We start from the raw sequence: 922,746 nt of genomic DNA on the forward strand, positions 1-922,746 counted from the left end.
TGCCGATTCTAAGGCAGCTGATTCGTGATACGGAGCGCAATACGGGAGTTGTGATCCATGCTTCTATTTACGAACCGCCTGAGCTATCCCAAGCTCAGAAGAAGACGATCTATCACGCTCTTCAGGAAGGTCTGACGAATGGAATCAGGCATGGAGGGAGTACGGAGTTTCACTTCAGCCTGCGAACAGTGGGCTCTAACATCGAGTTTAAGCTTAAGGACCAAGGTCTAGGGGCAGAGCATATCAAGATGGGCTTTGGACTGAAGGCGATGAAGGATCGGGTCGAGCAATTGGGGGGAAGCCTTGTCGTTGATATGCAGTTGAATCAAGGCTGTGAGATCGTGATAAATTTGCCTTACGCATCGCGTTGGATTGGAGAGAAGGTATGAAGAAGATTTCAATAGTGATTGCTGATGATCAGATGCTGACACGGGAAGGCTTACGGACGATTCTCGATCTTGAGGATGATCTTGAGGTCATTGGTGTAGCCAGAAATGGCCAGGAAGTCTGCGAAATGGTGGATACACTACAGCCGGATCTCGTGCTGCTCGACATTCGTATGCCGGTCATGGATGGAATTAGTGCGCTGAAGCGAATCAAGCAGAATCATCCCGATGTATTTATTCTAATTCTGACTACTTTTATAGAGACGGATTATATTGTAGAAGGCTTGGCTAATGGGGCGAGCGGGTATATGCTGAAGGATATGGATGCGGATAAAATGATTGCTTCAATCCGTGATACCGTATCCGGACAATTCGTTCTACCCGCAGCCGTCGCAGCGAAACTGGCGGCACGGATGAATCGGTTCAATGAGGAATATGAGCAGTGGCAAAGATCGACCCTAGAGCAAATTAAGCTAACGGATCGTGAGGAAGAGCTGGCTCACCTGATTATCAAAGGTTTGAATAATCGTGAAATTGCCGATGCACTGCATATTGCCGAAGGTACCGCCCGGAATTATATCAGCAATCTATACAGTAAGTTGGAGGTTGTGGATCGGGCGCAGGCGATCGTTCGCCTGCAGTCCATTATTTGATGGACTATCTAATCTAACAAGAGTATTCTGGAGGAGTGTATGTGGGGATTTGGACGGTGTATGATGAAACTTTTTACAGAATCAGGTATATTTCCGCGGGTCCCCGACTATATTATAAGAGTGTGTTTCAAGCACACTAGTTGCAGGCTTCGAAATGACCTCAAAACGGTTCATATTGTTGTTACAGGTGCTAAACATAAAGACTTGAATCATTCTTTACAGGGAACAGGTAATAAATCCAAATTAGTACAGTTGCTTATTTAAGCGAATTGAACTATAATGAGAGTAATTGGAATTTTGGCCTGAACTCACATATTGTAGAGGGTTATGATTTTAAGTGCATAGCCTTGTGCAATATGTGATTTTTATTATTTAAACGAATATAGAGGTCATATAATTAAATTTTTGGAGGTAATATTCATGGAAACAGGAACAGTTAAATGGTTCAACGCAGAGAAAGGCTTTGGTTTTATCGAGGTTGAAGGCGGCAACGACGTATTCGTGCATTTCAGCGCGATCGTTGGCGATGGCTTCAAATCTTTGGACGAAGGCCAACGCGTTGAGTTCAACGTAGTTCAAGGCAACCGTGGTCCACAAGCCGAGAACGTTGTTAAGCTGTAAGCTTATCTAAAGATAATATGCCCCAGACGTACAAGTTTGGGGCATTTTATTTTATCAGCTAATCATTCCAGATGAGAAAGAGAGGGATGCTTCGTGTACAACTCGAGAAAAAAGCAAGCGGAAGAAATTCCAGAGGAGATCACGGCCATTTGGTCTTGCACGAATGATGATTGCAACGGTTGGATGAGACGCAACTTTGCTTTTTTGAATCACCCTACTTGTCCTCAATGTGGGTCTACCATGGCGGAAGATGAGCGGATGCTCGCAGTATTGACCAATACCAGCTTCAATCATCACGGTTGAATGAAGTAAGCTAAGAAACATGGGGTAGAAAACTATATGATGAATTTTTCTTTATGAACTGACGCTCGGTACAATGCCGGTGTCAGTTTTTTGTTATCTGCATACTCCTTATTTGTTAGGACGATCTACTGTGAACATATGTCTTGTCATTACAGGTGTCTAGGGTATAATGGGCCATAATGGTCTTGCATCACTATAATGGGAGGCTAATGATAATGCATACAAGACACAGTCTAATCAATCAATTAGCGGCGGCCAATATCGATCGCCAAGGCACTCTGCTCGTGCATTCATCCATGAAGAGCATTGGTGAAGTAGATGGAGGAGCCGATACGGTGCTGGATGCACTAAGTGAATATATGCAGGAGGGGCTGCTTGTTCTTCCGACACATACCTGGTCTTACATTAATGCGGATAATCCAAAGTTTTATGTGGAGACCTCCCCATCCTGCGTCGGCATTTTGCCGGAATTGTTCCGGGGGCGTGAAGGCGCGATTCGTTCTTACCACCCGACACATTCGGTGGCGGCTCTGGGCGAGGATGCAGCCGAATTCGTAGCCGGGGCGGAATTATGCGATACGCCTTGCCATAGGGAATCCCCATGGGGCAAGCTGTTGGATCGCCAAGCGACGATTATGCTTGTGGGTGTTGATCTAAGACGCAATACTTTCATTCATGGGATCGAGGAATGGGTGGACATACCTGGCAGAGTTACGGATAGTCATGAGCAATTATTCGTTGTGCTTGGTGATGGAACGGAGATTCCGGTGCCTTCACGACGTCATTATGGACTGTCATGGTCGGAGCATTTCTGGAAGGTAGAGAAGATTCTTGAACGGGAAGGGGCAATCCGCAAGATCAAGTTCGGTGATGCCGTCACCTGGATCTGTGATACCGTGCAGATGACGGACATACTGACGAAGATGCTGCATGAGAATCCGGACTTATTCTCGGATAATGAGCCGCTTGCCGATGAACTTGTACACTTGCCCTAATCGGGAATTTGGATTCATAATGATATAGTGGTAAATATCGACGTTACGAATATATCAAGTGAGGATTTATATGAAGCAATATGAAATTGTCGAACAGCCCATAGAGGTTCAGCTTTATATCGATTACGTGCTTCATCCTGGAGCAGGTGCGGTAACGGTATTTACGGGACATGTCCGCGAGTGGACGCAAGGGGTTAAAACGTTGTTTCTTGCTTATGAGGCGTATGTTCCAATGGCCGAGAAGATGCTGGCTCGGGTTGGCGAAGAGATCGAAGAAAAGTGGCCTGGTACAAGAGTAGCGATTGCTCATCGTATCGGTGAATTGCAAATCTCCGACATCGCGGTAGTCATCGCGGTCTCTTCTCCACATCGTAAGGCAGCCTATGAGGCGAATGAATACGCAATTGAGCGTATTAAGGAAATCGTACCGATCTGGAAGAAGGAAATTTGGGAGAATGGCGAGGAATGGATCGGTGATCAGCGGAGAAATCCAGAGCCGAAAGAAACTCCTTGATCAATCTGAAGTTTAGCTATACAAAGAAGGTGAAGCAGCTATGAAAATAGAGCCGATGCAGGATCAACTGCAGAGGCCGATTAGGGATTTGCGGATATCTGTGACCGACCGCTGTAATTTTCGCTGCACCTATTGTATGCCTAAAGAAATCTTTGGCGATGATTACAGGTTCCTGCCCAGCGAAGAACTGCTCACCTTTGAAGAGATCGTCTTAGTTGCAGAGATTTTTGCCTCTCTCGGTGTCCGTAAGCTCCGTCTGACAGGCGGTGAGCCACTGTTGCGCAGCAATTTGCCATCGTTGATTGAGAGGCTATGGCAGATCGACGGGATCGAAGATATTGGACTGACAACGAACGGACTGTTACTAGGACGATATGCAGACTCACTGATGAATGCAGGGCTGCGCCGTGTGAATGTGAGCCTGGATGCGCTAGATCCTAAGCTGTTCGGACATATTAACGGACGAGGAATCGAGCCTTCACATATTCTGGACAATATTGAATATGCAAGACAGATTGGTCTGCAGGTGAAGGTCAATATGGTGGTGGAGAAGGGCTTGAATGAGCAGGAGATTTTGCCTATGGCGGGCTACTTCAAAGAACGTGGGATCAAGCTCTGCTTCATTGAATTCATGGACGTTGGCAACGATAATGGTTGGAGTATGAAGAAGGTCGTGACCAAACGGGAAATTTATCAGTTGTTGTCTTCGCGATATGAATTGGAGCCGCTGGAGAGTAATTACTTCGGGGAGGTTGCCCAGCGATATCAGTATAAGGATGGCTCGGCCGAAATTGGCTTCATCACATCGGTATCGGAATCATTCTGTTCCACCTGTACCCGCGCCCGTCTGTCGTCAGAAGGTAAAATCTACACTTGTCTCTTCGCTTCGGAGGGCTTCGATCTGAGGCAAATGCTGCGTAGTGGGGCTACTAGATCTCAGCTTATTCATGCGATTCGCGATGTATGGGAGTCACGGCATGACCGCTATTCCGATGAACGTACCGAACAGACGGCCCAGACCCGCAAAAAAATAAATATGTCCTATATTGGCGGATAATAATAAGAGCAATCCTCCTCATCTCCTTCGGAGACAGGAATGGATTGCTCTTGTGTGTTCTACTAGGCTGATAAAGTAAACGGCTGATCGGTTAGTCCAGTTCAACCCAGCGCGTCGCCCACTGTTGGATATCATCCATCAAGGGGGCAAGGTCGCGGCCTTTATCAGTTAATGAGTATTCTATGCGTACGGGCTTCTCCGGATATACAGTGCGCTGTATGACACCTTCTGTCTCAAGCTCTCGCAGTCGGTCGGACAGAACTTTACCGCTCAGATTGGGTAAAGAGTTCTCGATATCGATAAATCGCTGCGGTCCGTCCAGCAGTCGGTATACAATTAATGTAGACCAACGTTTGCTCAATAGTTCAATAGCTCGTTCAAATCGGGGGCAAAGCTGCGGCATTTCCATCGCTATCACCTCTTGTTAAGCATTATACATCCACTAAATAAAATTAACAAGATAACTTTTCGTAACCAATATTATCACTAGCGGATAAATTGTAGAAATATATTTACTTTCATAAAGTAACCAAGGGTCATTTTATTTAAATTAATTAAACGATACAGCGAAGCAATAATACGTAATAGGTGTTGTAAAAGAACTGTAAAGAGTCTGCATAATTCATTAGTGTTATACTAACAGCACAGTTTTTATGAGAGCCTATGAAATGGATGAAGGATGTGTGCGCTCAATGTCAAATCGCAAATGGCTGCTTGGACTGATCGCCCTCGTCGTTTTTTTTGCTTATATATTGTCTCAATTCTTCTTCTCGACGTTGAAAATCAATGATCTGGTACGACAAATTAGCTCGAACAAGGCGGAGGAGGCTTCACTTAAGTATGTTGTACTGATATCTCAGGAGCAAGACAATCCATTCTGGCGGGAAATGGAGAAGGGAGCTAAGGATGAAGCGGGGAAGCAGGGAATAAAGCTAGTCTACATGGGACCGATTCGCAGCAATCCGATAGAGCAGATCCGACTGCTGGAGAAATCGATTGCTCTGAGACCGGATGCGATTATGATCCAGGGCATGGCCGACCCGGGCTACGAACGGCTGATTAATCAGGCGGTAGCTCAAGGAATCCCCGTTATTACGGTGGATGCGGATGAACCGTCGAGCAAAAGGTTGGCTTATATAGGGACGGATAATCGGGCTGCTGGCAGACAGATGGGCGAGCTTGTGCTAAAAGATCATGCAGGCAACGGCAAGATTGGGGTCATTATCGGTAGTGAATTAGCAGACAGTCAGCGTCTAAGGCTGGAGGGGTTCCGCTCGGTGATTACCTCGGCTGCCGATATGGAAATCGTAGACGTCCGTTCTTCGAATATTTCACATATTGGTGCTGCTAAGCAGACACGAGATATGCTCACCCAATATAGGGATATTAGAACGATCGTCGGATTCAGCTCCCTGGATGCCGGAGGCATTCTGGAAGGAGTGAAGGCGATTGGTCAAGAGGGAGTTCGTATTTATGGGTTCGATGATCTGGAAATAACACGGCAAGGTATCGCGCGGGAGGAGATTAAGGCATCTATTGTTCAGCAGCCGCAGGAGATTGGTGCTAAGTCGATGGCTTTGCTAAGCAGCCTTTTTCAAGGAGACAAGCTTTCTGGGGAGTACTTCATTCCTACCTATATCTTAGATCAAGCTCAACTGCAGGGCGGAGGAATTAGCCCATGAATATGCGCAGAATGCTGTTTATCGTTATTCCGGCCATGTTAATTCTGAATAATGCGGTATCCTTCTTTATCTTTCAGAGTGGGCGTACGGTGCAGCAAAGCTATAATATGATGCTGGACCGGGTACTACTATACAAGCAAATTGATGAACAGACGCGTATAAACTTAAGCGCGATCAATGTATATCTCATGGACCATAGTGATAGCAGTCTGGAGTTGTACAAGGAGAGGAACGAAGAGCTGAAGAAGCTGCAATCTAGCTTATTGAGACAAGAAGCTATTGAATCGGCCGGGTTAAATATGAGGGGCTTTCGCCATTTACTGTCGACTTTTATCTCGCAAGAACAGAGCATCCTTAATTCTCTAGAGAGCGCAGCTCCCCTTGCCTATGCTACGGCTTATACGGAGGCCGAGACAACTGCGGAGTTTATCCAGGAAGAAGCTTATCAGCTCATTGATTTGGAGTTAAGCTATTATCAGCCGTTTTACAAGAAGATTCTCGTTCAGACCGAAGTGATGAACCATTGGGGGATTGCTGTCTTTGTTCTGAATACGATCATCAGCGTCATGCTGGCTTATTGGATTTCATTACGCATCACGAGACCGATACAGGAATTGGTAGAGACGGCCGAGCAAATTTCCGAAGGAAATCTGCAGGTGAGCCCTCCCTCAATCGATGCTCATAATGAATTTAGTGTGCTCTTCGAGGCGTTCGGACAAATGCAGAATAATCTTCAACTGCTGATTGACAAAGAGAAGGAAGGGCTGGAGAAGGATCGACTCGTGAAGGAGCTAGAACTGGAAGTGCTACAGAATCAGATTAACCCGCACTTCCTGTTCAATTCATTGAATGTGATGTCCAAGCTTGCGCTGCTAGAGGGAGCAGAGCAGACGAGTGATCTGACAGTGTCGATGTCCAATCTGCTCCGGTACAATCTGCGGAAGCTGGATCGTCCAGTGACGTTAAGGGAAGAGGTGGAGCATGCCAAGGAATATTTCTTCATTCAGCAGGCCCGCTTCCGCGAGCGCATTCGCTTCGAGACCGAGATCGACGAGGCAGGTCTTGATGTATTGGTGCCTGTGCTGACTCTGCAGCCTATTCTTGAGAACGGGTTCGTACACGGCATCGAAGGAATGGAGGAAGGAGCGGTAGTCAAGCTGACAATCTCGTGTGAGCCTAGCGAGACAAGGGTAGCCATTTCTGATAATGGGGCTGGTATGAGCAAAGAGGTTCGCGACTCGCTACTTAATTATGATTCGAATCGGTTGGAGGCGCGCGAGGTTCCCGAGAAGGGGCATTCCACAGGGCTTGGCACCCATAACGTGTTCAAACGTTTGGAGTTATTTTATAACAAGAAAGATATGATCGAAATTGAGAGCGCACCAGGAAAAGGAACGACCGTGATTATACGGATTCCAGCTACAGGTGAGGAGGAGAGCCGTGTACCGCCTACTGATAACAGATGATGAAGCTTTGGAACGGGAGGGAATTGAGTGGATTGCGACACGGATGATGCCAGGCACGTTCGAGATTGCTCATGCGGAGAATGGGCGGATGGCGATCCAGAAGGCGGCCGAATTCCACCCTCATATTGTCATGATGGATGTGAGAATGCCGGGGATTCAAGGACTTGATGCTCTGAAGGAGATTAAAGCACAGAATCCGGATGTGAAAATGGTGATGATCACTGCTTATGAATATTTCGATTACGCGAAACAGGCGATCTCCCTGGGAGTCCGGGAATATTTGGTGAAGCCGGCTAAGCGGGCCGAAGTAGCGGCTGTATTGGAAAGGCTCGTCCAGGAGATCGAAGCGGAGCGGCATAAGCGGAATGAACAGCTTGCGGTCAGAGATAAGTTCTATCAGCTGCTGCCGCTCGCAGAGACGGAAATTGCACTGCATTTGATGGCCGATCAGGTGAATGAGACCGAGGTGGAACAGCTAGCCGATATTCTAAGTCTATCTATCGAGAGAGGGTGCGCATTGGTGCTTGCCTTTTCCGAGCTTGGTGATAAGAAGAAGCGGGTGTATGAAGAGGTCAAGAACTTGGCGCATGCATTGATAAAAGAACCCTATTCCGTGACGATCAGCTCGTTGGTGTACCAGCATATGGCGATCTTTCTACTTGGAGATCCGCAGGGTGGTAGCGCTTCAATAGGGGAAGAAGCGGCACTTCTGGCTGGTAAGCTGGCCGAAGGGCTTAGTCAACAATGCGACATTATGATATCAGTTGGCATTGGTTCAGTGCAAACGGGCATCCCAGGTATCAAGCAATCGTACTATGAGGCTGTATTTGTATCCAAATATGATCAATGGGGAGATATCAACCGCTTCGAGGACTTGAATTTTGCTGAGCCAGAGCGTCCAGGCAAGAATGAAGACAAACTGACCCCCACCATACGTTCCGTCGGAGAGAATTCATATGTTGATTTGGCCATCCGCCAAATCCGTGAGGAGCGGGAGCAGAGCACGCACAATATGCTGGACCAAGCTGTGGCTTATATCCACCGTAAATACCAGGAAGACCTCTCGCTTGAAGATGCAGCAGAGCATGTTCATCTGAATCCTTATTACTTCAGCAAGCTGTTTAAGCAGCAGACGGGGGAGACCTTCATCGACTATGTTACGAGACTTCGCATCGAGAAGGCCAAGGAGATGATGAAGGATAGCCATCTCAGCCTGAAGGAAGTGTGTTATGCCGTCGGATACAAGGATCCCAATTATTTTAGCAGAGTGTTCAAAAAAGTCACCGGAGTAACACCGTCGGAATACCGACAGCAGCTACGATGAGAAGATAGGTCCATGTGTTTTAACGTGGACTTTTTTGTCATGAGTGCTTAATTTGTGCTAGCGTAATGTCCCTTGGCGGAACAAGAATGGACGGGGATTAATTTTATGCTGGCATTGCACAAATTAGTGAAGGGATTCGAGCGTAGATTGGAATAGTCCCCGTGTTACAATAACTTTGGATTTCAGAAAGTATGTGAAATCAAGAGAAAGTACAACACAGAAGGGACGTCAAATGATGAGCTCAAATATATCAGAACAAGGCGATCGAGTCAGTATGAAATTCGTAACCTTGGTGTCTATAGTCGCTGCTCTCGGCGGGTTGCTATTTGGTTTTGATACAGCTGTAGTGTCTGGTGCAATCGGTTTCATGAAGCAGCATTTTGACTTGAATGACTTCCAGGTAGGCTGGGCTGTATCCAGTTTGATTATCGGTTGTATCGTTGGCGCCTTGTCCTCCGGAGTATTAAGTGAGAAATTTGGCCGCAAGAGAGTATTGATCACGGCGGCGATCCTGTTCATTATCGGATCCGTCTTCTCGGCGGTACCGAATACGTTCAACGAGTTCATCATTGCTCGAATGATCGGTGGAATCGGGATCGGAATAACGTCAACCCTATGCCCCTTGTACAATGCGGAGATTGCTCCAGCCAAATATCGCGGCCGTCTCGTGGCATTGAATCAACTGGCAACGGTTACAGGAATATCCTTAGTGTATTTCGTTAACTTATGGATTGCCGGCTTGGGGAATGAAGCCTGGGGCATATCTACCGCTTGGCGCTGGATGTTCGCCTTCGGTATTATCCCTGGTCTGTTATTCTTGGTCCTGCTGTTCTTCGTGCCTGAGAGCCCAAGATGGTTGATCAAGCAGGGCCGGGCAGCGGAATCTCTTCCAATTCTGGTCAAGATTCATGGCGAGACATTAGCGAAGCAGGAGGTGCTGGACATTAAGGAGTCGTTCAAAATCGAGAACGGTTCGATCCGCCAATTGTTCAGTCCAGCGCTGAGACTGGCTCTTATTGTAGGTGTTGGGCTGGCCGTGCTCCAGCAAGTGACGGGAATCAATGCGGTGCTGTACTATGCACCGGAGATCTTCAAGCAGACGGGCGCAGGAACGAATGCGGCCCTAATTCAGACGATCTTTGTCGGAATCATAAATCTCCTGTTCACCATTTTGGCAATCTGGCTGATCGATAAAGTAGGCCGTAAAATGCTGCTGCTGATCGGATCTTCAGCGATGCTGATCTGTCTGATCGTCATAGGCGCTGCATTCCAGACAGGTCATACTTCCGGTCCGCTCGTGCTGGTCTTCATTCTGGCCTATGTAGCGGCCTTCGCTCTGTCTCTTGGGCCGGTGGTATGGGTCGTTATCTCCGAGATCTTCCCGAACCGGATTCGCGGCAAGGCTACGGCGATTGCGTCGATGGCTCTCTGGACGGCTGATTATATCGTATCCCAGGCTTTCCCACCAATGCTTAACTCTGCAGGCCCGGCGCTGACCTTCTGGATCTTTGGTCTTATGGCGCTGATTACGGTAGTATTCACCTGGCGTAAGGTTCCTGAGACCAAGGGGAAGTCGCTGGAGGAAATCGAGTCGCTATGGGCTGCCAAATAACTCATTGCTTGATGCTTACTTGAGTAAGGAATATCCGAGATAACTTTAGATATATTAATGCAAGGGGCTTTCCATTATGGAAAGCCCCTTGCTGTAGTGCGCCCGGCATGGGCGATAACTTGGCGGTGAAAGTCCGCTACAGGCTCGGCAGTAGGAACTGTTAGCCAAGGGCAAGGGTGTCCGTCGTGAGGCGGAATCTGAAGGAAGCCGGAGGCAAACCCTCGGTCTGACGAACAGAAATCACATAGAAGGCATGGTGAGACGGACGAGCTTGCTATACAAAGCAAAGTCCAATACTGCCCGAATCTCATCATGTAAATGTGGCAGATGGATGAGGGGAAGGTTATCGCTCTTACCCGGGGAGATCTCACAGACGTAGAGTAGGAAAAAAAAAATCCGAAAGACGGAGTAAAGCTTGCTGTGAGAAGTCAGCAGAAGCCATAGTACCGGGAAGTTTTTTTTTCGGGAAGGGCTGAACAATCGTAAGGTCTCGAGTACATACAGGAAGGAGAGTCGATGCAATGAAAGCAGAATACCGAAAGGGCTGCTCGCAGAGGGATAGTGTGGAACACGAAAAGTATGCGGGAGCGCGGAGTATCGAAACTCGGGAAAATAAGGAAAGAGGCGGTGCAAAAGATTTGCTGGAAAGGGTACTGGACAGAGACAATCTGAACAGAGCCTACAAGCAAGTCAAGCGCAACCACGGAGCGCCGGGAATCGACGGAATGACCATCGAGGCGGCACTGCCGTGGCTACAGGAAAACAGAGACGAACTCTTGCAAAGCATCCGGGAGGGTCGGTATAAGCCGAACCCAGTACGGCGCAAGGAAATCCCCAAACCAGATGGAAGCGGAGTGAGAATGCTCGGCATTCCCACGGTCGTGGATCGTATTATCCAGCAAGCCATCGCCCAGCAGTTGCAACCACGGTTTGAGATTCTTTTCTCGGATGGAAGTTACGGCTACCGCCCAGGGCGGAGCGCGCAGCAAGCCATCCGAAAAGTGAAAACTTATGCAGAACAGGGATACGGTCACGCGGTAGAAATCGACCTCTCGAAATACTTCGACACGTTGAATCATGAGTTGCTGATGAACCTTCTGCGCAAACAGATCGAGGACAAGCGCGTAACTGACCTGATTAAAAAGTACCTGAAAAGCGGAGTTATGGAAAACGGAGTACGCCGCGAAACGGAGAAAGGCTCTCCTCAGGGAGGCCCTTTGTCGCCGCTTCTGGCAAACATCTATCTGAACGAATTCGATCAGGAGATGGAAAGGCGTGGAGTTGTCGTAATCCGTTACGCGGATGACATCGTGGTACTTGCCAAGAGTAAACGGGCAGCGATGCGACTTATGGAGTCATGCGGGAGGTATCTCGAGAACAAACTGAAACTCAAGATGAATGGGCAAAAGAGTAAAGTAGTAAGCATCGTAGCTCGAAAACACTTCAAGTTCCTGGGCTTCGCATTAGGGAAGAGAGGAAAGAAAGTATACATTCGCGTACATCAACAATCCCTCGCAAAGGCTAAGAAGAAGCTGAAGGGGCTAACGAGCCGGAGTCAAGGCAGAAATGCCAGGCAGGTCATGGAGAAAGTAAAAGTTTACATTCGCGGATGGATCGGTTATTTCTACGTAGCCGATATGAAGCGAATCTTGCAAAGCTGGAATGAATGGTTGCGAAGACGGATGCGTATGTACATCTGGAAGCAATGGAAGAAGCCGAAAACGAAGGTAGAAAACCTGCGCAAGCTAGGAGTACCAGAGAGGCAGGCCTACCAATGGGGAAACTCCCGTCTTGGTTACTGGCGCATAGCCGGAAGCGCGATACTACAACGTTCGATTACAAACGAAAAGCTCGTACAGGCAGGATATTACGATTTTCCTGCGCAGTACGAGCGTCTGCATAACTTGCACTTAAGCGATTGAACCGCCGTATACCGAACGGTACGTACGGTGGTGTGAGAGGTCGGCTACTCAACTAATGGGTAGCCTCCTACTCGATTATTCTCGTTGGCATAGTAATTAAGGCGTTAAATTCGATTTATTGTCTAAGAAGAATACAAAAACTGCAAGTATGCATCTTTTTCGAATGAAATCGGCTGTTTTTGTGAAATTGCTGCAAATATGCATGATTTTTTACCTATATCCTTGGAATCATGCCAATAACAGAAGAAAAACCTGCGTATTTGCAGGTTTTCCTTTCTTAGAGGGGGGAGCCTCAATCAAAAACTGTATTTTTGCAGGAATTTCTGTCAATAGCACCTGGAGGTTCTAACAATCCGTACAGATGAGGATGGCTTCTGCTAACCCCATCGATATTATTGAGCAGCCACAGTATTGTTATCTGGAGTAACAATTACGACTTCCGCGTTCGTAATACCTGGGAGAGACTTCGTCATGATTGGCGAGTGGTATACTACTACCTTCATGCCGTCCTTTAATTCCATGTCGTCTCCTGCTAACGGGAGGATAACGGTCTTGTCGGAGATGTTCAGAATGATGTCATTCTCTGTCTTGTCGTCAGAGCCAACGTTGAGATAGACACGGCCTTCGCCTGCCCGTTCCGAATTCGTGATCGTGCCTTCTGCTTTGACCGCTTGAGCTGCTTTGACAATAATCTTGTCGGCATGGGTTTGACCAGGATAGCTCATCGCCATTACATTACCGTAGAAGGCATCGATATAGCTATTTTCTTTCAATGCATCGGCAGTTAATACAGCCCCGTTCTCATCAACGATTACTGTATCTTTATCCACATGCAGCATGACATAATTGGTGCCACCGTGCTCCATTGGGTTGCCGATTACGGTGATCGATTTTTCATTCTTACTCGTGATAATTCCACTTGTACCCGGCGTAAGATCAGCAATCTCGTCTGTATTTACAACGAGATAGTTAGTGGTTGACTGTGCAGGTAAGCTCATCGCCACGGCAGGGCCATAGAATGCTTCCACACTCATACCGGCCTTGATATCGCCAGCTTCGATAGCCTTGTGGTTCTGATCGAGGATAGTTGCTTTAGGATCTAGATGGAGGATGATCTCATCGTTATAACCGCCGTAGAGATCAGTTCCCTTCACCAAGATGCTTCCATCTTCAGTCACTTCGGAGACAGTGCCTTGAATAGCACTGAAGTCATGGTCTTGAACGACCAGTGTCAAGGCAGTTCCGCGAGCTGGCAGGCTCTTGGTGATGTTCGGTCCGTAGAAAGCTTTAATCACTTTCTTGTCATCGATAATTGACTTCAAGGCAACGGTTTGGCCTTTTGCATCGACGATCTTGGTATCTTTGGTAATCGAGAGAATGATCTCACTTTGATCGGTTGCAGCCAGACCGCGGCCGGTGACAGTAATGAATTTACCTGTTTTATCATTAACGAAATCGGTGATTTTCCCCATTGTTCCAGGTACAACCTTGGCTTGAGTGATAGCAGTCTCATTAACTGGCGTTGCTACCCCTTGTTGAGCAAAAGCTGCTGTAGGCAGAGCGGCCATAGCCAGGATCGTTGCGGTTGCTAAAACTTTGAATGGTTTGTTCATCAGTATTTCCTCCTAGTTCTATGTGTAGGTAGTAAATTGCCAATATGGCGTGTCCTTGTTTGCTGTTTTCGTCTTTATAGACGGGGGTCATTAAGAAATGTTGCAGATAAAGTGAAAATTTTCATAAGTGGGTGGACAGTGGAGAGCGTTGGGAATGCTGTTTTACAGTGCCCTTACATGTGGTACTCTGAAGCATAGAATATCTGATTTAAGGAGACGGAACAGTTATACCTACAAGGAGGCATCACATATGACAATGAATCAAACGATCGGTTCTGCGTTCAACAAGACTACATATCGGCTTTCGGGTCATGGCCCAAGAAATATAGGAATGCTTATGACAACATTTCACGACATGAATGAGGATACAGACAGCGATATGTACGGCAAGGGAAAGTTTATTGAACAGTTCCAGGAGAAAATGGCTGAATTTTTGGGCAAGGAGAGTGCTGTGTTCTTCCCTAGCGGGACGATGGCACAGCAAATCGCATTGCGGATCTGGTGTGACCGGCAGGGACTGCGAAAGGTCGCTTACCATCCTCTCTGCCATCTGGAAATTCATGAGGAAGACGGTCTCAAGAAGCTGCATGGAATAGAACCGGTCCTGCTGGCTGATCGAAGCCGCTTAATCACTTTGGACGATGTTAAAAATAGGGGCGAGGACATTTCTTGTCTGCTTCTAGAATTGCCGCAACGGGAAATCGGCGGACAGTTGCCGGATTATGCGGAGCTTGAGGCTATTTCAGCATATTGTCATGAGCAGGGAATCAAGCTGCATCTTGATGGTGCCAGATTGTTTGAAATCCTGCCGTACTATGGGAAGACTGCCGCTGAGATTTGTTCCCTTTTCGATAGTGTATATGTTTCTTTCTATAAAGGGATCGGCGGTGTAGCTGGGGCCATTCTGACCGGGGATTCGGAGTTTACAGAGGAGTCAAAGCCTTGGAAAAGACGGCATGGCGGCGATTTAATCAGCTTATATCCGTATATTATCAGTTCAGATTACTATTTCGAGCAAAGGATCGGCAAGATGGAGCAGTACTATCAGGGAGCCAGGCAACTGGCTGAATGGTTCAATCGTTGCCCAAGAACTGCGACGGTGCCAGAGGTCCCCGTTTCAAACATGTTCCATATTCATTTTGCGGCGCCCCAAGCGCAAGTTGAGCAGGCTCTGATCGATCTGTATGAGGAGACCGGGATCGGCATCACTTCAAATCTCCGGGCGATTGATGAGAACTCATGTTATACAGAGATCAGTGTTGGAGATAAATATGCGGAGCTGTCCTCGAAGCAGATCGAGACCGTATTCTCACTGTTGATTCGGAAGTTAAGTTTACTTGGTAAGGCATAGTTCTTAAGGATCAGAACAAAGCAAGCCCACAGCGGATGATGAATTTCATTAGCTGTGGGTTTTTTGAGTCTTTTCCACATTTTCCCGAACTATACAATAGGTTGAAGTCAAAATTATCCGTGAATGGGTAAAAATCAGACCTGTTTCCAGGAGGATCATTGAAACTATGATGAAGTACAGTACTGAAATAATAGCTTGCATGGTGAAAGGGGGAATTTCAAGTTGAAAGCGCTTTATAGGAGAATGTCGGTGGTGTTGATTGTCGGAATGCTGCTTCAGGTGCTGATTCCCGCCGGGCTGCTTGTGACCAAAGTGTCTGCGGATGAGGGAACCGGGGATAATCTCGTTCCTAATGGAGGCTTTGAAGATGTGGTTCAGACAACGGATGCATCCTGGATCGGCGGCTTGAAGCCAAATGGTTGGGGAGCCTGGCTGGCCAGTAAGAATGGTAAGGTGTCTGTTACGGATGCGGTTTACCACTCAGGTGCTTATTCTGTACAGATCGAGCACACTGGCAGTGATAGAACGGGGCTCTCTATTAATGTTCCGGTATCGGCAGAGGGCAATTACAAGCTAAGTGCCTGGATCAGGACTCAGGATGTCGTATCCAGCGGCGGAGTATTTGTCAGAACTAATTTCTACCGGAGTGTAAATGGGATGGATGGCAGCACTGTTGATGATAAGATTAATGATATCGTCGGCCCCATCACGACTAAAATGGCAGGTACAAATGATTGGACTCTACAGGAGGTCGTGGTATCTGTTCCGGCTGGAGCTCGGTATGTTAGATTAGAGCCGTTCTTCGAGACAGGCACGGGAACGGTATGGTTCGATGATGTGAAGCTTGAACGCTGGGGAGGAATTACAGGATTGGACCTACAGCCAAAGTCAATCTCGCTGCATACAGGGGATAGCGCCATACTGACACCGGTCATTACGCCACAGGATGCGGGAGGACAGGCGCTGATTTGGACATCATCCGACCCGAACGTAGCGAGCGTAGATGAGGGCAATGTTACAGCTAATGATTATGGAACAACGACGATTACTGTCTCTACACCGGATGGACTCTTCCGGGCGGAGGCTTTTATAACGGTAGAATCTACTGAAATGCTGGACGGTTATGATGAGCTCAGGCAGAGGTGGCATGCCAAGCTGATCGGCGGAGAATGGATGGATATGAGCGATTCGGATGTAAGGAATTACATCGATAAATTGTCGAACCGGATTTCGAATGCTCAAGCAACAGGCACCTGGGACCTGATGGACAAGACACCGGGTGCGCAGAATTTATGGGTTGGCGGAATCTCCCGCGATAATACCGATTCGGCAGCGATTACGAAGGCTTATACGATGATCAAGGATATGGCAACGGCATATTCGACAGAGGGGACATCACAGTATAGGAATCCCGCTCTGAAGGATGATATTATATCGGCTCTCGATTGGATGCATACCTATCAATATAACGAGAGCAAGAAGATCGTTGGCAACTGGTGGGACTGGGAAATTGGAACTCCACAGGCCCTAATGGATATTCTTGTACTTATGTACGATGATCTAAGCGAGGAACAGATCACCAAATATCTGAAGGTTATCGATACATTCGTACCGGACCCGACCAAGCGGGTGCAGAATGGGAGTGTAACCGAGACCGGCGCGAATTTGCTCGACAAGGCGCTGGTCGTTGTATTACGCGGTGTCGTCGGCAAGCAGAGCTTCAAGATTGAACAGGGCAAGAACGCGATATCAGGCGAGTTCCAATATGCCAAAAAAGGCGATGGGATCTACGAGGACGGATCTTTAATCCAGCATACGAACATTGCTTATACGGGTTCCTATGGGGGCGTACTGATCGGCAGAATGGCCGACTTAATGTATTTGTTCAATGCATCTCCTTGGGAGATCAACGATCCGAGCGCAAGCAATGTGTATCGTTGGGTCGAGGATTCCTTCGAAGCGTTGATTTATAAAGGAGCCATGATGGATAACGTCAAGGGACGCAGCATCTCACGGCAGAGCGACTCCGATCATCTGACCGGACGTGCGATTATCCGTACGCTAGCGAGGTTGGCAGAGGGCGCTCCGGCAGAACAGTCCACCAAGATCAAGAGCATGATTAAGGAGTGGGTACAGTCTGATACTACATTCTCTAACTATTATGAAAATATGCCCATTTACGAGATGAATCTGATCAAAGCGATTATCAATGATTCTTCAGTCACAGCGCGTGGAGAACTGGTTAAGCACCAGAATTTCGCGGCGATGGATCGGGTTGTTCATCTGCGTCCGGACTACGGATTTGCGCTTAGTATGTTCTCGCAGCGGATCTCGGCCTTTGAATACGGCAATGGGGAGAACAAGCAAGGCTGGTATACCGGTATCGGCATGACCAGCTTGTACAACAATGATCTGTCGCAGTACAGCAATCAATACTGGCCGACGGTAGATATGCTCCGCTTGCCGGGAACGACAACGGACGGCTATGCACCAGCTCCCAAAGACTGGGCGTCATATTACAATCCTCGGGCCTGGGTCGGTGGCTCGACGCTCGATGGTCAATTCGGAGCAAGCGGCATGAATTATTCATTCAAGGACAGCACGGGAAGTGATCTGCAGGGCAAGAAGTCCTGGTTCATGTTCGATGATGAGATTGTAGCGATAGGTTCAGATATTTCAGGGTCGGCTAACCGTAAGGTAGAGACGATTGTAGAGAATCGGCAAATAAATGACAGCGGTTCCAATAATCTGGTTGTTGACGGTCAGGTGAAGCCTGCCACGCTCGGCTGGGAGGAGACGCTGAAGGGAATTAGCTGGGCTCATTTGCAAGGCAATGTTCCAGGAGCGGACATCGGATATTATTTCCCTGAGAAAGCGGACATTGACGGGAAGCGCGAAGCAAGAACCGGATCTTGGAAAAATATTAATGATGGCGGCTCGGCAGATCAGATCACTAGAAATTACTTAAGTCTGGCATTCGAGCACGGCAGCGCACCGAAGAATGGATCTTATGCCTATGTATTGCTGCCTAATAAAGGGGTAGCTGAGACGGAGCAATACAGCCAGAATCCTGATATCGAAATCTTAAGTCAATCAAGTCAGGTTCATGCTGTCCAGGATAAGAAACTGGGTATAAGCGCCTTTAATTTCTGGGAGGCAGGCAAGTCGGCATTCGTTCGGGCATCTAATCCGGCCTCTGTGATGGTGAAGGAAGAAGGGAATAAGCTGACCGTATCCGTGTCAGATCCGACACAGACTCAGAACAAAGTCACAGTCGATCTGGGTAAGGTTGTACTGAAGGAATTGACGAAGGACGAGTCCGTGAACGTTGTACAGACGGAGCCTTATCTTAAGCTGGAGATCAATACGGCGGGCTCTCTTGGCAGAAGCCATGAGATTCAATTCGAGTATGATCCTCAGCAAGCCCCGGAATTGGAGGGGGAACCTGAAGGTCCAGAGCAGGGTGAGAAATCCACAGTTTATGTCAGCGAGGATGCTTTTGTACAAGCGGGTTCAGATGTTAATACGAACTTTGGCGCTCGCAGCTATATGGACATTAAGAATGGTACGGGGACTTATCTGCGCAAAGCCTTCCTGAAGTTCGATATGAACGGGATCCCTGCTGACCGCGAGATTGAATCCGCTAAGTTGTTTGTATATGGCGGGGTTAATGACAGCCGTACAAAGGATGCTGGAGTAAGTATCCATGAAGTAGGGAGCAACAATTGGAGCGAGACTGCACTGACATGGAATAACATGCCGGAGATCGGTGCCTCCATTGAGAAGATCTCGGTAGATAAGGATACCCAATGGCGGCAATTCGATGTTACGTCCTTTGCACAGTCGCGGTTGAAGCTGGATGGTCAGATGAGTCTGGCTTTGCAGGGAGATTCAGATTTGACAGTGACAATTAAAAGTAAAGAATTCGATGGCGGAATTTATAAATCTTACTTGGAGATTACTTTCAAGCCGAATGTTCCGGTGAAAGGCATTAGCTTAAGCAGTGAAGAGGCTGTACTAGTAGCAGGTGAATCGATGAATCTTAAAGCAGCACTTGTCCCGCTTAATGCTACGAACACGGAGCTTGCTTGGAGTGTTGATCGCAGCGATGTGTTGAAGCTGGAGGCAAATGAATCCGAGGCAACGATCACGGCATTGAAGCCGGGCAGAGCCAAGGTTACGGTGACAACGGCTGATGGCAAGCTATCTGCAACCTGCGAGGTTCAGGTGGTTCTATCGAAGATCACTGGCGATTTGAACGGTGACGGGAAAGTTACGGTTGGTGATCTGGGCATAGCGGCTGCGAGCTTCGGCAAGAACAGCGCAAGCTCGGATTGGGAAGCAGTAGAGGCAGCGGATATAAATGGGGATGGAATCATTGATTCTGCTGATTTGAAATGGTTCGCCGACCAGATACTGCAATAACTATTTTAAAGCGGGGGACAAGAAGTCCCCCGCATAACTTATCGAGGGAGGGTGTTATATCATCGTGTGGAAACATAGAATGAAGCCTATCGTCCTTGTGTTGATGATTTCTTCGCTTATTTTTGCGTCTTTCCCAGCCGCACCAGCTTCAGCTGGACAGGCTGATGAGTTCGAGGCGCTGCGAATTAAATGGTTCAATTACTTGACCGGCGGTACCGGGCTGGATTTGAACGATGCGGATATCAGCAGTGCGATTCAAGCCAATGCCCAGAAGGTTACTAACGACGCTAAAAATGGGGTTTGGGATACGCTGGTTAAGGATCCGGGCAGGGCCTATCTATGGTCCGATTATAAGAGTACTACGGATTCAAGTCATATCACTAATTCATATAACCGATTAAAAGATATGGCGATTGCCTATGCGACTCCAGGCACGAGCTTATATCAGAATTTGGAATTGAAGAATGATATCATTTCCGGTCTGGATTGGATGTACACCAATCGCTATAACCCACAGAAGGCTACTTATAACAACTGGTGGGATTGGGAGATCGGGGCTCCTCTGTCCCTGGCAGACATTATTACCATCATGTATAACGATCTGTCTGCACAGCAGATTGCAGACTATACGAGTACAATTGACCGATTCATACCTGATCCAACGAAGAGGTTAATCGGTTCGCCAGGCTTGAAGGAGACAGGTGCCAATCTGCTGGATAAATCATTGGCTGTTCTGTTGCGAGGGGTGCTAGGCAAGGACGAGCAGTCCATTCTGAAGGCGCGGACCGCCATTAGCTCAGCCTTCCCATATGTGACGAGCGGAGACGGCTTCTATGAAGACGGTTCATTCATCCAGCATGGGAACATCGCTTATACGGGTAGCTACGGTAGTGTACTGCTCGGAGATATATCGAAGCTGCTGACGATCCTGGACCGCTCTCCTTGGCCGATTGAGGTTGCCGATTTCGGTAATGTGTGGAAATGGGTGACCGATTCCTTCGAGCCTGTCATCTATGACGGACATATTATGGAAATGGTCAGCGGCCGGGCGGTATCCCGCTATAACAATAATACACGCGGCGCGGTGTGGACGATTCTTCGTCTGGCGCAGTTCGCTCCGCCTGAGCAGGCTCCCTATTACAAGAGCATGGTGAAGGAATGGGTCGTCTCGGATACGAGCATGACGAATCCATTTGTGGGCATGCAGATCAGGGATATTGTAAACTTCAAGCAGTTGCTGAACGATTCCAGTATTAAGCCGCGTGGCGATCTGATTATGCATCATCAATTCTCGGTCATGGATCGGATTGTTCATTCAAGACCAGGATATACGCTAGGAATCAGTATGTCTTCTTCCCGGATTGCCAATTTCGAGGGAGGGATGAACGGTGAGCATACGCGAGGATGGTATACCGGTGATGGCATGACCTACCTGTACAACTCGGATTCCGACCAGTTTCGTAATGCGTTCTGGCCAACGGTTGATTCTTACCGGATGCCGGGAACGACCTCCGACGGTTTGCCGAGACCAATGATTAAGACAACCGGCAAGAACTGGGTCGGCGGTTCATCGATGGATAATCAGTTCGGAATTGCCGGGATGGATATGGCTCCTCCTGGAAGCAATCTAACCGGGAAGAAATCCTGGTTCATGTTCGATGATGAGATCGTAGCTCTCGGGGCCGGCATCACGACCCCTGATGAGCGCAAGGATGGACGTCAGGTTGAGACAATCGTTGAGAACCGGATGATCAATCCAGCGGGCACGAACCAATTAACTGTGGATGGACAAGTGACGCCAACAAACCTGGGCTGGTCCGATACATTGAAAAATGTGAAGTGGGCGCATCTGGAAGGGACAGCGAAGGGGGCCGACATTGGCTATTACTTCCCGAATCCTACCGACATTGGGGCTTTACGTGAGGCGAGAACCGGTTCCTGGAAGGATATTAACTCCACAGGCCCGGCCGACCCAATTACTCGCAATTACGTTAGTATGGTCGTAGAGCATGGTGTTAAGCCAACAGATGCTGGCTATTCTTATGTACTACTACCATCATTCGATGCGGCGGCTACGAAGGCATATAACGATAACCCGGATGTTCAAGTATTAAGCAATACCGCGCAAATCCAAGCCGTACAGGAGAAGAAGCTTGGAATTACCGGGATTAACTTCTGGCAGCCAGGGGAAATGAACGGGATTCGTGTATATCAACCGGCTTCCGTCATGGTTAAGGAGCAGGGCGACGAATTGACGGTATCCGTGTCCGATCCGACACAGACGCAATCGAAGGTCAGGGTGGAGATCGCTGCCACTTTGTTGCAGGAGATCAGCAAGGACGAGGCGGTCAAAGTACTGCAGACGGCACCTACGGTTCAGCTTGAAGTTAACACCCAAGGCAGCAAAGGGAAGAATCATGTGATCAAGCTGAAGATCGATCCTGATGCGGACACAGAACTACCGGAGGAAGGGGCGCTGGAGCCTGATGCTGCAGCCAAGATCCGAATCGATGTGTCTGAGGATACGTATGTAAGTGGTGGGAAGAATGCTGCTGCGAACTATGGAACTACTAACGGGTATTTATTAGTTCGCAACGGTAGTGGAGATTTCGACCGCAGAGTGTTCCTGAAGTACGATCTCTCGCAAATTGTGGATGACATCGAACGAGTTACGCTGAATGTATATGGGAAGACCAATGATAGTAATGGTACCCAGTCTGACATCGGTGTATTCGAGATTCGTGACGATAGTTGGAAGGAAAAAGAGCTCACTTATAACAATAAGCTTGCGCCAGGCGCTCGCTTGGATCTTCGAACAGTCGCATCTCCTGATCAATGGTGGCAATTCGATGTGACGCCATTCGCCAAGGAGAAGCTGCAGGACAATAAAATCGTTAGCTTGACCCTGCAGCAGGTCGGCAAGGATTTAAGCGCTGAGGTTCGCAGCCGTAAAAGCGAAAATGGAATCTATCGATCTTATCTCGAGGTGCTTCTCAAAGATAACATTGCACCAACAACGAAGGTTCAGATTGAAGGCGACACAGGAGCTGGAGAGGAACATTATAAGGACGTAACTCTACTCTTCACTGCTGAAGATAACCCGAAGGGCTGGGGCGTTCTCCGAACTGAAGCCCGTATCGATGGTGACAAATGGCAGACAGTCAAGGACAGTAAGCTGCTCATTCAGGGAGAAGGGGATCACATCGTTGAGTATCGCTCAATCGATAAAGCGGGCAATATGGAACAGGCACAGCAAATTGCCGTATCTGTTACGCGTCCAATTGTCGATTTGAAGGGACCGAATGAGATAATAGCAGGAGATCAGTTGGTCGTGAAGTATGGAGTAAATACTTCGATGAAGGACTTCTACGCGAATCATATTGTACTTACCTATGATGAGAAACTGTTGCAGTTCGTATCTGCTGAATCCTTGCAGCAAGGGATTACTATCCTGGATACACGTAAAGAAGAGGGACAAGTTCAGCTTGTGATTGCAGGAGAAGGAGTGCCGATTCAAGGCAAGGAGGATATGTTGAAGCTTACCTTCAACACGACGAAGGTCACATCGCCAACCGAAGGCAAACTTAATGTGAACAAGTCCGTACTGGGCAATCTGTCTGGAGATGAGATTGATGCGGCCCCGGCGTCTCTAATTTTCACATTGAAGGACAAGAAAGACCCGGGCCCTGGTGATGGCAACGGTAACGGCAACGGAAACGGAAACGGCAACGGAAACGGCAACGGAAACGGAAACGGTAACGGAAACGGGAACGGCAACGGAAACGGAAACGGAAACGGCAACGGAAACGGTAACGGAAACGGTAACGGAAACGGGAACGGAAACGGGAACGGCAACGGTAACGGAAACGGAAACGGAAACGGTAACGGAAACGGGAACGGCAACGGAAACGGTAACGGAAACGGGAACGGAAACGGGAACGGGAACAGTAACGGAAACGGCAACGGAAACAGTAACGGAAACAGTAACGGCAACGGAAATGGTAACAGTAACGGAAATGGAAACGGGCCAGGTAAGGAATTGCTTTTGAAGGATACGGCGGGTCATTGGGCTGAGAATATGATTCGTAAAGCCATAGAAGATGGTTTGGTTCAGGGTTATTCGGATGAGACCTTCCGGCCGAATAAGCCGATTAATCGTGCTGAGTTTACAGCATTATTAGTTAGAGGCTTGAATCTGAAGGAAGAAGATGAGCTCACGTTCAAGGATGCCGATCAGCTTCCGGAATGGGCGAAGTCCGATATTGCCAAGGGAATCAAGAGAGGCTTCATTAGTGGATTCCCGGATCATACGTTCCGGGCAGATCAAGCGATTACGCGTACTGAGCTTGCCGTGATGGCTGCCAAGGCATTGAACAAGGCCGCACCGCAACAGACGGAGCTAACATTCTCCGATGCGGGAAGCATTCCGCCATGGGCACGTGGCTGGATCGCACTAGCTGTGAACGAAGGCCTGATTCAAGGCCGCGGTAACAATCGCTTTGCTCCCCAAGATGTGGCTACCCGCGCTGAGGCGTTGGCTGTCGTGATGCATCTAGTGGAAGCTCAGGGACAGAAATAACCGGATATTTAAGATGAAAGGAAAGGTCGAGTTCAGGGTGTGAAGTACTGCCCCGAGCTCGACCTTTTTGATTAGATATAGACTTTATAAAGTCTAGAACAGCTTCCCTTGAGCATAGAGAATTGTCGATATCCGCATAATGGCATGATCAAAGCAGGCCTGCCGCAGCGACTTGTTCGAACTAAAATAGAGGGGGTAAACCTTATTCATCGTCTTACCCATTTTACAGTGAAGCTGCTCGAATACTTCTGATTCGCTATAGTATTGAGTCTCGCGGCCCTGCAACCATTCGAAGTAGGATACGATTACTCCGCCAGCATTAGCCAGGATATCCGGAATGACCAAGGTTCCTTTGGCTGCCAATGTATCATCGGCCTCACCGGCGATCGGTGCATTTGCTCCTTCGACAATAATCGGTGATTTTACACGTTCGACATTGTCTACCCGGATCTGATCCTCCAAGGCAGCTAATATAAGTACATCCACATCCAGATATAGAACGGCTTCCCGATCCAGAATTTCAGCCCGGATGCCGGCTTCAACATTTTGCTCCTTGGTGAAAGGAAGATCTCCGCGATTGGCTGCTGCATATTTGGCGAGCGCCGGAACGTCCAGTCCATCCGGATTATACAGAGTTACATTGCGGTCGCTAACCGCAACGATGGTATTATTTATGTACTGACAATGATAAGCTTCGGTTGCCGTTACTGAACCTACATTGCCGAAGCCTTGTACAGCCAGAGTGATCGGCCGATTCTGGCAGCCAAGGGCAACTGCGGCCTGTTGAGTCTGGGACTGAGCCAGTTGTTGATGATTCTCCTGCAGGTAATCATGAAGCAAATACCGCAGGGTGAAGTAGACTCCTTTGCCGGTCGCTTCCTTGCGGCCCAGGGAGCCACCATTAAGCACGCTCTTGCCTGTAAAGCTGCCCAAATAGGGCTTCCCGTAATGAATGCTCTTATATTCGCTCATCATCCAGTCCATTTCCCGCGCGCTGGTACCAACGTCAGGAGCAGGGATATCCTTGTCCGGGCCGAGGATTTCGTTGAAATATTGAACGTATTTTGTGCAGATTTGATAGAGCTCCTTGGTGGAGTATTCTCTTGGATTGATGGCAACGCCGCCTTTGCCGCCGCCGAAGGGAACCTCATGCAGAGCGTTTTTCAACGTCATGAGAGCTGCGAGATTAATTACCTCGGCTTCGTTCACGGATTCATGGAAGCGGATGCCGCCTTTATAAGGCCCTAGTGTGTCATTATGCTGCATACGGAAAGCTGGGATACGTTCAATGACACCGTTCTCCCGGGCTATTCTAAGGTAAGATTTATGAATATGGTTAGGGGTTGATAGAATAGTGATAAGCGAGTGAATCGCTTTATCTCTTGCATCATCTTTAAGTTCAGGCAGGAAATTGGGATCATTCAGCAGGTTATGTAAGGATTTCTCAATGATGTCGGTTGTCTGTTTAGCCATAGCTTCGATCACCTCGAGGTTTATTTTGAAACGTTCTAAATAGGGGCTAACAGCGGTTCGAAAACAATGACACCTCCACTATAAGCAATTCTACTTTTTTATAAAATACTGTATATGGCTGGTATACCTCTAATCGACAAAATCGTCAATTGGATGTACCAATATTATACAATAAATTTTGAAATTTTTCCTATACGTCGAAAAAAAGCGGCAAGTGGTAAATAGGACATTGACACCCTGAAATTGTATAGTTACCGTGAATACTAAGGAATAGACTTTCTTCTAAGTATGGCGAGATTCCAGTCATAGCATGGGAATTAAGACTTTTGTAATCGCTAACATCGGCCTTTGCAGCTGAATTGATGAGGAATTACAGAATGAAATAGATCATGATGAAAGATCGTGAAGAGGAGGCAAAAATTAACCAATGGATAATAGCAATAAGGCTGTAAGAGGGACTTTGAAGTTGGCGCGAATCGGCGTATGGATGGATCAAGAGGGAATGAAGCGTAGGCAGCGCTATGGAGTGAATGTATTCCAAAGATACATTACCGAAATCATGACTCATTGCGGCTTCACGTACATAATACTGGATCATGCGGACCAGATTCAACGCGAAACAGTTGATATTGTTATCGTAGCTGTGGCTAGTGAGCATCAAACGGATCATGATATACTCTGGAGTTTTATGGAGGCAGGCGGGACTATTGTTTCTTTTGCCGGGATGACGGCGTTATCTTCCAGACTAGGGTATACGTCGATTAGAGAAATTCCAGTAGGTTACGCGGATTTGAAGACTCCATGGTATGCAGATGTTATGCTGCGAGGTTTCGATTATCGTCCTTGGATCCGAAAAGACGTAGTAGAGCCCGGCCCTGTAAGTAAAAGCTGCGGATCAATTCGCTATGGAAGTCCTGATGGCGTAGTCTGTGGTGAGGTTATCCAGAGCTTTCACGTTGGAGCAGGCCGCTTGGAGCGCTGGGTACTGGATATTCCGGCGACGATTGTTCGCCTGCAGCAGGGCAAATCACCGATTGTAACTGATGGCCTTCCGGCACCTGACGGTACCGGCGCTGTAGATGAATGGATTCTTAAGGCAGATGATGATGTACAGCAGGACTGGGAGTATGACCGGTTGATAACGAAGACAGGGATGAAGTATTTTGCCCATCCGTATGCGGATTTATGGAAGCAGGCATTTGCGGGACATTTGCTGCATGTTGCCGCTGAGCAGGGGCTTGTTCTGCCTTTTGTGGATTATTGGCCGGACGGGATTGAACAGATCGCCATGATCTCGCATGATAGCGACTTGAATATAGATGAATCGGCAGAGATCACTTTATCTCTGTTGCGGGAACATGATGTTCAGAGCACCTGGTGCATGATCGAGCCAGGCTATTCTCCGCACCTGCAGGAGCTAATCAAGGAGGAGGGCCATGAGCTTGCTTTGCACTACAATGCGTTACCTAAGGATAACGGATGCTGGGACAGGGATGAGTTCGGCGGACAGCATGAGTGGTTCAAAGGGATATCGGGCATGGAACATGCCGTATCCAATAAGAATCACTATACCTGCTTCGAGGGGTGGGGGGAATTGTTCGATTGGTGCGAGGAGCATCAGATTGCCGCGGATCAATCCCGAGGACCGAGCAAGAAGGGGAATATCGGCTTCCCGTTCGGCTCTTGTCATCCTTACTTCCCGATAGCCTGGTCGGACCAGGGGAACCGAATTTACAATGTGCTAGAGACCGCCTTTATGACTCAGGATCTGAATCATGATGCTCTGGCTGATATCAGTGTGCTCGCTCCGTTCCTGGATGGAGTAGGCAGAGTACGTGGAGTTGCTCATTTCTTATTTCATCCACTGCATATTTTGAAGCAACTGCCTGTTCGTGAAGCATTCCGTGAAGTTATCGTGGAGGCTAGGAAGCAAGGATTCGTCTTCTGGACTGGTCAGCAAATCAATGATTGGGTGAGATCCAAGCGTCAGATCACGATAGAAGGCCTACGGGAGAACGGCCTAGTCGAATACAGCAACCCAGCTCAAGCGAACCGGGCAGTTGTCTGGATTCCTCTGTTATCAGAAGAGAAGATCGACGATGAAGACGTTCATATTAAGTTTGGAATGCGTTGTAAGAAGCAGATATTGACTGTGTTTAATTCATAATTCCATGGTTAACAACATGTACCGTTACACTTGAATCGAATTCCACCTTTGCATAATCATCCGGCCAGTGCAGTCCTTTCCAGGTATTCGGATAATAAGCCTTGATACTCTGTCCGATTCCGAACCCGTCATGGTTGGCCTGCTGTATTTTTTGCGTTATGGCTTGAGCTCTTCTGGTCAGTTCCTCCCCTATCGTCTTATTTAACGGATTCACATATTTCTTTTCATTGAGATGATCTCTAGGGTATTCGGTAGCCGCTACTTTTAATTTTAAATCCAGCTTTACTTTAATTTTTCGGCCGTCCTGGACGTTTATTTTCAGCCTTCGTTTTAGGCTTTGGATGTCTATCGCGATATAGTTTTCCGGGCGCTGATTTTCCGCGTTCTCTACTTTGAGCGTCAGGTTCGCTTCTTTTGCTAATTTATCGGCCATCAGCAGATACAGCACCGAGTCCTCTGCGGATAATGTCCCTGTCATTTTATCGTTGTAAAATAAGGCTATCCCGGAAACGGTCGGACTCGTCTCGGTTTTGGTAATATAGGGAGCTGCAAAATCATTGCCTTGAGTCAGCATCGATGGACATGCCAGCTGCAGGTTAACATCCGGTACAACTGTTTTACGCTCCATGCTTTGAATTAGTTTGTTAAAATGCTCGCCAATGAGTTTTGTTCCCACCTTTTTGAGATTGATGGCCTCGCGTGCTGAACCTTCAACGACAGCAATCCTGGCATTCAAGGCGCTTGTAGGATCACGGTATAATACGTCCAGATACGGATATATGCCCTCTTTGGCCAAAGCCTCGCCGAGAAGAATGACACGGAGCTTGGAACTGGAGTATATGCCAGAAATCTCCCGGTCAAGAATATCCCGCAATTCCCTGGTCGTATTTCCCTTTCCCGAATGGACTTCGTTCAATTCCTTCTGGGTGGATTGCGAGCCGCTGACATCCATCACGGAGGAGGTATTTCGAAGCTTACCTTCCGGCTCCAGATCCAGGCCGCTAATATCTATGATTCTGACGTCTTTTAACAATTGCTGATCCCAACAGCCCGACAGAAGCATGGCCATTAAACAGGCTGCAAGCAAAATTCCTGTTGTTCTCAACTTGTTCCCCTCCTAGTCTCTGTGATCTTAAACAGAACGGAAATGATTAATAAGACCAATGGGGTCACGAATATCAACAAATAAACGGCGATGGCCAATATTTTCTCTATTGCATCGATTTGGAACGGATCCTTGATGACCAGCGCAATGATGAATACAACCGCTGCCGTATACGGCACGACCTTACGATGTTTGCCTTGTTGACGAAAAAGATGGGCAGCACCCCTGGAGGCCATAATAAAATACCCGATCGATGTAGTGGTTACCACAACCATCATTAGGGATAGAAAATAGAGGTCCGGCCGCTCGACCACACTGAAGGACAATGCCTTAACCATATACAGCAGAGGCTGGGGCAGAAGATCCAGCTCCGGCGGACTAAATACGATAAGACTTGTAAAGACGGCATAGGCATAAAACAAAGTAGTGAAGGTATTTGCCAGGGTTACTGCCTTTAGTTTCCCGGTACTGCCCCCCTCTACGAAGGGATAACAAATCAACAGAATCTCATATCCTGCTAATGAGTCCATAGTACCGAATGCGCCCTTTGTAATATTCCATAATCCTGCTTGTCCCACCGGTAACACATATAGAAAGTTAACATTGAAATACGCAAAGGCTATGATGATAATCACCAGGATATTGCAGGCAAACACCACATTAAAAAAACGGGAAACCGTTCGAAGGCTCTCTCGCCCTAAATATATGCATAAACTGGTCATCATGGCTATAAAAACCCATCTGGGAGTATCAATTAACACCCAATTTTGAATCGTTATGGCGAACCTTATAATGATGAAGCTTGTCACGAGTGTGAAGAAAGCGACATATATAAGCTGGACAAGTCTTCCTATAAACCTTCCTAATAGAGCTGGCAAAAAATCATACAGTGAATGTGAAGGGAATCGCTTGTTTAAGCACCAGATGATCACAATAAATAGTTGCGACATCAATCCGCCTAGAAGGACGGATATCCATGCATCTCCCTGGGCTATGGAATGTACCTTGGCAGGCAGCATTAATAGCCCGGCGCCGATTTGAGTCTGAGTGACCAAAAAGGCGAGCTGATGTGGTTTAATTTGTTGCTCCTTCTGATTGACCATCGCGCTTCTCTTCCTTTTCTGATTGGGGCTGCAGATTTGATTGTTGCGGAGCTGGATCCTGCGGGCGACGATTTAATTTGTGCTGCGGCATCCGAATAAAGGTATCCTTCCAATCTTTCCAACGGAATGGAGCAACAGGAGCGAAATAAGGCCTGCCGAACGACTCCAATAAACATAAATGGATCAGAATAATCATTAGGCTATAGACAATCCCGATAAATCCGAACAAAGCTGCGGCGATCATGACAGGAAATCGCAGTATTCGGACCGATCCGCTCATCTCGTGGGAAGGGACCACGAAAGAAGCAATCGCCGTTAAAGCGACGACAATGATCATCGCATTCGATACCAGACCGGCCTTGACCACCGCATCCCCGATGACGAGCCCGCCGACAATTCCGATCGTCTGTCCTACAGGCCCGGGAAGGCGCATACCAGCTTCGCGAAGCAACTCGATCGTCAGTTCCATGAACAACGCCTCAAGAATCGGCGGAAAGGGAATATGCTCAATGCTGCTCTTAATGGGAAGCAGCAAATCCTGCGGGATGACTTCGAAATGAAAAGAAACCACCGCGATGTAATAAGCAGGAAGAGCAACGGCTATGACGAAACTGAATACCCGGATGAAGCGGATGAATGACGCCTGTATTGAACGATAACCATAATCGTCTGGAGATTGATAGAAGGAGAAGAAGGTAACAGGCATAATTAGAGCTGTAGGACTGCCTTCTGCTAATAGCGCCACCCTGCCTTCCAGCAGATTTCCTATGACCCGATCCGGCCTTTCAGTATGCAGCAATTGAGGAAAGGGTGACAAGGAGCTCTCTTCGATATATTCCTCGACAAATTCCGCAGAAGTAATCGAATCCGCTTCAATACTCTGGATTCTGTGGTCGATTTCTTCGACGATCGCGGGATTGGCCAAATTCCGCAAATAGATAATGACCGCTTCAATTTTCGTTTCATTTCCAAGCTGATAGCGCCTCACAACCAGGTTCCTGTTTGCGATATGCTTACGGACGAGTTGTAAATTTATACTTACATTTTCCACGAATCCTTCGTGAGAGCCCTCCACAATCCGCTCATTGGCCGGTTCACTGACACTGCGAACATGGCTCGACTTCACCTCAATGACATAGCACTCTTTTAACTCCTCAATAAACAGTACTGCATTTCCGCTGACTAACAAGTCGATGGCTCTCTCAAGATCATTATGTTTGTTGGCTCGCATCGAAATCAGAAGGTCTTTCAAATCTGCGCCTTTATTTTCTGAGATCGGCTTTAATATTTCCTCACGGATTTTTTGCTGGTCACACATGGTGTACATAAAGAGAAATTGGCTCGTATGTCCCGGAATAGCTACAGTTTGACTGACTAAATCGTCCGTATGAAACAGCGCATCTCTTATATATTCGATATTCTCCTGTACGGTGGGAAATACCGGTTGCTGCATCATGGAAGGCCTTGAGGAATCAGGGTTATTCTTTTTCCGGCTTTTATTTAATATCTTTTTGATATAATGCATAACCTGACCTCCTTAATAGTGATGCTTCTTTGTAGACTTCCCCGAAATTGGATGAATATGCCTTGACTAATTCACATCAACATCAACATCATTTGGTTCTCCAATCGCATTCCAATATAAAACCCCCATCGGGAATTCGCCAATGGGGGTTTGTCAATTATGGGTCATTAATTACAATGAACCAGATTTTCTTGTGTGATCCGTGTACCTGCTTTACCTTCCAGCGCTAGATCGGCCTGATTTAGTGAACAGATGACCGCTGTTCCACCATTTTCGACAAAGCGAATCGCGGATTCCATTTTAGGGCCCATGCTTCCGGCACTAAATTGGCCTTCCGCGGCGTATTGCTGGGCTTCTAATAAGGAGATTGTTCCAAGTGACTTTTGCTGCGGCTTTCCATAGTTCACATATACGTTCTGAACATCCGTCAGAATCATAAATACGTCGGCATGGACGTCGCGGGCAAGCTGATATCCGCTGCGGTCCTTATCGATTACCGCTTCCACGCCTGACAGAGTTCCATCCGCTTGTCGGCATACGGGGATTCCTCCACCGCCCGCTGCAATAACAATGGCCCGACTGTCGGTCAGAGATTTGATAACATCTGCCCCGAGAATGGATTTGGGCTTTGGAGAGGGGACAACACGGCGCCAGCCACGGCCCGCATCCTCTTTCACGACCCATCCTTTCTCAGCTGCCAATCGATGAGCTTCATCCTCTTGGTAGAAGACGCCAATAGGTTTGACTGGATTAAGGAAGGCAGGATCGTCCATGGAGACTTCCGTCAGGGTGAGTATGCTAACTACTGCATTGTCCAGCCCATGCTTTTGCAGCGCGTTCTTCAGACTTTGATCCATCATATATCCGATGAAGCCCTGGGATTCTGCACTGCACACATCGAGCGGGAATGGTGGAACCACTTCCTTGGCTTCCTCTTGCTGACGCAATATATTGCCCACTTGTGGGCCGTTGCCGTGGGTAATAATCACTTCATAGCCCTGTTGTACAATTCGGGCGATAATCTCACAGCATTGACGTACATTCTCTAATTGATTCTCATAGGTAGCTTGCTGCTTGGGCTGAAGAATAGCGTTGCCGCCAAGCGCAATCACGACTTTCTGTGCCAAGTGGGATTCCTCCTTAGGATCAACATACCAATTAGTATGCCGAATGATGTATCCAGACCTGAGCTATGACCGACGCACAGAAGCTCTCGGGTCCGCTTCATTAGTTCCTCGCCATCTTCCAGGGCAAGGGGGTTCAATACATTGGATATTACGGAACTGAATTGTCCCTGCAGTGCATATTTCAGGTATTCCCGGCTAATATCTGTAGTCAGGGCTTCCTTCTCTACTAATGTAGATAAATGGAGACGGAAGTGATCTGTGAATACTCCTGTTATTGTGTCTACCGCGAGCATCCCCGCCAGCATGTCATCTCCAGCTGGAGTCAGCCCGTTGCCGCGACCCATCCAGTACCTGAGGATCTTATCAATTTGAGGCAAGCTTTCGCTCTGGGCTGCGTCCATGAGCTGTATAATCTTCTGTTCATGTTCTGACCAGAATGGTTCAGCTTCACTGATCAAGCGTTCAAGGAAATGGCTCACCAGAATACCTGTGCCAGTATGCTGATTATGAGTACATATTTCGGATGCAAATGCATTTAGACCAGACAATAAGGACAGTGCTTCAATGGGTCTCATCTTTGAGTCATAGGCCCGAAGAGGATCCAGCTTAATAGCAAATGAAGAGAAGAGGAGGGCAGAGACCTCTCTATCATAGAGGAATGTCTCTCCCATACTAAGTAGGGGAATGAGCTGAGGTAGCAGATCGTCCTCCAGATGGATGCCAAAGGGAAGCTCTCCGTTTTTCCTGCTGCCGATAAAGATCAGCCCGTTCCCACATCGAACATTCCAGCCATTTTTAAAAATGCTGTGTACATAGCCCGGCTCCTCAGATTGAAGGAGAGGAGGGACAGTCGAACTGTACGCCCCGCTCGCTTGTATGAGATGTTCCATTCTGCTCTCCTCCTAGTGTACTCCCTTAGATGAGCCCTAGCTTCTGGGCATAAGCCTCGAGTGCTTTCTCGAAGCAGGCCAGAGGTGCTCGTACGGTACCTGCCCCAATCTGACCTACCCCGGGCTCTTTGTGAGCGATTCCGGTATTAATTACCGGAGTAATCCCGGTCTCTACTACTTTCCTGGCATCAATCCCGAGACAAGTTCCCTGGAAGTTCCAAGTTGGAATCGCAAAGTTCGGGTTGCGATCGATACATATTTCCGTCATTTCATTACTGGTCGCCAGTGCATCATCAAATCCTCCGGCACCCACAAATCGGGTAACACCCGGTGCGGCTACCATGGCCATACCTCCAATGCCAAATGCTTCGGTAATGGCGCTGTCGCCGATATCCGGGTTAGCCATCTCTTGGGAGTAGCCTGTGAAGAATAAGCCTTGCGGTGTATTTACAGGCGCGGTGAACCATTCGTCGCCCATTCCGCTGATCCGGATGCCGAAGTTCTGGCCATTTCGGGACATCGCAGTGACTACGGTGCCATATTCAATCGTTCTAGCGGCATCAAGTACGGCTTTGGATGTGGCCATGGCGATATTCAGGAAGAACTGATCAGTATCAGCCAGGAATTCCACGACCGCCGATTTATCTTGTTCGGACAAATTCGTCCGCAGAATATAAGGAGTGATTTCCTTCAAAAATACGAGCGAAGCGGCAATATTCCTTTGATGGAATTCATCGCCCATCGTGATGGCCTTAGCGATCATCACATTGATGTTCAATCCATTGTCGGTAAGCGATAACGCCTTGGAGAGGGCAGGGGCAAGCACATCCCGCATCCATTTCAAGCGATTGATGACCTCATCAGAATAAGCACCGAAGCGCAATACTTTACCGATTCCTTCATTCATCGTACAGTAGGCGCGGTTGCTATCCGTGCGGTTCTCGACAACCAGCACTGGCATATTCGCGGAGGTGATTCCTCCCATAGGTCCTACAGCCTTCACGTGATGACACGGAATGAAGCTGATCTCCCCCTGCTTCAGAAGAGTCATAGCCTTCTCCTCATCTTCTGCCCAGCCTTCGAATAGACAGGCTCCGACACAGGCCCCTTGCATCGGGCCAGTCATATCTTCGAATTGAATCGGTGGGCCTGCATGCAGAAGCACTCGTCCATTCAGCTGCTCCACTACGGATTTAGCGGGAACTACGTCTACCAGGAAGGGCGCGCCAGCTACAATTTTTTGAATAACCGCCTGATTCGCTTCATCGATTGTTTTATAGGGTCCGTACATGCTGCATCCTCCTAATATTGTATTTCGAAATTTGTATTTGAACTTTATTTGAGAAGGCTCAATATTTTGCGCATTCTTTCATTACCGCCAGCGATTGGACGCCAATCGTATTGCACAGTTTGTCCACCGTAGCTATTTATCGTATTGGCGAATTTCTTAAGTCCGATATTGACGACTCTCGGTTTACTGCTGAGCAATTCAGTAATGGCTTCTGAAACCTGGAACTGGGCTGGCTTGGTTCCCTCTACTGGTAAGGACGTTTTGTTATTGTCCTGCAGCCAGATACCCATCATTGCCAGAGCGGTTCGGACTGCTCGATTGTTGCTGTCCTTCACGATAACCCCAGCTTGCTCCAGCTTGGATTTTTGCTCCTGATAATTCTGCGGGTCTTGCGCCGTTCCGCATACAGCCGCTACGAAATACAGATTCTTGCCTTTTGCCATGGCTTCGCTTCGTGTGCTCTCAATGACAGGGAGCAAGGCTCCGGCCATATCATCATGGGAGCCGTAACCCAGTACAATATCAAGAAGGATGATGGCCGTGGATTCATCCATGGCAGCCTGCTTAATATATTGAATTCTCGTCTCCGGGTCGATCATCGGATGTGGCTTGCCTTGGGTATACTTGTCGTCTCCCAAGTCGATAACTTCATGACCGTTTGCTCTCAGCAAGTAACCGTCGTCGTGAATAAGCTGCCCGAGATTCAAACCTTTGGATAGAAGGACAGCAGCTTCATAGGCGAGGGTACCGCCAGAGTAGAGCCCTTTAATTGAGGTTTGCTCCGGTTTGAATGCCACCTTCGGAATTTTTCCATTCGACATGTTGTAATTCATTAGGATCACTCTGTCTTTGGATAGATCCACGGCAATCATAGCTGTCTCCTCTAATGTAGAGGCATAGTATACATTGCCTTCATGAGCCGTCGGTTCTTCACCAACGAAGATAGCCACCGCTGGCTTTGACAGATGCTGCAGCAGCTGGACGACCTGATCCCGCACTTCTCTTGCCGGAGGTTTGGATATGACTACGATAACCTCGGTGGCTTTATGCTTCTCCAGGCCTTGAATCGCACTTAGCATTGTGATCGCGCCGATCGTATCCGACAGATCGCGTCCTCCGGTTCCAATCGCATGGCTGATGCCTCCACCCAAGCGGTCAATCAGGCTAGTGACTTCTTGAATACCTGTGCCAGAAGCACCAACAACGCCGATATTGCCTTCATTGATGACGTTGGCGAAGGCGATTGGAATATTGGAGATAATTCCGGTGCCACAGTCTGGTCCCATAACCAGAAGTCCCTTGTCACGGGCTTTCTGCTTGAGGCGCAGTTCGTCCTGGATATCCATATTGTCACTAAATATGAAGGCATGAAGGCCATGGTCTAAAGCTTTGTCCGCCTCCTCCGCAGCATATTGGCCTGGTACGGAGATCAAGGCAAGGTTAGCATTCGGCAATGCCTGCAGAGCTTTATCCCAAGTACGGACCGATTCGAAGGCCTGTTTGCTGCTGCTCACCGCCTGGTTTTTCAACTCTTCCTCGATAGTATTGAGTACTTCGGCTACTTTCTCCTCATGATCCGTACGGATTACAATACACATATCATTGGGTCCGGCGGATTCCAGTTCGTCCGTATACATGCCGGTATTGTGGAAGATTTCTTTGTTCGCCGGCGTGCCCATCATAATAGAAGCTTGGTCTACACCTTCCATTGCGGAAATCTTGTTCGTAAGAAGCATCAGGTTAACGGAATCTTGATAGGAATTCTCTTGAATGATGGAATATAACATGAAGCTGCGCACCTCTCTCGTTCAGATAGAGTTTTCATATTTCAGATTGCCATCTAGATCATTTGGCAAACGGATCCTTGTGGTCGTATTGATTGCGATGGACCGTATCGGATACTAGATATTCATAAATCTCATCAACAATCTCGATGCCATTTTGTTCGTACTCTTCTTGAATCAGATCATTATTCTGTCCCGGGAATAGAACTTGCTCGAAGCCCGGAGCCGGCTTAATCTGGTTCAATTCATCCATGGTCTGCGAAATATGCTGTCTAAATACAACAGGGTCTGTAAAAAATGCAGGATTGATGACGAGATGGAACTGTCCCAGATTGCGGTATTCGGTCAGATTATGGTACATCGATGACACCTTATTCCCGAAGGGAAGGCCTAGCAAAATACCTGACAGCACATCTACCATCATCATCAGCCCATATCCCTTAGGACCGGCGATGGGAAGCAAGGCATTCACTTTGAAGGGATCCGTCGTTGGATGTCCTTCCTTATCGACGGCCCACGAATCAGGAATCGATTCATTTCGGGATCTGGCGTGAAGAATTTTCCCCCACGCCTGCACGGTTGTGGCCATGTCCAAGGTAAGAAGACGATCATCATTGCTTGGAGCAGCGAATGCAATCGGGTTCGTCCCGTAATAGGGCTCTGAACCACCGAAGGGAACGACCATCGGATCGGATTGACATACGGAGATGCCAATCATTCCGGCTTTGGCCGCCTGCCTCACAAAATAGGACAGGGCACCGCTATGACCGATTCTCCGGACACCAACGGCTGCTATACCGCTGGTCTGTGCCATTTGGATCGCTTCATCCATCGCTTGCTTGGCAGCCACATGGCCTACCCCGTTGTCCCCGTCAAACACAGCTGTGCAGGGACCAGTAACTTCATATTTGAAATTGGGCGTTGTGTTTATTCCGCCTTTGGCGATTCGTTCCGCATAATATTCCACTCTCATGGCGCCATGGGAGTGAATTCCTCTCATATCAGCATGGACCAAGACGTCTGCTACTCCATCTGCATGTTCCTTGGAAAGACCGGCTTTATGCAGCTTCACAGCTATCAGTTGATTTAAATCGGATCGGCTTACTTTCATTTTCAACACCTCTGTTCAGTTAGGTTTTATACGATAGGTCATCTGCTATATGCGGCAAGTTTAGAGGTCTGCATCCCGGTTGCAGTCTTTGGAGTAGACATAAGCGAGCTTCTCCCGGCCAACGGCATAACAGGCTTGCTGTACATAAGGACCCATGAAGATATAGTCGCCTTTCTTGACGGGGATCCACTCATTGTCCAGATTGTATATACCTTCTCCAGAGAGCAGATAGGCTCCGTGTTCCTGTACATGCGTCTCGATGAATGGATGGCAAGCACCGGGATCGAAGGTCAGAATATGGAAGTTCATATCAAAAGCAAGCTCTTTTGGCAGCAAATCCTGGATCCGCATATCGGTCATGCCGTCATAATCAACTTCGGGAATATCGTTCGAGTTGCCAGCTACGACCCATGGCTTTAAATCTTTCAACGGTTTATGCTTCTGCTTGTACAGGAATAATCTGCTGTCGCCATCCTTCAGGTTCTCAAGGAACATCGTCGTTCCGGGAGGGCAATAAAGATAGCCACCGCTTGTCAGCGTATAAGTCTTGTCATCTGCGGAGGCTTTGACTTCACCTTCGAGTACATAGACGAAAGTCTCGATATGCTCTTGTCCGCCGAATCCGTCCTTGTTCACGCCTCCTTGATGCATGGTTACTAAATAATCAACAAAGCTTGCTCCAAGCTTCGGTGTAGCCAGAATGGATATAGAGCAGTTCTCAAAGCCGGGAACTACGTTATTGACAAGACCTTCCGGAGCAATTAAGGCGTATTTGCCATGTTTAATGATAGAGCGGCTAGATAATAGATCAGTTGGGTATCCCATTGAGATTCTCTCCTTTTGTGTATCGAGTATAATGTGATGAATTAGTGCTTGGTTTGCGCTTTCGTGCGTTTGATCATATTGGCCATGAACAGGAACACGGTTCCGACAATAATGATGGCGATAGCCAGGTAGAAGCCCAGGATCTTGCTTCCCGTAGCGTCGGAGATCACTCCCGTAACGAACGGAGCAATGACGGAGGACATCATACCGAAGAAGTTAAATACGCCAAATGTAGTGCTGTAGCCTTGCTTAGGTGCAAGATCTGCTACATAGGAGATCATGATCGGGTCCACCGCCAGCTTGCCGAAGAATCCGTACATAATCAGGAACAGGATTAGCAAATTATTGTTTTGAATAGCAACCGTCAGATATAGGGTTAATGCGGCAATGATCTGTAAAATAATGACGACCATAATCTTTTTGTTCTTGAATTTGTCGGACAGCTTGCTGAACAGTAGAGCGCCGGGGACAGATGCGAATGCGACCAGTGCTGAGGCGAAGCCTATAGCGGCGCCCTGGAAGCCTCTCTCCATTTGCAGGTAACTCGGCAGCCAGGTCACAATCATGTAATAGCCGTAACAGATGGCGAAGTAGATCACATAAGCTGAGATCATTCGAATGTCGCCAAATAGGGTCTTGAGTGTTGCCTTGTCTCCAGCATCTTTCTCCCTACTGGCATTCGCTGCAGGTTCCGGTTTTTTATCCTTAATGACCTTGCCGAATGCGATGGCGACGGCAATAATCAGGGCAGTTGTGACAAAGAGAAGTGGTCTCCAGTCCCAGCCCAGCCCTTTGACCAAATACGAGGAACCGATATATCCGATCGCCATACCCAGAGCTGAGCCACTGTTGATAATAGCTGTGGAGAAGCTCCGTTTCTCATCCGGTATAGAGGAAGAGGAGATCGAGTAAGCGGGTCCGTAATAGGTTCCTTGTCCAAGGCCAGCGAGGAAGCTACCGACAAGCAGGAACAACAGGGAAGGGGCAATTCCGACCGTGAAGGCCCCGAATGCGAAGATTAAGAAACCTGGGATCAGCATGATTTTTCTGCCGAATTTATCAGCCAGGAAGCCGGAAGGAATCTGCATTGAGGTATAGGCCAAGAAGAATAGACTGGAGATAAGACCCATGCTCGCATCGGATTCGATTCCGAGTTGCACTTTGATTTCAGGTAAGATGGGATTCAGCACAGTTCTGTAAATCCAGATGACAGTCCATCCAAGACAGAATAGGATAACAATCTTCTTCCAATACTCCATTCCGCCTTTTGGATTCGTTGAAGCTTGTTTGTTCATCTCTTGTATCCTCCTTAGTAGTGAAGGGCTCGGGATGCTGCTGCTTGCCTGAGTGGTGCTTTATTCCTCGTATGCCAGCGTATATAGGGTGCCGATCAGAGCTTTAACCCCCTCGGCCAAATCGTATGGATCGGTATATTCCGCCGGATTGTGGCTGATTCCATCCTTGCTCGGCACGAAGATCATCGCTGTCGGAGTCAGGCCCGCTAAGATTTGCGAGTCATGTCCCGCTCCGCTGTGCATCAGCTTGTAATTCAAGCCGATCTCCTTGCATTGCTGTTCAATGACTTCTACGATGCGTGTATCCATCGGTACAGGGTCCGCATCCATCCACATATCGATTTGGAGTCCTACGTTCATGTCCTTTGCAATCTGATTCAAAGCAGTGGTTATCTCTTCGGTGAATTGAACCAGCATGCTTTTCTCGGTATGGCGGATATCCAATGTGAATAGGGCATGTCCTGGAACGACGTTCACTACATTTGGTTTGACCTCGATTTTGCCAACTGTAGCTACTAACGGGTCTCCGTGCACACGGGCTCGATTTATTACGTCACAGATCATGGCGCTAGCTGCCTGAACCGCATCCTTGCGATAGCCCATCGGTGTGGTACCCGCATGATTGGCTTCGCCGGTCACTTCCACGGTGAATCTGCGCTGCCCAACAATGTTGTTCACAACCCCGACCGACTTCGCTTCCTTCTCCAGCACGCTGCCTTGCTCGATATGAATTTCTACAAACGCTTTCAAATCCTGGCGAATGGTTGCCGACTCATTGCGGAAATGAAAGCCGCAGTCTCTCATCGCGTCTACGAATGCAATACCGTCAAAATCGGAGATATTCTCTACCTCTTCGCGCCTTGCTGTTCCCACTATATTTTTGGAGCCCCAGAATGCATAAGGGAATCGGCTTCCTTCTTCCTCTGCCATTGATACGAGCTGCAGACTGCGCAGCGGCTGTCCGTGAGTCTCCTTCAAGTGCTTCAGAGCGAGCAGGCCAGCAACAATCCCGAATTGGCCGTCGTATAGGCCGCCATTGCGCACCGTATCCACGTGCGAGCCGGTCATGATCGTCTCATTTGGATACTTCGTTCCTTGCAGGCCTCCGAACAGGTTCCCCACTTCATCGAAGTGAACGTCGAAGCCTTCCGTATTCATCCAATGTTCCAGAGCTTTCTGGGCTTCTAACCACTCTTTGGTATAGAGCAGCCGGGTTACTCCCCCTTCAGGGTCATTACCGAAATATCCGAGCCATTCCAGCAGCTGCATGATATCTTTGCTTAATTCTGTCATGCCCATCGTTCCTTTCTAGTTGATGAAAAGTGCTTACTGAGCTTAAATCAGTGAAGATTAGTTCTTACATGAAAATTGTAAACGCTTCCTAAAATGAGATCATTAACAGAAGTGGATAAAAGTCCGACGGACGTTTTATCCACTTTGGGTAAAAAACAGGCATGCGCCTATATTGTTTTTTAGTTGAAACCTTCTTTTTTTAACAAATTTAGAATCTTCAGGCCAACTCTGGTTTCCAGCATTTCTTCGGGATCTTCGAAATCCATGTCAGTGATTTCCTTGATTCGTTCCAGCCTGTACATGACGGTCTTGTAATGGACGAACAGATCCTGGGCGGCTTTGGCCGCGTTTTGATTATGCTGCAGGAACACTTCGAGCGTATGAAGCAGGTCGTTCTTGATCGCATTTTTGCTCTCCATTAATTTGCCTAGTGGCGCGGGAATGAAGGAGGTGAGTAACGACGGGTCCGGGAATTGGCAGAGTAGCCGGAACAGGCCAAGCTCAGAGAAGGCAGTAACCGCTTCGTCGCCGAAGAGCATGGCCCCAAGTTCCAGGGCCTCCTGAGCCTCCTGATAGCTCCCCGAGATATCCATCGCCGTCTCCGCCACACTACCAATGCCGACCTGAACGATAATATCTGTCGTCTTCATGTGGACGGTTTCTTGAATCTTGTGTGCCTTTTTCTTGGTCGACATTAGCCAGTCCTTGCTCTTGGACTTCAGTGATTCCACCGGTAGAAGCAGGATAATCATATCGCTGCGACTGCGCATGATGCCGTCAAAGAAGGTGAAGCGAATCGCATCATGCAAATAAGTGAAGGCTTTGCTCTTCAGCATGCGTGACTTTTTGGGCTTTTCCATCTCTTTATCGCCTAGCGAGGAGAACTCTTCTTTTACATGAAATAACAGGACCGCATAAGAACGCTCCAGATCCCAACCAATCAGGTTAGCTCGATGATAGACTGTCTCCAACATTTGAGCTTTGCCGGCAAGCAGATCGTCGATGATATCGTTCTTGAATTCTCGCTCTACTTCCGCAACGGCGAACTGCTTAACCAATTCGAGGGACAAGGCTGTAGCTGCATTTTCTATCGCGATAAAATCGAGCTCTTCCAACGGCTTCAAGGCTTCAGTAACAACCAGATGCACCTTGATGCGATTCACGGTTCGGATCGGAACGACGACCTGATCGACCGTCTTGACTGCCGGCTCTAATATTTGCGTCTTTCTCCAGAAATAAGGGAATTTAGTCTCGAAGATCTTCTCTCTCTCGGTATCGGCCTCTTCGTTCTCTATAGGAACCGCGGAGAGAGAATCGGAGATCATGCAGGCGAAATTACGATCATAGAGAGCAACGGGATTGCCGATCAACGATTGCAGTGTCGCAATGATAGGCTCCAGCCCTGCATCGGTTAAGGATAGGGTCGTGAAGCGATCATGCACATCCTTGAAATATTTAAGCTTCATGACCTGGGTATTGAATAGTTCTTCCATTACCGGATAGAGGACATCGACATAAGGAATGCTCTCAGGAATTTGAATAATGGGCAGGGCGGTCTTTTCACCCGTCTTTACGATGACATCGGGAATATTTTTGACAAAGCGGTGATTCTTGATCATTAGAGCACTGACTCCCTTGTCAGCCAAGCGCTGTATGAATACACGCTGCTCTTCCTCTGTATAATTGAGAATCGGATAGAGGCTGGTCAGCAGCATTTCTCCACCCTTCAACCAGTCGGCAATGTCGGGGGCCTCCATAATCGTGATGCCTCGGATTACATTGGACAGACCGGCTTTGCCTCCAAGGACCTGGGCATTATGCAATCCTTTCATTCTCAATATATGCTCGACTCTAAATTCCATATTCACGTCTCCTTCTGAAGCGAATTATGTAAAATTAGTTATCTTGAATTTAAAGCATTAAATAATCCCCATCTTAGTGGAAAGACGGGGATCTAATCTGGGGATCATATAGCTTAAGTTGTGATGTTCGTATCGGGGTGTGCATCGTTAGGATGACTCTAACTCATCATTCTAACTCCCTAATTTTCGACACATATGCTTTGATATCCTGCCCCGATAGACAGGCTGTTGAACAGGACTAATAAAGCCAGTAATATAAAAGATACGAATCCGGAGGTTTTTCGGTTGGTTAACCATAATATTATGGTATTCCTAGCAGGAAGGGGAAAAAGAGTGAAAACGGTTTGCTACAAAGCAGTTGGAGATGTGCATTTATTAGGAGACTTCTATAGTACCGGCCAAGCAAATTCACCTGTTGTCGTCTATATTCACGGAGGCGGCTTCATCTTTGGATCAAGGGGAGAGATTCCAAGGGATCAGATAGAGGGGTATAATACGGCCGGATTTCACGTATTCTCCATGGACTATCGGCTAGCGCCCGAGACGAGGCTCACGGCTATTGCTGAGGATATTCTTGATGCCATTCACTGGCTGCAGAGCGATGCTTCTGCAGAGCTTGGAATTGAGCCATCCTCCATCGGTGTAGTGGGCCATTCGGCAGGCGGATACCTGGCGCTTCTGGCTGGAGCAAGGGAACCGAAGCTGAGGGCTGTTGTTTCCTTCTATGGCTATGGGGATATCCGGGCAGCCTGGGCCACTGGGGCAAGCTCGCATTATCTGCAGAAGCCAATTGTTCCCCGTAAGCTGGCTGATCAATTGATCGCAGGGGAAGTACTTACGGAAGCTTCTGTTCAGCAAAGATTCGGTCTTTATTTATATTGCCGTCAACAAGGTACCTGGGTTCAAGAGGTTACAGGGTTGGACCCTGAATGGGATCAATCCGAACTGCAGGCACTCTGTCCGGTGGAAGCTGTAACTGCGCAATATCCGCCAACGCTGCTATTGCATGGGGAACAGGACAATGATGTGCCTTATACGCAATCGGTTCAGATGGCAGAGCGTTTGGAACAGGTGGGAGTCGCCCATACTCTGATTACATTGCCTGGTGAGGATCATTTATTTGATTTGCAGAAGGACAAGGAGAGTGTCCGGCATGTATTTGCTCAGGAACTAGACTTCCTACGAGACCACCTACTGTGAAGCTTTTTATGAGGTTATTGTGGAGGCGAAGAAGCAAGGACTTGCATTTTTGGACCGATCCAACAAATTAAAGCTACAACTTAAGAGTCTTGAAGTGTGGCTGAAATTGTATTCTAAAAAAACAGGAGGAAAACTTCAAAAAGGTTTTCCACCTGTTTTAATTAAACATTTTATGACCAACATCCGATAACAGGGAAGTCCCTAGTTGCTCACGATCACCTCGATCGGCTCTGATGAGACGGTAACACCATCAAGCGTAATTGTAGCTGTAATATGGGTTGTTCCAGCTTGTTTGGCCGTGATCACTCCTTTGTTGTCTATATCGGCAACAGAGGCTTCGCTGCTTGAATAAACTATAATTGCTCCATCCAAATCAAGAGTGGTTCGATTCTGCTCAAGCAAGCCTTTAACGGTTAGTGAAGTCTGATCGCCTACTTTCATCTCAGAAGATGCCAGGGAGACCTCAACTCCTATAAGTTTGAGTAAAAGATCTGGAATTGAGTATTTATATAGATTTGGTGTCTCCGGATTAGTGAACATATAGAAGCTTCCGAAATCATCCTGAGCAAGCTTGCGAACACCAGTGGCCAGTATGGTGACTTCCTTCGTGGCTGCATCAATCTTGAAGAAGTTGCCATCGACAGTGGCATACATATTGCCATCGGTTCCTGTCTCCATCGACCCGTCAATCCACCGTCCTGCTGCACTTGGGAAAAAGTTATTGTTATATATCACTTGACGGGAATTAGTATCGAAGATGAACAAAGCCCCGTTTGAAAGTCCCCAAATATTCCCGTCCGGTCCAATATGAAGAGATGTAATCGCTTGTTTGCCGCTAACTGGAACGGTCTCGAATATTTTCTTCTTATTGTTTACATCCCAAATAAACAGCTTAGCTTCAGTTGTCGTCGGCGTGCTTCCTTGCCCTCCGTAAATAGATGTTCCTCCATAGAGCAGCCCGTCCTTATAAGCCAGGGAGAGAATACTTTGATTCGGTAGTAGATTGACATAAGTCTCTGGCGTTCCGCCGGTTTCGATGTCATATATGGTCAATGAACCGCCTAGCATTCCATTCTTCGGTACGGTGCCAACAAATAGTTTGTTCAGATCCTCTGCACCAGCAAGCCCAAATGGCCTATCTTGATTGATGTCACCAAGTCCGAACAATTTAATCGGGTTAAGTGCGTTGGAGTTCGTACGATTCCATGGCTTTGACAGATCATATTCATAAATTGAAGCGCCAGGATATAGGCCAAGATATAGTTTGTTATGAATGGTTGTCATTCCTTCTCCTTGGCCAATTCCATCGTAATAGATACTCTCGCCGGAGGAAGGAGTATAAACACCAAGGTTGCCTTGGAGATAGCCCGCCGTATAGATCTTGCCATCCGGTCCTTTTATAATTTCATGGATATTAACCGGCTCTGCAGGGACTTGAACATCTGTAGTCTTTATTGCACCTGTCTCTAAATTGTACTTGAACATCTTTCCAGAGTTGCCTGATAACCCAACTAGGCTATAGCCAGGGAAGCCGGGTTCTCCCAGTTGAACATATCCATAAGCAATTGCTGCGCCTTCGATAGATGCACCAGTTGTACGATAACTATTCGTGTCTAAATCATATTCGTACAACTCACCACCGACAGCAGCGTAATAGACTTTATTAGCGATTGGTGACACGGGCGATACGCCGCGAGAAAAGTTGATGAAGGTTGTCGATTTCTCACCTGTATCCGCATTCGTAACTTCGACCAGTTTGCCGCTATGAATATCAATGACGAAGGCCTCATTTGCATTATTTGCTTCTTTACGTGCGAATAATCGTCCATCGGCAATGTTCAGATCGTAGACGGATACGATATTGTCGAATCCTTCAGGGAGCAGGTCTCGTTTTGAGCCTGTTGCCAGATCATATTCTAACAGTCGCGGAACGTTGCCTACTCCCGCATAGATCTTATGCGACTCTTCGTCGTACACTGTAACCCGCGTCCAGCGTTCGCCACTAGTATTTTTAGACATCGTCCCATAGTTGGTAAACTTATTTGTTGCTGAATCATAGGAGTACAGGCTAGCGGTTGGATAAGTGCTACCATACATAATTCCATTCTTGCCGGCCGCCATAGGGTATAATACGGCATCCTTAGTGTCCAAAGGGTGGCCTAAATTGATAAGTTGATCTGTCGAAGGAATATACCGGTACAGTAGACCTAAATTATAGGCGCCCATATAGACGGATCCGTCATTAGACATCGTAACCGCCCACGCACCAGAGGTGTCCGGCATGGGAAGACTCTTAATCACTTGTTCAGTCTTAATATCAATGATCGTAAAAATGGAAGGCGCACCTGCCACAACGGTATAGATCACTTGCCGATTATTTTGATCCAGGCCAATAGCGCCACGCATTAAGGTAGCTTTACGTATTTGGGGACCAAGATTCTCACCTACAAGAGTGATGGAGTCTTTCGGTTGTGATGGTTCAGAAGCGTGATTCCCGCGAAGCAGTTCTACGTCATCTATGAAATAGGAATAATTCTTAGTATTACTTCCTGCGAATAAGATAGCTGCAAACTGTGCGCCCTCAGGAACGACGGTTGTTACATACTGACTGAACCAAGTGTCTGTAGGAGAAGAAGCAATCTTCCAATCTTGCTTACCTATATAAGCGCGATTTGCATTGAAATAGCGTACATACATATCAGAAGTGCCATTCTCAATAAAAGTACGAGCAATAGCCGTATAGGTTGCTCCTGCCTCAACAGGGATAAGGTCACTAATGACATTTATAAATTGACCGGGGGTGTCTGTAATGTGAAGACTTCTCTCACCGCTATTCTTGCGAGCAGTAGATATTTCGAATGAATTTGCATCACCAGGTTTAGTCTTGCTCCAACCAGGAATCAAGCCTCCACTTACAGGCTGTTCCATGTTGCCGTTTGTTATTTGCTTCACTATATTTACCTCATCAATATAGAATTTGAAGGAATTTCTCGATCCCGTAATTAGAGAAACTTTCAGTTTTACTCCTCCGGGCTGGACAGTGAATGCTTGGTCATGGTACTTCCATGCTTCATGTCCTGAAGTGGCATCCAGATATGCATGGTAATTGTTCCCTTCAGCACTCTTAACGATCTTGCCATCCTTATCAAGTACATAGACGTACAATCCTTGCATAGATCCTTGCTCCAGGTATACTTGAGCAGATAATATGTAGGTCGCATTTGCTTCAACGTCGATTGGTTCAGATTCTATGTGGATAGCGCTTTGCCCCTGATCCTTGACTAGTTCCGCTTTTAAGCTATAGTCTCCGATAAATGCTTGGTCTGTGCTGACTCTTGGTGTACCCGATTTGATAGTCCAGTTAGGGATGATGCCGTTAACAGTGCCTTGTTCAAAACTTCCATTAGCAATGTTATAGACAGGGGGGAGAGAGGCTAAGTCGAGCCCTGGATGAGTATCAGGATTTTCAACAGCAGAATACACAGAGTTCGTTACTGTGGAAACTTCGGCGTGCGCGTGGGCAATCAGAACATCAGGATGAGTAAGCGCTATCAAAATACAACAAAGGGAAATAATACAAGCTGTTCTTCGGAATCTCGATAACATGAACATACCTCCTTATAATCGCGACAAATTTTAATACGTGTATATTACATGTATATATAATACTCAACTACTCGTCAAGATAGAATTCCCAAGATAGAAAAAGGGGGGGGAGCAGTACTAAATCTGCCTAGCCCCCCTTTCTTTCTAGAACAACTTACCTTGTGTATAGAGAATCGTTGAGATCCTCTTAATCGCATGATCATAACAAGTTTGTCTAAGTGATTTATTCGCTCCAAAATAGAGTGGATAAATGGTTCTCATTGTCTTCTCCATCTTAGTTAGAAGCTGCTCAAATACCTCTGATTCGCTGTAGTATTGCGTCTCACGACCTTGCAGCCATTCAAAGTAAGAAACAATAACTCCACCAGCGTTAGCCAAAATATCAGGAAGGATAAGTGTGCCTTTAGCAGCTAATATTTCATCAGCTTCACCTGTGATGGGTGCATTAGCTCCTTCAACAATGATTCGAGAACGGACTCGGTTCACATTGTCCATACGAATCTGATCTTCTAGTGCAGCTAATACGAGCACATCCACATTTAAATATAGAATTGCTTCTCGATCAAGAATCTCAGCCTGAACACCTGCCTCACGGATTTGTTCCAGAGAAGAGGGGAGATCACCTAGATTATTGGCTGTGTAATTGGTAAGTGCAGAGATGTCTATTCCAGCTGGATTATAGAGCGTAACATTACGGTCACTAACCGCGATAATTGTATTGTTCAAAAATTCACAATTATAAGCCTCAGTAGCCATCACGGATCCTACATTACCAAAACCCTGAACGGCCAAGGTTAACGGCCTATTCAAGCAGTTTAAGGCTGTTGCCGCTTGACTTTGAGAATGGGATAACTGTTGAAGGTTCTTATTCAGATAATCATGCAGCAAATATCGGAGTGTGAAATAAACTCCCTTGCCGGTAGCTTCTTTACGACCAAGAGAGCCGCCATTAAGTACGCTCTTTCCGGTGAAACTGCCCAAATAAGGCTTTCCGTATTGAATGCTTTTATATTCACTCATCATCCAGTCCATCTCACGTGCACTAGTTCCCACATCAGGAGCAGGAATATCTTTATCTGGACCCAAAATTTCGGCAAAATACTGCACGTATTTAGCACAGATCTGATGCAGCTCTTTTGTCGAGTACTGCCTAGGATCAATGGCAACCCCACCTTTTCCACCACCGAATGGAACCTCATGAAGAGCATTTTTTAAAGTCATTAGAGCAGAGAAGTTAACAACTTCTTCTTCATTTACTGATTCGTGAAAGCGAATACCGCCCTTGTAGGGACCAAGTGTATCATTATGCTGCATACGAAAGGCAGGGATACGTTCAATTTCTCCATTTTCTCGTGCGACTCTTAGATACGATTTATGGACATGATTTGGGGTTGATAAAATTGTAATAAGTGAGTTAACGGCTTTGGTTCTTGCCTCATCTTTGAGTTCAGGTATGAACTGGGGGTCGTCATGCAGGTCGAGTAAAGATTTTTCAATAACGTCTGTTGTTGTTTGTTTAGCCATAGCTTCGATCACCTCAATGATTAATTTGGGCCGTTTTAAAAAAGCACGGCAAAATGGAGACGCTATCAAATAACAGAAAAATTAAAAGATAGTAATCCTTCATCTGTATCTCATGAATAAAGATGACACCTCCACGTTCATGATAGCCTTGCTGTTTATATTTTAGATACCTGTATATTACATGTATACAACTTATTAATAAACCCGTCAACCATCAATTATAAATATTGTTCTAGATTCGAAAAATTTGGCAGTGCAATAAAAGATATTACGACAAATCTTAATTTAGCCATTGACAATAATTATTAGTTTGGATATTTTATAGACAGGTAATATACAGGTGTTCAAAAAGGGGGGACTTATATTGACCGAAGTTTTTAATCGAATGAAAAGAGAGCGCTTTATTTATTTATTGTTACTGCCAGGTCTTTTATATTTTATTATCTATCGATATCTTCCAATGGCTGGATTGATTATTTCCTTCCAGGATTATAATCCTTTCGTAGGAATTTGGAAAAGTGATTGGGTAGGATTCAAGCATTTTGCACGGATGTTTGAAGATGGCGAGGTCATCCAGGTTCTAATCAATACGCTGCAAATTTCAGTATTACAAATTTTCGTAGCGTTCCCCGTGTCTATTATTCTGGCGCTGATGCTCAATGCACTGCGTAACGAAACTTACAAGAAGCTGATCCAGTCAATGGTGTATTTACCACACTTCTTGTCTTGGGTCGTAGTTGTCGGGATCTTCGTCGTATTCATGCGTGGAGAGGGCTTGATTAATTCCATCTTGGCGCAATTCGGAATCTCCCAAATTCCATTTCTAACGGAGCCAGCACTCTTTAAACCGATAATTGTTCTTCAAACGATCTGGAAGGAATCAGGTTGGGGGACAATCATCTTCTTGGCTGCTCTATCAGGGGTTAACCCAGCTTTATATGAAGCAGCCGTCATAGATGGCGCCTCTAGATTCCGACAGTTATGGCATGTGACGCTGCCAGCTATTCGAGGTGTTATAGTCACTCTATTTATTCTGCGATTAGGCAGCGTTCTCGATACCGGGTTTGAACACATCTTCTTAATGCTAAATCCATTCAATATGGATTCCGGTAATGTGCTAGATACTTATGTCTACTATAAGGGGATTCAACAAGGAAATATTAGCTTTGCTACATCCGTGGGAATGTTCAAAGGAATCATCGGACTTATCCTCGTTGTAAGCGCTGACAAATTAGCGAAGCGGCTAGGTGAAGATGGGTTATATTAATTGGTTTGGAGATCAGGACCAGGAAGAAGGGAAATTTACCTATGGACACAAGATCATATGTGGAAAGAATATGGGACTGGTTTAACGTCATAGCCCTGGCGGTGATTGCAGGCTTGATGCTGCTCCCATTCATACATATCTTTGCGGTATCCTTCTCATCGTTGGAGGATGTGTTACGGAAAGATTTTATCCTATGGCCTACAAATTGGACGATAGATTCCTACAAGGTGATCTTCCTATCCAAGCAATTCATTGGCTCGCTGGGTGTTACGGTTACTATTACGGCAATAGGTACCCTTGTTAGTTTGATACTTACAGCATCCATGGCCTACGCTTTAACTCGCAATATATTGGGGCAACGGGTAATCCTGCTCATGGTTATCTTCACCATCCTTTTTAACGCCGGGATGATCCCCGTGTATCTGGTTGTTAAGTCGACGGGTCTTATAAATTCTTTATGGGCATTAGTTATTCCGGGAGCAATTAGCTCATTTAATCTGATAGTCATCAGGCAATTCTTTCTTAGTATTCCAAGTGAACTGAGTGAAGCCGCATTAATAGACGGTGCGAATGAAGTAAGAACATTCTGGTCGGTTATACTCCCTCTATCGAAGCCAGCTCTGGCTACATTTGCTTTGTTCTATGCCGTCGGTTACTGGAACAAGTATTTTGAAGGGATTCTATATTTGAATGATGCGAGGAAATGGCCCGTTCAAGTCGTCTTACGCCAAATGGTAATTATGAATGAGACGACATCTACAGTGGGCTCGGATGTAATGCTGCAATTAGAGAATCAGCCGCCTCCTGTGACGATACAGATGGCTGCGATTCTAGTAGCGACATTGCCTATTCTCGTTCTGTATCCATTCCTGCAAAAGCATTTTGCTAAGGGGGTGATGATCGGTTCAGTGAAGGGTTAATGTTAAGCATCGTCAGATAATGAATGCAAGGCTGCTTCACCATTAATTGTCGGAGGGGATCAATTAAATGAAGTTCAAAAAGCTGACCATGTTGGTAGTTATTCTACTATTAGTATTCATGACTGCATGTTCATCCAGCAAGGATAATAATGCGGCAACGAACAAGAACACATCAACAGCACCAGGACCAGATAAAGTGGAGGAAAAATATAAGATTACCGGTGCAACTTATATCTTCGGCAACCCACCTCCATCAGGGGGCCGTGGGCAACAGATGTTAAACGAGAAGTTTAACGTAGATTATTTCGCGGAGAAGATTCCTAGTGAGAACTTTGTAGAGAAAATCACGGCGATGGTCGCAGGCGGTAATATGCCGGATCAGATTAGCTTTCGTGCCGCGAATATCGAATTGTTCAATCGCTGGGCGAAGCAGCAAGCTTTTCTACCCCTTAATGAGTACATTCAGGAATTTGATTATTTGAAGGAAATTCCTGATGAACTTTGGCTGCCATTTACGGTGGGTGGCAAAATCTATGGTATTCCGACATGGTCTCCAGTGGAGTCTCAGTCATTCATAGTACGTAAAGACTGGTTAGATCATTTGGGTCTGCCCGTACCTACAAGCTATGAAGAGCTTAAACAAGTAGCTATTGCATTTACGAAGAATGACCCTGATGGCAACTCGAAGAACGATACTTATGGTTTAGCTATTGGGCAAGATATAAACCCTTCATACGCGATGGGACCCTATTGGCAGAACGATACTTGGTATCACAAGGATGCGGATGGCAACTTTATCCCTGGTATGATCTCAGAGGGCCGTAAAGAACTGATTCAATTCTTCGCCGATCTGTACAAAGAGAAAGCACTTACCAGTGATTTTGCTGTTGTGAACTGGGCAGATACGAATAATGAATTCTATTCCAGTAAGGCGGGCGTGTTCCTGATTGCCGTACGCGGAATGTCTCAGGATTACATGGATGCATTGCAAAAAATTGATCCTTCCGCAGAATTCGTCGTTCTTGAGCCATTTGAGGCTACTGACGGTTCCAAGGGCTTAACAGCGGGTCCTGGTTACTCTAGATTTCTAGCGCTAAATGCTAAACTGGCTGACGATCCAGATAAAGTGCGCAAGATGCTTGAGATCCACGGATTCTCACGTCAATATTACCCAACATCTACAACTACTTCAGCTAATGAAGATTTCGATTGGTACTACGGTAACGAGGGTGTTGGCTACAAATTGGACGAGAATAATGTCCGTGTACCTCTTACTGAACCAGGCAGCGGTACAGAGCCATTCTTGTACTTTATAGATAGCACAGCATGGGTAGGTGCTGAAGATGACGCCGAATTCCCGCTTGCTTACACGAATTCGAAATTAAGAGAAGCTACACAGCAATTAGTAGATATCAATAAGTCATATAAGTTGTATTATCCACCGAGCGTAGGCATCATTTCTGCTGCTGAGACGGAGTCCGGCGCTGAATTGAACACCTATTTGATCAATGAACAAACCAAGATGATCACAGGCAATCGTTCTATAGATGAGTGGGATGCTATGGTTCAAGAATATTTGAAACGTGGTGGTTCGAAGATCATTGAAGAATATAACACGGTCATTAAGGAACGTGGATACACAGAGCATATTTGGAAGTAATGTTTAATGTATACAGGGAATATGCTGAGGCTCAGGCTTATCTCAGCATATTCTCATCATCTAAATAAAGGTTGTGAGAGCGATGGGAATGGCAAGGGTAGGCGTATGGCTAGATAAAGAGGCCATGGAGCATAGACATCAATACGGGGTTAATGTATTCCAGACATATATTTATGAGATTATGAACCACTCGGGGATTACGTACACGACACTTAACCATGTAGATCAGATCAATCGCGAATTCGTAGATGTTGTCATCATTGCATTGGCTAGTGAGCAGCAAGCGGATAATAATGTGCTTTGGAGTTTCATGGTAGAAGGTGGAATTGTTATTTCCTATGCAGGTCTAACTGCACTTTCTTCTAAATTAGGATATAAGCCAATGAGAGAAATTCCAATAGCTTACGCTGATTTGACTGCTTCATGGTACGAAGATGTCAAACTGCGTGGCTTTGATTATCGCCCATGGGTTAGAGGAAATACAGATGACTCGGATATTGTTAGTAGTAAAAGCTACGGTTTGATTCATCAGGGAAGTCCGGATGGAGAAGTTTGTGGAAATGTCATACAAAGCTTCCGTATCGGTGGAGGTCGATTGGAGCGCTGGGCACTGGATATTCCAGCAACTATTGTTAGACTACAGCAAGGTAAATCACCAATTGTGACCGATGGCTTGCCGGCGCCAGATGGAACAGGCGCTGTGGATGATTGGATTCTAAAAGCAGATGACGACGTACAACAGGACTGGGAATATGATCGGCTAATGACTGAGACTGGAATGAACTATTTTGCACATCCGTATGCAGATCTATGGAAACAAGCTTTTGCAGGGCATTTATTGAGTGTTGTTACAGAGCAAGGACTTATATTGCCATTCGTCGATTATTGGCCAGAAGGCATCCAGCAGATTGCAATGATATCCCATGATAGTGATCATAACATAGATGAATCAGCAGAGATCGTATTGGATATTTTGAGAGAACAAGATGTACAGAGTACTTGGTGTATGATCGAGCCCGGTTACTCCCCATATTTATACGATCAGATTAAAAATGATGGCCATGAATTGGCTATGCATTATAATGCATTACCTCTGGATAACGGCTTCTGGGATAAAGATGAATTTAGTAGACAACACGAATGGTTTAAATCGGTAACGGACTTTCCTCATGCAATTTCAAATAAGAATCACTATACTCGCTACGAGGGATGGGGGGAACTATTTGATTGGTGCGAGGAGTATCAGATAGCATCAGATCAGACTAGAGGACCGAGTAAAAAAGGTAATGTTGGCTTCCCATTCGGGACTTGTCATCCTTATTTTCCAGTGGCTTGGTCTGACCAGGGTAACCGAATTTACAATGTGTTGGAAATCTCTTTTTTAACTCAGGATCTGAATCATAATGCTCTAGCTGACAGCAGTGTGATTACTCCATTCCTAGAAGGTGTAAAGAGAGTTCATGGAGTTGCCCACTTCTTATTCCATCAGGTACATATTTTGAAGCAATTGCCTGTACGAGAAGCGCTTATCGAGGTCATTACTGAGGCGAAGAAGAAAGGATTTGTATTCTGGACTGGCAAGCAAATCAATGATTGGGTAAGAGCTAAGCGCCAAATTAAGATACATGGTATTCGTGAGAATAGTCAAGTTGAATTCAGTAATCCAAGTCATGTAAGTCATGCTGTAGTTTGGGTTCCCCTACTAATGGATGAGCAGCCCGACTCTGGAGATGTGCAATTGAAGTTTGGGATACGCTGTAAAAAACAAGTATTGACAATATAAGAGGTAGTTCAAAAAGTCCGCTTTTGATCACGAAGTGAATCAGGAAGTAATTCGACATCGAATCTTGAATTCAGCCGGGCCCTCCGGTGCTCACGTACCAACTACGTACGCTCCGCTCCTCAGGCCCTAGCTTCATTCAACCTTCTCGGTGCTGAAAACCGGCCTTTTTGAACACATACTATAAATGAGGTGAATTGAATTGACACATTCTAGTAGACTCGCGATTCACGGTGGAGAGAAAGTAAAGACAACACCTTTTGGGACAGGAAAGAGGTTTGGATCGGAGGAAGCGAAAGAATTGTTAGAAGCGTTGGAGCAGAATACTTTGTTTTATCATTTTGGCGCTAAGGTGAAGCAATTTCTAACGGATTTCAATGAAATGTATGAAGTGCCGTACAGTGTTGCAACGTCCTCAGGGACAGCAGCTATCCATGTGGCTTTGGGTGCAGCTGGTATTACTGTAGGTGATGAGGTTATTACTAGTCCAATCACAGATTACGGTTCAATTATCGGAATTTTATATCAGAATGCTATTCCAGTATTCGCGGATGTAGACCCGCATTCTTACAATATGGATCCTGCATCCATTGAAGCACACATCACTCCGAGAACGAAAGCGATATTAGTAGTTCATTTGGCTGGCAACGCATGTGATATGGACCCGATTATAGAGATAGCCAAGAAGTATAATCTTAAAGTGATCGAGGACTGTGCACAAGCGTATCTGACAAAATATAAGGGACAGCTCGTTGGAACGTTTGGCGACTATGGTTGTTTTAGTACTAATGACTTTAAGCATATTTCAACAGGCGATGGCGGGATAGTAACCGTTAATTCGGGTGACAAAGAGGATTATTATCGCACACATGCGTTTGCAGATAAGAACTATAAACGAATTGGAACCAGTTTGGATCGTACTCCGAGCAGCCTGGCACCTAACTATAGAATGACTGAACTGCAGGGTGCTGTAGGTATCGCCCAATTGAAAAGGTTAGAATGGCTGTGCGGTAGAAGGACAGAATTAGGCAGCGCGCTAACTGAAGGGCTGAAGGATCTTCCACAGCTAAGCACGATGGAGGTTGCCCCGGATAATTGCTGCACGTACTGGTTCTACATGTTCCGACTGGTTGATGGTAAATTGAACTGTACACGAGATGAATTCGGTGCAGCACTTGATGCTGAAGGTATAAAGAATCGCTTGGGTTATATACCTTCTGTAATCTATATGCAGCCGATGTTTCAGAATAAGCAGGCCTATTTAGATAGCCAATTTCCTTTCGATTTGACTGGTGCTGACTATAAGCAAGGCGATTGTCCTGTGGCGGAAGAGGTTCTGCGGACTGCAATTCAAGTTCCAATCAATGAGTTCTATACGGATCAAGATATAAGGGAAACCATTGAGGCAATTCGAAAAGTCACTTTATTTTATTCTAAATGAGGTAGTTCACACGCACTAAATAGGTGTTATTGGAGGTGAGTCGGCAAATGAGTTTCACGGATTTAGGTATTCCGGTAGATGCTGTGGAATCGAGGACTGCGGCAATATGTATAAACGATGCTAACGAAAGTAGAGTCGTCATTGCGGCAAGAGGATTTCTACTTGTCGTTGACATAGAGACGGAGGAATGTACCCAGTTACCCTTCCCTAATCATTATATTGAGTATCCGTATGATTGCTTCGCAAGTGATAGCGGGATGTTCTATGTGGGCGTGGGGAATATGTTCTATGCCGTTGATCCGTTCCGGCTCATCTATGTGGGTGCCATTCAGGTTAGTGAGAGAGACGAGTTATGCGGATTTGGCTATGCCGAGAACAGGGAGGGGCATATCTATATGGCCTCATACCCAGAGTGTCGTCTATACCGTTATCGTCCCAATGAACGGGACATCCTTGACTATGGCAGTATGGATTCCGAGCAAAAATATCCTTCTCATATGGCTGTAGATGCTTATAATTGGGTCTATCTTGGAATAGGTACGGCTAAAAAGAACATTATTGCCTACAATCCTCATAGCGGAGAACGCCTGACTCTGCTCAGTGAAGAACTGAGGACCATCGGTATCGGGCAAGTTATACAAGCGGGAGATCATCGGGTTTATGCGCTCTTAGGAGAGCATTGGGCGAGGGTCGAACAGGGAGTGGTTATCGAGCGGCTTCTAGATAACCAGCTCCCTGCTTCACTTTACACGGGGACGAGCTTTGATAAGTTTCATCGCCAACTGCAAGGAGAATGGAAGCTCCTTCGTCACAGTCTATCGAATCGTGAGCTAGTGCTGAAGCATAGAGAATCTGAACAAGTAAAGGTGATTCAGCTAGTGTATAAATCGGAAGGAGCTATGCTGTCTACTTTGACTGTAGGACCGGATTCACGTATATACGGAACATCGATGCATCCTTTGCATTTCTATCATTATAATCCTCACCGCCAAAATCGAGCAGAAGAGCAAGATCCGCTGATTAATGGGGGGCCACATGTGATTCAGCATGGATTCGGTGGGAATATAGCAGCTTATGCTGTGCAGGGGAACCTGCTGATTGGAGCGGCTTATCCTGGAGGAAGACTCCATCTGTATGATGTAACAAGACCGATTCAGTCCGAGGAGAGGCAAGTATTATCGAATGGACAGCTGTCTACGCGTAATCCGATTTGTGTAAGTTCGCATGAAGAAATCCATCGGCCCAGATGTGTGGTTGCGCTACGCGATCAAGAGCATGTGTTGTACGGCGGGTTCCCTGGTTATGGAATGGTAGGAGGGGCTTTATGTTTATATCATTTGCCATCGGGAGATGAATGGCTCATACCGAACTCGGAACTGATCGAGGAACAAAGTACGGTCTCGCTTGTCGAAAATATGAACGGCATCTTAATTGGCGGTACTAGTATAGAGACACCTGGAGGCGCTGAACCTAAGGCGCACTCTGCTTATATTTATACCTTGAATTTGCAGAAGAGGATCGTTATGAACCGCTGGATGATTCATGAAGGGATTCGCGAATATACTCTACTGCTGGTAGGTCCTAATGGATGGGTTCATACTATAACCTCTTGCGCTAAGTATCTGGTGTGGGACCCGGTTCGTGAGGTTCTATTGCATGAAGTAGATTTGTCGGCTTGGGGGAAAGTATTGAAGGAGAGCTGGGTTCTGTGTGAGGAGGACCAATGTATCTATGGGGTAATGGGCAAAGCAATCTTCCGTATCCCTTTGAGCAGCCTGCAACCGGAACTTATTTCTACTCCGGAAGGGGAGATTACCGCAGGTTTTGCTAAGGTAAATTATGAACTTTACTTTGGTATCTCTGCGCATTTGTGGAGCTATTCGATTAAGGAGAGGTGACGAGCATGAGCTATCGATTATCAGAGCTATCCAAAGATTATTTTCCAAATTTATTAGATGGGATTCATAACATACATGATTGGGAAGAGAAGAGAACGCGAATTGCGCGATTATGGGAGCAGTGGATCGGATGGATGCCCGAGCTAGTCCGGCCGGTTTATACTATACATTCCGAGCTGCAGAAGTCAAACCATGTACGTGTACATCTCTCTTATGAAACTGGATTCGGGGATCGAGTATATGCATACTTGCTTATACCTGGCCAGGAAAGAAACCCACAAGCCAAGCTATACCCGGCGATGCTGGCACTTCACCCGACGGATGCGAAAGGCAAGGACGATATTGCGACGGATGAGGGGAGGGAGAGTCGTAGATATGCGTTAGATCTTGTCTCACGAGGTTATGTTGTCCTGGCGCCGGATACAATTACCGCAGGCGAGCGCATTTATGAGGGGGCAGAGGCATTTCAAACCGCTCCTTTCTATAGCGAATTTCCTCATTCGACAGCGGTGGGCAAGATGATCCACGATCATCAGCAGGGAATTGAACTATTATTAGACCTGCCTTTTGTGGATTCCAAACGAATCGGTGTGATTGGACATTCACTAGGTGCTTACAATGCGTACTTCTTAGCTGCAGTAGATGCACGGATTAAAGTTGTTGTCTCCAGTTGTGGACTATGTCCTTTCACCGATGACCCAACGCCTAATCGATGGGGGCAGCGTGATTGGTTTACACATATCCCTAAGCTTACGGACGTCATGCAAGAGGACAGAGTTCCGTTCGAGTTTCATGAGATCATGGCACTTACTGCTCCCAGACCGTTATTCAACTGGTTCACTCAGAATGATCTGATCTTTCCTAATTGGCAAGCTGGGGCGCTAGCTTCAAATAATTTGGATGCTCTATATCGATTTTTAGGACATGAAGATTGTTATGTATCTCTGCTAGGAAATGGCGGACATGACTTCCCGAAATACATTAGGGAATTGAGCTATGAATTTACGGATCGTTGGCTTAGGAACAATGAATCGTTTATAATATAGAAAAATAATTGCCTATAGTAGGAGCGGATTGTTTGTGTTAAGTAGAAAAAACGAATTCTTAATACGTTATCAGACTTTGAGAGACGATCTGCGCGGTGAAATATTAAGCGGTAAGATTAAGCCAAATGAATATATATTACCTGAGAACACGCTAAGTCAGAAATATAATATTAGCCGAGTATCCGTTCGTAAGGTATTAGCCGAACTCGTAGAAGAGGGGCTTATTGAGAAAATCACAGGTAAGGGGAATCGGGTCACTATTCCTAAAGATGGTTTGCCCGTCAAGGAAAAGATTAGACTCGCATGGTTCTCCACTTCTTATGAATTAGAAATTGTTAAGGAAATCATCGGGAAATATAATGCTTCTCAGCCATTTGCCGAGGCTGAACTCTCTATTATTCCCGAATCTAGTTATATGGAGAGTATTACTCAGCTCATTGAGGGTGAAGACGGCCCTGATGTATTTATGATTTCAGACAGCCATTTTAGACAATTGCTAGATATGGGAAAGGCTCATCTCCTTCATCCTTATTTGTCAGATAAAATGGATCCACAGACAGATAGTTATCCCAAGTTGTATGAATTATTTGAGTATGATGGACAGCCGATAATCACTCCCTTTTTATTCTCGCCTGTTGTAGTTTGCTATAACAAAAGATTGTTCGAACAAGCTGGTATCAGCGGTCAGGATCCTATTCATAACTGGACAGCCTTAGTTGATACGGCTAAGTCCTGTACCAAGGATACAGATGGGGATGGCCGGATCGATCATTATGGATTCTGCTTCTCATCTTCTCCTCATAGATGGCCTGTATTTATGCTTCAGAATGAAGGAACACTGATTTCCGATAATAATGAATGTAATATAGATAATAGAAATACAATAGAAGCATTGCAATTTTGTCTGGATTTAATGTATAAGGAACAGGTCTCGCCGATTTATTCGCATGGTAGTGAGTATATGGCTGAAGCTCTATTTGTGAAGGAACGGGTAGCCATGATCCTTAGTACGTATTACTTCATGAATGAATTCAGAGGAAGCACAATGCAATGGAATGTATGTCCGGTACCAGAACAGAAGTCGGAGGGAACTTTGCTGCTAGGAGGCGGACTGGGTATTAACAAGAATAGTCAGCGCCTGAAGCTGACAGAGAGCTTCGTTGATTTTATGGTTGGGACTGAGGCCCAAACCTTAATCAAGAAGCTGGGCTGCACGATTCCCGCGTTAAAGCATGTAGCTGAAGACGATTCATTACTTGATTGGGCGATACACCCTAAGAACTATAATGTGTTTCAGGAGATTATGCCGTATACTAGGACATTGCTTGAATTAAAGATGAATACGAGTGAGTTCGATTTGCTGCGGAATGAGATGCAATTGATGTGGATGAACATAGAGGGTCCCGGGGAGGCTTGCGGGCGAATTGTACAACTTATTAATGAGCGGCGAGCCCAAGTTATGGATTCTGTTAGTTCTAAGGAATTGCAATGAGATGAATAAATTAGAAGTACAAAATAAGGTGTGTCACGTACGTCATTCATATGACCCGTGCACACCTTATTTTTATGAACATTTGTACATTACCTACAAAATATTCTCCTTCCGGGGAGTATATGGTCTATCTAATTTACATAAATATGAACATCATTTGGTTCTCCTATAATAATCCGATGCAAGAATAAAGATGTTGTACAAGTCATTATCAATCGGAGGGAAATGATGAACAAATTATATGGAGTCATCTCCAAATGGGTAAAGTCAGGGATTGCTCTATCATTGGCACTATCGATTCAATTGGGATTAGGTCAAGAGGTTCCGTCTGCTCATGCAGAAGGACCAAGTGATCCTGCGCCGTTTATTGCGGCCAAGGTCATTAATGAGAATGCCGGAAAAAAAGTGCTCTTCGACAACACACACGGTCAAACGTCAGGTGCTGCGGATTGGGTCATCGACGGCGGCTTCTCGGATTTCGGTAATGCGTTGGCTAATCGTGGCTATGATGTGAAGGAGCTTCGCAAGTCTACTTCATTTACTTATAGCGATCTGAGCAATTACTCGGTGTTCATCGTTGCCGAGCCTAACATTCCATTTAAGCAGAGCGAGCAGCAGGCGATGAAGCAATATGTAGAGGCAGGAGGCAGCATTTTCTTCATTGGCGACCATTATAATGCGGACCGCAACAAGAATCGTTGGGACGGTTCGGAGTCTATCAATGGGTATCGCCGTGGAGCTTGGGAAGATCCAGCGAAGGGAATGAACGCTGAGGAGAAAAATTCAGCAGCGATGCAAGGCGTTGTTAGCTCTGACTGGCTCGCGGACAACTTTGGCGTACGCTTCCGCTATAACGCACTTGGCGATATTACGGCTAATGATATCGTTGCGCCGAACCAAGCCTTCGGCATTACGCAAGGGGTATCTACGGTAGCGATGCATGCCGGTTCAACATTGGCGATCATCGATCCGAACAAGGCAAAAGGGATTGTCTACTTGCCGAAGACGAAGGATGCCTGGGCTAGTGCAGTGGATCAAGGCGTCTATAATAGCGGGGGCAAGGCTGAAGGCCCGTATGTTGCCGTATCCAAGCTCGGCACGGGCAAGGCAGCATTCATTGGGGATTCCTCGCCTGTAGAGGATGCCTCCCCAAAATACCTGCGTGAAGAGACAGGAACCAAGAAGACGACTTATGATGGCTTCAAAGAGCAAGATGATGCAACACTGCTCTTGAACTTGGTAGATTGGCTGTCGAAGCAGGAGAGCTATACGAGTCTGGATCAAGTGAACAACTTACAGCTTGATACGAAGACAGAATTGCTTCCGTTCGAGACACCTGCCGCTTCAACTGAGCCACAGGCCGAACCATGGTCTGCTCCAGCTGCTGGCTATAAGTGGTGGGATTCATCGACATTCAAACCGGGTTCGTATGGTGGACCAGCGGCAACGGCGAATGCAACCTATTCGTTCGTGCATCAAACGGTTCTTCCGAACGCACAGGACTTCCAAGTCCGCGTTGCGGTAGATCATCTGCCGGCTAACTCCACAGTGTCAGGCTTGAGTGTCGGGATTTATCTGACTGGCGGTACACAGGTGGCCAAGGTTCAGAATGCAAATGGAAGCTGGCCATCAGCTTATGGATATAGCGAGACGTTTAGTGTGACTTCGAACAGTCAAGGCCGTGGATATAAGGATCTGACGGTTCGCATTAAGCCAGGTACAGCAGGGGCCGCCAGTCTTCGTCTAAGACAGAATGGCAATAATTTGTTGACTACATCGGTATCATTAGCAGATGTACCTGCCGAACCGCTTCCGGAGGAAGGAGACCCTAACCAGATTCCGGCATTGAGCACGATCGCAGAAGGAAGAAGCAAGTCGGAAGGAAGCCTCGTTACGCTACAAGGTACGATTACGACTGAACCGGGCGTGTATGGGGGACAAGCCTTCTACATGCAGGATGAGACCGGAGGTATATACGTATTTCAGAGCACCAGCGGATTCCATCAAGGGGATGTTATTAAGATTACCGCTCCTCTAGCGCTTTACAATACGGAGCTAGAGCTGGCCGATCCGATTGCGATCGAGAAGGTGGGAACAGCAGAACTGCCTCTGCCGAAGCAGGCTGCTTCCGTTAATGCCGATAATCAAGGCCAACTGGTTGAATTGAAAAAGGCAACAATTCATAATATTATCACTGCTTCACCGGCAGGATCCTTTGAATTTGATGCGGTAAGCGACGGCATCAGCAATCATGTCCGTGTTGATGCAAGAACAGGCATTCAGCTGGCAGATTTCCCTTATAAGGAAGGCCAAATCGTAGATATGAGAGGGATTTCCGCTATTTTTAAAGGCGTATATCAATTGAAGCTGCGGGGAGCGAGCGATATCTCTCTTGCGGAAGCTGCTTTAGCGCCAGTAACTTCAGTGGCACTGTCTGAAGTACCTAATGATCACGACTGGTTCAATCGGGGTGTGGTGCTTACTCTGACCACTGATAATCAGGGGTCTGGCGAAGTAACTACGAAATATGCAATGAATGGCGGAACAGAAGCAGTCTATACAGGACCTGTCTCTATCACTACCGAAGGAATCAACACGGTTCGTTATTATTCGGTTGGTACGAATGGTCTTGTAGAAGAAGCCAAGTCGATTGAAGTCAAAGTAGATTTGACCGCGCCTTCGGCGGTTCTAACTCAATCGGGGAAAGCTGTAGGCGACGTACTGGAGCAGGATGTACTGAAATTTGAGCTGGTCAGCTCGGATACAGGTTCCGGGGTAGCTACGCAGCAGTTGTGGGTAGATGGAAGAGAAATTCAAAGTGGACAAATAGTATACGCGAAGGACCTTGGTGTGGGCGCTCATACTGTGAAATATGTGGTAGCAGACTTGGCTGGCAATGTAACGGAGAAGAGTATTGCTTTCCAGGTTGGCCAACCGCTTGCGAAAGGTGCTCCAGGTACTCCTGTATTATCCTCGACGAGCGGACATTCTAACGGACTGCGGGACGGAAATTATAAGATCACAATGAATTTATGGTGGGGCAATAACGGTACGGAGTTCAAGCTGTATGAGAATGGCGTACTGATTAGCACAAATGAATTAAAGGATGTATCGCCATCAGCTCAGTCTGTAAGCATTGATATTACCGGCAGACCGAATGGGACTTATGTCTACACGGCAGAGCTGATCAATTCGCAAGGAACCACGAAGTCCAATCCGCTGACCATCGTGGTTGCCGATGCCGCTCCTGGTAAGCCGGTTCTGTCACAGGACAATTGGGATGGCGACGGCAACTATAACGTATCGATGAATCTGTGGTGGGGGACGAATGGTTCGGAGTATCGTCTCTACGAAAATGGGGTATTGGTTGATACACAGATTTTATCGATCAACACACCTTCCGCCCAACGGGCAGTTACTAAGGTAATTGATAAAGCGATCGGATCCTACGAATACCGCGCTGAACTGGTGAACGCCGCAGGTATCACCTCCAGTGAGACCGTTGTGGTTCGTGTAACGAAGTAGCGGAAAGACGTAACTAATAGAGTAGACAGTTAAGGGGATGTCCCAAGTCTTTATAGACTTTAGGGGCATCCCCTCTTCTTATGTGATTGTTCAAGATGGCATATTAATTTATGAACAGGAACTATTACGGTGTTGTCGAATATGAATTTAATAAAGGGAATGGCTTCGGCCAATCCCTTTTTGAACAAGCTTCGCATTGAATGAAGACCACCATCACTTAAGTAGCCCCAAAACTGCAAAAGTACATCTTTTTTCGCTTACCGCATACTTAGCTAACCATATTCCTGCAAAAATGCAGTTATTTGACCCGAAAGTTCGTTAATTGGGGGTAGATTTAGTGGAAATACCTGCATTATTACATCAATTTATCGAAAATTGGCGATTATTCTCCCGAATACCTGCACTTTTGCAGTTTTGTTCAGGTGTGGGCCAGGTGCCAGCACGTGTTGAGCGTGTGCGAGGTAGGCTACCTGTACATTTGAAGTTATAAAAGGCCAATCCGCACTACTTTTCACAAAATTTGCGCGTACTTCAGACCGTTGAGGATGCCGCCGTGATCAACATGGGTAGTTACATAGTTTGCATATGGGATCAGATCCTGATGGGCATTCCCCATCGCGATGCCAAGGCCCACCGCAGCTAGCATCTCTTTATCATTCAGGCCATCGCCGAAGGCAATAGACTCCTTAGGTGAGAGGTCTAATAGGCGAAGCATCGCGTTGATTCCAATCGCTTTGGATGAATCAGCGGGAAGGACATCCATAGCGGATTTATGCCAACGGATATAACGTAGTCCGGGAATATGCTCTTGATACAAATGTTCGTCTGTCTCCTCACAGTGGAGGAATATTTGATAGATGTCCTCTTTTGTCCAATAGTCAGGGTCATAGCCGGGAAGATCAACCTTTAGTGACTGCACGGAGGTTTGAACAGAAGGATCGATCTCACTATTTGCATAGAAGGCAGAACTCCCCTCAAAGACAAGGGAATGACAATGCTCCGTAGAGAGCTTGACCAGCGCTTCTACATCGGCACGGGGGATTGGGTGTTGATAGATCGGTTTCCCTTGGTATACGACATAGCCGCCGTTCAAACTAACATAGGAATCAATGGCTAACTGCTGAGCCAGCCTCTCAAAGAAATACGGCGCTCTGCCAGTAGCGATAACCGGTTCAACTCCACGACGTCTGACCTCGGCGATCGCCTCAATGGTATCCTGCGGAATCTTCTTCTCGTCGTTCACTAGCGTACCATCAATATCAAAAAAGGCGATTTTATAGTCCATTCATTCGTTTCTCCTATCCTCTGAGATCTCTCTATTAATATGGTCGTAATATACCATCCGCTTGAGTAGGTGGCAAGTTGGAGACAAGCGGATTAATATTATATATACTTCAATATTTATAGTGTGAAGTATAAATGTACACGGACTCTGGTTATATAGATATAGTACAATTATCTAATAGATGACCGATTCATGAAAGGATGAAAAGCATGAACAACAAAGTTATTTTTCTGACGACGGATAGTCTTGGGGATGGAGATAAGGAGCTCGGAGCGCAGCTGCTAGAGACTTATGTAAATCTGTTGAAGCAGCGCGAGACTCTGCCGGCAGCGGTATTTTGCGTGAATCGGGGGGTGCTGGCATTAACGGAGCAATCCTTTGCATCTCTGCATTTGAAGGAGCTTGAGGACAAGGGGGTTCCTGTATTTGCTTGTGGGACTTGCGTTGACTACTATAAAATTCACGATAAGTTAGTGGCCGGGAAAGTGTCCAGTATGGGATATTTCATGGAACTTGCTGAAAAATACGAAGTTGTCACAATCGCGTAGCTTACCAGAATGATACGATGATATAAAAAATAAGAAAGAACCAGAGCCAAGGGGCTGCTGGTTCTTTGCTATTAAGAACAATGCAGATTTCTATTTATGCTGCAATTGCTTCCTTCTCAAGAAATAGAGGAAGATACCAAGGGCAATCAGTGCCAGACCCGTCAATTGGATAGGGAGAAGGCTGGACTCGCCTGTCTTAGGAAGCATCTTCCCAGAGTTCCCTTTCGTTGACGTACCGTCCGCACTAGGTAGTACATCGACATCTACTTCATATTCAACCTCGTTCCCTAGCGCATCTGTAACCTTGATCTTAAAGGAATCATGGCCTACGTAGCCTTTATCCGGCGTGTATACCCAATTTCCTTTGGAGTCTACAGTAACTTTGCCGTTCTTAGGTTTCTCGCTAATTTTCGGCGTGCTGTTCTTAGGAACTTCAACCTTGCCTTTGATCGGCGTTTTATTCGTTGCTGGCACCTTATCTGTTGGCTTAGTTGTCTTCTCCGGCTCAGGCTTAGGCTCCTCGGTTCCTGGCTTAGGCCCTTCCGGCTGAGTTGGATCTGGATTCTCACCAGGACCAACTTCCTTGTCCGGATCTACTGGAGGCTTAGGAGTCGGATTCGGATCCACTGAAGGAGTACCTCCGCCACCACCGCCGCCATTCCCACCACCGGTGGATGGTATTCTATTATTTGTCTTTTCTACGAACACAGTTTCTGTCTGTTTATCCGTAATTTCAAATGGTACTGGTGTCTTATCCAATAAGTACCCTGCAGGTGCTTTGACTTCGATGAACTGATATTTGTTCGGCTTCAAGTCATCTAAGAAGAGTTCCCCATTCTTGTCCGTAGTCAATTTGGACTCGTCAATATCGGCAACTTTTTGATATAGATAGTTTCCTTCCTGATCAAAGAGAATCGATTGCTCCCATAACTCGAAAACAGCGCCCTGAAGCTTAAGATTTTTGCCTGAGTCGTATTTGGTTAACTTAACGGAGCGGTCGTTCTCCTTATTCACAATCGTCTGGTTTGTCTCCGGCTGAATAATGGATACCGCGGTCTTAGCCTGTTCAATGACGAAGCCGTCGGCCTTGGTCTCAACCAGCGTATAGTTGCCGTATTTCAGATTCTCAAACACGATTAGGCCGTCCTTATCGGTAACGCCTTGACCGACAAGCGTATCGGAGCTGTCGCGAAGCTCGAATTCAACGCCTTCAATGGCGGACTGATCTTTGGCATTCACTTTGGTTACGATCAGTTTTGCGTTGGAACCCCATTCGTTGGTTTTCTCTAGTACTTTGATTGCGGTTTGATTCTCTACAATGTCGAAGGTGATAGGTGTCGAATCTAATTTATAAAATTCCGGAGCTTTGGTTTCAACCAGTTGATATCTCCCTGGCTCTAAATCACCTTTAGCAATTTTTCCGCTATCATCCGTTTCTAAAATATCGATAGGAGTACCATTTGGAAAAGTGCTAGTGATTTGATTTAATACGAATTTTGCTCCTTTTAAGGTCTTGCTCGAATCTGCCAAGTCCACCTTCGTTAATTCGAACCCTTGACGAATAATTTCATTAATCACCTTAAATGGTTCGTCAGAATCTTTGAAGTAGATTGTTTTCCCGGCAGCATATTCCGTATCTTTAATATAACCGCTAGGGGTAGAGACTTCTTTTAAAATATAGGGCAAGCCATCAGTGCTGTTGAGTCGGTAATTCCTAACGGTAGAGGCTTCCCCCTTCTCGTCAGTGATTAGTGTCTCAAGCAAAGTGGTGTTAGATGCGTTCCATAGCTGGAATACAACATCTTTAATTGGATGGTTCAAATCATCTACCTTCAGAACCTTTAGTTTTCCACTTCCGGTAGAGGCTCCCCCGCCTGCTCCAGCAAGCGAGACTTTAATCCCTTCCTCATTACCTTCACCGATGAACGAGATTGATATACCGGAAAATTCGGCTTTATTCTTGAGTCTTTGGCCAGTATCTGTATTAATAAATGATTCATATTCAAGGATATATGCTGTCTTTAGTTCCTTCTTGAATGTGAGAGTGATGGTATTGCCTTCAGCCTCCAGCTTAAAGAAGTCATTGTCATTATTGCCATCCTTATTAAGCTGAGATCCTTTCTGAATATTTCCAGAGTTGTTTTCAGGAAGGTTTGTTTCATACAGTTTTAAAGAATCCGCTAATAAAATCTGATTGTCAGATAAGGTATCAGTTAATTCGGAACCCACTGGAATATAAGATTGGCTAGGATTCATAGTAACTGTCCACAAGGCTCTATCGCTTTTGCTGACTTGGGCTCCTGTCTTGTATAACAGCTCGCCGCCGTGTTTTGGTGTTACCTTGCCTTCTTGACTAAAGAGCTCCTGACTTCCATCAAATAGCGCTGCATTATTGGAATACTCCCCTTTAATATTGAAGTCGCCATTAAGACTCGTTTTGTATTTGATTTGATAGGCTACTTCGCCAATATCACCAAGCTTCAACTCGAAGCTTTTACGATCATCAGCTAATTTAAGCTCATAATTTGTAACGGGATCACCTAAACCTACCTGATTATTTTCCGTATTTAGGGTGAGCTTATTAACCTCGAAGGAACCGTCTATATACGTCTGATCGCCTTTCAAGGAGTCTGTGATTATAGCATCCTTCACATCAAATAGATTGTAGTTGGCAATAACCGTCCAAGTGATTGCTTTGTCCTTAGCCTTATACTCGCCTGTTTTTCTACCGTTATTATTGGTATAGTCCTGAGGTTGGACAGAGTCTTCTCTTACAAGACTTTTTTGCCCATTTATATCTTCCCATGACAATGTTGCTATGTTTTTATATAACCCTTCTGCCGGTTTGCCCGCCTTAGGATCAAACGATGTTACGTATGTGATGGTAACTGTATCATTGATTGTTTCTCCGTTTTTTAGTTTGAGTGTAAATCCTTCACTATAATTACCTGGTTCCAGCTCAAAGGCAGAATCCTCAAGCTTCAGTTGATTCACCTTAATACTATCTTTGAGCAGCTCCATATGTCTGCCCGCGTAATCATCTTGGATCTTAATTTCGGACATATCGAACTTATCCTCATTGAGAACAAGCTCCCATTCAATTTCCTTTTTGTTAAAATCCTCGCGTATTACGTTCTTTTTGAAGATCCGTTCATTAAGCCATTTATGATCTGATTTCGTTATTGTTCCGAAAGTCACGGAGTTGTTAACATCTTGACCGCTGTAAATACGCTCCGTTATTTCCGTCTGATATTCGATGACATAAGCCTCGGTGATCTCGTTATTAAACTCTAAAGTGAAGCCTGTTTCAAATCCAGAGGCGTCCTTCAGGATTTTCAAATCGTATTCTTTCTCGTTGATCAGAGCGTCTCGAGTAGCGTTGCCATTATCATCAATGTCAACTTTGTATACATTGACTTTGTCATTAACTAGATTGAGATGGACCCCGTTTGACGGTCCAAACGTGTCCTTAATAATAGGCTGGCTTATCTTTTGCTGGTTATAGTTATACTCGATAGACCAATCGACGATCCACTTGGAGCCAGGACTGGTATTGATAATATCAGTGTTTCCAACCTTCTTGTTCAGAGGTTCATTGAAACTTATTTCTACGCTGCTTGGTATACTTTTCGAGTATCCGTCATTTCCAGTGAGTGTAGCGGTATTCGTGAAAGGTCTTTTTTTAAACGGTCCTTCTGTTGGAGCTTCAACGCTTGTCTTGTAAGTCACTCTATAGGCTTTATTGGTATCCCCTAGATTAATAGGGAAGGCCGTTTCCGTTCTTACATTATTCGTTGGTTTTAAATCCCCATTTAAGAGAACTTCCATCACAGTGATCGTAATGTCACCTTTGATCTCCAAGCCATCTCCAAGATTATCCGTGAGCTGGGCACCTTTGATCTCTTGCTCTCCTTGGTTGAACTCAATCGTCCACTCGATTTCATCGGAGTTAAAGTTTTTTTTGTTGGCAGCTCCTGTTTTCTTGAGCTTACTGTCGGCCGTGTTGGCAAAATTCACAGTGATATCCTGCTGACCAACAGAACTGAATTCAATCTTATGCTTCAGACTTTCTCCAAGCTTGGATTGATCAAAAGACAGCCACACATAGAATTGTCCTTGTAATTGTTGTCCGCGAATTTGATCGTTAAATGTAAAGATTACTTGTCTATCCTCGGTAACGACATATTTTCCTACCCCTCCGGTCAAGTCGCCCTTTAATTCATACGGTATGGCGAACTCCTCAGGGAGATAAAAAGTGTAGGTCGATCCATCGTCATATGTATGCCGATCATTCGGCAAGGACCAGTCATAAATAATGGCTACTTCATCAGAAGGTTTAGGCCGAACATCCTGGATTTCTTTGCCTTGTACAATAATCGTTCCGTCATTTTCAACAATGGGTTGTTGGTTATAAATTTTAACACCTGTAATCAGATTCTCTGTAATCTCAATTCCAGTGCCAAGGAGCGCGTTCTTGCCATATACATCATCTGTTACACTCTCTTGAGTGACTATAGCATCTTCGGTCTCACCCTCAGCACGAGTGATTGAAGAAGGGAGTACGATATTCAGCATTAGAATTATAGCTAGAAATAAAAATAATGGTCTTCTGAATTTCTTCATAACTAAGTGATTTCACCTCTCCTTAATTTATAGATTCCGAATCATGCAAAGGCTAAGTATCTCGATAATCTCACAATCTACCTCCCTTGCTGGACCTGTCTCCTAGTAAGCGGTAGATATCAATCATTGTCGATTGTGCCTACAGGAAGTGTGAGTATCCCCAAACGATGTCGATTCAGGTCGATACTTATCCAAATTACTATAAAATAGGTCACTGAATATTTTCTGAACATTTGCCTTATAGAAAAAAGCGATGTGCTCCCTTTGTTGGGAAACACATCGCTCTAATTCAAGTCAATTTGCTATATTCATCTGCTATATTTTGAATACCAATCTATGAGCTCTTGGCTCGGGGTAACATCGAATTCATCCTGCAGCCTGTTGGTGAGGATCTGGAACATCTTCCTGACTTCAACTTGATGATTTAATGTAGAATAGATTTGCATTAATCCGAAATAGCCGTCTTCCATATGGGGTAATTTGTCTACGATTCTCTGGTATAGTGATATCGCCTCAGTATGCATTGCCCGTTGCAAATAGAACTCCGCGATCTGCTTAATATGGGCCAGCCAGACTAAGCGGAGACGTTCCTGCTCGTATTCGGCCCATACATATCGATGGTCTGCGAGATAATCTCCTTTGTATAGTTCCAGAATCAATAAATGCTGCTCCAGAGTCTCGGCCGTGACCGGCGGAGCTTGATTCACCTGGGATTCCCAGGCCTCAACATCCAGTCGCTGGTTCCCCAGCAACAGACTGTATCCGCTATCCTTGTACTTAATTTCAAGCTCAATCCTTGCTTCTTTGAGCACCTTGCGAATCTGATATATTGCTGTATGTAATTGCGCAGTTGACTTCTCAATATCATATTCGGGCCATAACAAGTCGATCAAGTCTTGCTTGGTCACGGTCTTATCATGGTGATAGAGTAAATAAGCGAATAACTCCGGTGCTTTGAGTGTTCTCCAGGCAAAATACTGCGTTTCCCCATTAGCGTCAATGTAATGGATACTCTGTAAGCAGTTAAGCTGGATCGACCCGGCGTTCTTCGTTCCAGCAGAGACTTGTAAGGAAGATGCTATGCGTTGTAGGGTGATAATTAACCTATCCTGGCTCACGGGCTTCAATAAATAGTCGAGCGCGTTGATTTCAAATGCCTTCAAGGCATATTCCTGAAAGGCGGTGGTGAATACGATTTGAATATGCGGCTGGATATTCAGCAGTTGATTGGCTAATTCAAAGCCATTGATCTCCGGCATTTCAATATCCAAGAAAGCCAGCTGCAGAAATTGTCGTTGGGCTATTTCAAGAGCTTCGTGGGGATTCATATAGGAACCGATGATTTCTATATCCTGGACCACGGTCTGTTCCTTCAGCAACTTCTCCATTTTAAATATAGCAAGGCTTTCATCGTCTACGATAATTACCTTCATTCCCATATCTCTCTCCCTGCACCTCCGGTCAATTCTTCCTTCATTCTAACAAGCGCATGCCCGTATGTCCAAAGCAGATTTAATCGATGGGCGATTAATCTATCACCATGTTAGGCTCAGTGATTAGCAGTAATCAGCTCCTACTCCGAGGATTGCTCCTATGGCACCAATCGGTGTATGGTTGGATTAAATAGATATCATGCTGACTAGATGATTTCCTGAATCGGGAAATATAATATGAAGATAGTGGATTATACGCTAAGAAGGGCAGTGAGTAAAATGGCGGAGTTAAATCCTGAGACGATTATACAATTACTTAAGCAGCAGAAGAGCATCATTAACGGGGGAAAGACCGGATCACTGGAGTTCAGGCTGCAGCAGCTTCAAGCATTGAAGCGGTCTGTCCAGCAGCATGAGCGTGAGATAATTCAAGCTTTGCATCAGGATTTGCGCAAGCCAGAGTTTGAGGCTTATTCGACAGAGATCGGATATTTGTACGATAGTATTGGTTATGTAATGAAGAACCTTCATAAGTGGATGAAGCCGGATCGCGTTCGTAACCCGCTCGTTCACTTTGGCTCTAGAAGCTATATATATTCGGAGCCTTACGGCTCGACCTTAATCATTGGGCCATTCAATTACCCATTCATGCTAGTGATGGACCCGTTGGTTGGGGCGATTGCAGCCGGAAATTGTGCAGTAATCAAGCCTTCAGAATATACGCCACATGTCTCAGCGGTCATCTCCAAATTGATTAGCGAATGCTTCGATGAGTCTTATGTGCGGGTCATTCAGGGAGGTCAGGAGACTACCTCTACATTGCTGCAGGCTCCATTCGATATGGTCTTCTTCACGGGGAGCGTGCGGGTTGGCAAGATTGTGATGAAGGCCGCGGCCGAGCATCTCACCCCGGTCGTATTGGAGCTTGGAGGCAAGAGTCCATGTATCGTCGATAAGAACGTAAATCTGGATGTAGCGGCACAGAGAATTGTGTGGGGAAAATACTTGAATACAGGGCAAACCTGTGTGGCCCCTGACTATGTGCTTGTTCATAAGGACGTCCGTGCACAATTAATTGCGAAGATGAAGGAATATATCATTTCTTTCTACGGAACGGATTCACAGTTAAGTCCCGACTATGGCCGCATCGTCAATCATGCACATTGGCAACGTCTAAATGGACTATTGGAAGGTGCTGTTGTAGCAGCAGGAGGGCAGACTGACCGGGAGGATTTATATATTGCGCCTACGTTGCTTGACGGTGTGAATTGGAGCGACAAGGTGATGGAGGATGAGATATTCGGTCCGATCCTGCCGGTGTTGGAGTATCATAATCTGGATCAGGTGATTGAGGCGGTGAACTCCAGGCCGAAGCCGTTGGCGCTGTACTTATTTACGAATGATAAACAGATTGAACAGCGGATAATGAGTACAGTGTCTTTTGGCGGAGGATGTGTGAACGATACAATCATGCACTTAGTCAGTCCCTATCTCCCATTCGGGGGAGTTGGCTCTTCAGGGATGGGAGCCTATCATGGGCGGCACAGCTTCGATGCCTTCTCGCATAAGAAGAGTGTGCTGAACAGGCCGACACGGATTAATCCAAGCTTCCTGTTCCCACCTTACAATGCTAAGAAATTAGGACTTGTGAAGAGGTTTTTGAAGTAACAACAGTGGCCGTTTGTCTGAATGAGATTCAGGCAAACGGCCATTTTGATGTTTACAGTAAAGAATGCCTCCGAATTAAGGAACCGATCCACTAAGGTGAACCTGACGAATCTGACGAGTCTGATGAACTTGAAGAGCCCGACGAGTCTGCAGAGTTTGAAGAGCCCGAAGAGCCCGAAGAGCCCGAAGAGCCCGAAGAGCCCGAAGACCCCGAAGACCCCGAAGAGTCAGATTTCCCTGCCGAGTCTGAAGAACTCGATGCCATTGACGAATTCGACGAACTTGATGAGTCTGATGGCCCTGATGAACTGGACGATTCTGAAGAGCTCGATGAGTTTTGCGAATTCGACGGATTTGATGAGTTAGGCGCATTAGAAGCATTAGAAGCCGGATTGGCTCCGTTAGTTGCCATGTTACGAATCATATGGGTGAGCAGCATGACAACTGGCAGGAACACAGACAGAACCAGGGTATAGGATACCCATGTTGAGCTATCCCAGGTTTGATGGAACGAGACGTTAGGGTAGACAATCTCTGACAGGCTCACCAGGATCATGCCAAGGGGCATAACCAGAGGACGATAGTTCCGCAGATTGAATATATAAGTTAAGCTGATAGCTGTGAAAAAAATATATATCGCAATTCTGATGAACAACGTGGTATACCACATAATTGCCATAATGACCTCAATTCGCTGCAGGAAATTGCCGATATTTATTTTTTGCGCTAATAGATAGCTTGGGTACATACTGCTGATAATAATGTCTGGCCCGAAGACTAATATAGATAGAGCAACGATCAGAGTGATGGCCAGCCCTCCCATAGCACTCCCTATGAGCAGAGCTCTCCGTGCTTCCTTTGGCTTATTTACCGCGGAGGAATGGAATATAAGCAAGGTGATATGCGGCAGCAAGACGGTCGCCATGAAATCCAGTGAGGCGGACCAAATCGGCCTCATTCCGTTCTCCATCACCGGGAGAATATTCTGTGTCTGAGTCTGGTTCAGGATAAGTATGACGAACGAGATGAACAGGATAATAAATGGGAAGAACATTAGCTCAGAGGAACGGGCGATGGTCTCAAGCCCAAGCCTAGCACCCATGATGATCACTACGACAAATAGAATATTGATGGCCTGCGTCGGTGTCTCTGGCATGATCTGTGTCGTTATAAAGTTGCTGGTGAAATAGAGCGCCGGGGACGGACCCGTTATAAATAGGCTCACTACAACTAATAGAGCGATCAGTTTACCCAACCATTTGCCAAAGACCGCCTCCATCATCTGGACCAGGTTTAACTGGGGATAAAGCTTAGTTAGCAGGTTGAACATGCACAGTATCAATATTCCGATAGCTAGCCCTACAAGACAAGCGATCCACGCGTCCTGCCTTGCTATCGTAGTCACACTGGATGGAACGATAAGTATACCGCTGCCGATCGTGAAGAAGACGGTCAGGGTAGTCAGTTGTCGTGCCGATATGTTGGATTGGCGATACTTGTTCATCTATTTCACCTCTGAGACCGAATTAGGCCGACATATTCAAGTAAATTATTGAGCGGAGTGAACAAGGTTGTCAGCGCATTAAGCGGTGTAGGGACATTCTGAAATACATTTACGATCACATTCATCGTGACCCCAATGAGCAAGAGGATAGAGAACACCCACAGATCTTTGGTATATTTGTTTTTCATTAGGGAAGGGACATCGAATCGTATAATCAGACCGGTTACCCCCAGGATGATCAAACTGCTGAGCATAGTGGACTACTCCTTCATATTTTTCAGAAAAGAATCCTTGATCGTACCAAGCCGTTGAATCTTGACAGATACATTAATGTTTACAGCCAGGTTGCGGAAGTAGCGCTCATCCCAATCATGTCTTAGTTCCTTCCATGCACGTGGATTGGAGCGGTGGATAACCTCGCCGAAGCCGAAAATATCTCCGCCATACTTCTGTTGAACGGTACGGATAGAGTCTTCCATAATCGATTTGATTCGCTTATTCAGCAGTTGTTCAATCATCTCGATCGTCTTGACATTTAACAGGTTCAGATCTTTACATTCGACTTCAGCGATATTACCGTTAACTTGAACGTTAATATCTATTTGCGGCTTGCCTTCGATAACCTTACCGCGCGATTTGGTCTTGGAACGGATAATCTCGAAGGAGAGCTTGCCTCCATCCGGGCATACGGTGTGTTCAATCGTATTCTTAATATTGTCACGAATGAAATTGTAACCTTTGCTCTCCTCTTCAGTGAGCCAGCCGGCGACTTTATCACGTTTAAATGCGGCGATTCCTGAAAATTTCAGCCGTGTTGGAGTATCAATTCCCTCGACATTCTGCTTCTTTGCGCCGATCTCGGGATTGCCCAGGATGCGAATTCCAGGAAGCACAGGTTGCTTGCCGTCGCTAAGCAGGTCGCTGATCATCTCATTCAGAGTTTCCGTCAAGCTGGGGGCCCAGGTCTTCTCCGAGGTCTCTAGCGAAGAGAACAATTTATTGGCCGGGATCTTCTGCAACGGAGTCATGATCTTGAGTGCGTCTTCCGCTGATGCATCTCTTACAACCGCCAGATAAAAGTCGGTCCTCATCTCGTGATCCCGCAGTAGGAAATCAAGTGCTTCGCCAACACCGCTATCAGCTAAGGATTGTCCAATCAGCACCATTCTTAATTGGGAGACATATATTTTACGCGGGCTGACGTTGCTGATTCTACGAATAGCCTCGGAGACCGTATGGCCTTTGGCCTTATATAAGGTGGCCGGGGATTCTCCCCCTCCTTTGCCGCTGGCTACCTCACCTGGGTTGACAATTTGAACAGATACCAGATATTCATCCTCGTCCATGTCCAGTCCAAGTCCAACGGCAATGGCAATTTCATTCAATTCACGGCGGTTCCAGCATCCTGTTAAGAGTGTAGACATCATAAGAAGCAGGAACAGGTAAGCTGTAAATCTCTTCATAACTTTGTCGGGCCACCTTTCTATCTTGGCTTTGGAGGCTTCTGTCCCGAGTTGCGAGATTGTCGCCGGATATTCTTCTGATTGATAAGCCGTGGGCGCGTGATCATGAAGCGATGCGGGAGGCGCAGGAGGGTATCCTTAATATCGCTTGGAACGAACGGACCGAACGGAGTCATATACGGAACACCGAAAGTGCGCAGACTGCAAAGGTGCAAAATAATCGCCGTACATCCAACAAAAATGCCCACCAACCCGAATGAAGCGGCCAATCCCATGAGGGGGAACCGCAGCATACGGAAGGCGATGGACATATTGTAGGAAGGCAGCACGAAGCTGGAAATCGCCGTAAGAGATACGACGATAACCATAGCAGCCGAGATGAACCCGGCTTGCACCGCAGCTTGGCCTATGACCAGAGTACCTACAATGGAGACTGCTGCTCCGATATATTTGGGCATCCGTACGCCAGCCTCACGTAGGATCTCGAAGGTCAACTCCATCAAAAGCGCTTCGATGAAGGCTGGAAAAGGCACGTATTCACGCTGTGAGGCCAGGCTCATTAGTAAGGAGGTCGGAATCATCTCCTGATGAAACGTCGTCACTGCAATATAGAAAGATGGGCTCAGTAAAGAAATGACTAGACCTACATACCTTAAAATTCGGATGAAGCTGCTGATATCGGCCCGCTGGTAATAATCCTCCGCCGCATGCATGAAGGAGACGAAGGGAGCTGGTACAGCCAGCACAATGGGCGTGCCGTCGACGAAAATGGCGATTTTCCCCTCCAACAATTCGGCGGCGATGACGTCTGGCCTTTCCGAATTATAAATCGTTGGAAAAGGAGTCATTGTCTCATCCTGAATCAATTCCTCGATATAGCCGGTCTCCAGAATTGAATCGATATCGATTTGGTCCAGTCGGGTATTCACTTCTTGCACGATCTGATCGTTAACGAGACCTTTGATGTACATTATTGCAACATCTGTCCGTGAGACATGGCCGATCTGCCGTGATTCCATCCACAAGGTAGGCTCCTTGATCCTGCGCCGTACCAATGCGGTATTCGTGCGGATAGATTCAGAGAAACTTTCGCGCGAACCGCGGACGACGTTCTCGGATGAGGTCTCGGAGACACCGCGATCTCTCCACCCCCGGACACTGGCCGCAATAGCAGCAGTCTCCCCATCTACGAACAGGATGGCATCCCCGGACATCAGAGAATGGAACAGCGTGTTGTAATCATGCAGATCATGAATGTCGCCAAAGGTGAGAGCACGATCCTTAATCAATTGGAGCACGTTAGTGGTGTCAATTTTCTCCTTATCGAGCTGAGCCAGTGCCTTCCCTTCAGGCTGCATTAACGATTCCATAATGTAATCATTAACGACGGAACCGTCGCATAGCCCATCGATGAATACTACTGCGATGAGCCGGTCATTTGCCGGGTTAAAAGGGAATTTTCTTATAATCAGATCAGTGCTCTTACCGAGTGTATTTTCAATGTACTTCACATTCTTATCCAGGCTTTTATCGATCGGCGGAAGCTTGGAATCAAGGTCTGTTTCTATTTGTTGTGTTTGCTGGGAATTTTGATTGTTCTGTTGGTTTTGTTGGTTCTGCTGATTCTTTGTCTGCTGGCTTTCGCTATTGCCAGAACTACTGTTGTTATTATTGCTCTTACCGCCATCAGTGGTGTCACCATTATTACCGTTACTACCATTGTTACTGTTGGCATTTCTGTTGCTGTTAGTGGAACTATTGCTATCGCTAATGTTATTGGCGCTACCGTTGCTGTTAGTGATACTACCGCTATTGCCATTAGCGTTGTTGTTGTTGTTGTTGTTGTTGGCGGGGGTACTATCGCTATTGCTGTTTTGATCGTCTCCGTTATTGTTCGTATTGTTGCTGCTGTTAGGGATTTCGCCATTAGCACTGTTTTGCTGCTTGTTACTTTTCTGATTGGCACCACCGTTATCATTACTGCTATTACTTCCACTATTTCCGTCGTTATTCTGAATACTGCTATCGTTATTTGTTAAGTTGTTCTGACTATTTTCATAGTTTTCATTTTGTTGAGTTGTTTGCTGCTCATTTTCACGTTTCTGTGAACCTTGATTGCTTTGGGCCTCTTGTGCGCTTTGCGCATTCCCAAGTTCCAAGATCTCCTCTGCTTCCTGATTGCCTTGGCTATCCTGAACTAGATGATTTTGCTGGCTATCTTGACTTTGCTGGCTTGAATTATTTTCTTGCGCATTCGCCGTTTGGTTATTACTTTGATCCGCTTGGTTCTCAGAAGATTTATTATTCTCCTGCATTTCCGGCGTTTTTTCAGACTTCTGATCGGCAGAATCAGGGGATGCTTTTATTTGATGAAGGCTTTTTCTTTTACGCCTGCGCATGGTGTTCACCCTCTTACGTTATATTAGCAATCATTATTGCCAATGAGAGTGAGCGATAAACTATAGTCTAAGGGCGATCATTCGTCCGACAGAATAAAAAGCAGGCCCAAGGAGTTTTAATTCCTGGCCTGCTTCTTTGCATATCATATTTTTCTCAAAGTTCGATGGATTATAGCTTAACCCAGGCAACCAGTCCATCTGGTTGATCCGGATCGATACCTAATTGCTGAGCTTTACTCAGGGCAACGATCTGCGGAATGAAAATGAATGGAATACCGCGTGCCGCTGGGTCGAGCTTGTTCTCGGAAACAACGGCAAGGTCAACGTAATCAGAAGGGATCACTTCTGCCTGGTCCGCGAAGGCGATAATCTTTGCCCCTCGGTTCTTAATATCGCGCATGAGCTTGCTCTGGTGCTCCATTCCTTGCTCGGAGAGTGCGGCGATCACCAAAGTATCTTCGCCTACGGTAACCATTGGACCGTGTCGTACATCGAGCAGATGGAAGGAATGAGCTTGAATCTTGGCGATCTCCGTCAAAGCGATAGCCCCTTCAGAAGCGAGACCTTGTAGTTCTCCATCCGCCAGCAGGACCGCGTTGGACCAGTTGAAATCAGCTGCGCTGCGTATGCTGTCCTCCACGCTATTCATATAGGCTTCTCCCTGATGAATTGCGGTCTGAAGATCTGCGATCAGCTTATCATCCTTGCCTAAGAAAGCGCCAAGCAGCAGATTGGCCATATACAGATTGGTCACTGTCCGGGTCTGGCAGACACTATGGTCGAATGCCCATGGTAGTTCCAAGGCATAATTGGACTGCTTCGAGAGTGGTGAGTCACTGACACAGGACAGGGATAATACCGGAAGATTACTGTCATTACCCTCGCGGAGCAGACGAACAGCTTCGACGACTTCACTGGTGCTGCCGGAGCGCGAAGGGGCGACGAGAAGTGTATTTCTCAGCATAGGGCGGTATTGCTCATAATTCAACATGAGATCGCCCCCGGCCAGCGCATAAGCGGGCAAACCGGCTCGCAAGGTGACGGACATCGCAGCGGAGCGGCTAAGACAATAGCTTGAACCACAACCTACGAAGGTGATTGAAGTGATAGCCTGGGCTTGAACGAAGTCAATAATACGTTGTCTTTGGCTCATCATGTAGTCATAGGTTTGTTGCAGGGCAGCGTATTGCTGCTTGATTTCACTATAAGTCAAGCTCATAGACGCTTAAACCTCCTATAAATTAATTCGAATGATCATTCATAGCGTATGAAGACAGTTTATATCAATAAAATGATTATTTCAATCAAAATAAAATAAATATTGATCATAATAGTTGATTTTTTATCATAATATTCAATATAAACTCAATTTATAATCAAAAATATATTGATTTACTCCATAAACAAGAATATTATAATCATAAAATGATTGAATCAATCAAAATATACATCAATGGTATGGGGAGGGTGCATCTATGAAGTCCAGCTCGCTTCAAATTCATCACGCACGGATCCTTACGCCCCGTGGCTGGATTAACAACGGAAGCCTATTCATCAAGGATGGAGAGATTGTCGGCATAGATCGCGGCGATGGAAGTGGAGTGGAGAGCAGCGGACAATTGGCCATCGCCGAAGAACCGTGGATTCAGCTTGATGCGGGAGGAAGGATGCTGCTGCCTGGTTTCATTGACCTGCATGTGCATGGCGGCGGAGGATACGACGTTATGAAGGGAAGTGCTGATGAGCTGTATGGGATGTGTCGTTTCCATGCTTCTAGAGGCACTACTTCATTATTGGCGACGACGTTGACCGCTTCGCATGAGGAGATCATCTCTGCACTGGAGGCGGCGGCCGGTGCGGTTCAAGACTCTGATCGTGAGCCGAACGGCGCTCATCTTCTGGGGATCCATTTGGAAGGGCCATTTCTAAATCAGACAAGGTGTGGAGCGCAGAATCCTGAGGATCTTCGTGAACCGTCCATAGAGGAATTCGAGAGCTTTTGGTCTGCTTCCCAAGGGACGATCAAGCTGATGGCCATTGCTCCTGAGCTTCGTTCTGCAGAAGAAGTGATCGTCCACGCGGTTGATAGAGGGGTCACAGTCTCATTGGCTCATACGGATGCGGATTACAAGACGATGAAGAAGGCTGTGGAGTGGGGCGCAACGCAGGTTACGCATCTGTTCAATGGCATGCGGCCGCTGCATCATCGGGAACCTGGCGTTGCCGGCGCGGCGCTTATGCTGGATGAATTAGCGGTAGAACTGATCTGCGATGGCTGTCATGTTCATCCTGATTTAGTCAAATGGGTGTTCGACATCAAGCCAGAAGGTAAGGTGATCATGATTACGGATAGCATGTGTGCTGCTGGCTGTCCGAATGGAGAGTACTTGCTCGGCAAGCTCCCGGTTCTGATGCATAACGGTCAGGTTCATCTGAAGCTGGCTGACGGATCTTTAGGAAGCTTGGCGGGAAGCTCGCTAACAATGATTGATGCGTTATCCAGAACCGTCGCATTTACCGGCAAGGAGATCGCTGACATCGTTCCTGCGCTGACAATTCATCCAGCTATCCAGATCGGCGTACAGGATCGGAAGGGAACGATCGAACTGGGCAAGGATGCCGACATGGTCATCATCGATGAGGAGTTTCAAGTATATCAGACCTATGTTCAGGGGAATCGGGTCTACGATGCAACAAGCCGTTAGAACCTAGCAAAATGAATCGTTGAAGGGAGCGGAGTTCATCTATGAGATATGCCATCGGAGTCGATGTAGGGGGTACCAATATCGTCTGTGGATTAGTTGATGAGGACGGGAACATCGTCGTCCAGCGGAAGTATCCCACCGCCGCGAATGAAGGCCCCCAGGCCATTCTAGTGAAGATTGGCAAGACGATTGAACAATTAATAGAAGAAACCGGCATATCCAGGGAGCAATGTATCGCGGTGGGGATGGGAATCCCCGGACTGGTAGACCCGGTGCAAGGCGTCAGTATGAGAGCAGTCAATCTGAATTGGCGCGACATTCCTGTCGCTTCCAGGTTAAGTGAGCTTATCGGCAAGCCAGTCTATATCGATAATGATGTGCGCATGTATGTCTATGGAGAAGCGGTAGCTGGAGCAGGCAGAGGTTATGACTATGTATACGGCGTTACGATCGGTACAGGATTGGCTTCGGCGTTTGTACAGCATGGCAGCTTGCATTATGGACATCGTTATATCTCCGGGGAGATCGGGCATGTTCCTATAGAGCATGTAGATTTCCCATGCAACTGCGGTCGGATAGGCTGCCTGGAGACAATTGTGTCGGCGACTGGCATTGCCAGACAGGCGCGTGACCGGATTGCAAAGGGAGAATCGAGCCTGCTTCAGGAGTGGTTCCCCAATCCAGCGGACATATCGGCGAGCGCCGTATCCAAAGCCAGTGATGACGGTGATGTAATGGCTCAGGATGTTCTGGCCCAGACGGGCAAGACATTTGCCAGGGCATTGGCCTGGGCCGTGCCGTTGCTCTCGCCGGATGCCATCGTGATTGGCGGAGGCGGAGCACTGGCCGGTGAAGCGCTATTTACCCCGATAAGACAGGAGCTCGATCGCCTGCTGCTTCAGGATTATATCGGCCAGTTCGTCATTAAGCCGGCTGAACTGAATGACCATGCCGGCATTATCGGAAGTGCTCTGTGGGCACTTAAATGTAGTGACGTCTAGACCTAATCATATCAATACAAACCAATTCAATCATATATTTAGGAGGACTTATTATGCCACTTATTTCGTCTACTTCCATGCTTCAGCAAGCAAGAGAGAATGGTTATGCGATTACTGCTTTTAATGTTCATACTTTGGAGATGCTGCAGGCTGTTGTCGAAGCTGCCAGCGAGACCAATTCTCCGTTGATTATTCAATCAACAGTGGGAACCGTGAAGCATTTAGGGCCTGAATATATTGCAGCTGCAGCTAAGGTTGCAGCGGACCAGACTGGCCTGCCTATCGCTCTGCATCTGGATCACTGCACAGATTTCGCCACGATCATTCAATGTATCCGGGCGGGTTATACCTCTGTCATGATCGACGCTTCGATGCTTCCTTTTGAGGAAAATATACAGCGTACGCTTAGTGTCATGGAGGTTGCTGCTGCGGCAGGTGTGAATGTGGAAGCTGAGCTCGGCAAGGTTGGCGGTGTAGAAGATGATATTGTCGTCGATGAGCGTGATGCAATGCTGGCTGATCCGGATGATTGCCAGTTGTTCATTGAACGGACGAATGTACTGACATTGGCGCCAGCGATCGGTACAGCGCATGGTATTTACAAAGGGGAGCCTAACATCGATTTTGAGAGAATTGCCAAGATTGCTGAGAAGGTAGAGGTACCTCTCGTTCTTCATGGCGGATCGGGTATTCCGGCTGAGCAGGTACGCAAGGCAGTCTCACTCGGTATGTCCAAGATGAACGTAGCGACAGAACTAAGAATTGCATTCTCTGATGCGATCAAAGAAGTCTTCACTAAGTCCCCTGAAGAGAACGATCCGCGCAAGTATATGGTTCCGGCAAAAGAAGCCGTGAAGCGTCTGGCAATTGAGAAGATGGAATTATGCGGATGCATCGGTAAGGCGGGAACTTTAAAATGATCACCACTGTCACCTTGAATGCGGCGATTGACAAAACCTATTATGTTCCCTCGTTCATTCCTGGTGAAGTGCACCGGGTTGCCCGGCAAGTTGCTGAACCGGGTGGCAAAGGGAACAATGTGGCTAAGGTGATACGGCTATTGGGCGGTGAGGTGACAGCATCGGGCTTTATCGCTGGCAACAATGGGGCATTCATTGAGACAGAGATGCAAGCTCGGGGAATTCATACGGCATTCATTGCCGCCTCTGGGGAATCACGCGTATGTCTAAATATTATGGATGAGGCCAGTGGGCTATCTACAGAGCTGCTGGAACAAGGTCCAGTAGTTGGACGGGCGCAACTTGCACAGCTGAAGCAAGATTTGCTTGAACTGGCGAGGAATTCAAGCATTGTCGTCTTGTCTGGGAGCTTGCTTCCGGGCGCCTCAGCTGAGCTGTATGCAGAATTGATCGGTATTGTGAAGGAAGCAGGAGCAAGGGCATACCTGGATACAAGCGGGATTGCGCTTAGTGCGGGAATCGAGGCGAAACCGCATTTTGTGAAGCCAAATGAGCATGAATTAGCCGTCTGGCTTGGTAAAGTGAGTTTAACCGAGAACGAATGCATCGAAGCGGCTAAGAAACTGTTCGACGAAGGTATTTCACAGGTATGTGTCACATTGGGCGAGCGAGGAACGATTGCTGTTATCGATCGGCAAGTATTCCGCGTTAGTCCGCCTTCGATTCAGGCGATAAATACTGTAGGCTGTGGAGATTCCTTTGTAGCTGGCATGGCATTCTCGGAGGCATGTGGGGACGCGCCGGTGGACAGGCTTCGCATCGCAACGGCTGCGGCTGCGGCAAATGCAATGTCGGAGAGAGCAGGGCATATTGAGGATGATGTATTTAATCTGTACCTTCATCAAGTGAAGGTTGAGCCGTTGTAGGTTGCCGCTTGCATTCTTGTCCTTCATCCTCCAAAATTATGATAGAATTGTTGACGGACCATAAGTGTATTAGAGGAGAAGGCTATGGAAATTTCTAAGACCGGACTTCGTAGAGCGAAGATTCTGGAACTGATCAAAGTGAGCGGTAAAATATCGATCCAGGAAATCATCGAAGCCACAGGCTGCTCGGAAGCGACGGCCAGACGTGATCTTGACTCTCTGGAAAAATCGGGGGAGATTATCCGTACGATCGGCGGTGCCATCTATGATGGAGATCGTTCGATGACTTCCGAGGTGTCCTTTGCTGATAAGCGCTTCTCCCATCTTCAGGATAAGGAACGGATTGCTCGTATGGCGGCTACATTAGTTGAGGAAGGCGATGTGATCGGTCTTACCGGCGGCACGACGACGTTCTTAATTGCCAAGGAGCTGAAGAAGCATCGCAATATTACGATTGTGACCAATGCGGTTAATATCGCTGCCGAACTGGTCGAAGCGGAAGAGATTCAAGTGGTTGTGACAGGCGGTGTCATGCGCACGAAGAGCTATGAGTTAATCGGGCCACTGGCTGAGAGCGTAGTTGGCAGGATCAACATTACGAAGATGTTCCTCGGTGTGGACGGGGTGTCTCAGGAGCATGGATTTACGATGCATTCCGAGCTGGAGTCGCGGATCGCCCAGCAGCTTATTGAACGCTCCAGTCAGGTTTTCGCTGTGTTCGATGACAGCAAACTGCAGAAATCAGCTTTGTTTACGATTGTTCAGCTCTGCCAAGTTACGGGGATCATTACAAATCGGCTGCCAGAGGGATGGAGCATGCCTGAATGCGGGGATCGCCAGATTGAAGTTCATATCGCAGCGAGTGAAACGCAGTTGGGCCTCAGCTAACGAAACGACAGATCGTTATTTCCACACAAACTGCGGCATTTCAAATCTAACGAAACTCTATATCGTTATTTGAAAGAAATATAGGCTTTGAACGGCTAACTGTCTTCAATAGCGGATACCCAGTTTCGTTAAAATTTCTTAGCACCTATTATTGGCCAAATAACGTTACCCAGTTTCGTTAGAGTGTGGAAATATAATCAACGGGATTGCCTATTGGCAATCCTTTTTTGCTTGCGGGGATTATTCTGTCTAAATGTATAGAAAAAGACGAGATCTTCTAATACTACGGATATAGAAAAATAAGGTTATTTAGGGTATGATCCAGTAGAGTCAATATGCTCTAGAAACTTCAGTATTCACTCAGGAGGGGTAATATGAAATATCGTACACTTGGTAAGACAGGGTTGGACGTATCCGTAATCGGCATCGGAACATGGCAGTTCGGTGGAGAATGGGGGATTCAATTTACTCAGGATGAAGTGGATGCTATTCTCGATAAAGGCCAGGAGCTCGGTATCAATCTGATTGATACGGCGGAGTGCTATGGCGACCATTTGTCGGAATCCTTCATTGGAAATTATATCGGCCGGCGTAAGCGCGAGGATTGGGTGATTGCTACGAAGTTTGGACATCATTTCCACGAGCGTTTTACCCGTACAGATGTATTCAATGCTGCCGATGTTCTCAAGCAACTGGATGCTTCATTAAAAGCATTAAATACAGATTATGTAGACTTGTATCAGTTCCATTCAGGTCCGGACCAGGTGTTCGATAATGATGATCTATGGACGATGCTGGATAAGCAAGTACAGGCTGGTAAAGTGCGTCATTTAGGTACTTCGATCGGCAGCAATGACAATCTGCATCAGACTGAACAATCTACTAAAGTGAATTCGCAAGTGATCCAGGTCGTATATAACCGATTGGATCGCAAGCCGGAAGAGCGGGTATTCCCGTCCTGCGAGAAGCAGAATTTGGGCGTGCTTGCACGTGTACCGTTGGCTAGCGGTTATTTGAGCGGTAAGTATAAGCCAGGTGCCGTGTTCGATAATACAGACGTACGCCATCGCCATGATCCGGAGAACACTCGTCGTAAGCTGGAAGAGGTAGAAGAAATTCGTCGCAATGAGGTTCCTCAGGGCGTTGATATGGCACAGTGGGCATTGGCATGGTGTCTTAAGAATCCGATCGTATCTGCTGTAATTCCGGGCTGCAAGAATCCGGCGCAGGTGGAGTCCAATGCTGCGGCAGCCCAGCTCCTATAGTTCCATGTTTAATCCGAATTTAATCAAGAAGGGCCCGTGCTAGAATGCGGACTCGTTGAATCACGAAATTTACAAGAATCGGTGTGATGGTTGTAATGACATGGCACCGATTCTTTTGTTATTTTAATGGAGAGCAAGCATTCTTCGACAATAGAAAACAGACAAAAACCTTTAACATTTGGGAAAAATTGACGAAAACGTGATTTTTTTAATTGACCAATGTCAAAATTAGCCTTAATATTAAATTATAGTTTTTTTTCAATATTATGGATTTGCGGCTAGGCATTACTTCCATAAGGGGGTGAATCCTTTTTGATTTCCACCGTCACGATTCGCGCAGAATTAGAAAGTTACATCAAGAAGGAGGGGATAACACTTCATCAATTTGCTGAACTATCCGGAATTAATGTGGGTACCCTAAGCGGCATCATCAACGGGAACAGACCAGTATCGATTGGACAATTGGATCTGATTACCGATGTTATGAGTCTTCCGGAGGGCAGCTTTTATGAGATGTATGTGGATGAGAGCTTTGCTTCAGCTGCTCCTCATTGGCGTAGATTGCGTCCCTTTCTGCTTCGTTGCGCGGAGCTTCGGAGACATGATTGTATTCAAAAGGTGCTTGAACTCCTCATTGAAGATATTAAGCAGGTAGCAGGCATTTTTGAAACGGCGGAAATCATGTTTGAACAAGGTCTGAAAGAGGCAGCTATTCTTCTGTATGAATGTGTGATCGAGAGTGAAAGGTCAAGTCATAGTGAACGTCTAGCTATCAGTTACTTCAGGTTGTTTCAAATCTATCAAAAGGATAACCATAGGAATTTTACTGCTGCTGCCCAATTTATTCCTTATCGTCACAGACTACCAGAAGCGCTGGTTCTTGATGGGTTAGTAATGCTGGTAGAACTGTACTATGTGAATAAAGATTGGGAAGAAGTCGAGAAGTATACGGATGAATTATGTAACCTGACGGAGATCCTTTATACTAAGCGTCGTTGGGAGAAGCCGGATTTCAAACCTTCCCGATCATTGGTCTATTATTATGGTATAGGCTATCTCTATAAGGGTGCCTGTTATGAGTTTCGAAGAATGTTTACTGAATCCAGAAAGTGGATTGCTAAATACGCTGATCTTAGTTGGTTCGAAAGCTCGGATCAGAATATGGCGGTAGATGTAGAAAGATACAGGATGTTCGCACGTGCTAATTTGCTCTCCATAGATGTGAAAGAAGGGAAGGTATCAAGAATCCCTGAATACATTCAATTCTTGAAGGAGAATCCAAGCGAGGTATTGGAAGGATTGATTACCTTACTAGAATCAGCAAATCGGCATAAGTTTTTTGTAGACGAGCATCTCCAGCAGTTTTCGGATGAGATTAAGATCTATCTCCGCATTAGTAAACAGAGTCAGGATGATAATAATTCACAAGAGTTTGTTTACAAAGAACAAGTTCATACATTCCGCTGTTCCTTATTTTTTCAGAAATATGCGATTTACTGTTTTCGGAAGAAGATGCTGTCGGAGGGAATCAAGAATACCCTGGATAGCCTCAAGTACTCTATTCAAATCAACAGTAAGAGCATGATGGCGAACAGCATGATATTATATGAATTCTACAGAGACTATACAACTGAGGAGCAAAAAAAAGCTTATATTAAATTATGTGAGGAGGCGTGGGACAATGAAGAAGAGTTTAGTATGGATGACTATGCACATTCTCTCCGTTAGCATTGTTGTTGGAGGGGTTATCACAGCTTTCACTCATGGCGCTGGTTACTAGGATTAATGTTAGATCTTAAGAAGAATCGGCTCAAATTGAGTCGATTCTTTATTTTTTTAACCATAAATGGAATTTTTTATTGTATGCACAAACGATCAATATGCATTATTTAGCAACAGACCCTAAAATATAACATAGGGTGATTGACAGTGATTAGAAGAGAGACTATAACAACTATTATTGAGCAGGAACGAGAGGAATTAAACCGACTGGCAGCGCAATATGGTTTGTTGGACAAGCGTGTGCTTGAACAATCTATAGAGCTCGATGAATTGATAAATAAATATAATAAGGTCAGGTATTATGACTCTCAGAAGAAGAAGCCGATTGCTTGAGCGAAATGGCTTCTTTTTTGTTTTATCAGGAATGCAAACTTACAGGAGTTTCTATACATTTCGCATTGGGCAGAATATTAAAGTGCGTGTGTAAAAAGATCGGTTCTGGGAGATCTGACATTAATATTATCGGCATAATCTTTGCAATAATTATGGAGGCACGAAATGCGTAAAGTATGGTGGAAAGAGGCTGTGGCATACCAAATTTACCCCCGAAGCTTCATGGATTCCAATGAAGACGGTATCGGCGATCTGCAAGGGGTTATTTCCAAGCTCGATTATTTAGAGGCTCTCGGGATCGATGTCATCTGGATCTGCCCCATTTATAAATCTCCAAATGATGATAATGGTTATGATATTAGCGATTATTACGATATTTTGGATGATTTTGGGGCGATGAATGATTTCGATGAGCTGCTGGAGGAGTGCCATCGCAGAGGCATCAGGCTCATTATGGATCTGGTTCTGAATCATACGTCAGATGAGCATCCCTGGTTCATAGAATCCTGTTCCTCGCGGGATAACCCCAAACGGAATTATTATATTTGGCGCGATGGCAAGAACGGGGCGGAACCGAATAACTGGGAATCGATGTTCAATGGGTCTGCATGGGAATACGATGGGCATACGGAGCAATATTATTTACATCTGTATTCTGTAAAGCAGCCTGATCTTAATATGGAAAATCCGGTGGTGCGTCAGGAGTTAATCTCAATGATTCGCTGGTGGCTGGATAAGGGAATTGACGGCTTTCGAGTGGATGCGATCACGCATATCAAGAAGCTGCCGGGGCTGCCAGACATGCCGAATCCGAAGCATTTACGTTATGTTGATGCGATGACGGGTCATCGTAATGTTGAGGGGATTCATGAATTTCTGCAGCAATTCAAGCGAGAGGCCTTCGCTGATTACGATATTATGACGGTTGGAGAAGCAAGCGGGACGCCGATCTCGGAAGCGGATAAATGGATAGGCGAGAAGAATGGCGCGTTCAATATGATCTTTCAATTCGAGCATGTCAGTCTCGATTTTGGACCGGAGGGGCGCTGGGATTGTGGACCGTGGAGTCTAGATAAGCTGAAGCAGATTATGCAGAAGTGGCAAATTGGACTGGACGGGGTCGGCTGGAATGCTCTCTATTTGGAGAACCATGATCAACCTCGCAGCGTGTCTCGGTTTGGTGACCCCGTAAAGTACCACAAGGAATCTGCCAAGATGCTGGCCACATTCTACATGTTGATGCAGGGGACCCCCTTCATTTATCAAGGGCAGGAAATTGGTATGACCAATGTTCACTTTCATAATCTCAGCGAATATAGGGATGTTGAGATTTATAACTATTATCGAGAACGACTGATGGATGGTCAGGATATTGAAGAGACGATGCGCAGGATTCGATACCGGGCTCGTGACAATGCGAGAACGCCGATGCAGTGGAATGATTCCCCGCATGGCGGATTTTCCGACGTGGTACCTTGGATTCGCGTCAATCCTGACTACCATTGTATTAATGTGGAGCAGCAGTTGATTGATCCTGATTCTATACTGAATTACTATAAAAAATTAATCGTTTTGCGTAAATCAAGCGGGACGCTGATATACGGCAAATACGGCAGCTATATGGATAAGCATCCGGATATATTCGCATACACCCGCTCTCTGGGAGATGAGGTTTATTTGATCGTCCTTAATTTCTACGGAAATACCCCTGAATTCAATATACCGCAGGAACTGGGCGCCTATAAGCGCCATATTGTTCTATCCAATTATGAGCAGGATGACAGCCGCCTGAATCATAGCTTTGTGATGAGGCCTTATGAAGCGCTCGTCTACAAGTTAGATTAACAGTTACTCCTTAATAATAAGTCCGAACAAATTGGCAAACACATAGGCTTGTTCACGGGTAATGATACAGCCTCGCAGATTTTCTACATTGACGCCTAGTCCGTTAAAGGCACAATCGCTTAGATCGATTCCGTTCAAATCTATGTCGGACAGTTGAGCTTGATCGATATCAGCTTGGTAAAATTCTACTTTTAACCATTTGGAATAGCCGAAGTCGGCTTTGCGTAAGAAGCTATCCTGTATAATGACCTGTTTCATGTTGGAGAATCTGAAATTTGCGTAATCCGCCAGGCAATGGTTCAATACGACATTTCTCAGTGTAGCATCCGTTAGGTTCATGCCCATCATTTTGCAATCCCTGAATTCAGTCCGATGGATGATGGCGCCGCTGAAATCTATATTCGACAAATCGCATTTCTCAAAAATGACATCCGTCAGTTCGATTCCGGTCAAGGAGGTGTTTGAAAATAGTACGTTTTTAAATTTCACCATATCAAAGGTTGCCTTATTAGCCTCCTGATCCTCTATTACACAGTCTTGAACCAGCGCCATTTCGTAATTGTCATTGGACCCGATTCCAGGGAGTTCTAATAGAGAAAGTTCGTCTGGAGCTACTCTGGGCGGTTCAATTTTCAAAGTTTTTCTCTTCTTGTTCACTAGGTGCAGTCTCCTATCCATAGGTAATAACAAAAGTTAATCAGCGTTCTTCTATATTCGATATAGGGTTCGTAGATACCTTTGCCTGTTTTGATATATATAGTTATTTTGTTTGTTTTGTTGTATAAATATAATAACAAATATATAACAAATTATTTCTGGGTAGATAAAAAACGATTTAATTGCGTTTACTTCATGGAGGGGAAATATGAACCAGCAGATTGTTCTAAGCAACTGGAAATTCAAAGCATACGATGAAGCGGTTTGGCTCCAGGCCCAAGTACCAGGATCGGTACATACAGATTTGCTGCGGCACGGCATCATTAACGATCCATTCTATGGAGTCAATGAACACGAATTGCAGTGGATCGACAAGAAGGATTGGGAATACGAAGCAACGATAACACTTTCCGAGTCATGGACCGGGATGAGACATTTGCAGCTTGTATTTGAAGGGTTGGATACTTACGCGGATGTTTATGTAAACGAACAGCCTGTATTGTCCGCTGATAATATGTTCCGCGCTTGGCGGGTTGATGTGAAGGATTATGTTCATGCTGGCGATAACAAGGTTAGAGTTGTATTTCATTCTCCTATAAACAGGGATCTGGGTTCATTGCATAAGCAGGGCATGGAAATGCCGGCTCCAAATGATCAATCTGAGCTAGGTGGACTGGAAGATCATAAGCTCAGTGTGTTCGCGAGGAAGGCTCCGTATCATTATGGATGGGATTGGGGACCTCGCTTCGTGACTTGCGGAATTTGGCGCGAGGCTAGACTAGAAGGCTGGTCGGCGCCGAAGATCACCGGACTCTATATCCGTCAAAATCAAATATCTGAGCAAGCGGCCGATCTAACGGCTGAGATAGAGATTCATACTCCCGTTGACTGGACAGGTAGGCTGCAAATCACCTCCGACGGTAAAGTATGGGACAGAGAGGTGACGCTCTCATCCAGTTCGCAGATCATTGAGCTGGATATGCAGATCAGTAAGCCTGAGCTGTGGTGGTGCCGTGGTCTTGGTGAACCATCCATGTATACTTTCAAGGCGGAGCTTCTGGAGCAGGACCATCCAGTGTCCGAAAAGCAGGTTAAGACGGGGCTGCGGACGATTCGTCTTGTGCGCGAACGTGATCAGGCAGGAGCCTCTTTTTATTTCGAACTGAATGGTGTTCCTGTGTTTGCGAAGGGGGCCAACCATATTCCAAATGACAGCTTCATTCCTGAAGTGACGAATGAACGATATCGTCATGAGATTGCTACTGCCGCAGCCAGCCATATGAACATGCTGCGCGTCTGGGGCGGCGGAATTTATGAAGAGGATATCTTCTACGAGCTATGTGATGAATACGGCATACTCGTCTGGCAGGATTTCATGTTCGCTTGCAGCATGTATCCGGGGGACGAGGCGTTCCTGCATAATGTCTCTATGGAAGCAGAATACAATATCCGGCGTCTGCGCAACCATCCTTGCATTGCCCTATGGTGCGGGAATAATGAGATCGATTCAGCCTGGGCTCATTATATAGAAGAGAGCGGTTGGGGCTGGAAGCAGAACTACGATAGGAACCAGCGAGAGAAGCTGTGGACGGACTATGAGACGCTGTTCCACCGTATACTGCCGGAGACGGTATCCCGTTTGGCCCACAATATCGCCTATTGGCCATCCTCTCCGCTCCGCAGTTTGAGTCGGGATGAGAATCAGCATGCCAATACATTATCTGGTGAAGGGGATATCCACTATTGGGGAGTGTGGCATTCCGTAGAACCATTTGACAATTACAACAGTTATATAGGCCGATTTATGAGTGAGTATGGGTTTCAATCTTTTCCCGAGCTTAAGTCCGTTCTTAGTTATGCTCCGGAAGAGCAGCTTGAGCTGGAATCAGACATTATGCTTGCCCATCAGAAGAACGGTAGCGGCAATCGGCTTATCAAGGAGTATATGGAGCAGTATCTGCCTGATCCGAAGGACTTCAAATCTTTTCTCTACATGAGTCAGGTTCTACAGGCTCAAGCGATTAAGACAGCCATCGAAGCTCATCGCAGGAACAAGCCTTACTGTATGGGGACGCTGTATTGGCAGATGAATGACTGCTGGCCTGTCGCCTCTTGGGCGGGAATGGATTATTATGGGCGGTGGAAGGCGCTGCAATATACGGTACAGAGAAGCTATCGCGATATTATGCTGTCCGTACTGGAATCGCCAGAGGGAGAAATTATTGTCTATGCGGTAAATGATCTCAGAGAGCAGGTATCTGCCAGATTGCGGCTGCAGTTGTTCGATTTCCATGGAAGAGTATGGTATGAAGGGGATGAGACTATTGTATTGGAGCCGGATTCCTCAGTACAGATTAAAACTGTGTCAAGAGAATCGTTGCTTCAGTCGAGTGATCCGCAGCAATCCGTCCTGTTGATTAGTCTGGAGAGAGAGCATGAGTTGCTGACGAGTAATATCTTTTATTTTGCCGGATTCAGGGATATTGAACTGCCGCAGCCGCGCATCACGATACGTGAAGTTCCGGGGACAAAAGGAACCTCCTTCACACTGGAGAGCGATTCGTTAGCTAGGCAGGTATGGCTATCTGCACAGGAAGAGGGAATATTCTCAGACAATTTCTTCGATCTGATTCCTGGGGTGCCGATGACTATACAATTCTATCAACGCAGTAATGAAGAGAGGCCATTTGTTGAGGGTATTCCGGGCGACGTTACAGTGAGGTCTATGGTAGACTTTATTAAGTAGTATCATCTGGAGTATTCAATCTTTGGCTTCTAAATCACGCGGCGAGATAATGGATTTACTATTTGAGGGGCTGAATAGTTCAGCCTCTTTTTTTAGTTTCCACACTTTAGAGGCGGTATTTGCCAATCTGTTCAAGTTAGATAATCTTGCTCATTGCTGTTATAATGTTGACTTGACCAATACTAGAAAGAGATGAAATGAGGATGGAAAATTACCGAATTATGAACCGATGGAAATTTACTGCTACGTTCCTGCTTATATTACTTAAAATCGGCCTGATGCGTTATTTCTTCTACGATGGAGTTCATTTGGGGGGAGTGCCTGCCGAGGCGCTATCTGCATTGGCTCTTCTCTGTCTTGTTGACTTATTGTTCCCTATTAAGAGAAAAGGGATCGTATATACTAGTTTTAATTTCATATTTTCCCTTATGCTGTTCGCAGCTACTTTATATTTCGCCCACTTTGGGACGATTCCAACCTACGCTGTACTGGGTGAATTGAATCAGGTTCCGCAGATTCGGGGCAGTGTAAACGCGTTGCTGCGGCCGGAGCAGTTTTTGTATTTTGTTGATTTTGTGGTGTTATTCATCGTATATATCGTTCGCAAGATGGTCTCCAATCGTCGGAGTCGCAGACTCAGCTTCTCTATGGAGCGTCGTGATTCAGGCGGCAGAAGCCGCGGCTGGGTCATCGGGGTAGCTGCCGGGTTAATCCTCTGTGTCGGTGCATCGGTGCTATATGTTCGTTCCGGCAAAGACATCGATAATGAATTGGTTCGTGGTGAGAAGATCGGTTTCTTGAACTATCAGATCGATGCGGTTCTTCGTAATCAGAAAGAAGAGAGAAAGATCCAGGAGGGGAATCTGGAGGAGACAGCTGGCGAGATTCACGCTTTGCAGAACACGTATCCTTACCGCGATCAGAAGGCATCGGGGACACCCCAATACTTTGGTGCGGCCAAGGGGAAGAATCTGATAGTCATTCAGCTGGAGTCCTTTCAGAATTTCCCGATTCATCTGAAGATCGGTGATCAGGAAGTAACGCCGGTACTGAACGGACTTGCTAAGGAAGGGATGTATTTCCCTTACGTCTATCAACAGATCGGCCAGGGAAATACATCGGATGCGGAGTTTATGTCGAATACCTCGATCTACCCAACAGCAGCCGTAGCGATGTCTACAGGGTACGGGAACCGTGAATTGCCAAGTCTGCCTCGGTTGTTGCAGGAGCATGGTTATGTGGCGAATACGTTCCATATCAATGATGTAACGTTCTGGGACCGGAACAAATTATATCCGGCGCTTCATTTTGATAAGTACTACGACAAGCCTTATTACGAAAATGATCACTTTAACGATTTTGGCGCTTCGGATGAAGAGATGTATCGGGTTGGCGTAGAGAAGCTGAAGGAGATCGATAGCGAAGGCAAGCCATTCTATGCTCAATTCGTGACGACATCCAGTCATTCTCCTTTTATTGTCCCTGAAGACAGGAGACAGATACAGCTTCCAGAAGATATCGAAGGAACGAATCTGGGGAATTATATTACGGCAATGAATTATACGGATTACGCAATCGGACAGTTGATAGACCAGTTAAAAGAGACTGGCATGTGGGACGACACGATGCTCGTCATCTATGGGGACCATTTCGGAGTACAGCCGAGTGATACGAGCGCTAGCGAGATTGAGCAGAAGCTGGGTATCGCTTATGATGACCGGGTGAGCCGCTTCAATATTCCGCTCATTATGCATATTCCCGGACAGCAGCCGGGTATCCGTGCAGAGCGTGTTGGCGGTCAACTAGATATTATGCCAACGGCATTGAACTTGCTGGGCATCTCTTCACAGGATGAAGGCTTTACAGCTCTGGGCCAAGATCTGCTTAATATCGACCGCAATGTAGTCGGTATGCGATATTATTTGCCGACCGGGTCTTTCTTCAATGACGATGTCATGTTCGTTCCGGGTCAAGGCTTCGATGATGGCTCCGCTGTCTCGATCAAGACGCTTAAACCTGTCGCCGACTTCTCGAAGTATCGCAGCGACTACGAATACATTATGAAGCTGATGGGTCTGTCCGATCAGTATGTGAAGCTGCTGCCCAAGAGAGGATAATCGTTCAACCTCTCCTCTAACAAGCATGCTATTTCAAATATTAAGCCCCGCAGGCTTCTGCGGGGCTTAATTAATAGACAGATCAAACTAGAATATATGGTACTTCTTGGCAACGCTTTCGCTTATAATCGCGACAAGCTCCTGTGATTGCTGCTGATAGGCCTCGATGGAGATATGACCATCGGCCAATCTCTGATCCAGCTGTTCTTGCAGCTGAGATACTTGCAGGCTGATGACCGAATCTACATCCTTCTGATTGGATATAGCGATATCGGCAAGAGAGTTGCCTGCCGTCAGTGCTTCGTATAATCCATCTGTATGATCCTCGCTATTAGCTATACCTACTGCATGAATAAGTGGGTCACTTTTCTTCTGTTTGGAATTGCTATTATTCTGGTCAGCTTGCTTGACCGGGATAAGCGCCAGCGCTTTGGCTGCTGCAGCAGTCTGTCCCGATAGACCTGAACCCAATGTAATGAAGCAAGCCATCGTCCCTACTATAACGATTCGTTTTATAATCATAGAAATGTAATCCTCTCCAATCGTACTATATAGAGGTTGACCTTGTACTATGAATAATACGTTGAGGAAGACGGGAAGGTTTCATTTATTATTTTATATTGCAAAAAAGATACAATTAGTGCGAAAAATAAGGCCGAATGGTTTCAATGTTGTACCTGCTGTGTTAAATTTTCTTTACAAGGGAAAAAGAAGAAACTTTTATGCCTGTTGTTGCGTTAAATTAGACGATGATAATTATCATGCCAGATTAATCGAAGGGCATGAGGGAGGGTGGAATTTTTGAAGAAAATATGGACTATGCTTCTTGCAGCGATACTTGTTGTCCCGTTATTGCTGCAGCCAGCGACCGCACAAGCGGCTAAGGCCATCACGATCTATGTGGATGGGGTTCAATTGAAGACCGATGTGCCACCAGTGATGGTTCAAGGGCGTGTCATGCTGCCGCTTAGAGCAATTTTTGAGGCATTGGATGCAAGAGTGTATTGGAATCAAAAGAGTCAAACCGTTACTGGGATTAAGGGAGATACAACGGTAGTTCTTAAGATTAAATCGAAGGTAGCTACGATTAATGACCAGACAGTTACGCTTGATGTACCAGCACAGACATTGAGAGGCAGAACAATGGTGCCGGTCCGCTTCGTTAGTGAAGCGCTTGGTCAGGATGTGGGCTGGAATTCGAGAGATCAGATCGTAACTATTAAATCTGACACTCCAATCAACACCAGTATTTCTCCAGTGAGCTATGTATCAGCTCGAGACATCGGTAATCAAGGGGATGGGCGTGACCTGGAGGTCAGCTTCTCCAAATCGTCTACGGAGTCACTCGTTGATCATTACCGGGTTCTGGTAGTGAAGGCTTCAAAAAGCTTCAATCTGGCGTCAGCTCTGAATGTCTCCGCTTCGAATTATACAACGGTGTCGACTGCAAATTCGGATCGTGCGGTAACCTTATCGCAGAGTTCACGGGATGTAGACGGAGACTATATTAGAAATGATCAGCCTTATGTGGTTTATGTACTTGCTGTTGGGAAAGGTTCATATTCCAGCGCATTGTCGAGCTCTTCTCCGAAGATTACTCTAACAGATGTGTCTTCGGTTGCAGCGGTAACAAATGTGAAGATGAGCGATATTAGCGACTTCGGTGATGGACGTGACATCTCAGTCAGCTTCACTCGTCCGCAGAATGACAACAATATTTCGAATTACCGTGTGTTTATCGTCAAGACTAAAGATGCTAACAATTTCAGTCTTACTACTGCGAATAATTTATCCAGCAGCTACTATACGACAGTATATAAATCGGGGAGCAACGGCAGCACGATGACAGGCACTCTGTCTTCCTCGGCACGTGATACCTCCGGCGATTACATTAAGAACGGCGTACCTTATACAGCGTTCGTTCTGTCTGTAAGCAACACTAATTCAGCCGTTAATAAGCTATCGTCAGCTTCATCGTCGGTAACACTTAGTCCAAACACAGTGTCTACTCCGGTTATTACTCAAGTCGATGATATTAGTGACTACGGTGATGGACGCGACCTGCGGATTGGCTTCAACAAAATGTCTGATGAATCTAACATCAGCTCCTACCGGATCTTTGTGGTTAGAGCCAACAACTATTCGAACTTCACATTAACGAAGGCGAACAATCTGTCCAGCTCTTATTACACGCAGGTGAACAAGACGGGCTACAACATTACTCAGGTCCTCTCATCCGGAGCCCGGGATACAGATGGTAATACCATTCAAAATGGGGTCAGCTATCGTATATTCGTTATGGCCGTAGCTAAGAACTCAGGGAATAACGTGTTATCGTCTGCTTCCAATGCGATTACACTATACAGCAACAATGTAGGTACAGTATCGAATTTGTATGCCAGCGATGTGAATGATTATGGGGACGGTCGTGATCTCTATGTTTCTTTCAATAAGGCGGCAGATGAATCTAATATTAGCCATTATCGGATCATGGTCGTACCTACTTCTTATTACAGTAGCTTCAGCTTGTCAGATGCTAATAATGTATCCAGCTCTTATTACACGCAGGTGAACAAGACAGGGAATTACACTTATGGGCAGGCGCTCACATCATCTACACGGGATGTGCGTGGCAATTACATCAGGGAAGGTGTTAGCTACCGCGTCTATGTTCTCTCAGTAGGCTATGGCAACTATTCCGGCAGCAATGCGCTGTCCTCGGCATCGTCTACGATTACACTCGGTAAGAACTACAATGTGCAAGCCGTATCGAACCTGACTGTCGCTGATGTGAACGATTATGGAGATGGCCGTGACCTACAGGTAACGTTCACGAAGCCTTCCGATGAATCCAATGTCAATCAATATCGGATTCTGGTTGTGCCTACTTCTTATTACAGCAGCTTCAGTCTGTCGCAAGCTAATAGCAGCTCTTATTACACAATAGAGGGCAGAGGCGGGAACAGGTCGGTAACCCGGACCCTGGATGGGGCCAAGGACGTGCGCGGCAACTACATTACGGAAGGCACCAGCTACCGTGTCTATGTACTGACTGTAGCAAACGGAAATTCCTCGAACGCTAACGCGTTGTCTTCTGCTTCATCCGTAATTGCGCTTGGTAAAAATAATAAAGCCGTTCAAGCGGCGAGCAATGTTAGAGCAAGCGATGTAGGTGATTATGGAGATGGCCGAGATTTGCAGGTTTCGTTCACGAAGGCTTCCGATGAATCCAATATAGGTAATTACCGTATTCTCGTTGTCCCTGCCTCAAAGGCAAATGGCTTTGGTGTAAACGAAGCCATTAAAGCTTCTTATTTTACTGACGTAAATAAAGGTCTATATAGTTTGAACTTGAGAAATGGTGATAGAGATACGGATGGTAACCTAATTGCCAACGATAAAGAGTATCGTGTTTACGTATTGTCAGTAGGTACGGGAAGCTCCAAAGGAATGTATAACTTGTCCTCTCCTTCCGATGTTATTAAATTGACTAATCTTGCAAAAGTTGATGAAGTAGGGCAAGTAGTGTTAAATGCTAAAGGAAGTAAGTATAGTGATATCGAGGTCAGTTTTAAGAAAGTCAAGGATGAGCAGAATGTACAAGAGTATAGAGTGTTTATGATTCCAGAGGGGTGGGCCGGTACTTTCAATCAACAGAGTGCCGAAAGCATTAAAGATGGCAGCTGGTACTCCATAATTAGACCCAATAATAATGATGTTGTGCAAACCTTGATGACTTCAAAAGATGCCTCTGGGAATCCTATTGTAGTTGGAACCTCGTATGTTGCTAAAGTAATGACCGTAGCTAAGACAGGAGCCAATGCATTGTCAAAACAATCTAACGCAGTAACACTCTCGCCAAATCCAGATGATATCACGGTTGAGGCGGCCACAATAACAACTGCGGATGCTGATGCTAACGGCATTACGGTTAAGTTTAACAAACCAGCTATAGACACAAATATTTCCGAGTATGAAGTATTTGTCGTTAATGATGGCTTAGATCTGACTTTGAACAACTTAAACACGGCTGTTTACTCTCAAAAAGTGTCTAAAGATTCGGTGGAAGCTAAGCTTGTGGTGAGTACAGATAAAAAATATAAAATTTACGTGTTATCCAAAGCCAACGGGATCAATGCTAAAAAATCCTCATTATCGCAACCATTTATCACAAACGTGGTAACACCAGCCCCATCTCAAGACGCACAATCTTAAGAGATAGGCTAAAATAAATTCTCCACAAAAGGGACTCCTCAATGGTGCTTCATGGACCATAAGAAGGAGTCCCTTCTTGTGTGCGCAGCAGAGCACATCCCTGCGACTGCATCCCGGAATAAATGGCGTAGACTGGCATAGGGCAATCAAGTAGTTGTACAATAAAGGGACAAGCTTTAATACCAAAATTTAGGATAAGGTGGACGTGGATTCATGAAGAAAGTCGGTTTAGTAATGCGTAAAATTCAATTTGCGGAGGCGCAGGGTCCCAGGGTATTTGCCGAACGGCTGCGGAGTATCGCTAAAGAGCTGGGAATCGAGATCGTCTTTATTTCTCCTGAGCGGCATGTCAGTGGCCACGACTGGATTCCGGGATACGAGCATGAGAAGGGGGATCTGGTCAATTACGATATTGTTCTTGATCAGATTTACGCAGAGCGTATCGAGCATGTGATCTATACGGTATCCGGGTTCACCTTCCTGAAGATGTTCCTGAAGAATAGCGTGCTGTTTCCACATAGCTTTCCTGACCCAGCCCTAACAGGTTATGAGATGATGAAGCCCTTCTATAGCATCGTAGACAAGGCGGTTGTGCAGACAGACTTTCTGAAGCGCCAGCTGGATACGGTATTTGGCGTTAGCGACGTGGATGTGATCCCCATCGGCTTCAGTGAGGAATTAGCCCATCGGTATTACGACCCGAATGCTGTCGTGGCTAATCGCATATTATGGATCGGCCGTGATGAAGAGAATCGTCGCCCGGATCTCGTGCTGGAATATGCCAGACAGAACCCGGACAAAGAGGTTTATATGGTGTTCGGCGGAATGCGCTACAAGGAAAGTATGAAGAAATACGATATTTCTCACAATGTGAAGCTGAAATTTGCTCTGACTCAGGCGGAAGTATTTGAGCTGATGAACTCGGCCAAGGTGTACTGGAGCTGTTCTAAATTCGATACGTTTGCGATGCCGTTGACCGAGGCGCTGGCGATGGGGAAGATTGTGGTCAAACCAGAGCACCCTTGCTATGATCACATTAGCTCGCGGCATGCCTTTGCTGGCAACGAGCAGAACTGGTTTGAGCTGGTTAATATGGCGGCGGCCCTGCCACAACAGACTTCCGTACATAATCGCGAGTACGCTTTTGGTAAATTTTCATCTACAGTGATGAAGCAAGGATATGAGAATTTTTTTGATCAGTGGTTGAGTAATTAAATGCAAATTATTTGAAGAACAAGCGAAATCATCCGAATTGAGGAAATTGGGAAAAGGTTATTTCATATGTATAGAGTAGCCCTGTTTTTAGGGTATGGGTAGAGATACGTAGTAGGCACTCTCGGGTTAATCACCCGTAAGAGTGATTCTTATTTTGTAAGCGCTATAATTTATAATTTTGGGATGATGAGGTTATGGGCGGGAGGAGAATGCAGGATGAGTTTGAATCACAGCTTGGGGTACGAAGATGACGCGAAATTGTTAATTGTAAATGCGGATGATTACGGTATGTGTCATTCGGAGAATCTGGCGGTTCAGCGGCTATTCCAGGAAGGGATTATCTCTTCGTCAACAATTATGATGCCCTGTGGATGGGCAAAGGAAGCTGCGGTCTGGAGCGCGAATCATAATGAATATGATGTTGGCGTGCACTTGACCTTCACCAGCGAATGGAGCGGTTATAAATGGGGACCCGTAACAAGGAATGGCGATGTAAGATCACTGGTAACGAAGGAAGGGTACTTCCCGACGGACTGTAAAACATTTGAAGAGCAGGCTGAGCCTGAGCAGGTGCGCCTAGAGATCGTCAATCAGATTGAAGCTGCGCTGGCGATGGGAGTCAATCCGACGCATCTCGATAATCATATGGGCAGCCTATATGGCCTGGCGACTGGCAAGCAGTTCCTGGATGTTGTCTTTGAGATTTGTGCTTGGTACGGGCTGCCCTTCCGCATGCCAAGAGCGCTGCCCGATATGGAGAAAATACCTCCCGAGGCAATAGAAGTGACGAATCAGGTTACGGCTCTGGCCGACCGTATGGGCGTCGTTATTCTAGACCATTTGATTGGTCTACCCTTCGGGAAACTGCCGGGGGAGACGTATGATAGCTATAAACAGAGCATGATTGAAGTGCTGCAGAATTTGCAGCCTGGGGTGTCGGAAATTCTGATTCACCCGGCGATTGCGAGCGAGGAGCTTAAAGCGGTCCATCACGAATGGGAGAAGCGGCAATGGGATTATGAGCTGTTCCGTGACCAAGAAGTACAGCAGGTGATTGAAGAGCAGGGAATCGTTCGGACCTCATGGAATGCATTGCAGAAGGTACAGAGACAAGGGAAATAAATCGGAAAGCAGCAGGGGCTGTCCTGTGAGTCGTCAAGACTACATGGGATAGCTCCTTTTTTCGTGAACACAGTAAATTTTTAGAGAATCTGATTTACCTATTGCATTATACAGTGTAACTGTATATAGTATAACTATACAGTTCAACGATATATAGTTCGACTGAATAAAGGGGGAAACGTAATATGAAACGGGATAAAAATTTACCGCTGACAGAGACGGTTTATTATATACTGCTGGCTTTGCTTGAGCCGGCCCATGGATATTTAATTATTCAGAAGGTGGAGGAGTTGAGCGCTGGTCAGGTACATATGGCAGCCGGGACGTTATATGGGGCGGTGGACAATCTGCTGAAGCAGAAGCTGATCCAGCCCGTACGCAGCGAGGATAGCCGCCGCAAGGTTTATGTTATTACCGAATTGGGGCGTGATATTCTGCTTCAGGATTATGCACGCATGCGCCATATGATTGAGATGACAGGGATGCTTATGGATCAGGAAAGAGGGGGAGCAATATGAAGAAATATAAATTTTTTACCGATTTTGACCGTGAAGAGAAGTGGCTGAACGAGGTGGCTCGTTCAGGACATCAGCTCGTGAATAAAGCCTATAGCTATGAATTCGCTGAAGGATCACCCGAGGAGGCAAATTACCGGATTGATTATCGGACCTTCAAGAATAGACAAGATTTCGAGGATTATCGGATGTTATTCGAGGATAGCGGCTGGAAGCATATCGCTGGGACGAAGAGCTCGGGAGCTCAATATTTCAAGCAAGTGATGGATCAAGGAGATGAAGATATATTCTCGGACGTAGACTCCAAAGCGGCGCGCTATAAGCGGCTCTCGGAAATGTGGCTGTCGCTGGCTGGCTGCTTCATCCCTTTGTTCGCGGTATTGATATCCACGGGTGCGATTAACATCACTGCTTTTATTAAGCCTAAGCTTCTCTATTATACGCCAGGACTTTGGGAGATGAGCGGGACGCATTTCTGGAGAGCATTTCTATTCGAGACACCATTCGCCTTTTTCCGCGGCTTCGGTTGGGTGATTTTACCGATTTTCATTCTGGTGTATGTGATTTTCGCTTATAAAGCAAAGAAGCAATATGAGAAGACGCAGCAAGGACACTAGAGCTACCTTATAAGAGCAAGAGCCTCCCAGAGACCATAATATCGGTCCTATGGGGGCTTTTTCGCCTTTTTCTGCCTGGTACAGAAAAAATGAAAGAAGTTTTGAAACTTTTTCTGCCTCTTCTCAGTCTAACGAGCACAACAGCAAGCCAAGCTTGTAACAAGCAAAGGATTTGCGATCCAATTGGGGGTGAACCAACTGAATAAAGAAACAGCACAAATGACGGAGCAACAGTTCAGCGAACGGATCGGAGCGTGCAAGGAGAAGCTGTACCGCTTTGCCTACTGTTATGTGAAGAATGAGCAGGAGGCGCTAGAGATCGTATCGGAGGCGACCTATAAGGCCTATCTCGCATACAGAAGATTAGATAATCCGCAGTATTTCGAGACCTGGATCAGCCGAATTGTCATTAACTGCGCCATGGACCATATGAGAAGACACAAGAAATACACCTACATGGAAGACAGCGTGGTGGAGTTCTCCGCCAAGGAGGATCCGGTTCCACTGGAGGACAGATGGGATCTTTATGAGGCGCTGGATCGTCTCGAGCCGGAGGATAAGGCCTTTATTATTTTGAAATATTTCGAAGATCAGCGGTTCAAGGATATGGCCGAAGTTCTGTCGATGCCGGAGAGCACTGTGAAGACGAGACTCTACCGGATACTGGATAAGCTGAAGAGACAATTAATCAAGGAAGAGGTAGATATGCTATGACCGGAAAAGAACGCTATGAAAATATAGAAATTCCTTCTCAGCTCTCTGACGTTATTGAAGAGGCAACGCAGCGCGGGCGGGCTCACCAACGGAACCGAAGAATGATTCGTGGAACTTCCACTCTTGTCGCAGCATGTGCTGCATTAATGATCGCCGTTAATGTACCAGGTGTGGCCATGGCGTTATCCGATGTACCCGTTGTAGGATCGATCGTCAAGGTTCTGCAGGTTGGAGGCGGGGGAGAACGTACGGATGGGGCCAAGGTGAGTACGTCGGTTCAAGAGAATGCGCTGGATATTCACTTCACCGTCGATGGAGAACAGATCGCCAGCGTACCTGCATATACGGTGGACTATAAGGAAGCACCGAACCGGTTGATCTTTAACTTCAACGGCGTCCGCGATCTGGATTTGCAGAAATTGCAACAGGATATTCGTTCTCTCTCGAATGTGAAGGACGTGTATAGCAATGTTATTCTGGATGACTCCGCAATCCGCTTCGTCGTTGAGCTTAAGGATAATATCGATTATTCTGTGTCTGAATACAAGGAGCCTGGTTATATTCAATTGAAGCTGTTCGGTACTGCCAAGCAGGCGGAGCCTCACGAAGTTTTCTATGTCCGCAGCCAGGAGATGGAGCAGGGTGAATCGCTTGGTATGCTGGATGAGCAATATGCTCAGGATGGAAGTTCGGTCATCAAGACGAAGAGCGGTAAGTTCGTGCTGGCGATCGGCGGCTTTGCATCTCGGGCCGAGGCCGAGGAGATGCTTCATCAATTGTCTGAACGCGAGGATTATTATGAGACGCTGCAAGTAGATAGCTGGATGAGCAATGAGAACCCGCAATAATAATGCTAGTGAATAACCGTCTGATAAATAAAAAGAGAGTTGAAGGGGATACCTTCAGCTCTCCTTTGCTTTCAAGAAGCTGCTACATGCAGCGCGACGCTACTTCAGCGACAACGTTTCTTCGTATAGCAATGCTTCTATCTTCTCCTTACTTAATGGCGGACTATAATAGTATCCTTGTATTTGATCGCAGCCATGGGCCTGGAGGAACTTGAGCTGTTCTTCCGTCTCGACTCCTTCGGCGAGCACCGTTAAGCCCAGCGATTTGCCAAGCTGAATAATGGATAGGAGCAGAGCCGTATCCCTTGGATTTTCTGGTGTTTGCGTGATGAAGGTCCGATCGATCTTGAGCACCTGAAGAGGCAGTTCTTTTAAGTAATAGATCGAAGAATAACCTGTACCGAAGTCGTCGATGGATAGTGAAATTCCCCGTTCCTTCAGGTAGTCCAGCTTATTCTTAATAATTACCGGATCATTCAGAATCGACTCAGTAACTTCCAGTTCGAGGTACTGCGGGGCTAATCCGGTCTGCTCCAGCGCCGCCTCTACGATATGTACGAATCTAGGATGCCGAAATTGAATCGCCGAGACATTAACAGAGATCGGCAGCTTCGGATAGCCGGCTTCCTGCCAGGCCTTATTCGTCCGACAGGCTTCACGCAATACCCATTCTCCAAGCTGTACAATAAATCCAGTATCTTCAGCCACAGGAATGAAGGTAGAGGGCAATATTCGCCCGTGATCGGGGTCGTTCCAACGAATAAGAGCCTCATAGCCGGTCAAGACCAGGCTGGATGAATCGACTTTGGGCTGGTAATATAACTCAAATTCACCATTCTCCAAGGCAAGCGGCAATTTCTTCTCGATTTGAACTCTTTCCAGCAGCTTATCCATTAAGTAATAATCAAAGTAGTGCGGTTCCTGTACAGAGGCTAGCTTCGCTTCCTTCATCGCTAATTCCGCATGCTTCAACAACTGGGTTACATCGGTTCCGTCATCCGGAAAAATGCTGATTCCCATGCCGAATCCGACATGAATTTTCTCCCCATTGACGAGATAGGAATGTCTAAGCGCCTCGCATAATTCGCAGGCCATTTTATGTATTTGCAACGGATCAGACAGGCTGGATAACAGAATGATGAACTCATCGGCGAAGCTGCGGCAAATCGGTGTTCCTTCCGGGAAGGTAGCACGCATGCGATCTCCGACTCCCTTCAACAGTTCATTTCCAGCACGCTCTCCATAGCTCTCATTAATATATCGGAAGCGATTCAGATTTACTCTAAGCACGGCTGCTGTCTTCTGCTCGTCTTTAGTTTGCTCTAAGCTGGCTTTCATCACTGTACTGAATCGGCTCATGGTCAACAGATCTGTGACAGCGTCAAAATACGTGAGTTGACGGATCCTCTGTTTGGAGGCGTTACGATCTTCGATTTCTTCCGTTACATCGAACTGTAAGCCGATAAAATAGATCAATTCTCCGTCGGGATTCAGAATCGGGCTAATAATGAACTGATTCCAGAACGTGGATCCGTCTTTGCGGTAGTTCTTAATTGTCACCGTATCCGCTCGGCCTTCCTTGATCGCTTGCCTGATCACTCCTAGATGACGTTTGTCCGTCTCTTCCCCCTGTAGAAAGCGGGAATTGCGCATGAGGACTTCTTCACGCTTATATCCAGTAATCTTCTCGAATCCCTGGTTGACATATACTAAGGGATTGTCCTTGAGCCTAGGGTCCGTAATAGCTATCCCAACACCCATCATATCGATGGATCGGAGCAGGGCCGAGGAATTGATAATTGACTCAATATGCGTATAATCTGACGCTTGGTCCATACTAATACCCCCTAACAACCGTAATGAAATATGTAAAAGAACCAATTTCATGAAGCGTGTTACTCAAATAATCAGGGTCGTGTTGAAATTGACTCTTTCGGACGATGTTCGGTTGGGAGCACCTCTCTTCCACATCATACATGCTGAACCGAAAGGAAATCAATGGTAGAACTCATCGTTCCCCAGCAAAATTATGTATTGTCTAAGATGATATTACCATATTCGGAGCGATACGTAGTTCGATTGTTCTGAACAGTTTGTAAATGTAGTAGATAAGTACTAGCTCTGGCGAACATAAAGAAGCGATTTCGCGCATTCAGCGAGAAATCGCATACCACTCTTATTATTCCCCGTTACCCGAATGCTCCTGAGGGGTGAACCGCTCACTCTCTAAAAACAGCTTGCCTCGGTACTCAAAAGGAGATATGCCCTCTAATTCCTTGAACACTCGTGAAAAGTGCCTCGTATTTTCAAATCCGACCGCTTCACTGATCTCTGCTATCTTCAGCGATCCATTTCCGATTAATTCCTTCGCCTTGCGAATGCGCACCTTCTTCAAGTAAGTCACGAAGCTTTCTCCAGTAAAAGTTTTGAACGCTTCGCTAAAATAGGAATAATTCAGAGATACGTGATTGCTTACCATAGCCATATTCAGCGGACGATGATAATTTTCTTCGATAAAAGCCACAGCTTCCTTCATATCCCCATGCTCGGTATGAGCCGATCGGATCTCCTTGATGTATTTGTCCAGACTAGACAGAAGCTGCTCCAACGATCTGAAATAATTGTGAAAATGGTCGAAATTGGAGAGGTCGCCAACCTTGCGATACAACTTGATCACTTCTACAGATGCTTCTCCATATATTCGGAATACCTCATCAAGGACCTGTTCATTGATTTGCTTGCTGACAGCCTCCAGATATTGAGTATCAATCCCTGCCAACTGATCAATCCGAAAGATATGATGCAAGAGTGGTCCGATCTCTTTTTCCCGGCCTGTACCCAGAATGTTGCCCAGCTTGCGAATATCCTCCATAGGTATAGCGTAGAACTGCCGTTCCCTCGGGAGCTCGGAGTACCAGATCAGACGAGTCTTGGGATATATAAAGGAGTAGTTCAGAGACTCGCTTGCTTGTCTGTAGCATTTGGCGAGATCCTCCAATCGATTTCCCTCTTCGCTGACGCCGATCAATAACCCATTAAGCCCTTTGCTGCTGGCCAAAAGCGACATGTCTGCAAATTTCTGCTGCGATCCTCCTACGAGCACAACTCTTCCTTCACGGTCCAGTAGAGAGGCGTTTAGCTTGCCCTCTACACTTACAAACAGATCCTCAGCGAGGGTCTTCAATCCTTCCTTCTTGATCCGGCTGCCGTTTTCGTATTGATAGGTTAGCACAGCGACCGAGAAGGGCAGGACATACTGCTCAAAGTTGATCTCTTTGTTCCACAACCGGATCTCATTCTCCGACAAATCCCGCTGCATCAACAAATCCTGCAAGCGTACCAATTGAACCTGCAGCCGATAGCCCTCAGTAATGGCCATCTGCTCGGCAATGAGAGAGCGTCTTGCCAGGTGATCGTTACATTTGCGCAGCGCAGTGAACAATTCATCTCTGTGGATCGGTTTGAGCAGATAATCGATCGCCTGATACCTGATCGCTGCTTTGGCATATTCAAAATCCTCATATCCGCTCAAAATAATGATTAGCGGCCGCTCATCTTGACTCGCTGGCAGAGGCTCTGTCGATATTTTCTCAATCAAAGAGATTCCATTCATAATAGGCATCCGGATATCAGTAATAATAATCTCGGCCCCATGATCCCGATATAGCTCGAGCGCCTCAGCGCCCTGAGTAGCCGTAAATAATGCAAACTGGTCGGGAAATTCGCGTTCAATCATCGTTTTCAGACCCAGACGAATATTTTTCTCATCATCCACGATTATCAAATTTGTCATTCATGCCTACCCTCCCCGTTAGCAGTACCTTTGGCAAGGACATCACAACTGTTGTGAACTGACCTTGTTCACTGAATACTCGAAGGCCGTATTCGTTGCCGTAATATAATCGAATACGCTCCTGCACATTTCGAAGGCCAATTCCATTACGATTCGCCTCTGGTCCGGAACTGCGGAAAAGTTTATCATTCATCCCTATAGACTGCAATTCCTGATTTAAGACGGACAAATCCTCCGCGTGCATCCCTATGCCATTGTCCGTGACTATGATCTGCACGTCGTGATTCTGCCAATCAAGCACTTGAATCAAAATTTGTTTATCGGACTCTTCTCCGATCCAAGCATGCTTTACGGCGTTTTCGACAATCGGCTGAAGGGACATCTTGAGCATTTCCAGCTCCATGGCCTCTTCAGGAATATCGAGCTTAAGAAGAATCGGTTCGTCAAATCGGATGTTCATCACTTTCGTGTAATTCTCGATATGCCGAATCTCATCGCGCAGCTTCGCGTACTCTCCAGACCATTTAAAGTTGTATCGCATCATTCCCCCAAGGGAAGTTAACGAATCAGAAATCGTTCGTTGATTCTCAATTTCGGCTAACATTTTTATGTTTTCCAATGTATTAAATAGAAAGTGGGCGTCAATTTGATTATGAAGCGAGCGCAGCTCCGCTTCCTTCGTTAGCGCTTGCTTGTATACCGCTTGAGCGACCAATGTATTAATCGTATTCATTAGCTTGGAGAAATGATGTGCGAGCTCTCCGACTTCGCCGCCGCCGCGAATAGAGATTCCACTGTAGGCTTCTCCTCGCCGTACCTTTTTCATCTCCTCCGTTAATAGGCGAAGATTTTTTAGAATAAAGGCATTCAGAATATAAGCGATCAGGGTGACCAGCGTAATAAAAACGATATTGGCTCCGATGAGGAGATTACGTGTACGGGATATATCCTGGATCACACCCTCCATGGATACGATATTGATCAGATTGGCATTAATCCGTTCAATTCGCTGATGCAATAGTAGAAACTGTTTTCCGTTCTCCTTATAACGAATATCCCATTTTCCCGTATCCTGATAACGCTGAAGGCGCTCCTTAATAATACTTTCCATTTCCGGGTTCGCTTTCAGAAAGGAGTCCTTCTCCCGTGTGAATGTCTGTGCTTCGCTGTCCACAAGCAGCATCTGCGACTTGCTGTCCTGCATGACCGAGTAAGTCCTCGGACTGAAGTTCTCCAGCAACATGTCAACCTGAACCATACCGACATGATGGCCCGCAGGGATGCTCAATTCACGAAGCAGCGATACCTTTGGCGTAAGCGCAGGCGTTTGCCCTATGTACCGTTCCATCAGATCCGGATCATTGTATTGGAAAGACCAGGACTCCAAGCCCTTCATCTGTACGGCCTTCTTATACCACGATTCATTGGCTACACGGTATTCGCGGAAGAAGATCGGCCAAATCTCCACAATATCACTGCTGGAGAATAGGCGAAGATGTGCCACGTTGGGATTGTAATACTGAATGCGTGTCAGATTCTTGAAGATATAGTTGTTGAAGTTGACCAGTTCATCGGGATCCGGATCGCTGGTATGAGCGAGGTAATCCTTTACCTCCGGGTCTTCATAAGCGACCACAACCGCCCGGACCATAGATTCAATTTGCGTATCAATATGCAATTGCTCCATTTCCAGTAAGGAGATACTCTTGTCCTCGGCATCGCGCAAATACATGTTGTTGATCGCTTTATAAGAATAGAAGGACACCAACAGGCAGGGTCCTAAAATGATAAAAATATAGGCAGCGATCAGGCGGCTCTGCAGAGAACGGCGCCCAATCCAATACATCAATGAATCCCAAATCGCTCGCAAGCGCTTCCCCCTCATCATAGCTAGCGACTCCTTTATAGACACCCAAAAGCCCGCGGTAAGCGGGCGTTTTGGGCAGGGCTATAGTTACATGCCGAGCTTCTTCTTATTCTCTTCATACTTTGCTTGTTTGTATGCCTGTACTTTGGCATATCCAAGGTCATCTTGCTTCTTAATATATTCATCCCAGATTTTATCGAATTCGGTTTCGGAACTTGCCATAATCAACTTAGGCAATGTCTTGCCGCGTAAATCCTTAATCTTGGTATTGATGATGCCTTCATCAGAATTGGCAAGTGGATCAAGCTCATCGAACTCAGAGAAGCTCTTCGTTTTGCCGCGAGTCCAATCTTCCAATTGTTTGTACGGTTCAACCGATTGCGGTGCCCATTGCTGGGTAATATTCGTATTTTGCATCATCCAGAAGGTGAAGGAGGAACCGTATTTCTTATCGAAAGCGGAACGGTCTTTGTTCATCAGGTCAAATGCTTCAGGCAAGAATTGCTCCTTACCGTCAATTGTATCATAGCTGACGCCTTTCTCACCAAGATAAAAGTCTTTCTGGCCTTCCTCACTGTTCAGATAGCTAAGGAATTTAATGGCGCGCTCTTTGTCTTTCACATCTTTAGAGATCAGGGTCAAAGTCCAACCGGAAATGCTTGGGCCGTTCAAGGTTGGTGCGTCCAGGTTAGCATTTGCAGGACCATCGACGGCGATATAGATCTTGTTAGGATCTTGCTGGAACAAAGTGCCGAGCTGGGCCGCAAAGTCTGTACGCTGGTACAGCATCGCGAAGTAACGACCTTGGGCGATTTTTTCTTCCATTTGTGCACGTTTGTCGATAAAGATATCTTTAGCCAGCAAGCCGTCTTGATTCGCTTGACGCAGCACTTTCATCCATTTGATATATTCTGGATCACGTTCGCGCTCATACAATTGACCGTCTTTTTCCCGCGGAATCGCCAGGAAGTTCTGAATATAACCTTCCAGGGAGTCATTTCCTGTCTGAATGAACTCATGCAGTCCAAACGGAATCATCGGTTGGCCGTCGATTTGCGGGAACTTCTCCTTAGCAGCCTTCAGGGCGGCAAGGAACCCTTCTGGAGTGCGCATGTCGGGACTGCCAATCGCCTCATAAATATCCTTACGCACTACAAACGTCTGGTTGGATACATAAGTATCACCAAATTGCTGGTAGTCTTTGGGGGATGAGGAAGAGTTCGGATAACCGTACACGTTACCGTCTTCTTGTGTGTACCAACCCAGCTTGTCAGGGTCGGATACTTTGAAGAAGTAAGGATCGTATTGTTCTGCCAATTCGTTGAGCGGAAGTACTAGCCCGCCTTCGATCATCTTCTTCACGCCATCTTCCCACCAGCCAAGCGTAATGAAATCAGGCAGCTTGCCGGAAGCAATCAGTGTATTCAGCTTCTCGTTTTCGTTACCAGCAGGAACGATGAAGTTAATATCAACGCCTGTCTTTTTAGTGACATACTGGGAAGTCGGATCAACGCCCCATTTATTAGGGAACCAGGCAAAGTTCAAATACCAGTCAAACGTAATCGGAGATGTGTCTGACTTCCAACCTGGCTCGTCTGCGGATGGAGCTGCTTTGTCAGACGTTGTAGATGTGTTCGCTGGAGCATTGTTAGCGTTTTCTTTTTTGGCGCTATTATTTCCTTTACCGGAACAAGCCGCCAAGGACAGAACCATGATACATGCCATAAGAAGCATTATCACTTTTTTGGACTTTCTTTTCATGCCCATGCATTTTAACCCCTTTTCTTAATTTGATTAGTGCTATATTGTGCAACTCCAAAGCCGCCGTTAGGCGGCCTGGAGGAGTTACTGTAAGTGAGGCCTTATCCCTTGATGGAGCCGATCATCATTCCTTTGACGAAGTAACGCTGCAGGAAGGGGTAAGCGAATACGATTGGAAGCGTAGTTACAACCATCGTTGCCAGCTTCACCGATTGCGAGGTGACTGTCTTGGTTACGGCGCTTCCCTGCAAGGCGGTAGTCATAATATTCGAGCTGGACTGAGCGACTACCCGGTAAAGGAAGGTCTGGATCGGTTGCAGCGACTCTTTATTGATGTAGATAATCCCGGCGAAATAGTCATTCCATTGGTATACCCCGTGGAACAAGGCGATGGTAGCGATAACAGGCATCGATACCGGAAGCACGATTCGCACTAGAATCGTCCAGTCGTTGGCGCCGTCGATCCGGGCCGCCTCATCTAGTCCGTCGGGAATTTCCCGGAAGAAGGTCATAAAGATGATGAGGTCAAAAAAGCTGAACAGCACCGGAATAATGAAGACCGCAAATGTATCAAGCATATGCAAATCGCGGATCAGTAGATAAGTTGGAATGAGACCCCCGGAGAAGATCATCGTGATCGTTCCTAGAAAAATATAGAACCTTCCAAAAATCAACTCTCTGCGTGAGAATGCGTAAGCTACCATGGCGGTGAAGAAGACGTGAGCTCCCACGCCCACGAGAGTCTTGGCAACGGTGAGCAGCATGGCCGTCGTAATACCGGGATTGTCGAATACTGCCTTGAAGTTCTCCAGGCTGAATACCCGCGGCCACCAGTAGATGCCGCCCAGCATGGCGTCCTTACCGTCGTTGAACGCATTGATCAGGACATACCAGATCGGATACAGGGTAACGAAGCAGATTAGCAGCATCCCTAGATTATTAATAATATCAAAAACGGCTTCGCCTTTTGTTTTACGTTTTATTAAAGACATTTGAAGTTCCTCCTCGGCCTAAAATAACGAAGTATCGTTGAGTTTTTTGGATACTTGGTTCGCAATCAGCAGCAGCGTAAGCGCAATAACGGATTTGAACAATCCGATCGCTGCAGAGTACGAGTAACGGCCTTGGGAAATCCCTGTATAGTAGACATAGTAATCAATAACATTACTTGCACTGTCATTCAGAGAGTTACGCAATACAAGGATCTGGTCAAAGTTGGAGTTCAGCACACCACTGACTGCCAAGATAAACAGGATACTGATCGTTCCTTTGATCGCTGGAAGTGTGACATACCACATCTTCTGGAAGCGTCCGGCACCGTCAATGGTTGCCGCTTCATACATTTCAGGCGAAATCCCTGTAATCGCTGCCAGATAAATGATCGCTGACCAGCCAAGCTCCTTCCAAATATCCGATGTAATGACAATCGTCCAGAAGTATTTCGGTTCAGCCAGGTAGGAAATCGGCTGATCTATCAAATGCAAGGCCATAAGGATATCGTTAATGATCCCTACATCTGACAACCAAGTGGCCAGGATTCCACCGAGTACAACCCAGGATAGGAAGTGGGGAAGGTACGAAATGGTCTGGATCGCCCGCTTGAACCGCAGGATGCGCACCTCATTTAGAAAGAGCGCGAATATAATCGGAAGCGGGAATGTCATCAATTTAATCAAGCTGATCCCCAAAGTATTCTTCATCACGTAGCCAAAGTTCTCATCCGACAAGAACTCCTTGAAATGCTCCAGTCCGACCCAGGGCGCTTCGGAAATCGTTCTGATAATGTCATAGTCCTTAAATGCGATAATAACGCCGTACATAGGGATGTAGTTGAAAATGATCATCCATGCGATTCCGAGCAAAGCCATAATTTGAATATGTCTTTGAGATACAAGTTTCTTCAGCCATTTCTGCCTTGCAGTTGGTGGTGATAAATTCGAATCTATCATGGCTGTGGGCGGTGTAGACTTTTGCATTTCCATAGTAACCTCCAAGTTATGCAGTATCTTGTTTGAAAGCACTTTCGCTGAGCTTACTTTCATTGTAATTGGAAAACCCAGGAAGGATAATGCTTCAGATTTCGTATTGATGTACTCATTTTTCGGTTTATAGAACAAAAAATCTGTGAAAAGAAATGTCCGTTTTATTTTGTGATATATTTCATTTTTTCGACAATCCATATGGTGGTAACATGCTCAAAACATACTGCAGTACAGCAAATCTGGGAGAGACCCCATGCCTTAAGGCGGGGGATAGATATATACTGGATAGGGAAAGAGGCCTCGGGAACTTTAGTTTCCGAGGCCTCTTTTGTAATAAATCGAGATTTAGGGCAGCATACTGTTGGCTCGCTGGATAATCGAAGATATTTTTGACTCATGATTATAAATATTTTGCTTCTTCGTATTGATTTGGGTTGATAGAGTAAGTAGTCTGGCCAGAGTATCCGTCGCCCGATCCGCGTCATTCTTCTTCACCGCAGCTTTGAAATTGGACCATTCGGTGGTTAGCTGTTTGTTGGGGGTGGAGATAGCACTTTTCTCGGCCTTGATCTTCGTCTTGACAGCATCGATTTCCGATAGGACGCTGCGAATTTGCTTCTGTTTCTTCGTTCTTTCTGATTTGGCGGTCTTCAATGCGGCCTCCTTCGACTTGAGGTCCTGCTTGGTGATATCGACAACCAATTTCATTCCTTCGGCTTGTGCCTTCAATACCTTGTAAAGAGATTTGTCCTTCAATTTATTGGCGGCGGCTACCTGTTTATTGAATGAGGTATACGAGGTATATAGAGGCTGGTATTTCGATTTGGTTGTCTTGACCTGCTCCTCGAGCTTGCTGATCTTGCTTGCATCGATATTGCCGATGGCCTTGCGCACAGCGGATGCCTTGCTCTCATTGTCGTAATGCAGGGCCGATGTTCGGTCATCCAGACTTAATATCTGTGTCCGGCTGCTCTTGAAGTCCGTGTATTGCTTGCGGAGCTTGGACCCGTTCTTTCCCGTTTTATCTGCGGTAGCGTCGAGTTGAGCGTTGATCGAGTCGGTGAACTCGATGGCTGCAGCGGATGCCTGGCCCGGAGGGGATAAGGCGGTGATTCCCGCAGCAATGAGAATGATGAGCGCCAGTACAGTTATGCCAGTCCTAAGATGGTTTACCATAGAGCATCTCTCCCTAATCAGATTGTGCTGCATACGAGTCATAATCATCTAAGTACACGCGAAAAAGCACCCGCAGGCCAGGCTCGTGAAGAGCCAAGCTTACGGGTGCTTCCATCGTAAGATTGATCGTATTGCAGCTTCGTTCAATATACACGAAAATGGGGGATTTTGTCAATTGTAGGATGTGTTTTTGGAAAGTGAATAAATGGTTCACAGAATCGTAATACTTGACTTGACTTTGTTCAGAAATCATGGAAAATGAGGGAAATAATATACTTGGAGGGTTTATGGAGACAGAATCGCTATTGAAGGTTGAAGAGCTGGCCTTGAAGAAGTATAAGATCTTCCGGCAGAGCCAACTGCGCTACATCGCGAGGTCTATGCTGGCAAGCATGTTTATCGGATTCGGAGTGATTGTTGCTTTTAAGACCGGAAACTTCTTTTATATGGAGAATTCCCCGTTCACTTATCCGATGGCGGCGATTACTTTCGGCGCGGCCATCATTTTGATCGCTTATGGTGGAGGAGACTTATTCACCGGCAATACGTTCTACTATACCTATGCGGCCCTGCGCAAGAAATTGCAATGGTCTGAGGTCGGGAAGCTATGGGTATTCAGTTATGTAGGAAATATTATGGGAGCGGCAGTGTTCGCCCTGCTTATTTTCCTGACAGGTCTATTTACCGATGCTTCAGTGAATAGCTTCCTGCTGAATGTTGTAGAGCATAAGATGAATACCTCGGCGATCGAGCTGTTCTTCCGGGCTATTCTTTGTAACTGGCTCGTCTGTCTGGCCTTCTTCATTCCAATGTCGCTCAAAGGCGACGGGGCCAAGATGTTTGCGATGATGCTGTTCGTGTTCTGCTTCTTCATATCCGGTTACGAGCATAGTATTGCGAATATGTGTACCTTTGCGATCGCGCTTGTGCTGAACCATCCAGGAACGATCTCCTTTTATGGTGTTATCCACAACCTCGTTCCTGTAACAATAGGCAATTTGATCGGCGGCGTACTGCTGATGGGCTTTATGTATTATTTCGTGAACAAGCCTTTTCTGGATGCGGTGGAGAAGGAGAAGGATGAGTAGTAAATGGAAGTTAGGGCTGGTGACGGTGATGTCACCGGCCTTTTTATTTCCACGTAGAACAGTTTATGAGTCGGCAGCATTACATAGCTTCTCCATATATTTGAACAGTGCATGGAACTTGCCGCTATAGTCTTTCTTCCAGGGCTTTCTTTTGCCGCAGAAATGCAAGAATACAGTATGGTCTATCACATGCTCCATATCCCATTCGCCGTTGCTCGTAATTTTGTAATAGCGGTAGTATCTCGCATCATAATTGTACAGCTTCTCATCGATGCTCTTGATCCGTTTGGTATACAGCGCATTGATAATATCCTGATCCGGCATAATCAGCTTGGAGCGATTATTCTCAACGAAGTCGTAGATTTCTTCCTCGCTAATCCGCTTTCTTTGCAGCTTCAAATTCATCAGCAGTACTCCAGAATTATAATAAGCCTCGATTTTATAAGGGTTCAACCTCAGCTTGTTGATTTCTTTAATAGAGATAAGGTCATGAGAAGCAGCGGCATACAAATAATGCTCCAGATCGGTCTCGTAGAGCTCCCTGATGGAGTTAAGCACCAGAATATCAGGATCCAGATAGAGGATTCGCTCCATATGGTCTGGCAGGAAGCGGAAGGCGAGCAGGCGGTAATACATCTCCTTGGTGTAATGAAGCAGGGTAGGGGCTTCGGCGAAGCTTTGGTCGTCGACTTCAATCTCCTCTAGCAGGCTGCCGTTCCCTTGCTCAGCGCATAACCGGCGCAGCCCCTCGATCTCCTTGCGCTTTAAGCTTGAGTGCATGACATAAACCGTAAACCGCTCTCCCTTATTATTAAGGAATAAAGAGTAGAGCATCACTCGCAGAGGTTTCAAGTAGTTAGAGTTTAAGGTGACCAGAATATTTAGCGGTTCAGACATGTGGACATGCTCCTTGTAAAGATATTTCCATTGAGTATTCAATGGGCTATACCCTTATTGTATGAATAATGGGGGCAAACGAAAAGGTCCACTGGAGATTACACCCCAGTGGACCGGAATAGTATAGCAGATCAAGGGATCATTCCCTGACGGAGAATCTTATACTTATAGTGCGTGTTCAAAAAGTCCGGTTTTCAGCACCAAGAAGGTTGGATAAAGCTAGGGACTGAGGAGCGGAGCGTACGTTTTGGGTACGTGAGCACCGGAAGGCCCGGCTGAATTCAAGATTCGATGCCCGGTTGCTTCTTGATTCACTTCGTGATCAAAAGTGGACTTTTTGAACAACCTCTTATATTACTTGCTAGGAATTCAATGCAGCCTCCGTGACGCTCACGTCCGGCTCTGCCAGGAATACAGTGATCGGCAGGGAGGCAGCTCCTAACGCAGTGGAGCGAATACCTAATTTGGCGAAGTCGACATGGGTCTGCTTACGATGATAGGACAGGCTGCGCTTGCCTAGTGTACTTAACATCGCTTGCCGCAAATAGTCACCGGCCAGTGAGAGGCGGTTGCCAATCACAATTAACTCCGGATTAAGGATATTCACCAGATTAGCAAGGCCAACACCGAGCTGGGAACCAATCTGTTCAAGCAGAGTAAGCACTTGCTCATTACCTTGCTTAGCCTCCTTCAGAATGTCCTCTAGACTCGGAGCATGATCCTTCCACAGCGTTCCTGCTTGATCAAGCAGGGCCTTCTCGGAAGCAAGTGTCTCCCAGCATCCTCGATTCCCGCAACGGCATAATGGCCCATTCTCGGCAACGGTCATATGGCCGACCTCGCCCGAGAAGTTGGAGGTACCGCGGTATAGATCCCCGCCTACGATGATACCCGATCCAATCCCGATTCCGATGCTCAGGTAGATCAGGTCCTTTGAGTCTCGGCCTGCTCCGTACAATTTCTCACCGATTGCTCCGGCGTTCGCTTCGTTATCAATATGAATATTAGACCCAAATTCAGCGCTCAGAGCTTCATATAGATCGACATTATCCCAGCCAAGATTAGGAGCAGAGATGACCTGGCTCTTCTCGTCTACCAGACCGGGTACGCCAATGCCGATTCCAACAACGCCGTAGGGAGATGCAGGCAGTCTTCTCATCAACCCGCGAATCGTCTTGCGAATTTGATCAAGCACTTTGCCCGGAGAGTAGTCTTCCAGTGGGATCGTCTTCTCGCGGATCACATTGCCTTCCATATCTACGAGGACAGCCAGCAGATCATTAACGCGGATATCCACACCGATGGCAAAGCCCGCGCTACGATTGAACAGGAGCAGAGTAGGTTTACGTCCTCCGCTGGATTCACCCGGTCCGATCTCGGAGACGAGCTGGCTCTCGATCAGTTCAGACACAAGTGAAGAGACTGTTGCTTTATTGAGTCCGATCAACGATGAGATATCCGCCCTTGATAGCGGCTGCCGCTGTCTGATCGTATCCAGGACGATCGTCTTGTTCATTTTCTTGATTAACTGCTGGTCGCCCGTAATTTTCATCATTAATCCTCCAGAAATTATTGAACATAGTACTATAATAACACAAGGCGGGAAATAAAAATAAACAACTTAGTTAGTTTGATGAACAAATTAACGTTATTTAGATCTTACTGTAATGAAGGTGGAGCAGATGCTCGATCACACACAATAAATACGATAGGAAAAGGAGCTGACCAGGTGAGTAGGCAAGCTACTCATTCAGTCAGCTCCTTATGGAATTAAATTACGCTTGAATGTAGAAGATCAGTTCTTGGCCGTTCTTTACAGGCTCTTGCACAAGGGTATAGCCATGCTTGACAACCTCTTCCGGTACGTTCTTGAAGGCAGCCGGACAGTCTGCAATGACTTGTAATACCTGACCCTTCTTCATGTCCTGCAACGTTTCTAAAGAGTAGATTACAGGATACGGACAAGGTTCCCCTCTAAGATCCAATGTGAAATCGATGGTCATTTGTTTGCACCTCCTTTTTTGAAGCCAACGCCGAAGCGGTAATTTTTTTGCCAGTAGCTTGCTACGATATATCCGACGGCAAGCAATACGAGCGTGACGATAAGTGCCCAAGCCGGTCCCATGACGGAGATCAGATTGATTTTCGCTCCGCTCTTCACGAGCAGGTCGAATACGCCAAGATGATCCCAAGCATAGGCAAGGAAGGTAGCTCCGATAATGTTGCCAATGAATACGGGCAGGAAGATCACTTGTCCTTCCATTAAGCGGTACATCATACCCGTCTCGCAGCCGCCGGCAAGCACGATTCCGATGCCGAACAGAAGGCCGCCGATGAATGTGCTCGGCGCAGCTATTTTCGTAATCGGATCGACGCCGTTCACAAGAATGACGATAAGCGTCAAGACAGAGCTGATCGCCATCCCAAGAATAATAGCCTTCGTCATCGTGGCGCGTCCACTAATCCACAGATCGCGAAATGCAGAAGTGAAGCAGATCTGTCCTCTTTCAATTAGGATGCCGAAAGCAGCCCCGAAGATTGCCGCTACACCAAGCATCGTCTTGCCATTAAGGAAGAAATACACGATGAGTCCTGCGTAGACAACCGCAACAAGCCCGCCGATATAAGGCTGAACCTTTCTCGACTTGCGTACGGCGGGTGCCGCATTTCCTTTTTGCAGAATAGGCTTGCCCTTCCACCACCTCGTGCTGACGATCTTCACACCGACATACGTGCCGATGGCTGTAGCTGCCATGAAGATCCAGGCATGAAATGAGAATTGCGGTACACCCGTGAAGAAGGCAGCTAGATTGCAGCCCAGTGCCAGTCTTGCACCCACACCTGCAATAATGCCGCCAATCAGGCCCTGCACCAAGCGCCGCTTCTGCTTAGGTATGCGGATCTTGAAGTTGTTGCTTAACAGAATCATGATCAGTGCGCCGATGAACATGCCCCAGACAATCCATCCGTCCGTACGATCGAAGGTTGAGCCCTTCATCTGTATCAAGTCGAAGTAAGCCCAGTCGGAAATATCGATGCCGAAGAGCTGGAGAATATGTCCTCCAAAGCGAGTGAACTCGCCAGTAACGGCCCATACCGTATTGGTAATGCCGAAGTACAGAGCGCTGAGTACGCCTGCGATACCCATCGCGACATAAGGGCTCCAGTAGTTGGTGAACAGCTTCCGTAATGTTGTCATATCTTTATTACCCCTTCAACCCATCATAGTAGAGTCCGTTGGAAGCCGATAAGAAGCGGCTTTCTATACTCGACTGAACTATATGGATTTTTTTGAATACGGCCATTCACATTCTGCTAGAGCATAGTTGCAAATAAAACCATTTTTCATTCTACTACAATCTTCGCAAAATGTGGTGAAATAACATTTTGGAAAACAGACCATAGGTGCCCATGAGACATACTATTATATTTCAGTTAAATGTATTCATACGGGGTATACCGGGAGACCGCTGTGACGAAGCGGGATCATAACTGAGACATGGATAATAATATTTTCTTGTAGTCTTAGTTAGTTTACTAGACAAACTAAGTTGAACGTGATACGATCTAGGTGCAAAGGCAATCATACCTTTCGCAGATAGGGTGTAAATGCTTTCAAAAAACTCTAATTCAGGGAGGATTTTAGCGTGAGTTATTTTAAGAACATTAGCAAAATTCAGTATGAAGGCGCAGGTTCCGACAACCCGTTGGCATTCAAACATTATAATGAAAATGAAGTTGTGCTCGGCAAAACTATGAAAGAACATCTTCGTTTTGCAGTAGCTTACTGGCATACATTGACGATGAACGGCAGTGATCCATTTGGTCAAGCGAATATGATTCGTCCATGGGAGACTGTATCCGGTCTTGATCTGGCGAAAGCTCGCGTCGAAGTAAACTTCGAATTCATCGAGAAATTGGGCGCTCCTTACTTCTGTTTCCATGATGTTGACGTGGCTCCTGAAGGCGCAACGCTGAAAGAGTCTAACGAGAATCTTGACGTAATTGTCGCTAAAATTAAAGAAGGCATGAATTCCACAGGTGTTAAATTGCTCTGGAACACAGCTAATATGTTCTCCAATCCGCGTTATGTTCATGGTGCTGCTACTACTAACAATGCAGATGTATTCGCTTATGCAGCGGCGCAAGTGAAGAAAGGTCTGGAGACTGCGCTTGAGCTGGGCGCTGAGAACTATGTATTCTGGGGCGGCCGCGAAGGCTATGAGTCCTTACTCAACACGGATATGGGCTTCGAGCTGGATAACCTGGCAAGATTCTTCCAGATGGCTGTTGATTATGCGAAGGAAATCGGATATACCGGTCAATTCTTAATTGAGCCTAAGCCGAAGGAACCAACCAAGCATCAATATGACTTCGATGCAGCAACAACGATTTCTTTCTTGCAAAAATACGGCTTGGACAAACACTTCAAACTGAACCTTGAAGCGAATCACGCTACATTGGCTGGTCACACATTCGAGCATGAACTGCGCGTAGCTCGCATCAACAATATGCTCGGTTCGATCGATGCGAACCAAGGCGACATGCTGCTCGGCTGGGATACTGACGAGTTCCCTACAGATTTGTATGCTGTAACGCTCGCTATGTATGAAATCTTGGAAAATGGCGGTATTGGCTCCGGCGGCGTGAACTTCGACGCGAAGGTAAGACGTACTTCCTTCGAGCCTGAAGATTTGTTCTATGCGCACATCGCTGGTATGGATACCTTTGCTAAAGGCTTGAAAGTTGCTGGCAAAATGATTGACGACAAATTCTTCGAGAACCTGCTGGCTGATCGTTATGCAAGCTTCAAGACAGGCATCGGTGCCGATATCGTATCCGGCAAAGCAAACTTCAAGACATTAGAAGCTTATGCTCTTGAGCACAGCCACATCGTGAACAAATCGAACCATCTGGAGCTGTTGAAGGCTCGTCTGAACGAATATATTTTTGGAACCAAATAATAGCCGCTGACTAAACATGGTCAGTCGGGTGAAATAGATGATGAAGGGGCGCTGGTCGTCCCTTCTTTGTTAATAGTCCGGTTTTAATAGTTAGAACCCTAGAAGATTGAAGGGAGAAATATGAGATGAAGTACGTAATCGGTGTCGATCTTGGCACGAGCTCCGTTAAGACCTTGCTGGTGGATCTGCAGGGTGAGATCAAAGGCGAAGCAACCGCTTCTTATCCGCTTATTCACGAACGTCCTGGCTACAGCGAGCAGAATCCAGAAGAATGGGTGAATGGAACGATCGCCAGTCTGCAGCAATTGCTGCGGGAATCCGGTATATCTCCAGAGGATATTGAAGGAATATCCTTCTCCGGGCAAATGCACGGTCTTGTGCTGCTCGATGAACAGAACAACGTGCTGCGCAACGCGATTCTATGGAATGATACGCGCACGACGAAGGAATGCCGTGAGATTGAGCAGAAGCTCGGCGATGGATTGTTGAAGATTACCCGCAATGCGGCATTGGAAGGCTTCACGCTTCCGAAGGTTCTGTGGGTGCAGAAGCATGAGCCAGAACTGTTCGCAAGAGCGGCCCGCTTTGTGCTGCCGAAGGATTATTTGCGCTACCGTATGACGGGGCATATACAAATGGAAATTTCCGATGCAGCAGGAACATTGATGCTTAACGTTCCTGAAGGCAAATGGAGTGAAGAAATTGTTCAGGCATTCGGTTTGCCGGAGGGATTCTGTCCGCCGATCGTTGGCAGCTCGGAGGATACAGGAACGATTCTGCCTGAGTTCGCCAAGCTGAGCGGCTTGTCCGAGAAGACACGCGTATTTGGCGGTGGAGCCGATAACGCTTGCGGTGCCGTTGGCGCGGGGATCGTTCGTGAGGGCGATGCGATGTGCAGCATTGGCACCTCTGGTGTTGTACTGACCTATGAAGAAGACAAGAACAAGGATTTTGCTGGTAAAGTGCATTTCTTCAATCATGCGCATCCGGGCGCTTTCTATGCTATGGGCGTTACGCTGGCTGCAGGTTACTCTTTAAGCTGGTTCAAGGATTCACTTGCACCGGAGCTTAGCTTCGATGAGATGCTGAAGCCGGTTGCTGATCTGCCGCCGGGTGCGGACGGCCTGTTGTTCACGCCTTATCTGGTTGGTGAGCGCACACCACATGCCGATAGCGCGATTCGGGCCAGCTTCATCGGCCTGTCCGGTACGCATCGCCGCGAGCATATGGCACGCGCTGTGATGGAAGGCATAACGTTCTCACTGGCCGAGTCACTTGAGCTCTTCCGTCAGGCCGGAATCAACACCAGACGGATCATCTCCATCGGCGGTGGAGCGAAGAATCCGGTATGGCTGCAGATGCAGGCAGATATCTTCAATACACCGGTCGTCTCGCTTAAGAACGAGCAAGGCCCTGCCATGGGCGCCGCGATGATGGCTGCTGTAGGCAGCGGCTGGTTCGACAGCCTCAAGGAATGTGCTGACAAGTTTATCGCATACGGTAAGACGTTTGAACCGATTCCTGCAAATGTGGCCGCTTATACTCGCCTCTTCAAGCTGTATCAGCAAGTTTACTCGGCGACCCGCGAACTGAATCAAGGCTTACAGGAGTTCCGCGGTTAATCGGATATTAATCTTATATAATAGTGCAGCGCCCGACCTTCAGTAGACCCTGAAGACGGGCGCTTGTTCTATGTATAGGATAACGGTTATGATAATTCTGCCGGCTTTATCCGGATCGTGGCTTACAGATCGAAGGAGGACATTGATGATTCATGAAGATTTACCGCAAATATTTCAAAGATAAATTGTTTCTGAAGATCATTTTTCTCTTTTCGATGATTACGATCGTAACCATTATCATCTTCTCTTATTTGATGTTCCGCTCCATGTCTGACGCCGCGGTAGAGCGGCAGCTGGGTATCCAGCGTAGCGCAGTGCAGAATATCAATAAATATATCAACAACAAATATGAATCTGTGCAGAACATGATGCGTGACACTTATAGGGACGCTGATTTGGCTTTCAACACCTCTTATTTCCTGGAGCATCCGTACAAAGACTACGTCGAATTCAGGCTGAATCGCAATGATAGTGGATTGACCAGTGATACCGTGCAGATATTCAGAAATCGGTTCGAGGATGATCCAGACATCGCGACCCTGATGCTGTACAGTGCTTCTTTACAGCAGTTGTATGTATATAACGATGTTAATTTTAAAATCATCAGTACCAATGCGGCGAGATCTCTCGTTCCCGATGCGATGTATGCTGGAGAGAGCTCGAAGGTTTCCACACCTAATGTGTGGGTGAGAAAGACGATTGAGATGCCGGAGTCGCCGATGTTCTCCGTGCGCATACCGATCAACAATAACATCACATTGCGCAATATCGGCCAATTAGAGGTATATTTCAACTCAGAAAAAATATGGAACAGTATTGAAAATTACAGGGAGGAAATCAAGGGACGGATCGTTGTATTATCCGGTAACGGAGACGTCATTTTCGATACGGATGGAAGTTTCTATGGAGACAGATATCCATATGTGGAGCAGATTAACTCGGTGTACGACAATGATGTGACAGAGGAAGGGGACTCAATCATCAAGCTGACGGACACCCAGGGGGGATATACCGTGCTGAGCCTGATCCCCAAAAATGAACTTGCCGGAACCTATCGAGGAGTACGTAATACGATTGTTCTGGTCAGCTCCATCTGTATTCTGTTCGCGATCCTGATATCCTCTCTGTTCATTATGAATTTCGCCAGACGGACTCACAGCATTATTCAATTTACACGCAAGGTGAAGAACGGAGACTTGAATGCGAGAATTGCGGAGACCAAGGACGATGAGATTGGACAGATTGCCAAGAGCTTCAACGAGATGCTGGTCGATCTGAATTTGTATATCGACCGGGTCTATAAAGCGGAGATTAAGCAGAAGCATACCGAGATTGCTGCCCTTGAAGCAAGGGTAAATCCCCATTTCCTATACAATACGCTCGAAGTCATTCGCATGCGTGCCGTGTCCCAGGGGGCGGCGGATGTAGGGGAGATGATCTACAGCCTGTCCATGCTGTTCAAGAACTATGTTCAGCAGAAGCCTCGCTACACCCTGAAGGATGAGCTTGAAGCCTGCCGAATGTATCTCGAGCTGTTCCGAATCCGCTACAAAGATAAGTTCTCATACGAGATTATTTGCGATAAACAGCTGATGGGCAGGACTTTGTTGAAAATGTCTTTACAGCCGATTATCGAAAACTATATCCTGCATGGGATGCGGACCGATGGAACCGATAATGAGATTGCGATTAAGATTACGAAAATTGATGAATATCTATATGTTGAGATCAAAGATAATGGGCAGGGTATCCCTCCGGATCGCTTGGGACAAATTAAAGATGCACTCGCGAATTCGGATGAATATTCAGGCTCCTTTGGGCTGCGAAGCATACATGAACGGCTAAAATTGTTGTACGGAGCCCCGTATGGTGTAGATATCAAGAGTGATCTAGGGAGAGGAACGGTGGTCACCGTATTGTTCCCTGATCTGGGGGAGGATTGAATAGACGATGTACAAGGTGTTCATAGTCGATGATGAGCCATTTATTATTGAAGGCTTATACGATATTGTGGATTGGGCGGAGCTCGATATGGAGATCGTTGGACAAGCCGGGAATGGACTTGAGGCGTTAGAAGCACTGAAGCATATCCCTGCCGATATACTCGTCACCGACATTTCTATGCCCAAGATGAATGGGCTTGATCTAATTCGTCAGGCTCGTGAATTGCATCCAGAGCTTAAAGTGATTGTCCTGAGCGGTTTTAACGAGTTTGATTATTTAAAGGAAGGCATGCTGCTCGGCATCGAGAATTATTTGCTGAAGCCGATTAACCTTGAGGAGTTTAAAGCTACACTGAACACAGTTGCAGAGAAATTGAATGCCTCCAAGACTCCTTTCGTTGATCTGAGCGAGCAGAGCATATTGATCCTGAAGGACAATATTATGTATCGCTGGATAAGGAATCAGATTAAGCCTCAGGAGTTCCAGGAACGTGCTGACCTGCTAGGGATTCATTTAGACAAGCGCTATATCCTGGTATCGCTGCTGCGGTCCAGGGAATTGAGCCAATCGCTGTTCGATGCTGTGCTCCATCAATTGTGGGGCAAGGAGGGTGTGATTCCTTTCCGCGATGTAGAGGGAAATATTGTACTGGTGTATAACTTCGATGAACTGGAACAAGGCCTGGAGGAAGTGGAACTAACGAATCATCAGCTGATGAACGTTCTGCTGTCTTACCGTCCGCTTAGGATGTCGATTGGCAGTACCCAGGAGATGGAGGGAGAGTCCTCCCTGAGCTATATTCACGCCAAGAAAGCGCAGGAATACTTCATGATCTATCCGGAGGAGGAGATTCTTCACTATAACCAGTTGAAGGATCATCAGGATAATGCCGAGCGCAGCATTCCGATGAATTGGAACGATTATTCGAAGCTGATTATGGCGAAGGATAAGGCTGGGCTAATTGCTCGCATAGATGAAGATTTCGGGGTGCTGCAGCAGATGCAGGGCATATCGCCCAGACTGCTTCAGGAGTTGGCCATGGAATGGATTATTCGCTTCAAGATGCAGCTTGAGGAGATCAGGCATGACGAGGAAGCCGATCTTTACAAGAATCAGTTCGCGAGAATCCGCACGACGTCATCTATTGAAGAACTGGTTCAAATTATGCATGAGGTCGCAGATATTACGGTCGAATCATTAGCCAATGATATGAAAAGTCCGGTCGTTCAACAGGTGCTCCATTATATCGACCAGTCCTACAACGAGGACATTTCACTGAAGACACTTGGGGCCCTGTACAATATCCATCCGGTCTATCTTGGTCAGCTATTCCATAAGGAGGTTAATCAGTCCTTCACCGATTACATCAATTGGTATCGGATTGAGAAGGCCAAGGAGCTGCTGAAGCACAGTCCCATGAAGGTACAAGAAATCGCTCGGGGTGTTGGCTATTGGGAGACCGGGTATTTCTATAAGCAATTCCGTAAATATGTTGGTATTTCACCGACTGAATATAAAGGGCTTAGCTAGCGAATATCGCTGGCAAGCCTTTTTCTTTACTTTGTACATGGATTTATTTATTTTCACTTCTATTTGAAAATGCTTTCATAATTTAAAGTTAAGGTAGTCCTTGAATATAGAGCAGATAAATAGTCAAGGTTATATCAAAAGGAGGGTATTCAACAATGAGTTCTAAAAGAAAAAAATTCTCTCTAATGTTGGCCTCGCTGATGGCACTTACACTTCTTGTTAGTGCATGCGGAGGAAAGGCAAGTAATAACGCAGCTGGCGACGGTAAAGGTGAGAAACCAGTCGAATTGATCTGGTACACAATCGGCACGCCGCAAAAAGATACGGATAAAGTTATGGAAGAAGTCAACAAATATACGAAAGAGAAGATCAATGTCACTCTCAAGATGAAACAGATTGACTTCGGTGATTACAACCAAAAGATGCAAGTAATGGCTGCATCTGGCGAACCGATGGACATCTTGTTTACTAGCTCATGGGCATTTGATTATGTACAAAACGCACGTAAAGGCGCGTTTATGGAGCTTGATGATCTGCTGAAGACTCATGGTCAAGGCATCGTGAATACACTTGATCCTGCGTTCCTGGAAGGCTCTAAGGTAGATGGCCATAACTACGGTATTCCAGCTAACAAAGAATTGCCTGCTCAAGAAGTATGGCGCTTCAACAAAGAATTGTTAGACAAGTACAACCTGGACATGTCCAGCGTACACTCCTTGGATAGTCTTGAACCTATGTTGAAGACGATCAAAGAAAATGAGTCAAACATCACTCCTTTTGCGATGGATAAGAATTACATGCCTTTGATTCCATATGACTATGTCATTGAGAAATTACCAATGGCAGTTGCAATGGACACGAAGGACTATAAAGTAGTTAACGTTCTGGAAAGCCCTGAATTAAAAGCTGCTCTGAAAACGATGAACAAGTACTACAAAGCAGGTTATATTTCAGCGGAAGCGGCTACGACAACATCTACTGATGATCTGATGAAATCCGGTAAATGGTTCATGGACCGTGCTAGCACACAGCCTTATGCTGATAACCTCTGGTCCGCAAGTTATGGATACCCTGTAGTATCTACACCAGCTGGTGAGCCTTACATCTATAACTGGTCGGTAATGGGCTCCATGCAAGCGATCTCTGCTAACTCGAAATACCCTGAGAAAGCTATGGAGTTCTTGAACCTTCTGAACACAGATCCAGTACTTCGTAATATGGTTGACTCCGGTATCGAAGGGGTTCATTACGAAAAAGTTGGCGACAACGTTATGAAGAACTTGGATGCATCCAAGAATTATGATATGCCTACCTTCTCTCTTGGTAACGTCATGATTACTTACTTGAACGAAGGTGACCCTGCTGACAAGTGGGAAGAATTCAAGAAATTTAACGATTCTGGTATTCAAGCTCCATTGCTCGGATTCAACTTCGATACTTCGAAGGTAACAACTGAACTGGCTGCAGTTCAAAACGTGAAGGAAGAATACTGGTCTGCATTGATGACAGGTACGGTTGATCCGGATCAATACCTTCCGAAAGCAATCGAGAAGTTCAAAGCCGCAGGCCTTGATAAAATCATCGCTGAAGCTCAAAAACAAATCGATGAGTGGAGAGCAAGTACTGGTAAGTAATATCTAGAATATGAAGAAGATCGGGCGGGTGAATTGCCTACTGCCCGATCTTTTTTTCATTCGTACGTACGGCCGTCTTGAACAATTGTCTAAGGCCGACTATCTATCAACAGTCATTTTATTTCATTACATTCAGGAGGGGTAAAACGTGAAAAGGGTCGGCGAGTTTTTTCAGAATATCTTCAAAAATAGAATGATGCTGCTTATGGTGCTCCCTGGGGCACTCTGGTTCCTTTTCTTCTCATACCTACCGATGCTCGGTACGGTAATTGCATTTAAGGAATACCGCTTCGACCGGGATGGCTTCTGGGCCAGTATCGTTAATAGTAAGTGGGTTGGATGGCAGAACTTTAAGTTTCTGTTCAGTACGAATGATGCGTACATCATTACAAGAAACACGTTATTGTACAACATCGTATTTATCTTTTTAGGCTTGATTTTGTCTGTGTTGTTGGCCGTTATTTTGTCGGAAATCACGAACAAGCGGCTCTCAAAAGTATATCAGACCGGGATGTTCCTACCGTATTTTCTATCATGGGTCATCGTCGGTTATTTCACATTCAGCTTCCTTAGCTCGGATCGTGGTTTGCTGAACGGAGTGTTCAACTCGTTAGGGATTCCTCCAATTCAGTGGTATTCAGAATCAAAATATTGGCCGCTAATTCTTGTATTGGTATACCTGTGGAAAGCGGTAGGCTATAACAGCGTTGTGTATTTGGCATCGATTATGGGTATCGACAAATCCCTTTATGAAGCAGCAATGATTGACGGAGCTAGCAAAATGCAACAAATTCGTGCGATTACATTGCCGATGTTGAAACCGATCATTACGATTATGACTCTGCTGGCGATTGGGAAAATATTCTATGCAGACTTTGGTTTGTTCTATCAAGTACCAAGAGACTCCGGTACATTGTACGGGGTAACGAACGTTATCGACACTTATGTATATCGTGGACTGAAAACAACAGGTGAAATTGGCATGAGTGCTGCGGCAGGCTTATATCAATCCGTCGTAGGTTTCACACTCGTCATGACATCGAACTATATCGTACGCAAATTCGACAAGGATAACGCCTTGTTCTAAATATACTGCAAGGGAGTGAGCAGAGTGTCTAAAAGAAAGAAAGAACGTGATTTTCACAATCTATCGACACCAATGAATATAACTTTTAACCTGATTGCCGGAATTTTTTGCAATTCTTTGCGTGTTCCCTTTTCTATTCGTGGTTATCATTTCCTTAACGGATGAGGGAACGCTGGCCAAGAACGGCTATCGGTTAATTCCGGAGAAATGGAGCCTGGGTGCTTACCGCTACATGTTCGACATGGGCGATACGCTGCTTCGTTCATATGGGGTAACGATCTTAGTCACCGTGGTCGGTACAGTCATAGCCTTATTGTTCATGGCATTCTATGCCTATGCTATCTCCAGGAAAAGCTTCCGCTACCGTAATTTCTTCTCCTTCTTTGCTTTCTTTACGATGTTGTTCAACGGCGGTCTCGTTCCGACCTACATCATCGTAACGCAATTGATGGGACTTAAGGATACGATCTGGGCTCTGATCCTGCCATTGGCCGTGAACGCCTTCTACATTATGATTCTGCGGACGTTCTATGCAACAAGTGTTCCTGAGGCTATTATAGAATCAGGGAAAATTGACGGCGCGGGCGAGTTCCGCATCTTTATCAAGCTCGTTCTTCCATTGTCCTTACCTGGTCTTGCAACCATCGGCTTGTTCAGTACCCTCGGTTACTGGAATGATTGGTTCAACGCGTTGCTGTACATCGACAATCCAAATCTAGTACCGCTGCAATCGATGCTGATGCGGATTGAGACAAGTATGGCGTTCATTATGCAAAATGCACAGAACAGTTCGCTTAGTCTCGAAGCGATGAGATCAATGCCGCAGGATACTTCACGTATGGCGATGGTCGTTATGGCTACGCTACCGATCATCTTTGCGTATCCATTCTTCCAGCGTTATTTCATCCAGGGTCTGACCGTAGGGGCTGTTAAAGAATAGGTTCTTCATAGAAATGCAAGTACAAAAAGTCCAATTTTCAGCACCGCGAAGGTTGGACTTTTTGAACACAACCTCTGGAAGGAGAGTGCGGAAAACTGTGATCTATAAGGATCGTAACTATTCCAACTCGGAACGAGCTCAGAATCTGCTCAGTCTGATGACGCTTGAAGAGAAGGTTGGACAACTGGTTCAACCGTTCGGGTGGCAGGTCTATGAGCATAGGGACGGTAACATCGAACTGACCGAAGCTTTCAAGAAGCAGATTGAAAGCGGAGGAGTTGGCTCCCTATACGGTGTGCTTCGCGCTGATCCATGGACCGGCGTGACGCTGGAGACAGGATTATCGCCAGAAGAAGGCGCGGCGGCTGTCAACGAAATTCAGCGTTATGCAATCGAGCATTCCCGCTTAGGCATTCCGATCCTGATCGGAGAGGAATGTTCGCATGGTCATATGGCGATAGGTGCTACTGTATTCCCGGTGCCACTCAGCCTGGGTAGTACCTGGAATGTGGAGCTGTATCGTGAGATGTGCCGCGCTGTGGCCCGTGAGACACGGAGCCAGGGTGGGGCAGCCACTTATTCGCCGGTACTTGATGTAGTCCGTGATCCGCGTTGGGGCCGGACTGAGGAGTGCTTCGGCGAAGATGCTTACTTGATAAGTGAGCTTGCAGTAGCTTCTGTGGAAGGGCTGCAAGGTCAGTCGCTGGATCAAGATGAGAGTGTGGCCACTACCTTGAAGCATTTCGTAGGCTATGGAAGCTCGGAAGGCGGCAGAAATGCCGGGCCGGTGCATATGGGCAAACGGGAACTACTGGAGGTCGATCTGCTTCCATTCAAGAAAGCTGTGGAGGCAGGAGCGGCATCGATTATGCCGGCTTACAATGAGATCGACGGTATTCCTTGTACAACGAATCATGAGTTACTGCAGGATATACTCCGCACGGAGTGGGGCTTTGAAGGCATGGTTATTACCGACTGCGGTGCAATCAACATGCTGGCTGCAGGTCATGATACCGCAGAAGATGGTATGGATGCGGCTGTTCAGGCTATTCGCGCTGGTATTGATATGGAGATGTCCGGTGAAATATTCGGCAATCATCTACTTGAGGCTGTACGACAAGGCAAGTTGGATGAAGTTATTATCGATACTGCCGTTCTCCGCGTACTCGATTTGAAGTTCAAGCTAGGCTTGTTCGACGCACCGTATGCTGATCCTGAGCACGCAGCCAGAGTTATCGGTAGTGAAGAACATATTACAATCGCTCGGAAGCTCGCTGAAGAGGGCATTATTCTATTGAAGAATGAAGATCAGACTCTTCCGTTATCGAAGAAGTCTGGTAGGATTGCCGTAATCGGACCGAATGCCGATATCGGCTACAATCAGCTTGGAGATTATACTTCTCCACAACCGCCTGCGAATGTAACGACTGTACTAGGCGGAATTCGCAGTAAGCTTGCGGACGAGCCGGAACGCGTGCTCTATGCTCCAGGCTGCCGGATTAAGGATGAATCGAGAGAGGGCTTTGATTATGCTCTTGAATGTGCAAGACAAGCTGATACGGTCGTGATGGTTGTTGGCGGTTCCAGTGCGCGTGACTTCGGTGAAGGAACCATTGATCTGAAGACGGGAGCCTCGAAGGTGACGGATCGCTCCTGGAGCGATATGGATTGCGGTGAGGGAATCGACCGTATGTCACTCAAGCTGTCCGGAGTGCAGCTTGAATTGATTCAAGAAGTATATAAGCTTGGTAAACCTGTAATCGTTATCTATATTAACGGCCGTCCGATAGCGGAGCCATGGATTGAAGACCACGCGAATGCGATTCTTGAAGCTTGGTACCCAGGTCAAGAGGGAGGACATGCCATCGCAGATATCCTGTTTGGCGATGTGAACCCTTCCGGCAAATTGACAATTTCCATACCGAAGCATGTCGGACAACTGCCAGTTTATTATAATGGCAAGCGCTCAAGAGGTAAGCGTTATCTAGAGGATGATTCTCAGCCGCGCTATCCGTTTGGCTATGGACTGAGCTATACAGAGTTCAGTTATTCCAATCTTACAGTTCAGCCGCAGACCATTTCTGCGGGAGGAACAGCAAAGGTTAGCGTTGAAGTAAGAAATATCGGCGATCGTGTTGGCGCGGAGGTTGTGCAAATGTACATTTCCGACGTTGCTAGTACTGTAACTAGACCGGCCAAGGAGCTTAAGGGTTTTCACAAAATAACTCTGGCTCCAGGTGAGAGCAGGACGGTAGAGTTTACAGTCGGTGCAGAGCAGTTGCAATATATCGGAGCGGACTATAAACCGGTCGTTGAGCCGGGAGAGTTCCGTGTGCTGGTAGGTAAGCATGTGAACGACACGTTAAGCGCCCATTTACTTGTGCTGGAGGATTAATTGGGATGGAACGGATTAGGCGTTTTATTCGGGAACTATCTGAGTGTCAATGGTTGGAGCAGCGTGAGCTGCGTGATTGGGAAATCGTATCATCTACGTACGAATTGCCAGGACAATATGTCGATTTAGCTCCTTTTACAGAAGGGCAAAATTTCGAGCTTTTTCCTAGCAAGCAGGGAACGACATACTTTTTCCGTAAGCAGCTTGATATTCCGCAGGATTGGATGCAGCAGGGGCAGCATATCGGCCTGATCTTCCAATCCGGGGGCGAAGGGCTGCTGCGTATCAACGGGAAGTCTTATCAAGGTCTGGACCGCAATCATACTTTTGTTACCCTAAGCAATGACATGATAGGACGTCCGCTGGAGCTTGAAATCGAATTGTTCGATCCGATTCCGGAACCGGTAGATCCGTTGAATCAGCAAGCCGTGATCCAGCCGCCGATCCGCTCGATTTATAGCTCGATCGTTAGCGTGAATCGCCCGGTGCAACAGCTGATGTATACGGTGACGGTTATCCGCGATTCGACGGTACTGCTGCCAGAGCAGGATTTTCGCAGAGTTCGTTTGATTGAGGCGTTATACCAAGCCATGGATGAATTTGTCTCACTTGATCGAGGGGCTATTCGTGAAGGCGGCCTGATAGCGGCCATAGATGAAAAGCTCAGACACAGCATCTTTGCGATCGGTGGAAACGCCGAAGGTTTGATCCACATGGTTGCTCAGTCGCATATCGACATTGCCTGGTTATGGCCGGCACGTGAGACGGTGCGTAAGACGAGTCGCACTTTCTCCACGGTTGATGCGTTAATGAATGAGTATCCAGAGTACCGATATGCCCAGAGTCAGCCGCAGTTGTTCGAATATCTGAAGGATAATGATCCTGAGTTGTATGAGAGAGTGAAGCTCAGGATTCAAGAAGGACGCTGGGAGCTTGTCGGCGGCATGTGGGTTGAACCGGATTTGAATATTCCGAGCGGTGAGTCGTTAATGCGCCAGATGTTGTACGGACAACGGTTCTACGAGGAAGAGTTCGGACGCAGCTCCAAGATTGAATGGCTGCCGGACACCTTCGGGTATTGCGCATCACTGCCGCAGATTCTGAAGCATGGCGGCATTGAATATTTCATGACGACGAAGCTTGGTTGGAACGACACGAATGTATTCCCATATGATCTGTTCTATTGGGTAGGTATCGACGGAACGCCAATGTTGTCTTATCTGAATCATGGCGTTAATGAGAATACGCTACCTAAGGATGTTCACGATCATTGGCAATCTTTCCGGGAGAAAGCAAGGCATAATGAGCAAATGCTGCTGTACGGGCATGGCGATGGAGGCGGCGGAGTCACTCGGGAAATGCTGGAGTATATTAGGCGTTCTGAGTTGATGGTTGGTCAGCCTTCTAGTCAATTTAGCTCAGCGGCTGACTTCTTTGCAGGTATTACTGAGGCCTCGCCGCAGCTTCCAAGATGGAGGGGCGACCTATATCTGGAACTGCACCGTGGGACCTATACAACCCATGGACGTAATAAACGGAACAACCGGAAGGCTGAGGTTCTGTACCGGGAGGCCGAATTGTGGAATGCGTTGGCGGCGCCGGAGTTAGTGGCCGATCAGAAGCAGGAGATCAGCCGCTCTCTGCATAACGGCTGGAAGCTTATTCTGCTTAACCAATTCCATGATATCATTCCAGGCTCTGCGATTACGGAGACTTATGAGACCTCAATGAAGGAATATAGAGAGATATTTGAACTTGGGAACAACGGTCTGCAGCAAGGTCTGAAGGCTTTGACAGATTGCGTGAATACAGAAGGCGAAGGCCAGCCTTATATCGTATTTAACAGCCTAGGCTGGAGCCGGAATGCTATCATAGAAATTGCAGGTCCTGATCGGAGCAATCTACTAGCTGTATATGATGGGGACGGACTTCGTCTCGCTCATGAAGCTATTGGTGCTGCCGAAGGAAGCCAGCCGATACTGGTTCAGGTACCGGATGTTCCGGCATTTGGCTATAAGACGGTCTGGGTGAAGCAGGAAGCATCCGAGGCTCCGGCCTTATCAGACAAGATGTCTGAAGATCTCCTGGCGCAGGGTTGGGAGACTGGGTACTACCGGATTCACTTCAATAACCAGGGCGAGATTATCAGCTTGTATGACAAGTCAGCTGATCGGGAGATCATTCAGGCCGGGGAACGTGCGAATCGCTTCCACTTCTTCCATGACCGTCCTACGCTTTGGGATGCCTGGGATATCGATACCAGGTATGAGGAGCAGCCTGCAGGTGATGCAGAGCTGCTGGAGATGAAGGTGCATAGTACAGGCCCCATCCAGGACGTGCTTCGTTTCCGTTGGAAATTGAATGAATCAGAGATTACGCAGGAGATGATCCTGTATCATCAAGACAGGCGCATCGATTTCAAGACGAGAGTACATTGGAACGAAGCCCATAAGCTGCTTAAGGTAGGATTCCCTATCGATATCGTAACGGATAAAGCAACATATGAAATTCCGTTTGGTGCGCTGGAGCGACCTACTCATCGTAATACGAGTTGGGAGCAGGCGCAGTACGAGGTGTGCGGCCATCGCTTCGTCGATGTGTCGGAGCATGGGTATGGTGTCAGTCTGCTGAATGACTGCAAGTACGGTTATGATATTCATGGCAGTACGATTCGTCTGTCACTGCTGCGAGCGCCGAAATGGCCGGACCGTTCCGCTGATCTTGGCGAGCATGAATTCACTTACTCGCTGTATCCGCATAAGGGAGATTGGCGTGAAGCGCATACGCTTAGAAGAGCAGCGGAACTGAACCATCCTGCTGAGGTGACTGAAGTGGAGCGTGGGCAAGGAAAGCTTCCAAGCGTGCAGTCCTTGATCCAGTTTACAGGACAGCATGTCGTACTGGATTCAATTAAACCATCGGAGGATGGCCAGGCAAGTATTCTACGCCTGTACGAATCCTCTGGCGGACGGGAGAGAATCACCCTGCAATGGCCGCAGTCATGCAAGGAGATATTCCTCTCGGATGCCCTGGAGCATGAGCTTGAGGTCATAGAGCATCAGGGCGGCTTGATCGAGCTGCAATTTGCTCCATATGAGATTAAGACGATCAGGATTAACAATTAATTCCATTAATTTTATCAGACTATAGGAGCGTGACGTGACGACATGGAACAATTTAGACTCCCGAAAATACCGATGCCTAAGCTGGAGCTCCCGGCTGCGATAAAGGATGTAATGGCCGAAGCTGAGGTGAAGCTGGCACATCGTCCGAAGCTTTTGCAATTGTTCAAAAATTGCTTCCCAAATACGCTAGAGACGACAACTAAGCTAATGGAGGATGGAACGACCTTCGTTATTACTGGCGACATTCCAGCTTCCTGGCTGCGCGATTCAGTTGAACAGGTGATTCAATATGTACCGTTCGCGAAGCAGGACGAGGATTTGCAGCGCATTATCAGCGGCTTGATCAAACGCCATATTCAATATATCCATATTGATCCGTATGCGAATGCTTTCAACGAATCGGCAAATGATTGGCATTGGAATACGACTGATGAGACCGATATGTCCCCATGGGTGTGGGAGCGCAAATTCGAGATCGATTCCCTATGCTTTGTCGTACGCTTAGCTTATACGTATTGGAAGGAGACCGAGCAAACTGATATCTTTGACGCTGGCTTCAAAGCAGCGATGAGAAAAATCGTGGAAGTCTTCAAGACTGAGCAGCATCATTTTGAGAATTCGCCTTATCGCTTTACTCGCAACAATGGAATTCCTGAAGACTCGCTGCGCAATAAGGGTCTTGGTATGCCAGTCAACTATACAGGAATGATCTGGTCAGGCTTCCGTTCGAGCGACGATGCTTGCGATTTCCATTACAACATTCCAGGCAATATGTTCGCGGTTGTAGCACTGCGGCAAATGCAGGAATTTGCAGAATGGGTATTCCGTGATATGGACTTCCTGGCTGAGCTGAAAGAGCTGGAGTTCGAGGTGGATTACGGCATCAAGCTGTACGGTATTTACCGCCATCCGGAATTTGGCCCGATCTATGCATATGAGACTGACGGCTTCGGCAACTACTGCCTGATGGATGATGCGGGTACACCAGGTCTGATCTCCATTCCTTATCTCGGCTATGTAACAGCTGATGACCCGATTTACCAGAATACGAGACGCTTTGCGCTAAGCAAGGAGAACCCGTTCTATTTTGAAGGGAAAGCAGCTAAAGGAATCGGAAGCCCGCATACTCCAGAGAACTATATATGGCATATGGCGCTGTCGATGCAGGGAATTACGGCGCAGACGAAGGAAGAGAAGCTGGAGATGATCGCGATGCTGGAGAGCACGGATGCGGATACCGGATTCATGCACGAGGGCTTCCATGTCGATGATCCAACGATCTTTACGCGGAAATGGTTCGCTTGGTCGAACAGCCTGTTCTCACAGCTCGTATACCGGGCGATGAAGGAAGGCATTCTGTAAATATGAGGTATAGGCTGCTAAGGCGTGCGAATCTGCATGCCGAAGGCGGACCCACGACTTGATGTCGTGATTCTTCAATTGCAAATCAAGTATCCGTCACTTACAATTCGTAGTGCGAAGATGATCTTAAGTATGTTTTCTAATTACTCGAAACTTATCGTTTTTATAGAAAAGGAGAATTGAAATGAGCAGAATTATTGGCGAAAAACTGACGAACATCCCTTGGCAGGACAAGCCTGCTGGCAGCAACGCTCCGGTATGGCGCTATTCCGCTAACCCGATTATCCAACGGAATGCGATTCCGAATTCCAACAGCGTATTTAATTCGGCCGTAGTGCCTTTTGAAGATGGGTTTGCCGGTGTATTCCGTTGTGACTCCAGATCCGTTAGCATGGACATTTTCGCTGGCTTCAGTAAAGATGGTGTGAACTGGGAGATCAATCATGAACCGATCCAATTTGAAGGAGATCCAGAAGTAACTAAGAGGGAATATCGCTACGATCCACGGGTTGTTAAGATTGGAGATCGCTATTATATCAACTGGTGTAATGGCTATCATGGGCCTACGATTGGAATCGGCTATACGACCGACTTCAAGACTTTCCATCAATTAGAGAATGCATTCTTGCCATATAACCGTAATGGCGTTCTGTTCCCGCGTAAAATTGGCGATAACTATGCAATGCTCAGCCGTCCAAGTGATACAGGACATACTCCATTCGGGGATATTTTCTACAGTGCAAGTCCCGACCTTACTTTCTGGGGCAAACACCGTTATGTAATGGGTACAATCAATGGTGATGCCTCTGCTTGGCAATCCAAGAAAATTGGCCCAGGGCCAGTTCCGATTGAGACCGATAAAGGCTGGCTCTTGATCTACCACGGCGTTATCAATACTTGCAATGGCTTCGTATACCGTATGGGTTGTGCATTGCTTGATATCAACGAGCCTTGGAAGGTGCTGGCGCGTTCCCGTAACTATATTCTTGGACCTGAGACGTTGTATGAGTGCGTTGGCGACGTTCCGAACGTTACCTTCCCTTGTGCGGCTTTAACTGATGCGGATACTGGCCGTATCGCTATCTACTATGGTTGTGCGGACACCGTAACTGGACTTGCTTTCACAACTGTGGATGAACTGCTCAGCTACATGGAAGAGTATCCTTTGGAGACTGAAGCTTAATATTTGAAAATAGAACAGGGCTGGCCCTTAGTCATCGACATGACGGGGCCAGCCCTGTTTTAATATGACACTGTAGTTTGCTTTATTTTAAATGGCGGCGTAATGGTTAACGGGTCTGTTGAACGTCTTATTCTCCCGCTGCTTCCCGCTCTGCGTTAACCAGTTTGAGCTGCTCTAGCAGTCCGTCCAGCGCTTCTCGAATCGCGGCAGCATCTTTGGATTCCTCCGCCTTGGCCAAGGCGGCCCAGCTCTTCAAGAAGGCATCTTCTGCTACAGTAGCCTCGTTCTTGGAGACGAGTACAGCGATTGAAGTTTGTCCGGGTAATGTTTTTGGTTGCTCATTGCCACTTAATTTGATTCCAGACAGGCCTTTTACTGGAGCCAGCTTCGCATCGATTGTGTTTGTAGGAAGAATGTTTTCCCCCATCTGTTCCAATACTTGCTTCCAATCCTCCACTGTCTCGGGAGCATATTGCTTGGCCAGCTCTAGCGGATCAGAGATTTTGACAAAGGAGATCATTTGCGATTTCCCGTCCATGCTTACCATAGTTGCTGCCTGTGTTTTCACATCTTGAATTTCTGTTTGTACTGTGTTTTCCGCAGCATGGGTAATTCCCGGTACAGCGGCTGCGGATAACATAACGGCAGAAAGTACTGTCTTTTTGATTACATTTTGCATGTTCATGAGTGAACACTCCTTTGAAAGATAGATTCTGCAAGCTTCCGTAGGATCGCGGCAGCTTTGGTTCGGTTCGTCTTAGGCAGAAGAGCTCTCTATATTTCTGCTAATGGCCGAGACCTCCCCATATCACGTCGTAGGTTAGTATTGCAGCTCTGGAACTGGCCAGAAATACGAACCAGCATATCAGCATAAAACCGGCCATCAGGCATGCCTTTTTCATCGTTGCAGTTATTTTTCGAATTGGATTCCATCTGTTTTTTGGCACCGTCTAGTCTCCTATTGCTGAAGTGATATTGCCCCGCTTGATGTTCCATAGGCGCTTGCAGGTATTAGTGTAAGAAACGTCTATGTCATGCCGTTGGTGGATTTGTGGAAAAACAATGGCATTCGCCCTGCCGCCCTGAATTCGTTGTTATACTGATGTAGGAGAAACCGCTGGAGGACATGAAAATGAATAATCAATATGTGATTGCCGTCGTCGATGACGATTCAAATATTCGAAATTTGGTAGAGGCTTATCTACAGAAGGAAAATTACCGTACCGTCGGTCTGAGCAGTGCGGAAGAGGCCTGGAATCTTTGGAGAGACCATCCGCCCGATTTATGGGTGCTGGATATTATGCTGCCCGGCATGGACGGGTATGAATTTTGCAGACGCATCCGCAACGAAGCGGAGGTGCCTATTATTATGATTTCCGCACGGGATAGCGAAGTTGATAAAATCCTGGGCCTGGAGCTTGGCAGCGACGACTATTTGGTCAAGCCGTTCAGTCCGCGCGAGTTGGTGGCCCGTGTCAAAAGACAGCTTCAGCGCTGGTATAAGCTAAATCAGTCTGAGGAGCCCGCAATTCCTTCTCAACCTATACAGATCGTGCTTGGCCGACTGCTGCTGCTGCCGGAAGAGCGCCGAGCTTTTTGGGACGGAGAGGAAGTGGATCTGACTAGCAAGGAATTTGTGATGCTGCGGGTGTTCGCGGAGAATCCGAATCGCGCCTTTACGCGGGATGAATTGCTGGCTTATGTATGGGGGGATGATTATTTCGGCAGCGATCGGGCAGTGGACCATTTGATCAAACGGGTGCGCAAAAAAATCGGAGATCTTCCCATTGAAGCGATATGGGGGCATGGTTACCGGATGAGAAATGATGGAGGTGGAAAGGTAGAATGAAACTCGTACATCAGATCAATCTGGCTTTTGGCATTGCAATGGTGTTGGTATTGTCGGTTGCCGGAATCGTCATTCACTATGTATTGCTGGATCACCTGATCGGAGCGCAACGGGAGGATCTAAGGGCGATGAGTATTGAAATGACATCTTTACTCAAGGAGGATTATCCCCAGGTGACCGGTGTCTCGGTGACAAAATTCCCGACTGAGCTTCCAATGACTGCTCCTTACTCGGACATTAGTGCCGTTCTGACCGATCAGACGGGCAGTGTGATTGCGGCGTCTCCATTAACCTATACAACCAAGAAGGTAGAGACGCTGGCCGCGGCTACAATCAGCACGGCTTCCAGCGTCAAGAGCATTCAGGCAGGATCGGATAAAAACTTCATTACGGTAGAAAAATTAACGCCTCAAGGAAAACTGACACTGTACACGCCAACCAGCAAAGTCCGGACTATTGAACAGGCTCTGCTGAAGCGATTGCTCATTATTTTCGGCGCTGCCGGTTTAGCCATGATTCTTCTTAGTATCTTTATTACTAAAAGGCTGATTAACCCGTTAATCCGACTTCGCAATGAACTGAATAAAGTCAAACAGCGCCAGTTCTCGGACGTGGCCCTCATTAAGGCAGGAGGGGAGATCGGCTCGGTCGCTCAATCGGTGCATGAGATGGCAACAGAGTTGAACCACTTCAATCAAGTACAGAAGCAGTTCTTCCAAAATGCATCCCATGAATTAAAAACGCCGCTGATGTCTATTTCCGGTTATGCGGAGGGGATCCGGGACGGTGTCTTTGAGGGAGATAATGTCCGGAGAGGACTGGACATCATTATGGATGAGAGCGCCCGACTTAAGAAGCTCGTGACCGAGATGACGCTTCTAGCCAAACTGGATAGTGAAGAGGATGTGTTCAGAAGCGAGGAGATTTCCCTGGAGGAACTGCTGACAGAAACCGTAGAGCGGCTGAATCCACTACTCGTCAAGCAGGAGATCACTCTTCATACGGAATACGGGAGTCTCGGAGCAGTCAAGCTGCGCGCAGACCGCGACAAGCTGCTGCAGGCGATGCTGAATATTGTCTCCAATGCAGTGCGTTATGCGCAGCATCATATCTATATTCATGCCGAGCTATGCAAGGGGCAGATCATAATCAATGTTAGCGATGACGGACCAGGAATACCGGAGGAACTGCTGCCGTATCTGTTCCATCGCTTTGTCAAAGGCAAAGACGGCGAATCCGGGCTAGGGCTTGCCATCTCGCGTGCGATTGTTGAGCGCTGCGGGGGACTCATTCAGGCGGGTAATGGAAGTAAAGGTGGAGCGGTCATTTCGTTGAAGTTTCCGGGAGTAGTCTAGATTATTCCAGGTATAAGACCAGGGTTGGCTGTTGATCATGGAACATGAAGGAGCCAGCCCTGTTAACTTTTAGCAGCATGTTTTCGTACATAATTATAGTGCTGTCCAACCGTCTGGCTGTCCGGGCGGTTTTTTGTAATGTAAAGAAGTGTATATTGTCAGCGAAAAAATCCCTGTTATATGATAAAGGTGGATTATTCATCCATCTTTTTGAAGTAAAATGGTTTTTTCCTGCATCCATGTCAAGCAAGGTCGTTTCATCAAATCCAAAAGCATATGGAGGGACTATGAAGAAAATCATTTTGAAAGCCATTTCAACCATGCTGGTGTTAGCTATGATGTTGACACCTGTAGCTCAGTCGGCAACTGTCCATGCCCAGACTGCTTCCAAGCAAGCTGTGAAAGAGTCATCTTCGCAGACGAATCTGGCACTGAATAAGCCGGTCTTCGCCTCGGGGAATGAAGTGGAGGCATTGAAACCGGAGCTGGCTGTAGATGGGAAGGGGAATACCAGATGGTCATCCCCTTACAAGGATGATCAATGGTTTTACGTGGATCTTGGTGCGAAGAAGGATATCGACCGCGTTGTGATTCGTTGGCAAACCCCGGCGGAAAGCTACAAAATCCTTGTATCTGATGACGCCAAGCGCTGGAAGAATGTAAGAGCAGATGGCGGCACCATCACAAGCAAGGGCGGCGTAGAAACCGTGGATTTCCCGCTGCTTCAGGCAAGATACGTGAAATTCCAGGGGGTCAAGCGGGCTCCGGTTGAAGGCAAGTTGTACGGATACTCTTTTTATGAATTCGAAGTATACCAATTGCATGATCTTAGGACGATTGTGGACAACGTAACAGCAGCGCTTAAGGTAACTGCTGGACAGACGAAGCTCAATTGGTCTGCAGCCCACATCCCTCAAGATTATGAGGTTACCTTGTATGGCAGTGACCGATTGCCTGTAATTGATTTGGAAGGCAATATTCACGAGCCCTTAGTGAATGCCAAGGTAAATCTGATCATCCAGGTCACGGATAAGAAGAATCCAAACCGCAAGCTGCTCTCCGATAATATCTTGGTTATAGTACCAGGACAGCATAAACAAACTGCAGATCGCAATGCCGAACCGGACGTGATTCCATCCCTGCGGGAATGGTACGGCAGCAAGGGCGATTATACACTGACGAAATCGTCGCGGATCGTCGTGGATTCGAAGGATCGGGATATTCTACAGAATGCCGCCGAATTAACGCGCCAGGATTTGCAGGATATTACGGGATTCGATCTCGTGATTGAGTATGGGAAGCCGAAGAAAGGCGATTTGTACCTAGCGATTGATCCTTCTCTGACATGGCTTGGCGATGAAGGGAATCTGTTCCGGGTTGAGGATTACGTCTCCATGACCTCATCTACTGCCCAAGGTGTCTTTTTCGGCACAAGAACTGCACTACAAATTATTAAGCAGCATCCAAACCGGACCATTCCGCGAGGAGAGGCCAGAGATTATCCGAAATACGAGCAGCGTGGGCTGATGATCGATGTTGCTCGTAAGTACTATACGATCGATTTCCTGCAGAGCTATGTGAAGCTGCTGTCTTGGTACAAGATGAATACATTCCAGATTCACTTGAACGACAGTGTTGGAACACCATTCAAGGACGGCACGAAGGCTGCCTTCCGGCTGGAGAGCAGCACTTATCCGGGATTGGCTAGTCCCAATGGCCATTATACGAAGCAGGAATTTAAGGACCTACAGCTTATGGGTAAGGAATATGGCGTGAACGTTATTCCAGAGATTGATACGCCGGGGCATTCTCGCGTGTTCACTTCTTATAACCCATCCTTGGGTAATCCGTCCCTGGAAGACAACAATATGCTCGACATTTCCAAACCGGAGACGGTGCAGTTCGTCAAATCCCTTTTAGATGAGTATCTGGACGGCAATGACCCGACTTTCATCGGACCTGATATTAACATAGGCACGGATGAATATAAGGGCGATACAGAAGTCTTCCGCGGGTATATGGATACTCTCATCAAGTATATTAACAGCAAAGGCAAACGTCCTCACTTATGGGGCGGGCTTACCCATTATAACGGAGTGACGCCGATTAGTACGGATGCCACGATGGATATTTGGCATGAACCTTATGGTGCTCCGCAGCAAGCGGTGGATCTCGGCTATGATGTCATCAATGCCCAGAATACTTACATGTATATCGTTCCTACCGTATATGGGAACTACCTCAATACCCAGCTCCTTTATAATGAATGGGAGCCTGTCAAATGGGAGACAACGACGCTTCTACTCGGCCATCCACACGTCAAAGGCGGTATGTTCTGCTTATGGAACGATGCTTCAGAAGTGAACGGATTGTCGATGGATGATTCGCATGACCGTATGCTCCCTGGAATTCAGGTCGTTGCGGAGAAAATGTGGACCGGGACGAGGGAGGACAGATCCTTCGAACGATTTGAGCAGCGGAAGAAGAAGATCGGTGATGCGCCAACTGCGAATCTGTCCCATAAGGTTGCCATCAACAATGAAGATAACAGTGTCATTCAATATCTGTTCGAGAAGGGATTTGAGGATGCCTCCGGCAATCATTATGATGGCAAGGGCGTGAATGTTGACATTACGCAGGGAAAATATGAGAACGGCGTGCGGCTGAATGGGGGGGAGAGCTATATTGAGACTCCGGTTGAGACCGTTGGCTTTGACTGGACGGCCTCCATGTGGATTAAGCCCGATCCAGGCAATCCGGCCGATGCGGTTCTGATGGAATCACCTGTAGGAACGCTGAAGCTGAAGCAGGGCAGCACAGGCAAGCTTGGCTTTACGAAGGAGCACTATGATAGCACGTTTAACTATACCGTTCCAGAAGGCAAATGGACGCATCTGACGTTCAAAGGTGACAATAAAGGCGTGACCTTATTCGTTAATATCGATGAGTATGTAGAACGGATGGAAGAGACCTACCCTAAAATGAATACGCTTGTTCTGCCAACGCTTCGGATCGGCAGTGCAACAAATGCGTTTAAGGGTGTGTTGGATAATGTCATGATTTACAACAAGGCGATCGATTTGCAGAACAGCGACAATCTGGCCCTGCATCAAAAAGCGGAATCCTCCGCCACCGAATTTCCGTACTACTCGCCAGATATGGCAGTTGATGGGGATGTCTCCCCAACCTCTAGATGGTCCAGCGCTTATGTAGATGATGCCTGGTTCATGGTTGATTTAGGCGATATCAAGGATATCAGCAAGGTGATTATCCGCTGGCAGGCGGCTTACGCCGAGAAATTCAAGCTACTGGTGTCCACGGATAAGAAGAATTGGACCAGTGTATCCGGTGACAAGGACGGGGTGATCCACTCCAAAGGCAATCTCGATATTATTACCTTTGACGCGAAGCAAGCGCGTTATGTTAAATTCCAGGGTGTGAAGCGGGCAACCGTGTTCGGCAACTCCTTCTTCGAATTCGAGGTCTACGGTGCGGATCATATTCAGGAATACAAACAGCTTATTGCGCAAATGGATGAACTTCTGCAGCAAATCGGTAATAACGGCAAGCTGCACAAGCAACTGTTGCAGGTGCTAAATCGTTATCCATATGACGTTAATCGCGAACTACGACCAATGCAAGATCTGATTAACACGGCTGGGGCCAAATAAAGAAGGGGCTGTACCCGACTCGGGTACAGCCCCATTTATATTAGCTACAGTTCGTTCCAGATCCGCTTTACGTTATCGAAGGCGATCTTCGTTCCCCGTCGGCAGTCTTCCATGCCTTCATATTCGATCGATAAGTATCCATCGTACCCGGAGTTCTTGACGATTCCCAGCAGGCCCGGTATATCGAGGTCTCCTTGTCCGGCAATAGCTCCGCGCAGGTAACGGCCTGCTGCACTAGGGAACCAGCCTTCTCCCGGGTTGCGATCGGCAGGACGGATATAGAAGTCCTTCACATGCACCATGGAGGCGATACTGATATTATTTTTGACCGCGCGGATCGGGTCTTCATCAACACAGACGAAGTTGCCGATATCGAGCGTCGTCTTGTAGTTATCCCGGCCCACGGTATGAACCAGCGTCTGAACCCGGTCACTAGCTTGAACGTAGTAGCCATGGTTCTCTACACTTGTTGTAATGCCGAAGCCCTTGGCATAATCGGCGATTTTACGGCAGGCGTCCGCAATTCGCTTCAGATCGGAATTGAAGTTCACAATCGAAGTGTCGGGGCGGGAAGCGACATCATGGCGCATCAGCTTCACGCCAAGCCGGTGAGCGACATCTACTTCCTTCAATACTCGCTCGATCTCAGCCTCGTAGGCTTCCTCCGTATCTGTAATAAAGTTGGCACCGATGGCATAGTTGGAGATCTCGATTCCGGCCTTTGCAGCACGCTCTACGATCTGATCTATCAGTTCAGGATTGTCTACCAAGCTGAACCCCAGGGGAACGACCTCGATATGCTCGGCTCCAATCTCCTTCACCCAATCAATGACACTCAGTATATCCATAGACCCTGCTTCCATGGCCTGATATAAACTATAAGAGCTAATTCCCAATTTCATGACAAGTCACTCCTTCTCTATAGAGGTAGTTCAAAAAGTCCGCTTTTGATCACGAAGTAACACTGAGAGCTGATTCGACATCGAATCTTGAATTCACCCGGGCCTAGGCAGATGCTTACGAAGTCATGTTTCCTACGGAAACATCTCAGGTGCTCACGTACAAACTACGTACGCTCCGCTCCTCAGGCCCTAGCTTCATCCAACTGAAGCGTTTTGAAAAAAACGCACATCGGAAGCATAAGCTTCGGTGCTGAAAACCGGCTTTTTGAACACTCATTATAATCTAGTTGCGGTAAGCTTTAATGAACTTAACGGCCTTCTCGATGTCCGCAGCAGGGTTATCTCCGACTTCTCTCTCGATGGTCAGGTAGCCTTTATAGCCAATCTCCTGCAGAGCTGCGAAGTAGGCAGGGAAGTCCACTTTGCCTTCCCCGAGCGGAACTTCTTCGAAGGCTGCTCCGGAGCTGGCCATTTCGGCAATCTTCTGATGATCCATTGCATCATAGCCAAGATAGCCATAGACATCCTTAGGATCTATAAGGCGGAGACGATGTCCGTCTTTGACATGTGTATGCACGATGTAATCCTTGAGCGTCTTGACGCCCTCTACCGGGTCATCGCCTGTGACCATGACCATATTGGCAGGGTCAAAGTTGACGGAGACGCCGCGAGTGCTAAGCGTGTCCAGGAAGCTCTTCAGGTGGGCTGCCGGTTCTGGTCCAGTCTCTATAGCGAAGTACGCGTTCAAGCTGTTCGCATAGACGCCCAGCTCTTCACAGGCTTCTTGCATAGCTGTGTAAATTTGTCCATTGCGATCTTCTGGAACGATCCCGATATGGGTAGTCACCACGTTGGTGCCGAGGTCCATAGCCAGGTCGAGAATTCTTTTGGATTTCTCGATTTTTGCCGGGTTGGCGGCTGCATCTTGGAAGCCATGTCCGGCCAGGTCCCCGCAGAGCGCTGAGATCTCTAGCCCCAGATCCGCGATGTATTGGCGCAGTTCCTTGCGTTGGGCTGGACTAAGCTGATCCGGGTCCATTTCACCCGACACCGCGTAGATTTGTACGCCCTCCGCACCAACCTCCTTCGCTTTCTTCAAGCCTTCACGAACGCCAATTCCGAAGCTGTCTACAATGACACCGATTTTGTTCGTCAATTTCACCTTAATTCACACTCCTTGATATTTGTAAGCTGCCGAATGCATCAGAACGTCCAGCCGGGCCTGTATTCTCTTATTCAGCCACAGCAGGCCTCGTTCTGACGCTAACTAGAATCTACTTTATGAAAATTAGAACTGAATTTCCCTGCCCTCTGAGGCTGATTGATAGATGGCATTCAGAATCTGAATCAGTTGAGTTCCATCTTCTACAGGGCAGATCGTCTCGGTGTTCCCCAGACAGCATTCTACAAAATGATTGATTTCACGGTTGAAAGCACCCTGGAAGTCGAATCCTGGATATGTGATCTGCGGATCGATATTAATCATCGTATTATGTCGTTCTGTGGTGATCTTCAGCTGCGGTTCGAGCTCGGCGCCGCCTTTATCGCCAAAGATGCTGATGGATTGCGAATCCTGCGTCGCATGCAGATTGAAGCTGACATCAACCATCAGGGAAGCCCCGTTCTCGAAGCGGATCAAGGCGTTGGCCATATCCTCCACTGTATTATGAGAGGCATCATAGTCCGCTGCTTTATAGAAATCATAGTTCAGCACATTGGATCGGTTGCCTACCTTACGATACGTATTGCCAGTTACTGATTTAACCTTCGGTTTGCCCATCAGGTACCAGCATAGGTCGATAACATGCACGCCGATATCGATCAGCGGCCCGCCACCGGAACGTTCAATATCGGAGAACCAACCGCCGGGATTGCCGATTCTGCGGGTCAAGCTGGCTTTGGCAAAATAAACTTCACCCAGATCGCCTGCATCAATGAAACGTCTCAGTACTTCAATATTGGAAGCGTGACGGCGAACATAGCCGACCTGAAGCATCTTGCCAGTACGATGAACGGCTTCCTGTACACGAAGAGCTTCGTCTACCGTTTTGCAGAGCGGCTTCTCGCAGAGTACATTCTTGCCGGCTTCAAGAGAAGCGATGCTGATCTCTGCATGGGAATTATTCCAGGTACAGATGCTGACAGCATCTATTTCTGAGTTAGCCAACAGATCGCGATAATCGGTATAGACATGAGGTACATTATACTTTTCTGCGGCTTTTTTGGCCCTTTCCTCATTCAGATCACAGACTGCATACAGTTGGACATGAGGATTTGCTTGATAGGCGTTCAAATGACATTCAGAGATGGATCCGCAGCCGATGAGACCGATTTTTACCTGTTTCATTGTTTACGCTTACATCCTTTCATCCCCGCAGCGAATTTGCTACAATATTATGTACTTCATTCACAGCGGCATGGTTTATTTGTTCAATTACCTACAATCTATCATAAGAATTAGTAAGGGAGAATGTCCAGGATGACAAAATATATGGATTATATGATCAGCCCATACCCGATTCGCACCTATGAGCCGCTCGTTGATCCGAGCAAGCTAAAACTTAAATCATTGGCCTTCCATAGTGCCGGGCATTTACCTGGGAGGACGCTGCAAAGAGTGAATTCCGAGTTTGCTCATTGGGCGTTTGTCATGATAACGGGCGGAGAAGGCTTCTACCAGGTTAACGACGGAGAGAAGCAGAGGGTAGACCCAGGCTCCTGGTTCTGTCTATATCCGGGGGCTGTATTCAATTATGGGCCCAATCATAGAGGCTTCTGGGATGAGTACTATTTCACAGTCTATGGCGAACGGGTCGACGAATGGCTCCGGAACTGGCTGCATAATCCTGAACAGGTGAAGCATGGCGTAGTTGATGATGCGCTGCTACATCGGTTGGAAATGATGCTTATGATGATTGATAGCAACCAGCCGGGTAACCTGGACAGGGCTGCCATGATGCTGGAGCTGTTCTTGTACGAACTAGTGGTACAGGTAGAGCAGACCCAGGCCGGTCACCGTGGAACATTTACATTGAAAGTCATTGAAGACCTTTCCCGTTCCATTTATGTGCAGCAGAAACCGGAGGAAATTGCAGACAGGCATCATATATCCGTATCTACGCTACGGCGAATCGTCCATGAGTACAGCGGATATCCGCTCAACGAATTTATCCATCGGTTAAAGATCGCGGAGGCCAAAAATTTGCTGCTGAATACAGAAATGAGCGTTAAAGAACTCGCCGAAGCACTAGGGTATCAGGACATGTTCTATTTCTCTCGCGTGTTTAAGAGAGTCACCGGAATATCGCCAAGCAGTTACCGCAAACGCGGTGGCAGCAGCTAATACCTGCTACGCAGCAAGATCAAGAAGATGAGTAATGTCGTAAATTTTTTATCATGTTAAGGAGTTGTCACATGCTGCAGGATATTTCGGAAGAAGAACTAAAGATTAGATGGGAGCAGGCTGGCTCTAGAGAGGCGGTACTGTTCTATACACCACTCTGTGGGACTTGTAAGCTTGCGGAGAGAATGCTGGAGATTGTCCTTGAAGCAGGCGGAACGATTCCTGTATCTAAAATTAATATTAACTATGCGCCAGAACTGACGCAGGATTGGAAAATCTCCAGTGTGCCGGCGTTGATCATCTTTCAAGCTGGCTTCCTGGTGCAGAAGGAATATGCACTTCATTCGGTAGTTGATCTGCAGCAATGGCTGAAGCCGTGATCATGCTATTTACAGGTTCTGCTGGTCAGCTCAAGTTAAACTATCCTAAGTACTGGATGGTATAGCAGCATCTCGGTTCCCCTTTTTCGTAAATCTTTCCCGAAGTGATAGGCAAACACACAGTCGTAACCTTATGCATAAAGTGTAGGGTATTGATTTTCGGTAAAGAGAAAGGGGCAGAACTGGAAATGGCAGAGCAGGATCTTCATTATTTCATGCGGGGAAATACAGCGCAGGGATTAGTCAGCTTGGCGGATTCGATATTTCAGGGACTCGGCACCATTTACGTGCTGCAAGGCTTTCCTGGGGGGACGGAAGCAATGATGGGACGTATTGCGGCGGCATTGGAGCAGCGCGGCTTCTCCCTGCAGAGAATTCATCAGCCTCTTGACCACGAATCCTTAGAGGGGATTATCGTTACGAATCTGTCGTTCGGGATCGTCGATGGGAATGCTTGGTCGGTAAATGCGGAACCGGTCGGGGCGGACATCAGATATATCGACCTTTGTTCCGTGCTTGATACAGACAAACTGGAGGATTCGTCCGAAGAGATCGAACGATTGCAGAGGCAGATCGACACGGCCTATGAGCAGGCATATGATACGTTTCTGAAGACGCTGCGCATCCATGATGATTGGGAGAAGATTTATATTGATCATCTTGACCGCGAGGCGATGAATACGCTGGCGGCGGAATGGTCGGAGCAGTATTTACAACCTGTAAGAGCGGGGAAGAGGGCACAAATCGTCCATCGCTTCCTCGGCGCGGCGACCTGGAGAGGAGCTATCGATTTCGTTCCTAATCTGACTGACCGTTTGCAGACGCGCATTTATGTAAAGGGCCGTCCGGGTTCAGGCAAATCAACTCTATTTAAAAGTCTCGCTGCTTCCGCTGAGCTGAAGGGCATCGATATGGAAGTCTATCATTGTGGCTTTGATCCTAATAGCCTGGATATGCTGATCTTCCCTGAGCTGGGGATTGCTATATTCGACAGCACAGCTCCACATGAGCACTTCCCAGTTCGCCAAGGAGATCAGATCCTTGACGTATATCAGCTCGCTATTGCTGAAGGAACAGATGAGAAGTTTGCAGAAGCCGTTCTAGCGTTTAAGAATCGTTATGCTGCTTCAATGAAGCAATCGATCTCTTATTTGGCTGAGGCGAGGGAGCTGCGTGACCAGCTTAAGGATATTTACCAGGAAGCTGCAGCCGAGGGCAGTCTGTTCCCGCTGGAGCGTACCATCTTGAGCGGCATTGAAGCCAGAGTGTAAACCCAATATTCATCAGAAGGCCCGCTATAATCGTAGCGGGCTTTTTGTTATGATATATAGAAGGAAAAATATACATAACTATACTATTCTAATCCTATTCTAGTTATTAAGGCGGTGGAGCTATGGAATTGCAGCAGGCAGTATCGATATCGAAGCGAATTCATACCAATATCAGTGAAGTGATCGTAGGGAAGGAAGAAGTGATTGAGCTGTTGCTGGCTTCCTTGTTCGGCAAGGGACATGTGCTGTTGGAGGATGTACCCGGCACGGGCAAGACACTGCTGGCCAAGGCTCTGGCGCGTTCCCTGGACGGGCAATTCAAGAGAATCCAATTTACTCCTGATTTATTGCCCTCTGATCTAAGCGGAATTAACTTCTATAATCAGAAGACAAGTGAGTTCGAATTCAGGCCGGGACCTGTGTTCACGGAGGTGCTGCTGGCTGATGAGATTAACCGGGCGACGCCGCGAACCCAGTCCAGCCTGCTGGAATGTATGGAGGAGCGCCAAGTGACGATAGATGGCCTGACCCATGAGCTCTCCAGTCCGTTCTTCGTAATGGCCACACAGAACCCGGTCGATAATCAGGGGACGTTTCCACTTCCTGAGGCTCAGCTTGACCGCTTTCTGATGCGGATTGAGGTCGGCTATCCTACTCATGAGGAAGGCGTGGATATTCTGCAACGATTCCAGGTGAAGAATCCGCTAGAAGGACTTATTCCAGTAGTTACAGGTGCGGAGGTCGCTGCTGTACAGCGGTTTGTTGCTGGGATTAGCGTGTCTAAGGATCTGCTGAGCTATATCGTCCGCATTACGGAGGCAACTCGGAAGCATCCTGATGTGAGGCTTGGCGCCAGTCCGCGTGCTAGCACTGCTCTGATGCGTGCCGCGCAGGGAATCGCTCTGTTACAAGGTCGGGAGTATGTAACTCCGGACGATATCAAGCGAGTTGCAGAGCCGGTGCTGGCCCATCGACTACTCGTTCGCCACGGACTCCGTCCAGATGATCGACAAAGCGATGCTATAGTGCGGCAAGTGCTCAGCGAAGTGGAGGTTCCTGCGGAGGATGTACTGACAGGAAGAGGGAAGTAGGTGGTTGACATGCAATTAACCTGGTTAATTGTCAGCGCTTCCGTTCTGATCGGATTGTTGGCCTTTATTTATCAGCGAAGGGCGATGCGAGGGTTGAGCTATACTCGCTACTTCACAAAGGACGCCGTGTTCGAAGGGGATACGGTCGAAATGGTGGAGGTAATCTCCAATGCGAAATGGCTGCCACTGCCCTGGCTACGGTTGGAGTCGAGCATTCAAGCCGGACTCCGGTTCGGTGATCAGGCCAATCTGGACATCTACTCCGGGGATATCTATCAGAATCATATCAGTCTATTCTATCTTCGTTCCTATCGTCGAATTAAGAGACATCATCAGGTTATATGCTCGCGTCGTGGTCTCTTCCATCTGGATTCGGCTACACTGACGACAGGTGATCCGCTTGGTCTGATCTCCAAGGCGCAGAAATTTCCGCTGAACCTGGAGCTGCTTGTATATCCGCAAATCCTGGCCTTGCAGGAGCTTCCGTTGCCGAACCACAGCTGGATTGGAGAGCTTGCTGTTCGACGCTGGATCGTGGAGGATCCGTTCTTGACCTCGGGAATCCGCGAATATCGCCCCGGCGATGCTATGGGATCAATCAATTGGAAGGCAACGGCACGTACAGGTTCGTTGCAGGTCCATAAGCGCGATTATACAGCCGATCATCGGCTTATGATTTGTCTCAATTTGGAGGATAGCGATACGATGTGGCGTAATATTAATGACCCGGCGCGAATAGAACTGGGCATCAGATACGCGGCTACAGTGGCCGATCAGGCGCTGCGCAGCGGGGTCGAGACTGGATTGATCTGCAATGGACATCTGATCAATGGCCCAAGAGAATCTGTCAGGATCGAACCCTCCGCGGCAGCCGATCAGTTCGAGCTCTTGCTGTCGACGCTGGCCAGGCTTGTTCTGGATCGGACAGTTTCGATGTCAACCCTGCTCGAGGAGTTGTTGAACGAAGATCCGGTGGATACCGATTATCTACTGATTTCCTGTCATCAGGGTGAGAAGCTGAGAACGGCAACTGACCAGCTGCTGCAGCGGGGGAACGGCGTCGAATGGATGGAGATACCCCAGATTGGGAAGGAAGAGTCGGCGGTTTCATAGCTTGGAGAAGGGAGCTAGGAATAGCTCCTTATGCCGCATGAATGGTGCTGTGCAACTCCTCTCGGCTGGGCCGGGAGATCGGTGACTTTTTTATAGGAGGTAGAGGATGATCCAATATTATCGCGGTACGGAACAGGATATGGAAGTGTTATTCTCCGCTTTTCAAGCGGGATTCATCGACTATATCGTTAAGCTTGACCTTACCATGGAACAGTTCGCCGCCCACTTCTTCGGCCAGGAAGGAAATGCGCGTGAGCATTCTTTTGTAGCCATGTTCGGGGATGAAGCGGTCGGCATAATACTTGGCGGGATCAAGCAGTACGAAGGGATACAGACGATGCGCTGCGGTGCGCTCGCTGTCCGTCCTGATTTACGTGGGCAAGGGGTGAGCAAGGAGTTGTTCCGGCTGCATCATCAGGAGGCTGTTGATCAAGGCTGCCGCCAGCTGTATTTGGAGGTCATTCAGGGGAATGACCGTGCGATAGCCTTCTATAACCACCATGGATATCAGAGACTGTATGATTTGTCTTATTATACGCTGACGGATTTATCTGGATTAGCTGCAAAAACGCAAATGAATGCATCAGGTCATGGCATGGTTAGTATCACACAGCTTGACAGTCATCCGTTCGCGGAAGCTATACAAGGCCGGGAATATTTCCATCTGAACTGGCAGAATGACCTCGATTATATTCATCGATCGGACAAATACGTATTTTATGGGGCTTTGATGAACGGCAATCCCGTCGCTGTTATGGCTATTACCCGTCAAGGGCGGATCAGTCTATTGATGGTTGATAAGAATGAACGAGGACACGGAATAGCCCAAATGCTGCTGAATAGCGCCATTCGTGAATTAGCTTTAACACGGCTACAGATATCATTTTCCAATAACGCCAGGTTGCATGGATTCCTGCAGCATCTAGGATTTCAGAGGGATCCGATCCAGCAGTACGAAATGTACCGATTGCTCTGAAATACGGGATAGCAATCCTGCTCAATCATTGCTGAAGCTGAGCCAATTTCGAATAATCTTCACAATAGTTAGGCCAACCTGTAGGTCAGATGCCGATTGTTCCATTTTATCTCCCGTTATTAAATAAAACTAAAGATACGTTCGCGGCTCATATGCAGCAGTGCTCGTTATTACGCATAAGCAGGAGGAGATAAGCGTGATTGACGTAAAAAGAGCAGGGGCGCGGGGAGATGGAAAGACGGATGATACGGCAGTCATTCAGAGAGCACTGCAGCAAGCAGCCCAAAGCAAGGATACGGTTTATTTCCCTGACGGGGTGTATATCATAGATCCGGCCAGGACGCTGTCGGTAGGGTCAAATACTTCTATTCTTGGCAATGGCAAGACATCGGTGATTAAGGCCGCTTCCAGCGGGTTCGGCTGGGATATGATCAGGGTACAGGGAAGTAATATCAATATTAACAACATATCGTTGGATGGGAATAATCGCGTGAATCGGGTGCTGGCTATTGGCGGAGGCAGCTCTAATATTGTGATTAACAACTCTTCTGTGGCCAATGCCACGCACAGTACTGATAAGAAGAGCGATTATTACGTCGGGGTAGTGTCCGGGATCGTAATCTACGGCAATACGAACTCGATCACGATCTCCAACACGGAGATTTATAATGTCTCAGCCACTAATGTCTCTGAAGGAAGTCTGATCGCCAGAGGAATCTTCGTGACGACGACATGGGGCAGTAAGGAGAAAATCGGCAAGAAAATATTGATATCAGGTTGTTATATTCACCATATTAGTCCAGCGGATGACGGGGACGGCATTTATTATGAGGATCCGGCTATGGATAATAACAAAGGTGAGAATACCGGCAGTATAATTGCCAACAACCGCTTCACTTATTGTAGTAAAAGAGCGATCAAGATCTATGCCCAAGGGATGCAAATCCAGAGCAATCAAATTGAGAACCCGTTCTTGAACAACAATTATTATAAAGGCACGAAGAAAGGCACGCCTGCCCCGGATATGTATTCGGCGATAAGCATATATGGAAGCAACAATGTGGTTGTGAATAATATCATTAACGGGGTTGGCAGCTTCTACGCCGCGTTTGAGGTGAGTGCCGGCGATCTGATCGAGAACACATTGATTCAGGGCAATTCAATCAGTATGGGTGACAAAAGCAACATTGCGGGAACTACGGCGATTCGCTTGGGGAATGTTCGAGGCTTCCAGCTGCTGAATAACAATATCAGCAATGGGGAGAGAGGCGTCTGGACATGGCAGAATGCCGATCAGGGTATGATCCAGGGCAACTCTATTGTCGTGAGGAAAGGTACGGGAATTGATCTTACAACGTATTTAAGCGGATATGTTCAGAAGAATATTACTTGTATTGGCAACAATATTACGGCGGGCAAAGCGAAGATCGTCATTCCGCCCAGAGCGATAAATATCGTCATCAAATAAGTGTGATGATTACGTTCTATATGACTCAATTTTGAAGAAGCACCTGCCTCCTAGATCATTCTATTTAGGGATTGGCAGGTGCTGTTCTATTTGTAATACCAGCTACATCATTTCCAGATAATAAACTATCGAGGACATTGTTATCGTACTCTGCATCCTGACCCGCGATATAAATGGCTGTTCCTACATTACGAATTATATTGCCACGAACGCTAGAGCTATCAAACACTCCAAGGCGAATTCCTGTCGTCATTTCCTCCGCTTGCTCTGTTTGTTCTCCAACAATCCGATTATTCTCAATAACGATACGATCCAGATTTTCGAAGTCTGCTTCAATCGCAGCATAATAGCTCCCTCTGCCATTGATGAGATTGCCGCTGATCGTGACATGGCTTGCATAGATAGAGATTGCTGAGTACATATCCTGAGAGAGACGTTGCTCTGGGTCAAATAAATAACGGTTATTCCCCGAATAAGGGTTAGTGATGTAGTTGTTCCGCACTATCACTCCGGGAGTGGAGATCTTGATCCCTCTTTTGGCGGCATGATGAATCTTGTTGTTCTCAACGATCGAGTCGGACAGTTCCGCCGGGTTAGGGGGGACATCGAAGAAGATGCCGTCTGCATCCTCACGTGGAGTAATATATGAGATCTCGTTGCCAGAGATTGTCACACGCTTGGCTGGAGACGCACCTGATCCGTTCCAGACCATGATCCCCCGGGCAACGGGCTGCGAGTGCATCGCGCTGATGTTCGTGATGAGCGAGGTGAGCACCTTAATGTCCTCAGTATCGCCGTAGATCATAATGCCGGAGACGACCGCCGAATAGAGTGGGCTCTGTGGATCGGCTGCTTGTCTCATATTTCTAATGACCGAGTTAGCGATCGTGACGTCCGCTGAGCCAGGATGAATGCCGATGCCGCGGATGAAGCTGCCTGATCCATCCAGGTCGATACCATCGACAAGCACATCCCGACCAGAGATGCGGATTGCTTCATATCCAAAGGCTTCGGAAGGCTGGGCTATAAATTTTAATACAGGCTTGTCTTCTCCAATGAGGCGAGTTTTGCTGGATAGCTCAAGTGGCTCCTTCACATTTAGCAGATAGGTTCCTGCAGGCACTATGATTCGCGTCGAACCTTTACGTCCAGCCGCCTGATGAAGGGCTCGAATGAATACGGCGCTGTCGTCACGGATGCCGTCTCCACGGGCCCCAGCCTGCATAATATTGATGGTCATATTGCGATAGGGAGAGGCTATAGCGAGAACGGCAATGGCCGAGAGAGCAAAGAGCAACAAGTATATTAAGAACCTTGATTTAAATAAATTTCGCCGGAGTAAGGAGCCTCCCCGGTATATTTTAAATGCCATAATAACTAATCTCCTTCGCATATCTATAAAAGATTGAATCTGAACTATGAATATGTGTGTAAAGCATAATTTAATCCTCTCATTCATAAAGTGTTTAGACGGATTTCATTGAAGAATGGGAGAGTAGAAGAAAATGAAGGTGTTAGTTACCGGGGGAGCAGGGTTCATTGGCCGCCACACCGTGAGCCAGTTGCTCGAACAGGGTTATCAGGTCATTGTAGTTGATCAGCGACGAGGTGATCATAAGCTGTCCTGTGACCAGTCGGTTACCTACTATGAGGCCGATATTGTGTCGGAAGATCTGGAGCAAATTTTCGCTAAGGAGGAGCCTGATTATTGTATCCATCTGGCCGCCCAGGTTAGCGTGCCCCGCTCCTTCGAGAATCCCCATCTGGATGCCGAGGTGAATATTGTGGGGACGATTAATGTCCTTCGCATGTGTGTCCGGTACAAGGTGAGGAAAATTGTGTTTGCCTCTTCGGCAGCTGTATACGGGAACCCCGGTATTTATCCGATTGAGGAAAAGTGTACCCTTGATCCGCAATCTTTCTATGGGTTGTCGAAATATGTGGCAGAGAGCTATATCCGTTCATTCGCGGATCAGTATCATCTTGATTATACTATCCTTCGCTATGCGAATGTATATGGAGTGCGTGAGCATCGAACCGGCCAGGACGGTGTGATGACGGCTTTTGTCGAGCGGATGGCTGGAGGAATGCCGATGATTATATATGGTGATGGGCGCCAGACCAGGGATTTCGTCTATGTTCGGGATGTAGCTGTTGCGAATGCACTAGCGCTGGGCGCTGGTTCACAACAGATTTTCAACATAAGCAGTGGGGTAGGGCTTTCCCTACTTGAGTTAAGTGGAATATTGCAGCAGCTGTGCGAGCATAGCATTTCCGTTCAATTTATGCCTCAGAAGCCGGGAGATATTGATCGCAGCATTCTGAGTAATGATAAGGCCAGGAATCTGCTTGGCTGGTCCCCGTCGTACTCATTGGAAGAGGGCCTTCGGGCCATGACCGTACATGAGTATGGGGTCAAGAAGAAGAGAGGGCAGCCATTTACAACGAGTCTTCAGGACTATAGTAAAATTACAGCGATCTAGTAACCAGGGTTCTTCCTCTATCCGAGGCAGAACCCTTTGTCATTGTTTGGAAGTCTATAGCTGTGCTATGATTTAGCTTGAAGCACCCATTTGACGCCGATGCGATGGCAATGACGATGGAGGGCATTTCTAAATGGAAAATACGGGTAACGCTTACATCTCAAAAACGTTGAAATTATGCTTGTCCTGCCTTGGCGAGATGGTGGTGCTGATGCCGATCTATCTTGCCGGAATTATTATTCTAAGTCCGCAGTATCTGCCCTTAGCCTGGCTGGTGATACTGCCGTTTGTTTCTTTTCTCGGCGTAGCTATTCGCAGTTATGTCCCTGTATTATGGAAAAAGCTTGGAGCCGCTGTTCTGATCGGAGCGGCCTGTGCTGCTGTGTTTTTATCAAGTGGGGCGGCAGGCTTCTCTCCCTTAATTGGGCTCTGTGCAGCGCTATTCGCGTTGCAAGGTATGACCGCTACCGATCGAGCCGGTGTGGCCAAGCTGTACTGGTATGGGGTTGCGCTATATTTTGTGGCCGGGATCGTCTATTCCAGCGTCGCTCTACTGCGCGGAGAGCTTGGTCTGATCACTTGGTTCGGGGTAGGCTGCCTGGCGATTGCACTGTTCATTACGAATCATGAATATTTGCGTTATACAACGTTGTCCGACCATTCTCCGCTGCCAAGGGGCATACGCCGACATAATACCCTTTTTATTGTTATTATTCTCGGACTTGTTGTCTTGCTGGCTGCGGGAGCTGGGCGTTGGATCGGTAATCTGTTATTGAAATTCGTAAGATATGTCTTCGCTTGGCTCACGCGCTCATCTGGAGAGCCAAAGGAACTGGAGCCGGAAGAAGTTCAGGAGCCGCCGGCTATGTTCTTCCCAGGGGAAGTCCAGAAGCCAGGCTTGCTATCACAGATTCTGGATATCCTCTTCTATGTGATCGGCGGTGCGGTAATCGCAGCTATGATCGGTTTTGCTCTCTACTGGTTATATAAAAATGCTGGCGGCTTCTGGAAGCGTAGCATCGATCGCTTAATCGCATTGTTGCGCAGACAGGACCTGGCCGGTGAGAATAAGGGTTATCGTGATGAGGAGATCTCGATCTTCTCCTGGGAAGAGAGGAAGCAGAGACTGGGGAATTGGCGGACGGTCTTGTCCCGGTTCGGACGGCGTCAGGAACGTTATGAGGATATGCATAGCAATCAGGAGAGAGTACGTTTTTTGTATCGGCGTTTCCTCTTAGCCAGGCGCAGCGAAGGCTGCGAATTAAAGCCTGGGCTTACTCCGTTAGAAATGGCCCAGGATATACAGCGCCATGATGATAATGAGAAGAAGGATCAGAGAGGGAAGCCTAGGCAGGCGGCCCATAAGACCGCTATAGAGCCGTTAATCAAGCTTTACTACCGGGTCAGGTACGGTGGACAGGAGCCTGATGATGAAGAGGTAGCTGATATAAGACGGATGTTGAATTTATGATGACAAACCTGGGAAGCGGCCGTTCTTTGCGTTGTACGCCTAGCCTGGGCGTCATCTCTAGTCGTCCGATATTCGCTCAAAGTAAAGAGGACCCGGAGGCAGAGCCTCCGGTTTTTCTTAATTTTATAATAGGGAGAGGTCATCGCAACATCCACTTAACGACCGCCTCAAGCAACGCTTCCCATACAGTTTTGTTATCTTGCTCTAAAACACTCTCCGTGCGGTGACAAACCGCTTCTTCCAGGAATCAGAGAAATCCTCTAAACGAACACCGTATTTGACGGAGTAGGTGTGGAGCAGTTGGCCGTCGCCCGCATAGATGGCTACATGGCCGATGTCCAACCCCCGTGAGTCGAAGAACAGCAAATCCCCTTTGCGAAGGTCATTCAGGCCGACTTCTTTGCCTTCTTTGGCTTGGTCGTAAGAGACCCGAGGCAGATCGATCGACAGGATATCTGAAAAAATACGCTTGACGAACGACGAGCAGTCGAACGTTTTCGTCTGCTCCGACGAGGCGCCAAATTCATAGGGTGTGCCCAAATACTTCATGCCGTAGGCGAGGAGCTCGTTCGCTTGTTCCTCTCGCAGGGCAGGATTAGAGTAGTCGGTATATTTGGGCTTGGCCGAAATATATCCGGATCGGTTATCGGTAGTGCGCACCTCCAACCAAAATGGAGAGGCTTCGCGAACGACATGGACCTTTTGCCCGGCGGGCAGCAAGTCCTCGGAGGCCTGGCTCTCCGCATCTGGTGCGGTGCGGAGGTTGACGCCCCATAGAATACTGGTTTCATACTCGATCTGGGGGGCGGAAGTGATCCTAACGGTTTTGGTATCCGCCTCCCATTTCACCGAGCTGCCGAGCGCTTCGCTGACAAAGCGCAAGGGTACTAGCGAATATCCATGCTCGATCCGCCCCGGAAAAGCCAGGTTTATGGCCTGTCCGTTCAACTGTGCAACCGGCTCTCCGATACGGTAAATCAGCTTGGATTCGCCTTTGGTGGCCGTGACTGTTTTGCTGCTTTCCTCCCAGGCCAACTTAGCGCCTTGGGCTTCAAACAGTCCACGCATCGGAACGAGTACGGTTCCATGTACCAAGATTGGTTCGGTCTCGAGCTGCAGTTGTCGTCCGTCTAAGTAAACCGAAACTGGACTGGTTGCAGGCTTGGCCGATGGATCGATCACAGGGCTGGTCGCAACCGTTCGGGCCTCGCTTGAAGATTCGGCATGAACGGGAGTTGAATAAAGCAGGGACGCGGCCAGCAGAAGATAGAGTACGCCCTTTTGTGTTGTCATGTTATTCATCACCTTGTCGTTAGTTGTTACTTAATTGGACGAGAGCAGATGGATATAGTTGTGGTTCCAAATTATGACAATAATAAAGGGCATTGCAGACGGTACGTTGAAAGGGTAGACGTGTGAAAGGGGATTAGAGTCTTTGGAGGAAGTACCACGCATCAGGTCTAGAGGGGGTCATAACTCTACAACAAAGGCCAGCCCCCTGTTTGTGAGACAGGGGGCTGGCCCAAATAGATAGTGAATTTATGCTTAGGTTAGACTCCCGATTGTTCGGGAACCAGCTTAATAATCTCCAGTTTGCGGAAGCGGTTCGGCTCTTTCTCAAGCAGCTTGAAGGTCAGTTCTTCATGCTCAAGTGTCTCTCCAACCTTCATCTCGGGATTCGTTCCGAACAGCCATCCACCGATCGTATCGACATCCTCGGTACTAATATCAGCCATGAATAGATCATTAATATGGTTAATCGTCACCTTGCCATCGACGATAACATGGTTCTCATTGACCATTAGGAGCGGTTGTTCCTCTTCTTTATCGAATTCGTCGCGAATCTCGCCGACGATCTCTTCGAGGATGTCCTCGATGGTTACGAGTCCGGCGGTTCCTCCATATTCATCGATCAGAATCGCCATATGGGTACCCTCGCGCTGCATTCTCTGCAGCAGTTCATTCACCGGAGTCACTTCCGATACGGCCATAGCAGGCTGTAGAATCGAAGCGATATCCAGATCAGGGTTATCCTCGGAGGCAAGGAAGAACTGCTTCGTATTAATAAATCCGATAATATTATCCTTATTCCCGCGTACGACCGGGAAGCGAGTATATTGCTGTTCCTTGATAATGTCCAGATTCTCCCGGCGGGATTTCTCCGTATATAAACACACCATATCGGTACGTGGCACCATAATTTCCTTGGCTAATAAATTGTCAAAAGCAAATATCCGGTTTACATAGCCGTATTCGTTCTGATTGATCTTGCCACTCTCAAAGCTCTCGTTAATAATAATCTGTAATTCTTCCTCAGAGTGGGCTTCCTCATGCTCTGAGGCTGGTTTAATGCCAACCAATTTAACGAGCTGATTCGCTGATCCGTTCAAAGTCCAGATAAAGGGGCGCATGACCTTATTGAACCAAATAAGCGGTTTAGCCGTTAGCATAGCAACGGTCTCTGCCTTGCGGATCGCGATTGTCTTAGGGGCTAGTTCCCCGACGACGACATGCAGATAAGTGACGACGACAAATGCGATGATGAATGAAAGCACCTTGCTAACTGCATCAGGTATTTGGAGGCTGTGGAATAGAGGGTGCAAAATTCTTTCCACCGTTGGTTCCCCTAGCCAACCGAGTCCGAGAGCTGTGATGGTAATCCCCAGCTGACAAGCAGATAGATAGTCGTCCAGATGAGTAATGATCTGTTTGACACTGAGTGCCTTCTTATTCCCTTCTAGAATCATCTGATCCACTCTACTCTCTCTTACACGGACGATCGCGAATTCTACCGCAACGAAGAACGCCGTTAATGCGATCAGAATCGCCACCATAACCAAATTTAAACCCAATAGCCTGTCACTGTCCATTCTCTACATCTACTCCTTTTATTTATAAAATGATAAAAATGAATATCAATTATATTATATAATATCGCTCAATATTTTGCGAATTAACATGATAGATAGAGGATCGGTGTACAATTAATGTTCGTGTTTTGGCGGATATAATAATAATTAAATAAAACAAACTATGAATTATATGTGAAAATACGAATATTATCATCAAACTCTTATTGACTTATTCGCGTGATTTGGTAAGCTGTAATTGTTGATGAAAATCTAAATGCTCGGCACATGATTTCGTATATCCTCAATGATATGGTTTGAGGGTCTCTACAAGGAACCGTAAAATCCTGGCTACGATAGGTATGTTTCGTATACCTATTCATAGACTCAGGATTTTTTGCTATTTTTCTGACTTCAGGAGGGACATATATGAGTAAATATGATGTGATTGTCGTTGGGGCAGGACCAGCCGGTATTTTTGCCTGCTATGAGCTTACAAGGAAGGCACCACATTGGAAGGTACTGCTGGTAGATAAGGGACATGACATTTATCGCCGCCGTTGTCCGATTCTTGAGGAGAAGATTACGCTTTGTCCGCCAGCAGCTGGACGTAAGGAATTTGCCGGCTGCCTGCCTGCGTGTTCGATTACGGCCGGATTCGGTGGAGCAGGTGCCTATAGTGATGGTAAGTTCAATATTACGACTGAATTTGGCGGATGGTTAAGCGATTATTTACCCCAGTCCAAAGTGCTTGAGCTAATTAAATATGTTGATCAGATCAATCTTGATCATGGGGCGACGACGACGATCACCGATCCGACAACCGATGCCATCCGCAGCATAGAACAGCGTGGGTATGCTGCCGGATTGAAGCTGCTTCGGGCCCAGGTACGCCATTTGGGGACAGAGCAGAACCTGGAAATATTGAAGTCCATTTATGAATATTTACAATCCCGGATCGATATGCTATTCAAAGCAGAAGTTGAAGATATAGTTACTGTCAAACAGGACGGGCAACATCAGATACAGGGTATTGTTCTGAAGAACGGTGAGGTGTACGAGGCAGATCAGGTCATGGTAGCCCCGGGGCGAGATGGCTCGGTGTGGTTGTCGGAAATATTGAAGAAGCGCAGATTGAAGATGACGAATAATCAAGTGGACGTCGGGGTGCGCGTGGAGACCTCAGACATTGTAATGCGGGAAATTAATGAACACCTATATGAAGGGAAGTTTATTTTCAACACCTCGGTGGGGACTCGAGTTCGTACCTTCTGCAGCAACCCATCCGGGCATGTGGTTGTCGAGAATCATACGGGAGTGATGGCAGCAAATGGCCATGCATATAAAGATCCGGCACTAGGCTCGGCGAACACCAATTTTGCCTTGCTGGTCTCTCATAAGTTCACCGATCCGTTCGACAAGCCGAATGAATATGCGCGTGAGATTTGCAAGAGAGCGAATGATCTATCCAACGGTGGAGTGATCGTTCAGAAATATGGCGACATTCTGCGCGGAAGAAGATCGACGGCTGGAAGGATCGCAGAGGGCTTCCTGGAGCCGACATTGAAAGAGGCGGTGGCTGGCGATCTGGGGCTTGTCCTCCCATATAATACGATGAAGAGCCTGATCGAAATGGTTGAGGCACTGGATAAAGTAACGCCGGGAATCGCTTCCGAGCATACGCTGTTCTACGGAGTTGAAGCAAAATTCTATTCCGCGCGTCCGAAGCTCTCAGAGGGGCTGGAGACGGAGATCAACGGCTTGTTCTGCGGCGGGGATGGAGCTGGAATTACCCGTGGCCTGGCGCAGGCAGGGGCTGCAGGGGTCTGGATCGCCCGTAGTATGATGGAGAAGATAAACTAACCGAAGTGACATACCAGCTTTATAAGGACCGCCATTCACAAAGAAGCAGGTGATGGTGGTCCTATTTTTGAATATTGAAAGCAAAAAACCATGAGTGGGGAGATCACAGGCTGATCTTGGGTAGAAGCTCCACGGATCGATTGCTATGGATTTCCATGCTGTTAAATTGCAGGTCCTGCTGGATTCGTTTATATATATTTACATAGCTGAACATGCTAACTACGATAGCGATTAGCAACGGAAGCAAGGCAAGGGCGATTGGTATGTATAGGCTCGTCTCGCCGGCAGAGATAATGGCTTCTTCCTGCTGCTCATGATGATCCGGGTATCGCTGCTTAATAGCGCTGATCTTATGCTTCGCGTGGTACAGATATAGCCGATTCGCGATGCAGGCGAAGGCTGCCTGAAGGGAAAAGCCAATCAGTAACATCGTGATGCATGCTCCGACGGAGAATGAATAGTCGGGAGAGAGGATCACCGCTGCGATCCCAATGATCGTTGGCGCAAGGAGCAGGTAGAGGAAGAAGTACAAGTACATGCCTCGGTACAGCAGCCAATTTTGTCCAAATATAAAGGTGGCCAGTTCCAATGAGAGGCTTGCCTCCATTTGTTTAAATAGCTGGCTGCGTTCTTCCCGATGAACAGTTCTAGCTCCTCATCCGATACGATTTGACCCTGCGGTGTGTATACAGAAGGCTCAAGTAGGCGCTGCCTATCTGCAATGACTCGTTCTCTCTGTGCGATCCCGCAATGAAAACAGAATTTGTCCGTTTTTTCTAGATCTGCGCCACAATTTGTGCAATACATAGAGGCCCCCGTTCTGCATTGTAAGGTTATATGTGGTTCCAAAGAACTATATCTTTATATTTATCGGAGCGGCTGTGAAGGTTTTTAACGGTTTGACAACATATTTGTGCAAACGATTGCTCTAAGTGTGAAACGATGCTAGAATGCATGATATACAGTCTTTTGGACAACCTGTCTGGTAACTATGATGTGCAGCTGATTCCTTACTAGACAGGCCGTGAAGGTAGCGGAACGTTTTAGGGATTTGTTGCCATATGATACATTGGCATCTGATAGACCTTTCTCGATTTTCTCGCACGTTCACACTTTCATGAGATAGGAGTGAAGCCAGTGTCGGTACAGAAGGAAATGGATGTTGTTACGGATTATGGGGATCTTGCTGTAACGGATGGAATTTCTGTGTTTGATTCTAAATTTGACGAAGCGTTTTACTATGATGGCGATGATTTAGGGGTTACCTATACACCGGAGCAGACTACGTTCAGATTGTGGGCACCAACGGCCTCTGAAGCGAGCGTGATGATCTATGATAGCTCGGATGGAGCGCTTGTTGAGCGCAAGCCGATGGTTCGCGACGTTCGTGGGACCTGGGTGCTTACGGTGAACGGGGATTGCAATCATTGGTATTATACGTTCGGTGTGCAGGTTGGCAGTCAGTGGAATGAGGCGGTTGATCCTTATGCCAAAGCTGTTGGCGTCAATGGGGACCGCGGGGTTGTGCTCGATCTGAGCAGTACGCGGCCACAGCGCTGGACGGAAGATAGGCCTCTATTGGCAGCTCCAGTCGATGCGGTGATCTACGAGCTTCATGTTAAGGACTTATCGATTCATCCGCAGAGCGGAAGTGGCTATCCCGGGAAGTTCCTTGGTTTGGCGGAGAGTGGTACGACAGGACCGGATGGAATACCAACAGGGCTCGATTATATTTCTGGACTTGGTGTAACCCATGTGCAGTTGCTGCCGGTATATGATTACGCAACGGAGAGTGTAGATGAGACGAAGCCGGAGCTTCCACAATACAATTGGGGATATGATCCGAAAAATTATAATGTCCCGGAAGGCTCCTATGCCACGGACCCTTATTCCCCGGAGCTCAGAATCAGAGAGTTGAAGCAGACGATTCAGGCACTCCATGACCGCGGAATCCGGGTCATTATGGATGTCGTGTACAATCACGTCTATGACGGATACTTGGTCAATTTCACCAAGCTCGTTCCCGGCTATTATTTGCGCTATAAAGAGGATGGAACCTTCTCTAACGGCAGCTTCTGCGGGAATGAATGCGCTTCGGAGCGGGCGATGATGTCCAAATTCATTGTCGATTCGGTCGTATATTGGGCGCAGGAGTATCATATGGATGGCTTCCGTTTTGACCTGATGGGGCTAACGGATATCGCTACGATGAATGAGATCAGGCGTCGTCTCGATAAGATCGATCCTTCCATTATGATGATCGGTGAAGGCTGGGTGATGGATACGGTATTGCCAGAGGCCCAGCGTGCCAATCAGAGCAATGCTGCGCTTCTTCCGCGGATTGGCCAGTTCAATGATGGTTTCCGGGATACGGTGAAGGGCGATATTTTCGTATATAGCCTGAAGGGCTTTGTTAGTCTAGGACGCGGCTTCGAAGAGAAGGTGAAGCGGGGGATTGTCGGCGGGATCAAGTACGAGGGTGTAATCGCGCAGTATGCTACTGAGCCAGATCAGACAGTCAACTATGTAGAATGCCATGATAATCATACGTTATGGGATAAACTAGTGCTCTCTACGGATGGCCATACGGATGAGGAACGGCGCAGCATGCACCGGCTTGCTTCGGCGATGGTCTTAACGAGCCAAGGCATTCCGTTCATTCACGCTGGACAGGAGTTCATGCGCACGAAGCAGGGGGTAGAGAACAGCTACAAATCCTCGATTGAGATTAATCAGATGGATTGGCAACGCTGCGCCGAGCACCAGAGCGATGTTTTGTATATGTGCAGCCTAATTAAGCTGCGTCAGTCGCACCCGGCCTTCCGCTTGAGAACGGCGCGAGAGATCAGAAGGCATCTCCATTTCGAACAAGCGCCAGACCATGCCATCGCGTATACATTGCGCAATCATGCCGGAGGGGATCCGGATCGTCATCTGTATGTTCTGTACAACGCAAATCCAGAACCGACTACACTTGAACTTCCAGAGCTCGGGGATTGGGAAGTGCATTTCGGCAATGAGCAGGTCATCTCCCTGAAGAAGCAGCAAATTCAAGTACATGGAGTAGGTATGGTTGTACTGGCCGTTCATTCTTAATAATAAGTAAAAAAGGGCCATTCCTGAATGCAAAATTCAGGAATGGCCCTTTAAGTTTGTCTTTATAAGTTTGCCGAGGCGTTCTGATGCTTGATCTCACCATGTCCATCCACGGTATAGCTCGTGTCATATACGCAGATTGCCGCAGGGGCATCGGTCTCATTAACGACATGAATGCTGTCTCCGGTTACGTTCACCTTCAGGCGTGAGTCACGGAACATAACCTTGAACGAGAAATTGTCCCAATGAGATGGTACAAAAGGACGCAGAACCAATTCTCCGTCTACGACGCGAAGCCCGCCAAAGCCCTGAACGATGGACATCCAGGTGCCTGCCATGCTGGTCGTATGACAGCCGTCCTCTGTATCGTTGTTATAGTTGTCCAGATCGAGTCTGGCCGTCCGCAGATACATCTCATAGGCTTTCTCCTGATAACCGAGCTCGCAGGCAATAATAGAGTGCACGCAAGGGGACAGGGAGGACTCATGCACCGTTATCGGCTCATAGAAATCGAAGTTCCGTTTCTTCGTATCAAGATCATAATGGTTGCCAAGGAAATACAAGCCTTGCAATACATCAGCTTGCTTAATGAAGCAGGAACGCAAAATGCGGTCCCAGGACCAGTTCTGATTGATCGGCAGATTTCCAGCCGGAAGGTCCTTCACAGCGATCAGTTCCTTATCTAGGAAGCCATCCTGCTGCAGGAATACACCGCGTTCTTCATCGTACGGATAATACATATTGTCGATAATATGCTGCCATTGCTTCGTCTCTTCTTCCTGCAAATCAAGCTTGTCGATTAGAGCCTGATATCTGTCCGACTCATTAGCCTTCAGGTATTCAAGGACCTCCAGCGTATATTCGAGCGTCCAGACGGCAATCCGATTCGTATACCAGTTGTTGTTGACGTTGTTCTCGTACTCGTTCGGTCCGGTAACGCCAAGCATGACGTATTTGTTCTTAGCCTTGGAGAAGTTCACGCGCTGCTCCCAGAAGCGGGAGATCTCAGCTAGCACTTCAAGTCCGTATTGGCCCAGATATGCGAAGTCGCCAGTGTAATTCACATAGTTATAGATCGCATAGGCAATCGCACCATTACGATGAATTTCCTCAAATGTAATCTCCCATTCGTTATGGCACTCCTCACCGTTCATCGTTACCATCGGGTAGAGGGCGCCTTTGGTGAAGCCGAGCTTCTTCGCATTCTCTTTGGCCTTCTCGAGATGCTTGTAGCGATAGATCAAGAGATTGCGGGCGATATGGGAATCCGCGGTACTAAGGTAGAAAGGAATGCAGTAAGCTTCTGTATCCCAATAAGTGCTTCCGCCGTATTTCTCACCAGTGAAGCCTTTCGGGCCGATGTTGAGGCGGTCATCCTCACCGCTATAGGTCTGATTCAATTGGAAAATATTAAAGCGGATCGCCTGCTGCGCCGAGACATCGCCTTCGATAATAATATCGCTATCTCTCCATTTATCAGCCCATCCGGCAGCCTGTTCGCTGAGCAGGGTATCAAATCCGGCTTGCTTAGCAGCCGTGAGCAGGCTTTTACCAGCCGCAACCAAATCGCCAAGTCCATGATCACGGGAGGTCACATTGGCTACATACTTGAACAAAGTAATCGGCTCATTTGCATGCGCCTCAACGCTGACTTCACCGGCAACGTATTTCTCCTTCTCGCTTACGACAGGTTGGATATCCAGCTTGGAGCCATTCTTGAATATGTCAAAAGACATCACCGAGGTCACATGGAAGTCCAGCTTCTTCGTCTTCACCGTCAGATAATAAAGTTCAGGCTCGGCAGATTTCTCTACCTCTAGCCAGAATTTCTCCTCATAGTTGGAGTCCTTATTCTGTACATCCCCGTCAAGATATGGGTTTAGCGTGATTGTCCCGTTAAAATTGAGCGGCGTTACCGTATAGCGAATCGCCCCGATCTCATGGCGTTTGACACTGACGAAGCGGATCGCTTCCACCGCCACCTCTTTGCCGTCCTTCAGAACAGCGGTAAAACGGCGGGACAGATAGCCTTCCTTCATATTCAGCTCGCGCACGAAGTCCTTGACTTCGCACTCTGCCAGATCAAGCACAGCGCCATCGATCGTGACATTGATTCCGATCCAGTTCGTACTATTCAGTACTTTGGCAAAATACTCCGGGTATCCGTTCTTCCACCAGCCTACGCGGGTTTTGTCCGGATAATATACTCCAGCCATGTAACTGCCCTGTAGGCTTGTGCCGCTGTATTGCTCTTCGAAATTGGCCCGCTGTCCCATATATCCGTTGCCGATGCTGAAGATACTTTCGGATATTTCATGGTTTTGCGGGTCGAAGGACTCTTCGATGATGGACCATTCATCTAATTTCAAATATTGCTTCACGTTGATCTCTCCTTTTCATAACATCATTTATATGTTTAATGAGTGGTGAACAAAGCTATGCTTTATATCAACAAGCCCTTTTGCCTGCCCCTGACTTTTGGCGGCTCTTAAGCTTGTTCGAGCTGATCTAGACGTTCCACGGTCATCTCGGCGAGGGAAGCGATCACGAAGTCAGCCTGGCCTAGCGTCGCCAGTGACCCGATACCGATGCAATTCATATCAGCGCGGCGTGCTGCTTCAATCCCGGCTTCGGCGTCCTCGAAGACGACGCAACTTTCGGGGGATATGCCAAGCTCCTGAGCTCCCAGTATGAACACTTCAGGATCAGGTTTGGCACTAGAAGTATGTGTGCCGTCGATGATGGCATCAAAATAGGGGGTCAGTCCTGTATTGTTCAGGATGGTCATCGCATTTTTACTGGCTGAACCCAGTGCGGTCTTCAGCCCGTTCTCCCGGCAGGCTTGCAGAAATTCCAACGCTCCTGGCAAGATTTCCGTATGATCCATCCGGGAGATTGATTCAACATACCAATCGTTCTTGCGCGCGGCTAGCTCCTGCTTCTTAGCATCCTCCAATGTGAGCCTCCCAATACTTAGCAGAATGTCGAGCGAGGCCATACGGCTAACGCCCTTTAATCTTTCGTTATCCTGCTCCGTAAAATCGAAGCCCAACTCATTGGCCAGCCGCTTCCAGGCTAAATAGTGGTATTTGGCGGTGTCTACGAGAACGCCGTCAAGGTCGAACAGACAAGCTTGAATGTGACTCATCATATCTCCTCCTGCAATGAATAGTGGAATAACAGTGAATTACGATTTTGCGCAAACGTTTGAATCAATATTAAAAAATAAAAGAAGCGCGAATGCTTCCATTATTTTTGTAGAATGGGGACATCAAACCTTCGGAACGGAGAATATAGAAGACTCGCGTACGACCAGGCGATGTGGAATGACATATCTTGCTGTGCTCACTTTATCGTTGTCTTTGTGCTGAATCGCTTGAATCAACATCTGGGAAGCGGTGTATCCCATATTATAAATCCCGATATCGACACTGCTCAGCGGGGGTGTAGACATCTCCGCCAGCGGAATATTGTTGAAGCTTACCAAGCATAGATCGTCAGGAATCTTGTAGTTGAGCTCGTGCAATCCCCGCAACACGCCAAAGGAAATGACATCGTCGACCAGAACAACCGCTGTAGGGCGGTCGGGAAGATTCATGAAGAAAGAGATGGCCCGATACCCGCTCTCCTGTAGGAATTCGCCTTCGACAATCCATTCCGGCTTCGATTCCAACCCGGCATCGCTCAATGCCTGCAGATAACCTTGCAAGCGATCCTTGGATACGACGAGATCAGGAGGACCGCTGACAAATCCGATCCGCTGATGTCCGAGCGAGACCAAATGCTTCGTTGCATCGTAGGAGGCTTGTACATTATCTGTATCAACCGATAAAATATCGGCGTATTGCTCACTGCGCCCAATCAGGACGAACTTATGATTATTTTGGTATAGAAAATCGACAACAGGATCGTCGGTTCTTGAATAGAGTAAGATCACCCCATCTACTCGGTGTCCGTTCAAGAGCCTGGCTACCCCTTCAACCTCATCTTTCTCATTGGCTCCGGAACTCAGCAGCACATCAAAACCTTGACGATTAGCTTGGGTAACGATACCACGGATCAACTCCATGAAGAAGAAATTGGAGAACAACTCTTCGGCAGACTTCGGCAGCATAATGCAGATGCTGTTGGTCGTCCGGGATACGAGGCTCTTTGCCATAATATTCGGATGATAGCCGAGCTCCTCCATAATTTCTCTTACTCTTCTTGAGGTTTCTGCGCTTATTCTGGGATGGTTGGATAGCACCCGGGACACGGTGGAGGGCGATACTCCTGCTTTTTTGGCGACGTCCTTGATCGTAACGGCCATTGAAATACTCTCCTTTGTGGAACCGTTTGCTTTACACAGTAATATTAATCGATAAGGCATCGAATGTAAATAGGATTAGTGGTATCGTTTGCGCAACACAGTTACTTGCGTATTCAAACATCCATCATAAAAATAAAGCCCCCTCCTAATGCTGCTAGTATGGGAGGGGGCGTGAATGATCGATTATCGTTCCGATGTTAGAATGGCGTAGCCATAAGCAGGCAGCCTTACCATCAGCTTGCCGTCAGCTGCTGTATAACCCTTACCACTGATCTTGTCCAGCCATAGCTTATCTGTCGTATCGATCTCGAAGGTTTGGCCAGCGTCGTCATTGTTAAGCAATACAATTGCCGATTCTCCGCCCAGCTTACGCTCATAGGCGAGCTTCGAGCCGCCCTTCTCAGCTTCTAGGAAGCGGATTGTACCGGTGCGCAGCGGAGCCAGCTCCTTGCGCAAGGCGATCAGCTTGCGATAGAAGTCGAACAAGTCCTGATCCTGATGTTCAGGGCGCCATTCCATACATTTACGGCAATCTGGATCCGGTCCACCGTCAAGGCCGACTTCATCTCCATAGTAAATGCAAGGCGTGCCCATATAAGTGAATTGGAACAATGCAGCCAGCTTCATCCGATCCTTGTTATCATCGCACAGGGTTAACAAACGCGGAGTATCATGGCTGTCCAACAGATTGAAGGCCACTTCGCTCGCTTGTTGCGGATAACGGGAAATTTGCTGGCCGATAACATTGGCGAAGCTTTGAGCGTCCATCTTTTGCCGGATGACAAAATCAATTACCGCATTGGTGAACGGATAGTTCATTACGGCATCGAACTGGTCGCCTTGTAGCCAAGGAGAAGACTCATGCCAAATCTCACCGAGAATGTATGCTTCGGGATTCGCCTTCTTAACCACTTTGCGGAATTCGCGCCAGAACTGGTGGTCTACTTCATTCGCTACATCAAGTCTCCAGCCGTCAATGCCCACTTCTTTGATCCAGAATTCAGCGACATTCAGCAAATACTGCTTTGTCTCCGGGTTGCTGGTGTTCAGCTTCGGCATGATCGGCTCGAACGAGAAGGTATCATAGGTCGGTAGGCCGCGGGTCGGATCAAGCGGGAACTGATGAATATGGAACCAGTCTTTATAGCGGGACTTCTCACCCTTTTCCAGCACGTCAAGGAATGGGGCAAAAGCTTGTCCAGAGTGATTGAAGACCGCGTCCAACACTACCCGGATTTCCCGCTCATGGCAAGCCTTGACCAGCTTCTTCATCGTATCCACATCACCGAAATGTGGGTCGATCTTCATATAGTCCGTCGTATCGTACTTGTGGTTGGTTGTTGCCTCAAATACCGGTGTAAAATAGATGGCATTAATGCCGAGCTCACTCAAGTGATCTATATGATCGATGACCCCTTGCAAATCGCCGCCAAAGAAATTGTGGCGCTCTGGCTTGCCGCCCCAAGGGAGCACATCTTCCGGGTCATTGTCTGGATTGCCGTTAGCGAAGCGTTCCGGGAAGATCTGATAGAATACGGCATCCTTAACCCATTCCGGGACAGTGAATATATCAGCTGGATTAAGGAAGGGGTATTCGAACAGCCGATCTGGATTTTCAGGTCGTTCAGGAGAGAAGTTATCCTCCGTCATCCACATTTCACGATCCGCGCTCTTGAGCAGGAATCCGTATTTAAGTCTGCGGTACGTTGGTTTGATCGCACACTCCCAATAGTCGAACATTTCATCGCTAATCAGCTTCCGCATAGGAACCAGTTCCTTGCTCTGATCCCACATATATTTATCGCCAGCAAAAGCGAAAGCCTGTAATAGATCCCCCTTCTTGGCACGAAGGCGGAGATGAATCGTCTCTTGATCATAAGCATAGGACCAGTTGAGCTTAGGACGGTGGTAAACTGCTTCAAGCAACATAAGTAATCCTCCTGATTCTGTTATAATAGGTTGTGAAAAAAACAAAAAAAGATACTCCAGAGCCGAAAAAACTAGGGCCGAGGATGTATCTTGCGATAACAGTGCCTTCAAATTGTACGCCCCTCTACAAGGGGCGTTTATGTAACATAAAAATGATTTATTCGACTGGATTATAGCACTGTTCAAACCTTTGCACAAGGGAGGTTCAGCAACTCCATTTTCGAACTACCTATTTTACTAAATTATATTGCTCGTTATAATGGGAGGTACCAACGACGATGAGCGTGCAAGCCTGGAAATAGGATCGGAGGGGCACATGACTACACTGAAGGAAATTGCAGAACGGGTAGGTGTCTCCATCTCGACTGTGTCGCGGGTCATTAATCAGAATGATAGCAGAAGGATTAGTGAAGAGACGAAGCAGAAGATATGGAAGGCTGCTAAGGAAATGAACTATAGTTCAACCCGCAGGACAAAGTCTGCCAAGACGAAGCAGGGCAGGGATGCTACATTGGCTAGACCCGCTATCGGATGTATATTAGCGCTGCAGGATAACAAATACAATCATCCATACTTCTCCCCGATTATTCAGGGGATCGAAGCGAAGCTGCTGGAAAGAGGCTTATCTATGGCCTTCTTACACACGCAAGCTGAACTGCATAACGAAGCTATATTGGAATCTATGTTGGAAGTGACGAATCTGCAGGGCATTATTTGCATCGAGGGGTTAAGCAAGGAACTCTATAAGCGGCTCAAGGGACGGGTTCCGCTGCTCGTAGGCATCGATGTGAATGACCCGGATATTCCGGTCGTTACCTATGATCGGGTCGCGGCGGCCCAAATGGCAGTCAGACATCTGATCGAGCGCGGCCACACAAGAATCGGGTTCATTGGCGGTATCGGCTTATCGGGCAGCCTGGATCGGGAGAAGCGGTATGTTGGCTATCGTAAAACGCTCGAGGAGCACGGATTGGAATACCGGGACGAGTGGGTAATTAACGCTAATTGGGACGCGGATGAGAGCTATCAGAGGATGAAGGATCTGCTTGATCTGTCGGAACGGCCGACAGCGATGTTCAGTGCCAGCGACATGCTGGCCATTGGAGCAATGAGGGCATCTGCCGAAGTAGGAATGAGCCTGCCTTTGGACATGTCTTTTGTCAGCATAGATGATATTGAGTTCTCCAAATATACAGCGCCGCCATTAACGACAGTGCAAGTTCCAAAATACGAAATGGGCTATGCAGCAGCCAAAATAATGGTGGACAGCATGGAGGAGGCCTATCCATTTCCATTTCGAATGCAAGTTCCTATTCAACTTAAAAAGCGGCAATCTGTTCATCCCATGAAATAAGAGGACTGTGAAGATCGACGGGGTTTTGTCGAAATTCAGGTCCTTTTTTTCACGTTACAATTTGCCCCAAATAAATAAATATCATAATTAATTTGCGCAAATGTATTGACTCGGCAAATCGACGGATGTATGATGTAAGCGTTATGATGAATGGCGATATAATGCTGTTCAATTGCTATTATTATTTGAAATCATGCGATATACTTGGAGATATAACAGCTCCTAGGATCGTATGTTATATTAGCAGAGAAGGACGACTCATATAGTTAGCTCATTCGTTATTTGCGCAATTTTTGCACTAATTTGCATTAATGTTGTATGATCGCACGTTGCGCTGAAGCTGTACCGAATTGTGTTGATCTGCGGGGCCACATCTCTGCCAGCAAGCTTTTATTCTATCACTACATATGGGAGGCAGCGTACATATGGAGCAAGTCAGATTAGGGATCATTGGAGCAAGAGGAAGAGGTATCATTGCGAAGTATTGGCATAACCCGGAGGGTCGCTCGGTTGTTGTCGGTGCGGTTGACGTCGATCCCAAGAAGCTGGAGGAGTTCAAAGAGGATGTAAATTCGGATGCATTTGTAACAACGGACTATCGCGAGCTTATTGCCCGTGAGGATATAGATGCGATTGCTGTCATGTCGCCGGATTATTGTCATGAGGAGCATGCGATAGCGGCCTTGAAGGCAGGCAAGCATGTGTTCTGTGAGAAGCCGCTCGCAATTACAGTGGATGGTTGTGACAATATATTAAGAGCATGGAAGCAGTCCGGCAAGCATCTGATGGTCGGCTTCAACATGCGTTATATGAACATGTACCGCACGATGAAGGAAATCGTTGATTCAGGTGTAATTGGCGAGATCAAGGCCGTATGGGTGCGTCACTTCGTCGGACTTGGGGGCTATTATTATTATCATGACTGGCATGCCAATTCTAAGAATACGACCGGACTACTGCTGCAGAAGGGATCGCATGATCTGGATGTGATTCACTGGATCACTGGCCGATATGCTACGAAGGTTAGCGCGTTCGGCAGCTTGGATTTCTATGGCGGAGATAAGCCTAATGATCTGACTTGTCCAACTTGCAGTGAGCGTGAGACTTGCACGGAGGCGAGTCCTGGGCGACTTATTCAATGCGCCTTCCGCGAAGAGGTGAATGTCGAGGATAACAACATGGTCATCATGGAGCTTGAAGGCGGCATTAAAGCCTCGTACCTCCAATGCCATTTTACGCCGGATTATCAGCGAAATTATGTATTCATTGGTACGGAAGGCCGGATGGAGAATAGCGAGCCTGAGAATAAGGTGTATGTGAAGACGAGACGTTCGAACAATGACAGGGAACTCTCCGATCGCGTCTATCATATCAAGGAAGCCGAAGGCTCCCATGGTGGCGCAGATCCAAATATTTGCAAGGACTTCATCGATATGATTCTCGATGGCAAACAACCGGTAGCTACACCGATTGCGGGAAGAATGAGCGTAGCCGTGGGCTGCGCTGCGACAGAATCGATCCGGGCCGGAGGCAAGGTTGTTCAAATATCCCCTGCTCCTGAATTCATGCAACAGTGATTTTTTAACTATGTGTCCACACCCTTTATATATAGCTGTCCTCGTCGGTTATTGAAACGGCGCAGGGCAGCCTTTTTTTGCTTATGGAGGAGGGCGAGCTGCGGGTCGCAACAAAAGATTCTGGGCAAGCGTTAAAATCTTACAGTTTGCTACCCAGGTGGATTTTAGGAGGATCCCTAAGGCTGCGAATACAAAGTAATATGGGGAGTATGACGACACAAAAGCGCAGGGCAGCTGCTAAAGGCAGCCGCATTTGCTAACGGAAACTACAGCCGCTATCTGAGTAAAATGAGGCTGTTTTGGATTTTAACGGAACTGAGCGACCTTATTTCGTAAAAAAGAGGGGGTCAACTCGTATTCGTCAGGAATAGCGTCCCTTGTTCCGTTAGATTTAAAATGGGAGCGTTACGGCCGATATAAGGGCTGCTATTTCCCTTACATAGAATTGGGACGAGCCCGACCATTTACAGAGATGCTCGAGGCTAGCAGGGTCAAGATCTGTATATCGATGTCAACACAAGTATATAGAATGCATGCGTTTACATTTCTATACTTAAATTAAGAAAGCCGTAGTGAACGCAATTCACTGCTCATTCAAAAAGACATATGGAGGGGTAATATGAACAGAAAGGCAAAAATGCTACTAGTCTTAACATTAGTATTCAGCCTGGCGCTTACGGCGTGTGGCAAAGCTGAGGAGAAAGCTGAGCAGCCACAGAAGCCGGAAACTTCGGCAGCGCAAGAGGATCCAAATGCAGTGATTGAAGTATCGACCGTAGTACCGAGTGACCAATATTTGAAGTTTGATGAAGGCGAGACGTACGACAAGAATGCGGTTTACGATCAGTACGAGAAAGATATTGGTGTAAAAATCACAAATAAATGGATAACGGACACAAGCCAATTCAAAGAGAAGGTTAAGATGACGATCGCTTCTAATGATCTGCCGGATTTCATGCCAGTCAACGCAACTCAGCTAAAAGAATTAACGGAAGCAGATATGATTATGGATTTGACTGATATATACGAGCAGTATGCAACGGATCAAACGAAGGAATTCTTCCAGAAGGATGGCGGCATGCAGATGAAATCTGCTATGTTCGACGGCAAGCTGATGGGGATTCCGAGATCGTCTAACCCTTTATATCTCCAATTCTTGTACGTTCGTACAGATTGGCTGAAAGAGATGAATCTTCCTGAACCGAAGACGATGGATGAGCTGATGAAGATCTCTGAGGAATTTTCGAAGAGAACTGAAAACGGTAAATCGTATGGCCTTGCAGTTAGTAAAGATCCTTTTAATGTCGATACAGGCGTGACAGGACTTAGAGCCTTCTTAAACGGTTACCATGCATACGAGAACATGTGGATCGAAGACGGGAACGGCAATTTAGTGAATAGTGATATTCAGCCTGAAATGAAAAATGCTCTTGCCGCTTTGCAGGATATGTTCAAGAAAGGCCTGATTGATCCGGAATTTGCTGTTAAAGATGCAGAGAAGGAAGCAGAGTTAATCTACAATAATCAAATTGGGCTTGTGTATGGTGCATCTTGGGTACCAGCACAGCTTGTCAAAGGTGCAGTTAAGGATGGCAAGGTTGTTCAGGAATGGGGGGTATATCCAATACCTTCAGTAGATAGCAATCCAGCCTTGAACCAAATTGGTCTAGGGGCGGACGAATATTATGTCGTAGCGAAGCAAGCCAAGCATCCGGAAGGTTTTATTAAGCTGCTTAATCAGTGGATTGTGGTGGATAACGCACTCGATCCGACAGATGAACAAAAGATATATATGTACGGTAAAGATCGCAAGGAGAAAGGGAACAACTATTGGCTGCTTAGTCCAGTCCGCGTAGGCAACCAAACAGACAATAACGGAGTCATCTTGCCGAAAGCTATTGCCAACAAGGATGAAAGCATTCTAGAGACCGCGGATCAGCGAACTCGTTATGGAAGAGCTATGCAATATTTGGATGGGGATACCAGCTTGTGGTGGGAATATTTAATTTCTGGTCCTAATGGCGCGTTCTCGATCGTTCCAAAGGTACAAGAAGAGAAACTTTATTTGCAAAACAAGTTCTACGGTGCACCAACGCCTACCATGGCGGATCGAGAGGAAATCTTGAAGAAGAAGCGGGACGAAGTCTTCTTTAAAATTATTATGAATCAAGTCTCTATCGATGAATTTGATAAATTTGTTGCCGAGTGGAAGAAGCTTGGCGGAGATGAAATGACTAAAGAAGTGAACGAATGGTACGCCGATCATAAATAAAGGACATTCAGTATAGAGGGGTTGGGTCACTCAATCCCTCTTTCTATTCCAACGAGGTGATACGAGTGAAGACTATAACGCGGACATGGAGAAAAGAATGGCCGCTTCATATGATGCTGATCCCTGGACTGGCGATGCTTATTATATTCAGCTACATACCGATGGCCGGAATCATGATGGCTTTCCAAAAATACATTCCGAATCGCGGTTTGTTCGGATCACCTTTTATCGGCTGGTCCAACTTCAAGCTGCTGCTTGAATACCCGGACATCGGCCGCATCTTCTTCAATACGATATTTATTGCATTCATGAAGATTGTAGCTGGCCTGGTCGTTCCGATTACGATGGCGATTCTACTAAATGAGATTGCAAGAGAATGGGTAAAAAGGACGTTCCAGACCCTGGTCTATTTGCCTCACTTCTTATCCTGGGTACTGCTCAGCGGTATTTTGATCGACGTACTGTCGCCTTCCTCCGGGATCGTTAACCAGGTGCTCGGGCTATTTGGAGCCAAACCGATCTTCTTCTTAGGGGATAACGCTTGGTTTCCTTATGTAATGGTCATCTCGGATGTATGGAAGGAATTCGGGTTCGGTACCATTGTCTACTTGGCCGCATTGACAGGAATTAATCCTTCCCTCTATGAGGCTGCAGAGATCGATGGCGCAGGCCGGTTCAAGCAGACACTGTTTGTGACGCTGCCAGGAATGATGCCGATTATCGTTCTGATGATGACCCTGAATATCGGTAATGTCCTGAATGCAGGCTTCGATCAAATATTCAACCTATACAGTCCTCAAGTGTATGAAAGCGCGGATATTATCGATACATTTGTATATCGCATGGGGATTCAGCAAGCGCAGTTTGGCTTTGCTACTGCGGTAGGATTACTGAAGTCCGTAGTGTCCTTCATCTTTATGTCAATGTCATACATTCTAGCTTATCGAGTTGCCAACTATCGAATTTTCTAGTTCATTAGCGAATGCTTGGAAGGGAGCAGCATCATGACACACAATAAATCATGGGGCAGAAGGGTGTTTCTAGTCGGCAATTATTGTTTTCTAGGGTTCGTCTCCCTGTTATGCTTAATGCCGATCATCCACATTCTGTCGATGTCATTAAGCTCCGGAGCGGCTGCGTCTGCAGGGAAGGTTATCTTGTGGCCAGTTGAATTTACAACTGCCGCTTACGAGAATGTGTTTGGTAAACCGGAGTATTTGCGTGCTTTTGCCGTATCGATTCAAAGGGTGGTCTTAGGAACAGCTTTCAGCATGCTCTTAACGATCATAACCGCCTATCCTTTGTCCAAAGATACGCAGCATTTTCGTTTTCGCACCGGGTACGCATGGATATTTGTATTCACGATCCTCTTCAATGGCGGATTGATTCCAATGTACTTGACGGTGAAATCGCTGGGCTTGATCGACTCGATCTGGGCGCTGGTGCTGCCGGGAGCGGTGCAAGTATTTAATATTATCCTGCTGCTTAACTTCTATCGGAATCTGCCGAAGGAGCTGGAGGAATCCTCGCGTATTGACGGGGCTGGCCATTTCAAGACACTGTGGAAGATATATGCCCCGTTGTCGCTGCCGGCACTTGCGACTACAGGACTATTTACGATTGTAGGCCATTGGAACAGCTGGTTCGACGGAATGCTCTATATGAACCATCCTGATAATTATCCGCTCCAAACCTTCTTACAAACGGTTATAATTAATATGGATTTCCGGTTCATTAAGGCAGAGAATGCTGAATTGATGCTGAAGCTGTCGGACCGGACCAGTAGAGCCGCCCAGATCTTCGTGGCCGCATTTCCGATTTTGATTATTTATCCGTTCATGCAGCGTTTCTTTATTAAGGGGATCGTAATGGGAAGCGTTAAGGAATAGTTCCCACCTTCTCGGTGCTGAAAACCGCCCTTTTTGAACATGGATGAATAGGTTTATACAACTTGATTCATCTATACAGGAGAGCTAGCTATGAGAAAACTTCTACATTTCCGTGACTTTTCCATATTTAAGAAGATTATGGCGGCCTTTCTGGCTGCCTTGCTGCCGTTAATGCTGATTACATGGATTATTAACCAGCAGGGGGCTGCCAGCATTCGTAAGGGAATTTCCGAGTCGATGATGAACACCACCCATTTCTACCTCGATTCTCTCGATCAGGAAGTAGATCGTATATACCGCTATTTGCCAAACTATGTGATGGATACGGACCTGATGGAGCTGGCCGCTACAGGAGATGTGATGAGCGCCTACGAGCGGTCTGCCAAAGTGCTAGAGATCCAGAAGCGGCTCCATCTGATGAAGGATTCAAGTCCGTTCATTCAGGAGTCCAGAGCGTATGTGCCTCTGATTGAGCGAACGATATTAAGCTCCAGCTATGAGACGAAGGTTGAGGAGCAGGAGTATCAAGCGATGCGTCAGAGTACCAATATGTATGATCAGCCGTTCATCTATTGGCAGAATAGGCTGTTCATCAGCATGCAGTATCCTGGGAGTACGGTTAGAGATCCTCTCTTCGCCATCAGTATTGAGCTGTCCACCAACAAAATTATCGAGAAGCTCTCGCAGATTACCAATTCCCGAGAAGGGCAGACTGCGATGTTACGCATGGATCAGGAGTGGTCATTAGTAAGCGGGAGCAATACGGGACTTCTTGAAGTGATGAAGCAGCTGGCGGTTGACAAGCAGGAGCAGCAAGCGAAGGAAGGCTATGAAACGATCAAGTTTGAAGGGAAGCGTTATTTAACGGTCTATCGCTATTCCGAGCTCTGGAATTCGTATTTAGTATCAAGTGTTCCTGAATCGGCGATATTAGGCCCGATCCGTAAGTACCAGGTCTGGTTCTGGTGCGCTGCGGTTCTCGCTGTCGGTATCGTTCTGTTCTTCTCCTATTCGTTACGGAGATTGATCTATCGCCCTTTGATGCGGCTTATCTACTCGTTTCGACGCGTACAACAGAATAAGCTGGAGTATATAGCGATCGATCGGGGCGAGGATGAATTCGGTTATTTATATCATGCCTTTAACAACACGGTCAGTTCTTTGAAGACACTAATCGAGGAAAATTATGAGCAGCAAATCCGAAATCAACGGTCAGAGCTGAAGCGGCTGCAGTCGCAGATCAATCCTCATTTCTTGTACAATTGTTTCTTTGTATTATGCCGCTTGATCAAATCGGATCATCAAAAAGAGAAGGCTTATCAATTCTGCCTTTATATTGGTCAGTATTTTCAATTTATTACCCGCAATACCGAGGATGAAATCCCGCTCAGCATGGAGATGGATCATTCACGGACTTATGTCGAAATGCAGCGTATATGCTATGGCGACCGGATTGAAGTGGAATTTGATGCTCGCGTTCCCGATATGATGGTGCCGCGCCTTATTTTTCAGCCGATTATTGAGAATGCCTATGTGCATGCTCTTGGAAATATGAGAGGGAACGGCAAGCTTCGTGTGTACGGGGAACCGCAGGATAATACATTTATTCTCTGCGTTGAAGATAACGGCGATAGCATAAGCGATTTAAATATTCAGCAGCTTAATGACCGCTTGGCACGGCCTCACTATACCTTTGAAGAGACGACCGGTCTGATTAATGTTCATCGCCGATTGCAGCTTCGATACGGTGAGGAGTATGGAATCACGGTCTCACGTTCCGATCTAGGAGGCTTGAAGGTGACGATTCAATTAAGAATGAGCTAGAGGGGGAAACAGCATGTATCACTTGTTAATCGTCGATGATCTTCCCATTATTGTTGATGGCCTTCTCGAATTGTTCGAGCAGACGTCGCATCTGGAGCTTAAGCTGTACAAAGCCTATTCCGGGGAGGAAGCCCTGGAAATTTTGAAAGCGCATTCTATCGATATCGTGATCTCGGATATCAAGATGCCCGGTCTTGAAGGGATTGAGCTGCTACAGGAGATCAGGCGTCATTGGCCGTCCTGCAAAGTGATATTTCTATCGGCATATAACGACTTCCAATATGCTAGAAGCGCCATCACCTATGGTGGATTTGAATATATCCTAAAGATCGAGAGCGATGATAAAATCATTCATTCTGTGGAAAGAGCGATTGCCAAGCTGGAGGAGGAGGCGAAGGAGAAGGCGATTGTCGCTAAGGCTCAGGCGGATATGAGGATAGCCATGCCTTCGCTGCAGAAAGAGGCTGTGCTTGAACTATTGAAGGGTAGGCAGCTAAGTACAAAGCAGCTTCGCCATATGCTCGAGGAGGTTCGCATTCCGCTGGAGGCTGAGTTGCCGGTGTACATGATGCTGGGCCGGATCGAGGAATGGAAGCAAGGCCTGTCTGTGCAGGATAGAGCGCTCTATATCTATGCGTTCAAAAATATTAGCGATGAATATTTATCATCTCATGTGTGCAGCTACTCCTGCTGCTATGATCAGAATAGAATCGTCTGGCTGATCCAACCGGTCAGAGAGGACATAAGCGGGGGCGCCGAGCCCTTCATGGATTGGATGAGAGCGCATCGCGAGGCGAAGCGACTCATTCATGTAATTCAGCAGAGCTGTGAGCGGGTATTAGGTTTATCCGCCTCCTTTGTACTTAACAACAGAAGTACTTCATGGAATGAACTATCGCCATGCTTCCATACGCTTAAATATGATTTTGCCACCCAGCGGGAGGGAATAAGAGATATTGAATCTGCAGTATTTGCTGTGACGACCGACAACGATGAGGTCAGAACCCAGACACAGAGCTATGATCCGTTCTACCATACCCGTGTACAGCTTCTGATGACCTGTCTGGAGAACAACCATCAGGAGCAATTCAGCGAGCTTTACCTCGAACTCGTCTCTATTTGGAAGGAAGATACAGGGTCCTATGAGCGGAAAATCGAACTATACCATTCTCTGTCAGCGGTCTACTTGTTTTACCTCAGCAAGCACCCGGAGGTTCGGGAATATTTGAATACCCTGCTTGACTTGGATCAACTATTCCATCCGCAGCATCAAGGATCCTGGGAGGAGCTTGATCATTATTTCTGGCAACTGGCCGAGTATATATTTGAATGGATTGCCTCCAGGGAAGAGGATACTCCTGCCGAGGTTGTCGCCAAGGTCCATCAGTATATTGAGAGGAATATTGCCGCGGACACTTCACTAAATGCACTCGCAGATTATGTAGGCCTGAATCCTTCCTATTTATCCAGGCTGTATAAGCAAATAACGGGAGAGGGACTATCGAAGTATATTAACGATTATCGTACGTTGGCGGCGAAGTCCATGCTCTTGAACTCATCCAAAAAAGTAGGCGAGATAGCTGCTGCGTTAGGCTATAACTCCGCACTAGCCTTCATACGCTTCTTCAAACGGCAGAGTGGAATGACCCCGCAGGAATTCAGAATGCTGGGATCGGAGATTCAGCAGCAAAGTCAATAAGTGTATATGAATCTCTATTCTTATCTATTTATCCACCTCCAGGTCCGTTACTACAATATAAGTGCGAGTTCAAAAAAGTCAGATTTTTTGAACCACCTCTATTAAGTAACCGGTAAAGTGTCGAGGAGGAATAGATATGAAGACAATTACAGCTGTCTTACTGGGTGCTGGGAGCAGAGGGCGCTTCATCTACGGCCCTTATGCTGAGAAATTTCCAAATGAGCTTCAATTTGTTGCGGTAGCAGAACCGAATGCTGAGCGTCGAGAGCAATTCGCCAGCATTCATCAGATTGCGCCTCAATATGTATTTGATACTTGGGAGAAGGTATTCGAGCATGGGAAACTCGCTGATGTCATGATCATCAGTACGCTCGATCGGGAGCATTATGAACCGGCAATGAAGGCGATGGCTCTAGGTTATCATGTTCTGTTAGAGAAGCCGATGTCGCCTTCGAAGGAAGAATGCATCCAGCTGGAGCAGGCTTCTCTTCAATATCAAAGACTGCTTATTGTGAGCCATGTGCTACGCTATGCCCCATTCTGGTCGGGAATCAAGCGCTGTATCGATGATGGGGAATTGGGAACAGTAGCTACGATACAGCTGACGGAGAATGTAGGTTATCTGCATATGGCGCATAGCTATGTACGAGGCAACTGGAGAAATTCCGAAGAGTCCAGTCCGATGATTCTAGCCAAGTCCTGTCATGATCTGGATCTGATCTCCTGGTTAATGGACGAGAAATGCACCAGTGTCAGCTCATATGGATCACTGCTGCACTTTAGGAAGGAGAATGCTCCTGAAGGGTCAACGGAGCGCTGCATCGATCTGTGCGCGGTTGAGAAGGAATGTCCCTTCTCCGCGATGAAGATGTACATTCAGCCTCCTGAGCATCCGTGGGCTCGTTATATGACCGACGATCTATCCCAGCAGGGAATTCTGAAGGCGATCAAGGAAGGCCCGTTCGGACGCTGTGTGTATCGCTGCGATAACAACGTGGTAGATCATCAGATCGTCAACATGGAGTTTGCAAACGGAGCGAACGCCTCCTTCATCATGTCAGGGCTAACGAAGAGTGGTACAAGACGAGTGCAGCTTATGGGAACCCGTGGGGAGATCATTGGGGATATGGATGAAGGCAAGTTCACTTTATATCGTTACGCAACCAACGAGCGGGTCGAGATCGAGTGCAGTGTGAACGGAGATGGGCATGGGGGAGGCGATGAGCGTATGATCAGCCAGTTCATTAAGCATGTCCATACCTTCGAACAGAAGTCGGGTTATGGATTGACATCTGCGACGGCTTCGTTGCAGAGCCATCTGATCGCCTTCGCCGCTGAGCAATCCCGACTGAATGGCGGACAGCCCGTACAGATTTAGAAGGATGGGCTCCACAGGAATAACGTCGAAGGTGAAGCACATCATGAATGCTTCGCATTGAAGAAGGTCGAGTTTGGGCTGCTGCCCGGACTCGATTTTTTTGCTGTTCGTATCAGGTCACTATTACAATTCAATCTGACGAGAGAGACATTCGGAAATTGGATCAATACGATATTTGAAGAAAAGTAGAGAAATGATGGGAAATCACCATGAATTCAGGGAATAATCTCAAATACATATGATTTTGAAGGATTAGGCATATGTTGTATGATAAATAAAGTTGAGTAGGCAAGTGGTTCGTTATACAATTAATTACAAACGTTTGCACAACTATAGAGTAGGGCAAGAGAGGAGATGGCTGCTTGAGGAAAAAGCTTCAGGACAACATTGAAAGCGCTTCATATCAGACTGGAGTGACAGCTCTCCAACATGTAATGGAGGACACGGGATGAAGAGGCTTCGTCTTGGATTTTATTTTACAGATTTGTTCAAGGTCAGGGCGTTGAAGCAGAGATTGATCTTTGTCGTTGTCATTGAGACGATCGTCATCCTAATGATTCTGGCTGTTGTCTCTTATGAAGCGATTCATTCCATAGAGAAAAATAAATTAAAAACCTCGATGGTGATCGATTTGCAGCAATTGACAGACAAGATGGAAGAGAGCTACAAAAATATGTCGCAGGTATCGCAGCAGATGTCACCGGAAGGGACGGTAGGTTCCTTATTAGGCGATTATTTTCAGGAAAACTCTAATTTTGAAAAATATCAGCTAGGACAGCAAATTTCCGATAATCTGGTCAAGATCACTTTCTCGAACAGTAACCTCATTGGCAGAACATATTTTGATCCGAAGACGGGGGAGAGCTATTTCTATGACTTCTTGCCCTATGAGGATTTCTCTCCTAATCATTTTAACGTGCTGGGCAGGAACGGGACATTTGTGTTCCATTCCCTGCATCAATCCAGCATTAAGCGGCTGGGTGAGCATCAGGTGCTCTCAGTGTCGCGCAGCATTACGCTAGAGGATGATCGCGAACTGATCATTTATATCGAATCGCGCCTGGAGGCGGATGCCGTCATTAAGAATTTGTCCCATTCGCTGAATATGGACTATATTCTGCTGCAGCTAGATAGCGATAACCGGATTCAATTTTCCAGCAAGGATGATTTTACTGTGGGGCAGATGTTTCATTTGAGGGATGAAGAGCAAATAGGTTCCGGTTACTTTGGCCGTGCGGATAAGTATTTGGGTGTCAGGCTCAACACAGAGCTTGGATTCGATAACGTGCTGCTGTTGCCTTCCGCCGATTATAACCGCGAGCTGTACACCTGGATTCGTAATGTGGCCGGGATTCTGTTAGTAGCCCTACTCGTATTTATTGCCTCGTTTGTTTTATTATCACGGCTGATCTACACACCGCTCGCTATTTTCTCGAAGGAGATGAAGAAGCTCGGCAGAGGAGATCTGAACGAGGTGTCCGTACAGAGCGGCGTGCTGGAGTTCGATGCGCTGTTCAAGCAGTTCAACAATATGAAGAGGCAGATCCAGGGGCTGCTGCTGGATACGGAAAGGATGTCTCAGGAGAAGCACAGACTTGAAATTGAGAAGATCTATTATCAGATCAATCCTCATTTCCTGATGAACTCGCTTCATTCTATTCACTGGCTGGCGAAAATGCATGGGCAGGCCGAGATCGAGAACTTCATTACCGAACTGAACTATATTCTTGCCTACAGTCTCGATAAGATCGATAAACAAGCGACGCTGAGGACGGAGATCAGGATGCTTCAGGCTTACCTGAAATTGCAGAAGATGCGTTATGACTTCGAAGTGGACGTGGACATTGTGGAAGGAGCGTATCTGGATACACCAACTGCAAGGATGATGCTGCAGCCGATCGCTGAGAATGCACTCCATCATGGACTTGGTGACGAAGGGTGTCTAAGAATAACTGTGGCCCCTTCCTTAAGCCGCAATGCAATTGATATTACGTTCGAGGATAATGGCAAAGGTCTGGACGGCGAGGAGCTTGACCGTATTCGTGATGTTCTACAGCAAAGCCCCAATGAGGAACATAAAATTGATGGAATCGGCTTGCGATATGTTCGCTATATGCTGGAATCATTTTATGGGGACAATGCTGTGATTACCATTGATAGTGAACTGGATCTGGGGACCAGAGTCACTCTAGTATTGCCGATAGATCGCGAAAAACTGATGCTGGGCGTAGTGCAGAAATAAACAATAAATGCGTGTTTGGGGCTTTTGTACAACCTCAATAAGTGAAAAGGGGAAATGTCCGATGTATCGTGTATTGATTGTTGACGATGACCGTCTGGCGCGAAGAGGCATCATCTCGATGCTGCCGTGGGAGAAGTATGGCATGGTCGTGGCTGGCGAGGCACAAAACGGAACGAAGGCGCTGGAATTTCTGCAGGACCATCCCGTAGATCTATTATTCGTTGATATCGATATGCCCGTCATGGGCGGAATTTCCTTAATGGAGAAATGCCATCAGCTGTATCCTGAACTGCTATTCATCGTGCTTACCTTTCATGAGGAATTTCACTACGCTCAGTCCGCCCTGCGGATCGGAGCGATTGATTATATATCCAAGCTGGAGATGGAGAGCACGGATTGCGATGAGCTGCTGCGGAGGATCAGCGAGAAGGTAGGGACGATATTAAAGCCACTGTCTGCCTCTGCTGCATCCAGTGAATTAGAGAATAAGCGGGGGGCGTTAAACCGTCAGAACCAACATCATCTATCTGAAGCCCGCAATGAGAAGGAATGGCAGTATCTTGTTGGCAAATGGAACCAAATGTACTGGCTGTATGACGATACTACATTTAAAGAACTGTGTGAGGGGACTATGGCGCTCCATATTTCGGTATGGCAAGCGGCGCAGGTGCTGCTTCATTTAACGAGTGTAGCAGAGGAGAGCGTGGGAACAGTACAGAAGATTGTTCAAGAATACAGTAACTTGGACGAGTTCATTGATTGGCTTGCCAGCTTCAGGGAGGCGCTGTATAAGCAAGTCGCTGCGGAGAACAGCCTGGACAATATCCAGCTCTGTATTCTAAAGGCTGTCATCTACGTAAAAGAGAACTTGGGCGGCAAGCTGCACGGTGAAGAGGTTGCCCAGTTCGTCAGGCTGAGTCGCAGCTATTTCTCTATCAATTTCAAGAAATATACCGGCATGTCCTTCAATGAATTCGTACGCGAGGAACGCATTCGATGGGCTCAAATGCTGTTGATCGAGAGGGAGGATCTGATCTCGGATATCGCTCAAGAGGTTGGCTATGAAGATGTAAATTATTTCATTCGTGTATTTTGCGAAATCATCGGCATGACCCCTGGCGAGTATAGGAAGCAGAATGGTGTGAAGCAGAATTTAATGAGGGCATAGCATATCCAGCTCGATGAATCCGCGGCATAAGGACTGCTACGCAGCTAACTGAGGTTAGTTGCGGCGGCGGTCTTTTTTTTTCTGCACTTCAGCTTTTAGCTTCATCAAAGCTCAATCACGACTATTGTTTTGTAATTTGAAGAGGGCAGTGCTACTTTTTACGGAATGCATGAATGCAGCATAGGTGAATAAGACGATTCAATGATTTCTAGGCAACATTTATCCATACGGGTCGTCGATACATGGGTGATATAGTTGTGTTGTAATAAGAAAACGCTGTCATAGATTCGAGAGCATCTTTCTTGAAAGCGCCATTAAATTATGTGAAGGGAAGAACAGACAAAATGTACAGTAAAAAAAATATAAAGCACTATTGGCTCATGATGGCACCCGGTTATATTTGGCTTACTTTATTCAGCATAGTTCCCATGTTCGGAATCGTAATGGCATTTCAAGATTTCAATCCGGCCCTGGGAATCTTCAAATCGCCCTGGATCGGACTTGAGAACTTCAGTTATATGTTCAGCATGGACGATATCACCCAAGTATTCATCAATACAATTGTCATAGCGGTTGGGAAATTGATCGGGAACCTGATCATCCCGTTGATCTTTGCGATCATGCTCCATGGATTGACGATCAAGAAGCTCGTCAGGCCGATCCAGACCTTGGTGTACTTGCCGTACTTCTTGTCCTGGGTTATTCTCGGCAGCATCGTACTGAACATCTTCGGTGTCGATGGGCCTATCAATAGTCTGCTGGGCGTATTCGGTATAGAGCCGATCGTATTCTTTGGCCGTGAAGATATGTTCAGACCGTTGGTCATTGGATCAGATATCTGGAAGGGATTCGGTTATAACGCCGTCATTTATTTGGCCGCCTTGACTTCCATCGACCCCTCCTTGCATGAAGCTGCCGCCATCGATGGTGCTAGCCGCTTCAAGAGGTTGATTCATATAACACTGCCGGGGATTAAGACCACGGTGATTCTCCTGGCGATTCTCTCTCTTGGGAATGTACTTAATGCAGGCTTTGATCAGATTTATAACCTGTACAATCCGCTGGTATATTCCACCGGGGACATCATTGATACGTGGGTGTACCGTGCGGGTCTAGTAGAGCTGCAATTTAGTCTGGCTACTGCGGTGGGACTGCTGAAGTCCGTTGTCAGCTTCGTTCTGATCGTAACCAGCTATGCCTTAGCGGACAAATTTACGGGATACAAGATCTTTTAATAGCGCATTCATTCTAAGACTTCATGTGTGGGGGGAGAAACCTTGGTCGAGCAAAAAACGTTCGGTTCCAGATTGTTCAATGGCATCAATGCTACCTTGCTTATATTAATTACACTGCTATGTCTGACTCCGCTGTGGTATATCCTGATGATCTCGGTCAGCGATAAAGCGGCCGTTAATGCCGGTTCGGTTACCTTCTGGCCAATCGGGTTCAATCTGCTGTCCTACCAGAAGATCGTGTCAGAGGTGGCTTTCTTCAATTCCTTCTGGGTATCGGTCAAGCGGGTGGTTATTGGTACCGCTGTGAGTCTGGCCGCCATCCTGATGATGGCCTACCCGCTGTCGAAGACGTCGAAGCAACTGCCTCATCGCAATATCTATATGTGGGTGCTCGTCTTCTGCATGCTGTTCAATGGCGGAACAATTCCTTGGTACCTCGTTATGCGTGGTTACGGTCTGATCGATTCGATCTGGGGCCTCGTCTTGGCAGGAAGCTTGCCGATCTTCAATGTCATCCTCGTCGTCAACTTTTTTAGAAATATTCCAGCGGCACTGGAGGAGGCGGCTTATGTAGATGGCGCCGGACCTTGGCGCACATTCATTCAGATCTTCATTCCTATCTCGGCTCCGGTCGTGGCTACGATAGCTCTCTTCACCATCGTAGGCTATTGGAATGAGTTCTTCGCGGGATTAGTACTGAGTACTAAACAGTCCAACTATCCGCTGCAGACCTATATCCAGCAGTTAGTGGTGAACTTGAATCTATCGACGATGGATACGGAGCAGATTAAGCAAATCTCTCAGTTGAATAACCGCTCACTGAATGCTGCAAAAATATTCATCGCCATGATCCCGGTACTTGTTATCTATCCGTTCCTGCAGAAGTACTTCATTACGGGGATTACGCTTGGATCTGTGAAAGAGTGATTTTAATTGTGCCTGGGGTGCAATTGAAATATATTTTCTAATATCATTTCTAGGGGGAAAATCAATGAAAAAGCGCAGATGGCTACTAACTGGGTTGATTACGGTCATGCTAATGGCTACTCTGACAGCCTGCGGTGGCAATAAAGCGAACACAGGCGCGAATAGCCCATCCAATGATACTGCTGGCAATAAGGCCGGAAATACGGCCAATGCCAACAACGAGGCTTCCTCGGCGGCACTGGATCCCTTCGGAAAGTATGAAGAACCAGTAACTCTTCACCTTGTTCGTTCCCTTGACCCGAATCTAAAGTTTGATGAAGGCAAATCTGTGGAGGACAACCAGTACCTGGATGAGATCAAGAAGCAGCTGAATATTGAAATCGTGTATGACTGGATTAGCGCTCCGGCGGACTGGGATCAGAAGATTAGTCTGGCGATTTCATCCAACAATATTCCTGATGCAGCAATTGTGAACTTGACGCAGTTCAAATCGATGCAGAAGTTCGATCAATTGGCCGATTTGACTGATGTGTTCAATTCCACAGCCAGCGATATGCTGAAGGGCTTCTATGAGAGCGGCGGCGACGCCTTGAAGCAATTGGTAGAGAGCGACGGCAAGATTATGGCGATCCCTGCCACAGTGCCGAAGGCATCTGGAATGAGCCAGATGTGGATTCGCCAAGACTGGCTGGATAAGCTGGGTCTGGAGCCTCCGAAGAATCTGGAGGAGCTGAAGAAGGTAGCTCGTGCTTTCATTGAACAAGACCCTGATGGCAATGGCAAGAATGATACGATGGGGATCGTAGGTCCGTCGAAATCCGGCCTCCTGAGCGGCACAGACGGCAACTTATATGGTCTGGACCCGATTTTTGCAGCCCATAAATCCTTCCCGCTCTACTGGTTGAAGAATGAGCAGGGCGAGGTTGTATACGGCTCCACACAGCCGGAGACCAAGCAAGCGCTGCAGACCCTGGCTGATATGTATAAAGAAGGCTTGATCGACAAGGAATTACTCGTTCGCGACGACAGTCTGCAGCCGATTCTGGACGGCAAGGCTGGCATTTTCTTCGGACCTTGGTGGACCGGATACACGATTGCTGACGCCTATAAGAAAGACCCTACCCCTGACTGGCAGGCTTATGCTTACCCTCAGGCGGATGACGGTAGTTATAATGCTCATATGGCCGCTCCAGCGAATGCGTTTGTGGTTGTCAATAAGAATGCCAAGAATCCGGAGGCTATACTGAAGCTGGTCAATCTGCTCCTGCGTGATGAATCGAAATGGGTAGAGTCAGGCTTGGGCAAAAATCCTTCACCATCTGGGGGATACCCGCTCTTTACCGTATTTGACAACGTGGATGAGATTGAAGTGTCCTACGATATTCTCGCAAAATATTTGAAAGGCGAGGTTGATATTGACAGCATCGACTTCAGTACGCACAAGCTGCTTAAGGATGATATGAATGCGATCAAGAAGCTGAAGAAGGAACCGTTCGAGGATTTCTCGATCAACAATTGGGATTTGAAGGACAGCGGCGACCTGATAACAACCAACCTGCCGCGTCTCATCTCGATTATGGTCGGCGACAGACCGCTGGCGACAGATACGAATATTAAAGAGGTATACAGTCTGTACTACGGTCAGACCGATACGATGACTTCCAGATGGGCGAATCTGCAGAAGCTGGAGAAGGAGACCTTCGCCAAGATCATCATGGGCTCGGCTCCGATCGATTCCTTTGACGATTTCGTCAACAAGTGGAATAAGCAGGGCGGAGAGAAAATTCTCGGTGAAGTCGCTGAGATGAGCAAGTAAATAAAAAATAGAACAGCCGGTAAGCGCGAGGAGCGTTTATCGGCTGTTTTTTTGTATGGTTCAGAGTCTTTATTGAGTCGTTGTGTTAACGCGCATGAATCTTCTGTACAGCTCATCAAAATCGATGAACCGAGGCTGCTCTGGGAAGTCCGCGCTTTGGGCGCAAACTGCCATTTTATGCAGCGGATCGGGGGTATATTGCTTGAAGAAACAGCGTTGGAAGCTGTTCTCCGTATCAAGTTGAATATGGCCGTGCTGCTTGCTGACTGTAAATGAGGATAAGGGCAGGGAGAGGCCTCGGCCCTCCGCCTTGATGTAGCTCTCCTTCATAGTCCATAGCTCAAAGAAATAGTCGGATCTGACCTCCAGCGGTATCTCGCGTAAATCCCTAACTTCTTGTTTGGAGAAGAAGCGATCTGCAATCCCGAGATCAATGTCACTCATCTGCTCGATATCAATACCGACAGGGGCATTGGAAATGGCACTGACAATCCACTGCCCGGAATGGGAATGGTTGAAATGCAGTCCTTCGTTCCCCTGAAGAATCGGCTTGCCATAGGCATTTTGCATAATCTGCAGTTCCTCATTAGCTATGCCAAGATAATCGCATATTAGCCACCTGGAGAGAATGTCAGCGATCAGCGAACGATACGCATCCTCTCGGCGGGCAAACTTACGTATTTTGTCCTGCTTAGGCAAGGGAAGCAAGCGAAGCAGGTTTTCAAAGTGGAGGGGATTCATATTATGCTGAAGCGGAGTCATATAAATTTCTAACATAAGGTTCTCCCGTTATTCGAAAGTATATTGTTAAGAAGAAGCTCTTCTCTATCGATTTCCATTTTAACACAGTATGGTTGTAGTGAAATTTGTGGATGATAAAAAGGAAGAGGACTGTTCCCAAAGTTCCCAAAAATAATCTTAAATTAATCCTACCCATTTAGTCGAGATTATGATATTATATCGACATTAATAATTCAGTAAGGTCATTATGATATGACAGTTGAGGGGGAGACAGAAGTGGAAACCATTCAAGTCATTCTGAATGTTGTCGTTATGCTTGCATTAATCGGGCTGTTGCTCTGGATGCAGAAGAAGCATATTTCTTTTACAAAGCGAGTATTTACCGGTCTTGGATTGGGGCTCGTATTTGGGGTTGTATTACAAGCTATCTATACTTCCAGCTCTGATGTGCTGGCCAAATCGTCGGATTGGTTCAATCTTGTCGGACGGGGTTATGTCGGCTTATTGCAAATGGTCGTTATCCCGCTGATTATGGTATCGATCATCTCTGCGATTATGAAATTGAAGGGCAAACAGAATTTGGGCAAGATGACTGCTCTGATTATTGCTACATTGCTGATAACAACAGCAATCGCTGCGACCGTAAGTATCGTTACTAGCCTTAGCTTCGATCTGAAGGCAATTCAAATTGAAGCGGGCCAGAAAGAACAGGAGCGCGGAGCGAAGCTTGAAGAGCGTGTCGGCGATGTAGCCGATAAGACGATCCCGCAGTATGTCCTGGATTTCATCCCAACGAATCCGTTTGCGGATATGGCTGGTTCACGTAGTTCTTCGACAATGGCCGTCGTGATTTTCTCAGCGTTTATTGGTGTTGCTGTACTTGGAATAGACCGGAAGAAGCCAGAACAGGCAGAGACCTTCCGTAAAATCGTTGAATCTGTATACGCCGTTGTTATGCGAATTGTAACTTTGGTGCTGAGGCTGACACCTTACGGGATTCTGGCGCTTATCACCAATGTAGTGGCGACGACGAACCCGCAAGAAATTCTGAAACTGATCAAGTTCGTCGGCGCTTCCTATGTAGCTCTGATCGTGATGTTCATTATTCATTTAATTATACTGGCACTCTTCGGATACAATCCGATTCAGTACGTAAGAAAAGTATTCCCGACACTGGTCTTCGCGTTCACATCCCGTTCTAGTATTGCTACCATTCCGCTGAACGTGGAGACTCAGACGAAGCGTCTGGGTGTGCCTGAGGGGGTTGCCAACTTGTCGGCTTCGTTCGGCTCGATGATCGGGCAGAACGGATGCGCCGGGATCTATCCGGCGATGCTGGCGGTAATGATCGCACCGACGGTAGGTATTAATCCAATGAGCTGGGATTTCATCATTACCTTGATTCTTGTTGTAGTGATCAGTTCGTTCGGTGTTGCTGGCGTTGGTGGTGGAGCTACCTTTGCTTCGCTGATCGTATTGTCGACGATGAACTTGCCTGTAGGTCTGGCGGGTCTGTTGATCTCCGTTGAACCGTTGATCGACATGGGCCGTACCACACTGAACGTCAACGATTCGATCGTAGCCGGGGTTGTCACCGGCAAGGTGCTTGGCGAGAACGATAAAGACGTGTTCAAGCAAAATGTAGAATTGGATGCTGTGCAAGCATAATATATAAAATGATAAGGCGGCAGCCTCGGATCATCTTTCAAAGATGAGAGAGGCTGCCGCCTTTTTATACAGATGTAGATCAGTCTATTTGGCCTAATTATAGGCTCCCTTCAATGAACACAATATCGGCTGGCTGCTTCGGCGGCTGCTTGTTGATATCCGTTCCTTCGATGGTAAGTTTGTCGTTGCCATTGAGGTGGATTGCGCCGTTCGAGTATACATAACCAAGCAGGGAAGGAGAGTCGGATCCGGCATTCAATGCGATGGAGCCCGCGGCATAAATCTTGAATTGGCTGCGGTTATATAAAGTACCATTGACCTCGGATTTCACATAAATGCGTCCTGCTGTGAGTGTACCGTTAATATTAATTTGATTTGTATAGATATCTCCCTCAATGACTGCCTTAGTTGGAGTACTTCCGTTCATGTTCATAGATCCGTTGACGCGAATGGATTCTCCAGAGTGAATTTCGGCGCCTCCATTAAAAATTAGATTCCCGTTAATGTAAATATGGCCGCTGGCGGAGAGATTTGATCCGGGTTGCATCGTTAGCTCGCCTTGAATGACTAGGTCGCCATCAATTTCGATCATCGCTCCATCCATGAGTTTCAAACTTTTGAGAGCGGTCGACTCAGTATAATGCTCATTCCCAGAGACCTCGAAATTCGCCGGACGAATAGGGATTTGATGGAGCAAGTCAGATAAGGATTGGGATAACTGCTGATCAAACTCGGATACCATGGAAGCTACTTCCACCCTTGAAGGCAAGACCAGACCATTCATAGGTGGAGTGACAGGCGTCACCTTCTGGCCGTTAACGGTGGACTGGTTGTCTGCTAATGCACCGGCAGTGTAGATACTTCCCTCAATGATTGTCTTGTTGATATCCAGGGAGCCTTGACTAACGACGGCATATCCGTTGCCATCTTCTCCATCCGAGGGCCCAGTCGGATCGTAGCTTAGCGCGATCTCTACTTTTCTCTGCACAGTTTGGATGATTTTGCCCGATTTGCCTTGAGCAGATACTACTGCGGTATAGCGCTGGCTCTCTTCATCCATCATCACGGTATCAGGGTCCACATAGGATGCAGCTGTATCGTGGACAAGCTCCAAAGTGACCCTATCCTCCTGATCTTGCAAATTTATAATTTGTACACGGAGATCAGACAGCTTTAGCATCAGCTTCGTCTCACCGTCAGCCTGTGCGGATACGATATCTCCTGATATATTCACCATGCCTTGTGAATCGGCAACACTTCTCATGACAAGCGTTCCGAGGAGGAACAGCAGGACGGTAAGAAGCAGCACGGAGACGAGAGCGTAGCCGTGTTCAGTGGAACGTGGGGATCTATCCATGTTCTCATTCACCTCATGATATGAATTTGATCGAGACGAATAAATAAAGGGGTTCGACATTAGGCGCATTAATAAGCCGAAATTTCAGATGGAGCTGGAGTCCGGCAGTATCTTTTACAAAGAAAGAACCGGCCAGCGACAAGCCATCATCATTCATCTGGGAACCATTCACATACAGATTTCCATCGTTAAGCCGAACAGCAACGGGCTGAGTACTTCCGCTGAGCACATCGGTCAACACTTCAGCCTGGAACTTGTCCAGTGGTCCAACCGCGTCCCTATCGGTGATCTTGGTTGCATTCTTCAGCTTGGCCTGCAGACTAGAGCTAAGTGTAACAGCTTGGTTGCGTAGTTCAGTCTCATGATTGATGCGCCCATAGGCCATCAGGGAGGTGGTAAGAACTGTAGAGACTAGCATGAGCAGCAGTGCGGATAAGGCGATCGCGGCGAGCAGCTCGACAAGGGTCAGACCGTCCTCATTCTTGAACCGTTGCGCTAGGTTTCTCATGTCTGGGCACCTCCGTTCTGCTGGTAATCCCGTCTGGCGGCGCCAACCAGTGAGATCTGATGCCTGTATTGCTCTGGATGATCCGGATCTTTGGACCAATATACGGTGACTGTGATGTACAGGAAGTCGGAATTGAATGGATACTCGGGGTAGGACGAGCTTACTATGGTTTGAATGGAATAGATATCTTCAGCTTGCTCGGGCAGAGAACTGCCGGAGTTAGCATATTGTTGCAGCTGGTCAAAAGCCATGGACTGAGTTTCATGCAGCTTGGCATTGGCGAGGTGAGTGGCCGATAGCTGTTGGTTGATGAGCTTGCTCTGTGCGGCGCTGTTCGTGAAGTAAGACAGGAAGTATAGGCTGATCAGTGAGAGGATGACCAGTGCAGCCGCTACCTCAATCAGAGTCAGTCCATCCTCGCGCGCGAGCGCGCTGCGACAGGACATGCAGCATTTGCGGGCAATACCCATACTACTTACTCCCTTTCTACGGGGAAGATATTTTATTGCGAGAACCGACCCTATTAAACATATTTTCATACGAATAGGACGCTAGATGGAGTGACTAGGAACAATCTACCATTTATAATAGCATCTTTTCTAAAAAAGGTATATAATGTATAACATAACTTCCACAAACATCCTCGATTTTACATTTTTCTTACCTTACCTAGTATTTCTGACCTACTTTTTCTACTTTCTATTCAACACAATCTAGCAAATCTGTCGTTCAATTCAGAGGTGAATGATGCAGATGTTCAAAAAAAGGCTTGGCGAGCTTCTCTTAGAGTCTGAGATTATAACGGAAGCGGAGTTGCAGGCTGCACTGGAGGAACAACGGCATTCCCGAAAGAAGCTCGGTGATATTCTGTTGTCGCAGGGCGTTATGACAGAACATCAATTGATCGAGGTGCTTGAATTTCAACTGGGAATTCCTCATGTGACACTATCGCGGTATCAAATCGATTCTAAGCTGGCCCAGATTGTGCCCGAGGGTCTGGCCAGACGGTATCATGTATTGCCGATCAGAGCGGATGGACGCAAGCTGATGATTGCAATGACGGACCCGCTTGATTTGCTCGTGATTGATGATCTACGGATGAGCACCGGCTTTACGATCGAGCCGGCGATTATATCGCAGGGCGAGCTGCAACTCGGGATCGCCAGATTATACGGCCTGCAGAACTCCATGAATGAGATGATCAATGACATTAGCAGCGGGGACGGCCATATCGAAGTGGAAGAATCGTCTATTACCGATGAGGATTCCCCGGTCGTACGGCTGGTGCAGCAGATGATTGAACAAGCCGTTCGGCTTGGTGCAAGCGATATTCATGTTGATCCGATGGAGACGCAAGTGGCGATCCGCTACCGGATCGATGGCATGCTGCGCAATGAGCGATCCATTCCGAAGGCGATGCAGGGAGTGGTCACGGCACGGCTCAAAATTATGGGCAATCTGAATATCGCCGAACGCCGACTGCCTCAGGACGGACGGATTAAGCTGTCTGTTGACGGGAAAGGAATCGATATTCGCTTGTCCTCACTGCCGACAGTGCATGGAGAGAAGATCGTGATGCGTCTTCTGGACACCACATCCGGGATCAAGGGCATCGAGAAGCTTGGTATGACGAAGCACAATCTGGAGCTGTTCAGACGGATGATCGAGAAGCAGCATGGCATCGTGCTGTTAACCGGACCAACGGGCAGCGGCAAGACGACGACGCTCTATTCCGCGCTGCAGCATTTGAATCAGGAGCAGACCAACATTATTACCGTTGAGGATCCTGTCGAGTACATGCTGGAGGGCGTGAACCAGATGCAGGTGAATACGGGGGCTGGTCTGACCTTCGCCAAGGGGCTTCGCTCTATCTTGCGCCAGGACCCCAACATTATCATGGTCGGTGAGATCCGCGACTTCGAGACAGCCGAGATCGCGATCCGTGCTTCATTAACTGGTCACTTAGTATTCTCGACATTACATACGAACGATGCCGTCAGCACGGTAGTCCGCCTTAGGGATATGGGGCTTGAACCGTATTTGATATCCTCCTCATTAATTGGAGTCGTAGCCCAGAGGCTAGTCAGATGTATTTGCCCTGATTGCCGAACGGCGTATTCTCCGGATCTGCAGGAGAGGATCTATCTTGAACGTATTGGCGTTCAGGCCGATACGTTGTATCGCGGGACAGGCTGTGGAACATGCGGCAAGAGCGGGTACAGAGGAAGAATGGCTGTCCATGAGGTGTTGTATCTGGATGATGAGCTACGGGCTGCGATCGTGAACGGTGTTCCGATTCAACAGCTGCGCCGCTATTCGTCGGAACGGGGGATGAAGCCATTGTTCGAAGATGGCCTTCTCAAAATGCAGGAAGGTAAGACAACGCTGCAGGAAATACTTCGGGAGACCGGAGAGGAAGAGGAGGTGAGCGGAAATTGAAGACCGCTGAGGTTTATTTCGTCGATCTGTTGCGCCAGGCATTTGATAGCGGTGCATCCGATCTTCATTTAACGGTCAATTCCCCCCCGGTCCTGCGTATTGACGGACAGCTTCACCGCCTGGATGATGAGCCGCTGGTCCCATTGCAGCTGGAGGAGTTCACCAAGTCGATGCTAAATGAGGCGCAATATGAGAAATTCTCAGTCAGAGGCGAGTTGGACTTCTCATATGGGATACCTGGGCTATCTCGGTTTCGGATTAATGTCTATCGTCAGCGTGGGTCGGTCGGCATTGCGGCCCGGGTGATCTCTCCAACGGTCCCCTCTTTCGAGTCTTTGAAGCTGCCGCCGGTGCTGCTGAAGCTGGCGCAGAAGCCGCAGGGGCTATTCCTTGTGACAGGGCCTACAGGCAGCGGCAAATCTACGACATTAGCTTCGTTGATTGACCATGTGAACAGGTTGAAGAGGAAGCATATCGTTACGCTGGAGGACCCGATTGAGTATTTGCATCGTCATGATCAATCGATCATTAATCAGCGTGAGGTTGGTCTTGACACTACATCCTTCGGCGAAGGGCTGAGGGCTGCGCTCAGACAGGATCCTGACATGATTATGGTCGGCGAGATGCGTGATCCTGAGACGATTCGTACAGCAATCACCGCAGCCGAGACCGGCCATCTCGTATTCGCCACCCTTCATACCTCCGATGCTCCGCAGACGATCGATCGGATTATCGATGCCTTCCCACCGGAGCAACAGGGACAGATTCGAATTCAATTGGCGGCAACATTGTTAGTTGTACTGTCACAGCGTCTGCTGCCGTCGCGTAATGGAAAGGGGCGGGTATGCGCGACCGAACTGTTGCTCAATACGCCTGCTGTCGGCAACTTGATCCGTACAGAGAAGGTGCATCAGATCAAGAGTGTGATGCAGACGAACCACCAGCTTGGCATGCATACACTGGATATGAGCTTACAAGAACTGCTACGGCTCAACCTGATCGATGAAGTTTCAGCCAAGCCGTATCTAGCAGAAGGACATATTTAATATGCCGCAGTATGCATATCGTGGGAAGGATATTGTATCAGGGCGCAGCTGCCGCGGCGTCATCCAGGCGATTGACCGCAGCAGCGCTCTAGCCGAGCTGAAGCAGCAGTATGTCGTGACGGATATTCAGGAGCAGCGGGAGACCGTATGGAACAAAGAGTTCTACATCGGCAGCCCGGTCAAGAATGAGCAGTTCGTCGTATTCTGCCGCCAATTTGCAACGATGATCCGCGCTGGCATATCGATTGTTGAGGCGACGAACGTGCTGGCAGCACAATGCGAGAGCAAGCCCCTGGCCAAGACGCTGCACGAGGTGAATGCGGAGCTTCGCAAGGGCAATACATTCTCTGGTGCGATCTCTGCTTATCCGCGCATATTTCCCCCGATATTTGTCCATATGATCCGGGCCGGGGAAGAATCGGGCAGTATGGAGGATACGTTGGAGCGGTTGGCCGTCTATTTTGAACGAGCGTATTTTACCCGGGAGAAGGTAAAATCGGCGATGACCTATCCGGCCATCGTCAGCATAATGGCCGTGTTCGTAGTGATTTTTCTACTGAAATTTATTATTCCGCGCTTCCAGACGATGTTCACTCAGCTTGGCGGTGATCTGCCAGCGATTACCCGCTTCACTCTCTCGCTGAGCCGAAGCATTGAGGAGCGCTGGTACATTTGGCTAATGGTCATGGTCTGGATTGTAGCTGTTATATATTTATTGCTCCGTTGGGAACGAGGCGCCTATGCTTGGGATTATATCAAGCTGAAAGTGCCGGTGTTTGGCCTGCTGAATCGTAAGAGCGCTATCGCTCAAATGACGCGCACCCTGTCTTCGCTCTATGCAAGCGCGGTGCCGGTGTTACAATCTTTGGCCATCGTGGAGAAGGTGGTCGGCAACAAGGTAATTGGGGCGACGATTCACGAATGCCAAATCTCGCTTCGACAGGGTCGTCCGCTCTCGGAGCAGCTTAAGCAATCCTGGATCTTCCCTCCGCTCGTCACCCAACTGATCCTAGTCGGTGAAGAGACCGGCTCGATCGATACGATGCTGGGCAAGGTGGCCGACTTCTATGAGAGTGATGTCGAGAATAGCGTGGACAAGCTCAAGCAGCTGATCGAACCGATTATGATCGTCCTTCTGGCCGGTGTCGTAGGCTTCATTATGGCGTCCATCATGATCCCAATGCTGAGCCTTTATGGAAATATAAGCTAGTAGCGGTAATTCAAAAAGTTCACTTTTGATAAGAAAACCCATCGAGGCCAATTCAAGGCTGAGCGACCGCGATTCCTACGGAAACATCTCAGGTGCTCACGTACCCACTACGTACGCTCCGCTCCTCACGCCCTAGCTTCATCCAACTGAAGCGTTTTGAAAAAACGCACATCGGAAGCATAAGCTTCGGTGCTGAAAAGCGGACTTTTTGAACTTTTTATTATATAAATAAAAAAATATTTTAGGAGGTTAACAATTATGACTGCACTTATCCAACGTTTGAGAAAAGAAGAGAAGGGGCTTACACTCATCGAATTGCTGGCTGTTATTGTTATTATCGGGATTATTGCGGCTATCGCCGTACCGCTCATCACAGGGATGCTGAACAATACGAAGGAGAACGCCCGGATGGCGACGGCTAATCAGTTGTTCGAGGCCGCCAAGCTGCGGTCGATTGCAAAAAATAATGGGGAGTTGAAGGATCAGCACAGTTTGCAGCAATTAGTAGGTGATGGATACATTCAGGCGGGATTGACAGATCCAAAGACAGGCAAAGCCTTTGCCGCCGGGACCTTAGTTAATTTAGGCAATATTACATCAGGGAATGTTGTGACGCTTATTGTTGACGGAGAGACACTCAACTACACTGTGGACCAATTAACGAAGAGCACTGAAACCGCCAAAGCCCCTGAAGGCGAGGGCTAACAAACAAGACGATGAGTTCTACGTTCATAACCGCTAACTTTCTCATCGGATTGGGGGCCGGCTGGGCGATTGGCGAGGCCGGCCGATGGCTGCTTGCCCGGCGCGGGCTTACGCCGCCGGGCGAATCTCCCGCGGCTGGCGAAGCCGCCGCGGGGCAAGGCGCCTCCGGCCATGCGCTGCGCTGGCCGGGGCGCCTTGCAGCGAACAGCGCCGCCGCCTTCGGCACGGCGGTGCTGTTCGCCCTCATGTACATGCGCTTCGGCTTCACCGGCGCATGGGGCATCGGACTGCTACTGTCCGCGCTGTCCGTATTGGTGACCTACACCGATCTCGCGGCGCGGATTATACCGAACGGGATCGTGTTGCTCTTTGGCGGCGCTCTGCTCGTCGCTGCGCCGTTCATAAGCGGTGAACCGCTCTGGGTTCACCTGCTCGGTCTAGTCTGCGGCGGCTTGCTGCTTCTGCTGCTGTCTGCACTAACCCTTGGCCGCGGCGTAGGGATGGGTGATGTCAAGCTGCTGTGCATTCTCGGCGCAGTTGTCGGATTCCCCGGCGTTCTGATCTTGCTATTCTTAGCTAGCCTGCTCGGCATGAGCGTCGGTCTGACGCAGATGATCTGGCGCGGCCGAGGGCATCGTACAATAGCCTTCGGCCCCTATCTGACTGCGGCGGCCCTGATAGTGCATGCCTACGGAAAGGAGATCATCCATTGGTATATGACAAGCGTAGTTCATCTATAATTAATCGCTGGACACGACCGGCTGGGGTCGGAGTTACAGTGGAGGAGGAGGGCGTCCGCTTCGTCCAAATTGATCATAAGCTGGGTACCGTGACGGCTTGCGATTTCCTGCCTCTACCTTCGTTGATCAATGAGGAGGGCTGGCCTGAATTAACAGTTCATCTCCATACGCTGCAGGCTTGGCTGGAGCGTTATCGACTAAGCGGCAGCAAGGCGCATCTTGCCGCGCCGACTGCGCAGTCCTTCATCCGTATCCTTCGTGTCCCTAAGGTAAGACCACGACAGCAGAGGCAGGTAACGGCGCTTGAGATAGAGGGAAGTCTCCGCTTTCCTTTTGAACAGCCGATTATAGATTACCATTGGATTGATGAACGGCCTGAGGATTTGGAGAAGGGCATGCAGCCTACGTTCGTCGCCGCTGTTCCGCGTCCGCTCATCGTGGAGATGGTTGATGTTCTTGGAGCTGTCGGACTCCACATTGAATCGGTGGATCTTGGTGCTATCGCTTTATCGCGGATTTTACAACGCCAGAATCGATTGGAGCAGGAGTGTGTAATGGTGATTTTCTTTAAAGAAAAGGAAGCGGAGGTGTATTTATATAATCGTGGAATCCCTGACTTCATTCGTACATTTTCTCTGGAACAGGTGTCAGAGGATAGTCTGAATAACTGGCGGTATAGTGAGATTGTCTCATCGGTTACGCGGATTATCAATTTCTACGAATATACTTTACATGAAGGCGGGGAACGAATTTCCACAATTATTCTGGCTGGATCTGCTCCTGACAAGGAAACGATCAAACAACAGCTGAATACGGCCTTTGGTCAGGTTAATGTATTGGAATTGGATGTTCAGGAGTATTTTACAGCCGTGTCCTCGGATTGCCAGGATAGCTATGCTATAGCACTTGGGTTGGCGCTAAAGGGGGCGAGGCAATCGTGATCGAGATTAATCTTCTCCCATCGCGTCCACGGCCGGTATGGTCCGCGCTTCTGTTGCCGGTCATTCTTTTGTTGGCTGGGGCGTTGCTTGTCGCTTATTTAGTTGTAGGATACATTGAACTCAGGCAATCGGTCAGCACCATGCGGACAAGCATCCAGACTACGGAGCATCGGCAAGCCGAGCTGCAATTGGAAATACAGCAACTTAGCAAAATGCACGGAGTCGGGGGGGAAGCGAAGGATCTACTCAAGAGCTTGCGTGAGCTTCGTCCAGATCTAGAGCTCGTTATCCGTGAGATGGAGGCTCCCCTTCCAGAAGGGGGGCAAATGGAAAGTCTGCAATTTGATGCTGGCAGCGTGGAATGGACTTGTTCTTTTCATAGTATGAACGCAGTTGGCGCGTACTCGACTTCCATCCAGCAGATATTTGCAGAGGGGGAAGTATTTATTCAATCCGTGAATGAGCAGGATGAACGCTATATCGGGACTTTCCGGTTGTTAGGAAGGGACATCCCGACAATTCTTGGACAGATGCAGGCAGGTGAAGCCGGATGATCTCGGGACAGATGGAGCGAAGAGACGGGTTTCTATTACTTCTGGCCGTCATTATTTTTGTGTTTTGTGGTGTGTTTTATTTCTTATGGTACCGACCGGTATTAAATGAATCGCATAGCTTGTCAGCTAGACAACAAGAATCTGTGCAGTTCTTACATAAGACTGAGCAAATCGCTGAAGATAAGCGTGCTCAGGCTAGGGAGGCCGCTGCGGAGCAAGCGGGTCTGGACCAGGGCCAATTGCCGAAGAAGGTGGATCAGGAAGGGATGCTGCGCGACTTGGAAACGGCGGCGGATCTCTCGGGAGTCAAGGTGCTTGGGACGTCATTTCTTCTGGAGGAGCCCGTCACTGTGGACCAGTCTACTGCTGTTTCTACGGAGGGAGAGAGTATCTCAGCCGCTGATGGATTCAGTGGTCTGCTGGAGAGAGCTAATCAACAAATCCCGGGGCTCTTGTCTATTGGTATAGAGCTTCGTCTGGAGGGATCGCTGGAAGCGACTAAACATTTTCTAGCTGCTATTCATTCTGAGGAGCGTATATATATCGCTGAAGCCATGCAATATAAAGCGACCAGTGGGGAGGAGAGCGGGGTATCCAGCCTACGGTTGAGGAGCTTCTATATAATCCATAGTCGATAAGACTCCCTCCTTAGGGGGAGATCCATCGACTTTTTTGGGCTCGAGTGAAGAGTGGGATTATTTAACGTTCTATGCCTTAGATCTGATACGTATGCTTATACTAGTCATTACTGTCGTTCAGAAGAATGGCGTTTTTTTCGGAGAGAATTATACATTTTCCAACATTAGTACTGAAAAATTGACATATTCCAGGTATACTATCAGTAATCTTTGCAAATTAATGAGACGCTTTGCCGCTGTTCTCGTATATACTAGTATTAATACGCGGAAAGGTGGTGTATCTGTCAGAATGGATGCATGGGTGCTTTGGCTAATTGCCGCAGGAGTATTACTCGTATTTGAAATGATGACGCTGACATTCTACGTGCTCTGGTTATGTATTGGTGCAGTAGTCGCAGCGGTTGTCGGCTGGATAGCTCCAGATGCTTATATCCTGCAAGTTCTAGCAGGCTGTGTAGTGGCTATTGTGCTTACGATCTTTACTAAGCCATTATCGCGAAAAATTCGTAATTCATCCAAGGGGTATGAGGATACCGGTACAGAACTGGCAGGTAAGCAGGGAGTCGTTGTTGAACCTATTGAAGAGGGACAGTTCGGAATCGTGAAGATTGGCGGAGACACCTGGAGTGCTACATCAGTGCGTTCTCTGAAGAAGGATGAACTGGTTCGGGTGCTGAAGCGAAGCAGTACAATTATTGAAGTAGAAAGATGGGAGGATTTCACTTAATGAGCTGGGAATGGATAGTTATACTTGTTATTATTCTAGTTGTTGTTGTATTTATCTCACTTACTGTTAAGATCGTACCACAGCAACGCGTGGGTGTCGTAGAACGCCTCGGGAAGTTTAATCGCCTGTTAAATCCGGGTCTTAATATTTTGATTCCGGTGATCGATCAGGTTCGTGTGTTTCATGATTTGCGGATTCAACAGGCTAATGTACCGCCGCAGACGGTTATTACCAAGGATAACGTGCAGGTGCAAATCGACACGATTATCTTCTATCAAGTTGTAGGGCCGGAGCAGGCTACCTATGGAATTTCGGATTATGTATACGGGGTAAGAAATATTTCTACAGCAACGATGCGTCAAATCATCGGTAAGCTGGAGCTAGACGAGACGCTGTCCGGACGGGAGAAAATCTCTACAGAAATTCGTATCGCCTTGGACGAAGCTACAGAAAAATGGGGCGTGCGGATCGAGCGGGTTGAAGTTATCGATATTAAGCCGCCGCTTGATATCCAAGAAGCGATGGACAAACAAATGAAGGCAGAACGGAGCAAACGGGCCATCGTCCTTGAGGCGGAAGCAGCGAAGCAAGATATGATCCTTCGTGCCGAAGGGGATAAGCAAAGTAAGATCCTGAAGGCGGAAGGGGATAAAGAAGCGCGGATTCGTGAAGCGGAAGGTTTGCGTCAGGCGCAGGAACTGGAAGGACAAGGGCGAGCGAAAGCGATCCAGGTCGTAGCAGAAGCGGAGAACACGCGGATCCAATTGCTGCGCGATGCCGCATTGACCGAGCAGGTTCTTGCTTATCAGTCGTTTGAAGCGTTGAAGGAAGTAGCTAAGGGACCAGCCAATAAAGTGTTTATCCCATCTAACGCAGTTGAGACGCTTGGAAGTCTTGGAGCGATCGGTGAGTTGTTTAAGGAAGGGAAGGGCGCGAAGTAAGCCCTCCTAACATAAGATTTGTGTAATAGTTGGAGCCATCCCGGCAGCTATGAGCGCTGCTAAGGGATGGCTCCTTTTGCTAACGAAACCAGGTATCGCTATTTAGGCTAAAAGAGGCCTCTGGGAATGCCAACGAAACGGGGTAACGTTATTTTTGTGAAATAGGGGCTTAAGGGCTTCATATCCCGCAAATAACGGTCCGTAGTTTCGTTAGATTTATTTTCAGGCTGTTTTTGCCGAATAACGATCTGTAGTTTCGTTAGAGATTTAATGGCCCATTAATCAACTTAGGAGTAGTAGACCAAGGCATCTTCCAACTCCGTATTCACTAATGTGTAGGGGAAGTATGGCTCAGTAGATCTGAGGATGAGTCTGACATGGACTCCGCTCTCTACTTGCTTCATTGAGATCACTTTATATTCCCGGGCCAATTCGCTTAATTGATTGCGGTCTCTTATTACAGTCTCAGCAATCCGGCTTTGGATGCCACCTAGCCACTGATTCGGAGTTCCGCAGAAGTCCACGGTTTTGTTCTTGAGGAAGATGAGCTGGTCGCAAATAGCTGCAATATCATCTACATGATGGGTCGACAGCAGGATGAGCTTACGCTCTCCCAGTGCGGCCAGCAAGGCTCGAAACCGGATTTGCTCCAGCGGATCAAGTCCAGTGGTTGGTTCATCGACAAGAATAATGTCCGGATCTTTGATCATGACGAGGGCAATCCCCAGCCTTCTCCGCATTCCCAGTGAATATGAACCGACTTTCCGATAGGCGGCACCTTTAAGGTTGACCCACTCCAGTACTTCATCGATACGATCATCGATTTGCTGCCTAGTACCCATCTTGTTGAGCTTGCCGATATAGCCCAGCATTTCGTAGGCGTTGAGCTCATCATATAGACTGAAGTCCTGTGGGAGATATCCTACCCGTTCTTTGACCTGTATCGAATTGTCTACGGTATCGAGCCCGTTGATGAGAACCTTGCCCTGCGTCGGTTTTGTTAATCCGGAGATCAAATTCATTAATACCGTCTTACCGGACCCGTGATTCCCCAGAATACCCAATATACCTGTATTAGCTTTGAAATTAATGTCCTTAAGCACTTCATTCTTCCTGAAGGATTTATATACGTTCGCAACTTCTAGCTTATTCATTGTTACCTCCTTAGGTCGGGTGGGCCTGGTCTATGACTTTCTATCCTTCATGGCGGATACATTCAAAATAAACAGCAACGCTGCGATGATGATCAAAACGATCGTCCAGAGCGCTCCCTCGAGGTTTGTACCGTCTAATAGTGCCGCACCCCATAGTAGTAATGAAGCGATATAACCGGCCATACTATTTCTTGTAATATTCGCAGTGGTCAGTCCAACTACAGCCAGGAGCAGGCTGGAACTATAAAGGATCAACAATCTAGCCATGCCATTCTCGAGTCCGAACAGAAGCGCCGCCATATACATCAAGGTAATCAATGATTCCGAGACTAACGCACCAAAAATAAAGCGTTCGAGCATAATTCTATACCTTGGCGTACTGCTCGTATAAATGTACCCGGCCCGCTTATTTCCATATATCTCCGAATGTATAGGAATTAGTATGCAGCTAGGTAGCAGCACGATAACATATTTAAAAATGGACCAGAAAGAGTGATCTTTTGAAATAAACGCATACATGCAAAGGAGTAGCATAACTGTGATGACGGGCGCAGCTCCTTTAAGCAGAATCGCTTGATTGTAAGAAAAACATATTTTCCTAACTTTTCTTCTGCATTTTCTTGAATCATCCAGGTTGGATCTGTCCTGGTTCAACTGGGCACAGTACAGCCATACATAGGTTGTAAGAAGCAGGATGAAGACCATCAAAGCCAATAAAGTGAAATCGAAAATAGCTGGGACATAGATTGCGATTAAGAGCATTCCCACATAAGAGACAATCTTGCTGCGCAATAAAATATATAGAACGCTGCAGAACAGGGAAGCGATTAATACAGCAGGAACATCAACTCTGACAAACGCAGACAACAGCTTCATTACATTGTAAGGCGATCGCCCAATGAGTAATGGACTCACCGAGTACAGGGCTAAGCTGACAAGGGAACAGAAGAGATAGGCGGATATGACGGTCAGCCATTTTCCCAATGCGATGCTATAAAGCGGGATCGGTTGAGAGAATAATATATGATTCGTTAAGGTACCTTTGTGTTCTTTCAAGATCATGGCGATCGATAGCGGCATTGTACAAAGAACGAGAGTCCTTAAATGATGTGTGAACAAAGAAACCGCCTGATTCTCTGCCAGGTAGCTAGGGAGTATCGGATTGCTCAGAAATGCAGCTAACAATACAGCGGCTCCGATCATAAGCCAGCCATAATTTTTATAAAGCCTTTTGTATTCAAGCATTACTATAGTTTTCATCGAACGATTCCTCTTATTTGCCATAATTTATTCTCAAGTATGTAATGACTCTTATAAAACGGACTGTCAGAACAAAATGTTATAAAGAGAAGGAGGGGATAGTCCTAATCGTTATATGTATATGGCGAGTATAGGAGGGAGGCTGCCAAATGGACGCGATGTCTTTCTTTTCTGACAGATTATGTATAATGCCAGGGCTGCTGACCAACGAATCATGTCTCCGTTGTCCAGCAGCCCTGTGTATAATAAACCGCTTAGGAATTGCGCTTGGCGAGCTGTTCTTTCAGCCGATCCAGTTCTTCATTGACTGCTGTAGAATCAGCTGCGTTTGAGGCTTCGCTATGAATGCCTCGGGAATTAAGCGAAAGGTCGAGGTCCGTCTCCCACTCCAATATCTTCTCTTCCATCCGTTCAAATCCCCGTGCCGCATCGCCGCCCTCGATACCACGACTGAAGTTTGGCTGCTGTACTGCGGCGCGATCCTTAGCTTTTTGAGCTCTGGCTGCCAATTCATTGCGCTTTTCCTTAAGGCGGGCATATTCTTCCTCTGCTAGGCTTAATTGCTGCTGAAGTTCAAGAACATGTTCCTTCGCTTGGTTCATTTCCAAGGTGTGCTGCTGCACTTTGTCTTCGAATTGAATCTTGAGTATAGCTGCTTCACGGGCTGCGGCCTCATTGCCTGCTTGAAGCTCGGAGAGGGCGCGGAGCTCGTATTCTTTAACGGATTGTACGGCTTCATTTAATTTTCTCTCTGCTACGCCGGCTGCTCTTTGCTGTCCCTTGATATTCTCTTCAGCCCTGCGGATATCTTCTTCCATATTCCGCAAATACTGCCCAGTCATAAGGACCGGATCTTCCAGTTTGTTCAATACTTCATGGACGGTCGCTTTGGTTAAGTTGGAGATTCTCTCAAATATACTCATTGTTATCTGCTCCTTTGAATTTGGATTCGTATTTTGTGATTAGTAATTGCTGAAATGATCAAAGTACTCGGCGCCGCCGATCGGTTCCTTTGGAACGATCAGGGTAGCGATCAGATAGAGGGCGATCACTGTGCCGAAGCTGCAGAGGGCAGCTACAACAGCCACGAGCCGTACTACCGTAGGGTCAACGCCGAGCCATGCTGCGATACCTCCGCAAAGCCCACTCACCTGTCTGTTTGTTACAGAACGGTACAATTTTTTCATTTTTCAACACTCACTTTCTTATAGAGGTAGTTCAAAAAGTCCGCTTTTGATCACGAAGTGAACCAAGTAGTTTTTCGGCATCGAATCTTGAATTCACCCGGGCCTTCCGGTGCTCACGTACCCACTACGTACGCTGTGCTCCTCGGTCCCTAGCTTCATCCAACCTTCTCGGTGCTGAAAACCGACCTTTTTGAACGTATACTTTAAATTCAATCGCTTGGTTACTTGGTTGTTTGATTGTGTGTCGTTTTCTTATGTTTTTATTGTATATGGATTCGGTTCTCGGGATAACGGGCTTAAGATGGTTTGTGAACTAGACCTTAGTCGGGCTGAGAAGCACGCCACAAGACTGGGGGCAAATACAAAAAAGGTAATACAGGCTTAACATTGCAGGATTATACTAGGCTTATGGATAATATTATTTATAAAAAATAGGATTTGCCTAAGGAGGATACAACGTGACTAACTTGATAAATTTTGCCCATCGTGGAGCTTCCGCTTATTGTCCTGAGAATACAATGTCTTCTTTTGTCCGTGCTTTGGAGCTTGGTGCCAGCGGCATTGAGACAGACGTGCAGATGACGAAGGATGGCCATCTCGTGCTGATTCATGATGAATCGCTGGAGCGGACCACGGGAACGAAGGCGTTGGTGAAGGACTTGACCTGGGAGGAAATTCAGACGCTGGACGCCGGGAGCTGGTTCCATGCCGATTTTGCAGATGAGAGGCTACCATCTCTGGAGCAATTGCTAGAGCTTACATGCGATAAGGGGATTATCGTGAATATCGAGCTGAAGAATGGCTTCATCCAGTATCCTGAATTAGAGGAAAAAGTAATCGAGATGATTAAGCGCTATGGGATGGTGGATCGAACGATTATTTCCAGCTTCAATCATTATTCTTTGCGGGAATGCCATCAGATCGCGCCAGATATTCGCACTGGCATTCTGTATGGTGAAGGGTTGTATGAGCCATGGGTGTATGCGAAGGGGATCGGTGCTGATGCGCTGCATGCATACATGTATGCACTGACGCCAGAGTTGGTTGCCGAGGCGGCCAAGCATGGAGTTGCTTATCATCCGTTTACTGTAAATGAAGAGAGTATGATGAAGGCTTTGATCCAGGCTGGGGTAGCGGGGATTATTACCGATTATCCAGATAGACTGGCACAGCTATTATCAGAATAGTATTTAAAAAGTCAGACTTTCAGCACCGAAGCTTCTGCTTCCGATGTGCGTTTCTTCGAAACGCTTCAGTTGGATGAAGCTAGGGCGACTTTTTAAACAACCTTTAAATAGGGAGCGTGACTGAATGAAGAAAACTTGGCTGCTGGGACTCGGTTTTTTTTAGCATCAGTTTGACCTGGGCGCTTTATAACGCCTTCGTACCGCTGTTCTTGGACAATTATTTGAAGAGCACAGCGATGATAGGGTTTATGATGACGATTGATAATTATTTCGCGATGTTTCTACAGCCATGGATCGGTCACCGCAGTGATAGAACGAATACGAGATACGGACGCAGGATGCCGTATCTGTTAATTGGGATGCCGCTTGGCGCGGTATTCGCAGCGCTTATTCCTTGGCATACAAGCTTCCTCACCCTGGTATTGTTTATGGTGTTAATGAATTTGTCGATGAGCTTGTTCCGGTCGCCGACGGTTGCATTGATGCCTGATATCACAGAGGAGAAGAATCGTACCAAGGCCAATGGAATCATTAATTTTATGGGCGGCGTAGGCTCAGTGTTGGCTTTTGCCCTCGGTTCCAAGATGTACGGGATCAGCTCGTATATGCCATTTCTGTTTGCAGGAATTGTCATGTTAGGTTCCTTAGTTGTGTTAAAAGCAGTCATCCGAGAGCCGGTAACGCTGCTAAGCCAGGAGGAGGCTGCGAAGCCGATCCGTCCAATCTCCATTAAGGAAGAGCTGAACCGCACGACGCTGTTCATATTGGGCGCGATCTTCTTCTGGTTCGTCGCGTATCAAGGGGTCGAGGCTTTATTTACCCTGTATGGCACCAAATATATCGGCATGTCTGATAGTGAGGCTTCATTCTCGCTGACGTTCTTCTCGCTTGCCTTTCTCGTGTTCGCCCTCCCAAGCGGCTGGCTTGGGGCCAAGTTCGGTAAGAAGAGGATCATTTCAATCGGGGTAGGCGGTCTGTTTGTCATTTTCGGTTCATTGATCTTTGTCGATTCCGTATTATGGCTGCGAGTGCTTCTGATTATTGGCGGTATTTTCTGGGCATGCATTAACATTAACTCTTACCCATGGGTCATTTCGACTGGCCGTGAAGATAGCATTGGCACGCGAACAGGGATCTATTATTTTGTATCGTCTCTGGCGGCCATATCTTCTCCACCGCTATTGGGCTGGGTCATTGATATATTTGGCTATTCTGCACTGTTCGTATGCGCTTCGCTTGGTATGCTCCTTGCTCTGGTCTGCTTATTCGGGGCTGCATCCGAGAAGAGATCCTCCGGGCAGCCGAAGGACGGTTCGCAGCTGCCAATTAGGTAATAGAGATGAGCTTTTGACCGCAACTGAAAATGCACCTGCATAGGGGAATGGATTTCCTCATGCAGGTGCTTTTTGTTTATGTCCTATAGCCTGCCTTATCGCTTAGTTCTGCGCAGTGCGAGGAACAGAGCGATGATGGAGACGATCAACGCCGCAGTGGACAGAATAATCGAAGTTGTGGATGTACCTGAACCTTGACCTTGGGCAGGTTCGGCAGTCTGCTGCGCTGCGTTGCCCTGACTGCTGTTGGTACTGTTGGTATCCTGAGCATTATGGCTGTCTGATTGGGCAGCAGAATCGCTGGAAGCATCATGATGGTCATTTCCCTGAGACGCGGTACCGCCGGCCTGTGGGTCATTTGTAATCTTGGTGATCGAATGAGGCTTGTCTGACCCTTCCGCGCCCGTCCATTCTACGATGCTTCCATCGCTGTAGTATTGAAAGGCGTCCCAGGCCAGGTCCGCTTCATTATCCGGGTTTTTGCCGACAAATTCAAATTGCTGGAACTCTCCCGGGCCAATTCCATCCTTCTCCGCAGACCAGATTACGGTAGTAATCTGGCCGGACTCGTCCTTCGTTAGTTCTACCTTCCAGTCTGGAACCGGCCGATACTGCTTAAAGTCAAAGCCTTCCGGGACTTTCAAAGCCACTTTGGTTGTGGGGAGGTCCTTCTCCGATGGAATCTTGATGCTGTAGGTTTCCCAGGAGCCGGGCGCGGAACTGTTAGGCGATATGGTAACATGGGCGCTGGCGTTACCTGCAAATAGGATGAGAAATAATACGGCGGCTGACAATAGTGTAGTTAATCTAGTGAAATTTTTGTTCATGCATAACGCTCCTTATTCTTTAATTTCCGCTCTGTAGAATAAAATCATGATCAATGGAATCGAGTGTGGACAACAAAATGTGAATGCGTACATTCCATTCCCCGCCCATCGTAATCATCTCATCTGCTTCCAGCGGTGATGAACCTGGCATTTCAATCTGAATAACGCCCATGTCCATCTCTCTGGAAGTCAGGCTGATAGTAGCCTGCTCAATATTGTTAAGCTTGGTTCCGCTTGAGTCTTGGATCTCCAGGCTGAAGTGATTCTCGCCTAGACGGTTTGGACTGACACTCAGTGTGATCCGGTATCCATCCTCGGTTGTGGCCTGAAGCGATACCGGCCCTGGTGCGGAGGAGGCAGAAGGCAGATTTCCTAGAACAGCAGCAAGTACGAGTACAACAGCACCGAAGCAGAATTCGTACCATACGCCGCGTCCGAGCGGTCGGGTGCTTCTTCTCCCGCGCAGGAATGCCGATAAAGCAAGGGCCAGCATGATGAGCATAAGCGCAAATTTTGCCAGTAGGACAAGCCCGTATGGGGTATTCCATAACGCATGCAAAGTTGGAATATGCAGAAGGCCTCCATAGACCCCGGTGAGCAGCAACATCAATACACAGAGTGAGGCCAGCAGAGAAAAACGCCGGATAGCTCCCCAATAAAGTGGCCTTAGACTGTCTGACTGCTCGGTATGTCTGCGAACTGCCGGAAGCAGGAAGGCAATTGATAGAATACCTCCAAGCCATATTACGGCCGTGAGTAGATGTATGAAGTCAGCGCTTATAGCCATTAGCTTATGACTGGTTGTGGCTGCATGACCAATGAAGGCTTTGGCGACCATCAGGCCGATACAAGCGATAAGCACGAGCCAGGACCACAGATGCTCCTGTCCGATGAAACTGGAAGTAGCCCTGTCTGAAGCCTTGTGATGGTCCTTGTCCATGAGCTTCATGCCGCTATCATGCGGGCCGTCCTGTCCGGCGCCGGAAATCGTGTAGCAAAGCCCCATGATGAATACAGCGAGTAGCATGACTTGGATGACCTGCCAGGTCCAGACTTGTCCGAAGCTGGTGAAGCGCAGAGTCTCCTGCAGCAAATCGAGGTCCCAAGCTTGGGTCCATGAGACACCTGCATCACTGGCTGTTTGCTGGGGAAGACTGAACAATACCCCGGCTACAGTACAGACGAGCCCCATGTAGAGCAGCAGTAGACTGCGCTGTTCAAGTAAAGAGCTGCCGCGAAGTACTCGGGCTCCAGTGGGAAGCAGTAATAGGCGGAAGAATATGGTGCCGATACATAGGCTTAACCCGATGTAGAACAGCCAGCGGATGATTATTAAGCCTGCCCGGGGCAGCGCGTTGTCATTCCCGGCGGGAGTATGCATGGCATACCCGCTCCCATCAGTACCAATCCCAAAGGGAATCGTTCCGCTAATGGCATGTCCATCGCTGGATACAGCCTTCCATTTAATACTGTAGATCCCGTTCGGCAAGTCATTCTTCAGGCTGGCCACCAGTCGATCAGAACGTTCTGAATCGATGACAGCGTCACCCTGATCGGCGCGCCTTCCATCCGGTTCTGTTACTATGATGGAGTAGAAGGCTTGCTCAATCGATTCATTAAAAGTGATGGAGACCTCCTTAGGAGGCGATGCCAGAATCTCATTCGCCGCCGGGGAGGAAGAGGTGACGGTCGCATGAGCGGATGCCAGACTAGGATAGTAGATCATAGAGATGATACCGATCAATAGAAGCGGAAGCATCCAGCGGGAAGATATGGATTTAAAAATTTGCACAGTTGCACACCGCCTTATATATAAATGCAATGATATTTGTTACACTTAACCCTTATTTTAAAATTATTTTTACAGAATGAGTATGGCTATAATGGGCTATTCGATTTGTAAATTCGGTACTAAGTATGTCTAAAATATGAAAATTTCAATAAATCCGAGTTGTAATGAAGGGAATAGCGCTTACTTTTTATGTTAAATATTTAAAAATGGACAAGAGTGAGCTAAAATAGTTGAAGAGCTATTATTTGAAGGAGGAAGGTTTAGTGACATCGACTATTAAAGTAGGCATTGTAGGATATGGAAATTTAGGGCGCGGTGTAGAGAAAGCAATCAAACAAAATCCTGACATCGAATTGCGCGCCATTTTCTCAAGAAGAAACCCAGACGATGTAGCGGCTGCAAATGGCGTCGTACATATTTCTGAAATTGAGAAGTACAAGGGCGATATCGACGTTTTGATCCTTTGTGGAGGATCTGCAACCGACCTTCCTCAGCAAGGACCGGAATTCGCGGCTATGTTCAATACGGTGGACAGCTTCGATACCCATGCGAAAATTCCGGAGTATTTCGAACAAGTTAATGATGCAGCGACCAAAGGTGGCAATGTTAGCTTGATCTCCACAGGCTGGGATCCAGGCTTGTTCTCTCTTAATCGTCTGCTTGCACAATCCGTACTGCCTGAAGGCAAGGAATATACTTTCTGGGGCAAAGGGGTTAGCCAAGGGCATTCCGATGCGATCCGCCGTGTAGCCGGCGTCAAGAACGGTGTTCAATATACAATTCCCGTGGAAGCCGCAGTTGAGCGTGTACGTAAGGGCGAGAATCCGGAATTGTCGACGCGCGAGAAGCATCTGCGTGAGTGCTTCGTCGTTGCTGAAGAAGGGGCTGATTTGGCTAAGATCGAGAGCGAAATCAAGGAAATGCCGAACTACTTCGCGGATTATGATACAATCGTTCACTTTATTAGTGAAGAAGAGCTGAAGAAGGATCATTCGGCAATGCCTCATGGTGGAATGGTACTCAGAAGCGGCAAGACTGGGGAGAACAACACGCAAATTTATGAATTTGCGCTTAAATTGGACAGCAATCCGGAATTTACAGCCAGTGTGCTGGTAGCTTATGCGCGTGCGGTATACAAATTGTCCCAAGCTGGTCAGTCCGGAGCTAGAACGGTATTCGATATTCCGTTTGGACTGATGTCTCCGAAATCGCCAGAACAGCTTCGTAAGGAAATTCTGTAATAGCGGGATACAAACTTTGTAGAGCATGTAAGAAAAGCCTAGGGCCGTCGGCCTTAGGCTTTTCTCTTACATGCAGGCCCGGCATAGGCTCATTTTATATGGTGAGTGCCGAATCGTGACAGGGACCTGCATATTTCTCCCAGCCGGTGTAACCGACCGATGCATGCTGGCTTGCATGTGCAGTGATGGAGATTTGGGCTAGCCGCCTCAGCCATCCGATTAAAACGAAAAATGAGTGGAGCAGCTTTTTCAATTGAAACTCTTGCAATTGTCACGTATAATCCATAATGAAAATGATAATCATTATCAATTTGATCGTAAGCAGTCGGAGGCCAGGGTTCAAGTGCATGAGCAATGGCTTGTTCAGGGGAACTAGGTCAGCGGGGAGGCGTGTGAGGTTACAATGGAAAAGTCCGATTTCCACGAGAACTTTGATTTATTCTTTGATTCCATTCATGCGGGGCTGCCGGAGATACGGAAGGATTTTGCCGGGCAATTGCCGGAGCAGCCGGAGTTTGGCCATAAATCGATAAGACGTTGGTCGCAAAGGAGTGATATGGAAATCGTCGTATCCGAGTTCACCTTGAACAAGGATTATGCTTTTTCGCTTCAACCCCGTGCGGCGATGGTGGAAGTAAACTGCTGCTTGCTGGGGAAGCGGGAAATTAGCTTGCCGGACAGCAGTCATCAAGCGACGGCGGGGAGCTTTGCGCTGCAATTTGGGAAGCCTGGCGCCGCTCAGTTTGAATTTGCCGGAGGAGAGCCGTTCCGAATGCTGTCCATCGGGATTCCCGTCAAGACGTTTAACGGCTTCATGGAACAGGCATGGGATACAGGAGCTATGGTTGATTTTGAGCGGATCATTGGCAGTCGGCACTTGCGGGTCTTTCAAGAGAAGATCGGGCCTGCTGTTTCATTTCTGTTGAAGCGCTTCGCGTCTGCCGTCGGCAAGCCCGGAGCCTGCAACCTGGAACTGGAGTGTCATGCGCTGGAGATATTTATGCTGGCTTGCCGCATGTGCTTGAAGGAGGAAGATGAGTCTTCCCGAGCAGTGGCGTTATCGCGGGATGAGATGGATAAGCTTCGAGAGGCCCGGCTCATTATGAAGGAGCGCTTAGTCGATCCGCCAACGCTGATTGAATTGTCGCGACTGATCGGCCTTAACGATTATAAGCTGAAGGCAGGTTTTAAGGAATTATATGGTACAACCGTTTTTGGATATCTAAAAGACGAGCGATTAAGACAGGCGATGCTCATGTTGCAGACGGGCCGGGTCAATGTAGGTGAAGCGGCATGCGCGGTCGGCTACCTTAACCCGAGTTATTTCGCGGAAGCTTTCCGAAGTAAATATGGAGTTAATCCCGGTTTGTTTATTAAGGAGGTAAAGACAGAGTCTGGCCGCTATCCATCTTTGCTCTAATTCCCGCTAACCGCCGGACGTATTCCGCCTAGTGGTAGAGACTCGTCGATGTGGCATGCTAAAATGCATCCATAGATAATGAGAATCATTATCACAAAAATGGATGCTCTTATATAGAAGCTGATGAAAGAGCATGCGACACGGAGGGGTTCAAACGGATGAAGAGAATAAAGAGCAAGGCAGTCCTGTTATTGTTGGCTGCGTCGATAGGAATAGCTGGCTGCGGCGTGCAAAATGCAGAAGGAACGGGAGAAACCGTAACGAAGGCAAGCGGGGGGAATCAACCAACGGCGCAAACGAAAGCAGCGGCTTCAGAAGAGGACTATCCGCGGACAATCAAGCATTTAAGCGGCACGACAGTCATTGAAGCAAAGCCGGAAAAAATTGCAACGCCTTACATCGCATTCGTGGATTATCTGGCCGTTCTGGATGAATATCCGGTCTCGGCCCAAGGCGTCGAGACAATTATAAGCAATTTTCCAAGCTTGAGTAAACGTCTGGCCGGCAAATCGATTACTGATCTAGGAATGGAAGCGGATATTGAGAGGCTGCTCGCTTCAAGTCCCGATCTTATTCTTGCAGCGGATGACATGGCGGAGCAATATGAACAATTGAGTAAAATCGCTCCGACGGTCGTGCTGCCGCAAGCGGGGGATTGGCGTGAGACACTGCAGGAAATCGCCCGAATTATAGGCAAGGAACAGAAAGCAACCGAGGTGCTGGCGGAGTTTGACCGCAAGTCTGCAGAGTACAAAGAAAAATTAGCTTTCCGCCATAATGAAACGGTTATGTTCGCGATGTATTCCGGTAAAAAACAGTTCGTTACTTGGAACGACGGCCGATTTGATCCGTTTTATAAAGGCCTCGGGCTGACACCGCCGCCTGGTCTGACATCCAATGTGGGGCAGCTGACGCTGGAAGGATTGGCTGACTTGAACCCGGATCATTTGTTTCTCATCAACAATTGGCAGACGCCTGTTGAGGGCGGGGTTCGCAATGATTTGAAGGACGATGGGGTATGGAACAGTCTGAACGCCGTCAAGCAAGATCATGTGTACTTCTTGGAGGACCCCTCGCTTCCGGGGCCTATGGCTCTGGCCAAAATCGACGGCATCGAATCGATTATGAAAGCTTTGGCCAAATAGGACAGGCTGCAATCGGTGCTACGCCAAATTCTTATCCAAGGAGTTGGACGGCTGATAAAGGGCATGAACCTGGAGACCAATTAAATGACAGAATGATGCTGATCCTGCACTTCTCATGCGGGCAGGTCATGAATACAAAGCGCAAGCTTCGGGGCAGTCTGGCCCCTAGCCTGCGCTTTTTTGTATATGTTCAGTATAGGCTTTACGCCAAAAACATTAGTGAAAAATGACATCATGGCTGCGAAATGACGAGAATATCTCCGCATCGATATCGATGGAAAAGCGTGTCTCATGTCTGAATCGCTAGCAGGACAAGAATGAGGCGGGAAATAAGAAAAAAACATCGAAGTAATAAAATTCCATAACAGAAGTTTAACTCATGGATCAAATAAGTAAGTGATAATAATCACGGACTATTCGAACAAATATGACAATTCGTCGAACAATAGCTTAAAGAAAGGCCAATGTGAACAATTATCAAAATCGTCGATTTTGCTGAAATACGATCAAATTTGGCTGAATTTAAACTTTTGTTTCAAAAACAGAGAAGGAAAACGGAAAATAAATGTAAATTTATAGTAAAAATGTAATTCACTATGAATTGTCATTATTAAGTAGCTTACCTAACATAGTGGTAGATAATTAATACTACCATCCCTAGAAGAGTGGATGGTGCGTGATATTGCTGGAAAGGGGTAACGGAATTTTATGAAAAGGAAAGGATTGCTGCTGGCCGTTTTCTCAGCGCTTCTTGTCCTCTTGACCGGTTGTAATTCGCTAGCCGTATTGAACCCGAAAGGGCCGGTAGCGAAGACGCAGTCTAATGTAATTATTTTCTCAATGCTGGTCATGGCGCTAATCTTGCTGGTTGTCTATGTCTTGTACATCTTTATGCTTACGAAGTATCGTGCTTCCAAGGCGGCTCCAGATTATGAACCGCCGCATGTAGAGGGCAGCAAATGGCTGGAATTCACATGGATAGCTATTCCGGTCGTTATCGTTACGATCCTGTCGGTAGTTACAGTTCGGACTACCAATGCCTTGGATAAGGTACCGGCAGGCTATGAAGATCAAAAACCGTTAGTTATTTATGCATCATCCTCCAACTGGAAATGGCATTTCAGCTATCCGGAGGAAGGAATTGAGACCGTTAACTATGTTAACATTCCGACAAATCGTCCGATTGAGTTCAGACTCTACTCCTACGGACCGATCACCAGCTTCTGGGTTCCGCAATTAGGCGGACAGAAATACGCGATGAGCGATATGGTAACCAAGCTCGATCTCGTTGCGGAGCACGAAGGCTCATTTATAGGTAAGAACTCCAACTTCTCCGGTAAAGGGTTCGCCGATATGGAATTTGAAGTTCTGGCGATGTCGAATGCGAAATATGGCGAGTGGGTGAATGAGGTCAAGAATACAGCTGCTCCATTGACTGAAGAGCAGTTCAATTCCCTGCTGGATACTGCGAAGGTAGGCAGACAGACATATTCCTCGACACATTTGGAATTCAGTCCAGCACCTGAGGGTGAGCATGCAGGCCACAATCATGGCGGAGGCTCCGATGATAATTCACAAATGGATCATTCCGATATGGATATGAATATGGACCACTCCGACACAAAGGACGACGGGGCTGAACATGCCTCACACGGAAATTAAGGAACAGAAGGGAGTATGCTTGACATGAAATGGGACGAATTTTTCGTCACTGGCGAACCGATGATTTATGGTGCGATGGTCAGTATCGTAGTCGCATCCTTGGCAATTGTCATCGGCTTGACCTATTTTAAAAAATGGGGCTACCTGTGGCGCGAGTGGCTGACAACGGTTGACCATAAGCGAATCGGTATCATGTATATTATCAGTGCGCTCTTGATGTTGTTCCGGGGCGGCGTTGACGCGCTGCTCATGCGGTCGCAGCTTGCGATTCCAGAGAACGGGCTTCTTGATGCGCAGCACTATAATGAGATATTTACGACTCACGGGGTTATTATGATCCTGTTCATGGCAATGCCGTTCATTATCGGTCTGATGAACGTAGTCGTGCCGCTGCAGATTGGTGCGCGCGACGTTGCATTTCCGAGACTGAATGCGGTCAGCTTCTGGCTATTCTTCGCCGGAGCAATGCTGTTCAACCTATCCTTCGTCATCGGCGGTTCGCCGGACGCAGGATGGACGGCTTACTTCCCGCTGGCCAGCAATGAGTTTAGCCCATCGGTGGGCATGAACTATTACTCGATAGCAATTCAGATTGCCGGTATCGGTACGCTGATGACGGGCGTTAACTTCATTGCTACCATTCTGAAGATGCGTGCGCCTGGTATGAAGCTGATGAAGATGCCGATGTTCACTTGGTCTGTCTTGATCACTTGCGTTATTATCCTGTTCGCGTTCCCGGTTCTTACGGTAGCGCTAGCGCTGATGATGTTCGACCGAATGTTTGGCTCTCAATTCTTCACGATGGCCAACGGCGGTATGGATATGCTCTGGGCCAACCTGTTCTGGGTATGGGGCCATCCGGAAGTATATATTGTTATTCTCCCGGCGTTCGGTATTTTCAGTGAAGTGATCGCGACCTTCTCGCGGAAGAACCTTTATGGATATTCCTCGATGGTAGGCAGTATGGTTATCATCTCATTGCTGTCCTTCCTCGTATGGGCTCACCATTTCTATACGATGGGTCATGGGGCAATGGTCAATGGCGTATTCTCCATAACGACGATGCTCATCGCGGTTCCGACCGGGGTGAAGATATTCAACTGGCTGCTTACGCTTCATAAAGGGAAGATTGAGTTTACGACACCGATGTTGTACTCACTTGCGTTCATTCCGATCTTTACGATCGGTGGGGTTACCGGTGTCATGCTCGCTATGGCGAGTGCCGACTATCAGTACCATAATACGATGTTCCTGGTTGCTCACTTCCACTATGTGTTGATTCCAGGCACAGTATTTGCCGTTATCGCTGGTTTCTATTACTGGTTCCCGAAATTGTTCGGATTCCGCTTGAACGAGCGTCAAGGCAAACTGGCTTTCTGGGTCATTGCAATCAGCTTCAACGTAACGTTCTTGCCGTTGTTCTTGCTTGGACTCAATGGCATGACGCGCCGGATGTACACTTATTCGGCAGATACAGGCTTTGGCCCGCTCAATATGATCGCAACGATCGGCGCTTTTGGCCTGGCAATTGGATTTATTATTCTGGTTTATAATATTTACTGGAGTTTCCGCTATGCGCCTAGAGAGACGAATGGCGATCCTTGGAACGCACGTACGCTTGAATGGAGCACGCATAGTCCGATTCCAGATTATAACTTCGCCATCGTTCCTACGGTTCAAGGACGTGACCCGTTCTGGGAGCATAAGAAGGGTGGACATCAGCTCTATAAAGGTAATTATGAAGAGATTCATATGCCAAATAACAGCGGCCAACCAGTCATACTCGGAGGTATCTTCTTCTTCTTTGGATTTGCTATGATATTCGGCTGGTGGATTCCGGCGATCATCGGTGGGCTTGGTGTAATTGTAATGTTGGCAGTTCGTTCGTTCGAACGCGATCACGGGCATCATATCCCGGTTCGTGAAATTGAAGAAACGGAAGCTAGATTGCGGGGTGAACAGGCATGAAGTTAGATAACTCTTTGCCTTTGGAATACCGTTCAGAAGAGAATAGTAATCGGATTTTCGGTTTTTGGCTGTTCCTTGGCGCGGAAATCGTGTTGTTCTCAACGCTGTTCGCCGTCTATTTCACACTCTGGAATCGGACCGGCAACGGCCCGAGCGGTAAAGAAATATTCGAGATCGGTCCGGTTCTGATCGAGACCTTCGTGTTGCTCACAAGCAGCTTCACGATTGGTCTGATGATCAACAGTATGCGTCACGGAATGCAAAAGGCAGCTATGGTCTTTTTCTTCATCACTTTAGTGCTTGGTCTGATCTTCCTTGGTGTAGAAATTACCGAGTTCGTGACCTATATTAATGAAGGAGCAACGATTTCAACGAGCGCCTTCATGTCCAGTCTGTTCGTTCTGCTTGGTACGCACGGTGCCCACGTAACCTTGGGCTTGCTGTGGGGGGCAGGCATTATGATACAGATCAAACGCGAGGGCTTCACGCTTGATACAGCGAATAAATCATTTATTTTCTCGCTTTATTGGCACTTCCTTGACGTTGTCTGGATCTTTATCTTCAGCTTCGTATATCTGAAAGGAATGATGTGACATGAAAAAATTATTCCCTGTCCACCATGTCATGGGATATGTGTTCTCGCTGATCCTTTCGGTCGTCGCTCTGTCCGTCATTCTATGGGATATGCCACTGGCTGTCGGTATGACGATCCTGCTTGTCTGTGCGGCGATCCAGATGGGCGTCCAACTGTTCATGTTCATGCATATCGGCGAGACCGGATCCAAGACTTCACTGTATACCAACATCGCTTATGCTTTGTTCGTTGGGCTTGTAACCGTTTTTGGTACGCTATTTACCATGATCTGGGGATATCAATAAAGTTAGACGAGGCATTCGTTTCGGTCTAGTAACCAGAATCACCCCGTACCTTCTGTAATGAAGGTACGGGGTGACTTTTTGTATCGACGGATTGGCAGGGGGCATCGCTGTCTAATGCCTGTAACCGATTGAAAGGTTGCCTGGATTGCGATATTATGATGTAAAGGTCCAATATAGCGAGGTGATAACATGGCGGAACAAGAAGAGAAGAAGCATGGCGCGACAGATGAGTGCTGCGGCGGTGAGGGCGAATGCCATGTCCGTCATAGCCATCATTCCGAAGCTGTGAAGAGCAATTTGACGAGCCGCTTGAACCGGATTGAAGGTCAGATTCGCGGCATTAAAGGTATGATCGAGAAGGATACGTATTGTGATGATGTTCTGAATCAGATCGCGGCAGTTCAATCAGCACTGAATAGTGTTGGTAAGCTGCTCTTAGAGGGTCATATGAAGAGTTGCGTGATTGAGCGGATTCAGGCCGGTGAGATGGATGTAGTTGATGAACTGCTGGTCACCGTAAATAAATTGATGAAGTAATACGCGCGAAATATACCCCGTACTAGTATGTCAAAAGAGTAAGCCCCACAAGTTCATAACTTGTGGGGCTTGCTGTTTATTTTAACGAGATTTCAAACTGTGATCCTGGGTCGCCTATAAAGGCGATGAAACCATTCTCAGGCAGTACTACTTCATTCACGCCGCTGACTACAGTGAAATTTACACATGTTCCATTGGCATCATAGACCGCGAAGGAACCTGCTTTCGGCATATTAACCGATAGTGTCTTACCTACCGATTTCTCCGGAATGGTGTACCATCTCGCTTGACCATTCTCTTGAATTTTCGTCTTCGACTCCTTACCTATATAGAGTGGAGTGACATTGTCCTGACTAACAAATAGGCTTCCGGCAGCCTTCAAATATTCTACACCGTCATCTGTGAAGAAGATGAGATCACTCGTGTCTCTGCCCATCAATGTCGGAATGTTTAACAAATTCAGAGCTTCATTGGCACCTGTAATCTTATTTGCCATTAAGTATCCTGGCATATCTTTAAGTGTTGCAATATATGCGATAGGAGGCTGCATGAAGTAGGCCTGCGATGTATATTTTTCACTTACGAGAAAATAGGTCTTACCTTCACGGGCTTCCCATGCCTTTGCTATATCAGGAGATAATTCATTCGGTTCCAGCTTCTCCGCCTGATAGTCGGACATAGCTAGTTGACCAAGGCCTGGAATGGTTGTATAGGATCTTACCCATAAGTAAGTACGTCCATTGTCTTCTGTGACTAAGTTAAGCTTCGTGCTGCCGTCCTCACTGACGAATGAGCCATCTGCTGTATAAATAAATTTCTGAACCGGAGCTTCAGGTACCGCAAGCGAGCTTAAGGACAACTCGCCATCCTTGCTAATATCCAGCTTGATCAACTGACCAGCTGTGCCGTAGATTCCTGCATTTGTCGATACCTCCACCGGCATATTTGCCTTTACAGGTACACCAAATGACTTGGCAGGCTTCAGCTCCTTAATGATTCCTTTTTCCTGCAGAGCACTTAACAGGATCTCGCCCGCCATAATTTGATTTATTGAACTCGAACCACTTGAAGAGAGGATTGCTACAGACAGCTTCTGCTCGGGCAACACGACCAGAGAAGCGTGAGACAGCTGGGTGTCCCCACCTTTCGTCAGGGCCTGTATTCCGTAGTCGTTGAACGGGAACAGATTGACACTATCCCAGCCTAATCCATAGGCGAACGAGCTATCTGCCTCTTCTGGCCACATACCGTTCTTATATTCTGCCTTAGCCGTGGCAGTTACTGATTTCTCTGTCAGGAGTCCGTTAGCATTCCCTGTGAAGATTTGCGAGAAGCGGGCAAGATCTTCAGCTGTGGAATAAATACCACCGGTACCGATAAAGTTAACCGTATCCGCAGGAAGCTCTCCCTGATAGCCAGGAGAATAGACGCCAGCCAGTTGTGAAGTATTCACATCATCTTGCGGAGTTTTTGTATTTTTCATACCAAGCGGCTCTGTAATATATTTATGTATGAAGTCTGTGAAGTCCAAGCCGCTAACTCTCTCTACCAATATTTCTGCTAGAGTGAAGCCGTCGTTGCAATAAACTGAGAATGCACCTGGATCAGCCTTCAGCCGCTGTACTTCCAGACGCTTCAGCAAATTGTCATATCCAGATGTATCATTATCATCGAACAAAAAGCCACTGACGAATGTAGATCCGCTTAAGCCAGAGGAATGATTCAACAGCATACGCGGAGTAATCTTTTTATAGCGCTCGTCTTTCATTTTGAAATCAGGAATATAGGTGGTCAGAGGCTGATCCAAATCTATTTTCCCTTCATCGACAAGCTTCATAACAGCAACGGTTGTGAACATTTTGCTAGTGGAGCCAATGCCATACATGGAATCAGCTGTTAACGGGGTATTGTCAGACACATGATTGATACCGGATTGCCCGGATACTACAATCTTACCTTGATCAATGAGTGCGTATTGCAAGCTGTACGTACCATAATTTTTCGTCAGCAGATCGGCCTTCTGCGCTGCCAATTGCTTGGTCGCCTCGTAAGAAGGGCTCTTCTCGGCGGCAAAAGCTCCAGCTGGCACGAGCAATGTCAGCAACAGGGCTGCCATCACTAAAAATGATAGGCGCTTCTTCATTCTCATCTTCGTTTTTACCTCCCTAATGTAATCGTATCCAGAATTCCACTACTAAAGGTGTGACAGTCATTCTGTCTTAACATATTTTTACGGTGTATGTGTTCATAGGTTTCATTAGATATATGAGCGGATGCAGTGGTACGATAGCATCCGCTTCATCGATATCTATTTTCCCTCGCGGACAATGCCTTGCTCATACATGGCTTCGACAAACGACACCATGATCTGGACACATCCACGGAGGAACACTACATCGGCTTTCTTATTCGTCTCCGAGAAGGTAAGCAGGGCTTCATGCTCTTTGACGCGCGCCTTGAGACGGGCGCCCTTATGTTCCTCCAGTAAGTCCGCTATACCCTCATGCTTCAGAATAGCTCTTAACATACTGGGGTGAGAGGCCCCGGCATGGAACGACTTGCTGAGGGGATTCGGCAGGGTGACCTGCCGTAAATTCCCGTGAAGGATTAGAAGTAGAGGGCTTTTGACCGAGCTCAGCAAATATTCAAGCTTTCTTCTCGGTTTGTACTTATACTTGATTCCGATTACTTGGCCGCTGTTTGTATTAGATCCGTTAGAGTTGGAATCGGTAACTGTGAGATACATTTGTCCCCGTCCATGCGGCAGCCGAATCAGGACATGCCGTCCGGTGTATTTCCAATTCTTGAAGGACGCTTCTACAAAAGTCGCTTCGTATTTATTCGCATACTCCTGCAGCAGGAACTTTGATTTTGATTCCCACCAAGGTTTAGTAGACTTAATCTTGGTCCGCGTCATTTTCCAAGGCCTCCTTGACACGCATTTGGGGTGAGGGCAAGCGCCCTTCCTTCCGTAGGGCCTCGCGTAGTACATATTCAATATGACCATTCACGCTTCGGAATTCGTCAGCCGCCCAGCGTTCCAAAGCTTCATATACGACGGGGTCCAGGCGCAGCGGGAAGCTCTTTTTCTTAGCCATCGTGAATGGGACTCCAATTAATACAGACTGCTCGTATTAATGATAGGTTGGGCGGAACGGTCTGATACGACCGCGACAAGCAGGTTATTGATCATAGCAGCTTTACGCTCATCATCCAGTTCAACGACGCTCTCGTCCTGCAGGCGCTGCAGCATGGCACTGGCGATTTCCGTAGAGTATGCCAAATGTGTCAAGCGGGACTCGATGACTTTGACACCAGCTATAGCTAAGCGGTTTTGCAGCTCATCAGTCAGTTCCTGAGCAATTTCCTCTGTATTTCCGCGTAAGGAGAAGCCATTGCCATCCAACTGATCATAAGGGTACTTGCTAGCTACGTGTCGCAGAGCAGTTTCGCTCTGAATCTCCACGAAGGTTTCGTATTCATCGACTTCGAATAGCGCTTTTGCCGAATCGATCACCGAGAATACAACAACGGTAGCAATCTCAATCGGGTTCCCGTTAACATCATTGACCTTCAGCTTGGCACTGTTGAAGTTGCGTACACGCAGCGATACTTTCTTCCGGTTGGAAAAGGGAGTTACCATATAGAACCCACTATTGCGGATCACGCCGAGGTACTTCCCGAAAAAGGTAACGACAGCGGACTGGTTCGGCTGCACGATCGTAAGCCCAGTGAGGATCACAAAGGCGATCACGCAAGAGATGGCTCCGAGGATGATGGGAAGAGGTGTAGCAATGGTAAACAGATATACTCCAGCGCCTGCAAAGGCGATGAAGAATAGCAGCGCAACAAATCCGTTCAGATAAGACAATTGTTTTTCCTTCAGCATAGTGAAGCACTCCTTAATATTCATTTAATATTTATTTGATATTCATATGATATCACTTTTAGGATTTATTGTAAATCAATATTGTGAAAATAGTACTAAAGATGGGCGAGTCACATCCTGTATTAGTTAATGGGTAGCTTGAATTTAGGAAATTAATATTTTATATTCTTTATATAAATGTGCAGTAATCCATTTTATAGAAGGGGAGAGGAAATGTTGAAGAAGAGATGGATGATTAGTACCATGGTGGCAGCGCTGATGCTGACAGCCGGAACTGGTGTATATGCAGGTGCAAAACTGCAGGAGGTCAAAGCCTACCTGAACAGCAGCATTCAACTCAAGTACAATGGAACACCTGTACAGCCACGGGATGAAAAAGGGAATGCAGTTCTCCCGCTTACCTATAACGGAACGACGTATCTTCCTGTCCGTGCGGTCGCTGATATTGTAGGTGTCGCTGTATCCTATAACCCGGAGACCTCTACGGTCGAATTGGGTGAGAAGGCGGAGGGCGTAGCGATCGCCAAAGGCTTTGAGAACATGTATTATACGAAGGACCCGAAAGAGACGACTTACCAGGGTAAGGACTACAAGGAAGCTTATTTCGATAATGCCAGCGGCAAACGCAGCAGCAACTTTATGTTGTACCCGAAAGGGAAGTATCAGAAGCTGGTTCTACAGGTCGCGGCCGTTGGTGAAGATATTGATAACTTTGCCATCGAAGACAGCGAGAAGAATGTGAAGCTGACGACCGAGAAAGTTGCAGTGAGTGACGGTCTTAAGACCATCGAGGTAGATATCACAGGCGTTAACGAGTTGTATATTTATGCTGATGTACTCAATAACGGAGCTATGTTTGTTCCTTTAACAACGTCTTATTATAAATAAGCTTTTTATATTGATAGACCAGTCCGACACGTGATCCGTGTCAGGCTGGTTTTTCTTATTTAAGGAGAGTTAGACTGTATATAAAGGTATGGATTCTGAAGCACGATATAGAAATAAACAGCATAGAGGAGAGATATACGCATGAATGAGACCATCAAGTTGTTAATGGCACATCGCTCGATCCGCAAATATGCGGACAAGCCGGTGTCCCGCGAGATCGTCGAGCAGATCATTGCTGCGGCACAAATGGCTTCGACCTCCAGCAATGTACAAGGTTACAGTGTAGTAGCTGTTACTGATCCAGAACGTAAGCAGAAGCTGTCGCAGCTCAGCGGCAGTCAAGCTTACATCGTGGAATGCCCTGTCTTTCTGGTATGGTGTGCGGATTTGTCCCGACTGAAAAATGCTGCCCAGCATCATTTGCCGGATACAAAATCGTATGAAGGAGCGACAGAGAATTTCATTGTTGCTACAGTCGATACTGCTCTGGCGGCACAAAATGCAGCTATCGCAGCCGAATCGCTCGGTCTTGGCATCGTCTACATTGGGGGAATCCGCAATCACATCCAGCAAGTGACTGAACTGCTCCATTTGCCAGAGCTGGCCTTTCCGGTATTCGGTATGTGTCTGGGTTATCCGGATCAAAGCCCGGGTCAGCGCCCGAGACTGCCTCAGCCAGCGGTTCTGCACTGGGAGGAATATAACAGCGCAGAGAGTGAGAAGCAGGTCGCTATATATGATGAGATCACGAGTAAGTATTTGCGCGATCGTACTGGAGGGGCCAAAGATACACCGTGGTCCAGACTTATGGCCGAGAAGCTGGCGAATCCATCGCGTCTTCATATGAAGGAGTTTCTGCAACAGCGAGGATTTAAACTGGATTGAGCAGAGGAGGACTGTTTAGAGCTAATAGAAAAATGTACTGAATAGGCTGTATCGGGCTATTGGCAGCAATAGTCTGGATACAGCCTTTTTTTGCGTAAAAGGAAAGGCAGTAAGGGGCTCAAGGAGACTCCGCAAGCTGCTGTAAGCGGTGCTGAAAGTCCTGGAATTGCGATAAGCTTGCAGTTGAAAAGCGCAATTTAATTGTGGGAAGACGTAAATGGGTTTTCGGTGTAAAACCGGAAAATTCAGATTATTATTAGATCAAGAGGGACAACACGAACGAAAGCAACACAAGAGAAGCACAGCATGATCAACGGGGGATGGATCATTATTTAAATCATTTTAGGGGAGGTTAAAGGAGATGTATTTCGGAGAATTTCAGGATTTACGCAATCTCAATATGCCTAATAGCCATGATTTTGATTTATATGAAGGCTACTATTCGGAATTCCAGGTCACGATTCTGTGCGACAAAGAAGCTGTTAATCCGGCGGATTCGCTCAAAGGTCTGCTTACAGGACTTGGAGTCGATGTGACTACAGTGAGCGAGTTCACAGACGTTCGCGTAGATTCCGAACTGGTCGTAGTACTTCAGGCTGAGAAATGTGGGGAAGCGTTCAATACTTACGCTATGGAGAAGGGAATCATGTGGCTCCCCGTGCAATTCTCCCATTCTACAGGTAGAATTGGTCCGATTATCGTTCCAGGCTACTCGGCTTGTTATGAGTGCGCACAGCGGCGAAGCAGTTCGAACGGCTTGGCACCTCTGGAGCCGAAGAATGAGATGTTCGATCTGTCCTGGTCTGTATTGAGCGGTGTGATTGCGATCGAGACGGCAAAATGGATCTCACGCCATACCAGCAGCTTTCCGCCGTTATCGCTGGGACACATGATTGATTTTGACGCCTTCCACCTGCAGGGAGAAGTTAATCCGATCTATAAGCTGCCAACTTGTCCTTCCTGTGGCACGAGAAATCAGGCCCGTCTGGGTGCACAACCTTGGCGCGAGTCGGATCTGGTGCTTGGGCAATGAGCCGTACATTGATCCGGAGGTCGGGAGGGGCTGGTTATGCAGGCTGCCCTAGAACCGACAACGCCGCGGTACCAACCCGGGTTCAAGATTTGACCTCTACCGTGCCAGATCATTTGCGGCGGGCGATTAGTCCGCACGGAGGCATGGTCAGGGGGCTTATGAATTTAAGTAGGGACTCTGGAGATCCCAAGCTGTATCTTAGCTTGGCTGCCCCGGCTAACCCGAAATTTTTGGTGGAGGGGCAGCATGGCCTGATCGATTTTTTCGCCAGCGGAATAGGATTAACTCTGGAAGAGGCGAATACGACCGCTGTCGCGGAAGCCATTGAGCGATACTGTGCCGCTTATGTTATCCCGGAACGACTGCTACTTGCTACTTGGGAGGAGCTAGGTGAGGATGCGCTTCATCCCGGCGAACTTCCTCTATTTACGAAAGAGCAGTATGAACAATGGCAATTTCCATATCGACCTTTTACGGAGCAGTCCATGATTCGTTGGGTGCATGGCCGTAGTCTTACAAACGGCCGAATGAAGTGGGTGCCAGCCGCGATCGCCTGGGACTCTTATATCCCGCAGAGCGGGGATGAGGAAGCGATATGCTTCGGTCTCATGACCGGTTCAGCGGCGGGGGCCACAAAGGAACAGGCCATGATTGGAGGTTTGCTGGAGATCATTGAACGGGATGCATTCATGATCATGTGGTACAATTCACTCTCGTTGCCAAGACTGGATACACGTGATTTGCTTGTTATGGAGCAATTCAAGGAATTGCTCGATCCGAACAGATTCGAATTAACGGTGATCGATACGACGAGCGATATTGGAATTCCTTCGGCATTTGGCTTACTGATGACTCGCGACGGCAAAGTATCCGTCGGCGGATCGTCCCGGCTGTCGATGGAGGAGGCCGTACGTAAGACGCTGATGGAGATCAGCCAGCTGTTCATTGGCAACAAACCGCAAATTTATTCGAAATCAATTCCTTCACTTCTACCACATCAGGTTACAGATTACGGACTAAGGCTACCATATTATGAACAACCTTATGCCCATGAAGAATTAGCGTTCACCACGGCATCAAGCGAGTTCCGGTCCATCCAGCCGGCGCTACCTATCGCAGCTGGTACTGAAGCGGAGCGTCTTCAGTATATCGTCCAGCAATTGGCGAAGCGGGGACTAGAAGTGCTGTGCGTTGACCTGACTACAGACGATGTCCGCCAACTAGGACTGCATGTCGTAAAGATGATCGTTCCGGGTACAGTCCAACTGCCGCGCAGCGAGAAAGAACGGATCATCACAAGTGAACGGATCTATAAGACGCCAGTTGAGCTTGCACTTCGAACAGAGTCGATTCTGCCGCAAAATTTGAACCGTAGTCCGCATCCGTTTCCATAAAGATCATTAGCTCTTACTCATAAAAATAAGGATGTGATACCCATGCAAATTAAATATATGGATTGGCAGTCCGATCAGGATTTTGAGGGAGAGTATTTGGCGATGACTTACCATCTGAACTCTAATCATTATCAGCAGCTTGATGTGCTGACCCGGTCGCGAATGAAGATGCTGAAGAATCTGTTCATGCAGATGAATCAGGCAGTGACGCCAGCTAAGCGATATTTTGCTGCAGAACGGTTCAAGGCCGATGAACTTTACCACGAGGGTCATCCCTATATAGCGGAGCTCCTCGCAAGCCTGGAGAAGCTGCAGCGCACGACCGTGCCGTTCTGGGATTTCGAGAGTCTTAAAAATCTGGGACCGACCGATAAGCTGGATGCTCTTGACTTATATTTTCTGTCTAAGAGTCAGACCAGCGGCAGCTACGTGCTCTTCTATTACAGCCCTGCGGAGAAATTCGTAGAATATGTCAAGGAAGAAGAGGGAGCACGCTGGTGGAATAAGACTTTTGACAAGAGTCTGGAGTTCCGTGATGGAGATTTAGCCTTGTTCATCACAGCGAATATTAACCGGACCATTAGGCTGTTCGGGGAACGGGGCTACCGTCTATGCATGCTGGAGGGCGGCCGAATGACTGAGCGCCTTGTGCGCAGCTCGCAAGAGAGCGGAAGATCGCTCGTTCCTGTGATGACCTTCTATGATAAACCAGTGCAGGAACTGCTTGGTGTGGACGGATATTATGATGTCGTGTTATCGAGCCTTATATTTCGAGGAGAGGAATAGAACTGCGCGAATATAAATTTGAGAGAAGTTCGAGCTGATTTTCGAACGGGAAGTTCAGTCCAACTAGGGCGTGTGCTATGCAGGAAGAAGGAATGCGAATGAGCGGTCCGCTGCCTAATTTATAAAGTTTATTCAATGAATATTTCATGGAATAAACTTTTTTTCTTGGGAATTGTTGTTGTTTATTTTGGCGAGAAAGAAGGTGCTAATTCATAGATATGGAATACATATAAAGAAATGGAATTTCTATATTTAATTTAGTATGGAGGTTATAGAGTGGAGCAATTTGCTGAAATGCTAGAAATAGAATTACGCGAAAGTTTAAGAACCTATTTTAGCGTCCCACAGCTCTATGAACACGCACTCGCATGTCTTGAGGACAAAATACAGGAATCTTCTATGCTATTAGGCAAAATGACCGTACTTCACTACCGGATGTTTGCAGGTGAGGATACACGGGATATTTACAGAGCGGCAGCGGCGATCGAGCTGATGATGCTCGGCCTAGACATCATCGATGATATACAGGACAAGGATAACGGTAAAATGGCATGGAACCAGCTTCCGTCCGAAATCGCCCTGAATATCGGGATCGGTATGCTGACGCTCTCAGGGGAGCTTATTCTGGAAACTGGATTCCCCAGTGAACGGAAATTGGCGGCTGCACAGCTTCTTAATCAGGGGGTTCTTATCGCCGTAAATGGGCAAATGACGGATCTGTATAATGATGTCAGTTCGGAAGAGGAGTACATTGAGATGGTATCGCAGAAATCAGCGGCCCTTCTCGTTACGGCCAGCATGATCGGCACGGTGCTGGCAACTGGTGAATGGATTGAGGAAGTTAAGTTGTATGCTGAGCAGCTCGGCATCGCCGCCCAGATCAAAAATGACATTCGCGATTTGCTTAACTGGGATGACAAGAATGACTTTCTAAATCGAAAAAAGACGCTTCCGACACTGTACTTGCTGCAGTCTGTCTCCGATGAAGAACGCTGGATCATCGATTATTTCGAGGGGCGCCTGGATTTCGCCGATGTCGTAGGGCGCAAGCAGGAGGTTGAGAGGATTATAGAATCAACGGGAACGCTGATTTATACCTCAGTTCGAATGAGGACGCACTACTATCGCTATTTAGAGCACATTGAACGCCTTAATATCGAGCCGCACTGGAGGGAGAAGATGCTCTCTTTTGCTGAATAACGGTTGACTGCCATGGGACTCAGAGGGTATTGCACAACATATACCGATGCACCGCATAGGCGACCGCAAACCCACGCAAATCCCGCAAAAATGTTTGCGGGAAATACGGGAGTGGTTGTCGTTTCCAACATCAAAAATGACCTGTATATTGGGCTTAAGAGGAAGACCTCTTAATCAAATAACCCAATTGGAGGGATTTAAGATGTTGAAAGAACTGATTCAAGCTTTGGTGAAGGATTCTGGTGCAATGATGAATATTCGTGAAGGACAGCTTCAATTGGCAGGCATGAGCGCCGTCGAGCAGAGAGCTTTGATCGATGTGCTCAGAGACAAGGGAGATATGAGTAAAGAGCCACTTCGCTTTATTCCATGGTGTTAATTGGAACACCATTCTTATAAAGAATGCAGATTAAGTGAGCTAACCTAAAATGTGAGGGAACAACATTGGCACATAAAACAAAAATGTCGATATTCATAGTTCTAATTAGCATTCTTGTAGGATATTTGTCTTTCTCTATATATAATAATCCTTTTATCGGAGCGAAGGTTGCTGACAATGGGGAAGGGCAGTTTGTAGTCACAGATTTCTCTTCCAAGAGCAGTTGGGGGAACGGGAGAATATTAGTTGGGGATATAGTTCTAGAGGTGAACGACCAGCCAGCAGCGGATTTCTTCACGATCAAGACCTACGGCTTGCTGGAGAGGGCCTCATCCATACTCCTGAATAGAGCAGGAGAGGATGGCACATCATCAAATATTTTACTTCACGTATATAACGAGCTATCGTTGAACGAATTGATGATCCAGCTCATCTCACCACTCATCTCCGTACTTCTATTCTCCGGTTTATCGTTCTTCGTATATCAGAGGCGGAAGGGCGATCCTGCGGCCATTCAGCTGATTCTGTTCTTCTTATCCATTGGAGTCGCTTATTTAAGTTCGCTCTCTTCAGGAAGAGCTGATCCGGTAGGCAGGATTACAATGACGTTTACGATTCTTATGGTGCCGATCTTCTTCTTGCAATTCATGACGTATTATCTGGATCGCTATCAGGAGAGAATCGCTAGTCGATATTCCCTAGGGTTCTTCTACGCCGTCATTTGTATGATTCTTGGACTCAATATAAGCAAAATTGTATTTAATTTCGGATCTCCGAATGTCATTTCATCATTAATCTTGATTTATTTTATAGGAATTAATATTTACATCGTCTTCAGATTGGTGCAGAAGTTTGTCGCTCATCGTCATGGACCTTTGAAGTCCTTGTTCAAATTAATTTTGATCGGACATATTATTGGCTTTTTCCCATTTGTATTTTTGTTTGCTGTACCCCAATTGTTCAGAATATCCCTTTTATCGCCAGAGATCGCTGCGGTATTTCTCTTGACTATTCCAATTGTTTATTTGTATATGTTCACGACTAAGCAGTTGTTCGATATTGATTTTTTAATTAATCGGTTTTTCTATTATGCCAGCCTGTCATTTCTGCCTACGCTTGTGATTTGTTTGCTAACGGTTCTCATTATGAATCAGGATAATCAATCCTGGGTCAAATGGAGCCGCTTGTTCCTCGCTTGCTATTTATTGATTACGCTGATGCTGTTCCTGAAGGAATATGCCGATCTTAAGCTGCGTCCCAAGCTCAATAAGGATCTGCATAATTTTCAAGGCAGCCTCAATCGGTTTTCTGCTCGAATATCACGTGTTATGAAGCGATCCGATCTGGAACGCGTATTGGAGCAGGAAATCTATAATGTGCTACCAGTCAAGAAGGTCGCATTCCTTGAGATTAACACGGATCATTTAACGGAGTTTAAGCTTGATGAATCACTTGGCGATATCCAGGATTCTGTCATTGAAGCGGTTGAGGCCTCAGCAGGCCCTTTGATGATCGGAAGCGTACTGAATGTGGAGCGGGGCATTTGCGTAATCGCGGGGAAGAAGCAGAATATTTTGCACTTGATGTGGCTGGATGTGAAGGGAAACAGGACCAAATATAATCTGGATGAACTGGCCTGGCTGCGGACGTTGGCCAACTACAGTGCGATCGTATATGAGAATTTGTATCTGATCGAGAGTCTGGTCGAGGAACTTGAGGTAGAGTTCCAGAAACATAGGGGAGCTGACTCCTCTCCATGGCTGCTTCGACTAATATTCAAACTAGCCGAGAAGGAACGGCGAAAGCTGGCTTCGGATCTCCACGATTCCGCGCTTCAGGATCAATTGATCTGGTATCGTAATCTGGAATCCGCGATGCTGGACCATGATATGTCGTCAGAGCTTCATCAGAAGCTGGTCGATGTTAGAGAAGGCCTACTGGATGTTATCCATCAGATTCGGGAGACATGTAATGAGCTGCGTCCGCCTTTGCTTCAGGAGATGGGAATTGTTGAAGCTCTGCGAGGGTTATTTGAGCAGGCGCAGATCCGCTCCAATTATGTTATCGATTTTCAATCTGATTCATTTATGGCGGATATTAATGATGAGCAAATGCTTACGATATTCCGTATTGTACAGGAGCTGCTCCGTAATGCAGGTAAGCATGCCAAGGCCTCAAATATTTTCATATCCCTGGAACAGAAAAATGATATATGGCTTACTTACAAAGATGACGGGATTGGGCTGAAGTTGGAGGATCTCAACGATTCTTATCAGCATATGGGTTTATCAGGCATTAAGGAGAGGGTGCACAGCCTTGAGGGAGCGATCGATTTCAGATCAGAGCCCGGAGAAGGGCTTGAGGTTCAAATATCATTGCCGCTAGAGTCAGCAAGTATGGACAGAGAAAGCGAGGAGGATTCAGATGGTTCGAATATTGCTGGTTGATGATCATCCCTCGGTTGGTGAAGGAACCAAGAATATGATTGAGCAGGATCCAGATATGCAGGTCACGGTGTTCATGTCCGCGATAGAAGCGCTGGGGTTGGTGGAGCAGGAGAGCTTCGATGTGATGCTTTTTGATTTGAACATGCCGATTATAAGCGGGATTGAGCTGACGAAGCGAATTATGAAGGTCAGGCCGGAGAGCCGTATTCTGATATATACGGGGTATGAGATCAGTCCTAACTTCAACATTCTCGTTGAATCGGGTGTCAGTGGCGTGGTCAGTAAGACGGCGACTCGCGAGCAGCTACTTAATTCGATCCGCTGCGTTCTACGCGATGAGGCAGTGATTCCGGTATCGCTGTTGCGTCAACTGCGGCGCAGAGAAATTCGTCTGAACCAAGGGCGGGAAGAGAAGTCGATGGAAGAGGTATCGATCAATGAGCGGGAGCAGGAAATTCTCCAGGAGGTCTCTAGTGGAAGCAGCAACAAGGATATTGCCTCTAGGCTATTGATGAGCCAGCGAACGGTCGAATATAATCTGACACGTATCTTCGAGAAGCTTAATGTACGCTCGCGGTCGGAAGCGATTGTTGAGGCCAGACGACTGGGTCTGATTCACTCCAGTGAGTTCGTATAGTGTGAGAAGAGAGAGCCATCCCATCGGATGGCTCTTCATGATATTAGGTAAGGCCATAGAAGCGGCGAGTGTTATCGTACAGCACCTTTCTAGCTTCCTCCAGCGGTATGCCCCGGATATTTGCCCAGGCCGCTGCCGCGTCATTGACCATTTTGGGATGGGTAGTCTGCCCGCTAAAGGGTCCTTCAAAAGGCCACGGGCCGTCCGTCTCCACCATCACCTGGTCAGTCGGATAGACGCGGGCCAGATCGATAATTTCTTCTTCATATAGAATATCAGGAGTGAATGACACGTAATAACCGGATTCAGCCATTCTTGCAATCGTCGTAGCCGATCCTTTGAACCAGTGGAAATGCGCCTTCTTAATCTCATATTGCTCCAGAAGATCACAGACTCGGTCGGCATCGTCATATACGGCATGTAAGACAACCGGTTTATTATGCTTCTTCGCGAATTGCAGCATGAGCTCCAACAGTTGGATGTGCGGCTCCAGGTCAAAGGATTTCCCCTGCTCGGTAGCCTCCAGCCGTGAATAGTAAGGTAAACCGACCTCACCGACCGCAATCATCTCTGCGGTATGATCCTCCATCCATTGTAGCAGCAGCTGCAGCTCGTCCTCGGAAGGTACATTCTGTTCCGGATGATAGCCAAAGGCCGGGTATAGAAATCCAGGATTTGATTTGGCGAGCTTCCGATTCTCCTGACTGGATTCCAGATCCTTGGAGACAGCGATCATGGCCTCGATGCTATGCTCGCGCATGTCTTGTATGATGGCTGTCCTCTCGTTCGCTTCGTACATCTCAAAATGAATATGGGCATCCATCAAAGGCTGCCGCTCCGGCTTTATTAATGGTGAAAGATCTGAACTCATCAGCGTATTCCTTCCTTTCCTGAACGTTCATTTTCACCTTTTACTATACATTTATGGCAGGTCAAATGCTATATCCTCGTGAAATATGGCGGATATGTCGTACAATATTAATTATGCGACATGACAACACGTCAACAGGAGGCTAATACCATGGAGCTACATAACTATATGATGGAGGTTTCGGAACAATATTTTTTCCATTCGCTGAGCCAAGAATATGGTGATGAGCAGATCATACAAATGTATCTGGCAGCATGTGCCAAGGTACCCAATACGAGAAGAAATTATTATCGCGCACTTGAACATTTTCGTGAGTTTTTATCAGGTATGCCAATGAAGGATGTTACCTGGAGGGAAATCGAGGCTTATAAGCTCTACTTGTCACAGGGAATTTATCGAGAGGGCGGGAGATCCCTCGCACCAGCGAGTGTTGCAGCATTTATCGCACCGTTGAAGTCCTTCTATAAATGGGGGAGCGACAGCAGTATCGGTATTTTTGAAAATAACCCAACGCTGAGTACAAAAATCCCGCAAATTGCTATAACAAGCCGCAAAAATTTCTTGACCAAAAAAGAAGTCGGTAAGCTGCTGGATAGTCTGCGTGAACAAAGTCTGCGTAACTATTTGATTGGACTTTCCCTCGTCATGCTTGGACTACGTGTCTCTGAGCTTACTCATATTCGTTGGGGAGATTTCCATACAGATCCACTGGAAACGTCGATCTGGCTAACGATTTCTTATGCTAAGCGCGGGAAAATCCGTGAAGTGAAGATTCCGCATAAACTGTGGAATTTGTATACCGAGCATGCTCAGAGCCTCGAAGAGAGCAATGATCCAGATCCGGACCTTCTCCTGTTTCCAATTTCACCCAGGCAGATTCAGCGTATTATTCGGGAAGCAGGTGAGCGGTGCAATTTGAGCAAGAAGCCTACTCCGCACTGGCTGAGACATACGAATGCAACCCTGGCGCTGCTGCAGGGAGCATCACTGCAACAGGTTCAGGAGAGCCTTGGACACTCGCATATTAATACAACTCAGAGATACTTACATACAGTAGAACAATTAAAGAAAGCGGCCCCTGATTTTGTTCAGGATTGTTTACAGGAGTTCATTTAAGTGGAGGAGAGAAAATTACTGCAATAATGCTGGCTTTTGTCATCTAGCGGCATGTGAATTTAAAAATTACTGCAAAAATGCAGCTTTTTCTTTATTAAATGCCCGATTTGAGGAGAAATTATAAAAATTCCTGCATATTTGCAGGAATTGTATTGGGATTTAAGAGTATCAAGTGGAAAAGCTGCATACCTGCAGTTTTCTACAATATTTCGAATTTAGTGAAGCTGTCATGTCCGTAGAGAGAGAAATCCCCCTGCTATGCATGTATAAGTAGTGAATAGCATGACATTTTTACAGAATTCATCCGAATATTTTCCAACTCTATTAAAATGTCAAGCATAAATTTAATAAATTGAATCTTTTTTCCTACAAATGTGACTTTATAGCTGTGCAAACGTTGTTCTTTTGTCCTATAATGTTAAATAGTTACAATAACAAACCTTACCAATACTCGTTCTTTTTGCATACTCTACGTCGCATAATTAATATTGTACGACATCATTCCCGTGATGATCATATTTTATTCATATCGGCTAAATTCCGGTATATTTCTACTCTTGATAGGGTGGTAGATTTTTGAAAACTTAAGAGGGGGCGGGCCATAGGATAAGCGGGATAATTTGGTGTAACCAGAGCTTCAGGCAGACTAAGTTTTTAGGGGGATAAACGTGGTCGTTTCAGCTGATCTTATAGAACAACTGTATATAGATAAGCATTCAGATATGGCATCATGGATCAAGTTATTGTTGTACAAGCATCCTGAGATCTATCATCACTCTGTAAGAGTGGCTATGCTAGCCGAGAAGATAGCAAAGCCACTGGAATTGAGCATTGAAGATAAGGGGCAGCTGATTCGCGGCTGCTTCCTACATGATATAGGCAAGTCGATGATTCCCCGCGAGGTTGTGCTTCGGAAGGAATCGTTGTCAAAGAATCAACTTGAGATTATTAAGCTATACCCTATCATAGGGGCCGAGATGATTGAGAGTAATCCAGGATTTGGCTCGGATATTATTCATATCGTTAAGTATCATCAGGAGAGATGGGATGGAGGCGGGTATCCAGAGGGGCTAAATGGGGAAGAGATTCCTTATGCAGCTAGGATCTGCGCAGTAATCGATACCTTTGACCTGATGATGTCAAGCCGCAAGGGTAACAGGAAATACAAGGTTGGAGATGCTAAGCGTGAGTTATTGAAACTTCGAGGTACCGAGTTTGATCCTGAGATTGTGGACGCTTTGAACAAATTGCCGGATCAGGTTCTGAATATTCTTTCACTTGACTAGGTTTATCTGAAATATTGGACTAGAAATGGAGGACACATCATTGATGCAAGCAGGCCTACAAATTCTCGAGTACCCGGATGTAAGTGACAAGGAACTGAGAGAAGCAATGATGGCAGGGATGAGAGTCATAAATCTGCAAGTGGCGTTATCTTTGGAATGTGAGCAGCCTTTACTGCGTATTTGTATGATCGATGCCAAACTTAGAGCCGTTCATCAGGTGTTCGACAGCAATCCGAAGGTACCGATGTGGTTAGGTAAGGAAGCGAGCAGCGAAGTCTACCATACATCCTGGCTTATTGCCGTAGATACAGAGCCGGAGTATATCCAGCAGTGGGTCCTTCTGATGCAGGATGTCGATCAAGTAAAGATCACCGAGTATATTTACCAATAAAAAAACCAGCCGAAAGTGACGACAGTAGTCAATTCACAGCGGCTGGTTTTTTGTGCATTTGTTCGCGCATTTGAGCGGCGATCTCGCGCTTAAGCTCCAGGAAGCGAGGATCATCAATCAATTGCTCCGAGCGAGGACGGGCAAAAGGCACTTCGATCTTATGCAGTACGGACGCCGGTCTACTGGAAAATAAATAGATCGTATCAGACAGCATGAGGGCTTCCTCAATACTATGTGTGATCATAAGCACGGTGCGCTGATTCTCTTCCCATATATCGAGCAGCCAACGCTGCATATCGCTTCGGGTCAGGGCATCGAGCGCGCTGAAAGGTTCATCCAGACAGAGCACTTCCTGCGGAGCAAGCAGTCCACGTAAGAAGGAAGCACGCTGTTGCATACCGCCTGACAGCTTGTGCGGGTAAGCCTGTTCGAATTCGCCCAATCCGGCCTTGGCCAGCCAGGCTCTTGCTTCTTCGCGTGCCGCTTTAATCGGCATACCAGCAATTTCTCTGGACAGAATGACATTGTCGAGCGTACTGCGCCAAGGGAAAAGCGCTGGCTTCTGCGGAACATAGCTGATGTGGCCACGCTCGCCCGTGATGTCTGCGCCATGCAGCAGGACCTTGCCTGCGTCTGGATTGACCAGGCCGCCGATGACGTGGAATAAAGTACTCTTCCCGCAGCCGGACGGACCGATTATGGACACGAACTTCCCGATTGGAACGGTTAATGAGACATCATTCAGCACAGGTAAACTTTGCTTTCTTTCGCGAAATGCAAGGCGGGCCGTCTGGATTTCCAGAGCGGGAGGGGTCGGCTTATGCTTATTCATTTCTGTATTCATTGCGTAAGCCCCTTTCTATTTATCATCACTGGACGGATGGTAGCGGATAAGCCATTTCTCAATGAATGAGATAAGCAGGAACATCGCCAGGCTGATCGTTACGATAATCGCAATAGCGACAAATATTTTGTCAGTACGGAAGGAGGACTTCTGCAGCATCATATAATACCCGATTCCTTTGCTCGCACCGATCCATTCTGCAATGATCGCCCCCATGACGCTGTAGGTAGCGGCAATCTTCGCTCCAGACATGATCGCGGGTAGCGCATACGGCACCTCCAGCTTGGTGAAAATATTCCACTTCGAAGCCCCGGCCATCCGCATATAGTCCAGCATGACACGGTCTGTACGGCTTAATCCGTCCATGGCCGCCACTGCGACAGGAAAGAAGCAGACCAATGTAATGACGATGATCTTAGGCAGGATGCCAAATCCGAACCAGATCATAAGCAGGGGTGCCAAGGCGATGATCGGGACATTCTGACTGAGAATGATCAGCGGGTAGAGAGCCTTTCTGAGGAAAGGGATATAATGCAGTACAAAAGCGACCAACAGCCCGACAAGAATACCGATCGAGAAACCTAGCAGCATAAGTCTAAGCGTAGCCTGTGTGTGATCCCACAACCCGGCAGCACCAGCAGCCGCTTCATGAGCGATATCGGCAGGACTCGGCAGCGTCCACTTATTGATATGAAATAGAGATGTAGCTGTCTGCCATATAATGAGGAACAAGATGACCGCCACAAGGGGCGGCCATACACTGCTCCAGATACGACGAAGCCTCATGGACGATACTTCTCCGTCAGCTTATCCATGCTGGCACCTTCCGGATTGTAGTAGATTTTAATCTGGGAGATCACATTTTTGCTACCGAATTCGATGACAGCTTCGTTCATTTCTTTGATGATGTCCAGCAGGTGGCTTAGCTCGCCCTCCATCGTTGTCTCTAGCGGGCTCACCTGATATTTCACGCCAGAAGCCTGGATGACTTCAATTGCACGGTCGACGTAAGGAATCGAATCTTCCCCGCCCGGTGTCTTCGGAATAATCTGAATACTTACTAATGCATTAGCCATATATGGACATCCTCTCTGATACAAAATTTAAGAAACAAGTGGTTTACATTTGTAGCGCGGTCAATTCGTTATTTGTTCTCCGGTAGAAAATCATTCGTAAAAGCAGCATCTGCATCTAGCGGCTTCTCAATCAGCTTCTTCTCATACATCCAATCGGAGTAATTCTGCCATACGGATTGTTTCTGTTCACCCCAACGGGCAGCATCATCCTGGTATTTCGGGCTAAGCCATTTCTGGCTGGCGATGACCAGATCTTTATCGAGATCAGGTACGGCATTCAGCAGAATATCAGCTGCTTCCTCCGGATGCTGGATCGCATATTGATATCCTTTGGAGGTGGCACGTAGGAACGCCTTAATTAATTCAGGATCGTCCTTGATCTGCTTCTCATTGGTTGAAATAACCGGAGTGTAGTAATCGAGCTTATCCGAGTAGTCCTTCACGTAGAGCATATCAAGCGGCTCGCCACGCAACTCGGCTTCGATACCAGTCCAGGCATAGAAGATCCAGGCAAAATCGATATCTCTCTTCACGGCGGTGAAGAAGTCGGCTTCGCCCATATTGATAATTTTTACCTTATTAACATCTCCGCCATCGATATCCATGATCGATTTCATGACGGCCTCTTCGACGGGTGAACCCCAGCCGCCGTAGGTCTTGCCTTCAAAGTCCTTAGGTGCCTTGATGCTCCGGTCCACAGGCGCGGCGAAGCCGGATGTATTATGCTGAATAACGGCCGCGATCGAGACGAGGGGCACGCCTTGAGTACGACCTTGTGTCACGCTCTCCTGATAGCTGATTCCGAAAGGTACTTCACCGGATGCAACCATTGCGTCCGCACCGCCAGAGCCCGGCAGCAGTATGTCTAGCTTCAGGCCCTCCTCTTCATAGAACCCTTTGGCCTGTGCAACATAGAGACCGGTATGGTTCGTATTCGGACTCCAGTCCAGCACGAATTTAACATCACGCAGCTCCTTCGTCTGTCCTCCCGTTGCTGCATTTCCGTTAGCGGCCGATGTGTTGGCATTATTCGCTTTGCCGCAGCCCGCGATGATGACAAGCAGGCAGGACAAGGCAAGCAGAACCCATTTTGATCGATGCAATGATATTCCCTCCTTCAAGATGTCTAATCCGTATTCACTTCTAGAGGTAGTTCAAAAAGTCTAATTTTGATAAGAAAACCAATCGAGGCCAATTCAAGGATGAGCGACCGCGATTCAGTGGTAGGTTTTCTTGCGAAGTAACACTGAGAGCTTATTCGACATCGAATCTTGAATTCAGCCGGGCCTAAGCAAATGCTTACGAAGTCATGTTTCCTTCGGAAACATCTCAGGTGCTCACGTACCCACTACGTACGCTCCGCTCCTCAGGCCCTAGCTTCATCCAACTGAAGCGTTTTGAAAAAACGCACATCGGAAGCATAAGCTTCGGTGCTGAAAACCGAACTTTTTGAACACGTACTTCTAGAGGAACTTACACTTCTAGTGTTCCTGATCATTTCCGAATGAAGCCGGTAGTTAATAGGTTTAAATATACAGGATGCAAAAAAAGCGCCCCGGATCGGGACGCATAGGTGCACTTGAATATGAGCATAGCTTCATACCTGCATTTCTTCCTACGCTGGCATTACCCAGATCAGGTTAAAGGGTCAGTATCTTCTCGGGATACAATCTCAGCCGGCCTATTCCAGCTCCCCTGAACTATTGAACTACGGATTACAATTGCCATTATAGTTCGCTGTTGCAGATATGTCCAGTTAGAAAAATACAATACCGCGCTTCGACATCCGAAGAGATGGAGCCATTAACCGCAGAGGTAAAGGAGTTGCCACCTCGATCTGCAGCCACTTGTTCTGGTTGCCAATCTTGTTTAAGATAAGGTTAATCACTTCACGCTTCTGGATTTATGGGGTTCGTATCAGTCTGATTCGTAATGGCGCGATACTTCTTGAGCATGTAGAGCCGCCAGCGCACGATCATACCGAAGGCGAGAATGAAGAAAAGCGAGCCAGTCTGAAGAATGGAGACATATTGCTCGATTACTTCATGCAGAGCCAGCCGAATCACGAGCAGGCCGATCAGAATGAAGGCAAATCCGCTGGATCTTTTGGCAAATACTTGTCCGCCCTTCATCTCAAAATGGGTAGTGCGAATGAGCGGATAAGAGAACAGAAGCCAGCCAGCGGCAAAAGCGATGACTCCATACAGGACAGAAATACGCATCTGCGGCTCCACGAACATGGCGAAGCCGGTAGCCATACCGAGCGGAGGAATAATAATCTTCTTGATCGTCACCGGACGATTGCTGGCCTTAAGTCTAACGATGATGACAGATACGGCCATCAGAATCATAACAGCCGTCGCAATGATCCGCATATAAAAAGGGCTAATGGCGTCCATAATAACACCCCTTCTTTAATGAATTTGGTTGATCGGTTACGATAAATAATTCAACGTTTTGAAATACCTCTTAGGCGAAATCATTATATCATAAATCCTCACCATGATAATAATCACACGTAGATGTATGCATCAACCGGACCCGGGCTATAGAAGTGGGAACGGTCAAGTTATATAGAAACAAATTATAATCGAGAGGATGTAGTTTATGACGCAATTTGGTCTGAAGGATGAAATTCCAATTTATGTAGGTACATATGCAAAACCAGAGGAGCCGGGGATCTACTTATGCGGCTTGAATTTCCAGACAGGAGCTATGCGTGTCGTAAGCCACTTCTCCGGGATATTGAATCCATCCTTTGTCATTGTGAATGGCGAAGCTTCAAGACTGTACGCAGTGAGTGAACAGGCAGAAGGCCGTCTCGTCAGCTATAGAATCAATATTGCCAGCGGAGAGTTGACGGAGCTGGACTCCGTGCCAACAGAGGGCGCAGACCCTTGTCATCTTGCTTCACTGCCTAATGGTGACGTGATCGTCTCGAACTATTCCAGTGGGACCGTGAACCGCTTTGCCTTGGGTGAGCAAGGAGAAGCAAGCCGTTTGGCGGCGAAAGTTCAGCAAGTCGGCACAGGTCCGGTGACCGATCGTCAGGAGAAGGCTCATGCTCATAGCACCGTGACAGACTTAGAGGGGAAATACGCCTTTGCATCGGATCTGGGGGCCGATCGAATCTTTATTTATAGGATGCAGGATGGCGGTATGGTTCACCACGGCGAGGTAGCGTTACCTCCTGGGGCCGGCCCAAGACATTTCGTTCTTCATCCGAATGATCAATATGCCTATGGAATTAATGAGCTGAACAATACGATTACAATCTATAGCTATAACAAGGTGGAAGGTAGATTGGACATCATCGACCATGTCGTTACGATTCCTGAGGACTTTACAGGCGAGAGCTATCCTGCGGATATTCATTTGTCTGAGGACGGCTGTTATTTATACGGCTCCAATCGCGGCCATGACAGCATTGTACGCTTTGAAGTCGACGCGGTGACAGGCAAGCTTGTCGATCCAGAATGGACATCGACCGGGGGAAGCTGGCCGCGCAACTTCGCCGTGTTGGACGACTATGTGCTGGTCGCGAATCAATTCAGCGGCAATATTGTATCTTTCAAACGCGATGCCAATAGCGGCAAGCTGACAGCGACTGGGCAGGAGCTAGCCATAAGCCAGGCAGCCTGTGTTGAGCCCGTATTAGAGTAACGGAGGTAGTTCAACAACTCCCCTTTGATCATGTGGAATAGGATATTTTGAACACGAACTAATCATGTATTCTTATAAATCGGTAATCGGGGAGTCAGAAGCTCACCCGATCTGCCGATTTTTTTGATTGAATACGCTCGAAGCCGGAACTTATGATTTTCCAGTGAAAAAAACGTTTGACAAGAAAACCCAGTACATATAAAATAACACCATAACATACTAAACAGGTAGGAATAATTAAAGATGTTCTCACCGTACGGACGGAGGAACGCTCTACTTGCCTAGGCAGACACGGGTAGCGGCTCGGTTTGACCGTTGGGAGCAGGGCGTTTCTCCGTCTTTTGTTATAGATACAGAAGTAATCAGTGGAGCTGATGAGTTCTAAATTCTATTTCGAAGAAGACCAACCCCACCTTTGGGGTAACGGTCGCACAGCTATGAGCGGCCCCGTTAGAGGTTTTCTTATACGGTCGGGAAAGGTTCCTGCTTGCTTGGTAGGCAAGATACTATGGGAGAAGATGGGGAGTGATACGATGAGTAAATGGGTTAAGCAGAGTATTCTGGTCAGTTTGGTTCTGGCTATGTCGGTGGCACTGGTCGCCTGTGGCGGAGACAAAGCGAATGACAAAGCGAGTGCGACTGCTGGTGCGGATGGAGGCAAAGGGAAGAGCGTCCAGTTACTGAACGTATCCTACGACCCTACTCGGGAACTGTACGAGAGCTACAATAAAGCTTTTGCGACCTATTGGGAGAGGGAAAAAGGGCAGAAAGTAACGATACAGCAATCACATGGGGGTTCGGGGAAGCAGGCCCGGGCAGTTATTGATGGACTAGAGGCGGACGTTGTTACACTGGCACTAGGATATGATATAGACTCCGTGCAGGAGAGCGGATTGATAAATGAAGGCTGGCAGCAGAAATATGAACATAACAGCTCGCCATATACTTCGACGATCGTCTTCCTGGTGCGGAAGGGAAATCCAAAAGGAATCAAAGATTGGGATGATCTCATTAAGGACGGGGTAGAGGTCATCACTCCGAATCCGCAAACCTCGGGTGGTGCGCGCTGGAATTATCTCGCGGCCTGGAGTTATGCCCTGCATCATAACAATAATGACGAAGCTAAGGCTCAGGAGTTTGTCAAACAGTTGTTCGAACATGTTCCGGTTCTGGACAGTGGGGCTCGCGGTGCGACTACGACGTTCGTAGAGCGCGGACTAGGCGATGTGCTTCTTGCTTGGGAGAATGAAGCCTGGCTTGCAGTTAAGGAACTGGGCCCGGATAAATTCGATATCATCTATCCGTCGGAGAGTATTCTGGCTGAGCCGCCTGTTGCGGTCGTCGATAAAATCGTCGATAAGAAGGGGACTCGCGAGGTAGCAGAAGCTTATTTGAAATATCTATACACAGAAGAAGGGCAGACGATCGCAGCAGAGAACTATTACCGCCCGACCCTGGACAGCGTGAAGGAGAAGTTCAAGGATCAATTCCCTGACATCAAGCTATACACAATTGATGAAGTGTTCGGTGGCTGGACGGTAGCGCAGCCGAAGCATTTCAATGACGGTGGAATATTCAGTCAGATCTATGTTCCGAAATAATACGACCGCAACCAGCGGAGGAGCAAACCTGTGAGAGTGGTGGATCAGACAATATAGTGCGGACTTATGCTTCATTTTCAGTAGATGATCTGATTCGCCTTATGCAGGTAGAGAAAGGATGACTTTCATGCCAAGCAGGACGGACACCAGACGCGGAGTACTACCTGGATTCGGGCTGACGATGGGGTACAGCATTTTATATTTAAGCTTGATCGTATTAATTCCGTTATCCGCGCTGTTGTTGAATTCTACGGGACTAACCTGGGAGAAGTTCTGGTCGATTGCAACCGATCCGCGAGTATTAGCCTCTTACCGAGTAAGCTTCCTGACCGCAGCGGCGGCCGGATTGGTTGATGCAGTACTAGGATTGCTGCTTGCATGGGTTCTCGTTAGATATGAATTTCCAGGAAAAAAAATATTCGACGCAATGATCGACCTCCCGTTTGCGCTGCCAACCGCAGTTGCCGGGGTGTCGTTGACCGCGCTCTATTCATCCAAAGGCTGGCTAGGCTCATTTTTCGAACCGCTAGGCATCAAGACGGCGTTCTCGCCGCTGGGCATTACACTCGCCCTGATGTTTATCGGCATTCCGTTCGTGGTACGTACCGTACAGCCCGTACTACAAGATCTGGATGCAGAGGTCGAAGAGGCCGCTGCGACACTCGGAGCGAGCCGTCTTCGGACTTTCCGCTCCGTTATTTTACCGGAGCTACTCCCTCCGCTGCTCACGGGCTTTGCCCTCGCATTCTCCCGCGGCATTGGGGAATACGGTTCTGTCGTGTTCATCTCCGGCAATATGCCGATGAAGACCGAGATTGCGCCGCTGCTCATTATGTCGAAGCTGGAGCAATTCGATTATGCTGGTGCGACGGCGGTTGCGCTAATGTTACTCTTAATCTCTTTTGCACTTCTGCTGCTGATTAATTCATTGCAGAGCCGAGTGCGCAAGACGGCGCGTTGAGTATAGCCGGGATTCATCGAATTTATAAAGCCAAGGGAGGGGCGTCGTGTGGCAGGTTCAGTACCTTTAGCGGCAGCGAGAACAAATCCAGTTAGAAATCGCAGTACGAAAGAGTCGGGCATCGTCAAATGGACCTTAGTCAGCCTCGCCGTACTTGTTATTATGTGGCTGATCGGTCTGCCATTGATTGTCGTTCTAACAGAGGCCCTGAAGAAGGGCTGGAGCGTCTATGTGCAGGCTATTTCCGATCCCGATGCATTATCGGCATTAAGATTGACACTGCTTGTTGCAGTGATTACTGTACCGCTGAATACGATATTTGGCGTCGCGGCCGCATGGGCGATTACGAAGTTCAAATTTCGGGGAAGACAGCTTCTAATCACTTTGATCGATTTGCCATTTGCCGTGTCTCCGGTGATCGGCGGCTTGATCTACGTGCTAGTCTATGGTGTACATGGCTGGTTCGGGCCTTGGCTGCAGGATCATGATGTGAAGATTATTTTTGCATTGCCAGGCATTATTCTGGCCACGCTGTTCGTTACTTTTCCGTTCGTGGCCCGTGAGTTGATTCCGCTGATGGAGGATCAGGGGCAATTGGAGGAGGAAGCAGCGGTAACATTGGGTGCCAAAGGCTTCCGTATATTTTGGAAGGTGACGTTGCCAAATATCAAATGGGGTCTGCTGTACGGAATTATACTTTGTAATGCACGGGCGATGGGGGAATTCGGCGCTGTATCGGTTGTGTCTGGGCATATTCGCGGATCAACCAATACTCTTCCGCTGCATATTGAGATTTTGTATAACGAGTATCAATTCTCAGCTTCATTTGCAGTTGCTTCCTTACTGTTGTTACTGGCGCTGATCACCTTGCTGCTTAAGAGCTGGTTCACTCGCAAGAGCAGTCATTAAGTGGGTGAACAGCATAGAGTGATCTATGTTAGAGGGAGGTTCATCTGATCAAGCTGAGAACAGATTCTAAATATTATCGGGCAAGGGGGCTTCCACGAATGACCAAACCGCTGAAGGTAGACAATGTGTGGCTGGAGCGGATCGCGGAGATGTTGAATGAGATGGAATTCGGGTCGCTGAATATCGTTGTTCACGAGGGACAGATTGTCCAACTAGAACGTACGGAACGGAAACGTTATGAGGTTGGTGGAGGGGCGGCAAAAGCATCCGGATCGTCTCGGAATGTGGTTAAACCGCTGCGTAAGTCAGAATCTCGATAGACATATGATGAAAAAAGGAATTAGGATGAGAAAAGACCGTTATAGGGCAGGATGTCCTCTAACGGTCTTTGTCGTTGTTGATGATGCTGTCCGTATTCTCGGCCAGGGATGTTGCGATATGCTCCTCAGTCATCGGCAAGGCGCTAATCGTAGGATCAGACGAGAGATTGGTCTGGTAGTGTCCAACAAAGGGACGTGCTTTGCGCGGTTTGCTCCTCGTGAATAAGAATCCGCCCAGGAATAATAGAACTTGAGCTGCCGCAATATATGGAGCGATAACGGGACTGATGAAGTGGAGTAAATACATAGCAGCAATGAAGATGGCCCATAATCGCAACAGTATTGATCCTTCTCCGGGCCGGAATCCGCCCATTAGTGCAGGGTATAGGAGCAGCAGGGCGAATAGAGCGGAACCGAAGCGTGAATAGAAATAGACCGTGTCCAAGGAGTTCGAGCCCAGGAAGCTGACATCAGCACCGGTCCAGCGCAGCAGCAATTGATACACTAATATGAACAAGGCTGCGGCGAACAGAAAAGGGAAGGCAGGCTGTAATCCAAGCCAGAAACGAATACCCCAGCCCGGCTGTTCCAGCCAGTTCAATAGCTTGTCCCGCTCTTCGAGGAAGCGTTCGCTCTCTCGTTCCAGCGTTTTGAGCAGCAGCGGCAATCTCGCATGATCATGATCCTCCTTGTAAGCTCCAATCTGTCCGAGCAGATCCGAGCTTGCATAAGGAGCAGCATGGCAAGCGAGTAGACGGTCGATCAGTTCATTCTCTTGCTCCGGTGTAATCGTTCCATATATATTATCATTTAACAGCGGCGCAGAGGCGGCTGCATATAACTTTAGACTCTTCTCTAGATGCTCCAGCCGAGAGCGTAGTCCAATTCGCGTCCTCCAGCTGGTTACCCCATAAAGGGCCAGAAATGTAACCAGGACAAGGACGGCGGTCAAGGATAGCACAGCGTGCTGCTCCAGCCAGTTCATCCATTCCGATAGTGACACTGAAATCACCCTTTCGATATTCCTCTCTCCACTATTGCATATGAATTTATCGTTTTCAAGTTCTATGTAAACCAATCTTTGGTTATTTGTTCATTCTTTTATAGCTCATAGAGGTTGTCTTATAGAAAGCCTGTAATTTCTATAAAATTAGTACACTCATTATTGTCTCCTTGTTATGTACTGCTACTAAAGATATTAGGGACGGTAGTGGATTCACTCGATAGGCCAATAAAAGCTTGTAAAAGTACATAGAATCTTAGAATAACAGATCAGAAACTGTACACGCAAATGCACAAAGAAGTAGGTCCGTACTACTCCTCGACTTTTTCTAACGAAACCTGGTATCGCTATTTGCACGAAAAAGCTAGTTCAAAATTGTAACGAAACAGGGTATCGTTATTGAACTCAAAAATTGCTTTTACAGCTCGATTTAGATCAAATAAGGATATGGAGTTTCGTTAGATTAAAAATGTCCTTGTTATTGAGAAAATAACGATTGGTAGTTTCGTTAGAGCTAGGAGGGGAGATGGTCGCTCTTTAATCTTTGGCTTGATAAATCCTGGTTGAGATTCAAGACATACGATAGCCGGGCTTGATGCAATGTAGGTAATTATAATGATTCAATTGTAGAGCTAGAGCTTGATTTACTGCTATTGGTGGAATAAAGGGTGGGTAGAGATTTGAGGTTGAAAGTGTATATTATGAAGATAAGAAGATAGGCAGAATGCCCGAAGGGAGACGTAGCATGGAGTTTGTAACGGCGGAGCAGATGCGTGAGGTTGACCGGTATACGATCCAGGAGATCGGCATTCCAGCCATTGTGCTGATGGAGAATGCGGGGAGAGCGATTGCTGATGAAGTGGTCAGGCTAGTGATGCAGCGAAAAGATTCGCTGGCAGGCGAGCGCTGGCTTGTGCTTATAGGTAAAGGGAATAATGGCGGCGATGGACTGGTATGTGCCCGGCATCTGACCGATGCAGGGATTCCGGTGACGCTGGTGTACGCCGTGGCGCCGGACCAGCTTGGCGGGGAGGCGGCAGTCCAGCAACGAATCGTTGAGGCGCTGGATTTGCCGCGGATCGTGTATGCAGATGAAGCGGAAGGGATCCCGGATATGCGCAGTTATACGGGGATTGTGGATGCGCTCCTTGGGACAGGGACCAAGGGTGCGCCGCGCGGGGTGTACGCTTCGCTCATTGTGGAAGCGAACTCCAGCGGTCTGCCGATCGTGGCGGCAGACATTCCGAGCGGCCTGGATGCCGATACAGGCGCGGTATACGACCCCTGCACCCAGGCTGAGCTTACGGTGTGCCTGGCCTTTCTGAAGGCTGGGCTGACGCAGTATCCGGGAGCGAAGGCGGCAGGGGAAGTAGTCGTGCGCTATATCGGCATTCCTCCGTGGCTCCCTGCTGGGCTGGAGGGAGCCGGGGTTGTTCTGACCGAGGAGTCGCTGGAGAGCGAGCTCGGTCTTGACGCAGGGCGGTGCCGCGCGCCGGACGGGCATAAAGGCACGTACGGGCATGTGCTGCTGGCGGCAGGCAGCCTGCCAATGAGCGGCGCCGGCCTGCTGGCCGCCAAGGCGGCGCTGCGCGCCGGGTGCGGCCTCGCGACGTGGGCTTTGCCAGCATCGCTGCTGCCGCATATGCTCGGGGCTGTGCCCGAGCTCATGCTGGCGCCGATCGCCGATGGCGGGATCGGCGCATGGGACAGTGCCGCAGCCGACGAAGTGCTGCGGCTGCTCGCGGCGCGCGATGTGCTCGCCGTCGGCCCGGGGCTGGGCCGCTTCCCGGGCGAGGCGGAGTTCCTGCGCGCCTTGTGGGAGGGCGCCCCGCGTCCCCTCGTTGTGGACGCGGACGCCCTGGGCATCCTGGCCGCGGCCGGAGGCCTCACGGCCTGGAAGCGCCGGGATGCAGCGACGATCCTGACGCCGCATCCCGGCGAGATGGCCCGGCTGGCCGGTCTAACGACGGCCGAGGTGCAGCGGGACCGCATCGGCCTCGCGCGCCGCTTCGCTACTGAGCACGGCGTAACGCTCGTGCTCAAGGGGGCGCGCTCGGTCATCGCGGCCTCGGACGGCCAGGTCTACGTGAACGTGACCGGCCATCCCGGCATGGCGACTGGGGGCTCCGGTGATGTACTCACCGGAATCATCGCCGCCATGCTCGCCCAAGGGCTGGACGCCGTGCAGGCATCGGCGTTCGGCGCCTACCTGCACGGCCTGGCCGGTGAACAGGCTGCGGCCGCACGGAGCAACCCGGCTTCGCTGCTCGCCGGGGATATCATAGAAGCGTTGTAGGGCGCCGATCTTTTAACAATTGGAATGTGAAGCCTACGTTCATAAATGAGGATTTGATGTAGGTTTCTATTTTTGGCCTGGATGTAAATTGACTTTCCATTTTATTATTGATAGCATCGAAGTGAATTACAGCGGTTTAGTCGGAATTGACTAAAAGTGGGTTCAAAAATTTTTTTGAACCTGCCTCTAAATAAGCTTGTCTACTTATAGATAATAAGGAGAGGATCCAGCATGGCTAAGGTAACTATAATTAACGGAACTCCTACACCAGGTTCCCGTCTGACAGCAATCATTGCATTAGCGGAGGAGTTGCTGGTGAAGGAAGGCTTCGAAGTGAAGCATGTGAATGTCGGCGAGCTTCCGCCAGATGATCTGATTCATACGAAATTCGAGAGCGAGCATATTGTAAAGGCCAATGGGCTTGTTGCCGAGGCGGACGCGATTATCGTAGCTAGTCCGGTTTACAAGGCTTCCTATACAGGCGTGCTTAAGACGTTCCTGGATTTGATTCCAGAAAGAGGCCTGACTGGCAAGGTAATTTTGCCTATGTTTATGGGTGGAACGATTGCTCATCTGTTGGCGATCGATTATGCACTCAAACCGGTCTTGTCGGTGCTCGGGGCACGTCATATTCTTGCTGGCGTATACGCCGCGGATGCGAATGTATCTCGTACAGAGCAAGGCGGATTTACCATTAGTGACGAACTTGTTGATAGGTTGAGAGACAATATCAAGGAGCTGGCGACAGAGACAAGACGTCGGATCAAGTATTCAGCTTCATAATAATGCAGTTAAACAAAATAAGCTCTGAGTCGTTCCGTAAGGATTGACTCAGAGCTTTATTTGTTGAAGAGATTATGGCCATGATGGCATCATCTAATCATGTCTTGCGCTATTGTTGAATCGTGTCAACCTCGACAACGGGAATGATGATTTGAATGATACCAGAAAGCCTTGAGAGAAGCTCATTCGTCGATCCGTCAGATTGTTCTTTCAGTACTTCCGCGATCAGTTCAATGAATTGCTGATCAATATTGAGTGCTGCGTTCTGCTCGGAGCGTCCCGTTACCGTTACATTTGCACCGGTGGGTAGAGAGAAATCACCTCGTAGAAGAACTAAGCTATTGCTGCCTGTGACAAGCGTTTCACCTGAAACAGAGTAAATCACAGTACCAGTGAATCGTACAAGAGTGTCAGGATACTGGCTAATCTTGTCGGCGGAAATATCAAGGATTTCCTGCTTAATGCCTGCGAACTGGTAACGGTCATCTGCACGAACGAAAATCGCTGTTTGTCCTTCACCATCGCCAACCGGATTAACCGCATAAATCGTATTGTCTGGCTGTATTGTCAGGCTATCAGCCTCGATCGAGTATAGTTGGGCTATTTTATCCTCACGTACCTCAAAGGCATCATAACGTGCTTTTCTTGCCTCTGATGCTGTCTCGATTATAATAACGGGATTATGGCCTGTACTCAGAATCGGATCGATAGATAAAGTACGGATTTGATCCTGCGAAGGCAGGTCATGATTTGTTAGAACCTGAACACTTTCCTCTGCATTCATCCGGCCAAAGTACAGCTGATTGTTCTGGCCGGTTGCCACCACATATGCTCTAGATCCGAATTTATCCCGTCCATCTACAACATGATTATAGCTACTTCCATCTGTTAGAGCAGGAAGAAGTCTTACTGGCTCAGCAATGGTCCAAGCCAGCTCTGTGGCGCTGATTTCCAACTTTGTATCCTGATAATGGCCAATGGCCGTGTATAGATCGATTGCTTCTTGGTAATTGCCATTCGCTACACTTTTCTTGGCGTTACGCATTAACTCATCCATTTTACCCTTAGCATAGGTGAGCAGTCTGGATTCTGAATGGACGGAGCTTGCAAATGATGTATACTGCCGCGAATGGATGGCGAATGCCGTGTAGTCGCTTTTGTCCCAGTCGCTGTTTAATAGCGCCTCCATTAAGTTATCTACATTGGAAATGACCCAAGGTCCATCAAACTTCACGGATTTATATTCTGCAAGCATGGAGGCAGCATTATCGAGCATAGGCTCAATGAGACCTTGAGCAACCATCCGTGTCAGCTTAGTATCATCATATTTTTGGAAGGTAGCATTTAACTCATTAAGCCATTCCTGCTCTGTACCGAATAGATGGGCAGGGATCCTCAGCAGATTCTTTTTAAAGGATTCATCATTATAGCTCGAGCTGGTTAGATTTTGCTCCATTTGCTCTAGAAACAACGTTCTGAAATTTTTGAAATAGCCGGTGAAGGCTTGTGAAATGTTGAAATTATTAGACATCTGACGGTAATAGTCACTGTAAGGCTCCTCTGGAGCCAAATAATGACTTCGTACCTGCTGAAGTTTTGCATATGCATCCATAAGGAGGTCGAAATCCTGTTTGCGATTTGCTCTAGAAGCTTGGTCAGTAATGTTCTCCAAGTCTCTTTTCATGGCAGTGATAGGAGCCAACTCCTCTAGTCGGGAGGAAATGAGCTCTTCTTTGTAACGAATCATCCGATTGCTTTGAGCCTTTTGATACCAGTCCACTGCTTCTACGAAGAGCTTCTCATGGAATAAGCGTTCGGCAGTCTGCAAAGCGTTAAGCTTTTGGGATATTCCAATCCCCTTGTAGACTAACAGAGGAATCGTCATTATACATAAAAAAATGAGCAGATGATGCAGGGTTAACCATTTTTTTAACGTCATATTATAGTAGACCTCGGCTTAATTTGTTGAAAGTCAGCGTCCCACTGATACTTTTCCTCATAGATTCGGGCTGTCTCGGCCGTGAGATTTCCCCAGTCAAGATTGGGGGACTCAGCGAGCATTCGGTATAATCTGAGAAAACGATCCTTGGGGAGCTTACGGGCATACCTGGCAATGAAGTCCGAATAGGCTAGAACGTAGCGTTTCAACCTAACGGCGGCTCCGGCAACTCCTGCCAGTATTTCTTCCCCTCGCTCCAAAGCCAGAAATTGCTGTTCATACTTTATAACATATTGGAATGTCTTATCTTTAATGAGTTCTCTCTTGATTTTAGCGAGCTCGCCAATATACTCGGCAAGATCAGAATCGAAGTCTTTTAGCAGAAGGGGCATCAGTTCCAGCTCCATATCCTTCCTTAGTACGAAGGATTGTAAAAGTATAAGCTGCAGCTTACGGATATGATCGTTATGAATGAGGGTCGCAATGTCCCGCATCATTTCATAGGAGCGGCCTTCTTCTCCATGTGCGACCGCGGCCTCAAGATTCCTCACCAGCCCTGCAGTGATTTTGTCACGATCAACCTCGATCAGCTTGCTCATTTCGATCGAGATGCGGCTTTCGAGAGCAGTGCGTTGCACGAAATAGAGCAGCCCAAACAGGATAATGCCTGATGCGAGAGAAATGGCCATAAGCTGAAAGGTTTGGCTGAACAGAATTGCTAACAGCGTGAGAAAAGACGCTAGCAGCAGGTCATTATACTGAGCTCGCTTGGCGGCATGACGTGCTTTGTCGAGAACCGGGCGTAGACCGGATTTGCCGCAAACGGTGCAATTTTCCTCCTGGAGCGCGGTATAATTCTGGCAATATTTACAGCATCTTAACTTTTCGTAGGCATATTTCGTTTTTAATGGAGGGTGTAAAATAACTGTTTTTTTCTTGTTCATAGCTCTCTCTCTTCATTGTTGATTAATTTTAGCAGTTTTCTGTCGAGCTCTGCCGGAGCAATGACTTGCTTCCTACGAGAGTAATATATAAAGGACTTAATAATGACAAATAGAAACAATAGAATGAGACATGCGTATGTAACCATATGTAGCTTCCTTTCGTAATTAATGTTGAGGGTGATGATTCTATTTTGGAAATGTCAAAAAAATAGATGCATATTTTGGTAGATTATGGCGGTGTAGTCTTGTTTTATCTTAACGTTTTCTTAAGTATTATCTATTATCATAGTATAGTATATATTTGGAACTACTCCTAATTTCATATGTACATCGCTGGATCATGAAAAAGGTCATAGTAGATTCGTATTTATTCTATTTCAAATTAAAGGAGCAATATTATGCAGCATTGTTATAGACAATCTATACGTATATTGACGGTTATGATGGTCTTTTGGTTACTGGTAGGCTCTGTTGGCACCCCTATTTATGGAGCCTCGGCAGCCGCAAAGGGAGCTCAGACTCAGCAGACTTCATTAATCGATGCTGTGCTCGTTGTCGATGTAAGTAACTCGATGAAGACCAGCGACACGAATAAAGTCGGAAATGAAGCGATGAAGATGTTCATCGACATGCTGTCCGCTCAAGGCGACAAGGTAGGGATAGTAGCATATACGGACAAAGTGCAGAGGGAGAAGGCATTGCTGAAGATTCAGTCTCCAGCTGATAAGCAGGATCTAAAAGATTTCATCGATGGATTAGATCGAGGACCCTACACAGATATTGCGGTAGGCGTTCGCGAGGCGGTTAAGGTGCTGCAAAACGGAGCTGAACCGGGGCATGAGCCGATGATCGTTCTGTTAGCAGACGGCAACAATGATTTCAACAAGAGCTCGGGACGGACGCAAAGCGAGTCTGACAAGGAGCTTGGCGAGGCCGTCGCTGAGGCTAAGGCGGCAGGCATTCCGATCTATACGATCGGTTTGAATGCAGACGGCAAGCTGAATAAGGCGCCACTTACGGATCTAGCCCAGCAGACGGGCGCTAAGTCGTTCTCTACCAGCTCGGCGAATGATCTTCCACAAATACTTAGTGAGATATTTGCCAGCCATCTGAAGCTCAAAATCGTACCTATACAAAGCATGACGGGCAACGGAAGCTTCCAGGAAGTGACGGTTAACGTTCCGAATGCGAACGTGCTTGAAGCCAATATTTCGATTATGTCAGCTAATCCTGTCACGGCGGAGCTGGTTAACCCGTCCGGTGATAAAGTGGCTATACCTTCGGATGAAGTTATTTTGTCCAAGTCGAAAAGTTATTCTCTGATTAAGCTGCTAACTCCAGTCGAGGGGGATTGGAAGCTGAGGGTTAAAGGGGCAGCCAAGGACAAAATCGATATTAATCTGGTATTTAATTACGATCTTGAGCTCGAGATGGACCCCATTGCATCGAAGAGCTATCAACGCGGTGATGATGTGAAAATCGGAGCGTATCTTACAAGCAATGGGCAGAAGCTGCAAAATGACGAGCTGTATACGAATATGAGCGCTGTTCTCATCGTTAAGGATATCGACAGCGGCAAGACCGAAGAAGTCAAGCTTAACAATACGGGGGACAAATTCGAAGGCACATTTAGCTTTTCCGAAGCCCATGAATACGAACTGAAGGTTCGCGCAGAGGAAAAAAGCTTCTACAGGGAATCCGCTCCTGTAACACTGAGTGCCAAAGGCAAAGCAGGTGCTACACCAGTACCAGCCCAGCCTAATCCGACGACAGTGGAAGAAGAGAAGCCGTTCCCTTGGCTAATCGTTGTTATATCAGCGGTAGGTTTGGCCGTAGTTGCAGCGGGTGCTTATTTTATCGCATCGTCAGTTAAGAAAGCGAACCGCGGATTCGTAGGCCAGATTGTCATCGAGATTCGCGATGAGAACACGAATGAGAGATCCTTCCCGCAGTATAAGAAGCTTACCTCGTTCAAAGGCAAGTTCAATCTCCATCAACTGCTGCAACTGGCACCCGAGCTGAAGGAAACGGAGAAAATTGTATTTACTCCGGCTAAGGGAGATCGCATCACGCTGCGCAATGCCTCAGCTGCACCGATCGAGAAATCGGGTCGGGCTGTGGATGCCTCCGCAGGACTTGAGCTTAAGAGCGGGGATCGAGTGACATTGCCACTACAACATATCGATAAGACGATTTTCATAGAGTACCTGGTGTAATCGCTTTTGATCACGTAGTGAATCAGGAAGTAACTCGGCATCGAATCTTGAACTCAACCGGGATTTCCGGTGCTCACGTACCCAAAACGTACGCTTCGCTCCTCAATCCCTAGTTTCATTCAACCTTCTCGGTGCTGAAAACCGACTTTTTTATCCAATGAATGGAGGAAACTTAAATGAAGCCGATCGTTAGAGAACATATTCAGCAATTGGATGTATCGCTTGGCGGAGGTATTGTCAGCGATAAAATTCGGGTGGATACGATTGATAATCCAATCCTTATTATTGGTCTTGGCGGAACCGGGATTGACGCCTTGCTTCGCCTGAAGTATCAAATTAACCGCAGATTCAAGCTGCCTGAGGATCCATTGTCCAAGAAGAAACGCGATAAGCCGGACAATGTGGAGTTTCTCGCTTTTGAGACCAACGAGCAGGATCGCAGTAAAAGGTACAAAGGAATCGGGCTCGATCCGATCAATGAATTTGTACTGCTGTCCAACCCGGAAATTGGCGGTCTACTGCAAAACCGCAGTATTCTAGAGCCGTACATTACAGACTGGCTGTCACCCGAGCTGAGTATTACCGATGGGATGAACGGTGCGGCAGGTGTGCGTCAGGCGGGGCGGCTGCTTCTTTTCACGAAGATTAATCAAGTCGTGCAGGCCATCGATAAGAAAATCAAGACCTTATCAGTAGGTACGAACAAGAAGCTGATGGTATTTCTACTTACTGGCTTGTCCGGCGGCACAGGCAGCGGCTGCTTCCTGGATATCGCCTATATTGTACGCGGAATTATTGAACGTGATCACGGTTCGGCAGGTATTGACCGCGTGAATACTCTCGGTTATTTGTTCACCCCGGATATCAATCTGTCCAATAAGAGTCTAAGCGAGCATACGCGCGAGTACATTAAGAAAAATGGTTATGCCGCGTTGAAAGAGCTGGATTACTGGATGAACGTAGATAGTCGTGGTGAGAGGTTCAATCAGCAATACGGCAACATTTTGACAGTCAACTCGCCGTTGCCTCCTTTTAATCTATGTCATTTGATATCGGCAACCAATACAGAGGGCAAGCTGCTGGAGAACGCTTATGATTACTGTATGAACGTCACTGCGGAGAACATTACCAACTTCATGGCGAGTGAAGAGAAGCAATCTGGCGAAGAATTTGCTATTCACGATTATATAAGTAATATCCGTACGAATATCGCACAAATGAACAAGGCTTACCCGGCTAACTATGAATACAACATTATTGGGGCCTCTTCGGCTGTGCTGCCGATCGAGGAAATGACGACTTACTTGGCCTATCGTCTGTTTGACAAGATGGACAAAATGTTCCAGCAATCGCCGACGCAGGAGGAAGTAGAGAAATTTGCCCGTAAGATGGGCGTTGACCTCGATAGTATAGTTAAAGCGTTTGAATCTCGCGTACCCGACCCGCTTCCGGGTTATGAGAACAGTGAGCGGTTGAGCTATGCCAATGTTGTGAAGTCTCAAGTCGTGAATATGGACACGGAGCTGGAGCAAACCTTCCTCGCTCGGGCGAGAGAGGAATATATCAAAGCGAAGAAGCAGCTTCCAGGGGAATTCCTCGAGAAGTTCAGCGACCAGATTCGTCGTCTGTTTTTGCATCCGGAGCAAGGGCCGTTTTATGTATCGCGGCTGCTTTTCACGGAGAAGGGCTTCTGTTTGCTGAAAATGCTGCTCTCCTATATCGAGGCATTGCGTGAGAATTTAGTGCGTATTCCTCGCGATATCGAGGCTGCGCAGGATCAAGCGGATGATAAGCTAGGCGATGCCAAGAGTGCATTTGTGTCCAAGGAGAAGAAGAAGAACGCTTATATTGAAGCAAAAATAAATGAATACTGGCTCCACGCAGATGTTGAGCGTACAGAGCAAATGATTGAGTTCTATGAGGATCTGTATGATTTGCTGAATCGGGAGAATAACCGCATTTATAGTGTATTCACAGAAATATTAAATGCACTTAGCTCGATCTTCTCCAAGAACGGGGACATTCTGACGAGCGGTGACGAGCAGGTGGACCATAAGGGTAATAAAACCTACTACTGGAACATCGTGAGCGTACCCGACATTTCAAAGGTTGTCAGTGGCATTATGGATCAGAAGGATGTCGATGACCTGATCCGTGATTTCGCTACGGAATTGCTGGATCACTCCGATCAATGGGTGAAGGAGCAGGAAATTGATATTGTGAGCTCCATTTCTACTTTCCTCTCCGATAAGTTCGGTGATCTTATTACGAAGTCAATGGAGGATTTCCTAGTCATTAAATATGGCCAGGATGAGCCGATCGAGAAGTTTGTTGAGCGTCAAATTGCTAGCAAGCTGGATGAGGAAGCTGTTCCGGTATTCCATTTGTCGAATAGTACAGGTAATTTGCATTTCCCTTCTTGGGGATTTGTATCTGTTCCAGTGCAGGCGCCGAGCATCCTGAAGGGGATTCGCAACTATCAGAACAATGCGGTCGGAAAGTCCCATTTCACGGTCAAAGAGAGCGAAGTGAAGAACCGTATATTCTGGTTGAATACACGTAACGGGGTGCCATTGTTCGTGTACACGCCGCTCAAAGTATATGAGGAGAGCTATGAACGGACGATTTTGGATAAGGAAGGAATCGGTCGTCACCTCGTACAAACAGAGAAGAATAACTGGACTTACCTGCCTTCGCCAATCCCTGAGAGATCCTGGGGCGAGACTTATTCCAATTCACGGGTACAGAGCTATAATGCTCGTGTGCGCGAGGAGTTCGCCAAATCGCTTCAGTTAAAGGTAATTGTGGAGAAGGATGCGGATCAAAATACGAGCAGCCGTTATTCTGTAAGGTTAACGAAGCCGTTCTCTTTGCAAGATAAACTGGCAGCGTATGATATGCGTCTAGAAGCTCCAAAGCCAAATCTAGGCGAGGTGAAACGCTGTGCTCTTGAGCTGAAGCAGCTGCTTGCTGAGGGACTTCCACAAGAAGGCGTTAAAGATATATTCGGAAGCATCAATGAAGAGATGGCCAAAGAGAATTTGATTCGCTCGCCAAAACTGATTACCCGCATGCGGCAGGAGATCGCAAAGTATGAGGAAATCGCGGCGATGGCAGCGAAGCTGGATGCAGTGCTGGCGCAGCATCAGGATGAGGAGAAGTGGCTTGATCAGTTCATCGAGGCGATGTATACGATGACGATTACGAAGAAGGGCGCGCTGTATGTCTACGATCGTGATCCGGAAGAAGAAGCTTGGGAGCCATTTGCTAACCTGATGAAGAGCCAAAATTATGTGGAATACGAAGTGTTTACACATTTTAGAGGCTTGGATGAGAAGAACCATAGCGTATTGATGCGCAAAGCGTCACGCCGGGCCACGGAGCTAACGGCTTCGGAGGATATCGAGCCGTTACTTCAGACGATGGGTGAGCTTGCAGATCGATTCCGTGAGGGGCGGGACTCGCTGGAATACGAGAAGGTTGAACTGGCAAACGGTGAGGATATGTATCAGTTCTACAAGCAGATAACAACTAAACTGAACGATATCCGCAGAAGGTTGAAATAATGGTTAGACAGAAGCTGGAGCAATTCGCCGTAGAATACGACCGGTCCGAAGAACGCCTTACCGGCAGAGGCGATGACCAGAGCAGCATTCATTACCCCGCTGTGTTTCTGTTTATCGGTGACAAGAGCCGTGAGGCGATTGAACCGATCATGCAGATGAATGAGAAGAGATGGGAGAATAGCGAGGGATTGATCTATCTCCACGCAGGCTCCGTGGAGGAGTCTGCTGCTGCTCGGGTGTTGGAGTACCGTATTCCAGTTACGGTACAAGAGGGCTCGATTTCGCCTACCTCACGCCGTGATATGTATCGGCAATTCTATGAACAAGTGCAAGGTTTGCCGGAGCTTAACCGAATTCTGAGAAAGGCTAGTGGAGCTCTGGCGGAGTATGGGAGACTGTACCCGTCCTTTGACCGGGTTCGTCTTTCTATCATTACGCGGGTCGATGACCCGCTTAATGTGTTTGTTCCGGAAATATCGCTTCTGGCAGAAGCAATATTCCGTCAGTCGTTCAAGGCAGTACAGATGGATTTGTATGCATTGATTAGCGAACGGGAAGGGGCTGAAGCTTTCGGATACAGCAGCTCGCTCGGCGTTGCGTTTCTGCGTGAGCTGAGTCTAATGCAGCAATCGGATTATACATTCAGCGCCCCCCTTCATGTGACAGAGGATGGACTTTCGATCCCAGTTACGCACCCGCCTTCTCCGTTATTTGACCTTGTCTACATGATGTCCGATCGGGATGAGCGGGGATTCGCTTCACTGGGTGGCTTGCAAACCTGCTACGAGGCGATTTCTCATATTAGTCTGCTCAAGAACAGACAGCAGAAGGAGCCGTTGTTCCATGCGAATAATGAGGTTTATAACAACACCTCATTCAAAAATAACATTATGACGGAATCCGGACGGCAAGGCTTTGTATCTGCTGGATTGTCCAAAGTAAAACGTCCGAATCAGTCGATTGCGCTTGCGGTACTGCATCACTTCTACAGAGGCTTATTGGCACGGATGAAGCGAGAGCCTGATTTATCTACTACAGAGAAGCTGGCCTTTTTTGGAGTGGATGGAACGGCACTGGATCGGGCTGCTGGAGAGATGATTCCTACAGAGGAACGCCTTAGCGAAATGCATGGCCTTATGACGAATGACATCAGTTATGCCGCCGTTCGCAAGTTGTCGTTGAAAGAAGCCGAGGAGGCTTTATTTGGCGGCGGTGGAGAGGCGTTCTTCCGCGGTAATTTCCAGGATGAAGCGGCACGTCTTCTGAAGGAGTTCAAGGCTGGCGAGTGGATCGATAGGGCGATCAAGCGATCGCTGACCGATTATCCTGATGTTGAGGTATACTGTCTGGCCGCCTGGACAGCGGATGAGGGGCTAAATGGTTCCGTTGGAATTATGGCTCCGCTTCGCTCCGCTCGCAGGGAAGCGGAAATGCGGCTGGCATCGGCGAGGGCCGAGCTGGATCAGTTCCGCCAGGGGCGCGTGGAAGAGCAGTCGTTCCCACGTGTTCCGCTGATGGATCGGCATAACCTACGCAGCTTGATCCGCTACCTATTCGACCAGGTCTATTCGCGGAGAAGAGAGATATTGCTGCTGGAGATGAGACTGAAGCTGATTATGAAGTTTGAAGAAGCCATTCAGCAATTGAATGGCCGGTACCTTGTCGTGATCGGTCAGCTTGAGACGCTGGAGCAATTGCTGCGTGATACAGCGCTGAGCAGTATTGAGACTGCAGATGATTATATTGGACAGAACATCATGGAGTACTATGAGCGCACTACTGCTGACATTATGGAGCAGTGGGAAAGTAAACGGGGACAGTATGCGTTTTTCACAGAGAGCACAATGGGAGATTCGAGGTGTCTGCTTGAGAAAGGTATAGAGGGGTTGGCGGATAAGCTCATCGAGGTTTGCCGCAAGACCATTTTAACGTCACCGATGTTCTCACGCACGTTCGAGGAAGAACTGCTACAGCGGGCCAATGTGACTGTCGAATACGGCAACAAAACCGTACTTACCAAGGAAGAGCTGTTCAAGAAGCTCTACCGCATTCTCGAGGATAATGCCGCGATTCAGCTTCGGCTATACGATTACACCCAGGAGCATCGTTATGAGGAAAAGTATGTGTTCGGCGATTACACGAGCGAGTTCGTACAGCATATTTTCCGAGCGGATGAAACGTCAAGAATTTATAAGCTCGGTTGTGTCCATGAGAAACGAAGCAGCGGTGTAGAGAAGTTGAATCTCATGGGTGGCTTCCATCCGGAAGACCTGATGTATTACGTGAATGGGAAAGTATATTACGAAACTTATTTGCAGAACGGGTATGAATTTCACGGGATTGAGAAGTCAAAGCTGCCAGAGTTCAGTTGACTCTAAGGGGTTGTTCAAAAGGTCCGCTTTTGATAAGAAAACCGAACCTTTGAACATGCAATTTTAAAGACCGTAATGTACAAAAAAGATGTAGGGAGGAAGTGCACGAATGCAGCGTAAAATAAACTGGCTTCTGGTGCTATTCAGTCTTATTGGCGGAGCAGTTGGGGCTGTAATCGGAGAACTGCTGCTTAACCAGCTAGAAGGCAGGCTGCCCTGGATCGTCATCATTGGACTTTACTTCGGCATACTTGCCCTGTCCGTAGGATTATTCTGTTTAATCGCGGAAATGGTCTCCCCCCGTCTTAACGGGACGTCATGGAGACAACGTTATGTCGGTACTTCATGGAAGCTGCTTGTACCGGCGACGCTAGTTATGCTCCTGCTCGCAGGAACCGCCTTGGAATTTTTATATGAGTTGAATGTAGGTCGGGCGAAATCGGTAGACGATATCGTCTTAATGATTGATAATTCCGGGAGTATGCTGGAGACAGATCCTGATGATCGCCGTTATGAAGCGGCCAAATCATTGATCGGGCAATTGGATAGTAACAAACAGGTCGCAGTCATTGTATTCAATAACCAGTCTGAACTCATCCAGCCCTTTGTTCATGTAAGTGATCAGGATGTGAAGAATCAAGTATATGCAGCGATTGATGCGCTCGAGCCAACCAATGCAGGCACAGATATCGGCGATGCGCTCTTATCATCGATGAAGCAGATCAAAGGGCAACCCAGTACTAGGGGGGCTATGGCGATCCTATTATCGGACGGTGTAAGCGAAGTCAATACGGCAAGAGTGCTGGCTGACTACCGGGATAGAGGCGTATCCGTTAATACCATCGGTCTTGGCCTTAGCTCAGCTAACGGTAATATTGAGGGTGTGGATCTGCTCAAGGAAATTGCCACAAAGACAGGTGGAAAGTATTATGATGTGGCGGATGCGTCCAATCTTTCTTTTGTTTTCCAGACCATATACGACAACAACCTGAATGAACGTACTCTGGTTACGGAACGTACCGGACCAATGAAGGACAGCACTTATTATATGATCCTAAGAATCATATTTGTACTTGGGTTAGGCGCGCTAATTGGCTTGTCGCTCGGAATGATGTTCGATAACCGTCATTTGGCTAAAAGTTTTACGATCGGCGGTTCTGTATCCGGGCTGCTTGCAGGGTTGCTATTGGAGTTTGGCTTAAGTGGAGGTACATTAGCTGACGCGTTGATCCGGCTGTTGGCCTGCCTTGTTCTTGCTTCAGTGATGACGATGTTCACGCTTGCCGTCCCTATGCCGGCGAATGGTGTCCGAACGGTTATGCGTCGCAGGGGAGCAACACTTCAGGACGGCAAGACAGGATTCCAAGAGCCCGTCAGAGATCGGCGCAATAGAGGATTCTAGAAGAGGTTGTTCAAAAAGTCCGCTTTTGATCACGAAGCAAATCAGGAAGTAATTCGACATCGAATCTTGAATTCAGCCGGGCCTTCCGGTGCTCACGTACCCAAAACGTACGCTCCGCTCCTCAGGCCCTAGCTTCATTCAACCTTCTCGGTGCTGAAAACCGACCTTTTTGAACACGCATTAAAGTGTAAGGGGGCATAGCAATGCGATTTATTGAGGCAGAGGAAGGCTTGCCGCTCATAACACAGCTTAGTTACAAGATCGATGAGGATCGCTGCAGGCTATTGTGGCAATGGCCTGATGGAATACAAGCGGTGTATATCTATAAAGGGTCTTCAGATCGAGAGCAGCAGGGGGAAGCCGACTATGGCTATCCTCCCTCTGTTGCAGGTCTAAAGCTGTATACCCGTGAAGAATATAAAGCGGCTGGAGGCTATATTGACCGGATAGATACGATTGGCTTGGCGGCTTATACGGTCTATGCCTGTCTGATGGATGACGGGGACAAACGCTTGGTCTATCAGCCTGATGGGCAGAATACCGTCCAATTCAGTACGGGCCGAGCCAAGATCCGCTACTCTATCACTCATAAGAGCATTTTGCTTCGCAAATACAAGACGGTGCAGATATCTGTGCTGGCTGAAGTAGATATTCCAAAAGAAGCGCTTTGTTATGTGAAGAAGCAGGGCAATTATCCGGTAAGTATAGATGACGGAACAGTATATCCTTTTCTGAGAGATTTCCCTTCAGGCAGGAGTACACTGCCCGCGATCGAGGTCGGAAAGAACGATTATGTAAGGCTGTTCTTTACGGATGGCCCTAAGTATGGAAGGTTATACGAGCTGATTCCAGAGTAAACATACTGTGAAATGAGGAGGAATGGGAGATGGGTCTGTTCGATTTGTTTAAAAGGAAACCCCAGGCCGAAGAGCGGCCTTTATTTTATGATATTGTATGTCCCTATTGTTTCAGTAAATTCGAAATGGACGAGGTAGTGTTCAGGGCGACGCATTATCGTGAGGATGATGAGGATTATGCTCTTGGCGAGGACGAGGCTCTGAACAAATACAGGGAGAGATTTGGTCTCGATACCGTCTATGATATGGAAGCTATTTTGCGTCCTCAGGACGTTCCAGAAGAGCATCTCATTTATTCGGATCATGTTCTGATCGGATTGAATGATCGTTATGGGGAAGTGACAAGACACAGGTTGTGTCCGCATTGTCATAATGAGCTGCCAGTAACTGCGGGGAAAGTGCCTAGTAATATCATTTCGATCATTGGGGCTTCTCAGGTGGGGAAATCCGTCTACATGACTTCATTGATTCATACCCTGCAGAACACGACGGCGGATCATTTTGATGCGGCTTGTATGCCACTTAATGCTGAAATCAGCCGCAAATTCCGGACCTTATACGAAGAACCGTTGTTTGAGCGTGGCGATTTGCTGGCATCGACCCAGAAGGAGAAAATGCAGGAGCCGTTTATTTTCCAGTTTGTATTCAAGGATGAATCGAAGCCGCCACTAACGCTCGTTTTCTTTGATGTTGCGGGTGAAGGCATGGTCGATCAGGATTATCTTGGATTACAGGGTCAGCATATCAAGAATTCTTCAGGTCTACTGTTCATGGTCGATCCACTTCAAATTCGCTCGATTCGGGAGAAAATACGCATCAATGTTGGAGATAAACCGGGCGAATGGGTATCGCAATATGATGAGCCACGTGATGTAGTGTTGACGATGTTCGGTGATTTCATCGCTTATGAGGATCAAGGGAAGACGGATATACCGACTGCGGTAGTGCTAACGAAGAGTGATATGCTTCATGTCTTGAAGGATGAAGAGGGAGAGTATATCAAGTCCAATAGCAATATTTTTAATAATGCAGTGCATCGTAAACATTTTAATATTACTGAATTCGAGAATATCGATGGCGAAATTCGCCGTTTTATTGAAAAAGTGGATCGGCCATTTAAAGGTACGATGGATGTCTATTTCAAGGATACAGGGTACTTTGCAGTATCTGCGCTCGGTAGCAATCCTATTGATCAGAAGCTGCAAAATGTCGTCCAGCCTATACGCGTGGATGAACCGTTCATTTGGCTGATGTATAAATTGAATTACATTGAGGGGAGAGAGTGACCGTGAGGCAAGCTTCTCCCACAATGATTCAGCAGCAATTGTATACAAGAGAGCGGAGCGGTATATTTCGCGGAACGGAAGGATTTGATACTGTCGCGGTATCGGACGGATTGGATGCGGTGTTCATTAAGAAACAGCTCCATCCGTTCTGTGGCTATGATGCTCCTGCAGAGCTGGCCTCCCGAGGAGAGAAGGAAATAAGCAGTTATCCGCCGGCGATTCATCTATTCCATACCGAGGGCGGAGAGACGGTGCTGGGGCGGAGCATTTATCAACCCGTAGATTTTACCGGTCTGCGCAGTGCGTTCCTGACGCATAACTACGTAATTCCATCAGCGCGGCTGGATGAGATCGTGACCCATTACGGTAATTATCTTAATGCCGATTATGCGGAGAAATATTACACGGAAATCGGTCGGCAGCTCCCGGAACTGGATGACATACCGCAGAAATCGCAGAACCAGCAACATGTGCAGAACAGCCCGACAGGTCTGACAGCTGAGAAGCTTCTTAAGGAGATAAAGCTGGACGAGAAGAGCTTTAAACAGTTGCTATTCGCTGTCATGACTGCAGTTGGAGAAGGCAGAAAAAAGGTATATGTTGCCCTTGATGTTCCGGCAGAGCAGATTTCGCAATATTCTGTAGCGCTGCTTAAAGTACTATTCGCCTGTCTGCCATTCGAACTGCGCCGCCGCTTCGGATTTATCACCTATGCCAAGGAGCCGCAAAGCCGAAAGTTTATACATCTGCAATTCGTGGAGCGCGGTAGTCTGCGTCCTAATGACCGAGAAATTGAAAAGGAATATGTATTCGACCTCGCTTCAGGACGATTACCGCAGGATGAGGTAGATGAAGGCAAACAGCCTTATCTTGATTTTGTCTGGAATGCGATCGGTGAGCTTGGGGTCTTGGAGAACTTCCATCGCTTTGCTGATGAGATGTTGTCAGGGATGGATCCCCAACGCCGGGCTTTATTATCTAGCTATCATGAGCTGTGCGTGTTCTATCAAATTGAATCGGAACGTTGGGATTTGTATGAAAAACATAAAATAACCGTGCTGCGGGGGTTGCTAAGTTATTTGGAACCCCACGGTGCCCTGGATTCCAGAATTCGGCTAAATGATATATTTCTAGCTGCTTTTGACCGGGAATTTGATAGCATCAAGCAAGGAAGTATTGTAGAGCTGGCGATAGTGGAATGCTTCAGGGATTATTATCGGCTGGAAAGCCGGAGTTATGGCCCCAAGCTTGTTAATTATTTGATTCATGCAGTTAATAATTCATTGACTGAAGGCAGAACCGAGCTCGCCTATTCATTGTACGCTTTGATAGAGAGTCAGTCGGAGCTGAGTAAAGCCTTTTTTGGTACGGTCTTGAAGCTTGGCGAGCTGTCTAACCGGTTGTTCGATCCCTACATTCAGAACAAGCTTGCGGAGACGCAAGGTTCAAAGGAAGTTCTGAATGTGGTGCATAGCTGGGCGATCGCTCATCCAGGCTTGTTACAGAGTGCTTCCTTCAAGGAAATAGCTGTTGCAGGTCTAACGGACAAGCTGCGCAAGGAACAGCGATTACTATCTTCTGTCCATATGACGGTAGATAGTATCCGTAAATGGGCAAGAACGCCTCTTCCTGATAGCGGAATGACTGTGGCGGATTCGGAGCTGGCGGAGCTTCTCTCGCTTTCTGCCAAGCGTCTGCTGCTTGATGAACTGGAACTGGACAAGCTGACCCAGGATCAGGTGACAACCGCAGCGTTTTTAGGTGAAGCAGATGCCTTTGCCGGCCTGCAGCTTGACAGTAAGCAGCGTAGTCATGCGGAGATGCTGCGAACGTTATACGAATGGTTTGCGCAGCGTGAGCCAACGGAGGATGTTTTCCGTCTATTGTCTTCTGAGGAACTGGATCGGATCCAGAAGCTCGGGCGTAAATGGCTTCAATCCAGTATCGAAGTGGAGCAGTTTGGAAAGATCGTACTGGCATTCTGCCAAGACTCGGCAGTCGGGATTATTGATTACAATCAAGTCATGGATTATTTACAGCGGCATGCCAAGGACAAGGAGAAGATTTACGAATTTATGCTCTGGTCGCAAGGAAATTCTTACTTTGTTCATGCTCGGGGGCTTGCTCCCGGTTATTCTGCGGCAATACTAGCATACTTTAAAAAGCATGATAAGGATGCGTTTAAGAGCAGAGACTATCGGACCCGTTACTTCGATAAAGCGGGAGCACCGCTTGCGAAGGTATTCGCCGATGCGCGTCTCACGCTGTCTTCGCCACTCAAGCGATTTCTTGTTCAGAACGGGAAAAAGGTGAGAATGACCACTCTTATTGTGGCTTTGGGTCTTGTTGTGGCAGTTGGCTTTCTATTCATCTTGCAGCAGCAAGGGATGCTTGGTGCAAAGGCGCCCGTTGAAGCCACTCCGCCACCTACACAGGATTCTGGGGTGCTTGTATATGCCGAGAATGTTAAAGGCAGCGACGGAACCGAGACAACTTCGCTTGTATTTCTGTTTAAGGGGGAGGAGCAGTGCAAGGTCTTTGATCCCTCAAATCTGATGATAGAGTCACAGGGCCAGTCTGCTCAGCAGTTTAAGAATTTGAAATATGACTCGAATTGTGTGGTAGCGGACGCTGGAACGGAAGATTCGGAAGCGACAGATCCAGGCGGCGAAGTTGATGGAACAGATGGAAAAGATGGAACAGAAGGAATCGATGGAACAATAAAGGATACAGAAGAAATAGATAAGGCAAAGGGTAATAATACAGGCGAAAATGGGGCAGCAAGTGGGAAGGAAACAGGGAAAGAAGACACAGCGCAATCCGGTTCCCAAAAAACGAAAACGGGTGGAAACGATGCGTCTAATGCTACTAACTCAACCAACTCGACTAACCCGACTAATGGAACCAAGGGAACTAATGGAACCAGTGAAGACAGTGGAAACAATGGAAGCAATGGGAAAAATCCAGCGGATGCAACTACAACTAACGCAACTAATGGGACCAATCTGCCTGATGCGGGCAATTCTAATGTAACAGATCCGGCGGATGCATCTAACCCTAACGGGCTTGACGATACTTCTAAGCCCGGTGAGACTGCCGGTACGGATGACGGTGAGACGAAGGATTCCGCGTATACATTCCGGATTGTAGTCTCATTAGGCATGAAGCTGGATATATCGGCAGGGAGCGTGATTAAGCTAGGGGAACAACAGTATACGGTTATTACCCGCGAAGAGGCAGAATCAGGTAGCAATTTAGTCAGCCCTTAGGGGCTACGCCCGAGCCGATGCCGAAATTTTGCGTTGACGACCTCTAACGAAACTACAGATCGTTATTTCCTCCAAAACAGCAGTAAATAAACCTAACGAAACACCATATCGTTAATCGAGGGAATTTCCGCCTTTAAACCCCAAAATGGCTTAAATAGCGTTACCTAGTTTCGTTACATTTTTTAGTGCCCCTTATTGGCCTAAATAGCGATACCACGTTTCGTTAGAGATTGCTTAAAAAGCCTCTATGCAGCATTAGTTTTGTTTAACCTGGAAAATAGGCGTCTGCCCCCAGTATAGGATTGTGTTCCATCCTTGAGCAATGATACACTGATTCTAACTTACAAATAGGGGGATTTAGGGTGAAGCAGAAATTGGTGTTTTTTGTAGGGGTCGCCGGGACCGGCAAGACAACAGTTGCTAGAAAATTGGCGAAGCGTATTCAGGCTGCTTTTCTGGATCGCGACACGGTCGGCGGACGTTTTGTAGAGAAAATGCTTGAGATGAACGGTCTGGACGTGAACGACCGCGACTCTGAATTCTATAAGAAGCATCTCCGTGACTTGGAATATGACACAACGAAAGATATTTGCATTGAGAATCTCGCCGCAGGGCAGAACGTATTTATGATCTCTCCTTTCACAGCAGAATTGAAAAATAAAGCATGGATTGAAGAGGTTCTTGCCGCAGCCGGATTAAGCAAGCAGGAGGTAGACGTCAAAGTGATCGCCGTTACCTTGGGCGACATGGAGACACAAAGAAAACGCATCGAGCAAAGGCAAACCGAGCGTGACAACTGGAAGCTGGAGCATTGGGACGATTTCAAACAGCGTGTTCAATTTGTTCCTGAAGTAAACTGGGACATCCCTGCTTCATCGGTCCTTGTCTTTGATAACAGTGGAGATCTCACTAACGAGAAGGTCGAGAGCGTGTATCAATTTGTGATGAATGAATCATAAGCACGAAGCTGATAAAATAGATAGACAGGACGGAGAAGGGCAAGGGATTGCCCTTCTTTCTTTTTGCAGCAGTATCTACGTAGATAGTAAAGTCGTACAGCATTGAGCTGATCCGAATGCTTCCAGCTCGAAATGTAGAAATAAGTCCTTCCAGAGTAGAATTGATACCTTTCGAAGCTGTTGTTCGTTCTATAGAATATGGCTGTAATAGGGGTTGAAGCTTGTTATAGAAACCGAAATTGACAGCGGTTGCATAATGACGAGCCTACTAGAATTATAAAGTCTAGCCAGGACGATGAAGTACACCGGATCAATGGAGAACAGGGGGATCTGCTATGAAGATTATTATTGCGGATGATGAGCGACTAGCCAGAGCTAACGTTAGAAGCATGCTCGAAGAGTTGGAGCTTCCTCTGCAGATTGTAGGAGAAGCGAAGGACGGGGCAGAGCTTGTTGAGCTCATTGCAATGGATCAGCCTGACATTGTCTTTGTAGATATTAGGATGCCAGTGATGGATGGATTCAAGGCAATTCGGAATGCAGTATGTTATGAATATATTCAATGGGTTATTATTTCCGGCTATTCCGACTTCTCCTATGCTCAGCAAGCAATTAAATTGCAGGTAGCGGACTATTTGCTGAAGCCGGTTGATCCGGACTCCCTGGGAAAATGCCTGAACAGCTTGCTGGAGAAGCAGCGAAAGAAAACGGCCATATTAAACCGGGAACTTGAGCGGCAGATCATGTCTGTCCTCTATCTCTCACGCTCAGAGGATGAGCTGAACGATGCTTCGCAGAGCATTCATAGGAATTATTCCGCTTATGTGTTGAAAGTAGATGATCATCTGCCTCCCCATGAGAGCCACCAGCGATTTCAGGGGATGATGGATGAAATCGATAAGCTTGAGGGCGATTGGGAGCTGTCCATGAATGTGCGGAGAGCGATTTTAATTATGCCCTCGGGCGAAGCGGTTGTTATTTTTGCGTTGCAAGAGGCAAATACGCAAATGCTTCATAAACTCATTCAGAAATTTACGTTGGAGATGGAGCGAGTTGCAGAGCATCACCGCAGACCAGGCTTCTTAGTCCATATCGAACGGCTGGCACATTCCATTTCTTTCAAAGATTTGGTTCAGAGGCTCCGTCTCGCCCAGGACAAGGCGGAAGAGCAGCTTGGCGCTGTGCTGTCCGCAGAAGACCAAGGCCCGCCAGACCTTATTCAACGGACAGTGCAGTATATCGATCGCTGGTACACCGAGGATATCGGCATCGGCCAGATTGCCAATGAGCTGGGGGTGACCCCCAATTATCTCAGCTCGCTGTTCCACCGTAAGCAAGGAGTCACGTTTATGAAATATTTAACGTCAACTCGGATGAATAAAGCCAAGGAAATTCTGCAGGATGATCCGCAAATTCGCATTAGTCAAGTGGCGCAGCAAGTAGGTTATTATAGTACCCGACATTTCACGCGTCTGTTCGTTGAGTACTATCAGTGTTACCCCTCGGAGCTGAGGGACCAGTCCCAACAGACGAAGTCTTAATATGGATAGTCACTTCAGTACCAATATCAAGTATGCTGTTGACGGTCATGTCGGACTGGGGATAGGCCATTTCCAGCCGTTCCCTGACATTCGCAATGCCTATTTGCTCATTCTGCCGGAGCTGTTCCAGATTAAAGCCAGCCCCCGTGTCCGTAATCCGAATCCATATATTCTCCTCAATGAATTCGGCTCTGACCGTAATACGACATGCCCGATTTGCTCCCTCCACGCCATGAATGATGCAGTTTTCCACTAGTGGTTGCAGCAGCAGCTTTGGTATTCGAAAATCTGAGATTCTATCGTCAAGATACAGATCGGAGACGAGCCGTTCTTCGAAGCGCAGCTGCTGAATTTCGATGTAACGCTGAAGGAACAGAAATTCGTTCCCCAGCGTATCAAAGTCATTTTTGCTTAAGGTATAGCGCATCATGCCGCTCAGGGACAATATGGCCTTCTCCAATGTCTTGCTCTCTCCGGCCCGGTTCAGCGCGATGAAGCCGTTCAGAGTGTTGTAGAGGAAGTGGGGCTGAATCTGGGACTGAAGAGCCCTGTACTCTGCGTTGCGCTTGGCCAGTCCCGTCTTGTACTCACGAATGATCGTATCATTAAGCTGCGATATCATTTTATTCAGGCGGCTGCCGAGGTAGGCGATCTCATCCTGTCCTTTTATATTCACACTCTCGTTCATGGAGCCGCGCTGGACCTTACGCATCACTGAACCCATTTGCAGGATAGGCTTGACGATTTTGATCGACAGATAGATATAGAACAGAGCTGTCAATATCAGGCCGGCGCAGGTCATGATGATGGAGATTAACCGCAGATTTCTCATTTTGGACGTAATCTCGCGTTGCGACAATAGAACGTTGACTCTCCATTCCGAAGAGGGGATCGTCTTTGAAATGGTCGTATATTGGCTCCCATGACTCTCAATCCGTTCGTTGCCTGATATGATCTGTTCCTGGGCTTCAGCAGTCAGAGGAGCGCTAGAATAGATTAAATGGCTGTGGCCATCGAAGATCGTAACGATGGAACTAACATCGAAGGATACATCGCTGACGATGCTGTCGAAGATATCCGTATCCGCATCGGCCATAATGACCGCCAGAGGCTTCTGCGTATCAGGATCTTTCAGCAGCCTGGCTACCGAGAATACCAGCTTATCCGGAGAATTCCGCAAATAATCTCGTCTATGCGGGCTGATCATGGCAGCTTTTCCGTTCTTGAGCACGGTTTGCTTATACCAATCCTGAGAGCTATAACGGTAATCGGGAATAGGTTCGGCTACTTCATGATGATCTGTTGCATACACGGTATTATCAGCGGTAATCAGAATGGTTCCAAGAATATCTTTGCGTGTGTTCTGGAACATAGTCATCTGCATCTCATGCAATGTGCGATCGGCTACCAGTTTATTGTAAACACTTACATTTCTTTGATCGGACAAGGCTTTCAGCTTCAAGGAGGTTAAGACATCATTTTGGAGAAACGGCGTAATCGTCAAACGTTCCAGTTCGTCCATATAGGTCTCGATACTGCGTGTAATCGCGGTTAAGGTCCCCTCCATAAGGGCTTTTTTGTCTTTCTCCATCACACTTTGAAAGTATACGGGATATAGAATTCCTAGGATCAGGACGGGAATTACAATCGTAATCAGCAATAACAGTGTTAGCTTAGTCCGGACAGATGTATAGAAATATTTCAATCTTTTCAGCCCCTTTTGCCGCTAATCTCTCTAGCTCACATTGTCACTGCTCATCCCTTCGTTGGCAATATGTAAGCAAAAAAGTGTAGAAATGGACGCCTCCATTCGTAGATTTGTAGCAGTGTGTAGAAATTGGCGCTGAGGATCGTAGTTCTGTGTCATTTGGAAGCGTCTTCAGCGATGCTATATTAAATTTGTAAAGAACAACTAAAACCATGGGAGGGTCAATATGAATCGATCGAAATGGCTGATGTTATGCGTGGCTATGCTGGTATTATTGTCTGCATGTGGCGGGGGAGCGAATGAGGGGAAAGGGAGTACGGATGAGCCGACCGCCTCGCCCAAATCTTCATCAGGCAAGGAAGTACGGATTACGGTGTCCACCAATGTGATCGGGGAGCAAGCCAAGGTGCTGGAACAAATCACAGACGATTTCATGAGGGATAATCCTTTGATCCAAGTTGACTTCAGCGCCCCAGGCAAAGAATATGAGAACACGATGAAAGTCAAAATGGCCTCCAATGATATGCCGGATGTATTTGCAACCCATGGTTGGGCCAAGGCTCGTTATGGTGAGTTCCTGCTGGACCTGTCGGGTGAGAGCTGGGCATCGAATGTGAATGCAGCGATCAAGCCGCTTGTCAGCGATGAATCTGGCAAATTATATGTGCTGCCGATGGATCAGGACAAAGCTGGCCCGGTATTCAATGTCACAGTGCTTGAGAAGTATGGCGTCGAAGTGCCGGCAACCTATGAAGAATTCCTAGCTGCATGTGAGACGATCAAAGCGAAGAGCAACGGCGAAGTTATGCCGATCCATATGGGGGGCGCGGATTCCTGGCCGATCGGGCAATATTTTGATTTCTTTGCAACACCGCTTCTGATTAGCTCCTCTTCCCAAAGTTACGGAGATCAGCTTCTGGACGGCTCCTTTGACTGGACGAATTTCGAGGCATTGCCGCAAATGTTCAAGGATCTTCAGGCGAAGGGATTTCTGAATAAGGATGTATTGACTGCAAAGTACAGCGATTCTGCAAAAGCTTTTGCCGAGGGTAAGGCTGCATTTGGGATCTATAGCCCGTCCTTTATCGAAGAAGCACAGAAGATTAACCCAGAATTGAAGGCCGGACTGATGCCGATACCTTCGGTGGTTGAAGGGGATACGCCTACGTTTGCAGGTGGGGAGAAGACGACTTGGGGGATTTGGAAGGATTCTAAAAATATCGAGGCCGCGAAGAAATACGTGGAATATTTCGCTAAACCCGAGAATGTAGCCCTGGTAGCGAAGTCCAATCAATTGCCTCCAGGCCTGGATGGCGCAGAGATGGATGCAGGGCAGTTGACCGAATACTACGAGCAATACAAAGATATCCGCGTGCTTGCGTTCTTTGACCGCGAGTACATTCCGAACGGCATGTGGGATGTGATGTGCAAGAATGGCCAGGATCTGTTGGCTGACGGGATTGATGCCAAGGGTTATACAGCGAATATGAAGCAGGAATATGAGCGGTTAAGAGCAGCAAATTAAGATGGTTACGGGGGCAGATCGAATAAGCCATATAGGCCGGCTGCCCTCTTCTTCTTTTAACGGGGTGATGAGATGAACAGACTGATGCAGTCCAAAGGATTAATCAACTTAATGTACGTTCCTGCAATTGTGTTGTTCGCACTATTTATCTTCTATCCGTTTATTCAAGGGATTCGTGTATCATTTACGGATTGGAACGGATATTCGCAGACTTACAATTGGGTCGGATTCGATAAGTATAACACGATGCTCCATGACAGGAATGTATGGATAACGGTCAAAAATACGTTGATATACGGATTCGGCAGCACTTTTTTTCAAAATATATTAGGCTTGGCTTACGCGCTATTCCTAGATTCAAAGATCCGCGGCAAAGGCTTGGTCCGCACGATCGTCTATCTGCCTGTTATTATCAGTCCGCTGATTATGGGCTATATCTGGTATTTCTTCTTCCAATACGATGGCGGTGCGGTGAATGATGCGATCGGCCTGTTGGGAATTGAAGCGGTAGATTGGCTGTCGAAGGGACCTACGGCCGTATGGCTGATCACTTTGGTCAATACCTATCAATATATGGGGACTGCGATGATCATCTATCTTGCTGGCCTGCAATCGATTCCGAAAGATTATTATGAGGCGGCTGCCATTGACGGAGCGAGTGGAATTAAGAAATTCAAGCATGTGACTCTACCTCTGCTGATGCCTTCAATTACGATCAATATCCTGATTAACATTATTGGCGGACTGAAGCTGTTCGACGTCATTGTGGCGATGACGAACGGCGGACCTGGATATGCTTCCTCGTCGATCTCGACGATGATGTATAATCTGTACTTTGCAAGACAGGATGCGGGCTATGCCGCAGCGCTCGGGAATACGATGTTCCTGATGATTGCCCTCATCAGTCTACTGGCTCTGTTCTACTTGAAGAGAAAAGAGGTGAAAATGTAGTGAAGAATGTGCTTCAATGGCCCAAATATGCCGTCCTGCTCCTCATTGCCGTCGTTCATATTATCCCTTTCTATATTCTAATAAATATGTCATTTAAGCTGCCTACCGAGACGAGTTCCAAATGGAGATTCCCGGTAGATGCATCCTGGGACAATTTCGTGAACGCTTGGCAGGAGGCGAACTTGCTACGGGCCATATTTAACAATGTCTTCATTACAGTAAGCGCGGTGGCTTTGGTTGTCATCGTTGGCGCGCTAGCCTCTTATCCGCTGGCACGTCATCAGACCAGATTCAATATGTTCATCTATACGGTGAGCGTATCCTGCCTAATCGTGCCGGCATTGACGATCCTTGTCCCACTTTATAAGTTTATTGTGGATCTTGGTGGTATAAATACCTATTGGGCGGCTATCTTAACGCAGGTGACGTTCGCTCTTCCTATGACGATATTCTTATATACAGGTTTTATCAATACCGTTCCTCGGGAACTGGATGAGGCGGGCTTAATCGATGGAAGCAGCCGGATGGGCATCTTCTTTCGTATTATTCTCCCGCTATTAAAACCGATAACAGCCACCGTTATTATTATAATGGGGGTTCAAATATGGAATGACTATCAATTCTCGATCTTCTTCCTGCAAAAGGTGCAGGTACAGACAATTCCTGTTGCGCTATCGCAGTTTATCTCTCAATTCTCCAATCAGTTGAACTGGGTAGCAGCGGGGTGCCTGATCGGGATGATGCCGATGGCCATAGTCTATCTCTGTTTACAAAAATACTTTATTAAAGGTATGGCTGACGGAGCTGTCAAAGGATAGTAGAATGACAAATCAGGCTCTAAAACGGTGTGATGCCGATTTAGAGCCTTTTGATTTCTTTTGATTCGGTAATATCAAGCTGTGATTTCTATGGAATCCTGTTACTTCCTCTTTTCCAGATCCAACCGCTCCTGCAGCTCCTTCTGCATCGCCTCAAGCACCTCATCTACCGGTACATTCTCCTTAACAATGGTGACGAGCGCCTGGTTCATGGAATCATAGACTTGGCCTTGAAATTCTGGGGAGACCTTGATTTTATCGAGGATGCCCCAGCCCGAGTCGCCGCTGGCATACGGCTTTAGCATGGTGAAGGGTTCAGCCGGCATACCGCCGATCTCGGTGATTCCTTCATTTCGAATCGGCAGGCTGAGACCATAACCGGATATGAAAGTTTTGGCCATTTCAGGGCTGCACATATGCGATAGTAGTTCCCAAGCGATTCGCTTATTGGGGGAATCCGCATTGATGCCATACATATTATCAAAACTCATAAATGGGGATACTTCTGGGTTGGTAGGATTGATCGGCATCGTGACAAGGCCAACCTTGAAGCTGGAGTCACCTTGCAGTGTCTTGACTGAAGTTGCATGGGAGATGGTCATGGCTGATTGCCGCTTCGCGAACTTCGTGTCATTTACGCTTATACTTTCAACAGTTCCGTCTGCCATATAGAAACCTTTAGCTTTGATCGTATCGGTCACTACGCTATACGCTTCCTTCCAGGCATCGGAATCGAACAGCAGCTTCTCCCCACCGTTGTCAATAATACGCAGCTCTTTCGTCTGTGCTACATTCATCAGAATATCCATCGGATTTGAGAAGAGGGTCGATATTCCGTACAGCGGGTTTTGCTCTGTACTAAGCTGTCCGAACCGGGAAGCTAGTAGGAACAGTTCCTCCCATGTCATTTGATTACGAGGCGGTTCTATGCCGTGCTCCTTGAATAGATCCTCGTTATAGTAAATCGCACTGACATTGTAAGTAGGGGATAACGCGTAAATTTGACCATCACCTAATTGTCTGAAGAAATCCATGGTCAGATTCGGGATGCCTGTAGTATCGAATTGCTCTTGCTTCATCACCGCATCTAATTGGAGCAACTTTCCCTTGTCCACCAGGGGAGCAACCTGCTCCGCATCAAGCAGGATCAGATCGGGATTCTCTTTCTCAATGAAGCTGATCAGCTTATCGCCCGGATTGTCCTCCGGTGACCGATCCCTCAGCAAATCCATGCCGACTACTTCGATGTCGATGTCCGGATACTTCGCGGCAAAAAGATCGCCGAATTTCTGTTGGAATGTTTGTTCATGATAGGCCATGACCTTAATCTTGCCCTTACCGTCCTTTGGCATGGCGGGCAGAATGGATTTCTTGCCGCTGCAGCCAGAGAGCAGCACGATTATAAACAATACTGTGATGCATTTCTGTAAATACCTTGTCTGCACTTGTAACACCTCCGGTTATTCACTGGAATGGCAGGCATGTTTTTTCTGTGATGTATGCTTGTACAATCGGTGTTGTATTCTTAGATATTTTTATGTACACAATTTCCTGCACTAGATAAAAGTTTACTTATTATTTTCTTTGGTCTCAACAGATATTTCTTATGGTTATCAACGATTTGCGACACTTTACAATCATCCTCCAACGAACAGAGGAGAACGGGCCTTTTGGGAAGACAGAATGGAGTTCATTTCGTCTTTTAGGGATGCCGTTGAAATGGATTGTCTGCTTTGCCACGTTAAAGGGCTTACACTTCACTTTTATGTGTTCTATAATTAAAAAGCATGGTTCATCCGTTTTACAGGACAGTTGGGGAGTTGTCCGATTCTAAACAAGGGCCCGAAATCAGAAGCAAACGAACTTTTCCCTAGGACAATGATGCAAATATCAATGAAAGGCGGGTTGTCCCGGGCCCTGTGGCGGGAGGCTCAGCATAATGGTCTTTTCTTTTATGAAAAAGTATTGGATAGCCGCGACAGCGGCCTTCTGTATGATGCTGCTTGAGCTCTCGGTAGAGCTGGTGCAGCCGCTCATCATCTCCAAGATTATCGATGATGGCATTGCACAACGGCAGTTATCGGTTGCCTGGACGTGGGGAGCCGTACTTGTGGGAAGCGCGTTTATTGCCTTTGCGGGTGGGATTGCGAGCTCCTTCTTTGCATCGCATGCCAGTCAGGGCTTCGGCTATGACCTAAGGGACAAACTGTATGAGAAGGTAGAAGGATTCTCCTACTCTGTATTCAATCGATTTGCGACATCCTCGCTGATTACACGGCTGACCGGCGATATTACTCAACTGCAGGATATGCTGTTCATGAGCCTGCGATTTGCCAGTCGGGTGCCGCTAGTCGTATTAGGCAGCATGGTGATGGCGCTCATCGTTCATGCACAGTTAGGAATCTTCCTGACGGTACTGATTCCGGTCCTGATCGTGTTCGTGTACTGGATGATTAAGCGGATCTCGGTTCAATTCCGAGCGGTACAACAGCGGTTGGATGGATTGAATGGAGTCATTCAAGAGAACCTGCTGGGGATGCGCTTGATTCGTGTATTTGTACGCCGCAATCATGAGATTAACCGATTTGACCAGCGCAGCAAAGAACTGATGGACGGAACGGTTCGCGCACTTAGATCGGCCGAGACGACGATGCCGTTCATTCTGTTCGTTATGAATCTGGGGATTCTTGCCGTACTGTGGTTCGGCAGAATAGATATTGCCGCTGGCAGCGCTTCTGTAGGGCAGGTAGTGGCCGTAGTCAATTATTCCTTGCGGACTATCGGTGCACTTTCAGCATTGTCATGGATCATGACCTCGTACTCGCGGGCGGCAGCGTCGGCACAACGGGTAAATGAAGTGCTGTTGACAGAGGATGATTCTGAGGAGACGCATACGTATCAGACGAATAAGCCTAATTTGGAAGGAAGAGTTGAATTTAGTACAGTCAGCTTCCGCTATCCAGATAGCGAGATGAACGCACTGGAGAACATATCGTTCCAGATAGAACCGGGTCAGCGGGTAGCTATTATGGGAGCGACAGGTTCAGGGAAATCATCGCTCGTTCAATTAATTCCTCGTTTATATGAACCTTCGAATGGGATAATCGAAATCGATGGGATCGATATTGCTGACATCGATAGCTCGCGTTTGCGCGGCTCTATTGGCTATGTCCCACAGGAGATCATGCTGTTCTCTGGAACGGTAAGGGAGAACATCGCCTGGGGGCGGGAGGATGCCTCATTGGAAGAGATTGAGGAAGCGGCGAAGCAAGCGCAAATTCACGATACGATCAAGTCCCTGACTCATGGGTATGGCACCATGATCGGTCAGCGTGGGGTTAATCTGTCTGGTGGGCAGAAGCAGCGACTATCGATTGCCCGGGCTCTGGTACGCAGACCGTCGATTCTTATTCTTGATGATAGCACCAGTGCCTTGGATATGCGGACAGAAGCCGCTTTGATGCAAGCGTTGAACAGCTTCTCCTGCACGACATTTCTTATTACACAGAAGATCAGCTCGACGGTATCTGCAGACTTGATTCTGTTGTTGGATGAAGGCAGGCTGATCGCCAGTGGAACACATGATCAACTGATGACCGAGTCGTCGCTTTATCGAAGGATTGTTGAATCCCAGCATAGAGAGGGGGAAGAGATGCATGTTCAAAGAACTTGTTGAGCCTTTTCGTCATCCGTATCCCAAATCGGTAATCCAGCAGCAGGGTGACTCGGGCCGCAAGAAGAGAGCCAAGGCTAAGGATTGGTCCGGTACACTCGGCCGACTCTGGAGCTATCTGGCACAGAGAAAGGCGAAGCTGACCCTGGTGCTGGTGATGGTTGTATTCAGCTCGGCGCTCGCCTTATTGGGGCCTTATCTACTTGGTACCGCGATCGATAACTATCTGCAGGGAAGCGGAGGCAAGCCATGGGCCTGGTTCCTGCTTGGTCTCGGTCTCATCTATGCCGGCTCTTCCTTAACCTCCTGGCTACAGAACATCTGGATGATCGAGGTGGCGCAGGAGACCGTATATCGAATGAGGTCGGATTTATTCGCTAAGCTGCATGCACTGCCGATTTCTTTCTACAGTAAAAGACAGCAGGGCGAAATTATGAGCCGCGTGACGAATGATATCGAAAATGTCAGCTCTACTTTGAACAGTTCAGCGATTCAAATCTTCTCCAGCGTGCTGACGCTGACCGGAACAATTGTGGTGATGTTGTATCTAAGTCCGATCCTGACTTTGCTTACTTTTATTGTCGTTCCTCTAATGGTGTTCGGCATGAGGTGGATCACCCGACGGACGGGACCGCTCTATAAGCAGCGTCAGAAGGACTTGGGCAATCTGAACGGATATATTGAGGAGACATTGTCCGGGCAGCGAATGATCAAGGCCTTCTCCCAAGAGGAGAGGGTGCTGCGGGAATTCCGGGCGCGCAATGCTGCGATCCGCAGATCCAGCTTCTGGGCTCAGACGATCTCCGGCTTCATCCCGAAACTGATGAACTTTCTTAACAATTTTAGCTTCGCTTTGGTCGCCGGAATCGGCGGTGTACTGGCTATTTACGGTCAGGTAACGGTCGGGGTCATTATCGTCTTCGTCGAGTATGCACGACAATTTACACGTCCGCTTAACGATCTGGCCAACCAATGGAACACGCTGCTGTCGGCGATCGCCGGGGCGGAGCGGGTGTTTGAAGTGATGGACGAGGATGAGGAGGCCTCGGATGAGAATGGCGTACAGCCGATTGATCAGGTCACCGGCAAGGTCTCCTTCTCGCATGTCTATTTCTCATATGAGAGTAATGGAGATACCTTGGAGGATATTAGCTTCACAGCAGAACCAGGGGAAATGATCGCTCTTGTCGGGCCGACTGGGGCCGGGAAGACGACCCTGATCCAGCTTCTGTCACGCTTCTATGAGCATGGTCGGGGAACGATTGCGATTGATGATCGGGATATTGCAGCGATTCGGCGTGACAGCTTACGCTCCTATATGGCGTTCGTCCTGCAGGACTCGTTCCTGTTCCAGGGCACGATCCGCGATAATATCGCATTCGGACGTCTTGATGCCAGCGATGTGGAGATTGAAGAAGCCGCGAGACTGGCCAATGCCCATTCATTTATTACGCGTCTGCCGCAGGGATATGATCAGATACTTGGTCTCGGCGGGGATGGGATCAGCCAAGGCCAGAAGCAGCTGCTTGCCATCGCCCGTGCGATGCTGGCTAATCCGGCGATTCTCGTGTTGGATGAGGCGACCAGCAGCATTGATACCGTAACTGAGTTGAAGATCCAGGAAGGTCTGCAGAGGTTAATGAAAGGGAGAACAAGCTTTGTGATCGCCCATCGCTTGAATACGATTCGTCAGGCTGATAAAATTCTCGTCCTGAAGGAAGGACAGCTGATTGAGCAGGGGAATCATACGACTTTGCTGGAACAAGGCGGTTTTTACAGCGAGCTGTACTATGGTCATTTTCAAGAGCAGGATGAAGAGAACGGAGGTTAGAAGGTAAATGAGCATCTATGATAGAGGGGCCTATTTACGCAGTATGACACTGCTCCGGGAAGAGGTGCCATCCTTTGGGCGGTACCCCTTTCACTTGCCTGTGGTGGCTGCTATGGAACGGCTAGATTTCCACCCGAAGGTGACCTACATCATTGGCGAGAACGGGATGGGAAAATCGACGCTGCTGGAGGCGTTGGCGGTTGCGCTTGGCTTCAATGCCGAGGGAGGTACGCTTAATTTCAACTTCTCGACAGCAGAGACGCATTCGGAGTTGTACCGATACTTACGCCCAGTGCGCGGAGCACAGCGGGCCAGGGACGGATTCTTCTTTCGGGCAGAGAGCTATTATAATCTGGCGACGCAGATCGATGCGCTTGATCGTGAGCCAGGCTTCACTCCTCCGATTATCAATTCCTATGGAGGAAAATCGCTGCATATGATGTCGCATGGTGAATCCTTCTTTGCTACATTTATGAACCGGTTTGGCGGCAGGGGACTTTATATTTTGGACGAGCCGGAGGCGGCGCTGTCCCCATACCGACAGATGGCGATGCTCTCGCGGATTCATGAGCTGGTGGAACAGCATTCCCAGTTCATTATTTCCACGCATTCTCCCATTCTGATGGCTTATCCGGACAGCAAGATTTATCAATTAACGTCTGAAGGCATGCAGGAAGTTGCGCTTGAAGAGACCGACCATTATGTCATCATGAAGGAGTTCTTGAACAACCGTGAACGGATGCTGGGTGAATTGTTCAGTGCGGAGTAGGGATTAGCCTAGACCATTTGCTTTCAATCGCTTTGCATCTTCCACAAGCTGCTGTACAAATCGTTCGATGGCCATCGAGGGGGCATGATCCTTCGTCTGGATGACGGAGAAATCCCGTGCGAACTTGATTCCTTTCAAGGGGATGCTTCGCAATGCTCCCGATTCAAGCTCCTTGCGGACAACCCAGCGCGACAGAATCGCGATGCCAAGTCCAGCGGCGACGGCCTCCTTAACGCCCTGACTGCTGTTGAATACATATGTACGCTGAACCTCGAGCTTATGCTCTTGCAGAAAAAGATCGCTGAACGCCCTTGTACCGGACCCGCTCTCACGCAAGATCCAGTTCATATGTTGGAGCCTACGGACATCGGCCTGCCGTATAGCGCAAAGCGGATGATCAGGGGCGGTAACAAGCAGCATCTCATCCTTCATATAGGGTGTAATCACCAGATCCTCTCCGGTTACATTTCCCTCGACCAATCCCAGATTGATCTCCTTCTTACGAACCTTCTGAACAATCTCCCAAGTGTTACCGATCGTCACCTGCAGCTCAACCTGCGGGTATTGGGCGACGAATTCCGCAAGGAGGCGTGGAAGAAGATACTCGCCGATCGTGAAGCTGGCTCCGACATGGATCGCCCCGGTTACAGTATCCTGCAGCAGTTGAATATCCCGCCTCGCTTCATCGTATAGATCCAGAATTCTTTTAGCCTTCTCGTATAAAATATATCCAGCCTCAGTCAGCTTCACCTGCTTTGGGGAACGATGCATCAGCTTGGCGCCGAGCTCGTTCTCCAGATTGCGAATATGCAGACTAACGCCGGGTTGGGACAAATTCAAGAGCTCGGCGGCACGCGAGAAATTTTTCTGTTCAGACACAGTCACGAAAACTTTCAAATTCTCAACTATCATTCGTTAGTCTCTCCTTTGCTAGCTACTCTCATTGTACCCTGCCCCTGAATCGCTCAACAACCTGTTTTCCATCTTAGAGCAGAACAATCATAAGTATTTCTCATGATCAAGATAGCAGATCTTTATTTCCGCTTTGCCGCAGACCGCCGTATAGTTGTAACCGTAACTACACACAGATTTTTTTACAACGGTGGGGAAGTGAGAAGATGGGGCAGAATTATATTCATTTGTGGAGGCAAAATAAAAAATTCGGCTTCGCCGAAGGAATTATCATTACGCTAATACTGGCCATTCTCGCTAAATTTATAGCGGGTTTTCCGTTCTTAAGCATCATGGGTCAGCTTGTAATCGCCATATTGCTAGGTATCGCATGGCGGGCAATATTTGGTGTGCCGTCAGAAGCGGCGCCAGGGATTAACTTCTCAAGCAAGAAGCTGCTGCGCTACGGCATTATTCTACTCGGCATGAGGCTGAATCTGCTTGATATTATCCACGCCGGACCGAAGGTACTGGCGATTGCAGTAATTAATATTGTATTTGCCATATTTGTGGTGTATGGGCTGACCAAGTTATTCAAGGTTGATCAACGGCTTGGTATTCTGACCGCCTGCGGCACCGCTATTTGCGGAGCGGCTGCTGTAGTGGCCATCGCCCCGCAGATCAAAGCGAATGATGATGAGACAGCGGTTGGTGCTGCCACGATTGCTATTCTAGGTACTGTGTTCACCTTGGCTTATACGCTATTGTATCCCGTGTTAGGTTTGACAGCAGCAGGATATGGCATTTTCTCGGGAGCTACACTCCACGAAATCGCCCATGTTATCGCTGCGGCAGCACCAGGCGGCAAAGAAGCGGTTGATCTGGCCGTCATCGTCAAGCTGACACGTGTGGCTTTGCTTGTACCGGTCGCGATTATTATTGGCATTTGGGCGGGCAGAACCGAGCGCAGAAACAACCCAGATGCAGCAAAGACTAGCTGGCGCGATATTCCGATTCCATGGTTCATTCTCGGCTTCCTGCTGATGAGTGGCGTCAATACGTTGGGCATCATTCCTGCGGTAGTGACGGACCAACTGATCATTGCAGCTTACTTGCTGATTGCGATGGCTATGGCAGCGCTAGGCTTAAACGTCGATATTGCCACCTTCCGCAGAATGGGGCTCAAATCTTTTGCCGCCGGATTTATCGGTTCAGTTCTTCTGACAGGCCTCGGTTTCGGTCTGGTGCATTGGTTCGGACTAGCGTAAGGAGAATGGGGGTCAGTTGAGTCCAGTAGAAACCCAATTGAAACCCAGTTGGCGTCCCTTTATGAAACTCTAACGAAACTACGGATCGTTATTGGAGAGAAAGATAGGCTGTAAGCGGCAATTTTAGCTCAATAGCGTTACCCAGTTTCGTTACAATTTTCAACAGCTCTATTTGGCCTAAATAACGATACCCAGTTTCGTTAGAGATTGAGCTGTATAATATTTGTTTCCGGATAGCCTGCAAATGTGCAGGCTTTTTGCTTTATTCATGGAAACCGAATCAATGAGGAGCAACGCCTGAGTTTGATGGAACTCCCAAGCAGCTTAACCATTTGTGATATGAAAAACTGTATAATATAAAGATGAGAGTTTTATATTTTCGCTGCACGCTTGGAGAGACTAGAGGCTTGAGAGATGGATATGCCGGTTGTTAGGAGAGGAGATAGCAGATGAGTGAGGCAATCAACTGGAAGCGTGGAGCTGTAGGCCGTAAATTTGTAGCATCCTATAGCGGCGGCAAGGACAGCACCTTGGCTTTATATAAAGCAATGCAGACAGGGCAAGCGATCGGACTTATTATGATGCTGGAGGAAGAAGGGAAACGCTCCAGGTCACATGGCATGCCTCCTGAAGTGATTCAAGCTCAAGCCGAATCTATAGGATTGCCGGTACTTACTGCAGCTACAAGCTGGGAAGACTACGAGCATAATTTCATGCAGCTATTGGCGGAAGCCAAGCTTCAAGGAGCCGAGGTGTTGGTAACCGGAGATCTGGATGTGCCTGTCCAAGACTGCTGGCATGATCGGGTGACGAGAAATGCCGGATTGGGGCTCGGCATGCCGTTATGGGAGAAGAATCACCGTGAGGCCGTAGAAGAATTCATCAATCTGGGCTTTGCTACGATGCTGGTTACTGTGAATTTGGAGCTAGGCATGAGCGAAGATGACCTGGGGCGTATTCTGACACAGGAGTATGTGGACGAATTGGTGGCCAGGGGCATTGACCCCTGCGGCGAAGGCGGCGAGTTTCATACTACGGTTATAGATGGCCCGATCTTCAAGCATCCGCTCCCCATTCGGAAATGCGAGATCTTGAGGGATGGCAAGTATGCCTTTTTGCCATTGGAGCTAGAGTGGGAGTCTTAAGACAGCAAAAAAACCTTGCGATAACAAGGTCTTAATGATAGTGGCGCGCCACGGCGGGATTCGAACCCGCGACGCACAGTTTAGGAAACTGTCGCTCTATCCTGCTGAGCTACGGGCGCTTATGAATTTGTGAATTTACATGTCATGAAAAATCGACATAAAGATATTATAAAATAATAATCGTAAAAAGTGAATCCGAAAATACAAATTAGCTGCAAAGGAGATGGTGTTATGAGTAAAATCGCAATTACTGGTGTTACAGGACAGCTCGGAGAAATGACGGCCCGCCATTTGTTGGAGCTTAACGTGTCTGCTGGAGATATCATTGCTGTAGTTCGTAACCTGGAGAAAGCCAAACCGTTGGCTGATCTAGGCCTTCAGATTCGCTATGGAGATTATGAAGATGAAGCCTCCATGCTTGCGGCCTTTGAAAATGTGGATAAGCTGCTTTTCATCTCGAGTCCATCCCTGGATAACACGCATCGCATTGCCCAGCATGCTCGGGTCGTTGAAGCAGCGAGAGATGCAAAGGTAGGCCATATCGCTTATACCAGTCTTGCATTTCCAGAGAAGTCCGCGTTGGGACTGGAGAATCTTCATCTTGCGACAGAATATGCGATTAGAACGACGGGGATTCCTTATACTTTTCTGCGCAACGGATTTTACATGGATATTCTTGTAAATCCTAGCTTGCATGGAGTGATCAAATCCGGCGAGTTTGTATCTGCTTCAGCAGGAGCCAAAGTGAACTATGTGACCCGAAATGATCTAGCCTTGGCCGCGGCCATTGTATTGACCGGTTCAGGACATGAATGCCAAACTTATGAACTGGCGCATCCGCATCCTTTTACGTATGATGAGTTCGTGCAAATTCTGTCCGAGGTGTCTGGCAAACCAGTTAAGCATGCGGATCTAAGCTCTGAACAGGCCTATGAACGCCTGGTGGCAACCGGGATACCGGAAGCAGCGGCGGCGTTTATGACACAGGCTATTTATCCGGCTATTGCCGCGGGGCAATTCAGTTTCGCATCCGAGGATTTGGTCAAGCTGATCGGGAATCGGTTCACATCGGTGAAGGCAGCATTGGAGCAGTTTTTGGGAAAATAGGGATTTGGAGAAATATAATTTTAAATAGTGAAAAGGCACTGAAGTGATCGGGATTTCCCGGTACCTCGGTGCCTTTTTTTATTGTTCAAATCTTACAGATCATCGAATCCGTTGTCGTCGCCGACTTTGCCGTAGTTGCGGGATTTGGCTTCGAAGAAGTCCGTCTTCGTTGCATTGAGCGCTTCGTCGGAGAACGGCTTGATCCAAGGCATGCAGTTAACGTCAACGCCGTCGTACGCTTTGTCCAGTCCCATCAACTTAAGGCGTTTGTTGGCGATGTATTTGATGTAATCGGACAATTCGTTCAGATCGATGCCTCGTACCTGCTTGAGCGTATAATGTGCCCAGTTTGTCTCCAGCTCAACCGCACGGTTGATCGTACGATTGACGTAGTCCATATTTTCCGGCGTATTCAGTTCCGGATAGTCGATGAGCAACTGCTTGAACACTTCGGCGAAGAAGTAGCAGTGCTGATTCTCATCACGTTGGATATAGGAGATCATCTGACTGGTCCCCATCATCTTCTGATCGCGAGCCAGGTTATAGAAGAAGGCAAAGGTACTGTAGAAGAAAATGCCTTCCAGAATCAAGTCGGCTACCAGCGCCTCAAAGAATGTCTGAGGTGTCTGTTCGTTACGGAAGTTCTGGTAGATCTCGGAGATGAACGTATTACGTTCAAGCAGTACCGGATCATGCTTCCAATATTCAAAAATCTCCTTCTGCTCCTGATCGGATACGAGAGAGGATAGTACATAGGAATAGGATTGGTTATGCACAACCTCCTGCTGGGCGATGACCGCAGCGATCGCTTCCAGAGAGGAATCGGTTAAATAGCGCTTCACATCGCCAACGAACATCGTCTGCATCGAATCAAGCACGGCTAAGAGGCCGATGTTGATCTTGAAGGTGCGCTGTTCCTCAGGCTCAAGCAGCGGGAACTGCTGGGCATCCTTGCTCATCGGGATTTCATCGGCAATCCAGTAGTTAAGCAGCAGCACTTTGTACAGCTTATACATATGCGGCATACGGATATCGTCCCAGTTCACAATGCCGGAGCATTCGCCATTAATGATACGGGTTGATTTATTGGGAGCCTTAGTGTTAAAGATCTCCTGTAATTGCAATGTCATTTGAGTCCATCCCCTAATATTAATAATCTACTAAGCTATCAGTGTCAAAAATAGGATTATGATGCGCAGGATTCGCACTCTTCAATCGTTAATGCACGGCTGCGGACATAATAAGTCGTCTTGATGCCAGCCTTCCAGGCATGCAGATGCAGATCCAGGAATTCGGTTGCTTTGATGTCCGGGCGTACATACAGGTTGAAGCTTTGCGCCTGGTCGATATGGCGTTGACGGGCGCTGGCCATATTGATGGACCAGTGCTGATCGATCATGAACGCCGTCTTGTAGTACCAGATCGTCTTCTCGGATAGGTCCGGAGCAGGGTTCGCGACTTTATAAGTTGTCTTCTCTTCATAGGAGAGAAGTTCATAGAGCGGATCGATGCTGGCGGTAGAGCCGGCGATGATCGAGGTCGATCCGTTCGGCGCGATGGCGAACATCCAGGCGTTGCGTACGCCGTTCTCATGGACTTGCCCCATCAGCTCTTTCCATTGCTCTGTTGTTACGAATTTGCCTTCACGCGAACCGTCGACATAGCCACGGGAAGTGAAGTAATGTCCGGTATCCCAGTCCGAGCCTGTGAACTTCGGATAGCGGCCTTTTTCAATAGCCAGTTCCATACTTGATCTGATCAGCAGGAAGTTGATCTTCTCGTATAGAGCGTCGTTATATTGTACAGCCTCCTCGGATTCCCAGCGAATGCCCTCAAGTGCGAGCAGGTGGTGCAGCCCGAAGGTACCAAGCCCGATAGCGCGGTATTGGCTGTTGGTATATTGTGCTTGAAGCACCTCGATATTGTTAATGTCAATTACGTTGTCCAGCATGCGCGTCTGAATCGGTACGAGACGATCCAGGACTCCGGCAGGTACAGCACGTGCCAGGTGGATCGAGTTCAGGTTGCAGACGACGAAATCGCCAGGGATTTTGGAGATCACGATCCGGGTCTGTCCATCTTTGGTCACGAGCTCCTCCTGCTCAACCACTGTTGGCGATTGATTTTGCATAATTTCCGTACATAGGTTGGAGGAATAGACCATACCGTGGTTACGGTTCGGGTTCGCACGGTTGACGGTATCGCGATAGAACATGTAAGGCGTTCCTGTCTCAAGCTGCGACTTCATAATCCGCTTCATAATGTCGATGGCCGGCATTGTGATACGGGACAGGGTAGGGTGATCCACAGCCTCTTGATATTTCTCGCGGAATTCGCCCTTGCCAACTTCCTCATCATAGAAATCTTCCAAGCCAAGTGGACGTCCGTTTGCGTCCTTCCAACCCATCGTCTTCTTCACTTCATGTGGGCAGAACAGGTTCCACTCACCCCGTGCTTCGACGGCCTCCATGAATAAGTCAGGCAGACATATGCCATGGAAAATATCATGCGCACGCATCCGCTCATCCCCGTTGTTGAGTTTCAGGTCGAGGAAGGAGAGGATATCTTTATGGAATACGTCAAGGTAGACGGCGATTGCTCCTTTGCGTGTACCAAGCTGATCTACGCTGACCGCGGTGTTGTTAAGCTGACGAATCCAAGGGATGACGCCAGAGCTCGTATTCTTATGGCCACGGATATCTGATCCACGAGCCCGGACTTTGCCGAGGTAGACACCGATTCCGCCGCCCATTTTGCTGAGGCGAGCTACATCGGTATTGGAGTCGAAGATCCCTTCGAGGGAATCGTCAACCGTATCGATGAAGCAGCTGGAGAGCTGTCCGGCTACCTTCTTGCCGGCGTTGGACATCGTTGGCGTTGCCGCAGTCATGTAAATATTGCTCATTGCCCAGTAGGCTTCTTTGACGAGTTCCATCCGTTTCTCTGTGGGTTCTTTATGCATCAAGTACATCGCAATTACCATGTAGCGTTCTTGTGGCAGCTCCATGGTCCGGCCTTCAAAGTCATTAGCCAGATAACGCTCGGATAGCGTAAGCAGCCCGATATAATCGAACAGTAAATCGCAGGATGGGTCAATCACCTCTCCAAGCTCATCAATTTGTTCCTTCGTATAATACTCTAGCAATTCTTCACGATAGATACCGCTCTTGCATAGGTCGGAGATCAGATGATAGAACGAACCGTAGGGCTGATCCGGATAAGATTTATAGCGGCGGTTCACGGCGGCCTTCTTATATAGGGATGTCAGCAGGGCGCGGGCAGCGGCAAATTTCCACTCCGGCTCTTCCTTGGTCACGAGCTCAAGCGCAGACATCGTGAACGCGCTGCTAATCTCTTCTCCAGTAACGACATCGCGTCTTAATTTAGATTGCACACCGCGCAGCAGGCGCTCCTTATCGATTTTGTTCAATTCCTCCAGAATACGGTCGGCGTAGATGCCCAGGCGTTCGCTGTCGAACGCCAACTGGCGGTTATTAGGTTTGGTTACGAATGATGGCATGGAATATCCTCGCTTTCGTGATATAAGGTCAAGCAGCAGCCGAAGCTGTGCGAAGCTACAAAACTTGTTATTTAAAATTGTAAATAAATAGCGAAAAAAAGGGGCGCAGATGAAGTATGTCGCGCCGGTTAAGTATATATTTCGCCAATGTTCACTGTGAGAAACATCACAGATTATCAATTATACAAGAAACGAGGTTGGCTAGAAAGAGTACAAGGGTTCCCAATCTATAACTTTTTGGGCTGCCAAGCTCTCTGAAATCCTTATAATTCGCTGGTTAGAGCTGCCTCGATAGAGCAGGGAGGGGTCTCTTAAATTTTTTATAAATCTCCCATCGACAAGAACATCGCAGCGTTCCAGCAGGCCAAATTCCGGTGTCCCCGGCATGGCCAACAGTTCTTCAAATGTATATCCAGTATATATCCAGATCGGAACCGGACCAGCTTCCTGGCGCAGTAGATCAATGAAATCGTTGACCTCTTCGGCAGAGAAAAATGGATCGCCGCCAAGAATAGAGACCCCGCTTAATAGAGGGTTATTCTTAATATCCAAGATAATCTCTGCCTGCCGTTCTTCTGTAAATAGCTCTCCATATTTGAAGTTCCACGTTGCCGGACTGAAACAGCCCGGACAACGATGGCGGCATCCGCTGATGAAGATAGAGGCGCGCAGGCCTTCGCCTTCATTTATAGATTCCGGGTAGTAACCGCAAATGTTCATATCCCGTGCTTCACCCGATCGCGGACCTCTGCCTGCTTAGCGGCGTTGAAGCGTGTCTGATAGTCTCCTGTTAAGTAGCCCGTAACCCTGCGCAGGCGACGGATATGCACATCATTCTCATGCTGGCCGCAGGATGGGCAGGTAGCTCCGATAATCCCTTCATAGCCGCAGGACGTGCAGCGGTCAATCGGATGGTTAATGCTGAAATAGCTAACTTGCTTGGACAGCGCAAATTTTACAATGTTGATGAATGCAGCCGGATTGTTGCGGGCATTCCCATCTAGCTCGATATAAGAGATAGCGCCCGCGTTGCAAAGATCATGGAACGGTGCTTCAAGCTCAATCTTCTTCGCTGCACTTATGGTATAGTACACCGGAATATGGAATGAATTTGTATAGTATTCACGGTCTACGATTTCAGACACCTTGCCGTATACAGCACGGTCACGCTTGGTGAATTTGCCAGACAGCCCTTCGGCAGGGGTTGCGAACAGAGTAATATTTAGATTGTGGCGCTTACTCTGCTCGTCGCAATATTTACGCATATAAGAGATCAGGTCATAAGCCTTGCGATATACTTCCTCATCTTCGCCATGGTGCTTGCCGTACAGTGCTTTCATGCATTCCGCCAGCCCGATGAATCCGATAGACAGGCTGCCGTGCTTGAGCAGGTCCCCAACCTGATCGTCAGGGGAGAGATGTTCGCCACCTTCCCAGACGCCTTCGCGCATCATGAAGTCGGAAGCTTTGGCCTTCTGGCGGGACTGAATCTCGAAGCGATGCAGTAAGCCGTCAGTCGCGATGTCCATATAATGCTTCAGCTCGCGGTAGAAGCCGCGCTCATCGGCTTCTCTACGCCGTCCTAGCGCGATACCATGCTCCAGTCCGAGCTTGACGAGGTTAATCGTGTTAAAGGACAGATTCCCTTTACCGGACAGATGGTTGCGTCCGAAGCGATCGCTTAATACGCGAGTACGACATCCCATGGTTGCGAATTCTGTATCCGGATTGGCCGGATCATAGTATTGCAGGTTCAGAGGCGCATCCAGGTTAGCGAAGTTTGGATACAGTCGTTTGGCTGAGCACTCCGCAGCCATCAGGAATAGATGGTAGTTCGGATCTTCCTTCTCTTGGTTGACACCTTGCTTACATTTGAAGATTTGGATCGGGAAGACCGGTGTCTCACCGCTGCCCAGACCGCGCATCGTCGCCTTCAGTAGGGATTGGATGACCAATTGTCCCTCTGGAGATGTGCAAGTGCCATAGTTGATGCTGGTGAACGGGATTTGCCCGCCGGCCCGGCTCGACATCGTATTCAAGTTATGAATCAGGCTCTCAGCAGCCTGTAAAGTTTCTGATTCGGTCTCTTTGGAGGCATATTTGAAAGTTCTTGGATATTGCTCCTGAAGGTCGCTACGACCCATGGAGATCTCACCCAAGTCCGCCGCTTCGTCTCCTTCTTCGAAGTAATCAAGCCCTTTGCGGAAGTACTTCACGAACGATTTACTTACATAAGGGGCCAGATCGTAATCCAGCTTATTGGCTGAGACGCCGCCGTATTGGGCATTTTGCTGGGATTGGAAAATGATCGCCACCAGCGCCATAGCTGTCATGATCGAATTAGGTGGACGGACGCTGCCATTGCCGGTGTTGAAGCCCCCGGCGAGCAGTTTATCAAATGGGATGAAGATGCAGTTCGTCGTGCCGATGGCATATTGATCCAGGTCATGTACATAGACGATATTGTCCTGAATAGCTTGTACCAGATGGTTAGGCATCACAAAGTGATTCGCATACCATTTGGCATACTCACTGCCAAATTTGCTCATTTTGCCGGAGAAGCTCTCGCCGTTCAGGTTTGCATTCTCGCGCAGTGCATCAAGGTTGGAGCTGGCAACGATTTCTTCCCCTAAATGAATCACCTCATCCAGCATTTGCTCCTGATCCGTATAAATTCGATTTAATAAAGCCATAACTAAGTGCTCCCCTCTAATTACTAGACATTATAGACATATAAAAAGCATTTCCAACCTGCCTCAAGGTCGAAAATGCCCGATTGCGCTCAATCAAACACAGTACTCCTGTGTTCCGATAGTGTATAGCTGAAATAGTATGTAGCAGCTGCAAACGGACACCTGCCTGATTCCTCGCAGGTCATTAGCGGTGTCATTGAAACAGGCAGGTCTCCTGGCTTCCGGGTCATTCAGCGGCGCCTTCCCGCAGGCTTATTTACCCGCAGTGGCATGATGCCGACGAATCGCTTATAGAGGTTGTTCAAAAAGTTCGCTTTTGATCTCGAAGTAAATCCTGAAAACCGACCTTTTTGAACACTCACTTATAGAGGTTGTTAAGCCTCTCAAGCTTCCGGTCACAGTGGCGGGACCGCAGCGGATTTGCACCGCGCTTCCCTTTTAAGATCCGGTAGTGTAAAATGCTCCGAACCACCTGTTCATACTATATTTGGTTGTCTGGAATTGATCATAGCCCAATATATTGTGTTTGTAAACAGGTCATATGGGGGATTTAAGAGTGAAAATTAACTGAAAAACAGTAGAAAGCAGACGTGATGCGGCGAGTCAGGGCCGAAAAAAAAATGTGAACTTTTATGGACCACACAGATGCTTAAATTGGATAGCAATTGGAGAGTAGGGGGAGATTCGGCTGGCAACTAGTAAACCGTCTCTAACGAAACGTGATAACGTTATTAGGATGAAAAGGGGCTAGTAAAGATTGTAACGAAACGGGGTATCGCTATTTAACCAAAATAGAGGATCTCAGCATGAACTTAGCTCAAATAACGATATGTAGTTTCGTTAGATTTAATTTGCTCTTGTGTTCGCGGCAATAGCGTTCTGTAGTTTCGTTAGAAATATCTGAGCAGATCAAGTGATTCTGAGTTTGAATTCCACCTTATGTTATGGTTAGAATAGAATTAATATGGAATGGAAAGGAAGTCTTGAAGATGGCAATTGTAGAAGTGACGGTCATTCCGGTAGGAACGGGGAGCACAAGTCTTAGCTCTTATGTAGCCGAGTTGCAGCGAGTGTTGGAGAAGCAGGCAGGTATTACATATACGCTGACATCCATGAGCACGATTATAGAGGGCCAGCTTGACGATATATTCACGGCAATTCGGGCCATTCATGAAGCGCCATTCCAATCTGGGGCTATGCGGGTATCGACCTCGATCAAGATCGATGATCGCCGCGATAAAGAGAGCTCCTCCGAGCAGAAGCTGCGTTCCGTTCGTGAGAAGCTTTAGAGTAATGACTATACTTTTTGCTTGCATTTTTCTGAAAAAGCGTTATAATATTTTTTGTTTCTATTTATAAGTGATTATGCTGATGTAGCTCAGTAGGTAGAGCAACGCACTCGTAATGCGTAGGTCGGTGGTTCGAATCCTCTCATCAGCATCCTTATTTATTTAAGCGTGGCGCGGCTTCCGAGCTTTTCGGGGGCCGTGCTTTTTTGCAAAAAGAGCAGTTCATCTACCATTCATCTACCCTTTATTTGAGTAAAGTGATGTTTTTGCTATTGCGGGCTTATTGAAACTCGTTGCTATTATACATAAGATAATTGAAAGAAGAAGTATTTTTCTAGGAGGTTAGAAATGAAGAAATTTATGGCTGGTGTTGTCGTTGGAGTACTCCTCTTCGGGCTTGCATTTGTTCTCTCCAGCTCCATCAGGTCTCGAATGAATGTGCAAAAGGGGATTTATAGCATCAAAAAAATTGACGGCTCCTTGGTATCGGAGGGCGCTGTGATAGGTGGGATTGTCTATGCACCAGTTAGAGCGATGGCTGCTGCAGTCGGAGCTCCGTTAACTGTGGAGGGTAAGACGATCTTCGTAGGTGAACCGGCCATCTCGCAGAGCCAAACGGAAGCCAAAGTGTTAAGCAAGGAGGTGCTTGAATGGACTAATCGGATTAATCATTTACGTGGTGTAATCAATAAATGCGAAGTTAACATAGAGGTGAAAAAGGGAGAAATGACTACCTTAGTTGCGAAAATTAAGGAGGAGAAGGCGTCGAAACAAAAATCGCCTGATCGTCTCAAGATGCTCGAAGCAGATATCAAGGAGAGCAATAATTACATAATGGAGCTTCAGAAGGATATCACCACAGCAGAGGGGGAAATATTGAAGCTGCAAAAGAAAATAGACGCAAGTCAGTAGGTTATTAAATAAGCAAGCCAACCACTGCTCTTTGAAGCGGCATGTGTACGTGGAGTCGTGTATTAGCACGGCTCCTTACTATTTCTATCATAAGAATATGCCATATCACGAAGTAACATAAACGGATTGACTAACGTTAGAGATATATAAATAAGAATAACGCTTTGCCTGGGAGGTCTTATGATCAAGTGTCTAAAACTGAACGGTGTGAGCGCTTTATATGGACTTCATTTTTCACTGCAAATTGAACTGATGTTGGAGCCTTATCGGCTTGCGAGAGTAACAGGCATCGAATTGGGACAGATGAATACAATTATCGGTTGGGCGATGCTAGTGATCTTAATTGTTGTTTCATTCCTGATGTACTGTCTGACGAATCTCTCATTGGGTAGCGGGGGAGTGAAGTTTTGGACATCAATACTATGGCTGCCGTATGCTGTGGTGTTTATGTATGTGATTACGAGTCTGTTCCTGATTACGGATCGAGGGGAGACCCCGCCACCTGTGATGGGATTGTTAGTCATATTAGCTACGCTGCTCTATCCTCTGTATATCCTATTTCTTAATTTCCTTACTTACATACGCAATGAAACTGATAATTAGAGAAAGTACTTGCGAGGAAATCAGCTTACTGCAGGACAGATGATGATCGTAGCCAAAGCTCTAATGGGCAGCCCCTTCAATTCGTGAAGGGGCTAATTTACTGAGTTTCAATGATCCTCTTGAAGCGGACTCTGGTCTTGGCTCACGATGGAAGGGGAATGAAAGGCAGATAAATATAAAATTCCCGGCAGTATAGAAGTACCGCCGGGATAGTGTATAATCAGATAGTGGCTTGAAGTAAGCTATTTGGTTTAGTTAGCGTACGTGTAGCTATCATTTGTCTTGTTCAATAGCTTTTTAAATCCGGGTGAAGCATACAGCTTCTTGTCTTTGGTAATGAACAGAACCTCAGTGTTGGGAATGCTCTCGGCAAACTTCAGTCCTTTTTCTACGCCCATGAGAACAAGCGCAGTGTCCATCGTGTCAGCATCGGTCGAGCGGTCGGTAATGATCGTAACGCTGCTGATGTTATTATCGACAGGGTAGCCTGTCTTGGGATCAAGGATATGCGGATACATTTTGCCGTCTTCGATGAAATAACGCTCGTATATCCCTGCGGTAACGACAGTCTTATCATTCACAGGAACGGTGCCAATTGGTTTACCGCGCTCCTGATCGGGATCCTGGATGCCGATACTCCAATCTTTGCCGCCAGGCTTCTGCCCCATGGCAAAAATGTTGCCGCCTAGGTCGATAATCGCACTATGGAAGCCTTGATCCGCCAAATAGTCGTAAACGCGGTCAGCGGCATAGCCTTTACCATAGGAACCGAGGTCGATGTCCATACCTTTTTCCGTCAGGTACAGCTCATGCTTGGCTTCATTCAGCTCCAGCTTATGGTAGTCGCACAGCTTCTGCATGGCAGCGATATCTTCGGGAGCAGGGACATGGGCGCCTTCATGGCCGATATTCCACAGGCCGACAAGCCTGCCGATCGTTGGGTCCAGCAATCCTTCCGAACGCTTGGCATAATCGACAGCATAGGCGACAAGATCGTAAGTTTCCTTGGACACTTGGACTGGAGCAATACCAGCATTCGCGTTAACCTTGTATATTTCGCTGTTCTCGTTATTTCTGCTGATCTGATAATCGATCTGTTTCAGCAGTACACCGATTTCATCGAGATTTTTCTTGGTAGCCCGATTATCATAAATCTTGATATTTACTACTGTATCAAAGATAAAATAGGTTTCCTTCATAGGTTCAACGGTTTTATCTTGTGTCTCGCTGCTGGAACCGGGAGCTGAGCTATTTCCCGAATTTCCACAGCCAGCTAGCAGGGAACCGGCGAGAGACATCGTTACCAGTAAAATAGCGGCTTTCTTCATATTCATCGGATTAACCTCTTTTCTGCCTGTCATTTATCGTCCTTGATTGTAGCAGAAATGGAACAGTACTAAAAGTACAAATTTTCACAATTAAAAAATATCTTCAATTTTAAATGATTATTTTGTGAAAAGACAAGGGAAGAGACATTTATCACACTTCTGTGATGAAAGTTACATGTATAATGAGTTCATCTAAGATTTATATTATCAAAAAATAAGGAAACAAGGAGTTGCACATGAAACGCGGAGATCTTCTGCTGATCGGATTAGTTGTAATTATTGCATTGGCCTTTATTATTCCACGATGGTTCGATCGAGATGCAAGTGAAAAAAATCACAACGAACTTCGGACTGCTAAAATTACGGTGGATGGGAAATTATTTAAAGAGGTAACTCTTACTCAAGAAGAGCAGACCATTGAAGTGGAAAATGAACATGGGCTTAATATTCTGAAAGTTCATGATTACGGTATTGAAATGTTTGATGCGGATTGCCCTGATAAAGTATGTCTTTCCTTCGGATTTGTGGATCGGACGGGAGGTACGATTATCTGTCTTCCGCATAAACTGATGGTCGAGATCGAAGGCCCATCAGAGGAGGATGGTATCGATGCAACGGTTAAATGAGCAGTCTAATATCGCGCTTAAAAGAACAGTGATCGTCGCTATCTTCGCTGCGGTGGCTGTCGTGTTAAGCATGGTTGAATCCTTGATTCCCCTCAATATGGGTGTACCTGGCGCTAAGCTGGGACTTGCAAATATTATGGTGTTGACCTGTCTCTATTTCTTACGAGCTCGGGATGCCATGATGATGGTGCTGCTTAAGACTTTGCTGACCGCCTTTATCTTCGGCACGTTCTCAAGCTTCTTATTTAGTATCATGGGGGCTTTGTTCAGCTTTGTGGCGATGTGGTTCCTATTACTGATTGGGCGCGATAAGCTTAGCTTCATCGGTATTAGCATCGTTGGCGGGATCGCCCATAATATCGGGCAGCTAACCGCTGCTTGTATTTATTTCAACACGACGAAAATATTCTACTATTTGCCGATGCTGCTGATTATGGGGGTACTTACAGGGATTGCAGTAGGTATTGCCGTTAGATATCTGGTTCCTTCCTTATCGAAGATGTCCTTGTTCGAAGGATTTCTAGCATAGCAGCTGTGGTCGGTCAGATGCTTGGCGCTGACTGCTATGAGAAGGCTGAAAAGGAGAAGAGAGAAATGGGAGACACAATACTGGCTTATGAATTGCAGCAGGTGTCCTTTGCCTATCATCCACAGCAGCAAATTCTGAATGATATCGATCTGCGAATTGCAGCAGGAAGCTGGGTGACTCTGGTTGGAGCCAATGGCAGCGGGAAGTCGACTCTGGCGAAATTGCTTGGAGGGCTGCTGGCCGCAAACACTGGGAAGATTTATGTGGAAGGCACTGAGCTGAACCAGGATACGATTGTCCACATCAGGCCCAAAATAGGGATGGTATTCCAGAACCCGGATAATCAGTTTATCGGTGCGACGGTGGAGGAGGATATTGCCTTCGGCTTGGAGGGCCGTTGCTTGCCTCGAGAAAAAATGGTGGATCGAGTAAAACGTTATGCCGAGAAGTTAGAGATCGGTCATCTGTTGTCCAAGCACCCCGCGGAACTGTCCGGAGGGCAGAAGCAACGGGTGGCCGTTGCTGCGATATTGGCAATGGAACCGAGTATCGTTATCTTTGATGAAGCCTCTTCGATGCTGGATGAGAAGGCGCGTGGAGAGCTGCAGTCTATCATGAGAGAGATGAGTGCAAGTGGCGAATATACTATTATCTCTATAACACATGACGCGGAAGAGATACTGGCCTCTGATAGAGCGATCGTGCTGAAAGATGGCGGAGTCGCGGCGGATGTAAGACCGATGGAACTGTTCGAAGATGAGGAACTATTAACTTCCTGTCGGCTGGTTGCCCCGTTTCGAGTTCGGCTGCTTCAGGAATTGAACAGACGGGGCATTACGCTGGGGCCAGGCGATGACATCGAGGAGGTGAGCGAGCAGCTATGGCAATTCATTTCGAGCAAGTAAGCTTTGCTTATGATGATCGTAGTCTATGGAGACATGGCGCGCTAGAGGATGTCAGTATCTCGATTGCGCCTGGCAGCTTCGTAGGCATAGCTGGTATTACGGGATCTGGCAAATCTACGCTGCTCCAGCATCTTAATGGAATCTTGAAGCCTACCGTTGGAAGAGTGAAAGTGCTAGATTTCACAATCGAGCCGGGAGATAAGGGACCGCTGCGTGAGCTGCGGAGGCGCGTAGGGCTTGTATTTCAATTCCCCGAACAGCAATTGTTCGAGGACACTGTCGAGAAGGATCTCTGCTTCGGACCGTTGAACTTCGGGGTTCCGCTAGAGGAAGCGAAGGCGCGGGCCAGCCGGGCACTAGCTCTATTAGGATTGGATGATTCGTTCCTGCCCCGAAACCCGTTCCATCTAAGTGGCGGGCAGATGCGCAAGGTGGCAATCGCCTCGATTCTTACGATGGAGCCCGATATTATTGCACTGGATGAGCCGACGGCCACACTTGACCCGCAGAGCAGGGCAGAGCTTGCACAGCTTCTCTCTAAGCTGCAGCGTGAAGAGGGCAAGACAGTCATCGTCGTTACGCATCGAATTGAAGAAATGCTGCCTTACGCGGATACCTGGATCGTTATGAAGGACGGACGAACTATATTCCAGGGATCGCCGTCAGAGCTGGCTCGTGAGGAACATCGTCTATCAGAGGCGGGACTCGCTCTTCCAGAGTGTATTCGCCTCTGGAGCCGGATCGCTACAAGATTCGGTCTGCAGCATGAAAAGCCATGCTTCAGCGCTGAAGCGATCGCCGAGCGATTAGCTGGATTATATGGGGCTCATCCGCCACGGGGAGGAGGGGCTGACGATGCGGGATAAGCTGTTATTCGGACGCTGCATCGATACCGGATCTTCGATCCACCAGCTTGATCCGCGGGCCAAGATTACAGGAATGATTCTCTATCTGATCGCGATTGTCGCTGTTCATTCATGGTGGATGCTGTTGCTTACAGCGGTGTTCTCGCTGGCGTATATGCTGGCAACGCGGATTCCATTGAGGTATTTTGTGAAGGCCGCCAAGCCACTGTGGGTACTTATGGTTTTTATCTTTATCGTCCAGAGCATAACGATTGAAGGGGGAGCGGTCGTCTTGCGAATTGGCGGATGGGTGCTCTATACCGAAGGTCTGAAGAGTGGATTTATCGCTGCTGCGAGGATGGCCCTGTTGGTGTCCTTTACGGCAATTCTTACGTTTACAACGACGCCGGGCTTACTCAATCAGGGACTGGACGGTGTCTTGAAGCCGCTGCAGAAGATCGGCATCAAGACTCAGCGTCTAACACTGATGATGAGCATTTCGCTGCGTTTCATACCGACCATTCTTGATGAGACGCACAAAATACTTAAAGCACAAGCGGCACGCGGTGCAGATATAAAAGAACTACCGTGGAAGGAGAAGGGGAAGCTGCTCTTATCCCTGCTCGTGCCGGTAACGGTCAGCGCCTTCCGACGGGCAGAGGAATTAGTACTATCGATGGAATCAAGAGGTTATATCGTCGGGGCACCCCGATCGGAATATCATCTGCTTACTTGGCGGGCCAAGGATACCTGGTTTGTCCTGAGCTATGTACTTCTGGTTGCGGTTGCGCTGACATATCGATTCATATAAGAGGTTGTTCAATATAAACATATTTGGGCTGGAGGGGAAACATCATGGCACGTTATTTTAATGGAAAAGAAGTTGAACTACTCGCGCCAGTTGGTACATTCGAGATTTTCAAGGAAGTGATTCAAGCAAACTGCGATGCAGTATATTTCGGGGGACCCAGCTTGAACATGCGCCTGATGCGCAAAGGTTATAATTTCACGCGGGAAGAGATCGTAGAGGCTGTCAAGATTGCACATTCATTAGGCAAAAAAGTGTACGTTACGGTGAATAACCTGCTGAATGAAAATGAGCTCGATGAGGCTCGCGATTATTTGCAATTCCTCGATAGTGCAGGTCCAGATGCTCTGATTGTTCAGGATTTTGCTATTCTGGAATTAATCAAGGAGATGGATCTGTCGCTTACGGTCCATTCCTCGGTCATGATGAATGTGCACAATATCGAGATGGTAAAGGCACTGCAAGACATGGGAGTGACACGAGTAGTTGCTTCTAGGGAGATGGATCTGCAGAACACTCGTTATCTACAAGCTGCAACGGGGATCGAGATCGAATATTTCGTTCATGGCGATATGTGTTCGGTGCATGGGGCTAACTGCTATTTCAGTTCAATGGTGTTCGGGATGAGCAGTAACCGCGGTAAATGCATGAAGCCATGCCGCTGGGATTATCGCATCAAGAAGGATGGATACGTCTATCCTGCCGAATACCCTTTGGCTGTGAAGGATATGTATATGTATGAGAACATCCCTGAACTGATTCATGGTGGAATTACCTCCTTCAAAATCGAAGGTCGCATGCGTGATACGGAATTCGTACTGATGCTGGTCAATGCTTACGGTGACGCGATTGATCGCTATATAGCTGATCCGATTGGGTTCGAACGGACACGGGAATCGAAGCTGCTCTTCGAGAATCGCAAACGGGATTTCTCTAAGGCATATGCCTTTGGCAGACCTGGATTATCGAATATTAACAAGCGTTATGAAGGAACAGGCAAGTTCTACAGTACGGGCAAAGTGTTCAGCACTCCAACTGCCGAGAGAGAGCTCAGCGAGAAGCGAGTAACAGATATCCGCGGTAAGCTTGCAGAGGTTCGTAAACCATCTAAGGCAGCTGCCGAAGTATCGGTTCATGTGAACAATGTGGCTCAGGCGAAGGCGGCTCTGGCAGCAGGTGCGGATCATATCTACTTGTCGGGTGATGTATTTGAACCGGATCATGCTTTTACTAGAGCGGAAATCAATGAATTGGCTGAGATCAAAGGCAAGGCGAAGATCTATCTCTGCTTGCCGCGTATGATGGATGAGCTGCAATTCGAAATGTATGAAGGATTAATCGCTGGCGAACGGTTGCCAATCGATGGCATTATGGTCACGAATCTCGGCGCTATTCATAAGTTTGCGAACGCAGGATATCCATTGATCGGTGATTTCAATCTGAATGTCTATAATCGTATCTCGGCCGAGTTCTACCATCGGCATGGAGTAGAGCGTCTGACCGCATCGATGGAGCTGCCGCTGAACGATCTGGCCGCATTATTGGATCATACGGAACTGCCGATCGAGGCGATCGTGCATGGTTCTCCAGCCATGATGTATATGGAACATGATCTGTACGAGAACACAGAGGTGTTCCAGCCAATCGGTGAAGAAGAGAACCATTTTGTAAGTAACAATATTCTCGTCATGAAGACGGATAAGGGTGAGAATCCGGTATATCGTGATGTACACGGCCGTTGCCACCTGATGATGACCAAAGAGCTGAACCTGATGCCGGTTGTGCGCGAGCTGATTGAAGCAGGACTGTCTGTATTCCGGATCGAAGGAGCGACATACAAGCCAGAGCAATTGCAGCAGATTGTCAGTATATATAAAGCAGCCATTGCAAATCCAGATACCGCAGAAGAGCGCTTTGCCGAGATGAATCCAGTGTATGCTGGTTACACATTAGGAGCTCTGCAATTTGATGGTGGGGATATTGGCAAGAGTCGCGGAATGGAAGACATGGACGCGGAAGTGAAGAAGGAGCCAGCTTCAGTATAGGGAACCCGACTGAATTTATGAGAAATTTTTCACAAAATTCTTCAAAAATCCTTGCAGGGGCGTAACCCAAGGTGGACCTTTTGAACGCCTCTTATAGAAGTGAGAGATCAAATCGGAAGGGGTATGAAAGTATGAATCAATATATCGGACCAGAGGGTATTCTGGACAAACGCGGACAATATTTCTATCCTTGCACGGGCTATTTCTATCGCAATCCCCCGCAGATTGTCAAAGGCGAGATGCAATATCTATACGGACATGATGGCAAGCGATACACCGACTTCTTCGCTGGTGTATCGGTCTGTGCCAGCGGACACTGCAATCCTGAGATTGCAGCACGTACTGCTGAACAATTGAAGACACTGCAGCACACTTGTACGCTGTATTTGACCCAGCCGAATGTCGTTCTCGCGGAGCGGTTGTCTGAAGTGCTACCTGGCCAGCTGCGCAGAACTTTCTTCGTAAACAGCGGCTCGGAGGCGAATGAAGGCGCGATGCTGCTGGCACGTCTCCATACCGGACGGAAGGGCTTCATTGCATTGGAGCAGAGCTTGCACGGTCGTACGTATTTGACGATGAGTGTAACCGGACTGAGCATGTGGCGGGCTGATCCGCAATTAGCACAGCCAGGTGCAGAGGATGTAACTTTCATTCCTCGTCCTTATGAATATGGCGTTAGTCTCGACGAGGCGGCCCGGCGTTCCATCGACGCTTTGAAGGCTGTTCTAGCCGAGAAGGGAGATACGATCGCTGCTATGCTCGTAGAACCGATTCAAGGTAATGGCGGGATCATCATACCTCCAGACTGGTATTTCCCTGAAGTGAAGGCGCTGCTGGAGCAATATGGCGTGTTGATGATTGATGATGAAATTCAGACTGGGTTCGGCCGAACTGGAGAGATGTTCGCAATGAGCCGCTGGGGCGTTGTGCCGGACATTATTACAATGGCCAAAGCACTTGGTAGCGGCATCCCGATCGCGGCGTTTGCTTCTACAGATGAGATAGCCGCAAGCTTTACACGTCCGTCTGCCTCTACGTTCGGTGGCAATCCAGTATCGTCTGTAACCGGTCTGGCTGTGCTTGATTACATCGAAGCCAATCATATGGCAGAGCATTCAGCTGAGCTAGGAGAACAGCTTCTAACGGGACTACAACAGCTCGCTGAGCAGTACGTAGACATGTCAGACGTACGCGGTGCCGGTCTCATGATCGGGGCTGAGTTATGTGCTTACGATCCGGCGCGAGGTGCTATTCTAGTAGATGAGGTGCTTGAGGAAATGAAGGACCGCGGCTTCATTATCGGCAAGAATGGTGTTAGCCGCAACGTTCTGGCCTTCCAGCCACCGCTCGTTATTACAGCGCAGGATGTTGAAGAAATGCTTAACGCATTACGCTCTTCACTGCGAATCGTGTTGAGCTAGAGTCAAGAAATATTCCATTTCGAATCATCGCGCTCTTGTTAGTGCACGTTATGGAATATGAGGGGGAGTAAACATTATGGAGTACGCCAGAAAAATCGGCTCGAAGATTAAATTGTATGGAGAACTGGTTATGTTCTCGCATACCCTGTTCTCGCTGCCGTTCGCAATCATCTCAATGATATGGGCCGCTGGAGGGCTTCCTTCCAGTCGTATCATACTTTGGGGACTGATTGCATTAATAGCTGCCAGAAACGGGGCAAATGCCTTCAATCGTGTCGTAGACCGTGTCTTTGATGAGCAGAATCCGAGAACGGCGCATCGTCATCTGCCAAGAAAGCTGCTTGACGCCAAGGAAGTCCTGGTCTTCGTGGTTGTCAATTACGCCATTTTTATATTTTCTGCTGCAATGCTGAATACACTTTGCTTTATTTTATCGCCAGTAGCTATCTTTCTGATCTCATCGTATTCATACACGAAGCGGTTTACTTTTCTCAGTCATCTGTACCTCGGCTTCTCAATCGCTTCAGCGCCAATCGGAGCCTGGTTTGCCGTTACCGGAAAGTTCGCCTTTACACCGTTCATTCTTGGTACGGTCGTGATGTTGTGGATCGCCGGGTTCGATATTATTTACGGCTCGCAGGATATCGATTTTGACCGCAACCATGGGCTCTGGTCCATTCCGAGCTTCTTCGGTCTGAAGAATGGGTTACGGATTGCAGCTGGTCTCCATGCCATTATGGTGCTGCTGCTCATTACCTTGATCCCGATCCGTCATTTAGGTTGGCTATATATACTCGGGATTGTCATCGCGATCGCCCTGCTCATGGTAGAGCATAAGATCATTAAGCCGTCGAACCGGAAGCGGATGAATATCGCGTCTTATAACCTGAATCAGGTCATCAGTATGGCTATTCTGTTCTGTACGGTGGCTGACTTTTTCTTGCTGTAGGGTGTATTGAGGGCAGCCGGGTGAAATGTTCTTACGATCGCTGTTGTTCACGGATTTCCTTGATTAAATAGAATCCAACGAGGTAGAAAATCCGTTCACATATTCTTTTAGTTCAACTTATGTAGGATGTAATTTAATTAAAAAGAAGCGGATCCTTAAGTATTTCTCGGTCGACTATTTTCTTTTTCTTTTTCTGGCTAAGTTGCCCGACTTTCGCAAAAGGGGCCCTTCAATCATCTATGATGACTTTTAGGACATCCCCTTGGTTGTTAGGCAGGACCTATCGTTTTCCTGCTAAGTTCATCATTGAACTTGTTTTTTGTCTGAAGACGGTAATCGCTTGGTGTTAAGCCACAGATCCGGCGGAAACTTTGGGCGAAATAAGGGGTTGCAACGAATAGACCGGAAACGGTAAAGAGCAGATCAAGGATAATCTCCTATGATCTGCTCTTTGGCGTACGAGTCATATGATGTCATCAGACAAAATCACGACGTAATGTGAACAGGTCTTTGAGTGCTTCGGTCGATAATTCGGTGATCCAGTTTTCCGTGCTGGATATCACATTGTCACTGAGCTGCTGTTTGTTCTCGAGCATCTCATCAATGCGCTCTTCAAGCGTACCAAGGGAGATGAACTTGTGTACCTGTACATCTTTGGTCTGACCCATCCGATAAGCGCGGTCGGTAGCCTGATTCTCCACAGCCGGATTCCACCAGCGGTCGAAGTGAAAGACATGATTCGCTGCCGTAAGATTAAGACCTACGCCTCCTGCTTTGATCGAGAGTATAAATACGCTGGGCTGTTCATCAGGCGGCAAGGTTTGAGATTGGAACTGATCAATCATCCGGTCACGTGCCGTTTTCGACGTACTACCATTCAGGTAGAGCACAGGTTCTCCTAGCTCTTGCATAAGAACATGCTTCAGTATTTCTCCCATACCAATATACTGTGTAAAGATCAGGCAACGCTCGCCTTCATCTCGCAGCTCTTTAACCATTTCGAGCAAGCGCTCCAGTTTGGACGAACGGTTGATTAACATCTCGGTTACTAAAGAGCTATCCTCTTGTTTTCCTTGTGAATCCGGTAAGAAATCCTTCGTTAACAGTACTGGATGATCGCAAAGTTGCTTTAGATGGGTGAGAGTCGCTAGAATAGCTCCTTTTCTTTCGATCCCCTTTAGCTCTTTCATTTTACTCATTAAGTTGTTAACGGTTTGATCATAGAGTGCACTTTGTTCACCTGTAAGCTGAATATAGGTTTTCATTTCATTCTTGTCAGGCAAATCGAGCTGGATCGCGGGATCTTTCTTCTTACGGCGAAGCATAAATGGCTTCACTAATTTCTGAAGATTGATTGTGCGCTGCTCATCGTGATCTTTTTCAATCGCCTGAATGAACCGGGTATTAAACGCCCGTGCACTTCCCAAATAACCCGGGTTCATGAAGTCATAGAGAGACCACAGCTCTGAAAGCCGATTCTCTATCGGTGTTCCCGTAAGCACAATCCGATGTTTGGCTGGGAAGCTACGAACCGCAGTAGATTGCTTCGTTTGGGCATTTTTGATGTTTTGGGCTTCGTCAAGACATAGTGAGTCCCATGTAAATTCCTTTAGTAGTTCTTGATCAAGTGTTGCGGTGGCATAGGAGGTTATGATGACATCCGCTTGCTTGATCTCCTCTTGAAATACCTCTTCGTTAGAGCGCCCACTACCATAATGGAGCATGACTCGAAGTGAAGGGGCAAATCGGTTTAATTCCTTCTGCCAGTTACCGAGTACCGAAGTAGGACAGATCAAGAGAGAAGGGACCCTTGTATCTCCATCGGTGCGGTTCTCTTGCAGGTGCAATAAATAAGCAATAAACTGTACCGTCTTACCAAGCCCCATGTCATCTGCAAGGCAGGCTCCTAGACCAAAGCGCCGCAAAAAGGCTAGCCAGGAATAACCATCATATTGATAAGTCCGTAGATCTGCTTGTAATTTACTTGGAACAGGGAGCTTTGGCCACTCCGTTTGTCGTCCAAGCTGGCTCATGAGTTCGATCAGATATTCATTGAGTTCCACCCCAAGCTGGATACGTTGCGAGGTTTCTTCTTCCTCTTCCTCTGGTTGGTCAGTTGATCGTCCGCTATAGGACGGATTGCTACTCTCCAATAGGTGGAGATGTAAAATATCCTGAAAGGATAATCCCTGTGAGCTATCCACGCCATCCATAGCTTGGCGAATTTGTGCCAGTAGTGCTGGATCAAGCGGGATCCATTGTCCTCTAAACTGAACTAAGCGTTCATTGCGAGCGACGAGCTCGGCAAACTCAGCTTCAGTAAGCTGAGTCTCACCAATAGCAATGCGCCAGTCGAATTGAATAATAGAATTCAGCCCGAAAAATGAGTTGCCTTTGCTCCCTTGTTGATCATTGCTTCCTTCGTCCGCGCGAACCTTAGCTCGCAGCTTTGGCTTCTTGCGGCTAGCTGCTTCCCACCAGGCCGGAAGCAACACCTGCCAGCCTGCCTCAAGCAGACGGCGGCTGTCTACCGTTAAGAACTGCCAAGCCGCCTCATCGGACAGCGGCTTGCTGAGAACATCCTGTATGTGCCCGCCCCATTGCTCCCTGGGGAAACTTGCACGCAAATGCTCTAACCATCCAGCGGAACGCTCCTTAATATGACTTGACCAAGAATCCGGCCATTGACCAGATACATGTCCATCTTCGGCAAGTCGAACTGACATAAGTACCGAGGGATCGAACTTATCCTGTAGTACCAGCTTAAGACGCCAAATGGGCTCTTCATCGTCTGGTTCCAGCAGTTGCAATAGGGGACGGAAGGGTGCAGTATCTGCTCTCCAGCCAATGGAAATAAGCCATGCTTGCTCATTTAAGCCTTGGACAGCACTATTCTTAGTAAATAGCATCGGATATTCGCTTCGTAAATCTGAAGCAGCTATTTCTGTTCCATAGTAGCGGTGTGAAACGGTAGATGAGAAAGCAGCGCTTAATCCATCGTAATCACTAGGAAGGCTGCTATCCATGTTCTCTAAAGCGAATTTAGTCTTAGCATTCAATGCTTTCTTGTCCCAAGTCCACTGTAGCTTTCCTTTCTGGAAAGCTGATAAGCTAGGAATAAATTTCTTCTCTTCAATGCATGTATTCAAAGCTGAGACAAGCTGAATCAGTTGCGAGGCTTCCTCGTCCCATATCCATTCAATATGACTCAGTAGTTTACGGTCAGCCAAGAAGGGCAGGACGTATTCGGGTGGAAGAACAATAACTTCAACCTCTTGGACCTGTTGAATCTCCAATTCAGTACCATAGAAAGAAGCTTCATGCCAGGCGAACAATCGTTGTTTCAAGTGCAATCCAGGTACATAACTGTTACTCTGAGTTGATCCGTAAATAAGAGCATCTCCGTAAGCGCTGAGACTGATATGGACTGTGATGGCTTCTGTATTTTGGCTCATGATATCAGTTTCCCCTTTCGCAGCTCCTCTTGTAGTGCGCGTAGCCGACTATGGCGGATGGCGAATGCGGTGATGAACTGCTCCCAGCGTTCCTCTTGCTTCAGTCTCTTGTAGAGTTTGGACAATCTTTTCATTAGCTTAACGGCGGCTTTATAGCTAGCTCTATTCTTGAGCAGAATATATCTTTCAACAGCCTGATGATAAAAAGGCAGGAGCAGTTCTGGGGCATTTTTGTCTATAGGCTGCATCACGCTGACACGAAAATCTAAGGGTTCCTTGCCAATGCTTAGCTGATAATCCATCCATTGCTGCCATTTACAGTAGGTAAGTAAAGCTTCTTCATATATGTTCTTCGAATAAGGCAGCATATCGACAAGGTTGTTCCACAGATGCTGCTCAGCATCAGGAAAGTGTTGAATCACCTTGTCCCAACAAGCCACATACTCATTTAGATGCTCTTCCCGAAGACTACTTAACATCGGCCCGATGTTGATGAGCCAATCCTGCAGCCGAGGCCACTGTTCAGTTGAAGACAGGACATGTAAGAAATGAAGTAATCTCCCGGGGGGGATGATCGCTCCTTTGTTGGCCTGTTGCAGTAGTTCCCAAGCCGGCCCATCTTGAGCTAAATAGAAGTACATTTGGCATTGGGCTAACAACCAGGGAAGTTTGGAAAGTGTGGTGCCGAGTTCAGATTGAGCTGATTTTAAATGTTCTAACTCTGTCGTATACAACGTCTCATTTTGCAAATTCGGGTGAATCCACTGCAACCAGAGCTGATCATAGATTTCAGAGAAGTATCGGAGATTCTTAGATTCCACCAACATGTGACTGCGTAAGTAATTTATTGTCTCTCTCATACGAGGCCACTGCTCAGGCTCAGCCGGAATCATAAGCGTGCTGTGTAATATACGTTGAACTTCTTCGTGCATATCATCAGCGGCAACCTGTGTGTGATACCCGATGAAAATATCTCTATGAGTTCCTGAATTCTGTATGGGATGTACTAGTCTCTCAAGCACAAATAGGTGTGCATGAAGTTTAAATAGCTGCTCTACAACAGGTGAAAGCTGAGGCTGCAAGTTGTTGATTGAAGCCAAAGCATTCTTAGCATACCCTGCATTTGGGCTATTGAATCCAATTGGAGACACGCTCTGCTTAAATAATTCATGCCATTCTTTGATGCTCATAGAAGGTATCCGGCTGGCCTGCTCCCGCAATTTAGCTTGGGCTTCCTTGTTACGGTCTATGATCTGTGAGCTGGTAGCATGATGTGTTGAAGATTTCGTTGTCTGCTTAAACATCGCCGTTGAATTAGCATTAACGATGGCATGGACGGACCGCCCCTGTTGGCTGACGTAATTAAGCAGAACGGCAATCATATGTTTACAGTAGTTCGGAACAGGGCATGTACAACGGCTTTCGGATAAGGAGTCCAGATTGAGCGTGACGCGGTATTTATCTTCATCATTACCTTCGACAAGGCCTTCAATTTGCTCGGGATTAGATATTTTCACAGGCTGGACACGCTCTTGTTTAAAATATTGAAATCCACGCTTTATCGTAAGGTCATTGAAGCTTTCTCCGACCCTCTGAATGAGTATTTGCCACTGTGTATCATCGAGTGTATATTTTAAGTTCATATTATTCTCCTAAGGGAGTGTCGTGTAAATATAGATATTATCTAATTTAACATATCTGAAGTACCTAAAGGAACGGAAGTCGGGGCATCCACTTCCAGGTCGAAATGAATTATGCTGTGCGGTAGTATCCTCGAATTTATATTTCCTGATCTATTCTCTAACCGTGTATGGACTAATACCTAGCTGTTTTGCTTCAAAGTTTGGATTGGATTTGTGCCCAAGGCACAACTGTACGACATGTAACTTCACTTCTAAAGAGGCGGGGCTTCTTTTAACATTAGAAAAACTCCCATCATTGTAGCAGTAGAAGTTTTTGTTTTTCTACTGTCTACTATGATGGGAGCAGGAGCATATCAGTACTCAAGGACCGCTTCTTTTTTATTTTTAATGGGGCGTTTGCCTGGGATTAGCGATCCCGGCCGCCGAAGTAGTGAAGAAGTACTCGTAGATCCTTGTGAGCCGGATATTCACTTAATTGATCGATTAGGGCCGCGGCTTCGTCGAGGTAGCGATTGCTTAGCTGCTCCGTCTTATCGAGCGCATCGGACTGCTGAATGGCTGTGATGACGGGATCGATCAGGTGAGGCGGAGTATCCGTGGAGACATCTCTTATCATCGGAGCGAGAGCTTCGTTCTGAAGAGCGAACAACACGGGCAATGTAACCTGACCATGCCGTAGATCGCTTCCAGCAGGCTTGCCTAGCTTCTCGGACGATTGAGTGAAGTCGAGAATATCATCGCGAATCTGGAATGAGATTCCGAGCTTCTCTCCGAAGCTGTAGAGCAGATCTGCGGTAACATCATCTGCTCCGGCAGCGAGAGCACCGATCCGAAGGCAGGCAGCCATAAGCTGGGCTGTCTTATTCTTCGACTTCTCAATGTATTCTTCGATAGTAACATCATAATCATATAAATGAGTTAATTGCTGATATTCACCTATGCATAGCTGAGTCGTAACTAAGGAGGACAGGTCGTAAGCATAGCGCTCTCGTTCTGCGGAATATGTAGAGATTAACTCTACAACTCGCGCCGACATATAATTGCCAACATGCAGCGCCTCATTGACGCCAAGTGTAACGTGAAGTGCAGGCTGACCGCGCCTTAGCGGAGAATTATCAATGATATCATCGTGGATTAATGAAGCAGCATGAATGAATTCGGCTGCTGCTGCCAGCTGCCATATCTTACGCTTATCCTGAGGTTTGCCGAATCGGCTACCGACAATGACCATTAAAGGTCGAATTCGCTTGCCCCCGGAGCGGAGTTGGCCGATAATGCTCTGCGCTAGCATCGAGGAGCGTGGAACGTCACTGTCATATTTGACGATGTTCTGGATCTCACGGTCTACCGCCCGCAGCGAGATATCTAATGCCTCATCCAGCTTCATGATGATCCTCTCCTCTGAGTAAAAATACTTCTTGTCGTAGCAAGGAGGGCAACCCAATTATATCGCTTGGATCGCTCTGGCACAATTCCCTTCGAGCTGCAGGAACCATTCCCAGCCTTCGATCAGCAGTGCATCTTTGGGATTTCCTTCTACATGTTTGATTTGAATCCGCTTAACAATGGGGGCCAGATGGGAGAGGAGGTCAAACTCCTCCCATTTCAGGCATAATTGGACATACAGACTATATAGATAGTCGCCGTTCAGTACTTTGCGTGTTAGCATCTCGCCAGTACAGCCGTCAGAGGCTGCATGGCTCTGAAGAGCGAACTTGATTGCGATGTAAATAGACAAGTGACGCTGCTTGCGGACAGGAGTGAGTTCGTACTGATCCAGAACTCTGACCATAGGCAGGATGTCTTCTTGTCGTAATTCGAGGCGAATGCCAGATTCGGGCGAAATTTCACCCTGCAACAAAAGACAAGCATCTTGAACGAGCTTCGTTTCCATAGGGCACACACTCCTTAAATAGCAGGTAAGATTGCAGGGAGCCTGACACCGACTTGGCATATTCCAACGTGTAATGAAGAAATTATAACTGCAATATCATTATCATGTAAGTAAGCTAGACACTTAGATAGGAAATTATGCAAGGAAATGCCGTGATCAGTTATGGTAATCCATTAGATAAAGTGATGTTAAAAATTAGAGTAATGTACGGCAGGCGCACATTACTCTAATACGAACTATTGCTTGCTATTGCTTATATAAGAAGATCAGTCCGTATATAGATACCATCTACGAACGAGCGGGATCTTCTTCCACTGTTTCTTAAGCCATGGGAGAACATAGTAGTCCAGACCGAACATGCTGCCGGAACCACCAATCAGGGCAACGCCTGCAGTCATGTACCATAGCATTTCTGTCGAAGCCATGCTGGAGGACCAGATCATAACACCCAGACCGACTGTGACTGCCGAAGATACAGCAGTGAACAGGCCGAGGATGAGGCAAATGCCGATTCCGATTTCTGCAAAGACCATGAAGAACTGGAATACGGTAGCAAGTGCGGTATAACCGCCATCCGAAGTGTAGAAGAAAATATCCATGGACCAGTTCACGATGGATTTGATGAAATCCGGTACTGGCAAAGCCGTAACTGCAGTTGAAGCACTCTCTACAGCAGATGCTGCGGATTGGGCATCAACGGTTTGCGTTACTGCGCCTGCTGCTTCACTCGCGGCAGATACTGCGTCGCCAGCTTTGGTGGAAGCAGGGATCAGGAAGATGTTGTTCGGATCCTTGAAGATCTTAGGTAGTTTGTCGAGACCTTCTTCCAGCCATTTGTAGCCTACGAAGATGCGCAGCGGCACGAGCCAGAAGTTCGGCGACCGCTTGGAGAAGTGTCCGCCTACGAAGCTTCTACGATTGTTCACATGGAAGAATTCGTGCATCATATAAGTCCATACTTTGTTAAAACCGCATACGGTGAACAAATAGTACATATTGATCATGTGCTTGAAGAACATAGCTAGGAATCCACTAACCATGAACATCTTGTTAGGCATACCAACATTCGCTACGCCGTAGCGGCTGCCGATACATACCATCGTACCGTGGAATCCAGGCTTATAGGATTTCTTCGGTTTGTTATGCACATCAGCATGAATGTTGTGAGCAACAATTGGTGCTGCTTGCTCGGCATTCTCAACCATTTGTGGTACAGGGCGAGTTTCGCCTTCTGGAATATAGAAGATATTATCCCCAACGATGTAGACATTTTCATGATCTACACTTTGAAGCTTGTCGTTCGTAACGATCCGTTTACGGCCTTCTTGCTTCACATCAAGTTTGCCAACGAGTTCAGAGCCTTCAACACCTGCAGTCCATACAATGGTGTCTGCTTCAAGTTCTTTATCGCCCAGAACAACACTGGATGGTTTAACACCTGTGATCTTAGCACTTGTAACGATATCAACGTTCATCTTCTGTAGACGTTTAGCCGCTTTTTCAATCAGCTTATCCGGAAGGATAGGCAGGATCTTCGGAGCCATATCGGCAACAGTAAGCTTAACCTCGCTAGGATCAATGAAGAATTCCTTGCAGAGCTCATCGCGGAACTCAGCCAACTCACCGATCAGTTCCACACCGGTGAATCCGGCACCAACAACGATGAAGGAGAGCATTTTTTTCCGTTTGGCAGCATTCGTCTCTTTAGCCGCTTCGCTGAACATGCGGCGAACTTGATCTTTCAGACGAACAGCATCCTCATAGGACCACAATGTGAGGGAATGCTCTTCAGCGCCTGGAATGCCGAAGAATGTTGGCTTACAACCAGTACCGATGACGAGATAATCGTATTTGTAGGTGTTGTTAGCCGAGTGAAGCTGTTTGGCATTGAAATCGATGTTGTCGATGGAATCGAGCACGACATCTACTTTTTGGCCTTGGAAGATTTTCTTCAGCTCAATCTTAACTGAATCTTCTGGAGCACGGTTTGCTGCCACTTCATGCAATTCAGTTAGCAGAGTGTGGTAAGGATTGCGATCGATCAGTTGGATTTCAACATCTTTATCTTTTTTGAACAGCTTCGCTAGATGTTTGGATGTCGTAACGCCGCCGTAACCGCCGCCTAGAACGACAATTTTCTTCAAAAGGGTCACCTTCTTATATAGTAATTAATCGCACAAGGCGAATTGTTGCATTGCCTTATTTTGCTTGTTCAAGCGCTTTGTTAGCCAAGTCGTAGTACGATTGTACAGAGATCGATACACCAGAGATTGCATCGGTCTTGCCTTCTTCATTGAATTTCAGAGCAGCAGAGTCTTGATTTTCAACGAGGTATTGTTCAGCTTTTGCTGCTTCTTCATGCCAGTCTGCTTGACCGCCTGCAGATTTGATATCGTATTTGCCATCCATGGAAGCTTGTTTCTTGCTTTCGCCAGCTTCATTTACGCCACCGAAGTCTGCTTTAACAATTTTACCGGCTGCAACAACGATATCAACGGTATCTTTCCAGCCAGTCTTTCCGAAAGCGTCGCCTTCTGCATGGTAAGTTCCGTCTTTGTAAGGACCTACTTCAACCGGGCCTGCATCAAGAGCAGCTTTTGCCAAGTTAACGAAATCTCCAACATGGATAGATACGCCGGATACAGCATCAGTTTTGCCTTCATCAGTCAAAGTGATTGCTGCTGGATCTTGTTTTTCAATCAGGAATTTATCGAGAGCTTCAGCTTGTTCATGCCATTCGGAAGCAGCGCCGCCAGCCTTCATTCCATATTTGCCATCTTTGGAATAAGTGATTTTGTCTACAGGAGCTTTTTCGCTGATTCCATTCCATTCTACATCGGTAATTTTACCGCCGGATACAGTCAGGGTCATGATGGACTGCCAACCGGAGTTAGCGTCAACCTCACCCTTGGCGAAGTATACACCATCTTTATAAGTGCCTGCTTCTGCATTAGTACTTGCATTGTTACTGCTGTTGTTCGTAGTTGTGTTACCTGCTGCTGCATTGCCGTCTTCGTTCTTGTTGCTAGAGCCGCAGCCTGCAAGGAGACCGAGCAACAATACGCTGCTAAGCAAGATAATAGAAGCTTTTTTCATGATAATGACCTCCAGTTTGTATTTAAGATTTATATTAAAATGTTTTGGACATTTTAATAATGAAGCATTGGGATGTGGTATCCCAGGCTTAGTGAATGTAATCACAAAAGCATTGTTCGATGGAATTTTAGCATATAAACATACGTTGCAATGTGAAAAATGTCACTGAGTATGTGACATAAAACAATCCCCTGTATGCGGACAAAATCAGATATACCGCGGTATTCAGGGGATGGAAACGATTACTTTGATTTTAAATAATTTTTTAATTTATTTTTTAAATATTTTTAGGAGGACATATTTTTCTCCATTTAATAGAAGCATTCCGAATTATAGGCTAATTTTCTTGTTGGGCGATTCCACTTTTATATGAAAATCTTTTTGATCTTCTCACGATGCGCCTTCGGACCAAGCACATAAAGTGTATCGCCAGCATGAATAGTCGTATTGCCACGTGGGGTCACAATCTGTTCACCGCGAATTACTGCAGTGACAAGCGCCTCCTCCGGTAGATCGAGTTCCTGCAATTCTTTGCCAACCACACTCATTTCCGGAAGAACAAATAAATGGTTGATCTCCGATTTCGTCTTGCCCAGTGCGACGAGTTCAAGCAGGGAGTAATTCGGGCGTTTCGTTGCATCGGTCAGACCGAGCCTCTCGGCCAAGGGAGAGATCGTTGCCCCTTGAATGACCGCTGAGGTAAGTACGACGAAGAAGACGACATTGAAGTATAACGTTCCATTAGGCAGCCCGCTCATCAGCGGATATGTAGCCAGTACGATCGGAACAGCTCCGCGCAGTCCAGACCAGGATAGCAGTATTTTTTCTTTGAAAGGGAGCTTGGTGAAAAGAGTGCTGATAAACACCCCGATTGGACGGGCGACGAACATGAGCAGCATGGAGAGAGCAAGACCTGGAAGCATTATTGTCGGTAGCTGACTCGGGAATACGAGCAGTCCGAGTAGGGTGAACATCGTAATTTGCATGATCCAGCCAAAGCCTTCGTTGAATTGCAGAATCGACTGTTGATGGGTCAGGTCGCTGTTACCCAGCACCAGGGCCATGACATATACAGCGAGCAGCCCGCTGCCATGAAGTAAGGCGGCAACGCCGTAGGTCAGAATCGAGAAGGCAATAGCCATAACCGGATAGAGACCCGCAGAATTGAAGTTCATATTGTTGATTGTCTTTACAGCGATCCATCCGAGAAGGAGACCTAATACTAGCCCCAGTCCCATATCACGGATAAAGTTGAAGATTAGCGGTAGGATCGCATGATCGGGCCGGTCGATCCATTCAATGAGCGTCACAGTAAGAAAGACAGCCATGGGATCATTGCTGCCAGACTCCGCCTCAAGCGTCGAAGAGATGCGTTCTTTAATATTTTTACCGCTAAGCACTGAAAATACCGCAGCCGCATCCGTTGAACCGACGATAGCGCCGAACAACAGCGCCTCCGCCAAGGATAAATCAAGAATATACATCGCGCAGATGCCAATAACAACGGTGGTTATGATGACTCCGAACGTGGCTAATGACAATGCGGTAGGGATGACGGGTTTGATAGTCTGGAATTTCGTCTGCATTCCGCCTCCCAGCAAGATCACAATCAAGGCGAAGGTTCCGACCAGTTGTGCCAAGAAAGCATTGTCGAAATAGATGAATCGATTGAGAACCATTCCTGCAGCAATAAAGAACACGAGTGCGGGCAAGCCAAAGCGGGATGAGAATTTGGTTGCGAAAACACCGATAAGCAACAGGCTGGCCAGTAGGATTACGATGGAATTTGTCATAGTTGTGAGATCCATAGCCTGCCTCCATGATTTTATTAGTCCTTACCGTATTATTATACAAACCATTTTTTTTATTTGCATACAGTTATGAAAAGTTGGCCCTCGTTTGCCGATAAATAAAGGAAGAAGATGGCAAGTACACATGGAAGGAATGAGCATTCCCTTGACGATATATAAGACATTCGTCTCTCGTCTTCTGTTTATGTATGCAATAGGTACTTTGTTAGCCATCGCAACCGTTGGTGGGTTAATGATATTTATGCCATTCAGTCTTGAGCGACAGGAGCGCCAGATCATTATAGGCATCCTGGCGATATCAACATGTATCATGTTGATCCTAGAATGGCTTGTCTTCAGGCTTCAGATAAGGCCAATTAGAGTTGCCTTTTATGAAGATGTAGAGAGCTATCAAACCTATCAGAACATCTATTTTCGTACACATCGCTTCCCGGAACTTGCCGTCAAACGGATCGTTGGCCCTCATTTATTCGGCTTGATGCTGCCTATGGTCGGTCTAACCGGGCTATTCATCCATTTGGGAAAATTATCGATTCCTTATTATTACATCGTGCTGGTATTCGTTACTGGGGTACTGATTGTCGGCATGCACACGTTAATCGAATTCTACTCGACCTATTATTTTATCCGTCCGGTCCTGATAGAGCTGTCCGCTCGGTCTTATGCACAGTTCAGCAAGGAATTATCCCTCGGTGGCCGAGTGTTCTTCCCGTTGAAGCGTAAATTAAGATGGAGTTTTTTCCTGATGGGGGCGTTCCCGCTCCTGCTCTACAGCCTGTCCGTTCAATTTGGGGTAGAGGGCTGGGAATTAGGCAGAGTGACCTCTTGGTATTGGGCGATTGGGGTGTTGACAGTAGGACTAGGGTTCTCATTCATCGGTTCTCGATTGTTTACTCGTGAGATCGTCATGCCCATTCAGCATTTATATGAACGGATGTCTGACGTGCAAATCGGCTATATGCATACGAGTGCCAGCGACCTCTTCTCGGATGAGTTCTCTCGTCTCGTATGGGGATTTAATCACATGCTACGCGGTATCAATGTGCAGCATGTTCGTAATAACCAGCTGGTGGAGAGTTATTTCGCCACGTTAGCCGCTGCACTGGATGCAAGGGATCCGTATACTGCGGGACACTCCTTACGTGTAGCTGATTATGCAGTGCTGATCGGCAAGCTGGCTAAACTGAGTGAAGAGGAGATCAATGAACTACGTAAATCAGCGTTATTGCATGATATCGGTAAGATTGGGATCCGTGATTCCGTGCTATTAAAAGAGGGCAAGCTGACCGACGAGGAATGGGAGCAGGTCAAGGATCATCCGGTGCTTGGAGAGACGATATTGAGACAGGTTGAGCCTGCAAGCTTCATGGCTCTGATTCTGCCAGGCGTAAGATCGCATCATGAGCGATATGATGGCAGGGGATATCCGGATGCTCTTAAGGGAGAGGACATTCCTCTGTTCGGACGGATCATCGCGGTCGCAGATGCCTTTGATGCAATGACCTCGGATCGTCCATATCGTGCTGGATTGGATAGACAGATGGCGTTGAACATCCTGGAGGAAGGTCGGGGGACTCAGTGGGACCCTTATTTTGTCGCACTGTTCGTCGAGAGAATGCGAAAAGACGATTTCGATGAATATACGTCTGATATACGAAGAACAAGTCCTTAGAACATAAGGACTTGTTTTGTTATTATATACGGTTTATAAATTCATGTCTTGGTCAGGGCGGGGCGGCTTGTTAAGCGTAGCACGTGGGATCGACTGACGTGAACGAGAATAAGAGTTCCATGCTTTCGTAACGAGGATGAATGCAATCTCTCCTAGCAGCATGGAGCCCAGTGCATCGTATATGACATGCTGTTTGACCAGCAGTGTTGATACAATGATTGTCATTGCTCCGATGACGAAGGCGGCTTTAATGGATTTACGCATCGTTTTCGCGGCCAAGGCTCCCCTCATTATGACGTAGGAGTGCAGAGCATGAATGCTCGGGAAGCAGTTATATGGGTTGTCCACGCCATAGACAAAGTCGAGCAACAGCTTTCGGTCCCAACGGTCCGGGAACACCTCAGGACGTATTACCGTCGTCTGGTAGAAGAAATAGATCAGGTAGCAGACGATAAGCCCGATGTTCATAACAATAAGGGTGCGGTAGTAGGCTGATCTGTCCTTCAAACAGAGATACATGATACCGATGATGATATAAGGGTACCAGCCTATATAGGGGATAGCCATTGCCGGTATTAACGGCAGACGATCATCAATTGGTGAGGAGAGTACATGAATAGGTCGCCCTCCATGATTGAGCAAGCCGTAGAACAAGCCCATCAGGCCAACAGAAGCCGAGAATAATAAAGCTCGTAGATAAGATTTGGATAGGAACTGCCGCAAGAATACACCACCTTATAGAGGTTGTTCAAAAAGGCCGCTTTTGATCACGAAGTAGATCATGAAGCTATTCGACATCGAATCTTGAATTCAGCCGGGCCTTCCGGTGCTCACGTACCTACTACGTACGCTCCGCTCCTCAGGCCCTAGCTTCATTCAACCTTCTCGGTGCTGAAAACCGGCCTTTTTGAACTTTAATTAAGCTGAAAATTAATGCCGATAGCATTATAATAACAACTTTGCAGCCGAGAAGGAAATGTAAGGTTGCCACAGACACTGGTTAGTGGATACAATAATTGAAAATTAGTAAAAAGGTGGGGTTGAAATGGCAAAACAGATGATATCAACAACATCGGCACCCGGGGCGATTGGCCCTTATTCGCAAGCTGTACAAGTTGGCGATTACATATTTACCTCAGGGCAGCTTGGCTTGATTCCAGAGACAGGACAGTTAGCGGAGGGCATTGAGGCACAGACGACCCAGTCGCTTCGAAATGTGAGCGCCATTCTGGAAGCGGCAGGCTCCAACTTGGACCGGGTTGTGAAGACCACCGTATTCCTTAAGGACATGAATGATTTTAGCAAGGTTAATGAAATTTACGGCTCATTTTTCACCGAGCCTCATCCGGCAAGAAGTGCTATAGAAGTAGCTCGTTTACCGAAGGATGGGCTGGTTGAGATCGAAGTCATCGCTATAAAATAACAGAATTTGAATGAGAGTCGGGATGTAGAGGGGCCGAAGCTGGGCCGTTCCTTTACATCTCGGCTTTTTTTGATGATAGAGGTTGTTTATAAGTTTGAATCAAGTTTATATTAGCCTGTATTTCGTATAAGATAGTAAGGATAGGGAATGTTTGGTACTAAGAAATGGCGGGAGATCAGCATGAATCAACGTCTTTTTGGAATATGGCTTGGTGAGGTTATGTTCTGTTTCTCCGGGGAGATCTCGGAGGCCAGAGTGGATCCCTGGACAGCCGCTGTACGACGGCTCACGCTGAAGCCGGGGATCCGGCCGTTTCAGCATGCCGCACTACGGCTGACGGAGGTAAGATATCCGGTGGTCTCGACGGCGCAGGCTAAACCTGGTGCTACAGAACGCAAAGGATTGATCGGGAGGACCTTGGAAGGCCTGGCCCTCTCGGTTCAAAATACGTGGGAAATACTGTTGAATTGGGATGGGGCAGCACTGGCTGGCCAGCAGATTCAAACTGGCGGTGAAATGGAATTCTGGAGTAAAGCAGCCCTGTTCGCACTAGACTTAATGCTTCGAGGCAGAATAGCTCCTGGAATCAGACCGGGAACGGTGAGCGGTCGAAGGCGTACGGGTCAGGCATCTGCTCAGTCGGTCTGGGTTCCATCTCTCACTGCACAGGAGGATGAGGCTCGCTTTCGCCAATTGGCCGAAGCGATGCCGCCGATTTGTCTGGCTGCGGTGCAACTTGGTTCGGCGCAGGAGGAAGGTTCTATTCTAAATCGCCGAATGACACTGCTGTATTCTTTTTTGACAGCGATGATCGATTATGAAGTACGTAGAAGTAATGAACAGCTTGGACGAAGCTTACATCCGGCGCGAGCTAGATATAGGCGAGGCTATTCTCCTATGACCGAATTATGGTGGAATGAGCTGCTGGGCAGCGGTACCCCCTCCAATCTGCAAGGTCCAGTGGCGGAAATAGGACAAATGATCAAGGAGATTACAGATACAGGGGGAGTCCCTCCGCGCGATCAGGAACAGGATCATAGGAGTAAAAGCTTAGGTTCATTCCGCTTGTGTCTGCGAATTGAACCTGAGGAATCCAGTGAGGAAGAGTCCACATTCGACGGGGGCAAGAACCAGATGTGGAAGCTGTCATTTTGGGCCGAAGGCGTGGAGGACCCAAGGGTGCTCCTGCCTGCGGGGCTAATATGGAGTTATCCAAAGCGGGATATGGAGATTCTGGAACGGGAATACCGGAATGTCCAACAAAATTTGCTGCTGCGGTTAAGCAAAGCGGCCTATATTGAGACTGTGATCAAGGAAGCGATGGGAAGACCGCATCCCGAATCCTTGGTTCTTCATCCACAGCAGTTATATTCATTTTTGAGCAAATCGGTGTCCATGCTGCGCAAGCAAGGGGTAACCGTGCAAATGCCTACACGCTGGACGAAGGAAGGCAGGCGTCGTGTCGGTGTCCGACTTAAAGTTGAAGGATGGTCGGAAGGCAGTGGAGGCGCTCAGCCTGAAGCGTCAAAGCTTGGTATCGATAAATTAGTCCAATTCGAGGCGGAGGCCTCATTGAATGAGAGTCCTTTAACTTACTCGGAATTGGCAGAGCTAGCATCCTCAAAGTCATCGCTCGTTCTGTTCCGCGGGGAATGGATTGAGATCGACACCAAGGAGATCAGACAGGTGCTTAAGTTCATGAAGCGTCAGGAGACTGGGGAGATGACTTTTCGCGAGCTGATGCATTTGTCTGCAGATGACGGGTATGAACTTGACGGTATTGCGGTTGATGCGATAGAAGCGGAAGGGATGCTGTCCTTGTTGTTGAATGGCAATGGCGCACTCATGTCAAAGCCAGCTGATGTGCCTGTTCCGTCCTCTCTGAACGGGACGCTTCGCCCTTATCAGGAAAGGGGCTTTCGATGGCTTGCCTCGATGCGCCAATTAGGATTCGGGGCGCTGCTTGCCGATGATATGGGACTCGGCAAGACCATTCAAGTTATCTCCGTGCTGTTGGAGGGGCTTGATCAATCGGCGGGTCCAAGCCTAATTGTCTGCCCTACGTCATTACTAGGCAACTGGCAGCGTGAATTTGCCAGATTCGCTCCACAAATGCGCTTATATGTACATCACGGAAGCGATCGGCTGCATGGCGAGAAGTTCTTAGCGGTGTGCCGGAGCCATGATATTGTGCTCACGACATATCAGTTGACCGGTAGAGATGCCAAGGAGATGAGGGAGGTATCTTGGAGCTCGATCGTGCTGGATGAGGCCCAGTATATTAAAAATTTCGGCACGAAGCAGGCCCAGAGCGTCATGAAGCTGGATTCAGGACATAAGATCGCTATGACCGGGACTCCAGTGGAGAATCGTCTGAGTGAGTTATGGTCGATCTTTCAGTTTTTAAATCCGGGATATCTCGGCTCGAATGCCTCGTTCCGCTCCCGCTTCACGGGGAATGGAGAGCGACAGAATGCCGAACTGGTCAAACTTCGGAAGCTGATTGCTCCCTTCCTGCTGCGCCGTCTCAAGAGCGACCCGGATATCCGCAAGGATCTGCCGGAGAAGATTGAGTTGAAATCGTATTGCAGTCTGACCGCGGAACAGGCCAGATTATATCAAGCGGTCACCGATGGCTTGATGGAGCGGATCTCCGGCAGCGAAGGGATCGCTCGGAAGGGGATTGTACTCTCATCGTTGACACAGCTGAAACAAATATGCGATCATCCGCATCTGGCTGGGGGCCGCATCAGGGGAGCGGCGACCAGTGGAGAACGATCTGGGAAGCTGGATCGACTGTTCGAGCTGCTTGATCTCATTCTGGACAATAAAGAGTCCGCCCTGATTTTCACGCAATATGTACAAATGGGTAATCTGTTGCAGGAGCAGTTGCTGGCGAGATATGGTGAAATGCCGTTCTTCCTGCATGGTGCTGTTGCCAAGCAGGATCGCGATCAAATGGTGCTTGAATTTCAGGAAGGGCAGGGCTCCTCGTTGTTCGTATTATCGCTGAAGGCGGGTGGGGTCGGCCTCAATCTAACGCGTGCCAATCATGTCATCCACTATGATCGATGGTGGAATCCTGCTGTTGAGAATCAGGCGACTGATCGCGTATTCCGTATTGGCCAGCAGAAGAATGTAGAGGTTCATAAGCTGATATGCCAAGGGACGCTGGAAGAGAGAATCGATGAACTGATCGAGCGAAAGAAGGCCCTCTCGGAGCAGGTTGTTGGCTCCGGCGAGCATTGGTTAACGGAAATGTCGAATGAGGAGCTGCAAAATCTGATCGCCTTGCAGGGCTGGTCGTAATGGGGGAACCCGTGATGAAGAAGAGTATAGCGAGCATTAGAGATGAAAATATAGAATTGCAATGGACCGCCGCAGGCTTGAGGGTGACATTTCTAGTCCAAGAACCCATATCGAACCAATGGGTAGTCCAACTGCCTCGAGAGCCAATTGAAGAGGCTAGCAGCCGGCTGATTGAACACTTGCAGCGGGATTCGCTTCAGCTTGCTGCTCTCGGAGAGCAAGGGGCGGATGTCATCTCCGATCTGCTCCGTATGCCTTATTCGGAGGAGAGAGAACCTCACCGTCCATTGAGCGCGATTGTAAGCAGGTCTAAATGCTCTTGTGGACGAATGGGCTGTAATCATATTCAGGAAGCCTTGAAGGCCGCAGAGGGCTCCTGGAGGGCCGCTTCGGCGACAGATAGGTTAGCTCGGCTTGGCTGGACGGTAGAATCTTTGTTGGATGCTGTGCTGGATCGCTGGGCAAGCAATTTGAAGGTTAGGGATGCTGAGGCGGAACTGAAGCGTTTTGTAGCCCGTCTGGATACACCTGCATATCGAAATAAGGAAGGCGAAGCGAATCTTGCAGAATGGTTGGCGGAGATGGCTCATAACGGCCATCTGCATCAGCCTGGACCTGAGCTTCATGATGTGGAGATTAGCTTGACCCCTATGCAGGTGTCTTCGCTGGATACCGCTGTACAGCCCTGGGTACAGCTTCTTCCCGGCGTGCCGGGTGTCGCTGAGGGCTTATCACTTGTGATTGAACAAGCGAGAAAGAATGCGGAGCGGCTTGCCAAGCCGCTTCGGGCCAGCAAGTCGTAAAGACTGCCGTAGGATCTTAATGCGCAAAACAGCTGCAGGGAGCATGTATGCCCCTTGCAGCTGTTTTTGTCTATGCCGAGCTAACGAAATGGTTTTTGAATCTTATGTCAGAAGCTTAGGGTGATTCGAATGATCCGGTTCGGAGCTGGAGCTGCCCATGATTTCTTTGCGCAGTCCGCACATTTTCTTGTCTAGGGCGTCAGCGGCTTTGGCTGCCTCAGTAAGCTCTTCTACAACATGATAAGGAACCTGCTTCTCATATTTGTAGTAGAGAATATGCTCCATGCTGGCCCAGAAATCCATAGCGAGCGTACGCATCTGAATCTCGACCTTCATCCAGCGCTGTCCCTCCAGGAGAGTAAGCGGTACGGCCACGATCAGATGCAGGCTCTGGTAGCCATTTGGTTTAGGATGTTCAATATAATCTTTAATCTCCAGAATCGATATATCTTCCCTTTGCTTGAGGTGCTCCAGCAGACTGTAAATGTCCTGGACGAAGGAGAAGACGATACGCATGCCAGCAATATCATGAATTTGGTTCACGATGTTGTCGACTGTAATGTCATATCCTTTGCGCTGCAGCTTGTTCATGATGCTCTTAGGCTCTTTAATACGTGTTTTTATATGCTCGATCGGGCTGTATCCGTTCTCGATTTTCCATTCGGTCTGAATAAGCTTGATCTTGTTCTTCAATTCATCTAGTGCAAGCTGATAAAGTATAGGGAGCTTCTTCCATTCCTCGAATTTACGCAGATCATTCTCGTCGATTTCCCAATACAATTCCTTCAGGTTAAACTTCTGCAGGACACTTTGATTATCTTTACTGTTAGGCTTGTTCAGGGTAATCTACTCCTATATTTTTGAATTCTCTTGCTTATTCCTCGTTCTTTCTTAAGTTCGTGTTCAAAAAGGTCGGTTTTCAGCACCGAAGCTTATGCATCCGATGTGCGTTTTTTCAAAACGCTTCAGTTGAATGAAGCTAGGGCATGAGGAGCGTCTTATCAAAAGAGGACTTTTTGAACAACCTCTTTAAGTCAGGCTTATCTATAATATATCGATTGTATTGACTTGGTGCTGGAACAATGACACATGTAGCCCAGACTTACTTTTATTGTAACTTGAATAACTTGTCAAAATCAAAACAAGACTTAGGTACAGTTTTCACAGCGGAGAAAAATCTGTTATGATGTTTTCATAATTAATGGGCAGCTTAGTGCTTCTGAAAGTAGTGTAGGGAGGGAATGAAATTATGAATTTCTTCAGGAAAATAAAGGATAGTGCTGGGAAGATGTCCGATCGGGCACAAAATGTTGTAGAGATCGGACGTTTGAATACACAAATTTCAAATATTGAACGTGAAATGGGACTGTATTATCAAAAAATGGGTGAGGTCTTCTACGAAGGATATCGTCTTAAGGATATGTCAGCGGCTGAGAAAGAGATGCTGGAATTGGCTAAGACTTGCGAGCTGCTAGTTGAAGAACGGGACGAAATCCGTCTCAAGATCGCTGAGCTGAAGAATGAACGGCTATGCAGTTCGTGTGGCAAAAGCATCGCTCAAGATGCGCTGTTCTGCCCTTATTGCGGGAGCAAGCTAGAGAAGAGCAGCCAGATTGCGGATCGCTCCACAGGTGGACTGAAGGATCTTCAAGCTGAGGAGAGCGCGGTCTCGGATGAGACGATGATCTATACGCCGCAGATGCTCGAGGACTCGCCTTTGAAGTCCGTTCTTGAGCAGGAAAAAGATAGCGATGAGCTCGATGAGCGCCACAAGCAGCAGCTGGAGCGCGAACGGGAGCGTCAGGAAGAATTGGATCGCCGGATTCGTACCTGGAAGGAGAACGTTGGTAAACCGGATGAGGATAATTCGTATGCCGATAAGAGCTATACAGACTCGTCCATTCCAGACAAATCAGCTTCTGCTGAGATCTACTCGAAGAAATCCGATTCCGATCCAGAGGTGCAGTCGGTAAAGTGTCAAATATGCTCTTCGGTGCTTGTCAAAGGAACGAAGTGGTGTCCGCATTGCAGATCAGAACAAATTTAAATCAAGGAAGCAAGGAATGTCACTAAGTTGTAATAAATAATGCCTTGCGAGTAGGTGAATCCCACGTAGTAAGTAGTAAGGCAAAGGTTTTTCCTTAGGGCACGGAATGGTCGGGAAACCCTGGCCATACCTCGTGCCTTTTTCTATGAGTGAATGGCGCCTGATGGACAAGGGAATGCTGAAAAACAAGAGTAAATTAGGGAGATGAGTTTCATGGAATGCATTGTTCATTTTGACGTACATCACAAGGATGGCATTAAGCCTCTGAGAGGATTGATTTTCCTTCAGGAAGATAGAAAGATTCCTACGGAGAGAGATCTGCTGCAGATGTTTGAGGATATGGGGTACAAGCTTAAGATGGATGACCGCGATAAAATGATATTTGTTCCGACCGAGTCCAGCAGCGATTATGATTGGATTCGGGTGCGTGAGTTGGATACAGGAGAGAAGACCTATAAAGAGGATAGCGAGCTTAGAAGTTTGCTTAGTAATCTGATGCCGCAAGATTTCAGACCTATTTAAGAAGAAGTTCAAAAAGTCCGCTTCATCCAACTGAAGCGTTTTGAAAAGACGCACATCAGAAGCGTAAGCTTCGGTGCGGATAACCAAACTTTTTGAACGGGAATGCCTGACGAATTGAAAATCAACGTGAAAATTGCAGAAATTTGAAAAAGATTCACGAAAGGCACGAAATACCTCTTTATTTCCTCGCATAGTTTGCGTTATACTTCAAACATTGTGTATAATGTCGTTTTTTCATAGATTTTCTCGTATATGTGCAGGGATCGGCCTGCATGTCTCTACCTGATCACCGGAAATGATCGGACTACGGGAGAAGGGCTCTATACCGGATTTTGTCAGAGAGCGAGGCTCAGACAAAATTCTTTTCGGTGTCAGGGCGTTTTCTTAGTGGGTTCATTTTCCTGTTGGGGAGTGAGCTCTCTTTTTATTTATTGATATAGAATTTATCGGCAATCTAGCTATGTTGATGAAATTCTACATCGCAAGTTATTTAACACTTATAAGGGGGATAAGTTCTATGAAGCTGCTAAAAGAAAAAGTGATGACCGAAGGAATCGTATTGAGTGATCAGGTGTTGAAGGTAGACTCCTTCTTGAACCACCAGATGGACCCGGTGTTGATGAGAGAGGTTGGCGCGGAATTTGCCCGTCTATATGCGGGGGAGAAGATTACGAAGGTGCTTACGATCGAATCATCAGGCATTGCTCCGGCCATTATGACGGCGCTGGAACTGGATGTTCCGATGATCTTCGCTCGCAAGCATAAATCGCTGACACTTAGAGACGATATTCTGGTGGAGAAAGTATATTCCTTCACGAAGCGTGAGACGAATGAGATCACGGTATCTAAGAAATTCCTGAACAAGGATGACCGTGTGCTCATCATCGACGATTTCCTTGCTAACGGTGAGGCTGCTTTCGGCTTGGCGCGTGTTGTTGAGCAGGCGGGAGCCAGTGTAGTTGGCATCGGCATTGTCATTGAGAAGTCATTCCAGCCAGGGGCTAGATTGCTTGAGGAAGCAGGATATCGTGTTGATTCGTTGGTGCGTATTGCTTCGCTTGACAACGGAACGGTAACTTTCGTCTAAGGACTAGTTCTGCTGTCTGATAAGAAGCAGCGATTATATATACCTACAAATACAAATGAGTATTCAAAAAGTTTGGTTTTCAGCACCGAGAAGGCCCCGGTGAATTCAAGATTCGATGCCGAATTACTTCTTGATTCACTTCGTGTTAGATATAGAATTTATTCGTTATCAAAAACGGACTTTTTGAACTACTTCTATAAGTTGAGCCTGGGGAGGAACTAGTTAAAATCATGGAACACCACGAACGCATTTTTCAAAGGAACAGACATCCTTTCAAGACGTTTTCTTTGGGGATTCAGCATGTATTGGCTATGTACGCTGGAGCGGTTCTCGTACCGTTAATTGTAGGCGGGGCCCTGGAATTTAGTCATGAACAATTAACTTACCTGATTTGTATTGATTTGCTGGCTTGTGGTGTAGCGACATTGCTGCAGGTATGGGGCAATCGCTTCTTTGGCATTGGATTACCAGTAATGCTCGGTTGTGCTTTTCAGGCTGTGTCGCCGATGATCGCGATCGGGCAAAGTGATGGCTTGGGCGTATCGGCTATCTATGGCGCGATCATTGCCTCAGGCCTATTCATATTCCTATTCTCCGGCTTATTCGGCAAGCTGATTGCGTTCTTCCCTCCGGTCGTAACCGGGTCGGTTGTGACCATTATCGGAGTCACCTTGATACCGGTTGCTCTTACCGACCTGGGTGGGGGAAATGCGGCAAGCCCCGATTTCGGTAGTCCACTTAACCTGGGCCTCGGTTTCGGAGTATTTATCTTTATTATTCTGCTGAATCGATTTACAACAGGTTTCCTGCGTTCCATCTCCGTATTGGTCGGCTTGATTGCCGGTACCATAATCGCTGGATTGTTCGGAGCGGTCGATTATACACCGCTTAAAGAAGCAAGCTGGTTCCATATGGTACAGCCTTTCTATTTTGGGCGTCCAACTTTCCATGTCTCGGCCATTCTTACCATGATCCTGGTATCCATCGTCAGTGTTGCTGAATCAACAGGGGTGTTCATGGCTTTGGGCAAAATCGTGGACAAGGACATCAAATCCGAGGATCTGACCAAAGGCTACCGCGCAGAAGGCTTAGCGATTATGCTTGGTGGTATATTTAATTCCTTCCCGTATACCACCTATTCGCAGAACGTTGGCCTGATCCAGATGAGCCGAGTTAAGACGCGTGATGTCATTGTGGTAGCCGGAGGCCTTCTGATTCTACTCGGCTTCGTGCCGAAGATCGCGGCTCTAACGCAGCTTGTACCGAGTTCGGTACTGGGTGGAGCAATGATCGCCCTGTTCGGCATGGTGCTCTCCTCGGGTATCCGCATGCTGGGTGATCAAGTTGATCTGAATCGGCATGAGAACTTGCTGATCATCGCATGCTCGGTAGGCATGGGCCTTGGTGTCAGCGTAGTACCTGGTCTTTTTGAGAGTCTTCCAGCTTGGCTGCGTATTCTGGTTGATAACGGTATTGTTGCTGGTAGTGTGACAGCGATTATTATGAATTTGCTCTTTAATGGGCTGAACGGACATAGACCGAAGACAGCCGCTAGCGAGACAGAAGCAGAGACTAACTAGTTACAGGCTTAACCACCTAATCAATATAGCTATGAGAGAACAGGCGGGTTCTACATCCGGTTCAGCTGGCGCTCTGCGAGCTCGCCGATCCAGGGGAGCTTAAGCCATTTTCCTTGCAGAGCAGTGAACATCAGGATGATCCACAGAAAGACGCCGAGTAGTGTCAGAAGCATATTTACGACTAGTCCGATAAATGGGATAAATCCGGTTACGGCATGGGCAATCATGATTCCTGCGAAGAGCATAACCGATTGCAGCGCGTGGAAGAGCACGAATCTGCTTCTACGCTCGATGACGAGAAATACAACGCCGCCGACAAAAGCGAATAAATAACAGAGAAACCCGGCTATGTTCTCGTAAAGTCCGGTAGATGATTTGAACGGGGACATAGAAAAGCACCTTCCTTCCCAAGAGCTTGCAGGGAAGTGAGGCGCTGATCGTAAAATGCTTCGGAATCATTCTCGACCTGACTGTCCCTGTCTCAATAAAATGTATGACGAGCCTTGGGTGGACAGAACCTTGATTCGGACGAGCGACTACAAAATGACAGAGTATTCCCCCTGACGGGTGGTTATCTCGTGCCAGAAATTTAATATATCGTCTACGATGAGCTCTGCAGCCTTTGGCTTGCGGAGCTCATTTATTTTACGTCGGACAAGAGACAGCTGATCCTCATCATGCAGCAGGGAGAGAATCTTTTCAGTGAGTTGTCTGTGACTGTTCGTAATGCACGCAATCCCTTTCTCTTGAAGATACTTGGCGTTGTTGAGCTCCTGACCGGGCACCGGGCGGTACAGAAACATCGGCAGGCAGCATTCCAACGCTTCGGCAAGCGTCAAACCTCCAGGCTTGGTCACGATACAGTCGCTTGCTCTCATCAGTGTGGCGACATGAGTGACATAGCCATATATATATAAATCTGGATGACGGCCCATAGCTGCTCTAAGCCCGTTATTCAAACCCGTATTGCGACCACATACCACGATAACCTGAATGTTCTCTTCATGGAGGAGCCGTTCGCAGATATTAAGAATATCCTGCATAACCCCGTAAGCGCCGGCCATAAGCAGAACGGTTTTTTTACCGGAATTGAGATAACCTGTATCTTCCGTGGTGTGGGCGGTGTCAAATAAACCCGGAAGCGATGAATGCTGCATGTCCTCGGAGAAGCTGGAACGGATCGGGATGCCCGTCACCTGGATATGTTCAGCGGGAATGCCACGGGATTCGATCTGCAGCTTCAGATCGTCTGTAGCTACGTAGTAACGATCGACATCGGGATGAATCCAGCGGCCGTGCAGGTCGAAATCGGTAATAATGTTGATTAGCGGGATAGATTTTCCGGTCTTCTTGAGCAGTCTAGGCATAGTAAGCTGAGGGAAGGTATGGATAACGATATCAGGTTCAAATTGTTCGATGATCTGGTGCAGCTTGCGGATTCCCAAGGAGTGGAGTAAGGAATGGAGCGGGTCTCCGGGCTGCAATTCCTTGGTGGAGTTATACAGCCAGCCATATACAGAGGATAATGACTTATAGCTGTGCATATAGACGAATTTGGTGAACTCATTCAACAAGGGGTGGGACTTGGCCATCAGATCCAGCAGGATGACCTCGCTGATCCCCTTGGCCTGCAAGCAGGCCTCAATTGCTTGAGAGGCGCGATAATGCCCGTCGCCATAGCTGGCAAAGAGAATGATGATTCTAGGCATTCTTGAGCTCATGGGTTAGTTTCCTCCGATCCAAGATTGGCATGTTAATAGAGGTTGTTGTGCTGAAGACAGGCCTTTTTGAACACGCACTAATAATATGCCGGGCCTGAGTATATCTTAACAAGGGGCTTACTTTATATTAACCTATAATTGTAAAATAAATGAGTGATCCACAAAAAAGAGAATGCCCTAGCTGTATTTAACTGGGACGTTATGAAGGAGTGCACCTGGATGCACCGGCCTTCGTGCTGAAACCGAAATTTTTGAACTTACACTAAAAATAGGTATTAGGAAGAAAGCTGAAACATGAAGCTGAATATGTTACAATAGAATAGATAGGAGGTTTTTTCCAAATCATTGCACCGCGTTGATACTGACGTATACTGCAAGACGCTTTTTCCACTGTTCTTGATCTAACGAGAGTCTCATTGGGGCACACTAATCATAGTGTCTTACGAAAAGGTGGGAGCAAAGAATCTTTATAACTTCATGATTTTACAACCGTGCTTTTAGAGTTCTCATGATCGGGGCATTTATTTCAAGCGTTCTGGGAGGGAATTAGTATGGCTACAAAAGGTCATAATGAAGTGAAGGAAAGCTTGCGGGAGATGACCCGGATATTCAAGCCGAAGGATCCGAAGAAGTTCGTGAAGGAATATGTCAGGAAGTATCGGATAATGGGGGGCTATGAGGAAGAACTAACTCTTATTGTTGAGAATGAGTTGGATAAATTGGATTCGTCGGTTTCCTGATATTACATATCAGGAAGGACTATAACGTGTTTAATCAGGAACTCCTGAATATAATCGTCCTGGCGGATAATAGCCGGGACGTTTTTTTCTTCTGTTCCGAAACATATAAATACAATAACAAGTATAGAGCCTCGAGCTTCTATGCAAATACTCAATAATTTATTTGGCAGAAAGGAAGTGCCTTGACGTGAAGGTGGGCTTGAAATCGAAGGAGGAAATTGCAAGGATCAAGGAAGCAGGAGAGATTCTGGCTGATTGTCATAAAAGAATTTCTGAATTCATTGCTCCCGGAATTACAACATTGGAGATTGATGCTTTTGTGGAGAAATATTTGGCCGATAGGGGGGCTACTCCGGAGCAGAAGGGCTATCGGGGATTCCCTTTTGCCACCTGTGCATCGGTTAATGAAGTGGTATGCCACGGCTTCCCGAACAACAAGGAGCTGCGCGAAGGGGACATCGTGACGATCGACCTCGTCGTGAACAAGAAGGGTTGGCTGGCCGATTCGGCCTGGACCTACCCAGTTAGCAAGATTAGCAGCGAGGCCAAGCGACTGATGGAAGTCACCGAGCAGGCTCTCTATGCCGGAATTGCCCAGGCCGTGCCAGGGAATCGTATCGGAGATATCGGCTATGCGGTTGGACGCTGTGCGGAAGAAGCGAATATGGGGATAGTGAAGGCACTGATCGGCCATGGGATTGGACGGAAGATGCATGAAGCACCAGACGTGCCGAACTTTGGACGTGCGCATAGCGGCATGATTATTAAGGCCGGGATGGTATTCACAATCGAGCCGATCTTTACGCTTGGAGATACAGGAGCGGTACTGTGGGATAATGACGGCTGGACGATCCGGTCAGCGGATGGAACTCTAGGTGCACATTTTGAGCATACTTTGGCAGTTCTGGAAGATGGACCGGTCATTTTAACAAAATAAATTTGAGGAAAAGAGAGCTCAGCTCTCTTTTTTAATACAATGTTCAAATAATGTTAAACGAAATGTCAAAAATGGCAGAATTGCGTCAAACGCTGGAATGGAGCGCGAGTTGGGATCAAATAGACAGGCCTTTAGGGCCTGTTTTTTGGTTTGGAAACGTTGACAAACATTGATACAATGCACTTTTCCGGATATTTGAACATTTTGTGAACTGACTATGATTCATTGACAAAAGATGGGTTCAATCATATATTTAATAGGTGATTGTTATAATTGACAAGAGTGCATCTATTGTGCTAAAAGTCGTGTCTTGTTTACTGGAAATGCAACATCTTTGTACTCGTACATATCGGGAGAAAACGTAAAGTGGGGTAGATCAAAATGATGAAACCTGGAAAGGCTTTTAAACGGCTTGTCCCCCTGTTCCTCGGCATTTCGCTCCTGCTCTCCGCGTGCGGACGCGAGGACTTGTCTGCGCTTAGACCGCAGGGGCCTGTAGCGGAAGGACAGTTCGGGCTGATTAAGCTGGCGATTTCCATCATGGTCGGGGTTATGATCGTCGTGTTCGGAATAGCCGCCTATGTTCTGATTCGATTCCGTCGTAAGCCGGGACAGAATGAAGTACCTAAGCAGGTAGAAGGGAGCTTTAAGCTGGAGGTTCTGTGGACGGCCATCCCTTTGGTGCTTGTATTGATCCTGGCGGTGCCTACGGTTCAGAAGGTCTTTGCCTTTGGCGAAGATTATTCTAAGGATAAGAATGCAGTTAAGGTCAATGTGACATCGCATCTATTCTGGTGGGAATTCTCCTATCCGGATTATGGTGTGACGACGGCACAGGATCTGATTATTCCGACTGGCAAGAAGATTGCTTTGCAACTGCGCACGGCTGATGTACTGCACTCCTTCTGGGTCCCATCTCTGGCGGGCAAGACGGATACCAATACAGACGGAACGGTTAACAAAGCCTGGTTGGAAGCCTCTAAGGAAGGCGTGTATCTCGGAAAATGCGCCGAACTCTGCGGTCCATCCCACGCTTTTATGGAGTTCAAGGTGAAAGCGGTTAGCGACGAATCGTTCAAGAAGTGGATCGAAGCGATGAAGGCTCCTGCCGTGCTGCCGGAGGATCCGGCTGTTGCAGAAGTGTTCAAGAGTCAATGTTTGACCTGTCATGCGGTTGGCGATCAAGGAGGGCCGGCGGCACCGAACTTAACGGGTATCGGCAGCAGGGAGAGCGTGGCTAGTATATTGCTGAATGAAGGGGCCTCGGGTAAACCGGGGGACCGCAAACCGGTCAAGGATAATTTGGTCGAATGGCTGGAGGATCCACAAGCGGTGAAGCCAGGCAATAAAATGCCGGCACCTAAAGATTTAGGGCTGACGGATGATCAGATCGAAGCGATCGCCCAGTACCTAGCTGACTATAAATTATCTTACTGATCCGATGCCACTTCTGGCATGAACGGCAATTCTAAGGCAAAGGAACTTAAAGGGGGTACAAACCTTGGCTCACGCTCATACTGTTAAGCGGCACAAGGGATTGATGGACTGGCTGACTACAGTCGATCACAAGAAGATCGCTATTCTGTATTTGGTCGCTGGTGCTCTGTTCTTTGGTATCGGCGGGATTGAAGCGCTGTTGATTCGCGTTCAGCTGGCGAAACCGATGAATGATTTCGTAACGGCGCAGCAGTTCAATGAATTGATTACGATGCACGGCACGACGATGATTTTCCTCGGGGTAATGCCTGTCATTTTCGCACTGATGAACGCGGTGATTCCGCTGCAGATCGGCGCACGTGACGTAGCGTTCCCGTTCTTGAATTCGCTTGGCTTCTGGACGTTCCTGTTCGGCGGCTTGCTGCTTAATCTCAGCTGGTTTATAGGAGGGGCTCCTGATGCGGGCTGGACGGCTTATACTCCGCTGTCATCGACCGAATACAGCTTGACGCATGGCGTCGATTTCTATACGATCGGCCTGCAGATTGCTGGTCTGGGTACATTGATCGGGGGTATCAACTTCCTGGCTACGATCATTACCATGCGTGCGCCAGGCATGTCATATATGCGGATGCCGATGTTCACGTGGACGTCGTTCGTCACTTCGGCAATGATTCTGTTCGCATTCCCGGCCGTTACGGTTGGTCTTGTACTGTTAACGTTCGATCGAATTCTGGGAGCGAATTTCTTCAATGTCAGCGCTGGGGGCAACCCAGTACTCTGGCAGCATATCTTCTGGATCTTCGGACACCCTGAAGTATATATTCTAATTCTTCCGGCCTTCGGTATGATATCCGAGGTGGTAAGCACATTCTCGCGCAAGCGTCTGTTCGGTTACAGCTCGATGGTGTTCGCTACGATCCTGATCGCCTTCCTCGGCTTCATGGTCTGGGCTCACCATATGTTCACGACCGGACTTGGCCCAGTGGCCAACGCATTGTTCTCCATCGCGACGATGTTGATCGCGGTTCCGACGGGAATCAAGATTTTCAATTGGCTATTCACGATGTGGGGCGGTCAAATCCGTTTTACGACACCAAATCTGTTCGCTGTTGGCTTCATCCCGACCTTCGTTATGGGGGGAGTTACCGGCGTGATGTTGGCTTCGGCTCCGGCGGACTATCAATATCATGATACTTACTTTGTCGTTGCACACTTCCACTACGTAATCGTAGGTGGTCTCGTACTGGGTTTATTCGCGGGTCTTCACTATTGGTGGCCTAAGATGTTCGGCCGGATGCTTAGCGAGAAGCTGGGCAAGCTGGAATTCTGGACATTCATTATCGGCTTCCATATGACCTTCTTCGTACAGCATTTCCTTGGGTTGATCGGTATGCAGCGTCGTGTATTTACATATTTGCCGAACCAAGGCTTTGATCTCATGAACCTGATCAGTACGATTGGCGCATTCTTGATGGGGGTTGGGGTAATCGTATTCCTGATCAATATCGGAATTACTGCTGCTAAGCCAAGAAATGCCTCGAATGATCCTTGGGAAGATGGACGTACACTGGAATGGACAATGCCTTCCCCACCTCCAGAGTACAACTTCAAGCAAATCCCGCTTGTTCGTGGACTTGATGCATTTTGGAAAGAGAAGATGGCAGGCAATAAGGAGATGACTCCGGCTGAACCGGTCGGTTCGATCCACATGCCGTCGCCGACGATTCTTCCGTTTATTATGTCAGTGGGTCTATTCATCGCTGGCCTTGGATTTATGTTCACGAGCGATGACTTCGGCAACAGCTTCATGAACTTCATCTTTAGCAACTATATCGTTACAGGTATCGGCCTGGCGATTACATTTGGAAGTATGCTGGTCCGCTCGCTGTATGACGATCATGGCTGGCATATCGAACCGTCTGAATTGAATGAGAAGGGGGTAAAAGCATGACGACACCTCACGCAGAGCAAGCGACGAACGTCCTTCCCCATGAACCAGAGAAAGCTACGCTGGAAGGTCGCAATAAAGTGCTCGGCTTCTGGCTCTTCCTTGGTGGGGAGGCTGTATTGTTCGGCACGCTGTTCGCAACCTTCTTAACACTTAGAAATCAAGTGGCAGACGGTCCGTCTGCTAGTGAATTGTTCAGTCTGCCGATCACAGCAGCGGCGACCTTCATCCTGTTAGTAAGCAGCTTGACTAGCGTATTCGCAGTTCAGGCGCTGCACCGTGGCAATCGCAGTTCATTGGCGAAGTGGCTGGGTATTACTGTATTGCTTGGCCTGGCGTTCCTGGTGCTGGAAATCTATGAATTTACGGAATACATGCATGAAGGATATAGCATGACGACAAGCGCGTTTAGTTCTGCCTTCTATACTCTAGTCGGATTCCACGGCGCGCACGTCTTGTTCGGGATTTTATGGATTTCAGTCATCATCGGCCAGCTATACAAGAAGGGATTGACCGTGGTAACTGCTCCGAAAGTTTATGTGTCGGCGATGTATTGGCACTTTATCGACGTCGTATGGGTATTTATCTTCACCGTAGTATACCTGCTTGGAAAGGTGGTAGGTTAGCATGACAAATCACGATTCGAATGGCGGCACAACGATTAAGCATCGGCATCGCCAGGAAGGACCGCAGAAGCATGTCATTGCGTTTATATTCTCCATCGTTCTAACCTTGATCGCTTTCGCTTCCGTTGCAGCAGGTGGAGTCAATACGGCCTTTACCGTTCTGCTCTTGCTTGTGATGGCTGTGCTTCAGGTGCTCGTACAACTGGGCTACTGGATGCATCTGAAGGACAAAGGGCATATGATTCCAATTCTGTTTATGGCCGGTGGATTCTTCGTTGCTGGCTTGGCGATTATCGCCGCGTTATACTGGATGTGGTGGTAATAGATATGAGGAGGGCTTGATTCCAAGCCCTCTTTTTATGTATAAATATAGAGGGAGTATGATTTATGTCATACATAGTGAATGGAAACGGATATCGCCCATCTGGCAGGGGGAGAACCGTTTTTACTTGTATTAGTGGAAATTTTGCAGATAGGCACAAGGGTGCAAATGTTCATCATATCGACAGAATCGAGGTCTCCAGGAAGGAGGGGTTCGTGTGCTCGGATTAGAATATTTTACATTTACACAGGTATGGAGTCCAATTGTATTAGCGCTTGTCCTGCTGATTACGGCGGGATACTTCGTATTGATTGGACCGCTTAGCGAGAAATACGGCCAAGGGGAGAAGGTATCTCTGAACAGGAGGCTGCTATTCTTGCTTGGACTGGCCTTGCTATACATGGCTCAGGGTGGTCCGGTGGAATTGCTCGGCCATATCATGTTCAGCTTCCATATGATTAGCATGGCACTTTCGTATTTGCTGGCTCCGCCGCTTCTAATGCTTGGTATCCCTGTCTGGGTATGGCGTGGAATCGTATCTTTGCTCAGAAGGAGCCCGCTGCGTACGCTGAAATTCTTCACCCATCCGGTCGTTGCAGCGATTGTATTTAATGGGCTATTCTCTTTCTATCACATCCCCGTGATTCACGATTATGTGATGCTTCATTTTGGAGTGCACCGGCTGTACTATGTTGTGTTGTTCATTGCGTCAGTGCTGATGTGGTGGACCTTAGTGGATCCACTGCCGGATATGGCTGCGGGGAAGGGAGTCAAGAAGATCGGCTTTATTTTTCTCAATATGGTACTCCTGACTCCGGCGTGCGGATTAATTATTTTTGCGACAGACCCTCTGTATGCGACTTACAGTGATCCGGTCGTCTGGTCCAAGGCGATGGGCTATTGCATTCCTGGCGATACGACGATGCTGCTAAGCCAGTTCGGCGGCCCGCAATTCTTTGGCTATCTGGAACCCGTTGTCGATCAGCAGGTAGGTGGGATTCTGATGAAGTTCATTCAGGAGATTATCTTTGCCTCGATGCTTGCCTACGTGTTCTTTCATTGGTACAGGCAGGAGAACCGCAGTGAAGATGATGAAGAGATTGTGCCTGTGCCAGAAGAATACGCTCCCTCAAGCGAGCTGAAACAAATATAACAAGCAGGAGGATGATCATGGACATTTATACATTATTTCCGACGATCAGTACAGCGTTCATCGTAATTAGTGCAATACTGGTTGCAATCGGATGGGCGCTGATTATTAAAGGGAAGCGCGAGGCGCATAAGAAGACGATGATCGCGGCTGCGGTTGCGGCCTTGCTATTTTTCATTATTTATACGTCCAGGACGGTGTTTGTCGGCAATACCGCATGGGGAGGACCGGATAATCTGAAGGTATATTATCACATCTTCTTGATCTTCCACATTGTTCTCGCAACTGTAGCGGCGGTATTTGGAATTACGACGTTAGTACTCGGATTCAAGGCGAAATACGCTAAGCACCGTAAGTGGGGACGCACAACGTCGGTGATCTGGTTCTTTACGGCGATTACCGGTGTTGCTGTATATGTACTATTGTATCTGATGTATCCTGGCGGACACACGAAGCCGGTATGGGAAGTAATACTGGGCGCCTGATCTAGCAGTTAAATGCTGCTGCCTATAGCTAAAATGCGGCGAAACCGCGCATACAAAAAGCCAACCCAAATGATGGTTGGCTTTTTGAGTTCTATTGCTTATATTCGTAATCTCGTTCGACCTTACAAATTCTCGTCTTGTATTTGAGATACCATTCTGACTTCCCTTTACTTTGTGCAATAAGATGCCTCTCATTTTGTTTCCAATTTTGTATAGCTTCAAGAGTTTCCCAATATGACACTGTAATCCCTAGCCCCTCTCGTGCGCTTTCCACTCCCAGAAATCCGGGCTGGATGGATGCAAGTCGAGCCATCTCCTCTGCCATTTCGGCATAACCGCGGTCTCCCTCTGTTCGTTCAGAAGTGAAAATTACTGCATAATACGGTGGTTGTGGCGTGCGGGCCATTTCGCTCATTTATATTCCCCCAGTAACGATAATAACTCAATTTAGAACATTTGTTCGCAAAAGTCAAGTATTAATCATCCCAATTTACTTAGACAATGAGTTGAAAAAATGGATTTTTTATATTGACGTGCAGAATAAGCACAGTATATACTGTGTATAAAGATATAAACAGTAAGCACAGTGAATGTCAGTGTTTATTTACATAGGGAGAGACGAGGAAGGATGATGAAGTTGGAAGGCTGGAAGGATGCTTGGATCATTTTCAAAAAGGACGTATGTTCAGACCGATTTTACCTGATCTGGAATGTTCTGTTCATGCTATATTTCGGCGGAATGTTCAGCACTATGCTCTATTCCGTTGTTAAGTTTGATGATGCGTTTCGTCCATTAGCAGATTGCTTAATGCTGGTGTTTATCCCAATGATCGGATTTTACTTCTCGCGCAGATCCTTCAGTTACTTGAAGGAAGATTCCTACACTCAAATGCTGTGGTATTATCACACTCTTCCGATTCCTGTGAGGACAATTATGAAGAGTCGGTACATTCAGCTCGTGGTAGCAATTCTGTTTAACGGGATCCTTTTCTTTGGAGCGATAGTCTTTATTTTTTGGCTAGGTGGATTAGAGACAAGTCTTAGTCCCATTCAATACATTTCTTTTGCCCTGACTTGGATTGGATATGCTCTGTTTATAAACGGGCTGTATATCTATATGGAATTTTTGAATAGAGGCAGAATTTACTTTTGGTTAAGTTGCGTGTTGATGTTGAGCATGGTCGTGGTCTCAGTTGTTATTAACCTTTTTCATGGCAATTTGCTGAAATATACGATAGATATTTCTGCTCGCTATGCTCTGTTATCACCTCTAATGTGGGGGTCTCTCCTGATCGGCGCCCTAGGGGCATATTGGATGGGTATCCAGACCATGCGGAAGCTGAATAAGCGGGATTTGATCTAATAGATGGGCAGCCGACAAATAGAGACCGGAGGTGAAAGGAAAGGTGTGGATTCCGATTCAAATTGATGAGCAAAGCGCAGAGCCTTTGTATTACCAAATTGAGACGCAGCTTAAATCATTGATTGTCAGCGGGCAGATTGAAGAAGGAACGTTGCTGCCATCCATTCGCGAATTGGCTGCGAGTCTTAGCTGCAGTGTTATCACGATCAGACGGGTGTATCAGGATTTAGAGAATGAAGGCCTGCTTAGGACGAAGCAAGGGACGGGGACCTTTGTAGCTAAGGTCGGGACGGGGGAACGGGATGCATACCGGAAGTCCGTGGTCCAGGAAGCCGTCGAGACGGCGGTGGATACAGGGATATCTGTGCAGTATGGAGAGGAAGAACTGAGACAATTGTTTCTAAAGATATTGAAGCAAAAATATCATAAAGATGGCAGGAGGGATAGGGAGTGACAGAGAGTATGGCGATTGAATTTAGAGGCGCAATCAAAGAGAGACGCAGGCATTCGATCGGGCCGATCAATCTAAATATTCCACGGGGTTATATTGTTGCGCTGGTTGGTTCCAATGGATCTGGCAAGAGCACAATGATGAATATGATGCTGCAGACGATCAGGCCGGACCAAGGGTCGATCCACTGGTATGGGGAGACGTTCAACGGCGAAATGCCGCTAACATTAAGACAGAAGATCGGCTATGTTCCGGAAGTTTCGATCGCAGAGGAAAGCCATCTCACGGCGGATGCGGTAGCAGAGTTCCGTTCATACTGGTATCCAAGCTGGGATGGGGTGCGATTTGATGAACTGATGCAACGGTTCCGCGTACCGCGTAATGAACGATTGAACAGGATGTCCAAGGGCGAGAGGCGTAAGTTCGAGATCGCCGCTGTGCTGGCAGCCCGGCCGAAGCTTCTGCTGCTGGATGAGCCATCTTCGGGGCTCGATCCGTTCGCCTGGGGCGATTTAATCGATGAACTGCAGGCATGCATGGAGAACGAGGATGTTACGATTGTGTTATCGACGCATATTGTGGATGAGGTCAAGAGGTTGGCTGACTATATCATTCTGGTCGATGAAGGGCGGGTCCTCGGTATGGCGGAGAAGGATTCGCTGTACGGCAGCTGGAAGGAGCTATGGGTGCAGGGGGACTTGGAGGCGCTCGGCAAGATGCCGGGAGTCGTAAAATGCGATCCGGATGGACCATCCCTAACCCGGATTACTGTCCGAGATAATGAACATTGGAATAAGTATTTGGCAGCGTCGGGCATACAGGTTGTGAAATCACGTGCACTTGAGCTTGAGGAGATACTGCGTTTGTGGATCGAGGGGCATAAACCAGAGGAACTGTTAGCATAATGCCTGTTGTGTAATAGATGTACGAATTTGAATAAGCGAAGCGGGGGATAAAGAAAATGGCAAAACCTTTAGTGCTAGAGAAGGTTGTAAAGCAATTCGGCGAGAAGACGGCAGTTAATGAAATCTCGCTGCAAGTGGAGGCTGGGGAAATCTACGGTCTACTCGGCGCCAACGGGGCGGGAAAGACAACGACGATGCGGATGGTGCTTGGACTGATCTATCCGGATGATGGCAGCATCTTGTATCATGGCAAGCCCTTCAGCAAGGAATTACAGGGAGGCATGGGCTATTTGCCGGAAGAGCGTGGTCTATATCCTAAAGTGAAAGTGAGCGACCAAATTAAATATTTGGCCAAGCTGCGGGGGATGTCGGAATCCCAGGCCGAGAAGAGCCTTCGTTACTGGCTTGAACGATTTGGTGTGCCGGAATATTACAATAAGCGGATCGAGGAATTGTCCAAAGGGAACCAACAGAAGATGGGCTTCATCGCCGCGGTTGTGCATAAACCGAAGATTGTCATTATGGATGAAGCATTTAGTGGATTGGACCCGGTTAATGTCGAGTTGCTCAAAGCGACGGTCAATGAATTACGCGATGAAGGAACCAGCATTCTGTTCTCTACGCACCGGATGGAGCATGTAGAAGAATTGTGCCGTAATATTACGATCCTGGACCGCTCCAATACGGTGCTGCAAGGTAACCTGCGGGAGATTAAGAAGCGTTATCCGCGCGAAGAGGTTCTACTTTATACGACGGGTGAGGTAAATGGACTAGAATCGATCGATGGAGTCGAGAAGGTGGAGCGCAAGGACCGGGGATATTCGATCCGGATCTCTGACGTAGCTGCGGCAAAAGCTATTCTACGAAAGGCAATGGATGAGAGTGAAGTAGAGCATTTCGAGATTAAAGAGCCAACATTGAATCAGATCTTTATTAGAGAGGTTGGTGAGGTACATGAATAAGCTTAGTGCAGTTATCGGCTTCACGTTTATGAATAAGGTCAGAACAAAGTCATTTCTGATCACGACATTGGTGCTGGCTCTGCTGTTGACCATTGGTATTCATATTCCTTATTTCATAGATAAGTTTACGGGTAATGAGAATGGCCCAGTTACAGTTGGACTCGTATATTCGGACTACCCCGAACTAGCAGATTCATTGGAGAAGTACCATGACCGTCTTGCGGCGTCAGGCATGAGATTCAGTAAGTATGAGCAAGCTGACACAGCATTAGACAAGGATCTGGGGGATGGTAAAATCGCCGGTTATCTGCAGTTCGTTAAGACGAACGCGGAGAGCTTCCCGGAAGTGAACTATGTCTCCAAAAAAGACAGTATCAGCAGTGGAGTACAAACAGAACTGCAGGCGGCCCTACAAAGTGTAAAGACAGAATTCATCACCAAGGGCACGTTGTCTGATGCCCAAGTGGCAGAACTGAATGCTCCTGTATCTATTAATGTTCACAAATTAGAAGATACACAGGGGGGCACTCAGAATGGAGAGGATTCCAGCAAGGAGCGTGACTTCTCGCCAGCCAACTTCGCTGTGATGTATGCACTCATTATTCTCTTCTTCATGACGATCATGATGACGGGGAATATGATATCGGCCGAGGTAACTGCGGAGAAGAGCTCACGAATTATGGAGATTCTAATTACGAGCACGTCCCCGCTGGCGCAAATGTTCGGTAAAATTATCGGTATGTTCTTAATCGGATTATTGCAGATCTTTGTCTTTACTGCAGTTATAGCTGCGAATCTGTCGCTTCCGCACAATCGCGCATCCTTGGAAGGGTATGAGCTTGATTTCTCGCAGTTGAACCCATCCGTACTTATTCTTGGACTTGTATATTTCATCCTGGGATATTTCCTGTATGCGACATTGTTTGCTGCGGTCGGTTCTTTAGTAAGCCGCACAGAGGAGCTTGGTCAAGCGGTAATGCCGATTACGATGTTGTCGCTAGCCGCGTTCTATATTGGCAGCTTCAGCATGAGTGCACCGAATTCGCTCTTGATGAAGGTATGTAATTACATTCCATTCTTCTCTCCGATCAGCATGATTGTTCGCATCGGTATGGGGACGCCGAAGACCTGGGAGATCATTGTTTCCATTGTGGTGTTGCTGATTGCAATTTATGTCTTCGGATGGCTGTCCGCGAAGATCTATCGTACGGGCGTGCTGCTTTACGGCAAGCGTCCTACAATCAAAGAGCTTCGCAAGGCGATGAAGGCTTACAAGATTTAGGAGCAACTACAGAGCGAAAACAATGTAATTATTCAATAAATATTAGGAGAGTTGAACAATGAAAAATTGGAAACGTATGTTCTTATCAATCATCATCTCGGCGGGGCTTATTCTCTCAACAGCCTCTGCTACCATGGCTGCACCTCAGCAGCCGGCAGTTAAAGTGAATGATCAAAATGTTAACTATACCGGAGGCACACCGGTCATCGATCAGGGGACAACATATGTTCCATTGAAAATGACGCTCCAAGCCATGAATGCGAAGCTTACAGATGTGGCAGATGACACGATTCATGCGGTAGTTAATGGCCAAACGATCACGCTAAAAAGTAAGCTCAAACGAATCAATGGCGAGACATATGTCCCTATTCGGGTAATTGGCGACGCAGCGGGCTATGAGGTTCGCTGGGATGCCAAGACGCGTACGATTCTGTTGGCTCCCAAAGCAGGCGCATCCACTCAAACTGGTGGCCGCGGATTCATGTGGGAAGTAGAGAACAATGGTAATACAGTATATTTGGTAGGCTCCATGCATATTGCCAATGACAGCTTCTACCCGCTGCGTCCGGAAGTTGAAAAAGCTTTTGCAGAGGCCGACTATCTGGGTGTAGAGATTGACCTAAGCAAAGCAGCCGACGAGGCGCAGCAAAAAGTGATTATGGATGCGAGCATGTATCAGGATGGAACAACGCTGAAGGATCATGTGTCTAGCGCGACTTATGCCAAAGTTGGAAAAATTCTGGAACAAAGCGGCATGAAGCCAGATGCTTTGGATGCATTTAAACCTTGGGTTGTGGGAACAACGATCAACAGTTTGAAATCGGTAAAGGCCGGGTACGAGGCGACTTCGGGGATTGACCTGTATTTTATTCAGAAAGCGATTGAACGTAAAATTTCGGTGCTGGAGCTGGAATCCTATGAATCTCAGCTTGGTATGCTAGATGGTTTCTCCAAGGAGTTGCAGGAGAAAAGTCTCAACGATGTCCTGGACAATTTTGATGTGTTGGATGACGCTGTTGAGAAGATGGCTGAGATGTGGAAAACAGGAAGTGAGGAGCAACTGCTGGAGTTCACAAATGGCATAGCCGCTGACGGGGAATATAACAAGGCGATGTTGATCGACAGAAACATTAAAATGGCTGATAAAATTGACAGATACTTAAAAAACAGCAAAAAAGAAGAGTATTTCATCGTGGTTGGCGCAGCCCATTACCTGGGTGAGCATGGAATCATCAAACTGTTGGAGGATAAAGGATACACTGTTGTTCGGAAATGATAACTGCCTTCACAAACTAACGGCAATATGCATAGAAACACCGCGTGCAGTTCGTAGCACGCGGTGTTGTTTTGTTATGTTCTGAGACGGGAGGAATCTATACGAAGACTCTAGCACTATTCAACATAAGACAATCTTAGATGAAGTACAGAAAATTATTCCAATTGGCTAATTCAGCCGATATAAATATTGTACGGAGAGAACTGTCAATTTCATACTGCATACATAATGAGCATAGACCAACGATTATATGAATTGAACTCCGATATTACGACAAACAGGGAGAGAAAGTAATGAAGAAAGTTGTAAATTGGTTTCTGTGTATTATGCTGCTCGTGGTAGCGACGACAGCTTGCAGCCTGCCTACATCGAGGGATCTAAAGGGAGCTTCCGCCAGAGACGAAACGAAGGATACGAACAAGTATAATGCTTACATCGAACTGAGCAACCAGATCAACGGAGGTATGTATGGTAGTGTTTTTAGCATTTATGTGAATGAGTTCGGACTGGAGCAGGAAATTTACATTGATGACGAGTTCAATGGGTACAGCACAACACCGTTCATTCCGAGTGTGATCGAGCATGCCAGCAAAACATTAGATTTTGCTTCGGTCGAGCCTTCCTACGGTGCAACGGATGAGAAAGTGAAAGAGTTAATGCCAATCATCATAGATATGATGAATGCGAATAATGACATTGAAAGCTACTACACTGCGAAAACCTATGTCGATGACGATTTTGAAAAGGGTCGAGAATTACATAAGCGTTATATTGCATTGTTTGAGAAGTACATAGAGGTAGGGCAACAATTTCTTGAAGAATTTTCGGAGATCACGAGAGAGCGTAAGTATACGGATGCGGAGAAGCTGAAGGATGAAGATATGCTAATACGTTACTACGCCCTCCTGGCAGTATTGCGGGCGCAGGAGATTCAGGAGGCGTTCTACAATAAGGGGGTCGGGGATGATAACATTCTGGATTTCGATGTTAAGGAATATGAGGAGTTATATCACATGCTGACCGAGGATATCGAGCATTATTTTGAATATGCCAAGGATGCCGATCGGCGTAAGACTGAAGCATGGCCAAGTCTAGAAATATTCAAGACAAGTATAGAAGGGGTCAAAGTTACGGCGACCGACATTCTTAGAGTCTTGCGTGAACAGGATCCGGAGATTAACAGCGATACCAAAGGCAAAGTGACGACAGGGGGGCGTAATGCAATTTTGTCAGCGTTTGATCGCAAGGTCTCCTTCCTCGTGGATGCATACAATACCAGCCTTAATTTGACAGTAGTGAATTAAAGATGAGAAGTGTGAGATTAAGATGGAATATTGTTGTACTGCTAAGTCTTCTGGCTATACTGCTCTCATCCTGCCGACTGCCGCTAGAAAAAGCGAAGATACCCCTGTCGGGAGGATCGGGGCAGGCAGTCTCTGCCCAGGGAGAATCCAGGATGGAGGCGACGTTACGGAAATATGCCGGCTATAGTGCTCTGGACATCTATATTCATAGTCAAATAGCTGATGTTCTGGGGCGGTATGTAGAACGGTTCGGAAATACAGAAACATTCGATTTACAGAAAGAGGCCGATCTGGACCGGGGCGTAAATCTGGAACTTAAAGAGACCAATAAACTGGTAGAGTATACGGAATTAACCGATAAACAGCCTGCCTTACCCGAGGTCGATAACGCCGTAACGAAGCTTGCTCCGAAGCTGGAGGAGCTGGTCAAGACGCTAGGCGAAATCGATACCTATTACAGGTTCAGATTCTATGTTGATGACGATTTTACGAAGGGGAAGGCACTGCATGGGCAACTGCAGGCTCTGCTGAAGGAATGGGAGCCACTCGCGGAAGACTTCACTGTTATTTTGCATCAGTCGTTAATGAAGCAGCGAGAGTTGGATCTCGCCGATTTCAAGGCAAATGATCAGATGATCCGGTACCATGCGCTTGAATCGATTATAGCAGCGGAAGTAATTGATGACGAACTGACGCAGGGCCTGACATCAGAGACGTTGAACGGCCTTGATGTGGCATCCTACAAGGGATTGTACGATCGGCTTACCGAAAAAGTAGCCCAATATATCGCCATGGCTGACGATCCGGAGCGGGTAAATCGGGAGGGGCTTGACGACTATAATTTATATGGAAACATGTTGAAGCATAAGATCATGCTGGTGAAGGCCTCTGCCACCGATTTGCTACAGCGGATTGAGCAATCGCGGACGTTCAATGAATACAACAAAGACGGTACGCCCAAGGACTATAAGAAGAAGCTGCAAGAAGCTATTCTGGAATACTACGTATTTGTATTGGACTCGAATAAGGGTTAAAAAGGAGGTTTTTGCATGATTATTTGGAAGGGATTTGGTATTTTAAATATTGTTATCCCAGGGGTTTTATTCTTTATTGTCAATACTTTATTATCTTCCCTGGGGCTTGGCTCAATAGATAGCCGGCTGCCGCTGGCTTTTGTGTTTATAGTATCGGGAGTTATTATCTGGTATCTAGGAAAAGCATTCAACACCGATTTGGGAAAAGTACTGGTTGATATGGAGACGGGGGAACGCTACCAGACAGGAACCGGGCATAGTCTGTTTTTTATTCCAATGCATTACTGGGGCCCTATTGGTCTAGCAGCAGGATTTATTCTAATCGTTGCGACGATATTTACATAGCGTATTCCCCTGGAGTTCAATGCCGATGTGATTCATGGTTTTCGGACGATGGTCCTACAGTGGCAGCCAATTTATCGGCTACCTTCAATTTGGTTGCAAACAGAGAAAAGTCAATATACAGCGTGTACATTATGCTCTCTGCGGAGTACCATTGGGTTAGCTAGGCTAGAAATAATTCATACTGGAGGCGGTCCAAATACTATGAATCTCAAGGTCAAGAAACTATCTTCTCTGGAGAAAGTGTTCCTTCATGAAGAACCGATCACAGCCTGTAGTTTGGTCGAATCTGTATTGCGCGGTGAGAAGTATTCGTACCAGCTTGCTTATTACATAGATCCGGAGTGGGCCGCTGTGGCGCAGTATCTTCGTGTTGAAGCGGCAGCGGAACCGGGGATAAATGTAAAGCTTAGTATGGTAGGAGTAGTCCCTTCCGAGATGCCGGTTTATCCAAAGACGGATGAGGATTATTTGACGAAGCAGCCGGGATTATTCCCTGATCCGTTGCAGGAGCTGACGGACGACAATATCAAGGTGCTGCCGGGACAATGGCGGAGCATTTGGGTGGAAGCGGAGTTCGCAGAAGATGCCGCGCTACAGGATGCGACGGTAATCATTCGTTTCCTTCATGAAGACGGAACAGAGCTGGCTGAGGTCAGCCATACCATCTCGTTGATCGATGTTGTGCTTCCTAAGCAGACATTAATCCATACAGGCTGGTTCCATTATGATTGCCTAAGCACGCATTACGGGGTAGAGGAACTTAGTGAGCCACATTGGACATTGATAGAAGACTACATGAAGACAGCGGTCGAGCACGGTATGAACATGATTTTGACTCCGTTGTTCACACCGCCTCTTGATACAAAGATCGGGGGCGAACGTCCTACCGTTCAACTTGTTAAGGTTCATGTAGATGAAGATGGCAATTATTCATTTGATTTTCAGAGATTAAGAAGGTTCATAGATATGGCTCTGCGGACAGGTATGGAATATTTTGAGATGTCCCATTTATTCACGCAGTGGGGAGCGGTATCTGCTCCAAAGATTATTGCCAGTATCGATGGGGAAGAACGGGCTATATTCGGTTGGGATACCGATGCCGGAGGGGGAGAGTACCGTAAATTCCTGAACACTCTTTTGCCGCAGTTGACCTCGGTTTTGGAGGAATGGGGAATTCAGGAGCGCTGTTATTTTCATATATCGGATGAACCGAACTTGGAGCAATTGGACAGTTACCGCCGAGCTTGTGAAATCATGGAACCACATTTGCGGGGGTATAAGATGATCGATGCGCTGTCTGATTATGAATTTTATGAGAAAGGCTTGATCAAAACTCCTATTCCGGCAAATGATCATATTGATGCGTTTATCAAAGCAAAGGTACCGAATCTGTGGACTTATTATTGCTGCGCCCAGCATGACAAGGTAAGCAATCGCTTCATGTCCATGCCGAGCCGCCGCAATCGGATCATCGCTACCCAGCTCTATAAATTCGATATCGCCGGCTTTTTGCATTGGGGCTACAACTTCTGGTATACGCAGTTTTCCATTCACGCGATCGATCCTTATGCAGTAACCGACGCTGGCTGCGGGTTTCCTTCTGGTGACGCCTTCCTGGTGTATCCGGGAGTAGAGGGAAGTCCAGTCACTTCGATCCGGCTCAAAGTATTCCGCGAAGCGCTGTATGACCTTCGAGCGATGAAGCTTCTGGAGAGCTTGAGCTCTAAGGATTTCGTGATGAGCATTATCGAGGAGGCTGCGGCAGAGCCAATTACATTCTCTGAATATCCTCGCAATGCGCAGTATATTATCGACATGCGCAACCGGATTAATCGTGAGATCCAGGAGAGGCTTGTCACGGCAACTTCAATCATGTAGTATCGGGTTGAGGTGAGGATTAAGTGGAGCGAAAACAGAGAATAGGAGTTCTATTTGTATGTCTCGGCAACATATGTCGTTCGCCAATGGCGGAGGCTGTGTTCCGTCATATGGTGTCTGCTGAAGGGTTGGAAGATCGCTTTCTGATTGATTCTGCGGGCACAGGTAATTGGCATATCGGCAAGCCGCCACATCATGGTACAAGAGGTATACTTGATGAGTATGGAATTTCTTATGAAGGTCTGAAGGCAAGACAAGTATCGACCGAGGACTTCTCGGAATTCGATTATATTGTCGCCATGGATGTCCAGAATGAGAAGGATTTGAGACGGTTATCGCAGAGCGAGCATGCACAGATTGTCAAACTGCTTGATCTCGTACCGGATATGATGAACAAAGAAGTGCCGGATCCCTATTATACCGGCAACTTTGAAGAGGTCTACGAATTAGTCGGCAAGGGTTGTCGGGCTTTGCTGGAACGCATTCGTCAGGAAGCACAGTTGGATTAGTGGACCATGGATTCGCCCTCATCCGTTGATTAGCGGATGGGGGCGTCTTGCATTATTGTGAGAACGAAACTTTATCCTCCTCCTAAGCGTTTACTAGAAGTAAGAGTAGAATAGCATGCAAATCTGGATAGTTAGGGGAAATGTTATGGATCCGGTATCATCATTGCCTAGCCGTTCTTCGGCGAGACAGGGAGGGGCAGGGAAGAAAGGCCATTCCACAGCGGCTCGCAAACCTTCCAAGAAACGGAAACGCAAAAAGAGGGGGTTCTTCCATACAGTCGGAAGAATGCTGATGGTATTGATCTTGCTGGTTGCGATAGGCGAGGTGTGGCTATATTTAACGCCATCCGGCAACAAAATGCTCTATTTGATGGCAGATACATTGATTACAACCCAGCATCGGCACTGGGCCAAATATTTAATTGGACAGGCGGAGCTAGATCGAAGGGTAGCCGCATATCAGAGGCAATTCGATGAAATGGGAGAAGAGAAGGATACACATACAATCAAGCCGCAGCCAGGAGCTGCAGAGGCAGGGGATAAAGAAGCGGAGAAGCCAAAGCCGTTGATTGAGATCGAGGAAGTATCGGGTACAGGATACCGAGGTTATGTTGTGACGGTCAATGATCCGACGAAAATCAGGCTGGGTGTTCCGGCCAAACGAGGCAAGGGCGAGAAAGTATCGAGTATGGTTGAACGGACCGGCGCAATAGCGGGAATTAATGGGGGAGGCTTCGCCGACCCGAACTGGAAAGGAAATGGCTTCAAGCCCATCGGCGTCGTTATTTCGCAAGGCAAGCTATACTATAACGGACTTGATTCCAAGAAGTCCTCCACCCAAATTGTTGGGATTGATAAACAAGGAAAGATGGTTGCCGGCAAGTATTCATTGGATGAGCTGAAGGATATGGGGATCCAGGAGGCCGTTACCTTTCAGCCACGAATCATCGTAAACGGCAAAGGCCAGATCAAGAGTCAGAAGGAAGGCTGGGGTATCGCACCGCGTACGGCAATGGGGCAGCGTGAGGACGGGGCAATCCTGTTCGTCGTCATCGATGGGCGCCAGCCCGGCTACAGCATCGGGGCCAGTCTTTACGATGTACAGCAGATCATGCTGGATCACGGCGCAGTAATTGCTGCGAACCTGGATGGCGGATCTTCAACCGTACTCGTGACTAAGGGCGGCGAGATCGCTAACAAGCCTTCATCCGAGTATGGCGAACGTTATTTACCAACAGCGTTCCTCGTATTTGAGCATCCGGAGCAAGTGGATATCCCGAATATATGGGAGGGTCTGCGTCCACAGGATATCGATCCGGGTAAGAAATAAGAAATAATATTTACCATTAACAATGGCCATTTTCCTAGCGATCAGCGCTTGGGAAATGGCCATTTATTCTTTCTATGATGAGCTGTAATCCGCAATCGTTATGAATTGTAGGATAGCTGTTTTTTCTTATACATGATAGCAACGGTGCGTGGTCCGCAATGACAGGAAATAGCGCAGCCGCCTTCAATAATTTCAACCTCTTTGACGTCTGTCCGCTCCAGCAATGCTGTCTTGATATATTCCGCGGTCTTGTCCGCAAGCGTCTGTGCCACGATGATCAGATCACGGTCGATCTTGTGAAAGTTCTCCGTGATGCGATGCAGCATGCGCTCGACAGCTTTTTCCGTCTTGCCGCGATATTTATCCGCCGAGATGACGACGCCTTCTTTAATACGCAAAATAGGACGAATCTTGAGCAGGCTTCCGATCATATGCTGCAGATTGGAGACACGGCCTCCTTTGTGCAGATAGTCCAGCGTATCGACAAGTACTTCAATTTCTACCTGATCCCGTTCTTCATGGAGCATGGAGGCGATTTCCTCTGCATTCATACCTGCCTTGGCTGCCATGACAGCCCTCATAACCAGTATGGCGATGCCTCCTGACACATTCAGTGAATCAACGACATGTACACTGCCTTCTGGCAGCTCGGTTGCGGCGATCATAGCGCTCTGATAGGTTGACGAGAGCTTGGATGACATACTGATGAACACAATCTGATTCTGTTGCTCGATCCATGGGGAGAAGGCCGCTATGAAATCTGCAGGAGATGGGGCAGAAGTACGTGGCAATTCTCCAGTCGCCTCGACTCTGTTGTATATGTCGTTGGTAGTGATCTCAAGTCTGTCTTTATAGGCAGTCTCGCCAAACACTACATACAGCGGTACGATCCCGATGTCATATTGGTCGATCCAGGATTGTGGGATATCGGAGATACTGTCCGCGAAAATTTTCACTTGTGTCAATGCATTTCCTCCAGTGTTGGTGTATTTGGTTCGTTATCTGCATTATAGAGGAGAAGTTAGACATAAGCAAAAAGTATATCGCTGGTAATTACTCCTACGGCAATTGCATAAATCAGGATTCCCTATTCCAGGCAAAATGCTGGCGGAACCTGCGCGGGGACAAGCCCTCCTGCTTGGTGAAGCAAGCGGTGAAATATGCCGCATGGTTGAAGCCAACTTCCTCAGCAATCCGTTCAATGGGCATATCGGTCTGAACGAGCAACAGCTTGGAATGCTCGATTCGAATCAACAGCATATATGCTGCTGGCGAGCATCCGAACACCTTCTGCATGCACCTGGCAATATAGACGGGGTGAAAATTTATGCTCTCACCGAGTCTTTTGGCGGAGAATGGTTCACGGTAATACTCACGCAAATAAGCAGCTGCCTTCTCCGCGCAGACTGAACCTGGGGAGGGGGCGGCGGTCTCCAGAGATGCGGCAAGCAGACCGACGACATCCTGGAACAAGGCCTGTTGCTTTAGACGCACACTACTATGATGAGATGCCCGGTTCATTTCTGTTAATTCATCTATTGTATCGATCATCTTCTGTAACTGGGGAAGATAGGTGAACTGCGGCACAGCCAGCGCGAAGGGCGTCGTGGTGAAGGGATGAAGCGACATATACGCCCCGTCTTCGCCTTCCTGAGCCGAATGCTGTTTGCAGTATTCCGACTGCTCGATGACACGCCAGTTTCCGGAAACTTGGAAATGAAGCCAATGATGAAGCGTCTCTTCCTTGCAGCCAGAGAAGCCGTAATGGTAGCAATCCGGACGAAGGATGACAGCGTGGCCTGTGGAGACTTCAAAATTCCGCTTCTCTTCGCCGACGTAGAGGCAGCCTTGGGAGACGACGAGTAGATCAAATACGCCGATATTTTTGCGGCTGAGGTGTTTGCCGCCATATGGCATATGCGTTGATCCACTAATAATATATTGCGGCAGCGGGGGAGCAGTTATTTCGATAATTTGAGACATATGTCCACCTCCAAGAACGCTGAATATAGGTTTGAATTGTGAAAGATTGAGTTGATTATTTGATACATTATTTCTAATAATGCATCTATAATGTGATTCATGTCAATAAGTTTGATAAGAGCAGGAGCGTAGCCCCGTCTCCGTTCTTTAGGAGGTTGTAATAATGAAGGAATCCAAGACCAACGAGAGCAATAAATTTAACCTCTGGCTGCTCGCTTGGCCTATATTTATTGAACAGTTTCTACAATTTTTGCTCGGCTCCGTCGATACCCTGATGGTGAGCCGGATATCTGATAATGCGGTAGCCGTTGTCGGTTTCTCCAATCAGCTATTTAACGCGCTTACGACGTTGTTCGCAACGGTAGCCAGCGGGGCGGGGATTGTGATTGCCCAGAAGATTGGCTCCCGTCTGCAGGAGGATGCCCGAACGGTCGGGATCATCTCTTTTAAAGTAACCATCGCGATCGGGCTGGCGTTAAGCGTATTGCTAATTGCTTTTTCACGTCCGATTGCTAAAATGCTGCAGCTTCCGGATGAACTGCTGCCCTTGGCGGATGCCTACATCCCTATCGTTGGCGGGGGCATGATTCTTATCGCTGCTATTGCCGTGTTAGGTACGGCGATCCGCAATACGGGGAATACGAAAGGACCGATGATCATTGCCATCGGCATGAATGTGATTCATATTGTGATGAATTACGGCTTTATTTTTGGCGCATATGGCTTCCCGCAATTGGGGCTTACTGGCGTAGCTATCTCGACGGTAACCAGCCGCTTGATCGCCACGGTCGTCCTGTTCATCATCTTCCTTGGCGCGTTCGAGCGCAAGATTAGATTAAGCGATTTCCGCATCTTTGACCGCAGGTTGTTCAAGGAGGTGCTTCAGATCGGTTGGCCGCTCGGAATCAATTCAGCGAACTGGGTATTCTCGCAATTGGCGATCTTCTCCTTCCTGGCGATGCTAGGCTCAACGGAGCTGGCGGCCAGAACCTATATGAATACGCTGGAATCGTTCTGCTTCCTGCTTGGCTTCTCTCTCGCTTTGGCTGCACAGATCCAGATTGCTCATTTGTATGGGGCCGGGAAGACGAGAGAAGCCTACCGGGCTGCTTATAAAGTGCTTGCCGTTGGGTTGCCGCTGGTTGCAGTGAATGCATTTATTCTCGTAGTCTTTGGTACGCATGTGCTTCGTCTGTTCACACAGGATGCCGATATATTAGCGCTTTGCGTCGTATTGCTATGGATGAATCTAATGCTTCAACCGGGGAAAATGGTCAATATGGCGCTCGGCAACTCGCTTAACGCCGTAGGGGATACGCGTTATACGATGAAGATCTCCCTGATCTTCATGTGGGTTGTGGCGACGGGCTGCTCCTACTTGCTGGGGGTATCGCTTGGCTGGGGGATCGTCGCTATCTATTCATGTATGATTGCGGATGAGTACATCCGTGGAGTGCTCTCATACTTCCGCTGGAGAGGGCGTAAATATTTGCGTAAGAAAGAGGAAGAGATACAGAGAGAACAGGAGCAATGCGCGGCTGAGGTTCGCTTGGCGCTGTAGTTCCGGGAACCTGGAAATTCACCGACATAGCGATCTGAGCGAGCGGGTAAACTCCTGCGATAATCGGACTGTTGAAAAGGGCAAGAGAGTCTTACGAAACTCTGGTGGAACTTCAGCAGAACTCCGATGGGACTCTCATGAGAACTTTTGCAAACAACTTCCGGGAGAATCCCACAGAAACTTCGTTGGGATTTCAGCAAAACTTTGGTGGAACTTCCCGTAAAACTCTCGCAAAACTCTAACGAAACACCATATCGTTATTTGGGTAAAAATCCGCTATTTAGCCCCTTATTTCCCACAATAGCGATACCCAGTTTCGTTAGAGTTTTGATTCACTCTTTTTGATGTAAATAGCGATATCCAGTTTCGTTAGAATTCTGATTCGCCCTTTTTGACGAAACTATTGGGACCCTGTCTTTCTAGACTAGGGTTTTCTTTTTTTCGTATGGTGGTACAGATCGATCCTATACTTCTCCGTGAAAAGTGTGTAATAGTGCTGGAATTTTGCAACATACCAATTTGAGCGAGCGGGTAAACTCCTGCGATAATCGGACTGTTGGAGAAGAGCAAGAAAGTCTTACGAAACTCTCGTGGGAACTCTCACAGAACTCCTATGGGAACTCCCGTAGAACTCTAACGAAACACCATATCGTTATTTAAGCAAAAATGAGGGGGATGAGTATCTAACGAAACACCATAACGCTATTTGGGTAAAAACCCGCTACTTAGCCCCTTATTTCCCCCAATAGCGATCCCCAGTTTCGTTAGAATTTTAATTTGCTCTTTTTGACGTAAATAGCGATCCCTAGTTTCATTAGAATTTTAGTTCGCCTTTTTGATGTAATAGCGATCCCCAGTTTCGTTAGATTTTAATTCGCCCTTTTTGACGTAAATAGCGATACCCAGTTTCGTTTCGTTAAAAATGTGGGGATCAGAATAATGAGCATATTTGCAGTTTTGAACTTTACGTGGCGGGAATAGTTCAGTCGTGGATCGTGGGTTTGAATGATAGTGAATGATTATAAATGTTTGTGAAAGAAAATGATTGATTTATGATCTTCATGTGATATGATAAGAACAGATGGAGGGATAGATATGTTGACAGAAGAACGATACAACCTAATATTAGAGCGCTTGCAAAGCCAAGGCGTTGTTAAGCTGCAGGAGCTTGTTGAAGCTATCGGAGCTTCGGAATCGACGATCCGACGGGATCTGGTCGATCTTGAGAGCCGCCATCTACTGAAGCGAATTCACGGCGGAGCCAGCTTGCTGAATCAGAGGAGCCAGGAGCCGGGGATGGATGAGAAAACATCCAAAAACATTCAAGAAAAGGATGTTATCGCTCGTCTTGCCGCTCGCGAAATTCGGGATAATGAATGCATTTATTTGGATGCGGGAACTACTACTCTAGCGATGATCTCATATATTGAAGCGGAGAATGTGACTGTTGTGACTAACGGACTGTCCCATGTCGAAGCTTTGGTTAATCAACGAATCCGCAGTTATCTGCTTGGAGGGATGATGAAGATTCATACCAAGGCTGTCATCGGTAGCATTGCCTTGCAGAACATGGATAATTTCCGGTTCGACCGGTGCTTTCTTGGGACGAACGGAGTCGATCTGGAGCTGGGATACACCACTCCAGACCCTGAGGAAGCGCTAATCAAGCGGCGCGCTCATCAATTATCGGGTCAAACCTATGTTCTAGCGGATTCGAGCAAGATCGGCGAGGTTACCTTCGCCAAGCTGCTGGATCTGAACGAGGCGACCCTGATTACAGATAGTGTTCCTCCCCATCTGCGGAAGACCATCGCTCATAAAACAAAAATAATCGAGGGATCAGCATCATGATATATACGATAACGCTTAACCCGTCTGTAGACTACATCGTAGAGGTTGAAGAGCTGAACATTGGCGGTCTTAGCCGGATGAAGCGGGACTTGAAGCTTCCAGGAGGTAAGGGGATTAACGTGTCGCGCGTGTTGAACCAACTTGGTGCCGAGAACACAGCGCTCGGCTTCCTTGGAGGGTTCACTGGACGGTACGTGAACGATAGATTACAGGAAGAGCGGATGTCAACCGACTTCGTAACGATAGCAAGCGATACGCGGATTAATATCAAGCTGAAGCACGGCGAAGAGACGGAGATCAACGGTCTCGGGCCGGACATCAGTGAAGCGGAGGCGGAGCAGTTGCTGCAGAAGTTATCCGCATTGCAGAAGGATGACATCGTGATCTTGTCGGGCAGCATTCCGCCATCGCTCGGTGAAGATTTCTATGAACGCTTGATTCGGGTTAGTAAGCAAAGAGGCGCTGAGTTTGTGATCGATACGACTGGCGAAGCACTGCTCAAGGCACTCAAGCATCGCCCGTTGCTCGTCAAGCCGAATCACCATGAACTCGCTGAGTTGTATGACACTGAGCTGAATTCCATGGAGGATGTCGTTGTGTACGGGCGTAAACTGCTGGGGGCTGGAGCCAAGAATGTCCTCGTCTCTATGGCTGCTGAAGGGGCTCTGTTAATAACCGAGTCCGCTGTGTATCATGCGAAAGTGCCGGCGGGACAAGTCAAGAACTCGGTGGGAGCCGGTGATTCTATGATCGCAGGCTTCGTAGGTACGCTGGTGAAAACTGGCGATCCCCTCGCAGCATTCCGCACCGGGGTCGCTGCAGGCAGCGCTACTGCATTCACGGATGATCTTGCAACCAGAGATCAAATCGATCAACTGCTGCCGAAGGTTGTTATTTCTAATCGATAGAATACGAGCTGGCTGGGTAAATGAATAACTAAAGGGGTGTTAACCATGAGAATTACCGATTTGTTGATCAAAGAGACGATGATTATGGATTTACAGGCGCAGACAAAGGATGCAGCAATCGATGAATTGATCGCGAGCCTGTATAAGCATGGTCGAATCTCGGACCCGGTGCTGTTCAAGGAGAAGATTCTGAAACGTGAAGCAGAGGCAAGTACGGGGATTGGCGGGGGGATTGCTATGCCCCATGCGAAGACAAATGTGGTTAACGAAGCGACTATCGTATTTGCCAAAAGCTCCAAAGGTGTAGAATTCGATTCTATCGATGGAGAGCCAGCCAAAATCTTCTTTATGATTGCCGTTCCGGAAGGAGCGGGCAATATGCATCTTCGCACGTTGGCTACGTTGTCTAAGCTGTTAATTGATAGCGAATTCATCGACCAATTGATGAGCACTAGAACACCTGATGAAGTGACGGCATTGTTTGACGCTAGGCAGGCTGAGGGTGATGAAGAGGCGCAAAGCGGAGGCAAGGAAGCGGGGCATAGCTCTGATCGGGAGACCCATCCGGTTACGAAGGAGACCTCTTCCGAAGGAGCGGAATCTGAAGCTTTGGTTGTAGCTGTAACCGCTTGCCCTACGGGGATCGCACACACGTATATGGCTGAGGATGCTTTGAAGAAGATGGCCAAGGAGATGGGAGTAACTATCCGGGTGGAGACGAACGGTTCAGAAGGAGCCAAGAACGTATTAACTCCGGATGAAATCCGCCGGGCAAGCGGTGTGATTGTCGCTGCGGATAAAAATGTCGAGATGGCCAGATTTGATGGGAAACCAGTACTCATAAGACCGGTAAGCGAAGGTATCCGCAAACCTAAGGAGCTGATTCAAAAGGCGCTTCAAGGCGATGCTCCGACTTACCATAGCGGTAATAAAACAGCTGAGGAACCAGCGAAGGAAGAGAAGAAAAGCGTCGGCAGCAAAATTTATAAGGACTTAATGAACGGTATTTCTCATATGCTGCCATTTGTCGTAGGCGGCGGGATTCTGATCGCCATCTCCTTCCTGTTCGAACAGGTAGGCGGACCGGATCATCCACTGTACAAATTGCTAATGACGATCGGTGGAGATGGAGCGTTCCACTTCCTGATTCCGATTCTGGCTGGATTCATCGCCATGAGTATTGGAGATCGTCCAGCGCTCATGCCAGGGATGGTCGGCGGCTTGATGGCGGTGAATTCGAACGCGGGCTTCCTTGGTGGTCTGGCCGCCGGTTTCATGGCCGGCTATATTGTGATCGGGCTGCGGAAGCTATTCGCCGGGTTACCCAAATCGCTTGAAGGACTTAAGCCAATTTTACTCTATCCGGTATTTGGGCTGTTGATCGCTGGCTCAATTATGTATTTTATCTTTGATCCAGTCTTCAGCACGATTAATACATGGCTCGTATCAGGATTGAATAATCTGGGGACGGCCAACGCGGTTCTGCTTGGGCTTGTACTTGGCGGTATGATGGCGATAGATATGGGCGGCCCGTTCAATAAGGCCGCATACACCTTCGCTATCGGCGTGTTCACAACGAGTGGTAACACGAATGGACTGATGATGGCGGCTGTCATGGCCGGAGGTATGGTTCCTCCACTGGCGATTGCGCTGGCAAGCACCTTCTTTAAGCACAAATTCACAGAAGACGAACGGAAGTCCGGTTTAACTAACTATGTGCTGGGTTTGTCTTTTATTACCGAGGGAGCGATTCCATTCGCGGCGGCCGATCCGCTTCGCGTCCTTACTTCCTGTATTCTCGGTTCGGCGGTGGCCGGTGGTCTTACCCAGTTATGGAAGATTAATATCCCGGCTCCGCACGGCGGAATATTCGTCGCCGCGCTGGCCAATCATGCTCTATTGTTCCTGCTCGCAGTAGCGATTGGCTCGGTCATCTCGGCCCTGGTACTCGGTATCTGGAAGAAGCCGATGGTGGACAGAGTGTAAGCTTAATTTGCAGATATGCATGAACTTTATTTAGAAGCCGTTCGCGCAGCAGTGTCATTTGCCAGCGCGGGCGGCTTTGTGCATAATGAGGTCGATCCAGGTGGAAGGATTATGTTACATTTAACAGAGCGTTATTAAATAAGGAGAAGATGGATTATGAAACTGATGTTTATTTCCGATATTCATGGGTCTGCATACTGGCTGGACAAGGCAATCGAGAAGGTGAAGGAGGAGGCGCCCGACCAGATCGTCATGCTCGGCGATTTCATGTATCATGGGCCTAGAAATCCGCTACCTGAAGGGTATAACCCGGCGCAGGTTGCAGAGACGCTGAATCAGTACAAGCAGCATATCGTGGCTGTGCGCGGGAACTGCGATGCAGAAGTGGATCAAATGCTGCTCGAATTCCCGATGATGGCAGACTATACAGTAATCCTTCATGAGGGACGTCGCCTATATGTGACTCATGGACACGGATTCAATATGGAGCAATTGCCGCCGCTATTGGAGAACGATATTTTCATTCAGGGCCATACTCACGTACCTGTAGCCGATAAGAAGGACGGTATATATGTGCTCAATCCTGGATCGATCGCACTTCCAAAAGAGAACTATCCGAACTCCTACGGCATTATTGAAAACGGTAGCTTCCTCGTTAAAGATTTCGAGGGTGGCACTATCAAATCAATAACCTTTGCATCATAAGAGTGCATGAAAACCATAACAGGCCGCCTGTTTAAGCAGGGGCCTGTTTTTTTATAATCTGTAGTTATGAGCAATGGATCAATGAGCTAAGGTAGTCCAAATTAGGGATGGAGCAGTGTAATATCTTGGTTCTCCAGGAACGAGATCCACTCGTCGGAAGGTCTGCGATCGGTAATAATATAACTGATCTGCTTGAACTCAAGCATTTTGACAAAGCCGATATGATCGAATTTACTTGAATCTATAAGCAGAATGGTCTGCCGGGCCTGCTGACTCATCGCTTGCTTCAATTCACTCTCCGGCTCATTGGAATCGGTGATTCCACTCATCACAGATATGCCTTTACAGCTGAACAGGGCAATATCGACATTGTAATTCTGAATGGCCTGTCTGGCTACCGGTCCGATCAACGAGCTTGCCTTGGGCCGAAGTGAACCGCCGGTGGAAATAATCGTATGACTTGTCTGACTGAACTCGTTAAGAATAATAACAGAATTTGTGATGATCGTCAGATTGTCGCGTTCAGACTCGAGGAGCTTCAGCGCTTCAAACACGGTAGAGCTTGTATCGGTCATCAGTGTATCTTCATCGTTAATCAGTGGGAGCAGCAAGCTGGAAATGGACCTTTTCTCCTCAATATTTCGCGTATTTCTCGTCTGATAAGGTAGATCTTCATGGATATGAGCGTTTAGAACGGCCCCACCATAATTTCTGGTTACGACCCCTTCCTGCTCGAGCTTCTCCAGATCGCGGCGAATCGTCTCCTCGGTAACCTCGAAGCTGGTAGCCAGCTGTGAGACGAGCACTTTTTTATGTCTATGTAATTCTTGAATAATTTTTTCTTTTCGCTCAAAAGCCTTCATTTGAACCCGCCTTCCCAAAGTGAACATATTTCTATTGTACCTAAATTTAGAAGAAAAATAAAAAAGAAACTACAAAAAACAAAATAAAATCTGCTTTTATTTTTGTTATTAAAGATAATAGATATAAAAAACGTTAAAAACGGAAATAAAACCACTGATTAATGTTGATTTCTTTTGTTTCTATGTTATCATAATGTTGCAAACGAAGAAAAATAGAACGTTCCATTAGAGAAGTCATTCATTCATATTAACGGTGAGGGTAGGGTGAAGAGCATGCTTCAAGATATAATGACGGCACCATTTCTACGGGAAATGTGCGATACTACGGCCAATTTATACCGTCTGGGCTGGGACGAGCGCAACGGAGGAAATATTAGCTATCTGATCGGAGAGGAAGAAGTAAGCGATTATCTGGATATTTCGCGAGTAGAACGCACCGTTTCGATGAGCTTCGATGCCTCTGAACTAACAGGGAGGTACTTCATTGTGACGGGATCGGGCAAATACTTCAAGAACGTTATCAAGGACCCGGCAGTGAACCTTGGAGTTATTCGGATAGGCCAGGATGGGCATAGCTATGAGCTTCTATGGGGATTTGCTGATGGGGGAGTGGCTACGAGCGAGCTGCCAACCCATCTGATGAATCATATGCAGCGGTTAAAGGTGGATCCTAAGCACCGAGTCATTATGCACTGCCATGCAACTCATCTGATTGGCATGACCTTTACACATAGCCTAGATGAGATTGAATTTACGAAGACTCTGTGGGAGATGTGTACAGAATGTCTGGTTGTGTTCCCGGAAGGCGTTGGAATTATTCCGTGGATGGTACCAGGCACAGATGCGATTGGAGAAGCGACCGCAGAGCGAATGAAGGATGTTCGAATCGTGATGTGGCCGCATCATGGCGTGTTCGGGGCAGGCACCACGATGGATGAGACCTTTGGATTAATCGAGACGGCGGAGAAGGCAGCACAGGTCTATACGATTGTATGTGCGCAAGGTGGTAAGAAACAGACGATCTTGGATCAAGAACTGCTCGATTTGGCGCAAGCTTTTGGGGTAACACCAAGACCGGGAGTACTGCAGAACTAAACTTATTAGTATGGACAACAGATGAACATATGATATAACAAAACCAGGCGCCTACTACTTAGGCAGCCTGGTTTTTAATATATAGCAGATTTACTCTTGATCCTTCTCACGATCCGGGAGCTGCTGTACATAGCTGTCAGATAAGCGCAGCAGATCAAGCGCCCGGTTATATTCATCCTCAGTAGTGAGGGCTTGACTAACACTGTCTTTGGCCAACGGGAACTGAGTACCGTCCTCATACCAGGTTCCTGGCATGAACACGGCCTTGTCGTTAATGAACGAGCCTGAAGGCAGATAGTAACGCTGCGGCAATAAATTATAACTATGATTCAGTATATCTTCACCGAAATGGATCTGATTACCCATTGAGACACCCAGCAGGTTGGCGACGGTTGGCAGGATATCAACCTGTCCGCCGACATTATCCAAGACTCTTGGTTCCGACTGTCCTGGAATCGAGATTACAAGCGGGATATTCAGCATGTCACGGTAGCTGTACTCGCGACCGTAAATTTCGCTCATAAGTTCTAGACCATGCTTGTCAAGCGAGAATTTCGGTAGCCCCAGATGGTCGCCATAGATAACAACCAGACTGTTGTCCCAGATTCCGCGCTGCTTCAGATCGTCAATGAACAAACCGAGTGCATAGTCCGCATAATTCTGCGAGCGAAGGTAATCGCCGACCATATTGTTCTCGTAACGCTCCGGCAGCGTAATCCGGTCCAATTCGTGTGGAATTGTAAATGGATGATGCGCAGTCATTGAGATGACTTGTGAATAGAACGGAACGCCAGTCGCCTGCATTTTGCTCAATTCTTCAGCCGACTTCTTATACAGCACTTCATCCGTAGGGCCGAAGAATACGGTGTCCTCTTGACCGAAGAACTTCTGGTCGTAATAGCGATCCCATCCGATCGCTTTGTATAATTCGCCGCGATTCCAGAAATCTACCACATTGGTGTGGAAGGTAGCGGTATCGTAGCCATTTGATTTCAGTAGTTTAGGTAGACTTGGCAGTTCTTTATTCGGATAATTCTGCGTTGCTGCTTCGTTATAAGGAATATAGAATGACGTATTTACCACAAACTCGGCATCCGATGTATTCCCTTGCCCTACCATTTGATAGAAGTTCTTAAAATAGAGATTATCTTTAACAAGCGAATTCATGACTGGAGTAATCTCTTGTCCATCAATCTTCAGATTGACCAGGAAGTCCTGGAATGACTCCAACTGGATAATAATCAGGTTCTTGCCTTTGGCAGCACCGAAGAACTGCGGATCGTCCTGCTTATTAATTCCTTTCATCTTGTCAATCTTAGCCTGGGAAATCTCATCCTTATCTACGAGATCTTCTTCTTTGTTTGATAGAATCGTATAGGTCTCATAGCTCAGAATCCCCATCTGCTCCGCTTGCTTGATCTCATTCATGCTGGCCCGATTCGGCCAAATATTGAAAATGCATAGGGCGAGTGAAATCCCGAGTACAACACCTACAAAACTCTTGCTTACTCTGTCAAAATTGAACAATTTCTTGAATTTCTCTGCTCTCTTCCTGCGCATCAGCCAGAAGCCGATGACGACAATATCGAGGAAAATAAGTAGATAGTATGGAGCGAGCAGAGAGAATACGCTGTTCTTAACTGCAGTCACCTGATTGACTTGCTGTAGCGCATGGTAGGTGACGATGACCCCGTAATATTTATGATACATAATAGCTGCGAAGAAGACGGCAGTAACAATGAGGTTGACGCTTAGATAAATTCCGATTTTTCTCTTGGAGGAGAAGACCTCAATCAGACAGAACAGGATCAGGATAAATGGGAGCTCCTTGATCAACGGTCCCCAGACCGGCATTTGATCGAATATCGTGATCCAGGCAAGGTAGCTTTTTAGGATCATAATCACGGTAAAGAATACGAACGGCTTGAGATTCCCAGGCCGGATTCGTTGATACGCTGACATGGTGCGACCCTTCCTTTCATAGTAGTTGAGTAAGCGAAATCTTGAACATACACTTTTAGAGGCTGTTCAAAAAGTTCACCTTGATCACGAAGTAAATCATGAAGTTATTCGGCATCGAATCTTGAATTCAGCCGGGCCTTCCGGTGCTCATGTACCAACTACGTACGTTCCGCTCCTCACGCCCTAGCTTCATTCAACCTTCTCGGTGCTGAAAACCGATCTTTTTGAACATACACTTTTAATATCATAACTGAAAAAATGGGAAGAAGGAAATCGATCAATTTCTCTTATTTAACAGTAATTGGCATTAAAAGGGATGAAACCGCTTCTCAACTTTGTTTTTTGCTTTAAATTGGCATTTTCCAGACCATTCACATATCTATGATGCCAGATCGGTAATTAGAAAGCAGTGGAATTGTTCACGTCTTGATAAGTTACCGGAAGATTATTGTATGGGATTTATATCGATTATAGAACTAGAGCTGCTCTGTTAGTACTTGGACGAGTTGCTCCAGAAATGCTTGATCCTTCTCATCGAAGCGGGACTTCAGCGGGCTATCAATATCGAGTATACCAATCAGTTCTCCGTTCTTGATCACTGGGATTACGATCTCGCTGTTCGATGCGGCATCGCAGGCAATATGACCTGGGAAGGCATGTACGTCATCCACTCGTACTGAACGGCGCTCCTTAGCGCTTGTCCCACATACGCCTTTGCCTAGCGGGATGCGGATACAAGCCGGCAGTCCCTGGAACGGGCCGAGTACAAGCTCCTTGCCATCGTACATATAGAAGCCTACCCAGTTGATGTCCGATAGATAGAAGTTTAATAGAGCAGAAGCGTTGGCTAGATTGGCAATTCTGTCTGGTTCCTCGTAAATTAGTGATTTTAATTGCGATATGACTTGATTATGCTGTTTTTCACGGGAACCCGTGTAACTGATTGTATGGAACATGCGCCCATCTCCTTTTTTGTCTATTAGAGGTAGTCCACGAACTAGTATGCCTTATTATATTATGAATGCTTGGCCGTTTAAAGCAGGGCCATTTAGGTGGATAGTGGCAACACGGCGGGCTCGGGGGAACCGGTTAATTCGACTGAGACGGTGGTGATGGCCGACGCCTCTTCCTCCTTAAGTGCTTGATGAATTAATATGCGGACTGCTTCGCTATATTCTTTGGGGGCTACAGCATAGGCGTTGCCGTGGATCGCACCATCTACCAGGAGCAGGCTTCTTGGTCCAGCCTTGCGCTTATACAGCTGTTCACTCATATATGTGGGTACATAGTTATCCTTCGTCCCATGGATGAACAGAACGGGAAGATGGCAGTGTTCTACCGCCTGTAATGGGCTAACCTGTTCCATGGTGAATCCAGCTTTGCGCTTTAGGATCTTATTGATGATAGGCAAGAGCGGGTAGGCAGGAAGTTTATAGATTGTTCTTGCTTGATGATGCAGAAGCTGCGTCAAATCGGAGAATGGGCAGTCTGCGATAACAAATTTGATGTTTGAATGGGCGATACTTAAATACTCGAGCACGGTTGCTCCGCCGAGTGACTGGCCATGAAGGCCGATGCTGCAATCGGTACCGTAGTTATGTAAGAGCCATCTGACCCATGCGGCAACATCGTATTTTTCGTAATAACCGTAGGTTGTGTATTTCCCTTGGCTATTCCCGTGTCGACGCTGGTCAATGAGCAGAATATTGAAGCCTTCGCTCTGGAATAGATCGATATATTGCGTGGAGATTAGCATAGAGACAGTATAACCATGGACGATAATCGCCCAGTGTTTGGACGATGGATCGGTCTCTATGACATAGCCGCATAAGCGCAAACCGTCATCGGAGAGGATCTCGACTTCCTGCTTCTTCAGACGGCTGAAGCGTTCCCGGCTGTAGACGCCGGATTTCTCTAAATATTGAAACAGATGATGAGTGGACTGCAATTTCATATGAGTCAGCTGCTGGAAGGCGAAGGAGATAATTCCTGACACCATACCAGCGATGGCCAACAGAGTAATCATCAAGTAGATCGTCATGCAAGTGAACCTCCTTAACTGTAGAACTTTGGTGGGACATCCAAAGAATGTGATCTATATTATCTGCCAATCGACGGGGTGAATATGCTGCATTATATTGTGAATTTGGGCAGTTGGGGATTGATCAAAAATAATTTATTAAAAAATATTTGATCATGTGATTTTATTCACATGTATAAGTTCGGTAAGATACTATTATTGATAGTGACACTATCACTTTATAATTCGTCCAAAGGAGATGTAGTAAATGAAAGAAGTTTTTGTACTTGGTGGCACTGGTTTCCTAGGCTTTTATACAACAAAAGAACTGTTGAAGAAGGGGTACAGTGTCTCAACAGTGGCGCTTCCACCAATGCCTGCGGAAGATTTACTACCTTCTGAAGTTCAATGTACGTTGGCTGATATCAATGAGATGACGGATGAACAGGTTGTGGAAATGCTGAAAGGCAAATATGCATTTATATATGCGGCTGGCGCAGATGAGCGTGTTGTCCCCGCGGCACCTGCGATGAAATTTTTCTATGAAGCTAATGTCTTGCCGACACAACGCATGGCTCGTCTTGCCAAGCAGGCAGGCGTGAAGAAGTTTGTTGTATTCGGTTCGTATTTCTCCCACTTTGCTGAGGTTTGGACGGACCTGGATTTGAAGCGGAACAATGGCTATCCTCGTACACGTCTCCTTCAGGAAGAAGTAGCATTTATGGAAGGTGAAGGGACGATGGATGTGATGTCGCTGCGCTTGCCATATATTTTCGGTGTGATGCCTGGACGTATGCCTCTATGGACGATGTTCGTGGAACAGGTAAAGGGAAAAGACATTGTACCTGTACTAGACGGGGGCACTGCTATGGTGACAGTGCAGCAAGTGGCTGAAGCGGCTGTAGGCGCAATTGAGCACGGGACTCACCGCAGCTGTTATGCGATTAGTGACACCAATATGAAATTTACTGAATTCAATCAGATGATTGTTGATATGCTGGGACAGACGGAGACGAAGGTTACTGTAGTTCCACTAGAAACCATGAAATCGGCGATGGAACAGATGGATGCGGCGGAGTTCGAAGCTGGAAGAGAGCATGGCATTCATTTGGCCGATACGATGGAGATTCAGAATCGCGATGCATATCTCGATCCTGAGGATACGATGCCAATACTGCAGTACAAGAAGGACGATGTCCGGGCTGCGATTCGCGAGACTTTGCAAAAATGTATTGAAGGCTTGCAATAAGCCATTTATGTGCTGACCTTGGAATACAATACCGCTGATATGATGAAGTCCGGACAAGTGCCGGGCTTTTTTTCGCTTTGACTCAGGCTCCTGTTCTGTGCTTATATAAAAACAACTGATTGCGCAGGGTAGGAGATGAGGCTTGTGTTCAAATGCGGTGGTAAGATTCCAGTGCTGGAAGGTGAGAGAATACGGCTAAGAAGGATGGAGCAGGCGGATGCCGCTGATCTGTTCCGCTATTGGAGTGATCCGGTGGTCGTTAAATATATGAATGTCCCCGTGTTCACATCCGTGGAGGAGACATCAGAGATGATCGATTTCCTCAACGGATTGTCCGAGACGGAAGACACAATGCGCTGGGGAATCGAACTGGTCCAGGAGCAGAGGCTGATTGGAAGCTGCGGCTTCAATACGTGGGAGCTGTCGGGGGCCTATCGTGGAGAAATCGGCTATGATATAGGGCGTGCTTACTGGCGACAGGGCTATATGACAGAGGCGTTCCGCTTAATGCTGAATTATGGCTTCATGACGATGGGACTGAATCGTATTGAAGCTCTGGTCGATCCACGGAACAGTGCTTCTCGTAGCATTTTGCAATCTTTTACCTTCCATGAGGAGGGATTGCTCAGGGAGTACCAACGAACCGAAGAAGGCTTCGTCGATCTGTTGATCTATTCCCTGTTACGCAGAGACTATGACTCAGGAGGAAAATATTTGTGAACCAGTTACATGTAGACCATTCTCTCAGGCGAGGCTTCGGGCTGAAATCTATAGATCCGCTCAGCAAGCTGGTCGCTCTGTTCTGTGCTGCGCTTCTGGCAATGCATTGGGACAAGCCGATACCGCTGCTGATCATGCTGGTCTTGTTCTTTGGGTTGGCCCGTTATGGTGTAGGAATGAGCTGGCCACGCTTGGGGCGTAGATTGAGATTTATCGCTGTCTTTGGTATGCCATTATTCATCATCACCAGCATCGCGGCTCCAGTGGGGGAAGCGTTTGTTGCCTGGGGGCCTCTACAGATTACAATCGGAGGTACTGAATATGCAGCGGCGATTACACTACGCATGTTCTGCCTGTTCTTATCCTCAATCATTTATATCGAGTCCACAGATCCCAAGGATTTCGTTACCGTTCTGACTACTCGTTTGAAGCTACCTTATCGGTTCGTCTTTGGCGTATCAATGGCATTAACTTTTCTGCCGTTGCTTGAAGCGGAAAGTCGGGTGGCAAGGCAAGCGCGCCAACTACGATTTGGCAGGCGGCCGCGCGGTGTGGGTGAGAGATTACGGATGTGGCGTGGCAATCTTGCGGCCATATTTACCGGGGCTATAAGACGTGTGGAGCAGACGGCTGGCTCAATGGAATCCAAGGGCTTCGGCGCTTATCCGGTGCGCAGTTTCCTTAGGGGAGTAGAGATTGGGATTGCCGGATATGCTCTGATGGTAGTAAGTGTTGGAGTGACGGCTTGTTTATGGTTCATATAAAAAAAGACTTGACGCGCTCCAATTGTTAACCTAAATTTAAATTGTTGGTTAACAATTGGAGGAGAGGATGACGAAACAAATGAATCATTCTTCAGGTAATGGAGTATTCAAAGCATTTACAACGATTGAAATTGTACTTATGGCGATGTTGGCGGCAGCTAACGGGGTGATGACGACTTTCCTGTCACCGCTTAACCAGGCCTTAAATGGACTGGGAGGACCGATAGCGACGTCTACAATTACAGGATTATATATGATTTATGGCCTGCTTGCTTATTACATCATTCGCAAACCGGGAACGGCGGTCATTACCTATGGTATTGGAGCGGTCGTTCAGTCCTTCATGGGATCGGCATATGGTATCGCTTCCTGCTTCGTAGCTGCAGCATGTTATATGGTGATTGCCGAGCTCGTATTCGCAGCGTTTCGGTATAAGAAATGGAATCTGCCTGTACTTATGCTGGCAGGGGGAGCTATGGTTCCAATCTGGTTCTTCTTCGCGGCTAGGATGTTCGGCTATATGGCATGGGGAACGGACGTGCTATTCATTGCCCTTGGAGTTCGTATTCTGAGCGGCATCGTGATGTGTGGGATGCTGGCCAAGCTGCTGGGCGATGTACTGAACCGTAGCGGTCTGTTGCGACGGTTCGCTGTTAGCAGTGGAAGAAGAGCAAATCAATGAATTCTCCTGCAGAAGCATTGACTTACCCGCTTGAACTGCGTGATGTCACCTATGCCTATACGGAGGATGCCAAGCCGGTACTGCGAGAGATTTCGTTCCTTGTGGAACCTGGAGAATGGGTACATGTAACAGGAGACAGCGGCAGCGGCAAGTCTACTTTGGCGCAGTTGCTCTGCGGATATTTGCCCCGAACTGGAGGAGGATTCCGCAGCGGAAAGTTATCTGTAAATGAAGTAGATCCGGCGGAAGAAGGGGCAATACGTGAGGTTGCCGAGCGAATCGGTGTCGTATTCCAGGATCCGGATGCCCAGCTAGTACAAGGGCGCGTAGAAGATGAAGTCGCCTTCGGGCCGGAAAATATGTGTTGTGACCTATCTGAAATAGAACGCAGGGTTGTGGAGTCACTGGCTGAGGTTGATCTTAGCGATTATCGCATGGCTAACGTGCATAATTTATCTGGAGGCCAGCGTCAACGTGCAGCCATCGCCGCCGTGCTGTCCATGGAGACGCCCATTCTCGTTCTTGATGAGCCTGCGGCAAGTCTGGATGCTGCTGCGAAGGAACGTCTGCTCCTGCTGCTGGACAAGCTGCAGGGGCAAGGCCGTACCATCGTGACCCTTAGCGGAAGGATCGATGAATTCGCAGCAGCGGCAGGAAGACTGATCGTGCTGGAGCACGGGAACATCATCCTGGATGGGCCGAGCGAGCACTTGCTTGAGCAGAAGAGAATGAGTCTAGTCAAGCTGGGCCTCCTGCCTGATCGGATACAGATTGGGCTTGGGGGAGATACCTCGTCAACACTAGAGGCTGAAGCTGAGGCTGAGGTTCATTTCCCAATCGCCCCTTCCATTAAGCCACTATTGGAGATCAAAGATCTGTCCTATGCCTATGATCTGAACAAGGGGAATGTTTTGAAGAATATTAGTCTGTCTCTGAACGCAGGGGAGTGGAAGCTCTTATGCGGTGAGAACGGATCGGGCAAGACGACATTGTCGCGCCTATTCATGGGCCTGCTTGATCCACCAAAAGGGAAAGTGTGGTGGCAGGAACAGGATATCGCTCGCTTATCCTTACCGGAGATTGCGCAGGATATCGGTTATGTCTTTCAACAGCCAGAGCATCAGTTCGTGGCTAATACGGTGCTTGAAGAACTTCTCTTCGGTCCTCGCGCGGTTCAAGGACTCGGTCCTCGCGAACGGACACCGGAGCCGATGCTGGAGCAGGCCAAGGCGCTGCTTGCCATTGCAGGACTTCAAGGCAGGGAGCATATATCCCCTTATATGCTTAGCGGGGGAGAGAAGCGGCTGCTAAGTGTAGCCGCAGCAATGATCGTGCCTAAGAAGCTGTATATTCTCGATGAGCCGACAGCAGGTATAGATTTACACGGTGCGGCCAAGCTGGGCGCTCTGTGCCGGGAGGCCGTCGCCTTTGGAGCGGCACTGGTCATGATTACCCACGAGCCGGAATTGTTCGCAGGGGAGAAGGCATCTATTTGGCGAATGAACCAGGGAAGTCTAAAGACGGGAGACTCATTATTTCGTAACTAGAGCAAATCGATATAGGTCAAATAAAAGAATGAATCAACGAACAAGCAGATGAGGCAAGCTATGCCTATATATTCTGCTTGTTCGTCTTTTCTTTTAATAGGGGGTCATTTATAATTTAATGATGCATGTCTAGACAGAGAGAGAGGAAGAAAAAGAGTGAGCGCAACATTAAAACGCAATTATATATTAGCCGGGCTGTTATTATCTACATTTCTGGCTGCGATTGAAGGGACAGTCATCGGTCCAGCAGGGCCGAGAATCGTCGGAGATATTGGTGGTGTGGAACTGCTGAGCTGGGTATTTACCGCTTATTTGCTGACGATGTCGGTAGCGACCCCGATCTTTGGGAAAATCAGTGATTTATATGGGCGTAAGCTCGTATTTATAATCGGATCGGTTCTGTTTCTGGCGGGATCGATGCTGTCCGGCTTTGCTTCAGGCATGGAGCAACTCATTATTTTCCGGGCGATTCAAGGGATCGGCGCTGGTGGTCTGCTTCCGGTTACCTTTACCATCATCGGGGATATCTATTCTATAGAGGAGCGTGCTAAGGTTCAGGGGATGATCAGCTCGGTCTGGGGCATCTCGTCGCTCGTTGGTCCGCTGCTCGGAGGATATGTCGTAGATTCTCTGGATTGGCGCTGGATCTTTTATTTTAATCTGCCATTCGGTCTGATCTCTTTATTTATGATCATTCGCTATTTCAAAGAAGAGGTCAAGAGACGGGATGTGAAGATCGACTATGCCGGAGCGATTACCTTTACCATTGGGGTAACTGCGCTGCTGTTCGGTCTGGCGACCGGGGGACAGCAATGGGAGTGGAACTCGCCGCTCTTGCTCGGTATTTTTGCGGTATCGGTTATATCGCTTGTCATTTTCTTTATTGTGGAGCAAAAAGTGGAGGAGCCGCTGCTTCCGCTCAAGCTGTTTAAGATCAAGGATATTGCTTACTCCAACATCGCGAGTGTGCTCGGAAGTGCTCTGTTAATTGGCTTGACTTCTTATCTGCCGCTCTATGTACAAGGCGTGCTTGGCAAGAATGCTACAATCTCCGGGCTTGTGCTCGCGCCGATGTCGATCGGCTGGATGCTCGGTTCGGTGCTGGGCAGCCGTTGGATCATTAGCCGAGGAATACGCAGCACTTCGTTAATCGGTATGCTGATTATTGCTGCTGGTGCCGTCGGTTTAGCCTTTGTTCACGAAGGATCACCCATGTTTATGATGTTAATATTTAATGCACTGTATGGAATAGGTTTCGGCTTTTCTTTTACTGTATTTACAATCATCGCGCAGTCCTCGGTAGGTTACAGCCTGCGGGGAGCGTCAACCGCTCTGAATTCATTTGTAAAATCGATCGGGCAGACGATTGGCGTTGCTGTATTTGGCGTATTGATCAATTTGCAAATTGCCGCACGAACGGCCAAAGGTACATCCACGGGAGCAGAGGTCACGCAGGAGGATATTAACAATTTGCTCTCGCCGGAGAAGGTCCATCTTCTGCCGCAGCAATTATGGAGCGAACTGAAGCATGTATTGGGCGATAGTCTGCATATTCTGTTCATTGTGATGGCCGTTATCTCCGTTATTGGCGTCTTCTCCGTCCTGGGACTTCGCAACCAGGCGCCGGAAGCTAAGGAGGAATAAAACATCGCGCTTCTCCGCACCTTATATGGTAAGGGGAGGTGTTATGGATGTTAGAGGAATTCAATGTAGATCAGAATACATTAGTCCATGCCTGGCAACAGCAGCTTCCGGAATTTCTGGATCCGGGGGATTCGGCCAAGGTGCTCGCCGATGAGAGTGACCCTCAAGGGTTTAGGGTTCATATTAATGCGGCGGGCCACCAGTTCTATTCCTTCGATTTTTATTGTTCTTATATGGATCCCCGGGAAGTCAAGGTGGAACTGGTCGATGTAGAGAAGGACGGACAGACGGTGAATGAGCAGAATGAACGTCTTCAGGAGATGACCGGCGACTATGTGCGCCATCTTCACGAATGTGCTCAAGCTCTGCACCGGATCACGAATCCATCTTGAGGAAAGCGAGGCAAGTAAGATGGCTAAAGGTAATGGTCGAGACAAAAATCTCGGCAACGTGGCTGATGACTTGCAGCAATCAGCGGTGAACAGCCACAGTGCGCAGCAGACGCAACAAAAAGCGAATGATCGCCGCCACCGGGATGTACACAACTACCATAAAGAGACGGAGATGGATCCGTCGCATTAATGTATGGCAAAGAAGGCTGTCCTAAATCGGACAGCCTTCTTTGTGATGAATATGTGAAATGAAGAACAATTATTTACGTGCCAAAGGAGCTAATTTCTCCGCTTCACGCCCCATTTTCTTCAACAATTCAATCATGGTCTGTTTCTCTTCCTCGCTCAGACCGCTTAGCGCATGGTCGATTCGATCAGAGAAGTCAGGGTACAACCGATCCATCAGCTCTTTACCCAAAGGAGTCAACTCGGCAAAAATTACGCGACGATCCCGCGGGCAAGGGCTCCGGTGCAAATATCCGGCAGATTCCAGTTTATCGATGACATAAGTAACATTGCCGCTTTGGAGCAGCAGTTTGGCACCTATTTGTTGGATCGGTTGCGGGCCTTTGTAATAGAGGACTTCCATAACAGCGAATGCAGTAGGGTTAAAGCCCTGAATTTTGCTTCCTGTTACGGCATGCTCGTTGACGCTCTTGAAGGACTTCGAAAATACGCGATAAAGATGCAGTGACAAATCGGTCCCGCGTTCCTCAGTTTTCAACATTTATCATCCCGCCTTGTTCTATTATTTAATGAGCTAAAAATTGTTTGGAATAATGCTATCTTAGATCAAGCCCATATTAAAAAAAATATAATTTATCACAATTTTCGGTATTTATTTTTAAAGATTGTGTCTTAGCCCCGTTCGTTGTCCTCCCTGGACCTGATCAAAAATCCTTCCTCAGTTGGCGATCAATCTCATCCTGGAGGCGGATGGTGTATCGCGCTTAGCGGGGTCGGTACCTTGCTGGCTGCGGGATTGAATGGACTCTCCTCGAAGCTTTCCATTTCTCCCCTGCTGAAGATGGGAGTTGGCGGGATGCTACTGGGTATTGTATTCGTTATTGCCGGAGCGTTCGCAATATTCGGAACCTTTAATCAATTCGGCATCATCGTCATGCTGGTTCTATTCGTGCTTGCCGGGCTTGGTGCAGGAATGGCGTTCATTCCATTTCAGGTCATGCTGCAGCAGCGTACCCCGGAGGCACTGATTGGAAGAGTGTTCGGAACGGTGACGAGCGTGACTTCAACAGCAGCGTTGATCGGTCCGGTTGTAGGAGGTTATCTGGTCACGACGTTCGGTCCGCAGATTGCTTTTATCATATCCGGCAGCTTGGTCGCTCTGATTGGTTGTGTTCTGCTCGGATTCAAATCAGCAATATTGAAGCGGGATGGAGTCGATCAAAGCACGGAAGTGCTGGCTAGGAACAACATTGTGTTGGAGGAAATGAAGTAAGAGATATGAATGAAGCCTGCCTATACTGTCACCAATCTTGACGGTATAGGCTTATTTTACTTAATGAGGAGAGTTTTGAATCAGGTATTGAAAACGGTTTATTAATGTGATACGATCTTATCGAGATAATAAATTATCATCCTAATAAAAAATATGCAAGTCCTGAACGGAAGGAGATAATATGATGGAGAACGAGAATCGGAGGTTTTTAGAGAAGTACTTTCCGGTGGCCTCCTTCATTGCGGCAATCATTGGACCTAAATGCGAGGTTGTCGTACATGATATTAGCGATCCTGAGCACTCTATTATCTTTATTGAGAACGGATACATCAGCGGTCGCAAGGTGGGGGACGCTTCTACCGACCTCGTATTGAAAATTCTTAAATCCGAAGCGTATCACGAGGAACAATTTATCGCTAACTATAAAGCCTCGGGCAAATTTGGACAGAGCTTCCGCTCGTCGACCTACTTTATTAAGAATGACAGCAATGAACTGGTTGGTCTTTTATGCTTGAATATCGATGTTACCCATATGGAAGTAGCCGCCGAATGGGTTCAGCATATTTTGCAGGGAGGGCCTAATCCCTATATAACGCCCCCGGCGGATGAAGCGCCGAAGGAAGAGAAGCAGGCGACAGAATATTTGCAAGGCAATGCGGATGATCTGTTGCAGCACATGATCTTATCCGTAGTTGGCAAAATTACGATACCGCCGGACCGCTTGTCGCCGCAGGAGAAGATTGAAATCGTACGCGAGCTGAATGAGCTTGGAGTCTTCTTGTTGAAGGGCGGCGTCTCCCAGGTAGCAGTTGCATTATCGATATCGGAGCCTACAGTTTATCGTTATCTTCAGAAGCTGAAATAACATTATATACAAGAGGGTGGCATCATCATGAGTTATAACTTCGATCAAGTCGCTAGCAGGTTTGACACAAATAGCGCCAAATGGGATGGGGCGGCCGACACTCTGGGCAGAGATGTAATCGTTCTCTCTGTCGCGGATATGGATCTACAAGCACCGCCCAAGGTTGTTGACAAGGTTGCTTCAATGGCGCGTCATGGAATATACGGATACACCGATCCGCGCCCTCCCTACTATGCTGCGGTTCAGCATTGGCTAGAGAGAGCCTATGACTGGAGCGTGCCGGAAGATTGGATCGTGTTCTGCCCACGGATTGTACAAGCTGTATCGATCATCATTGAGCGTTTTTCGGAGCCGGGCGATCGTATTCTGATGCATACTCCGGCTTATCAACCGATTGCCAATGCAGTGGAAATTAATGACAGAGAGCTTGTGCAGAGTCCGATGCTGCTCAGAGACGGCAAATATGAGATCGACTTCGATGATATGGAGCGTCAGATGAAGGATGGAATCAAGATTGTCCTGCTTGTTTCGCCGCATAATCCGACCGGACGCGTATGGACGAAGCAAGAGCTGGAGCGGATCGCTGAGCTGTGCATCCGTTATGACGCACTTATCGTATCAGATGATATTCACGCCGACTTCATACACGAAGAACATGAGCATACGATCATTGCCAAATTGTCACAGCAGGTGGCGGAGCGCTCAATAATATGTACCTCACCAGGCAAAACCTTTAATCTGGCCAGCCTGGAGATCGCCAATATTGTAATCCCCAACGAAAAAATACGGGAACGCTTCCGCCAGGGATTAAGACAGGCGGGCATTCACAATCCGACCTTCTTCGCCGTACCTGCCCTGGAGGTCGCGTATACGGAGTGCGATGATTGGCTTGATGAACTTCGCTCATATATTAAGGAGAATATTGCTTATACCGAAGCGTTCTTCACTGAGCACATGCCTGAATTGAAGATCATTAAGGCGGAAGGTACTTTTCTCTTATGGGTAGACTGTTCGGCTTATAGCAGAAATGAAAGCGATTTAATCGAATGGATTCAGAATCAAAGCAGGGTTAGTGTCAGCTTCGGCACCTCATTCGGAGCCGATGGAGAAGGATTTATAAGGCTAAATTTGGGCGCGCCAAGAGCGCTGCTTCAGGAAGCCTTCGAACGAATGGCAAATAATTATCCTCTTCATCATTCGTCATAATCAATTATTACATCAGTAGGGGGAACACATCATGGCTAAGCCCATCAAGGAAAAGACAATCAAGCAACCCACTCTGTTTCTAGCTCTAGTCCCTATTATTACTATGATTCTGCTGCTCAGTCTAGGCTATATTCTATTCGAACTACCGCCTGAACCTTTGATTATCGCTTCAACCGTGGTTGCTGGAATTATTGCCATCAAGCTCGGCTATAGCTATGACGATATTATGGGCTCGATCGCGCAGAAGATTGCCAAGACGATGCCGGCAATTCTTATCCTGATTACGGTAGGCTTCATGATCGGAGCCTGGATGGTCGGCGGAACGATACCGATGATGATCTATTACGGTCTCAAAATCATCAATCCGCAGTTTTTGTTGATTACAGCGTTCGTCGTAACTTCTGTCGTATCTCTATGTACTGGCACATCCTGGGGTTCGGCAGGTACAATCGGGGTCGCCTTTATGGGTGTAGGAGCTGGGCTTGACGCGAATCTAGCGGCCGTTGCCGGCGCCGTCGTAGCCGGTGCATATTTCGGTGACAAGCTATCTCCATTGTCGGATACGACCAACCTGGCCGCACTATCCACGGGAGTCAATTTGTACGAACACATCGGCCATCTCCTGTATACGACGATTCCTTCATTTATCGTGGCGGCGATTGTCTATGTAATTACAGGGTTAAATACACATGGAGCAGGGGTCGCTATACCAGAGAAGGTCGTTACAATTATGGATACGTTAAGCACCGTGTTCCATTGGAATTTATTGCTACTACTTCCGATATTGATCGTATTGTACGGTTCAATCCGCAAGAAGCCTACGATTCCGGTGATGTTGATCTCCTCCCTTGTGGCGATGGCGAACGGACTTATCTTCCAAGGTTTCTCCCTGCATGATGTTATCAGTGCAGTAATCAATGGCTTTGACATCGCGATGATTAAGGTTCAAGGCTTCGATGCGGCAGTTGTCATTCCGGATATTCCGCGGCTGCTCAACCGTGGAGGCATGAACTCTATGATGGGAACGCTGCTTATCTGCTTCTGTGCCATTACCTTTGCCGGAACGATCTCGTTAACGAAGTCGCTTGAACTGATTGTTAACAAGATTCTCAAGCATGTTCGTTCCACAGGTTCGCTCATCCTGGCTTCGATCGCTACCGGAATTACGATGATCGGGGTAACCAGTAACGGTCAAGTATCGATCCTGATGCCTGGCGAAATGCTGCGTGAAGCATATATCCGCCGCGGATTGCACCCTAAAAACCTGGGGCGGACGATCGAGGATTCGGCATCCATTATTGAGCCTATTCTGCCTTGGACAGCGGCTGGTGCTTATATGGCGGGGACGCTCGGCGTTGCGACGCTCTCCTATCTGCCTTGGGCAATGCTATGTTGGACAGGAATTATCTTCGCTGTGATCTGGGGCTTCACCGGCTTTGGTATTGCCAAGCTGACACCTGAACAGCAGCGCGAGATGCTGAAGGAATATGATGAGATCGATACAGTTAAATAACAACTCATTTAAAAAAACTTGGCAGCATAGAGCATCATTTTGTAAAATTTAATATAGAATGCGCAGAATCATGCGCTAATTAAGGAGAGAACCCATATGACACAACAAGAGAGAAAAACAATCGCTACCCCTGAGGCGCCAGGTGCAATCGGACCATATTCCCAAGCAGTTCAATTCGGCAACCTGCTGATCACTTCAGGACAGCTTGGCATGAATACCGCCGGTGAATTTCCGCCAACCGCTGCGGAGCAGACAAGACAATCTTTGTCCAACGTAAAGGCGATCCTGGAAGCGGCGGGCTATGGTATGGAGCATGTAATTAAGACAACCGTATTCCTGCATGATATGAATGATTTTCAGGCAGTAAATGAAGTTTACGCGACATTCTTCACGGAGCCGTATCCGGCACGGAGCGCCGTACAGGTTGCTAAGCTGCCGAAGAACGGACTTGTAGAAATCGAAGTTATCGCCATAAAATAATATATAATGAAGAAGGCCTCTGGAATCCCGGAGGCCTTTTATTCTGGCGTTATGAATGCGGGTTCTGGTTCAGAAGCTGGCAGTCCATGAAACGAAGGCAAGGTTATGGGCGTATAATCTATAAAAACAGGCAACCTTTAATTTTATTAAACAGGGTGGGGATCAATAGTGGCGGATACTTTGCTCGAGGTAAATATTGAAGAGGCTGGATATGACGGTAATCATTCTACGATTGAACAAGTCGAATTTGCGGTCAAATCCGGTCAGCTCACGGGCTTGATCGGCCCCAACGGGGCGGGCAAAAGCACCACGATTAAGGCTATTATGGGATTGCTCACAGAAGTGAAGGGAACCATTAGCTTTACGAAAGCAGGGAACCATTATGCATACATACCGGAGCAGCCGGTCTACTACGAGACGTTAACGCTCTGGGAGCATCTAAGTCTCGCCTCGGCGGTCTATGGGGTTGACGAGACGGTGTTGGAGAGAGAAGGAAACGCGCTGTTGGAACGGTTCCGTATGACTGAAGTCAAACATCATCTGCCAGACGGCTTCTCCAAAGGCATGCGGCAGAAGATGATGCTGATGATCGGTTTTCTGATTCGTCCCGATATCTATATTGTAGACGAGCCCTTTGTCGGGCTGGATCCCAGAGCTACAAGGGACTTCCTCGCGCTGCTTGAGGAAGAACGGCGCCGCGGTGCAGGCGTGCTAATGTGTACGCATGTGCTTGATACGGCTGAGCGAATATGTGATGACTTCGTTCTTCTATCGAACGGAAGGATCGTGGTGAGCGGGGAATTGGGTGATATCCGCCGCGCGGCCTCCTTGCCAGAGGGAACACTGTTCGATTGCTTCAATGCCTTGACTTAAGATACCGTGACTGGGAGAAGATTGATTTGAGGAGATGGGGACTATGAACAAAATAAGCTCATCCACTCGAGCCGGATCGTTGTTCAGAAGACGCTGGCTTGACTATATTCGCCATCAAACCGGTGTACTGCGTACGGCTTTTGATGGAGTGGTTCTATTATATATCGGTATTCCGGGACTTTTACTGCTTGGGAGAGTTTATTATGGTTTATGGCAGGACGTGTTGCCGAGCTGGCTGACTGGTTTGCCGTTCCAAGCTGTGCCTGTGGCATTAATCCTCCTGACACTGCTGCTAGGCGGACTCGTCTTGTATATTGAAGCGGCTGATGTTCTATTTCTGAAGCAGCATCCTAAATGGGTGCGGGAGATTATGCTGCGTGCCACCTCACTGGCGCTGGTGCAACGGCTGGTCGTCATTCTACTCGAAGCAGTCTTGCTGCTGCCCCTGTTATGGCGTGTTTACGGGATGGGGAGCAAAGAAATAATTATTCTATTTGTACTTACATATACCATGAATGCTGTATACCTACTTTTATCCAATCTGCTCGCTGTTGTATTCACGGGCCTCAGACGAACCCTCTTGGGGGTTGGTGGTACCGGATCGCTCTTAGCAAGCTATATTATCGGTGTGCTGTGTATAGAATTACGGCCTGAGATTAGCGTTATTATACTGCTGTGTTACATTCTGGTCTCCGTCTGGTTGATTGGACGAAGAGTATCGCTCCAGGGGCGGTTTGAGAGGGCTATCCGTGAGGAGGAACGGCAACGGACGAAGCTGACCGGAATGATTCTGCAGCCATCTGTTGAACGGCCCGTTAAGACAAGGCCACGTCCGTGGCTGTTCCGCCGTAGCGGACATCTTATCCGTCAACGGCAGGTACACGATCGCGTTACGGAGGCAGCGGTTAAGTCCTTCTTCCGCGGCCGCGAAGTTCTATTATATGTGCAATTCACGATATACGGATTTACGGCTGTATTCTTGCCACCTTACCCAGTCAATCTATTGGTATATATCGGCCTGATCCTGTTATTGTTCCAATGGATGAATTCGCAGCGACGTGCTTTCTATCAGGTAAAATTACTGGCCATATTACCGAAGGACGAGAATTTGGAATTTATATGTGCGCCCAAGACAATGAGGCTGCTGTTATTTCCAGCGATTCTCGTCATTACGGCAGGGCTTTGCATGAATCTGTTCACGCCTGGATGGGGGCTGCTGGCAGCCATTCCACTGGGCCCAGCCGTATCCTTGCTGGCTGTACCTGTTCTATGGCGTTTCTTCTCCATGAGCTCAAGGCGCAGAAAAGTGTAAGAATATGTGTTCAAAAGACCGGTTTTCAGCACCGAGAAGGTTGGATGAAGCTAGGGCCTGAGGAGCGGGGCCCCTCAGTGGCCTTGCGCCAGCAGGCCGGCATGGTGCCCAGCGGTGTACCCGGTGGCGAAAGCAGCCGTTATATTATATCCACCGGTATAGCCATGGATATCGAGCACCTCACCACAGAAGAACAGTCCTGGCATAAGCTTGGATTCCATCGTCTGCGGGCTGACCTCCTTAAGATGAACTCCTCCGCCAGTGACGAAGGCTTCTTCAAAGGGACGGGTACCTGTGACCAGGATACTGAAGCTTTTTAGGACAGCTGTAAATTCAAGCCAAGGTTCCTTAGGCAAGTGTTCATAGGTCGTCTCCCCGGAAAGACCGGCTCGTTCAAACAGAATGGGAAGCAGCCGCTCTGGAATCGTACCTTTGAGCACATTTTTTAGCGTTTTTTTAGGTTCATCCGTGAGGAGTCCGCGTAAATAGGCATCCAATCCGGCTTGAGACATCTCGGGGAACAGATCAAGCGCAAGCTTCACCTCGCTGCTGCCGCTCTTTCGCTTGACGCCGCGGATGAAGCCGCTGCAGCGCAGGGCGATTGGCCCGGACAAGCCGAAGTGGGTGAAGATCATATCGCCTTGATGCGCGACGACCGCTTTGCCTTTAGCATTAAGCACCGAGAGCTTCACATTACGTAGCGACAACCCTTGCAGGCTTCGATCCGTAATAAAAGGCTCTTTGGAGACGATGGGTACCTCGGTCGGATATAATTCAGTAATCGTATGGCCTGCCGCGGTAGCCCATGGATAGCCATCCCCCGTTGAACCGGTATGCGGGACAGATTTTCCGCCGGTAGCTATAATTACGCATTTGGCTTCTATTTGTTCACCCGTTGTGAGCTTGACCCCCTGAACCCCGTTCTCCACGAACATTACCTCTTGAACCGGATGATGTGTAAGAAGCTTTACTCCTAATGATCTGGCCTTGCCGACCAGTGCATCGACGACGGTCTTAGCCTTATCCGATACAGGGAACATCCGTCCGTTGTCTTCTTCCTTCAGTGCAATTCCCAAATTCTCAAAGAAGGCGATGATGTCACGATTGCTGAACAAGGAGAAGGCGCTGTAGAGAAATCTTCCGCCCCCAGGAATGTACTGAATCAATTCATCAATTTCCTTGACATTCGTCACGTTGCAGCGACCACCACCAGAGATGCCTAGCTTTCTCCCGAGCTTATCTCCTTTATCGACCAGGGCAACGGAAGCACCCTGTTTCACAGCGGCAATCGATGCCATAAGCCCTGAGGGGCCTCCTCCAATTACGATTACTTCATATTTGCTCATCTATTTTTCCTTTCTTTTTGCCAAGGTTGTTCAAAAAGTTCGCTTTTGATACTCCTCTTATTTGCAGTATTCCAACAATAATTTATAGGATATCATATATTATAGACATTCTAAAAAGGGGTTAGTGTTTATCTGAAATAAGAATTATTGTAAAACTTTGTCGGCTATGCTTTAATCAATGATAGATTGGTATTCTTCCGCCTGAGGAGGGAGAAGATGGTTGAATTCAGGGAGATTCTACTGCAATTCCTGATCGCTTGTCTGCCTGCTTTTTTGTTCCCACTTCTGTATGAGAAAACTTCTAGAATTCCTCAGCCCAATGGCCGCCAAGCTTATCAGACGGCTTACTCCATGGGATTGACATATACATGCACCTTCAGCATGCTGCTATGCTCATTATTCCCTAGCTATGTATGGAATGGGATCCCGATTAACTTCGGGATATTGCCGCTCTTCGCGCTCATGCTGTACGGCAAACTGAGGGAAGGGATCATCCTTGCCGTTCTGTATTTACTGCTCTATCCGCTCTATGCCGTAAGGTTTACGGTTCTGGAGTTTCTGCTTGAGACAGGGGTGTTCCTCTATCCCTTTGTACTATTAAACGCTAATTATTTCAAGAGAATTGGCCGCCGCGGCAAAGTGGCTGTATTAACGGTTATCTTTGCTATCGGAGAGATGGTTATCACCGTATCACCCTATATTATAGAAGAAACAAAGGTTGAGCTTGGCGCGATCGTAACGATTATTGCCAATATTCTGGTATCCGTACTGGCTGGAAGCTTGTTCGTACATATAATAGAGACGACGATGGAGAAGGAGAAGCTGCGTGAGCAGGTCATGCATTTATCGAGGAAATATTTCCGTGAGGCGGAGACGCTACAGCAGATGATGGATGCTGCACCGCTAAGTATCACTCTGCTGGATCAAAAAGGGAGAATTGTGTCCGTTAACGATGCATTTCTTCAATTTTACCGTCTAAGCCGTCCCAGTGGGACCCGTGATGACTTGATCCGAAAGGAGATGGAGAAGGTCATGCAGGGCCTCGATTTTGAAATCATCGCCTCCCGGGCAGAGCAGACGCTGGAGGGGAACGTCAAAACATCGGAAATCTTGCAAAGCGCTGACCGCGTCTTCTACGCGACCACCTCCCCAATTACGAAGATGCATACAAATGAGAACATCGGGGCCGTCATTATCGTACAGGATATAACTGAGCTGGAGGCGCTGCGGATGGAATTAAATCATGTGGAGCGTCTTGGTCTGGTTGGTCAAATGGCAGCGAGTATTACGCATGAAATCAGAAATCCGATGGCCGTCGTTCGCGGTTTTCTGCAATTGATGCGGGAGAAAAGCCCGGCTTCATTAGAGCATTATTACCGCATTGTGATGGAGGAGTTGGACCGGGCTAACGGAATAATTAATGACTTCCTATCACTTGCTCAGAATCGGGTTGTCAAGATGGAACTGTATAGATTGCATGAGATCATCTCGGAGCTGACTCCTCTATTGTGGGCGGATGCCAACCTGCGGGGGCAGAGCATTGAGGTGCGCCTCGACGAGAACGCGCCGCTTCTTATGCTTAATCATAAAGAGATCAAGCAGCTCATTCTCAACCTTGGTCGCAATGCCATGGAGGCGATGGGAGAGAAGGGCAAATTAACGCTGGAAATGAAGCTTCAGCCAGATGGCGTTGAACTGTATGTTACGGATACGGGTCCAGGAATTCCAACTGCACAGAAGGAGAGACTGTTCGAACCATTCTTCACGACGAAGAGCAAGGGGACAGGCCTGGGTCTGTCGCTATGCCTAAGCATTATGGAGCGGCATGGCGGAAGAATCAACGTTGAATCGGAAGAAGGGTTGGGAACGACATTTATCGTGTTTTTCCCATTTGTTTCCGAACGGATCGAGGCTTAGGCTTTATAGTAGTTGTTGCTTTCCTGATGGCGAAATGTATAATTAATTATAGTTTGAAGTGATATTAATCATATTAACAATACAGTAGGTCATGAGGAGTGAAGATAAATGTCAATGTCATATGATCAATATATGAGAGAAATGATTCAACCAATGCGTGATGAGCTGACAACCTTGGGTATTAAGGAGCTTAGAACTCCTGAGGAAGTAGAAGCAGCATTGCCAACAGCTACAGGAACTGCGCTGGTTGTAGTGAACTCGGTGTGTGGTTGTGCAGCTGGACAATGCCGTCCGGGTGTAGCCCAAGCTCTGCAGAATGAGCTGCTTCCAGATCAGTTGTTCACCGTATTTGCTGGTCAAGATAAGGAAGCGACTGCCAAAGCGCGGGAATACTTTGCGCCTTACGCTCCGTCTTCGCCATCCATCGCCCTGATGAAAGATGGGGAGCTTGTACATTTTATCGAGCGTCATCAGATCGAGGATCGTTCCGCAGCAGAGATCGCTGCTGATTTGACGAGTGCGTTCGATCGTTTTTGCAAATAAGTAATCAGCGATAGTAATGCTTCAATCCGTCCCTCGGTCCGGTAGCCCGGTACTACGCAGGGGCGGATTTTTACATGTTCTATCGGCTGGAGATTGAGATCGCTTTGTAAAGAAGAAAGCAGTTCTTCCGCTGCGTTAAGGCAGGTGAAGAACTGCTTTTCTATAAGATAGTAAGGATTATGCTTGACGGCCAGCGGCTGGCTGAACAGGGATGTAAATGTCCATCACCTTATCTGTCTCGCCCCAGCAGCGTTCGTCGTACCATTCGAAATCGGGCGCATAGGCTTGCTCGTACCCGGAGGTAGGGAACCAATCGCGGAAGATTGCCCCCCATGTCTCTTGGATGGCTGTGCTGAATTGCTCATGATCCGCAGGAGGCGTGGTGAAGATCGCGTAAGTTGCTTCAGGGATAAAGTACTCGACTAATCCTTCCGGTACGGCGGTTTCGTTATCTGCTTCAAAGCCGATAATATAACGGAAGGAGCCGTCTTCATCGATGGCGGTGCATACGCCAAGCTCGACATTAGGATTTTTCTTGCCGGGAACGCGCTCTCTCCATTGCTCGCGCATATAGTCCTGCCAAAATACAGGTATTTCCTTATGATTCTGGCCATCAATCGTTGACGTAGCCAGCGAGAAGCCAATAATTCTCATTGCGGGCAATGTCTCAATACGGTGTTGCATACGATAATCACTCCAATTCAATGTAATAGATTCTTCCGACAGCAGGGGGACTGCTCTTGGAACGACAAAAGGTGGAAAGCCTTGCTTACGGCAGTCTGAAGGCAATATGCCGTACATTTTGCGGAACGCACGGGTGAAGGTCTCATGAGAACCGAAGCCGCATTCGATCGCAATATCCAGCACTTTACGGTCCGTATAGGCCAGCAGTTCAGCGGCATTGGACAGGCGCCGTTTGCGAATATAATTCGATACGGTTTCGCCCATAAAATACTGGAAGGTGCGGTGGAAATGGTACTCCGAGTAAAACATCGCTTGGGCGATTCCTTTTAAGCTAAGATCTTGTTCCAGATGTTCCTCGATATAGTCGATACTTTGTAAGACAAGGTTGTGATTGTTCATGAACTTCCTCCAGACCGGTCTATGTTCTAAGTATAGAATAGGACGGATTGAGCCTCTTGACGTTTCTTGCTCTTGAACGCAAAACGGATGAGTGTGTACGAGTTTACAAGTTTATCCTTGGATTATAGCATGATAATTTTCACCAGGCTTTCCTTCATAATGGCTTCCCTGTACAATGTGGGTAGTCCAAGCAAGGATGTACGTTGGAATCATGGAATTTTATCTCTAACATCCGGTTGGAGGTTTTGTATGTAGCCCGAGTACGGCTATAGAGGACAGGCAATGATTGGTATGAAATCAGGCAGATGAGGAAGAAGGGAACCCTGTTGATATATGGAGTCGGCCATGATGTGGTTGAAATCGAACGAATCAGACAGATGCTGGACAGTAGTGCCGGAGACAAGTTCGCTTGGCGGATACTGACATCTGCTGAATATGAACTGCCGGGCAGGGTTAAGCGCCCTGCTGAATTTCTTGCCGGCCGCTTTGCGGCCAAAGAAGCGGTCAGTAAAGCTTTTGGCTGCGGGATTGGCAAGACGCTTGGATTTAAGGATATCGAGGTTGTGCCGGATGCAAACGGCAAGCCGTCGGTATATTTGCAGCCTGAGGCTTGGGAACGTCTCGGATTATCTGCTCCAGATCGTTATGTGGTGCATATCAGCATTACGCATGAGCGCCAACTGGCCTCCGCCTTCGCCGTGGTGGAGAGAATGAGTTAATACGGCGGTTTATCAGAGGGGGAGGATCAATACAATTATGCAGGAAAGCAAGGAGAGTAAGCTGTATTTCAGCAAGGAATTGTTGGGCTGGTATGAGACAGCGAAGCGCGATCTCCCATGGAGGCGCCATCGCAATCCTTATTATATATGGGTCTCGGAAATTATGCTGCAGCAGACAAGGGTTGACACGGTGATCCCGTATTTTCAGCGCTTTATTGAGCGATTTCCCACGATCCAGGCTCTGGCGGAGGCGCCGGAGGAAGATGTATTGAAATGCTGGGAGGGGCTTGGCTATTATTCGCGGGCTCGTAATTTGCAGGCAGCAGCCCAGCAGGTGATGGAACGTCACGGCGGTATCGTACCGGATAACAAGAAAGATGTATCGGCCCTGAAGGGGGTCGGCCCTTATACTTCGGGAGCTATCCTTAGCATCGCCTACAATCAGCCGGAACCGGCGGTGGATGGCAATGTTATGCGCGTTCTGTCGCGGTATTTCCTGATCGAAGAAGATATTATGAAGACCGGTACGCGAACGCTGATGGAGGATCTGGCGACCGAGCTGATTCCTCTGGGTCGCGCCGGTGACTTTAATCAGGCGCTGATGGAGCTCGGCGCTCTGATCTGTACCCCCAAATCACCGCAGTGTCTGATCTGCCCGGTGATGGTGCATTGCGCCGGCCGCCTGGAAGGGGCGGAGGACCGCCTACCGGTGAAGAGCAAGGCGAAGCCGCCGCGGCCGGAGTACCGGCTCGTCGCCCTGGTCGAGGGCGACGGAGAGCAGTCCGGGCGCGTGCTCGTCCGCCGGCGCCCAGATTCGGGGCTGCTCGCCCGAATGTGGGAGCTGCCCCACATCCCAGCAGCGGCGGAGCCCGGTGAGGGGGCCGGCCTGCCGGACGGCCCGGCGATGGACAGGCTCGCTGCTGTACTAGGCGGTGCGGGCGTACTGGCCGCGCCGCAGGGAGCCCTGATGGAAGCGGAGCATACGTTCAGTCATATTCATTGGAATATGCGCGTCTTCCGCTTCCAGCAGGTGGATGGCCGTGGCGGCGAGCGAACGGCCGTGGCTGAGTCCGCTTCCGCATATGAAGCGAACGGTGATGTGGCAGGTCCGAACACAGGCCATGACTCGGTTGAATATCGCTGGATTACGAAGGAGGATATGGGAGAACTGGCTTTTCCTAATGTTTTTATTCGCATCCTGAATCAATACTTCTCTATGAAATAAGGCTGGCGCAGAGCTAATCTGCCGCCGCTTATGACAAGAAGCAGTCTAGGCAGGACATTCGATGAATGTCTTCGGCCGAGGCTGCTTCTTGTTATGACTGAGCGTATTCATTAATTGCTGCAAATATTGTTGTAAGTTGAAACTTCCTTAGTCGCCAATCATGCGATTTTCGACACTTTTCATCGTATTCTGCTGATCTGGCTCGCGGTGCTGCTCCGGACTTGTCTGGCCTGAATCGACAGGCGTATCGCCGCTGACACTACGGGCGAAGTTGGTGAACTGCGCTTTATGCTGATCCTGTTTATGTTTGGCTTTAAGCAGCTCCTTTGGATCATTGCTAAGGTTCGAATGGTTATTGTCCATTGATTATTTCCTCCATCCATTGTGTGATTGGGTGAGATATATGGTTAAGCTGCCGGTTCGTTCATTAGTATGTGTTATTTGCCAAAAAATTAAAGATGACTTACAAATTCATTAAGCCAATGATGCTTTTTCTTTGAATTTGAACAAAAATGGTTTCATTCAGAGGTATAATAGACTTTGTAAGTAGAGTGTTAAAATGAGAGAGTGAATCATTAAACTAGCAGATTGAAACAGTTTCATTTCCGGTAATGGAAATAAATGATGGCAAAATTAATGTAAACGCTTAATATAAAGCGCTTTCAGAAGAAAAATGGTGTATTTCCACGATAAATATGCTTTAATGGACAAAGAGACTATTTTTTCTCGTTTTTTGTCTGGATTTGAATTGTTTCAGTTTTGTAAAAATGGGAGGACATTTTTACATAATCTATCTTGCGAAAAGAAAAGGGAGATCATAGCATGCGTATTCGTTCCTTTCAGTTGAGTGATGCTAATCAAGTGATGGAGCTTTTGCAAGTGGCCTTATCGGAAGATTGTTGTGAAGACACAAAGCGGGCATTTGCCAGGCAATTGTCTTGGGACTCAGACTTAATTGTAATTGCTGAAGTGGACGAGGAAATCGTTGGTGCATTGATCGGTACAATCGACAATAATGTAGGTTGTATCTACCGCACGGTTGTTCATCCAGAATATCGTCATCAAGGTATAGCAACCGGACTTGTGAATGGGATGGAGCAACGCTTCAAACAGCGCAAGGTTAGCAAGATTGTGATTGCCGGAGACGAACATAATAAAGCAATCGCACCTTTGTATGAGACCTTAGGGTACGGCGCCAGTAAATTTTTGGAGGCGTTCCAGAAGCTTAGCATTGCTGCTGTTCAATCCTTGTCAGGATCATAGGAATTTATGCATTTTTTGATTTTTTTATAAAGAATATCCAATATTGATATTTTTAGGCATGTCTGGCTACCCGTTGCAAAAGGGAACCGGATATGCTTTTCTATTATATAGGGATTTTATACAGCTTAGAAATCAAGGGGCATTCGGCTTTGTCTGCAGGCCCAGGGTGCTGCCCAGAGCTGGAGGTAGAAGAGTGAAGGAAATTTCGATATATACGGATGGTGCCTGTTCGGGCAATCCCGGCCCAGGGGGATGGGGCGCCATTCTTTTATATAAAGGGCATCGCAAAGAGCTGTCCGGCGGCGAGAAGCTGACCACGAATAATCGGATGGAGATCCAGGCTGTGATCTCGGCGCTTACCGAGCTGAAGGAGCCATGTCAGGCGAAGGTGTACAGTGATTCTGCCTATGTAGTCAATTGCTTCCAGCAAGGCTGGATACGCGGCTGGCTGAGGAATGGTTGGAAGAACAGCAAGAATCAGCCGACCCAGAACAAGGATCTATGGCAGGAGCTATGGCGCTTAATGGGCATCCATCAGGTCGAGTACATCAAGGTTAAGGGACATAGCGATAATGAATTGAACAATCATTGTGATTTTCTTGCCCGTGAAGCAATCAAACGCTTATCTTAATGAACAGACATCAAGGAGGGACAAGCATGGAGCTGAAGACAAGTGCCAATATTACAGATAGAGCGGTATGGGACAAGCTGAAGCGAGAAATCGTCGAAGCTGCTCCATCGCTTGGAATTGATGATATCGGGTTTGCTACCGCGGACCCGTTTTTGTCGTTGAAGTCGGTTCTGCTTGACCGTCGGGCCAAGGGCTATGAATCGGGCTTCGAGGAGCCTGATATTGATAAGAGGGTCTACCCCGAGCTAACGCTGGAGCAGCCAGCTTCTCTGATCTCCATCGCGGTGGCTTACCCGTCCAAGCTGGACAATCCGCCGAAGTCGGAGCCGGGACAGCGTAGGGGTATTCTTGCCCGGTCGGCATGGGGGGAAGATTATCATCTGGTGCTGCGCAGAGCGATGGCCAAGCTGGAGGAATTCATCCGTGAGCGTGTGCCAGATGTCCGTCTGGAGAGCATGGTGGATACAGGTGCTCTGGTGGACCGTGCTGTTGCTGAGCGAGCGGGCATCGGGTTCAAAGCTAAGAATTGTGCGATTATCTCGCCCAAATGGGGATCATGGATCTACTTAGGCGACATGATTACGAATATTCCTTTCGTGCCGGACACGCCGGTAACAGAGGATTGCGGTGAGTGTACGAAATGCATTGACGCTTGTCCGACAGGAGCGCTGGTCGGTCCCGGGGTGCTAAACGCCAAACGATGCATTTCTTTTCTGACGCAGACCAAGGGGTTCCTGGAAGAGGAGTTCATGGTGAAGATCGGCAATCGCTTGTATGGCTGCGATACTTGTCAGATCGTCTGTCCGAAGAATAGGGGGAAATCATGGAACCATCGGCCTGAGCTGCAGCCTGATCCAGAGACGGTGAAGCCGCTGCTGTTGCCGATTCTCGATCTGAGCAACCGGGAGTTCAAGGAGCGATTCGGAAGCAGTGCAGCCGCATGGCGCGGCAAGAAGCCGATTCAGAGGAATGCACTGATCGGGCTTGGCAACTTCAAGGATCGCACTGCGGTACCGAAGATTGTAGAGGTAATGCTTAAGGATCCGCGCCCTGTCATAAGGGGGACAGCGGCTTGGGCTTTGAGTCGCATAGGTGGTCAGGAAGCATTGGAAGGTGTGCGGCGCGCGCTTGCTGTTGAACAGGATGAGGAAGTCATCCAGCGGCTTCATCGTGCCGAGCAGAAGTTGCAGGAGCCGGAGGGAGTTAATCTCAATTGATTTGTGCTTAAAGTCGGCGGGTCGTTGACCGATATTTCTTTATGAGGGTTAAGTAAATTAAAGATATAGTCAGCGACAATATGGAACGGCTACCGAGGGGGATAATCATGAGATTTATAAGTGTTGAGGACATTGAGCCCGGACAGATACTAGGAAGAACCGTATATTCCGCGAATGGAACAGTGCTGCTGTCGGAGGATATTCAGCTTACGGTTTATATGATCAATACTTTGAAACGGGTTGGTGTCACTATGCTATACATCAAGGATCCCGGATTCGAGGATATTGAAATAGAGGATGTACTTAGTGAGCCAACGAAGCAGGCTATGTTCAGGGATATGAGCGAGACAATGGAAGCGATTCGATCCGGTAAGGACTGGAGTCCACGCAAGATAGGCGTCGCTGTGGACTCACTTCTGACAGATGTTCTGAACAATAAAGAGGTGATGATCCAGCTTACCGATATTCGCACTAATGATAATGCTGGATATATGCATGGGGTGAATGTCGCTTTGCTGTCAACCATGATCGGTCTGAATTTAGGCCTGAATTACTCACAATTGAAGGATCTAGCTATTGGTGCGCTGCTTCACGATATTGGGAAATCTGTACCTTTGCCGGAAGGGGCAGATGTGGAGAGCATGAAGAATCATCATACCTGGCGTGGATTTGAGATATTGAAGAACAAGCGTGATTTTAATCTGATGATTGCCCATACGGCACTGCAGCATCATGAGCGCCTGAATGGTAGCGGACTGCCGCGTGGTCTGGATGAAAGCCATATTCATCTGTATCCGAAAATTGTAGCTGTCGCCAATATGTACGATAATCTGATCGCTGGTAGCGAAGGGAGCGGAGGTCGTCCGCTGCTCCCCCATGAGGCTTGTGAAAGACTGATGGCTTGCTCTGAGCAAGAGCTGGATCATGATGCGCTTGTGGAGTTCACGAGGATTGTGTCCGTCTATCCCAACGGCTCATCGGTACGGCTGTCCACGAAGGAGATCGGCGTCGTTGTTCGTCAGCATCGAGGTCTGCCGGGCAGGCCGGTCATTCGCATCGTTCACGGAACGAATGAAGCGATGGAAGTGAAGGAAGTGGACCTTGCTACAGAGACTACCACTTTTATTGAAGCGGTTTTGGCTTGAATACTGCAGTGGCGGAATGCTATTATATGTTGAGTAACTCTAGTTATGCATGAGGTACATGATGAAATTTGAAGATTGGGTACGGGGGGAGTCCAGGAGTGAATATTGTAATTCCTATTATTACTTTAATCGTTGGTTTGATCGGCGGCTTTGCGATCGGCGTCTTCTATCTGAAGAACCAGCTTTCGAAGATGCAGAATGATCCGCAAATGCTACAAAAGATGGCCAAGCAGATGGGCTACAATCTGAATAACAAGCAGATGCAGCGCGCGCAGCAAATGATGAAGAACCAGCCGCCGGCTGTAACTGGGAAGAAGAAAAAGAAGTAGAACAAACGGCCCCAGGCCTAGCAATACAGTGACGCAGTAACTCAGCAACTCAGTATCTCTACGGGTCAGTGAAGTTGAAATATTGTATTTTTACTTGACCCGTAGGATCGGGGTAAGCTAGAGCCATTTACATCTAGTCTACCGAGGGCTAACAAGGCTTGAGTCAATGCGCATTAAGCATTTAGTTGATTGGATTGAAAGGAGGAGGCGCTAAATGTCAGGATTAAAGGATTATGTAAATACGCATGTTGGTGAGAATCGGGAAAAGGTTGAATACCATGTTCGTGAAATTTTGAAGCTAATTGGTGAAGATGTTGAGCGGGAAGGGCTTATTGAGACACCGGCCCGTGTCGCCCGAATGTATGAGGAGATCTTTGCGGGGTATGAGATAGATCCTCGCGATGTACTGGGAGTAACCTTCGAAGAGGATCATGAGGAACTGGTCATCGTCAAAGATATCGTATATTTCAGTCAATGTGAGCACCACATGGCGCCTTTCTTCGGCAAGGCACATATAGGTTATATTCCAAGTGGGAGAATTGCTGGACTTAGTAAGTTAGCCCGGCTGGTGGAAGCGGTGACCCGTAGACTGCAGGTTCAGGAGCGGATTACTTCGCAAATTGCCGACATCTTGGAAGAAGTACTTGAACCGCAAGGTGTGATCGTTGTCGTCGAGGGCGAGCATATGTGTATGTGTGCCCGCGGTGTGAAGAAGCCAGGCAGCAAGACGATCACTTCGGCGGTAAGAGGTACCTTCCGTACCGATGCTGCTTCTAGAGCAGAGTTTTTATCTCTAATTAAAGAATAATAGATTTTGGTAATCAATCCTTCAGTATATCCGTCCGACAGCGAATGAACGCTGCTGGAACGGTATGCTGGAGGATTTTTTGTATTTTTGAGGAGCCTACATAATCTATAGCAATGAAAAAAAGGCAGCCGCTAGAAGGGCTGCCATTTCAATTTCTTCGCTTGCTCGAACCGCTTGGCGACCGCTGGCCAGTAGACGACATTCCACCAATCCTCGATATATTTGGGACGTTCATTCTGATGCTTCAGATAGTAGGCATGCTCCCATACGTCCAGAACGAGCAGCGGAACGACATCCCATTGGGTCAGATTCTGATGCTTCTCGGCTGTGAGTATCTCCAATCGGTGGCTGCGTGGGCTCCAGACTAGGATCGCCCAACCGCCGCCTTCCACCTTCTCGGCTGCCTTCGAGAATTGATTCTTGAAGGCATCATAGCTGCCAAAATCACGCTTGATATATTCTAACAGCTCTCCTTCTGGTCTGCCGCCACCATTTGGATTCATACTATCCCAGAAGATCGTATGCAGATAATGTCCGGCACCATTGAAGGCGAGTTCCCGTTCCCAATGCTTTACGAGATCGAAATTGCCTGATTTCCGTGCATCCTGCAACTTTTTCTCGGCTGTATTCAGACCGTCTACATAGGATTTGTGATGGATATCGTGGTGGATGCGCATTGTCTTCTCATCGATATGAGGTTCCAGAGCATTATAAGCGTAGGGTAGCGGCGGTAACGTATGTTTGCCAATTGGGACGGGACGGTCTTTATCGCTTGGCGGATCAGCGGGATTAGCCGGATGTGCTTGATTAGGCGAGATCATTGGGTTAGCGGAATTCACCAGGTTGCCATCACTTTGTTCCTTGCGGATATCAGAAGAGACGGCAGCTTCGGATACGCTGGCAGTAACATCATTGTTTTCTTTGTCGTCATGGTTAGGGTTATTTTCTGGAGAAATAGAGATGTCCGCTTGTAGATTTTGCTCATTAGCGTGAATTTCAGGTCTGGGGCCAGCCGTATACTCTGCTGAGGAGTAGGGATCGTTGGGAGATTTATTGTCCATCATATGAGCGGGATGGTGTGGGGCATTTAGGCTTTGGGCCTTCAGCAGGTAATGTTCCGATTCTTGGATGACGTGTCGTAGTAAGGCCTGTGCATGTGGGTTGGACTGTACAGCAGCACTGTGATCGAGAATATAGTGTAGCTGCCTGATGAACTCATTCGATTGGCGGCAGGAGACATCAAGCAGCTTCTCGACCTCTTTCAAGAAATGGGGGTATGAGGTAGCATTGGTGTTGCTCAAAGCATGATGCAATAGACGGCTTGCTTCCTCCTCCGTCCCTCGGAATACACAGTTCCATTCGTCAAGTAGTTTGACGTATTCCGGTTCCAGTCCAGGAATAGCCGCTTTAATTAATTGCGTGTTCCTGGCTTCCTGGCGCTTCCAGCAGTAGATCTCTTCCAGAATACGCACAGGCAGATAGGGGCCATAAATGGATAGCATTCATTAACCTCCTCGGTCGTATGTCGTTATACTTAGTGTATTACCGAGGCAGGTTGGCCTATACTATAAAATCCTACGGATTGGACATAGAGTAGTAGTTCAAAAGAGCCGAAAACCGGCCTTTTTGGACATGTACTAAGGGTTGCTGGAGCCCATAGAGGCTTCAACACGACCAAGGAAGCTTGAGACAAGACGCAAGTACTCCTTCGGATGCTCGCGGAAAATCAACTCATGATGAGAATCTTTGACGATCCATACATCTGAAATGGGGTTCGTCTGGTTCTCGGCTAATTGTTCAGCGATCGGGTAAGGAGCCTTATCGTCTTTGGTGCCGTGTACGAACAGAATTGGGAACGGATAGTCCTCCGTCTTGACCGCTTGATACGGGATTTGCCGCAGACTTGTACCATTCAGCACGGGCAGCAGCAGCCCGATAATCTCCAGAGAAGGATGGCGTGGTAAATCGATATGCTGTCGAATGTTATGATACATCGTATCTGGCTCAAGCAGGAAAGTGCTATCCAGTATCATGGCATCGATATCTTTGCTATAAAGTGCAGCCTGCAGCGCTGTACCGGCTCCCATGGAGAAGCCCCAGACGATGAGCTCATCGCCTCCATGCTGCTTGGCATATTGGATTGCTCCTAGCAGCTGCTGGGCTTCTTTTTTTCCACCAGTCGCAACTTCTTTGCTGCCCCCAGCGGCAAATCCATAATCGAACATAAGGACATTAAAATTCAAACGATGGGCATAGTGGGCGAGATCGTACATCGGAATCCAGCTCTCCTCCCGATTCGCGCCATAGCCGTGACTGAACACAATTGTCTTACGTGAAGAATCCGCAGGTATATACCAGCCTTGCATCATCCGGCTGCCATCCGCAGCGGGGAAGGAGATATTGTAGTAATCCAGATTCTTGGCGAGCTTCGGGTTGGAGTATAGTGGGGCCACTGTCGGATTGGACAACACCCAAGCGATGAACCCGTGCAGAGCAACAAAGCAGAAGATTAGGAAGAAGATAATGGACAGTAACAGAGCGACGATAATATTCTTAAGACTAATCCGTTTCGATTTATACACGGAAGAGTCGGGGCTGATCCAATCAGGCTGCAGAGGAAGATCGTTGCGATTTGATAATTTCATGGATGCTCCTCCTCATCTAAGAATAAATTTTTAATTATTATATGTCAGGTTGTAAGCAAACGCTTTCTACGTAAATCTAATTCTCTTAAAGTTGTAATTCTATCGAAATTCCAAGCTGTCGTCAAAGATCGTGTCGAAAAAAGATGATTTATGAAAAAAACTATGAAAATATCGTACGGCTACCTATTCAGATTGTCAATGCATGAGGGGCAATTTATAGCCTTATCATTGACGAAAATGATGGTTTTCTCATATAATTTATGTAACTGAGTTTCATATAGTGAAACGTAAGGGGAGGAGATTCCGGTATGGAAGATCGGAAATTAACAGTACGCGCCGTAGAACGGGCGCTTGACATATTGATGTGCTTCACAAAGAAAGATGACCTTGGGTTAACAGAAATTGCCGCGGAAATTGACCTGCATAAGAGCACGGTGCACCGCTTACTGAATACCCTTGAGGAGAAGGGATTCGTAGTCCGCAATACGTCTACCGAGAAGTACAGATTAGGCCTGAAAATATGGGAGTTGTCCGCGCATCTGTCGCATAATGATGATCCGGCAGTTCTGCTTCTTCCGCAAATGGAGCAGCTCCGCGATCGCCTTGGTGAGACGGTAAGCTTATACTTGCGGGACGGAACCGATCGTTTGCGCATTCAGGCGGTACAGAGTAATCAGGCTATTCGCAGGGTTGCTCCAGTTGGGGCTAGATTGCCGCTGTTCGTCGGCGCCTCCAGTAAGGTCTTGGTGGCCTATGCGGATGAAACGGTTGTTCAGGCTGTTCAGAACAGCCCTGATTGGCCCACCTCCGTGGACCGTGATGCGTATGTGCAGCAATTGCAGGAGATTCGCGAGCAGGGCTATGCTATCAGCTATGAGGAACGTGAGCCCGGGGCTTCAGCGGTCGCAGCTCCGATCTTTGATCGGAACGGCAAAATTGCCGCAGCTCTATCTTTATCCGGTCCGGTCAGCCGCTTGAATCCGCAGAATTTGCATGAGTATGGTCCGATATTGATCGAGGCGGCCAGAGATATGGGGATGATGATTCATCTCGGTTAACTCGATCCTTCTCGGCGCTGAAAGTCTGACTTTGTAAACATGCACTAATATAACAAATCGCGAGTCTCCTGGCCAGAATAAGGCCATGCAGACTCGCGATTTTTTTGTTATAAGATTATTTGAATTCTTGAATCCAGGTGGCAATATCGTCGACGATGTTCTCCGATACATTGGATGGCTGGATATATTCAGCTCCAATTGAGACCCCCTGGTATGAGATTAATAGATGATTCACATTCGGATAAGATTTGAACTTCACATCTTTACGATCCTTCAAGGCAGTCTTCCAGTCCTCGAATTGCTTCATCGGTACCTGCCAGTCATTCTCTCCTTGTAGAATCAGTATCGGGATGCTCTGGCTCTTGGCGAGCTCAGCCGGAACATAGTTCTTCTGCTCGAACCACCAGTACGCAGGCTGCAACGGGAACTGCTCCGGCATATGATCCACTGTATACTGCGGATCATTTACGATGTTGGCAAGCGCAATATACTGAGCGGCCTGCTGCTCATATGGAGCAGCATCGATTCCAAGCTGCTTGACGCGCTGAACGAGCTCCTGTTGTTGTTCAGCCAGTACATCAGCAAACTTGCCGCTTGGTCCAGAGATAACCACGGTTCCCGCTACATTATGGCCTTTGTCCTCAGCGACCAGCAGAGGGATCGCGTACCCGCCTTGGCTATGGCCAGCAACGAAAATCCGTGAAGTATCGATGCTTGCATTGCCCTTGAGCATTTGTACCGCAGCTAATGCATCGTCAACACTCTCTTGCTTCATCGTAAATTTCGGGTTCGTGGCTACTTTGAAGGAATGCTCATAGGTCACCTTGTCATAACGTAATACCGCGATGCCTTGTGAAGCAAGCCCTGCTGCAAGATCACGGAACAGTTTAGTTCCGCCTATGGATGAATCGCGATCATGCGGCCCGGAACCTTGGACGAGCACAATGGCAGGAAAGGGGCCATCCCCTTTAGGTAAGGTGAGTGTCCCCGGCAATGCCAGGCTGCCCTGACCAACAGTCACCTCTTGCTCCGTGTAGCTATCTGGTTTGTCATAGGACGGCTTCTTGTATCCAGAGTCATCAGAGGCAGTCGTTACGTTCAGGTCATCCACTTGCCCGGAAAGGTTCATGCGGACGGTAATTTTGAGCGGAACCATCTCTGATTCGACCCCGTAAGTTACATTTCGGTGTACAGCGTTGACCTTCTCTGTCTTGCTGCCAGTCAGTTTCATCTTACCGTAGACGGTCTCGAAATTGCTCCACAATACCTTTAACAGATTCTCCTGCAGGGCGGTAGCAGAGGATGGGCTGACATATTTGGCGGATTCGGCGCCATCTCCAGCTTGCAGGCCTTGGATGAACAGGTCCGCGGGGTCGGTGGATTGCTGTAATTCCTGAAATAGTTCATTTATGAATTTGGTATCAATTAGAGCGTGTCCTGACACGATGGTGATCGGATGTTCCAGAACTACCTGCTTGCCATTGACAATGGCCTGGCTTTTTCCCGCTTCCAGCTTGATTACAATGTTGCCCTTAGTAATGATGATTGTGTGGGTCTGTTGGTTCCATTTAACATCTGCTCCATATTCAAGTGCTGATTCTCTCAGTGGTGTAAGTGCTGTCGAGCTGCTGAATGAAGGGGCGGCGGAAGCGCCCATAGGCAGCATAAGACTTAGAGCGATCGTGGCTGCAATGGCAGCATTGAGCGGTGTTCTCTTCTTTGACATTACAATTTCCTCCTTAAGAAAAAAGGTATATATTATCTCGCGAAAACATAGGTTAACGCGATGAAACCACCGATACCTAACAGAACCAGCCAGCATAGAGGGTGGCCGAAATTCAGCGTCCAGCCGACGCCTATTCTTTTCTCCATAAATAGGGCTGGATCCTGGCGGTTGAAATAGAACATGCCCAGCTTCCAGTGACTATCGTTATTCACCGGCGCGAGCTTGGAGCCCGCTGCTGGACGACTGATTCTGCTCCCGCCTTGACCTGTCCTGAAAGAGATCAGGAAGGCGAACAGAATGACGAAGATCGGGGTGAGCAAGCTGATAAGCATCAGGCTGTTCACATTGATCTGGCCCAGCATGTTAAGTTGAATCATCGAAAATAGGAGAAGCAGGGCGAAGCTTGACAGCACCGTAAATAGCGACCAGCTGCGGCGGAACACGATATTCTGACGGCGTGATCGCTGCGGATCATCTGCTTGAATCTGCTGTTTACTGTTGCGGATGCTCCAATTGATAAATATGAATAGCAGGGTCATAAAAGTCTGAATGATCGACGGGTAGAGGACTGAGCGATACGATTTGACTGCACTGCGAGTCACATTTCCCATGAGATCGAACTTCATTGGAATAAGGCTTGGTATTTGCTCATAGCGATTCAAGACGGCGATTAGTCCGGCAAGAATAATAACCACATGAATCAAGAACCACTTATTAGAGAGAACCAGTTTGCCTTGGCGGAAGCTCGTATCCACGGCCAGCATCGATGGAGCTGGGGTGGAAGGAAGCGAAGGAAGGAGTTTCTTCATTTTAAAATAATAGATCACATTCATAACTGCTGAGATCAGAATAACCATGACGATATAAGCGCCAATGACTCCGTTCTGCTGTACGGGATTACTGCGGAGAAGTTGGATAATGCAGAGGATGAACAAGACGGCATACAAAATACCGCTGTACATACTATAGGACCTGCGCATACGGTGCAGTGTCTCACTGCGGTAATTGTCCTCACTGACGGTTACACCGAAGCTTATCGTCTCTCGCGTTAAATAAGGCATAGCAGTTAAGGAAATCATCATGGGCAGAAATATAAGGGCAATCAAAAGGGAGGATAGTGTGCTCATGCTAATCATTCTCCTTGTCTGTCTGCGTTATTTCCTGGTATATCCGTTCAACTTCCAATAGCAACTGCTCTCTGCTCATTCCGCGGCAGATCGCTTCTGCGGCGATAGGCTTAAGCTCTCCGCGCATTTTGTTCCGGTAGTTCTTCGTAATCCCCGGCATACCGTCCGGGTTAATGACTACGCCCTTCTGGCGATGCACGAGGATGAATTCGTCTTGCTTGAGCAGCGTATACGCCTTATTGACAGTGTGAAGGTTAATGCCTATATCTGAGGCTAGGCTGCGTACGGAAGGCAGAGGCTCGCCCGGCTTCAAGCGCCCGCTGGCAATGCCCTCAATGATTTGATTTACTAACTGAGTGTATATCGGAAGCTCGGATTGCATATCAAGCTGGATAATCACAGCCGTCACCTTCTTTGTTCTAATTGTTATACTAATAATATAACAGACAACATAAATTAATGTAAACCATAAAAAAAACCTCCCATCCACCCTGAATTCTAAATTCAGGTGAATGGGAGGTCTGCTTATTACAATGAATGTATAATTCCAATCAAATTAGTTCGTCGCGCTGATCATTTGGCGCAGTACAGTCTGCAGAATACCACCATTATGGTAGTAGTCCACATCAACCATGCTGTCGAGGCGGGCGACTGCGGTAAATTCGAAGCTGCTTCCATCTTCGCGCGTTCCCACAACCTTCAACTCTTGTCCTGGCTTAACATCATTGCTCAGGCCGAGAATATCGAAGGTCTCCGTACCATCGATGTTCAGGATCTTCCAGCTCGTTCCTTCCTGGAACTGCAGTGGAAGCACACCCATGCCAACGAGGTTGCTGCGGTGGATTCGTTCGAAGCTCTCCGCGATAACAGCCTTAACGCCCAGCAAGTAAGTTCCTTTGGCTGCCCAGTCACGTGAGCTGCCTGTTCCGTATTCCTTGCCAGCGAGTACGACCAGGTTCTTACCTTCGCTTTGATATTTCATTGCCGCATCATAGATGGACATCACTTCGTCGGTTGGCAAGTACTTCGTTACGCCGCCTTCTGTGCCAGGGGCTACCTGGTTACGGATACGGATGTTAGCGAAGGTACCGCGCATCATGATCTCATGGTTGCCGCGACGAGAGCCGTAGGAGTTGAAGTCCTTGCGGGCCACTCCGCGCTCGTTCAAGTAATACCCGGCAGGGCTGGAAGGCGAGATGTTGCCGGCTGGCGAGATATGGTCGGTTGTAACCGAATCGCCGAGCAGAGCCAGCACGCTGGCACTGTGGATATCAGCGATATCCTGCATGCCATCGCCAATCTTCTCGAAGAACGGCGGATTCTGAATGTAGGTTGATTTCTCATCCCATTCATAGAGCTCGCCCTGAGGGACAGCAATCGAATTCCAGCGTTCATTTTGCGTAAAGACATGCTCATATTTGCTGCGGAACATCTCTGGACTAATCGAAGAAGCGATTGCTTCCTTGATCTCCATCGAAGTTGGCCAGATATCCTTCAGATAAACTGGCTCACCTTGTTGGTCATAGCCGAGCGGATCATTCTGGAGGTCGATGTTCACCGTACCAGCGATTGCATAGGCAACGACGAGCGGAGGCGAAGCGAGATAGTTCGCTTTGACCTGCGCGTGAACTCGTCCTTCGAAGTTACGGTTCCCGGACAATACAGCGGCAACTGTCAGGTCGTTATCGGCAATCGCGCTGCCGACTTCCTCTGGAAGCGGTCCGGAGTTGCCGATACAGGTAGCACAGCCGTAGCCTGCTACGTAGAAGCCGAGCTTCTCCAACGGAACGATCAGACCGGACTTCTGTAAATATTCGGTGACGACGAGCGAGCCTGGAGTCAAGCTGCTCTTCACATATCCTGGCTTGGTCAGGCCGCGTTCCACAGCCTTCTTAGCAAGCAGACCAGCGCCCAGCATTACACTAGGGTTGGATGTGTTCGTACAGCTTGTAATTGCTGCAATAACTACAGCACCTGGAGCGAGCTCGCTTGTGCTTCCGTCAGGATGAGTGACCGGAACACGCTGCGTAATCTTCTCGTCGCTCAAGCCGTAGCCGCCTTTATCAATAGGAGTACGGATAATATCGTTGAATTTGTTCTTCATCTCAGTGAGCTCAATCCGGTCTTGCGGACGCTTAGGCCCAGCCAAGCTCGGTACGACCATAGCGAGGTCCAACTCAATCAGATCCGAGAACTCTGGATCAGCAGTCTCATTGGTGCGGAACATGCCTTGCGCTTTGTAGTAGGCTTCAACGAGCGCGATTTGCTCTTCGCTGCGGCCTGTGCTGCGCATGTAAGCAAGCGTCTCTTTGTCAACCGGGAAGTAACCGATCGTAGCGCCGTATTCCGGTGCCATGTTGGCTACGGTTGCGCGGTCAGCGAGGCTGATGTTAGTCAGGCCAGGTCCGTAGAACTCAACGAATTTGCCAACAACGCCTTTTTTGCGCAGCATTTCTGTAACCGTCAAGGCCAGGTCTGTTGCTGTCGCGCCTTCGCTCAAGCTGCCGGTCAATTTGAAGCCGATGACTTCTGGTGCTACAAAATAAAGCGGTTGTCCGAGCATGCCGGCTTCTGCCTCAATACCTCCAACGCCCCAGCCGACAACACCCAGGCCGTTGATCATCGTCGTATGAGAATCCGTTCCGACCAGGGAGTCTGGATATACTACCGTCTCACCATCTACGGTCTTCGTAGCGGCTACCGAGGCGAGGTATTCCAGGTTAACCTGGTGTACGATTCCGGTTGCAGGCGGTACCGCGCGGAAGTTGTTGAATGCGGTCTGTGCCCAGCGCAGGAAGCGATAACGTTCTTCATTCCGTTCGAATTCAATGTTCATATTATATTCGAGAGCATCAGGGGAACCAAAGGCATCAACCATGACAGAGTGGTCGATAACGAGATCGACGGGAACGAGCGGATTGATCTGCTTCGGATCACCGCCAGCTTTCTTCACGGTATCGCGCATAGCCGCCAGATCGACGACAACCGGTACGCCGGTGAAGTCCTGCAGCACGATTCTTGCCGGGATAAATGGGATCTCTTTGTTCTCATCGCGGCCCTCGGCCCAGCCAGCGATTTGCTTCACATGTTCTTCAGTAATAGCTCTGCCGTCATATTGGCGGATAGCCGCCTCCAGCAATACCTTAATCGAGAACGGCAGCTTGGAAATTTGGCCAAGCCCTTGCTGTTCCAGCGTCTGCAGGTCATAGTAGCGATAGTTCTTACCACCAACAGACAGTTGACGGGCAGCAGTGAAAAAATCGTTCTTTGACATGAATGTACCTCCTTGTTCCGTTAGGTGAAACACAATTTCAAATTCACTACCTTAAGTATAGCTTCCCCACCGAAGTGAGTAAAGTGTTTTTTGTCCAGTTGCTTCTGCTGTTAGCGTTACCCATTTCGGATCGATGTCATCAAGCCCGGGCGAGTAAACAAGGATACCTCTAGTTAGTACATACTCATTATTATGCGTTCATATAAATAGAATGGGAATGTATTTGAAGGGGGCGAGAACCATGGCGGACGAATGGAGAAGAGTACTGACGAAGTACGTAAATCAGCTTAATCAGGATGAGGTCGATTACCGGGTGTGCTCGGAGGATTCCGTCGTGACCGATCTGGATTATTTGATCCGCAGCGGGGAACGTAAACATAGGCTGGAGATGTGGTACAGGGAACGGGGGGCAGCTCCAGTTCGATGCGAGACGAAGGCGCGACTGATTCGTGAGATCGAGCATCGGGCAGGTGAGCTGGAAGTGGAGCTGATGCTGTTGCAGAAGATCTATTATGATAAGGGCGGAGCCAGGCATCAGGAGCAGCGGGTCGATCAGCAGCGCCTGACACTCCTGCGCGAGGGGGATGGCTGGACGGTGTCTCGCGTGTATCAGCCTATTCCGGAGCGGAGCGCTCCGGTGAATGTTGCCTCCATCTACAATCAGGATTACACAGGAAAGGCCGGTCCGTCCCGTCCTTATCTGAATCATCAAATTCTCGGTGCGGGCGGGTCCCAGCGAAGCACAGCTTATCGGCGTGAAGACGCAGTATTGTACGCAGATCGCTGGTGGGACAGCTTTAATCCGGAATTTGCCCAATTTGAAGTCGATTGCACCAGTTATATCTCCCAATGTCTCTTTGCAGGCGGAGCCCCAATAAACTATACTGGAAAAAGAGAATCGGGCTGGTGGTATAAAGGATATGTAGGCAAACAGGAGGCCTGGAGCTATAGCTGGGCGGTGGCGAATGCCCTTCAGCTATATTTGACCCATAGCAACTCTCATTTGCGTGCGGAGATCGTTGACCGTCCTGAACTGCTTCAGTTGGGAGATGTCATTATTTACGACTGGGATGGGAACGGTGCATATCAGCACAGTACGATCGTCACCGCCTTTGACGCGGGCGGCATGCCGCTTGTGAATGCACATACAACGCCAAGCCAGCATCGCTACTGGGACTATCGGGATTCCTACGCCTGGACCGAGGATACTGTATATCGGTTTTTCCATATAGCGGATCGCTTCTGACATCAGGGAGTTTCAATCGATCAAGACGTGTATTTATATTTAGAAAAGAGGTTACCCATGGGACAGGACAAATTGACTGTAGGACTGATTTACGGAGGCAAATCTGGGGAACACGAGGTGTCGCTACAGACGGCTCTGGCAGTCATGCAGGCTTTTGATTACGAGAAATATGAATTGCTGCCTTTCTATATTACGAAGCAGGGGGAGTGGAGAGTCGGCAGCAATCAATCCGCTCCTTTTACCGCGTTAGAACAATTAAAGCTGGAATCGGATGCGGGGGATACAAGCGTGGCGATTAATACGCTGTTCAGTAAGCTGGCAACGGGTGAAGCGAAGATTGATGTCGCCTTCCCGCTTCTGCATGGCACCAATGGTGAAGACGGCACGATTCAAGGCTTGTTCGAGATGGCGAACATTCCATATGTAGGAGCAGGCGTATTGGCTTCGGCTGCTGGTATGGACAAAGTGATTATGAAGAAGCTGTTCGCCGATGCAGAAATTGAGCAGTGCGGGTACTGTTATTTCACAGATAGTGAATGGGAGCGCGATAGCTTTACACAGATTCAGCAGGTTGAGGAGAAGCTGGGGTATCCTTGCTTCATTAAACCGGCTAATCTTGGCTCCAGCGTCGGGATATCGAAGGCGAAGACGAGAGAGGAGCTTATAAGCTCTGTTAAGCTAGCGCTCCGTTATGATACTAAGGTCATCGTAGAGGAATTCGTTGAAGCCCGCGAGGTTGAGGTTGGGGTGCTTGGCAACGATATTCCGCTGGCTTCCGTACCAGGAGAAATCGTATCCTCTGGCGAATATTACGATTATCAAGCTAAATATCTCGACGGCAAATCGCAAATGCTGATCCCAGCCCCGCTTGATACCGAGCTGGCTGAACGCATTCGCGATGTGGCGGTCAAAGCCTTTAAGGCGATCGCTTGCAATGGATTGTGCCGGGCTGACTTCTTTATACGCAAGACAGACGGTCGTATCCTGATTAACGAAGTGAACACAATGCCAGGCTTCACTCCATACAGCATGTACCCGCTATTGTGGAGAGAGACAGGACTCTCTTATGAGACGCTGCTTGACCGACTGATCGAGCTGGCAATGGAACGGTTCGCGAAGAGACAGGATCTGTTCTTTGAGAACGGGATTAATTAATCTGGCAAGACGAATTAGGAACAGAATGAATTCAGGACGGAAAGGGAGATGAGCATGGGGTTCCAGACAGAATTTAATTCGGTATGTAAATTTAAGAATGAACAGGAGCTGTTCGACCTGTTGGAATATGGTCGCGGCAAGATGCGCAAGGAGGGATTGCGCGTATTCCCGACCGGGCAGAAGGTCATTGCTTATAGCCCGGATAATAAGGCTGTAGCCATAGTGAAGATCACCGCCTGTGTTGCTGAGATTAACTTCAACGGTGAAGAGGTGACCGCAGTAGAGTTGGATCTGGTACGTCCACTGACGGATGAAGAATCCGCGATCCAAACTGCGCTTGCTTACGAGATGTTCTTCGGAGAGGCCAAGTAGTTGAGCCCCTTTCGCTCAGGAGCTTGTCTCGGTCAATTGTGGTTCATTTGCCTAGGCCATATTGAGGGACAAGCTTTTGAGACGAAGCTTATTGAATCGCGGTCGCTCCTCCTTGAAGATTGCGATTGGGTTTATTATCAAAGGGGGACTTTTTAAATAACCTCTGATATGAATTGCCTTCAGGTTTATTTTTCCTGATGGCGGGAACTCTGTAAATAGAAGATCTGATTTAGTTGATTCATATTCGTAAGAGGGGTTCGTAATTGGCCGTACTATGTGGCTGGTTACGGACTTTTTATATAAATGGTGGTATATTAAATACAGATCGATTTGCAGCTATTCAGCCTGATTTCCTACACAAATCGCTTAAATGATGCAACTTTGCGCCATTCGGGGCGTATATTTTAAAAAAGGTAAAAATTGAAAGATTCATAGAAGAGCTATGCAAGTTGAAAATCAATTAGAAAGTAGTGTGAAACCATTGGAACCTAAGCCTAAAATTCCATACGTAGTAGGAAGCAAGAGTCCGACGGCTGTGGCGATCAACAGTGCCTCCAAAGCGGGAGAATGGATTAAGAGCCGGCTTGGACTAATTAAGGAGATAAATACGAAATGTTCACCACAGGATCTGGTCACCGATGTTGATAAAGGGGCAGAGCTGATGATTCGTAAGCTGATTCTGACGCATTTTCCGGATCATGCGATCCTTGGGGAAGAGAGTGTTGATCCCGGCGCTGAAGCATCCGCGAATGCATTGACAGAGGCGAAGAAGGAAGCTGAATACTTATGGATCATTGATCCGATCGACGGGACGACGAATTTTGTGCAAGGCTATCCCTTCTTCTGTGTGTCGATTGCCTTGGCCTATCGTGGTGAAGTCATTATAGGCGTAATTTATGATCCAATCCGCGACGAGATGTTCGTTGCCGAGAAGGGCAAGGGAGCATATGTTCATGGCAACCCAACGCGGGTGTCTCGAGACGATAAGCTCGCAGACAGCGTCCTGGCGGTTGGCTTCAACCCGGACCGTGAGGTTGCGCTGCCAGTTAATATGAAAGGGATCACCGCACTATCGGATAGAACTCGCAGCCTGCGCGCCGCCGGCTCTGCAGCCTTGCATCTTGCCTATGTCGCCGCTGGTCGACTTAGTGGTTATTATGAGGTTGGTCTGAATGCATGGGATATTGCCGCAGGTGCTCTGCTGGTCAAGGAGTCGGGAGGTATCGTTACCGACACGGTAGGCAATCCTTATGATATTGGCGTTCGACGCCTGGTGGCCACCAATGGCAAAATCCATCAGGAGCTGCTCGATGTGCTGAAGACTGCCGAAGCCACTGGGGTCTAGCGATACATCCTGTGAAGACCGGATTCTGATTCGAAAAGGAGTTCAAATACCATGAGCGATGAGAAAGATCTGGAACGGGAATTGAATGAACTGTTGACGGAAGGCGAGCCGATTAGCGAGGAGGAGCGCCGCGCAGAAGAACGGCGCCGCTTGTCCCCACGATATGAGATAAGGATTCAGACACAGCTTGACCCGATCGTGGAAGAGACGTTCAAATACCGTAAAATCGCCAAGGAAGTTGATGACCGATACGATAATTATTTGAGGAAAACGGGACATATGGATAAAGAGAAAAGCGATAATGAGTCATAACATCTTCAGATCCCTATCTCTTATCGAAGCCAAGTCTGATTAATGAAAATATATACTTGTAAAGATATAACGGATACCACCATGGACTGGATGGGGTATCCGTTTTTCTATGCCTGAATACATTCTATATTACGTTTCTTCCTTAATCGCAACAATCCGTAGTCGCTTGTAGTCCCCGTACCATTCACCGCCAACCAGCAGATCTTGTTCAGCGGATTTGGCGATGAGCTGAATCGCCTGTTCCTTATCAGGCTCGCTTAGGGAATACAGAAATGAATCCTCAGCAAATAAACGGAGCCAATGCTGCATGCCCATTGCTCCACCCTCCAGCTTGGTAGGCCGGTCGAAATGTACGGCATAGGTTACTCGAAAACCGTGCTCTTCTAATAAACTGCTGTATTCACCGAGACTTGGAAAATACCAGGGATCGAGCGGCTTGGCATCAATGCCATAATTCGCGTCAAGTACTTTGGTAATGTGCTGGACGATGAGGTCGACATTTCCTTTACCGCCGAATTCGGCAATGAATCTGCCTCCGCAATCTAAGGCGCGATAGACGGATTTGACTACATTTCCGGCATCTTTGACCCAATGCAGCGCGGCATTGGAGAAAACGGCTTGAACAGGCCGTTCCACGGAGAAATGGGCTGCATTCTGAACTTTAAACTTCAGATCTGGATATTTGAGTCGGGCCTGCTGAATCATCGTCTCCGATAAATCAAAGCCGCTGACAACGGCTCCTGTCTTGGCAATCTCATAAGAGATATCCCCTGTACCACAGCCGAGGTCAATGATTTCTTCTCCTACCTGTGCGTTCAAGAGCTCGAGCACATCCTTGCCGTATTCGGATACAAACCTAAATTTCGTATCGTAGAGCTTGGCGTTCCATACCTGTCTTGCCTCCATAACCGGACCACCTCCATATGAATTGTCTTTATTGTGACATACAAATTCGCATTGGTTAAATATATAAATTCAATCTCACTAATAGGTTAATCCTATTAATAGAGGGAATCCAGTTCAAGTTCAGTAAGATCACGCATAAGCTCATTAGTCCTGGACATTCGCGCAGAGCGATTTTTTGGCTAATCTGGAGGAAGGGCATGCCAGAACAGAATGAATATTCAATAGGGAGAGATCAAATATGCCGAAGATAGCGGATAAATATTTAGTCGTTGATCCATGGAAGGTCGTTGAGGAAGGGTTCGATCCGCAGCGCAGCCGGGTGTCGGAATCTATTTTCTCGTTGGGCAATGAATATATGGGGGTTCGCGGCTATGCCGAGGAAGGTTATAGTGGTGACACGTTAATAGGCAGTTATTTCAATGGATTGTTCGAAGAGAGTGAGGTTGGGGCGCACTATAAGGGAATCATTCGCTCATTGCGCTTTATGGTCAACGGGGTTGACTGGCTCTATACACGCATTACGATCGACGATGAGACCTTTGATATGGGAACGAGCAAGTTCTCGAATTTTCGCAGGGAGCTGGACTTCAAGCGTGGCGTATATACGCGTCAGCTTATCTGGCATTTGCAGAATGGAAAGAGCGTGCAGTTATTCTTTGAAAGGCTGGTAAGTATGGAGGTATCGATCCTGGGGTGTCAGAGGCTCGTGTTGAAGCCGCTTAACTTCACCGGTACAGCCCAGGTGATCATGGGTCTTGACTTTGCAACGATCCATGAAGATCAGAATACAAGATACTGGGAAACTGTAAAGCAGGACCGTCAACGCGGAATTAGCGGAATGCTGGGTCAGACAGCGAATACGGGAAATCGGCTGTTCTCAAGCTATCGGCTTGCTCTGCCTGAGGGAGCTAAAAGCACAGCATTAAGTGAAGAAAATTTCATAGGCGATGAGATCATCCTGAAGCTGAATAAGGAAGAAGAGACTGTGGTAGATAAGCTGGTTATCAATTGTGCAGATAAGGATCGGGAGCAGAGCGATGTTGAAGTCTGGTCCAAGGGCATGAAGCTGGCTAAGCAGTACGCCCAGGTGGACTACCAGACAGCTGCGGAGCAGCAGGAGCAGTATTGGGCGAAGGTATGGAAGCATTCCGACATCGTGATCGAGGGGGACCCTGAGAATCAGCAAGGGATTCGTTTCTGTATTTTCCAATTGTATCAGACCTATCATGGCGACAATCCGGGCTTCAACATTGGGGCGAAAGGGCTCACCGGGGAAGCTTATCGCGGCCTGGCCTTCTGGGATACGGAGTCCTACTGTCTGCCGTTCTATATCTTTAATAACCCGAAGGCGGCGCGCAGCTTGCTGGAGTTCCGGTACAAGACATTGCCGCAGGCGTTAGAGAGGGCGAAGGAGCTTGACTGTGCAGGGGCGTTCTATCCGATTGCGACGATCGATGGGACGGAGAGCTGTGACCTATGGCAGCATTCCAATTTACAACTGCATGTAGGTACGGCAGTGGCTTATGGGATTCGTCATTATGTGAATATTACAGGCGACAGGGCATTTTTATATGAAAAAGGTTTGGAGATGCTGATTCAGATCAGCCGTTTCTATGCGACCCGTGGGCAGTGGGGACAGAAGAGCGGCAAATACGGTTATTTCGGGGTGATGGGGCCGGATGAGTTCCAGCTTATGGTGAACAACAACTGTTACATCAACTTGATGGCGAAGAAGCTGTTCGAGTATACACTACAGACGATTGCTGAGATGGAGCAGGCTGATCTGGCCGTCTTTGCAGCGCTGACGGATCGCCTGGGGTTGACGATGCAGGAGCAGATAGATTGGAAGAACAAGGCTGACAATATGAAGATACCTTATGATGACGAGACGGGAATCTACGAGGAGCATGACGGTTTCTTCGATATGCCGCATCTGGATATTCATTCGATCCCGGTGACCGAGTTTCCACTCTATTCGCACTGGTCCTATGATCGTCTCTATCGCTATGACATGATTAAGCAGCCAGATGTGCTTATGTTCATGTTCCTGTACAGTGGGGAGTTCTCAGTCGAGGCGAAACGGGCTAATTACGATTATTACGAGACGAGATGTATCCATGAGTCGTCGCTGTCTCCATCGATTCATTCAATTCTGGCTGCGGAGATTGGCAGACCTGCGGAAGCTTACAAGTTCTTCGAATTCGCAACTCGGCTAGATCTCGACAATTATAACCGTAATACGAGAGAGGGACTGCATACGACCTCGATTGCCGCAGCGTGGATGAATATTGTTTATGGCTTCGGGGGAATGCGCTCGGATGGAGATAAGCTGATCTTCAACCCGACGATTCCGGAGCGCTGGAGCCAATATTCCTTCCCGATCACTTATCAGGGAACCGAGCTCGCGGTCGATGTGAACCAGCAGCGGGTGAAGATTAGTGTACGCAGCGGCGATCCCGCTTCGATCCATATCTATGGCCAGGACTATATCGTTGGCCCGGCAGGGATTGTGCTGGATTTGAAGAAGGAGGGATGAACGATGAGCTGGATCATTCGAGAGAGCGGCTTCGATCAGGAACGAATCGCCATCTACGGCAATAAATTTATGAGCGGTAACGGCTATATGGGTTATCGCGGTACGCTGGATGAGTTCATGCGTTCTGAGCTAACGGCAACCATTCTGGCCGGATTATACGATAAAGTAGGCGATAAATGGCGTGAGCCCATCAACGCACCGAACGGATTATCTACCACAGTGATATGCGACGGTGTTACATTAAGCGTGCTCGAGCGTGAGCCGCTTGAGCACGAGCAGGAGCTGGATATACGCCACGGCGTGCATCGTCGCAGGACGGTATATCCGGCTAAGGGCGGCGGAACCGTTACTATTGAGTCGGAGCGCTTCTGCAGCTTGCAGCGTCTGCACCTGCTCGTCAATCGAGTAACGATAACTAGTAGCCAGGATTGCGAGCTAATCATAACTACAGGAATCGACGGGCGAATATGGGATATCAACGGTCCACATCTGGAGCGGATGGAGGGAACAATCCAGGCAGGAGCACAGGGAGAGACAATGACTTGTACCAGTTGGACACATGAACTGAACATTCCGGTCACGGTTAGCCATTCCCTTGCGTGCGGATTCGGGAAGCAGCGCTCCGTAGACTCCGACGACTTCCTTGGTAAAGAAATCCGCTTGCAGGCAGAAGCGGGCAAGAGCTATACCTTCCACAAGTATGTGTCCGTATTTACCGGTTTGGATGAAGCTGCGGATACAATTACGGCGGCATTCAAGGATAGCCAGGAGGCCACGGAGATTGGATATGAGGCACTGTATGCCGAGCATACGGACTGCTGGGAGCGAAAATGGAAGGAGTCTGATGTTCGCATCGAAGGGGATGACGAGGCTCAACTCGCCCTTCGCTACAGCCTTTACCAGCTGCATATCATTGCCCCGGGACATTCGGAGAAGTTGTCGATCCCAGCGCGGGGCTTATCAGGACAGGTATATAAAGGCGCAATCTTCTGGGATACGGAGATGTTCATGCTCCCGTTCTTCTTGTATACTCAGCCAGGCGTCGCCCGCAATCTGATGATGTACCGAGTTCATACGCTGGACGGCGCGCGCAGGAAGGCGGCGGAGTACGGCTATGAAGGAGCGTTCTACGCCTGGGAGAGCCAGGAGAACGGGAATGATGCTTGCACCCTGTTCAATGTCAATGATGTATTCACTGGGCGTCCGATGCGGACTTATTTCCGCGATAAGCAAGTGCACATCAGCGCGGATGTAGCTTATGGCATCTGGCAGTATTTCATCTTCACCGGAGATGACAGCATTTTGCTGGACGGCGGAGCTGAGACAGTGCTGGAATGCGCCCGCTTCTTCTACTCCTACGCTTACTATAATTCTTTTAAATCCCGCTATGAGATTCTGGATGTGACCGGGCCGGATGAGTATCATGAGCGGGTGAACAATAACGCCTTCACGAATGCGATGGTTAAGCGTTGTCTGCATGTCTCCCTGGAGGTTCTCGATTATTTACAGAGTAAATATCCAGACGTGGCTGAGTCCCTTATGGTGGATAGCCGAATCAAGCCAGAGCAGCTTCGCGATATGCACGAGCGCCTGTATATCCCGCAGCCTGCCGAGGGAACTGGAGTGATCGAGCAGTTCGACCGCTACTTCACGCTTGAGGACGTAACGCTGGAGCAGCTGAAATCGCGAGTCCTGAACAAGCATGAATATCTTGGCGGCGGTAACGGACTGGCGACAACGACACAAATTTTGAAGCAAGCCGACGTTGTCCTGATGCTCCATCTGTTCAAGGATGAGTTCAGCAGGGCGATCAAGCAACGCAACTGGGAGTATTATGAGCCTCGCACAGAGCATGGATCGAGCTTAAGCTCCTGTATTTATGCGTTAGTAGCCGCAGATATCGGTTTATCGGATTGGGCATACCCTTATTTCAAACGCACGGCTACGATTGATCTAACCGGGGACTCGAAGCAGTATGTCGGCGATTTGTATATCGGGGGAACTCATCCCGCGGCGAACGGGGGAGCATGGATGGCCGCGATACTCGGTTTTTCGGGGCTGAGGTTTGACGGAGAATCCGTGTCCATTGCCCCATCCTTGCCTGAAGCATGGAGCTCGGTCAGCTTCCCATTGCGGCTGAGAGGGGCAAGCTTTACCGTTACGATCGAAGCGGATCAGGTCCAGGTAGAGGCTGCGGAAGAGAATAAGGTTTCGATCGAGTTCCGAATTAAGCGACGGGTTGGCGAGGGGACAGAGATAACAGATTCAGAAGTTGCAGCTAGTTTAGAGAACGTAATGGCAGCCCCGGGCCAGATTCTATCTATTGCCTTGTAGTAGAGGGCTAGAAAAAATGCCACGAATCAGCAGGGAAAACAGTTAGTGAGTACTTGATAGAGAGGGAGAGGAAGATATGCTGGATACGATGCGAGGCGCGATCTTTGATCTGGATGGAGTGATTGTGGATACTGCAAAATATCATTATTTGGCCTGGCGTACGCTCGCTGAACGGCTCGGATTTGAGTTTACGGAAGCGGATAACGAACGTCTCAAAGGGGTAAGCCGGGTGGAATCCCTGAAGATTCTGCTCGAGATTGGCGGTGTAGAGGCTGGCGAAGCGGAGCGCCTCAAGATGGCTGAGGAGAAAAATAAGGAGTACATCGAGTATATTTCACGACTTGAGCCATTTGAGATTTTACCGGGCGCCAAGGAGTACCTGCAGCAACTGCGCCAGCAGGGCGTGAAGATTGCGCTCGGCTCGGCCAGCAAGAATGCAGCGTTCATTCTTGATCGGCTGGGTATCGCGGAGCTGTTCGACGCGGTGATTGACGGTACGAAGGTGTCCAAGGCGAAGCCGGACCCGGAGGTGTTCCTGACAGCTAGTAGGGCGCTTGATCTGGTTCCGGCCGACTGCGTCGTGTTCGAGGACGCGGCAGTAGGCGTGGAGGCCGGCAAGGCTGCAGGCTGCAGTGTAGTCGGCATCGGCAGCCCAGAGGTGCTGTTCGCGGCTGACAAAGTGATCACGGGGCTGGATGAACTGGTCGGGTAATGACAGGTAGATGCTGTGTAAACTGCAGATCATGTACGGCGGTCAATGGTATAGTTAATGTAGAGTTGATTCATAGATTTGGCGAGTATGAGCATGAGCATAGAGCATGGATGGAAGCTATGAGCTGAAAGATCAAATGGGGTTGACCACCGTTATATAAAGCCAGTAAGGAGTTATCCGATAGTAGTGTTTTTACTACTTGAGGATAGCTTTTTTTTTTGCAATCTGGATGCGCTCGAACTCTAACGAAACTGGATATCGTTATTTAGGTCCAAAAGTGCTGTTTTAAAGTGTAACGAAACTAGGTATCGCTATTTTAGGGATTGACTGTAAAAAGCCTGAATTAATCTTAAATAACGATCTGTAGTTTCGTTAGAATTAATTTAGCAATGTTTTTGAAAAAATAACGATCCGTAGTTTCGTTACAGAAATACGGATAGGTGGTTGCCAGCCCAGGGGTAGCTCCTGAAATTTTCACAGTCGCCGATCGTAGGAATAACTATGATGTGCGTAGAAATACACACCATCGATATTTTTTATTCTTGTTACACTTATAGTGCGTGTTAAAAAAGTCCAGTTTTTAGCACCGAAACTCATGCTTCTGATTGTGCGTTTTTCAAAACGTGTTAGTTGGATGAAGGGGTGTGAGAGGGTTTTTGGACTACCGCTTCAAGTGCCAGGGGGGAAAGGCAATTGAGATATAGACTAAATAATCCATTGAATCGAATGAATGTGAAGCAGCAGCTATTCCTGTTATTTCTCATTATCATTATTCCGCTATTAATTCTGAATGCCTACGGCAATTACAAAGCCGATCAAATCTTGAAGCGTCATGTTACCAACGCCTATATCGAGCTGAACAAGCAAAATTTCCGACTGATCAATCGTGACATTGAAGCAGTGAACAAGGTGACTTCTACTGTATTTCAGAACTCACTGCTGCAGCAATTGAATCCGCTTTCTACTGATGAGACGATACTGCAAAGGGTGAAAAATTACGAGAAGCTCGAAAATTTGCTGACCACTTATTCGCAAGAGACAGACGAGCGCGAGCCAGTCTATTACTCGCTCTATGTGTACGATCCACAGAACACCTACTTTTTTGCTCCGTTCTATCCAGGGCCGAAAAAATCCGGGGTTTATTTTTTTTCTGACGATGAGAAGCCGGACTGGTTCGACGAGGCTGTCGAGAAGAAAGGAAAAGGGTATTTACGTCTGATCGATCATTTGTCACCGCCTTCCAAAGGCCAAGGCGATCAAAGGACGCTCGCTTATATCCGGGCGATCAACAATATTTATAGAAATGGCACGATTGGGGTATTGGTGGTTACTAATCTGGACGCCCGAGTTCAGGAGTCGCTGCAGACCGTATCGTTGCCGGAGGGAGAGCTTTATTTTACAAATTGGAGTAACCGCGTTCTGAGCGCTCAGAGCAATGAACACGAAGATGTGCTGGAGCTTCCGCCGGAGGTTGCGGATATGGGAATGACCAGCGGCGTGAAGGATGTCATTACCAGCGATTATATTTACGTCGTTAATTATAACCATGTATTGCAGCAGAAGCTGGTCTATAAGGTTCCAGTGCAAGCACTACTGCATCAGCAGAAGGAGATCAAGCAGGTGATTCAGTTGATCTCGATTGTCTTTTTTGCCGGGAGTCTAATCTTCATGCTCTATTTCTGGCGATCCCTGATGATGCCAATCCAGAAGCTGGTATATTTCGTCAGACGCTATGAACCGGGGAATATCGTTCCGGAGACCCCACGCAGAGAGAAGAAGGACGAGATTAGCGTACTGATGCATAGCATTTACGAGATGGCGCGCCGGTTAAATGCGCTGGTTCATTATAAATACACGATGGATCTGAAGCAGAAGGAATCCCAGCTGCAAATTCTGTATCAACAGATTAATCCGCATCTGCTCTACAATACGCTGGAGAGTATCTATTGGAAAAGCACAATGGAGGGGAATACCGCTTCGGCTGAAATGATCAAGGAATTGTCCAAGTTGATGAAAATTAGTCTCAGCCGAGGCAGGGAGCTGATTACGCTTGGGGAGGAACTTGAACATGCTTCTGCCTATATCAAATTGCAGCAGCATAGGTATGATTATCAGTTCCGGATCTCGATAGATGTTCCCGAGAAACTGCTGCCGATCTCCATCCCGAAAATAACGCTGCAGCCTTTAATTGAGAATTCTATTATTCACGGTGTGAAGCATATGGGGGAGGACGGCGAGATTGTGATTCGCGCTGCCTCGGATGAAGATAATCTATTTATATTCATAGAAGATAACGGGTACAAGTCAGTAGATTATGAGATGATTAATCGCTTGCTTGACGAAGAGAATCCGGACCCGACGTTCGGTTACGGTATACGTAACATCCACCAGCGAATCAGATTGCATTTTGGAGCCAATTATGGACTTCAATATTCGAAGCGCGAGGAAGGCGGGACCCGGGTTACGCTAAAGCTTCCAAAGTCCGTGCGAGAACAGCCATAGCACAGGTAAGTGTTCCAAAAGCCCAGTTTTCAGCACCGAAGCTTATGCTTACGATGTGCGTTTTTTCAAAACGCTTCAGTTGGATGAAGCTAGGGCGTGAGGAGCGGAGCGTACGTAGTTTGTACGTGAGCACTTGAGATGTTCCCCTAGGGAACATGACTTCGTAAGCATCCGCTTGGGCCCGGGTGAATTCAAGATTCGATGTCGAGAACGCTTCCTGATTAACTTCGTGATCAAAAGTGGACTCAGAAAGCTACAGGGGGAGAAGAGAATGTACAAAATACTAGTCGTTGACGATGAACCATTAATCTGCAAGGGGCTGGCTGGACTTCTGAACGGTTCCGGCATCGATATCGGGGCGGTGTATACCGCCTACAGCGGACATGAAGCTCTCGACTACATTCGTATGGAGGAGATCGATCTGCTTGTCACCGATATCCAGATGGGGGAGATGAGCGGGATCGAATTGATGCAGCAGGCCAAGATGGTCAAGCCGTGGGTGCAGACGATTATCATCTCTGCCCATGAGACATTCCAATATGCGCAGATGGCTTTGCGACTTGGGGCCAAGGATTATTTGATCAAGCCGCTGAATAGCGAGAATTTCTTGGATTCCGTCCGTAATGCTCTGTTGAAGATGGAGCGGCCTGTCGCGCAAATCGATGAGTTTTTGTCCGCGGATACGGATCATTTTCGAATGGAGGAATTTCGTCCAGAGCAGAATGAGCTTCTACAGCGTCTATTGAACGGAACGGTCTCTTTGCAAGAGGGTATTTTGGAGGAATTAAGATTAGTGGGCCCTTATTTCTCCGTGATCAGAATGAAGCTTGATATTCCGCGGGAGGGGGAGGCCTCCTATTCGGAGCGGGATATCCGTCTACTACACTATGCTGCACGGAACGTGGCTGAAGAGCTGTTACATAAAGAAGAGAAAATATTGACTTGCTATTCTGGTGAACGAGATATCTGTATTCTACTGCAGTGGAACGAGACAGAGTATGATGAGCTGGATATAAATAAAATCAACCATCTCGAAATGATCGGGCGAAGTTTGCATCATCATGTGCAGAAGTACTTAAATATTCCGGCCATCATCGGAATTAGCCAGATTCTGAAGGGCGCGGAATTTCTGTCTGTGCTGGATCGTCAAGCGGATAAGGCGATTGTGTGGGGCGGGAAGCATGGGGATTACCAGGTGTTCTATTACGGTGACTTCAATTGGAGCAATTATGCTCAGGACCCTACCGCTGAAGAGCTTACGACACAGAATAACCGGATTGTTGATAGTGCCAAGCAATATATCGAAGACAATTACAGCCAGAAAGGATTGACGATCCACGAGGTCGCGAAGAAGAATCATGTCAGCCCTAATTATCTTAGCTTCCTGTTCAAGAAGAACACCGGCTACAATCTGTGGGAGTATGTGATCAAACTGAGGATGGAAGAGAGCAAGTCCCTGTTGCTCAATACTGATCTACGTCGTTATGAGATCGCTGAACGCGTCGGTTACGAATCTCCCGAACATTTCAGTAAAATATTTAAGAAGTATTTCGGTCTTAGTCCCAGTGAGCTGAAGAAGTAAGAACAGCTATACTTCGCATAGTATTACACCTGTTCCCGAGCCCCATGATTTTCTAAAATGAAAGCTGGACACTAAAGAGAAATGAGGGAAACTCATGGAGGAATCGGTGATTTCACCAGGAAACATGGTCAAGGGGCCTCAGAAAGAGCTCAAAAAAGTACGAAGAACATCAAACTGGAAAAAGTACATGTGGGGGTATCTTTTTCTCGTTCCAGCTATCGTCATTTTTATCGTCTTTCTATGGGTTCCAATTTTCAAAGGGATCGTCTATAGCTTCTACAACGTCGATTTCGTAAAGGGCAACTCTTTTGTTGGATTGGATAACTATGCAAAAATATTTCATAACCCTGATTTATGGCTATCTGTTAAAAATACATTGTATTTTATGTTCCTTACGTTAGTCATCGGGTTCTGGGTGCCAATCGTGGCAGCGATAGCCATATCGGAGCTTAAGTTCTTCCAGGGCTTTGCTCGAATAGCCGCTTACTTGCCCTTCGTCGTTCCTGGCGTAGTGCTCTATGGCATGTGGAGATGGATGTACGATCCGGTCGGACCAATTAACGCCTTGCTTGGCTTGTTTGGCGTCGAGCCGATCTCGTTCATATCCGATGGACGCTTCTCGATGATCTCGATCGTCTTCATGGAGACATGGCAGCAGTTCGGTTCGGCAATGTTGATCTATCTGGCCGGGGTGCTGAGTATTCCGCGGGACTGGTACGAAGCAGCAGAAATTGACGGTGCCGGAGTTTGGAGTCGGATTAAATATATTACCCTCCCATCTATGCGCAGCTTGATTGTTCTGATGCTCATCCTGCAGGTTATCGGTACATCACAGGCTTACCAATCTCAATTGGCCTTGCTGGATGGCGGTCCGAACAAGGCTACGTTGACCTATGCGCTCTTCACGGTGAAATATGCTTTCACCCAGTTGGATTATGGGGCAGGCACAGCGCTAGGCGTACTAATGTTTATCGTCTTGGGTATCCTTGGCGTCATTCAATTCAAGATGAACAGGGAGGATTACTAATATGGAAAGAGGCATTCTGTCACCATCGGATTTGAAGAAGCCGGTGAATAAGATCGTCTATGGAATCATGGTTCTGGGTATTGCCATTATGGCCGTTACGATGCTATATCCCATTCTCATGACGATGTTCAACGGACTTAAGAGCAATCCTGAGATCAATACCTTTCCGCCGAAGTTCTTCCCGACAACCTGGCATTGGGAGAATTTCTCCAAAGGTTGGAACTACATTGCTTTACCGGTATTTTTGAAGAATACAGTGTTCATTTTTCTCGGGAATCTGCTCATGACGATTATGGTACTCGGTCTGGCAGCATTCAGCATATCGCGAATTCGCGTTCCGTATAGCCGGGTAATCTATTTCTTCATCCTGCTTACCTTGTTCATACCAGCAACAAGCTATATGATTCCTAACTTCGTGAATCTGAAGCAGCTCGGACTGCTCAACTCTTACTGGGCTTTCTGGCTGCCTGCGGGAGCGAATGCATACTACTTCCTGCTAATGAAGAATTTCTTCGACGGCATTCATCCGGAAATCTTTGAAGCGGCGCGGATTGACGGTGCTTCGGAGCTGACGAGCTATCTACGAATAGCTATTCCGTTGTCCGTCCCGATCTTTGCCACATTGTCGATCTTTATTTTCTCTACTGCATGGAACGACTGGTTCTGGCCATCGCTAGTTATGCATACGGAGGATAAATACACCTTGGCCACTGCGATATATAAGTATGTCATTAATGCGCGGAGCTTGGACAGCAGTATCAAGTTCTCGATTCTGTTCATGGTTATGATTCCGCCGATCTTCGTGTTTTTGGGATTCCAGAAGTTTATCGTGCGCAGCGTCAGCCTGACTGCCGTCAAAGGGTAAGCAGAGTAGAGATAACGTTTACATTTAGCGTAGGGCTGCACATGATCGCCATATGAATACACATCGTCCTCCTACCAGAAATCTTCTAATATAAAAATGTATCAGTTGACAACAATTATGGAAAAGGGGAGTTTCAATGCGTAAGTTCTCAGCAGTACTGATGTGCTTAATGCTGCTAGGTTCACTGCTCGCAGCGTGCGGCGGAAAGAACAATGCAAGCGACCAGGCTAATAACGGAGGAGCAAATACTCCAAGCAATACCGGTGGTACTAACACAGCGACCGATGAGCCGAAGGATGACATTACACAGAGGAAAGTAACGCTGAAAATTCACTATCCACTGCCGGATGAAACGACGCTTCGTGCGCAAGAAGACGATAAGATTGCCCGCTTCCAAGCGATGTATCCGAATGTCACGATTACTAAGGATGACTGGCAATACGATATTAACGAAATCGGCGTAAAAATGGCTTCCAACGAAGCCCCAACCTTCTACAACACTTGGGCTACGGAAGCGAACTTTCTGGTAGAACGCGGCTGGGTCGCTGATATTACGGACCTTTGGAACAATTGGGAGTACAAAGACGAGATTAACCCTGTAATACAAAATCAGTTCATCGTGGATGGCAAGGTATTTGGTATTACACAGAACGGTTACATTACCTCCACAGTAGTGAACAAGAAGATTTTGGACGATAAAGGAGCTGCCATTCCTGCCCTCGATTGGACTTGGGATGATATGTACAATACAGCCAAAGCGGTTGCCGATCCGAAGAAAGGGATCTCAGGCATTGCTCCAATGGGTAAAGGCAATGAAGCTGGATGGAACTGGACGAATTTCTTGTTTGAGGCCGGCGGGGATATCGAGAACAACGTAGATGGCAAAGTAACGGCTGTATTTAACACCGATGCAGGTGTCAAAGCCCTTGATTTTTATAAGAAGCTGAAATGGGAAGCTAATGCGATTCCGCAGGACTGGGCTCTCGGCTGGGGCGATGCAATAAGCTCGTTCCAACAAGGACGTACAGGAATGGTTATTGCTGGTGCATTTGACGTCGTTCAAGCTGCTCTGAACGAAGGTGGCATGAAGCCTGAGGATGTTCTCGTCTATCCGATGCCGGCTGCTGAGGCGGGCGGCAAACACTACGGAATTCTAGGCGGCAACTATCTGGTCATTAACCCGAACGCAACGAAGGATGAGCAAGAGATGGCTTTCCGCTATATTACGTTTGATTATTTCTCAGATGGCTCTTTGAAGGCTGTTGAAGATACGATTAATGCTCGCAAAGCAGAAGGCAAGTATTATGTTCCTACGCCACTTGAGTACTTCAAGGATGATTCCGAGTATGCAGGCAAGATCCAAGCGATTTATGACAAGTACGATAACGTGTACAAATACGATCCAAACCTGTTCTCCTTGCTGGAGGGCAAACCAGAAGCTCAATTCGGCACACAGGACTACTATGCAACGATGTCCAACGTAGTACAGGAATCGTTCTCGAAGAAGGATACGGATTCGAAGAAACAACTTGATGTGGCTGCACAGTACGTGCAGGAGAATTACTTTGATAAGATTGAAGCGAAATAATCAGATTAGTTAACAGTAAGAATGGTGTGCAATAACTGAGGCGTCCTTATTTAGGGGCGCCTCAGTTTGTTGTAATGACTGATGTCTTGACGATGGGGTGAAGTTTGGTGAGTAGACGGACGAGTGGTCGGTCATTTTCTAACGAAACGTCATAACGTTATTTGCTTAAAAACAAGCGTGTATCGAATTTAACGAAACACCATATCGTTATTTGGGCTAATTCTGGGCTTTGAGGGGTTATTTTTGCTAAATAGCGATACCCTGTTTCGTTACAATTTTTCAAGGCGTTTTTCGGCACGAATAGCGATACCACGTTTCGTTAGAATGGGCTGCTGCATCATAAAATAGCCCCCTACAGCCCAAGTAAAATACCTGAGCCGCAGAGGGCTAAAATGGATGATATCCTTTATTTGCCGGAGATTTCCTTGAAGGAAGCCTCAGCAGCCTCAAGTGTGAAGTCGATGTCTGCTTCGGTATGAGCCGTCGTCAGGAACCAGGCTTCAAATTTGGATGGAGCCAGATTAACACCGCGATTCAGCATAGCACGGAAGAAGGCGGCAAATGCTTCACCATCCGTATCTTGGGCCTCGTCATAGTTCGTTACCGGATGGTCACAGAAATGCGTTGAGAAGGAGCCGCGAATACGGTTGATGGTCAATGGCACTCCATGCCGTTTGGCGGACTCAGCCAGGCCATCAGTCAATTTCACAGTGAGGCGGTTCATTTCCTCATATACTTTAGGATCCTGCAGTACTTCGAGACAAGCGATACCTGCGGAGATGGAAGCCGGGTTGCCAGCCATCGTTCCGGCTTGATAAGCCGGGCCGAGCGGAGCGACCTTCTCCATGATCTCTTTGCTGCCGCCATAAGCTCCGATAGGCAGGCCACCGCCGATAATCTTGCCTAGTGCGGTCAGATCCGGCTTGATGGCATCGTGGTTATCTAGTCCCGCATAAGTCTGGGCGGAGCCGTAATGGAAACGGAAGGCCGTGATGACCTCATCGTATATAACGAGCGCGCCGTACTCATGTGTCAGCCGGCATACATCCTCTAGGAAGCCAGGCTTCGGCATGACCATCCCGAAGTTGCCGACGATGGGCTCGATCATGACAGCCGCTACGTCGTCGCCCCATTTCTCCAGTGCTTCCTGTAATCCGGTCGTATCGTTGAATGGAACGGTGATGACTTCATGGGCGATGCTTGTCGGGATACCAGCGCTGTCTGGAATACCAAGCGTGGATGGACCAGAGCCTGCAGCAACGAGCACAAGGTCGGAATGGCCATGATAGCAGCCGGCGAACTTGATAATCTTGTTTCGACCGGTATAGGCGCGGGCTACGCGAATTGTCGTCATAACGGCTTCTGTACCGGAATTGACGAAGCGGACCTTATCCATCGAAGGGATTGCTTCCTTCAGCATCACTGCAAGCTGGATTTCAAGCTCGGTAGGCGTACCATAAAGCGTTCCGTTAGCCGCTGCTTCAGTAATTGCCTTCGTGACATGCGGATGGGCATGTCCAGTAATAATTGGGCCATATGCGGCCAGGTAGTCGACATAACGGTTGCCATCGACGTCCCAGAAGTAGGCGCCTTCGGCCTTCTTCATAAAGACAGGCGCCCCGCCCCCAACCGCTTTGAACGAGCGGGAGGGGCTGTTGACGCCGCCTACGATATGTTGAAGTGCTTCTTCATATAGTACTTCGGATTGCTTCCTATTCATGATGAGTAACTCCCTTTCACAGTAGGTAATGGTGCTTCCAGAGCATAGGATCTAGGTTTGCCTGACTCCTCAGGCTCAAGGCCCGCTGGAAGTATCCGCAGCTTCATTCTTAATTTTCGGCGCGCTATTGCTGCCATTCGTCGTAGAATTGCTGTTGTTCCCGCTGTTCTGCTCATCTGTAGAAGTGTCTTCTGTTCTATTGAATACTTCTTGGACATAAGCTTTGAGCTCTTCATCACTCTTGACGCCCAGCACTTCAGCTCCACCGACATTTTTCTCGATTAGCAGGCTCATTGGCGGAATTTGCTCACTGGCAATCATTTTGCTGGAATAGCCAAGGTTGGCCAACTTCCACATATCGTTAATCGTCAGGTTCGTATCGATATAAGGATTGACTTTCTCCAGAATAGCCGGCAGTTTGAGCAAGGAGGTCGTCGAGATCATCTTGTTGGCCACGGCCGTCAAGAAATTACGCTGACGTTCTGTACGGCTGTAGTCCGAGAGAGCATCATGCCGGAAACGGACGTATTGCAGCGCAGTCTTGCCATCCAGATGCTGCTGTCCTTGCTTCAAATCGATATCGTACTCATGATTATCCGCTTTGCTCGTATAATGCATATCCTTCTCTACATAGAAATCCACGCCGCCGATGGCGTCGACCAGTTCGATGAATCCTTGGAAGTCGGTATACACATAATATTGAATCGGAATGCCCAGCAAGTCGGAGACCGTCTTCATGGCTGTATTAGGGCCATGAGTGATCGCTGTATTAATTCGATTCATGCCATATTCAGGGACCTTGACATAGGTGTCGCGCATGATCGAGAACAGATACCCGCGTTTGGTTACCGGATCAAGCGAGGCTACCAGCATCGTATCGGAACGTGGAATTTCGCCTTTTTTGAGACCGCGCGCGTCGACACCCATGAGTAGAATATTGACTCGGTCGGTTCCTTCCCATTTTGGCGGTTCTGGGGTTTTGGTTGTCTCCGTTGGTTTAACCTGATAAAATGGAGAATCCTCGCCGGTCTTCTGGAAATGGTCTACCTGGTTATAAATCGCAGTGAAATAATAAGCTAAAAATCCAACAACGATGACCAGGACCGCGAGCAGCGACCAAAGGATGGTTCGCTTAGTTCGTTTTGTCATATAAATTTCGTTCCTTTCAGAAAAAACGATGAGTTCATTTTGATGGCAATACTTCATTCATTATAATTTTTTTTAGAGTTACAATCAATTTATGTGAGTTAGTATTCTTTTAGGAGGATTTTCTTATGAATCGGCAACCAATTGAACTTGGACAAACTGTTCCAGATTTCACCCTTCCTGCTAGCGGGGGCAATGAAGTAAGTTTAAGTCAGTTCCGCGGACAGAAGGTGGTAATCTATTTCTATCCGAAGGACATGACTACGGCGTGTACTCAAGAGGCCTGTGATTTCCGTGACAATTATAGTGCTATTAGCGAGCGGGATGCGGTCGTGCTCGGTATTAGTGGTGATCCAGTGAAGTCGCATGACCGTTTCGTGGAGAAGCAGAGTCTTCCGTTCCTACTGCTATCGGATGCAGACCATGAGATCTGTCGGATGTTCGGCGTGTGGCAGCTTAAGAAGATGTATGGCCGTGAATATGAAGGCATTGTTCGCTCCACCTTTCTAATTGATGAAGAAGGACGACTGGTTCGCGAATGGCGCGGCATCAGAGTGAAGGGACATGTAGAGAAGGTTCTGGAGGCTATAAGAGAGGGAGTTTGAACAATCCGTTTTTTTAAAGAAGGGCGCAGCAAAGACCTGTATAGTAGGGCTTTCGCAGCGTCCTTTTTGTTATTTCCAAACAAAGTCTATTTCTATAGCTCACGACATACAATCTACCAGATGCAAAATGATTCATATAAACGGCGGAGGTAGAAATAAATGAAAAGAAGATTCATTTCCAGTCTTGTGGTGATTCCAATCCTTTTTGTAGTGCTGGTATCTGCGGTAAGCTCGCTCCTAATCTCCCGGGAGGCGGGGATTATGGAGGCTTCGGCCTATTCCTCCAAACAGGTCGGGGTCTTGAAGGACAGGGGCACACCGGAACAGACGGTTGCTGCGGCAGGGGAAGCGGCGCTGGGTAAGACTCATGAAGAGCAGATTATGCAGTCGAAGCAAGAAGTATCTGCTGTGAATAGCAGCTCCAATCTGGAGTCAGATTCATCAGGACTGGATTCAGATAAGGCGGCTGGCGGGGCGGTGACGCTGACCGCTGGAACGCCAGTCACTATGCCTAAATCCGATAAAGCGGACAAGATTGTCTATCTTACATTTGATGATGGGCCCAGTAATTTAACCGATCAAGTGCTGAAAATATTGAAAAAAGAGGATGTTCCAGCTACCTTTTTTGTACTAGGGGGGAACGCCAAGAAAATGCCAGAGGTCATTACACGGATTGTTGAGGCGGGTCATACGATTGGCAATCATACTTATAATCATGAATACAGTGAGCTGTACCAGAGCTTCAACGTGTTCTGGGGCCAGATTAAGGAGACAGAGGAAGTGCTGCGGCAGATTACCGGAGTACGTCCAGAGCTGGTTAGAGCCCCAGGTGGTACCTATGGCCATTTTGACAAGACCTATTTCGATTTAATGGAGCAGGCCGGCTATAAAATATTTGATTGGGACGTGGACAGCGGTGACTCCAAACGGAAGGGCGTACCCGCTGCGGAAATTTTACGAAATAGTACTCCCGATAAATTGAAGAATCAAATGATTATACTGATGCATGATGGGGCGGGACACGCTGAGACGGTCAAGGCGCTTCCTGGAATTATCGATTTTTATAAAAAACAAGGGTATGTGTTCCGCACGCTGTCAGCAGAGCAGCCGTCCGAGCATTTTCCTATTTCCGACAAGATGAAGCGTACAACGCGGTCAGCCCCCTCTCAAGCATGGGTTGATAGTCATATTGTACCGAACGCATCATTGTTCGGTCCTGGATTGCCACTGTATGTAGAGGCTGGTGGCGTACGGACGAAGCTGGCTGCCGGGGAGTACGACTTGCAGGGCGAGCAATACCAGGTTCCGTTGCGGGCGGTCATGGAGCGTCTGGGGGCCAAAGTGAACTGGGATCATCCGAATCGTAGCGCGGTTATAACCTGGGGAGAATCTAAGGTTATTATTGATACGCTAAAAAATGTGATCGTGACTGAGTCTGATCTGGTCGATGGTAATGAGAAGGCTCAATCTATCTCAATTACGAGAAAGGACGGAGCCATTTGGGTTCCGCTGCGGTCCATACTCGAGGCGACAGGACATCCGATTCTCTCAACTTCCTCTACCACCGAGGAACGGCTTGTGAAGGCTCGTTAGTAAGCATTACATCTCTACGTGAGTCTGTAGGAGTTCATTCCTTTCCAGATCTGTTAGTAGTACACCAGCCAGTCTGCTGCACCATAAAGGTGTAACAAGCTGGCTTTAATTCATTGGCTAGAAGTCCAACATAGAAATGAACTGTCTTGTCGCAGGAGAGAGATGCTTGCTCTTATAATGCACATAGTTGATTCCACGCTGGAAGACGGTCTCCCGGATGGGGATCGAAGTGAGCAGCCCGTGTTCAATCTCCTGGGCCACGGCATATTTGGATACGATGGATATACCTAACCCGTGGATAACACCTTGTTTGATAGCTTCTAAATTGCTGATTTCCATATGGTTGACAAAGGTAATATCGTATTTGGAAAATATACTCTCTAGATAGCTGCGCGTGGCTGATTTTTTCGGCTTGAGGAGCATCATTTCGTCACGCAGATCGTAGAGAGAACAGGTTTGCTCCCGAGCCAGTCGATGGCCGGGATTCATAACGAGTACAAGCTCATCCTGATAGAAGGTCGTTGCCTGAAAACGTGCTTCATCTATCGGGATTTGATCGGATATAATCAATAATTCAATTTTGTTAGATTCCAACATATTTAGCAAATGCATAGAGGAGGTAATCTGCATGTTAATTTTGATACCTGGAAACTGTCTATTGAATTCGCCTAGAATACGAGGAAGCAGATAAATTCCTACAAAACTACTTGCACCGAAGGATAAAGTCCCGTGGGACAAGTCCTTAGACTGTTGAATATGTTCTATAGCAGATCCAAGCAGGTTGATCACTTGTTCAGCATATGGCTTGAATAGCTTGCCCTGCTCTGTCAGATACAGCTTCTTGCCAATACGATCGAACAGGGCGGTACCAAGTTCCTGCTCCAGGCTCTGAATTTGCATGCTTACAGCAGGTTGGGAGCAATACAATAAATCGGCGGCTTCAGTAAAATTGAGACATTCGGTCAAAGTAAGGAAGGTCTGTAACTTGGAGATATTCATAAGGGACCACTCCGATACGTGATTTTAGATAATATAAATCATAAGAGTATCTTATTGTTTTCCTAAATAAATCAAATTGTATTATCATTTTACCGGAGATTATAATGAAAGCGCAATCAAAAAAGCCGAGGAGGGCGCATAAATGTCCGGTACTGACAAACGAGCTCATAAGGCGGCTGTTGATCCGCCGCAAACGAAGAAGAAAGGACGTTTTGAACAAGGGATGAAAAAATGGGGAATCCCTGTCGCGATCGTTATATTTTTTATTTTAATTCTGATGCCTACACCTGAAGGGATGGCACCGGAGGCCCAGAAGGCGATCGCTATTTTTTGCAGTGCATTGGTCTTGTGGATTACTACACCGATTCCTATTTATTTGACTTCTATCATTATGATTTTACTGCTGCCAATGACTGGAGCGGTTGAGAGTCAGAAGGTGGCGTTTGGTACTTTGGGATTTGATGTGATCTGGCTTATGGTCTCGGCCTTCGTGCTGACCTCTGCGATTATGAAATCAAATCTCGGAAGAAGATTTGCATTATGGATGGTGACTAAATTTGGCAAGACGCCAAAGACAACAATGCTCGTACTGGTCGCTATTAATTTTATCCTTGCCTTCTTCGTTCCCTCCACAACCGCTCGTGCTACATTGATGATGCCGATTTGCTTGATTTTATTAGAGATCTATAAGTCTATTCCAGGGGAAGGGAATCTGGGGAAACTCATGATGCTCCAAGGGGTGCAAGCGGATGCGATTGCTACCTCAGGGGTTATGACGGCAACTGCCGGCAATATTATTGCTGTTGGGTTCATCAATGAGCAGGCCGGTGGTAATATTGGATATATGGACTGGCTGCTGGCTTCAATGCCTGCGGCAATCATTACGATGCTCCTTACTTTCCTAATCGGTTTCAAGTTATTCCCGATCAATAAGGAGACTGGCAAATTCGAGAATGCAAGAGATACATTGAAGGAAGAACTCAGAAAGCTTGGCAAGTTTTCAATTGCAGAGAAGAAAGCTACGTTCATTTTTTTGCTGACAGTAATTTTGTGGGCGACAGGGGATTACCAGATGGGCTGGTTTGGATTTGAGATCAGTACCGAACAAACCGCTGTACTTGCTGCATTATTATGTCTGCTTCCTAAGATAGGGCTGTTGACTTGGAAAGAAGCTAACATCAAATGGGAACTGATGATCTTTGCAGCGGGGGCTTATGCCGTCGGAAATGCACTGGACCAATCCGAAGGAGCTACGTGGCTGATTACGAAGCTGGTTAATGGTCTAGGACTGGAATCGATGCCGCATTTCTGGGTTTATGTCATCGTTATTTTCCTCAGTATGTACAGTCATTTGATCTTTACGAGCAAGACCGTACGGGTAACTATACTTATTCCAGCATTTATTGCGTTAGCGAAGACGCTTGGTATGGATCCGGTCGCACTGGCTCTGGCTTCAGCCATGACTATGACTTACACGATTACGCTTCCACCGCATTCGAAGGTCAATACGATCTATTTCGGTACGGGATATTTCTCCGTGTTGGACCAAGTTAAATATGCGATTGTGACCTGCTTTATCGGGGCGACTGTTATTAGTATCTCATTATTTACCTGGTTTAAGATTATAGGCATCTAATTAGGAGGACATTATGTTATATAGAAAAGTCATCATGGCTATAGCAGACGGGCTTGGTGATCGTCCGCATCCATTGCTTGGGAATCTAACGCCGCTTCAATACGCTAATACACCTCATCTAGATCGGGTTGCCAGCCAAGGAATCACAGGCATGATGGATCTTATTGAGCCGGGGGTTCCCGTAGGTACTGATATGGGCCATCTTATCCTATTCGGCTATGAGCCACACCATTATTCAGGGCGTGGTCCGATTGAAGCTGTTGGAGTCGGGATGGAGGTGCAGCCCGGAGACGTCGTGCTACGTTGTAATTTTGCTACAGTGAATGAAGAGGGGATCGTAGTTGACCGGAGGGCTGGACGGATTCGTGAGCGTACGGCAGAGCTGGCACAGGCATTACATGGAATGATACTGGATGGTGGTGTCGAGGTGTTCTTCAAGGAAGCTACCGAGCACCGGGCAGTACTGATTCTCCGCGGAGCAGGACTTAGTGCGAAAATTAGCGACTCTGATCCCCTGGCACCCAATGATGGCTGCCCATACAATGAAGTGCAAGCGCTTGATTCGAGCACAGAGGCAAAAAGAACGGCCGCTGTTGTCAATGAATTTCTGCGAGAGGCACATAGGGTTCTGAGTGTACACCCTGTTAATGGGGAACGTGAGAAGCAAGGCGAGCTTCCAGCAAATTTTATCTTGACCCGCGGTGCTGGACAATCCGCTTATATGGAGCCGATCTCCAAGACACGCGGAATCAAGGGCTGCTGTATTGCAGGAGAGTCAACTGTGTTAGGAGTTGCTCAATTGGCGGGATATGAAGCATTAACGGATTCTAGTATGACAGGAAATATGGACACGAATATTGAGTTGAAGGCTCAGTGGGCAATTGAACAAATTCATTCGAATGACATGGTCTATGTTCATCTAAAGGTACCTGATCTGAAAGGTCATGATAAAGATCCGTTCGAAAAGGTACAAGCGATCGAATTATTTGATCGAATGGTCGGGATGATCATGGATAAAATGCCGGAGGATACTTACTTGGCTCTTGCCGCGGATCATTCGACACCTTGCGAGATTGGTGATCATACAGGAGATCCAGTTCCTATCGCGATCTGTGGACCCAGTATCAGACAGGATCGGGTAACGAAATATTCAGAGATCGATTGTCCTGAGGGTGGACTGGGACGATTGTCTGGCCGGAATTATGTTATGACTTTACATGGGTTGATGGGTTATATCAAAAAACAAGGCTCTTAACTAGGAAACGTTATAATATTAACAATCATAATATCGAAAAGTAGCTAGAGCCTATATTTGTCACTTAAAGTGGCGATATAGGCTTATTTTGTGTGCTAATGAAAGTATCATTCGATAGGTCTATTTCCACTAGATTCTGGTGATACTGGTTGATAGATTGAATCGCCGGAAATGGAGGAATAGAAGAGATGAATCAAGAACAGGCTCAAGAGCTGCTTGAGCGCCTAGTGAACCGGGTGGAACGTGTCATTGTTGGTAAAAGAACGGAAATCGAACTTATTCTCGTATCGATGTTATGCGGCGGGCATGTATTGCTGGAGGATGTGCCCGGTGTTGGCAAGACGAAGCTGGTCAGAACATTGGCGGACTGCGTAGGCGGTACCTTCGGACGGATTCAGTTCACGTCGGACCTGATGCCTTCAGATGTAACCGGGGTAACGGTATATCATCCACAATCCGGATATTTCGAGTTCAGGCAGGGGCCAATTCATGCCAATATCGTGCTTGCGGATGAACTGAACCGGGCCGCCCCGCGTACTCAATCCGCGTTACTCGAGGCGATGGAGGAGCGAAAGGTAACGGTAGACGGGATTACCCGACCCCTACCGAAGCCTTTTTTGCTATTCGCGACGCAGAATCCGCTAGAGTATGAGGGAACCTATCGACTGCCGGAGGCCCAATTGGACCGCTTCCTTATGAGGCTGTCTCTCGGCTACCCGACACCGGAGCAAGAGGTAGAGATGCTGGGGCGCTTCAGCGACCCGCAGGCTGCAGTAATGAAGCCAATATTGTTGCCGGAAGAGATTATAGCGATTCAGCGTCATGTTAGAATGGTTCTCGTAGATGATAGAATCAAGCAATATATGGTAGAAGTGGCGGATAAATCCCGGCGTTATCCTCTGATCTCGCTTGGCATTAGCCCGCGGGGCACTCTCTCATGGCTGGGAGCGAGCCAGGCTATGGCCTTTTACCAAGGACGAACCTATGTTGTGCCTGATGATGCCAAGCAGGTAGCGGAAGCCGTATTAGCACATCGGATCATGTTGAACAGCGAAGCAAGAATTTCCGGGCTAGATCATCGTCAGGTCATAGTCGACTTATTAAATGGCGTGTCTGTTCCTGTATTTCATCGTGCTCCGGGTGTCCCATCATGAGGGAAGGGGCTTGGAATGGGTTCTGGTGTGCGCTCGCGGCGGGTCTGCTGATCGCACTATACATTTGGCGGGGAGGAGCAACACTTCTCTTTCTATGCTTGCTACTTGGCTTGCTGATATTTCAAGGCATGGTCATTCTATTATTCGGACCACGCGCCATTAAGATAGAGCGTTCTTGGCTTCCTCTTCAGCCAGAGGCTGGGGAGCCTATAGAAGTGACTCTGCGTATTAAGGCTGCCGGGGGAATTCCGGTGCCATGGCTGCTTATACGGGACAAGCTGGCGATGCAAGCCGAACGGATGGATCCGGATCAAGAATATGAGAGTGGGAGCTTGCTGCTAAGCGGATTCCGCAGGCAGTACACCGTAAAATATGTAATAACGAATCCGCAGCGCGGGGTCTATGGGGCAGAAGCGATATACGTAAGCTATGGTGACCCGCTGGGCTATTTCAAACGGACGCGAAGGGTTGTTATGGACGATACGATTTATGTTCATCCTTCACGCCTAGCCGCTTACCTTGGCAAAGAGGGGAACCCTGTTGGTAATGAGGAGATGATTTCAGGTGCATTTCTTAGAAGTATGGAGACAAGTTCGTCTATAGAGCGTATTCGTGAATATTTGCCAGGTGATCCGCTACATCGTATCTATTGGAAGGGCTCCGCGAGGACGGGAACGCTGCTGGCCCGAATTCCAGATGTGAGGGGGAGGGGAGTACGCTGCCTATGGTTGGATACTCGGCATAAAGCATATGTGCCTGAAGCGCAGCAGGGCCATCCGGAGGTTCCGGCAGTGCGGGCCAATTTTGAGCTGGCCGTTCAAGCATCCGCAGACCTTCTTCGTAACGTGATAACCGAGACATCTGATCGGGAAGCCGGCGGCAGTGAGCTTGAGCTTCGCTATGGATCGTCCGCTGAATCGATAACCATCTCCGGCCTTCAGGGGCTTCGGCAAGGGCTTGATCTGCTGGCAGGGGTTAGAACCGATCGTTCAGTCTCTCGTCTTGTAACTCCCGCTGGCGTGATGACTCCTCGTGCTGGAGTGATCCATACCCTGATTACGGGAAAAATGACTTCCGAGCTAGTGTCCATAGCTACGCAACTGGCGGAGTCGGGCGTGAAGCTAGAGATCTGGACTTCGGTTGCTAGCAATGAGGTGGAGAGGGGAGCATGGTTAGCTCGACTGCAGCGTGCGGGTATCCCTTATGTTGACCTGGCTTCATTATTGCCCGTGAAGTCTAACGACAGGGGGGACGGACATGTCAGCGCCTAATCTGGAAGGAAGGGTCAGAGGAGATAACCTAACGACGTTCACTGCGCCATTACAGGGAGGGGTTCCTGCTTCATTCCAGCAAATAGTGGTGAACAGAAGCATGGTCTCTTTACTGCTATTTGCCTTGTTCTCGGAATGGATCTATCCGCTGCAGAAGTTGATCGGTGATGATCATTATCGGGTTATTACCCTGTTTATGGTGCTAACAGGCGCGCTGCTATTCATCGGCTGCCTGGGCTTGCTAAGGGGCCTGCTGTTTGGTTTATACCCTTTGCTAGTCAGTGGGGCTCTGTACTTCCTGTATGGGGTGGGAAGCGGGGGAAGATGGTTCTCCAGTTATGTTCAGCTGTTAGGAAATGATATTACAGATATTGTCCAATCAGGCCGGTTGTACGAGGTTAGCATCGAGACGCGTACTCTACTACTTCTTATCGGCTGGACACTGTTGGTATCCTCCGTGCAAATATTGGCCTTCGGCAGGCAGAGCACTATGCTGTTCTTTATAGCATCGATTATTTACTTACTAGCGCTTGAAATAGCTGGTGAGCAGAACATATATGCAGGACTTGTCCGCACCTTATGCTGGGGTCTGCTTTTGCAGCTAGTCCTGTTCCGGAGCAGGCTTCAGATTTTAACAGGGGATCTACAATTCCAGGAGACGAAGTCATTGCACCAATCATGGCGTCTGGTGAAGCAGAAATTAGGAGTGGATGAGCGTCAGAATCTTGTAGGCCAGCCACATACAAGAGGAGTGGAGCGCATTTGGATCGGCGTTAGTGTTGTTATTCTACTGGCAGGCCTGTTAGGGACAGCCTTTCTTACTATCCGCATTCCCATGAAGCCCGCAAGAGAGATAGCCTGGAATGATGTGATTCGGGCTTGGGAGAATTGGAGCGGCGAGCGGCTCGGGGAGAGACAAACTCAGGCTTACAAAATGTCTGGGTATGGTCAGGACGATTCAAAGCTGGGGTCTGCTCTGAGTCTCCGGCATGAAAGGTACTTTACGGCTTTCTCGCCCTATCGTACATACTGGCGTGGCGAGAGTAAGAATGTATATACGGGACAAGGCTGGGCGGAGTCCGGCACGGACCGAATCTTACTTGATAATATAGGAGATACTCTCGCAATCCCGGCTACTAGTGGTTCTATGGCAGAAGAGACGAGCGGGGCGGGAGCTGTTTTTGAACAGACCGTTATATTCTCTAAGCCGGAGATCAGGAATATTCCTTTGTTTACTGGCGGTCTGCCCGTGGGAACAGGACGTTTATATATCGATAAGAATCTGGAGGAGAAGGCCGGCGGTGGCATCTTATACGATGTCTCCTCGAATGCGGCATTCAGTAATTTGGAGCGGAATGAGAAGCTGTATGGCTATAAAGTAAGGGTTCAGCCACAGCAATATACGCTGGACCAATTGAAGCAAGCTACGGGTGTCGATCCTGAAGAAGTAACCATGCAGCAGTCGCTTCAATTGCCTCAGCAATTGCCGTCACGCGTCAGGGGTCTGGGAACTGAGTTGGTCGGGCAGGGCTCGAATCGGTATGAATCAGTTACTGCGGTTATGAATTATTTACAGAGCAACTATACGTACAATCTTAATACGTCGTTACCTCAACCTGGTCATGATTTCGTGGATGATTTTCTATTTGATAGCAAGATCGGATACTGTGATCATTTCTCGACGGCGATGACTGTCTTGCTGCGAAGTGGAGGGGTGCCTGCCAGATGGGTCAAAGGCTTTGCTCCAGGGGAGCTTATTGCGGCAAATAGTAATCAGTACGACGTTTCCTATTCGGATGCTCATTCTTGGGTAGAAGTTTACTTTCCAGGGATAGGCTGGGTGCCCTTTGATCCGACGCCAGGCTTTGAGAGCTTATCTGTATTTGGCCAGGAGAATATCGCAGAGACATCTTCTGAATTTGATATGGGCATGATCGTGGAACAAGTAGGCAGGATTGCGAACCAAATGAAGCGAGGACTGTTTATAGCGACCAATATTCTCTGGACAAGGATCGAACCGGATCTGCTCATGTGGACCATTGTGGTGTGCAGTATACCAGCTGCCGTCTGGTTGCTCTGGAACTATCGTCGGGAGCTATTCTGTAGGAACGCGCTTCTGCTGAGTCTCTATCTCCTTAAGCCGCGTCGTCAATTTCCTGATTCCGATGAATTGCTCTCGGCTGCCGATATCGTCTGGCGTCAGCTATACCAAAGCTTTGGCCTTAAGCCACAAGCTATGACTGCACGGGAATACATGACTTCGATACAATCTGGAAACAGAGAAAATTATACCGAATTGGATGATTTTATAGTGAACTGGGAAAACCTCTATTATGGAAAGGTTAGATTGGGGCGACATGAAAGCATGCATTTTTTGAGGCGATGCCGTGATTTGGCATATCGTTACCGCTAACTCCCTCATGATCTTCCTTGACGACATCTTTCGTCGTTGCGTATAATTATTGTCATTAATTGAGGGAGGCCAGTTATGAATAAGCCAAATGAAATCATTGTCGTTCTGGATTTTGGAGGACAATATAACCAACTAATCGCTAGACGGATTCGCGACCTGGGCGTGTACAGCGAATTGTTGCCATATAATACCCCGGTGGAGCGTCTTCGCGAGCTGGCGCCGAGGGGTATCGTGTTCTCGGGCGGACCAGCTAGTGTATATGCAGAAGATGCTCCACATATCGATACGGCTATTTATGACATCGGTGTGCCGATCTTCGGAATCTGCTACGGTATGCAATTGATGGCACAGCAGCTTGGAGGCAAGGTTGAGCGGGCGAACAAACGTGAGTACGGTAAATCTGAAGTTGACTTTGATCGTAATCTGGCTCTAGTTAAGGGACTGGATACGAAACAGACGCTATGGATGAGCCATGGGGATCATGTTACGCAATTGCCAGAGGGCTTTGCGCTAGCAGGTTCGACAGGGTCCGCACCGATCGCCGCTTTCGTTAATAACGAGCGTGAAATGTACGGAGTTCAATTCCATCCAGAAGTTCGTCACTCCGTACACGGGAATGAGATGATTAAGAACTTCCTGTACGAAGTATGTAAATGTGAGGGCAACTGGTCCATGGAGACCTTCATTGAGGATACCATTCAGGATATCCGCAACCAGGTTGGCGACAAGAAGGTCCTGTGCGCATTGAGCGGCGGGGTAGATTCCTCTGTTGTAGCTATGCTGATTCATAAAGCGATCGGTGATCAGCTTACTTGTATGTTCATCGACCATGGCTTGCTCCGTAAAGGTGAAGCTGAGGGCGTTATGGAGACCTTTGTTGGCAAGTTCGATATGAAGGTTGTCAAGATTGATGCCCGCGAACGCTTCCTTTCGAAGCTCGCAGGAGTAGATGACCCTGAGCAAAAACGCAAAATTATCGGTAACGAGTTCATTTACGTATTTGACGAAGAATCCAGCAAATTTGATGACTTTAGGTTCTTGGCTCAAGGTACGCTGTACACGGATATTGTCGAGAGCGGTACGGCGACTGCGCAAACGATCAAGTCCCACCACAACGTTGGCGGCTTGCCGGAGGACATGAAGTTCGAGTTAATTGAACCGCTGAAGGCTCTGTTTAAGGATGAAGTCCGTAAAGTTGGCGAAGAGTGCGGCCTGCCTAAGGAAATCGTGTGGAGACAGCCGTTCCCAGGTCCAGGTCTGGCCATTCGCGTATTAGGTGAAGTAACGGAGGATAAACTGAAGATCGTTCGTGATTCCGACTATATCCTGCGTGAAGAGATTGTCAATGCTGGTCTTGACCGCGAAATCTGGCAATACTTCACCGCTCTGCCTAACATGAAGAGTGTAGGCGTAATGGGCGACGAGCGCACCTACTCCTATACGGTAGGTATCCGCGCCGTAACTTCCATTGACGGCATGACCGCCGACTGGGCTCGTATCCCTTGGGATATTCTTGAGAAGATCTCTGTTCGTATCGTCAACGAGGTAGAGAATGTCAACCGCATTGTGTATGACGTTACTTCCAAACCGCCTGCAACGATTGAGTGGGAATAAGCTGATATTGACACAAAAGCTCTCTTTTATTGGCCGCTTTGGCTATAAAAGAGAGCTTTTTTTGTCTAGATGGACGGTTTTATTATTTTCGGGAGGGAGTCTTTATCGACAGGCTACGCTCTATATAACGCCAATGAAGATTTCGATCTCCCCACTTACATCGTATTTTTCATAATCGAATGTGTAAGCTCTATCTAACTCCCCACTCTCCTCTAACGCCCAAATCTGCTGCCATGTTTCGAATACACCATTCTCTTTGGAACGGTCTACTTTGAAAATTTTATAGCCTTGTTCCGAAACTGTAAGCTTCTTGGTTGTAGTGAAAGAAGAGGTTGCGATCGAAAGGTCGTAATCACCCTTGTAGTTACTCTCATAATTGTGGTACACGCCGTATATCACCGTATTAGCCACTTCGGGCTGACCTTGTACGTTCTGCCATATCCCCGTAATTTTAGAGTACATGTCAGGGTCCGTAAAATTATTCGTGCGGGTACTTTCCAAAATGTATAGTTCCATTATTACCACTCCTTTTTACTGTATGTAGCCTCAGTCTAAACCACTGAATATGACAACATATCGTCCTATTTTAAATATTTTGTAGTATGGATGCATGTTAAATTAACAATACTATAGGAGAAATTACTAAATTTTTGACAAATCACGAACATTAAAAAGATATATATCTAAAAACATTCGCTTTTTATGTTGACAAGAATATCGTTCGCGCCTAGAATAGTCCATGTAGCAAGTCTTCAAGTTAAGATTTATAACAGGAACTATCGACAAATTTCTATATGCTTTTCGTATAATTCCGGGAATTGGCCCGGAAGTTTCTACGAGGTCACCGTAAATGATCTGGCTACGAAAAGAAGAGGCGCACCGGAAATGATCCCGGATATAAATAGAAGCTTGTCCAAATCCGCTTGATGCGGGGGTGGACTTGGCATTTCTGTTCTCCTGGCGCTTCTTCTATTCAGCAAGTGACCTGGGAAGCTAGTAAGAACCCGGGTTTTTTGTCGTTCCTGACTTATTTTAAGAGGTAGCTTTGAACAAGCACTTTAAGGGGGAAATTTTAACAATGGATCGGTTCTTTAAGCTTAAGGAACACGGAACAACTGTAAAAACTGAAATCATCGCGGGTATTACGACATTTATGACGATGGCCTACATTCTATTCGTCAATACGTTGTTCCTTGGTCCTAATGGAGCTGGTATTCCTGCAGACGGTGTTTTCTTCGCAACTACAGTAGGGGCAGGCCTTATTACGATCATTATGGGATTGTTCGTCAATATTCCAATCGCACTTGCGCCTGGTATGGGTCTTAACGCGTACTTCATGACCGTTGTCCTTAGCTCTGGTGGAGAAATTACTTGGCAAGCCGCTCTTGGCGCAGTATTTATTTCCGGTATCATTTTTATAATCCTCACGATTACGAAGGTTCGTCAATTGCTGCTCGTTGCAGTTCCACAAAGTCTTAAAGCCGCCATCACAGTTGGTATTGGCTTGTTCGTAGCAAGCCTCGGTTTGAAAATGAGTAATTTGATCGCCGCGAACTTATCAGGAGTTGAAGATGCATCGGTTACGATTCCTGGTAGCAGCATTAACTTTGCTTTTGGCGATTTTGTTCATAGTCATGATGTTCAATTGACATTAATCGGTTTGATCCTGATTGCTATTCTGATGGCAATGCGAGTAAAAGGTGCTCTATTAATAGGTATCGTGGCAACAACTTTGATTGGTATTCCAATGGGAGTTACAGACGTTAGCGGTTTATCGCATGCAACTTGGTTTCCTAACCTGAGCGACCTAGCAGTCGGTAAACTTGATATCGCAGGTGCGTTAAAGCTCGGCTTGCTCGAAATTGTATTCGTCTTTACTTTTGTTGAATTGTTCGATACTTTCGGTACTCTCGTTGGTACAGCTACACGGGCAGGGTTAATGGAAGATAAGGAAAAAGGCGAGAAGATGATTGGTAAGGCGATGCTAGTGGACGCGGTTGGCGTTAGTACGGGGGCTGTGCTTGGTACAAGTACGATCACTTCCTTCGTAGAAAGTACGGCAGGCGTTGCTGAAGGTGGACGTACAGGTCTGACTTCCGTAACTACAGGGATTTTGTTCATCTGTGCATTGTTCATTGCACCGCTGGCTGGAGTAGTTCCATCTGCTGCTACGGCTCCGGCATTGATTACAGTTGGTGTATTGATGATGGGCCAAGTGAAGTCGATTGAATGGGATGATTTCCTGTATGCATTCCCGGCGTTCCTGACCATTATCCTAATGCCGTTCACCGGAAGTATTGCTAACGGAATCTCGGCAGGTATCGTATCTTACGTAATTCTTGCTGTATTCAGCAACTTGGTTAACAAGAACAAAGTTAAGATTCACTGGTTAATGTGGATTCTGACAGTATTGATTCTTTGCCGCTATATTTTCCTCGGTGGTGAGTAATATATCCGTTTTGATAAAATGATTATAAAGTAAGTGAAAAGGCTAGTCGTTCTTTGAACGGCTGGCCTTTTTTGTGCTAACGGCTTGAAATTGCCGATTTATATAACATATTTTTTGGCCGTAACATTAGGTTATGTCTGTGGCGTACGCGAACCTGCTTTTCCTCCGTCGGGCTCATAGAGTCCGGCGTTTTCTCGTCCGGCAACTCGCGAATATCCACACTCGCGTAAGCGCCCAGGTGCTTCGCATACTCCGCGACGCCGTCTATCCAATACTTCTCCTTCAGCTTCCCGACACGACCTGAATTTGTATCAGCTGTTGCCACTGGTATCGCTGGAGTTTGATCCAGCTCCGATGATCGCCTGCACCCGGCCGACCTGTCCGTCCTGTAGCCGGACTTTAATGCCGTGCGGATGCGTCGGCGAATTCGTCAATATATCCTTCACGATCCCGCGCGTGAGCGCGCCGGTCCGTTGGTCCTTCTTCAATACGATTTCGACTTCCAGCCCCGGACGCACGTTGCTCCGGGTTCTGCCGCTTCCTACCATTTTCTTCGATCGCTCCGTTTCTTCCCGCTCCTGATACATCTCACGGTTGGCAAACCTTGCAGCTTCTCCATTTCGCAACCAGCCGTGGCGTGTCATAGCTCATATTGTTGTATGCAGCTTAATCGTAGCACATCGCCGTGACAAGAAGAAACGGGCGCATTTGGGTCTGGCAGGTGATGGGGCTGATGAACCGGCAAAGCAGCGTTCCTGTTTGTGAACAGGCTTTAAAAGGCTGAAACTTTCAGTGAACCTTTAGCCCGCTTTAAAGTTCTTTTCAGTTAGATCCTTTATGATGGGCTTGGAACTTGGGACAAGTTCCCATTATCTTATTCTGGGGGTCATTTATGAAAAAAACGCGCACGCTGCATTTATGGATCGGATTGATCTGCTCCATCTTCATCTTGCTTCAGTCTATTACCGGCATTCACTTGCTGAATGAAGGATTGTTTATGGGCGACCGCGAAGGCGGAGAGCCTCCTGATTTCGCCCAAATGCTGCAGCAGCAATCACCGGATGCCTCGGGGGCGGAGCGGACCGACTTCAGAGGCAGATTTCCGGTGGGGCCGGACGGCGGCGAAGGGGCTGGTTTCGGTTCTGGGACACCATCATCCGTTGTCTTGTGAAGCGCCTCAAGATCGTCTTGCTTATTATTCTCGAAGAATACCATCTTGCCTTGACTGCACTTGTAGATGAAATCCCAGAGACTCTTGCCTAGAGAAATCGCCGACAATCGCGAGTTTCATCTGGTAGTTCGTCTAATCCTTCTATTTCTGGTAACAAAACAAACCGGACCTTTTAGTAATCGAATGCTCTGTTCCGCCTGAGTGCAGCTAATGTAATAGTCAGATTCAAGAGGTATCAGCATCTATGGAAGAGATTGCTTTGACTTCTGATTCGTTAAGTAAGATGACGGAAGAGTTGCAGACATTTAATGAGTCAATTTAAAGTGGATGGTAGTAAAGGATAGCATTAATTCACGAGCATAAGTCGCTGGGATGATGATGGATTATGCCAACGGCTGGTGCTTTTTATCTCTATGCTATGGAATAAATTATAATTTGTATTCAGGCTTGATATTTGATATATTAATAAACGCCGCTTCGAACGGTGGTTGATTTCAGAAAAAAATGCTCCAAAAAAAGTTCTTGTTTTTCTGAAATGAACATGATACATTATAAGAGTTGCTGCTGAGAACGCAGCGACACTGAAAACGAAGTTGATCTTTGAAAACTGAACAACGAGTGAGCGGGTTTCACGTCAAGTGAAATCTAAGAAATAAGTCAGATTCAAAATGAGCAAGTCAAACACTTTATTGGAGAGTTTGATCCTGGCTCAGGACGAACGCTGGCGGCGTGCCTAATACATGCAAGTCGAGCGGACTTGATGGAGAGCTTGCTCTCCTGATGGTTAGCGGCGGACGGGTGAGTAACACGTAGGTAACCTGCCTGTAAGACTGGGATAACTAGCGGAAACGTTAGCTAATACCGGATAATTTATTTTCTCGCATGGGGAGATAATGAAAGACGGAGCAATCTGTCACTTATAGATGGACCTGCGGCGCATTAGCTAGTTGGTGGGGTAATGGCTCACCAAGGCGACGATGCGTAGCCGACCTGAGAGGGTGAACGGCCACACTGGGACTGAGACACGGCCCAGACTCCTACGGGAGGCAGCAGTAGGGAATCTTCCGCAATGGACGAAAGTCTGACGGAGCAACGCCGCGTGAGTGATGAAGGTTTTCGGATCGTAAAGCTCTGTTGCCAGGGAAGAACGTCCGGTAGAGTAACTGCTACCGGAGTGACGGTACCTGAGAAGAAAGCCCCGGCTAACTACGTGCCAGCAGCCGCGGTAATACGTAGGGGGCAAGCGTTGTCCGGAATTATTGGGCGTAAAGCGCGCGCAGGCGGCTATTTAAGTCTGGTGTTTAATCCTAAGGCTCAACCTTAGGTCGCATTGGAAACTGGGTAGCTTGAGTGCAGAAGAGGAGAGTGGAATTCCACGTGTAGCGGTGAAATGCGTAGAGATGTGGAGGAACACCAGTGGCGAAGGCGACTCTCTGGGCTGTAACTGACGCTGAGGCGCGAAAGCGTGGGGAGCAAACAGGATTAGATACCCTGGTAGTCCACGCCGTAAACGATGAATGCTAGGTGTTAGGGGTTTCGATACCCTTGGTGCCGAAGTTAACACATTAAGCATTCCGCCTGGGGAGTACGGTCGCAAGACTGAAACTCAAAGGAATTGACGGGGACCCGCACAAGCAGTGGAGTATGTGGTTTAATTCGAAGCAACGCGAAGAACCTTACCAGGTCTTGACATCTGAATGTAACACCTAGAGATAGGTGCCCTCTTCGGAGCATTCAAGACAGGTGGTGCATGGTTGTCGTCAGCTCGTGTCGTGAGATGTTGGGTTAAGTCCCGCAACGAGCGCAACCCTTGATTTTAGTTGCCAGCACTTTGGGTGGGCACTCTAGAATGACTGCCGGTGACAAACCGGAGGAAGGCGGGGATGACGTCAAATCATCATGCCCCTTATGACCTGGGCTACACACGTACTACAATGGCTGGTACAACGGGAAGCGAAGTCGCGAGATGGAGCGAATCCTAAAAAGCCAGTCTCAGTTCGGATTGCAGGCTGCAACTCGCCTGCATGAAGTCGGAATTGCTAGTAATCGCGGATCAGCATGCCGCGGTGAATACGTTCCCGGGTCTTGTACACACCGCCCGTCACACCACGAGAGTTTACAACACCCGAAGTCGGTGAGGTAACCGCAAGGAGCCAGCCGCCGAAGGTGGGGTAGATGATTGGGGTGAAGTCGTAACAAGGTAGCCGTATCGGAAGGTGCGGCTGGATCACCTCCTTTCTATGGAGAATCGTTCTCTGCAACGAGAACATTCAAATAGCTTCTATAAAGAAGCACAACGCTCACTCGTTGGTCAGTTTTGAGAGTTCAACTCTCAACTTGACAGAAATTTTAAACGTCACTTGCGTGATCGTTTTAAATTTTGTCTTTGATCCTTGAAAACTGGATATACGAAACGAAATTTGCGTTTTAGAAACATTCCTTTAAGCTGAACTTGTGTCAAACAAGTTTATAGATTAGTGGTTTGATATTTTCCCTTTGGGAAAAATCATGGTTAAGCTACTAAGAGCACACGGAGGATGCCTAGGCACTAGGAGCCGAAGAAGGACGTGGCGAACAACGATACTGCCTCGGGGAGCTGTAAGCAAGCGCCGATCCGAGGATGTCCGAATGGGGAAACCCGGCTGGATTAATCTCCAGTCACTCATACCTGAATACATAGGGTATGAAGAGGCATACCAGGGGAACTGAAACATCTAAGTACCCTGAGGAAGAGAAAACAATAGTGATTCCGTCAGTAGCGGCGAGCGAACGCGGAACAGCCCAAACCAGGGAGCTTGCTCTCTGGGGTTGTAGGACGTCTCACATGGAGTTACCAAGGATTAGGGTAGGCGAAGAGGTCTGGAAAGGCCCGCTAAAAGAGGTAAAAGCCCTGTAGCCGAAATTCTAATCCCTCCGAGACGGATCCTGAGTAGTGCGGGGCACGTGAAACCCCGTATGAATCCGGCAGGACCATCTGCCAAGGCTAAATACTCCCTAGTGACCGATAGTGAAGCAGTACCGTGAGGGAAAGGTGAAAAGCACCCCGGAAGGGGAGTGAAATAGATCCTGAAACCGTGTGCTTACAAGAAGTCAGAGTCCTCTATATGGATGATGGCGTGCCTTTTGTAGAATGAACCGGCGAGTTACGTTTGCAAGCAAGGTTAAGTCGAGAAGACGGAGCCGCAGCGAAAGCGAGTCTGAATAGGGCGAATTAGTTTGTAGGCGTAGACCCGAAACCGTGTGATCTACCCCTGTCCAGGGTGAAGGTGCGGTAACACGCACTGGAGGCCCGAACCCACGTACGTTGAAAAGTGCGGGGATGAGGTGGGGGTAGCGGAGAAATTCCAATCGAACTCGGAGATAGCTGGTTCTCCCCGAAATAGCTTTAGGGCTAGCCTCGGAAAGAAGAGTCGTGGAGGTAGAGCACTGATTGGGTGCGGGGCCCGCCAAGGGTTACCAAGCTCAGTCAAACTCCGAATGCCATAGACTTATTATCCGGGAGTCAGACAGTGAGTGCTAAGATCCATTGTCAAAAGGGAAACAGCCCAGACCATCAGCTAAGGTCCCCAAGTGTGTGTTAAGTGGGAAAGGATGTGGAGTTGCACAGACAACCAGGATGTTGGCTTAGAAGCAGCCACCATTTAAAGAGTGCGTAATAGCTCACTGGTCGAGTGACTCTGCGCCGAAAATGTAACGGGGCTAAACACACCACCGAAGCTATGGCTTGATACTATGTATCAGGGGTAGGGGAGCGTTGTATGCGGATTGAAGTTGGACCGGAAGGACTGGTGGACTGCATACAAGTGAGAATGCCGGTATGAGTAACGAAAAGATCAGTGAGAATCTGATCCGCCGAAAGCCCAAGGTTTCCTGAGGAAGGTTCGTCCGCTCAGGGTAAGTCGGGACCTAAGGCGAGGCCGAAAGGCGTAGTCGAAGGACAACAGGTTGAAATTCCTGTACCACCGTAAACCGCTATGAGCAATGGGGTGACGCAGGAGGGTAGTGACGCGAGCTGATGGATGCTCGTCCAAGCAGTGAGGCTGATGTGTAGGCAAATCCGCACATCGATAAGGCTGGGCTGTGATGGGGAGGGAAAATTTATAGTACCGAAGGTCATGATCTCACACTGCCAAGAAAAGCCTCTAGCCAGGTGAAGGTGCCCGTACCGCAAACCGACACAGGTAGGCGAGAAGAGAATTCTAAGGCGCGCGGAAGAACTCTCGTTAAGGAACTCGGCAAAATGACCCCGTAACTTAGGGAGAAGGGGTGCCCCGGTAGTGTGAATAGCACGAGGGGGCCGCAGTGAAAAGGCCCAAGCGACTGTTTAGCAAAAACACAGGTCTGTGCGAAGCCGCAAGGCGAAGTATACGGGCTGACGCCTGCCCGGTGCTGGAAGGTTAAGGGGAGTGGTTAGGGATTCGTCCCGAAGCTATGAACCGAAGCCCCAGTAAACGGCGGCCGTAACTATAACGGTCCTAAGGTAGCGAAATTCCTTGTCAGGTAAATTCTGACCCGCACGAATGGCGTAACGACTTGGGCGCTGTCTCAACGAGAGATCCGGTGAAATTTTAATACCTGTGAAGATGCAGGTTACCCGCGACAAGACGGAAAGACCCCATGGAGCTTTACTGCAGCTTGATATTGGACTTTGATACGATTTGTACAGGATAGGTGGGAGCCTAGGAAGCCGGAGCGCCAGCTTCGGTGGAGGCGCCGTTGGGATACCACCCTGATCGTGTCGGAGTTCTAACCTAGTACCGTGATCCGGTGCGGGGACAGTGTCAGGCGGGCAGTTTGACTGGGGCGGTCGCCTCCTAAAGAGTAACGGAGGCGCCCCAAGGTTCCCTCAGAATGGTTGGAAATCATTCGAAGAGTGCAAAGGCAAAAGGGAGCTTGACTGCGAGACTGACAAGTCGAGCAGGGACGAAAGTCGGGCTTAGTGATCCGGTGGTACCGCATGGAAGGGCCATCGCTCAACGGATAAAAGCTACCCTGGGGATAACAGGCTTATCTCCCCCAAGAGTCCACATCGACGGGGAGGTTTGGCACCTCGATGTCGGCTCATCGCATCCTGGGGCTGAAGTAGGTCCCAAGGGTTGGGCTGTTCGCCCATTAAAGCGGTACGCGAGCTGGGTTCAGAACGTCGTGAGACAGTTCGGTCCCTATCTGTCGTGGGCGTAGGAAATTTGAGAGGAGCTGTCCTTAGTACGAGAGGACCGGGATGGACGCACCGCTGGTGCACCAGTTGTTCCGCCAGGAGCATAGCTGGGTAGCTAAGTGCGGAAGGGATAAGCGCTGAAAGCATCTAAGCGTGAAGCCCCCCTCAAGATGAGATTTCCCAACTAGTAAGACCCCTTGAAGACGACGAGGTTGATAGGCCTGAGGTGGAAGTGCAGCAATGTATGGAGCTGACAGGTACTAATCGGTCGAGGGCTTATCCAATATCTTAAATGCAAAATGAGTTTCGTATCCAGTTTTCAGGGAGCAAACCTGTATATTGAGTGATTCAAGTGATTACTTAATAGAAGATTGCTTTCAGCATTTGGCGATGCTGATGCCTGAACCAAGACGCATAACCTTTTAATAAGGGATTGCAGGATTTCGAGAAGCAAAAGCTTCGACAAATCACGTTTGGTGGCGATGGCGGAGGGGTTCCACACGTACCCATCCCGAACACGACCGTTAAGCCCTCTAGCGCCGATGGTACTTGGACCGAAGGGTCCTGGGAGAGTAGGAAGCCGCCAAGCAATAAGAACCACTACCGATAACCGGTGGTGGTTTTTTTATCCCCAAGTGGATAACTGACAATGGAGATCAACGCTAGCCTATGGTTATCCTCAAATTGTACACAGTTGTTCACATTTTCCTCTGTATAGATCTGATATTCATCAGCCTAACATTGAAATATATCAATTTAGCATGAACTATGCACAGTCTTATTCACATATTCAGTTGATATATCAGTAATATATATTTATATCCACATAAAAGAAGCAACATCTACTCAATCCACGAATATATTATCCACAGTTTAGAGCTAACTGACTGAGGTATAATCTAAGGAAATTTATTTGTTGTAGAGGACAAGGTGATATTTGTATCTAAATGAATTAAATGTTAATTTCCTTAAAGAATACCATTCGAATACGAGAAAACAGCATAAGTGCATCTTTTAAGATAAATAATTGTCTGTTTCTATGTAATTCCTGCATAAGTGCAGGCTTTTTTTATTATTTCTTTGGAATTGAGAGGACAGTCCAGAAAAAACTGTATTATTGCAGTTTTTTCTAATCTTGAGTCGATATTTTCGAGAAATAACTGCATTTTTGCAAGAATTTTTCTTTAGGGGTATTACAAATAGGACATTATATGGTCGCCGATTCCATGAATATTGAAAGTATTCGCGCATTTGTCTCCTATAAAGCGTTGTTGGTGCTATGTTACGATTTCCGTAGATATCAATATTTTAGAAAATCGCAGGCTGGCTTGCTGACGGAGGGCCGGTCCGATCAGATAGGAGACGGAAGTGTGATGACAAAATTGCATGAGAGTATTTACGACAAGACCGGCGCCGATATTCCTTGCGCACTGCAAACACTGGCAAATCGTTACGTAGCCGATAATCCGGCTGAGCCTTACCGGTATCGTGCCTTTAACCGCGAAGGCATGCAGCGTGCTAATGACTTTCGTTATGTGTTTAACTTGGGTGAGCGGTTCCCTGAGGCTGAGATTGGACAAATTTCCTACGCGTGGGGCATGATGTGGTGCGATCATCCGAACACGGAGATGACTTGGCTCACTACAGCTTGGGGACCGCTCGAGGTATTTGTTAATGGCCACAGTATTTACCGGTCCTTGCCGGGCGATGAGCGGCCGAAGGTGAAACGGGAATGTCGCGCTTTACTTAACACAGGCTGGAATGATATTGTGCTGAAATTTACGAAGACGCGGGCTGGCTTTGGAGGTCTCTTCGGCACAACAAGCAGCAAATGGGTGATTTTCAATTCGATCATTGCCTCCCGCGAGAGAAGCGGCCAAGAAGGGTGGTTATTCAGCAAGCCACTCGATGAAGCCGTAGAAGAACTGCCGGTTGCTGGACAATCGGAATTTGCAGGAGCAATGCAATGGTATCCGAATCTAGACTGGACGGAAGAACAGAAGCAGATGACATCGCTGGAGAGATTATACGGCAGCCCAGACGGATTAACAGCCTTCGCTTGGTCGAAATTCCATGCGAATAATGTGGCAAGTCGAATTTATCGCATTATAGGTAACAGCTTAGGTCCTACAGTTCTGTTCATAGATGGCGTGGAGAAGTACCGCTGCGAACAAGCTGGAAGTTTCGATCTGGAGATGGAATTGTCCTATGGTCCGCATCAATTAGTGATTCGCGATGCTGCGGCTTCTTCCTGGGGTTCGACAGTAACCGTAATGTCGGGGGATGAGACTGTTCTGCTGGAGCAGCCAGTCCCTGTTCACGGATATTCGGGGGCATGGTTGTATTTAGGTCCGTTTGCAGATCAATATATCCCCGATATAACTGAGCTGATAGAGCTGCATCGCGTTCACGAGGATGGCGGACAAGGGACTTACTGGCGTGGAGATATGCCTGGAACCTGGATCCGGCCTTATCTGGAGGCTCCGCTATTTGGAAAGTGGAATTACCCTGTTGGTGTAACGCTGTACGGATTGGCACAGATGGGCAGAACGCTGGAACGTCCTGATCTCGTAGCATATGCCGCAGACCACGTCGCTCAGACTGTAAGATGGTATTCCTATACCAAGTGGGACTATGAACAGTACAAAGGTACAGGGATTAATCAATCCATTGCAGATATCGACAGCCTGGACGATTGTGGTTCTTTCGGTTCTACCATGCTTGAACTGTACCGGGATCATAAGCAGATAAGCGGGGTAGAGGATCTAGCCGGAGTCATCGGAACTCATATGAGCGAGGCGCAGGAGCGGCTACCTGATGGAGCGTTCTATCGCAAGCATGGTCAAGGGGAGGATACGATGTGGGCGGATGACCTCTATATGAGCGTCCCTTTCCTATGTCGTTACTATGAACTAACCGGCAATGAGAAGTATATCAATGATGCGGCGAGACAATTTCTGCTGTTCCGAGAGTACTTATATATTCCTGAGGAAAAGCTGATGTCCCATGTGTACGATTTTGAGCAGGGTTTAGCGACAGGAGTGCCTTGGGGTCGCGGAAATGGCTGGGTATTGTTCTCCTTGTCCGAGCTTCTGAGCGTTCTGCCAGAGGAACACCCGGAACGGGAAAAATTGCTGGGAATGTTCCGTACATTAAGCGCTGGCTATCTTGCTCATCAAAGCGAGGAGGGGCTATGGCGCCAAGTAATCAATGAACCGGATGCTTACCTGGAGACATCCTGCACAGCGATGTTTATCTATGCTTATGCACGTGGTGTACGAAATGGCTGGCTGAACGATAAGGCCTCTTATTCCAACAGCGCTATTCAAGCCTGGAGCGGCCTGACTCGGCACAGTATCGATGCACGTGGAAATCTATACGGAGTATGCCGCGGTTCAGGCTATTCACATTCCAGTCGATACTACAAGTATGATTTGCTGCCGCAGCTCAATGACACACATGGGATCGGCATCGTTATGCTGGCCGGCGTGGAATTGCTGCGATTGATCGAATGGCTACAAATACCATAGGATTAATAAAAGAATATGCATTGACAGTCTCCCTCTTGTCATGTATTATGGTCTGAGGTTGTTAACATGGTCCGGACCATGAACGAACTTTATATTACTTTCGTATAACCTCGCAGATAGCCGATTGACGGTTAGAACGGGCGAGGGTTTCTACAGGAAGCCGTAACTTCCTAACTACGATATAGAGAATTCATTACTGATTCTTATATCGTAGTTAGGATTTTTTGCGTTTTCTGGATTCAAATGCTATCAAGGGGGAGCAATAGGAAATGAAAATGAAGTACTTATTATCCGTATTTATCGGTGCTAGCAGTTATGGCATATTGTCGACCATAGTTGTACTTGCCTACGGACATGGCTACCAGCTTGGTGAAGTGGTAGGCACCCAACTGCTGACAGGCTGCATTCTAGCATGGATGCTGGCTCTATATACCAAGCTTAAAGAGAGACGCAAGCTGCGGGAAGAACAGGGTAAGCCAGGAGGCTCCGTGAATGCAACAGCAGATGCCTCGTCGAAGCTGACCTGGAAGCAGAGATTGCTGCTTATGTTAGTCGGAACACCTACCGCCATAACGGGCCTAGTATATTATCATTCATTGCAATATATCCCGGCATCATTGGCAATTATATTATTATTCCAATTCACATGGATTACCGTGTTGATTCAAGCGATCATCAAGCGCCAACGTCCTAATAGGGTTACGCTGTTCACACTTGTATTACTGTTTGGTGGAACACTGCTGGCCGCTGGGCTAACGGGGCAGGCAGGAGGCCGGTTCTCTGCAATCGGGATCACATTCGGATTACTCGCGGCCGTGAGCTACTCCATGTTTGTTCTCTTTAGCGGTAAGGCGATGACATCGATTAAACCAGTTTATCGCAGTGCCTGGATGATTACGGGTGGACTCGTGCTAGTCTTTATACTATTCCCACCGCATTTCTTGTTTAATGGTCTGCTGTGGAGCCAGTTGTTGGTGTTCGGGTTCCTGCTCGGTTTCTTCGGAGCATTCATACCTCCCGTATTGTTCGCGATTGGCGTACCTCATATCGGCGAGGATATGGCCGGGATTCTAGGAGCAGTTGAGCTTCCAGTCGCGGTATTGCTCTCTTCTCTGGTTCTCCATGAGCAGGTGACGATGCTGCAATGGATAGGCGTTATTGTTGTTCTGCTCGGCGTCATCTTCCCTCAGCTCACTAAGCTAAGAATGAGAGCCACGGGCGAGAGACGGTTGACATAATCCACAGATTTCTATCATTTATAAGCCGTCTTCGGTCTGCGAAATACAGACTGGAGGCGGCTTTGCTTTTTTGACATTTTCTATTATGATCAAAAGAGAGCACAGCAAAAATCAAAAATCGACAAACTCCCTCGTTATTTTTAGGTATTATTAGGAATAGAATAATGAACTGACATTAACTCGAAAGTAGGGGATTGAAGTGGGGATCTTTGATAAATTGAAGGATGGCGCAGCCAAAGCGGCAGACTTGGCCAAGGATTCTGTGGAGATTGCCAAGATCAATTCGCAAATCTCCAGCAAGCGGAAAGAAATTGAAAAGAGCTATTTATTGATCGGTAAAGAGGTCTACGAAGCTTATACCAAAAAACAGCTGGATACGCTTGAGTCCCTCGTACAGGAGCAGAGCAATTTGATCCATGGACTTGAGGAAGAAGTCGAGCAATTGGAATATAAGATTAGAGAGATTAAGGATGAGAAGGAATGTGTCTGTGGCAGAGTGGTGCCTATGGATACGAAATTCTGCCCCTCCTGTGGACACCAATTCGAGGAGATTACCAAGTTAGTTCCTGTCGAAGAAGAGGCCGCTAGTGAGGTGCTTGTCATTCAGAAGCATTGCGGCACCTGCCATACTGTTGTGAATGAGACGGATCTTTTTTGCGAGAAGTGCGGAAATCGGTTAGCCCCTTAGAATGATCAGGTCGCAGCGAGGGAGATCCTGATCCCTTATAGAGGTTGTTTAAAAAGTCCCCCTTTGATAAGAAAACCGATCGAAGTCATTCAAGATGAGCGACCGCGATTCAAAGGTAGGTTTTCTTGCGATATAGAATTTCATCAACTCCGTTGTTAACGAATAAATTCTATATCTAACACGAAGTAACACGGAGAGCTTATTCGACATCGAATCTTGAATTCAGCCGGGCCTTAGCGGATGCTTACGAAGTCATGTTTCCTACGGAAACATCTCAGGTGCTCACGTACCCACTACGTACGCTTCGCTCCTCGGGCCCTAGCTTCATCCAACCTTCTCGGTGCTGAAAGTCGGACTTTTTAAACATGCACTTATTAAGAATAGATGGATAACTATTGAAGCAGGTTGATGGCCATATGGTTATCGGCCTGTTTTTGCTTGATTGTTCTTTTTTGCACATACTAAATATTTCAGTTCATGTACAATATAACGGTGTAGAATTTAAGAATCCGCAATTTTAAGCTCATGGAGGTTGTCGCAAGGAATGAAGCCTATTATAAACGTAGCCAAATCTTTTGGAATCGATGAGAAATATCTTGAACTGTACGGAAAATATAAATGCAAGATTGACCTGCAAATACGAGAGGATCTACGGGACCGTCCAGACGGTAAGCTAGTGCTCGTGACAGCGATGAACCCTACGCCTGCCGGGGAAGGGAAGACGCTGACGACGATCGGTCTTTCCCAAGCGTTAAATGCTATCGGCATTCCTACGATCGCTGCGCTTAGAGAGCCATCCCTCGGCCCTTGCTTCGGTATGAAGGGTGGGGCGACTGGTAGTGGCAAGGCGGAAATTTTGCCGGCTGAAGATATTAATTTGCATTTTACCGGGGATATTCATGCCATCACTGCAGCGCATAACCTGCTGTCTGCAATGATCGAGAATCATATCTATCACGGAAATAAGCTGCAGATCGATACGCAGAAAATTGTATGGAAGCATGCGATGGATATGAATGACCGCAGCCTGCGGCGAATTGTGTGTGGCATTGGCGACGGTAATGGAAGCGTGCATGAATCTGGCTTTATGATCACGACAGCCTCAGAAATTATGGCCGTTCTCTGCTTAAGCGAGGATCTATCGGATCTCAGACAGCGGCTCGGGCGGATTATTGCTGCCTATAATATGGCGGGAGAGGCGGTCACGGCGGAGCAGATCGGTGCTGTCGATTCTATGACCGTACTGCTGAAGGATGCCATCAAGCCGAATATGGTGCAGACCGCAGAAGGAACTCCTGTCTTCGTTCATGGCGGCCCATTCGCCAACATTGCCCACGGTTGCAGCAGCGTGATCGGTACCAAGACGGCACTGAAGCTAGCAGATATTGTGGTGACCGAAGCAGGATTCGGTGCTGATCTAGGGGCAGAGAAGTTTTTTGATATCAAATGTCGCCAGTCCAGACTTGACCCAGCCGCAGCAGTGCTTGTGGTGACGATTAAGGCACTGAAATATAACGGTGGAGTATCCAAGAATGAATTAGATGACCTGAACGTAGCTGCGCTTCAGGCTGGACTCGCCAATATGGAGCGGCATATTGAGAATATCCGCAAATTCAGGGTGCCTGTTATGGTCGCTATTAACCACTTTGCACATGATCATGACGAGGAAGTAGCGTTTGTCGTTGATCACTGCCGCCGTCTTGGGGTGAGAGCTGAGGTATCTGATGTGTGGGCGGAAGGTGGCGCTGGTGGCCAGCGGATAGCCGAGACACTACGGGATATTTTGCAGAATGAGACGAGCAGCTTCGCCCCTCTATACACGAATGACAGCAGCCTAATGGATAAAATAGAGACGATCATCCGTCAAATTTACCGTGGTGCCGGGGCACACCTGACTCCATCCGCTTTTAAGAAGCTGGAGCAGATCGAGCATCTCGGATATAGTAATATGCCGGTATGTATGGCGAAAACGCCTTATTCTTTCTCCGATCAGCCTGCATTGCTCGGTGCGCCGGAAGGCTTTACCGTACAGGTCAAAGATATTACGCTGTCGGCTGGAGCGGGCTTCGTTGTCGTCCATACCGGGAACATCGTCACGATGCCTGGATTGCCGAAGGTTCCGGCAGCAGAGCGAATCTATCTGGATGAGTCGGGAAAAGTGAATGGATTAGTATAAATAAAGGTGGAACAATCTGGATTTCCAAGGTACTCTTATACCTATAGGGTGTCCGACGATAATAATCGGGACACGAAATGGGGGAATCCTATGGAAATCAGACAATTGGTTGCAGAAGAATTCGATATTAGCATGGATTTGGGAGAATATGCGTTTCAGTACAAGTTGTCTCCTGTTGAACGGACTGAACGGAGAACCCGTTTCAAGCCGGAGCAGACTTGGGGAGCTTTTGAGAATGGGCAGTTGCTCGCGAAGCTTGTGCTTCTGCCGTTGCAAATCTATATTCATGGCAAGCCCTTTGATATGGGCGGCCTCGCCGGAGTATCTTCCTGGCCGGAGAATCGTCGCAGTGGCTTGGTGCGCGGTTTGCTTACCCAGGCGTTAAACGTTATGAAAGATCAGGGCCAGATGATCTCTTGTCTGAATCCCTTCTCCTTCGCTTATTATCGTAAGTTCGGTTGGGAGCTAATGACCGAGCATCGGAAATATACCCTTCCGGTGAATCAATTTCCGGCGCGCAAGAACTTTGAGGGCAGAGTCAGAAGAGATCTGAGGGACGTCGCGCTGTTGGACCAAATATACAGGCCTTTTGCGCAGAGATATAATGGTACGCTCCTGCGTGATCGCGATTGGTGGGAGAGGTCGGTACTGGATGAGGATGGACATGATGTTGTCTATTTCTCGGAGAATGGCACTCCACAAGGATACGCTCTTTACAATGTTGCGAACCGTGAGCTGACAATCGAGGAATTTGTCTACCATAACGAGATGGCCCGTGAAGCATTGTGGACATACTTCGCTAACCACGATTCCATGGTGAATCAAGCGGTGATCCAATTCGTCCCCATGGATGATTTCTTGCCATACCTGCTCGATAACCCGCGCTTCAATCAGGAGATTATTCCTTATTTCATGGCCCGGATTGTCGATGCCGCTCCGTTTATTAATGATTATCCATTCCAGGCATCGGAGGCAGAGACTACACTTAAGCTGCAGATTGAAGATACGACAGCGCCGTGGAACCATGGGGTTTGGCAGCTTCACGTATCGCCTGAGGGAAGAGGGCAACTAAGCAAGATTGGCGAAGCTTCGGCTGAAGCCGAGCTCACTTGTGATATCCAGACCTTGACGACGATGCTCATAGGATATAGACGTCCGCAAGAAATGTACCGTTACGGCCGATTGGCCGGGAAGGAGACAGGCGTTGCCGCGCTGGAGCGCATCATTCCACACGGAACGACTTATCTGATGGACTCATTTTAATTTCGTAGACAGCCATTCTTTTCTACTTAAGAAAGGGATGGCTGTTTTGTCTGAACTGGGGAGATTCCGTCTAGTGTGACACATCAGTCTTGTCCTTGCCTATTCAACGCGATCTCGATAAAATAGAAGAAATCAATCTTCCGAATGGGTAAAAAAGAAGATAAAGTTCAATAATTGGCCGATTGAAAGGGGATAGGGCACTTGTCAACCATACAAGGGATGGGGAAGACACTCCTAAATATACACAGTAATCTGAACGGGCTTACCAAGGCCGAGCAAAAAGTGGCGCAATATATTCTGGATAACGCCTCCGATATTATTTATCATTCCGTGACCGAGTTGGCGGAAAAAGCCGATGTTGGAGAAACAACGGTGCTGCGTTTATGCCGGAAGTTAAAGTTTCAAGGATTTCAAGATTTCAAGTTGTCATTGGCGCAGGATCTGGTGAAGCCGATCGATAATTTGCATCAAGAAATAACAGAGGATGATGATTCGACTGCGTTGAATGAGAAAATAATAGCCAATCATATCCGCACCTTGGAGCAGACAAGAGAACTAGCGGTTTCCGATCAGTTAGGTAAAGCGATCAATGCGTTGCTCCGGGCTCGCTGTATTTATTTCTTTGGCGTCGGTTCGTCTGGATTAACAGCGATGCAAGCGGCACATAGCTTCTCGAGAATTGGCAAACTAAGCAGCGCCAAAGTGGATACTCATTTTCAAGCTATGGAAGCAGCCTTAATGACCAAGGATGACGTGGCAGTCGGTATTTCGATCTCCGGAAGCACGAAGGATACGATTGAAAATTTGACCTTGGCTAAAAAGACGGGCGCAACTGTCATCGCCATCACAAGCAATGCCCGTTCTCCAATTACGAAGGTTGCGGATATCAGCTTGCTGATGATCGCCAGGGAGAATCCACTGCAAGGCAGCTCCCTCTCCGCCAAAATCTCACAGCTGGCCGTCATCGATATTCTGAATGTGGCCGTTTCGCTGCAAATGAAGGACGAGGCGCTAAAAACCAGAGAAATAACAGCCCGAGCAATTTCCGAGAAACTTTATTAGAGCCAATCCTACGTAATATCGCAAAAGAGATTACTTTTACAGAGAGAGCCTTTTTAGGCTCTTTTTTTTGTTGTGACTCCCATTTTTATAAAAGGGAAAGCATACAATTACCTAAAAGAAATAATCTTTTATTATTTAATAAATAGTGGAGAATTTCTCCAAACCATGTTACAATGAACCTGTGAGAGAGGAGAATGTCTCCATTGTGACTGATCCATCCGGAAAAATTAACCGAACATTTACGAAAGTGGCATAACTATTCAAGTTTGTTATGTAAGCGCTTTACGAAACTCGGATTGATGGGTTCAAAGTCATCTCTTCTCTTGACTATAGAAAGATAGATTATAAAGATGAGAGGGTGTTAGGACATGAGTTTCAAAGGAAGAAGATTGATTTCATTATTATTGACGTCAATGTTGATGGTGGGTCTATTGGCGGCGTGTGGTTCGGGTTCGTCTGGTAATAAGGAGGCGGCTCCGAACGGCAACAGCGATGGTGCAAAGGCAGGGGAACAAGTCACTGTAGAGTTCTGGACGATCTCACTGCAGCCGACCTTCAATGATTACTTCGACAAATTGATTGCTGAATTTGAATCCCAGAATCCGAATGTCAAGATTGATTGGAAGGACTACCCTTACGATGCCGTACTAAACAAACTAATGACGAATATCTCGGGTGGCGATGCACCGGATGTAGTAAACCTTAATACGGAACTTGCCAATCAGATGGGAACGAAGGACGCATTGGTTGACTTTAACCAAGAGCTGACGGCAGAACAGAAAGCGGCTTATTTCCCAGGAATCTACTCCTCAACGGAGATGAACGGCAAAGCATTCGCGCTCCCTTGGTATACGGGTCTGCCAGTCTTATTCATGAATAAAGATCTGGTGGAGAAAGCAGGACTTAATCCAGACAATCCACCGAAGACGAAGCAGGAGTTGAACGAATGGGGACGTCAAATCAAAGAGAAAACTGGAGCCTACGGTTACATTTTCACGATGGAGGCGCGCACTCTGTTAGAAGAGAACTTGCCATTCCTGTCTGACGATTATAAGAAGGCAGCTTTCAATACACCGGAAGTAGAAGAGTATATCAACGAGAACCTACAGTTGTTGAAAGACGGCGTCATTCCAAAAGACATCATCAATTACGATAAACAAGTACAATACTTCGCAAGTGAGCAAGTGGCTATGTCCTTGTCCAGCTCTCCGTTCATTAACAAGATCAAGACAGCGGCGCCGGACGTTTACAACAAAATGCTTGCCGTTCCAAGTCCGGTTGGCAAAGCGGGCATCCGCTATTCCAACACGATGAACATCGTTGTGCCTTCGGCAACAAAACATAAGAAAGAAGCGGTAGACTTCGCTGTATTCGTCTCCAATGCAGCCAATCAGCTTGAATTCTCGAAGATCGCAAATACATTGCCTTCCACAGTAGAGAGTGCCAAGGATCCGTTCTTCTCGGAGAATGATGGAACTCTGGAAGGGATGGCCAAGACTGTATCTGCAGTCAGCCTCGATAAAGCCGAGGATTTCTACATCGGCGTTGAGAGTGCTAAAGACGTTAATGAGAAAGTTACTAAAGCATTGCAGGAAATTTATTTGAACGGTGCTGATGCGAAGAAGACATTGACTCAAGCTGAGAATGAAGTGAACAAAATCTTGGGCAACTAAATACATCAAGTTGGGCAGGCTCGTCCTGCCCGATTCTTCTAGATATAGAATTTATAAAGGCGGTGGAGGATACTATCATGAAAAGGACACCCTTCTTTACCAGATTCGGCAAGTCAGAAGCGTCAGTTGCTTGGTTCTTCATGGCACCGGGTTTGATCCTACTGGCCCTTTTTGTCTTTTGGCCGATTATTTACAGCGTACCGCTGGCGCTGACGAATTACTCCGTTATAGGCAAGACCGAATTTGTCGGTTTTGATAATTTCGTCAAAGCATTACAGGATAGGAGCTACATTACGTCACTGGTCAACTCGCTTCTATATGTAATTGTTGTACCATTTATTCAGATCTTCTCTATTCTTATGGCGATTCTAGTCAACAGCAATGTCAAAGGAATTAAAATCTTCCGTACTGCTTATTACATTCCTGTAGTCACTTCCATGGTTGCAGTAGCGCTTATTTGGGGCTGGCTGCTCAACCAGAATGGGGTCATAAACTATGTGCTGTCCAGTGTAGGTTTAATGAAAGAGCGAATTACCTGGTTGTCCAACAAAGATACAGCACTGTGGACACTGATGTTCATTACGATGTGGAAGGGCCTTGGCTACTATATGATGATTTATTTGGCAGGATTGCAATCCATTCCAAAGGATCTGGTAGAGGCTGCGATGATCGATGGCGCGAACCGAATGCAGACAATTCGTAAAATTACAATTCCGCTGCTGAAGCCGTATGTATTTTTCTGCACGCTTATTTCACTAATGGCGGCAATCCGTGTGTTCGATGAAGTGTTCATCCTGACGATGGGTGGACCGGGGGATGCAACTTTAACATCGAGCTTGTATATTTATAAGCAGGGTTTCCAGCAATTTAATTTTGGCTACTCTTCGGCACTTGGTTTAATTGTCAGCGTCATGATTGCCGTGCTTAGTATCGTCATCTTCAGATTCAACCGGAAGGGTGGTGTCAATCCATATTAATGGATGCATGATATGAGAAGAAAACCACTTCGTTTTACGAAATCATTATTGTTGTATGGAGCTTTGATTCTGCTTGCCATTTTTATGATGGGACCATTTCTATGGATACTCAGTGTGTCGCTCATGCCCGGCAAGAATGTGTTCAGCTCTCCGCCGGCGATCTTCCCGACATTTATCGACTTCGATAATTACGTCCAAGTGTGGAATTACATGGACTTTCCAAGATATTTAATGAATACCGTCATTATTGCTCTGATGGGTGTCGTTATGAACATCTTCTTCTCCTGTCTAACGGCCTATCCACTCGCCGTATTTCGGTTCAAAGGACGGGATCTTATCTTTGCCTTACTGGTGATGACGATGATTATCCCAGCTGCAGCCGGGATGGTCGTCAACTACTTAACGGTGAAGGCACTAGGTCTGATGGGTGGGTTCCTTGCAGTCGTGCTTCCTTCGGCGGTTACCGTGTTCAATATATTCCTAATGAGACAGGCGTTTATGGGCATGCCTCATGAGCTGCGCGATTCCGGTAAAGTGGACGGGGCTAGCGAATTTCGAATTTGGCTGCAATTATCCCTACCGATTGTGAAGCCGGCGATTGCCGTTATCGGGCTATTGGAGTTTCAGGGGATGTGGAATAGCTTCCTCTGGCCGATGATTGTGCTGAATGATACGAAGCAATATCCGATCGCGTCCGCACTCAGCTTTTTAAATGGACAATTTGCCTATAATTTCGGTTGGATCGCCGCTGGGACCGTCATTTCGGTTATACCGATTATCATCGTGTTCCTGTGCACCCAGAAATATTATATGGAAGGTGTATCCGGAGCAGTTAAGGGATAGGAGGACGCTACTCACATGAAAAAAATTATATATATTCCGCTGGACGAACGTCCGTGCAATTACGACTTTCCGGCGTTTCTTGCCGCGGGAACGGATTATCATGTCGTCCGCCCGGATTTGAGTATTATGGGGCTTAAGAAGCGCCCCGGAGACATCGAACAGCTATGGGCCTGGCTATTCGAGCAGGCGCAAGATGCAGACGGAGCGATTGTGGCCCTGGACACATTGCTATACGGAGGAATTATCCCCTCGCGTCTGCATGGGCTGACGGAGGAACAATGCGGGGAGCAATTGGAGAGGCTCCGTCAATTGAAGCGGATCAACCCGGATTTGCACGTATTTGCTTATCAGCTCATTATGCGTTGCCCGCGCTATTCCAGCAGTGATGAAGAACCGGATTATTACGAGAATTGGGGCAGGGAGATTTTTCGGCGCGGATACATCCGCCATCGGTTGGAGCTGGGCATTGCGACAGAAGAAGAGCAGAGTGAGTTGCAGCAGATTGAGATGACTTTGCCTGAATCTATATGGCAGGATTACACGGGGCGCCGGGCTGTCAATTTGGTAGCGAATAAACGGGCGATTGATTTGGTGCAGGACGGGGCCGTCGACTTCATGATCATCCCACAGGATGACTCAGCTCCTTATGGTCTGACCGCGGTGGACCAGCAGCACGTTCGCGAGTATGTCAAGAAGTGTCAGCAGCAGCTATCCATCTATATGTATCCCGGGGCCGACGAAGTGGGATGTACGCTTCTTGCCCGAATGATCAATCATTTTGAGCGTCGTAAGCCGCGGGTGCATGTTCATTTTGCCAGTGTGCAAGGGCCATTAGTGATACCTTTATATGAAGACCGCGTACTATATGAATCGGTCAAATATCAGATTATGGCGGCCGGAGGGCTAATGTCACCTTCTCTAGCAGAAGCCGATATGGCCCTGTGCATCAATACACCGGGCGAGAGTATGATGGAGTCGAATGATCAAGGACGGCCTTATTTGGGGTATCAGGTATACCGGAATCTTGTTGAACTGATCGAGATGGCCGATGATATTGTTCATCGTCTCGGTAAGCCTTGTGTTATCGCCGATGTTGCCTTTGCCAACGGAGCAGATCTTGAACTGCTGCAGCTGCTTCGCGATAAGAAGCTGTTGTTCGAGCTGGCCGGTTATGCAGGCTGGAATACTAGTGGCAACACGCTCGGGACCTGTATTGCGCAAGGCTTGATCTATGCCGTATATGGCAATACGCAGCAGCATCGCGATTTCCTGTCACTACGATATGTGGAGGATGGAGGCTATTGTGCCTCCGTGCGCAGGGATGTAAGTGACCAGGTGTTGCCTGGTATGGGATACAATTATTTCTCTATCGACGGTCAACGGGGACAAATTGCTGAACGGGTCAGAGCTGAATTGACTCAGTTCATCGAGAATCATTTGAATGACCCAGAGAATAATTATGAGATCGTGATCGACGATTGCTATATGCCTTGGAGCCGGATGTTCGAGGTCGGATTGAAGACGCATGTCCGTGATACAAAGTAAGGGTTCGAACTTCGCTAATGCTGCGAGGATCTACACATTTGCAAATAACAGAAGAGGCGCAAGAACAGCTCAAGTTGTGCTGGACGCGCCGGAGAAGGAGCCAGCGAGAGATGGGTAACGAGCGAATGACAGACGTCGTCGTCCTTGGCGGCGGGTTGGGCGGATGCATGGCTGCTTTGGCTGCAGCCAAAATGGGCGTGCGTGTGATCATGACAGAGGAGACGGATTGGCTCGGCGGTCAGCTGACAAGTCAGGCGGTTCCGCCGGATGAACATCAATGGATTGAGGAATTTGGCTGCACAGAGACGTACCGCGAGTTCCGAGACCGGGTGCGTGCTTATTATCAAGAGAACTATCCGATGACGGAAGAAGCAAAGAATAATGAGCTTCTTAATCCCGGCAACGGTTGGGTGAGTCGCTTATGCCATGAGCCTAAGGTGGCGCTGCGCGTCATCGAGGATATGCTGGCCCCGTATGTGAACAGCGGTCGTATCACGGTAATGTATCATTTCCAACCGACTGCCGCCTCCGTGAACGAGGATCAGATAGAGAGTGTAACCGTCACGAATATAAACTCAGGTGAAGAAGTCGTGCTAAGGGGAGCATACTTCATCGATGCTACGGAATGCGGGGATGTATTGCCATTAGCGGGAGTTGAATATGTAACAGGTGCCGAGTCTAGGCATGAGACTGGGGAGCCGCATGCACTGGAAGAGGCGAATCCGCTCGATATGCAGTCGATTACCCACGTGTTTGCACTCGATTATGTAGAGGGCGGCAATTTCACAATTGAGAAGCCAGAGCAATATGATTTCTGGCGCCAGTTCGTGCCGAAGCATACGAATATTCCACTGTTAAGCTGGTTTGCGAATGATACGGATGACGCGGAGAAAATGAAGGAGTTTACGCTATTTCCAGGCGGCACAGACGCTTCCGGGCGGGAGCTTCTGTCACTGTGGACGTATCGTCGTATCATCGACCCGTCTTTAATCGAGACTGGGCTATATGAAAGTGACATCACCTTGATCAATTGGCCACAGAATGATTATTTTTTGGGTTCTATTATTGACGTTTCTGAAGCAGAACGGCAGGAGCATCTGGCGAACGCCAGACAGTTAAGTCTCTCGCTGGTCTACTGGCTCCAGACGGAGACGCCTCGCCCGGACGGTGGGAAAGGTTATCCGGGCATCCGGCTGCGCACGGATGTTCTGGGTACGGAGGACGGACTGGCGAAATATCCGTATATCCGCGAGTCGCGCCGGATCAAAGCAATGTATGCCATCAAAGAGCAGGATGTCAGTAAGGAAGTCCGCGGGGAACAAGGGATTTGCCGTTATGACGATAGCGTCGGCGTAGGCAGCTATCATCTGGATGTTCATCTGACGACTGTCACGAACCGGACGTTCTATATACCGAATTATCCGTACGAGATTCCGCTCGGGGCGCTGCTGCCGATCCGGGTCAAAAATTTACTTCCCGCTTGCAAAAATATCGGCACCACTCAAATTACGAACGGATGCTACCGCCTTCACCCGACAGAATGGAATATCGGGGAGTCGGTCGGTTATTTAGCAGCCTATGCGCTACAGAACCAAGTGACACCGCGTGAAGTGCGCGCTAATACGGAGCATCTTCGGGCGTATCAAGCACTGATTCAAAGGCAAGGGGTACAAATCCACTGGCCAGATGATCTGGTTCTTTAACATCGATAGAGCAGAATAAATCAGCAGCCAGCCACTCTTTTGTTAATGGCTATGTTAAATTCTACTGTTGATAATTGACCATAATAAAGCCGCCTTTTTACCAGGGCGGCTTTATTATGCTATCGTATCCGTTAGCGTAAGAAAGACTGTCGACAAGTGCCGACAGTCAATGGTCTTGTTACACGATTGAAGTAAACGTATTATTTCACCATCTACTACTTCTTCACTGACTTTTTTAAATCCTAATGAATCATACAAGCACTCAGCAATTTGATGATTGGGTCTATGTCCAATCATCAATCTCTTGCAGTTCATCATACTCATTAATTCAATCAACTTTTCCATTGCCGCTTTACCGTAGCCTTTGCCCTGATACTTCTCATCAATCATTATGGCAGGTATCCAGTAGTTTTCGTCCTTATCGGGTTTCGTACAAAAAACAATAAAACCGACTAAATCATCATCCCGATAAACAGCACGCAATTCAAAATCATCAACATATTTAGATTCTGCAATCCAATAAACAACTGGTGCTGGAAAAACATTAAGTTGCTCTGTCTTTACTTTAAGCTGTGTACACTCATACCAGTTCTCAACAGACACTGGCTTTAGATTAATCACCATAGAAAATTCCTCCCGAAGTTTACTTCACAGAGGAATTTTGGGTTCTCCTCTGTGACTAAAACAAAACTCTTCCAGTAACAACCACCAAAGCTTGGATATTTTTCATACCACATCACTCCCCTCAAAATGAAACAAATGCCAATCTAACATAATATTCGACCGATTCAAGAAACCCCCTTTTTTAGAAATTAAAAATAAGCTAAATTGCCCGTCGCTTGCCCTTTTCCGAGTACAGAAAGTAAGTCTCATCCATCTCAACAATATCTTGAAATGCTTCAGTAGGAACCTGTTTTAGAGCAGAGAGAATCTTATGTCGCCAGTAAAACAAGGTGACATGCGTGACCTCATCGTTTAACTGCTCTGCACATTTTCTCAGAGAAAAGCCCTCAATCATACATTCAATAAAACGAACCCAAATAGGAGGTCTTCTCGTTCGTTGCAGAGGGGTGTTTGTAAGGTCATTGAACGTTTGGAGACAGGATTTACAACGGTAACGTTGACGTTTAACCTCTCCAGTACGTGTTTTACAGCGTACTTTCCAAATTGCACGACAGATAGGTTTTTGCAATGTGGGCAAACAAGCCCATCTTTATGTTTTTGCTCTTGGATCTCATCAATCGCTCGCCCAGGAACCGCAACTCCTTTGGTTCGTGACTGCAAAAAGTAAATAAGGGGTGGCTGTCTCCAATTCTATGCCAGGGGCTATTAAGAGCTGATGGATTCTCTACAACTGCAAGGAAAATAAGTCAGTAACGAAGAATAAATAGAGTTAGTAGATTATGGGGGGAGGGCGCAGATGAAGCTCCGTCGTAAAATCTTGCTGGCTATTATTCTTCTTGTATTTATCCCTGTAATCCTGATGGGATCGATTTCATATTACAGCTTCTCTCACGCTATGGAGAAGAAATCAAGCAACTTCTATTGGGTATCTCTACTAGAGACCGACCGGAAGCTGAGGTTTGCACTTAGCGAGCTTACGACGATCTCGAATTCTGCGATTACACAACCAGCGATTCAGAAGACGCTGAAGCAGCCTGATTTTGCAATTACGTATGAGCAGAAGCAGGATATTAACAACTTGATCAACCATCCGATGGTTACTTCCTTCGGGCTCTATTCCAAGAATAAGCTGTTGTATCAGTACAATGAAGCTATGTCATTCGGGGAATTGAGCACACAGAGCTGGTTCGAGGCCATGAGACAGGCTGAGGGCCGGCCTATATGGGTTGGGCCAGGCGAGAATGGGTCTGCTGCTGCGGGCAATCCGGTTCTGATTCAGGCAAGGATCATTAAAGATTATTACTCGCTTGAGGATATCGGTGCTGTTGTCATATATGTGAAGCCGGATTTGCTCGATCAAGTATTCTGGGATGCGGCGACATTGAAGCAGGGAGATATCCTGCTGGTGAACAAGCAGGGGAAGATCGTGTTTGACAAGTCGGGCAGTCATATTGGGGAAGCGACGGAATTTCCCTTCCTGGCTGACGGCTATGACAATGAACGGGGCTATTACGTCGATAACTATCTTGGCGAGAAGTCGCTGATCACATACTTGCCTTCCTATAATAAGGATTGGTATTTGGCAGCCATTACACCCAGCCGTATGATTGCTTCAGAGTCCGTCTCGATCCGCAATATCGCAGTCATTCTGGTGTTAGTCTCACTGATCTCCGCTTTTCTGTTCGACCGTTTCTTCGTCCGCCGGCTGGTCGGTAGCATCATTAGTGCCGTGAACGGGATGAAGCGGGTTCAGCAAGGTATTTTCGTGCCGATTACGACCTCTGTCAAGGCGGATGATGAGCGTGATCTGCTTATCGATGGGTTCAACCGAATGAGCAAACAGATCGTCGAGCTGATTGAACAGGTCCAGAAGGAGCAGAATCGCAAGAAAGAGGTTGAACTGCAGGCTCTTGTGGCGCAGATCAATCCACATTTTATATATAACTCGCTGGAATCAATCAATTCGATGGCCGTGCTGGAGGGGAACCGGAATATCAGCAAAATGGTCGTCTCGCTTGGAAAGCTGCTGCGCATAAGCATTAGCGAGAATCAGGAGATGATTCCGTTAGCGATGGAGATGGAGCATGTTCGTCATTACATGGACATCCAGAAGTTCCGATTTGAGGACAAGTTCTCCTATCAAATTGAAGTGCCAGAGGAGTTGAAGTTCTATAAGACACAGAAGCTGATTGTTCAGCCTATCGTAGAGAATGCATTGTACCATGCGATAGAACCGATGGAGGGGAACGGAATTATCTCGATCACGGCTGGGGAGTCTGGAGATGATATTGTCATTGATGTCAGAGATAATGGGCCGGGCTTTGATCAGAGTACTCTACTAAGCCTATGGAGTAAGGATTGGAGCACTCTTAAGAAATATCGGGAGAACGGCGTAGGGTTGAAAAATGTCCACGAGCGACTTCATCTTCAATTCGGCGGATATTACGGCATTATGATTTGTTCCTCCCCTGGATTTGGGTCAATCATCCGAATCCGTATTCCAAAGATGGTGCCATAAGGGGGGAGAGAAATGAAGTGGTTATTGAATTGGGGCTGGATTGTTCTGTATGCATTGGTACTGGGCGTGTCAGTATTAATCATTATCGCAAATGGAAGTGAACCCATTGAGGAGCCTCAGACCGAGAAAATAACGTTGACCTTCCGGCATTTCTGGATCAAGGAGCATGACCGACAAATGCTGAATATTTTTGAAGATGTCGTGGAGTCCTATCAGGCATCCCATCCTAACGTAAAGATTAACTTCGAAGGGATGGACCAGACCGTTCACCGCGAACAGAAGCTGAAGAGTGAAATGGTAACGGGGACGCCGCCAGATATGTTCGTATTGTTTGGCGGGGCCGAAATCGAGCCTTATGTTCGTTCCAACCGGCTGATGGATTTAACGGAATTCGTACAGGAGAATGGGCTCGGGAATGAGTTTCAGGATCTACAACTATGGACCTTCGACAATCATGTATACGGGTTGCCGATTGAAGGGAACGCAGAGCCACTCTATTACAATAAGCTTGTCTTCGAGAAGCTCGGTATTAATCCACCAAAAACGTTGAATGAATTGGATTCGGCGATCAAGACCTTGAAGAATTATGGATATACGCCGTTTGCGCTGGGAAATGAAGAGAGATGGCCCGCGGCGATTTATGTCCATTATCTAATGGACCGGTATGCTGGACCGATGCTTATCCAGCAGCTGGCACAGGGAGAACCGGACAAGAGCTTCAATAATATCGCTTATTTGCAAGCCTTTAGGCATTTCAAGAAGTGGGTTCGAGAAGGAGCCTTCACTTCGCCGGCCAATGATTTGTCAACCGAGGAGGCAATCGATTCCTTTACGAGCGGCCGAGCGGCGATGTATCTGAACGGGAACTGGGACATTAATTTATTCCATAGTAAAAAGGAAACGGAAGATTTCCAGAATCAAGTGGGGGTTATCCCGTTTCCGTCTCTTCGCGTGGATCAACCGCGTTCGATGGCGGGTGGCTATACGATTGGCATTGGGCTGTCCTCTACTCTTGAAGGCAGTAAGCGGGAGGTGGCGCTGGAATTGCTTAAAATGTTCTATACTCAGGAAGTCCAGAGCAGAGTAGTATATGAAGGCCTGCGGATTCCCTCCATGAAGATCACTTTCGATTCCGAGCAGACAGGCCCGGTATTCACGCAGGTTGTCAAACTGATGGAGGGCAGCAAACAATCCTTTGTACCTTATGATAATGCGCTATCGCCGGAGGTCAGCAAGACCTTCCTTAAAGTGATCGAAGGGATGATTCTGGATCAGACTTCTCCGAAGGAAGCGTTGGAACAAATTCAACAAACCTCAGATCAGTATTGGAAGCAGCGAAAAAGTTTTTCACCGCATTAAAGGGTGAGTAAAAAAATCTGGAGGTAGGTGTGTAGGGTGGAACAGAGAGAGGGGAAGTACCGGGTTATTCTTGTTGACGATGAACCCATTATTCTACGCAGCTTGAAGGTGGCGATTCCCTGGAATGAACTGGAGCTCGAAATTGTTGGAGAAGCGCAGAATGGAGAAGAGGCGCTACGTCTCGTACGCGAACTTGCTCCCCATATAATTATTAGTGATATACGGATGCCAGGCATAGACGGGATCACCCTGATGAAGAAAGTGTTGGCCGAGGACGCCAAGCGATTATTTATTTTTATTAGCGGCTACGGAGAGTTTGAATATGCCCGGGAGGCTTTGCGGGAAGGGGCATTCGATTATCTGCTGAAACCGATCGATCATGAAGAGCTGATTGAGATGATCCTTCGCGCCAAGAAAACCTTGGAGAAGCAGATGGAGAATGATAAGCTGCTGCATTCGGTGCAAGTACTATCGCTATTAGCCCGTGAACGGATGTTTGCGGAGGTGATTGAGGGCAATCACAGTCAGAGCCCGCTGCAGCATATGCGCTGGCTGGAGAACAGCGAATTGGAAGAAGAATATTTTATGGCAGTCCTGCAACTGGATCATTATTTGAAGCTGAACAAAGTGTGGTCGCTCGAAGAACGAAGACTATGGTTGTTTGCCATCCGTAATATACTTAGTGAATGGTCGCTGTCCCAAGGGGCGCTCACGGTGTTCCCTTTTCATAGCGGAGAATGGGTTCTGCTCTTTCCGGGTTCGATGAAAGAAGAGAAGGAGCGGCTAGGAATCGCTATTATTCAGCAGATCAAGTTAAATACCAAATTGCCATGCTCCATTGGCTTCAGCCAGCCTGTTACCGGCATTGAGCGATTAAGTCAGGCTTATCAGAGCGCGGCCAAAGCGCTGTACCAGCGCTTCTATAGTAATGAGGAAGGGGTATTTATCGATCTGGTGCAGGGCTCCGGCGATACTGGCGACCCGAAATATCCGAAGCATCTGGAGTCATCCATGCTGGAATGCATTCGCACGCTGAACCATGATAAGCTTATGGAATTGCTAGATAAGACCCGGGCATATATTGAGGACGAGTCCTTCTCCAAAGAATTGGCCGAACGGAGCATTGTCGAGTTGACCGTTGTGTTGTACAGGGAATTTGAACATATGAATCTAATTCCTGAATGGTCTCTGGAGGGTCTGCTTCAGGAGTTGCATTCTCTGGGCATACTCAGTGAGATGATTCAATTATTGAAGATTAGCTTCGAGAAGTGGATTCGCGAAGGAGAACAGAATGAATCCAAAGAAAATGTTCACGTGATCATTACGAGGTCGAAGTCTTATATTGACAATAATTATCATAAGGACCTTAGTGTAGAAGAAGTATCCGAGATCGCCGGGCTTAGCATCAGCCACTTCTGTATGCTGTTCAAGCAGGAGACAGGCTACACTTTCCTGGAGTACTTAACGAATTACCGAATTGAGAAGGCCCAATATATATTGAAGAATAGTCATGTCAAAGTCTATCAGGTTGCTCCGTTAGTCGGTTATCAGGACCCGCGTTATTTCACGCAGGTATTCAAGAAGGTAACGGGAAGGACGCCGACAGAGTATCGTGAAGAGGGGCTTGAGGCAGGAAGCGGTAACAATATATAAATGTTCCGTTCACGCAAAGAAAGGCCAGCCAGAACATTCTTGGCTGGCCTATTTGGCCTTTGGAAAGTCCGTTCCGAGAGTTAGGTACGGTTCTTCCGCATGGAACGCATTATCATGCTGACGATTAGAACAAGCACGATCGCCCCGATAAGGGCAGGTACGAAGTAGAAGCCGCCAAGGACGGGTCCCCAATTCCCTAACAGGAAGGTACCAAGCCAAGCCCCGATAAATCCAGCAATAATGTTGCCGATAACTCCACCGGGAACATCCCTACCTAGAATTAATCCGGCCAGCCAACCGATAACACCACCAATGATTAATGACCATAAAAACCCCATTCATGAACACCTCTGCTTTTAATTGGTTTGCATTTACTATTTACTAAAAAGGGGTGTTTTAAACATGTTTTTTGAGATTTGGTGATATTAATTATCGCTATAAACAAGCTTTTATCTTCTTCTGCGGAAGCGGGCTACGAATACGCAAGCGAGTACGATTATGACTAATGAGATGCCAGTTGCAATTGCTTCACTTGTACTTCCTGCGGCTTGGTTGGCTCCTTGGCCGAATTCTCCCTTTCCTCCGGGACCGCCGAAACCGCCAGGGAAGCCACCTTCGAAGTCTGCTTGACCACGTTCACCGTTCCACTGTGGGAAATCCCCTTGCTGCCCGTCCATTCCGCCTTGCTGAGATTGATCGGCTTGGTCTTGGTTTTGCGGAGCATTGTTAGCTCCTTGCTGGCCCTGGTTGTCTATCCCGTCCTGTTGTGCATCTTGTCCACCGGCCATGCCTTCATTGTTAGGCATTTGTGGCATTTGGACGTCATTTGCCTCCTGTTCCTGTGCACCTTGTTGCCCAGCACCGCCTTGCTGTGGTTGGCTCTGATCAGCGTTCGATTTATTGCTTGGTACGGCTTGTTGAGTCTGATCAGCTTGGACGCCATTGCCCGGAGCCATGGCAGGTCTGTCACCACCCATTCCAGCGCCGCCTCTGCCGCCGCCCATGCCGCCGCTGCCAGAGCCGTCGCCTGATGACGGAATAGTACCGTCCAACTGCTGTGCAATGTTCTCGATTTGGGAAGCGTTGCTGCTTATTAATTGCGGTAGAGCCTGCTCGTACTGCTGATAAGTGTAGAAAGCAGTTGGGTCCGCCTTGACATATGAACTGATCATTTCGGACAATTCATTAACACGTGCTGTGAATGTATCGTTAGCCAGATAGCCCTCGATAGCTTCCTTCAGGATGTTGTGGTATTCGTCCTTATATTCATCAACCGCAAGAAGTTTGGCTACCAGCGGGCGATCTGCTAATGCGCCTTGGGTCGGTTCGTCGATCAGCAGTTTGCCATTGTTATTGTTGCCTGTGGCTGCATCACCGTTGTCGATGTCAGGGGCATTGGCATTGTCCGGAGCCGTGGCATTTTCATTTGGATTGCCAGTAGGGGCATCGCCGAACTGATCAGGGCCCATATTCCCTTCGACCATTCCGTTCCCGTTCGAGTTCTCTCCAGCATTTTGGTCCGCGTCGTTTCTGCCTATAACATCCAAATTTCTCTTAGCTCCCATACCGCCCATACCACCGAAGCCGCCCATGCCCCCGCCAAGGCCGCCAAAGGCCATATTATAGTCCCAAGGCAGGATGGAGAAGACACCTTCATCTTCGTACAGATAATAATTTTGCTTGGTTTGGCCGATATAGCTGTCGGTATTGTCCGCGGCAACATTCAGAGCAAAGTATTTCAACGCTGTCTCAACGTTAATATATTTCTCATAATCGGAGCCGTTGTTCAGCTCATCTAGCATATCGATCAGAACATTACCGCCCGAGGTTTTGGATTTTTGGACCAATCCAGTGTAACTGCTCGGATCATTCCCGAGCCAGGTCAGATCACTGCCGGTTCCAGTCATTTCTGCCTTATAGAGAGCGCCATAGGAATTGCCGAAATGACGCTCCAGATAGGCGTCCCCGATCTGTTCGACCGCAAGATAGAATCCCCAGAGCTCGTCGTTGATGTAGACATTGACGTACGAAAATTTCGGCGTCGGTAGCCCCATCTGTTCGGCAAATTCATAAGTCAGAAATTCACGCATATAGGAGGCATCGCTATAATTGTTGTTCAGGTTGATTTTGCTGATGCCATTCATCGTTTGGTTAACGTATTCGTCAAAAGAGAGCTTGAAGCTGTAGCGGTCGGAATCCTCCATTTGCACGACACTTCGCAAGGTCAAGTTCCCTTTGGTCCGAATTCCGATATTATCAAAATGTTTGCCATTATAATCAACGGATGCTATCTTCATTTCCTCGGCGCTGGCATTGTCCAGCATGTCCTGAAAATCATCTTCATTGATCGTTATCTTTACGTCTACTACTTTATCTTTTGGAAAAACCTCTTCATCCAGCTTCTTCTCTTCCTCCGAGACCGTGCTCTCTGTCGTCTTCCCCGTATTCCCATTAGTTGTTGTTTGGTTGTCGACATCGCAGGCAGTAACCCCGAAGACCAGTATTAATGAACAAAGGCATAGAAGAAGATTAGAAAGTTTGGCTTTCATCTTCATCACCTCCGTGAATTACGATACATAGTCGCCGTTATAGCTGATCAATACAGCGTTTTTGACTCCGCCCAGCTCGGAAATTTGATTGACAAAGCTTCCTTCACCTTTGCGTAAACGTACTTCCAACGTTACTTCGATATTGCCCGGGGATACGGTCTTTTGTTTGACGTTATAACGATTTGCAAATTGGCTGATTTGGCTATGAACCAATTGCTCACTTTCATCACTGTCACAGTTGACTACAAGCAAATAAGGGTTTTCCACGGACGTATTTTTAATAAACAGGAACAGGATTAACCCGATAACAACAGATCCGATAATCGCAAGCGTAAAGAACCCAGCGCCAGTCACAATCCCTGCAGCAGCGGCCCAGAACAGGAAAATAAGATCTGTCGGATCCTTGATTGGAGTTCTGAACCGGACAATGGACAGGGCGCCGACCATACCTAACGACAAGACGAGGTTGGAGTTGATGGCGATAATGATCATGGCGGTAATCATGGTCATACCGATCAAGGATACGTTAAAGCTCTTGGAGTAGAGCACGCCACTGAAAATTCGCTTGTATAGAATAAAGATGAATAATCCTATTACAAAGGCTATCGCAAGTGTGATTAGAATTTTAGAAACGCTAATATCGGAAGTGAAGTTTCCCAATACAGACTTTTTAATAATATCGCTGAATGTTGTAGATTCCGTTGTATTCATGTCTATTGATCCTCCCATGAGTTAGTTTTTAAATATTTGCAACACATTACATATTTTGAAGTGGACTGTTGAATAAGTCCGTCCAGCTGGATTGCTGATCTTATATATTCCGGCAAGTATTCATCATACTTGACCTCAAGAATGATCAGGTTATCGTCTATGGCAAGAACTGGCGACAGGTCCGGATCAAAAATATCGACGGCATTCAGTCCAGTTCGCAGTTCCTTATCAAAGGTAATTCGGACATTTCCGTTGCGGCAAATGTAAGGCTCGCGCACGTAGTCGACGATTACCTTGGGGCGAAGCAGGTTCTGCGTTAACTGGCGGTACAATTCCATCATGAACGGCTTGTCCGGCTGATTAAGCACTTCGTAATCGCCGGCGAGAATGGAATTATACATGTCGCGGGTTAAGGGTTCTTTCATTTTGGCGATATAGTTGCCCAATTTGATCTTCTTCTCGAAATGGATCGTACAGTCGCTTTTATTGTATATGCGAATCCGGTACTTGTTCCGATCTCGTACACCGCTTAATTTCTCGTAAAGAGCTGTACTGTCCATATCGTCGAAATAGAGGCTGCGAATATGGTATTCACCACTTTTGCCGGCATGTTCATCCAGCTTAATCAAATTTCTTAGTCTCTGACGGATGATAAAGTACTGATGGCGATTAATTTGAAATTTTAGTTCATGGCGGTATTTGAGTTTGGTATTCATTTGTTCTGACACCTCTTTTCTTTCTGATATACAAACATCATCCTAGCAATCGATTCTGATTTTTGACTTAACGTATCCTGAACGTTAACTGAAAGTTGTTTACATTGCGTTGACAAATGTAAGACAATGGCAAAAAATCAAAGTAGTAGTTCTTACAGAATACTTCTAAGATCCGACAGACGAGGAGGGAAGCGGATGAAGAAATATATGCGCGATAGATGGCTGCTGCCCGTATTGTGCCTGCTGCTGTTAGCCGGTGCTATCGGGATGATCCAGCTGGAGCATGTTCATGCGGTGCAGCCTAAATCATTGGTCACTACTTTTAAAGGGGATCCTGGGACTTCAAGGGCATTTACCTGGTATACAGAGGATGAGAATCCAGCAGCACTCTTGCAGATCGCTGAAGGTACTGATAACTCAGCTTTGAGGGGGAAAGACGTACTCACCTATCAGGCGGAATCGGCTGTCATCGATATTGGTAACGGGCAACAGAATAGTTCACATAAAGTTGAAGTAAGTGGGCTAGAACCGGGACGTACTTATATTTACCGGGTGGGAAATGGAAGTAAGGGCAGCTGGAGCAAGGAGCATACATTTACGACCGAGGCGGCAAATACAGAGGAATTTACATTCATAAATGTCACCGATTCACAGGGGATTACGAGAACGGATTTTGAGTTGTGGGGCAAGACTTTGGACACTGCGTTGTCCCTCTTCCCGCAGGCGAGCTTCATCGTTCATAATGGGGACTTGACCGAAAATACTGAGGATGAACAGGCCTGGAATGATTTCTTCGCCACGGCAGGCAAGTGGGTGCCATCTATTCCGCTGATGCCAGTTACAGGCAATCATGAGCAGGTGGATAGTGAAGCATCGCGGTATCTGGCACACTTTAATTTGCCGGAGCAAGGGGCGGAGGGTTCCCTGCCGGGAACAGTTTACTCCTATGATTATGGAGAAGCGCACTTCGTAGTGCTGAATACGGAATCCAATATTGACGAACAGACGGAGTGGCTGCGTGAAGATTTGAGGCACAACGCTAAACGCTGGACGATTGTCGCGATCCATCGGCCGGTGTACGGAGGGAACCAGTACAAGAAGATTGGAGCCTGGGCTAAGGTGTTTGACGAATATAACGTCGATCTGGTGCTTCAGGGGCATAATCATGAATATTCCCGCTCCTATTCGATCAAGGACGAGAAGATCGTTGGGGAAGGTGAAGGAACCGTATATGTAACGACAAATGCATCGGGGCAGAAGTTCAATGAGAAGAAGCAGGATCAATTCTATCATGAGGTGCATTTTCAAAATTATAAGCAGATGTTTGCGGCTATAACGGTGACGAAAAGCTCACTTACTTATGAGGCCTACGATATAGAAGGACAACGATTGGACAGGTTCGAGCTTAGACAGCGTAGACAGCGTAGATAGCGCAGATAAGGGAAAATTGACAATGATAATCATTATCGATTAAGATGGATGTAATTATTAAAAATATTTATATGATTCGGAGGTACTGCCATTGTTTATCATGACAAGAACGATGCTTATCGAAAAGGGAAACAGCGATAAAGTCATTGAACGGTTCAGCCAGCCTGGTCCGATGGATGAGATGGAAGGTCTGATCGATATTAGTGTGATGGTGAATAAGAAGAGCAAGGAACAGGAAGAAGTAGTGACAGTTATCCGTTGGGAATCGGAAGAAGCTTGGAAGAATTGGGAGAAGAGCCCCGCACATATTGAAGGCCATCGTCAGAAGAAAGGTCAGCAGCCCCCGTCCTATATCATTAGTACATCTGTAAATTTATATAACGCTGACGTGGTTAAGAAAGGCAAAGCCTTTGCCGCCAAAGAAAACCTCTAACGAGGCCATTCAAGGGCGAGCGACCGCGATTCAAAGGTTGGTTTTCTTGCGATATAGAATTTCATCATCAGCCCCTAACTTCATCCAACCTTCTCGGTGCTGAAAACCGACCTTTTTGAACACGCATTAATACATGAATAATAAGAAGACAGCGCCGTATCCGTGGTTGGGGGCGCTGTTTTTTTATTGGAAGTATTGGTGGGAATATGTTTCAGTAGCTCAACCGATGCCGGCGGCAAATGTATGATAAAATCAGACTATCTTATATTCTAGCAAGGAGAACATTATGAAACTTGTATCTTGGAATGTGAATGGTCTTAGAGCGTGCGTAAATAAAGGATTCTATGATTATTTTAAAGAAGTGGAAGCAGATATTTTTTGTGTTCAGGAGACGAAGCTGCAGGAAGGGCAAATTGAACTGGAGCTTGGAGAAGAGTATGAACAGTATTGGAATTATGCAGAGAAGAAGGGGTATTCTGGCACCGCTATATTCACGAGAATTAAGCCGCTGTCGGTATGGTACGGTCTGGAGGAGAATGATGAGCCAGAGGGCCGAATGATTACATTGGAGTTCGATAATTTCTACCTGGTGAACGTATATACTCCAAATGCCAAGCGTGATTTGACCCGACTGGAATACCGTCTGGAATGGGAGAATCGCTTCCGCAGCTATTTACTAGAGTTGGATGGGCGGAAGCCCGTAATCGTATGCGGGGATATGAATGTGGCTCACCAGGAAATCGATTTGAAAAATCCGAAGTCGAATCTCGGCAATTCCGGCTTCACCCTGGAGGAGCGGGGGAAGATGACCGAACTGCTTGGCGCCGGGTTCGTGGACACTTTCCGTCATTTCTATCCTGATCGTGAGCAGGTTTATAGCTGGTGGTCATACATGCCAAAGGTTCGGGAACGGAATATTGGATGGAGAATTGATTATTTCCTGACCTCGGGCAGATTGACTCCATACCTGAAGGATGCAGACATCGACTGCCAGGTGATGGGCAGCGACCACTGTCCGGTGAAGCTCTATTTGGAGATGAGCGAAAATCCGCTTTTGATCACGAAGTAACACTGAGAGCTTAATCGACATCGAATCTTGAATTCAGCCGGGCCCTCCGGTGCTCACGTACAAACTACGTACGCTCCGCTCCTCAGTCCCTAGCTTTATCCAACCTTCTCGGTGCTGAAAACCGGACTTTTGAACTCGTACTAATAGAAGGCAAATATAAGAAGCCCGTCCAGACAAAAGGCTATAACCTTTTGTTTGGACGGGCTTCTCATTTATATACCTGATTGGTTGTTCTCTTGAATTTTCTTATCTCGCGGTTTCCAGGCGACGACATGCTTGGTTCTGCTGATCTTCTCGTAGAAGAGCTGCGGCTCCTTGCGTATCATGTAGATAATAACATGAATAAAGAGGGCTACGTCGAGCGTGAATATAGACAGCGTGACGGCAACTGAGATAAATGGATGCAGATCATTGGCCAATCTCGGAATGAACTGATGTATGCCGAAGATCAGCCAGTATAGGATGCCGTAGCGTACAATCAGCGACAGTAGAGAGACCCTCTGCTTTACTCCGGTTCGAGTCAGCTTGATGCGAACAATCCATTTGCCGAACGTATAGCCGCCTGTCAGGTAAGGAAGCAACATGAAGTAAAGGCCCGTTGACAGGAAGAACGACAGAGACATATTGAATATCTGGTCGAGGATCACTTCGAGAATAGTCCATATCCAGAAGTCGATAATGTAGGCGATACCGCGCCTTAAATAAGTGACACGATTGGCCGCCGGATTTACATCGGCATCCAGACGTTCTACATTGGGCAGCAGACTTGAGGTCCAGTCGGCAATGAGAACGCCGACGATTCCTCCCAGCGTGTTCATCAGCAGATCATCTACATCGAATACACGGTAAGGATGCTGATAGATCCCATATAAGCCCGTCAATTGTGTAAGTTCAAAGAACAGGGACAGCAGGAATGTATACAAAATACAGCGCAGCCATCCGAGACGGTAGTAATACCGGAGCATCATACCGAAGGGCACGGTTAGAAAAATATTGAACAGTACTTGAAGGAAAGCACGTTCTTTAAGCAAATGCAGGTAAGATGACGGGTTGCTGATGACGACCCCGGTCTCCTTTAGAATATCGTGAATGAAATTGAGCGGCATCCATTGTATTCCGCCTGCGGCCATGGGTAGATTGTTCCTGGATGCGGGTAATGGCAGGATTACAAGGAAATAAGCATTCATTAAATACAGCAGGAACAAATAGAGAAGGAAGGATCTGAATTTATTGATATAGCCGTATTTGCGATACTGTACAATCAGGAACGGCATCGTAAATAAGAATGCAGCGAAAGGAAAAGAGAAAAAAGCATATTTGATTGGAAATAAATAAGATTGTAGCATGTGTAGTCACCCTTAGTTATGTTTGGTTATTGCTCTTTGTCTTATGATATTGATTGGCTGTATTGATCACGAACTGTTTGAACAGGTTCGCCGCTGGGGAGAGGAACTTTCCTTCCGCCCAAGCGATCCCGATCTCCCTATTACAGTCAGGATCTGTAATCGTTACCCAGACCAGTCCGTCCTCATCGATACCTTCCGTCTTCGGGAGGATTGCGATCCCTAGTCCGGCGCATACCAGACCAGCTATCGTATGGATCTCTTCTCCCTCGAACAGAATCTTGGGCGAGATGCCTGCTTGGTGCAGAAGTTCATCCATAATGTGGCGGAGTCCGTATCCTTCTTTATATGAAATCAGCATCTCATCCTTCAATTCCTTTAGAGCAACGGATTTTGTCCCAGCGAGCCGATGGTGAACCGGGACCGCAAGGAATAGCTCCTCCGTCCATAGCTTCGTCCAATGAATATTTGGTGGCGTCTCCTGCGGGGAGGACATGCATAGATCGATCTCTCCCGAATGGAGCTGATGAAGCAAATTAAGGTTACTGTTCTGATGAAGCTGGAAGCGGACATTCGGGTAACTCTCGCGAAATTTGCCAATCAGATCGGGAATCCAGCGGATTCCAAGCGTGTGCAGGAAGCCCAGCGATATTTCACCTCGCTCGGGGTCAAGCAGCTGCTCAATTTCACGTCGCCCTGCCTGGTATTCCTCCATTATTTTTTCCACTCGAGTAAGGAATAGTTCACCATATCGATTCAAAATAATCGACCGGCCCTTCCGTTCGAATAGAGGCACATTTAGTTCAGATTCCAGCCTGGCAATAGATCTGCTTAGTGCTGGTTGTGTAATATTCATAGCCCGGGCTGCAGAAGTCATGTTCTGCATTCGTGCTACGGTCTGAAAATATTCTAGTTGCTGCCACTCCACGGTTACTCTCCTCCTGCTTATTACATCCACTATATAAGAGTGTTGCTAATAATGCATTATACTATACTTTTGACCCGTCCTATACTTATATGTGGCCAATAAATATAGATAAGTATTGGATTGGAGAGAGAGAAAAAATGAATACCATTGAATTAGGGAGTTCTGAGCATCGGAGAACTTCTCTTAGCATGCTGCTTGGCAGCATTGTTACGTTTGCGGTGCTGTATAGTCCGCAGCCGTTAATCAGCTTGTTTTCCAAACAATATCATATTTCTCCGGCGACCGCGGGAGCCTCGGTATCGCTAGCAACAATCGGCCTAGCAATCGGCCTTATCATTATCTCGACTATATCCGACCGTGTTGATCGCAAGAAGCTAATGAGTCTGTCGCTACTCAGCACCTCGGTATTAGCCATATTGTCAGCATTCACGCATCAATTCTCGCTATTTCTTGTCATCCGTTTTATGATAGGGATTAGTGTTTCCGGTTTCCCTTCTATAGCAATGGCTTTCCTTAACGAAGAGTTCCATCCAAAAGCTATAGGGCGAGTGATCGGAATTTATGTCGCAGGTACGTCGATCGGCGGCCTTGTTGGCCGGATTGTGATCGGGGCGTTAACCGATCTGTTCAACTGGCAGATTGCCTTAACGATTCTTGGAGTACTCAGTCTGCTGTTCAGTCTCATCTTTTGGTACAGTTTGCCTTCGTCTCGTAATTTTACACCTAGGAAGACCAGTCTGCAGCAATGGGAGGCAAATTTGAAGCATAATTTCTCGCAGCGTAACTTGTTAGGTCTATTTCTTACGGCCTTCTTACTCATGGGCGTCTATATTATGATCTTGAACTACATCGGTTATCCGCTCACCAGTAAGCCATATAATCTAAGTCAGACCGTGTTCGGATTCCTGTTCGTCGTTAATCTACTTGGGACCTGCAGTTCGGTCTTGTTCGGCAAGTTGGCAGATCGTTATTCTAGGCAGCATGTCATCGCTCTAGCGATTGGCATTCTAATGATCGGTGTGCTTCTAACACTAAGCCCTATCCTGTTCTTGAAAATAGCAGGGGTAGCCGTTGTCGCGTTCGGCTTCTTTGCCGGTCATTCCGTTGCCAGCGGCTGGGTTGGTATCGCCGCAGGCCGTGAGTATAAGGCTCAGGCTTCTGCCCTCTACCTATTATTCTACTACGGAGGATCAAGTTTGGTCGGTTGGTCCGGCGGTTTGTTCTTCCATCATTTCGGCTGGAACGGTATGATCACTTATGCCAGCGTACTACTTGTTCTAGCGGTGCTCATCTCTTGGTTTGCTGCTGGCTCCCGTCGTACACAATATGCACATGGCAGTGGTATTCGGTAAAACTAAGCATTTGTCCCTTGCATTAAGTGTTCATCCCGCATTAATTATTACATCAGGGTTAATTCTAGAAGAGGGATGTTAGAGATGAGTCGACAAGTTATTATAAATGCAGATGATTTTGGCCTGTCCCCGGCTGTAAACCGTGGGATTATTGAAGCCTTCAAAGCCGGCGGGGTCACCAGTACCTCTTTAATGGTGAATATGCCGGGTTTCGATGATGCGGTACAACTGGCCCATGGTTATCCAGATCTAAGCGTAGGCCTGCATTTCAATCTAACCTATGGTCGGCCGATTTCTGATCCGGCCAGTGTCCCATCGCTTGTGAAGGAAGACGGGGCGTTCCATGGCGAAACGATTGCACGAACTTGGGACTCAAGGGATGTATCCAAAGAGCTTACAGCGCAGTGGAACCACTTCGTCAAGACGGGCTTGCGCCCGACCCATCTTGACTCGCATCATTTGCTGCACCAGCATCATCCGGAGATTTACAAAGTTATGGCACATAAAGCATATAAAGAGGGCGTTCCGCTCCGTAGAGTACAGATTTCGCATTCATTAAGCGATGTGCCGTCCCCAAGGATGACAGATTACATTCTGCTGGACTCCTATGGCGGAGATGAGGGAAGACAGCGTCTACGGCAGCATTTGCTGTCTATCCAAGAGGGCGTAACGGAGATCATCTGCCATCCAGGCTATGTAGATGAATCCTTACTTGAAAATTCCAACTGGATTGAGATCCGTGAGCAGGAGCTCGCTCTGTTCGCGAATCCGGAGGTAGCCAATACATTGGCTGCAATTGGAGTATCACCGGTGAATTATCGGGTGCTGCAGCGGCAGAAGCCGTCTGTCTGTTCGCGTGTTGGCTATCGGTCAAGAACTTCTAGGACGCGAAAGCAGCTCTCTTCCCCGCTTACTGTTGTACAGCGCAGATCCAGAGGAAAAGGGAAAAGAGCGAATAATGGGAAGAAGAAGGTCCAACTCCCTTACAATTAGCAGGGTATAATAGGTCATAAGAATAGAAGGATAACCTCCTGATTCAGGGGGTTATCTTTTTTTAGAGATGGGGGATGTAGGATATTGCAGGAGCGGGGGGAAAAATGCCTCAGTAAGGAATTTTCTTTATAATAGTAAATAGAAGAACGAGGGGACATTCAGGGCAGAATGTTCGAAGTCAGGATGAGGTGGAGTAATATGACAATCAATCGAAACCGAATTGTAGAGCATATGCATGCACAGATTCATGCGAATGAGTATATTATCGGCGTAGCTGCGGGAGCGGGAATCTCTGCAAAATATGCGGTGAAGGGCGGGGCTGATTTGATCCTGGCGTTGAACTCAGGGCGCTTCAGACAGATGGGACTAGGTTCTATCGCTGGACTGATGCCGTTCGCTAACTCCAATGAGATGGTGATGGAATTTGGTTCGCGAGAGATTTTGTCTGTTGTTAGAGACAAGCCCGTAGTATTCGGCTTATGCGCAACCGATCCGACAATCGACTTGGCTTCATACATTGAGACGATTCGCGGCAGCGGCTTTGCTGGGATTATCAATTACCCCACCCTAGGCTTGATCGACGGACAATTTCGTGAGGCGCTGGAGGAAGAAGGAATTTCCTACCTTCAGGAAGTTGAGGCGATCTGTGTCGCCCATGAGCAGGATATGTTCACGATGGCCTTCGTATTTAATGCTGAACAAGCGGCATTCATGCTTGATGCCGGGGCGGACGTGATCTGTGCTCATCTAGGTGTGACTGCTGGAGGCTTAATGGGAACGAAGAAGGTCCTGTCGTTGGAGACCAGCGCGGAGCTCGCCAGACAAATATTCGCCGTATGTGATGCCTCGGGACGAAGCCCAATCAAGCTCATATATGGAGGACCTGTACACACACCAATTGATGTGCAGTATATGTATGATAATACATCGGCGATGGGTTATGTCGGGGGCTCAAGCTTTGAACGGATTCCAACAGAGGAAGCTATTGTAGATACGACATATCGCTTCAAGGTGACGGGTGAACTGGAACAGGACCAGCAGCTAATGGGTAAGCTGACACTTTTCGATGAACCGTATGATTATGTGGCCATTGTAAAAGAGCATATTACCCAAAATTATATGAACAATATTTCGCTAACTGATCTTGCGGATCAGATTCATGTATCACGGACGCATCTTAGCGCGCTTTTTAATAAAGAGGTAGGGTGTACCTTTCCGGAATATCTGGCCAAGTATCGTATCCATAAAGCTCAGGATGTAATGAGGCATACGAAGCTGTCTCTAACGAGTATCGCCGAACTGGTTGGGTACCCGGATTATGTTCACTTCAGCAAGACCTTTAAGAAATATACCGGCATGACGCCGCAATCCTTCCGCAAACAAGCATCAGACAAATATACATGAACATCATACAAGCGTACGATTACATTCCCTTGAAAGCGCTGTATTATAGAGCCATAGAGGTTCAAGGCGATCGCCTGCAGGTCAATTTCGCTGGAACCTGAATCAAGTTATTGAAGGAGGGCATACGGTGAAGACGATAGCTATTGCGGGGACATTTGATTCCAAAGGCAAAGAGTTTTTGTATGTGAAATCGGTGATTGAGGGTCTAGGGTTGAAGGCCTATACGATTCACTGTGGCGTGTTTGCACCGTTATTTACCCCAGATGTCTCTAATAGAGACGTGGCGGCAGCAGCGGGCATGAACATCGATGAAATTGCCGGGAAGAAGGATCGTTCCATCGGTACAGAGGCGCTAGCTAAGGGAATGGAGCAGTTGATCCCGAAGCTCTACGCAGAAGGCAAATTTGACGGTATTCTGTCCTTCGGCGGAACGGGCGGGACATCGATTGTAACGGCGGGCATGAGAGCATTGCCGATCGGTGTGCCGAAGCTAATGGTATCGACTGTTGCATCCGGCAATACGGCTCCTTACGTGGGGACGAGCGATATTATGATGTTCCCGTCAATCGTAGATGTGGCAGGACTGAATTCCTTCTCTACAAAAATATTTACGAATGCCGTGCATGCGATTGCAGGCATGGTTCAGTTCGAATCAGCTCCGCCGCAGGATAAGAAGCCGCTAATTGCAGCGACGATGTTCGGAGTAACGACGCCGTGTGTGGATTATGCGCGCGAGTATTTAGAGGAACAAGGCTATGAGGTGCTTGTCTTTCATGCCACCGGAACGGGCGGGCAAACGATGGAGAGCCTGATTGAGGGTGGATTTATCGACGGTGTCCTTGACCTGACGACGACCGAATGGTGCGATGAACTCGTCGGCGGGGTGTTAGCGGCAGGACCGCATCGGCTGGAGGCAGCGGGGCGTTGTAAGGTGCCGCAGGTCGTATCGACCGGCGCCCTCGATATGGTGAATTTCGGACCGTATGATACGGTGCCTGGGCAGTTCAAGGATCGTAATCTGTACAAGCATAATCCATCGGTTACCTTGATGCGGACAACGGTGGAGGAGAATCGTCAATTGGGTGAGATTATTGCCGGTAAGCTGAACATGAGTGATGGACCGACTGCGCTGATGATTCCGCTCAAAGGGGTCTCGTTGCTTGATGTAGAGGGCGGCCCGTTCAGTGGTGCAGCCGAGGACGAAATGCTGTTCAATATGCTGAGACAGCATATCGATCGCAGTAAGATTGAGTTGATTGAGTTGGATGCAAATATCAACGATCAGCTATTTGCGGTGGCCGCTGCTAAGAAGCTGGTGGAATTGATGGAACAGGGCAAGTAACAGGATATTCAGTTCATTTTAACGAGGAGGACATAAAGATGAAGACAAGAGCAGAGGTATTGGCGAAATTGAAAGCAGAGGTAGCTGCTGGCAATGTACTGTTGGGTGCTGGCGCAGGAACAGGGATCTCCGCGAAAAGTGCGGAAGCAGGCGGCGTCGACCTGATTATCATTTATAATTCGGGCCGCTACCGGATGGCTGGGCGCGGATCGCTAGCCGGCTTGATGGCTTATGGCGATGCGAACCAGATCGTTGTAGACATGGGTAATGAAGTGCTTCCGGTTGTGAAGGATACGCCGGTTCTGGCTGGGGTATGCGGCACCGATCCATTCCGAATTATGGACATCTTCCTGAAGCAGCTGAAGGATCAAGGCTTCGCCGGAGTGCAGAACTTCCCGACTGTGGGTCTGATCGATGGTGTGTTCCGCGCCAATTTGGAAGAGACGGGCATGGGATATGATCTGGAAGTGGAAATGATCCGTAAAGCGCATGAGCTGGATTTGCTGACAACACCATACGTCTTCGACCCGGAACAGGCGAAGAAGATGGCCGAGGCCGGAGCAGATATTTTGGTTGCTCATATGGGACTTACAACGAAGGGGACAATCGGCGCCAAGACGGCCTTAACGCTAGATGATTGTATTGAGAAAATCCAAGCAATCTGCGATGCAGGCAAAGCGGTGAATCCGGAAATTATGGTACTGTGCCATGGCGGTCCGATTGCTGAGCCAGCGGATGCTGAATATGTACTGTCTAGAATGAAAAATGTAGAAGGCTTCTTCGGGGCATCCAGCATCGAGCGCTTCGCTACCGAAGTTGGTATCAAGCAGCAGACCGAAGCATTCAAAGGAATCTCGAAATAAGACAAGTGCATAAAAGAGTGTCTATTGCTGCATCCTACAGTTGGACTATATAACAGCTGAAGGGGGTGCAGAAATAGCATGGGCAAGAAATCTCAAGGCCTAAGCAAGTATGAAGTACAGACGACTCCGCTGAACAAAATGCCGGTTCCTAGCAAGGAAAGGGAGGAATTCGCGAAAGAGATGGTGGAAGATGCCAAGGCGGCATTCGGGCAGGAGCAATCAAAGGATGAGAAGTAATGTTATTGTGAGATAGAGGGTGCCCTAATCGGTTAAGAGCCGAAGGGCACCCTTATTGTTGTGAGCAATTTTCTAGAGATTGACAGTGTACAGCAGTGAATCTATAATATCTTATAAAACCAAGCGGATAAGTTAGTTTTGATTAGGATATCGAAACGGACGAATCCAGACAAAGGAGAGGTTGAGGATGGCTGCTGTACATACCTTCAAGGCGACTGCGCATTTGCAGGAAGGAGTTCGGGTGAAGACCACTGCCCGCAATTTTGAGCTTACGATTGATGAGCCCAAAAGTTTGGGAGGAACGGATACAGGGATGAATCCAGTTGAAGCCTTGCTGGCATCGCTTGGAGCGTGCCAATCGATCGTAGCCAGAGTGTACGCGCCTAAATTCGGCGTAAAGCTGGACGATTTTCAGGTAGAGGTTGAGGGCGATCTTGATCTGGATGGATTCTTTGACCGTGCTCCAGTCCGGCCAGGATATTCCGATATCCGTTATACGTTCCGAATCAAGACCGATTCGCCGAAGGAGAAGGTTGACGAGTTCGTGCGTTTCCTAGAGAGTAAATGCCCAGTCGGAGATACGATCGCAAACCCGGTCAACCTGACATTGAAGAGCATTATTATCGATTCGTAATGTTTGTCTACTAAATGATAGAAATAAATGCTATAGCCTCATATGCCAGATTATAAGCCACCGACATCCGGGGCTTTTTTCTGTTGAGCGCTATATTTTAGGGAAAAAATAGGAGGATTTTGTTGGAATCGAGTATAATGGGACTTGAAATCATCCCTTTTTTTGTTACAATGATGGGAAGATACTCCTATATTGAGATGATTAACATCCAAGTCTTGTCATTAGGAACACCCCATATACATGTTTTGCCCCATTACTGGCGTACTACATCATGTATGCTATTTACGCCTCAAATACTTTGAACCCAAAGTTTAATAAGAGATATACTCGACATTTCATTACAAGAAGAGACTGGCATTTGGCTTTTTGTGCATATACAGGTACATGTTTGTTATTACAATATTGTTTAGAAATTGTTCAGTTTGAACTGCTATAATACTTTTTAGCTGTGATCATGAAGGTTCCTCTAAGTCGCATAATATCCCCCAGACACAGTGATGATAGCCATCTTACTTTATTTTTGTGTACAAAATTGAAAACTATCAAAAAAATATGAAAATAATTGAAAATGATAGAAATGTAGTGAAAACAAGAAATGCGTCGTCTTAGTTTCTATTTTTTGTCGATTTTTCATTATTATAGAGTCCTTAAAAATGATCATATTCGCTTTTATATTCTATAGGTTCTAAGGAGTGGGAGAAATGAACGATAAATGCATATCGGTAGTAGTCCCTGCTTACAATGAGGAAGAGGTCATTCGGCAGTGCTACGATTCATTAACCGACGTAATGATCGACACAGGCTACGATTATGAGCTTGTCTTTGTAAACGATGGGAGCAAGGATCGTACGCTGGGCATCCTTGACGAATTGGCTAGAATGGATGTACATGTACGGATCGTTAATTTTGCAAGAAATTTCGGTCACCAGGCAGCAGTAACTGCGGGAATCAATTCGTCAAGAGGGGATTGCGTTGTTATTATCGATGCCGATTTACAGGACCCTCCTGAGGTGATCCATCAGATGCTGGAGAAATGGGAAGAAGGCTATGAAGTAGTGTATGGAAAACGTAGGAAGCGCAAAGGGGAAACCTTGTTTAAGCTTGCTTCGGCAACGCTGTTCTACCGCTTTCTCCAGCGGATGTCGGATACACACATCCCTCGTGATACAGGAGATTTCCGCTTGATCGACCGCAAGGTGGTTCATGTGTTCAATCGAATGACAGAGCGGAACAAGTTTATTCGCGGGATTATCAGTTGGATCGGATTCAACCAAACCTTTGTCGAGTATGACCGGAATGAACGTATGGCGGGCACTACGAAATATCCGCTGCGGAAGATGCTTGCCTTTGCTTCCGACGGAATATTCTCATTTTCGTCCAAGCCGCTTAAGCTGATCACTCGAATGGGGATGCTGACAGTTCTGCTGGCCTTAATCGTACTCGTATACTCCTTGTGTGCGAAGCTGTTCGATCTTCCTGAAGTGGAGAAGGGCTGGACGTCCATTATGATGGCTATTACACTGTTCAGTGGCGTTCAAATGCTATCGCTTGGTGTGATAGGCGAATATATTGCCCGAATTTATGATGAGAGCAAGAGCAGACCTCAATATATTGTAAGAGAGACTGTACACTATCCTCGTGAAGAGACGCAGTCAAATGAGTCTTATCAATATTATCCACCATCAGAGCTGATCTCCAAATAACGATCAGGAAAGTTGTGGTGCAGGCTTGAACAGGAGAATAACGTTGAAGAAATTGGGGACATGCATCATCAGTTCAATTGTATTGCTCAGCATGCTTACGGCCTGTGGCAATATGCCGCTGCAGCAAGGGCAGACAGAGCCTATGGAACGTACGCAGCCAGAGCGTCTGCCAATGGATGCGGCCTATAAGGAGAGAGTGAAGTTGTACCGTGAGCGCACCGAGCATTTCGTCTTAAGCGAGCTATATGGCCCTGACGGTGTATACACGAACTATCTGGATTCCAATGAGGCGGATACAGCCGCCAGCGGGCATGAGGTGCTGAGCGAATCAGCCGGCTTAATGATGCGATACTATGTACTAATGGATCGTAAGGCAGATTTTCAAGCGGAGTGGGAACGGGCCAAACGTGTATTTGAACTTCCATCGGGCTTTAGTTATCGATATAGTCCCAAACAGGGCGAGAAATACACGATTAATGCCGCTGTTGATGATCTCCGGATCATTCGGGCCTTGTATGAAGCAGGCGAGCGGTTTGCCCCAGAATATACGGAGTTGGCCGACAAATACTCGAAGCTGTTCTACCGCTATAATATTAAGGACAACAAACTGTATGATTTCTACGATGAAAAATACAAGGTCAACAATAATTTTGTAACTCTATGCTATATCGATCTGCAGACACTACAGAGGCTGCCGATATCTGCTGAACAAAAGAAGGCTTTGACTCAAAATATGCAGACGATCCTTGAGAATGGATATTTATCGGATTCGTTCCCTTTCTACGAGACAAGATACGAGTATGATACAGAGTCTTATCAATCGGAAGGGATTAACACCGTTGAGTCGCTGTTAACCATCCTGTCATTGGCTGAGGCTGGCCTGGAGCGTTCCGAGAGCATTGCTTATTTGAAGAATCAGGTGAGCAGCGGAGCATTGTACGGTCAATATGACCAACAAGGCAAGCCGCAGAATCAGATCCAATCGACCGCGATTTATGCGATAACGGCTATGATCGGCTCTGTAGTGGGTGACGGAGAATTGTACAGGGACAGTATTAAGCTGATGGAGAAATATCAGGTTCAGGATAAGACAAGCCCGCTCTATGGCGGCTTCGGTGATACGGGGACGAAGCAGGCTTATTCATTTGATAATTTAATGGCATTGCTCGCTTATGCCCACCAGAACCGGGTGTTTGCGGATATGAAGGCAGGTGAGTAACTTGGCAAAGGCTCCTTGGTTACAAAAGTTCGGCTACAGGATGACGGTCCTTAGCCGATATATATCCCCGTCTCTGCTGGCAACTTCACTGGTACTGATCATTACGGTCTTTGTACTATTTGTGCCACCGTACATCGGGATGGCAGACAACGGCGACTACTTCCGGATTTTATACAGTAATGGACTGTATTTTAATCATCCTGACTACGACAGTTTATACTTCGGCTATTTTAATAAGGAATTTGGAATCTTCCAATACTTCAACGAGAATACAGAGATGTATACCTCCTCACAGTCCCTTCTTATCCGTGTATCTATTTGGATCAATCAATTGTTTAACTCGCAGGTGTTTGATATTCGGGTTCAAGCTGTGTTACTAACGATCATGTACATGGGAGCTGTCTATCTGTTCGTTGAGGCCTTAACTTGGAAAATGAAACGCAAGTACGGATATATCGTAGCCGTCTTGGCCGTGTTTTTATTTGCAGATACCGCATATACGGCTTTTTTTAACTCGTTTTTTGGAGAAAGTTTAGTTTGGACTATGCTGATCTACTTATTTGCTTCAGGATTACTGTTATTCCGTAACAGATACAATGATTATGCAATGATGGCTGTTTTTTTCATAAGTGGTCTATTGTTAACGACGAGTAAGCAGCAAAATGCCCCTGTAGGCATCATTATCGCCCTGGTAGGAATCATCTTGATTTTCATACGCAAACAGCGGACCTTTCGGGCGTTGATGGCTTCATCGCTTGCGATACTGATGATTGCGGGTATTGCCACCTATGTACTGATCCCGAAGGAATTTGTTAATGTCAACAAGTATCATGCCATGACCCGTGGTGTCCTGTTGCAATCCGAAGATCCTGAGGCAACGCTCAAGTCATTTGGCATTAACAAACAGTACGCGGTTCTAAATGGCACCATACATTATGAGCCATATACGACCGTTGATGTGAACTCCCAGATTCTAGAGGATAGCTTCTACAATCACTATGGATTTGTATCGATTCTTGGATACTATGTTACACATCTAGATCAAGCGGGGAGAATGATGAATCTAGCTGCCAAAAGCGCATTCACAATCCGTCCGGCAGCGATGGGTAATTATGAGAAGTCTGTAGGGAAGCCCTTTGGCGCGCAAACAAGTTTCTTTTCCGAATATAGCAAGCTGAAAAAAGCACTGGCTCCCAAAACCTTTGGATTTATCGTAATTTGGATAATGATCATCATCGGATTATATGCACCGCACTTCGTTGCTGCGTTTAAGGCAAGGCATATGCGCAGCATGGTGAGGCTTCCTTTGTTTCTTATGATGATCCTCATGGGGTTATCAGGAATCTTCGTGTCGATCATCGGCGCAGGGGATGCGGATTTATCAAAGCATGAGTTTCTATTTACAGCATCGTTTGATTTGGTAACCTTTGCTGCAATAGCCGATGCGATATGCCGAAATCTGTGGCAGAACAAGCCGACGGCGGATGAAGACCCGTCATGATTAGTCCTGATACGAGAGAAGAGGCAAAAGAAAGGAGGGACAATTCATTGAGGCAGAAACATCGTTTGCATATCGGGCTGCTGGTGCTGCTTGTTTCAGGTCTAATTTTAAGTCTAACCCATCCGGCAACGGTTCAAGCGGCTAACTCTTCATCTTTTGATTCAGTACTGATTGTGTATGATAGCCTGGGAAGAGGTACCAAGGATGAGGGTAATATAGAAGCTTTAAAACGCCTTCTCGCTGCATTTCGGGTTGAGGTTACGGTAGAGTCGATTGATTCGTATACCGCGGGGTCGTTAAGTAACTATTCCAAGCTTATCGAAGTACACAACCGCTCTGATTTTACGGAGGAAGATAGCAATTATTTAACAGATTTACGCTCCTACCAAGGAGATGTTCTCTACATAGGAGGGATACCGAGAGATAAGCTGGTTCAGTCGTTAGGGCTTCGGGCTCAAGCCGTGGAGAAGGTGGCAGATTTCTCGATTGGGCCATTCGTTGAAAAATCGATCCGTCTCGGGACTGTATATGATACAGAGCAGCCTGGGGTAGAGCGGTACGGAGCTTTAAAGCTCAAGGACGCTAGCTATCCTTACGGGATACGGAATGGGTCGTATGCCTATGTTCCTTTCATAGAAAAAGATACGCTTAGCGAGATTGCATTATCTTACGTACTTAAGGATTGGCTGCGGCAGAAACAAGAAAGCCACTATTATCTTGTGTTCAAGGAAATCTATCCATTCTCGGACTTGCGACTGCTGGAACGAATGTCGGATGAATTGTATGAAGCGGGCATCCCGTTCATCGTAAGTGTGCATCCGGTATTCAGCAATACGGATTATCCTGCTATGAAGCGGTATATCAACACTTTGAAATATGTCCAATCCCGCAACGGGACAGTTTTGGTAGAATCACCGTTTGTCGCTACAATTCGGGATGATGGCCGTGACTTAAACCGTCAGATGGAGCATTTCATCGATGTATTAGCTGAAGAGGGGATTGTGCCACTTGGAATGGGAACGGAGATGTTCTGGACGTATGATGACTATTTTGCATCGGAAGGAATGGCCTTTTTTGACTCCGTCGTTCTGTTCCCAGACACGCGTTCGATCCATAAGGCAGAGCGGAATCATTCTGAAGCGTTCTCGTCCTCGCTCTACAGCGTAGATCGGGCTTACCTGCAACGTTATCTGTCCGATGACCGTCCGATAGATCCCCTTCCGATGGACACTGCATTCACTTATAACTTTGTGCAGAATGAAGCGGAGCTAGATAACCTGCTTGACAGTCTTCGAAACAGTTGGATTACCTTTGAAGACTACAAGAAGGGAGTCCACAAGGTAAAGACCGGGAGCAATGAGCTAGGGTCAGAACGTGGTTCACTTGTTCTAAACGGAGTAAGCTTAGGTATTCAGGCGAGCCATGTCGAGACAAGCTCTGACTATGAATATAAGCAGCATGAGCAGAAGAGCTTTGAGACCTGGTTTACCGTTCAAAATAAATTTTTTATCGTCGTAATCTTCATTACCTTGATTTTATTTTCCGGTTTTCTAATTATTGGATATCGTATGTATAAACGGAAATTTTATAAGTAAGGAGGCAGTTATGACTGCTGTAGACATCTTGATGCTGATCGCTGTCATCAGTATATGGTCACTGCTCCTCGTCAATGTGGTACTTATTATTGCCGGTTACCTGTATTACATTGCCAATGAGAAACAAGAGGTGCCGCCGCTACCCGAGGAGGTTCCCTTCGTCTCACTCATGGTTCCGGCTCATAACGAGGGCAAAGTGATTACGCAGACGGTAGAGGCGCTGCTTGCCCTGGATTACCCGCAGGACCGCTATGAGATTATTGTCATTAACGACAACTCAAGCGACAATAGCAGCGAGCTGCTTGCGAAGCTGCAGGCCAAGTATAATGAACGCAATTTGATTGTTATTAACACAGATAACATAACTGGAGGCAAAGGAAAATCCAACGCTCTGAATATTGGCTTCAAACAGAGCAGAGGAGAGTATATCGCTATTTATGATGCCGATAATACCCCGGAGAAGACGGCTCTACGCTATCTTGTTGGGGAAATTACGAATGATAACACATTGGGAGCAGTAATCGGCAAGTTCCGTACTCGTAATCGAAATGCCAGCCTGCTTACGCGCTTCATCAATATTGAGACGCTATCCTTCCAATGGATGGCACAGGCCGGTCGCTGGAAGTTGTTCAAGCTGTGCACCATCCCGGGGACAAATTTCATTATGCGCCGGGAAATCATTGAGCACATCGGTGGCTGGGACGTCAAGGCGATTGCAGAGGATACAGAAATCAGCTTCCGCATCTACATGATGGGCTACCGCATCAAGTTTCAGCCCAAGTCAGTAACCTGGGAGCAAGAGCCGCAGACGTTGAAGGTATGGTTTAAGCAGCGGACAAGATGGGCTAAAGGCAATATATATGTCATTGTTAAAAACTTGCCGTTGTTGTTCGACCGATCAGCGAGACGGATTCACTTTGATCTTCTGTATTTCTTATCCATCTATTTTTTATTACTGACCTCGCTTATTATGTCTGACGCATTGCTCATTTTACATGCACTAGGGCTAGTCAATACGACGATTGCCGGGCTCAGCTCATTCCTGTGGCTGCTGGCCGTCATTTTATTTGTGACAGGCACCTTCGTTACGGTCATTACAGAAAAGGGAGAAATGAGATTATCTAACCTGTGGATCATTATGCTGATGTACATTTCTTATTGTCAGCTATGGATGGTTGTAGCCGCCAATGGTTTATATAACTACTTCAAAGATTTAATCTTCAAAAGAGAAGTTAAGTGGTACAAAACTGAACGATATTAAGACAAGGGGGAGAAACGTGAACTCAAGATCAATGATCTCCGGATTTCTATGCATTTTGTTATTCGTCATTTCCTGTGGTCAGGTATATGCCGAGCCGGTCCCAGGGGGCAACCGGCTTACCTATGAGACGCCTATAACTTCGTCTAACCTTTCTTTATCCGGAGTTACTGCAGCACGTAATATGTATATCCAGCTTGAGGAGTACTGGAATGTCGACACCTTAACGCTTAATCTGGATTATCAGGCAACTCAGCTAACAAGAAGAGAAGAGTCCAGTGTGACTCTGAAGATGAACGGCACTAAATTTTATTCATTCCGTCCTGTTGTAGATGAGCAGAAAAGGCAGACCTTAGCCGTATCGGTTCCCAAGGATTTGCTGGTACCAGGCGGCAATACACTCTCAATCGAAGGTTATATTCTGACCAATCTACCTGAGGGTATGTGCCTTACTTCCGAGAAGAGGGACAATTGGCTTGAGCTCTACAAGTCATCTTATGCCTCCGTTACGTATACAAAGGATAATATTGGAGGGAGCATCCGGAACTTTAATCAGCAATTTGTCGGACTGGACTCTTTAAAAGGAAACCTAAGCGCGCTTGGCGTACCAAGCGATAGCGAACCAGTGGAGCTGGAAGCTGCGGTATATGCTCTTTCCGGTTTTGCCAAGGGCAGCCATTCAGGGGAAGATACCACTCCGATGCTACCTCTCGATGATTCTACGTTTGATGGGCGGGAGAATGTTGTTATCGTCTCCTTATATAACCATCTGCCGGTTAAATGGAAGCAGGCCTTAGGAGCGGCAAACGTCAGCGACAAAGCGCTGATTCGATTGGTGAATGCCGGCGGACAGACCGCTCTGATTGTAACCTCAGAAGATCCTAGTATGCTTACCAAAGCAGGCCGTTTGATCGGTAATCAGATCCTGATGGGTCAACTGACTGGACCGGAGAAATGGGTGGATGCAAGTACGAATGTGGATACACCAGCAATCAATGTGAGCCGGGATGTAACGCTGACAGAGACCGGGGACAAGCTGACTGGGATGATGCATCAAGAGAAGAGCTATTTTGTGTCGCTACCGGCAAATCGCTTCATTGCCGACTCGAGTAAAATTAGCCTCGGTTTCCGTTATTCGGAAAATCTGGATTTTGATCGTTCGCTGGTCACGATCCTGATTAACGACACGCCAATCGGCAGCAAGAAGCTGACGAAGGAGGCGTCGGGCCAGGATCAGCTTACGCTGACGATTCCGAAGAATCTTGAGGTTTCGGGTAACTTCACAGTCACTGCAGCCTTTGACCTGGAGCTGATCAGCGCAGGCTGTATCGATCTTTCGGATCAAATGCCATGGGCATACATTACCAAGGATTCTATGCTTCAGCTAAATACCCAGGATCGTATGGACTTAATGTTCAACAATTATCCGAATCCGTTCCTAAGAGATGCAAGCTTCAACAAGATCGCAGTTCTGCTGCCTGAGAAGATGGACTCTTATAGCTATCTTACACTTGGCAACTTGTTTCATTTGCTAGGCAAGTATGCGGAAGCTAACACAGGCGAGGTAACCTTCTATAGAAACGGGGCACAATCCGAGCTGGAGCAACATAATCTCATTTCCATCGGTTCTTATAAGAACAATGCCTGGCTGCAAAAGAATAACGACAAGTTGTTCTTCCGATATGGCCCGGATGGAGAAGGAATCCAATCCAACGAGAAAATGAGCATAGACGTAGATTACGGCAAGCGGATAGGAACGCTGCAAATGATGGAGTCTCCTTATTCGAGTGGCTATGGTTGGCTGGCGGTAACAGGTGCAAGTTCCAAATATGATTACTTAGCATCCGAGCTGTTAGCGACAGACAGTGGAAAATGGAAAATTTATGGAGATGCCGTGGTTACGGATGTAGATGGTAATATCAAGCCCTTCCGCTTCAAGAAGCAAGCTGAGCAGTCAGAACAGGGCTTAGTAGCTCAGATTACCGAACGAGGGGATGTCATGGGCTTCATCGTTGCCGCTGGACTCACCTTCCTCCTAGTAGCCGTATCGTTTGTTCTCTTGATTCGTAAGCATAGAAAGAGAGCGGGGGGAGAATAATGAGACGCTATCAGAGCAGTTTATTATCGGATGCGGCTTTTCTGCTGCTGTTTGTAGTCTGCTTCATCCATGTCGTGTTCACGGCGGGGGACCCGGATCGTTACTTAATCAACATGATTCTGTTGAATATATCGTTCCTGATTGCTGTACTGACTTACTTCACCAGTATCACTATCGGGCTCATTCTAAACATCGTGTTCATCTTCGGATATGGTACCTATACCATTTATCAAACTGTGATTGTCGGCGAGCCGCTCCAGAGCTATCATTACTATTGGTTGGTGATGATGCCTGTTCTGACGGTGGTTATCGCGCTGCTGACGAATGCCAATCGGCGTCTCCAGCAGGAGAAGGAGCAGCTTCAAGCTAAGAATGCCTCATTAGCAACATTAGATGAGCGTACCAATTTGAAGAATACCCGCTCTTTCCAGAGTGATGCCGCTGTGTTCATGGCACTATCCAAACGTTATCAAATCCCATTAACTTTGGTCGTCATGACGGTCAAGCACTGGGATGAGTTGAGCCGGATGGTCAGCGAGTCTCAGATTACCGATATGGTCTATGATATATCTCGAATGAGCGAGACGAGCATTCGCATGAATGATTCTCTGTATATGCTCAATGCCGATCATCCTACTTGGGGACTTATACTGTTCACGGATGAGGATGGGGCCAAGATAGTGGTGCAGCGACTGAAGGAGAAGGTGGAATCGTTCAACAATATCGAGTTCTCGAACAAGTATAAGCTTGATATGAAGCTGACGATCGGGGCGATTCAGTACTCCGAAGAAGTCGAGACTCCGCTTGATTTTATCGCGAAGGCGCGGCAAAAGATGGAGTATGACGTATAGATGAAATTCTATATCGCAAGAAAACCAACCTTTAAATCACGGTCGCTCATCCTTGAATAGCCTCGTTTGAGGTTTTCTTATCAAAAGTGGACTTTTTAAACTACCTTGTAATTATTTATGGAAGGAGATCCCTATGAAGTCTAGTGCGATGCGTGATTCACTGCGTTCCTTTATCATCTTTGGCCTTGTGGGGATCGTGAATACCGGTGTAGACATTGGTGTGTTTGCGCTGTTAACCTGGTGGCAGCTGCCTTGGCTTGCAGCTCAGGTCATTGCTTATGGATGCGGGGTAATGAACAGCTTCTTGATGAACCGGAAGTGGACATTTAGGCAGCAGGGCGCATTCACCAAGGGACTGCTACGCTTCATCTTGCTGAATCTGCTGACGCTTGGAGTTACTTCCGCCTGTATGATGTTCCTGCATGAGCAGCTTGGCGTCTTGCTATGGGTAAGCAAGGGAGCGGCTACGGTTCTCGGAGTAGTTCTGAACTTTATCGGCAGCCGCTGGTGGGTATTCCGTGCAGAGCCGCGCTCTCTGGAGGAAGTCATGGTCCGGGAGCAAACCGGGGGAGAGATTTAGCTAAAAGAATATGAAAATAGGGCGTTCCTGCAGATCGAATGATCTGTGAGAGGACGCCTTTTTTTCTTTTTATAAGGTCAATAAGTTTATTTCAGGCAGGGATACTATCCATATTTTAGGCGGCCACGATATAATGAAGCTACATAAGGAGAAGAGGAGAGGGAGAGGAATGGCCCGTATTGTCGTAGCGGACGATGACGCACATATTCGCGAGTTGATTGGTGTTTATTTGCAGAATGAAGGATTCGAAGTGAAAGAAGCGGGAGATGGCGAGACTGCGCTGAAAGCAGTGCAGACTACTCAGGCAGATCTTGTTATTCTTGATATTATGATGCCCGGTATGGACGGGTGGGAGTTATGCAGTAAATTGCGTGCGGAGTACCCTGATTTGCCGCTGCTGATGATTTCTGCTAAAGGGGAGCCTGCTCATAAAGTAAGAGGGTTCCGGCTCGGAACTGATGATTATATGACCAAGCCGTTTGATGCACTGGAGTTAGTCATGCGGGTCAAGGCGCTGTTGAAGCGTTACCGGATATCGTCTACCCAGACAATTCGGCTTGGTAAGTTGCAATTGAACCGGCAGGCTTACAAGGTGATCCGTGACGATGAGTCGATTAACCTGCCGCTGAAGGAGTTCGAACTGCTGTACAAGCTAGCTAGCTTCCCCGGGCAAATCTTTACAAGAGATCAGCTGATTGAACAAATATGGGGCCATGGCTATGAGGGGGATGAACGTACGGTCGACGTCCATATCAAGCGGGTACGTGAACGGTTTGCAGATGATGTAGATCAATTCCGGATCGAGACTGTACGCGGTCTTGGATATCGGCTTGAGGTGAGCGGATGATGCGTTCTTTGTATGTTCGTGTTGTCTTCACTTTCCTTCTGGCGGTTATCATCGGCCTAACGGTCGCTTATATTAGCACCTGGATGATCTTTCAGAAACAGCTTGCGGCGGAGATCCATGAGGAGACAATGTCTGTCTCCAACGATCTTATTGATATTTATGTTCAGACTGCGAATCAGGGCATGGAGCCGCTCCGCAGTTATGTTCATGCGCTGCGCGACTATTCGATCCGCATTATTGGCCACGGCGGAGACGTGCTAGTGCTTAACGCCAAACATACAAAGTCCGAAATTACCGTAACAACGGAGGAAGCAGAACGGGTACTTGGCGGGGAAACAGTCGTAACGACGGAAGAACGAGCGGAGGTTATCGGTCGCCCTTTTGAACTGAATGGAGATGCTTATGCTCTGTTCGTTATGCCGGTGGACAATAATGGCTTCTCTCTGGCAAAGATCCTGACGACATTTCTCCTCATTATGTTCGTTGTTGGAAGTATTATCTTCTTGATTGCTTCCCGTTATCTGGTTAGGCCGATTCGCCAAATGACCAATGCTACAGAACAAATGGCTAGCGGAGATTTCGGGGTAGAACTGAACCTGGGCCGTAAGGATGAATTAGGTGCGCTGGCGCGAAGCTTCGATCTTATGGCCCAGGAGCTGAAGCAAATCGAGCAAATGCGCCAGGACTTCGTCTCCAACGTATCCCATGAGATCCAATCACCGCTAACTTCGATTACCGGCTTTGCCAAAGCGCTGCGAGACGGTGTTGTCTCTAGCGAGAACCAGACCCGATATCTAGGCATTATCGCAGATGAGAGTGAACGGCTCTCGCGATTAAGCAGTAATTTACTGCAACTGGCTTCTTTGGAGTCGGAGCACCATCCGTTCGACCCGGTGCTGTATGCACTCGATGAGCAGCTCCGGAAAGTTGTCGTATCCTTGGAGCCGCAGTGGTCTAGCAAGCACATCAACTTCGAGCTGGATCTACCTGCCGTTCAAATTGACGCTGATCCAGATCAATTAAACCAAGTATGGTTGAACTTGCTGGGCAATGCTATTAAATTCACACCCGAGGATGGCAAAGTAAGCATTGGTTTGAGTTCTGATGCGAACGAGATTGAAGTCACAGTAGCGGATTCGGGAATAGGAATCTCCCCAGAGGATGCGAAGTATATTTTCGAGCGATTCTACAAAGCGGATCGTTCACGCCATCGGACCTGTCAGGGCAGTGGGCTTGGCCTAGCGATCGTCAGGAAGATCGTTGAGCTGCATAATGGGCGGATCTTCATCGCGGGCAGCTCTCCTGGCGGGGGGACCGTTATTAAGGTAATCCTGCCCATGGGTGATCGAAATGTCAGTACTGCCTAGCCAATTTCATAGACAAAACTAAGTCTCTGAACGGAATTTTCCGTAGGGGGACTTTTTTTATTTCTGTTCATATCCCGTTCATACAAGGTTCATGGTCCGTTCATAACCCAAGGATAAGATAGGTTCGAATTCATATTACGTAATAGGAGAGTTTAAGATGAGACTGTATGAAGTGCTTCTTCTTTTATTAAGTGCAGGTTTATTGGTACTGATCATGTTCTTCAGGTACAGCAAGCGTATGCCGTTGTTCCTCGTTAGTGTGACAGGAACTCTCGTGCTGATCATTCATTTAGCGTTCGAAGGGTTCAGAGTTCAGCTTCTGTTCCCTTATTGCATGATACTCGTCTCCCTCGTTGTATCGGTCTACGGATTACTCCGTAAGAAGGCTGCACGAAAGTTCTCACGCTTTATATCGGTTCCACTTTTCTCAATCACAGTATTATCCCTGATCTTAACTGCAGGTGTGATGTACCTATTCCCTGTGTTTCAATTGCCGGAACCTACGGGCAAGCTTGAAGTAGGGACGCAAACGTTCCATTTCATCGATACAGGCAGAGAGGAGCTGTTCGGTGAGACTGTGGGGAGCCCTAGAGAGCTAATGGTCCAGGTATGGTATCCGGCGCAAAATACAAGTGGAAGACCGGTGCCATTTATCCCGGAAAGTGCAAAAGTGTTGAAGGAAGAGCCGATGTCTCATACGATTGGAATTCCGCGGATTTTCATGAATTACTTGAAGTATATCCCGAGCCATTCTTATGATAACGCTGAGGTTTCTAATTCTAGCCCAACGTACCCCCTGATTGTCCTAAATCATGGCTTTGGTTCCTCGAAAATCTATCAGACCTCTCAGGCAGAAAATCTGGCAAGCCATGGATATATCGTTGCTTCCATCGATCACACGTACAGTACGTTCGCTACCGTATTTCCCGATGGGCGAACAACGGCGATGAGAACCGATGATGAACAGGTCGGCGACAAGGAGTACCGCGATACGGTGGGCAAGATGTGGACGGACGACATCTCATTTACCCTGGACCAACTTGAACAGATCAATGCTGGTTATATTTCGAGCGGACTGAAGGGGAGAATGAATCTGGATCGAGTCGGTGCATTTGGCCACTCCTTTGGTGGTGCCGCCTCTTATGATTCGGCCAATGATCCGAGAATTAAGGTAGGGATCGATCTGGATGGGGCGCTGTACCGTTATGACCAAGCCCCGGTGACGAAGCCATTTCTGTTCATGTTCTCTGAGAGAACCTTCGATCTTTACAATAAGGTGAGGGAACATTATGTGTATACGGATGAAGAGCTGGAAGCGATGGGAGCGACCCGAGAACAGTTCGAGGAGGCGGTCACAGAGGTCGATACCCAAGTTGGACATTTTAAATATGTCGCTCAGCATGGAGGGCAAATTCTATATGTCGAGAATACGGAGCATTACAATTTTGCCGATTTGCAGTTCATCACTCCGCTCCTGCGCCAATTCCAGCTCGCCGGCAAGATTAAACCTGTGAGATCCACTGCCCTAGTGAATGCATATGTGCTTGATTTCTTTGACAAATACTTGATGGACAAAAACGGGAGCTTGCTTAAAGGGCCGAGCAGCGAGTATCCCGAAGTAAAGTTTGTGACATCGCTGTTTGCCGAGGAAGAACAGGATACGAACAAATAGTAATTATTGTTTTAATAAAAGGGGAAACCGCGCAAATGACTTCATTTGTGAGGATAGCCCCTTTTTGCTTTTCAAAGCTGGGGACAACTTATATAATGATCGATAATCAGTATCCGAAGTTGGAAGTTTATTCTTGTAGATGAGGAGGAGATGAGAAATGACGAGGAACGCTTTGTCGACCCGAACAGCTGATAGTATTCCCTGGCAGCGACTAACAACCGCTTATGGAAGAGGTACGGATATTCCTGGTCTTATAGAGACGGGACAGTACGAGGAATTGGCAAATCTGATTGAGCATCAGAGCACCTTATGGCAAACAACTCCATGGGTACTGCTCATTCTTCTAAATCAGCTTGCAGAGAAACAGCCAGAGCAGATCACATTGGAGGAGATTGAACTTTATTTAGCTGTCGCTTCCGCTATCTTAGTCGATCATATGGATCCGCAGAATACGATTGCGACGATGGAAGAATTGCTGTCCGAAGAATACTTATGGCCGGAGGACGAAGAGGATGATGAAATGGAATGGGAAGAAGAGGAGCCCCCCGGTTATGAGAAGCGTCCTTTCTTCAGTTACTATTATTTCAGTTATCTTCTACTTAGAGAGGCAATTCCAGTCTTCACCAGAATCATGAACAACAATGATCAGCAGGCTGCTTCCATTCGGGAATTGCTATCTATGCTCGACCCGGAAGGTGGCAGTTACTAACTCAAGAAGTCTTGAAAGTAGATCACAGTCTCAGGATCTCCTCTGAAGAAGTGGAGCGAGAATTCATTCAAAATAACTCTAAAATAGAACAAGCCGGAGCATGGATAGGTCATGTTCTCTGGCTTGTTGTCTATGTGTATGAACCGGGGCAGAAGAAGTATGTGTTATGCGGCAAGCTGGACTGTCAGTATTGTGTGAAGGCAAGGCGTGAAAAAAATTACCTTCCATTACTTGAGTCAAATTGTTATACTTTCAAAATGTGTGTAATATATTGTCAATACTTCGAGGGGGAAAAACTTTGAATCGAAATGTAATCTATTTCTTTCTATGCACTCTGATTTCTATCGCCTTACTTACTGGTTGTTCGTCAAATTCTACCGTCAAAACCAAATCCAATCCACAAACAGGAACACAGTCACAACTAGAATCGCAAACAGAAGCGCAATCGCAAGATGAATACAGTCCCGACTGGGGGGATTTGAAAGAATTGGAGTCACTTCGCTTTAACGATTCCGAGACCGTTCCGATCAATGTTAACGACTATATGCAGAAATCTTTCAACAACTATGAGCAATTGGATATCCCCTTGGGAAATGAAAAGGTTCCTTTAACCATTCAACAATTGTTTGCAACATATGAAGCCGGATTCAGCATAAATAATTATTATGGAACAGATCTCAATTATTTGTATGTGAACAATGGACTAGCAACCGATTATAACCCTTTTGATGATCCTAAATATACCAAACTCAATCTGAACAATGGAGTCACCGCGTATTACGATAATTCTACAATCGATAAGGAAAATTTTAAAATCGAATGGAAGACGCCGGAAAAAACGATCACCGCACTGAATTCATTTCGAGCGGACGATAAGGAACGTTTGAGTAATATGACGGACATCGCTAATACATTAGGCTCTCACAAGTTGGAACTCCGTTTTCCATTAAGTGACACTTCATTCCCTGCAGCTATGTTGAAAGATGCGAACTTAAATATCACCTTTTATCTCTATCATAATCGTTCCGTGATGGAATACATATTGCATTTCAGTCTTAACGATGGGGCAAAACCCTCATTCTATGCTTCCGAGCAGAATTTTTTTAAATTAAAAATGAACGCGATAGGAAAAGTTAAACTGCAAAACGGAGAATATGCCTTAGTATCGGATCAAGAAATTGAAGAATCTAACGGCAAGCAATATAATGTCGTTTGGTCGAAGGATGGCATCTATTACAGAGTAGTCGGTGAATCTCAGGAAATTGCGATTAAAATTGCGAATTTAGTGAAGTAGAACTAATATCGTAAGCCTTTGATTCTTATAGATTCTCTTAAGATCCTGGCTGGTGATACTTTCTGTAATCGGTAGGCGAAGCGATTCCAGTCTTCATCAAAATTATGAATGACAATGATCAGTAGGCTGCTGCCATTCGGGAGTTGTTATCTAGGCTCGACCCGGAAGATAGCAGTGATTAGTACTCGCATTCATTATCAAAAGATCATGAAATTTACTCCATAGAAGGACAAACCAAGTTTTCTAGCAACACTCTGAGATGCCATATTGTCCGTAAATGTACTGTATAACGGGAGTCTCCCAATCTGTCGTACCGCTGTAGCCCATCCAGCAACGACTGCGGCAGCATAACCTCTTCCGCGATACGGCTCCAGCGTTTCTAGACCAGCTTCATGGGCCAGTGAAGTGATACGTACGCTGCGGCAGATCGAGACGACCTGGTTATCGCGTACAAATGCTACGCAAGGTTGCGCATAGTCGATCTCAGAGACAAGCCATTCGAAATCTTTGGGTAACCATTCCATGATATTGGATCGGGTGAGGCTGATTACCTGCATGGATGGCGAAGCAACTTGAGGAATAAGATAGCATGGACCCGTGGAGATTCTCTCACCTTGCAGAAGGTTCATATAGGCTTTCAAATGCTTCGGCTTCGTCTGAAAATCCTGAACGCTGGGCTCATCAGCACATAGCTCCTGCAATTGTGCAATGAGCTTCTCAGGCACATCATGCCGAAAACGGCAAATCGCCGTCCCGTCTGTCGTTCTTCCCAAGAAAAAACGCGGGGCAGAGGCCTCTCCAGGCCAAGGCTCATTGACTGAGCGAAGCCGCATATTCTGATCATGCGTAAAGAGCGCCTCAACATGAAGCTCCATCAGATCATGAGCGTGCGGCTGTTTTTCTTTCCAATTCATCATACTTGCATCTCTCCGTTCTTTGCGGTGGTGATTTATAGTGGATACCGTTTATCTGTCTGTTAAAATTAGGCTTTCAGCTTTCCAATGTAACTCCCATATATTGCAGGTTTGATTGCCTAAAATGGTACTCGTTGTATCTATCTCAGGGTAGTAGGCAAACATAGCCGCTACCCCTGCATTGGAACCATCCTTGTACATTCGTATGAGCTTTCCTGAAAGATCATAGGTAAAATGAAAACCATATCCGTTGATGATCTTGCCCCATTCGAACTCCCTTGCGATTGTCGATTGCGGTTTCATGATTTCCTGGGTCAATTCGGTAGAGAGCAGTTCTCCATTAGCTAGCGCCCGCATAAATAAATCAAGATCCCCCACAGTCGTAAAGGCTCCTCCGTCAGAGGTACCTATCGGCGGAAATGAATAAATGTTTTTTCTCCACTCCAGCTTGTTATTCTCGTTATAGGTAGCATCATAGCCTTCTGCCACTGGAACGTTACTATCGTCTTTTGAAATGAAAAAGGTGCTATTCATTCCGCATGAACGAAAGATGTTATGTGTAACAAACTCCCGATAGCGCAACTCATTATACATATAGTTCTCCCCATAGAAATAGTTGCCTTGATTTTACCATATATGGGTGGGTTGATTTGGTAAAGTTAACTATAGTAGTTTCTAACACCTAAGGTTAGCGCAAACTTTAAATTTTCGCTTTAAGTTTCGCCCCGTGGTGGCTACAATAACATAAATAGAGCAAAGAAATGAAGGAGTGCGAGACTTATGAATATACAGGAAATGAGGGAGCATCGGCAGTATCCAGACAATATCGGCCAGGAAAAGAGCCGTGCGACCTTCGAACGCGATTATTCGCGGTTGATTCATTCGCCGACCTTCCGTCGTCTGCAGGGCAAGTCGCAGGTATTTGGAGCGGGAACTGGTGATTATTACCGGACTCGGCTCACACATTCGCTGGAAGTAGCGCAAATTGCCCGGGAAGCCGCGCGCAGCTTGCTTCGCTCCTATCCGGATGTTGCCGCGGATCGAGCCGGCCATCCCGGACTGATCATTGATCCGGAGGTCGTCGAGTGTGCGGCGATCTGCCATGATTTCGGGCACCCCCCCTTCGGGCACAAAGGCGAAGAGGTGCTGGACAATATATTGGAGAAGCTGGTGGAAGAGAAGATCAGACAGGCCTTGAAGAACACCAACCCAAGCCCCGAGGAAGAACAAAGGGTTCGGGAAGCTGTAAGGCGGAAGTATGAGCATTTTGAAGGTAATGCCCACAATTTCCGGCTGATGATGTTCCTGGAGAAGCGGGAAAATATCGATGGACTCAACTTGTCTGACGCGGTATTGCTGGGGACGAACAAATATCCTTACTCTGGCACCGTTAATAAAAAGGGCCTCTACCTGCACGAGTGGGAGTATATTTCCTACATCCGTGATCGTTGGGGGATTCCAGAAGGTAAAAAAACGTTTGAAGCGCAGCTGATGGATTTATGCGACGATATCGCCTATTCAGCACATGATCTTGAGGACGGCATCAAAGCGGGGAAAATTGAGGTGCACGAGCATTTTCTCAAGGATTCCCACATTCAGCGGCTGATTGTCGAGAAGATTATGACGCTGGAGGATCTCTTCTGGGATGGCTGGGTTCCGGAAAAAGTCCAGGTTAAGGTCGAGGAGGTACTGGATTCGTTCCTGAGAGTCTGGAATGAGAAAATGCCGATTTGTGGTCATGATTATTCCCGTACACGCCGCGAGGTGAAGGCATATTGGGTCAGTCTGTTCGTCTCCAGCCTTGGCGTGGTCTCTGATGGGAATTGGCAGAAGGTGACGTTCGTCAAGGAGGGACGGGAGGATGAGGATATGCTGCGTACAGTAAGCGTGCTGAAAAGCTTCGCTTGGGTAACGATGATTCGTGATTTGCGCGTACAGCGACTACAGAAGCGTAGCGCTTGGGTTATCAAGCGGTTATGGGACGCTTTCGTCGATCCGGAGACGTCCAAGTCGATCATCCCTGGCGACTGGCTGCGTCGCTTTGACCGCGATCAGGCAAGAGAGAAGCCGATATGGACTTGGGAGCATATGATCATCGACTACATCGCAGGTATGACAGACGCTTACGCGGAGAAGATCTATAATGAGCTGTACGGACTGAAGGTAGGTACGATTTACGATATGGATTAATCAAAGAAGAGGCAGGCTTATAAGCCTGCCTCTTCTTTGATTATTTCTAACGAAACCTGGTATCGCTATTTGCGCTCAAAATGGTTGTTGAAGATTACGATCTGTAGTTTCGTTAGATTTGAATCACCACTGTTTTTGGGAAAATAGCGATCTGTAGTTTCGTTAGAGATCTAAACACGGTGGTTCTTACGTTAAAGGGGCGGGTTTGCGTGGCATTTGCGGCACACTGGATAGTATGATTCGTTGCCGCCGATTTGAATTTGCTCGCCGGTATAGACGGGTTTACCGTTCTCTACCCGCAAATTCATCGTTGCTTTGCGCGCACAGAACCAGCAGATCGTCTTCATTTCTTCAATCTTATCCGCGTAGATAAGCAGTTGGCGGCTGCCCTCAAACAGGTGATTCTGGAAATCATTCTTCAGCCCGAACGCCATTACCGGAATATCCAGCTCGTCAACGATCCGGACTAATTGTTTGATACTGTCCTCACTCAGGAATTGGCATTCATCCACCAACACGCAGTAGAGCCGAGGGGTATGACCTTTGACGATTCCGAATATGTCCGTATCCTTGTTCATCGGAATGGCTTGTCGGCGCAGCCCGATCCGAGAGAAGACGAAGCCGACCTCATCCCGATCATCGACAACAGGAGTAAAAATAAGTACGGGTTTGTTCTGTTCCTCGTAGTTATGGGCCACCTTCAAAATCTCAATCGATTTGCCGCTATTCATTGCCCCATATTTGAAAAATAATTGTGCCAATCTATGTCGCCCTTTCTCTAGTTCTTATCAATAACCATGATTATTCTATCACATATTGATAGGCTGAATGAATGCCTAATGAGAGAGCAATATTTCAAATATCACCTTGTGATATAAATAGACATGAATTCGATATAAGGAGATGAAGAAATGGGTAAATTAGAAGATAAAATTGCTTTAGTGACTGGTGCAAGCCGGGGGATAGGTCGTGGCATAGCCTTACGTCTGGCACAGGAGGGCGCATTAGTCGCGGTACACTATGGAACAAGACAAAATGAAGCAGAAGAAGTAGTTTATAGGATCAAGCAAGGTGGAGGAGCTGCATTCGCAGTTGGCGCTGACTTAAGAACTCTTGACGGTATTTATGATTTATATGCGTCATTGGATGAGGCCCTACGGGAACGTACAGGCGATAATCGGCTTGATATCCTAGTAAATAACGCTGGAATCGGTCAAATTTTAACCTTAGAAGAGGCTACAGAAGAATCTTATGATCAAGTCATGAACATGAATGTCAAAGCGCCGTTTTTTGTTACCCAACAAGTGTTGCCGCGTCTGAAAGATGGAGGGCGTATTATCAATATATCATCATTTGTCACACGTGTAGCCTCTCCAAGCGTCTTCACGTACAGTATGTCGAAGGGAGCGATTGATGTACTTACGCGCACCTTGGCTCAGCAACTGGGGAGACGCAATATTACAGTGAATGCTATTCAGCCTGGCATTATTAATACAGAGATGAATGCTGGAACGCTGCAAAATCCGAATGGACAGAAATATGCAGCTGGTCTCTCTACCTTCAATAGGTGGGGTGAGCCTGAAGATGTTGCGGATATTGCTGCCTTTCTTGCTTCATCGGACAGCCGTTGGGTAACAGGTCAGTTCATTGATGCAAGCGGCGGATCTCATCTGTAATTACGGGGGCCCCAAAGAGAGCTGCAACAGTCTGCCCGTCAGCGACCTGTTGCAGCTCTCTATCTTACGTTCAACGTGGACTTCCCGTATCATCATCACTTTTCGGCATTAGCCAGTATTTCTCCAGCCTCCAGCTTCGACATGTTGTCATAGTTATAAGTCTTTCCACGATCAGCCGCCAACTTCTGAATGGCAGACAACTGCGTCATTGTTGCTGGCTGCGCCTGAATGAGTTCCATCATATTGTCATGCGCAATCTTCTTTGCCAGCTCTGGGTCGTCCAGCAGATACAGGATCCGATACATCGCGTCGATGGCCTGTTCCTCGCTCTCAATGCCATAGCCAGAGTCTGTGCTGAGCATGAAGCGATCCGGATACTTCTTCATAATCGGTATAAAGTTCTCGGGATGTCCTCCTCCTTCGGGATTATAGACGGAGAACCCGGCGAAAAAGTCAGCATACAGATTCGAATGCTTCCCAAGCAATCGATCGATCTCCTCTGGTGAGCTGTAGGCGTTCATATGACCGAAGATAAAAGTCGTGTTCGGATGGGCCTCCAGTGCTTCCTCTAGCTTGAGAACTGGATATCCGTTAGGCGGATCAATGTGGAGCAGGATTGGCGCTTTATAAGTCGCAATGAGTTCATAGATGTCAGGTAGGAACCCATCCATAGGATCCGAGGCCTTCCAGGCGACACGGGATACGACGGGGGAGAAGGTCGAGGCAGCGGCAATCTCGCCAAGGCCGAAATAACCTTGCTCCAGATTGTCATGAATGACGTCCAGACAGCCTTGGTCATGCAGATCGAAGCCTGAGAAGAAGGGGAGGAATTGTTCGGGAGAGCTCTGATAGGCTAACCAGGCGGCTGCATCTGTACCAATCGCGCTGGGCTCGGATACATCGCCGAAGAGAACGACTTTGCTGATATGATTTTTCTTCCAGACATCGAGCATTGAGGAATAACGCGAACCGGAGGCGTTATGATTATGTACATCGATTAATCCCAGTGGTTCGAAAGCATCGACAAGTTGCTCTAGTGTTGGAGTGTCCCCGGCTTGCTTTAGCTTCGCCACGCGATCTGTTATCTCATTCACGGAATTGGCTGAGGCGGTATCTGCCCTCTCAAATGGCCAATAGCTTTTGCTGTTCAACCAAACAATGGTGATGACGACGATGCAGCATACTGCCAATAGAGCTAGACTCGCCTGTTTTGGATTCAGACTCTTTCTCATTATGAATCCTTCCTCTCTCCATTTTAGGGAACGTTTTCTAAATTGAATATAATATACTTTGACTTTCTATCATTTGTAAATTAATAAAATAGGTGCGTTTCTTACCCAAAGCAGATGGATGCTACGGCTGGGTTAAATTTGTTTTTCTAAAGACTTCAATATCTCAGATGTCAGTAATTTGTGATTTTCATATTCGTTTTTGTTTTGATATTGAACCTTCCACACAAAAGTGTCGATGAAACTATAAATCAACTTATAAGCGTCAAGTTTAAGTTGTCTGTTAGGTTCATCAATATTTTCTCCATAACCTTTCAGGAATGAATCGTTAATCATCCAAGGATTTGCAAATTCGAAATCAGTATCTCCAAAAATTGCCCTATCTGCATCAATAATAGCGGCTAGTTCATAATTTGAATTATTGTTGTTTGAATGGACAAGTACATTCCCAGCCCATAAATCTGCATGTATGAGTCTAGGGGTAGTAACACTCGTGAAAATATTTCTAATGTTTTCAAAAACATGACTAATTCGGTTCACTATGTCACGATCTAATACCCCAAAGAAAAGGCTCTTTTCACCGATCTCTGTTATATGTGATACTAAGAATTGATCCCAATGATCATGCCCCTTACCCCTAAGGATATCTGAAACCCTTCCGAATTGTGGACCAACAATCTTATGAATCTCTGAAGTCCATTTGCCAGCCTGACCGTATATATCACATTTTGCTTCATTGGGTATGGATTCGTCCGAAAGAGGAGTGCTGTCGATATACTCGGTTATCATGTAATCCCGGGGGATAAATCTTTTTGAAAAATCAGCTGCTAATACGACAGGACAAGGGATTTGATTTTTGGATAACAAATCATAAACATAACATTCGGCTTCCATTAGGTTTTGTTCGTAATTTAAGAGATACTCCCGATTCACAGGTCCTACCCTCAAAATTAATTTACGTTGCAAAGAATTCAGATCTAGTTTGTAAGTTGTATTAAAGAGACCGCTATTTAACAAAGAGATTTCAATATGCTCGGAATTGCCGAAATGTAAACTCACGAGTTCGTGGATCTCTTCTACGGATAGTTCACTAAATATCCTGGATTGTGATTGCAGAATAAACTCCTCCTAAAATTCCACTATTACCTTGCCCTTTAACCTAATTAAGCAATATGTAGATACTTTGTCAATCCCTCATAGATAAACCAATCGCTCCAGCTTCTTATCCCCTGACGACCCCCTATGTTTGAACGTTTCCAAAATAAAAAAATGGTCAACCGAACGGATCGCCAACAAAAGGCCAAGTGAAGCAAGGTAACACCCTGAGGGTGGGATCTCATGTATGTCCCGTTAATCTGTAATTTGCCATTTGCATTAATCACAATGAATTGCCCAATCTTTCTCTGCTTACCCAGAATATATTGAAGGTATCAATTAAAGGAGTTGATATCTTGGTACGTATTCTTGATAAAGCTGCCGTTCAGCCGCGCAGCAGATTTAATTTAACAAACTCAGTTATTATCCGACGTTCGCCAGCAAGATCTCGTCTTGCAACAATCACTTTACTTATTCCAAAGAATTCTCAACCTAATCGGGTAGATTTGGTAGCAACTGTGGGTGTTCGAGGTGTCACTGGCATTGCGCAAATACTCTTTAGAATCTTCCGCGATGGAAAAGAAATTTTCAACACACAACAAGGTATCGAATCTGCTGGTTCTGAGCAAAATTATGCAGTTACGTTCCAGGCGGAAGATAGAAATGTAAGATCGGGTAACCATGTTTACACCGTCACAGCAGAGAATCGTACTGCAAATACAAGAGCTGATGTTGTCGGGCCTATATCGTTTAGTGGGCTTGCCGTTAAAACGAGAACCTAAAAGTCACCACTTGTTTGTAAAGCGTTGAACGAAACAAGGGCTGTGACAGCCTGCCCCTCGGCAATCTGTCACAGCCCTTAAACCCGTGTACTGGTGCAACAACAATACTAATATTTAGCGTGCAAATAAAACCAATTAACGGTTCCATAGTTGCCTTCGAATTGGGCTTGTACAACTACAGGATTAGCGTAAGGATTCACATAAGATGCAGAGCAGCAATCAAGAACGGGACCATTGATCCAAGCGCTTCCGCTGGAGTCAAGCGTGACGGTGATGGTTGAACCGTAGACAGGCTCGCGCTGCCCCAAAGGGCCTTTGTACATCAAAGTGACGGTCACTTGGGTATTGGGTTGTCCCGAAAGAGACACTTCGTAGGCATATTTAGAGTGACCTGGCTGCCCATATCTCGTCTCTTGTGATTCCGTAGTATACGCGGCAGAGGCCGGACTGGAGAAGGCTAACATCGCAATGAGGACTAAGAATACTACTTTTTTCATTATTCTCACCTCCCCTCTGTGAAGGTTAATCGTAAAGAAATCAGCACACTCCCTGATGAGAAAAAATAGTGAATCGAATATATTATATAAAAAAATACAAAAATAGGGAATGAAAATTTTCCGGGAACTGCAGCCCAAAAAGGGCTGCAACAGATTACATGCACACCACCTGTCACAGCCCCCAAGCCCGCGTCCAACGCGGCCTTTCAGCTCTTATTCATCACCCGTCTCAATCGGATTCTCATTATAAGAGATCCAATCGCTCCAGCTTCCCGCATACAATTTTACTTTCTCATAGCCTGCTTCCTTCAGGCCAATGAAATTCGGACAAGCCGAGACGCCTGAACCGCAGTACACGATAATTTCCTTATCAGCGGGAAACTCTTTATAGTGCTCCGCTAGTTGATCGGCAGCAATCCATTTTCCGTCCTGTTCCACAAGCAGCTTCCAGAACTTATTCTTCGCTCCTGGAATATGACCGGCCGCTTTATCCATCGTCTCCTCTAACCCTTGATAACGGCGCGGATCGCGTGAATCAATGACGATTACCTCGTTATTACCAGCTACGCTACGTACCTCATCTATACTGGCAAGTATTTCGGGATGCAGGCTATATGTGTAGCTAGCTGGCACGCGGATCGGCTGATCAGCGGTCACCGGATAATTGGCATTCTTCCAAGCCGTGAAGCCCTCGTTCATAACATAGGCCTGCTTATGTCCTAAATAGCTCAGCAGCCACCACAATCGGGAGGCGTACATTCCGCCTTGGTCGTCATAGGCGATAATCCGCGTTTCAGGCGTAATGCCGATTTTGGCCAGAGTCTTGCTTAGTTGTTCCGGATCGGGTAGCGGATGGCGACCGCCATGCTCGCTTATTGGGGAGGAGAGATCTTGTTCAAGATCCAGGTAGACAGCGCCGGGAATATGTTCCTCTTCATAGGCTTTCCGTCCTGCGTCAGGCTTTCCCAATTCAAAGCGGCAATCCACGATCGTTATATCGGGCTCGTACATCCGTGCCAACACCCAAGGTTTGCTTACTATAATGTTCATAATAGAAAACACCGCCTTCTAGAAATAATGAATAAAGCCAGTATACACCGTTTGCAGTGGAGAAAAAATAACCAGCCTGCATACGCAGTTAGCAATACGAAGTATGCTGTACATAATAAATCCGAGGCGGTATGATTAGGGACGCAGAGTGTTAGAATTTTATCCAGATTTAATCGCGATAAACGATGCGAATATTTAGATGGCAGTATGTCTCTTCGGTATAATGTTGGTTGGGACAACTCTTGATGCAGCGAAGTGAGTCCGATTTGACATGAAGCTTTTCATCGCAGTTCGGACAGCGGTCCTGAAATAAAGACCTGAGTTTGCTAAGCATGTCAACACCTCCGTCTACATTTATCCCATTGAATTACTTGGTTTTATTTATTATAGCGCATCGTGATTCATTCGTATATCGTGTGTGCAAAATATTATGAGCAGCTTAGGAGGTATACATACGTGGATACAGCAGGATATTTCATTATGTTTCTGATTGGCCTAATAGGTTCATTTTTTTCTGGCTTGCTAGGTATTGGAGGGGCGATTATTAACTATCCACTGCTGCTGTACATTCCTGATCTACTTCATGTAGGTAACTTTACCCCAAAAGAAGTGTCGGAAATCAGCATGTTTCAGGTATTCTTTTCGTCTTTGGCAGGTGTCTTAGCATACAAGAAGCAGAGCAAGAATGAAAAACCGTTAATGCATAAAGGGCTAATCAGCAATATGGGGATTAGTATCCTGATTGGCAGCTTGGCAGGCAGCGTTAGCTCTAAGTATTTGCCTAGCGAGACGATTAACATTATATATGGAGTGCTGGCTGTGATCGCGGCTATCATGATGATGGTTCCAAATCGGGGGAGCAGGGAAGATACGGACCTCCGGGCAATTTCCTATAACCATGTTACGGCATCGGTTGCGGCTCTTCTGGTCGGGATCGTATCCGGGATTGTAGGAGCAGGCGGTTCGTTCATCTTGATCCCCATCATGCTGACCGTATTGAAGCTCCCTACCCGTGTTACGGTGGCATCTTCACTTGCCATTGTATTTATTTCGGCAATTGGCGGTGTAACAGGTAAACTCATTGGCGGAGGGATTCCGCTGCTGCCCACGATGTTTACGATATTCGGCAGTGTTATTGGAGCTCCGATCGGCACTCGGGTTAGCCGTTACTTGAACGTGAAGTACCTTCGGGTTGCGTTAGCCGTGCTAATCGCTGCAACCGCCATAAAAATCTGGTGGGGCATTATTGCGTGAATAAAGTAATGTAAGAGGAATGCTGGACAGACAGCTGCATAAAATCAATTGCTGGGACCAGGACGTATCGCTATAATGTGGTGTGTTGACATGTAAAATATACATATTTTTGGATCGAGGGACGCTAAAATGTACTCCAGGGTTAAATCATCTGTATCATATGAAGTACTCTATATAATCGGTATCATAGCGATATCGTTCTCCTCTATTTTTGTGCGCTGGTCTACCGCCGAGGTATCTATTATTGCGATGTACAGATTGTATCTTACAAATTTGCTTATGCTTCCTCTACTATGGAAGTATCGTAAAGAAATGCTTCAGCTGACTTCCAAACAATGGCTCTTGTTGATCTCATCGGGACTCATGCTGGGACTGCATTTTCTGTTGTGGATGGGCTCCTTGCAACTGACAACCGTAGCCAGCTCAACGGTGATTCTAACTTTGGAACCGATTATCGTTATGTTCGGATCATTCTTTCTGTTCGGTGCCCGGATCAACCGGGCTATGCTGATTGGTCTCGGTCTCGCTCTCATTGGCTCAATTGCTATCGGCATTGGAGATTTTCAGCTATCGGAGGAGGCAATTCGCGGGGATATTCTATCTCTTCTAGGGACAGTCGCGGTAGCGGCACATATGCTGATCGGCAAGCACTTACTTAAGAACTTGAGCGCTTATGTGTATAATTTCTGGGTTTTTGCGATCGCGGCAACTTTTCTGGCAGGGTATAACCTAGTTCGTCATATTCCGTTTACAGGCTATGTGCCGAGAGAATGGGGCATTTTCCTTTTGCTGGCTGTAGTACCGACTCTATTCGGCCATTATCTGTTCAACTGGCTGATGAAGTATATTAGTGCGGCTGCTGTATCCATGGCTGTATTGGGGGAGCCGGTCTTTGCGTCTTTGCTGGCCTGGCTGCTGCTAAAGGAGGCGCTCAGCTCTCTACAATTATGGGCTGGAGCCATTATATTATGTGGTGTGGCGATCTTTATCCGCTATGGCAAAGACGCACCTTCGGATCAAGTAAGCCATGAGAGTGCCATTCAAGGATAATATTTCGTCGTTGACCTTCCAGTCTCACCCTTAAATCGCTCTAGGCATATGATAGGGTGAGTTAGAAAAAGCCCTTATTTTTTTATGAATTACCTCTTCTTTAATTCAAAAAACTCGCATTCTTGACGCGAATGATACGTGAGATCACTAACGCTGGTCTGAGTTATAACCTTATCCTCGGTAAAGCGGACGATAATTGCTCCGCTCTCAACCATATGACTATTGTGAAATACGCGAATCCGCAGCTGACGGTCCAGCGCATCCTGAAAATCTTGATCAGTGGTAAGGCGTCTATTTATCGGCATAATGTCCGTTCTCCTTCTTCTCTCCTGAATGAATACTCTTGTCTGTAACACTTGAAATAGCATAGCAATCAGAACAGGCTGTTGTCCAGCCCAGGGTATTTAGAATGTCCTTCCATACTAAATGTAATGAGCCCAGTCCATTCTATAGGTCATTTCCATACAATATAGCAGTCTAGAACCGCTATAGGGAGATGATGTTATGGTGAAGCATAGGGGCAGGCACCGGCAGCCTGTTCTCGCCCCAACAGGAGCAGCTTTACAGCGAATTGCATGTCAGATGCTGCCCTTCTACAAAGCTATAGCCTGTAATCGAAAATATGCTGCAGCCTGGAGCAGGGCCGTTGTCTCGGCTGATCTTGATGCGATGATCAAGCTATTGTGCAAAGTATCTCCTGTGTTGGGTAGACATGGACTAGGAACCAATGCGATAGGATATTTCATTTCATTTGCGATTCACAAATCAAGCTATTTGAATGGTGTAACGATTCCGCCAGGAACGGTGCGATTCAAGTTCGAGACCGCCGCCCATCGGGCCATGACACGGGCAATCTTGCCTCTTTATCGTAGGCTGGCTTGTCAGCGTTCCTTCGCGGATCGACTTGCCCGGGCCATTCGTTGTCATAATAAATCGCTGGCAATTGCACTTATCCGCAGCACTATAAGGTCTTCGGCATTGAAGGCAGTCCATATCGATCATACTGGCTTTGGCTTGAGTTCCAAATTCCCTTTCAGTAAACATGTGTATCAGAATCTATTATTTCTTGAATTCGAGAAGTAAATAACGACCGGAATAGTGGGTCAGGACGACTTATCCGGAATCACAAACGGAAGACTCCTATACTGAGATAGGAGTCTTCCGTTTGTGATTGGGAATAAGCTCGAAATCACCGTAAGTCCAAACCAAGCTCGTCATTCGATCATAATTAATAGTAATTTTTCCGAAAATAAGAAGATTTATAGAAGAAGACAGGAGGGAGAGGTATATGTCAGTCATTAGTCCGTATCCACATCTATTTATTATTAAAGAGGAAATGAGAATTTATATTCAGGCAGGATGAGATGATATAATGGGGGGAGGAAGGGAGTGCATCTTTTACAATATGAAAACTTTGGTATTAGCGGAGAAGCCGTCTGTTGCGCGTGAGATCGCGCGGGTGATGGGAAGCCGTGAGAAGCATAAGAGTCATTTTGAAGGAAGTAAATATGTAGTTACCTGGGCGCTTGGCCACTTGGTTGGACTTGCTGAGCCTGAGGATTATGATAAAAAATTTGCCAACTGGTCGTTGGAGGACCTGCCGATTCTCCCTGACAAAATGAAGTTGAAGGTGCTCAAAGAGACCAACCATCAGTATAAGGCTGTTCAGCAGCTAATGCGCAGGCAGGATATAGGGGAACTGATCATCGCTACCGATGCAGCGCGTGAGGGAGAGCTGCTGGCTAGATGGATCATGGATATGGCGAAATGGAGCAAGCCGTTCAAGCGGTTGTGGATCTCGTCGCAGACGGATAAGGCGATCAAGGAAGGGTTCGCGTCATTGAAGCCGGGAAGTCAGTTCGAACGACTGTATCAATCAGCTCGCTGCCGTGCAGAGGCAGACTGGATGGTCGGCTTGAACGTTACGAGAGCCTTGACCTGTAAATTTGGATCGCCCTTATCAGCTGGGCGTGTTCAGACCCCTTCGCTCGGGATGATTATGCAGCGTGAGAACGAGATTCTCAAGTTCCGTTCCGAGGAATACAGCATTCTGCGCGCCGATCTAGGCAATTTTGAAGCGACTTGGCGTGGAAGTAATGGCGACTCTCGTATTTTCGAGAATGATAAAGTGCAGGATCTGCAAAATAAACTAAGCGGACGCACTGGTAAAATCATCAAGCTGAAAAAGACGGAGAAGCATGTCCCACACCCACTCGCTTATGATCTGACGGAACTGCAGCGGGATGCGAACCGCATGCTCGGATTTTCGGCGAAGCAAACATCGAATGTATTGCAGCGCTTGTATGAGCAGCATAAGCTAGTCACCTATCCGCGTACAGATTCACGCTATTTGTCCTCGGACATGGCCGATACGTTAAAAGAAAGACTGACCAGTGTAGCCATTGGTCCTTATGCGGCGATAGCTCGGCCTCTGCTCCGCAAACCGCTGCCTTTGTCGAAGCGAATTGTTGACGATAGCAAGGTTACGGATCACCATGCGATTATTCCAACGGAGCAGACCGTACTGCTAAACGCACTTAGCTCTGAGGAACGCAGATTGTATGATCTGATCGTACGCAGGTTCATCAGTTTATTCTATCCACCTGCCCGCTATGACAATGTTGCCGTAGAGCTTGACGTTGCTGGAGAAACCTTGCATGCCAAGGGTATTACGATGAAGGAGAGCGGCTGGCGAGCTGCTTATGATGAATCGCTTCTTGATGGAGATGAAGACGATGATGATCTGGAGAGCGGAGCATCACTTCCGGAATTGAAGGAAGGGGAAACTGTAACCGTTAAGCGCTGCATAATTCAGAGCGGACGTACTCAGCCGCCGAAGCGTTATACCGAGGCGGCCCTCCTGACGCAAATGGAGAAGCATGGCCTTGGCACGCCAGCGACACGCGCTGATATTATCGAGAAGTTGGTGAATTCGGATACGATAGAGCGGCAGGGAAATTTGCTGCATCCAACTGGCAAGGGTAAACAATTGATTGAGTTAGCTCCAGCGGATCTACGCAGTCCTGACCTGACGGCCCGTTGGGAAGCGGAGCTCGAGCGGATCGCTCGCGGACAAGGTAAACCGGGACCGTTCCTGGGCGGTATCCGCGATATGGCGCAGAGCCTGGTGAAGGGCGTCAAGAATAGTGAGGCATCTTATAAGCCACATAATGTCTCGAACAGTCATTGTCCAGATTGCGGGACAAGATTGTTGGAGAAGAAGACGAAGCGGGGCCTACTCTTAATCTGCCCGAATGAAGATTGCGGCTATAAACGCTCCGGAGAGAAGAGATTGTCCAATCGCCGTTGCCCGCAATGTCATAAGAAGATGGAGCTTAAGGAAGGCAAGGCTGGTCTATATGTGCAGTGTCTCTCCTGTGGAATAACTGAAGTTATGAATAAGGATTCGAAGCATATCAATAAGCGGGAACAGCAGAAGCTGGTCAAGCAATATGCGAAGCAGGAGCCTGCCGGCAATAATCTGGGTGATCTCCTCAAGGCTGCAATGGAGAAGAAGAATCAGTAATTATGATGCATAAATCATGTGCCATCCCGGGATGCTATGCCTGGAGGTGGTATGCAAATGCCGCATAATAAAGCGCAGAAAATCAAAAATCAGCAGAACAAATCAAGTATTATGGAAGCCGCCGATGAGCTTCAGCCTAAGAAGCAGGCGGGCAAGCCATCCAGCTTGAACAAGATTCCGAAGCAGGAATCATAGCTGCTGCACTGAAGCTCCCCACGAGGGGAGCTTTTTAATTGCTGTGATTGGCGTTATAATATTATTAGATAGAGTTACCTCTATCTCGAATTCGAAGGGAGCAATCGGCATGAGAATGGGCCTAGTAATCTGGCTAATTTTTATTAATTTAGTGGCCTATCTGGTCATGTCCGACGATAAGCGGCGCGCAAGGCAGAGGAAGGAAAGAATCCCCGAGAAGACGCTGTTCCTGCTGGCCTTCATCGGCGGGGCCTTAGGCGTATTGATCGCCATGAATACGAAACGCCATAAGACCAAGCACATGAGCTTCCGGATCGGGATCCCGCTGTTACTCCTTTTGAACGCGGTGTTGTATGGTTATTTTCTAACCTGATTTATGATTGGCGCATCAAATTCTATCGTACTATTGGCTAGTTGACGGTTAATCGTATTAATACTTAGATGAGAGAGGTGCTTGTCATGTTATTCTCCAAAATAGTAGCAGCATACGATGGATCCAAAGCGGGTACCAAAGCGTTAGACAAAGCGATTGAATTGGCAAAATTAAATCCGGATGCAACGCTTGAAGTGCTCCATGTATTTGATTTTCCACGGTTCTATGTAGCGGATGGCTTTGCCCCAGTGCCTGCTTCCGTGAATGAGGAGTTCTATGAACTTGCGGAGAAGACGGTGGAGGAAGCTAAGAAGCGCCTTGAAGAGGCAGGGGTTAATGCTACCGTTCAATTGATACAGGGTGCGCCAGCGGAAGTCATACTTGATTATACGAAGAAGAATCATAACGATCTGATCGTAATCGGCAGCCGCGGTCTTGGCGGCATACGCGAGTTCGTGCTTGGCAGCGTCAGCCACAATGTTGTACAGCATGCCAGAATCCCGGTTCTGGTCGTAAAATAAAGAATAAAGCTTAGGATAAGGGCTAGCTCTTAGTGAGGAAGATTGCTAAGAGTTGGCCCTTGTTTGCGTAAAATGCGGCCATTGCTTTAGAAGATAGCAAGTAGTGACAATTAAAAAATCAATTCGAGTGCTGTCCTGTCCGTAAGTCTGTATATTTTCTAACGGAAATCTGGGACCCTATTTGGCAAAATTAGCGAGAAAATTGGTCTAATTATGGTCGATTAACGTCCCTCAGTTCCGTTAGAATTGAAAACGGGGCTGTTTTCGCAATATAGAGGCCTCTATTTCCGTTAGAGCAGAACCGACTCTCGCAATCTAGTAATCCGTCTCGATCATTTCGACGAATAGGGGAGGGTTTCATCTATCTATGTCGAAATAATAGAGCAAGACTAACGATGTTGGGAGAGAATTTATTTTGCCTCGTTTTAAAATGTGGAGAGTTGCTGTATGTGTCGTTCTTTTACTAGGAAGTGCTAATGGTCTCTATGCATCAGGTCAGGCTCATGCGGCCAAAGGGAACGCTGCTGAGGTCAAGACTGTGAAGAAGCAAAGTACCAAGCCAAGTGATAATTCTAAGAAGATTGAATATGCCAGAAGTACGGTTGAACGTTTGAATGTACGTACAGAGCCAAACTTGAAGGCAGCAGTTATCCAGATGATCGGCAAGCAGGGTACATATCAGGTGCTGGATAAGCAGGGGAAATGGATCAAGATTAAGCTGGCGAAGTCTGATGGATGGGTACACACTGATTATATCGAGTATGTGAAAGATGGGAACAAAGGAACTGTTAAGGACGAGACTAAAGTCGTTAAGAATGAGACAAAAGCCGCCAAGGACGAGACAAAAGCCGCCAAGAATGAGACAAAAGCCGTCAAGGACGAGACTAAGGTCGTTAAGCAGGAGCAGGACAAGTTCCAGAGCGGTCAAGAGGAGAAGCCTCAGACCGTGGAGCAGAACAAACCTGATCAAGCGGCGGACGGAGAGTCCGATGCTGGGGATAAGAGTGCTTCCGTCGTTAAAATTGTTGATGTGACGAATTTGCGTGTCGGACCGGGCATGGACTTCGAGATCGTTGGCAAGGCTCAGCCCGGCGAATCTTATACAATCGTAGAGAGTGATGGAGAATGGTTCAAGGTTGCAATGCAGGATGGCAGCACGGCCTATATCGCTGGCTGGGTTGTACAGATTGGTTCTGCCAACGATGCACAGGATACTGCAGGACAATCCAATGCTGAAGTGAATTATGAGAATCAAGTATTCATTTATTCCTCTCATAATCGGGAATCCTGGCGAAGTGTTGCCCGTAATGTGAAGGGCTCTTCGGTAGATGATCGTGATATTAATATTGCGATGGTCGGTAGATATCTAGGTGATGTGTTACAGGAGAAGGGTGTACCGACGTTCGTTAATAACATCGATATAGCGAGGCGGTTGGAGGAGCAAAGACTCAGCTATTCCAAATCATATGAGGAATCGCGCAGGGCGATTAATACAGCGCTGAAGACGAATCCTTCATTGACTTATTTCCTCGATATCCATCGTGACAGCGATGTACCGAAACAGACGACGACAACCTCGATTAACGGGGAGTCCTATGCGCGCATTTTATTCGTGATTGGAACGAATCATAGCAACCATGCGAAGAATAAGCAGTTCGCTGATGAGCTGAATGAGCTATTGAAGCAGAATTACCCTGGCATATCCCGGGGCGTGCTGCTCAAGAGTGCGAAGCAAGGCAATGGTGAATACAATCAATCGGTATCGACGGGCAGTCTGTTGATCGAGATTGGGGGAGCCAACAATACGTTCCAGGAGAGCCAGCGTGCCGCAGAAGCTTTGGCGGATGTGTTTGCACAGTACTATCATTCCAATAAATAATTATATTTTTTATATCAGATAAGCAGAGACCGTCCTGTACTGCAGTTTAATACGGAGGACGGTCTCTTGTTGTAAATACATAATTTATGTAAATTTACGATGATATAGAGTTTTAAGATTAGGTTAACAAGGAGTACATTGGTTAAAAACGAACATTATTATACAGTGTTTTTATATTGTTCGTGTTTTAGTTGACATATGATAGGAGGGATTGTTAAACTAGACATAGAGAGCAGGTAATTTGCTCATAGAATGTTCATATCATAAGCTTTGTTGAACAAGCTTTTTTCTAATAAATTTTGTGGAATAATTGCTCGTATAACCTTGGGAATATGGCCCGGGAGTCTCTACCCGATTACCTTAAATAGTCGGACTACGAGTGAATACGTCATTAGGATAGGTCATACCATTCTCCTTACGGATCATTGGAACAACGACATGCGGATGCTGCGAGTTTGGCTTAAGTGAAGGCCAGCATGCATGGGTTAATGAAGATTGGACGAAGCCCGGATGGGGAGTCGTCCACGGTGTGGCGCAGCCTGAGACGAAGATAGCCGCATTAATCATTCATGAAGCCGATCGTTCTGTTCCCGTTGGTTGCAAAAGGGCGAGGCGCGTATTCACTTTTGGTCCGGATTTCTGGAAATACTTTGTTATTTCTCGGAGTTTCCAGGACTTTTTTTGTTTCTTCTACCTTCTACATCAACGAAATGACACAACGTTATTTTCACAGCCTTTTAATCATTAATTCACTTCAATAGCAATACTCAGTTTCGTAATTATACTTTTACTTAAGAAAGTAGGTTGAAGAATGTCAGCACAGGTTGCAGTGATCATGGGCAGCAAATCGGATTGGGACACGATGTCTCATGCTTGCGTCATTCTTGAGGAGCTTGGGATTCCGTATGAGAAGAAGGTTGTCTCCGCTCATCGTACTCCGGACTTGATGTTTGAATTCGCAGAGCAGGCAGCAGAGCGCGGTATTAAGGTTATTATTGCTGGTGCAGGCGGTGCGGCTCACTTGCCAGGCATGGTTGCCGCGAAGACGACCCTTCCTGTCATTGGCGTTCCGGTCAAATCCGCTGCGCTTAACGGACTTGATTCACTGTTGTCCATCGTACAAATGCCTGGTGGCATTCCTGTAGCAACGGTTGCGATCGGCAAGGCGGGAGCTACCAATGCTGGCCTGCTGGCTGCGCAAATCCTTGGCGCGTTTGATCCTGAGTTAGCGCAGCGTCTGGAGCTGCGTCGTACAGCATTACGTGATGCGGTCATTGAGACAAGCGATGATCTGGTGTTGGAGGAACAACAATAATGGATAAAATGATCTCGGAGCGTAAGGCTGTCACAGGACTTGAGACGGTACGGATTATTCGGCCAGGCGCGACCATCGGCGTCCTTGGCGGAGGTCAGCTTGGAAGGATGATGGCGCTCGCCGGAAGTAATCTGGGCTATCGCTTCATCGCGCTTGATCCGACACCTGCTGCGCCATGTGGTCAGGTTGCCGAGCAGATCGTAGCTGCTTACAGCGACAAGGAAGCGGCGAAGTTACTTGCTGAACGATCGGATGTCATTACTTATGAATTTGAGAATGTCGATGCAGAGGTGGCAGCCCTGCTTGAGGAGCAATCCTATGTGCCGCAAGGAAGTCGCCTACTGTACACCACGCAGCATCGTCTGCGGGAGAAGAAGGCGGTGGAAGCTGCGGGCGTACGCGTGGCCCCCTACGCGGAGATCGGCAGTGAAGATGAACTGAGGGCGGCTATAGCAAGGCTCGGATTACCGAGTGTTCTGAAGACGGCGACCGGAGGCTATGACGGCAAAGGGCAGTGGGTAATCCGTTCGGAAGAGGAAATTGCATTGGCCTATAAGGAGTTAAGTAAGGCTGGTACGGAACTCATACTGGAGCAATTCATCTCCTTTGAGAAGGAATTGTCCGTCATTGCTGCACGCAGTCCACGTGGGGAGATCAAGACATTTCCTGTTGCCGAGAACATTCACGTCGATAATATCCTGCATGCATCGATTATTCCAGCTCGGGTAGCCGAGTCAATCCAGCGTGATGCGGAGCGGCTTGCCGCTCGTATCGCCGAATCGATGGGTGCGGTCGGATTACTTGCCGTGGAGATGTTCCTGACGAAGGACGGCGAGCTGTTCGTTAACGAACTTGCCCCGCGACCTCATAATTCTGGACATTACACGATGGAAGCCTGCAATACCTCGCAGTTCGAGCAGCATGTCCGGGCGATATGCAATCTTCCGCTCGGCGATCCTTCGCTGCGAACACCTGTCGTAATGGTGAACATACTTGGAGAGCATATAGATAAGGTTGTACAGGCGATGACAACGGATCAGTGGCATAGGGATCTGTCGAACTCCGAAGACCAGGATGGACAGGAACAGCCAGACGAGCAGTTGGCTTCGGGGAGCCAGCCTGGATTTGCCGTCATTCCGAAAGTACACTTATATGGAAAGAGCGGTTCGGTACCTAAACGGAAGATGGGGCATATCAATTTGCTCTGTGAAGAGGTATCGGACGGACTCGATTGGATAAAGAAAACCAAAATATGGAGGAATCAACATTCATGATTGAACGTTATAGTCGACCGGAAATGAGAGCGATCTGGACGGAGGAAAATAAATTCAAGGCATGGCTGGAGGTTGAGCTGTGCGCTTGTGAAGCTTGGTCGGAGCTAGGGATTATTCCTAAGGAAGATGTTGACCTGCTGCGGAAGAACGCTTCGTTTGATATGGACCGGATCTATGAAATTGAACAGGAGACGCGTCATGACGTTATTGCTTTTACACGGGCTGTATCTGAGACATTAGGTGCAGAGCGTAAATGGGTTCATTATGGTCTGACCTCGACCGACGTCGTTGACACAGCTCTTGGTTATTTGCTGAAGCAGGCTAATGAAATCCTAGAACGGGATATTATCAATTTTATTGAAATTTTGCGTGATAAGGCGCTGGCCTATAAAGATACCCCGATGATGGGGCGGACGCATGGGGTACATGCCGAACCGACTACCTTCGGATTAAAAATGGCGCTCTGGCACGAAGAGATGAAGCGCAACCTGGATCGTTTCCGCCACGCGGCAGACAATGTGCAATACGGTAAAATCTCCGGAGCTGTCGGAACGTACGCCAATATCGATCCTACGGTTGAACAATTCGTCTGCAAGAAGCTCGGCACGAAGGCAGCTCCAATCTCGACACAGACACTGCAACGCGACCGTCATGCTGAATATATGGCGACGCTGGCTCTAATCGCTACTTCGCTCGACAAGTTCGCTACCGAGATCCGCGCATTGCAGAAGAGTGAATTCCGTGAGGTGGAGGAAGCCTTCGCCAAAGGGCAAAAGGGCTCCTCAGCGATGCCACATAAGCGCAATCCGATCGGTTGCGAGAATATTTCTGGTTTGTCTCGTGTCATCCGTGGTCATATGATCTCTGCTTATGAGAATGTGACACTTTGGCATGAGCGCGACATTTCGCATTCCTCAGTCGAGCGGGTCATTCTCCCGGATGCAACGATGCTGCTCAATTACATGTTGAATCGCTTCGGTAATATCGTGAAGAATCTAACGGTATTCCCTGAGAATATGAAGCGCAATATGGAGCGCACTTACGGCGTGCCGTTCTCTGGCCGCGTGATGACGAAGCTTATTGATAAAGGCTTCAGCCGTGAACAAGCTTATGATACAGTGCAGCCTCGGGCGATGCAGGCTTGGGAGACGCAACGTCATTTCCGTGACATTATCGAAGAGACGCCGGAGATTACAGCGGTGTTAAGCAAAGAAGAAATTGAGGATGCGTTCAATCCAGCTTGGCATTTGAAGCATGTGGATACCATCTTCCACAAGCTCGGATTGATCGAAGGATAAGAGGAGTTCATCGCCTCTTATGAGGCTTAAACGGCAGCGCCGCTTGGCTATAATTGTTGAATTAAGGGCAGGCGGCGCGCGCCACTAAGGAGGAAAGTGATTATGTCAGCAAGAGCCATTTCTACGGCAGAGGGTATCGTGAACGCCCCGCTGCTGTACAAAGGTAAGGTCCGCGAATTGTATGATCTTGGTGAACACTACTTAATCGTCGTGACCGACCGGATTTCCGCTTTTGACTACGTGCTTGAACCGGCCGTGCCTGATAAAGGCAATGTTCTGAATCGGCTAAGCGCCTTTTGGTTTGAGCAGACTGCAGAACTGATGGAGAATCATGTCGTGCATACCGATGTCGAATTGCTTGGCGATGTGATCAGCGAAGAGAATAAGGACGTTCTGCGTAAAAGAGTGATGGTTACCCGCAAGGCGCAGCGCATCGATATCGAATGTGTGGTGCGTGGTTATATCACCGGCGGAGGCTGGCGGCAATATCAGAAAAACGGTGAGATCAACGGCATTTCGCTTCCTGAAGGCTTGCGGATGAATGATCAATTACCGGAGCCGATCTTTACTCCTGCAGCCAAAAACGATGTTGGCCACGATGAGGATATCTCGTTCGAAGTGATGGCGGAGAAGGTCGGAGTCGATCTGGCTGAGCAACTACGCAACTGTAGTCTTGAACTGTATGCCTTCGCTCGTGATTTCTGTGAGAAGCGCGATATCATTCTTGCGGATTGCAAGCTTGAATTTGGCCTGATCGACGGCAAGCTGATTCTGATTGACGAGATATTCACTCCAGATGCATCTCGTTTCTGGGCCAAAGAGAAATATGCGCTGGGCGTAGATATTGACAGTATGGATAAAGAACCGGTACGCAATTATCTGGCCCATTCCGACTGGGATAAGAACAGTCAGCCTGATCCGCTGCCGACGCCTGTAGTCGATGAGACTTCACACCGCTATCGTGATATTTACTCTCGTATTTCCGGACAGCAGCTATAAAACTGCTATTTTCCGCAATGATATTCTAATAGACAGTTTTCTTGGCATTTACACTAGATTTTCTATCATCCTGTGTTTCAAGCTTTTGTATTCATAGAGTTGGAAAGTGTACTAATAGTGCGTGTTCAAAAAGCCCGGTTTTCAGCAACGAGAAGGTTGGATGAAGCTAGTTTTTGAACTACCTTATACCGCGGCAGCGCCGCAATACAAACCCTTAGGAGGAACATGAGAGATATGTTGAAAGCGAAGGTCTATGTCACCATTAAACAAAGCGTACTTGATCCGCAGGGAGTTGCCGTACAAGGCGCACTGCATTCAATGGGATTCAACGAAGTAGGAAGCGTTCGTATCGGTAAGTATATGGAGCTTCAACTCGACACAGATGACCGCTTCGAGGCCGAGGCTCGTATCAAGGCAATGTGTGAGAAGCTTTTGGCGAATACAGTCGTAGAAGACTACCGCTTTGAATTGGAGGGCTAATTCATGAAATTCGCAGTACTCGTATTTCCCGGTTCCAACTGTGACATCGACTGTTATAAAGCGGTGGAGGATACATTAGGCGAACCTGTTGATTATGTTTGGCATACAGCCACGGATTTATCCGCCTATGATTGTATCTTAGTTCCGGGCGGTTTCTCATATGGTGATTATCTTCGCTGCGGCGCAATTTCTCGCTTTGCTCCGGTTATGGCTGAGGTAGCCAAAGCGGCAGAGGCAGGCAAGTTTGTACTCGGCATTTGCAACGGATTTCAAATTTTGACGGAGGCAGGCCTGTTGCCAGGAACACTGCGCCGCAATATGTCACTGAAGTTCCGCTGTCATGACACGCTTCTGCGGGTTGAGAACAACAGCAATCCGTTCACGAGCGAATATGCACTTGGCGAGGAGATTAACATTCCGATCGCTCATGGGGAAGGCAACTATTACTGTGATGAGGCGACTCTTGCGCAACTGCAGGCGAACGGACAAATTATTTTCCGTTATGTTAATAATCCGAATGGGTCGCTTGACGATATCGCCGGTATTTCCAATGAACGCGGTAATGTGGTCGGCATGATGCCGCATCCGGAGCGTGCGGTTAGCAGTCTGCTTGGATCAGAGGATGGTAAGAAAATGTTCACATCGATTTTGAAGACTTGGAGGGATCAGCATGAGTCAGCAAGTGTCCGCTAAGGAACCGAATGCAGAGCAAATTGCAGAGCAGCAAATTTATAAACAGATGGGCGTTTCGGATAGCGAGTATGGGCTGATCTGCGGATTTCTCGGCCGTAAACCGAACTATACTGAGATTGGCGTATTCAGCGTCATGTGGTCTGAGCACTGCGCATACAAGAACTCCAAGCCGCTTCTGAGAAGATTTCCAACTAGCGGCCCGCGCGTATTGATGGGTCCAGGTGAAGGTGCAGGTATCGTCGATATCGGTGACAATCAGGCGGTTGTATTCAAAATTGAAAGTCATAACCACCCTTCAGCTGTAGAGCCTTATCAAGGTGCGGCTACCGGGGTGGGCGGCATTATTCGCGATATTTTCTCTATGGGTGCAAGACCGATTGCTTCTCTGAACTCTCTGCGTTTCGGCAAGCTGGAGAGCGACCGGGTTAAATATTTGTTCGAGCATGTGGTAGCTGGAATTGCTGGTTACGGCAACTGTATCGGTATTCCGACGGTTGGCGGCGAGGTTGTCTTCGACGAATCTTATGACGGCAATCCGCTTGTCAATGCGATGTGTGTCGGTCTAATCGATCATGATAAAATCCAGCGCGGTGTGGCGAAGGGGGTTGGTAACCCGGTGTTCTATGTGGGGCCGCCAACAGGTCGCGACGGTATCCATGGTGCGACCTTCGCATCCGAGGAACTGACTGAGGAGTCTGAAGCGAAGCGTACGGCTGTACAGGTTGGCGATCCATTCATGGAGAAGCTTGTGATGGAAGCTTGTCTGGAACTGATCGATACGGGCATCGTACTTGGTATTCAGGATATGGGCGCAGCGGGCCTTACCTGCTCCAGTGCGGAAATGGCTAGTAAAGCCGGCAACGGTCTGGAGCTATATCTGGACGAAGTTCCACAACGCGAGGAAGGCATGACGGCTTATGAAATGATGCTCTCGGAGTCGCAGGAACGGATGTTGTTCGTGGTAGAGCCAAAGGATGAAGCTCAGGCACGGGAGATTTTTGAACGTTGGGGCGTGATTTGCTCCAAGGTTGGTAAAGTAACAGATGATGGGCGCTTGAAACTGATTCATCATGGCGAAGTTGTTGGCGATATGCCGGTGACAGCACTCGTTGATGAATGTCCTATTTACAACAAGCCATCCAGCGTACCAGCTTACTATGAAGAGAATGCCAATATAGATACTTTAAGATATGAAGAAGTTCGTGATTTGAACGGTGCATTGGATAAAGTGTTATCTTCGCCTTCTGTATCCAGCAAGGCATGGGTTTACAACCAATACGACTACATGGTGCGTACAAGCACCGCGGTTCGTCCGGGTTCAGACGCCGCTGTCGTAACGGTGCATGGAACGCGCAAGGCACTGGCGATGACGACGGACTGTAACGGACGGTTCGTGTATCTTGATCCTGAGATCGGCGGCAAGATCGCAGTGAGTGAAGCAGCGCGTAATATCGTCTGCTCTGGCGCAGAGCCGCTGGCGATTACGGATAACCTGAACTTCGGCAGCCCGGAGAAGCCGGATATTTTCTGGCAGATGGAGAAATCGGTTGACGGGATGGCGGAAGCCTGCCGTGTACTGGATACTCCGGTAATCGGCGGTAATGTCAGTCTCTATAACGAGAATTCCAAAGGCGCGATCTATCCGACACCGGTTGTCGGCATGGTCGGTCTGGTACATGATACGGATCATATTACGACGCAAGGCTTCAAAAATGAGGGAGATGCAATTCTCCTGCTTGGTGACACTTATGGTGAACTGGGCGGCAGTGAGTTCCAGGCTGTTGTTCATGGCGTTACTGAAGGGCGTCCACCGCAGCTTGATTTGAACAAGGAAAAATCGCTTCTTAACGCGGTTCTTAAAGCAATTCAGAGCGGACTCGTTCAATCGGCGCATGACCTTTCTGAAGGCGGCCTTGCTGTCGCTCTGGCAGAATCCTGCATCAGCGGTGGCTTGGGAGCTCATGTTGAGCTGCCTACATCGGATTTGCGTGCGGACATCGCTTTGTTCAGTGAATCCCAATCACGTATCCTGCTCTCGGCTTCGCCAAATCATGCGGATGAACTTGTGCAGTTGATCGCGCAGCATGGAGTACCAGTGCGGGTAATTGGACGCGTGGAAGGCGGGGATCTTGTCGTTCATGCGAATGGTGCTGCTGTTGTGAATAGACCTGTACAAACACTGAAGCAGGTCTGGGAGGATGTTATTCCATGTCTGATGAAATAATGCCTTTCTGGACAGGTGATTATTACAACGAGGGCAGCGGGCGAGACGGCATATTCGATAAATTAAAAGAGGAATGCGGCGTATTCGGGGTGTTCGGTCATCCCGAGGCCGCTTCCCTATCTTATTACGGCCTGCATGCGTTGCAGCATCGTGGTGAAGAGAGCGCAGGGCTCTGCGTTACGAATGGAACGGAGTTCAATTATCACCGCGAGATGGGGCTGGTCAAGGAAGTGTTTGACCGTGACAAGCTGTCCTCCCTGCAGGGAGAGTGCTCGATCGGCCATGTCCGTTATTCGACAAGCGGAGATAGCCGCCTGACGAATGCCCAGCCGCTCATCTTCAAGTATCGCGACGGCGACCTTGCGGTTGCGACGAACGGCAATATCGTCAACGCTCCGAAGATCCGCCGTGAGTTAGAACAGTCCGGCTCGATCTTCCAGACGACAAGCGATACGGAAGTCATCGCTCATCTGATCGCCCGTTCCTCTAAGGACTTCGTGGAGGCGGCGAAGGATGCGCTTCGTCAGTTGGTCGGCGGATTCGCCTTCCTGTTGATGACGAATGACAAGCTGCTTGTTGCCAGCGATCCAAACGGTTTGCGGCCTATTTCGATGGCACGCCTTGGCGATGCTTATCTGTTCTCGTCCGAGACTTGTGCCTTTGAGGTTGTTGGGGCAGAGATCATTCGCGACATCCGCCCTGGCGAATTGCTGGTGTTGGATGCGAATGGCCTCCGCGAAGACCGTTATGCCGAACCGCAGCGTAAAGCTCTATGCGCGATGGAGTATATCTACTTCGCGCGCCCGGATAGCGATCTGAACGGTTCGAATCTGCATTCGGCCCGAAAGCGGATGGGCCAGGTAATGGCTCAGGAGTCTTTTGTCGATGCGGATGTTGTTACAGGTGTGCCGGATTCCAGCATTTCAGCGGCGATCGGCTATGCGGAGCAGACCGGGATTCCCTATGAGCTCGGCTTGATCAAGAACAAATATACGGGCCGGACCTTCATTCAGCCTAGTCAGGAGCTGCGTGAGCTCGGCGTAAAGATGAAGCTTAGCGCTGTACGCCGCGTTGTGGAGGGAAAACGTGTCGTTATGATCGATGACTCCATCGTGCGCGGAACTACATCTCGCCGTATTGTTAATTTGCTGCGTGAAGCAGGAGCAACAGAGGTGCATGTCCGCATTACCTCGCCACCATTCAAAAATCCTTGCTTCTATGGGATCGACACACCGGATCGCGGCGAGTTGATTGCCTCCTCCCGCTCCATCGAGGAGATTCGCCAGGAGATTAATGCTGATTCATTGGAATTTTTAAGCGCAGAAGGCTTGATTCAGGCTGTCGGCGGCGACAATAAAGATGACTATAAAGGCGGTATGTGTATGGCTTGCTTCGACAACGACTACCCTACACGCACCGACTTTAATGGTGAAGAGAAGTACGGCTGTACTAGTTAATATTCTAACGAAACGACAGATCGCTATTTTCTCTAAAAACGACGGTCGTTTAAAGCTAACGAAACACCATATCGCTATTTGGGCTAAAACCAGTCTTTAAGTCATTATTTCTGCTAAATAGCGATCCCCAGTTTCGTTACAATTCTCAGATGCCCTTATTGGCGTAAATAGCGATACCAGGTTTCGTTAGAAATCGAGCAGGTCATATGTGATGATCCATGTGATTAATGATGTGAAATATCATAAGTTCGAGTTCAAAAAGTACGGTTTTCAGCACCGAGAAGGTTGAATGAAGCTAGGGCGTGAGGAGCGGAGCGTACGTAGTTTGTACGTGAGCACCGGAAGGCCCGGCTGAATTCAAGATTCGATGTCGAATAAGCATTCAATGTTACTTCGTGTTAGATATAGAATTTATAAGTTATCAGCGTAGCTGATGAAATTCTATATCGCAAGAAAACCAACCTTTGATTCGCGGTCGCTCATCCTTGAATGGCCTCGTTAGAGGTTTTCTTATCAAAAGCGGACTTTTTGAACTACCTATAAGTTCGAGTTCAAAAAGTACGGTTTTCAGCACCGAGAAGGTTGAATGAAGCTAGGGAGTGAGGAGCGGAGCGTACGTAGTTGGTACGTGAGCACCGGAAGGCCCAGGTGAATTCAAGATTCGATGTCGAATAAGCTCTCAGTGTTACTACGTGATCAAAAGCGGACTTTTTGAACTACCTATAATCTACGTTAAGGAGAGTGTCCTGTCGTGTCAGAAGCATATAAGAACGCCGGGGTGGACATCGCGGCTGGCAATGAAGCGGTAGAACGGATGAAGAAGCACGTCAAACGGACGTTCCGTCCGGAGGTCATGACCGACCTGGGTGGGTTCGGTGCTTTATTCGGCTTGAACAAGGATAAGTATGAGGAGCCGGTGCTTGTATCGGGAACCGATGGCGTGGGAACGAAGTTGAAAATTGCCTTTGCGATGGACAAGCATGACACGATCGGTATCGATGCGGTGGCGATGTGCGTGAATGACATCGTTGTTCAAGGGGCGGAGCCGTTGTTTTTCCTCGATTATCTAGCCTGTGATAAGGTGGTTCCGGCCAGGATCGAAGCGATCGTTGCTGGAATTGCTGAAGGATGCCATGAATCCGGCTGTGCGCTGATCGGCGGAGAAACAGCCGAGATGCCAGGTATGTATGCAGAGGGTGAATATGATATCGCTGGTTTCACGGTAGGTGTTGTGGATAAGAGTAAGATTGTGAACGGTAGTCAGATTGCTTCTGGTGATGTCGTGATTGGTCTTGCTTCCAGCGGAGTTCATAGCAATGGCTTCTCGTTGGTACGCAAGCTGCTGTTGGAAGATGGGGGTTATAGCCTGCAGGATGAAGTGGCGGAGCTTGGCGGTGCGAAGCTAGGTGATGTGCTGCTAACGCCAACGAAACTGTATGTGAAGCCCGTCCTTGCTTTGCTAGAGAAGGTTCAGGTGAAGGGTATGGCTCATATTACCGGCGGCGGCTTTATCGAGAATATTCCGCGCGTATTGCCGGAAGGGGTTAATGTCGAGGTCGATTACGGCTCATGGCCGATTCAACCAATATTCTCCTTGCTTCAGCGGCAAGGCAATGTCAGCAATCGCGATATGTTCACGACATTTAATATGGGAATCGGCCTAGTGATTGTTGTGGTAGAAGATCAGGCGGAGGCTGCTCTTGCTGCACTTCGTAGTGCTGGAGAGAACCCGTATGCGATTGGGCGAGTGACTGAAGGTGACCGGGAAGTGACCTTTAAAGGAGTGGAAGTCTAATGGCTTCGACTTTCCGGATTGCCGTATTTGCTTCAGGGCAGGGAAGCAACTTCCAAACGCTGGTAGAGGCGACGCAGAACGGGAGGATTGACGCTGAGATCGTACTGCTGGTTTGTGACAAGGCAAAGGCGCCGGTTGTCGAACGAGCCAATAAGGCTGGCATTGACAGCTATGTGTTTGATCCGAAGGCTTATGCGAAGCGTGAAGATTATGAACTGGAAATCGCTGCTGAATTGGAGCGCAAGCAGGTCGATTTGGTGGTTCTTGCTGGTTATATGCGTCTACTGACGCCGGTATTGGTTGATCGATATACAGGGAGAATGATCAATATTCATCCATCGCTGTTGCCGGCTTTTCCAGGTAAGGATGCTATCGGACAAGCCTGGGAGTATGGTGTCAAAACGACCGGAATTACCGTCCATCTTGTAGATGGAGGCATGGATACTGGTGCTGTCATTGCCCAGAAAGCGGTTGAGATCAGGAACGAGGATAGCCTGGAATCTCTGGAAGAGAAAATTCACGCGGCTGAAAAGGAGTTGTACCCGGAGGTCGTCTCGTGGTTCGCAAAAGAACTGATTCATGTCGAAGGCCGTAAGGTTTCGGTTATGCAATAATAATTTGTTGTCATACAGAGGTCAACAGATCCATTAGAGCAGCAGGGCATCAATGCAATTTCGATATTTCCCGAGAAATATCGTGTCTATATTTCGCCATTAAAGAGGAGGAAGCAATTCGTGGGTATCAAAAGAGCGTTGGTAAGTGTGTCGGATAAGACAGGCATCGTAGATTTTTGCCGGGAGCTGTCTCAGCTCGGCGTAGAGATTATTTCGACAGGAGGAACGAAGAGTCTGTTGTCGAAGGAAGGGGTTCCTGTTATCGGCATTTCTGATGTTACAGGCTTCCCGGAAATTTTGGACGGGCGAGTTAAGACGCTGCATCCGACCGTTCACAGCGGCTTGTTGGCGATTCGGGACAGTGCAGAGCATCAGGCGCAAATGAAGGAGTTGGGACTCGACTATATCGATCTGGTCGTTGTAAATCTGTATCCGTTCCAGGAGACGATTGCTAAGCCTGGTGTTGCATATGAGGAAGCGATCGAGAATATCGATATCGGCGGTCCAACCATGCTGCGTTCTGCGGCCAAGAACCACGCCTTCGTCAGCGTTGTTGTTGATGCGAACGATTATAGCCAAGTGTTGGATGAGATTCGTGATGGCGGAGACACAACGCTTGAAACCCGTAAACAGCTCGCGGCAAAAGTATTCCGTCATACCGCAGCCTATGATGCTCTTATTTCCGACTATTTGTCCAACAAGCTAGGTGAACCGCTTCCGGAACGTCTTACCGTTACCTATGAGAAGATTCAGGACCTTCGTTATGGCGAAAATCCACATCAAAAAGCCGCTTTCTACCGTAAGCCGCTGGCTGCTGTCGATTCATTGACGAATGCGGAGCAACTGCACGGCAAGGAATTGTCCTATAACAATATCAATGATGCCAATGCTGCGCTGCAGATCGTAAAAGAATTCACGGAACCGGCTGTCGTAGCGGTGAAGCATATGAATCCTTGCGGCGTAGGGATCGGAGAGAGCATTTACGAAGCTTACCGTAAGGCTTATGATGCTGACCCAGTTTCTATCTTCGGTGGTATTGTGGCAGCAAATCGCATTATCGATGAAGATACAGCTAACTTGCTCAAGGATATTTTCCTGGAGATCGTCCTTGCACCAGGGTTTACAGATGAAGCGCTCGCCTTACTGACACAGAAGAAGAATATTCGCCTTCTGAAGATCAGCGGTCTGGAACTGGCAGCGGATCGTAAGAGCCAATACGTGGTTACTTCCATCGACGGCGGCATGATCGTGCAAGAGAGCGATATTCACTCTTTGACTGAGGCTGACTTGCAGGTTGTAACGGATCGTAAACCAACTGAGGAAGAGTTGAAGCAATTGCTGTTCGGCTGGAAGGTTGTTAAGCATGTTAAATCTAATGCGATTGTTCTGGCGAAGGACGACATGACAGTTGGCGTTGGTGCTGGACAAATGAATCGCGTAGGTTCTGCCAGAATTGCAATCGAGCAAGCGGGTGAGAAATCGAAGGGCAGCGTGCTTGCTTCCGATGCATTCTTCCCGTTGGGAGACACCTTGGAGGAAGCTGCCAAGGCCGGCATTACGGCGGTGATTCAACCAGGCGGATCGATCCGTGATGAGGAGTCGATTAAGGTAGCGAATGAGTATGGAATCGCTATGGTATTTACTGGAGTGAGACATTTTAAACACTAAGAGACCTGAAGACGGCAGACCGCTGCGGCGGCCTGTCGTTTTTTGCAAAAGGCCCAAATATAGACATTTGAACAGAACGGCTTGGGCCACAGTTGCAGTAGCGATTAAACAAATAAAAGGAGGAACCCGAATGGATATTCTAGTGATCGGCGGCGGTGGTCGTGAGCATGCGATTTGCTGGGCGTTGGCCAAGAGTCCTAAGGCAGACAAGATCTATTGCGCTCCGGGGAACGCTGGGATCGGACAAATTGCTGAGCTTGTGTCGATTCAGGTAGGAGAGTTTGAGCGCCTGGTCGCTTTTGCTGAGGAGATGAAGGTTGGCCTTGTCGTGGTCGGGCCCGATGACCCGTTGGCGGACGGGATTGTGGATGCATTCGAAGCGAAGCATATCCCAGTATTTGGACCACGCAAGAACGCGGCGCATATTGAAGGCAGCAAGACTTTCATGAAGGATTTGCTCCATAAATATAACATCCCCACTGCAGCCTATGAGAAATTCGACAACTATGAAGCGGCCTTGAGTTATTTGCATAGTCAGCCTGTGCCGATCGTCATCAAGGCGGACGGTCTGGCGGCGGGCAAAGGAGTAACCGTAGCCTTTACTCGTGAGGAAGCAGAGGACGCGTTACAGAGCATTATGGTCGATAAGGTGTTCGGCGAATCAGGCAGCCAAGTCGTCATTGAAGAGTTCCTGGCAGGTCAGGAAATGTCGATTCTCTCTTTTGTCGATGATGAGGTTGTACGTCCTATGGCGGCAGCGCAGGATCATAAGCAGGTCTATGACAATGACAAAGGCCCAAATACCGGCGGGATGGGCACGTATTCTCCGCTACCGCATATCGCAGACCGTATCATTGAAGAAGCGGTTGAGACGATCATTAAGCCTACAGCTAAAGCGATGGTAGCGGAAGGACGCCCGTTCCGTGGCATATTGTTCGCTGGTCTCATGATCACGCCGGATGGAAAGCCGAAGACGATTGAATTCAACGCGCGGTTCGGTGATCCCGAGACCCAGGTCGTTCTGCCTCGCTTGAAGAGCGATTTGCTGGAAATTTTCCTTGCTGCGGTGAATGGTACGCTGGATCAAGTGGAGATTGAATGGAGCGATGAGGCCGCAGTCTGTGTCGTGCTGGCTTCCGGTGGCTATCCTGCTTCCTATCCGAAGGGCCTGCCGATCCACGGTTTACAGGATGTTGAGCAGGAGCAGTCTCTAGTGTTCCACGCCGGAACAGCAAAAAATGCTGAAGGAGAATGGGTCACGAATGGCGGTCGCGTGCTTGGAGTCGTTGGATTAGGTAAGGATATTGCCGATGCTCGTGATAAGGCTTATGCTACTGCCAATCAGATTTCATTTGAAGGTAAGCATAACCGTAGCGATATTGCCATGAAGGCATTGCGATAAGAGATTTTAAAGTAGCTAATTGGAATAGATGATCTATAACCCGAAAGACGAACACTTAAAGAATAGTGGCCTCTTTCGGGTTTTTGTATTTAAATCTTTGGATGAAAATAAATATAATAACAATTGTGCCATGCATAGGAGTAGGTGATGTATTGAAATATGATTCCTACCATGTTTCTAATTATGGGGGTATAATGTTGGGAGCTGCGTATTTGCTGATCGGGCAGCGTTTTTTTGAAAAAAAGGGACTGGTTATAGCATGATAGAAATACGTACTTAATACTTGCATATGTTCATTGGTTATTTGAAATTCGGTGGGAAGAGGAGGAGCAAATATGAAGAGATGGAAAGTAGGCATTCTGCTGTTTGACGATGTGGAAGTGCTTGATTTTGCCGGGCCGTTTGAGGTGTTTGCTGTGACAACGGCAAAGCAGGATGATGGGGAGCTATACAGTCCTTTTGAAGTAACGACTATTTCAGAGGATGGTCAGATGATTACGGCCCGGAACGGTTTGAAGGTGCAGCCGGATTACAGCTTCGGAACAGCACCTGCCTATGATTTGTTGGTCATTCCAGGGGGCATGGGCACAAGAGGGCTCGTGCACAATAAAGTGGTTGTAGCTTGGATCGCCGAGCGGTTTGCAGAAGTGCAGTGGATGACCTCGGTCTGCACCGGGGCCTTCTTGCTCGCGGAAGCGGACTTGCTTGAGGGCAAGCGTGCTACGACGCATTGGGCGAGCATTGAAAGAATGCGCGATACTTACCCTACGGTCATAGTAGAGGAAGATGTCAAATTTGTCGATGAAGACCGAATTGTAACCTCGGCTGGAATATCAGCCGGAATTAACATGGCATTTCATATGGTTAGTCGTCTACTTGGTAAAGAGGTAGCAATGGAAACGGCACGGACGATGGAGTACGATATTGATCTGAATAGAGAATAATGACTAACCGCAAAAGTGACTCCCGAGTCCTTATTAAGGATTTAGGGATGTGCACTTTTTTAAAGATATCTCTTTGAGGCGTTGTAAGCAATTCATAATTCAATTTGCCTGTACATCTATGCAGTGATATATTCTCAGAATCCAATATCGCTTCTGGTAGGGATAATTCTCGTGCCTTTGACAAATGTTAAAGCAGAAAGTTCTACATTATTCCAACATTGTCGGGAGGCGACCTAACGGATGAGTAAAGAGAAAAAGGATATGCTTCCGGTATCGCGCGAGCAAGTGGAAGTTGAGGGTGTCTATACGGATGAACTTGGCCGTGAGGAGTACCTGCACAAGGGGGAGCAATTCCCTGCCGATCTGGTCCATGGGACGGTAGAATGGAAGCTGACTGAACTGGCCCAGATCAAGCATGCTGAAGGGCGGACAGACCCTGAGTCGGATACAGAGGAAGATTAGTTCAAAGAGGTTGTTCAAAAAGTCCGCTCCACTCCTCATGCCCTAGCTTTATTCAACCTTCTCGGTGCTGAAAAGCGCCCTTTTTGAACGCGCACTAAAAGCAGAAATGAGTCGAACGTCCCCGAGTTCATTTTTCGGAAGGGCGTTCGATTTGTTTTCACTACGAATGGATGAATTCAGTGCGGATGTTCCGTATAATGGATAACTGAGGAGAGGTATTAATCGGGAGGACAAGCGATGAGCGTTACGACAGGGATTCATCATATTACAGCTATTGTGGGGGATGTTCAGGAGAGCGTTGATTTCTACGCCGGTGTTCTAGGTCTAAGGCTCGTGAAGAGAACAGTTAATTATGAGGCCCCGGATCTATATCATCTATATTTTGGCAATGAGAATGGAGACCCTGGAACGATTATGTCTTTCTATCCGCTGGAGAGTGACCATCAGGGTATTCTTGGCGGTGGTCAGGTTGGCGTCATCGTGCTTGCGGTTCCACCGGGAAGCATGTTCTATTGGCGGCAGCGGTTGAAGGACTTTGGGATTACATATATGGATCTGGCTCGTTTTGAGGAGGAATACGTCCGGTTCGCCGATCCGTCCGGCCTACTGATCGATCTGGTTGAGAGCCGGGAAGGGCCGTTCAGCCTTTGGCAATTTGGTGGCATCCCGGAAGGCTATGCAATTAAGGGGCTGGCGGGTGCTTTATTATTCAGCTGCAACAGTGCGAAGACGGCGGAGGTCCTTCAGGAGGTTCTGGGCCTGGATTACATCGGCGAGGAGGAAGGACTGCTGCGTTTCAAGGCGGCCGATAGCCTTGGCAATGTGATCGATTTAAATTTGGAAAACTTACCAAGAGGCTGTAGCGGTGCTGGGACCGTTCACCATATGGCCTGGCGGACGAAGGACAAAGAAGAGCAGATGAAGTACCATGAACTGCTTGAAGTAAGCGGCATGGAACCGACGCCGGTCGTCGATCGCCAATATTATAAGTCCTTATTCTTCCGTGAGCCGGGGGGGATTCTGTTCCAGGTAGCTACGGATGGGCCAGGGTTTGATAATGACGAGCCTCCGGAATCCCTGGGTAATGAGCTAATGCTGCCGGATATGTATGAGGATCAGCGCGAGAGGATAGCGAAGCGCCTGAAGCCGTTCCAGGTCAGAGCAGTAAAGCCAGCGGGGAAATAGTGCTTGATCGATAAGCCGTTCGGGTGTAACTTTATAAAAACAATAAAAACGATCGAAGTAAAGTGAGGAGAAGAGGATGAACCAAACGGAACGGCAACCAGTTGGGATGGAGGATATCGTACGCGCTCATCATGTGTTGAAAGAGGTTGTAAAACGTACACCGTTGCAATTAGATGCGGCGCTGTCTGCCAAATATGAGTGCAATGTCTACTTAAAACGTGAGGATTTACAGGTTGTCCGCTCCTTTAAAATCCGCGGGGCTTACAATATGATCCGTAGTCTGAGCCAGGAGGAGTTGGCTAAAGGGATCGTATGTGCCAGTGCAGGCAATCATGCGCAGGGAGTCGCCTTCTCATGCAATGCGCTGGGAATCCAGGGTAAAATATATATGCCAAGCACGACGCCAAATCAAAAAGTGAAGCAAGTGAAGCGCTTTGGCGGTTCTGCGGTAGAAATCGTACTGACTGGTGACACCTATGATGATGCATATGAAGAAGCGATGAAGGCGTGCCGGGAAGGCGGGATGACGTTCATTCATCCTTTTGATGACCCGAAGATTGTAGCCGGCAACGGAACGATCGGAATGGAAATCATGGAGGGCCTTGACGCGCCGGCGGATTATATCTTCGTCACGATTGGTGGCGGAGGGCTGGTCTCCGGAGTGGGTACGTATATCAAGACCGTCAGTCCGGTGACGAAGGTGATCGGTGTAGAACCAGCCGGGGCTGCATCGATGTCAGAGGCGCTGAAGCAGCAGCAGGTCGTAACTCTGGAGGCGATTGATAAGTTCGTCGACGGGGCCGCTGTGAAGCGGGTCGGGGATTTGAACTACGCCATTTGTGCAGAGCTTCTTGATGATATTGTTAAAGTCCCTGAAGGCAAGGCTTGTACGACCATTCTCGAGCTATATAATGACAGTGCGATTGTGGTAGAGCCGGCCGGAGCTTTGCCTGTATCGGCACTTGATATGTACCGGGATCAAATCCGCGGCAAGACGGTAGTCTGCATCATTAGTGGCGGCAACAACGACATCGACCGGATGCAGGAGATGAAGGAGCGTTCGCTCATTTATGAAGGCTTGAAGCATTACTTCCTGATCAATTTCCCACAACGCGCCGGAGCGCTGCGTGAGTTCCTAGAGGACGTGCTTGGACCGAATGACGATATCGCCCGGTTTGAATATACGAAGAAGCATAACAAGGAGAATGGCCCGGCCTTGGTTGGAATCGAGCTAAGCGACCAGGCGGATTATGGGCCGTTGATCGAACGGATGCAGTCGAAGAATATTGCCTATACCGAGCTGAATCGCGACTTGAATTTGTTTAACCTGCTGATTTGAGCGGACGATGAGGAATCCCTCTGCGGATAAGAGTGGACGAATATAGTAATATTACAGAAAATTGAACAGCGATGCATACTTGAGCAGTCTGCGGCATTTCATGCCTTGGGCTGCTCTTTTTCTATGTCCATACGAGTCTTAAGGGTAAATAGGTGCGGGAATTGGGTAGGGCAGAGAAATGGGCAAATAAGCTATTATAATTTAAAACAACAGCCACATTAGAGCACAAGAGGAGGAATGTCTGGTGTCTTATATAGTGAATCCGATCTTGAGGGGATTTAATCCCGATCCGTCGGTCATCCGGGTTGGCGTGGATTATTACATTGCAACCTCAACGTTCGAATGGTTCCCGGGCGTACAGATTCATCATTCCCGGGATTTGCAGAACTGGAGGCTAATCGGTCATCCGTTAAATCGAACGAGCCAATTGAATATGACGGGAAATCCGGACTCAGGTGGCGTCTGGGCGCCTTGCCTTAGCTACCATGAAGGAACATATTATCTTATTTATACTGATGTTAAGAGTCATATGGGGCCGTTCAAGGACACGCATAATTATATGGTTACCGCGAGTGATATACGAGGTCCATGGAGTGAACCGATTTATCTGAACAGCAGTGGCTTCGACCCTTCGATGTTTCATGAAGAGGACGGAACCAAGTGGATTATTAATATGGTATGGGATCATCGTAAGGGGAAAAATCATTTCGGTGGCATCGTCATTCAGCAATATTCGGAGACAGAGAAGTGCCTTGTCGGTCCAATCCATAACATCTTCAGGGGGACTCCGCTCGGTTTGACCGAGGGTCCTCATATTTATAAAGCTAATGGCTATTATCACCTGATGACGGCGGAAGGGGGAACGAGATATGGACATGCCATTACGATGGCACGCTCGACTTCGCTCCTTGGTCCCTATGAGGCTGATCCAGCGGGACCTATGCTAACCTCAGCTGACCGTCCTAAGGCAGACCTGCAGCGTGCAGGCCATGGCTGTCTGGTGGAGACACAATCCAGAGAACTGTATCTTGTTCATCTGTGCGGGCGTCCGTTGAAGCCGTCGATGTGCTGTACATTGGGCAGGGAGACAGCGATTCAGAGATGTATATGGAACGAAGCGGGCTGGTTAACCCTGGCCTCGGGAGAACATGAGCCTGAAGTGAAGGTAAAGGCCCCGTCTTTACCGGAATATAAATTTGAGCTTGAGCCGGAGATAGAGCATTTTGATGGTGATCAGATCAGCATTCATTTCAATAGTTTGCGCGAGCCATTGGCTGAAGATTGGGCGTCTCTTAGTGAACGTCCTGGATTTCTGCGTCTAAGAGGGCGGGAATCACTGTCTTCCCATCATCGACAGAGCTTGATCGCTTGCCGCCAGCAGTCATTCCTGGTTGAAGCCGAGACGGTTGTTGAATTTGCGCCAGATAGCTATCAGCAACTGGCTGGACTGATCTATTACTATAATTCGAGGAACTATTATTATCTGTGGATCAGTTGGGATGAGGAGCTCGGGAAATGTGTGGGGATTATGTCCAGCGACCGCGGGTTATATAATGAGCCGTTGAAATCGCCAGTGTCTATCGAAGGTTGGGAACGCTGTTATTTAAAAGCGATGATCCGCAGGGAAAGGCTGCAGTTCCTCTATTCCCAGGATGGGCAGGAATGGCTGCCAATTGGCGAGGAACTAGATGCGACGAAGCTCTCGGATGAGAATGCAGAATTGATTAGAGACGGAGTTGCTCTTGACCAAGGCTTTACTGGGGCATTTCTCGGTATGTGTGCTCAAGATTTAAGCGGCCGTAGGCTGCATGCGGATTTTGATTATTTTACGTACCGTGAGCTGGACGAATAAAATAACAGAGGAGAGTTGAGAACGATGTCTATGATACCTGGAGTAATGGAAGCAGCTGTCTTGAATAAACCGATGGATATTGAATTGAAACAAGTACCTGTGCCTGGCATTAAGGAAGATGAGGCGCTCATTCGGGTGCATTGTATCGGTGTCTGCGGCTCGGATGTTCACTATTATGAGCACGGCAGAATCGGTCGTTATGTGGTGGAGAAGCCGATCATTCTAGGCCATGAGCTGGCCGGGGAAGTCGTACAGGTGGGAGCAGGAGTGACGAATGTATCTGTCGGCGATCGCGTTGCGGTAGAGCCTGGCGTAGCCTGCGGACGCTGTGAATACTGCAAGTCAGGCCGTTACAATCTATGCCCGGATGTGGTGTTCATGGCCACTCCGCCGGTGGATGGAGCGTGGGCCGAATATGTCGCGGTGCGCAGCGATTTCCTGTTTCAGCTTCCAGACGGGATAAGCTTCGAGCAAGGAGCCTTGCTGGAGCCGTTGTCGGTAGGCATGCATGCCATGATCCGCGGTAGAGTCAACCCCTCTGACCGCTTGCTAGTTACAGGGCTTGGCCCCATCGGCTTACTGGCGATCCAGGCGGCTAAAATATACGGAGTCACCGAAATTTATGCGACAGACATTGTGCCGTTCCGTCAAGACCTCGCGATAGAAATGGGGGCCACTGCGGTGATCAATCCAGCGAAGGAAGATCTGAAGGAACGGATTGCAGAATTAACCTCAGGGCGAGGAGTAACCGTGATCGTGGAGTCATCGGGGAATGGCCGGGCGATTCCCGATGCGCTGACTACTGTAAATCGCGGCGGCCGGGTTGTCCTGGTCGGGATGCCTGCGGCTAAGGAGATCCCGGTGGATATTAATACGATTATCGACGGTGAGATTGATGTGTATGGATTGTTCCGCTACGCTAATACATATCCGTCGGCAATTCAGGCTCTTGGCAGATCAGACATTGATGTAGAGCGGGTCATTACACATAAGTATGCGCTGAAGGATATTCAGGAAGCAGTGGAAGTCGCCCGGACGGAGAAAGAGACGAGTATCAAAGTGATGATTTATCCGCAACTTTAGTTCATAGGTTTTAGCTAGGCAACCCTCCACATGAATGGAGGGTTGTCTGCTAGAACCTTGTGCCTGTATATAGCTTTGAATCATTCCTAATTCATATTATTTTGTATTGGTTCCATTCACCCAATAATTAGCGGCTACCTTGTTCAGAAAATAAGCGTAACCCAATTGCCATTGCTCAAGCATATTTCTATGAAAATCGTCAACGATGAAAAACTCGGTTTGATTTAGAAAATCTTGCGATGTGGAGGGATGCCCCATTTTTTCTAAAATGGATAAATGCTCTTTTACACGTTCGAAGACTTCCGGATCATTAGCGGGGAAACCTTCTCGTAAGTAGCGGATCATATCTTCATTAAACGACTGTGCTTCCATCGCAGAGTCATTCATTGATTCTACATCAACCGTTTGATACGACAAGTCAAAACCATATTCTTGTTTCAAATGCTCATTTTGGTCCTTTAAGGCTTCCTTCCATTCTTCTTCGGTTTCAAACCCTTTAAACATATTCTCCATATCTACATCTACCCCTTCTTTAGCGCTTTTGATGGAGGAATTGATCGTCTTGATCAGTCCTTTAAACCGTTCGACCTTTTGCTCCAGTAAAATTCTTTGTTGAATCAACGTATTCTCCCTGTCGATTTCACAATCCAGCAATTGCTTAATTTCCTTGAGTGGCAAATCCAGTTCTTTGTAAAAAAGAATTTGCTGTAATCGTTCTAAATTTTTTTTTCCGTATAAACGATAACCGGCTTCCGTTGTTGCTCCGGAATCAGAAGTCCTATTTTATGATAATGGTGTAATGTCTTTACTGTTGTATAAGCTAACTTTGCAACTTCATGAACGGTATACATTTCTTCCTCCTCATCATGTTTGTATAAATCATAGTATCATTGTCCCCTCCTTCTTTTCTTATAAAAGGAACTATAATCTATCCTCTTGGAGGAGAGTCAATTCGTTATTTTCAGCTTTTTTTGTAAATTTCAAGAATGGGCTTTACAATATCTCGTTACTAGTGTACTATTCAACTATAACACTAATACAAATAAGGAGTGGCCGTAATGAATAAAGCGGTAAACCAGGTTGGAACAGGGCCTGCGAACGGAACAGGTCAGGTTGTCCTTCAAGTGAATGGAGTAACCAAGCAGATTGGACATAAGAAAATAGTCGATCGGCTGTCATTTAATATACATCAGGGTGAGATCGTTGGATTGCTTGGACCGAATGGAGCGGGTAAGACAACCACGATCCGTATGATAGTCGGATTAATCGGTATGAGCGAAGGTGATGTGCTGATTAAGGGGGAGAGCGTGAAGCGACATTTCGCCAAGGCGATTGCCCATGTTGGCGGTATTATTGAGAACCCGGAATTTTATCCATATATGACAGGCTACGATAATCTGAAGCAATATCAGCGTATGGCCAAAGGCATTACGGAGGAGAGAATCGCCGAAGTTGTGAGACTAGTCGGGCTTCAGGATGCAATGAAGAAGAGAGTGAAGGCTTATTCGCTTGGAATGCGTCAGCGTCTCGGCATAGCTCAAGCTCTTCTGCATAATCCATCTATTCTGATTCTGGATGAGCCGACGAACGGTCTGGACCCTGCGGGAATTAGAGAAATGCGCGACTACCTCAAAAAAATTGCCCGTGAGGAAGGCATCGCCATACTCGTCTCCAGCCATCTGTTATCGGAGATGGAATTGATGTGCAGCCGGGTTGTCGTCATTCAGGAAGGCAAGCTGGTTACTGTTAGAACGCTAGGCGATTCGTCCGCTGTAAAGGAAGAGGAACAAATTCAAGTCATGCTGCGTGTCAATGATGCAGAGCAGGCGAAGTTAAGACTCGTACGCATGGAGGAACTACGTGTGGTCGGGATCGATACGGATCGGAATCAAGTTACGATTGCTGTACACGACAGAGATATCCCGAACGTAATCGATGTCTTGCGGAACGAAGGGGTTTCACTGTATCGGATTGAGGAAATGAAGGAATCGCTGGAAGATGAGTTCTTGAAATGGACAGGAGGAAGTCAAAGTGCATAAATTGGTCTTTAATGAATGGTTGAAATTGTTCAAGAAAAGAAGCTTCTTCATTGCTTACTTGGTTATTGCAGTTTTTGTCATCGGCGCCGCCTATTTTATGGCCAAATTGTTGGGAGACGAGGCTTTCAATGCACGGGATTTCGTCTTAATGGCTATGTCGCCTAACGGATTTGGTACCCTGCTCCTCTTCCTGGTCGTTGTGGGAACGGCGGGGGTTGTCTCCAAAGAGTATGGTCAGGGAACGATTAAGCTGTTACTGATCCGTGCCCAGAGCCGAGGCAAGATTTTACTCTCTAAATATATTAGCATCGTCTTGTATATTTTGTCGCTGATGCTCACGATGTTCGTTATCTCCTTCATCACAGGTACGATTGCCTTCGGGGCAGGGGCTCCGAGCGTAAGCTGGAATGATATCGCTCAGACGGCGCTCTACACCTTGGTCTACACCGTCATTTATGCAACAATTACGTTTATGTTAGGCGTACTCACCCGATCTACTGGAATAACGGTCGGGCTCACCATGTTCTTGATGATGCTTGAGGGTCTGATTGTCGGCCTACTTGCGAAATATTCCTTTACGAAGTATTTGATCTTTGCGAATACCGATTTGTCCAAATATGTGGACGGCGGTTCACCGCTGCCGGGGATGACGATGAGCTTCTCCGTAATCGTTATTGCGGTATATATGGCATTGTTTCTTATGGTAAGTTTTGTTACCTTTAAAAAACGAGATGTTGCATAGGTCAGAGTGGCCTGGGAACATGACGGATGAAAGGAGCCAACGGATCGTGAGTATAGAATTTGATAACAATCTACCGATCTATTTGCAGATCATGAATTTTATCAAGAAAGAGATTGTCACTGGAAAGTTGAAGGCCGGGGATAAGATCCCATCGGTTCGTGAGCTTGCGGCCGAGCTGCAAATCAATCCGAATACGGTACAACGAACATTTCAGGAACTGGAGCGTGAGGAAGTCGTGGAGACAAGACGCGGGCTAGGAAGATATGTGACGAGCGAGGAAGCGAAGATTATGACGATCAAGAAGGAAATGGCCGGGGACCTGCTGGATAATTTCATTAACGGAATGCAGGAACTGGGCTTCTCGAATAAGGATATTGCAACTATTGTTGCGGAAGCAGTTGAAATAAAGAGTGAATAGAGAGAGGAGAGAGAACATGGATAATCTGTTACAATTCCAGGGCGTATCTAAATCTTACGGATCAAGAAAAGCTTTGAACGATGTATCCTTCAGTATCGGTCCCGGTAAAATTATCGGCTTGCTGGGTACGAACGGAAGTGGTAAAAGTACACTGATGAAGATAACGGCTGGACTACTGCCGGTATACTCCGGAAGCGTAACGGTAGCCGGCCAGCCGCTTGATCTGAATACGAAATCAATCGTCTCATTCATGCCGGATCGTCCTTTGACGGAATCCTGGATGAAGGTCAGGGATGCGATTACGTTCTATAGTGATTTCTATTCAGACTTCGATATGGCAAAAGCACTGCAAATGCTCGATTTCATGAATTTAAATCCGCAGGACCGGATCAGTTCTTTATCCAAAGGGATGAATGAACGACTGCAATTAACATTGGCCCTGTCCAGAAATGCCAAGCTTTATTTGCTGGATGAACCGATTGGCGGAGTGGACCCGGTAGCCAGAACGAAAATTCTTGATGCAATTGTCGAGTTCTATAGCGAAGACAGCAGCTTGATCATATCGACGCATCTGGTGAAGGACATTGAACGGATCTTTGATGAAGTGATCTTCATCAAGAATGGGGATCTTGTACTACATGAGGAAGTGGAGGAGCTGCGACTCAAGCATGGCAAGAGCGTGGACGATATGTTCAAGGAGGTGTTCGCCGAATGATGAGACTGCTTAAGTACGATTGGAAGAAGAATTCAACGATGCTGCTAAGTACAGCTGTTATTTTGATCCTTGCTGAAGCAGGATTCACAACGGCTAGCTATACCCGGGGATGGGAAGAGGGAATCACCATTGGACTCAGCATTATGCTGTATGTCTTCGTTTCTATGCTAGCAATGATCATGACTTATAGAACCTTCTTTAGCAATGCCAAGTCATATAGCCGCCGATTGCTCCCTGTCCGTACGGTATGGAGTGTTCTTTCCCCAATGGTTCTGGGATTGTTGGTACTGATTGGGCTAGGTATTCTCATTTGTATCCATATTGGAGTCTTCAGTTTGATCTATGGGGTTCCTAATCTTAAGGATATTTCTACGGAAGTAACTCCCCAGCTCTTGAAGGTAACAGCGATATTTGTATTCCAGGTGTTCTGGGCCTATCTCTTCTCCTATATGGCTATAGCTCTATCCATAGCGATCGCATTAATGTTCCAACGAGGTAGAGTATGGATCGGGATTCTGAGCTTCATTGTTATACAGAATGTAATCAGCTGGATTATATCCAAGCTGTTCCAAGTGAACTTCGGAGGTATTCCATTCCTCAACGTCAATGTTCAAACTGATCTGATGGTCGGTGGTCAGGTGATCTTCCCAGATGACATTATGCTCATTAATTGGGGAGAAACCTTGCTAGAAGCAGCCTTCATCATCTTGATGCTGTATGCAACCGTCCTGCTGCTGAACCGCAGAGTAGAAGCTTAATCGCAGCAAGATATTGATAGCCTAGCAATACAATGAAATAATCCCTTTCAAGGAGTCTCAACTGAGCCTATTGGCGCATATAGAGACTCCGTGAGAGGGATTTTTATTTTTCCTGAGAGGCAGTATACGCTCTCGACAGGCAAGCCAGCGTTTGTCGCGAATCTGATGCAGTGGAGCCTCGCTGAAGTGAACCCGGAAGGCGTTGCCGATCCGATAATATCTTATAGATTTGCGGTTCATAGAACCGAAGAGAGATTTGCCAAGAGGAGCGAACTATGTCAGTATAGTACGATAGTTGTTTTTTTGCTGGAGTTACATGGACAACTGACAATTATGAATGGAGGACATGAAGCTATGCCTTTCCCAAATTGCCCGAAATGTAATTCTGAGTACACGTATGAGGATAGAGACTTGCTTGTCTGCCCGGAATGTAGCCACGAGTGGTCTGCTGAATCATCCAGTGTTGAGAATGAAGATGCGAGAGTCGTGACGGATGCCCACGGCAATGTTCTAAGCGATGGCGATTCTATTACTGTAATCAAGGATTTGAAAGTAAAAGGAAGCTCATCGGTCATCAAAATCGGTACAAAGGTGAAAAATATCCGTCTGATCGAGGGCGATCATGATATCGACTGCAAAATTGACGGCTTCGGCGCGATGAAATTGAAGTCGGAATTTGTTAAGAAGATCTAGCAAGAGCATGAAAAAATACAGTCCGCGTCTCCTAGGAGATCGGGCTGTATTTTTGTTTAGTAACGGTATATACTCATCCGGTTGCCATCGGAATCGAAATACCTCCAATTTGTGATATTGAAGTAAGATTCGTTACAAAGGTGTGTTATTTATTTGCTGCGTCGTGCGAAGATGAAGATTTGACCAAGCAGACCGATGATAAAGATGATCAAGCTCTGCCAAGGGGTAACAACGAAGGATGGCATAATCTGGTTGAGCAGCAGGCCTACAGCAACGACGGCCAGGGCGATAATAATATAAATGCCGAAGGCTCTCATATCGAAAAATTTACGCGGCTGCATCGGGTCTGAAGATGGTGCGGCTTTCTTGGCGCCATCATCCTCTTGCCCTGGCCCGAGAAACCGGGTAATCGATTCGATAAATACGATGGCCAGTCCGGCGATTAACACCAGGATTCCGCTGTTAATGGTTGTATTGGCTAGTTCACCTCCGAACCATTTGCCGAAGAAGCCGGTAATCATAAAGATGAAGAATACCCAGGTGATCGTAACCCATGGGATCATAATGTAATATTTGATCTTCTCTCTTAAAGTCCGAGGCCTGCGCATTTTGACATCGTCGATGAGCTGTGCGCAGTAAGCAGTGGCGCTTGCTCCGAATAATTGGTCGGCATTAGCACCTTTACGTTCGTGCTTGCTGATCTTCTGCGCCAGGTAGAGCAGTAGCTCTTCTTTCTTGGCATCGCTGATCTCTTCCTCTTTGCGGATATACTTGCTCATTTCCTGAAAATAAGCTGCATTCTCTTGGTTCATTTGCTGGCTGAGTTGTTCAACTCTAGCAGCTTTCTCTTGAGTGTTCAATCAAGACCCTCCAACTATGCTGATATTGTTCAATAGTATACGGTACTCTTGGATCGAATCGCAAGGATAGCGATGTAAATGTACAGGAGAAGCCCGATAAATCAGATGAAAATATGAATCGTACAGAAACGGGATTGAAATGTACTAACTATTAAATTTGAGTATAAATTTATATTGAATAAATTATTAAATAATATATAATGTACTCATTATTAAATATAAGTACAGTTGGAGGTTGGGGGACATGGACGCGATTTCGGTATCTGGTCTATCGAAGTACTACGGCAAGAAGATCGGTGTAGAAAATGTCGGCTTTACCGTGTCAAAGGGGGAGAAGTTCGGGTTTATCGGTCCCAATGGTGCTGGTAAGTCTACGACAATTCGTATGCTGATGCAGCTTTTGCATCCTTCCGGTGGAGAAATCTCTCTCTTGGGCAAGATACTTGGCAAAGAGAACCCGGATATACGCGGCAGAATCGGTTACCTGCCTTCTGAGGTACAGTATGACAGTGATATGAACGGTCATCAGGTGCTAAAATTTGCTGCCCGGGCTTACGGCATGAATCTCCAGGATACAATGGGGCTGGAGATGGCGGAACGACTGCAGCTCGATCTGAGCCGTAAGGTTCGCGATTATTCCCTTGGGAACCGTAAGAAGCTGGGTATTGTGCAATGTCTTCAACATCGGCCGGAGCTGGCCGTACTCGATGAGCCAACATCGGGTCTGGATCCGCTCATTCAACATGAATTCTTCAACCTCTTGAGCGAATTGAATAAAGAAGGTATGACCGTATTCTTCTCTACGCATGTTCTGTCTGAGGTAGAGAGGTTCTGTGATCGGGTAGCTTTTATTCGGGAAGGTAAGCTGCTTAGAGTATCCCGGGTGGATGAGATTGCAGAGCGACTGCTGCGCAAATTTACAGTAATATTCCGGGACCAGGGGAACCTCATTGATAAGCTGGCATTGTACCAATTGGATCCGAATGCCGAATATCAGCACGGTGAGCATACCTTCCAGGTATCAGGCCCAATCGAGCCTGTACTGAGGATGTTGGCCGATGCCGGAGTGAATGATCTGCGTGTAGAGCGGCCATCTCTGGAAGAGATATTTATGAAGGATTATTCGGAGCATACGGAGGGAGAGCAATGAGAGGCATGATTGGAAATTTGGTCAGGAATGAATGGTGGGTAAATCGTCGCAATTTCGTGATCGCTCTTTTCATCATCGTCGGCTTTCAGGTGCTATTCACCGGTGTGTCGGATATTTATCTGCAAAATGATGATATCGTCAAATTAATGGAGACCATTCCGTCTGCCATGCTGGAAGCCTTCGGTATGCATCCGGAGCAGATGACCAGCTTTGAGGGCTGGATGAGCAGCGAGCCGCTTCTGTTCTATCAGATGCTGTTCGGCGGATTTGCTGCTGTGTGGGGGAGTCAGACGATCGCACGTGAGCGGGGAAATAAGACACAGGATTTCTTGTTCACGCTACCCTATACACGTACGCAAATCTTTCTGTCCCGAGTTCTGGCGCATTTGGTGCAGATGTTCGTCGTATTTCTCATTGTTATGGGCTCCGTCTATTTATTTGGCTCCCTATTTAGCACAGTCGGTAATCCAGAAGCAGTTCTTGTCATGATGCTGTCCGGCCTGCTGGTGGCCCTGGCCTTTGCTGGAATTGGATATCTGTTCACAACGTTGGTCCGCACAGAGCGGGCGGCCATGTCGATCAGTATCGGTATCGTGATGGTATCCTTCCTGCTGAAGATGCTATCTGGGTTAAGTGAATCCATCTCCTGGTTGTCGAAATGGAGTTTATTTAATACTTTTGATAGTCTCAGAATGGCAAGCGAATCGTACCTTTCCTGGACAGGGGTAGCTGTCTGCTTATTGGTTTATTTTCTTGGAATTGTGATTGCTGCATTTTTGCTCCGTCGGCAGGATATTTAGTTTATAATATATAGAATGTGATATTGAACAAAGGGGGCGTACTGTCCGTGGCTAACGGAAAAAAAGAGCAAATCATACGGACGGCGCGCAGGCTGTTTTATGAGCAGGGGATCTCCACTACGAGTATGGATCAAATTGCCGAGGCTGTACCTGTATCAAAAATGACCATTTACAAATATTTCGGCAGCAAGGATGGCTTGATCGAGCAGGTAGTTACGGCGATCAATGAAGAGACCCATGCGGATTTTGCGCAAATGATGGAGCAATCCAATGATGCGATTGAACTTATGCACCATCTGCTTCGTTATCAGAAAATGAATGACTATTCTGCCGAATTTATCAATGATCTGGTCAATGTATATCCGGAATATACACAGCAAATGATTGAATATAATGAGCAGAAGAACATGCCGCTGTTCGAGGAGATGGTGTTCCGTGGTCAGCAGAACGGGCAAATTCGTAAGGATATCTCACCGCATTTGCTGGTGCTGTACCTGTCTTCAATGAAGGAATTCATGGCAAAGCCCGGCCGGCTGGAGCCATTTACGAATATGAACGTACTGGCGGATCAATTCATATCGCTGCTGATTCATGGCATTTCTAATACTCCGTTTACGACAGAACCGCCAAAAGAATAGGATGAACTTTTTTACACTCGAGTTGATTTATGCTGTACAGGGCACCGCTTTGAAGCGGTGTTCTTTTTTGTATTTTTCGTGAACATCGCATAAAAAGGTACACATCAAGACGAAACTACATCATCACGGAAATTTGTTAAACAGGAGGAAAGTATCCATGGAGAACGAAGCGGAATTAACACGCCGTTACTTGCTCAACAGTCATTCACGGGGCAGTCTGGAGGAAGTCGTAAGCGAGAATGAACAATTGGAGCTGGCGGATGGCCGGGAACAGGCGATCCAGATCTCCGAGGATATCCCTCCAACACTGTTTGAAGAAGAACAATCAGGAAAAGAGAAGATCGCACATTATCTCAGACAATACTATAGCTGATAATTGACACCTTGTTATTCACGATGATAATATAAAACCAATAATTCATATTAAAATTATCGGAATTATATTTATCGCAGTAACGGGGAGGAATAGAGATGGAACGGCAAATCATCATACAGCATGGAACTGAGGAAATTGCGGCGAGTGTTCACTACCCGGTCTTGGTTAAAGCAGAAGGGCGATGCAAGAACCGTATGCCCTTGGTTATTATTTGCCATGGCTTCGTAGGCAGCCGGATTGGCGTTGACCGTTTGTTTGTGAAGACGGCACGGGAGCTGGCGCAAGCGGGATCTATGGTCGTCCGCTTCGATTATATCGGCTGTGGGGAGAGCAGTGGGGACTATGGCCGCGAGAGCGTAGATTCCATGATCGCGCAGACGAGAGACGTGCTTGATTATTCGCTGGGACTTGGCGACATTGATCCGGAACGGGTGACGTTGATTGGACATAGTCTGGGCGGGATGATTGCTTTGCTGACAGCTGCTCGTGATCGGCGCGTGAAGAATCTGGTGCTGTGGTCTGCCGTAGGCTACCCATTCAATGATATCGTCAAGATTACTAGCCGCAAGCTGTATGATGAAGCGATAACGCGAGGCAAAGTCGACTATTTGGGCTATGGTCTTACGCCGCAGTTCTTCGAATCGCTCGCCGCTTACCAGCCTTTCCAAGAGGCGAAAAAATTCGCTGGCGATGTACTCGTCATTCACGGTACCTCTGATGATGCGATACCAGTCGATTATGCCTTCTTGTACCAGAAGGTGTTCTGGATGCGATCTGAAGGGCGCTGCGATAAGGAGATTATATTCCAGGCGGATCATACGTATTCGAGTGGTGGGCATCAGCAGCAGGTGATTCATAAGACGAGAGATTGGCTCGGCGGGCTTGAGAACGCTCATCGTGAGTGGCAAGACTGGACAATCTAATTTCCTAATTTACTTCGTGATCAAAGGTGTAAGTGGGAACTAGTAAATACCGACATATAGGGATACAATGAAGATGTAACCATTCTGGTGCCCTGGAGGTATGTATGATGACTCAGCCTGCAATGTTTCTCGCGCACGGGTCCCCTACACTCGCGATTGAAGACAACAACTATACCCAATTTCTGAAGCAATTGATACAGCAATTGCCGCGTAGACCCAGGGCAGTCGTTGTGTTCTCAGCCCACTTCGATTCACCTGTTCAGGCTGTAAGCAATGATGATGTTCATGAGACGATGCATGATTTCTATGGATTCCCGGAGGAAATGTACGGCATAGATTACCCTGCTCCCGGAGACCGGGAACTCAGTAAGCAGATCGGAGACCTGTTCGCCGACAATAATCTCCCGTATGAGATGTCCTCGGGAAGAGGGCTGGACCATGGAGTCTGGGTGTTCCTTCGTACGCTGTTCCCTAAGGCAGATGTGCCTGTAGTGGAGCTGTCGGTGGATTCCAGACGTTCTCCTGCAGAGCAATATGCGATTGGCAAAATGTTGACCCAACTACGTCAGGAGAATGTGCTTGTCATTGGCAGCGGTGGTCTAGTGCATAATTTACGGCTGCTGGATTCCGGAGCCTCCTCGCCCGCTGATTGGGCGGTAGAATTTGATGAATGGATTGGCCAGCAGCTGCAGGACTGGAATCTGCGGATGTTGTTCGATTATGAGCGGCGGGCTCCGCATGTGCGGAAGGCGGTTCCTGTCTACGCAAATGAGCATTTCGCCCCCTTGTTGTATGCGATGGGAGCTGCGGATGACGAGCGTAGAGCGGTGAAGCTGTTCCAGGATTACCAATATGGCAGTATAAGTCTGAACTGCTGGGTATTCGGTGGAACGGTATCGAAATGATCGGATGATACGCTATTGAGTTAATATATAAAATATTTATGCGAGTAAAATCGCCACAAAGACTGCCGGAATGATCCATGGATCATTCCGGCAGTCTTTTTTTGTCTTTTCTAGGCGAGTCGGTTCAAAGTATAATAGAGGGAACTAGAGCTAATAGAAGAAAATAATGGAGGAATTATGAAATCTTATCTATCCAGAATTAGTCTATCCCTGCTGTTAGCGGCATGCTTGCTGCTTGTTCCCGCATGTGGGAAAGGGAGCAACCATGCATTGAATGAAACGGATCAACCCATTCCAAACGAAGATGTTCAGGAACCACCGGTGGAAGAACTGGAACAACAAGCGCTATACAAATCTCCCTTTACGGGAATGCCGCTTGATGAACCGACTACGCAAAGACCACTCGCTATCATGGTGAACAATGCTCCCCAAGCAAGACCTCAGTCCGGACTAGGAGGAGCGGATATCGTGTATGAGGTTCTGGCGGAGGGAGGAGTTACCCGGCTGGTCGCAATATATCAAAGCGGCGGTGATGTGGCCAAGATCGGCCCGATCCGCAGCATACGTCCTTATTTGATTGAGCTCGGCGAGAGCTATCATGGCATAACGGTTCATGCTGGTGCCAGCAATGATGCCTTTGCTATTTTGCAACGTCAGCATAAGGATGATTTGGACGAGATTACAAATGCTGGCCCTTATTTCTGGCGGGATAAATCGCGGAAAGCACCACATAATTTATATTCCAATTTAGAGAAGCTACTCGAAGGCGCTGAGAAACGGAAATACTCGATCCAAGATAGTGAGATTCCGACCTACACTTTCCGCGATTCAAATGATCCGGGAGAAGGTGATCCAGCAACATCCGTAGAGATTAAGTTCCAGCTTGAAAAATATAGGGTATCTTACGTGTATGATGCGGAGAGCAAGTTGTACAAACGCTATATTAACGGTGAGCCGCATAAGGATCTGGACACCGGGGAACAGCTGACCTGCTCGAATGTGGTCATTCTTGGTACAGACCATAAGGTACTTGATGATATCGGCCGTCTCAGCATTAATCTGGAGATGGGCGGGGAGGCGATCCTGCTTCAGAATGGCAAAGTTATTCGTGGCACCTGGATTCGTAAAGCGGATGACGTGATCCGTATCATTAAGGATAATGTCGAGGTTCCATTTTATCCTGGCAAAACATATTTCAATATCGTCCCTAACAAGCCCGATTTCGAGAGTCATATTAAGCTTGAATAGTGATGGTTGTGACAAGGCTTTATTGTCTCAATATGGATGTTCCTCTGGATGAATATGGGGCTTTAAGGATAGAGCTGGGAACACTGGGGGAAAAATAAGTTATATAGGTGAAATGTTTTCGACAAAATGATCTATACTATCCCAAGTTATGATAATATATTGTGGGTTAGTAATAGGAGTGTTAGGGGCATAAACAAACGTAAAGAGAAGAGAGGATACCAAATGCGAGTTAAGAAGAAGGATATCTTTTTCCAGACGTTGGAGAACATGGCGGATACGATTGTACAATCGGCCGATTATTTCGCCCAGCAGGTTGCGGAATTTAAAGACGTAGATCAATTCGCGAAGAAAATGAAGGAGCTCGAGTCGCAGTGCGATAATTACACGCACACGATTATCGTGGAACTGAACAAGACGTTCATTACTCCGATCGAGCGTGATGATATCATGGAACTTACGACAACGCTGGATGATGTAATGGATGGTCTGGAGGCTACGACTTCACGCTTCTTCATGTATCATTTACATGAGCCGGACGAGCATATTACACGCTTTGCCGAGATTTTGCGTAACTCTGCATATGAAATTCAAAAGGCAATTCATCTGCTCTCGCAGAAAAAATTGCTCGCTATACGAGAATACACAATTCGATTGAACGATCTGGAGAATCAGGGTGATGAACTGCTTCGGATTTGTATCAAAGAGTTGTTTGCTAAAGTAACAGACCCAATCACTCTGATTAAGAAGAAGGAAATTTACGAGCGACTCGAGACCACGACAGATGCGTGTGAGCATGTTGCCAATACGCTTGAATCCATAATTATGCGCAATTCATAAGATTAAGCTACTTATTTGAAATTCGGGAGGTTGGAATTGCGCGGATTCTGTAAAGTGAATACTCCATCTGTGCAATAATAAAAAACCATGGATACGAGTCTAATAATTATTTTTGTTGTTATCATACTGGCGTTAGGCTTCGACTTTATTAACGGCTTCCATGATACAGCCAATGCGATTGCAACATCGGTCTCTACCCGGGCCTTGAAACCGCGGACGGCGATTTTGATGGCTGCCGGAATGAACTTCCTCGGAGCCTTGTTGTTTACCGGCGTTGCGAAGACGATCGGGGGGAGTGTGGCGGACCCTTCCACACTAGATAATGGTCTGGAAGTATTAATTGCTACTCTACTTGCTGCTATTATCTGGAACTTGATCACATGGTGGTTCGGTATACCGTCTTCTTCCTCACATGCCCTTATCGGTGCATTGGCTGGTGCGGTATATGTTGGAGCAGGACCGGATAAGTTGAACTGGGGCGGTTTTACCAAGATCGTTGAGGCATTGATTATTTCTCCATTCCTTGCGTTTGGGATCGGCTTTATTGTGATGAAGATTCTGAAATGGATCTTTGCCAAACGAAGCCCGCATACGGTCAACAAAGGATTCCGTTCCATGCAGGTGCTGACAGCTGCGATTCAGAGCTTCTCTCACGGTACGAATGATGCCCAGAAAGCGATGGGAATCATCACTTTCGCATTGGTGACGGCCAATTTCCAGGATCATATGGAAGTGCCGCTATGGGTTAAGATTGCTGCTGCATCCGCGATGGCTCTCGGTACATCTCTTGGGGGCTGGAAGATTATTAAGACGATGGGTACAAAAATATTCAAAATCGAACCGATTAACGGTTTTGCAGCGGATCTCTCATCGGCCTCAGTTATTTTTGGGGCGACGTTGATTCAATTGCCAGTCAGCACTACGCATGCTATTACGTCATCCATTCTTGGCGTTGGCGCTGCGAAACGGTTCTCTGGGGTTAGCTGGGGGCTAGCCGGTAGGATTGTTATCGCTTGGGTAATTACGATTCCAATCGTAGCTGTACTTGCAGGTTTGATCTATGTTGTATTGTTCTAAAAGATAAAGCGAATAACAATGACGCCAATCTGCTGCAGGATTGGCTTTCTTTGTATTCTAGTGAATGGTGTGGGAGGTTATGGACTATGATTCGTGTGATGGGGATTACGCATGATCATCAGGTAAGAACGGATATTGCGTTGGAAGACATTCATAACAGACACAATTTTTTGTGGAGCTGGGTTGATTTCAGCGAACCAACAGATGAGGAAGCAGAGCTCTTGGGTTCCTTCTTCCAATTCCACCCACTAGCCATTGAGGATTGTATACTGCATATCATGCAGCGTCCCAAAATTGACTTCTACGAGGATCATGATTTTCTTGTTCTGCATGCGTTGGACCCGGACACGCTGGAGCTGATTGAGGTGAATCTGTTCATTGGCGAGAACTATTTGGTATCCTTTCATTACCGAGAGCTTCAGGAGATCGATATGGCCTGGGAGAGCATTCAGAAGCGGGCGCTGAACCGAAAGATGTGGGAGCGTGGCCCTTTTACCGCTGCTTATCTGGTCATCGACAATCTGGTCGATCAATATTTCCCTTGCGTCTATGCAGTGGAAGATGAACTGGACGAGCTTGAGAAGCTGGGCAGTCGAGAGTCGATCGAGCAACTGATGAATCAAGTATTCGATCTACGAAGCAGGCTGCTCAAGCTGCGCCGGACGATCGTACCGATGCGCGATCTAATGTATCATATCCTCAATTCGAAGCATATTCAGTCGCAGAAGGAGGCAGGAGCGTACTTCTCAGATATCTATGATCATCTGCTGAAGCTGTCGGAAATGGTCGAATCCAATCGTGAGATGACGGCGGATCTCCGCGACTCCTATCTCTCATTGAACTCCAACCGGATGAATGGCATTATGAAGACCCTGACCGTGATCACCAGTGTATTTATGCCGCTGACGCTCATCGCCGGCATTTATGGCATGAACTTCGCGAACATGCCTGAGCTGCACTGGCGCTATGGCTATTTTGGCATACTCGGCCTGATGGGTGTGCTCAGCATTTGGATGATACTCAGCTTCATGCGGCGAGGCTGGTTCAAATGACAGCGGAAGCTCTGCTCCTCAGTCCCTAGCTTCATCCCACCTTCTCTGTGCTGAAAACTAGATTTTCGGACATCATTTATAGCCCCATCTCAAAGACGGTCATTTCCCAATTTCGACGGGAAGTAACCGTTTTTTTTGCTGCGCTGGACGGGCATTCAATTATTTTTTGCCTTATTAGATAGATGTCCACTATTCAAAAGCTTCTCTGGCATACGATGACATCATATACAACTGCATCATTAAGGAGGAGGACCAGTTGAAGATTCGTAAGGCGATCATACCGGCAGCAGGTTACGGAACGCGGCTTCTTCCAGCAACCAAAGCAATGCCCAAGGAAATGCTTCCGATTATTGATAAACCAACGATTCAATTCATTATCGAGGAAGCGGCGGCGGCCGGAATCGAGGAGATTCTGGTTGTCACTGGTAAAGGGAAGAAGGTCATCGAGGATCATTTTGATTCTGCACATGAGCTCGAATACTTCCTGGAACAGAAGGGAAAGTTCGAAGAGCTTCGCAAGGTGAGGGAATTTACTGGTCTGGCAGACATTCATTATATCCGCCAATCTGATCGTAAAGGGCTGGGCCACGCGATTCATGTGGGTAGAAAGTTTATTGGGGGAGAGCCTTTTGCTGTTCTGCTTGGAGATACCTTCTTCGAGTCAGAGCCTCCAGCACTGGGGCAGTTGATCAAGGGCTTCGACAGATTCCAGACATCCATTCTGGGAGTTCAGACGGTACCAGAAGAGAAAGTATCCAAATATGGGATTGTGGATGCCAAGCCATTGATTGATGCTTTCGCCTATGTCAATCAATTAGTCGAGAAGCCCCAGGCGGGTACGGTCCCTTCGCGTCTGGCTATGGTAGGGCGTTATATTCTTACACCATCCATCTTTGATATTCTGGAGAATCAGCCACCAGGCGTAGGAGGTGAAATCCAGCTCACCGACGCGTTGAACAGGCTCCTGACCAGGGAAGCCGTCTATACTTGCGAGATCAACGGCCGCTGGCATGATGTTGGAGACCCGCTTGGCTATCTTAAGGCCATTCTCGCGATTACAGGGCACCGTGGAAATCTGAAGAATGATCTTCAAGAAGAAGTAAACAGACTGCTGCAAGTTGACAAGGATATCCCTAGTTCCGAACAATAACGATCTACGTTTAATCAGTAGGAACGCAGACTCCAAGAGGCCGTGAGAATAAAAGGTGCGGCAGTCGTGAGCTACGTTGTTTTCTAAAAACCAGGGAGAGGTGTTAATTGTAAATGGTTGAACTGGCCTTAGCATTTACAGATAAGGATGGAAGTTATGCAGAACATGCCGCTGTCGTTCTTACATCGGTCTTCCGCAATACAAGTTCACAAGTTAACGTTCATATTCTTCATGACGAGTCGTTAACCAGAGAGAACATGCTAAGAATTAAACAGCTGGTTACACATTATAATCATACTGTTAAATTCTACTCTATCGTCTTGGCTCGTGACTTGGCCGAAGTTGTCGGGGGGGCCCAATCGGTTAATACATGGACTTGGGGAAGCATGTACCGTCTGCTTCTGCCTTCTCTGCTTGATGTCAGCAAAGTTATTTACCTGGACTGCGATGTGCTGGTAAATCTGGATATTCAAGAATTGTGGAATATCGATTTGAATGGTTGCTATCTGGCCGCGGCCCGAGATCAAGGCGCCGTAGGAATTACTGACAATCTCTCACCCTTAGGATTAAATCCGGATACTTACTTCAATTCGGGCGTTATCATATTTGAACTTAACAATATTCGTCAAAACTCGGAGTGGTATGTGAAGATGCAGGATTTCCTGCGGCAATATCCTAGCACAACCCTACCTGACCAGGATGTACTCAATCACATTTATGGTGACAATTATTTGCAACTTGGTGAAGAATTTAACGCCTTTAGCATCAGTAATACGGATCTAGACTTCAATCATAAAATTGTGCACTTTGCTGGCGAGACGAAGTGGTGGGACCCCGTGTCTCCAGGCTTCGCCCTGTATCAGGAATATCTTAATTTGACACCGTGGAGATTGCCTGAGTCACATTTCGGCCCGGTTGGTCCTATATTGCCTGAGCATGGGACAGAGTTGGATGAGCGGTCGTTCACGTTTCGATTGGATCATGGTGAGCCATCGATGCGGGAGGAGTCTATACATGCCGGGAACCAGCATCCAGTGCAGCCTGTGCACTCCATGAAGAAGGCGCGGATGAAGCGATCGAAGAGACTGAAGAAGTTCAAGAAATTGACGAGGCTGAAATCATCGAAGAGACCTGTAAAACGGGCCGGATTCACCCGAAACCTCAAGCCTTCTTTACGTCGTATACATCGGATAACATCGGTGCAGCGGAGATCCCGATTGAAGCGTAAGAGAAGAGTGTGGAGTTCCTATCCGGGTAAAGTTATGCCTTCGAGAACGAGTCGGCAAGTCGTTGTACGTCGGCAAAAAAAGGTTACCAGAACTGCCTAGAAGACGGTACGCTACGGACCAAGAACGATCTCATAGATCAAGGATCTCAGATTCCGTGATGAAGCGGACTGGGATCTTTGTTGTATATAACGTACGAATATGAAAAAAACAGCTGCCGAGGCTTCTCGACAGCTCTACAGTCCCAAATATAATGATGTGCGGGGTTTTAGGATTAGCGTCGACGTTTGGATTTTCCGCTGCGAGTACGGGAAGAGGAGCGTTTACTGCCTTTTCTACTCTTCCTGCCGCTTCCTTTGCTGCGGCGAGGTTTGTATTCGTTCAGATTGTCGTCGTTGTTACCGCCCTTTCCCTTGGCTCCAGGAAGCAGGCTAGTGAACATCTTGGCCATCGGCGCAAACTGCTGAACCGTCTGCATAATCCTCTGTACCTTGCCCATTGTGGCGACGATTCCATCGATTCCACCCATACGGTCGATCATGCCTTTCAGATCGCCCAGATTCGGGATAGAGAATCCGCCTCCAGCCTTGGCTGCCGTATTTGGAGCAGCGGGTAGTGGATCGGCCGGTTGTGAATAAGGAACAAGCGCGGAAGCCTCGATGATCTCGGTAGGATTGGAATCGAACGGCGTAATCCCTGGATAATTGTGCGAGTAGGGATACGAAGGGGGCGTCGCACTTCGCCGTGGAGGAGTGTAATGCGGCATCATATCACTTTCCTTTACAAGTATTGTGTCAGGAGGTGGGTAGCGGCACTTGTCGCTTCTCCTTCCTGGTTATGCATATAAACCGTTAGTGTGACTAAGATAGTTCTTTAGTAAATAGGCATTTGCAATAATACAATGTATGTATCTACCCAGATTTTCGTCTGGACGAATGCCCCGGTTTTGTGGGCATTTGCGGAAAATGGGCGTTCTTTCTGTGATGCGTGAAATCGTTAATGCTTGAAAAAGATGACCTTACTCGGGTACAATGGTGGTGTGGTACAGTAACGGTAGGGGATGATGATTCAGTGCAACTTAAGAAGTTGAATGATAAGACAATCGATCAATTGTTTGAAGCGATACTTTCTTTGGAGAATGTTGAGGAATGCTACGTCTTCTTTGATGATCTTTGTACAGTTAACGAAATACAATCGCTCTCCCAGCGTCTGGAGGTAGCGAGAATGCTTGGCAAGGGTTCTACATATAATCAGATCGAAGCTGAGACTGGAGCTAGTACGGCAACAATTTCACGTGTTAAGCGCTGTCTTAATTATGGTAATGATGGGTATAAAATGGCGCTTGAGCGCATCAACCTGTAATTGTGAAGACAGGGCCAGGGATATCACAGGATTGGACAGTCGGTCAGGGGGCATGTGACATGAAGAGTTTTCTGGGGAAGCCCGGGGTACTTGTTATTAGTCACGGGTCCCCTGATTTGGACTGGGTAGCCTTCGTCGACGAAGCGGTTGCAGGTGCGGTGGTAGAACTACAGGGAAATATCCCAATCGTATCCTCCTTTCTGGAGATTGTGGAAGGGCGGCTGATCCAAGACGGAATCGATCAGTTGGAAGCCTGGGGAGTGACAGATATTATCGTCATTCCGTTATTCGTCTCGTCGGGCAGTACTCATATCGATGAGATTTCATATGCACTTGGCATGAAGAGCACGCCGGAGAAGGAAACGGATTTAGAGCCTTTTTCTTTATCCGCTCGCGTGTTTTTTGGCGATCCGATCGATGACGATCCGATCGTGGCAGAGATCGTCTGGGATAAGGTGAAGGAGCTGTCGACCAGGCCGGAGCGGGAAGTGCTGCTTCTCGTTGGCCATGGCAGTCGGCATGAGGGCTTCCGACAGCGCTGGGAGCGGGGGATCGCAGGACTATCCGCGCGTGTTGGTCGTCTCGGCGGTTTGGCTCATGCCGATTATGCGCTTCTAAGTCCGGATAGCTTACGCAGTAAAGTAAGCTATTGGCAGGAGGAGCGGGGCTATGAGGTGATCGTTGCTCCGCTATTTTTAAGTAAGGGCTACTTCACCGGTACAGTGATTCCATCTCGTCTAGAGGGACTATCTTATCGCTACCTGGGGGAGGCTTTATTGCCACATTCCAGGTTGTCCCGCTGGATATATCATCAGATATTGAATATAATGGGATCATTGAAATTATGATAAACAGGTGGCGTTCAAGTAATGAAAAAAGCTAGGCTTATCTATAATCCTACTTCCGGAAGGGAAGAAATGCGGAGATTGCTTCCGTCTATTCTGGATCGGTTGGACCAGGCCGGTATAGAGACTTCTTGTCATGCGACGACTGGAGACGGAGATGCTACGCGTGAGGCCGCTGAATCCGTGCAGCGTGGCTATGACATTCTAATTGCTGCCGGTGGCGATGGGACGCTGAACGAGGTCGTGAACGGGATGGCAGGGTATGATGATTTGCCGCCATTAGGTATTTTTCCGCTTGGAACGACCAATGACTTCGCGCGGGCAATGAAGATTCCAAAGCGCTGGGAAGATTTCTGTGATCTGGTCATTGAGAATAAGACGAGACCGATTGATATCGGTAAGGTGAACGGACGACATTTTATAAATATTGCAGGTGGCGGCTCACTAACGGAATTAACCTATGAGGTTCCAAGCCGTTTGAAGACGATGATCGGTCAATTGGCTTACTACATGAAGGGAATCGAGAAAATGATCAACCTCTCGCCTACGGAGCTGGTTATCCGTGCTGAAGGGATCGGCGAGGTAGAGGGCGAGTTCATGATGTTCCTGATCGCGAACAGCAACTCGGTTGGCGGCTTCGAGCGGCTGGCGCCAGACGCCAGAATCGATGACGGCCTACTAGACGTCATTGCCGTGAAGAAATGTAATCTGGCGGAGTTTATCCGCTTGGTTACAATGGCACTGCGCGGCGATCATTTCAATGATCCTCGGATCATGTACTTCAAGACAGAACGGATGGAGGTTACCTCCCCAGGGCATGTCCTGCTCAACCTGGATGGTGAACTCGGCGGCGAACTCCCAGGCGTTTTCGAGATTTTGCCGCGGCATTTGCATATTTTTGCGCATGAGTAGAAGGAGTTTAAGTGTGTGGTTCACGGATATGACCGTTAGCTAACCGTTTGAATCTCTAACGAAACTACAGATCGCTATTTCCGCATTAATAGCGGCAACTTTAATCTAACGAAACTCTGGATCGTTATTTGGGAGAAATACGGGCTTTAAGCCCCTATTTTGTGCGAATAGCGATATCCAGTTTCGTTAAAATTTGCGGAAGCTTTTTTTGGTCCAAATAACGATACCTAGTTTCGTTAGAAACTGGAATCAAGGTTCCCCTGCCTTGTTGGCGGGGGTTTTGCATGAAAAGAGAATGTACATCGTACATGAAATAGACTTATTTAACGTGGAAAGAAGTGAAGCGGTAGCCATGAAGAAACAGCGGGATCGGGCAAGAGGTATGAAGGCGAATGCAGGTAAGGCAGAAGCAATAGCCGGATTGCCAGTTGTCAAGAATGACGAGGTAATTATCGACATCATCGGGATGAACCATGACGGCGAAGGTGTAGGCCGTGCTGAAGGCTACACCTTGTTCGTTGCAGGAGCGCTCCCGGGTGAACAAGCGCGGGTTAAGGTGCTGAAGACGAAGAAGCAGTACGGTTACGCCAAGCTGCTTGAGCTGCTTCAGACTAGTCCGCAGCGTGTAACAGCGCCTTGCCCGATCTATCATCAATGCGGCGGCTGCCAGCTTCAACATTTGGGCTATTCTGGTCAATTGGAGTGGAAACGCCAGCATGTTGTGGACGCGCTGGAGCGGATTGGGAAGCTGACGGTGGCGAAGGAAGACGATTCAACTGCTATTAGAGTACTGCCGACTTTAGGAATGTCCGAACCGTGGCGCTATCGTAACAAAGCCCAGGTACCCGTTGGCGTGACAGATGGAGCGTTGGTCGGAGGATTTTATGCTCGCGGTAGTCACCGTATCATCGACATGGAGACCTGTCTGATCCAGCATGAGAACAATGACGATGTAGTCGCTAAGGTGAAGGAGATCGCCCGTCGTCTTGGCATCTCTGCTTACGATGAAGAATCCGGACAAGGATTGCTTCGTCATGTTGTCGTGAAAGTTGGCTTCAAGACGGGGGAAATGATGCTCGTCCTCGTAACGAATGGGGACAAGATTCCACGGGCCCAGGAATGGATCGAAGCAATCCGTCATGAGATTCCGGCGGTCGTAAGTATCTGCCAGAACGTGAATAAGAGACAGACGAACGTTATCTTTGGCGATGTAACCCGCGTCTTGTGGGGACGTGAGACGATCTACGATTACATTGGGGACGTGAAGTTTGCCATCTCGGCGCGTTCTTTTTATCAAGTGAACCCTGTGCAAACAGAGGTTCTGTACGGGAAAACCGTAGAGTATGCTGGACTCACTGGCAAGGAAACAGTAATCGACGCATATTGCGGAATCGGCACCATTTCCTTGTTCCTGGCTCAACATGCCGCTAAAGTGTATGGTGTCGAAATTGTACCAGAAGCGATTGAGGATGCTCGTCGCAACGCTAAGCTGAACGGCATGGATAACGTAACCTTTGAGGTCGGCGCCTCTGAGGATGTCATTCCGTCCTGGAAGGAGCAAGACATCGAAGCCGACATCATCGTCGTCGACCCGCCGCGTAAAGGCTGTGACCCTCGCCTGCTAGAGACGATCCTCGAAATGAAGCCAGAGCGGGTGGTATATGTGAGCTGCAACCCTTCTACGTTAGCACGGGATTTGCGGGTACTAGAGGACGGCGGCTATCGCACTGTTGAGGTGCAGCCGGTGGATATGTTCCCGCATACGGTGCATGTGGAGTGTTGCTCACTGTTGGTTAGGAATGACTAATAGTTGAGGTGTATTGGCGGGAAACTGACGAAGTGGGTTAATAGCCCGCTTCTTTTTTATAGCGAAGTAACGTATCGAGTGAAGTATTTAGAGAATATGTGCGTTTCTCTTGATTTTTCCCTTTTCATGTAACCAACTATCCGTTTCTTACACTCTGCTGTGAATGTAAGTTTCTGTTTTGGCACAGTAGAACCGTCCTAATCGAGTTGGTTCATTCTACTAGCCCTTATTTTTTCCGTTTAACTAAGTATAACTGATCCATTGTAAAGACCAGTAGAAACGATGGTAATTATATTCGAACAAGTACCCCTTCATTGATAAATTACACAAAACTCCTATTTTATTTGCGCGAAAATTTCATGAGACTTCTTGTACGTACATAAATAGAATATGTCGTTTACAAATAATTCCTCGGGACGTAATATAGTATAGAAGAACTATATTACTTTGACCGGGTGTGGTGAAATGGAAGTAGCTCCTGAACGGATTGCAGATCTTGCTGAAAGAATGTTTTCTTTCCAGCAATCAGACCTTCAAATGGTGGCTTATTATGTTGGTATTCCATCAAGTGAATATATAGGAAATGGTTCGACTATTAAAGATAATGCTATTAGGTTGGCTGAGGTAGCCGCCCGTAAAGGGCTGGCTACTTTTGAACAACTTGAAAGACGTTTAAGACGGGAATACAATCATCAGTCTGAGTTAAAACCACTGCATAAAAGATCTATTGTAGATTTTGGTAAACTACTTGATGGGTTATTAGTCAGTGTTAGCAGTATGGAATTTAGCATGTCTCAAATAAAAAAAGGTAAACCACCTGTAAAGCTTGTAAAAAAGTTGCGAAATGCAAAGATAGAGGGAACATTATTTACTTATGCGGTTCGATGTAGGAATGATATTGCATACATAAGAAGAGAAGCTGAGAAGATTGGATATCAAGGGTACAGCAACCTGCAACTAAGATTACAGTCGATATTTGTGAATGTAATTATGAAAAGAATGCCATGCCCTCCAAACACAGCAGAAGATCATTACCATTACTTTGTTGATTTCTTATATGAAAACTGTGTACCAGATAGTTATCAAGAGTTAGAGTATTTGGACGATATGCTCGCAGGAATAATATTTGATACAGTAGCTCATTGTGTAATAGGGTGGGATAAAGATGATACCAAGCAGGTTGTTCTCAATTAATGCTCAAGAAGAATTAAACGCAATCTATCTTTTAGCTTTGTTAAAGGATTTTGATAATAAATGTGATATTCAGACCCTTGTCTATGCATTATACCTATTAAAGAATGGCGATTATTCCAGTGATAATATGTTTCCTGATGAGTTCATCGCAAGTGCTGTTAATAGAAATATTAATAACTTTCCCTTAATCAATAATTCCTTCAAAAAGGGTATTGCGTTTCTGCTTCAACATAAACTGATTAAATCCCAAAACTTTAATAATACATTGATCTATTGTCTGAATAAAGAAAATGCTGTTGGTCTAAAAATTCCTGAAAGAGTTGATAAAAAGGCAAAAAAAGTAGTTTGTGAAATTAATCAACATGATCAAGCTAAGTTGAAGATATTGTTTAGAAAGCAGGAGCATCCGTATGAGTAAACAGTTACTTTTCATTCATCGAGTTCTGCTCGATCCACCAATTTATCAAGAAGATACGACTTTTCGTCATGGATTAAACGTAATATGGGCAGAGTCTACTGATAAAGGTTCTGCAAATAGTGTTGGGAAAACCACGCTTAAAAATCTAATTGATTATGGATTAGGTAAAACAGAATTTATATCGGAAGAGAAATATCAACAAATCCCATCATTACAAAATCGCTGTCTAGTTTTAATGTTCGGTTGTTACGAGGAAAAGTATACCTTGAGAAGAATGCTACCTAAAATAGATCACTGTGTAGTGTATCGTGAGTGGAGTATGGAGGAACGAGAAACTGATATTGAGTTTATTGGTGACATCTCAGGTTATTTGGCATGGTTAGAAAATAAATTATGGAATGGGCGCAACCGTCCCTCTAATGATTTAAAGATCTCTTTTCGTCAAGTAATGCCATTAATGGCTCGTGATCAGATATCAGGCTTTTCTGCTCTGGAAAAATCATTTAAATCAGAAAAAAAGAAAGTTACGCAAGACCGCTTAACCTTTCTTCTAGGCTTCATAACCCAAGAGCGTATTAAAGCGCGTGAGGAACAGGAAACAGCAACCACCCTTGTTGAAGAAAATAAGGCTACTCCCAAAATACTAGAAAAGTTTTTATCAACACAAGAGATAGCCGAGGAAGAAATAAAATGGAAACTATCGTCATTACGTGGTGAATTGGCTGAAAAGGTTTCTGAACGCAGGGCAAAGGAAACAAATATTAAAAAAATTCAAGAGACCGAACTAACTCGCTTAACCGAAGACCTTATAAAAATACGAAATCAATATGAAGATATTGAAGGTAACCTATTAATAACTGAATCACGTATTGATCAATATACAAAAGCTCAAAAAGAAGCCATATTAGAAATAGAAGAACTTGAAGTTCTCATTGAAGCTAGAGAATCTTTTAAGTTATTAAATACATATAACTGCCCCCACTGTCACAAAGAGTTACCGAAAGAAATGATTAACCAAGTATTGCATGATTGCGGAGCATTAAATAATTCTGAACAGAAGGAAATCAGCCCAGATTTAAATGCTATAGAAGAAAGGAAATTGGTACTAAGTTTTGAAATCGAGGATTTAATGGACGCAGTTGAAGGTTTATCTGAAAGATTGGGAGTATTAAGAAGGAATAAAAAAGAAGTAGGAACTAAGCTTATTAATGCACACAATAAAATTACTGAGATGGAAAAACAGCAACAAAACGATTTGCTGCAAATGAATAACTCTATAAATGAGCTTGAAAATCAAATTGATCATTTAGTAAAGACGGAGTCGCTTTATAAAAGAAAGGAAGAATTATTAAAACAATTAAGGGCTTATCGTAAGCAAAAGCGAGAAGCTGATGCTAAAGTGAAAGAGATCAATGAAAGTGAAAAAGAGATGAAAATAACTTTATCTTCTTATTTTCATGAAATTGTATCCTTTCTTTATAACAATCAGCGTAAGGGGAAATTAGATCCAGAAACATTAAAGCCGCAGATACTACATATAAATGGCGATATGAAAGATGACGGCGCGGCAGCAATCACTGTGGCAACTATCGCATTTGATCTTGCACTCTTGAAATATAGCTTGGAATTCTGCACTTCAGAGCATTTATTGTTATTGGTACATGATTCTCCTGCACAATATGAAATTGATCTATCTAATATTTACGCTAAAGTTTTTGATTGGGTAATCAAGCTGGAGAAACAGGAAATGAAAAATTATGGAGAAATCAGATTTCAATATATTATCACATCGTTATATATACCTGAAAATGTAAAAGAAAACAGTCATGGGTATATACGAAAAAAATTATATGGAGGTACTGACGATGGCAAGTTATTCGGAATCACTTATTGAAAAAACACACGAAAAGAAAATTGAAATAATTGAAACAATGGCAACTCGTTATGATTTTGCAGGTATAAGGCTTGTAGGGCAGGCTTCTGGAATAAATATAGCCTACTTTGTTGGGGAGAAAATGACTACCTTTGAAATGGTGGAATCATTGTTTCAGGTTGCTGAAAGAAAAGGTAAACTTATGCAACTGGTAGAGCAATTAATAGAACCGGAGCGCAATGCAGCAAACGATATACGGAATCTTTTGGGGGTACAAGACAAACCAAGATTAGAGAGCATTGATACTTTTACTTCCTCGAATAACATTACTAAGAAGGTGTTTCTTAGCCACTCAAGTAATGATAAGCCATTTGTGCGGAAATTGAGCGATAAATTGCACAAGGATGGTTTTCAAAGCTGGGTTGATGAAGTTGAAATAAAGGTAGGATTTTCTATAAGTAATTCTATCGAAAGCGGAATTTTAACAAGTGGTTATTTTGTTATTGTTCTTACTCCAGATGCTGTTTCTTCCGAATGGGTGCGCCGCGAGCTAGATATTGCAACTCTTAGAGAAATTAGACAAAAGGATATTTTTGTATTACCTATCTTGCTAAAAGATTGCACAATACCGTCAATGATTGCCACTAAAAAGTATGCGAACTTTAAAGACTCCTTCGATCATGGGTATAGTGAGCTATTAGAAGCTCTAAAATAATATCGGATAATAGGAAAAACCGTAGTTTGATAAAATAATTATCAGCCAATTCTGCCACATCAGGATTGTTAATTATATGCAACCTGCACATGAGGAGACGGTAATATTGATGAAATGGAGGGGCGTGCCTAAATAGGTTACGCCCCTCATTTGCTTATTAGATAATATATTTAAGTAGACTATCAAAATTTTAAGAATTATTATAACTATTCTAGGAATTGCTACAAGGAGAAGAAACCTATAGAAAGGGGTTAATTTATGTGGAAAAAAATGTTTAGAAGTAAATCGAGTATCGATTATAGAAAAAGATTCTTATGTCCAGAATGCGAATGTAACTCTTTATATATAATTCATGACAGTGCATGTGAATGTGAGAATGGTTGTGACGATAGCTTGATAAATATAAATGCTATCTTTAGAGAAGATAATTTTGATGGCTTTTTCTCATCAGATTATATTAGAGAACATTTTTGGATTGACGATAATCAATTGAATGATATGTTAAGCGGAATTATTAAAGATAATAGATATAAATTATTGTCTGATAACGAAAAGCAAAAAATTACAGACTTTTTATTTAAGAGAACAAGTCAAATTGAAGAAAAGCTAGATGATTTAGTTGTTAATTATTTGAATGAAAATAGCCTAAAAGCTGTGCCCCCGGAGATGACTGTTTTTGGGTATCTAATTAACCTCTTAGAAGATATGCACTTTTTCATAAATCTTTGCTGTAAGGACCTAGCATTATTCAATTGTGGTATTATATTTGCACCTATACAGTTCTACTCAGGTAGATTCTTTTATAATAACGCCATTGAACATATTTTTCAGGCAAACGAAAGATTATATGTTATTTTAGGTATACTTTATAACTATAATTTTGATTATGATTTATCTCGCAATAAGTCTTATAAAATAGAAAACTATATTAAAAGCAATACTGAATATAAGAAATCCGATGTGAAAAAAATTCTTGAAAGTCTTAAGAGTAACCAAATGTACGACACAATAAAGTCCATGAGACAAATCAACACACATGATTTATCATATTTCTCTAAAACAATTGAAGACCAAATTAGAAAAGATGCAGTGAAAGCACTGGAGTTCTGGGATAGGGATGGGGATGAAGTAGATTCTGAATTATATTTGCCGCAAATAAGAAACCTTATATTCTGTTTGGAAAAGCATTATGATTTGCTTGATCTGTTGATTTTAAAAATAGGACAAGAAACAAACATAGGTGAATTAAATTCTTTTCCAATGATCGGAAAATTTATGGAGAAGAAATTACAGTCAACTTTAAAGCAATATAACGTTCAAGATATAGAGAAATTAGAAGAATATAAATTAAGGCTGTTTTACAAACTTTCTAATTATGGAGACGTGTTAATTGGTGATATATTTTTTAGATTGAATGAAGTAGTACGTTGCATTTTTGATTATTGTAATATAGAAAATCAGTTTTTTTATCAAATGTGGATTAGTAAGGCAAATCTAAACTTAAATGACTTGATAGACAAGCAATATTTACTTTATAGTGCTCTCTCGAGAATCTACTCCTGCTATGATAAAATATCTCGATATTTAGCAAATCATTATCCTGAATACTCAGATATTAAGTACTTTCAAGATTTTGAAAAAATATCAACAAAGTCTTCAATGGTTAACATAATTAAAGAGGTATTGAACGATAAGCAATATAAACTGCTTAATGAACTGAGGAACGACATCTATCACAATTTACGTGCAGGTGCATTACATGGTGATGAGGGATTAAAATACTATAATAATTATTTGTTCATTATTGTATTTGAGAATACCAAAAAAATATTTGATTTAATCGAATATCTTAGTATTAAAAGTAACCATAAAGTTGGTAGAAACGAACCGTGTCCGTGTGGGAGTAGATTAAAATATAAAAAATGTTGCGGATAGAAAAACAGGAATTTCTCTCACGTTATTTGTTCAATCTCTTTCACTCTGCGGTCACGGAGATTTATTAGGTGTCAGATGATAATTAATCGATACTGAAAACTTCGCGAATACTATCACATCTTTTAGTTGTCTATTATACGCAACCCACACATGTGGAGTCGGTGGCGTTATTGATAAAAAATAATACAGAATGTTGACCCCCTTATAACTACTGGGCTTTAATTGTAGAACAGTATTAGAAATATCGGAGTACAGAGGACTAAAAAGTGCATTGATGTAAAATTGATGTAAAAATTGATCGGAGAACAACCTAAAATAACATAAAGATGACGCCAGGAATTGTTGATCCTTGCGTCATCTTTGTTGTCAGGATGTTTTATTTTTTAGGCTCTTTTCTAAAGTATTCTTGCTTTAAATGGATGCGTCTTTACCCAATCAAAACCCACCGATAAGGGTGTACGATGATATTGTTATCCCCATGACAAGTTGGTAAAGTATGTAGTATCATTAATGTAAGCGATTTCAGTAACGGAGGGAGATATCATCAAACCGGTGTATAGAGCGACATATGTACGTTTTTTTATTTGGAGCAGCATTATGCTCTCCATTCTCATTATACCGTTCTCCCTATTTTTTGCAGATCGGTTTTCTCATTATGCGTATGAGCAGGCGGGAGAATTCAACCAGGAAAAGATCGGCCAAACCGTGGAACGGACGCAATATATGTTAATGAAGCTAAAGCTATATAGCCTGAACATCTATGAAGACCAGAGTATTCAAAATTGGATGTATGCCCAAACCGACGATGAACTGGTCGATGCTGAGGCCCTCCGGGTGTTAACCAAATACTTAGCGAACGAACCGTTTATCGATAGGGCTTATTTGATCAATACCAGACTGGAAAAAGGGATATCCTCCACCATCGGCCTAGCTCGCTTCCCGGAGTTCCCGGATAATGAAATCCTGCTGTATTTGGACGCGAACCGGCCTGAATTTCTACGGTATTTTGACCACCGGACTGGAGATGATTCCTATCTTGCGCTTATCGTTCCTTCAACGCCCGCCCGTAAGGAGTATTACGGTTATCTGGTTGTGCTTTTGGATAAAAAGAAGCTGCAAAAACTCTTTTTGACCGATCATGCCGAAACCGGCAATGGACTGATGATCTTGGATGATTCCGGCAGTTTGATCTTGGGTGATTCGAGCGGGCTGGATTTGGAAAAGTTGAACAATACGCGAAAAAGTACGGACAGCGGTTCCTATGAATTGGTCGATAACGGGGTCAAATGGTTTGTCAATTACACCGCCATGCCTCCACAGAATTGGATGATGTATTCCTTTACCGATTTGAAAAACTTTCAAAGAAAAGCGCAATCGTTCCAGTGGGCGATTGTCATGTGTTCCTTGCTCCTGCTTGCTGTGCTATTCTTGGCGGCATTCTGGCATTCAAAACGGTTCTTCGGTCCGCTGCGACGGCTGGCGGATCAGCTGCAGCGTAAAGTCGGTCTGCAAGCCAAGAACGAATACGGTGTTATCGAGCAGGGAGTTGAGCTTCTCCGTAATCATTTTTCACTCATTAAAGCGGAATATTTACGGCAATGGATTTTACAAGGGAGGCTCTATCAAAGCACCCGGGAAGCGATCTCGCGCGAATCCGAGCTGCTTGCCTTCGATCTCATACGGCTTGTTGTGATAAAAATCGACTCCTACAGTACATTTTCGGAAAAGTACGATTTCAGTTCCCGCAGGCTGATGAAATACGCAATGGGCAACATTGCTGAAGAGCTTCTCCGCGAACCGGGCAGGGTCATTGAATTTGTTGACTTTGGAGGGGACCATATCGTCGTTCTCGTTGGAGAGGCAAACCCGGACGGCGATTTAATCGGCGCTTTGCAGACTGTCAGGAGGGAAGTTGAGAAAAGCACCGGCCTCAACATAACGATAGCGGCGAGCGACGCCCGGCACGTGCACGACGATCTGCGCAAAGTGTACGATGAAATTTCCGATCTGACGATGTTTAAATTTATTAGCGGTGACGACAAAATCTATACCTCGCAAGATTACGAGAGTTATTTGCAGACGCAACGCACCCTTTTGGATGACACCCTGACCGAGCATTTGATCCAATCGGTACGAAGCGGTAATGAGGAGAGAATGCTAAGTATGTTGGAGGAACTGTTTCTCCAGCTGCAGACGATGAAATATTCGGAATGCAAATTTCAGCTGAATCTCCTGTTTTTCACCATCGTCAAATCGTTCAATAAGCTGACATCCATCCAGAGCGTTGAGAGCATTGAAAACCATTTGAAACACTTTTCCACGTTAAGCGAGGTTAGCGATTGGCTGAAAGAAGAGCTTCTGAGGATCATAAACCTGCTTACGAGCAGGAAGGGATTCAGCCGGAAAGATAAAGTCGTTGAAGAGATGGTAGAGTACGTGCACTATCATATTCATGATCCGATGCTTTCAGTCGATGAGATTGCCGAACATGTCTCCTTGTCCAAAAAATACGTGCGTCAATTGTTTGACGAGGTGCGGGGCGTTTCGATATCGAACTATATCTTGAACACGCGTATTGACAAAGTGAAGGAGCTGCTGAGGAACACGGACCTGCCTATCACGGATATTTTCGAACAATCGGGATTCCAGACGAAAAGCCACTTCTTCACGGCGTTTAAGAAAGCGATGGGCATGACCCCAAATCAATACAGACTCAGTTCAAATGAAGCGAATGCATAATCGGAAAGCCGTCTCCGTCCGGGGGCGGTTTTCGGGTTTTTACGAACCGACCGGCAAAATCAGAACCCGCAAATTCGCCCTTTGAGAACCGGATTCGGACTATGAGAACTAGGCGGTTCGCCGGTTCCGGTGTTACAGTGACCGTGTAGAAATGGCTGCGGGTACTGAGATTCCGTAGGTCCATTATTACAACATTTAAGGAAAGGAGGGACAAACCAATGAAATGGCAACGGAGATTCGGGCGGGGAGTGGTGGCTGAGTTTTCAAAAAATCGCTACTTGTATTTGTTAGCGCTTCCGGGCACATTGTTTCTTATCGTGTTTGCGTATATTCCGATGTCCGCGCATCTGCTCGCGTTTAAAGACTTCCGGCTATCGGACGGGTTGTGGGGAAGCAAATGGGTTGGATTTGACAACTTCAGATACTTTTTCTCCGGAAACGACTGGCTTCGCGTAACTTACAATACGCTCTTCCTGAACGGGTTGTTCCTAGTGTTCGGGCTTGGCTTCGCGGTCATGCTTGCTATCTTTTTAAGCGAGGTTATAAGTCCGTTGTTTAAGCGGGTTGCGCAATCATTTGTTTTTTTGCCTTACTTCATCTCATGGATTGTTATAAGCATGATGACGCAAGCCTTATTCAGCACATCGGAAGGGATTATTAACAAGACGCTAAATTCATTAGGATTTGAAGGGGTCGAGTGGTATTTGACTCCAAGTGTCTGGCCAGCTATTCTGACGATCATCTATATATGGAAGTTCGCGGGTTACAATTCGATCATCTTCCTGGCAGGGATAACGGGGATCTCCCCGGAATACTACGAAAGCGCCAAACTTGAAGGTGCAACTCGTTTTCAGCAGATGATCTACATCACTTTGCCGCTGCTCCGTCCCATTATCCTGTTAATGCTGTTGCTCGGTGTTGGCCGCATCTTTTACGGTGATTTCGGTATGATTTACGCAATTGTGGGTGATATCGGAGTTCTCTATCCGACGACGGACGTCATCGATACCTTTGCATATCGCGCTTTACGGCAGTTGGGCAACTTCAGCACTTCTTCGGCCGTTGTTCTTTATCAATCCGTCATGGGACTAATCACCGTAGTTATCTTTAATGCAATTGCCAAGAGAATCGACACAGACTCCAGATTATTCTAAGGTGTGGTTGAATTGCGGGAACGCGCATTTGTTGTCATGATGTACACCGTTTTGGTGATATTTGCTCTTGTTTGCTTTCTTCCGTTTTGGCTTGTCATTATTAACTCATTCGCAACCGAGACTAGCATCCAGACGCAAGGCTATCAGTTTTTTCCTCGTGGCTTCAGTCTGAGTGCATATGAATATTTGTTCTCGGGGAAGCAATTGTTTAGTAGTTACAAAGTGACGTTGTTCGTAACAACCGTCGGAACGTTATTAGCCGTCCTCATCACGGCAACGTATGCTTATACTTTGTCTCATCCTAGAGTTAAATATCGAAATATTCTTTCGTTTCTGACTTACTTTACGATGCTGTTCGGAGCCGGCTTAGTCGGGTTTTACATGCTTATAGCAAATTGGCTGGGTTTGAAGGATTCGATTTGGGCGCTTATTTTGCCTTACCTGCTGAATCCGTTTTATGCTTTCATCCTAGTCTCGTTTTTTCGCACACTACCTTTCGAAATGAATGAAGCGGCTACGGTGGACGGCGCTAATGATCTGGTTATTTTCTTCCGCATCATCTGGCCGATTTCAACTCCTATTATCGCTACGGTCAGCTTGTTTTACGCGCTTAGTTATTGGAACGATTGGTGGTTGTCGCTGCTGTTCGTTGACAATTACAAACTGCATCCGCTGCAAATGATGATTCGCCAGTTGATGTCCAATCTGAATGCAAAGGCGTATGTGGCTGGAAGTGGAACCAATTACAACATCGTTGTACCTACCTTTGGAATGCAGCTCGCGATTGTATGCGTGACGATCGGCCCGATTTTGTTTGTTTATCCGTTCATTCAAAAATATTTTGTCAAAGGCATTACGATTGGAGCTATAAAAGGGTAGTTGCCCGACTATTATTTGATCAGATGGGGGAAAGAGTATGAAGCGTTTTGTTATGCTCTCTATGGTATTTGTATTGGCATTATCCATCTTCGCAGGATGCGCAAAATCGGGTGACGGCGGGAAAGCATCGCAGGAGCCGACAACTTCGTCCCAACTGGCGGATTCGACGCAGCCGACAGCTGACAAGCTGCCGCAAGTGACGCTCAAAATCATGATTCCCGGGGATCGTCCGCCCGATATGGACCTGATCATTGCCGAAGCGGAGAAACGGATGAAAGATACGATAAATGTCAAGCTAGACATCGTTTTTGTACCGTGGTCGGATCTTGCACAAAAAACACAGGTGACGCTGGGATCCGGCGAAAACATCGACTTGATCTTTGACGCGCCTTGGCTGCATATCAACCAAATGATTTCCAACGGCTACTACGAACCGCTGGACGACCTGCTGGCCCAATACGGGAAGACCGTACTGGAGAAACGGCCGCAACAAATGTGGGACGCTAACAAATACGGCGGCAAAATCATGGCTGTCCCGCTCGGTGTAAGCTACATGTCCGGGAACTCGTACATGATTCGCAAAGATATCCGCGAGAAGCTGGGGATCGAGCCGATCAAAACGTATGACGACATGATCAAGTTCGCTTATGCGGTCAAGGAGAAAGAAAAAGGGCTGGTGCCGATGACGGCCGCAGGTTCCACGGCCCAACAGCAGTATTCGCTTGTTAATTTCCGGTCGTTGAATGATTATCAAACCCATATAAGAGCAACACATGCTCTTGGCAACTCCCTCACGCTCTATTACAAAGACAATGATGGTAAAGTGTACAACTTGTTCGAAGATAAAGATCAAGTTTTGACTTGGTTGAATGATGCCCGTAAATATTATACAGACGGGTTGATTTACAAAGATATTCTTTCGGCCAAAGATTTCCACCAGTTGTTCAAGAGCGGCAAAGCGGCCATTACGCCTAACGGCTCCTTCGGACTTGGTGATGACTTCATCAATTCGTTGAAGCAAAATGCTCCGGGCGCGGAAGTAGAGATGGTAACCTTCTTTGACAGTACAAAGGGCGCCAACTACGCCAATTTTAAACAATGGAACTTCCTTGCCGTTCCGAAAGTAAGTAAGAATAAGGAACGCGCGGTTATGTTCATGAACTGGGCGAACGAGAAGGATAACTACGACCTGCTTTCCTATGGCATCAAAGGCAAGCATTGGGAAGAAGTTGGGCAAGACAAAATGAAACTTTTGGACACCACCAATTATTGGGGATTCGGCTATGTATGGGTTTGGAACCCGGTTGATGAGCGTTCCGAGGCTGACGGCGACCCTACTACCCATGCGCTGGATATGATTTTGCGGGATGCGGACAGCTTCACGACGGATATTCTGACCGGTTTCGAATTTGACACTTCAGCCATTCAGAATGACATCAGCCAGTACAACACGATCGAGGCAAAATACTATCCCGCCATGTTCAACGGTGTGGTTGACCCGGCCACTACAATGAAGAAATTCGAAGGTGAGGCAGGTCCCGCACTGAAGAAAATCCAAAACGAGCTGCAAAAACAGATCGATGCCTTCCTAGCTATGAAGAAATAAATCGCTTTTGGTCCAGTCCGATTTGTAAGCGGTTGTGAACAAGAGTCCGAAGTCGGAGGCAAATGATGGAGCTATCCCAAAAGGTCTATCAAATAGGCTAGAGGGATAGCTCTTGTTTGGCTCACCCATACCGTTACGAGATAGACTTTTTTGGTTATACCATAACGAATTGCTTCAAAGCAGGTCCCGAACTTGCGGAAGCAGGAGGTTACGTATGAGTAAGATTACATGGGATAATAAATCTTATCTGCTGGGCGGAGAAAGGAAATTTCTGGTATCTGGAGAATTTCACTATTTTCGCGTCCCGAAGGAGGATTGGGAAAAACGATTGATTCTGCTTAAAGAAGCTGGGGGGAATTGTGTTGCCACTTACGTTCCCTGGATTTTACATGAACCGGTAGAAGGGGATATCCGGTTTGGAGATATTCCGCAAAGAGATTTGGAGGATTTCCTTCAGCTGTGCAAAAAGCTGGATCTGCTGGTTGTCTGCAGACCAGGGCCTTATCAATATTCCGAACTGAAGTATGACGGGCTTCCGGGATGGTTGTGTGAGAACTATCAGGAAATTCTTGCCCGTGATATTCATGGTAACATATTCCGCGGTTCGTCTGTTAGCTATCTTCATCCTGTATTTTTAGAAAAAGTAAAAAAGTGGTTTGATGTGGTTAATCCTATTCTTGCAAAGTACATGGTTGCCAAAGAAGGCCCGGTCGCCATGGTACAAATTGATAATGAACTGATGGGAATCCACGAGTGGTATGGCGGATTTGATTACAATCGGGACACGATGGGTTTTGGCACTGAAAGCGGGCGCTATCCCGTTTTTCTTAAAAACAGGTACTCAAATGTCGAAAGCCTGAATTTGGCCTATGGTACCTCTTACGGACAATTCAATGAGGTTTATCCGTTGAAGGACGGGAACGCGAAGAAAAGCAATGAAACGCGAAGAATAAAGGATTATCAGGATTTTTACTTCCAAACGATATCCGAATATATTTATCTTCTTTACAAATGGATGAGAGAGGCGGGCATAGACTGCCAGATCGTTCATAATTCGGCGAACCCGTATATGAATTCGTATTTTCTTGAAGCAGTCAAGCTGATGGGCAAGGATTTCTTATTGGGCTCGGACCATTATTATAATCTAAACCAGGACTGGAATCAGAACAATCCCACCCCTCAATATGCCATCAATGTCTATTATTCGAATGAAATGCTTAGGCTGATGGGTTACCCTCCAACCATTTTTGAACTTCCGGGGGGGAGCTTATCTGATTGGCCGCCCATCACGAAAGAAGATTTACTGTGCTGTTACATGACCAACATGGCGCTCGGAATGAAAGGATCGAATTATTATATCTTTACCGGCGGACCGAATCCGGAAGGGGCATCCCATCACGGAGATTTGTATGACTACAATGCTTCAATCGGCGCATTAGGTGATATCCGGCCTACTTACGAATCACAAATGATATTCGGAAAGTTTCTGGAGGAAAACGCATGGTTAGCCGGCTCTGATCATATGGCTGATTTCCATATCGGACTTGATTGGGAGCAAAGCAGAAGCAGTCATTACTGGAACGGCAAGAGAGGCATGGGCTTCAGCAATTCTGATGCATGGAAATTTCTGCGCAAGGGTTTGATGACGACTGCGTTCTGCGCTTCCTATTCATGCAATCTATCGGATTTATCTAATCCGATTGTAATGGAGGAGCTGGACAAACCTTTGGTCGTTGCAACTTCTGCCTGTATGTCGGAAATGATTCAAAACAATCTCGTGGAATTTGTTAAGCGAGGTGGCAAGCTTATTCTTTCACCAGTTATCCCGCAGTTGGATGAGAATTTCAACCCATGTACCATTCTTAGTGATTACCTTATGGCAGGTGGAAGCGGGCGGTTTGAAAAAACCTCTCCTGTTATCTCTGTCGGGGATGTACACAATATCCTGATGACCGGCTCTCTGTGGGTCAATGAATCAAGACCGTCCGAAGCGCAGGGTATTGCTTTTGAAGAGACCAGCGGTACAGAAATCGGTTGGAAGGCCGATTTCGTCGGAGGTGGAAAAGTCATATGGCTAGGCTTTCAATGGAGCCACGCCAAACATGAGCATTCTGATATGCTCCGATGCTTACTTGCGAAACTCGAATGTGACAAATCCATGATCCGGTGCAGCAATCCCAATGTTTGGACTTCGATTAGAAGCAATGGCGAAAAACATATGCTTTTTGTTATGAATTTGCTCTCGGCCAAAATGACAGCAAACATAGAAGTAAGTCGTAAGGGAAAAGATGATATTCGATTGGCTGATATAGTGCTGAACCCTATGGAAGTTAAGTATTTTGAAATCGAAGGGGAAATCGAACTGTAGAGCTGGAAGTAGCTCAGGTGACGCCTCCGCGAGCTTACATTCAATGACATATAGCTGATTGCTGTAGTACGCCTGTCCTTGACCGGCGAAATTGCCAAGCCGCCCTTCGGTCTCCGGAGGTGCGGCCTTCAGCGCTTGCAGATAAATAATCTTCTCCACCGATTCGATGTTGGCCAGACTATTCATGGGTTTCAAGTTTTTGTGAAGCTTGATAATAACATCAATGACCTTTCAAACGGCGATATTCTGTAGGGGAATAGCCGTACCATTTGCGAAACTGCAGCCAGAAGGATAGCGGGGAATGGACTTCAAGTTGAAGCTTTAAAGGAGATCGCAAACTCTTCCCGAGTTAACCAGGTAGCAAGAGAGAAAGCCGAATCACTGCTTCGTTCTATGCAATAGATCAGGGGAGATCAATGATCTCATTGAGCCGTCGTATTTTTTCACCATTTTTATGACATAAGAATCAATAAGGAGTATGGTGCTCATGGACAAGCAGCCGGATTAAGAAGTGGTCTAGCGACCTCAATTGGTTATTTAACTATTCATCAGCAAAAGGTATGGGGAGAGTTGATTCTTTTGGTTGTAAATATGAAGAAGAGTTAAATGTACGTATGATTCTCGGACACCAGAAGAAACAGCTGGGCTCGCCACACTGGCAGCGATAGGATCAAGGATTGATGTAAAATTGATGTAAAATTGATGTAAAACATCAACAAAAACAATCGGAATGAAGCCTACCATAACAGAAGCTGATTAATGAAAAGCCTGCCAAATGAAGGTTTCAGCGGAGTGTTACAGATCACAACTCAGGATAATATGTTCCCGCATACGGTACATGTAGAGTCGGTTGCTTTGTTAGTGTAAAATGACAAGTAAAATGGAGATCTATTGAAGAAAATAGTAAAGAGGGGGCGAGGTTTTTGATATGACAGATAATTTTTGGCGTGATTTACCACGACCTTTTTTTATACTAGCGCCTATGGAAGATGTGACGGATGTTGTTTTTCGCCATGTCGTAAGTGAAGCAGCCAGACCGGATGTGTTTTTTACGGAGTTTGCGAATACAGAGAGTTATTGTCACCCGGAGGGGAATCATAGTGTGCGCGGGCGTTTGACTTTTACAGAGGATGAACAGCCCATTGTAGCTCATATCTGGGGAGATAAGCCGGAATACTTTCGTCAAATGAGCATCGGTATGGCGAAAGAAGGTTTCAAAGGCATCGATATTAATATGGGGTGTCCTGTAGCGAACGTAGCAGAGAATGGGAAGGGAAGCGGCCTGATCTGCCGTCCAGAAATTGCAGCGGATATCATCCAGGCCGCAAAAGCTGGGGGACTGCCCGTTAGTGTAAAAACAAGGTTAGGTTTTAGTGCCTTAGACGAATGGCGCGACTGGTTAACTCATATTTTGAAACAAGACATTGTTAATCTGTCCATTCATCTGCGGACAAGAGAGGAAATGAGCAAAGTAGATGCTCATTGGGAACTGATTCCGGAGATTAAGAAGCTTCGTGATGAGGTGGCACCAGATACACTTCTGACCATTAACGGGGATATTCCTGACCGTCAGACCGGCTTGCAGCTCGCTGAGCAATACGGTGTGGATGGTATTATGATTGGGCGCGGTATTTTTCATAATCCATTTGCTTTTGAGAAGGAACCGAAGGATCACAGTAGTAGGGAATTGCTTGATTTGCTACGGCTGCACCTGGATCTCCATGATCAATATTCAGCACAGGAGCCACGTTCATTCAAACCACTTCCTCGATTCTTTAAAATATATGTTCGAGGATTTCGAGGGGCAAGTGAATTAAGAAATAACTTAATGAATGCAAAGTCAACAAATGAAGTGCGTACGTTGCTCAATGAATTTGGAGACCAGGAGCATGATGAGTCGGAGGAATTCGGGAACTAAGTTGCCAGGTTTGGAGAAATAATGGACAATTGCGGTATTTGAAAACAAAGTTGTTTAAAGAGAAATGGAAAATAGAGCTTCCTAGAAGTAGATTATTCTACTTTTAGAGAAGCTCCTTTTTTTAAAAATTCTCGACGCTTTTATGTCATATGACAAATTGATGACAACTGACACTATTCAATAGGAGAAATGGTCTGATAATCTTTAAAATAAGGCTTTATATGCCTCCAATCCGCTAATGTGCTTAAAAATCCAATCTGGTACCGTAGTAGGATTCCGCACCATTGGGCAGATGACCTTGCTGTAAACAAAAATTTCGGAAAATGGAGGAGAAATGTACATATGAAACGAAAACGCAGTATAAACAAATCTGTGCTGACGTTCTGTCTAGTGGTTATGCTCATTTTGCAAGCAGTAACATTTTCTGCATATGCGGAGAGCGCGCCGGTCGATCCTGAGCCGGTAATAATCAGCGAGGCCGACTCGCCTACCGCGACAGAACTGCCGGTAACTGAATCCCTCCAGCTGATACCTGCGTACAGCATCACAATGATGTCTAACAGCAACGCTTCCGAAAACGGCTGGATTAATCTGGCTGGGAATGTAGAAGGGGCAATTGAATGGCAGGTGAACATCGATGCCATGGACGACATTTCGCTGCCGCTCGCAGGTTTGAAGTTTTACGACGCGCTCGATTCAGTTGAGATAGGCACTTATGTGGAAGGATCCTTCAAGGTAAACGGTGTGGCGGCAACGCCAGATAGCGACACCACGAATGTGCTGGCCTACACCTTTCCTTCAGGCTTCGGCGACAAGGCGACGATTACCTTCAAGACGTGGATTCCTAAAGCGAAATATTACCGTGAGTATAATGTCGGTGAGAGTGGGTGGCAGACAGTCACAAATGCTGCGGAGCTGAGGGACGCATCGGATAATAAGCTACTTTCCTCGAATTCATGGCGCGTCGCCATAAAGCTCGACTGGATTCAGAAGTACGGCACGCTGGACAAAGGGGCGAATCCTGCAGACCCACTTACTATTACATGGACGATTGACGTCAATAAGAATTATAACAAACAAGGCCTTAAGGACTTTACCATCACCGATGCCCTGCAGGCCGGACTTACTTTCAAATCTGCCGCCTATCAACTATGGGACAGCGGTACAAGGGACTGGTCCGTAACAAAAACGCCGATTACCCCCGACGCAAACAATGTGTACGCTTTTGGAGAGGTAAACGGCCCAATCCGGCTGGTCATTTTATCTGAAGTTTCTGGGAGTACAACCAGCTTTACCAATAAGGCCATCACCCATTGGAAGCTGGATGTTATACTGAACAGGACAATGGCAATGCTACCGTGTGGGACACTGCCACCGTTACCAATCAATCGCCTCCTGTTATCCAAGCATTCCAAATCAACAACGGGGACGCATTTACTTCCTCACGCAATGTCATTCTGAATGTGGTCATCGGCCAAGATGAAGCAAGTGCGCCTGTACAGGTCGGTATTTCGAATAATGAAAACGGTCCATTTGATACTTGGTATGATGTCCAAAGCCCTATCCCTTGGTCGCTGTCTGCTATGGATGGATACAAAACCGTATATGCACTGTTCCGTGGTGCAGCAGGTAATATGACGGATAAAAAATCCGATAGTATCATACTCGATACCACTCCTCCTGTAGTATCAGGAGTTGTGAATGGCGGGAAGTATGAAGGCGATGTAACCCCGACGTTTATGGATGCAACGCCAACGACGGCCATATTGAATGGATTCCCCTTTACTAGCGGTACGACGATTACCCAGGAGGGTCACTATATATTAATCGTCACAGATGCAGCCGGTAACTTGACCACTATCCAGTTTGCCATCGATAAAACACCGTTTGCAGGAACGGTTCAAATCAATCGAGGTTCGGGCTATACCAACGACACCAACGTAACGTTGAATTTGACCGTGTCGGAATTGAGCGGTGTAAGAATGGCCTTCTCCAATGATGGCGTAACTTGGTCGCCATTGGAACCCTATTCAGCGACTAAGCAGTGGCATCTAAGCAGCGGTGAAGGCAACAAGACGGTGCATGTAAAGTTCTTGGATGATAAGGACAACGAGGACATTCAAACAGCCAACGTTGTTTTGGATCAAACGAAGCCTACTGGAACCTTCCAAATCAACAATGGAGCAGTATTCACCAAATCGAGAATCGTTGAACTGGATACGATCTACTCCGATAATCTTATTCCTGTAGAGATGAGTATTTCCTCTGACAATCTGATCTGGTCGTTTTGGGAAGCAGCACAAAGTAAACGGACGGTTACGCTTTCTGCAGGGGATGGTGTGAAAACCGTCTACATGAAATTGCGGGATTTGGCAGGAAATGAACAAGCCGTGGGCAGCGCTACAATCCATTTAGATACGATGCCACCTATTATTGATCTTCGCATCAACAACGGGGAATCGGTTACAACATCACGTCAGGTGATGTTACACATGTTTGCCAGCGATGCAAGCCTTCCTCTGGAGTATCGCCTAGCCAATGAAGACGAGAATTGGACGAGCTGGGGACCGATCCCTAGACCGAATTGGGAGCTGACAACAGGAGATGGGGTAAAAACCGTCAAGCTGGAGGTGCGTGATCCAGCGGGCAACGTCGCTGGAATTTCAAAAAACGATTACACTGAATTCAGCGGAACCGGTCGTTACTGGAGTGGTAGATGGAGGTATTTACAACAGCGATGTTGTGATTTCCTTCAACAAGGGAACTGCTACCCTGAATGGTGCACCCTTTGCCAATAACACGACTGTCTCGCAGGAAGGTCTTCATAAGCTGATCGTGACCTATATCGCTGGTATCGAGACTGTAGTCAATTTCACCATTGATAAAACGGCCCCTAGCGGCAGCTTCACGATTAACAATGGAGCAGCGACCACCAACTCTACGCGAGTCAACCTGTCCATCACGGCTACTGACAACCTGGGTCAAATCCAGATGCGGTTAGCCAATGAAAATGATGCTTGGAGTAACTGGCAGGCGTATACCCCAGCGCTTACCTGGACGTTGCCAAATGGAAACGATCCGAAAAGGGTATTGCTGGAGCTACGGGATGAAGCGGGCAATATCGGGATAGCTTCTGCTTCAATCACGCTCTTTATGGAAGCGCCAGTCGTTTCAGTACCTGACTCTCCTATTATAGAATCGCGGCCAACGCCAAAACCTCCAGAAAAGCCCGATCAACCGATTGAAGAGGAAAAGGATTCTGAGGAGCCAGGTGCAGAAGTCATAACATTTACCGATATCTTAGGGCACTGGGCGGAAAGTTACATTAAGAGAGCTGTTTCATTCGGTATAATTAACGGTAATACGGATGGAACGTTTAAACCGGATGCTGCCATAACTCGTGCAGAATTTACGGTCATGCTGATGAGAATGTTAAAGCCGGAAGGACAAGTGGCGGAACTTTCCTTCGTTGATGAGTCTATTATTGGTTCTTGGGCGAAAAAAGAAATTGCTTATGCGGTGAAAGCGAAGATTGTCTCCGGTTACTCGGATGGTTATTTTCGGCCCAATGCGGCAATTTCTCGTACTGAGATGATTGTCATGATTGCCGGAGCACTCGAGCTCCCTATTGATAAAGATGCTAAAACTACTGATTCTAACATTCCTCAGTGGGCCAAGGGAGCAGTAGAAGCTTTACGCAGGTCAGGCTTGCTGACAGAACTTAGCGGCAATCCGTTTATTCCTGACGCATCAGTTACCCGCGCAGAGGCTGTAAAAATGATCATAGAAGTGATGCAAACAGAAGTGCGCTGAGAAGACGGGGGCTTGTCGCCCCCGTCTTACTCGATTATATGCTGACTTTTTTGTGTTGACATTTCTTGCAAACTGTCAGTTTAGTACCGTTTTCCGTAAGAAGCGTGTAAAGTAATTTGATTCTTGTAGACTTACAAACAGGGCATGTTCCTCTACCTCTTGAAGGTAATTTCCATAGCGCTTTTCCTCTATAATTTTTTGACATATAATTAATCTCCTTCTATATATTTATCTGTGCTTTTAAGTTTATGTGGTTCATTTTTATAATAGACTTACTACTTCACCCAAAAGTACTGCTAGCAAAACTACTAAACAAAAATTGTTGTGCAAGTATGAAGATTGAATACTCCATTTGAAAACCAAGTTGTTTAAAAGGAAAAAATAGAGCTTCTTAGAAGTAGATTATTTCTACTTCTAGGAAGCTCCTTTTTTTAAACATCTCGACGCCTTAAATATCTTTAGTACGGAGGGTTTTAAATTCTTTTGGCGTGACGCCACTGTATTTCTTAAATACCGTTGAGAAATACTGCGCACTAGAAAATCCGAGTCTGGAGGATATTTCTGTGATCGAGAGTTCTGTATTAGATATGTAATTCATGGCTTTATCTACTTTAGCAATACATATGTAATCGTTTACAGAAGTATTTACGTATTTTTTGAAAATTTTCGATAGGTATCTTGTAGTTACGTTACAGTGCTGGGCTACATCATCTAGTGCGATATTGTTATCCATATTTTGATTAATGAAATGGATAGCTCGAATCGCGATGGGATTATTAATACTAAACACCTCACGAACACTCTGTTCGATCTCACGCGAGAGTAGAAACAGCATTTCGTAAATATAAATATTGGCCAAGGATACGTGATGTACTCCTGTTTCATTATTCATTTCTTCACAAATCCGCTCAACACATGAGAGAAGCTGCTCTGTAAATGTGTGAAAAGTATAAGCGCTATGTGCATCTGTCATATAATGCAAGAACTTTATGTTTTCATTGACTTTTGGGTCTGCAGCTATAAGGCTCTCCGGGGAAAAGTGAATTTGTAAAAAGACGGCTGCTTGATCCGACTTTACATGAAAAGAGTGAATCATGTGAGAGAAGATGACCATTAGCTCACCTTTGTGAACAGTAATCGATTCTCCGTTAATAATGATATCGCATTCTCCTTCTTTCATTAAACAGATCTCCATATTTTCATGGCAATGAGGTCCAAAAAAATACCCCGGCTTCAGCGTGCGTTCTAATGCATTATAGATCATGTTTTGTTCAAGCTCATGATATAAGAGTTCAACTGCCCTTTTCACAGCAATCACCCCCGATAGTATTCTAAAGCTGATCATGATTTCTATTTTTTCTCTTATTTTGCAATGTGGTCATACCCCTGTCAAGTAATTTAGTTCCGTATTTCAAACAGTTTATCCGTTTTAGGCTACTTATTGTAAGCTAATAAATGAACAAAGTTGATAAAATCAAAAATATAATTTGTTCTAATACGAACAAAGGTAATGTTATAGCAATTGATCTGCAGTCTATTTATAGAACAAAACGAATCGAATTTCATGGCAAGGTCAATTGTAAACGCTTACCTTTTTGTGTTAGATATTTTAGAAAAATAGCTCTTAGCAGGAGGAATGATTCGGTGCGGAAAAAAAGTAAAAAAAGACTATCCCAATTCATGATTTGGATAATGGTATTGTTGATTATTTCAAGTCAGTCGATGATACTTCCAGGAAGCACTACTTACGCTACAGAAGGGGAAGTTAATGGTTTGCCGATTGCGGCACAAGAAAAAACGATAGAACGTATTCCTCCGATAACGGTTGAAACCTACGTTGGTGAGCAACCAGCACTACCTTCGGTAATACAAGCAGTATATAGCGACACTACCACCACAGAGGTTACGGTTAGCTGGAATCCGATTGCGCCTTCGAACTATGCGCAGGTGGGAACCTTTAATGTAGAGGGAAGCGTAGAAGGAACGAGTATAAAAGCTGAAGCTGCAATCACGGTTATGGATAACCTTGGGGTAACAACTGAAAAGGTAGACATAGAGAGCTTTCTAGATGACCTTAAGAACAATGTCCCAGACGGCCAAGAGGCTGTATCGTATACGAATAATTATCAATCTATGGAACCGGAAGCTATGACTTTCATTAAAGGAAGTGGAATAGCTTCTGTAAATAATGGTTTAACAGTAGTGATAAGCAATTTGGATGGCAACAGAGCTATTGCAGCTTGGGATAAAGCTCCCTGGCTGTCAGCTGGAGTCATTGACGCAACTATGCGTTATACAAGCGCCAGTCAAAGTAATATTGGCTTTGTCCTGGGATCTAATGATAGCAAACAAGGCATGTCCATCCGCTATGATTCCGATAAAAACTGGGTTATCCAGAGTCCGGATGGTACAGGCAAGTGGGAAACATTCGAGGGACCAGAACTAAAAAAAGATACAGATTATCAAATTCAGATCGGCTTTCATGGAACAAAACTAGTGGTCAATGTGGACGGCGTGACTTACTACAATAAGGATACAGATTTAATGAGTTCGTCGACTGGGATTGGTCAGATTGGTCTTTATAAACGTTTTGAAACAGGGGAAGTCACCATCAAAGAGTTACGTATTGCAGGTGTAGGTTCGAAGGATAAACCTTCAAACATTATTAATTATTTTCAAGATTTTGAAGATCTCAATTATAACCCTAATTGGTCAGGGTTAAATGCCCAAGTCGTGAGCGATCTTACGGGCAATAGAGTTCTTTCTATAAAAAAAGGGTCAAGTGAACGAGGCGTGGATTTGGATTCGCCGCAGATTCAACAGGGTACACTTTCGTTAGATTTCAAATTGGTTAATCCAGATAAGCTGGGTAACGGACAAGGATTTGCTTTTGGCTTCAGAATGAATGATTCGGCAAGCATATTCAATGAGATCGGGGTTGACCCAAGCAGCTGGATACCGGAGTCTAATAGTGGTTGGGGAAGTAAGCTTGCGATTCCCTACCCGATTCAAGGCAGATGGAACAATCTTATGTTCAATTTTAAAGGAAAAACCATCACGGTATTTATGAATAAAAAGCAGATCGGCGATATTACTTTTGATCAATTTTCAGAAGCGGCAGGACGCTTCGGTCTTCGCATCAGAAGCACTGTAGAATTACAGATCGACAATGTGCAGTATACCAATCAGATCATTGAACCAAAGCAAATTGCTCAGTACAGCAATGATTTTCAAGATGGAATTACAGGTAACTGGAGCGATGCAACACCTGCCATTATTGCAGAAGGTAGCAACCGAATATTAAAACTTTCTAATATTAATGGAAAGACATTAAATATGGACGCACCGTCCCTACAAAGTGCAACATATTTGCTGGATGTTAAACCTGCAACCCAAAACATCGGATTTGTTATAGGCGACGATGCTCTTGTTAAATATGAAGGGACGAAATGGATTTTGAATAAAGGTGCCGACAGCATTGATTTTGTCGCATCCGATAGTAAAGATTACAGTCCTAAACCTTATATCTGGAATAAAGTAGGTCTCCAATATTCCGACTCGTCCGTAACCTTAAGTATCAACGGTGCTGAATTGCATGCAAGCTTACATGGAGGTCAGCAATTCGGAGAAGGGCGTTTCGGAGTGATGGCTCAAGATTCCATTTATATCGATAATATTCTCTTTACCGAAGAATTTCTCGAAATGAATACCTCCTCCTTACATGCCGACAAACTGAGCTATGAAGAGTATTACGAAGGCGATTCCATACTTAACTGGGAAGGGTTTAGTGGCACGCCGCAGATTTCCAATGGATATTTGCATGGTACACTTGATGCCGGAGTAACTGCTTTCAATAAGGATGTAAAACCGGTATCAAATGGAATATATCAAGTGAAAATGCAAGGAAATGGAGTAGCCGGTATTAAATTAGGCAATATAGCTATTTTTCAGGCAAGTCAGGGAAAATGGAACTATCAGCTGGATGGCAGTAACGATATCATGGAAATTGGCAACGCCAACGAAATGGCATCAGGCAAAGATTACACGCTGCGTGTACAAATGATTGAAAAGGAATTAAGTCTATATGTGAATGGAATTTTGGTTGGTAGTGCGCCAGTAGTTGGATTCACACCAGGGACATTTGGAATTTATAATTCTGGAAATCATGCCATTCAGGTTAAGGTAGACGCAATTACTGCAGAAGAGATCAGAGTGTATGAACCTGATTATACGACGCAGAACTGGGGTCCTCTTGATAGTAGTAAACCAGTGGTCCTCAATAACGGAGAAGGTCTAATCCAATTGAATATGCCAGGTGTTGCTCTAGCCGTGGATAAGGATAGCCCTAAATTAATTGATCAAAAGGTAGCCTTTGATTTTAAAACGAGTGCTTCCGCAGGATCAGACGGTGGCCGATATGGTTTTATACTAAGAGGGTCCGCTGCTGACAGTTATGTATCGGTTGTTCACGATATTAATGGAAAATGGAAGATAACCGCAAATGGGAATGAGGTATCCTTTCCGAACACATACCAGATGAATGCAGATACGTTCTATCACATCGACCTTCGTATGGTGGGGACTACGGTTAGTCTGAAAATTACGGATTCCAACGGCGTGACAACGGATATGGGTTCGGTATCTGAAGATGTAATGACCTTGCAACCAGGTTGGTTTGGACTTCGCTCTTGGTATGGAAGCAAGCAGATGACAGTGAGTCATTTAAAGATAGTAGAACTGGAGTCGCTGCCTAAGCTTCAGATTTCTTCAGAGACAGATACGATTATGAAAGATGGTTTGAAGGTTACGGTATATAAAGATTTCCCAGGCATCGTTGAATATCAAGTTGATGATCGCGTGCTACAGGCAAATGTGGAGCAAACGAATAGCTTGAAGATCAACAATATGGATTATGTGCCACGTACCGTGTCCCAAAAAGAGAGCGATAGCAAATATCTGTATACGATGACGATTGATGAGATCGGCGTTGTGATTGAAGGACATATCGAGGCAAAGGCAAATAATGTGGTTCGTTTTGAAATCGATAAAATAACCGAAAACTCAGATTTTGTAGTCCGGTCGATGCAAATGAACAATTCACTTATCCACGTGAATAGTGCTATGGCAGGCGCTACTTATGCATGGAATAAATCGGATGGAGCATGGCACGGACTTACGGAAGAACTAGTTGATAATATGTCCCAAATGAAGCAAAGCAGTACGATTGGAGTTACGATGGCCATGGTGAGTGGTAATGGCTTGGGAGCATCGGTAGAGAACAATGTAATCAGTGGTGGTAATAAATTAATCGTCACTACAGAGAAGAAACCACTAGTCAATAAAGTGACGGTGAAACCGGGCGTTTGGACTTATCGCCATATTCAAAGTAATGAAACCGAAGTTCTGCCTTGTTATGAAGTTGTTGTGACCGAAGACCGGAATAACGACGGAATAACGGATTGGCAGGATGCGGCTGTCGCTTACCGGACGGAGATTTACAAAGAGCCGTTTGGTGCGCAGGATATGAAGAACAATATGATGTACATTGCTTTCAACTTTGCAAGTCAAGCGAATGATCCGTTCTTGAATACTCTGGATACGGGCAAAATCCTGTACAATTATACAGATGGTTTTGGACAGATGATCCTTCATAAGGGCTATCAGGCGGAAGGGCATGATGATGATATTCCTTCCTACTCCAATATTGGCGTAAGACAAGGCGGGTTGGAGGAGTTCAATTATTTGATCGATGAGGGAGATAAGTATAACCTAAATATCGGTGTCCATCTCAATGCCACAGAGTACCATCTCGATGCCAACGAGCTGAATTATTCCGACTTAACTGGCGCTACAACAAATGGACCGAAGACGGATAAGTTGTCTAAAGGTTGGGATTGGATCGATACGTCTTACTATGTAGATCAGACAAAGGATGTCCTGAGCGGTAATCTGGAGAAGCGGTTCAAAGATCTATATAACCTTACTAAAGATCCTACCAACCCGAATGATCCTACATTAGATTTCTACTATATCGACGTTTATACCGGAAATGACTACAACGCCTATAAACTGTTGCAATACGCCAATAACCTTGGTCTAAAAGTAGGTACAGAATTTGCCGGTCCGCTAGAGCCGGGCGTGGATTTTGTTCACTGGGGTCCGGATTTAGGATATCCGAATAAAGGAAATAAGAGCATTCTTTCTAGAATGGTGAAGAACAATTTGGATATATTTGTTGGAAATGCGTTGTTTAAAGGACAAAAAATACCTGGTGTGACAACTTGGGGTGATTCCAAACCGGATTTACAGCAGGGGGTAACGGTATTCTACAATGAAGTATTACCGACTAAGTACATGCAACATTTCGGTGTTCTGAAATATGAACAAGATCAAATTACTTTTGATAATGATGTTATCTCTAAGAGAAATAAATCAACCGGCATGGTTGAGTTGTCCAAGAACGGAAAGTTGATTTCTTCTTGGAAAGATACTGGAACGACTACCGATGAATCAGTGCGTCATACAGGTGAGGCGAATTCTTTAATTCCATGGGTTTGGGATATGAAGACCAATAAAACATTGGGTGTTAACGAAGGAGCGAAGCTGTACCACTGGAACACAACGGGTAACACGACTACTTGGCAATTGACGGATGAATTTAAAGATGTGAAACAGTTTAATATGTACGAGTTGACCCAACAAGGTAAAGTACTAGTCGATACACTTGTTGCTCAGAATGGATCTCTTACGATTAGTAAGGCCAAGAAAAACACGTCTTATGTACTGTATCCCGCATCGGCTGATGCATTGACTTTGGTACCTAACGCAGGAAATTGGGGAGAAGGCAGTCTGATCAAGGATTTTGCCTTCAATTCAGAGCAGTTTAATGTTCCAGGATCATGGACAGTTGATGATGCGACCAACGTTGCAATCAAGACTGTACAAGGTGATACCGAATACGATATCAGCAAGGAAATGAATCGTTCGAATTGGAATAAATACGCAGAGGTTGGAAGCAAAGCTGGTGTATTGTCACAGGAGATTACCGGGCTGCAGCCTGGTCAGGATTACACCGTAGGGGTGTGGACCTTGACAGAGAAGGGAAGAAAATCATCACTTCAGGTTACGGTTAACGGTACAACCTATTCCAATGATGTGACAGGGAAGGATGGTACCCATAAATCCTCCTTCAAATATGTCGATACCAAATGGCAAAGAATGAATGTTGAATTTAAGGTTCCTGCAGGAGTTACTACCGCAACGGTTAAGCTTGTAGCTGATTCGGGAGCGGGTACAGTACAATTCGATGATGTCCGCATTTGGAAGCATACGACAGTTGAAAAGGACCCTACCAATAAGGGGTACGTTGTCTATGAGGATTTTGAAAATGTGTATGAAGGATGGGGACCGTTTGAGTATGGCGGCGGATCTAGACAAATTCATATTGCAAGCGACCAAAGCAATCCTCATGATAATAATCCAATCGTTCACGCATCCGAGAACAAAATGGGTCCAGTGATGACCTGGGTTCTGAATGGAGAAAATTCGTTGAAAGTTAATGAAACAGATGTTGGTCAATTAATAAAAACGAATGAATCCAGCGTAAAATTAAAACCGAATACAGAATATGAATTAGGTTTTATTTACACATTAGAAGCGTATGCTGGCTATGAGGTTTCTGTACAATCACGCTCCACAGGAGCTGTCGTGTTGAAGGAAACGCTTGATAAATTACCTAATCCGGGTAATAAGGCTGGTGAAGGTGTTGGTTATATCCGATTCCAGAAACATTTTACGACAGGTGATCAAGATGATTACCAAGTTATTTTCAAAATGGTATCCAAAGGTTCGGGCAATCCTACGTCTGATTACGCCTTTATACTGGATGATTTCTACATTAAAGCAAATGATGTTGATATTTCCAAAGAGCTTCTACAAAAAACGATTGACGATGCTCTTATGTTGAAAAGTTCGGATTATACATCTGAAACCTGGGCAAGTGTTGCTATAGCTTTGGATAAAGCCGAGAAGATTTTGAAGGATCCTGGCGCTTCGATCACTTCGTTAGATGAAGCACGAGTAGAACTTGAAAATGCGATAAAGGGTCTTATTTCAGTGGTAAACATTGTAGTCATTGAGGAGGTCAAGGTCGAAACGGAAGCCGGCTCAGCACCTGTACTGCCTGCAGATGTAACCGTGACCTTAAGTAATCAAACGACACAGAAGGTTTCAGTTGTATGGGAAGAAATTGATCCTACTAGTTACGCACAGGCGGGTACTTTCCAGGTGAGAGGTTCGGTTAGTGGGACTGACATTAAAGCGATTGCGACTGTAAATGTAAAGGCGAAGGACAGCACTAATCCGGGAACGAATCCAGGAACAGGATCAAACCCAGACACTGGATCAAGTCCAAGCACAGGCACGAAACCGGAGACCAATCCAAATCCAGGCACAGGAACAAATAATGGGTCTGATAAGGACAACGAATCTGGAACTAAGCCGGACATCGGCACCAACAAGCCTAAAGCATTCGTGGATACAGTTGGTCACTGGGCGAACAAGGAAATTGGAGCTCTTGCGAGCAAAGGCATCATTATGGGCATAACCGAGCAGAAATTCGCTCCGAATAGGACCATTAACCGTTCCGAAATCGCAGCTATGCTAACACGGGCACTTGGTCTTACGGTTGGTGGCACTACGTCATTTAAGGATGTTCCAGAAGACAAGTGGTATAGGGATGTTGTCATTGCCACGGCGGATGCAGGTTTGTTAAAGGGGTATGCAGGCAATATGTTTGAGCCTTTGAAACCTCTAAGCCGTCAAGAGATGGCCGTCATTATGGTTAGAGCTCTTGAATTGAAAGGGAAATTGCCAGACGCATCGGAAACTACGGAAATGGTACTTGCTCAATACAAAGATTCGGATCAGGCAGGAACTTGGTCCAAGCAGGCATTGGCTATTTGCATTGAGCTTGGACTCATGCAAGGAACCCCTGATCATAAACTCAATCCGAAAAGTAATCTGACCCGGGCGGAGGCAGCAGTTTTGTTTAGCAGATTATTAACGTTTCTGGACTAAGTAAATGCCCGCCAATGATTTTGTGGAATATCATTTCAAAGAAGCTAGGGGATCGAAATAGGGTCCCTTACATGGAAAACGAGCCTTGGATGCAAATCCAGGGCTCGTTTCATTGTATATAGCGATTTGATTCGCTTTGCGTTACAAACAGGACAAGTCCCTCTTCCTCTATAATACTGATGATGAAACAGCAGAGAATCTAGAGTTTTCTTTTAATAAAGCTTATTGGATAGATGAAGGATTAAAGCAATTTGAAAGTAAAGATAACTCATTGGATCATTACAAAAGAAAAGGGTTGGAAATTAGTTCTCCAACAGAATATTATTCAAGTAATACAAGAAGTTTATAATGAATCTTCTATTAAATTAGAGAATGCAAGACTAAGCGGGTTACTAAGGTATCTTATTTTGGAAGAATACGTAATGTAGACGGAGTGAATGTACGCTTTATAATCTGAAGGAACAACTTAGGAGTCGTTCCCTCGGATTATTTTGTTTATACAAAACGATACAGAGGCGTTTTGTGTATAGTGAGTTACGAAGTTATTTGATATTCTAAGTGTACGGAATGTATGACAGGTAAAGCGCCGGTACAGGCGCTTTTTTTGTGCCCATTTTTATGGAGTATCTCTGATGAGAGGAGGAATATTCATGGCATTTGACGGTTTACTAATGCATCAACTTGCCAAAGAAATCAAGACTAATCTACCGATGACAATCCATAAGATCTTTCAAATTTCTGATACGGAGATTCTCTTGGATGGACAATCAAACGAGCGTAAACTTAGGCTAATTATCAGCATTCATTCACAGAATAACCGTATAAATTTCACAGAAGAAAATTATTCGGAATCGAAACAGGAAAATGAATTTTTGATATTACTGGAAAAACATCTACGCGCTGGTGTCATTCAAAGCATGGAGCAGGTCGGTGTGGAACGAATATACTGCTTTCAAATCAGTGCCCGGGCAGTTCGCTTCTCGCTTTACATTGAACTACTAGGCAAAGATGCAAATATCATTCTTGTCGATGAAGCGAATAACATTATTGGTGCAATGAAAGAATCGCTCTGCAAAGCTAGTACGCGGACACTCTCACCTGAAGCCGCTTATCACCTTCCATTTGATTATAGCGGAAAACAGAATCCTTTTCGGCCGACTACCATCCATCAAGCAGAGTCACTTGTAACACAGTTTCATGGTTTTTCGCCTCTGTTAAGCCGTGAAATTCAATACCGCATGCAACAGGGGCAGTCATTTGGCGAAATTATGGATGAGCTAAATAGAAGCGACAAGCTTTATTTGTCGGAAACAGAGCAGGGTATCCAGTTTCATTGCATTCCGCTTACACACTTGGGGAGGAAATTGAGTTCTTATCCAATTATGGAAGGCGTAGATATTGCCTTGTATAAAATGCAAACTCGTCAGCAAACTGACAGTTTGCTCAAATTGGTGCGCAATGAATTAATTAAACGCGCCCGAAAACTTTCAAAATTGGAGCAAGCAGTTCTTGAAGTCGGGCATTTTGAGCAATATCGTACCTATGCGGATCTACTTTACACATACTATCATCTGCTTCCCCGTAACGTTGCTTCTGCCGATCTCAAGGATTTTATGACAGGAGAACTGCTTCATATTCCGTTAGACACCAAACTGAGTGCAAAACAAAATGCTCAGAAATACTATGAAAAATACCGCAAAGGAAAAATGGCTCATACCAAACTCAAGGAACAAATTATGCTTTGTAAAATGGAAAAAGATTATTTCTTTCGGCTTGAGTCCCGACTGGAACTGGCTGAAGGCATAGATGTATTAGAAATTCGTAGGGAGCTAGAAAAACTCGGCTATTTCAAAGCAAAGAAAAACCAATCAACGAAGAAAAGGCAGAACAGGAAGCCTAACATTATGACCTTTCAATTCTATAATGATATTAAAATCTTCGTAGGCAAGAACAGTATTCAGAATGATTACCTAACATTCCATTATGCCAAGAAAGAGGATTTATGGCTGCACGTGAAAAGTTACCACGGAGCACATGTTGTTATAAATACCGCAACACCTGATGAAGAAACGTTATATTATGGGGCCTTACTGGCTGCTTACTATTCACAAATCAAGGGCTCTGGTCCGGTCGAAGTAAATTATTGTCAAGTCAAGACTCTTAAAAAGCCCAAAGGCGCCCCAATGGGATTGGTGTTACTTGGAGCCCATAAAACAATTTATGTCAGGCCAAAGGAAGAAGTTATTCAAAAGCTCCTGACCGAAAATTTAGTTCAGAAGGCGTAAAATATTGCAAAAGGCCTGTCCTCTCATAGGACGGGCTTTTGTTTTGAGAGACATAGCAATTTTTGATATATGACGATGGCTTACGAATCGAAATTTACGGGCCAGCAACCAAATCCATGTATCACAAATCACAGTATCGGTAAATACATTAAGTTAAATCGAGATTTATGGATGAATGCGGGGGTGTGATCTATGCCTGGGATCATTAGGGTCTATGATACGGCGTTTACCTGGTTAGGCGAAATAGACAGCTATGAGAGTTTGCAATTCACCAGAAGGTATAATGCTGTAGGGGAATTCGAATTACACATTGCAATAAATAAACAGTATGCATCCGAGCTACAAAAAGACCGGTTTATTATGGTAGATAATGACGGCACACGGTCCGGATTGATTCAATCCAGGGAATCATTTTTGTCTGACAAAGGGATTGAAACTGTAGTCGTTAGAGGCAAGACACTGGGCTGCATTCTGGATAGACGACTTACGATTACAGGCAGCTACGACCGCGTTCGCGGTCCGGCAGAAACGGTAATGAAGCACTATGTAAATAACCATCTCGTAAACGGAACTTACGCATCAGGCACATATTCCAATCGTAAGATTCCGTTTTTTAGTATTGCCGCGGATCAAGGGCACGGAAAGGAAATTTCTTGGCAGTCCCGGTATGAATCAGTTCTAGTTGTAACCAATAATATTGCAACTTTTTGCGACATGGGTTGGCATGCCAAGTTGGATATACAACAAAAAAGGGTTGTATTTGACACCTATGAAGGGCGTAACTTGACAGATAAGCAGGGTGTATATCCTCCTGTTATATTTTCAACTGAATTTGATAACGTTAATGCTCTTAATTTCGTAGATTCGGATGGACAATATAAAAATGTCGGCTACGCATCAGGTAAGGGCGAAGAAGAAGATCAGGTGCTGCTATCTGTCGGGGACGCATCCGGATTTGAGCGCCGGGAAGTATTCATTGATGGGGCAAGTGCGGGGGATACTACGGAACTGACCAAGATCGGTGAACAAAAACTGGCCGAGTATAAACGTCTACAGACCTTTGAGGGAGTAGCCGTTGATACTGGCAGCTTTGTTTTTGAGAAGGATTGGTTTCTAGGCGACAGTGTTACGCTTAAAGATGCTAAATGGGGCGTGACAATGGTTACACGGATCACTGAGGTTAGAGAATTTTATGAAGGTGATTACCGACTAGAGGTGCGGTGGGGCGATGAGATTCCAACGATCACCTCGGTTGTTCAAAAGATCCAAGAGGAGATAAAACGGCCGCAAGAATCAACGGAAAGCGGCAGAATTAATGCAATTGTAGATCGTTTGGATAGTGGCGTTCTGTTACGAAACAATTATTTTAACACTGCTGTGGTTGATATTGTCCGAAATGGTGTTAAAGTCACTGAGTTTTGGCTGTTAATAAATGCGCGATATGACCATGCGACAAACCGCTTCAAGCGCATAAACGTAAATAACTTTTCCTTCGGTTGGCAATTTCAGGCCGATGGAACATATCCAGGGGAAGAGGGTAGCGGAGATTATATCAACCAAGGTATTAACCTCTGGAAGGCAAACGGAAAAAAAGCATATGGCGAAGGAGATCCTGCTCGCGATCAAACGGGTGAGGACATTGGAGCTTTGCAGCCTGACGGAACTTGGAGAGAATTCGGAATCATGTTGGGCTGGAACAATCATTTTATGAATGACTCTTATGGCGGGATGACTATCGGCGGCGCTGGTTTCGAGATCGATGGATCAGGTACTTCACCGTTTAATCGCATATCGCTAGGTAAATTTAGCGGTGGCAGTGCCGTTCCGAATCGTCCAGTCCAAGATTACGTCTTTACGTATAACGGCATATGCTGGAATACGCAACACGGTCTATGGAATAAAGACATCGACAATATTAGCGGCTTTTTCTTTGGTTTGAAGGCTCCAGTTAACTTTTACGATACGTCAGACGGAAGCTTTAATCCCTGGTCAAACCGGGCAGACATGGATAAGGCAGAATTTGTTGTGATGAAACTCCCCGGCAGCAAGCCCCACCACATCGAAAATTGGGAATATCTCATTAGAATTACAAGTGACGGAAAGGCCAAGATACACAACTATGATGTACCCCTGAGCAGAGCCATAACTGTGATACCTAATAAAAATAATGCTGCTGACGTGTTCTACCCCGATAGCACTTGGAACAAAGATAACAGCTATATCATAAGTATGAAAGGTGTTACCACAAATGGGGCGATCAAGCCAATAACAAACTATGACGCTACTTTCTTTGATTATGGGCTGTTTCTAGGTGTTCCGTCCGGATTTACCAAAGTGACGGTTTTATTAACTAGAATTTTATAAGGAAAAAGCGAATGAACATATCATTACGATGAGCGAACGAGTAGCGGTTAACCAGATATATTACAAAAAGCCGGGCCTCGAAGTTAAGGCGATCGGCTTTTTGCATGATAAGGGGCTTTTTTAAATGCGAGATGTGTTTACCTTTTTCTTCATCTGCGCATTCAACAAGAACGATGCTAGAATGGCAATCAATACCCCGATCGCGCCAACCCATGTGATTGGCGATAAGGAGAATTGGCCGATAACGATTCCGCCAATCCCGGCACCTGCCGCCATTGACAATTGCATCGTGGACTGGTTGAGACTTAGCATGATGCCTGAATAGTTGGGCTCGATTCGTACCAAATTATACTGCTGTGTAGGTCCGGTAGACCAGGCGGCGAACGACCAAAGCATGAGGATGGCTACAATCGGTAGCCATGAACTTGTGAAGATGACGGTAACCGTGAGTAAAATCAAGGCGGCGATATGCAGCAGCATCCCTCCGGTCAAAGTAGGGGTAACCCCCCATTTATCCGTACTGTAACCGCCAAATTTGGAACCGATCAAGCTGGCAATGCCAAACGCCAGCAAGACGCCGCTCAACACGTTTTCATGTAAACCCGCAACTGTAATAAGGTAGGGCGAAATATAAGTATAAGCGACCGAGTATCCGCCTAGCCAAAAGAATGTAATCGACAGTCCAAGAAATGTTCGTCGATTCTTGAGAAACCTCAATTGTTGGGATAGCGGTACGGGAGCATCGCCCTTCACACGCGGAAGGGTGAAATAAAGCACGATCATCGCCAGCACCCCCGCTAAGGCAAGGAGACCAAATACCGATCTCCACCTGTATTCGGCTGCCGCCATGCGCCCAAGCGGAACGCCAATAATCAATGACGCCGTAAAGCCCATGACGACATTGGCAATCGAACTGGCCTGCTTTCCTTTAGGTGCGATTTTGGCGGCGATATCGAGCGCTGTCACGACAACGGTTCCCGCTCCTAAAGCCATTAAGGCTCGTGCGGCAACAAAAAGTCCGTAACCCGGGAGCACGAACGCCAGCACATTGGCGATTACGAAAATTCCCATTGCGGCAACAAGTAACTTTTGCCGTTCGATCTTCGCCGTCAAAGCCATGGTCACTGGAGTACAAATGGCATAAATGAGAGAAAAAATAGTCACTAATTGACCGGCCGAAGTAATCGAAATATTCAGAGAGACAGAAATTTTGTCCAAAATGCCCGAAATGACATATTCGGATGTTCCAACCAAAAAACTGACGAGTGCTAATAAGTAAACTTTCCACGTGCTTGTCATCAATTTACTCCTCTTTTTCAAGTTCATGTTATAAAGCTCTAATAATTTTAACAAATTTACATAATGAAATATTTGCATTTATAGATGCGTTATCGAAAAATAAAAACTGAACTTTATGTAGCATTCAGTTCTGATATTGGGAACCTTGCCGTCTGCGCCGGAAATGGTGGGGGGAATATTCTACGGGTTGAGCTTTTTTGGGCGATAGGCGCCACCTGTATGGCACGATAGGCTTGAAGCGGGATGGCGGCGAGGACCTATTCGCCGACTCTGCGGCTTTGACGGCGTTACCGACGTCACAACCAAGCTCCGCGCAGATCAAGGATGCTCATTGGCCCTCTCGAAATTGCCAACCATATCCTTGATGACCGGTCATGCCGCCAGCCATCCTAAGATGGCTATTACTATTATTCGATCTCCCGCTTGAGCAAAGCTATCGCTTCACGAATTTTTTCCTCATCCCTTTTGTAATAGGTGTACTTGCCGATGCGCTCGGTCTTAAGTAGCCCCGTTCGATGAAGAATCATCAAGTACTGGGATGCAGTTGACTGTGTCATGTTCAATCTCTCGGTCACCTGGCAGACACATACCCCGATTTTTCTCATATCAATCCCTTCATGGGGCGTAAAATGATTCTCAGGTTCCTTCAACCATTGTAGAATTTGCAGACGAGACTCATTGGACAACGCTTTAAAAACTTCAATTGGCTCCATACGCATAATTATATCGCAAATCGTCGATGCGTCAAGTCTGCGAGGAAATTAGGGATATAGCTCACTGCCGAGGTGATGGAGCGGAAACAAACTCCCCCGAGCCTATTGGGGGATATTGATCGTTTTTTGTCGCTCGATTGAATCGGATTTCATTAATATTATAGAATGTATAATAAAGCTGATAATTCTGACCAGACATTTCATTTTATTGGTGGTGATCATATGGAGTTTTATTTTAAAACAATCGGAACAAAAGTACATCTTTATCGCGAAGCCGGCCTCTTTGATGATGATTTAGGCGAACTAAAGGAAACTTTCACTAAGAAATTAAAAACCAATAAAATTTTTGGAGAGAATTTTGAACTTGAAGATATTTCCGGAGTATTTTCAAAAGGCCAGCGATATTCGATTAAGAGCACAAAGGGCCTAAGTGGTGTTTTAGAGAAAAAAAAGTTTAGCAACCGATATACTTTGAAAGAGAAATAAATTATTTTTCAAATTTATAGCAATCCGTTACATCTATCCAGACAGTCAAACCTTGATTGGCTGGATTTTTGCTATATCGTGCCGAAAACGGGGAATAGGGTGAGGATAAATCAGCCCCTGTTTTCGTCCACGCGATTGAGCGGGCAAAATCGGCTTCGTTACATTGATGCAGTCCGGGGCTTCCGGAGGCCAGTTCCTTTTGGAATCCCCAACAATAATACGGCGATATGCTGCCCTTTCCCGGAGCATATCGTCGTTTGTTGTCAGCAGCCCGCGTCACTGTCTGCGTGAGTTCCTTGTAAACTGACCTAAATGGGACTCCGAATGCCACATTTTATTTGCGCCGAAGTAGTCGCTTCCTAACGATTCAGAATGGATGATTTTCGTACTCTTTATTGTCTAGTGGTTGTCTAGTTTTTGTATAGTTCGCTGAAATATAATGTGGGGTACGCTGCGTAAGCTTGGCGTATTATGTCGTTTTACAGCAAGAACAGGCGAGGAAAGTCGAAGGAAAGGAGGGAGTTACTAAGCATGATCAAATGGCCTGCATGCCACGGCGCTTACCTGGTCATCTAGAATTCCGCAAGATTTCGATGATGTAAAGGGCCGCTGGGATCAAGCAAATACATATATCTATTCGCTTGTTATATCGGGCAGATGATCTTGTAATCGACAAATACTTCGGGAATGGAGGAGATGTTGTAATGAAACAAAAACGCAGTATAGGCAAAGCTGTACTATCTTTCTGTCTGGCAATTATGCTTGTATTGCAGACGGTGGCGCTCTCTCCCGCTGCATACGCGGATAGTTCGCCAGGCGATTCCAGGACCGAAGCCGTTAGCGAATCTGGCTCGCCGAATGCGGATGAACCATCGGTAACAGAGGCGGTGTACGATGCGCCGAACAATTTCTTAATGATGGCGGCAGCCGCGACGGATAAAACGGCGGTGCTGGTGAACGCCAATCCGAGGTTCAATCTTACGGTGAAGCAGGGTGATTCTGCGACGGTGATTCCGGCAGGCGGCGAGATTAACGGCCGGGACAACTTTACCCTTGCGCTGGCTGATATCGCCGTGCCGACTCAGGGCGACTATCCCAATGCTCCGCCCGAAACAGTAATTCAGCAGGGGGATTATGCCATCCTGGACAAGGCGACCCACTTCCCTGATGTGAATTTGACACCTGCAGGTCCTATGCCGATCAATCAGGGTAGTCTGAAAATTGCTACCGTCCAGTTTTTTGCCGATTCCATCAAAATTACGTTTGATGGCGCAGGGGTATATGACGGCAGTAAAAACAGCGTCAAAATCGGCTTTTCCGCTAATGCCAAGGCGGCGGATCAGAGCCCTGGCGGCGGCGGGAACATGACCATTTTCGGAGATGAGTTCAAATTTACCAACTCTTCGTTAGTGCCGATGTACCGTATCTGGACGGACACTACAAGCAAGAACTACTACAGCTGGATCAGCGGTGATGCCTTTCGGGAAGGAGCCGTTGCATGGCGAGTCATCGTAGCTTCCAATGACAAGGATGACCCGACCATTCAGATGAAGCTGGACAAGTTAACCGTTGTCGATACTTTGAAGGATGCCGGGCCGTACGTGGCCGGTTCTTTCAAGCTTTACAAGGCGAAGACGACCGTGGACGCTAGCGGTAATATCAAACAGGTGACGGCGCCCGTTGAAGTGCCGGGTGCGGGAGAGCCGATTATTGATCCGGTCAACGGGACGCTAACCTATACGCTCCCTGATGGCTTCGGTGACAGCGCCGCGTATCTCGACTTCAAAACGTGGATTCCCAAGAGCAAATGGTACAATGAATTCGACGGTATTAACGGAGGCCTTGTAAATAGTACCAGCGCTTATGTGGCAGCTAACACCAGTGCAACGCTGTTTGCGGAAGATGGAACTACCCCGCTGGCGGGACCACACGGTGCAATGGCGGCGCTAACCCCCGACTGGATTCAGCAATCGGGCGCTGTAGGCCCGAAGGACTCGAACGGGAACCGCCTGATTACATGGACGATTACGGTGAACCAGAGAAACTATCACCGCAGCGATACTCCAGTAGCCGGGCTGAAGGAGGTCACCATCACTGACGTGCTGCCTGCGGGGACGGAATTCTTATCCGCCACCTATACGGTGAATGGCGTTGACAAAGGGACGATTACACCCGTAAACAATGTTTTCAGCATTGGGGATACGGACGGACCTGTTCAGTTGACCATTGTCTCCAAGGTGACTGACACCGGTAAAAGTGAATTTACCAACGTTCCACGCGCCAACTGGAAGCTGGCGAATCCGCAGGGCATCGACTGGAATAACGATGCAACCGGAACGGCTCCTAATGGCGTAACGGCTACCACTAAGGTGACCATTGGTGCACATGCCTTCGGAAAAGGGACCGAGACACACACAAACCTCGCATACCCACTGAACAGCGTCGCCGGCACCAATTGGGCGATTGGTCTGACGCTTCAGTACGACCTGGATAATCCAATCGTCTATGATTTGCTCGTTCACGGCGATTCTCTCGACGTGTTGAATGATGTGGATGATGTGGATCCCAAATTCAAGGTAACGTCGGAAACTTTAGCTGCTATTAAGAGCAAAATCGACACCAAGCAGCTTTGGCAAAAATACCGCGAGGGCTCGCTGAACGTGAGCAATGGGCTGATTGGTGAGGTCATTCACTTGACGGTGAATGGCGAGCGGGTAGCGGATCTTATCAAGGTGACCGGGTTTAAAGGAGGAGTGAAGGGGGATGTATCCTTCGAATCCGTCACGACCAACCCGGACAACCTGTTCCGTCAGGATATTAACGGCAGTTGGAGCAATTCGAGCAACCGCGGCTTGTTCTTCGATGGCGACAGCTATGAGGGGCTCGCCGATGCCACCGTCAAGAACCGGGTGCGGATGCTGAACAAGGAGATGTTGTACGCGAGTGCGGTTGATGAGGACGGTAACGCGCTAGGAAATATAGCCGCCGATTGGAACCGAGGATATAGCAATTGGGGCACCAGCACGTGGACGCGGCCAATAGTCGTCAATGATCCGAACTGGTATATGGACAACTCCCGTGAGGACAAATACATCCTGGCAGGCTATGACCGCAAGGATCAAACAGTCACTTTCCGGCTGGCGGTGAACATGCCGGGCTTCAAGACGGAGGAGATGGCCAAGGACGGCGGTGCCCGCGTTGCCAGCGACATTAAGCTGGTAGATACGCTGCCTGAAGGCTGGGAATTTGTGGATTATGCTCCGGGCGAAGCCTATCGACTTTATACAGGTGTTACGGGCTATAATACAAACTCTGAATTGGGAAGACAAAGTGGAGGTGGTTATGGCCAATACGCACAAGCAGCTGCGATCATTAAGCCGAACGATCCCAATCATGTGGTAAAATTTACCAAAGATGGCAATGTTGGCACCTTCACCTTCTCCAAGCTGGAGAGCCCCTACGTCATTCTGGTGAAGGCGCGTCCGACCAATGCCAAGATGGCGACCTACCAAATAGGTAATAATCCGATCGGCGAGAATGAGGCTGAATTCTCCATGAAATGGGGAGACAAGCCTTATAGCGCCACCGAAAAGCACAGAATCATTGTTCCTGTGCAGTCTCTGAGCAAGACGGTGAAAAAGCCGGTTTCCGGTGTGCAGGAATGGACGGTGAATTACACGCCTCCGTTCGAGATGAAGCAAGGCGTCTATTTGCTGGATACGCTTGCCAAGGGGCTTAAGCTACGCGAAGATGAAAAGGGTAATCTTTCCCTCGCACCTTCTGACATTGCTGTCTATTCCGGGGAGATGAAAGGGGATGGCACTTTGCTACGAGTCGGACAGCCGCTAAATCTTGCGGATCCGAATAGTGAAGTGAAGGTCACCTCAGGCACAGACAAGGCAACCGGGGGATCGACGCTCAGGTTTGACTTTGCCGACCCGAACAAGCTCTATCAGATCGTGTACCAGACCGAATCCCAGGGGATGCAGCCGGGAACGGCCGGGAACTCCATCAAGCTGATGGGCGACGATACACTTCCACCGATCGGAGCGCAGAGCAATATTACGCTGGACGCGAACGATGTGGCGGGAAGTGCCAATGAAAACGGCCTGCTCTTCCTCAAGAAGGTTGGTCCCGATGGCGAAACACCACTGAAGGACGTAAAGTTCGAGTTGTTCAACCCTAATGGTACACCGGCCGAGGATAAAGATGGCGAAGTCATGGGGGAAAAGATTACGGGTTCGGACGGCAAGACGAGTTTCATTATTCAGGTGCCGGGGGATTATTTGCTCAAGCAGACGTATATTGATCCCGACACTTACTTGCCTACGACTACGGTATACCGAGTACGTGTCATCGATGCGCCGGGCAAGCCTGTTCTCGTTGACGGACAGAAAGTGGATTCGAACAATCCGCTGACTGTGCCAACCCCTGTGTGGGAGACTGGCAATTTGAAGCTGGACACGGCGATAAAGGGGAATGGGGCAGACTCGGACAAGGACTTTGAATATACAATTACCTTCAGTAACGGCAAGTCTTATGACTATTCCGGCTCCGTCAACGGCAAGGTGGACAGTGGCGGAACAATTAAGCTGAAAGGTGGCCAGTCCATCACCATCAAGGATATCCCGGATGGCATCACATACTCTATCGTACAGAAGGATTCCACAGGCGAGGGCTACACTACCGATCCTGCGGATCGGACGCGTACCAGTAGCATCGTGGCGCATGAAACAGTCGAAGCGAAGTTCGTCAACGCCAAGTACCTCCCCGGTAAGCTGACTATCGGGCAAAAGGTAGCTGGCAACGGCGGGAACCCGAATAAGGATTTTGAGTTCACCATCACCTTCGAAGGCGCAGGTGCAAGCGGAGAGTATGACTATACGAAGTCGGACGGTACGAAGAGAACGATCAAGTCCGGCGGCACGATCATCCTTATGCATGGGGAGACCGCTGTTATCGATGGAATTCCTAAGGATACGAACTACACCGTCACCGAGACCAATTATACGGCCGAAGGCTACACGACGACTTGGCCGGACTGGCAAACGACTGGCGTCATTACCGATGGAGGCGACCAAAAAGAGGAGGTCGTCAACACGCGGATGGTGTACGGCGGCCTGCTAATCGGGGAGACGGTCGAAGGCAGCGGGGCGGACAAGAATAAGAAATTTGAGTTTACTGTCGAATTCCCGGATGCCGCTTCAGATGAGGCCTATACCTATACGAAGTCGGACGGCACGGAGGGAACGATTAAATCCAACGACAAGATTACCCTTAAGCATGGGGAAACTGTCGCCATTGAAGGCATTCCGAGCGGTGACAGATATATCCTCACCCAAACCGATTATTCGGGTGAGGATTACTCCGTCAACCCGGTGAATCGGAAGCATAGCGGCACGATCATAGAGAAGGAAATCACCGAGGCGCGATTCGTCAATGTGAGGTATCTCCCTGGCAATCTGACACTGACGGCAGATCCTGAGGTCGTTCCCGGCAACGGTACGACGCCTTCGCAGTTGACGGCAACGTTGACAGATTATAAAGGGGAACCGGTTGTGGGTGCGGAGATTGTCTTTACACTACCGGATAACTCGGAAGTAAAGGCAACGACCGATGCGCAAGGTAAGGCGATTATTCCTTACACACCACCGAAGCTGGAAACTACAACGACTGAGAATCACTTCATCACCGCCAAGGTGGACAGTCTGACGGAAGGAAAACTGACTGCCACCACGAAGGTAACCGCCGTACCAGCGGCTATCACCGGGGTACTGCGGGACAACACAACAGGCGAAGTGATTCCGAATGCGCCCCTTGTAATCACCAACGAGGCGACTGGCGAGAAGCACACGATCACGACCGATGACGTTGGCGCATACTTCTTCCCAGTACCGTATGGCGGCGACTATACGATCAGCTTCACGAAAAAGATCAAAGTAAATGGCCTTGATGAGTCGATCACTTTCACGCAAAAAGCAGAAGTTGACAGCGATGTAAAAGGTGGCGAACTGATTCCGGCTGAAATTACGGCTGTTGGAATTGTGCTCTTCAAGCAGTCCAATGGACAAAGTGCGTTCCTTAACCCTGCCTTTACCACCAAAGCGCGCATCTATTTGAAGGATGCCAAAGGGGACTATATTGAGGAGAACGGCAAGCCCAAAGCGTTCCCTCTGGAAGAGAACGGCACCTTCGCAGCGGGGGGCTTGATCACGGGAACGTATACGATGGAAGTGCGTTATGAAGTTGCACCGGGCAAAGAACTGACGCTCATTCGGGATGTAGCGCTGAACGTGGGAGCGGACGGTGAACTGAATATTTCCCAGGAGCTCATTGACCCGTATGGCATCATTACGGACGCAAAGACTGGAGCAGTCATCGAGGGAGCTAAAGTAACGCTGTATTATAAAGATGGCACGGAAGTAAAGTTACCTCCGATTCCTGGCTTTGCTCCGAACGATAATGCCAGCCCAAGCCAGAACAGTGACGTTAACGGAGCATATGCGTTTATGGTGTTCCCGGACACGGATTACTATCTGGTTGTAACGAAAGCCGGGTATGAGACGTATAAGAGCCCAATCATCTCGGTCGGAAGCGACATCGTACGCTATGATGTACAGTTGAAGCCAGTAAGTTCCGGCGGCGGAGAGACTGGACCCGTCAGCCCCGAACCTGGTAATCCTGGATCTGGCAACGGCAACAACGGAACCGACAACGGTAACAATGGAACCGGCAACGGTAACAATGGAACCGGCAACGGTAACAACGGAACCGGCAACGGTAACAATGGAACCGGCAACGGTAACAACGGAACCGGCAACGGTAACAATGGAACCGGCAACGGTAACAATGGAACCGGCAACAGTAACAATGGAACCGACAACGGCAACAACGGAACCGGCAACGGTAACAACGGAACCGGCAACGGTAACAACGGAACCGGCAACGGTAACAACGGAACCGGCAACGGTAACAACGGAACCGGCAACGGTAACAACGGAAACAACGGCAACAACGGAAACAACGGCAACAACAGCAACAATGGCAACAATGGAACCGGCAACGGCAACAACGAGCTGGACGATGCTCCGAAAACCGGAGACAACAGCGTATCGCCAATCTTCTATATGGCTTTAGCGCTGATGTCCTTGATGACGATCGGGTTCTGTCTACTCGGTAACAAGAAGAAAAGGCACATCCAGTGACTGGAAAGGCGGTAAGAAAATGAGCAAAACTAAAAAAATTCTTATCGCCGTTTCCTTCCTTGTGTTGGTATTTTCTCTCGTCAGTGTTGCGAGAACTCTCCTGCGGGATTATGCTGAGCAGAAGAAAATCGAAGAGCTGGCAATAGCTTGGGAGGAAGAGTCGGACAAAGGCGGAGGGGATGCATTCCCCTCCCTTTTGTTCAATAAGGGGAATGAGCCGGTCTTGCTTCCCGAATTTCGAGAGCTTTACGAGAGGAACTCCGACATCGTCGGTTGGCTAAAGATTGACGGCACCCGAATTGAGTATCCGGTTATGCAGAATCCTCAGGATGCGGAGTACTATCTCAATCATGATTTCGATAAAAAGGAAAACAAAGGGGGTCTCCCCTTTTTAGACGCGCATAGCCGGGCCAACGGTTCGGACATTTTGCTGATTCACGGACATCACATGAAAAGCGGCTGGATGTTTAAAGACTTAATGAAGTATAAGAACGAAAGTTTTTATAAAGAGCATGCTACGTTCCAGTTCAGCTCGCTTTATGAAAAGGAAGAGTATGAGATTGTTTCTGTTATCCTCTCAGAGGTTTATCGCAAATCGGACGACGTTTTTAAATACTACCAGATTGAAAATATAAATACGCCCGCCGAATTCGATTCGTATGTTCAGAACATCAAAAAACTTGCTCTTTATGATACGGGGGTAACAGCCCAGTATGGCGACAAGCTTATTGTACTTTCCACATGCGAGTACTCGACCGAAAACGGCCGGTTAGCGGTGGTCGCTCGAAAGCGTTAATGGCAATGGGGAAACACGGGAAACAAGCTGCTTCATATCGCGTCCTCCTCTGGAGGGCGCGATTTTTTTATAGATATAGCTTTTTCTGTGGAAATATTTAAGCCCCAATTATAATGGCTTTTAATTTCTCCATTCCTTTTGCTAAGGGGCGGTTATTTTTATTGGGTACGATAAACGATCCGAAAGGTAAGCATAAGTTATAGAATGAATTGCCGCATAATCAATGTTCTTTATTTTTTCTTTAGATTTCACATTTATAATATGTTGAGATTGACTAACCAGACTTTTTCTTCATTGTATAATTAAGGAAGAGAGGTATCAATGTGACAAATATTATTATGGAAGTAAAGCAGATCACGAAGAACATCGGTAAGAGACCAATTATTCATGAATCTTCATTTCAATTGGAACAAGGAAAGATATATGGCTTTATAGGACCTAATGGAGCTGGCAAAACAACAGTGATGCGTATCATGACTGGATTGATTCAACCGACAAGTGGGGAGGTTCGGATTGATTCGTACAGCGTAAAAACTCAACGTCAGCAAGCAATCGCAAGAGTTGGAGCTATTATAGAATCACCAGTATTTTTCGAGTATATGACTGGTAGACAGGTGCTGCGGAATTTATCCCGACTTCATCCAACAATAAAGTCAAACCAAAGGGAAGAACATATTGAAAAGTTGTTAACAACAGTAGGTCTGGAAAAAAGAGGTGACGATAAAGTACGAACATATTCTTTAGGGATGAAACAAAGACTAGGAATTGCTCAGTCTATGCTCGGTAGTCCCAAACTGTTGTTGCTTGATGAACCTTCTAATGGACTTGATCCTATAGGAATGAGAGAACTTAGGGATATTATATTTAAATTGAGAGAGTCCGAAAATCTGGCCTTTTTTATTTCCAGTCATCTGCTTGATGAACTGCAGCAAATGTGTGATGAACTTATTATAATTCGTGAAGGCTCAATAATTTTGAAGGGACCAAAGGAAGATATAGTTAAGGAAGGTCAAAGACTCGAGGATGCCTTTTTGGAGTTGGTCCAATGATGAATGCATTAACATTAAGTGAGCTGGAACGTTTGTTGAAAAATAAATGGATATGGTGTTTGCTTGTATGCACACCAATACTTGCTTATGTTGCAGGGAACTATCTCCTTGATAGCTCTAATGTGATATCCGCTGGCTTGTTTATGGTTGAAGGTCTTCAAGTGAATTTATATTTGATGTGTAATATAGCAGTTGCTGCTATTGTTGGTGCTGTATTTACAGAGGAATATCGTGGAGGCCAGTTACGGCTTTTGTTTTTACGTTCGTACTCCAGAGCTAATATTTTTTTTAGTAAATTAATAGTGATTAATATTATGATCGTGGTTTTATTGATTGTAATGGCAATTTCGTTAAGTATTATAGGGCTTGTTCAATTTCCACATGAAGGTGAGAATCAGATTTCTTTAGTACTTACAATAAAAATTATTGCTCCGTATTATTTCATGGCCTATTTAACTTTGATGGGAATATCATGCCTCTTTTCTTATATGGCGCTTATTAGCAAGAATGTGAGCTTTATGCTGGGTCTTTGCGTGGGTTATGTTCTAGTAACATTGTTATTTGACGGACTGTATTTATATTTTGCGAATTTATTCGAAAGTGGATCACTTATACATGAATTGGTGGCTTACGCTTTAATTCCGTACATGCAACATACAGGTCTCTATTCTGCACTAAATGGGAATATTCACTCCATTTCAGCGATGGCTATAATTCTGGTGTTTTATATGTTTGTTTTCGTATGGTCTGCCTATCGTCGATTTGTGATAGATGATTATTTATATTAGGAGGTAGCATATGTTTGGAGCATGGGTCAGTGAAATGGAACGAATATGGAAAAGTAAATCAATGCTGATTCTATATTTCATTTTTATAGCTTTATTAGCAGCCAATATATGGGGAGGGGTACTAAACGGTTCAGGAACCCTCCGATTTGGTGAAGGTAAAATTGAGCTTAACAGTCTTACTGTGCCTTGGTATATGATGGACGGGATCTCTTTGCTACTCACCCTTGTTGTACTACCCGTAATTTACGTAAATCAGTTAAGTGGCGAGATCCATTCTGGAGCTTACCGGTTATATGTGTTGCGTCCATTCCCTCGGTATCAGATTTGGCTAAGCAAGCTATTGGCTTTGGCTGCTACAACGATAATGTTAATCGGATTTACATTTATTTTAGTTATGGCAGCTTCATGGTTACTATTTCCTAGAGCGGATATGATGACATTGTATGGTTCAAATGAATCCGTTCACGTATCTAAAGCTATTTTATACAATTTTAATTTTTATGTATTGTTTGCTCTTGTAAGTATATCTAAATTAATGTTCTGTAGTGCGGTTTGTTTATTTATTTCAAGACCTCTTATATCCTTTGTCACCATTTTTATACTCTCTTTTCTTCTATATTTCAAAATTGCGGTTAATTTAGTTATTTTAGCAGATCCTTTTCAGAAATTATTACTGACACTAAGACCAGAAGGTTACCCGCAGTTTTGGATTTATTCGCTAGGGACACTTATCGTTTGCGCGCTCATAAGCTTTGTGAAGTGGCAGAGAAAAATGGTTTGATTCTAATATCGTATCATGACAGGCAAAGCAGGTGTTCTAAGGGTTAAAAGACACGTGTGCTGAAGGATGAAGGATTCGTACGGTGGAAAAAAGGCCAGTGGATATGTTTTTGTGGATGGTTCATGTGGAACGGTGGCTTTGTTGGTGAGGGATGTAACATAAAACATCTAAAAAGAACGCCAAGGGACTTTTTTCCTTGGCGTCTTCTGTATCGAATTATCGATATCGTTATCAGGGGAAATACCGTGCTTGTTTTGTACATACGCATTGGAAGATCGATTTTCCGCGATCCACTGGTTCCCTGGCTTCATACATGTTAAAAAGTCTTTAGACACAATGCTGGGCGGCATGGGCCCGCTAACGAATTCTACTGGATTTGAGTATGGAGATGGTTCAGAATAGAGACAGGGAACTTGACTATCTATTAAGCAATTCGTATCAGACAATAAGCCCGCGGACTCGGGTGACGCTGGTGTTTCTGACATTATGAGGCTTTTGAAACTAAGGAGGTAGTGCTATGGAAAAAAATCTGTTGGAACAGTTAACACTTTGGCATGACAATGATGAATTTGAAAAAATAGTAGGCAAAATCGCAGAAATTCCCGAACAGGAAAGAGATTACGATGTAGTCAGCCATTTGGCGAGAGCATTAAACAATCTGGACCGTTACGAAGAAGCATTGCAGCAGCTTTGGACGATCAAAACAGAAGGCGAGCATGACCCTCTTTGGCATTTTCGTGTTGGTTATGCCTACTACTCCCTATCACAATATGAGGATGCAGTAAACGCATTCGAAATGGCGAATAAACTGGATCCCGAGGATGAAGATGCTGAGATGCTTTTGAAATGGAGCCGCCACGAGATTGACATCATAACAAACCCTCAGGAGAATTCGATGGCTGTGCAACCAAATGCAATTGCTTCAGTGAAGAATGATACTCTGGCGAATGAACTCAACAATTTTAAAGAAAGAATCAAACCGTTTCAGTTCATAGAGCATGATAGCGGCAATGTGTCCATGATTTTGAATGTTGGTGTTTATAAAGATGAGGTTTTTCAGACACGGGCTGACGAGGGATTTGAAGGCAATGGTTACGATTGGGAATCCTTGGCAGTGGTCTTTCTTGTGGAAAAAATGCCTCATCTAGAAGATAGCGTACATTTTGACCCGGAAGCCGATATGTTCTGCGCTTATTCAGACCATAGAGAGGCTTTGCAAAAATTTGCGATTGGGTTTAAAGATGCTTGCGAGGATGACGCCGTAATCAGGGATTTATTCTCCCGCGCTGAATTGGATTGATTCAAGGGCAAAATGTATGGGCTAAATTGACAATGATTGGTGGTGTTTGCTATTCATAAAATTAGCAGGCAAAAGACTGTAGAGGGTACTCGAATTCCAGGCATTATCAATAACATGCAGTACTTCTACATTAATCTTGATGTATACGAAGATGGAATGATTAATTGTTGGGAATTAGTGGATTTGGAAGGCTTAAAAGAAAAACTTGAAATTGGTTGGCTTGTGCCAAGCATCCCTCATGGAGAAAATATATCCATTCATGGGTTAGGAGAATACGAAATTATAACTGGCTCGTGGAATTATAATAAGAACAGTTATTATGAGTACATAAAGGAAACGATTGAGCGCCTTAATCCTAATTTGAGTAATATATACACCATTTCAGAAGAAGAAAAAAAGTTATTGGAACAGCGGAGAATATCTTATTCGCCGGAAGCCAAGGATTTTTATGTGAAAAGCGAATTATTTTATCAAACAGTTAACGGGAACGGTTTCCCAATCTTCATGAGGCATGAGAGTTGCTGCTATTTAGCGAATCTAGTGGTTTATCAAGACGGGTGCGTGAAAGTGTATCATTCAGGACGCGAGCTGGATTATGAAATCGAAGAAGTTCAAGAAATGTTTCATGATGGTACGTTTTTAACGGAATTTAAGACACCCACAAAGATTATTATTGATGATTTTGCAGAGGTTACGCTTGGAAAAGCCATATACTATACTGATCCTGAAGAAAAATATAAGGAACTTTTGGATATTCATTCGAAACTGAATGGAAAGAAAACATCATTAGAAAAATGCAGGGAAGCCTATTATAGTTATCTTGAATATCCCTCTGATTATGCAAGGGAGAAGCTTAAAGAACTGTACGAACTTATTCCAGAGCATGAAAGAATGTATTTAGGCGACATGGATAGTAAAGATGCCGATTATATAAGAATCATTTATTATCCAGAAGACAAAAGAGAAGTCTAGTCGAATAATAGACCGCAATCCTCTGTCAGAGGGCGGTCTATTTGCGTTTATGGAATCGGTAATGATTTTCAACATATCGGGACTGTAGGGGGGGCCCTTGACTGAAGCACATGCGATCTCGGGCACTAACAGCAATTTCCGATTCTGAACCGCGTGGACGATGTGCTGATTCAGCTATCGGGTTATGGCCAAAATTATGGTATGATAGACCTTCACCCAAGGGCAATACTTTAACTCTAGAAATTTGGTTATTTCAAATCAAACCAGCCTGGCACTATAGGTGTCATTGCCATAAAACTGCCGCGAAATACTGGTAATCAGGCTTAGAGAACATAGGAGGATACATGTCCTGGAGCAAATTAAAGCAACAACTGGAGAGCTTTCTCTCTCCTGCGTTAAATGGAAGGGTCGAATACCGGGCAACCGGTTATCGTTATCTACCTGATAAATCCGGAATTTGTTATCTTGCCGTAGATAAAAAGAACGTACTTAATATGAGCGATACAACTGGCTCAATCCGATGGTATCAGACGGAGCAGGAAATTAAGAATGATCCGGATATCCAAATTCCTATCAACCATGATGAAATTGAAGCGATCAGAGAGGATACCAAGGGGACCGTTCCCGAGGATCGTCTTAAAGTCATTGCAAGAAGCAGAAAAATTTCAGAACTTGCAAAAGAGCTTTTGTCAGCACAGACCGCATTAAGTAAATCCAATTTTGTCGTAGTAGCTACTACGTTTTTATCGATTTCTATAGATGAAAGCTTGGAGAGTAATGATATCTTATTGAATATTTTAGCTTTAGTGGATAGACGAGTTGGCAAAAAGCGAATTTTAAACATGGCTGAGAAGATGAAGTTAAAGCATCCCATTGTGCAGTATTTTTATGAACTACGACGCAGTACGTTCTGAAAATGAACTTGCATTGACGGGTCACATCGTTCTAGGAGTGCTTTCACTGAAACATTTGGACACCAATGGGGCTGCATCGATATTAATATGGGTTGTCTTGTAGCGAATGTAGCAGAGAATGGGAAGGGAAGCAGCCTGATCTGCCGTCCCGAAATTGCAGTGGATATTATCCAGGCCGCCAAAGCCGGGGGACTGCCCGTAAGTGTAAAAACAAGCCTCGGTTTTAGTAGCGTAGACGAATGGCGCGACTGGTTAAGCAAGGATCATGATGAGGTAGATGAACGGTGCTAAAATCGATCAAGGTCAACAGATTGCCAAGCAATACTGGAATAACTAAATTCGGATATGCATCATCTTGAGCTAAAAGGGATGACTCAAAGGGCCGCTTATGGACACCTAGAGGCATCTCTTTTTGTATGCAGCGTTTTGCCCCGTTCAAAAGCAGAAACCCCGATATGCAGCATCGAAAAGGAGAAGCCTTCGCTTATGAAGAAGTTATATACTTCCAGGAGAGCTTGTGCAAATCGATTTCGGAGAAATTTTAATCGGTTATATGAACATGATGGGAGAGGAAATGATGACATATAACAATGATCTGATGAACAAAGAGCAATTGCTCATGGAGCTGGACTCGTTGGGTTATTCAGGCAGGATGAAGCGGATGGCGCTTCTGGGACGCCACCATAAAGGAGATGCGGATTATTCCGCGCTGCTCGTATCCTTGCTCGAAAGCGGCACCGCCTATGAGGCGCATTTGGCATTGACTGGTGCGTGTGTAGTAAATGATGCTCGTGCGGTTTTGTTTGCCCTGAAGCATTCTAAGGCAGGAGTTAGGGTCCGGGCAGCTGGATTACTGCCAGAAGTGGTGACAGATCCGGACTTTTCGGTTGAATCCGAAATCGCTCTGATGTCGTATCATTGCCGACGCCAATTGCTGCGGAGCATCTTGAATACATATCGTCAGGATTGGGCGGAACGTCTGTTGCCGCTCGTGCTTGACCGGTGGGGGGCACAAGAAGCGTCCTTATTATTGGCCGTGTGCAGTGAAGAGACGGTTCTCAGCAGGCTTCCTGAGCTGGGGTATGCGTTACGCAATTGGCGGCTCCTAACGAAGTACTATCCCGATCCTGTTGCAGCGTATTTCAAGAATGCTTTGCAGAACGCAACGCATCAGGAAAAGGCCAATATATGGTGGACGTTCTCATCGGCGATTGAAGTACTGAGTGTTACAAGACCGGCGATCGTGTTGGAATGTGCGCTTACGCTTGGGCCGACAGATATGATTCATCCTGTACTCAAGCAGCAATTGGGCATTCTGATTCAGGCCAGCCCTGAGGACGTATTCGAACTGCTGACACGTGAGGAGACACGAGAATATCTTTTGAATCATGGCGTTCCGGCAGGCGTTTTGAAAAAGAGAAAATATTTTACCACAGCGCAGTGGACCACACTGGCTACATTACTCGCAGATCAGCCTGTGCATCTAGCCAAGGTGCTGGATACCCTTGCGCCGTCTTGTCGCGAAGCGATGTTTGATGCCGCTTATAAGGAAGACGGGCGGAAGACACGCATTTTCTCTATGCCGCTACTGGATGTACTACCGCATCGACTGCGTGACAAGGAAGCTGCCCGCATGCTGGAACTTCGCGACATTTGTGATCATCGGGATGACATGCTCGAAACGACGGCGCGCCGTTTAATTGTTAACGCCAGGGAGAAGCTGGAGCAAGCCGTTCAGGTGTCCAATGCGGATGAGCGTGCTACGGCCTATGCCCACCTCGTTCGGAGTACAGCGCTATCCCGAAGCGGAATGGATGAGACGCTGCGCTTCCTGATTAGAATCAAGAACGACCAGGATCCGGTTCGCTGGCAAGTTATGGTCGAGCTCTCAAACTGTCCTGCTCCAATGTTTAAGGAAGAGCATGTGAATGATCTGACTGTGCTGGTGGATAGCGTGGTTGAAGCCAGGGACACTTCGTACGGGACAAGGTCCGCCACGGAGAAACTGGCTTTTGCCATACTGCGTGAAAATGCATTGGAGCCGAAGGGCGATCTATTCAAGTTCGCTTTGAGAACGTTTGGAAGATTGACGATGCGGGATGGTCAGTTTGCGTTGTTCTCCATGGATTGGGATAGCATACCAAGTTCTGCACTGGAAGCGTTGTTTGATGAGATTTATGCCTTTGGTGTAGAAGCGAACAAGCGCGAAAACGTAAGTGTGGTCCTGCGTATGGCTGATTTGTTCGGAAAAGCCGTGGATCGATTGCCGAAGCTTCAGCTGCTGCTGGAGGAACTGCTGAAGGCTAAAACGGTATCGCCGCAGGCGGTCCATTATTGGCTGGCACCGTATGGAACCCGGGATGCGAGGGTTAGAGAACTGCTGGACAGAGACCCATCCTTCATCTCATTCCACGACGTATTTATACATCTGCATCTGAAGCGTCAGGAGTGGTTGGACCCGTTCATCTCGGGGAAAATCATCAAAGGCAAGCATTTATCGGGAAAAACGATTTACGTTGTGCCCGCCTATAATGGGTTTCACCGGTGGCTGCCGCGCCAGCAAAAGGCATTAGCTTCCCTCTTGGAACGGGTGGCATTGGATGCCAAACGAAGTTTCCATGAACGTGCAGCGGCGATGCGGAGCTTGGCAGTCATGCCGGATTATTGCTCCGATCAACTGGAGGTCCTGCTACGGGATCAGGAAGTGCATGTCGTCGAGGCAGCCCTTTACGCATTTTCGTTATGGGAAGAGCCGGAGAAGGCACTTCCTGTATTGCTGGGCAACCTGGATGGAGACCGTGCTCGGGTCGCCATGTACTCGATCCCCAGATGCATGCGCAGGGTGAGCCCGGTCTTGTTGACGTCCATGCTGTCGGACCTGCTGAATCGGGAAAAATTGAAAATCACGGTCAGAAAGGAGGCCATTCGGCTGCTTGGAGCTTATAAAAGCAGCGAGAGCATGGCGATTCTTATCCGTGAATACGAGAAACCGAATGTACACAAAGATGTGATGATCGCCATAGGTCATGCTGCCAGACAATGGCTCGATGATGAACGCAGCTGGACCATGATAAGTGCCATGGCTGCTTCTCCGCAGCGTGATATCGCAAGAAGCCTACTTAACCAGTATTCTGGTGGACTTCCCGTGGAGGCCAGGCCAAGGTATTTGCAATTGATTATCGAGATTGCAGGACATGCCGATGCTGTTGTGGCAAGAGAGGCTTTCCAAGCCATGAGCCTTTGGGTGAATGGAAGTGAGGAGAAGGTAGCGGCTTCCACCAGCAGAACGATTCTTGATTTGGAGGATAACACCAGATGGAAGGCCGCGTTGGATACTCTCATTGTGGCTAGTCGTGACGGGAAGGTGAATGATTGGGTCATCGGCGTTTGCACACAGTTGGCCGACACGGAGACGAAGGCCGAATGGAATGCTGCACCGGAGAGAGACCTTCCAGAGCGACAGCGTCTGGTGGCATTGATAGACAAGCTGACCTCTTTGCCTCCAAATGCAAGGCGGGTACTCATTCCTTTATATACGGGCATGATCGATGCTCTTAAATCCAAAGAAACCCTGAGATCAGCCGCGATCAAGTTATATCTAGCGATTGTTGAATGGAACCACGCGGATCAGGCAGCGCTGCATTTGGACCCTGTGATTCAAATGGTGGACACGCATCCACATCTGTTGGATTACTCCTACAGACAGATCGCTCGGGCAGCAAATGCCAGCCAGGCGTATTGGAGACCGGAGGCGATTCTGGACCTGGTGGACAATTTGAGAGATCAGAAGCCGTTTGCGGCCCAATATATCGGGCTTTCTTTGCTGAAGGTTGCGGGAACATCATTATTGTGGAACCAGGCTTGTACCGACCGTCTAAGAGCGTACCGGAATCATGAGCATGAGGCGATTCGTCTGGCGGCACTGGATATTTGGACCGTTCTTGAATAGAAGGGCTGTTTGCAAACGGCAGAATGGTTTGAACTGGACAATGTACAATTCTTTTGCCGATTTTTTCATAAACATCAAAGGTTGTTTGAATGAAGATATTCGAGTTTCCAGAAGAGGTATCCTTCGAGTAAGGATATCTCTTTTTGGTATGGGTTCCCACAAGGAAATTCCTCGACTCCGGTATTCAAATATGCAACAATAGAAGATCAGGTGCACAGGAGAATTGACCCTAGGCACAGCAATGCAAGCCGTAAGATCGCTAATAAATTTACGTTCCAATAATTTATATATATCTAAGGAGCTGCCAAATCCGATATGAACAAAAAAGAAGTCGCACATATACGCAAGCAGTTTAAGCTGGATAATCATTTGATGAATATTTACGATATTCTTAACGTGTACATTATGAAGGAAACGAACGAAATCTATCACTGGGAGCGGAATCCCTTTGAGTTAGTGGACCGGGAGAAGCAGGAACTGTACATGGGTAATTTCAAAAAGCTGCTGACCGGTGAATTGGATCATAAGCTGTTCGAGCTCAAGTTTCAGGAGGAAGCGGAAGATCAGAAAGACCCTTCACGGGTGCTGCTTCACCAAGCTATGCAGACGGGAGACCCGGAGGAATGGCAGGATTTGATGCTGCTGCTCGTAGACAAAATGATGGCGGACACGACGTATGAACGGGATACGGTCATTACGTTCGTACGCGGACAATACTACCGGCCGACCAAGGCAAGGAATGAGGAAGCCGAGGAGACAGGGAATGACGAAGTGTTCGGACATCCGTTCATTCTATGCAGCGTGAACTCTACGGAAAAGCAGCGGAAGGCTCTCTTGTTCGACTATGTGGAGAGAGAGTTTAAGTACAATATCATTGTAGATCCGATTATCAAGCTCAGCACACCGGAGCAAGGGTTCTTTTATCCCAGTGTGACGGACAATTATTCCGACGTGAACCGGGTTCTCTATTGTACGGGGAAATCGAATGATCCGAATGAGCGGTTCATCTCTGAGGTCTTGAATGCGCAGCGATCTGTGACGGCAATGGAAGAGCGAGGGATCTTTGAAGACATCGTGAAGGAAGTGGCTGGTGAACAGCTGGACTCAGCCACGATCGCACACGTGTACGAGGAGATTCATCATGTGATTGAATCCCACCAGGATGAAGAGGAACCTGCGAAGCTGGATTATACCGATGTGGAGCGCGTGCTGACCGCAAGCGGGATAGACAATGTAACAAAGGAAGCCGTGGAACGGGCGTTTGAGACTATCGTTGACGATAAGAACTATGAACTGAAGGCGAACAGCGTGATCCCGAAATTCACATCAAAATCGATCAAGATCGATACCAAGGTAGCCACGATTACTGTCAGCCCGCAGGATTTAAGGTATGTGAAGCAGGTGAATTATCAAGGGAGACGATGCATCCTGATTGAGGTCGACGAGGATGCCGTCATCGAAGGCTTTACGCTTAGTACAGAAACGCTATTATAGACTCGTTCATCTATTGTAAAATAATGTGAAGTATGTTTATCCAATATTGAGGAATTACTATTTCCGGAAAAATGGGACTGCGATAATCGTCGCGGCAAAATAGTGATAGTTACTGACAAATATAGAAAACGGAGAAGGATGTATCATGACCAAACATCGGATTTTTACAACGAGTGTCGCAAGTGTCTATCCCCATTATGTCACGAAAGCGGAGAGGAAAGGACGTACGAAAGCAGAAGTCGATGAAATCATCCGTTGGTTGACAGGGTATAGCCAGGAAGAGTTTGAAGTGCAACTGGAAAAAAAGACTGACTTTGAGACTTTCTTTGCGGATGCTCCCCAACTAAACCCTTCGCGTAATTTGATCAAAGGTGTGGTCTGCGGTGTCCGAGTGGAAGACATCGAAGAACCAACGATGCAGGAAATTCGCTATTTGGATAAGCTGATCGATGAGTTAGCAAAGGGGAAGACAATGGAGAAGATTTTGCGGAAATAGTATAACAGAAAGAACTATTTGGATCTGAAAGTTTATAGTATGAGGGGACGTAGGAAACTACGTCCTTTTCTATGTCATAAAGGAATTTACCCGTATATTTTGTTTTATTACAAATAAGTAAGGATGATGTAAGTTATATAGATCGTAAGATTTTACGTAGAAAATTATAATCGATAAAGAACGAACGAGGAGGAGAGACAAAGAAAAGGAGATAAATGATATATGCAAAAAATGAAGCTTAACGGATTTCAAATTAAATTAATCATGGCGTGTTTAATGGTCTTGGACCATATCACTTATTCTATACCAGAAAATTGGGTAATGATCTTTCATGTTGTTACAAGAGTAGTCGGAGTATGGTTTGCATATACCGCTGTGGAAGGCTTTATGCATACAAGCAATCTGAGAAAGTATTCTACGAGATTGTTTTCATGGGCAGCCGTTATGTTTGCAGGCAACTATTTACTGACCTTCATGTTTGAAGATCGCGGTATTGCAATTCAGAACAATATCTTTTTAACTCTGGCCATCGGTGTATTAATGCTAACTGCACTAAGCCGAATTAATAATAAAATATGGGGTTTTACATGTTCCGTTGTTTTAATAGTGGTTGGAATTTTAATAGCCGAAGGCGGTATGGTAATCCTGCCGTTTATGCTTATAACCTATTTCACCTACGGTAAAAACAAATTCAGAAACATCGGTTATTTATGTCTTTCGCTTGTTTTGTTCTTGATGTCATTTGTAAATTACGGAAATGTCTTAACGACAATAAAAATGCTGGCATTTAATTCGGACTTTATGTTTATCTTCGTTATTCCGTTTTTGTATATGTATGATGGCAAAAGAGGGAGCAACTCTAAATTTGCGAAGTATTTCTTCTATGTCTTCTATCCGGCTCATTTATGGATAATCACAACAATTGCTTACATCGGTTCTAAATAACACCTTTTCATTTGGGATTTGCTTTACTAGCCACACTATTTTCTAATCTAATATTTTGACATCTTGCTGTCATATTCCATATCTCTATATCCTGTAAACGGCCTGTGATATATTAACTAAAAATTGATCACAGAGGAGAAGTGGAACGCTTATGCATACGGTAATCAACCCTAAAATTCTTTACTTTGGTACTTCTGTTGTGCTTATCAGTACTATGAACGAAGACGGTACGCCAAATTTGGCTCCAATGTCTTCAGCCTGGTGACTTAATCAATCTTGTATGCTCGGGTTAAGCAGCAAGTCTCAGACAGTTCAGAATTTGATCCGTGAAGGCGAATGTGTACTCAATCTTCCGTCCGTTGATTTAATTCCTGCCATTGATCGGTTGACTCTATTAACGGGTCGAAATCCGGTGCCAGAATCCAAAGCAATGAGAGGTTATAAGTACGAAGCAGATAAGTTCGGTATCGCAGGGCTAACTCCTCTTCCTTCACAACTAGTTCAAGCACCGCGCGTCAAAGAATGCCCCGTTCATTTAGAAGCCAAGTTTGTGAAATTACATCCATTCGAAGAACCAAGTTCTCTTGTCGCTATTGAAGTACGCATTGAAAAAGTTCATATAGAAGATTACCTTCTAATGGATGCGAACTCGAACTATGTGGATCCTTCTAAATGGAATCCAATGATCATGAATTTTTGTGAATATTTTGGCCTCAGTGAACAGTTGTCTGTATCAAAATTAGCACCAGTATTCGGACCGGATTCCGTATAATAGAGTTGTAATTGATTGGAATCCATGCTGTTCTAATCTTATCGATAAATATGGTGTGTTCTGGTGGATAGCCATTTAATTAAAGAAGGCAGGTAATTAGTGATCATGAGACAGGATTTTTCAAATGTTACAGATGAACAGCTTGCTCAGTTGTTTCCCATTTTGCTTGAAGAACATAATCCAGAATGGAAAGAGTATTTCCTCAAAGAAAAAGATCATTTGCAGTCCATCTTTGGGGATAAAATGGTTAGAATCAATCACATTGGAAGTTCTGCAGTTGATGGACTTATTGCGAAGCCAACCGTTGACATTCTGATTGAGGTGGAAGTAGATACCGATATACAGAGCATAACAGAAACGATGCTAGAGGCAGGTTATGTCGTCAATACACCCGAGAGTGACATTATAATGTATATAAAGGGTTATACCCCTAATGGTTTTTGTGGGCAGGCTGTTCATATTCATGTCCGACATAGTGGGGATTGGGGCGAACTGTATTTTCGAGATTATTTGAATACTCACCCAGAAGTAGCGGCAGAATATGTTGAACTCAAGATTCTTCTAAAAGAGCAGTATCAACACGACAGAGACGGATACACGCAGGCAAAAGGAGAGTTTGTTCAGAAATATACGGACATAGCAAGAAAGGAGTATGGCGTAAGGTATCAGCCATAAAATCTGGAATAGTACGTAAGATCTTTAAAGTTTATTAGGAAGAATGAGCGACGAAAAAGTAATTGGAATATTTTATGTGTTGTAATGAGTGAGCCAGCGTGGTACATTATATATCCGGTCGTTAATTTGAAGCATTGTTGGACAGCTTCTGAAAAAGAAATTAAAAAATAATACTTGTAATTACGAATCGGATATGATATATTATAAGAGTTGCTGCTGAGAACGCGGCGACACTGAAAACGAAGTTGATCTTTGAAAACTGAACAACGAGTGAGCGGGTTTCACGTCAAGTGAAATCTAAGAAATAAGTCAGATTCAAAATGAGCTAATCGCTCTTTCAATGAAACACTTTATTGGAGAGTTTGATCCTGGCTCAGGACGAACGCTGGCGGCGTGCCTAATACATGCAAGTCGAGCGGACTTGATGGAGAGCTTGCTCTCCTGATGGTTAGCGGCGGACGGGTGAGTAACACGTAGGTAACCTGCCTGTAAGACTGGGATAACTAGCGGAAACGTTAGCTAATACCGGATAATTTATTTTCTCGCATGGGGAGATAATGAAAGACGGAGCAATCTGTCACTTACAGATGGACCTGCGGCGCATTAGCTAGTTGGTGGGGTAACGGCTCACCAAGGCGACGATGCGTAGCCGACCTGAGAGGGTGAACGGCCACACTGGGACTGAGACACGGCCCAGACTCCTACGGGAGGCAGCAGTAGGGAATCTTCCGCAATGGACGAAAGTCTGACGGAGCAACGCCGCGTGAGTGATGAAGGTTTTCGGATCGTAAAGCTCTGTTGCCAGGGAAGAACGTCCGGTAGAGTAACTGCTATCGGAGTGACGGTACCTGAGAAGAAAGCCCCGGCTAACTACGTGCCAGCAGCCGCGGTAATACGTAGGGGGCAAGCGTTGTCCGGAATTATTGGGCGTAAAGCGCGCGCAGGCGGCTATTTAAGTCTGGTGTTTAATCCTAAGGCTCAACCTTAGGTCGCATTGGAAACTGGGTAGCTTGAGTGCAGAAGAGGAGAGTGGAATTCCACGTGTAGCGGTGAAATGCGTAGAGATGTGGAGGAACACCAGTGGCGAAGGCGACTCTCTGGGCTGTAACTGACGCTGAGGCGCGAAAGCGTGGGGAGCAAACAGGATTAGATACCCTGGTAGTCCACGCCGTAAACGATGAATGCTAGGTGTTAGGGGTTTCGATACCCTTGGTGCCGAAGTTAACACATTAAGCATTCCGCCTGGGGAGTACGGTCGCAAGACTGAAACTCAAAGGAATTGACGGGGACCCGCACAAGCAGTGGAGTATGTGGTTTAATTCGAAGCAACGCGAAGAACCTTACCAGGTCTTGACATCTGAATGTAACACCTAGAGATAGGTGCCCTCTTCGGAGCATTCAAGACAGGTGGTGCATGGTTGTCGTCAGCTCGTGTCGTGAGATGTTGGGTTAAGTCCCGCAACGAGCGCAACCCTTGATTTTAGTTGCCAGCACTTCGGGTGGGCACTCTAGAATGACTGCCGGTGACAAACCGGAGGAAGGCGGGGATGACGTCAAATCATCATGCCCCTTATGACCTGGGCTACACACGTACTACAATGGCTGGTACAACGGGAAGCAAAGCCGCGAGGTGGAGCGAATCCTAAAAAGCCAGTCTCAGTTCGGATTGCAGGCTGCAACTCGCCTGCATGAAGTCGGAATTGCTAGTAATCGCGGATCAGCATGCCGCGGTGAATACGTTCCCGGGTCTTGTACACACCGCCCGTCACACCACGAGAGTTTACAACACCCGAAGTCGGTGAGGTAACCGCAAGGAGCCAGCCGCCGAAGGTGGGGTAGATGATTGGGGTGAAGTCGTAACAAGGTAGCCGTATCGGAAGGTGCGGCTGGATCACCTCCTTTCTATGGAGAATCGTTCTCTGCAACGAGAACATTCAAAAGTCTTCAGGAACTATGCTTCCGAAGCAAGCTTTACTTCGTAAAGCTCTTAGCTCACTCGTTGGTCAGTTTTGAGAGTTCAACTCTCAACTTGACAGAAATTTCAAACGTCACTTGCGTGATCGTTTTAAATTTTGTCTTTGATCCTTGAAAACTGGATATACGAAACGAAATTTGCGTTTTAGAAACATTCCTTTAAGCTGAACTTGTGTCAAAACAAGTTTATAGATTAGTGGTTTGATATTTTCCCTTTGGGAAAAATCATGGTTAAGCTACTAAGAGCACACGGAGGATGCCTAGGCACTAGGAGCCGAAGAAGGACGTGGCGAACAACGATACTGCCTCGGGGAGCTGTAAGCAAGCGTCGATCCGAGGATGTCCGAATGGGGAAACCCGGCTGGATTAATCTCCAGTCACTCATATCTGAATACATAGGGTATGAAGAGGCATACCAGGGGAACTGAAACATCTAAGTACCCTGAGGAAGAGAAAACAATAGTGATTCCGTCAGTAGCGGCGAGCGAACGCGGAACAGCCCAAACCAGGGAGCTTGCTCTCTGGGGTTGTAGGACGTCTCACATGGAGTTACCAAGGATTAGGGTAGGCGAAGAGGTCTGGAAAGGCCCGCTAAAAGAGGTAAAAGCCCTGTAACCGAAATTCTAATCCCTCCGAGACGGATCCTGAGTAGTGCGGGGCACGTGAAACCCCGTATGAATCCGGCAGGACCATCTGCCAAGGCTAAATACTCCCTAGTGACCGATAGTGAAGCAGTACCGTGAGGGAAAGGTGAAAAGCACCCCGGAAGGGGAGTGAAATAGATCCTGAAACCGTGTGCTTACAAGAAGTCAGAGTCCTCTATATGGATGATGGCGTGCCTTTTGTAGAATGAACCGGCGAGTTACGTTTGCAAGCAAGGTTAAGTTGAGAAGACGGAGCCGCAGCGAAAGCGAGTCTGAATAGGGCGACTAAGTTTGTAGGCGTAGACCCGAAACCGTGTGATCTACCCCTGTCCAGGGTGAAGGTGCGGTAACACGCACTGGAGGCCCGAACCCACGTACGTTGAAAAGTGCGGGGATGAGGTGGGGGTAGCGGAGAAATTCCAATCGAACTCGGAGATAGCTGGTTCTCCCCGAAATAGCTTTAGGGCTAGCCTCGGAAAGAAGAGTCGTGGAGGTAGAGCACTGATTGGGTGCGGGGCCCGCCAAGGGTTACCAAGCTCAGTCAAACTCCGAATGCCATAGACTTATTATCCGGGAGTCAGACAGTGAGTGCTAAGATCCATTGTCAAAAGGGAAACAGCCCAGACCATCAGCTAAGGTCCCCAAGTGTGTGTTAAGTGGGAAAGGATGTGGAGTTGCACAGACAACCAGGATGTTGGCTTAGAAGCAGCCACCATTTAAAGAGTGCGTAATAGCTCACTGGTCGAGTGACTCTGCGCCGAAAATGTAACGGGGCTAAACACACCACCGAAGCTATGGCTTGATACTTATGTATCAGGGGTAGGGGAGCGTTGTATGCGGATTGAAGTTGGACCGGAAGGACTGGTGGACTGCATACAAGTGAGAATGCCGGTATGAGTAACGAAAAGATCAGTGAGAATCTGATCCGCCGAAAGCCCAAGGTTTCCTGAGGAAGGTTCGTCCGCTCAGGGTAAGTCGGGACCTAAGGCGAGGCCGAAAGGCGTAGTCGAAGGACAACAGGTTGAAATTCCTGTACCACCGTAAACCGCTATGAGCAATGGGGTGACGCAGGAGGGTAGTGACGCGAGCTGATGGATGCTCGTCCAAGCAGTGAGGCTGATGTGTAGGCAAATCCGCACATCGTTAAGGCTGGGCTGTGATGGGGAGGGAAAATTTATAGTACCGAAGGTCATGATCTCACACTGCCAAGAAAAGCCTCTAGCCAGGTGAAGGTGCCCGTACCGCAAACCGACACAGGTAGGCGAGAAGAGAATTCTAAGGCGCGCGGAAGAACTCTCGTTAAGGAACTCGGCAAAATGACCCCGTAACTTAGGGAGAAGGGGTGCCCCGGTAGTGTGAATAGCACGAGGGGGCCGCAGTGAAAAGGCCCAAGCGACTGTTTAGCAAAAACACAGGTCTGTGCGAAGCCGCAAGGCGAAGTATACGGGCTGACGCCTGCCCGGTGCTGGAAGGTTAAGGGGAGTGGTTAGGGATTTATCCCGAAGCTATGAACCGAAGCCCCAGTAAACGGCGGCCGTAACTATAACGGTCCTAAGGTAGCGAAATTCCTTGTCAGGTAAATTCTGACCCGCACGAATGGCGTAACGACTTGGGCGCTGTCTCAACGAGAGATCCGGTGAAATTTTAATACCTGTGAAGATGCAGGTTACCCGCGACAAGACGGAAAGACCCCATGGAGCTTTACTGCAGCTTGATATTGGACTTTGATACGATTTGTACAGGATAGGTGGGAGCCTAGGAATCCGGAGCGCCAGCTTCGGTGGAGGCGCCGTTGGGATACCACCCTGATCGTGTCGGAGTTCTAACCTAGTACCGTGATCCGGTGCGGGGACAGTGTCAGGCGGGCAGTTTGACTGGGGCGGTCGCCTCCTAAAGAGTAACGGAGGCGCCCCAAGGTTCCCTCAGAATGGTTGGAAATCATTCGAAGAGTGCAAAGGCAAAAGGGAGCTTGACTGCGAGACTGACAAGTCGAGCAGGGACGAAAGTCGGGCTTAGTGATCCGGTGGTACCGCATGGAAGGGCCATCGCTCAACGGATAAAAGCTACCCTGGGGATAACAGGCTTATCTCCCCCAAGAGTCCACATCGACGGGGAGGTTTGGCACCTCGATGTCGGCTCATCGCATCCTGGGGCTGAAGTAGGTCCCAAGGGTTGGGCTGTTCGCCCATTAAAGCGGTACGCGAGCTGGGTTCAGAACGTCGTGAGACAGTTCGGTCCCTATCTGTCGTGGGCGTAGGAAATTTGAGAGGAGCTGTCCTTAGTACGAGAGGACCGGGATGGACGCACCGCTGGTGCACCAGTTGTTCCGCCAGGAGCATAGCTGGGTAGCTAAGTGCGGAAGGGATAAGCGCTGAAAGCATCTAAGCGTGAAGCCCCCCTCAAGATGAGATTTCCCAATTAGTAAGACCCCTTGAAGACGACGAGGTTGATAGGCCTGAGGTGGAAGTGCAGCAATGTATGGAGCTGACAGGTACTAATCGGTCGAGGGCTTATCCAAAAATCTAAAATGCAAATGAGTTTCGTATCCAGTTTTCAGGGAGCAAACCTGTATATTGAGTGATTCAAGTGATTACTTAATAGAAGATTGCTTTCAGCATTTGGCGATGCTGATGCCTGAACCAAGACGCATAACCTTTTAATAAGGGATTGCAGGATTTCGAGAAGCAAAAGCTTCGACAAATCACGTTTGGTGGCGATGGCGGAGGGGTTCCACACGTACCCATCCCGAACACGACCGTTAAGCCCTCTAGCGCCGATGGTACTTGGACCGAAGGGTCCTGGGAGAGTAGGAAGCCGCCAAGCGAAACCCCTTTGGGGGATTTTTTTTCGCCAGTATATTTATACATACTATTCGTGGAATCGTGTTCCTTAATGAGGGCCCTTAGCTCAGTTGGTTAGAGCGCACCCCTGATAAGGGTGAGGTCGGTGGTTCGAGTCCACTAGGGCCCATTTGATATCAGTATGGGGCCATAGCTCAGCTGGGAGAGCGCCTGCCTTGCAAGCAGGAGGTCAGCGGTTCGATCCCGCTTGGCTCCACCAATGTTCCCTGATAGCTCAGTTGGTAGAGCACTCGACTGTTAATCGAGTTGTCACAGGTTCGAGTCCTGTTCGGGGAGTTAATTCCCCAGAAAGTGAAGAATTACTGTTAATTCTATTACTTTCTGGGGAACCTAAATACATGGAGAGGTGTCCGAGTTGGCCGAAGGAGCACGATTGGAAATCGTGTAGGCGTCACAAGCGTCTCGAGGGTTCGAATCCCTCTCTCTCCGCCATAATTATCTTTATATACTTTATTACATGGCCCGTTGGTCAAGGGGTTAAGACACCTCCCTTTCACGGAGGTAACAGGGGTTCGAATCCCCTACGGGTCACCATGTATGGAGGCTTAGCTCAGCTGGGAGAGCATCTGCCTTACAAGCAGAGGGTCAGCGGTTCGATCCCGTTAGCCTCCACCATATAATTGACGCGGGGTGGAGCAGTCCGGTAGCTCGTCGGGCTCATAACCCGAAGGTCGTAGGTTCAAATCCTGCCCCCGCAATTAGCTTCAATCTTAACAACTCAATTAACAATATTATGGCGGTCGTGGCGAAGGGGTTAACGCACCGGATTGTGGCTCCGGCACTCGTGGGTTCAAGTCCCATCGATCGCCCCATTTAATCTTATTGGGGATTAGCCAAGCGGTAAGGCAACGGACTTTGACTCCGTCACTCATAGGTTCGAATCCTATATCCCCAGCCATTTTATGAGCCATTAGCTCAGTTGGTAGAGCACCTGACTTTTAATCAGGGTGTCGAAGGTTCGAGTCCTTCATGGCTCACCAGTATTCTCTTAGAGAATATAGTGTGAATGTGCGCGTGTGGCGGAATTGGCAGACGCACTAGACTTAGGATCTAGCGTCTTTGACGTGGGGGTTCAAGTCCCTCCACGCGCACCATACTTGCGGACGTGGCTCAGCGGTAGAGCATCGCCTTGCCAAGGCGAGGGTCGCGGGTTCGATTCCCGTCGTCCGCTCCATTTGCGCCCTTAGCTCAGCTGGATAGAGCGTTTGACTACGAATCAAAAGGTCAGGAGTTCGAATCTCTTAGGGCGCGCCATTTCAATTAAATAACAGTATTTTTCACGGGATGTAGCTCAGCTTGGTAGAGCACCTGGTTTGGGACCAGGGGGTCGCATGTTCGAATCGTGTCATCCCGACCATCATTTTGCGGGTGTAGTTCAATGGTAGAACTCCAGCCTTCCAAGCTGGTAGCGTGGGTTCGATTCCCATCACCCGCTTTAGAAACCCTTGGTGTACAAGGGTTTTTTATTTGCGCAAAAATTCTGATCGTTCATAAGAAAATCCCACCGATCCATTAAGGTCAGTGGGATTTTAGTTTATTCATTAGCAATTGCCATCAGTGCTGGTGGTCATGTTGGTGGTGTCCAGAAGCTTCAGCCTTCACGGTACACAGAATCGAATTGTCATGTCGATGGGCAGAAGTCTCTAATTGAATTGTCATATGGTGAATGTTCTTGTGTTCAAGGTCATGTTCGATTTGACGGAGCAATCGCTCACTGTCAGCAATGGACATTTGATCATCTACAACTGCGTGGCAGGAAAGTGCATTTAACCCGCTTGTAATCGACCAGACGTGTAAGTCGTGAACACTATGGACACCTTTTGTATTTTGGATTGTTTGAATCACTTCGTTCATATCTACATTTTGTGGAGTTCCTTCCATCAGGACATGGAGTCCGGATTTCATAACATAGTAACCGCTGCGTAATACGAGTGCGGCAACAATGACACTTGCGAGTGGATCTGCCCAGCCCCAACCAAAGAACATGATCAGCAGGGCTGCGATAATCGCACCAACGGAACCAAGCATATCACTAATCACATGCAAGTATGCTCCGCGCATATTCAAGTTCTCTTCCACATCCCCACTGCGCATCATAAACCACGCAACAAAAATATTGACCAGTAAGCCGATTGAAGAGATGATTAACATTCCGCTTGAAGCAACTTCAGGTGGATTTTGAAAACGCTGAATTGCCTCATAAAAAATATAGATCGCAATTAATACGAGTGTCACCCCGTTAAGAACCGCTGCTAATATTTCAAATCGTTTGTATCCATATGTTTTATTATAGTTAGCGACCTTCCCACCAAGTGTAAAAGCCAATAGGGCAACACCAAGTGATATGGAGTCACTTAACATATGACCTGCATCAGATAATAACGCAAGGCTGTTGGTAATGAATCCTCCAAAAGCCTCAACAATCATATAGCCTGTAATAATAATAAAACTTATCAGTAATGTCTTTTTATTTGCACCATGTGTATGGTCATGTCCATGATCGTGTCCCATTGTATATCTCCCCTATATTAAAGATGTGCAGCATGCTCAATTGCCTTCTCCAGTAAATTCATAACGTGATCGTCATCTTCTGAATAATACAAAGTAGTGCCTGCTCTTCTAAACTTGACCAATCTTAAATTTTTCAAAAAACGTAATTGGTGGGAAACACTCGATTGGCTTAAATTTAGTATCTCCGCAATATCATTGACAGAATGCTCCCCTTTACATAATAAATGCAAAATGCGAATTCTTGTTGGGTCGCTCAACGCTTTGAATGTTTGCGAAACGACAAATAACGTTTCTTCATCCAAATCTTGCGTTCCGTCATTAAATGCCTCTTTGTATTTCTGCTCTTCACTCATTTATTACACCCCTCTATAAGGATAATCAGATGTATATGAACATATACTCATATTGTCATACATAGATTATAATACTCTCTACAGAATGTCAATCAGAAAGTTCCACATCCATTTCAGTCTTGCCGTTTCCCGAAGATAAATACATGATCAAAGGCCCTGAGTTAGCTACTAGAATTCACCTCTTACATTCTATTTTTTTCAAATATCTAAAAAAAGGACGGATAAACCTTTAATTTGATAAGTTGTTATGTAAACGCTTTATTTCTATAATTTACAAGTAAGGAGGTGAAATTTAGAATTTTAAGGAAGAAAAAACAGTAAAAGTTACGTACTGCAAGTAAAACCGACAGAAGGATGTAGGGTAGTAGTGTAGGGCGTAGTTGCAAATCATATATTTAAGGAGGTATTTTATGTTCAAGTTTAATAGGAAAATAATGACGGCATTACTCGTAGCAGCGATGAGTTTTAGTATGTTTGCAGTGACCTCCAGTGCAGCAACAGACTATTGGCAGAATTGGACCGATGGTGGTGGAACCGTCAATGCGGTTAATGGATCTGGCGGCAATTACAGTGTGACATGGTCAAACTCCGGTAATTTTGTTGTAGGCAAAGGCTGGGGTACTGGTTCACCGTCCAGAACCGTCAACTACAATGCTGGCGTCTGGGCACCAAATGGCAACGGATATTTGACTCTCTATGGATGGACAAGAAACTCGCTTATCGAATATTACGTTGTAGATAGCTGGGGAACTTACCGCCCTACTGGAACGTATAAAGGCACTGTATCAAGTGACGGGGGAACGTATGACGTTTATACAAGCATGCGGTACAATGCTCCTTCCATTGACGGTACACAAACCTTCCAACAGTTCTGGAGTGTTCGTCAGTCGAAGAGAGCGACAGGAAGCAACGTTGCTATTACATTTAGCAACCACGTTAATACATGGAAGAATTATGGAATGAATTTGGGCAGCAGCTGGTCTTATCAAGTGTTGGCTACAGAAGGATATCAAAGTAGTGGCAGCTCTAACGTAACGGTGTGGTAACAGGTCGACTGTGAGCAGGACGATTGATAGGCGACAGACCGATTTTTTAAAGTATTAAGAAAGTCTTTGAATTACTGAATAGCGCCAAAGGCCTGCCGGCTCACAGCCGGCGGCCTTATATTAATTATCTTCTGTAGATGTCTACACTTAACAACTTTTTCCATCTGTTTAAAGGAGATATATCCATGAGAAAATTATTCACTTTCCTACTAGTAGCACTAGTATTAGTTGTCAGCGCTTGTTCACAAGAGAAGCTAGGGAAGAATGATACTAACAATAGTCTTGTATTTGTGGAAGGTGGGACGATGACGAACACGAAGTCCAACTACTATGGAAAAAGTGTAACCATATCAAATTTCTATATTGGCAAATATGAAGTCACTCAAAAAGAGTGGGCCGAGGTTATGGGGTATAGTCCTTCAGGATTCCAGGGAGACAATTTGCCGGTTGAAATGGTAACCTGGTACGACGCGATTGAGTACTGCAATCAGAGAAGTATCAAGGAGGGCCTGGCCCCGTACTACAATATCGATCAGAACAAACAGGATCCGAACAATATGAGCGAGAACGATAATATGAAATGGGTAGTAACGATGAATGAAGGAGCTAACGGCTACCGATTGCCGACAGAGGCCGAGTGGGAATATGCTGCTGGTGGAGGTCAGATGAGCAAGAGCTACACCTACAGTGGAAGCGATAAGGCTGATGATGTAGCATGGTATTGGAAAAATGCCGGAAATAAATACTTATCAGGGGATTGGAATTGGCCAATAATAGAAGACAACAAAAATAAAACCCAATCTGTCGGTGCCAAGAAGGCTAATGAGTTAGGGCTTTACGATATGTCGGGAAATGTAAGGGAATGGTGCTGGAACTGGTATGGAGAAGATCTGGATAGCAGCAGCGGATCTTTTCGGGTTGTGAAGGGCGGCGGCTGGATTGGCGATGTTAGCAACAATGAAATTGCTTTCCGTGGCAAGTTCGAGGCGAATGGCCTTGGCCCTGACCAAGGGTTTCGTGTGGCTCGCAGTGAGTAGATAGTCAAGGCTATGTGGTAAGTAATTACGCATGGACATATGGACAAGCATTGATGTTATAATATTGGGAAGAAAATGATGGAGAGGGAGCTACTATGGACATAAGCAAGGTAACCTATGAATCGATAGATCATTATATTTCCACATTTCCACCGGACATTCAGGAAATTCTCGAGGCGATCCGCCAGGTTATCCGTGAAGCAGCTCCTGATGCAGTGGAGAAGATTAGCTATCAAATGCCGACATTTGCGCAACAGGGCAATGTAGTCCATTTTGCCGCGTTCAAGAATCATATTGGCTTCTATCCAGCACCTAGCGGGATTGATGAATTTGAGCAAGAGCTAGCACCGTATAAAGCAGGTAAAGGAACGATCCAGTTCCCTTTCGGCCAGCCAATCCCCTATGACTTGATCACCAAGATTGTGAAGTTCCGAGTGTCCGAGAATATAGCCAAAGCAGAACGTAAAGCGAAGCAGAAAAAATAAATAATGTTCTCTGCAGCCAAAGCCGCCATTTAACACCAGTGATAAACAGGTGAGGATGGGGGCTTTTTTGTGTGGTTAGGAAAGTGTTCGTCAATCTTTTGAACGATCTATAAATAATGCATCTTAAATATGTTATGTCTGTGTTTCAATGTTTTCCCCCTCTAGGCTTCTGGCACCGGATTGCGATTATTTATCTCGCCGATTCCCGTCGAACAATATGAATCTGCTGTAGTGAATGGAGCAAGCCAGATTCGAAGTGTGAAATCTAGTCCTAAATCGATTGTCCCAGAATAATGATCCTCTAATTTACCCAAAAACCTCATAGATGTTGGAAATAACAGGCTAATTAAGGAAGGTATTAGTAGTATGATGTCGAATATTGGGATTTAAGGGTCTATCATCCTGTTTTAGTTACATCCAATAAAGACTCTCTATTAACTTTTATTGGGGAGGTTTTGTAATGAAGAAATTTAACCAGTGGAGACGGATTTGCGCGATCGTGCTATCGTTGTTGCTCGTCGTACAGATGCTGCCTTGGCAGCCGGCGGCGTTGGCTGCGACTAACGGTGACGAGCGGCGCTTTATTCGCGTAGAACCATCCGTGTTCCAGCCGAGCCAGGGTGAGACGACGCTTATTCGCTGGAATTGGGAGGTGGATCACCCAACCGTTATTAAGCTCGTTAGTGGTGAACAGACGGTGACGGTGATACAAGGGGAGAAGAACTATGCCGGTGGCTACGTTCCGCATGAATTCGTATGGAACGGTCAAGATGAGCAAGGGAATATTGTTGCTGCAGGGACTTACAACATCGTGGTTGAACCGCAGGACCTGTTTAAGCCATATGCGTCTGTACATCCGGTAACGATCCTTGGTGGGGAAGCGAAAGATATCGCAATTAGTCCAAATTTACAGGGGGATCGTTTTACGGTCTATGGGAAGTTGGGTAAAGCGCAGGGCGTGACCGGAGTTACATTGACACTAACATCTAACGGAGATACGTCCCGGCAAGTAGAAGCAACCGTTGAAGAGGGGCGCTGGTTTGCGACAGTGGGCTTGACGCCGTACACGGAAACAAGCATTGAAGCAGAGATACGTGGATCAGGGGCAGGTAAACCGAGCTTGACGGTGACGAATCACCCCTTCCGTTTCTTCGATGAACTGTCACTGTTAGGTTTGCAATATTATGGCGACGCACGTCATAAGGATGATATTTTGGCGGACAATGAGCTGCTTGCTTCCAGTGAAGAGGCAAAGTTTGTCGGGCAGAACATATTGATGATTAACCAGACTCAGCGTGTGCGTATTGTGAATCAAGATCCGGTACTGGGCGGTAATATGGGGATTGCTGACTTGTTTGCCGGTATTAATACGAACACACCGGCTCATATGGGGATGGGGAATAATGTCGGTGTAGCGAGTGACTTGTATATCGGTGGTAGTTTCCCGTTGTTCTTCACTCGGACATACAATTCACGTGATGTTTACTTCTCAGAGCTCGGTAGCTACTGGAGCCATACGTATAGCGAACGGTTGCGGGATTTAGATAAGGCGGTGTTAATTCGCTTTGAAGATGGACATATTGAGCGCTACGATAAGCAAAGCGGTGGCAGTTACCGTGCTGGTGAAGGAATATATAATCAATTAACGAAACAAGGCGATGGCAGCTTTGAATTGAAAATGCAGAATCAATCGAAAATGTATTTTTCCAAACAAGGCCTACCCACCCGATATCTCACAGTGAACGGTGTAGAGATGCGATTGCATTTTACGGGTAACCAGTTGGATCATGTAGAGCGGGAAGGAGGTAAGCTACAGTTCCAATATGATGAAGCAGGTTGGCTCATTAAAGTAAGTGATCACACCGGACGTAGCTTCAGTTATACGAACGAAGCTGGAAAGGTTGTAAGCGTTACTGATGTAGAAGGCAATCGTTATGATTATCAATATAATGATGCCGCTCGGTTAACACAAGTGAACGATGCAAATGGCACCGCTTTACGAAAGATGCAATATGACGACAAAGGTCGTCTAACGGATGTCCGGTTTGTTGATGATAGCGGGCGTACTTATCAATATGATGAAGCTAAGCGCGTTGTTACGATGAAGGAAGGAAGCGGCCTAGAGACTCGGTATTTTTATGATGCTGATCTGCGCTTGACGAAGATTGTTGATGCAGCGGGTGAGCAGACGTTCCGTTATGATCAAGTGCTGAATAATGCTGTTTATGCAGGGGATGTAGGGGATCAGGCAGATAAAGCAAATAGTGAAGATCGTGTTGATACTAAAGATAGCAACAACAGCAAGGCTATCCAAGGCGACATTACCAAGACTCAATGGATTCAGATACCTAATGGGAAGTCAGTCGCGGCAGCTTCGGCGTTAGTGCTGACGATAGCACCTGAACAGCAGTCGGGATCGGATGCTAGCGAAGCTCACCAAGCTAGTCAGGATAAGAAGGATAGTTTAACCCTTAGTGATGATACAAGTCCTGTTGAAGTTGTAGAAAGTGATGATAAAGGTAGCGCGGAGAGTAATGCAGGAAATACAAGCGAAGACGCTGCTTCTGATTCAAAAACGGCTCCATGCAGCGTTGCTTGGGACAAGCAAAAAGTATATGTCGGTGGCGAACTTGTCAGCTATGAAGGTCACACTTGGCGGGCGAAGTGGTGGTCGCTGGGTGAAGTGCCAGGTACAACAGGTGAATGGGGCGCTTGGGAAGACAAGGGTACTTGTGATGGAATTGACCCGGCACCAACGCCTAAACCATGTAATGCCGTTGCTTGGGATAAACAACAGGCATATGTCGGTGGAGAAATAGTTAATTATGATGGTCGTACCTGGAAAGCAAAATGGTGGACACAAGGGGACGAGCCAGGCAAGGCCGGTGGAGCTGGTGTATGGGAGGAACAAAGCGGTTGCGACAATAACAGTGATCCGGGTGAGAAACCCAATCCAGAGCTTGACGAAGTGATCATGGCCCCGGATAACGGGACAAAGATTATACGCGCTGAAATGTTCAATGATAACCGCAGTGATATCTACAACACGCTGTATCCTTGGTACCGGCTACATAATGAGTCTGATAGACCGATAGCTTTATCAGATATCCGTATTCGTTATTTCTTTACAGCGGATAGTAAAGATCGCCTGATTTTCTGGAATGATTGGGCTAGTATCGGTAGCACGCACATCGACGGAGAACAGCGTTTTAAAGGTGAATTTATCTCGCTTAAGGCACCGGGAGTGAGTGTGGATACGGTGCTGGAAATGAGCTTTGAAGCGGATTCAGGTATTTTACAGCCGGGAGAATATGTTGAACTGCATACTCGTATTTCCAAAGAGCGCTGGACGGATTTCACTCAAACAAATGACTTTTCATTTAATTCAGTCGATCCTGACTTTAAGAATTGGGAGCGTATTGCTGTCTTCGTTCGTGGGGATTGGGTATGGGGCAGCATGCCGATTGCAGCCGCTCTGGAAGTGGACCCGCCTACTATTGATCATGAGCTGACTATTCCAGACTATTATTCGAAGAAAACGTTTGTGGAAAGCGGGGATGCCCGCGGTGCCAAGACACATTATGTGTACGACGACCGTGGTAACCTGTTAGAGCAGACGGATGCCCTTGGAAACACAACTAAATTCACTTATAACGAGCAAAATCGTATCACGTCGGTCACGGATGCGCTTGGTCATACATCGATGTATACGTATGACGATAAAGGGAACCTGCTGACAGCAACCGATAGTGAAGGCAACATAACGAAATATGTGTATGACGGCAAAGGGTTACCGAATGAAATCATCTTAGCTGATGGTAACAAAGTAAAGGTGGAGTACGATGGCAATGGTAACGCCATTCAAGTTATTGATGGATTAGGTGCGATTCATAAGCAAAGTTATGACGAACTTAATCGTCTGATCGAGCGGATTGATCCGCAGGGAAATAAATACAGCTATGAGTACACTCCAAGCGGCCTGATCAAACAAGTGATCGACGCACTCGGTCAGAAGCAACAGACGAGTTACAATTCGTTTGGCGAGATTACAGAGTTGATTGATGCCGCGGTCGGGAAAACGATGTATCGGTATAACGAGCAAGGTTTGCTTAGTGAACTCATCGATCCTCTGGGGAACTTGACCCAGTATAGTTACGATGATAGCGGACTGTTACAGCAACTGATCGCACCGGATGGGGGCATTACGAGCTACACCTATGATTTATGGAACAGGGTAACTGCGTTTACCGATGCTGAAGGAAATGTAACACGGTACGAATATGATGCGATCGGTAACCTTATCCGTGAAACCGACGCGCGTGGTCATGTGACGACTAACAGTTATGATTTACTCAATCGTTTGACCAAAACCGTTCAAGTGGATGGGGCCGTGGACACCTGGAATTACGATGCGGTTGGTCAGTTGATCGAGTACGTGGATGCAGCTGGTGGTACGAGCCGTTATACGTATAATGGAAGTGGACAACTGCTGAGTGAGACGGATGCGGCTGGTCATATAACGAAATATGCATACACCCCGACAGGTCAGCGACTGAGTATGACAGATGCGACGGGTAATGTAACCAAATATGAGTACGATGGTAACGGAAACTTAAGTACAGTGATCGATGCATTAGGGAACAAAACGAGCTATACCTACGACTCGAGTGGACGCCTGAATGAAGGACGTAATGCATTGGGACAAACGACGACGTATAGTTATGATCCCCTTGGTCAACTGCTCAGTCGGACGGATGCAGGTGGAAGTAAGATTAGCTACACTTATACTCCGCTAGGTCAAGTCGCCAGTATGAGCGATGCCCTCGGTCATCAAACGGAGTACAATTATGATGCGGTCGGTCAGTTGACCGAAGTTCAGGATGCACTTGGCCATAAGACACGCTATAGTTATGATGCGGTCGGTAATCTCACTAGTCAAACGCGGATCGGTACAAATGGTGAAGAGCAAGTGACGAAATATGGCTACGACAAATTGCAGCGTCGTATTGAAGTCATGAGCCCACTGGGGCAGCAAACTCGCTACAGTTACGATCCAAGCGGGAACTTAATAGAAACGGTCGATCCGGCAGGTAAGAAGATCAGCCAGACATACGATGCGAATAATCGCTTAATGGAGATTGCTTACAGTGCGGAGAAACAAGCGAAATTTGCGTACAACCAGCGCGGTGAACTCGTGCGGATGGAAGACTGGAACGGAGTTACTGATATTCAGCGCGATGTGCTGGGGCAAATTACCCGTGTTACCGATCCGAAGCAACGTACGGTGAATTATACATGGACACCAGTTGGCAACAAAGCAAGTTTAACTACACCAGACGGCAAACAGACGACATATGATTACGATGCTCTCAATCGACTGAGTAATGTGAAAGACCATACGGGGACGACAGCTTATACGTACAATGCGGCGGGTCAATTAATCGAAAAAACAGTAGCTAACGGTAGTACGACTCAATATAGCTACAACTCACGTGGTCTACTAGAGAAACTAAGCGAGCAAAATCAAGCTGGAAACATTTTAAACAAACACGAATACAGCTATGATGCGGCTGGAAATATCTTAAATTGGATCGAAACGATCGACGGCAAGAAGCGTGACAAGTCATATACGTATGACGAACTGAACCAATTGATCCAAGTGATCGATCAGGGTCAGGAGCGTACGTACCGTTACGACAGCTTCGGCAATCGGATCGAGAAAGCCGGAACTGGAGACCCGACTACCTACAGTTACAATAGTGCTAACCAACTGTTAGAGGAAAAATCAGGCGGCGTGCAGAAGAAGTACCAATATGATCCACGTGGTAACTTAATCACGGTGACCACTGGCAGCAAAACATTAGAGAACTACACGTTTGATGAAACGAATCGACTCATCCAAGCGGTTAAAGACGGAAAAACGGCGGAATACCGCTACAACGCACGAGGTGTACGCATCCAGAGTCAAACCGCTGATAAAACGCAGGACTTTGTTACTGATCTAACCTCAGCTTATAACGATCTGTTAGCCGTGTATGAAGGTGAAACACTGCAAGCCAGCTACACTTACGGTCTAAATCGTCTTCAAGTCCACTTGCCAAATGGTCAGAGCGAAACGTATTCTTATGACCACTTAGGCAGCATCGTTGGATTGCAGGATCAGCAAGGGAAAATGATCGAGACGCATCGTTATGACGAGTTTGGTTTACTGCAAACTCAAACGCAAACTGATCGAGCAGTTGGCTTTACTTATACAGGCTATCCGTATGAAGATAACGGTTTGTATTATGCGCAAGCGCGCTACTATAAGCCGGAGGTTGGGCGGTTTATTAGTGAGTATGCATATGAGGGACAGATTAGCAATCCACAGAGCTTGAATAGGTATATGTATGTGCTTAATAATCCGTTGAAGTATATTGATCCAAGGGGATATGATGCCATAATTATTACAAACCCCAATTTAGCCTTTAAGCAGGGCCATACTTCTGCAATAATTCAAGATAAAGATGGTAAATGGTATTATTTTTATTGGGGAGATCAGAATGTACATTTAGTTGAAGTAGATAGTGTCGATGCATTAAATAGTCTTGAAGACTTTAATTTCTGGGCTTCTAATAAAAAAATTAAAGATAAGAAGGGGAATTTGATAGGATTGGCTGGATTTGGAGATGGAGGTTATAAATCTTCAACATATATTAAAGGGGACTTTAATGAAAGTGTAGTAAAAGCAAATAAAATATATAAAGCCCATAGTGATAATGCCGTAAATAAAGATTATAATGTAGCAACTAAAAATTGTTTACAAGTTACTGAATCGGTACTAGATGAAGGTATGTTAGCTAATGGAACAAAGGCTTCAAGATTTTTTGCAACAAATTTTAATGTTTATAACAACACAATCGATCATTCTCGAATTATACCAAACATTGCTAAAGCCAGGTTTCAAGTAATATTTTATAATAATGCTTTTACTTATGAAGAATATCAAGAACAATTACAAGAAGTTAAAGAAAGCTATAATAGTATGAATTGGGTGATGAAAAAAGTATCCAAGGCAAAATATCATTTATTTAGAATTAATATTCTTCTAGATGATATTTAGAAAGGAGCTGAAATTATTACTTCTTCTAAGTGGTTTAATATTATTTTTCTTTTAATAATTTTTTTAGGTGTGCTTTTGGTTATTGAATATGTATATACCGGTTTGAATGGTTCTCCAATTGAAAAATACAAGTACAAAAAAGAAACTATCACTTATTTGGAATTAAAACGTCCGGAAATCCCTATTCACAGAATTACAATACAATATGGGGTTAAAGAAATGATCTACTATGCTACGGTAGAAACGACATCAGGAATAATGTTTGATGTAAGAAAACTGAGTAATGGGGAACTTGAAGATGATTATGATTATACAATAATTTGGATGGATAAGGTTTCTCAAGAGATAACGACTTTTGTTAAGAAGGAGTTTAATGAACAGGCGTCCGTAGTCTTTAAAACAACATCGCAAATATCTATTACCCTTCATGAGCCATTTCAAGGTGATAGGAGTTTACGGCAATGTTTCGAGACTATCGAATGGATTTCTAGCGAACAACGTACTCAAACCAATATTTCTTTTATATTCGATAGTCATTCTATCTATATTAGTGATAAAGAATGGGGTTCTATAAATCACTGGAGGGACTTATCGAAGTATGTAATGGAAGATAGTTAATAAGTTTGAAAGGGGGCCACAAGCGACTTACAGCTTGTGGTCCTCTGATACTAAGGGGGTTCCAATTCACCGTTGTAATCATGGAAAGATACTCACTCCATTTTGAAAAAAAAATAATGTAGCTGAGTTGATGAATATACTGTACTCAGTTTCATACATTCGTTCATTTAGTAAGTATAGGGGGACCTCTAGCTGCCTTGAAGGCAGACGGAGGTTCTTTAGGTTAAAGGAGTGGAGGTCCCTAATGGTAAAGGTACATTAGACTTAGATTAATGCAAAGGTGTTCATGTGAGGTGGGACGAAATACTGCCTTATATAGTCTTCAATGATGTTAATATATGGGTGAAGCAACTAGAAAGATATCTAGTGGGATTGAGATAGGGGAGGGCAGGGCATAGGATGTATGGAAGACAATACTAACAAATAGAGGAATAAGTACATGAGATACACTGCTGTTGAATGGTTATGGTATAGATATCCAGATAGGTATGAAATTAATGATTTTTTGCCTCAAAGATATATTCAGAAATAAAAATTGCATTATCAAAAGTACAGCATAGGACAGGCGAGTTGGGCTACAACTGCTTGATTTGGTCCACGAAGTCGCTGCCAAAGCAGGGAAAAAAGCTTTCGGTTCTAATTCAACGTCAAATCCGGATTACCGCCATACCCAGTTACATCAAGGCTTACTTGCCAATTTGCTGCTGCAAAAGTTACAACATTACTTATAGTCATAGGGTCTTATAACAAATGAGTATCTCAAAAAAGGTGAATGGGGAATTATTATGAGTCAAATTGATGAATGGCTTAATTTAATGAACAAGGCTGACGAAATAATGGATAAGAAAGGGGATTTGGATGTTGACTCTACGATTCCTTTCCTGGTCGAGCTGTTAGACACATACCAAAATGCTCATTTAGAAGATGCTGCAGTTAAAGTTACACAATATTTACTTTCCTTTGGTAGAGTAATGATTCCATATTTAAATTTACAGCAACAGGAGACGAATTTTATTCACTATTTTTGTGGTTATGTTATGCCGCAATGTTCAGATGATTTATTAATTGTGATGCGTGAGCAACTTTGGGAAGTGCTACAAAGAAATGATACTTCTGAAGAAACAGATCTGGTCGTGATTAATTATCTTCTACAAAGGAAACTATTTATTAATGAGCTAAAAGAGATTCTAGTAGAAAAGAAGAAACATATGGAACAAGAACTAATCCAAGGGGATAGGCCTTTTATCCAAAATTACTTAGAAAGTTTAAATAATATATTACAGGTCTATCAGTTTTTATGGGTGAAATGAACTTGCTAAAAAGCACACGGAATAACCTGTAATATTGAGAGAACCTTGCCGGGCTTCATGCCTGTTAAGTTTTTTTTGTATAACGGTCTTCAAATGGTAAGCAGAAAATGGCGTCTATCACAGTATTTCCGCCCCTTTTTGTATCTTTGAAGGAAAAGGAACATGTCTTTGCGAATTGTGGCAGTAAAAACAAAGATAAAAATTAAAAATAACTATTTGGATGGGAAGGTGTAAGATTTGGATGAACTCTATCCTGAATATGTTACAAAAGAAGCCATTGAAGGCCTTACTAAAAAATTAAATTTACCTAAGCCTGATATGTATTCACAAGATTGGGAGTATGAAGTGACGGATTCAGCAAGAGTGGCGGAATTTATGGACTTTTATGGAAATAACACCTTAAACAAAGAAGAGAAATTTGCCTTGATGAAAATAATAATCTCTTCCTACGATGAAGCCTTGACAGAAGAAATGGCTAATGAGAAAATTGCTTCCCAAATCAAGTCTTATCTTATTCTTGATGTATATATTCACAGAAATACTATTAGTTACTGGGCATTGTTGGATGAAGTTGATATAGAAGACTGCTTTGCTATAACCCCTTTGATGAGAGAAGTACACGCAGCATTATAGGTCACCAGTTACAATAGCGGACCCGACTGTTAGAGGGAAAACCAGGGGGCGTAGAGAAAAACTACTAATATGATCCCCGCGGTAACTTAAGCACGGTGGCCGCTGGTAGAGGTTCAAGATACTCCATTCATACGCATTCTCATAATTATTTCTGAGGCAGGTGAAAATAATGGATTTTTGGATTCAGGCAAGTAGACCCAAATATACGGGTCTATACGATAAAGAAGATCAAAACTTATCAAATGCTATCGAAACAATATTCCCCATGATGACTGAAAAAGCGCTTATTTTTTGGAAAACTATTTATATTCCATTGTGCTATAAGTATGATATTAGTTGGATGATAGATAATATTCTTGACATATTTGAAATGCTAAGAAGTAAACCAGATGGTGAAATATCCTTGAAATGGGCATCGAACACGTTTTCTGCTGTTTGGAATATAAGGTGGATGGATGAAGAGGTTGTAATAGCTCCTGAGTGGTACTCGGTTTTGGGGCATACTGAACATCTATTGAATTCAAAAGGGGCTATTATGGTGCCTATTCGATCATTTATATCCGAATGGAAGAAAATTCTAGGTGTTATTTTAGTCGGGCTTAAAGAATCAGGATACAACGAGAAGGACCTTTGTGGGATGAAACGATTAATTTCTGAGTATAATGCAATTGAATCTGAAGGAGTTCTTTATGTATAATGCTTAAATCAGTGTTAGCCCAAATCCCAAAATACTCAAGCCAGGAATTTGTATGATGTCTCCGCATGCATACTCAGTAGCCTTTATTTATTGGGAATAGGCTAGTTTCTCATGAAAGGCAATACTGATCAATGTGAGGTGTGGATGTATATGAGATACATTGCTGTTGAATGGTTATGGTATAGATTTCCTGATAGATATGAAATTAATGATTCTTTGCCTGTAAAAATATATTCAGAAATAAATGAACTGGGTGAGGAGATACGAAAAATTGAATTTTTTTTGAACGGAAAAGTAGGATTCGCTTCTTCTGAGATAAGTTATTGCGAAGTTGAGCAAACTGAAACAGAGCTTTCGGATCAAGTTATTCCTGAATTAGATGTGATTGATGAAAGCGGAGGGACGACGGACTTTGTTATAGGAATTACAAAAGAATATTTCGAGCAGATATGGCAAGTGATTGTCGATACTATTAAAAAATAGTTATTCATTATTCATTTAAAGGAACCACAAGTGCTTATAGCTTGTGGTTTCTTCACTAAATTAAGCCTAGTTATGGAATTCTTTGATGAAGAGGGTACTGATCACAGATTCAAAACCTAGAAATAAGGAGAATAAAAAGAAAAGGTTAATATTGTATCATTATACAAATGAGCCTGGATTAGTGGGGATTTCTCTCTTCGCAAACTATAAATCCCTCTCTTAAATCGGTTAGCCCTAAGGATGCCAGATATGATGATGGAGTATATCTTTCCGATCTTATTCCGGGAACTAAAACACAAGCCCAGCTATCTTATGCTTTCTTAGGCATCCTTATCAAGGGAAGAAGTATTCAAAGTATATAGCCATAGATGTGACCGGCCTAAACGTTACTAAAGGGCGAGACAGCGTCTATGTCATCAATACTTCAGTGCCCTTAAATATTACAGGAAGAATTATGGGATTTGGGAATGTTCCTGCAAAGAATTAGGAGGGATTCATTTGAAATATTTGAAATGTAAATGGATTCATGATTTTATGAATGAACCAACGATAATAATATCTGAGATTGACGAAAACCGATTCGAGACCCGAAAAATTGAAATTTTTAGGGACGGAAAGTTTGGACTCGCAGCACTTAATCTAGAGTATATGAATACCCGTCTAGGTGAAGTTCCTTTGCCTGATATGGACGAGCAATTCGAAGTGCAAAGTATTTCGAGTCAGGAGTTTAATGAAATGTGGAGGGATAAAATACAATCATTTATTAGATTGCTTAAAGATTGAACCGGTAACCACCACAGTTGTTTCGATTTATAAGGTCCATGGAATTGGGCCATAGGAGAGTTTCAGATTAATGGGAAAAGCTATTAGATCAGAGGCGCTGAGTTTTATAAGGGTATATGATCCCCAAACCAACACTTTTGGCTCTTATAATTCTAATGGAACGACCAAAACATATTATAAACCAACTTCACCAACATATTGGTAAAGACAACCGGGGAGTAGAATATTTGGGATGGGACAGTTGGTTACACTTCTTCGAAAGTCTTAAAGACAAAAATAAGAAGCTTGTAGATGGTGCAGTTACAGTTGGTGGAGCTGTAATAGGAAATTATATTATTGATGTTTACACTTCGTCTCCATCGGTAGGTGAAGAGAGACACATTATTTGGAGAACAGATACAAAGACTGGTCAGATAAGTAATCTTGTTGTAGTAACTGACGGTAGAAAGGTAATTGAAGATAGGTACTGGTATATAACGAGGAGAGGGAAGTGACTGTGAATAAAAAACTTTTTAGTTTCATATTTGTAGGAACTATACTTCTAATGACATTTTTTATGGCTGGAGTCAAGGGACTCATTTATTTTCTAGGATATTTAATTGTCGTGGGATTAATTTTGAAACTTGTTAAAAATAAAAAAGTACAATTAGTCTTACTTCTAGTTACTATCTTTATGCTAATTTTAGGTAGGTATCTAATTCCGATGATTTAATTTCTACTGAGCCACATGCGAGTGTAACTCCTTGTGGCTTTCTTTTTTTGCCCATGTTTCATAAACAAAAAGCCTAACTGCACCCTATAGAGTAGACATTATAAAAAACGTCATTCTATAGGGTGTTTTTTTGGCTCAAAATCATCAAGGAGGATTAATATGGATTTTATAAATATGATTAAGAAAAATGTAAACTTTAGTTCGATACCAGGAATTCTTTTAGAAATCAAAGACTCACTGAGAGGCGAAGATAAGGTGAAACAATTTGATGTGAAATTTATAGAAAATGTATATATTATTGAGATTAAGTTACAGGAATTTAATTTATCAAATGTACAACATGTGTTTTCAGAACTTGTTGACTTTATCCAATATGAATCTGTTTTTTATGAAAGGACAGATAAATTTGATCAAATAGTTTATGATCTGATTTCAATTAGTAGCAATCATGATGCATATAATTGCAAGGTATTTTTTATGAAGTAAAATCAAGAAAAGCGGTTTAATTAAACAATTTAGATTGGGAGTTATTAAGTACTAAAGATTTAGGAATAACCTCTAGCTGCCTTGAAGGCAGACGGAGGTTCTTTAGGTTAAAGGAGTGGAGGTCCCTAATGGTGAAGGTACATTAGACTTAGATTAATGCAAAGGTGTTCACTGTGAGGTGGGACGAAATACTGCCATATATAGTCTTCAATGATGTTAGTATATGGGTAAAGCAACTAGAAAGATATCTAGTGGGATTGAGATAGGGTAGGGCAGGGCATAGGATGTATGGAAGACAATACTAACTAATGAGAGGAATAAGTATATGAGATACACTGCTGTTGAATGGTTATGGTATAGGTACCCCAGTAAATATAAGACTAGACAGAATTCAAGACCAATAAAAATATATTCAGAAATAAATGAACAGGGAGAGGAAGAACGAAAAATCGAATTTTTTTTAAATGGTAAAGTAGGCTTCGCATCTTCAATAGTAAGTTATTGCGAAGTTGATGAAACTGAAACAGAGCTTTCAGATCAGGTTATGCCTGAATCAGATGTGATGAATGAGGACGGAGGAACAGATTTTGTTATAGAAATTACAAAAGAATATTTCGAGCAGATATGGCAAGTGGTTGTTGATACTATTAAATAATAGTTATTTATTCAAAGGAACCACGAGCGAGTTTATTGCTTTATGGTTTCTTTATAAAAAAGTTTACCTATGAAGATATTCCCCTTATAGTCAGCGGTGTATGCACCACTTCCGCAAACGACTTGACTACCTATATATACATTAGCGCTAACAAACTATCGGAGGAAGAACAACACTTTATAGTGAACGAATGCTTATACATTCAGGGGATGAGCGATGGCATACAGTTTATAGATTACCGGCTTCGATCTGGTCCGAGCAAGATTATGGAATTCGAGCAAGAGTTAGCCCCTTATAAAGCAGGAAAGGGTACGATCCAACTTCCGCTCGATCAGCCGATCCCGTATAAATTGATCACCAAGGGTGTGAAATTCAGAGTGGTTATGGATATTGCCAAAGTAGAACGGAGAGCGAAGAAAAAGGAAATTGAATAATGTCCTCTGCAGCCAAACCCGTCATTTAACCCTAGCGGTAAGCAGGTTTGATGGCGGTTTTTTTGTGCGGTAAGAGAGGTAGAGCATCCGGGTACATATTGTAATAAATTAACAATTAAAAATTCTGTTTATTGAGTCCTTCTTAACATACGGAGTAGCAGGAATGTGAGATAATCATAATGTTTCTTTGCTAAAATAGTCAAAGGGGGGGAGAAATAGAATGAACATTATACACCAACAGGTATTTGATATTTTGGACAGTATGGAGATTGAATATGGCGTTGTCGAACATCCAGCTGTATATACAATAGAAGAAATGGATCAGCTGCAGATTGACAGCAAAGATGAGATCGTGAAGAATCTGTTTGTCCGAGATGATAAGAAAAACAGATATTTCGTCATCGTGCTTCAAAAGACGAAGACCGTTAATCTGAAAGATTTGAGACAGCGATTAGACTGCCGACCGCTTAGCTTTGCTTCCGAAGAGGATTTACAAAGATACTTAAACTTGAATAAAGGAGCTGTTACACCCTTAGGGGTTTTGAACGATGAGGCTCGTAGGGTAGAGGTTGTAATCGATCAAGATATTCTACGGTTTGACCAGGTCGGAGTACATCCGAATGATAACACCGCAACGGTCTGGCTTCGCCCACAAGATTTGGAGGCGGTCATTAAGAGTCACGGCAATACGGTATGTTACATAGAAATCTAGGGGGCTCGCTGAACTCCAGCGGGTCTTTTTTTGACTTTTTAAGGCATGAGAATAGAGGAGACTTTTGTTTGACAGAAATAAGGGTTTCATCCATAATGTTATTCATACTAATCTTATCTGTTTTATATGAGAAGGGGGAAGAGGCATGAAAAGGTTCCAAACATCTGTAAGAAAATCAATTTGGGTAGGGACATTGGCAGTTCTATTGTTGGTATTAATTGCGGGATGCTCCGGAAACAAAAATGCTCCTGCTGCGAATAAAGATGCTCAGCAAAATGCGAATCAAGAAAAGAACCAAAGTGCTAATACAGGCAAGCCTGCGGTGGGAGGAACCTTCGTCTACGGGCGACCGGCTTCGGTGAATTCGCTTGATTTGCATAATCAGATTACAGCAAACAATGCTTTTGCCATTGATAAAGTATTTGAACCCCTCGTTGCCTTTGACAGCAAAGGCGAGATTGTAGATTGGCTTGCCAAGTCGCATAGCATTAGTGACGACGGACTGACCTATACCTTTGTGCTGCGTGACGGCTTGAAGTTCTCTAACGGGACGGATGTTACTGCGGATGACGCCGTATTCTCGCTGCAGCGGCATTTGAATGTCGGCGGTCCACTCGCTATAGCGGCAAAGGTTGACACCATCAAAGCGGAGGATAGCCACACGCTGGTTATTACGCTTAAGGAGTCGTATACACCGTTCATTTCCGAGCTGTCGAACTTCTCAAACGGTATTCTTCCGAACAATTTCGGCGGGGTATCCGAAGAGGAATTCTTCAAGAAGCCTGTAGGTACGGGACCTTTCGTTGTTGAGCAGTGGGATCCGGCGGGTGATCTGACTTTTGCCAAGAACCCTTACTATTGGCAGGAAGGGAAGCCGTATATTGATAAACTTGTCTATAAGCTGATTGAAGACGACAGTCAGGCCATCAACCAATTGAAGGCGGGAGAGATCGACGGCATCGAATCGCTTGCTCTGCAAAATGCCGAAGAGATCAAGAATGGCGCTGACACTACCGTAGTAACGAACGGCAGCTGGGTGACTGAACAGTTGTTCTTCAATACGTTAGATCAACATTTCTCCGATGTTCATGTCCGCCGGGCTTTAGCGTTGGCCATCGATCGTGAAGGCTTGACCAAGGCGCTTACCTTCGGTTATGCACAAACGGCGAATTCATTGCTGCCAACGGCAATCCCGTATCATTCAAATGATACGATCAAAGTGCTGAACTTTGATTTGAATGCTGCCAAGGAGGAACTGGCCAAATCAGCTTTCCCTGATGGATTCACCACCAAATTGCTTGTGGCCTCTGGCAATAGTACAAGAGCCCAAGAGGCACAGATTATCCAGGCAGCGGGCAAGGAGATCGGGATTAATATTGAGATTGAATCCATTGAATTAGCCACTTTCCGGGAACGTTTCTTTGCTTACGATTTCTCGGCCATGCTTAACAGTGGGCAAGCAGATTCTCCTGATGCGAATTCGATTATTGCCTTTCAGACCGATCCGGAAGGATTCAGTAAATCGTACTGGACGCATTATACGAATGATGAAGTAACCAAGCTTTTGCATGAGGGGCAGAAGACGGCGGATGGTGAGGGCCGTGCGAAGGTCTATTCTGATCTGCTGCAAATTGTTGCGGAAGAAGTGCCGTACATCCCGCTTTATTATCCAGACATTCTGAAAGGCGTTCGTTCTTCAGTCAATAGCTTTGTCGTTCTACCTAACGGCAGTGTTCGCTTTGAAGAAGTTCATGTCAAGCAATGATGAAATTAAGCAAGTCGTTAAATAAATCGCCGGGAGGCACTGTATCCGGCAGATGGCTCGTATTGGCTGTTGTCAGGGCATTGGTCGTGATCTTTTGTGTGATGACAGCCGTATTTTTCATCATCCGCATTGTTCCGGGGGATCCCGCTAAGATGATTCTGGGAGAATACAGCACGCCTGAGGCTATCGCGAATATGCGTCATACACTCGGGCTGGATCTTCCCCTATGGGAGCAATTCTTCCGATTCGTAAAGACGCTGTTCACCCAAGGAGATACGGGGAATTCAATTATTGCCGGGACCTCAACAAGAGAGTTAATCGCTGAACGGGCTCCCGTTACCTTGCTTCTTATTGGGATGGCATGTGTTCTGGCAGTGCTGGTTGCGCTTCTACTGGCTGTGCTTGCTGCCACACGCAAGGATAAGCTTGCGGATCATTTGATACGCGTTATCCCTACAATCACGCTAGGCATGCCCGTTTTCTGGGTCGGCTTGCTGTTGATCTTGCTCTTTAGCGTCCGTCTTCACTGGTTTCCCGTTGGCGGGATCGGGGAAGGCTGGACCGGAACTTTATACAGTCTTACGCTTCCGGCGATTACCGTCGCTTTTTCACAGATTCCTACGCTGGTTCGTTCATTAAGAGCGCAGATGCTTGAGGTGCTGGAGTCCGATTTTGTAGTTACATTAAAAGCTGCTGGAATACCGAGCCGGGTAATTCTGTTCAAGCATGTATTGCGCAACTCTGCGCTTCCAACGCTGATGCTGCTTGGCGTGAATATTTCTTATTTGATCGGCGGCACGCTGGTCGTTGAACAGGTATTTGGCATTAAGGGGATTGGCAGCCTGCTGTTCAGCTCCATCGCAAAACGGGATTTCCCGGTTATTCAGGGAATAGCGCTTTATTGCGCAGTATCTGTCGTGATCATCAGTCTTCTAATTGAAATTATATCCTGGTGGCTTGATCCCAGAACGAGGGGAAAACAATGAATCCTATCCAAATAGACTCCCCAAGGCCTATGGGCGGAAGGAAGATAAGCCTAGCAAGCCGGGTATGGAACACTCCCTCTCTTCTGGTCGGAGGCCTCATGTTTGCCGTACTTATCGGGCTGGCGGTTTTCATTCCTTTCATTAGTCCTTATCAGCCTTCGGAGCAAAATTTAAGCGCCTTTTTGCAGCCTCCGTCATCGGAACATTGGCTGGGGACGGATCAACTTGGGCGCGACTTGTTTACGAGATTGATCTATGCAGCGCGAACTGACCTGAAAATTATGGTCCTGGCGGAAATCATCCCATTCTGCACGGGTGTATTTCTAGGCATGCTTGCAGGTTATTACGGGAAATGGCTTAATACCATGATCTCGTTGCTGACGGATACGCTGATCGCGTTTCCTTTTTATTTGATCGTTATTATCGTGGCCTTTGCCAGCGGAGCGGGGGAACGAGGCATTTATATCACCTTTATGCTGGTAGGATGGATCGTATTTGCCCGTGTAGTCAAGGGTCTCAGCGCTTCGTTCCGCGAGCAGGAATGGGTGGCGTCCGCACAGACTTTAGGGCTGCCTGGGGTGAGAATCATCCTTCGCCATCTTCTGCCCAATGTGCTGCCGCAAGCGATTGTGGTCCTCATGACGGACATGATCGGACTGCTTGTGGCGATCGTTACGCTCGGTTATCTGGGTATCGGCATTACACCGCCAACCCCGGATTGGGGGACCATGATTGCGGACGGGCGTTCTTTTATTACGACAGCTTGGTGGCTCTCGGCAGTTCCGGGTCTGGCCGTAGTGTATACGGGGATTGCTTTGTCTCTTGTGGGTGATGGCTTGGCAGACTTATGGAGGAAAAAATAATGGCTGCTAACACGGTATTACAGGTAGAGGCCTTATCGTTGGCCGCTAAATCTAAGAAATTAGTCGACAATGTCAGCTTCTCGCTGGGTAAAGGAGAGAGTCTGGGCCTGGTTGGCGAATCGGGCTCCGGCAAATCACTTACGCTACGTGCGGTTCTTGGATTGCTTCCTCGCGGTATCGAGCAGACAGGAGGAGTCATCAAGAGCGACGTGAGCAGCGCCATGGTGTTTCAAGATCCGAGAGGCGCTCTAGACCCGCTCTGCCCGGTGGTGGCGCAGGTGGCGGAGGTCATTTATTATAGGCAAAAAGTAGGCCGGAAGGCATCCCGTATCCAAGCGCTTGAATTACTTGAAATGCTGGGCCTCCCTGATTCCTTGAAGAGATCAGATCGCTATCCGAGCCAGCTCTCGGGCGGTCAATGCCAACGGATCGTCATCGCCATGGCCTTGGCATGTAAGCCGGGCATTCTGCTCTGCGATGAGCCGACAACTGCGCTGGACGTGACTGTACAACGGCAAATTATCGAGACGATCACAAGCCTGCAGCGTGAACTAGGGTTTGCCATGGTGTTTGTCACCCATAATCTTGCGATTGCTGCGGCCCTATGTTCCAAGTTGTGTGTGATGAAAGAGGGACAGATTGTTGAGCATGACGATACGCTCAGTCTTTTGCAAAACCCTACAAATCCTTACACGCGGATGCTGCTTGATTCGGTGCTTCCTTTGCCAGAGCTTGAAGGGAGTGAAGAGTGATGGAGCCAGCTTTGCAGGTGAAAAATTTAACAGTTCAATATGGCGGGTTTACCGCGCTGGACCATGTTGATCTGAATATAGAGCAGCATACTACCCTTGGCCTTGTTGGAGAATCCGGCTCGGGGAAATCAACCCTGGCCCGGGTCATTGCTGGATTAATCGCTCCTGATGAGGGGGAGATCCGGCTGAGTTCGCAGCCATTGAAGAAGAAGAGAAGCCGTGAGCAGCACAAAAATGTTCAGATGATCTTCCAGAACCCGGACGCATCGCTGAATCCGAAGCATTCAATCCGGCAGATTCTATCTGAAGCGCTGTTATTTCATAGAATCGTAGAGCGGCGTCAGGTTGAACAGAGATGCAAAGAGCTCCTGGCTCGTGTTCATATTGAAGAGGGAGCTTTGGATAGATATCCTCATGAATTTTCCGGAGGTCAGCGGCAGCGGATTGCGATTGCGCGCGCATTAAGCGTGGAGCCAAGCCTTCTGATTGCCGATGAACCGACGAGCGCGCTGGATGTGTCTGTTCAATTAAGTGTGCTTGAACTGTTTCATACGCTCAAAGAGGAGCTCAATCTCACCATGCTGTTCATCTCCCATGATCTGGGGGTTATTCATGCGATTAGCGATACTGTAGCGGTGATGAGGCAGGGAAGGCTGGTAGAGGTCAATTCCAAGTCTCAATTCTTTGCCCGGCCCGAGACGGATTACAGCCGCGAGCTGCTGTCCGCAGTGCCGCGAATACCAATACTAAGTACATCAGGAGGTTCATATGACCAGAGAACTTAAAGGCTATGTGCCGCTCTCACGAATCGAGTTCGATACACTTACCAGGCTGTTCTCCAAGCTCTTGCATACGCAGCATCCGCCTGTCATCATCCCCGGAGAAGCGATCTTGGGCATTGAGGCGATGGCTGCAGGAATCGCTGCGCCTGGCAGGACGATTTTAAATATAGTGACCGGCCCTTACGGAAGCTTATTTGGAGGGTGGCTTGAGCGTGGCGGTGCAACCGTTGCCGAGGTAAAGGTCCCCTTTAATGAAGTGGTTACCGTAGGAGAGGTTGCTGCAGCAATTGAGCGGTTTAGGCCGTGTGCGCTTTCTTTTGTTCAGGCAGAAGTGGTTACAGGCGGGGCGAATCCTGCTGAAGAGATATTAAAGATTGCCCGCGACTACAACCTCATTACGGTGATGGATTCCGTCTCAGCGGTCGGGGGAGAGGAACTGCGGGTAGATGATTGGGGAGTCGACTTTGTGGCAGTAGGTGCGCAGAAGGCTTTGGCCGGACCTAATGGAGTCAGTGCGGTCGGCGTTTCACCACGGGGCTGGGAGTTCTTGGAGTCCAATGTAAATGCACCGCGTAATTCGATCCTGTCCTTGCTGGATTTGAAGCCAATACTTGACAATGGAGCAGCGCCGGTACGTGTTCCTGCTAACATTCCAACGCTGGAGGCTAGGGCACTGATCGCTGCTTTGACCCTTGTTGAGGAAGAAGGCCTGGCACAAGTCATTCGGCGTCACGAATTGGCTGCATCCTCTGCGGTTGCCGGCATTAAAGCCTTGGGGCTGGAGCCTTGGCAGAAGGATGGCAGATATTATTCCAAGCTGACGACGACGGTTCGGATAGCCGGTGAGCAGAGCTTGCTTATCGAGCGTCCTGTTGGCATCGTGGCTCCGGGAGATGGTGAATTGTTCGGTCAGCTTCTGCGGATCAACCATTTCGGTGCTAATGCTTGTCGGCAAAGTGTGGAGGAAGCGATTGAGGGGATCGGTAAGTTAGTAGAGCGGGACGCGGATGCCGCGGTTGAGAGGGTCCGGCAGATCTGGGAGGCAGGACATGATCAATAAGCATCCGCGGGAGCAAACCTTTAATCGCATATTTATAGCAGGGATTGAAGGGAAACGCTTTGATATTACCATTAAGGATGGGCGGTTCTCCTCAATTGTGGAATCGGGGCGGGAATATGGCGAGTTGGCTCCGTCAGGACAAGATTTATGGATCAGTCCGGGGGTCATTGATCTTCATACCCACCTGGCTTGGACAGACTTTGATCATGATGATCAATTGAGGCGCGATGCCCGGGAGATCGAGGCTATGCAAGCTGAAGCCTTTGCGGCTACGCTGCGGACTGGTGTAACGACGGCGCGCGATGCGGGCGGGCTCCCTCCAGGCACCGTGGCCCATCTCGTTCAGCATTATGGACAGCCATTAAGGGTACAGACCAGCAGTGATATGCTGGGGGCAGCGGATGCCCGCGGGGTGAAGTATTTGGAGCAACATATGAAGGAGATCTTCGATACAGGGGCAGGCTGGATTAAGATTATGGCGACAGGCGGCCTTGGAGCACCTGCTGAAAAAGTGCTTGATCCGAATTTTTCGCAGGAAGAGTTCTCTTTCATCGTTCGTCATGCACATGCTCATCATAAAAAGGTGATGGTTCACACCTGGGGCGGAGTAACGATTGACTGGTCCATCCAGGCCAAGGTGGAATCGATAGAACACGGAATGTTCCTGACCGAGGAACAGGCGAACGGGCTGGCCCAATCCGGCGTAGCCTATGTGCCTACAGCTTCGATATATCGTATCGCCGCTGATCCGGCAGGCGTGCTGGCATTACCTCCGGTCATTTGTGATCGCGCCGCTCGCGCTGTGGAAGCCCATCCTAATGCGGTTCGCTATGCCAAGAGAGCGGGAGTTCGCATCGGATTTGGCACGGATTATGCCACACCCGCGCTTCATGGGTACAACCTTCAGGAGCTTGACACGCTGCTGGATTATGGGTTGACTCGTGTGGAAGCGTGGCAGGCGGCCACGGCAGATGCCGCCGAAATTCTCGGCAGCGGCCACGAATTGGGACAGATCGCAGAGGGATATTTGGCTGATGCGATTATTTTCGATGCCGATCCATACCAGGCAGGGAATGCGGCTCAGCTTCGGAAGAGCATTGTATCCGTCATTACAGGAGCAGCCGAAGCGGATTTGATATAGGGCGTAGCTCCGGCGCAGCCTAGTTCGCAGCTTTGGGCGCTGCCTCGCCGCGAAACAGTGAACTCTAACGAAACAGGGTATCGTTATTCAGCCAAAATAGGGCCTTAAAGCCTGTTTTTGATCCAAATAACGATACGTAGTTTCGTTAGATTTTTTTTGTCCTTGTTTTTGCGGAAATAGCGATATGTAGTTTCGTTAGTTCCCCTACTTTTATCCGAGCCGAGACTTATTCATCCCCAGCTATACGCCGATGATGCTCCTTCCATTATGCGTTAGATTGGAACTTTGATCGCTCATGCCAGTTTCCTCTCCATAGTCTGATTTTGTTGCCTTGACCTTCACGTAACGTGATCCCTTATGCTGTTTTTTGAGGGGGTCGACTGAATTTAAAATGGAAGCCATGAGTCCGCCCCTACCCCATAACTCAAAGAAGGTATAATTCATGAAAATTACTGTCGAAGACACTTTAGAACAATATGAGAAGCTGTATGGCTTGGAACCCTGTAAAAGAGAGGACTTTTTCCGTTATACCATGATGAAACCGTTCGAGGCGATGTGGAGGTTCATCAATGTGCCGCTTCATGCCAAAGAGCCGGGCGGTTACGATGTCGTCATGGCCGCAAAAATGCTTGGGCATTTGGACTTAAGCGAAACGGAGACAGGTACTCATGTTTTACAGAATTTAAAAGAGATCGGCGCCTTATCTACTGCAAAAGAAGTTTTGCACGCGTGCACGGACTTCACGCTCCAACATGGACTGAAAATCCATGCTGACGAGCTGAAGCTTGGCTTGTATATCGCGGACCCCCACAAGCTGGAATTGGTCAACGGATACTCCGGATTTGGCGGAATCCCTGGATTTATCCAGGTCACCATTTACCCGAACAACTATAATATTCCAAGAATTCCTGCCGTGATTGCACATGAATTTCATCACAACATTCGGTTTTCCTATTTTGACTGGGACCATGGGAACATAACGGTTGGAGAATATTTAATTATCGAGGGTTTGGCGGAGTCGTTTGCTCGGGAATTGTATGGACAAGATTCAATAGGTCCTTGGGTGACTTCCTTGGATGAAGAGGATGAGATGTATTCTATCCAGGTACTGAAAAACGCTTTGAATATCAAAGGCTTCGCCGAGGTCAGCAGCTACATGTTTGGCGATATCTATGCAAAAGAACAGGGATATTCCCCTGTTGGATTGTCTCCATATGCGGGATATGCGATTGGTTACAAAGCGGTGCAATCCTTTATGAACCTGAATCATGTCGGGATAGCGGAAGCTACGCTGCTGCAAGCGGATGAGATTATCGAGCAATGCGGGCTATTCGATTGAACAGATATTGAAGTGTATCATATTAGCGAGCTTCGGTATGAGAAGGAAACATGGTAACTCTTTTGGATCAAATAATAGATCAAAGGGACACGGCTTACTTTAGTCTGTGTCCCTTTATATTTCTTTGTGCTTCTCTTGGATATTGTCATGCTCGCATTCAACCAACTTGAAGAAATAGGATGGTTTGATTTTTAGACCTTTGCAAAGCTCGAATATTACATTTGATATAGCCAATAAATAGCATCTTGTTGAGAACTTTATCTGTTATGGTTCGAGCATCAGATTGATAATGGATGTAACTAAGCAATTTTCGATACAGAGGAGGCCAAATAGCAATGGAATTGCCATCGTGGTTTCAAAGTGCAATTGAGCAGAGGTTGGATCAGGTTGCAGCCTGGATTGAGCGCCAACCCGAACTGCGTGAACTCCGTGTTGAAGAACGCGCTGCATTCGACGCAATGTTTCCAGATACAGATCCAACGAGTCTTCCAGAGTATATGGCTTGGGAGGATAAACATCATTTCAAGCAGGCAGTCGAGAACGAGCACTCGTATTTACAGGGAATGAGTGACGGCGTACAGCTTATAGTAACGTTATTACATGATCGGGTAACACCGGATACAAAGAGGGAGATGCAGGAGGCTGACCCGAATGAATACTAGTAGAGCTTGATCAGCTTCCTACCGCTTGCTTTCCATGGCGTAATACGTACAATATTATTCAATTATAGGATTCTATCTAGCCCTATAAATAAAAGAGTTTGGAGGTAATCCTTTGTATACTTACGACTCGTTTGAAACGGCGGGAGCATTTACATTAATGAGGCCCATTTTCATCACGTTATTAATTGTATCTTTATTATTATTTGTGATCATCATCCTACCCAAACTAAGAAGGAAATTGGCGAATGGCTCGTTTGTTTTTGGTCTATCACTCGTTTCGTTAGTCGTCTCTGCCCAATTATTATACTATCAGGCAATTATCGTGGATGAGATTGGTCTTGGTGGGGATGAAGCTTCAACTATGCTGTTCTTAGTAAACGCCATTTTCTGTATCGCTAACCCGATTATTTTCTTAATGAAGGCCAATAAAAGATATTCGTGAACATCGAGGAAGTCCCCTATTATATTAGCTATTTGATACACCTAAATTTTCGAAACTATCATTATTGATACCATGCCTTGACGGTTACCTCCAGCCGTTATCGTCTGAAGAGGTTCATCCAGTGGTAGGCCAATATTTTCTAACGAAACGTGGTATCGCTATTCAGGAAAAGGGGCATCTGGAAATTCTAACGAAACATGGTATCGCTATTCAGGCCAAAAGCGGCATCTGAAAATTCTAGCGAAACAGGGTATCGTTATTTAGCGAAAATGGTGGCCCAAAGCCTGTTTTTAGCCCGAATAGCGATACGTAGTTTCGTTAGAATTTATTTGCCCTGTTTTTAGTCCAAATAACGATATACAGTTTCGTTAGATTTGATCCGCCCTTGTTTTTGCCCAAATCGCGATATGGAGTTCCGTTAGAGCGTTTCAAGGGTATGCGAATTTGTTGCCAGCGGCACGCTTTTTCTGCTTTTTAACGTTTGCCTACGAATGACCCATTATACTTGTCAGCCGAAATGAACAAGGCTATTGATACACCCATATGTTCGAGACGGTCATCACCGCGGGCAGCGCTGCCTCGTCGACCGGGACATTGTCATACCAGCCGCCTACAGCCAGGTTGAGTACCAGATAGAACTGCTCGTCAAAGGGGGGAATGCCAGGCTGTAGTTCACGTTCCGCGTAGCAGTGTCCATCGATCAGCCAGCGGATCGAGCCGGTGTTCCATTCCATCGCGTAATCGTGGAATTCGTTGATGGTTCCTTCCTCGAGCTGGTAGGAGAACTCATCGGTGACTTTATGATCCCAATCCTTCCCATAGTGAAGCGTACCGAATATGTGCTGGGGCAGGCGGCCTTTGGCTTCCAGCATATCGATCTCGCCAGAAGCGGGCCAAGGGCCGTAAACCTGTTGCTGCGGGAGCAGCCAAACGGCAGGCCATAGTCCATTCCCAACGGGAAGCTTGGCGCGAACAATGAGCTTGCCATAACAGAAGGAGAAATGATCCTTTGTGTCTATACGAGCTGAGGTATAGGCGAAGCTCTGTCCGTTCGCAAGGGTCTCCTCGCGGCGCGCGCATAGGTTTAAGCCGGACTTATCTATATACAGATTATCATGATTCCCCGTGTAAAACTGCTGTTCCCCATTCCCCCAGCCTGGTGCTAGAACATGGCCAAGGTCATCCAGCAAGTCGTTGCCCAGGCGAATATTCCATTCCTTCAGATCGGTAGGATGATGTACAAAATCCTGCTGCCATATTAGTTTATTCATTACCTGCACGCTCCCTCCATTTTCTACAGCATACTTCATTCAGACCAAGGGTCAAACGAATCTAAAAAAATGGGATATGGCCAAAAATGATGGCCTTTTTTTCCTATGCGTATTTTCATACGATGGAGGGGAAGGGGGCAAGGCACTATGTTCCAACAGAAAACAGAACAAATTAAAACCTTTATGAGACAATGGCAGCTGCAGAGCATGGTTATTCCGGGGATTGTCTGGATGTTTATCTTTTGTTACATCCCTATGTTTTGGCTAATTATTGCGTTTATGGACTACAACATTGCCAAGTCTATGTTGGAATCGCCCTTCGTAGGGATGAAGCATTTTCAGGACTTTGTAATGGACGACCGTTTCTGGCGATCGATCCGCAATACGCTGGGGATGAGTTCGATTCGTCTGGTGCTGGGCTTTCCCATCCCGATTTTATTTGCCTTACTGCTTAATGAGATCCGCAGCATCCGTTTCAAACGCACGGTGCAGACCATTTCCTATTTGCCACATTTTATTGCCTGGACGATATTCGGTGGCATTATGCTCAATTGGCTGGGCGAGGGCGGTGTGATCAACCAATTGATGATGGCACTGGGAATCCAGCAGCGTGAAATTTTATTTAACAGCGATCCTAAATACTTTTGGTGGATTGCCTTTTTCTCCGATACGTTGAAGGAGACCGGATGGAGCGCCATCATCTATATCGCTGCGATATCCGGCATAGATCCTGGGCTATATGAAGCGGCGGAACTGGATGGCGCCAATCGTTGGCAGCGAATGTGGTACATTACCATCCAATGCATCCGTCCTACCATTGCTATTCTGTTCATTCTCGCCGTCAGTGGGCTGCTAGGCAGCAACTTTGAACAGATCTTCATGTTGAAGAACAACATGAACATGAAGATGGCGGAAAGTATAGATCTCTATATCTATAACATGGGGTTGGTCTCCGGGCGCTACTCCTTCTCGACGGCCGTCTTGTTTGCTCGCTCCATTGTGGCATTAGGGCTGCTGTTCCTAGCTAATTTCACATCGAAAAAGCTTAATGGCGAAGGCATTTTTTAGGAAAGGGGGATGGATCCATGGGAAAACGCAGAAAACTTCGCGGTATCAGCCTGTTTAGTGTTTGTAATACCTTATTGATGCTGGCGGTTTGCTTTATTACGCTGTATCCAATGTATTTCGTGTTCATCAACGCACTTAATGCACCGGAGCAGGCCTTGCTTGGCACCGTGAACTGGTTCCCGAAAGCGATCTCATTGGACAGCTACCGCGTTGTATTTAATGATGAGCACTTGATGAACGGTTTTCTGGTCACCACTTTGCGTACCGTGATTGGAACCGTAGTACACGTATTGTTTACCGCTATTGTGGCCTACGGCATGAGTAAATCCAATCTGATCGGCCGTAAGGTATATATGAAAATTGCCTTGATTACGATGCTGTTCTCCGGCGGGTTGATTCCTACATTTATACTCATGACCAAGCTGGGCCTGTATGATAATTTCCTGGTTTTCATCATACCGGCGATGTATACCTTTTTTGATATGGTTATTTTCATCAGCTTCTATCGTACAATTCCTGACAGTCTGGAGGAGTCCGCAAAGGTAGACGGTGCTTCCGATTATGGGGTGCTGTTCAGAATTGTACTGCCCAATAGCATGGCCGTCATTGCGACCATATCGCTATTTGCAGCCGTATATCATTGGAACGATTACTATCAGGGGGTTCTGTACATCCGCTCGCAGGATAAATTGCCGTTGCAGACGATGCTGTACAAAATTATCGCCGAGAACTCCATGTCGTTCATGCAGCAGCAAGCTATGGCACAGTTCGGAGCGAAGTTGCCCGGCAACTCTATCAAGTTTGCTTCCATGATGGTGGCGACTCTACCGATTCTTGCGGTCTATCCCTTTATACAGCGCTATCTGGTCAAAGGCGTAATGATTGGCGCCATTAAAGGGTAAGCGTCATTTGTCTAAATAACCGTAACCGAAGGTTTACTAGGACAGATGATTTATATACAACCATTATCGTTAGCAAGAAAGGATGATCATGTAATGAAACACAAGCACATGAAGCGAAGCATGGCCTTAATCATGGCTGTAGTTCTGATGCTGAGCCTGGCTGCATGTACGGGAAGCAAGAATAGCTCCAATAAGCCGAATTCCCCGCCTGCAGACAATAAGCCCGAGAACACGCAAAATGAGGTTAAGCTGAATCCGGATGAACCCGGCTGGAAATTGGATACAAGCCCTGTAGAGATGTCCTGGTTTGTAGGCGCTTCCTGGTACGGCCGTTCCTGGGGGGAGAGCTTGAATTCCAAGTACATTACTGAAAAAACAGGCGTAAAAGTGAACATTGAAGTTCCCTCCGGCGAAGCTAATGAGCATATTACCTTGATGATGACCTCCGGCAAACTTCCGGACCTGATTACTATGGGTTCTTGGGAAACCGCTGTCAAGAAGCTGTGGGAAGGCGATCATGTGTATGCCTTGAATGAGCTGGCAGACCAGTATGATCCCTACTTCTTCAAAGTAGCCGGGGACGGTACGCTGAAGTGGTATAAGCAAGAAAACGGCAACACCTACGGCATTCCTAATGATTCATATAGTCCTAACCTGATGCATGAAACCGGTATGACAGCGGCCAACCAGACCTTCCTGGTCCGGAAAGACCTGTATGAGGACATGGGCAGTCCGGACTTATCTACACCGGAAGGCTTCCTGAATGCGCTGCAATTGCTCAAGGATCAGTATTCCGAGTATAAAGGCCAGCCGATTAGCCCCTTCTTTGCACAGGGGAATGTGCCTTACGGGATGACAGAGTATTTGCAGAATCTGTTAGCTGTCCCGCATGAAAAAGACGGCAAAGTATACGATCGCATCACCGACCCGGATTACCTGACTTGGCTGAAAACCTTCCGTACCGCTTACGAGCGTGGACTGATTAATGTAGATTTTCTGGTAGATTCCGATACCCAGGTCGAGGAAAAGACGAATAATGCCCGTTATTTCATGATGGTCCGCGAGTGGACCGGAATGACGGCGGTTAACCCGATGCTGGCCGCAAGCAACAATCCGGACTCTTACTATATTGCCGTCGACGGGCCGCAGAACAGCAAAGGTGATAGCGCCAAGCTATTCCCGGGGAATATGGATGGCTGGATGGTCACGATGATTAGCAAGTCCTGCGAGAATCCAGAGCGTGCGATTCGCTTCCTGACTTACTTGGCTAGCGAGGAAGGGCAAAGAGATTTATTCCTTGGCCAGGAAGGCGAGATGTGGGAAATGGCTGATGGCAAGCCGCAGTTGAAGGCGGATATGGCCCAATTGCTGGATTCCGATATTGAGAAGCTGGAGAAGGAATACGGCATTATGGATACTTACTGGATGATGCGCAACCCTGTCATCGTCGATCAGTGGAGACCGGAGAAAGCGTTAGTCATCAAGCAAATGGCCGATTTCGCCAATGCCCAGGCAGATATTGATGGCGGCATCTACAAAGGATTGGATCCTCTTGGCGATTCCGATGCAGCGGTAAACTGGGCGCGTATTTCTCAAAATTGGGAAGAAGTCATGCCAGAGCTGATTACCGCCAAGGATGAGGCTGCCTTTGATAAGATCTTTGAAGGCTTCCTGGCCCGCCGCACAAGTTACGGCTTTGACCAGGTGATGGAATACCGTCAGGGCGAGTTGGATGTACGAAAGACTAAAATGGCGGAGTAATACGATCTCGTTATATTGGAATGGATGCCGGCTATCGAAATGATGGCTGGCAACCCCACTCTTACCGTCTCTACTATTTTAACGATGAAGTCAGATGACTTTACGGGCGGATTGTAATATATGGTATATTACAGGGAAGTGGGGGGCGTTGGCATGAAGAGATTACTGACAAAAGTCAGAAAAATATACCGTAATTCCCGGATATCACAAAAGTTGTTTTTAACATTTAGTATGCTGATAGCCATCCCTGCCATCTCAGTATCCTTTTTATTTATTCGTATTCAGGAGGTCCAGCTATATAAAGATGCAATGTCTAATGGAAGCAGCCATATCTCCCGGATCAATGAGAAGCTGCGCAGTAAAATGGACATAATTGAAAACGCTTCCTCGACAGCGTTGACGCAAAAATCCTTTGTAGACTTTATCCATTCCAATATGCGTGGTGACGGCCTGCGGTTGGTGAAATTCAGACAAAATCAATTTGAGCAGATGCACAACATTATCCAGAGTAATGAGATGATTAGTGAGCTCAGCTTCTATGTCGATAATCCAGACCTGTATGAAATCTGGCCGGAAATCTACCATTATGACAAGTTTACGCCGCAAGATTATTGGCAGACGCTCCGGGATGAAGGCGGGGCAGCTTACCGTATATTTGCTTTTCAGGATGGAGAGCACACCCTCTCTTACTATCGGCTTGTACGTCTTCAGGGTCAGCAGCAGAAGCGCCCCAGTATTATGGAAATTCGCACGCCGCACAATCTGTTTTTCAGCGATCTTCTGGAAGAGACAGGGGGGGATTTCTTCTCTGTCGTGATGGAAGGAGGCGATGCTTCCCGTTATATCTATAATCCTCAGCATTCATTCTCACAAGCAGCTGGAGAAGAACTGGAGCAAATTCTGGCCAGCATCCATCGGCAGTTGGATGCGCTAGAGCAGAATAGCCCACTGAAGGTTCAGGTAGGTGGTCAAACCTATTATGCTGTATACCGCTATCTTGTTCCGCTGGATGCCTATGTGGTAGATATTGCTTCACATCAGGCACTGATGAAGGGTCCGCGCAGTTGGTACGCACTGGTGGTTGTCATTACACTCTGCGTGCTGCTGTTATTGATGCTCCTGGTATCGCACACCACGCGGCGTCTTTTTCGCCGATTGGACAGCGTGCTCTCTTCCATGCGCAAAGTTCGAAAAGGGCAGCTGGATGAGAAAATTGATACAGGGCTAGAAGAAGACGAAACCGGTGACGAAATCGATGAGGTCGCCATTACTTACAATAAAATGCTGGATGAGATTAAACATTTGATGACCCAGGTCGTTGATAAGCAGTTGATCGCCAAGAACGCACAGCTGCATTCGCTCCATTCGCAGATCAATTCGCATTTTCTCTATAACGCGCTGGAAGCGATTCGGATGCAGGCGGAGGTCCAGCAGCAGCCTGTGATTGCTGAAGCATTGGTATCGCTAGGTTCACTGCTCCGCTATAGCATGAAATGGAGTGGAGATACCGTAGCCCTCGAAGAAGAGCTTGCGAACATCCAGAGTTATATCAAATTCATTAACTTTATGGAGGGAGGCGGCTACGTATTAACGGAGATACTCCCCCAGGAAGTGCTTCTCTATGCGATTCCGAAAATGTGCATGCAGCCCATCGTTGAAAACGCCGTTCATCATGCGGCACCCAAAGGCGGCAGTGTACATATCCAGATCACCGTCCGGGTGGAGAATGACAACCTCTTGCTGATCGAGATCGCCGATGACGGCGTGGGCGTTGATCCTCAGATTCTGGCCAGCTTGCAAGCTATATTGCTGGGCGAATCGGATACGCCAATCGTTACTGGCAAGAACGGACTAGGCTTGGGGAACGTGCACAAACGCTTACAACTGAACTATGGCAAAGACTATGGACTTTGGATAGACAGCGTGCAGGGCGCCTATACTCGCGTAATGATACGCTTACCATGGGAAAATGTGAATCTGGGGGGATGGTAGGATGATTAACATTTTGATTGCCGACGATCAGAAGCATATTCGCGATGGATTGCAGGCCATGCTGCAGCAGTTTCCCCTGGAGCTAGGCTCTATTTACTGCGCTGCCAATGGAGTCGAGGCCTTGCAATTGCTGCGGCATCATAGCATCCAGCTGGTGATTACCGATATTCGGATGCCGGATATGGATGGACTTGAGTTAATGGCCTGTACCAAAGAGGAGCGTATTAAGGTCGATTATCTGATCATCAGTGGTTATAGTGATTTTGCCTATGCCCAAAGAGCCATTGCACTCGGGGCGAAGGCATACCTTCTCAAGCCTGTGAAGCGGGAGGATCTTCAAGCCTCCATCGAGCATGTAATGCAGGAGGTAAGAGCTCGGCAGGTGCTGTCACGCAATATGAAGCATTTGTCTCGCCTGGCTAAGGAGACAGATCGGAAAGAGCTGAGCATGTATATGCAAGGCGCGGCTAACGAAGAGGCATGGGTTATTCAGACCCAGCAGCAAAACCCGCAGCTGTGGAAGAACTATCGCCTGTGCCTGCTGCGTGAGAAGCTGTGGATTAACCAACCAGGGGCAAGTAGTTCCCACAGTATGGAATCTATAGCCTACCGTGTATATGGCAAGCAGGGGTGCATCTGTCTGCAGCATAGTCCACAGCTGATCCTCGCCGTAGATGCGTCTGTGGATACGGATGCTTTACCGGCTGCTCTCAAGGCCGAGCGAATTCGTGCTATTTCGGTGATGACGGGTCCGCAGCAAGGATTAAAGGAACTGCCAGCCAGCTATGGTCAAGTGATGGAGCTTCACCGCAACAGTTACCTGTTCCCGGAGCAGGACTGCATTTTGCCGACTCATACGGAGGGGCTGGTGCAGCAGTGGCAGCTTCCCTACGAGGAGATTTACGCGCTGTTCCAGCTCATAGGCACCAGAAACAACGTAAAAATCACCGAAGGGATATCCAAGCTGTTCCACAAGGATGTGCTGCAGCGTTATCACATTCGTTATACCCAGGACCTGGGCCGCGTTATGATTCAGATGCTGAGGGAATATGAGCGAGTGATTCGGCCCTACATGGGGGAAGAAGCATTAGATATTAAATGCTTGCAGAACCTTTTCGACTATCCGGGCATCCGCGACTATATACAGGCGCTGCAGCAGCAGTTGCTTAGGCTGAATCAATTTTATTATGAATTCAAGTGCCATTATCGCAATTCGCAGGATTTAAACGAAGCGATCCGCTTTATCCACGAAAATTACTACAAGCCGCTAGACCTGGCCATGGTATCCAACCATGTGTCCCTGAATTATGCTTATTTTTCAAACCTGTTCAAGAAGAATATCGGCAAAGGCTTTGCGGAATACCTTCGCGATGTGCGTATGGGGAAAGCCCGGAAGCTGTTGGCCGAGACCGAACATAAAGTTATCGAGATCGCTGCTATGGTGGGATACGAGAGCTACAAGAGCTTTACTCGGGCATTTCGCGATGTGATGAATATGCAGCCCACGGAGTATCGCCAGCTGATGCGGCGCAAGCATAAGGAATCATTTTTGGAGGAGGATGAATATGAAACGGTATAGGGAAAAGATACTTTCCTTGGTTCTGGCAGCAGTTCTGATCGTGAGTATGGGTTTATTGCCAGCCCCAAAAGCCCAGGCAGACGGAGCAGGGACAACAGTTAGTTCTATGTCTTACTTCTCGCCAGCAGATGGACCTGTGATCTCAAAATCGGGAGTTGGGCAAGCCAGCTACGGGTTTGTCATGCCAATATTCAATGGAGGCTCCGCAACCTGGAATGAGGTGTCCGCTGACATTGGAGTAAATGTGAAAGTGGACGGTAATTGGATCGATATTGACAGTGCTGGTGGCTTTATTTACAACCAGAATTGGGGGCATTGGAGCGATGGCGGCTTGTACGGCTATTGGTTCACTCTCTCCGCAACCACGGAGATTCAACTGTACTCCAAGGCTAACGGGGTTACACTGGACTACACACTTGTATTCCAAAATATCATTAAAACGACGATCACTGCCATGTCACCTACGCAAGGACCAGACATTACTGCAGGATTTACTGGCGGAGCGGGCTTTACCTATCCTATTTTCAATAATGACTCAGCCATAACCTATGAAGCCGTGGCCGATGATTTGAAGGTGTATGTGAAGCCTGTAAACAGCAGCACCTGGATTGATATTGACAATAATGCAGCCAGCGGCTGGATTTACGACAGCAACTTCGGACAATTCACCGAGGGTGGCGGCGGCTATTGGTTTACCGTTACGGAGTCTATTCAGGTGAAATTCGCGTCCAAGACCTCCTCGGCGAACTTGGTGTATACGATTCACTTTAATGAACCAGTCAGAAACTCATATACGATTAGCTCTTATGATGGAACAACAACATACACAGCGGATGAAAAAGGGGTTATCGGCATACCGCTGCCTAAAATCGACGGGGGAGCGCCGATCGGCACCGAGCTCGGAAATTTCGTGTATCAGATCAATGTCAATGGACAATGGGTAGATATGTCGAACTCGGCTCAGAGCCGATTTGTATATGCGGGCAACGGCTACAATAACATGTCGGACGCCAATCAGTGGGGATATTGGGCCGACTATATCTATGGGCTGTGGTTCCAGCCGGTGCAGGAGGATATACAGCTGCGTATCGGTTATCCGCTCAATGGACAATCGGGCGGAGGCATCGGCAATAACTATGTATACTATACATTCATCGGCAATCCGAATGCTCCGCGTCCTGACGTAACCGATCATGAGGATATCGCCATCGGTACTTCAAGCGATCCGTCGATTGCGGGCATGACGCTCATTTGGCAGGATGAATTCAATGGGACTCAGCTGGATACAAGCAAGTGGAATTATGAACTAGGCTATTATATTGGTGATGATCCTAATAGCTGGGGTTGGGGAAATGCAGAGCTGGAGCACTATACGGATAGTGAGCAAAATGTATTCGTACAGGATGGAAAGTTAAATATCAGGGCCTTGAACGATCCGAAATCTTTCCCGCAGGACCCTAATCGTTATGCGCAGTACTCTTCAGGCAAGATTAATACCAAAGGCCATCTCTCGCTGCAGTATGGCAGAGTCGACTTTAGTGCCAAATTGCCTACAGGCAATGGAATCTGGCCGGCCCTGTGGATGCTTCCGGAAGATGAAGCATATGGCGCATGGGCTGCCTCTGGGGAGATCGATGTGATGGAAGCGAAGGGACGGTTGCCTGGAACGACCAGCGGAGCGGTGCATTTTGGCGGTCAGTGGCCGGTGAATAAATATATTGCCGGCGAATATCACTTCCCTGACGGGCAAACCTTCGCCAATGATTTTCATGTATATACCTTGATCTGGGAAGAGGATAACTTCAAATGGTATGTGGACGGCAAATTCTTCTTTAAAGTAACCAGAGATCAATGGTATTCGGTAGCTGCGCCTAACAATCCGAACGCGCCATTTGATCAGCCTTTCTATATCATTATGAATCTGGCGGTTGGCGGTCACTTTGACGGCGGGCTGGCTCCGGACCCTGGCGATATCCCGGCGACAATGCAGGTAGATTATGTGCGCGTCTATAAACCAGGTGGCGGTGAGAATCCCGGGAACATTCCCGTGAGCGGTATAGCTTTGAGTCAGACGAATGCACAATTGGAAGTAGATCAGCAGGTACAGTTAAATGCTAATGTGACGCCAGCGAATGCAACGAATAAGCAGGTATCATGGACTGTATCCGATGCCAGCATTGCTTCCGTAAATCAGAATGGTGTTGTGACTGGGCTGGCTTCGGGGACGACTACAGTAACTGTTGCAACGGTAGACGGCAATAAAACAGCTGTCTGCACCATCACGGTTTTGCCGAAGGCACCTACGGTTGTCATCATTGGTGATGAAGTGCGCGGACTGAAGAAGACAGGCGATAACTTGCTGTTCTATGTGAACGGGGCGACCTTTGCCGATTTGCATTACAAGCTGAATAATGGGGGCCAGTTGAACGTAGCCATGGTGCCAACAGGGGACGGCAATTATATCTACCCTATAAATAATCTCCAATACGGGGACGCGATTGAGTACTTCTTCACCTATAATCCGGGGCAAGGTGCGCTGGATACTCCGTGGCTGACATATGTTCATGGGGTGACTCAAGGAACAGCGGAGTGATTGGGTGATCTGGGCTAGACTTCTGCTGGCCTGAACCGTTCGTATACCGAAGGGGGAAGTCCAGAAAGGGCAAAGCGGTGGAAAGCTCCAAATGGAGGGCCACGGATCTACCAGTATTTTGAATTGCAGAAGGGGCGTCTCAAGGTCGAAAGATCTTTGGAAGGCCCCTTTTTTGCATGGAGACTGGAAGCAGCGTGTTCCCCTGGTTTTTCAAATGTCCGAGCTAATTTGTATATTGGAATTATTGGGAGCCGGAGCTGAGAACCAGGTAGTAAATGCATTGCAGCAAATGCTAACGAAACAGGGTATCGTTATTCAAGCCGAAATGGACAGCCAAAAATTGTATCGAAACGTGGTATCGCTATTTTGCTAAAATAGTCGCTAAGAACGGGAATTTAACTTCAAATAGTGGTACAGAGTTTCGTTAGATGTGAAAGCCCCTTATTTTTGCGGCAATAGCGATATGTAGTTTCGTTAGAGTAGGGGGAAAGTTTGAGTTTAGCTGAGTATCCCCTGTTTCACAAGCATGCGAATCAGTATAATGAAACTATTGGAAATTAGAAATAAGGATTAGAAAAGTGAAGTGATAAATATGTTAAGTCAGACCCAAGAAAAAGGCTTGAGTAAAATGATGAGCAAGCTCCTTCGGCACACGCCTGAGGATTTTGGTGTTGTCCTGGATCCAGAGGATGGCACATGTTCGATAAGCACCCTATTGGCCGCCATCCAAGCCCAGTCCAGGTGGTCGTGGGTGAAACAGGAGGATATAGAGCAGGTGGTTCGCAATTCGGACAAACAGCGTTTTGAAATTAAAGATGGGCGTATAAAGGCAAGGTACGGGCATAGTCATGATAAAATACAATACACACCGGGTAATCCTCCGGCCATTCTATACCACGGTACGAACATGAAGGCTTTGCCGTCTATTTTGAAGGAAGGGTTGCGTCCGATGGGTCGGCAGTATGTCCATTTATCGGAAGGGACCCATTTTGCAGCGTTGGCGGGGAGCCGCAGGGGAGAGCTGGTGATGCTTCAGGTTGATACGTCAGCTGCAAAGCAACAGGGCATAACCTTCTATTATGCGGGCAATGAAGTTTGGCTGTCAGATCATATGCCGCCTAGCTGCCTTTCGGTTATAAAGTAAAATAAAATACGCACTGTCATGGATAACAAATGGGCTCCTGCCGCTTAGGAGCCCATTGTTTGCGTTCATGATCACTGATGATCAAGAAGTGTGACGCGTTGTTCCACGTTGAATAAGTTCATTATCCATCTGGTGATTCATTTCTTCCAGCGGCTGCTGCTCAATCTTCTTGATGAGGATGCGGGCAGCTAGCATGCCCATTTCATAAATCGGCTGAGATACCGTAGATAATTCCGGGTAGACCATTTCCCCAAGCGGAATACCGTCATATCCAATGATTTGTACCTGATCCGGTACACGAATACCACGTTTTTGCATAACGCGAAGCGCGCCTATCGCCATTAAGTCATTGCCAGCAAAGATGCCGTCAATATCAGGATGTGCGTCAAAGATTTTATTTACAGCTTCTGAAGCCTCTTTTAACTGAAAATTTCCATTAACAATTAGCTTAGGTGTGAACCAGTCTAAATCTTCAACTAGATCGAGATAGCCCTGACAGCGTTCCTCTGCAATCCATAATCCTTTTGGCCCCCTAATGTGCAAAATTTTGGTACAACCTTGTTGCAGTAAGGCTTGCACGGCCAAACGTGCACCCTCGCGATTTTTCGAAGAAATAGTGGGCACCGTCTGAAAGTTTGAGCGATCCAGTGCAACTAACGGAATCTGTAACTGGTCTATCTCATTCGAGGACAAGGTATTTGTAGCCATAATAAATCCATCAATGTATTTTTGTTTTAATGTTTGAATGTATTGCCTTTCCACGGCAGGGGAATCATTGGTATTGCAAAGTATCGTTGTATATCCGTACATTTGCGTTACCTTCTCTACGGCAAGCGCAAGTTCATTAAAGAACGGGTTCGTAATATCAGGGACGATGAGAGCGATCGTTTTGGAGGATTTCTTGGATAAACTACGGGCAATATCATTGGGTGTGTATTGTAGCATTTCGATAGCTTCATGAACTTTCTGAACCGTATCTTTATGAACATACCCCTTCTGATTAAGGACGCGAGAAACGGTCGCCACGGAAACCCCTGCTAATTTTGAAACATCTCGAATCGTTGGGATTGTTCTCAGCTCCTTTAATTACTTCTGTGCTTCTATATTACTATACTTAATAAATATCAGGTATTCAACTGTATGAAGATCCAAAAATAGGATACCGGTTACACAATATTACATGAAATATGTTACCGGTTCCACATTATTCACATCAATTGTAATAATTTCAAGGGATATACGTATTGACAGCGTTTTAAGATGAGTTTATTATGATACTCAAATGAGTAACCGATTACACATTTGATGATACGTCGGAAATTGAGAATCTGGGAATGCTCTATTACACCAATTGAGAGGATGTTGAACCGAATGACTGATAAGAAAATTCCTATCATCATTGATACTGATCCAGGGATTGATGATGCCGTTGCTATCGGAGTGGCGTTATTTCATAAGAAGTTGGACGTCAAGCTGCTATCAACCATTGCCGGAAATGTCTCTGTTGAAAAAACGACGAATAATGCACTCAAGCTGGTTGAATTTTTTGATAAGGACATTCCAGTTGCCAAGGGCGCCAATAAACCATTATGTATTCCATATGAGGACAGCAGCCATATTCATGGAGAATCGGGGATGGGCGGATATGAATTTCCAGAACCGAAGAAGGTGATTCATCCGGAGCATGCGGTTAATGCAATTAGAGAGACGATCATGAACAACGAAGAAAAAGTAACCCTTGTACCGATTGGCCCTTTGACGAATATCGCTTTATTCCTGACATTGTATCCGGAATGCAAATCGCGGATTGAACGGATTGTGCTGATGGGTGGTTCAGCATCTGCAGGCAATCATACGCCAACGGCAGAATACAACATCTTTGCCGATCCGGAAGCCGCCAAGATCGTATTTGCTTCAGGGCTTGATATTACGATGGTAGGACTTGATGTGACAAGCAAGGCCACCTTGACCCCGGACAATGTAGAGACCATTCGCGATTTGAATGAAACAGGCAGGATGATGTATTCCATGTTCCAGCATTATCGCGGTGGCAGCTTGAAGACAGGACTAAAAATGCATGATTTATGCGCAATCGCCTATATTGTCAATCCCGAATTGTTCAAGACTCAAGTTTGCTTCGTAGATGTCGAGACTTCAGGCACATATACAGCAGGCACTACGATTGTAGATCTGAAGAATCGATATCATAGAGAGCCAAATGCAACGGTGTGCTTGGATATTGATGTAGACGCTTTCAGAGCGTGGGCAGTAGAGCAATTAGCTAATACTCGATAAAAGGCAGCATTTAGAGAGGAGAATCACTTTGGTAGAACTCATATTCGGTTTAGTTGTAATCGTGCTGGCAGGCTGGATGATTTATAAGAAGGTCAATGCTACGGTTGCATTGTTCATTGCGGGTATCCTGCTTCTATTTGGAGCAGCTTTTATGGGGCACCCTGTATTGCCTGAAGAAACAACGACAGGCTCTATATGGCTGGATCCGATCAAATCGATTACACAAAGTTTCGTCAACAACTTAGGGAATATCGGGATGACGATCATGGTTCTGTTCGGCTTCTCGTCGTATATGACGCAGATTGGCGCGAATGAAGTTACGGTTCGAACCTTGATGAAGCCATTATCCGGTATCAAATCAGTCTATGTGTTAGTCCCGGTTATTTTTATCGTAGGAAACCTGCTGTCTCTTGTTGTTCCGAGTGCATCAAGTCTGGCTGTACTTCTGATGGCTACATTGTATCCAGTTCTGAAGCGTATCGGAATGTCCGCGCTTACTGCAGGTGCTGTAATTGCGACAACAGCGACAATTATCCCGACTCCTCTTGGTGCGGATAATGTTATTGCGGCTGAGACCTTTGGTATCGATCTGATGGATTATGTATTGAAATATCACGCTGCCATTTCGATTCCTACGTTGATACTCATGACGATTGCACATTATTTCTGGCAGAAATATTTGGATAAGAAGAATCCGGAAACCGATGATATCGATGAATCCAAGCTGACTGCATTACGTGAGGATTTGCCTCCGGCGTTCTATGGGATTCTGCCGATTCTTCCACTGATCCTGATTACTGTATTTGGTATATTTATTAAGTCGATTAAAATCGGTCTGGTTGAAATCACGTTTATTTCTCTGATCGTTACAGTTATTATTGAAATCATTCGCAAACGCAAGATCCAGCAAGTGTTCGATGAGCTAATGGTATTCTTCAAAGGTATGGGGAACGGGCTTGCTATGGTCGTAGCGCTGCTTGTTGCGGCAAGCTTGATGGTAGATGGTCTGAAAGCGCTGGGCATTATTGATATGCTGACCAATTCGGTAAAAGATGTCAATGGGGCAGGAATGATCTTGATGTTCGCTTTCTCAGGGATCACAGCGCTTATTGGTCTGATCAGCGGCGGCGGTCTTGCTGTATTCTACGCTTCGGTAGGTTTGCTGCCTGATATCGCACATAATGTTGGTATCAATGGAGTAATGTTGGCCATTCCTATGCAATTAATTGCTAACCTGGTCCGCTCGGTGTCGCCAGTTGCTGCGGTTATCATTGTTGTCTGCAGTATTATTGGCAAGAGTCCGATGGCTGTTGTTAAACGGACTTCAGTGCCAATTATCGTTGGTATTATAAGTACGCTAGTATTGTCTTATGTGATGTTCTCATAATACTGCCCAAATTCCTAAAATAGATAATACAGAGAGAATATTGTAATTGGATAGGAGCGAAGCACAGATGAAGAAGATATGCATACTTGGCAGCATCAATATGGATTCCAGCTTATTGCTGGAATCCCTCCCTGTTGAGGGTGAGACTATATTTGCAACGGACAAAATGGTTGGACCAGGGGGCAAAGGTTTCAATCAGGCCGTATCGGCTGCAAGGTTAGGAGCGTCGGTACAATTTATCGGTAAAATCGGGCAGGATGAGAATGGCAAACAGCTCATGGCAACAATGCAGCAGGAAGGCATCCTTACAGACCATGTTTATACCGATCCGGATTTGCCTACGGGAGAAGCCTTGATTTTGTTCGCCAAAAACGGCAGTAATATGATTGTAGTCAGCGCCGGCTCCAATATGGGGCTGACAACACGAGATGTTGACCTGTCTAGAGAGAATATCGGGTCTTCTGACGTTATTGTAGCCCAGTTTGAAGTTCCGATTCATGTTATAGAGCATGCTTTTGCATTAGCGAAAGATGAGGGGAAAATTACTGTGCTCAATCCTGCGCCTGCAAAAGAAATTCCGGCAGGATTGCTCAGAGTAACGGATATTCTTATCCCGAACGAAAGTGAGATGCATATGCTGACAGGATGCGATACAACCAGTGAAGATGAGATTATACAAGGCGCGCATAAGTTAATGGAACAAGGCACCGGTTGTGTCATTGTTACGCTTGGTGAACGCGGCAGTCTGGTCTGCCATCCGGAGGGCTCTATCGCGGTTCCGGCTGAGAAAGTACAAGCCATCGATACAACGGCGGCGGGCGATAGCTTTATCGGAGCGCTCTGCACCAGATTACAAGGGAATCATCTCAAATCATTGGATAACATTATAGAAGCCGTTAGATTTGCAAGTAAATTCTCATCGATCGTAGTTCAACGTAAAGGAGCATTCCAATCGATACCTTATGCTCATGAACTCGCGAATGGATAGAAATGAGTGGATAGAATGAATATTTTATGGGGACTGCTGGGCTGTTTCGTTGTTTTCGTTATTGCCTATTTGATGTCAGACCATAAGAAAAATATCAATTATCGCACCATTTGTATAGGTTTTCTTATTCAATTATTGTTTGGCTTTATCGTGTTGAAATGGGATGTTGGCAAGCAGGTGATAAGAGCTATATCAGGGGCTATTACGAACTTGTTCCACTACGGATATGAAGGCCTGGGCTTTGTATTCGGCAGCCTGGCCGACAAGACGATGCCCACAGGCAATATCTTTGCGATTCGCGTGGCCATGCTGGCCGTCTTTATTACTCCTTTGATCGGTATTTTATATCATTTTGGGATCGTCCAGATCTTTATGCGTGTCATTGGGGGGGGACTTGGCAGATTGCTGAAGACAAGCCGATCTGAATCTTTAGCGGCAGCAGGGAATATTTTTCTGGGACTGCAGGAAATTCCGATTATGATCAAGCCTTATATGAAATACCTGACGCGATCGGAAATGTTCGCGGTTATGGTTGGTGGGCTAGCCTCTGTCGCCGGCGGGATCATGGTCGCTTATGCTGCGCTCGGGATACCTATGGAATATTTATTATCCGCGAGCATCATGTCGGCTCCTGCGGGGCTTATTATAGCGAAGATTATAATTCCGGAACGGGAAGTACCCGTCAAGGTTGATATACATGAGCTTGAAGAGAACAAATCAGGGAAAAAGGAAAGCATCGTTAATATTATTTCAAAAGGCGCTTCTGCCGGTATGAAAATGGCGCTGCAAATTGTGGCCATGCTGATCGCTTTTATATCGATGGTGGCTTTGCTCAACGGGCTGCTTGGGTGGATCGGCGGATGGTTTGGTTTTGGCGAACTGTCACTGCAATTAATTCTGGGCTGGGTTTTCTCGCCTATTGCCTTTGCGATTGGTGTTCCTTGGTCAGAGGCTACTATGGCAGGAAGCTTCCTGGGACAAAAGCTTGTGATGAATGAAATGATAGCCTTTGGTTCTTTTGCTGAACAGATGGGACATTTGTCAGACAAGACGGTTGCTATCGTTAGCTTTGCCCTCTGCGGATTTGCCAATATCGGCTCCATGGGGATCATGTTGGGTTCATTTAGTTCATTATCCCCTGAGAGGAGCAGTGAGGTAGGGAGTCTTGCATTTAAGGCAGTAATTGCAGGCTCGTTAGCTAATCTGCTGAGCGGTGCAATTGCAGGCATGTTCTTTTAAGCGAAATGAACGTAAGCTGTATAATTGATATCGGGAATAACAGGGTTTCATCTGAAACATGGCTGTTCCCGATTTCTTTGCGTCCTTTTCCTATAATCGCAGGCTGCTCCACGCAAGTCCCTCTCTTTAATCACCTATACGTTCAACACCATCTCCACCTTCGTGAGATGCTCTTCCATCCGCTGGGAGGCAAGGGCTTCGTCTTGAAGGGAAATGGCTTCATAGATGAGCTGATGCTCTTTCAATAGCTGTAGGGCAGAGGCGCGTTCGCCGAACAGCCACATACGCCTTGTGCTGCCCATATGCTTCGCACATTCCTGATGGAACATGGCAAGCATCGGGACCAGGATCGGATTGTGGCTGGCTTCAGCCAAATAGACGTGGAATTGCAGGTCATCCTGCTGGCTTCTCTCTTCATCGTCCAGATGTTCTTCCATCAGCTTAAGACAAGAAGACATTCGTGTGAGGTCCTGTTCCGTTCTTCTTCGCGCCGCGAGTGCGGCTGAGCCGATCTCAACCAGCTTGCGGGCCTCGATCAAGGAACGGAGCGAATCCATATCCGCAAGTGAGCTGATCAATTGCTCGGCAGGATGGTGCTCCGGTCGACGTGCGAAGGTACCTCCGCCGTGACGGATATCGAGCCATCCCATCGCCTTTAAGGCGCTTTGGGCTTCGCGGATCGTTGACCGGCCCACTTGGTATTGCTTGGCCAGCGCTTCCACAGAGGGAAGTCGCTGCCCTTCGGCATAGCTGCCGTCTTTCAATTGCTGGAGCAGATGCTCTGTAACGAGCTCTGCCCCTTTTTTCATTTGTATATGGTACATGATCGAGTTCCCCCTGCTGGTTGATGTGGCTGTATAATCCTCAAGTCTATATTCCTTCAAATTTTAAGTTAAGTCTATACATACGCTTTCATTATAAGGTATAATATCCCAAAAGTCATCAGATGACCTGAACAGTTATTCGATTCTAAGCTGCTTCTGTCCAGAATATCGCCCATTGGTTGCCAATCAAATTCATTGCAATCATCAATTTGTATGGATTCGGCTTCATCTACGATGAAGACAGGAAGAGGAGAGGTGCAATTGAGATGCTAGATTCTGAGGTAAGACAGTCATTGCTTCAATGGCTCGGCCAAGAACGATTTCGAGATGATCAGGAGACCTTGGTCACCCATTCTTATGATGCTACCCCTATGCTGCAATCGCTGCCTGATGCGGTGGTCTATCCGGAGACGACGGCTGAGGTGCAATCTATATTGAGGCTTGCCAATGAGCATCGCATCCCGATCGTTCCGCGAGGCGCTGCGAGCAATCTATGTGGCGGTACTGTTCCTGTACAGGGAGGCATCGTGGTAGCCATGTCGCGGATGAACAAGCTGCTTGAGCTGGATACCGTCAACCTGACGGCTACCGTGCAGCCTGGCTTGAATACGAAGAAGTTCCATCAGGAAGTGGAGCGGCGGGGACTGTTCTACCCGCCAGATCCGAGCAGTATGGTCATCTCTACATTAGGCGGCAACATTATGGAAGGCGCTGGGGGCTTGCGCGGTCTTAAGTATGGCACAACCAAGGACTATGTGATCGGCCTTGAAGCAGTGCTCCCCTCTGGGGAGATGATTCGCACGGGCGGCAAACTGTATAAGGATGTAGCTGGTTACGATCTGACGAAGCTGTTAGTTGGTTCCGAGGGAACTCTGGCGTTGATTACGGAGGCGACATTGAAGCTTCTGCCTGCACCTGGAGTACGTCAGACGATGCTGGTCGCTTTTGCAGATATTTATGGGGCGGCTCGCTCGGTCTCACGTATTGTTGGTGCGCGGATTATTCCGGCCACGCTGGAAATTATGGACCAGGCTACGATACGTGTGGTAGAGGACTATAATCATATCGGTCTTCCCACGGATGTGCAGGCTATATTGCTGATTGAGCAGGACGGCCAAGAGCTGGAGCATGTGAAGAAGGATATGAATGATATTAAAAATATCTGTGCTGCGGAAGGAGCAACGGACATCCGTATGGCTCAGGACGAGGTTGAAGCGGAGCAACTGATGATGGCCCGCCGGAGCGCGCTGTCTACGCTAGCTCGGATCTCGCCGACGACGATCCTGGAGGATGCGACCGTTCCGCGATCTGCCATCGCCGATATGATCCTGGCTATTAATCGGATTGCTGAGAAATACCGCGTCAACATATGCACCTTCGGGCACGCCGGGGATGGCAATTTGCACCCTACTTGTACGACAGATGCTCGTAATGAAGAGGAGATTCACCGCGTTGAGGAAGCCTTTGCGGAAATCTTCGAGGAGGCGATCTCGCTTGGCGGGACGATCACGGGCGAGCATGGTGTCGGAACTGTAAAAGCTCCTTATCTGGAATGGAAGGTAGGGAATGCGGGTATTGACGTGATGAAGGGGATTAAGCAAGTTTTCGATCCGGCCGGCATCATGAATCCAGGCAAGATCTTTGCCAAGTCGTCCCGTAAAAGGCTGGTGATCTCGAAATGAGCAGTCCTAATCCTAAGGTAGAGCGGGTCCCATCCTTATTAACGCTACAGCAGGAGCTTACTAAGCAGTTAGATTACAATGAACTAATGAACTGTATGCGCTGCGGCTTCTGTCAGCCTTCCTGTCCGACATATCAAGAGACAGGCATCGAGGCTGCGTCGCCACGGGGGAGAATTGCCCTCATGAAGGCGGTAGCTGACGGTGTAATGGAGCCGGATGAGTCGTTCCGCCAGCAGATCAATCTGTGCTTGGGCTGTCGGGCCTGTGAGCCCGTATGTCCATCCGATGTGAAGTATGGACAACTGCTGGAGCAGACCAAATCGGTGCTATTTGAACAGCAGCTTCGTTCTGCTAAGAAGAATGAGCAGAACGAAGCTGCAGATGGATCCGGATATAAGTCTGAATCGAATAGGCCTCCGAACATGAAACGGCTGCATAAGCTGGTGAAGCCTGCCTTCAAGAGCCATAACCGCATGCTGTCGCTTAGCGTTCTGCTTGAGAAATATCAGCGCTCCGGATTACAGCGCTATGCAGCGAAGAAGAAGCTTCTTCGGTTTCTGCCAGATCATTTTCAGACCTTGGAGCGTATCCTGCCACAGGCTGACAGTCAAGGCGTAGCAAAACGGGTGAATGCCAGCTTCCTGCCTGCCAAGGGAGAGCGGATTGGAACTGTAGGCATGTTCCGCGGCTGCATTATGGATGTACTCTTCACCGAGACGAATGTGAATACGGTGAATCTGCTGAGAGAATCGGGTTATGATGTCGTCATTCCTGAAGCGCAAGGCTGCTGCGGAGCACTGTTCTCCCACAGCGGTGATCTGGAGACCGCTCGGGAGTTCGCGAAGAAGAATATCCAGGCCTTCGCTGAGGCCAAGGTCGATTATATAGCTTCCAACGCTGGCGGTTGTGGAGCAATGCTGATTGAATATGACTATCTGCTGAAGGATGATGCAGAGTGGTGGGCGCAAGCGGAGCATTTCTCGGAGCAGATCAAGGATATAAGCGAGCTTCTGCTTCGTTCAGAGCGATGGAAATCAATAGAATCTATTGATGAGGGGCTTGCCGATCAAGAGCACACTTCCCAATCACGCGCCAATCATGCACCTCAGGACACGATCACTTATCAAGACTCCTGTCACCTGCGTAATGTAATGAAGGCAGGAAGGGGACCTCGACAACTTCTCCGTCTCCTGCCCGATTTGAATTATGTAGAGCTTGAAGGCGCAGAAGGCTGCTGCGGATCAGCCGGTATTTATAATCTACTGCAGCCGAAGATGGCGAATGATATTCTGGATCATAAGATGGGTAAGGTGAATGAGACGGGGGCATCGATCATTCTGACGAGCAATCCCGGTTGTCTGTTGCAGATGAAGATCGGTGTTGAGCGGGAGCAGGCACAGGATCGTCTGAAGGTAATGCATGTTGTCGATTATTTTGCCGAGAAAGTAATGAAATAGAACCTATAATTCCACCCTAAAAAATAGGGGCTGCACCTCATGTATCCTTCTGAGGTCAGCCCCTTCTATATTTCTAAGCCTAATGATGTCTACAAACTTACGACTGAACTTTCTTCCCACCAGGCAGGAACTTGTTCAATAATATGGCCGCTAGGGAAGCAGCTAGAATTGGCGAACCCAGCAAATATTGCACGAAGGTAGGCAAGGAATACAGGTAATCCTTCGGAATAAGCACTAATGCCAAAGTTATAATCATCGGAATGGCAACGATGTACATCTCTTTCTCTCCGATTCGCTCGTTCTTCATGACCTGTATGCCGTTAATGGCGATAATGCCGCAGACGATGCAGAATACGCCGCCGATGACAGCCGTCGGGATGGATGAGATTAGAGCAGCTAGCTTACCGGAACAGCCAAAGATAACGAACCAACCACCAACGGCAAGGAAGACCCGACGGCTGGCAATCCCGGTGATAGAGATAATGCCGGCATTGGTGGAATAACCTGTAACCGGAGTAGAGCCGAGTAGAGAAGCAATCAGACAGCTAATTCCTTCGCCGATAACCCCTCGGTTAATATTTTTATCGGTTAACGGTTTATCGATGACATTGCTGACAGCGAACCAGGTTCCCGTTGTCTCAGCGAGCAGCACGAGATAAATAATGACCATCGTGATAATAGCTGAGATGTTGAAAGAGAAGCCGAAGTCGGCAAAAGGAATCTGCGGCATGCTGAACCATTTGACATTGCTAACTGCCGAGAAATCCAGTACCCCCATAAAATTAGCAGCGATACATCCACCGATTAACGCGAACATGACGGACATAATGCGGAATAAAGATCCTTTTGTACCTAACAGAGAACCGAGGATCACAAAGACCAGCAGTACTGCACCTGAGATCAGAGCCAGCATGACGTTCTGATTGATCGTCGCGTCAGCGGCTTCATAAATATTGTCTCTGATTCCCACAGGCAATAAAGATAGACCTACGATAAAGATAATCGTACCGCCTACAATCGGCGGGATGAAGGATTTGACGATTTTATTGAAGACGCCGGTCATACCCAAAATAATAACGAGAACCGCACCGACAAGGCTCGCGCCCAGCACAGAATTCCAGCCTAACTGCCCGCCTCCACTGGCGGCATAGATGCTAACAATCGCTCCAAGTGGAACATACGAAGGACCTTGAGCGATCGGCAGCTTCATGCAGAAGTAGCTCTGCACAATCGTTGCCAAACCCGCAGCGATAAAGGTGGATTGAATCAGTGCGCTGGACTGATTGGATTGTAAACCGATTAGCATGGCGATCAGGAAAGGAACGACATAGACGTCCATCGCTAATACATGCTGTAAACCCAGGAGGGCGGACTTGCCGAACGATATCTTCTGATCAGGCAGAACTGTTAGCTGCTGTGAACTCGTTTGAGTTTGACCCTGGTTGACTGCTTCTGTTTTCACTGAGATGCACACCTCGAATATTTTAGTTTTTTTGTATTTTAACGCGAATGAACCTTCATGCCCTGTACCCATACTTCACGGATGTTTTCAGGTCTAGCCAGGTACATGATCTTCTCAAAGATTCCGTGCAAATCTTCATTCTCATCAAAGATAGGCAGCTTGGCGGAAGGCAACTTCGTATCGATGATCTGTACATCCCATGCATAATTCTGTTGAAGGCGACCGATCGGCAAGCTTAGGCTTTCGCCGCCCCCGGCTGTAGCAAGATAGAACGCTTCATCAATCGTAATCCGCGAGTCTGGAACACCACGCTCATGTGCTGGGAGAGAAGGATCAACGCCATCCTCCAGCATTCTCGAAGAGATGACGGCTTGTCTTACATTATCGAACAGACTCGGCGAGAAGCCGCCGGATATGTCCGTGCCCAGTCCAATATCAATGCCTTTGGCATGGAAATGGGCGACCGGAATGACACTATTGGCAAAATAGGCATTCGAGACAGGACAATGTGCAATTGCCGTTCCGGTCTCCGCGAATAAATCCGCATCAGGCTCGTCCAGGAAATTGCAGTGCGCCATAACTGACTTCTCCCGCAGCAGGCCGAAATCATGCAACGCAAAGGCATCATTTTTATCAAAGCGATCTCGAACATAACCATGCGCCCAATCACTTTCGCTGCAGTGCGACTGGACATAGGCATCGTATTTGGCAGCGAGCTTGCCGAGACCTTCTAATGCTTCATTTGTGCAACTCGGAATAAAACGAGGGGTTACAACCGGATAGATGCCTTGCTTCACAGTCTTGGCTAATTCTCGAACGGCGAGAATGAACTCTTCCGTATCCACTAGTGCCAAATTGGTGTCGGCATCACGGTAATATTCCGGGTTTTGCGCGGGATCATCCATCACAACCTTGCCGACAAGTCCGCGCTGTCCTTTCTTTGCACAGAGCTCAGCCAACAATAGACTGGCCTCTTTATGCACTGTAGCAAAATACAGTACGGTTGTTGTCCCGTTAGCGAGCAAGGTGCTGACCAGATCATCATAGACTTTCTCGGCAAAATCCAGATCCGCGAATTTGGACTCCAGCGGGAAAGTGTACGTATTCAGCCAGTCATAGAGCGGAATGTCCAGGGCTGTTCCCGACTGCGCCCATTGCGGCGCATGCACATGCAGGTCGATGAACCCGGGCAGTAAATACTGGCCCTCAGTTAATCGATGGAAGTTGCTCTTGCCTTGATATGCCTCTAGCAAAGGGTGATATTCTGCATCCTCTGGAGCGACGACCTTCTCAATCATTCCCTCTGCATTGATCGCAAACAGGTAGTCTTTTAATATCTGAATTTCTTTGGAAGATTGACTGGAAAAAGCAGTTCCTTGAAATAATTGCATATATTGATCCATAGTTGCCGCCTCAATGTTCGTATTTTTAATATGTAAAAGCTATTATAATCCGTTAAAATAGATAAGTCTATAATAAAAGGCGAATATAGAAAAAATGGATAGGGGATTTATTCGGAATCAGAACGTCAAATAAAAGTAAAATCGCGAACAAGCTCATTCATGTGACTGAACTGGTTCGCGATATTAACGGTATCGATTTATAGTGAGTGTTACGAGAACACATCCAACCCTTCCATCCTGGACAGGTAGAGCTTGATGCGCTGGCGGATGTCCCCGAGCTCTGAATAAGTGACGTTCAGCGCAGTGTGATAACAGAAGCTGGGAAAAATCTCACGATAGATGAAATAGCGTGACGGCAGCTTAACCCTTCCTTGTCCATTCCATTCAGCAGCGCTTTTGAGACTCGGGATACTTAGTGTATTTTGCCGAATGGTGAGCTGGGTGTCATAAGACATCATGAAGTTAATGAAGGCCTGCGCTGCCTGCTTATTCTTAGAGTTCTTGTGAATCGCCAGGCCAATGGCAATTACCAGAGTTCGGGGCGTGCCCAGATAAGGCAGTGGTGATATATTATAGGAGAAATCGACATCCTTGATCTTGTTCAGGCAGAAGTAAGACGTTAGGATCATCGACACCTTCTGCTGGCAAAATAACATCTCGGCATCGTCATCATTCTCCGATCTGAATGGCGGAAATACCTGATCTAGCAGTTCCTTAGATATTTGCAGACTCTCGGTAAGCGCGGCCTCATCAAGCTTTAGCTGCTTGTCCTCACCGTTGCCGTGATTAAAGCGGACGTTATTCTGCAGCAGGAAGATAGGCCAGCGATTATCAGATAAGTAATGGAAGAAGAACCCATGTCGGTCTGTGCTATTGGCGAGCTGCTTCGCGGTTTTTTTGACGGTATCCCATGTCCAGCTACTGTCTGGTTCCTCGAGTCCATTCTCCGAGAAATGCTGCTTATTGTAGCAAAGAACGATTGGCGAGAACAAGAAAGGTTGTACATATAAGTTCCCATCACGCATAAAAGGTTCCGTCAAGACTGGATAGACTCCTTCTACCGGTTGCAGCGGTTCTAATAGCTCAGGTGAGCTGTCAGGCTCTGCAAATAGCTCGAAATTCTGATTATTAATGGCCATCACATCAATGTCATCGGACTCCATAAAATCTCTCATCGTTGGCTTCACGTGGCTTGAGGGCATCGGGATCATAGTGACGCGGATCAGCGGATGCTGCTTATGGAATTCGTCCATCAATACCTTGAGATCAGCTTCCTCGATGAGTGAGGGATAATATCCGAATTTAATGGATACCCCGGCAGGTGATTGCCGAATACGATTGCCTACCCGTGGTATTTTCTCGATAAATCCCTCGGATACCAGCAGCCCCAGTCCCTTACGTACAGAGTTCTTGCTTAATTGAAACCGCTCGGCTATATCGTTCTCGGAGGGGAGAAAGCTCCCTTCACCCCAGATTCCAGTAATGATTTCATTTCTTAACGTAACGAGCATTTCCTCATAACGTCTTCTAAATGTAGATCGCTTTGGTCCATCCGTCATTTGTATACACCTCTATTCCAGTAAATACCTTATTATCAAATGTTTAATTATATCATTAATATTGTCAGGGTGTTCGAATTACAATTGACAGCGTTTTCTACCTTAGATTATAATCTGTTATAAACCAGATAAGCAACATAATTATATGCCTAAATAAATAATTTGTATCTATTTATAATATTAAAGGAGGATATAACCTGTTTTATGCAGGATTTTAAAGTTATTTTGTTATACATCTGGTTCACATTGGTGAGTATTGCTTTCACCACAAGTATGAATATTCGGATGAACAATAGAAAGGCGGCGTTCCAACATGGAGGCATTAAAAATTCTTGTCACGATGCCAAAGGGCGAAATCTTTGATACATTCTTTAATGAAGAGCTGGAATCGAAGCTGGAAGAGATCGGCGAAGTGATCTGGAATGATAGCATAGCACAATATACTAAGTCCCAATTATGTGAGAAAATCAAGGATATCGACATCTGTGTTACAGGCTGGGGGACGGAGGCTTTTGACGAGGAAGTATTAAACCACGCCAATAAGCTTCGTCTAATTGCACATACAGGCGGCTCAGTTAGACCTTACGTTACAGATGCCGCATATGATCGCGGCATTCGCGTTGTAAGCGGCAATGAAGTGTTTGCCCAGTCGGTAGCAGAGAGTGTAATTGCTTATGCACTGGCATCGCTACGTGATATTCCGCGTTACTCGGCGGAATTGAAGCAGGGCATCTGGCCTTGGAACTTCTATAATCAAGGATTGCTGGATAAGACTGTAGGTATTGTGGGTTATGGCATGATCGCGAAGATGGTGGTCGAGATGCTTAAGCCGTTCCATGTCAAGATCAAGGTGTTCTCCCGGCATATCTCCCAGGAGGAACTGGAGAAGCACAATATGGAGAAGGCGGAGCTTAGCGAAATATTCTCAACCTGCGACATTGTCTCACTCCATAGTGGTATGACAAAGGAAAATCATCATATGATCACGGAAGACCTGCTGAATATGATGCCCAAGGGAGCGCTGCTCATCAATACGGCTCGCGGAGCTATTATTGACGAAGAAGCACTGTGCAGAGTGCTTTCCAAGGGAGAGATCAGAGCAGTATTGGATGTGTATGAAGTAGAGCCGCTTCCTGCCGGTCATAAGCTTATGGAGATGAATAACGCGATATTGATGCCTCATATGGGCGGGCCAACGATTGACCGACGTATGATCGTGACCCGTACCGTGATTGGAGATATCAAGCTCTTCCTGCAGAACAAGCCTATGACTTGCGAAATCGATCGCGCCTATGCGGCTAAGATGTCAACCCATTAGTGATTAGAGATAAATAGGAGGGATAAGATGGAGATATTCGTTAAGGGTACTACAGAGGATGCTCAGGATATCATAGACTTTGCGGATATGGTTTTTAGTAAAAATTCAGGACCGCTTGATTTTGCGGGGCTGATTCCGAAACTCTATGGTGATGGAGCGGACACGCAGCAGTATCACTATATGGTTAAAGAGAATGGTAGGATCAAGGCTATGGTCTGCGTACTTCCGGTTACCTGTAACGTAGCAGGCATAGAATTGAAGGTTGGCTGTGTTGGTACAGTGTCTGTACATCCACGTTCGCGTGGTAAAGGCTATATGCAGAAGCTGATGAACATGGCAGTGGAAGACATGAAGTCACAAGGCTATTCCATGAGTGTTCTGGGTGGTCAGCGCCAGCGGTATGAGTTTTTTGGCTATGAGCCTGCGGGCATAAAGTTTGAATTTACTCTAACTTCGGATAATATTCGCCACAAATACAAAGGGTTGGATTCAAGTGGAATTAACTTTGAACCTTTGTCCAGTGACAGCCCACAGCTTGATGATGCTTATCAATTGTATCAACAAGGGATCGTAAACGGTGCTCGAACCAAGGAGCAGTTTGCAACGATTTTGAGAACATGGCAAACACAGCCCCTTGTTATCCTTGAAAACGGCAAGTTTGCAGGTTATGTGGCCTTGTCTAAGGATGGCGGTGCTGTACGTGAGATCGAAATGATTGATCCAGCTTTACTACCCGTAGTGAGCAAGGCGTTGGCTGCCGAGAAAAATCTCGACGAGCTTCATTTTACGGTTCCTCCCTATGATCCTGGGAAGATCGCCTTTTTAGGGGATGTATGTGACTGGTACAGAACGAGTTATGAATATAATTATCATATTATGGATTATTCCTCTGTGATCGAGGCTTTCTTGAGATGCAAGGCGCAGAACATGATGCTGCAGGACGGTCGTATTGTACTTGGAATTGAAGACTCCGGCATTGTAGAAATTGTTGTGCAAAATAATCAGGTCATCGTGAACAAATATGATCCTGATCATTCAGACATTCAGGCGCAAGTCTCCCTTACGAAACGGGAAGCCACTGCTCTATTATTCTCTCCGTTAAGTGAGTTTACGAACTGGAAGCTTGCAGAACGGCAATTGAACTTCCCTTCGGGATGGTTGCCACTGCCTTTGTATATACCGTCTCTAGATATTTGCTGATTGGATACAATAAAATGGTCTGGAAGAATAAAAAAACAACTTTGAGGATGATCATTCGATCCAAGAAGTTGTTTTTTTTACGTCCGCTTGTTGGATACAAATCGCATAACCGGTCTCGCGTACTTCTAACGGAAATTCAAGCCCTTATTTGCCCGATACAAGGGTGATTTATTTTCTAACGGAAATGTGAGGCGTTATTTGCTTCAATGGAGCTGAATAGTGGCCATAAAATACTAAATAAGGTCCGCTGTTTCCGTTACATGTTGCTAGGGAGTAATTTTGGCTAAATAGCGGCGTGTATTTCCGTTAGGGGGAGAATAACGAGGGCAATTAGTAAGATTCGATTATGCCAATCAAAGACCGCCGCAGGAGATTGAGAGTCTGCTTCAACGTGAGTACAATGTACTGCCGATGGAGATCTTTGCTTTAGCGCCCGAAGTAGTTATATTGCGCAGACTTAACAGCTAAATTCCCTATGATTAAAAATTTTAGTAGTAATTCCGAGTAATCTGATGTAAAATGACAGAAATAAATTTTTCGGAAGATACTGGAGTGCATAGAAGTCTAGAAAGGGTTGGGCATCATGATTACTTTATCGAATATTCAAGTTACTTTTGAAACTGGGTCACAATTGGTTACCGCCGTACAAGATGTCAGCTTACACGTTGATGCGGGAGATGTGTATGGCATTGTCGGCTACAGTGGAGCCGGGAAGAGTACGCTGGTTCGTGTAATTAATCTGCTGCAACGGCCTACGGCAGGAAGCGTTGAGGTGAATGGGCAGGATTTGCTGGCCCTACAGCCCAAGGAATTGCGCTCAGCCAGGAAGAAGATCGGGATGATCTTCCAGCATTTTAATCTGATGAACTCCAGGACGATCTATGACAATGTGGACTATCCCTTGAAGAGCTCCAAGCTCTCCAAGAGTGAGAGGGATCAGAAAGTTAAACAACTGCTAGAATTGGTAGGCTTATCGGATAAGCTGAATGCTTATCCCTCCCAATTGTCAGGGGGTCAGAAGCAGCGGGTAGCTATAGCAAGAGCGTTGGCTAATGATCCGGAGATATTGTTATGCGATGAAGCGACCAGCGCCCTGGACCCGAAGACGACGCTATCCATTCTGGAGCTGCTGAAGAAGTTGAATCAGACGTTGGGTCTGACGATCGTCATTATTACGCACGAAATGCAGGTCGTGAAGGAGATCTGCAACAAGGTTGCCGTGATGGAGGCTGGTCGGATTGTGGAGCAGGGCGATATTGTCTCCATCTTCAGCCGTCCGCAAAATACGTTGACTCGCGATTTCATTAATACAGCTACCCATATCGATCAGACGCTGGAGAAGCTTACACTTCATCCGTCACTCGTTCATCTGAAGGATAACGATATGCTGTGCAAGATTTCCTATATCGGCGATAGCACAAGCGAACCGGTTATTTCGGAGCTTACCGCCCGCTACCGAGTGAAGACGAATATTCTGTTCGCTAATGTGGAGATTTTACAGCAGACGCCGATCGGCAATCTGATTGTTGTTATGTCAGGCTCTGCCAGCGATCTAAAGGAAGCTCTGCATTATTTGCAGGCAGCTCAGGTAAACGTTGAAATTATCGATTCGGGGCTTCTTCAGAATAGTAAGGTAGGTGATCCTGCATGAGTGAGTTTTTTACGAAGTATTTCCCTAACGTCTGGAATTTAAGAGAGGATATTTTGCTAAGCATCTATGAGACGATTTATATGGTGGTCGTTACTTCGTTATTATCCGTGTTATTCGGGATACTGCTCGGTGTCACCCTTGTTGTAGTGGACCGGGGAGGTATTCTGGAGAACAGGCTGATCTATAGTGTCCTGGAGAAAATCATTAACCTGTTCAGATCCATTCCGTTCATCATTCTTATTGCGGTTGTTGTGCCGCTCACCCGTCTCATTACGGGGACATCGATCGGCATGAATGCCGCAATCGTACCCTTGGTCATCGGTATCGTGCCTTTCTATGCCCGGCAAATCCAGAATGCGCTGGTCGAGGTCGATCCCGGAATCGTTGAAGCAGCACAATCCATGGGTTCAGGGCCGATTGAGATTATTTTCCGCGTGTATTTGAAGGAAGGTCTGACCGGAATTATCCGCGCCTCCTCGGTGACAATTATCAACCTAATCGGACTGACGACGATGGCTGGGGCGATTGGTTCGGGCGGCTTGGGCAGCCTGGCGATCAATAAGGGGTACAACCGGTTCCAGTCGGATATTACGCTCGTAGCTACAATTCTGATTTTGATTCTAGTGTTCGTCTGCCAGTTCATCGGCGATTATTTTACCAAGAAGTCAACGCATTAACAGGAGAGCTTACAGCGGTTTATACAGTATGCCGCCTCTAGCGAAGTACTGAATGAAATATATAACACTATAAAAAAGGACTGAAGAACAATGGCAAAAGTAGAAAGTTTCCAATTGGATCACACGATCGTAAAGGCGCCTTATGTCAGAGCGGCAGGGCTTGAGCATGATGAGAAGGGCAGCACGGTGCAAAAATATGATTTGCGCTTCCTGCAGCCGAATAAAGATGCGATTCCTACCGCAGCCCTTCATACGCTCGAGCATCTGCTCGCTACGTATATGAGAGACGAGGTTCAAGGGATTATCGATATTTCTCCAATGGGGTGCAGAACGGGCTATTATCTGATTCTCTGGAATGAGCATGCTCCGGAAGAGATCGCGTCCGCACTGGAAAGAACGCTGAAGCGTGTATTAGAGACGACGGAGGTTCCGGCTGTATCCGCACTGGAATGCGGCAATTACAAGGATCATTCTCTCTTCTCCGCACAGGAGTACGCGAAGATTGTACTGGATGCCGGAATTAGTAGAGACCCGTTTGAGAGAGTATTGTAAAGCCTATGATTACGCTGGATTTATCGTATCAGACGGCGGTTGTAACCGGCGGCAAATCGGGAATCGGGCGAGGCATCGTACAAATTTTGCTGCAAAGCGGGGCCAGAGTCATATCTGCCGATCTTGCTTATGAAGAGGACTATAGGGGAGTAGACGGACAGTTATTCGAGTCCCGATTGGATCTGTCCAAATCAGAGGATATATCCCGCTGGTCACAGCTTGTTCTGGAACAGGCTGGTGTTCCGGATATTGTCGTGAACTGTGCCGGGACTTCTACGATGGATTATGTGATTGACAGCAAACTGGAGGATTGGGAGAAGGTATTCTCCATTAACTCCACGGGGTTATACCTGGTATCGAAAATATTTGCAAAGGCGATGGTCGATGCTGACAAGCCGGGGAGGATCATCCAGATCGCCTCGCAGGCCGGCAAGAACGGTTATCGGGGGATGGGCGGATATTGCGCATCCAAGCATGCGGTTCTGGGCTTGACGAAGGTGATGGCAGTTGAGCTGGCGCGAAATAACATCCTGGTTAATGCGGTATGTCCAGGGATTGTGGAGACACCGATGAAGCATCGGGAGCGGATCGAGGGCGGAATCATCCGCGGCATGACCGCCGAGGAGATCTATGCAGAGGACTGTTCTCAAGTTCCACTGGGTAGAACCGCCGAGGTTCAGGATGTTGCCAACGTTGTATTGTTCCTGGCCAGTCCATTGTCTTCTTATATGACAGGGCAAGCTATCAACGTAACCGGCGGCATGACTATGCATTAGGTTAGAAGTTGAATTAAACAGAAGAGCAGGACTAGGCAAAAGGGTGAAATGATTCTGGAGAAGCGTAGCGTTCGCCTTTGTGAGTGGATTTCTACCGTGTTTTAATTTGGTAAATCAAGGAAATACACGAACAACAGCGATCGGAAGAACATTTCACCCGGCTGCCTTCATCCAAACAACGATAATTCAATTTAGAAGATATAAAGGGGGAGAAAATATATGAGTAAAAGAAAGCTATGGGGTGGCCTCGCGCTCGGATTGGTATTGATGCTGGTAGTTGCGGGCTGCGGAAGCAAATCCTCGGGTGACGGCGAGAAAATCGTCGTAGGTTCGATGGGATCTGACGCTCAGATATGGAAGCATATCGCAGAATCCCAGGCGGCCAAGGACGCCAAGCTGAATATTGTCGTCAAGGAAATCAATGGCGGTGTTGAGATGAATAACGCCACCAAAGAGGGCGAAGTTGATGTGAATGCTTTTCAATCCTGGGCTTATCTCGTCAGCTACAATAAAGACAGCAATGCCAATCTGGTAGCGGTAGCGACTACTTATCTTGAGCCGATGGGCATCTACTCTCAGAAGGTTAAGGACATTAAAGAAGTTCCAGACGGTGCTCTCGTAGCTCTGGCGGACAACCCGGCCAATACGGCCAGAGGCTTAAGCCTGCTGCAGGCTGCCGGACTGATCAAATTGAAGGATGATTTCAATCTTGGAACGGGTACGGAAAACGATATCGTCGACAATCCTAAAAACCTGAAATTCAAGCTGATTGACGATACCACTGGCCCACGTGTCATTCAAGACGTAGATCTGGTACTGATTAGCAATACAGTCGCTCTGGAAGGCGGATTGAATGTACTGAAGGACTCCTTGTTCCATGAGGAGATTTCCGTAGATACGAAGAATAGTATCAATATACTGGCGACTACCGCCGAGAAACAGAATGATCCTGGTATTTTAAAATTAGGCGAATTGTATCACAACGAGGATACGCAGAAATATATTGAGCAGGAGTTCGGTGGCACGAAGGTGCCTGTAGATAAGCCGATCTCATACCTGCAAGAATAGAGAGGGCCCTATGCGGATTGCTATCATTACAGCGATGGAGGAGGAAATGGCTCCTTTTCGCAGTCAGGCACTCATCACATCCAAGACACAAGTAGGCAAGGTTATCATAGAAGAAGCTACCTATCGGGGCCAACCTTTGGTTCTTGTAGAGAGCGGCATCGGCAAGGTCAATGCAGCTGTTGCGACCACGCTTCTGATCGAACGGCATCAGCCGGATCTGATTCTTAATTCCGGCTCAGCAGGCGCGTTTGGTGCTGGGTTGAGCGTCGGTGACGTCGTGGTCGCCACGCAGTATATATATGGTGATGTCGACGCTACCTGCTTCGGGTATGAACCTGGACAGGTTCCGCAAATGCCGGCGAAGTACGATCTGGATGCGGTCTGGCTGGACCGAGCGAAGGGAGTGGCAGCAGCAGCGGAGCTTCCGTACTCTCTTGATTTTGGATTGGTATTAACATTGGATTCATTCATGAGCGAGGCCGAGCGGGTAGAAGGGATCAAGTCAACCTTCCCTGCTGTCAAGGTATCAGACATGGAAGGCCTGGGTATTGTGCAGGCTGCCGCACAGTACGGCATCCCGGTATTAGCCGTGAAGGCGGTATCGGATATCGCCGGACATGGTGCCGTGACGGCCAACAGCTTCGATGATAATCTCGATGATGTCGCCACACATGCCGCGCACTTTACCGATCTGCTGGTTCAGCAGTTTCAATCGGTCTATGTCGGCAGTTGAGAGAAATAGAGAGCAGCGATTCTCGCTGCTCTCTTTATTTTATAGAATTTTCGGGTAGGTCTTCTTTAAATCAGCGGTATGTCGAAGGATTTTAGTGCTTTGGAATTACATTTACAAGGGATATGGGACAATAATCATAAAAAATATCGCTGCCGAAGTCGATATATTAGGAAGAAGTCCCTGCTTCGGCAGGAAATTCACGACAATATGGAGGTCATAATGAGAAGAATTGGGATGTTGTTAGTGGTTCTATGTCTGGCTTTAACGATGAACGTGACTTCAAGTTACGCAGATAGCTCGGTAAATGCTAAGGTGAGTGACAGTGTCGTCATCATTGATGGCGAACAGGTATGGAGTACGGGATTCAAAATCCAGAACAACAATTATTTTCGATTACGCGATTTGGCGAATTACTTATCGGGGACCGATAGTCAATTCAACATATCTTTGGATAATCATCTAAATGTGATTGAACTATTGCCAGGTGCCGCTTATGTGCCTGATGGGGCGCCTAGAGCTCCTTATTACAGTCCGAATAAGACCTATAAAGCGAAGCTGGCGGCATCCAAGATTATGATTAACGGGGATATACACTCTATCCAAGCGTACAATATTGGAGGGAGTAATTATTTTCAATTAAGAGATTTGGCGGGCCTATTAAAATTGGATGTCTCCTTCAATCAGGAAAAGAATCAGATTATTGTTGAGCCACAGCTTCCTGAGCATGCTTACCGGGCTATTGGCGTAGATGCCGGGGGAAACAATGCTGTCGTTCCTTATTTCTCAAGATCGAGTAGTCCTATTAGCTCCCACTTGATCCATAATAATGATGGAACCTTCAGCAGTATTGCTATAGATGAGAACAATGTACATATCGAGTCGTATGACCGCGATTATAAAGTAACGGCAAGCCAGAAGCTTCCGATTGAGCTGGAGTACTATGGGGCATTCTATAGCGGCAAAGAATATAACTATATCGCCTATGGCCAGGACAACAAGGAAGAGAACGACAACAAAGAAGTGATTCGAATCGTGCGCTATGACAAGAGCTTCAATCGAATCGGCAGTGTCTCCGTTACAGGAGGACAGAGCTACACGATTCAGCCGTTCCGCTCTGGATCTGGCAAGATGGATGAGCAAGGAGATGAACTGGTATTCCATACGTCGCGTCTCAGATATACGACCCCGGATGGATTGAACCATCAATCTCAGCTAACCCTGATCATCAATACAGCAACGATGCGCCTAACTAATGATACGGGTCAGTTCCAGAAGAACCATGTCAGCCATTCCTTTGATCAATATGTCAAGTTTGATGGCAAGGATCATGTATTGGTCGACCATGGAGATGCCTACCCTCGCTCGATCGTACTTCATAAGGGGAATGGTACACAATACAGCGAGGTGAATCTGGTACCGATTCCGGGAAGTATCGGAGCAAATGCAACGGGAGTTTCTGTTGGCGGATTTGAGACTTCCGCGACACATTATCTGACAGTATACAATACAGTGGATCATTCCAAGGTCAAGAAGTATACTAATTTCGAGTTGGTCGGGCTTGAAGAGGAAGTCCGCGATATTATGATCGCAGTAGTGCCAAAGACGAATCTGAGCGCAGGAGCAGTAAAAAATATAACTTTAGCGCAGTATACGAATGGCTCTGATAAAATAGGTTCGGTTCCGAAACTCGTAAAAGTCGATAACGATCATTTTATTGTATTATGGCAGGAGTTTGATCATGAGCGCACGCCGCTTGGCGTTAAGTATGTGCAAGTGGATGGAAGCGGGAATGCAATTGGAGAAGTGCAGGCCGCGCCAAAATTTCTACTCTCCGAATGTGAACCTATTGTCGCTGACAATCAGTTGATTTGGTTCACGGATAAGAAGGAGAAGCGTGTCTTCTATACGATTCCTTTAGCATAGATTAGATGATATAGCGAAAAAAGCGCAGAATATGCGCTTTTTTTGTTATGACTACGAATCCTCATCTTCCCGTCCTGCCTCGAGAGCTAGCTTCAGGAGATGATCAGGGATCTTGAATTTCTCGTTATTTATAAATAACTCATTAAGAACATTTGTCTCCGAATGATGGGATAGCTTGATTTCATTGATCTCACGGTGAAGCCGCTCCATTTTCTGATCAAGCTCAAAGGCGGTATCGGCGGCTAGCTTCAAGTCTTTCAACAGCTCTTCGGGTACTGTCTCATTGCATTTGTAGAAGATTTTATGCTCCAGGCTGGCCCAGAAATCCATGGCGATCGTGCGGATCTGGATCTCAACGCAGACCGGCTCTACGCGGTCAGACATAAATACAGGAACCTCTACCAGCAGATGCAGGCTCTTATAACCGTTCGGTTTCGGATTTTTAATGTAATCCTTGACGGATATGGTCGTCAGGTCCTGCTGGCTCTGCAACATCTCGCTGATCCGGTAAATGTCCGATATGAAAGAACAGGTAATGCGAATACCGGCAATATCTTTAATCGTATGCTTAATATCCTCCAGCGAGTTGATTCCGCCTTTACGGTAAAGCTTCTTCATAATACTTTCAGGGGATTTCAATCTGGATTTGGTATGCTCAATCGGATTGTAGTCATGCAGCAGCTGGAATTCTTCCTGCAAAATATCAATCTTCGTCTCCACTTCCTGCAGAGCAAATTTATACATCATAAGAAATCGAGTTATCTTCTGCTGCATAAACTTCACTTGTTCTATTGGATTATCTATCATGTCTGTCGTCCTTTTCGTATATAATGATAGCCTAGCTATATCACTCAGCTATATATATTATAACTTAGTCTCAAGCCTATTTTCCAGAAACGCCCCAGAACCGTAGATCGCGTGAAGGAAATAATGGGATACCGTGGAATATAACTAGGGATATAGCATGATTCTTATAATGAAAGAGGGTAGAGTCGGATTATGAAATTCAGCGAATATACTTATCGGCGTCCAATCGTCAAAGAGTTCGAAGTGAAGTTCAAGGAGCTCCTGGATGGATTCACTTCCGCGGGAAGTTATGAGGAGCAGGATGCGGCGATGACGGCGATCAACAAGCTTCGCAGTGAGTATGATACGATGCATACTATCGCCAGTATTCGCCATTCGATTGATACGAATGATGAATTCTATAAGGCGGAGAATGATTATTATGACGAGGTTGATCCCATCGTCCTAGAATTTATTAACGACTATTACCGCGCGCTTGTGGGATCGAAATTCAGAGTTGAACTGGAGAAGAAATGGGGCAAGCAGCTCTTCCAGCTGGCCGATCTGTCGCTTCAAACATTCAGCCCCGAGATTATTGAGGATCTGCAGCAAGAGAATAAGCTTCAGACGGAGTATACACAATTGATTGCTTCGGCGAAAATTCCTTTCGAAGGTGAAGAGCGTACCCTCGCCCAATTGATTCCTTACATGCAGTCTACGGATCGCGATCTGCGCAAGCGGGCTGAGGAAGCACGCGCTGGCTTTTTGGCTGAGAACGAAGAGCAGCTTGATCGTATCTATGATGATATGGTGAAGGTGCGTACACGAATTGCTAAGAAGCTGGGGTATAACAATTTCGTTGAGCTGGCTTATGCAAGAATGAGCCGGACAGACTATAATGCCGAGATGGTCGCTAATTTCCGGGATCAAGTGCAGAAATATATCGTACCTGTCGTTACGAAGCTGAAGGAGCGGCAGCGGAACCGTATTGAAGTGGATCAATTGCTCTATTACGACGAGAATATCAGCTTCAAGTCGGGAAATGCGACGCCGAAGGGCGATCCGGACTGGATCGTGGATGGCGGCGAGAAGATGTATGCCGAGCTGTCGCCTGAGACGAACGAATTTTTCAGTTTCATGCAAAATAATGGACTGATGGATCTGGTCAGCAAGAAAGGCAAACAAAGCGGCGGCTATTGTACGTATATTAGCGAGTACGGGGCACCGTTTATCTTTTCCAACTTCAACGGAACTTCGGGGGATATCGACGTGTTGACCCATGAAGCGGGTCATGCCTTCCAGGTGTATACGAGCAGACATCTGCAGGTACCGGAGTACAGCTTCCCGACCTATGAGGCCTGTGAGATTCATTCCATGAGTATGGAATTCTTCACTTGGCCGTGGATGAACCTCTTCTTCAAAGAGGAAGCTGACAAATATCGCTTCGATCATCTTGCCAGCGGGTTAATCTTCATTCCGTATGGCGTGTCGGTCGATGAATTCCAGCACTTTGTGTATGAGAATCCGGACGCTACGCCAGTGGAGCGTAAGCAAGCATGGCGTGATATCGAGCGCAAGTATTTGCCGCACCGTGATTATGCGGACAATGATTATTTCGAGCGCGGTGGATTCTGGCAGAAGCAGGGTCATATTTATACGACCCCATTCTACTATATTGACTACACGTTGGCCCAGATTTGCGCATTTCAATTCTGGAAGAAAATGCACGAGAACCGCGAGAAAGCGTGGGAAGATTATTTGCGCCTCTGCCGCCAAGGCGGCAGCTTGTCCTTCACTGAATTGGTGAAGGTAGCTGATCTGATCTCCCCATTCGAGGATGGTTGCGTGACTTCGGTCATTGGCAGCATTGAGAGCTGGCTGGATCAAGTGGACGATATGGCGTTGTAGGCTTACAAATACAATGTTCAAGACAACAGCGCGTACCTGATGTCGGTACGCGCTGTTTGAGTTCGGGTAAGATATGCTGCTCGCATCTTATTTCTTATTTAGAAAAAGGTCTGCCAGAACGTTGCCACCGTCAGGCCGATAAGAAGACGTACCATGGACCACCCCCAGATTCTGCCGAACAGCCTGGTTCGGTATTCTCCCATCCGTTGCTTATCGCTAGTCATTAGTACCATGAATATAAGCAAGGGAAGCATCAGGATGCCGCCGATGACCTGAGTAATAATCGAAATAAGGTTCAACGGTAAATTCGGAATCAGAATCCCCGCAGCAGCGAATACGACTCTCTTCCGCTTGAACTTGACTCATGTACGTTCTCACCCCCCTCTGTTAATTATGTTGCAGTCTATTCAGGAGTGTTGAGAAAAGTGCAACGAATTTTGAGCCTACTGCAATATTGCTCATGTTCTCCGATGCAATGTTTTAGGTAGACATAAGCCCCTAGGATAAACAATGATCAGTCATTGCTTAACCTAGGGGCTATAGATTTAAGAAGCAGAATCATCAATTCGGGACAGCCGTTCCATCACGAGCTGGACTGCAATCGCATCATCAACGTAGCCAATCGGGAATAAATAATCGGGTATGATATCGACGGCAGAGATGAAATACAATAATCCGCTTCCGAGTACAGCCTGTTCCTCAGGAGATATATCCTCATGACAATACTGCTCGAACATCCGATTCAGCTTCTCTATGAAGGGTCCGGCACCGTTCACCTGCTCTACCTTGGAATGAAAGTCATCGCGTATTAGTTGCTTGCCTTCAGGCGTTCGGGCATATTGCTCGTATTTCACTAATTCCTGCTGGACGCGTTCTGTTGTAAACTGTGGGTCGAAGTTTGAGGAGGAGGTAAGAACATCTTGTATCGTATTAATGGAGTGATGAAGATCGGTGAGCCGTTCCCTTTCCAATTCATTGCCATCTAGCATGGCTGCTTCGACGAGCATTGCCAGCGGCACATGCAGATGCTCAGCAAATAATTTCAGGTGGTTCGGCTTGGCGGGCTGTTTGCCATTTACGATACGAGATATTGTCGCCGTATCAATACCCGTCAATACACTCAGCTTCCGCATGGATAGCGAGTTCTTATGAAGCAGCGATTTAAGTATGACGCCAAAATTTGATTCCATTTCGAACACTCCTCCTCTCTGATCATCATCTACCTGCTTAGATCAATATATGAAGAAGGTATGACCTTGTTCATATTTGTACCTCTTAAATTTGTAAACTGTTGCTGATTTCTCAACATTTTGTTAGGCTTCCATGCATCGATCCCAACGCAGTCTATGTGTTGTTATTGGCTGTCTTTATTTATTTATATTGCTGAGTTTCAACAATAGCACTAATTGCATGCTTCAGAAGGTTTGTACCTCTTGTCACAAAACAACCCCTTATCTCGTGTTATGTACATAACGGAGAATAAGGAGTAGTGATGAATATGAAGGAGACAAGATGTATTGTCGTTGGCGGGGGATACGCAGGAATTAACGCTGTAAAGGCCATAGAAAAAGCTTTTGGCAGTCGGGAGGGGCTCCCTACACTGCGGATCATTCTGATGGATAAGCATCCTTATCATTTGCGGAAGGTGCTGCTCTTCAAGCCGGCGGCGGTGGAGAATGAGGAGATTACGGTTCCGCTAGCGAGACTGCTGCCGCAAGATGTAGATTTTGTTCAGGCCACGGTGACAGGAATCGAATCCGATGCGAGAAGAGTACATTATGTGAATAATCAGGGCAATGAGCAAGTGATGGAATACGATATTCTCGTACTGGCTGCAGGCAGCATCATACGTCAGCCCGATTCAGAAAAAGGGGGGATCGCCTTGACAGGTCTGGCTGCTGCTCAGAGCATTCGTGAGACATGGAGGGCGAATCTAAGGAAGGCCACGAAAATGGAGGATCGGGCGGAACGTGAACGACTCATGACTATTACTGTAGCCGGTGCGGGAATAAGCGGTATTGAAACCTCCGCCGAACTGGCTTATGCGGCTCGTGAGGATGTGAATGCACTGGGCTTGGAGCCGAATGCGGTAGCTGTGAAGCTTATTAATGCAAATAACAGGTTATTCCCGGATGGTCCCGTCAAAGTAGGAACCAAGCTGGAGCGGATGCTTGAAGCGGGTGGAGTTACGGTGCTGCATAACCGTAAGGTGCTGCAGGAGAAGGACGGGGTGCTGACACTGTCGGATGGCAGTATAATCCCTTCTGGCTTATGTGTGTGGACGTTAGGGCTTTTGCCGAATCCCATGCTGAGCGGCTTGGGCGTACCACTTACTGCTGATGGGTACATTGCCGTAGATGCCAGCTACCGTGTGCAGAGGGCTCCGGGCTTATACGCTATAGGCGATTGTGCGGAGATTATTGATCCGGCCAGCGGACTTGCCGACGGTAAGACATGCAAGGAAGCGACAGCCCAAGCGTCCCGACTGGCTCAAGTTATAGCAGCGGACCTGATGGGGCGCCCGGCTCCTACACATAAGAGATTCATGGATTTTTTCTGCTTTGGTCTGGGGCCGCAGCGCGGAATGGCATGGACACGGGCTTGGGGAATCGATATGATCTTTACAGGCAAGCTGGGCTGGCGTCTCAGGGAGTTTACATGGAAGTCGGCAAGTTTGCTGAAATAAGGCAGTAGTACGACAGTACGGCTTGTTACAGACGATTAATATACAGTGTTCTTTTAACTAGTTTGGGTACTAGGAGGGAAGGAGTAAGATGCAGATAAAGGAGCTTTATACCGAATATAAGGGACTGCTGTTTACGCTTGCCTACCAGTTGACCGGGTCAGCTTCCGATGCCGAAGATGCGGTGCAAGACGTATTTTTGAAGGTACATGACATAGATCTACAGCGTCTCGCTGAACCGAAGGCCTATCTATGCAAAATGGTGACGAATCGCTGTCTCGATGTGCTGAAATCGGCGCGAAAACGGCGGGAACAATACTTTGGGCCTTGGCTACCTGAACCGATTCCAACTTCAGGGGATGAGCTGTTCGAATCGGTGGTGCGCGGAGAACTGCTGTCCTATGCGATGCTCGTATTACTTGAACGGCTTTCACCTGTGGAGAGGACGGTGTTCGTGCTCCGCGAAGCGTTAGGATTCGAATATGCCGACATTGCAGAGGTGATTGGCAAGAGTGAAGCGAACTGTCGCAAGCTGATCAGCCGTGCGCGAAGCAAGCTGGGGATCGGGGACAGTCAGGACGTTCGTCATGAAGCTATTAAGGAAGAGTGGATTGGTCGGTTCCTGGCGGCCCTGCAAAAAGGAGATATGGACGCTGTCATCTCCATGCTGGCCGAAGATGCTGTCGTTATCTCGGATGGTGGAGGCAAGGCGTTGACAGCTGTGAATCCCATTCGTTCACGTGAACTGGTTGCGCGCTTCCTGATTGGACTTATTCGTAAATTTGAACCATCGACGGAAGCAGATGGAGGAACAGATACAGAGAGAAGAGAGGGAGCGGAAGGAACGAAAGGTACAGGAAAATTAGAGAAGGCAGTGGAATTGGACGCAGCATTACAGCTTGAATTACGGGAGATCAATGGCCAGACCGGGCTTGTAGCTCGGACTGGCGGCAGCAACATCATCGATACCGCGGCGCTTATTCATATTGAAGGGAACTCAATCAGCAGCATATACTTCATCAGAAATCCAGAGAAGCTGCAATATTTGCAGAGATAGTACTATATGTAAAGGTGCAACTCCCAATATGGAGCATGTCATGGGTATTGATGACGTGAAGCTCATGGAAGTAAAGAGCGCTCCGCAATGCATCGCCGATACATCGGAACGCAGTTTTCCGCTCTGCAAGACTTAATTAACAACCCTATGGCCAATGCCCTGATATGCTTGTGGGATAAGGGATGCAACCGCTGGTTGACATATTGTCAGCTTGACTTGGTAGCCAGCGACCCGTTGATTTTATATGATGGCGTTGAGGTGATGGATGATGGATTTTGCAGATAAACTGCAAAGTTATAGGAAGCAGAGAGGAATGTCGCAGGAAAATTTAGCGGAGGCGATTGGGGTATCCAGACAGGCCGTGTCCAAATGGGAATCGGGTCAATCGTACCCAGAGATGGAGAAAATGATTGCTCTAAGCGAACTGTTTCAGGTAAGCATTGACCATCTGGTGAAGGGAGTGCCTGTGGATAGCGGTATTCAGGGAACTAGTGCTACCCCTCTTCATAAATCTGTTCCGGAAGAGGATCCATCTTCAAGCATGCTCATTGTAAGAAAATATTCGTATCATTATGAATACAAGAGCAAGACAACTCTGTACGGGGTACCGCTAGTTCATATTAATTACGGCCGAGGAGAAATTCATGTCGCTAAAGGGATCATTGCCGTAGGGAATATCGCCATTGGCGTCCTGTCGTTGGGACTTATCGCATTGGGCGGCATAAGTATCGGAGCATTGTCAGCAGGTCTCATTTCATTGGCGGCGCTGTCTTTCGGATTGCTGCTGGCTATAGGGGGAGGGGCGATCGGGGCAATTGCAATAGGCGGATTGGCTATCGGAATCTATGCCATTGGGGGCCTGGCCTTGGGAATGTTCTCACTCGGTGGCGCTGCGATCGCTTCCTGGGTTGCCATCGGCGGATATGCTAGTGGGCACATAGCTATTGGCGATTCTGTAAGGGGAGCATACACATTGATCGCACAAGATGGTCAACTTAGCAATATTTATGCAGATGAAGTCAGATCGTTGATCTATCAGGAATATCCGGGATTATGGAGAACGATCGTGGAGTCGCTAGTTTGGATGTTTAGGTAGTGGAATTAGAAATTGAAATGTCTCCCTTTGGTAAGCCATGCTCATTGTGTTGAACCTGGAGGCTGCGCTACAATCGAGGATTCGTGGATCAATCGCCAAAATGCTGGTCTTGGGTATGCTGAAGCTGCTGCCCATAATCTCTAACGAAACTGGGTATCGCTATTTGGACCTAAAAGAGCTGCTGCAAATTCTAACGAAACTGGATGTCGCTATTGATGCCAAATAGGGACTTATAACCTCTATTTTTCTCAAATAACGATCCGTAGTTTCGTTAGATTTATTTTACCGCCATTTTTGGGGAAATAACGATCTGTAGTTTCGTTAGAGTTCGAAAGGGCCTTTACAGCGGTATAAAATATTTTAAATCAATCTGGGAATCGCCCTCCGCAAGCTGTCGGGACTAAGATGGAGTTAGCTTGATACGGAGGGAGTGATCGGCATGAAACGCCGGGCTAATTTTTCTATTGTATATGTTAAGGTGTACTTCTATTATTATTAAGCTAAATAAGCCATGGACAGCAAGTTGTCTATGGCTTTTTATGCGTGTGTGAGGGTCTATTATCTGTCAATGGCGGAAGATGCCGCCGAGTTTATGATAGAACTGTAGATGAATATTTGATCCGGATGGCCGGCACCTGCTTCGGAGGCTTGCCGATCATCATCTTTTATTTTTGCTCTACAATTTATTATTGAAGGATATATGAACCTAGAGATGAAATAATTATAATGGAGTTTATAAAGAATCGAGCTCTATGAACACAGAATAATGAAAGGGATGGATTGAATAGAATGGCTACAATTAAGGATGTGGCGAAATTAGCGGGGGTTGCATTGTCAACCGCTTCTTATGCGCTAAGTGGAGATCATAGAGTTAGCGCTAAGACCCGGGAGAAAGTAATTGAAGCGGCAAAGCAGCTGAATTATCACAAGAATGGTTTTGCCATGGATTTAAAGCGTAGCCGCACGAATACAATTGCTCTGATTCTAGCGGATTTGTCGGGTCCTTTCTACTCGGAGCTGATCCGTAGTGTTCAGGAGGTAGCCTTATCCAACGGCTATGACCTGATCGCTTGCAGCTCAATGGGAGAAAGAGACTCAACGGCAGTTCGTTTTTTACGTGAGAAGAGGGTTGATGGAGCCGTCGTGCTGGCTTATAACATGACTGATGAAGTATTGAGTGCTTCGGCTGGACCCAACTTCCCAATTATTGCAATGGACCGAGTTATTTCAGGTGAAGGTTTGGTCAGCATTATTGTGGATGGAGAATCAGGAGGCTATGAGGCTACTCGCTACTTAATCGATAAGGGGCACCGCAAGATTGCTTATATAAGCGGCCCGTCGAATTCTTTCGCGAATTCACTTCGGTACCAGGGGTTCCTGCGAGCTATGAAGGGGGCCGGGCTTGAAGAGCAGGCTAAGTGGCGGCTTAGCGGGGGATTCATTCGGGATGGCGGATATAAGGCAACGAAGATGATGCTGATGCAGGGTGAGCTACCAACAGCCATATTCTATGGAAATGATGAGATGGCGATTGGCGGACTCAAGGCTTTCGAAGAAGGCGGAATAAGGGTACCGGAGGATATATCTATTATCGGATTTGACGATATCGAATTGACGGAATTTATTCAGCCGCCGCTTACAACAATACGTCAGCCAATGTATGAGTCCGGTTCATTAGCGGGACATTTACTGTTTCAAATGTTGAACGGTGAGAGCGTTAATGAGTCCTATAAGCTAAATGTTCAAATCATCGAGCGTCAATCTGTCTCTGCACCAGCGAAGAGCAATAGTTCCGTGTAATTAATGGCTAGCGAAATGGAATTAAGATTTTCGTTGCCGGAATGGCGATAAGGCTAAGGTGATGAGTCGGGAGCCGTGATTTGAAGGCGCACGCTCGAATGGTAGCTGGCTCATGCGACATTTCGGCTCTAAGCAAGCTAAAAAGGAGAATTTACGGGGAATTCAAATTTCTTCTCGAAACGTTTCGATTTTAGTGGTAACTTATTAATATAGAATATGAATTTATAAAGATATTAATAAATCAAAACGATTCGTAATGAGTGGAGGAATTCATCCGTGACAAGTCAACGTATTAGTCAATTAGTGAAGGAGATGACGCTGGAGGAGAAGGCGGCTCAGCTATTGCAACTCGCTGCTACTTTCTATGAAGACGGCGATGGACAGATTACCGGGCCAATGGAATCGCTCGGCATTGGCGAGATGGAGGTCAATTATGCCGGATCGGTGCTGGGGATCTCTGAGCCTGAGAAGATTATTCAGATCCAGCAAGCTTATTTAGCCAAGAACAGACTCGGGATTCCGCTCCTGTTTATGGCGGATATTATCCATGGATTCAAGACGATCTTCCCGATTCCACTAGCGATGGGCAGCTCCTGGGATTTGGAGATGGCGGAGAGAAGCGCTGAGGTAGCGGCCAAGGAGGCAGCGGTGTCAGGCGTGCATGTGACGTTTGCCCCGATGGCGGATCTTGTCCGTGATCCACGATGGGGTCGGGTGATGGAATCGACGGGGGAAGACCCTTATTTGAATGCTCTCTTTGCAAGGGCGATGGTTCGTGGATTCCAAGGGGAGAATTTGACCCATGATACTGATCGCGTCGCTGCTTGTGTGAAGCATTTCGCCGCTTATGGGCTGGCCGAGGGCGGCCGGGATTATAATACTGTTGATTTATCTGAACGTAGTCTGCGTGAGTATTATTTGCCAGCCTATAAGGCAGCGCTAGAGGAAGGCTGTGAGATGGTAATGACGTCGTTCAACACGATCGATAGCATTCCAGCTAGCGGCAACCGCAAATTAATGCGCGATCTGCTGCGCGGCGAGTGGGGCTTCAATGGTGTGCTTATATCGGACTGGGGGGCGATCGGAGAGATGATTCCCCACGGCGTAGCAGAGGATGAGCGCGAAGCGGCACTGAAGGCGATTATCGCAGGAGTCGATATTGAAATGATGACGCCGACCTATGTACATCATATTCCGCAGTTGGTGGCAGAGGGACGGGTTGATGAAGCATTAGTTGATGAAGCAGTTACCCGCATTCTGGAGCTAAAGGAGAAGCTTGGGCTGTTTGACAACCCACTTCGCGGCGCTGATCCCGAGGCGGCGCGGGAAGTCGTATATTGCGATGAGCACCGCCGGATTGCGCAGGAACTGGCTGCGAAGTCTTGTGTTCTGCTTAAGAATGAAGGGGTGCTGCCGCTTCGCCGTGAGCAGAAGGTCGCTGTTATCGGGCCATTCGTACAGAGCGGTGACATCCTGGGCTCCTGGTCCTGGGCGGGTTCGCGGGAGACGGCGGTACAACTGGGTGCTGCCATGCAGAAGCTAGCAAGTTCGGATCTGATTACCCTCGCGGAGGGCAGCGATATCATATCCGTCAGTAAGCAGCAGCTACAGCAAGCTGAGGCCGCAGCGCAAGAGGCTGATGTGATCGTTCTCGCCCTGGGCGAAGCCTCTGAAATGAGTGGTGAAGCGAGCAGTCGCAGCAATATTCAGCTTCCTGAGGCCCAACTTGAGCTAATACAAGCGATGAAGCGTCTCGGTAAGCCGATTGCTGTCGTGCTGTTCAACGGCCGTCCGCTTGATTTGCATGGGGTCATCGATCAAGCGGATGCTGTGCTCGAAGCCTGGTTCCCAGGAAGTGAAGGGGGCGCAGCGGTGGCCGATCTATTATATGGGGTGGTCAATCCTTCCGGGAAGCTGACGATGTCATTTCCTTACGCGGTTGGACAAATTCCGGTTTACTATAATCACTATAATACCGGTCGTCCTAAGCCAGCGGAGGATACGGATGAGCAGTATGTCTCCAAATATTTAGATATCCCTAATGCGCCATTGCTGCCTTTTGGCTACGGATTAAGCTATACGACATTTGAATACAGCTCGCTTGAATTGTCTTCTGAGGTGATGACGCCGGAGGAAACTATTAAAGTATCCGTACAAGTCCGTAATACCGGTAAAGTTAAAGGGATTGAGACGGTTCAGCTCTATGTCCGCGATATCTCCGGTGAAGTGGTTCGGCCAATGAGAGAGCTCAAGGATTTCCGTAAGGTTGAGCTAGCTCCAGGAGAGGCGGCACGGGTTGTGTTCGAGCTTGGCGAGAAGCAGCTTCGCTATTATCATAGCGATCTGTCCTTCACCAGTGAGGCCGGAAAATTCGAAGTATTCGTCGGGCCGAACAGCCGTGATACTTTGCAGGCTGGATTTCGTCTCAATAAATAGTAAGAAAAGGCATTGATGGATTTGATATTACAGCCGCTCTGTGCAGCTTTTTGCATGGAGCGGCTGTAAATCATTTCATGGTAGGTGAGCCCTTTATTTCATATAATCAGGGAAGAGGAACGGATTGGAACGGAAAGGAGGGAAGGGATGAATGAGCAGCAGAAGTACCGGATAATTATGCAGGGAATGCGCAGCGGTAATGTGGCGGAAACTTGCAAGGAATTTGGTATTTCCCGGACGTTATATTACCGCTGGTACAATGCTTATATCCAGCAGGGAATGGCCGGTCTGAGCGAGAAGCAACGTCATCCAGTGATGCCAAACCAGGTTGACCGTAGAACGGAGCGGATGATTCTACAATATGTGGTGCGCTGCCCGGAGGATGGGCCAAGACGCATTTATTATGAACTGCAGGATGAAGGCATTCGCACGGGGGAATCGGGAATATATAATGTGCTGCGCAGACATGGTCTGAGCCGCAGGAAGGATAGAGAGAAGTTTGCTGAAGAGATAAGAAGCCGAAAGGGAAGTCGTGGCCGCCGATCTAATTCTGCGCAAAGCACGGACAACCTGCAGCCTCAGTCGATCCAAACCAAGGGAGTTAAGCATCCCCGGCTGGATTACCGGATGGAGGATCCTAATCACGCTTATCCCGGATATATCTGCTTGCAGACCATTCAGTACTTGGGCAAGTTCCCAGACATAGGGAGAGTATATCAATATATTATTCTTGATTCTTATTCCAGACTGGGTCTCGTTAAGTTGTACAATCAGAAGTCGTCGATTCACCTGATTGATTTCATGCGCTTCAAGATCATGCCGCTGCTTCGGACCTTTCATCTGAAGATAGACCATCTGGTAACGAATAAGAGCCAGGAATTTTCAACCGCCTGGGAGCGGGGGACTCATAAGTATACGGATTATTTACATAAGCAAGACATTAATTTCATAACATACAGCGCCGATCATCCCGAAGTATTCCAGCCCTTGCATGAGTTCACGGGCGTATTGATGAACCAATTCTACCAGCCTATCTGGCATGAAGGAAGCACATCTTCCTTCGAATTGCTCGAACAGCGTCTTGATCAGTATATGAAGCACTATAATTACGTGCGCCCTCTGGAAGAGGGGGGCAACTGTGGGAAAATTCCTTCGGATATCGTGCTCGATTCCAGGGGAATACAGGAGCCACTACCATTATGGCTATATACGAGGAGATGAGCTCAATGGCCAGAAGAGAAGAGCATATCGGAATTGTTGGGGCGGGCATCTCCGGTTTATCGCTAGCCCATGAGCTAGAATTAAGGGGATATCGTTCCGTCACAGTTATGGAACAGGCTGACCGGGTTGGAGGCAAATGCTGTTCGATTGAATATAAAGGGCGCACCTATGAGATGGGTGCATTGATTGGCCTACCATCGTACAGGATGACGATGGAGTATATGGAGAGATTTGATCTGCTGGAGAAGGGGCCTCTGTTGGACAGAGACTTCTTCCATCCACATGGGGGCAGAATCTCGCAGATTCCGCTAGAGCAGATGCCTGATTTCGCTCGCGAGTTTAAGCGCCTGCCATCGCTGATGAGTCGCTATGAAGCAGTCCGGGAGCCCGGATTCGGGCAGGTGCCGCCGGAACTGTGCAAGCCATTCTCCGCCTGGTGTGACGAGAATGGTCTGAATGTGCTGAGGCAAGTATTTATGCATTATTTCTGCGCCTTTGGCTTCGGTAACATGGATGATGTACCAGCTGTATATGTCATGAAGCTGCTCAATTACGATAATCTGGTGTCATTTATTGAGATTACGCATATGATCTCTTGGCCGAACGGTGTTACCAAGCTGGCGCAAAGAATGGCAGACCAGGTCTCTGATCTGAGATTGACTTGTGAAGTACAGCGAATCTGCAAGGAAGATACGGGCAGGGTCAGAGTGGAGACGAATCAAGGGCCGCTATCTTTTGATAAAGTGATCTATACCGCGTCGCTGCAGGACTTTGCACATAAAACCGAGCTTACCCAGGAGGAAGGGGAGCTGTTCAAGAGTATCATGGATGAGAAGTTTCGCGTCTACGCCTACAGGGTCGACAATATGCCCAAGCTTTCCGGATACATCCCAGGCAATATGGGGATCGCTTCAAGAGGGCAAATGATGGCGTGGTATTACAGATGGGCGGACCTGGCGGAGAACGATCTGATCACGGTTTATGTAGCTGAGAACGATCATATGAGCGACGCGGAAATGCGTGAGAATATTGAATTCACACTGGCCGCGCTTGGCGGTGAGAATATCCGGCTCTATATGATGAAACGGTGGAATCACTTCCCGCATGTGGATACAGAAGCATTTGTGAGTGGATTCTATGAACGGCTTGAGAGTCTGCAAGGGAAGTACGGCATTTATTTTGCAGGTGAAATTATGAACTTTCCAACGATTGAGAATTGTATCTGTTATGCTAAAGCACTAGTGAACCGTTATTTTTGAACTAGTCGTTAATTGTCGAATTATGCGAATATTTTACTTTCAAGTCGTGTTTACAGTTAAATGATGAATTTTCCGCGCTATATATGGATTTTAGAATGGAAAAGCAAAGATAAGTATAGTGTAAACCTATCTCAAAAGTAATGTCTACGAAGCCTATAAGGACGGGCCTTCTCGGGATTTGATAGCTTTGTCATGAATCGATATATTCAAAGCAAGAAGCGATTACATCGATGAAAGAGGAGGCTAATACAATGTTCCTATTCGAGGCAATGCCTTGGTATTCTATCGTGATGTGGTTTGTTGTACTTGCCGGCTTAATGCTGGTGAATGAAATGGCGCGAATGAGTAAATGGGTGTCTTTGGCTCTCTTCCTGGTACTGCCAATCGTGCTGACGATTGCGGTATGGCCAAACACGGCGGGGGAAGGTTCAAGCGTAGGTACCTGGTTCCACTGGGTTAAGGTCTATTCTGCGCTTGCTGGTTGTCTAGGTTTCATGGCTCTAAGGTTCATTAAGGGGATGGACAAGAATAAATTCATGCTGATGTTCCCGGCGATTATTCTAGCGATTAACATTCTTGAAGCCGTCATTCGGGATTTTCAGGTATATAGCCTGAACGGAATGGTAGACGGCGTTATGATGATCGGTGGTCCTTGGAATATCATGAATGGCATCGCCGGCTTGCTGAACATTATTACGATTTCCGGATGGATGGGAATTGTGGTCAGCAAAAGCCGCTCCCGTGACATGGTCTGGCCGGATCAGCTCTGGTTCTGGATTATCGCTTATGATATCTGGAATTTCGCTTATGTCTACAATTGCGTGTCCGACCATTCTTTCTATGCTGGAGCTGCCCTGCTCATCTCTTGTACGATTCCGGCATTCTTCTTTAAGAAGGGAGCCTGGCTGCAGCATCGTGCGCAGACACTGGCGATTTGGATGATGTTCACGATGTCCTTCCCGGCCTTCGTAGGTGAATCCAAGTTCGCGGTACAATCTTCGCATAGCGAGACAGCATTATGGGTAGTTAGCGCTTTGTCCTTGGCAGCTAATATTGCCGTATTTATCTATCATATCTATAAAATTACGAAGCATAAGCGTAACCCACTCAAAGTGGAAGTGTATAGCGACTTGAAGGCATATAAGGCTGTCGCTGAGCAGAACTAATGATCCGATGATTAAAAAGAAGAAGCTGCACCATATAGGTGCAGCTTCTTTCTATCATTGACGTTTTGACCCTGCTTCCTATAGTCCCAGTGCTTTACCTTTCTCGAGGCGCTGGATCTGCTGCTCGCCGGTCTCTGCCAACTCTCTGAATTGGATAATAGTATCTCGCATTTTAGGAAGCGCCTCCTGCTTGTAGGTACTGATGGAATCGAAGGCTTCGATCACATCTGTGAAGGCTTGCTTAAGCGTATCCACGGAAATCGTCGATTCCAGCGCCTGCTTCTGGATGGCTGCTCCTTGATCCTTCAGCATTCTGGATGTACCGCTAATCAAATTATTAGTCGTCTCATTGAGCAATTCGATCTTCTTCAATACGATCCGCTGGTTATAGAGGGCGCTTGCAACTGTAACGGATATTTTCAGGGCCGATACCGTCACATTACGCGCTCTGTCTACGCCGCGGATCAATTCCTTGTTATTCCTGATGACGACCTCGATCGCCATAATCCCTTGCTGATTGACGACCAGCATCTGCTGCAGATCCATTAAGCGCTGACGGAGCGGGAACAAGACTTCCTCGGTAATGAAGCGAATTTTCTCTTCCGATTCCATGCGTGCTTTCGCCGCTTCGAGCTGGGTTTCGATCTCCTGATCCATGTATGATCCGAGCTGAATTTCTTTTTGCAGCTTCTTGGTCAGTTCTCTTAATGCCTGTTGTTCAAATTCAAGCGTCGTATTGTCGTTCTTTAGAATGGTCTTGCCCTTTTCCAAGGAGACAATAATATCGGAGATGACGGAGTCAGCTCTTTGATATTTAGCGAAATAGGCTCGCAGCGGGTTAAAGAACATGCCGAGAATACCACTCTTGGCAAAATCGATGGCACTTGGGTCCAAATCTTTGAGCTGCAGCTGCAGCTCGGTTAAGCCCTTCGCTACTTGGCCGCCCTCATCACCGGTCTTGGACAGGTTCCCTACGGATACGTGCAGCAGCGTGTTCTTCTCCGAAGAGGTTCTCATCGTATTCATACCGAAGGTATCGATGGATTGTAGAATATCCTTCCGCTTCTCTAAGGAATCCAAATCAAGGTCGAGAATCGCCGACACATTATTCGATGCCAGCACTTTAAGCTCTGTTACTTCTTCCGGCTCCGGTTTGACCTGTTCTTCGATCGCGTTCTTCAATTCCTCCGGGCTGATGACTTCCATAGAAAATGACATTTCAACCTCTCCCTATATCAAAATTTACATTTGCACATTTAGTAAGTTGCCTATTTTATACACAACGTCATCTGTATCTGCATTGATGCTAGCTGCTTCGTTGATGCTGGAAATGGTCTGAAGTGCCTGGATATTTGCAGTATATCCAATGGTGTATATAGGGATTTTATAGGTCTCGATGAGTCCACGGATATCTTTGAGAGAATGGCCTTCATTTGTCTCTCCATCACTAAGCACGAAGATCAGCGGCTTCACGTCAGGGTTAGCGGCTACTTGATCCTGCAGCATCTTCATCGCGACCACAATCGCGTCGAAGGTAGCTGTTCCACCGCCCGCCTGCAGGCTGTTAATCGCACCAACGAACATGGATTGCTGATTCGTATCATAGACACCAATTGGTAGGTTGATCGTTACATTGTCAGAGTAAGAGACGAGACCAATGCCGTTATCCCTGCCTAGGAATTTCTGACCTTGCAGCAGCGATTCTTTCAGTCTTCTTAGCGGTTCTCCGTCCATGCTGCCCGATACATCGGCTACGAAGACTGCGGCGATCGGCTTATTGCCGTTCTTCTTCTCCTTCCACAGCTTCTGGGCTGCGGACAGGGTGTTGCCGTCGACCGGTTTCAGCTCTGAACGATAATCTTCTAAAATGTTGAAGCCTTTGTCCTTGCCCAGGTTCTGATACTTATCCTGTTTGGCAAATTTGGCGAATTCCTTAATGATGTCCAGCTTCTCCTTGGGCAAATCGCCAAGTGCGTACAACGGGCTGTCATGTCGCACGCCAAAGGGGGTAAATTCATAGCCGCCTTTCAGATCGGCCGCATTCGCATAGAGCTGATACTCAAGCACAAATGAATCCAGTGCGCCAGTCTTAGCCGCATCGCGCATTTGCAGAGTCGTGGAAGCGATAAATGGCACGTTGGCCTGGAATTTCTCGAAGCCTTGAACTGCTGTGTCTCCAAGCAGGTTAGAGCTGTCAAAGGTAGAGAGTGCAGTGATTAGGAAATTGAGTCCGGTGGAGCTGGCAAAAGGGTCTGTATAACCCATGGACAGCTCATTATCGGCTATCGCATCCGTAATTGTCTTCACATTGACGGCGCCGTATTTCTCTACAAGCTCACTGTACTTGGCCTTACTAGTCACAATTCCGGCGACATTGCCGACAAGTCTCTCCGTTACCATCTCGGCCTTGATCCCTTGTGCCTTAACCATCTCACCCCATAGCTCATTGGAAGGGGTGAAGGCATCGGGGATGTATTTCCCGGATCGAATGTAATCAGTAGCGGTACCTGAAGCGATATTGCGGATTTTGACCGAGGCGGTCTGACCGTTGACTGAGATTTGAGCTTTGTTAAATTCCTCGGCAACCTTATTCAGCCAATCGTCGGATCCTGTCCCTGATTTCTCAGGGGAGGAGAAAATCTCAACGAAGCTATCTGTTGTATTGTCCACAGTAATCAGGAACTTGGATATATCGGGCAGTGAATCAGCGATATTGACCGGATCAAGATCAATCTGCCCCTTTACCGGTTCCGCGTTCGTTACGTGAATTTTGCTATAGAGCTTCTCCAACCGCTTCGAGGCATCCTCCGTAGTGATCTGCGTCTCGGATTTCCCGATATTGGATGTCAAATTGATTCCGAAATAGACCAGGGCAAATACGACCACTGCTATAATCGCAAGTACTATAAATGATTTTCCTCTTCTCGCCATTCTCATCTCCCTTTCATTGCTTATAAAATTTAGTCTGATTAATCAGTGCGTCGATCTCCTTCATACAAGGCATTTCCTCGACATCCTTATAATCCGTGCTGCCTAGCTGCGTGATCTCCAGCAGGAGTTTATCAAGCTTCAGCAGAATTTCTTCGTTCGCACCAATGTAGCCTCTGATCGATGCTATATATTCATCGTATAGGAGCTTCTTCTCCTGAATCAGCTTGTTGGAGAAGCGTCCGGAGGCTTGCTGATTGGCCAGGGTGGAGAATTCCGAAGCATCGAATACGCTCAGCTTATTAAGGAGACCTCTTACATTAAGATAAAATAGCTTTTCGACCTCGTTGATCACGGAATTAAATTTCTTATAACTTAGCTCGGCCGAATCAAATCGCTGTCCAAGAACCTCCGTCAAGGTTCCTTTCTTCTTATCGATGCGCTCAAGCTGATCTAGGGACAGGACAATATCGCTCTTAAGTGGAGTTATGCCTCTGTAATGATTCAGAGCCTCTATGTAATCCTCATGTATAATTATGTCTTTAACGGGTGTCGGGGCAGGAGGTTTAAAGAGCAGGCTATAGCTCCCATTGAGCAGGACAAGAAAACTAATGACCAGTAGTGTTACGCCAAGGGCAGTCTGGAGAACGCTGTCTCCGCCTATGCGCAGCCCGATGAGTCCCGGTGACAAGATGATGACATTCAGGAGCACGATTCCGACGATAAGCCCTAACAATTTGGGGAGCTTCGAGTTGTTCAAATGCCACACCTCCTTTACTAATACATAGATTATTGCGCCCATAAAGGGCTATGCCGCAGAGCTTTTTTTAATTTTAGCAGATATTAACTCCAATGGCTCCTAAATATTTGTAATCGAGGTGCATCCAGGGGCCTGTGTTAGTTATTACGTGATTAAGGAATCATTGTTTCAGAAATTTGAACTATTTAAATTGAACTAATGATTGTATGGCAGCTCATAAAGAAAAGCGATTCCGTGGGAATGAATCCCGTAGAATCGCTTGCTTCTCCTTAAATATACATATGAATCAACTCTCAAAAGGTTTCATATTGAGCGTATCGACCTTCTCGCCGGAAATATCGATGCCCATTCGCTTCATAATGTCACGATAGTGACCAGCACGGCGCTGCACAGGGCTTCCCTCGGTCTCCCCGAGATTGGTCTCCAGCCCGTTCAGCACCATGATCGTAATGCCGAATCCTGGACTGTCCAGGCCGAGCTGCTTCTCCTGCGCATTCGGCTTCCATCTGCCGACCATGACGTCATGCGCGGACGGCTTCGGCGCTTGAGGTGTCATCCAGAACAGGATCGCAGTCATGTAGCCGATTTTACCGTCAGCGGCAACAATCTCTGGATTATCAAGCAGGACGCTCTTCTCTCCGTAAATAATTGAGCTGAACAGTCCATAGTTGAAGTTCCAGCTTAGCATAATCGGGCCACGGCCGTAATAACGTTTGCCTGGTGTTCCCGGGAACAGCTTGGCACTAGCCGGATCAACGAAGGCATCCATATTGGCACCGGTTCTTCCAGCGATATTCTCATTCCAGAACAGTCCCCATTTGAGCGGACCGCCAGGTGCGGTCGCCCATCCACCGCCAGTCTCATGTGATAAATTTGCCAGGAATGCAGCCAGTTCACGCTTGCGGTCTTTCTTGAACCCTTCCTTCAGGAAGGTCCCGCAGTCGACGATGACCGTATCAATGGGCTTGATCTTATTCGCAGGTGAATTGAAGTCGTCCGAGCGCAGTACAAGCGTCTCGACCTTGGCCTCTTTATCCAGTCTGTAAATTTCTTGAGCAGGGGTACCTACACGGGTGCTGATTTTTATCTTGATATTTGATACTTCCGCAACGGCATTTAATAGATTATCATAGGAGAAATAGTCGCTCTGATCGGCTTTGAAGTATTCTTTGCCTTCGGCTACTTTGAACCATTCCTTGGAGCCAAGGCGATAGGGGAACAGATCTTCGAAATCTTGCTTAGTGAGGAGGGTTTTAACAGCTTCAATCGCTTTGTCTGGTAAATAATCTGGATCAAGGTCATCCCATTCCTGGGCGATATCTTTGCGGCTTAACAGACGATTCTCGCCGACCGCAAGGGAGCTTCCCTCATATTGCACCGGGTGAATGACGGGTGAGGAGGCCGTCTGGCTGCCTGCTGCCGTCTTGTTGGTCTGTTCTGAGGCGTGCACCGAGAGAGGGACAGCCAGTAGTGAAATACATAGAGCTAGAGTCATTGCAGTACGCAATGCAGTGTGAATCAAAGGATACTTCCGAACAGACATGCGCATTCTCCTTTTTCACTTTTTTTGGATAACGCTTACATGGTAGCAATGCGGATTTTTTTTGTATATAGGCGAACCTGCCCATGGAGGCTAGCGAGTGTATCGTTCGGCATATACGATCAGGCGAGAAGAATGACTATCAGCAGGGGAGTTGTTGTAGAATAGAATCGCCCTTCATGTCGAAGTAATGCTTGATCATTCTGGAGGCCTAAGACTTCGATATTACCCTAATGACGGCATTTATAGGCTAATTGAACGTGGGATAAAATCCTATTCCGATAGGGAGAATATCTTCTAATCCTCGTGTTAGGTACCCTATTTCATAATTAATTGTTAGAATGTATGGGAGAGCAGTATGCAACATATACAGATAATACAGAAATTATTTCTAATAAAAGTAGGTCATTCACATGGATCAAGATAAACAAAGATTGAGTATTGAGGCAGCAAGATTATACTATTTATCGGATTATAGCCAGATCGATATAGCCGCTAAGCTGGGGGTCTCCCGTCCGACGGTATCCCGGCTGCTGCAATATGCGAAGGAGCAGGGCTTTGTACGGATCGATATCTCTGACCCGTTGGAGGATTTGAATGAGCTTGGCTCTCGTCTTAAGCAGAAGTATAACCTGGAAACGGTGCTAGTGTGCTATTCGCCAGTTAATGAGTATAAGGAGATTCAGAAATATATCAGCAAGGCTGCAGCCGATTATTTGCACGAGACGGTTCAAGATACGGATATTATCGGGGTTTCCTGGGGCAGAACGATGCATGTTGTCGCGCTTCAACTCCAGCAGAAGCAGGTTCGTGGCGTCGAGGTTGTCCAGCTTAAGGGAGGCATCAGTCATTCCCACGTCAATACGTATGCAGCGGAGACAATGAATCTGTTCGCTGCAGCTTACCATACGATTGCGCGGTATTTGCCGCTCCCGGTTATCTTCGATAGTGTGGCGTTGAAGGAGATGGTGGAGAAGGATCGCCATATTCACCGCATTATCGAGCTTGGCAAGCAGGCGAATATTGCCGTATTTACAGTCGGGACCGTGAATGATGATGCGCTCTTGTTCCAGCTGGGGTATTTCAGTGAGGAAGAGAAGCAGCTATTGCAGACGAAAGGAATTGGCGATATTTGCTCGCGCTTCTTTGATGCCGAAGGCAATCTGTGCAGCGAAGAGATTAATAATAGAACAGTAGGCATTGATTTGTCGGACCTGCAAAATAAAGAGAAATCGATCCTCGTCGCCGGGGGACAGCGTAAGATTGACGCGATCCGCGGCGCGCTTATTGGCAAATACGCCAATATTCTGGTGACGGATCAATTTACTGCCCAAGCCTTGTTATAGAAGGACCATCCTCGTTACTCTAGGAGATGGAGCATTTGCTCCAACCTAGTCTAACGGGGATTTTTTGTATGGATTTTGTACAAAATACTGGGGAAGGACCGTGTTCACAATATTGAGATGAACATAATTTCAATAGCTTATTTACATCTGTTCAAACTGCGTGTTATGATACCCATGTAGTTAATAAGGCAATTCAGTAGTGAATACATGAATTAAGAATAGAAAGGATGTTACAGCATGAACATAGCACGTATGATTGACCATACGCTATTGCGTGCAGATGCGACACAAGCAGAAATTTCTAAATTGGTGGATGAGGCGAAGCAATATCAGTTTGCTTCTGTATGTGTGAATCCGACATGGGTATCTTATTCTGCTGAGCATCTTGCCGGCACAGAAGTGAAGGTATGTACAGTTATCGGTTTCCCGCTTGGAGCTACAACCTCCGAAGTGAAAGTGTTCGAGACGAAGAATGCGATCGAGCATGGAGCAAACGAAGTGGATATGGTGATCAACGTCGGCCAACTGAAGGCTGGAAATGACGATTTTGTACAGCAAGATATTGAGGCGGTTGTGAAAGCGGCTTCGGGTAAAGCGCTAGTGAAAGTCATCATTGAAACTTGCCTGTTGACGGACGAAGAGAAGGTACGGGCTTGCGAACTGTCGGTAAAGGCAGGCGCTGATTTCGTGAAGACTTCGACTGGTTTCTCTACAGGCGGAGCGACACCTGAGGATGTTGCATTGATGCGGAGAACAGTAGGTCCAGAAGTCGGAGTGAAAGCATCTGGTGGTGTTCGTAGCCTCGAAGACGTGAACAAGATGATCGAAGCGGGCGCATCTCGTATTGGTGCCAGCTCTGGCGTAAGTATCATGAATGGATTAACTTCATCATCTTCTTATTAAAATAGCGACGTGCTTCATCGGATGCCAGAGGTATTCCGATGAAGCACCCCTCAATGAGGAGGATTGGCCCATGAAAGATAAATTGATTCAAGAGGCATTGGAAGCGCGTAAGACGGCATATACGCCGTACTCTCATTTTCAAGTTGGGGCAGCGGTATTAGCAGATGGCGTTATCTATCGTGGCTGTAATATCGAGAATGCATCCTATGGTCTGACCAACTGTGCTGAACGGACTGCCATATTCAAGGCCGTATCGGAAGGCAAGAAGAAGATTGAGGCTGTCGCGGTTGTTGCGGATACGGAAGGTCCAGTATCTCCATGTGGAGCCTGCCGTCAAGTACTTGCTGAGTTTTGTGATAGCGATACCAAGATATATTTGACAAATCTTAAGGGTCATACGGAGGAATGGTCGATGTCCCGCTTGCTGCCTGGAGCTTTCTCGGCTGCGGATATGGATAAGGAGAATGATTAATTCTTCTCCTATATGCATTTTGTAAGCGGTAACAGATAAATACTAATAGTGTATGTTCAAAAAGGCCGGTTTTCAGCACCGAGAAGGTTGAATGAAGCTAGGGACTGAGGAGTGGAGCGTAGGCAAACCTACGTGAGCACCGGAAGGCCCGGCTGAATTCAAGATTCGATGTCGAATAGCTTCATGATCTACTTCGTGATCAAAAGTGGGCTTTTTGAACAACCTCAAATATACAACTAAATAACATGCTCAAGCGTAGGGGGAACATCATGAAATATGTTATCGCGATAATCGGTCTGCTTGCAGTCTTTGGCCTCACTTACATCACGAGTAAAGATCGGCGTAACATTCGCTATCGACCGCTTGTGCAAATGATCGTTTTACAGGTCATTCTTGCATTCCTCTTGCTTAATACCAGTGTCGGCGAGTTTCTGATCCGGGGCTTTGCCTCGATCTTTGAATCCTTGCTGGCCTATGCTGCGGAAGGCGTCAACTTTGTATTCGGCGGTATTGCTAATGAAGGACAAGCACCGTTTTTCCTGAATGTACTACTGCCAATCGTAGTCATTTCCGCTTTAATCGGTATTTTGCAATATACAAAGATATTGCCTTTCATTATTAAGTACATTGGTCTAGTGTTAAGTAAAGTGAACGGTATGGGTAAATTGGAGTCCTACAACGCGGTTGCCTCCGCGATTCTGGGTCAATCCGAGGTATTTATATCGGTGAAGAAGCAAATCGGCTTGCTGCCGGAACGGCGTTTGTATACGTTGTGCGCCTCCGCGATGTCAACGGTATCCATGTCCATTGTCGGTGCATATATGACGATGATCGAGCCAAGATATGTCGTTACAGCGCTCGTACTGAACCTGTTTGGCGGATTTATTATCGCTTCGATTCTGAATCCGTACAGAGTGTCCAAGGAAGAGGATATTCTCGAAGTGCAGGAAGAAGGCAAGCAATCGTTCTTCGAAATGCTCGGCGAATATATTATGGACGGATTCAAAGTAGCGATTGTCGTTGCCGCCATGCTGATCGGCTTCGTTGCGCTGATTGCTCTCGTTAACGGCATTTTCGGCAGTGTGTTCGGAATTACGTTCCAGGAGCTGCTCGGCTACGTGTTCGCACCTTTTGCCTTCCTGATGGGTGTACCTTGGAAGGAAGCAGTTGATGCTGGAAGTATCATGGCGACGAAGATGGTAGCTAACGAATTCGTAGCTATGCTGGATCTAAGCAATATGACGACGCTGTCTCCGAAGACGATCGGGATCGTCTCGATCTTCCTTGTCTCCTTCGCGAACTTCTCATCGATCGGTATCATTGCCGGAGCTGTTAAAGGCTTGCATGAGAAGCAGGGTAATGTTGTTGCCCGGTTCGGCCTGCGTCTCCTATATGGCGCGACGATGGTAAGCGTATTGTCTGCGATCGTGGCTGGTATCTTCCTGTAAGAGACAGTCCAGGATGTTTGTATTCACGAGCGAATTAGTTTACCTTTTAATTGTAAAGAGAGATTCCAGCGTCCGTACCTAACTGGTGTGGACGTCTGTGAATTGCTCATATTTAAGTGCGAGCTCAAGAAGATCGGTGTTTAGCATCGGAAGATCCGCCGAAGAACAATATAGAGATCTTTCCTGATATTGTGATCAGAGGCGGGGTTCTTGAACGACCTCTTTAAAAAAGGGAAGGGGAATACCACATGAAATCATTCAAACGAATTCACCTGATTGTGATGGACTCGGTAGGTATAGGAGAAGCGCCGGACGCTGCGCAATTCGATGACGTAGGCGCGGATACATTTGGACACATCGCTGAGCAATGCGGTGGACTGAATATGCCTAATATGGCGAAGCTTGGATTGTCTAATATTCGCCAGATACCGGGGGTAGAAGTAGCGGACAAGCCTATGGCATATTACTGTAAAATGCAGGAGACTTCCCGCGGTAAGGACACGATGACAGGCCACTGGGAGATCATGGGTCTTTACATTGATACTCCGTTCCGTGTGTTCCCGGACGGATTTCCTGATGAACTGATCCAGCGGATTGAAGAGAAGACGGGCCGCAAGGTGATTGGCAACAAGCCAGCCAGCGGTACAGAGATTATTAAAGAACTCGGGGAAGAGCATGTGAAGACCGGGGCGTTGATTGTATACACATCAGCTGACTCTGTGCTGCAAATTGCTGCGCATGAAGAGGTCGTTCCGCTCAAGGAACTGTATGAGATTTGCGAATTCTGCCGGGAAATTACAAGAGATGACCCTTATATGCTGGGAAGAATTATCGCTCGTCCGTTCGTGGGTGAGCCTGGCAACTTCACGCGTACGCCGAACCGCCATGATTATGCGCTCAAACCTTTTGGGCGTACGACGATGAACGAATTGAAGGATCAGGGATTTGACGTGATCTCTCTGGGCAAGATCTCCGATATTTATGATGGCGAAGGCATTACGAAGGCGATCAGAACCAAGTCCAACATGGACGGTATGGACAAATTAATCGCCACCCTGGATGAGTCATTCACAGGCCTTAGCTTTATTAATCTGGTTGATTTCGATGCCCTTTTCGGTCATCGCCGCGATCCGCAAGGCTACGGCCAAGCGTTGGAGGAATACGATGCTCGTCTGCCTGAGGTATTCGCTAAGCTGGGTGAGGACGACTTGCTTCTAATCACAGCCGACCACGGCAACGATCCGACTTACAAAGGAACAGACCATACACGGGAATATGTACCGCTGCTGGCTTACTCGCCACGCTTCACCGACGGCGGACGCGAGCTTCCGCTGCGTCGTACATTCGCCGACATTGGCGCTACCGTTGCTGATAATTTCGGCGTGACGCTTCCTAAGTATGGTGAGAGCTTCTTGGCTGATTTGAAATAACTGATCATTGGAGGAACGAGAAATGAGTGTACACATTGGTGCGAAGCAAGGCGAGATAGCAGAGACGATATTGCTGCCGGGGGACCCACTCCGGGCAAAATTTATCGCTGAGACCTATTTCGAGAACATATCCTGCTATAACGAAGTACGTGGAATGTTGGGATTTACCGGAACCTATAAAGGCAAACGCATCTCAGTGCAAGGTACAGGCATGGGGATTCCGACTACAAGCATTTATGTCAATGAGCTTATCAGTGAATATGGCGTGAAAAATTTGTTCCGGGTAGGCACCTGCGGCGCAATGCAGGAGCATGTGCATGTACGCGATGTTGTGCTTGCACAGGCATCCTGTACGGACTCCAGCATGAATCGTCATGTATTTGGTGGATATGACTTCTCCCCAATCGCCAGCTTCCCACTGCTGAAGGGAGCCTATGACAATGGTATTGCTAAAGGCTTGAACCTGCATGTCGGCAACATCTTCAGCTCGGATATGTTCTATCGCGATGACAAATCCATTGTGCAGAAGCTGATGGATTATGGGGTACTTGCGGTGGAGATGGAGACAACTGCTCTGTATTCTCTGGCTGCTAAATTCGGCGTTAACGCATTAACGATTCTGACCGTCAGCGATCATCTGTTGACAGGGGAAGAGACAACGTCTCAAGAGCGTCAGACGACCTTCCACGATATGATGGAGGTTGCTCTAGAGACCGCTATTTCTCTGTAAGAGGTTATTCAAAGAGTACCCTAGCTTCATCCAATCTTCTCGGTGCTGAAAACTGCATTTTTTGAATACGCACTGTAAGATATCGTCTGAACAACTAGTAAGAGCTTGGGACATACATCAGGACCTACAACAATACTCTTGGAGAGCGAGGAAATCGATAATGAGAATGGTTGATTTGATTGCGAAGAAACGGGACGGCAAAGAACTGACGACAGAAGAGATCAACTTTGTTATTGAAGGTTACACGAACGGGGACATTCCGGACTATCAAATGAGTGCTTTCGCTATGGCGACATATTTCCGCGACATGACCGAACGGGAGCGGGCCGATCTGACAATGGCAATGGTGAATTCCGGAGATACCATCGATCTGTCGGCGATTGAAGGCATTAAGGTAGATAAGCACTCCACCGGCGGCGTGGGTGATACGACAACCCTGGTTCTGGCACCTCTTGTTGCTGCGCTGGACATTCCGGTTGCGAAGATGTCTGGTCGTGGACTAGGACATACAGGTGGTACCATCGATAAGCTGGAATCGATCGAAGGATTCCATGTTGAGATCAGCAAGGACGAATTCGTGAGTTTGGTTAACAATCACAAGATCGCGGTCATCGGTCAGACCGGTAACCTTACCCCAGCAGACAAGAAGTTATATGCGCTGCGTGACGTTACGGCAACCGTTAACTCCATTCCGTTGATCGCTAGCTCGATTATGAGTAAGAAGATCGCTGCCGGATCAGATGCTATAGTCCTTGATGTGAAGACCGGCGCAGGCGCCTTCATGAAGACACCGGAGGATGCGAAGGAACTGGCTCATGCAATGGTTAGCATCGGCAACAATGTTGGACGCAAGACGATGGCTGTAATCTCCGATATGGGCCAGCCGCTCGGTCGTGCAATCGGCAACTCGTTGGAAGTACAGGAAGCGATTGATACGCTTCGCGGTCATGGACCAGAGGATCTCGAGGAGTTGTGCCTTGCCCTGGGTAGACAAATGGTATACCTCGCTGGCAAAGCTTCTTCGTTAGAGGATGCAGAGGAGCAGCTGAAGGAAGTCATCCGCAACTGCAAAGCGTTGGATAAATTCAAGGAATTTATCGCGAACCAAGGTGGTAATCCAGAGGTTGTAGATCATCCGGAGAAATTGCCACAGGCAGCGTACCGGATCGAAGTTCCGGCCCGTGAAGACGGCGTCGTAGCGGAGATTGTTGCCGATGAGATCGGTACGGCAGCTATGCTGCTTGGCGCAGGCCGCGCAACCAAGGAATCTGAGATCGACCTTGCCGTCGGTCTGATGCTGAACAAGAAGATCGGTGACGCCGTGAAGGCGGGCGAATCCCTCGTAACGATCCATGCGAACCGCGAGAAAGTGGACGATGTGATTGAGAAGATCTACGCGAATATCCGCATCGCTAATCATGCCGAAGCCCCAGTGCTGGTGCATGAGATTGTAACGGAGTAATTGCGGGGAACCGGTTAATTAATAACCTGGGAACAATAACGTGAGAGCGCGAATAGCGAGCAGAATCCGGGCAGATGCCTGGGATTCTGCTCGCTTTTTTTTTTCGAAGGTGTCAGTTGTACGATGTTATCGCGCTTTGCTATCATTGCGCTTTTTGCTCCCAGCGTGGTAGTTTCACTGCATGACGCCAGTCGTTCGCTGACTGGCTCATCGCTAACGAAACTGTGACACGCTATTGCCGCGAAATCGAAGCAATTATAAGTCTAACGAAACTCCATATCGTTATTCGGCTCTAAAACAGGTCAAAACCCTGCAAACTCGTGAAATAACGATACCCTGTTTCGTTAGAATTTTTTAGTGTCTATTTTTGCCTAAATAGCGATTGTCAGTTCCGTTAGAATGCAGGGTTCTACTGAGTACATTGCTCAACCATCTTCAATAAGGAATTGTCACATCCCCCAGTAGATACACCGATTAAAACCCTGCTATAATATATAAAGTTACTAGTAAATATACAAAGAAGGTCGTTCAGCATGAAGAAAATGGAGAGATCAGAGGTTGAGAAGGAGCTTCGCAGGTTTGTGGGGGCGAACGTTTATGTGCATAGTGAGGCGACGTCGTATGTTTTCGTCCGTAATTTTACGGTGCAGTTGACGGAGGCTCATATTGCCGGAGAGGGGCCATATCGAGTGGCGCTTCGGTTCAACGGTGATGGTTGGCTTCGGATGGAGGCGCTTACTGATTATGAGGTAGATGATCAAGGGCGTCTGTTATTGGCTGGGTTTGATGACAAGGGGAGAATGGATGTCGCTCTCCATTTGGGAAAGGAGGCTTTCCCGGAATGAACAATCTAAACCAAGAAGTTTCCCGTAAGCTGCTGCTTGTACTTGCGCACCCGGATGATGAGAGCTTTATCTGTGGAGGTACTCTTGCTAAATACGCTAGTGAGGGAGTTCAGATCACACTCGTCAGTGCCACGAGGGGCGAGATGGGACGTCGCATGGGGAACCCCCCATATCTGAATCGGGAGACGATTGCTGCAGCCCGCGAGCGGGAACTGCGTCATGCCTGCGACTGTCTGGGTATTCAGCAATTGCAATTTCTGGACATCCGCGACAAGACGGTGGAATTCATGGATGAAGAGCCATTGATATCCCGAATTGAAGGGATTATACACGAGTCAGCTCCCGACGTGGTGCTTACCTTTCATGAGACGCTCGGAGGTCATCCCGACCATTGCGCTATTGGCAAAGTGACCGCAGCGGCATGCCGCCGGTCAGGTAAGCAGGATTACTTATACTATATTTCGTTCGGCAACATGATGGAGCAGCCGGAGCGCTATGGATATACCCGCAACGATATTGTGAAAATCGATGTATCCGCTCATTTGGAAGCGAAGCTGGCTGCATTCCGTGCGCATCGTTGTCAATCGGAGATTGACGAATGGGTATGGCGTCCCGACCATGAAGCATTGGCTCGATTTGGAGCGCACGAGTACTTTATCCACGCGGAGACGGTGTCCCCCGATCGCCATAATCACTATGATTTATTTCACTAAAGTGAGGCCTTTTAGGCCTCCTTTTTGCGTGGAAGTGTTCATTTTTTGCTAGTTATTGCATATCACTTCATTCTTTCAACAAGAGTGGTATAATAGGACGGCATAACCCTTTTTTAAGAAAAGAAGCAATTAGACAGAAATAATGCCAAAGAAGTGATAATGCGATGAATAGTGCCAGTACCATGTCTAGCTTCAAGCGGAAATCGGTATTTCTGCTGAATAAGTATTTTACGGGGGAAGTCCTCGATTATAAACAAATTATAGCGATCATTATTCCAATCCTGGTTGACCAGGCTTTTATTATTTTGATGAGCTTATTGAATACAGCAATGATCAGTTCCTCCGGAGTCGCTGCGGTTAGTGCCGTGAGCATGGTCGATTCCCTGAATATTTTTCTTATTAACGTATTCGTAGCTGTAGCTACCGGTGGTACTGTGATCGTGGCGCAATATAAGGGCAGAGGGGACAATGAGATGGTCTCTAAATCTGCCGCTCAAGCTATATCTGCGGTAGCGATTATATCTGTATTCATTAGTGCATTTGTCGTTATTTTTCATGTACCGACTATAAATTTGCTGTTTGGTCGCGCGGATGCGGACGTGCTCCAGAGCGCGAAGATTTACTTGATCGGCAGCTGTATCTCTTACCCGTTCATAGCTATATTTCAAGCGGTTAACGGAGCACTTCGTGGCGTAGCAGAGACCAAGGCATGTCTCGGTCTGTCGTTGATCATGAACATTACTTTCCTGGTTCTGAACGTGTTGTTTATTACGGTTCTAGACATGGGGGTAATGGGGCTCATTATTTCAATGCTAACGGCCCGGATTCTCGGGATGGTTACTTCGCTGATCTATTTGCTGAAATACAACCAGACACTGCGTTTCCGTATCCAGAATGCTCTTCGGTTGAATTGGTCCATTCTGAAGAAAATTATGATCATCGGGGTTCCGTTCGCAGCGGAGCAGATGTTCTTTAACGGGGGTAAGCTGCTAACGCAGACCTTTATCGTACAGCTAGGAACGTTAGCTATTACTGTGAATGCGATTAGCGGCTCCATTTCGCTGCTCTTCCAGATTGGGGCCAACGCTTTGAGTATCGCTGTTGTTACGGTAGTTGGTCAATGCATCGGACGAAGGAATATCGCTGACGCGAGGAAGTATGTCAAGTCATTCCTTGGGCTGTCTAACGTGTTCTTCATCATAGGGGATATCATTCTGCTGCCGTTGTTCCCGTTAATCGTCAAGCTGTTCTCGCCACCTGCGGAGATCATCCCGACGATCTTCCAGTTAACCGTTCTAATTGCTGTCGCACAGCCATTGTTTTGGTCGTTTAGTTTCATTACGCCATCGGCGCTGCGGGCAGCTGGAGATTCCAATTTCACCTCGATCTCCTCGCTGCTCTCGATGTGGCTGCTTCGCGTCATACTAGGATATTTGCTCGGAATTACACTTGGCTTCGGAATCATGGGTGTATGGATCGCCATGGTTACGGAATGGGTCGTTCGGGGCTCGATGTTTATGTGGCGTTTCAAAGGCGAAAAGTGGTACAGCCGGAAGTTGATTTGATAGGAACGTCTGATATGGATCGAGGTCATTCGGAATATTAAATTTAATTATTGTTAGCGAAGTCGCTGATGCTGGGATTAAGGGCATCGGCGATTTTTTTGATTTCTAGGGGTTGAACCTCCAGCTACTGGAGGTTGTATGCTTGGTTCGAGCAAGCAGCAAGAACAGTATACAAGGAGGTTTTATATTTATGAGATCTATTGAAATGGTATTAACGATCTTAAATGTTTTATTGCTCGGTTGGATCATATTTGCGAGAACCAAGACACAGCGAGGACTGCTCATTGGATTTGGTGCTTCTGCTATTGTCGTACTGGTGCATGGGATCGTTGAAGGCATGCGTTGGCAGATGATCCCGGTCTATGCCTTGACTTTGCTCCCAATTCTGGTGTTGGCATGCAGGCGGTTATTCAAACCGTTGAAAGAGAAGGATGGCAATAAGAAAAGATCCCGTATTCAATGGATATTCACGATGGTTCTGGCCGTACTATATTCAGCTATCGCCATCGCGCTGCCAATCCTATTGCCAGTCTTCACATTCGAGCAGCCTACAGGCCCGTATAAGGTTGGTACGGTTACTTATGATTGGAAGGATGAACAACGGGAAGAGACCTTTACATCGGATCCTGGTGATAAACGTGAGTTGATGGTGCAGATCTGGTACCCTGCCGATTCACAGGCAAAAGGTCGTACAGCACCTTACATTTCAAACGCGGATGTTTTCGCCGAGGGATTCAGTACGATTCTGAATCTACCGAAGGCTTTGTTCACAACGTTCGGCTATGTGAAGACGCATGCTATCGAGTCTGCTGAACTGTCTCAGGAGGAATCGACCTATTCAGTACTCCTGTTCTCCCACGGATTTAGTGGACACAAGAATCAGAACACCTTCCAGGTCGAGCAGCTAGCCAGTCATGGTTATATCGTGGTTGGGATCGACCACACATACAGCAGCACAGCATCTGTCTTTGCAGATGGTCGGGTGGCTCCTTATGTGCAGCAGGATTTGAACTCAGGCACCTACCTGGATCAAGCCAATCCTGGATGGGTAGAAGACGCGAAGTTTGTGCTCGATCAAGTGGAGAAGCTGGCGAAGAACGATCCCGATAACCGGTTTACAGGACGAATGGATCTGCAGAATGTGGGGATGTTCGGTCATTCCTTTGGCGGAGCGACGAGCACGCAGATGCTCATGGAGGATGAGAGGATCAAAGCAGCCGTGAATCTGGATGGCATCTTGTACGGCAAGCAGAGGATTCCGGCAGGAGGGTTAGAGAAGCCGTTCCTCATGATGAGTGCGGATGGATCGCTCAATAGCGTACAGCAAATACAGGAACCCGAACTCAGACAGATGATGGAAGGATTGATTGCAAGGTATGAGCATGTAGCGGAAGGTGGCAACTACTGGATGAAGCTCAATCATATGACGCATATGGGCTTCACGGATTTGTACCTGCTCTCGCCGCTGTTTGAGCAGATGGAGGGCGTGGATGTACGGCAGGCCCACCGCCTTATTAACGAGTACTCCCTGGACTTCTTCAACCATTATTTGAAACACCAGCCACTGCAACTGCTAGAGAAGAACATTGGCGAACATCCGGATTTTACGTTGCAAAAAGGTTAAGTCACATTGGACATTGGAATCGTTGAGGGCGCTTGGCCCTCGATGATTCGCAAGGAGAGATTACTTCTGCCGAATCCTCCATTGAATACCTTTATACAAAAGGAGGTTCCCTTTATACAACTGATGGTACTGTGGACTGATGATGGCGCATAACGTATTGCACCGTTCCAGATGCTTGGTCTGGGTGCTCTCGAAATATTCGACATAGTGTCGGAAGAAGTCTTCATCTGGGTCAAGCTGATCTGAATTCGTGTACAGTATGGCCATATCTTCCACAATGGACTGAACAACCTTGCTGTCCGCAGTGCATTTATTTTTCCAGGCATGATTCAATCGCTCCTGAATATGTTCCAGTTTATTTCTCCAGGTTTCAGCGTTATAGCGAGGCTGTTGCACAATCCGTGAGAAGCCCAGCTTGACTTGCTTAAGATCTGCGATAAATTGAGGATCATTCATGAGCTCTTGCAGCTCCTGCCAGGCGGCTGTCTGCTTGGCCGATGTCTTGGGTTGATGAACGACGTACTTGTTGAAATGATATAAAAGAGGGTCTCTCCACTCGCTGGGGATGCCCTCGAATAAATTGGCCTCCTCAACTTTATCCGCGATAAACTGTTTGCGATTCTCGATATTGATGGTCCGAGCGTTCACCAAATCGTGGATGTAATGGAGAGAATCGTCCCCACGCGCCTCTGCTTGACGCAAGATGGATATCATATTCGCGATTGTGTTCGCCTGTGTCTCCAGGGACTCGATCTGCCACGCCAGCGCTTTCTCCACGGTTAGTTCTCCCGCAATCAACTGATGAATTTCATCGATACCAAAATCTAAGTAACGCAAAGTGTTAATGAGTTCTAACCGCCAGATATCATCTGATGTATACAGCCGATGCCCGCCTTCGGTATATTCGGTAGGTTTGAGCAGCCCGATTTCATCGTAGTAACGGATCGTTTTGACACTAGACCCCGTCATTTTTGCAACTTCGCCGATAAGATATTTCTTGTCCACATGATACACCCCCTGTTTAAATCAGATTATGTACGCCAGTTCAATGGCCTCCAGTCTTCTACGGTATTATCCTAGATTCGTTCCAGTATACACCTGTCCTTGCGGTTTGAAAAATGAGTGTTGAATGTCCCCTTAGGGGAGGTTTTATGCTTGGATTCAGCAAGAAGATGGAACAGAAAAAGAGGAGGCTTTATGTTATGAGGACTTTTGAAATGTTGTCCGCAATCTTGAATATTTTATTGCTGGGTTGGTTGATATTCGCCAGGAACAGAACACAGCGAGGATTAATCCTAAGCGCCGGCATTTCAGCGCTATTCGTACTACTGCATGGGCTTATTGAAGGCATGCGGTGGCAAATGATTCCGGTCTATGGGATTACGCTTATCCCGTTCGTGCTCCTGACCGTAAGGTATTTTTACAAATCAAAAAAAGCAGAAAAGAAAACATCCCGGATCCGGTTGACTCTAATTACGGCATTGGCTGTACTTTATTCCTTCATTGCTGTGGCTTTGCCACTCTTGCTTCCGGTATTTTCCTTCGAGAAACCGACGGGTCCATACAAAATAGGAACCGTATCCTATGCTTGGAAAGATGATAAACGGGAGGAACTCCATACACCCGAACCAGGCGATAAACGAGAATTGATGATACAGATTTGGTATCCAGCGAGTGAAGACGCGAAGGGAAAGAAGGCACCTTACGTTTCTCACCCGGATATTTTTGCAGAGGGATATAGCGCAGCTTTGCATATGCCAAAACTACTGTTTACGAGCATTGGCTATGCCAGAACGCATGCGATTGAAGCAGCAGAATTATCTGATCAGGAACCAGCCTATCCTGTGCTTATTTTTTCGCATTCGTTAAACGGGACGAAGAACCAAAACACATTCGAGATTGAACAATTAGTTAGCCATGGTTATATCGTGGTGGGCATTGATCATACGTACCGGAGTACGATATCCGTGTTCCCTGATGGCCGTGTTGTGCCATTTGTTCCTCAAGAGAGCAATACAATTGACTATCTCGATAGAATCAACGAGGAATGGGTGGAGGATGCGAAGTTTGTGCTCGATCAAGTCGAGAAACTCGCCAAGAGTGATCCAGACCATCGTTTTACGGATCGGATGGATTTGGAGCGCATCGGCATGTTAGGTCATTCCTTCGGCGGGGCGACCACCACGCAAATGCTTATGACGGATTCACGAATCAAAGCAGCGATCAATATGGATGGTGGACTCTATGGCAAGCTTCGGATTCCGGCAGATGGACTGAAGAAGCCGTTCCTGATGATGAGTGCGGACGGTACTCTGGCTGGCACTACACATATGAGCGACGAGGAAATCGCTTCTCAAGGCACAACACGGAAGGAACTGGACAAGTTTTTTGCAGATACATTTGCTCGGCAAGCGTCTGTAACCATAGGCGGCAACTATTGGATGACCATCAAAAACATGAAGCATATGGGTTTTTCAGATATGTATTTGATTTCACCATTATTTGAGAGGATGGAGGGCGTCGATGTAACAAGCGTACATCGGTTGATTAACGATTACACGCTGGATTTCTTTGACCATTATTTGAAACAACAGCCGCTTAAATTACTAGATCAGAATATCGGTGACCATCCGGAGTATTCATTGCAGAAAGGCTGAGGGCTATTTGCCCTCGGCTTTTTTGTTGATTACAGCTGCTTGAGTTTCCATTGTATGCCTTGCAGCAATAACTCGTTTCCTTTAGCGAACAAGCGGTATTTGGGGCTCAAGGTGGAGCATAACGTGCTGAACCGTTCAATTCGTTCTGTTCTCGGATGCTGCGAATATTCAGCAAAGTAGCGAAAAAAATCCTCCTGGCTCACGGATTGTCCAGAGCTCGCATATAGCATGGCCGTGTCCTCGACAATCTTTTGAACGTAAGGACTTTCGGCAGATTGCTTTTGCATCAAAGCCGTATTTAACCGATTGTGAATTTCCTCAAGTTTTTTGACCCATCTTGCTGCATCATAATGAGGCCGATGGACCATGTTGAAGAATAGAAATTCATCGTTTTTAAGGTCGGCTATAAACTGAGGATCGTTCAGGAGCTCCTGCAATTCATGCCAAGCAATCGTTTGTTTGGCCGATATTTTCGTTTGATTGATAATGTGTTTGTTAAAGTTGTACAGGAATGAGTTTCTCCATTCCGCCGGAATGCCCTCTAGAAATCGGGACTCTTCTACTTTTTCAAGGATAAATTGCTCACGTTTCTCTGTGTTGACGGCTCGTGTGGTCACCAGATCATAAATATATTGCAAGGAAGCCTCGTCTTGCTCCTTCGCTTGCCGCAGAATGGATAACATATTCGTGAGTGTGCTCATTTGTGTCTCTATAGATTCAATCTGCCAGTCGAGTGCTTTGTCCAGCGGTATCTCGCCAGAGAGCATCTCTTTAATCTCATCGATCCCGAAATCCAGGTATCGCAGGGTTGTAATTAGCTCTAAGCGCCATAGATCGGAAGACGTGTACAACCGATGTCCACCCTCTGTATATTCTGTGGGCCTAAGCAGTCCGACCGTGTCATAGTAACGGACGGTCTTGATGGTAGTTCCGGTCATTTTTGCGGCTTCCCCGATGGAATATGTCTTGTCCAAGGATGACACCCCCTGTTTGCATTATACTACCTACGCCCCATAACAGAGGTGAGGCTATTCTGCTATGATATAATAAATATACCTATAAAAGGAAGGTTTCTATATAGAGAGATAGGGAGAGGATCGGATGAAGAGAGGAATTACGCTACTGTTTAATCTGGTGTTTTTTATTCCGACCATTATTTTAAGTATCATGGTTTGGGTGGATTATACGGATCAACTTGATGCTAACTTGAATAGGGAGCTTACATCCGAACGAGAACTGTTCTTTCTGGACCGAGGTAATAAAGTTCTTGGGATTACGCATGATAGTGACAGCGGACTGAAGGGTGAACTTTACGATGTTAAAACAGAGAAACTTATTAAAGAGATACCCCTCTATTCTAATATACATAGCCAGATTGTATCCGCATATCAGAATGGCCGTTTGATTCTGGTTACGAATAATGCTGAAGATCAGCTTGAGATGAATATGATCGATTCTGAAGGTGGCGTGCAAGAACTGGCGCAAGGGAAGCTGGAGATCTCTGGATTTATAGATAATAATGTGTTCTCCTGGCTGGGGAAAGTCATAGTCATGGGGACAGAGGGGGATAAAACTCCCTATATTGCTGAGATTAATCAGGGGAAATTGCAGAAGGTTGAACTGAACAATAACCAGTTACTGCCCTCCAGACCAACCTATATGCGGCTAGTTCAGGGGAGCTTCGAGAGCAGTGCGGCTATGCCGATGTTCGAAGTAGATCTTCATGATGGCCGGACGGCATATGTAAGCGGGGTGCTGAACGATCAGGGGCTTCCACTAACATATGTCAAAAAGGGTGAAGAGAGCTCGTTCGATGCCGAAGACCGTGCTGCTCACCAATTTGCGGAACAGTATGGCCGGGACCAGACTAGCCTGCTTAAAGTGGATTCCGATTATCCCGAACAAGTCCGGTATTATGATGCGGCAGCAGAGAAATGGGGCGCTGTACTGCCAACCCCGATGCCAGTGTACCAGGCGAAGCTGTATCTGCTGAACGATGAGGAGACTCTGATTGCTGGCTCCAACACGAAGGATGAGGCAGAAGGGCATGTTCTCGGATATCTGTACAATGAGAAGACGAGAGAATTTACGGATGTATCCGCGATCGTGTCCATGCTTACTTATGACAATCTGAACGATAGGAAGCTGCATTTTTATAAAGATGTTGGGGATGACCTGCTGTACTATTCCAATTCGACGGCTTCTACCGCATGGATGAATGTGCGTGAGGGAGCGTTTGGGCTTCTCTACCAAGAGAAAGTCCAGCAATGGCAGCATCATAGGGAAGAAAATCATAGATCCTTCCAAACCTTTATGGATTATTTCAAGCAAGGAGACGGCCTAATTATCAACTGGGTGATCTGGATCATCATTCCGCTCGTTCTGTTCGGTGCATTGGCCATTTTACCGCCGATATTGCGGGCGAAGCATAGACGAGGATTAGAACAGGGGGTTACCCTCACAGGAACGATCACGCAAATGTCCCAGACAGGGACATATATCAATAACCAGCCGCAGGTTCGCTTCATGGTACGTTTCCTGGATGAAGGCCAGACGAAGGAAATTGCGATCAAGAAGGTCATTTCACATATAGATCGTATACAGGTTGGTGACCAGATTCTCATTAGTTATAACCGCAGCAAGAACAAGGCGATGATTCTTAATGCAGCAGATGCGGCGGAAAGTGTGAAGCCGAGAACTATTGAAGAAGCAGTGCTGACTAAGATCGATTTTATTGGAACGGCGCAGCGGGGAAGTGCGTTAATGCTTCATTTTGAAGCTGCGGGCCATGCATATTCCATTCCTGTCGTGCAGGCGGCGGGGTTCGAATACCAGACTGGGGAGAGAGCAACGCTCATCCAGGTCGGAGAGCAACCCCGTCTGCTCGAATATGGAAGTTTATCGGCACGGGCCCGGAGTACAGCGGAGAGACTTACACTTCAGGGCGAGATTACGCGAATTCAGCCGTGCGGGGTTACGATCCAGGATCGGCAGTTAATGGTGCTTGAGGTGCTGATCAGTCATGGACAGGAGCGGATCCGCAAGGTAAACAGCGAGTTTGTACCTCGGGGGCTTAATGTGCAGGCCGGCTCTATCATCCAGGTATCTGTGAGAAAAGAGGAGCTTGATAGAGAAGTGCGCCTGCTTCAAGGCAGACAAGGAGGTGGGAAGGTGACATCCGTCGAATTTGCCGGTACTACCGGAGACCGTCCTTTAGCCCGCATTACTGTCCGGCGAGGAGACGAGGAATATTTGATCGAACAGTCGATCGAACCCGTGTATGGGGTTGAAGTTGGGGATGAGCTATGGATCGCCTATGATGAACATACGCGTGAAGCAGTTATTGTGAATTATGCTGTGAATTAAAGTCCTGTTGCGTGAGATTGGGGAGGGGATGAACATGGATACTTCAAATGCCATTCACTTGTTGAAGTGCCACGCTTATGCGCATGATGATGTGCATTTGCCGAAAGCAGAGAATGGGTTCCTGGGCAGTCTCCGGCCGTTCCAGGGTGAGCTGAAAGAAGAAAATTTGCATGAAATGATGGTTGTTATACGTGCGCTTGCCACCAAGCTTGGTGAGCCTGCGCTGGACCGTGAGATCGTATCATGCTTGTGGACTATTTGTAAGCTCGGACGCGCCTGGGCAGTGGAACCGAATGGGATGCTGCGTTCGAACGGTTTGATTACAGAGGAGCAAGTCGAACGTATGGAGAATTGGCTGGATCTGATCTCCTATGCCGTTATGATTCTGCTGGACGACGGGGGCGAGGAAGAAGCATTTTGGGGCTATCGTGAATATGTCTCAGAGCAGCTTGAACCTCTAATGGCAGAGCTGGATCATTTGCTCCAGGAGAAAGTAGTAGAGGCTGAAATTCAGGAGCTGCATGGCGAGTACAAAGAGCTGGCAGGAGCCAGTGAAGAGAGCTTGGCCGCGTTTGAGAGGAAATTCGATGTGCTTCTGCCTGAGGATTTTCGCAGCTTCTATCGCCGCAAGGACGGCAGTGGATATGCGTTTCACATTCTGTATCCAGGGGATGCCGATGCGGAAGAGTGTGTTCCCTACTACATCATGTCCCTGGCTGAAATGGAAAAGACCAAGGGCTATTTCTGCGAACGGGATGAGCTGTTGGCGCAGTATTATTCCGAAGAAGAGATTCGGGAACTTGCCCCAGAAATTAAGCCGTATTTATTTTATAGAAAATGGTTTCCGTTTGCGACGATGGCCGGCGGCTCTCTATATTTAATGCTCGACCTTGATCCTTCCGACCAAGGTACATATGGGCAGATTATCAGTTATGTGCATGACCCGGATTTTGTATATTATGTTGCCGGTTCCTTCACAGATTTGCTTCGCGAGTCGAACCGAAATTTGAGTCTGATGGAAGAAATCGAGTATTAATCCGGCTGAGCTGCCGATGGCATCGAATCACTGGCGATTCATTCCCGAAGGAGCTGGAAACTTCTATTTTCTTAGGAGAGCGGAGGAGGTGGTTGTTTGAGACAGATTATTTTGGATGAGATTTTTAAAATTGAGCAGGAGCACCAAGTCAAAGTCTTGTTTGCCGTGGAATCGGGCAGTCGGGCTTGGGGATTTCCGTCGCAGGATAGCGATTATGATGTGCGGTTCGTCTATATTCATCGGCCGGAATGGTACCTGTCTATTGATGAGAAACGGGATGTCATCGAGCTTCCGATTAATGAGCAGCTAGATATCAGCGGCTGGGATATCAGAAAAGCGTTGAAGCTGTTCCGTAAATCGAACCCGGCTTTTCTGGAATGGCTCGTGTCAGATATCCAGTACTATGAAGCCTATGGGTTCAAAGAAGAGATGATCGCGATAAGAGACCGTGTCTTCTCTCCTCAAGCATCGGTCTATCACTATCTGCATATGGCGAAAGGGAACTTTCGGGAATATCTACAGGGCGAGCAGGTGAAGATTAAAAAATACTTCTACGTGCTTAGACCGATTCTTGCTTGCCAATGGATTCAAAAATACAATACGAGTCCGCCGATTTTGTTCCAAGATCTGGTTCGAGACCTGGTGACTGAGCCGGAGCTTCGGGCAGCTATCGAGGATTTGTTGAGCAGGAAACTAGCTGGAGAAGAACTAAATCTCGAGCAGCGGGTTGATGTCATCAATGAATTTGTTGAACGAGAGATTGAGCATATAACAGAGTATGCTAAATCGGTACAAGCTGATCTTGAAGATCCAACAGAGCTTCTGGACGAGCTGTATCGGAAGTATTTGCAGATCGTTTATCAAGCCGCAGATTCTCCATATGTTAAAAATTCTGATCATTAAGTAGCAAAAGCCCACTGACCAGTTGGTCGTGGGCTTCATTTTCTTCTGATATATTAAATATTATTACTATTTCTGAATCAAAGCATTGACATCATCGCTGAAGGCTTCGCTGTACTGCTTGAATAGTCCTGTATCGAAACCTGAATCGTTAGAGTTTGCTTGAGGTGGGTTCTGCTTAACATATTCATACATGCTGTCGATTTCTCCGGAAAGCTTAGACCAAATCACTACTCCTTTTCAATCGTAGATACCGTAAAGAAAATCGCGTTGGTTACGCCTCCGATAACATTATCAAAGGAGAATATTTCAGTTGGAACACCGGTCATAGTAACATAATCATCCTCTAGAATATCACCTGTTGAACTCAAGTAAATTCCAACTAGGGAGTTACCGTATTCATCCATGATGTGTATAACAGCCATTGTTCCATAATCCGTTTCGTCCTCTTCAATATCTATAACATATCCACTAATGGTTACCATTTTATCTAAATATGGATTGATATTTTTGAATAAATGCTTTGTTGTAATACTTGCATCTGCTTCGGATTCAGCAGTTTTTTTCGTTTTAGCGGTTACAGCTGGGAAAAGCTCGCTATGATCGACTAAATAGTTATAAGTTTTTTCATTGAGCTGACCTCCTTCGGTCAATTCAGGAACAATTAGTTCCATAATGTCAGCGATTTCGGTCTTTTTGGAGTTCCCTTTTGAAGTGTTTGAGCTTTCAATCTCCTCAGCTTCTGTTCCCTTTTCAGCTAGCTCTTTTTTTAATTTTTCAGTCTCCGCCTTTAACTTCTCGTTCTCCTCTTCAATCTGCTTTTGATTGTTTGTATTACTAGAATTACTATGACTAGCCTCTTTACCGACGTTATTTCCACAAGCTGAAACAATAATGGCAAGAATCAGGGCTAGCAATGATACTGACAATCTCTTCATTCGTTACTTCTTCCTTTGTTTTCCTCATCGGCTGAGGGATTTGCTAGGTTCTATGTAACATTATTCTACATCAAAAGACATAAGTTGGCGATATGTGGAATTTATTCATGCTATCACCAATCGAAAAAAGACTACTTAGCCACGGGTTTTTTATGATATGGCCGTTATCGAATCCTCGAAGTTCATTGATAATGCCGCAACAGATCCTTCGCATGACAACGAATGTGATCGATGATTTCCTGCGGTTCGATGACCCGTGCTTCCTTCCCCAACTGGGCAAAAAATTCAGCGGTGAAGGGAATTTCATTACGGTCGATCACCATGTCGATCAGGCCGACGATTCCACCCTCTCGCTCCTTCTCGAGCAAGATAGGCTGGTACCAAGGTTTGCTTCGGCTTTTCCTTATTCCCTCCCGGGTTAATTCCACTACCAGACGGACCGGCGAGGAGATGGTATAACTCTGTAGCCATTCCCTTAGTTCCGTCCCCACCGTATACGTGTCCTCCGAAACCGTTAATGACAAAATACGGTCCACTCGAAACAGTTGAATTCTACCGGCGTCCATATCATAAGCAGGCATATACCATAAGCCATCATTCGTATAAATGCCGATAGGCGCCACACTTCTCTCTTTATCGCTGTTCTTGGACTGATACCCCATAGTGATGATCCGGTTCTCGGCAGCGGCTTCGATCAGTTCTTTTAAATAAGGGGCGAGTAGGCCTCGCTTCGGACTCCAGAAGGATAGCACAGTTTCCAGTTGGCTAATCTTCCTCCTGGTATCCTCCGGCAGCGCTGCAAGGAGCTTTCTTGAAGCCGATTCGATATCAGCGTCAAAGGGCAGTGATTCGTAGAACGCGAGCGACCGGAAGGCGAAGAAGATGGATAGGACTTCGTTCTCATCGAATAGAACCGGCGGAAGCACTCTGTTTTTAAGCGTACGGTACCCTCCGTTGCGGCCTTGTTCCGTGTATATTGGCACGCCCATTTCACTGATCTCCATTAAGTAGCGATGCGCGGTACGGACGGAAACTCCAAACTCATCGGCGACCTCCTGGGCGGTAAAACTTCGTCTAGAATTCACGTACATAATCAGATCAAACAGCAGCTTGGACTTAGACATGGTCTCCCCCAAATTAGTAATTTAAACAAGACAAGAATTGTCATGTTAAAAGTATATGCTATTCCTTACAAACGTTCAAAAGACGAAGAAGGAGTGCATTAACAAATGCCCAGCATGAGTACTAATGACAAGATCAAAGTGATGGGAGCACGTGAAAAAAATCTGAAGCATATCAGCGTAGACATCCCCAAAAAGCAGATCACCGTATTTGCCGGCGTCTCTGGCTCAGGAAAGTCAGCGCTCGTGTTCGATACCATTGCTGCAGAATCGCAGCGCCAATTAAATGAAACCTATTCGAGCTTCATCCGCCATCGTCTTCCTCATTACGGGCATCCAAATGCAGATGCGATTGAGAGCCTCCCGGTTGCCATTATTATCAACCAGAAGCGCATTGGCGGAAATTCAAGATCTACGGTGGGCACCATCACAGACATTTACTCCTTGCTCCGCCTACTATTCTCCCGGATTGGCCAGCCTTACGTCGGTGAAGCGGAAGTCTTCTCCTTCAACAACCCGCAGGGGATGTGCCCGAGATGCGAGGGACTTGGTATCGCAAAGGAAATGGATACGCAGCAATTGATTGACAGGGAGAAGTCGTTAAACGAGGGAGCGATCCGTTTTCCGACCTTCCGGCCCGGCGATTTCCGTTGGAAGCGATACGTCTGTACCGGATTATTCGACAATGATAAGAAGTTGAAGGATTATACGGAAGAGGAATGGGATACACTGCTGTACAAATCAGGCTTTAAGCCTCCTCATCCAACAGAAGGATGGCCAACAACCTCGCTGTATGAGGGAGTGATACCCCGCATCACCCGCAGCTTCTTGAGCAAGGACTCCAGGGACTCCAAGTTATATAAGGAGGAGATCGAGCGTGTAGTGAGGCAAGGCGTATGCTCGGAATGCCAAGGCACAAGACTGAATGATGAGGTGCGGGCAAGCCGAATCAACGGGAAGAACATCGCCGAGTGTACGGAAATGCAGGTTAGCGAGCTGATTGATTTTATGCATACGATTCAAGCTTCGGCAGCGGCGACCATGGTGGAATCCATCATGCTTCGTCTGCAGCAGATGCTGTCCATCGGCCTTGGATATTTGACCTTGAATCGGGAGACCGCGACCTTATCAGGCGGCGAATCGCAGCGAATCAAAATGGTGCGGCAGCTAGGGAGCAGCTTAAGCGATCTGGTGTATATTTTCGATGAACCGAGCATCGGCCTGCATCCGCATGATATCGATCGGATCAATATGCTTCTTAAGCGATTAAGAGATAAGGGCAATACCATTGTCATCGTTGAGCATGATCCAGATGTAATTGCGATTGCTGACCATGTGATAGAGATGGGACCGAAGGCAGGAGCTCAGGGCGGGAAGGTAGTATATGAAGGTGATCTTCCAGGTTTGCTGAGGTCGGGCACGTTAACAGGAACTTTTTTAAATCATAGGCCCGCCTTTAAACAGACCTTAAGAAGTCCTGCCGGTTGGTTACCCATCCGTAATGCTAACTTGCACAACTTGAAGAATGTGTCTGTTGATATTCCTATCGGAGTGATGACCGTGATCACCGGAGTAGCAGGATCGGGTAAAAGCACGCTAGTGAACCAGGTGTTCAGAAGTATTGCCCCGGATGCGGTTTATATCGACCAGGAGCCCGTTCACGCTTCGAATCGTTCCAATATCGCTACCTTTACCGGCATGTTTGATCTGATCCGAAATCTGTTCGCGGCTAATAGTCAAGCAGAGCCATCCATGTTCAGCTTCAATTCGCGCGGGGCATGCCCGGAATGCAAAGGAACGGGGAGGATAAGCACCGATTTGGCCTTTATGGACTCCATTGAAACGGTATGTGAAGCGTGCGAGGGTCGTAGATTTAACAAGGAGGTTCTATCGTTTCTTTGGCGTGATAAAAATATTAGCGATGTGCTGGAGCTGACGGTAGATGAAGCTAGCCGATTTTTTACGGAGAAGAATATCCTACAGATTCTAGCGCGCCTGCAATCCTCCGGCGTTGGTTATATGTCGTTGGGTCAGTCCCTAAGTACATTGTCTGGGGGAGAACTGCAACGGGTTAAGCTGGCTAAGGAGATGGAGCGTCGCGGTGAGGTCTATGTGCTTGACGAACCGACGACAGGGCTTCATATGTCGGATATCCGGAAGCTGCTAGCAACGATAGAGGGGCTGGTAGATCAAGGCATTACCGTTATAGTGATTGAGCATAACCTTGACTGGATGACGCAGGCGGATTGGATCATTGATCTGGGCCCGAGGGCTGGACAAGAGGGCGGAGAGCTCGTCTATACGGGAGAACCGCAACATATCATTCATTGCGAAGCATCGCGGACGGGTGAATACCTGAAGCGATATTTACAGGGGGGAAGCGGGGTGGCGTTTGAGTAGAATTCACGTTTGTCCTAAATTCACTGTCTCTACATATATATGTGTGGAGGAGAGTGAGGCGAAATGGATAAAATAGTGAAGCAATACTACCAGCTTAAGCAGCAGCAGAAGGAAATCGAGCAGCAATTGTCGGAATTGCGGGGGGAGATTATTAACCACTGTAATGAACAAGGTGCATCTACGCTGGAGATCGGGAATTACAAAGTGAAGATAGTGCAGCAGGAACGTAAAGAGTTCGACGATCAGAAGCTGTATGAGGCGCTGCCGGACCCCGAAGTATGGCGTATGCTATCTAAAGCAGACCCGTCCAAGGTCACCAGCTTGATCAAGCTGAAGGTGATCTCCGAAGAGAGCATAAGAAATACTTTTTCACTGAAAAATATTACGTTGTTGCAAGTAGATAAGAAATAGAATAGATTCACGGCAAGAGGGGCTTAGGCTCCTTTTTTATGGCCTTACCTTATTAGTGCTTATGGAGTGCTGTCCTACATAGTCTGTCTGAACATCAATAAAAGGAAGCAGAGAACCTATAATCATTGATATTATTGCCTTAGTCCAAGTAAGAAAGGGTTTAAATCCCTTAATCTTGCTTGGGCTTTTTATATATAATGTCAAAGTCATGGGAATTGAGTAATGAAATGATAGAACAAATCTTTAAGTTTGATAGGCTTCTTGATCTATGACGAGTGCTAGATACCGACATCATACCCTTCTTACTATGTCGAAAATAGGATGAAAGTAGCAAAAAATGGCTTGGGAAATAGAAGGGTTGATGGTATATTTTTGTATATGTATTTACAATATTATCAAATGGAGGAGAATTATGAAGATTAAAAAGAAAGTTTTTGTCGCATCATTGGTCGCATGTGGTTTATTATCTTCAGCTATTACCGTAGGAGCAGCAACGGGGATTCAGAAGATTCAGGCTGTTCTGAACCATAATATTACGTTTGAACTGGATGGTTCCTCCTGGACACCGCGTGATCCAGATGGCAAGAAGCTGTCGGCTCTCGTGTATGACGGCTCTACATATGTTCCGTTACGCGCCGTTTCCGAAGCGCTTGGTGCAGAAGTGAACTGGAATGGCAGCGCTCAGAAGATCATCATTAATAGCAATGGTGGAAATGAGGGCATCCCATATAAGGATGGGCAGAATAACGGAAGCAGCAGCTCAAGTTCGAGTAGTAATTCAGGATCTGCCAGCACGGGTTCCAACAGTAGTTCCAGCTCAGGCAGTTCATCTTCTAGCAGCATGGGATCTGGCGTATTTACATATAAGAAAGATTTTAATGTGAATACAGCAAAGGATGAGCTGGCAAAGGAATCTATTAAGGTCATTAAATTATATGCAGATGCATTGAAGTCGGGAAATATGAGTGAATTGAACGCCTATGTTGACGCGCATGTAGCGGAGAAGGATTATACCAAGAGCAACGCTCTAGGGAGACAATTTTCAAAGGATTACTTGAAACAGATGGTTGATAGCAGTCGTGATGCTAATGACAAGTCAACACTCAATGATTATAGCAGTGCTTTAAAGAACCTAACTGTGTCTAATATCCAGGACCCAGAAACTGATAAGCGGGATACTTCAGCAAGCTTTACCTATTCCTTTAACCCGGAAGGATTTAATTATACTGGACTAATCAAAGTCTCTTTCAAATTTGTTACCTTGTCAGATGGAACATATATTCTTAGCGGTGTCAGTGTTGTATAATCATTGAAACTATGAGAAACAGCCCAAGTAAGATAGGGATTAGCCCTACCTTGCTTGGGCTTTTTTGTCTGAATATGTCCAGCAAAGCCCTGGTTTTCATATTTAGACAAGGAACAAGCTCATTTAATAGCTAGAAAAGGAGAGAATCGTCGGATTTTAGTCTATTATCCCGATAAATATAGTTGTAATAATAGAAGGAAAATTGTAGGAAATATAGAATTTACTATAAAACACAACTTTGTTAGCGCATACAATATATTATTTGAAGGAGATGAGAGTGCTTGAAGAGGAGAGTTGTTGGTAGTTTACTGAGCTTCTTATTAGCCTTCACGCTAATATTGCCAGCAGTAGGAGCGCAGGAAGGTATTTCGCCGGATACGGGCGGAGCCAAGAAGATCATTTCGAAGTTAGATCCGAAGGCCATATCGCTTGATGTGAGCAGCCTGGATCAGAACGTAACGCTGGAGAAGCCGTCTAAGACGGATACGTTGAAATCAGCGAAGCGGCAGGCCAATGGACTGCAAATTGAGAAGATAGACAGTCTTGACAAGGCAGCGATTCAACCACAGAACTATGTTCCCCTCTCAGATAGTACAGAACGCATTTCCGTTATCGTAGAACTACAATCCGAACCGGTGAAGGTTTTTGAAGCGAGTCATAAGAATCTGCGGATCGGTGCGGCTGCTATTTCACATCAACTGCAAGTGAAGATAGAGCAGGATACTTTCAAGAAATCAGCGACTAAACGATTAAATGTGGATATTGATCGTGAATATTCCGAAGTATTCAATGGATTCGCGCTTGAGATTGCTGCGGATCAAGTCAAAGATTTGCTGAATATTTCCGGTGTAAAAGCAATTTATCCGAATAACACAGTATATGCTTTGGAGGAGCCGGGTGGAGATTCCACTGCTGCACCGGAAGGAAGCGTGCCGTTTATCGGCAGTGAAGCTTTCTGGAACCAAGGTGTTAAAGGAGCCGGAATCAAGGTAGGGGTAATTGACACTGGCATTGCCCATGATCATCCTGACCTTGCCGATGCAGTAGACCCTAATAATCTGGGTTATGACTTCGTCAATAATGATAACAATCCTTATGAGACCACACGAGCAGATTATGAGGCTGAAAAAGCACAGAATGAAAATACACCTGAATATCATCCAGTAACGGGTAGACCATACTGGACTTCACACGGCAGTCATGTCTCTGGAGTTATTGCGGGTCGTGGTGTGGGCCATGAAGGACAACCAGGGATTACAGGCATAGCCCCAGAAGCGGAAGTCCACGCTTACAAGGTGCTTGGACCTTATGGCAGCGGTTCAACAGCAAATGTAATTGCGGGCATTGAGCGAGCTGTACAGGAAAAAATGGACGTCATCAACCTGTCACTCGGCTCGGAGACGAATAATGAGAGATCTGCCGATTCAGTAGCTGTGAATAATGCGATGGCTACAGGTACGATTACCGTTGTATCCAACGGCAACAGCGGCCCAGCTGACGCTACAGTAACTGATCCGGGAACGGCCGAACTGGTGATTTCCGTAGGCGCATCGAAGCCTCCGTTAGTGACTCCGATCCTGAAGATCGTTGGCTCAGATGGAGAATACAAAGTGGATTCCTTTGATAAATCCCAAGGTATTGAGAATCTTACAGGTTCATATCTGCTTGTTGATGTGGGCTTGGGCAAGCCTGAGGACTATACAGGAAAAGACTTAAGCGGAAAAATTGCATTTATCAAACGTGGTGAATTGTCATTTACCGATAAAGCAGTGAATGCAATTAATGCAGGGGCTGCCGCAGCAATTGTATACAACAATGCGCCAGAAGCATTGGAAAGCGGTACATTAGGCAATGCCGATATTACAATTCCGGTGTACGCTCTTTCGGGCACATACGGTAATCAAATAAAGGCTAAACTCGATGCTGAACCAAGCTTACAAGTTAATTTCACGACAACCATTGAAAAGGATATTATCGCAGGCTTCAGTTCACGTGGTCCATCCAAACCTTCCTATGCGGTTAAGCCGGACATCTCTGCACCAGGCATTGGTATTCGCTCCAGTGTGACCGAATATGAAGGATGGTATGAAGCACAGAATGGTACAAGCATGGCAGCTCCACATATTGCCGGGGCAGCAGTGTTATTGAAAGCGAAATACCCTAATTTGGATCAGTATGATATTAAGTCACTGCTCATGAACAATGCCGTTAAACTCTCCGACCGCAACAATGAACGATACTCTCATATGGATCAGGGCGCCGGAAGAGTTGATCTGAATAACGTGTTGAATGCGAAAGCAGTCGCTGGGGTAGAGGCGAAGACAACTGCCGTTAAGGATGGAGTTGAAGCTCTCTATCATACAGGTAGCCTCTCCTACGGTTATATTAATTACGGCGAGAGCGCTGACCGTAAGGTGGTAGTGAAGGATGTTGCTAATGCGGCTTCATCCTACTCGGTTAGCACTAAGTGGTATGGATCTTCTCCTATTACATTAACAACATCGAAAGCTGTAGTTCATGTATCTGCAGGCGGCGAGGAGTCCTTTACAGTTACAGCTACCGTTCCGGCTAATGCAGCAGAACAGCGTTATGAAGGTGAACTGATCTTGACAGAAGCAGGCGGCCATGTTATTCAATTGCCGATTGCTGTCTATGTCGGTGAAGCTCCAGTAGCTGAGGTTGTTACTAACTTGGAACTGAACCCGAATATTTTCTCGCCGAATGGCGATACGCATTCCGATACAAGCACTATAAGATTTACGATTACCCAGTTTACTGAATATTTCTCGTTAGATGTATTTTCGGCAGAAGGCGAATGGTTGGGTACTGTCATTGAAACCGACGAGGATGGAATCGAGCCTGGAACTTATAATGTAAGTAATTGGAACGGATCTTTCTCTGCACCATCGGGTCAATTAGTGAATCCGTCGGATGATTTGTATTTATTAGTACCATTTGCAGGCAGCTTATTGGATGATCCTGTTCCTGTCGAGTCTCAAGTTACTCCTTTTATCATCGATACGAAAGCTCCTGTATCTAAGCTGGACGATCCGGGTATTGTCGTTGATAAAGGCAATCTGACTGCAACAATTTCCGGCCAAGTTACGGATGATTTGTTAATCCAACTCAAGGACATCATTGGTCTTGAAATAAATGATGTGATTGGGGTTGCTGCCTGGTACGATGATGGCGATAAAGGGCAAGTAGTTGATGGAGAAATCGATGATACGGGGCACTTTACGATTCAAGTACCGATTTCTGTGGGGGACAACTCCTTTGAGGTTTATGTATACGATATTGCAGGCAACGGGTTGATTGATCCAGCCCATATCGTCGATTATAAACTGACTAACATGGTAGCTCCGGCAATTAGTCCGGTCCAGGTTCAGCCGAATGAGCCATTCTCATTAGATGTAGCATTTGACGTAACCGATGCCGTCTATTCGGCTAAATTTGATCTGTTATACAGCAATACATTTACAGATGTGGAAGTTACACCGAGTACCGAGCTGGCAGAGCATCAGGCCCAGCACAATCCAGAAGCTCAGCTGACCGTTACAAATGCAGTGTATGAATATGATCCTGATTTAAGCAGACACGAGTTTTCGATCCGTTTGAATGATGTTGATGGATATAGAGGAACAGGTTCGTTAGCTTCATTCGGTTTTGGCGGAGCGCCTGCAGGACAGTATTCGTTCAAAATAGCAAATCTGGAACTGCTGGATCGGGATGGCAAAGAAATTCCGGTTGAGGTGAGCGATACAATTGAGCTGACCATTAAGCCTGTTCAACAGGCGGAATTGTCAGTATCACCGCAGTCTCTATCCATCAAGGCAGGTACTACGGGTAATGTATCGGTCTCTTATAAAGCGCCGGACGGTTCGATTAACGACGTAACCGAGAAGGCGGCATATACAGTAAGCGACGCCGAGATCGCAACTGTGCAGAAAGGCATTGTGTCAGGCAAGAAGAAAGGCAGCACTACTATTGAAGTTACTTTTGAAGGTCTGAAGGCGACTGTTTCTGTTACCGTGACCGAGTCGAGCTCTGGTGGTGGAAACACTGGCGGAGGAAGCGGCAGCGGTGGCGGTGGCGGCGGTGGTGGAACACCAACTGCTCCAACAACGCCAACCACCCCTCCAGCAAAAGGTACTGTCAAGGAAGCGATCAAAGCTGGCGAGCCGACAGTTCTGAAGCTTGAAGGCGGTCTGACAGTAACGATTCCGGCGGGTGCGATCACCTCGCCAGAGGCCGCATTTGTGCAAGGAAGTATTGCTTCTAAGGAAGATACAGAGGCTTTATTGAAGGGGCTGCAATTAGGCTCAATAATTAAAGCATTTGGTGTATATTATGACTTCGTAGTCCTTGATAAAGATGGGAAGATTATCGAAAATATCTCCTTAAGCAAGCCGGTAGAAGTTTCAATACCACTGGAGACACTCCAGAACGGCGACTTTAACGGCGAGAAGATCAATCTATTCAAGATTGGGGATAAAGGAGAACTGAACGGTCGTACTGCCCGCCTGGTTGACGGCAAAGTGGTATCCCGTCTGAACAGCTTCGGCCGCTATATGTTCATGGCCAAGAATATCTCCTTTATAGATGTCTCGAAGACGAAGTATCCATGGGCAGCTAATGAAATTGAAGTGCTCGCTTCTAAGGATATCGTTACGGGAACGAGTGCGGATCAGTACACGCCTGGCAAACAGGTGACGCGCGCTGAATTCGTCTCCTTATTAGTAAGAACGCTAGAGCTTGGCAAGGTTGAGAACAGCGGGACTCAGTTCAGCGATGTTCAGTCCGGAAGTTGGTTCTATGACGCAGTTCAGGCCGCAGTATCTGCCGGATGGATCAATGGCTACGCGAATAATACGTTTTCGCCAGATCAGAGTATTACCCGTACCGAAATGGCAGTTATTCTGTCCAGAGTGCTGAAGCACCTGGGAGTAACTGAGGGTGTGGGAGCATCCCTTCCAGCCTATGCTGACCAAGCAGAGATCCAGGATTGGGCCAGGGCTGCAGTTGCCCAGGTAGCTGCAATCGGTATTATGCAAGGTCGAGGCGAGACTCGCTTCGCTGGGCTTGAGAATACGACCCGTGCCGAAGCAGCCGTAGTGGTATATCGTATTTTCAAAGGATACACGAAATAAATCATGCAAAAATAAAGAAACTGCCAGGGGTTAACGCCCTTGGCAGTTTCTTAATTTGTATTTACAGTTCGCCAGATACAACTTCTCCTTGGTACATCGTAGCGATCCGCTTCGATCTTCTAGCCACCGCTTCTGCGGAGCAGGAAGCGGTGGCGACGACGAGGCTCGCTTCATCCCCAACTCGCGGCCAGACCTGTTCCCCTTGATAGTTAAGCGGGGTCTTCCCGCCGGTAATATACGAGAGCGTCTTAGCCAATGCGCGTTCATCCACCCAGCCGGACACCTCAGCCAAGCGGCCAGCCCGTTCCAGTATGTCCCCATTGCCGAAAGGCGACCAGACATCAAAGATGTTATCGCAGGCGACGGCGACCGATACGCCCTTCTGATCCAATAGGCCGACAGGTGGGAATTTCCGGTCGATAGGTACACTTGTTATAATCGAGATTCCTGCGTCCGCTAGAATTTCAGCCATTGCTTCAGCTTGAGCAAGGGTAATATCTCCAAGCGCATAGGCATGGCTTACGGAAACTTTGCCCTGCAGGCCAGCTTCCTTCGTTAACTGAGCTAGTCTCTTCATGGTGAACACACCCAAGTGATCAGGATCATGCAGATGAAGATCAATTCCGGCATTGCCCTCAACGGCCAGCTCAACCATAAGCTGTAGCGATGCTTCGATATCTCCGTCCACCGTTGCCGGGTCCACCCCGCCGATGAAGCTTGCCCCTTGGCGCAGCGCCTCTCTAAGCAAATCTTTGGATGCAAATAATCCATGCTGCGGGAAGGCGACGATCTCATGCGTTAGTTTACCTTCAAAGGTAATCAGAGCTTCCTTCACCGTCTCCAAATTCTTAAGACCCATTTCTGGGTAAATATCGACATGGGTGCGCACATGAGTAACGCCGGATCTCTGATAAATATCGAGCAGCTTCTCTGCGCGTTGTAAAGTAGGCGTTTCCACTGCAGGGAGGGTTTTCTTTTCGATTTCTAGTCGTTCGAAAATACTTCTTACGGGAGTAACAGCTCTCCACCGGTCACCCAGCAGCGTCTTGTCCAAATGGCAGTGCTTCTCGATGAAGGAAGGTAGGATCAGCATCTGCTTAGCATCCTTTTGCGGCAGACCATCATGGATGACCTCGCTGGAAGGTATAATCTTCGCGATGATCCCGTCTTGAATCAATAAGTGGAATAGATCTGTTCGTGTACCCGTGACAACGCCCTGCTCTGTCTCAAAGCCGCTCTCCAGGCGGGCATTCGTCAACCAAAATGTTGAACTCATCTTTGTTCATCCTCTCTTTGTCATTCAAATTTATCTGGATATGGATTGATTATAGTGAACCGGTTACCGGATTTCCTTGATGGATGACAGCTACTCTTCTCGCTCGTCGTGCAACTGCTTCTGCGGAACAGCTGGCATCTACGAGAACGAGATTGGCAGCATCGCCGACTTGCGGCCATACTTGTTGTCCTGTCTCATTAAGTGGGGTAATGCCCCCGGTAATGAACTTCAGAGTTTGTCCCAGTGACCGTTCATCGCTCAGATTGAAGTGTTCCGCCAATATTCCGGCCTTCTCCAGCACATCGCCCTTCCCGAACGGGGACCAGTGATCAGTGATGCTGTCATCGCCAAGCGAGACATTTACACCTTTTTCATGTAAAAGAGGGATCGGGATCGTCCTTCCTAGTGGAACTGAGGAAGTGATGGATATCCCTTGATGCGCAAGCAGTTCCGCAACCTCTGCGGCTTCTTCATGCGGGATGTGGGCCAGAGCCAAAGCATGGCTGAGCGTCACTCTTCCCTGCCAACCCGCTTCTTCGATTAGTGCGGCCAGGCGTTTATAGGTGAAGATGGCGAGATGCCCTGGATCATGCAGATGCAGATCGATATCCGCATCGGCTTCAACGGCCAGCTCCATGATCGCCTGCAACGACTTCTCTATATTCTCATCAAGAGTTGCGGGATCGACGCCGCCTACGAGGGAGGCTCCATTGCGAAGCGCTTCCCTTACGAGGGGGACAGAGCCACTGCGCAGCAGTCCATGCTGTGGAAATGCGACGAATTCGATGGAAGCTTTATCTTTGTAAGCCTCTGCTACTCTAAGCATTGCTTCCAGATTTTTTAGGCCGATGACAGGATCTACATTGCAATGTGAACGAATATGCGTTGTACCCGATTGAAGCAGCAAGTCAAGTAGCTTGCCCGCCCGTTCCTCTGTCACTGGCAGCAAGCGTGGGAGCAGCTCCTGCTCTTCCTCCAGTCTGGTCAGGATCCCCTTCCTAGGAATCGTTGGCGCTTTCCAGGGGCCGCCATAGTACGTCTTATCCAGGTGAATATGCATATCCCTGAATGCGGGGAGCAACAGATGCTGATGCGCCTCCCGCTTAGGCAATTGAGTTTCCAGCGGAGTATCGGCCGGAACAATTGCCGATATGAGTCCATCGCGAATTTGAATGTGAAAAATATCGGTCGCTGTACCTGTAATTGCGCCGCCTTCGCAGCGATATCCAGTTTCCAGGCGCACGTTCGTAAGCCAATAGGCTTGATCGGCCATTCTTATCCGCCTCCTCTGGTTTTTGTATACCCATATGCTAACATAGAGATAACTATATGGATAATATTAATAAAGTTATCTTTTTGAAGGATTATCATATACTCAAATTTTGCTTAAGGGAGATATAGAGAATGGATATTAGGCAACTACGTTATTTTATTGCGATCGTAGAAGAGGGGAAAATCTCTGCAGCAGCGAATCGGCTTCATATGTCTCAACCGCCGTTAAGTCAACAGCTGAGAGCGATGGAGGAGGAACTTGGCTCACGGTTAGTGGAGAGAGGCGGGAAGTTCCTGGAGATGACAGAGGCGGGCAAGGCGCTATATAAATATGCTCTGCAAGTGACGCAGCTTATGGAAGAGGCCAAGCTGGAAGTGAGGGAGGTAGGCAATGGCGTGAACGGAAGGCTGACGATCGGGATCAATACCTTCTCGGTGGATGGCTTACCGGATATTTTGCACCGTTTTAAAGAGCTGTACCCCAAGGTCACCTATAAAATCCAGCAAAATGAGTCATCTCATCTATGCAAATTAGTGGAGGAGCGTATCGTCGAGCTGGCGATTATCCGCTTGCCGCTGGAGCTGGAGCATTTCTCCGTTCTGCATCTTCATACTGAGCCGTTCTATTTCATTACCTCCGCGCAGCGGCCACCGTATGAACAGGAAGAGGTCTCTCTTGCTGACATTCAAGCTTGTCCGCTTATTCTACCCAGTACCGAAGGGCTGGGTGTGTATTATTCCATCCTGGAGTCCTTCTCCCGGCATCAACTGCAGCCGAATCTCGTTGGGGAATGCTCGGATGTCCCCTTGCTGCTCGATCTGGTGACTTCCGAGTTCGCAGCTTCGATCGTTCCCGAGACTGTTCTTCGCCGTCATCCCGGATATCCGATACATGCCTATGAGATCACTGGCAATGGCCTGTCCACTTCTGTCGGGTTGATCTGGAACAAGCATCATTATTTGTCCAAGGCGGCACAGAACTTCGTTGATATGTTAAGAGACGGAATCTCGTAAGTCAGATTAGGTTAATATTACGATTGGACAAATCCATAGAATTAGACATAACAAGTGTTGAATTGGACCTTAAAATTTCCAAAATGTAGAATTAAGATTAAATTGCGCCAATTATTCTTGCGGAAAATGGAGGGGTGATAAAGCAATAAACCATAGTTTCGGAAGCGCTGTCAATTGAATTCGATTCATGTAGTGTCCGGAGTGAGTGATTTACAATATTACTCTGTTAGGAGGAAGGAACAAGATGCGAAATAGGTTTGTCGCTTGGTTGTTGATGGCCTCTATTATTTTCTCAGCCTTCTTTTCCAGTATCGGACTTCATATCGAAGCTTCTGCTGCAACAGGTCCGAACCTTGCAGCGGGCAAGAGTGTAACCGCTAGTGGCTATGCAGATGTATACGTGGCTAGTAATGCTGTAGATGAGAATCAAGGAACCTACTGGGAGAGTACGAATAATGCATTTCCGCAATGGATCCAGATTCCTCTTGGCAGCTCAGTGGACGTTGAACAGGTTGTGCTTAAGCTTCCGGCTGGCTGGGAGACAAGAACACAAACCTTGTCCATTCAAGGCAGCACGAACGGCACGGATTTCTTCAATCTTTCCAATTCAGCAGATTACACATTTAATCCCGTTACAGGCAATTCGGTCACGATCGATTTCCCTTCAACGAATACGCAATATGTAAGAGTTCATTTTACAGCAAATACAGGCTGGCCAGCGGCTCAATTGTCTGAGGTTGAGGTGTATGGTGCTTCCGTACCGACGGCGAAATCGATCCCGGGCAAGATTGAAGCTGAAGCTTGGGACGCCATGTCTGGCGTGCAAACAGAGTCCACCTCTGATACTGGCGGTGGCTTGAATGTCGGCTGGATCCATACCGGAGATTGGATGGATTACTTCGTTAATGTTGCAGAGTCGGGAACCTATACGGTTGAGTACCGCATCGCCAGCAATACGAATACAGGAGAAATCCAGCTGCGCTCTGGGCAGACGATATTGGCTACGACCACAGTTCCTAATACGGGAGGTTGGCAAAATTGGCAGACCGTTACGGCGACGGTGACGCTAACTCAAGGCCAGCAGACGCTGCGCGTGTATGCCGGCGGGCCTGATTTCAATCTGAACTGGATTAACTTCAAGCCGGGCAATACGGGCACGGAGCCGCTGACGGCACCTGTCAATTTAGCATATTCACAGCCTACGCCTGGAACGATATTGTTAACCTGGAATGCCTCTACAGGAAGTACAGGTGCTCAGAGCTATGAGATTTACGCAAACGATCAGCTTAGAGGTACAGTGAACGGTTCAACTCTTACTTTTACGGATAACCAGCCTTCCATTGCTACTGTCACATATTATGTCATCGCTAAGGATGCTGCGGGCAATTCTTCACCGCGGAGCAATACCGTTACACGTGTAGGTGAAGTGGTCTCCAGCAGCAATCTGGCTCTGAACAAACCGATTACTGCCTCTTCAACAGTTCATACATTTATTGCGACCAATGCTAATGATGGAGACACGAGTACCTATTGGGAAGGAGCGCCGAACTCTTATCCAAACCAATTAACCGCCAGTCTAGGCGCGAATGCGAATATTACCTCGATTGTACTGAAGCTGAATCCATCCTCTGCATGGGGTACCCGGACACAGACGATCCAGGTGCTCGGACGGGAGCAGAATGCTTCCGGCTTCGTCAACCTGGTCTCAGCAGCGCCGTACACTTTCAATCCAGCTACAGGCAATACGGTGACGATTCCGGTTACAGCAACCGCCGCGGAAGTACGTCTCGTCTTTACGAGCAATACGGGATCTTCGGCTGGGCAGGTGGCAGAATTTCAGATCTTGGGTACGCCAGCCCCAAGTCCGGATCTTACGGTCTCCGGTTTATCGTGGAGTCCAACTTCGCCGAACGAGACTGCACCAATTACTTTAACGGCTGCCGTTAAGAATGTCGGAACAGCATCTTCGCCAGCAACATCGGTCAACTTCTATTTAAATAATATCTTGGCGGGGACAGCTGCCGTTGGCACATTGGCTCAGGGCGCTTCTCAGAACGTATCCGTCGATATAGGCGCCAAGACCGCTGCCTCCTATACGGTTAGCGCCGTCGTTGATGAGAGCAACACGGTTGTGGAGTGGGACAAGACGAACAACAGCTTGGTGAGCCTGGCGCCTCTGGTTGTAAGCGAGGTTCCAAGCTCCGATCTTATCGCAGCAGCCCTCTGGTCGCCGGGTAATCCTAGTGCTGGGGATACAGTAACCTTCTCTGTCAATCTGAAGAATCAGGGCAATATCGCCAGCTCTAGTGGTGCACATGCCGTTACACTTGTGCTGAAGGATAGCTCGGGGAATACCGTACGCTCCTTAACCGGAACATATAATGGCAGCATATCAGCAGGAGGATCGGCTAATGTATCGCTGGGCACGTGGACCGCTGCAAATGGCAATTATTCTGTGACAGCTACGGTTGCTGCAGATGCTAATGAAATTCCAGCGAAGCAAGGTAATAATGTTAGCACCAGCGGGTTGTACATTGGACGCGGCGCGAATATGCCGTTTACGATCATTGAGGCGGAATCGCCTGCGAACAAGACGAACGGAACGATTCTAGCTCCGAACTCCAAGCCTGGCGACTATGCAGGTGAAGCTTCTGGCCGCTCGGCGGTCTACCTGGATAGTACGGGGAAACATGTAGAGTTCACATTAACCTCCCCGGCTAACGCATTTGTGCTTCGTAGTTCCGTGGCCGAGAATACAACAGGAACCGTTAGCATTTATGCGAACGACGTGAAGAAAGGTACCTTTACGGTAACTTCCAAGTACTCTCATGTATACGCAACCCCAAGCACACTGGGTCAGTTGGGATATGACAATCAACCAGGGTCAGGTTTGACTGCCTACTGGCTCTATGAGGATTCACAGTTGCTGCTGAATGAAGTGTTCCCTGCTGGAACGAAGATCAAGATCCAGAAGGATAACGGAGACGTACCATGGATCTATGTCGATCTATTGGAGACGGAGAACGTCGCACCGCCAGCTACCAATCCTGATCCTAGCAAATATGTCGAGGTGTCTGCCAGCAAGTCCATTGAGCAGGCTCTGAATGAATTCAGACAGGATCAGACGAAGAAGGGAATCTTCATCCCCGCAGGCGAATGGACGATCAATAGCAAGATATTCCTGTATGGAAGAGCGACGGAGATTATTGGCGCAGGCCCTTGGCATACGAAGCTGGTAGCTCCGAAGAATCAGACCAATACCGATGTCGGCTTTAATATTAGCTCTACGGCGGACGGATCTACGATTCGAGATTTATCCGCATGGGGGAACTACGTCTACAGAGTGGACGGACCCGGCAAATTTATTGACGGCAACGGAATGAAGAATGTGACCCTTCAGAATCTTTGGGTCGAGCACTTTATCTGCTTGTATTGGGGAGTTAACTCTTCCCATAACACATTCAAGGACAATCGGATCAAAAATATGTTCGCAGACGGGATCAACATGACGAATGGTTCCTCCTATAATGTGATCGACAACAATTATGCCCGGGGAACTGGGGACGATTCTTTTGCTTTGTTTAGTGCGATTGATGCGGGAGGTTCCTATAATGTCGGCAACAAGTACACCAACTTGACGGCAACCTGCGTTAGACGCGCAGCGGCATTTGCCGTATACGGAGGTTCCGACAACCTGTTCCAGAACCTCTATGGCGCGGATACGCTGACTTACCCGGGAATTACGATCAGCAGCTTGAGCTTCGGGTACAACACCTTAGGCTTCGGGGACAAGGATACGGTGATTGACGGTGTGACCTTGGACAGAACAGGTGGAGATTTCTGGACCAGTGTGGGTGCGGACGACAAAATTAACGAATACCAGAACTTCGGGGCTATATGGTTCTTTGGGGCAGACAGAGCTTTCAAGAACATTCTGGTCAAGAATATTGATATCAACAATCCAGTATACTTCGGTCTGATGTTCCAGACGAAATCGCCGGAGAATCTGGCGATGCAAAATGTTCGCATTGAGAATGTCAACATCAACAATCCAAGTCGTTACGGAATCAAGCTCGTAGTCAGTGCGGAGCAAGGGCAAGGTCCGGTCGTCGGCCAAGCAAGCTTCACGAATGTGAAAGTGAATAATCCGGGTGTTCGCGCGATTTATGGCGAGGATAAGAGCCCGAACTTCACGGTGAACAGAGTAGCGGGCAATAACTGGTGATTGCTCTATCGCACGGCTAATATCCGGGGGGAGGAGCCGGGAGCGGTTCAGTTCGGGTGGAGGTAATTACAGCAGGGATGACATATAGAACAACAGGTGCAGCGCGAATTTTGCGCTGCACCTGCATTTTTAGGCTCGAATATCTTGATATACACTAGTGGTCAAACTTCCTGTAATTCCTTGATCGTAAATACAGTAGTCTGGTTCCTACCGTTCTCTTTGGAATAGTATAGTGCCTCATCCGCCCGCATCACCAACTGCTCGGCGGATTGGCCATGGGCCGGAAACGATGAGATGCCTGAAGAGACCGTAATCGATTGGCCTGTCGGACTTATCGTTGAGGCAAGCTGCTCGCGCAGCCGGTCTGCTAGTGCTTTGGCTCTGTCCAGTCCGCCATGCCTGATCAAAATACCAAACTCCTCACCACCGTAACGGCAAGCCATATCCCCGTTGGAGAAGATCTGTTGCATCTGCTGTGCCAAATAGCGCAGTACGTCATCACCGACGACATGTCCATATGTATCGTTCACCTGCTTGAAGTGGTCGATATCGAACAGAATTAGAGCAAAAGGGATCTTGCTCTCTATCCAGTCGGCGATCAGGCTGTCGAATCCTCTTCGGTTGACAAGGCCAGTCAATTCGTCAATGTTCACTTTATGCCTCAAATAAGTTAGATCCTGATTCATGCTCTGCAACGCTATTTTGACGCTTCGCGACAATAGACTGACCTCATAATAGGAGGAATGAATGTCCGGAATGTTCTCGGCAGGCATGGGATTCAGGATAGCTTGGTCTGAGAATTGTGCCAGTGTATTCAATGGCTTGGCGATCCGGCTTGCGATCCACCAGCCAAGGACCAGAATCAACAACAGGAATGGCATTGCATGTAGGAGCATCCTATAGACCAACTGTTGCAACGGTTCATTGATTACCTCGTAAGGAGTCTGTGAGACGATTCCCCAGGAACTGTTTGGCTCATATGCATAGCCTACTAAGAAGACATTACCTGGAGAATTCGTGACCTCCTGGGAACCGCTTTGGCCCGAGATAACCTTCTGTACGGCTTCATTCTTAATATGCTGCCCCACCCGCTCTTGCTCCGAATGAAAGATCAAATCTCCCTTTTTATCTACCACATACACGTAAGAACCGTCCCCGAAAAAATGCTTCTTAAGCGTCGTGCTCAGCACATTTTCTTCCTCCAGATAGATCGTTCCCCCTACGAATCCTTTATAAGTCCCATCATGATCTACGATAGGTGCTGACACCAGAATAATCAGTCGACCTGTTTTCGTCGTACGGTAAGGTTCGGAGATAAAGGGGGTCTTCGTGATTACAGCTTCTTCGCTTTGCTTGGAGTTTAACTTGTCCCCAATGGATATTCCAATGTTATGCGGGCTATAAGCCTGCACTACCCGATTAGCATCTGCAATGACGATAGAGTTGAAATATTCGCTATTAGCCTGATAGAGATCATCAATCATTTGATGATTCAGCTCACTCTCACGCACGGACATGGAGGCAATCATTGCAATGTTCTCCTGCATCGTCTTCAATAGCTCATCTGTGTTGGAAGCCAGCTTTTTAGAATAGGACTCATTCTTATTCAAATAATTGTCGATCAAGGAAGTACGGTTAACCTGTAAAGCAGATGTAATGCTGGTTAACATCGTAAGCAAAATGGCTGCAATGACTAGTAATGAAATGGTGAACCGGAGAGTAATTCCTTTTTTGATAATTGGTTTCAATGCCTCATCCCGCCTGCTGAATTATGATGTAGAGGACAATCAAGCCCTGAGTTATAACACATTATATAACAGAGCGCATGCCAGGAATATAGCCAAGGCAAATTCATGTTATTATGGAAGCAGATTCCCGAAATGGAGGAGGGCCCTTGAATGAGGAACTGGTTCGCCAAGAATAAGGAGGACAAGCTAGCTCAGAAATGCTCCCGATGCAAGCAGGCGAAGAAGCTGATATTTTATGCGAATAACTTTGGGGTGGTCAGAGGCCTGTGCAGTCAGTGTAGAAAAGAAATCGGCGACAAGGAGGAGCTGTTTCCGATATAGGGAGCGTTTGTTTCCTGCGGTAAAACGGAGAAGCATCCATTTGATTCCAACAAATCCGTCGAATATAATAGATGAACGGACATGTCCATCAAATACTAACGAAGAGGTACAGAATGATGATTAGAAAAATGGAACAAAAAGACAGCGAAGCTTTCGTTGAAATGTCCAATGAGTTCTATCACTCAGATGCGGTGCTACACAGCATTCCCGAGAGCTTCATTCGGAAGACCTTCGACGAGTTAATGGCCGGCAGTCCTTATATTGACGGCTATATCTTTGAGTGCGATGGCGAGGAGGCGGGATACTCCCTGCTCTCGATTACTTATTCGAACGAAGCTGGGGGCCTTGTTGTCTGGGTGGAGGAAATTTACATTCTTCCGAAATTCCAAGGTAGAGGCATCGGCAAGGAATATATGGACTTTATCGAAGAAGCCTATAAGGGAAAAGCAGCAAGAATCCGTCTTGAGGTTGAGGAAGCGAACGAACGCGCTATCAATATCTATAAGAACAAAGGGTATAAACAGCTCGACTACGTTCAAATGTACAAAGGGAAATAGTACTGCTAAGACGTTGATATTACATACGTCTCATTAGAACAGGGATCATCCCCAAAAGCCTTCCATTGGCTTCGGGATGGTCCCTGTCTTGTTGTAAATTCTGTTGACTTACCCGCCTCAGGGAACAATAATAGGCTTAAGCAACAATATGTATTATCATTTTTGCACACGTGAACATTATTAAGGAGGAAACAATCTTGAAGATGACATTCCGGTGGTATGGGCAAGGCAATGACTCGGTGACGCTGGATCAGGTACGGCAAATCCCGGGTGTAGAAGGTATCGTGTGGTCGCTGCATGATTTAGCTGCTGGCGAAGAATGGCCGATGGAGCGCATCATGGCTGAGAAAGCTTATATCGAGAAGCATGGCTTTCACATCGATGTCGTAGAGAGCGTGAATGTACATGAGGATATCAAGCTTGGACATCCGTCACGCGACAAATATATAGAAAATTATAAGCGCACGATTGAGAAGCTCGGACAGGCCGGCGTTAAAGTAATCTGTTACAATTTTATGCCGGTATTTGACTGGACGCGTACGGATATGTTCAAGGAATTGGAGGATGGTTCGACAGCGCTTTTCTTTGAGAAAGCGATTGTAGACAACATCGACCCGTTCGAACTGGTACGCAGAATGGCGAGCTACACTTCGGAACTAACTATGCCAGGCTGGGAGCCGGAGCGCCTGCAGCATTTGGGTGAGCTGTTTGAAGCCTACAAGCAAGTGTCGGAAGAGGATCTGTGGGCAAACCTTCAGTATTTCCTGCAGGAGATTGTCCCAGTAGCTGAAGCCAGTGGCATTAAAATGGCGATTCATCCCGATGATCCTCCTTACTCGATCTTCGGCTTGCCGCGCATTATTACGAATAAGGAGAATATCGGTCGTATGCTGAATCTCGTTGACAGTCCGTCCAATGGCTTGACGATGTGCACTGGTTCCTTGGGTTCAAGCCGTGATAATGATGTCGCTGATATTATCCGTACCTATGCGGACCGCATTCCTTTTGCTCATATTCGCAATGTTCGAGTGTACGATAATGGCGACTTCATCGAGACCTCGCATCGGTCCAAGGACGGCTCCGTTGATATCACGGATGTTGTTAAGGCTTATCATGAGAACGGATTCACCGGTTATGCTCGTCCTGACCATGGCCGTCATCTGTGGGGAGAGAAGTGTCGTCCAGGGTACGGGCTGTATGATCGTGCACTAGGCATTATGTACTTATGGGGTGTGTGGGATTCCCTAGAAAGAGAGAAGAATCGGTAATTTGAATCATCCGTCTCCCGACAGAATCTGATCGAAACCTTCAATCAGGATAGATGTCGGGAGTTTATTTGGAATATATTACATTTCAAATCCTATTAATTACAGATATTCGTATCCTTATGAGTTATTTTCGGGCTATTTTAAAATAAATCGTGGATCATTCTTATATGAACCTTCATCTTGAATTGATAATATAAAAACGCAGCAAGAAATTATTGATTCAAAACAGGAGGGGTTTAAAGATGTTCAAATGGAAGCGTTTCCTGACCGTTTTGGCAGCAACAACTCTGCTGGGATCGCTGGTTGCCTGTGGTGGCGGAGGAGAAGCAAAGAACAACACGCCATCAGACAAAGCTGGCGATTCAACAGCGGCGGCAGGGAATCAGCAAGTAAAGCTTCGCATTATGTGGTGGGGTTCACAACCACGTCATGAAGCGACATTGGCAGCATTAGAACTATACACAAAGAATCATCCTAACGTTACATTTGAACCTGAATATTCCGGTATGGACGGTTACTTGGACAAGTTGTCTACACAGGCAGCAGCCAAGAACGCACCGGACGTCGTTCAATTGGATCCGGGCTGGGCTCCAGACTGGGCGGCACGCAGCCAGCTTGTTGAGCTGACCTCGGAAGTTGATGTAAGCAAGATTGATCCGAAGTTGCTGACCGGTGGACAATCCGGTGGCAAACAATATGCGGTTCCACTCGGATCGGTAGCTTATGGAATGATCTATGATAAAGCCGCGATGGACAAGCTGGGCATCAGTAATCCTCAGAATGGCTGGACTTGGGACGACTTCTTCGCTTTGGCTAAGGATTCCAAGTCTAAGCTTCCAAGCGGTCAATACTTCACCAAGGACTTTGCCGGCGATTACTTTGCTTACTCTGCATTCCAGTATAGCAAAGGCAAAGGTCAGGTTATAACAGATGACGGCAAATTCAACATTGATCAGGATACTTTCCTGGAGTGGACGAGAAAGTTCGAAGAGCTGCGCAAGGAAGGGATCGTGCCTCCAGCGGACGTGAACTCTTCAGATAAAGAATTTGACCCGCAAATGGACCTGATGGCCGCAGGCAAAATCCTGCTTCGTCTGAGCTTCTCCAATAACTACGGTTCTTGGGACAGCTTGCATCCAGGGGCATACTCCTTGGTGACGATGCCTCGTTCGGAAGAAGCCGGCGGTTGGCTGAAACCATCCATGTATTTAGCTGTAACGGAAGGCACCAAGTATGAAGCTGAAGCGAAGGAATTCATCAACTGGTTCCTGAATGATCCAGAAGCAGCGAAAATTCTGGGTACGCAACGTGGATTGCCTGCGAACAAAGACAATGCTAACGCGCTTGAAGCTAGCATGAGTGATGTCGATAAAGTCGGTCTGGAATTGTTGCGTGCAACCGAGCCAGACGGACAAACCTGGTCTGCAGGTGCTGGTGGCTGGACGAACTTCATCGATAAGGACTGGCTACTTGTCCGCGATCAGCTCAGCTTCAACAAGATTACTCCAGAGCAAGCTTTTGACCAATTGAAAGATGCTTCTAAGGCATACGAAAAATAATATAGAGCTGGAGCCCGGGACGATTCGTCCCGGGTCTTAGCATTAGGAGGACTACCCTATGAGTACACCTGCATTTCCACATCCAGGGGACGGCTATCAGGCCTGGCTCGGGTATCGTAGAATACCATCTGCTGATCTACGCGAGCAGTACTTGCCATATAATCGCATCATGATAGAGGAACATGCGGAGCGTGACGTGATCATCCAAGCTGCCATCGCTGAGCTGACCCGGGGTCTTGAAAGGATGCTCGGTCAAGCTCCTGCAGTATTAAGCAGCCGAGAACAATCTCCATGTGTTGCGCTTGGGATCTTTGGCAGCAGTGCTGTGATTGATGGAGCATTTCAGGAAGGGACTTCCTCGAGGGTTCGCGAGGAAGGTTATGTCATTCGAACAGACAACTTGACTGGCTGCATCGTGATCGGCGCGGTATCTTCCGTCGGTATTCTATATGGAGTCTTCCATCTGTTGCGTTTGCTTAGCACGGGCGCTGCTGTTGACGGTCTGGACATACTAGAGAATCCAGTTAATCCATTGCGGATGGTCAATCAATGGGACAATATCGACGGCAGCATCGAGCGTGGCTATGCCGGTAAGTCGATCTTCTATGCAGACAACAAGATTACGAGCGATTTGGAGCGGATACGCGATTATGCGAGGCTGCTTGCATCTTCCGGAATTAATGCGATCTCTATTAATAATGTTAATGTTCATAAATATGAGACGATGCTGATTACACCGGAATATCTGCCTGATGTAGCCAGAGTGGCTGATATTTTCCGCGCTTACGGCATCAAGCTGTTCCTTAGTGTGAACTATGCCAGTCCGCTAGAAATTGGCGGACTTACTACCGCCGATCCGCTTGAACCGGCTGTACGCGATTGGTGGCGCAATGCGGCATCTGATGTGTATGCAGCGATCCCTGATTTCGGTGGCTTCCTGGTGAAGGCTGACTCGGAGAATCGTCCGGGACCGTTTACTTACGGGCGCAATCATGCTGAGGGAGCGAATATGCTCGCCGAAGCGCTTGAACCCTATGGCGGCATCGTGATCTGGCGCTGCTTCGTCTATAACTGCAAGCAGGATTGGCGCGACCGGAAGACAGATCGGGCGCGGGCTGCTTACGATCATTTCATGCCGCTGGATGGACAGTTCAAGGAGAATGTTATTCTGCAAGTGAAGAATGGTCCAATTGATTTCCAAGTTCGTGAGCCAGTATCTCCGCTGATTGGCGCGATGCCTGCGACGAACCAGGTGATTGAATTCCAGATCACACAGGAATACACAGGACAGCAGCGCCACGTATGCTATCTTGTTCCGCAGTGGAAAGAAGTGCTTGACTTCGACACCCATATCAAAGGCGAGGGCTCGACAGTGAAGCGTATTGTTGACGGCAGTCTGCATGGAAATCGTTACAGCGGTTTTGCTGCTGTATCTAATATCGGCAATGATGCTAACTGGACCGGTCATCTGCTGGCGCAGGCGAATCTGTACGGTTACGGCCGTCTGGCCTGGAATCCAGAGCTGTCCTCGGAGCAGATCGCAGAGGAATGGATTCGTATGAGCTTCGGCAGAGAGGCAGACCTAGTTGATGCAATCCTGCGGTTATTGATGGATTCCTGGGGGATTTACGAGGCTTATACCGCTCCGCTTGGCGTAGGCTTTATGGTGAGTCCGAATCATCATTACGGCCCGGACGTCGAGGGATATGAGTATTCGATGTGGGGAACCTATCATTTTGCCGATTGGCAAGGGGTCGGTGTAGACCGGACTCAAGCGACGGGCACGGGGTATACCACGCAATATACTGGGGCAAACTTCGATATCTATGAGTCGCTGGACACTTGTCCTGACAATCTGCTGCTCTTCTTCCATCACGTGCCTTATACACATGTGCTGCACTCTGGCAAGACGGTCATCCAGCATATCTATGATGCGCACTTTGAAGGGGCAGAGCGGGCTGCCGAGCTTACGGACAGATGGGCGAAGCTTGCGGATCGTATGGATGAAGGGCTATATCAGCAGGTGGCGGCTCGCCTTGCCGAGCAAGCCGAGCACGCCAAGGAGTGGCGCGACCGGATCAATACGTATTTCTATCGCAGATGCGGCATTGCTGATGAGCAAGGTAGAGAGATTTATTAATTTGCATAGTTTCCAAATATGAAGGAGAAGCGTAAATGCTTCTTCTTTTTTTCGTTATATTTTGAAAGATTTCGAGGATTCCTCTCCTTTAGTCCCCATTGGGGCGCCTATATACTTAATATATAAATTGACTACAAGAGGTGAGCACATATGAAAAGTTCTACGGCCGTCACCGCAGCTGCGGTCAAGACTCCTAAGAAACGCCGTCCTTTTCTAAGTAGATGGAACGCCCCCATCGCAGGCTATTTATTCATTTCGCCTTGGCTGATCGGATTCTTCTGTCTTACGGCATATCCGTTATTTCTATCCTTGTATTATTCCTTTACAGACTATACCTTAATGGAACCTATCAACTGGATTGGACTTAAAAATTACGATCAAATCTTTACTGCCGATGCGAAATTCGTACAATCTGTTAAAGTCACCTTCATGTATGTGCTGGCTTCCGTTCCGCTTAAGCTGATCTTCGCCTTATTGGTTGCGATGGTGCTTAACCGGGCGATTAAGGGGATTACCTTCTACCGCACGGCGATCTATTTCCCTTCGCTGATCGGCGGCAGTATTGCGGTTTCGCTCTTGTGGCGGAATATTTTCGGCGTAGACGGTGTGTTCAACAAGATTATTGCCGTATTTGGTATTGCGGGGAAGGGCTGGATCACGAACCCGGATACGGCGCTCGGAACGCTGGTACTGCTGAGCGTGTGGCAATTTGGCTCGACGATGGTTATTTTCCTGGCGGGGTTGAAGCAGATTCCATCCGACCTGTATGAGGCGTCCGGAGTGGATGGCGCGAACAAGTTCGTACAATTCTTCAAGATTACCTTGCCGATGCTCTCGCCTATCGTGTATTTCAACCTGATTATGGCAGTCATCAACTCATTCCAAATGTTCACCTCCGCGTTCGTCATTACGAACGGAGGACCGATGAACTCGACATATGTCTATGCTCTCTACTTATATGAACGTGCATTTAGTCGTTATCAATTAGGCTACTCTTCTGCTCTGGCCTGGATCATGCTCATTATGATCGTCGCGGCTACACTTATTATCGCAGGTACCTCGAAATACTGGGTATTCTATGAAGAAACAGGAGGGAAGAAGAGAAAATGACAAAACAATGGAAAGCAACCTTCCGTCATATTTTCATGATCCTGTTCAGCTTATTGATGGTATATCCAGTCCTTTGGTGGATTGGGGCGGCATTGAAAGACAACACAGAGATGAGCTCGCCCAATATATTTCCATCCGTGCCTCAATGGAGCAACTTCACAAAAGGCTGGAATTCGGTGCCGGGACATTCCTTTACTGATTTCTATCTCAATACCTTCGGGCTTGAAATTGCCGTGTTGATCGTTACGTTACTATCTTGTACGCTTGTGGCATTCGGATTCGGCAGATTGGATTTTCCACTTAAAAATTTCTGGTTCTCTCTGCTAATGCTGACGATTATGATGCCTGGACAAGTACTGATTATCCCGCAATACGCTTTGTTTCATAAATTGGGCTGGGTGAATACGTACCTTCCGTTCATCGTACCCCACCTTCTTGCAACAGGTGCTGGCGGAACTTTCTTCGTCTTCCTGCTGATCCAGTTCGTGCGAGGGATTCCGAGAGAGCTGGATGAATCGGCCAAAATAGACGGCTGTAGCTGGTTCGGCATCTACTGGCGGATCGTTATGCCGCTGACGAAGCCAGCGATCGTAACCGTTATGATCTTCTGCTTCCTGTGGAACTGGGATGACTTCCTGGGGCACTTACTCTATATCAACTCTGTTGATAAATATACAGTAGGCCTAGCTCTGCGGATGATTAACGATTCCCAATCCGCTCAGGAATGGGGGCAATTGTTGGCCATGTCGCTCGTCTCTATCGTACCTGCTACACTCGTGTTCATGTTCCTGCAGAAACACTTTGTTGAAGGTATTGCTACGACTGGAATTAAAGGATAAAATGAAGGGCATCATCCCTATGCTTACATGCGGTAAAGCGATGAACAGTTTTGTTCGCTGCTTTACCGCTCTTTCTCATTTCGTGATTGGAGGAAGTAGACTAGCATGACTAACCCTTTTAAGAAATTCAGGATCGACCGACTCTTCTTCTATCTGTTCTCGGCTGTGATCGTGATCATCATCGCTTTGATTGCTTGGACAAGCTATAGCATCTCATCGAAGGCGCTGGTGCGGACTACCTCACACTACCAGCAGCAGTTGTTGGATGAGCTGAACAATGAGATTACGACGCGGCTCCTAACGATCGAGCAAGTCTCACTATCGACCTCCCGCGACTATGAACTGATTACTTTTCTTATGAACAAAAAGGATGAATATGATCGCTACCGAAGATATGTTGGCGTACAGAATGCACTGGCCAATTTGACCTACTCGATCCCTTTGATACAGGGGATTGATCTGTATATGGACCGCCCTTTTCAAGGTGAAACGAAGTACTACATTCAATTTCGGGATATTAACGATTTGAATAGGCAGGAATGGTCCCATGTTTTGGATAAAAATGATTTCGCCTGGAGTAGTGAGCATGAAGTGACCAGCTTTCAGGGGGACGTTCCCGTGCTTAGCTTCGCCCGGAAGATTATGTACGATGATAACTTTCTAGGGGTCCTTGTCATCCATATCAAAGCCGAGGAGATTCGATCTCTATTGTCAGGGAATACTGCCGGTTCGAACCGGATGATGACGAATTCGGCGGGCGAGCAGATTGTGAAGATCGGCCATGTACTGAATCAGAACGAGTTGTCCAAGTGGATTGATCTGAAGGATCAGCAGTCCGGTTATGTTCATATTCGCGCCAACTCGAATGTAGGCGATTCTCTGCTAGTGTATTCCAAGCTGGACAATTCCAATTGGACTCTAATCGAGATGACGTCCTGGAACCAGATTACACAGGACAGCTTCAGGTTGGCCGAGGTGATCGCGCTAATTGGTATTGCTGCCGTCCTGATCGTCTTGCTGCTGACACACTATATTAGCAGACAGTTCACGAAGCCGATCAAAGAATTGGTGGCAGCGATGAGAATGTATTCAGTAGAGGGCAATAATGTGGAGTTGTCTGCTGATTATGAGAATGAATTCGGTTATCTGTTCTCAGGTTACCGTAAGCAAAATGAACGGATTGAGGAGCTGTACCAGTCCGTGCAGCTTCGTTATGAGCAGCAGCGCAAGGCAGAGATTGAGGCGCTGCAGGCTAATATTAACCCTCATTTCCTCTATAATATGCTAGATCAGTTGAATTGGATGGCGATTGAAGCCGGACAGGATGAGCTCAGTCGGATCTTGGAACTGATGGGCCGCATGTTTCGAATCGGCTTGTCCAATGGAGACACCTTCATTACAATTGGCGACGAATTGGAGCATATCAAGAGTTATCTGGAGATCCAGCAATTGCGCTGGGGTGGAGGGTTGCAATACGCGATAGATGCACCGGTCGAGCTTCGGCCATTCTTCATTCCGAAGTTAACACTTCAGCCTTTTGTAGAGAATTCGATCGTTCATGGCTTCAATAAAAGGCTGCACGGCTATGTCCATATCAAGCTGACAGCCTATGAAGATTCGCTATTCATTATCATCGATGATGATGGCAGCGGCTTAACCCGAGCGGTTGATGAACAGCAGAAGCGCCGTACCGGAGGCTACGGCATCCGCAATGTCAGAGAACGGATCGCTGGCTATTTTGGCGAGGAATATGGAATCACTCTCCGTGATCGGGAAGTGGGCGGGACCAGAGTCGAGATTATCCTCCCACTATTAACGAAGCCGCCGGCTTAGGGTACCTCTCATACATTTCGGTTTATTTTTAAACAAATCGTGCATCTCTCTTATACCCATGGGAGATGCCGATAAGTAATATAATATTTGAAAGCGGTTTATTTACCGCTGACCTTCTTATAAATCTTTCAGTCTAGAACTGAATTATATAGCGGACTTTATACCCTGATACATGAATCTTTGTATAGCTTAAGGAGGTAAGTATCGTGCGGAAGATCGCCATTATTGATGATGAACGCCAGGTGCTGCAAGGGATGAAGCGGGTCATCCCTTGGGGGGAGCTGAATGCGGAGTGGGCCGGAGAAGCGCTGAATGGACAGGACGGACTAGAGATGATCCGGGAGACACAGCCGGACATCGTCATAACGGATATCTATATGCCAGTGATGAGTGGACTGGATATGATCGAGCATTTAAGAAAGGATGGGTTCGGTGGGAAAATTATCATCCTGAGCGGATACTCTGACTTTGAACATGCGAGGCAGGCTCTACGCTTCAATGTTAGCGATTATGTGTCGAAGCCGATCAGTGTTCCTACATTAAAGAGCGTCTTATATAAAGTCATTCAAGAGCTTGTTGAAGAGGAAGAGAAAGTCAATATCCAGGTGGAGCTTAAACATAAGCTGATGATCTATGAGCCTTTTATCGAGAAGGAGTGGGTAAGATCTGCCGCAGTAGGTACGCTTAACCGTTACTATCAAGATGGCGCCCATCTGCCGGAGGCTTATCAGTATTGGGCTGATTGCAGTCATGCGGCGATTGGTATCGATCTGGTTCGTGATGGTCGGGCGAATGAGTTATCCGTGTCCGATTGGAATTTGTTTCGCTTCGCCATCAGCAATATTGCCTGCGAAGTCGCGCGAAAGGTATTTCCCATTATCGAGTATACAGAGCTTCATAGTACGAGGGCCGTGTTGATTATCCATCCCAAGCGTGGCAGCTCCTGCGAGCAGTTGGAGGATGGGTTGAGGGAGCTTGGTGTCAAGCTGATCGACAATGTCAAGAGCTACTTAAGGCTAGCTATTTGTGTGGGAATCGGAAGGATACGCGGGGAGTGGACGAAGCTGCCGGAATCGACAGAGGAAGCATTTCGATCGATCGATCGCCGAGAACAGAGGATGGTCCCTTCCTACGATTTGTACAAGTATAAAGGACAGATGAGAGAAGATTCGGAGCAGGTTGCTCTGTTCCCGGTTAAGTTCTCCTTCAAGCTGGCCAATGCTATGAAGACGGTTCAGGAGGCCGAGGCGCAGCAGATCGTTGCCGAGTATATTGAAGAGCTTGGTAAGCAGGATGGGATCTCCAAAGATTATGTGCAGATGCTAGGCAGCGAATTGTGGGGCATCATGACCTATTGCTTGTATGAGGCAGGTATTTTCCTCGACGATCTATTCACGAATGACCAGATTGCCAAAGAACTGTTAACGTTATACCAGCCCGAACAGCTGGCGGAATGGCTGTCAGCAAAAATCTCACTGATATGCAACAGCCGGCAGATGAAAGGAAGCAGCAAGCATAGACAGGTTGTCGACTTCATGACCCAATATATTCATGAGCACTATGCTGAAGATTTGACGCTTGCCGATTTGTCAGACAAAGTGTACATTTCCCGGAATCATTTATCGATCATCTTCAAAAATATTACCGGCGAGACCTTCAACAACTATTTAACTCGGGTACGGATGGAGAAGGCACGTGAGCTGTTGCTGGAACGGAATTTGCTCGTCTATGAGGTAGCGGAACAGGTTGGCTATAAGAATGTTCCTTACTTCAGCACGCTATTCAAGAAGGTTACGGGAATGAACCCAACAGAACTCATTAAATAAAGAGGTAGCAGAGATAAGCAGGAGGCTTATGTCAGGAGGGGAACTATTGAAACCGGTGAAATTCAGTATTATTGGCGGAGCCGGCTTCCGCGCGCAGTATTATCTCAGAATTGCTCAGACGATGCCCGAGCGGTTCCAGGTTAGCGCCACGGTCGTCAGGAATGAGGCTAAAGCGCTGGAAATGGAAAAGAAATGGGGCGTATCAACCTATCGGACACTGGATCAGATGCTGCAAAGCGAGAGCCCGGATTTTATCGTCGTATCCGTAAGCGGCAATGAAGGTCTGAATTATCTGTGCAGACTGGCAGAGGAAGGGATTCCGGTATTGGCAGAGACACCACCTGCTCCTGATCTGGAAGGACTGGAACAGTTGCATGATAAGCTGCTTGCTACTGACATACGTATTCAGGTGGCTGAGCAATATCAGTTCCATCCGATCCAGGAAGCACGCCTAGCTTTGATCCGATCAGGGAGACTAGGCAGAATTACAGAGACAACGGTATCAATATCTCATCTGTATCATGGCGTAAGTCTTATCCGTAAAATGCTGGGGATCTCATTTGAAAATGTGAAAATTCGAGGGATGCGATTCGAATCCCAGTGGGTTGGTGGACCGACACGCGAAGGGAACCCGACAGAGGACCGAATGATGCCACTCCAGAGAGACTTGGCTTGGCTCGATTTTGGAGATCGTCTTGGAATATATGATTTTACCAAGGACCAGCACCGCTCCTGGACGCGTTCGAACCATTTGTCTGTCAGAGGGGAACGAGGCGAAATCTTCGACAGTCGCGTTCTGATTCAACAGGAATCGACGATACCGCTCCAATTGGAGCTGAAACGGATTAACAAGGGGGAACTGGAGAATCAGGAAGGCTATTTCCTGAAAGGGATTTTGTGTGGGGAGAATTGGTTGTACGAGAATCCGTATGCTCCGGCCAGATTATATGATGACGAGATCGCTATTGCCCACTGCTTACAGAAGATGGCTGATTATGTAGCCGGTGGACCCGAGTTCTACAGTGTGGCGGAGGCATCGCAGGATCATTATCTCGGCATGATGATCGAGAAGGCGATATTATCAGGTGAGGTTGTCGAGACCCAGCATCAGCGCTGGGCTAGATAGAGGATCGGATCAGTGGAGAAACGGCGGACCCAACCTAGACGAGAATCCCGATAATTGGGCGAAGTATACAGAGATAGATGCCTAATCACTAGGGGCAATAGCGGAATATGATGGTGTGTACTCTTAATCAAGGAGGGATACACGTTGGGTGAAGTAGTTGGTGGATCAGGCTGTGGACCTGGAGTTGGCGGATTATGGACTTCGACTGGAGCGATCTTAGTTCTATTTATCTTACTGGTAATTATTACAGGAAGTTTTTGTTTCTAATTCAACATTGACACGTTACTCTCTAATAAACAGGCTAAGTTATAAGCAAATATGGAAGCGCCGGAATAAGAGAAGCCTGCTAACCTTAATGAGTTTAGCGGGCTTTTTTTACATATTAATGATCTCGCATATTGATTATCTTGCTGGAAGAGGCATATAATACAAACATATGTTCCTGTAAGAGGTGAGAGTAATGTTAAATGATCTGGAACGCAAGGTGCTTCGAATTCTGTACAACTTCTCAACGCAGCGGCGCCGAATGCCAACGAAGCCTGAGTTAGAACGCACGACTGGCCGTCAATACCGAGATATTAAATCCGCTCTGGATGTGTTAGTACAGGAGAGGTATATTTTCTGGCCGGATAACCCTCGACTCGATACGATTGTGATCCTGGAAGGATGGGAACGGGATGCATTTATTCCTAAATCCAAGCCAACTATATTTGAGTAACATGGATTCTCTGGACTATCGCTAGCGGTAGCTAATGAAGGTAGAATCGGGATTAAGAATTGCAAAACCAAAATGTATTGTATATGCTTGTTTCATCTAGAAACTGTTAGCTCCAATGAGATTAAGGGCATTAGAGCAGCACAATTACTGAGTGGGAGGATTTCATAATCATGAGTACATCACAGTTGTTTGCCAGACCACAGCTTGCTGATTGTGTGCCTGACCTAGTTGCTACGGCGCGGGGAGATAAGAAGGCTACACTGGTTATTAAAAATGCGAAACTGGTCAATGTATGTTCTGGAGAGATTCAGGACGGTATATCGATCGGTGTTCAAGGCAGCCGGATTGCCTTCGTAGGGGTGGATCCCAGCCATATGATCGGTACAGATACGAAGATCATCGATGCTGCTGGGCGTTATGTCGCTCCTGGTTTGCTGGATGGTCATTGTCATATTGAGAGCAGTCAGATAACACCAACCCAATTCGCCAGAGCCGTGCTTCCAAAGGGTACGACGGGCGGATTTTTTGATGCTCATGAGATTACAAATGTATTGGGACTGCCTGGCCTGAGACTCATGCTGGACGAAGCCAGACAAACCCCGCTTGCTGCTTATATGCAGGTTGCTTCATGCGTTCCGTCTACAGGCCCGGATATGGAGACGGCGGGAGCTGAGATCGGCCCGGCAGAGGTTGCTGAAGCCTTCACTTGGGGTCCTGATATGATCGCCTTGGGCGAAGTCATGAACTTCCCGGGCGTGGTATTCGGAGACGAGAAGATGATTGGAGAGATTCAGGCTACGCTGCGTGCTGGTAGAGTAGCGGACGGACACTATACGTGGCCAGTTGATGATTGGAGAATATCTGCTTATGCGGCTAGCGGAATTACTGGCTGCCATGAGAGCGTGAACGCTGAGGATGTTATTGAGCGTGTCAGAAGAGGCATGTACGCCAAAATGAGACGCGGTTCGGCCTGGCATGATGTCGCCGAATCGATTAAGGCTCATACAGACTATGGGATTGATACACGTCGCATGATGCTCGTCACAGACGATCGCAGCCCGGAATCTCTCGTCGATGAGGGACATATGGACTTTGTAGTCCGTCATGCGATCTCGCAAGGTGTACGTCCGGTAACGGCTTTCCAGATGGCAACGATCAATACGGCAGAACGCTTTGGGGTTGCTCGGGATGTAGGCACCATTACACCGGCTTCCATCGCTGACATCATTATCCTTGATGGTAATTTGGCCGACGTGAACGTTGTTATGACGATTGCGGCTGGACAAGTTGTGGCTGAGAACGGCAAGATGACCGTAGAATTGCCTGAGTTCGAATATCCGCAGGAGGCTATTAACTCGGTGCACCTTACTCGTACGGTGATTGAACAGGACTTTGTTATCGAAGCCCCAATCCAATCCGGCGAATTGACGGCGCGAGCTATCGGTGTACGCGAGAACCACGTGGATACGACGGAAGACCTTGTGTTTGTGCGGATTGAGAACGGACAGGTTGCACTTAAGGTAGAGGATGGCATCTCCAAGTTGGCCGTCATTGAGCGTCACAAAGGAACAGGCAACAAGACGGTGGGTCTGGTATCGCGCGTTGGCTTCAACGTACCGGCTGCGATCGCAACGACCGTTGCTCATGACTGTCATAATGTGATGATCATCGGGAATTCCGATGCTCTGATGGCCAAGGCTGCGAACACCGTTGCAGAAATGCAGGGCGGTATCGCTGTTGTTACCGAAGACAAGATCGTCAAGCTGCCGCTACCTGTGGCTGGACTGATGTCGAATGCGCCGTTCGAACAGGTTGCCGAGCAATCTCGTGCGGTAAGTCAAGCGTTGTATCAGGCAGGCTGCACAATGAACTATGCGTTCATGACCTTGTCACTGCTGGCGCTGGTTGTTATTCCTGAACTGCGTATTTCCGATCTCGGTCTGTTCAAGATGACAGAGCAAGGATTTGTGAAGGTTCCTTTGTTCGTCGAGGAGTAATAAGCCAGGCATCAGGGACTGTCACTATTTGACATAAGTCTGCTGCCATAGTTAAATAATAGGTAATTGAATAGGAAATCCACTAGGGGAGTCGTGATAACGACTGAGACAAGATAAATCTTGGACCCTTTGAACCTGATCTAGTTAGCACTAGCGTAGGAAAGTGGAGTCGGACTGAATTGCTGTAGCTATATTTGTTAAAGTGACAGGCCGCTCCATATCCGGAGCGGCCTTTTTGCTGTGTAAATCCGACCGAAAATCTGCATCTGCATTTGATTATTCGTGCGAATCAAGGGGTTCCATCAGTCCTCTCAGGGGATTTCTTCATTCAAGAGGTAAGTTGAACAAATGAAAACTTAGGAATAGGGACAACAGTTCAACTTTTATAGTTTCGAAAAAAATTTGGAGGTGGAGACCATGAGTTTTACGAGAGAGCTTCGTCAGCAGGCAGATCGTATTTTTCAAGCTATTTATGACCATCCATTTGTACGTGGGATCGCGGACGGAACATTGAAGAAGGAGCAGTTGATCCATTATGTGAAGCAGGATTTTGAGTATTTGAACGCCTTTATGCGGATTTATGGCATTGCCATATCCAAGAGCCGTACGCGGGAGGAGATCGAGATGTTCAACGAGCAGATCAACTTCGTGCTTCATAGCGAAGTGCACCCGCATAACAATTTTTGCCGCGTGGCTGGAGTTACTTATGAGGAACTCCAAGGCTTTCCGCTCGCGCCCTCGGCACATCACTATATCCGTCATATGCTAACCGTTGCGCACGAAGGCAGCCTGGGTGAGATCGTGTCCGCGTTGCTGCCTTGTCCTTGGACGTATATCGAAATCGGTCAGCGTCTGCTAGAGGAAGTCAAACCAGATGAATCGCATCCGTTCTACGATTGGATCGATTTCTACGGGGGAGGAATGTCGGATCTGACCGAACGATTCTGCCGTTATGTAGATGACTGGGCTGAGCACGTGACCGAAGCCGAGCGGCTGCGAATGAGAGAGCATTTTCTGCTGAGCTGCCAACTGGAATATATGTTCTGGGATATGGCATTCCGCGAGGAAGAATGGCCGGTTGCCATGGATTTGGGAAGCGAGGCTATGGGCCGTAACTGAACGGGTACAAGAGCCGGAATTAGGAATGTATGTGAGCCGGAACTGAACGGGAACAATCTGGCCTGGCCGGATCCGCCGAAAAACGGAGGGAACTACGAACTTGTTGTGGCATCAGATCCCAGATGGGAATGATGCCGAAAAATAAAATTGGAGAATGAGGTTGATCTAGAATGAGTACACTCGAACAGGATATTGCTGCACTCTTAACTAAGGTACAGAAAGCACGGCCGCTCGTACATAATATGACGAACGTGGTCGTTACCAATTTCACCGCGAATGGTCTGCTTGCGCTTGGCGCGTCGCCAGTGATGGCTTATGCCCGGGAAGAGGTAGCGGATATGGCCAAAGTGGCGGGTGCACTGGTACTGAATATTGGCACGCTGTCGACTGAGCAGGTGGATGCAATGATCATCGCCGGGAAGTCAGCCAACCTTCATGGTGTTCCTGTATTGCTGGACCCTGTAGGTGTGGGGGCAACCCGCCTCCGTACGGAGGCAGCCGAGCGGATTCTGCGTGAGGTGAAGATTGCCCTAATTCGCGGCAATGCTTCGGAGATCGCTAATCTGGTCGGTGAAGTTTCGGACATTAAAGGAGTAGATGCGGCTGAGAGCAGTGCGGAAATAAATGCGGAAATCGCACTCCGGGCATCCCATCAATTCAATGCAGTAGTGGCCATAACTGGCAAAGAGGATGTCATAGCCGATGGGGCTCACTACCGGATCATCAGCGGCGGAGATGTGCTACTGACCCAGGTCACCGGAGCTGGCTGCTTGCTGACATCTGTGCTAGGGGCTTTCGCAGCGGTTGAGCGCGATATGATGCTCGCGGGCACGGCGGGATTGGCTTATTACGGTGCAGCTGCAGCTCGTGCTGCGGAACGGACCGCCTCGTTAGGACCGGGCAGCTTCCAGGTTGCCTTCCTGGATGAACTGGCCAAGCTTCACCCTCATTCGGTGAAGGGATATGCAACTATAGCTGAGGCGAGTAGCATGGCTGCCGGAGGTGAATCAAGATGAGCATTCCGAGAGCTCTGACGATCGCCGGTTCGGATAGCGGAGGTGGTGCCGGAATTCAGGCTGACCTTAAGACTTTTCAGGAGCTGGATGTGTTCGGGATGTCGGCGATTACCGCGATTACAGTTCAGAATACGCTCGGGGTTGAGAAGGTATATCCATTGCCGCCTGAGGCATCGGCCGAGCAGATCAGGGCGGTAGGTTCGGATATCGGCGTCGATGCGCTCAAGACAGGAATGCTCTTCAATGCGGAGATTATTGAACTGGTTGCGAGACAGATTGCCAGCTTCGGCTGGCGAAATGTCGTCGTTGATCCGGTGATGATCGCCAAAGGCGGGGCATCGCTGCTGCTCACTGAAGCGATTCAGGCGATGAAGGAGCATTTGCTCCCGCTTGCCCTGATCGTTACGCCAAATATCCCAGAGGCAGAAGTGCTGTCAGGCATCCAGATCCGTACGATGGAGGATCGTCGCGAAGCTGCGAAGCGTATCGCCGAACATGGAGCGCGCACCGTGGTCATCAAGGGGGGGCATGATCAAGGGGATCGGGTGATAGATCTGCTATATGACGGTAGCGCCTTTACGGGGCTCGCTGGTAGGCGTATAGAGACCAAGCATACGCATGGAACCGGCTGCACATTCTCGGCCGCAATCGCGGCAGGTCTGGCAAAGGGGTTGACAGTAGAGCGGGCTGTAGAGGAGGCGCGCGCCTTCATCCAAGCGGCGATTGAGGACACACTGGAGCTGGGGCGGGGTCATGGACCAACCAATCATTGGGCTTACTGTCGAAGGAGGGTACAAGTCTGATGAATGAAGATGGAACGTCTGTCGAGGCTATCGCTGGAGAAATGGTTCGGGGAAACATGCGGGAAGAATCGCGAGAGAATGACGGAATGGGGGAAAGTAGGCGTGAGGTTAGCAAGTTCGAGTCAGTGAATCAAAGCATAATAGGTAGTGGTATGGAGAAGAACGGGGAGCGTGTTGGAAAACACGGAAGAATCTCTTCCGACCGAATGCGTGAGTATTTGCAGCTCTATTTGGTTGTAGGCTCTGTGAACTGCAAGGAAGATCCCGTCAAGGTCGTGCGTAAAGCGCTGGAGGGCGGAGTCACACTCGTTCAGTTTCGGGAGAAAGGGCCCGGTAGTCTGACGGGGGAAGCCCGGCTGGAGCTTGCTGGGCAGCTGCGGGCCCTGTGCCACAGCGCGGGAGCTCTGTTCATCGTCAATGACGATGTGGAGCTGGCGCTGGCGGTGGATGCCGATGGGGTTCACATCGGCCAGGAGGATGAGGCGGCGGACCGCGTCCGTGCCCGTATCGGCGAGCGGATTCTCGGCGTATCCGCGATTACGTTCGAGGAGGCACGGTCCGCCATCCGTCAGGGGGCCGATTACCTCGGCATCGGCCCGATCTATCCGACGAGCTCCAAGGAGGATGCTCGTGCTGTGCAGGGCCCACAGGTGCTGAAGACGCTGCGGGCCCAGGGCATTACCGCGCCGATCGTCGGTATCGGCGGGATTACCGCGGCGCGCGCGGCGGAGGTCGTGTCCGCCGGAGCGGATGGTGTCGCCGTGATCTCGGCGATCACCCAGGCGGACGACGCCCAGAGCGCCGCGGCCGCCCTTGCACTCAAGGTGATTGGTAGCCGGTGTGATCGCGTCGATAGTATGTACGAGTGAATGTCTATCTGAATCGCTTAGAGAGCTAATGAGAGTGCCAAATGGGCGTGTGTAACCTTCTTCCACTCCCCTGTTTGAAGGCCATTCAGTGATGCACTTGATCGGTTGCGGATTCAATGGGGATATTCACAAGCCTATGCGGCTCAAGTACAGGATGAAGGTGAAGGAGTTCGTACATCGCTTTAAGATAGAAGCTACAGGGAAGTCTTTAATCAATCCCCCACCCAAACGAAGGGGATTTGTTTTCCCGAGTTAACGTTGTGTGAGGAGCGATTTCAATCGCGGCTTATTGAATTGAATGAGGGAATAGGCTCGAAGCAGCTTAGTTCTACGTGCTCGGTTAATGAACCGGATATGATAGTTGATTTTTAAGCGATCTGCCCAGTAAAATTTGTAATCCTGCTGACCGCTTAGAAAATCAATATCTCGCAAACAGCTACTGCTATTCATGAGATGACGAATCACCCGATTAGTCAATACTAACCCAACCCCATATTCCGCGTAATGCTTAGGTGATGCGATCATGTACATATATGCTTTGTCTGCATAGATCATGGTGAGCCAAGCTGCAGCGGTATGGCCATTTATATCAAGATAAGAGAGGTGTGTGCGTTCTTGGTTGTTGAGTTGCAGCAAGACTTCTTTAAAGAAAGCCTCATTATTAGGTTGGTTAAACAAACTATCTTGCCAACGTTGTTTATGTAATTCGGTAAAGTTGCCCCATTTTTGCAGATCAAAGGGCTCAAAGATTTTAATTGTTACATCATGATCCCGTAATAATTTCCGCTCTTTGCGTTCAATTGCTTTAATCCTGCTCTTATCGGCTTTCGTATCGTTATATTGCTTTAAATCAATATATGGGGCAACAGATAATTTTCTTTCGAACAGATCAAATTGTTCACCGAAAAAATGCTTAACCAGCTCTGTTTGCGGATTACTGGATTGTAGATTATACAAGTCCATCCAATCCCATTCATCTTGATGCTGCAGCAGTACTTGGATGATTTGGTTGAGTACTTTCACGCCATGACAGTCTTTATGGATGCAAATTTGATTTACATCTCCTACATCGGAAACAATAAACTGTAGTGTACTTATTCTGCGCCATATGATTTTCTGGCTCACTTTACACAAAGGAGCTATGGCTACGCATGTATCTTGATCGGTAACGACGATAATAAAGAGTTCTTTCGAAGGGCCCATCAAGTGATGAATATACGATTCCATCCACTCCCACGATGCGAAGATTTCAGGATTCTCTATATGACGCATGAAATCCCGCCATTGTTGTTCTATGCTGGTTAATTCCTCTACAGTTCGAATAATTGACGTCTGCATGATACACCCACCCTTTCAGCGTAATCCTATTCCATTTCATATACGAAATACACCCCTTAGATTCCTTCTGACTTCCACTCATTCGACAAAGGTTCTAAAAATCCGCCAGAAAATAAAAAGACGCCCCCATTAACATGAGAAGCACGATGATGGTCAAGCCGATCCAGCCCATCCCTTTAAAGACACGTATACCTTGGTCGAAGGAGACGCTCCCTCTCCCGGGATCGCAATTGAGCGGTTGATAATATTATTGAAAATGTCGTAGTCCTGTTGGACCTCTACGCTTTATATAACGTCATCGAAGGAACCTAAACTAACGGTTATCGCGTCAGGTACGTCTTTCGCTCAAGCGCGAAGTGCTTCGCACCCTAGCAAGCTCGAGCTCAGCCTCGCAGGGTTCAGAGGCATAGCGGCTTTTTGCTAACAGAACGCTATTTCCGCCAAAACAGCGGTAAGATATATCGTAAAAATCTAACGGACATAACTGTCCCTTAGAGAGGAATTTTCGGATATTATGATGTCTAACGGACATAGGTGACCGTTACAAGATAAAAATACCCTTTTGCCGCTGGTTAGCAGTGTTTAAGGGACAATAATGTCCGTTAAAATTGGATAACGGTGAATTTTCGCTTCTAAGGGTCACGGGTGTCCGTTAAAACTGGATAATGGCGAATTTTCGCTTCAAAGCGTCATGGTTATCCGTTACAAATCCGTTTATTTGGTGCGCACTTCTCCCTGTGTGCACGGTGCATTGTCACCCCTCAGGGGATGGAACATACGGACATAGCTGTCCCTTAGGGGGGGGCGGATATTATGTATCTACCGGACACCCCAGTCCCTTAGGGAGGAAGTTTCGGACGCTGTGATCCCTGATGTGCTCAGTTTCGTTACAATTTTGGGCGGCGCTTTTGCAGCCAAATATCGCTACCACGTTTTGTTAGAGGCGGCATACAGCACAATGGGCCAGATCATCATCAGGATGTATCAGGTCGTCTCGGGACGTTACAATAGGGCCTTCACCGGCATAAACACTATAACGGAGAGGCCCTATCTTTGTGCTTGGATCAGGATGGATAGATGCATGGATCTTAATACGCAGTCCCCTGATTGGTCTGTTTGAGATATCGCATAGAGTACGATATATTGACTGTATTCAGGGATGATCTGTACAGGGGGATGCTAGTAATCATGTTAGATATATTAATCGTTGATGATGATCGGCATATTCGCGAGCTGGTGGGTTATTATTTGCAGAACGAGGGATATCGGGTGATCGAGGCTGCTGATGGCAATGAGGCTTCAGAGCTTCTTTTCTCCCGGAACATTGATCTTGCCATCGTAGATGTCATGATGCCTGGTAAGGATGGGTTTCAATTATGCGAGGAAATCAGACGGTATTATGATTTTCCGGTGATTCTGTTGACAGCCAAGGATCAGCTGGCGGATAAGGAGCGCGGGTTCTCCGTAGGGACCGATGACTATTTGACGAAGCCTTTTGAACCGCAGGAGCTGTTATTCCGGATCAAAGCGCTGCTTAGACGCTATCAGATGGTGAGCGCGGAGTCGATCAAGCTTGGAGACACGATCATGAACCGTAAAGGATACGAAGTACATTGCAAGGGCAAGCAGCTTATGCTGCCTTTGAAGGAATTTGAACTGCTATTTCAATTAGCCAGCTATCCGGGGCGAATTTTTACACGTGAGGAGTTGATTGAGCTGATCTGGGGCATCGATTTCAACGGGGATGACCGTACAGTGGATGTTCATATCAAAAGATTGCGCGACCGCTTCAAGGACAATCACGACATCATCATTACTACGATGCGGGGCGTTGGCTATAAGCTGGAGGCGGCCAGCTCATGAGATCGCTGTACATCCGTATTTTGTTCACGTCGATTCTTGTTATTCTTGTCAGCAGCATCACGGCCTTTATCGCTTCAAACATTTATTATCAGCACAAGCTGAAGCCTTATAACGACCAGAAGATCAGCAAGATGGCCGAACAGATTCAAGCTTTCTACGAGACGAACCGCGAGGTTAATCTGAGTGACTATCTGGAGCATATTAGTGATCTCGGCTATCAAATATACATTGTGAACGAGCAGGGTAGCGGTTATTTCTATGGCGGGTCATTCCGCGGAACAGAACTGGATCAGCAGGTGATCAAGAGCGTCATTGGCGGACAAGTCTACCACGGGATTGCGGATTTTCCCCCGGGGTTGTTCATTACTGGGTTCTTCGACAATGATCTGAAAAATTCTATCGGCGTTCCACTCAAGACAGCCGAGGATTCCTTTGCGCTATTTATCCGGCCGAATGTAGAGGTACAGTTCGGGGAATTACGGAATTTCTTTGCGATCATTCTAGTCCTCACCATCGCGATGAGTATCCTTCTGTTCGTATTTAATACTCGTTGGGTCGTTCACCCGATCATCAAGCTAACGGAAGCGACCAAAATGCTGGCCCAAGGGAAGTACAATATCAAGCTGGATTTGAAAAGAAAGGATGAGATCGGCGAGCTGGCCAATCGGTTCACCCATATGACGCGAAGTCTCGAACAGCTGGAGGAGATGCGGCAGGAGTTCGTCTCCAACGTATCGCATGAGATGCAGTCGCCACTTGCCTCCATCCAGGGCTTCTCACATACGCTGCTGCATGCAGATTTACCGGAAGAGCAGCGGCGTCATTACTTGTCCATTATCGAGGACGAGAGCAAACGGATGTCGCAGTTAAGCAAGCAGCTGCTAATGCTGGCCTCACTGGATAAGGAGGAGGCGATCCTGGAGAAGAGCAGCTTCGATGTCGGCGATCAGATCCGGCAGGTCCTGTTCATGACCGAATGGAGCTGGCGCGAGAAGGAATTGGCCATCGATATGGATCTTCCCTCCATCATGGTCTATGCCGATAGCAGGCTTATGCAGCAGGTGTGGATTAATTTGCTGACGAACAGTATCAAATATACAGAAGAAGGCGGTACGATCTTCGTTCGTCTGAAGCAGCAGGATGACCTATGTGTCGTTGAGGTAGAAGATACGGGGATCGGTATTGCAGCGGAGGATATTTCGAATATTTTTCAGAGATTCTATCGCGCGGATAAGACTAGAAGCCGCGAGGAAGGCAGCAGCGGTCTGGGGCTCGCGATCACGAACAGAATCATCACTATGCACGGCGGACGAATTGAGGTGGAGAGTGAGCTTGGTAAAGGATCGGTATTTCGTGTTATTTTGCCGATGAAGTAATTGTTGTTCATATTGCGTTCATATTCCAGCCCTATAGTGATTTGCATAAAGAGATCAACTTATAGGATAGGAGATGAACACAATGTTTCTAGCAATCCGAGAGATGAAGCATGCCAAGACGCGCTACTTGCTCATTTCACTCATTATGGTTCTCATTGCTTTTCTCGTTCTGTTTGTAACTGGGCTGGCGCAGGGGTTATCTTACGCTAATGCGTCATCCATTCAAAATATGAAAGCAAACTATTTAATTCTGCAGCAGGATGCGGATCACCGCTTGAACCGTTCGATGATCACAGAAGACACCTGGAAGCAGATCCAGCAGGCATCCAGCGATCAGCAGGGAGTCGAATTAAATCCGCTAAGCGTCAAAATGACCTCAATCGCCAAAGTGGACGAGACCAAGAAAATAGACGCAACCTTCTTCGGTATTGATCCGGAAGGCGCGCTGGCCCCGGTTATCACGGAAGGGCGGTTGATGGCTGCCGAAGCGGACAATGAAGCGGTCGCTGACAAGACTTTTGCCGATAAGGGACTTAAGCTTGGAGACATGATCGAGGATCAGGCTTCGGGGCAGCAATATGAGCTCGTGGGCTTCACGGAGGGTCAATCCTACAGTCATACTCCTGTCATTCTGATGAGCTTCAAAGGACTGGAAGCAACCGAGGCCGGTAGGCCAGCCACTGTGGAGAGCACGGCATATAATGCAGTCGCCATGAGTGGCAGCAAGACGATCGCGGATCAGATCACGAGTAAGGTGCAAGGCATTGAAATCGTGAATAAAGATACGGCGCTGAAGGGAATCCCGGGTTACCAGGAGGAACAGGGATCTCTGCTTATGATGATTGCGTTCCTGTTCATAATCGCTGCCTTCGTGCTGGCTGTCTTCTTCTATGTCATTACGATTCAAAAAATGAACCAGTTTGGTGTTCTCAAAGCAATTGGCGCCAAGAATAGTTATCTCGCTCGCAGTCTGGTGCTGCAGGTACTGACTTTATCGCTGGTATGTCTCGCTATCAGTATTTTGCTGACCTATGGCGTCGCTAGGGTACTTCCAGACAGCATGCCGTTCCAATTGAACACGTCGGTTGTTGCCGGATGTGCGGTATTGTTCATCGTCGTGTCCTTGCTGGGCTCGCTGTTGTCCCTGTACCGTGTTGTCAAGGTAGATGCGATTGAAGCGATTGGGAGGGCGATGTAAATGAGTACAGTAATGAACAGAGCGACAGATCACTTGAATAAGCAAACCGACAAGAGTAAAAATAGTGCCGCTAAGATTGCAGGCGCACGAGGCGCTGCTGCGAATACTAAGCTGCTGCTGCAAAATATCAGCAAGGTGTACGGTGACGGGGACACCTCTGTGAAGGTGCTGGATCAAATTTCGCTGGAGGTCAAGGCAGGAGAATTTGTTGCCCTTGTGGGACCTTCGGGCGCAGGAAAGAGTACCTTCCTCTCGATTGCCGGAGCGCTATTGTCACCAACCAGCGGACAAATCTGGATCGGCGATCAGGAGATTAGCCAACTGCCAGAGAAGAAGCTGAATCAAATCCGGCTCGACAAGATTGGCTTCGTCTTTCAATCAGCCAACCTGATCCCTTATCTCACGGTGATCGATCAATTAATTCTGATTGGTGAATTAGCTGGCAAATCACGCAAGGAATCACACGCCAAGGCGGAGAAGCTGTTGCGTGAGCTTGGTCTGGGACATCGCTTGAAGCATTATCCAGACAGCTTGTCTGGCGGAGAACGTCAGCGTGTGTCCATCGCCCGGGCATGGATGAATGACCCGGAGATCATTCTCGCGGATGAGCCGACGGCCAGTCTGGACTCTGAGAGAGGCAGAGCTGTCGTAGAGATGCTGGCGGATGAAGTGAAGCAGCGTGGCAAGGCCGCGGTTATGGTCACTCACGACCACCGGATGCTCGATCTATGTGATCGCATCGTGTATATCGAAGACGGCAAGCTGTCGGAGAGAGAACAGTAACAGTTATTCACTCAGGGCTTTGGCTAGTCTGCACATGGCTTCTTCTAGGGGCGTCTCAAAAGTCGATAATCCGACTCAGAGGCGCCCCTTTTGTGTGTCCAAACAGGGCGGCTATAACCAGTTGTCGACCGGATCCAACGGACAATATTGACCGTTAGCGTGGATCCTTGGATACGCCTCCCTTGTAATGGTCACTTATGTCCGCTACAAGGCAATAATCGCTCAGGGCACCGCGTTTTACCCTCTAACGGTCATAAGTGACCATTAGGATAGCGAAGTTGCTTCTTACTTGCTCTAACGGACACTTATATCCGCTACAAGGCAATAATCGCTCAGGACGCCGCATTTTTCCCTCTAACGGTCATTAGTGACCATTAGGATAGCGAAGTTGTTTATTTCTTGCTCTAACGGTCACTTATGTCCGCTACAAGGCAATAATCGCTCAGGACGCCGCATTTTTCCCTCTAACGGTCATTAGTGACCATTAGGATAGCGAAGTTGTTTATTTCTTGCTCTAACGGTCATTTATGTCCGCTTGATAGATGCGATCAGGCTGATTTTAGAATTTCTACATCATTTCTTCGTCTAAACTTGTAGAAATGCTCATATCAGGCTTGCAATCGGAAAATCCTGATAGAAATGCACGAATATCACGATGAGATATTGACATTGAAAAATAGGATATTTAATATAAAGTTATGTGTTAGCACTCTGGAGTTATGAGTGCTAAGAGGGGCAATATGGAATTTTAACAGTGTGATCCTAACGATAATATTGAAGGGAGATTATTCATTCATGGCTAAGAAAGAGTTCAGAGCAGAATCCAAAAGATTACTGGAAATGATGATTAATTCCATCTACACGCAAAAGGAAATATTTCTGAGGGAATTGATCTCCAATTCAAGTGATGCGATTGACAAGATTTATTACAAAGCTTTGACCGATGATAACCTGGTCTTTAACAAAGACGATTACTATATTAAGCTCGCGGTGGATAAAGAGAACCGCACCCTGACCATTTCCGATACAGGTATCGGGATGACGAAGGAAGAATTGGAGAATAACCTAGGTATTATCGCTAATAGCGGCTCATTTGCTTTCAAGAATGAGAATGAGTCGAAGGATGGACATAACATTATTGGCCAATTCGGAGTAGGCTTCTATTCTGCATTTATGGTAGCCGATGACGTTACTGTTATTAGCCGTGCTCTGGGTAGCAGCGAAGCCTATCAATGGCATTCTGCTGGTGCAGATGGTTACACGATCGAGGCTTGTGAGAAGGATAATGTGGGTACCGAAATTACACTTAAGATTAAGCAGAATACGGAAGATGAGAACTACGAAGAGTATCTCGAAGAATATCGTTTGAGATCGATCATCAAGAAGTATTCCGACTTCATCAGATACCCGATCAAGATGGATATTCAATCGAGCCGTCCTAAGGAAGGCAGCGAGGATGAATTTGAGAATTTTGTCGAGGAACAGACAGTGAACAGCATGGTGCCGATCTGGCGCAAGAACAAGAGTGAATTGACCGATGAGGATTACGAGAACTTCTATATGGAGAAGCGCTACGGGTTCGACAAACCCATCTCGCATATCCATATCAAGGCGGATGGCGCTATCGTCTACAATGCGATCCTGTTCATCCCTGAGAAGACGCCTTTCGATTATTACACTAAGGAATATGAGAAGGGTCTAGAGCTCTATTCCAACGGCGTGCTGATCATGGACAAATGCAGCGACCTGCTGCCGGATTATTTCAGCTTCGTCAAAGGGATGGTCGATTCCGAGGATCTATCGCTGAACATTTCTCGGGAAATGCTGCAGCATGATCGTCAGCTGAAAATGATCGCCAAAAACATCCAAAGCAAGATCAAGAGCCAACTGCAAACCTTGCTTAAGGATGATCGCGACAAGTATGAGAAGTTCTATGAGTCCTTTGGCCGTCAATTGAAATTCGGCGTGTATAATGATTATGGCATGAATAAGGAAGTGCTGCAGGATCTTCTTCTGTTCACGTCCTCTCAAGAGAAGAAGCTGGTTACTCTGGATGAATACGTATCGAGAATGCCAGAGGATCAAAAGTATATCTATTATGCTGCCGGCGAGTCGGTTGAGCGTCTTGAGAAGCTGCCACAGACGGAAATGGTAGCCGATAAGGGCTATGAAATTCTCTATCTCACCGATGATATCGATGAGTTTGCGATTAAAGTGATCATGAATTACAAGGAAAAGGAATTCAAATCCGTATCCAGCGGCGACCTTGGTATCGAAGCAGATGCCAATGATGAAGCGGCCAAAGCGGACGAGTCGGAAAATAAAGATCTGTTCGAGTATATGAGCAGCTTCCTTGGCGGTAAAGTGAAGAAGGTCAAAGCGTCCAAGCGCCTTAAATCCCATCCGGTCTGCCTCTCCTCTGAAGGTGAAGTATCGATTGAAATGGAGAAAGTGCTGAATGCGATGCCAAGCGGCCAAGAAGTGAAGGCTGATAAAGTGCTGGAAATCAACGTGAATCATGAAGTGTTCCAGGCGATGAAGGATGCTTTTGCCGTGGAAAATAAAGATAAACTGAATCTTTACACGAACCTGCTCTACAATCAGGCCCTGTTGATCGAAGGCTTGCCGATTGAAGATCCGGTAGACTTCACCAACAATATTTGCAAGATCATGCAGTAAGTATGGAGTGAAGTGCGTAGTCAGATTTAATGCTGGATATATGTTGTTTGGCTAGAGCAGATTTGGCTGCGATATCCTGTCTCACGGATGAAGTGGGACAGGATATTTTATTTTCAAGGGCAGTGTTATACTTAAGGACAGATGAGATAATATTGAATGGTTTAGAGCTTAGATTGAGAACTAAGGAGAATTGTGATGTCACTTGAAATTGAACGTAAATTTCTATTGCCGGAGTATCCGGCGAATAGGATCAAAGAAGGCGAGATCCGGAATAAAAAAGAGCAGATCATTGAGCAGACATACCTCGCCTTGCATGGGGATCAGGAGCTGAGAGTCCGCAAAATTCAGGATCAGGCCAGTGGGAAAGTTGAATATACGCATACCTTCAAAAAAGGCCACGGGATTGCCCGTGAGGAAGTGGAGTATTCCATCTCCGAAGGGTTATATGAACAAATAATGAATATCCATCAAGCAGTGCCGCTAATTAAAAAGCGAACTACAGCGATATGGGGAGACCGTGTGATCGAAATAGACGATTACAAGCAAATTCAGCTGCTAGTATTGGAAGTGGAATTTGCTTCGCTGGAAGAGGCGGAGAGCTTTGCTGCACCTGGATGGTTTGGCAAAGATATCAGTTCAGACAAGCAGTACAGCAATAAAAAAGTATGGCAGGAGCTTCAGGCCCGGAAGGGCTAAGGAACGGAGAAAGCGTAAAAAAGAGGATGGTCTTTGCTGTAGCGGGGATGGTGCGCATCCACACGAAAAGCGAATTATGAAATAAATAAAAGAGAAAAAGCAGGGAGCATCTTCGGCGATGCCCCTGCTTTTTGTTCTACTAAAACGGTTTGTTTACCTGGACATCGGGTTTATTTCATTTTCCAATTGGTTACTTGCTTGATCGCCGCATCGGCGTTCTTCAGATCGGTCTCCCCCATGCTCAGAAGCGTGCTCCATTGTTTGACGCGATTTTTACCGTTTGGAGGTGTGTTGTATTGATTAGTGTCAACAACTTTGGTGCGCTCCGCATAAAATTTCGTCATAAACGTCTTTTCGTCCTTGCTGGTGCCCGATTTGGACAGAAGGCCTTGCAGACTGTTGGAGCCGCCCGTTGCGCCTTGATTCAAGGCGGTGTCGACAAAAGAACCGATGGTCAAGGCCGTATTAAAGCCGCGGTTTTTGGCCTGATCGACACTATATTTAATGTAGACATTATAGAAGGTGCGCCACATGGCTTCTCTCCAGGCGGAATCATTTTGCAGACTGTTGATCTTTTTAACGAATGTGCTATTGCTGTCCGAAATGACCAGGATGCTGCCTTTCATTTTTCCGTTGATTCCAAGCCGTTTCAGCGCCCCTTCAACACTTGGGTTACTGGCTCCTTTGATCCGGTCGTATTCTTTGAATAACGCGGGAGCATCCGGACCCTGGTCGTTTGGCCCACCTGTGGTGGCTCCGAAAATGCCGATCGTATAGCCGCGGTCATCGTCAATATTTTCGCAGTAACCGTAATATTTGGTCCAGTTAAGATCATCCTGCTCCGGTTTGTTGACGAGTTTCATAATGTTATCCCACTGTTCTGCGTCAAGGCCCGTATTCGTTTTTAAAAATTGAAGGGTTTGCGGTGAAAATTTGGATTCAGGGGTTTCAGCCGCCATGGGTGCAATCTCCTGACCGTTAGTCTGTCTTTCCGTAAGGGTCAAGGTTTGAGTAACATTCGTATCCGCATCGTTATCAAGAAGCTCGGCATATGCCTTGGTTTGCACAGCACCGGAAAATGCTACAATCGAGCTGAGCAGGGCAAAGCTGAGCATAATCGCTGTAAGTCTTCCTTTGGGATTGGTTCTTTTTTCGGTTGTCATTTTCATTCCTAATTCCCTCCATAATTTGTTTTTGGCGAATTTAATAATTAGGCGTAGATGTTAATTCAACAATTAAAGCGCTTTAACTTTTGGGATGAGGAATAACTTCCGGTTGTTTGATGTGAACCTTACAAAGATATAGAAATAATATACTTTGGATTATCAACCTCCTCACAATTTAAATTTAAGCGCTTAAACTTTCTTAGGATAAAAAACATCCGGTCTCTAACGGATCTGCATGGAGCGGGGAGTATTTTTATCCCGTGCTGCTTATCTATGGTGCAATATGATTATAATGGATAATTATGGTTATGTATAGAACTATTTTTAAAGATTAGGATTGAGGCCGTAACCCCATATACCGATTATTCCAGACAGCAAAAAAGACCCATTCTCGAATTTGCATTTGTCGAGGAGCTGGGTCTTTGTCTTTCGTTCTATTCCAAGGCCAGATTGTTGGTGGAATCCAGCAGAAGGTATTGGTAGTTGCTCTTCACGAACTCGAGCACCTTCTCGCTGATGATGCGATGGCCTTCCTGATTAGGATGAATTCCGTCCGAGCACAGGAACTTGGTGAAATCAGGGTGTTCCAGGAATGCGCCGCGCACGTCGATATACTTAGTCTTAGTCATTTCAGAGACTTTCAGGATAGTGGAGTTGTATCTCTCCTGCCACCAGTATATTTTCGTTACACTGCCGAGCCATCTTAGAATGTTCTTCTCGGCATCCGGATTGCTCCTGCTGACCCATTTGAAGTATTTATCTGCATTCAGAGGCGGCAGGTTCATCAGAATCGGAGTAATCTGCTGCTTCTTCAAATATTCAATGGCTTCCGTCAGCATCTTCTCAAATGTATTGAAATCCGTCTTGGGGCTATGCTCCGCGTCGGGATTATCGGCGATCTCATTCCAATTGAAGTCGCAGTCGTTGCCGCCATATTCGATCAAGACGACATTAGGCTTATCTTTATCCACATCTCGCTTGAGATTGCTGAAGCCCTTCATCAGGGTATTGCCGAATCGGGCCGTATTGCGGACCGCACCCTTCAATTTCTGCTGCAGGAGTGAGACATAGTTGTCCTCCAGAATGATGTATTTGTTGCGTTCTTCATCATAGATGACCCCTTTGGAAATGGAATCACCGGAAATCATATATTTGGTATCTCCGCTCATCAAGTCAACGTCGCGCTCACCCATTGTACTCACCTCATTTTCATGCTTCATGATCTTGGTTCTATTGTAGATTAGTGCCCAAGCAAAACGCAAGTGCATTGGCGGCCGATTCATTCTATATTGATGAAGGGTTTGTGAAAGGTGGACATGTGATGTTTCTCATGAGAGAATGTTGATAGCGTGTTCAAAATCGGATATTTTATTAATACTAGAGAAAAAAGGGGTTGAATAGTATGGTGCGATTCGGAATTATCGGAACGAACTGGATTACGGAGCGCTTTATTGATGCGGCGATGGAAACGGAACGCTTCGCCTTAACAGCGGTATGTTCTCGTACAGAAGAGAAAGGGAGAGCCTTTGGTGCCAAATACGGAAGTCCGGCCGTATATACAGATGTGTCAGCCATGGCGTCAAGTCCGGAAATAGATGCCGTATATATTGCCAGCCCGAATTCTCTACATATGGAACAGGCTATTATATGTATGGATCAGGGGAAGCATGTATTGTGTGAGAAGCCGATGGCATCGAATGCGACAGAGACTCGGAAAATGATCGAGGCTGCAAAACGTAACAATGTATTGTTAATGGAAGCGATGAAATCCACGCTGATGCCTAATTTCCGGGTAGTTCAGAACAATTTATATAAGCTGGGGCAAGTGCGCAGATATTTTGCGAGCTATTGTCAATACTCCTCACGTTATGATGCATTTAAGCAAGGGACGGTATTGAATGCCTTTAATCCCGAATTTTCGAATGGAGCGCTAATGGATCTCGGAACTTACTGTATCTATCCGATGGTTACCTTGTTCGGGAAGCCCAGACAGATTAAGGCTAACGGGATTCTATTGTCATCCGGTGCAGATGGCGAGGGCAGCATTATCATGAATTATGATGAGATGGATGCAGCGGTGATGTATTCGAAGATTGCCGATTCCTATCTGCCAGCGGAGATTCAAGGTGAGAACGGAACGCTGGTGATTGAACGGATTAATCAGCCTTATGATGTGAAAATCATTTATCGCGACGGCACGATCGAGGATTTGCGGCAGCCGCAAATGCAAGAATCAATGTTCTACGAAGCTCGTGAGTTCATTGATCTGATCGAGACCGGACTTCGTGAGAGCAGTGTAAACTCGCTTACCCATTCTCTGCTTGTGGCAGAGATTATGGAGGAAGCAAGACGGCAAATTGGCATACACTTCCCTGCGGATCTGAATTAGTGAAACCTTCAGTCATAGCTTAACGGATAATTAAAGAACACTCTAAATGTAGAGGGTTCTTTTTTTTATTGAACCAAATCTTTAGTTGTGCAGATATGTAAGTGAAGGGGGAGATAACATGGCAGTTGATGGGCATGAAGTAGAGCGACTGATATATGAGTACGGAAGTCGTGTGTATACTTTCTGCCGGAAATTGACATTCAGCCAGACTGATGCGGACGATTTGTATCAGCAGACCTTTCTTCGAATACTCAATATATCTCTCCAAATTGATGAGAACAATAATCCAGCTGGTTATATCATGGCAGTAACAGCGAGGATCTGGCATGATGAACGTAAAAAATATGCCCGAAGACAAAGAATTGCTCCGATCCAAGATGATCATGTTGGTGAATTAAGCAATATATCCAGTTCCATATTTACGGATATTGAGTTCGAAGAGAAGCAGCGTAATGCGGAAGTAAGAGAGGCTGTTCAGAAATTGCCGGAAAAACTGCGTGTACCCATTTTACTATACTACATGAGTGATTTGCCTGTGCACGAGATTGCATTAGCTCTCCGGATCCCACAGGGTACGGTAAAAAGCCGATTGCATCAAGCGCGCCAGAAACTAAGAAAAGAATTGGGGGGAATCCATTATGGCGGATAAACTTTTTTTGGAAGATGAGCTAGATGGCGTGATACGGAGTTCGTTATTAAAGGAAGAAGCAACTCCCCCGACTATACAGGCTGCGCTTATTCAAAAGATACACAGCCAGAAGTCAAGTTTTAACTTGCTATGGTGGTTGCCAGCTACGATTGGTGGTATGCAAACATTGGCGATTGTGGCAGCGATTCATTTTCTTCTGCCCGGATCATTGATTTCATATTTGGCTATGATTTCTGGAGGCGGCTTGATCCTGTGCGCCAGCGTGTTGTCAGGTTTGGCTCGTAAAGCATGGAGGAGAAAGGATGTGGATTATTCATGTGGATCATAACGGGATTGGCCGGAGTAGCGCTGCTGTTAGCTTTGATGGCAATAGTCGGTTTGGGAATCTGGACATATCGCGATGCAAAATCACATGGACTTGAAGCAAGAATGTGGACTTTAATTGTGGTGTTGGTCCCCAACTTTATAGGACTATTACTTTATTTTCTTATTGGACGCAAGCAACAACAAACGTTATGTCCTTCATGTGGGTATAAGACACAGCAAGGAAAACCCTATTGCTCAAATTGTGGTGCCGCCATGGCACAAGGAGGGATTGCATTGACCACAACAAAAAACAATAGCAAGAAGCCTCTGATTTTTGCAGTTACATGTGTCGTATTAACTTTTATTTTGGTCATTTCCGCTTTTGTTGCTAGTGTTTATGCGCAACCAGAAATGTTCTCATCTAAAAATATTTCTATTATTCAGACCCAAACGGTGAGGCCAGGTTCTTGGAAGTTATCTTTCTGGTACTTTAATGGGGAAAAAAGCAGGGCTTTTAAAATTAAAAACGGTACTCCTAAGGCCTTGAAAGTTAGTGCTGAAGTTGAAAAGGGTACATTGGAAATGGGATTGACCGTGGATGGCAAAGAAGAAAAACGTATTTCGCTTAATGAACTTGATTCAACCTATGTTTGGGATTTGAGCAGTTACCCGGATAATAGTAGAGTTGTACTGTATCTATACGGGGATGCAGCCAAAGGAAAAGTGAATATGAACTGGAACGATTAAGTTCCCCGGGATCAGCATTAGCGAGCATAATAGAAAATCTGAATAAAAAAGTACGAGTCCATACCCGGCTCGTACTTTTTTGATTTTCAGAATTAGGATATCAGAAAAAAGTTATGAATATTTTTTTATACCATGTTACCATTCGAAATGTATCAGATATTCCCAATGAAAGGAAGAGAACACATGAGTATTAAGGTCGAAGTTATACCGCAATATCGTATTGCATACGTTCGCCAAACGGGTCCATATGGCCCAGCCAACATTCAGGCGATGGAGACGCTGAAAAAATGGGCTAAGGAGAAAAATTTACTCACGGCATCGACGATTCTGCTCGGAATTCCCCAGGATAACCCTGAAACCACGCTTCCTGAAAACTGCCGATTTGACGCATGTATTGTCCTATCCGAGGACTACCCGCTGGATGATGCTATTTGTGAAGGTATATTACCTCGTGGTGAATATGTGATTTTTAAAGTCAAACATACGGCAGAGGATATTCAAAAGGCATGGTCCGACATATTCCCCGCTCTACAGAACAGTGGCTATCAAATGGATAGAAAGCCAATTATAGAAAGATATATTGGTGATATGACACATAACGAGTTTTGCGAAATATGTGTACCTGTCCAACCTACTACTGAACCTTGACAACAAGAGCGTTGCTGATCTTGCGCCCCGGAGTGGTCAAGTATTTGCCGTTATAGTACAACCCACTGGATGCACCGCCGTCCAGATTCATCGCCTGGTAGGCACCAGCCTGCTTCATGATCTCGGCCAGCTGAGGGATCGTAGCTCCGCCAGTTGTCAGCAGGATTAGCTTATGATCGCGGGTTACGCCGAGCGCGCTGCGGGCGCCGCCACCAGTCAGAATTTTCGGATCCTTGAAGCCTTCCTCCACTACATTAAGAGCTACCTTGCCGTTAACGATCAGACGCGGTCCAGCCTGCAGCCCGCCTTGGATGCTCCCTTCAGCGAATCTGGTCGGGAAGTCTGCGCCGGGTATTAATTCAGCCAACAGATTGTTGTCGAAGGTAAATACCGTACGACGGTCACCGGAGCTCTTATGAGCTATGCTTCCTTCACTAATGATATAACCATAAGGACCTTTATAGCTACCTGTCGTATAGGCGTCGAAGAAGGTTCCATTGATGGCTACGGTTGCTTTGCTGCGCTTCGCGATGCTGCTGAGATCCTCAACATTGCCTGGTTTATCCCCAGCAAGGACAACGTCGAGGGAGACCTTCGGATGCAGGAGCGATATCGTGACCATTTGCGTGCTATAGGATTTACCACCAACCTTGAACGTTTTCCGTTCGCTGATGATTGGCTTGTCCATTTTTCCGTATGCAGATTTCGTCATGTAAGGAAGTGAGGTGGTATATATGTCCTCTGAGGAAGCCTCAGATGCCTTACTATGTATAGTGAGCGAAGAAGTGTTCTTCGACCATTCCAACGATAATGGAAAAGATTCATTAATAATCTGCATAGGCACGAAGGTTATGCCGCCTTCGGTGAACGGAGCATCGGACAGTTTAATCGCCTGGTCATTCCGGATAGCTTGCGTCTTGCCCAAGTGCATCGTAAGTTGAGTCTCGTCCCGGATGATGTCGATCCGTTTCTCGGCCGGTGTCCATACGGTCTTGATGCCGTAAAGTCCGTTCAAGGAGCGCAGTGGGATGAAGGAATGATTGCTCTTGTCATCCATGAGCACGAAGTTCTTGGCAGGGGGCGCGGCATAGCTGGCTGGAATCAGGCAGACGAACAGCAGCACCGCAAGTAGGATTGCTTTTTTCATGAAGCTGAATTCTCCTTTATAGGTATTATGTATTAGTATATTATACCTGAAAAGGTGCGAGAAAAGGGGGAATTTGTCGACTTTGCGCTAGTTTCATATAGAATACTGACTGAAAATCAGATTCAACTGCCCCCCATATTAAAGCGTCTAATCTGAGTTTTACAAGGCAGAAGGCTGCCCGGGCTACAGTTCCCCTGTAGCTTGGGCAGCCTTTTTATTTCATGCCCATTAATACTAGATTGGAGTTAGATTTATGGTGCCGTACACCTAAATAAAATGAAATGTAAAAATCCTCGGTGTGTTGTAAATATTCTCTGTTTCAGGCAAGGTACGTTCTTTCTATGATAAAGGTAGAATTTTCGGCTTCTACGAGGCGAGGATCCGAAAGTCAGAATATTTTGCGAACAAAGGGTTCGTAAAGCGGAAGGAGTAACAACATGACACCGAAATTAGATACGGGCCGTCCCATAATTCATCCGAAACGGGGCTTGCGTTCTAGACTGGGGAGATTAGGGAGCTCATCAACGTTCGTAGGCTACCTGTTTGTAGCCCCCATCCTGATTCTCATGGGAATTTGGTTTTATTATCCTTTGCTGCAATCATTTATTTACAGCTTCCAGGACATTAGCTTTCTGAACCCGGATACGGCCAAATTTATCGGATTCAGCAATTATATCGAGATTGTCAAGGATAAAGATTTCTGGACAGCTCTAAGGCATTCTGCGCTCCTAACGGTCGTGGCTGTACCGCTGCAAGCGCTCATCGCGCTTGTGATCGCGGTTAACTTGAACAAGGTCAGGCAGTTGAAGGGCGTATTCCGTACGTTGTACTACATGCCTTACATTACTTCGACGATTGCTGTAACGACCGTATTTATGTATTTGTTCATGCAGCATGACGGGATTGCAACCAAAGCATTGAGCTGGCTCGGATTCCGAGATGTATCATGGTATGCAGACGTGAAATTAGCTTTGCCGTTTCTTATGATTTTAACGATTTGGACTTATGTAGGCTTTTATATGGTGGTGTATCTCGGAGGTCTTCAAACGATTCCAAATGATATTTATGAAGCAGCCCGAGTCGATGGTGCGAATGGCTGGCAGCAATTTTGGAAGATTACCGTACCTATGCTGAAGCCTGTAACGTTCCTTGTTATCATGTCTGGGATCATCAATGTCATGCAGTTGTTTGACCAGCCGTATGCTTTAGCGAGAAATGGATCGCTGGGCAGTCCAGCCGGCGCAACCAGTACCATCGTTATTTACTTCTATAGTCAGGCGTTCAGCTATAACCGTGCCGGTTACGGCAGTGCGGCCGCATTTATCATCTTCGCCATTATCATTACGCTGTCCATGCTGCAAAAACGATTTGTTCGGGAGGAGATCTAGTCATGGATAGTAGAAAGAGTCAGTTTTTCCGTTACTTGCTGCTGGTAGTTTTCTCGATATTTTTCGTCGTACCGTTCGGCTATGCGATCTATACGTCGCTCTTGTCCAAGGCCGATATCGGCCATTTTGTCATGCCGACCAGGTGGACATTTGAAAACTACAAGGACGTTTTTGTGAATTCGGATCTGCTGATCTGGTACAAGAACTCCATTATCGTAACGGTAGGCATCTTGCTTGGGAACCTGATTGTGAACACGATGGCTGCTTATTCCTTAGCCCGGTTGAATTACCGGGGGAGAGGAGTGGTGTTCTTTCTAATTATCGGGATGATGATGGTGCCATACCAGGTCATGATTATTCCAATTTTCTCTATGATCGTAGATTTGAAGTGGTTGAACAGCTATTACGGCTTGATTATTCCGTTCTTGTTCCAGGGGTTCCTCGTCTTTCTGATGCGGCAGTTCTTCCTGACGATTCCGAAGGAGCTAGAAGAAGCGGCGGAGGTCGACGGATTGAACAAGATCAGCATCTTCTACCGGATCATGTTGCCCTTATCTAAGGGAGCGATCGGCACCCAGATTATTTTCAGCTTTACCGGGACCTGGAACTCCTTCGTATGGCCGGTGACACTTGTGAATGACAGCCGCTGGTATGTGCTGACGGTCGGTCTGAACACGCTGAAGAACCGTTATTTTGAATGGCCGAACCTGACCATGACCGGTGTTGTCCTGTTGACCGTACCGATCATTATCGTATTCCTGATTTTCCAGCGTCAAATGGAGCAAGGGATTGCCACAACAGGCTTAAAAGGATAATTCATTGTATAAAATAGATAGTTACTGACAGGAGGAAGAGTCTTGATCGAATATAAAGCGACGGACGCACAATATGAGGGATGGGTCATTTCGGAAACCGCCTTTGACGTCAGACATTTGGCCAAGTTCGAGACGATTTTTAGTCAGGGGAACGGTTATTTGGGACTCCGGGCTGCAACGGAAGAATGCTATGGTGGGGAACGTCGCAATTTGTTTATCGCAGGAACCTTCAACCGTTTTGTGAATCAGGAGGTAACCGAGTTGCCGAATGCTGCGGATATGCTCCAGCTTGACATTCGCTTAAACGGTAACCCTTTTCATTTGGAGAAGGGAACGATTCACAGCTACCGCCGGGAGTTTGATCTGCGGCAAGGCGAACTGCGGCGTGACATCGTCTGGGAGGATGAACAGGGCGCTCAGTTCAAGCTGCGGTATAGACGTTTTGTGTCTTTGCAGAATATGCACTTGCTGGGCATGAGAGTAGAAATAACGCCGCTTACACACCCTTCGGATATTTTCATTCGTTCTGGCATCAATGGGCAAATGACGAACTCAGGCGTACAGCATTTTCTTGAGGGAGATCGGCGGGTATTCGACAAGGAGCTGCTCCAGTTGACAGCCACAACCTCGCAGTCAGACATTGAGTTTGTACATACTATTGCATCTCAGCTGTACCGGAGTGGAAGCCGCCTTCAGACGGATCCGGTACCAAGTATGGAACGGCGAAAGGTTATGTTGACGTATCAGGCTGATGCTGAGGTCGGTGAGACGATCAGGTTCGATAAAATCGCTTCGGTACATACAAGCTTCGATTTCGATTGGAACGAACGATCAACCAGCAGTCATTCGTTGATGGCGTTCGCCAGAGAACACCTGCTTGCAGCTGCCAATAAGGGGTTTGATCAACTGTTTAATGAACATGAACAGGCATGGCAGCGGCGCTGGAAGCATATTAGCATCGAAATCAGCAGCAGCGATTTCTTTGATCAGCTGTCTGTCCGCTTTGCTCAGTACCACCTCACAATCATGACACCTGCGCATGACAGCCGCTTCTCGATCGGGGCCAAGGGATTGACAGGTGAAGGATATAAAGGGCATGTATTCTGGGATACGGAAGTATTCATCCTGCCGTACTTCCTGTATACCGAGCCGGAAACGGCGCGCAAGCTGGTGGAATATCGCTACCATACCTTGAAAGGTGCCAGAAAAAATGCGCTTGACCATGGGTACCGCGGTGCGATGTATCCTTGGGAATCGGCTGTTACGGGTGAAGAGGAAACACCGGAATGGGGACCTGTTGATATAGTAACCGGCACACCAACCTATATATGGACGGGAAAAATCGAGCAGCACATTACCGCAGACGTCGCTTACGGCGCTTGGCACTATTACCAGGCGACTGATGATCAGGAGTATATGGACCGCTGCGGTTATGAAATCATGATGGAGACTGCTACCTTCTGGGCCAGCCGGCTGGAGTGGAATGAAGAGAGGCAGCAGTACCACATCACAGATGTAATCGGACCGGATGAGTATAAAGAGCATGTAAGCAATAACGCATACACCAACTACATGGCTTATTGGAATATCATGAAGGCGATCGAATGTACTCATAGCTTGATGCAAGTACAAAACGAGGTATATGCACGCCTGGAGCAAGAACTATCTTTGACTGAACGCCTGAAGGAATGGGAAGAGAAGGCCCAGTACATTTATTTGCCGCAGCCAGATTCGTATTCGCACCTGATTCCGCAGGACGACACCTATTTGCATTTGCAGGTCATAGATTTGCAGAAGTACAGAAATCAGAAGGTAGTAGCTTCGATTCTTGCTGATTACAGCATGACTCAGCTCAGTGAGATTCAGGTATCCAAGCAGGCAGATATCCTCGTCTTGTTCTATTTGCTGGAGGACTGGTTCTCTAAGGAGGTTAAAGCAGCGAACTGGCATTATTATGAGCCGAAAACACTGCATGACTCTTCGCTCAGCCTGTCCACACACAGTTTACTGGCTTGTGATGTCCATGATATGGATCTGGCTTACGAAATGTTCGCCAAGGCGGCGCGAATTGATCTGGGGACCAACATGCATAGCTGTGATGAAGGGATTCACGCTGCTTCGATCGGAGGGATCTGGAAGGCTGCCATTATGGGGTTTGGCGGCGTTCGCTCCTGGGAAGGGACTCTGCGGCTGAATCCGATGCTGCCACGTACCTGGGATCGGCTATCCTTTCCGCTATACTGGCAGGGCTCACAGCTGCAGGTGACCGTTAATCGCGATAAGCTTGAGGTGAAACGCATACTTTCCGAAGCAAGCGTGGGAAGTAAGCTGCGGGAAATGAACATCCTCATCCATGGCCGTCCATGTTCACTGACGGATCATCTTATCATCGACTTGAAGGAGGGCATTCCTGTTGAGTGATTCTAGAAGAGAGATTAAGGCTTTTATATTTGATCTGGACGGAGTCATTACAGATACGGCAAAGTATCATTTTGAGGCGTGGAAGCTGCTGGCGGATGAGCTAGGTCTTCCGTTTGACCGGGAGTTCAATGAACAGCTTAAAGGGGTCGATCGAGAAAAACAAAACTATCAGCGTTTGATAGAAGCGGTTGACGAAACGGAGATTCTACCTGGTATACTTGATTTATTTCATGAGCTCAAACAGCGGGGGATTGCCATTGGACTCGCTTCCGCCAGCCGCTAGGCATTGAGCCTCAATACTGTGTCGGCGTAGAAGATGCAGAGGCAGGAATCCGGGCTATTCAAGGAGCAGGGATGTTTGATGTGGGTATAGGCGATATGCAGGCATTAGTCGAAGCCGATTATCTCGTTTTAAAGTCAGCTCAGCTCTCCTTGTCCGAAGTAGAAAGTCATTTTAGACAATAATTCAAGCACATAAGTATGCAACTTGAACGTAATTCGAGTGAATAGGTTCAGGGTTTGCATACTTTTGCATTAATGCAACCAGTCAAATCGATATGATGGTATCGTTAAAATCTGACTTATTTCAAAAACAAAACGGAGGATGGAGTATGCTGAAATGGAAACGCTTCCGTGATCGCAGCATCCGGCAAAAAATGTTTCTGACCTATGCGCTGCTAATGATAATTCCACTTTTGGTAATCAGTATTTCTTTTTATACATATGCCATGTCCATCTTCGAGACCCGTATTGTAAAGTCGTTTGAGGAGACGAACCTGCAAATGATTTCGACTGCAGATGCTTTCGTAAACAGTATGATCAAATCATCGGAGCAGCCATTTTATGACGAGAATCTGATGACAATTTTAGCGAAGGATTACTCCAAATCCGCCTATGAGACGTTTGAGAAGAGCATGGATTTCCGCTATATCAGCGATAGCGTCTTTAAGAATTTAATGACATTCAATCCGAGTATCGATTCGATTCTGATTTATCCGGAGAACAGTCCGTTGATCTACCGAAGGGGATATAACACGACCTTTAATTATAAGTACACTCCAGTACATGAAGCGTGGTACCAGCAAATTATTAACAACATGGAAAAACCGGTTTTGCTCGGCCTGCACGAGGAAAAGCAGATGTACAGCAAGCCCAGGAGGGTGCTGTCCGTTGGTCGAGTTCTGGTGGATGCGGATTCGTATCAGAAGCTGGGTGTACTGCTTGTGAATTTCCGCGTGGAGCAGCTGGAACAATTGTTCAGCGGACTGGATAACAAGCGGGATGTAAATCAGTTCATTGTAGATGAGAAAGGAACGGTGATATTCAGCACGACGCCAGGGATGATGGGGACAAATCTCATTCAGCCTCTTTCGCAAATTCAGCCGAACAGTAAGGATTATTATGTCGTTCGCCATGAATCTAAAGTATCCGGGTGGCAATTTTACAGTGTCATTCACCGCAATCAGCTGTTCGCCGAGATCAATAAGCTCCGCGATTTTACAGTACTACTGTTCGTTCTGCTCGTAGCGATTGGATTCATCATCGCATTTCTAGTATCCGGCAGCATCTCGAATCCGATTCGAAGACTCAACCGGTTGATGCGTAAGGTGGAGAAGGGGAATTTCAATGTAGTTGCTCACCAGGACAGTCTGGATGAAGTCGGTCACTTATCCCGTACCTTTAACAGGATGACGGGGGAAATCAAAGAACTGATCGAGCAAATCAAGCTAGAGGAGAAGAAGAAGCGGAGCGCTGAGCTGAACGCCCTGCAGAATCAGATCAATCCCCATTTTATCTATAATACGCTTTCGGTTATTAAATGGATGGCTCAGGCGCAAATGGCCGACAACATTACGGAAGCGATTGATGATATGATCAAGGTTTTGTCTTTCTCTACTCGAAGTACGCAGGAGTTTGTTTCCATTAAAGAGGAAATGGAGTTTATCCGCAACTATGTCGAATTGCTGCAGCTTCGTTATTATAGCGTATTTGACTGTAAGATTGATGTTGCGCCGGATGTGATGCACTATAGAACGCTGAAATTTATGGTCCAGCCTTTTGTGGAAAATGCGGTTTTTCACGCTTTTGTCAGCCATGACCGCCCTTATGAGTTGTACATTTGTGTAGGAAAAACAGATGGCGATGATATTCAATTCATCATCCGTGATAACGGGATCGGAATCCGGCAAGAGCAGCTCCATCACCTGCTGCAACAGGAATGGTCTGACAAGGAAACAATGAACTCGATTGGCATTGGCAACGTTTCACGAAGACTGAAGCTGCATTATGGAGAAAAGTACGGGGTAGCCATGGAAAGCACGGTTGGCGAAGGAACCTCGGTGTGCATTCGCATTCCAGCGATGGAGCAGGATCCTACATCCATTCAGCCAAGGAAAGAGGGATTGATATGAGAATCATGATTGTAGACGATGAGACTTTCATCAGAGTCAATTTCAAGACATTTCTGGACTGGAAGCAAGAAGGTTACGATCTCGTGGGTGAAGCGGCTAATGGGGAAGAAGCTCTAACAAAGATCGAAGAACTTCAACCACATGTCGTATTTCTCGACATTCGGATGCCGGTACTTGACGGACTTGGCGTGCTTCGGCAGTTGAAGCAGAGGAATGCTCCCTGCAAAGTGATTATTCTTAGCAGTCACAACGAGTTTGACTATGCCAGGGAAGCGCTCAGACTGGGAGCCTGCGACTACATTCATAAGCCTAATTTGACACGAGCTGCGGTGTTTGAAGCATTGGACCAGGTTAGGATGCAACTCAGGCATCATGTAGAGGAGGATCAACTTCCTGTGCAGCAGGAGAAGAATCGTAACGATCTGAAAACACTCTTTTTACGTGATTTGGTTATCGGTGTAATTCGTCATAAATGGGAGATCGATCAGAAGACGGAGCAGTATCAGCTAGAGCTGAAGCAGCCTAATGTATGTTGCATTGTGATGTATATCGATCACTATGAAAAGGTGACGAAGCGGTATAAAAGGGGAATGGAGCATTTGCTCGGATTCTCGATCCTGAATATTTTGCATGAGATACTGAACCGGTATGATGAGCTGGAATGGTTTCAGATGAGTCCGAAGGAGCTAGTGTTTCTCCAATCCTTTTCTAGGGTGAGAAGTATGAATGAAATACTGGAGGAACGCTGGAGATTGGTCCACAAGATTGAAAAAACGCTGAAGCAATTTTTGAATGTCCATGTCAGCTTCAGCATCAGTGGATTGCATTCCCGTCTCCTCGATATCCCCAAGGCTTATCATGAGGCGCAGGAGGCGGCAGAAATGCTATTTTTTGAAGACCGCAGCAATGTTGTGTTCTATGAACCGGCTTGTATCGGGGATAGGAAATCCATGGAAATGCTGGTCTCATACGAGCAGCGGATCAGGAAGGTGGTCACGGACAAGAAAATAGCGGAAGCGATGATCATGATCCATGAATTATTCGCAATGATAAAAGAGCGGCGTCCGGCAGGGCGTCAAGAAATATTGGACCTGTCCGTCAATTTGTATTATTTAATTCAATCTCACCTGAAGAAAGAGAATACGGGAGGAAAGGCTGCTGGCGTACAGGAGTTGATGTCCGCAGAGCGGGTTGAGCGCTTGCATCAGCTGCTCATTGAGGAACTGGAGCAAATATCGGAAAGTCTAGCGGAGGATGCCACGTCGTCCAATTATAAGATCAAGCGGGTACTCGACTACATTCATCAGCATTATGATCATGATTTGACACTTGATGAACTGGCCGATTACGTTGGATTGAACAATAGCTATCTCAGCAGAATTTTTAAGGAGCAAACCGGTTCCATGCTGATTCCCTATATTAATCGTTACAGAGTGAAAAAGTCTTTGGAACTACTCAAGGAAGGAAAGCTCAAGACATATGAAATTGCAGAAAAGGTCGGTTTTAACAGCACGGATAACTATTATATCAGCTTTAAAAAGATGTATGGGCTTCCGCCGAATGAATACCGAAAAAACTGCATGGGAAAGTAAAATATCACGGGAATATGTAAATATCCTCTGTTTGCCTCATGATGCGCGCTAGCTAAGATGAAAGTAACACCTCTCAAGGTGAATTCACTTGAAATAAAGGGGAAGTGACAGATGAGAAAGAAGGTATTCCTGTTATTATGCTCCCTAATGCTGGTGCTGACTGCAATAGGATGTGGATCCAAATCCACTGAAGGCGGCGACACGAACAGTGCTGCAAACGGCGCTGGAGAAGCAAACGGGGGAAAGAAAGAAATCATCGAAGTAACGATGGCTTATTGGGCCAACGCTTCGGAGCAAAAAAACTTTGAATACATGATCGATGGTCTAGAGAAAGAGTATCCAAACATTAAAGTTAAAATGCAAATGTACCCGACCAGCGATGAATTCTGGAAAGCGATTCCGTCGGCGATTGCTGCAGGAGTAGGTCCGGATATCATTGCGATGTCGGATGAAGGTAACTACGAATATATCAAAAAAGGCGTTCTGGCTCCGCTGGATGAGCTGATCACTACGGTTGGATTTGAGAAAGACCGAATCACATCATCGCTGTATAAAGGCTGGACAGATGACAACAAGCTGTACGGTATTCCTTATGATTCATCGACTTCCATGCTCGCAATCAACAAAGCGATGCTCGAGAAATCGGGAATTACGAAATACCCGGAAACGATGGATGAGGTTGTTGAACTGGCGAAAGCCATGACAACGAAGGATGTCAAAGGGATTATCGGCAGTATTGATCCATTCCACATCACTCAATATGTTCACGCTTTCGGTGGAGACTGGGGCTTCGGTAAAACGATTAACTCCAAAGAGAACATTGCTGGTGTCCAGTTTTTTGTTGATCTGTTCCTGAAACATGGCGTGGCTATCGCTCCGATTGAGGTAGGCGCTCCTTGGGACGGCGAAGTATTTAGCCAGGAAAAAGGTGCAATGTCCACGGCAGGTCCATGGTATGTCGGTCACTTGAAAGAAGCGAATCCGAATATGCAAATGATCGCCCTGCCTATGCCTAAAGGCACAGTAGAAGCACAAAGCGCTTATTCGCACGGCTTGTCTATCCTGGCTGGCAGCAAGCATAAAGAAGAAGCTATGCAAGTTATCAAATATGCACTACGTGACGAAGCACAGCTGAATGCGATTGAGGCGGTTGGATATTCTCCTGCAGTATCTCCCTTGCTTCCTAATTACCTGGAGAAGAACCCTGAGCTGAAGCCAGTATTCGACAACATGGAGAAAGTAGGCATGCCATTTGCATATCCTGAGCAAACCAAGGCGTTCCATGCAGATCTTCTTAAAGGGGTAGAGGAAATTATCTTCAAGAAAGACGGATTGACAGTTGAACAATTGCTGAACGATCTCCAGAGCAAGTACGGAGAAAACTAGTTAAAAACGGTTGGACTTTGGATGATCAAGGTCCAGCCTTTTTTTAAAAAAATGTAAGAGAGGAGAAGGATTATGAAAAAATCACTTACCAAGGTCATTACCATCATTTTGCTCATGGGCCTGTTGATCACAACGATTGGCCCGGTATACTCAGCACATGCCGCACCTGAATTGCAGATAACAGAAGAGCAGGTACTTGAACCCGATTCGAAGTTAGCGGAAGACACGGTATTGGCATCTGACTTGAAGTTAGAGGGTGGCCAGGTATTTGGCGAATTTCCGCTGGATCTGACACAATTAGGGGACGTGGATTGGCTTCATCTTAAAGGAGATAGAGACATCACTGAAATTAGGAAGTCGGGTCAGAGCTCGGTTACTTTTAGTGTATACGGGGAAACGGGAACCGAGGGTAAATTGAATAACGGCGGAGATACGGACTACATGTCCTATTCCTGGACAGGTGGGATGCCAGGATTTGAAAACGCTATAAAGGATACCGGATTCGGTGTGTTTTTCCCAAAGTCGAGCCGTGCTCCGGGTGACTACAAGGATGTCGGTTGGAATGTAACGATAGCTCCGCAGCCGAAGGAATCTACCATTATATTCGGCGTGGGCATGTGGCAGGCTGAAATGAATATCAACATTTATTTTAACGATGAGCTGAAGGCTTCCAGCACGATTCATGCAGGCGGAGCGTCTAAAGTATACAAATATCAATTCAAAGTGCCTGCTAATGCGGAAGTTAAAGTAGAAGCACGCCAAACGAAAGTTTTATCCCAGTGGGGGAACATGTCCTTTTCCGGCCTGGCTGTAAGCAGTCAAGATATTGCCGACAAGCTTGAATTACAGAACGAGTACAACAGAGTTAAGGATATGACCCAGGGACTGTATACGGATGCAACCTGGCAGCCTTTCACAGTCGCTAGGAACAAGGTCAAGAATGTTCTCGCTCAACCGCTTGCTTCGCAGCATGAAATTGACAGCGTTCTCAATGAATTGCAAGCTGCACAACAAGCTCTGGATAAGAAAGACACAAATATTAAGATAGACTTTATGGGGAATATATCTGGCGGGTATACGTTGGGTTCTAAAGGGGATCAGGAGGACAGATATCAAACCTTTACCCCTAAAGAAGACTTTGAAATGGAATATGTTCAAGTAAGGGTAATCAGAGAACACGAGCCGGTTAGTGATCTGGTCGTGAAGCTGTATGCTACAGATACTCAAGGATTGCCGACAGGAACCGCATTGGCAGAAACAAAGGTGAAAGAGAATCAGGTTGTAAGCAGCGAAATTACAACCGTCCCATTGTCTTACTTCATTGAAGGAGGCAAGCGTTACGCTATTGTATTAACTCAGGAAACTCTTGGCTCTGGAGAATACCGCTGGTATATCATGAACAAAAATTCGGAATCAAAGAGTGAGTTTTATGGCAAATCAGCATATGGTAAATTCGTACCGGAAGCTGATCTTGGAACAGGGTTGATGCGCATTATCCAAAAGAGCGATGTGGATCGAAGCGTTCTTCAAACACTGGTGAATGACGTCGAGCAATATAATCGAAAGTTGTTCACTGTACCAACCTGGTCTCAATTGGATAGCGCCTTGAAAGAGGCTAAAGAGCGCTTGAGTGATGTAGATGTCAAACAAGAGGATATAAACTCGGCCTACGACAGGCTGTCTAAGGCATTTGAAAGCCTGCAGCAGGGCTCAGGGCTAAATGAGGTGGCCAACATCATTGAAGCCATCAACAGTGTGGAATTGAATGGGTATACGAGCGAATCGACGGCTGCCCTGAATCAAGCCGTTCAGGAAGCAAAATACTTAGGAAACACGGCTCCAGATAAAGATCGGATTATAGCCTATTCCAAAGTCATGAATGCCTTGGACGAATTGAAGCCGGTGGGTAAATATCAGTATGAATCCAATCCGAGAATGACAGCAGCTTTTGGCTTTGAAGGCGATAAGAATGCCTCGCTCGGATTCCTTGACGGATCGTACCAAATCGGCGGCTCACGTCCGGAACAGCATGGTCCCATCGCTCCGAAGCAGATGGTGACCTTTGGTGTCACGGACGCAACCGACGTTAAATGGTATAATGCCGAAGGTTATTTGCCAGCATTTATCCACGAATATTCCAAAGACGATATGGACTTCAAAATCGAATCATTCGGCAATAAGCAAATGGTTGACGGCAAGGATTATGTTATCGATTATTCGAGAATGACCGTTACGAACCATTCGAATGAGACACGTTTGCTACCAGTTGTGTCTAAAAACCTGATTCCACTTAATGCGGCAGCGAATCAGGCGTATACGATTGAACCTGGCGAGACGATCGGTAGAGATTATGCCATTGAAGCCGATAAGTATGAATACTTTGATGAAGGCAAAACCTCTTTTACTTCATTAACGATAGAGCAAGTAGCCGGGCAGGGCAATTTTGATAAGAATTACGCCTCAATGAAATCGTATTGGGACGACCGACTGTCAGCAGTAGTTAATATCGATCTGCCGAATAAAGAGTTGGTGAATGCTTTTAAAGCAGGATACATCTACACGATGATAATTAAAGATGGCAACTATCTGCATGTCGGGGAGAACGGGTATGCGAGATTGTATTCGCACGATACCATCGGAATTTTGGTTCAATTGATTCAAAGTGGAGACTTTGCTTATGCCAAGGAATATTTGAAGAGCGTTCCATTAACCGGAGGAATCAATATTGAGACCGGTGAAGTGGACGGGAACCTGTACTGGGATGCCAACTGGAAGCTTCCTTGGGCATATGCTGTATATTTGAGCAAGACGGGCGATACGTCCATCTTCAAGGACCTTATGATTGCAGATGATGGAACGGAAGGTAACGTGTTCGATAAGAGAGTCAAATACAGTGCAAGAAGTATTCATGATGATCGTACGGGCGACGGCCAGATTATGAAGAAGACATATGCGATCGACGATCCGGGTTTTTGGACAGTTGACAACTATGCTGCGCTGACAGGTCTTGCTTCATATGAATATATTACACGTGAGCTGTATGAAGCTGAAAAGAACCCAAGCTATTTGGAGGAGGCAGAGTGGGCCAAGAAAGAATATGAGGACCTGTTGGCGGCGTTCTCAGCTAGATTAAAAAAAACAATTAGGGACAATGATCTGGATTATATCCCGGCTTCCGTAATACAGACCAATGATCAGAACCGGATGAAGGAACCTAAGGATGCGAACTGGGCTTCCATGTTTATGGGCGGAAGATGGCTATGGGATGGATATTTGTATGGCGCGAACCAGCCTGAGGACAATATTAACCTGCAGATGCTGGACGATACGTATACTTATGGTATTGAAAGACGTACCGTAGCAGGAGTAACCGATTCACCGTATAACTTTGGCGGTTACCCTCACGGTTATTATTCCAGTTCTTACAATGCTGGATATGGCAGCGCTGCGCTTCGTGGAGAGCAGTATAGAGACATGGGCATTAAAGCCTATGAGTTCATGCTTGAAAACTCTATGAGCGGACCATTTAGTTGGTGGGAGGGTGTTAATTACCCTAATGAATCAAGCCCTTGGGCAGCAACCAATGAGAAGCTTGGCGTTCAAAATACACCGGGCGGCGGCGGATCAGCCCAGCATATCTGGGGTCAGTCCGTCAATTCTAAAGTACTGGTCGATTCTCTGATCGCAGAGCGTATTTACGATCAGAACACGAACTACGAAATTATCGTAGGCCGTGGTATTCCGAAAGAGTGGGTTATCGATGCGGCTAATAACAACAATGTAGTGGCTAAAGTTCATAATTATCCAGTATTCCAAGGTGGTAGAGCAGGATACGATGTAGTTAGAAATAACAACAAGCTTGAATTCACTTTTATAACCGATCTCACCCAAGCCAAGGCAGGCACAAGTAATGCAGCTTTTAGCATTCAATTGCCTAGCATGGTCAACAACATTCTAGCGGCTTCCGTGGGCGAAATCGACAATTCCAAGGGAATCGTCACTGTTCCGCTCAGCACGAAATCAGTCACAATCACGCTTAGCGATCTGCCAAAACCTCCGGATGTTGAATTGGATAAAGAAGCCCTGGAAATTGGATTTGCTGCAGGCGATTCCAGTGCATCCGTCACCCAAAATGTAATCTTGCCGAAACAAGGACAGAATGGTAGCGTGATTACCTGGTCTTCCAGCAATCCGAAAATTATTTCGGAAACAGGTAAAGTAAGTCGTCCATCAAGCACCACTCAAGTTACGCTGACAGCTGCATTGACCAAAGACGGCAAAGTGGTACAGAAGAGCTTCTTGTTAACGGTGATCAAGGCAGATGATCAAGGAAACCCTGGAAATGGCGGGGGCAACAGCAATAACGGTAACAATGGTAATAATGGAACCAGTGGAAACAATGGAACCAGTGGAAACAGTGGAAACAATGGAAACAGCGGCAACAACAGCAACAACAGCAATAACGGTAACAATGGGAACAATGGCAACAATGGCAACAAGCCTAAGTTCAAGGACATCACAGATCATTGGGCGACCGAAGCTATTATTACAGCAGTAGAACGTGGAATTGTCAACGGTTATACAGACGGAACTTTCCATCCGAACGCTGAGGTAAGTCGCAGTGAGCTAGTGGTTATGTTTGGACGCGCATTGAAGCTTCCTGAAGAAAATGCACCAGCTCTTTCATTTAAGGATACCTCCAGCATTCAGGCATGGGCGAAGTCCTATGTTGCCATTGCGGTTAAATCTGGACTTGTTAACGGATATGAAGATAATACCTTCCGTCCTAATAGCAAGGTGACCCGGATGGAATTTGTAGCCATGGTCGCAAGAGTACTTGATTTGAGGACAACTACGAATGAATCGCTTCCTTTTGCTGATGCTGATCAAATCCCTGCATGGGGGCAGAAATATGCTGCAGCAGCTTATGAAGCAGGTCTGGTTGAAGGCAAAGGTAATAACAAGTTTGCTCCGACCGATGCCGTGACAAGAGCGGAAGCGGTTACCTTGCTTCTTCGGATGTTGCAATATTCGGCTTCCGAATAAAATTGTAAACGGTACAAAAAGTAAAAGTCAGTTAAACGGCCTTAGTCCTGAGTTCGATTGGACTGAGGCCGTTTAGTTTCCTCTTTACTGCGAATAACCGATTGGATTCCATTAATCTTCACTTCTACGCCTTGATGTACATTTTATTGTAATATTCCTCAATCATGCGCTTGGTGGCGAACGGCTCACGTGTCGTCTCGATGCTTCTGCGCATCATCTCGACCCACTTCGGCCTGTTCTCATAATAGGTAGGTAGCACTCGCTGCAGCAGCGTCTCGTATAACGCTTCACCGTCATGGCGATCCAACGCTTCGGTATTGTCCGTCTCGAAGCCGTCGCCGAACTGCCATCCGTTCTCGCCGTCGAGGCAGGCCTCTGGCCACCAGCCGTCAAGGATGGAGCAGTTGAGTACGCCGTTCATCGCTGCCTTCATCCCCGATGTACCGCTCGCTTCTAGTGGCCTTCGCGGATTGTTGAGCCAGATGTCCGAGCCGCGGGTCAGCCCCGCCCCGATCGTCATATCGTAATTTTCCAGGAAGACGACGCTTCCCGGGTATTTCTTCATCATGGCGACGAGGTTGCTGACGATCCTCTTGCCAGTATCATCGAGCGGATGGGCTTTGCCGGAGAAGACGATCTGAATCTTGCCGGATTCGAGATAAGGCGCGATTAGCTCCGGCTTGGAGAAGATGAGGTCGCTCCGTTTGTAAGGGGCCGCTCGGCGCGAGAAGCCGATTAATAAGTGATCGGCATTCAGGGCTATGCCGGAACGTTCTTCGATGAAGCGGATCAGCTCACGCTTGATCTCCATATGCGCGGCCCACAGATCCCCATTACTTTCGTAAGCTTCGGTTATTCTCGGATCAACCCAGGTTGGCGTATGAATGGCGTTCGTGATGCTGATGATAGCTGAGCGGCCGGACACATCCTGCCACATTTTATTGGCTGTGATGCCATGCAGCTTGGCGACGCCGTTGGAAATGCGCGACAGCCGTAGCCCGGCGACCGTCATGTTGAAGGGATTGCCGCCAATGCGTTCCATTTGCTCGCGGGTCAGATTGTTGAAGGCGGACATATATTCAAGCCGCTCCAACGGATGGGACTCATTGCCTTCTCGAATCGGTGTATGAGTGGTGAATACGACCTCGTCCCGAGTGGCCTGCCAGGCTTCCTCGAAGGAACGGCCTCCATTCATTTTCTCACGGATCAATTCGGTTGCCGCTAACGCCGCATGTCCTTCATTGAAATGATATACATCGACCGGAATCTGCAGCGCCCGAAGTGCTCTAACTCCCCCGATGCCAAGCACGATCTCCTGGGCAATTCGCTCCTCACCGAACCAGCCGTACAATTGTCCGGTAATCCAGCTATCGCTATTCTGCGGAATATCGGTATCAAGCAAATATAGCGGGTTGTTGCCGAATTTCTCGGTTCTCCACACTTTACAGTGAACGTCAATGTTGCGAATTGTTACGCTGACTTGTATCCCTGTATCCTCAAGGAACTCATACATGTAGTTATGATAAGTATCGTAAGGCTTGCCATCGGGATCGATATGCTGATCGGTATATCCCTGCTTCCATTTGATACCGATGCCTATGATCGGGGCACCCTCATCTCTGGCGCCTTTGATATAATCGCCGGCGAGAATACCGAGACCTCCTGCATATATCTTGAAACTGGATTCAAGTCCGAACTCCATACTGAAATAAGCTACAGTCGGCAGGTGCTGTTGAGTCATTGCCAATCGCCTCCTTATATCTCATGATATGAGGCCGACATCCGGGCGTTACCAGAGGATATCATCCTGTGCCGTACTTTCTTCCTCCAAATTCTGATGATCTTCATCGGCAATGGCCTGAATTTCCTCCGCTCCGATCGTAATCACAGTGTAATCCTCTATAGCTTGCTTCTTCAGGGCCCGCTGCTTAATGTATTTCGGACTAGCTTCACCCATCTCTTCGTCATAGACCAGTAGAATACCATCGGTCTTGCGGAACAGCAGCTCATCTCTGGCGGCGAATTGCCATGGGCCTTTATAAGGCTCTTTGCTGACAGAGGCATAGAAATCAACCTTGGAGATCAAGTCTTGGTAATAAGCCTTCTTATCCTCTTTCCATTGTTCTTCAGGATTGCTAAAGGCAGTAAGTATTGAACACTTGAGCGCCGGATACTGTCTTCTGAGCTCGATCGCCGCTTCGCAGGCCCATAGGTCTACGCCGTACTGTCCTGGTGTAATGACCCATTCCAGCCCTTCCTCCAGCAGTGGTATTAAGCGCGAGATAATCGCCTGGCGGATGTACGGAATTCCTTCATGTTTATTGTTATATATTCCGAGTTCATGTGCGCGGTAACCTGTGACCAGAAGATTTTTCAAGATATTACTTCCTTTCCGAGCTATACAGATTCGTGTCTATTATATATGTCTTGGCCCAGGAAGGCGATTCATCAAGGTAGGGGACCTACGCGCTTCATGAGATATCTGGTTACATTTAGGAAAAAAGTACCTTTTCTTTTCCATGCTGTTTTGGTTAATATAGGGTTTATGTTCTAATCGAGTCCAAAAAGGCCGATTTTCAGTGGACTTTTTGGATTACCTTTTTTAGAAATAGGGGGAGAAACTGTATGAAGAAGATGGTTGTATTATTATTAGGGGCGGTTCTGGCTTTAGGATTAACTGGATGTGGCCAGGATAAGAAAGCGGACAACAATGCGAGTTCTGGTGCGGGATCAAATGCACCGGCAACTGTGGAGACAAGTGAAGATGTGGCTGTACCAACGGCGGATGAGCTTTTCACGAAGATGACAGATGCAACGAAGGATCTTAAGAGCCTCTCGATGGCTGCAAGCTCCAAGCAAAAGGTAGTTATTAAGGTGGGCGAGGAGACTCAAGAGCAAAACATCGAGATGGAAATCAAGTCTGATATTATCCAGGACCCGCTTGCAATGATGCAGGAATTGCATATGTCGATGGGAGACCTAGGAAATCAGGATGTTACGCAGTATGTTACTGCGGATGGAATCTACATGCAAACAGGCGGAGCCTGGGTGAAACTGACGGATGAGACCATGATGGCCACTCTTAAGGATGCTGCAAAGCAATCGGCTGATCCTAGCCAACAGATCGAGCAATTCAAATCGATCGCCAACGAAATGAAAGTAACTGAAGACGGCAGCGACTTCGTATTGAAGGCCAATCTGTCCGGCGACAATATGAAGGAGCTAGCTAAATCGCTAATGAGCCAAAACGGTGGCGAGAACCAAGCAGATGCTATGGCTGCAATTGATCAAATGAAGATCGAAAATATTAATATCGTATATTCCATCAACAAGGAGACGTATCTGCCTTCCAAGATGTCTGTTGAAATGAAGATGGATATGGAAGCGGAAGGACAGCAGGTATCGATGGAGATGAAGATGGATTCCAGCTTCTCCAAGTACAATGAGATCGAAGCGATTGAGGTTCCACAAGAAGCGTTGGATAATGCGATTGTTCAATAAGAATCAATAATCTGAAGACGCATCATTCATTTGGCAGCAATTTGCCGTGAATGATGCGTCTTATTATTTGCCAGAACATTACAAAAAGCGCGATTTGTCTACATACTTAGGTATAAAGTCCCTATCTCTAGTTTTGGAAATATGATTAATTATTAGGAAGTAAGCTTATCGTTAGGAGGATTTAGATGAATAGAGGGTTGCGGATACTTGGAACAGTCATACTCGCTATAAGCCTGTCAGGCTGCGGATGGCTGGGGGGAGACAAGGAACAAGCCGGGGACGAGAATAATGCGGTTAACCATCAGACTTCCGAGAACGAGCAGAACGAAGAGAACGGACCTGAGAACGAAGAGCGAAATGCTTCCGATGATCGGAAAGAAGATAAGGAGACTACGGCAGCCGTCAGTGGCGTTCCTACGGTGGATGAAATTTTTCAGCGGGCGAGTGAGGCGGCAGGGGCCTTATCCAGCTATTCCTCTACATCGATCCTTCGTATGAATATGACAGGAACGTTTGATGGACAGAGTGAGGAGCAGGCTTATGAGGTCAGGACCACGATGGATTTGATTCGTGAGCCGCTGCAGCTATTCCAGTCGATGAGAATCTCTATGGATGGCGGTACCCAGGATTTGAAGCAGTATGTGACGGAAGAGGGAGTATATTCCCATGTCGATGGAATGTGGATCAAGCATTCAGAGGATACGAGCTCGGAACTCATATCGGCGATGAAGGAAGCGTTGATAGATAAGCAATTGGAGCAGTATAGACTGTTCGCCAAGGATATGAAGGTTTCTGTGCAGGATAAAGCTTATGAACTTCACGCAGATTTTAGTGGCGAGATACTCGATAATTTCCGCAGCGCCTTGATTCAGCAAATGGCCAACGGAAATCGTGATATATCCGATATGCTCAATAAGATGGAGATCCAGAACGTCAAATTGTCGTATGTCGTCGATAAAAATACATATTTACCTACAAAATTGTCTATGGTTCTCTCCGTGGGAATGGACGTTGATGGGCAGGGCTTCTCCATGGGTTTGATGCTAGATTCGACCTTCTCTAAATTTGGGGAGATTAAACCGATTCACCTACCACAGGAGGCTATTGATACGGCTTATCTAGAGTAGGAGAGGCATATTATTAGCGATTTACAGCCCGGACTTGCGCCTATCGTGTATAATAGATAAATAGAGCGCAGCCTGACTAATTTCTGTTGGGATGTTTGAGCTGCGCATAAGGATTGGATTGGATGAGGTGTATACATGTTAGACAACAAAGCCCAATTTGAAGCAACGAACATACAGCATGCTATCATTGGCGAAGTAATGACTAGCCTGAAGGAAATTCTCCATAGTCTTACCAAGACAAGGCTTGCTGCATTAGCATCGGTGTACAAAGTGCCTGGGCGTTCTAAATTGAAAAAGGGCGAGCTTGCCGACAAATTGCTGGAATGCATTACAGATCGGGAGGTTCTGAAGACAACGCTGCTACTGGCCAGAGCCGAGGAATGGAAAGTGCTCAAAGCGATCACGGAAGATTCCGTATTACAGGACAACTATGTCCCTTACGGATATTATGCGTATTGGCTGGAGCATGGATTGGTCGTCAGCTATTTCACGGACAACAAGCTGTATTTGCTTATACCGGATGAAGTCAAGGCTGCATATGCAGAGCTGGAAGCAAGCTCGTTCGGTAAGGTTCTGAACAAATATCAGCTCGTATTTCGCTATATCTCGGCAGCTACGAATTTATATGGTGCAATCAAGCCAGGCAAGCTAGTGGAGATCTTCAATGAGCAGAATGATGACAAGCTCACTGCTGAGGAACTCAAAGCTTTGTACGAAGAGTTTAGCGGTAGAGACCAGCTATTCCGTATGTACAAGGGGTACTTGATTGTTGAGGATCTGGTCTACTCTGATGAAGCTTCTGAATTTAAGCAGCTTCTGGAGAAGATGAAGGGCAAGAGCTACCATGTGCCTGAGAAGGACGAATTGTTGAAATATTCGAATGGTCTCTATTATGAGATGAATCCTCAGCTTACGGCATTAAGAAGCTATATTATTAAGGAATTACGTCCTGATCCTGAATTTGTGGATGATTTGATCGACGACATTCAGTTGGCTTGCTCTATGGAAGCGCCAATTCAGGAGATCATGCATGAATTTGAACGAAGAGATATTGAATTCGTTAGTATGGAGCAGGTGCAAATGGTCGTCTATCTCGTCACCGAAGCATACAACCATACACGACTAGCTTCGAATGGCGGTTATACACCGGTAGAGAGACGCGCGATATCAAAGGATCTGGAGTCAGGCTACAGAGCAGCGGTGCCTCCATTCCGGGCACAGGTCAAGAATCAGGTCATATCCAAGAAGATTGGACGTAATGATCCTTGTCCGTGCGGAAGTGGTCTGAAATACAAGAAATGCTGCGGCAAATAAAAAAGAATACAAACCTGAGGCATGATGCCTCAGGTTTATTCTGAAATGAAAACTATACTGCTTGAATGCATAGGTTAATCATGTCTTCGATATTTTGACAACGGTTACATATCCCGTTTACATTAGTGATGAACTGCCATAAGGGTAAACGCGATATAAAATGCAGCGTAGAAAATGCCTAGACCAATAATTATTCCGAAAACATTGCTCTTGGCTTTGCTGCTTCCTGGTTCCCACATCATCATAATCAGCCCCTTTGTCGCTGTGATGTAATTGTGAACAATCTGTGTCTAATCTAATTATTGAACATTTTGTGTCTAATTTCAAACATTTTTTTGAACTTTTTTAAAATATTTTTCTCTTGTGCCTAAATACATATACTTTTATTCTGAATTTGGTTGAATGTTTGTAGTTAAATGATTGTAGTTGAATATAAAGGAGACGAGAAAATGCTGCTGAATAACAATGAAATCGTACTCTTTCAGGGTGACAGCGTTACGGATTGCGGTAGAGATTACTCTGACCCGGCATCACTTGGAAACGGTTACGCTAATCTGATCGCTTCCCGTCTGGGCTATCTGTATCCGGAGAAGAAGCTAACTTTCTACAATCGGGGGATTAGCGGCAACCGGGTAGTGAATCTGCAGAATCGCTGGGAAGAGGATTGTCTCGCTCTAAAACCGACCTGGGTATCGATCCTGATCGGCATCAATGATACTTGGCGGCGATTTGACAATAACGAAGAGACCTCGGTTGAGAACTATGAAGCAGGTTACCGTGAAATTCTGGAGCGTACGAAGGAGCGGCTGGGAGCGAAGCTGATCCTCATGGAACCATTCGTATTGCCAACACCGGAAGACCGTTTGACCTGGCGCTCTGATCTGGACCCGAAGATCCAGGTGGTACGTAAATTAGCGAAGGAATTTGATGCACTGCTTGTTCCGCTTGATGGATTGTTTGCAGGCGCCGTATCTCAGGCAGACGCTGCTTATTGGGCACCGGATGGCGTGCATCCGTCTGCAGCGGGTCATGCCTTGATGGCTGAGGCGTGGCTTCATGCGGTTAAGGCTCTGTAAGACCGCTAAGATTATACAAGCCCAACAGAATTCAGGATTCGATGACGAACAGACTTTTTGGAACACCTCTAACAGGAAATTATTCTATGGAAGAAGGGTAAAAGGTTATGGGAGAGTTCGCAGGGAAGAAATTGAAGTGGGGAATTTTGGGTACAGGCTGGATTGCTGAGCAATTCACGAAGGATTTGATTCATGTGACTAACGGTGAAGGATTTGCCGTAGGCTCACGAACACAAGAGAAGGCGGATGACTTCGCCAAGAGACATGGGCTTCCTCGTGCTTATGGCAGCTATGAACAGTTATTGCAGGACCCGGAGATTGATGTGGTCTATGTAGCAACGCCGCATCCGCAGCATCATGACAATGTGCTAGCAGCCCTACGAGCGGGTAAAGCTGTGTTATGCGAGAAGCCTTTTACGGTGAACAGCTCTGAGTTAGCAGAGATGATCAAGCTGGCTGCTAAGAAGGGCTTGTTCCTGATGGAGGCGATGTGGACCCGCTTCCTGCCAGCAATTGTGAAGACGAGAGAATGGATCAAGGATGGACGGATTGGCGAGATCAAGCTGTTGAAGGCGGAGTTTGGATTCTGCGCAGACTGGAACCCGGAAGGCAGGCTATTTAATCCGCAGCTTGGCGGGGGGGCCCTGCTGGATGCTGGGATTTATCCGGTCTCCTTCGCTTCAATGGTTTTCGGAACTCATCCTGTACGCATACATAGTGCAGTACAGATGGGGAAGACGGGCGTGGATGAGCAATTCTCTGTTCTGCTGGATTACGGTGTTGGCCGAAGCGCGTCATTGCACGGGGCAATCCGGCTAAATATGAACAATGATGCGCATATATATGGAACAAAAGGCATGATTCATGTTCCATCCTTCCTGAATGCAAGGACAGCTTCACTGCGGGTAGAAGGTGCGGAGGAGGAAGTATTTACGGATGATCGGACTTCGATCGGCTATGCCTTTGAAGCGCAAGAGGTGGGCGAATGTCTGCTTCGAGGGGATAAGGAGAGCTCGCGTATTTCGTTAGAAGAGTCTCTGACTATAATGGGCATACTCGATCAATTAAGGGATGATTGGAAGCTGAAGTATCCGTTTGAGTAAGCGATAGAATCATTTTATATAAAAAAGCCGTCGGTTCAGATCATCCGTTAAGATGAGAGTGAACCAGCGGCTTCTTTTTTTACATGGATAGATACTGGGTTATAGCTGTTCTACTCATGGGAGAAGCGGAGCAAACCTTCGATGAAGCTCTTCATATTGTTGTTGGACTCGTTCAACTGTTCGATGACATTCATGAAGTCAGTCACGAGCTCGGCCTGTTCCTGAGACGAGTGGGCGATCTGCTCGAATTCTCTCTCCAATTGCAGGATGGAGTCCTGAACACTTCGTAGTGTTGCAGCGATATTTGCGCTAGCGTCCTTGGTGCTGACAGACAGCTTCCTCACCTCTTTGGCAACTACGCCAAATCCAGCTCCCGCTTCACCCACTCGTGCCGCTTCAATAGCGGCATTCAATCCGAGCAGGTTCGTCTGATTGGAGATCTCTTGAATGAAACCGACGGTCTCGTTAATCTCTGACGAATTCTCCACAGCGTGCCTAGTGTTCGTCATAATATGCTCGCTCGTAGCTGTGAGCTCTTCGGCATGTGCCGCGACGGTTTGCACCATATCAACCAACTGCCCGGTGATCCCGTTCATGGCCTCCATGCCTTCCTCTAGCCTTTGTCTATTCTCATAAGACTCTGCGGTCGCGATGGCGCCGATAATGACTCCTTGTTCATCGTAGACTGGAGAGGCTGTAGCTATAATTGGAAATCCGTAAATGTGCTCCGCAATATGGGTAACGGAGTTCTCCCCGTTCAATGCCTTGCGCAGGTTCTCATCTTCTTTGGGGATAGGGGTACCTGAAGTAATGCCGAAATCTATTTTTTGCGAAGGCATATAGAATAGAAATTTCTCCAAGTCCGTTATGCCGATCATAATATCTTCTTTGACCAGCTTCTTGATATAAGGTACCGCAGCGATAAGGATGTCCAATTGATTCATATACCGACCTGCCTATCTCATTGATTTTGAAGTAATTATATCTTTTATCGACATTATTTGACAATGATAGTGTAGGCCTATTTACAACAGGATCAATGCATAAAACGTCAAAGACGAATAAATAACCAGTATATGCGGTACTTCTAAAATTATTGATCGGGTCATACGCTAAATATATACGATATGATGAACATTCGTTATAGAACTGAATGCAGCAAGATGAGGAAGTAACCCATGGGCAGTGAGTAAGTGGCTGCTCCGGATTACTTCCTCTTCGACACCTTATTATGGCTTCTAAGCGATAAGCGGAACGTTGCGGGATTTATGTGCAGATGGAGATCAGCGTTCATTCTTTTTTGGATTCGGCTTGTTCCATGGCTCTCGCTTCATGAACCTTCTCATCCAGGCTTTTGATCTCCTGGGAGAGAATCTGCAGTACACTATCCATACTGTTGAGTTTGTCATTCACATTTTGCAGCACATATTTAATCAGGATGAAACACAGAGTGACGGGGAATCCAACATTAGCGACTAGGGATACAATATCAGCAACTTGCATGTTCACGCCCTCCTCTCATGGAAGTTCCCTTTCATAGAGCTATTCAAAAACCATTTTCTGATCTTTGAAATTATCGCTCTCACTATATAGAGAAAATAATAGCCCTAAAATACAACCATAAATTAGAAAAAATGTTATAATGATAAGCATCCGACATATTAATGGTTGTGAGACTACCCTCAAAAATACCCTATAGGTAGAAGATGAAAGTGGAAGGGGGAGGTAGTTTTGAAAGAACAAAAAACCGCTTATGAGCAATATCGCAAAGAAGTGTACAGAATCGCTTGGAGGGTGCAATATCGGGCAAAAGTTGTGAAAAGACGGGAATGTTCATTAGGCGTATACGAGCCAGCCATAACCAATTTTGCTACATCTTCTGATGATAAAATTGTAGTGCAGCAGTTGATCAACGATCTTCCCTCCAATACTGGAAGGACGATTATTTTCAAGCTCTTTATGCAGGACAAGACGGAAGGAGAAGTAGCCCGTGAGTTAAACATGACTCAGCAAGGGGTGAGCAAATGGAAGCGCAAAATGCTCCAAGAGATGTCCCGGATGATGAGTTCCTGAGTTTGCTGCAGCTAGCGAAGCAGAATGATGAAGAAGCCATTTTAAAATTGATCGATTTGTTCAAAGGGGACATTTTGCGAGTAAGCAAGTACATTTACACTTCGGAGGAAGACGCCGTTTCTGATATTATATTAGAGCTTCTAGAAATGATCAAAGAAGAGAATAAGGAATGAGATAATGGCTCCCCTGACACCAGGGGAGCTTTCTTTGAATGATTGCTGAAGTAGGGGAATGGCCCATTCATAAAGTTATTTGTGAGAAAACCTTGACAAAGTAAGAAAATTACATATATTAAATAGTAAGTAGTAAGTAGTAAGTGATAAGTAGTAAGTAATAAGTGGGGCTCAACTGATTCCTCGAACTAAACAGACATCAGAGTACTTTAAGAAAATGATGATCAGAGGAGGATTTAAATGACAAGTCTAAAATTGGGACAAAGTTTTTCAATGATAGCGTTAAACGCACAGAGAAGTCTTGAGATGACTACTGCGAAGAAGGTGGCTCTTCGTTGCATGGCAGCCGCGGTTATTCTAGAGATTTACTTAGACGGCGGATTCACACAGACGGGGAACCAATTCGTTCTGAACCAAGATATGCTTGAGCAATCTCAGAGCATGCCCTATCGGGAAGTCATTTTAACATCCATCGTTCGCAAAAATACGGAGACAACGGGTGAGCTGAGCTGGTGGCTGAAGAAGGCTTCCAGGCTTCCAGAAAGAATATTGAGAAAGTTGGAACTCGTAATATCGGATTCTCTAAAGGAAATGAGCTTGCTCGAGGAGATTCCTCATATTTTGGGGTGCGATCTCTATTTTCATTCCGCAGGCGTTGATATTAAAGAATACCGCAGCGATATTCAAGGATTCTCAACAATTACGGAGAGTACTCGGGCAGAACTGTTGGAGGATGGCCTGGTTACTGATGAGACCATTTGTTTAGTATGGCTTCTTCGTGAAAGTGGATGTATGCTTGATTTCTTCTCGCGGAGCGAATTGGCCAGTATAAGTGCCGGAATGTATAAGCTATATCAAAATGAACCGCTGGCCAAAGTACTATTCCCGATCCGAATCCATAGTGGGATCGAATTAATTCTCAAGAAGCTTCTGCGCATGAAGACAGGGGTAGTCAGGACACAGGCGGGCAGCGGTATGAATTTCCTTTTTCCAATGCTGGAGCGTTCACAGGCCATATTCATTGACACTGAACAAATGCTGCCTAATGCAGTGAAAAGGCTGCATGATGTGAGGGCACGGTTAGAGTCCAAGGGCCATACGGTTACGGTGTTGCATAAGGGGCAGATTCCGACCATTAAGGTGGATAATCTTGTTTACGAAGCGATCCCACATGCCATCTACGGAAGAGTGCCGATCCATGGGGTGCGTCTAATTCCGAAACCGTTATTTTAAAGGAGTAAATAATCATGTCCAGACAACGTTCCATGGAGACGATACTAGCCTCAGAGTATGTATCTATAGGTGAATTAGTACGTCTTACGGATTCGCGCTATAGTACGTTGAAATTCTACACCGAAGAGGGGATGCTTCCTTTCGAGCAGGCAGAGGAAAATCTGACACGAAGATATAAAAGAGAGGACACTGTTGCTCGTATTCTTCGAATCAAAAAACTGAAATCCACCGGATTATCCATCCCACAAATAAAAGAGGCGCTCAACATGGGGGAATGAGGATACCGCCCCTTGGGGATTGAGAAGAACATGACGCAGTCTAAGCGGGCGGCTGCAGCTTTACATGGATTCCAGATTGTTATATGATAATTGCATCATTAGATTTCGATAAATATCTTTTGAACAATATGAGGTGCTTTATGAGTGTATTAGGTTCTTAATAGTCGTAATTGAATAAATAAACGGTACGATATAGGCACGGACGATGGACGTGTGAAATTTCCCTATATTGTAGGTTTATTTGTGTTACCTATGAAGAACCCTACGATACGTCATGAGGCTTGGATGGACCTCTATCCATGTGATGGAGATTTCCAGATCTAATATGCCTAGAACATGAATGTAAAGCTGTGGGATTCCTGCAGCTTTTTTTGCTGTCTATTTATAGTGCATGTTCAAAAAAGGTCGGTTTTCAGCACCGAGAAGGTTGGATGAAGCTAGGGTCTGAGGAGCGGAGCGTACGTAGTGGGTACGTGAGCACCGGAAGGCCCGGTTGAATTCAAGATCGATGCCGAACTGCTTCCTGATTTACTTCGTGATCAAAAGCGGACTTTTTTGAACAACCTCTTAGACACATTTGTTGAAATCTATTGGGGTAGGGTTTCTTCTTGTCATGATTAATTTACGTGAGGAGAATAAACCAATGAATATAAGTACATTTGACAAATTACAGTATGACGAACTGAAAGAAATCGTAAAAAGCTTTTGCGTAAGCGGATTAGGAAAACAGCTAATTGATAAATTACAACCGAGCGCAAGCCTGAGTGTTGTGAAAACTCGTTTGAACGAGACGACAGAGGCTAGGGCGATTCTCGATACAGAAAATCATGTCCCGTTAGTGGGTATATCGAATATCCAGAACTATATGGATAAGCTTGAGAAGGGGATGATTCTTGATCCTTCTGAGCTCGTAGCCATTGCAGATTTCTTGCGCGGCTGCCGCAAAATGAGGGGCTTTATGCGGGAGAGAGAGTTTCTGGCACCTAAAATTAGCACATATGTCTACTCCATGACGGAGTTCGCACATATCGAGGACCGGATTCATGCAAGTATTAAGGGAAATCAGGTGGACTCTGCAGCCAGTAAAGAGCTGAAGCGAATTCGCAAGCATATCGCTATAACGGAAGCGAAGATTGAAGAGCAGCTTCAACGTTTTTTGAAGAACAGCGCATATAAGGAATATATTCAGGAGTTTTTTGTAAGCAAAAAGAATGACCGATTTACGATTCCAATCAAAGCAGCCTATAAAAATCATGTGCCGGGTGCGATTGTGGAGGTATCTTCGAAGGGAGCTACGGTGTTTATTGAACCGATCTCCGTATCGAAATATAATGCGGAATTAGCGAGTTTAAAAGCCGAAGAGGTAATGGAGGAATATCAGATTCTTGCAGACTTATCTAATTTAATATTCGATCATGCACAGAGTATGAATATCAATATTGAGTTAATCAGTCAGTACGATATGATCTTTGCCAAGGGCAAATTCAGTCGCAGCATCGATGGTATAGAGCCTCTCATTAACGATCATGGCTATATGAAGCTGGTATCGTGCCGACATCCTCTGCTTACTGGCAAGGTTGTACCGCTTGACTTTGAGATCGGCGATTCCTACCGAAGTCTCGTTATTACGGGACCGAATGCTGGCGGAAAGACTGTGGTGCTGAAAACGATTGGACTCATTACCCTGGCCACGATGTCAGGCTTCCATATTGCGGCTGCTCCAGGTACTGAGGTCGCGCTGTTTCGCCATGTTTTTGTAGATATTGGGGACAATCAAAGTCTTGAGAACGCGCTCAGCACATTTTCATCCCATATGAAGAATATATCGGAGATTATGTACGCGGCAGACCGTCATACCTTATTACTATTCGATGAAATCGGCAGCGGCACTGAGCCGAACGAAGGCGCAGCGCTGGCGATTGCCATTCTCGAAGAGTTCTATCATATGGACTGTATCACGGTAGCGACCACACATTATGGCGAGATTAAGCAGTACTCGGAAATGCACAGTGATTTCATGAATGCCGCGATGGAGTTTAATCAGGAGACATTGGAGCCTCAATATAGGCTGATGATTGGTCAGTCGGGTGATAGCAATGCACTTTGGATTTCACGAAAAATGAAGCTGAAGGAGCATGTGCTGGAGCGAGCAAAAAGCTATATGCAGCGAAAGGAATATCGCTTGGACCGACTTCAAAGCAGCAAGGTCAGCAAGCCGAAGAATATGGATATCGCAGTAGAAGCGGTGATTCCTACCTATACCATGGGCGATAAGGTTAAGCTGCTGGACCAGAATGAGAGTGCTATCGTGTATCGTGGACTTGACTCCTTTAACAATCTGATCGTATTTGTTCAGGGCACGATGCTGGAGGTTCATTATAAACGTGTAGCACTGGAGCTGCAAGCAAGTGAACTGTATCCAGAGGGATATGATCTGAACATGCTCTTCACGAGCTATCAGGAACGAAAATTTCAGCATGATATGCAGCGCGGCTCGAAGAAGGCGCTCCGGAAGGTGCAGAAGGAAATGCGGAATCAGCGCCGACAAGACACTGAAGAGCAGAATTGATGCTTCTGGATAATAGATTTTAACATATGACCCAGCCTAGATAGGAGAACTATCGATGGCTGGGTTAGCGTCCCAACATTCATCAACGAAGTGTTGGGACGCTTTTACTATCTTATCTAATAAAGCTTCTACAATTACAATCGTCCTGCTGCCTTTACTTTCACAAGTAGGGCGTTACCTGGCAGATACGCGATCGGGATATCCTCGGACAATACGATCTGTACCGTATCGCGATTCGCACCAGCAAGAACCGCTTGGTTTATAGCATGGCTGCGCGCATCCTCTATCGCCTGGTCATAAGTCATTTCGTCCAGCGAATAGATTCGCTTGGTCTCGCCACTGACTTCACCCAAGGCGGCGCCAATCGCATTGGCCGCATCGTAATGATCCGGTCTCACGATCTTAGCCACGCCCTCGAGCTTGTCGGCAACGAGGATGCTTCCACCACCGACGAGGACAACATCGACAGCATCTGCGCTTGTCTTCATCCGATCGATCGCATCCTCAATATCCTGAGTAATGATCTCATCGGCTCTGCGACAGATCGATTCATCAAGCTCATCTGCTTGAACACCTTCCCAATGATAGCGTCCCAGCTTGACCGCTACGTCCGTAGCAGTAAGTGTATCCCCGCCAAAAATATGGCCGCGCTTCAACAGCTCATACCCGACGCTGTCCGGGCCAACTGTGACTTGATCCTTCTTGGCATCCGCGCGGACTATCGTGCCGCCGCCGATGCCGATCGATAGAATGTCCGGCATACGGAAATTCGTGCGAACTCCACCGATCTCAACAGCTGCCGATGACTGACGCGGGAAGCCCTGCGAGAGAACGCCGATATCGGTCGTTGTGCCGCCAATATCTACAACAAGGGCGTTGTTCAAGCCAGACAGATGCGCCGCACCGCGAATCGAGTTCGTAGGTCCGCAGGCGATCGTGAGAATCGGGTAGCGCAGCGCATACTCACTGCGCATCAGCGTCCCGTCATTTTGGCAAATATATACGCCAGCATCGATGCCAAAGCCTTGCAGCGCATCCTCAAATCCTTTGACTACCCCAGCGATTACGTTCAGTAATGCGCCGTTGAGCAAAGAAGCGTTCTCCCGCTCAAGCAGACCGATGCTCCCAATCTCATGAGACAGGGTCACTGGCATATCGGCACCAAATACTTGCTTGGCTAGCTGTTCCACACGTTTCTCCTGCGAGGTGTTAACCGGCGAGAATACCCCGCATACAGCGATGGCTTCGACTTCGCCTTTCATCTTCATGAAGCAGTCCAGGATCTCCTGCTCATCCAAATCGACAATCGTTCGACCGTCATACTCATAGCCGCCATGAACGACATAAGCGTGCCTTCCAACCGCTGCTTTTAACGTATCATCCCAATCGGCCAGCGGTGGAACCGAGGTTGTTGCCGGTGCACCGATGCGGATCAACCCGACTTTGCCCAGATGCTTGCGCTCTACAATGGCATTCGTACAATGCGTAGTCCCCAGCATCGCATAATGGATCTGCGCCGGATTAACATTGCTCTCGGAGAGTAGACGGCGAATGGACTCGATAATTCCTTCATTAACGTCGCGTGTTGTGTGTACTTTTACCGTGTGAATGGTATTCAGCTCCGAGTCGAGCAAGGCCGCATCTGTATTCGTTCCGCCGACATCCACTCCGATGCGGTAAATTTCTTCGTTGTTACTCAGGTTCATATGAGACATTACCGTGCATCCCCTTTCTGTGCTGTCAGCTTCTCAATCGGAACATAAGGCACATCATAGCCAAAATATTGCGGCCCAACCGTTTCAAGCCCTTTGGCTGTACGCCATTTCGGATCACAAGGGAATCCGACTGCGGTTACCCGGGCTCCGTATTTCAAATTCTCTGTCGTAATCGGCATGCCAGTATCTTGATCTAGCAGGGAGATCAAATCGGGAGTCACAGCGAGTGATTGTCCATCTTCTGTGGCCAGGAGAAATTCATTCTGGAAGAACAATCGCATCGTGCGACCCTTCTGCGCATCCGTTCCTTCAAATACCGCTTCACCGCGCGTAAATCCACCTTCCGTACGACGGCGAATGTCTACCGCTTTACCATGGAATAATGCATATCCATGCAAATGCTTCAGCAGAGCTTCAATCGGATTCTGCCGCATATCCTTGGATTCGTACAATATTTTGCCGATCTCATAAGCAAGCGTTAAAGTATGGTGAACGGCACTCTGCTTCACTTGTGCGCCTGTGACCGGATAATCGCAGATCGAGGCGGACCCGCCCATCTGGATCGTGATGGCGCGCGCCATCCGCTCCTCCCAGACGCCGTCGATGGCATGCATCAGCACGCCATTGCCACGCTCGTCAGCCATCGTGATTGGACTGCAATCAATGCCGTCCAGATAGAAGGTGACCATTTGCGATTCAGGAAAAGCCCGTCCCATCGCATCCGCATCCAGTAGCGGAATACCGCGCTCCGCAGCTGCGATGACTGGAACAAGTGAATTCCCGCCACCAACCTCAATCGGCATAATGGCGTTTACCTTGCGACCGAGTTCTTTTTCGATCAGATCCAGTGGCTTCGTCATCTGCTCTGTTGAAGGAATCTTCTCGTTCATTACCGTTGGCGCACCGATCATGGACAGGGGAACGACGAGAGCGTCGTCCTCCAGATCCTCCGGGCTAATTACACGTACAGGACCATATTTGCGAATGGCCTCCTGCGCCATCAGTTTACCTATATGGGGGTCGCCACCCCCGCCGGTACCAAGCACTGCTGCCCCTACGGCTATATATTGAACCGCTTGTTCATTTAACTCTGTTAGCTTGAAGTTTGTCATGATGTTATCCTTTCTTCGTCATGATTTTACCGACGATCCACTGCACAATAAAGGCGAAAATAAATGCGTCCAATGCCGGAACTCTCGTCAGCTCGAACCAGCCAAATCCGTCTGGAGCAGCTGTTGTCATATAAGCGAAGAACGTAGCCGCAACCCAAACCACTAAGGAACGAATAACCCAGTTCTTGTTGCGGTCAATCCCTTCAAAGGTGAATTTCTTGGCATTCACGAGCAGATATTCTGCGGTGTAGATCCCGCCGATTGGTGAGACAAAGCTCGTAATTACATTCAGGAAAGACAAGAATTTATCGTAGATGCCGAACACGGCGAGCAATGTAGCAATAAGACCAGCAATGACCGTAATCAGCTTCTTCGGAATCCGGTTGAATACGACGGAGAATCCGAGCGATGCCGAATATAGATTGTTCGTATTCGTGGTCCACTGCGCTAGCGTTAAGACGATAATGGCGGGAAGTCCCAACCCCAGCATAATGAAAATATTCGTCAGATCATCTGTATCCATTAACCGGGACAAGAAAATAGCGATGACGGTCATGAAGCTGTTGCCAACGAAGAAGCCGATAAAAGCAGCGGTGACCGCATGCTTCGGAGTACGTGCCCAGCGGGCAATGTCCGGTGAGAGCACCGTGCCGACAATAAAGATTCCGATAACTAAGGAGATCGCCGTCCCCATCGGAATTGGTGAACCACTGATCGGTACCCAGATGGCAGAAGAGCCTTGTTGATGGAAAGCTGTAAAAATAGCAATAGCAATAAAGATGACCAATAGAGGCACCGACCAGGTGCTTAACCGCTCAATCGAACGATATCCCCAAATGGCCGTCGACATCATCAGCACCCCGCCGATGAATGAGAGCAAGCCTAGGGACAAATCGATTCCCCATAATTTATGAAAAGCCGTCTGCATATTCGAAGCGAAGAATCCGGCCTGCACCCCAAACCAACCGAGTGAGAAAACACCCAGAACAACCGACACAACACGTGCGCCCATATTGCCGAATAAGAAGCGGCTAATCATCGCCGTAGATAATCCTGTCTTGGCTCCGACATAAGCACAAAGTGCGCCGATGAGCCCAAGAATAAGCGAACCGACCATAGTGGCAGTAAGCGAGTCGGCAAGATTCATGCCGTTGCCCAGCTCCGCCCCCAGGAACATGGCTGATAGATCAATTCCGATTGCAATCCAGACTAGCGCCATGGACAGCCATTTTTTCCGCAGATGCGCGGGAACGGGCTCTCTCTCAAAATCTTGCGTCTTTGAATCATTACTGTGTACTTGACTTACTTCTACCTCTGACATTCTCCCATCCCCTTGATGTTCATCTAGTAGTCGCTCCGTTCCAATACATCTCAAATGCATGGTTCAGCTTGCGCTCATAAACTTCTCTGGAGGTGTAATAGAAATATTGCATACTTAATCCATCCATCAAGTTGAGGAAAGCATCAACTAATAGCTGCACAGGTTGTTCGCGAATAACGCCTTCTTCGATTCCTTGCTTGATCAACTGCTCAATGATGTTCGTAAGCAGCTCGTCCGATTGCAGAAACGCTTCCTCGATCGTCTCCTTCAGAAATGTCGGCGGAAAAATCACATACCGCAGTACGATCAAGCTTGCTTCCGGATTCTGCTGATAGAATTCATACTGTCTCGTCAGAACTCGGTGGAGACTCTCCTTCGCACCAAATGATCTCTGGTCCTTGAGCAGCTCCTGAATGAACGTATTGTACAGCTGCATCGCTTCACGAAAGACAGTCATGAATAAATCCTCTTTGTTCTCGTAAAACGCATAAATCGCCGGCGTCTTTACGCCTACTTCCTTGGCAATTTCAGAGAGCGCTGTACCGTCGTACCCTTTCTCTCCAAAAAGCTTCATCGCTGCTTCTCTCAACCTATTTCTGGTCATGAATATTCTCACACTCCGAACTTAATTAACGTTAATTAAAAAGTAATATACATCCAAATGAATAAAAATACAATAGTTTTTTTAAAAATACACGACCTGGAAAGTTAGGAGCGTGGAGGAAAGAATCTCGGGGCAATGGGAATCTACTATTTTATGTTATAATGTAGAACAAATGTTCCATAATAGGAATGCGGGTGAAGAGATTAAATGAAGAATCAAGTAAAAATCGCCGTAAGGCCACTAGTTGAATATGTATTCCGCAGCGGGGATCTGGACAGCGGGTTCAGGACAGGAACAGCCTTGACCGAAGGGACGAAGGCGCATCAGCAGGTACAGCGGAGCTACGGCGAAGCAGATCAGAAGGAAGTATATCTAGCAGCGGAGATTCCCTATGGAGATCTGCTGTTCGTCATAGAGGGAAGATGCGATGGGCTGCTGGTTCTGGAGGACGGATCGGTGATGATCGATGAGATCAAATCGAGCTCCAGCGACATTCCAGCGGCGATGGAGGAGAGCTATCCGGTTCATTGGGCACAGTCTAAATGCTACGCCTATATGTATGCGAGAGAGCACGGAGCCAAGCGAATGAAGGTTCAACTGACTTATGTGCAGGTTATAACAGGAGAACAGCGACGGTTCCAACAGGAAGTGGATTTTACCGAACTGGAGGCTTTTGTAAATGAGATCATTGAGCAGTACGCGCCTTATGCACAAATGCTTCGAGATCATCAGATTGCAAGGGACAAGAGCATTGGCGAGTTGGATTTCCCGTTTGCGTCATACCGGGACGGACAGCGCAAATTGGCGGGCGCGGTCTATAAGGTGATCGGCGAGAGGGTGCATTTATTTGCCAAGGCCCCAACGGGAATCGGCAAGACGATCTCGACGACTTTTCCAGCAGTGAAGGCGATGGGAGATGGGCGGCTGGAGCGTATTTTCTATTTAACGGCCAAGACGATTACCCGTACAGCTGCGGAGCATACGTTCTCTTTGCTGCAAGCCAAAGGTTTACATCTGCATGTAGTTACGATTACTGCCAAGGAGAAGATCTGCCCTCAGGACCGAGTGAGCTGTCGTAAGGAGGATTGCCCCTTCGCGGACGGGTATTATGATCGGATTAACGGGGCTGTTCTTGATATATTGGCGAATGAGACGCTGATCGGACGTAAGACGATTGAAGAGTATGCGCGCAAGCATCGGGTATGTCCCTTTGAGTTCTCGCTTGATCTTGCCTATGCAGCGGATGTGGTGATTTGTGATTATAACTATATTTTCGATCCGAGAGTATCTTTGAAAAGAATGTTCGCAGAGTCCAAGAGCCGCACCGCGTTGTTGATCGATGAGGCTCATAATTTGGTGGACCGGGCACGCGAGATGTATTCGGCGTCTCTGAATAAAGGAGATTTCCTAAGTTTACAGCGGGTGTATAAAAGCCTTAATGCGGAGGTGCATCAGGCTGCTAAGGCCGTGAATGGCTTCTTCATTCAATTGCGTAAAGATGCCGTGGATTCGGGCAGGAAGGAGCAAGTATCCCAGCAGGTTCCGGCGCAGTTGATTGAACAAGTTGAGTATTTCATTCTTGCCGCGGAGCAGGAGCTGAGTTTACGTCAAGATGGGGAACAAGGGCAACTTCTGTTGCAGACGTATTTCACAGCACAGAGCTTCGTCAGGATCAGCAAGCTGTATGACGAGAGATTCGTGACCTATGCGGAGATCTCCTCAAGGGAAGTGTCTATAAAGCTGTTCTGTCTCGATCCTTCTCATCTGCTACGGGAGATGGGTAAGGGCTACTGTTCGCATATATACTTCTCGGCGACGTTAACACCGATGTCTTATTATCGGGATATGCTGGGGGCGAGGGAGCAGGACTATACATTATCGTTACCCACACCCTTCCATCGCGAACAGCTTGAGGTACAAATCGAGCCGTTGTCCACGCGCTATCATGACCGTGAGGGAACGAAGCTACAAGTGGCAGAGCTGCTTAGACGGATGATGGCTGGGCGTTCGGGCAATTATCTGTTCTTTTTCCCTTCCTATGCTTATATGAATCTGGTCTATGAAGCATTTATCGCTAATTTTGCCGATGAGCTAGGATTGCGCTTAATGCTGCAGCGGGGGGATATGACGGAAGAAGAACGGGAGGGCTTTCTGGCGGCGTTTGATGCTGACAATGAGGGGAATTTGGCTGGCTTTGCGGTCATGGGCGGCATTTTCTCCGAGGGAATTGATCTGGTCGGCGATCGTCTGACAGGCGTAGCGATTATCGGAGTAGGCTTGCCGCAGATCGGTTTGGAACGGAATATTATCCGCGATTACTTCAATAGCGGAGGCAAGAACGGGTTCGACTATGCCTATGTCTATCCCGGGATGAACAAGGTGCTGCAGGCCGGAGGCCGTCTCATCCGTACCGAGACGGATCAAGGGAGACTGTTGTTGATTGACGACCGTTACCTGCAGTCGCATTATGCGGGGCTGTTGCCGGAGGAGTGGAGGTAGAGGGGAACGGGAATTAATCGTTTAGTATAAAGAACTTGGACATAAATTGGCCAGGTTCTTTATTTAATAGTGGCTTAAGTTTGTTGAGTACGTGAAGCGTGTGCGAAGCAAGTGAAAAGTAACGAAAATCGTTGGAAAATCATATATGAAAGGGAACAAGGGTTGGTTAATATTGCTATATATGGAGGCGTTCAAAATATCCCTCTCTTTGCCAGAAAGACCTGCGACGAGGTCATTCAAGGATGGGCGGCCGCGATATACGAGTTTGGTTTTCTTCATGGTCGTTGTAGTTGCAATGTTTGTACTCGCCTCGCATATCAAAAGCCTGTAAATATGCAGTTATTTCGCAAATATTACGCCCCGGGAGGTGAAATTTCTGCAAAACTGCAGTTTTTTTCTCTGGCTCGCCTTGAACCTAAGGGAAGTGATGTAAAAAAGATGCATATTTGCAGGAATATAGTGATTCTAGCTGATTTGGGGTGGTAAAGCCTGCATATTTGCAGCTTTTTAAGTTTTACAAGGGCAAGGGGGTTATTCCTCGACGCAATATTACTTCAAGCAAGGAGACTGTATAATGGCGATACGACTACATTGGGGCCGAAATATGGAGCGCTGGAAGAAACAAGAAAGATTAATTAATAAGAGCCCCACGATCATTTCCAACAACTGTACTGCCGGCATCATATACCACGATTTGAACATCAGGTTCACATCCCCGACTATTAATTTGTGTTTTCCTCCAGAAGACTTCTTAAGATATATTCATTATTTAACAGACTATTCGAACTCAGAATTAGTTGAAGAAAGAGATCCAGCGGTATCCTACCCGATTGGCGTTTTACATAACCAATTTGGAGAAGTAAGGATTCATTTCATGCATTACCGATCCTTTAGAGCGGCTAAAGAAAAGTGGGAGGAACGTACACGTCGAATAGACTATGACAACATTTATATTATTATGGACGCAGGAATGGATTGCCCCCGCGAAATATTGGAGCAGTTCAATCAGTTAGAGTATTCCAACAAAGTTATACTTACCAATGGCAAAGTGGATAACGTTCAATCATTCTTTCCGATGACTTTTTACGATGAGAGGTATTTTTTCGGAAAAATGCTGTCATATAAGAGTTGGTTCAGTTCCAAAAGATATTTGGATGAATTTGATTATGTTCATTTTTTGAATACAGGGGAGATCCCCGATGGGGCTTGTCAGTGATATCATGATTCTGAGAGGCATGAGCTGAAAAGCAACTGGCATTCTTGGAGTTGGATTTGTTACAATGTCCAACTTTGAAAGAATGCCAGTTGTTGTTTTAAATACAATATTTATCTTAAGAAAGCTGGGCTTGTCTTGCTTCTGTGACGGAAATCCAGCCCTCCAAATTGTTCGTGCAGACGAGCAGGTCAGGATACTCGGACCATACCCGAAGGGAGGCTTCATCATCAGGAGTCCAAACCATCAGCCGGACGTCTTCTTCGCGGCAGCGTTCGATGAAGGACGGAGTAACATATACATGCTTAACGGACAAATATTTGCCGTGAAGCTGCGCGAGATAAGGGAAGAGGGAAGCCGAAGCTCCATAAGAGATCAGGCCTATGGCGATCTCGGAGTCGAGCTCTCTTACCCGTTCGATGGAGTAATGATCGAAGGAGGAGAGAATCACCTGATCCTTCATACCTAGGCGATTAATGACATCCAGCACAGTCTGCTCCAGGCCGGGCATGGCATCCCCAGTTTGCTTCAGCTCGATATCGACGGTCAGTCGATCCTTCAAGAGCAGCAGCGCTTCCTCCAAAGTCGGAATTCGCTCCCCGTCTCCGGCATCCAGCTGCTTCAATTCTTGCAATGTATAAGAACGGACCAGGCCTAGCCCGTTCGTCGTTCTGTCCAAGGTCGCGTCATGGATAACCACAGGTACGCCATCGCTCGTTAATTGCACGTCCAGTTCTAGATGATCGAAGCCTAATTCGAGTGCGGCCCGGAAGCCGCGCAGCGTATTTTCCGGATGCTTATGTGGGTAGCCACGGTGAGCAATTCCATGTATTTTAGACATTTCTCATACCTCCAGCTTCTCTATATAATTTCGAAAATTGCGGATCAACAGCTTCTATATAACGTTCCATTGCTTCCAATACTCCCTCGCTATAGCTAGCCCCACAGACATAGTCGGCAGCTTGCTTCAATTCATCCGGACTGTTAGCAACAGCTACACCAATACCCGCCGCTTCTAGCATTGGCAGATCATTGAGCTGGTTCCCGATGGCCATCACTTGATCCAATGGAATGTCCAGCGTTGCTGCTAATCTCTGCAGGGCAGTACCTTTGCTGACTTGGCCTGGAACCAACTCGAGATAATTGTCCTCCGATTGAAAAGCAGCGATAGAGGAGTGAAGTGCCGGAGGACGGTCTGCGAACTCGGCAAACAAACGGCGACTTAGTTCAACCGGGCCGAGCAAAATCGCCTTTTCAATCTCCGTGCCGGATTCCTGGATTTCATGCAGATTGAAGAGAGAGCAAGTAACGCCTTCTTTTCGTTCATAAGCAGCGATATTTATATTTCTAGCCAAGGTCTGTACCTCGTCCCCGCAAAAAAGCAGCACATCTAGCCCGGACTGATCCGCTGCGTTAAGCAGATTATATAGGCTGGCTAGGGAAATGCCGGAGCGTTCAAGCGGCATCCCGTTAGCCTGGGCCAATACGGCGCCGTTGCAGAGAATGATCGGTAGATCGAGTCCCAGCTGCTGAATAATCGGGCGCGCTGTAATAAAAGGCCGTCCAGTCGCCAGTGTGAAGCAGCCTCCCCGGCTGACGTACTCACGAATGGCAGTTGCTGTAGAGCTTGGCAAGGCATGATCGGCGGAGAGCAATGTACCGTCCAAATCGCTAACGATGAGTCGAATTGGATTCACGAACAACATCCCTTCTGTTATAGGTCTTCCGCGTCAGTTAGAAGGTTGTCTCTATTCTCCACCGTAACTTGTGCGGCTTAAGAGGCAGCATGAGCCAATTAAACTTCTGTACATATCAAACTAGTACCTTACTAACTTGCCTAAGTGTAAAAAGTGCAACTAAATGAGTGACGATCAGCACCAACGATGTTTTAGTTATAAAATGTACACTTAAAATTCCTGTTTTCACCCATTCTACGAACACGCGCGGGTTTTAAATGTACTAAATCCACTTATTATCGCCATAGCCCTCTGATTAGAGATTTTAAGTGTAGCTTATCCACTTATTTGGGCCGACGCACGGGTGTTTCTCTTGTAGAGAATCACAGGAATACAGGATCATAAGATCACAGGATCGCAGGATCACTGGAGCGTAAATAAGTGCTTATTTACAACTATTCCAGCCAATTATGAGCTCAATCCAGCATATAAGTGCTGTTATGCACTTATTTAGGCTGCCTCCGCTCAAAACCGGGTCGAATTCGACAAATAGTTGTATAATCGCAGTTATTTGTTGATTTTCATGGCGTTCTGTCCAAATAAGTGTGCTGCAGCAGCTATTTTTTCTGTATGAAGAGATACACACATGATCAGGCAATGTAATATCCCAATGGGGCTATCAATGGTCGGTTCTGCTGTCGTGCTGGCTTATTTGTAATTGAACCGTTGATGGGTATATGCACTTCCGTTATTTAAATGTCGAATTAGCCATAGCCGAGACGATATGCTTCTGCATGATCGTAAATACGAGCACGATCGGGATGATCGCCATGACACTGGCGGCCATGATGATGTGGAAGTACATCGCTTCGTCCCCGGCGATCGAGTCGCGCAGCATGGCGATGCCGACCGACAGCACGCGCATATTGTTCGTGTTGGTCATAATCAGTGGCCAGAAGTAAGAGTTCCAGGATGAGATGAAAGTCAGCACCCCGAGCGTAACCACCGTCGGCTTAGCCATCGGCAGCAGGATGCGATAGAGTATCGTGAATCTGCCGGCACCGTCGACTCGGGCGGCTTCCAGCACATCGTTGTTAAGCGACTTGAACGCCTGCCGCAGCAGGAAGATTCCGTAAGCCGAGGCTCCGCTTGGAACGATGAGCGCCCAGAACGTATCGAGCCAGTGTACCTTCGACATCATGACATAGACTGGTACGAAGGTAACCTGATCCGGCACGATGAGCGCGGCCAGGACGAGGAAGAACAGCACTTCCTTGCCCCAGAACCTTCCCTTGGCGAAAGCGAAGGCCGCCATCAGTGCAACATTGAGCTGGAGAATGACGATACCGACTGACATGACCAGTGTATTCATGAAGAAGCGGGCATAGGGAATGACCCGGAACGCTTCGGCATAATTGCTCCAATGGAATGACTTGGGCCATAGCGTTGGCACAGCCAGCCGCATCTCCGCTTGTGTCTTGAAGGAGCTGATCAGAAGCCAATAGATCGGGAAAAAGATCAGAACAGTCACCGCAACGCCAAGCATCGTACGCAGGGTGAAACGCAGACGGTGCTGCTTCTCCCCGGCCATTCTGCTATCCCTCATAGTGCACCTGCTTTCTGCTGACGAGCCATTGGGTGATCGTCAGTACAAGGATGATGACGAATAAGATCATGACCAGTGCCGAGGCTCTGCCAGTCTTGAATTCCGTGAAGGCCATCGTGTAGATCCAATAGACAATCGCATTCGTTGCTTGCAGCGGTCCGCCGTTGGTCATAATGTCGATGGACTGGAACACCTGCATGGACGAGATAAAGGTCGTAATGACAAGGAATAGCGTCATTGGCGACAGCAACGGCAGCGTAATATACCGGAAGCGGCTCAGCCCGGATGCGCCGTCGATTGCGGCGGCCTCATAATATTCATTCGGGATGCCGCGCATGCCGGAGATGAACAGCATCATGGCGAAGCCGACGCCTTTCCAGACTGAGACCGCGACTAGTGCGGGCAGCGCCGTGGATGGGTTGGTCAACCACTGGATCGGTTCAAATCCCATGAGATCAGTGACACGATTAAGCAAACCGTATTGTCCATTGTAAATCCAGGTAAATACCATCGCTGCAATGACCATGGAGATATAATGCGGCATGAAGATAATCCCGCGCATGACCGCATACATTTTAGAGCGAAACACGTTAAAAAGAAGCGCCAGCATCAGGCCGATCGTCAAGGTTAGCACGACATCCAGCAGCGTGTAATGTAGGGTGACCTTAAGCGACTGGTACAGATCCTCATTCTTGAACAGCTTGACATAGTTGTCCGTGCCGACGAATTTCTTCACCGGCTTGGTCATATTCCAGTTCGTGAAGCTGATATAGACCGAGTTCATCAGTGGGTAATACAAGAACACGCCAAGGAAAATCAGCGCCGGGACGGCAAACACGAAGTCTTTGGCTTTCTCTATCCATTGAAGATACTTCTTACTGGTGTGAGGAGAGACGTCCGCCTTGGCGGTCGTCTCCCTGATCAATTGAGCAGATTGCGAATTGCTGTTCATCATCATTCATAATCCTCAAGAATTTCATTCATTTTCTTGGCCGCTTCCGGCATCAGCTGTGCAGGGTCAGCCTGGTTCAGAACCATTTCGCCGATTACTTCCTTATACACGGAGCTGAATTCCGGATAAGCCGGGTGCTGCAGACGTGGAGTAACGTTGTCGAAGTTGTCGAATACAGCCTTATATTGCGGCCAGCGACCAAAATAGGCTTTGCCTTCTTCCGTCTCAAGCGCCGATTTGCGAGTTGGCAGGTAGCCTACCGATTCCGCCCAACCGATATTGTTCTCTGCAGCGGTCATGAATTCCACGAACTTCCAAGCAGCTTCCTTCTCCAGATCGTTAGCTCCGTCCATGATCACGATTCCGGCGCCGCCGATGTTGGAGGTACGAGTCTTGTCGCCAGGCAGGAAGGATACACCAACCTCGAAGCTGGCATTTTCACGGTAAGTCTTCAGCATCGCCGAAGTATGCTCCACCATTGCAATTTGACCGCCGAGGAACATCTGGCGCATATTGTCCGAAGCGCCCTTGCCGTAGCCCATTTGCATCGAGCCGTCCTTGATCCACTTCTGGAAATTCTGCACGTAGCGCAGCGATTCCGGTGTATCAACAGCCGCTTGGCCTTCCTCATTCAGAATCTGGCCACCGCCATTAATCAACCAAGGATCATAGTACCAAGTGTCCCAACCAGGAACAGCAAAAGCATAACGTGTCGTCTTGCCGTCCTTGCGCTCAGTTACCTTCTCGTTAAAAGCTTCAATCTTATCCCAGGTTTGCGGTGGTTGTACGCCAAGCTGGTCAAGCAAAGTCTTGTTGTACACGAATACGCTCGTGCTGACGATCAGTGGGAAGCCGAATTGCTTGCCGTTGTAGGCGTAAGCCTGCAGCATTCCTTTGGCAAAATCGTTGGTATCTACTGCGTCGCGGTTGATCCAAGGCGTAAGATCGGCGAACACGCCGCTGTCAGCAAAATTCGGTAGAGAAGCGACTTCGACATTTGTTACGGCAGGAACATCGCCTGCGGCAACGGCTGCCTGAAGTTTTTTGTGCAGATCGTCATAGCCGCCTTGGAATACCGGTTCTACCGTAATATGCGGGTATTTAGCTTGGAAAGCCTCGATCATTTTATTCAAGCCTTCGATCTGAGCATCGCCATGAGCGTGCCAGTATTGGATCTTTACGGGCGTAGTGTCGTCTTTGAGACCGGAGTCAGCTACTGGTGCGGAAGAGTTATTTCCTTTGCCAGCCGCATCAGCGCTGCCAGCTGTATTTGTATTACCGCCGCACGCCGCCAGCGTCAGAGTGAGGATGATGGCGAGTACCGGGTTTAACCATTTCAATGTTTTCATGGATATGAAAACTCCTTTCCTTGATCGAGATTTGGATTTTAAAATGAGAGTTTAAAAGAGAATTTAAAATGAGAGTTCAAAAAGGCCGGTTTTCAGCACCGAAGCTTATGCTTACGATGTGCGTTTTTTCAAAACGCTTCAGTTGGATGAAGCTAGGGTCTGAGGAGCGGAGCGTACGTTGTTTGTACGTGAGCACCGGAAGACCCGGGTGACTTCAAGATTCGATGCTGAATTACTGCATGATTGACTTCGTGTTAGATATAGAATTTATTCGTTATCAGCGGGCTGATGAAATTCTATATCGCAAGAAAACCTACCTTTGCAACGCGGTCGCTCATCCTTGAACTGACCTCGATCAGGTTTTTTTATCAAAAGCGGAATTTTTGAACAACTACGAAAAAGAGACGATTGAACAAACAGCCAAAAGCGCATACCACCTCCTGTGAATTAGGATTGCATGTCATGTGCCCTTGGGTTATCTCATCGTCTCCACCCAAAAGAAATATATGAAATTAAATTGCTGAACCTCTAACGAAACTCCATATCGTTATTTTGACGAAATATCGCTTTTTTGTCCCTGATTGACACAAATAACGATACCCCGTTTCGTTAGAATTTTTATCGGCCCATTTGGATGCAAATAACGATACTCAGTTTCGTTAGAAAGTGAGAAAGGGAGTATTTCAAGGTCGGCCCGCTTACCAGAAGCGCTGGTCGCCGATCGATACATAGTCTGCGCCGCTATCCAGCGCGGTTCGGATCTCTTCCTCGTGACGGATTAGCCCGCCTACGATCAGGGGACGTTGAATCCGCGCTTTGAGCTCACCGATGATTCTCGGCATCAAGCCTGGCATCAGCTCAACTTCATTCGGCTGCGCGCTGGTAATCACCTTAATCGCTGTCTCTACCGCGGCGGTATCGATAGCAAAGATGCGTTGAATCGAAGAAATACCGGCATTTCGGGCCGCAGTAATCGCGTTGCTCTTCGTCGATACAATACCGTCGATATGGAAGGTATCTGCTAAATATTGAATGGCGGAATGATCGCGGCCAATGCCGCCAACCATCTCGACATGTACGTATACCTGCTTGCCTGCCTGATGCAGCTTGTCCATCATATCGCCCATCTGTAGAATATCGCCGGTCATTAAGATGACGCGCTCTACCTGGCTGGTCAGAGCGGCATTGATCTGTTCGGGCTTGGTGATGGAGGCGATGACAGGGAGGCGGGATTCGTCCAATTGCTTCATTATGATGATCCTCTCTCTTCGGTTGACATGCTTCTATTCTAAATGATGAATGTTAGCTCGGGATCAATGCGGTGTTAACGGTATGTAATGCTCATTGAAAAGAAATCTGATTCCTGCTATGTTTGATCCAAAAAGAGAGTGAGGCGTACACTATGAAATTACATGGACCGAATCCGAATGCGCTTTATCCTAATGAACAAATCAAAAGTATCTGTTATATCAAAAATGCAATTACAAGAGACAATATTATAGTAGGTGATTATACGTATTATGATGATATCCATGGGGCGGAGAAGTTTGAGGAGCATGTGACACATCACTATGAATTTATTGGAGACAAGCTGATCATAGGGAAGTTCTGTGCGATTGCCAAAGGGATTGAATTTGTGATGAATGGTGCCAACCATCGGATGAGTTCGGTGACGACCTATCCTTTCAATATTATGGCTCATGGTTGGGAGCAAGCAGTTCCGGATTTAAAAGATCTTCCTATAAAAGGGGATACTGTGATCGGTAACGATGTGTGGATTGGACAGAATGTTACGGTTATGCCTGGGGTGCATATTGGTAATGGAGCAGTCATTGCTGCTAATTCTACGGTAGTGAAGGATATCCCGGCGTATAGTATAGCTGGGGGAAATCCTTGTAAAGTGATTAGACAACGTTTTGATGATGAGATGATCGAATATCTCGAAGCACTGAAGTGGTGGGATTGGGATGCGGAGAAAATCTTTAACAATCTTGAAGTGTTATGCAGCAGTGACTTAACTAGAATTAAAGAGATTAAATAAAACTAATATGATTTTTTCATATAAGATTCGGAATATCATTAACACTTTCAAGAAAACTCTGATACCCTTAATAAGGTAGCCCAATTAAAATGAGTTTTAGTCGGAGTTACAACCACCTGTTATGGCAGGTGGTCGTTTAATTTGAAGGGATCTTTGCATCATGAAAATCATTCGTATTATTATCCAAGTGTTGCTGCTATATTTGTTCTACATCGTTGGGGAATATCTACAAAAGAAACTGCATCTTCCTGTGTCCGGAAGTATCGTAGGCTTACTGTTACTCTTTGTTCTATTGCTTTTCAAGGTCATCCCCTTGAAGTGGATAGAAGATGGTGCCACCACGATATTAGCTTATCTTCCGTTATTTTTTATTCCAGCGACGGCTGGGATTGTGAACCATATGGATATTTTTAGTGGGAGAGGTTTACTGTTAATCCTGATCCTTATCGTTAGCAGTGTGCTCACGATTGCTGCAGCTGCACATTCTAGTCACTGGCTTTCTAGCCTTAACAGCAAGAGGAAAGCGGGCTGGAGTGGCGAGAGATTAAGCGAAAAGGGGAAGGAAATATAATGTTTTTTATCGCGACAGGTATTGTTCTACTGAATGTAGCTATTTATTTAATGATGTCGTGGGTGTATAGACGATTTCGCAATCCTGTACTTATTCCCGCGCTTACAGCGACAGTTATTGTTGTAGGGATACTCATCTATTTTCATATTCCGTATGACACCTATATGATAGGTGGTCAGTGGATCAATAAGCTGCTCGGTCCTGCTGTAGTGTCTCTTGCTTACCCGCTATATAAACAACGTAAGGTGCTCGTCGAGAATCTCCCAGCGATCTTGGGGGGAACGGTTATAGGTCTGCTTGTAGGGATGTTTAGTGGACTCCTTCTAGCGGCAGGATTAGGATTCTCGAAACTATATATTCTATCTATACTACCTAAATCGATCACTACACCCGTAGCCATTCAGATTTCAAGCAGCTTAGGTGGGGACTCTTCCTTAACCTCTGTATTTGTCATGATTGCCGGATTTACGGGCGCGATTGGCGGACCTTTGATCATCAAGCTGTTTCGAATTCAAAGTGAAGTTGGAATCGGAATTGGTCTAGGGACTGCTTCTCATGCGTTGGGAACTGCAAAAGCATTGGAATATGGTGAACGATCCGTCTCCATGAGCTCGGTGGCGATGACGGTTTGTGCGATTGTCGGTTCATGCATCGGTCCGTTAGTGGTTTGGATGATGTATCCATAAAGAAGCGCCCTTTCCGCAATGGAAAGGGCGCTCTTCATTGAACCCATATTTAGCTTCATAAATAATAGTTAGTCATCGCTTGATCGCTGGCCAGAACGGCCTCGCTGTCGAGCTTCTTCTTGAGGTAAGTCTTGTCCGACGAGATGAAGATGCTCATGATCAGATCGACGACGAACAGGAACGTGATGTGATTGGACATCAGCGCGCTGTTATTAACCGATATCTTATCCGGTACGATGATGTTCACGTCCGAATTCTCTGTAATTGGTGACGAATCATAACAGGTGATCGCAATCGTCTTGACCTGATGGACCTGCGCAATCGCGACGGTCTCCACGATCTCCTTGGTTGAACCTGAGCGAGAGAAGGCGACAACAGCGTCTTCCTTGCCGCATTGGGCGGCGGCGATCTTCATGGCACGGCTGTCGTTGATCGCTTCAGCCATAATGCCGATAATGGACAAGCGATTCTTCAAGGCGATGGCCGCCAGATAAGAATCGAACATGCCGATAATGAATATGCGCCGGGCTCCCTTCAGTATATCCACCACCTGGCTGAGCTGTTTCTCCGTAACCAGCGCGGATGTGTTCACGATCAGTTCATTATAATCGAGCGCAAGCGCGTCGATGGGATTGATTTCCCGTCTCTCTTTTTTCTTGGCCTGCATATCCCGATAGAAGGCGTCCTGGGCAAAAGCGATTTTGAAATCGTTGAAGCCCTTGAAGCCGACCTTTTTACAGAAGCGGTTGATACTTGTCTCCGATACGCCGATTTCATTAGCAATGGCCGTGATCGTGTTGCGCGTAATAAAATCCGGATTGTGTATGACAAAATTGGCGATCTGATTTTCACCGTAGGTTAATTTTTGCGTCTGGGATACGATCTTGGCGATGACGGCCGGAACCTGTGAAGACATGATACCTCCTCCTGATCTAACGCTGGAAATGACTACTCCGGCGTGTCTGGCAATAGCTTTTCCCATTATATCATACTGAGTGAGGTATTGAGAGTGCGTTATATCCATAATTTGCAAGTTGTAATCTGCTGCATAAAATCCTCAGCCTGAAGCTGCTTCTCTTCGATTAAATAGGCATAATCCAGCAAATTGGGTAGGCAGGGAAGACCCAGCAGCTCTTTGCAGAAGGCATGCGCGGCGATCTCGCAGCACTGCACTACACTGGATCTTTTCGTCCATGGCCCCAACTTAAATACCTCAATCGCTTCAAGCCGCTCATTTGTAAAAGACTGCTCCCGGTACTCCAGCCAGTGGTAGAACTCATGGGCCAGATGAATATCGACCAGAAGGTCGAGATCCGCTTCACCGCTGCTGGACCGTTCACCAAGGATTTCTTGGCATACCGTCTGCATTCCTTTGAGCGAGGAGGCATACAGAATGATTTCCGGCGGTGTCTTGGAGAAATCGATCTGTGCGCGGAAGGAGACGTTATGAAATTTACCGGAAGCCTCGGTGATCTCGTAACGAAGTCCGGCTTCCCTGCACATGGCGCGAATGCCGTGGCCTTTGTAGGCTGCAGCCGCCAAGCGTCCGGCTTGAAGCGACTCATGGACGTAATAGGGAATTTTCTCCTTCGGTATTTTATGAAACAGCGGGTCCTGCCGCAGCTCCATACAGCCCAGGATTTCATCGGACAGACCAGGCAGCATATCGGGTATAAGAGCTTGCACCGGCATTCATCATCGTCCTCCTCGCATTCAGCTAACGGATCATATTTCTATTGATAAGCAATAACCAGCATTTCATCTTCAGGCTTAAGCATTTCGGTCTCAATCTCAAGAATGGACAGAAGCTGTTCCTTGGTCTGCATACCAGTCAGATCGAGCATTTTCTCCTTATAAAAGACGAACACCTTCGGGATTGTAGCATTGGCATCAGAATAAATGGTGTTATCGTCCAAGAATGAGCTCAGCGCTTCTGTTGCGGATTTGCTTAGCTTCGTATAGTGCACATTGTTCTTCTTGAAGCGGACGACGCCTTCGCGGTCGAGAACGCTGACCGAGCTGGATTTCTTTTTTAACAGGCCAAAAAAGGATTTCTTCACGTTCTCGCTCACGAACAGGTTCCAGCGTCCAGTCTGTGCAGCAAGCGCCGTCGATTCCAGCGGCTGGTCGATCGAGCTAGCAGCAATGGCTTTCATATCTTCTACGGACATGGCCTCCTGACCCAGATCCTTGGAGCGCAGCTCGGTGGAGCCGGTCGCCATCGCGCGTAGAATGTTCTTCTGGCTGTCGATCTCGATGCTGACTTCGACGGTTTCCTCGGAAGCGCCGGATTGCACGATGCGCTCAATGATGTCGGCGCGGATGCGCTTAATATCTTCCTCGGTCGGATTAACGACTGTACGCTCCAGCTGCTCCTTCACCATGGCTAACGCAACCCCGATCGTAGAGACGTAAGGAGCATTGTTGGCGATTTGCGATTTGAAGCCCTCGCGATCTGCCATTGCCGGGATGAGCACCGCGCCGCTGCCGCCGCCGCCTACCAGCGTGACGAAGCTACGGTCCAGCTCATAGTCCGCAATCATCTCGTTGACGGTCTTCATCGTCTTATCGATAGCGATATTCATGACTTGTCTGGCGGTTTCCTCTATGCTTAGTCCAACATGATCGGCCAGTGCTTTCCAGGCTTTTAACGCCGCTTCTGTATTTCCTCGAGCATAATCGCCCTCAGGGATGTAGTTCAGAATATTGGCCGCTCCGGCGAGCGTATAGGAATACTCCTTGCCTCCGGCGCATTCGAAGATCACGTATTCAGCAGGGTCGCCCTCACGCGGGCTGATGAATTTTACCTTCGGATCGACAATATTCTCGGTCGGAGCGAAGGCTTCATATTCTTTACCGGCAATGTGCGCGCTTCGCGGTCCAACGTCCGTGATCTTGCCTCCAGCTACCTTGATCATACTGCCGCCGGCGATGCCAAGCGTACGTACATCCAGGGATTGCAGGTAGGTGCGGTGGCCGCCGACCTCGGCATTCTTGATCATGACTTTCCCGTTCTTGATGACGGAGATGTCGACACTCGTTCCGCCGACCTCGAAGAAAATCCCATCGGAGATCTTCTCGTACATCAGCGCCCCGGCGACCCCGGCAGCAAGACCGGACAGCATCGTCAGAATCGGACGCTTGCGTACTTCATCGATACTCATAACACCGCCATCGCAACGCATTATCATAAGTTGGGACTGGATGTTAGCATCCTTAACGGACTTCTCGGTCATATTGGCGGTCTCCATCATTTTCGGGATGAGGGAGGCGTTAACGACCGCCGTGCGTGTCCGTGTCTTCAGGCCATAGAGCTGGCTGATCTCATGCCCGCCTGTGGAGTACAAGCCCTTGCGGCTCGCCAGCTCCACCACGCGCAGTTCGTTGGTGGGGTCATCTACGCTGTATGCTTCAGAGGCGACAATCACCTCAGCGCCCTGGGCCGCCAATTCATCGATGGCCCCGTTGATCTGCTCATCTGTCATGTTCTTGGAGTCCAGATACGTATGGAAAGTATGCAGGAACTTGCCCGGAGCCAGCTCGATATCGCCCGGATTGGATTCGGAGCGGGCGCTCAGCCCATCGATGCCGGAGCCCATACCGATGATGCCGACGCGGGCTACGTCTCCTTCGAGCAGGGCATTGGTGGCCTGCGTTGTCCCATGGGCGATGAAGGTTACGTCTTCGGGCTGGATGCCTCTGCTGCTTAGAATCCGCTCCAGTATTTGCACAATCCCTTTGGCCACACCGTCTTGGTCATGGTGGGTGGTCGGGATCTTCATTTTCTCGATGACTTCAAATGTCTCATTGTCGATCAGTGCCGCATCGGTAAACGTACCGCCGACGTCAATGCCGACCCTTACTTTCGTTCTCCCCATAATGTCCTCCTCCAGTTGACGGGTCAAGGACCTTCTGCTCGAGCTTCAATAGAAACTCTGCGCAAGGCCCTTACCCGGTTTTATCTATAAAGGTAATTCAAAAAAGTCCACTTTTAAGGTTTAAAACACCATAAACGATCCGATGATAACGGCGATCAGGACGGACGCCATCGTCCATGGCAGTGTCTTCTTCAGAATTTCGTTGATGTCGCTCTTCGTGAAGTCGGCTACCCATACGTTATGCGAGTTCGTAGGGTCGGACACGGATTGCACGTTGCTGACTGCGCGCAGGGCGAGCATGGCAGCGACCGGAGTCATGCCGGCAGATACGAACAGGGCGGCGATACCACTGCCAAGGCCCCATACGTTCAGCGGTCCGCGATAGATAGCCAGCGGCGACAGAATCGTGAAGAACAGGATGAACATCAATGGTGTATTCGGCAGCACGGACTCGATCAGCGGCGAGATGACCGCCGATACTTGCGGCGACATTACTGAGCTGAGCAGGATGCCGATTCCGATCATAAGTCCCATCGCGCCAGCAACGTCCTGAATTCCTTCCACAAGTGCGCTGGAGAGGATATGAACCGGACGCTTCGGCCAAGTAAGAAGAATCGTAACAAGTGCGCCAGCAATAACCGCCGGAACGATATCGATCTTGAAGATAAATACGAGCAGTACTGGTACAAGCGGACTAATCAGGGCAATGGCAGGTACCTTCTTGTCGCCACCGCCAGGTGTTGCTGCTGGCATCGCCCAGGCTTTGCGGCCTTTGCCGTCTTTTCGAATATAGAAGACGATCATGGCCAAGGCAATAAGGATCAGCGGGGAAGCTACAACCAACGTGTAGTCGGCGATCTGCTCAACTGAAAGACCAAGCACATCGACGTATACAGCCCAGTTGGATACGTTGAACAGGGAGCCGACGCCAACGGCTAGCAGAACAACGATGGAAGCGACGAATTGGGAGATCCCCGCCGTCAGCATAATCGGGATAACGATGGTGCCGACGAGGATGACCATGCCCAGTCCTCCTGCCGCGGAAAAAATAATGGATGCGGTGATGAAAAATAGAATAGCTATAAGTATAGGTTTATCTCCGGCCAACTCGGCCGCTTTGCGGATAATGGATTTAGTAATACCGACTTTGTTCAGAATCTGACCGAACCAGGCACCGAAGATCAGCCCGGCGATCGCGCCAGATAGCTTCATGGAGCCTCCAGCCAGAATGGTCTTGGCGATGGACGTCGCCTCAGGATCATTCGATAGCAGCGGCACGCCCGCGATGATGGCGAACACAATCGCCATTAAGGGCAGAGCCAGAATTGTCGGCAGCTTGCGCGTCATCATCAGCCCGACAAACACCAGAAATACGAGCAAAATACCGATGGCTTGCAACCACATTGTCGTTGTCATCTGATTTTATTTCCCCTCTCCAAATGGGTGATTATACTAAACTTCTAAGTAAGCGCCTTGCTCTTTGAGAAGTGATTGAACTTGCTTGATGTCTACATCTTGGACGTTCTTGTGCTCGAGCGCCGCGAGGGCTGCTGCTACTCCGCCGCCATGACCGATGGCGCCTGTCGTCGGGGTGGTTCGCATCGCTGCCTGCGCTTCGAAGGTGGCCGAGATGCAGCGGCCGATCACGATCAGGTTGGGCATGGAAGCGGTGATCATGCAGGAATACGGAATGCTGTATACGCCGCCCCATTCCAGCTTCTCATGCTTGGTGCCTTCGCCGTCCGGACTATGGATGTCGATGGGATAGCCCGAGTGAGCGATCGTATCTTCGAACAGACGCTGCTGCAAAATATCCTCGGCCGTCAGCGTGTAGATGCCTTTGATCTGGCGCGATCCGCGCACGCCGATGCTTGGTCCAGTGGACTCGACAACCGCATGTTCGAAGCCGGGAATGTATTTGCGGACAAACAGCTCCAGCTCACGACACTGCTTGCGGCCTTCCATTTCTGCCTGGCTGAGGCTGTGCGCGTTGGTCGCGTCATATCCGATAATCCGTGTCGTATTGAGGATGACCTCGCCCGGGTTATTGGTCTCGAAGAACAGAATATTTTCACGCGGTATGGAGATTTCACCCCGCTCTTTGGCAGTTTTGAACAGGCTGTCAAAACCGCCAACTGAAAGGCGAGGGGACTTCTCAATAATGGAGGTATCCCCGTTGTATAGTGGGAAGTCCTCTGGATGAGCGTGAATATATTCCTTGACCCTTGGGATATCGACGTTGTACATTTTCATCTTAAGGGTCATCGGCTGTGTCGCTCCGTCGGATTCACGTCCTTTGGTGTACTCGACTCCTGCCAAGGCTGAGAGGTCGCCGTCACCTGTAGCATCGATGAAGACGGAGGCATGAATGTCGCTAAGCCCGGATTTGTTACAGACTTGTATGCCTGTAATGCGGCCATCTTCGGTATTAACGCCTGCTAGCATCGTGTGATACAATATATCTCCGCCGGCTTCCGTTACCATCAGCTCCAGTTCATGCTTCATTGCTTCGGCATCAAATGGGGTAACCGAGTATGTAAATCCGACGGTGTCGAAAATATGCCCCGGAGATTTGCCCAACTGCTTCAGCCGCTCGATCAATTCCCCGGTGAAACCTTGAATGACCTGCTTCTCACCAGCATGGAAGGTCATCATCGGCCCGACACCGTTGGCGGTTAGAGTGCCGCCAAGGAATCCGTGGGACTCAACAATCAGCGTCTTCGCCCCGGTTCTGGATGCCGCAATGGCAGCCATAGCCCCAGAGATGCCTCCGCCCATTACAACTACGTCATATTGCTTCATAGGTTCTTCGCTCCTTTTTCGCAAGTTAATAGCTTGTGTTGCTATTAGGCTAACAAAATAAATTTAATTTGTAAACGCTTTTAGAAAATAATTTTCTAAATATCCGGAAATGTTGAAAATTGTTTGCTGAATTTTGGGGATTTGATGTTAAAGAGGATTTTTGAGGAAATATTGTGAAAAAAAGAAGACTTCCGAGAGGGAAGTCTTCTGATAGAGTTGGGATCATTCTATTTATTGAATGGCATCCAATGCAGCCTCAACTTGATCTTCGATCGATGCCTTCACATACTGCATGCTTACCGAATACCCATCTTCGTCACCTTGCAATAAGAGAGTGATCAAAGTGTCGCCTTTCTTCCATTCGCTCATATAATAGCCCCCATCGAAGAGAGGAATCTGTTCTTGTGTATCCTCATAAGCGCCAACGACATCTGTGATAGGTTGCCCGTAACTTTTAACTAAACTATCGAACGCTCCATCATAGAAGCCAACTAACCCGTCTTCGTTAAGACCGGAAATGTCGGGGCTAAAGACCACTTTGGCTAATTTATTCTTATAGAATATATATAGCTCTTCAGGGTCTTCCATGGAATGCTGGTACAACAGCATATAAATATCGCCTTGGCCGCCTTCATCGATAAGCGTCGAATACCCGGCTACTGATTTAACTTGTTCCGGAGTTAATCCCCAGATCGGAACATTATCGGTTCCCGGCTTCTCACCAATCCAGGCGATACCCTGAGAAGCATCCAATCCGATCTGCTTTCCAGTTAACTGCTTCACCGCTGACAAAGGAATATAGGTGGTTCCGTTCAATGTCTTGGCTGGTGCAGCAAGGTTGACATTAGTTCCGTTGATTTTCGCTTTTTTGCTGCCTAGATTTACGGTGATGAATGATCCCGCTGAATTTTTGGCAGTAATGGCCTTTGTCTTTTTATCGACGGTTGTGACATATTTCAGATCAGCGAGGACAGCTTTCATCGGAACGAGTGTAACATTCTTCTCTACAACTGCCGGAGTTTTCGCAGATGAAATCGAGCCATCCACAAAGAGCGTATAAGACACAGCAGCAGCGGCGGAAGTAGGAGTAGTGAACGAGAATAGACCGATCAGGACGGCCAGACATCCCATAAGAGTAAGATAAGTAAACTTTTTCATAATGTCTCCTTTTATGTACTTGATATGAAAATCCTGTGATCCTATTAATATAGCATATGGATTGAATAGTGAGGAATATATTTCCTGGGGGCAGAAAAATATTATTAAATAATGATGCTACTTGTTGACATCCTTACTCGGAATTAGGATTATTGCATTAGAAGGTAATTTAGCGTGGGAGGTGAAAGGGTAATTCAAATCTGTATTTGTAGAACCAGAATTCTTAGGGGTTCCCATCCTGCATTTTGCCTGAATGCTGCATCATGAATTCGTAGAGGGGTAGAACTGCTTTTTGATACTGATGAAATGACTCATTCACGCAGAACGGGAGGATTCACAATGATAACCTATCAAATGATGACGGAAGAGCAAGTAGGAAAACTAAGGGAAATTGATCGTTCCGAGCATATTGATCTAATCTACGAGATGCAGAACGGTGAGATGATAGAATTGCAGGCCGGCCATGAATGTCCAAGTTGGGACGAAGATTTGCTGCATGAGATGGAGGGAAGATATCTGTTGGAATTGCGCAATGGGGGAATGGCGATTGGCGCGTTCGATGCAGATACGTTAGTTGGATTCGGTGTATTGGCTCATCAATGGCGAGGGGAGCAGCAGGATCGTCTTCAGATAGATCTCATGTATGTATCCCGGAACTATCGCAGACAGGGTATCGGAACACAGATCATACAGACGCTGGCAGAAGAAGCAAAGCGAAGAGGCGCGAAGTACCTCTACATCTCGTCTACAGAGACGCGTTCAGCGGTGTCTTTTTACAAGAGTAATGGCAGCCAATTGACGAAGGATGTAGATCCGGAGCTATTCAAAAAAGAGCCGAAGGATATTCATATGTTGGTTGAGTTGTAGATATACGAATTGAAAATAGCTTCATAGAGATTTAACGCAAAAATGCTGGCAGAATTGTTGGCATTTTTGCGTTTGTATAGTCTAATTTCACCTACTGTTGGGTTGTGAAGCTTAAGAAACATGTAAGAATTGAGAAAGAAAAAAGAGAATTACGCCTTGTACTATGAAAGTGCCAGGGAGGTGTTCGACAGAATCGGCTTCTTCATTCACTTCGTGATTAACGGCAGACGAACAGAAATTCTACTATATATATTTTTAATTGGGAAGGAATTGATGTTTTCGTGAGTTACGCCTTATACAACAAAATGCTACAGTCGCTGTGGATGGCATGGGAGACTGTATTTGAACGTATTACGCCGCTTCGGAGTGTGTACCAGTCGAAATTCGGTATTTGCAAAATTGTCGTTCGCGCCCACCGCGGTAGTTCTATCCGCTGCGAGGATGGGACATACGTACATGCGGGTGATCAAGTCTGTGAAATTCACCTTGATAATCGGGAAGTTCTGCAGTTATCACGGGCGGTCGGGGCAGATCGGGCTGCGATTGTGACGGCACGCAGGCTGCGCGAAGCGTTGAAGGATATTGGCCGAGCGGTCGACACAGATCCGAAATTGGCAAAGGCTAAGGCCTTGACCGGCATTACCTTGCTGCATCGCGGCATTATTCATGGATTGGGATTCGAGCTGCATCCGCTGGAGACGAAGTGGATGGAGCGGATATCGACGGTATATCTTCGCTTGCTGCTTCGCATGCTCAATCCAGAAGGGGCCAAACGCTTGAAGCAGCAGAGATCGAAGCTTATACCGAAAATGCTCATGATGTCCCGAGCGTCTTTGGTAAATCGATATGCAAGCGGGGTAAAGGCGTAATGATGGACAATCTCATTCCACGTTTGCTCATTTTCTTGATCGCGCTTTATATGGGGCTGCCTTTCCTGCTGACTCGAATATTCGGTTGGGGGGTCTTTCGCAAGGCCAGTCGTAAGCGGGCAGAGCGCCATGTTGCCTTTACATTCGATGATGGACCCGATCCCCGCTATACGCCCAAGCTGCTTGATCTTCTTCGGGACCGAGGCGTGAAGGCAACCTTCTTCGTTCTCGGCAGCAAGGCGGAGAAATATCCGGAATTAGTGAAGCGCATGCATGAGGAAGGACATCAGATCGGCATTCATAATTATACGCATATGCTGAATTGGATCATGTCTCCAAGAAACATACGTCGAAAACACGTTGAGCGTTCTGCAGACATTATCCAACGAATTACGGGAGAACGTCCGACCTACTATCGTCCTCCTTGGGGGATTTTGAATATTATGGACCTGTTCCTGCTGCGTAAGGCATATCGGCTCGTGTTATGGTCGGTTATCGCGCGCGACTGGAAACTGAATACAGGCGAACATCATTTGCGTAATCTGCTGTCCGATCATATCCGTCCCGGGGCTGTCATCGTATTGCATGATAGCGGCGATACTTTTGGGGCTGACAGAGAAGCTCCCGGACAAATGCTGACAGTACTTCGGGACATCCTGTCCGAGACCGAACGAAGAGGCTTGAAGTGCGTGCGCACGGATGAATTGCTGAAGCTGGAGCATGCAATGTAAAGTCGCAAAAAGAAGGATCATTCACTATCTAAAAGTAGCAAACCATAGAGAGACAAGGAATCCTTGTTGGCCCATTTCCCGGCCAATCCCCCGATTGCGATTAGGCTCTGGAACTGCTGCATCGAAAACGTAATAGATAAGAATTAACGCTTAAATGCTGGCAGGTTTGCCGGCATTTTTGCATTTGTAAGGCGGATTCTGTGAGGATCGTCTAGACCACCATCGTAGTCTAAAATGATCATTTGTTGGAGTGGCGGGCAGCGATAATATGATGAATAATTTAGTGAAAGTGAAATCGAAGCTCCATTTTGCCGATGAAACATTATGAGGAATAGTAGAAGACAGTAATATTTAATGGAGGTCAACATGAAACGATTAATTTCAGCGGTGCTATGCCTTATGTTCATCCTCACGGCTCATTCAGGTACGGTGCAAGCCAAAGGGGATAACGTAAGTGCCGTTAGCGAGCAGCACTATACACGTATCGGCGAGGACTACGACATTCTTGACGACAACGTACTACTGGCGAAAAATGATGGATCCGTATGGACATGGGTCATAAATAAAGAGTCTTTAAAAACTTCAGATTACTATATAGGTGAAATGTTCCAAATTCCGGGCTTGCAGGATGTGAAGCAATTTAGGTACAAATCGCCTGAGGAGAACAGTAGAGCTATTATTAACTACGTTGCGTTAAAAAAAGATGGAACCGTATGGTATTGGGACTCCAAAATCACCGAAACCGACGCTGCTATTATACATAGTCCTATGGGTACTCCTTCGCCCATCACAGAGTTGAATCAAGTCACTTCACTCGTCGCTGATTTTTATTATGACAATTCTAACTTCAAGACCTTGTTCGTATTAAAATCAGACGGTTCGGTTTGGAGCTGGGGAAGCGAAATAGGCAGCGCCTCGTCGAATCCGATTCAATCCAAGCTGTTTGATGATGTCGTATCCATAAGCTCGGCGAACGGTTTCGCATATGCAGTTAAAAAGGATGGTTCGGTTTGGAAATGGAGCACAAGTGACTACCTTCCGCATAATATCTCTAAAGACAAAGGTCCAGAACAGGTCAAGGGTCTTAGCGATATCGTCAAGATCGAGACGGGCGCTTATCCAAACTATGCTTACAAGAAAGATGGTACGGTCTGGTCCTGGTCGGCATATAACTCTGCGAGTGTTCCCGAACAATTACATGGGGCAACCGGCGCGCGAAGTATCGTTGAATTTAGCACGATGCTGCAAGATCAATTTATCGATTCCATTTATGCTTTGCGAACAGATGGTCAGCTTTGGTCCGTATACAACGAAGATAAAGTGTTCCAAGGGCTTATGGACATCGTCTCCATACACAATAAAGTCAAGGACAGGTATTCTAAATGGTATTATGCCTTGAAAAAGGATCAGACCTTGTGGGCATGGGAAGATGATTATTATTCCTTGCCCAAGCTTGTTGTGTTCACGAAAGGAACGGCAGTTGGTTATCGTTCTGGGACGGTAGGACAACCTACTGGTGATCAAACTGGAGCAACAGGCACGTCAACTGGTGATCATTCGGGGACAACAACCCAACCAACGGGGAATCGGAATGGGACAACAGGCACACCCACTGGCGGTCAAACTGAAAAAACAAACCAACCGACTAGTAGTCGTCCTGGCACGGGAGAGCAAGCAACTGGAGATGGTTCCGGGGCTAAAGCTAAACCTGTTATACGGACTACTCCGGAAATTAGCCTTTTTCCGTTTATCACGATGCTGCAGCCTGGCGGACAACAGATCATTACCGCAAGCAATATGCTTCCGGGGACAAAAATAACGTACACCATTGACGACCCGAGCATAGGAACTATATCGAATGTGAATGGCATACCCGTCATCACCGCGAATAAATCCGGACAAACTGTTGTACGGGCAACCGTAACCCGAGCTGGCTTTCCAGACGAGACCGCCTACTTCTTGTTGTATGTCGTGGATGGCAGCATGCTGTCTAATACGTATCTCACGGCCATCGGGTCGATTCCTGACGCTGACAGACAGAACCCCGTTATCGTAGAGGGACTGACACAAGCGGGAGAAATTGTGATCACAGCCGCTAGCAGCGAAGAGGTGGCTCCCGTTAACGGCCAGTTCGTTATAACGACCGAGTTGATGGGCCAATTAGCAGGCAATGCGTCAAAGGCGAAGTTAGCGGTAAAGCAGGCGCTGTCGGAGAACCGAATTACGCTTGCGAGAGAGTTGATCGTGAATGCAGAAATTTTGCCCTCGTCCGGACAAAATGAATATATTTTCAAGCTATACAAGGATAGCTTAGTGGGTCGGAAGGATATTGACTATATTACCATTCATGCGGGGGATGCGAAGCTGGTGCTGAATGTTGCGACCGCAGATCGCCTGTTTGATTCACGTACGGTGATTGTGATTCGTCTGGTCCAAGCGGATAAAGGCGGATATCGCGTACAATTCTCAGATGAACAAGGTCAGCAGCTGTCGAACGTATCAAGCAACATCCTGCTCATTTTGCCTGCAAAGCAGACGAATGCAACACATACCAGCGTGTTCTATTCAAATGGTAAAAAGGCGCAGCCGATCGGCGGAAAGTTCAATCCGTCCCAAAACGGCATAGAAGCGGAAATCAACCGTTCCGGAACGTATTTCGTGGACGAAAATCCCAAGTCATTCCCTGATGTTGACGATCGAGATCCAGAGCTGCAGCAAGCGGTTCAGTTCCTGGCTTCCAAAGGAATTGTGACCGGGAAAGAGAACGGTAATTTTGAACCCGATTCTCTGCTCACCCGTGCAGAGTTCACGGCTATGCTTGTAAGAGCCTTCTACGCATTGGATGAGACGGCGACGGAGAGCTTCTCCGACGTGCATCCACCGCAATGGCATCATCCCTATATCGCTTCATCGGAGAAAAAGCATATCGTCGAAGGTTACCCTGACGGCACGTTCAAGCCGGATAAAACGATATCCCGGGAAGAAATGACCGCCATCGGCGCAAGATACCTGCACGAGAAGAAACATTATTACTACCCTGCCAATCCGGAGGATTACCTGAGCCAATTCGTAGACAAAGAGACCATCTCCAATTGGGCCAAGCCAACCATGTCCTTGGCTGTGAAGCAGCACTTGATCGATGTTCCTGCTAATAAACGAATTAACGCTCGCGAGGCTGTCACGCGCGGAGAGGCTGCGCGGATGTTGTATAGGCTTTATTTGTTGCTCTGAGTGGGAGGGTTTTAAAGGGAGAATGTAGAAAGATGTAAAAAGGGCTGGATATAATTTATCCAGCCCTTTTGCGTATAAAGAATCGGATTCGAGCTCTTTTGGTGATGGAATAATATTATTGATGCCGAGCAACTCAAGTATCCCGAATCTTCTAGCCTTTTTATTTCTTAGATGTATTATGCGAATACCGCATAAATTTTAACTTACTGTATTTGTTTAGGGTAAACTCGTTTAAGGGAGAGTTTAGTCAAGTGTTAACTCTTTACTTTGATCATAGAGGACGAGCCCATGAAGAATATTATAGAAGAACTATATTACGGCAACCTGCATCCCGAAGAGGGTATTGTTCCCACAGATCCGGAATATCGTCCGCTTAATAGAAAAGTTTCTAAACTGATAGAAGAGGCAAAGGAAAGATTTTCGGAGAACGATTTCGCCACTCTTGAGCAGGTTTTGGATTTAACGAGTGACTCTAGATCCATGGTTACAAGTGCTTCTTTTGTAGAGGGGTTTAGGATGGGGGCTTTGGTGATGGTGGAGGTGTTTTGTGGGGGCAGGGTTGTTAAAGAATAGAGGAGGGATGGGGGATATACTTAATGTGATATAAAATAAATAACTATTGAAACTTCTGCTGGTAATATCAGTAGGAGTTTTTTTATTAAAGTTAATAGGAATTATTTTCCTCATTTTGCTCCAAATTTATAGTAGAATGTGCATATAGTACATTGTAACTATTTCAATGGAAGAGGTTCGTAGATTCAATTGTATTTTGTGATTTTACGAAGTTCGTGAATATTACGTTATCAGAAATGATTTCTAAAAGATATAAATGGAGGATTACCATGAAAAGTAATATCCAATGACACTAGCTTCTCATTTAAAAGAAGTGTGGAATAAAAGAGGTTTAATTCTCAAAGGAATGGCCGTTCCAGAACTGCCATCAGATGAAAATTTATTAGAGTTACTTGAAATCTCTTATCATGCATCACTCATGACTGAAGAAGCACGAAAAGTAAAGTTTCGTCTTGCATTTTGTAATCCCGATGATTTCACTAAAAAGATTTTAGCTAACAGAGAACAATACCACACTATCCATTTTAAAAATTCGCGTGATTTTAATGTGAGTGAATTATTAAGATTAGCACCAGCCACTGACCCAACATAATCTTTATTTTTCCCTTTGGGACGATAATCGTGAGTCCATTAATAAAGGAGAATTTAGAGAATATCACAGAAAGCTATCAAAAAAAGAAGAAGTAGAATCAGAATTATCTGATGCAATAAGATTTGTTGCTGTATTGTCAGGAGTAGATGGTGCTATTGTGATGACTGATAAATTACGATTATTAGGATTTGGGGCAGAAGTTACCGTATCTTCTCCATCTTTAAGTAAGATAAAAGTCGCTGAAGATGTCAATGGTATTGGCAACAATTATTTCCCCATAGAATCTTTTGGGACAAGACATCGTTCTGCTTTTAGATTTTGCTCCAGTTACGAAAATTCTGTTGCTTTTGTAATATCACAAGATGGCGGGGTAAAAGCGATTAAGAGAGTAGGGGCAGATATAGTATTATGGCCAGATATTAATTTGAGTTATCTGGGAATTTGACAGGATATTTTCTCACAGTAAATCAATTAAGAGAAATCATTTCTGATAACAAAACATTCAACGCAGCGGATCGGCTTTATCGATCCTTGGTCCCGGAAGCAGAGATCGAAGAAGTGATATCACATAACATATTATTCAAGCTGAGGTTCCTAGGAGCTTTGTTCTGCCAGGTGGATTCGAAGAGGCAATCCAGCAGACAATCACTAGCAGGGTACATGATTACAGAAACGCGATATGACATACTCTAGAACCTGAATAATTCATTTAATGTTACATGATTTATATTTAACAAGATCGAAAATTACCATATATGGAGGTGCGATTATATGAGATTATTTGGTAGTTGGGATAATACTAGAACTACGAGTGGAATATCATATCATTGTGGATTCTGTGGTACTAACGCTGCGCCAAGTGCTTATTATTATTGCGTTAGCAAATCATCAACATCATCAAAAACAACAGCACGAATTTATATCTGCCCTAATTGTAATAAACCTACTTACAAATCGGAAAGTGAACAAATACCTGGTTTTAAGTTTGGACATGAAGTAAAGCATTTACCTAATGATGAAGTAAGGGAATTGTATAAAGAAGCTAGAAAATGTACAAGCATTGGGGCATTTACTTCTAGCGTTCTAGCTTGTAGAAAACTACTGATGAATGTCGCTGTCTCTCAGGGTGCAGAAGAAGGGAAAAGTTTTGTCGAGTACATAAATTTTCTTGAGAGTAGAGGTTATATCCCTCCCGGAGGCCGAACTTGGGTTGATGAAATAAGGAAACATGGGAATCAGGCCACGCATGAAATAGAAATGAAGACTAAAGAACAAGCCGAAGGTATTATTGTATTTACTGAAATGTTACTTAAATTTATCTTTGAATTTCCTGCTTCTGTTACTAGCACATCATCAAGTTAATTCAAGGTAGAATATGAAGAGAGCACGTCATATAAGACAATATTCACGCATTGAACTTGTCGGCCCTCTGTCCAGCAGAAGAGGTTCCGAGGATGACCAGGGACAAGGGGGCATCAATCCGCTAAGATAGGAGCTATCTAAGGGGATTGACGTTGTGAATATAGGAACATTAGACGTAATTCCCTAAAAGCATAGTAGTGGATGTATGGGAATGGTATAAAAAATTTTTGATGGATAATTTAGAATGGACATTCCGCGGAGGTAATTATGTATAAAAAAGAATTTAAAATAATTTTTAATGAAGAAGATAATCGAATCAAACAAGGTGAGTATTTTGAAGATATTGTTGCTAAAATACTCAAATCCCAACGGTACATTGTCAAGCAGAGAGTGAACTTTACAGGAATGGAAATTGATTTAATTGCTAAACACAATGATAGAAATAATGAAGAAATCTATGTTGAATGTAAAGCAAAAGAGAAATTAAGTTCAAATGATATCAAAAGTTTTGTGTTTAATACTACATTCAAAAAAATGCACTATGGATATTTTATTTCAACTGTGGAATTTGGGCATCAAGTCGCTGGATTAATTGATGAAATTGAGAATAATAGCGAGTATAAGAATTTATATTTTTTTGGACCTGAAAAAATTATAGAATTTTTAGAAGAATCGAATGAAATTGTAAAGGATAATAATAAAAATTTTACCGAAAGTGTAGCTAAAATGATATTAAGTCACACATATTTTGGTGTATATAAATTGTATTTGTTTAGTGGTGGAACTTTCTCAACAAAATTTTGTGTAACTAATAGTTGCAATGAAATTGTAAATGATTTAGACATAATAACAAAATTACAATCCTACATACCTGAGATTTCTGATCTAGAATTTGTTGATTACTCTAATGAGGAAGAACTTGAAAAACTTAATAGTGCAAATATTTCTAATTTTGAAGCTACAATGTTAGAGACAGTAGCTGAGGTAAAACGAAGTGAAGAATGGTTTGATTATTTACCAACGTCAAGCAAACACTTCATTGGTAGAAAAGACATACTTATGAAATATGAAGAGTTTATTGAGTCAATTAAATCAAAAAAAAGTGATAAAAGAGTTTTTTATATAGAAGGTAAGTCTGGATGGGGCAAGAGTTCATTAGTTTCTGCAATTAGAGATAAAAGTAAGACAAAAAAATTCAGAAACTCAGAGTTTATATTCGCAGTTGATACAAGAAGTGCATCAACTAATAATTTTATTGCACTAGCATTTAGAAAAATGATTGAAAGTGCTTCAGATGAAGGGTTTCTTGGCTCAGGACATAGCAAAAATCAGATTAATATACTGTCAAGTTATGATATTTTGGGTTCTGAATCGATAAAAACATTATTTCAATTTCTTGAAGAAAATAATAAATATCTAATTCTAATTTTCGACCAATTTGAAGATATCTTCAGAAAGGAATCTATTTTTAAAGTCTTTTATAAGTTTTTACTAGATATTAATAATTTTCGAACAAATATTATCGTTGGATTTTCATGGAAATCTGAAATAGCAGTACCTATTCAGCATGAAGCATATCATTTATGGCAAGTTTTAAAAAGTGAAACTTTTAGTATTGATATGAGAGAATTTGATTCAAAGGAAGTTAATGGAGTCATTAATCAGCTTCAAAATTCTATAGAGTTTAAGCTAGACTCAAATATAAAAAGAAGAATCATGGAAAGTTCTCAAGGTTTTCCTTGGTTAACAAAGAAATTATGTATTCACACCTTCAATGAGTTTAGCAAAAATGTATCTATCGATGAGTTACTTGAGCAAGAATTGAATATTAAGACGCTATTTGACAAAGATCTTGAAACCGTGAATGTCAATGAGCTTAAAGCATTAAGGTACATTGCGAAACGAGCATTTGATGGTAATATGTTTGATGCAACGGAAATCGATGAGGTCATTGATAACATAACTCTTACTTCATTAATTAATAAGAGATTAGTTATTCGTTCTGGAGCAAAATATAATATTTATTGGGATATTTTCAGGGATTACTTGGTCAGTAATGAAATACCATTAATTGGGGAAAGTTATATTTTAAGAATAAGACCAAGTGTTTGCTTTGAAGTTTTTAGCGATTTTCAAATCAATGAAAGTATAGAATTCGAGGAACTGAGACATAGATATGTAGGAAGATATACAGATAAAACGTTATATAATATTTTAAGGCAGCTTCTAGATATTGGATTACTCACTAAAGAAGAAACAGCCTATAGAGTCAATAAGAATATTGAGTCGGTTGATAAAACTGAATTTATAGATTATTTGAGTAAGAAATTTGAGAGATACACCCCATATCTCAAATTAGTGAGTAGCACTGATGAAGTTAATTCAATTCAACAGATTCTTCTTATTCTACAAGATACATTTAAGGGAGTTGAATTAAGAAACTCGACATGGGAAATATATACAAAAACATTTATTAGTTGGATATCATATATTGGTTTAAAAGGTATCGAAGATATCGAAATGTATTCATTTGATACTATTCTTTCAAATAAGCTTCCAAGTAGAAAATCAAAAAATCAAATGTTGACATTTACGCCTCAGAAACCAATAAGAGATGATATCGAGGTGTTTTTAGAGGTAATAAACAATAAAGATAAGATAGATATTAAAAGCAAAAATAAATTTTTATATGATCTAAGTGCAATTGGGGTTTTGCATTATTGGAAGGATGATGTCATTTTGACTAAAATCGGAATACAACTGTCGATGATAAAATCTAAAGATGAGTTATTAAGTGCTTTTTCAAACCTTGCCAGCAATATGGATAAAATAAAAAGAGCAATTGAATTGATTACTGATAATAATATTACAAATATAAAAGAATTTAGAACTCATGCATTTGAGTTAGTCGAACATATTAATTCTGACATTTATAGAAAACAAACATTAGGTAAGATTTTTAATTGGGCTATTTTTATTACTGAAAATCGTAGGGGGATTTTTACTGAAATCAATTGAAATCTAGGACGTGTCTGAAAACTAAAAAAATGTGGTATGATTTGAGAAAAAAGACTGGAGCATCATCATGATTCAAAGATGGTATGAACTAAGCGACGAACAATGGGAACAAATTAAGGGCATGTTCCCTACATATCAAACAGGACGTCTAATCGCACCATGTTTAATGCCATTCTTTGGATTGCTCGTAGTGGTGCCGCTTGGCGTGACTTGCCAGAAGAACGTTATGGTTCATGGAAACGGCCTATAGTCGTTTCTGCAAAGGAGAGATACGGGATTACTTATCGCCATCTTCCAAGCACTTCAGGTAGAACCTGATTTTGAAAACTTGAGTATAGATTCTACATCGATTAAAGCCCATCAACACAGTGCCGGTGCTAAAAAAACGCAGAAGCGCACGAAGTAAATCAACACATCGGTATCAGTCGTGGTGGAAAGACCACCAAACTTCATATTTTAGTTGATGGATTAGGAAATCCCTTACCTTTCTTCTGACGGGTGGTCAAGTCTATGATTTCGTTCCAGCGATCGATTTACTTCAGGAATTTGATATTAGGGGAAGCTATATTCTTGGCGACAAAGACTATGGCTCAGAAGCTTTTCGAAAATGGATTACTGTCAACAAGCCTCCAATGTCATTCCACCTAAAGCAAATAGTCGAAATCCATGGAAAGTCGATTGGTATTTGTACAAAGAACGCCACTTGGTTGAGTGCTTTTTCAATAAAATCAAACACTTTCGCCGAGTGGCTACTCGTTATGACAAGCTAGCCAAGTCATTCTTGTCGTTTGTATACGTGGTTGCCATTTTTAAATTTACTCAGTGATGAGTTTTCAGACACGTCCTAGTAGAATAATTAAAAAAAATCTACGGACTGAGAATAACCAATTAAAGTATAAAATAAATGAACTTTATCAATCTCCAATAATACAAGTAATTGGTTTAATAGGTATTATCGGTACGCTACTATCTTTAATACCATTAATCCGTTCATTACTTAAATAGCAGCAATTTGAGTAGACTTTCTTAGTAATAGCTTTTACTTAAGGAAGTTTTTTGTTATGAGTGGGAAATCAAAGCAGTCGTTGGCATCAGCTAACACCATATTCACGCATCGGGGCGCTGCCCCTCGACCCGGCCGAAGTTAGAAGTGAATTCGAAGAGGTATTTCAGTAGAAGGGAAGCATAGTCAGCCGGACACATTCGCACCACCTAACCGCATTCGCGGCTGTCCCTTCGGGACTTAAGGTGGTGGGACGTCTTGAATACATAACGTTAGCCGAAATTAACTTGAAAGGATGAGATAATGAAAATATTCAAAAATACTAAAGAAATGATTGCTATATTACTGACATTAGCAATAGGTTACAAAGTAATTTCATCAAACATAACTATTAGTGAATTATCAATACCCGACAACATAACAAATATACTATCACTTGTATTAGCGATATTTTCTGTTTTGTTATCTGCGCTTTTCTACTTTAAAGCAAATGAAACAAGCAATAACTTTTATAATAATACTTATCAATTTACAAAAGATATTTCAGAGAAAATTGGAAGAATTGAAGAGCGGTTTGGTAAAGATTTAAGTAATATCGAAAAAAGCTATTCTCGGATGTTAGATAAAATAGATAGAACACCACTCTTTAAGTCTATTGAGGAAGAAATTGAAAATAAAACAAATAATCAAATAAAGCTTGTTAAAGAAAAAGAAGAGATTATAAATCAGCTTATTCAAGGGGCAGATATCAGTCAAGAAGAGAAACAAAAAATAATAAATCAACTTAGAAGTAAAGAAGAAGAGTTAGCTGATTTGAAGGGGAAATTGTATGAATTGGAAAATCAATTAGACCTATTCAAAAATAAATTTTGGTTAGGTCCTCATACAAAAAATATTGTTGATTATATAATAAAAGGAATGATTAGTAGAGGTGAGATACCTGAGAATTACAAGGATTTTCTTAAGATAGTTGAAGGTAAAGTTCAAAACTTGAGTGAGAGAGAGTTAAGATTATTAATAGTTGAGGGGTTATTGACACCAGAATATAATTTATCAAGGATAGGTAGAAAATTGATCATTCAGTCTCTTAAGGAAGAAAGTTAATTTCGGCTAATACCGTATTCACGCTAAGATCGCAAGCGATCCATGGTTAACAAGATGTATAATCATGGAAGAGATCAGACAACAAACGCCCTAGATAATAAGTTCCTTTTTAAGGTACTTCAATCTCCGTCCCAACAGTAATCAGTTATTTTGTACGAATTTTTTCAGGAAAGAGAGGAAACAAAGACAGGAGCTTCCCTTTAGATAGAGATAAGAGACCAGAGTTGTACAGGCATTACAAAGACGGGTAACTTGAACGAGATAACAGCAGTCCACATGCTCTTGATAAAAATAATACATTAGGAAAACTGTTCTGGTATGCACTATATGATATACATAGTCAAAAGATAAATCATAATGGAAATGATAATGATATAACAGTCGTGCCAGAATATTTGTTTGAGCGTCAAATTTATAGAAATTTTGATATCCTTGATGATGATGTTAGTTCTATTTCCCATGTTTTCGCACCTAATCTTATAAGGGGGACTTCTCCTCGAACCTTAAATCTACGAGAAATCGAGGAGATGGACGAGTTCCCTAAATACCCGTCATTGTATATTATTGAGAACCCGTCCATTATCTCTTTTTTGGTAGATGAAATAATTCATTATCTTAATCTAACAAATTATCGATAGAGCAGCTTCCAATAAGCTTTCCAGTTCTCTTGTGTACGATAGGACAATCGAGAACTGCTTCCAAGGTATTTATTAAGAGATGTCTAGAATCAAATCCAAACTGCTCTATTTATTATTCAGGTGATCTTGATGTTCCAGGTATTCAGATGTTGAAAGGAATGAAAAAAAAATTCTTTCCAGCGCAATTCTATGCATGGCGAATGGATCCTTCAATATACCTTAAGTATGTTGAACCTAAAAGTAATTTTCTATCTGAAGAGGATTTAAAATATCTTAAAGCTTCTGAAGGTGGGTTAGAAAAAGAAATGGTGGATTTTAGGGCTAAGGTTTATCAAGAGTTATTTGGTAAGGAGTTAAAAGAGGATTGGTTTCAGGCGTTATCTGAGACTATTAAATAGGTTACGACTACTACCTAAACTGAAAGTCTTGTCAATCAACTGATTACCTTTGATTTTGCAAAGGAGGTTCTGTATGAATGACCCACATGTGAATTTTTTAGAGTACCATTTAGAAACAGATGATGAAATTGAATATATAGAAGATACCGAACTTAAGTTCGAAAACGAAGACTTTGATATGCATTTGAAAAATGGTGTTTTGATTTGTAGTTTAAAGAAGCACTTTTCAGAAGTCAAAGAAGCAAGAGAAGTGGTAGAACAGTTATTAAAGTCTTGGGAGATAGATGTAGCTTTAAGAATTGGAACAGGGGAGTTAAGTTTTAAGTTTCATTATGCTGATGTCATCGATAGATCGCCCCAAAATGACAAAATAATAGACTTAGGAACTGTTAGCTTCAGCGGTAGATCAACGTTCACAGCAAACTTGAATATAGTAAGAGGAAATTATCCGAAAGTTCCTACAGATTTTTTGGCAAGCACAAATGTCGAGATATTATGGGCAAGATACAAAATGTATCTTGATGGAAAAGATCAATTACTTAGCATGGCTTATTTTTGTCTAAGCTATATTGAGGGACTTGCAGGTACAAGAGGGAAGGCCTCAAGTAAGTATAAGATTAATTTGGATGTATTGAATAGACTAGGAAGCCTTTCTTCTGAAAAAGGAGATGTGTTATCTGCAAGAAAAGGAAAAACGAATTCATTTTTACCAATAACAGATGATGAGAAACATTGGATTGAAAATGCTGTAAAAGTGATCATTCGCCGCATAGGAGAATATGAGGTGGATCCAGAGAATTTATCTGATATCAAACTTTAAGAGATTGTAAGGTAATGAGAATCGAGAATTTCTAGCAGAACATATTGATCAGGATAAATCGTACGAACTTCTTGCCACTGCATAAAATTCACCCCGTCCTTAATATCCATCTAAAGGAAATATATCATGTTTTGAGAAATAAGAGAGTTAGAGCAGCTTTCAATTAAAAAGGTTCGTAGATTCAATCGTATTTTGTGAATTTGCGAAGTTCGTGAATGTTACGTTATCTGAAAGATCAGCAAGGGCTTGAACACATAAAAACCAAAAACCATTATCAAAGAAGGAGAATAACAAATAAGCGAGAGATTTATTGAAAGAATCGATGCTGTTTTTTTACCAGTAAAAAACCTTGAAGAATCATTAAAATGGTACACTGATATTTTTGGTTTTCCACTTCGTTGGAAAAATAAAAGAATGGCAGGAATGGCGATTGCACCTAATTGTGGGTTTCATATTGTTGAAGTAAAGGACTATGAACCGCAGAAGGGATACACTCCTTTTAATTTTGTTGTTAATAATGTTGAAGAGATTAGAAATAAACTTAAAGGGAAGAAAGTAAAAGTATCTGCAATTAAGACAAGTGAACCCGTGAGATTTGACTTCATTGATATTAATGGAAATGCCATCAGTGTAATACAACTAAATTAGAAGAGTTTTCAAGCAATTCGGTGATGGCTGATCCATCAGATAACACAGTATCTACGCTGCAGGCTACACTCTCGGTTCGCAAGATGAGGTGGACGGGGAAGTTGTTTCAGCTCACAACCCTGCGAGGCTTAGTCCGTTGGACCCAGTCGCTACGCTCCTTTAAGCCTCTCGGGTTCGTAGATACAAAAAAGTTATATGAAATCAGCGGAAATAAGGTGAAATAGTAAAAGTATTTTGAGAACGCTCGACTATAAGTATGATAAAACTAAGATTGAAAGAAGAATTAGGGCGAATTTGTAGGAGGTAGAACGATGAAATGGCAAGAAGTAAGAGAACTCTTCCCTGACCAATTTGTTCTGGTTTCCATACTTAATTATCATGAAGAAGGCAATAAAAAAATAGTAGATGAAGTTGCTCCAATTCGCTCAATACCCGAAGAAGATGCTAATAAAGAGTTTTTCCAAGCAAAACCAGGGAATTTAGTATACCATACTTCAAATCAAGACTTCGTGATTCATCTTCGCCGGGATCCATTAGTGAGAGTGAGACGTAATAGTAATGAAAATTAACTATGACAGATAGTTAATTACGACATCACTTACCGTTACATTCAGAGGACGAGTATTGAGAATAGAAGATGTAGTTATAGATACAGGATCTTCGCATACTATAATCAGTCCTGATATTTTAGAGGAAATCGGTGTGACCTACGAAACAGGAGACTGTATTTACGAAGCATACGGGATTGGCGGAAGCATTCCTTTCTATACCAAAATTATGGACAGGATTGAAATAGGTGCAAGAATCATTGAAAATATAGAAATAGATGTAGGCATTCTGCCTAAGGATCATAGAGGGCTACTTGGATTAGATATTCTGAAACAACAAAATTTTATTATTGACTTGAAAACATTAGAATTACGAAATTGAATAATAGATTGGAAAGAGAATTTATAAGCGAAATCGAAGATGTCGCCGAAATCATATAACAAATGCATCTATGCTGCAGGGCATTTGCCCCTTGGGTGTCAGGTGAGCAAGCATAGAAGAGTATTCAGGCAACACACGACCCGACCTAAGATAAGAGCTATCTAAGGTCGGGTCGCGTCATAGATACAGTGACGTTATATGACAGCGATGCAGGATAAAGACTGTAAAACAAATAAAAAGAAATGTGAGAACACTTGTACGCAGATATGAATGAAGGTAAAATATAACTACAATTGAATCTTGGGTGGGCATGGTTTCCCTTCGAAAGGAGGTGAAGCCATGGAAGTTAAGGATGCATTAACGATTATGTTCCTATTTGGATCATTTATTCTTGCTCTTTTAACTTACATTAATAATAACAACAAGAGAAAGTAAAAACCCACCCCAAGGTTACCAGCCGAAGGTGGGTTTTCGTTCTTAACTGACTAAGAAGGGAATTCCTATCCAAGCCAATTGTACTGACCAAGTGTTCACCGCACTTGGTCTTTATTAACTTTATAATAACACATGTAAAAACATGTATCAAAACAATATTGAAAAACGATAATAAATGACTTACTTAAGTAAATCAAGGAAGGCATCTCCATCATATAACACAGTATCTACGCCGCGTCGCTTTCACTCCTTGATCTGCTGAGGAATTTAGAGGAAGCGGAAAATCAGCAGACAACCCTGCAAGGGTAAGTGGCGAAGCCACCCAGTCGCATACGCTCCTTTAAGCATAATTTAACGATGATTTCAAAAGCAATTACGCATTTTTCTTTTAGAAATGACGATCAGAATATTGTCTGAAGAATTTTAGTGGGAGGGATGATTTTCAAAATGATAATATACAATAACACAAGCTTACCTATAGAGAAAAAAGTAGATCAACTCTATGCTTGTATTCATAAGATGATCGGTGAGAATGGTTTTAAGATAGATGCCTTCACGTGTGACGCTTTAGAAAGTGAAACTCTGAATTTTACTACAAAAGGTATTTATCATTTATACGGTTTCCTTGAAACTAATAATGAACAACTACCATGGTCTATTATTCTAAAAGTAATCAAGCCAGATAGTGAAGAAAAGGATGATATCAAACATCACAATTACTGGCGCCGGGAAGCGCTTTTGTTTGAATCCAACCTCCTTGATCATCTTTCTGAATATATCAAAGCTCCGAATACTTATCTTGTTGAAGAACAGAATGATGGGACTATCTGGTTATGGATGGAGCGGGTAAATGGACATTTTGCTCATTCAAAGGAGCAATTCAATTTTATTGCTCATCGACTTGGCATGTTTAACGCAGAGTATCTTACTGCAAAAGCATTACCCGACGAAAAATGGGTCTGCAAAAATTGGCTTAAATCGTGGACAACCTCAAGTCGAATGTATGCACCTAACCCAGAGCCATACATATTCAAGTTACAAGATGAAGAGATAAAGTATATTTGGGAATGGTTCAAGAGACTGACTGAAGAAATAAATGAAAAGTTGGCTTCTCTTAGCAATTTGCCACATGTGTTAGCACATCAAGACTTAGGACAAAAGAATATGATTTTAACTTCAAACGATCAACTGGTGCTCATTGATTGGCAGTTTTTGAGTATCTCAGGTATTGGAGAAGATCTCGGTAAGATGTTTGGCGCAAATATGAGCCTTGGGATCATTCCTACAGATCAATATGAAACTTATCGAGATTCTTTGTTCTACTCCTATATTAAAGGAATGAGGGAATTGGGGTGGGAAGGGGATGAGAGGTTAGCTAGATACGGTTATTGTATAAGCACCGCTTTACGAAGCGTCTGGGAAGTACCTCAGCTCTGTTCTTTAGTTGCCCAGCTTGAAAGTGACCCAACTAATCCTAAACTCCAAGAGAGGGTATATCAGCTAAAACAAATAATCAATATTCATAAAGCAATGGACCATGAAGCGGAATCATTAAAGGATTGAGATTTTTTAGCTTCGGGCAAGCGACCATACTCAGTAACCTGGTATATAATAGAGACAATAGCTTTTTTATTTCAAATGAGTAATTTGAGGTGATTCCTAAATGGAAAATGGCAAAATCATATCCATCAACATAGGTAAACCCATACAAGTGCAGTACAACAACAGAGAAGTCTCTACAGGCATATTCAAAACCCCTAGCGATGAACCACTGTTCTTGACCTCAGTCAACTTCGAGGGAGATGGTCAGGCAGATCTTGTTCACCACGGGGGCAGGGAGAAAGCCGTCTGCGTGTATCCCTATGAGCATTATCCCTATTGGGAAAAGGAATTGAATATGGGGCTGAAATACAGCGCATTCGGTGAGAATTTAACGACCCAAGGTTTGCTGGAGACGGAGGTTTGTATCGGCGATATTTTTCAGCTAGGAGAAGCGGTTGTGCAGGTGAGTCAGCCCAGGCAGCCATGCTTTAAATTGTCTGTAAGATATGGGGCGCCCGACATGCCGCTGAAGGTGCAGGAAACCGGCTATACTGGCTTTTATTTTCGCGTGCTTCAGGAAGGGCTTGTATCGAAGTCGGATAGTCTGATTAGAACGAGCTGCCATCCGAAAGGAATTACTGTTTCCTATGCTAACTACATCATGCACAGGGACAAGAATGATACTGAAGGGATTAAGAAGATTCTTGAAGTAGAAGAACTCTCGACCAGCTGGAGAAAAACATTTGTGAAGCGTCTGGAAGGAACCGCAACGGATACCAAGGAAAGACTGACAGGTAATCAGGGTGAGTAGTGCCACTTTTCGTGATATAAACATATCATACATTATTAAATAACTACGGGAAAAGTAAGAACCCACTCCTAATCAAGAAATCCCCCTGTAAAAGCGTTATAAAATGAGCTATAATAAGGTAAGAATAAGTAAGGAGCCGTGCGGTAACACGACTCCAGTGTGCAATAACTGCATAAAGAGCAGACGGCCACAAAAGATGGGTCGGAAATAGACCGTTATCCTAGGTAGGGCGGTCTATTTCTTTTTCATGTAGGTGAGCAATGCCAGAATGAACATGCCGAACATGAACATTAAGGAAAGTGCATCTTTAACCTCCATGGGCATCACCTCCCTTCTGGGAGATTAGCCGACCGCCCTTATAGCCGTATATGTACTCTAAAATTATAACATAATGAACAGAATAAAAGTGAAATAAGAACTATAATAGCTAAGTGAGTAAATAATAGAATTATGTAACATAACCCCCTTTAATCCTCGTATAACCAATTTTAATCTACTTTCCTAACATCATATTCATGCATGGGCTTGGTCCTCGGTCCGTCATCCGATCAATAATATTTGTGCTTTTATATTTTTATTAGTTTTTTTAGGCTTGCCAAGTCCATTTTAAGGTTGAAAGAGATTATAATGGTGAAACGATTACACTGGAGTCGAAATATAGAGTGCAGGAAGAAACAAGAGAGATTAATAAATAAAACCCCAACATATTTGGAGAAGTCAGGATTCATTTTAGCATTATCGATCCTTTCAGGTGAAATACCGTAAGCTTAAAATTCAAATCGCAATTATTTGAATTTCGGAAACGGGGGACCATTTCTTGGTATCCATGTCTTTAAAGTACACTCTAATGATATAATTGTCCTTTGTACTAAAGGTGTAGGTGAAATTTTCCGATCTGAACCAGAAATATTCCGTTGAATCTTTAATCTGCTCAGAACTTATTGTTTCTGTCTTGCCAGCAGGGCTAGTTATTGTAATTTTCAAATCAGAAATTTTTGTTTTTAAATTATCTACCTGTACTAAAGTAGAGAATGTAACACGATTATTGCTTTTAACTTTGCCAAAAACTTGATCATTATTATCTAGCAAAACTAAGTTAACATTAGGTTTGTAGATTCGAACTGTTTCTCCCAACTCGTCCGAGGAAAATAATGCAAACAAATCCTCAGACAGCTGTTCAGTAGACAGTAAAATATCTCCATTAATTATTAATCCCTCTCGTTTTTGAAACACATTATTTAAATAAAATGAAATTTCAGATTTGTTAACTGCTGCAAACAGAATTGTCCCACTTTGTAGAATCATAAAACATAGTAATAAAAAAAATATTTTCTTGATCTTTTTCAATACTTTTTCCTCCTATGGCTTGATTATCCTGTTTATACCTATAACTTACAAATAAGTTGCTATTTTTCTGGATTTTTTTATTTATGCACCCAGATAAGAATGATACCGAAGGGATTAAGAAGATCCTTGAAGTGAAAGGCTTTTTTCATAGGCGACCATACGAGTATCTGGAATGGAGGTGAAGCGGTGAACCACCGTGATCAATTAGAACAACAGCAAATCGAAGAGTACAAGAAGAATCCAACCATCAATATGGCTGATTCGATGAACCGCTCGGTGAGCGGCGATTTGGGAGCTATGACAAGAGGAAGCTTCCTGACAAGGATCATAACGACTTTGGTAATCATCGGAGGATTACTTGTTTTCCTATTGCTCAAATAGTGTTTCTGCTTAAGTCAAATTATTTGTTCGTCAAATTATTCCATGATTGTAGTAGAATATAGCTATAGTTCATATAGACTATTACTAATGAGAATTGTCTGTTAAGAACGTGAACAGGCGAACGGTAATATGGGTAGAGGATGGTGATGATTGTTTGGAAGTAAGATATTGTTCTTCATGCGGACAAAGTATAAGTACGACCGCCCGCTTTTGCACAAACTGTGGGAGACCTCAAGAGCAACAGGCATATTTGGAGCAGGCTTCTCAAGAGCAAGTGAATCAGCAGCTGACATCACAGCAGGAGGCATACCAGCAGCAAGACAATCAACAGCAATTATTTCAAGACCAGTCGTATCCACAACAAGGTTATCCACAGCAAGCGCATCAGCGACAGGATTATCATAAACAGGGGTATCAACAACAACCATATCAACAACAAACCTACCAGCAGCAAGAATATACGCAACAGGCCTATCCACAACAAGTCTACCAACAACAAGCGTATCAAACCCCAACATGGCAAAATCAACAATCCAACCCTTATAATACACCTGAAGCAGAATGGTTATGGTTATATTCCCATAGTGATAAATATGTTGAAAAATGGATTAAAAATTCAAAATGGAACTGGGCGTCCTTTCTTTTCTTTCCGTTTTGGGCGGGGTATCGGAAAATGTATGCCGAGTGCGCGATATATGCAGCCATCTTAGTCGGGCTGGCCTTCATTGAACTATTATTAGGCTTTTCACTTAAGGGTGCCTATATCGGAATCTATATTTTATGCGGAACATTAGGAAATAAACTATACTATCAGAAAGCTCAAAAAGAGATTGATCATATCCTGGCTTTACATGGGGATCATGAGCTCCGTCGCAGCTTGATTTACCAAAAGGGTGGAACCTCTGGCTGGGGCATTGTCTATGGAATTGGTATGATTCTAATTGGCGTCATTATAGAGATCCTTATGGAAGAGGGATTTTATTATTGAACATGGTTAATACATAATTGGAATAAGTGTTGGAAAAGGACAGGACAGTTCTCAGAATGAGGATTGTCCTTTTTTTGCGGCTCACTAAGCTATGCTAATCATCAGTAAGCCCTACAGGGAACTAGAGCGAGAAGTATGGCAGATAGTCTATGTAGGAGAATATTGTATCATTTTATACATATTGGTAGAATGAATGTAAAATAACCCCGTTTAACCCTCATATGACCATCGAATTTTATACTACTTTCCTAACATCATGCGAATCCAGAAGAATATAGAGTAATTAGTGAGTGTACAGGAGGTGCCCTTCCATTCAAAAGATAGATCTGGATCGACTTGACAATTTGGCTAAAGTAGTGGAGCATTTGCGACAGACAATGGAGCAGGAAATCATCGGCATGTCCAAGGATGTAAATTGTCTGCTCCAAAATACAGAAGCGAATTACTCGGAGTATTATGTGCGCACGGCTACTCAAGATGCGGCAAGTCTGCTCCGGGAGATTGAAATGCTGGCACGGCGATTGGATGATCAAATGCGTGAAAAGGTAAGCGGCCTGAAATATGCCGTAAGTCAATATGCGCAGACAGACAAGCAAGTGGAGAAATTGGCTCAAACCCAGCCTTCCTCGTCTTTGTTCAATCATAAATCTCCGTTTCTAGCCGCACAGTGGTCAGATATCACAGGAAATAGTCTGTATGGACCTGCGAAGTCCACTACTTCAGAGCCGTTCCCATTCCCCAATTTCTTCGAACAACTTGAGGCTTTTCAGCGGCAAGGAATTATGGATCGTTTAGCTCCCTTCCAGGAAGATTCGCGAATTGCTGCTCTTCTACAAACGATGCAGAACCAAGATGCCTTCGCCCAGAAACTCGCCCAAGCAGAACTAACCAAAATCGCTGAGGCATTTACGGAAATCGCCCGTAGTCAAAAGGCCTACGTCGTCTATCAGGCTTATGGCCAGCGTGAGTACATGGAGTCGGCTCATCAATATGCCGAAGCCCAACGGAAGAAGCTCGAAGAAATGGGCGTATCGGACGAGTGGTATAAAGAAGGCATTGATCTGAGTGATTTTTATCAAGGTGGGTTTCTTAAGGCCTGTAGATACAATCCGTTAAAAAATGACCGATCACTCTTGCTGGATGATGAAGAGATTAGGGCTTTGTTGGAGCAGGGGATGTTGGGAGAAGTTGAATTGGATGTGCTTCGTCAGAAATATGACGAGCTGGAAGTCAAGGTACTTCACCGTCTGCAACTCGAGCAGCAGTTGGAGGAATATAATCGCTTGGTCGCCGAGGAAGATATCCGAAAGATGCAGCAGCTTCTCAAGGATATGAATCTATATCATGGAGAAATCACCGGGAAGTATGAACAAGAGCTGCTAATTGCTATAGCTGGATATCAGTATATTGCCAATAATCACAGTACCATGTTTGCCGTGTGGCGTGAATTAAGCGGGTATCATGATGGTAAGGAATTTGAAGTAGACGGATTGATTACGAAAGAGCTGCTGGAGCTAGCGAATGCAGAAAGAGGGTTAGGATATTGGAATGATCCCAATGTGAAAGCCAGTGGACTAGGTGTGGCGCTGACATCGGTAGGAGTCGGAGATGGAATCGTTAGTCAGATTTGGGATGAAGGAAGCGGGCTTTTGAAGCAAGCCTGGTCCGTCAATCCGACCAATCCGAAATTCTGGACAGAGACGGTACCAGGATATTATGATTTAGCCAAGGCGATCACAAATGGGGATATCACCCTGGAAGATATCAAGGAAGCACTGAAAGAAGGGGCCACAGAAGAGTTCGTGGTTCCTTTCCAGGATATCTGGGATTTGCAGGGGAAGATATTGAGTGGAAAAGCCAGCTATGAAGAGAGCGAGCGATATGGACGCGCCTTAGTCAAGGCCTTTTTGGCTCTGACGCTGGTGGAAGGAGCAGTTAAGTCAGGAGTTAAGATATCTGGCAAACTGAGCAAGCAGCTCTCCGAGCTATTGCCCAAGCTGAATGGTGGTGCCGTGGCGGTTACCGAGGGTGGAACTAGATTCCGAATTCCTGATGGTTACCACATCGATACCCCTGACCTTCCCAAGACGGATACACAACGGCAGTTTATTGAGTTTCAGAGGCAGCAGGAGCCTAGAGGGAATGCTGGGGGGACGGGTAATGGTGGTAGAATAATCTCAAGTGTTGATGATTTACCAGATGTTACAAAGTCTAAAATCACTACTAGTCAGAGGGCTACATTGAATCAACAGGAAAGAACATATTCACATTTAACCGAAATGGATTTAAAAGGAGCACAGAGAGACTTAGATGGTAACCCTGTTCCAAAACCAGGGGGAGGTTTCTATGATCATGTTCAAGAAGTGTCTGATGCGTATCGTGGTTTAGTTGATTTGAAAAGAAGTTGGGAAGGGGTGCTTAAAAACCCTAATTTAGATACAGAACTTAGACAACTTTATACGTCAAAGTTGAATGAGATAAACGCTACGATGAAAAAAATAGAAGATATGTTTGCTCCCCATGGGGGAGTGTATCCACCAAAATAATGATTGGAGTAATCTAAATATGATTGATAGAAAGAAAATATTAAAAGAGTTTTTGACTAATGAAGAATATGAGGCTGTAATACAAAATGCAACACAGTTTTCCGATATGCCATTACCTACATGGCATTTGGAAATAACAAGGAAATGTCTAACCGATTTGTCAAACTTTGATTTGATTCGTTGCATTAGACAAGATGTTTTTACAGATTTAGTAACTTTTGAAATTATTGAAAGGATTGATGAACAAAATACACCTTTCTATGCTGACATTGATTCAATAGAATTGATGGAAAAACTATCATCTGTTAGTTCGGAAATGCTCTCAGTATATAAGAGTAAATTAGTTAGAATGATTGAAAATATTGAAAAGAACAACTTAATAGATTTAGCAGATATTTGGATGTTCGATGAACAGAAGGGAACGTATCAAGGCTATATCAATATAATAAAAAATAAAATTCAATAATGTCAGTAAAATATTTCCTGTTTTTTGTATTGGGGTCCAACCATTGCTGAATAATCTCGCCAATCAACAACAGCACATATACCTTCCAGAAATGTAGACTGGTTTACATCTTAAACTCTTTAAAAGCTCTTTCCACCTGAATCATGAGTAGGAAATGAGCTTTTTCTGATGTATACAATTAAAGAAAAACTCGCCCAAGCAGAACTAACAAATCTATGAAAAGACTACCGTTGGGTACTATAAGGTCGAGTGGCTAGTTTCTGATAAGAGGGCTGTAGAACAATTGACAAATTTGTTCAAATCAAAAAACATTGAAATTGATGTCGAATACTTTCCAGAATTAAGGATAGGTTTTGTAAATGAAAATTATAAAAGAAGACGAGTTGAAGAATTTTATTACTGATGAAGAACTACGCAAATTCTGCAATGTGAATATCAATGATACTCGTTTAAATAAGTTGTTAGCATATTATACGTTTTTTAAAAGTAACGCTAGGTTAGTCTCACTTGATAAGCAAAGCACATATTACAGTATGTACTTTTGGTTTGTGCAGTTTAAAGAGCGGTATTTTAAAGTGTATGGACATGATGAAGGGATTGAGCAAGAAGGATTTAAACTGTTAGAGGAGATAGATTATCAACTTGAAGAAAGCGTAGATTGGGGTCTAATTGAAAGAATTGAACTCAAAGCTATTTAAACCTTGATGAAGTAACTATTTCTTTAACGGGAACTTTCTATAAGAGGAAAAGAATTAGCTTAAAAATAGGAAAAAGATGCAATTCAAAAGGAGGGAATATCAGACAGGATAACTGGTATCCCTACAAGGAGGAAAAACCATGAACGTTCATAGAGATGAGGAACTAATTCAATCTTTAAAGTCACACAAAATCTGGATTGAAACAATTGGTCGAGAGGGAAAAAAACTAGCGGTCGATGAAGTGGATTTTCGAGATATAGATTTAGCAGATTACCCGCTAGATCAAGCCTATATAACTGCGTGTATATTTAATGGAATGAACTTGGTAGAAAAGGATATGTACGCTTCAGTAATATGTTCCTCAACTTTTGAAAATGCAAATTTAGAAAGTGCTGATTTCTACAAGGCGGACGTCTCTTATGCAAATTTTACAAATGCGAACTTGCAAAACTCTCGATTTGCTAGAAGTGATTGTATTGAAACTATATTTAACAAAGCTGATTTGAGAAATGCGAAATTAGTAGGGGCACTTTTTGATCAAGTAGATTTTCGCAATGCAAACCTCCAAAATACTGATGTAAGCACCTCAACATTTGAGGAAGTATTGCTTCAAGCAGCACAGCTAGAAGGAATGTGTGGACTGGAAGAGGCTTTCATTAAGAGTATTAATATTGGTACTCCAGAACAACCTATCATTCTTAAAGGCGAAGATGCTAGACAGTGGCTCATAATCAAATCGACAGATAACTTAAAAAGTAATTGACCTTAAAGCATTAACTCAAGCGCGCCAGGCACCGCCCAATAATCGGGTAGAAGATAACAAACCTAAACAAAATTTTAACTATACTTGATCCTGTTAAGATTGAATTAGAATATCATTCAAATTGTATGACGAGGTGCGGTAATCTAATCGAATCCATTTAGGATTTATGGTTATTAACTTGGCGGTGATATTTATGGATCATTCCCGATTTTACAAATTTAGGATTTAACAAACGCCCTGTGCTTCTGTATTTCTGTTGTGGTTTTCTGATTGTAGGGTGTCTAACCATGGAGAGGGCATTTAGTTAAGGAGTACATCCAGAAGCTAGGACTAGCACATACAGGAAGCACAACAGCAAATATCCCTTATGGAGGAAGTGGAAAGTCTAGCAAGAACTAAACGCCCCGCCGCCACAGAAGGGAGAGCGAATCCATGAAACGACGACCACCGTTAGGTATGCCCTTAACCCTGATGCGGCGGGAGAATGTGTTAGGACATAGCTTTGATCTTGATGAACTGATTGAATCTTCGATAAGTATGTCAAAGAGCCAATGACACAGGAGCAAGTCGAGCTAAGCCTCGCCCATTACTTTGCTCTGATTCTACCGGAGCGAACTAAGACTCAGAACTTTCAATTATATAGAAAGAACTCGAACACCTAAATAAACCCCTAGATACCTCCCCGACAAAACCTACGAAGGCAAAATCATCAAGGCTATAAATGAAAAATATAGCGATGAACGATATAGCACAAACCTCATGTAGAACAATCAAAATAGAAGATACGAGAGTAAAAATAGGATTACAGCAGAAACACTAGGAACACTAGGAACACTAAACCTATAGTCATATGAAAAAGGGGTTAATTATCGGAATTTCCATTGTTTGTGGTACATCGCAATAGTATAATATGAAGGATTGCATAAGGGAAATATTCCCACACATCTATGAAATATACATATAGGCTATAAAAAAACAAAAAAGGAGCTATTAATCTATGAAACTAAAGAAAACTGGATTTGCACTTATGTCATTGATTCTAATACTGACAATGATTCCTGCCATGATATCCGCTGCATCCAAACTGTCGATCGTAGTTGAAGTTAACGGGAAACTAATATCATTTCCGGATGCGAAGCCATTTATGGACAAGAGCAACCGGGTTCAGGTGCCTGTCCGATTTGTAAGTGAAGCACTTGGGGCGGAGGTAGGCTGGAACAGCAAGAGCAAACAAGTAACTGTACAAATGGGTGAAGACACCACTGTTTTGACGATGGGGAAAAAGGCGTATACCGTTAATGGCCAAACGAAACAAATGGACACGGTAGCTCAGCAGAAACAGAACCGGACTTTCGTGCCTTTACGATTTGTCAGCGAGGCGCTCGGAGCTAAAGTAATCTGGCATAAAGATCTTTATAGTGTAGAGATTTTAACGGGGCTTGCAGCCGTGCAGGAAGACAATAAGGAGGAGATAAAAGAGGAAACATCGTCCAGTGAAACCCCAAAATATATTGTGGATTCCTGGGGACGTAAGAGAAGAATAGAAGGGGAGACTCAGAAATGGACTGCTGAAGGATTCAGCTTCTACAATTCCTATAAATCGGGATTAGGTGTAAGTTACGAATCAGTAGATGGAAAAGGTCTAATGTTCTTACAATCATCTATTCATTTTGACAGAGATGGTGTGGATTATAACCAGCAGGTCAAGGATTTGGATGAATTGCTGCGTCAAAAGATTAATTCTGAAACTGTGGATAAGATCATGAAATACGTAAAACAAAAGACCAAAAGGGAAGATGAGTTGGAAGCGAAGGAGTTCAATGACAAAACGTATGGAATTCAGGTTGAGTCCAGGTATTGGGGTAATATCGTTATATCGATTTGGTATAAGTAGGTGTAATTTAGATGAAAAAACTATTCGTTATATTTCTTATGGCCGTTCTTTTCTGCGGTCTGGTATCGCAAAACAATATAGCTGCTGAGAAAAAAGAAGATAGTGAGGAGAAGATAACTCTCGAGGAACTAAAGACTCTTACTCCGAAAGCAGTGTTAGAAAGAGCTAATAAGGATATGCAAGAATTATACGGACTGAAGGACTTTTTCCCACAAAAGGCAAAAGGGAGAGAGCTTAATACTACACTGTTGCAACATCAAATTAATGAGGCAATTAAAGCTCCTCAGAATTTTACAGGTTTTGATATTGTTTATGGTACTAGTCACGGTAAAGAGATTACCCATAAAGGAAAAGTCATGACCAGATATTCCGGATACAATGTATTTGGAGATCCTGTATCCACGGATGGATTTCCTTGGGATGCGGGCTGGAGCGGCACTAAGATTCAGAACCTTCAATCCATATAAAAAGACCTCGAATACCAAATAACCCCTTGAGTACCTCCCGATAAAACCTTCGAAGACGAAATCATCAAGGCCCTAAATGCAACCTCATTGTAGAACAATCAAAATAGAAGATACGAGAGTAAAAATAGGATTACAGCAGAAACACTAGGAACACTAAACCTATAGTCATATGAAAAAGGGGTTAATTATCGGAATTTCCATTGTTTGTGGTACATCGCAATAGTATAATATGAAGGATTGCATAAGGGAAATATTCCCACACATCTATGAAATATACATATAGGCTATAAAAAAACAAAAAAGGAGCTATTAATCTATGAAACTAAAGAAAACTGGATTTGCACTTATGTCATTGATTCTCATACTGACAATGATTCCTGCCATGACATCCGCTGCATCCAAACTGTCGATCGTAGTTGAAGTTAACGGGGAACTAATATCATTTCCGGATGCGAAGCCATTTATGGACAAGAGCAACCGGGTTCAGGTGCCTGTCCGATTTGTAAGTGAAGCACTTGGGGCGGAGGTAGGCTGGAACAGCAAGAGCAAACAAGTAACTGTACAAATGGGTGAAGACACCACTGTTTTGACGATGGGGAAAAAGGCGTATACCGTTAATGGCCAAACGAAACAAATGGACACGGTAGCTCAGCAGAAACAGAACCGGACTTTCGTGCCTTTACGATTTGTCAGCGAGGCGCTCGGAGCTAAAGTAATTTGGCATAAAGATCTTTACAGTGTAGAGATTCTAACGGGGCTTGCGGCGGTGCAGGAAGATAAGAAGGAGGAAAAAAAGGGGGAGACATCCGCAACTGATACCCCCGAATATATTGTGGATTCATGGGGGATTAAGAGAAGAATAGAAGGGGAGACTCAGAAACAGACTGCTGAAGGATTCAGTTTCTATAATTCCTATAAATCGGGAATGTATGTAGCCAGCGATTATGAAGAATATAAAAAAGAATACGGTAAAAATGCATCAATAATGCAACCACGTATCCATTTTGACAAAGATGGTGTGGATTACAACCAACAGGTTAAAGATTTGGATGAACTGTTACGTCAGAAGATTGATTCTGAAACAGTTGATAAAATCATGAAATACGTAAAGCAAAAGACCAAAAGGGAAGATGAATTAGAAACGAAGGAATTCAGTGATAAGACATATAAGATTAGTGTGTCATCTCAATATTGGAGTAATATAATTGTTACTGTACGGTATAAGTAGGTGGGATATATGAGAGGACGAATCATTGTACTCCTTCTGTCTATACTCATTTACAGCATTTTGCCGGAAGTGAATATACATGCGGAACCGAAGGAAGTAGTAGAAGACAAAATAAATCCTGAGGAGTATTTTAAAACTCTTACTCCTGCAAAAGTATTGCAAATAGCCAATAAAGATATGGAAGAATTGTACGGGATAAAAAACTTTTTTCCACAAAAAGCAAAAGGGAGAGAGCTTAATACTACCCTGTTGCAACAGCAAATTAATGAGGCGATGAAAGCCCCTGAGAAATTTACAGGTTTTGATATTGTATATGGCACTAGTCACGGTAAAGAGATTACCCATAAAGGAAAAGTCATGACTAGATACTCCGGATACAATGTATTTGGAGATCCTGTATCCACGGATGGATTTCCTTGGGATGCGGGCTGGAGCGGCACTAAGATTCAGAGTTTCAATCTGATACCAACTCCTTGGGAACCGAAGGATCTCAATCGACAATTCGATTATTTTCCAACTAACTTTGGTTCTGATCCACCTGAAAAACTCACTGATTACCTAGGCGACAAAACCTTCGAAGGAAAAATCATCGAAGCCCTTAATGCGGAATACGGTGAAGAACCTTACGGCGCAAACCTCATGTACAACAATCAAAATAAACAATACGCTACAAAAACTGTTTACGACAAAAATACCGCCCCCAAAGGCGGCTGGATTAAATACGTTCACGTCATCCAACCGCCAACGTATCTGTCCCAGGGATTTGGGAGGGTGTATCTAAAGGTCGGTACTTATATGGATGTGCCAATCGCTGCGTTTATGAATACGAAACCGAATGATATTTCCGCGGAGTTTGTTGATTTGCCGTCCGGAGCGATGGCCGGGGAGGAAGTTCAAGTATCCGTATGGTTGAGGTCGACGTTCCCTAAAAGGGAAACTACCAAGTTTTCGTGGAGTGTTACCCGCAAGAGCGATGGATTGCCTCTGACAGCAGCGGAGAATCAGTTGAAGTTTAGCGGCGGCGTAGCGGCCGAATCCGGTGAAATCGGTATTTCCAAAACCGAGAAGAGGCGTCTTACTGTCTCATTTGTCATGCCGGAAAGTGATGTGCGGATTCAGTTTAAGGTCAACGAGGAGGGCAAAGAGCCGGAAGAGGTGTTACTAGATAATAACGTTCTAGACTCTGATGTCCTGGGCGCGGTGAAATTGATTGTTCCCCGGGAGCTCAAGCTTCCTTATGATATGCTGACCAAGAAAGAGAAAATATCCTTGCCAAGCAGTACGGCTACCTTACAGCTGCCTGATTTGACCGAGGCCAAGTGGACGGGAAATGCCACAGGGAAACTAACGGTAACCAACCTGACGAAGGAATTGCAAAAGGATTTTGAGATTCATAATAATCCAGAAATTAACGAGGCCAGCAGCGTAATTACCCGAACCCCGATAGTAACTTATACGATAAGGAGAGTGGATTATGGGGACGATCCAATGGGTGGAAATTGGCTCAAACTGGATAAACCTGGAACTCCGTTGTCTAAAACAGGGGAAGTACACACTGAAGGCTCAGTAAGCAGACCCTATGAATATAAGCGTTATTATACGGTTTGCACAGGTGAAGGGGAAGAAAAAAAATGTGAGGAAAAATCGGAAACCCTAACGGGAACCGCAACCGCACAATTCTCACCCAACACGGTTTCCAATACCTATGACATGTATGTCTACAATGGGATGAAGGATGTTCCAAAGCGCAAGTACCGTGACGAAATCGAAGATAATCAAACGGATTCCCTTGTGAAGAATCTCTATTGGACCAATGAACCCTATGACTATGATGTGATCCGCTGGATGCACCATCAGGACGTAGAGGGGAAGAAGTACGACTGGACGCAAGCGCCGGGACAATATAAGCGTGAATTCATCCAGCAAGCAAGCGGAAGTGTCGAGTGGGATATCAAAAGCTCCATGCGCGATGAATACGCTCAGGCTAGAGATGCTGCAGCTAAGAGGAAAAACAACAAGAAGCTTTACGATAAAGCTGTATTTGCAACAGACAAGGTGCTTCAGGAGCACGATTATCCAATTAAATCGGGATACTATTTTAATCCTGCGGGGAGTTACACTTTCACCGTCACAACCGAGGTATTTAAGAAAGAGAAACCTGAGGACATGACGGGAGACCATAAAGATCTGCTGAACAGTCTGATTAAATCCTTCCGCTATGAAACCGATCTAATGTTTATCAACAATCAGAAGGTTGCTGTTAATATCAAAAATGATAAGCTTACGGGAAAAGGCGGGGGCTTCGAGCGGGAACCGGGTATTTTGTCTGTTGAGGACAGCAAGTCGGTGAACGAAACATCGTTGATCAGTGTGTTGGATCGAAACGCCGATCCGTCCAGGTATACGAAAAAAGTAAAGGAGATTGAATACTCGGACAAGCGCGGCGGCGATTCTGATAAGTTCTGGAAGATGGTCCTGGAAGGGTATAGCGAGTCGTATACGTTGGGCAAATACACGGACTATACCTACCGGGAGTATGTTAAAGCCGGACAGCATATGTATAAAATCACGGAAACGTCAACGATTACGATCGTCGTCAATTCAGGCAATGTACCGTTGTATACCCATGCCAATATGCCGAACGGAAACTACTATATCAAAGTGTGGTTCGACAAAGTGAATATGACTGACGGGAATCATGCTTACGCAGGCCTCAAGACTTTGCAAGGCTTCGAAAATTTGGATTCTATCAAGGTAACCGTGGTTGGCTCCATGTTTGATGATTTGAATAACTAGACGAACAACAAGACCTGGGATTCAACATCCCGGGTCTATTTTCTAAAAGTAGATATAATCCTCATATAACCACCGTTTTAAACTACTTTCCTTACATCATGTGAATCCAGAACAATATGGAGTAATTAGTGAGTGTACAGGAGGTGTCCTTCCATTCAAAAGATAGATCTGGACCGACTCGACAATTTGGCTAAAGTAGTGGAGCATTTGCGACAGACAATGGAGCAGGAAATCACCGGCATGTCCAAGGATGTGAATCGTCTGCTCCAAAATACAGAGGCGGATTACTCGGAATATTATGTGCGCACAGCTACCCAAGAAGCGGCAAGCCTGCTCCGTGAGATTGAAATGCTGGCTCGGCGATTGGATGATCAAATGCATGAAAAAGTAAGCGGCCTGAAATATGCCGTGAGTCAATATGCGCAGACAGACAAGCAAGTGGAGAAATTGGCTCAAACCCAGCCTTCTTCATCGTTGTTCGATCATAAATCTCCGTTTCTTGCCGCGAAGTGGTCAGATATCACAGGAAATAGCTTGTATGGACCTGCGAAGTCGACTACTTCAGAGCCATTCCCATTCCCCAATTTCCTCGAACAACTTGAGGCTTTTCAGCGCCAAGGAATTATGGATAGTTTAGCTCCCTTCCAAGAAGATCCGCGAATTCATGCTCTTCTACAAACGATGCAGAACCAAGATGCCTTCGCCCAGAAACTCGCCCAAGCAGAACTAACCAAAATCGCTGAAGCCTTTACGGAAATCGCCCGTAGTCAGAAGGCTTATGTCGTCTATCAGGCTTATGGGCAACGTGAATATATGGAGTCGGCTCATCAATATGCCGAAGCCCAGCGGAAGAAGCTCGAAGAAATGGGCGTATCGGACGAATGGTATAAAGAAGGCATTGATCTAAGTTATTTTTATCAAGGTGGGTTTCTTAAGGCCTGTAGATACAATCCGTTAAAAAATGACCGATCGCTCTTACTGGATGATGAAGAGATTAGAACTTTGTTGAAGCAGGGGATGTTGGGTGAAGTTCAATTGGATGTGCTTCGTCAGAAATATGACGAGCTGGAAGTAAAGGTACTTCACCGTCTGCAACTCGAGCAGCAGTTGGAGGAATATAATCGCTTGGTCGCCGAGGAAGACATCCGAAAGATGCAGCAGCTTCTTAAGGATATGAATCTATATCATGGAGAAATTACCGGGAAGTATGATCAAGAGCTGTTAATTGCTGTAGCTGGATATCAGTATATTGCCAATAACCATAGTACCATGTTTGCCGTGTGGCGTGAATTAAGCGGGTATCATGATGGTAAGGAATTTGAAGTAGATGGATTGATCACGAAAGAGCTGCTGGAGCTAGCGAATGCAGAGAGAGGGTTAGGATATTGGAATGATCCCAATGTGAAAGCCAGTGGACTAGGGGTGGCGCTGACAGCGGTAGGAGTGGGGGATGGAATCGTCAGTCAGATTTGGGATGAAGGAAGCGGGCTTTTGAAGCAAGCCTGGTCCGTCAATCCGACCAATCCGAAGTTCTGGACAGAGACGATCCCAGGATATTATGATTTAGCTAAGGCAATCACAAATGGGGATATTACCCTGGAAGATATCAAGGAAGCGCTGAAAGAAGGGGCCGCAGAAGAGTTCGTGGTTCCGTTCCAGGATATTTGGGATTTGCAGGGGAAGGTATTGAGTGGAAAAGCCAGTTATGAAGAGAGCGAGCGATATGGACGCGCTTTGGTCAAGGCCTTTTTGGCTCTGACGTTGGTGGAAGGAGCAGTTAAGTCAGGAGTTAAGATATCTGGCAAACTGAGCAAGCAGCTCTCCGAGCTATTGCCTAAGCTGAACGGCGGAGCCGTGGCGGTTACTGAGAGTGGAGTGAAAATCCAGGTTCCGAACAATTATCGTATCGAGACCCCGGAGAATCCAAATATTCAGAGAAGGCAATATAATTTAGATAAAGAAGAGGGTATTGAGGGGACGGGACAAGGTAATAAACCTAACCTCTTTGATAAGGATGGAAATTATACGGGCGGTAGAACGCAAAAGGAATTGGATGATTTAGCAGGCGATCCTTCACATGGCGGTAAAATTAGGGATCAAGGTTTGAAAGAAAGAGAGATAGGACTAGATTTGGAACAACAAGGAAAACTAGGGAAGATAGTACGTGACCCACAAGGAAACGGAGGAGCAGAATTTATTGATACAACCAATAACGTTAAATGGGACGTTAAAAGTTTCGTATCTTATCCAAATGGTCATACTTCACCCAAGAAAGGCGCATTTACAGTAAATAACGGGATGAAGGCAATTAATAAAGAACTAGATAAAACTTATAATGTAATTGTGGATAAAAGAGACATGATTCCTGAACATATTGAACAGTTAAAAGAGGCAATTGAAAAAGCTGGGATATCAGATAGGATTATTTGGTATCCATAGGAGGGTTAAGTATGACAACTGATATCAAAGAAATTATGACTCAATTAGAATCACACCGCCTTTGGATTGAAACTATTGGAGAACAAGGCGAAAAACTAGGTATAGATGAAATTGATTTGCGAAATGTGGATTTGTCACAATACCCATTAGACCAAGCATATATAACAGCTTGTATCTTTGATGGCATGAACTTAAATCACAAAGATTTCTCTTCATCTTTACTAAGTTCATCAACTTTTATATCTACAAATTTAGAAGGGGCAGACTTTTGTAAATCTAATGTCTCGTATGTGGACTTCACAAATGCCAATGTTAAAGCTGCTAGACTTGCTGATAGTGAATGTATTGAGACGGTGTTTGTTCAAGCTGATTTATCAGATGCTAATTTAGTAGCTGGTCTTTTTGACGAGACGGATTTTCGCAATGCAATATTGTTTAATGCTGATGTGCGGTTAGCTACGTTTGAAAGAGTATTGCTAAAAGGAGCTAAATTAACTGGGGTTCGGGGGCTAGAAGAGGCTTTTATAAAAAGCATCAATATTGGGACGCCAGAACAACCAAATATTCTAGTAGGTGAAGAAGCTAGAAAATGGTTACAAGATAATAAGTAGACCCTTTACATCAGTAGAGAGTAGGTCATACAATACAACCAACAAACCAAACACTAAACAATTCAAACACTTGATAAACTTTCAAAAGCTCTTTCCAACTTGAACTATGAGTAGGAATGAGCTTTGTTTGCATGTTCAAAATCAAAGGAGGACGAAACGAATGGCAAAACGTGAACAGGTAGTGGCAGAAGAGTTGAAAATAAAGCAACTAGCACAGGAAGCAGAAAAAAAGTGAGGTCTATTGCGAACGGAAACCACTATATCAAAGTATGGTTCGACAAAGTGAATATGACTGACGGGAATCATGCTTACACAGGCCTCAAGACTTTGCAAGGCGTCGAAAATTTGGATTCCATCAAGGTAACCGTAGTTGGCTCCATGTTTGATGATTTGAATAACTAGACGAACAACAAGACCTGGGATCCAACATCCCGGGTCTATTTTCTAAAAGTAGATTTACCCTCATATGGCCATCGACTTTTAAACTACTTTCCTTACATCATGCGAATTCAGAAAAATATGGAGTAATAAGCGAGTGTACAGGAGGTGTCCTTTCATTCAAAAGATAGATCTGGATCGACTTGAGAATTTGTCTAGAGTAGTGGAGCATTTGCGACAGACGATGGAGCAGGAAATCACCGGCATGTCCAAGGATGTGAATCGTCTGCTCCAAAATACAGAAGCGAATTACTCGGAGTATTATGTACGCACAGTAACTCAAGAAACGGCAAGCCTGCTCCGGGAGATTGAAATGCTGGCACGGCGATTGGATGATCAAATGCGTGAAAAGGTAAGCGGCCTGAAATATGCCGTAAGTCAATATGCGCAGACAGACAAGCAAGTGGAGAAATTGGCTCAAACCCAGCCTTCCTCGTCTTTGTTCAATCATAAATCTCCGTTTCTAGCCGCACAGTGGTCAGATATCACAGGAAATAGTCTGTATGGGCCTGCGAAGTCCACTACTTCAGAGCCGTTCCCATTCCCCAATTTCTTCGAACAACTTGAGGCTTTTCAGCGGTAAGGAATTATGGATCGTTTAGCTCCCTTCCAAGAAGATCCGCGAATTGCTGCTCTTCTACAAACGATACAGAACCAAGATGCCTTCGCCCAGAAACTCGCCCAAGCAGAACTAACCAAAATCGCTGAAGCCTTTACGGAAATCGCCCGTAGTCAGAAGGCTTATGTCGTCTATCAGGCTTATGGTCAGCGTGAATATATGGAGTCGGCTCATCGATATGCCGAAGCCCAGCGGAGAAAGCTCGAAGAAATGGGTGTGTCGGAGGAATGGTATAAAGAAGGCATTGATCTGAGTTATTTTTATCAAGGTGGGCTTCTTAAGGCCTGTAGATACAATCCGTTAAAAAGTGACCGATCACTCTTGCTGGATGATGAAGAGATTAGGGCTTTGTTGGAGCAGGGGATGTTGGGAGAAGTTGAATTGGATGTGCTTCGTCAGAAATATGACGAGCTGGAAGTCAAGGTACTTCACCGTCTGCAACTAGAGCAACAGTTGGAGGAATATAATCGCTTGGTCGCCGAGGAAGATATCCGAAAGATGCAGCAGCTTCTCAAGGATATGAATCTATATCATGGAGAAATCACCGGGAAGTATGATCAAGAGCTGCTAATTGCTATAGCGGGATATCAGTATATTGCAAATAACTATAGTACAATGTTCGCCGTCTGGCGTGAATTAAGTGGGTATCATGATGGTAAAAAATTTGAAGTAGATGGATTGATTACGAAAGAGCTTCTGGAGCTAGCGAATGCAGAGAGAGGGTTAGGATATTGGAATGATCCCAATGTGAAAGCCAGTGGACTAGGTGTGGCGCTGACATCGGTAGGAGTCGGAGATGGAATCGTGAGTCAGATTTGGGATGAGGGAAGCGGGCTTTTGAAGCAAGCCTGGTCCGTCAATCCGACCAATCCGAAGTTCTGGACAGAGACGATCCCAGGATATTATGATTTAGCTAAGGCAATCACAAATGGGGATATTACCCTGGAAGATATCAAGGAAGCGCTGAAAGAAGGGGCAGCAGAAGAGTTTGTGGTTCCGTTCCAGGATATCTGGGATTTGCAGGGGAAGGTATTGAGCGGAAAAGCCAGCTATGAAGAGAGCGAGCGATATGGACGCGCTTTGGTCAAGGCATTTTTGGCTCTGACATTGGTGGAAGGAGCAGTTAAGTCAGGAGTTAAGATATCTGGCAAACTGAGCAAGCAGCTCTCCGCGCTATTGCCTAAGCTGAATGGCGGAGCCGTGGCGGTTACTGAGAGTGGAACTAGATTCCGAATTCCTGATGGTTACCACCTCGATACACCTGAACTTCCCAAGACAAATGCACAACGGCAATTTATCGATTTTCAGAGGCAACAGGAGCTTAGAGAAAATGCTGGAGGGGCAGGGAATACAACAAGACAGACTGTAAAGTCTAATCTCGGTACTGAAATTGATATAACACCATCTGGTAATCATAAAATTGCGCCTTCTAATAAGAATTCTGGATTGAAGGGGGAACCTAACTCGAGTGTTGACATTGTTGACCCAAAAACTGGGGAAGTAAAGACACGAAGATACTATGGAGCTGATGGGAAAGCAGCTAGAGATGTAGATATGACAAATCATGGTAACCCCAAGCAACATCCAGAATACCCACATGAGCATATATTTGAATATAATCCTGACGGTTCCTTAAAGTCGAGATAAGGAGAATCTATATGACGCACAGTGAATTTATCCAGCTAGTAAAGTGTGGTATGGAGTATAATTTTTACGTGAAAGATGAAGAGTATTGGATTAGCTCGAATGAGAATGGGTACTACTTAACAAGAGTCAGAGATAGTAGTTCACAAGAATTTAAGACACCCGAGGAATTACTTGAAAATGGGCGGATAAATGGTCTCTCTCTATTTGATCTATGGGATGATCTAAAGGATTTCTTCCAATAGTTTTTTATATAAACAGCGGAGTTTCCCTTTTATGGACTGGGACTAGATATAAGGTTGGAGATATAGTTTAAGGGACTTTGAAGGCTATGATCGATTGCGATCATGGCTTTTTTTCTGTGTGTACCTAATTCATTTTTTTGAAAACTGTCCCTTTTTCCGTTCCTTAAGTGTTATACATAGTTAGAGGGGAGGATGGCTTGATGGAGTTCGTTGAGGAATGCGTAATGCAAGTCAAAGCGGGCGAAGTGAATAAGTATGTACATATTGTTGAGGCGTTCCAAGCTCCGATTTATCGATATTGCAGTCGTATGTTAGGGAATCGGCAGGAGGCGGAGGATGCCGTACAGGACATTCTAGTTAAAGCCTATGAAAAAATAGACAAGTATGAGCCGACGAGCAGCTTCTCATCCTGGCTGTATAAGATTGCGCACTACCATTGTCTGAATCTGCTTCGTAAACGCAGCGTGCAGCGTAAATTCCAGGGCTGGTTCCAGCAAGAGGCAATTGCGGAAAGTGCGGAGCAGACGATGACGAACCGATTATTCGGGGAGCCGTTGGCATCTGCTATAACAGCTTTAAGCGCGGACGAGCGGAGTTTACTGATATTACGGGCGCTTGAGGAGAAGTCTTTTGCCGAGATTGGAGAAATTTCCGGAAAAAGCACGGAAGCGGTGAAGAAGAAGTACGGGCGGCTCAAGCTGAAGCTGCAGAAACTGATGGAGCAGAAGGAGGGAGCAGGTTATGCGAAAAGCCAAAGTTACACTTCAAGATGATCAGATCAAGGAGCTTCTCATGAATAAGGAGCCGGATGATATTGATGTGCGACTGAGCGTGATGAATCGGGTTCGGGAAATTCACGGACGACGCACTGGCACTAAGAAGGTTCGGCACCGGACCGGAGCCATTGTCACGATTGCCTGCATCATTTTGGTGCTGTCCTCCTTAACAGGCTATGCGGCTTCCCGGTACGTACAAATTATGAATTCAAAAGGTGAAGTCATTGTTGAAACGAAGGAAATTATAGAAGATCAGTATACTCCCCATGCCAAAACATATGATAAGCTGCTGTCTGAGTACAGAGAGCGTGTCCAGGCCCAGCTTAAACCGGGGGAACTTGTGGCTTACTACATTAATGACGATACACTGAATGCCTATAACCAAGCTAATAAGATTAAAACGGAGTTTAAACCGGTGGTCTACAGTAGTTTCGTGGAATTGAAGAAGCAGATTGAAATTACATCTGGGCCAATGCTGGCTGAGCCGAAGTATTTGCCTAAAGGGTACTCTTTTACAGAAGGAAATGTATTTGTTAGTGTGACGGAAGGCGAGGCCAGCTTGGCAAATCTGCATAAGTTAGAACCGGAGTTTATCCAAATGGCTGAATCCTCGACTAGTGGTGCTAAATTGTTCATCAAGCCGTTGACTTGGAGTAAAGCAGGGAGTTCAAAGGCGATCTATAGCAATGGGAAGGATACGATCGATATCATTGCTTTTACACGGGAAAAACACCCATCCTCGGTAATAACGAAGTATCCCAAGGGCGTATCGGTCGAGAAGCTGACGGCAGGCGCTCAGGAGATGGTTTATATGGAGGCAGAAACAGCCGAAGCGGATACTGTCTACTACAAGCACAAATTGGAGTGGCTTGATGAAGAAGCGGAGATTTATTATTCCATATTCGATAATCCAGATAGTGCTCTGTCCAAGTCTGAATTCATCCGTTTTGCAGGCAGCATGGTGAAATAACTTCACTTCATAGTGTCCCTTTTCCAGAGGCTCAGGGGTTATATAAGTAAACCAAACCTCATGCCTACATGGCCGAAAGGAGATTCATCCATGAACCTTACGAAGAAAATGATCATTGCCACTACAAGCATTCTGCTAGTGTTGGGATCAGCAGGCGGATTTGCTGCAGAGGCAGGCGCTGCATCGCAGAAACAGACGAAGACACAGGCTACTTCAAGCAAAAGCAACCTTGAACGTCAGAAAAAAGAAGCTATGGACATATTTCACCCGAAAGAAGTAAAACCAGGTCATTTAACCGTGCTGTATGATGGGACTGACAATACGCTGTCTTTTAGCTATCTTGGTATAACCAGTTCAGATTACGATGAATTTACAAAGCTGTTGTCCAAGTACAAAGCGCCAGAATTGCAACAACCCGGTGGGCTCCCGGAAGGTTATATGTTTAAGTCTGGAGAGATCGTGCCACTGTATCCTCTGTTTCATACCAAGCCATATGAAAGTATGCTGAAAGAACTTAAAGCGGAGGCGAAAGGGAAGAAATATTACGCGAAAAAACTGAAATGGAATGAAGCTGGTGGGGCAATAATGATCTTCTCTAAGGATTCGGACATCATCCGTATCAGCTCCCAAAAAGTTCAGCCGTTCACTACGGAAGTCACCCGGGTACCAGGTAAAGGGGAAAAGTTTGAAAACTTAAGTATCAATGGAATCGATGCTCTTTACTCCACAAACTCTAATGATTTGTACTCTACCAAGTTAAGATGGGAAGATGCAGAGAACCAATTGCAATACGAGATTTCCACCTATAAGAAGAGCCATCTGACGAAGGAAGATCTTGTAGCGATAGCGGAGAGTATGATCCAAGAGTAGATTGTAATAGAATTAGTTGTATCTTAGGAGTCTGCATATGCAGACTCTTTATTTAATTCCTGCGGTACTTCAGAGTGAAGATAGTATAGTATCGGACAAATCCATTCCATACCACAGATTTGCCGAAGGATGCCTACCAACGTTATACGCTGACGGTAGGTTCAACCACAGTTATTGAGCTATTGATTGAATCGAGATTCACCGTTGCGCCAATCGGCAAAGCCGCTTTATAAACACCATGGCCTGTAGCTAGGTTTGTTATTAGTGGCTTACCGAGAGGTACTATGAATTCTTTGATTATATCCTCATAGGACTTGCCGTATGCCGCCTGGCAGCCCGTGCATTCCCCCATAATAATGCCGATGCAGTCATGAAATTTTCCAGCCAGCTTCAAATGATTTAAGTATCTGTAGACGGTATTGGTAGGTTCATGAGTTTCTTCAAGAACGAGAATTTTACCCCGTGTATCGATTTCGAAGGGTGTGCCCAATGTATCAACAAAAGATGTCAGATTACCACCCACTAGCGGCCCCGTAACGTTGCCCGGTACCCGGCTTATCAGCGGAACTCCCGGCGGATTTAGGATCGGTCTGGTTAGTGAGAAAAGGGACGTCGCAGAGAAAAATTGGTCGAAATTATAGCCAGGTGTATTGGATTTGAAGTCAATAAGCAGCAAACTATGGAATGTTATTAAACCCACAATTTCATACAGTACGTTTAATAATACTGTTATGTCACTGTAGCCTGTAATGATTTTTGGATTTTTCTGGATCACATTATAATCCAGGTACGGAAGAATACCTGCCACTCCTGTACCGCCTCGGGTGGGCAGTATCATTTTAACTTGCTCGTCTTGAAACATCCTCATCAAATCGGATGCTCGCTGCTCGTCTGTACCAGCTAGAAACCCATCTTGCGCATATACAAATTGACCCAATAGGACATTAAGCCCCATTGCCTTCAAATATTCGATCCGTTCATTAATGATGTTTGCTGCCAATGGGCTACCTAAGGTAACGATTCCAACGGTATCTCCCTTCTGTAATATTGGCGGACGTATCGGCATATGCTCATCTTCCTCTCCTGAAAATAGAAGAAGCCATTGTGATACCCTATTTTTAGATTATATTGGTGAAGGCGACTATGCAGTACTAAATAGCAGCAAGTGCAATATTAGATTGTTGAGTCTTAGTTGAGTTTATAGAGAGTGAATATTGCCAAACAGGAACGTATGTTCTATAATCTATAAGTGATTTAGAAATATGGAATAAGGGGGATGTTAGCTTTGATAAATCGAATTCCCACACCTTTCAGTTATTCATCTGCAGTTGTGGCTGGGGAGTACATATTTTTAGGGTTACATAGAGGATTCGGTGAGTCGTTCACTCAGCAGATTCATGACACCTTTGAACATCTGAAAAAGACACTTCTACAATGCAATGCATCATTAGATAGTGTCGTGAAGGTTCATGTTTATCTAAAGAACATTAAGGATTTACCCGAAATGGAAAAGGTATTTTGTGACTACTTTGAAACAGATCGATTTCCAGCTAGAATGACCTCAACGACTGAGTTTATTGATTCGGATTGCCTTCTGATGATTGATGGAGTAGCCTATCATCCAATCCCCCAATAATCAAGCAAAATGCCGAAAGGATAGTCTAACTTACTATCTTTTCGGCACTTTTTATAACCAATTCTAACGCTAACATATTGATGTCCTTGCACCTCATAACGGGACCCGTTAGGTTGATCTCAAATACGAACCTTCGGCGCACGCAGCTTCAGCGTCAATTCCTTGCCACCAGGAGCTTCCTTGGCTTCAGCCACAGTCCAGTTCACAGCCAAGCGCTGATGAACCAGTTCGGCTTGCTGCTCGGTGAGGTGCAATTTCTCGATGATCCCCTCGCCTACTTCGAAATCTTGTCCGCCTTGCAGGCCAAAGGCTTGCTCCAACCAGCTTTTTAGCCCATTGCGGGTATTGAAAGTCAGGCGGTATCCTTCCTTAATAGCTTCGGCCAGTCTCTCTCCATGTTCTTCGGCATAGCTGATGAAGTGCTCATAATTGAAGCGTTCATCTTCAATTTGCTGAAAGACGGCAGAATCTTTGGCTTCGACCGCAGCAAGGATCGCTTGGTCAGACATTCCTGCTCTGCGGGCATGCTCCAGCAAAATAGCGGTGCTCTGCGATAATTTAATAGATATATGAGTCATGTATCTCTTCCTCTCCATCGGATACTAGTAAATCAATAGGATTACCTTACATTATAGCGTCTGAACCTTAAAATTAAAACGATTCTACCATTACTTCTCTCGTCTAGGTACTAAGTTATAATCCCAAATACCTTGCGATATCGGTATAAAGTTGCAAAGTCGGCCGCTAGAGCTGTTCATCAAGCGCCATTTTTCGAACATTTGTAACGGTTTTCGGCGGCCCGTACGGCCTATTCACAATTGTCTAGAATTGTGGTTTTCTGAATAATGGTGCAAGATTTTGCTGTCATGCAGCTTGTATTATATTATTCAGGGGGCATATCTATGAGAATTCATTTAATCAAGCCAAGAGGTGTGCGTATCCTCCTATCTCTTAGCTTGATCGTCGGACTATTTGCCGGGGTACCCCAAGCCGAGGCGGGTGCGGTACCCGTAGAAGCGAAGGATCCGGTATTCAAAGACATCAAAGGGCATTGGGCGAGACAAGAGATCGAGGCTATGGTACAACAAGGTATTCTGGACGGTTATCCGGACGGAAGCTTCCGCCCGAACGAGCCAGTGAAGGTCGATCAGTTCATCAAAATGTTAATTATGTCTTACAGTGAGCAGCATCCGAATCTGGAGCGAAGCTGGAAGAGCTCCTTCCTTGACTCCCTCACTGAGGAGAATCGGACAATCCTGAAGCAGGATTACCGATATTTCAATTTCAAGCCTGCGATGACTGGGTATTGGGCTAAACCTTACATAGATGTTGCCAGTGATCTGAATTTTCTGAATAAAGGCCGGTACAGTGATTTTCAGGCGAATATGACCCGTGAGAATGTAGCGGAAGTACTGTTCTACACACTGCAGGAAACCGAGTATCTGGAAGATGAACAGTTCAGCCGCTCAGTTGCACAAGGTTATGGAGATTTAACGAGCGCTAGTGATCGAGAGCAGAAATTCATTGCTGAGTCCTTAATCAAAGGAATCATGGAAGGATATCCAGATGGCAAATTTGGCGTAGGCCGTTATGTCTCCCGTGCGGAGTCACTCGTTATCTTGAATCGTCTGACTGATAAAACAAAGCGTATTCCAGTTCTCCCACGGGCAGATATGCTGCAACGGCTTGTGCCTACGAACGGGGGCGGACAGAAGATCGTTGCCTTCCCGGACAAGAAAATGTGGGATGCTTACGATACATTGAAGCAGGCTGGACAGCTGCGCGGAACCAATTATGATCTGTTCGATACGACGCTTCGCCTGTTCAAGGATGAGAAAGAGAAGAAAGCGGTGCAAGAGAACACAGCGTTGGGTGCTACAAGCGCGAAGGCCGCAACCGAAGAGGCGGCGATCTGGCTCGATCCGGCCTATAATACGTATGGAATTACGGTAAGACTACGTGAAGGTACCCAGGCACGGAACAAGGAGCCAATCCAACTCTTTGCCAATCAGTTATTCTCTTATGACGCGATTGCCTTCAATCGCTGGTTCGATGCGATTTGCGCTGAGGTTGAAGCAGGCAGACCGTTAGCTTCCAAGCAGGCCGATCTCGGAGATTATACCGTCAATGTCCTGGTCGATAACCCAGCCAAGACAGTAGTATTCTCAATCGCAATCAAGAAGGGATAATTGCAGAATAGATCGCAAATCACAATAAAGCCTTCGGTTTCCTGAACAGAGGAAGCTGAAGGCTTTTTGTATCCTATTTACATATCACTCCAGAACTTTTCCGAATGTCTCTCGTCTAATGAAATAAATCCTTCTATTCGGTAATAAATAAGCGCATAATCAGATAATTGTTCATAAGGGAGATGAGGCGATGTTACCGTTAAGCAAGATGGCTGCAGGGCTGGGGTTATGTACTCTTTTAATACTTTCTCCACTAGATGCAGCTCTAGGGACTGAGGCTAGTTATACAACGTTTGCCGCAACCGACTTCTCTAGTACTGTTCTTCCGAAAAAGGGCGATTCCCTGGAGGCTCAACAACGAGCTCCTTTATTTCCAAAACAAATAACCACCAAGAGTGACATACATAAATTGAACTTGTCATATTACGGGCAGAGGGGAGACAGGTTCAAAGTCCGTGATATGAAGGGCGAGCTGCTTCAGGTTCATTCTGATGATCGGGGTGAGGTCTGGACCCCACTGTGGTATTGGACGAAGGATGCAGGTCAGGTAGTACAGCTTGGAGATATGAAGTGGATTACTCTGAGCAACGAGGCTAAGCTGGCGTTAACTCCGAACAGTTCGCTCACATGGGATAACAAAGTGGCAAGTGATTCCGAATGGGTTGCTGTAGCCCAATGGAAGAGCTGGGTAGGGGTGCTCGCGAATCCCGAGCCTTGGCAACAGGACGGAGAGATCTATCAGCCGGTTCTGCTGTGGATTCAGAAGCAGGATATAGCGAGTGAAGTTCCGCTTCCTCCGGGAATCTTTGCCCCAAGCTCCAAAGTATCCACGGATCTGATCAGAAATATGGCCAGTTGGCTGCTGGTTCCCGGCACAGATAGTTCATACGTGAAGAAGCTGCTAGGCGCACCGCAATTTATCGAAACTTCAGGGAACTTACAGATGGAGAACGGAAAGCCGATGCAGCTAGGAAAGACCTGGCGTTACGAACGGCCTGACGGGCAGTTCTTAGTGACTTTCTCTCAGGAAGGCAAGCTGGAGAGGAACAGTTGGATCATTCCTGGTGCAGATAGGAGCAGGAGCATCTACACTGGGCTGGACTATCGTGATTCTTATCATTTTATGAATACTCCTATGTCAGAGACGTTGCAGATGGATCCGTTATGGAGGCAGCAGGGGGATTTGGATTTTGCTTACATGCTGGCGGCTACTCCGGATGTATTGTTAATCAAGGGAGACGACGGCGGCTTCAGTGGAATGCATCAGAGCTCTAATATATACGCAGTCACCCGGACGGATGGCAAGAAGCTGTGGCAGGTGGAGGCCGGCTTTGGAATTTTGCAGGCGGAAGTAGCAGATTCCGGTGATATGGTGACGATCTTGACGGATTACAACCCGGAGGCGAAGCAGTACGAGAACAGATTGCGGCAGATCCGTTTATCCGATGGCAAGGTTCTATGGGAGAGAAAGTCTGAGGACCAGGGGTATAGAGTTGGAATGGGGCTGGCGAAAAACAGCGTAATTACGCTGGAGACTCCAGATATGGAAGAGAAGGATCATCTAGCGCAATTATCTGTCTTCGATAATACTACGGGCAAGCTGAAATGGAAGCGGGAAGTCCCTGCGAAGGCTCAAATATTCAATGCAGGTGGTCAAGATCCCTATGTGCTGGTTCGAGATCAGAAAGCCTTGAATGCTTATGATCCGAATTCCGGGCAGGTGAAGTGGACGGTTGAGCTGCAAGGGCAGCAGTCTGGCTACGCTAGTTACGATGCCTACTATCCGGGAGGACCAAGGATCAATCCCCTCGAGCCGCCTTCGTCCAGTCGTTGGATTCAGCTGGGCGATCGCTGGATGCTGTTGGATTTACGGACGGGGAACAGCTTGACCGTGTATTCCTTGACTGCAAATGAACGAATCGAGATAATCGATGAGCGTTATTTGCTTGTGCAACGCATGGCGAAGACCGCCAATCATACGGGTGTTAACCGGAGCGAGGAGCAATATGAATCGGTGCTGTATGATGCAGAACGGGGGCAGGAACTGTGGACGATGAAGGGTAGAGCCTCCAAGGGAACCATCGCCGAGGATATATTATATCTCTTGGCTGATGGGATTCCTACAGCGGTAAGGCTTGGTGACGGTACACCGGTATGGCAAATGAACCATACTACTGCTGAGGCAGAGAATATGTCCTACTTTGCCGGAGGCGGATATATGGTGATGAGCGATTACTTGCTTCTGCCCTATGGCCCGAACCTGCTCGTTATCGACAGACAGAGTGGCGATCTGCTGGGACGGATGCAAAATATGCTGATGGGCTACGCAGAGCTGCGTGAGCTGGAGTCGCGTAACGGAACAATCAACAGATCGGGAGATGAACTGTATGTTGGCACGGCCAACGGGGCGATCGTACGGTTTAGTATTCGTGAGATAGAGCAGGGATTAAGAACAAAAGATCAAATACAATAGAATCCTCTATGGTCATAATCCAAAGGAGTGAACGGTGAACAGCCGGATCACTCCTTTCTTTTATCATTCCTTACTGAAGCTCTCCAGGAACTTTCTAGCCAACGAGGACATGTAACGATCCTTGATCCAGATTGCCGCGACCCGGGTCTGGAGGGAGGGACTGTCAATTTCCTTATAGATCAGATTGCTGTGGTTCGCCAGCTCAAACGCGGACTTCGGGATAATTCCGATGCCGAGGCCGGCATTGGCCCAGAGCAGGGTGGTCCGTGCATCGTCATTTTTACAGAATAGGTTTGGTTCGAAGCCGGATTTCTGGCAGGTCTCGCGGATCAGCTGCTCGAATCGGCGGTAAATGACCAGAGGGCGCTCGCGGAGTTCATCGATTCCGATGGCATCCCGCCCTCCGCTCCAATCCAGCTCCGGGGTCATCACGGCGATCATCGGCTCGCTTTCGGCATATTTGTAACCTATCCCCGCATTATGAAAGGGCGTTCTAACGATCCCCAGTTCGATGACTCCACTCTGCAGCAATTCAATGACCCTGAATGTGTTGCCCTCATGGATTTCAAATTTGATCCCGGTGTAAGTTTTGTGAAATTCGGATAATCTATCCTTTAATAACGTCGCTCCGGAGGAGGACACCGTACCGATCGTCAATGTGCCTTTCAATCCTTTGGCAAAATCACTGACCTCTCTGGACGTCGAGTCTGTTAAATCTACAATTTGCTGCGCTCTGCGGCGTAGAATCTCACCGGCGTCCGTGAGTCGGATACTGCGTGGACCACGCTCTACGAGCTTCACGCCAAGCTCCTCCTCCAACAGCTTAAGCTGCTGGCTAAGCGGGGGTTGGGCCATTTGCAGTTTTTTGGCGGCTGAGGTAATCTGTCCTTCCTCCGCAATCATCAGAAAATATTTTAACTGCCTGATGTCCATAAGCTTCTCCTTTTATGCTGACATATTTATTTCATATAGATTAGATATAAATCAAATATTATTAATATGGAAGATGTTATGTCATAATCATATCCGGTAAATAAATTTCGTCAAACCCTTTGTATTGCATGAAATGAAATTTTTAGTCCAAGTTCAGAATGGCCGATTTGTCAGATCAAAAGCGGCCTTTATAACAGTCATGATGGGGATGATACTTTGTTTAGACTCGTTGCATTTTTAAAACCTTACAAGAAGGAAAGTATTCTAGGCCCTTTCTTTAAGCTGGTGGAGGCAATTCTAGAGCTGCTTCTACCGACGATTGTGGCCCTGATTGTGAACCATGGGATTGGTAGAAATGATATCGCTTATGTATGGAAGATGGGCGGCTTAATGGTCGTCATGTCGATACTGGGCTTCGGCAGCTCGCTGATCTGTCAATATTATGCGGCCCGGGCATCGCAGGGCTTCGGGACAACGCTGCGTAATACGCTGTTCCGGCATGTCTCGACGCTGTCTTATGCTGAGATTGATCGCTTCGGGACACCATCACTGATCAACCGTATCACAAATGATGTCAATCAGCTGCAGATCGCGGTAGCGATGCTGATTCGGCTCGTGATTCGTGCCCCGTTCATTTGCATTGGGGCAATCATCATGTCGATGCTGCTTGATTTTAGACTGTCGCTTGTTCTGCTTGCGGCAACACCCGTGTTTGCAATTATTCTATATTTGATTATTACCAAGACCGCACCTATGTATCGGTTATACCAGAAGAAGCTGGACAGAATCGCACTAGTATTGAGCGAGAATCTGACGGGGGTTCGCGTCATCCGTGCGTTCGCGAAGAGACAGGCTGAGAAGGCGAGATTCCGCGAGGCTTCCGACGACATTACGGCCACTGCGATCCGAGTAGGGCGTGTGTCTGCGCTGCTTAGTCCGGTAACAACGGTTGTTGTCAACGGGGCGATTATCGCTATTCTATGGATTGGCGGTATTCACATTAATACGGGGACATTATCTTCTGGCGAGATCATCGCCTTTATTAACTATGTCACGCAAATTTTGCTCGCTTTGATCGTCGTGTCGAACCTGATTATTATTTTTACCAAGGCAGCGTCCTCGGCAGCACGGATCAATGAGGTGCTCGATACCGTTCCTTCCATTGCGGACCCTGCGCCAGAAGAGCGAAAACAGTCTGCAGCGAAAATAGAAGATAAAAAGGACGGTCCCGCTGTTGTATTTGATCATGTCACCTTCGGATATAGCGCAACGGGTGATCCGGCTCTGACAGATATATCGGTGGAGATAAGACGTGGCGAGACCGTGGGCATTATCGGTGGTACTGGTTCAGGCAAATCTACATTTGTGAACCTGATTCCGAGATTCTATGACACTACCTCTGGGCAAATCCTCATCAATGGGATCGACGTAAGGGATTATAGCCTGCATGAGCTACGCGGCAAGATCGGGATCGTTCCGCAGAAGGCACTGCTCTTCACAGGGACGATTGACGATAACATCCGTTGGGGCAATGAATTAGCTGCGGATGAAGAGGTTAAGCGGGCAGCTGTCATTGCACAGGCCGATGAATTCATATCGAAAATGCCAGAAGGCTATAACACTCCGGTGTCCAGGGGCGGACTTAATCTGTCGGGTGGGCAGAAGCAGCGCTTAACGATCGCCCGGGCAATTGTCGCCAGTCCCGATATTCTCATCCTTGATGATTCTTCGAGCGCACTCGATTTTGCCACAGATGCGGCGTTAAGAAGGTCGATCCAGGAGAACAGCCAGGGAATGACGGTATTCCTCGTCTCGCAGCGGGTTAGCACCGTGCAGCAGGCTGATAAGATCATCGTCATCGAAGATGGACGGATCGCCGGCATCGGCACAGATGCTGAACTCAAGCGCGATTGCAGTGTCTATCAAGAGATTTGCCGCTCACAGTTCTCTAATGAGGAGGCAGGACAACAATGAACATGAAGCAAACATGGGGAAGACTGCTGACTTATACAGGAAAATATAAAAGCTATACAATCTGGGCCTTCATTAGTGCGATTATTAGCGTAGCTTCCAGCTTGATCGGGCCGCTTATGATCGGGATTACGATCGACCATATGGTCGGCAAGGGTGCCGTTGAGTTCGCGGACATATTCAGACTGCTTACGCAGCTTGGTCTGGTGTATCTCATCGGAAGCTTGTTCGGTTGGCTGTTGACATATCTTACGAATCGGCTTGCTTATCAAACGGTTAATGATCTGCGCAGCGAGATGTTCGACAGGCTGAATGTTCTACCGCTGAAATATCATGATAATCATCCGCAAGGGGACAGCATCAGCCGGTTCGTCAACGATATGGATGCCATATCGGACGGGTTGCTGCAAGGCTTCTCCACACTCTTAACCGGCGTTGTTACAATCATCGGAGCGATCGCGCTCATGCTGTATACGAATCCACTCATGACCATCGTCGTGCTGTTATCTGCACCAGCGGCCTTCTTCGTAGCGCGGTTCATCACGATGCGCTCCCAACAGCTATTTCGTGATCAGGCCCGTATATTGGGTGGGCTAAATGGTTATGTCGAGGAGATGATCGGCGGGCAGAAGGTGGTTCAGGCCTTCCGTTATGAAGACCACTCTTTTGCGGAGTTCACAGCGCGAAATGATGAATTACATCACACCGGGGTAAAATCACAATTTGTCAGCTCCCTGTCTAATCCATCTACCCGCTTGGTGAACAATGTGACCTTCTCAATCATCGCGTTAATTGGGAGTATTATGGTCATCATGTCCAGAATATCGGTGGGGGGACTGTCCAGCTTCCTGATCTATGCCAATCTGTTCGCTAAGCCGTTCAACGAGATCACTGGCGTAATTACGCAGTTGCAATCAGCTACGGCCTCGGCGCAGCGTGTCTTCCAGGTGCTTGATGAACCGGCGGAGTCACCGGATGCTGATGATGCTGTTCATATCCCGGCGAAGCAGGGGACGATTACGTTCCGGCATGTGAAGTTCGCTTACCAGCCTGAACGGCCCCTTATTACTGATTTGAACCTCGTTGTCGAACCAGGCACGCGGGTCGCGATCGTGGGACAGACCGGTGCCGGCAAGACAACGCTGGTGAATCTGTTAATGCGATTCTATGATGTTGATGCTGGCGAGATTGCGATAGACGGCATTAACATTAACGATATGACCCGTGACAGCTTACGCCATACCTTCGGGATGGTGCTACAGGATACCTGGCTGTTCGGCGGGACGATCCGCGACAATATCGCCTACGGGAAGCCGAATGCTAGCCAGGAGGAGGTTATTGCTGCCGCTAAGGCGGCTAACGCCCACAGCTTCATCAAGCGGCTGCCGCAGGGCTATGATACGGTGATCAGCGGCTCCGGCGACAGCCTGTCCCAGGGACAGAAGCAGCTCCTGACGATCGCTCGGGTTATGCTGGTTGATCCGCCGATGCTGATTCTTGATGAAGCGACGAGCAGCATCGATACGCTGACGGAGATTCGTATCCAGGCGGCGTTCCTGAAGATGATGGAAGGCCGAACGAGCTTCGTCATCGCCCACCGTCTGTCGACGATCCGTGAGGCCGATATGATCCTCTACATGAAGGACGGGGATGTCATCGAGAGCGGCAGTCATGAACAGCTGCTGGAGAGCGGCGGGTACTACGCCAATCTGTACAACAGCCAGTTCGCGGCAGTGAACGGGTAGTAGGCTATTAGTAACGCCATTCCGGCTGGTGAACGCCTGATGTACCAGCCGGAATGGCATTTTTTGTCTAAGAGTTCTATCCTATGGAGTGTGAGAGTTCATGAAGATCATGTGGCATGGTAACGACCGCTCATATAGAACGGTATAGATGCGGTGTGGATATACCAGTTCGCATTTGGAAGGCCCAGCGGACAGTAAATTCCTGCAAAAATACAGTTTTTATCAGGAATAGAGATCGTAAATCGGGAATTCCTGCAAAAATGCAGTTTTTTTCTCGAAATAGACTCGATTACGCCGGATTAGGCGTAAAAGCCTGCATATTTGCAGGCTTTTTGCTAAATCAAGTGATTTGTATCTTAAAAAGCTGCATATTTGCAGTTTTCGTTACTTGCCCTGCTAAGTACGAGTGCGATTAAGTTCTACTAAGTTCTTGATCTCTAATATGTTCAAGTTCTTAATCACTAAATATGTGCAAAGCCGTTGTTCAACTGCGATATGCAGTGAGAGCAGCGGCTTTGCTGTGTTCACACTCGATTTTCAGGAGTGTATGCTACCCTTACCCTTCTATAAGCGCCAAATATCGGTGCTGCTTACCGTCCAACTCAATGATGAGAACTTCTCCTCCTTGCCGGGGCGAAGGAGCATAAATTTCAGTTCCGACAGTCAGCTTCGTAGACATGCCATTAATGAAGCTGTCTTGCTTATCATATACAGCTGTAATCTCTCCGACTTTGCTCTGATCCTCGAACTTTAATTCCTGAACCCAACTCGAGGGATCAGCTTTGATGAAGATAAGATCCCCGAACATGAAGATGTCGGCGTCAGGATTGAGCTTGAGCACCTCCTCACCAGTGGGATTGTGAGTTGTACTCACCTGTACTTGGTCCCCATCAGTCCCACCTCCAAGCACGGAACATGCCGTTAACACATACCCCGCAATCACAATAGTGAGCATGCAGATAGCTAGTGACCAGTATCTTCGTTTCATAACTAATCCTCTCATAGTTCTCCTCCCCCCGCATAAAGCGACTTAAGCTTGAACATATAAGCTGCACGAGAATGGTTGTATGGCTGACTCATCTTAGTAAAATGTTCTATCATTTCCCGCTTCTGTCTGCTATTTATTCTTATTCCAGATGACGAATGAATCGGCTCCGATGTTGCATACATATGTAACTGAAAAGCTTTTCGGAAAAGAGGTCGTGACCATTGAAGACTACGATTCATGATGTTGCCAGGAGGGCGGGGGTTTCGATCAGTACCGTATCCCGGGTGATGAATACGCCGCAGATGGTAGGCAAGAGTAAGCGGCTGCGCGTGCTTGAAGCGATCGAGGCGTTGAAGTACCAGCCGAACGCTTTTGCCAGGGGACTCATTTACAAGAAGTCGTTCACCCTCGGCCTGCTCATTCCCGACATTGAGAGTATGTATTATGCAGGGATGATCCGCGGCATGCAGGATGCCTGTATTAAACTTGGCTACAGCCTGATGATCTGCAACACGGACAGGAATAAGGAACGTCTGCTGGCCTACATCGATACCTTCCATGAGAAGCAGGTAGACGGGATCGTCTTCGCTAGCGACGCCATGCTGCCGGAATATCACCGCAAATTAACAGACTACAAAATCCCGACAGTGCTTGTCTCTACCCATTCGGAGGAATATAGCCTCCCCTGCATCGAGATCGATGATGAGGCGGCGGCTTATGACGCCGTTAAATTCCTGATCGGACTGGGCCACCGGGATATCGGGATGATCGGCTTCCACCATGACAACTCCATATCCGGACCGCCGAGGTACGCCGGGTTCATCCGTGCAATTACTGAATTCGGTCTTCCGGAAAATACAAGCAAAGTAAGCTACGCTAATTACCGCTTCAATCACGCCTATGCTGCGACACATGATCTGCTAATAAGTTACCCTGAGTTAACCGCGCTGTTCTGCGTGTCGGATGAGTTCGCCATGGGGGCGATCTCCTATCTGAAGGATCGGAACATACTCGTTCCCGGGCAGATCTCGATCATCGGATTCGATAATGTACGCATGGCCGGCATGTTCATTCCCAAGCTGACGACCGTCGCCCAGCCGATCTATCAGCTCGGTTATCGTGCAGCTGAGAAGCTGCATGAGCTGATTACCACCGGAAGAGTAGAGATCCGAAGAGAGATTTTAGAGCATCAGCTGATGATTCGCGAATCTACACGAGAGAGATAATGAGGCATGAGCAGTATATTACAGGTTCAGGCATATAACCGACTGATAGCGCATACAAAGATGAATAAACCAATCGATATGATTTTATCCGGTAAATTTCTGAAAAGCTTTGCAAAGGGGGGATGCGTACTGCCACAGGCTGGCAAACAGATGCATGACAGAGCTTAATAACGGTTAGAGGGGATGTATGAAAATATGAGAAAATCTCTCACACACAAAGTCTCGCTGCTGCTCATCTTATGCCTATCCTTCGCAATGCTGTTAAGTGCCTGCGGGGGAGGCGGTAATGAGGGGAAGACGGCGAATCAGCCCGGTGATAATCAGAAGAATGAGGGGAATCAGGGGAAATCTCCCGACAACGCGAATACGAACGGCAATCAAGGCTCAGATACACAAGGCTCGCCGCTTGAATTAGCGCTGAAGGGCGAATATAAGGGAACGAAAGTAACAATGTTCGGCCCCTTCGTAGATGCTGACCAAGTCAAGTTCGAGAATAGCATTAAGGACTTTGAGGAGAAGACGGGCATCGATATTCAATATGAAGGCTCCAAGGAGTTCGAGGCAACGATCAATATCCGTGTAGATGGCGGGAATGCGCCTGATATTGCTGATTTCCCACAGCCGGGCTTGCTCGCTTCAATTGCCAAGACGGGCAAGGTCATTGATCTGAACAATATTCTTGATATCAATAAATTGAAGTCTAATTACAATCAGAGCTGGCTTGATATGGCGACCATGCCGGGTAAGGACGGCGATATTATGACCGGGGTATGGAACCGCAGTAATGTGAAGAGCCTGGTCTGGTATCCGAAGAAGCAATTTGAAGATGCCGGATATCAAATTCCGGAGACCTGGGATGAGTTGATGGCGTTAACGGAACAGATTGCCAAGGACGGCGATGCGCCTTGGACGATCGGGATTGAGAGCGGCGCGGCGACAGGCTGGACGGCCACGGATTGGGTCGAGGATATCATGCTCCGTACGACTACTCCAGAGAATTACGACAAATGGGTAAAGGGCGAGCTTGCTTTCACCTCGCCGGAAGTGAAGCATGCCGTGGAGTTGATGTCGCAGATCTGGATGAACAAAGATTATGTATACGGTGGCACTAAGTCGATCGTTACGACAGCCTTTGGTGATGCCACTGCCCCGATGTTCGACAATCCGCCGAAGGCATGGCTGCACCGTCAGGCCAACTTTATCACAAGCTTCTTCCCGGAGACAGCTAAGATCGACGAGGATGTAGCCTGGTTCTATTTCCCGCCGATTGATGAGCAGTACGGCAAGCCGGTGCTGGTAGCAGGGGATATTTATTCGATGTTCAACGACCGTCCAGAGGTTCGCGCGGTCATGGAGTTCTTCACGACAGGCGAATCGATCAAGACCTGGGTACAGTCCGGCGGGGTTATTGCACCGATGAATGATGCATCGCTGGATTGGTATACAACGGATTCCGACCGCCGGATGGCGAAGCTCGTTCAAGAGGCTTCCACACTGCGCTTCGACGGCTCCGATCTGATGCCGGGAAGCGTTGGAGCGGGTACGTTCTGGAAAGGCATGACCGACTATGTCAGCGGTGCGGCGAATCTGGATGATGCGTTGAAGCAGATCCAGGCAGGCTGGGACAACAAATAATCCGCTTTTGATCACCCCGCGGCAGTCCCTAGCTTCATCCAGCTGAAACGTTTTGAAAAAACGCACATCGGAAGCATAAGCTTCGGTGCTGAAAACCGGATTTATTAAAAAAAGGAGGCGGCCGTATGCGGGAAGTGATTAAATCCAAAATCAGCATAGGGGCAGTTTTGCTATCGCTTGCTGTGCTTGTGGTAAACACGGCAGTCCATGGGGCAATCTTCATCTTTTTTCGCAACACCGCTCTAAATCCGCTTATTACGGCCGTTCTCGCTGTTCTATGGGGAGTGCTGGGCGTCTATTTTCTCTACTATACGTTGAACTGGGCAGCGGAGAAGTATCCTGATCATCTTCGCGGCAAAATATTACCCTATATCTTCATCGGCCCCGCGGCTATATTGCTCGGCTGGCTGTTGATCATTCCGGCGCTGCGTACCTTCTACTTAAGCTTCTTCAACGCCTCCTCCGATCGATTCATCGGCTTCGGCAATTATGCGGCCATCTTCAGTGATCGGCTGCTGGGCGTTGCGCTGCGCAACAATCTGCTCTGGGTATTCATCGGCACACTGGCCTGTGTATCGCTGGGACTGTTAATCGCCATATTGGCGGATCGGAGCAGCTATGAGCGAATCGCCAAGGCGATCATCTTCATGCCAATGGCGATCTCGTTCGTCGCCGCAGGGGTCATCTGGAAGTTCATCTATTACTATCAGCCGGGTGATGAACAGATCGGCTTGCTCAACGCGATAGTCATGTTCTTCGGCGGCGAACCGCAGGCATGGACGAGTATGCTCCAGCCCTGGAACAATCTGTTCCTGATCGTCATTCTGATCTGGATGCAGACCGGGTTCGCGATGGTAATCTTCTCGGCGGCGATCAAGGGGGTTCCCGATGATATTCTGGAGGCAGCCCGCGTCGATGGCGCCGGTGAGATCCGCATATTCGGCCGCATCATTATTCCGTATATTTCGGCGACAATATTGACGGTAACGACGACGATTATTGTATTTACGCTTAAAATATTCGATGTCGTCATGGTCATGACCGGAGGTCAGTATGATACCGAGGTGGTAGCTACCCAATTTTACCGCCAATTCTTCATGTATCGTAATTTCGGGTATGGATCGACGCTGGCCATTGTCCTGCTGATTGCGATCATTCCTGTCATTATTATTAATTTGCGGCAGTTCCGCAGACAGGGGGGATGGTAAATGGCCGCAAAATCCAGACGAAGGGGCAGCAAGACTGTCGTCAACATTGTACTCGGTATCATCTGTCTGATCTGGCTGATTCCTACGCTCGGACTGTTCATCTCTTCCTTCCGTCCGGCGGCGGATATACTGCAGAGCGGATGGTGGAAGGTATTCCCCCATCAAGGCTGGCAGACGAAGGATACACTGACCTTACCGAAGGAGACGGATCTGCGCGAGCCGATTCAGGTCGATGGCAGGACTTTCAGTGATGAGCAGTTGAAGGCGGGCGTTGTTGTTGACGGTCAGCGACTGCAATGGGAGAACCGCAGGGCGAGAACGCTGAATGTGCAGGAACGCGGCTGGGAGGCACTGCCGAATTTCACACTGGACAATTACAGAAATGTGCTGTCCGGTAAGGAATATAAGCTCAAGCAGGCTGACGGCAGCGAGACGATCCAGAAGGGAACCGGCCTGTCTCAAGCCTTCTTGAATACGCTGACGATTGCCGTTCCAGCGACAGTGATCCCTGTGCTGATTGCCTCCTTTGCCGCCTATGCCTTCGCCTGGTTGCGTTTCCCAGGCAGGAAGACATTATTCGTCGCCATCATCGCACTGCTCGTTATTCCACTGCAGGTGGCGCTGATTCCGGTACTGAAGGATTACACGGCGCTCGGCCTGAACGGGAGCTATCTGGGAATCTGGCTAGCCCACACGGCCTTTGGACTGCCGCTCGTGACTTACTTTATGTACAATTTCATTAGTCAGCTCCCGCGGGATTTGTTCGAATCGGCCTTCATAGATGGGGCCAGTCATTTTACGATCTTCAGTCGATTGATCCTTCCGTTATCGGTGCCGGCCCTGGCTTCGATCGGGATCTTCCAATTCCTGTGGGTGTGGAACGACTATCTTGTCTCGCTTATCTTCATCGGCAATCAGCCAAGCGTACAGGTGATATCCATGAAGATCGCCGATCTGGTCGGTTCTCGCGGCAGCGACTGGCATCTCTTAACCTCGGCTGCCTTTATCTCCATGCTGATGCCGCTCACCATCTTCTTCCTGCTGCAGAAGTATTTCGTCAGAGGGCTGATGGGCGGTTCGGTCAAAGGCTAAGTGTGGATAGGAACGAGAACGATGCTACATTGCTTCATACATCATAAAAGCCTGCAATTATGCAGGAATTTCGTAAACAGATCGACCTGAAATAGTGAATTCCTGCGAAAATGCAGTTTTTTTCTCCACATTAGCTTGATTTCAAGAAAAAAGGAGGAGAAGCCTGCATATTTGCAGGTTTTTCCTAATAACTAGTGATTTGATGCGATAAAGCCTGTATATTTGCAGTTTTGAGTTTGTAGGGGGAATGGCAGGTATACATATCGTTATGTACAACTAAGGAGCTGCGTCCGTATCAATGTGAGGTGGCTTCTTTGCTGTTGTTTAAGTCTCAATATCGGATGCTGTTAAGCGACTGAAGTGCAGAAGGGATGTATGATGATAATTGCAATAAGATGCATTTCAATGCGAGAGAAAGTTTTATATAATAATAATGCAATCGGTTGCACAAAGAGAGCGTGTATAGTAACCTGCTGACTCATCTGGAGTTCAGGCTATTCAGCTCGTACGCTTGGCGGTTGCTTTTGATTGTGAGTGGATGAACCAACAAGAATGGAGGAGAGGCTATGTTTGATTTACATACACATCACGAACGATGTGGACATGCTGCGGGGACCATCGAGCAGTATATCGAAAGCGCAATCTCTAAAGGTATACAGGTGCTTGGTATTACCGATCATTCTCCGTATTTTTTTGCGGATGAGGATCATCCCTTTCCGGGCTTGGCTATGGCCAAGAGTGAATTTGCTCGCTATGTGGAAGAGGCTGTACAGTTAAAAGAGAAATATGGGGACCGGATCGAGCTGTTAATCGGGGTCGAATCGGATATTTTTAAGGAGCATATGGTATTGTACAACCAGGTATACAGAGGCTTTCCGCTGGATTATGTGATTGGTTCGATCCATTTCACCTCTCCATCCCTTATTCTCCAAGGACTGGATTGGAGCCAGGCTTCTGAGGAAGAGCGGATGGCGGAATTTAGAAGATTCATAGAGCTGATGCAGCACGCTGTACAGAGCGATTGGGTGAACATCATCGGGCATATGGACCGGGTTCATCGAGGGAATCCGTCGTTCGAAGATTTATATGCCCCCTATATCGCACCTTTGCTCAAGACGATGGCTGGGAGAGGGGCCGTGCTGGAAGTGAATACGGGTGGATTCCGGAAGAGCGCGAAGGACTGGTATCCTTCGATAAATATCATCGAGCAGGCCTACCATTATGGCGTAGATGTTACCTTTGGCTCGGATGCGCATGATCCGCTGCGGGTCGGAGATGAATGGGAAGAGGTTCGTCAGACATTAGAGCAGATTGGTTATAAGCGATGGGTTATTTTCAGACAGCGTAGGCCTTATTACTTGGACATTCATTCCTAAGATATCCCTTTCGACACCATATTTTGAAGCGTCGCCCGACGGTATAAGAGGCGGCGTTTCTCATTTATAAGACCCGTGGGGAACATGCTCTAATAGGGCAACAATCGCCGTAGAAGTCATGACCTTACACTTGACAGAGTTTCGCTCTGTAATGCACAATATTAACAGAGTCGGACTCTGTTAGGAGAGTGCTATATGGCCAGGGTTGTTAAGAAGCCGGAAGAGAGAAAAGAAGAATTACTGGATATTGCAATCAAGCTGTTTATGGAGAAGGGCTACATCAATACTTCAGTCAAAGATATTTACACACAGGCCAACGGTTCGTTTGGCATGTTCTATCACCACTTTGCTTCGAAGGAAGAAATATTTGAAGCTGCCATGGCCAAGTATACCGACTTGTTCGTGTCCGGCATTTCTGAGATTTTACAAGATAAGAGGCTTCCCTACCCCGAGCGCTACAAGCGCGTGCTCATTCATTGGATGGGATTAATGAACGGTCGCGACAAAGTACGAGGGAGCAGGCATGATGTTGAGGTGTTCCGCGTATTGTCCGGTAAAATGCTGAGCGGTGCTATCGATCCGGTGAGGCGTTATTTGGACGAGGGAATCGAGCAGGGATTTATAAAGACAGATGATAGCCATAGCTCTGCTATATTTATAGTCTATGGAACTTTCGGATTGCTGAATGAAGAGAGAAACCACATAGGCAGTAATGACAACGCCCTACATATTTTTGCTGAGGTATCCAAACGAATAACGGCGATGCTGGATGCTGGTGAGAATACTTTTAATTTTGCAGAGGAGGGATAGTGTGTACAATGATTTATTTTCAATAGGCCCCTTTACGGTTCATGGATACGGGGTGATGATCGCCATTGGTGTCCTGGCTGCTTACATGGTTATGATGAAGCGGGCCAAGCGGCTCAACATCGATAGTAGTCATATTGATTCGCTAACAGTTTGGGTTCTAGTAGGCGGGGCAATCGGCGCCAAGGTTTTGTTTTGGCTCACTCAGATGGAGAATATCTTGCAAAATCCTAGCCTCTTGCTGCTGATGATCACAGACGGTTTTGTGGTATACGGAGGGATTATAGGCGGCGTATTAGCCGGATATATCTATTGCCGAAAGAAGCAGATAGGGTTCTTGAAGTATTTTGATTTGATTATCCCTTCTGTAGCGCTAGCCCAAGGCTTCGGGCGTATTGGTTGCTTTATGGCGGGCTGCTGTTATGGCAGGGAGACAGATAGTGCGTTTGGAGTGGTCTTTCCATCCTCCTCTCTTGCCCCAGGTGGCGTAAGGCTGGTCCCCACACAGTTAATTTCAAGCGGCTTGGATTTCCTTCTGTTTGCGGTACTGGTTCTCTATGCGAAGAGAAAAAAAGCCGACGGTCAGGTAGCAGCACTCTATTTGATCTTATATAGCGGCGGTAGATTTATACTTGAATTTTTCAGAGGGGATATCATACGTGGAAGTGTCGGTATTCTATCGACCTCGCAATTTATAGCCATTTTCCTGTTCGCAATCGGATGTGGAATGTTCATAGCAAGGCAATATAAAGCCGCTATACTGCGATAAGCAGTAATTAGCGGCTTTGCTGCGATGCTCGTCAGAGCGCTTGATCTTCAAAGGGGAAGCAGTAGTAGTGGAGATGCTTTGTATAACGATGTGAAGTCCGATGCATGGTATGGAGATGCTATTGCTACGGCTGTCATTATGGACTGGTGCAAGGCTATGCCGATCAAAGCTTCCGACCGAACGCGCAAATTACCCGGGAGGAAATGTCCGTAATGGGCGCGCGGGCGCTGCGTATACTGCAGAATGGGGTGAAGCAGGGAACGGGCACGGAAGTGATCCTTGCTACCGGGGAGAGCACGGATCTAGTGTCAGGTTATGCCGACGGTTCACAGCTTCATTCATGGTCTCAGGCAGAGGTGGAGCTAATGCTCCAGGCAGGCATTATGCAGGGACAGAGCAAAGACAAATTTGCTCCAGCCAGCCGCACGACAAGAGCGGAAGCGGCGGCCATCCTGTCCCGACTGCTTGCAGCAGTAAAGCTGCTCAATCCTTAACTCGGAAATGGAACGGATGAAAGTGCAGAGTTTAGGAGATAGGGGTTAACTATAGAGGGCGCTTATTAGCGTCCTCTTTCTTTTGAACATACGTATGCGAGATATGCTTCTAGACGGGCAAAGGGGGAGATGTGTTCGATGACGACTCCAATTGATCCTTGACTACGCCTAGTAAGTTATAAGCAGTGAAAAACTGCAAATCTGCAGTTTTTGGTATGTAAAATCGCCTGCATTTATAAAAAGCCTGCAAATCTGCAGGCTTTTAGCGTTATCCGCTTGAAATCGGGTTAATCCAGCGAAAAAAGCTGCATTATTGCAGGAATTTTCTATTTTCGACTACTATCGTATTCGAAAAACTGCATTTTTGCAGCAATTGGTTGGCCTGCGCTGCTTGCGGGCTCTCCAGTGTATAGTAATCAGATGCCTAATTAAATCAGCCAAGCATTCAATTCATACATTGTTTCAAAGCCTATAAAAAACAGTTGCCACCTCTGGAATAATAAGGTATGATGTTTGTCCCTACTGCTGCAAAATGCCCTTGTCTGAAGTGGACGGAACAAGCCGTCAAAAATGCTTATCGGAGGTGCTTCATGCTTTATTTTACGTTGGCTGCCAAGGCCTATTCACGCAATTTGCAGTACCGCGGTGCACATATGGTGCACAATCTTGCCAGCGCGATGTTCGGATTCATCTACGCCAGTATTTGGATCGGGCTCGGCAGGGATAATCCCCTCGGCACTTATGGAACCCACGGCATGATCAGTTACATCTGCTTCACGCAGAGCCTGCTGTGGATCACCAGCTTCATCTCGAACGGACTCGGCATTCCGCAAGCCGTGCGGACCGGTCAAATCTCACTGGATCTGATGCGTCCCGTCCATTTATTCAGCCATATGGCGGCGCGCGAATGGGGGCAAATCGCCTACCAGTTCATTTACAAATCAATCCCTATCTACATGCTGTATCTCATCATTTTCCCGCTTCACATTCCCAAGAGCAGCTTCACCGTTATGCTTGTTGCAATCAGTATAGTTGGCGCAGCCTACATATCGATTTGCATGAATTATCTGATCGGGGTAACTGCATTGTGGACGACGGAATCTTCCTGGTTCTACTGGGCGAATCATGCGCTCGTGAATTTACTGGCTGGCTTCTTCATTCCGCTGGAGTGGCTGCCCTCCTGGTTATCTCAGTTAGCCTGGTTATCGCCATACCCGTATCTTCTCTATATTCCTACGCGCATCTATCTCGGTTATGAACACGGCTCTCATTTATGGGGGACGCTGCTTTGGTGTGCCTTCTTGACGTTGATCTGCCTGCTGGCGACTAAGGTGCTGCGGCATAAAGTGGAGGTGCAGGGCGGATGAGCAGCAAGTTAAAGACATGGCTGGAACTATACGTTCTATTGATCAAGACAAGTGTTCGCAGCCGGATGCAATACCGATTTAATTTTATTCTCGGATCGGTACTCGCGGCGTTGATTCAAATTTCGGAGTTCCTGATGATCGCGATTGTTCTATACAAGTTCGGGGCAATCCAAGGGTGGTCCATCTATGAAATTGGTTATCTGTTCTCGGTGATTACACTATCCAAGACCTTATACCGTACGTTCGCCGATGAGGTTCATCATTTGGAAAAATATCTGGTAGACGGTGAACTGGATCAAATATTGACCAGGCCTGTCCCCGTGCTTCTTGCCATCATGCCGCGGAATTTCCGCATTATGATTGGAGAGGTGCTGCAGGGCGGTTTCATCCTATGCTGGTCAATGAACGGATTATGGCGCAGCGGGCAGATCGATTGGACCTCCATCGTATTTACTCTATTCATAATAGTAACTGGAGCGGTCATTCTTTTCTCGATCGGGTTGGCTACAGCAACGATTGGCTTCTGGACGACACGGATTGAAGAATTGCAGACCTTCACCGAGGATGCAGCTAGAACAGCTGGGCAATATCCGCTGACCATATATCCCAAATGGATGTCATCTATGCTGCTGATCGTCATCCCCGTCGGCTTCGTCAATTATATTCCAGCTCTATATATTATTCGCGGCGAGCTTGGAGCTTGGGTGCTGGTAGCTGTGGCCGCGATGGCGACGATTTGTCTTGGGGTAAGTATGCGGTTCTGGCGGTTCGGAATTACGAAATATCAGAGCACAGGAAGCTAAGGGAGGGTATAGAAATGATCGAAGCCAAACATTTATATAAAGAATTCAAGACCCCGATCGTTCGTGAGGGACGATTCTCCGGCATTCGGACACTATTCGCACGGGAATATACTAGGAAAGAAGCGGTCCGTGGCATCAGCTTCCAGATTGAGCAGGGCGAATTCGTCGGATACATTGGACCGAACGGGGCCGGTAAATCGACGACGATCAAGATGCTGACCGGCATCCTTCATCCGAACTCAGGCGAAGTAGTTGTTGGCGGCTATAATCCTCACCAGGAGCGGCGGAAGGCGGTGCGGAACCTCGGTGTTGTATTTGGTCAGCGAAGTCAACTGTGGTGGGATCTTCCAGTCAAGGCCTCCTATGACATCTTGGCCAAAATGTACAATGTGACGGATAGCGATAAGCGAAGACGCTTGGACCAATTGGCAGAGCTTCTGGATTTGTATGAATTCTGGGCTACACCGGTTCGCAAGCTGTCGCTCGGACAACGAATGCGGGCCGATCTGGCCGCATCCATGCTGCATGATCCCGATGTGCTGTTCCTGGACGAACCGACGATTGGACTCGATGTAAATGCGAAGCGGAATATCCGGAAATTTCTTAAGCAGCTGAATGAGGATTTCGGGAAGACGATATTGCTTACTACGCACGATATGGATGATATTGAGCAGCTCTGCGGTCGTGTGATGGTCATCAATCACGGTGAACTCACCTTCGATGGCACCGCTCGCTCGCTTCGTGAGACGATCGGCCTGCCGACCGAGATTCGCGTCACATTCCGCGGCCAATTTCAGCTGCCGGATACCCTTAATCCCGCAATTCGAGTAACCGATCAGGAGGATGATGTCGTAACGATTGAGGCCAATCGCCAGGAATGGAGTACGGTTGATATCTTGCGTGAGCTAGAGACCTGGGGGGACATCGACGATTTTGAGATGAAGGAGCCGGACTTCGAGGAGATCATCCACAAGGTCTATTAGAGGTTGTTCAAACCGTCCGCTTTTGATCACGAAGTAAATAAGGAAGCTGCTCGGCATCGAATCTTGAATTCAGCCGGGCCTTCCGGTGCTCACGTACCAAAAACGTACGTTCCGCTCCTCAGTCCCTAGCTTCATCCAACCTTCTCGGTGCTGAGAACCGACCTCTTTGAACACGTACTATTAGAGCTTGATGAATGAGACCGATTTTGTGTTGCGCGGACCTGTTGCGCTGCATACAAATATTAAATAGCATGAAACAATGAAATTATTCTCATTGAAAATACATGAAACAAGTCATATACTAAGTATAATGTGATATTCATTACAGTTATATCCGCGGCAAAGATTGTAATATGAATTCAGCGGATATTGTAAAATCAAACAATTAAAAATTTGAATATGGATCTTCGGGGTAAGGTGAAATTCCTGACCGGCGGTGAATGGTTCGATCAGCACATAGCGATTGAATCACAGCCCGCGACTCGCTGTCTGTCCTGTAGGACGATAGCGACTGATCTGGTGCAAATCCAGAGCCGACGGTAAAGTCCGGATGGGAGAAGATCAATCTTAAGTTTGTGCGACAAGGCGATAAGCCTGTCTTTGCACATGCTTATTTGATCAGCCCCCGTAGATGTCGACTGTTGTCGATTCACGGGGGCTTTCTGCTGGCAAGACTCCGTATTCAAGGAGAGGGAGAGACAGCAAGATGGAAAACGTAAGTACAGGCTATAAGGTGCAGGAGCCCGCTTCAGTGCGTCCTGCTAAGGCAAAAAGCGGTTTTTGGCTAGTGGTATTGGGAGCGGCTCTATGGGGTGTCGATCCATTATTCCGGATCATTCTGCTCCGTGCACTGACTTCAGCGCAAATCGTTCTGCTGGAGCATGTCATTATCGCGTTGATCGCTATTCCAGTGTTATGGAAGAATCGCGGGGAATTGAAAGGCATGAGCATGAAGCATCTCGGCGCTTTGCTCTTCATTTCTTGGGGTGGCTCAGCCATAGCAACTATCCTGTTCACGATGGGGCTTGCTAACGGCAACGCCAACGCAGTATTGCTGCTGCAGAAGCTGCAGCCGTTGTTCGCCATCATTTTAGCGAGCTTGTTGCTCAAAGAGAAGCTACCGCGTCATTTCTCGATTCTGTTCCTGATCGCGCTGGCTGGAACTTATTTTCTAACCTTTGGATTTGCTATTCCGATCGGGCACTGGAATGAATTTGTGCAAGTGGGGAGTCTGTTATCTTTGGGGGCTGCAGCCCTATGGGGCGGTTCCACCGTGATGGGCAGATTGATGGTCGGACAGATGAAATACGAGACAGTGACCTCGCTACGGTTCGTTCTCGCTCTTCCGCTGTTGCTCGCGGTAACCTGGAATGAAGGTGCTGCGTGGAATCTTCCATCAGGCACATACGATCTATCTTTGGTAGGACTTAACCTGCTTGGTCAGGCGCTTCTGCCAGGACTGCTCAGCATCCTAGTCTACTATAAAGGTCTAACCACTACAAAGGCGTCTGTGGCTACACTGGCGGAGCTCAGCTTCCCGATGGTCGGCGTTCTGATCAACTGGATCGCTTTCCAGCAGATCGTAACCGTCCCTCAAGTGCTAGGCTTCCTGCTAATCTGGTTCGTATTGTTTGCCATCTCCAGACAAAATAGTGCTTCGGCGGCTTAAGTTTTTCATATGATATTACAGAATAACCTGGGACGGACTGTCTCGGGTTGTTCTTTTTATTTTCTAACGAAACTACAGATCGTTATTTCCTCATCAAAAGCCGCAAATTAAATCTAACGAAACTACAGATCGTTATTCGGGTGAAATTCGGACTTTAAGCCTCTTTTTTGCTTCAATAGCGATACCCAGTTTCGTTAGAATTTTTTAATGCCTAATTTGGCCTAAATAGCGATACCTAGTTTCGTTAGAATTTTCAAGTGCCCATTTGGTCTGAATAACGATACCCAGTTTTGTTAGAGGACGGGTTCTAGGTTCAGAAAGTGGTTGCGAACAGTTACTATGAATAAATTATCGGAAGAAAAGAGCCCCACACGCTCTTCATCCTCCCCATTTAGTGGGGGTAAGAAAGTCGTGTGAGGCTTTTGCGATAGGTTGGTTGAAGTATTACGCAGACGGTTGCTCATCCAGCCACAGAATGGATGTCACTCCGCGCGGATAGTAGCGGCTGCCGCAGATCACTCCGGCGAGCATCTGGTCGCTCCAGCTCCAGTAAGCATTCGCCGTGGAAGTCAGCCAGCCGACATGGGCTGCGTCCGCAGCTCTGCCTTGCTCGTTCCACTCCAGGCCAAGAATTTGCCGAGCGATGAATTGGCACAGATAGATCTTACTGAGCCAGGAGTTGTCGCTGGTGGAGGAGAGCTTCCAGCCTCCGTCTGCGAACAGGCACACACCTGGTTGGAGC

General features: G+C 46.8%; 732 protein-coding genes, 17 tRNA genes, 6 rRNA genes, 10 pseudogenes and 9 riboswitches (2 of these 774 running past the window's edge). Of the genes and pseudogenes, 568 read left to right on the plus strand and 197 right to left on the minus strand.

Going from position 1 to position 922,746, the window contains the following annotated elements:
• The 7 genes from EI981_RS02105 to moaA all read left to right on the plus strand — a co-directional run.
• A protein-coding gene (locus EI981_RS02105; protein WP_126995004.1) for a BREX system ATP-binding domain-containing protein crosses the window boundary here: on the plus strand, nucleotides 1-389 show its 3' end. Its footprint begins 4,675 nt before the window's first position; 389 of the gene's 5,064 nt are visible here — the last part of the coding sequence; its start codon lies beyond the left edge, outside the window; the stop codon is at nucleotides 387-389.
• Complete coding sequence (locus EI981_RS02110; RefSeq protein WP_126995006.1) at nucleotides 386-1,039, plus strand: response regulator transcription factor; 654 nt, start codon at nucleotides 386-388, stop codon at nucleotides 1,037-1,039. Before EI981_RS02105 ends, EI981_RS02110 begins: the two co-directional genes overlap by 4 nt.
• A 420-nt stretch (nucleotides 1,040-1,459) precedes the next feature.
• Nucleotides 1,460-1,660: a cold-shock protein gene (locus EI981_RS02115; protein WP_068779348.1), complete on the plus strand. Its 201-nt coding sequence runs from the start codon at nucleotides 1,460-1,462 to the stop codon at nucleotides 1,658-1,660.
• A 93-nt stretch (nucleotides 1,661-1,753) separates the two neighbouring features.
• Nucleotides 1,754-1,963, plus strand: a complete 210-nt coding sequence (locus EI981_RS02120) for a cold-shock protein (protein WP_126995008.1) — start codon at nucleotides 1,754-1,756, stop codon at nucleotides 1,961-1,963.
• A gap of 215 nt (nucleotides 1,964-2,178) precedes the next feature.
• Entirely contained in the window at nucleotides 2,179-2,958 is a 780-nt protein-coding gene (locus EI981_RS02125; protein WP_126995010.1) for an AAC(3) family N-acetyltransferase, read from the plus strand.
• Nucleotides 2,959-3,028: 70 nt separating this feature from the next.
• Nucleotides 3,029-3,472, plus strand: a complete 444-nt coding sequence (locus EI981_RS02130; protein WP_126995012.1) for a molybdenum cofactor biosynthesis protein MoaE — start codon at nucleotides 3,029-3,031, stop codon at nucleotides 3,470-3,472.
• A 40-nt stretch (nucleotides 3,473-3,512) separates the two neighbouring features.
• The gene (moaA, locus tag EI981_RS02135) at nucleotides 3,513-4,529 is read left to right on the plus strand and encodes a GTP 3',8-cyclase MoaA (protein WP_126995014.1); all 1,017 of its coding nucleotides are present in this window, start codon (nucleotides 3,513-3,515) and stop codon (nucleotides 4,527-4,529) included.
• Nucleotides 4,530-4,620: 91 nt separating this feature from the next.
• Here moaA and EI981_RS02140 read toward each other — a convergent pair whose 3' ends face one another.
• On the minus strand, nucleotides 4,621-4,938 hold the full coding sequence (locus EI981_RS02140; RefSeq protein WP_126995016.1) for a winged helix-turn-helix transcriptional regulator: 318 nt from the start codon (nucleotides 4,936-4,938) through the stop codon (nucleotides 4,621-4,623).
• Between the two features lie 283 nt (nucleotides 4,939-5,221).
• Here EI981_RS02140 and EI981_RS02145 point away from each other — a divergent pair, with 283 nt between their 5' ends.
• The 5 genes from EI981_RS02145 (at nucleotide 5,222) to ltrA (ending at nucleotide 12,535) form a co-directional block, all read left to right on the plus strand.
• Nucleotides 5,222-6,211: a substrate-binding domain-containing protein gene (locus EI981_RS02145; RefSeq protein WP_126995018.1), complete on the plus strand. Its 990-nt coding sequence runs from the start codon at nucleotides 5,222-5,224 to the stop codon at nucleotides 6,209-6,211.
• Nucleotides 6,208-7,677 (plus strand): sensor histidine kinase, encoded by a 1,470-nt coding sequence (locus tag EI981_RS02150; RefSeq protein WP_126995020.1) that lies wholly within the window; start codon nucleotides 6,208-6,210, stop codon nucleotides 7,675-7,677. The genes EI981_RS02145 and EI981_RS02150 overlap by 4 nt, the downstream gene beginning before the upstream one ends.
• The gene (locus EI981_RS02155) at nucleotides 7,652-9,001 is read left to right on the plus strand and encodes an AraC family transcriptional regulator (RefSeq protein ID WP_126995022.1); all 1,350 of its coding nucleotides are present in this window, start codon (nucleotides 7,652-7,654) and stop codon (nucleotides 8,999-9,001) included. Before EI981_RS02150 ends, EI981_RS02155 begins: the two co-directional genes overlap by 26 nt.
• 232 nt (nucleotides 9,002-9,233) lie before the next feature.
• Complete coding sequence (locus tag EI981_RS02160; protein ID WP_418789035.1) at nucleotides 9,234-10,613, plus strand: sugar porter family MFS transporter; 1,380 nt, start codon at nucleotides 9,234-9,236, stop codon at nucleotides 10,611-10,613.
• 521 nt (nucleotides 10,614-11,134) lie between these two features.
• A complete protein-coding gene (gene ltrA / locus EI981_RS02165) occupies nucleotides 11,135-12,535 on the plus strand; it encodes a group II intron reverse transcriptase/maturase (protein ID WP_126995024.1) in 1,401 nt (466 codons plus the stop codon).
• A 392-nt stretch (nucleotides 12,536-12,927) separates the two neighbouring features.
• Here ltrA and EI981_RS02170 read toward each other — a convergent pair whose 3' ends face one another.
• Entirely contained in the window at nucleotides 12,928-14,148 is a 1,221-nt protein-coding gene (locus tag EI981_RS02170; RefSeq protein WP_126995026.1) for a peptidase, read from the minus strand.
• Nucleotides 14,149-14,398: 250 nt separating this feature from the next.
• On the opposite strand from EI981_RS02170, the gene EI981_RS02175 reads away from it, so the two are divergent.
• The 3 genes from EI981_RS02175 (at nucleotide 14,399) to EI981_RS02185 (ending at nucleotide 24,503) form a co-directional block, all read left to right on the plus strand.
• Nucleotides 14,399-15,499 (plus strand): threonine aldolase family protein, encoded by a 1,101-nt coding sequence (locus EI981_RS02175; RefSeq protein WP_126995028.1) that lies wholly within the window; start codon nucleotides 14,399-14,401, stop codon nucleotides 15,497-15,499.
• 243 nt (nucleotides 15,500-15,742) lie between these two features.
• Nucleotides 15,743-19,924, plus strand: a complete 4,182-nt coding sequence (locus EI981_RS02180) for a polysaccharide lyase family 8 super-sandwich domain-containing protein (RefSeq protein WP_162616060.1) — start codon at nucleotides 15,743-15,745, stop codon at nucleotides 19,922-19,924.
• Between the two features lie 64 nt (nucleotides 19,925-19,988).
• Nucleotides 19,989-24,503: a polysaccharide lyase family 8 super-sandwich domain-containing protein gene (locus tag EI981_RS02185; RefSeq protein ID WP_227011653.1), complete on the plus strand. Its 4,515-nt coding sequence runs from the start codon at nucleotides 19,989-19,991 to the stop codon at nucleotides 24,501-24,503.
• Nucleotides 24,504-24,596: 93 nt separating this feature from the next.
• Here EI981_RS02185 and EI981_RS02190 read toward each other — a convergent pair whose 3' ends face one another.
• Nucleotides 24,597-25,976 (minus strand): Glu/Leu/Phe/Val family dehydrogenase, encoded by a 1,380-nt coding sequence (locus EI981_RS02190; RefSeq protein ID WP_126995032.1) that lies wholly within the window; start codon nucleotides 25,974-25,976, stop codon nucleotides 24,597-24,599.
• A gap of 427 nt (nucleotides 25,977-26,403) precedes the next feature.
• Here EI981_RS02190 and EI981_RS02195 point away from each other — a divergent pair, with 427 nt between their 5' ends.
• Nucleotides 26,404-28,143 carry a polysaccharide deacetylase family protein gene (locus EI981_RS02195; protein WP_126995034.1) on the plus strand — a complete coding sequence of 580 codons (1,740 nt, stop codon included), beginning with the start codon at nucleotides 26,404-26,406 and terminating at the stop codon, nucleotides 28,141-28,143.
• On the opposite strand, the gene EI981_RS02200 is transcribed toward EI981_RS02195, so the two are convergent.
• The 12 genes from EI981_RS02200 to EI981_RS02255 form a co-directional block, all read right to left on the minus strand.
• A complete protein-coding gene (locus tag EI981_RS02200) occupies nucleotides 28,133-29,248 on the minus strand; it encodes a Ger(x)C family spore germination protein (protein WP_126995036.1) in 1,116 nt (371 codons plus the stop codon). The two genes, EI981_RS02195 and EI981_RS02200, sit on opposite strands and share 11 nt — an antisense overlap.
• Entirely contained in the window at nucleotides 29,245-30,351 is a 1,107-nt protein-coding gene (locus tag EI981_RS02205) for a GerAB/ArcD/ProY family transporter (RefSeq protein ID WP_126995038.1), read from the minus strand. Before EI981_RS02205 ends, EI981_RS02200 begins: the two co-directional genes overlap by 4 nt.
• Nucleotides 30,323-31,876, minus strand: coding sequence for a spore germination protein (locus EI981_RS02210; protein ID WP_227011654.1), 1,554 nt, complete (start codon nucleotides 31,874-31,876; stop codon nucleotides 30,323-30,325). The genes EI981_RS02205 and EI981_RS02210 overlap by 29 nt, the downstream gene beginning before the upstream one ends.
• Before the next feature lie 167 nt (nucleotides 31,877-32,043).
• Nucleotides 32,044-33,003, minus strand: a complete 960-nt coding sequence (gene arcC, locus EI981_RS02215) for a carbamate kinase (protein ID WP_126995040.1) — start codon at nucleotides 33,001-33,003, stop codon at nucleotides 32,044-32,046.
• Nucleotides 32,985-33,893 carry an oxamate carbamoyltransferase subunit AllH family protein gene (locus EI981_RS02220; RefSeq protein WP_126995042.1) on the minus strand — a complete coding sequence of 303 codons (909 nt, stop codon included), beginning with the start codon at nucleotides 33,891-33,893 and terminating at the stop codon, nucleotides 32,985-32,987. The genes arcC and EI981_RS02220 overlap by 19 nt, the downstream gene beginning before the upstream one ends.
• A 25-nt stretch (nucleotides 33,894-33,918) precedes the next feature.
• The gene (locus tag EI981_RS02225) at nucleotides 33,919-35,184 is read right to left on the minus strand and encodes a YlbE family protein (protein ID WP_126995044.1); all 1,266 of its coding nucleotides are present in this window, start codon (nucleotides 35,182-35,184) and stop codon (nucleotides 33,919-33,921) included.
• 44 nt (nucleotides 35,185-35,228) lie between these two features.
• Complete coding sequence (gene fdrA / locus EI981_RS02230; protein ID WP_126995046.1) at nucleotides 35,229-36,971, minus strand: acyl-CoA synthetase FdrA; 1,743 nt, start codon at nucleotides 36,969-36,971, stop codon at nucleotides 35,229-35,231.
• A gap of 58 nt (nucleotides 36,972-37,029) precedes the next feature.
• Nucleotides 37,030-38,079 (minus strand): ureidoglycolate dehydrogenase, encoded by a 1,050-nt coding sequence (gene allD / locus EI981_RS02235; RefSeq protein ID WP_126995048.1) that lies wholly within the window; start codon nucleotides 38,077-38,079, stop codon nucleotides 37,030-37,032.
• Nucleotides 38,080-38,139: 60 nt separating this feature from the next.
• A complete protein-coding gene (allE, locus tag EI981_RS02240; RefSeq protein WP_193556422.1) occupies nucleotides 38,140-38,904 on the minus strand; it encodes a (S)-ureidoglycine aminohydrolase in 765 nt (254 codons plus the stop codon).
• A 41-nt stretch (nucleotides 38,905-38,945) separates the two neighbouring features.
• Complete coding sequence (locus EI981_RS02245) at nucleotides 38,946-40,199, minus strand: MFS transporter (RefSeq protein ID WP_126995052.1); 1,254 nt, start codon at nucleotides 40,197-40,199, stop codon at nucleotides 38,946-38,948.
• Between the two features lie 60 nt (nucleotides 40,200-40,259).
• A complete protein-coding gene (allC, locus tag EI981_RS02250) occupies nucleotides 40,260-41,492 on the minus strand; it encodes an allantoate deiminase (protein WP_126995054.1) in 1,233 nt (410 codons plus the stop codon).
• A 179-nt stretch (nucleotides 41,493-41,671) separates the two neighbouring features.
• Entirely contained in the window at nucleotides 41,672-43,354 is a 1,683-nt protein-coding gene (locus EI981_RS02255; RefSeq protein ID WP_193556423.1) for a PucR family transcriptional regulator, read from the minus strand.
• A 333-nt stretch (nucleotides 43,355-43,687) separates the two neighbouring features.
• Between EI981_RS02255 and EI981_RS02260 the strand changes: the two genes are divergently transcribed.
• Complete coding sequence (locus EI981_RS02260) at nucleotides 43,688-44,554, plus strand: alpha/beta hydrolase (RefSeq protein ID WP_126995056.1); 867 nt, start codon at nucleotides 43,688-43,690, stop codon at nucleotides 44,552-44,554.
• Nucleotides 44,555-44,755: 201 nt separating this feature from the next.
• On the opposite strand, the gene EI981_RS02265 is transcribed toward EI981_RS02260, so the two are convergent.
• Complete coding sequence (locus EI981_RS02265; RefSeq protein WP_162616061.1) at nucleotides 44,756-48,160, minus strand: carbohydrate binding domain-containing protein; 3,405 nt, start codon at nucleotides 48,158-48,160, stop codon at nucleotides 44,756-44,758.
• Between the two features lie 144 nt (nucleotides 48,161-48,304).
• Complete coding sequence (locus tag EI981_RS02270; protein WP_126995060.1) at nucleotides 48,305-49,684, minus strand: Glu/Leu/Phe/Val family dehydrogenase; 1,380 nt, start codon at nucleotides 49,682-49,684, stop codon at nucleotides 48,305-48,307.
• 385 nt (nucleotides 49,685-50,069) lie between these two features.
• Here EI981_RS02270 and EI981_RS02275 point away from each other — a divergent pair, with 385 nt between their 5' ends.
• The 9 genes from EI981_RS02275 to EI981_RS02315 all read left to right on the plus strand — a co-directional run bounded on the left by EI981_RS02275 (nucleotide 50,070) and on the right by EI981_RS02315 (nucleotide 64,713).
• Nucleotides 50,070-50,951: an ABC transporter permease gene (locus EI981_RS02275; protein ID WP_127004268.1), complete on the plus strand. Its 882-nt coding sequence runs from the start codon at nucleotides 50,070-50,072 to the stop codon at nucleotides 50,949-50,951.
• 41 nt (nucleotides 50,952-50,992) lie between these two features.
• Nucleotides 50,993-51,871 carry a carbohydrate ABC transporter permease gene (locus EI981_RS02280; RefSeq protein ID WP_126995062.1) on the plus strand — a complete coding sequence of 293 codons (879 nt, stop codon included), beginning with the start codon at nucleotides 50,993-50,995 and terminating at the stop codon, nucleotides 51,869-51,871.
• Nucleotides 51,872-51,938: 67 nt separating this feature from the next.
• Entirely contained in the window at nucleotides 51,939-53,531 is a 1,593-nt protein-coding gene (locus EI981_RS02285) for an extracellular solute-binding protein (protein WP_126995064.1), read from the plus strand.
• A gap of 82 nt (nucleotides 53,532-53,613) precedes the next feature.
• Nucleotides 53,614-55,314 (plus strand): polysaccharide deacetylase family protein, encoded by a 1,701-nt coding sequence (locus EI981_RS02290; RefSeq protein ID WP_126995066.1) that lies wholly within the window; start codon nucleotides 53,614-53,616, stop codon nucleotides 55,312-55,314.
• Between the two features lie 199 nt (nucleotides 55,315-55,513).
• Nucleotides 55,514-56,752: a DegT/DnrJ/EryC1/StrS family aminotransferase gene (locus tag EI981_RS02295; RefSeq protein ID WP_126995068.1), complete on the plus strand. Its 1,239-nt coding sequence runs from the start codon at nucleotides 55,514-55,516 to the stop codon at nucleotides 56,750-56,752.
• Between the two features lie 47 nt (nucleotides 56,753-56,799).
• Entirely contained in the window at nucleotides 56,800-58,650 is a 1,851-nt protein-coding gene (locus EI981_RS02300) for a hypothetical protein (RefSeq protein WP_126995070.1), read from the plus strand.
• 5 nt (nucleotides 58,651-58,655) lie between these two features.
• A complete protein-coding gene (locus tag EI981_RS02305; RefSeq protein ID WP_126995072.1) occupies nucleotides 58,656-59,696 on the plus strand; it encodes a dienelactone hydrolase family protein in 1,041 nt (346 codons plus the stop codon).
• A 34-nt stretch (nucleotides 59,697-59,730) separates the two neighbouring features.
• Nucleotides 59,731-61,188 (plus strand): extracellular solute-binding protein, encoded by a 1,458-nt coding sequence (locus EI981_RS02310; RefSeq protein ID WP_126995074.1) that lies wholly within the window; start codon nucleotides 59,731-59,733, stop codon nucleotides 61,186-61,188.
• 225 nt (nucleotides 61,189-61,413) lie between these two features.
• Nucleotides 61,414-64,713, plus strand: coding sequence for a chitinase N-terminal domain-containing protein (locus EI981_RS02315; protein ID WP_472794707.1), 3,300 nt, complete (start codon nucleotides 61,414-61,416; stop codon nucleotides 64,711-64,713).
• Between the two features lie 511 nt (nucleotides 64,714-65,224).
• On the opposite strand, the gene EI981_RS02320 is transcribed toward EI981_RS02315, so the two are convergent.
• Entirely contained in the window at nucleotides 65,225-65,998 is a 774-nt protein-coding gene (locus tag EI981_RS02320) for a Cof-type HAD-IIB family hydrolase (protein ID WP_126995078.1), read from the minus strand.
• Nucleotides 65,999-66,207: 209 nt separating this feature from the next.
• Between EI981_RS02320 and EI981_RS02325 the strand changes: the two genes are divergently transcribed.
• Nucleotides 66,208-66,546 carry a DsrE family protein gene (locus EI981_RS02325; protein WP_126995080.1) on the plus strand — a complete coding sequence of 113 codons (339 nt, stop codon included), beginning with the start codon at nucleotides 66,208-66,210 and terminating at the stop codon, nucleotides 66,544-66,546.
• Nucleotides 66,547-66,636: 90 nt separating this feature from the next.
• On the opposite strand, the gene EI981_RS02330 is transcribed toward EI981_RS02325, so the two are convergent.
• A complete protein-coding gene (locus EI981_RS02330) occupies nucleotides 66,637-71,169 on the minus strand; it encodes a SpaA isopeptide-forming pilin-related protein (protein WP_126995082.1) in 4,533 nt (1,510 codons plus the stop codon).
• 308 nt (nucleotides 71,170-71,477) lie between these two features.
• Nucleotides 71,478-72,608 (minus strand): response regulator, encoded by a 1,131-nt coding sequence (locus EI981_RS02335; RefSeq protein ID WP_227011655.1) that lies wholly within the window; start codon nucleotides 72,606-72,608, stop codon nucleotides 71,478-71,480.
• A gap of 231 nt (nucleotides 72,609-72,839) precedes the next feature.
• Here EI981_RS02335 and EI981_RS02340 point away from each other — a divergent pair, with 231 nt between their 5' ends.
• Entirely contained in the window at nucleotides 72,840-74,270 is a 1,431-nt protein-coding gene (locus EI981_RS02340) for an aldehyde dehydrogenase (RefSeq protein ID WP_126995084.1), read from the plus strand.
• 91 nt (nucleotides 74,271-74,361) lie between these two features.
• Here the strand turns inward: EI981_RS02340 and EI981_RS02345 are convergent, their stop codons facing one another.
• The 5 genes from EI981_RS02345 to EI981_RS02370 form a co-directional block, all read right to left on the minus strand.
• Complete coding sequence (locus tag EI981_RS02345) at nucleotides 74,362-75,774, minus strand: GerAB/ArcD/ProY family transporter (protein ID WP_126995086.1); 1,413 nt, start codon at nucleotides 75,772-75,774, stop codon at nucleotides 74,362-74,364.
• 5 nt (nucleotides 75,775-75,779) lie between these two features.
• Nucleotides 75,780-76,028: a hypothetical protein gene (locus EI981_RS02350; protein WP_126995088.1), complete on the minus strand. Its 249-nt coding sequence runs from the start codon at nucleotides 76,026-76,028 to the stop codon at nucleotides 75,780-75,782.
• A gap of 6 nt (nucleotides 76,029-76,034) precedes the next feature.
• A complete protein-coding gene (locus EI981_RS02355; RefSeq protein WP_126995090.1) occupies nucleotides 76,035-77,237 on the minus strand; it encodes a Ger(x)C family spore germination protein in 1,203 nt (400 codons plus the stop codon).
• A gap of 20 nt (nucleotides 77,238-77,257) precedes the next feature.
• On the minus strand, nucleotides 77,258-78,805 hold the full coding sequence (locus tag EI981_RS02360) for a spore germination protein (protein ID WP_127004272.1): 1,548 nt from the start codon (nucleotides 78,803-78,805) through the stop codon (nucleotides 77,258-77,260).
• Nucleotides 78,806-79,805: 1,000 nt separating this feature from the next.
• Nucleotides 79,806-80,855 (minus strand): SIS domain-containing protein, encoded by a 1,050-nt coding sequence (locus tag EI981_RS02370; RefSeq protein ID WP_126995092.1) that lies wholly within the window; start codon nucleotides 80,853-80,855, stop codon nucleotides 79,806-79,808.
• A 256-nt stretch (nucleotides 80,856-81,111) separates the two neighbouring features.
• Here EI981_RS02370 and nagA point away from each other — a divergent pair, with 256 nt between their 5' ends.
• The 9 genes from nagA to EI981_RS02415 all read left to right on the plus strand — a co-directional run bounded on the left by nagA (nucleotide 81,112) and on the right by EI981_RS02415 (nucleotide 91,301).
• Nucleotides 81,112-82,341 carry an N-acetylglucosamine-6-phosphate deacetylase gene (gene nagA / locus EI981_RS02375; protein WP_126995094.1) on the plus strand — a complete coding sequence of 410 codons (1,230 nt, stop codon included), beginning with the start codon at nucleotides 81,112-81,114 and terminating at the stop codon, nucleotides 82,339-82,341.
• A 41-nt stretch (nucleotides 82,342-82,382) separates the two neighbouring features.
• Nucleotides 82,383-83,342 carry an ROK family protein gene (locus EI981_RS02380; RefSeq protein WP_126995096.1) on the plus strand — a complete coding sequence of 320 codons (960 nt, stop codon included), beginning with the start codon at nucleotides 82,383-82,385 and terminating at the stop codon, nucleotides 83,340-83,342.
• 53 nt (nucleotides 83,343-83,395) lie between these two features.
• Nucleotides 83,396-84,262 (plus strand): class II fructose-1,6-bisphosphate aldolase, encoded by an 867-nt coding sequence (gene fba, locus EI981_RS02385; protein WP_193556424.1) that lies wholly within the window; start codon nucleotides 83,396-83,398, stop codon nucleotides 84,260-84,262.
• Entirely contained in the window at nucleotides 84,259-85,188 is a 930-nt protein-coding gene (locus tag EI981_RS02390) for a 1-phosphofructokinase family hexose kinase (RefSeq protein WP_126995100.1), read from the plus strand. Before fba ends, EI981_RS02390 begins: the two co-directional genes overlap by 4 nt.
• Before the next feature lie 84 nt (nucleotides 85,189-85,272).
• Nucleotides 85,273-86,076 carry a DeoR/GlpR family DNA-binding transcription regulator gene (locus EI981_RS02395; protein ID WP_126995102.1) on the plus strand — a complete coding sequence of 268 codons (804 nt, stop codon included), beginning with the start codon at nucleotides 85,273-85,275 and terminating at the stop codon, nucleotides 86,074-86,076.
• A gap of 374 nt (nucleotides 86,077-86,450) precedes the next feature.
• Entirely contained in the window at nucleotides 86,451-87,341 is an 891-nt protein-coding gene (locus EI981_RS02400; RefSeq protein WP_126995104.1) for an aldo/keto reductase, read from the plus strand.
• A gap of 312 nt (nucleotides 87,342-87,653) precedes the next feature.
• Nucleotides 87,654-89,069, plus strand: a complete 1,416-nt coding sequence (locus EI981_RS02405; protein WP_126995106.1) for a helix-turn-helix domain-containing protein — start codon at nucleotides 87,654-87,656, stop codon at nucleotides 89,067-89,069.
• A 201-nt stretch (nucleotides 89,070-89,270) separates the two neighbouring features.
• Nucleotides 89,271-89,456 (plus strand): aspartyl-phosphate phosphatase Spo0E family protein, encoded by a 186-nt coding sequence (locus EI981_RS02410; RefSeq protein ID WP_227011656.1) that lies wholly within the window; start codon nucleotides 89,271-89,273, stop codon nucleotides 89,454-89,456.
• Between the two features lie 165 nt (nucleotides 89,457-89,621).
• Nucleotides 89,622-91,301, plus strand: a complete 1,680-nt coding sequence (locus tag EI981_RS02415; RefSeq protein WP_126995108.1) for a glycoside hydrolase family 13 protein — start codon at nucleotides 89,622-89,624, stop codon at nucleotides 91,299-91,301.
• Between the two features lie 3 nt (nucleotides 91,302-91,304).
• On the opposite strand, the gene EI981_RS02420 is transcribed toward EI981_RS02415, so the two are convergent.
• Nucleotides 91,305-91,958 (minus strand): pentapeptide repeat-containing protein, encoded by a 654-nt coding sequence (locus EI981_RS02420; RefSeq protein ID WP_227011657.1) that lies wholly within the window; start codon nucleotides 91,956-91,958, stop codon nucleotides 91,305-91,307.
• 208 nt (nucleotides 91,959-92,166) lie between these two features.
• Here EI981_RS02420 and EI981_RS02425 point away from each other — a divergent pair, with 208 nt between their 5' ends.
• Nucleotides 92,167-94,704, plus strand: coding sequence for a beta-mannosidase (locus EI981_RS02425; RefSeq protein WP_126995110.1), 2,538 nt, complete (start codon nucleotides 92,167-92,169; stop codon nucleotides 94,702-94,704).
• Between the two features lie 221 nt (nucleotides 94,705-94,925).
• Nucleotides 94,926-96,821, plus strand: a complete 1,896-nt coding sequence (locus tag EI981_RS02430; RefSeq protein ID WP_227011658.1) for an LTA synthase family protein — start codon at nucleotides 94,926-94,928, stop codon at nucleotides 96,819-96,821.
• Nucleotides 96,822-96,908: 87 nt separating this feature from the next.
• On the opposite strand, the gene EI981_RS02435 is transcribed toward EI981_RS02430, so the two are convergent.
• Entirely contained in the window at nucleotides 96,909-97,343 is a 435-nt protein-coding gene (locus EI981_RS02435) for a hypothetical protein (protein WP_126995114.1), read from the minus strand.
• Between the two features lie 279 nt (nucleotides 97,344-97,622).
• Between EI981_RS02435 and EI981_RS02440 the strand changes: the two genes are divergently transcribed.
• The 7 genes from EI981_RS02440 to EI981_RS02470 all read left to right on the plus strand — a co-directional run bounded on the left by EI981_RS02440 (nucleotide 97,623) and on the right by EI981_RS02470 (nucleotide 106,067).
• Entirely contained in the window at nucleotides 97,623-101,036 is a 3,414-nt protein-coding gene (locus EI981_RS02440) for a copper amine oxidase N-terminal domain-containing protein (RefSeq protein ID WP_126995116.1), read from the plus strand.
• 213 nt (nucleotides 101,037-101,249) lie between these two features.
• Nucleotides 101,250-102,251 carry a glycosyltransferase gene (locus tag EI981_RS02445; RefSeq protein WP_126995118.1) on the plus strand — a complete coding sequence of 334 codons (1,002 nt, stop codon included), beginning with the start codon at nucleotides 101,250-101,252 and terminating at the stop codon, nucleotides 102,249-102,251.
• Nucleotides 102,252-102,467: 216 nt separating this feature from the next.
• The gene (locus tag EI981_RS02450) at nucleotides 102,468-103,373 is read left to right on the plus strand and encodes a polysaccharide deacetylase family protein (RefSeq protein ID WP_126995120.1); all 906 of its coding nucleotides are present in this window, start codon (nucleotides 102,468-102,470) and stop codon (nucleotides 103,371-103,373) included.
• Nucleotides 103,374-103,558: 185 nt separating this feature from the next.
• Nucleotides 103,559-103,891, plus strand: a complete 333-nt coding sequence (locus EI981_RS02455) for a PadR family transcriptional regulator (protein ID WP_126995122.1) — start codon at nucleotides 103,559-103,561, stop codon at nucleotides 103,889-103,891.
• Nucleotides 103,888-104,505: a DUF2812 domain-containing protein gene (locus EI981_RS02460; protein WP_126995124.1), complete on the plus strand. Its 618-nt coding sequence runs from the start codon at nucleotides 103,888-103,890 to the stop codon at nucleotides 104,503-104,505. Before EI981_RS02455 ends, EI981_RS02460 begins: the two co-directional genes overlap by 4 nt.
• A 219-nt stretch (nucleotides 104,506-104,724) precedes the next feature.
• Nucleotides 104,725-105,219, plus strand: a complete 495-nt coding sequence (locus EI981_RS02465) for a sigma-70 family RNA polymerase sigma factor (protein WP_193556425.1) — start codon at nucleotides 104,725-104,727, stop codon at nucleotides 105,217-105,219.
• The gene (locus EI981_RS02470) at nucleotides 105,216-106,067 is read left to right on the plus strand and encodes a DUF4179 domain-containing protein (protein WP_126995126.1); all 852 of its coding nucleotides are present in this window, start codon (nucleotides 105,216-105,218) and stop codon (nucleotides 106,065-106,067) included. Before EI981_RS02465 ends, EI981_RS02470 begins: the two co-directional genes overlap by 4 nt.
• A 99-nt stretch (nucleotides 106,068-106,166) precedes the next feature.
• On the opposite strand, the gene EI981_RS02475 is transcribed toward EI981_RS02470, so the two are convergent.
• The 7 genes from EI981_RS02475 to EI981_RS02505 all read right to left on the minus strand — a co-directional run bounded on the left by EI981_RS02475 (nucleotide 106,167) and on the right by EI981_RS02505 (nucleotide 116,646).
• Nucleotides 106,167-107,903, minus strand: a complete 1,737-nt coding sequence (locus EI981_RS02475; protein ID WP_126995128.1) for a putative bifunctional diguanylate cyclase/phosphodiesterase — start codon at nucleotides 107,901-107,903, stop codon at nucleotides 106,167-106,169.
• Nucleotides 107,904-108,246: 343 nt separating this feature from the next.
• Nucleotides 108,247-109,860 (minus strand): response regulator, encoded by a 1,614-nt coding sequence (locus EI981_RS02480; protein WP_126995130.1) that lies wholly within the window; start codon nucleotides 109,858-109,860, stop codon nucleotides 108,247-108,249.
• Entirely contained in the window at nucleotides 109,835-111,748 is a 1,914-nt protein-coding gene (locus EI981_RS02485; RefSeq protein WP_227011660.1) for a cache domain-containing sensor histidine kinase, read from the minus strand. Before EI981_RS02485 ends, EI981_RS02480 begins: the two co-directional genes overlap by 26 nt.
• 66 nt (nucleotides 111,749-111,814) lie before the next feature.
• A complete protein-coding gene (locus tag EI981_RS02490; RefSeq protein ID WP_126995132.1) occupies nucleotides 111,815-113,494 on the minus strand; it encodes a type 2 periplasmic-binding domain-containing protein in 1,680 nt (559 codons plus the stop codon).
• A gap of 95 nt (nucleotides 113,495-113,589) precedes the next feature.
• Nucleotides 113,590-114,480 (minus strand): carbohydrate ABC transporter permease, encoded by an 891-nt coding sequence (locus EI981_RS02495; RefSeq protein ID WP_126995134.1) that lies wholly within the window; start codon nucleotides 114,478-114,480, stop codon nucleotides 113,590-113,592.
• Nucleotides 114,481-114,498: 18 nt separating this feature from the next.
• Nucleotides 114,499-115,437: an ABC transporter permease gene (locus tag EI981_RS02500; RefSeq protein ID WP_227011860.1), complete on the minus strand. Its 939-nt coding sequence runs from the start codon at nucleotides 115,435-115,437 to the stop codon at nucleotides 114,499-114,501.
• Nucleotides 115,438-115,815: 378 nt separating this feature from the next.
• Nucleotides 115,816-116,646, minus strand: coding sequence for a hypothetical protein (locus tag EI981_RS02505; RefSeq protein WP_126995138.1), 831 nt, complete (start codon nucleotides 116,644-116,646; stop codon nucleotides 115,816-115,818).
• Nucleotides 116,647-116,933: 287 nt separating this feature from the next.
• On the opposite strand from EI981_RS02505, the gene EI981_RS02510 reads away from it, so the two are divergent.
• Entirely contained in the window at nucleotides 116,934-117,734 is an 801-nt protein-coding gene (locus EI981_RS02510) for a formate/nitrite transporter family protein (protein WP_126995140.1), read from the plus strand.
• A gap of 63 nt (nucleotides 117,735-117,797) precedes the next feature.
• On the opposite strand, the gene EI981_RS02515 is transcribed toward EI981_RS02510, so the two are convergent.
• The 4 genes from EI981_RS02515 to yedE all read right to left on the minus strand — a co-directional run bounded on the left by EI981_RS02515 (nucleotide 117,798) and on the right by yedE (nucleotide 121,830).
• Nucleotides 117,798-118,631, minus strand: a complete 834-nt coding sequence (locus EI981_RS02515; protein ID WP_126995142.1) for a glycosyltransferase family 8 protein — start codon at nucleotides 118,629-118,631, stop codon at nucleotides 117,798-117,800.
• 361 nt (nucleotides 118,632-118,992) lie between these two features.
• Nucleotides 118,993-120,183 carry an ROK family protein gene (locus tag EI981_RS02520; protein WP_127004284.1) on the minus strand — a complete coding sequence of 397 codons (1,191 nt, stop codon included), beginning with the start codon at nucleotides 120,181-120,183 and terminating at the stop codon, nucleotides 118,993-118,995.
• A 223-nt stretch (nucleotides 120,184-120,406) separates the two neighbouring features.
• Complete coding sequence (gene yedF / locus EI981_RS02525; protein ID WP_068779406.1) at nucleotides 120,407-120,634, minus strand: sulfurtransferase-like selenium metabolism protein YedF; 228 nt, start codon at nucleotides 120,632-120,634, stop codon at nucleotides 120,407-120,409.
• On the minus strand, nucleotides 120,631-121,830 hold the full coding sequence (gene yedE, locus EI981_RS02530) for a selenium metabolism membrane protein YedE/FdhT (RefSeq protein ID WP_126995144.1): 1,200 nt from the start codon (nucleotides 121,828-121,830) through the stop codon (nucleotides 120,631-120,633). Before yedE ends, yedF begins: the two co-directional genes overlap by 4 nt.
• Nucleotides 121,831-122,278: 448 nt before the next feature.
• Between yedE and xylA the strand changes: the two genes are divergently transcribed.
• From xylA to EI981_RS02585, 11 genes and pseudogenes are all read left to right on the plus strand, one after another.
• The gene (gene xylA / locus EI981_RS02535; RefSeq protein WP_126995146.1) at nucleotides 122,279-123,595 is read left to right on the plus strand and encodes a xylose isomerase; all 1,317 of its coding nucleotides are present in this window, start codon (nucleotides 122,279-122,281) and stop codon (nucleotides 123,593-123,595) included.
• A gap of 125 nt (nucleotides 123,596-123,720) precedes the next feature.
• A complete protein-coding gene (gene xylB / locus EI981_RS02540; RefSeq protein WP_126995148.1) occupies nucleotides 123,721-125,217 on the plus strand; it encodes a xylulokinase in 1,497 nt (498 codons plus the stop codon).
• A gap of 152 nt (nucleotides 125,218-125,369) precedes the next feature.
• Complete coding sequence (locus EI981_RS02545; RefSeq protein ID WP_126995150.1) at nucleotides 125,370-127,160, plus strand: sensor histidine kinase; 1,791 nt, start codon at nucleotides 125,370-125,372, stop codon at nucleotides 127,158-127,160.
• A 7-nt stretch (nucleotides 127,161-127,167) separates the two neighbouring features.
• Nucleotides 127,168-128,691 carry a response regulator transcription factor gene (locus EI981_RS02550; RefSeq protein WP_126995152.1) on the plus strand — a complete coding sequence of 508 codons (1,524 nt, stop codon included), beginning with the start codon at nucleotides 127,168-127,170 and terminating at the stop codon, nucleotides 128,689-128,691.
• A 155-nt stretch (nucleotides 128,692-128,846) separates the two neighbouring features.
• Complete coding sequence (locus EI981_RS02555; protein ID WP_126995154.1) at nucleotides 128,847-130,325, plus strand: ABC transporter substrate-binding protein; 1,479 nt, start codon at nucleotides 128,847-128,849, stop codon at nucleotides 130,323-130,325.
• 193 nt (nucleotides 130,326-130,518) lie between these two features.
• Nucleotides 130,519-131,412 (plus strand): ABC transporter permease, encoded by an 894-nt coding sequence (locus EI981_RS02560; RefSeq protein WP_193556474.1) that lies wholly within the window; start codon nucleotides 130,519-130,521, stop codon nucleotides 131,410-131,412.
• A gap of 72 nt (nucleotides 131,413-131,484) precedes the next feature.
• Nucleotides 131,485-132,352, plus strand: a pseudogene (locus EI981_RS02565) (carbohydrate ABC transporter permease).
• 157 nt (nucleotides 132,353-132,509) lie between these two features.
• A complete protein-coding gene (locus EI981_RS02570; RefSeq protein WP_227011861.1) occupies nucleotides 132,510-134,747 on the plus strand; it encodes a glycoside hydrolase family 3 N-terminal domain-containing protein in 2,238 nt (745 codons plus the stop codon).
• A gap of 5 nt (nucleotides 134,748-134,752) precedes the next feature.
• Nucleotides 134,753-137,872 carry an alpha-mannosidase gene (locus EI981_RS02575; RefSeq protein ID WP_126995160.1) on the plus strand — a complete coding sequence of 1,040 codons (3,120 nt, stop codon included), beginning with the start codon at nucleotides 134,753-134,755 and terminating at the stop codon, nucleotides 137,870-137,872.
• A gap of 42 nt (nucleotides 137,873-137,914) precedes the next feature.
• Nucleotides 137,915-139,234 (plus strand): glycoside hydrolase family 125 protein, encoded by a 1,320-nt coding sequence (locus EI981_RS02580; protein WP_126995162.1) that lies wholly within the window; start codon nucleotides 137,915-137,917, stop codon nucleotides 139,232-139,234.
• A gap of 184 nt (nucleotides 139,235-139,418) precedes the next feature.
• Complete coding sequence (locus EI981_RS02585; protein WP_126995164.1) at nucleotides 139,419-140,417, plus strand: glycoside hydrolase family 130 protein; 999 nt, start codon at nucleotides 139,419-139,421, stop codon at nucleotides 140,415-140,417.
• A gap of 127 nt (nucleotides 140,418-140,544) precedes the next feature.
• Here EI981_RS02585 and EI981_RS02590 read toward each other — a convergent pair whose 3' ends face one another.
• Both EI981_RS02590 and EI981_RS28915 read right to left on the minus strand, forming a co-directional pair.
• Nucleotides 140,545-141,102 carry a hypothetical protein gene (locus EI981_RS02590; RefSeq protein ID WP_126995166.1) on the minus strand — a complete coding sequence of 186 codons (558 nt, stop codon included), beginning with the start codon at nucleotides 141,100-141,102 and terminating at the stop codon, nucleotides 140,545-140,547.
• Between the two features lie 100 nt (nucleotides 141,103-141,202).
• The gene (locus tag EI981_RS28915) at nucleotides 141,203-141,364 is read right to left on the minus strand and encodes a hypothetical protein (protein ID WP_162616062.1); all 162 of its coding nucleotides are present in this window, start codon (nucleotides 141,362-141,364) and stop codon (nucleotides 141,203-141,205) included.
• 185 nt (nucleotides 141,365-141,549) lie between these two features.
• Between EI981_RS28915 and EI981_RS02595 the strand changes: the two genes are divergently transcribed.
• From EI981_RS02595 to EI981_RS02605, 3 genes are all read left to right on the plus strand, one after another.
• Complete coding sequence (locus EI981_RS02595; protein ID WP_126995168.1) at nucleotides 141,550-142,266, plus strand: response regulator transcription factor; 717 nt, start codon at nucleotides 141,550-141,552, stop codon at nucleotides 142,264-142,266.
• The gene (locus EI981_RS02600; protein WP_126995170.1) at nucleotides 142,263-143,621 is read left to right on the plus strand and encodes a sensor histidine kinase; all 1,359 of its coding nucleotides are present in this window, start codon (nucleotides 142,263-142,265) and stop codon (nucleotides 143,619-143,621) included. The genes EI981_RS02595 and EI981_RS02600 overlap by 4 nt, the downstream gene beginning before the upstream one ends.
• A 287-nt stretch (nucleotides 143,622-143,908) precedes the next feature.
• A complete protein-coding gene (locus EI981_RS02605) occupies nucleotides 143,909-147,292 on the plus strand; it encodes a discoidin domain-containing protein (protein ID WP_126995172.1) in 3,384 nt (1,127 codons plus the stop codon).
• 44 nt (nucleotides 147,293-147,336) lie between these two features.
• Here EI981_RS02605 and EI981_RS02610 read toward each other — a convergent pair whose 3' ends face one another.
• From EI981_RS02610 to EI981_RS02620, 3 genes are all read right to left on the minus strand, one after another.
• Nucleotides 147,337-148,194, minus strand: coding sequence for a sugar phosphate isomerase/epimerase family protein (locus EI981_RS02610; protein WP_126995174.1), 858 nt, complete (start codon nucleotides 148,192-148,194; stop codon nucleotides 147,337-147,339).
• A 283-nt stretch (nucleotides 148,195-148,477) separates the two neighbouring features.
• Nucleotides 148,478-149,356, minus strand: coding sequence for a sugar phosphate isomerase/epimerase family protein (locus EI981_RS02615; protein ID WP_193556426.1), 879 nt, complete (start codon nucleotides 149,354-149,356; stop codon nucleotides 148,478-148,480).
• A gap of 126 nt (nucleotides 149,357-149,482) precedes the next feature.
• Nucleotides 149,483-150,541, minus strand: coding sequence for a Gfo/Idh/MocA family protein (locus tag EI981_RS02620; protein WP_126995178.1), 1,059 nt, complete (start codon nucleotides 150,539-150,541; stop codon nucleotides 149,483-149,485).
• Nucleotides 150,542-150,673: 132 nt separating this feature from the next.
• Here EI981_RS02620 and EI981_RS02625 point away from each other — a divergent pair, with 132 nt between their 5' ends.
• The 7 genes from EI981_RS02625 to EI981_RS02655 all read left to right on the plus strand — a co-directional run bounded on the left by EI981_RS02625 (nucleotide 150,674) and on the right by EI981_RS02655 (nucleotide 157,836).
• On the plus strand, nucleotides 150,674-151,537 hold the full coding sequence (locus tag EI981_RS02625; protein WP_126995180.1) for a helix-turn-helix domain-containing protein: 864 nt from the start codon (nucleotides 150,674-150,676) through the stop codon (nucleotides 151,535-151,537).
• A 71-nt stretch (nucleotides 151,538-151,608) separates the two neighbouring features.
• Entirely contained in the window at nucleotides 151,609-151,917 is a 309-nt protein-coding gene (locus tag EI981_RS02630; protein ID WP_126995182.1) for a thioredoxin family protein, read from the plus strand.
• Nucleotides 151,918-152,069: 152 nt separating this feature from the next.
• A complete protein-coding gene (locus EI981_RS02635; protein WP_227011661.1) occupies nucleotides 152,070-153,188 on the plus strand; it encodes a hypothetical protein in 1,119 nt (372 codons plus the stop codon).
• 122 nt (nucleotides 153,189-153,310) lie between these two features.
• Entirely contained in the window at nucleotides 153,311-154,279 is a 969-nt protein-coding gene (locus tag EI981_RS02640) for an AAA family ATPase (RefSeq protein ID WP_126995186.1), read from the plus strand.
• Nucleotides 154,280-154,288: 9 nt separating this feature from the next.
• Nucleotides 154,289-155,392, plus strand: coding sequence for a DUF58 domain-containing protein (locus EI981_RS02645; protein ID WP_126995188.1), 1,104 nt, complete (start codon nucleotides 154,289-154,291; stop codon nucleotides 155,390-155,392).
• 106 nt (nucleotides 155,393-155,498) lie between these two features.
• Entirely contained in the window at nucleotides 155,499-156,368 is an 870-nt protein-coding gene (locus EI981_RS02650; RefSeq protein ID WP_126995190.1) for a GNAT family N-acetyltransferase, read from the plus strand.
• A 196-nt stretch (nucleotides 156,369-156,564) separates the two neighbouring features.
• Complete coding sequence (locus EI981_RS02655; protein WP_162616063.1) at nucleotides 156,565-157,836, plus strand: glycosyl hydrolase family 28-related protein; 1,272 nt, start codon at nucleotides 156,565-156,567, stop codon at nucleotides 157,834-157,836.
• 64 nt (nucleotides 157,837-157,900) lie between these two features.
• Here EI981_RS02655 and EI981_RS02660 read toward each other — a convergent pair whose 3' ends face one another.
• Entirely contained in the window at nucleotides 157,901-159,208 is a 1,308-nt protein-coding gene (locus EI981_RS02660) for a glycosyl hydrolase family 28-related protein (RefSeq protein ID WP_162616064.1), read from the minus strand.
• A gap of 133 nt (nucleotides 159,209-159,341) precedes the next feature.
• Here EI981_RS02660 and EI981_RS02665 point away from each other — a divergent pair, with 133 nt between their 5' ends.
• Both EI981_RS02665 and EI981_RS02670 read left to right on the plus strand, forming a co-directional pair.
• Entirely contained in the window at nucleotides 159,342-160,319 is a 978-nt protein-coding gene (locus EI981_RS02665; RefSeq protein ID WP_126995196.1) for an NAD-dependent epimerase/dehydratase family protein, read from the plus strand.
• 133 nt (nucleotides 160,320-160,452) lie between these two features.
• Nucleotides 160,453-161,790 (plus strand): DUF4129 domain-containing protein, encoded by a 1,338-nt coding sequence (locus tag EI981_RS02670; protein WP_126995198.1) that lies wholly within the window; start codon nucleotides 160,453-160,455, stop codon nucleotides 161,788-161,790.
• 204 nt (nucleotides 161,791-161,994) lie between these two features.
• On the opposite strand, the gene EI981_RS02675 is transcribed toward EI981_RS02670, so the two are convergent.
• Nucleotides 161,995-163,083: a C40 family peptidase gene (locus EI981_RS02675; protein ID WP_126995200.1), complete on the minus strand. Its 1,089-nt coding sequence runs from the start codon at nucleotides 163,081-163,083 to the stop codon at nucleotides 161,995-161,997.
• Nucleotides 163,084-163,340: 257 nt separating this feature from the next.
• Nucleotides 163,341-164,660 (minus strand): hemolysin family protein, encoded by a 1,320-nt coding sequence (locus EI981_RS02680; RefSeq protein ID WP_126995202.1) that lies wholly within the window; start codon nucleotides 164,658-164,660, stop codon nucleotides 163,341-163,343.
• A 253-nt stretch (nucleotides 164,661-164,913) separates the two neighbouring features.
• Nucleotides 164,914-165,013, plus strand: a riboswitch (purine riboswitch).
• Nucleotides 165,014-165,068: 55 nt separating this feature from the next.
• Between EI981_RS02680 and EI981_RS02685 the strand changes: the two genes are divergently transcribed.
• A complete protein-coding gene (locus EI981_RS02685; protein WP_126995204.1) occupies nucleotides 165,069-166,502 on the plus strand; it encodes an NAD(P)/FAD-dependent oxidoreductase in 1,434 nt (477 codons plus the stop codon).
• Nucleotides 166,503-166,605: 103 nt separating this feature from the next.
• Here the strand turns inward: EI981_RS02685 and EI981_RS02690 are convergent, their stop codons facing one another.
• Entirely contained in the window at nucleotides 166,606-167,109 is a 504-nt protein-coding gene (locus EI981_RS02690; RefSeq protein WP_126995206.1) for a DUF2628 domain-containing protein, read from the minus strand.
• A 530-nt stretch (nucleotides 167,110-167,639) separates the two neighbouring features.
• On the opposite strand from EI981_RS02690, the gene pulA reads away from it, so the two are divergent.
• Entirely contained in the window at nucleotides 167,640-169,598 is a 1,959-nt protein-coding gene (pulA, locus tag EI981_RS02700; protein WP_126995210.1) for a type I pullulanase, read from the plus strand.
• A 62-nt stretch (nucleotides 169,599-169,660) separates the two neighbouring features.
• On the opposite strand, the gene EI981_RS02705 is transcribed toward pulA, so the two are convergent.
• The 4 genes from EI981_RS02705 to EI981_RS02720 all read right to left on the minus strand — a co-directional run bounded on the left by EI981_RS02705 (nucleotide 169,661) and on the right by EI981_RS02720 (nucleotide 175,836).
• The gene (locus EI981_RS02705) at nucleotides 169,661-171,979 is read right to left on the minus strand and encodes a glycoside hydrolase family 65 protein (protein WP_126995212.1); all 2,319 of its coding nucleotides are present in this window, start codon (nucleotides 171,977-171,979) and stop codon (nucleotides 169,661-169,663) included.
• Between the two features lie 107 nt (nucleotides 171,980-172,086).
• The gene (gene pgmB, locus EI981_RS02710) at nucleotides 172,087-172,746 is read right to left on the minus strand and encodes a beta-phosphoglucomutase (RefSeq protein ID WP_126995214.1); all 660 of its coding nucleotides are present in this window, start codon (nucleotides 172,744-172,746) and stop codon (nucleotides 172,087-172,089) included.
• A 123-nt stretch (nucleotides 172,747-172,869) separates the two neighbouring features.
• Nucleotides 172,870-173,907: a LacI family DNA-binding transcriptional regulator gene (locus EI981_RS02715; RefSeq protein ID WP_126995216.1), complete on the minus strand. Its 1,038-nt coding sequence runs from the start codon at nucleotides 173,905-173,907 to the stop codon at nucleotides 172,870-172,872.
• A gap of 183 nt (nucleotides 173,908-174,090) precedes the next feature.
• The gene (locus EI981_RS02720; RefSeq protein ID WP_126995218.1) at nucleotides 174,091-175,836 is read right to left on the minus strand and encodes an alpha-glycosidase; all 1,746 of its coding nucleotides are present in this window, start codon (nucleotides 175,834-175,836) and stop codon (nucleotides 174,091-174,093) included.
• Nucleotides 175,837-176,152: 316 nt separating this feature from the next.
• Between EI981_RS02720 and EI981_RS02725 the strand changes: the two genes are divergently transcribed.
• The 13 genes from EI981_RS02725 (at nucleotide 176,153) to EI981_RS02785 (ending at nucleotide 195,217) form a co-directional block, all read left to right on the plus strand.
• Complete coding sequence (locus EI981_RS02725) at nucleotides 176,153-177,190, plus strand: LacI family DNA-binding transcriptional regulator (RefSeq protein WP_126995220.1); 1,038 nt, start codon at nucleotides 176,153-176,155, stop codon at nucleotides 177,188-177,190.
• 425 nt (nucleotides 177,191-177,615) lie between these two features.
• Nucleotides 177,616-178,767, plus strand: a complete 1,152-nt coding sequence (locus EI981_RS02730) for a Gfo/Idh/MocA family protein (RefSeq protein WP_126995222.1) — start codon at nucleotides 177,616-177,618, stop codon at nucleotides 178,765-178,767.
• A 619-nt stretch (nucleotides 178,768-179,386) separates the two neighbouring features.
• Nucleotides 179,387-181,039, plus strand: a complete 1,653-nt coding sequence (locus EI981_RS02735; RefSeq protein WP_126995224.1) for an extracellular solute-binding protein — start codon at nucleotides 179,387-179,389, stop codon at nucleotides 181,037-181,039.
• A 110-nt stretch (nucleotides 181,040-181,149) separates the two neighbouring features.
• Complete coding sequence (locus EI981_RS02740) at nucleotides 181,150-182,010, plus strand: ABC transporter permease (protein WP_127004286.1); 861 nt, start codon at nucleotides 181,150-181,152, stop codon at nucleotides 182,008-182,010.
• 33 nt (nucleotides 182,011-182,043) lie between these two features.
• Nucleotides 182,044-182,928, plus strand: coding sequence for a carbohydrate ABC transporter permease (locus tag EI981_RS02745; protein ID WP_126995226.1), 885 nt, complete (start codon nucleotides 182,044-182,046; stop codon nucleotides 182,926-182,928).
• A 90-nt stretch (nucleotides 182,929-183,018) separates the two neighbouring features.
• Nucleotides 183,019-184,752, plus strand: a complete 1,734-nt coding sequence (locus EI981_RS02750; protein WP_126995228.1) for a sensor histidine kinase — start codon at nucleotides 183,019-183,021, stop codon at nucleotides 184,750-184,752.
• A 13-nt stretch (nucleotides 184,753-184,765) separates the two neighbouring features.
• Nucleotides 184,766-186,451, plus strand: coding sequence for a response regulator (locus EI981_RS02755; protein WP_126995230.1), 1,686 nt, complete (start codon nucleotides 184,766-184,768; stop codon nucleotides 186,449-186,451).
• A 136-nt stretch (nucleotides 186,452-186,587) separates the two neighbouring features.
• On the plus strand, nucleotides 186,588-187,829 hold the full coding sequence (locus tag EI981_RS02760; protein WP_126995232.1) for a Gfo/Idh/MocA family protein: 1,242 nt from the start codon (nucleotides 186,588-186,590) through the stop codon (nucleotides 187,827-187,829).
• Nucleotides 187,830-188,277: 448 nt separating this feature from the next.
• On the plus strand, nucleotides 188,278-190,071 hold the full coding sequence (locus tag EI981_RS02765; protein ID WP_126995233.1) for a sensor histidine kinase: 1,794 nt from the start codon (nucleotides 188,278-188,280) through the stop codon (nucleotides 190,069-190,071).
• A gap of 61 nt (nucleotides 190,072-190,132) precedes the next feature.
• The gene (locus EI981_RS02770; protein WP_162616065.1) at nucleotides 190,133-191,239 is read left to right on the plus strand and encodes a response regulator transcription factor; all 1,107 of its coding nucleotides are present in this window, start codon (nucleotides 190,133-190,135) and stop codon (nucleotides 191,237-191,239) included.
• A 344-nt stretch (nucleotides 191,240-191,583) separates the two neighbouring features.
• Nucleotides 191,584-192,474, plus strand: coding sequence for an ABC transporter permease (locus EI981_RS02775; RefSeq protein ID WP_126995237.1), 891 nt, complete (start codon nucleotides 191,584-191,586; stop codon nucleotides 192,472-192,474).
• Between the two features lie 42 nt (nucleotides 192,475-192,516).
• Entirely contained in the window at nucleotides 192,517-193,401 is an 885-nt protein-coding gene (locus EI981_RS02780) for a carbohydrate ABC transporter permease (protein ID WP_126995239.1), read from the plus strand.
• A gap of 64 nt (nucleotides 193,402-193,465) precedes the next feature.
• Nucleotides 193,466-195,217: an extracellular solute-binding protein gene (locus EI981_RS02785; protein ID WP_126995241.1), complete on the plus strand. Its 1,752-nt coding sequence runs from the start codon at nucleotides 193,466-193,468 to the stop codon at nucleotides 195,215-195,217.
• Nucleotides 195,218-195,286: 69 nt separating this feature from the next.
• Here EI981_RS02785 and EI981_RS02790 read toward each other — a convergent pair whose 3' ends face one another.
• The gene (locus EI981_RS02790) at nucleotides 195,287-195,994 is read right to left on the minus strand and encodes a 4'-phosphopantetheinyl transferase family protein (protein WP_126995243.1); all 708 of its coding nucleotides are present in this window, start codon (nucleotides 195,992-195,994) and stop codon (nucleotides 195,287-195,289) included.
• Nucleotides 195,995-196,210: 216 nt separating this feature from the next.
• On the opposite strand from EI981_RS02790, the gene EI981_RS02795 reads away from it, so the two are divergent.
• A complete protein-coding gene (locus EI981_RS02795) occupies nucleotides 196,211-197,626 on the plus strand; it encodes an L-cystine transporter (RefSeq protein WP_193556427.1) in 1,416 nt (471 codons plus the stop codon).
• Nucleotides 197,627-197,723: 97 nt separating this feature from the next.
• On the opposite strand, the gene EI981_RS02800 is transcribed toward EI981_RS02795, so the two are convergent.
• From EI981_RS02800 to EI981_RS02810, 3 genes are read right to left on the minus strand one after another with little or no spacing between them, the layout of a single operon-like run.
• The gene (locus EI981_RS02800) at nucleotides 197,724-198,983 is read right to left on the minus strand and encodes a hypothetical protein (protein ID WP_126995247.1); all 1,260 of its coding nucleotides are present in this window, start codon (nucleotides 198,981-198,983) and stop codon (nucleotides 197,724-197,726) included.
• 13 nt (nucleotides 198,984-198,996) lie between these two features.
• Nucleotides 198,997-199,491: a prepilin-type N-terminal cleavage/methylation domain-containing protein gene (locus EI981_RS02805; RefSeq protein WP_126995250.1), complete on the minus strand. Its 495-nt coding sequence runs from the start codon at nucleotides 199,489-199,491 to the stop codon at nucleotides 198,997-198,999.
• On the minus strand, nucleotides 199,488-199,961 hold the full coding sequence (locus EI981_RS02810; RefSeq protein WP_162616066.1) for a type IV pilus modification PilV family protein: 474 nt from the start codon (nucleotides 199,959-199,961) through the stop codon (nucleotides 199,488-199,490). Before EI981_RS02810 ends, EI981_RS02805 begins: the two co-directional genes overlap by 4 nt.
• 277 nt (nucleotides 199,962-200,238) lie before the next feature.
• On the opposite strand from EI981_RS02810, the gene EI981_RS02815 reads away from it, so the two are divergent.
• The 10 genes from EI981_RS02815 (at nucleotide 200,239) to EI981_RS02860 (ending at nucleotide 209,432) form a co-directional block, all read left to right on the plus strand.
• On the plus strand, nucleotides 200,239-201,930 hold the full coding sequence (locus EI981_RS02815) for a GspE/PulE family protein (RefSeq protein WP_127004288.1): 1,692 nt from the start codon (nucleotides 200,239-200,241) through the stop codon (nucleotides 201,928-201,930).
• On the plus strand, nucleotides 201,927-202,976 hold the full coding sequence (locus EI981_RS02820) for a type IV pilus twitching motility protein PilT (protein ID WP_126995253.1): 1,050 nt from the start codon (nucleotides 201,927-201,929) through the stop codon (nucleotides 202,974-202,976). Before EI981_RS02815 ends, EI981_RS02820 begins: the two co-directional genes overlap by 4 nt.
• A 1-nt stretch (nucleotide 202,977) precedes the next feature.
• On the plus strand, nucleotides 202,978-204,186 hold the full coding sequence (locus EI981_RS02825) for a type II secretion system F family protein (protein ID WP_126995255.1): 1,209 nt from the start codon (nucleotides 202,978-202,980) through the stop codon (nucleotides 204,184-204,186).
• A gap of 258 nt (nucleotides 204,187-204,444) precedes the next feature.
• A complete protein-coding gene (locus tag EI981_RS02830) occupies nucleotides 204,445-204,891 on the plus strand; it encodes a prepilin-type N-terminal cleavage/methylation domain-containing protein (RefSeq protein WP_126995257.1) in 447 nt (148 codons plus the stop codon).
• 230 nt (nucleotides 204,892-205,121) lie between these two features.
• A complete protein-coding gene (locus tag EI981_RS02835; RefSeq protein WP_227011663.1) occupies nucleotides 205,122-205,631 on the plus strand; it encodes a prepilin peptidase in 510 nt (169 codons plus the stop codon).
• Nucleotides 205,601-206,572: a type IV pilus biogenesis protein PilM gene (pilM, locus tag EI981_RS02840; RefSeq protein WP_126995261.1), complete on the plus strand. Its 972-nt coding sequence runs from the start codon at nucleotides 205,601-205,603 to the stop codon at nucleotides 206,570-206,572. The genes EI981_RS02835 and pilM overlap by 31 nt, the downstream gene beginning before the upstream one ends.
• Nucleotides 206,569-207,126: a hypothetical protein gene (locus tag EI981_RS02845; protein WP_126995263.1), complete on the plus strand. Its 558-nt coding sequence runs from the start codon at nucleotides 206,569-206,571 to the stop codon at nucleotides 207,124-207,126. Before pilM ends, EI981_RS02845 begins: the two co-directional genes overlap by 4 nt.
• Nucleotides 207,123-207,764, plus strand: a complete 642-nt coding sequence (locus tag EI981_RS02850) for a hypothetical protein (protein ID WP_126995265.1) — start codon at nucleotides 207,123-207,125, stop codon at nucleotides 207,762-207,764. Before EI981_RS02845 ends, EI981_RS02850 begins: the two co-directional genes overlap by 4 nt.
• 220 nt (nucleotides 207,765-207,984) lie before the next feature.
• The gene (locus EI981_RS02855; RefSeq protein WP_227011664.1) at nucleotides 207,985-208,491 is read left to right on the plus strand and encodes an NfeD family protein; all 507 of its coding nucleotides are present in this window, start codon (nucleotides 207,985-207,987) and stop codon (nucleotides 208,489-208,491) included.
• A complete protein-coding gene (locus EI981_RS02860; RefSeq protein WP_126995269.1) occupies nucleotides 208,491-209,432 on the plus strand; it encodes an SPFH domain-containing protein in 942 nt (313 codons plus the stop codon). The genes EI981_RS02855 and EI981_RS02860 overlap by 1 nt, the downstream gene beginning before the upstream one ends.
• A gap of 287 nt (nucleotides 209,433-209,719) precedes the next feature.
• Here the strand turns inward: EI981_RS02860 and EI981_RS02865 are convergent, their stop codons facing one another.
• The 4 genes from EI981_RS02865 to EI981_RS02880 all read right to left on the minus strand — a co-directional run bounded on the left by EI981_RS02865 (nucleotide 209,720) and on the right by EI981_RS02880 (nucleotide 213,033).
• A complete protein-coding gene (locus EI981_RS02865) occupies nucleotides 209,720-210,586 on the minus strand; it encodes an ABC transporter ATP-binding protein (protein WP_126995271.1) in 867 nt (288 codons plus the stop codon).
• 30 nt (nucleotides 210,587-210,616) lie between these two features.
• Nucleotides 210,617-211,846: a hypothetical protein gene (locus EI981_RS02870; RefSeq protein WP_126995273.1), complete on the minus strand. Its 1,230-nt coding sequence runs from the start codon at nucleotides 211,844-211,846 to the stop codon at nucleotides 210,617-210,619.
• 254 nt (nucleotides 211,847-212,100) lie between these two features.
• The gene (locus EI981_RS02875) at nucleotides 212,101-212,769 is read right to left on the minus strand and encodes a PspA/IM30 family protein (protein WP_126995275.1); all 669 of its coding nucleotides are present in this window, start codon (nucleotides 212,767-212,769) and stop codon (nucleotides 212,101-212,103) included.
• A gap of 39 nt (nucleotides 212,770-212,808) precedes the next feature.
• The gene (locus tag EI981_RS02880; protein WP_126995277.1) at nucleotides 212,809-213,033 is read right to left on the minus strand and encodes a PspC domain-containing protein; all 225 of its coding nucleotides are present in this window, start codon (nucleotides 213,031-213,033) and stop codon (nucleotides 212,809-212,811) included.
• Nucleotides 213,034-213,491: 458 nt separating this feature from the next.
• On the opposite strand from EI981_RS02880, the gene EI981_RS02885 reads away from it, so the two are divergent.
• Both EI981_RS02885 and EI981_RS02890 read left to right on the plus strand, forming a co-directional pair.
• A complete protein-coding gene (locus EI981_RS02885) occupies nucleotides 213,492-214,220 on the plus strand; it encodes a glycerophosphodiester phosphodiesterase (RefSeq protein ID WP_126995279.1) in 729 nt (242 codons plus the stop codon).
• A 124-nt stretch (nucleotides 214,221-214,344) separates the two neighbouring features.
• Nucleotides 214,345-215,554 (plus strand): annotated as a pseudogene (locus EI981_RS02890) (SLC45 family MFS transporter).
• A 95-nt stretch (nucleotides 215,555-215,649) separates the two neighbouring features.
• On the opposite strand, the gene EI981_RS02895 reads toward EI981_RS02890, so the two are convergent.
• Both EI981_RS02895 and EI981_RS02900 read right to left on the minus strand, forming a co-directional pair.
• Nucleotides 215,650-216,381 (minus strand): YcnI family copper-binding membrane protein, encoded by a 732-nt coding sequence (locus EI981_RS02895; RefSeq protein WP_126995281.1) that lies wholly within the window; start codon nucleotides 216,379-216,381, stop codon nucleotides 215,650-215,652.
• Between the two features lie 19 nt (nucleotides 216,382-216,400).
• Nucleotides 216,401-218,173, minus strand: a complete 1,773-nt coding sequence (locus tag EI981_RS02900; RefSeq protein WP_126995283.1) for a copper resistance CopC/CopD family protein — start codon at nucleotides 218,171-218,173, stop codon at nucleotides 216,401-216,403.
• Nucleotides 218,174-218,436: 263 nt separating this feature from the next.
• On the opposite strand from EI981_RS02900, the gene EI981_RS02905 reads away from it, so the two are divergent.
• The 8 genes from EI981_RS02905 to EI981_RS02940 all read left to right on the plus strand — a co-directional run bounded on the left by EI981_RS02905 (nucleotide 218,437) and on the right by EI981_RS02940 (nucleotide 227,025).
• Nucleotides 218,437-219,414: a diaminopimelate dehydrogenase gene (locus tag EI981_RS02905; RefSeq protein WP_126995285.1), complete on the plus strand. Its 978-nt coding sequence runs from the start codon at nucleotides 218,437-218,439 to the stop codon at nucleotides 219,412-219,414.
• A 403-nt stretch (nucleotides 219,415-219,817) separates the two neighbouring features.
• The gene (locus EI981_RS02910) at nucleotides 219,818-220,834 is read left to right on the plus strand and encodes a helix-turn-helix transcriptional regulator (RefSeq protein ID WP_126995287.1); all 1,017 of its coding nucleotides are present in this window, start codon (nucleotides 219,818-219,820) and stop codon (nucleotides 220,832-220,834) included.
• A gap of 158 nt (nucleotides 220,835-220,992) precedes the next feature.
• A complete protein-coding gene (locus EI981_RS02915; protein ID WP_126995289.1) occupies nucleotides 220,993-221,979 on the plus strand; it encodes an ABC transporter substrate-binding protein in 987 nt (328 codons plus the stop codon).
• Between the two features lie 708 nt (nucleotides 221,980-222,687).
• On the plus strand, nucleotides 222,688-223,641 hold the full coding sequence (gene qoxA, locus EI981_RS02920; RefSeq protein ID WP_126995291.1) for a cytochrome aa3 quinol oxidase subunit II: 954 nt from the start codon (nucleotides 222,688-222,690) through the stop codon (nucleotides 223,639-223,641).
• Between the two features lie 24 nt (nucleotides 223,642-223,665).
• Nucleotides 223,666-225,609 (plus strand): cytochrome aa3 quinol oxidase subunit I, encoded by a 1,944-nt coding sequence (gene qoxB / locus EI981_RS02925; protein ID WP_126995293.1) that lies wholly within the window; start codon nucleotides 223,666-223,668, stop codon nucleotides 225,607-225,609.
• On the plus strand, nucleotides 225,606-226,202 hold the full coding sequence (gene qoxC, locus EI981_RS02930) for a cytochrome aa3 quinol oxidase subunit III (RefSeq protein WP_126995295.1): 597 nt from the start codon (nucleotides 225,606-225,608) through the stop codon (nucleotides 226,200-226,202). The genes qoxB and qoxC overlap by 4 nt, the downstream gene beginning before the upstream one ends.
• Nucleotide 226,203: 1 nt before the next feature.
• Complete coding sequence (gene qoxD, locus EI981_RS02935; protein ID WP_126995297.1) at nucleotides 226,204-226,488, plus strand: cytochrome aa3 quinol oxidase subunit IV; 285 nt, start codon at nucleotides 226,204-226,206, stop codon at nucleotides 226,486-226,488.
• A gap of 189 nt (nucleotides 226,489-226,677) precedes the next feature.
• Complete coding sequence (locus EI981_RS02940) at nucleotides 226,678-227,025, plus strand: metal-sensitive transcriptional regulator (protein WP_126995299.1); 348 nt, start codon at nucleotides 226,678-226,680, stop codon at nucleotides 227,023-227,025.
• Nucleotides 227,026-227,101: 76 nt separating this feature from the next.
• Here the strand turns inward: EI981_RS02940 and EI981_RS02945 are convergent, their stop codons facing one another.
• The 4 genes from EI981_RS02945 to EI981_RS02960 form a co-directional block, all read right to left on the minus strand.
• A complete protein-coding gene (locus EI981_RS02945; protein WP_127004290.1) occupies nucleotides 227,102-229,168 on the minus strand; it encodes a serine hydrolase domain-containing protein in 2,067 nt (688 codons plus the stop codon).
• A 165-nt stretch (nucleotides 229,169-229,333) separates the two neighbouring features.
• Nucleotides 229,334-229,942 carry a hypothetical protein gene (locus EI981_RS02950; RefSeq protein WP_126995301.1) on the minus strand — a complete coding sequence of 203 codons (609 nt, stop codon included), beginning with the start codon at nucleotides 229,940-229,942 and terminating at the stop codon, nucleotides 229,334-229,336.
• Complete coding sequence (locus EI981_RS02955) at nucleotides 229,923-230,123, minus strand: type II toxin-antitoxin system antitoxin (protein WP_068779514.1); 201 nt, start codon at nucleotides 230,121-230,123, stop codon at nucleotides 229,923-229,925. Before EI981_RS02955 ends, EI981_RS02950 begins: the two co-directional genes overlap by 20 nt.
• 17 nt (nucleotides 230,124-230,140) lie before the next feature.
• Complete coding sequence (locus EI981_RS02960) at nucleotides 230,141-230,911, minus strand: SPFH domain-containing protein (RefSeq protein WP_227011862.1); 771 nt, start codon at nucleotides 230,909-230,911, stop codon at nucleotides 230,141-230,143.
• Between the two features lie 216 nt (nucleotides 230,912-231,127).
• Between EI981_RS02960 and EI981_RS02965 the strand changes: the two genes are divergently transcribed.
• The 9 genes from EI981_RS02965 to EI981_RS03000 all read left to right on the plus strand — a co-directional run bounded on the left by EI981_RS02965 (nucleotide 231,128) and on the right by EI981_RS03000 (nucleotide 240,563).
• Nucleotides 231,128-231,802 (plus strand): stalk domain-containing protein, encoded by a 675-nt coding sequence (locus tag EI981_RS02965; RefSeq protein ID WP_227011665.1) that lies wholly within the window; start codon nucleotides 231,128-231,130, stop codon nucleotides 231,800-231,802.
• A gap of 141 nt (nucleotides 231,803-231,943) precedes the next feature.
• Nucleotides 231,944-232,687: an oxygen-insensitive NADPH nitroreductase gene (nfsA, locus tag EI981_RS02970; RefSeq protein ID WP_126995306.1), complete on the plus strand. Its 744-nt coding sequence runs from the start codon at nucleotides 231,944-231,946 to the stop codon at nucleotides 232,685-232,687.
• 361 nt (nucleotides 232,688-233,048) lie between these two features.
• Nucleotides 233,049-233,720: a TOMM precursor leader peptide-binding protein gene (locus tag EI981_RS02975; protein WP_126995308.1), complete on the plus strand. Its 672-nt coding sequence runs from the start codon at nucleotides 233,049-233,051 to the stop codon at nucleotides 233,718-233,720.
• A complete protein-coding gene (locus tag EI981_RS02980; protein WP_126995310.1) occupies nucleotides 233,717-235,114 on the plus strand; it encodes a YcaO-like family protein in 1,398 nt (465 codons plus the stop codon). The genes EI981_RS02975 and EI981_RS02980 overlap by 4 nt, the downstream gene beginning before the upstream one ends.
• 42 nt (nucleotides 235,115-235,156) lie before the next feature.
• The gene (locus EI981_RS02985; protein WP_126995312.1) at nucleotides 235,157-235,900 is read left to right on the plus strand and encodes a nitroreductase family protein; all 744 of its coding nucleotides are present in this window, start codon (nucleotides 235,157-235,159) and stop codon (nucleotides 235,898-235,900) included.
• A 276-nt stretch (nucleotides 235,901-236,176) separates the two neighbouring features.
• On the plus strand, nucleotides 236,177-237,100 hold the full coding sequence (locus EI981_RS02990; RefSeq protein ID WP_126995314.1) for a polyprenyl synthetase family protein: 924 nt from the start codon (nucleotides 236,177-236,179) through the stop codon (nucleotides 237,098-237,100).
• Between the two features lie 202 nt (nucleotides 237,101-237,302).
• Nucleotides 237,303-237,479 carry a competence pheromone ComX gene (comX, locus tag EI981_RS28920; RefSeq protein ID WP_162616069.1) on the plus strand — a complete coding sequence of 59 codons (177 nt, stop codon included), beginning with the start codon at nucleotides 237,303-237,305 and terminating at the stop codon, nucleotides 237,477-237,479.
• Between the two features lie 83 nt (nucleotides 237,480-237,562).
• Entirely contained in the window at nucleotides 237,563-239,926 is a 2,364-nt protein-coding gene (locus tag EI981_RS02995; RefSeq protein ID WP_227011666.1) for a sensor histidine kinase, read from the plus strand.
• A complete protein-coding gene (locus EI981_RS03000) occupies nucleotides 239,904-240,563 on the plus strand; it encodes a response regulator transcription factor (protein WP_126995318.1) in 660 nt (219 codons plus the stop codon). The genes EI981_RS02995 and EI981_RS03000 overlap by 23 nt, the downstream gene beginning before the upstream one ends.
• Nucleotides 240,564-240,606: 43 nt before the next feature.
• Here EI981_RS03000 and EI981_RS03005 read toward each other — a convergent pair whose 3' ends face one another.
• Complete coding sequence (locus EI981_RS03005) at nucleotides 240,607-241,434, minus strand: TatD family hydrolase (RefSeq protein WP_126995320.1); 828 nt, start codon at nucleotides 241,432-241,434, stop codon at nucleotides 240,607-240,609.
• A 150-nt stretch (nucleotides 241,435-241,584) separates the two neighbouring features.
• Here EI981_RS03005 and EI981_RS03010 point away from each other — a divergent pair, with 150 nt between their 5' ends.
• The 3 genes from EI981_RS03010 (at nucleotide 241,585) to EI981_RS03020 (ending at nucleotide 244,227) form a co-directional block, all read left to right on the plus strand.
• The gene (locus tag EI981_RS03010) at nucleotides 241,585-242,550 is read left to right on the plus strand and encodes a tyrosine-type recombinase/integrase (protein ID WP_227011667.1); all 966 of its coding nucleotides are present in this window, start codon (nucleotides 241,585-241,587) and stop codon (nucleotides 242,548-242,550) included.
• Between the two features lie 668 nt (nucleotides 242,551-243,218).
• Nucleotides 243,219-243,836: an HD-GYP domain-containing protein gene (locus EI981_RS03015; RefSeq protein ID WP_227011668.1), complete on the plus strand. Its 618-nt coding sequence runs from the start codon at nucleotides 243,219-243,221 to the stop codon at nucleotides 243,834-243,836.
• Nucleotides 243,837-243,876: 40 nt separating this feature from the next.
• Nucleotides 243,877-244,227: a hypothetical protein gene (locus EI981_RS03020; RefSeq protein ID WP_126995322.1), complete on the plus strand. Its 351-nt coding sequence runs from the start codon at nucleotides 243,877-243,879 to the stop codon at nucleotides 244,225-244,227.
• Nucleotides 244,228-244,255: 28 nt separating this feature from the next.
• Here EI981_RS03020 and EI981_RS03025 read toward each other — a convergent pair whose 3' ends face one another.
• The 5 genes from EI981_RS03025 to EI981_RS03045 all read right to left on the minus strand — a co-directional run bounded on the left by EI981_RS03025 (nucleotide 244,256) and on the right by EI981_RS03045 (nucleotide 248,546).
• Entirely contained in the window at nucleotides 244,256-245,071 is an 816-nt protein-coding gene (locus EI981_RS03025; protein ID WP_126995324.1) for an ABC transporter ATP-binding protein, read from the minus strand.
• A gap of 15 nt (nucleotides 245,072-245,086) precedes the next feature.
• A complete protein-coding gene (locus EI981_RS03030; RefSeq protein ID WP_126995326.1) occupies nucleotides 245,087-245,857 on the minus strand; it encodes an ABC transporter permease in 771 nt (256 codons plus the stop codon).
• The gene (locus EI981_RS03035) at nucleotides 245,854-246,147 is read right to left on the minus strand and encodes a thiamine-binding protein (RefSeq protein ID WP_126995328.1); all 294 of its coding nucleotides are present in this window, start codon (nucleotides 246,145-246,147) and stop codon (nucleotides 245,854-245,856) included. Before EI981_RS03035 ends, EI981_RS03030 begins: the two co-directional genes overlap by 4 nt.
• Nucleotides 246,148-246,215: 68 nt before the next feature.
• Nucleotides 246,216-247,250 (minus strand): ABC transporter substrate-binding protein, encoded by a 1,035-nt coding sequence (locus EI981_RS03040; protein WP_126995330.1) that lies wholly within the window; start codon nucleotides 247,248-247,250, stop codon nucleotides 246,216-246,218.
• Between the two features lie 492 nt (nucleotides 247,251-247,742).
• Nucleotides 247,743-247,854, minus strand: a riboswitch (TPP riboswitch).
• Nucleotides 247,855-248,036: 182 nt separating this feature from the next.
• Complete coding sequence (locus EI981_RS03045) at nucleotides 248,037-248,546, minus strand: CcdC family protein (RefSeq protein ID WP_193556428.1); 510 nt, start codon at nucleotides 248,544-248,546, stop codon at nucleotides 248,037-248,039.
• Between the two features lie 208 nt (nucleotides 248,547-248,754).
• Between EI981_RS03045 and EI981_RS03050 the strand changes: the two genes are divergently transcribed.
• From EI981_RS03050 to EI981_RS03070, 5 genes are all read left to right on the plus strand, one after another.
• Nucleotides 248,755-249,810: a lactonase family protein gene (locus tag EI981_RS03050; RefSeq protein ID WP_126995334.1), complete on the plus strand. Its 1,056-nt coding sequence runs from the start codon at nucleotides 248,755-248,757 to the stop codon at nucleotides 249,808-249,810.
• Between the two features lie 533 nt (nucleotides 249,811-250,343).
• On the plus strand, nucleotides 250,344-251,411 hold the full coding sequence (locus EI981_RS03055; RefSeq protein ID WP_126995336.1) for a sulfate ABC transporter substrate-binding protein: 1,068 nt from the start codon (nucleotides 250,344-250,346) through the stop codon (nucleotides 251,409-251,411).
• Nucleotides 251,412-251,529: 118 nt separating this feature from the next.
• Nucleotides 251,530-252,372, plus strand: coding sequence for a sulfate ABC transporter permease subunit CysT (cysT, locus tag EI981_RS03060; protein ID WP_418789036.1), 843 nt, complete (start codon nucleotides 251,530-251,532; stop codon nucleotides 252,370-252,372).
• Between the two features lie 48 nt (nucleotides 252,373-252,420).
• The gene (gene cysW, locus EI981_RS03065; protein WP_126995340.1) at nucleotides 252,421-253,281 is read left to right on the plus strand and encodes a sulfate ABC transporter permease subunit CysW; all 861 of its coding nucleotides are present in this window, start codon (nucleotides 252,421-252,423) and stop codon (nucleotides 253,279-253,281) included.
• Nucleotides 253,282-253,379: 98 nt separating this feature from the next.
• Nucleotides 253,380-253,601, plus strand: a complete 222-nt coding sequence (locus EI981_RS03070; RefSeq protein ID WP_126995342.1) for a YezD family protein — start codon at nucleotides 253,380-253,382, stop codon at nucleotides 253,599-253,601.
• A gap of 58 nt (nucleotides 253,602-253,659) precedes the next feature.
• Here EI981_RS03070 and EI981_RS03075 read toward each other — a convergent pair whose 3' ends face one another.
• Complete coding sequence (locus EI981_RS03075; protein WP_126995344.1) at nucleotides 253,660-254,604, minus strand: hypothetical protein; 945 nt, start codon at nucleotides 254,602-254,604, stop codon at nucleotides 253,660-253,662.
• Nucleotides 254,605-255,349: 745 nt separating this feature from the next.
• Here EI981_RS03075 and EI981_RS03080 point away from each other — a divergent pair.
• Both EI981_RS03080 and ssuE read left to right on the plus strand, forming a co-directional pair.
• Entirely contained in the window at nucleotides 255,350-256,900 is a 1,551-nt protein-coding gene (locus EI981_RS03080) for an NAD(P)H-hydrate dehydratase (protein ID WP_126995346.1), read from the plus strand.
• A 231-nt stretch (nucleotides 256,901-257,131) separates the two neighbouring features.
• The gene (gene ssuE / locus EI981_RS03085) at nucleotides 257,132-257,683 is read left to right on the plus strand and encodes an NADPH-dependent FMN reductase (RefSeq protein WP_126995348.1); all 552 of its coding nucleotides are present in this window, start codon (nucleotides 257,132-257,134) and stop codon (nucleotides 257,681-257,683) included.
• A 109-nt stretch (nucleotides 257,684-257,792) separates the two neighbouring features.
• On the opposite strand, the gene EI981_RS03090 is transcribed toward ssuE, so the two are convergent.
• Nucleotides 257,793-259,511 (minus strand): hypothetical protein, encoded by a 1,719-nt coding sequence (locus tag EI981_RS03090; RefSeq protein ID WP_227011669.1) that lies wholly within the window; start codon nucleotides 259,509-259,511, stop codon nucleotides 257,793-257,795.
• 107 nt (nucleotides 259,512-259,618) lie between these two features.
• Nucleotides 259,619-260,566, minus strand: coding sequence for a hypothetical protein (locus EI981_RS03095; RefSeq protein ID WP_193556429.1), 948 nt, complete (start codon nucleotides 260,564-260,566; stop codon nucleotides 259,619-259,621).
• Nucleotides 260,567-261,006: 440 nt separating this feature from the next.
• Here EI981_RS03095 and EI981_RS03100 point away from each other — a divergent pair, with 440 nt between their 5' ends.
• The 9 genes from EI981_RS03100 to EI981_RS03140 all read left to right on the plus strand — a co-directional run bounded on the left by EI981_RS03100 (nucleotide 261,007) and on the right by EI981_RS03140 (nucleotide 278,034).
• Nucleotides 261,007-262,782, plus strand: a complete 1,776-nt coding sequence (locus EI981_RS03100) for a VWA domain-containing protein (protein WP_127004298.1) — start codon at nucleotides 261,007-261,009, stop codon at nucleotides 262,780-262,782.
• 176 nt (nucleotides 262,783-262,958) lie between these two features.
• A complete protein-coding gene (locus EI981_RS03105; RefSeq protein ID WP_126995352.1) occupies nucleotides 262,959-266,348 on the plus strand; it encodes a tubulin-like doman-containing protein in 3,390 nt (1,129 codons plus the stop codon).
• Nucleotides 266,348-268,720 carry a transcription initiation factor TFIID gene (locus EI981_RS03110; protein WP_126995354.1) on the plus strand — a complete coding sequence of 791 codons (2,373 nt, stop codon included), beginning with the start codon at nucleotides 266,348-266,350 and terminating at the stop codon, nucleotides 268,718-268,720. The genes EI981_RS03105 and EI981_RS03110 overlap by 1 nt, the downstream gene beginning before the upstream one ends.
• A gap of 109 nt (nucleotides 268,721-268,829) precedes the next feature.
• On the plus strand, nucleotides 268,830-270,122 hold the full coding sequence (locus EI981_RS03115) for a vWA domain-containing protein (protein ID WP_126995356.1): 1,293 nt from the start codon (nucleotides 268,830-268,832) through the stop codon (nucleotides 270,120-270,122).
• Between the two features lie 203 nt (nucleotides 270,123-270,325).
• On the plus strand, nucleotides 270,326-270,979 hold the full coding sequence (locus tag EI981_RS03120; RefSeq protein WP_126995358.1) for a beta-mannanase: 654 nt from the start codon (nucleotides 270,326-270,328) through the stop codon (nucleotides 270,977-270,979).
• Nucleotides 270,980-271,008: 29 nt separating this feature from the next.
• Nucleotides 271,009-272,265 (plus strand): hypothetical protein, encoded by a 1,257-nt coding sequence (locus tag EI981_RS03125; RefSeq protein ID WP_126995360.1) that lies wholly within the window; start codon nucleotides 271,009-271,011, stop codon nucleotides 272,263-272,265.
• 2 nt (nucleotides 272,266-272,267) lie between these two features.
• Nucleotides 272,268-275,534: a GAP1-N2 domain-containing protein gene (locus EI981_RS03130; RefSeq protein WP_126995362.1), complete on the plus strand. Its 3,267-nt coding sequence runs from the start codon at nucleotides 272,268-272,270 to the stop codon at nucleotides 275,532-275,534.
• 362 nt (nucleotides 275,535-275,896) lie between these two features.
• Entirely contained in the window at nucleotides 275,897-276,493 is a 597-nt protein-coding gene (locus EI981_RS03135; RefSeq protein ID WP_126995364.1) for a P-loop nucleotide/nucleoside kinase family protein, read from the plus strand.
• 335 nt (nucleotides 276,494-276,828) lie between these two features.
• Entirely contained in the window at nucleotides 276,829-278,034 is a 1,206-nt protein-coding gene (locus EI981_RS03140) for a response regulator (RefSeq protein ID WP_126995366.1), read from the plus strand.
• On the opposite strand, the gene EI981_RS03145 is transcribed toward EI981_RS03140, so the two are convergent.
• Entirely contained in the window at nucleotides 277,958-279,739 is a 1,782-nt protein-coding gene (locus EI981_RS03145; protein ID WP_126995368.1) for a sensor histidine kinase, read from the minus strand. The genes EI981_RS03140 and EI981_RS03145 overlap by 77 nt on opposite strands.
• Nucleotides 279,740-279,968: 229 nt before the next feature.
• Here EI981_RS03145 and EI981_RS03150 point away from each other — a divergent pair, with 229 nt between their 5' ends.
• The 3 genes from EI981_RS03150 to EI981_RS03160 all read left to right on the plus strand — a co-directional run bounded on the left by EI981_RS03150 (nucleotide 279,969) and on the right by EI981_RS03160 (nucleotide 283,036).
• The gene (locus EI981_RS03150) at nucleotides 279,969-281,267 is read left to right on the plus strand and encodes an ABC transporter substrate-binding protein (protein ID WP_126995370.1); all 1,299 of its coding nucleotides are present in this window, start codon (nucleotides 279,969-279,971) and stop codon (nucleotides 281,265-281,267) included.
• A gap of 72 nt (nucleotides 281,268-281,339) precedes the next feature.
• The gene (locus tag EI981_RS03155; RefSeq protein WP_126995372.1) at nucleotides 281,340-282,218 is read left to right on the plus strand and encodes a carbohydrate ABC transporter permease; all 879 of its coding nucleotides are present in this window, start codon (nucleotides 281,340-281,342) and stop codon (nucleotides 282,216-282,218) included.
• Nucleotides 282,218-283,036 carry a carbohydrate ABC transporter permease gene (locus tag EI981_RS03160; RefSeq protein WP_227011670.1) on the plus strand — a complete coding sequence of 273 codons (819 nt, stop codon included), beginning with the start codon at nucleotides 282,218-282,220 and terminating at the stop codon, nucleotides 283,034-283,036. Before EI981_RS03155 ends, EI981_RS03160 begins: the two co-directional genes overlap by 1 nt.
• Before the next feature lie 101 nt (nucleotides 283,037-283,137).
• On the opposite strand, the gene EI981_RS03165 is transcribed toward EI981_RS03160, so the two are convergent.
• Nucleotides 283,138-284,481, minus strand: a complete 1,344-nt coding sequence (locus EI981_RS03165) for an ABC transporter substrate-binding protein (protein WP_126995374.1) — start codon at nucleotides 284,479-284,481, stop codon at nucleotides 283,138-283,140.
• A gap of 494 nt (nucleotides 284,482-284,975) precedes the next feature.
• Between EI981_RS03165 and EI981_RS03170 the strand changes: the two genes are divergently transcribed.
• The 3 genes from EI981_RS03170 to EI981_RS03180 are packed head-to-tail and all read left to right on the plus strand — an operon-like array spanning nucleotide 284,976 to nucleotide 289,309.
• On the plus strand, nucleotides 284,976-286,712 hold the full coding sequence (locus EI981_RS03170) for an ABC transporter ATP-binding protein (protein WP_126995376.1): 1,737 nt from the start codon (nucleotides 284,976-284,978) through the stop codon (nucleotides 286,710-286,712).
• A complete protein-coding gene (locus EI981_RS03175) occupies nucleotides 286,693-288,540 on the plus strand; it encodes an ABC transporter ATP-binding protein (RefSeq protein ID WP_126995378.1) in 1,848 nt (615 codons plus the stop codon). The genes EI981_RS03170 and EI981_RS03175 overlap by 20 nt, the downstream gene beginning before the upstream one ends.
• Before the next feature lie 7 nt (nucleotides 288,541-288,547).
• Entirely contained in the window at nucleotides 288,548-289,309 is a 762-nt protein-coding gene (locus EI981_RS03180; RefSeq protein ID WP_126995380.1) for an AAA family ATPase, read from the plus strand.
• Nucleotides 289,310-289,312: 3 nt separating this feature from the next.
• Here the strand turns inward: EI981_RS03180 and EI981_RS03185 are convergent, their stop codons facing one another.
• Nucleotides 289,313-290,221, minus strand: coding sequence for a LysR family transcriptional regulator (locus tag EI981_RS03185; RefSeq protein WP_126995382.1), 909 nt, complete (start codon nucleotides 290,219-290,221; stop codon nucleotides 289,313-289,315).
• A gap of 206 nt (nucleotides 290,222-290,427) precedes the next feature.
• Here EI981_RS03185 and EI981_RS03190 point away from each other — a divergent pair, with 206 nt between their 5' ends.
• Nucleotides 290,428-291,468, plus strand: coding sequence for a YeiH family protein (locus tag EI981_RS03190; RefSeq protein ID WP_126995384.1), 1,041 nt, complete (start codon nucleotides 290,428-290,430; stop codon nucleotides 291,466-291,468).
• A gap of 449 nt (nucleotides 291,469-291,917) precedes the next feature.
• Nucleotides 291,918-292,613, plus strand: coding sequence for a Dph6-related ATP pyrophosphatase (locus tag EI981_RS03195; protein WP_126995386.1), 696 nt, complete (start codon nucleotides 291,918-291,920; stop codon nucleotides 292,611-292,613).
• A gap of 41 nt (nucleotides 292,614-292,654) precedes the next feature.
• Here the strand turns inward: EI981_RS03195 and EI981_RS03200 are convergent.
• Nucleotides 292,655-292,732 (minus strand) — tRNA-Arg (locus EI981_RS03200).
• Between the two features lie 112 nt (nucleotides 292,733-292,844).
• Between EI981_RS03200 and EI981_RS03205 the strand changes: the two genes are divergently transcribed.
• Nucleotides 292,845-293,720 (plus strand): SDR family oxidoreductase, encoded by an 876-nt coding sequence (locus EI981_RS03205; RefSeq protein ID WP_126995388.1) that lies wholly within the window; start codon nucleotides 292,845-292,847, stop codon nucleotides 293,718-293,720.
• A 92-nt stretch (nucleotides 293,721-293,812) separates the two neighbouring features.
• On the opposite strand, the gene EI981_RS03210 is transcribed toward EI981_RS03205, so the two are convergent.
• The 4 genes from EI981_RS03210 to EI981_RS03225 all read right to left on the minus strand — a co-directional run bounded on the left by EI981_RS03210 (nucleotide 293,813) and on the right by EI981_RS03225 (nucleotide 299,933).
• A complete protein-coding gene (locus EI981_RS03210) occupies nucleotides 293,813-294,844 on the minus strand; it encodes a ribonucleotide-diphosphate reductase subunit beta (protein WP_127004301.1) in 1,032 nt (343 codons plus the stop codon).
• 62 nt (nucleotides 294,845-294,906) lie between these two features.
• Nucleotides 294,907-297,240, minus strand: coding sequence for a ribonucleoside-diphosphate reductase subunit alpha (locus tag EI981_RS03215; protein WP_126995390.1), 2,334 nt, complete (start codon nucleotides 297,238-297,240; stop codon nucleotides 294,907-294,909).
• 201 nt (nucleotides 297,241-297,441) lie between these two features.
• Nucleotides 297,442-297,960, minus strand: coding sequence for an anaerobic ribonucleoside-triphosphate reductase activating protein (gene nrdG / locus EI981_RS03220; protein WP_126995392.1), 519 nt, complete (start codon nucleotides 297,958-297,960; stop codon nucleotides 297,442-297,444).
• Complete coding sequence (locus EI981_RS03225; RefSeq protein ID WP_126995394.1) at nucleotides 297,957-299,933, minus strand: anaerobic ribonucleoside triphosphate reductase; 1,977 nt, start codon at nucleotides 299,931-299,933, stop codon at nucleotides 297,957-297,959. Before EI981_RS03225 ends, nrdG begins: the two co-directional genes overlap by 4 nt.
• Nucleotides 299,934-300,120: 187 nt before the next feature.
• A riboswitch (cobalamin riboswitch) is annotated at nucleotides 300,121-300,424 on the minus strand.
• Between the two features lie 498 nt (nucleotides 300,425-300,922).
• Between EI981_RS03225 and EI981_RS03230 the strand changes: the two genes are divergently transcribed.
• The 4 genes from EI981_RS03230 to EI981_RS03245 all read left to right on the plus strand — a co-directional run bounded on the left by EI981_RS03230 (nucleotide 300,923) and on the right by EI981_RS03245 (nucleotide 302,737).
• Complete coding sequence (locus tag EI981_RS03230; RefSeq protein ID WP_126995396.1) at nucleotides 300,923-301,222, plus strand: MTH1187 family thiamine-binding protein; 300 nt, start codon at nucleotides 300,923-300,925, stop codon at nucleotides 301,220-301,222.
• 78 nt (nucleotides 301,223-301,300) lie between these two features.
• Nucleotides 301,301-301,373, plus strand: a tRNA-Thr gene (locus tag EI981_RS03235).
• Nucleotides 301,374-301,570: 197 nt separating this feature from the next.
• The gene (locus EI981_RS03240) at nucleotides 301,571-302,134 is read left to right on the plus strand and encodes a hypothetical protein (RefSeq protein ID WP_126995398.1); all 564 of its coding nucleotides are present in this window, start codon (nucleotides 301,571-301,573) and stop codon (nucleotides 302,132-302,134) included.
• Between the two features lie 180 nt (nucleotides 302,135-302,314).
• Entirely contained in the window at nucleotides 302,315-302,737 is a 423-nt protein-coding gene (locus EI981_RS03245) for a hypothetical protein (protein ID WP_126995400.1), read from the plus strand.
• A 251-nt stretch (nucleotides 302,738-302,988) separates the two neighbouring features.
• Here EI981_RS03245 and EI981_RS03250 read toward each other — a convergent pair whose 3' ends face one another.
• Entirely contained in the window at nucleotides 302,989-304,071 is a 1,083-nt protein-coding gene (locus EI981_RS03250) for an FAD:protein FMN transferase (RefSeq protein WP_126995402.1), read from the minus strand.
• Nucleotides 304,072-304,301: 230 nt separating this feature from the next.
• On the opposite strand from EI981_RS03250, the gene EI981_RS03255 reads away from it, so the two are divergent.
• From EI981_RS03255 to EI981_RS03290, 8 genes are all read left to right on the plus strand, one after another.
• Nucleotides 304,302-304,691, plus strand: coding sequence for a NusG domain II-containing protein (locus EI981_RS03255; RefSeq protein WP_126995404.1), 390 nt, complete (start codon nucleotides 304,302-304,304; stop codon nucleotides 304,689-304,691).
• Nucleotides 304,675-305,220 (plus strand): Gx transporter family protein, encoded by a 546-nt coding sequence (locus tag EI981_RS03260; RefSeq protein WP_126995406.1) that lies wholly within the window; start codon nucleotides 304,675-304,677, stop codon nucleotides 305,218-305,220. Before EI981_RS03255 ends, EI981_RS03260 begins: the two co-directional genes overlap by 17 nt.
• 65 nt (nucleotides 305,221-305,285) lie before the next feature.
• On the plus strand, nucleotides 305,286-306,125 hold the full coding sequence (locus EI981_RS03265; RefSeq protein ID WP_126995408.1) for an energy-coupling factor transporter ATPase: 840 nt from the start codon (nucleotides 305,286-305,288) through the stop codon (nucleotides 306,123-306,125).
• Complete coding sequence (locus EI981_RS03270; protein WP_126995410.1) at nucleotides 306,101-306,991, plus strand: energy-coupling factor transporter ATPase; 891 nt, start codon at nucleotides 306,101-306,103, stop codon at nucleotides 306,989-306,991. Before EI981_RS03265 ends, EI981_RS03270 begins: the two co-directional genes overlap by 25 nt.
• Nucleotides 306,981-307,781 (plus strand): energy-coupling factor transporter transmembrane component T family protein, encoded by an 801-nt coding sequence (locus tag EI981_RS03275; protein ID WP_126995412.1) that lies wholly within the window; start codon nucleotides 306,981-306,983, stop codon nucleotides 307,779-307,781. The genes EI981_RS03270 and EI981_RS03275 overlap by 11 nt, the downstream gene beginning before the upstream one ends.
• A 44-nt stretch (nucleotides 307,782-307,825) precedes the next feature.
• Nucleotides 307,826-309,823, plus strand: a complete 1,998-nt coding sequence (locus EI981_RS03280) for a peptidase U32 family protein (protein ID WP_126995414.1) — start codon at nucleotides 307,826-307,828, stop codon at nucleotides 309,821-309,823.
• A gap of 131 nt (nucleotides 309,824-309,954) precedes the next feature.
• Nucleotides 309,955-311,244, plus strand: coding sequence for an aspartate aminotransferase family protein (locus tag EI981_RS03285; protein WP_126995416.1), 1,290 nt, complete (start codon nucleotides 309,955-309,957; stop codon nucleotides 311,242-311,244).
• 76 nt (nucleotides 311,245-311,320) lie between these two features.
• A complete protein-coding gene (locus EI981_RS03290) occupies nucleotides 311,321-312,193 on the plus strand; it encodes a UbiA-like polyprenyltransferase (RefSeq protein WP_126995418.1) in 873 nt (290 codons plus the stop codon).
• Nucleotides 312,194-312,669: 476 nt separating this feature from the next.
• On the opposite strand, the gene EI981_RS03295 is transcribed toward EI981_RS03290, so the two are convergent.
• The 7 genes from EI981_RS03295 to EI981_RS03325 form a co-directional block, all read right to left on the minus strand.
• A complete protein-coding gene (locus EI981_RS03295; RefSeq protein ID WP_126995420.1) occupies nucleotides 312,670-315,648 on the minus strand; it encodes a DEAD/DEAH box helicase in 2,979 nt (992 codons plus the stop codon).
• The gene (locus EI981_RS03300) at nucleotides 315,645-317,291 is read right to left on the minus strand and encodes an SWIM zinc finger family protein (RefSeq protein ID WP_126995422.1); all 1,647 of its coding nucleotides are present in this window, start codon (nucleotides 317,289-317,291) and stop codon (nucleotides 315,645-315,647) included. The genes EI981_RS03295 and EI981_RS03300 overlap by 4 nt, the downstream gene beginning before the upstream one ends.
• Nucleotides 317,292-317,697: 406 nt before the next feature.
• Nucleotides 317,698-318,678: a polyprenyl synthetase family protein gene (locus EI981_RS03305; RefSeq protein WP_126995424.1), complete on the minus strand. Its 981-nt coding sequence runs from the start codon at nucleotides 318,676-318,678 to the stop codon at nucleotides 317,698-317,700.
• Between the two features lie 57 nt (nucleotides 318,679-318,735).
• Nucleotides 318,736-319,185 carry a hypothetical protein gene (locus tag EI981_RS03310; RefSeq protein WP_126995426.1) on the minus strand — a complete coding sequence of 150 codons (450 nt, stop codon included), beginning with the start codon at nucleotides 319,183-319,185 and terminating at the stop codon, nucleotides 318,736-318,738.
• A gap of 266 nt (nucleotides 319,186-319,451) precedes the next feature.
• Nucleotides 319,452-321,329 (minus strand): FAD-dependent oxidoreductase, encoded by a 1,878-nt coding sequence (locus EI981_RS03315; protein ID WP_126995428.1) that lies wholly within the window; start codon nucleotides 321,327-321,329, stop codon nucleotides 319,452-319,454.
• 55 nt (nucleotides 321,330-321,384) lie between these two features.
• Nucleotides 321,385-322,281: an FMN-binding protein gene (locus EI981_RS03320; RefSeq protein WP_126995430.1), complete on the minus strand. Its 897-nt coding sequence runs from the start codon at nucleotides 322,279-322,281 to the stop codon at nucleotides 321,385-321,387.
• A 365-nt stretch (nucleotides 322,282-322,646) separates the two neighbouring features.
• A complete protein-coding gene (locus EI981_RS03325; RefSeq protein ID WP_126995432.1) occupies nucleotides 322,647-324,089 on the minus strand; it encodes a potassium/proton antiporter in 1,443 nt (480 codons plus the stop codon).
• 136 nt (nucleotides 324,090-324,225) lie between these two features.
• Here EI981_RS03325 and EI981_RS03330 point away from each other — a divergent pair, with 136 nt between their 5' ends.
• Nucleotides 324,226-325,764: an HD-GYP domain-containing protein gene (locus EI981_RS03330; RefSeq protein WP_227011671.1), complete on the plus strand. Its 1,539-nt coding sequence runs from the start codon at nucleotides 324,226-324,228 to the stop codon at nucleotides 325,762-325,764.
• 33 nt (nucleotides 325,765-325,797) lie between these two features.
• Here EI981_RS03330 and EI981_RS03335 read toward each other — a convergent pair whose 3' ends face one another.
• Nucleotides 325,798-326,487: a phosphatase PAP2 family protein gene (locus EI981_RS03335; RefSeq protein WP_126995434.1), complete on the minus strand. Its 690-nt coding sequence runs from the start codon at nucleotides 326,485-326,487 to the stop codon at nucleotides 325,798-325,800.
• A 322-nt stretch (nucleotides 326,488-326,809) separates the two neighbouring features.
• On the opposite strand from EI981_RS03335, the gene EI981_RS03340 reads away from it, so the two are divergent.
• The 3 genes from EI981_RS03340 to EI981_RS03350 all read left to right on the plus strand — a co-directional run bounded on the left by EI981_RS03340 (nucleotide 326,810) and on the right by EI981_RS03350 (nucleotide 331,299).
• Nucleotides 326,810-327,187, plus strand: coding sequence for a RidA family protein (locus tag EI981_RS03340; protein WP_126995436.1), 378 nt, complete (start codon nucleotides 326,810-326,812; stop codon nucleotides 327,185-327,187).
• Nucleotides 327,188-327,367: 180 nt separating this feature from the next.
• Entirely contained in the window at nucleotides 327,368-330,496 is a 3,129-nt protein-coding gene (locus tag EI981_RS03345) for a DEAD/DEAH box helicase (RefSeq protein WP_126995438.1), read from the plus strand.
• A 14-nt stretch (nucleotides 330,497-330,510) separates the two neighbouring features.
• The gene (locus tag EI981_RS03350) at nucleotides 330,511-331,299 is read left to right on the plus strand and encodes a hypothetical protein (RefSeq protein ID WP_126995440.1); all 789 of its coding nucleotides are present in this window, start codon (nucleotides 330,511-330,513) and stop codon (nucleotides 331,297-331,299) included.
• Nucleotides 331,300-331,401: 102 nt separating this feature from the next.
• Here the strand turns inward: EI981_RS03350 and EI981_RS03355 are convergent, their stop codons facing one another.
• Entirely contained in the window at nucleotides 331,402-332,079 is a 678-nt protein-coding gene (locus tag EI981_RS03355; RefSeq protein WP_227011672.1) for a GTP pyrophosphokinase, read from the minus strand.
• Between the two features lie 469 nt (nucleotides 332,080-332,548).
• On the opposite strand from EI981_RS03355, the gene EI981_RS03360 reads away from it, so the two are divergent.
• The 4 genes from EI981_RS03360 to EI981_RS03375 all read left to right on the plus strand — a co-directional run bounded on the left by EI981_RS03360 (nucleotide 332,549) and on the right by EI981_RS03375 (nucleotide 336,535).
• Nucleotides 332,549-333,346 carry a zinc ribbon domain-containing protein gene (locus tag EI981_RS03360; RefSeq protein WP_126995445.1) on the plus strand — a complete coding sequence of 266 codons (798 nt, stop codon included), beginning with the start codon at nucleotides 332,549-332,551 and terminating at the stop codon, nucleotides 333,344-333,346.
• A gap of 213 nt (nucleotides 333,347-333,559) precedes the next feature.
• Nucleotides 333,560-333,868 carry a hypothetical protein gene (locus EI981_RS03365; RefSeq protein ID WP_126995447.1) on the plus strand — a complete coding sequence of 103 codons (309 nt, stop codon included), beginning with the start codon at nucleotides 333,560-333,562 and terminating at the stop codon, nucleotides 333,866-333,868.
• 226 nt (nucleotides 333,869-334,094) lie between these two features.
• A riboswitch (purine riboswitch) is annotated at nucleotides 334,095-334,195 on the plus strand.
• Between the two features lie 190 nt (nucleotides 334,196-334,385).
• Nucleotides 334,386-334,955 (plus strand): xanthine phosphoribosyltransferase, encoded by a 570-nt coding sequence (locus EI981_RS03370; RefSeq protein WP_126995449.1) that lies wholly within the window; start codon nucleotides 334,386-334,388, stop codon nucleotides 334,953-334,955.
• Between the two features lie 230 nt (nucleotides 334,956-335,185).
• A complete protein-coding gene (locus EI981_RS03375; RefSeq protein WP_126995451.1) occupies nucleotides 335,186-336,535 on the plus strand; it encodes a nucleobase:cation symporter-2 family protein in 1,350 nt (449 codons plus the stop codon).
• Between the two features lie 50 nt (nucleotides 336,536-336,585).
• Here the strand turns inward: EI981_RS03375 and EI981_RS03380 are convergent, their stop codons facing one another.
• Entirely contained in the window at nucleotides 336,586-336,924 is a 339-nt protein-coding gene (locus tag EI981_RS03380) for a DUF4870 domain-containing protein (RefSeq protein ID WP_126995453.1), read from the minus strand.
• A 147-nt stretch (nucleotides 336,925-337,071) separates the two neighbouring features.
• On the minus strand, nucleotides 337,072-338,256 hold the full coding sequence (locus EI981_RS03385; protein ID WP_126995455.1) for an MGDG synthase family glycosyltransferase: 1,185 nt from the start codon (nucleotides 338,254-338,256) through the stop codon (nucleotides 337,072-337,074).
• A gap of 551 nt (nucleotides 338,257-338,807) precedes the next feature.
• Here EI981_RS03385 and EI981_RS03390 point away from each other — a divergent pair.
• From EI981_RS03390 to EI981_RS03425, 8 genes are all read left to right on the plus strand, one after another.
• Nucleotides 338,808-338,996: a hypothetical protein gene (locus EI981_RS03390; RefSeq protein ID WP_068779591.1), complete on the plus strand. Its 189-nt coding sequence runs from the start codon at nucleotides 338,808-338,810 to the stop codon at nucleotides 338,994-338,996.
• 187 nt (nucleotides 338,997-339,183) lie between these two features.
• Complete coding sequence (gene map, locus EI981_RS03395; RefSeq protein WP_126995457.1) at nucleotides 339,184-339,933, plus strand: type I methionyl aminopeptidase; 750 nt, start codon at nucleotides 339,184-339,186, stop codon at nucleotides 339,931-339,933.
• A 381-nt stretch (nucleotides 339,934-340,314) separates the two neighbouring features.
• Nucleotides 340,315-341,370, plus strand: a complete 1,056-nt coding sequence (gene coxB / locus EI981_RS03400; protein WP_126995459.1) for a cytochrome c oxidase subunit II — start codon at nucleotides 340,315-340,317, stop codon at nucleotides 341,368-341,370.
• 103 nt (nucleotides 341,371-341,473) lie between these two features.
• Nucleotides 341,474-343,324, plus strand: a complete 1,851-nt coding sequence (gene ctaD, locus EI981_RS03405; RefSeq protein ID WP_127004305.1) for a cytochrome c oxidase subunit I — start codon at nucleotides 341,474-341,476, stop codon at nucleotides 343,322-343,324.
• Nucleotides 343,321-343,947 carry a cytochrome (ubi)quinol oxidase subunit III gene (locus tag EI981_RS03410; RefSeq protein WP_126995461.1) on the plus strand — a complete coding sequence of 209 codons (627 nt, stop codon included), beginning with the start codon at nucleotides 343,321-343,323 and terminating at the stop codon, nucleotides 343,945-343,947. The genes ctaD and EI981_RS03410 overlap by 4 nt, the downstream gene beginning before the upstream one ends.
• Before the next feature lies 1 nt (nucleotide 343,948).
• Complete coding sequence (locus EI981_RS03415) at nucleotides 343,949-344,269, plus strand: cytochrome C oxidase subunit IV family protein (RefSeq protein WP_068779595.1); 321 nt, start codon at nucleotides 343,949-343,951, stop codon at nucleotides 344,267-344,269.
• A gap of 217 nt (nucleotides 344,270-344,486) precedes the next feature.
• Complete coding sequence (gene ctaG / locus EI981_RS03420; protein WP_126995463.1) at nucleotides 344,487-345,422, plus strand: cytochrome c oxidase assembly factor CtaG; 936 nt, start codon at nucleotides 344,487-344,489, stop codon at nucleotides 345,420-345,422.
• Between the two features lie 17 nt (nucleotides 345,423-345,439).
• The gene (locus EI981_RS03425) at nucleotides 345,440-345,904 is read left to right on the plus strand and encodes a DUF420 domain-containing protein (protein WP_126995465.1); all 465 of its coding nucleotides are present in this window, start codon (nucleotides 345,440-345,442) and stop codon (nucleotides 345,902-345,904) included.
• Between the two features lie 91 nt (nucleotides 345,905-345,995).
• On the opposite strand, the gene EI981_RS03430 is transcribed toward EI981_RS03425, so the two are convergent.
• A complete protein-coding gene (locus tag EI981_RS03430; protein ID WP_126995467.1) occupies nucleotides 345,996-346,319 on the minus strand; it encodes an antibiotic biosynthesis monooxygenase family protein in 324 nt (107 codons plus the stop codon).
• 213 nt (nucleotides 346,320-346,532) lie between these two features.
• Between EI981_RS03430 and EI981_RS03435 the strand changes: the two genes are divergently transcribed.
• The 12 genes from EI981_RS03435 to EI981_RS03490 all read left to right on the plus strand — a co-directional run bounded on the left by EI981_RS03435 (nucleotide 346,533) and on the right by EI981_RS03490 (nucleotide 358,543).
• On the plus strand, nucleotides 346,533-347,267 hold the full coding sequence (locus EI981_RS03435; RefSeq protein ID WP_126995469.1) for a hypothetical protein: 735 nt from the start codon (nucleotides 346,533-346,535) through the stop codon (nucleotides 347,265-347,267).
• Between the two features lie 43 nt (nucleotides 347,268-347,310).
• On the plus strand, nucleotides 347,311-347,721 hold the full coding sequence (locus tag EI981_RS03440; RefSeq protein ID WP_126995471.1) for a GntR family transcriptional regulator: 411 nt from the start codon (nucleotides 347,311-347,313) through the stop codon (nucleotides 347,719-347,721).
• Nucleotides 347,722-347,729: 8 nt separating this feature from the next.
• Nucleotides 347,730-348,623, plus strand: coding sequence for an ATP-binding cassette domain-containing protein (locus EI981_RS03445; protein ID WP_127004306.1), 894 nt, complete (start codon nucleotides 347,730-347,732; stop codon nucleotides 348,621-348,623).
• A 56-nt stretch (nucleotides 348,624-348,679) separates the two neighbouring features.
• On the plus strand, nucleotides 348,680-349,585 hold the full coding sequence (locus EI981_RS03450) for an ABC transporter ATP-binding protein (protein WP_126995473.1): 906 nt from the start codon (nucleotides 348,680-348,682) through the stop codon (nucleotides 349,583-349,585).
• Nucleotides 349,578-350,867, plus strand: a complete 1,290-nt coding sequence (locus EI981_RS03455) for an ABC transporter permease (RefSeq protein WP_126995475.1) — start codon at nucleotides 349,578-349,580, stop codon at nucleotides 350,865-350,867. The genes EI981_RS03450 and EI981_RS03455 overlap by 8 nt, the downstream gene beginning before the upstream one ends.
• Before the next feature lie 58 nt (nucleotides 350,868-350,925).
• Nucleotides 350,926-352,143: a TraB/GumN family protein gene (locus EI981_RS03460; protein WP_126995477.1), complete on the plus strand. Its 1,218-nt coding sequence runs from the start codon at nucleotides 350,926-350,928 to the stop codon at nucleotides 352,141-352,143.
• A 293-nt stretch (nucleotides 352,144-352,436) separates the two neighbouring features.
• Entirely contained in the window at nucleotides 352,437-353,447 is a 1,011-nt protein-coding gene (locus EI981_RS03465; RefSeq protein WP_126995479.1) for a YiiG family protein, read from the plus strand.
• Between the two features lie 2 nt (nucleotides 353,448-353,449).
• Nucleotides 353,450-354,481: a DUF3829 domain-containing protein gene (locus EI981_RS03470; protein ID WP_126995481.1), complete on the plus strand. Its 1,032-nt coding sequence runs from the start codon at nucleotides 353,450-353,452 to the stop codon at nucleotides 354,479-354,481.
• A 15-nt stretch (nucleotides 354,482-354,496) separates the two neighbouring features.
• Nucleotides 354,497-354,826, plus strand: a complete 330-nt coding sequence (locus EI981_RS03475; protein ID WP_126995483.1) for a hypothetical protein — start codon at nucleotides 354,497-354,499, stop codon at nucleotides 354,824-354,826.
• Between the two features lie 201 nt (nucleotides 354,827-355,027).
• Nucleotides 355,028-356,704 (plus strand): DUF4091 domain-containing protein, encoded by a 1,677-nt coding sequence (locus EI981_RS03480; RefSeq protein ID WP_126995485.1) that lies wholly within the window; start codon nucleotides 355,028-355,030, stop codon nucleotides 356,702-356,704.
• A gap of 86 nt (nucleotides 356,705-356,790) precedes the next feature.
• Nucleotides 356,791-357,213 (plus strand): low molecular weight protein-tyrosine-phosphatase, encoded by a 423-nt coding sequence (locus tag EI981_RS03485; protein WP_237172658.1) that lies wholly within the window; start codon nucleotides 356,791-356,793, stop codon nucleotides 357,211-357,213.
• Between the two features lie 145 nt (nucleotides 357,214-357,358).
• Nucleotides 357,359-358,543, plus strand: a complete 1,185-nt coding sequence (locus EI981_RS03490; protein ID WP_126995489.1) for a phosphodiester glycosidase family protein — start codon at nucleotides 357,359-357,361, stop codon at nucleotides 358,541-358,543.
• A gap of 98 nt (nucleotides 358,544-358,641) precedes the next feature.
• Here the strand turns inward: EI981_RS03490 and EI981_RS03495 are convergent, their stop codons facing one another.
• Both EI981_RS03495 and EI981_RS03500 read right to left on the minus strand, forming a co-directional pair.
• Entirely contained in the window at nucleotides 358,642-359,499 is an 858-nt protein-coding gene (locus EI981_RS03495; RefSeq protein ID WP_335926385.1) for a DegV family protein, read from the minus strand.
• 121 nt (nucleotides 359,500-359,620) lie between these two features.
• Nucleotides 359,621-360,526: a helix-turn-helix transcriptional regulator gene (locus tag EI981_RS03500; RefSeq protein WP_126995493.1), complete on the minus strand. Its 906-nt coding sequence runs from the start codon at nucleotides 360,524-360,526 to the stop codon at nucleotides 359,621-359,623.
• A 163-nt stretch (nucleotides 360,527-360,689) separates the two neighbouring features.
• Between EI981_RS03500 and EI981_RS03505 the strand changes: the two genes are divergently transcribed.
• The 5 genes from EI981_RS03505 to yfcE all read left to right on the plus strand — a co-directional run bounded on the left by EI981_RS03505 (nucleotide 360,690) and on the right by yfcE (nucleotide 367,537).
• A complete protein-coding gene (locus EI981_RS03505; protein ID WP_126995495.1) occupies nucleotides 360,690-362,087 on the plus strand; it encodes an MATE family efflux transporter in 1,398 nt (465 codons plus the stop codon).
• Nucleotides 362,088-363,182: 1,095 nt separating this feature from the next.
• Nucleotides 363,183-363,938, plus strand: a complete 756-nt coding sequence (locus tag EI981_RS03510; RefSeq protein WP_126995497.1) for a DeoR/GlpR family DNA-binding transcription regulator — start codon at nucleotides 363,183-363,185, stop codon at nucleotides 363,936-363,938.
• On the plus strand, nucleotides 363,935-364,846 hold the full coding sequence (gene pfkB / locus EI981_RS03515) for a 1-phosphofructokinase (RefSeq protein ID WP_126995499.1): 912 nt from the start codon (nucleotides 363,935-363,937) through the stop codon (nucleotides 364,844-364,846). Before EI981_RS03510 ends, pfkB begins: the two co-directional genes overlap by 4 nt.
• Before the next feature lie 45 nt (nucleotides 364,847-364,891).
• The gene (locus EI981_RS03520; RefSeq protein WP_126995502.1) at nucleotides 364,892-366,832 is read left to right on the plus strand and encodes a PTS fructose transporter subunit IIABC; all 1,941 of its coding nucleotides are present in this window, start codon (nucleotides 364,892-364,894) and stop codon (nucleotides 366,830-366,832) included.
• Nucleotides 366,833-366,988: 156 nt separating this feature from the next.
• Nucleotides 366,989-367,537 (plus strand): phosphodiesterase, encoded by a 549-nt coding sequence (yfcE, locus tag EI981_RS03525; protein ID WP_126995504.1) that lies wholly within the window; start codon nucleotides 366,989-366,991, stop codon nucleotides 367,535-367,537.
• 101 nt (nucleotides 367,538-367,638) lie between these two features.
• Here yfcE and EI981_RS03530 read toward each other — a convergent pair whose 3' ends face one another.
• The gene (locus EI981_RS03530; protein WP_126995506.1) at nucleotides 367,639-368,400 is read right to left on the minus strand and encodes a DeoR/GlpR family DNA-binding transcription regulator; all 762 of its coding nucleotides are present in this window, start codon (nucleotides 368,398-368,400) and stop codon (nucleotides 367,639-367,641) included.
• Nucleotides 368,401-368,673: 273 nt separating this feature from the next.
• Here EI981_RS03530 and rhaD point away from each other — a divergent pair, with 273 nt between their 5' ends.
• Entirely contained in the window at nucleotides 368,674-369,495 is an 822-nt protein-coding gene (rhaD, locus tag EI981_RS03535; RefSeq protein ID WP_126995508.1) for a rhamnulose-1-phosphate aldolase, read from the plus strand.
• Between the two features lie 90 nt (nucleotides 369,496-369,585).
• Here rhaD and EI981_RS03540 read toward each other — a convergent pair whose 3' ends face one another.
• The 3 genes from EI981_RS03540 to EI981_RS03550 form a co-directional block, all read right to left on the minus strand.
• Nucleotides 369,586-371,457 carry an LTA synthase family protein gene (locus EI981_RS03540; protein WP_126995510.1) on the minus strand — a complete coding sequence of 624 codons (1,872 nt, stop codon included), beginning with the start codon at nucleotides 371,455-371,457 and terminating at the stop codon, nucleotides 369,586-369,588.
• Nucleotides 371,458-371,933: 476 nt separating this feature from the next.
• Nucleotides 371,934-372,413: a GAF domain-containing protein gene (locus EI981_RS03545; RefSeq protein ID WP_126995512.1), complete on the minus strand. Its 480-nt coding sequence runs from the start codon at nucleotides 372,411-372,413 to the stop codon at nucleotides 371,934-371,936.
• Between the two features lie 92 nt (nucleotides 372,414-372,505).
• On the minus strand, nucleotides 372,506-373,498 hold the full coding sequence (locus EI981_RS03550) for an alpha/beta hydrolase (RefSeq protein WP_126995514.1): 993 nt from the start codon (nucleotides 373,496-373,498) through the stop codon (nucleotides 372,506-372,508).
• A gap of 247 nt (nucleotides 373,499-373,745) precedes the next feature.
• On the opposite strand from EI981_RS03550, the gene EI981_RS03555 reads away from it, so the two are divergent.
• From EI981_RS03555 to EI981_RS29185, 8 genes are all read left to right on the plus strand, one after another.
• Nucleotides 373,746-374,726: an NAD-dependent epimerase/dehydratase family protein gene (locus EI981_RS03555; RefSeq protein WP_126995516.1), complete on the plus strand. Its 981-nt coding sequence runs from the start codon at nucleotides 373,746-373,748 to the stop codon at nucleotides 374,724-374,726.
• A gap of 144 nt (nucleotides 374,727-374,870) precedes the next feature.
• A complete protein-coding gene (locus EI981_RS03560; RefSeq protein WP_126995518.1) occupies nucleotides 374,871-375,446 on the plus strand; it encodes a GNAT family N-acetyltransferase in 576 nt (191 codons plus the stop codon).
• A complete protein-coding gene (locus EI981_RS03565; RefSeq protein ID WP_126995520.1) occupies nucleotides 375,443-376,210 on the plus strand; it encodes an energy-coupling factor transporter transmembrane component T family protein in 768 nt (255 codons plus the stop codon). Before EI981_RS03560 ends, EI981_RS03565 begins: the two co-directional genes overlap by 4 nt.
• 67 nt (nucleotides 376,211-376,277) lie before the next feature.
• Complete coding sequence (locus EI981_RS03570) at nucleotides 376,278-376,892, plus strand: ECF transporter S component (RefSeq protein WP_227011674.1); 615 nt, start codon at nucleotides 376,278-376,280, stop codon at nucleotides 376,890-376,892.
• Nucleotides 376,889-378,439, plus strand: coding sequence for an ABC transporter ATP-binding protein (locus EI981_RS03575; RefSeq protein WP_126995522.1), 1,551 nt, complete (start codon nucleotides 376,889-376,891; stop codon nucleotides 378,437-378,439). The genes EI981_RS03570 and EI981_RS03575 overlap by 4 nt, the downstream gene beginning before the upstream one ends.
• A 156-nt stretch (nucleotides 378,440-378,595) precedes the next feature.
• A complete protein-coding gene (locus tag EI981_RS03580) occupies nucleotides 378,596-380,083 on the plus strand; it encodes an MDR family MFS transporter (RefSeq protein ID WP_126995524.1) in 1,488 nt (495 codons plus the stop codon).
• Nucleotides 380,084-380,130: 47 nt separating this feature from the next.
• A complete protein-coding gene (locus EI981_RS03585; RefSeq protein ID WP_126995526.1) occupies nucleotides 380,131-380,475 on the plus strand; it encodes a hypothetical protein in 345 nt (114 codons plus the stop codon).
• Between the two features lie 19 nt (nucleotides 380,476-380,494).
• Nucleotides 380,495-380,665, plus strand: a complete 171-nt coding sequence (locus EI981_RS29185; protein WP_193556431.1) for a hypothetical protein — start codon at nucleotides 380,495-380,497, stop codon at nucleotides 380,663-380,665.
• A 69-nt stretch (nucleotides 380,666-380,734) separates the two neighbouring features.
• Here EI981_RS29185 and EI981_RS03590 read toward each other — a convergent pair whose 3' ends face one another.
• On the minus strand, nucleotides 380,735-381,202 hold the full coding sequence (locus EI981_RS03590) for a MarR family winged helix-turn-helix transcriptional regulator (protein WP_068779623.1): 468 nt from the start codon (nucleotides 381,200-381,202) through the stop codon (nucleotides 380,735-380,737).
• Between the two features lie 144 nt (nucleotides 381,203-381,346).
• Between EI981_RS03590 and EI981_RS03595 the strand changes: the two genes are divergently transcribed.
• From EI981_RS03595 to EI981_RS03625, 7 genes are all read left to right on the plus strand, one after another.
• Nucleotides 381,347-381,934, plus strand: coding sequence for an MFS transporter (locus tag EI981_RS03595; protein WP_126995528.1), 588 nt, complete (start codon nucleotides 381,347-381,349; stop codon nucleotides 381,932-381,934).
• 184 nt (nucleotides 381,935-382,118) lie between these two features.
• The gene (locus EI981_RS03600) at nucleotides 382,119-382,799 is read left to right on the plus strand and encodes a helix-turn-helix transcriptional regulator (protein ID WP_127004310.1); all 681 of its coding nucleotides are present in this window, start codon (nucleotides 382,119-382,121) and stop codon (nucleotides 382,797-382,799) included.
• A 27-nt stretch (nucleotides 382,800-382,826) separates the two neighbouring features.
• Nucleotides 382,827-384,005, plus strand: a complete 1,179-nt coding sequence (locus EI981_RS03605) for a MalY/PatB family protein (protein WP_126995530.1) — start codon at nucleotides 382,827-382,829, stop codon at nucleotides 384,003-384,005.
• Between the two features lie 31 nt (nucleotides 384,006-384,036).
• Nucleotides 384,037-385,518: a Na+/H+ antiporter NhaC gene (gene nhaC / locus EI981_RS03610; RefSeq protein WP_126995532.1), complete on the plus strand. Its 1,482-nt coding sequence runs from the start codon at nucleotides 384,037-384,039 to the stop codon at nucleotides 385,516-385,518.
• Nucleotides 385,519-385,614: 96 nt separating this feature from the next.
• Nucleotides 385,615-385,998 (plus strand): RidA family protein, encoded by a 384-nt coding sequence (locus tag EI981_RS03615; protein WP_126995534.1) that lies wholly within the window; start codon nucleotides 385,615-385,617, stop codon nucleotides 385,996-385,998.
• 168 nt (nucleotides 385,999-386,166) lie between these two features.
• Entirely contained in the window at nucleotides 386,167-386,871 is a 705-nt protein-coding gene (locus EI981_RS03620; RefSeq protein ID WP_126995536.1) for an ABC transporter ATP-binding protein, read from the plus strand.
• A 43-nt stretch (nucleotides 386,872-386,914) separates the two neighbouring features.
• Nucleotides 386,915-388,183 (plus strand): ABC transporter permease, encoded by a 1,269-nt coding sequence (locus EI981_RS03625; protein WP_162616070.1) that lies wholly within the window; start codon nucleotides 386,915-386,917, stop codon nucleotides 388,181-388,183.
• Nucleotides 388,184-388,257: 74 nt separating this feature from the next.
• On the opposite strand, the gene EI981_RS03630 is transcribed toward EI981_RS03625, so the two are convergent.
• On the minus strand, nucleotides 388,258-389,529 hold the full coding sequence (locus EI981_RS03630; protein ID WP_126995540.1) for a BaiN/RdsA family NAD(P)/FAD-dependent oxidoreductase: 1,272 nt from the start codon (nucleotides 389,527-389,529) through the stop codon (nucleotides 388,258-388,260).
• Between the two features lie 216 nt (nucleotides 389,530-389,745).
• Between EI981_RS03630 and EI981_RS03635 the strand changes: the two genes are divergently transcribed.
• Both EI981_RS03635 and EI981_RS03640 read left to right on the plus strand, forming a co-directional pair.
• Entirely contained in the window at nucleotides 389,746-391,446 is a 1,701-nt protein-coding gene (locus EI981_RS03635; protein ID WP_126995542.1) for a two-component system sensor histidine kinase NtrB, read from the plus strand.
• Nucleotides 391,447-391,554: 108 nt separating this feature from the next.
• A complete protein-coding gene (locus tag EI981_RS03640) occupies nucleotides 391,555-391,989 on the plus strand; it encodes a BrxA/BrxB family bacilliredoxin (RefSeq protein ID WP_126995544.1) in 435 nt (144 codons plus the stop codon).
• 177 nt (nucleotides 391,990-392,166) lie between these two features.
• Here EI981_RS03640 and EI981_RS03645 read toward each other — a convergent pair whose 3' ends face one another.
• A complete protein-coding gene (locus tag EI981_RS03645; protein ID WP_126995546.1) occupies nucleotides 392,167-393,072 on the minus strand; it encodes an AraC family transcriptional regulator in 906 nt (301 codons plus the stop codon).
• A gap of 305 nt (nucleotides 393,073-393,377) precedes the next feature.
• Here EI981_RS03645 and acpS point away from each other — a divergent pair, with 305 nt between their 5' ends.
• Entirely contained in the window at nucleotides 393,378-393,791 is a 414-nt protein-coding gene (acpS, locus tag EI981_RS03650; protein WP_335926310.1) for a holo-ACP synthase, read from the plus strand.
• Nucleotides 393,792-393,828: 37 nt separating this feature from the next.
• Nucleotides 393,829-395,016: an A/G-specific adenine glycosylase gene (gene mutY, locus EI981_RS03655; RefSeq protein ID WP_193556432.1), complete on the plus strand. Its 1,188-nt coding sequence runs from the start codon at nucleotides 393,829-393,831 to the stop codon at nucleotides 395,014-395,016.
• A gap of 147 nt (nucleotides 395,017-395,163) precedes the next feature.
• On the opposite strand, the gene EI981_RS03660 is transcribed toward mutY, so the two are convergent.
• Nucleotides 395,164-395,379 (minus strand): hypothetical protein, encoded by a 216-nt coding sequence (locus EI981_RS03660; protein ID WP_126995552.1) that lies wholly within the window; start codon nucleotides 395,377-395,379, stop codon nucleotides 395,164-395,166.
• Between the two features lie 459 nt (nucleotides 395,380-395,838).
• Between EI981_RS03660 and EI981_RS03665 the strand changes: the two genes are divergently transcribed.
• The 6 genes and pseudogenes from EI981_RS03665 to folE all read left to right on the plus strand — a co-directional run bounded on the left by EI981_RS03665 (nucleotide 395,839) and on the right by folE (nucleotide 400,409).
• Nucleotides 395,839-396,279: a GNAT family N-acetyltransferase gene (locus EI981_RS03665; protein ID WP_126995554.1), complete on the plus strand. Its 441-nt coding sequence runs from the start codon at nucleotides 395,839-395,841 to the stop codon at nucleotides 396,277-396,279.
• Nucleotides 396,280-396,472: 193 nt separating this feature from the next.
• On the plus strand, nucleotides 396,473-396,910 hold the full coding sequence (rnhA, locus tag EI981_RS03670) for a ribonuclease HI (protein WP_126995556.1): 438 nt from the start codon (nucleotides 396,473-396,475) through the stop codon (nucleotides 396,908-396,910).
• A gap of 26 nt (nucleotides 396,911-396,936) precedes the next feature.
• A pseudogene (gene queG / locus EI981_RS03675) lies at nucleotides 396,937-398,109 on the plus strand (tRNA epoxyqueuosine(34) reductase QueG); the annotation flags it as partial.
• A 125-nt stretch (nucleotides 398,110-398,234) separates the two neighbouring features.
• Nucleotides 398,235-399,272: an HD-GYP domain-containing protein gene (locus tag EI981_RS03680; RefSeq protein WP_126995560.1), complete on the plus strand. Its 1,038-nt coding sequence runs from the start codon at nucleotides 398,235-398,237 to the stop codon at nucleotides 399,270-399,272.
• Between the two features lie 98 nt (nucleotides 399,273-399,370).
• The gene (locus EI981_RS03685; RefSeq protein WP_126995562.1) at nucleotides 399,371-399,601 is read left to right on the plus strand and encodes a YneF family protein; all 231 of its coding nucleotides are present in this window, start codon (nucleotides 399,371-399,373) and stop codon (nucleotides 399,599-399,601) included.
• A gap of 214 nt (nucleotides 399,602-399,815) precedes the next feature.
• Nucleotides 399,816-400,409, plus strand: coding sequence for a GTP cyclohydrolase I FolE (folE, locus tag EI981_RS03690; RefSeq protein ID WP_126995564.1), 594 nt, complete (start codon nucleotides 399,816-399,818; stop codon nucleotides 400,407-400,409).
• Between the two features lie 131 nt (nucleotides 400,410-400,540).
• Here the strand turns inward: folE and EI981_RS03695 are convergent, their stop codons facing one another.
• Nucleotides 400,541-401,911, minus strand: a complete 1,371-nt coding sequence (locus EI981_RS03695; RefSeq protein ID WP_126995566.1) for a Fe-Mn family superoxide dismutase — start codon at nucleotides 401,909-401,911, stop codon at nucleotides 400,541-400,543.
• A 135-nt stretch (nucleotides 401,912-402,046) separates the two neighbouring features.
• Complete coding sequence (locus EI981_RS03700) at nucleotides 402,047-403,054, minus strand: alpha/beta hydrolase (RefSeq protein WP_126995568.1); 1,008 nt, start codon at nucleotides 403,052-403,054, stop codon at nucleotides 402,047-402,049.
• A gap of 308 nt (nucleotides 403,055-403,362) precedes the next feature.
• Between EI981_RS03700 and EI981_RS03705 the strand changes: the two genes are divergently transcribed.
• The gene (locus EI981_RS03705; RefSeq protein ID WP_126995570.1) at nucleotides 403,363-404,112 is read left to right on the plus strand and encodes an IclR family transcriptional regulator; all 750 of its coding nucleotides are present in this window, start codon (nucleotides 403,363-403,365) and stop codon (nucleotides 404,110-404,112) included.
• Between the two features lie 115 nt (nucleotides 404,113-404,227).
• Here EI981_RS03705 and EI981_RS03710 read toward each other — a convergent pair whose 3' ends face one another.
• The 4 genes from EI981_RS03710 to acnA all read right to left on the minus strand — a co-directional run bounded on the left by EI981_RS03710 (nucleotide 404,228) and on the right by acnA (nucleotide 410,239).
• A complete protein-coding gene (locus EI981_RS03710) occupies nucleotides 404,228-405,838 on the minus strand; it encodes an alpha/beta hydrolase family protein (protein ID WP_126995572.1) in 1,611 nt (536 codons plus the stop codon).
• Nucleotides 405,839-405,870: 32 nt separating this feature from the next.
• Nucleotides 405,871-406,965, minus strand: coding sequence for a DUF1648 domain-containing protein (locus EI981_RS03715; RefSeq protein WP_126995574.1), 1,095 nt, complete (start codon nucleotides 406,963-406,965; stop codon nucleotides 405,871-405,873).
• 1 nt (nucleotide 406,966) lies between these two features.
• A complete protein-coding gene (locus EI981_RS03720) occupies nucleotides 406,967-407,365 on the minus strand; it encodes a GntR family transcriptional regulator (protein WP_126995576.1) in 399 nt (132 codons plus the stop codon).
• Nucleotides 407,366-407,521: 156 nt separating this feature from the next.
• Nucleotides 407,522-410,239 (minus strand): aconitate hydratase AcnA, encoded by a 2,718-nt coding sequence (acnA, locus tag EI981_RS03725; protein ID WP_126995578.1) that lies wholly within the window; start codon nucleotides 410,237-410,239, stop codon nucleotides 407,522-407,524.
• Between the two features lie 241 nt (nucleotides 410,240-410,480).
• Here acnA and EI981_RS03730 point away from each other — a divergent pair, with 241 nt between their 5' ends.
• The 5 genes from EI981_RS03730 to EI981_RS03750 all read left to right on the plus strand — a co-directional run bounded on the left by EI981_RS03730 (nucleotide 410,481) and on the right by EI981_RS03750 (nucleotide 414,669).
• Nucleotides 410,481-411,485, plus strand: a complete 1,005-nt coding sequence (locus tag EI981_RS03730; protein WP_126995580.1) for an amidase domain-containing protein — start codon at nucleotides 410,481-410,483, stop codon at nucleotides 411,483-411,485.
• A gap of 57 nt (nucleotides 411,486-411,542) precedes the next feature.
• The gene (locus EI981_RS03735) at nucleotides 411,543-412,640 is read left to right on the plus strand and encodes a D-alanine--D-alanine ligase (RefSeq protein ID WP_126995582.1); all 1,098 of its coding nucleotides are present in this window, start codon (nucleotides 411,543-411,545) and stop codon (nucleotides 412,638-412,640) included.
• Between the two features lie 54 nt (nucleotides 412,641-412,694).
• The gene (locus EI981_RS03740) at nucleotides 412,695-413,012 is read left to right on the plus strand and encodes a hypothetical protein (protein ID WP_127004312.1); all 318 of its coding nucleotides are present in this window, start codon (nucleotides 412,695-412,697) and stop codon (nucleotides 413,010-413,012) included.
• Nucleotides 413,013-413,454: 442 nt separating this feature from the next.
• Complete coding sequence (locus EI981_RS03745; RefSeq protein ID WP_126995584.1) at nucleotides 413,455-414,357, plus strand: inositol monophosphatase family protein; 903 nt, start codon at nucleotides 413,455-413,457, stop codon at nucleotides 414,355-414,357.
• A gap of 51 nt (nucleotides 414,358-414,408) precedes the next feature.
• Complete coding sequence (locus tag EI981_RS03750) at nucleotides 414,409-414,669, plus strand: hypothetical protein (protein ID WP_126995586.1); 261 nt, start codon at nucleotides 414,409-414,411, stop codon at nucleotides 414,667-414,669.
• Between the two features lie 129 nt (nucleotides 414,670-414,798).
• Here EI981_RS03750 and EI981_RS03755 read toward each other — a convergent pair whose 3' ends face one another.
• Entirely contained in the window at nucleotides 414,799-415,575 is a 777-nt protein-coding gene (locus EI981_RS03755) for a class I SAM-dependent methyltransferase (protein WP_126995588.1), read from the minus strand.
• 238 nt (nucleotides 415,576-415,813) lie between these two features.
• Between EI981_RS03755 and EI981_RS03760 the strand changes: the two genes are divergently transcribed.
• The 8 genes from EI981_RS03760 (at nucleotide 415,814) to EI981_RS03795 (ending at nucleotide 428,721) form a co-directional block, all read left to right on the plus strand.
• Nucleotides 415,814-418,111: a glycoside hydrolase family 65 protein gene (locus EI981_RS03760; RefSeq protein WP_126995590.1), complete on the plus strand. Its 2,298-nt coding sequence runs from the start codon at nucleotides 415,814-415,816 to the stop codon at nucleotides 418,109-418,111.
• Between the two features lie 3 nt (nucleotides 418,112-418,114).
• On the plus strand, nucleotides 418,115-420,445 hold the full coding sequence (locus EI981_RS03765; RefSeq protein ID WP_126995592.1) for a glycoside hydrolase family 65 protein: 2,331 nt from the start codon (nucleotides 418,115-418,117) through the stop codon (nucleotides 420,443-420,445).
• A 76-nt stretch (nucleotides 420,446-420,521) separates the two neighbouring features.
• Nucleotides 420,522-421,157 (plus strand): beta-phosphoglucomutase, encoded by a 636-nt coding sequence (gene pgmB / locus EI981_RS03770; protein WP_126995594.1) that lies wholly within the window; start codon nucleotides 420,522-420,524, stop codon nucleotides 421,155-421,157.
• Between the two features lie 693 nt (nucleotides 421,158-421,850).
• Nucleotides 421,851-423,659, plus strand: a complete 1,809-nt coding sequence (locus EI981_RS03775; protein ID WP_126995596.1) for a sensor histidine kinase — start codon at nucleotides 421,851-421,853, stop codon at nucleotides 423,657-423,659.
• 271 nt (nucleotides 423,660-423,930) lie between these two features.
• The gene (locus tag EI981_RS03780; RefSeq protein WP_126995598.1) at nucleotides 423,931-425,241 is read left to right on the plus strand and encodes a response regulator; all 1,311 of its coding nucleotides are present in this window, start codon (nucleotides 423,931-423,933) and stop codon (nucleotides 425,239-425,241) included.
• Nucleotides 425,242-425,335: 94 nt separating this feature from the next.
• Nucleotides 425,336-426,268, plus strand: a complete 933-nt coding sequence (locus EI981_RS03785) for a carbohydrate ABC transporter permease (protein WP_126995600.1) — start codon at nucleotides 425,336-425,338, stop codon at nucleotides 426,266-426,268.
• A 1-nt stretch (nucleotide 426,269) separates the two neighbouring features.
• The gene (locus EI981_RS03790; protein WP_126995602.1) at nucleotides 426,270-427,133 is read left to right on the plus strand and encodes a carbohydrate ABC transporter permease; all 864 of its coding nucleotides are present in this window, start codon (nucleotides 426,270-426,272) and stop codon (nucleotides 427,131-427,133) included.
• 136 nt (nucleotides 427,134-427,269) lie between these two features.
• Nucleotides 427,270-428,721 (plus strand): ABC transporter substrate-binding protein, encoded by a 1,452-nt coding sequence (locus EI981_RS03795; protein ID WP_126995604.1) that lies wholly within the window; start codon nucleotides 427,270-427,272, stop codon nucleotides 428,719-428,721.
• A 406-nt stretch (nucleotides 428,722-429,127) separates the two neighbouring features.
• Here the strand turns inward: EI981_RS03795 and EI981_RS03800 are convergent, their stop codons facing one another.
• Together EI981_RS03800 and EI981_RS03805 are read right to left on the minus strand one after the other, a co-directional pair.
• Nucleotides 429,128-430,441 (minus strand): glutamate-1-semialdehyde 2,1-aminomutase, encoded by a 1,314-nt coding sequence (locus EI981_RS03800; protein WP_126995606.1) that lies wholly within the window; start codon nucleotides 430,439-430,441, stop codon nucleotides 429,128-429,130.
• 75 nt (nucleotides 430,442-430,516) lie between these two features.
• Entirely contained in the window at nucleotides 430,517-431,590 is a 1,074-nt protein-coding gene (locus EI981_RS03805) for an LCP family protein (protein ID WP_126995608.1), read from the minus strand.
• A gap of 125 nt (nucleotides 431,591-431,715) precedes the next feature.
• Between EI981_RS03805 and bcp the strand changes: the two genes are divergently transcribed.
• Together bcp and EI981_RS03815 are read left to right on the plus strand one after the other, a co-directional pair.
• Nucleotides 431,716-432,192, plus strand: a complete 477-nt coding sequence (gene bcp, locus EI981_RS03810; protein ID WP_126995610.1) for a thioredoxin-dependent thiol peroxidase — start codon at nucleotides 431,716-431,718, stop codon at nucleotides 432,190-432,192.
• A 159-nt stretch (nucleotides 432,193-432,351) separates the two neighbouring features.
• Nucleotides 432,352-433,785, plus strand: a complete 1,434-nt coding sequence (locus EI981_RS03815) for a polysaccharide deacetylase (RefSeq protein WP_227011675.1) — start codon at nucleotides 432,352-432,354, stop codon at nucleotides 433,783-433,785.
• A gap of 117 nt (nucleotides 433,786-433,902) precedes the next feature.
• On the opposite strand, the gene EI981_RS03820 is transcribed toward EI981_RS03815, so the two are convergent.
• Nucleotides 433,903-434,784: a LysR family transcriptional regulator gene (locus tag EI981_RS03820; RefSeq protein WP_126995612.1), complete on the minus strand. Its 882-nt coding sequence runs from the start codon at nucleotides 434,782-434,784 to the stop codon at nucleotides 433,903-433,905.
• 142 nt (nucleotides 434,785-434,926) lie between these two features.
• Here EI981_RS03820 and EI981_RS03825 point away from each other — a divergent pair, with 142 nt between their 5' ends.
• The 6 genes from EI981_RS03825 (at nucleotide 434,927) to guaA (ending at nucleotide 444,127) form a co-directional block, all read left to right on the plus strand.
• Nucleotides 434,927-436,420, plus strand: coding sequence for an SLC13 family permease (locus EI981_RS03825; RefSeq protein WP_126995614.1), 1,494 nt, complete (start codon nucleotides 434,927-434,929; stop codon nucleotides 436,418-436,420).
• Nucleotides 436,421-436,433: 13 nt separating this feature from the next.
• Entirely contained in the window at nucleotides 436,434-437,675 is a 1,242-nt protein-coding gene (apgM, locus tag EI981_RS03830; protein WP_126995616.1) for a 2,3-bisphosphoglycerate-independent phosphoglycerate mutase, read from the plus strand.
• Nucleotides 437,676-437,863: 188 nt separating this feature from the next.
• The gene (locus EI981_RS03835; protein ID WP_126995618.1) at nucleotides 437,864-438,829 is read left to right on the plus strand and encodes an AAA family ATPase; all 966 of its coding nucleotides are present in this window, start codon (nucleotides 437,864-437,866) and stop codon (nucleotides 438,827-438,829) included.
• Nucleotides 438,826-440,100, plus strand: coding sequence for a DUF58 domain-containing protein (locus EI981_RS03840; RefSeq protein ID WP_126995620.1), 1,275 nt, complete (start codon nucleotides 438,826-438,828; stop codon nucleotides 440,098-440,100). The genes EI981_RS03835 and EI981_RS03840 overlap by 4 nt, the downstream gene beginning before the upstream one ends.
• Nucleotides 440,087-442,513, plus strand: coding sequence for a transglutaminase-like domain-containing protein (locus EI981_RS03845; RefSeq protein ID WP_126995622.1), 2,427 nt, complete (start codon nucleotides 440,087-440,089; stop codon nucleotides 442,511-442,513). Before EI981_RS03840 ends, EI981_RS03845 begins: the two co-directional genes overlap by 14 nt.
• A gap of 75 nt (nucleotides 442,514-442,588) precedes the next feature.
• On the plus strand, nucleotides 442,589-444,127 hold the full coding sequence (gene guaA, locus EI981_RS03850) for a glutamine-hydrolyzing GMP synthase (protein WP_126995624.1): 1,539 nt from the start codon (nucleotides 442,589-442,591) through the stop codon (nucleotides 444,125-444,127).
• Nucleotides 444,128-444,247: 120 nt separating this feature from the next.
• Here the strand turns inward: guaA and EI981_RS03855 are convergent, their stop codons facing one another.
• Entirely contained in the window at nucleotides 444,248-444,643 is a 396-nt protein-coding gene (locus tag EI981_RS03855) for a GyrI-like domain-containing protein (RefSeq protein WP_126995626.1), read from the minus strand.
• Between the two features lie 265 nt (nucleotides 444,644-444,908).
• A riboswitch (purine riboswitch) is annotated at nucleotides 444,909-445,009 on the plus strand.
• Nucleotides 445,010-445,205: 196 nt separating this feature from the next.
• Between EI981_RS03855 and EI981_RS03860 the strand changes: the two genes are divergently transcribed.
• Nucleotides 445,206-446,576 carry an NCS2 family permease gene (locus EI981_RS03860; RefSeq protein ID WP_126995628.1) on the plus strand — a complete coding sequence of 457 codons (1,371 nt, stop codon included), beginning with the start codon at nucleotides 445,206-445,208 and terminating at the stop codon, nucleotides 446,574-446,576.
• Between the two features lie 76 nt (nucleotides 446,577-446,652).
• Here the strand turns inward: EI981_RS03860 and EI981_RS03865 are convergent, their stop codons facing one another.
• Together EI981_RS03865 and EI981_RS03870 are read right to left on the minus strand one after the other, a co-directional pair.
• Nucleotides 446,653-446,901, minus strand: coding sequence for a 23S rRNA (pseudouridine(1915)-N(3))-methyltransferase RlmH (locus tag EI981_RS03865; RefSeq protein WP_126995630.1), 249 nt, complete (start codon nucleotides 446,899-446,901; stop codon nucleotides 446,653-446,655).
• Nucleotides 446,888-447,124 carry a YwbE family protein gene (locus tag EI981_RS03870; protein ID WP_127004316.1) on the minus strand — a complete coding sequence of 79 codons (237 nt, stop codon included), beginning with the start codon at nucleotides 447,122-447,124 and terminating at the stop codon, nucleotides 446,888-446,890. The genes EI981_RS03865 and EI981_RS03870 overlap by 14 nt, the downstream gene beginning before the upstream one ends.
• A 344-nt stretch (nucleotides 447,125-447,468) precedes the next feature.
• On the opposite strand from EI981_RS03870, the gene EI981_RS29345 reads away from it, so the two are divergent.
• The 16 genes from EI981_RS29345 (at nucleotide 447,469) to EI981_RS03945 (ending at nucleotide 469,603) form a co-directional block, all read left to right on the plus strand.
• Complete coding sequence (locus EI981_RS29345) at nucleotides 447,469-447,747, plus strand: PepSY domain-containing protein (RefSeq protein ID WP_227011676.1); 279 nt, start codon at nucleotides 447,469-447,471, stop codon at nucleotides 447,745-447,747.
• Nucleotides 447,748-448,433: 686 nt separating this feature from the next.
• A 16S ribosomal RNA gene (locus tag EI981_RS03880) occupies nucleotides 448,434-449,985 on the plus strand.
• A gap of 272 nt (nucleotides 449,986-450,257) precedes the next feature.
• Nucleotides 450,258-453,189, plus strand: a 23S ribosomal RNA gene (locus EI981_RS03885).
• A 188-nt stretch (nucleotides 453,190-453,377) separates the two neighbouring features.
• Nucleotides 453,378-453,494: ribosomal RNA gene (gene rrf / locus EI981_RS03890) — 5S ribosomal RNA — on the plus strand.
• The 16S, 23S and 5S rRNA genes sit together here, the layout of an rRNA operon.
• A 637-nt stretch (nucleotides 453,495-454,131) precedes the next feature.
• Nucleotides 454,132-456,435 carry a glycoside hydrolase family 88/105 protein gene (locus EI981_RS03895; protein ID WP_162616071.1) on the plus strand — a complete coding sequence of 768 codons (2,304 nt, stop codon included), beginning with the start codon at nucleotides 454,132-454,134 and terminating at the stop codon, nucleotides 456,433-456,435.
• 80 nt (nucleotides 456,436-456,515) lie between these two features.
• Nucleotides 456,516-456,632: riboswitch (purine riboswitch) on the plus strand.
• A 78-nt stretch (nucleotides 456,633-456,710) separates the two neighbouring features.
• Nucleotides 456,711-457,673, plus strand: coding sequence for an EamA family transporter (locus tag EI981_RS03900; protein WP_127004318.1), 963 nt, complete (start codon nucleotides 456,711-456,713; stop codon nucleotides 457,671-457,673).
• Nucleotides 457,674-457,872: 199 nt separating this feature from the next.
• A complete protein-coding gene (locus EI981_RS03905; RefSeq protein WP_126995634.1) occupies nucleotides 457,873-458,361 on the plus strand; it encodes a zinc ribbon domain-containing protein in 489 nt (162 codons plus the stop codon).
• 544 nt (nucleotides 458,362-458,905) lie between these two features.
• Nucleotides 458,906-460,537, plus strand: a complete 1,632-nt coding sequence (locus EI981_RS03910) for a formate--tetrahydrofolate ligase (RefSeq protein ID WP_126995636.1) — start codon at nucleotides 458,906-458,908, stop codon at nucleotides 460,535-460,537.
• Between the two features lie 90 nt (nucleotides 460,538-460,627).
• Nucleotides 460,628-461,800 carry a GNAT family N-acetyltransferase gene (locus EI981_RS03915; RefSeq protein ID WP_126995638.1) on the plus strand — a complete coding sequence of 391 codons (1,173 nt, stop codon included), beginning with the start codon at nucleotides 460,628-460,630 and terminating at the stop codon, nucleotides 461,798-461,800.
• A 201-nt stretch (nucleotides 461,801-462,001) separates the two neighbouring features.
• Nucleotides 462,002-462,862, plus strand: a complete 861-nt coding sequence (locus tag EI981_RS03920; protein WP_227011678.1) for a MurR/RpiR family transcriptional regulator — start codon at nucleotides 462,002-462,004, stop codon at nucleotides 462,860-462,862.
• Nucleotides 462,863-463,275: 413 nt separating this feature from the next.
• Nucleotides 463,276-464,535, plus strand: a complete 1,260-nt coding sequence (locus EI981_RS03925; protein WP_227011679.1) for an ABC transporter substrate-binding protein — start codon at nucleotides 463,276-463,278, stop codon at nucleotides 464,533-464,535.
• A gap of 77 nt (nucleotides 464,536-464,612) precedes the next feature.
• Nucleotides 464,613-465,512, plus strand: a complete 900-nt coding sequence (locus tag EI981_RS03930; RefSeq protein ID WP_126995642.1) for a carbohydrate ABC transporter permease — start codon at nucleotides 464,613-464,615, stop codon at nucleotides 465,510-465,512.
• A 12-nt stretch (nucleotides 465,513-465,524) separates the two neighbouring features.
• Complete coding sequence (locus EI981_RS03935) at nucleotides 465,525-466,355, plus strand: carbohydrate ABC transporter permease (protein ID WP_227011680.1); 831 nt, start codon at nucleotides 465,525-465,527, stop codon at nucleotides 466,353-466,355.
• 15 nt (nucleotides 466,356-466,370) lie between these two features.
• Complete coding sequence (locus EI981_RS03940; protein WP_126995646.1) at nucleotides 466,371-467,900, plus strand: DUF4127 family protein; 1,530 nt, start codon at nucleotides 466,371-466,373, stop codon at nucleotides 467,898-467,900.
• Complete coding sequence (locus EI981_RS29950; RefSeq protein ID WP_257792028.1) at nucleotides 467,887-468,018, plus strand: hypothetical protein; 132 nt, start codon at nucleotides 467,887-467,889, stop codon at nucleotides 468,016-468,018. Before EI981_RS03940 ends, EI981_RS29950 begins: the two co-directional genes overlap by 14 nt.
• Nucleotides 468,011-469,603 (plus strand): FAD-dependent oxidoreductase, encoded by a 1,593-nt coding sequence (locus EI981_RS03945; protein ID WP_126995648.1) that lies wholly within the window; start codon nucleotides 468,011-468,013, stop codon nucleotides 469,601-469,603. The genes EI981_RS29950 and EI981_RS03945 overlap by 8 nt, the downstream gene beginning before the upstream one ends.
• A gap of 114 nt (nucleotides 469,604-469,717) precedes the next feature.
• On the opposite strand, the gene EI981_RS03950 is transcribed toward EI981_RS03945, so the two are convergent.
• Entirely contained in the window at nucleotides 469,718-470,227 is a 510-nt protein-coding gene (locus tag EI981_RS03950; protein WP_126995651.1) for a GNAT family N-acetyltransferase, read from the minus strand.
• A gap of 211 nt (nucleotides 470,228-470,438) precedes the next feature.
• Nucleotides 470,439-470,863 (minus strand): annotated as a pseudogene (locus EI981_RS03955) (transposase); the annotation flags it as partial.
• 160 nt (nucleotides 470,864-471,023) lie between these two features.
• Here EI981_RS03955 and EI981_RS03960 point away from each other — a divergent pair.
• Genes EI981_RS03960 through EI981_RS03970 form a run of 3 tightly spaced genes read left to right on the plus strand, consistent with a single transcriptional unit; the run spans nucleotide 471,024 to nucleotide 475,757 of the window.
• Complete coding sequence (locus EI981_RS03960; protein ID WP_126995653.1) at nucleotides 471,024-472,745, plus strand: cache domain-containing sensor histidine kinase; 1,722 nt, start codon at nucleotides 471,024-471,026, stop codon at nucleotides 472,743-472,745.
• 12 nt (nucleotides 472,746-472,757) lie between these two features.
• The gene (locus EI981_RS03965; protein ID WP_126995655.1) at nucleotides 472,758-474,104 is read left to right on the plus strand and encodes an ABC transporter substrate-binding protein; all 1,347 of its coding nucleotides are present in this window, start codon (nucleotides 472,758-472,760) and stop codon (nucleotides 474,102-474,104) included.
• Between the two features lie 36 nt (nucleotides 474,105-474,140).
• Nucleotides 474,141-475,757 (plus strand): response regulator, encoded by a 1,617-nt coding sequence (locus EI981_RS03970; RefSeq protein WP_126995657.1) that lies wholly within the window; start codon nucleotides 474,141-474,143, stop codon nucleotides 475,755-475,757.
• Nucleotides 475,758-475,837: 80 nt separating this feature from the next.
• On the opposite strand, the gene EI981_RS03975 is transcribed toward EI981_RS03970, so the two are convergent.
• The 4 genes from EI981_RS03975 to EI981_RS03990 form a co-directional block, all read right to left on the minus strand.
• The gene (locus EI981_RS03975; RefSeq protein ID WP_126995659.1) at nucleotides 475,838-476,095 is read right to left on the minus strand and encodes a GlsB/YeaQ/YmgE family stress response membrane protein; all 258 of its coding nucleotides are present in this window, start codon (nucleotides 476,093-476,095) and stop codon (nucleotides 475,838-475,840) included.
• Nucleotides 476,096-476,206: 111 nt separating this feature from the next.
• A complete protein-coding gene (locus EI981_RS29350) occupies nucleotides 476,207-478,306 on the minus strand; it encodes a CotH kinase family protein (RefSeq protein WP_227011681.1) in 2,100 nt (699 codons plus the stop codon).
• A gap of 18 nt (nucleotides 478,307-478,324) precedes the next feature.
• Nucleotides 478,325-479,017, minus strand: coding sequence for a DUF4956 domain-containing protein (locus tag EI981_RS03985; protein ID WP_126995661.1), 693 nt, complete (start codon nucleotides 479,015-479,017; stop codon nucleotides 478,325-478,327).
• 2 nt (nucleotides 479,018-479,019) lie between these two features.
• Nucleotides 479,020-479,733: a polyphosphate polymerase domain-containing protein gene (locus EI981_RS03990; RefSeq protein ID WP_126995664.1), complete on the minus strand. Its 714-nt coding sequence runs from the start codon at nucleotides 479,731-479,733 to the stop codon at nucleotides 479,020-479,022.
• Between the two features lie 195 nt (nucleotides 479,734-479,928).
• On the opposite strand from EI981_RS03990, the gene EI981_RS03995 reads away from it, so the two are divergent.
• The 3 genes from EI981_RS03995 to EI981_RS04005 all read left to right on the plus strand — a co-directional run bounded on the left by EI981_RS03995 (nucleotide 479,929) and on the right by EI981_RS04005 (nucleotide 482,666).
• Nucleotides 479,929-481,164: a purple acid phosphatase family protein gene (locus EI981_RS03995; protein WP_227011682.1), complete on the plus strand. Its 1,236-nt coding sequence runs from the start codon at nucleotides 479,929-479,931 to the stop codon at nucleotides 481,162-481,164.
• 91 nt (nucleotides 481,165-481,255) lie between these two features.
• Nucleotides 481,256-481,597 (plus strand): antibiotic biosynthesis monooxygenase, encoded by a 342-nt coding sequence (locus EI981_RS04000; RefSeq protein WP_126995666.1) that lies wholly within the window; start codon nucleotides 481,256-481,258, stop codon nucleotides 481,595-481,597.
• Between the two features lie 286 nt (nucleotides 481,598-481,883).
• The gene (locus tag EI981_RS04005; protein WP_126995668.1) at nucleotides 481,884-482,666 is read left to right on the plus strand and encodes an exodeoxyribonuclease III; all 783 of its coding nucleotides are present in this window, start codon (nucleotides 481,884-481,886) and stop codon (nucleotides 482,664-482,666) included.
• 212 nt (nucleotides 482,667-482,878) lie between these two features.
• Here EI981_RS04005 and EI981_RS04010 read toward each other — a convergent pair whose 3' ends face one another.
• Complete coding sequence (locus EI981_RS04010) at nucleotides 482,879-484,012, minus strand: VanZ family protein (RefSeq protein ID WP_126995670.1); 1,134 nt, start codon at nucleotides 484,010-484,012, stop codon at nucleotides 482,879-482,881.
• 16 nt (nucleotides 484,013-484,028) lie between these two features.
• Entirely contained in the window at nucleotides 484,029-484,937 is a 909-nt protein-coding gene (locus tag EI981_RS04015) for a LysR family transcriptional regulator (RefSeq protein ID WP_126995672.1), read from the minus strand.
• A gap of 137 nt (nucleotides 484,938-485,074) precedes the next feature.
• On the opposite strand from EI981_RS04015, the gene EI981_RS04020 reads away from it, so the two are divergent.
• From EI981_RS04020 to EI981_RS04115, 20 genes are all read left to right on the plus strand, one after another.
• Nucleotides 485,075-486,289: an MFS transporter gene (locus tag EI981_RS04020; protein ID WP_126995674.1), complete on the plus strand. Its 1,215-nt coding sequence runs from the start codon at nucleotides 485,075-485,077 to the stop codon at nucleotides 486,287-486,289.
• 84 nt (nucleotides 486,290-486,373) lie between these two features.
• Nucleotides 486,374-487,282 (plus strand): carbohydrate deacetylase, encoded by a 909-nt coding sequence (locus tag EI981_RS04025; RefSeq protein WP_162616072.1) that lies wholly within the window; start codon nucleotides 486,374-486,376, stop codon nucleotides 487,280-487,282.
• Nucleotides 487,283-487,480: 198 nt separating this feature from the next.
• On the plus strand, nucleotides 487,481-488,686 hold the full coding sequence (locus EI981_RS04030) for a phosphoenolpyruvate hydrolase family protein (RefSeq protein ID WP_126995678.1): 1,206 nt from the start codon (nucleotides 487,481-487,483) through the stop codon (nucleotides 488,684-488,686).
• Between the two features lie 127 nt (nucleotides 488,687-488,813).
• Nucleotides 488,814-490,028 (plus strand): Tm-1-like ATP-binding domain-containing protein, encoded by a 1,215-nt coding sequence (locus EI981_RS04035; RefSeq protein WP_126995680.1) that lies wholly within the window; start codon nucleotides 488,814-488,816, stop codon nucleotides 490,026-490,028.
• 38 nt (nucleotides 490,029-490,066) lie between these two features.
• Nucleotides 490,067-490,891: a phosphoenolpyruvate hydrolase family protein gene (locus tag EI981_RS04040; protein WP_227011683.1), complete on the plus strand. Its 825-nt coding sequence runs from the start codon at nucleotides 490,067-490,069 to the stop codon at nucleotides 490,889-490,891.
• A gap of 78 nt (nucleotides 490,892-490,969) precedes the next feature.
• Nucleotides 490,970-491,128 (plus strand): hypothetical protein, encoded by a 159-nt coding sequence (locus EI981_RS28925; RefSeq protein ID WP_162616073.1) that lies wholly within the window; start codon nucleotides 490,970-490,972, stop codon nucleotides 491,126-491,128.
• Between the two features lie 187 nt (nucleotides 491,129-491,315).
• Nucleotides 491,316-491,762, plus strand: coding sequence for an OsmC family protein (locus EI981_RS04045; RefSeq protein ID WP_126995684.1), 447 nt, complete (start codon nucleotides 491,316-491,318; stop codon nucleotides 491,760-491,762).
• 701 nt (nucleotides 491,763-492,463) lie between these two features.
• A complete protein-coding gene (locus tag EI981_RS04050) occupies nucleotides 492,464-493,465 on the plus strand; it encodes a glycosyltransferase family 2 protein (RefSeq protein ID WP_126995686.1) in 1,002 nt (333 codons plus the stop codon).
• 43 nt (nucleotides 493,466-493,508) lie between these two features.
• Nucleotides 493,509-494,684 carry a hypothetical protein gene (locus EI981_RS04055; protein ID WP_227011684.1) on the plus strand — a complete coding sequence of 392 codons (1,176 nt, stop codon included), beginning with the start codon at nucleotides 493,509-493,511 and terminating at the stop codon, nucleotides 494,682-494,684.
• Complete coding sequence (gene wsfD / locus EI981_RS04060) at nucleotides 494,677-496,185, plus strand: glycan biosynthesis hexose transferase WsfD (RefSeq protein WP_193556433.1); 1,509 nt, start codon at nucleotides 494,677-494,679, stop codon at nucleotides 496,183-496,185. The genes EI981_RS04055 and wsfD overlap by 8 nt, the downstream gene beginning before the upstream one ends.
• 47 nt (nucleotides 496,186-496,232) lie before the next feature.
• Nucleotides 496,233-497,780: a hypothetical protein gene (locus EI981_RS04065; RefSeq protein ID WP_126995688.1), complete on the plus strand. Its 1,548-nt coding sequence runs from the start codon at nucleotides 496,233-496,235 to the stop codon at nucleotides 497,778-497,780.
• 10 nt (nucleotides 497,781-497,790) lie between these two features.
• Nucleotides 497,791-499,041: a glycosyltransferase family 2 protein gene (locus EI981_RS04070; protein ID WP_126995690.1), complete on the plus strand. Its 1,251-nt coding sequence runs from the start codon at nucleotides 497,791-497,793 to the stop codon at nucleotides 499,039-499,041.
• 16 nt (nucleotides 499,042-499,057) lie between these two features.
• A complete protein-coding gene (locus tag EI981_RS04075; protein WP_126995692.1) occupies nucleotides 499,058-501,136 on the plus strand; it encodes a cellulose biosynthesis cyclic di-GMP-binding regulatory protein BcsB in 2,079 nt (692 codons plus the stop codon).
• Complete coding sequence (locus tag EI981_RS04080) at nucleotides 501,136-501,987, plus strand: GGDEF domain-containing protein (protein WP_126995694.1); 852 nt, start codon at nucleotides 501,136-501,138, stop codon at nucleotides 501,985-501,987. The genes EI981_RS04075 and EI981_RS04080 overlap by 1 nt, the downstream gene beginning before the upstream one ends.
• Nucleotides 501,988-502,120: 133 nt before the next feature.
• On the plus strand, nucleotides 502,121-502,567 hold the full coding sequence (locus EI981_RS04085) for a GtrA family protein (protein WP_227011685.1): 447 nt from the start codon (nucleotides 502,121-502,123) through the stop codon (nucleotides 502,565-502,567).
• Nucleotides 502,568-502,736: 169 nt separating this feature from the next.
• Nucleotides 502,737-503,414, plus strand: coding sequence for a response regulator transcription factor (locus EI981_RS04090; protein ID WP_127004330.1), 678 nt, complete (start codon nucleotides 502,737-502,739; stop codon nucleotides 503,412-503,414).
• Nucleotides 503,411-504,781, plus strand: coding sequence for a sensor histidine kinase (locus EI981_RS04095; RefSeq protein WP_126995696.1), 1,371 nt, complete (start codon nucleotides 503,411-503,413; stop codon nucleotides 504,779-504,781). The genes EI981_RS04090 and EI981_RS04095 overlap by 4 nt, the downstream gene beginning before the upstream one ends.
• Nucleotides 504,782-504,938: 157 nt before the next feature.
• Nucleotides 504,939-506,453 (plus strand): alpha/beta hydrolase family protein, encoded by a 1,515-nt coding sequence (locus tag EI981_RS04100; RefSeq protein ID WP_126995698.1) that lies wholly within the window; start codon nucleotides 504,939-504,941, stop codon nucleotides 506,451-506,453.
• A gap of 157 nt (nucleotides 506,454-506,610) precedes the next feature.
• Entirely contained in the window at nucleotides 506,611-507,162 is a 552-nt protein-coding gene (locus EI981_RS04105) for a hypothetical protein (RefSeq protein WP_126995700.1), read from the plus strand.
• Between the two features lie 298 nt (nucleotides 507,163-507,460).
• Nucleotides 507,461-508,456 (plus strand): YajG family lipoprotein, encoded by a 996-nt coding sequence (locus EI981_RS04115; protein WP_126995704.1) that lies wholly within the window; start codon nucleotides 507,461-507,463, stop codon nucleotides 508,454-508,456.
• A gap of 197 nt (nucleotides 508,457-508,653) precedes the next feature.
• On the opposite strand, the gene aac(2')-IIb is transcribed toward EI981_RS04115, so the two are convergent.
• Both aac(2')-IIb and EI981_RS04125 read right to left on the minus strand, forming a co-directional pair.
• Nucleotides 508,654-509,373 (minus strand): kasugamycin N-acetyltransferase AAC(2')-IIb, encoded by a 720-nt coding sequence (gene aac(2')-IIb, locus EI981_RS04120; protein WP_335926315.1) that lies wholly within the window; start codon nucleotides 509,371-509,373, stop codon nucleotides 508,654-508,656.
• A gap of 48 nt (nucleotides 509,374-509,421) precedes the next feature.
• Nucleotides 509,422-509,964 carry a serine hydrolase gene (locus EI981_RS04125; protein ID WP_126995706.1) on the minus strand — a complete coding sequence of 181 codons (543 nt, stop codon included), beginning with the start codon at nucleotides 509,962-509,964 and terminating at the stop codon, nucleotides 509,422-509,424.
• A gap of 186 nt (nucleotides 509,965-510,150) precedes the next feature.
• On the opposite strand from EI981_RS04125, the gene EI981_RS04130 reads away from it, so the two are divergent.
• A complete protein-coding gene (locus tag EI981_RS04130) occupies nucleotides 510,151-511,560 on the plus strand; it encodes a deoxyguanosinetriphosphate triphosphohydrolase family protein (protein WP_126995708.1) in 1,410 nt (469 codons plus the stop codon).
• A 191-nt stretch (nucleotides 511,561-511,751) separates the two neighbouring features.
• On the opposite strand, the gene EI981_RS04135 is transcribed toward EI981_RS04130, so the two are convergent.
• Nucleotides 511,752-512,321 carry a thymidine kinase gene (locus tag EI981_RS04135; RefSeq protein WP_126995710.1) on the minus strand — a complete coding sequence of 190 codons (570 nt, stop codon included), beginning with the start codon at nucleotides 512,319-512,321 and terminating at the stop codon, nucleotides 511,752-511,754.
• 150 nt (nucleotides 512,322-512,471) lie between these two features.
• Here EI981_RS04135 and EI981_RS04140 point away from each other — a divergent pair, with 150 nt between their 5' ends.
• Nucleotides 512,472-513,236 (plus strand): SDR family oxidoreductase, encoded by a 765-nt coding sequence (locus EI981_RS04140; RefSeq protein ID WP_126995712.1) that lies wholly within the window; start codon nucleotides 512,472-512,474, stop codon nucleotides 513,234-513,236.
• A gap of 95 nt (nucleotides 513,237-513,331) precedes the next feature.
• Here the strand turns inward: EI981_RS04140 and EI981_RS04145 are convergent, their stop codons facing one another.
• The gene (locus EI981_RS04145) at nucleotides 513,332-514,468 is read right to left on the minus strand and encodes an amidohydrolase family protein (RefSeq protein WP_126995714.1); all 1,137 of its coding nucleotides are present in this window, start codon (nucleotides 514,466-514,468) and stop codon (nucleotides 513,332-513,334) included.
• Between the two features lie 132 nt (nucleotides 514,469-514,600).
• Complete coding sequence (locus EI981_RS04150) at nucleotides 514,601-515,524, minus strand: phosphotransferase family protein (RefSeq protein ID WP_227011686.1); 924 nt, start codon at nucleotides 515,522-515,524, stop codon at nucleotides 514,601-514,603.
• Between the two features lie 392 nt (nucleotides 515,525-515,916).
• Here EI981_RS04150 and EI981_RS04155 point away from each other — a divergent pair, with 392 nt between their 5' ends.
• Nucleotides 515,917-516,342: an exosporium protein C gene (locus EI981_RS04155; protein WP_126995718.1), complete on the plus strand. Its 426-nt coding sequence runs from the start codon at nucleotides 515,917-515,919 to the stop codon at nucleotides 516,340-516,342.
• Between the two features lie 107 nt (nucleotides 516,343-516,449).
• Here EI981_RS04155 and EI981_RS04160 read toward each other — a convergent pair whose 3' ends face one another.
• Both EI981_RS04160 and EI981_RS04165 read right to left on the minus strand, forming a co-directional pair.
• Complete coding sequence (locus EI981_RS04160) at nucleotides 516,450-516,839, minus strand: hypothetical protein (RefSeq protein ID WP_126995720.1); 390 nt, start codon at nucleotides 516,837-516,839, stop codon at nucleotides 516,450-516,452.
• A gap of 213 nt (nucleotides 516,840-517,052) precedes the next feature.
• Nucleotides 517,053-517,889, minus strand: coding sequence for a sulfurtransferase (locus EI981_RS04165; RefSeq protein ID WP_126995722.1), 837 nt, complete (start codon nucleotides 517,887-517,889; stop codon nucleotides 517,053-517,055).
• Nucleotides 517,890-518,345: 456 nt separating this feature from the next.
• On the opposite strand from EI981_RS04165, the gene EI981_RS04170 reads away from it, so the two are divergent.
• A complete protein-coding gene (locus EI981_RS04170) occupies nucleotides 518,346-519,143 on the plus strand; it encodes a sulfite exporter TauE/SafE family protein (protein WP_418789037.1) in 798 nt (265 codons plus the stop codon).
• Nucleotides 519,144-519,272: 129 nt separating this feature from the next.
• On the plus strand, nucleotides 519,273-520,193 hold the full coding sequence (locus tag EI981_RS04175; protein WP_126995724.1) for a DMT family transporter: 921 nt from the start codon (nucleotides 519,273-519,275) through the stop codon (nucleotides 520,191-520,193).
• An 89-nt stretch (nucleotides 520,194-520,282) separates the two neighbouring features.
• Here the strand turns inward: EI981_RS04175 and EI981_RS04180 are convergent, their stop codons facing one another.
• The gene (locus tag EI981_RS04180; protein WP_126995726.1) at nucleotides 520,283-520,498 is read right to left on the minus strand and encodes a hypothetical protein; all 216 of its coding nucleotides are present in this window, start codon (nucleotides 520,496-520,498) and stop codon (nucleotides 520,283-520,285) included.
• A gap of 199 nt (nucleotides 520,499-520,697) precedes the next feature.
• On the opposite strand from EI981_RS04180, the gene EI981_RS04185 reads away from it, so the two are divergent.
• From EI981_RS04185 to spoIIP, 6 genes are all read left to right on the plus strand, one after another.
• Complete coding sequence (locus tag EI981_RS04185) at nucleotides 520,698-521,276, plus strand: hypothetical protein (RefSeq protein ID WP_126995728.1); 579 nt, start codon at nucleotides 520,698-520,700, stop codon at nucleotides 521,274-521,276.
• Nucleotides 521,277-521,598: 322 nt separating this feature from the next.
• Complete coding sequence (locus EI981_RS04190) at nucleotides 521,599-523,719, plus strand: DNA topoisomerase III (RefSeq protein WP_126995730.1); 2,121 nt, start codon at nucleotides 521,599-521,601, stop codon at nucleotides 523,717-523,719.
• A gap of 57 nt (nucleotides 523,720-523,776) precedes the next feature.
• Nucleotides 523,777-523,914, plus strand: a complete 138-nt coding sequence (locus EI981_RS29190; protein WP_179015804.1) for a hypothetical protein — start codon at nucleotides 523,777-523,779, stop codon at nucleotides 523,912-523,914.
• A gap of 109 nt (nucleotides 523,915-524,023) precedes the next feature.
• A complete protein-coding gene (locus tag EI981_RS04195) occupies nucleotides 524,024-524,287 on the plus strand; it encodes a DUF1294 domain-containing protein (protein WP_068778265.1) in 264 nt (87 codons plus the stop codon).
• Between the two features lie 86 nt (nucleotides 524,288-524,373).
• Complete coding sequence (locus EI981_RS04200) at nucleotides 524,374-524,808, plus strand: universal stress protein (RefSeq protein WP_126995732.1); 435 nt, start codon at nucleotides 524,374-524,376, stop codon at nucleotides 524,806-524,808.
• Nucleotides 524,809-525,223: 415 nt separating this feature from the next.
• The gene (gene spoIIP, locus EI981_RS04205; RefSeq protein ID WP_126995734.1) at nucleotides 525,224-526,687 is read left to right on the plus strand and encodes a stage II sporulation protein P; all 1,464 of its coding nucleotides are present in this window, start codon (nucleotides 525,224-525,226) and stop codon (nucleotides 526,685-526,687) included.
• A gap of 294 nt (nucleotides 526,688-526,981) precedes the next feature.
• Nucleotides 526,982-527,083: riboswitch (purine riboswitch) on the plus strand.
• Here spoIIP and EI981_RS28930 read toward each other — a convergent pair.
• The gene (locus EI981_RS28930; RefSeq protein ID WP_162616075.1) at nucleotides 527,048-527,254 is read right to left on the minus strand and encodes a hypothetical protein; all 207 of its coding nucleotides are present in this window, start codon (nucleotides 527,252-527,254) and stop codon (nucleotides 527,048-527,050) included. (Overlaps the previous riboswitch by 36 nt.)
• A 244-nt stretch (nucleotides 527,255-527,498) precedes the next feature.
• Between EI981_RS28930 and purE the strand changes: the two genes are divergently transcribed.
• From purE to EI981_RS04295, 18 genes are all read left to right on the plus strand, one after another.
• A complete protein-coding gene (purE, locus tag EI981_RS04210) occupies nucleotides 527,499-528,002 on the plus strand; it encodes a 5-(carboxyamino)imidazole ribonucleotide mutase (protein WP_126995736.1) in 504 nt (167 codons plus the stop codon).
• 8 nt (nucleotides 528,003-528,010) lie between these two features.
• Nucleotides 528,011-529,276 (plus strand): 5-(carboxyamino)imidazole ribonucleotide synthase, encoded by a 1,266-nt coding sequence (gene purK / locus EI981_RS04215; RefSeq protein ID WP_127004336.1) that lies wholly within the window; start codon nucleotides 528,011-528,013, stop codon nucleotides 529,274-529,276.
• A complete protein-coding gene (purB, locus tag EI981_RS04220; RefSeq protein WP_126995738.1) occupies nucleotides 529,273-530,574 on the plus strand; it encodes an adenylosuccinate lyase in 1,302 nt (433 codons plus the stop codon). Before purK ends, purB begins: the two co-directional genes overlap by 4 nt.
• Nucleotides 530,575-530,676: 102 nt before the next feature.
• Nucleotides 530,677-531,573, plus strand: a complete 897-nt coding sequence (locus EI981_RS04225) for a phosphoribosylaminoimidazolesuccinocarboxamide synthase (RefSeq protein ID WP_126995740.1) — start codon at nucleotides 530,677-530,679, stop codon at nucleotides 531,571-531,573.
• A 234-nt stretch (nucleotides 531,574-531,807) separates the two neighbouring features.
• Nucleotides 531,808-532,053, plus strand: a complete 246-nt coding sequence (purS, locus tag EI981_RS04230; RefSeq protein WP_126995742.1) for a phosphoribosylformylglycinamidine synthase subunit PurS — start codon at nucleotides 531,808-531,810, stop codon at nucleotides 532,051-532,053.
• 3 nt (nucleotides 532,054-532,056) lie between these two features.
• Nucleotides 532,057-532,746: a phosphoribosylformylglycinamidine synthase subunit PurQ gene (gene purQ / locus EI981_RS04235; RefSeq protein ID WP_126995744.1), complete on the plus strand. Its 690-nt coding sequence runs from the start codon at nucleotides 532,057-532,059 to the stop codon at nucleotides 532,744-532,746.
• Nucleotides 532,724-534,970: a phosphoribosylformylglycinamidine synthase subunit PurL gene (purL, locus tag EI981_RS04240; protein WP_126995746.1), complete on the plus strand. Its 2,247-nt coding sequence runs from the start codon at nucleotides 532,724-532,726 to the stop codon at nucleotides 534,968-534,970. Before purQ ends, purL begins: the two co-directional genes overlap by 23 nt.
• Complete coding sequence (purF, locus tag EI981_RS04245) at nucleotides 534,955-536,427, plus strand: amidophosphoribosyltransferase (RefSeq protein ID WP_126995748.1); 1,473 nt, start codon at nucleotides 534,955-534,957, stop codon at nucleotides 536,425-536,427. Before purL ends, purF begins: the two co-directional genes overlap by 16 nt.
• A 751-nt stretch (nucleotides 536,428-537,178) precedes the next feature.
• Nucleotides 537,179-538,222 carry a phosphoribosylformylglycinamidine cyclo-ligase gene (gene purM / locus EI981_RS04250; protein WP_126995750.1) on the plus strand — a complete coding sequence of 348 codons (1,044 nt, stop codon included), beginning with the start codon at nucleotides 537,179-537,181 and terminating at the stop codon, nucleotides 538,220-538,222.
• Entirely contained in the window at nucleotides 538,222-538,836 is a 615-nt protein-coding gene (gene purN / locus EI981_RS04255) for a phosphoribosylglycinamide formyltransferase (protein WP_126995752.1), read from the plus strand. The genes purM and purN overlap by 1 nt, the downstream gene beginning before the upstream one ends.
• Before the next feature lie 120 nt (nucleotides 538,837-538,956).
• On the plus strand, nucleotides 538,957-540,504 hold the full coding sequence (gene purH / locus EI981_RS04260) for a bifunctional phosphoribosylaminoimidazolecarboxamide formyltransferase/IMP cyclohydrolase (RefSeq protein ID WP_126995754.1): 1,548 nt from the start codon (nucleotides 538,957-538,959) through the stop codon (nucleotides 540,502-540,504).
• Nucleotides 540,505-540,634: 130 nt separating this feature from the next.
• Complete coding sequence (purD, locus tag EI981_RS04265; RefSeq protein WP_126995756.1) at nucleotides 540,635-541,906, plus strand: phosphoribosylamine--glycine ligase; 1,272 nt, start codon at nucleotides 540,635-540,637, stop codon at nucleotides 541,904-541,906.
• Nucleotides 541,907-542,241: 335 nt separating this feature from the next.
• On the plus strand, nucleotides 542,242-542,850 hold the full coding sequence (locus EI981_RS04270) for a DJ-1/PfpI family protein (RefSeq protein ID WP_126995758.1): 609 nt from the start codon (nucleotides 542,242-542,244) through the stop codon (nucleotides 542,848-542,850).
• A gap of 240 nt (nucleotides 542,851-543,090) precedes the next feature.
• Entirely contained in the window at nucleotides 543,091-543,312 is a 222-nt protein-coding gene (locus EI981_RS04275) for a hypothetical protein (RefSeq protein WP_126995760.1), read from the plus strand.
• Nucleotides 543,313-543,549: 237 nt separating this feature from the next.
• Nucleotides 543,550-544,497 (plus strand): VOC family protein, encoded by a 948-nt coding sequence (locus tag EI981_RS04280; protein ID WP_126995762.1) that lies wholly within the window; start codon nucleotides 543,550-543,552, stop codon nucleotides 544,495-544,497.
• Between the two features lie 76 nt (nucleotides 544,498-544,573).
• Nucleotides 544,574-545,836: a threonine ammonia-lyase IlvA gene (gene ilvA, locus EI981_RS04285; protein WP_126995764.1), complete on the plus strand. Its 1,263-nt coding sequence runs from the start codon at nucleotides 544,574-544,576 to the stop codon at nucleotides 545,834-545,836.
• Between the two features lie 244 nt (nucleotides 545,837-546,080).
• Nucleotides 546,081-547,688 (plus strand): glycoside hydrolase family 43 protein, encoded by a 1,608-nt coding sequence (locus EI981_RS04290; RefSeq protein ID WP_126995766.1) that lies wholly within the window; start codon nucleotides 546,081-546,083, stop codon nucleotides 547,686-547,688.
• A gap of 30 nt (nucleotides 547,689-547,718) precedes the next feature.
• Entirely contained in the window at nucleotides 547,719-548,771 is a 1,053-nt protein-coding gene (locus EI981_RS04295) for an NAD(P)-dependent alcohol dehydrogenase (RefSeq protein ID WP_127004338.1), read from the plus strand.
• Between the two features lie 96 nt (nucleotides 548,772-548,867).
• Here the strand turns inward: EI981_RS04295 and EI981_RS29355 are convergent, their stop codons facing one another.
• Nucleotides 548,868-549,449 (minus strand): MerR family transcriptional regulator, encoded by a 582-nt coding sequence (locus tag EI981_RS29355; protein ID WP_237172641.1) that lies wholly within the window; start codon nucleotides 549,447-549,449, stop codon nucleotides 548,868-548,870.
• A 38-nt stretch (nucleotides 549,450-549,487) separates the two neighbouring features.
• Entirely contained in the window at nucleotides 549,488-549,622 is a 135-nt protein-coding gene (locus tag EI981_RS29360; RefSeq protein ID WP_237172642.1) for a MerR family DNA-binding transcriptional regulator, read from the minus strand.
• Nucleotides 549,623-549,829: 207 nt separating this feature from the next.
• Here EI981_RS29360 and EI981_RS04305 point away from each other — a divergent pair, with 207 nt between their 5' ends.
• The 6 genes from EI981_RS04305 to EI981_RS04330 all read left to right on the plus strand — a co-directional run bounded on the left by EI981_RS04305 (nucleotide 549,830) and on the right by EI981_RS04330 (nucleotide 554,136).
• Nucleotides 549,830-550,810, plus strand: a complete 981-nt coding sequence (locus EI981_RS04305; RefSeq protein ID WP_126995768.1) for an ABC transporter ATP-binding protein — start codon at nucleotides 549,830-549,832, stop codon at nucleotides 550,808-550,810.
• Nucleotides 550,803-551,552, plus strand: a complete 750-nt coding sequence (locus tag EI981_RS04310; protein WP_126995770.1) for an ABC transporter permease — start codon at nucleotides 550,803-550,805, stop codon at nucleotides 551,550-551,552. Before EI981_RS04305 ends, EI981_RS04310 begins: the two co-directional genes overlap by 8 nt.
• Before the next feature lie 46 nt (nucleotides 551,553-551,598).
• A complete protein-coding gene (locus EI981_RS04315; protein ID WP_126995772.1) occupies nucleotides 551,599-551,970 on the plus strand; it encodes a GntR family transcriptional regulator in 372 nt (123 codons plus the stop codon).
• Nucleotides 551,971-551,986: 16 nt separating this feature from the next.
• Nucleotides 551,987-552,685, plus strand: coding sequence for an ABC transporter ATP-binding protein (locus EI981_RS04320; protein ID WP_126995774.1), 699 nt, complete (start codon nucleotides 551,987-551,989; stop codon nucleotides 552,683-552,685).
• Nucleotides 552,682-553,443: a hypothetical protein gene (locus tag EI981_RS04325; RefSeq protein ID WP_126995776.1), complete on the plus strand. Its 762-nt coding sequence runs from the start codon at nucleotides 552,682-552,684 to the stop codon at nucleotides 553,441-553,443. Before EI981_RS04320 ends, EI981_RS04325 begins: the two co-directional genes overlap by 4 nt.
• Before the next feature lie 354 nt (nucleotides 553,444-553,797).
• Nucleotides 553,798-554,136 carry a zinc ribbon domain-containing protein YjdM gene (locus EI981_RS04330; RefSeq protein ID WP_162616307.1) on the plus strand — a complete coding sequence of 113 codons (339 nt, stop codon included), beginning with the start codon at nucleotides 553,798-553,800 and terminating at the stop codon, nucleotides 554,134-554,136.
• A gap of 149 nt (nucleotides 554,137-554,285) precedes the next feature.
• Here EI981_RS04330 and EI981_RS04335 read toward each other — a convergent pair whose 3' ends face one another.
• Nucleotides 554,286-554,996 (minus strand): DUF1129 family protein, encoded by a 711-nt coding sequence (locus EI981_RS04335; protein ID WP_227011687.1) that lies wholly within the window; start codon nucleotides 554,994-554,996, stop codon nucleotides 554,286-554,288.
• Nucleotides 554,997-555,240: 244 nt separating this feature from the next.
• Between EI981_RS04335 and EI981_RS04340 the strand changes: the two genes are divergently transcribed.
• The 12 genes from EI981_RS04340 (at nucleotide 555,241) to EI981_RS04395 (ending at nucleotide 566,480) form a co-directional block, all read left to right on the plus strand.
• Nucleotides 555,241-556,146 carry an ABC transporter ATP-binding protein gene (locus EI981_RS04340; protein WP_126995778.1) on the plus strand — a complete coding sequence of 302 codons (906 nt, stop codon included), beginning with the start codon at nucleotides 555,241-555,243 and terminating at the stop codon, nucleotides 556,144-556,146.
• Complete coding sequence (locus EI981_RS04345) at nucleotides 556,143-556,946, plus strand: ABC transporter permease subunit (RefSeq protein ID WP_126995780.1); 804 nt, start codon at nucleotides 556,143-556,145, stop codon at nucleotides 556,944-556,946. Before EI981_RS04340 ends, EI981_RS04345 begins: the two co-directional genes overlap by 4 nt.
• A 47-nt stretch (nucleotides 556,947-556,993) precedes the next feature.
• The gene (locus tag EI981_RS04350) at nucleotides 556,994-557,584 is read left to right on the plus strand and encodes a TetR/AcrR family transcriptional regulator (protein WP_162616077.1); all 591 of its coding nucleotides are present in this window, start codon (nucleotides 556,994-556,996) and stop codon (nucleotides 557,582-557,584) included.
• A 157-nt stretch (nucleotides 557,585-557,741) separates the two neighbouring features.
• Nucleotides 557,742-557,957 carry a hypothetical protein gene (locus tag EI981_RS04355; RefSeq protein WP_126995784.1) on the plus strand — a complete coding sequence of 72 codons (216 nt, stop codon included), beginning with the start codon at nucleotides 557,742-557,744 and terminating at the stop codon, nucleotides 557,955-557,957.
• Nucleotides 557,958-558,055: 98 nt separating this feature from the next.
• Nucleotides 558,056-558,883, plus strand: coding sequence for an alpha/beta hydrolase family protein (locus EI981_RS04360; RefSeq protein WP_126995786.1), 828 nt, complete (start codon nucleotides 558,056-558,058; stop codon nucleotides 558,881-558,883).
• A 107-nt stretch (nucleotides 558,884-558,990) separates the two neighbouring features.
• Nucleotides 558,991-559,788 (plus strand): dioxygenase family protein, encoded by a 798-nt coding sequence (locus tag EI981_RS04365; RefSeq protein ID WP_127004344.1) that lies wholly within the window; start codon nucleotides 558,991-558,993, stop codon nucleotides 559,786-559,788.
• Between the two features lie 177 nt (nucleotides 559,789-559,965).
• A complete protein-coding gene (locus EI981_RS04370; RefSeq protein ID WP_126995788.1) occupies nucleotides 559,966-561,036 on the plus strand; it encodes a DUF3048 domain-containing protein in 1,071 nt (356 codons plus the stop codon).
• A 222-nt stretch (nucleotides 561,037-561,258) separates the two neighbouring features.
• On the plus strand, nucleotides 561,259-561,873 hold the full coding sequence (locus EI981_RS04375; protein ID WP_126995790.1) for a DUF47 domain-containing protein: 615 nt from the start codon (nucleotides 561,259-561,261) through the stop codon (nucleotides 561,871-561,873).
• Nucleotides 561,874-561,960: 87 nt separating this feature from the next.
• Nucleotides 561,961-562,950: an inorganic phosphate transporter gene (locus tag EI981_RS04380; RefSeq protein WP_126995793.1), complete on the plus strand. Its 990-nt coding sequence runs from the start codon at nucleotides 561,961-561,963 to the stop codon at nucleotides 562,948-562,950.
• Nucleotides 562,951-563,036: 86 nt separating this feature from the next.
• Complete coding sequence (gene corA, locus EI981_RS04385; RefSeq protein ID WP_126995795.1) at nucleotides 563,037-564,002, plus strand: magnesium/cobalt transporter CorA; 966 nt, start codon at nucleotides 563,037-563,039, stop codon at nucleotides 564,000-564,002.
• Nucleotides 564,003-564,258: 256 nt separating this feature from the next.
• Nucleotides 564,259-565,152, plus strand: a complete 894-nt coding sequence (gene galU, locus EI981_RS04390; protein ID WP_126995797.1) for a UTP--glucose-1-phosphate uridylyltransferase GalU — start codon at nucleotides 564,259-564,261, stop codon at nucleotides 565,150-565,152.
• A 113-nt stretch (nucleotides 565,153-565,265) separates the two neighbouring features.
• A complete protein-coding gene (locus EI981_RS04395; RefSeq protein ID WP_126995799.1) occupies nucleotides 565,266-566,480 on the plus strand; it encodes a glycosyltransferase family 8 protein in 1,215 nt (404 codons plus the stop codon).
• A gap of 172 nt (nucleotides 566,481-566,652) precedes the next feature.
• Here the strand turns inward: EI981_RS04395 and EI981_RS04400 are convergent, their stop codons facing one another.
• Nucleotides 566,653-567,144, minus strand: a complete 492-nt coding sequence (locus EI981_RS04400) for a hypothetical protein (RefSeq protein ID WP_127004346.1) — start codon at nucleotides 567,142-567,144, stop codon at nucleotides 566,653-566,655.
• Between the two features lie 305 nt (nucleotides 567,145-567,449).
• Between EI981_RS04400 and EI981_RS04405 the strand changes: the two genes are divergently transcribed.
• From EI981_RS04405 to EI981_RS04485, 18 genes are all read left to right on the plus strand, one after another.
• Nucleotides 567,450-567,740 carry a YerC/YecD family TrpR-related protein gene (locus tag EI981_RS04405; protein WP_127004348.1) on the plus strand — a complete coding sequence of 97 codons (291 nt, stop codon included), beginning with the start codon at nucleotides 567,450-567,452 and terminating at the stop codon, nucleotides 567,738-567,740.
• A 59-nt stretch (nucleotides 567,741-567,799) separates the two neighbouring features.
• Entirely contained in the window at nucleotides 567,800-568,588 is a 789-nt protein-coding gene (locus EI981_RS04410; protein WP_126995801.1) for a sirohydrochlorin chelatase, read from the plus strand.
• Between the two features lie 21 nt (nucleotides 568,589-568,609).
• Nucleotides 568,610-569,497, plus strand: coding sequence for a diacylglycerol kinase (locus EI981_RS04415; RefSeq protein WP_126995803.1), 888 nt, complete (start codon nucleotides 568,610-568,612; stop codon nucleotides 569,495-569,497).
• A 382-nt stretch (nucleotides 569,498-569,879) separates the two neighbouring features.
• Complete coding sequence (rlmD, locus tag EI981_RS04420) at nucleotides 569,880-571,304, plus strand: 23S rRNA (uracil(1939)-C(5))-methyltransferase RlmD (protein ID WP_227011866.1); 1,425 nt, start codon at nucleotides 569,880-569,882, stop codon at nucleotides 571,302-571,304.
• 465 nt (nucleotides 571,305-571,769) lie between these two features.
• The gene (locus tag EI981_RS04425) at nucleotides 571,770-572,498 is read left to right on the plus strand and encodes a hypothetical protein (RefSeq protein ID WP_126995805.1); all 729 of its coding nucleotides are present in this window, start codon (nucleotides 571,770-571,772) and stop codon (nucleotides 572,496-572,498) included.
• Nucleotides 572,470-572,916: a hypothetical protein gene (locus tag EI981_RS04430; protein WP_126995807.1), complete on the plus strand. Its 447-nt coding sequence runs from the start codon at nucleotides 572,470-572,472 to the stop codon at nucleotides 572,914-572,916. The genes EI981_RS04425 and EI981_RS04430 overlap by 29 nt, the downstream gene beginning before the upstream one ends.
• A complete protein-coding gene (locus tag EI981_RS04435; RefSeq protein ID WP_126995809.1) occupies nucleotides 572,909-574,810 on the plus strand; it encodes a hypothetical protein in 1,902 nt (633 codons plus the stop codon). The genes EI981_RS04430 and EI981_RS04435 overlap by 8 nt, the downstream gene beginning before the upstream one ends.
• Nucleotides 574,782-575,504, plus strand: a complete 723-nt coding sequence (locus EI981_RS04440) for a toll/interleukin-1 receptor domain-containing protein (RefSeq protein ID WP_162616078.1) — start codon at nucleotides 574,782-574,784, stop codon at nucleotides 575,502-575,504. Before EI981_RS04435 ends, EI981_RS04440 begins: the two co-directional genes overlap by 29 nt.
• A gap of 258 nt (nucleotides 575,505-575,762) precedes the next feature.
• The gene (locus EI981_RS29365; RefSeq protein ID WP_227011688.1) at nucleotides 575,763-577,439 is read left to right on the plus strand and encodes a YecA family protein; all 1,677 of its coding nucleotides are present in this window, start codon (nucleotides 575,763-575,765) and stop codon (nucleotides 577,437-577,439) included.
• A 552-nt stretch (nucleotides 577,440-577,991) separates the two neighbouring features.
• A complete protein-coding gene (locus EI981_RS04450; RefSeq protein ID WP_126995813.1) occupies nucleotides 577,992-580,178 on the plus strand; it encodes a helix-turn-helix domain-containing protein in 2,187 nt (728 codons plus the stop codon).
• A 218-nt stretch (nucleotides 580,179-580,396) separates the two neighbouring features.
• Nucleotides 580,397-581,332 (plus strand): ABC transporter permease, encoded by a 936-nt coding sequence (locus EI981_RS04455; protein ID WP_126995815.1) that lies wholly within the window; start codon nucleotides 580,397-580,399, stop codon nucleotides 581,330-581,332.
• Between the two features lie 3 nt (nucleotides 581,333-581,335).
• On the plus strand, nucleotides 581,336-582,211 hold the full coding sequence (locus tag EI981_RS04460; protein ID WP_227011689.1) for a carbohydrate ABC transporter permease: 876 nt from the start codon (nucleotides 581,336-581,338) through the stop codon (nucleotides 582,209-582,211).
• A 37-nt stretch (nucleotides 582,212-582,248) separates the two neighbouring features.
• Nucleotides 582,249-583,817 carry an ABC transporter substrate-binding protein gene (locus EI981_RS04465; RefSeq protein WP_126995819.1) on the plus strand — a complete coding sequence of 523 codons (1,569 nt, stop codon included), beginning with the start codon at nucleotides 582,249-582,251 and terminating at the stop codon, nucleotides 583,815-583,817.
• Nucleotides 583,818-584,031: 214 nt separating this feature from the next.
• Nucleotides 584,032-586,185, plus strand: a complete 2,154-nt coding sequence (locus tag EI981_RS04470; RefSeq protein ID WP_126995821.1) for a beta-galactosidase — start codon at nucleotides 584,032-584,034, stop codon at nucleotides 586,183-586,185.
• A gap of 928 nt (nucleotides 586,186-587,113) precedes the next feature.
• Nucleotides 587,114-588,103: a tRNA dihydrouridine synthase gene (locus EI981_RS04475; RefSeq protein WP_126995824.1), complete on the plus strand. Its 990-nt coding sequence runs from the start codon at nucleotides 587,114-587,116 to the stop codon at nucleotides 588,101-588,103.
• Between the two features lie 552 nt (nucleotides 588,104-588,655).
• Nucleotides 588,656-589,564, plus strand: a complete 909-nt coding sequence (locus EI981_RS28935) for a hypothetical protein (protein WP_227011690.1) — start codon at nucleotides 588,656-588,658, stop codon at nucleotides 589,562-589,564.
• Nucleotides 589,462-590,901, plus strand: coding sequence for a hypothetical protein (locus tag EI981_RS04480; RefSeq protein WP_162616080.1), 1,440 nt, complete (start codon nucleotides 589,462-589,464; stop codon nucleotides 590,899-590,901). Before EI981_RS28935 ends, EI981_RS04480 begins: the two co-directional genes overlap by 103 nt.
• Nucleotides 590,846-591,916 carry an S-layer homology domain-containing protein gene (locus EI981_RS04485; protein WP_162616081.1) on the plus strand — a complete coding sequence of 357 codons (1,071 nt, stop codon included), beginning with the start codon at nucleotides 590,846-590,848 and terminating at the stop codon, nucleotides 591,914-591,916. The genes EI981_RS04480 and EI981_RS04485 overlap by 56 nt, the downstream gene beginning before the upstream one ends.
• A 448-nt stretch (nucleotides 591,917-592,364) precedes the next feature.
• Here the strand turns inward: EI981_RS04485 and EI981_RS04490 are convergent, their stop codons facing one another.
• Nucleotides 592,365-593,225 carry a helix-turn-helix transcriptional regulator gene (locus EI981_RS04490; protein WP_162616082.1) on the minus strand — a complete coding sequence of 287 codons (861 nt, stop codon included), beginning with the start codon at nucleotides 593,223-593,225 and terminating at the stop codon, nucleotides 592,365-592,367.
• A 146-nt stretch (nucleotides 593,226-593,371) separates the two neighbouring features.
• Between EI981_RS04490 and EI981_RS04495 the strand changes: the two genes are divergently transcribed.
• From EI981_RS04495 to EI981_RS04505, 3 genes are all read left to right on the plus strand, one after another.
• Complete coding sequence (locus EI981_RS04495; RefSeq protein ID WP_126995832.1) at nucleotides 593,372-600,994, plus strand: endo-alpha-N-acetylgalactosaminidase family protein; 7,623 nt, start codon at nucleotides 593,372-593,374, stop codon at nucleotides 600,992-600,994.
• 650 nt (nucleotides 600,995-601,644) lie between these two features.
• Nucleotides 601,645-603,279 (plus strand): Rqc2 family fibronectin-binding protein, encoded by a 1,635-nt coding sequence (locus EI981_RS04500; RefSeq protein ID WP_162616083.1) that lies wholly within the window; start codon nucleotides 601,645-601,647, stop codon nucleotides 603,277-603,279.
• A 192-nt stretch (nucleotides 603,280-603,471) separates the two neighbouring features.
• Nucleotides 603,472-605,643, plus strand: a complete 2,172-nt coding sequence (locus tag EI981_RS04505) for a siphovirus ReqiPepy6 Gp37-like family protein (RefSeq protein ID WP_126995836.1) — start codon at nucleotides 603,472-603,474, stop codon at nucleotides 605,641-605,643.
• Nucleotides 605,644-605,763: 120 nt separating this feature from the next.
• Here EI981_RS04505 and EI981_RS04510 read toward each other — a convergent pair whose 3' ends face one another.
• Together EI981_RS04510 and EI981_RS04515 are read right to left on the minus strand one after the other, a co-directional pair.
• Nucleotides 605,764-606,942, minus strand: a complete 1,179-nt coding sequence (locus EI981_RS04510) for an MFS transporter (RefSeq protein ID WP_126995838.1) — start codon at nucleotides 606,940-606,942, stop codon at nucleotides 605,764-605,766.
• 407 nt (nucleotides 606,943-607,349) lie between these two features.
• Nucleotides 607,350-607,655, minus strand: a complete 306-nt coding sequence (locus EI981_RS04515) for an ArsR/SmtB family transcription factor (RefSeq protein ID WP_127004354.1) — start codon at nucleotides 607,653-607,655, stop codon at nucleotides 607,350-607,352.
• A 165-nt stretch (nucleotides 607,656-607,820) separates the two neighbouring features.
• Between EI981_RS04515 and EI981_RS04520 the strand changes: the two genes are divergently transcribed.
• The 35 genes and pseudogenes from EI981_RS04520 to EI981_RS04690 all read left to right on the plus strand — a co-directional run bounded on the left by EI981_RS04520 (nucleotide 607,821) and on the right by EI981_RS04690 (nucleotide 637,191).
• Entirely contained in the window at nucleotides 607,821-608,141 is a 321-nt protein-coding gene (locus EI981_RS04520; RefSeq protein WP_162616084.1) for a hypothetical protein, read from the plus strand.
• A gap of 676 nt (nucleotides 608,142-608,817) precedes the next feature.
• Nucleotides 608,818-608,949 carry a hypothetical protein gene (locus EI981_RS30185; protein ID WP_227011867.1) on the plus strand — a complete coding sequence of 44 codons (132 nt, stop codon included), beginning with the start codon at nucleotides 608,818-608,820 and terminating at the stop codon, nucleotides 608,947-608,949.
• Nucleotides 608,900-615,346, plus strand: coding sequence for a DUF7601 domain-containing protein (locus tag EI981_RS04525; RefSeq protein WP_227011868.1), 6,447 nt, complete (start codon nucleotides 608,900-608,902; stop codon nucleotides 615,344-615,346). The genes EI981_RS30185 and EI981_RS04525 overlap by 50 nt, the downstream gene beginning before the upstream one ends.
• A gap of 19 nt (nucleotides 615,347-615,365) precedes the next feature.
• Nucleotides 615,366-616,142: a class B sortase gene (locus tag EI981_RS04530; protein ID WP_126995844.1), complete on the plus strand. Its 777-nt coding sequence runs from the start codon at nucleotides 615,366-615,368 to the stop codon at nucleotides 616,140-616,142.
• A 323-nt stretch (nucleotides 616,143-616,465) separates the two neighbouring features.
• Complete coding sequence (locus EI981_RS04535; protein ID WP_126995846.1) at nucleotides 616,466-617,191, plus strand: ABC transporter ATP-binding protein; 726 nt, start codon at nucleotides 616,466-616,468, stop codon at nucleotides 617,189-617,191.
• Entirely contained in the window at nucleotides 617,188-617,979 is a 792-nt protein-coding gene (locus EI981_RS04540) for an ABC transporter permease (protein ID WP_126995848.1), read from the plus strand. Before EI981_RS04535 ends, EI981_RS04540 begins: the two co-directional genes overlap by 4 nt.
• Before the next feature lie 10 nt (nucleotides 617,980-617,989).
• Nucleotides 617,990-618,760 (plus strand): ABC transporter permease, encoded by a 771-nt coding sequence (locus tag EI981_RS04545; protein WP_126995850.1) that lies wholly within the window; start codon nucleotides 617,990-617,992, stop codon nucleotides 618,758-618,760.
• 517 nt (nucleotides 618,761-619,277) lie between these two features.
• The gene (locus tag EI981_RS04550; RefSeq protein WP_126995852.1) at nucleotides 619,278-620,060 is read left to right on the plus strand and encodes an immunity 51 family protein; all 783 of its coding nucleotides are present in this window, start codon (nucleotides 619,278-619,280) and stop codon (nucleotides 620,058-620,060) included.
• Nucleotides 620,061-620,111: 51 nt separating this feature from the next.
• Nucleotides 620,112-621,032: a DUF7638 domain-containing protein gene (locus EI981_RS04555; protein WP_127004356.1), complete on the plus strand. Its 921-nt coding sequence runs from the start codon at nucleotides 620,112-620,114 to the stop codon at nucleotides 621,030-621,032.
• Between the two features lie 344 nt (nucleotides 621,033-621,376).
• The gene (locus tag EI981_RS04560; RefSeq protein WP_126995854.1) at nucleotides 621,377-621,946 is read left to right on the plus strand and encodes an SF0329 family protein; all 570 of its coding nucleotides are present in this window, start codon (nucleotides 621,377-621,379) and stop codon (nucleotides 621,944-621,946) included.
• 75 nt (nucleotides 621,947-622,021) lie between these two features.
• Nucleotides 622,022-622,204 (plus strand): annotated as a pseudogene (locus EI981_RS04565) (tRNA-dihydrouridine synthase); the annotation flags it as partial.
• Between the two features lie 259 nt (nucleotides 622,205-622,463).
• On the plus strand, nucleotides 622,464-625,895 hold the full coding sequence (locus EI981_RS04570; protein ID WP_227011691.1) for a HEAT repeat domain-containing protein: 3,432 nt from the start codon (nucleotides 622,464-622,466) through the stop codon (nucleotides 625,893-625,895).
• Nucleotides 625,896-626,210: 315 nt separating this feature from the next.
• Entirely contained in the window at nucleotides 626,211-627,389 is a 1,179-nt protein-coding gene (locus EI981_RS04580) for a DUF4317 domain-containing protein (RefSeq protein WP_126995856.1), read from the plus strand.
• 145 nt (nucleotides 627,390-627,534) lie between these two features.
• A complete protein-coding gene (locus EI981_RS04585) occupies nucleotides 627,535-627,885 on the plus strand; it encodes a DUF2200 domain-containing protein (RefSeq protein ID WP_126995858.1) in 351 nt (116 codons plus the stop codon).
• Nucleotides 627,886-628,107: 222 nt separating this feature from the next.
• Nucleotides 628,108-628,830, plus strand: coding sequence for a TraX family protein (locus EI981_RS04590; RefSeq protein WP_126995860.1), 723 nt, complete (start codon nucleotides 628,108-628,110; stop codon nucleotides 628,828-628,830).
• A gap of 151 nt (nucleotides 628,831-628,981) precedes the next feature.
• A pseudogene (locus EI981_RS04595) lies at nucleotides 628,982-629,602 on the plus strand (flavin reductase family protein).
• A 105-nt stretch (nucleotides 629,603-629,707) separates the two neighbouring features.
• On the plus strand, nucleotides 629,708-630,277 hold the full coding sequence (locus EI981_RS04600) for a GrpB family protein (protein WP_127004360.1): 570 nt from the start codon (nucleotides 629,708-629,710) through the stop codon (nucleotides 630,275-630,277).
• A 350-nt stretch (nucleotides 630,278-630,627) separates the two neighbouring features.
• Nucleotides 630,628-632,179: ribosomal RNA gene (locus tag EI981_RS04605) — 16S ribosomal RNA — on the plus strand.
• A gap of 301 nt (nucleotides 632,180-632,480) precedes the next feature.
• Nucleotides 632,481-635,413 (plus strand): 23S ribosomal RNA (locus tag EI981_RS04610).
• 188 nt (nucleotides 635,414-635,601) lie between these two features.
• A 5S ribosomal RNA gene (gene rrf, locus EI981_RS04615) occupies nucleotides 635,602-635,718 on the plus strand.
• 73 nt (nucleotides 635,719-635,791) lie between these two features.
• A tRNA-Ile gene (locus EI981_RS04620) sits at nucleotides 635,792-635,865 on the plus strand.
• A gap of 14 nt (nucleotides 635,866-635,879) precedes the next feature.
• A tRNA-Ala gene (locus tag EI981_RS04625) sits at nucleotides 635,880-635,955 on the plus strand.
• Nucleotides 635,956-635,959: 4 nt separating this feature from the next.
• Nucleotides 635,960-636,032, plus strand: a tRNA-Asn gene (locus EI981_RS04630).
• Between the two features lie 64 nt (nucleotides 636,033-636,096).
• Nucleotides 636,097-636,188: transfer RNA gene (locus tag EI981_RS04635), tRNA-Ser, on the plus strand.
• A 27-nt stretch (nucleotides 636,189-636,215) separates the two neighbouring features.
• A tRNA-Glu gene (locus EI981_RS04640) sits at nucleotides 636,216-636,290 on the plus strand.
• A gap of 5 nt (nucleotides 636,291-636,295) precedes the next feature.
• Nucleotides 636,296-636,371: transfer RNA gene (locus EI981_RS04645), tRNA-Val, on the plus strand.
• Between the two features lie 9 nt (nucleotides 636,372-636,380).
• Nucleotides 636,381-636,454: transfer RNA gene (locus tag EI981_RS04650), tRNA-Met, on the plus strand.
• Nucleotides 636,455-636,492: 38 nt separating this feature from the next.
• Nucleotides 636,493-636,568, plus strand: a tRNA-His gene (locus EI981_RS04655).
• A gap of 11 nt (nucleotides 636,569-636,579) precedes the next feature.
• Nucleotides 636,580-636,654: transfer RNA gene (locus tag EI981_RS04660), tRNA-Gln, on the plus strand.
• 6 nt (nucleotides 636,655-636,660) lie between these two features.
• A tRNA-Lys gene (locus EI981_RS04665) sits at nucleotides 636,661-636,736 on the plus strand.
• A gap of 30 nt (nucleotides 636,737-636,766) precedes the next feature.
• A tRNA-Leu gene (locus EI981_RS04670) sits at nucleotides 636,767-636,850 on the plus strand.
• A 5-nt stretch (nucleotides 636,851-636,855) separates the two neighbouring features.
• Nucleotides 636,856-636,930: transfer RNA gene (locus EI981_RS04675), tRNA-Gly, on the plus strand.
• Nucleotides 636,931-636,933: 3 nt separating this feature from the next.
• Nucleotides 636,934-637,010: transfer RNA gene (locus EI981_RS04680), tRNA-Arg, on the plus strand.
• Between the two features lie 26 nt (nucleotides 637,011-637,036).
• Nucleotides 637,037-637,113 (plus strand) — tRNA-Pro (locus EI981_RS04685).
• A 7-nt stretch (nucleotides 637,114-637,120) separates the two neighbouring features.
• Nucleotides 637,121-637,191: transfer RNA gene (locus EI981_RS04690), tRNA-Gly, on the plus strand.
• Nucleotides 637,192-637,310: 119 nt separating this feature from the next.
• Here EI981_RS04690 and EI981_RS04695 read toward each other — a convergent pair.
• Both EI981_RS04695 and EI981_RS04700 read right to left on the minus strand, forming a co-directional pair.
• A complete protein-coding gene (locus EI981_RS04695) occupies nucleotides 637,311-638,267 on the minus strand; it encodes a cation diffusion facilitator family transporter (RefSeq protein WP_126995862.1) in 957 nt (318 codons plus the stop codon).
• Between the two features lie 17 nt (nucleotides 638,268-638,284).
• Nucleotides 638,285-638,620: an ArsR/SmtB family transcription factor gene (locus EI981_RS04700; protein ID WP_126995864.1), complete on the minus strand. Its 336-nt coding sequence runs from the start codon at nucleotides 638,618-638,620 to the stop codon at nucleotides 638,285-638,287.
• 410 nt (nucleotides 638,621-639,030) lie between these two features.
• Here EI981_RS04700 and EI981_RS04705 point away from each other — a divergent pair, with 410 nt between their 5' ends.
• From EI981_RS04705 to EI981_RS04830, 26 genes and pseudogenes are all read left to right on the plus strand, one after another.
• Nucleotides 639,031-639,666, plus strand: coding sequence for a glycoside hydrolase family 11 protein (locus EI981_RS04705; protein ID WP_126995866.1), 636 nt, complete (start codon nucleotides 639,031-639,033; stop codon nucleotides 639,664-639,666).
• A gap of 185 nt (nucleotides 639,667-639,851) precedes the next feature.
• The gene (locus EI981_RS04710) at nucleotides 639,852-640,703 is read left to right on the plus strand and encodes a formylglycine-generating enzyme family protein (protein WP_126995868.1); all 852 of its coding nucleotides are present in this window, start codon (nucleotides 639,852-639,854) and stop codon (nucleotides 640,701-640,703) included.
• A 95-nt stretch (nucleotides 640,704-640,798) separates the two neighbouring features.
• Complete coding sequence (locus tag EI981_RS04715) at nucleotides 640,799-641,188, plus strand: iron chaperone (RefSeq protein WP_126995870.1); 390 nt, start codon at nucleotides 640,799-640,801, stop codon at nucleotides 641,186-641,188.
• A gap of 460 nt (nucleotides 641,189-641,648) precedes the next feature.
• Nucleotides 641,649-648,290, plus strand: coding sequence for a carbohydrate-binding protein (locus EI981_RS04720; RefSeq protein WP_126995872.1), 6,642 nt, complete (start codon nucleotides 641,649-641,651; stop codon nucleotides 648,288-648,290).
• 75 nt (nucleotides 648,291-648,365) lie between these two features.
• Nucleotides 648,366-648,908, plus strand: coding sequence for a hypothetical protein (locus EI981_RS04725; protein WP_126995874.1), 543 nt, complete (start codon nucleotides 648,366-648,368; stop codon nucleotides 648,906-648,908).
• A 785-nt stretch (nucleotides 648,909-649,693) separates the two neighbouring features.
• Nucleotides 649,694-650,218 carry a hypothetical protein gene (locus tag EI981_RS04730; protein ID WP_126995876.1) on the plus strand — a complete coding sequence of 175 codons (525 nt, stop codon included), beginning with the start codon at nucleotides 649,694-649,696 and terminating at the stop codon, nucleotides 650,216-650,218.
• 237 nt (nucleotides 650,219-650,455) lie between these two features.
• Nucleotides 650,456-650,851 carry a hypothetical protein gene (locus tag EI981_RS04735; RefSeq protein WP_126995877.1) on the plus strand — a complete coding sequence of 132 codons (396 nt, stop codon included), beginning with the start codon at nucleotides 650,456-650,458 and terminating at the stop codon, nucleotides 650,849-650,851.
• A gap of 169 nt (nucleotides 650,852-651,020) precedes the next feature.
• The gene (locus tag EI981_RS04740; RefSeq protein ID WP_126995879.1) at nucleotides 651,021-651,548 is read left to right on the plus strand and encodes a hypothetical protein; all 528 of its coding nucleotides are present in this window, start codon (nucleotides 651,021-651,023) and stop codon (nucleotides 651,546-651,548) included.
• 150 nt (nucleotides 651,549-651,698) lie between these two features.
• Nucleotides 651,699-652,031: a DUF6881 domain-containing protein gene (locus EI981_RS04745; protein ID WP_126995881.1), complete on the plus strand. Its 333-nt coding sequence runs from the start codon at nucleotides 651,699-651,701 to the stop codon at nucleotides 652,029-652,031.
• Between the two features lie 206 nt (nucleotides 652,032-652,237).
• Nucleotides 652,238-652,518: pseudogene (locus EI981_RS30190) on the plus strand (HYD1 signature containing ADP-ribosyltransferase family protein).
• An 11-nt stretch (nucleotides 652,519-652,529) separates the two neighbouring features.
• Nucleotides 652,530-652,814 (plus strand): DUF6881 domain-containing protein, encoded by a 285-nt coding sequence (locus EI981_RS04755; RefSeq protein WP_126995883.1) that lies wholly within the window; start codon nucleotides 652,530-652,532, stop codon nucleotides 652,812-652,814.
• A gap of 116 nt (nucleotides 652,815-652,930) precedes the next feature.
• Nucleotides 652,931-653,308, plus strand: a complete 378-nt coding sequence (locus tag EI981_RS04760) for a hypothetical protein (protein WP_227011692.1) — start codon at nucleotides 652,931-652,933, stop codon at nucleotides 653,306-653,308.
• Between the two features lie 377 nt (nucleotides 653,309-653,685).
• Nucleotides 653,686-654,012: a hypothetical protein gene (locus EI981_RS04765; RefSeq protein WP_126995887.1), complete on the plus strand. Its 327-nt coding sequence runs from the start codon at nucleotides 653,686-653,688 to the stop codon at nucleotides 654,010-654,012.
• 325 nt (nucleotides 654,013-654,337) lie between these two features.
• Complete coding sequence (locus tag EI981_RS04770) at nucleotides 654,338-654,667, plus strand: DUF6881 domain-containing protein (protein ID WP_126995889.1); 330 nt, start codon at nucleotides 654,338-654,340, stop codon at nucleotides 654,665-654,667.
• Nucleotides 654,668-654,849: 182 nt separating this feature from the next.
• A complete protein-coding gene (locus tag EI981_RS04775) occupies nucleotides 654,850-655,101 on the plus strand; it encodes a hypothetical protein (protein ID WP_126995891.1) in 252 nt (83 codons plus the stop codon).
• Nucleotides 655,102-655,321: 220 nt separating this feature from the next.
• Entirely contained in the window at nucleotides 655,322-655,813 is a 492-nt protein-coding gene (locus tag EI981_RS04780; protein ID WP_126995893.1) for a prolyl-tRNA synthetase associated domain-containing protein, read from the plus strand.
• Nucleotides 655,814-655,958: 145 nt separating this feature from the next.
• Nucleotides 655,959-657,578: an ABC transporter substrate-binding protein gene (locus EI981_RS04785; RefSeq protein ID WP_126995895.1), complete on the plus strand. Its 1,620-nt coding sequence runs from the start codon at nucleotides 655,959-655,961 to the stop codon at nucleotides 657,576-657,578.
• Complete coding sequence (locus tag EI981_RS04790; RefSeq protein WP_227011693.1) at nucleotides 657,578-658,564, plus strand: ABC transporter permease; 987 nt, start codon at nucleotides 657,578-657,580, stop codon at nucleotides 658,562-658,564. Before EI981_RS04785 ends, EI981_RS04790 begins: the two co-directional genes overlap by 1 nt.
• 29 nt (nucleotides 658,565-658,593) lie before the next feature.
• Nucleotides 658,594-659,427 (plus strand): ABC transporter permease, encoded by an 834-nt coding sequence (locus EI981_RS04795; protein ID WP_127004364.1) that lies wholly within the window; start codon nucleotides 658,594-658,596, stop codon nucleotides 659,425-659,427.
• Nucleotides 659,427-660,179: an ABC transporter ATP-binding protein gene (locus EI981_RS04800; protein WP_126995897.1), complete on the plus strand. Its 753-nt coding sequence runs from the start codon at nucleotides 659,427-659,429 to the stop codon at nucleotides 660,177-660,179. The genes EI981_RS04795 and EI981_RS04800 overlap by 1 nt, the downstream gene beginning before the upstream one ends.
• Nucleotides 660,179-660,964: an ABC transporter ATP-binding protein gene (locus EI981_RS04805; protein ID WP_126995899.1), complete on the plus strand. Its 786-nt coding sequence runs from the start codon at nucleotides 660,179-660,181 to the stop codon at nucleotides 660,962-660,964. The genes EI981_RS04800 and EI981_RS04805 overlap by 1 nt, the downstream gene beginning before the upstream one ends.
• On the plus strand, nucleotides 660,948-662,021 hold the full coding sequence (locus tag EI981_RS04810; RefSeq protein WP_126995901.1) for a pyridoxal-phosphate-dependent aminotransferase family protein: 1,074 nt from the start codon (nucleotides 660,948-660,950) through the stop codon (nucleotides 662,019-662,021). The genes EI981_RS04805 and EI981_RS04810 overlap by 17 nt, the downstream gene beginning before the upstream one ends.
• A complete protein-coding gene (locus EI981_RS04815; RefSeq protein ID WP_126995903.1) occupies nucleotides 662,011-663,162 on the plus strand; it encodes an amidohydrolase family protein in 1,152 nt (383 codons plus the stop codon). Before EI981_RS04810 ends, EI981_RS04815 begins: the two co-directional genes overlap by 11 nt.
• Before the next feature lie 442 nt (nucleotides 663,163-663,604).
• On the plus strand, nucleotides 663,605-664,501 hold the full coding sequence (locus EI981_RS04820) for a DUF2268 domain-containing putative Zn-dependent protease (protein ID WP_126995905.1): 897 nt from the start codon (nucleotides 663,605-663,607) through the stop codon (nucleotides 664,499-664,501).
• A gap of 335 nt (nucleotides 664,502-664,836) precedes the next feature.
• On the plus strand, nucleotides 664,837-665,163 hold the full coding sequence (locus EI981_RS04825; RefSeq protein ID WP_126995907.1) for a hypothetical protein: 327 nt from the start codon (nucleotides 664,837-664,839) through the stop codon (nucleotides 665,161-665,163).
• Between the two features lie 112 nt (nucleotides 665,164-665,275).
• Nucleotides 665,276-665,605, plus strand: coding sequence for a hypothetical protein (locus EI981_RS04830; protein ID WP_126995909.1), 330 nt, complete (start codon nucleotides 665,276-665,278; stop codon nucleotides 665,603-665,605).
• 527 nt (nucleotides 665,606-666,132) lie between these two features.
• On the opposite strand, the gene EI981_RS04835 is transcribed toward EI981_RS04830, so the two are convergent.
• Nucleotides 666,133-666,876, minus strand: coding sequence for a glycoside hydrolase family 16 protein (locus EI981_RS04835; protein ID WP_162616085.1), 744 nt, complete (start codon nucleotides 666,874-666,876; stop codon nucleotides 666,133-666,135).
• Between the two features lie 147 nt (nucleotides 666,877-667,023).
• Between EI981_RS04835 and EI981_RS04840 the strand changes: the two genes are divergently transcribed.
• From EI981_RS04840 to EI981_RS04870, 7 genes are all read left to right on the plus strand, one after another.
• Nucleotides 667,024-667,944, plus strand: coding sequence for an ABC transporter permease (locus EI981_RS04840; protein ID WP_126995913.1), 921 nt, complete (start codon nucleotides 667,024-667,026; stop codon nucleotides 667,942-667,944).
• A 17-nt stretch (nucleotides 667,945-667,961) separates the two neighbouring features.
• Nucleotides 667,962-668,846, plus strand: coding sequence for a carbohydrate ABC transporter permease (locus EI981_RS04845; RefSeq protein ID WP_126995915.1), 885 nt, complete (start codon nucleotides 667,962-667,964; stop codon nucleotides 668,844-668,846).
• 93 nt (nucleotides 668,847-668,939) lie between these two features.
• Entirely contained in the window at nucleotides 668,940-670,607 is a 1,668-nt protein-coding gene (locus EI981_RS04850; protein WP_162616086.1) for an extracellular solute-binding protein, read from the plus strand.
• Between the two features lie 153 nt (nucleotides 670,608-670,760).
• On the plus strand, nucleotides 670,761-672,599 hold the full coding sequence (locus tag EI981_RS04855) for a sensor histidine kinase (protein WP_162616087.1): 1,839 nt from the start codon (nucleotides 670,761-670,763) through the stop codon (nucleotides 672,597-672,599).
• Nucleotide 672,600: 1 nt separating this feature from the next.
• The gene (locus tag EI981_RS04860) at nucleotides 672,601-674,178 is read left to right on the plus strand and encodes a response regulator transcription factor (RefSeq protein WP_126995921.1); all 1,578 of its coding nucleotides are present in this window, start codon (nucleotides 672,601-672,603) and stop codon (nucleotides 674,176-674,178) included.
• On the plus strand, nucleotides 674,165-676,771 hold the full coding sequence (locus tag EI981_RS04865; protein WP_227011694.1) for a family 16 glycosylhydrolase: 2,607 nt from the start codon (nucleotides 674,165-674,167) through the stop codon (nucleotides 676,769-676,771). The genes EI981_RS04860 and EI981_RS04865 overlap by 14 nt, the downstream gene beginning before the upstream one ends.
• Nucleotides 676,772-677,363: 592 nt before the next feature.
• Complete coding sequence (locus EI981_RS04870; protein WP_126995925.1) at nucleotides 677,364-677,915, plus strand: RNA 2'-phosphotransferase; 552 nt, start codon at nucleotides 677,364-677,366, stop codon at nucleotides 677,913-677,915.
• Between the two features lie 81 nt (nucleotides 677,916-677,996).
• On the opposite strand, the gene EI981_RS04875 is transcribed toward EI981_RS04870, so the two are convergent.
• Nucleotides 677,997-678,983 carry a LacI family DNA-binding transcriptional regulator gene (locus tag EI981_RS04875; RefSeq protein WP_126995927.1) on the minus strand — a complete coding sequence of 329 codons (987 nt, stop codon included), beginning with the start codon at nucleotides 678,981-678,983 and terminating at the stop codon, nucleotides 677,997-677,999.
• Nucleotides 678,984-679,286: 303 nt separating this feature from the next.
• Between EI981_RS04875 and rihC the strand changes: the two genes are divergently transcribed.
• The 4 genes from rihC to EI981_RS04895 all read left to right on the plus strand — a co-directional run bounded on the left by rihC (nucleotide 679,287) and on the right by EI981_RS04895 (nucleotide 683,824).
• Entirely contained in the window at nucleotides 679,287-680,210 is a 924-nt protein-coding gene (gene rihC / locus EI981_RS04880; protein ID WP_126995929.1) for a ribonucleoside hydrolase RihC, read from the plus strand.
• 28 nt (nucleotides 680,211-680,238) lie between these two features.
• Nucleotides 680,239-681,597 carry a C4-dicarboxylate transporter DcuC gene (gene dcuC / locus EI981_RS04885; protein WP_126995931.1) on the plus strand — a complete coding sequence of 453 codons (1,359 nt, stop codon included), beginning with the start codon at nucleotides 680,239-680,241 and terminating at the stop codon, nucleotides 681,595-681,597.
• Between the two features lie 67 nt (nucleotides 681,598-681,664).
• Nucleotides 681,665-682,585, plus strand: a complete 921-nt coding sequence (rbsK, locus tag EI981_RS04890; RefSeq protein WP_126995933.1) for a ribokinase — start codon at nucleotides 681,665-681,667, stop codon at nucleotides 682,583-682,585.
• Between the two features lie 15 nt (nucleotides 682,586-682,600).
• A complete protein-coding gene (locus EI981_RS04895) occupies nucleotides 682,601-683,824 on the plus strand; it encodes a NupC/NupG family nucleoside CNT transporter (protein ID WP_126995935.1) in 1,224 nt (407 codons plus the stop codon).
• Nucleotides 683,825-683,958: 134 nt separating this feature from the next.
• On the opposite strand, the gene EI981_RS04900 is transcribed toward EI981_RS04895, so the two are convergent.
• Entirely contained in the window at nucleotides 683,959-684,648 is a 690-nt protein-coding gene (locus EI981_RS04900) for a FadR/GntR family transcriptional regulator (protein WP_126995937.1), read from the minus strand.
• A 266-nt stretch (nucleotides 684,649-684,914) separates the two neighbouring features.
• Here EI981_RS04900 and EI981_RS04905 point away from each other — a divergent pair, with 266 nt between their 5' ends.
• Entirely contained in the window at nucleotides 684,915-686,330 is a 1,416-nt protein-coding gene (locus EI981_RS04905) for an FAD-binding oxidoreductase (RefSeq protein WP_126995939.1), read from the plus strand.
• Nucleotides 686,327-687,787 carry a (Fe-S)-binding protein gene (locus tag EI981_RS04910; RefSeq protein WP_126995941.1) on the plus strand — a complete coding sequence of 487 codons (1,461 nt, stop codon included), beginning with the start codon at nucleotides 686,327-686,329 and terminating at the stop codon, nucleotides 687,785-687,787. Before EI981_RS04905 ends, EI981_RS04910 begins: the two co-directional genes overlap by 4 nt.
• A gap of 97 nt (nucleotides 687,788-687,884) precedes the next feature.
• Here EI981_RS04910 and EI981_RS04915 read toward each other — a convergent pair whose 3' ends face one another.
• The 3 genes from EI981_RS04915 to EI981_RS04925 form a co-directional block, all read right to left on the minus strand.
• Nucleotides 687,885-689,249 carry a uracil-xanthine permease family protein gene (locus tag EI981_RS04915; protein ID WP_126995943.1) on the minus strand — a complete coding sequence of 455 codons (1,365 nt, stop codon included), beginning with the start codon at nucleotides 689,247-689,249 and terminating at the stop codon, nucleotides 687,885-687,887.
• Between the two features lie 38 nt (nucleotides 689,250-689,287).
• Nucleotides 689,288-690,652, minus strand: a complete 1,365-nt coding sequence (guaD, locus tag EI981_RS04920) for a guanine deaminase (protein ID WP_126995945.1) — start codon at nucleotides 690,650-690,652, stop codon at nucleotides 689,288-689,290.
• A 209-nt stretch (nucleotides 690,653-690,861) separates the two neighbouring features.
• Entirely contained in the window at nucleotides 690,862-692,211 is a 1,350-nt protein-coding gene (locus EI981_RS04925; RefSeq protein ID WP_126995948.1) for an extracellular solute-binding protein, read from the minus strand.
• Nucleotides 692,212-692,524: 313 nt separating this feature from the next.
• Here EI981_RS04925 and EI981_RS04930 point away from each other — a divergent pair, with 313 nt between their 5' ends.
• From EI981_RS04930 to EI981_RS04970, 9 genes are all read left to right on the plus strand, one after another.
• Complete coding sequence (locus tag EI981_RS04930; protein WP_126995950.1) at nucleotides 692,525-693,529, plus strand: hydroxyacid dehydrogenase; 1,005 nt, start codon at nucleotides 692,525-692,527, stop codon at nucleotides 693,527-693,529.
• A gap of 27 nt (nucleotides 693,530-693,556) precedes the next feature.
• Nucleotides 693,557-694,729, plus strand: coding sequence for a GNAT family N-acetyltransferase (locus tag EI981_RS04935; RefSeq protein ID WP_126995953.1), 1,173 nt, complete (start codon nucleotides 693,557-693,559; stop codon nucleotides 694,727-694,729).
• A 583-nt stretch (nucleotides 694,730-695,312) separates the two neighbouring features.
• Nucleotides 695,313-696,380, plus strand: a complete 1,068-nt coding sequence (locus EI981_RS04940) for a methionine ABC transporter ATP-binding protein (protein ID WP_126995955.1) — start codon at nucleotides 695,313-695,315, stop codon at nucleotides 696,378-696,380.
• Nucleotides 696,377-697,057 (plus strand): methionine ABC transporter permease, encoded by a 681-nt coding sequence (locus tag EI981_RS04945; protein ID WP_126995957.1) that lies wholly within the window; start codon nucleotides 696,377-696,379, stop codon nucleotides 697,055-697,057. The genes EI981_RS04940 and EI981_RS04945 overlap by 4 nt, the downstream gene beginning before the upstream one ends.
• A 90-nt stretch (nucleotides 697,058-697,147) precedes the next feature.
• Entirely contained in the window at nucleotides 697,148-697,609 is a 462-nt protein-coding gene (locus tag EI981_RS04950) for an S-ribosylhomocysteine lyase (RefSeq protein ID WP_126995959.1), read from the plus strand.
• 5 nt (nucleotides 697,610-697,614) lie between these two features.
• Nucleotides 697,615-698,385, plus strand: a complete 771-nt coding sequence (locus EI981_RS04955) for an SDR family NAD(P)-dependent oxidoreductase (RefSeq protein ID WP_126995961.1) — start codon at nucleotides 697,615-697,617, stop codon at nucleotides 698,383-698,385.
• A 219-nt stretch (nucleotides 698,386-698,604) separates the two neighbouring features.
• Entirely contained in the window at nucleotides 698,605-699,453 is an 849-nt protein-coding gene (locus EI981_RS04960; RefSeq protein WP_126995964.1) for a MetQ/NlpA family ABC transporter substrate-binding protein, read from the plus strand.
• Nucleotides 699,454-699,463: 10 nt separating this feature from the next.
• The gene (locus EI981_RS04965) at nucleotides 699,464-700,186 is read left to right on the plus strand and encodes a 5'-methylthioadenosine/adenosylhomocysteine nucleosidase (RefSeq protein WP_126995966.1); all 723 of its coding nucleotides are present in this window, start codon (nucleotides 699,464-699,466) and stop codon (nucleotides 700,184-700,186) included.
• 219 nt (nucleotides 700,187-700,405) lie between these two features.
• Entirely contained in the window at nucleotides 700,406-702,109 is a 1,704-nt protein-coding gene (locus EI981_RS04970) for a hypothetical protein (protein ID WP_126995968.1), read from the plus strand.
• Nucleotides 702,110-702,160: 51 nt separating this feature from the next.
• On the opposite strand, the gene EI981_RS04975 is transcribed toward EI981_RS04970, so the two are convergent.
• A complete protein-coding gene (locus tag EI981_RS04975; protein ID WP_126995970.1) occupies nucleotides 702,161-702,916 on the minus strand; it encodes a GTP pyrophosphokinase in 756 nt (251 codons plus the stop codon).
• Between the two features lie 192 nt (nucleotides 702,917-703,108).
• Between EI981_RS04975 and EI981_RS04980 the strand changes: the two genes are divergently transcribed.
• Nucleotides 703,109-704,803, plus strand: a complete 1,695-nt coding sequence (locus EI981_RS04980; RefSeq protein ID WP_126995972.1) for a M3 family oligoendopeptidase — start codon at nucleotides 703,109-703,111, stop codon at nucleotides 704,801-704,803.
• A 98-nt stretch (nucleotides 704,804-704,901) separates the two neighbouring features.
• On the opposite strand, the gene EI981_RS29955 is transcribed toward EI981_RS04980, so the two are convergent.
• The 3 genes from EI981_RS29955 to EI981_RS04990 all read right to left on the minus strand — a co-directional run bounded on the left by EI981_RS29955 (nucleotide 704,902) and on the right by EI981_RS04990 (nucleotide 705,993).
• Entirely contained in the window at nucleotides 704,902-705,036 is a 135-nt protein-coding gene (locus EI981_RS29955; protein ID WP_257792032.1) for a hypothetical protein, read from the minus strand.
• Nucleotides 705,020-705,169: a hypothetical protein gene (locus EI981_RS29375; RefSeq protein ID WP_227011695.1), complete on the minus strand. Its 150-nt coding sequence runs from the start codon at nucleotides 705,167-705,169 to the stop codon at nucleotides 705,020-705,022. Before EI981_RS29375 ends, EI981_RS29955 begins: the two co-directional genes overlap by 17 nt.
• 179 nt (nucleotides 705,170-705,348) lie before the next feature.
• A complete protein-coding gene (locus EI981_RS04990; RefSeq protein WP_126995974.1) occupies nucleotides 705,349-705,993 on the minus strand; it encodes a DUF1232 domain-containing protein in 645 nt (214 codons plus the stop codon).
• A gap of 308 nt (nucleotides 705,994-706,301) precedes the next feature.
• On the opposite strand from EI981_RS04990, the gene EI981_RS04995 reads away from it, so the two are divergent.
• The 9 genes from EI981_RS04995 (at nucleotide 706,302) to EI981_RS05035 (ending at nucleotide 717,521) form a co-directional block, all read left to right on the plus strand.
• Nucleotides 706,302-707,489 carry an NAD(P)/FAD-dependent oxidoreductase gene (locus EI981_RS04995; protein WP_126995976.1) on the plus strand — a complete coding sequence of 396 codons (1,188 nt, stop codon included), beginning with the start codon at nucleotides 706,302-706,304 and terminating at the stop codon, nucleotides 707,487-707,489.
• Between the two features lie 94 nt (nucleotides 707,490-707,583).
• Nucleotides 707,584-708,543 carry an RNA polymerase sigma factor SigJ gene (gene sigJ / locus EI981_RS05000; RefSeq protein WP_127004366.1) on the plus strand — a complete coding sequence of 320 codons (960 nt, stop codon included), beginning with the start codon at nucleotides 707,584-707,586 and terminating at the stop codon, nucleotides 708,541-708,543.
• A 268-nt stretch (nucleotides 708,544-708,811) separates the two neighbouring features.
• Nucleotides 708,812-709,639: a helix-turn-helix domain-containing protein gene (locus tag EI981_RS05005; protein ID WP_127004368.1), complete on the plus strand. Its 828-nt coding sequence runs from the start codon at nucleotides 708,812-708,814 to the stop codon at nucleotides 709,637-709,639.
• Between the two features lie 37 nt (nucleotides 709,640-709,676).
• The gene (locus tag EI981_RS05010; protein WP_227011696.1) at nucleotides 709,677-709,865 is read left to right on the plus strand and encodes a hypothetical protein; all 189 of its coding nucleotides are present in this window, start codon (nucleotides 709,677-709,679) and stop codon (nucleotides 709,863-709,865) included.
• A 563-nt stretch (nucleotides 709,866-710,428) separates the two neighbouring features.
• The gene (locus EI981_RS05015; protein ID WP_126995980.1) at nucleotides 710,429-711,439 is read left to right on the plus strand and encodes a LacI family DNA-binding transcriptional regulator; all 1,011 of its coding nucleotides are present in this window, start codon (nucleotides 710,429-710,431) and stop codon (nucleotides 711,437-711,439) included.
• Nucleotides 711,440-711,751: 312 nt separating this feature from the next.
• The gene (gene bglX / locus EI981_RS05020) at nucleotides 711,752-713,875 is read left to right on the plus strand and encodes a beta-glucosidase BglX (protein WP_237172659.1); all 2,124 of its coding nucleotides are present in this window, start codon (nucleotides 711,752-711,754) and stop codon (nucleotides 713,873-713,875) included.
• Nucleotides 713,876-714,022: 147 nt separating this feature from the next.
• On the plus strand, nucleotides 714,023-715,096 hold the full coding sequence (locus tag EI981_RS05025; protein WP_126995984.1) for a helix-turn-helix domain-containing protein: 1,074 nt from the start codon (nucleotides 714,023-714,025) through the stop codon (nucleotides 715,094-715,096).
• Between the two features lie 5 nt (nucleotides 715,097-715,101).
• Complete coding sequence (locus tag EI981_RS05030) at nucleotides 715,102-716,355, plus strand: FAD-dependent oxidoreductase (RefSeq protein WP_162616088.1); 1,254 nt, start codon at nucleotides 715,102-715,104, stop codon at nucleotides 716,353-716,355.
• Nucleotides 716,356-716,606: 251 nt separating this feature from the next.
• Nucleotides 716,607-717,521, plus strand: coding sequence for a DUF5692 family protein (locus EI981_RS05035; protein ID WP_126995988.1), 915 nt, complete (start codon nucleotides 716,607-716,609; stop codon nucleotides 717,519-717,521).
• A 78-nt stretch (nucleotides 717,522-717,599) separates the two neighbouring features.
• Here the strand turns inward: EI981_RS05035 and EI981_RS05040 are convergent, their stop codons facing one another.
• The 4 genes from EI981_RS05040 to EI981_RS05055 form a co-directional block, all read right to left on the minus strand.
• Nucleotides 717,600-718,739 carry a toxic anion resistance protein gene (locus EI981_RS05040; RefSeq protein ID WP_126995990.1) on the minus strand — a complete coding sequence of 380 codons (1,140 nt, stop codon included), beginning with the start codon at nucleotides 718,737-718,739 and terminating at the stop codon, nucleotides 717,600-717,602.
• Nucleotides 718,740-718,763: 24 nt separating this feature from the next.
• Nucleotides 718,764-720,452: a vWA domain-containing protein gene (locus EI981_RS05045; RefSeq protein WP_126995992.1), complete on the minus strand. Its 1,689-nt coding sequence runs from the start codon at nucleotides 720,450-720,452 to the stop codon at nucleotides 718,764-718,766.
• A 13-nt stretch (nucleotides 720,453-720,465) separates the two neighbouring features.
• Nucleotides 720,466-721,209: a hypothetical protein gene (locus EI981_RS05050; protein ID WP_126995994.1), complete on the minus strand. Its 744-nt coding sequence runs from the start codon at nucleotides 721,207-721,209 to the stop codon at nucleotides 720,466-720,468.
• A 286-nt stretch (nucleotides 721,210-721,495) separates the two neighbouring features.
• On the minus strand, nucleotides 721,496-722,752 hold the full coding sequence (locus tag EI981_RS05055) for a chitinase (protein ID WP_126995996.1): 1,257 nt from the start codon (nucleotides 722,750-722,752) through the stop codon (nucleotides 721,496-721,498).
• 410 nt (nucleotides 722,753-723,162) lie between these two features.
• On the opposite strand from EI981_RS05055, the gene EI981_RS05060 reads away from it, so the two are divergent.
• From EI981_RS05060 to EI981_RS05110, 11 genes are all read left to right on the plus strand, one after another.
• Nucleotides 723,163-724,095 carry a DNA-binding transcriptional repressor DeoR gene (locus EI981_RS05060; protein WP_126995998.1) on the plus strand — a complete coding sequence of 311 codons (933 nt, stop codon included), beginning with the start codon at nucleotides 723,163-723,165 and terminating at the stop codon, nucleotides 724,093-724,095.
• 237 nt (nucleotides 724,096-724,332) lie between these two features.
• Entirely contained in the window at nucleotides 724,333-724,998 is a 666-nt protein-coding gene (deoC, locus tag EI981_RS05065; RefSeq protein ID WP_126996000.1) for a deoxyribose-phosphate aldolase, read from the plus strand.
• 70 nt (nucleotides 724,999-725,068) lie between these two features.
• Complete coding sequence (locus tag EI981_RS05070; RefSeq protein ID WP_068782627.1) at nucleotides 725,069-725,470, plus strand: cytidine deaminase; 402 nt, start codon at nucleotides 725,069-725,071, stop codon at nucleotides 725,468-725,470.
• Nucleotides 725,471-725,739: 269 nt separating this feature from the next.
• Nucleotides 725,740-726,918, plus strand: coding sequence for a NupC/NupG family nucleoside CNT transporter (locus EI981_RS05075; protein WP_126996002.1), 1,179 nt, complete (start codon nucleotides 725,740-725,742; stop codon nucleotides 726,916-726,918).
• A gap of 248 nt (nucleotides 726,919-727,166) precedes the next feature.
• Nucleotides 727,167-728,348, plus strand: a complete 1,182-nt coding sequence (deoB, locus tag EI981_RS05080) for a phosphopentomutase (RefSeq protein ID WP_126996004.1) — start codon at nucleotides 727,167-727,169, stop codon at nucleotides 728,346-728,348.
• 22 nt (nucleotides 728,349-728,370) lie between these two features.
• A complete protein-coding gene (deoD, locus tag EI981_RS05085; protein WP_126996006.1) occupies nucleotides 728,371-729,078 on the plus strand; it encodes a purine-nucleoside phosphorylase in 708 nt (235 codons plus the stop codon).
• A gap of 160 nt (nucleotides 729,079-729,238) precedes the next feature.
• Nucleotides 729,239-730,540 (plus strand): pyrimidine-nucleoside phosphorylase, encoded by a 1,302-nt coding sequence (locus EI981_RS05090; protein WP_126996008.1) that lies wholly within the window; start codon nucleotides 729,239-729,241, stop codon nucleotides 730,538-730,540.
• Between the two features lie 533 nt (nucleotides 730,541-731,073).
• A complete protein-coding gene (locus tag EI981_RS05095) occupies nucleotides 731,074-731,385 on the plus strand; it encodes a DUF1806 family protein (RefSeq protein WP_126996010.1) in 312 nt (103 codons plus the stop codon).
• On the plus strand, nucleotides 731,382-732,098 hold the full coding sequence (locus EI981_RS05100) for a PIG-L family deacetylase (RefSeq protein WP_126996012.1): 717 nt from the start codon (nucleotides 731,382-731,384) through the stop codon (nucleotides 732,096-732,098). Before EI981_RS05095 ends, EI981_RS05100 begins: the two co-directional genes overlap by 4 nt.
• 164 nt (nucleotides 732,099-732,262) lie before the next feature.
• Entirely contained in the window at nucleotides 732,263-733,663 is a 1,401-nt protein-coding gene (locus tag EI981_RS05105; protein ID WP_227011697.1) for an MATE family efflux transporter, read from the plus strand.
• 190 nt (nucleotides 733,664-733,853) lie between these two features.
• On the plus strand, nucleotides 733,854-735,287 hold the full coding sequence (locus EI981_RS05110; protein WP_126996014.1) for an alpha/beta hydrolase family protein: 1,434 nt from the start codon (nucleotides 733,854-733,856) through the stop codon (nucleotides 735,285-735,287).
• Between the two features lie 60 nt (nucleotides 735,288-735,347).
• Here EI981_RS05110 and EI981_RS05115 read toward each other — a convergent pair whose 3' ends face one another.
• Nucleotides 735,348-736,292: a MerR family transcriptional regulator gene (locus EI981_RS05115; RefSeq protein WP_227011698.1), complete on the minus strand. Its 945-nt coding sequence runs from the start codon at nucleotides 736,290-736,292 to the stop codon at nucleotides 735,348-735,350.
• A gap of 197 nt (nucleotides 736,293-736,489) precedes the next feature.
• On the opposite strand from EI981_RS05115, the gene EI981_RS05120 reads away from it, so the two are divergent.
• Entirely contained in the window at nucleotides 736,490-737,944 is a 1,455-nt protein-coding gene (locus EI981_RS05120; RefSeq protein ID WP_126996016.1) for an alpha/beta hydrolase family protein, read from the plus strand.
• A gap of 29 nt (nucleotides 737,945-737,973) precedes the next feature.
• Here EI981_RS05120 and EI981_RS05125 read toward each other — a convergent pair whose 3' ends face one another.
• The gene (locus EI981_RS05125) at nucleotides 737,974-738,918 is read right to left on the minus strand and encodes a MerR family transcriptional regulator (protein WP_418789038.1); all 945 of its coding nucleotides are present in this window, start codon (nucleotides 738,916-738,918) and stop codon (nucleotides 737,974-737,976) included.
• Nucleotides 738,919-739,045: 127 nt separating this feature from the next.
• On the opposite strand from EI981_RS05125, the gene EI981_RS05130 reads away from it, so the two are divergent.
• The 3 genes from EI981_RS05130 (at nucleotide 739,046) to EI981_RS05140 (ending at nucleotide 743,249) form a co-directional block, all read left to right on the plus strand.
• Complete coding sequence (locus tag EI981_RS05130; RefSeq protein ID WP_126996018.1) at nucleotides 739,046-741,310, plus strand: hypothetical protein; 2,265 nt, start codon at nucleotides 739,046-739,048, stop codon at nucleotides 741,308-741,310.
• Between the two features lie 34 nt (nucleotides 741,311-741,344).
• Complete coding sequence (locus tag EI981_RS30070; protein WP_335926321.1) at nucleotides 741,345-742,346, plus strand: SMI1/KNR4 family protein; 1,002 nt, start codon at nucleotides 741,345-741,347, stop codon at nucleotides 742,344-742,346.
• Between the two features lie 96 nt (nucleotides 742,347-742,442).
• The gene (locus EI981_RS05140) at nucleotides 742,443-743,249 is read left to right on the plus strand and encodes a nucleotidyltransferase domain-containing protein (RefSeq protein WP_126996020.1); all 807 of its coding nucleotides are present in this window, start codon (nucleotides 742,443-742,445) and stop codon (nucleotides 743,247-743,249) included.
• Nucleotides 743,250-743,315: 66 nt separating this feature from the next.
• Here EI981_RS05140 and EI981_RS29385 read toward each other — a convergent pair whose 3' ends face one another.
• From EI981_RS29385 to EI981_RS05150, 3 genes are all read right to left on the minus strand, one after another.
• Entirely contained in the window at nucleotides 743,316-743,477 is a 162-nt protein-coding gene (locus EI981_RS29385) for a hypothetical protein (protein WP_227011700.1), read from the minus strand.
• Nucleotides 743,477-744,184, minus strand: coding sequence for a hypothetical protein (locus EI981_RS05145; protein WP_126996022.1), 708 nt, complete (start codon nucleotides 744,182-744,184; stop codon nucleotides 743,477-743,479). Before EI981_RS05145 ends, EI981_RS29385 begins: the two co-directional genes overlap by 1 nt.
• A gap of 182 nt (nucleotides 744,185-744,366) precedes the next feature.
• Nucleotides 744,367-745,308 (minus strand): helix-turn-helix transcriptional regulator, encoded by a 942-nt coding sequence (locus tag EI981_RS05150; protein ID WP_126996024.1) that lies wholly within the window; start codon nucleotides 745,306-745,308, stop codon nucleotides 744,367-744,369.
• Between the two features lie 105 nt (nucleotides 745,309-745,413).
• On the opposite strand from EI981_RS05150, the gene EI981_RS05155 reads away from it, so the two are divergent.
• From EI981_RS05155 to EI981_RS05170, 4 genes are all read left to right on the plus strand, one after another.
• The gene (locus EI981_RS05155; protein WP_418789039.1) at nucleotides 745,414-747,705 is read left to right on the plus strand and encodes an ATP-binding cassette domain-containing protein; all 2,292 of its coding nucleotides are present in this window, start codon (nucleotides 745,414-745,416) and stop codon (nucleotides 747,703-747,705) included.
• Between the two features lie 63 nt (nucleotides 747,706-747,768).
• A complete protein-coding gene (locus EI981_RS05160; RefSeq protein ID WP_126996026.1) occupies nucleotides 747,769-748,116 on the plus strand; it encodes a DUF7173 family protein in 348 nt (115 codons plus the stop codon).
• A 412-nt stretch (nucleotides 748,117-748,528) separates the two neighbouring features.
• Nucleotides 748,529-749,422 (plus strand): stalk domain-containing protein, encoded by an 894-nt coding sequence (locus EI981_RS05165; RefSeq protein ID WP_162616089.1) that lies wholly within the window; start codon nucleotides 748,529-748,531, stop codon nucleotides 749,420-749,422.
• A 281-nt stretch (nucleotides 749,423-749,703) separates the two neighbouring features.
• Entirely contained in the window at nucleotides 749,704-754,572 is a 4,869-nt protein-coding gene (locus EI981_RS05170) for a S8 family serine peptidase (protein ID WP_126996030.1), read from the plus strand.
• Nucleotides 754,573-754,633: 61 nt separating this feature from the next.
• Here the strand turns inward: EI981_RS05170 and EI981_RS05175 are convergent, their stop codons facing one another.
• Nucleotides 754,634-755,848 (minus strand): amidohydrolase, encoded by a 1,215-nt coding sequence (locus tag EI981_RS05175; RefSeq protein WP_126996032.1) that lies wholly within the window; start codon nucleotides 755,846-755,848, stop codon nucleotides 754,634-754,636.
• 49 nt (nucleotides 755,849-755,897) lie between these two features.
• Nucleotides 755,898-757,121: an amidohydrolase gene (locus EI981_RS05180; protein ID WP_126996035.1), complete on the minus strand. Its 1,224-nt coding sequence runs from the start codon at nucleotides 757,119-757,121 to the stop codon at nucleotides 755,898-755,900.
• Between the two features lie 131 nt (nucleotides 757,122-757,252).
• Between EI981_RS05180 and EI981_RS05185 the strand changes: the two genes are divergently transcribed.
• A complete protein-coding gene (locus EI981_RS05185) occupies nucleotides 757,253-758,134 on the plus strand; it encodes a LysR family transcriptional regulator (RefSeq protein WP_126996037.1) in 882 nt (293 codons plus the stop codon).
• 244 nt (nucleotides 758,135-758,378) lie between these two features.
• Nucleotides 758,379-762,359, plus strand: coding sequence for a carbohydrate-binding protein (locus EI981_RS05190; protein WP_227011701.1), 3,981 nt, complete (start codon nucleotides 758,379-758,381; stop codon nucleotides 762,357-762,359).
• Nucleotides 762,360-762,520: 161 nt separating this feature from the next.
• On the opposite strand, the gene EI981_RS05195 is transcribed toward EI981_RS05190, so the two are convergent.
• Complete coding sequence (locus EI981_RS05195) at nucleotides 762,521-764,107, minus strand: sensor domain-containing diguanylate cyclase (protein WP_126996039.1); 1,587 nt, start codon at nucleotides 764,105-764,107, stop codon at nucleotides 762,521-762,523.
• A gap of 150 nt (nucleotides 764,108-764,257) precedes the next feature.
• Here EI981_RS05195 and EI981_RS28940 point away from each other — a divergent pair, with 150 nt between their 5' ends.
• The 16 genes from EI981_RS28940 to thiE all read left to right on the plus strand — a co-directional run bounded on the left by EI981_RS28940 (nucleotide 764,258) and on the right by thiE (nucleotide 783,208).
• On the plus strand, nucleotides 764,258-764,428 hold the full coding sequence (locus EI981_RS28940) for a hypothetical protein (protein WP_162616090.1): 171 nt from the start codon (nucleotides 764,258-764,260) through the stop codon (nucleotides 764,426-764,428).
• Nucleotides 764,429-764,541: 113 nt separating this feature from the next.
• On the plus strand, nucleotides 764,542-764,985 hold the full coding sequence (locus EI981_RS05200) for a GNAT family N-acetyltransferase (protein ID WP_227011702.1): 444 nt from the start codon (nucleotides 764,542-764,544) through the stop codon (nucleotides 764,983-764,985).
• 197 nt (nucleotides 764,986-765,182) lie between these two features.
• Complete coding sequence (uxuA, locus tag EI981_RS05205) at nucleotides 765,183-766,253, plus strand: mannonate dehydratase (protein ID WP_126996042.1); 1,071 nt, start codon at nucleotides 765,183-765,185, stop codon at nucleotides 766,251-766,253.
• 242 nt (nucleotides 766,254-766,495) lie between these two features.
• The gene (locus EI981_RS05210) at nucleotides 766,496-767,812 is read left to right on the plus strand and encodes an ABC transporter substrate-binding protein (RefSeq protein ID WP_126996044.1); all 1,317 of its coding nucleotides are present in this window, start codon (nucleotides 766,496-766,498) and stop codon (nucleotides 767,810-767,812) included.
• A gap of 58 nt (nucleotides 767,813-767,870) precedes the next feature.
• Complete coding sequence (locus EI981_RS05215; RefSeq protein WP_126996046.1) at nucleotides 767,871-769,952, plus strand: alpha-glucuronidase family glycosyl hydrolase; 2,082 nt, start codon at nucleotides 767,871-767,873, stop codon at nucleotides 769,950-769,952.
• A 150-nt stretch (nucleotides 769,953-770,102) separates the two neighbouring features.
• A complete protein-coding gene (locus tag EI981_RS05220) occupies nucleotides 770,103-771,062 on the plus strand; it encodes a carbohydrate ABC transporter permease (RefSeq protein WP_126996049.1) in 960 nt (319 codons plus the stop codon).
• Nucleotides 771,059-771,901 (plus strand): carbohydrate ABC transporter permease, encoded by an 843-nt coding sequence (locus tag EI981_RS05225; protein WP_126996051.1) that lies wholly within the window; start codon nucleotides 771,059-771,061, stop codon nucleotides 771,899-771,901. Before EI981_RS05220 ends, EI981_RS05225 begins: the two co-directional genes overlap by 4 nt.
• A gap of 105 nt (nucleotides 771,902-772,006) precedes the next feature.
• Nucleotides 772,007-773,734 carry a sensor histidine kinase gene (locus EI981_RS05230; protein WP_126996053.1) on the plus strand — a complete coding sequence of 576 codons (1,728 nt, stop codon included), beginning with the start codon at nucleotides 772,007-772,009 and terminating at the stop codon, nucleotides 773,732-773,734.
• A 206-nt stretch (nucleotides 773,735-773,940) separates the two neighbouring features.
• Nucleotides 773,941-775,560, plus strand: a complete 1,620-nt coding sequence (locus EI981_RS05235) for a response regulator transcription factor (RefSeq protein ID WP_126996055.1) — start codon at nucleotides 773,941-773,943, stop codon at nucleotides 775,558-775,560.
• A 46-nt stretch (nucleotides 775,561-775,606) separates the two neighbouring features.
• A complete protein-coding gene (locus EI981_RS05240) occupies nucleotides 775,607-776,686 on the plus strand; it encodes a Gfo/Idh/MocA family protein (protein WP_418789040.1) in 1,080 nt (359 codons plus the stop codon).
• Nucleotides 776,687-777,146: 460 nt separating this feature from the next.
• Nucleotides 777,147-777,404 (plus strand): hypothetical protein, encoded by a 258-nt coding sequence (locus tag EI981_RS05245; RefSeq protein WP_126996059.1) that lies wholly within the window; start codon nucleotides 777,147-777,149, stop codon nucleotides 777,402-777,404.
• 170 nt (nucleotides 777,405-777,574) lie between these two features.
• Nucleotides 777,575-779,401 carry an adenine deaminase gene (locus EI981_RS05250; protein WP_126996061.1) on the plus strand — a complete coding sequence of 609 codons (1,827 nt, stop codon included), beginning with the start codon at nucleotides 777,575-777,577 and terminating at the stop codon, nucleotides 779,399-779,401.
• 74 nt (nucleotides 779,402-779,475) lie between these two features.
• Nucleotides 779,476-779,580: riboswitch (TPP riboswitch) on the plus strand.
• Between the two features lie 238 nt (nucleotides 779,581-779,818).
• Nucleotides 779,819-780,520, plus strand: a complete 702-nt coding sequence (gene tenA, locus EI981_RS05255) for a thiaminase II (RefSeq protein WP_126996063.1) — start codon at nucleotides 779,819-779,821, stop codon at nucleotides 780,518-780,520.
• A gap of 170 nt (nucleotides 780,521-780,690) precedes the next feature.
• Nucleotides 780,691-781,536, plus strand: coding sequence for a hydroxyethylthiazole kinase (gene thiM / locus EI981_RS05260; RefSeq protein WP_126996066.1), 846 nt, complete (start codon nucleotides 780,691-780,693; stop codon nucleotides 781,534-781,536).
• Complete coding sequence (thiD, locus tag EI981_RS05265) at nucleotides 781,533-782,339, plus strand: bifunctional hydroxymethylpyrimidine kinase/phosphomethylpyrimidine kinase (RefSeq protein WP_126996068.1); 807 nt, start codon at nucleotides 781,533-781,535, stop codon at nucleotides 782,337-782,339. The genes thiM and thiD overlap by 4 nt, the downstream gene beginning before the upstream one ends.
• Before the next feature lie 152 nt (nucleotides 782,340-782,491).
• Nucleotides 782,492-783,208, plus strand: coding sequence for a thiamine phosphate synthase (gene thiE / locus EI981_RS05270; protein WP_127004384.1), 717 nt, complete (start codon nucleotides 782,492-782,494; stop codon nucleotides 783,206-783,208).
• 252 nt (nucleotides 783,209-783,460) lie between these two features.
• Here thiE and EI981_RS05275 read toward each other — a convergent pair whose 3' ends face one another.
• Nucleotides 783,461-784,546, minus strand: coding sequence for a GNAT family N-acetyltransferase (locus EI981_RS05275; RefSeq protein WP_126996070.1), 1,086 nt, complete (start codon nucleotides 784,544-784,546; stop codon nucleotides 783,461-783,463).
• Between the two features lie 1,188 nt (nucleotides 784,547-785,734).
• Between EI981_RS05275 and EI981_RS05280 the strand changes: the two genes are divergently transcribed.
• From EI981_RS05280 to EI981_RS05305, 6 genes are all read left to right on the plus strand, one after another.
• Entirely contained in the window at nucleotides 785,735-786,409 is a 675-nt protein-coding gene (locus EI981_RS05280; protein WP_126996072.1) for a response regulator transcription factor, read from the plus strand.
• Nucleotides 786,406-787,785, plus strand: a complete 1,380-nt coding sequence (locus EI981_RS05285; RefSeq protein ID WP_126996074.1) for a sensor histidine kinase — start codon at nucleotides 786,406-786,408, stop codon at nucleotides 787,783-787,785. The genes EI981_RS05280 and EI981_RS05285 overlap by 4 nt, the downstream gene beginning before the upstream one ends.
• An 82-nt stretch (nucleotides 787,786-787,867) precedes the next feature.
• Nucleotides 787,868-788,983 carry an ABC transporter permease gene (locus EI981_RS05290; RefSeq protein WP_126996076.1) on the plus strand — a complete coding sequence of 372 codons (1,116 nt, stop codon included), beginning with the start codon at nucleotides 787,868-787,870 and terminating at the stop codon, nucleotides 788,981-788,983.
• On the plus strand, nucleotides 788,984-789,766 hold the full coding sequence (locus tag EI981_RS05295; RefSeq protein ID WP_227011703.1) for an ABC transporter ATP-binding protein: 783 nt from the start codon (nucleotides 788,984-788,986) through the stop codon (nucleotides 789,764-789,766). It begins immediately after the preceding gene.
• A gap of 795 nt (nucleotides 789,767-790,561) precedes the next feature.
• Nucleotides 790,562-792,445 (plus strand): molecular chaperone HtpG, encoded by a 1,884-nt coding sequence (gene htpG, locus EI981_RS05300; protein WP_126996079.1) that lies wholly within the window; start codon nucleotides 790,562-790,564, stop codon nucleotides 792,443-792,445.
• A 195-nt stretch (nucleotides 792,446-792,640) separates the two neighbouring features.
• Nucleotides 792,641-793,141: a CYTH domain-containing protein gene (locus tag EI981_RS05305; RefSeq protein ID WP_126996081.1), complete on the plus strand. Its 501-nt coding sequence runs from the start codon at nucleotides 792,641-792,643 to the stop codon at nucleotides 793,139-793,141.
• Nucleotides 793,142-793,311: 170 nt separating this feature from the next.
• Here EI981_RS05305 and EI981_RS05310 read toward each other — a convergent pair whose 3' ends face one another.
• Nucleotides 793,312-794,304: a chitosanase gene (locus EI981_RS05310; RefSeq protein ID WP_418789059.1), complete on the minus strand. Its 993-nt coding sequence runs from the start codon at nucleotides 794,302-794,304 to the stop codon at nucleotides 793,312-793,314.
• 437 nt (nucleotides 794,305-794,741) lie between these two features.
• Nucleotides 794,742-795,527: an SGNH/GDSL hydrolase family protein gene (locus tag EI981_RS05315; RefSeq protein WP_227011705.1), complete on the minus strand. Its 786-nt coding sequence runs from the start codon at nucleotides 795,525-795,527 to the stop codon at nucleotides 794,742-794,744.
• A 182-nt stretch (nucleotides 795,528-795,709) separates the two neighbouring features.
• Between EI981_RS05315 and EI981_RS05320 the strand changes: the two genes are divergently transcribed.
• The 5 genes from EI981_RS05320 to EI981_RS05340 all read left to right on the plus strand — a co-directional run bounded on the left by EI981_RS05320 (nucleotide 795,710) and on the right by EI981_RS05340 (nucleotide 799,046).
• Nucleotides 795,710-796,696: a Gfo/Idh/MocA family protein gene (locus tag EI981_RS05320; protein ID WP_126996085.1), complete on the plus strand. Its 987-nt coding sequence runs from the start codon at nucleotides 795,710-795,712 to the stop codon at nucleotides 796,694-796,696.
• Between the two features lie 118 nt (nucleotides 796,697-796,814).
• The gene (locus EI981_RS05325; RefSeq protein WP_126996087.1) at nucleotides 796,815-797,345 is read left to right on the plus strand and encodes an RNA polymerase sigma factor; all 531 of its coding nucleotides are present in this window, start codon (nucleotides 796,815-796,817) and stop codon (nucleotides 797,343-797,345) included.
• The gene (locus tag EI981_RS05330) at nucleotides 797,335-797,673 is read left to right on the plus strand and encodes a hypothetical protein (RefSeq protein ID WP_126996089.1); all 339 of its coding nucleotides are present in this window, start codon (nucleotides 797,335-797,337) and stop codon (nucleotides 797,671-797,673) included. Before EI981_RS05325 ends, EI981_RS05330 begins: the two co-directional genes overlap by 11 nt.
• Nucleotides 797,661-798,398, plus strand: a complete 738-nt coding sequence (locus tag EI981_RS05335) for a PLD nuclease N-terminal domain-containing protein (protein ID WP_126996091.1) — start codon at nucleotides 797,661-797,663, stop codon at nucleotides 798,396-798,398. Before EI981_RS05330 ends, EI981_RS05335 begins: the two co-directional genes overlap by 13 nt.
• 183 nt (nucleotides 798,399-798,581) lie before the next feature.
• On the plus strand, nucleotides 798,582-799,046 hold the full coding sequence (locus EI981_RS05340) for an AraC family transcriptional regulator (protein ID WP_126996093.1): 465 nt from the start codon (nucleotides 798,582-798,584) through the stop codon (nucleotides 799,044-799,046).
• Here the strand turns inward: EI981_RS05340 and EI981_RS05345 are convergent.
• Nucleotides 799,033-800,193 carry a phosphodiester glycosidase family protein gene (locus EI981_RS05345; RefSeq protein WP_126996095.1) on the minus strand — a complete coding sequence of 387 codons (1,161 nt, stop codon included), beginning with the start codon at nucleotides 800,191-800,193 and terminating at the stop codon, nucleotides 799,033-799,035. The genes EI981_RS05340 and EI981_RS05345 overlap by 14 nt on opposite strands.
• A 437-nt stretch (nucleotides 800,194-800,630) precedes the next feature.
• On the opposite strand from EI981_RS05345, the gene EI981_RS05350 reads away from it, so the two are divergent.
• From EI981_RS05350 to EI981_RS05385, 8 genes and pseudogenes are all read left to right on the plus strand, one after another.
• Nucleotides 800,631-801,581, plus strand: coding sequence for a carbohydrate ABC transporter permease (locus EI981_RS05350; protein ID WP_126996097.1), 951 nt, complete (start codon nucleotides 800,631-800,633; stop codon nucleotides 801,579-801,581).
• Between the two features lie 2 nt (nucleotides 801,582-801,583).
• Nucleotides 801,584-802,396 carry a carbohydrate ABC transporter permease gene (locus EI981_RS05355; RefSeq protein ID WP_126996099.1) on the plus strand — a complete coding sequence of 271 codons (813 nt, stop codon included), beginning with the start codon at nucleotides 801,584-801,586 and terminating at the stop codon, nucleotides 802,394-802,396.
• A 42-nt stretch (nucleotides 802,397-802,438) separates the two neighbouring features.
• Complete coding sequence (locus tag EI981_RS05360) at nucleotides 802,439-804,817, plus strand: glycoside hydrolase family 65 protein (protein WP_227011706.1); 2,379 nt, start codon at nucleotides 802,439-802,441, stop codon at nucleotides 804,815-804,817.
• A gap of 13 nt (nucleotides 804,818-804,830) precedes the next feature.
• Nucleotides 804,831-805,282 (plus strand): annotated as a pseudogene (locus tag EI981_RS05365) (HAD family hydrolase).
• Between the two features lie 146 nt (nucleotides 805,283-805,428).
• Entirely contained in the window at nucleotides 805,429-807,228 is a 1,800-nt protein-coding gene (locus tag EI981_RS05370) for a sensor histidine kinase (protein ID WP_162616092.1), read from the plus strand.
• Complete coding sequence (locus EI981_RS05375; protein WP_126996103.1) at nucleotides 807,225-808,820, plus strand: response regulator; 1,596 nt, start codon at nucleotides 807,225-807,227, stop codon at nucleotides 808,818-808,820. Before EI981_RS05370 ends, EI981_RS05375 begins: the two co-directional genes overlap by 4 nt.
• A 111-nt stretch (nucleotides 808,821-808,931) precedes the next feature.
• A complete protein-coding gene (locus EI981_RS05380) occupies nucleotides 808,932-810,206 on the plus strand; it encodes an ABC transporter substrate-binding protein (protein ID WP_126996105.1) in 1,275 nt (424 codons plus the stop codon).
• 72 nt (nucleotides 810,207-810,278) lie between these two features.
• Entirely contained in the window at nucleotides 810,279-815,252 is a 4,974-nt protein-coding gene (locus EI981_RS05385; RefSeq protein WP_126996107.1) for an S-layer homology domain-containing protein, read from the plus strand.
• A 124-nt stretch (nucleotides 815,253-815,376) separates the two neighbouring features.
• On the opposite strand, the gene glgP is transcribed toward EI981_RS05385, so the two are convergent.
• Together glgP and EI981_RS05395 are read right to left on the minus strand one after the other, a co-directional pair.
• The gene (gene glgP, locus EI981_RS05390; protein ID WP_126996109.1) at nucleotides 815,377-816,993 is read right to left on the minus strand and encodes an alpha-glucan family phosphorylase; all 1,617 of its coding nucleotides are present in this window, start codon (nucleotides 816,991-816,993) and stop codon (nucleotides 815,377-815,379) included.
• Nucleotides 816,994-817,041: 48 nt separating this feature from the next.
• On the minus strand, nucleotides 817,042-817,629 hold the full coding sequence (locus tag EI981_RS05395) for an SLOG family protein (protein WP_126996111.1): 588 nt from the start codon (nucleotides 817,627-817,629) through the stop codon (nucleotides 817,042-817,044).
• A gap of 248 nt (nucleotides 817,630-817,877) precedes the next feature.
• Here EI981_RS05395 and EI981_RS05400 point away from each other — a divergent pair, with 248 nt between their 5' ends.
• The 5 genes from EI981_RS05400 to EI981_RS05420 all read left to right on the plus strand — a co-directional run bounded on the left by EI981_RS05400 (nucleotide 817,878) and on the right by EI981_RS05420 (nucleotide 823,373).
• Nucleotides 817,878-818,753, plus strand: coding sequence for a DUF6612 family protein (locus tag EI981_RS05400; protein WP_126996113.1), 876 nt, complete (start codon nucleotides 817,878-817,880; stop codon nucleotides 818,751-818,753).
• Nucleotides 818,754-818,938: 185 nt separating this feature from the next.
• Nucleotides 818,939-819,880, plus strand: coding sequence for a DUF6612 family protein (locus EI981_RS05405; protein WP_126996115.1), 942 nt, complete (start codon nucleotides 818,939-818,941; stop codon nucleotides 819,878-819,880).
• 135 nt (nucleotides 819,881-820,015) lie between these two features.
• Entirely contained in the window at nucleotides 820,016-821,194 is a 1,179-nt protein-coding gene (locus tag EI981_RS05410; RefSeq protein ID WP_126996117.1) for a YecA family protein, read from the plus strand.
• A gap of 449 nt (nucleotides 821,195-821,643) precedes the next feature.
• Nucleotides 821,644-822,270: an SGNH/GDSL hydrolase family protein gene (locus EI981_RS05415; RefSeq protein WP_126996119.1), complete on the plus strand. Its 627-nt coding sequence runs from the start codon at nucleotides 821,644-821,646 to the stop codon at nucleotides 822,268-822,270.
• A gap of 107 nt (nucleotides 822,271-822,377) precedes the next feature.
• Nucleotides 822,378-823,373 (plus strand): Gfo/Idh/MocA family protein, encoded by a 996-nt coding sequence (locus EI981_RS05420; protein WP_126996121.1) that lies wholly within the window; start codon nucleotides 822,378-822,380, stop codon nucleotides 823,371-823,373.
• A 110-nt stretch (nucleotides 823,374-823,483) separates the two neighbouring features.
• Here EI981_RS05420 and EI981_RS30045 read toward each other — a convergent pair whose 3' ends face one another.
• Together EI981_RS30045 and EI981_RS05430 are read right to left on the minus strand one after the other, a co-directional pair.
• Nucleotides 823,484-824,317, minus strand: coding sequence for a methyl-accepting chemotaxis protein (locus EI981_RS30045; protein ID WP_126996123.1), 834 nt, complete (start codon nucleotides 824,315-824,317; stop codon nucleotides 823,484-823,486).
• A 346-nt stretch (nucleotides 824,318-824,663) separates the two neighbouring features.
• Nucleotides 824,664-824,876, minus strand: a complete 213-nt coding sequence (locus EI981_RS05430) for a hypothetical protein (RefSeq protein WP_126996125.1) — start codon at nucleotides 824,874-824,876, stop codon at nucleotides 824,664-824,666.
• A gap of 228 nt (nucleotides 824,877-825,104) precedes the next feature.
• On the opposite strand from EI981_RS05430, the gene EI981_RS05435 reads away from it, so the two are divergent.
• From EI981_RS05435 to EI981_RS05455, 5 genes are all read left to right on the plus strand, one after another.
• Entirely contained in the window at nucleotides 825,105-825,446 is a 342-nt protein-coding gene (locus EI981_RS05435) for a sigma-70 family RNA polymerase sigma factor (protein ID WP_126996127.1), read from the plus strand.
• The gene (locus EI981_RS05440; RefSeq protein WP_126996129.1) at nucleotides 825,398-825,619 is read left to right on the plus strand and encodes a helix-turn-helix domain-containing protein; all 222 of its coding nucleotides are present in this window, start codon (nucleotides 825,398-825,400) and stop codon (nucleotides 825,617-825,619) included. The genes EI981_RS05435 and EI981_RS05440 overlap by 49 nt, the downstream gene beginning before the upstream one ends.
• A 240-nt stretch (nucleotides 825,620-825,859) precedes the next feature.
• The gene (locus EI981_RS05445) at nucleotides 825,860-826,852 is read left to right on the plus strand and encodes a hypothetical protein (protein WP_126996130.1); all 993 of its coding nucleotides are present in this window, start codon (nucleotides 825,860-825,862) and stop codon (nucleotides 826,850-826,852) included.
• 14 nt (nucleotides 826,853-826,866) lie between these two features.
• Nucleotides 826,867-827,130 (plus strand): helix-turn-helix domain-containing protein, encoded by a 264-nt coding sequence (locus EI981_RS05450; RefSeq protein WP_126996132.1) that lies wholly within the window; start codon nucleotides 826,867-826,869, stop codon nucleotides 827,128-827,130.
• Between the two features lie 643 nt (nucleotides 827,131-827,773).
• Nucleotides 827,774-829,699: an endonuclease MutS2 gene (locus tag EI981_RS05455; RefSeq protein ID WP_126996134.1), complete on the plus strand. Its 1,926-nt coding sequence runs from the start codon at nucleotides 827,774-827,776 to the stop codon at nucleotides 829,697-829,699.
• Between the two features lie 134 nt (nucleotides 829,700-829,833).
• Here the strand turns inward: EI981_RS05455 and EI981_RS05460 are convergent, their stop codons facing one another.
• The 4 genes from EI981_RS05460 to EI981_RS05475 are packed head-to-tail and all read right to left on the minus strand — an operon-like array spanning nucleotide 829,834 to nucleotide 834,451.
• Complete coding sequence (locus tag EI981_RS05460; protein ID WP_126996136.1) at nucleotides 829,834-831,414, minus strand: ROK family protein; 1,581 nt, start codon at nucleotides 831,412-831,414, stop codon at nucleotides 829,834-829,836.
• Nucleotides 831,414-832,526 (minus strand): S-methyl thiohydantoin desulfurase family protein, encoded by a 1,113-nt coding sequence (locus EI981_RS05465; RefSeq protein ID WP_126996138.1) that lies wholly within the window; start codon nucleotides 832,524-832,526, stop codon nucleotides 831,414-831,416. Before EI981_RS05465 ends, EI981_RS05460 begins: the two co-directional genes overlap by 1 nt.
• A 4-nt stretch (nucleotides 832,527-832,530) precedes the next feature.
• Nucleotides 832,531-833,847, minus strand: a complete 1,317-nt coding sequence (locus EI981_RS05470) for a cytosine permease (RefSeq protein ID WP_126996140.1) — start codon at nucleotides 833,845-833,847, stop codon at nucleotides 832,531-832,533.
• 19 nt (nucleotides 833,848-833,866) lie between these two features.
• The gene (locus EI981_RS05475; RefSeq protein ID WP_126996142.1) at nucleotides 833,867-834,451 is read right to left on the minus strand and encodes a TetR/AcrR family transcriptional regulator; all 585 of its coding nucleotides are present in this window, start codon (nucleotides 834,449-834,451) and stop codon (nucleotides 833,867-833,869) included.
• A 207-nt stretch (nucleotides 834,452-834,658) separates the two neighbouring features.
• On the opposite strand from EI981_RS05475, the gene EI981_RS05480 reads away from it, so the two are divergent.
• Together EI981_RS05480 and EI981_RS05485 are read left to right on the plus strand one after the other, a co-directional pair.
• Nucleotides 834,659-836,950 carry an ATP-dependent DNA helicase gene (locus EI981_RS05480; protein ID WP_126996144.1) on the plus strand — a complete coding sequence of 764 codons (2,292 nt, stop codon included), beginning with the start codon at nucleotides 834,659-834,661 and terminating at the stop codon, nucleotides 836,948-836,950.
• A gap of 574 nt (nucleotides 836,951-837,524) precedes the next feature.
• Nucleotides 837,525-838,166 (plus strand): DUF1919 domain-containing protein, encoded by a 642-nt coding sequence (locus EI981_RS05485; RefSeq protein ID WP_126996146.1) that lies wholly within the window; start codon nucleotides 837,525-837,527, stop codon nucleotides 838,164-838,166.
• A gap of 115 nt (nucleotides 838,167-838,281) precedes the next feature.
• On the opposite strand, the gene EI981_RS05490 is transcribed toward EI981_RS05485, so the two are convergent.
• From EI981_RS05490 to EI981_RS05515, 6 genes are all read right to left on the minus strand, one after another.
• Entirely contained in the window at nucleotides 838,282-839,004 is a 723-nt protein-coding gene (locus EI981_RS05490) for a glycerophosphodiester phosphodiesterase (RefSeq protein WP_126996148.1), read from the minus strand.
• The gene (locus tag EI981_RS05495) at nucleotides 838,997-839,860 is read right to left on the minus strand and encodes an HAD family hydrolase (protein ID WP_162616094.1); all 864 of its coding nucleotides are present in this window, start codon (nucleotides 839,858-839,860) and stop codon (nucleotides 838,997-838,999) included. Before EI981_RS05495 ends, EI981_RS05490 begins: the two co-directional genes overlap by 8 nt.
• A 727-nt stretch (nucleotides 839,861-840,587) precedes the next feature.
• Complete coding sequence (locus EI981_RS05500) at nucleotides 840,588-841,445, minus strand: carbohydrate ABC transporter permease (protein ID WP_126996152.1); 858 nt, start codon at nucleotides 841,443-841,445, stop codon at nucleotides 840,588-840,590.
• Nucleotides 841,435-842,397, minus strand: coding sequence for a carbohydrate ABC transporter permease (locus EI981_RS05505; protein WP_127004392.1), 963 nt, complete (start codon nucleotides 842,395-842,397; stop codon nucleotides 841,435-841,437). Before EI981_RS05505 ends, EI981_RS05500 begins: the two co-directional genes overlap by 11 nt.
• 2 nt (nucleotides 842,398-842,399) lie before the next feature.
• Nucleotides 842,400-843,746 carry an ABC transporter substrate-binding protein gene (locus EI981_RS05510; RefSeq protein ID WP_126996154.1) on the minus strand — a complete coding sequence of 449 codons (1,347 nt, stop codon included), beginning with the start codon at nucleotides 843,744-843,746 and terminating at the stop codon, nucleotides 842,400-842,402.
• 698 nt (nucleotides 843,747-844,444) lie between these two features.
• Nucleotides 844,445-844,996 (minus strand): glycerol-3-phosphate responsive antiterminator, encoded by a 552-nt coding sequence (locus EI981_RS05515; RefSeq protein WP_126996156.1) that lies wholly within the window; start codon nucleotides 844,994-844,996, stop codon nucleotides 844,445-844,447.
• A 152-nt stretch (nucleotides 844,997-845,148) separates the two neighbouring features.
• Between EI981_RS05515 and EI981_RS05520 the strand changes: the two genes are divergently transcribed.
• The 3 genes from EI981_RS05520 (at nucleotide 845,149) to EI981_RS05530 (ending at nucleotide 847,044) form a co-directional block, all read left to right on the plus strand.
• Nucleotides 845,149-845,787, plus strand: coding sequence for a Vat family streptogramin A O-acetyltransferase (locus EI981_RS05520; RefSeq protein ID WP_068782474.1), 639 nt, complete (start codon nucleotides 845,149-845,151; stop codon nucleotides 845,785-845,787).
• Between the two features lie 160 nt (nucleotides 845,788-845,947).
• On the plus strand, nucleotides 845,948-846,358 hold the full coding sequence (locus EI981_RS05525) for a CidA/LrgA family holin-like protein (protein ID WP_068782473.1): 411 nt from the start codon (nucleotides 845,948-845,950) through the stop codon (nucleotides 846,356-846,358).
• Nucleotides 846,358-847,044, plus strand: a complete 687-nt coding sequence (locus EI981_RS05530) for an LrgB family protein (RefSeq protein ID WP_126996158.1) — start codon at nucleotides 846,358-846,360, stop codon at nucleotides 847,042-847,044. Before EI981_RS05525 ends, EI981_RS05530 begins: the two co-directional genes overlap by 1 nt.
• 55 nt (nucleotides 847,045-847,099) lie before the next feature.
• On the opposite strand, the gene EI981_RS05535 is transcribed toward EI981_RS05530, so the two are convergent.
• From EI981_RS05535 to EI981_RS05560, 6 genes are all read right to left on the minus strand, one after another.
• A complete protein-coding gene (locus tag EI981_RS05535; RefSeq protein ID WP_126996160.1) occupies nucleotides 847,100-847,960 on the minus strand; it encodes a MurR/RpiR family transcriptional regulator in 861 nt (286 codons plus the stop codon).
• 98 nt (nucleotides 847,961-848,058) lie between these two features.
• Nucleotides 848,059-848,736 (minus strand): hypothetical protein, encoded by a 678-nt coding sequence (locus tag EI981_RS05540; RefSeq protein WP_126996162.1) that lies wholly within the window; start codon nucleotides 848,734-848,736, stop codon nucleotides 848,059-848,061.
• Between the two features lie 41 nt (nucleotides 848,737-848,777).
• The gene (locus EI981_RS05545) at nucleotides 848,778-850,922 is read right to left on the minus strand and encodes a hydantoinase/oxoprolinase family protein (RefSeq protein ID WP_126996164.1); all 2,145 of its coding nucleotides are present in this window, start codon (nucleotides 850,920-850,922) and stop codon (nucleotides 848,778-848,780) included.
• Nucleotides 850,923-851,042: 120 nt separating this feature from the next.
• Nucleotides 851,043-852,338 carry a citrate transporter gene (locus EI981_RS05550; protein ID WP_126996166.1) on the minus strand — a complete coding sequence of 432 codons (1,296 nt, stop codon included), beginning with the start codon at nucleotides 852,336-852,338 and terminating at the stop codon, nucleotides 851,043-851,045.
• A 36-nt stretch (nucleotides 852,339-852,374) separates the two neighbouring features.
• Entirely contained in the window at nucleotides 852,375-853,748 is a 1,374-nt protein-coding gene (locus tag EI981_RS05555; protein WP_227011707.1) for an FAD-dependent oxidoreductase, read from the minus strand.
• A gap of 207 nt (nucleotides 853,749-853,955) precedes the next feature.
• The gene (locus tag EI981_RS05560) at nucleotides 853,956-854,882 is read right to left on the minus strand and encodes a copper amine oxidase N-terminal domain-containing protein (protein ID WP_126996168.1); all 927 of its coding nucleotides are present in this window, start codon (nucleotides 854,880-854,882) and stop codon (nucleotides 853,956-853,958) included.
• A gap of 339 nt (nucleotides 854,883-855,221) precedes the next feature.
• On the opposite strand from EI981_RS05560, the gene EI981_RS05565 reads away from it, so the two are divergent.
• The 20 genes and pseudogenes from EI981_RS05565 to EI981_RS05650 all read left to right on the plus strand — a co-directional run bounded on the left by EI981_RS05565 (nucleotide 855,222) and on the right by EI981_RS05650 (nucleotide 874,454).
• Nucleotides 855,222-855,749 (plus strand): GNAT family N-acetyltransferase, encoded by a 528-nt coding sequence (locus tag EI981_RS05565; RefSeq protein WP_126996170.1) that lies wholly within the window; start codon nucleotides 855,222-855,224, stop codon nucleotides 855,747-855,749.
• 281 nt (nucleotides 855,750-856,030) lie between these two features.
• Nucleotides 856,031-856,618, plus strand: a complete 588-nt coding sequence (locus EI981_RS05570; RefSeq protein WP_126996173.1) for a YkoP family protein — start codon at nucleotides 856,031-856,033, stop codon at nucleotides 856,616-856,618.
• Nucleotides 856,619-856,620: 2 nt separating this feature from the next.
• Complete coding sequence (locus EI981_RS05575) at nucleotides 856,621-857,349, plus strand: polysaccharide deacetylase family protein (RefSeq protein WP_127004396.1); 729 nt, start codon at nucleotides 856,621-856,623, stop codon at nucleotides 857,347-857,349.
• A 366-nt stretch (nucleotides 857,350-857,715) separates the two neighbouring features.
• Nucleotides 857,716-860,580 (plus strand): S-layer homology domain-containing protein, encoded by a 2,865-nt coding sequence (locus EI981_RS05580; RefSeq protein ID WP_126996175.1) that lies wholly within the window; start codon nucleotides 857,716-857,718, stop codon nucleotides 860,578-860,580.
• Nucleotides 860,581-860,847: 267 nt separating this feature from the next.
• Nucleotides 860,848-861,153, plus strand: coding sequence for a DUF6809 family protein (locus EI981_RS05585; protein WP_227011708.1), 306 nt, complete (start codon nucleotides 860,848-860,850; stop codon nucleotides 861,151-861,153).
• Between the two features lie 286 nt (nucleotides 861,154-861,439).
• Nucleotides 861,440-861,745, plus strand: coding sequence for a putative sensor domain DACNV-containing protein (locus tag EI981_RS05590; protein WP_126996179.1), 306 nt, complete (start codon nucleotides 861,440-861,442; stop codon nucleotides 861,743-861,745).
• 133 nt (nucleotides 861,746-861,878) lie between these two features.
• Complete coding sequence (locus EI981_RS05595) at nucleotides 861,879-862,190, plus strand: diadenylate cyclase (RefSeq protein ID WP_162616095.1); 312 nt, start codon at nucleotides 861,879-861,881, stop codon at nucleotides 862,188-862,190.
• Between the two features lie 326 nt (nucleotides 862,191-862,516).
• On the plus strand, nucleotides 862,517-863,107 hold the full coding sequence (locus tag EI981_RS05600; RefSeq protein ID WP_126996183.1) for a DUF4145 domain-containing protein: 591 nt from the start codon (nucleotides 862,517-862,519) through the stop codon (nucleotides 863,105-863,107).
• Nucleotides 863,108-863,374: 267 nt separating this feature from the next.
• Nucleotides 863,375-866,125 (plus strand): restriction endonuclease, encoded by a 2,751-nt coding sequence (locus EI981_RS05605; RefSeq protein WP_126996185.1) that lies wholly within the window; start codon nucleotides 863,375-863,377, stop codon nucleotides 866,123-866,125.
• A 67-nt stretch (nucleotides 866,126-866,192) separates the two neighbouring features.
• Nucleotides 866,193-866,951: pseudogene (locus EI981_RS05610) on the plus strand (IS5 family transposase).
• A gap of 480 nt (nucleotides 866,952-867,431) precedes the next feature.
• Nucleotides 867,432-868,232, plus strand: coding sequence for a hypothetical protein (locus EI981_RS05615; protein ID WP_126996187.1), 801 nt, complete (start codon nucleotides 867,432-867,434; stop codon nucleotides 868,230-868,232).
• 308 nt (nucleotides 868,233-868,540) lie between these two features.
• Nucleotides 868,541-868,870: a hypothetical protein gene (locus EI981_RS29395; protein ID WP_227011872.1), complete on the plus strand. Its 330-nt coding sequence runs from the start codon at nucleotides 868,541-868,543 to the stop codon at nucleotides 868,868-868,870.
• A 29-nt stretch (nucleotides 868,871-868,899) separates the two neighbouring features.
• Nucleotides 868,900-869,268 carry a DUF2399 domain-containing protein gene (locus EI981_RS29400; protein WP_237172644.1) on the plus strand — a complete coding sequence of 123 codons (369 nt, stop codon included), beginning with the start codon at nucleotides 868,900-868,902 and terminating at the stop codon, nucleotides 869,266-869,268.
• A gap of 73 nt (nucleotides 869,269-869,341) precedes the next feature.
• Nucleotides 869,342-870,088 carry a hypothetical protein gene (locus EI981_RS05625; RefSeq protein ID WP_126996189.1) on the plus strand — a complete coding sequence of 249 codons (747 nt, stop codon included), beginning with the start codon at nucleotides 869,342-869,344 and terminating at the stop codon, nucleotides 870,086-870,088.
• A 318-nt stretch (nucleotides 870,089-870,406) separates the two neighbouring features.
• Complete coding sequence (locus tag EI981_RS05630) at nucleotides 870,407-870,736, plus strand: VOC family protein (protein ID WP_227011874.1); 330 nt, start codon at nucleotides 870,407-870,409, stop codon at nucleotides 870,734-870,736.
• A gap of 311 nt (nucleotides 870,737-871,047) precedes the next feature.
• Nucleotides 871,048-871,305 carry a hypothetical protein gene (locus EI981_RS05635; protein ID WP_126996193.1) on the plus strand — a complete coding sequence of 86 codons (258 nt, stop codon included), beginning with the start codon at nucleotides 871,048-871,050 and terminating at the stop codon, nucleotides 871,303-871,305.
• Between the two features lie 16 nt (nucleotides 871,306-871,321).
• Entirely contained in the window at nucleotides 871,322-871,666 is a 345-nt protein-coding gene (locus EI981_RS05640) for a retropepsin-like aspartic protease (RefSeq protein WP_227011875.1), read from the plus strand.
• Nucleotides 871,667-872,005: 339 nt separating this feature from the next.
• Entirely contained in the window at nucleotides 872,006-872,101 is a 96-nt protein-coding gene (gene comI, locus EI981_RS29405) for a competence inhibitor ComI (RefSeq protein ID WP_227011709.1), read from the plus strand.
• A 447-nt stretch (nucleotides 872,102-872,548) separates the two neighbouring features.
• On the plus strand, nucleotides 872,549-873,664 hold the full coding sequence (locus EI981_RS05645) for a phosphotransferase family protein (protein ID WP_162616096.1): 1,116 nt from the start codon (nucleotides 872,549-872,551) through the stop codon (nucleotides 873,662-873,664).
• A gap of 100 nt (nucleotides 873,665-873,764) precedes the next feature.
• The gene (locus EI981_RS05650) at nucleotides 873,765-874,454 is read left to right on the plus strand and encodes an MOSC domain-containing protein (protein WP_126996197.1); all 690 of its coding nucleotides are present in this window, start codon (nucleotides 873,765-873,767) and stop codon (nucleotides 874,452-874,454) included.
• Between the two features lie 234 nt (nucleotides 874,455-874,688).
• On the opposite strand, the gene EI981_RS30075 is transcribed toward EI981_RS05650, so the two are convergent.
• Both EI981_RS30075 and EI981_RS05655 read right to left on the minus strand, forming a co-directional pair.
• Nucleotides 874,689-874,772, minus strand: coding sequence for a putative holin-like toxin (locus EI981_RS30075; RefSeq protein WP_220687457.1), 84 nt, complete (start codon nucleotides 874,770-874,772; stop codon nucleotides 874,689-874,691).
• Between the two features lie 456 nt (nucleotides 874,773-875,228).
• Nucleotides 875,229-875,801 (minus strand): hypothetical protein, encoded by a 573-nt coding sequence (locus EI981_RS05655; RefSeq protein ID WP_126996199.1) that lies wholly within the window; start codon nucleotides 875,799-875,801, stop codon nucleotides 875,229-875,231.
• 186 nt (nucleotides 875,802-875,987) lie between these two features.
• Between EI981_RS05655 and EI981_RS05660 the strand changes: the two genes are divergently transcribed.
• From EI981_RS05660 to EI981_RS05745, 20 genes and pseudogenes are all read left to right on the plus strand, one after another.
• A complete protein-coding gene (locus EI981_RS05660; protein WP_126996202.1) occupies nucleotides 875,988-876,182 on the plus strand; it encodes a hypothetical protein in 195 nt (64 codons plus the stop codon).
• 109 nt (nucleotides 876,183-876,291) lie between these two features.
• Nucleotides 876,292-876,384: pseudogene (locus tag EI981_RS30195) on the plus strand (hypothetical protein); the annotation flags it as partial.
• Nucleotides 876,385-876,432: 48 nt separating this feature from the next.
• Nucleotides 876,433-877,170: a DUF2628 domain-containing protein gene (locus EI981_RS05665; protein ID WP_227011876.1), complete on the plus strand. Its 738-nt coding sequence runs from the start codon at nucleotides 876,433-876,435 to the stop codon at nucleotides 877,168-877,170.
• A 290-nt stretch (nucleotides 877,171-877,460) separates the two neighbouring features.
• Nucleotides 877,461-879,716, plus strand: a complete 2,256-nt coding sequence (locus EI981_RS05670) for a polymorphic toxin type 28 domain-containing protein (protein WP_227011710.1) — start codon at nucleotides 877,461-877,463, stop codon at nucleotides 879,714-879,716.
• A gap of 19 nt (nucleotides 879,717-879,735) precedes the next feature.
• Nucleotides 879,736-880,182 carry a contact-dependent growth inhibition system immunity protein gene (locus tag EI981_RS05675; RefSeq protein ID WP_227011711.1) on the plus strand — a complete coding sequence of 149 codons (447 nt, stop codon included), beginning with the start codon at nucleotides 879,736-879,738 and terminating at the stop codon, nucleotides 880,180-880,182.
• Nucleotides 880,183-880,541: 359 nt separating this feature from the next.
• Nucleotides 880,542-880,880 carry a hypothetical protein gene (locus EI981_RS05680; protein ID WP_126996208.1) on the plus strand — a complete coding sequence of 113 codons (339 nt, stop codon included), beginning with the start codon at nucleotides 880,542-880,544 and terminating at the stop codon, nucleotides 880,878-880,880.
• 139 nt (nucleotides 880,881-881,019) lie between these two features.
• Nucleotides 881,020-881,643, plus strand: coding sequence for a pentapeptide repeat-containing protein (locus EI981_RS05685; protein WP_193556435.1), 624 nt, complete (start codon nucleotides 881,020-881,022; stop codon nucleotides 881,641-881,643).
• A gap of 432 nt (nucleotides 881,644-882,075) precedes the next feature.
• Complete coding sequence (locus tag EI981_RS29960; RefSeq protein WP_257792033.1) at nucleotides 882,076-882,198, plus strand: hypothetical protein; 123 nt, start codon at nucleotides 882,076-882,078, stop codon at nucleotides 882,196-882,198.
• Nucleotides 882,199-882,640: 442 nt separating this feature from the next.
• A complete protein-coding gene (locus EI981_RS05690; protein ID WP_126996212.1) occupies nucleotides 882,641-883,537 on the plus strand; it encodes a copper amine oxidase N-terminal domain-containing protein in 897 nt (298 codons plus the stop codon).
• Between the two features lie 11 nt (nucleotides 883,538-883,548).
• Entirely contained in the window at nucleotides 883,549-884,004 is a 456-nt protein-coding gene (locus EI981_RS05695) for a hypothetical protein (RefSeq protein ID WP_126996214.1), read from the plus strand.
• Nucleotides 884,005-884,320: 316 nt separating this feature from the next.
• On the plus strand, nucleotides 884,321-885,232 hold the full coding sequence (locus EI981_RS05700) for a copper amine oxidase N-terminal domain-containing protein (protein ID WP_126996216.1): 912 nt from the start codon (nucleotides 884,321-884,323) through the stop codon (nucleotides 885,230-885,232).
• Nucleotides 885,233-885,241: 9 nt separating this feature from the next.
• On the plus strand, nucleotides 885,242-888,028 hold the full coding sequence (locus tag EI981_RS05705) for a hypothetical protein (RefSeq protein ID WP_126996218.1): 2,787 nt from the start codon (nucleotides 885,242-885,244) through the stop codon (nucleotides 888,026-888,028).
• A 132-nt stretch (nucleotides 888,029-888,160) separates the two neighbouring features.
• Entirely contained in the window at nucleotides 888,161-890,467 is a 2,307-nt protein-coding gene (locus EI981_RS05710) for an ADP-ribosyltransferase family protein (protein ID WP_126996220.1), read from the plus strand.
• Nucleotides 890,468-890,478: 11 nt separating this feature from the next.
• Nucleotides 890,479-891,078 carry a pentapeptide repeat-containing protein gene (locus EI981_RS05715; protein ID WP_126996222.1) on the plus strand — a complete coding sequence of 200 codons (600 nt, stop codon included), beginning with the start codon at nucleotides 890,479-890,481 and terminating at the stop codon, nucleotides 891,076-891,078.
• A 231-nt stretch (nucleotides 891,079-891,309) separates the two neighbouring features.
• Complete coding sequence (locus tag EI981_RS28945; RefSeq protein WP_162616099.1) at nucleotides 891,310-891,480, plus strand: hypothetical protein; 171 nt, start codon at nucleotides 891,310-891,312, stop codon at nucleotides 891,478-891,480.
• 133 nt (nucleotides 891,481-891,613) lie between these two features.
• Complete coding sequence (locus EI981_RS05720) at nucleotides 891,614-892,099, plus strand: hypothetical protein (RefSeq protein ID WP_126996224.1); 486 nt, start codon at nucleotides 891,614-891,616, stop codon at nucleotides 892,097-892,099.
• A 6-nt stretch (nucleotides 892,100-892,105) separates the two neighbouring features.
• Nucleotides 892,106-893,782, plus strand: coding sequence for a hypothetical protein (locus EI981_RS05725; RefSeq protein ID WP_126996226.1), 1,677 nt, complete (start codon nucleotides 892,106-892,108; stop codon nucleotides 893,780-893,782).
• Between the two features lie 442 nt (nucleotides 893,783-894,224).
• Entirely contained in the window at nucleotides 894,225-894,797 is a 573-nt protein-coding gene (locus EI981_RS05735) for an RNA polymerase sigma factor (RefSeq protein WP_126996230.1), read from the plus strand.
• A complete protein-coding gene (locus tag EI981_RS05740; protein WP_126996232.1) occupies nucleotides 894,766-895,770 on the plus strand; it encodes a DUF4367 domain-containing protein in 1,005 nt (334 codons plus the stop codon). Before EI981_RS05735 ends, EI981_RS05740 begins: the two co-directional genes overlap by 32 nt.
• Before the next feature lie 90 nt (nucleotides 895,771-895,860).
• Nucleotides 895,861-896,640 carry a DUF4367 domain-containing protein gene (locus EI981_RS05745; protein ID WP_126996234.1) on the plus strand — a complete coding sequence of 260 codons (780 nt, stop codon included), beginning with the start codon at nucleotides 895,861-895,863 and terminating at the stop codon, nucleotides 896,638-896,640.
• A 142-nt stretch (nucleotides 896,641-896,782) separates the two neighbouring features.
• Here EI981_RS05745 and EI981_RS05750 read toward each other — a convergent pair whose 3' ends face one another.
• Complete coding sequence (locus tag EI981_RS05750) at nucleotides 896,783-897,706, minus strand: S66 peptidase family protein (protein WP_126996236.1); 924 nt, start codon at nucleotides 897,704-897,706, stop codon at nucleotides 896,783-896,785.
• Nucleotides 897,707-897,916: 210 nt separating this feature from the next.
• On the opposite strand from EI981_RS05750, the gene EI981_RS05755 reads away from it, so the two are divergent.
• Entirely contained in the window at nucleotides 897,917-898,276 is a 360-nt protein-coding gene (locus EI981_RS05755; protein WP_227011712.1) for a RidA family protein, read from the plus strand.
• Between the two features lie 119 nt (nucleotides 898,277-898,395).
• Here EI981_RS05755 and EI981_RS05760 read toward each other — a convergent pair whose 3' ends face one another.
• Complete coding sequence (locus EI981_RS05760) at nucleotides 898,396-898,854, minus strand: hypothetical protein (protein ID WP_126996240.1); 459 nt, start codon at nucleotides 898,852-898,854, stop codon at nucleotides 898,396-898,398.
• 324 nt (nucleotides 898,855-899,178) lie between these two features.
• Between EI981_RS05760 and EI981_RS05765 the strand changes: the two genes are divergently transcribed.
• Nucleotides 899,179-900,465 carry an S-layer homology domain-containing protein gene (locus tag EI981_RS05765; RefSeq protein WP_162616101.1) on the plus strand — a complete coding sequence of 429 codons (1,287 nt, stop codon included), beginning with the start codon at nucleotides 899,179-899,181 and terminating at the stop codon, nucleotides 900,463-900,465.
• Between the two features lie 190 nt (nucleotides 900,466-900,655).
• Nucleotides 900,656-902,938 (plus strand): outer membrane protein assembly factor BamB family protein, encoded by a 2,283-nt coding sequence (locus tag EI981_RS05770; protein ID WP_126996244.1) that lies wholly within the window; start codon nucleotides 900,656-900,658, stop codon nucleotides 902,936-902,938.
• A gap of 63 nt (nucleotides 902,939-903,001) precedes the next feature.
• On the opposite strand, the gene EI981_RS05775 is transcribed toward EI981_RS05770, so the two are convergent.
• Nucleotides 903,002-903,871 (minus strand): LysR family transcriptional regulator, encoded by an 870-nt coding sequence (locus EI981_RS05775; RefSeq protein WP_126996246.1) that lies wholly within the window; start codon nucleotides 903,869-903,871, stop codon nucleotides 903,002-903,004.
• A 216-nt stretch (nucleotides 903,872-904,087) separates the two neighbouring features.
• On the opposite strand from EI981_RS05775, the gene EI981_RS05780 reads away from it, so the two are divergent.
• Nucleotides 904,088-905,845 (plus strand): ABC transporter ATP-binding protein, encoded by a 1,758-nt coding sequence (locus EI981_RS05780; protein WP_126996248.1) that lies wholly within the window; start codon nucleotides 904,088-904,090, stop codon nucleotides 905,843-905,845.
• On the plus strand, nucleotides 905,842-907,587 hold the full coding sequence (locus EI981_RS05785; protein WP_126996250.1) for an ABC transporter ATP-binding protein: 1,746 nt from the start codon (nucleotides 905,842-905,844) through the stop codon (nucleotides 907,585-907,587). Before EI981_RS05780 ends, EI981_RS05785 begins: the two co-directional genes overlap by 4 nt.
• A 556-nt stretch (nucleotides 907,588-908,143) precedes the next feature.
• Here EI981_RS05785 and EI981_RS05790 read toward each other — a convergent pair.
• A complete protein-coding gene (locus tag EI981_RS05790) occupies nucleotides 908,144-908,590 on the minus strand; it encodes a hypothetical protein (protein ID WP_126996252.1) in 447 nt (148 codons plus the stop codon).
• Between the two features lie 206 nt (nucleotides 908,591-908,796).
• Here EI981_RS05790 and EI981_RS05795 point away from each other — a divergent pair, with 206 nt between their 5' ends.
• The 12 genes from EI981_RS05795 (at nucleotide 908,797) to EI981_RS05850 (ending at nucleotide 922,004) form a co-directional block, all read left to right on the plus strand.
• Nucleotides 908,797-909,801: a LacI family DNA-binding transcriptional regulator gene (locus tag EI981_RS05795; protein WP_126996254.1), complete on the plus strand. Its 1,005-nt coding sequence runs from the start codon at nucleotides 908,797-908,799 to the stop codon at nucleotides 909,799-909,801.
• A gap of 195 nt (nucleotides 909,802-909,996) precedes the next feature.
• Nucleotides 909,997-911,436 carry an ABC transporter substrate-binding protein gene (locus EI981_RS05800; RefSeq protein WP_126996256.1) on the plus strand — a complete coding sequence of 480 codons (1,440 nt, stop codon included), beginning with the start codon at nucleotides 909,997-909,999 and terminating at the stop codon, nucleotides 911,434-911,436.
• Between the two features lie 125 nt (nucleotides 911,437-911,561).
• Entirely contained in the window at nucleotides 911,562-912,644 is a 1,083-nt protein-coding gene (locus tag EI981_RS05805) for a carbohydrate ABC transporter permease (protein ID WP_126996258.1), read from the plus strand.
• Nucleotides 912,645-913,736: a carbohydrate ABC transporter permease gene (locus tag EI981_RS05810; RefSeq protein ID WP_126996260.1), complete on the plus strand. Its 1,092-nt coding sequence runs from the start codon at nucleotides 912,645-912,647 to the stop codon at nucleotides 913,734-913,736.
• Between the two features lie 566 nt (nucleotides 913,737-914,302).
• A complete protein-coding gene (locus EI981_RS05815) occupies nucleotides 914,303-915,112 on the plus strand; it encodes a histidinol-phosphatase (RefSeq protein WP_126996262.1) in 810 nt (269 codons plus the stop codon).
• 195 nt (nucleotides 915,113-915,307) lie between these two features.
• Nucleotides 915,308-915,922 carry a TetR/AcrR family transcriptional regulator gene (locus EI981_RS05820; RefSeq protein ID WP_126996264.1) on the plus strand — a complete coding sequence of 205 codons (615 nt, stop codon included), beginning with the start codon at nucleotides 915,308-915,310 and terminating at the stop codon, nucleotides 915,920-915,922.
• 1 nt (nucleotide 915,923) lies between these two features.
• Nucleotides 915,924-916,688, plus strand: coding sequence for a prolipoprotein diacylglyceryl transferase (locus EI981_RS05825; RefSeq protein ID WP_126996267.1), 765 nt, complete (start codon nucleotides 915,924-915,926; stop codon nucleotides 916,686-916,688).
• 104 nt (nucleotides 916,689-916,792) lie between these two features.
• Nucleotides 916,793-917,182, plus strand: coding sequence for an S-layer homology domain-containing protein (locus EI981_RS05830; RefSeq protein WP_127004401.1), 390 nt, complete (start codon nucleotides 916,793-916,795; stop codon nucleotides 917,180-917,182).
• A gap of 590 nt (nucleotides 917,183-917,772) precedes the next feature.
• Complete coding sequence (locus tag EI981_RS05835) at nucleotides 917,773-918,549, plus strand: ABC transporter permease (protein WP_126996269.1); 777 nt, start codon at nucleotides 917,773-917,775, stop codon at nucleotides 918,547-918,549.
• Nucleotides 918,546-919,352, plus strand: a complete 807-nt coding sequence (locus EI981_RS05840; protein ID WP_126996272.1) for an ABC transporter permease — start codon at nucleotides 918,546-918,548, stop codon at nucleotides 919,350-919,352. The genes EI981_RS05835 and EI981_RS05840 overlap by 4 nt, the downstream gene beginning before the upstream one ends.
• 14 nt (nucleotides 919,353-919,366) lie before the next feature.
• Nucleotides 919,367-920,335 (plus strand): ABC transporter ATP-binding protein, encoded by a 969-nt coding sequence (locus EI981_RS05845; protein WP_126996274.1) that lies wholly within the window; start codon nucleotides 919,367-919,369, stop codon nucleotides 920,333-920,335.
• Between the two features lie 399 nt (nucleotides 920,336-920,734).
• Nucleotides 920,735-920,901: riboswitch (FMN riboswitch) on the plus strand.
• A gap of 140 nt (nucleotides 920,902-921,041) precedes the next feature.
• A complete protein-coding gene (locus EI981_RS05850; RefSeq protein ID WP_126996276.1) occupies nucleotides 921,042-922,004 on the plus strand; it encodes a DMT family transporter in 963 nt (320 codons plus the stop codon).
• 444 nt (nucleotides 922,005-922,448) lie between these two features.
• Here the strand turns inward: EI981_RS05850 and EI981_RS05855 are convergent, their stop codons facing one another.
• Nucleotides 922,449-922,746: the 3' end of a glycoside hydrolase family 52 protein gene (locus tag EI981_RS05855; protein WP_418789060.1), read on the minus strand. Its footprint extends 1,814 nt past the window's final position; only the last 298 of its 2,112 coding nucleotides appear in the window; its start codon lies off the right edge, out of view; the stop codon is at nucleotides 922,449-922,451.

This window comes from Paenibacillus lutimineralis, from assembly GCF_003991425.1.
In the GTDB taxonomy this organism is placed as follows: Bacteria; Bacillota; Bacilli; order Paenibacillales; family Paenibacillaceae; genus Fontibacillus; species Fontibacillus lutimineralis.

Excerpts from the sequence above, each read along its gene's own strand:
- EI981_RS04025 (WP_162616072.1), top strand. The coding sequence starts at position 486,374 with ATGAGTCGACAAGTTATTATAAATGCAGATGATTTTGGCCTGTCCCCG.
- fba (WP_193556424.1), top strand. The coding sequence starts at position 83,396 with ATGCCACTTATTTCGTCTACTTCCATGCTTCAGCAAGCAAGAGAGAAT.
- EI981_RS05685 (WP_193556435.1), top strand. The coding sequence starts at position 881,020 with ATGAACGTTCATAGAGATGAGGAACTAATTCAATCTTTAAAGTCACAC.
- EI981_RS02430 (WP_227011658.1), top strand. The coding sequence starts at position 94,926 with ATGAACCGATGGAAATTTACTGCTACGTTCCTGCTTATATTACTTAAA.
- EI981_RS05715 (WP_126996222.1), top strand. The coding sequence starts at position 890,479 with ATGACAACTGATATCAAAGAAATTATGACTCAATTAGAATCACACCGC.
- bglX (WP_237172659.1), top strand. The coding sequence starts at position 711,752 with ATGACGCTGGAGGAGAAGGCGGCTCAGCTATTGCAACTCGCTGCTACT.
- EI981_RS03225 (WP_126995394.1), bottom strand. The coding sequence starts at position 299,933 with ATGGCTTTATTAAATCGAATTTATACGGATCAGGAGCAAATGCTGGAT.
- EI981_RS05505 (WP_127004392.1), bottom strand. The coding sequence starts at position 842,397 with ATGAACAGCAATTCGCAATCTGCTCAATTGATCAGGGAGACGACCGCC.
- EI981_RS05765 (WP_162616101.1), top strand. The coding sequence starts at position 899,179 with ATGAGAATTCATTTAATCAAGCCAAGAGGTGTGCGTATCCTCCTATCT.
- EI981_RS05210 (WP_126996044.1), top strand. The coding sequence starts at position 766,496 with ATGTTCAAATGGAAGCGTTTCCTGACCGTTTTGGCAGCAACAACTCTG.
- EI981_RS03295 (WP_126995420.1), bottom strand. The coding sequence starts at position 315,648 with ATGAGCCAAAATACAGAAGCCATCACAGTCCATATCAGTCTCAGCGCT.
- EI981_RS04375 (WP_126995790.1), top strand. The coding sequence starts at position 561,259 with ATGCGAGTTAAGAAGAAGGATATCTTTTTCCAGACGTTGGAGAACATG.
- EI981_RS04145 (WP_126995714.1), bottom strand. The coding sequence starts at position 514,468 with ATGAGAAAGAGTCTGAATCCAAAACAGGCGAGTCTAGCTCTATTGGCA.
- EI981_RS05540 (WP_126996162.1), bottom strand. The coding sequence starts at position 848,736 with ATGCCGGTGCAAGCTCTTATACCCGATATGCTGCCTGGTCTGTCCGAT.
- EI981_RS03490 (WP_126995489.1), top strand. The coding sequence starts at position 357,359 with ATGGATCCGGTATCATCATTGCCTAGCCGTTCTTCGGCGAGACAGGGA.
- EI981_RS02690 (WP_126995206.1), bottom strand. The coding sequence starts at position 167,109 with ATGGAGGCAAGCCTCTCATTGGAACTGGCCACCTTTATATTTGGACAA.
- EI981_RS05760 (WP_126996240.1), bottom strand. The coding sequence starts at position 898,854 with ATGACTCATATATCTATTAAATTATCGCAGAGCACCGCTATTTTGCTG.
- EI981_RS02335 (WP_227011655.1), bottom strand. The coding sequence starts at position 72,608 with ATGGGAATGAAGGTAATTATCGTAGACGATGAAAGCCTTGCTATATTT.
- EI981_RS04710 (WP_126995868.1), top strand. The coding sequence starts at position 639,852 with ATGAGAAAATTATTCACTTTCCTACTAGTAGCACTAGTATTAGTTGTC.
- EI981_RS04600 (WP_127004360.1), top strand. The coding sequence starts at position 629,708 with ATGAGACAGGATTTTTCAAATGTTACAGATGAACAGCTTGCTCAGTTG.
- EI981_RS03760 (WP_126995590.1), top strand. The coding sequence starts at position 415,814 with ATGCCGAAGATAGCGGATAAATATTTAGTCGTTGATCCATGGAAGGTC.
- EI981_RS02940 (WP_126995299.1), top strand. The coding sequence starts at position 226,678 with ATGGCGGAACAAGAAGAGAAGAAGCATGGCGCGACAGATGAGTGCTGC.
- EI981_RS03605 (WP_126995530.1), top strand. The coding sequence starts at position 382,827 with ATGAGTTATAACTTCGATCAAGTCGCTAGCAGGTTTGACACAAATAGC.
- EI981_RS28925 (WP_162616073.1), top strand. The coding sequence starts at position 490,970 with ATGGGCAAGAAATCTCAAGGCCTAAGCAAGTATGAAGTACAGACGACT.
- EI981_RS05755 (WP_227011712.1), top strand. The coding sequence starts at position 897,917 with ATGTTAGCTTTGATAAATCGAATTCCCACACCTTTCAGTTATTCATCT.
- EI981_RS04225 (WP_126995740.1), top strand. The coding sequence starts at position 530,677 with ATGTCAGCAAGAGCCATTTCTACGGCAGAGGGTATCGTGAACGCCCCG.
- EI981_RS04815 (WP_126995903.1), top strand. The coding sequence starts at position 662,011 with ATGATCAATAAGCATCCGCGGGAGCAAACCTTTAATCGCATATTTATA.
- EI981_RS04965 (WP_126995966.1), top strand. The coding sequence starts at position 699,464 with ATGCGGATTGCTATCATTACAGCGATGGAGGAGGAAATGGCTCCTTTT.
- EI981_RS04955 (WP_126995961.1), top strand. The coding sequence starts at position 697,615 with ATGATTACGCTGGATTTATCGTATCAGACGGCGGTTGTAACCGGCGGC.
- EI981_RS03115 (WP_126995356.1), top strand. The coding sequence starts at position 268,830 with ATGCAGCGTAAAATAAACTGGCTTCTGGTGCTATTCAGTCTTATTGGC.
- EI981_RS05820 (WP_126996264.1), top strand. The coding sequence starts at position 915,308 with ATGGCCAGGGTTGTTAAGAAGCCGGAAGAGAGAAAAGAAGAATTACTG.
- EI981_RS05095 (WP_126996010.1), top strand. The coding sequence starts at position 731,074 with ATGAAGAAAATGGAGAGATCAGAGGTTGAGAAGGAGCTTCGCAGGTTT.
- EI981_RS04400 (WP_127004346.1), bottom strand. The coding sequence starts at position 567,144 with ATGCCGCATTACACTCCTCCACGGCGAAGTGCGACGCCCCCTTCGTAT.
- EI981_RS03480 (WP_126995485.1), top strand. The coding sequence starts at position 355,028 with ATGAATCTCAAGGTCAAGAAACTATCTTCTCTGGAGAAAGTGTTCCTT.
- EI981_RS04925 (WP_126995948.1), bottom strand. The coding sequence starts at position 692,211 with ATGACGGATGGACCAAAGCGATCTACATTTAGAAGACGTTATGAGGAA.
- EI981_RS02575 (WP_126995160.1), top strand. The coding sequence starts at position 134,753 with ATGGAACGGATTAGGCGTTTTATTCGGGAACTATCTGAGTGTCAATGG.
- EI981_RS04785 (WP_126995895.1), top strand. The coding sequence starts at position 655,959 with ATGAAAAGGTTCCAAACATCTGTAAGAAAATCAATTTGGGTAGGGACA.
- EI981_RS03705 (WP_126995570.1), top strand. The coding sequence starts at position 403,363 with ATGGAAGATCGGAAATTAACAGTACGCGCCGTAGAACGGGCGCTTGAC.
- EI981_RS03590 (WP_068779623.1), bottom strand. The coding sequence starts at position 381,202 with ATGTTGAAAACTGAGGAACGCGGGACCGATTTGTCACTGCATCTTTAT.
- EI981_RS03450 (WP_126995473.1), top strand. The coding sequence starts at position 348,680 with ATGGCAAAACCTTTAGTGCTAGAGAAGGTTGTAAAGCAATTCGGCGAG.
- rlmD (WP_227011866.1), top strand. The coding sequence starts at position 569,880 with ATGAAGGCGAATGCAGGTAAGGCAGAAGCAATAGCCGGATTGCCAGTT.
- EI981_RS03035 (WP_126995328.1), bottom strand. The coding sequence starts at position 246,147 with ATGGCTAATGCATTAGTAAGTATTCAGATTATTCCGAAGACACCGGGC.
- EI981_RS03055 (WP_126995336.1), top strand. The coding sequence starts at position 250,344 with ATGAGTAAATGGGTTAAGCAGAGTATTCTGGTCAGTTTGGTTCTGGCT.
- EI981_RS03425 (WP_126995465.1), top strand. The coding sequence starts at position 345,440 with ATGGACATTTATACATTATTTCCGACGATCAGTACAGCGTTCATCGTA.
- EI981_RS05130 (WP_126996018.1), top strand. The coding sequence starts at position 739,046 with ATGAAGAGAGGAATTACGCTACTGTTTAATCTGGTGTTTTTTATTCCG.
- EI981_RS02460 (WP_126995124.1), top strand. The coding sequence starts at position 103,888 with ATGAAGAAATATAAATTTTTTACCGATTTTGACCGTGAAGAGAAGTGG.
- EI981_RS03530 (WP_126995506.1), bottom strand. The coding sequence starts at position 368,400 with ATGAAGGCTTTTGAGCGAAAAGAAAAAATTATTCAAGAATTACATAGA.
- EI981_RS29360 (WP_237172642.1), bottom strand. The coding sequence starts at position 549,622 with ATGTATACCGTTCATGAAGTTGCAAAGTTAGCTTATACAACAGTAAAG.
- EI981_RS05850 (WP_126996276.1), top strand. The coding sequence starts at position 921,042 with ATGGAAAACGTAAGTACAGGCTATAAGGTGCAGGAGCCCGCTTCAGTG.
- EI981_RS04305 (WP_126995768.1), top strand. The coding sequence starts at position 549,830 with ATGAATAAAGCGGTAAACCAGGTTGGAACAGGGCCTGCGAACGGAACA.
- EI981_RS05675 (WP_227011711.1), top strand. The coding sequence starts at position 879,736 with ATGATTGATAGAAAGAAAATATTAAAAGAGTTTTTGACTAATGAAGAA.
- EI981_RS04945 (WP_126995957.1), top strand. The coding sequence starts at position 696,377 with ATGAGTGAGTTTTTTACGAAGTATTTCCCTAACGTCTGGAATTTAAGA.
- EI981_RS03540 (WP_126995510.1), bottom strand. The coding sequence starts at position 371,457 with ATGTCAGCGTATCAACGAATCCGGCCTGGGAATCTCAAGCCGTTCGTA.
- EI981_RS03005 (WP_126995320.1), bottom strand. The coding sequence starts at position 241,434 with ATGAGTTCAGATCTTTCACCATTAATAAAGCCGGAGCGGCAGCCTTTG.
- EI981_RS03270 (WP_126995410.1), top strand. The coding sequence starts at position 306,101 with ATGGCAATTCATTTCGAGCAAGTAAGCTTTGCTTATGATGATCGTAGT.
- EI981_RS04130 (WP_126995708.1), top strand. The coding sequence starts at position 510,151 with ATGAATATACAGGAAATGAGGGAGCATCGGCAGTATCCAGACAATATC.
- EI981_RS04355 (WP_126995784.1), top strand. The coding sequence starts at position 557,742 with ATGGAGAACGAAGCGGAATTAACACGCCGTTACTTGCTCAACAGTCAT.
- EI981_RS02495 (WP_126995134.1), bottom strand. The coding sequence starts at position 114,480 with ATGTCTTTAATAAAACGTAAAACAAAAGGCGAAGCCGTTTTTGATATT.
- purQ (WP_126995744.1), top strand. The coding sequence starts at position 532,057 with ATGAAATTCGCAGTACTCGTATTTCCCGGTTCCAACTGTGACATCGAC.
- EI981_RS04125 (WP_126995706.1), bottom strand. The coding sequence starts at position 509,964 with ATGTATAATGAGTTGCGCTATCGGGAGTTTGTTACACATAACATCTTT.
- EI981_RS04795 (WP_127004364.1), top strand. The coding sequence starts at position 658,594 with ATGGGCGGAAGGAAGATAAGCCTAGCAAGCCGGGTATGGAACACTCCC.
- EI981_RS02725 (WP_126995220.1), top strand. The coding sequence starts at position 176,153 with ATGACTACACTGAAGGAAATTGCAGAACGGGTAGGTGTCTCCATCTCG.
- EI981_RS03185 (WP_126995382.1), bottom strand. The coding sequence starts at position 290,221 with ATGATAGTTGAGAATTTGAAAGTTTTCGTGACTGTGTCTGAACAGAAA.
- EI981_RS02555 (WP_126995154.1), top strand. The coding sequence starts at position 128,847 with ATGAGTTCTAAAAGAAAAAAATTCTCTCTAATGTTGGCCTCGCTGATG.
- EI981_RS03845 (WP_126995622.1), top strand. The coding sequence starts at position 440,087 with ATGTCAGCGCCTAATCTGGAAGGAAGGGTCAGAGGAGATAACCTAACG.
- comX (WP_162616069.1), top strand. The coding sequence starts at position 237,303 with ATGTTGAAAGAACTGATTCAAGCTTTGGTGAAGGATTCTGGTGCAATG.
- EI981_RS30070 (WP_335926321.1), top strand. The coding sequence starts at position 741,345 with ATGGATACTTCAAATGCCATTCACTTGTTGAAGTGCCACGCTTATGCG.
- EI981_RS03430 (WP_126995467.1), bottom strand. The coding sequence starts at position 346,319 with ATGAGCGAAATGGCCCGCACGCCACAACCACCGTATTATGCAGTAATT.
- EI981_RS04185 (WP_126995728.1), top strand. The coding sequence starts at position 520,698 with ATGGTGAAGCATAGGGGCAGGCACCGGCAGCCTGTTCTCGCCCCAACA.
- EI981_RS05490 (WP_126996148.1), bottom strand. The coding sequence starts at position 839,004 with ATGTCTAAAATACATGGAATTGCTCACCGTGGCTACCCACATAAGCAT.
- EI981_RS03215 (WP_126995390.1), bottom strand. The coding sequence starts at position 297,240 with ATGCCATCATTCGTAACCAAACCTAATAACCGCCAGTTGGCGTTCGAC.
- EI981_RS05035 (WP_126995988.1), top strand. The coding sequence starts at position 716,607 with ATGTTCCTATTCGAGGCAATGCCTTGGTATTCTATCGTGATGTGGTTT.
- EI981_RS02130 (WP_126995012.1), top strand. The coding sequence starts at position 3,029 with ATGAAGCAATATGAAATTGTCGAACAGCCCATAGAGGTTCAGCTTTAT.
- purN (WP_126995752.1), top strand. The coding sequence starts at position 538,222 with ATGGCTTCGACTTTCCGGATTGCCGTATTTGCTTCAGGGCAGGGAAGC.
- EI981_RS03410 (WP_126995461.1), top strand. The coding sequence starts at position 343,321 with ATGACGACACCTCACGCAGAGCAAGCGACGAACGTCCTTCCCCATGAA.
- EI981_RS02355 (WP_126995090.1), bottom strand. The coding sequence starts at position 77,237 with ATGAAGAGATTTACAGCTTACCTGTTCCTGCTTCTTATGATGTCTACA.
- EI981_RS02115 (WP_068779348.1), top strand. The coding sequence starts at position 1,460 with ATGGAAACAGGAACAGTTAAATGGTTCAACGCAGAGAAAGGCTTTGGT.
- allD (WP_126995048.1), bottom strand. The coding sequence starts at position 38,079 with ATGAAAGTAAGCCGATCCGATTTAAATCAACTGATAGCTGTGAAGCTG.
- EI981_RS02895 (WP_126995281.1), bottom strand. The coding sequence starts at position 216,381 with ATGAACAAAAATTTCACTAGATTAACTACACTATTGTCAGCCGCCGTA.
- EI981_RS03660 (WP_126995552.1), bottom strand. The coding sequence starts at position 395,379 with ATGGACAATAACCATTCGAACCTTAGCAATGATCCAAAGGAGCTGCTT.
- EI981_RS03245 (WP_126995400.1), top strand. The coding sequence starts at position 302,315 with ATGATCAAGTGTCTAAAACTGAACGGTGTGAGCGCTTTATATGGACTT.
- EI981_RS04295 (WP_127004338.1), top strand. The coding sequence starts at position 547,719 with ATGATACCTGGAGTAATGGAAGCAGCTGTCTTGAATAAACCGATGGAT.
- EI981_RS05830 (WP_127004401.1), top strand. The coding sequence starts at position 916,793 with ATGGTATGGAGATGCTATTGCTACGGCTGTCATTATGGACTGGTGCAA.
- EI981_RS02110 (WP_126995006.1), top strand. The coding sequence starts at position 386 with ATGAAGAAGATTTCAATAGTGATTGCTGATGATCAGATGCTGACACGG.
- EI981_RS02910 (WP_126995287.1), top strand. The coding sequence starts at position 219,818 with ATGGAAAAGTCCGATTTCCACGAGAACTTTGATTTATTCTTTGATTCC.
- EI981_RS02875 (WP_126995275.1), bottom strand. The coding sequence starts at position 212,769 with ATGAGTATATTTGAGAGAATCTCCAACTTAACCAAAGCGACCGTCCAT.
- EI981_RS03180 (WP_126995380.1), top strand. The coding sequence starts at position 288,548 with ATGAGCATCTATGATAGAGGGGCCTATTTACGCAGTATGACACTGCTC.
- EI981_RS02505 (WP_126995138.1), bottom strand. The coding sequence starts at position 116,646 with ATGGTAAACCATCTTAGGACTGGCATAACTGTACTGGCGCTCATCATT.
- EI981_RS30045 (WP_126996123.1), bottom strand. The coding sequence starts at position 824,317 with ATGAATCAATTGGACATCCTTATCGCTGCGGTACCTTATATCAAGAAG.
- EI981_RS05280 (WP_126996072.1), top strand. The coding sequence starts at position 785,735 with ATGTTAGATATATTAATCGTTGATGATGATCGGCATATTCGCGAGCTG.
- EI981_RS04415 (WP_126995803.1), top strand. The coding sequence starts at position 568,610 with ATGAAAAAAGCTAGGCTTATCTATAATCCTACTTCCGGAAGGGAAGAA.
- EI981_RS03125 (WP_126995360.1), top strand. The coding sequence starts at position 271,009 with ATGGGTCTGTTCGATTTGTTTAAAAGGAAACCCCAGGCCGAAGAGCGG.
- EI981_RS03925 (WP_227011679.1), top strand. The coding sequence starts at position 463,276 with ATGTTGATGGTGGGTCTATTGGCGGCGTGTGGTTCGGGTTCGTCTGGT.
- EI981_RS02160 (WP_418789035.1), top strand. The coding sequence starts at position 9,234 with ATGATGAGCTCAAATATATCAGAACAAGGCGATCGAGTCAGTATGAAA.
- EI981_RS05735 (WP_126996230.1), top strand. The coding sequence starts at position 894,225 with ATGGAGTTCGTTGAGGAATGCGTAATGCAAGTCAAAGCGGGCGAAGTG.
- EI981_RS02800 (WP_126995247.1), bottom strand. The coding sequence starts at position 198,983 with ATGGATAGATCCCCACGTTCCACTGAACACGGCTACGCTCTCGTCTCC.
- EI981_RS04160 (WP_126995720.1), bottom strand. The coding sequence starts at position 516,839 with ATGAAAAAAGTAGTATTCTTAGTCCTCATTGCGATGTTAGCCTTCTCC.
- EI981_RS02805 (WP_126995250.1), bottom strand. The coding sequence starts at position 199,491 with ATGAGAAACCTAGCGCAACGGTTCAAGAATGAGGACGGTCTGACCCTT.
- EI981_RS03030 (WP_126995326.1), bottom strand. The coding sequence starts at position 245,857 with ATGAGGCTTCGTCGTATCTGGAGCAGTGTATGGCCGCCCCTTGTGGCG.
- EI981_RS05120 (WP_126996016.1), top strand. The coding sequence starts at position 736,490 with ATGAGGACTTTTGAAATGTTGTCCGCAATCTTGAATATTTTATTGCTG.
- purS (WP_126995742.1), top strand. The coding sequence starts at position 531,808 with ATGTTGAAAGCGAAGGTCTATGTCACCATTAAACAAAGCGTACTTGAT.
- EI981_RS03195 (WP_126995386.1), top strand. The coding sequence starts at position 291,918 with ATGAGTGAGGCAATCAACTGGAAGCGTGGAGCTGTAGGCCGTAAATTT.
- EI981_RS02590 (WP_126995166.1), bottom strand. The coding sequence starts at position 141,102 with ATGAACATGCAAAATGTAATCAAAAAGACAGTACTTTCTGCCGTTATG.
- EI981_RS02560 (WP_193556474.1), top strand. The coding sequence starts at position 130,519 with ATGATGCTGCTTATGGTGCTCCCTGGGGCACTCTGGTTCCTTTTCTTC.
- EI981_RS02975 (WP_126995308.1), top strand. The coding sequence starts at position 233,049 with ATGTATTTCGGAGAATTTCAGGATTTACGCAATCTCAATATGCCTAAT.
- EI981_RS04095 (WP_126995696.1), top strand. The coding sequence starts at position 503,411 with ATGATGCGTTCTTTGTATGTTCGTGTTGTCTTCACTTTCCTTCTGGCG.
- EI981_RS02915 (WP_126995289.1), top strand. The coding sequence starts at position 220,993 with ATGAAGAGAATAAAGAGCAAGGCAGTCCTGTTATTGTTGGCTGCGTCG.
- EI981_RS05055 (WP_126995996.1), bottom strand. The coding sequence starts at position 722,752 with ATGTCTGTTCGGAAGTATCCTTTGATTCACACTGCATTGCGTACTGCA.
- rihC (WP_126995929.1), top strand. The coding sequence starts at position 679,287 with ATGACTGATAAGAAAATTCCTATCATCATTGATACTGATCCAGGGATT.
- EI981_RS05605 (WP_126996185.1), top strand. The coding sequence starts at position 863,375 with ATGTATAAAAAAGAATTTAAAATAATTTTTAATGAAGAAGATAATCGA.
- EI981_RS03080 (WP_126995346.1), top strand. The coding sequence starts at position 255,350 with ATGGAGTTTGTAACGGCGGAGCAGATGCGTGAGGTTGACCGGTATACG.
- purF (WP_126995748.1), top strand. The coding sequence starts at position 534,955 with ATGTCTGATGAAATAATGCCTTTCTGGACAGGTGATTATTACAACGAG.
- EI981_RS04165 (WP_126995722.1), bottom strand. The coding sequence starts at position 517,889 with ATGAACATTATAGTAAGCAAACCTTGGGTGTTGGCACGGATGTACGAG.
- EI981_RS04045 (WP_126995684.1), top strand. The coding sequence starts at position 491,316 with ATGGCTGCTGTACATACCTTCAAGGCGACTGCGCATTTGCAGGAAGGA.
- EI981_RS02740 (WP_127004286.1), top strand. The coding sequence starts at position 181,150 with ATGATGCTGATCCCTGGACTGGCGATGCTTATTATATTCAGCTACATA.
- EI981_RS05015 (WP_126995980.1), top strand. The coding sequence starts at position 710,429 with ATGGCTACAATTAAGGATGTGGCGAAATTAGCGGGGGTTGCATTGTCA.
- EI981_RS02720 (WP_126995218.1), bottom strand. The coding sequence starts at position 175,836 with ATGTTGCTTGAAGCAGTTTACCACCGTCCTAAGCTCAACTGGTCCTAT.
- EI981_RS02510 (WP_126995140.1), top strand. The coding sequence starts at position 116,934 with ATGGAGACAGAATCGCTATTGAAGGTTGAAGAGCTGGCCTTGAAGAAG.
- EI981_RS04790 (WP_227011693.1), top strand. The coding sequence starts at position 657,578 with ATGAAATTAAGCAAGTCGTTAAATAAATCGCCGGGAGGCACTGTATCC.
- EI981_RS05250 (WP_126996061.1), top strand. The coding sequence starts at position 777,575 with ATGAGTACATCACAGTTGTTTGCCAGACCACAGCTTGCTGATTGTGTG.
- glgP (WP_126996109.1), bottom strand. The coding sequence starts at position 816,993 with ATGACTCAACAGCACCTGCCGACTGTAGCTTATTTCAGTATGGAGTTC.
- EI981_RS05040 (WP_126995990.1), bottom strand. The coding sequence starts at position 718,739 with ATGTCATTTTCTATGGAAGTCATCAGCCCGGAGGAATTGAAGAACGCG.
- EI981_RS03800 (WP_126995606.1), bottom strand. The coding sequence starts at position 430,441 with ATGAATAGGAAGCAATCCGAAGTACTATATGAAGAAGCACTTCAACAT.
- EI981_RS02190 (WP_126995032.1), bottom strand. The coding sequence starts at position 25,976 with ATGGCTAAACAGACAACCGACATCATTGAGAAATCCTTACATAACCTG.
- EI981_RS05175 (WP_126996032.1), bottom strand. The coding sequence starts at position 755,848 with ATGAGTTCAACATTTTGGTTGACGAATGCCCGCCTGGAGAGCGGCTTT.
- allE (WP_193556422.1), bottom strand. The coding sequence starts at position 38,904 with ATGGGATACCCAACTGATCTATTATCTAGCCGCTCTATCATTAAACAT.
- EI981_RS04090 (WP_127004330.1), top strand. The coding sequence starts at position 502,737 with ATGGCCCGTATTGTCGTAGCGGACGATGACGCACATATTCGCGAGTTG.
- EI981_RS02205 (WP_126995038.1), bottom strand. The coding sequence starts at position 30,351 with ATGGTCAATCAGAAGGAGCAACAAATTAAACCACATCAGCTCGCCTTT.
- qoxC (WP_126995295.1), top strand. The coding sequence starts at position 225,606 with ATGAAGTTAGATAACTCTTTGCCTTTGGAATACCGTTCAGAAGAGAAT.
- EI981_RS29345 (WP_227011676.1), top strand. The coding sequence starts at position 447,469 with ATGAAAAAAACGCGCACGCTGCATTTATGGATCGGATTGATCTGCTCC.
- EI981_RS03445 (WP_127004306.1), top strand. The coding sequence starts at position 347,730 with ATGGCGATTGAATTTAGAGGCGCAATCAAAGAGAGACGCAGGCATTCG.
- EI981_RS02760 (WP_126995232.1), top strand. The coding sequence starts at position 186,588 with ATGAAGACAATTACAGCTGTCTTACTGGGTGCTGGGAGCAGAGGGCGC.
- EI981_RS05705 (WP_126996218.1), top strand. The coding sequence starts at position 885,242 with ATGAGAGGACGAATCATTGTACTCCTTCTGTCTATACTCATTTACAGC.
- EI981_RS02955 (WP_068779514.1), bottom strand. The coding sequence starts at position 230,123 with ATGGCTAAGAAAAAGAGCTTCCCGCTGCGCCTGGACCCCGTCGTATAT.
- EI981_RS02945 (WP_127004290.1), bottom strand. The coding sequence starts at position 229,168 with ATGAAGAAGCGCCTATCATTTTTAGTGATGGCAGCCCTGTTGCTGACA.
- EI981_RS02520 (WP_127004284.1), bottom strand. The coding sequence starts at position 120,183 with ATGAAAATTACGGGCGACCAGCAGTTAATCAAGAAAATGAACAAGACG.
- EI981_RS05430 (WP_126996125.1), bottom strand. The coding sequence starts at position 824,876 with ATGCAAGTTGCTGATATTGTATCCCTAGTCGCTAATGTTGGATTCCCC.
- EI981_RS02400 (WP_126995104.1), top strand. The coding sequence starts at position 86,451 with ATGAAATATCGTACACTTGGTAAGACAGGGTTGGACGTATCCGTAATC.
- EI981_RS02480 (WP_126995130.1), bottom strand. The coding sequence starts at position 109,860 with ATGACAAATTTGATAATCGTGGATGATGAGAAAAATATTCGTCTGGGT.
- EI981_RS02500 (WP_227011860.1), bottom strand. The coding sequence starts at position 115,437 with ATGATAGATTCGAATTTATCACCACCAACTGCAAGGCAGAAATGGCTG.
- EI981_RS03280 (WP_126995414.1), top strand. The coding sequence starts at position 307,826 with ATGGCACGTTATTTTAATGGAAAAGAAGTTGAACTACTCGCGCCAGTT.
- deoD (WP_126996006.1), top strand. The coding sequence starts at position 728,371 with ATGAGTGTACACATTGGTGCGAAGCAAGGCGAGATAGCAGAGACGATA.
- pfkB (WP_126995499.1), top strand. The coding sequence starts at position 363,935 with ATGATATATACGATAACGCTTAACCCGTCTGTAGACTACATCGTAGAG.
- EI981_RS05180 (WP_126996035.1), bottom strand. The coding sequence starts at position 757,121 with ATGGCCGATCAAGCCTATTGGCTTACGAACGTGCGCCTGGAAACTGGA.
- EI981_RS03745 (WP_126995584.1), top strand. The coding sequence starts at position 413,455 with ATGCAAGTTGAAAATCAATTAGAAAGTAGTGTGAAACCATTGGAACCT.
- EI981_RS04825 (WP_126995907.1), top strand. The coding sequence starts at position 664,837 with ATGGAATTGCCATCGTGGTTTCAAAGTGCAATTGAGCAGAGGTTGGAT.
- EI981_RS04545 (WP_126995850.1), top strand. The coding sequence starts at position 617,990 with ATGTTTGGAGCATGGGTCAGTGAAATGGAACGAATATGGAAAAGTAAA.
- cysT (WP_418789036.1), top strand. The coding sequence starts at position 251,530 with ATGACTTTCATGCCAAGCAGGACGGACACCAGACGCGGAGTACTACCT.
- EI981_RS02745 (WP_126995226.1), top strand. The coding sequence starts at position 182,044 with ATGACACACAATAAATCATGGGGCAGAAGGGTGTTTCTAGTCGGCAAT.
- EI981_RS02290 (WP_126995066.1), top strand. The coding sequence starts at position 53,614 with ATGGGAATGGCAAGGGTAGGCGTATGGCTAGATAAAGAGGCCATGGAG.
- EI981_RS02600 (WP_126995170.1), top strand. The coding sequence starts at position 142,263 with ATGAAACTCGTACATCAGATCAATCTGGCTTTTGGCATTGCAATGGTG.
- EI981_RS05060 (WP_126995998.1), top strand. The coding sequence starts at position 723,163 with ATGGATCAAGATAAACAAAGATTGAGTATTGAGGCAGCAAGATTATAC.
- EI981_RS04510 (WP_126995838.1), bottom strand. The coding sequence starts at position 606,942 with ATGACAAGCACGTGGAAAGTTTACTTATTAGCACTCGTCAGTTTTTTG.
- htpG (WP_126996079.1), top strand. The coding sequence starts at position 790,562 with ATGGCTAAGAAAGAGTTCAGAGCAGAATCCAAAAGATTACTGGAAATG.
- ltrA (WP_126995024.1), top strand. The coding sequence starts at position 11,135 with ATGAAAGCAGAATACCGAAAGGGCTGCTCGCAGAGGGATAGTGTGGAA.
- EI981_RS04410 (WP_126995801.1), top strand. The coding sequence starts at position 567,800 with ATGAAGAGTTTTCTGGGGAAGCCCGGGGTACTTGTTATTAGTCACGGG.
- EI981_RS03120 (WP_126995358.1), top strand. The coding sequence starts at position 270,326 with ATGCGATTTATTGAGGCAGAGGAAGGCTTGCCGCTCATAACACAGCTT.
- EI981_RS02325 (WP_126995080.1), top strand. The coding sequence starts at position 66,208 with ATGAACAACAAAGTTATTTTTCTGACGACGGATAGTCTTGGGGATGGA.
- EI981_RS05810 (WP_126996260.1), top strand. The coding sequence starts at position 912,645 with ATGGCCGCAAAATCCAGACGAAGGGGCAGCAAGACTGTCGTCAACATT.
- EI981_RS03340 (WP_126995436.1), top strand. The coding sequence starts at position 326,810 with ATGGCAAAACAGATGATATCAACAACATCGGCACCCGGGGCGATTGGC.
- tenA (WP_126996063.1), top strand. The coding sequence starts at position 779,819 with ATGAGTTTTACGAGAGAGCTTCGTCAGCAGGCAGATCGTATTTTTCAA.
- EI981_RS04970 (WP_126995968.1), top strand. The coding sequence starts at position 700,406 with ATGAGAAGAATTGGGATGTTGTTAGTGGTTCTATGTCTGGCTTTAACG.
- EI981_RS04080 (WP_126995694.1), top strand. The coding sequence starts at position 501,136 with ATGAGACGCTATCAGAGCAGTTTATTATCGGATGCGGCTTTTCTGCTG.
- EI981_RS02395 (WP_126995102.1), top strand. The coding sequence starts at position 85,273 with ATGGAAATTTCTAAGACCGGACTTCGTAGAGCGAAGATTCTGGAACTG.
- EI981_RS05385 (WP_126996107.1), top strand. The coding sequence starts at position 810,279 with ATGAAAAAATCACTTACCAAGGTCATTACCATCATTTTGCTCATGGGC.
- EI981_RS30075 (WP_220687457.1), bottom strand. The coding sequence starts at position 874,772 with ATGGAGGTTAAAGATGCACTTTCCTTAATGTTCATGTTCGGCATGTTC.
- EI981_RS05330 (WP_126996089.1), top strand. The coding sequence starts at position 797,335 with ATGGCGGATAAACTTTTTTTGGAAGATGAGCTAGATGGCGTGATACGG.
- EI981_RS03945 (WP_126995648.1), top strand. The coding sequence starts at position 468,011 with ATGGGTAACGAGCGAATGACAGACGTCGTCGTCCTTGGCGGCGGGTTG.
- EI981_RS05770 (WP_126996244.1), top strand. The coding sequence starts at position 900,656 with ATGTTACCGTTAAGCAAGATGGCTGCAGGGCTGGGGTTATGTACTCTT.
- EI981_RS03915 (WP_126995638.1), top strand. The coding sequence starts at position 460,628 with ATGGAAATCAGACAATTGGTTGCAGAAGAATTCGATATTAGCATGGAT.
- acnA (WP_126995578.1), bottom strand. The coding sequence starts at position 410,239 with ATGTCAAAGAACGATTTTTTCACTGCTGCCCGTCAACTGTCTGTTGGT.
- purE (WP_126995736.1), top strand. The coding sequence starts at position 527,499 with ATGTCAGCACAGGTTGCAGTGATCATGGGCAGCAAATCGGATTGGGAC.
- EI981_RS05815 (WP_126996262.1), top strand. The coding sequence starts at position 914,303 with ATGTTTGATTTACATACACATCACGAACGATGTGGACATGCTGCGGGG.
- EI981_RS03635 (WP_126995542.1), top strand. The coding sequence starts at position 389,746 with ATGGTTGAATTCAGGGAGATTCTACTGCAATTCCTGATCGCTTGTCTG.
- EI981_RS03975 (WP_126995659.1), bottom strand. The coding sequence starts at position 476,095 with ATGGGGTTTTTATGGTCATTAATCATTGGTGGTGTTATCGGTTGGCTG.
- EI981_RS05410 (WP_126996117.1), top strand. The coding sequence starts at position 820,016 with ATGTTAGACAACAAAGCCCAATTTGAAGCAACGAACATACAGCATGCT.
- EI981_RS04500 (WP_162616083.1), top strand. The coding sequence starts at position 601,645 with ATGGCATTTGACGGTTTACTAATGCATCAACTTGCCAAAGAAATCAAG.
- EI981_RS03815 (WP_227011675.1), top strand. The coding sequence starts at position 432,352 with ATGAAAAGAAGATTCATTTCCAGTCTTGTGGTGATTCCAATCCTTTTT.
- EI981_RS02280 (WP_126995062.1), top strand. The coding sequence starts at position 50,993 with ATGGACACAAGATCATATGTGGAAAGAATATGGGACTGGTTTAACGTC.
- EI981_RS04440 (WP_162616078.1), top strand. The coding sequence starts at position 574,782 with ATGGCAAGTTATTCGGAATCACTTATTGAAAAAACACACGAAAAGAAA.
- EI981_RS04590 (WP_126995860.1), top strand. The coding sequence starts at position 628,108 with ATGCAAAAAATGAAGCTTAACGGATTTCAAATTAAATTAATCATGGCG.
- EI981_RS05450 (WP_126996132.1), top strand. The coding sequence starts at position 826,867 with ATGTCCAGACAACGTTCCATGGAGACGATACTAGCCTCAGAGTATGTA.
- EI981_RS02775 (WP_126995237.1), top strand. The coding sequence starts at position 191,584 with ATGTACAGTAAAAAAAATATAAAGCACTATTGGCTCATGATGGCACCC.
- EI981_RS05010 (WP_227011696.1), top strand. The coding sequence starts at position 709,677 with ATGCTCATTGTGTTGAACCTGGAGGCTGCGCTACAATCGAGGATTCGT.
- EI981_RS03825 (WP_126995614.1), top strand. The coding sequence starts at position 434,927 with ATGTCCGGTACTGACAAACGAGCTCATAAGGCGGCTGTTGATCCGCCG.
- EI981_RS03390 (WP_068779591.1), top strand. The coding sequence starts at position 338,808 with ATGGCTACAAAAGGTCATAATGAAGTGAAGGAAAGCTTGCGGGAGATG.
- xylB (WP_126995148.1), top strand. The coding sequence starts at position 123,721 with ATGAAGTACGTAATCGGTGTCGATCTTGGCACGAGCTCCGTTAAGACC.
- EI981_RS03010 (WP_227011667.1), top strand. The coding sequence starts at position 241,585 with ATGGAGCTACATAACTATATGATGGAGGTTTCGGAACAATATTTTTTC.
- EI981_RS04995 (WP_126995976.1), top strand. The coding sequence starts at position 706,302 with ATGAAGGAGACAAGATGTATTGTCGTTGGCGGGGGATACGCAGGAATT.
- EI981_RS03140 (WP_126995366.1), top strand. The coding sequence starts at position 276,829 with ATGAAGATTATTATTGCGGATGATGAGCGACTAGCCAGAGCTAACGTT.
- EI981_RS05110 (WP_126996014.1), top strand. The coding sequence starts at position 733,854 with ATGAGATCTATTGAAATGGTATTAACGATCTTAAATGTTTTATTGCTC.
- EI981_RS03320 (WP_126995430.1), bottom strand. The coding sequence starts at position 322,281 with ATGAAAAAAGCTTCTATTATCTTGCTTAGCAGCGTATTGTTGCTCGGT.
- EI981_RS29365 (WP_227011688.1), top strand. The coding sequence starts at position 575,763 with ATGTGGAAAAAAATGTTTAGAAGTAAATCGAGTATCGATTATAGAAAA.
- EI981_RS05840 (WP_126996272.1), top strand. The coding sequence starts at position 918,546 with ATGAGCAGCAAGTTAAAGACATGGCTGGAACTATACGTTCTATTGATC.
- EI981_RS03240 (WP_126995398.1), top strand. The coding sequence starts at position 301,571 with ATGAAGAAATTTATGGCTGGTGTTGTCGTTGGAGTACTCCTCTTCGGG.
- EI981_RS05510 (WP_126996154.1), bottom strand. The coding sequence starts at position 843,746 with ATGAAAACATTGAAATGGTTAAACCCGGTACTCGCCATCATCCTCACT.
- EI981_RS04525 (WP_227011868.1), top strand. The coding sequence starts at position 608,900 with ATGCTTGTATTGCAGACGGTGGCGCTCTCTCCCGCTGCATACGCGGAT.
- EI981_RS02625 (WP_126995180.1), top strand. The coding sequence starts at position 150,674 with ATGACAAAATATATGGATTATATGATCAGCCCATACCCGATTCGCACC.
- EI981_RS05155 (WP_418789039.1), top strand. The coding sequence starts at position 745,414 with ATGCCCAGCATGAGTACTAATGACAAGATCAAAGTGATGGGAGCACGT.
- EI981_RS02785 (WP_126995241.1), top strand. The coding sequence starts at position 193,466 with ATGAAAAAGCGCAGATGGCTACTAACTGGGTTGATTACGGTCATGCTA.
- EI981_RS03360 (WP_126995445.1), top strand. The coding sequence starts at position 332,549 with ATGAATTTCTTCAGGAAAATAAAGGATAGTGCTGGGAAGATGTCCGAT.
- nhaC (WP_126995532.1), top strand. The coding sequence starts at position 384,037 with ATGGCTAAGCCCATCAAGGAAAAGACAATCAAGCAACCCACTCTGTTT.
- EI981_RS03895 (WP_162616071.1), top strand. The coding sequence starts at position 454,132 with ATGAATATTGAAAGTATTCGCGCATTTGTCTCCTATAAAGCGTTGTTG.
- EI981_RS03750 (WP_126995586.1), top strand. The coding sequence starts at position 414,409 with ATGAGCGATGAGAAAGATCTGGAACGGGAATTGAATGAACTGTTGACG.
- EI981_RS04180 (WP_126995726.1), bottom strand. The coding sequence starts at position 520,498 with ATGCCGATAAATAGACGCCTTACCACTGATCAAGATTTTCAGGATGCG.
- EI981_RS02570 (WP_227011861.1), top strand. The coding sequence starts at position 132,510 with ATGACGCTTGAAGAGAAGGTTGGACAACTGGTTCAACCGTTCGGGTGG.
- qoxA (WP_126995291.1), top strand. The coding sequence starts at position 222,688 with ATGAAAAGGAAAGGATTGCTGCTGGCCGTTTTCTCAGCGCTTCTTGTC.
- EI981_RS05680 (WP_126996208.1), top strand. The coding sequence starts at position 880,542 with ATGAAAATTATAAAAGAAGACGAGTTGAAGAATTTTATTACTGATGAA.
- EI981_RS02330 (WP_126995082.1), bottom strand. The coding sequence starts at position 71,169 with ATGAAGAAATTCAGAAGACCATTATTTTTATTTCTAGCTATAATTCTA.
- EI981_RS03950 (WP_126995651.1), bottom strand. The coding sequence starts at position 470,227 with ATGGTGATTAATCTAAAGCCAGTGTCTGTTGAGAACTGGTATGAGTGT.
- EI981_RS02145 (WP_126995018.1), top strand. The coding sequence starts at position 5,222 with ATGTCAAATCGCAAATGGCTGCTTGGACTGATCGCCCTCGTCGTTTTT.
- EI981_RS04320 (WP_126995774.1), top strand. The coding sequence starts at position 551,987 with ATGGATAATCTGTTACAATTCCAGGGCGTATCTAAATCTTACGGATCA.
- EI981_RS03710 (WP_126995572.1), bottom strand. The coding sequence starts at position 405,838 with ATGTCAAAGAAGAGAACACCGCTCAATGCTGCCATTGCAGCCACGATC.
- EI981_RS02980 (WP_126995310.1), top strand. The coding sequence starts at position 233,717 with ATGAGCCGTACATTGATCCGGAGGTCGGGAGGGGCTGGTTATGCAGGC.
- EI981_RS05290 (WP_126996076.1), top strand. The coding sequence starts at position 787,868 with ATGTTTCTAGCAATCCGAGAGATGAAGCATGCCAAGACGCGCTACTTG.
- EI981_RS04505 (WP_126995836.1), top strand. The coding sequence starts at position 603,472 with ATGCCTGGGATCATTAGGGTCTATGATACGGCGTTTACCTGGTTAGGC.
- EI981_RS02965 (WP_227011665.1), top strand. The coding sequence starts at position 231,128 with ATGTTGAAGAAGAGATGGATGATTAGTACCATGGTGGCAGCGCTGATG.
- EI981_RS04455 (WP_126995815.1), top strand. The coding sequence starts at position 580,397 with ATGAAATGGCAACGGAGATTCGGGCGGGGAGTGGTGGCTGAGTTTTCA.
- EI981_RS04695 (WP_126995862.1), bottom strand. The coding sequence starts at position 638,267 with ATGGGACACGATCATGGACATGACCATACACATGGTGCAAATAAAAAG.
- EI981_RS02315 (WP_472794707.1), top strand. The coding sequence starts at position 61,414 with ATGATGAACAAATTATATGGAGTCATCTCCAAATGGGTAAAGTCAGGG.
- EI981_RS03325 (WP_126995432.1), bottom strand. The coding sequence starts at position 324,089 with ATGGATCTCACAACTATGACAAATTCCATCGTAATCCTACTGGCCAGC.
- EI981_RS05525 (WP_068782473.1), top strand. The coding sequence starts at position 845,948 with ATGAAAATCATTCGTATTATTATCCAAGTGTTGCTGCTATATTTGTTC.
- EI981_RS05220 (WP_126996049.1), top strand. The coding sequence starts at position 770,103 with ATGAAAAGTTCTACGGCCGTCACCGCAGCTGCGGTCAAGACTCCTAAG.
- EI981_RS05725 (WP_126996226.1), top strand. The coding sequence starts at position 892,106 with ATGGATCGTTTAGCTCCCTTCCAAGAAGATCCGCGAATTGCTGCTCTT.
- EI981_RS04515 (WP_127004354.1), bottom strand. The coding sequence starts at position 607,655 with ATGGAGCCAATTGAAGTTTTTAAAGCGTTGTCCAATGAGTCTCGTCTG.
- EI981_RS04835 (WP_162616085.1), bottom strand. The coding sequence starts at position 666,876 with ATGAATAAACTAATATGGCAGCAGGATTTTGTACATCATCCTACCGAT.
- EI981_RS02985 (WP_126995312.1), top strand. The coding sequence starts at position 235,157 with ATGCAAATTAAATATATGGATTGGCAGTCCGATCAGGATTTTGAGGGA.
- EI981_RS02825 (WP_126995255.1), top strand. The coding sequence starts at position 202,978 with ATGCCGCAGTATGCATATCGTGGGAAGGATATTGTATCAGGGCGCAGC.
- EI981_RS03045 (WP_193556428.1), bottom strand. The coding sequence starts at position 248,546 with ATGGACGCCATTAGCCCTTTTTATATGCGGATCATTGCGACGGCTGTT.
- EI981_RS05380 (WP_126996105.1), top strand. The coding sequence starts at position 808,932 with ATGAGAAAGAAGGTATTCCTGTTATTATGCTCCCTAATGCTGGTGCTG.
- EI981_RS04345 (WP_126995780.1), top strand. The coding sequence starts at position 556,143 with ATGAGAGGCATGATTGGAAATTTGGTCAGGAATGAATGGTGGGTAAAT.
- EI981_RS03050 (WP_126995334.1), top strand. The coding sequence starts at position 248,755 with ATGACGCAATTTGGTCTGAAGGATGAAATTCCAATTTATGTAGGTACA.
- EI981_RS03695 (WP_126995566.1), bottom strand. The coding sequence starts at position 401,911 with ATGCTATCCATTTATGGCCCCTATCTGCCTGTGCGTATTCTGGAAGAG.
- EI981_RS05415 (WP_126996119.1), top strand. The coding sequence starts at position 821,644 with ATGCTGCTGAATAACAATGAAATCGTACTCTTTCAGGGTGACAGCGTT.
- EI981_RS05445 (WP_126996130.1), top strand. The coding sequence starts at position 825,860 with ATGACAAGTCTAAAATTGGGACAAAGTTTTTCAATGATAGCGTTAAAC.
- EI981_RS03385 (WP_126995455.1), bottom strand. The coding sequence starts at position 338,256 with ATGAGCTCAAGAATGCCTAGAATCATCATTCTCTTTGCCAGCTATGGC.
- EI981_RS05805 (WP_126996258.1), top strand. The coding sequence starts at position 911,562 with ATGCGGGAAGTGATTAAATCCAAAATCAGCATAGGGGCAGTTTTGCTA.
- EI981_RS03260 (WP_126995406.1), top strand. The coding sequence starts at position 304,675 with ATGCAACGGTTAAATGAGCAGTCTAATATCGCGCTTAAAAGAACAGTG.
- EI981_RS02770 (WP_162616065.1), top strand. The coding sequence starts at position 190,133 with ATGTATCGTGTATTGATTGTTGACGATGACCGTCTGGCGCGAAGAGGC.
- EI981_RS03790 (WP_126995602.1), top strand. The coding sequence starts at position 426,270 with ATGGAAAGAGGCATTCTGTCACCATCGGATTTGAAGAAGCCGGTGAAT.
- EI981_RS02730 (WP_126995222.1), top strand. The coding sequence starts at position 177,616 with ATGGAGCAAGTCAGATTAGGGATCATTGGAGCAAGAGGAAGAGGTATC.
- EI981_RS03700 (WP_126995568.1), bottom strand. The coding sequence starts at position 403,054 with ATGAAATTATCAAATCGCAACGATCTTCCTCTGCAGCCTGATTGGATC.
- EI981_RS02640 (WP_126995186.1), top strand. The coding sequence starts at position 153,311 with ATGGAATTGCAGCAGGCAGTATCGATATCGAAGCGAATTCATACCAAT.
- purD (WP_126995756.1), top strand. The coding sequence starts at position 540,635 with ATGGATATTCTAGTGATCGGCGGCGGTGGTCGTGAGCATGCGATTTGC.
- EI981_RS02550 (WP_126995152.1), top strand. The coding sequence starts at position 127,168 with ATGTACAAGGTGTTCATAGTCGATGATGAGCCATTTATTATTGAAGGC.
- EI981_RS03255 (WP_126995404.1), top strand. The coding sequence starts at position 304,302 with ATGAAACGCGGAGATCTTCTGCTGATCGGATTAGTTGTAATTATTGCA.
- EI981_RS04810 (WP_126995901.1), top strand. The coding sequence starts at position 660,948 with ATGACCAGAGAACTTAAAGGCTATGTGCCGCTCTCACGAATCGAGTTC.
- EI981_RS04960 (WP_126995964.1), top strand. The coding sequence starts at position 698,605 with ATGAGTAAAAGAAAGCTATGGGGTGGCCTCGCGCTCGGATTGGTATTG.
- EI981_RS04040 (WP_227011683.1), top strand. The coding sequence starts at position 490,067 with ATGAAGACAAGAGCAGAGGTATTGGCGAAATTGAAAGCAGAGGTAGCT.
- EI981_RS05225 (WP_126996051.1), top strand. The coding sequence starts at position 771,059 with ATGACAAAACAATGGAAAGCAACCTTCCGTCATATTTTCATGATCCTG.
- EI981_RS02195 (WP_126995034.1), top strand. The coding sequence starts at position 26,404 with ATGGATAATAGCAATAAGGCTGTAAGAGGGACTTTGAAGTTGGCGCGA.
- EI981_RS04950 (WP_126995959.1), top strand. The coding sequence starts at position 697,148 with ATGGCAAAAGTAGAAAGTTTCCAATTGGATCACACGATCGTAAAGGCG.
- EI981_RS05690 (WP_126996212.1), top strand. The coding sequence starts at position 882,641 with ATGAAACTAAAGAAAACTGGATTTGCACTTATGTCATTGATTCTAATA.
- EI981_RS03350 (WP_126995440.1), top strand. The coding sequence starts at position 330,511 with ATGAAGAAGAGTATAGCGAGCATTAGAGATGAAAATATAGAATTGCAA.
- EI981_RS03460 (WP_126995477.1), top strand. The coding sequence starts at position 350,926 with ATGAAAAATTGGAAACGTATGTTCTTATCAATCATCATCTCGGCGGGG.
- EI981_RS03500 (WP_126995493.1), bottom strand. The coding sequence starts at position 360,526 with ATGTCTCAAATTATCGAAATAACTGCTCCCCCGCTGCCGCAATATATT.
- ctaD (WP_127004305.1), top strand. The coding sequence starts at position 341,474 with ATGGACTGGCTGACTACAGTCGATCACAAGAAGATCGCTATTCTGTAT.
- EI981_RS03105 (WP_126995352.1), top strand. The coding sequence starts at position 262,959 with ATGAAGCCGATCGTTAGAGAACATATTCAGCAATTGGATGTATCGCTT.
- EI981_RS05845 (WP_126996274.1), top strand. The coding sequence starts at position 919,367 with ATGATCGAAGCCAAACATTTATATAAAGAATTCAAGACCCCGATCGTT.
- EI981_RS04900 (WP_126995937.1), bottom strand. The coding sequence starts at position 684,648 with ATGTACCATATACAAATGAAAAAAGGGGCAGAGCTCGTTACAGAGCAT.
- EI981_RS03780 (WP_126995598.1), top strand. The coding sequence starts at position 423,931 with ATGTACAAAATACTAGTCGTTGACGATGAACCATTAATCTGCAAGGGG.
- EI981_RS02445 (WP_126995118.1), top strand. The coding sequence starts at position 101,250 with ATGAAGAAAGTCGGTTTAGTAATGCGTAAAATTCAATTTGCGGAGGCG.
- EI981_RS02140 (WP_126995016.1), bottom strand. The coding sequence starts at position 4,938 with ATGGAAATGCCGCAGCTTTGCCCCCGATTTGAACGAGCTATTGAACTA.
- EI981_RS03795 (WP_126995604.1), top strand. The coding sequence starts at position 427,270 with ATGCGTAAGTTCTCAGCAGTACTGATGTGCTTAATGCTGCTAGGTTCA.
- EI981_RS02220 (WP_126995042.1), bottom strand. The coding sequence starts at position 33,893 with ATGGAACATCTCATACAAGCGAGCGGGGCGTACAGTTCGACTGTCCCT.
- EI981_RS05325 (WP_126996087.1), top strand. The coding sequence starts at position 796,815 with ATGGCAGTTGATGGGCATGAAGTAGAGCGACTGATATATGAGTACGGA.
- EI981_RS04865 (WP_227011694.1), top strand. The coding sequence starts at position 674,165 with ATGAAACGGTATAGGGAAAAGATACTTTCCTTGGTTCTGGCAGCAGTT.
- EI981_RS04760 (WP_227011692.1), top strand. The coding sequence starts at position 652,931 with ATGATCCCCAAACCAACACTTTTGGCTCTTATAATTCTAATGGAACGA.
- EI981_RS03965 (WP_126995655.1), top strand. The coding sequence starts at position 472,758 with ATGAAGTGGTTATTGAATTGGGGCTGGATTGTTCTGTATGCATTGGTA.
- EI981_RS05785 (WP_126996250.1), top strand. The coding sequence starts at position 905,842 with ATGAACATGAAGCAAACATGGGGAAGACTGCTGACTTATACAGGAAAA.
- EI981_RS05400 (WP_126996113.1), top strand. The coding sequence starts at position 817,878 with ATGAAGAAGATGGTTGTATTATTATTAGGGGCGGTTCTGGCTTTAGGA.
- EI981_RS04730 (WP_126995876.1), top strand. The coding sequence starts at position 649,694 with ATGAGTCAAATTGATGAATGGCTTAATTTAATGAACAAGGCTGACGAA.
- EI981_RS04190 (WP_126995730.1), top strand. The coding sequence starts at position 521,599 with ATGAAAACTTTGGTATTAGCGGAGAAGCCGTCTGTTGCGCGTGAGATC.
- EI981_RS02345 (WP_126995086.1), bottom strand. The coding sequence starts at position 75,774 with ATGAACAAGTATCGCCAATCCAACATATCGGCACGACAACTGACTACC.
- EI981_RS04765 (WP_126995887.1), top strand. The coding sequence starts at position 653,686 with ATGGATTTTATAAATATGATTAAGAAAAATGTAAACTTTAGTTCGATA.
- EI981_RS05470 (WP_126996140.1), bottom strand. The coding sequence starts at position 833,847 with ATGTCAGAGGTAGAAGTAAGTCAAGTACACAGTAATGATTCAAAGACG.
- EI981_RS05775 (WP_126996246.1), bottom strand. The coding sequence starts at position 903,871 with ATGGACATCAGGCAGTTAAAATATTTTCTGATGATTGCGGAGGAAGGA.
- EI981_RS05625 (WP_126996189.1), top strand. The coding sequence starts at position 869,342 with ATGAATGACCCACATGTGAATTTTTTAGAGTACCATTTAGAAACAGAT.
- EI981_RS03150 (WP_126995370.1), top strand. The coding sequence starts at position 279,969 with ATGAATCGATCGAAATGGCTGATGTTATGCGTGGCTATGCTGGTATTA.
- EI981_RS04770 (WP_126995889.1), top strand. The coding sequence starts at position 654,338 with ATGAGATACACTGCTGTTGAATGGTTATGGTATAGGTACCCCAGTAAA.
- EI981_RS05005 (WP_127004368.1), top strand. The coding sequence starts at position 708,812 with ATGGATTTTGCAGATAAACTGCAAAGTTATAGGAAGCAGAGAGGAATG.
- EI981_RS05075 (WP_126996002.1), top strand. The coding sequence starts at position 725,740 with ATGAAATATGTTATCGCGATAATCGGTCTGCTTGCAGTCTTTGGCCTC.
- EI981_RS04470 (WP_126995821.1), top strand. The coding sequence starts at position 584,032 with ATGAGTAAGATTACATGGGATAATAAATCTTATCTGCTGGGCGGAGAA.
- EI981_RS04200 (WP_126995732.1), top strand. The coding sequence starts at position 524,374 with ATGTTATTCTCCAAAATAGTAGCAGCATACGATGGATCCAAAGCGGGT.
- EI981_RS28935 (WP_227011690.1), top strand. The coding sequence starts at position 588,656 with ATGTCTAACAGCAACGCTTCCGAAAACGGCTGGATTAATCTGGCTGGG.
- EI981_RS03995 (WP_227011682.1), top strand. The coding sequence starts at position 479,929 with ATGAAGAAATATATGCGCGATAGATGGCTGCTGCCCGTATTGTGCCTG.
- EI981_RS03190 (WP_126995384.1), top strand. The coding sequence starts at position 290,428 with ATGGGGCAGAATTATATTCATTTGTGGAGGCAAAATAAAAAATTCGGC.
- EI981_RS04840 (WP_126995913.1), top strand. The coding sequence starts at position 667,024 with ATGTTCCAACAGAAAACAGAACAAATTAAAACCTTTATGAGACAATGG.
- EI981_RS02605 (WP_126995172.1), top strand. The coding sequence starts at position 143,909 with ATGAAGAAAATCATTTTGAAAGCCATTTCAACCATGCTGGTGTTAGCT.
- EI981_RS02490 (WP_126995132.1), bottom strand. The coding sequence starts at position 113,494 with ATGGGCATGAAAAGAAAGTCCAAAAAAGTGATAATGCTTCTTATGGCA.
- EI981_RS03645 (WP_126995546.1), bottom strand. The coding sequence starts at position 393,072 with ATGAACAATCACAACCTTGTCTTACAAAGTATCGACTATATCGAGGAA.
- EI981_RS03860 (WP_126995628.1), top strand. The coding sequence starts at position 445,206 with ATGGATCGGTTCTTTAAGCTTAAGGAACACGGAACAACTGTAAAAACT.
- EI981_RS04740 (WP_126995879.1), top strand. The coding sequence starts at position 651,021 with ATGGATTTTTGGATTCAGGCAAGTAGACCCAAATATACGGGTCTATAC.
- EI981_RS05375 (WP_126996103.1), top strand. The coding sequence starts at position 807,225 with ATGAGAATCATGATTGTAGACGATGAGACTTTCATCAGAGTCAATTTC.
- EI981_RS04905 (WP_126995939.1), top strand. The coding sequence starts at position 684,915 with ATGCTAGATTCTGAGGTAAGACAGTCATTGCTTCAATGGCTCGGCCAA.
- EI981_RS03505 (WP_126995495.1), top strand. The coding sequence starts at position 360,690 with ATGAAGGAATCCAAGACCAACGAGAGCAATAAATTTAACCTCTGGCTG.
- EI981_RS03155 (WP_126995372.1), top strand. The coding sequence starts at position 281,340 with ATGAACAGACTGATGCAGTCCAAAGGATTAATCAACTTAATGTACGTT.
- EI981_RS04845 (WP_126995915.1), top strand. The coding sequence starts at position 667,962 with ATGGGAAAACGCAGAAAACTTCGCGGTATCAGCCTGTTTAGTGTTTGT.
- EI981_RS02465 (WP_193556425.1), top strand. The coding sequence starts at position 104,725 with ATGACGGAGCAACAGTTCAGCGAACGGATCGGAGCGTGCAAGGAGAAG.
- EI981_RS04990 (WP_126995974.1), bottom strand. The coding sequence starts at position 705,993 with ATGGAATCAAATTTTGGCGTCATACTTAAATCGCTGCTTCATAAGAAC.
- EI981_RS03275 (WP_126995412.1), top strand. The coding sequence starts at position 306,981 with ATGCGGGATAAGCTGTTATTCGGACGCTGCATCGATACCGGATCTTCG.
- EI981_RS05335 (WP_126996091.1), top strand. The coding sequence starts at position 797,661 with ATGTGGATCATAACGGGATTGGCCGGAGTAGCGCTGCTGTTAGCTTTG.
- EI981_RS04195 (WP_068778265.1), top strand. The coding sequence starts at position 524,024 with ATGAGAATGGGCCTAGTAATCTGGCTAATTTTTATTAATTTAGTGGCC.
- EI981_RS02995 (WP_227011666.1), top strand. The coding sequence starts at position 237,563 with ATGTCGATATTCATAGTTCTAATTAGCATTCTTGTAGGATATTTGTCT.
- nrdG (WP_126995392.1), bottom strand. The coding sequence starts at position 297,960 with ATGAACATTTGCGGTTACTACCCGGAATCTATAAATGAAGGCGAAGGC.
- thiE (WP_127004384.1), top strand. The coding sequence starts at position 782,492 with ATGGAGAAGAACGGGGAGCGTGTTGGAAAACACGGAAGAATCTCTTCC.
- EI981_RS03665 (WP_126995554.1), top strand. The coding sequence starts at position 395,839 with ATGCGTATTCGTTCCTTTCAGTTGAGTGATGCTAATCAAGTGATGGAG.
- EI981_RS03615 (WP_126995534.1), top strand. The coding sequence starts at position 385,615 with ATGACACAACAAGAGAGAAAAACAATCGCTACCCCTGAGGCGCCAGGT.
- deoB (WP_126996004.1), top strand. The coding sequence starts at position 727,167 with ATGAAATCATTCAAACGAATTCACCTGATTGTGATGGACTCGGTAGGT.
- EI981_RS04005 (WP_126995668.1), top strand. The coding sequence starts at position 481,884 with ATGAAACTTGTATCTTGGAATGTGAATGGTCTTAGAGCGTGCGTAAAT.
- EI981_RS03485 (WP_237172658.1), top strand. The coding sequence starts at position 356,791 with ATGGCGGAGGCTGTGTTCCGTCATATGGTGTCTGCTGAAGGGTTGGAA.
- EI981_RS03805 (WP_126995608.1), bottom strand. The coding sequence starts at position 431,590 with ATGACAAAACGAACTAAGCGAACCATCCTTTGGTCGCTGCTCGCGGTC.
- EI981_RS03855 (WP_126995626.1), bottom strand. The coding sequence starts at position 444,643 with ATGGAACTATACATTTTGGAAAGTACCCGCACGAATAATTTTACGGAC.
- ssuE (WP_126995348.1), top strand. The coding sequence starts at position 257,132 with ATGGCTAAGGTAACTATAATTAACGGAACTCCTACACCAGGTTCCCGT.
- EI981_RS04280 (WP_126995762.1), top strand. The coding sequence starts at position 543,550 with ATGAGCGTTACGACAGGGATTCATCATATTACAGCTATTGTGGGGGAT.
- EI981_RS05800 (WP_126996256.1), top strand. The coding sequence starts at position 909,997 with ATGAGAAAATCTCTCACACACAAAGTCTCGCTGCTGCTCATCTTATGC.
- EI981_RS03820 (WP_126995612.1), bottom strand. The coding sequence starts at position 434,784 with ATGAATATCTCCAAGTTACAGACCTTCCTTACTTTGACCGAATGTCTC.
- qoxB (WP_126995293.1), top strand. The coding sequence starts at position 223,666 with ATGAAATGGGACGAATTTTTCGTCACTGGCGAACCGATGATTTATGGT.
- pgmB (WP_126995594.1), top strand. The coding sequence starts at position 420,522 with ATGCTGGATACGATGCGAGGCGCGATCTTTGATCTGGATGGAGTGATT.
- EI981_RS05835 (WP_126996269.1), top strand. The coding sequence starts at position 917,773 with ATGCTTTATTTTACGTTGGCTGCCAAGGCCTATTCACGCAATTTGCAG.
- EI981_RS05440 (WP_126996129.1), top strand. The coding sequence starts at position 825,398 with ATGGAAGCGCAAAATGCTCCAAGAGATGTCCCGGATGATGAGTTCCTG.
- EI981_RS04860 (WP_126995921.1), top strand. The coding sequence starts at position 672,601 with ATGATTAACATTTTGATTGCCGACGATCAGAAGCATATTCGCGATGGA.
- EI981_RS05355 (WP_126996099.1), top strand. The coding sequence starts at position 801,584 with ATGGATAGTAGAAAGAGTCAGTTTTTCCGTTACTTGCTGCTGGTAGTT.
- EI981_RS04380 (WP_126995793.1), top strand. The coding sequence starts at position 561,961 with ATGGATACGAGTCTAATAATTATTTTTGTTGTTATCATACTGGCGTTA.
- EI981_RS04475 (WP_126995824.1), top strand. The coding sequence starts at position 587,114 with ATGACAGATAATTTTTGGCGTGATTTACCACGACCTTTTTTTATACTA.
- EI981_RS04580 (WP_126995856.1), top strand. The coding sequence starts at position 626,211 with ATGAACAAAAAAGAAGTCGCACATATACGCAAGCAGTTTAAGCTGGAT.
- EI981_RS05515 (WP_126996156.1), bottom strand. The coding sequence starts at position 844,996 with ATGAAGCAATTGGACGAATCCCGCCTCCCTGTCATCGCCTCCATCACC.
- EI981_RS02755 (WP_126995230.1), top strand. The coding sequence starts at position 184,766 with ATGTATCACTTGTTAATCGTCGATGATCTTCCCATTATTGTTGATGGC.
- EI981_RS03455 (WP_126995475.1), top strand. The coding sequence starts at position 349,578 with ATGAATAAGCTTAGTGCAGTTATCGGCTTCACGTTTATGAATAAGGTC.
- EI981_RS02435 (WP_126995114.1), bottom strand. The coding sequence starts at position 97,343 with ATGATTATAAAACGAATCGTTATAGTAGGGACGATGGCTTGCTTCATT.
- EI981_RS04325 (WP_126995776.1), top strand. The coding sequence starts at position 552,682 with ATGATGAGACTGCTTAAGTACGATTGGAAGAAGAATTCAACGATGCTG.
- EI981_RS02320 (WP_126995078.1), bottom strand. The coding sequence starts at position 65,998 with ATGGACTATAAAATCGCCTTTTTTGATATTGATGGTACGCTAGTGAAC.
- EI981_RS03520 (WP_126995502.1), top strand. The coding sequence starts at position 364,892 with ATGAGAATTACCGATTTGTTGATCAAAGAGACGATGATTATGGATTTA.
- EI981_RS05340 (WP_126996093.1), top strand. The coding sequence starts at position 798,582 with ATGAGTATTAAGGTCGAAGTTATACCGCAATATCGTATTGCATACGTT.
- EI981_RS02370 (WP_126995092.1), bottom strand. The coding sequence starts at position 80,855 with ATGAGCTTGACTTATAGTGAAATCAAGCAGCAATACGCTGCCCTGCAA.
- acpS (WP_335926310.1), top strand. The coding sequence starts at position 393,378 with ATGAGGAAGAAGGGAACCCTGTTGATATATGGAGTCGGCCATGATGTG.
- EI981_RS02285 (WP_126995064.1), top strand. The coding sequence starts at position 51,939 with ATGAAGTTCAAAAAGCTGACCATGTTGGTAGTTATTCTACTATTAGTA.
- EI981_RS04100 (WP_126995698.1), top strand. The coding sequence starts at position 504,939 with ATGAGACTGTATGAAGTGCTTCTTCTTTTATTAAGTGCAGGTTTATTG.
- EI981_RS04585 (WP_126995858.1), top strand. The coding sequence starts at position 627,535 with ATGACCAAACATCGGATTTTTACAACGAGTGTCGCAAGTGTCTATCCC.
- EI981_RS05545 (WP_126996164.1), bottom strand. The coding sequence starts at position 850,922 with ATGGGGAGAACGAAAGTAAGGGTCGGCATTGACGTCGGCGGTACGTTT.
- EI981_RS04855 (WP_162616087.1), top strand. The coding sequence starts at position 670,761 with ATGAAGAGATTACTGACAAAAGTCAGAAAAATATACCGTAATTCCCGG.
- EI981_RS03935 (WP_227011680.1), top strand. The coding sequence starts at position 465,525 with ATGAGAAGAAAACCACTTCGTTTTACGAAATCATTATTGTTGTATGGA.
- EI981_RS02150 (WP_126995020.1), top strand. The coding sequence starts at position 6,208 with ATGAATATGCGCAGAATGCTGTTTATCGTTATTCCGGCCATGTTAATT.
- EI981_RS03985 (WP_126995661.1), bottom strand. The coding sequence starts at position 479,017 with ATGAATACAACGGAATCTACAACATTCAGCGATATTATTAAAAAGTCT.
- EI981_RS02810 (WP_162616066.1), bottom strand. The coding sequence starts at position 199,961 with ATGGGTATTGCCCGCAAATGCTGCATGTCCTGTCGCAGCGCGCTCGCG.
- EI981_RS05650 (WP_126996197.1), top strand. The coding sequence starts at position 873,765 with ATGGAAAATGGCAAAATCATATCCATCAACATAGGTAAACCCATACAA.
- EI981_RS03900 (WP_127004318.1), top strand. The coding sequence starts at position 456,711 with ATGAAGTACTTATTATCCGTATTTATCGGTGCTAGCAGTTATGGCATA.
- EI981_RS02265 (WP_162616061.1), bottom strand. The coding sequence starts at position 48,160 with ATGTTATCGAGATTCCGAAGAACAGCTTGTATTATTTCCCTTTGTTGT.
- EI981_RS04340 (WP_126995778.1), top strand. The coding sequence starts at position 555,241 with ATGGACGCGATTTCGGTATCTGGTCTATCGAAGTACTACGGCAAGAAG.
- EI981_RS03345 (WP_126995438.1), top strand. The coding sequence starts at position 327,368 with ATGAATCAACGTCTTTTTGGAATATGGCTTGGTGAGGTTATGTTCTGT.
- EI981_RS02735 (WP_126995224.1), top strand. The coding sequence starts at position 179,387 with ATGAACAGAAAGGCAAAAATGCTACTAGTCTTAACATTAGTATTCAGC.
- EI981_RS04870 (WP_126995925.1), top strand. The coding sequence starts at position 677,364 with ATGTTAAGTCAGACCCAAGAAAAAGGCTTGAGTAAAATGATGAGCAAG.
- EI981_RS02680 (WP_126995202.1), bottom strand. The coding sequence starts at position 164,660 with ATGGACAGTGACAGGCTATTGGGTTTAAATTTGGTTATGGTGGCGATT.
- EI981_RS05275 (WP_126996070.1), bottom strand. The coding sequence starts at position 784,546 with ATGCAGACGTCAATTATTCGAACTGTAGAGGAATTAACCAGCATAGAA.
- EI981_RS05370 (WP_162616092.1), top strand. The coding sequence starts at position 805,429 with ATGCTGAAATGGAAACGCTTCCGTGATCGCAGCATCCGGCAAAAAATG.
- ilvA (WP_126995764.1), top strand. The coding sequence starts at position 544,574 with ATGAACCAAACGGAACGGCAACCAGTTGGGATGGAGGATATCGTACGC.
- EI981_RS02180 (WP_162616060.1), top strand. The coding sequence starts at position 15,743 with ATGTCGGTGGTGTTGATTGTCGGAATGCTGCTTCAGGTGCTGATTCCC.
- EI981_RS03095 (WP_193556429.1), bottom strand. The coding sequence starts at position 260,566 with ATGAACAAGAAAAAAACAGTTATTTTACACCCTCCATTAAAAACGAAA.
- EI981_RS05480 (WP_126996144.1), top strand. The coding sequence starts at position 834,659 with ATGAAGAATCAAGTAAAAATCGCCGTAAGGCCACTAGTTGAATATGTA.
- EI981_RS04910 (WP_126995941.1), top strand. The coding sequence starts at position 686,327 with ATGAGCAGTCCTAATCCTAAGGTAGAGCGGGTCCCATCCTTATTAACG.
- thiD (WP_126996068.1), top strand. The coding sequence starts at position 781,533 with ATGAGCATTCCGAGAGCTCTGACGATCGCCGGTTCGGATAGCGGAGGT.
- EI981_RS03375 (WP_126995451.1), top strand. The coding sequence starts at position 335,186 with ATGGAACACCACGAACGCATTTTTCAAAGGAACAGACATCCTTTCAAG.
- EI981_RS03990 (WP_126995664.1), bottom strand. The coding sequence starts at position 479,733 with ATGAATACCAAACTCAAATACCGCCATGAACTAAAATTTCAAATTAAT.
- EI981_RS03785 (WP_126995600.1), top strand. The coding sequence starts at position 425,336 with ATGGAGGAATCGGTGATTTCACCAGGAAACATGGTCAAGGGGCCTCAG.
- EI981_RS03300 (WP_126995422.1), bottom strand. The coding sequence starts at position 317,291 with ATGAACTTAAAATATACACTCGATGATACACAGTGGCAAATACTCATT.
- EI981_RS05190 (WP_227011701.1), top strand. The coding sequence starts at position 758,379 with ATGCGAAATAGGTTTGTCGCTTGGTTGTTGATGGCCTCTATTATTTTC.
- EI981_RS03070 (WP_126995342.1), top strand. The coding sequence starts at position 253,380 with ATGACCAAACCGCTGAAGGTAGACAATGTGTGGCTGGAGCGGATCGCG.
- EI981_RS03630 (WP_126995540.1), bottom strand. The coding sequence starts at position 389,529 with ATGAGCAAATATGAAGTAATCGTAATTGGAGGAGGCCCCTCAGGGCTT.
- EI981_RS04705 (WP_126995866.1), top strand. The coding sequence starts at position 639,031 with ATGTTCAAGTTTAATAGGAAAATAATGACGGCATTACTCGTAGCAGCG.
- EI981_RS02270 (WP_126995060.1), bottom strand. The coding sequence starts at position 49,684 with ATGGCTAAACAAACAACAACAGACGTTATTGAAAAATCTTTACTCGAC.
- EI981_RS02610 (WP_126995174.1), bottom strand. The coding sequence starts at position 148,194 with ATGAAATTGGGAATTAGCTCTTATAGTTTATATCAGGCCATGGAAGCA.
- EI981_RS05420 (WP_126996121.1), top strand. The coding sequence starts at position 822,378 with ATGGGAGAGTTCGCAGGGAAGAAATTGAAGTGGGGAATTTTGGGTACA.
- EI981_RS03730 (WP_126995580.1), top strand. The coding sequence starts at position 410,481 with ATGGCGGACGAATGGAGAAGAGTACTGACGAAGTACGTAAATCAGCTT.
- EI981_RS04520 (WP_162616084.1), top strand. The coding sequence starts at position 607,821 with ATGTATAATAAAGCTGATAATTCTGACCAGACATTTCATTTTATTGGT.
- EI981_RS03910 (WP_126995636.1), top strand. The coding sequence starts at position 458,906 with ATGAAGCCTATTATAAACGTAGCCAAATCTTTTGGAATCGATGAGAAA.
- EI981_RS05185 (WP_126996037.1), top strand. The coding sequence starts at position 757,253 with ATGGATATTAGGCAACTACGTTATTTTATTGCGATCGTAGAAGAGGGG.
- purK (WP_127004336.1), top strand. The coding sequence starts at position 528,011 with ATGATCTCGGAGCGTAAGGCTGTCACAGGACTTGAGACGGTACGGATT.
- EI981_RS05045 (WP_126995992.1), bottom strand. The coding sequence starts at position 720,452 with ATGGCGAGAAGAGGAAAATCATTTATAGTACTTGCGATTATAGCAGTG.
- EI981_RS05530 (WP_126996158.1), top strand. The coding sequence starts at position 846,358 with ATGTTTTTTATCGCGACAGGTATTGTTCTACTGAATGTAGCTATTTAT.
- EI981_RS04275 (WP_126995760.1), top strand. The coding sequence starts at position 543,091 with ATGAGTAAAGAGAAAAAGGATATGCTTCCGGTATCGCGCGAGCAAGTG.
- EI981_RS28930 (WP_162616075.1), bottom strand. The coding sequence starts at position 527,254 with ATGATTAATGCGGCTATCTTCGTCTCAGGCTGCGCCACACCGTGGACG.
- EI981_RS02305 (WP_126995072.1), top strand. The coding sequence starts at position 58,656 with ATGAGCTATCGATTATCAGAGCTATCCAAAGATTATTTTCCAAATTTA.
- EI981_RS05070 (WP_068782627.1), top strand. The coding sequence starts at position 725,069 with ATGAAAGATAAATTGATTCAAGAGGCATTGGAAGCGCGTAAGACGGCA.
- EI981_RS05150 (WP_126996024.1), bottom strand. The coding sequence starts at position 745,308 with ATGTCTAAGTCCAAGCTGCTGTTTGATCTGATTATGTACGTGAATTCT.
- guaA (WP_126995624.1), top strand. The coding sequence starts at position 442,589 with ATGAATAAGCCAAATGAAATCATTGTCGTTCTGGATTTTGGAGGACAA.
- EI981_RS03570 (WP_227011674.1), top strand. The coding sequence starts at position 376,278 with ATGACGAAACAAATGAATCATTCTTCAGGTAATGGAGTATTCAAAGCA.
- EI981_RS05550 (WP_126996166.1), bottom strand. The coding sequence starts at position 852,338 with ATGACAACGACAATGTGGTTGCAAGCCATCGGTATTTTGCTCGTATTT.
- EI981_RS04370 (WP_126995788.1), top strand. The coding sequence starts at position 559,966 with ATGAAATCTTATCTATCCAGAATTAGTCTATCCCTGCTGTTAGCGGCA.
- guaD (WP_126995945.1), bottom strand. The coding sequence starts at position 690,652 with ATGGATCAATATATGCAATTATTTCAAGGAACTGCTTTTTCCAGTCAA.
- EI981_RS03305 (WP_126995424.1), bottom strand. The coding sequence starts at position 318,678 with ATGAAGCTGGATGAGGCATTAGATATCTCGCTGCGGGCGGTAGACCGT.
- EI981_RS03250 (WP_126995402.1), bottom strand. The coding sequence starts at position 304,071 with ATGAATATGAAGAAAGCCGCTATTTTACTGGTAACGATGTCTCTCGCC.
- EI981_RS04070 (WP_126995690.1), top strand. The coding sequence starts at position 497,791 with ATGACTGCTGTAGACATCTTGATGCTGATCGCTGTCATCAGTATATGG.
- EI981_RS05565 (WP_126996170.1), top strand. The coding sequence starts at position 855,222 with ATGATAACCTATCAAATGATGACGGAAGAGCAAGTAGGAAAACTAAGG.
- EI981_RS03205 (WP_126995388.1), top strand. The coding sequence starts at position 292,845 with ATGAGTAAAATCGCAATTACTGGTGTTACAGGACAGCTCGGAGAAATG.
- EI981_RS03735 (WP_126995582.1), top strand. The coding sequence starts at position 411,543 with ATGGGACAGGACAAATTGACTGTAGGACTGATTTACGGAGGCAAATCT.
- EI981_RS02850 (WP_126995265.1), top strand. The coding sequence starts at position 207,123 with ATGATCTCGGGACAGATGGAGCGAAGAGACGGGTTTCTATTACTTCTG.
- nagA (WP_126995094.1), top strand. The coding sequence starts at position 81,112 with ATGAAGTCCAGCTCGCTTCAAATTCATCACGCACGGATCCTTACGCCC.
- EI981_RS05310 (WP_418789059.1), bottom strand. The coding sequence starts at position 794,304 with ATGACAACCGAAAAAAGAACCAATCCCAAAGGAAGACTTACAGCGATT.
- EI981_RS02670 (WP_126995198.1), top strand. The coding sequence starts at position 160,453 with ATGGAAAATACGGGTAACGCTTACATCTCAAAAACGTTGAAATTATGC.
- EI981_RS05500 (WP_126996152.1), bottom strand. The coding sequence starts at position 841,445 with ATGAGGGATAGCAGAATGGCCGGGGAGAAGCAGCACCGTCTGCGTTTC.
- EI981_RS04010 (WP_126995670.1), bottom strand. The coding sequence starts at position 484,012 with ATGCTACAATCTTATTTATTTCCAATCAAATATGCTTTTTTCTCTTTT.
- mutY (WP_193556432.1), top strand. The coding sequence starts at position 393,829 with ATGCAGGAAAGCAAGGAGAGTAAGCTGTATTTCAGCAAGGAATTGTTG.
- EI981_RS04940 (WP_126995955.1), top strand. The coding sequence starts at position 695,313 with ATGATTACTTTATCGAATATTCAAGTTACTTTTGAAACTGGGTCACAA.
- EI981_RS04715 (WP_126995870.1), top strand. The coding sequence starts at position 640,799 with ATGGACATAAGCAAGGTAACCTATGAATCGATAGATCATTATATTTCC.
- EI981_RS02620 (WP_126995178.1), bottom strand. The coding sequence starts at position 150,541 with ATGAAACAGGTAAAAATCGGTCTCATCGGCTGCGGATCCATCTCTGAA.
- EI981_RS04820 (WP_126995905.1), top strand. The coding sequence starts at position 663,605 with ATGAAAATTACTGTCGAAGACACTTTAGAACAATATGAGAAGCTGTAT.
- EI981_RS04780 (WP_126995893.1), top strand. The coding sequence starts at position 655,322 with ATGAACATTATACACCAACAGGTATTTGATATTTTGGACAGTATGGAG.
- allC (WP_126995054.1), bottom strand. The coding sequence starts at position 41,492 with ATGACAGAATTAAGCAAAGATATCATGCAGCTGCTGGAATGGCTCGGA.
- EI981_RS05475 (WP_126996142.1), bottom strand. The coding sequence starts at position 834,451 with ATGACCAGAAATAGGTTGAGAGAAGCAGCGATGAAGCTTTTTGGAGAG.
- EI981_RS04425 (WP_126995805.1), top strand. The coding sequence starts at position 571,770 with ATGGAAGTAGCTCCTGAACGGATTGCAGATCTTGCTGAAAGAATGTTT.
- EI981_RS02390 (WP_126995100.1), top strand. The coding sequence starts at position 84,259 with ATGATCACCACTGTCACCTTGAATGCGGCGATTGACAAAACCTATTAT.
- EI981_RS02790 (WP_126995243.1), bottom strand. The coding sequence starts at position 195,994 with ATGTTAGAAATTTATATGACTCCGCTTCAGCATAATATGAATCCCCTC.
- yedF (WP_068779406.1), bottom strand. The coding sequence starts at position 120,634 with ATGACCATCGATTTCACATTGGATCTTAGAGGGGAACCTTGTCCGTAT.
- EI981_RS04700 (WP_126995864.1), bottom strand. The coding sequence starts at position 638,620 with ATGAGTGAAGAGCAGAAATACAAAGAGGCATTTAATGACGGAACGCAA.
- EI981_RS02275 (WP_127004268.1), top strand. The coding sequence starts at position 50,070 with ATGAAAAGAGAGCGCTTTATTTATTTATTGTTACTGCCAGGTCTTTTA.
- EI981_RS03835 (WP_126995618.1), top strand. The coding sequence starts at position 437,864 with ATGAATCAAGAACAGGCTCAAGAGCTGCTTGAGCGCCTAGTGAACCGG.
- EI981_RS05295 (WP_227011703.1), top strand. The coding sequence starts at position 788,984 with ATGAGTACAGTAATGAACAGAGCGACAGATCACTTGAATAAGCAAACC.
- EI981_RS02750 (WP_126995228.1), top strand. The coding sequence starts at position 183,019 with ATGAGAAAACTTCTACATTTCCGTGACTTTTCCATATTTAAGAAGATT.
- EI981_RS02175 (WP_126995028.1), top strand. The coding sequence starts at position 14,399 with ATGACAATGAATCAAACGATCGGTTCTGCGTTCAACAAGACTACATAT.
- EI981_RS02125 (WP_126995010.1), top strand. The coding sequence starts at position 2,179 with ATGCATACAAGACACAGTCTAATCAATCAATTAGCGGCGGCCAATATC.
- EI981_RS02170 (WP_126995026.1), bottom strand. The coding sequence starts at position 14,148 with ATGAACAAACCATTCAAAGTTTTAGCAACCGCAACGATCCTGGCTATG.
- folE (WP_126995564.1), top strand. The coding sequence starts at position 399,816 with ATGTCAGGATTAAAGGATTATGTAAATACGCATGTTGGTGAGAATCGG.
- EI981_RS02715 (WP_126995216.1), bottom strand. The coding sequence starts at position 173,907 with ATGGCCGTTACGATCAAGGACGTCGCCAAAAAAGCAGGAGTATCGCCC.
- EI981_RS04895 (WP_126995935.1), top strand. The coding sequence starts at position 682,601 with ATGAATATTTTATGGGGACTGCTGGGCTGTTTCGTTGTTTTCGTTATT.
- EI981_RS03025 (WP_126995324.1), bottom strand. The coding sequence starts at position 245,071 with ATGAATACAGAAATGAATAAGCATAAGCCGACCCCTCCCGCTCTGGAA.
- EI981_RS02245 (WP_126995052.1), bottom strand. The coding sequence starts at position 40,199 with ATGAACAAACAAGCTTCAACGAATCCAAAAGGCGGAATGGAGTATTGG.
- EI981_RS05745 (WP_126996234.1), top strand. The coding sequence starts at position 895,861 with ATGAACCTTACGAAGAAAATGATCATTGCCACTACAAGCATTCTGCTA.
- moaA (WP_126995014.1), top strand. The coding sequence starts at position 3,513 with ATGAAAATAGAGCCGATGCAGGATCAACTGCAGAGGCCGATTAGGGAT.
- EI981_RS02645 (WP_126995188.1), top strand. The coding sequence starts at position 154,289 with ATGCAATTAACCTGGTTAATTGTCAGCGCTTCCGTTCTGATCGGATTG.
- EI981_RS02350 (WP_126995088.1), bottom strand. The coding sequence starts at position 76,028 with ATGCTCAGCAGTTTGATCATCCTGGGGGTAACCGGTCTGATTATACGA.
- EI981_RS03930 (WP_126995642.1), top strand. The coding sequence starts at position 464,613 with ATGAAAAGGACACCCTTCTTTACCAGATTCGGCAAGTCAGAAGCGTCA.
- EI981_RS03940 (WP_126995646.1), top strand. The coding sequence starts at position 466,371 with ATGAAAAAAATTATATATATTCCGCTGGACGAACGTCCGTGCAATTAC.
- EI981_RS02415 (WP_126995108.1), top strand. The coding sequence starts at position 89,622 with ATGCGTAAAGTATGGTGGAAAGAGGCTGTGGCATACCAAATTTACCCC.
- EI981_RS02450 (WP_126995120.1), top strand. The coding sequence starts at position 102,468 with ATGAGTTTGAATCACAGCTTGGGGTACGAAGATGACGCGAAATTGTTA.
- EI981_RS02870 (WP_126995273.1), bottom strand. The coding sequence starts at position 211,846 with ATGAAAACTATAGTAATGCTTGAATACAAAAGGCTTTATAAAAATTAT.
- EI981_RS05535 (WP_126996160.1), bottom strand. The coding sequence starts at position 847,960 with ATGTCTTCACAGGTTCCGGCCGTCATCGCCAAGATCGTATCCCAGACG.
- EI981_RS03625 (WP_162616070.1), top strand. The coding sequence starts at position 386,915 with ATGAACAAAATAAGCTCATCCACTCGAGCCGGATCGTTGTTCAGAAGA.
- EI981_RS29185 (WP_193556431.1), top strand. The coding sequence starts at position 380,495 with ATGGCTAAAGGTAATGGTCGAGACAAAAATCTCGGCAACGTGGCTGAT.
- EI981_RS02455 (WP_126995122.1), top strand. The coding sequence starts at position 103,559 with ATGAAACGGGATAAAAATTTACCGCTGACAGAGACGGTTTATTATATA.
- EI981_RS28940 (WP_162616090.1), top strand. The coding sequence starts at position 764,258 with ATGAGGAACTGGTTCGCCAAGAATAAGGAGGACAAGCTAGCTCAGAAA.
- EI981_RS29375 (WP_227011695.1), bottom strand. The coding sequence starts at position 705,169 with ATGAGTCAAGTTCAAGCGGAAGAGAGTCGTATTCGCTGCTGCGGGGAT.
- EI981_RS05315 (WP_227011705.1), bottom strand. The coding sequence starts at position 795,527 with ATGAAGCATGAAAATGAGGTGAGTACAATGGGTGAGCGCGACGTTGAC.
- EI981_RS02865 (WP_126995271.1), bottom strand. The coding sequence starts at position 210,586 with ATGAATAAGCTAGAAGTTGCGAACGTATATAAATCCTTCAGGAAGAAT.
- EI981_RS29960 (WP_257792033.1), top strand. The coding sequence starts at position 882,076 with ATGAAACGACGACCACCGTTAGGTATGCCCTTAACCCTGATGCGGCGG.
- thiM (WP_126996066.1), top strand. The coding sequence starts at position 780,691 with ATGAGTACACTCGAACAGGATATTGCTGCACTCTTAACTAAGGTACAG.
- EI981_RS03475 (WP_126995483.1), top strand. The coding sequence starts at position 354,497 with ATGATTATTTGGAAGGGATTTGGTATTTTAAATATTGTTATCCCAGGG.
- EI981_RS05245 (WP_126996059.1), top strand. The coding sequence starts at position 777,147 with ATGTTAAATGATCTGGAACGCAAGGTGCTTCGAATTCTGTACAACTTC.
- EI981_RS02795 (WP_193556427.1), top strand. The coding sequence starts at position 196,211 with ATGACAGTTGAGGGGGAGACAGAAGTGGAAACCATTCAAGTCATTCTG.
- EI981_RS03110 (WP_126995354.1), top strand. The coding sequence starts at position 266,348 with ATGGTTAGACAGAAGCTGGAGCAATTCGCCGTAGAATACGACCGGTCC.
- EI981_RS05600 (WP_126996183.1), top strand. The coding sequence starts at position 862,517 with ATGAGATTATTTGGTAGTTGGGATAATACTAGAACTACGAGTGGAATA.
- EI981_RS05740 (WP_126996232.1), top strand. The coding sequence starts at position 894,766 with ATGCGAAAAGCCAAAGTTACACTTCAAGATGATCAGATCAAGGAGCTT.
- EI981_RS02685 (WP_126995204.1), top strand. The coding sequence starts at position 165,069 with ATGAGTAAATATGATGTGATTGTCGTTGGGGCAGGACCAGCCGGTATT.
- EI981_RS04560 (WP_126995854.1), top strand. The coding sequence starts at position 621,377 with ATGTCCTGGAGCAAATTAAAGCAACAACTGGAGAGCTTTCTCTCTCCT.
- EI981_RS05160 (WP_126996026.1), top strand. The coding sequence starts at position 747,769 with ATGGATAAAATAGTGAAGCAATACTACCAGCTTAAGCAGCAGCAGAAG.
- EI981_RS04530 (WP_126995844.1), top strand. The coding sequence starts at position 615,366 with ATGAGCAAAACTAAAAAAATTCTTATCGCCGTTTCCTTCCTTGTGTTG.
- nfsA (WP_126995306.1), top strand. The coding sequence starts at position 231,944 with ATGAATGAGACCATCAAGTTGTTAATGGCACATCGCTCGATCCGCAAA.
- EI981_RS03585 (WP_126995526.1), top strand. The coding sequence starts at position 380,131 with ATGTTAGAGGAATTCAATGTAGATCAGAATACATTAGTCCATGCCTGG.
- EI981_RS03715 (WP_126995574.1), bottom strand. The coding sequence starts at position 406,965 with ATGAGCACACTATCCTCCCTTTTGATTGCCCTTATATTTCTGCCCATG.
- coxB (WP_126995459.1), top strand. The coding sequence starts at position 340,315 with ATGATGAAACCTGGAAAGGCTTTTAAACGGCTTGTCCCCCTGTTCCTC.
- EI981_RS05165 (WP_162616089.1), top strand. The coding sequence starts at position 748,529 with ATGAAGATTAAAAAGAAAGTTTTTGTCGCATCATTGGTCGCATGTGGT.
- EI981_RS03330 (WP_227011671.1), top strand. The coding sequence starts at position 324,226 with ATGAGCATTCCCTTGACGATATATAAGACATTCGTCTCTCGTCTTCTG.
- EI981_RS05700 (WP_126996216.1), top strand. The coding sequence starts at position 884,321 with ATGAAACTAAAGAAAACTGGATTTGCACTTATGTCATTGATTCTCATA.
- EI981_RS02650 (WP_126995190.1), top strand. The coding sequence starts at position 155,499 with ATGATCCAATATTATCGCGGTACGGAACAGGATATGGAAGTGTTATTC.
- apgM (WP_126995616.1), top strand. The coding sequence starts at position 436,434 with ATGTTATATAGAAAAGTCATCATGGCTATAGCAGACGGGCTTGGTGAT.
- EI981_RS02515 (WP_126995142.1), bottom strand. The coding sequence starts at position 118,631 with ATGTCTGAACCGCTAAATATTCTGGTCACCTTAAACTCTAACTACTTG.
- EI981_RS02860 (WP_126995269.1), top strand. The coding sequence starts at position 208,491 with ATGAGCTGGGAATGGATAGTTATACTTGTTATTATTCTAGTTGTTGTT.
- EI981_RS04975 (WP_126995970.1), bottom strand. The coding sequence starts at position 702,916 with ATGATAGATAATCCAATAGAACAAGTGAAGTTTATGCAGCAGAAGATA.
- EI981_RS04550 (WP_126995852.1), top strand. The coding sequence starts at position 619,278 with ATGGAAAAAAATCTGTTGGAACAGTTAACACTTTGGCATGACAATGAT.
- EI981_RS04850 (WP_162616086.1), top strand. The coding sequence starts at position 668,940 with ATGAAACACAAGCACATGAAGCGAAGCATGGCCTTAATCATGGCTGTA.
- EI981_RS03000 (WP_126995318.1), top strand. The coding sequence starts at position 239,904 with ATGGTTCGAATATTGCTGGTTGATGATCATCCCTCGGTTGGTGAAGGA.
- EI981_RS03465 (WP_126995479.1), top strand. The coding sequence starts at position 352,437 with ATGAAGAAAGTTGTAAATTGGTTTCTGTGTATTATGCTGCTCGTGGTA.
- EI981_RS04430 (WP_126995807.1), top strand. The coding sequence starts at position 572,470 with ATGATACCAAGCAGGTTGTTCTCAATTAATGCTCAAGAAGAATTAAAC.
- EI981_RS02255 (WP_193556423.1), bottom strand. The coding sequence starts at position 43,354 with ATGGAATTTAGAGTCGAGCATATATTGAGAATGAAAGGATTGCATAAT.
- EI981_RS03435 (WP_126995469.1), top strand. The coding sequence starts at position 346,533 with ATGATGAAGTTGGAAGGCTGGAAGGATGCTTGGATCATTTTCAAAAAG.
- yedE (WP_126995144.1), bottom strand. The coding sequence starts at position 121,830 with ATGACAACATTACGGAAGCTGTTCACCAACTACTGGAGCCCTTATGTC.
- EI981_RS03575 (WP_126995522.1), top strand. The coding sequence starts at position 376,889 with ATGAATTCTCCTGCAGAAGCATTGACTTACCCGCTTGAACTGCGTGAT.
- EI981_RS03840 (WP_126995620.1), top strand. The coding sequence starts at position 438,826 with ATGAGGGAAGGGGCTTGGAATGGGTTCTGGTGTGCGCTCGCGGCGGGT.
- EI981_RS02950 (WP_126995301.1), bottom strand. The coding sequence starts at position 229,942 with ATGACGCGGACCAAGATTAAGTCTACTAAACCTTGGTGGGAATCAAAA.
- EI981_RS04330 (WP_162616307.1), top strand. The coding sequence starts at position 553,798 with ATGCCTTTCCCAAATTGCCCGAAATGTAATTCTGAGTACACGTATGAG.
- EI981_RS05145 (WP_126996022.1), bottom strand. The coding sequence starts at position 744,184 with ATGAAGAGATTGTCAGTATCATTGCTAGCCCTGATTCTTGCCATTATT.
- EI981_RS04465 (WP_126995819.1), top strand. The coding sequence starts at position 582,249 with ATGAAGCGTTTTGTTATGCTCTCTATGGTATTTGTATTGGCATTATCC.
- EI981_RS05635 (WP_126996193.1), top strand. The coding sequence starts at position 871,048 with ATGAAATGGCAAGAAGTAAGAGAACTCTTCCCTGACCAATTTGTTCTG.
- EI981_RS05520 (WP_068782474.1), top strand. The coding sequence starts at position 845,149 with ATGAAATTACATGGACCGAATCCGAATGCGCTTTATCCTAATGAACAA.
- EI981_RS05320 (WP_126996085.1), top strand. The coding sequence starts at position 795,710 with ATGGTGCGATTCGGAATTATCGGAACGAACTGGATTACGGAGCGCTTT.
- EI981_RS02485 (WP_227011660.1), bottom strand. The coding sequence starts at position 111,748 with ATGATGAGGGGGAAGCGCTTGCGAGCGATTTGGGATTCATTGATGTAT.
- EI981_RS04395 (WP_126995799.1), top strand. The coding sequence starts at position 565,266 with ATGGTTGAACTGGCCTTAGCATTTACAGATAAGGATGGAAGTTATGCA.
- EI981_RS02380 (WP_126995096.1), top strand. The coding sequence starts at position 82,383 with ATGAGATATGCCATCGGAGTCGATGTAGGGGGTACCAATATCGTCTGT.
- EI981_RS02210 (WP_227011654.1), bottom strand. The coding sequence starts at position 31,876 with ATGCATTATATCAAAAAGATATTAAATAAAAGCCGGAAAAAGAATAAC.
- EI981_RS04270 (WP_126995758.1), top strand. The coding sequence starts at position 542,242 with ATGAAGAGATGGAAAGTAGGCATTCTGCTGTTTGACGATGTGGAAGTG.
- EI981_RS29350 (WP_227011681.1), bottom strand. The coding sequence starts at position 478,306 with ATGAAAGCCAAACTTTCTAATCTTCTTCTATGCCTTTGTTCATTAATA.
- EI981_RS03680 (WP_126995560.1), top strand. The coding sequence starts at position 398,235 with ATGAGATTTATAAGTGTTGAGGACATTGAGCCCGGACAGATACTAGGA.
- EI981_RS05100 (WP_126996012.1), top strand. The coding sequence starts at position 731,382 with ATGAACAATCTAAACCAAGAAGTTTCCCGTAAGCTGCTGCTTGTACTT.
- EI981_RS02660 (WP_162616064.1), bottom strand. The coding sequence starts at position 159,208 with ATGGCATTTAAAATATACCGGGGAGGCTCCTTACTCCGGCGAAATTTA.
- EI981_RS05305 (WP_126996081.1), top strand. The coding sequence starts at position 792,641 with ATGTCACTTGAAATTGAACGTAAATTTCTATTGCCGGAGTATCCGGCG.
- EI981_RS03175 (WP_126995378.1), top strand. The coding sequence starts at position 286,693 with ATGTTCAAAGAACTTGTTGAGCCTTTTCGTCATCCGTATCCCAAATCG.
- EI981_RS02545 (WP_126995150.1), top strand. The coding sequence starts at position 125,370 with ATGAAGATTTACCGCAAATATTTCAAAGATAAATTGTTTCTGAAGATC.
- EI981_RS02595 (WP_126995168.1), top strand. The coding sequence starts at position 141,550 with ATGAATAATCAATATGTGATTGCCGTCGTCGATGACGATTCAAATATT.
- EI981_RS05455 (WP_126996134.1), top strand. The coding sequence starts at position 827,774 with ATGAATATAAGTACATTTGACAAATTACAGTATGACGAACTGAAAGAA.
- purB (WP_126995738.1), top strand. The coding sequence starts at position 529,273 with ATGATTGAACGTTATAGTCGACCGGAAATGAGAGCGATCTGGACGGAG.
- EI981_RS29190 (WP_179015804.1), top strand. The coding sequence starts at position 523,777 with ATGCCGCATAATAAAGCGCAGAAAATCAAAAATCAGCAGAACAAATCA.
- deoC (WP_126996000.1), top strand. The coding sequence starts at position 724,333 with ATGAACATAGCACGTATGATTGACCATACGCTATTGCGTGCAGATGCG.
- EI981_RS02830 (WP_126995257.1), top strand. The coding sequence starts at position 204,445 with ATGACTGCACTTATCCAACGTTTGAGAAAAGAAGAGAAGGGGCTTACA.
- EI981_RS04085 (WP_227011685.1), top strand. The coding sequence starts at position 502,121 with ATGAAGTCTAGTGCGATGCGTGATTCACTGCGTTCCTTTATCATCTTT.
- EI981_RS03265 (WP_126995408.1), top strand. The coding sequence starts at position 305,286 with ATGGGAGACACAATACTGGCTTATGAATTGCAGCAGGTGTCCTTTGCC.
- EI981_RS05200 (WP_227011702.1), top strand. The coding sequence starts at position 764,542 with ATGATGATTAGAAAAATGGAACAAAAAGACAGCGAAGCTTTCGTTGAA.
- EI981_RS05090 (WP_126996008.1), top strand. The coding sequence starts at position 729,239 with ATGAGAATGGTTGATTTGATTGCGAAGAAACGGGACGGCAAAGAACTG.
- EI981_RS03765 (WP_126995592.1), top strand. The coding sequence starts at position 418,115 with ATGAGCTGGATCATTCGAGAGAGCGGCTTCGATCAGGAACGAATCGCC.
- fdrA (WP_126995046.1), bottom strand. The coding sequence starts at position 36,971 with ATGTTATATTCCATCATTCAAGAGAATTCCTATCAAGATTCCGTTAAC.
- EI981_RS03545 (WP_126995512.1), bottom strand. The coding sequence starts at position 372,413 with ATGTTCCATACAATCAGTTACACGGGTTCCCGTGAAAAACAGCATAAT.
- EI981_RS02585 (WP_126995164.1), top strand. The coding sequence starts at position 139,419 with ATGAGCAGAATTATTGGCGAAAAACTGACGAACATCCCTTGGCAGGAC.
- EI981_RS04930 (WP_126995950.1), top strand. The coding sequence starts at position 692,525 with ATGGAGGCATTAAAAATTCTTGTCACGATGCCAAAGGGCGAAATCTTT.
- EI981_RS02340 (WP_126995084.1), top strand. The coding sequence starts at position 72,840 with ATGAAGATAGTGGATTATACGCTAAGAAGGGCAGTGAGTAAAATGGCG.
- EI981_RS04050 (WP_126995686.1), top strand. The coding sequence starts at position 492,464 with ATGAACGATAAATGCATATCGGTAGTAGTCCCTGCTTACAATGAGGAA.
- EI981_RS05345 (WP_126996095.1), bottom strand. The coding sequence starts at position 800,193 with ATGAAAAAAGCAATCCTACTTGCGGTGCTGCTGTTCGTCTGCCTGATT.
- yfcE (WP_126995504.1), top strand. The coding sequence starts at position 366,989 with ATGAAACTGATGTTTATTTCCGATATTCATGGGTCTGCATACTGGCTG.
- EI981_RS03170 (WP_126995376.1), top strand. The coding sequence starts at position 284,976 with ATGGTCTTTTCTTTTATGAAAAAGTATTGGATAGCCGCGACAGCGGCC.
- EI981_RS03310 (WP_126995426.1), bottom strand. The coding sequence starts at position 319,185 with ATGGAAACGAAGCTCGTTCAAGATGCTTGTCTTTTGTTGCAGGGTGAA.
- EI981_RS02675 (WP_126995200.1), bottom strand. The coding sequence starts at position 163,083 with ATGACAACACAAAAGGGCGTACTCTATCTTCTGCTGGCCGCGTCCCTG.
- EI981_RS03740 (WP_127004312.1), top strand. The coding sequence starts at position 412,695 with ATGGGGTTCCAGACAGAATTTAATTCGGTATGTAAATTTAAGAATGAA.
- EI981_RS05460 (WP_126996136.1), bottom strand. The coding sequence starts at position 831,414 with ATGTCTCATATGAACCTGAGTAACAACGAAGAAATTTACCGCATCGGA.
- EI981_RS05285 (WP_126996074.1), top strand. The coding sequence starts at position 786,406 with ATGAGATCGCTGTACATCCGTATTTTGTTCACGTCGATTCTTGTTATT.
- EI981_RS05215 (WP_126996046.1), top strand. The coding sequence starts at position 767,871 with ATGAGTACACCTGCATTTCCACATCCAGGGGACGGCTATCAGGCCTGG.
- EI981_RS03870 (WP_127004316.1), bottom strand. The coding sequence starts at position 447,124 with ATGGTAGGAAGCGGCAGAACCCGGAGCAACGTGCGTCCGGGGCTGGAA.
- EI981_RS03960 (WP_126995653.1), top strand. The coding sequence starts at position 471,024 with ATGAAGCTCCGTCGTAAAATCTTGCTGGCTATTATTCTTCTTGTATTT.
- EI981_RS03510 (WP_126995497.1), top strand. The coding sequence starts at position 363,183 with ATGTTGACAGAAGAACGATACAACCTAATATTAGAGCGCTTGCAAAGC.
- EI981_RS04030 (WP_126995678.1), top strand. The coding sequence starts at position 487,481 with ATGACAATCAATCGAAACCGAATTGTAGAGCATATGCATGCACAGATT.
- qoxD (WP_126995297.1), top strand. The coding sequence starts at position 226,204 with ATGAAAAAATTATTCCCTGTCCACCATGTCATGGGATATGTGTTCTCG.
- corA (WP_126995795.1), top strand. The coding sequence starts at position 563,037 with ATGATTCGTGTGATGGGGATTACGCATGATCATCAGGTAAGAACGGAT.
- EI981_RS02470 (WP_126995126.1), top strand. The coding sequence starts at position 105,216 with ATGACCGGAAAAGAACGCTATGAAAATATAGAAATTCCTTCTCAGCTC.
- EI981_RS03285 (WP_126995416.1), top strand. The coding sequence starts at position 309,955 with ATGAATCAATATATCGGACCAGAGGGTATTCTGGACAAACGCGGACAA.
- EI981_RS05580 (WP_126996175.1), top strand. The coding sequence starts at position 857,716 with ATGAAACGATTAATTTCAGCGGTGCTATGCCTTATGTTCATCCTCACG.
- EI981_RS02475 (WP_126995128.1), bottom strand. The coding sequence starts at position 107,903 with ATGGACCAAGCGTCAGATTATACGCATATTGAGTCAATTATCAATTCC.
- EI981_RS02815 (WP_127004288.1), top strand. The coding sequence starts at position 200,239 with ATGCAGATGTTCAAAAAAAGGCTTGGCGAGCTTCTCTTAGAGTCTGAG.
- EI981_RS04540 (WP_126995848.1), top strand. The coding sequence starts at position 617,188 with ATGATGAATGCATTAACATTAAGTGAGCTGGAACGTTTGTTGAAAAAT.
- EI981_RS04980 (WP_126995972.1), top strand. The coding sequence starts at position 703,109 with ATGAAATTCAGCGAATATACTTATCGGCGTCCAATCGTCAAAGAGTTC.
- EI981_RS02580 (WP_126995162.1), top strand. The coding sequence starts at position 137,915 with ATGGAACAATTTAGACTCCCGAAAATACCGATGCCTAAGCTGGAGCTC.
- EI981_RS05230 (WP_126996053.1), top strand. The coding sequence starts at position 772,007 with ATGACTAACCCTTTTAAGAAATTCAGGATCGACCGACTCTTCTTCTAT.
- EI981_RS05025 (WP_126995984.1), top strand. The coding sequence starts at position 714,023 with ATGAATGAGCAGCAGAAGTACCGGATAATTATGCAGGGAATGCGCAGC.
- EI981_RS03555 (WP_126995516.1), top strand. The coding sequence starts at position 373,746 with ATGAAAGAAGTTTTTGTACTTGGTGGCACTGGTTTCCTAGGCTTTTAT.
- EI981_RS03370 (WP_126995449.1), top strand. The coding sequence starts at position 334,386 with ATGAAGCTGCTAAAAGAAAAAGTGATGACCGAAGGAATCGTATTGAGT.
- EI981_RS05405 (WP_126996115.1), top strand. The coding sequence starts at position 818,939 with ATGAATAGAGGGTTGCGGATACTTGGAACAGTCATACTCGCTATAAGC.
- EI981_RS05750 (WP_126996236.1), bottom strand. The coding sequence starts at position 897,706 with ATGCCGATACGTCCGCCAATATTACAGAAGGGAGATACCGTTGGAATC.
- EI981_RS03380 (WP_126995453.1), bottom strand. The coding sequence starts at position 336,924 with ATGTCCCCGTTCAAATCATCTACCGGACTTTACGAGAACATAGCCGGG.
- rbsK (WP_126995933.1), top strand. The coding sequence starts at position 681,665 with ATGAAGAAGATATGCATACTTGGCAGCATCAATATGGATTCCAGCTTA.
- bcp (WP_126995610.1), top strand. The coding sequence starts at position 431,716 with ATGAATCGGCAACCAATTGAACTTGGACAAACTGTTCCAGATTTCACC.
- EI981_RS05790 (WP_126996252.1), bottom strand. The coding sequence starts at position 908,590 with ATGAGAGGATTAGTTATGAAACGAAGATACTGGTCACTAGCTATCTGC.
- EI981_RS03100 (WP_127004298.1), top strand. The coding sequence starts at position 261,007 with ATGATGGTCTTTTGGTTACTGGTAGGCTCTGTTGGCACCCCTATTTAT.
- EI981_RS03365 (WP_126995447.1), top strand. The coding sequence starts at position 333,560 with ATGGAATGCATTGTTCATTTTGACGTACATCACAAGGATGGCATTAAG.
- EI981_RS02855 (WP_227011664.1), top strand. The coding sequence starts at position 207,985 with ATGAGACGCTTTGCCGCTGTTCTCGTATATACTAGTATTAATACGCGG.
- EI981_RS05575 (WP_127004396.1), top strand. The coding sequence starts at position 856,621 with ATGGACAATCTCATTCCACGTTTGCTCATTTTCTTGATCGCGCTTTAT.
- EI981_RS05615 (WP_126996187.1), top strand. The coding sequence starts at position 867,432 with ATGAAAATATTCAAAAATACTAAAGAAATGATTGCTATATTACTGACA.
- EI981_RS04435 (WP_126995809.1), top strand. The coding sequence starts at position 572,909 with ATGAGTAAACAGTTACTTTTCATTCATCGAGTTCTGCTCGATCCACCA.
- EI981_RS04745 (WP_126995881.1), top strand. The coding sequence starts at position 651,699 with ATGAGATACATTGCTGTTGAATGGTTATGGTATAGATTTCCTGATAGA.
- EI981_RS04175 (WP_126995724.1), top strand. The coding sequence starts at position 519,273 with ATGTACTCCAGGGTTAAATCATCTGTATCATATGAAGTACTCTATATA.
- EI981_RS29955 (WP_257792032.1), bottom strand. The coding sequence starts at position 705,036 with ATGGTACTAATGACTAGCGATAAGCAACGGATGGGAGAATACCGAACC.
- EI981_RS03470 (WP_126995481.1), top strand. The coding sequence starts at position 353,450 with ATGAGAAGTGTGAGATTAAGATGGAATATTGTTGTACTGCTAAGTCTT.
- EI981_RS02225 (WP_126995044.1), bottom strand. The coding sequence starts at position 35,184 with ATGTACGGACCCTATAAAACAATCGATGAAGCGAATCAGGCGGTTATT.
- EI981_RS05485 (WP_126996146.1), top strand. The coding sequence starts at position 837,525 with ATGGCGATACGACTACATTGGGGCCGAAATATGGAGCGCTGGAAGAAA.
- EI981_RS04365 (WP_127004344.1), top strand. The coding sequence starts at position 558,991 with ATGACTCAGCCTGCAATGTTTCTCGCGCACGGGTCCCCTACACTCGCG.
- rhaD (WP_126995508.1), top strand. The coding sequence starts at position 368,674 with ATGCTTCAAGATATAATGACGGCACCATTTCTACGGGAAATGTGCGAT.
- EI981_RS02880 (WP_126995277.1), bottom strand. The coding sequence starts at position 213,033 with ATGAAAAAATTGTACCGTTCTGTAACAAACAGACAGGTGAGTGGGCTT.
- EI981_RS05645 (WP_162616096.1), top strand. The coding sequence starts at position 872,549 with ATGATAATATACAATAACACAAGCTTACCTATAGAGAAAAAAGTAGAT.
- EI981_RS03230 (WP_126995396.1), top strand. The coding sequence starts at position 300,923 with ATGGCAATTGTAGAAGTGACGGTCATTCCGGTAGGAACGGGGAGCACA.
- EI981_RS03415 (WP_068779595.1), top strand. The coding sequence starts at position 343,949 with ATGACAAATCACGATTCGAATGGCGGCACAACGATTAAGCATCGGCAT.
- EI981_RS04800 (WP_126995897.1), top strand. The coding sequence starts at position 659,427 with ATGGCTGCTAACACGGTATTACAGGTAGAGGCCTTATCGTTGGCCGCT.
- EI981_RS02665 (WP_126995196.1), top strand. The coding sequence starts at position 159,342 with ATGAAGGTGTTAGTTACCGGGGGAGCAGGGTTCATTGGCCGCCACACC.
- EI981_RS05695 (WP_126996214.1), top strand. The coding sequence starts at position 883,549 with ATGAAAAAACTATTCGTTATATTTCTTATGGCCGTTCTTTTCTGCGGT.
- EI981_RS05350 (WP_126996097.1), top strand. The coding sequence starts at position 800,631 with ATGACACCGAAATTAGATACGGGCCGTCCCATAATTCATCCGAAACGG.
- EI981_RS04805 (WP_126995899.1), top strand. The coding sequence starts at position 660,179 with ATGGAGCCAGCTTTGCAGGTGAAAAATTTAACAGTTCAATATGGCGGG.
- pgmB (WP_126995214.1), bottom strand. The coding sequence starts at position 172,746 with ATGAGTCACATTCAAGCTTGTCTGTTCGACCTTGACGGCGTTCTCGTA.
- EI981_RS05105 (WP_227011697.1), top strand. The coding sequence starts at position 732,263 with ATGAATAGTGCCAGTACCATGTCTAGCTTCAAGCGGAAATCGGTATTT.
- EI981_RS04360 (WP_126995786.1), top strand. The coding sequence starts at position 558,056 with ATGGAACGGCAAATCATCATACAGCATGGAACTGAGGAAATTGCGGCG.
- EI981_RS02630 (WP_126995182.1), top strand. The coding sequence starts at position 151,609 with ATGCTGCAGGATATTTCGGAAGAAGAACTAAAGATTAGATGGGAGCAG.
- EI981_RS04495 (WP_126995832.1), top strand. The coding sequence starts at position 593,372 with ATGAACAAAGTTGATAAAATCAAAAATATAATTTGTTCTAATACGAAC.
- EI981_RS03600 (WP_127004310.1), top strand. The coding sequence starts at position 382,119 with ATGGAGAACGAGAATCGGAGGTTTTTAGAGAAGTACTTTCCGGTGGCC.
- EI981_RS03640 (WP_126995544.1), top strand. The coding sequence starts at position 391,555 with ATGTCAATGTCATATGATCAATATATGAGAGAAATGATTCAACCAATG.
- EI981_RS04720 (WP_126995872.1), top strand. The coding sequence starts at position 641,649 with ATGAAGAAATTTAACCAGTGGAGACGGATTTGCGCGATCGTGCTATCG.
- EI981_RS05030 (WP_162616088.1), top strand. The coding sequence starts at position 715,102 with ATGGCCAGAAGAGAAGAGCATATCGGAATTGTTGGGGCGGGCATCTCC.
- EI981_RS04935 (WP_126995953.1), top strand. The coding sequence starts at position 693,557 with ATGGAGATATTCGTTAAGGGTACTACAGAGGATGCTCAGGATATCATA.
- EI981_RS04140 (WP_126995712.1), top strand. The coding sequence starts at position 512,472 with ATGGGTAAATTAGAAGATAAAATTGCTTTAGTGACTGGTGCAAGCCGG.
- EI981_RS03550 (WP_126995514.1), bottom strand. The coding sequence starts at position 373,498 with ATGACGATCTACTTGATGATTACTCTGTTGGCCATCGCTGGTATGGTG.
- EI981_RS03755 (WP_126995588.1), bottom strand. The coding sequence starts at position 415,575 with ATGGAGGCAAGACAGGTATGGAACGCCAAGCTCTACGATACGAAATTT.
- EI981_RS04105 (WP_126995700.1), top strand. The coding sequence starts at position 506,611 with ATGACGAGGAACGCTTTGTCGACCCGAACAGCTGATAGTATTCCCTGG.
- EI981_RS05465 (WP_126996138.1), bottom strand. The coding sequence starts at position 832,526 with ATGACAAACTTCAAGCTAACAGAGTTAAATGAACAAGCGGTTCAATAT.
- comI (WP_227011709.1), top strand. The coding sequence starts at position 872,006 with ATGGAAGTTAAGGATGCATTAACGATTATGTTCCTATTTGGATCATTT.
- EI981_RS02300 (WP_126995070.1), top strand. The coding sequence starts at position 56,800 with ATGAGTTTCACGGATTTAGGTATTCCGGTAGATGCTGTGGAATCGAGG.
- EI981_RS02765 (WP_126995233.1), top strand. The coding sequence starts at position 188,278 with ATGAAGAGGCTTCGTCTTGGATTTTATTTTACAGATTTGTTCAAGGTC.
- EI981_RS05560 (WP_126996168.1), bottom strand. The coding sequence starts at position 854,882 with ATGAAAAAGTTTACTTATCTTACTCTTATGGGATGTCTGGCCGTCCTG.
- EI981_RS04020 (WP_126995674.1), top strand. The coding sequence starts at position 485,075 with ATGAATACCATTGAATTAGGGAGTTCTGAGCATCGGAGAACTTCTCTT.
- purL (WP_126995746.1), top strand. The coding sequence starts at position 532,724 with ATGAGTCAGCAAGTGTCCGCTAAGGAACCGAATGCAGAGCAAATTGCA.
- EI981_RS02425 (WP_126995110.1), top strand. The coding sequence starts at position 92,167 with ATGAACCAGCAGATTGTTCTAAGCAACTGGAAATTCAAAGCATACGAT.
- EI981_RS03290 (WP_126995418.1), top strand. The coding sequence starts at position 311,321 with ATGGAGTACGCCAGAAAAATCGGCTCGAAGATTAAATTGTATGGAGAA.
- EI981_RS05590 (WP_126996179.1), top strand. The coding sequence starts at position 861,440 with ATGACACTAGCTTCTCATTTAAAAGAAGTGTGGAATAAAAGAGGTTTA.